Here is a 922,746-nt window from a genome sequence, read left to right as displayed (position 1 = left end):
AAATAATATTAAAAAGAAAACAGGTACTAGTATAAGATCTTGATTTAGTTAAAATGAATGTTTAAAAGTTTGAAAATCATTGTGGTTTTACATCTAATAGTTTTATATTTAAGCATTAAGATAAACTTATCTGAATGTTTAAGATATCAATAGACGAAAAAGCAATTGTTTTAATAATTTAAAAAATGGATGTTTTGACTACAATAGAATTTTTAACTCGTTTGATAATAGCATTGTTCGCTGGATTAATTATTGGTTTTGAAAGACAATGGCATCATAAAGAAACGGGCCTCAAAACCAATATGCTGGTAGCAACAGGTGCGGCAGCCTTTGTATTATTATCTATAAAAGTCGCTGCCACCGCTCCAAATATTGATGTTACCAGAATTACGGCACAAGTAGTGATGGGAGTTGGTTTTCTGGGTGCAGGAGTTATTTTTAGAGAAGGACCTAATGTACATGGTTTAAACTCTGCAGCTACAATTTGGTGTAGTGCTGCTATTGGGTGTATTGCTGCTTCAGGTTATTTTATAGAAGCTTTAATGTGCACCTTTTTAGTAACATTTGTTAATACTGCTCTTGAACCTGTTGAAAGATGGTTAAGAAATAGAAAGTAAAGTAGATTAAATCTTTAGTAATTAAATTTTAACGTAATAATCGTATGGAAAATCAAATAAGTACTACCATGAAAACAAAGTTTTACATACTCGCTATTATTGTTGCGTTGCTATATAGCTGCCAGAAAAAAGAAAACGACACAGAGATAGATCCGGATGAAATTTCGGGTGTCAATGATACTATGCTTAGAAAGTGGTTCTTATTAAATAAAGAATCAGACAGTATAATTAATTCGGCACAGCGGATTATTCAACAGCAGAGAGAAGAAGTAGAGTCCCACCCGCAGGATGAGCGCGAGTACATGAACACGTATATTACAAAAGCGCAGCAAAATCTTGACCAATTAAAGAAAAAAGTAAAGTATACCAAGGAGTTTGTTGCACATATAGAACATTATGATTCATCTCTACAGCCTCAACTTGATTCATTAGAAGCAGACTATGTACTTGAAAAAAATAAACTGGAAAATGCATTAAGCCAATTGAAATAGTGTTTTTATTATTAACATTTTTATTGAAATAAATTCTTTTAATTCAATAAAATACTATAAATCAAAGTTATTCAATTAACGATGAGTATTTTATAATGTTATTTGTATAGTATGTAAAAAAAAAGCTGCCTAAAAACAGACAGCTTTTAATAACAAATTATTAAGAGATTATAGTATTAATTAATTTTAACCAAATGTGCCTCGATAGCAGCTCTGTCTGATTCATATTGTTCAGGAAGTTTTAAGTTTTTACCTAATTCTTCTAAACTTTCATCAACAGTAAATCCAGGATTTTCTGTAGCGATTTCAAACAAAACTCCTCCTGGTTCTCTAAAATAAAGAGAGTGGAAATAGTTTCTATCAATCTGTGGTGTAATAGACAATCCGTATTCCTCAATTTTTTCACGGAAATGCATTAAAATTTCATCATTTTGCACACGGAAAGCCACGTGATGAACAGATCCGTTTGCCACATGGCCACGTTTTTCTTCAGCCAATTCCACTAAGTCAACAATGGCTGCATTCTCTACAGCATCAGTGGCGTAGCGGTAACGGTTTACATCTTGTTCGATCAGTTTGTAACCAAAAATATCAGTTAAGATGGCAGCAGTAGCTTTAATACTGTTTAAAGTCAAAGTAATGTTATGAAAACCTCTTGTTGCTACATCCGCTTTTACTTCATCGGTTTCCCAAGGTTTTCTGTCATCGCCAGTTTTAGATTCGATTAATTCTAATTTTAAACCATCCGGATCTAAGAAAGTAAGATATTTTTCACCGAATTTTTCAGCGGGTTTATTGTAAATAACATTGTATTGCTCAAAACGTTTTTGCCAGAAATCTAAGCTTCCTTTTGGAACAGAATATCCAATTTCTGTTGCCATTCCAGAACCTTTTCTTCCTTGCTGAATTCCTTCTCCCCAAGGGAAAAAAGTTAAGATGGTTCCGGCACTTCCAACTTCATCTCCAAAGTAAAAGTGGTAGGTTCCCGGATCATCAAAATTCACCGTTTTTTTAATAAAACGTAATCCTAATATATTAGAGTAAAAGTTGAAATTGCGTTTAGCATCACCTGCAATTGCAGTAATATGGTGTAAGCCTAAAATTTTATTTTCCATGGTATTTTTATTTATTTAGTTGTTATTGATTTTCTTATACAAATTTACGTCTGTTATACTTCTGCATCGATTAACCTAGATTAAGAAATAAAAAGCAGTTCAGTTTTCATTTGTCAATTAATAACCAAATAATATTCCATATGTATTAAGTTGTTGTAAATAAGGTGTTTATTGTTAATTTGGGTTTTTAATCCTACGACATATCGTAATTTGAAGAATTGCATTCCCTATATTTAGAAAACCTTAGTAATTTAAAAGTCCCATTTCTGGGACTACTTTTTCCAATTTATAATTTTATAAATATTGATTTTCGAAGTTTAGGTTCAATATTTTTTGTTTTATGTCCTTTTCCAATGGTGTCTTCAACCAGTAGAATTGATCCTGTTTCAAATGTCCTTTTTTCTCCTAGTGAAGTTTCGATTTCGACTCCACCTTCCAATAAAACAATATATTGTCGATCTGGAGCATTATGAAAATCGTAATCATAAGAAGGACTAACTTCTCTAAAGACAATTGACTTTACCGGTTCATCATCAGATAAAAAACCGATATCACCATTGTTCTTTAATGGAACTTCAAAATCTTCAAAATGACTTTCGCCATTTGCATCGCTGTAAACCCGGGTTATCGTAATCATTATTTTTTATTAAAAACCAATGCGTTTGCACAATCTACCTCGTCCTGACTTATAGTATGTCCCATATTCGGGTAGATTTTCTTGGTAACATCTGCACCCATTTTTTGCAGAAGCGCTTCGGTTTCATTTACTCTTTCAACCGGAACATGGAAATCAGGATCGCTTGTTCCGATGAAAATTGGAGTGCTTTCGAAATTTCCGGCATAGTGATCTTCAAAAACTTTATCGCCTATAAGTCCGCCTGTAAAAGCTATAACTCCTCCATATTTTGCGGCATTTCTGGCCGTAAATTCTAAGGCAAGACAAGCTCCCTGTGAAAATCCAAGGAAATAGATATTCTCTTTTTCAATTCCGTTTTGCTGAACTGCCACAACAACCTGATGAATGGCTTCTAATGATTTTGAAAAAGAAGGTTCATTTTCGTTAATAGGCGCTAAAAACGAATATGGATACCAGGTTCTGTTTTCTGCCTGCGGTGCAACCAATGCAAAATCGTCAACTTTAAGATGCTTTGCAATAGAAAGGATGTCATGGGCACCAGCTCCACGTCCGTGAATCATAATTAAGGCCTTTTTAGCTTCATTTAAAGTCACACCGCCTGTTAGGGTTTCTATGTTCATAATAGTATGTTTTAAGATTGTTTTTTCCAGATATCCTGATATTCATCCGGATGTCTTTTGAATTGTGCATGCACGTAAGGGCAGAGCGGTAAAACCATCATATTATTAGCACGTACATAGGTTGTCATTTCTTCCAGAAGTTTCTTAGCATAACCTTTTCCTTCGCCTTCCGGTTCAACTCCAGTATGGTAAACAGTTAATAAATCATCTTTGATGCTGACCGTCATTTCGCCTAATTTTTTATCATCCACATAAAGATTAAAAGCGCCATGTTTTTTCTCGTCTAATTCCAGTTTGATAGTTTCCATATATGTTAAATTATATTTTTGTTTTTAGCAGATAAAAGAGAATCAATAATCTTTTCTTAAAGATACTATGATTATAATAAATCTGCAATTTTAAATCTGTTTAAGCTTGGTTTTTAATGTGTTATGATTAATGAGTTATCATGGTAGCTCCAGACAGAATCAAAGTTCTAAATTCTTTTTTTCAGTTGTTAAATTTCTTTTACAAACTTACAGAAACTTCGAAAGCCTGTTGATTAATGTAGATTAAGAAAAATAGTAATCTTGTATTCTTTTAAGGTTGGGCAAACAGGAAATTCTTCAGGCGATAGGAAGGGATTGCGGTTTAAGTAGCCGCATATTATTTTAAAAACTGCCATAAAGCAAAAAAACCTGCGAATCCTTAGATTTACAGGTTTTTGCACGATTTTGGCTTTTTTAAAAGATTGAAAAAAAGTTTGCCTTTTCTTCTTTTTCCTTTTTCTTGGGGAGAGCAGGATTTGAATTTAATCGCCTAAACACGTGTCTATATCACATCTTAAACTACTGTGTCTTGTATATTTTTAAGTAATTTTGGATAATTGCAACGATAGTACAAATTATATTGGTCTTTTGTAGACTGTTACATCATCTACCCACATCATTGCACTTGTAAATAAGTTAATTTTGTTGGGATCAATAAAATTGGAGTCTTTAGATCCAACGTTCATATTTAACATAATCGAGTGGGGTCCGAAATTATTGAGATTAAGATTGGCGGTACTACTATTGGTATACGTTGCAACTGTTACATTGTCTACCATAATAGTAACTGTTACGACATTGTTTTTCATCTTCCAAAAGGATTCATATAAATGCCATCCGCCGTTTGCGTTTATATTAAAACTACCAGGATAGTTTCTTTCTGCAGCATTTCCTAATAAGTTTGTTCCGCTAGAAGTTCCATAAAAAATATTTGAAGTAAAACGACTTGCATTAGGAGCAAAAGAATAACCTTCCATGATATCAATTTCTCCTTTGGTTGGCCAGGCATTTCCCTGTACAGACCAAAAGGCAGGCCAGGCACCATACGTATCTGTGAAAGACTTGTAAGTACCACCATCCATCGCTATTAATTTAATATTGGCAGAAAGCATATACTCTGTATTGTTTTCCGGTTTGTATTGGTAATTAGAAGTTATGAACCCAGACTGATATTTGTACGTGCTCAATTTTGTAGTCTTGATTTCTAAACATTGTCTTCCATCTCGCCATTGCGTAGTTGGCACAGAGCTAGCATAGTCACAATACCACGAATTATAATCCGCTCGTTGCTCTTTGGTCCATTGTGACAGGCTTGAGCCAACGTTAAATGTATCTTCAAATTGTTTGACCCATGGTGCAGCAGCTACTTTGCCTGTACTGTTTTTTGTATTTGTACTAGCACCTGCTGATTGGTCTTTTGCTATTGGACTTGTGTCTTCTGCGCAGGATGTAAATCCTAAACCTAATACACATGTCACTGCTAATGCGAACAAATTTAATTTTTTCATAATTTTCTTTTTTGGTTAATTAATAGTTGTAGTAAAGTATTATTTTCAAAAAACTAATCTAAACCTTCCAGAAATCCAGTATGCGAGCTTTTAATTGCAAAATTCGAATCGTACAATAAAGGCCAGTCATTTCCTGGGTGGTTAAGTTCTGTACTAAATGGAATCCATGACTCATTATCCTTCATGCCCCAAACGGTTAAGGCATATTTATTAGCAGCCGGTAGAGCGTTATAGATTTTTACAATTTCTTTGTATTTTTCCTTTTGGGCTAACCTTCTTTCATTTGTAAAAGTCGAGATGTCATTAGACTGATTTACCTGTATATCTAATTCTGAAACATGGATTTTCAGGCCTTTTACTACAGCTTTGTTAATGTCAGTTTCTATCTGCGCTTTGGTTGGGCTTAAATAAGTATTATGCATTTGAAAACCAACACCATCAATAAGATTACTTGCTTTTAAATCGTCAACAATGCTAAAAACTTTATCTTGTTTTGGGATATTAGTTGAGGTTGCATAATCATTATAAAACAACAATAGAGAGTTATCACCAGCTGCAGTTGCTGCGTCTTTTGCCCATTGAAAACAATCTTTTACATAGTTGGCACCCATTCGTTGCAGAAAAATTGTATTTCTCATAGTGCCGCCATTGTCATCCACTGCTTCATTAACTACATCCCATGATTTTACTTTTCCTGCATAATGAGTAACTACCGCCGTAATGTATTTTTTTACTTCTGCTTTAAATTCGGCATCAGTACCAGAAAAATCTTTTAACCATTGTGGTACTGAATTATGCCATACCAAAGCATGACCGTGAACATTGATACCATTGGCATTTCCGTAAGCCACAATTTTATCTGCCACAGTCCAGTTATAAACACCACTTGCGGTAGAAATCTGATCCATTTTCATTTCGTATTCGGCAGAAATACTGCTGAATTCATTTTTTAAAATAATATCATAAGGGCTTCCGCTGGTTAATTGCGAAGCCTTTATTGCCATACCAATAAAAAAGGGATTAGTCAGTTTATTAGCTTTTACTTTTAGGAAAGTTGGATCTTCAGGGATATTGCTGGAACCTGTAGTTACAACACTAATAACATTTGAATAATCTGAAATTTGTGTCTCGTTTTTTGCTCTCACTCTGTAGTAATACTGCGTGCCTCCTGCTAAACCAACTACAACTTCGTTTAAGTCCGTAACTTCTTTTGAATTGTAATTAGGTATAAGTGTTGCAAAATTTTCACTGGTTGAAACATCCAAAAGATAAGTTTTTGAATTGGAAACGTAATTCCATTTAGCTCTAAAACCGCCGTCGTTCACGTCTTTTGCCGGGTTGGCTGTTGGAGTTTCTAAAGTATCAGCGACTTCGCTGTCATCTTTAGAGCAGGCACTTAAAAAAAAGAAGAGGCTGGTGAGTACTAGTAAAAGTTTAATTTTCATACTGTTTTGTATTATAGAATATTCTTCTACTTGGAGAGAATACGCTTATTTATGGTTTCTGTTTTATTATTTATTGTATGATTTACCTTAGTAGAGAGGCTGCTTTAGGACAGCCTCTTTTTTTTAATGTACAACCATCAATTATTGGTAACGAATCTTGATATTATCAAATTTAATTACACTTGGATTAGGAGTGTCATCCTGAATAACGCCAATTTTGATTTCATTTATTTTAGAAACATCCAACGTAGCTGCTGTATTTGAGCCAAAACCATAATTATCTTTAAAATCGGCTATTGAAATTGTTTTGGTCGTCCAGTTTACATCCGTAACTTTAAAATTATAAGCATAGTTGTCATTGTTAATAGTATTTAACTGAATGGCAAATTGAGCACCTGTAACATTCGCACTTATATCAATATCGATATACGCTTTTTTAGCATCGGTATTAGTTGCGCTTAAGAAACTGCTTCCTCCTCCGGCACTGCTTCCGTTGTAGCCATTTGAAGTCGAACCAGACCACGTAAAGGTTGCGTAATTACCTGATGGGCCACCAGCAGTATTTGCATTAAAAGCGGCAACATCACCGTAAGAGAACCAATCTTTTCTTACACCATTCCCGTCAAAATCAGATACAAGGATTAGTGTAGCAAATTCTATTATCTTTTTTGCTGTACCGCCCGGTGTGGTAATTACCAGCTCTGATCCGGAAACGGCATTTGCAGGTAAACCAATAACAATTGAAGAAGACGATTTTAGCGTATAAGTCAATGCTTTTCCTCCCAAAGTAACCGAAGAAACATTATAAAACCAGGTTCCCTCAATTTCCAGAGGAAATCCCGGAGTTGCTACAGCCGGAATTGTTTTTGTAATGGTAGGAACAGGCTGTAAAATCTCAATGTTTTTTGTAAAGGAAGTAGTAGCAGTTACAAACGTAATGGGCTGCACACCAAATCTACTTCCTAATTTTTCATCAAAGGGAACAGTAAAAATGAACGCTTTATCTGAATTATGATTTGGATTGAAACTGATATTAATTTTATTGTCCAGTGTAATCTTTTTTAATCCTGCCAAACCTTTACCTTCGACTCTGACTTTATTAAGCGGAAAGGCCTGGTTAAGTAAATCTCCGGGTTCAGCAACCATTGCATCTATATTTGCAGTAACTGTATTATCATCATTTTGGCAAGCTGTAAAAGAAGCCAGCGCCAAAAGAATTATAATGCTATATTTTATTTTAGTGATCATAGTATAAAAATTAGTTGAAGTTAAAAGGAACTGGCGGTTCTAATAATGATGGATTGGTATCAATCGCAGATTGAGGTAATGGCAATTCAAAATAATTGTTTCCCGGGGTTATCTTTCTGGAAACTAATTCTGTTCTGGCAGGGTCAGAATAAAAACCGACTTCCTGCTGTGAAATAATTGCTGTTGCCTCGGCAAGGCCACGACGTTTTAGATCGAAGAAGTACTGTCCTTCAAGTGCAAATTCAACTCTTCGTTCGTTAAACAGTTCATCTCTTGTAAGTACTGTTTTAACGGGTAATCCTGCTCTCAATCTCACTTCATTAAAAGAGCTTAAAGCAGCTGGAGAAGTAGTGGAAGCAGCTCCGCCCATAATAGCTTCGGCATGCATTAATAAAACATCAGAATATCTTAATATAATGGTGTTTTGTGATGTTCTCATGAAAAACACATCGTTTCTTTCAGCTGCAGAGCCGACAATGTATTTTCTGAAATTAGCTGCCGTAGAAGAGTATATTTTTTTATATCTGAAACCGCCCTGAGTTTTTAGCAATTCAGGATAAAAATCGCCATCTGTCATGATGGTGTTCTTTTTTCTGGTATCATTTGGTTCAAAATCATCCTGTAATGAAATAGAAGGGAGGTAAACTCCCCAGCCGTCGCCGCCACCGGTTATTCCTGTGTCTCCGGGAACGATATACGCCTGATTGGTATTTTGAGTTCCCCATTCGGTAGCAATTGCTTTCCATTGCAGGGCAAACATGCTTTCGGCACTATTGTTATTTTCAGGACTGCTAAATAAATTCCCGTAATCCTGAATTAAAGTATATTGGCTTCCAATAATTTGCTGGGTTAAAGCGGCACTGTCTGTATATTCATTTAAGGTTAAATGCACTTTTGCAAGAATACCCATAGCAACAAATTTAGTAACATACCCTTTTTTCACTGATTTTTCAGGTAAATTTTGAACGGCATATTCCAAATCCTGTTTTATGAATTTATAGATATCTGAAATAAGATTCCTTTTTGGTTGTTTTGCAGAACCTGCTTTACTAATAATAGGAACAGCACCAAATGTTCTAACTAAATAGAAATAGGCATTTGCTCTCATAAATCTTGATATTGCTATGGCATTTTTATAAGAGGCTTCAGGTAATTCACTTTTTCGGTCTTCAACTAATTTCATTAGGTTATTGGACTGATCGACAACCGAAAATAACGAAACATATCCTTCTGCAAGGATTGGGTTTTGCGAGGTTACCTGTGCATCTTTAAATTGGGCGTACGCACCATCAAACGAAAAAGCATTTCCGGCATACATATCTCCTACAGCAATCAGGAATTTATCATTAAAAGTAAACCACGGCTTGAAGTACAAACTCTCAGCTATCCCATCAAAAGCAGTAATGCCTTCGGGTAAATCAGCCGGGGTCAATTGGTTTTCAGATGGTGCATCCAAAAAATCATCTGAACAGGAAAATAAAGACAGCAATGGTATTAGCATTCCCATCAAAAAAAGTTTAAAAAGTTTTTTCATAACTATTTTTTTTATGTTAACGATTATGAATCATTAAGTTAAATGTGTTTTTTATAAATCTTAGAATTCTAAATTCATTCCAATAGAAATCGTTCTTGGCACAGGATACCTACCCAAATCAATACCACTCAAGGTTATATTTTGATCTAAATTTCCAAGGGCAGGATCAAAACCAGAGTATTTTGTAAATGTGTATAGATTTTGGACATTGGCATATAATCTAACTTTAGAGAAAATAGATTTTTCGAATATCTTTTCAGGTAAGTCATAGCTTAAAGAAACATTCTGAATTCTTAAATAAGAACCATCTTCTACAAATCGATTTGAAATTCTGCCATTCCCATTTGGATCATTAAGAGTGATTCTCGGAACATCAGTATTTTCATTTACTCCAGGTTCAAAAGCCTGCAGTGCCTGAGTTGTAACATTTCCAAAACGGTCTCCAAATCCAGGGTAAACACCATCAGTATAATGGCGCGTAAAATTATAAATTTCGTTACCCTCGCTTCCTGTTAATACAACTGAAAAATTAAAGTTTTTGTATCTCAAATTATTGGTGAACGAATACGTAAAATCAGGAATTGCACTTCCTATAGCTGTTTGATCTTTAGCATCAATTTTTCCATCCTGATTAAGATCTTTAAAACGAATATCCCCAATTCCGGTTCCTGTTTCCTGAGTTGGTCCTGCAGTTAAGTCGGCAGCATTTTTAAACAATCCGTCGGTAACATATCCATAAAATTGACCTACTGGCTGTCCTGCTATTGTTTTAGTAACGGTATAGGCATCGAACTGTACTTTTCCTAATAAATATTGGCCCTCATTTTGAAAAGAAGTTAATTCATTATTGTATTTTGATAAAATAAGGGTACTGTCCCAGGTAAAATTTTCGGTTACAATATTTCTTGTGTTCAATGTAAATTCTACTCCTTTAGTGACAATTTCACCTGTATTAAAATACAAGTTAAGAGCACTTTGATTGGATTCGTCATTGATTTGTTTGGTAAGGAAATCAGAAGAATTTTTAATATAATAATCAAAATCTACTTTTACTCTGTTGTTAAATAATGCTAATTCAAAACCGGCATTGAAAGACTTAAGAGATTCCCATTTAACATCAGGATTACCTAAATTATCAATTGTTGGAGAAACGCCTCCAAATGGAGAGGAGGTTAATGTTAACATAGTGTCATATCTATTTGGTGGAATATTTTGATTTCCAACCGAACCGTAACCCACTCTAAATTTTAAATAATTTATAGTATTGGATAAAGGCTCAAAGAACTTTTCGTTACTTGCTGTCCATCCTCCTGAAAATGAAGGGAAATAACCCCATTTGTTATTAGGACCAAAATTTGATGAAGCATCTGCTCTTAAAGAAGCAGAAAAAGAATATCGATCAGAAAAGCTATAGTTTAATCTTGAAATATAAGAGGCCATAGACCATCTTCCAGAACCATTTCCGTTAAGAGCAGTATCAATATCACCAATATTTAAGTTCGTAAAATCTTTATTTAAAAACTCACCTGTTCTGTAACCGCTTAAATATTCGTAACGGCTTTCTTGTGCTTCCTGACCTAATAGGAAAGTAAAATTATGATTATCGTTTATCGTCTTATTATAGGTTAGATAATTTTTAATATTCCAGTAATAGCTTTGATCCTGCTGCTTAAATGATTTATTTAAAAGTTCAGATACAGTTCCTAGAGTATATTTTGGTACGAAAGTGCTGCTTTTTGCAAAATTCAGGTCATAACCCAATTCAGATCTAAAAACCAACCCTTTGATAATCGTAAAATCAGCAAATAAATTACCATTAATTTTAAATCTTTCTGTAGTAGCATTGTTGTATTCCGACAAAGCAATTGGATTAGTCGCTTCATTTGCCGAAGAGCCCAAACCAGTTGTTGGTCCTGCATAAGAACCATCAGCTGATCTAACCGGTAATTCCGGTGATTGTCTTAAGGTGTTCATTACTAAACCGCCTCGGTCATCATTTCGGACTACCTGCTGAGATGATTTGCTTACCGATAAGTTATTACCAATCTTTAGCCATGATTTTACATTAGAATCTACATTTAATCGCATAGATAATCTGTGAAAATCTGAATTCAAAACAATTCCTTCCTGATCAAAATAATTTAAAGAGGTATAGTAACGTGTTCCTTCTTTTTCACCTGAGAATGACAGCTGATGATTATACATAGTAGCTGTTCTAAAAAGTTCATCCTGCCAGTTTGTTCCCTGTCCTAATAAATCAGGCTTTTGATATTGATACGGAACAGGCTCACCGTTTAATTTGAAAATTTTTGCCTGATAGGCAGCATATTGGGGTAAGTTTAAAACATCAACAGTGTTGGTTACTGCCTGAGTAGCCATATAGGTTTCATAGGTTAGCTTTGATTTTCCTTTTTTTCCTTTTTTGGTTGTGATCAAAACGACACCGTTTGCACCATTTGCACCATATATTGCCGTTGCTGATGCATCTTTTAAAATATCAATAGTTTCGATATCCGAGATATTCAATCCTGATAAAGCCGAGTTTTTAGTTTGTCCGTTTCCTCCACCTAATGCGCTAAATGAAAAGGAGTCGTTGTTTTTGTCCGCAAAAACCGGGGTTCCATCAATAACATATAATGGTTCATTACCATTAATAGAAGTAATTCCTCGAATTTGAACTGAAATTCCTCCTCCCGGTGTACCAGAATTTTGAGTAACATTTACACCTGCTGCTTTACCTACAAGAGCCTGATCGAGAGAAGTAAAGGGTTTGTCCTGAATTTCCGAAGCTTTAATTGATGAAACGGCGCCATTGATATCTTTCCTTTTAGAAGTTCCATATCCAATTACGACTACTTCATTTAATTTTTCCAGTTCATTAGTCATAACGACCTGCATCATCGATTTTGTGTCTGCTGGCAAGGTTACATTTTTATAGCCTATATAACTAAAGATTAATGTGCTTTTTGGATCTACATTGTTTAAAACAAATCCACCATCAAAATCGGTAGTTGTTGCATTTTTTGTCCCTTGTACGATTACACCAACACCGGGTAATCCGAGTCCGCCTGACGTTACTTTTCCTTTAACAGTTTGAGCGAAGAAAAAATTTCCCCACATCAATACTATTAAACACAATAGTTTTTTTAATGTTCTTTTCTGCATAAAATTGGTTGTTAGAGTTTAGTTTAAATAATTAGTCAATTTTTGGTCTTCAAAAACATTTAATACCATGGTCTACTATCTGAGTTAAGACAATAGAATTATTTCTTAAATATTTCTTAACGAAAGTAAAATGTAGGGGTATGCAGTTGTAGAACAGATGAAGCATATTGTGCAACAAATGATGCAAAAAAGGAGAGCGAAAACGATGTTCTGGCTAAATAAGCTAATTATAGTAGTAAAAGCACAACTGAGGTATTGCTAAAAAATATGCTTTAAAAATATCGTTTATCTAGAAAAAAGGCTAAAATATTTTGTTTATGTGATTTTTATTGTAATTCAAATAAAGGGCTTTTTGAAAATATTGACTTACAAAAAAAAGAGCTCCTGTTGATAAAAACAGAAGCTCTTTTTACTTATTTTTTTAACGCCCGTACTTTTTTTAATTCTTTTTTTCTTGCGTTGGCAGATATCCGTACTTAATTTTATAACATTTAGCAAAGTAGGAGGGAGAAGTAAATCCTACTTTATAACTTATTTCATTAATATTATTGTTTCCTTTTTCGATCAGTTGTTTTGCTTTTTCTAGTCGAACGTTTCTGATAAACTCATTAACTGAAACGCCTGTTAATGTTTTTATTTTTCGATACAGCTGACTTCTGCTTAAGAAAATCTTAGAAGACAGTAATTCTACAGTCAACTCAGGTTCACTGATATTTTCGTTGATAAAATGCAAAATCTTTTGAATGAAATCATTATCGAGTGAAGTTGTTTTTTCTTTACCATCTTTTGTGATTCCGCTATAAAATTTCTTAAACATGATTTGCCTGCTTGTAATAAGCTGTGCCAGACTCGATTTTAAAATATCTAATTCAAATGGTTTACTCAAATACATATCAGCGCCAGAATCGATACCTTCTAATCTGTCTTTTACCATTGCTTTTGCAGAGAGCATTAATAAAGGAATATGGCTTGTTTTTAAATCGCCTTTTATGTTTTTACACAATTGCAACCCATCCATTACCGGCATAATAACGTCTGTAATTATTAGATCAGGTAATTTCTGAACAGCAAGTTCATAACCTTTCTGACCATTTTCGGCTGCAATAACCTTATAGGATTTGCTTAGTTCTTCCTTAAGATAATTTCTTAATTCAGGATTGTCTTCAACAATTAAAACAGTGTATGGTTTTGCAGTTTCTACAACAGTATTTTCGAGAGGTTCATTTGTAAAATCATTGTCTTCAGATAAATGATTAAGAGATTCAGACAGAAATTGATTTTTATTTTTTTCTACTTTAAAAACTTCGTCCACTATTTCGCTTTTCTTATAAAAAGATTTGCCTAAAGGAAAGGTTACCGTAAATTTTGTGCCTTGTCCTAACTGACTTTCAACATCAATTCTTCCTTTATGCAGCTCAATAAATTCTTTAACGACCTCTAAACCAATTCCGGTACTGCCGTAGTAATCTTTATTTACATTATTGACCTGATAAAACCGGTCAAATATTCTTTTTAGATCTTTTTTATGAATTCCGGAGCCGGTATCTGTAATTATTATTGAAAAAGAAGGAACGCTATTGCCATTAATTAACAACGAATTATCAGGACTCGATTTGTCTATCGAGATAGTAATAGAACCATGATCCGGTGTAAATTTAAATGCATTTGAAATAATATTAAAGAGTATTTTTTCCAGCATTTTGGGATCTAGCCAGTCTTCAAGTTCTTCAAATGCTGATTCAAAATTAATAGTAATATTTCGGGCAGCAGCTTCTTCATCAAAGTAGCCAATAATTCCTTGTGCAAATGCTACGACTTCGATTTTCTTAGCCTGAAGGAAAATTTTATTAAACTCTAGTTTATTAAAATCCATAAGCTCATTGATCAGTCTCGAAAGTCTATCCGAACTTTTGTGTACAATTTTTAATTTATTATGTATTTCAGGAGATAGATTTTTGCTTCTTAAAATATCTTCCAAAGGATTAATAATAAGCGTTAACGGAGTCCTGAATTCATGTGAGATATTCGTGAAAAACTGTAATTTATTATTATTTAATTTCTCTGATTGAATATTCTTTTCTCTTTCTAAAATTATTGCCTGTGCGGCTTTAAAACGATTTTGATAAATTTTATTGAAATATCTAATCAGGAAAATTAGAACACCTGCGTATAGTAAATAAGCCCAAAAGGTTTTCCACCACGGTGGCAGGATTTTTATTTTTAGTTTTAATGCAGTATTGCTCCAGGAACCATCTGCATTGGCCGATTTTACTTTAAAAGTATAATTACCCGGCGCCAGATTGGTATAAGTTGCTGTTCTGTTATTCCCTACATAATTCCAATCCTTTTCAAAACCTTCAAGGTAATAGGCATATTGATTTTTTTTAGAATAATTATAGTTAATTCCAACATATTCAATTGTAAAAACAGATTGAGTGTAGTTAAGTGTAATTTCTTTAGTTTGAGAAATTACTTTGGTTAAGGGTGAGGCATCTTCATTAGGTTTTATGGATCGATTGAATAATTTGAAATCACTGAAATACAATTTTGGTGCTTTCTCTGTTTTTTTGATCTCGTTAGGATTAAAATAATTTACTCCCTCGTAACTGCCAAAATACAGTTCTCCATTTCCATCTTTAAAGACTGCATTATTATTAAAATCATTGTCGATAAGACCATCATCTTTATTAAAATTGGTACTTTTTTTATTCTTAAAATCGAGTTTTGTTAATCCGGATCCGCCGCTTATCCATAAAGAACCATTGTTGTCAGAAATTATAGCACGAACAGATTTTTCCTTAAAACCCGGAAAATTATTATAGTTTGAAAATGTCTTGTCTTTTTTATTATAATTAAATAATCCTTCACCATCTGTTCCTATCCATATTTTTTTATCATTGGACTCATAGATCGATAAAATAGTCTGAATACTATTATATTTCGTTTTGTCTTTAAACATATCATCGCGCATTTTGATCACTTTAAAATCAGAGTCGTCTTTTAAACTTACCTGATATAGTCCCAAGATCGTTCCTACCCACAAAACATTATCAGAGTCTACAAAAACTTTACGGATAAAAGCGTTATCTAAAGCATTGTCTACAAAAGATTTTGAATCACAATGAATAAATGTATTGTTCTTGTTATCAAAATAATGCAATCCTTTTATAAAAGTTCCAATCCAGATTCTGCCTTTAGAATCTTCTGAAAAACTAAAAATCCGATTCGATTTTAAACCTGCTGTATTTGCTGTATTGTAGTTTATGAATCGTGTAGTGCCATTTTTTAAAAAGAAGATTCCACGATCCCAGCTTCCTATCCAGATATTTTGCTTACTGTCTAAAAATATAGTCTGAATATCAGTAGCATCTAATCCGGAATAGTAGTTTTGATTGTTTTTGTTTACATGAATGTAACTTTTATTGATAAGATTATAAATGTCGAGGCCTCCGCCTTCATTACTAATTAATAGATTACCCTTTTTATCTTTTATAACCGAAGTTACATAGCTGGTTTGTAAAGAATTGTTGTTGTTTACTTGCGATTCAAGAGAGTTGAATTTGTTATTGGGTTTGTCAAATACGCCAAGTCCTTTATTAAAATAGCCTAACCAAAGCCTCTTTTCTTTGTCTTCGAATAGTGACCAAACCGAATTAGATTTTAAACTAAAGTCATTGTATTTACTGTGCAGGTATTTTTGCAGTACTTGACCTTTGTAATTTACAACCAATAATCCGTCATTTTCGGTGCCACAAATTATATAACCGTGACTGCTTTCTATAATCGATAAGATTTTGTTTTTGGTAATAGAATAATTTTCGAATTGGTAATTATCTGTTTCAGGCTTAATTTTTATCAGACCGTTTTCAGTCGTTCCAAGCCATATGTATCCAAATTTATCTATAACAAGATTTTCGATGTCATCTAATAAAGGTTCTCTTTTAAATTTATCTTTATAAACCTGTTTAATTTTTCCGTTTAAATCGAGCTCTAAGAGGCCATAACTTGTTCCTAAATAAATAATTCCGTTCTTATTTTTTACTGAAGATTTTATTAGAAAATTAAATTTTTCCAACACCTTTGACGGAATTAGAGAGGCTTTTAAAGTTTTTATATTGAGTTTAAATAATCCAAAACCGTAAGTACCTAAGATTAAATTGCCGTTATTATCCTGAATAATTGTTTTTACAGTAATGGGTTCGTCATACCCTTTTCTAATTACATCTTCAATATTTATTTTGGTAAAATTATCTAAATCCCTGTTGTATAGGCATAAACCATCATCAGTACCAATCCATAAGTTATTATCAGAATCAATAAAGGTTGCATAAATGAAATTACTGTTTATGGAACCGGGCTTTTTGTTGTATTCGTATCCAAAATAATTTACACCATCATATCGATACAAGCCCTTACCGTTTGTACCTATCCAAATAAAACCATTCTTATCCTGAATAATCGAGGAAATGGCTCTTTTTGAAGTAGTTTCCTGTATACTTCTAAATTGGTAGTTGTCAAATTTATCTTGAGAAAACAGACAATTTAGACATATAAAATAGCATACAAGAGTATATATAATATTTTTCATTTAATGGTTGTATTGATCAATTCCAGCTGAAAATCCCCTTTTGTTTTAAGTGCAATAAACAATATTAATAAAACTAAATAGGAATTATACTTTTTAGATGTAAATTTTATCATATTGCCAAAAACCTGAGCTCGATTATTGATGAATCGTACTCAGGTTATTTAAAAACAACTTTATGTTAGGGAAAGAATTATGAATTTCTTTCCCTTTTATTTTAGTTCAAATTTACTGGTAAGACCTTCATTAGAATTCCAGCCGACCATGATATTGAACAAACCAGGTTCTACTAAAAAATTACCTTCATTATCATAAAAACCAAGTTCCTTCTCTGTCAATGTAAATTGAACTGTTTTAGTTTCTCCCTTTTTTAGTGTAATAAGTTCAAAACCTTTTAATTCTTTAAGGGGTCTCACTACACTTGCAACAGGATCATTTATATACAATTGAACCACTTCTTTTCCGTCAAAATTTCCTGTATTGGTAACGTCAACGCTAACTTGAATTTTTTCTCCTTTTGCAAAAGTTGTTTTATTCAATTTCAAATTTTTATAATCAAACTTCGTATAGCTTAATCCAAAACCAAAAGGGAATTGAGGTGTTTTTTCGACATCCATATAATGTGACCAAAAAACATTTTTATCACTATCAATTGGTCTTCCTGTACTGTATTTGTTGTAATAAATTGGAACCTGACCCACATTTCTCGGGAATGACATTGTCAATTTTCCGCTTGGGTTGTAATCGCCATATAAAACCTGAGCAACTGCATTACCTGTTTGAGTTCCTAAATGCCAGGCTTCTACAATTGAAGGAATATGTTCTGCCGCCCATGGAATAGAAAGCGGACGACCGTTATTTAAAACTAAAACGATATTCGGATTTACTTTGTAAATTTCTTCTAATAATTCCTGTTGAACTCCAGGTAAGTTTAAATCGGTTCTGCTTCGGGCTTCTCCGCTTTGAAAACCGTATTCACCTAATACCATTACCACGACGTCAGCATTTTTTGCTGCCGTTTTTGCCGCTTCAAAACCGCTTTTATCTGTTGTATTGAAAACGGTTTCTGTAAGGAAAGTAGCTTTTTGCGAAAGCAAATCGGCACCTTTTTCAAAAGTCAATTGATTGTCTTTGTATTGCTGCATTCCTTCTAACACCGAAATAGCAGTATTATCATCCGCTGCGATTCTCCAGCTTCCTAACGGACTGTTTTTATCATTTGCCAAAGCGCCGATCAAAGCAATTTTTTGTCCGGATTTTTTCAGCGGTAATAGATTCTTCTCATTCTTCAATAAAACAATTGATTTCTTTGCCATGTCTAAAACCCCGTCATTATTGGCTTTGTTTCCAACAACTTCTTTTTCTCGCTTTTCGTCGCAGTATCTGTACGGATCATCAAATAAGCCTAATTCAAATTTTACACGCAAAATTCTGCGAACGGCATCATCGACCAATGCTTCTTTTACTTTTCCTTCTTTTACAAGTCCAACTAACTTTGCCACATATAAATATGATTCCATATCCATATCAGAACCTGCATTGACCGCTTTCGCTGTTGCATCGGCTTCGTCTTTTGCATAACCGTGTGCAATCATTTCGCGAATAGAAGCATAATCTGAAACCACAAATCCGTCAAACTTCCATTTCCCTTTTAAAATATCTCTTTGTAAAAAGGTATTTCCTGTCGCCGGAATTCCATTCAAAGTATTAAACGAATTCATAAACGTACGAATTCCCGCTTGTATAGTAGCTTCAAAAGGAGGGAAAACGGAGTTGTATAATTTCGAAGTACTTATGTCTACACTATTATATTCTAATCCAGCTTCAACAAAACCGTATGCTGCAAAGTGTTTTGCACAAGCCGCAATTGTATTTACTTTAGCCAAATCAGCAACATTTTCTCCCTGAAAACCTTTTACTCTAGCGTAGCCTATTTTACTTCCCAAATATGGATCTTCACCAGCACCTTCCATCACACGTCCCCAGCGTGCATCATTTGAAACGTCAACATTGGGTGCAAATGTCCAGTTAATTCCAGATGCTGAAGCCTCAGCTGCTGCAATTGCTGCCGATTTTTTAATAGCTTCCAAATCCCAGCTTGACGCTTCTGCCAGTGGAATAGGGCTTAACGTCTTATAACCGTGAATAACATCAAAACCAATTATCAATGGAATTCCCAAACGGGTTTCTTCTACAGCGATTTTCTGTACGGCACGAACTTCTTTTACACCTCGAACAGTAAGCATTGATCCAACCATACCTTTTCTTAAGTGTTCGTATTTTAATTCAGCGCTGCCGCCTTTTGGCGCGGGTCCGGTCACATCCCAAAAGCCATTATATTGGTTCATTTGCCCTACTTTTTCTTCTAAAGTCATTTCTTTCATCAAAAGTGAAATCCGATCTTCAATCGGTTTATTGGCATCCAGATGTTTTTTTGTTTGTGCATATCCGTTTCCAAAAAGGATTAGAAATAAAAAGACATATTTTTTAATTTGTTTTTTAATCATTGTGGTTTTGGTTTTTATAGAAGTTATTAAATTATGTAAAGCATTATTTTTGCCGATTTAATTATCGCTTATAGAATTCAAAACTTTTGAGTATTCAAATCTGTACAATTTTTTGGATTGTAAATGTAGTTTTACAGTAGTACCAATAGTAATACATTTGAAGCATTCTCTAAAACAAATGATGCAATACGCAGCGTCAATGCTAATAAAATAGAGAGATTTCTAATAAATCTTTTAGCTTCAATGCTACTGGGGAAAAACCTAACTATAGGATTCTTTTAAGAGATTGGGCAAGTTTTAATTTTAGATCTAAAAAAAGCACTAATAAAAAATAAGCTCTTTTGGAATTGATATATTTCAAATTAGAGTTAGGAAATCTATATGATCTTTTTTGATGATCTATAAGCATTGAAAGTGATTTAATGCAAAAGCTGGAAGATTCTATTTTTATTTTTTAATGACAGTTTCTCACTTCAAATAGGGAAGTCTGGAATTTGAATTTTAAAAATATACTATTTGATGTCAATTGAACTTATTTTTCCGTCATAAATGAAAATCAAAATTAACTCATATTCAAATATGAATTATAAATTAAAACGTGCAAAATAATAAATAAATGACTTTTTTTTATAAAATTAAAAACTAAATTATCTGTATTATTGCTTATTATTGTGCTTTCTACAAAAAACTAAAAAACGTATCTTATCTTGAAATATTTTGTGCTGCAATTTATACTGTTAGTGGGGCTTCCTTTAATGGGGTGGTCGCAAGAATATGCAGTTAAATTTCTTGATACCCCAAATGGTTTATCTCATACTTCAATACGATCAATATTTCAGGATAGTGACGGGTATATGTGGTTTGGTACTTACGATGGCTTAAACAGGTATGATGGCTATAATTTTAAAGTTTATCGAAATAGTGTTAAGGATGCAAAATCATTGCGATTTAATAATATTTATTATATCGAGGGAGATTCAAAGAAAAATATTTGGGTCGGAGGCTCCAATGGAGTTTGCGTTTATAATAAAAGCAATGCTACCTTTTATCCCGTTCAATATCGTTTTGCTAATAGTAAACCAAAAGTACTCAAGGATATTATTCGTCAGATAAAATCGGTTTACAAAGAACAGGTATTGGTAGGTACACAAAATTTAGGGTTACTTCTGTTTGAGAACGGATCCTTTACCGGTAGAAATATACCCCTTGAAGGATTAAATAATAAAGATATTAAATACAAATACGATGCTATGGTTCTCGAAGAGGACAAGGGTAAAGGTTATTGCTGGGTGTATGTTAGGAATGTGGGTATTTGTAAATATGATTACCATTCAAAAAAATTGAAGGTGCTCTTTTCTTTATCCATGGACGTGGAATCGATGCAGGTTTCTTTAGATCATAATCTTTGGTTGGGTACCGATGAGGGGCTCTATCTTTTGAACACCAAATCTGGTTTGCTTTCCCATAATTATTTTTCAGAAAAATGTACTGTTACCGATATTCTTTTAGATAAGAAAAAAGAATTGTGGCTTGCCACAGATGGCTGTGGTATTTATAAGGTCGTAGGTGAAAGTAAAAAAGCGGTAGCCTATAATTCAGTGCGCGATCATCAACTTTTAAAGAGTAATTCCATCGAGTGTTTGTATGAAGATACAGCAGGAAACAAATGGATTGGAACCCTGCGCGGAGGTATAAGCATGTTGAGTGGTACGCCAAAATATTTTAAAAGTATTCGCTATAATGCCGTAGGGAATGATCCTACAGAGAATTTTATTCTCTCATTTTGTGAAGATGAAAAAAACAATATTTGGATAGGAACTGATGGGGCAGGTTTAAAGTATTGGGACAGAAAGAATAATTCCTATGTAAAATATCCCAATAAACTCTCAAGTGGTTTTATTACCAGTATTATAAGAGACAACAATAATGATATATGGCTGTCTACCTGGGCAGGTGGTATAAACCGTATTAATTCTGATCGTACTGTAAGTCATTTTTCTTGTTATAATCCGTACACAAAACATATCGAGAAAAATATATGGTTGGTTTACAAGGATTCTAAAGGAAATATTTGGGCCAGTGCTACTAATGAAGGTTTTTTATATCTCTTTGACAGGAGTAAAAATAATTTTCTGCTTTACGATCGGGGAATTGATAATTTGCAATGCCTTACAGAGACTAGTGATGGCAAACTCTGGGGAGGAAATTACACCTCTTTGGTTGTTATTGACAAAGAAAAAAGAAAACACAGCCGGATCAGTGTTAGTAATCCGGTTCGCTGCATACTTGAAGATAAAAGTAAAAACCTCTGGGTTGGTACCCAGGAAGGAGGGTTGCTGTTATTTGATCGCAAAGTAAAAACGTTTAAACGTCTGACCACCGAAGATGGTTTGCCTTCAAATACAATTTTAAGATTACTCGAAGACAAAAAAGGGAATTTATGGATGAGTACCTATAATGGTATTTGCAGATTAGACTGGAAAAGGAAAATATTTAGGAATTTTTCGGTAAATGACGGACTTCAAAATAATCAGTTTAGTTTTAATGCCGGATTAAAATTAGCTTCCGGAGAATTTCTATTTGGTGGAATAAACGGATTTAATGTCTTTTTTCCTGAAAAAATTAAAGAGTTCAACCAGAAGAACAACGTAGTACTCTCCGATTTTTATGTAAACAACAAGCCTATTGAGGAAAGTTCAAAGGAATTAATCTCAACGTGGGATTGCGGTAAGATCAAAATGGTAAAGCTGCCCTATGACCAAACTACCCTATCAATAGAGTTTGTCGCGTTGGATTTTAATGATGCTGATAAAATAAAGTATGCGTACTTTCTCGAGGGTTGGGACAATCGCTGGACTTATGCCGGGCAGATACGAAAAGCAAATTATTCGAGATTACCCGAGGGAAAATATACGTTTAAGGTAAAGACAACCAATTTTAAAGGAGGCTGGAACGAAGAAGCAAATCTTATTACAATAGTGGTTATGCCGCCGTGGTATAGGGCTTGGTGGGCTTATATTTTATACTTATTTGCTCTTGTTGCAATTGTGTTTGCCTACATAAAATACAGTAAAAATAAGGAAAATCTAAAGTACAAAGTAAAAATTGCTGAATTAGAAAGCAAGAAAGAAAAGGAAATTGCGGAGAAGCAATCTTCAATGTTTACTTATATCTCACACGAGTTTCGTACGCCGCTTTCACTCATCATAAATCCACTGAAAAAGGCCGTTCAAAAAGAAAGTGTGCAAAATGGCTCTTCAGGAAGCGATTTAGCGATTGCTCATAGAAATGCACGAAGACTTCTGAGTCTGGTGGATCAATTATTGCTTTTTCGTAAAGCTGAAAATGATGCTGATTCGCTCAGATTGTCAACGATTAATGTAAATAGCCTTTGTAATGAGGTGTATCAATGTTTTGTTAATCAGGCAAAAGATAAGAACATCAAGTACGATCTTAGTTTGCCGGATCATACTATTGAAATTATCGGAGATTATGAAAAAATTGAAATTTCATTATTTAATTTAATGTCTAATGCTTTTAAATATACTGCTGCAGGAGGCGAAATTAAACTAAAACTTACGGAAAATGATGCTGAGGTTTTTCTTGAAATTGCAGATAATGGTAAGGGAATCGAAGAAAAGAATATGGAGGTTATCTTCGAAAAATTCAGGCAAATAAATTCAAAAGTATCCGTTGGGACAGGTTTTGGAATTGGGCTTTATATTGTTAAGTATTTTATCGAAAAACATAAAGGAACCGTAAGTTGTACCAGTGAAATCGGAAAAGGGAGTATATTTAAATTGACATTCTTAAAAGGAGGAAATCACTTTGAAGGTGCTGAAATTATCAATATTGTTAATCAAAGAAGTCAATTGCTTAATGAGCTTCTTGGTGATGAAACAGATGAGGATCATAATTCGGTTTCAGCTGCTGTTTCAGAAAATGATATCCATAAAATAATGTTGACAGACAAACGTACTGTTTTGATTATTGATGATAATGCTGAAATAAGAAACTATTTGATCAAATTGTTTTCAGATGTCTATATTGTTTATAGTGCAGAAAATGGCGAAGAAGGCCTGAAATTGACTAAAAGACACATGCCGGATTTAGTAATAAGTGATATTACAATGGAGGAATTAGATGGTCTGGAGTTGTGTAGAAGAATAAAAGAAAATAATGCGTTGTCTCATATTCCGGTTATCTTATTAACGGCATCAAAAAATCCAGAAACACATCTTCAGGGAATAAGCGATGGTGCTGATGATTATATTACAAAACCATTTGATGATGATATGCTCGTGGCGCGGGTAGATTCTTTATTGAGGAATCGAAGTAATTTGCGTAAATACTTTTTGGAGAGCATAACCCTGAAAGAAAATACACAGAAAGTTCCTGTTGAATATCAGGATCTATTAGAAAAATGTATCGATATTGTGGAATCCAATATTCATAAAAGAGATTTTAAGATTAAAAATTTTGCAATGGAAATGGGAATGAGCCATAGTATGCTGTATACCAAAATTAAAATCATTTCGGGAGAGACTTTAAATTCCTTTATTCGCTCTGTTCGCCTAAGAAGAGCCGCTATGCTAATGTTAACAAAAGATATTAATATTGCCCAAGCTAGTGCTGAGGTTGGTTTTGAAGATCCTAAATATTTCAGACAGCAATTTGTAAAGTTATTTGGAATGACGCCCTCAGAGTATATCAAAAAATATAAGAGTTCTTTTAATGCTGATACCAATATTGTCAAATAAGGTTCTTGTATTTTTTCGTTTGTAATTATGACTTGTTTTAGAACTTGAAAATTGATGTTCACTTTTGCTTTGAAAGTAACAAGTCCGGACTCAGCTGTCCTTCTGCCGGGTAAAGGGTGTAATATAGAGGTGTAGGATGCTACTTAGCATCTGCGACTATATTGTCTAAAAGAAAAATACTTTATTGGACCGGTTGTTTTGTCTTAAACTTCTATGCTATTAAGTCGTCTACGAATGTTCTCCTGTTTTTTTACCGGGAGTAAATGGGGTTGTAAATATCTTTTTTAAATAGCATACGGAAATGAATCCTGGATTTGCCATTTTAGAAGCAAATCGTATTGAACTTTTAATTCCGCATCAATATGAAGTATTTGCTTAAGGGTAATTTGCTCATGTGTTTTTAGTAGAAACAAGCCTTTTAAAATGATTTTTAAGTAATTATTTTTTGTGTAAAAAAATGGCTGTATTTTTTAATAGTATTAAATTTTAATGCTAAAATAAAATGAATAACGAATTTAACCTCCTTTTTTCTTGAATTTACCCCCCATAAATGCTTTTCACTACACATTACTTTGCATTAATAATTAGTTCCGGGAAGCGAAAAAATGCATTTAGAATAGTAACTTAAAAGTGTGTTTTTTACGGTTAATTAATTCACAATTCGATGTGCCGGTTTTTTTTGAAAGAGAAATACTAAAAGAATATATAATGAAGACCATTTTAAATTGTGCAAATCCACCTTAAATAAATACTATAATAATTCTTCGGAAAATGAAGCAAAATAAAAGAACCTCTAAGAATGAATTTAAAACCTCTATTTCAAGGTCGGTTCTATAGAGAAACTATCATTTTTTGCTTCCTATTAAAGAAGAAATAAAATTATAATTACTAACCAATAACCAATTTTAAAACTATGAATTTATGAAAAACAAAAAAAATGTCAGTCGAATGAAAAATACCAAATTTTTCATAAAACTTAAACTCGCACTTTCGGTTTTTGTTTTAATCTCATCGCTTGGTATGCAAGCACAAAATGTTATTAAAGGAACTATACAAGAAAGCAAAACAGGTCAGAAAATTCCAGGTGTTACTGTAACAGTAAAAGGAACTTCAAATAGCACAGTAACCGATTTTGACGGAACTTATAAAATAAGTGTAGCAAATCCACAAAGCACACTTGTATTCTCCTACATTGGTTTTACTACTGTCGAGGAGGCGATCAATAACCGAACGGTTATAGATGTTGCACTAAATGAAGAGAGTAATGCATTGAATGAAGTGGTAATAATTGGATACGGAAGCGTGAAAAAAAGCGGTGCTACAGGTGCTATTAGTAGTCTGAAGGCAAAACAATTAGATGCCCAGAGTAATACCAACCTGGGTAGTGCTATTCAGGGAAAGGTGGCAGGAGTTTCTGTAGAAGCTGCAGGAGGAAGTCCTGGTTCGGGAACCAGAATTCAGATCAGGGGGGCAGGTTCATTAAACAATAACAATCCTTTGATTTTAGTGGATGATATTCAGGTATCCTCCATGAATAGCTTAAGTCCAAATGATATTGAGTCCATCGAGGTTTTAAAAGATGCCGCTGCTGCTGCAATTTACGGCTCAAGAGCTGCAAATGGTGTAATTATTATTACCACAAAGACTGGAAAAAAAGGCGACATCAAAGTGTCTTTGGATGTCTTTGGAGGAGTGGCCAGTGTAACCAAACAATTGGATTTGTTGAATCAGGAAGAGTGGGCAAAAGTAAGTAATGCAGCATACAGTGCAGCTGGAAAAGCACCATTACCTATTGCACTTAATCCTGAAGTAGGCGGAGCCGGAGTAGATTATCAAGATGAAATATTCAGAGCGGCACCTACGCAAAATTATTCGTTAGGTTTTTTAGGAGGATCCGATAAGTTAAAATACAGTATGTCTTTGAATTATTACAATCAGGAGGGAATTATCAAAGAAACTAATTACGAGCGTTTCAATATCAGGGTAAAATCAGATTATAAAAAAGGGATATTCAAGATTGGAGAGACCATTTTATTGACCAAAGAAAAAAGAAAAGAATTGCCTGGTGTACCTGGACAGGGAAGAAACGTGCTGGGTAGTGCTATTACAATGATTCCCGGATTTGCAATATACGATGAGGATGCCGTTGGAGGATATGGCGGGGCTTCTGGTCCTGTAACAGATATCTTTAATCCGGTAGCAGCATTAAATCTTCTTGATGTCACCAGCGATACCTATCAAGCCTTGCTGAATACTTATCTTGAGGCTACCTTTTTTGAAGGTTTCAAATACAAATTAAATCTTGGAGCAACAGTTTCAGATTATAAAAGAGACAATTATACACCTAGATATGAGGTAGGAGGCTTCTTTAAAAACTTAGATAACGACTTGTCTCACTTAGATGAATTTAATCTTTACACTCAGGTCGAAAATACTTTAAACTATACTAAGTCTTTTGGGAAAAATTACGTAAATGCTTTGGTGGGATATACTGTTTATAACAATACCTTCAAATCAGTAACAAGCTCTGTGAGTGGTTTACCGGATAATATATACACGCTTTCCGGAGCTGTACAGCCTGCTGCCAGTGGTTACAATTTAGAGAATAATTTGGTTTCGTATTTAGGTCGTGTGATCTATTCTTATGATGATAAATATAGCTTGTCGGCCACTATCAGACGTGATGGATCCTCTCGATTCTCTCCTGATAACAAATGGGGTAATTTCCCGTCTGTTTCCGCAGCGTGGGGTATTGGAAAAGAAACCTTCTTTACGAATTTAAAAACGCCAATATCAGATTTAAAAATTCGTGCCAGTTATGGTGTATTAGGAAATCAGGAAATAGGGGATTACCAATATTTAGGATTAATTACTTCAGGGATCAGTTACGGAGTTGGAGAGCCAAATACATTATGGAACGGAAATATTCAAACGAATTCTCCTGCGGTAGATTTAAAATGGGAAGAAACAGCTACCTCAGACATTGGATTGGATCTTGATATGTGGCAGGGTAAAGTGCAATATACTTTTGATTATTTCAAAAAACAAACCTCTGATTTACTGTTAAGAGTGCCTATTCCATTGTCAGTTGGATCCAGCAACAATCCTTATACCAATGCTGGAAATGTAACCAACAAAGGATATGAAATGAGCCTGACATACAATGAAAAAATAAAAGATTTTAATTTCAGTATCACCGGAAATTTCTCAAGTATAAAAAATAACGTAGATGAGTTAAGTACGGGAAGTCAGGTTGTAGAAGGATCAAGCGGATCTTTCCATGGTGCTCCGGTTACCTATACTAAAGTGGGTTATCCTATTTATTCTTTCTTTCTGGTACAGACTGACGGATTATTTAGATCTCAGGCAGAGATTGATGCACACAGTAAAAATGGAACATTGATTCAGCCGAATGCACAAGTTGGAGATATACGCTATATTGATTATAATGGAGACGGAGAAATTAACGGAGAAGACAGACAATATAGAGGAAGTGCTTTTCCTAAGTTTGAATATGGAATGCGTTTTCAAGGAGATTGGAGAGGTCTTGATTGTACTATAGCCCTACAAGGAACTTCAGGGAATAAAATTTATAATGGAAATAACACAGATCTTGAAACAGTAAGATCAAATATCAATTATGCTAGTTCCACTTTAGACTCCTACACTTTTAATCCAAATTCAAATTTTCCGAGGCTGGATATTGATGATAAAAACAATAATAGTGCAGATTATTCAGATCGATTTCTGGAAAACGGTTCTTATCTGAGAATCAAAACGGTTCAGATTGGATATACGATACCAAATAGTATAACTAAACAAGTAGCTGTCGATAAATGTAGAATTTATTTTGCAGGAGATAACCTTTATACGTTTACTAAATATTCAGGTTATAACCCGGATGTATCAGCAGATGCATTAGGGGGGCGTGGTATTGATTACAAATCATATCCACTAAGTAAGACGATCCTTTTTGGTTTGCAAATTAACTTTTAACTAGATAAAAATGAAAAAGAAATCCATTATAATATATCTAATGACAGGACTTGTGGTTTTAAGTTCATGTGATACCAATCTTGAATTAGAGAATCCAAGTCAACAAACAAATACTTCTTTTTGGAAAACTCCCGAAGATCTTGAATCCGGAGTAGCTACGATCTACAATACGCTGGTAGACAATAATAATGCTGGCTATTGGGAAATACAGGCCATGCAGCTCAAGGAGAATAGAACTGAAAATTTTGTAGCAAGAAATGACGTGCAAGACCGTTATTCTGTTTCCTTTTTTAAGAATGATGCTGGTAACAAGCTAACTGCAGAAATATTTAAAACCTTGTATATTGGGATTTTTCGTGCCAATCAGGTAATTAGTTATGCACCACAGATCCAAAATATTGATCAGACCAAAAGAGAGCAACTAGTAGCAGAAGCTACTTTTCTAAGAGGATTGAATTATTTTAATTTGGTTAACGAGTTTGGAGCTGTGCCCATTACAACTGAATTAATACAAACGCAGTCGGATTATTTTAAATCAAAAGCAACTGAGGCGGAAGTTTGGAATCAGGTTATCGCCGATTTTCAGTTTGCAGCCAATAGTGCTTTGCCGGAAATTTATCCTGTAGCGCAAAGAGGAAGAGTAACCAAAAATACGGCTATCGCCTTTTTAGGTAAAACTTATCTGTATATGAAAGATTATGCAAAGGCCGAGGAGCAGTTTACTAAATTGGTAAATAATGAAGGCACAAATGGCTATGGTCTTGTGGATAATTACGCTGAATTATTTGATGGCAAACATGAAAACGGTAAGGAATCTGTTTTTGAAATTCAATTTAGCAAAGTAGGTGGTTCGACTATTTGGGGCGGAACTCCGGCAGAAAGAACAAGAGCGACTACCATGGCGCAGGAATGTGCCCCTGGTGAAGTGGGAGGATGGAACGAATTATTGCCAACGACAGTATTATTAAATGCAATGACAAAAGAGAAAACGGTGACAGGCGCATTTGATCCCCGAGCACTAGCTACTTTGGCTTGGAACTATCCTGGATGTGTTTTTTATAATGCAGATTTTGCTACTAAGTTTGGCGCAGACGCGATTTGGATTAGAAAAAATCAAAATTGGTGGAACAACGACGAAGGCGATTGGAAATCTGAATTGAATGAATTTGCAATGCGTTATGCCGATGTACTTTTAATGCTTGCCGAGGCAAAAACAATGCAGGGAAAGGTAGCAGAGGCAATACCATTGGTTAAGAGAATTAGAGATAGAGCTAAATTGGCCGATATTTCAATGACCGGATGGTCTAAAGATCAAATGATGACAGAGATTATGCATCAAAGAAATATTGAATTTGCCCGCGAGGGTCTTCATTTCTTCGACTTAAGAAGATGGGGAATACTAGAGCCTGTAATAACAGCCAGTCAAAGGGGCGACCTTTTCACTACCAAATTCTCCTATTATCCAATTCCACAGAGTGAATTGAATAATAATCCTAATATGACTCAAAACTCACCGTGGTAAGTGGGTTGGTAATGTGTTTAATTAGTTAGTTTATTGCTGAGTTTGACAAATGATTGATGGTATTGAATCAGTCATTTGTCATCTCTTTTTATGATGTTGCCATTTCAATTGGTTTTTGCCTGTGATACGTTTAAAAACCAGCAAAGGCCTAACTAGTAAGTTATAAACATTGAGAATGATAAATTTTGATGATGTCTATTTGAAAATATTTTATATGAAAAAAAATACAATTTTAACCTATATTTTTGCCCTGTCTTCCTTAGTGGTCAATGCACAAGAGAAGCCTGCAAATAACGATTGGGAAAACCCGGCTGTCTTTGAGATCAATCGTGAAGCTGCGCGGGCAGCATTCCTACCTTATGCAGACGAATCTTCTGCAATTGCTGATGAATACACCCGTTCACCCTGGTTTTTAGCTTTAGACGGACAGTGGAAATTTAATTGGTCTCCCACACCGGATGAACGCCCGAAAGATTTTTTTAAAACCGATTTTAACACCACCAACTGGAAAGAAATTGCAGTACCTTCCAACTGGGAATTAATGGGTTATGGTATTCCTATTTATACTAACATAACTTATCCATTTGTTAAAAATCCACCCTTTATAGACCATGCAGATAATCCTGTTGGGTCCTACAAACGTACTTTTGAACTACCGGAAAATTGGAATGCGCGCCGTGTTTACCTGCATTTTGAAGCTGGAACCTCAGCTATGTATATTTGGGTAAATGGACAAAAAGTAGGCTATAGCGAGAATACAAAAAGCCCTTCGGAATTTGATATCACAAAATATGTAAAAGCGGGTAAAAATCAAGTCGCTATAGAGGTATATCGTTGGAGTGATGGCTCGTATTTAGAGGATCAGGATTTTTGGCGTTTGTCCGGGATTGATCGCAGTGTCTATCTTTATAGTACTTCTAATACTCGTATAGCAGATTTCTTTGCACGCCCGGATCTTGATGCTTCTTATAAAAACGGAAGCCTGTCTGTAGATGTCAAGGTAAAGAACTTCAATACAGCGGCAAAAAACAATCAAACTATCGAAGCCAAATTAGTAGATGCAGCAGGAAAAGAAGTTTTTAAGAAAGAAATAAAAATAAATGTAGGAGCCAATTCAGCGCAATCTGCTACACTCACTGAAAATGTTACGACACCTAAATTATGGAGTAATGAAACGCCCAATTTATATACATTATTACTTACACTAAAAGACGAGAACGGAAAGTTTATTGAAACGGTTGCTACTCAGGTTGGCTTTAGAAAAGTAGAATTAAAAAATGGGCAGTTATTAGTAAACGGTATTCGAATTATGGTTCATGGAGTGAATATTCATGAGCATAATCCTAAAACGGGACATTATCAGGATAAGGAAACGATGATGAAAGATATCAAATTAATGAAACAATTAAACATTAATGCGGTACGTTGTAGTCATTATCCAAATAACTTGTTGTGGGTAAAATTATGCAACAAATACGGGTTGTTTTTAGTGGACGAAGCCAATATTGAAACGCATGCAATGGGAGCTGAATTACAAGGTCCATTTGATCAGAGCAAGCATCCCGCTTATCTTCCGCAATGGAAAGCAGCTCATATGGATCGTATCTATAGTTTGGTTGAACGGGATAAAAATCAACCATCCATTATCCTTTGGTCATTAGGAAATGAATGTGGTAACGGCCCTGTTTTTCACGAGGCTTATAACTGGGTAAAAAATAGAGATAAAACCAGATTGGTTCAATTCGAGCAGGCAGGAGAACAGGAAAACACCGATGTGGTTTGTCCGATGTATCCTACTATGGATTATATGAGAGAATATGCCAAACGAAAAGATGTAAAACGCCCCTTTATCATGTGTGAATATGCACACTCGATGGGAAATAGCAATGGTAATTTTCAGGAATATTGGGATGTTATCCGCAGCAGTAAAAATATGCAGGGCGGGTTTATTTGGGACTGGGTTGATCAGGGATTTGAGGTAACAGATGAAGTGGGACGAAAATATTGGGCCTATGGTGGTGATTTAGGAGGTCAGAATTATACCAATGATGAAAACGGTTGTAATGATGGACTAGTTTGGCCAGATCGTACACCGCATCCAGGTGCTTTTGAAGTAAAAAAAGGTTATCAGGACATCCTTTTCACCAGTGTTGATCCGTCAAAAGGAATTATTGAGGTAGAAAATGGATTTGGTTATACCAACCTTAATGAATATGTTTTTAAATATGAAGTCTTAAAAAACGGTCTGCTTATTAAATCCGGTACCCTTGACATTGACCTTGCTCCACAATCTAAAAAACAGCTTCAGATCGAGTTGCCCAAAATAACGACCGAAGATGGGGTGGAATACCTTTTAAATGTTTACGCTTTCACCAAATATGGCACTGAAGTTTTGCCTCAAAATTTTGAAGTGGCGCGTGAACAATTTTCAATAGGCAGCGGAAATTACTTTGTCAAATCAGCAATTAAAGGCGCAAAACCACTTGTTAAAGAGACTAAGGACCTGATTACGCTGACTGCTGGTGGTGTGGAAGTAGCCATAGATAAGAAAACAGGTTTGATGCAACAATACAAAGCTAATGGGGAGTATTATTTCAATCAAATGCCAGTCCCTAATTTTTGGCGTGCCCCTACAGATAATGATTTTGGTAATAATATGCCAGTAATCAGTAACGTATGGAGAGCGGTGGGGAGATTTAATAATGCAGATGCAATTGAAGTTAAGGAAGAATCGGGTAAAGCAATTGTCGTAGCCAAGCTCTTTTTAAAAGACGTAGCTTCTGTTTATACCATTACCTACACGATGTCTGCCGATGGAAGTTTTTCCTTGTTAAATTCATTTAAGGCAGGAACGAATGAGTTACCGGAGATGCCTCGTTTTGGTATGCTGTTCTCCCTTAAAAAAGAACTGGATAATTTTTCTTATTATGGAAGAGGTCCATGGGAGAATTATCAGGATAGAAATACCGCTTCCCTGAAAGGGATTTATCAAAGTAAAGTTGCGGATCAATATGTACCTTACAGCCGCCCTCAGGAGAATGGATATAAAACGGATGTTCGTTGGTTAACACTGACTAATAACTCCGGAAATGGTATTGAAATAGAAGGTTTGCAGCCATTAAGTGTAAGTGTCTTAAATAATTATCCGGAAGATTTTGATCCGGGGCTGACAAAAAAATACCGTCATACCAATGATATAACGCCGCGACATGAGGTGGTTCTGTGTGTTGATTTAGCCCAAAGAGGCCTTGGTGGTGATACAAGTTGGGGTGCTCTTCCTCATGAACAATACCAATTAAAGAATAAGGAATATAGCTATGGTTTTGTTATTAAAGCTATAAAGAAATAAAATACAGGCAGGGGACCTGAAATTTTTTGTTCACATGCAAAGTTTCAAGCAGTAAGCTGTTGGCTAATGAAACTTTAATTTTTATTACAAAGCATTGGTTTTGCTAATGGATTCCCAATCATAATTTGCTTAACCTCTGCTTTTAGAAATAACTAAAGCCTGATTAACTTCTTGTTTAATCAGGCTTAGTTGTTTTTATTAATGAAATTTTTATCCTCATCCTGAGGTTGAGTACTACACGAGTAATCAGGATTACTAAATATTGTTTAGGTGAATTGTTTTCCTTAATCCATGCATATTATTTAGAACATCTGTTGTCATTTATATTTTTGAAATACTTCATAACATCTCAGAGACGTAATGTTAATACAATGTTTTATAATCGGAACATTTTATTAATGTAACCGTAACCTTATCGACCTACCCTGATTTCTAATTTTGAAGACATATAATAAAACAACACACTGTACTATATGTCATTTTTAAAATTAAGAATACATCAAAAAAAAATAATGAGAGTTGGTACTTTTACTACCCTCGTACATTCAGTAAATAATGCAAAACAAATGTGTTATGTATAAGAAGTTTACTGATGAAGAACTTGTTGAATTATTACGACAAGGGAAGGACAAAGCGTTTGATGAATTGTACTTTCGGTATCGGGATGTATTGGTTCGCTTTGTTTATATGCGAATGAAATCTGTTCCGGTTTCTGAAGAAATTGTTCAGGAGGTTTTTACTACGATTTGGGAACGTCGAAAGACTTTAGTTATTCAAAAGAATTTTTCAGCTTATATCTACACTTCAGTTCGATATATGACTTTAGATTATATAAAATCACATACTATTACCGACCAATATATCAAGGAGGTTGTGGAGAGAAGCAATAATGAGTATAGCAGTACTAGTACAACTGAAGCTTCTATTTACTATGAAGAGCTACAAGAAGCGGTAGATAAAGCCACTTCCTTACTTCCCAAAAAATCCAAAGAAGTTTTTATTCTGAGTCGCATTAAACACTACACTAATAAAGAGATAGCCCAAGAGCTTAATGTTTCGCACGAAACCGTAAAATATCATATTGCTTATGCGTTAAAATTTATGCGAAACTATTTGGGCGAATTCAACTAACAACAGATTTACAAATTTAAGGTGTACGCTTTTTTTTCTTAACAAAAGCGTAACCTTATCAACCTACCTGAAATCAACATTTCCAAGACATACTAATAAAGAGTTAAACAAATTATAATGCTTAAAAATTTACATCAGGATATAAAGCTTTTTTTAGAAGGTAAGCCTTCCTTAAAAGGAGAAGAAATATGGAATAACTGGTACGATAACCAAAAAGACTTTTTTGATCCTACTGTAATTATTGAATCTGATCGTTCAAAATTAAAAATGGAAATCAGACAAATAAAGAAATCAAAGAAGGTATTTTTTCTTCAGAATAAAAATTGGGCTATAGCAGCTTCTCTGTTATTATTTATGGGGCTTTCCTTTTTTGTTTATCAATCATCTGTAAGCACAATTACGAAACAATATGCTACAAAGTCAGGAGAACACGCTAAAATAATACTAAGTGACGGAACTAAAATTTGGTTAAATGCAGGAAGTCGTTTAAAATATCCTGCCCAATTTAAAGGAGATACACGAGAAGTTTATTTAACCGGTGAAGCTTTTTTTGATGTGGCGAAGGATAAAAAACATCCTTTTATTATTCATACAGATAAAATGGACACCAAAGTTTTAGGAACCAGTTTTAACGTTCAGGCATATCCGGATCATACTACACAAGAGGTTTCTGTTTTAACCGGAAGAGTAAATGTAAAATCGATTGTTACCGAAGAGAATGTGTATGTAACTCCCGGCCAGAAAGTGGTTTTTAAATCGCAAAGTAACAAGCTGAAAGCCTTTACGGATATTCCGGTGAACTCCATTTCACTATGGCGAAAAAACATCATTGTTTTTGAAGATGCTCCTTTGCCAGAAGTCATTGCAACAATTAATCGCAACTATAATGTAACGATCGAAGTCGGAAACAAGAATTTAAACAATTTAAAAATTAGCGCCTATTTCAAAGAACTTCCTGTTGATGAGGTTGTTGCTTTAGTGTGCAATATCATAAATGCTGATTATAAAATGGAATCGGGAACTTACATCATACGATAACTTTTTAAAATCAAATGAATTCATCTACGTAGAAAACCAATCATAATCAAGAACAATTAAAAACTAAAAACATGACTAAAAAGCAAATGCGGTTTGTCCAAAACTGTCAGAGCATTAAAAAATCTGTACTGATCAAAGCACTTCTTTTTGTGGCTTTATTTTTTATCGGATTAACAGCAAAAGCAGCCAGCGTAGATATCGGTAAGAGAGTTACTTTAAGAGTAGAGAATGAAAGTATCAAAAATGTTTTTCAGAAAATAGAAAAGCAGGCTGATGTACATTTTATGTATGAAACCAATCAGGTTAATACCAATCAAAAGATTAGTTTAAAACTGAATAATGTCACAATAGAGCAGGCATTAGATAAAATATGCAGTAATTTTTCGCTGAAGTATGAAATTGTAAGCAATAATATAGTCATCAAAAAAAGCCACAAAATTTCTGATGCAAGTCAGAATAAAATCAGCATTTCAGGAACGGTTTACGGTGCTAATGATGGAATGCCACTGCCGGGTGTTGGTATTAAAGATAAAGGTTCTGATGCTGCGGCAACGACAGATTTTGATGGGACTTTTAAAATTGAAATAAATGCATCTGAAGCCATTCTTATTTTTTCGTATGTTGGATATGTTAATCAGGAGGTGAAAGTGACAGCGGCCGATAAAAACATCACGATCAAATTAGTAGCCGATGTGAAACAACTGCAAGAAGTTGTAGTTATGGGGTATGGAAGTGTAAAAAAGAGTGAAGTCTTAGGATCTGTAGGATCTGTTTCTATGAAAGAAACTTCAAGCAGAACATACAACAGTGCTGCAGAATTACTACAAGGTACAGTTGCGGGTGTTACGGTGCTTAGTAATGGTGGTGACCCAACGGCTGAACCTACAATTAATATTCGCGGAATTGGTTCTTTGAATGCCGAAACGCCTTTGATCGTTCTGGACGGAATTATCTACAGTGGTTCTTTGAATACCTTAAATCCAAATGACATTGCTTCAATAAGTGTTTTGAAAGATGCGGCTTCTGCGGCAATTTACGGTGCAAGAGCTTCTGGTGGTGTAATTTTAATTACTTCTAAAAAAGGAGTTTCGGAGCGTATTAATCTAAATGTAAACTATCAGGGAGGTTTTCAAAACGTAGCCAAAAAACTTGATGTTCTTAATGCAGCTGAATATGCTGATGCTATGAACTTAGCCAGAGACAATGCAGGTATGCCAAGAATTCCTGCTTTTGATCCTGCATTTGAACCAACTGCGAGAACTACAAAAACAAACTGGATGGATGAAATTTTTCATACAGGTGAAATTCAGGATTTGTCCCTTTCTATAAACGGTAAAACAGAAAAATCTAATTTCTTTGTTTCTGGAAGTTATAGAAAAAATGAAGGGATTTTATTAAATACTTTTGGTGAACGTTATACAGCAAGAGCAAACTCCTCTTTTAAATTAGCGACAAATTTTACTATTGGAGAAAATTTATCTTATTCGTTAACTAACGGTCAGAGTGCCAATACATCAAGCGGCTATACAGGAGCAATTTTGGGAGCCATTTTTTATCCGCCAAATGCAACCATATATAGAGAAGATGGTTCAGGACAATTTGGTGGAGTTCCGGAGAAATATATTGGTTCTTATGGAGATGTTATCAACCCTGTTGCTTATTTGAAGAGACTGGATAACAGAAATCCTGTGTCGACCATTTTGATCAATCCTTATGCAGAATGGGAAATTATCAAAGGTTTGAAAATAAAAACAAACTGGGGTTACACCAGAATTCAGGATAATGCAAAAGATTTTACAGTAAAAATTACAGAGCCTGGAAAAATATTTGACTTTAACAGATTAACGCAAAAGTCAATTACAACCACTGATTTATTAGGGGAGCAAACAATTTCTTACGAAAAATCTTTTGGCAAACACAATTTCAAAGCTTTAGCCGGATATACCTATCAGGAAACAAAGAGAGAATTTTATACGGTTGAAGGAACAGGTTTTGATAACGAAGATCCATCGCAGCGTTATTTGCTAAATGCAAAATTAATTCAGCAAACAGCAGCAGGATTTTCTGATGAAATTATTTCATCTTATGTTGGAAGGTTAAATTACGATTTTAATCAAAAATATTTATTCTCAGGAATTGTTCGCCGTGACGGAACTTCAAAACTTTTATCAGAGAATCGCTGGAAAGTTTACCCTTCTGTTTCTGCAGGTTGGTTAATTTCTGAAGAAGAATTTATGAAAAATATTACCCCAATCGTAAGCAATTTAAAACTGCGTGCAAGCTGGGGGCAAATAGGAAATTTAGGAAATCTTGGACCTTATCAATTTAGTGTACCATTGAATCAGACTCAGGCTTTGATTGGGTCAACTCCGGTAATTAATTATGGTTATGCCGAAGGGGAATTATCAAATCCTAACTTAAAATGGGAAAGCTCAGAGCAGACAAACATTGGTTTGGATTTTACAATGTTAAACAATACCCTGATCGGATCTGTAGATGCGTATGTAAAAAAGAACAAAGACATGTTGGTTCGTGATCAGCTTCCGGGTGTCTCAGGAACTCCACAAGGTAGAATTGTAAATTCTGGAGATGTTGAAAATAAAGGTATTGAAGCTAGTTTGACGTATCAAAAAACGCGTGGAGAATTTAAGTTTGATGTAACCGCAAATGCTGCATTTTTAAGTAATAAAATTGTTTCTATTAAAGATGGTTTAACTTCTCTGGAACCTTTAAATATTAGCCGCGTTCGTAGTTTGCCTTTAGCCAATATTTATCAGGTTGGGAGCCCGGTTGGGGCTTATTACGGATACGCTACAGACGGATTGTTTCAAAGTAATGCCGATGCAAAAGCATATGTAAATAGTTCTGGTACAGTTTATCAGCCAAATGCAGTTGCAGGAGATATTAAATTTAAAGATGTAAACGGAGATGGTGTTATCAATAATAGTGACAGAGTAGTACTTGGAAATCCGTTTCCAAAAACAACGTACAGTTTAAATGCCAACTTTAGATATAAAGGTTTTGATATGAATGTTTTCTTTAACGCAGCAGCAGGAAACAAGATGTTTAATGCCGTAAAATATACTGGTCTAAATGCTTCTTTCCCTGGATATAATTTATTGGCAGATTCTAAAAATGCATGGTCGCCAACAAATACAGATACCAATATTCCGGTTCTTTCCTCAACAGATAACAACAATAACTTCGGGAGAATCTCTGATTTTTACATTGAAGATGCTTCGTTCATAAGATTAAAAAACGTATCGATTGGTTATACGGTTAAAGAAAATTGGCTGAACGGAAAAGCGAAACTGAGATTCTTTATTTCGGGACAAAATTTATTTACAATTACAAATTACTCTGGAATGGATCCTGAAGTTGGTCTTAGCAACTTTGGTCTGGACTTAGGTAAATACCCACTTTCTCGTATTTATATGACGGGTGTAAATGCTACTTTTTAAAAAAAAATATAAAATAAATAAAATGAAAAATTTAAGTCTTTTATTATTGAGTTTTGTGCTTTTACTAAGCACTTCGGCTTGCGAAAGTGAACTTGATGTGATTCCGCAAGGAGCACCGTCAAGCGGAAATTTCTGGAAAACGCCAGCTGATGCAAAAGCAGGAGTAAATGCAATTTATGCTTTATATTCTGATGATAATATGTATGGTCGTGGTTTTTTCTGGCTGAATAATGCGAGTGATGATATAGGAACTAAGCCAAGACAAAATGCAGAACGTATCAAGAACTTTATTGTTGATGGTGCGGAGTCTGATACCAAAGATATTTGGAGATTGCATTATGAAGTAATGAAACGTTGTAATGATGTGCTTCGCAATGTTCCGAAGATTTCACTAGACGAAAAAACGAAAAACATGATGCTGGGAGAAGCTTATTTTAATCATGCTGTAATGCATTTAGAATTAGCGTATCATTATGGGGATGATCGCGCAGGGATCCCAATTCAGGACAGAGAAGATCCAACAAATGTATATGTGCCTCGTGCAAAAAACGTTGCCGAAAACTACGCATATATCGCCGCAGATTTAGTTAAAGCTGCCGATTTATTACCGTATTTTAATGAGCTTACACCCGATAATTATGGTCGTGCTCATAAAACAGCTGCGTGGGGATATTTGGTGCGTACCTACTTGTATGCAAAAGACTGGGACAATGCAATTAAGTACGCAAACATGATTGTAAACAGTGGAAAACACAAGTTACTTGAAAATTTTGAAGATGTGTTTAAAATTAAAAACAATTGGTCTTCAGAATATATCTGGTCTGTAACTTCAAGTTCAGAAAACACAGGATTAGGTTCTATTTTTCCGGGAGTATGTCTGGAAGATAAAGGTTGGGGAGTTTATAATGGTTGGGGAAATTTTTATCCTACCAAAGAATTATTTGACACTTATGATCCGGCAGATAAAAGACGCAGCGCTACAATTTTGCAAAAAGGAGACACGTTCATGTATTTTGGTGAATTAGTAACTTTTAACGAAGGAAAATATGTTGTAAGTTCAAGTAACAGAACAGGATATCAATTCAAAAAGTATATGGAACCGTTCGGTTATCCAAAAACAACTTCAGGTGGAATTGATATTCGTTATGTAAATGCAAACGGAGATAAGCCTTCAACAGCTTTGAATGTACCTCTTTTACGTTATGCTGATGTGATTTTGATGTTAGCAGAAGCCAAATTAATGAAAGGTTTAAGTGCCGATACTGAAATAAATATGATTAGAAACCGTGCAGGTTTAGCAAGTATCTCGGGTGCAACATTAACAGATTTAAAAAGAGAAAGACGCTGCGAATTAGCGGGAGAATGGACAGATCGTCATTTTGATTTAGTACGTTGGGGAGATGCTCAGGCTACGTACGCAAAACCTTTACACCATTATAATGGAAGTGTTATTTATCCTGCACGTAATTTTAATCCTGCTATTCACCATGTTTGGCCAATACCACCAGATGAAATTGCAGTGAGTAAAGGAGCCCTTACTCAAAATAAAGGCTGGTAGTTTGTAGTTTCAGTTAGTTTGTTTTGTTTTTTTACGCTGCAAGCTTGTTGTGGAGCTTGCAGTTGTAAAGAAAACGACAAATGATTTTATATAAAATTGGCCAGTCTTTAAAAAAAAGGCTGGTTTATTTAGTAATACAACCTTAATACATTCATAAAAACGATGTAACTACAACAAGTTACTTTCTTTATAAAGTTACCTACAACTTTAAATAGCAATAAAATAAATTTTCAATGAAAAAAATAATAGCCCTTTTTTGCCTCCATTTCTTCACATTTGCCCAAGCGCAGCAGTATAGCTCCAGCAATATTCATTCGCATAATGATTATGCAGGTAAACTTCCTTTTTATGAAGCTTATTCTAATGAAGCCGGTGTCATCGAAGCCGATGTTTTTTTAGTAAATAACGAATTACCAGTTGCCCATACTTCAAAAGAAATTACGACTTATAACACGCTAAGAAGTATGTATTTGGATCCTTTATCCAATAAATTAAAGACTTTAGCAGGAAAGGCATATCAAAGTAGTAAGCCTTTAATTTTAATGATTGACATTAAAACAGAAGCAGAACCGACTTTAAAATTAATCGTTCAGCAGCTTAAGTTATATCCGGATTTGATTTCGAATAAAAATCTAAAAGTAGTTATTTCAGGTAACAGACCTTCTGTCGCAGATTGGAAAGAATATCCTGAGTTTATCTATTTTGATGGAAGAGTGAACGAAAATTATTCTCCGGAACAATTGTCACGTGTCGAAATGATTAGTGAGGATTTAAAGGAAATCACCATTTGGAATGGTAAAGGTGTAATGACACAAGCAGATGCTGAGAAAGTACAAGCCATCATTAAGAAGGTGCACGATCAAAATAAAAAAATCAGGTTTTGGGGTACGCAGGATAATGTAAATACCTGGATGACTTTGATGAATTTAAATGTCGATTATATTGCAACAGATAATGTTCCGACTTTGACACAATTCATTAAAAATATTAAAACAACCTTTTATCAGAATACCGAATTTCATCAAGCCTATGTTCCTAAGAATGGATTGGCATTTTCTAAAAAGAAGCCTAAAAATGTAATTCTCTTAATTGGTGACGGAATGGGATTGACTCAAATTTATGCTGGTTATACGGCAAATAAAGGGCAATTAAGTTTGTTTAATATTCCAACTCAGGGACTTTCTATAACCAAATCTTCAGATAGTTATATCACAGATTCAGCTGCCGGAGCAACAGCAATGGCAACAGGGCATAAAACCAATAACAGATTTATTAGTGTTGATGAAAGCGGAAAACCTCTGGAATTAATCACACAACAATTGGCTAAGAAAAACTATAAAACCGCTATTATTTCTGCTGGAAATATTACAGATGCTACACCGGCTGCTTTTTATGCTCATCAACCTGACAGAAGTTATAGTGAACCTATAGCTCAGGATTTTTTATCAAATCCTTCCGATATTTTAATTGGAGGAGGACCAAAGGAATTTAATTCCAGAAAAGATGGCAAAGATTTATCTAAGATTTTGATGGAGAAAGGATATACTTTTTCAGATAAATTCAGCAGTCTTGATACTATTAAAAGCAACCGATTTGTGGTTTTAGATGATGCTTCGGTAGTTTCTATGAAAGCGGGGAGAGGTGAGTTTTTAACCAAATCTTTGGCGAAAGCAACAAATACTTTTTTAATGGCAAAGAATCCGTTTTTCATAATGGCCGAAGGAGCACAAATCGATTACGGTGGCCATCAGAATAATGTAGAATATGTGGTACGTGAAATGCTGGATTTTGACAAATTGGTTGGATTAGCAATGGAATTTGTAGATAAAAATCCCGAAACACTTTTGATTGTTACAGCTGACCACGAAACTGGGGGGCTTTCTTTAATTGACGGAAGTATAGAAAAAGGATATGTACATGGAAGTTTTAGTACAAACGACCATACCGCAGTTCCGGTTCCTGTTTTTGCTTACGGACCGGGAGCTCAAAATTTTATGGGCGTCTACCAAAATACAGCTGTTTATAGTAAAATACTAGAGGCCCTTTTTACAAAGTAATTCTGTAAACAGCGTCTCAGTCAAGTAGAGGAAAACCCCAAAATTTTAGTTTACAAAAAAATGCCAGACTCCTAAAGGAATCTGGCATTTTTGCTATAAGGTAAGTTCTTTTATTTTTTGATTATTTTATCAATAAATAGTATTTTGTTGCCTGTACTTAAAGTGTAGATATAAATGCCTTTTCTAAGACGACTTACATCGATTTGCACTGTGTTTTCAGTTGCGTTTCCTGTTATTTCTACTGGTGCTGCAACTAAAAAACCTAAGAGGTCATACAATTTTAACGACATGTTTTTTGGTTTATCCGTTTTTATGGTAAAATTGACAAAATCAGTTGCAGGATTAGGATATGCTTTTACTGAACATCCTCCGTTTCCATGATCTGGCGGCAAAGCTTTTACAATGTTTACGGTAAAAGAACAATTGGTTGTATTTCCTGCTGCATCAACTACTTTAAAAGTATTGGTAGTAGTACCTAATGGAAAAACACTTCCTGATGCCAGCCCTGATGTTTGTGTAATAGTAATACCGGAGCAATTATCAGTTCCTACAGGAGTAGAATAAGTTACGATCGCTCCATGTAATCTACCCTCTTTTTTCTGGATAATGTTTTCCGGACAGCTTAATATCGGCAATTCAGTGTCAGTTACAATGATATTAAACGAAGCTGTTGCTGTATTGCCAGATGCATCCGTTACTTCAAATGTATTGGTTGTTGTTCCAATTGGGAATACTGTACCTGAAGCTAAACCCGCTGTCTGAACAGTAGTGGCTCCCGGAAAATTGTCAGTTCCTATTGGGGTTACATACGTGATTTTGGCTCCGCATATTCCCGTATCATTACTTTGCGTTATTGTTGCCGGTGCTACAATAACAGGTAATTCTTTATCAGTTATGGTTAGTGACTGATTAACATCGGCAGCAGCTAAATAATATTCATTTCCTAATTGAGAAGCCGTAATGGTTACGGTTCCTGCGCTTAATATTTGGATTTTCCCGTTACTAATTTTTGCAATACCTTCATTAGAACTTACATAAGTAATCGCTAAACCAGATGTGGCCGTAGCATTTAGATCATAAGAGGTCGCGGCTGTAATAGTAATGGAAGGGAAGTTGATGCTTTGTGCTGCTTTTTTAAGGTCAAAACGTGCAATAACAGGTCCATGATCCGATGTTGTATTTACATAATTCGAAATATCCAAACGTGGATCGTAAACGGCAACAGAATTTGGAATGTAATCGTTTGTAAGTTCATTAGAAATAATAATGTGATCTAAAAAGCCGCCAGAAGATAAGTAGCTATAGGCTCCTGCTTTACTTATCTCTAAAGTTAAAGCGTTATAACGAGCAGTGTCTTCCACCATTTTTTGGTACGACGAAGGATTAGGAGTAATAACAGATACATCGACGTCATCATTATAATCACCCAGAATCATAAAGTTTGCGTTGGGATATTCTACATCTAAACTGTCCTTTAAAAGTTCAGCGTCGTATTTACGCATATTGTATTTTGAAATATCAGTTCCACTGTTGGCACGACCATGAAGGTCAATAATGTTCATTTCTTTTTTAACCCCGTTAATGTTAGTTTCAATATTCACTAAATAAGGTAAACGTCCTGAGGCAAAGAAACTAGAACTGTTACCTCCAGGATAGTTAGGTAAACTGGTATTTCCTGCACGAATATTATCGTACAAATCAGTAAACATAACACGGGTTTTGTTTACTTTGGTGGTTTGTGTATTGTAAATAACCACTAATTTTTGAGGAGGAAATAAAGGATCTGGTGGCGAAAAGGAATAAGACCAGGCTGGAGAAATGCTCTTGTCAAATGTTTTGCCATTGATGCTTATTTTTTGAATCAAAGTTTCCAAGGCAGCTTCATCCGATACTTCCTGAACTACATAAACATCGGCATTTAATTTATTCATTACTTTGGCTACATTTTCAACTTGCAAAGCGTCGTCAATTGGACCAAATTCCCCGCTTGTTCCAACTACATCACTTCCAAAAAACTCTAAGTTGTAACTTACAATATCGAAGGTTTCAGCTTTTGGAAAAGAGGAACCGGTAAAATGACCTATTTGCTGATTTAGTCCGGTAGAGGTAACCGTCAAGGAGCCTTCTAAATTTAATGCTTTTACCGAAGGGGCAAAACGCGCATAAATAGTTTTACCAGCTAATGCATCGTTTGTAGCAACAACAAGACTGGATTGAAAATTGGTATTATCAAGAGCTAATTGATAGTTAGAAGGAGCTGTGATTGTAAAATCACCATAACCTCCAGCCATGAAAATAAAGGATTGACTATCTGAAGTTGAATTTGCGTTTGTTTCACTAAAATTCAAATTAGGGTTAGAAGCTAAAAATGTTGCTTCATTGGTAATACTTACATCATCGATTGTCCATTCAGCGGCATTATCTCCACCTGATGCGGTAGTTTCATATACCCAGGCGACATATGTATTATCGGTTTTATAAGCAGCTAAATTGATAAACTGCGACGCTTTAAATACTCCGGTAGTTGAAGGGAAATCACCTTCAAGTTCTGTCCAGGTAGCAGTTTCGGGGCTGCTTGTTCCGTCGTAATCAACAGAAACCATTAATTTTAAATTAGGACCCGAGTAGAATTTACGGGAATAAAAGGATAACAATGGGAATTTATCGAAGCTATCTAAATGTAATTTTGGTGAAATTAACCAATCTTTACTTGCTCCGTTTTCAGCGTAGCCATTTATTAATACTGCAGCTGGTGAACTATTAAAACGGCTGCTTGTACTAGCCCATTTAATTTTATCGCCTGCTACACTATAAGCAGTCCATCCACTGTTTGTAAGTACGTTTACATCATTAAAATTTTGAGAATAAGGATTGATTCCTACACCGGATACTAGTATTGTTTTAGTACTTGCCCCAGAAGTCTGGTGTTCTATTTGTCCTGAAAAATTACCCATTGCAGTAGGTGTAAATCGTACATAAACAGTAGGAGCGTTAGAAGCATCAAAATCTAGCACGTCAAAAACCAAAGAAGATTGAAAATTATCATTTGGATTTTTTGAAATTGTAAAATTATTTGAAGCAGTAACAGTCACTACATCATTAAGATGCTGTGCCTGAATTTGATAACTGCTTGTTTTTGATGCGAAATTTTGTTCTGCAAAGCCAAAATCCAATGCAGTCTTTGTTGTTGATATTGAAGGCACTAAAACACTAGAAGTCTTAACATTCAGCTGATTACTGTCGGTTTGAAGATTACCATAAAAATCTTCCGAAATAACATACACAACATAATCAGTACCAAGAGCTAAATTAGAAATACTTTTAGTATAAGTCAAAGCGCTGTCCGTAACATCAAAAATATCAGACTGTAAAGCAGTATTTCCATTGGCATCTAAACCTGATTTTATTTGAGAAGCACTTGGTTTAGCACTTCCTGAGGCTAATAATACAAAATAAGTCTTTCCAATTTCGTTCACTTGAATTGACAAATCAAAACCATTGGATAGGATATTTTCTATTTTAGGGTACCCATCAGCGTACACAGGTGGCGTAATGTCATTTTGAATAGTAATATTATCAATAGCAAAAGAAGGACGGGAGCCAGATCCTGAATTCTGCTTAGAAATCCATCTTAATTGTACAACCTCCCGATTGTCGCATTCAGCCGGTAAAATGACCGTGATAGTAACGGGATTTAAAGGAGAAGTAACTCCAGCAGTTGTTTGTTTAACGGTATTGCTTAAATACGAGGTTGTCGGCAAAGTAGTAAAAACAGAAGAGTCACCTATTCGATATTGCAAAACCATTTCATTAATACGGGTGTTAGCAGTTCCGTCATAAGGGTTGCGAATTACCATGGCATCATATTGTACTACAATGCCTGACTTTGCTACTGTGTTAATTGCTAAGCCAATCGTTAAGTCTAACGAGCCAGAGTTTAAAAATCCAATTTTTCCATTATAATTATGAACATTCCCACTGGTAGTAGAAGCAGAGCTACTGGCTGTCAGGGCTCGGTCTCCTATTAAAACAGCGTTGGTATTGTAGGAACTTCCGGGAGCGGTACTTGCTGTCCAACCCTGTAATCCTGAGGGATATGTGGTTGAGGTAGGTTCTAATAAAGAAAAATCTTGTACATAAGGCAAATTTTGAGCTACCGGAGATGTTCCCTGAGCAAATAAGGACATGGAGAAGCAACAAAAAAGACTTAAAAAAGCCATGAGATGGCGCGTTTGGTAGAAGTGTTTCATTTTTTAAGAAATAAGGTTGTTAAAAATCAAATTTAGAGTCTTTAAAGTTAAGCTATTATTATAAAATTCATAAGTTTATTGTAGTTATTTACGGATTTTTCAGATAAAATCTGATTGTTTATTGGTGGAAAAAACTGATAAATTGGTCATTTTTTACTTAATATGATCATTAGATTTGGAATAAGCTGGTCATTTGGTTTTAGTGCAGACAGAGCTCTGAGTAATAAATTTTGTTTAGAAATCTTAACCAGATTAATAAGTTATTATAGTAAATGGATTGTTAATATTAATGTAAGGTAATTTTAAAAATGCCATAACTTTTGTTCTGATATTACATTGTTTTTTTGATGAAAAATTTTTTTATGGAAAATAACAATGATTTAAGCAGAAGAAGGTTTCTTAGAAATTCTTTATTGGTTGCCGGAGGAGTTTTCATCGCTCCGCTTATCGAAAGCTGTAGTGATGATGATAAAACGGATAACAGCGGTGCGCCAGATGGAATGAAAAATGAAGGGTTTGAGACAGGAGTAGCCAGTTTTGACCCGACTGAAACAGGAGTGATTATCTGGACAAGATATTCAGCAGGTTCAGATGCTGAAATAACCTGGGAGCTAAGTAAGGATGCCGGATTTTCCGAAGTACTAAGAAATGGGCAGGCAACAGCGTCATCCATGAATGATTTTACAATAGCGATAGATGTTCAGAATATTACTTCCAATACAAAATATTATTATAGATTTTATAATGCCAAAACCAAACAGGTAACTGTTACCGGAGAAACACGTACACTGCCGTCTAAAACAGATAGTATAAATGATGTAAAAATGGCTGTTGTTTCCTGTTCTAATTTTCCGGCAGGACTTTTCAATGTGTATGGAGCGATTGCTTCTTCAGATGCTGATGTAGTGGTTCATCTTGGAGATTATATTTACGAATATGCGCCGGGACAGTATGGAACAAATCCATTTACCAACCCGCTGGGAAGAGAACATAAACCAGCCAGGGAGATTACAAGCCTCAGCGACTACAGAGAGCGCTACAGGCAATATAGAGGAGATAAAAATCTTCAGCTTCTTCATCAGAAAAAACCTTTTATATGTGTCTGGGATGACCATGAGTTTGCTAACGATACCTATAAATCCGGTGCAGACAATCATCAGCCTGCAGAAGGGGATTTTCAGATGAGAAAAATGGCGGCTTTTCAGGCTTACAGCGAATATATTCCGCTTAAAACAGGAAAAGATCTTAGAATTTACAGAAGTTTTAATTTTGGTAGTATTCTTTCGCTTTACATGATGGATACCAGAGTTATAGCAAGAGATAAACAGCTGAGTTATTCGGATTATATTGATATCGACGGGAATTTTGACCAGACAAAATTTAGAACAGATTTGTTAAGCACAAGCAGAAAATTAATTGGAAGCGAACAAATGACATGGCTGGGATCACAAATCAATGCAGATACTGCTAAATGGAAAGTTTTAGGCCAGCAGATCCTGATGACAAAGATGCTGATTCCCGCAGAACTTCTATTACTTTTGAACCAAATTTTAGCAGAAGTCGATCATTTAGGAAGTGCACAGCCGGCGACCATGCAGGCTCTTATAAACACAATTTCTGAACTTGTTGTGATTAAAATGAGACATAAACAAAATGATCCTTCTTTAACGGCTCAGGAAATTGCGAGAATTACGACGACTCTTCCCTATAATCTGGATGCCTGGGATGGTTACTTTGCAGAACGGGAACAATTATATGCCATCCTTTCCGGAAAAGATGTGGTGGTGCTGGCCGGCGATACTCATAATGCCTGGATGGGTAAACTTACAGATATGCAGGGGAAATTTATAGGTACTGAAATAGCCTGCAGTTCTGTGTCATCGCCAGGATTGGAAGCTTATCTTGGAATTACATCTGACCCTGCAAAAGCGATAGAGTTAGCACAGGCCTTTACAGTGCTGATAGATGATTTAGAATATGCAAATTTATACAAGCGAGGATATACCTATCTTAAATTTACAGCATCAGGTGCTGAAGCTGAATGGCGATTTGTAGATAATGTAACAACTGAAACTACCAATACTGTAACAGAAAAAAAATATACTATAGCATAATCTCGTTTGGCCCTGATTGTAGTTCTTTTCAGTAGAGCCAAAAAAAGAAGTTAATAAAATCGGAACAGGAGTAATCGTGTTCCGATTTTTTTATGCTATAGATTTGGATATTCTAAAGTAAGCATTGATTATTGATGATAAATTGTAATGATAGACAACCTTAGCTTGTTGTGGTGAAAATCAGGATTCGAATCGGTTTTCGAATCCTGTTGCTTTGTCGATGGTACTTTTTATCATTTTTAATCTCTTTTACAATTATAAATATTGCTATTCTTAGTTTGATGGTTTTGCTATCGTAGCTAATATCCCGCCATCAACATATACGATATGACCGTTTACAAAATCACTTGCTTTTGAACTTAAAAAGATTGCCGCACCCTGCAAATCGTCTGGATCACCCCAACGACCGGCTGGTGTTCTTTCCATAATAAAATCATTAAACGGATGTCCATTCACACGGATTGGAGCTGTCTGACTTGTAGCAAAATATCCTGAATAAATTCCGTTAGTCTGAATATTGAATTTTGCCCATTCGGTTACCATATTTTTGGTCAGCATTTTGCTGATGCGTATGCGCTTACAGAATCTCTACCCAATTCACTCATCATCGAGCACATGTTGATGATTTTTCCTCCGCCACGCTCTATCATTCCTTTGGCAGCATTTTTAGAAACAATAATCGGACCGGTTAGATCCACTTTGATAACAGCTTCAAAATCGGCAACTTCTATTTCTATAATGGGAGTTCTTTTGATGATTCCGACATTATTAATAAGAATGTCTATTGGGCCAACTTCAGCTTCTATTTTGTTAATTACGGCAAAAAAGGTACCCATCCCAGCAACTCCAATTCTGAAAATTGCAACAAATGAGACCGCTTTTTGATACAAAAGGATTTCCATCTATTTTTTCAAAACAATCATAAAACATATTAAAATAGCTATCAGCTTGAAGGGTACCAAATTTACTAACACCATAATAATAAATTTAGTTTGGTGTAGATTTGCACCAAAATTTTGAAACGGAAAAACATAGATGAATTAGTTTTTTATTAGATAAATCATTTATAAATATTAAAATTTGAAAGCCTTAACTTTTTTTTGCAAATATGAAGGAACTCCAATTGCAAAAATGTATCCTTTCCACTAATCCAAAATCTTAAACAAGAAATCTTCAATAAATTGATTGGTAAATTCCGAGCTTGCCTTTGAGGAGACGTCGGTAAGTTTTGGTAAATTAACGCTAAAATATTGCTGGTGATGAGAAGTTTCAATCAAAGTAGTACTCAATGATCTTGGATATTTATAATCTGGATTATATTGGGAGATAATTTCTGCTATCTTTCCGCATAAGTCTTTGTAAGGCTTAAATACCTCATTTTTATTGATTTCTGCCACTTCTTTGACCAGATAGACTTTACTGCTTTCTGCAATAACAATTTGGTTAAGCAGTTTTTTATTGTAGTCAAATTGACTGGTACTTTCCGGGAATTCGTGGGTAAGCAAGCTGACAATTATTTTTAGTCTTTCTTTTTTATCAAGTACGTTTTCTAATTTAAATGTCATTAAGAACTCCATATATGACCAATACCAATTTAAGATATAAAGCAAAAGGCGGTGTTTGTTTTCAAAATACCGATAAACAGTAGCCTCGGTACTGTTTATTTCTATGGCTAGCTTCTTAAAGGTAAATTGTTCAAAACCCAGCTCATAAATCAGGTCAATGGATTTTTTTACCATTAATTTACCCAATTCACTGCTTTCCGGATTTCTGAGGAATATCTTTTCGTTGATATCAAATTTAATTTGGAATTCCATACTAATTACCTTTTTGCAAATATAGTAAAGATTTGTTACTCAATAGTGATAGTGTTTTTAAAAATATTTAACAATTATTTATAATAGTATTACTATCATTTCAGATAGTTTTAGTAATTTTACTCTAAATTTTAAATTTTAAAATAAATGTTGATCAATACAAAAATTCCGTTTTCTTATCTTTTTAATAAAGTAAAGTATGAATTTTGGTACGTATTAGTCATCGGTACCTTAGTTCATTATCTTACTATTCAGTTTGAAAATGTTATTCCGGTAATGCCCATTACAGTGCCTGCATTTATTGGTACAGCCATTTCTGTTATTCTTTCATTCAAACTCAGTCAGTCTTACGAACGGTGGTGGGAAGCCCGAAAAATATGGGGGAGTATAGTAAATGACAGCCGCAGTTTTGTATTGCAGCTGCAATCTTTTGTAGCCAGAGAAAATCAAAATGAAGTGAGAGAAATTGCCTTTAGGCATATTGCCTGGTGTTATAGTCTGGGGCAGAGCCTTCGCGGTCTTGATTCTATTAAAAATTTAGAAAATTTTGTTTCTGATAAAGACATTGAGGAAATAGCAAAACAAAATAATAAACCCTTAGCATTATTACAGCTAAATACACTTCAAATACTGGAATTGAAAGAAAAAAGAGCGATGAGTATCTTCTCTCAAATTCAAATAAACAATACTTTAGTCAATTTTTCAAATGCGATGGGAATGGCTGAACGAATTAAAAACACGGTTTTTCCTGTAACGTACCGTATATTTCTGCATATTTTTATTTACATTTTTATTGTAACGCTTTCTATAGCACTAAGAGATATCAAAAGTTATTTTGAAATTCCACTGCTTTTGACTATTTCAACCATGTTCTTCCTTTTAGAAAAATCTGCTACTCATATGCAGGACCCTTTTAGAAATCAGCCTACAGACACGCCAATGACATCAATAGCAAGAACAATTGAAATCAATATTAAAGAGTTATTAAAAGAATCCGATATACCTAAGCCGCATCAGCCGGAAAAATTTTATTTATCATAAACATTAAAACCAAGCAAAAATGAAAACGTTAACAAAAGAAATGCAGGCCGCAATAACTCCTTCCAAGGCTTTAGAGCTTTTAAAGGAAGGAAACCAAAGATTTGTAAGCAATCTGAAAATAAACCGTAATCTTTTACAGCAGGCCAATGAAACTTCAGATGGGCAGCATCCTTTTGCTGTAATTCTGAGTTGTATCGACAGCCGAACTTCTGCTGAATTAATTTTTGACCAGGGACTTGGTGATATTTTCAGTGTACGTATTGCTGGAAATATTATCAATGAGGATATTTTAGGAAGTATGGAATTTGGCTGCAAAGTTGCGGGGTCGAAAATTATTGTAGTACTAGGCCATACAAAATGTGGTGCTGTAAAAGGTGCATGCGATCACGTTGAAATGGGTAATCTTACAGCATTGCTGACAAAAATAAGACCAGCAGTTGATGATGAAACCGAGACTAAAGAAAACCGCAATTCAGGTAATGCTGCTTTTGTAGAGAATGTGTCTGTTATAAATGTTAAACGTACCGTTAAATCAATAATGGAACGCAGTCCAATCTTAAAAGAGATGATTGAGAAAGGGGAAATTGGAATTGTTGGAGGATCACACGATATTACTACGGGTGAGGTAACATTTTTCCCTGCTTAATTTCGAATCTTAAGAATAAAAGTAGTGGCATTTCTAGAATAATTAGCATTAAAAAATGCTTCTTTATAAATAAGTCATTTCTATAATAAATATTGAAAATATGCCAGAATTAACTACTGGCATATTTTTTTATGCTGCCCTGTATAAATATATTCGAACCTAAACTCGGTAGGTCATTATTTTGCCATAAAACGTAAAGTGATACTTTCAGATCCGGTAAACTGTAAATGCCTTGATTGTATATAAATTCAAATTTTCTTTAATTGTTATGACGTTATTAGTCTCCATAGTTCTAACTCCTTTGAAGTCTTGAACCCTTATGCTACATTCTTTCTCAGCACTGAAATTCTATTATGGGAAAAATTGATTTGCCACGATTCTGCCACAAAACTTAGACGGATGAAATATCTTTAAAAACAGCCTTTAGTTTTTGTAGCAAAAAAGGTATCCACTCCAATTGATAATGAACACAAAATTGCTTGAATCATTTAAAATTAGATTGCAATTGGCTTATTCTGTAGGGCCTGTTTTGTAAAAATTAGTTGTGTTAAATCTAATAAAGAAATACTGCAGACTGGTTATGGGGTTCGAATGCTTCGGAGTTTATAGTATAGGTTTCAGATTTTCAACAATCTGCTATTTAAAATATTGAATCTTTCGCTCCATTGTAGCTGTTACTTCATTTTTATTCCCTTCTAAATACATCTTACATTTAATCCAGTTTTTATGATTATCATATTCATATTCATAATATCTGTTTGTTGGCTGATTTATTTCATCTTCACTAATAAATTTAACTTCCACTAAATCGTTATTTTCATTATAATTGAAAATTATGTCATCACTTGGGTAGGGATAAGTTTGATGACCTGTAATATGTGTTTTTTGAATATAGGTATTGGTAGAGTCGTAAGTATAAATTGCAGTAAGGAATATTCCTAAATAGTTACGCCAAGTTGTCTTGATAATTTTGCTTTTATCATCGTAGTAGCATTTAAATTTAGTGTCACAAGCATAGTTGAATTTATTGTCTAAATTACCGTCCCGATACGGCCCTATGTTTTTTAAATCAAAATTACATTCTATTAGGTTTTCTTTCGAATCGTATGTAAATGTCTTTACTAATAATAGTTCGTTTTCTGAAGGTGATTTAAATATTTTTTGTTCAGGTTTGGGTTTATAATAAATCTTTTCTTCAATGATTTTATTTCCTTCAGTTTTATATTGATATTGAAACTGCCTTAAATCTCTATATTGATCTTGATTTAGAACTATATTCACACTGTCTAGTTTGGCTATTTTATAATCTCTGTCATTTTTAAATCTAGTTTCAATACTGAAATTAGTTTGGATTTGTAAATCCAAGTCAATCGATAATGGTTTTAAAATACGCAAGTAAGGAAACAAATCTTTCTTTAAAATATAATCTTTGTCATCATATTTATATTTATATATTCTCCCCTGTGGCCGATCTTCATAACCTTTGGATCTAAGAGTAATTGCTTTTTGTATAGCAAGTCCTTCTTTGTTAAATTCATAAGAATCATCATTCGCAATATCGTTTTCAAATAAAACACGATATTTTACTAATGGTGTAATGTCTTGTTTGTAAAAGGAATAAAATGTATTTACAGTCTTAACGGGACCGTTTAAATTTAACGATCTATTTACTTTTAATTTGTTTTCCTGGGCAATGCAAAGGCAACTGCATAGCAATGCAAAACCTGCAATAACTTTTTCAATATTTAATTTAATTTCCATAATATGAAATTTTTCTTTTTACACTTTTAAGTACCTCGTCCTGCATTGATTTGTATCTGAGTTTACATTTTATCCAATTGTTATGACTATCGTACTCATATTCGTAAAAGATTTTTTCTCGTTTTTGTATAATATCATTTACGTAATCACATGCTATGATATCTGCATTTTTGTTATAATAAAATCTGGCTGTTTTATATTTTAATTTAAAACCATCTCTGTAAAATATTTCAACTTCAGTAACATAATTTTCGGTGGGATGATATTTGTAATTCTGTTCTATAAGGGGCTCTTGTTCGATCTGCGGGTCTATAGCATCCGTATTGGACATTTTAATTAAGCGATTTTTGGCATCATATTCAAAGATCCATTTTTCATGAGCCCCATCTCTCTCCGTATAATAATTCTCGTTTTTGTATTCACCTTCATAGAATAATCGTTGCTGTACTAAATTGCCTTTTAGATCGTATATATATTTTTTGGTTTGGTATAGCTCAGTTTCAATTTTATTATTAGGAGCATCTTTTTGTAAAAAATATTCCTTTTCAGCAGTTATTTTACCGTTTTTGTCGAAATTATATTTATACGCAAAATCCGAGTCTGAATTTTTAAAACAGCTAGATCTTTTAAATGAAGTTTTATTTACATTTTGCATATTTAAATTAGCCATTCCACTCCAATCAGGTACCCGATAGACTTTCTTATCCGATTCGTATTTGAATTTATTTTGAAGATCTTTTTGGTCATATACTAATGAATCGGAAAAATGTCTTGATATTAAACCATATTTATTAAACTCATATGATTCATATGAGTTCCGGAATATTACTACATCTATGATATCATCTATTTCATATGCTGTGAGATCTTCTTTGTAAAAGGTTCGGTCATACACGACTGATTTAACCGAATCATTTAAATTTAAATGATACAAATCTTTATTAATTCCGTTTTGATTGTTGGTTTTCAGCTGTGAAAAACATGATAAGGTGAGGAAAAGAAATGGTAGCAGGGTTTTTATGTTTTGCATTTTAAGTAACATTTATATTCGATCTGGCTGGTTAACTTATTGATGTATTCGGACTTCAAAATAATATTATACAAGCTACATAAGTCTGCCTTTTTGAGTAGCAGACGCCTTAGATAATTGTGCCATATATTCTTGAATTTTATCGACTACATTATTACAATTTTTAATAGCCGACAAATAATATAGGATTCCAATCATATTCTTTGAGGCATCAACGGTAGTTTCTACTTTTTTTAAAGCATCTGTTTCGTTGCCAACAGACGTCATTTTTGTATAGGTTTCAACTATAGACGGTTGTGTTCTTCTCAATTCTAGTATTGCGCTATCAAGTTTAGTACTCATAGCATGAAATGCTAATCCCATTTTAGTGTAACCCCTTTTAGCTTCTTCAATAGTATTTGCTTTAGCAGCAACGTCGAATTCGGTTGCTCTCTTTTGCAACGATTGTGAAAGTAATTCAGATTTTTTGACAAAAGCAGCGCCATGAGCTATCAAAGCTTCATATCTTTCCTTAGAGTATACTTCGTTAAATGACGGATCACTATTTATTTTAGTTTCCGTTCCAGAACTTTCGGTAGTACTACTTTTGCTTTTTTGAAGTTCGACTGAAATATCACTGAATACATCAAGCAAATTTTTATCTGTGGAAGTACTTTGAGTTAAAGAAGTACTATTCGGATTAGCGTAATTATCGTCTATTATGGTTTGACAGACTTTTTCAATTGCAGCTAATGTCTCTAGTTTGGATTTAGTGGTTTGTGTAGTTTTATTTTTTTCAATTGTTCCATTTTGGGCATAATTCACAGTAATACAAAGGAATAGTATGTAGGTGAGTTCTTTTTTACCAACTAGTTTTAATCTCATAAGTATTTTAGTTATGGATAGATTTTTTGGGTTTTCAATTCTATAAATATATACATTATTACACTGGTGTCCACTAAAAAAGAAAATAAGTTCTTTTAAATTATTGTACATCTGTATCTTAATAGTCATTTTTGAGCATGACGATTTGAAATGATTATTATGTCGTAAATCAATATTATGAATATGAATCAGGGTAAATATGTTTTTTCTCAATTGGTTGAATTTCTTCCTCAATGTGTTTGATATAAATTAATTTTTAAGTTTAATAGAACAGCAAGAAAATTTTGTAGTAATGTTTCGAACTTAAGCCTTTAAATAGTTTTATTACAGTGTTTTAAAATGTATCTTAAAATAAATGCACCGATTCTGCACCCAGTTCAGATATATCTTTTTCAATATTTTATCTGCCCAAAAATGTCTAATACACATTCGAACATGAGCTTCTTAAGTATTGATTTTTTTGAGGTTTTTCTTTTTCTAAATAAATTGTACTAATATTTTACCACAAAATTTTGATGGTTTATTATCCTTAAAAAACGCTTTTGCTTTTTTGGCGAAATTGTAGGCAGCACCAAATAAAACTTGTGCTATAAATGCTTTATTTAACAGATAAATTTATGAATACTGAATGTTAAATCTGAGCTTAAAAATTATTGTTTAGAAAATTACAAGTCCTGCAATAAATTATTTCTTCTGGGGAGGCATTTTTTTTCTGCTTAATTTTAGTTGGAGGGTCAGTTTTCTTATCTAATGTACTATTTTCGATAGGTTCTTCACTTTCTGAATCTTTTAGAAATTTCTTCACTGTACTTTCTGCCAAAAATCTTAAAAAAGATAATATTTCAGCAGCTTCGTCTAGGGTGACGTTCATCCCTTCGTCGGTTAACATTTTATGTGCCTTCTCGGGAGTTATTTTCCATTTGTCCTTTTGGTTGTTCATTACCTTTTTATTTTGTAACTCAAAGATAATCATTTGTTTATGAAATTAAATAATGGTTAATTTTGTACCGTAGAGGGATCTCTACGATACAATTTACAAACCGCCATTTTTTGGACGATTTAATAGCACTTTCGAGTATAAATAAATTGAATGATAATGTCTTTGAATACAAATACTTAAGGGATGCTGCTTAAATGTTTTTTCCTATTTTGGGTTTAAAATTTGCAACATAAATGACATAATTTTTTGTAGACGCATAAAGGGGTACAATTGGGTACAATAAAAATTGTACTTGTAGAGATTTTTAAGTATTAGTTCCTTTGTTTGAAACTAATCATAAAGTTCCGTTTCAAATTAAAAATAATATGAAGACAATAAAAAGTGTATAATCAATTATAAAAATAATGATGAGTGATGATGTAGTAACAAAAGAAGATTTAAAACAGTTTAGTCTTCTTTTATTGGATAAAATAGAAGTCCTTTTAGAGAAATCTAGTTTTGTAAAAAGCGAGACAAATGATCCTGAATGGATTAAAAGTAAGTCAGTGAGAAAATTGCTTGATATTTCAGCCGGTTCGGTTCAGAATCTTAGAACTACTCAAAAAGTCCGTTTTAAGAAGGTGCTTGGTTCGTATTATTATAATAGAAAAGATCTTCAAAAACTTTTTGCAGATGAAAAAAGATAATGGATTAAAACAAAGAAATATTATGAACTACTTATCGATGTATGTTGATGATCCCCAACTTAATGTCTGGCATCTATCAATTTTGACAGCGATATTAGGGTTAGGATATAGGCAGGGGCAGAGTAAGAGGATAAAGGTCAGCCGCAGCAAAATTATGGAGTTGTCGCACGTGAACACTCTACCGACTTATCATAAGTATTTTAAACAGCTTCAGGATTTAGGATACATTAAGTACACCCCATCTTATCATCCAGGATATAAAAGCGAAGTTAAGTTGTGTAAAAAGAGGCTATCTCAAATATTTTGAGATAGCCTCTTTTATGTTTAGATATATTTTGAAATTATTTATCACGAAGAAATGTTGTATTTCTTTTTGATTGCCTGAATTTCCTTTTCGAGCCTGCTGATAACCGCCAAATCAGGCTTAGACATTTTGGACGCAGTTTTATTGAGTTTTTTATTGAGAATAGACATTTCACGACCGATTGTGGCCTGCTCAGTTATAGCATATGCCTCAGTCTGTTTTACCGATGCATGACCCAGCAGTTCTTTAACTACATTAATAGGGACGTTGTTATTTAATGTCACAGTGCTTCCAAAAGTACGGCGGGCCATATGCGTGTTTAATGTAAAAGGAAAGCCACACAAGACTGCCACCTCTTTTAGATACTCATTCATTTTCTGGTTGGATGAAACAGGAAGCACGGTTCCACGTTGGATACACAGCGGGTGCTCTTTATATTTTTCAACTATTTTCAGTGCTTGGGGAAGAAGAGGTACATTAAATGATGAGTTTGTTTTCTGCCTTTCGGACATAATCCATAGATTTCCATCAATGCCTTGCTTAATATCAGTTTTCTTTAATTGATAAGCGTCTATGTAAGCCAGGCCAGTGTAGCATTGGAAGACAAATACATCCCTTACGACATTGAGCCTGTCAGTTGTGAAATAATGACTTTCAAGTTCGTACAATTCCTGTGCGGTGAGTGGTTTTTTTACCAGTTTTGTTTTACGTCCCTTAAAGTTCTTAAATGGGTCCTTGGTGATTAACTCCTTATCAATGGCGCGGATTACAATCTTTTTGAAATTTGCAATATACTTTAGGGTGGTGTTGTTGCTGCAGTCGCGTACAGTTCTAAGGTAAAACTCGAAGTCCTTTACAAACTCGAGATTCAAATCCGCAAATTCAAGATCGTGCTTTTTAAGCTTGAATTTTATAAACGCAGTCAAATGGTTTTTAGTAATGGTAAACCGGTCAAGAGTGCCTTTTGCATAGCCTTTTCCAAGAAGCGCCTCCATTTCATCATTATGCTTTTGAAATTCTTCGAGCACCTTAATCTTTGGCGCTGTCCTTCCCAGGACCTCGTCCATAATTTTCTCAGCGGTTATGGTTTTGCCGCTGTACTTCATTTCGGTTTTGATTTCATTGATTTTTAAAGTCAGCGAATCCAAAAAGAAGTTCAGCGACTTTGCATCTTCCTTTGAGCCGACCGCTCTTTCGAACCTTTGATCCCATCGTGTATTATCCCATTTTCTCTTAGTTGAGCTTTCCTTACGGATACCGTCAACAGTTATTCTGAAATACACGATCCATTCTTTACTTTCTATTTTGGGTCTTTTTAAAAAGAATCCCAAACCAAAACTGCTTTCCAACATAATCCTACTTTTTAAATTAATAAATGTAGAATAATATTACTGCCAAATCAAGTCGTTAATCTCGTTAACCCTTGTAATATAAGGGATTTTCACTGTTTCTGGTGCACTTTTCAGCGCGCCGGAAAGTGCACCGATTCTGCACCTATAATTTTGTGAGGATTTATAAATATTGAAAATAGGCTTTAAACGAAAAAAACCTGCAAATCGTTGAATTTGCAGGTCTTCAGACATTTTTTGTGGCTTTTTGAAAAGATTGAAAACTTTAAGTTTTCCGCCTTTTTGGCCTTTCCGTGGGGAGAGCAGGATTCGAACCTGCGAAGTTCACACAGCAGATTTACAGTCTGCCCTCGTTGGCCGCTTGAGTATCTCCCCGATCTCAGCATTGATGCGCTTTGTTGTTCTAAGCGGTTGCAAATATATAAACGTTTTTGATGTTTACAAACTAAAATCGCACTTAATTTTAAGATATTTTTGAATTAATTTTTAAGTTGTTGGTATTGAATAAAATAAAAAAGACATAATAATGAAGTTTTTTTTTATTTATTCGAAATGTTGTTCCAATTTGACCAAAAATGCTACTATTTTTAGGTTAATATAGAAGTTCACATATCTTCGGTAGGTATTTTTCTTGCTTCATAAAATGTAAAAATACCTTAAATTAACTTAATGTGATTTTGAGTAAAAAAGATTCTTCTTAAAAATAGTGCAAAAACGTTTATGTTAAATCATCTTTTGTAATTGCATCTTCATCGTAATGATTAAAGGACAATATTTCACTTGTAAGCGTAGTTCTTTGGAATTAGCATCCAACTCTTCAGTTTGTTTTTTAATTCATTTTGATGTAGCATAAAACAAAAAAATCTCCACTAGGGAGATTTTTTTGTTTTATGTTGAATCTTATTCTTATTTAGCTAAAAGCTCTAAAACTTTTGCTCTTAATTCAGGACCTCTCAAATCTTGCGCAACTACTTTTCCTGATGCATCAAGAATAAAAGTTGCCGGAATTGATTGAACACCATATTGAGCAGCAATTGGCTCGTCCCAAAATTTTAGGTTCGAAACATGTGTCCAGGTTAAACCATCTTTTGCGATAGCTTCTTTCCACTTGCCAGCTTCTTTGTCTAAAGAAACTCCAATAATATTTAATCCTTTAGCGTGTAATTCTTTGTAAATAGCTACAACATTTGGATTTTCTTTTCTGCATGGTCCGCACCACGATGCCCAGAAATCAACAATAGTTACTTTTCCTAAGCTTTCCTTAAGTGAAACTACTTTACCTTCAGGATTTGGAGCAGAGAAATCTGATCTTCATTTAGCGCTGCCAACTGGAGGAGCTGTTGCACCAACCGCAGGCATTTTTGCTTGACCTATTTTAGATTTAGCTTCTTTTCCAGGAGTAGTATTTTTTAACGACTCATCTAATGAGTTGTATAAACTTTCAATTTTTTTAGCATCTGCTGTAGGATCTTCAGACATTCCTTTAACGATCAATACAGAGATAAAAGATTTTGGGTGACTTTCAGCGTAAGTAACATATTTCTTTTTAGAATCTGCCTGAACTTCAGTTTGAATAGTCATATATTGTTTCATCAAACCGTTGATAGTTGCTGTATCCTGAGCTTGTTGAGCTTGTTGCATTTTCTGAGTGTTATTTTTTTGAAAATCAATTAATCTTTTTTGAGATTTTTTAAGTTCTTCGTCAAATTTTACGTACTCATCATTGCTATAAGTACCACCAACTTTAGTTTTGTGGATACTGTCCTTATCAATTGCAACTGTAATTTCACCAGTTTCTAAGATGAAAGGAATTGGCCCGTTTGCATCCTGAAGAATTAAAGTATGAAAAGCTGGTTCAGTTACTTTTCCTTTTATTTCAAATTTTTCGTTTTCAACTTTTACTGTATCAAGAGCAACATTCATTTTTGTTGTTGGATCCTGACCTTGAAGAATGATTGTTTTTCCGTTTGCAATTCCTTTTGCAGTTCCTGTAATAAGGTATTCTCCGTCTTTAACTTTGCTGCATGACATTATCGCAACTGAAGCGGTAAGTAAAAAAAATATTTTTTTCATTATAAAATTAATTAGTTAATTGATTTGTGCAACAAAAGTATCTAAAAATATAAAACATAAAGAATTTTGTAACCTAAAATTTTGTTATAGTTTTTTTATCTTTAAGTATCATGTTTTCAGGGTGTTTGCTAGGTTTAATCGACTTAAAACTCTTAATTATATGCTTATTTAAACTCAAACTAAGCAATTTTTTGATTTTTAAGCATAAAAAAAGCACGCTGTAGACAGCGTGCTTTTAGGTATATTCTAGCGTAAAACTATTCTTGATTTGTTTTCTTTCTCCATGTGAAAGAATTCAAAATGTGTCTTTTTGCGAATCTTCCAGGAGAATCAGCGTTAACCATTTTCACATAAGTTGCTTTAGGAACACTAATGTATTCGTAAACACTTCCGTTAGAGAAATCGATAATTAAACGACCTTCAACAAATTTATAATCTGTAATTGAACAAGTAGAAATCGTTTCAGTATATTCTGGTAAATTTGCTTTAATCGTCTCAGGATTAATACTTACCAAAAAGTGATAAGCCTCAATAATCGCTTTACTTTTTTCTTCTGCTGCTTTTAAACCAGCATCATCACCTTGAAATTTATCAGGATGAGCTTCTTTCATCGCATTACGATAAATGGTTTTCAAATCTTTTAACTCAGCAGTTTTGTCTACGTTTAGTAACTTGCGGTATTCAACTATTTTTTTCATAAATAAAAGGTAACTTATTGTCTATTAGTTTGAAATGAGTGTTTTTTACTTCAAAACGACAAATTTTTTGCAAAGGTACACTTTTTTTTAACTTTTTAGTTTTAAGGCAAAAAATATTATGAAAATATGTAAAATGTTAGAAGTTAGATGTTAAACGTTAGAATGTTATGATGAATTGATACAGGATAATTTAACCGCAAAGTGCGCAAAGTTTTTATAATCATACAGTCTTTAGTAAACCGCAAAGTTCGCAAAGCTATGGCTATAAGCTTTGCGAACTTTGTGTAAACCTTTGCGAACTTTGCGATAAAATGTCAAAGCTGCTCTATTCTCATTTCAAATCTGAAACCTGAGACCTGAAACCTGAAACCTGAAACAATTTTTATTTATTCTCTGGTTTATGATTTGCTTTATCAAAATTTTTAGACTTTTTCGGATATTTATCGTAACTAATATCACTTGGATTTTCAATCACCGATTTAATGGTAACCCAGTCTCCAAGATTAAAATTTGAATGTGCTATTTTGTAATCTAAAAGATATTCACCACAAAAATAATTGTTGTTTTCATCTTTTTCGATGATACCGGTATAAACTCCTTTTTGGGGCATTTTTTCTTGTGAATCCTTAGACATAACTTTTAAATTTAAAATTGATGCAGCAAAGTTAAGCATTTTATGTTTGTTTTAGGGAGTTCGCGACAATCTCAGTATATTTGCATATGCATAAAAACTTTAAGCCACATCCAAATTCATTTAAAAATACCTTTTGTGTTTTTCATGAAGTGCTTCCAGATGCAATTGAAGGCTTAAAAAAACAATTCGAAAGTAAGGCCGGAAGTGCCTATTATTATAGTGAAGCCGGAATGTACAGAGTTTCGAATCATTGGGGAAGATTAGCCAACAGTAAATGGCGTTTGATTGCCATGGAACCGGAAACGCCTTCGAAAACAAAAATAGGTTTTGCCGCCTGGAGTGAATTTCATCCGGATAATGCCGAAGAAAAACTATATTATATTGAAGCTGATTTTGATAAGAACACCGTAATCTATCAGCATAAAAATAATCCGGCCTATGATAAAAAAGCGATTCTGAGAACGAGTTTTGAAACGACAAAACGTATTAAACAAATCAGAAATCTGCAGCAGCTGACTTCCTGGGCAAAACATTTTGATGATGATATTGATGTTTTGAGAGAAAGGATTATAACAGAATTGATTTATACCGAGAAAAGTTTAGAAGAAATTAAAAGAGAAATATAATGGGACGCAACAACGAAAAGAACATCAAAGCACACAATGACAAATTGCACAAAGCCCAGAATAAAAAGAAACAGGCTGAAGTTGCACGCAAGGAAAAACTAAAAGAAATTGTGAAAAAATTTAATGAAGATAAAAAGAACGAAGAGTAAGAATAGTTTTAAGTTTTCTTTGTTTCAGGTTTCAAGTTGTTGATACCAGAACAAAAAAAACTTGAAACTTTAAACCTGAAACAAAAAAAATATGAATAGTAAATTTGACGATTTAAAAGTAAGTGTGCAGGAAATAATTGATTTAATTGCTGCAAAACAAGATAGAGAAGCTAATAATAAATTGCTTGAAGTAAATGAAACTTTAGACGAAATGCTGGATCATGCCGAAGAAGATGAAGAACTAAGAGAAATTAGCAGATATCAGGTTTTATTGAATCAGCTGCATGTTAAGATCAATGGAGAAGAGGCAGTTGATGGAGAATAAAACGTGTTTTTGCGATACAGGTTTACCGTTTGATGATTGCTGTGGATTGTATCTCAAAAACAATCAAAAAGCACCAACCGCATTGGCTTTAATGCGTTCTCGTTATTCGGCATACGCCACTCAAAACGCCGATTATCTTCTGGAAACAACGCATGTTTCGGAAAGAGCTTATTATTCAAAAGAAGAAATTCTAAAATGGGCGACATCTAATAAATGGCAAAAATTGGAGATTTTAAGTTCTTCTGAAGAAACAGTTGAGTTTAAAGCCTATTTTATGGATTTAAATAGTAAACCTCAAATTCATTATGAATTCTCTACATTCAAATTTGAAAAAGGCTCCTGGTATTATGTTGACGGAAAGTTTGAATAATTGACAGAAATTGCCTCGATTTCAACTGCTTTCTCCTCAATATTTTAACTAAAAATTAATAAACGTTTCTTTTTTCGTAATTCTAAAATAGCGTAATTTTAGAATTATGAAAAACGAATTTAAAAAAGGTTTTTATTTTAAGTCGTACGAAGCCCCATTTCAGTCTCCGTTTGAAAAACTTTTTGGCATTTTCAAAGAGCTTATCACCCATACTTCGGGGGATTTTGATGAAGCTATAGACTGGCTTCGGGAGTTAGATAAAGAATATAAACTGACGGATGAGAACTACACTATCGATGATTTTATCGAAGATTTAAAAAAGAAAGGTTACATAAAAGACGAAGCAAAACCTGATGGCACTGCTGGTTTCGGAATTACAGCTAAAACAGAAAGAGCAATCAGGCAGCAGGCCTTAGATCAAATTTTTGGTAACTTAAAGCGTTCAGGAAACGGAAATCATAAAACGAAACATGCCGGAAACGGTGATGAACATACCGGTGAATTCCGTGAATTTAATTTTGGAGACGGTTTGGAGCGAATTGCTTTGACTGAAAGTTTGCGTAATGCACAAATCAATAATGGTGTAGAAAGTTTCATGCTGACCGAAAATGATTTGGTTGTCGAAGAAACGCAATACAAAGCTCAAATGAGCACGGTTTTGATGATTGACATCAGCCACAGTATGATTTTGTATGGTGAAGACAGAATTACGCCTGCCAAAAAAGTAGCAATGGCTTTAGCAGAATTAATCACAACGCGTTATCCAAAAGATACATTGGATATTTTGGTTTTCGGAAATGATGCCTGGACGATTCCTATTAAGGATTTGCCGTATTTACAAGTTGGACCTTATCACACTAATACGGTTGCAGGACTCCAGCTAGCAATGGATATTTTGCGAAGAAAACGAAATACCAACAAGCAGATTTTCATGATTACCGATGGAAAACCAAGCTGCGTTCGCGAACGCGATGGTTCCTATTATATGAACAGTAATGGACTTGACGAGTATATAGTAGATAAGTGTTACACACAGGCACAGCAAGCCAGAAAATTACACATTCCGATTACCACTTTTATGATTGCAAACGATCCGTATTTACAGCGTTTTGTGAATCATTTTACAGAAGCAAATCAGGGAAAAGCATTTTATACGGGACTTAAAGGTTTGGGCGAAATGATTTTTGAAGATTATGAAACGAATAGGAAGAAAAGAGTGAGGTAATTTTAGGTTCTAAGATGCTAAGGATTTAAGATTTTTATACATGACGTATATTGTAGAGACGCACAGTAATGATATTATACTGTAATTTTCTACGGAAGAATAAAAAATAAAACAATAAACTGATATTTCATAAAATGGAAATAAATACTATAAAAACACTCGGTCAATTAAAGGCTTCAGGATATAAGAGCATAAGTATTAAGGATGAGTTACGAAATAATCTTCGTGAGAAAATCAAATCGGGAACACCTGTTTTTGAAGGTGTTCATGGTTTCGAAAATACGGTGATTCCAGAATTGGAACGCGCTATTTTATCGCGTCACAATATCAATTTATTAGGACTTCGTGGTCAGGCAAAAACACGTTTGGCGCGTAAAATGATCGAATTACTAGATGAATATATTCCGTTTGTTTCGGGTTCAGAAATTAATGATGATCCGCTAAATCCAATTTCACGTTTTGCAAAAGATTTAATTGCTGAAAAAGGAGATGAAACTCCAGTTTCCTGGTTACACAGAAGCGAACGTTTCTTTGAAAAATTAGCAACACCGGATGTAACGGTTGCCGATTTAATTGGAGATGTGGATCCGATAAAAGCGGCGAATTTAAAATTATCTTATGCTGATGATCGTGTGATTCACTTCGGAATGATTCCGAGAGCGAATCGTTCTATTTTTGTTATCAACGAATTACCCGATTTACAAGCCAGAATTCAGGTGGCATTATTTAATATTTTGCAGGAAGGCGATATTCAAATTAGAGGTTTTAAATTGAGAATGCCATTGGATATGCAATTTGTATTTACTGCAAATCCGGAAGATTATACTAACAGAGGAAGCATTGTAACGCCTCTTAAAGATAGAATTGGTTCTCAAATCCTGACCCATTATCCGGAGAGTGTTGCCATTGCCAGAACAATTACAGAACAGGAAGCTAAATTAGACGAAACACAAAGCGAAATTGTTTATGTACCAAGTTTGGCTAAAGATATTTTAGAACAAATTAGTTTTGAAGCGCGTGACAGTGAATACATTGATAATAAAAGCGGTGTAAGTGCGAGAATGAGTATTACGGCTTACGAGAACTTAATTAGTACAGCAGAACGTCGTGCGTTAAAAGCCGGAGTTGATCATACCATTTTACGTCTGTCTGATTTCATTGGAATTATCCCGGCAATCACCGGAAAAGTAGAATTAGTATATGAAGGAGAGCAGGAGGGAGCCGCTGCCGTGGCGCAGAATTTAATAGGATCTGCTATCCGAACTTTGTTTTCTGATTTCTTTCCGAAAATTGAAAAATTAGAAAAACCTGGCGAAAAAACACCATACTCAGATTTAATAGAATGGTTTTTTGCAGAAAGTGGTTTCGAATTGTTAGATGATGCTTCAGATGCTGAATATAAAAGTATTCTTGATGAAGTGACTCCATTAGAAACTTTATTGAAGAAATACCAGCCACAGTTAGATAAAAAAGACCAATATTTCATGAAGGAATTTATTTTATGGGCTTTGGTAGAATATAAAAAACTAAGCAAAGATCGTTTTGCACAGGGACATCAATTTAAAGATATGTACGGAAGTTATATTAGTAAATTATAAATTGTGAATTGTTAATTATGAATTAACGTTGCGTAGAAATAAACCCGATAGCTTTTAAAAAGTTATCGGGTTTATTATTTATTGAAAATAAGTCTATTACCAGTTTTATTTCTTCTACCTTGCTCCGTTGGCTGTATTTGCAGTCTTTCCCAAAAATAAAATGGAAGAAGGTTTTGAAGATTTGATTGCAAGTTATATCGAAAATAAAGTAGGTATTTCGGAGCATTTTTTAAGCAAAGAATTGGCAGATAATCTCAAACAAAATCTACTTGATTTAAATCAGAGAAGTTTATTGTCTGAAGCCGGAATAGGGAATTCAGAGAAACTCTCTTATGATGGTGCGGTTAGAAGCGATTCGATTTATTGGCTCGATAAAAAGCATAATAATGTTTTTGAAAATGAATTTTTTGCGCAAATTGATGCCTTCATTCTTTATTTAAATGAAAGCTGTTACGCCGGAATCACAGGTTATGAATTTCATTACTCTTTATATGAAAAAGGTGATTTTTATCTGAAACATCTAGATCAATTCAAGAATAATCCAAGTCGGAAATATTCTATGATCAGTTATCTCAATAGTAATTGGCTGGAAAGTGACGGAGGAGAATTGATGATTCACCAGGAAAATAACAATCAAAAAATTGCACCAACTCAGGGAAAAACCGTTTTCTTTAAAAGTAATGAATTGGTTCATGAAGTTTTGGTTACTCAAAATACCAGAATGAGTATTACCGGTTGGCTGAAAAGTGATTAAATTTTAACCTAAAAATATATAAATAGTTACTTTTGGATTTCTGATAAAGAAATAAAGATGGTTAGTAAATATATTTTAGAACTCAATGGTATAAATATAGGTTATACAGAATTTGAATTTGCAGACCCGCCAATGGGAATAGTGCATGGAAAAATAATATTTGATGGGATTGATTCTCCTTACGATTTGTTTCGAAATCATTGTAAAAAATACAAGATTCAGATTAATTCGGATTTCCCTAAAGAAAAGTTTATTGATACAGTTGTAATCCCCGAATTAAAAATTCTTTTGCAAAATGGTAGGCAATTGCCAGGTTGGGGCGGAGCAATAACAGGAACGGATTCTGATGGATTTGAAATTCAATTTGGAGGCATCACTTCTGAATTAATGCAAACTGAATTTAAACATCATTTCCTCAAATATTATGGACATGAATAAAAATGAGAAGATGATTAGTCTTATTTTTGCATTCTAAATTTAGCCTATGTTATTTCTTATTCTTAGTATTCTTTGCAGTGTAATTGTTGGTGTTATATTCAAAATCACTAGAAAGTATAATGCTAATCCCACTCAGGTTGTAGCATTCAATTACGTAACAGCATTGGCACTTTGCTATTTTACTTTCAGTCCCAATTTAAACGAAGTTGATGTAGCAGCACCATGGAATATCTACATCGCCATTGGAATACTATTACCAGTCGTTTTTCTGTTTTTAATTGCTTCTATAAAGCATATGGGGATCGTAAAAACGGATGCAGCACAGCGTTTATCACTTTTTATTCCGATACTAGCAGCCTGGTTTATTTTCAAAGAAGATTTCAATTCTTATAAAGTTATAGGATTATTAATTGGTTTTGTCGCACTATTATTCATACTTAAAAAACAATCAGTAAACACAGAAAATAAGTGGGTTTATCCAACAGTTGTTTTGTTGGGTTTTGGTGTAATTGATATTCTTTTTAAGCAAATAGCACTTTATACTACTTTGCCTTATACCACTTCTTTATTTATAGTTTTTGATATTTCTTTGGCCATTTCTTTATTGGTTGTTGTTTATGAAACCGTTTTGAAAAAGGTAAAATTACAAGCTAAAAATATTCTTTTCGGAGGTTTGGTCGGACTTTTTAATTTCGGAAATATATTGTTTTATCTAAAAGCGCACAAAGCATTTTCAGAAAACCCATCGACTGTTTTTGCCGGAATGAATATGGGTGTTATTATTTTAGGAAGTCTTGTTGGTCTGCTTTTTTTCAAGGAAAAATTATCAAAAATTAACTTTATTGGTATCTTTTTAGCCTTAATTGCGATAATTTTTATTGTTATTTCACAATTTAAGTAAATTTTTTCTGTAGTCTAATTCCTTTATTTACAGCTCTTTTAAAATTAAGTTTCAATTTATTCAAAATAAACTCTACTAATTCTATAGAATTTAAGAAATATATTTATAAATTTGTCCCAACAATGAAATACTCTAGTCAAAATATCATTCAGGTCATGTGTAGCATCACGTTGTGTTGCATGTTGAACTATGCAGTGAAATGGCGTTAATAGAAAATCACTTGTTAGTTATTTTTTTTTAGCCTTTCATGCACCAATGAAAGGCTTTTTTTAGAACTATTAAAAAATAAAGAAATGAGACCAAATAGAAATACGAATATTATGATGCAGTGTTGTCTGATCAAAATTCCATGTTGTCGAATGCGATGTTGGAGATAAAATTGAGGTTTTTCCTTGTTATAAGTAAAAGCGTCTTCAAGGATAGAAAAAATACAAATCAAATATTCAAATTTAAAAGATATAAAAGATGAGCACAGAAATAATTAAACAGAACCCCTTTCAATCGATGATTGATCGTTTTAATATCGCAGCCGATATTCTTAATCTGGACGAATCAATCAGGCAAAAACTGCAACGTCCGGAAAAACAAATCGTAGTTAATTTCTCGATTGTGTTAGATAACGGAAACGTTCAAAATTTTGAAGGTTATCGTGTAATTCACAATACAGCATTAGGGCCGTCAAAAGGCGGAATTCGTTATGATACAGGTGTAAATCTGGATGAAGTAAAAGCATTGGCTGCCTGGATGACCTGGAAATCTGCTGTTACCGGAATTCCTTTTGGAGGAGCAAAAGGCGGAATTATCTGTGATCCCAGAAAACATTCTAAAGCAGAATTAGAGAAAATTACAAGAGGATATACGAAAGCATTAGCTGATATTTTTGGCCCTGAAAAAGATGTTCCTGCGCCAGATATGGGAACTGGTCCAGACGAAATGGGCTGGTTAATGGATGAATTTTCATTAGTTCATGGTAAGCCAATTCACGCTGTGGTAACTGGAAAACATTTACATTCCGGAGGTTCATTGGGAAGGGTAGAAGCAACTGGAAGAGGTGTGAGTATAATCACATTATTAGCCCTTCAAAAATTAAAATTAAGACCGGCAAGATCTACTGCTGCTATTCAGGGCTTTGGAAATGTAGGATTGCATTCGGCTTTGTTTTTATATGAAAAAGGATTGAAAATTGTTGCGGTTAGTGATGTTTCAGAAGCTTTTTATAATCCGGAAGGGCTTAATATTCCAGAACTGATCCTTTATTACAATCTAAACAATAAGAATATTAAAGGGTATCCGAATTCGGTTGCCATCAAACATGAAGACTTGTTGTTATTAGATGTTGATGTATTGATTCCGGCAGCGAAAGAAGATGTTATTACACAGAAAAACGCCGCTGCTATTAAAGCCAAAATTATTGTGGAAGGCGCTAACGGACCTGTTTCTTCAGATGCAGATAAAATATTGCATGACAATAATGTTTTGGTTGTTCCTGATATTTTAGCGAATGCCGGTGGAGTTACGGTTTCTTATTTTGAATGGCTTCAGAATTCACTTTTAGAATCGTGGAGAATTCATCAGATTAATACCCGTTTAGAAGATATTTTAGAAAAAGGTTTTGAAACGGTTTTCAGAATCGCCTTAAAACATAATGTGACGCCAAGAATAGCAGCATACATTATTGCTTTGCAAAAAGTGGCAGATACACAATCAGTGAAAGAGGTAGCGTTAGATGCTCCGAAATTCAAGCAGAATTAAATATTGGTTTGGGAGAAAGATTTTTTATGTATTGAAATCGTTTTTGGTTAGTAAACGAAATTAATTTAGTGAAAATATCTTTCTCTCTTGGTTTATAAGTGACTTTCTTCTCTATTAAAAAGTAATTTTTAAAAATGGAACATATTAATTTTCTTGCCTTTGCAATGCCTGCTTTTTTCCTTTTTTTATTTCTGGAATACAAGTTGGCACAACGTAAAAAGAGACCTGAAATTTTCAATTATGAAAGTTCTGTTTCAAACATTAGTATTGGTATAGCCGAGAGATTAATTAATCTTTTTATCTCCGCCAGTTTTTATCAGTTGTATTATCTGATTTATGATAATTACAGACTTTTAGATATTCCGGCTAACATTTTTGTTTGGTTTGCTTTAATTCTTGCTACCGATTTTGTTTGGTATTGGTATCATAGATTGGGGCATGAGGTTAATTTTTTCTGGGCAGCACATATTGTACATCATCATAGTGAAGAATTTAATTTTACGGCTGCGGCCAGAATTACCACTTTTCAGGCTGTTATCCGAACGGGATTTTGGTGTGTTTTGCCTTTTATTGGTTTTCATCCAACAATGGTAATTACGATGTTGATTGTTCATGGTGCGTATTCTTTTTTTACGCACACGCAGCTTATTGGTAGAATAAAATGGTTGGAATATGTTTTTGTAACTCCTTCTGTCCATGGTGTTCATCATGCTTCAGATGAAAAATATCTGGATAAAAATTACGGCGATATGTTTACTTTTTGGGATCGTCTCTTTGGAACTTTCCAGGAAGAAGAAGAAAAACCAAAATACGGATTGACACATCCCTTAAAAAGCTATAGTTTTCTCTGGCAGCATTTTCATTACTATTTTGAGATTTATGAGCTATGGAAACGCTCAGAAGGTTTTAAAGCCAGCTGGAAAGCCATTTTTGGAAGTCCGGCACATATGGATCAGGATATTCGGCCAACGTTAGAAAAGCGTTTTCTGCAAGATAAAGAGAATCCACATCAACGCTTGAAATTTCGAAATTATCTCTATATTCAATTAGGAGTTTGTACTTTGCTTTTAACTGTTTTTACTTATTATTTTGAGTATTTAAATGGCTTCGATAAAGCTTTTGTATTATTCTTGATTTTCATTACACTGGTTAATTGCGGAGCATTATTAGAACAGCGAAAATGGATATATTATTTGGAATATGCCCGTCTTTTTATGATTTCAACTTACTTTTTATATGAGGAAAATTTAACGGCATTTTTCTTTGTTCCGTTAGCGATTATGATTTTTGCTGAGCAGTTGTTTTCGTTAAGTAAACGCTATCAAAATATAATTTTGCAGTTAGAAACTTCGGAATAATTATTAGCCACAAATTCACGAATTAAAATATATTGAATTAGGTTTTGGCTACTAAGAATTGCACAAATTTTTACTAATTGTTTATTAGTGAAATAAAAAAATAGCCACGAATTCCTGAATTTATATTTAAATAATTCGTGAATTCGTGGCTATTTTTTTTCGGATTTTAAATCGTCTTAATCGCCATAATCTTCTCCTCAAAAGTATCTTTAAAATCAGATTTGCTTTTGATTCTAGTTTTATAAGTATAAATGGTAGCTACAGAAAGTTCCAGAAATTCTGCCATTTGGCTGCTATCCTGAATTCCTAATCGGTACAAGGCAAAAATCCTTAGTTCGGTGTTTAGAAGCTCTCCTTTTTTAACGATGCATTTGTGATCATTTGGGAATAAATGATTAAAATCCGTCACAAAAGTAGGGAATAATTTCAGGAAGATTTCATCGAATTGATGAAAGAGATTCTCGCGTTCTTCCTTTACATTATAACGCTTCAAACTCGCAATAACTTCATCGGTTCTTTTGGTAATGATTTTATGAAGTGTGCTTTTCTGAATATGATCTATCTTATTAATGAAAGCCGAAGTTGCCTTAATAAAATAGGTAATATATTCTTCTTTAATAGCATTGGCTTCACTCAGGCTAATATTCATTTCCTGAAGTTGCGCATACGACGAAGCCATTATTTTTCGGGCTTTATTTCTTTCTTTTAATTGTTTGAAAATGATAATCAGAAACAAAACTATGATCAAGGTAAGAATCGTCAATAAAATAATGATTCTTTCTAATTTATCATTTTTATCTTTTACGTTATTCAATTGTGCTTTCTCAATAATCGGTAAGATCGTGGAAATCTCGATTTTTCGATGTCTGGCATTATAAAAAGTAGCGTCATCCATCGCGATATTGATGTATTCGTTGGCTTTATCCAAATAACCCATTTTAAAGAGTTCGTTGGCTAAATTCCGAAGTGCGACGGTTTCTTTGGTCGCATTTTTAACATCGGCAATAGCGGCAAGTGCCAGGTAATGAATGGCTTTTTTGGTATAGCCTCTTTCTGAATAGATATAGCCGAGGCTTGAAGTTGCAATTCCGTAATAATCAGAAGGTAATTTGTAATTGTTGATCCAGTAGCTGAAAGCAAATTCAGCGCCACGCCAATCTTGTTGTTTTAGTCTCTTTAAACTTTCGGCAGCCCAATATTCATTAGTATTGGTTCCGATCAATTCTAAAGCCTTTTTAAGGAAGTGATTTCCTTGTTGTACATAATGAATATTAAAACGCTGATCTTTATTGTAATCGGCTAAATCATAGTAGGCACGGGCTTTTATAGAATAATATTCGAATTTGTTTTTTTGATCGAGCTTTTGATCGTCAATAACATTCAATGTATCTATGGCTTCTTTAAAAAGTCCCGAAGAAAGTAATACGAAACCTTCCTTAATTCGACTTTTGGCTAAATATTTAGGATCTTTTAAAACAATCGCCTTGAATTTTGCTTCTTCTAAGTAATAATAAGCGGAGTCATATTTGAATGATTTGTATTCGTCAAACAACAACATATAGCTATTATAAAGCTGCTCGTTGTTTTGACTGACGGTAAATTTTGAGACGTCTTTTTTTAAGGCTTCAATTTTACGATACTTCTGTTTTAAGTAAATATCTTTTTTAAGAAGCACTTTATCTAATTCTTCCAGCACTGGATTTGTCTCTTTCGCAGTTAGAGAGAAACCTGCAATGAAAAAAAATAGAATGAATATTCTTTGCATAGTTAGTTTTGGTTAAGGGGTAAAATTCTTTTTTGGTTGTTGAGTTAATTCGTTTTTTAATTCAGGATAAAAATAAATGTTGATGATTTATAGCTGTCAGAATTTGGTAATTCTCTTAATAACAAAGCTATAAAATTTAGATCATCGAACAAAAATAAGATCTAAATGTTAAAAGTAGTCTAATAATTTGCAATTATACAATAAAAAGCAATAATATATATGTATAGTGAAAAAAATATAGACTTTAATTTACATATTGTCATAAATACTATTATTTATATGCTGTTTTTCATCTCAACAGCATCTTGATTTTTGTAAACACAAAAATAATGTAAAATACTGATTTGCAATAGATTAAATTTAATTTTATTTCAATTACATCTTGATTTTTATCAGATATTTTTTTTTAGGTTTTTTTAACATCTAGCTTCGTTCTGTCTTTAATGAGACAAAAAAACTAACAAACAAACCACAAATTTATGAGATGTAAAAGTATTTATTGGTTAGCTGTTATTATGTGTCTGTTTGCCATTGGCTGTGACAGTATTGATGACGGAAGCTATGTTGATCCAATTACCATTTATGAGAAAGTAAACGGAGATTGGGGATTAACAAATTTGAAAATGGTAGATGAATCTGCAAAAGCAAATGCCATCGAGCCAAACGAACAAAACTTGAGTACGTACTTTAACTACGAGGATTTTAAAATCAGATTCAGTGTAGACGAAAAGAACCAGCCAACAAGTTACGAGGTTATGGGTAATGTTCCTCCTTTATTTGCCCCAAAAGGATATTGGAGATTAAGCTCCGATTTTCAACAGACTAATGCCAGTGCAGTAAGAATCTATCTGTACAGCGATGCTCAAAAAACACAAAAAACAGATGAACTTCGATTAACATCAGTTCCGGGAAGCAACGACGAAATGGAATTTCAGTTGGTGCATTCTTCTAGCGGAACTCCTTTTGTGTCTTATGTATTCAAATTAAATGCTATTAATTAAAAGTAATATGAAATCGCCATGATTCCAAATTACAAACTAAACAAAGAATGGCGATACCATATTCCGACAAAAAACAAATATTAAATACATATGAAAAAGTTTATATATACAATTTTACTTGCCCTTTTGATGGCACCTAATTTTATCCAGGCTCAGGAAGCTGCAGGAGCTGTGGGGCCTATATCATCATTTCCGGTAGTTTACAAATACGATGAACAGGTGACATGGTATTTTGATATGTCAGCATCCACTTTTGCAGAAAACGAAGATCTATATTTATGGATGTGGTCACCATCTGAACCAGATGCAGGAAACTGGGAAAATTCGTCAGATTTTGCGAAACTGAAATATGAAGGAGATAAAGTTTGGAGTTTTACCTTAACGCCAACCGTTTACTTTTCTCAAACTCCAGATCAAATTGCAGCAAGCGCAGGATTTTGGTTCCGTTTAAAAAACAAAAACGGATCGAAGCAAAGTGATGTTGCTAATGTAGCTTATACTGATTTCTCCTCTTTTTATACTGCAAATGAGTTAATCAGATCTTATCCAACAAAACCAACAATTGACAAACCAGTTAGTATTTTATTTAATTCAAACCTAAAAGATGGTTTTAGTGGAGTGCCGAGTGTACACTTCCATAGTGGTTTAAATAATTGGGCCGTTTTACAGGAATATCAGGCCTGGATTCCGGAAGTATCTGAAAAAACAAAGTTGAAAGATCTTGGAAATGGTTTTTACAGAATGGATTTGATTCCACAGGAATATTATAATACCGAACCGGGTTTTGTTATGGAAAATATTACTTTTCTGTTCGTAGCAAAAGACTGGACCACTAATTCTGGTGATCAGATAATTTACGCCGGAGAATATATTCCGCCACCGCCACCCGTATTTGGATTTTTCCCTTTACAAATTAGTCAAAGAGATTTCCTCGGAATGTCTCGTAAAAACAACGAGCCAGGTGTAAACAAATTAATTTACACAATTAACGCGGGCAGTAAAGTGATTTCTGGTGAATTTGCCGGAGGAACAGCTGAGATAAAAGGATTTGTCAATTTGGTTTCTGAACTTAACGGAATTCCTGGTCTAACTGAAATTCATGTTTTGGTAAAAGACAATAAGGACAAAACAATTTCGGATACCACGATTCCTCTTAAAACTCTAGACAAATAATTCACTATCAAATTAAAACATCAATTCTAATGAACAGTAAAAATAAAAAAATAGTCCTGCAGCATCTGTGGACTACTAAAACTGTGGTATTCATGATTTTCATTCTTTTTCTTTCGGCAGGAATGTTTGCTCAGGAAAAAAAGCAGGTATCAGGTACCGTTTATGACAATACAGGTACTGTATTGCCGGGCGCTTCTATTATTGAGGTGGGTACTAAAAACGCCACCACAACAGATTTTGACGGAAGATTTACATTGTCTGTAGCCGTAGGAGGTTCGATTGAAGTTTCGTTTATAGGAACAACAACTCAGAAAGTTCAAATTACATCGGCAACAAAGGCTAATATTGATGTTCGTTTACCAAACGATGGTTATCAGTTGGCAGAAGTACAGGTTGTTTCTGTTGGATATGGAACGCAAAAGAAATCAGATTTAACGGGAGCTATTTCAACCGTTAAAGCAGACGATTTAGTAAAAGGAACAATCTCTTCTACAGAGCAGGTTTTGCAAGGAAAAGTGGCAGGTTTAAATGTTATTCGTCCTTCTGGAGATCCTGCAGCTGGTTCTACTTTACGTTTACGTGGAGGAACTTCCTTAACAGCAAGTAATAGTCCGCTTATTGTAGTAGATGGAATTGCTGGTGTTGATATCAATGTGGTACAGCCCTCTGATATTAAATCGGTAGACGTTTTAAAAGATGCTTCGGCGACAGCCATATACGGATCAAGAGGGGCAAATGGAGTTATTATCATTACCACAAAATCTGGAACAAAAGGCGTTTCTGTTACCTATAGCGGATTATCAAGTTTTGGTTATGTGAATGATAACTTAGATCTTTTATCAGCAAATCAATGGAGAGGATATGTCCGTCAAACCGGAAACCAGGATGCAATTGATTATGGAGGAAATACAGATTGGCAAAAAGCAATCGAACAAACTGCTATTTCACAATCGCACACTCTAAGTATCAATTCTGGTAAAGCGGATAGCGGTTTCAGAATGTCTCTTTCTTATTTGAATAATGAAGGGGTTATCAAATCAACAGGTTTAGAAAGATTAAGCGGAAACGTTAGTGGATACCAATATCTCGGAGATAATAAGGATGTAAAATTTGATATGGGTTTATTCGCCAATATCGACAAATGGCATCCATTAGATTACAGAATTTTTGAGCGTGCATACAATTTAAATCCAACGATTCCGATTTATGACGCTAATGGTGAATTTACTTCAGTTGGAGGAACAATTTATGAAAATCCGGTTGAAATTTTAACCAACAGAACTGTTGATAATGAAAGACACAGACTTTTAGGTTATTTTAAAACAGAGATTAAATTTTTAAATGATTTTACGGCTGTTGCCAATATTTCATTAGAACATAATGCAGTTCAGGGAAGTACTTATAAGCCAACATATGCCGTTATGGAAGGAAGAACTGAAGATGGTTATGCTCAAAAAACCTACGCAGAATATACTAACGCACAAGGAGAATTGTATGTGAATTACAATAAAACTTTTGGAAAACACACTATTAGTGCTTTAGGTGGTTATTCATACTTAGAGAATATTTACGAAGGTTTCGGCGCACAAAGAAGTGGTTTTGTATCAGATGCTTTTAGTTATAACAATTTAGGTGCAGGATATAATTACCGTTTAGGCGATGTGTATTCTTATAAAGGGAAATCAAATTTAGTTTCGTTCTATGCTCGTGCTAATTATAGTTTTGACAGCAAATATTTGTTTACTGCAACAGTAAGAAGAGATGGTTCTAGCCGTTTTGGAGAAAACAATAAATGGGGAACTTTTCCATCAGCTTCTGCAGCATGGAGAATTTCTAACGAAGAATTTATGAGCGGTTCAAAAGACTGGTTGGGTAATTTAAAACTAAGAGTGGGTTACGGAGTTACAGGAAATCAGGATGGAATTGGCGAATATAAATCACTTTCCATCTTAGGAGTTGGAAATGATAGTTACTACGATCCGGTTACGCAAACCTGGAGTTTGGCTTATTCTCCAAAACAAAATCCAAATCCTGACTTAAAATGGGAATCTACTAAACAATTAAATATTGGTGTCGATTTTACCTTATTTGACCGAGTAACAGGTTCATTTGAATATTATTCAAAAACAACAGACGATTTGTTATACACTTATGAAGTGCCTCAGCCTCCCTATTTAGTGGGAACGATGTTGGCAAACGTTGGTGAAATGTCAAACAAAGGAGTTGAGCTTACATTGAATGCGGACATTATTAAAGGAGATAAATTTTCATGGAATGCGAATTTAACTTTAGGACACAACGTTCAGAAAATCGAAAAACTGTCGAATACAACTTATGAGACAGATGTTATTTACAGTGGATCTTTACACGGATTAGCGGGTATGTCTGGACAATATTCTCAAATTATTGCGGAAGGATATCCCGTTGGAACTTTCTGGGGATTCAAAAATGCTGGACTTGATGCTGACGGGAAAATTCAGTACTACAATGCAGCTGGAGCTGTAGTGGCAGATAGTGCTTTAACAGATGCTGATAAAACAGATTTAGGAAATATTCAGCCAGATTTGACTTTAGGTATCGGTATGAATTTCACCTATGGAAATTTTGATTTAGGTGTTTCTGGTTACGGAATGTTTGGGCAAAAAGCATTAAATGCAACCAATATGATGTTAAATGATCCTAACAGATTACCAGCCTATAATGTGCCGGATGATTTCTTAAACAGCGGTCTTACTTCATCTCCAAAATATTCAGATTATTGGATAGAAGATGCTTCTTTCTTCAGACTTCAGACACTTTCAGTGGGGTATACTTTGCCATTGAAATCTAAATCATCAAAATTCAGAGTTTATGCTATGGGAGAAAATCTGTTTGTAATTACAGGTTATAAAGGTGTAGATCCGGAGATCGGTTTAAATGCGCAAGATGGTCAAGATCAAACGGGATTGGCAGCGCCTGGAATCGATAAGTACAATAATTATCCGCGACCAACAACGATTTCTGTTGGATTAAATTTTACGTTTAATAATTAAGCGATTAACTCAAAAATAGAACAAATGAAAATCAAAATAACAGCAGCATTATTAATAAGCATGCTCTTTACGATATCATCATGTACCGATTTAGATGAACAACTATATGATAGAGTAGAAGATGGGAATTTTGGAAATACTCCCAAAGAAATTGATGCATTAGTTGGAGGTGCGTATTCTTCATTAAGAGGATTTGCAGATGGGATATCAAATAATTATCCAACGTGTGAGTATGTATTCTTTTTAAATGAAACGGTTTCTGATGAAGCGACAATTCCGACCAGAGGAACAAACTGGTACGATGGGGGACAATATCAGGATGCACAAAGACATACCTGGAAAGCAGACAATCGTATGATTCTTTCTGCCTGGCGTTACAATTATACCGGAATTGCAAAGATCAATTCGATCATTTATCAAATCGATAAATCATCTTTGACTGATGCAGCAAAAACACCAATTTATGCTGAATTAAAAGCCTTAAGAGCATATTACTATTATAATCTTTTGGATTTATTCGGAAATGTGCCAATTGTGACCAATTTTGAAGATACAGCTTTACCATCAAATTCTACCCGTAAACAAGTGTATGATTTTGTAGAGAAAGAGTTGTTGGACGCTATTCCGCATTTAACTGCAAACGTGGTATATTCTAAATTCACAAAAAATGTTGCCTATTCTCTTTTGGCCAGATTGTATTTAAATTCAGAAGCTTTTATAGGAACGGCTCGTTGGCAGGACTGTATCGATATGTGTCAGAAAGTAACGGGTTATACTTTGGCACCGGATTTCTTCACCAATTTTGCTACAGATAATCAAAAGTCACCTGAAATTATTTTTGCCATTCCTTATGATTCAAAAGCGGGAACAGTTGGAAACTACATGTCCTCAATGTCTTGTCATTATTTGCATAAACTGACACTTTCGCCAATTGGAGATTATCCTTGGAGCGCTAACGGAATGTGTGCACAGCCAGGTGTTTATTCTGCTTTTGCTGATACTGACAGAAGAAAAAAATGTATGGTTGCCGGAGATCAGATCAATTTAGCAAACGGGCAGGTTATCGTTATGGATAATGGAGAACCTTTAACCTATACAGAAGAAGTAACAAGTGTTGCTGATGCTAAAGAAAATGAAGGTGTTCGTTTGGGTAAATACGAAATGAAAGCTGGAGAACAATGGGAACGCGATCATGATTTAGTTGTAATTCGTTATGCCGAAATCTTGATGATGCAGGCAGAATGTTACGTTCGTTTAGGATCTGCAGATTTGGCAAAACCATTTCTACAACAAGTTACAGCGCGTGCCGGAGAAGAAATGCCAGCAACAATCGATCTTCATTTTATTGACCAGGAATTGCTTAAGGAATTTACTTTTGAAGGAAGAAGAAGAACAGATAATATTCGTTTTGGAACATTCTTCCTGGAATGGTGGGAAAAAGGTACAACAGAAAAATATAGAGCAATTTTCCCTATTCCAAGTACTGTTTTAACTACAAATAAAAACCTGAAACAGAATCCTGGTTATCCTCTGAATTAGGTTATTGAATGTCAGTCTTCCATGTTGGTTAGTCGTGGAAGGCTGACATATTTTATGCCACTCCCGATAGCTATCGGGATAAAGGATTATTAGGATTGAAAAGTAATTTTTGTCTCTCGCAGATTCTGCAGATAGTGCAGATTTATTAAATGAGTTTGAATAAATCTTTTAGAATCTGCTTAAATCATTTTAAATCTGCGTGAAATAATTTAGGCAAAGATTTTACGGGGTAGAATGATTAAAAAAAATCTGCCAGATCTGCCAAATCTGCGAGAGAAAATTTCAGCCACAGATGAACGGATTAAAATGATTTAAAATAATCTGTGAAAATCTTTTAATCTGTGGCAAAAAAAAAATAGCCATCAACAGTTATAAAAACAAATAGTATTTCAATATGAAAAGATATATCACATTATTGTTTTTTGGTGTCATGAACATTTTAGTCACCGCTGGATGCAGCAGCGATGACAAAAGTCCAGATAAACCAACAGAACCAGAAACAATTCAGCCTGTTGCGATTGAAAAAACAAATAGTACCAAAATTTATGTGCATTACATGCCCTGGTTTGAAACCAATGAAAGTAGTGCCGATAAAAAATGGGGATATCACTGGACAATGGCCAACAAAAATCCGAATACAATAGGAGCAAACAATCGTCGGGAAATAGCATCTTATTATTATCCTCTAATTGGCCCGTATCATTCAGGTGATAAAAATGTGATTGAAAATCATTTATTATTGATGAAATATTCAGGAATTGATGGTGTTTTGATCGATTGGTATGGCACTTATGATGTTAATGATTACAGAATGGTAAAAGAAAATACAGAACAGCTAATTGCTATGTTAGACAAAGTAGGGCTGGAATATGCAATTGTTTACGAAGACAGAGTAACGACAAATGTTGTCAATGCCGGAAAAGCAATTTCTGTAACCAGCGCTGCCAAAACTGATTTAGCCTATATGGAGAAAAATTATTTTGATGATGCCAATTACATCAAAGTAAACGGAAAACCATTATTATTGAACTTTGGACCAATTGTATTGCAAACACCTGCAGAATGGACCAATATTTTTGGTACGCTGACTACAAAACCTACTTTTTTAACCCTTTGGGATCAATCAGTTGAAGCGGGCGCTAATGCTTCCGGCGAGTATGCCTGGGTTTATAAAAACAGTAGCTATTTGATCAATTTTTACACCAATACAAAACCAAAACTTTCTGTTGCTATGGGAGGTGCTTATCCTGGTTTTAAAGATTTTTATGCCGAAGGTGGAGGTGGTGCAGCTATCGGTTGGACAATTGAACACAATAATGGAGCTACTTTGGACGAGACACTTGCATTAGCTAAAAATGGCAATTTAAATTACCTGCAACTGATTACATGGAATGACTTTGGGGAAGGAACTATGTTTGAGCCGACAGTAGAATTTGGCTATACTTACATCGAAAAAGTGAAAGCCTTTGCAGGTGTCAAAAATACCGAATCCTCTTTTGCTGATATAAGCAAACTGTATAACCTAAGAGTAGAAAAGAAAGGCAATACCGATGTCCAGCATAAATTAGATCAGGCTTTTAATTATTTTGTTTCGATGCAGCCTGCAAAAGCGAAACAATTAATTAGTGAAATAAAATAAGAGTTGTAATTAATACAATTAAATAATGAAAAACATAAGATATAGCTACTGTCTAATCCTTTTCGCGTCAATTTTGATTTACGCTTGCAGTGCCAGTACTAAAAAAACATACAAAATCAGCTCTCCGGATAAAAACACCGAATTAGTTTTTGAATTAACAGCTTCAGGTCAGCCTCAATACAGTTTTACATCTAATGGAAAATCGGTTATTGAGCCTTCATTAATGGGATTCGAATTTCAGGGAATTCAAAAAATGACAGAAGGTTTTGAAGTGGTTTCTACCGAAGAAAAAGGTGCCGATCTAACTTGGGAACAACCTTGGGGAGAATTCAAAAAAGTGCGAGATCATCATAACGAATTGATTGTTCATTTAAAAGAATCAAAAGGGGAAGAACGTTTGGTTGATATCATTTTCAGGGTTTTTGATGATGGAGTAGGTTTTAGATATTCTTTTCCGAAACAGCCTCATTTAGGGAAAGTGAAAATTTCGAATGAAGTTACCCAGTTCACTTTTAAGTCTGATAACGAGGTGTGGTGGATTCCGGTGCATCGTGAAAACAGCTATTATGAAAGTACCTATCGCAAAACGCCAATCAGTAAAACGGATACAATCAATACTCCGGCCACTTTTGAAACCAAAGAGAAATTGTACGTTGCCATTCATGAAGCCAATTTGACTGATTTTGCTTCGATGACACTTTTAAAAACAAGCGACAAACAGTACAAAAGTGATTTAGTGCCGTGGGCAGATGGTGTAAAAGTATATGCTGAAACGCCTTTTCAAACACCTTGGAGAACTATTGTGGTTGGAAAAACGCCCGGTGATGTTGCAACGTCAACTATTATGCTAAATCTGAATGAGCCTTCAAAAATTGAAGATCTTTCCTGGATTACGCCTTCAAAATATATTGGAATTTGGTGGGGAATGCATTTGGAGAAATTCACTTGGGGACAAGGTCCAAAACACGGAGCCACAACTAAGAATACAAAAGAATATATTGATTTTGCTGCGAAAAATAATTTTGACGGCGTTCTGGTAGAAGGCTGGAACGAAGGCTGGGACGGCGACTGGACAGCCGATGGATCTGCATTTAGTTTTGTAAAAGCATATCCGGATTTTAATTTGGAAGAAATAACCAAATATGCAGCCATTAAAAATGTTCGTTTAATTGGACATCATGAAACGGCAGGTGCTACAAAAAACTATGAAAGCCAATTAGAAGATGCATTTAAACTGTATCAGAAAATGGGTGTGAATTCGGTTAAAACAGGTTATGTCAACAAATATTTAGACAAAAAAGAATGGCACGACAGCCAGTACGGAGCACGTCATTACCGAAAAGTAATCGAAACGGCGGCTAAATATCACATTATGATTGACAACCACGAACCAATGAAAGGAACGGGAATTCAGCGTACGTATCCGAATTTCATGTCTCAGGAAGGTGGAAGAGGTCAGGAATATAATGCGTGGTCTGTTGATGGCGGAAATACTCCAGAGCATTTGACAACTTTGCCTTTTACAAGAATGTTATCAGGACCGTTCGATTATACACCGGGGAATTTCAATTTTGATTATAAAACGCCATCAGGAGCGAGGGTACAAACCACTTTAGCGAATCAACTGGCATTGTATGTCATTATTTTCAGTCCGTTGCAAATGGCGTCCGATTTACCTGAAAATTATGTTGGAAAACCGGAATTTCAATTCATAAAAGACGTTCCGTGCACTTGGTCATTTACCAAAGTTTTAGATTCTAAAATTGGAGAATATACCACAATTGCCCGTAAAGACTGGGATGAGAAAAACTGGTATTTAGGATCGATTACAAACAAAGACGCCAGAGATCTTAAAGTTCAACTGTCCTTTTTAGATGCAGGAAAAGAATACGAAGCCGAAATTTATGCCGATGGTGCAGGAGCAAACTACAAAACAAATCCGTATCCGGTAACCATTTCTAAGCAAAAAGTAAACAGTAAAACAGTATTAGATATTAAACTCGCAGCTGGCGGAGGAACAGCTATAAAATTCTCTCCAATACAGAAATAATTGAGTTAGTTTAAGTTAAGTTTGAGTTTGGCAATGAACCCGATATCTTTTAATAAGATGTCGGGTTTGTTATTTTTTTACCATATAAGTGATATAAGTTCATTTTAGTCTGATTGAAGAATGGTGATGTTTTAGATCATATAAGATTGGAGTAGTAAACATTCACTTATTTTCTATTACTTTTATAAACTGAAAAACTGTAATTGTAAAGTTTCAGGTTTTGAGGTTTCAAGCTAGACGGGTGATTTTACCGCAAAGTTCGCTAAGTTTTTTATCTAACTGTATGTTTAGAAAACACAAAGTTCGCAAAGCTAGATTAACTCAAAGCTTTGCGAACTTTTCTTTTTTGTAAAACCATTGAAGTAATAAAACTTAGCGAACTTTGCGGTAAAATTTATGCTCAAAGTCAAGCAACCTGAAACTTGAAACCTGAAACAAAAAATTAGTGTTTATAAAGTTTAACATGATTTCCGAAAGAGTAGGTAGCTGTTAAAGTAGGGCCATTATATCCCCATTTAAAGTATCCGTTAAGTCTTTCTTTTTCAACATCAACTCTAATATTTAAACCAGTATAACCGGCAGTCAAACTAAAATTTTTGTAGACATTATATAAAACAGATAGGTTATAACTTAGTATGCGACCGTCGATATCGTTAATTTTTAGGGCGAAATAATTTGTATTTACATAAAGCCCCCATTTTTTTGCTAAAACAACCTCTGCCCAAAGCCCTAAGTCAGGGAGTGGCGCGGTAAAATCAAAATTATCTTTATATTCTGCTTGTGCATTTTCTCCTTCAACTTTTAAACCAACATCACCAAATAAAACGTGCGCTCCAATAAGAGCTCCAATTTCGTATTTTGGTTTTGATATAAAGGCATAACCATAATATATACGAGCGATTTGAGTGTCCTGAAATGATGAAACAGTTGTATTTATATTATAGGTATTATCACCAAATTCGATGTCTCTTTCCAACTTCTTGGTTGAGGTTCGTTTTAGATAGAAAAACTCACTTCCTAGTCTTGATCTTCTGGAAATTCTCCACTCAAAACTAGCAGCAAATGATGTAGAAGTTCTATTAAATCCCAAGTCTTTTTCAAAATCAATCAAACTTCCAGAATCGCCATTGTTTGTACCTACTTGTACCTCTGCACTATTTGTGGGAAAAAAGAAACCAGCGTTAAACTTAAAGCGTCTTGCATGCCAAGGCAAATCTTCAGGATCATAATCCTGAGGTATGTCAGAATTGTCTTGTACGGCAGGTAAAGTATTCTCGGCAGCTATTTCAGCAGTAGTCTGAGCATTTGCCGAAAACCAAAAAAGGGAAATAATCAATAAAGAAAATAATTTTTTCATGAGATTTATTTTTAAGTTTTGGTGGATAGTTTTAACAATTAAAGTTAACAAAAAAAATCATGCAATTCGTTTTTTTGCTTTTATTATTTGATTAATTCCTTTGATAGTCAGTTAACTATAGGTTTTGTTAAATTTAGTTGATATGTCACTCTTTTTTGTAATTTTGCATTATGACAGACACAAACACAAATTCAGAACCATTTGATAAAGCTTTTAGTACTGAAATTGCAGACAGTTTTTTATTTCAGATTCACCGAATTAAAAAGGCTCTTTTTCGTCGTACAAATGCTTTAATGAGCGAAGCCGGAATTACTTTGCAGTTAGAACAATTGCCATTAATTATGATTTTGCAACATAAAGATTTTTCTCAAAGAGAACTATCTGATAAAACCATGCGCGACAAATCTTCCATTTTAAGAAGCATTAATGCATTAGAAAAAAAGAGCTTGCTTGTTGTCAGAAAAGATAAAACCGATAAGCGCAAAAATGTAGTTAGCCTTACAGAAGAAGGAATGGTATTGGCTAAAACTATTCGCACTTTAATGAAAAAATCAGAAGATGAGGTGCTTTCTGTTTTTACGGCTAAAGAAAGAGTTGAAGCTTTGAAAACTATAAGAAGTTATGCTGATAGATTGGAGAGAATATAGAACATAGAATATAGAGTATAGAACATAGAATTTAGAATAAAGAAGAAAGAAGCTAGAAGAAAGAAAAATTTTGCTGGAGATTAAGCAGATTTTGAAAAAAAAATTAGACTGAAATCATTTTAATCTGTGTATCCAGATAGCTATCGGGAGTGGCAAAAAAATATAAAATAAAAAAATGAATAAAAAAGAATTATTAGAAGGACCGATATTATCCTCCTTATTAAAATTAGCGGTGCCTATTATGATAGCGAATCTTTTGCAGGCTGCTTATCAATTGGTGGATGCTTTTTGGGTAGGCCGTTTGGGTGGAGATGCTGTTGCGGCGGTGTCGGTAAGTACGCCGGTTATATTTTTAACGATTGCCTTGGGAACGGGTCTTGCGATTGCAGGATCAATCTTAATTGCGCAATATTTTGGTGCGGGACAACAGGAAATGGTCAATCATGTCGCCGCGCAGACTTTGTTGATGGTGATTAGTGTTTCGGTGGTATTATCGATTATTGGATATTGGTTGAGTCCGTATTTTTTGCAAATTTTACAAGTAACACCAGAGGTCTATAAAGACGCTTTGGGTTTTATGCGTGTGGCTTTTATAGGACTGGTTTTTAGTTTTAGTTTTATGATTTTCCAGTCGGTGATGCGTGGGGTTGGTCGTGTGACTTTGCCGGTTTATATTGTTTTGGGAACTGTGATTCTGAATTTCGCATTGGATCCTTTGTTTATTTTTGGGTGGAATTTTATTCCGGCAATGGGTGTAAAAGGAGCGGCTTTGGCAACTTTATCGACTCAAAGTCTGGCGATTATAATTGGGTTTTTCATCTTATTCAGAGGAAAACATGGTATTCATTTGCAGCTAAAAGATTTTAAACCAGATTATAAACATATTAAAAAAGCTTTTAAAATTGGTTTTCCATCCTCAATCGAACAGTCAATGCGTGCGATTGGTATGATGGCAATTACTTTTTTGATTGTACATTTCGGAACGACAACAGTTGCTTCATACGGAGCAGGTTCTAATTTAATTCAGCTGATTTTGATTCCGGCGTTAGGACTTTCTATGGCGATCGCAACTTTAGTGGGACAGAATATTGGTGCCGGAAATATTGCCCGTGCGGCTCAAATTGGAAAATTAGGTGGTTATTTAGGTTTCGGTTTATTAAGCGGACTTGGAATTATTGCCTATGCTTTTGCGCCCTATTTAATTGCATTTTTTGTTCCGAACGATCCCGCAGTAATCGAAGGTGGAACTCAGTTATTAAGAATTACTTGTCTTTCCTGGGGATTTCTGGGTTTGCAGCTTTGTTTAATGGGCGTTTTCAGAGCGGTTGGAAATACGACGCTGCCAATGATTTTGACTTTGGTTTCGCAATGGGTGATTCAGTTTCCGTTAGCTTATATTTTATCGCATAATACATCGCTTGGTAAAGTTGGAATTTGGTGGGCTTTTCCTATTTCATCTGTTGTTACGGGATTAATTACCTTAGTTATTTATGCTAAAGGCGATTGGAAAAAAGAACGCTTAACCGGTAAAACAAATAAATTGATTGATAAAGTGGAGAAAGAGATTGTGAAGGAAGGGTTTGAGAGTGTTAAGTAAGGGTCTAAGGTACTAAGATGCTAAGGGTCTGAGGTTTTTTTTAGGAAGCTTCTGAGGTTCTGAGTTGCTAAGGTTCTAAGGTTTTTTATGGCTCAGAGAGGTAAAGACTTACAGGAATATAGTTTTTTAGAAAATATTATAGAGGCGCACAGCAGTGCGTCTCTTTTTTGTTATTTAAAAATGCTTTGAAATTTTAAAACAATAATTGTCTTATGAAAACTGGTCTGCGTGAGGGATAGGAGCGAGCTACCGAAGTAGCGTGGATAGCCCGACAGCTTTTAAGAAAAGGCCCAATGAACGCAAAGTTGATTGGGCCTTTTCTTAAAAGGTGGCACGCCCTGATTAAATTATGAGTTATGAATTATAACTCATAATTCATAACTCATAATTTAATTTTTTAAACTCTATTATAATCAGCTTTCCAGTGGACTATGGCTTTTTTTATAGAATCTCCTGGAAGGCTGTTTTTTATGGCATCTTCTAGAAGTGGAAGGAATTCATCATCGGGTGCGAATCTTAGGGCAAATAATTGATCGTCGGTTAATTTGTATTCGAATTCTTCAAGTCTTTTTCCGGTTAGGGTGAAATAACGGTAGCGAAGTTCTAATCTTACAATGCGGTTTTGCAAAATTAAGGCGTAATGCTGACGCAACATAAAGGCAAGACAAAACAGGAATATAAATACTACACTTATAAAAGACCAAATTAATGGCTGATCTGTCGTGCATGCAAAGTAAATACTGGCAATAAGAAAGAGCATTAAAATGGGATAATAAACAAAATGATGGGGAGTGTAAAAACGTATGTGGTTGTAATAGGTTTGAATTTTCATAGTTTTTGGATTTAGGTTTAAAGTTAAAAAAAGAAAAGCTATCCTATGAATAGAATAGCTTTTTTTTCAAAATAAACTAACATAACCAATGTTTCTTATATATAAACCCGAAAGATTTCCTTTGGGGTTTTCTTAGTGTTATCTGTATTTTTAAAAAAGCCGTAATTGCATGTAAATCAGTTTCAATGGCTTTATTTCGTTTTCAATGGCTTTATTTCGTTGAGGTAAAATTAGCTTTATTGTAAACCTTTCTTGTTATATTTTAAGAGGATATTGTTATATGATTTCAACTTAATGGTTAATTGTGAATTGTGAATTGTGAATTGTGAATTTTTTGAAATAGAAGCAAGATGCAAGAAGCAAGAAGTAAGAGTATAGAGTATAGAAAATAGATTTTAGAGGCAAGAGGCAAGAGAAAAGAGGCTAGAGAAAAGAGGGAGAATATAGAGTATAGAAAATAGAGTATAGAAAATAGATTATAGAGGCAAGAGGAAAGATGCAAGATTTTGCGCTTATTGCTTACAGCCTACGGCTTACAGCTTTTTCCCATTCTTCTAGTTTTGAATTAAAGGATTTTCCGGCGTTGGCGGGACTTGTTGATGGTAGGGTTATGAGTTGATATTCTTTTTTTAGGTGGACGTATTTTTTGAAAAAGGCGGCGGCTTTTTGGCCGTTGAAGAGGATGGTTTTGATGTTTGGATGGTCTGTTAGAAATGTTTCGAAATCATTGGCTATTTCATTTTTTATGGCGCTGTCCAAACTTCCTATACGATCGCAGAATTGCAGTACATCCCATACCGCGATGTTGTTTTTTTGTAATAATACCTTTCTGGTTTGATAGTCATTTGAGAAATCTTCATTCAGAATATGAAACATAAACTTCCAGAAATTATTCTGATTGTGTCCATAATACTGATTCAGTTCCAGCGATTTTGTCCCGGGCATAGTGCCTAGAATCAAAATGTTAGCGTCTTGAGAAGTGATTGGGGCGAATGAGAAGCTTTTCATGTTTTTGTTTAGCTGTTCTTGAAATTAATAACTGTTAAAATAATCATTTATAAGTAATTATAAAACAAATTAGAAAAATTATATAACAAGTTTAGGGGGTTGGTAAACGAACTTTGGCGTTATAGATTTCCTGGTCTTCAGCTACTTTATGAATTCCTTCTTTATCGAAAGCTATAACGTTGAATCTCAATTTTAATTACAAACAAAATGAAAACAGTTACTATTAATACAGAAAAAATTGACGCTATTTTTGAACAGTTACACTCTAATTTTGGAGGAAAGGTAACTTCTGATTTAGATGAGTTTACTTTAGAAGTTAATAATAGTAGTGCAAGAGGATCTATTATTGGAGCTTCTTTTAATGATAATATTTCATACGTGCAATTCGATATGAATTTTGCTGTTGATGTTCGAATTGATATTACAAATGTACAGTCATCACCAATATATTTTGCCTATTGTTCACAAGGAAGTTTGTCGCACAGTTTTGGTGTTTTGGGTGAAGAACGAACTTTTAAAACCTTTCAGACGGCCATTACTTCATCTAAAGTAAATCAGGATAATGTTTTGTTTTTTGAGAAAGAAAAGAATACGAAGTTTACCTTGATTATTGTAGGAACTGAAGCTAATAATCAACTTTATGCTTTGGACAATTCTTTGAGTGATAAAGTAAAAGAAACGTTTTTCGAAAGTAGTAACGACGAAGATTTCTTTTATCTGGGTTCTTACAACCTTCAAATTGCTGAAAAAATTGAACAATTAAATGCCGTAACTCAAACCGGAATTGTTAGAAAATTACTGAAAGAAGGTATTTTGAGAATTATTTTGGCAATGGAAATTCAACAACATACAGACGATTTGAATGCTTTCTCAAAAGATGCAAATTGCTTGACTTTAAGAGAAATGGAAGAAATAAAAGAACTTTCAGAATTCATAAAAAATTCACCGGAAGAACCTTTTACCATTAAATCATTAAGCAAAAAATCAGGTTTGTCACCAAATAAATTACAGGAAGGTTTCAAAATGATTCACAATCGTACGGTAAACGATTATGTCACACATATGAGAGTTCTAAAAGCCGAACTTTTAATTAGAACCTCAGACCTAAATATCTCCGAAATAGTATACTGCATTGGTTTTACAAGCAGAAGTTACTTCTCGAAAATCTTCAAACAAAAATTTAATTGTAGTCCTAAGGAATATAAATTTAATTTGAATCCTTTAGCTATTACTGCTTAGAAAAGTTGCTGAGATTCTGAGGTACTAAGGCTCTAAGGTTTTTTCTTAGCTCCTTAGTATCTTAGTACCTCAGAATCTTTAAAATCACCTCCCAAACCTGTAATACTCCAAATCCTTATTCTTCTTATTATTAATAGAATCCAGAATAGAATTCATTCCTAAAACACTGAAAGTAATTCCGTTGCCCCCAAAACCTAAAACGTAATGTTCGTTTTTGTCTGGATTTGGTTTTCCGAAATAAGGAAGTCCGTCTTGGGTTTCTCCAAAGGTTCCCGCCCAGGAATAATCGATTTTGAAAGTAATGTCCGGGAATTTTTTCTGGAATTGTCTTAAAAGCATTTGCTCTTTTTTAGGTAATAATTTATCTCTTCTTTTCGGATCTTTAAATTCCTCGTCGCCGCCACCCATTATAATTCGGTTATCTTCGGTAATACGGAAATAAAAATAGGGTTCAGCTGTATCCCAAAAAATAGCATTTTTAAAAGAGTTTGGTACTTCCGGTAATGCTTCTGAAGCAATGACGTACGTACTTTTAAGATCTACGACCTTTTCGGTAAGTGTTTCGGTACTTTCATAACCGCTGCAGTGTATAATATGATCTGCCGTAATGAGATGCCTGTTTTCCGTATGCGCTATTAGTTTTTTCTTTTGATTTTGTATAGAAGTAATATTCGTTCGGTCAAAAATTTGCATTCCTTTTTGCTCGCAATAATGCAGTAAATCATTGGCCAAACGGAACGGATCCATAACCGCTGCCGTATTAGATTCGATGGCCGCCATGGCGCTTAATCCCATTTTTTTTAAATCTGAAGCTTCCAGCCAGCTAACGTCAAATCCGTGTTGTTTTCGGGTTTTGAATTCGTGCCTTAAAAACGGAATATCCTTTTTAAAAGAACAATAATAAATGCTCTTTTTGAATTCAAATTGGCAATCGCTTTTAATGGTTTCGATTATGGCTCGCAAGTCAAAAATAGCCTGTTTTCCGTTTTTATAACTGTCAACAGCACATTCCAATCCTCTTAATTTTATAAGTTCATGCAATGGAACATCAATTTCATATTGCAATAAGGCGGTGCTTGCAGCCGTACTTCCATTACAGATGTCACGTCGGTCAACAAGTACTACTTTTTTGCCTTCATTAATTAATTTATAAGCAATAAGGGCACCGGTTATTCCGCCACCAATAATTAAAATTTCAGTATTTAAATCCTGGTCAATCGACGGATAACTGTATGTCATGGCGCTTTTTAAAGGCCAGAAAGTTTCTGTTGATCGAAGTTTCATTTGTCTTTTGGTTTTTTATTTTCCATTTGGGTTTAACTTTTTCGTTTGCTTACTTTTTCTTCCCGAACGACTTTATTATTTTTTTCGTCGTAAATAGCATCGTATATTTTTTGCCCTGTTTTGCTGAAGATTTTTATTTTTGGTTCTTCATGAGTTCCCGTAATAACAATAGGAAAACCAATTATTCCGCCCGGCGGTAACCCTAAGCGCATTCTTAAATCTAATAATCCGTCAAAACTTGTTGTTCCTTTTATAGTAGGTCTAAAACTCGCAACACTAAAGGTAAAGGGCTCAATACGAATTAAATTATTATCGATTGTGGAGATAATTTCAATTCCCTTCATATCAGGATTGTTTAAACCCTTTTGTCCCGTTTGTGAACTAATTCCGTCAAATAATTTTAATCCCTTAACCTGAACATCACGTAAATTTATAGTTCCGCCACCTTCAAGAGAGGCATAAATTGGTCCCATATTTCCATCTAAATCTCCTTTAATGGTATAATCAACAGAAATAATTCCTTGTGCTTTTTCGGCCGCCGTTACCATGTCATGAAACATTGGAATTTCTTTGTAAGCTCTTTGCACACTAAAATCTTTGGCTGTGAAATGTGCAGCAAAATGGGCGGTGGTTGGTGTTTCATCTTTATAAGTAGCATCAACTCCTAAAATACAATCGATGATATTAAAAGTGGTATTTTCTAAAAAGAAACCGCCTTTTGCGATTCCGACCTTGCCAGCAAGCTTGTTTAAAACGAGTCCGTTATATTCTACCTTATCTGCATTTGCGTTAAGTGATACATTTAAGTTTTTTGGAATAATGACAACCCCGCTCATTTTTGGATGGTCTTCTTTTGCATATTCTACTTCAAGGTTTCGATCTGTGTTTTCGCCTTTTTCAAGCGCCATTAATTCATCAACATTAATCAGTTTTGATTTCATGTTGAAGTTTCCGTTCAAAGTTCCGTGCGATTCGAGGAAATAATTTATGGTATTGAGAAGATATCCGTTAATGTCAAAATCAGATTTTCCATAAGAAGCATAGAATTTTTCAAACCACATTTTTTCATTCTGAAAACGGAAATTTCCTTGTTTGATAAAGAAAGCTTTCGGGAATAATTCTGAAGTTGCTTTAATATTTCTCAATAAAAGAGTTCCCCGATTATCGAGTTTATCATATTGTCCGGTGGTTGCATAACTTTGTCTTCCTTTTAATGAAAGATCAGCTTTAGCATAACCCGTTACATCAAGACCTTTTTGGGAGAAAACCTGATAAATTCGGCCTATATTCAATTCTCCTTTTATTTTGGCATTATAAGCAAGATCACCATAATCAGAAAGAGTGGCATTTACATACATCGGATTGCCTTCAAAAACAAAAGATGCTGGCGCAACGGCTACAATTAAATCCTGAAAAGTTCCGGCTTTGTTTAGTACATTCGCGACAAACGTAATATCAGTAATAGGGTTAGGATAGGAGTCGGTTTTTAGCCAACCCTCACGCAAAGAGATTCCGCCGATTGTTTTGGGAAATAATTTTTTTGACATACTAAAAAGGCCTTTGGCTTTAATGTCTGTTTTTAAAATCCCTTTTAAATCGATTGTGTTTAAACCAATTGCAGCATCAACAACTGCTAAATCTAATGCTCCTTTTACGCTCGCATCGACCGTCATTTCACTGAGTCCTTTACTTCGTAAATAAGCTTTGAAATAATCTTTTTCGCCCACTTTAAATTTTAAAGTTCTCAAATTGATTATTAATTTTTCAGGATCCAGCTCAGGCAACAGCGCATTCAAATCCATATTAAAATCAGTCAGCGGAACCGGTGCATTTTGATAATTGATGGCACCTTTATCAATTTTAAGATTGAAGGCTAAATTTGGTTTTTGCTTTTTGGCGACATTATAATTTCCTTTAAAAGTAAAAAGTAAATCGCTTCGGCCTGAAATCTCTGTTTCATCCAACCAGGTTAAGTATTCCGGTGGCATAACAGATAATAAATCTTTTACTGTAGTATTTTCTGAAGCGGCTTTGATATTAATTTTATAACCATCTCTCAAAATCGTAAATAAGCCAGTAAATTTTAAAGGTAATTTGTTGATTTGCAATTCATTTTTCTGCAAAATAAACGAAAGCGCATTCGTATTGATTCTGGTAATTAAATCGGCATGAACTCTTTTTCTTCTCACATAGCCGGTTCGGTTGTAATAAAAATCAAGTTTGTCAATGTCAGCATCGGTGCTTAAATCGAAAATATCTTCGCTCAGATTTCCTTTTCCAACATAATTGAAACCATTGGCATCCACCAGAATTTTAGCCGAACGATCGTTGTATTTCACGTGGCAATCTTTAAGGTCAATTCGTTCTAATCGAATTGCTGTTCCTTCTTCCGGTTGGTCTTCTTTTTTTATGTTTTTAGGATCAGAAATATAAATATTGTAATTAGCTTGTCCTTTTTGATTGACCATTACATTAATCATCGCTTTAGAAACGTACAGTTTGTTGATTTTTACTTCATTGTCAAAAATCAATCTTTTCAAATTAATACCAAATGCCACTTGTTCTGCTTTAATTAAAGTGTCATTTCTAAATGGCGCTGAGCCTGTCATCGACAAATCATCCAGCGAAACAGTTAATGATGGGAAATGGGTAAAAAAGGACAATCTGGATTTCGAAAAATCCATTTTAGTATCCAGACGTTCGTTGGCAATTTTCTTTACTTCGGCTGCGACTTGTCCTGGAAATAGTAACGGAATTAAAAACAATAATAGCAAGATACTTGCTATTACTATTCCCGTTATTTTCAGGATTTTCAGGCTTATATTTTTATAGGAGGCTTTCATGACATTTGATTCAAAGTTTATGATTTAGCTTTTTCGGCCGCTTTTTTAGCGTCTTCTTCTTTTTGCTTTTCTTCTTTAGCTTTTTCTTCCTTAGCTTTTTCCTCTTTTTCTTTTGCTTCTTTCTCTTTCGCTTCTTTTTCTTTAGCGGCTTTTTCAGCTTGCTCTTCTTTTTTCTCTTTCGCTTCTTCGGCTTGTTTTTCTTTTTGTTTCTCTTTTTTCTTGAAGTAGCCTTTAAATAAGAAATTGCTTTTTGCCGCTTCCATATTTTCACTAAATCCTTTTGTACCGGATTCTAAGTTAGACAGCGTATTTGAAACACTGGCTGCCATTTTATCGTCACGGACCAATCTTGCCAAAGCACCGTTTCCGTTATTCATACTATGACTGAAAATGGCTAACTCTTCAGAAATAACGCCTACGTTATCCATACTTTTTTTAACGCTTTTCATAATGTCATTCATTTCGATTCCCTGAATAGAAGCCAATTGTCCACCATTTTCAATTATTTTAGTTGATTGTACTCCTGGGGAAATGGTTAGGACTTTATCGCCCATTAATCCATCAGAACCAATACTGGTGCGCGCATCTGTTTTGATAAATTCGCGGACTTCATCTTTTATGACCATTGAAACGACAACCGAAGAATCGTTTATTAACCTGATTTCTTCGACCGTTCCGATATTAATTCCTGAAAAACGAACGTTGTTTCCGACTTCCAATCCACTTACAGTTTTAAATTGTGATGTAATGTTGAATGTTGAGCCAAAAAGGTTTTTTTGTTTTCCAATAAAGTAAACTGCCAGTATAAAAAGCAGCGAGCCAATTGTTACAAACATTCCTAATTTCCAAGTATATCCAGATTGCTTCTCCATGATTTCTAATAATTTATTTTTTGGTTTATTCGAAAAAAGAACGAACCCATTCGTCTTCGTCTTTTTCTAGTTCTTCGTATGTTCCTTCAGCGTGTATAGCGCCATCTTTCAAAACCATAATTCGGTCGGCTGTGAGTTTTGCACAGGCCATATCGTGTGTAATAATGATAGAAGTCGTTTTTTGCTTGTGTTTGATGTCTAATATTAATTCGCTGATTTCTCTCGACGTTATCGTGTCTAAACCTGTTGTAGGCTCATCGTATAAAATGATTTCGGGCTTTAAGATTAAAGTTCTGGCCAGGCCAATTCTTTTCTGCATTCCTCCGGATAATTCTGATGGCATTTTATCAATGGCATCGCCTAATCCTACATTCTCCAAAGCTTCCATTACTTCACTTTCGACTTCTTCAGCTGTCAATTCACTTTTGTGTTTTCTTAAAGTAAAAGCCAGATTTTCTCTAACTGACATGGAATCGTACAAGGCACCGCTTTGGAATAGAAAACCAATTCGGACTCTGATTTCATTTAATTCCTTTTTACTCAGATTCAATACATTCTCATCAAACACTTTAATTTCGCCTTTATCAGGTTCTATCAAACCCACAATGCATTTAATCGTAACTGATTTTCCAGAACCGGAGCGTCCTAAAATCACTAAATCTTCCCCTTTATTAACGGTTAGATTTACGCCTTGGAGGACCTTATTGTCTTTACCAAAAGTCTTATGCAAATCCTTAATTTCGATTATAGGAGTTTTGCTTTTTTCTTTTGTTTCCTTCGTTTTTGGCTCTATATTTTCTTTCTCTTTTATCATTGTACAAAGAATAAATCGGTTATCTGAACTGCTACCATATCCAAAATAAAAATGGCTAAAGATGCCGTTACCACTGCTGAATTTGCAGCTCTACCAACACTTTCGGTTCCATTTGCAGCATTAAAGCCTTTATAACATCCAATCATTCCGATAAAAAACCCGAAGAAAAATGTTTTGATTGTGGCTGGAAATAAATCTAAAAACTCAAGTGATTGAAAAATTTGCGTCATATAACGGTAAAGATTTACATCTCCATGAATATTAACACCAATATAACCTCCAAAAATTCCAATAGCATCAGCAAAGAATACTAATAGCGGAACCATTAAAGTACAGGCCAGAATTCTGGTAACAACCAAATAATTATAGGGATTAATTGCCGAAACTTCCATCGCATCAATCTGTTCTGTTACTTTCATGGAACCTAACTCGGCACCAATTCCGGATGAAATTTTTCCTGCGCAGATCAATGCCGTAATTACCGGCGCAATTTCTCTTATCAGCGAAAGCGCAACCATTCCGGGCAACCAGGATTCTGCGCCAAATTTGACTAAGGTTGGTCTGGATTGCAGCGTAAGGACTAAGCCCATAATGAAACCTGTTATCGCAACTAAAGGCAATGATTTATAGCCAATAATATAACATTGTTTCAAGAGTTCTTTGGCCTCATAAGGAGGGACAAAAACTTCCTTAAAAAACTGCTTTGCAAACAAAGTTGCATTTCCTATTTCGGTGAATGTATTTCGTAAAGTGAGAATCATATATGTTCTGTTTTTTGTTTGAAAACCTTTATATATCAACTTCTTATAAAATTGACTATGCCTGGATTATCAAGTATTAAAGTTATCTTATAACTAAAGAAATACCATTACAGAACTTTGTAGGAACTTTATATAATTAACATTGAGCAGCACAATAATTAAAAAGAAACGACGTTAGCGGAACATTATAAAAACAAAAAATCCCTTCTTCGAAAAAAAAGGGATTTCCTGGGTTTATAGCGTTTTGGCCAGTTTTATTATCGCTATTATATTTAAGAGTTAATTGCTACACCTGGATTTGATTTTATTAATGGAATCACTTTGGTATCAGATAATTTAAGGTTTTCCATTATTAATCGGGCAGTCAAATAACATACTGTTGATTCTGCTCCCTGGTTTAAGTTTACGTTTTCTTTTTCAAGTCCATCATAACCTCCGCCACTCACAGGATTGTACATAATCTGGTTTAGATGATTTTTTCCTAAAAACCAGTTGAAAGCGGTTTTCATTTTGTGTTTGTATTCGGGTGTTCCGAAAGCGCTGTAAAATGAATTCAGCGTTTGAATAGTGTAGGAAACATCAATTGGCTGTTCTCCGTATTCTTTTGGTTCTGCCCCTTTGTGCAGCCATCCGTTATTAGAAATAACTTTGAAGTTTTTATCGATAAACATTTTCGACATTAAGAAATCCAATGAATCCATGGCTACTTTTTTGTAGATTGGTTTGTTGGTTACCAAATAGGCGAACAACATAGATTCCGGTAAAATTCCATTTCCGTACGTCATATAATTTTCAAACCATTTCCAATCGCTGGAAGCATGAATTTCATAGTTAGAAAGTAATTTTGCATTCAGTTTATTGATAATAGCTGCAACGTATAAATTGGGAACAGCGGTATGATATAAATAAAGCCCTTTTGTTGCAAAACCAATTGAACGTGGCGACTGAATCGTTTCGGCCCATTTTAAGGAATTCAACAAAACTTTGGATGCTTTTTTAGAAATAGATTCTGGTAAAATATCACTCATTGAAACTACAGTTCCTAGTGCCCATAATCCTCTTGCATTTGAGTCTTCCAAATTAACTTCGGCATTTTGCTCAATATGTTCTCTGTTTTCCTGATCGACATAATTGATGAAATTCCCTTTGGGTTTTTGACAACGCTCAATGAAATCCAGATAAATTAAAATATAAGGTAAATCATCTTTGTCTTTTGTTAGTTTATAATGCATACAAAAGGCAACTAAAGCACGTGCGTTATCATCTAAAGTATAACCTGATTCAAGATCAGGAATCGAAATTTTACTAAATTGTATAATTCCTAAATCAGTAGTCAGTTTTTTAATGTGTCTTAACTGAATTGAAGGATAAGTGAATTTAATTTCATATGTATTCTCCATTAAGGTTTTATAGGTGTTCATGTGCGTGATCGCTACATTTTCCCAAGATGAGGCACGCATTTTTGTAAACGCATTAATTCCCATCTCTTCTCTTAAATTATCGTCAGCAAGTAATTTTATTGTTTGCTCGGCAAATTGATTTACATCTCCGATATCAACCAGAATTCCACAGTCAGAAGTTAAAACTTCTAAAGTATGTGGGATTTTTGAAGCCACCATAGGGCAGGCACAGCTCATCGCATACGAAAAAGTACCGCTCACTGCCTGATTTGGATCTTTTGAAGTAAACAAATAAACATCAGTTGCTTTCAAATAATCTAATAATTCGTTTGTATCCAGATATTGATTTATAAAACGTACATTGTCTTTTAAATTTAAATCTTCAACAATACCTTCCAGTTTATCACGATAAGCATCAACGCCGTCTTTGATTAAATTAGGGTGTGTTTTTCCGATTATTAAATACAGGACGTTTGGTTCTTTTTCTATAATTTTCGGCAATGCCTGAAGTCCTGTTTCAATGTTTTTTCCTTCTCCAAGTAGTCCAAAAGTAGAAAGTACTTTTCTGTCCTGAATGTCGAATTTTTCTTTTGCCTGATCGGGCGTTTCATAAATTACAATATGAGTTCCGTGTGGCACACAAGTGATTACTTCTTCAGCGATGTCATAATCTCTCATCAAAATTTCTTTTGATTGATTGGTCATTACAAAAACAGAGTTGCTGTAGCTCAATAACAATTTTACAAAGGTTTTCAATTCGTTATTCGGATTTTGAATAACAGAATGAAAAGTATACGTAAGTGGTTTTTTAATTACGTTTAAAAAGTCTAACAAATAATCGCCATAATTTCCTCCAAACAAGCCAAATTCATGTTGAATATGAACCAATTTTACCGATTTGTCATTATTGATTTGTTCAGCAACTTTAGCATATTCAGCTTTATCTTTTGTGTTTAAGGTAAACGCCTGTGTTGGTTTTGCTTTTGATTCATTGACCAATTCACAAATTTCACAAGTTACTGATTTACCAAAAACATCTGTAATTCCTTTTATGGTATCCTGCGTATAAGTCGCTATTCCACATTGCGTTGGTGGAAACGTTGATAGAAAAACTATTTTCGATTTATTTGTTATCGTTTTCATTGGGATTCTGTTTTAGTTCCGTTAGTAAGTCGTTTAGGTTCAAAGAAGCCACCGCAATCTTGTCATCGGCGGCACCGTAATAAATATATAGAAGGTCATCAAAAATGGCGGTTCCTGTTGGAAAAACCACATAATTTACATAACCGTGTCGTTCGTAATATTCTGCAGGCGTTATAATGGGTCTGTTCAATCGACCTATAACTTTTTGTGGATCTTCAAGGTCTAATAATGCTGCAGAAGCATGATAAACCAATCCTTTTTCTCTTTTTTCTGCTGAATGATAAATTAATAACCATCCGTCTTTGGTTTCGATAGGTGGAGCACCTGGCCCAATATGACTTGTTTCATGATCGTATTCTGGCTCCATCACGATATGATCTGGCAGGTTTTTCAAATAAGCTTTCCAATATTCTGGTGTCAGTTCATTTTTTTTCTCATAAGCGAAAATTTGAATCGATGGAAATAAGCGATGTAAACCCACAAATTTTCCATTTATTTTCTTTGGAAACAGCACCACATTTTTATCCCAAACCAACAAATGTTCTTTCATTGTTACCGTTAACGGATAATTTCTAGCAGTATTAACAGCCAATATTTTTGCAACACCTGGATTTTGTAAATGATTTTTTATCAGATTACTGAAATCATGCAAAATGAATTTAGGCGTAATAATTCCTTTCTTTTTAAATTTTGTCAAATCTTTTGAAGTCGCCAGAGCCCCACTAGTATTGATACCATCATAGGTAACATATGTCATATAAAATTTATCATCAATTTTAGTGATACGAGGATCTTCGACACCGTGAATTTCATAAATATATTCCGGTTCAAAAATGGGCTCTTTATGTCTTTCTGCTAAAGTTGTAGGACCTTCAAAACGACAATACCCAATAGTTGAAAAATTACCTTTCTTAGCAGCTCTGTAAAACATATGTACTGTATTCCCATCCTGGTAGATCGCTGGATTTAGAACACCTAGTTCTTCAAAAGCACGGTCTGTCTTTTCTAAAATCACGCCGTGTTTTGTAGCCATTAAAGTTTCCGTCGCTGCTAATTCCATATGTTTCAATTTTATTAGATAAAATTACTTTACGAATACAGGCTCAATTGATCCAATCGATCAAAAAATTGACTCAAAAGGATTGATATGGGAATTATGTAATAAGAAGAGGGGGATTATAAAATTAATGTAAAAAACTGATTAATAGTGTATTGTAGTGAGAAATTAATGTTAATAATAAGTCCTTTTATGCTATTCATAAAAAAAGCGAAACCAAATTAATAGTTTCGCTTTTTTTACTCTTAAAAATTTTATTTCTGTAAGTTTTACGCTTCAGTTTTTTTGAAGTTTGTTTAAAATTTGTTTCAGGTTTCAGGTGTGCGACTGTTAACTGAGATTGAAAATTTTTATCGGTGAATAGAATAATGCTTTCTTGTTATAAAGGCAATTGGAATACCGATACAAAATATTAAAATCAAGATGGATAGAATCAAAGGAAAATCCAGATGTTTTTCTGGTAAAACTGGAAATACTGTTGGTAAAACTACGAGGTTCATAATGATCCAGACAAAAATCCCGTACAAGATGCCAGATAATAATGTATTCTTTTTTAGAAAGCTGAAATACGGATAAATAGTAAAATAAAACCACGCAAAGGTCAATGCTATAAAATAATGTAATAATAAACCATACAGCGCCATTTGCGAACCACCGGAATACGCATCTTTTTTAAATAATCCCGAAGCAATGGACTGCAGGATTTTAATAGCTGTTGTTTTTTGCAGGATAAAGGCATAAATTGTAATAGCAGCTAGCAAATCAAGTGTGCCGGCAATTAGACCAGATAAAAAGATTGTTCCGCTTTTTGATTTCATATAGTGGTTTTGTGGTTTGGTTTTGGACAGTTGCGGTTTTATACTTTATTTTAGTATTTTATAAATTTCATTCAATTGATGTGTATGTCTTTGCGTATGAATAAGTGTGAACGAAATCCACTCCAAAATTGTAAACTTTTCAAATCCGGGTAGTTGAAAATCAAGACAAGTCAATGTTAAATCATGGATTGCTGATAATGTCAATAAATCAGCTTCTCTATTAAGCAGTGCTAAAGTTTGCTCCTTTTTATCATAATCGATGATTTCAGGTAGTAGGAAATCTGGAGATTCCATTTTTATATCATAGTTCAAAAATAGTGCTTTCAGATCTTTGATGTATAAATCAGGTTCTCTATTCGTTTTTTCTGTTTTTCCCAAAAATAAGGCGGCATAACCAGAACTGGCCTTTAGAATATGTTGCGTGGTTTGTCCGGCTGTCCAGCTTCCTTCATATGGAACCTTATTTAGGTTGGTTTCAGAAAACTTAGAATGGATTTCGCTTAAATTTTTGAATGTTTCGACAATGTTGGTTTGCAGAGTTGTTTTCATCTTTTTGATTTAAATTGTGAATTCATTTACGGAGGTGATCCACCAGACATTTCCGAAAGGATCTGTTACGCCACAAGTTCGGCCATATTCCTGATCACTTAATCCCATTAATTCTGTTGCACCTTCTTCCAGTGCTTTTTTGAAACTTTCATCGGCATTCGGTACATAAACAAATATGTTTGCCGTTTGCGGTTTCCAGTCATTAGTAGTATCAGCAAACATAATAGTACTACCGTGAATGCTAATTTCAGCATGCAATGCAGTTCCGTCATCACGTAATTGAGGGGCGTGTAAAACAGTGGCATTAAAAACGTTTTTTGTAAAGTCGATAAACTTTAATGCACCATCTAAAATTAAATAAGGCATTATGGTTTGATGATTTTTTGGAATATTCATTTTCTATGATTTGATGATTAGCGATTACCCAAATTTACAATTTTAAATTAAATATTTAAAAATCAAAAGATTATGTTTTGTTACAAAAGCACTTCGCAATGAAATCCGTACGAATCAAGAAGTTCGATAATTTTTTTATGTGAAATGGAAGCGCCATGAATGCGCAGGATTTTATCACAATCTTCCAAATCAAAATTGATAGCACTGTTTGGAAAATGCTCAAGAAGTTTCCTCACAATCAAAATAGATTGCTCAACTTCCTGAACATTTGTTTTGAAAACTTCTATCATCGCCTACAAGTTTATAACGCAATATTTTTATAGCGTTCGATTTTATGATAATAATGATAAGATATAGCCAGAATAACTAAAAAAATTAGTGGGAAGAAAGATTGGAAATTAACGCCGTCAACTGCAAAATGACTTATCGAAGCAAATATAAAATCGAATCCAAATCCGGCATAAGCCCATTCTTTTACATTCTTAGGAATTGACGGAATCACCAGAATTAAAACTCCCAATATTTTAAATACAACTAAAGCATTTCCAAAATATTCAGGATAGCCTAAATGTCTGATTCCTTCTTTAGCCAGTTCAGATTGAGAAGTTAAGGCTGGCATAACGCCTTCAAACAAGAAAATAATAATTGTAGTGATCCAGAAAATAATCTTTGCTTTTTTCATGTGGTTTTTGTTTTAAATAGTTATCAGTTAATTATTTATACAAATCTACTAATGTTATTTTTCTTACGGAACAGGTATTTACGACTATTTTAGGGGCATTTGGGACAGATTGAAAGGATTTTAGGTTTAGAGGGAGATAATAGAGGCAAGTAGCAAGAGGTAAGAGAATGGAATATAGAATATAGAGGATAGAATATAGATGAAAGAAGCAAGAAGCAAGAAATCTGCTGGATCCGCAGAATCTGCGAGAGTTTTTTTAGCAAAGTATCCGCAAAGATTTGTCACCCTGAGGAACGAAGGGACAAACTAGTAGCTCGACAAAGATTGGCGATTTGATTGATATTTTATTTATTCAAAACTTACTCTCAGACTATTTTCGATTCTTGCTTTGTTCCCTTTATAAGTTCCAGGTTGCCATTTATTATAATCCTTTTTTAATGTTTTGGTAGCAAAATCAATTAACTCAGATTTGAATTTCTCATCTATTCCATTTTCATTCACCCAGTTATCTGCCAACAAATTAGAAATACTACCATTTTTTTCAATTATAAACTGTATATCAACAAATAAATTATGACTGCTTTTTTTGTTTATTGGTAAATCCGTTTTTATTGTAATATTACAATCTACATCGATGAAGACATTTTGAAGAAATACTTTAGGTCTTTCTTTATCCTCTAAATCATAAATACTTATAATTTTATCGTTTATACTTATGTTCTTAATTAATATATTTTGAGCTTCAGTTTCTATTTCAGATTTATAATTTTCGCCATATTTCTCTTTCATCTTCAAATCGATATAGGCGCGATAACAACCTTGTGTCTGTCCTTCATATCTTACACAACCAATATCCTGAATTCCTAATTTAAATTTTCTCTTTTTTAAAACTTCTTTAATTTCTTCTTCGTAAGGTTTAAAGTCGCATCCAAAACAAATCGTTTGAACATAAATACCTGGATATTTTTTTAGATCCTTTTTTGCCCGTTCAATATCATAAAGACATAAGCTATCTGTTTTTCTTGGATTTAATATGTATTTAGAATAATCAAGCGGAGGAGGCACTTTATGTACTTCAGGTAGTTTTGGCGTATTAACGGTATCGCTATTTGATTCTTTTTTACAACTTAGAATCAAAAGGAAAATAATAAAGGAAAGTATGAAATGTTTGGTCATTAATGATTTCTGAATTAGTCAGAAGTAAATATATGAAATTATTAAAGCAGTAAAATGAATTATAAAATACAAACCGAAAAATCTGCCAAATCTGCAGAATCTGCGAGAGGTTTTTTAAATAAAGTAACCACAAAGATTTGTCACCCTGATTTCTATGATAAAACCAAATCTTTTTGATAAGGGATTTGGTTTTTTATTACCGCAAAAACTCGATGGATTATTTTATTTCTCACAGCGTTTAAAACGCTCATTTTATTCTTTCCTTCATCAACTTTTCTAATGTAGTATGTTCTTAAATCATTATCTGATCGGACCGCACTCATCGCTGCCAGATGCAGAATAGTTTTTAGATTTTTATCAGCAAGCATTGATACTCCAGGCCTTCTTTTTAATGATGTTCCAGATTGAAAATCAAAAGGAACTACTCCACTGTAACATGCCATTTTCCTAGGATCAGTTATAGTTGTGAATCCTTCTGTTTTTGACAACAATGTCCATGATAAAACCTGACCTACTCCAGGAACAGATTTAATCAATTTCTGTTGTTGATTAAGACTCTCTTGGTTTTGGATTATATTTTCAATATCATTTTCTATTATCTTAATTTGGACGTCAATATCTTTAATAAGCTTAATATTTAAGTCTTTTAGCTGTTTATCTAAGCCAATACTTTTCATGAGTTTGTAATCATGCTGCTGCACTATTAGCTGCTTTTTAATCTTTATTCTTGAAGCTCTTTCGGTTAATAGTATTTTTATCTTTTTAATCGAACAAGAACCTGGCTTCCATTCTCTGCTTTCCTGATGATTTTTTTCGATGAAATTACAAATGCGAAGAGCATCAATTTTATCATTTTTACCTCTAACAAGTCCTATACTTTTTTTGATATGTAAAGCTGATATTACATAAACTTTAAAATCAAATTTTTCAAGCACTTCAAACAGATTCCAATTATATCTGCCTGTGTTTTCCATAGCTATAATTACCTTTTCTCCCGAGTAGCTTTTCAAGAAACGTTTAATAACAGGTACTTTATTTTCAATGGAAAAGTAGCTTACTGTCTCATTTTTAATACAGATATCTAAAGTCTTACTGCTGATATCAATGCCAATAATAATGTTTTTCATAACTTTGCTTTTACGATTCAACAAATGATTTGAGAAATTCATCATAAGCTCAACTCCTTGATAACGGGTCTCTAGCCCAAATTTCTATCTGAGTCTTTGATGAAAGGGAAGCGAAAGTCTTAATCAAGATATGAGTCACAAACTCAGAGGAACGAATAGTTTACTTTTGCTTCCTTTCTCAATCATAAATTTAATTAAATTTCAAAAAGCAAATCTAAAGGAGGAACGAAGGGTCACAAAAGAAACTCCACAATCAAAATCGCCAATCTTTGTCGAGCTACTCGCGGGTATCCCTCGTTTCTAGGGATGACAAAAATGAGCATAATGAAATAGATAAAAAAATCCGCAACAATCCGTGTTTTCGCTTGCGAATCCGCGTCATCCGCGTTCAAAAAACTTCGTGCCTTAGCGCCTTCGTGGCAAAACAAAAAAAAAACGCTGCAAAACCAAAGTCTCACAGCGTCATCTCAAATAAATAATTAAAACGGGTATTATCTCCAACCACCGCCCAATGCACGATATAACTCGGTATTGGCAGAAAGTTGTGCTCTTTTTATATCAGCTAATTCTAATTCGCTTTGCAATAAAGTTGCTTGTGCAGTTAGAACTTCCAGGTATTCTGCCATTCCGTTTTTGAATAACAAATTGGCATTTTTAATTGCTTGTTGCAACGTTTTTACACGTTCTTGCAAGAAAGCTTCCTGTTGTTGTAATTTTTCAACTGCAACCAAAGCATCAGCAACTTCACTAACGGCTATTAAAACAGATTGTCTGAAATTGATCACAGCTTTTTCTCTTTCAACAACAGCAATATTATATTCTGTTTTTACTCTTTTATTATTGAATAAAGGTTGTGTTAAACCTCCTGCAACAGTACCGAATAATGAGGCGGGAATAGTAAACCAATTGCTGGCTTCAAACGAATTCACACCACCTTGTGCTGTAATTCTAAGGGCTGGATAGAAATCGGCTTTTGTGATTCCGACATTTGCGTTAGCTACTTTTAAAGCTAATTCTGCACTTTTTACGTCCGGTCTTCTGCTTACTAATGAAGACGGAATTCCGACAGCGGCGTTGTTTTTTACAGCAATAGTACTCAATCGAATCGTTCTTTCTTTTGAATCCGGAAAAGATCCTGTCAATACACTCAAAGCATTTTCCTGAATCGCAATGTTTTGTTCCAATAACGGAATCAATTGCGCTGAATTTAATTTCTGCGCTTCTGATTGCTGAATAGCCAATGAAGTTACCTGACCAGCATCATATTTTAATTTGATGATACTAGTTGTACTGTCATTCAGTTTCAGGGTTTGTTTGGCAATTTCCAATTGTGCATCCAACATTAAAAGATTGTAATATCCTTTAGAAACATCGGCAACGATAGTGGTCTGCAAAGCTTTTTTCACCTCTTCAGACTGAAGATATTCAGCATAAGCCCCTTTTTTCTGATTTTTGATTTTACCCCAAATATCAGCTTCCCAGGAAAGTGTTGCTCCGGCTGTGAAGTCATTAATGTGATTTTGACCCAAAGCCTGACCCAAATTTTTTCCCGTAAAACTATTGTCTGACGGATTGCTGGTACTGGCATTAACTCCTAAATTTATCTGAGGAACATTATTCCACTTTGATTGTGTAAATCGGTATTGCGCAATTTCGATGTTTTTAGTAGCGATTTGTAAATCGTTATTTCTGATCACTGCCTCATCGATTAGCTTGATAATATCTTTTTCTGTAAAGAAGTTTTTCCACTCCAAATCGGCGATACTGGTTGTATCTTTTGAAACCGATGCATTCCTGAAATTCTCAGGAAGTGCATCTTTTGGAGTTTCAATATCCTTCGAAACAGAACAGGATATCAATGTGGTGATCAAAATAGCGACCATCACGATTTTGGTTATATACTTTTTCATTTTATAAGTTGTCATTAAATTTCTGTACAAGTATCTTTTTTAGTTTCAAGATCTTTTGAGATTCTGTACGATATATAGCCGATGCCAAATATAATGGCCACCAGAATTGTCGTTATATAATTTTCCATATTTATTTTTCTTCTTCGTTATGAACTACGGCTACCGGTTTTCCGCTAACTTTTTCTTGTAAATGTTGGAATACGATGAATAATACCGGGATGATCAACAACCCTAGAATTACTCCTGAAACCATACCCCCGGCGGCACCAATACTAATAGAGTGGTTACCTTGTGCTGATGGCCCTTTGGCACTCATCATCGGAATTAATCCTACTACGAAAGCCAGCGACGTCATGATAATTGGACGTAAACGTAATTTTGCTGCATCAATGGAAGCTTTAACCAAGGCCTGTCCCGATTTTCGTTTTTGGACGGCGAACTCGACAATCAAAATCGCATTCTTGGCGAGCAATCCAATTAACATTACCAATGCAACTTGTACATAAATGTTATTTTCAATTCCTGTTAAACCAATGGCTACGAATACTCCAAAAATTCCTGCAGGTATAGATAAGATTACTGCTAAAGGCAAAATGTAACTTTCGTACTGTGCAGCAAGTAAGAAATAGATGAATATCAAACACAGTAAGAAAATAGTTGCCGATTGACCTCCGGAAGAAATTTCTTCACGGGTTTGTCCTGACCATTCATAACTATATCCTGCAGGTAATTGTTGAGCTGCTACTTCTTCAATCGCTTTAATAGCATCTCCGGAACTAAATCCAGGTTTCGGAATCGCATTAATCGAAATCGAATTAAACAAGTTGTATCTCGAAGCGGTTTCAGAACCATAAATACGGCTTAGTTTTACTAAAGTATTTATCGGTACCATTTCGCCATTTTTGTTTTTCACAAAAACTCTGTCAATTGCTGACGGATCTGCTCTGTCGGCAATATCAGCCTGAACTACAACTCTGTAATATTTACCAAATCTATTGAAGTCAGAGGCTTGTGCGCTACCAAAATAAGCCTGCATTGTTTGCAGAATATCTTTTACTTTAACACCTAACTGATCTGCTTTTTCGTCGTTGATATCCAATTGTAATTGAGGATAATCGGCTTTGAAAGAGGTAAAGGCTACAGCAATTTCAGGGCGTTTCATTACTTCACCAATAAAGTTTTGTGAGATTCCACTAAACTTATCCAGTTTACCTCCGGTTTTATCCTGAAGCACTAAATCCAATGCCTCAACGTTACTAAATCCGGGTACAGTTGGGAAACTAAATACGAAGAAACTTCCTCCAGAAATCGCACCCAATTGGCCACGAACCTGGTTCATGATTTCATCAATATTTTTAACCTCGCCACGTTCTTCATTTGGTTTAAGCAATACGAAAACTACTGCTGATGAAGGGCTTGTAGAATTTGTCAATAAGTTGAAACCAGAAATAGCAGTTACAAATCGTGATGCATCCAATTTTTTTAATGTGTTTTCTGCTTCTGTCATTACTTTCTGAGTTCCGTCTAAAGAGGTTCCAGAAGGCGTATTAACAGCAATGGCGATAAAACCTTGATCTTCTGTTGGGATAAATCCGGCAGGAGTAGTTTTCACCATTACAATCGTAGCGAAAGTAATTAAGGCCAATCCACCTAAACTAACCCATTTGTTACGAATTAAGAATTTTAATCCTCCAACATAACGGTTCGTTAATGATTCAAAACTATTGTTGAATCCGGTGAAGAATTTTTCTTTAAATCCTTGTTTTTTGTATGGAGCATCTCCTTCGTATGCAGCGTGATTATCTTTTAAGAATAAAGCGGCAAGGGCAGGGGATAATGTCAAAGCATTTACGGCTGAAATTACAATTGCAATCGCCATTGTAAAGGCAAACTGACGATAGAAAACCCCGGTTGAACCTTCCATAAAACCGACCGGCAGGAATACAGCAGCCATTACCAGCGTAATCGAGATAATAGCACCCGTTATTTCGTGCATTGCTTCATGTGTGGCTACTTTTGGAGACAGATGTTTGTGCTCCATTTTCGCATGCACGGCCTCGACGACGACAATCGCATCATCCACCACAATACCAATCGCCAGAATTAAAGCGAAAAGCGTTAAAAGGTTGATCGAAAAGCCGAATAACTGCATGAAGAAGAACGTTCCTAAAATTGCTACAGGTACAGCAATGGCCGGAATTAATGTTGATCTGAAATCCTGCAAGAAAATGAAAACAACTATAAATACCAATATAAAAGCTTCAATTAAAGTATGTTCAACCTGTTCGATAGATTGGTCTAATGATACTTTTGTACTGTAGAAAATATTGTGTTTTATTCCTTGTGGGAAATCTTTTGAGGCTTTCACCATCAATTTATTAATCGCAATCTGAATTTCATTTGAGTTAGAACCTGCTAACTGAATAACACCAATTACAACTCCTTTTTTACCGTTCAAACGTGTTAAACTGTTATAAGAATAAGCACCAAGTTCCACTCTGGCAACATCTTTTAAGCGAAGGATAGAACCGTCAGCATTCGAACGAATCGCAATGTTTTGATAATCCTCCGGTTTAGTAAGTTTCCCTTTGTATTTAATTACGTATTCAAAAACTTCTTTACTTCTTTCTCCAAATTTACCCGGAGCAGCTTCTAAACTTTTGTCCTGAATAGCTGCCATAACTTCATTTGGCGTAACATTATAAGTCGACATTTGAGTTGGGTTTAACCAAACTCTCATCGAGTAATCTTTAACTCCACCAAAAATACTGGCAGAACCAACACCCGGAATACGTTTAATCTCCGGAATAATATTAATTTGAGCATAATTGGCAACAAAAGTCTGATCGTATTTCGATTCGTCTTCTGTGTACATACCAATCGCCATGATGAAACTGTTTTGTTGTTTCGCGGTGATTACACCTTGCTGAACAACCTCTGCAGGCAACTGACTTGTCGCCTGGGCAACTCTGTTTTGAACGTTAACTGCGGCCTGATCTGCATCTGTTCCTAATTTAAAGAAAACAGTAATCGCAAGCGTACCATCGTTACTCGCTGTTGAACTCATGTACGTCATGTTTTCAACACCATTTATAGACTCTTCCAGAGATGGTGCAACCGAACGTAAAACCGTTTCGGCATTCGCTCCCGGATAAACTGCCGTAACCAAAACCGAGGGAGGCGCAATATCAGGAAACTGTTGTAAAGGCAATTTTGTAAGTCCAAGTACACCCAGGATCACCAATAAAATGGAGATTACGGTTGCCAGTACAGGTCTTTGTATAAATATTTTGAACATTGTCGTAAAAATTATTTTTTGTTAATTATTTGGGCAACTTCAGAAGTCGATTTTTGAGGTTGGATCACTTGTCCTTCCTGAAGTTTGTCGATTCCGCTTAAAACAATTTGGTCGCCAGATTTTACACCTTCTCCAATAAGATAGTTAGTTCCGCTTTTACCAATAATCGTGATTGGCATTTTGTTTACTTTATTTCCTTTGTTTAGGGTATAAACAAATACTTTATCCTGCATTTCTATCGTAGCCGATTGTGGTACCAGAATCGCATCGTCGTGATTGATTCCTAAACGAATTTTTCCTGTGTTTCCAGAACGTAAAGTTCCGTTTGCATTCGGGAAAGTTGCTCTTAAAGTAATCGCACCGGTATTTTTATCAAACTGACCATCTACCATATCAATTTTTCCTGATTGTGCGTAAGCATTATTATCAGCCAAAATCAAAGTTACAGGAGGTAATTTTTTGATTTTATCACCCAATGTATTTCCAGCATATTGTGTTTTAAATTTGATGAAATCAGTTTCACCAAGAGAGAAGTAAACAAAAACTTCATGTACATCAGAAAGTTTGGTTAACGGTTCAATATCAGTAGCCGAAACTAAACTTCCTTGTTTTTTAGGCAATCTTCCAATGTAACCACTAACAGGGGCTGTCACATTAGTATATCCTAAATTAATTCTGGCAGATGCTACCATTGCTCTTGCTTGTTCGATATTAGCAGCAGCGATTTTTTGAGAAGCTTTAGCCGTTTTCAATTGATAATCAGAAACTACTTTGTTTTGAACTAAAGGCGTTAATTTATCAACTTCTAACTGAGCATTTATTAAAGCCGCTTCAGAAGCATGAAGGCTGGCCAAAGCATTGTTTAATTGCTCACGGAAAGGGCGTTCGTTTATTTTGAATAAAGTTTGACCTTTATTTACATAAGCACCTTCATCTACTAAAACACGGTCAAGGTTTCCGCTTACTTGTGGACGAATCTCCACGTCTACAGTTCCTTGTATTGAAGCTGGATATTCAGCATCTGTAACAGCGTCAGAGTTTTGAATCGCTAAAACAGGCAAAAGTGGAGCTGCCGGAGCAGGAGCCTGCGCTTTATCTGCACAACTACTTAGTACAAGTGCCAGGATAAAACTGGTTATAATTACATTTTTCATTTTCATATTGGTTTTAATTTGTTGGACATTCATTTGAGTTAAAATCTTTTGTAATCTGGCATTCCCGGTATTCATAATTAATTGAATTAAATTATCTAACGTTGTTAAGTTAAAAGGCGCAAAATTCCGTATACTGAGCCCATTGCGATTCCTTAAGAAATCGGTATTAAATTATTTATCACTGTTAAGTAAATAGTAAAAAAAGGTTACTAAATTACTCTAATTAAATTTTCTAACACTGTTAAGTGAAATGGAAAATTTTTTTACTGTATTGATTTGATGATACCACCAATCGCATCCTTCAGGATTTGATTGTTGATTGTTTCCATTACTTCGCTTTTGTTAATGATATTAATCGCAATTAAACCGTGAATAACAGAAAAGAAAGTAAAATATTTTTGTTTGATAACTTCAGGGCCGGGGTTACTGTTTTTCATAATTTCAGCAATCACCGCAGTGAATAATTTATATGGTGCTTCTGCAGCCGAACATTGTTGGGAACAACAATTCATTTGCACACCAAACATTACCTGATACATTTCAGTATCTGTAAAGGCAAAATCCCAATACGCCATCCACATGGCTTCTAATTGGTCTTCCGGTTTATCAAATTTAGCTCTGGCGTTTTGCAACTCCTTAGATAATTTAATAAAACCCTTACCGGTTAATTCCGTTAAAATAGCTTCTTTATTCGAGAAGTATTCGTAGATAATGGGGGCAGTGTATTCAATTTTGTCAGCAATCTTTCGCATACTCAGACCTTGCCATCCTTCTTCTTTGACGATAGCATAAGCAGCTTCAAGAATGTTATTTCTTGTCTCTTCTTTTTGTCTTAATATACGATCTTTACTTGCCATTTTGATGAGTATTAAATAATCTAACACTGTTAGGCAAATGTAATACCGATTTTCTGATTATAATATAAATTCGTTATAATTTTTTCTTATCACGAGATAGACGCTGAAAAATAAGGCTTTCCCAAGGTTTTTAATTGTAAAATATTTTGTTTTTAATGAAATTAGAATTCTTTTTTAACATTTTTTAAGATTTACTAATTACACAAAACGTCGTCAAAAGTAAAAAGGAGAAATAATTTGATTTAAGCTTTATAATTTTCAGGAGCAGAAATTTTCATTTTCAAGACACGTTTAGTCCCGCTATCCACTATATTCCCGATTAACAAAAACTACAGCTAAAAAGCCTTGTTTTTCTAAATCGGGAGATACCGTTTCTATCGGGGCTAGGCGAGAGGTTTAATTTTCATAAGACGATAATCAAAAAATGCAAAACCATACAAAACTGGACTAAAGTCCAGCTCTACAATATTATTAGAGCCTCTGGCTCTTTTAGATCGTCCGCATAAATTTTTAAAATTCCGGAGGAATGACCAATATTTTAGGGCTGGACTTTAGTCCAGTTGAGATGTATATTATTAAGAAACGCTATAAGAAGTCTTTATTTTATCATTCACATCATTATAAAAAGGAGTTTCAATCGCGTGTTTTTTGGCATTTTCAATAATATAATCAACCAAAAATTGTTTTTCAGTTTTATTGTTGTTTTCAAAATCCAATTGCAACGACGATTTCGATGCAAACGGAAATTTAGTCAATAAATCTTTAGCGGTTTCAATGTCTTCGTTTGTCAGACTGATATCATTTTTGAAAGCTAACGATTGAATCTCAATCATCATGTTTTCCAAAATATGCATTAAGTTTTGGTCTTCCAAAAGTTGACCAAAACTAACTTTATAGGCAGAAGTTAGAGCTGCAACCGGTGCAACGAATAAATATTTCTTCCACAGTGTTTCGTTAACATTTTCCAGATACGTAATATCCAAACCTCCGGCTGCTAACAAATCGATCAAAGGTTGGTTTTCTTTTCCACCAACGAAAATTTTCCCTGGTCCGCCAACATGTTGTACATGTCCTGGCTTCTTTACATTCGAAGCCACATAAATACAGCCTTCCATAATTTGCCCAACTTCAGGCAAAGTCTCACGGATAATTTCTTCGGCATTTACTACATTTTGCAACGTGATTATAACAGTGTCAGCATTGATACAATCTTTATAAGTAGACAGCACCTCTTTTATAGAATAAGATTTCGAGGTAAGAATCAAAACATCCAAAATTTCTATTTCTCTTGGATTATCAGATACCAGATCGGGAAAAATAGTTTCCTTTTCACCTTTAGATTCAAATAGTAAACCTTCCTTTTCAATGTTGCTTTTGGTTTCACCTCTGCAAATAAAAATGATTTTAGTCGTACTGTCTTTGTATTTCTTTGCTAGTGGAGCACCAACAAATCCGCCGATTCCACCAATTCCAAGAATTCCTATTTTTATTGTTTCTGAGTTCATGTTGTCGTTTTAGGTTTTAATTATCGATGCAAAGTAAATGGGTTCCTATTTATTAAATGATGTAATAATATAGGTTATATTTGTAAAAATTAAGGATTATGAAAGACACCTTTTTTATATACAAGGATTTCGAAATTTATTCTGTTGAAGAATTAACATGGAAAAAAGAAGTTCACAGACACAATTTTTTCGAATTACTTTATATTGAATACGGAACGGGAAATCACATCCTAAATTCAATTCCTCACCATTATAAGGAACACGATATTTATTTGCTTACGCCAAAAGATTATCATTCTTTCAAAACCTTAAAACCAACAAAGTTTCATTGCCTTCGTTTCTTGCCTAATTTCTTTTCAAACAAAAAAGAAATCGAAGAGATAGAAAAATTGTTTTATTACCACAATCAGACCAATGGTAATTTAATTTTCCTTGACGACGATAAGGCATTTTGCGAAACACTTATTGTAAAAATATTAGACGAAGTGGCGCGACCAAAAGGGCAAAACGAAGTTATAATCAAAAGTTTAATGACAGCGCTAATTCAAATCATTCATCGAAATGCCATTTTAAATGAAAATAATCTAAACTTACAAACTACCGAAATACTGAAGATTGATACGATTTTAAATTACATTAGATCGAATATTGCAAATCCGCATTTATTGAAGAAAAAAGAAATGGCCAATCATTTTAATGTCTCGATCCATTACATTGGTGAGTATTTTAAGAACCATTTAAATATTACTTTACGAGATTATATTGTACAAACCAAACTTAAAGTGGTAACCGAAAAACTAAGCAAAAGCAATTTAACTTTTTCAGAAATTAGTAACGATTTAGGTTTTATTGACAGCAGTCATTTTAATAAATTCATGATGAAAAGCACCGGAATCTCTCCATCAGAATTTAAAAAAGCATTAAGCATTTCTTAGCAACAATATTGTCTGCCAAGAAATGCTGTTCTATTTTTATTTAACCAAATCCATTTCGACATGCTCAATTCCGGCATCCAGGAAATAATTATTGGTTTGCTTAAATCCGTTCTTAATATAAAATGGGCTCGCATTCACCTGTGCATAAAGATAAATTTTGTCTTCATTACGTAAATCTTCTACAATTTTTTTCAGAATTGCTTCTCCAACTTTCTTTCCGCGATAGGAATTCAAAACCGCAATACGTTCAATTTTTGCTCCTTTCTCCATTATTCTGTAGCGAGCCGCTCCGGCAGGTAAACCATTCACCGTTGCCAGATAATGAATTGACTCAGCATCATCCATCGATTCCCGTTCCTGCGATACATTTTGTTCTTCAACAAAAACTTGTCTTCTAATCGCAAATGCAATCGATTCTAATTTTGGATCTTCAATTTTTTCTACTTTAATATCGTTTTCTACTTCTTTTAGAGGATTATGTAGGTTCATTTCTTTAATAGTTGTCATTCGGTCAAAAAGATTTTTCGTTTTTAAGTTTTGATTTACTTCGTTTATGGCTTTGTACAAATTATTCTCGGTATCGGTCAATTCCACTAAAGCCTGTGTCATAACAGCCCATAAAGGTTGTAATTGCTGTATGAGATCGTTTGCCTTTTTAGTAAGGGTGATCAGACGTTTTCTTTCGTCTTTGGCATCTTTAGCAGAACCAATAAGTTCCTTTCTCTCTAATTCTTTCAAAAGCGAAATTGTAGTAGGATGAGAGTACCCAATTTCCTGGGAAAGCTCCACCACACTAATGTCCTTTTGCTGAGAAAGCACATAAATTACCGGAAACCATTTCGGTTCAAAATCAATATTCTGACTTTTGTAAAATAACTGTGCCTCTTTTCGCAAGTTCTCCGTCAAACGCTGCAAAAGATTGCCTAATACCAATGATTTTGATTTTTCTAATACCATAACAAATAATTTGTATGCAAATTTACGTAGTTAACTACATATATTCAAAATGGAAAAGAAATTTTAAGTTTTATTTATAAAGTGTGTACTTTAAAATTGGGTGTTTTTATTTTTAGGAGCAGAAGGATTAGGATTTTGAAGACGACTTGTCCCGCTATCCACTATATTCCCGATTAACAAAAGCTACGGCTAAAAAGCCTTGTTTTTCTAAATCGGGAGATACCGCTTCTATCGGGGCTAGGCTAGAGGTTTAGTTTTCATAAGATGCTATTAAAAAATGCAAATCATACGTTAGACTGGACTAAAGTCCAGCCCTACAATATTTGTCATTCCTTCGGGATTTTTAGAAATCAGAGCGATTTCATTAATTATTTCATTCCCTGAACATTCATTTCTATCGTATAAACACTTTTACTGGCCGTAATAAACAATGTCTTACGTTTTTTTCCTCCAAAACAAACATTGGCAGTCCAAGGTTCAGGAACATCAATATGAGCTATTTTTTCTCCCTGCGGATTAAATATGGTAACTCCTTTTCCGGTTAAGTAAATATTTCCGGACTCGTCTCTTGTCATTCCATCCGAACCTGATTCAGTAAACAGCGTTTTTTTACCTAAAGAACCATCGCTGTTGATGGTATAAAAATACGTTTTGTTTGCCGCGATATCCGCTACGAATAACGTTTTTCCATCCGAAGTTCCAATAATACCATTAGGTTTTATAAGCTCATTGTCAACGTTTGTAATTTTAGATTTATCCGGAGACAGATAGTAAACACATTCTTTCTCTATTTCTTTGGAGGTATGTTTCCAATAATCTCTCTTGTAAAAAGGATCTGTAAAATAGATACCGCCTTTTGGATCCACCCAAAGATCATTGGGGCCATTCAGCCTTTTTCCTTCAAAGTTGTTTACTAATACAGTATAATTTTTGTTTTGGTCTATTTTCCAAATTTCATTTTTTTCATCGGCGCAAGCCAAAAGATTGCCTTCGTGATCAAAATACAAACCGTTAGCTCTTCCTGCATTTTCCATAAAAATAGAAAGTTCGCCATTAACTGACCATTTCATTATTCTATTATTAGGCTGATCGGTAAAATAAATATTTCCTTTTTTATCTACAGCCGGTCCTTCTGTAAAACTGTATTGATCGGATAGTTTTGTGAGAACTGCGCCTTTTGCAATTAAGTTATGGTTTTTCTCTTCTGATAGCTGAGCGTGTATAAAATTTGTAAAAGCAAAAGCAATAAAAAATAGAAGGTTTGATTTTATTTTAAGTGGGAGGTGGTTCATAATGAAAAGGTTTAAAGGTTGCTTTATCAACAGCTTCTATCCGGGCTAGTCGAGAGGTTTAGTTTTTATAATTTTCTCAACAGATTTATAATCAAAATCCACTTGTTGGATACTTTTCAGGATTTTGTGAAGTATGAAAAACGGCATTTAGAAAAACAGTTTTAGATAGCTCATCAATAATGAAAAAAGCAATGTATGGGAATTTTTTAAAAGGCAGAAAACGATAAGTAGTGTCGTGAAATTGACAAAATGGATTAATCTGTAAGGCTCTATAAACCTTTTTGTAATCATTAAGAAAGTCCAAAGCTACTTTTTTACTAGCTTTAAAAACATAATATTCAACGGCTTCCTCAATATTTTTTAATGCAATAGGAGAGACAATAATCTTATAACTCATACTTCTTTTTTATATCAGTATAAATTGTTTCAGCATCTTTATATAGATTTTTATCTAAATTAATTTGGCTATCTAAGATTTGTTGTTGTTCAGCAGATAGCTCATAAGGTTTTACATTTGCTATCTCAAATTTTATCTTTAGTGCTTTCATAAAAGCTTTTACAGCTTCAATTTGAGAAGCATCTTCCGTATACGCTGTGATATTAATTGCTTGCATGATTTAAAGTTTACTAAAGTTGATAAACAAAGTTAAGACAAAAGTCTAATTTGCATGTTAAACACTCCAGTTATTTTTGCACAAGAAAAAATTCCGTAGGAATGCACAATATTGTAGGGCTGGACTTCAGTCCAGTTTAGGTTCAATATATTAATAAATCAAAAAAGATAAACATGTACCAATTCATAACGAATTTGTACAATTCTCAAATCCTTCTTTGTGAATATCTTTGTGTTATTAGTTTAAATCAAAAGATAAAAAAGATGAAAGCAATAGGATTTAAAACCTCATTACCAATAGATAAAGAAGATAGTTTCATTGAATTTGAAACGCCAAAACCAATTCCGGGAGCGCATGATTTGTTAGTTAAAATTGAAGCGGTTTCTGTTAATCCGGTCGATTTTAAGATTCGCCAGAATAGTGCCAAAGAAACGACTTTAGAAACGCCAAAAATTATAGGCTGGGATGCTGTCGGAATTGTAGAAGCCGTTGGTGATCAGGTTAGTTTATTTAAAGTAGGAGACGAAGTTTTCTACGCAGGCGATTTAACCAAACAAGGAAGCAATGCTGAATATCAAGTTATTGAGGAACGTATTGTGGGTAGAAAACCAAAATCCCTTTCCATGGAACAGGCTGTAGCAATGCCTCTAACCGGTTTAACAGCCTGGGAAATATTATTCGACAGGATTAGAATCAATCCGGAAAAAGATAAAGGCAAAAGCATTTTAATCATTGGCGGAGCTGGTGGAGTAGGTTCAGTTGCTATTCAATTGGCCAAAAAAGTGGCCGGATTAACCGTACTTGCTACAGCTTCACGTCCTGAATCTATAGAATGGTGCAAACAACAAGGCGCTGACTTTGTAGTAAATCATAAAAATTTGATTGAAGAAGTTCACAATGCAGGTTTTCAGCAAGTCGATTTTATTCTGGATTTGGTTGACGCCAATCAGTATTGGCAGGCATTTGTGGAACTGATAAAACCACAAGGGCATATTGGTTCGATTAGTACTCCAGGCGAAAATGTAAATCTTCTTCAGTTAAAAACTAAAAGTATCAGCTTTCATTGGGAATCCATGTTTACACGCTCGACGTTTCAAACAGAAGATAGGATCTCTCAGCATCATATTTTAAACGAATTAGCCAATTTATTAGATAATGGTACAATTCAGTCTACTTTAAAAACTACGCTGAATGGTCTAACTGTTTCTAATTTCAAAAAAGCCCATCAATTACTAGAATCAGGAACTACGATCGGAAAAATTGCGATTAAATTTTAAAGAAAATTATAAAGCAAAAAGCAAGCTGATAAAGCTTGCTTTTTATTTTTAAGCGCAACGTATTTCACGATGTGTTTTATTTGCAATATTGGCCCGAAAAGCATTTTTGGAATCCGTCTCCCACGGTTGAAACCGTAGGCTATAATCAAAATGTAAATAAAAAACTTTGCGGCTCTGCGCCTTTACGTGATTATTTCGCCAGTTTTTTTTAAAACTTTGCGAATCTCAGTGCCTCCTTCGTGCAACTTTGTGAAATTATAAAACTTTGCGACTCTGCGCCTTTGCGAGATTCTTTCTCCTGCATTCTTATCCTTTCCCAGCATTAGAATCAAAATCCACCATCCATTGCACACCGAATTTATCCGTAAACATTCCAAAGTAATTCCCCCATGGTCCAAAGTTTAAAGGCATTTCAACTTTGCCACCTGCTGAAAGTCCGTTGAAAAGTTTATCAGCTTCTTCCTGACTTTCTGCAGTAATCATAATGGTATTTCTGTTGTCACTTTCATCTACTTTTCCCATGACTTCCATAACGTCGCTTGCCATTAAACTACTCCCTTGACTTATTGGTAATGCAATGTGCATGATTTTGTTCAGCTCTTTTTCGGGTATTGGATATTGTTCACTTGAGATATCTTTATAACGCTTAATCGTTGTAAACTCGCCACCAAAAACCGATTTATAAAAAGTAAAGACTTCTTCGGCATTGCCGTTGAAATGTATATATGGATTAATAGCTGCCATGATTTCTATTTTTTTAAAGATTCCAATAACTTTTCTAAGTTATCAACAGACATTTTAAAGCCTTCTGTAAAGCCCATTTCAATCATCATCTCTAAACGTTCCAGTGATTCATTAAAAATACTGATATTCACTTTTGTGATGCCGTTTTCTTCGCTAAAATTATAATCCCAATCAGAACCTGGTAATACACGGTTTTCATTTTCGTCTGAAAACGCGTTGTACATTTTAAAATTGGTTTTCGGACTAATAGAAGTAAATTCCTGAACCGCCCAGCGTTCCTGACCTTCCGGACTTACCATAGCGTAAAATCTTCGACCGCCAACTTCAAAATTCATATATTTTGTTCTGGCTGACCAGGGTTTTGGTGCCACCCATTGGTCTAAAAGTTCTGCTTTAGTAAAAGCATCCCAAACTAGCGGCAATTCTGCATTAAATTCTCTGGTTATGTATACCGTTTTCGCTGGTTTATCAACGGTAAAATCAAATAGCAAATCTGTTTTCATTTTTTTTGGTTTTTTAGTGTTACTAATAGTTCGTCGAGCTGATTAAACTTGGTTTCCCAAATGTCTCTGAATTGTTTGATCCATTTATCAATCTCTTTCATCTTTTCAATTTCAAGTGAATAGTAAATTTCCCTGCCTCGCTGTTCCTGTTTTATTAAATCACATTCCGTAAGAATGCGAAGATGTTTAGAAACAGATTGACGTGTTGTATTAAAGTTCTCCGCAATGGCATTGGGTGTCATTGCCTGTAGTGCAATCAGGGTTAGAATTGACCTTCTTGTCGGATCAGCAATTGCCTGAAAAATGTCTCGTCTCATAATGTTTAAAGTTTAATTACGAAGCCAATCGGTTGCAAATATAAGCGCAACTATTCGGTTTCGCAAATTTTTGGTAACTTTTTTTCACCATATAAGTGATATAAGGCAATTTAACTATTGGTACGGAGGCTTTAACGTTAGAGCATATAAGTTTTTTTTTCAGAGCGTAGGAAGGATTCTTTCAGAGAGTTGCGCGGAGTTGGCGCACAATCTTGTCATCCTGATTTCTATGATAAAACCAAATCTTTTTGATAAGGGATTTGGTTTTTTATTACCGCAAAAACTCGATGGATTATTTTATTTCTCACAGCGTTTAAAACGCTCATTTTATTCTTTCCTTCATCAACTTTTCTAATGTAGTATGTTCTTAAATCATTATCTGATCGGACCGCACTCATCGCTGCCAGATGCAGAATAGTTTTTAGATTTTTATCAGCAAGCATTGATACTCCAGGCCTTCTTTTTAATGATGTTCCAGATTGAAAATCAAAAGGAACTACTCCACTGTAACATGCCATTTTCCTAGGATCAGTTATAGTTGTGAATCCTTCTGTTTTTGACAACAATGTCCATGATAAAACCTGACCTACTCCAGGAACAGATTTAATCAATTTCTGTTGTTGATTAAGACTCTCTTGGTTTTGGATTATATTTTCAATATCATTTTCTATTATCTTAATTTGGACGTCAATATCTTTAATAAGCTTAATATTTAAGTCTTTTAGCTGTTTATCTAAGCCAATACTTTTCATGAGTTTGTAATCATGCTGCTGCACTATTAGCTGCTTTTTAATCTTTATTCTTGAAGCTCTTTCGGTTAATAGTATTTTTATCTTTTTAATCGAACAAGAACCTGGCTTCCATTCTCTGCTTTCCTGATGATTTTTTTCGATGAAATTACAAATGCGAAGAGCATCAATTTTATCATTTTTACCTCTAACAAGTCCTATACTTTTTTTGATATGTAAAGCTGATATTACATAAACTTTAAAATCAAATTTTTCAAGCACTTCAAACAGATTCCAATTATATCTGCCTGTGTTTTCCATAGCTATAATTACCTTTTCTCCCGAGTAGCTTTTCAAGAAACGTTTAATAACAGGTACTTTATTTTCAATGGAAAAGTAGCTTACTGTCTCATTTTTAATACAGATATCTAAAGTCTTACTGCTGATATCAATGCCAATAATAATGTTTTTCATAACTTTGCTTTTACGATTCAACAAATGATTTGAGAAATTCATCATAAGCTCAACTCCTTGATAACGGGTCTCTAGCCCAAATTTCTATCTGAGTCTTTGATGAAAGGGAAGCGAAAGTCTTAATCAAGATATGAGTCACAAACTCAGAGGAACGAATAGTTTACTTTTGCTTCCTTTCTCAATCATAAATTTAATTAAATTTCAAAAAGCAAATCTAAAGGAGGAACGAAGGATCACAAAAGGAACTCGACAAAGATTGGGGAATTTCTGTGCGGAGCTTCTAGTGTGATCCTTCGTTCCTCAGGACGACAAAAAAATGAGAAGAATACAAACTTATATTTTCTAAAATTTCAAACTTAACCCAAAGCTTAAATTGCCTTATATCACTTATATGATAAATTAAGTTTGGTGGGAAAGCGATTATTCACACGAATCAATATTTATCGTAAATTGACTCACTTTAATTTCCAAAAAAAACTTTATGAATCAGAAAACCACAACCCAATCATTCGCCAATTTTTCTCGTAAGAATTGGGTAATGAGCTTATTATTTACCGTTTTTATAACTACGATCAGCCATAATCTTTATGCAGTTGAAAAAGATTCTCTCAAAGGCAGCTGGGACATAACAATAGATGTCGACGGAAAACCGGCACCAGCCTGGCTTGAAGTCAGACGTTCAGGTCGAACAACGCTTGTTGGACAATTTATGTGCGTAGTAGGCAGTGCCCGCCCAATATCAGAAATCCATTTGAAATATGGAAAATTTAGTTTTGCAATACCGCATCAATGGGAGCAGGGAAGCAACTATCTTCGTGTAGAAGGTACAATTGAAGGTGAAAAAATATCCGGAACCTTACAGACTGTTGATGGCAAAACGCAAAGCTGGACCGGTGTTCGTGCGCCAACACTTCGTCGTACTACTGCGCCAGTCTGGGGCAAACCAATTCATCTTCTCAAGGATAATTCAATAAAAGATTGGCATGCAGAAGTAACGAGTCAATGGGTAGTAGAAAATGGTATTTTACGCAGTCCAAAGTCGGGTGTAAACCTGGCGACCAACGATAAATTTACTGATTTTAAACTCCATATAGAATTTCGTATTCCAAAAGGCAGTAATAGCGGCGTGTATCTTCGCGGTCGCTACGAAGTGCAGGTAACGGATGGTAAAGGACTAGAACCTGCTTTGGATCAAATGGGAGCTATTTATGGACTTCTGGTTCCAAATGAAATGGTTGCCAAGGAAGCCGGCGAGTGGAATACGTATGATATTACCCTAATCGGTAAAATGGTAACCCTTGTTGCTAATGGCAAAACCGTAATCAGCAATCAGTATATTCCCGGAATCACCGGTGGAGCGATAGACTGCAACGAAGCCGAGCCAGGACCTATATTCCTTCAGGGAGACCACGGTCCGGTGGAATACCGCAATATTATTATCACACCAGCTAAATAATTTTTTTTCCACCATATAAGTCATATAAGAAAATTTAAGCATTGGTGCGCAGGCTAAAACCTTAGGGCATATAAGTTTTGAGTTTCTAAAGTAATTTCTATGCGATAGCAAAGAAAACAACAACACTTATATTTCTAAAATTTTAAACTCAACCTAAACCTTAAATTATCTTATATGACTTATATGGTGGAAACTCTTTTACTTCAAAATGACAACTTCCTCAGGAACTTTAAACAGCAATACACAACCGTTTTTCGAAAAGACCGAATGCGTACTTCCGGGTGGCATGTACATATAATCACCTTTTTTAAGTTCGTCTTTTCCGGAGCGGACTTCGCCTTCGACTACATAAATTTCTTCTCCGGCAGGGTGAATGTGATTTGGATACGAAGCGCCAGCTTCAAATTTTAATAAAAAGGCGTTGGGTCTGTTTGTGGCTTCATCAAAAGATAATGCCTTTGAATAAATACCATCCGTATTTACACCTTCTTCAATAAGAGGTTTCCAATTTATTTCACTGCTTCTTGTGATTTGTTTTTCCATTGTAATTCAATTTTAATTGTTTTTATTTTTCATACTAATTTCATCTAAACTCCATTTGTAATTTTCCATAGTAGCCAAAAGAAAAGCGCCCATAGCAAATACAAATACCGAATAATCAAGCGGATCTTTTACGCCAAAAGAATACGTCATGGCAAGCGCAAACAGCAAAGTCAAAATTGCGGTGCCAATCGAAGCCAATCGGATTTGATAGCCAACGAGTAGGAGTAAAGCCAAAAGTGATTCGGTAATAGTGGCGGAGATAGCGATGGTTGGAATACAATTTTTCGGAGCAAAAGAATTTACTTTTCCGGCGTAAGCCAGAAAACTTTCCCAGCCCGAAGAATAACTTCCCCAAAATCCTAACCGACTCGAAACGGCGGACATAAATCCTGCTGCTAATGCGATGCGCAAAAGAAAAGCCGCATAATCCTGATATCTTTTCATATACTAATTTGTTAGTAATTATTGAGATACAAAGATGTTGCAAGTACAATTGCTAAAGAATAGAGAATTCCGGAAAAAGCATGTAATTACGAATTAACTGCTTTCTCTTTAAATAATTTTGGAGAAATATCCGTGTGTTTTTTGAAGAAATTAGAAAAATAAAATGGATCATTAAACCCCAAAGCATAAGCCACTTCTTTCACCGAAAGTTTTTCATAAGTAAAAAGTCTTTTGGCTTCAGAAATAACCAATCCGAAGATGACATTTTGAGCCGTTTTGTTGGTGTGGAGTTTCGAAAGCTCGTTTAGTTTAGATTCGGTGGTACCAATTAAAGTTGCGATTTCGTTTACCGATAAATTCTTTTCGAAATTCTGCAAAGTGGTTTCCAGAAAATGCAGAAAAAGCGCATCGGGTCTGTAGATTTCGTCGCCGCGATTAATTTTGGTGCGGTTGATTTCAATCAAAATCAATTCGATTCGGCTGTGAATGGAAATCAAATATTGATATGGCGTTTTGGTTATTTCTTTGCTGATTTCCTCCAATTCCCGAACAATAATTTCAGGATGATCCACCGTAATCATTTCGTTCATTGCAAAATGGCAAAACAAACCGTTGTGGAAAATCAATTCCATATCATTATCATCTTTACAAAAGAAAGCGTAGGTAAATTCCAAAACAAATCCGGTGGCATTTTGGATGTCTTTGAAATAATGAATTTGTCCGGAAGTAATGGTAATAATGGAGTTTTCGGTCAATTCAAATTCATTTTCATCCACAGAAATAGTCGTTGTACCCGAAGTACAAAAAACTAAAACGTATTTCAATACACGTCTCGGATTTTCTAAATCTGTCGCCTGATCAAATGTTTTTATAGAAACCATATTGAGGATAATTGTATATCAAAAATAAGAATTATTTCGCACAGTAGCCACAATCTTGTCATCCTGACGAAGGAAGGATCACACTAGAAGCTCGACAAAGATTGGCGAATCACGATGCTTTTAAGTATAGTATGTTATTTCGACGAAGGAGAAATCTTAGCAAGTAGCTCTACAAAGATTGGCGCTACTCTCATTTTGTGTTATTTAGAGGAATGCAGAATGATATACTGAGAGCTATGGCAATTCAGTTTTGTTAAAATGCAATTTTACCGGAAATGTTTTTTGTTTCTGGCTCTTTTTACCTTTAATTTCGACAGGATTAAAAGTATCATATGGTATTGCGGTAACGGTTAAATGTTCTTTTTTACCATCATTATCGATATCTCTATCGATGGCATAAGTAAAAATGTCTTCTGTTAAGGAAATTATTTTATACTCATCAACTTTCGTTGTTCCGAAATAAAAATTAATATGATTTCCAACAGGTTCCCATGTTAAAAATGTTTGATTACCGGTGCAATATGTATTGGTAAAATAGATTTCGTCATATTGATATACCTGGCCTTCATTGTTTCTAAACGTAAAATAGTCCCTATGGCAATCAGGATTATGATCATAGACATAATTGATTTCTTCCATTAGTACAGTATCGTATGTCCAGACTTTAAGTAATAATTTTGGGTCAAAAGTTAAGGGTTCCGGAATTGGATTTTCATCCTTGTTACAAGAAGCAAATAGCGAAACTAAAAGAGTTAGAAATATTATTTTTTTCATATATTTTTAAAAGCTGATAATGATTCAGGTATTTTTACAGCGGCAAATCTAAATACAAAAACTGATTTTTTGCTAAAGTTTCAATTGAAAAATTTTTAAATTTGAGGCGTTTATTGTAATATAGATTTTTAAGATGTTTTTCTTATATTTATAAAAAACAGAAACGCCATGATCAAAATAAATTATAAAATTCAATTTGCTCTATTTGTTCTCTGCTTATTCTTTATTGGCCTTGGTATATTCGAAACATCAAACGAAGAACTAAAAACGGGAACAGCTCTTTTCTGGCAAATTTCTCATTTTGTACCATTTGTAATGGGAGCGATTATTTTTGGGAATAATTTGTATTCCAAACGAGTTGGAAATTTTAAAAACTAAGAGAAACTTTTATAATTTTAAAGAGCTATTTACTTCGTCAGTCGCCTGTTGTCTATAATGTCATTTTTGCCTCCCGAAGCCTTGGGATCGACATAGTATTCCCTATTATTGTGACTTTTCGATTAGCGATTTTAATGAATTTTTGGAAGCGCTTAGGTCAAGAATATTAATTTAAAGTATTCAATTATAATATTTACAATTATTTCCTAGCTTCCATACTATAAAATAGACGCTCGTGTTAGCAGGGGCAGTGGAGCTGGATTTCAATACTAACTCAATTTTCAACTCATCTTAATTCTACCAATCTGGTAAAACTGGTTTTATTTCCTTTATTTTTATTTTAGTATATATTGTTTCTGTTTCATTCTTGCTCTTCTTTATCTGCTTCAATATATCACCTTCTATTTCAAATTTCTTAATTGTCCTTTTTCCGGCTTTACTAAATGAAGTATTAGGAAGCTCTAATAACAAAACATTATTTACCACATTATAATAACCTACTACAGAAGCTTTTTGAACATCGTTTACATCAACTTCGTTAATTTTACTACCAAAAAGAGCAAATTGACCTGATTTAAAAAATCTCAAATAGTTATACCGCTTTAAATCTATAGTTTTATCTTCATAAAAACTAAAATACACAGCATCTGCTTCAATTTTGCCCGACATTTCTTTTGTAAAAGACTTTTCAAGTTTCATTTTTTTCAAATGCAACCTCCCATACTGATTTTCATCAATATACTTTGTATAATGCTGCGTTAATCTACATGAACTTGCAAATAACACCAGAAATAGCACTAAAATATTTCTCATAATTTTTAATAACTGTATAATAGTTAAATAAGCAATTTGAATTGGCTGTTATAGTAGGATAAGTAAGCAACCTGCTGTTTCTTACAATCTTTTGTGAGTCCCATACCTGTTGTGTCTTCCTGAGCACCCGCTGCGCAAATGTCTCTGACTTTGCGCCATTTCAAACAAATATAATTGAAAAATAGAAACCTCATAAAGTCTCTGACTTTAAAACTAATTTTCTTAGAATAGTTTTCTGATTGCAATAAATGAAGGTAATATAAGAACTAATCGTAAAAAGTCAGGAGACTTTTATCAAGTTTACAATTTCTAAGATGCAAAAAAAAGCGCAAAGTCAGAGACATTTGCGCAGCTTGTCATGAGAACACTTCGAAGAGCGGGGGATTTTTGGCTTTCTTGTATTGTCCTAAATTGTTAAATTTAGGTCTTAGAATTTAAAAAATATATCCAAAGAATTCTATAAAATATTTATTTTTTTAATTGAAAATGTTTCTATATTAGCTAAAACGAAAGATTTAAAATCGCATTTTATTTTTTATAAATTCTATTTAAAAACAGCTATAACTAATTATAATATTATGGGTTTCTTTTCAAGATTATTTGGACGTGATATGCCTACACCAACTCCATTAACAACAAATTCAGGAAAGCGAATAATACCTGAGCAAAAAATAGAGCAAACTATTCCACCAGCAGGTGATCCTTTTTTTACAAATGCTCCTGAACACTGGCCTGTGGTTATCAATGATTTCTTGAGTAGTAATAAAGAATTCAGCAATACATTTGATGAAAAAACAGGAGATGTTATTTTGAGAAAAAGAATGTTTATGGTTAACTCATTGGTGTTAATAGGTAAATTAAATCAATGGCTTTTAACAAAAACAAGTAAATCAGTTGAAAATTCATATGGAAGCTCTTTACTAGAATCAAAAGACAGATTTGCTACTAGTTTTTGTATTGAAAAAGTTTTTGCAAAAGGAATTATTAAAACACATGGAATTGTAATTGACGATTATAAAAAATATGCAGTTATATTATTCGATAGATCAGAATCAATACATTATATAAATAAATTAAAGAACTATTTTTTAGACGAAGGATTCGAGGATCTAATTTATTATGCTACCACAGATCCAGATACAATTAAAGATGAAGAAAAAGAAATTGAATTTGTAAGTTTTGATTCAAATAGTTTTACTTTAGACAATGAAGGTCAAAAAATTGAAGGTGAAAAGTTAAAGGAATATTTTCTATGGTGGAATGGAGAAAAGAAAATGACCTTTGATGAATCTGATATACTAGGCGCCCTGAAAGAATACCATACAAATTGTTCTGATTGTTACTCATACATTTTAGGAAAATTAGGATATGCTTTAAAATTAAATGGTGACGACACACGTGTTGCACTTCCTGAGTATGATGAATTAGTTGTTACCGGACCTGAAAATATTGATATGGTTATTACTTTATCAAAAAAAACAGGAATTAATTTTCATTTTCGTGCTATTCCTGCTTTTGAGAATTACAGAAATAATTTCATAAAAATGTTTGCTGTTTTTTGCAATGATTTAAAACAACAAATTGTAGAACAAAATTTTGAAAGAGATCCATTTTTTGTTGACCCTAGCTGGCTGGACAGATTAGAAGTAGTTGTTAAAGGGAATGATGAAATTTATTCTTTTACTCTTATTAAAGATTTTCCTCTTGATCCAAGTTTAAATTAGCTTTTAAGGATTTTCCTTCCCAGTAGGTTAAGGGAGTTGGTTTCATAAGAGGATTTATTTTATGAGGACAAATAAATAATGTAAGAAAAAGAATATATTTTTAATGATTTTTCTTATATTTGAAGTTCTTAAATCTTCACATTAAGAACGAAATAAAATTGCCCTTGTGCTATGTAGTAAAGTTCCGAAAGGGCTTTGACGCCGTGAAGAAGCGTAAGACTGCTAACGCATAAGGGTTTTTATTCTTAAATCTTCACATTATGAATGCAGACACCCTTTCGAGAGAAGCCGAAACCAGGCTGATGAATTTTTTCAATGAAACAATAGAGCCAGAAACTATGGCTAAGACACTAAGACAAGTAAATTATATACTCGCTTTAGGGGTTATGAGAGAACATGAAACGCTTCAAAACGAAATTGCCAATTTAGAAAATTGCTTTTACTGGCTGAATGAATTAGCCGAAATCTTAAATCCTTATTTGGATAAGGAATAGATTTTTCTTTAGAATTTGAATAAAATAAAAAACCTCGATTTTAAAAAGTCGAGGTTTTTTATTTGGATTTTGTTGTTGTGTTCACAAATGAGATGATTACACTAGCAGGAGCTACAGGCGTGTATTGTTTGCTGTTTTATTTAGCATTTCCATTTTTTGCAACCAATAATCTAGATTTTCATTTTCTAATAAAGCTCCAATTTCTTGTATGTCTTTGTTATTTGAATCTTTTAATTTTAAAGCTAATGGTTTTATTTCTTTAAGAAAAACTTCTCTATTAAGTCCATCACATTTTGTTTCTCCGAATCTTAAAAACTGAATTGCTTTAGATACTCTAATTTCGTCATTTGAAGAGAGTGCTTCTTTTATGGATTCAAGTCTGGTCCATTTTTTACTGTTATCTTTCCACCACTTTTCAACTTTTTTGGCTTGTAGTTTTTGTAACTCTTTTAGATTTTCTTTTTCAGGATTATTTCCCTGCTTTAAACCGTAAATGTTAGTAGTTTGGTATCCGAAATTTTGAAAAGTTAATTCCTCTAATAACCATCCTGCTCTTATAGAAATCCAATCCAAATCATAAGGAATATAATGGCCATGTCCATAATATTTTTCTGCGCCTGGATAAATTAAATCTCCTGTTCCTGTCAATTTTACAAAATTTGTATCTTGAACAAGTTTAATTAATTCTGGAATAATTGGTTTCTGATAATTTTCTAATTGTAGTTTAACAGGATAAATTTTTTCATAAAAAGAAGCTTTTTTGAATTCAACGAATAAACTATCAATCTTCTTTTTTTGACTTGAGCAAATAGAGCAAATTAATAATGTAAATAGAAAGATAATTTTCTTCATTCTTTATTTTTTTTATGATAGGTAAGATTTTGCCATAGAAGGAGATTTTCCTTTACGTTGATAAACGAAATGAAAGTATTAGCCGAGCTCTACAGTGGAAAAAGAATTCTATTAATTAAAGTATTGAATTAATACTTCATCCTCCTCAACAATATGATCCGTTATATGAAATACTTCCTGAATCAAAGGATGTTCTAATGCCTCTTTTCTATCTAAAATATTTCCAAGTAAATCTTGTTTCCAGTGTGAATCTTCTTTGTCCATTAAACCAACCTGAAAATTATCTTCATTAGTCCAAATTCGAAATGGAAATGCAAATCTATTTTTTGGTTCATCAGAGTCCCAATCGCCAATACTAATTATTCCGAGTGCATATTTGCCTTCATGCCCTTTTGTGAATTTTAAATAGTAAATAGCAAACGCGTCTTCGTCTTTATAAACAAATCTAGTGAGTTTGACAATTTCATTGTTGCAACAACTACAGATTTCTTTAATGGGTTTTTCGAATTCGATTCTGATCATTTGTTTTTGTTTGCGGTATTTAAGAAACAAATATATAATTTAATTCATTGCGTTCACGAGCGGGACGGTAGGGATAGCAGGGGAGCAGAGCTATTTATACTTGTTGACATCAAAGTCAATGAAATATAGATTTTCCTTGAATCGATCACCATCTTTTTCTTGTCTGGAAAAATAAAGTCTTTTCTCTTTTTCGTGAGCAAACGGGCAAAATTCTGAAAGTTTTGAGTTAATTGGACTTCCTAAGTTTTTTGGAGCAGTCCATTTATTTTTTCTTTTAAAAGTGATGTACAGGTCAACTTCTCCAAATCCGGATTTATCTGATGAGAAATAGAGCATGTATTTTCCATTTGGAGAAATATACGGGTTTGATTCTCTTTCGTTTGTATTAATAGGTAAACCTATATTTTGAGGTTCCTGATATTTTCCATCCTTTAATATTGAATAGTAGATATCGGATAATCCTGTCTTGTTCTCATTCTCTTTCATGAAATAAATGGTGCCCTCTTTGGTTATTGAGGCATATGACTCAGAAGCTTCCGAATTTATACTGCCTTCGAGTCTATAAGGTTTTGTCCAGCCTGTGTCAGTAAGGTTTACCGCCCAAATATCAAAATCTTTCCTGTCAGATGACCTATTTGTGTTTCTGTTTGATTGAAAAAGGACCGTCTTGCCATCGGGAGAAAACATAGGGTCTATATCCTTCCATTCACCTATTGATGACGAAAAAGAAGCAATAAGTGGTTTAGTCCATTTTCCATTTTCTTTTCTAGACTCCATTATTGTCAATGAATCTCTTTTTCCTTTAGACAGGACCCATAACGCTATTTTAGAGTCAGGAGAAATTGTTAAACCAAATTGACCATCATTAGAAATAGTATTCGGTTCAAATAGAGTGGGAGTTTGCTGTCCATTTATGTAAAGTGTCAAAAATAGTAGCATAAAAGAAAAAGTGATTTTCATGTTATTTTCTATTTATTAAATATTGCTAATTCTTTAAAATCAATATTAATATTCTGTGAATTTGCGTATTAGTGCATTTTAGTATTTAGTTCTAAAGATAAACAAAATTTCAATTTATTAATTTCGGACTAAATAAAGTGCTACTATGCAAAGACAGAGACATTTTGCATAGGGCTTCGAAATCAACATTTTGGAAAACGGTGTTCTTAATACTTATATATTCTTTTAGGCTTTCCAAATGTTTTCTAATCAATACACTTGATGTTTCTAGCTTTTCTTTTTAAATTCTCAATTATCCTTGCTGGCGCGAAAGTCCCACTCATGAACATAACCTAAATCAATTAATATTATTCCAGCTTAATATAAAACTTCTATCAAAAATATCAATTTACAAATCCAAACAACCAAGTACTTATACCTGATTATTCCTTTTGAAAATGAATGCCCTAGCCCCGATGGGAGGGAAAATCCTTTTGTGGTGAGGTTCACCACAAAAGATTACTTCACTATAATATTTATTTTAATCGGAGTTCAGTGAACTTCGTTTGGAAGGAACAGCGGAAAATAGCTTCTTATTAAAATTCCAAATTCCAATCTTTATCGAGCTACTTGCGGGGATTTCTCCTTCGTCGAAATGACAAACTGTACCTGTAAGCCGTACTGATGGAATTTTTGTGAGCAGTTCCGGAGGAACAAAAGATATTGTAGGGATGGATTTTAATCCATTCTACGCATAGTGATTTGCCAATCTTTGTCGAGCTTCTAGTGTGATCCTTCCTTCGTCAGGATGACAAAAAATAAGAGGGAAAAACTTTGCGTCTTTGCTCCCGATAGCTATCGGGATTGCGAGATTAATTCACAAGCCTGATAACAAAAACTTAGCGAACCTCCGTGCTATCTTAGCGAATCTCTGTGAAACTTCCAAAACCTCCCAAACTTACGAAAACAAAAAAAGGGCGGTACCGATAGCACCGCCCTCTTAGGCAAATTTTAATTTACATTTTAAAACCAAATCTAATTTTAAAATGCCGCAATGAATTGCGTACAGTTTTTGGTAATCACTAAACAGAAAGCAAAACGCAGGTTATTCGTTTATGATGTCGCCTTCCTTAGTTTCTTCGCTGGCAATTTTTACCAGTTTGTCTTTGCGATTTAAGTCGCCAAATATTTCGGTTTTATCGTCGATTTCTCTTCCTCTTTTTACATTGACTCTTGTGGCTTTGTGATCGATTACTTTAATTACAAAAGTACCTTCAGCAGAACTTACCAAAGCCGTTTTCGGAATTACGAAGGTGCTGTCTTTCGCGTTAAGCGGCAAAAGTACTTCAGCTACCATTCCGGGTAATAAATCTTTTTTAGTGTTTTGAACATCCATTTCTACACGTTCTGAACGCAGTTTTAAATCTAAAGCACCAGACATTCTTGTGATTTTTGCTGTAAAAGGTTCAGGCAATGATTTTACGTTAAAAGTCATTTCGTCGCCTGTGTGTAAATATCCCGTGTACAATTCCGGAACAGAAACCGCCAAACGCAATTTATCCTGCTGCTGAATCGTCAATAAAGGCAAATCGGAGCCTTTTCCTGCCGGACCAACAAATGTTCCTAAATTGACGTTTCTTGCTGCTACAACACCATCAAACGGAGCACGAATCTCCAAATAACCTCTCATAATCGAAACTTCTTTGTGTCCTGCAACCGCAGCCTGATATTGTGCGTAATCAGAATTTTTCTTTCCGCTGGCCATTTCTAAATCATTTTTAGAAATCGTTCCTTCCACTTTGCTGGTTTCGTACAAACGGTTATAGGTACTTTTGCTGGTCGCGTAAATAGCTTCCATCGACTTCAATCTTGATTCGGCTGCAGCCAGTTGCGAACTGATTTCAGGCGCTTCTAAAACGATCAAAAGTTGTCCTTTTTTTACTTTAGTTCCAATATCAACTTTAAGCAATTTTACGAAACTGCTCACTTTAGCATACAAATCTACTTGTTGAAAACCGGTTAATTCGGCTGGCAAACGCAATTCGGTTGTTAGTTTTTCTTTCTCTAACAGAAACGTTTCTGTTTTAGGTTCCAATTCTGCAACAGGCGCTTCTTCTTTCTTAGAATTACAGCTGTTCAGGAAAAATAGTGCTGCAAAAAACAGCGCGCTAATTTGTATTTTATTTGTCATTTTTCGAGTTTAATGATGAGATATAATGGATGCTTTCTTCGTCCTCAGGATCTAAAGAAACCGATTGTGTCGTTGTATGTTCTTGCGCCCACGCAAAGATAAGCGGCAGGATTAGCAATACGGCAAAGGTCGAGAATAATAATCCGCCAATAACCGCTCTTCCTAACGGAGAAACCTGATCGCCACCTTCACCATGACCAATTGCCATTGGCAACATTCCGGCAATCATCGCCACCGAAGTCATGATAATCGGACGAAGACGCAGCGCCGCAGCTTCACGCGCCGACTCTAAGGCGTTTCCGTTTATCTTACGCAATTGCTCGGCATTGGTAACCAATAAAACGGCATTCGCGATCGAAACCCCAACCGACATGATGATTCCCATATACGATTGTAAGTTTAAGGTTGAACCTGTAATAGTCAGCATCAATAACGCTCCTAAAACCACCGCCGGAACAGTTGTTAAAATAACCAGCGAAACCTTGAACGATTGGAAATTAGCGGCTAACATTAAGAAGATTACAAAAATGGCAACCAATAATCCTACTTGTAAACTACTTAATGTTTCTTCCAATACCTTACTTAAACCAATTGGAGAAATGAACAAACCACGTGGCAGTTCTCCTAATGAGCTTATTGTTGCAGCTACATCTTTAGACGCGGTCCCCAAATCGGTCTGGTTGATGTTTGCTGTAACGGTAATGTATGGCATAGCCCCTAAATTGTCATTTTCACCGCTTACAAAGCCGGGTGTAATTTTGGCAACGTCGCTTAAAACCGGACGAAGCGAGTTTTTCAATACTGGAATTTCTCCAATATCGGTTTTGCTTTTCATTTGGTTTAACGGAACCTGAACCTGAACGTTGTACGACAATCCGGCTCTTTCGTCAACCCATGTATTTTTCTCTGTATATCTTGATGATGAGGTCGAAGCCACAAGTGATCTCGAAATATCATTCATATCAACTCCTAATTCGGCAGCACGGGTTCTGTCAATATCAATATTCATCGCTGGATAATGAATGGGCTGACCAATTTGTACGTCTCTGAAATACGCTATTTTTTGTAGTTTTTCTACAATTTTATTGGCGTATAACTCATTTCGTTTTTTGTCTTTTCCGGCAATACGAACTTCAATTGGAGTAGGAGAACCCTGGCTCAACACTTTATCTGTCAATTCGATTGGCTCAAACGATAGTTTTACATCTGGTAATACTTTCTTGATTCGCGCTCTGAACTCATCTTTAAAGTCGTCCATATCCACATGATATTCTTTCAGACTCACCTGGAATACGGCTTCGTGCGAACCAGCCATGAACAAATAAATTGGGTTAATCGAGAACAGCGATGGGTGTTGTCCTACATACACAGACGAAATTCCGATATGTTCTTTACCAACCATTTTTTGCAATTCTTTCAAAATAATCACCGCTTTTTCTTCGGTACGCTCTAAACGGGTTCCATCAGGAGCGCGCATTCTCAGCTGAAACTGACTGGAGTTTACTTTCGGGAAAACATCTTTTCCGATAAACGTAATAAATGCAACCGCAAGAAGTGTAGCGGAAACAAGATAAACCAAAGCGGCTGTTTTTTTGAAAGGAAACAAGCGATCTAATGTTCGCATGAATCGGATTCTGAAACGCTCGAAAGCACTTATTTTTCCGTTTCCATCTGTATCGGTTCTTTCAACGTAATCTTTTTTCTGCGTAATCAAATGTTTCTCAGATTCCGGAGTTAATCCGCAATCGTTAAACTCTGCTTCATCATCAGTAATTTCAGGACCATGTTCGTGTTTCGCATGACCTTTCATTAACCAGTTGGCCATTACAGGAACAAAAGTTTGTGAAAGCAGGAACGAAATAACCATTGAGAATCCAATTGCCAATGCCAATGGCAAGAACAACGCTCCCGGAATACCAACCATCGTAAATGCCGGAGCAAATACCGCTAGGATACAAAGTAAGATCAATAATTTAGGCAACGCAATTTCCTGACAGGCATCCCAAATGGCGAGTGCCTTGGGTTTTCCCATGTCGAGATGCTGGTGAATATTTTCGATCGTTACGGTACTTTCATCCACCAAAATTCCAATTGCCAAAGCCAGTCCGCTTAAAGACATTAAGTTGATCGTTTGTCCGAATAATTTCAGGAATAAAACTCCCGAAATAATCGAAATTGGAATGGTTAAGATTACGATCAAAGCCGCACGTCTGTCGCCAAGGAAAAGTAAAACCATTAATCCGGTTAAAACCGCACCAATAATTCCCTCTGTAATTAAACTTTTTACCGAGTTGATTACATAAACCGACTGGTCAAATTCGTATGATAATTTCACATCTTCAGGAAGTGTACTCTGAATTTTAGGCAATTCTGCTTTTAATTTCTGAACTACATCCCAGGTCGACGCATCTCCCGCTTTTGCAATACTAATGTAAACCGAACGTTTTCCGTTTACCAAAGCATAACCTTGTGTAATATCGGCACCGTCTTTTACAGTGGCAACATCGCCTAATTTTAAGTTTTGAACGCTTCCTTTAAACAACGGAATGTTTTCAAAATCTTTAACTTCTTTAATGGTATTATTCGTTGGTGTAATATAATTGGTATTACCCATTCTCACGTTTCCGGATGGCGCCGTTTGGTTGTTGATACGAATCGCTTCAACAATTTGATCCGGCGTCATATTGTGCGAACGTAACAAATCGGGATCAACATTAACCTCAATTGTTCTTGGACTTCCTCCAAAAGGTGCCGGAGAAAGTAATCCGGGAATCGAAGTAAACGAAGCACGAACGTAAACGTTGGCTAAATCCTGTAATTCATTGTTCGATCTGATTTTACTGCTCAAAACCAATTGCCCAATTGGCAAAGAGGAAGCATCAAAACGAATGATGAACGGAGGCTGTGTTCCCGGAGGAAAGGCCGCCTGGATTCTGTTGGAAAGCGAACTCAGCTCGGCAGCAGCCTGCGCCATATTCGTGTTTTCATAATAGGTTAATTTCATAATCATTAACCCCTGAATATTTTTGGTTTCAACCGATTTTACACCGTTTGCAAAGGGTAAAATGTTGACATAAGTCTTAGCGAAATAAGCCTCCATTTGGTCTGGCGTATAACCTCCAAAAGGGTGCGCGATATAAATTACCGGTAAATTCATTTTCGGTAAAATATCTACCTTAATGTCCTTTATGGCACCAATTCCGAAGAAAAATAAACCAGCCACCATAACCAATATGGAGATAGGTTTGCGGAGTGCAAAACGTATTAAATTCATTAGGATCTATAATTAAAATTCATTTATAAATAAGTCGAAATTGCCTGATGCGGCTACTTTTAGCAAATACGATTGCCATACATTGTTGTTGACGATATCACGGTCAATTTCGGCACGGTTTAACGTAAACATCGTTTGTGTCAAATCGGTTAAATCGGTTAAGCCGTTTTTGTATAAAGTCGATTTTTGCAGATACGCTTTTTGAGCTGCGTTGACCTGAATTGGTGCTTCGGCAAAATTCTCGAGCGTGATTTTTATTTTATCTTCTGCAAAACTCATTTGCGATTTTAATTCTCTGTCCGCCTGATTGTATTCTTCTTTCAAAGCCTGAGAAACGAATTTTTGAGCGCTAACTTGTCTGCTCATTCGGAACGGTGTGGTCAAGTTCCAGCTAATCCCAATTCCGACTAAATAGTTAGAACGATCCGGATTTACGCCATCCCAATAATTTCTGGTGAAAGCCGTTTGATCCTGAACATAATTCGTATCAAAACCAGAAGCACGGGTTTGAACAACTCCAAACGCACTCATCGTTGGATAATAAAAACGCTTATATAATTTGGTTTGCTGATCGCTGTAATCGATTCTTGTTTTGTAATATTGAAGTAACGGATGAAGGCTATCAGTTGTTTTTTCAGCTGTTAAAATGGCTTTCGGAATTTGATTCACAAACAAAGTGTCTGTCTTGAAATCCTGAGGTGCAACACCCATTAAATCAACCAATTTATTGTTTTGTTCCTTAACGAAATTGCGAGCGAGGTTCAAAGAAATTTTAGCTTTTGAAACTTCGGCTGTAGCCAATGTAGAATCGACTCCCGCCAATAATCCGTTTTTAACACGCGCAACAGCTGTCTTCTTGAAAACTTCTGCGCGGCTTAAATTCTTTTGCTGAGAGATCAGTAATCTTTGGCTTGCCAGTAAATTCAAGTAAGCAGCAGAAATCTTGATTTCCTGTTGAAACATTTCCTGTTGCAAATCGCGTTCTTTTGCCTGAACATCGACTTTAGCCAAATTGATTTTTTCTTTTGCTTTTCCGAAAGTGAAAAAGTCCCAGTTCATATTGACTAAATAAAGTGCTCCAAAAGCAGAGTTCCAGTTTTGATTCGGTAAAGCGGGACCAGAAGAAGCAGCGGCCAAACCATTTAATCCGTAAAGAGCACCATTTTGTCCGTTGATCGTTCCGTAATCCTGTTGAGCTGATAAGTTCAGATTCGGTAAGTAATCGCGTTTGGATTGTTTAAGAGTCTCACGCGAAGCACTGGTGTAATTGCTTTTTGCCCGGATAGAACCGTAGTTTTCAAGACCTGTTTTTACTGCTTCTTTTAAAGACAAGGTTTGTGAATAACCAATTGAGGCAAAAATCAAGAAAAATAATAAAGTAATTTTTTTGAAATACATAAAACTCAAAGTGTGAAATTATGTCCCAAAATTATTTCTCTTATGCGGATATAAGCCTTCTTAAATGATGTAATGCGATTAAAAATGACCAATTGAATTTGTCATTTATTGGGAATGATAATTAAATATTTGTGGTTAATTTGTAAACTATTTGAAAATTAAAATGAATAAAAAGTTTGATAACATCTTGGATAACAAATGGTGGCAGGAAATTGCCGTCGTCGCGTTTTCCTTTACTATATATACACTAAAAAACGACTGGATGCTCTTTAGTTCCATGACATCAGTCTTAATGGGCATATTTTTCTACTTCATCTTATACATGCACGCCCAGTTCAATCGCTTTTTTTTGCTGCCGATATTATTCAAAACCCGTCGTCCTTTAACTTATATTTTTTTAACGCTTTTTGGAGTGTTCGTGTTTTCGGTCATTTTGTACGAGATTACCATGCTCGATATGTTCAGCAATTGCCGCTTGTATCAGAACTCGCATCAAAGGAGTTATATGTATCAGCTGGCGAGTGTTTTAGGAACTTTGGTTTGTATTTTGAGTCCGATTATTGTTTTTAAATTCTACAGAATTCACAGAAAACAAACCGATGAAACGTTGTTGTTCAATCAAATGCAATTGAATTCTTTAAAAGGACAATTGAATCCGCATTTTTTATTCAATACTTTCAATACACTTTACGGAATCAGTTTGGAATTCCCGGAAAGAACACCGGATTTGATTATGAAAGTGTCGCAATTAATGCGTTATCAACTGGAAAGCAATAACAAACAATGCGTATCTTTAGAAGAGGAACTGCAATTTATAAACAGTTATGTACAACTTGAAAAAGAAAGAGTAGGATACCGTTGCGATATTACTTATGATTGTAAAATTGATAATGAAAATGCTTATAAAGTGTCGCCAATGTTGTTGATTGCTTTTATAGAAAATGCCTTTAAACACGGGACCTGCGCTATTGAAAAATGTTTTGTGAGAATTATTGTTACGGTAGAAAACGGTTTGTTGCATTTGCATGTGGTGAACTCAATTCCTACGAAAAAGACCGATGTGGTTTCTACTAAAATTGGTTTAAAAAATACGATTGAACGTTTGAATTTAATTTATGGGAAAGACTATAAATTAGACATTCAGGATGATAAAAACACCTACATCGTTGATTTGAAATTGCAACTCAAAAAGTTTCTGTAATGAAAGACCCAAAGAAATGTATAATTGTGGATGATGAGCCGGCAGCGCATTACGTGTTGGCGAACTACATCAAACAAAACCCGCAATTAGAATTGGTTTTTCAGGGCTATAATGGCATTGAAGCAATGGATTATTTACGCGAAAATCACGTTGATTTGATGTTTTTGGATATCAATATGCCGGAGATTTCAGGAATGGAATTGCTCAAGATTATTCCAACGCATCCTAAAACCATTTTAACGACCGCTTATTCTGAATTTGCATTGGAAAGTTATGATTATGGCGTAATTGATTATCTGCTTAAACCTATTTATTTTCCGAGATTTCTAAAAGCGGTAGACCGATTTTTTTCAACAGAAAATGCAAAAGCCAAGGAAGAGGAAGTAGCTGTAAATTCGATCAGCGTAAAAGTGGACGGTTATTTTATGGACATTGAATTGGACCAGCTTTTATTCGCACAGAGTTTTGGAAATTATGTGAAACTGCACACGATTAAAAGAACGTACCTGGCTTCGATAACTACAAGCGAATTAGAAAAATGCCTTCCGGAAAAGAGCTTTATGCGCATTCATAAATCGTATATCGTGGCTTTGGATAAAATTGATGCGACGGAAAAAGACTTTGTAACCATTAAAAACGAAAAACTCCCAATTGGAATTACTTATAAAAGAGAATTGTCTGACCGAATTAAAAAGTAGTGAAATGCCAGCTGTTAGATGCAAGAAGCAAGAGACAAGATTTTAGATGCAAGAAGCAAGAAGCAAGATGCAAGATGGATGACGTAAAATGTAAGATTTAAAATTCACAACTCATAATTCACAATTCACAATTCAAAAAAAGATTGCTTACTAATTCAGTTATTTAAGAAAAAGCCTGTTGAAGATTAATACTTCGCAGGCTTTTTTGATTGATGTGATGACCATTTTTTAATGTTTATTTAAAGGTGTATTTATACTTTTTAAAAATAAAGTCTTGTCTGAAAAATATCTCTGAAATCTATTTTTTCTTGCCTAAAAGTAGTACTTTTAATACGCTAAATTGAGCGTAATTAATTTAAAAGTTGAAATCATGAAAAACGTATTTATAGCTGTTTTTTTTATGTGTAGCGGTTTTTTGATGGCGCAGGAAGGAACGAATATGAAAGAGAAAATAACGCCTCCTGAAAAGGTATTATTTACATTTCAGAAAGAATATCCCAATAAAGTACCCGTTTGGGCAATGGAATATGTTGGAGATGATAACGATGAAGTTAGATACGAAGCAAAATTCAAAACAGATACAAATCAAGAAGCGCTAGCCGTTTACGACAATTTAGGCGTTTTAAAAGCTTATGAATTGCAAATTCCGTTAAGCCAGTTACCAGCAAAAGCACAGGCCTACTTAAAGAAAAATTACCCACCCAAAGCAATTAAAGAAATTGCAGTTGTGGTAGATTATAAAAACAAAACAACCTATGAAGTGATGGTTGAAAAAACTTCCAGATTTTATGATGTTGTTTTCGATAAAAACGGAGGTTTTGATGTCATCATAGAGAAAAACTAAATTATGCTTACTTACTAATTCAATATATTGAAACGACAAACCCGATAGAGATTAAATCTATCGGGTTTTGTTTTTTATAACTATAACGAAACCTAACAGGTTTTAAAAACCTGTTAGGTTTGCCGCTGAAAATTACAACATCATTCCCCCAGAAACCTCAATACGCTGTGCATTTACCCAACGTGCCTCTTCGGTACATAAAAAGGCAACAACACCTCCAATATCGTCTGGTAAACCAACTCTTCCTAATGCGGTTACAGAAGCAATTTGTTGGTTCATTTGCTCATTGTCACGAACAACACCTCCGCCAAAATCGGTTTCGATTGCACCAGGTGCCACAACATTGGCTCTGATTTTTCTTGCGCCTAATTCTTTTGCCTGGTATTTGGTCAAGGTTTCGATTGCCCCTTTCATTGAAGCATAGGCCGCATAACCTGGGAACGAAAATCTCGCTAAACCAGTTGAAATGTTTACGATTCCGCCACCGTCATTCATTACGTTTAATGCTTTTTGAGTTAAGAAAAATGGCCCTTTGAACTGAATATTAGTCAATTGATCAAATTCGGCTTCTGTTGTTCCAATAAATGAATTATGAATTCCGATTCCGGCGTTGTTTACCAGAAAATCAAATTTATCGGTTTTAAAAGTGCTTTTTAAGACTTCAGAAACACTTCCAAAGAAAGAATCAAAAGTACCAGAATCCGCAACATTTAATTGAAGCGAAGCTGCTTTTTGACCTAAGTTTTCGATTTCTTTTACTACTGAATCCGCTTCTTCTTTTTTGCTGTTGTAGGTAATGATTACGTCAATTCCTTTTTGTGCAATTGCGATTGCCATGTTTTTCCCTAAACCTCTGCTGCCGCCTGTTACTAAGGCGATTTTTGTATTTACTGCCATTTTATTTTAGATTTTAGATTGTTGATTTTAGATTTTTAGAATATAGAATATAGATTGTTGATTATTTGAAATATAGCCACAGATTAAAGGATTAAATTGATTAAAAAATCTGCTAAATCTGCTAAATCTGCGAGAGAAATTTTAAACACATAGAAACATAGTTTTTCTTTGGCTGTAAAAGGTTATTGAAAGAAACTAGTTTCTCACACATAGCTTCTATGTGTTTTTTAGGTAAATGAAATGCCTTTTTTAAACGTTCCAATTATCTATGTTTCTATGTGTTTAAAAATATAGCCATCACAGATTTTTAATTTTTAATTCTCAATTTTTAATTAATTCCCGTGTAACGCCTCAAATGAAGCTTTTAATTCCGGAACACTTGCGTTTACTCTTTTTTCACTCGTACCGAAAGTCAGTTCGTTTTTACCTTGTTTTAACTGTTCGAAAATGGAAACAATAAAGTCAGCTACGCTTGGATGTGCATTATGTAAACCAACTCCACCCAAATCTGTATTCAATGCTGGTGGAATAATTTCAATCACTTCAATGTTTTTTGCTTTTAAAATGTGACGAAGTGAAAGCGTAAACGAACGGAAGAAAGCTTTTGTAGCTGAATAAACCGGAACTTTTGCAAAAGGCGAAAAAGCCAATCCGGAAGTTACATTCATTACCGTTTTAAGTGATTCTAATTGAATAAATAAAGAAGTTAAATGAAGAGGTGCTTCGATATTGGTGTTAAGCTCTGTTTTCATGCTTTCATAAAAATCAGCATCGGTTACAGAAACCCATTTTTGAATTCCGGCATTGTTGATTAATACATTTAAATCCGGGTGATTTTGGGCAATCCATTCGTAAAGTGCTATACGTTCTTTTTCATCTGACAAGTCGCATACTTTTGTAATTACGGTTGGAAATTTTGCTTTGACTTCATCTAAAACAGATTCTCTTCTTCCGCAAATAATTACGGTATTGTTTTCTTGTATAAAACGTTCGGTCAGGCCAAGTCCAATGCCGCTGGCACCGCCTGTTATTAAAATTTTGTTGTTTGCTAAGTTCATCTTTTTGATCTTTTAAATTGATAAGACAAAGGTAGGAGCAAAGCAGAGATGGGGAATTGTAAATTTCAAACCGAAGTTTGCGAAATTCAAATCGGTAAACAAAAATCAATAACAAAAATCAATATCAATGTCAACTAAAAAAAATAATTTAAAATTCAAAATCTCATTTTTATGTCTTACTTACAGAAGTAGAATGATCGGTTAAATTTTACAGACATATAATTGAACACTGATGACGCGGATTCGCCTTGCGAAGACACGGATTATTACGGATTTTTTAATTAATCTATATCTAAAGCTCCAATTTCAAACCTGAAACTTGAAACTTGAAACAAAAATTAACTTCTAAATGCTAAAGGCGTGAACGATGTTTGTTTTTTAAAGAAATTAGAAAAGTGCGCCAGTTCTTCAAAACCTAGAGAGAAAGCGATTTCAGAAATGTTCCAATCTGTTTGTTTTAAAAGGATTTTGGCTTCGTTTATTAAACGGGTGCTGATTAATTCTGTTGTGGTTTTTCCTGTGTTTTCTTTTAAAACTTTATTCAAATGGTTTACGTGAACGGATAATCTTTCAGCAAAATCCTTTGCAGTTCTTAGTTCTAATCGCTGATGTGGTGATTCAATTGGGAATTGTCTTTCTAATAATTCAGCAAATAAAGACGAAACTCTCGCTGCCGAATTATGTTTAGAATATAATGCTGTTATAGGCTGTAATTTTTGTCCAAAGTGAATTAACTCCGCTACATAATTTCGAATTAAATCGTATTTATAGATATAATCAGAGTTGATTTCTTTTTGTATTTTATTGAAAATCAATTCCACTTCATCTACTTCTTCATCCGTAAGCTGAAAAATAGGATAACCATCTGAAGCAAAAATGGGAAGATCGTCTAAATCAATTCCGCTTTTGTTTTTGGATAAAAACTCGCTTGTAAAAACACAAAATTGCCCGGATTGATTGGTGTCTTGCGGTATATAATTGTATGGGATTTTTGGTGTCGCGAATAAAAGTCCCTGCTTTTCGATTTCGATTATCTTATCAGCATATTCAGATCTGTTCTTGCCTCGTATCAAACTTATTTTGTAGTAAGCTCTTCTGTCGTAAGGCATAGAAGGCTTGTCTTTCATTCTCTCCAGTAGTTCTTTGATGTCAAATACATTAAAATGACCAATCTCTTTTTGGATGTCGGTGGGTAATAATGAACTTGGTTCAACGGAAGAACCTTCGGTAATATCCTGGTAAAATGAATCTAGGGATTTCATAGGTGTGAATTGTAAAATTCAAATATACGAAAAATTTTGATGGGTAAGTTTATTTGCCACAAAGGCACTAAGACGCAAAGTTTATTTTTTTCATTGCGTAATCGCAATGACCAATCTTTGTGTCTTAGTGCCTTTGTGGCAAAAGCTTAAAATAAACTCCCCTGAATTAATTCTGGCTGAGGATTGCTGCCAAAAGGAAAAGTCTCTAAAATAAAATATTGTTTTTTGATCGGATCAAATTCTCTTAAAATAATGGCATCACCTAAAAAAATCATATTAATTGTAGTGAATAAATCACGCGCAATTTTGATGTTTTCGGGCGTTAGGTTTCTTCCTATTGAAATATGCGGATCGTCGCTTCTGTCTTTACTGGGAATAAGAAGTGCTTCCTGAATTTTTTTCATCATAGGCTTTAAATTTATTTTAGAGTCTTCACTTGGAGATATGAAGAAAGCCCGACTTTCCTCATAGGCATCAAAATGATCTAAATAAATTTGAACAGGCGTTAAAGTATCAGCAATTTTAGAAAGCTTTTGTCTATATTTTTCAAGCTGATTTTCATCTGCTTTAAACCCGCCAATTGTAATATGCGCTACAGAATTGCAGCTACCGTACCATCCAATTATATTGAATAATTCTAGTTTTAGTTTTTTGATTATCTCAATTCCATCTTCTGAAGGATGAAAAACAACTGAATATTTCTTTTCCATTATATAAAAAACGACTTTATAATTTCAGGATCGGGAGCGTAATTGTGCTGTTACTATACCATTTTATTTCTAATGGATCTTTAGCATCGGTCATATTTTCAGAACTTACATCTTTACCGGAACCATAATTTACTTCCCAATTTGGATTTTTATTAACGCCCAGAACAATAACAATTGAACTTCCTTCTTGTAATTCTTTAGAAGTGATAAAAGTCTGATTGATATCGATAGTCTCGATTTTGTTTGGTACTAATAGTTTCCTTTTTGTTCTGTCTTTTGCTAAACTGGCTCTTTGTATATTGTTGCTTAAAGCAAAATATTGGCCTTTCGCCGTTTTTTCATAAAGCTGTAGCTCAACATCAATGTCTTTTTTATTACTACTTATTTTTAAGGAAGCTTTTAATGAACCACTTATAGTTATAGGTTCGGAAATTGGATCACTTTCAAAAACTAATAAGTGTTTTTCAGGTTTAATAATAGAATCACTAACATTAGGAAACCCATTTACGTAATTGTCGTTGTAAATATTAATTTCTGAACGATCTTTAAAATCAACAATTTGATTAATAGAGGTTGTTTTTTTGGAAGCTATTTTTTGCAAAGAATATTTAGTGTCTTTAATGCTGAGATAAAAAGTAAGATCCTGATTGTGCATTTTATCTAACGACGGAACGCTTTTCCATTCGTTTTTACCCATGATTTCAAAGTTTACTTTATCTTTTAAAATATCCGGACGTTTTGCACCTTTTAGGATATAATCAAACCACTGGAAAATAATAGCATTAATTGGAATATTTGCTGCTTCATCTATCACATAGCCTCCTAATTCTTTTTTGGGATATCCTTGCGAACCTCCATGATCATAAGGCCCCATTATTAAATAATAGTTGTTCGTTTTGTTGTATTTCTGATATTGATTGTAATAGTACATAGCACCAAGCTGATCGTCATCATAATAGCCTGTCGTGCTTAAAATGGGGATATTTATATTGGCAAAAGCTTCTTTTTGTGGTGTCATATTTTGCCAGTAACTGTCATAGGCTGGATGATCTAACCATCTTTGAAACAACGGCGAAGGATTGCCTTCGATTTGGTCTAACGTTCTGAAACTACTGCCGTTTTTATAATATTGAGAAAAAACTTCATCCCATTTTTTATTGTTTTGAAAATCACCAAGATCTGTTAATTTATTATTGGCAACGAGGTGAATCCATCTTAAAGCGTAACTCATAAAAATACCATTTTGCATCGGAAAGTCAATTCCTGCACCAACAGATACTAAAGGAACAATTGTTTTTAAGGCAGGATGTACTTTTTTCATGGCACTCCATTGTGCGAATCCCAAATAACTTCCGCCATATAATCCAATTTTGCCATTGCACCATGGTTGTTTGCTAACCCAATCCAGAATGTAATAAGCATCATCGCCGTCGTGTTCGTAAGGCTCAATTGGATCATTACTTAAATTTTTACCTCTTGTATTGGCAATAAAACCAACGTAACCCATATTGGCTATTTCTTTGCATTGACTTAGTTCGTTTCCAGCATAGATATTATATTTCATTACCACCGGTTGTGGCTCGGATACATTTCTGTATCTGACCATAGTGCCAGAAATTGTGCTTTTGTTTGGTAATGTGATAATGATGTTTTTATCAATTATATAAGTGTCCGCTTCTATTTTTTGAATTATTTTACTTGCAATAGAAAGTGTTTTACTGTAAATAAAAAAGCGTGAATAATGACGGCATAAAACAGCTGCATCTTCTGTACTAATACTGTCATTTTTTTGAGCGGATTGTAGCTGTGATTCAAAATTGGTTTTCATTTCATCCAATTTTATTTCGTAATAACTCTCTGCCCAAGTTTTTCCATCCTTATCAAAGCTGTTGTATAACTTGTAAAATTCAGCCGTGTAAGTGTTTTCAAAATCTGAATTTGATTTAGGTGCTTTTGTAATGGTTCTGGCATACGTTTTATAAATAAATCCCATAGGTCTATTTACGATGCTGTCACCTAGTATTTCTTGTGAGTAGGTAACAAAATTTCGCTCCATATCTTTATAATCTCCAGCAACAAATTGTATTCTGGCATAGCTGTCTAAAAACGTTCCTTTACCTGTATTTTTATAGATTGGTGCTACTTTTTTTGCCAGCAGAGGCATGTTTTTACTAATGTTGATACTATCACTGAATTGAGTTTTATCGAAATATATTTTTTGTGAAGTTGCTATTTGAAAAGAGAAACAAATCAATAGTATTAGGATATTTTTCGTCATGCCTGGAAATTATTTTTGAGGTTTTGGTTTAAATTTTTCTTCTCAAAAATAGTTTAAATTTCTTATAAAACGGATAAAGGTTTTAATTGTATTTAAAATCTAAACTGTGCCGTCAATGCTGCATAAAAATAATCTTTGTGTCGAGGATGGATTAAAATCCATCCCCACAAAATATATAGAATCTACGATTCTTTAACATCAGAATTTAAACTGCGCCGTTAACGCCGCATAAAAATAATCTTTTCCTGTTCCGACCTCTTTTAAAAAAGAGCCTGCGTTAAACCAACCAGATTCCAGTGTTAAGGCAAGGAAATCATTCGCAGTATAATCTAAATTGGTAATCAATTGAGAGCCTATAAAACGCTCTGTGGTATTTTTTCCGGAATATAATAATTGCATATTTGGGGCATAAATACCATCACTAATAGATTCTCTCCAAAAAATATCATAGTCCAATCCGAGACCTAGTTTTTCGGTTAAGGTGAAATTAATGGATGGGTGAATATCAATTAAATTGGACGGACCAATTAAAGCAACCAATCCAAAATAAGCACCTCTTGGATATAGCGGATTAAAAGTTTCTAAATGATTGTCATCTGAATGTTTATCTCCGGAAATAATCTCTGTTTTCAAACCAATTTCCGGACTGAATTTCACTTCTGTAAAAGTATAGCAGGCAAAAGAGGAAAGTGTCCAGGCTGAGATGGATTGTTGATTTATGTTTCCGAATTGATATAATCCTTCAAAATCATATTTCCAGTTTCCTTTGTTTTTCCAGATTCGGGTTCCGATAGACTGACGATTTTCTTCTCCAATAGCATTGTCAAAAGCAGCACTTTTTTTCCATAATCCCAAATAATAAAAATCAATATTCTGAATAAAGGGTACTTTATGCATGACATTGTAGCTTCCCCAGAATTGCGCATTTTCATTGAAACTATCATTAAAGGTTCCAGATTTATTAACAATAGGATGCGTATAAAAAGCATCGGTCTGCCAATTGTTTTTTTTATAAAACAATTTGGCCGCATCAAAAGCAAGTCGGCTGTTTGGGCCTTCGCGAACGGCAATTAAACGCTGCGATCCGTACGACATTTCCTGTCTTCCTGAACGCAGTGTTAATTGTTCATTTTCGTTTCGAATAAAATCAATATCCAGAAAAGCCTGATGGATATCTAATTCATTTTCATCAACAGGACTTGGATCAATTTTACTGTTGGCCAAGCTGCTTTGTAATTCCACAAAAGTTCTGAAAGCTCCTAAATGAACATCGGCATGAAGTAAATAACGTGAAAGTAAATAGCCATCGCCTTCGTCAGAGTCATCTCCCCATTTGTCGTTTACAGTATAAGTGTATTGCAGTCTTGCTTCGCCGCCAATAGTAGCGTAATATTTACTGTTTTCGCTAAGTGGAATGTATTTGATTTTTTCATACCAATTTCTGGTAGAATCTTTCAGATAAGTCAAATCATCGTCATATCGCAGCTTTTGGAATGCCATTTTCTGTTGCGCATTTGCGGTATAAATCAACCCCAAAAGCAGCAATAATCGGAATATAATTTTCATGTGATTTAATTTTTTTGATAGCCTCCATAATAGTTAACAGGGCTCCATTCGGGAATGGCTTTTGGAATTGGATTTGCGTATGCTCTAAAATCATTATCAGCATAAACTACTTTACCGTTTACGACAGTTAGTTTTGATTCGATATTTAGAATTTTCTCTTCTGAAGTATTGAAATAATCATCAGACAGGATTACAAAATCGGCTAAATTATTGGTTTTAAGCATACCGCGATCTTTTTCTAAGTTAATCAATTGGGCACTTCCGTAAGTGAATAATCTTAAAGCCGCTGTTCTGTCCTGAATATTTTCATCCAGCATGTATTTTGTTCCGCCCAATGTTTTTCCGGTTGTCAGCCAGTATAAACCAACCCATGGATTGTAGCTGGCAACACGGGTTCCGTCGGTCCCCATTCCGACCTTGATTCCCATTTCGAGAATCTTTTTAAGAGGAACCGTGTTTGCAGCAGCTGTTTTGCCATATCTTTTTATAAAACTTTCCCCTTGATACGCCATTCTGTGCTGAATAGCCAAACCTCCATTTAAAGCTTTTATTCTTTTTAAATTTTCAAATGAAACGGTTTCTCCGTGATCGAAAAACCACAATAATCCGTTTAATGGAGTCTCTTTGTCAATCTCTTCAATAACATTTAAAAAACGGGTTATGCTTTCGTTATAAGTCGCGTGAATTCGAAACGGCCATCTGTTTTTAACCAACAATGATAAAACCGATTTTAATTGCCCTTCCATCGCCGGACTTAATTCTGGTCTTGGTTTATCGAAGTTTTCGAAATCACCGGCACTCATTACCAGGTTTTCTCCGGCACCCTGCGCATGATATTCTACTTTATCGTCGTCATGATCGTCACAGCCTTCTCCAATTTCAACAGTGCTGACCCATTTGGTATAATCGTTAAGTTCGCTTCCTGCTTTTTGAGCAAATAAATAATAAGGCATTCTGACTGTTAAGTCGCTTTCTTTGCATAAACCGTTTGTTACACCATAGTCATCCGGAAAGTTTTGAAATCCGCCCCCGGCATCGATAATGGCCGTTACACCAAGACGATTCATTTCAGACATAAACTGTTTGGTCGAATTTATTTTTTCATCCGGAGTTAATTCAGGAAGTTTAGAAAGGGTAGAGTAGAGGATGAATGCGTTTGGTTCTGCTACTAATAATCCGGTTGGATTTCCGGCAGCATCTTTTTCTACCAAACCTCCATTTGGATTAGGAGTATTCGCATCAATTTTTAGAGTTTCCAAACCTGCTTTATTCAAATAAGCATGTCCGTATAAATGCAAAACAAAAGTTGGCACATCGCCTGTAGCTTCATTTATTTCTTGTAATGTTGGTAATCTTTTTTCTTCAAACTGATAAGCATTCCAACCACCAACAATACGAACCCATTGACCTTTTGGTGTTCTTTGTGCTTGCTCTTTTAGCATTGCTAAAGCTCTTTTAAGGGAACGAACGCCGTCCCAGCGTAATTCGGTATTAAAAAATCTCCCTCCTCGAATAATGTGCATGTGAGAATCAAATATCCCAGGAATAATTACTTTTCCTTGTGCATCAATTATCGTGGTTTTTTTGTTTTTTAATTTTAAGATTTCATTGTTTGTTCCTGTTTTCAGGATTTTTCCATCGGCAACAGCCATAGCTTCCACAATAGTATTTTTATCATCTAATGTATGAATAACAGCATGATTCACGATAAGTGTGGCATTTTTGCCTTGAGCGAAAATAGGCAGTGAAAGAATTAAAAGTAAAGCTGAAAGTAAGGCTTTTGGTTTCATAATAGTGGTTTTTATTTAAGTTTTGGAGAAAAAAAGGCTGTAACTTAAAACAGCCTTTTTTAGATAACCAACCAAGAACAATTCTAATGAATTAATGTTTAAGCATTTCATGTGCGTATTGAACACCCACACCGTAAGCACCACCGTATTTTTTAACTAAATCAGTAACTGCTACATAAGTTTCCTGACGAGCCCAGTCACGTTGCAATTCTAGTAAATATTGTAATGAAGTGATTGGATGGGCACCAGCCTGAACCATACGGGTTACGGCCATTTCGTGTGCTTCTTTAGAAACATCACCGCTTGCATCTGTAATTACGTAAACATCATAACCTTCATTGATTGCAGATAAAGCAGGTCCAACGATACAAACACTTGTCCATAAACCGCCAAAAACAATTTTCTTTTTACCTTTTTCAGTTATGGCTTTGTAAGCCGGAGCGTCTTCCCAGGTATTCATTGAAGTACGATCGATATAGTTTGACGTTTTTTGAGGATAAAATTCTTCAATTTCACGGAAAACTGGTCCGCTAAATGATTTTTCTGCTACCGTTGTTACAACAGTTGGAACTTTAAATATTTTTGAAGCACCGGCAACTAAAGCAGTATTGTTACGAAGCTGATCAATTGGAATGTTGCTTACTGCGAATGCCATTTGGCTTTCATAATCAATTAATACCAAAGTGTGATTTGTTGGGTTTAATAAGGCTGGACTTGGTTTTTGTGCGAATCCAATGAATGTTACGAATAATAAGACTGCTGTTGAGATTAATTTTTTCATGATAATGTAATTTTGTGTGTTAATAAAAAGGTTTTTTAAAATTTATATTCAATTTGATTTTCAGTTTATTGCATTCAAAAGCAGTGCCTTGTTTGCAAGGCGTTGATTTATAACGAATTTTTGAAAAAAGGCAATAGTGATTTTAACGATATATCGTCAATGTTTAGGCGATCTTCGTAAAAGTTTAATAAAAAGGCATTGACGAGAAAAATTTGGGTACCTAAATTTTTCCTTTTAGATGTAATCTATGTTGTATTTCTGATTTTAATAAACCGCTTCCTCCGCCAAAATGCTCAATTACTTCGACATCGGGCTGCTGTTTTAAACAAAAATTAGTAAACTCTTTTTCGACATGATCTTCGATTCCGGAACTCAGCAGAACAATGTCTATTTTGTTGTTTAGAAAATATTCCTGAGCAGCATTTTCATCGCTGAAACCTATTGCATTCCAGTCTTCGTAAGCATTCACCAAGCGAAGTAAAATCTCCAGTATTGGTTCGTTTTTTCCGAGTATTAAGAATTCAAATATTTTCATCTTTTTATTTTTAAAGGTTCTAAGGTTCTAAGTGACTGAGGCGCTAAGGCTTTCTTTTCAGTTGTTGATAGAACGTCTAATTTACTTTACAAATTTATTTCATAAATTCCTGTTTCAACTTAATCTAGGACAAGAAAGAAATCTTATTATCTTAGTGACTTAGTTTAGAAACTTTATGAACTAATTTCCTTTACAAAGGTATTTCTTAAATCATAATTTCAACTTAATCTAGAATAAGAAAGATTCTGATTTTCTAAGATACTAGGCTTTTAAGCTTTTATCTTAGCTTTAAACAGAATTTCAAATTTACTTTACAAATTTATTGTGTAAAATCTCTTTTCAACTTAATCTAGAATAAGAAAGATTCTGAGTTTCTAAGATCCTAGGCTTTTAAGTTTTTTTCGATAATAAAATTTCCTAAATCTTAGCCTCTCAGTCCCTTAGAATCTTAGAAACTCGAAATATATTAAACACGTAACTTAAACGAACACAATAAATTGAGGAAAAAGGAAATGTTAAAAGTGAAAAAAAAGCACGAAAATGAGGAAAACCGTAAGTTTTTCTTGAAAGTTGCTTGTAGTTTTGCGCTGTAGAAGATCAAAAAGTTATACTGTTTTACCTTTTTTAATAGTATAATGATCTTCTTAAAACTGTTTTTGGAGAAACATTTTTTTAAATGAAAATTTGACGATTTACTTTACGTGAATTCATTGTGTAAATTTGCAAGACATACAATTAAGTCAAAATTTTTGTAGGGTTTTTAGATTTGGTTACACGTTAGCCAAATTTAAAAACCCTTTTTAATTCCAAATTTTGAGAAGTTATATATTAATATTCAGATTTATTTCCCACGGTTGAAACCGTGGGCTATGTCTAAAAAGAATAATTACAAAAGAATCAAGATTACAATCCATGAGCTTTAAGCCATTCTTCACAATCCCTGGTCCAGAGTTTACTGGTACCTTCTACGCCAAGGCCAAAACCGTGACCTCCTTTTTCATATAAATGTAACTCAGATACAACTCCATTTTTTTTAAGTGCCAAATAATAATTGATACTGTTTTCGGGTAATACCACGGTATCATCTGTCGCATGAATAATAAAAGCCGGAGGGGTTTGAGCGGTTACCTTTTTTTCATTCGAAAAGAAATCAATTAAATCCTGTGAAGGAGTATTGCCTAATAAATTCGTTTGCGATCCTTTGTGTGTTATATCGTTTTGCATAGAAATAACAGGATAAATCAGAAGTGAAAAATCGGGACGAGCGCTTATTTTTGATGAAGTTTCGTATACTCTCTCATCATAATGAGTAGATAGCGTAGATGCTAAATGTCCGCCTGCAGAGAATCCCATAATACCAATTTTATTGGGATCAATATTCCATTTTGCAGCGTTTAGCCGTACAATACGCATAGCTTCCTGCGCGTCTTGCAAAGGACCTACAGCTTTGTTTGTCATGATTAAATCGCTTGGTAATCTGTATTTTAAAACAAAAGCGACAATTCCTTGTTTATTGAGCCATTCTGCAACTTTAGTTCCTTCTTTATCAAAGGCTAAATGAGAGTACCCACCACCGGGAAGAATAATAACAGCCGTTTGATTTTGTTTAACCTCTTTTGTAAAAAAAATACTTAGTGTAGGTATTGAAACCTGACTTGTACTTTCCATTTTCCCATCTTTTAGACTTTCTTTTTCTTTATAGTCAGGAGCCTTAATTTCTTGTGGAATCGTTTTCCAGAGTGGAATTACTTGGTTTTGAGCCTGTAGCTGATTTGCGATTCCGAAGAATAAAACCATACTTAAAAAAGATTTTACGGTTATGATTTGTTTTGAATTTTTCAATTTTTGATGCATTTAGTTTTTAATTAATTTATAAGCAAGATATTCAAATTTATATTTTTTTATTGAATCCCCAACCTGAATCAATAGACAAGTGTCTTTTTTTGAATAAAAATACTTTTTGTAAATGGGGTTTGAGAAGATTGATTTCAGGACAATTGTTACCTATAAAACGGACAAATTTCACATATCCTTATTTAACATATATATTGTTTAATGTGTAATTTTGAGTTCTTTTTTTTACATGTTATGTTAATTTATAGTACTAAAATAATTTTATGTATAATTTATTTGTATTATTAAGATTTAAAAGTATATTTGTGCAATCGATTACATTATTTGCTTTTTATTGCACTAAAGATTGATTTTGAAGTTAAGACTTAAAAGTAAATCGATTAACCAAAAAACACCACAAATTATAAATTAGAATAAAACCCTTACCATGAATCAAACAAATGAAATTTCTATTGGACAAACTAGTAAATCAACAGGAAGATATCGTTGGAGTATATGTGCTTTGTTGTTTTTTGCAACCACAATTAACTACTTAGACAGACAGGTTCTTTCCTTGACATGGAGTGATTTTATAGCTCCTGAATTTCATTGGACAAATAATGATTATGGAAATATTACGGCTTTATTTTCAATATTTTATGCCGTGTCATTACTTTTTGCCGGAAGATTTGTGGATTGGTTAGATACGAAAAAAGGTTTTTTATGGGCCATTGGAATATGGTCTGTTGGTGCTTGTTTGCACGCATTTTGTGGAATTGCAACATCCGGAATTATTACAGGAAACTGGTTTGTTGGGTTTGAAGGTGCAAAAGATGCTATCCGCATGGTTAACGATACCGGAATGGTAATTAATGTGAGTGTGAGCTTGTTTATTTTTGCACGTTTTGTTTTAGCAATAGGTGAGGCAGGGAACTTTCCTGCAGCAATTAAAACTACTGCTGAGTATTTCCCAAAAAAGGACAGGGCTTTTTCAACCAGTATTTTTAATGCAGGTGCAACTGTTGGTGCATTGGCAGCTCCAATTTCTATTCCGTTTATAGCGGAATCTTTTGGATGGGAAATGTCATTTATTATCATTGGTGCTTTAGGATTTGTATGGATGGGATTTTGGGTTTTTATGTATGATAAACCAGAAAGACATCCAAAGGTTAGTACTGAAGAATTAGCGTACATTCAACAAGACGATATTGCAGATAGTAAATTAGCAGGATATGTTCCTGAAACAACCACAAAAGTGTCTCTTGCAGCTTGTTTTAAATACAAACAGACTTGGGCTTTTGCTTTTGGTAAATTCATGACTGATGGTGTTTGGTGGTTCTTTCTATTTTGGACACCAGCTTATCTAAGTTCGGTGTACGGAATGGATTCTACTGAAGCTGCATTACCATTATTTGTTTTATATATGATTACTTTACTTTCTATTATTGGCGGCTGGCTGCCAACTTACTTTGTAGACAAGAAAGGAATGAACCCTTACGAGGGAAGAATGAGAGCAATGCTAATTTTTGCATTTTTTCCTTTATTAGCATTGATTGCACAGCCTTTAGGATATATTAGTTACTGGATTCCGGTAATTATTATTGGTATTGCGGGGGCGGCTCATCAATCATGGTCGGCTAATATTTTTACAACTGTTGGAGATATGTTTCCTAAAAAAGCAATTGCAACCATTACCGGAATTGGAGGTTTAGCCGGTGGTATTGGTTCTACTATAATCAACAAAGGTTCTGGAGTTCTATTTGATCATGCAAAGGAAACTAATATGGATTTTATGGGCTTTAAAGGAATTGAGGCCGGATACTTTATCATTTTTTCAATTTGTGCAATTTGTTACCTAACCGGTTGGATTGTTATGAAAACATTAGTTCCAAAATATAGCCCGATTACAAATCTTTAAAATGAATTCTCATTTATTAGGATCAATTAATTAATTTTAAAGTAGTTAAGGTTTGGTCTGTAATTCCTTCCAATCTATTTATAAGTGAAAAAACTATAAGTTTAAACTCAAAACAAGTAAATTTTTCATTTGGATTATGATATTTAAAGATAAAAATATAATTTTGTGCAATCGATTACATTAAATTAAAAATTATGACAAAATACAGTTCAAGATACGCGTCAAGCCCTGAAGCAGTAAAACAATATGATACACAACAGTTGAGAAATGAATTCTTAATTGATGACTTAATGCAGGAGAACGAAATTGTATTGACGTATTCTCATTATGACCGATACATTGCAGGTTCTGCTGTTCCGGTAAAAGATCTTACTCTGGAAACGATTGATCCTCTTAAAGCAGGTTATTTCTTAGAAAGAAGAGAAATGGGAATTATCAATGTTGGTGGAAGTGGTTCTGTTGTTGTTGAAGGAACATCTTATGAATTGGGTTTTAAAGATGCTTTATATATTGGAAGCGGAAATAAAGAAGTAATTTTTAAAAGTGCGGACAGTAAAAATCCAGCTAAGTTTTACATAAACTCTGCACCGGCTCACACTACTTATCCTACTGTCAAAGTAAGTTTAGAGCAAGCTAATAAATTGCAGTTAGGTACTATGGAAACGGCAAATCACCGTACCGTAAATCAAATGATTATTGGTAGCGTGGTTACAACTTGTCAATTGCAAATGGGAATGACAGAATTACGACCAGGGAGTGTTTGGAATACAATGCCGGCACACGTACACGATCGTAGAATGGAAGTTTATTTCTATCTAGATATACCGGAAAATCAGGCTGTTTGTCATTTTATGGGACAACCACAGGAAACAAGACACATCTGGATGAACAATCATCAGGCGGTTATTTCTCCACCATGGTCTATACATTCAGGTTCAGGAACTTCAAATTATACTTTTATTTGGGGAATGGCCGGTGAGAATTTAGATTATGGAGATATGGATGTTTGCAAAATAACAGATTTAAGATAAGAAGATGACGAACTTATTTGATATAAAAGGGAAGGTTGCCCTGATTACAGGAAGTACACACGGACTGGGAATGGCAATGGCAAAAGGACTGGGTGAGGCAGGAGCTACAATTGTAGTAAACGGAAATTCTTCTCAACAGAAAATTGATGATGCTGTAAACGAGCTTAAAAGTCAAGGTATAAATGCAGTTGGTTGTAAGTTTAATGTAACTGATGAGCAGGAAGTTATAGCTGCTGTTGCAAAAATACAAGCCGAAGTTGGACCTATTGATATTTTGATTAATAATGCAGGAATCATCAAAAGAATTCCGTTAATCGATATGGAAGTAGCGGATTTTAAAGAAGTGATTGATATTGATTTGGTTTCTCCTTTTATTGTTTCTAAGCATGTTGCCAAAGGTATGATTGAGAGAAAACAAGGAAAAATAATCAACATTTGTTCGATGATGAGTGAATTAGGCCGTAGTACGGTTGGTGCTTACGCTGCTGCAAAAGGCGGTTTGAAAATGCTGACTAAAAATATGGCTACGGAATGGGCAAAACACAACGTTCAGATCAACGGAATTGGGCCTGGTTATTTTGCGACAGAACAAACAAAACCAATTAGAGTTGACGGACATCCTTTTAATGATTTTATCATCAGCAGAACTCCGGCGGCAAAATGGGGTGATGCAAGTGATTTAGCCGGTGCAGCGATATTTTTATCATCAAAGGCAAGTGATTTTGTTAACGGGCATATTTTATATGTTGATGGCGGAATTTTGGCTACTATTGGTAAACCATCAAACGAATAATTCTCAATTATATTAAAAAAGACATGAGTTCAAATAAGACATTCATAAACGACAATTTTTTACTTGAAAATAAATACGCTGAAGAGTTATATCATAATTACTCAAAAAATCAGCCTATCATAGATTACCACAATCACCTGAACCCACAGTTTATTGCTGAAGATAAAATTTTTGACAATATCACACAGGTCTGGATTAACGGCGATCACTACAAATGGCGTGCAATGCGTACGTTAGGGATTAACGAACAATTTGTAACGGGAAATGGTTCTGATAAAGATAAGTTCTTAAACTGGGGAAAAACGGTTCCGTACACCATGCGTAATCCTCTTTACCACTGGACTCACTTAGAATTGGCTCGTTATTTTGATATCTACGAATTATTGAATGAGAAATCAGCTGAGAAAATATATATCGAAACTTCTGAGAAAATAAAATCAGAAGCGTACAGCACGCAAAACTTACTTAAAAAAGTAAACGCTGAATTAGTTTGTACTACAGAAGATCCAATTGATAGTTTAGAGTTTCACCAGAAACTGACTAAAAATCCAATTGGTACAAAAATGAGTACTGCTTTCAGACCTGATAAAGCAATTTTAATTTCGAATGATGGCTATAATGCATACGTAGATACTTTGGGAGATGTAGCTGGCATTGCCATTAATACTTACGATGATTTACGTGATGCTTTGAGAAAGAGAATTGAATTCTTCGGTCAACACGGATGTAAATTAAGTGATCATGGTTTAGATCAAATTTATTTTGAAGAATTTACAGAAGCTGAAGTGGCTTCCATTTTCAAAAAGAAAAGAGAGAACAGAATCATAACTCCTGAAGAGACATTGAAATTCCAAAGTGCAATCTTATTGTTCCTTTCAGAAACATACCATGAATTTGGATGGGTGCAGCAATTTCACTTAGGTGCATTAAGAAATAATAATGCCCGTATGCACAGAATTTTAGGTCCTGATACAGGTTGGGATTCCATCGGAGATTATCCGCAGGCACAAAAACTATCTTCTTTCTTAAATGCATTAGATAGCAAAGATAAATTGACAAAAACAATCATTTATAATCTGAATCCTGCTGATAACGAAGTTATGGCTACGATGATAGGAAACTTCAATGACGGAAGCGTTAGAGGTAAAGTACAATTAGGATCAGGATGGTGGTTTTTAGATCAGAAAGACGGAATGACAAAACAATTAAACGCCCTTTCAAATATGGGTTTAATTAGCTGTTTTGTGGGAATGTTGACAGATTCAAGAAGCTTCTTGTCTTTTCCAAGACACGAATATTTCAGACGTATTCTTTGTAATCTTTTAGGAGATGAAATTCAAAGAGGAGAACTTCCTGCTGATATGGAATGGATTGGAAAACTGGTTTCTGATATTTCGTATAATAATGCAAAGGAGTATTTCAAGTTTTAATTGAGAAGATAGAGTATAGAATATAGAGAATAGAATATAGAGAATAGAATAAAGAAGCAAGAAGAAAGAGTTTTTGATAGCTCAAAACTTTATTTTCTTAATCTCTTAATGGTAAAAAATCTTTACTGGTAAAATAATATATATGAGTAAAATAGTTGCATTCGGTGAAATTATGCTACGTCTTTCGACAGAGCGACACCTGCGTTTCGCGCAATCTACCGCATTTGGAGCTACTTATGGCGGCGGCGAATTTAATGTTTGTGTGTCTTTGGCAAATTATGGTTTAGATGCAGAATTTGTAACAAGATTACCTGAAAACGAAATTGGTGGATCTGCTTTGAGAGAAATGCGAAAAATGAACGTGGAATCTAAAAACATAGTTTTTGGAGGGGAACGTTTAGGAATCTATTTTCTGGAGACTGGTGCCGGCACAAGAGGAAGTAATGTAGTGTATGACCGTACGCATAGCTCGATGGCAACTATTGAAAAAGGTCTTATTGACTGGGAAAAAGTATTAGAAGGAGCTACCTGGTTTCACTGGAGCGGAATTACACCTGCCATTTCTCAAAGTGCTGCAGAAGCTTGTTTAGAAGCTATTAAAGTAGCGCACAAAATGGGAATTACGATTTCCTGTGATTTAAATTACAGATCAAAATTATGGCAATATGGTAAAACGCCAAGTGAGGTTATGCCGGAAATGCTACAATATAGCAACGTTATTTTAGGTGATATTGATACTGCCTATTTTATGTTGGGCATTCCAAAAGCGAATCCAAATTATCAGGATGAAAAATCGCTTCCTGTTTTATACACGAAGCTGTTTGATTTGATTCCGAATTTAAAAACAGTAGCAACGACTTTACGTTATTCTGTAAGTGCTTCACACCAACGAATTGGAGGAGTTTTATTTAACGGAAAAACAATTTATCACGCTGCCGTAAAAGAAGTAACGCCAGTTGTTGACAGAGTAGGAAGTGGAGATGCCTTTATGGGAGGATTGATTTATGGATTGTCACAATACGAAAATGATAATCAAAAAGCATTAGATTTTGCAGTGGCTGCTTGTTGCTTAAAACATACTATTGCTGGAGATTATAATTTGGTGACCTTAAAAGAAGTTGAAAATATGCTTGGTGGTGATTCAGCAGGATTAGTATCAAGATAAAAAATAAAAAAATGGCAAAGTATACAAGAATTGAAGTAGCACAGCAAATGAAAGATAATGGAATGGTTCCGTTGTTTTTTCATTCAGATATCGAAGTGAGCAAGAAAGTTTTAAAAGCCTGTTATGATGGTGGTTCAAGACTAATGGAGTTTACCAGCAGAGGAGATTTTGCTCATGAAGTTTTTGGAGCTTTAAACAAATATGCTTTGGCTGAACTGCCAGGGATGATGTTAGGAGTTGGTTCGATTACTGATGCAGCTTCGGCTTCTTTATATATGAGTTTAGGTGCTAATTTTATTGTAACACCGGTTTTTAGAGAAGATATTGCAATTGCCTGTAATCGTCGTAAAGTATTATGGTCTCCAGGTTGCGGAACACTTACCGAGATTGCGAGAGCTGAAGAATTAGGTTGCGAAATTGTAAAATTATTTCCTGCTGATATCTATGGACCAGAGTTTATAAAAGCAATAAAAGGACCATGCCCGTGGACGAACATTATGCCAACCGGAGGTGTTTATCCAACAGTAGAAAGTTTGTCTTCATGGTTGAACGCAGGAGCAACTTGTGTGGGTCTTGGGTCACAATTAATTTCAAAAGATATATTAGATAACAATGACTTTGATGGCTTAAAAAATATAGTAAGTCAGGTTTTGGATATCATCAAAAATATTAGAAAATAAATAAGGAGTAATCATACCGATTCCTTATTTACATTGCAGTTTTTTTTAGATTTTAACGTTTTGTAATTGAGCATTACGCTTGCTAAATACAGTTTGTCACTCCTCACAGCAAATGGTATTTTACTCTTACAAGTGTAATGTTTCTTTTACAATTAAAAAAAGACTTCTTCCAAAGCAATAAGGTATTTATCGTGGTTATTTATAACGCTTTAATGAATTAAAATGAAACAGTTAAACAGAAAAAATACAGGATTAGAAAAATTACAGCCAATAAAAGTAGTTCAGTTTGGAGAAGGGAATTTCTTGAGAGCTTTTGTTGATTACGCTTTTCATAAACTAAATAAAGATGTTGATTTTAATGCCGGTATTGCGATGGTTCAACCTTTGAAAGATGGTATGGTGCATCTGATAAATGATCAGGACGGTCTTTATACTTTGTTTATGAATGGTATTAAAAAAGGTGAAAAAATACAAGATATTGAGTTAATTACAAACGTTGTAAAAGCGCTAAATCCCTATACTGAATTTGCAGATTATTTAGCTTTAGCCAAAGAAGAAGAACTTCAGTTTATTGTTTCAAATACTACTGAAGCTGGAATTGAATTCATCGAAAGTGATACTCCGGATATGCAACCACCAGTTTCGTTTCCTGCAAAGCTGACTGTTTTATTATATGAAAGATTTAAACATTTCAACGGAGATGCTTCTAAAGCAGTAACAATCATTCCTTGTGAATTGATTGATTATAACTCAGAGACGCTAAAAAAATATATTTTACAATATGTTGACTTATGGAAATTAGAGGATGCATTTAAAATTTGGGTATCAGATGCATGTACATATCACAGTACTTTGGTTGACAGAATTGTTCCTGGATATCCAAGAGCTGAAATTGAAGAATACAATAATAAATTAGATTACCAGGACAATTTAATTGTTGCTGCTGAACCTTTCTTTCTTTGGGCTATTGAAGGCGGCAATGCTTTAAAAGCAAAATTACCTTTTGATAAAACAGATTTGAATGTAAAAATCGTTGATGATATACGTCCTTTTAAAATGATTAAAGTTCGTATTCTGAATGGTGCACACACGGCAATGGTTCCTTTTTCGCTTTTGTACGGTAACAAATTAGTAATGGAAACGGTTAACGGAGATTTTACCGGAAAATTCGTAAACGGCGTTATTAGTGAAATTAGCGAAACTCTTGATATGGACAAAAATGAAATTACAGCCTATTCCGAAGAAGTAATGGACCGATTTAAAAATCCATTTATCAAACATGCGCTTGCAGATATTGCATTAAATTCTATTTCAAAATTCAAAGTAAGAGTTTTACCTAGTTTATTAGGATATTACAATGCTAACCAAAAATTGCCTGTGAATTTGACTTTTTCATTAGCGAGTTTAATTCAATTCTACAAAGGAACCTGGAATAACGAAACATTACCTGTAAAAGATTCTCCTGAAATAGTTGAAGCATTTAAAGATGCGTGGCAATTAGGATCTACAGATTTAGTTGTGACTAAAGTATTAGCGAGCACTGACTTCTGGGGTGAAGACTTAACTAAAATAAAAGATTTATCAGAAGCTTTAGTATTGGCCTTAAATGAAATTGAAGAAAACGGAATAGAACAAGGATTTGCGAATTTCAGCAAACAATATTAATTGGAATAGTTTCTAAGAATCTTAGAAACTTAGCAACTTTAAAAAAAAACGATCATGCAAAAAAAATTAATAAAAGTAAATCCTTCAGATAACGTTGCTGTAGCATTGGTTAATCTGGTTGCTGGCGAAGTAATCAACTTTGAAGGGCAAGATATCACTATCGAATCTGATGTGAAAATGAAGCATAAAATTGCGATGGTTCCCTTTAATGTGGGAGATCGTATTATTATGTATGGTGTTTTGGTTGGTAAAGCAAGTGCAAGAATCGAAAAAGGAGGATTGCTTTCTACTGCAAACGTAAAACACGAAAGTGATAAAGTAACTGGTAAAACAGAAACTATTGGGTGGAATTCTCCAAATATTGATAAATGGAAAGACAGAACGTGGCAGGGTTATCACAGAGAAGACGGGCAAGTTGGAACTGAAAATGTTTGGTTGTTTTTTCCACTAGTTTTTTGTGAAAATAGAAATATCGAAATCTTAAAAGATATTTTTGAGAAAGAATTAATGAAACCAAAAGAGAACGATTATCAATTGTTGCTTCGTTCTTTGGTAAAAACAGAAACTGGCGGTGCTGGTAATGAGGCAGCTTCTAATGATGCTAACTTATTCAATAATATTGAAGTAAAATTCATTACACACCAGGGTGGATGTGGTGGAATTCGCCAGGATTCACATAGTTTGGCTAAGTTATTGGCTGGTTATGTAAATAATCCAAACGTTGCCGGTGCTACAGTTTTGAGTTTAGGGTGTCAAAATCTTCAAATTCAGATCTTTAAAGATGCTTTAGATGCTATTAATCCAAATAGTAAAAAGCCTGTTTTAATCTATGATCAACAGCAAATCGGGACAATTGAAACGATGTTGAGTAGTGTCGTAAAAGATACTTTTGAAGCAATCAAAAAAGCAAATGATATAAAAAGGGAGCCAGCTCCATTATCTAAATTAAGAATTGGTTTAGAGTGTGGTGGTTCTGATGGATTCTCCGGAATTTCAGCTAATCCAACATTGGGAGTTTTATCTGATAATTTAGTTGCCTTAGGAGGAACTACAATTCTTTCTGAATTCCCTGAATTATGTGGAGTAGAACAGGAATTGGTAAACCGTTGTGTAGATGATAAGGACGGAAAACGTTTCTTGGAATTAATGCAATGGTACGAAAAAACAGTTGTAGATGCAGGTTCAGGATTTGACATGAATCCATCTCCAGGTAATATTAAGGACGGTTTGATAACAGATGCAATGAAATCGGCTGGTGCTGCTAAAAAAGGTGGTACTTCACCAATTGTAGGTGTTTATGATTATGGAGAATATATTAATGAACCAGGATTTACCTTGTTGTGTACGCCAGGAAATGATGTAGAATGTACAACTGCAATGGTTGGTTCAGGAGCAAATATGGTTTTATTTACAACAGGTTTAGGAACTCCAACAGGAAACCCAATTGCACCAGTTGTGAAGATTTCATCTAATACGGAACTGGCTAAAAAGATGTCTGATATTATCGATATTGATACTGGTGGAATTATCACAGGAGAAAAATCAATCAATGATATGGCTGATGAAATGCTTGAGTTTATTATTGATGTTGCAAGTGGAACAATAAAAACTAAAGCTGCAATCTTAAATCAAAACGATTTTATTCCTTGGAAAAGAGGAGTTTCTTTGTAGAATTTTTTCACCATATAAGTGATATAAGGTTATATTACATATAATACTTAGTAAAGGCAGCTCATTTAAAGGCTGCCTTATTTTTTTTTTACCATATAAGTGATTATAAGTTCCTATTATAACACGTGCAAAAAAAGGCAGCTTATTTAAAGGCTGCCTTTTGGTGTATTTCGATGCGAAGTTCGCTTATATGGACCTGTTATGATGAACTACTTATAAGCTGCATTTTAAATTATGTGCAAAGTAAAATGAACTTATAATCACTTATATGGTGGAAAAAAATTACGATGTTGTTCTGGACGAAGACTTACGAATGTGTAATTCTGGTGCGAGAACTACCTTTTTTTCAATTTTAATAGTATGTGTTTTGTCTACCTGTTCAAGAAAAACACGCGCTGACATTTTTCCCATTTCAAGTGGTGATTGGTCTACAGATGTAATCGATAATTCCATGAATTTGGTAAAAGGTTCATTACTAAATCCTGCCACACAAAATTCTTTAGGAATACTGATATTTCTTTCTTTCAATTCCTGAATAGCCCCCAGAGCTGCAAAATCACTCGAAGAGAATATTGCGTCAGGCGGAGTTTCCAGTTGTAACAACGTTTCAACAGCGTTTTTTCCGGCTTCAACACTACTTTTAACAGGAACAACATATTCTTCTTTAAATAGCATTCCATTATCCAACAATGCTTGTTTATAACCCAAAAACCTGTTTTTGAAAATTTCAAGAGATTGATCTCCTGATAAATGAGCAATGCATCTGCAGCCTTCGCTTATTAAATGTTTTGTGGCAATGTAACCGCCTTTAAAGTCATTGATAGTTACCGAGCTTACACCATCAATATGTTTGCTACGGTCAAAAAAGATAAGTGGAACATTTTTCTCTAATACATTACGAAAAGCGGCGTCATTCTCAGTGCTTACAGCTGTTACAGACATTAGAATTCCGTCAACCTGAGCATCTATTAAGGTATATAGATTTTCACTTTCTCTTTTTAGATCTTCATGAGTTTGACATATAATAACTTGATATCCATGAGGCTGGAGTTCTTCTTCGATACCACGGATTACCGAAGCGAAAAAGTTACTGTCAATACGAGGAACAATAACGCCTATGTTATTACTTCGGCCGCTTTTTAATGCTAAAGCAAGTTTGTTTTGCTTATAGTTCATTGATGCAGCGGTTTTAATTACCAGGTCACGTGTGCTTTCTTTTATTTTAGGATTATTGTTCAATGCCCTAGAAACAGTAGCGGCGGTGATATTTAATTTTTTGGCAATATCATAAATGGTTATTTTCTCGCTCATTCAAAAATATTTTTTGATTTATTTTAGACAAAAGTACATTTTTTTTATATAATCTAACTCATTATGTTATCGATTACCATAATATAAAAGTTAAATCGTTTTCAATTTCACAATGATAATAAATTATGTCTTTTTTTACACAAAGTGTAAATAAAATTACTAATAAAAATTAAATATATAAATTTTTTCTAAATTAATTTGGTGCATTCAATGTATTTTTCTACTTTCGTGTAATCGATTACATAATTGTTGCTTTTTATTCAGGAAATGATAATAAATATAACTAAATGATTACAGCTAAGCCTTTACTATTGAAAACAACCGTGCTTTTTAGCGCTGTTATTGTATTGGTTTTATCTTGTGGAAAGCAGATTTCTGCTGTTTCTGAGACTGATCCGTGGAAAAAAAAGGATTTGATCATAAAAGGTATGCCTAAAACACACTTTTTGAATAAAGATTATAATGTAACTGACTTTGGTGCTGTATCCGACGGAAAAACAATGAATACTGCAGCTTTTGAAAAGGCTATTAATGCATGTTCAGAAAATGGAGGTGGAAAAGTAATTGTTCCAAATGGAAAATTTCTTACCGGATCGATTCATTTAGAAAGCAATGTGAATTTATACTTAGAAGATAAAGCGGAGATTCTTTTCAGTATAAATCCAAATGATTATCCTATAGTTCATACTTCATGGGAAGGAACTGAATTGATGAATTATTCTCCTCTTATATATGCTAAAAATAAAACTAATGTTGCTATAACCGGAAAAGGAACTCTTAACGGACAGGCTAACAATACAAACTGGTGGGTTTGGTCAGGAGGTAAAAATTATGGCTGGCAAAAAGGTGTTCCTTCACAAAATGATCCAAACAACAGAGAGGTTTTAGTTGATATGGCAGAAAAAGGTGTGCCGGTTTCAGAAAGGGTTTTTGGAGATGGACGTTATTTACGACCAAGCTTTGTTGAATTCTTTGAATGTAATACGGTTTTAATTAAGGATATAACCATAATAAATGCTCCGTTTTGGATTCTTCATCCTTTAAAATCAAACAATATTATTATTGATGGAGTAACTGTAAATAGTCACGGACCTAATAATGACGGTTGTGATCCTGAATATTCTCAAAACATAATTATTAAAAACTGCACTTTCAATACTGGTGACGATTGTATCGCTATTAAATCAGGTAGAGATGCAGATGGTAGAAGAGTTGCAATACCAAGTAAAAATATTATCGTGCAAAATTGTAAAATGATTGACGGACACGGTGGTGTTGTTATTGGCAGCGAAATTTCTGCAGGAGTAAACAACGTTTTTGTTGAAGACTGTGTAATGGATAGTCCGAATCTGGACAGAGCAATTCGCATTAAAACAAATTCAAAAAGAGGAGGCATTATTGAGGATGTTTTTGTTCGCAACATTGAAGTGGGAACAGTTAAGGAATGTGTTTTAAAATTAAACATGTTTTATAATGTATACGGATCACAAACCGGAAATTTTATACCTGTTATCAGAAATATTAATCTTGAAAATATAAATGTAAAAAACGGAGGAAAGTATAGCGTTTGGGCTGAAGGTTATGAAGTATCTCCTGTGGAAAATATCACACTTAAAAATGTGGTAATTCACAAAGTAGATTCCATTTATAAATTGAAGAATGTAAAAAATATCAATTTTATTAACACTTATATCAATGACAAAAAAGTAAAACCAATTAAAAATTAAAAGAAAAAACTATCACTTAACCACAATTAACCAAACTATGAAAATTAGAACATTATCAAAGAAAAAAATAAAATACAACCTTGTATTTTTATTTTTCCTGAATTTGCTTTGTAGTAATGCAATAAATGCTCAGTCGAGTATTGTAGAGGGAAAAATTACTGATGCCGCCGGATTATCTTTGCCGGGTGTGAATATTCTCGAAAAGGGAACAAAAAACGGAACTTCAACAGATTTTGAAGGGAGTTTTAAATTAAATGTTTCAAATACTAAAGCTATCTTAGTAATTTCCTATTTAGGTTTTCAGACACAAGAAGTTAGTGTTGCCGGAAAATCTAAAGTAAATGTTAGTCTTGCTGAACAATCTAATGCACTTACGGAAGTTGTGGTTGTAGGATATGGTTCTGTAAAGAAAACGGATCTTACCGGTTCTGTAAGCACGATTAATGCTGCAACAATTACAGAAAGAAATACCATCAATCCATTAGAGGCCATTCAGGGAAGTACACCTGGAGTTCAGATTTCATCTAGCTCAGGACGCGCCGGTGATGGATTTAAAGTTGTAATTAGAGGAAACAACTCATTAGTATCAGATTCAAGTAATCCAAAAATGGTAGGTTCAACCCCTTTATATGTTGTTGATGGCGTGCCAATGGATGGAATTGATTTTTTGAATCCACAGGATATTGCCAGAATGGATGTATTAAAGGATGCTTCTTCTGCAGCTATTTACGGGTCTAGAGGATCAAACGGGGTTATCATTGTAACAACTAAAAGTGGTACTAGCGCTAAAGCAGGTATGAGTGTTACTTTTGACACTTCTTACGGAACTAAAACTGCCGCAAGACTTCCTGAGATGATGAGCGGTGAAGAATGGTGGAAATTTCACCAGGTAGCTTATATGAGTGCAACCCCTTTAACTCAAACACCCACACAATTAGCAGCACTAGCCGGAAACCAAAGTCCGTTATTAGTGTCAAGAGCAAATAGTGGTTATAATTTTGACTGGTATGATGCGGTGCTTAAAACAGGGATGACCCAAAATAATTATTTAAACCTTTCGGGACGTTCTGATTCAGGATTAAGTTATAATTTAGGTTTTGGTATTCAAAGCGATGAAGGTCTTATTGATAATGATTCAACAGATAAGTATTCATTTAAATTAGGTTTAAATCATAAGATAAATGATAAATTCTCTACGGGAGCAAATATTACAGTTGCTCGTTTGGATACGCAGTTAGGTAGTGACCTGGCAATGCAGGATGCTTTTAGATTAAGTCCACTTATGTCACCTTGGGCTATTGACGCCGATGGAAATGAATTAGTTGGAACAAATTTCTTTCTTCCTGGAAAATTAACTTATCCTGATGGTTCATGGGCAATCAATAAAACAAGTACTGTCAACCCTTTGGTAGAGATTGCAAATTCTTCTCAAACAGAAAAAACATGGCAAACAGTTGGAAACGTTTATTTTCAATACCAACCTATTAAATGGCTATCTTTTAAAACAACTTTTGCTGCCGGAATTAATAATACTAAAAGAGGATTGGCATATGGTGCACAAACTAATAACGGTGTAACATTAAACGGTAAAAATTCATCATCAATAGAAAATTTAGAGAACTTCAATTATACGTGGGATAATCAGATAGATTTGAAACATACTTTTAATGAGGTACATGACTTTAGTGTTTTATTATTGCAAAGTTTGTATTCAAATGTTGATGAAAGCTCTTATTTATATTCCAACAGTCAACCTTTTAACACAGGAACAGATAATATTGGTTCAGGAGTTCAAACAAGCTATGTTGTTAAATCATCTTATGCAAAAAACACCCTTAACTCTTATGCAGTACGTTTGAATTATACTTTTAAAGATAAATATTTATTAACGGCATCTAATAGATGGGATGGTTCATCTGTCTTGGCAGAAGGGGCAAAATGGGAGAGTTTCCCTTCAGTAGCTTTAGGTTGGAAAATTAGTAAAGAGGCATTCTTGGTAAATAATTCTATAGTTTCAGATTTGAAATTGAGAGCGAGTTTAGGATATACAGGAAATGACAATGTTGCGCCTTATACATCTCAGGCTTTATTAAATCAACAAACATTTTATGCAAATGGACCTAGTGTAGTTCCAGGCTGGCAATCAGAAACATTGGCGAATCCACTTTTGTCATGGGAAAAAACAAGAGAGATCAACTTGGGTCTTGATTTTGGTTTCTTAGCAAACAGAATTACAGGTAGTGTTGATGTTTATGACAGATTATCAGATGATTTGATTTACAAACAGCAATTACCATCAGAATCAGGTTGGAAAAATACATATTCAAATGTTGGATCTGTTAGCAATAAAGGTATTGAGGTTTTGTTGACTACTAAAAATATTAAAACAAATATGGTTAGTTGGGAAACGACTTTTACATTTACTAAAAACGTAAATAAATTGGAATCAATTTATAACCAGGATCAGGTAAGTGATATTGGAAATAATTTAATTCTTGGATCGCCTCTAAATCCTAATTATAATTATGTTTATGATGGTGTTTGGCAAGAGAGTGAAGCAGCTCAAGCAGCCTCATACGGACAAGCTCCGGGACAGGCACGACCAAAAGATTTAAATGGAGATGGTAAATTTAATCAGGATGACAGAACGGTAATTGGCAATCCAAATCCGGAGTGGCAGGGAAGTTTTTACTCTAAATTAAATGTAGGGCAATTCGATTTCAATTTTTCTGTATTAACAAGTCAGGGGCAAACGGTATTGAGTAGTTTTCACCAGAACTTTACTGATGTAAGTGACAGAGGACGTCAAAAACTGGCAATGGATTATTTCATTCCAACAAACGGAACAGGTATTGAGGCCAATGCAAATACTACAAATCCTCGTCCAGGGCCAGTTGCAACAGGAGCGGGAGCTTATTGGACATCTTTATTTGCTTACTACAGAGATGCATCATATGTAAAAATTAAAAACATATCTTTAGGATACACTTTTAATTCAGAGTTACTTAAAAGAATGAAAATGAGTAATTTAAGAATTTATGTAAATGTTTTAGATCCATTTGTATTTACAGATTTTGACGGATATGATCCGGAATGGGCAGGTTCAGCTTTTGGTGTAAACCGTCCGGCTTCTGTGACTACGCAATTGGGACTAAGTGTTAAATTTTAATAAGATATAAAATGAAAAAAATAATATTAATTTTAGGAATAATTGTTACTGTTTTTAGTTCATGTAGTGATTATATAGAAGAAGATAGCAAGTCATATGTACCTGCAGATGAGACTTACAAAACAGCATCAGGTTTTCAACTACTAGTGAATTCAAACTATGCCTGGCTTAAAGGAATATATGGAGGAAATCCATGGTTGTTTGAATCAGGAACTGATATGTATGCAGAAGGAAGAACTCCTGAGCCAGCCGGATTAAGTCAATATACTTTATTAATTCCTTCTTCAAACAATGTTGATGATTTGTACAATTCATGTTATCAGTTGATTCAGTCTGTAAATAAAACGGTTTATTATGCTACAGTTACAGAAAAAACCTCGAATTTAGATATGCTTGTTGGAGAAGCAAGATTTTTAAGAGCAAATGCTTATTTTTTATTGGTTCAAACATATGGTGGTGTTCCAATTGCTAATGAAAATGTAACCACTCCGATTTTATCTTTCCAAAGAAATACAGCTGAAGAAGTGTATACTGCGATTATTTCAGACCTTGATGCCGCACTTGCAAGCGTGGGAACAGGAACGTATAGCACAACAGGAAAAGTAAACAAAAGAGCCGTAAATGATTTATTGGCAAAAGTTTATTTGACAAGAGGTTACGAAACTTTTGGTAACGCTGCAGATTTTACAAAAGCGGCTTCTTATGCAGATGCTGCTATTGCAGGACAAGCTTTAAATTTAGATTCTGATCAGTTGTTTAAACCAGGTAATGATTTAAACGTTGAAACTATTTTCTCTGTACAATACGACAAAACTTCAACAAGTACTGATCCTACAAAATTAGGAAATAGTCAGTTTTATTATTTCAGCTCTTATCTTGGAGGATCTGAAACAGGAGCGCCATTAAGAAGTTACAATTTATGTCCAACTGATTATGCTTTAGGGTTATATGAAAAAGGAGATAAAAGATGGGAAGCTACGTTTATGACAGAAATTTTAGAAGAAACAACAACAGGATCTGATGGAAAGGCTAAAACAGTACTTTACTATCCATATTACAGAAGTACAAATCCGACTGCTTTGAAAGTAAGACACTTTTATGAGCCAAAATGGTTTACTCCAGCTGACAGATTAGCTTGGGAAACGGCAAATGCTTCGAGACTTGCAAAGACCTTTGTTTATCACCCATGGGGAGAGTATTCTGCGGCACATACTCTAATAAAAAATTTGGATTGTTATACTATTCCGGTTAAGAAATTTGATGATCCGGATCCAACGACACCGGCAGGTACTGCAACAAATAATCTTGTAAGTACTAGAGATATCATTGTATCAAGACTTGGAGAAACCTATTTGATAGCTGCTGAGGCTTATTTAAAAGCAGGAATTCCTACTACAGGTTTAGACCGTTTGAATGAAGTAAGAAGAAGAGCTGGCGTAGCAAATGCAACAATCGGACAATTTAATATCAGTTATATCCTAGACGAAAGAGGAAGGGAATTGCTTGGAGAGTACAAACGTTGGTTTGATTTGAAACGTACAGGAACTCTTGTAGAAAGAGCATCAGCACATAATTATAAAATTAAAGCAGCCAACTTTGTTGGTGTTGATGGTAAACTTAAAATTTTAAGACCAATTCCACAAAGTGCTTTAGATTTAAACCAAAATAAAGATTTTCCTCAGAATCCTGGTTATTAGTAATTTGATAATTTTTTGAGAAATTGTTTTTTGAAGAAGTTAAGAAGGAGTTTGGAAAAGTACCAAACTCCTTACTTAACTAATTTCATTTTAAGATGAAAAAGATATTTTTTATAGTACTGCTGATCTCTGCTGCTACTTTTGCTCAAAGCAATTATAGTGTAGATACTTCCTATACTATAAAAAGTACTTATAATAAATTAATCAAAAAATACCCCTTTATAACCGTCTCGCAAAGTCAGAGTAATATTGCAGTTACTGAAATTAAAGAGGTCATTTATCAAAAGCATAAAGACAGGATGTTGCATTTGGATGCTTTTTTCTTTAATAAGGAACAAAACAATCCCATAGTAATCATGATTCATGGTGGTGGCTGGAGATCAGGGAATAAGGATCAAATGCAGGACATGGCCAGAGAGATTGCTTCAAAAGGTTATTCTTGTTTTGCAATTGAATACAGATTGTCATTAGAAGCAAAATATCCGGAAGGAATTTATGATGTAAAAAATGCCATAAAATTTATAAAAGATAACGCTATAAAATTTAATGTAGATCCAGACAAAATTGCCGTTTTAGGTTGCTCATCAGGAGGACAAATGGCAGCTTTGATTGGTACAACAAATGAAATTTTAGATTTTGAAGATAAATCGTTTAAGAGTAAATCTTCTTCAAAAGTTCAGGCTATTATTGATATTGATGGAGTTTTAGCATTTAAACATCCAGAATCTTCAGAAGGAGATGTGGCTTCATTTTGGCTTGGAGGTACTTATGATGAAAAACCTGAAAATTGGAAGAATGCATCGGCTTTAAACCACACAAATAAAGGTTCACCTCCGATACTTTTCATAAATAGTAGTTTTCCCAGATTTCATGCAGGGAGAGATGATATGATCGCCATTTTAAATCAATATAAAATTTATAGTGAAGTTAAAACAATTGAGAATTCACCTCATTCTTTTTGGTTTTTTGAACCCTGGTTCAGTGAAACAATTGTTTACACCACACAATTTTTAGATAAAATTTTTAAATAATTCGCATACAAGATGAAAACAAAAATCACAATAACAAGCTTACTTTTATTAGGATCAATGGCAGTAAGTGCTCAAAAATACGATATTAAAACGGCAAAAACATATGCTGAAATTTCAGCCAAAACAGACGGAAAATGGGAAGGAAGAAAATACAAAGGCGGAACAGTTTTTAAAAATGTTGACAGACTAAAATTGGCTCCTGAGCATACAGATCATTCTTTTGATATTCGCTATGAGGGACCAGGTTGGGAAAGTAACAGAATTGGATATCGTTTGTATTTAGACTGGAGAAACGCAATTGATATTTTTGGAAAAAAGACGTCAGAGATGATTTTGCCAAAAGTTGGACAGGATAATTTTGATTCGTATCATGAAATGAGTGATTGGGGTGCTGATATTCTAAAAGCGGGTAAAGCAATTGGAATTGGCTCAATTGATCGTTATTTAAATAATGAAAAGTTACATTTTCGTGAAGTAGATTCTACTATTGCAACAGTGGTAAACAAAACGACTCAGTCAGGTGTAAAGGTGAATTATTATGGTTGGAAAACTGCTTCAGATAAAATCGACTTTATATCAGAATTAACAATTAAACCAGATCAGCTATATACACAGCACACGATTAAAGCTTCAAAAGAGATTAAGGGAATTTGCACCGGAATTGCAAAGCAAAAAAATACGGAGTTGTTTAAAAAAGACAGCAAAAATAAAAAGTGGGCTTACATAGCTACTTACGGCGAACAATCATTGGTTCCCGATAAGTTAGGGATGGCTATTTTTTACAAAACAGGAACAATTGAAAATAATATTGAGACAGATTTAGATTATTTACTAGTTTTCAAACCAACCACAAAAGCAACTGCATTTTACCTTTTAGGCGCTTGGGAACAAGAAGTGAGCGGAATAAAATCGAAAGAAGAATTTGTGAAATATTTAGATGAAAAATTAGAAATTTTAAATAAAAAAGGAAAAATGTAATTGAAGTGCAAGGACAAAAGGGAATGGAATTAGAAGTAGCTATGGGTATACTTTTAGTGAAGCACAATAGCATTAAATAAGTACTAGTAAACACATTTACAATGATAGACAATAGAAATATAAATTATGCCGCTTCAATTGTTCTGGGGTTTATGATATTATTTTTTTGTTGTAAAATCATAGCTCAGGGAACTTTAAATAATGAAATAGTAATTTCTAAAGATTTGAAGTGGTCAGAGCGAATGGCGCTTTCGATAATAAAACGTGATCCGAAAGCATGGCAGATTGACAATAACGAAAAACCAAAATGGGATTATAAACTGGGTTTAGTTATGACTTCATTCGAAAAATTGTATCATAAAACAAACAACCCGGTTTATGGAGATTATATTAAAGAATACGGTGAAACAGTCATAAATCCTTCAGGAGAAATTCTGAATTATAAATTAGAAGATTACAATATAGATAATATCAATGCCGGAAAAATGCTTTTTGATCTTCATAAAAGAACAAAAGACAATCGTTATCTAACTGCAATGCAAACTTTAAGAAAGCAGTTAGAAACACATCCAAGAACAAACTCTGGCGGATTCTGGCATAAGAAAATCTATCCCTACCAAATGTGGCTTGACGGTTTGTATATGGGAACACCATTTTATGCGCATTATAATTTAGATTTTGATGGTGGAAAAGATTTTAATGATATCGCAAAACAATTTGAGGAGATCCATTTGCATACTATTGATAAAAAAACAGGTTTATTATTTCATGCATGGGATGAGAGCAAACAAATGCCATGGGCCAATAAAGAAACGGGAACTTCACCTAATTTTTGGTCGCGTTCTATTGGTTGGTATATGATGGCGCTTGTTGATGTATTGGATTATATGCCACAAGATCATCCTAAAAGAAAAGAACTAATTCAATTTCTGAATGAAATTTCAATAGCTATTGCAAAATATCAGGACCCGACGGGACTATGGTATCAGATTACGGATGCAGGCTCAAAAGAAGGTAATTATCTGGAAGCATCCGGTTCAGAAATGTTTGTTTATACTTTTGCAAAAGGAGCAAACAAAGGATACTTACCAAAAAAATATAAAGATCTCGCAGCAAAAGGTTTTGACGGTATAACAAAGAAGTTAATCACTGTTGATCCTGATGGCGAAATACATATTATACAAGTCTGTGCAAGTGCAGGATTAGGTGGTAATCCGTATCGTGATGGCTCTTTCGAGTATTATATTAAAGAAAAAATAAAGGTAGATAATTCTCATGGATTAGGCCCTTTCATTTTAGCTGCATTAGAATTAGAAAAGTAGTAGAATTTAAATATATTTAAAATGAAGAATAGTAGAAAACAAGGTTATTTTGTATCGGCTTTACTAGTTTGTGTTATGGCTTTTACAAGTTGTAAAGTGATTTCGCAAGAGCCTGCAAGTAAGGATATCGTAATTTCTAAAGATTTAAAATGGTCGGATAAAATGGCTTTGACTTTGATGAAACGTCATCCTGAAAGTTACATGATAGACGACTCTAAAAAGCCGAAATGGGATTACGTACATGCTTTGGTTTTACATTCATTTGAAGAATTATACAAAAAGAATCCAGATCCTGGATATAAGGCTTACGTAAGAAGTTATGTAGATCAGTTTGTAGAAGGTGACGGATCTATTAAAACGTATGAATTTGACAAATACAACATTGATTTGGTTGTGCCCGGACGTTTACTTTTTGATGTTTATGCAGAATCAAAAGAGGATAAATATTTGAAGGCACTGCAATTAGTTCGTAAACAATTGACAGAACAACCAAGAACAGAAAGTGGAGGATTTTGGCACAAACAAATTTATCCTAACCAAATGTGGCTTGACGGCTTGTATATGGGAGAACCATTTTATGCACAATACACTGCTACTTTTGAAGGAGGAAAAAGTTTTGACGATATAGCTAAACAATTTGAATTAATTCAGTTACACGCTACAGACCCAAAGACAGGATTATTATATCATGGTTGGGACGAAAGCAAACAAATGCCTTGGGCAAATAAAGAAACAGGAAATTCACCAAACTTTTGGTCAAGAGCTTTAGGATGGTATGTTATGGCTTTGGTTGATGTGTTGGACTATATGCCAAAAGAGCATCCAAAACAAAAAGAATTGGTAAAGTATTTAAACAATGCTTGTACAGCTTTGGCGAAATATCAGGATAAATCAGGTTTATGGTATCAGGTAACAGATAAAGGTGGAGAAAAAGGAAATTATTTAGAAGCTTCCGGATCTTCAATGTTTGCTTATGCTTTTGCAAAAGGAGCTAATAAAGGATATCTACCAGAAAAATATAAAAAACTGGCTAACAAGGCTTTTGATGGTTTGACTAAAGTCTTAATCAAAAAGGTAGATGAAGATGGAGGTATCACATTAACAAATTGCTGTCAGGTTGCAGGTTTAGGAGGTAATCCATATAGAGATGGTTCGTATGACTATTATGTAAATGAAAGAAAAAAAGATAACGATCCTAAAGCAACAGGTCCGTTTATTTTAGCCGCTTTAGAATTGAACAGATAATTTTAAGTTGATATCTTCAACAGAAACTTAACAGGTTTAATGTAGAGAATTAACCATAAAGTTTGTCATTTCGACGGAGGAGAAATCACATAAAGTGAAGACACACAGTACGTCACTTTATGGATGTGATTTCTCCTCCGAAATGACACAAAAAAAGCTGACCTAATAGTAGTCTTAAAAAATGAAAAAGATAAAAGCCATTATTCTTCTATTATCGCTGTTTTCAATACAAAAGAATTTAGCCCAGGTTTGGGTACCTGATAATGGAGACGGAACGTACACAAATCCAATAATTCACGCAGATTATTCAGATCCGGATGCCGTTAGAGTAGGTGATGATTTTTATATGACTGCATCGTCCTTTAACTGCATTCCCGGTTTACCTATTTTGCATTCTAAAGATTTGGTCAACTGGAAAATTATCGGATATGCACTTTCCAAACAAATACCAACAGAAACTTTTGATAAAGTACAGCATGGCAACGGAGTTTGGGCACCAAGTATAACTTTTCATAATAATGAATTTTATATTTACTATCCGGATCCTGATTTTGGAATTTATATGATAAAAGCCAAAAAGCCCGAAGGACCCTGGTCTGAACCTATTTTAGTAAAAGCAGGATCGGGATTAATCGATCCTAGTCCGTTATGGAACGATGATGGAAAAGTTTATTTGGTACATGCCTATGCAGGAAGTCGTGCTAAAATTAAAAGTTTAATCACAGTTTGTACAATGAATGCAGAGGGAACTGTTGCTAATAATGATGAAGTAATGATAATTGATGGTCATGAAAGTGAAGGTACAATTGAAGGACCAAAGTTTTATAAGCGAAATGGATACTATTATATTTTTGCTCCGGCGGGAGGAGTTTCGACAGGCTGGCAAACGATTTTAAGATCGAAAAATGTATTTGGTCCTTATGAGAAAAAGAAAGTTTTAGAGCAGGGTAAAACTACTATAAATGGGCCACATCAGGGAGCATGGGTACAAACACAAACGGGTGAAGATTGGTTTATACATTTTCAGGATAAAGGAGCATACGGGCGAATCGTTCATCTTCAGCCTATGAAATGGGAAAAGGATTGGCCTGTAATGGGAAAAGATTATGATAAAAACGGAATTGGAGAGCCTGTAACGACTTTCAAAAAACCAAATGTAGGTAAGAAATATCCAATTGAAACTCCTGCAGAAACAGATGAGTTCAATGATCCAAAATTAGGACTGCAATGGCAATGGCAGGCAAATACTCAGGTAGAATGGGGATTTCCGACGAGTTTAGGATATCTAAATTTATTTTGTTTACCAACATTAAAAGAAACCAATAAAATCTTTGAAGCGCCAAATTTGTTATTGCAAAAATTTCCTGCTGAAGAATTTACAACGACTACTAAATTAACTTTTAACGCAAGATTAAATGGTGAGTCGACAGGACTTTTAATAATGGGATTAGACTATAGTTATTTGTGCCTTAGAAATGATAACGGAAAGCTGTATTTAAATCAAAAAACAGGAACTTTTGATAAAAAAGTTTCAGAAACAGAAACGACTCCAATATTAGTTTCAAACAATACAATTTATTTGAGAGTTCAGATTAAAAAAGGAGGAGTTTGTAATTTTTCTTATAGTTTGGATGATAAAAAATATTCCTCAATTGGAAGTGATTTTAATGCAAAAGAGGGAAAATGGATTGGTGCCAAAGTTGGACTTTTTGCCTTGAGCGAAAAAGTAACAAATGACTCAGGAAATGTTGTCGTAGATTGGTTTAGAATAACGAAATAAAATAACGATGAGTCAATTTAGAAAAACAGTATTATTTCTTTTATCGGTTTTAAGTTTTGGTCTTCAGGCGAAAAACAATTATAAAAGTGGGCCAGACATTATTCGTAAAAATGATTTACTTTGGTGTGGCACAACGGAGGCAAAGGCAATTGCAGAAAATGTCTTGTTGCTTCAAAGTAATATTATTGGGTGGCCAAAGAATATCCAAATGCAAAATTTACTTAGGAAAGCAGAAAAACAAAAGCTGATTGCATTAAAAAATGATAAAGTAGTTTTAGTTGTTGCACAAGACGGATCTGGTGATTATACCAAAATTCAGGATGCGATATACGCCTCCCCATCCTTTCCATATGAAAGGGTCATCATCAATATAAAAAACGGAATTTATAATGAGAAGGTTAGAATTCCCGAATGGAATACGCATTTAACATTAATTGGTGAAAGCAAAGAAAATACCATTATAGCTTTTGACGACAATTTTAAGAAAGTCAATCTAGGGCGAAATAGTACTTTTTACACCTATACAGTTTTAGTGGAAGGAGATGATTTTTCGGCATCTAATTTAACCATAAAAAATACTTCGGGAGATAATGGTCAGGGGATTGCATTATCCGTCGTGGCCAATCGTGCAAAGATTTCAAACTGTATTATTTTAGGAAATCAGGATACTTTATACCTTTCCGGAAAAGAAGCAAAACAATATTTTAATAACTGTTATATAGAAGGTACAACCGATTTTATTTTTGGAAGTGCAACTGCTTTATTTGAAAATTGTACTATTCACAGTATCAAAAGTTCCTATATAACGGCAGCTTCAACTCCTGAAGGAACTCCATTTGGTTTTGTTTTTAAAAATTGTAAACTTACCGCTAATCCTGATGCGACAGCAGTTTACTTAGGAAGACCTTGGAGAATTTATGCCAAAACAGTTTATATAAATTGTGACATGGGAAAACAGATTAAAGCCGAAGGTTGGGAAAATTGGTATAAATCTGATGCTGAAAAGAATTCTTTTTATGCCGAATACAATTGTAAAGGTGAAGGCTCGCAACCAGCCAAAAGAGTATCATGGTCACATCAGCTTAAAAAATCAGAAGCGGACAAATATACTATAGAAAACATTCTTAAAGATTCAGATCAAAAGTGGTATTCCAGATAAATTTTGGCTTCAAAAAAATATATATTATGAATGTTAAATGTCTCTTTTTTTTATTACTTTCTTGCTTTTCTTTTGCTCAGAATAGCGAATTTCCGACGGCAAAAGTTGATTCAATTGTCAATAGGATTCAGTTGCCTATTTTTCCTTCTTATCAAATAAATATCCAAAAAATTGGGGCTAAAGGAGATTCTGTAACCAATAATAAAGTTGCTTTTGACAAGGCAATGGCGTTGTGTAAAAAGAATAACGGAGGGACCATCATTGTTCCTAAAGGAATCTATAAGATTAACGGACCAATACATTTTGTAAGCAATGTAAATCTTAAGATAGAGAAAGGTGCAAAAATTAAATTCAGCGATAATCCACAAGACTATTTACCTATGGTTCTAACAAGTTGGGAAGGTACAATGTTGTACAATTACAGTCCGCTAATTTATGCATACGAATGCTCTAATATTGCCATAACAGGTGAAGGTACTATCGATGGAGAAGGAGGTAAGACATGGAAGAGCTTTAAAGCAAAAGAGGAAGCTGGTAAAAATAGAAGTCGTGAGATGAATCATACTAATGTTCCTTTGAAAGAAAGAACTTTTGGGGAAGGGTATTTTTTACGTCCACAAATGATTCAGTTTTTTAATTGTAAAAACATTTTGGTTGAAAATATTCGTATAGAAAATTCGCCTTTTTGGTGTCTACATTTATTGAAATCACAAAGTATCACTGTGCGTGGTGTTAGCTATAAATCGTTAAATTATAACAATGATGGTATTGATCCAGAATATGCGAAAGATGTTTTAATTGAAAAAGTAACCTTTGATAATGGCGACGACAATGTAGCTATTAAAGCGGGAAGAGATCATGAAGGAAGAGCCAATACAGCAACGCCAAGTGAAAATATTGTAATTAGAAATTGTAATTTTAAAGGCTTGCATGGAGTAGTTATTGGTAGTGAAATGTCTGCGGGAGTCCAAAATGTATATGTGGAGAATTGCAAAACGGTTGGCTATTTAAAAAGAGGAATTTATTTAAAAACCAATGCAGATCGTGGAGGTTTTATAAAAAATATTTTTGTTCGAAACATTCAGTTAGATGAGGTCGAAGATTGTTTATATATGACCGCGAATTATCATGGAGAAGGTAGAGGATTTCAATCAGAAATTTCAAATATCCATTTTTCAAATATTACCTGCAATAAAGCATCAGAATCAGGAATTGTGATCCAGGGGTTTCCAGACAAAAAAATTAAGAATATTTCTTTAACTAATATTGAAATAAAGTCAGCGAAAAACGCCATTTCAAACGAAAATGCAGAAAATGTATTAATGACCGATGTTTTTATTGGAAAAAGAGCCACCGTTCCTACAGCAGCCAAATAGTTTTTTTCAAGTTTCAAAGGAGCAAAGGTTTTCCTCAATCTAGTTATTCCGAGAAACGAGGAATACCCGCAAGAAACTCTACTCAGTTTTGTTATTCTGACAAAGGAACACACAAGAAACTCGGCAAAGTTTTCAGAAAGTAATTCAACAAAGAATAGAAAAAAACATAAGCAATAAAGTTTTCAATAAATCTAAGAAGTCTAAAAAATGAAAGAATATATACTAATCCTCTTCCTTATAACAACAACCTGTTTAGCTCAAAAAACAACAGTCTATTGTATTGGTGATTCAACAATGGCAAACAAAAAAGATCCGGAAAGTAATCCTGAGCATGGATGGGCACAAGTACTTCAGCCTTTTTTTACTGAGAGTATAGTTATAAAGAATAAGGCTGTCAATGGGAGAAGTACAAAAAGTTTTATAAATGAAAATCGTTGGGACTCGATATATAAAAAGCTCAAGAAAGGAGATTATGTATTGATAGAGTTTGGACATAATGATGAAAAAATTGAAGATTCAACCAGATATACAAACCCGCATACAAGCTATAGATATAATTTAATTCGATTCGTAAAAGAAACAAGAGCTAAAGGTGCAACACCAATATTACTTACATCAATTGCCAGACGAAATTTTAATGAAAAAGGGGTATTAGTATCAACGCATGGTGATTATTCATTAGAAACAAGACTAGTAGCGCAGGAATATAACGTCCCCTTTATTGATTTGGAATATTATACCGAATTGCTGGAACAATCATATGGACCTGAAAAATCGAAGCAATTGCATTTGCACTTCAAAGTGGGAGAAAATGCTTATTATGATAAAGATAAAGCGGATGATACGCATTTGTCTTTGTTAGGAGCAACAAAAATTGCTACAATTTTTATTAATCAACTTAGGATTTTAGAGGAGCCTACTTTAGAAAAACTTAAAAAATCTATTAAGTAAGTTTCAATACATTTTAAGATTTAAAACTTTAGCATGAAAAAAACTTATTATGTTATAGTTTTTTATATCTCGTAACAATTAAAATAGATGTTACCCTAATCTGCTAGTATTATAATTTCTAAAGGTAAATTTAATTTCTAGTTTATATCAAATTTGTATCGTCTTAGTAAGAAATCTTACCTTGATAGAAGTTTATTGTTTTTTTTTATTCTTAATATTTTTTACCGTTTAAATATTTTGATATTTTTTTCGCAAGAATGGGAGAGCTTATGCTGTCCCATTTTTTTTGTTTTAACATGTCTTCTTGTATATGTTTTTACTATTAGTAAATAGGAAGCTATATTTATTGTTTTTAGGCTCTAAAGAGTTTTTCATATTTTAATACGAGTATCGGAGCGTATTTCAAATACCTTAATCTATAATTTAAAAAACTTTTGGTGGTAAAGTAAAAAGGTATTTAGGGAGAACTTTGCACCTTCAAACTTGGATGTTTGAGTTAGGAACACTTAAGAAAATAATTAAATACATAATAATTAAGATGTTATGAAGAATAGATTACTCCCTTTATTTGTTGTTTTAGGAACTATATCTGCCTACTCGCAGGTTGGTATAGGAACATTAAACCCAAAATCTTCTGCTCAATTGGAAGTTTTTTCTAACAACAAAGGTATGTTGATACCACAGATTGCCTTAACAAGTACAGATGATAAGAAGACAATTGAAAATGGTAATATTGTTAGTTTGTTGGTTTATAATACTACTAATAATGCAAACATTACCCCAGGTTACTATTACTGGTTTGACAATAGATGGAATAGAATGCTAATTTCTGGTGATCTTACTGCTGCTGCTGGTAATTCTGTACCTGGTCCTAAAGGTGAGCCTGGATATCCGGGTGAAAATGTTACTATTTATACCGATAAATCTACAAGTACAGTTTATGTTCAAAATTCTGACGGAACATGGTCTCCGATAAATGGAAGCGGTGGGGTAGCTGGAAAAGATGGAAAATCTGCTTTTGAAATTTGGAAAGAGATTCCTGGAAATGAAGGAAAAACTGTAACAGAATATTTGGCAAGTTTAAAAGGAGACAAGGGAGACAAAGGGGAAGTTGGCGTAGCTGGCGGAAGCGGAATACCTGGCAATAAAGGAGAAGCAGGATATCCCGGAGAAGGCATTACGATGTATGTTGATAATACAACCGGAGATGTTTATGTTCAGAAACCTGATGGTACCTGGACACCAATCAATGGTAAAGACGGAGAAGTTGGAACAGCCGGAGGTAACGGAGTACCTGGAAACAAAGGAGAAGCAGGTTACCCTGGAAAAGACATCAATATTTATACGGACAAAGAAACCAGTACAGTTTATGTTCAGAATGCAGATGGAACCTGGACACCTATTACAGGTGCAAAAGGAGACAAGGGAGACAAAGGTGAAGTTGGCGTAGCTGGCGGAAACGGAATACCTGGCAATAAAGGAGAAGCAGGATATCCTGGAGAAGGCATCACGATGTATGTTGACAATACAACCGGAGATGTTTATGTTCAGAAACCTGATGGTACGTGGACACCAATCAATGGTAAAGACGGAGAAGTTGGAACAGCCGGCGGTAACGGAGTACCTGGAAACAAGGGAGAAGCAGGTTATCCTGGAAAAGATATTAATATTTATACGGACAAGGAAACCAGTACGGTTTATGTTCAGAATGCAGACGGCACCTGGACACCTATTACAGGCGCAAAAGGAGACAAGGGAGACAAAGGTGAAGTTGGCGTAGCTGGCGGAAGCGGAATACCTGGCAATAAAGGAGAAGCAGGATATCCCGGAGAAGGCATTACGATGTATGTTGATAATACAACCGGAGATGTTTATGTTCAGAAACCTGATGGTACGTGGACACCAATCAATGGTAAAGACGGAGAAGTTGGAACAGCCGGCGGTAACGGAGTACCTGGAAACAAGGGAGAAGCAGGTTACCCTGGAAAAGATATTAATATTTATACGGACAAGGAAACCAGTACGGTGTATGTTCAGAATGCAGACGGAACCTGGACACCTATTACAGGTGCAAAAGGAGACAAGGGAGACAAAGGTGAAGTTGGCGTAGCTGGCGGAAACGGAATACCTGGCAATAAAGGAGAAGCAGGATATCCTGGAGAAGGCATCACGATGTATGTTGACAATACAACCGGAGATGTTTATGTTCAGAAACCTGATGGTACGTGGACACCAATTAATGGTAAGGACGGAGAAGTTGGAACAGCCGGCGGTAACGGAGTACCTGGAAACAAGGGAGAAGCAGGTTATCCTGGAAAAGATATTAATATTTATACGGACAAGGAAACCAGTACGGTTTATGTTCAGAATGCAGACGGCACCTGGACACCTATTACAGGCGCAAAAGGAGACAAGGGAGACAAAGGTGAAGTTGGCGTAGCTGGCGGAAGCGGAATACCTGGCAATAAAGGAGAAGCAGGATATCCCGGAGAAGGCATTACGATGTATGTTGATAATACAACCGGAGATGTTTATGTTCAGAAACCTGATGGTACGTGGACACCAATCAATGGTAAAGACGGAGAAGTTGGAACAGCCGGCGGTAACGGAGTACCTGGAAACAAGGGAGAAGCAGGTTACCCTGGAAAAGATATTAATATTTATACGGACAAGGAAACCAGTACGGTTTATGTTCAGAATGCAGACGGCACCTGGACACCTATTACAGGCGCAAAAGGAGACAAGGGAGACAAAGGTGAAGTTGGCGTAGCTGGCGGAAGCGGAATACCTGGCAATAAAGGAGAAGCAGGATATCCTGGAGAAGGCATTACGATGTATGTTGATAATACAACCGGAGATGTTTATGTTCAGAAACCTGATGGTACCTGGACACCAATCAATGGTAAAGACGGAGAAGTTGGAACAGCCGGAGGTAACGGAGTACCTGGAAATAAAGGAGAAGCAGGTTACCCTGGAAAAGATATTAATATTTATACGGACAAGGAAACCAGTACGGTTTATGTTCAGAATGCAGACGGAACCTGGACACCTATTACAGGCGCAAAAGGAGACAAGGGAGACAAAGGTGAAGTTGGCGTAGCTGGCGGAAGCGGAATACCTGGCAATAAAGGAGAAGCAGGATATCCCGGAGAAGGTATCACGATGTATGTTGATAATACAACCGGAGATGTTTATGTTCAGAAACCTGATGGTACCTGGACACCAATCAATGGTAAAGACGGAGAAGTTGGAACAGCCGGAGGTAACGGAGTACCTGGAAATAAAGGTGAAGCAGGTTACCCTGGAAAAGATATTAATATTTATACGGACAAGGAAACCAGTACGGTTTATGTTCAGAATGCAGACGGAACCTGGACACCTATTACAGGCGCAAAAGGAGACAAGGGAGACAAAGGTGAAGTTGGCGTAGCTGGCGGAAGCGGAATACCTGGCAATAAAGGAGAAGCAGGATATCCTGGAGAAGGCATCACGATGTATGTTGACAATACAACCGGAGATGTTTATGTTCAGAAACCTGATGGTACCTGGACACCAATCAATGGTAAAGACGGAGAAGTTGGAACAGCCGGAGGTAACGGAGTACCTGGAAACAAGGGAGAAGCAGGTTATCCTGGAAAAGATATTAATATTTATACGGACAAGGAAACCAGTACGGTTTATGTTCAGAATGCAGACGGAACCTGGACACCTATTACAGGCGCAAAAGGAGACAAGGGAGATAAAGGTGAAGTTGGTATAGCTGGCGGAAGCGGAATACCTGGAAACAAAGGAGAAGCAGGATATCCTGGAGAAGGCATCACTATGTATGTTGATAATACAACCGGAGATGTTTATGTTCAGAAACCTGATGGTACCTGGACACCAATTAATGGTAAAGACGGAGAAGTTGGAACAGCGGGAGGTAACGGAGTACCTGGAAACAAAGGAGAAGCAGGTTACCCTGGAAAAGATATTAATATTTATACGGACAAGGAAACCAGTACGGTTTATGTTCAGAATGCAGACGGAACCTGGACACCTATTACAGGCGCAAAAGGAGACAAGGGAGACAAAGGTGAAGTTGGCGTAGCTGGCGGAAACGGAATACCTGGCAATAAAGGAGAAGCAGGATATCCTGGAGAAGGCATCACGATGTATGTTGATAATACAACCGGAGATGTTTATGTTCAGAAACCTGATGGTACCTGGACACCAATTAATGGTAAGGACGGAGAAGTTGGAACAGCGGGAGGTAACGGAGTACCTGGAAACAAAGGAGAAGCAGGTTACCCTGGAAAAGATATTAATATTTATACGGACAAGGAAACCAGTACGGTTTATGTTCAGAATGCAGACGGCACCTGGACACCTATTACAGGCGCAAAAGGAGACAAGGGAGACAAAGGTGAAGTTGGCGTAGCTGGCGGAAACGGAATACCTGGCAATAAAGGAGAAGCAGGATATCCTGGAGAAGGCATCACGATGTATGTTGATAATACAACCGGAGATGTTTATGTTCAGAAACCTGATGGTACCTGGACACCAATTAATGGTAAAGATGGAATAGATGGAAAAGATTTTGAATACACAGACTTCACTCCAACACAATTGGCAGGTTTAAAAGGAGACAAAGGCGATAAGGGAGATGCTGGAAAAGATTTTGAATACACAGACTTCACTCCAACACAATTGGCAGGTTTAAAAGGAGACAAAGGAGACAAAGGAGATGCTGGAAAAGATTTTGAATACACAGACTTCACTCCAACACAATTGGCAGGTTTAAAAGGAGACAAAGGAGACAAAGGAGATGCTGGAAAAGATTTTGAATACACAGATTTCACTCCAACACAATTGGCAGGCTTAAAAGGAGACAAGGGAGATGCGGGTGTGCAAGGACCAATTGGTTTAACAGGAGCGACTGGCGCACAAGGTCCAATCGGTTTAACTGGAGCAGCAGGTGTAAAAGGAGATAAAGGGGATAAAGGGGATACTGGATTACAAGGTCCAATTGGTTTGACAGGAGCAACTGGAGCAACTGGCACACAAGGTCCTATCGGATTAACTGGAGCGACAGGTGCAAAAGGAGATAAGGGAGATACTGGATTACAAGGACCAATCGGTTTAACAGGAGCTACTGGCGCACAAGGTCCTATCGGATTAACTGGAGCGGCAGGAGCAAAAGGAGACAAGGGAGATACTGGAGTACAGGGTCCAATTGGATTAACGGGAGCAACTGGCGCACAAGGTCCTGTAGGATTAACTGGCGCAGCAGGTGTAAAAGGAGACAAAGGTGATACAGGAGCACAAGGTCCAATCGGGTTAACTGGAGCAGCAGGCGCAAAAGGAGATACTGGATTACAAGGACCAATCGGTTTAACAGGAGCTACTGGAGCAACTGGCGCACAAGGTCCTATCGGATTAGCTGGAGCGGCAGGAGCAAAAGGAGACAAGGGAGATACTGGAGTACAGGGTCCAATTGGATTAACGGGAGCAACTGGCGCACAAGGTCCTGTAGGATTAACTGGCGCAGCAGGTGCAAAAGGCGACAAAGGAGATACAGGAGCGCAAGGACCAATTGGTTTAACAGGAGCAACTGGAGCAACTGGACCACAAGGTATTCAGGGGGTTGCTGGAATTGGCGGAAAAACTAATGCAGGAACAAATGTAAGTATCACGGGAGCAGGGACAGATGCTAGTCCATATGTAGTAAATGCCATAGTTCCTCAACAAGCTATAGATGAGTTTACAGCAACTGTCGGCCAAACTAACTTTACATTAGCGGCTGCACCGTCTTCTTTAGCTAAAGTGAAATTATATATTAATGGTGTTCGTATCGATAATGATGCATTAGCCGTAATTGGAAACGTTTTAACTTATAAACCTCTAAACAATGGTGCTTATTCATTGATGGCAAATGATAATATTATAATTGATTACTTAAAATAGTATTAAAATTAGCAGGTTAAACTTTGTAGTGGTACTAAGTTAAATGTAGCTTGAAAGGGGGTATAACTTTAATAAAGTTATGCCCCTTTTTCTTTTAAAACTAATAAAAATTAGCTGTAAAATTGACCTTATTTTGATATAGCAATGACTTCTAGAGGTCGTAAACTCTTTACTATGCTTCTAATTTTGCACTTTCATTTAGAGTGATTTTAAATGATAATGTAAAATTAAATTTATATAAAATGATAAAAGATTTACAACGTCTTCAGTTTGTCTTGAAAAAAGACAGAATAGGTTTAAACTTTGTTTTTAGTTTTATAAGCCTGCTACTATTATCTCAAAATAGCCAGGCTCAATTAGTTAATAAGGGAAATTTAAAAGTAAGTGGTAATACAATATTGTCAATCTACATGGATTACGATAACACAACCACTGGTAATTTTATTAATGATGGGCAGGTACATGCTTTTCAGAATTACAATAATGATGGGATTGTTTCTTATAGTGAGAAAAATTCAGGAACAACATCTTTTACGGGCGAGCAGGAACAAATAATTACTGGTTCTCAGATTGCTGATTTTCAAAATGTTGTTTTTAATAATTTGACATCTTTAATGCCTTTTCAACTTAAAACGGCAATTAAAGTTGATAATAATTCGGATTTTAAAAACGGAATCATTAATGCAGGAGATTACAATGGTAAAATGATTTTTGATGAGAAAGCATCGTATACAAATGTTGGAAATCAAAGTTTTGTAGATGGAATGGTGCAAAAAAAAGGAAATAGCATATTTGAATTTCCGGTTGGGAATCAACTTTTTTACAGGCCAACAATTGCTGGATCTTCATCTGATATAAAAAATGTTTTTACTACACAATATTTTTATCAAAATTCGAATGCTCTTTACCCTCATTCTCAAAAAGAGGAAACAATTTTAACAATAAACGATGCTGAATATTGGAAAGTAACACAGGAAAATGGGACTGAAAAAATTGTATTGAGTCTGACTTTAAATGATAAGACGACTCCCTCGACATTTTTTAACACCCCATCAGGAACCAAACTTGCTATAGTACGTTGGGATGACACACTTCAAAAATGGGTTAATTGCAAAGGAGAGACAAGTGATCCTGCCCAAACTGAAAACTTTGAAAAACTTTTAACAGCGCCTGTAAATGGCTATGGAATTTTTACTATGGCCATTGTGAAAGATGACTTCCCAGAGAATAAATTGATTGTTTACAATGCTGTGTCTCCTAATGGTGATGGAATTAATGACAGTTTTCATATTAAAGGAATTGATAAGTATCCAGACAACGTGGTTGAAATATATAACCGCTGGGGAGTAAAAGTATTTGATGCGAAATCTTATAATGAATCAGATAATATGTTTAGAGGATATTCAGATGGCCGTGCAACGATAAATAGAGGAGAAAAACTACCAACGGGAACTTACTTCTACATATTGAAGTACAATAATACGAAAAAAGTAGTGGAGCAATCCGGGTACTTATACATAAACAATCAATAATATAATAGAACATAATAAATAGAAATAATGAAAAAGCTTTTTTATATAGTATCATTATTGTTTTTAGGCATTCTCGGGGCTTCTGCGCAACAGGAATCGCAATATTCGCAATACATGTATAATACTATGACTTTTAATCCAGGATATACCGGGTCAAGAGAGGTTTTAAGTGCTATGGCATTATACAGAACACAATGGGTAGGCCTTGATGGAGCACCAAAAACGATGAATTTTTCGATTCAGACACCATTGGGATATCATGGAAATGGTCTTGGATTAAATGTGGTAAGTGATCAAATTGGACCAACAAAAAATACTGGTTTTATGGTGAATTATGCGTACACTATTATGCCAACGGATGAGTTGAAAATCTCATTTGGTATCTCGGGAGGTTTTGACAATTTTGAGGTTGATTACACAAAATTAAATACGGAAAGTCAGGATCCATACATGACAGGAAGTGAATCTCAGTTTTCTCCAAACGTAGGAGCTGGGGTTTATTTCCACACTTTTAAATGGTATGCCGGAATATCGGTGCCGAAATTATTAAAAACAGAGTTTTATGATGATGTAGCTGCATCTGTATATTCGACTAAAGCCCATTATTATTTAATGGGGGGATACGTTTTTGATATCAATCCGTACTTAAGGTTTAAGCCTGCAGTACTAGCTAAATTTGTTGTAGGCGCACCAGTAGCTGTTGATATGTCAGCAAATTTCCTGATTAATGATAAATTGACTCTTGGGGCTGCATATCGTTGGGATGCCAGTATTAGTGCATTAGCTGGTTTTCAGGTGACTGATGGAATTCAAGTTGGTTATGGATATGATTATGATACTACAAATCTTGGAAATTACAATTCAGGATCACATGAGATATTTTTAAGATTTGATTTATTAAGTAAATCGAAAACGAGATTGGTAAGTCCAAGATTCTTCTAATAATGATTAATACAAAATAAGATGAGTTCTAAAAAAGTAAAAGTTGTTTTCGTATTTCTGGGTATGCTGTTGACTCATGTCAGTAATATTACGGCTCAGGATAAAAAACTGGAAAAAGCAAATGAGGCTTATAATAAATTTGCTTTTATTGAAGCGATTAAATTATATAAGGAAGAAATAAATAAAGGTGTAAGTACAACAGAGATTTATAAAAATTTAGGTGATTGTTACTATTATAACTCGAATTATACTGAAGCAGCTCAATGTTATTCTAAGGTCGTGACAAGCACTAACAGCTTTGATCCCGAATATTATTTTAGGTATGCACAAGCACTTAGCAACGCTAATGATTATAAAGCTGCTGAAGCGGTTATGAAATTGTATTACTTAAAAACGGAAAAAAAAGATTTAAGTGAAAACTGGAATGAAAAGAAATTATTGGCAGAGATAAAAAAACAATCTGGTCGTTATGACATTAAAGCAGTAGAACTTAACTCTCCATTTTCAGATTTTGGAACTTCCTATTGGAATAACGACAAAGTAATTTATGCGTCAGCAAAAGATACCGGTGTTATCATTAAAAGAAAACACAGTTGGAATGACAAATCATTTTTAAAATTATATACTGCCGATATTACAACTGATAGAGGATTGCAGAATCCGGTTCTGTTAAAAGGAGATGTTAATACAAAATATCATCAAAGTACACCAGCAATAACAAAGGACGGTAAAACTATGTATTTTACCAGAAGCAATTATAATGATGGTAAGCTGGGAGCTGATAAAAATGGAACTACTTTTCTAAAAATCTATGTAGCTGAAAATATTAAAGGTGAATGGAAAAATGTGAAGGAATTAGGATATCCTTTAAATGGTGATGGTTTTTCATCTGCACATCCTGCATTAAGTCCAGACGAAACGGAACTATATTTTGTTTCAGATCGAAATAATAAATTTGGCAACTCAGATATATATATAGTCAGTATTAAAAAAGATGGTTTTATTGGTAATGATATAACCAAATTAAGCGACGAAATTAATACATTAGGTAGAGAAACGTATCCGTTTATGGATGCATCGGGAGTTTTGTATTTTTCTTCAGATGGCCTTCCAGGACTTGGTGGCTTGGATGTATTTGCAGCAATCAAAGATGAAAATGGTTTGTATCATGTTGTAAATGCAGGAGATGGAGTAAACACAAATAATGATGATTTTGCTTACGTAATTAAAGGTGAAACTAAAAAAGGGTATTTTTCATCCAATCGAAATGGAAATGATGACATTTATGGTTTTACTGAAAATCGACCAATTGATTTTGGTTTTGATATAAAACCACTTGTATTTGGGACATTAAAATACGTAGCAGGTGAACCGATTGAAGGAGTAGCTATTGAAATTTATGATGAGAATAATGAAAAAGTAACTACTGTATATAGTGATGTAGAAGGTAAATACGAAGCAAATTTATTCCCGTATAAAGATTATAAATTGGTATATAAAAAAGAAGGTATTGCTGAGAAAGTACAACCAGTTATTCCATTAAAACCGACAGAGAAAAGAGAGTACTCAAATGATTTTATCAACGAGATGGAAGTAATAGTTAATAATGTAAAAGTACCAATTCATGAAGGGGATGATCTAACAGATAAATTAAAATTAAAACCAATATATTTTGATTATAATGGTTATAAAATTAGAGAGTCGTCTAAAGTAGAATTAGATAAGATTGTTGAAGTATTGAAAGTGCGTCCAAGTATTTATTTAACGATTAATTCGTACACGGATAGTAGGGGAAGAGATGATTTTAATATGAAATTATCAGAAAACAGAGCAAAAGCTACTTTAGATTATATTGTCTCACATGGAATTGAGAAAGAAAAAATAAAAGCTAAAGGATATGGGGAAACTCATTTAATCAATAAATGTTCTAATGGAGTAAAATGTTCTGAAGCTGAACATCAACAAAATAGACGTTCAGAATTTATTATTAGTGTAAATAATAAATAGTTGAATCCGTCAGCGTTATATTAAATTAGTAGTTAGACAAAAAAGGACATCCTACAGGATGTCCTTTTTTGTTTATTTAACATTGAGTTTTATTGTTTTGATGAATTTTTGGAAGAATGTTGCTTAATAAAATCTTCAGAAGGCTTTCTTTGAAAAATTTCGTAATATTTTGATGAAAAATAACTTAATTTGCTATAATTCAATTCGTAAATTACATCAGTTAAAGAAATGAATTTGCCACTTTGTAAAAGTTTTTTGGCCAGATTCATTTTTTCTATAATAAAAAGATGATTTGGTGTATCATTAAAACACTTTCTAAATAATATCTTATATTTCGATTCAGACATTCCTGCCATTGAGGCTAGAAAAGTTACTGAAGGAAATGAACCAAATAAATTGTTAGTAAGATATTCTTTAGTTCTATTTATAGCTTCTTGTTCATTTTCAGTTATATTGTTTTTTGGAGCTTGAGAGTCATAAAATTTATTAAAAAAATTGCCGAGTAATCTTAATGAGATACCTTTAAGTAAAGGCTCAAATGATAAATCATAAATTGATTTGTTTTTGATAGATCGAATCAATAAAATGCTATTGCTATCAATATTGCCATAATGATAAAAGACCCTTTTACCGTCCTGTTTTTTTTGCTTCACTTCTTCTTTTGTAGAATGCTTTGCTATAAAATCATTTAATAACTTTTTATCAACCAATATTCTTACAGCAATTGTTCTTTCGTTAATAGCAGGTTTGAAAGAGCTTTCAATTTCATTATCTATAATTGCAAGATCAAGTTTGTCATAAGATCCAATTTCATAATCTTTATTATTGATTTTTATCAAATTTACATGCTCACTTAAATCAAAATGGAAGATATATAAATCATTTTCAGATGTCTGTCGGGTTATTTTTAAAGGAACTGTCGCTGTGAAATCGATAAACAAAACTGATATACCGGGTATTATTTGTGTGAAATATGAGTGCCCCTTGCCAATATTATCAGGAATAATAATAATTTTATTATCTATAAATTTTGCTTCAATTTTCTCTGCAAACTCTTCTTGCCATTCTGGCGTTAGACTATAATAATGTGTGATTTTTTTCATATGCAAAATAATAATTTTAATAAGAGAACTCAATTACACCCTATCTCAGTACTGAAAAAATCACAACTGTTTTATAAAAGTCTTTGGTGATATTCCGAAGTTTTCTTTAAACTTTGAAGCAAAGTAGGAGTTATTAGTAAAGTTTAATTGATCTGAAACTTGGGATATTGACAATTGGTTGTTTTCAAGAAGCTCTTTTGCTTTTAATAATTTATTATCCATAAAAAACTTGTTAGGTGTTGATCCTGTTATTTTCCTAAATAAATTTTTAAATTTTGATTCAGACATATTAGCTTTTTTTGCCATATTCGAAATGCTAGGAAAAGGATCCTGGATATGTTCAATTAAAAATATTTGCGTAGTAATAATGCTATTGAGATCAGCCGTATTTACCGTTTGAATTATAATTCTTTGAGTTGACATCTTTTTTAAATAATTTGAAATAAGCATTTGTACTGTACCTATCATATTTAAGTTAAAAATTGAACCGCCAACTTTTAATTTTCTTAAATCATTCAGTAAATGATAACTTTCACTGCTCATTCTGTCAAATCTGACAATAGTATTTTTTGAAGAGTCCGTTATTTTTTCAATATCGTGAAGAGGTATGTTATTCTTTTTTACAAATTTTTCAATCATTGTTTTTTTTATAAAAATACAAAGTGCATATGCACAACTTCCAGCTTTGACATTGTAATCAGTTTCCAATGCTCCGTCAAGTACTGATAAATTATATCGCCAGCGACCAACATCATAAACAGAGCTGTTACTTAAAACTGTTGCTTCACCTTCTGTCAGGTTATAATAAAGCCCAACAAAGTCGTTATTTTTATTTTTTTGGATGAAACGAAAATCTTTATTGTATAATACATTAACATAATAAGCAATTATTCCTTCTCCGCATTCTAGAAAATATCTTGTACCCGTTTGAAGATCTTCTGGCATAATGATAAAATTGCCATCAATTTTTCCTCCAAGTTGTTTTGCAAAATTTTCAATCCATGTTAAATCTGCACCATAAGAATGTTCAATTGTTTTCACTGAAGTATTTTTTATATAAAGTTAGTTTAAATTTATTTTACTGTTGTTTGTAATGGTTTGATATTAAGTGGTTTGATTTTTTTTTTTGTAATAAAAAATGCATTTTTTAAGCTCGCACAACTTCTATATATTATGGTATCAGTACCAGTTAAAACAGCAGTAATTCCATAACATTTGTCATTGGCTGCTTTCATAATTAGCCTCCATTTTTTGAGTGTGGACTCTATTTAAAATTAGATTTTAGAATGGAATTGCTATGCTACAATAGCAAAGTCACTGATATGTTGCTGGATATATTGTTTGATTTTATCGGCTTCTGAATTCATAATTCTAAAAAATTCTTTGTCTAAATCGTTAAATTCCCAGTACTTAGGGTATAAATCAAAAATATCTTCAGCTGTTCTGGCTATTTCAAGTTCCGATTTATTTTCAAAATAAATTCTTTTAGCCTTATTTAAATGAGCGGCCATTTCTATTGCTCCCCATTTTTTTAGTATTTCAGAAAATAGAGATTCAAAAATATAACTGCCATATCCGTTTTTAATCAATTCTAAAAAGCCTCCTGTTGTAATTTCGCCATATAATATATTGTAGGCGATTAATGTATCCTGTGGATCATTAAAATTATCATCTGTTTCAATGTCCGTAATTTCATAATACTTAGAAAGTAGTAAATAGAACAAATCCCATGTATTGTCGCTATAATTTAAAAGTTCTTCTTTTTTAATGTATGGTAGTTTTTTTTTAACTGTTGCAGTTTTTTCCATTGATTTTTTCTCGATTTTCATTTTCGTTTTCATTTTTTTCATTTTAAATTTAGAGAGAAAGATTTCTGAATTTCTAATTTTAGTAGCTCAAACTATTCTCAATTAATCCCTTTTATATTCATTTTTATTTAAAATTAAGAGATACTCTTTTGTAAATTATTTTTGTATTTTATATTTATAGCAGAAGTTTTATAAGACCTCCATTTCTTTTTATTTTTTCATTATCTGGAAGAAATAAGTTGTGCTTATTTTTAGTTTAAATCAAATTTAAATAATTATTTGAATCTTAATTTATAAAATAGTACTTAATTTAACTATTTGAAAACAAATTAAATAGTGCTTCGTGTTTAGTCTTTTTCTGATATTTTTAGAGCTTTTTATGGCAATTTTGGTTTTTTATTTAAACGATAAAAAATTTTAAAATTTAAGTATTACCCGTTATGATTTTTTTTCTCAAAAATCAGTTTTTTAAAAGTCTTATTTTAATATTCTAATGACTTGAGTTGGAGGATAAATCTATAAATCTGCTTTAACTTTGACATAATCCTTTGCTGAAAAGGAATAAATAAAGTTATGTCTATCTTTAGACTTGTACGAATTATATGATTACTTCTAACTTTTCTTTGGAATTTGGTCTAAATGCGGACGAAGCAAAAAAACTAAATAAAATGTACTTTAAGAATCGCTATAAAAAACGGCTCCAAGTTCTTTTGGGATTCATTTTATTTGTTTCTGTTTTTTACGATTTTTTTGATGTTAATAATAACAGTGATTTGATTATATGCATAATACGAAATCTGTTTTTTATAGTTGTTTTTTTTATTTGCCAGAAGCCAATTGTCCACACAGTTTGCAAGCTTATCTTTCAGCTAATTAAAAAGCTTTTGACATTTGAAAAGTTTGTAACAAAATATAGATTCAATTTTACGAGTTCCTTTATTTATGTTCATGCCCCATTAGGTGAATTTGCTCATAAATGGAACCAGGTTGAAAAAGCAATTCTGACTAAAGATTTTTTCTTTTTATATGTTAAGGAGAAAAATGCCTATATTATTTCTATTTCCTACAAGAACAATAATAAGAAGATGGCAGAATTAATTGCGTTTATAGAAAGCAATGTAATATGCATCACAAAAGTTTAGTTGATTATATTTTGAATAGTAGTAGTAAGTAAAATTTTATTTCAATTGTTGTTACTAGTTGATTGAATTGGTAATTGTTGTAGAATGTAATTTTGTAATTAACAATTGGAATATTATTTTACTTCTCATTTATTATATAGTAAATTCCTTCTTTCTATTCTAATGCAGTTATTATATTTTTAACCTGCAATATAAATTTTTAATTGTGTGTTCATTACGGTAAAAAAACCTCATTTTATTTGTTTTTGGACGTATTGTGATATTTTCAATTTTTAAGTGATATTATCTTTGCACTTCAATTGTTTCAATTTTAAAAAGATAATGAATTAATGAAACCGAGAAAATTATTTTAAAACAATTTTATAATCAAAAAATGAAAAGAGAAAAGGTTTTAGTGCGTGATAATAAAGGTGTTTTCTTAAAAATGTTTAAAAGAAAATTTAAAAATGAGTTTGATTTTTTTGAAAATACATTTCTGATTGATAATGAAAACGATTATATAGATTTTGATCGATCTATTTTTGTGGTTTATGATAAATCTGAAATGATTGACTATCTTAAATTAGAAAAAAAAGGATCAAATGTTTTAGTTTGTTTATTCAATAAGCAGTTATACAGTAGCTTAGCTTTTTTACAAGAAATTAATAATCTGATCTTACTAGATGAATCTAAAACAAAACCTGAGATCATAAAAGATTTACAAGCACATTTTAATAATACTTCAAAAACTGATGGGCAAATAAATAAATCTTTATTTGGGAGCTCAGCAATTTTTCAAACACAATTTCAAAATTTATATAGTGCGCTTTTTTTTCTACTGTAGTTTGTATTTAGCGAGTTTTGTAAACTAAAAGTTATTTCATATTAATTCACTTCAAAATGTAGGATAAAGGTTGCTCAATATCCTACATTTTTATTTGCCAGTATTTTTTTTTAATAGGTTATAATCTACTAAGGATTGTAATCTTTACTCATTTTGAATTTCTTTCGGAGAACTAATTTGTCCTGATATAGTTTTCTAATCTCTAGATTTATTTTACCGTATTTTTTTAATAAAATCATCTACCTGCTCTACTAAGTTTTTTCGGTTTTCTTTTTCTAAGACCTTAATAACATTAAATTCTGTTGTTTAGTACCTTTCAAGTGATAGTTAAGTTAGAGGATGTGAGACATTTTGAGAGTCATATCCAAAGATATTTTTCAATAGATGTTTTTATAACTAATTGATAATAAAGTACAAGGCGTAGAAGTTAATTTATTATTAACTCAAAGAGCAAAAAGAGTTGCAATTTTAACATTAAAGATGCGTTATCTATCATGCAAACTTTTATTTTTGCGCCTTAATTTAACACGTATAAGCATGAAAGATCTATTAGTAAAAATCAACGCCGAAATTGACACATTCAAAGCAGAAGCTGAATCTTTAACTGAAAAAGGTATTAAAGCTGCTGGACCAAGAGCACGTAAATCAACTTTAGAAATTGAAAAACTTTTAAAAGAATTCAGAAAAGTTTCTATCGAAGAATCAAAAAAATAATCTTTTTGAATTGAAAAGATAAAACCTCGTTTAAGGAATTAAACGAGGTTTTTTTATAGTTAATTTTTGAGCATTTTGATAAATTATTTTTCAGTACGCTTGATTCTATCTTACTCTATAATTCCTGACCGTGTTGTAATTATGTTATCTTTTTGTTTTACTAAAAATATATAACCAGAAAAAGGTTTTGTTTTTATAGTATGATTTAGAACAATGCAATCATCGGTATAACTCAAAACATCATATTTGAAACCTCCCCAGGTTAAAATGCTGTCTTTTGTTGCAGACCATTTTAGAGGAGCTTCTACAACATCGTTTTCTCCAAAATATTCCTGAAGTTCACCTTTACTATTTCTCTCATATCGATGACTCAATTTATCTTTATCGAATTTAAAATGGGTAAAATGTGATGAATTTGAATTATAATATACCCAATGTTCATCAGGTTTTGCTATAAGACTTTCTTCAATAGGATTTAGTTCACTACAGCTTATCAAAACAAATATTAGGGCTATAGCATAAAATTTTGTTTTCATAGGAAATGATTTAAAATAAGAATAAATATAAAGTATTATTAGATAATTCAATTGGTTTTTCGACACAATTGAATTTTAGCTATTGATATAGAATTTCCGTCAGTTATTAATAAACGGTACTTTTATAAAACCTTTTTCTTTATTCAAATCATTCTTCCTCTAGTTTTCTCCATTACAATAAAATCTGGTAAATTACAGTAATGCAAAAAAGTTCTTTTAATGGTTGGTAATTGTAAGAGATAAAATCAGTATTATTTCTTGATTCACATTCTTCGTCCTAAGTTCTTTCATAAGATTTATCAATTGATTTGAAATTTTACAAACATTAATATAATAGCTGGTTTGTATATATTATATTAGCAACAGATTAAAGGATTAGAAAGATTAAATTAAAATCTAGTGAATCTACACGGTCTGTGTGAACAAAAATAGCATATGAAAATATTGATTTTTTTATGTGTTTTAAGAAAATTACAAGAATATGAAAGTTGGACTTTTTATACCCTGCTATGTCGACCAATTTTATCCGAAAGTAGGTATTGCAACGTATGAGCTTTTACAAAAATTAGGTTGTGATGTTCATTTTCCAATGGGACAGACCTGTTGTGGACAACCGATGGCAAATAGCGGATATCAATATTTAACCAAAGGCTGCGATGCCAATTTTATCGCCAATTTTTCTGGTTTTGATTATATCGTTTGCCCTTCAGGAAGTTGCGTTTTGCATGTAAAAGATCATTTGCATGATGAAAAACAAGAGGAATTAGCAACTGAAATGCGTAAAAAAGTTTTTGAATTAACAGAGTTTATTACTGATATTCTAAAAGTAGATCATATAGAAGGGAGCTTTCCCTTTAGGGTCGGAATACATACCAGCTGTCACGGACAGCGCGGTTTAAAGCTCTCGCAGATGACCGAACTAAACGCTCCCTTTTTCTCTAAACCCGAACAATTATTACACAATATAAAAGGACTCGATTTGGTTTCTTTGACCAGAAAAGATGAATGTTGTGGTTTTGGAGGTACTTTTTGTGTGACTGAAGAAGCAGTTTCAGTAAAAATGGGACAAGATCGAATTAAAGATCATGAAAACCACAATGTTGATTACATAACAGGAGGTGATATGTCGTGCCTGATGCATTTGGAAGGAATTCTGAAAAGACAAAAAAGCAACATCAAAACGATTCATATAGCCGAGATATTAAATTCATTGGAAAATTAAAAGATTCCTTTTAACTCACAAAAGATGTCTTCAGAAAAAATAATAGAACACAGCGAAGCAGCAACACGTTTTAACAAAGATGTGGAGCGTGTAAACTGGCATGATGAAACGCTTTGGTTTGTTCGTGAAAAACGTGATAAATCGGCACATCAAATTCCGGACTGGGAATTACTTCGTGAAACCGCTTCTCAAATCAAAAATAATGTGCTGGCCAATATGCACGATTATTTAATTGATTTTGAAGCAAATGCTCAAAAAAACGGAATCATTGTGCATTGGGCAGCCGATGCAAAAGAACATAATGAAATTGTGCATTCAATTTTGCAACAACACGATGTAAAGCAAATGGTGAAATCAAAATCAATGCTTACAGAAGAATGTCATCTGAATGATTATTTAGCGGATAAAGGCATTGAAGTTATCGATTCAGATTTAGGAGAATATATTGTTCAGCTTCGTAAAGAACCACCAAGCCATATTGTTCTACCGGCGATTCACCTTAAAAAAGAAGATGTAAGTGAAACTTTTCACGAACATTTAGGAACTGAAAAAGGAAATTTTGATCCACAATATTTAACAGAATCTGCAAGACGAGAACTTCGTGATACATTTTTAACGCGCAAGGCCGCTTTGACCGGAGTTAACTTTGCTATTGCCGAAACAGGAGAGTTTGTAGTTTGTACCAACGAAGGAAATGCAGATATGGGTGCGCATTTAGCCGATGTTCACATTGCCTGCATGGGATTCGAAAAACTGATTCCCGAGCGCAAACATTTAGGCGTTTTTCTAAGATTACTAGCCAGAAGTGCAACGGGACAGCCAATTACCACTTTTTCAAGCCATTTTAAAAAACCAAGAGACGGAAAAGAAATTCACGTTGTCATTGTCGATAACGGAAGAAGTACGCAATTAGGAAGAGCAGATTTTAGAAACTCTTTAAAATGCATTCGTTGTGGCGCTTGTATGAATACTTGTCCGGTGTACAGAAGAAGTGGTGGACATAGTTACCATAATGCCGTTGCCGGACCAATTGGGTCGATTTTAGCGCCTAATTTAGACATGAGCAAAAATGCCGATTTACCTTTTGCAAGTACCCTTTGCGGTTCGTGTACAAATGTATGTCCGGTGAAAATTGATATTCACGACCAGTTGTATAAATGGCGTCAGGTTTTGGTAAAGGAAGGGCATACGCCAACTTCAAAAACTATTGCGATGAAAACCATGGCAACCGTTTTAGCGAATCCCACGGTATTTAATCTGGCTGGAAAATCAGGAAGATTTGTAATGAAAAACATTCCAGGATTAGTTAATAATAAAATGAACAAATGGTACGACCAGCGCGAAATGCCTGAAGTTCCGGAGGAATCTTTTAGAGAATGGTATAAGAAAAATTCAAGGGAATCTAAAGCAAAAAAAGATGAGTAGTAAAGCTGAAATTTTACAAAAGATAAAAAACAGTCAACCGAACGGAATTGCTGATTTACCTGATCTAAAAGTTTTAGGTTCTGATCAGTTTGATGTTTTTGAAATGTATAAAACAGTATTGAAAAACATTGGAGGAAATCCGATAGAAGTGGCTGATTATGATGAAGTACTAACGTATATCAAGAATAATTACCCACTTGAAAAACGAATTATAACTACACTTCCGGAACTATCTGAAATATCCCTTTTAGATTGGAAAAACGAAGACCCGCATTCGCTTAAAGATGTGGAATTAACGATTATAAAAGCGCATTTTGGAGTAGCTGAAAATAGTGCACTTTGGGTAACAGATGATATTCTAGGACAACGCGTTGCACCTTTTATCACACAATATTTGGCAATCATAGTAAATAAAAAAGACCTTATTCCGACAATGCATCAGGCCTATGACAGAGTTGGAAACCAGGAATATGGTTTTGGAACTTTTATCGCAGGCCCTTCTAAAACGGCTGATATTGAGCAATCTTTGGTTTTAGGTGCGCATGGTGCGAGAGGATTAGTTGTTTTTTTGATGGATTAAAAATACTTCACTTCATAAAAGAATTATTAAAACTGTGTAAGTGTCTATGGCTTAGCACAGTTTTTTTGTTTATTAGATATAAAAATTAACTATGATTATAGATATCTTAAAAAAGACAGTATTTATTTGTTTTGTTTTACCTATTTTGTTTGGTTGTCAAAACAACAAAGGCGCAAAGGATATTACGTCGAAAAATTTAAATGAACTTATTTTTAAAAAGTGGCTTAAAGACACTATTGATATATTAAAAAAAGAGAATCATTCAAAATATAAAAAAGAAATACGAATAAGTTCAGATTCATTATCAATGGATATTGAAAAAAGATTCGATGAGAAAATTGATCCTAAAAACATTCTTAAAATAAAGAATAAAGAATTGAGTTATGTACTGGATTTATTAGATAGAAATCATGATTTGCCTAAAGATCAGTTTAGATTAAAATTTGTTATCTCTTCGTATTATTCAGTGTCAATGGTTAATCAATTAAAGTATGAATATGATAGTGAGATTAAGTCGCTACAAATAATTAAAGGAAATCAGATAGAAAAATATAAGTTTTTGAAAGGTAATTTAATAGAAAAAAAGATTGCAAAGTAAGTTTTGCAACTCTCTGAAATACTCTGCTAAAAAGCTGGTACTTCTTTAATTTATTTAAAAATCATTTTTTGTAAATTTGAAATATGAACATAAATATCAAAGACATATCAATCAGACGTGTTATAACTTCTGATTTACCCAAACTAGCAGAATTTCTGCAATTCCTAGTTGCGGCAGAACGACCATTTGACCCCACACTTAAAGAGGGAGAAATATTCTATTATAACATAGAAGATTTTATATCTGATGAGAAGTCAGAAATTCTGGTTATCGACTATAAGCATCAAATTATTGGCTGTGGATATGCTCAGATCCGATCAGCAAAACCATATCAAAAGTTTGAATCATTCGGATATTTGGGTTTTATGTATGTGAGCCCTGAATTTAGAGGAAACGGTTTTAATAATATATTACTTGATGATCTTAAAAAATGGATTCTGTCTCAAGGAATAACTGAGATTAGACTGGAAGTTTACTCTGAAAACGAAGCAGCAATTAAAGCTTATGAAAAGGCTGGCTTTAAACAAATATCAACAACAATGCGTTGTGATATAAGTTAATGGAAGTATTCTTGATAAAAAGCTGCTAAAAATCACTGGCTTTTAGTCTAGAAAGCAAATACGAACCACTCCTAATTAAGAGTGGTTTTTTTATAAGTATAAATGTGTTAAAAAGAGAAACAAAGGATAAAATCTTATAAGTAAAGAAGTAATGCAATTTTTATCTATTAATTTTTATGAAATATCTATAAAATTAACTTATAATTGTACTTTTTACACCAAGCAAAAAATATTTATTTTGAAGTATTTTGTTTTACATCTCCTTTTTTTAATAGGTTTTTCTTCTGTATGCTCTGCACAGGATAATCCAATAAAATTTCTTGATATTTCTGATGGTTTGTCTAACAATTCTGTAACCACCATTTTTCAGGATAGTGATGGTTATCTTTGGTTTGGAACTTATGATGGATTAAATCGTTATGATGGTTATAATTTCAAAGTTTTCCGAAACAGAATCAACGATGAAAAATCACTCCTTTTTAATACCATTTATAACATTGAAGGCGATTCCCGAAAAAACATTTGGGTTGGAGGTTCAAACGGTATCTGTATTTACAATAAAAGAACGGCAACATTTCACCCGGTAGAATATGTTCTGTCCAACAAAAAGCCTAAAGTTTTAAAAGATATTATTCATCAAATGCGATCAGTTTCTGCTGAACTTGTTTTGGTCGCATCTCAGAATTTGGGTTTAATTGCTTTTGAGAACGGTTCTTTTGTCGGGAAACAAATTCCGCTAAAAGTTTTAGGGAACAATATCAGCATCAATAATTATGATGCCATTGCTATTCAGGACGACAAGAAAAAAGGCCATTCCTGGATATATGTTCGTAATGTTGGAATTTGCAGTTACAATTATCAATCAAAAAGTCTAAAGTCTGTTTTCTCCTTTTCTAAAGAAGTGAAAGCAATGAAACTGGCTTCTGATGGTAATCTTTGGCTGGGAACCGACGAAGGGATTTTTATGTTCAATACAAAATCCGGTGCGCTTTCAGAGAATTATTTTTCGAATAAATGCAGCGTTACCGATATTCTTCTTGACGCGAAAAATGAAATCTGGATCACAACAGACGGCTGTGGTATTTATAAAATTAGTGGAACAAATAAGAAAGCCAGTTCTTCTAATATTGTAAACGATGTACAATTAGCCAAAAGCAACTCAGTTTGGAGTTTGTACGAAGATAAATCGGGAAATAAATGGTTTGGTTCGTTGCGCGGTGGTATAAGTATGCTGAGCAATACGCCTAAATATTTTAAAAGTATTCGTTACAATGCGACGAATCCGGCCGAAAACTTTATTTTATCATTTTGTGAAGATGAAAAGAAAAATTTATGGGTAGGTACAGATGGTGCAGGATTGAAATACTGGAACCGAAAAACCAATTCCTATAGTAATTACAGCAATAAATTATCGAGTCCGTTTATTACCGGAATTGTAAGGGATAATAATAACGATATTTGGCTTTCGACCTGGAACGGCGGTGTAAATAAGATCAATGCGAATACTAATACGGTTACCCAATATAATTGCTTTAATCCTTTTACCAAACAAATTGAGAAGAAAATCTGGCTGGTGTATAAAGATTCAAAATCTAATATTTGGGCCAGCGCAACCAACGAAGGGTCTTTGTATTGGTTTGACAGCTCTAAAAACAGTTTTGTTCTTTTTGATAAATCGATTACGAATCTGCAATCTTTGATCGAAACCAGTGACGGAAAACTTTGGGGCGGAAATTACACGACTTTATTTTCTTTCGAAAAAAATAGCAGAAAAATTTCTAAAACAGTTATTGGAAATCCGATAAGATGCATTCATGAAGACAAAGACAAAAATCTATGGCTGGGCACTCAGGAAGGCGGATTGTTATTATTTGACAGAAAAACAAATACTTTCAAAAGGTTAACTACAGACGACGGTTTGCCATCAAATACGATTTTGAGATTGCTTGAAGATAAAGAAGGCAATCTTTGGATGAGTACCTATAATGGAATTTGTCGATTTGACAAGAAACAAAAAACCTTCCGTAATTTCTCTGTAAATGATGGTCTGCAAAGCAATCAGTTTAGTTTTAATGCCGGAATTAAATTGTCCACGGGAGAATTTTTATTTGGCGGAATTAACGGTTTCAATATCTTTTTTCCGGAAGCAATCAAAGGATTCAATCAGCAGAATAATTTATTGCTGACAGATTTCTATGTAAACAATCAGCCAATTGAAGAAAGCAAAAATGATTTGGTTTCTGAATGGGAATCTGGTAAAATAAAAGAAGTGAGCCTGCCGTACGATCAGACTACTTTATCACTTGAATTTGTTGCATTAGATTATAACAATGCCGACAAAATAAATTACGCCTATTATTTAGAGGGCTGGGATGCACAATGGAATTATGTAGGTCAGGCCCGAAAAGCAAATTATGCGAGATTAACCGAAGGGAAATATACTTTTAAAGTAAAAACAACTAATTTTAAAGGTGGATGGAACAAAGAAATAAGTCTTGTAATAATAGAAATTTTGCCGCCCTGGTACAGAACATGGTGGGCTTATTCTGTCTATTTATTAGCGCTGGCTGGAATTCTTTTTGCGTATTTGGAATATCATAAAAATAAAGAAAAACTAAAATACAAAGTAAAGATTGCAGAACTGGAAAGCAAGAAAGAAAAAGAAGTTGCCGAAAAACAATCGTCGATGTTTACTTATATCTCGCATGAGTTTAGAACGCCGCTTTCGCTGATTATAAATCCGCTGAAAAAAGCAGTTCAGAAAGAAAGTGTTCAAAACGGATCTTCGGGAAGCGACTTGGCAATTGCGCACCGAAATGCCCGCAGACTTTTGAGTTTGGTAGATCAGCTTTTGCTTTTTAGAAAAGCCGAAAATGATGCTGACTCGCTTAGATTATCATCCATAAATGTAAATAGTTTATGCAACGAGGTATATCAATGTTTTGTCAATCAGGCAAAGGATAAAAATATTCAGTACAACTTTCATATTCCGGATCACGAAATTGTAATTATTGGGGACTACGAAAAAATTGAAATTTCATTATTCAATTTAATGTCTAATGCTTTTAAATACACACAAGTTGGCGGTGAAATTAATCTTATACTGACAGAGACTGTTAATGAAGTAGTATTGGAAATCTCTGATAATGGTGACGGAATTGAAAAAAAGGACATTGAGGTCATTTTTGAGAAATTCAAACAAATCAATTCGAAAGTTTCGGTGGGAACAGGTTTCGGAATTGGGCTTTATATTGTAAAATATTTTGTAGAAAAACACAAAGGAATCGTAAGCTGCAGCAGTGAGGTTGGAAAAGGCAGTACATTTAAACTAGCATTCCTAAAAGGAAACAGTCATTTCGAAAATGCCGAGATTACTAATAATGCACCACAAAGAAGTCAGTTATTTGATGAATTAAGCGGAGATGATCTGGAAGAAAATGTGAGTACGCTAAATCTGTCTCTTGCAGAGAGTGATTTTCAAACGATCATGCTGACTGATAAACGTACGGTTTTAATTATTGACGACAATGCCGAAATCAGAGCATATCTGATCAAACTGTTCTCAGAAAATTACATCGTTTACAGTGCTGAAAACGGTGAAGAAGGATTGAAACTTACCAAAAAACACATGCCGGATTTGGTGATCAGCGATATCACGATGGAACAAATGGACGGTTTAGAGTTATGCCGTAAAATAAAGGAAAGTGATAGTTTATCTCATATCCCGGTTATTTTATTGACAGCATCTAAGAATCCGGAAACGCATTTGCAGGGAATTACAGATGGTGCCGATGATTATATAACAAAACCTTTTGATGATGATATTTTAGTTGCCCGCGTAGAATCGTTGTTGCGTAACCGAAGTAATTTGCGAACTTATTTCTTAGACAGCATAACGCTAAAAGAAAACACTCAGAAAGTTCCGGTTGAATATCAGGAAATTTTAAAAAAGTGTATTGACATTGTTGAAGCCAATATTCATAAAAGAGATTTTACAATTAAAAACTTCGCCCTCGAAATGGGAATGAGTCACAGAACACTTTATACCAAAATCAAGATTATTTCTGGTCAGACTTTAAATGCATTTATTCGTTCGGTCCGAATTCGAAGAGCCGCAATGTTGATGCTGACAGAAGATATGAATATCGCACAGGCAAGTGCCGAAGTTGGTTTTGAAGATTCAAAATATTTCAGACAGCAGTTTGTAAAACTCTTCGGGATGACACCTTCAGAATACATCAAAAAGTATAAGAATTCGTTTAATTCTGACTTGAATATCATTAAATAATCATCCTTTAGAATTTTATTCTTTGAATACTCTTTTGTTTTTTGCAGGAGAGAGCAAGAATCTTTGAAAAATATCAAACGTTTTAGTTGTAAATCGAGAATTTTTCAATAATTGCGAATTTTGTAAAAATACATGATTATTTTTTTGTACTTGTTAATTTTAAATCTAAAATAATGGTTAATTTCCATTTTGACCTCCTTTTTTTTCCATTTTACCCCTCCTTAGAAGCGCGTATTACATATTTCTTTGCACTTATAGTAATCTATTTAAGTAGTTACTGTGTAATAAATAAGTGTTTATTTTTTTTGGTAAGTTTTTAATCCGCTTAAAGAATGGGCCTTCTTTAAGATAAGATTGTAAGAGTTGGTTTTACGTATTACTTATCGACCCGCAATTAAAAAATTGCGGGTTTAAAAAATAAAAATAAAGACTTTTTGTATTGTGAATTAGCAATTCGTTTAGAGTAAAAAAAAAAAAAGAATATTAACCAAACTTTACTAAAATGACAAAAACCAAACCATTGCCTTTTGATTGTCCTTTTTCTTTGTCAAAAAGAGAAAGACAATCCAGATTCTCTTCAAAAATGAGTTTACCTCATTTTCAACAACAAACTTTACTAGCATAAAACAAACTAAACTAACCTAACCTTAAAATTTGAGAGATGAAAAAAAATATATTTTTATTTTTTCTTGCCCTTTTTGCCGTCCTTTTTACCGGATGTCAAAATAATGAATCTGGTTTTCCTAGCTCTGATGATCCTACAGTTGTAGTTTCGACCAAAGAGATTTATGGAGCACCAAGCCGAAAATTCGAAATTAAAGCTGCTCTGGCAGATGATTTAGGATTAAAAAGTGTTCAAATTCAAATTCCTGAATTATCACTTGATAAAGTGATCACGTTTGCAACAAGTCCGTTGCTTGAAACTTACGACTTAAGTTACTTCTTCGAAATCCCTGCAAACCGTGGAACTTCTGAAGCTTTCAAAATAAAATTGATTATAACCGATGTTTCCGGAAATGTTGTTAATGAAGAAATCAATCTTCGTTTAGACGGAGAATTTGCTGCGCCATCTATAAGTATGGTTACTCCAAAAGAAGGAGCTGTTATTTTATTGTCAACAAGTAATGAAATGCCAGTAAATTTTGTGGTAAATGATGATTCAGGAATCGATTATGTTCAGGTAAAATGTGAGGCTTTAGGTATTGACGAAATGGTTCAATTAACGGGATCACCTCAATCTTATACTTTCAACAAAACGTACACATTGCCTGTAACAGCTGCAAATTATGTGTTAACAGTTACGGCTAAAGATAAATTCGCAATTCCGAATACAGGCTCTTTAAACATCAATATTGTGGCAACTAACGAATATCCTGCTATCTATTTATGCGATCAGCCAAAAGGTACAAACCTGACTACTGATGCTGTGGGTGTGCCAATGTATTTCCACGAGAAAAACGGACAGGATTTCGAATTTAAATATTATGCTGATAAAGACAATAAAGAGATTTATTTCTTAGGTCAGGAAGCGGACTTTGCCCCACATTGTTTCGGATTAAATGCAGCTGGAGGCCTAGTAGACGATTTAACTGCAACTCCAATTATTTTACCAACTAAAGGATATTACAACATAAAAGTAAATCCAAATACACTGGCATATACTGTGACAAAATACACACCTTCAAGCAAAGTTTGGGCTGATGTTGCCAACGGATTATGGCATGATGACGAAGCCTTAAGAAGACCATTTGTGAGTGTTTGCGGTGGCGGAATTGATGGTGCAAACTGGGATACCTGGAATGCATGGGTAACGACAAAACTTCACTTGGCAAATAATGCAGCAAACCCTTACCAGTTAGTTGGAGAATATACTTTAACAGGACAAATGGAAGCGACTTTTACGGGGCAGTGGTGGAATCCGTCATGGAGATTAATTAAAAATGGTATCTGTACCATGTCGCCTGGAGAAAACGGAAATGCTAAATATCCAGCAGCTCCCGGAGTTTATAAAGTAGTTCTTGATACAGAGTTAGAAAGAATATTTATAACAAAAAAATAAGTTGTTATGACTTTGTTATAACATTTAATTAATAAAACAGCTTACTATGAAATTTAAATATATATGGTTTTTTATAGCCCTTATGTGCACAGCTGCATCATTTGGACAAATAAAAGTAACAGGTAGCGTTAAGGACAAGGGCGCCGTACCAATTCCGGGAGTGAATATAGTTGTAAAAGGAACAGCTACTACTGCGGCAACAGATTTTGATGGAAAATTCACCATTACTGTTCCTAATAAAAATGCTCAAATCGAATTCTCATTTGTTGGTTTTTCCAACAAAACAGTTCTGGTTGGCGATAAAACATCTTTTGATGTGGTATTGGAAGAATCAAGCCAGGCACTAGATGAAATTGTTGTTGTAGGTTATGCCGCTGTAAAAAAGAGCGATGTAACAAGTTCGATTTCTTCTATTAAAGGAAAAGAACTTCAAACAATGACTGTTGGTAACGTTGCAGAATCTTTACAAGGAAAAGTTTCCGGAGTTCAGGTTACAGGACAAGGAGGTCCGGGTGCACAGCCAAGAGTATTGATTCGTGGTATTTCTACAGTAAATTTAAGTACAGATCCGCTTTATGTGGTAGATGGTATTCCGATGGGAACAAGCATCAATTTCTTAAGTAATAATGAAATTGAATCTATGGAGGTTTTAAAAGATGCTTCTGCAAGTGCAATTTACGGTTCTCGTGCATCAAACGGAGTTATCCTGATTACAACTAAAAAAGGTAAAGTTGGTAAAACAAGATTCAACTTTGATACAAGCTCAGGAATGCAAATCATGAACAACCCTTATAATATGGCTAATGCCGAAGGTTATGCAACGATTATGAATAAAGCATACAACAATTCGGGATACGCAGATTATTTGCCAAATCCTTCTCAATACAGAGGAAAAACAACAGATTGGTGGAAAGCCGGAATTAGAGGCGGAGCACCTGTAGTCAATGCTTCTTTGGGAGTTAGCGGTGGTTCTGAGAAGCATACTTATGCAATTAGCATGAACTATTATGATGCAGAGTCTATTTATGAAGTAGGAGGTTGGGAGAGAATTACTTTGAGAATTGCAAATGATTTCAAATTCTCAGATAAATTTTCTGCTGGAATCACTTTAAATCCACGTTATGAAACTTATGGTCAGCCTGGAAACTGGGCAGATTTTGATAAAATTGATCCAATTACGCCAATTTACAAACCAGCAGACCAATTAACGGGAGATGAAAACGAATACAGTATTTATGCACGTTCACCTTCGTATGTATGGAATCCGGTTGCAGCTGTAAAGAGATATGATGATTTTACGGATCAGTATAACTTAAATACAAATGGTTATTTGCAATACGCGCCAATCAAAGGTTTAGTAATTCGTACACAGGCTTCTATAGAAGTGGGTGACAAAGTAAGAAGCAGGTTCAGACCCGATTTCATCATTGATGCAGCACACGAAAAAGAAGAGATCAATAAAGTCGAAAGATGGGCTACAACAAATGTAGACTGGACATGGCAAAATACAGTTACCTATTCCAGAACGTTTGCAGAAAAACACAATGCGTCCTTAATGGTTGGTAATACAATGGAGGAATACAATGGTAGTGATGTCTGGGGTTATGGAGAGGGAGTGCCTAATAACTCTGATTTAATGAGAGAGGTAAATGCTTCTACCAAAAACCGCGATAGTGGTGGTAACAGCTGGTCAAGTTCATTGATGTCTTACATTTCTCGTTTTTCTTATAACTACGACAGTAAATATTACTTCACAGGAACGTTCAGACGTGATGGTTCTTCTAAATTTATGACGAATAACAAATGGGCAAATTTCCCCTCAGCTTCTGTTTCATGGAGAATTCTGAATGAAGGATTTATGGAATCTACAAAAGATGTTTTAAGTGATCTTAGATTTAGAGCAGGTTGGGGTAAAGTAGGTAACCAGGGTTTACCAACAGCAGTTTATCAGTCCAACATCGGGCAAGGATTTTATCCTATCGGAGATGTTGTTGCAGATACTTCATTTCCTTCTTCTATGGCAAATAAAGATATCAAATGGGAAACTGTTGAAGATATGAGTTTTGGAATTGATTTCGGACTGTGGAAAAACAAGCTTTCAGGATCATTAGAATATTATCAAAAGAAAACACATGATATGTTATTTCTGAAGCAATTTCCAGCTTACAGCGGATTTCCAAGTAACGCAACAATCTGGACAAACGTAGGTTCTATGCAATCCAGTGGTATCGATTTATTGATTTCTTATAAAGATAAAAAAGGTGATTTCACTTATGGTGCAGATGTAACTTTTACAACAGTAGATGTTGAGATGTTGTCATTATCTTCTAATGATGAAAAATTGTACGGCTCTGCAAACAGAACTTTGACTGTTAAAGGTGAGGAGCCAGGATATTTCTACGGATATGTAGCCGATGGTTTATTCCAAAATCAAACAGAATTAAATTCTCATACAGATGAACACGGAACAAAATTACAGCCTTATGCAAAAGAAGGAGACGTACGTTTTAAAGATGTAAATGGTGACGGAAAATTAGATGATAAAGACCGTACAAAAATTGGTTCTCCCTGGGCGGATTACAATATCGGATTGAATTTGAATTTTGCTTATAAACAATTTGATTTGGTAGCTAATTTTTATTCTAGTATTGGAAATGATATCGTAAATACAAACATTTCAGATTTATACAATGGTGCAAGTTTAACCAACAAAGTAGAGGGATTAGATCAAATGGCATGGCACGGAGAAGGAACTTCGAATTCTGTTCCTCGTTTGTCTAAAGATGACAACAATGAGAACTACACTAAATTCTCTTCTTTATACGTAGAAGATGGTTCTTATGTACGTATGAAAAACTTACAATTAGGATTTTCATTCTATAATAAATTCGGATTAGATAAACTTAGAATTTCTTTATCAGGGCAGAATTTATGGACATGGACGAAGTACACAGGAGTTGATCCGGAAGTTGCAGGCGGTGATCCTAATCAGGGTGACGCAGTAAAAGGATCAGGATTTGGAGGGTGGAATTACCCTGTACAGCCAACAATTTTGATGGGTCTTAATGTAGCATTTTAATAAAAAACGAACATGAAAAAAATAATTTTATCAATAATAGCTTTAGCTGCAGTTGCAGTTTCCTGCTCTGATTTTATTGAAAAAGACGAAAGAGGAAAACAAACCCTGGAGAACTATTTTCAAACAGCACAGGAATGCGAGAATTATGCAAACGAATTAACACGCAGGTTGCTAATCACTAATGATTGGTGGGTATTGGTTGCGCCAAGAGTTACTAACGAGATGTCTACTGATGATGCCTGGATGGGTAACACTGGTCAGGACAATAGCGCACACAGACCAAGCTCACAATATATTATTTCGCCGGATAATATGGGGGATATGAATAGTAGTTATACAGCGCACTTCTATACCATTCAATCGGCAAATATTGGTTTGGAGAAAATGGCTTTGGCTCCAATTTCTGATTCGCAAAAGAATCAATATATGGGAGAATCGTTATTTGTTCGCGCCTATTGCTATTATGAATTAGTCAATCTTTTTGGAGGTGTTCCATTATACACAACAGTATTAGGAACAAATGATTTGAAATTAGAGCGTAGTTCTGCTGCAGATGTTTATGCGCAGATCGAAGCTGATCTTAAAGAATCTGCTGCAAAATTGGAAACTATTCCGGTGAACAGAAGTGGAAGAATAAACAAATGGGCTGCTTATGCTTTATTGGCTCGTGTTTCGTTATTTCAGGAAAAATGGGCAGAGGCGAAACAATATTCAAACAAAGTAATTACGGAAGGTCCTTATTCATTAGAAACTGATTTTCTAAATATTTGGAATGTAAATAATCACAATGGTGTTGAATCAATTTTAGAAGCACAATCTTCTGATGTACAAAACAAAAGTTTAGGTTCTGCATTACCAACATTGGCAGGAGCGAGAGGTGAAGACAAAAAATATTTCCCAAGTAATGATGCTCAGGATGTTTTGGACGGTTGGGGATGGTGTATGCCAACCAGCGATTTAGAGAATGCTTATCTTTCTGAAAATGATGTTATCCGTCGTAGAAGTACCATTACAAAATGGGGAGAAGCAGCTTACGGAGATGAGGTTTTAAATCCGACACATAAATTCAGTCTTAATGATAATAAATCAGGACGTATCTGCCGTAAATATTATATTCCGATCGCAACACGTCGTGCTTTAGATAATAAAGACGGACACTTGCCATTAAATGTTCCATTGATTCGTCTTGCTGAAATGTATTTGACAAGAGCTGAGGCAAGCTTCCATACAACCGGAGATGCTTTAGGAGATATTAACATCATTAGAGCGCGCGTAAAATTAGAGCCAAAAACAGGTCTGGCTGGACCAAATTTATTGAAACAAATATACAAAGAGCGTCGTTTAGAGTTGGCTTTTGAAGGATTACGTTTGTATGATATTCGTCGTGAAAAAGATCCAACTACAGGAAAAAGAGTTATCGAAACTTTGATGGGACCAAACGGAACTTTCGTTCAATACAACTTAAATTCAACAGACCCTTACGAAACTACAAACTTGAGAGAACCTCAGGATAAAGGAATCAACTTTAATCCGGCTAAAAATTTATTATGGCCAATTCCTCAAATGGAAATTGATTTAAGTGGAGGATTAATCAAACAAAATCCTGGATACTAATGAAAATTATAAATAACAAAAAAGTAAGTCTGCTATGTGCAGGCTTGCTTTTCGCTAATGCTTTATTCGTTAGTTGCGACTCTGAAAAATCAGATGATTCAGGTGCTGAAAATGCAATTGCTGAATTAAGTGTAAATCTGGATATGAACCTTCAGACAATGGAAAGTTTTGGCGCTTCTGATGCCTGGCAATGTAATTTCATTGGGAAAAATTGGCCTTCTGATAAAAGAAACAAAATGGCAGATTTGCTTTTCAGTAGAGAATTAGATGCTAACGGAAATCCAAAAGGAATCGGATTATCATTATGGCGTTTTAATCTGGGAGCAGGAAGCACAGAACAAGGCGATGCCAGTGATATTGGTGACGAATGGAGACGTACCGAATGTTTTACAACAAACGGAGTTGCTTATGACATGAACAAACAAGCCGGACAGGTTTGGTTTATGAAAGCGGCAAAAGAACGTGGTGTCGAAAAATTATTAGCTTTTACCAATAGTGCACCAGTTTACCTGACTCAAAATGGAAAAGCGCATGCCAGCATCAAAGAATTTTATAATTTGAAAGAAGGAAAAATGCCAGAGTTGGCTGATTTTTGGGCTACTTCTTTAGATAAATTAAAAACGGAACACGGTTTAACAATCGATTATGTAAGTCCGTTTAACGAGCCGCAATACGAGTGGGACGGTTCAGGACAAGAAGGTTCGCCAGCAACCAATACAAATATTTACAGTTTTGTAAATGTACTGTCTCCAAAATTACAATCTAAAGGACTTACGGCTCAAATTGTTGTTGGAGAAGCAGGAGCTTATGAAGCCTTATACAAAACAGTTTCAGGAAAAGAAAGCAGATCTAATCAGATTGATTATTTCTTTGGCGTAAACTCTACTAAAAAAATTACAGGATTATCTAATGTAAAGAAAACCATTTCAGGACACAGTTACTGGCAGGCATGGCCTTTGAGCGAACTGGTTTCATCAAGACAACAGGCCGCTTCAAGAATTCAGTCAACTGGCGGAGTTAGTTTATGGTCTTCAGAATATTGTGTTTTAGAAAACCCGGGAACATCAGAATTGCCAGGAGGCGGAGGTGCAGGAAGAGATTTAGGAATGTCATTGGCACTTTGGACTGCCCGTATTATCAGCACCGATATTGCGGTTGGCGGCGTTACGTCATGGCAGTGGTGGACAGCGATCAGCCGCGGTGATTATAAAGATGGATTAATTCACGTTGATGATAATGCAAGCAATGGGGCGGGAGATTCAAACTATTGCAAAAATGACGGATACATTAGAGATTCAAAAACACTGTGGGCCTTAGGAAACTTCTCCTTCTTCGTAAAACCGGGAATGGTAAGAGTTCAAATTCCAAGTGTGGATAATGCCACTTCCGTGAATGGTGTAATGGTAACGGCATACAAAGACGCAGCAACAAAGAAATTAGTTGTTGTAGCAGTTAACATTGGTAAATCGGCGAAAGCCTACAAATTAAATCTTGCAGGAGGAGCTTTGGCAGATAATAAATTTACGCCTTATACGACTTCTGAAACTTTAAGTTTGAAAAAAGGTGTAGCTGTTGATGCTTCTAATTTTGTGATTCCAGCGAAGTCGATTGTAACTTATGTGGGAACATATAAATAGGAAGGTGCAGAGGTACAGAGGTTCAAAGTTGCAAAGGTTTTTAACTTGATTATGCAAACCTCTGTCAAAGGCGAACAACGACAGTTCGTGAATAAAAATTATATAGCATAAGAAAATGAGAAAAATATATATCTCGCTTTTATTGGTTACCAGTTCGTTGTCTTTTGGACAACGAACGGCAACCATAAGCACTGATAATGTTGTACAAACCATGGATGGTTTTGGAGGCTCTGATGCCTGGAGATGCCAATTTGTGGGGAAATGGCCAGAACAGAAAAAAAATGCCATTGCCGACTTACTTTTTAGTAAAGAAATCGATGCGCAGGGAAATCCAAAAGGAATTGGTCTTTCGATCTGGAGATTTAATTTGGGTGCAGGAAGCACAGAACAAGGAGAAAAAAGTAAAGTTTCAGACGAATGGAGAAGAAGTGAATCTTTTTTGCAGGCTGATGGATCTTATGATTTCTCAAAACAGGAAGGCCAGAGATGGTTTTTGCAGGCCGCTAAAAAACGAGGCGTTGAAAAATTCCTGATCTTCACCAACAGTCCACCAGTTTATATGACCAACAACGGATTATCTTTTGCCTCTCAAAAGAATAAACTGAATCTAAAAGATGGTGCAATTCCAAAATTTGCCGATTTCTTAGTTCAAAGTATTCAAGGGTTGGAGAAAAAAGAAGGGATAAAATTCGACTATGTTAGTCCGATAAACGAGCCGCAATGGGAGTGGATGCCCAAACATGGCGACACCAACAGTCAGGAAGGAACTCCAGCAACCAATCAGGAAATTTATGATTTGACCAAATCACTTTCAGATAAATTAAAAGCTCAAAAAATGAGTACAGAGATTGTAATTGCCGAAGCTGCACAAATCAATTATTTATATGAAAATGTAAATGGTGAAAACCGCGACAATCAGATTGACTATTTCTTCGGAAAAACAAAAACAAACATAACTAAACTTCCAAATGTTAAAAATGTCATTTTAGGACACAGTTATTTTACAACCTGGCCAATTGACAAACAAGTTTTAAGCCGAAAATTGATCGCTGCAAATGTGAAACAAAATCCGGGTTTGAAATATTGGCAGTCTGAATACTGTATTTTAGAAAATCCGGGTGAAGCCGAAATTCCGGGTGGTTCAGGAGGCGGAAGAGATCTAGGAATGCAGACCGCGTTATTCGTGGCGCGTTTGATTCACAATGATATTGCTGTTGCCAATGCCGCTTCATGGCAGTGGTGGACTTCTATAACCCGTGTTGATTATAAAGACGGATTGATTTATCTGGATGACGGAAAAAGTAACGGAGGAACAGCACCGGATTACGTGAGAAACGATGGTGAATTTCATGATTCAAAATTGCTTTGGGCCTTAGGAAATTATTCTTTGTTTGTGCGTCCGGGAATGCTGAGAATTGATGTTCCAAATCAAAACGAAGTCGATGCTGCAAATGATGTTATGTTGACCGCTTACAAAGATACAGCAAACAAAAAACTGATTGTCGTAGCAGTAAACTGTGGTAAATCATCTCAAAAATACAAGTTTGATTTGTCAAAAGGAACAGTGAAAAATAATGAAGTTACGCCTTATGTAACTTCTGAAAACTCCAATTTAAAAAGAGCCAATACGCAGAAAACTGATGATCTGGAAATCCCTGCAAAATCAGTCGTAACGTTTGTAGGGGAATTAGAATATTAAGGAAGTCTCAGGTTTAAAGTTACCGCAAAGAACCTGAAACTTGAAACAAAGAAAACTAAAAAACAACAATTAAAAACTAAAGAATAGTGTTTACAAAAAAGAGCTTATTACCTGTTTTACTCTTTTCGTGCGTCTCGGCGTTCAGCCAGATATCGTTTGGAGATTCGAATAAAATTAATGACAACTGGAAGTTTAATCTTCAGGATATTTCAGATGCAAAAAATACCACTTTTGACGACAGCAAATGGCAGTCTGTAAATGTACCTCATGACTGGAGTGTAAAAGGGCAGTTAAGTCCAACGCTGGCAAGCTGTACAGGTTATTTGCCTGGTGGAATTGCCTGGTACAGAAAATCAATCAATATCCCGCAAAGCAAAGCGGGAGAAAAAGTTTATTTATATTTTGAAGGTGTTTACAACAGAAGTGAAGTTTTCATCAACGGACATTCTTTAGGGAAACGTCCAAACGGATATATTTCGTTTGCATATGATGCAACTCAGTTTGTGAAATACGGCGGAGAGAATACGATTTCAGTTCGCGTAGATCACAGTCAAAGTGCCGACTCAAGATGGTATACCGGTTCAGGAATTTATAGAAATGTGTGGGTAGTTTACGCAAATCCTGTTCATATTGCACAATGGGGTGTTTATGCGTATCCTGAAGTGAAAAAAGGAACCGGAACGTTGAATGTTGAGGTAGATGTTGAGAATGGATCTTCTGCAAAATCAATTTTAACTGTAGTAAACGAATTGATTTCAAAAGACGGAAAATCAGTAGCTAAAGCAACAGCGAAAATTGATGTTGCAGCAAATAAAAGCGGAAAAGTTTCGGCTAAAATGAATGTGAAAAATCCACAACTATGGGATTTACAAAACCCGAATTTATATCAGCTTAAAACAACAGTTTTTAAAGACGGAAAACAGATCGATCAAACCGTTACAAAAACAGGTTTTAGAACTTTTACTTTCGATTCAAATAATGGTTTTGCATTAAATGGAACATGGATGAAAATGAAAGGTGTTTGTTTGCATCATGATGCAGGAGTTTTAGGTTCTGCAGTGCCTCGCGAAGTTTGGGAAACCAGATTAAAAACATTAAAAGAAATTGGTGTAAATGCTATCCGTACAAGTCACAATCCACAAGCTCCGGTTTTTTATGAATTGTGTGATGAATTAGGGATTTTAGTATTGAATGAAGCTTATGACGAATGGGAATTCCCAAAACGTAAATGGTTAGAAGGATGGAATTACGGAACTCCGGGATTTGAAGGTTCGTTTGATATTTTTGCAGACTATGCAGAAAAAGATTTAGAAGATTTTGTACGTCGTGACAGAAACCACCTTTCCGTTTTCGCATGGAGTATTGGTAACGAGGTAGACTATCCAAATGATCCTTACTCTCATCCTGTTTTAGACAAAGGAAAAGATGGTTTTGGGCAAGCTGCTTACGGAGGTTATAAAAAAGATGCTCCAGATGCAATGCGTCTTGGCGTAATTGCAAAACGTTTGGTTGCAGCGGTAAAAAAATACGACAAATCCCGTCCGACAACTGCAGGTTTAGCAGGTGTTGCAATGTCTAATGAAACAGAATATCCGGGATCTTTAGACATTACAGGATACAATTATACAGAAAGCAAATACAAATCAGATCACGAAAAATATCCAAACAGAGTGATCTACGGAAGTGAAAACGTTCACGATATGGAACCTTGGCTTGCCGTAAAAAACAACAAGCATATTTTTGGACAATTCCTTTGGACCGGTATTGATTATTTAGGAGAATCAGGAAGATGGCCTTCAAGAGGTTTTTACTCTGGTTTAGTTGATTTTGCGGGAGTGATCAAGCCAAGAGGGTATTTCCGTCAGTCATTATGGTCTGATAAACCAATGGCGTATATAGGAACTTATCCATTGAAAGATACTAAAGACGTCTCTAAAGATGCATGGGCAATTTGGAATTACGCTCAAGGTGAAAAGATTCGCGTTGTGTGTTATACAAATGCTGCAAAAGCACGTTTAGAATTAAACGGAAAAGTGGTTGGTGAAGCAAAAGCTTACGACGAAAAAACAGGAATTATTTATTGGGATATTCCATTTGCTGCTGGAAAATTAGAGGCAGTTGGTTTAAACAGAGAAGATAAGGAAGTAAGCCGATATGCTATCACTTCAACTCAACAGCCAGTTGAATTAACGATTGCAGATACCAATATCACAATTGCAAAAGAGAAAGGCGTTGCAAAAATAATGGTTCAGGTTAAAGATCAAAATGGTCTTCCTGTAATGCTTTCTGATAACGAAGTTACGTGTACTATCAGTGGTCCCGGAACTTTATTAGGACTTGAAGCGGGAAACAACAGCGACATGACAGATTATACTGATAATATTCAGCGAGTATTCCACGGACATATCGCAGCCTATGTACAGGCAACCGGAGAATCATCTCAGCCTATTAAAGTTACATTTACAAGTCAATGGTTAAAACCAGTTGAAGTTACCGTGAACGTAAAATAAATTAGTTAGTTTTTTTAAATTATCAATTAACCTGTCAGCGTTTTGGTTAGCCGACAGGTTAATTGTATGTAATGACGAAAAGTTTATTATATTTGAAGTGTAGTATTAACACTTATTAAAATAAAAATGAAAATAAAAAATATAGTTCCGTTGATTTTGGCAGTAACTTTTGTTGCAGTTTCTTCTCAGGCACAGACAAAATCATTCAAAAAAGAAGAGTTCAAACAATGGGCACAAACACCACCGATGGGTTGGAATAGTTGGGATTGCTACGGACCAACAGTAGAAGAACACGAAGTAAAAGCCAATGCCGATTATATGGCAAAAAACCTGAAGAAATTCGGTTGGGAATATATTGTTGTCGACATCAGATGGTTTGTCGAAAATGACAAGGCAGGAGGATACAATCAGACAGATCCACGGTATGTAATCGATCAATATGGAAGATATTTGCCAGCCGTAAATCGTTTTCCGTCAGCAAAAGACGGACAAGGATTCAAACCTTTAGCAGATTATGTTCATAAGAAAGGATTGAAATTCGGAATCCATATTATGCGCGGAATTCCGAAAAAAGCAGTCGAAGACAAAATGCCAATTAAAGGAGCGAACGGAATCACAGCTGATCAAATTTATACTACAGCTTTACAATGCGAGTGGTTAAAAGATAATTATACCATTTTAGCAGACAAGCCCGGAGCACAGGAATATTATGATTCTATATTCGAGCTTTATGCAAGTTGGGGAGTTGACTTTATCAAAATAGATGATTTGTCAAGACCGTATCACGAAGGTGAAATCAACTTAATTAGAAACGCGATCGACAAATGCGGACGCAAAATTGTATTAAGTACTTCACCGGGAGAAACGCCAATTACGGCAGCACCACACGTAAAAGAACACGCTAATATGTGGCGTATGGTTGATGATGTTTGGGATACCTGGCCTCATATTACGCATTTGATGAAAGTAAGTGAACAATGGTATCCACATATTGCTCCAGGAACATGGCCAGACTGCGATATGATTCCATTAGGGCGCATTTCGGTTAGGGGAGAACGCGGTGAAGACCGAATGACACGCTTGACAAAAGACGAGCAGTATACTTTAATTACTTTCTTTAATATTTTTAAATCACCGCTATTTTTTGGTGGAGATTTACCAAGTAACGATGCTTTTACCTTATCCTTATTGACTAATAAAGAGGTTGTTAAAATGCACAATGAAAGCACTGATGTGAAACAGCTTTTTCAGAAAGATGGAAAAATTGCCGTGACTTCAAAGAATCCTAAAGATGGAAGTGTTTATCTGGCGTTGATTAATATTTCAGATACCGCTTCAGAAACTATTTCGGTTAATCTTTCTGATTTGGGAGTTTCAGGAAATACAGCTGTTCTAAATATGTGGACGGGTGAGAAATCAAAAGTTTCTTCTACAGCAATTTCCGCAGAATTAAAACCTCATAGCTCCGTTCTGTATCAATTAAAAGGGAAAAAATAATGAAGAAAATGCGTTTTAGCTTTGTTTTATTTTTAAGCATCTTTACTTTTTTACAAGCTCAAAATAGCAAGGAAAAGGGAATTCCGCCTGTAATTGCAGAGAAGGATTTAACGGCTTATTTGTTTGTGTACTTCACTGGAAATTCGGTTGAAGAAGAAGCGGTCAGATATGCTATTAGTGCTGATGGTTATCATTATTACCATTTAAATAATAATAAACCAGTTATTGACAGTAAAGTAATCAGTTCAACTGGTGGTGTTCGTGATCCGCATATTTTGCGTGGTGATGATGGTAAAACTTTTTATATGGTTTTGACGGATATGACATCTTCAAAAGGCTGGGACAGTAATCGTGCGATGGTTTTGCTAAAAAGTACTGATTTAGTGAATTGGAAAAGTAGCATTGTAAATATTCAAACGACTTTTCCTGGAAACGAAAACTTAAAAAGAGTTTGGGCACCGCAGACTATTTACGATGCAAAAGCAGCAAAGTATTTGATATACTTTAGTTTGCAATACGCAGGTGGTCCTGATAAAATTTATTACGCATATGCCAATAAAGATTTTACAGGTTTAGAAAGCGCTCCGAAATTATTGTTTGTTCCAAAATCAGAGAGAGCTTGCATTGACGGCGACATTATTGAAAAAGACGGCGTTTATCATCTTTTTTATAAAACAGAAACAGAAAAAGCGGGAATAAAAGTAGCCACAACAACCGATTTGACTTCTGGAAAATGGACGGAAAATGATAACTATCTGCAACAGACAAAAGATGGTGTAGAAGGCTCAAGCGTTTTTAAATTGAATAATTCCGATGATTATATCTTAATGTATGATGTCTATACAAAAGGAAGATATCAGTTTACAAAAAGTAAAGATTTAGAAAATTTCACGGTTATAGACAATGATATTTCAATGGATTTTAATCCGCGTCATGGAACTATTTTACCTATCACACGATCTGAGTTGAAAAGAGTAACAGCAAAATGGGGAATGCCGGAGCAATTTCCAAAAATAAATAATAACCCGGTTTTAGAAGGGTATTACGCAGATCCTGAAATCTTATATTCCAATAAAACCAAAAGATATTACATCTATCCAACAAGCGATGGTTTTGATGGCTGGTCAGGAAATTATTTCAAGACTTTTTCTTCAGATAATCTGACAGATTGGAAAGACGAAGGAATTATAGTTGATCTTCGAAAAGATGTAAGCTGGGCCAACAGAAATGCTTGGGCGCCTTGTATCGTGGAGAAAAAAATCAAAGGAAAATACAAGTATTTTTATTATTTCACGGCCGCTCAAAAAATTGGTGTAGCCTCATCAGATAATCCAAACGGACCTTTCACGGATAGTGGAAAAGCGTTGGTTAGCACAAGACCGGAAGGTGTAAAAGATGGTCAGGAAATTGATCCGGATATTTTTACAGATCCAAAAACAGGAAAAAGCTATTTGTATTGGGGGAATGGTTATATGGCTGTAGCCGAATTAAATGACGACATGATTTCGATAAAAGAAGGAAGTACCAAAATAATTCAGGTGGATGCTACTTTTAGAGAAGGGACTTATGTTATTCACAGAAAAGGAATCTATTACTTTTTATGGAGTGAAGACGACACCAGAAGTCCAAATTATAAAGTAAGATATGGAACATCAAAATCGCCTTTGGGGCCAATTGAAATTCCAAAAAACAATATTGTAATTCAGGGAATTACGGATCAGGGAATTTATGCTACGGGGCATAATTCGGTTTTACAAATTCCGAATAAGGATGAATGGTATATTACTTACCATCGTTTCTCTTATCCAACCGGAATAAAAATGGGTGATGCAGGTGGTTTTCACCGTGAAGTCTGTATCGATAAACTAGAGTTTAATGCCGATGGAAGTATCAAACAGGTAACTCCAACACATACTGGGATTAATGCAATAAAATAATTTAGAAGTTTAGTTTTTAAAAAGCCGTTTCTGTATAGAGAAACGGCTTTTTCTTTTTTAAAACCTTACTGACTATCAAATGCTTTCCACATCATTAATGACAGGGTTATTAATGGATTGTTTTCTCTTTTCAGTTGATGAGTTTGCCTTAATATGTTAAGAAAATTTATACTGATAATTTGATAATTATTTATTGAGCGTAAAAGAGTGTGTTTTTTTAAGTATTAAGTCTTTTTAATCTTAAAAAAATATCAAATTACCATTATGACCTCCATTTTTTTCCAATTTGCCCCTGCTGTAACATGTAGGATAAGTATTACTTTGTATTGTTCTCACTAATAATGCAGTATTATTTTTATAATCATAAAATGGTTATTTAGGATAGGATAAGATTCCTTTTTAGCCAAAAATGTTAAGCAAAACATGGTAAGTAACTTTAAAACTTGTTGTGTTTAGTGGCTGAGCATTAGTAAACTGCCTTACTTGATTACAATTACAATATTTTACTAACTAAAACCACACAAACCATGAACAGACCTTACGATTAATTTGTAAAATGCATTTCATATAATTGGGGTTTACTGCTAATTTTTGAACAGGAACTTTCAGATTAAAAGGAGCCTCGTTATTTTAATGCGTTTCCGGGCAGTATGCAACTATAGCATAAATAGTCCGAAGAGATTCTAAAACATTAATTTAATACTTAAACAATTTATATCAATGAAAAAAAGATATTTGCTTATGTTAAGCATACTTGTGTGTGCATGTTCAAAAGATGAAGTTATTGAAGTTAATCAAACAAGTTCGGCAGAAAAAGAAGCCGTAATTGAAAATACGGTAAAAAATAATAATACAACCGCTAAAGTAGGAGCGGCGTCGATTGCCGGGCTGAATTGGGCAGACGGTCGGGATAATTTTGTAGATGGCTGGGTTATCCCTTCTGGTTTAGAAGCAGCTGACAGTTATACTACTGTTGTGGCAAAAACAGATGCAATATTAAATGGTTTTACAAGTAAAATAAGTGGGGTTAATACGATACGTATTCCAATTAATCCTCCCTCTGTTTCTGAGAGTTGGTGGGCTAGTTATCAAGGTGTGATAGATAAAGCAACCAGCAAAGGATGGAAAGTAATTATCGCTTGTTGGGAGTCTTCATCATCAAAAGACGGTATGATTGACAATACAACAGCTTTTTGGAGCATGTGGACTACAGTTGTCAATAAGTACCAAGGTAATGCTAATGTATATTTTGAACCGTTCAATGAGCCTCATGGATATACTTTAGCGCAGTTAACGACTATTTATGCTCAGTTTCTTTCTACTTATCCAAATGTTCCCAGAGGGCGAATAATCTTGGGTGGAACAGGATATTCTGAAAATGTTACAGGAGTTGGAGCAGATAGCCGCTTTAGTAGCTGTCTGTTAGGATTGCATAATTATGCTTTTTGGGCTACCAGATCAGTTACGCAGTGGAGAGCGGATTGGCGCAGCAGGGTAGGTAGTTATGCCAGCCGTACTGTAATTACTGAATTTGGTGCCGGAATGAACTCAGGTAAAGATTATCAAAACGGAAACCAGACAGATAATGAAATTGCTTATATAGTAGCAACAAGTGATGTATGCAGAACTGATAAAATCGCCAGTGTTTATTGGCCTGGTTTAAGAGATGGAGATTCTTATAGTTTATTTACAAGAGGTGGAAGCGGAACCAATATTACAATTAATACAGTTAATAATTCTGGGGTATTCCGTGTAAGATATGGGTGGGGTGAAAATTAATTAAAAGTAAAATAATTTTTCAATTTAGTTTTTGGAAAAAACAAAAGGCCGTTTCGATTTAAGAAACGGCCTTTATTTTATATGATAAAATGGTTTTTACGCCGTCTGATCGTCTGTAGTTGCAGCAGGAGCATTTGTTTTTACAGATGCTATTCCGTTATCTCTGGCAGATGTACTTTCATACATTTCGCTTGAACCAATAATTTGGCCATTACTGGCTTTTAAATTGAAATATGGTTTTCCGTTGCTTGATTCTTTTTTGTCAAATTTGCTGTCGTCTTGCGAATTGGTTTTTACTGATTCAATTCCGTTAAGACAGGCCGCTTTTGTAGTATAGCCTTCGCTAGTTAAAATTGTTTGTCCATTTCCTGCTTTTAAATTGAATTGGAATTCGCCGTTGGCTCTTTTAGTAATTACAAATTTTCCCATATTATTTATTTTTAAGTTAGGTATTAAATAAACTTTGCTTTAATAAAAATACAAAACTTGATGATATAAATTATTCTTTCAGGAAAATAAAATTGAATATTAGAACATTACACAACATAGAAACTTCAGAAAGCACAGTTCAATTAATTTTTTTTTGAGTTAATACTTTTGATCATTTAAATCTTCATCAAAAAAATAATTCTCTACTTTTGTTAGTAAGCGTTACTACTATGAAGGAAATTAATGAAATTTTAAAAGCTTATTCAGAAGCAAAGAAAGCCGGAAAAAAGACTGCTTTGGCAACTGTCGTAAAAGTTGAAGGTTCGTCTTATCGTCAGCCTGGTGCACGTATGTTGGTTACTGAAGATGGGAATCTGACGGGCGCCATAAGTGGTGGCTGTTTAGAAGGCGATGCTTTAAGAAAGGCCCTGCTATCCATTCATCAGCAACAGAATAAATTAATTACCTACAATACCAGTAATGAAAATGATAGTGAAGTTGGGTTGCAATTAGGCTGCAACGGAATCGTTCATATTCTTTTTGAATATATAAATGATGAGGTTATAAATAATCCGATTCAGCTTTTACAGCAACTGGAAAAAGAGCGGAAAACCGCAATAATTGAAACTATTTTTTCTCTTAAACGAAATGCACCACAAATAGGCACCGTTTTATTTTACAGGCAGGATTCGGATATTTTGCATAATAATGATATCGCCATAAATAGTATTCCGGACGTAAAAAAAGCACTTGAAAGTAAAACGACCATCATAAAGAAACTACAGGACGATAATGAAAATGAAGCTCTGATTGAATGTATCGAACCAGTCGTTTCTCTTGTAGTTGCCGGAGCAGGAAATGATGTTCAGCCACTGGTAAATATGGCCTCTTTATTAGGTTGGGAAGTTACTGTTGGAGATGGAAGGGCAACCCACGCGACAACAAAACGTTTTCCTGAGGCCACACAGGCATTTGTTGTGAAGTCAGAAGAATTTCTTGAAAATATTGAAATCGATGACCAGACTTATTTTGTTTTAATGACGCATGATTACAAATATGATTTAGCGGTATTAAAATTACTTTTAAAAAGAGATTGCAAATACATTGGCATTCTGGGGCCGAAATCAAAATTAAACCGAATGCTCGATGATTTAGCTTCAGATGGAATAATTTTAACTGAAGAACAATTGAGTCGTATTTATGGCCCAATCGGACTTGATATTGGAGCAGAAACTTCTGAAGAAATTGCGTTATCCATTATAGCAGAAATCAAAGCGGTTATGAGTAGAAAAACAGGAACTTCTCTCAAGTATAAAACGCACAAAATACACGATTCAAAAATAGTAATCTAAAACAAAGGTGATGACGGGCATTGTAATTTTAGCAGCGGGAAATTCTTCCAGATTGGGACAGCCAAAACAGCTATTGGGATACAAAGATTCTACTTTATTAAAAAACACGATTGCAGAAGCTTTTTTAGTACCAGATATTGCCATCATAGTAGTTACCGGCGCAAATAATCAATTGATTGAGGAAGAACTGGATCCTTCGAGAATAAAAATATGTTTTAATAGCGATTGGGAAACGGGAATGTCATCTTCAATAGTAAACGGTCTCAATACATTATTGCAATTGTATCCGGATTGTCAAAATTGCATTTTTGCCGTTTGCGATCAACCCTACGTTTCCAGTTTGGTTTTTGAGAATTTAATTCAGGAACATTCCAAAACCGGAAAAGGAATTGTGGCTTCGTCTTATGCCGAAACTTTAGGAACACCTGTTTTGTTTAATAAAAAATACTTTACTGAATTAGCAGCTTTGCAAGGACAGGAGGGAGCTAAAAAGATCATTAATCGATTTTCAGAGGATACAGTTTCAATTCCTTTTGAAAAAGGTAATATCGATATTGATACGGAAGACGATTACAATAAACTTATTTCTGAATTGTAGGGTTTTGCCACAAGGCACTAAGACACAAATTTTTTATTAATAGTAATTTGTAGAAAAGCTTTGAGTCTTAAAATCAGTTGATCAGAGTGAGAAAAATCTTCGTGTCTTAGTGCCTTCGTGGCATGGCATAGATTGGCATTATCGAAGCTGAGCGATCAAAGCCGTTACTCTTTCAATTGTCTCTTCAATTTCTTCTGCAGTTGTAAATCGGCCTAAACTAAAACGTATCGAACTCAAAGCAGCTTCATCAGATAAACCTAAAGCTTTCAATACATGCGAAGGTTGAGAAGTTACAGACGAACAGGATGATCCATTGGAAACAGAAATGTTTTGCAACGCCAGAATAAGTTTTTCAGAATTTACTCCAGGAAAACAAATGTTAGTAGTATTACAAATTCGGTTTTGCGTATTTCCGTTTACGAATGAGCCATCAATCTTTAACAGACCATTTTCTAGCTGATCTCTCAATAGTATAATTCTATTGTAGTCCTTATCTATTTCTAAAACAGCTATTTCTAATGCTTTACCTAAACCAATAATTCCGGAAACATTCAATGTTCCACTGCGTAATTTTCTTTGTTGGTTTCCACCGTTTAGTAATGGGGTTAGTTTTATTTTGGCTTCCGCCGAAATGTATAAGGCACCAACACCTTTTGGTCCATAAAATTTATGTGCAGAAAGTGCCAGAAGATCAATTCCGAGTTTTTTTACATCAATAGAAATCTTCCCGATTGCCTGAGTTGCATCACATAAAAAGAGCGCGTTTTTTGCATGTGCAAGGTCTGCTATCTTTGCAATATCCTGAATGACACCTGTTTCGTTGTTGGTAAGCATTGTTATAACAATCAGTGTTTTAGTTGTTATTACCTCATTTAAAAGATTAATATCTAAAAGCCCGTCTGAAGCAACTGGTAAGTAGGTAACTTCAAAGCCAATGCTTTCCATATAACGGCAAGTTTCCAAAACAGCTTTGTGTTCTGTTGCAACCGTTACAATATGTTTTTTAGTTTCATTTACCAATCCCTTAATCGCTAAATTAATCGCTTCGGTTGCCCCTGAGGTAAAGATGATTTCTTCTTCTTTGGCTCCGATCAAATTAGCGGTTTGCCAGGCGGCATTTTCAATAGCTTCCTGAATTTCTAATCCGGCTAAATGATTGCTGCTTGCATTGGCATATAAATCAGTAAAATAAGGGAGCATCGCATGGAGGACTCGCTCGTCCACACGAGTTGTAGCATTATTATCTAAATAGATAGTGGGCAAATGAGGCATAATAAGTTCTTAGTGATGTAAAAATACAATTTTGTAATTTAAATAATTCTCTTATTTAGTACTTAAATAAATTACGGGTTTGTGTAAATTTTATAAGTATTTATAGCATAGGATTGTTAAATTTGTTAGGAATAACATTTTTGATTTTTTCTAACTTAAAAATACCAGGTATGGCTGCCAAAAAATCAACCAAAGACAAATTGATAGAAGATGAATCGAATGCATCTCGTCGGGACTTTCTAAAAAAGTCGGGATTGTTTACTGCTCTTGCTTTGGCACCACCTTCATTGGTGATGGCCTCTGAAAATAAATGGGATGAAAAAATTGCCGGATACCTTGAAACGGTTCCGCTTTCTATAGAAGTAAACGGAGTAAAACAAAATCTGAATGTGGAACCTCGTACCACTTTACTGGATTTACTGCGCGAACAATTACACTTAACCGGAACTAAAAAAGGTTGTGATCACGGACAATGCGGTGCGTGTACGGTGCACGTTAATGGCACAAGAATTCTATCTTGTTTGTCATTAGCCTCTATGCAACAAAATGCGCAGGTAACTACAATCGAAGGACTTTCAAAAGGAAAGAAACTACACCCAATGCAGGAAGCCTTTATTAAAAATGATGGTTTTCAATGCGGCTATTGTACGCCTGGACAAATCATGTCGGGAATTGCCTGTATCAAAGAAGGCCACGCGAACAGCAGAGAAGAAATTAGAGAATACATGAGCGGTAATATTTGCCGTTGTGGTGCGTATCACAATATTGTCGATGCCATTACCGAAGTTAAGGAAGGAGGGATGCTATCATGAAGAATTTCCAAATCATAAGAGCATTATCATCAAAATCGGCTGTTACAAGCATCGGTAAAGAATCTTCTGCAATGTTTATTGCGGGCGGGACCAATCTTGTCGATTTAATGAAGAAAGATGTGGTTGCTCCGGACAAATTGGTCGACATTACCGCATTAGATTTAAAAAAGATAGAATTCCTTACCGGAAAAACTTCAATTGGTGCGTTGGCAAAAAACAGCCAGGTTGCCGAAGATAAAGCCATAATAGAAAAACACCCTTTGCTGGCAATGGCTTTAGCGGCCGGAGCGTCTCAACAAATTAGGCATATGGCAACAGTTGGAGGAAATATGCTGCAGCGTACGCGTTGTTCTTATTTTTATAATACGGATATGCCCTGCAATAAAAGAGTTCCAAAAAGCGGCTGTGGTGCCATTGGCGGTTCCAACAGAATGCATGCGATTTTTGGTGCATCCGATAGTTGTATCGCCGTTCATCCGAGTGATATGTGTGTGGCACTGGCTGCACTTGATGCAACAGTTCAGGTTGAAGGACCAAAAGGGAAAAGAGAAATTAAATTTACTGATTTTCATCGCCTTCCAGGAAATACACCAGAAAAAGATAACACCCTTCAAAATAAGGAATTGATTACTTCAGTTGAAATTCCGAACAACAACTTTACTAAAAATGTACATTATCTAAAAGTTCGTGATAGAAGCAGTTATGCCTTTGCATTAATTTCTGTTGCGGCTGCTTTAGATATTCAAAACAATACGATTACCGACGTACGTTTAGCAATGGGGGGTGTGGCACATAAACCATGGCGACTTACTGAAGCTGAAGAATTTCTTAAAGGAAAAACGGTTTCTGAAATCATTTTCAGACAAGCGGCAGATTTGGCCATGAAAGGAGCGAGAGGTTACGGAGATAATGATTTTAAATTAACTCTCGGACCAAACGCAATTGTAGAAGCATTAACTATAGCATCATCTAAATAATTTGAATTATGAGCAAGACAAGTAATATAAATAGAGTTGATGGATTTGCTAAAGTAACGGGTTCTGCAACTTATTCGGCCGAATATAAAACGGATGGTGTTGTATATGCCTGCCTGGTTGGAAGTACAATCGCAAAAGGACGAATCAAAAGTATAGACACTAAAAAAGCCGAATGGGCGCCGGGAGTTCTGGCGGTTATTTCGCATTTAAATGTGGATAAACCTTCCGGATATGCAAAAGCAAAAGATCCTCACAATTTTGGACAACCGCTTCAGGTATTCAAAGATGATACGGTTCTGTATTATGATCAGCCCATTGCGATGGTGGTGGCGGATACTTTTGAGCGTATGCAATATGCCGCGAGTTTAATTAAAGCGGAATACATCAAAGAAGAGCACATCACCGATCTTCAAAAAGCAAAAGACAAAGAGAAAAAAGTAGAGACCGATAAAGGCGATGATTATCACCGAGGTGTCCAGGACAATTATAAAAATGCCGCCGTTGTTTTAGAGGAAGAATATACAATTCCGACTGAAGTTCACAATCCGATGGAATTGGCTAATATTATTGCCAAATGGGATGGAAACAAACCAACTGTTTATACCAAAAGTCAGGGTGTTGAAGGAACTAGAAGAAGTATAGGCGGTGTATTTGGAATTCCGCCTGAAGATGTTTCGGTAAATTCAGAATATCTTGGAGGTGCTTTCGGAATGGGATTGCATACCTGGCCTTACGAGATTGCAGCGCTTATCGGAGCAAAAAAATTAAATCGTCCGGTTAAATTAGTGCTTCACAGAGAGCAAATGTTTACCAATGTTGGATTTAGACCTTATACCATCCAAAAAATGGGTTTAGGAGCCACAAAAGAAGGTAAATTGATTGGTCTGACGCATGAAGCTGTAGCCATGACTTCCAGCTATGAAGATTTTATGGAAGGAACGGTAAACATGTCCCGATTTATTTACAATTGTGATAATGTTTCAACGAGATATCGCATTGTAAAATTAGATACTTGTACACCAATTTGGATGCGTGGTCCCGGCGAAGCGACAGGTTCTTTTGCTTTAGAAAGTGCGATGGACGAATTGGCCCATAAACTAGATATGGATCCAATTGAATTCCGTAAAATAAATTATGCCGAAAAAGATCTAGAACAAAATAAACCTTGGAGCAGCAAATATCTTTTAGATTGTTACGAAGGCGGAATGGAACGCATTGGCTGGAAAAACCGTAAGAACAAACCAGGCTCTGTAAAAGAAGGCGAGTGGTTAGTTGGTTACGGAATGGGAACCGGAACTTTCGGCTGTTATAGAAGTCCAACTTCTGTAAAAGCTAAATTCTTACCCGATGGAAATTTAGTATTACAATGCAGTGTAAACGATATGGGCCCAGGAACTGCAACTATGATGACCGCGATTGGAGCTGAAATTACTGGTTTACCAAGTGAAAATGTAATCATCGAAATGGGAAAGAGCGGACTTCCAAAAGGCCCAACTCAGGGAGGATCAGCAACTACTTCGTCAGTAGGATCTGCGGTTCATGATGCCTGTAATTTATTAGTGAGTAAAATTTTAGGTTTGGCTGTTGAAACTTCCACCTTTAAAGGAACGGCGATTACTGATTTGGCTTTCGCCAATGGCGTAATAACATCTAAAAAAGACAATTCAAAATCAGTTTCTTTAGCCTCGTTATTATCAGCCAATAAGCTGGAAAATTTTGAAGTTGAAAATGTATCAAAAGCGACAGAAGAAGCAAAAAAATATTCCATTTATTCGTTTTCGGTACATTTTGTAAAAGTACTCGTAAATCCGAATTTAGGAAAAATAAGATTAGCGCACGTAGTTTCTTGTGCTGATATTGGAACCGTAATCAACCAGAAAACTTCTGCCGGACAAATGTACGGTGGAGCAGTTGGCGGAATCGGAATGGGGTTGATGGAAGCATTAGAAATTGATCATCGTTTTGGTCGACCTATCAATAATAATTTCGCGGATTACCATGTTCCGGTAAATGCTGATATTGAAAAACAAGAAGTTTTCTTCGTCAATAAAAAAGATCCAATCAGTAATCCGATGGGAACAAAAGGTCTTGGAGAAACGGCTTTAGTCGGGATGGCGCCTGCAATTGCAAATGCTGTTTTTAATGCGACAGGAAAACGTGTGCGGGATTTGCCGATTACATTGGATAAGATTTTGGAGCCTAGCGTAGCAAATGCATAATTGATGTAGATACTATCATAACAAAAAAAGAGACACACATGTGTCTCTTTTCTGTTATCTTATAACGATTTATTACTTAATCGTAATCGGTAATTCAACTGTTGTTTTATCCCAACCAATAACCAAATTAGTTACAGCTCCCTGAGTAGTAAAAGCAATCGATAAAGCTTCAACAGGAGTAGAAACTGGTTTTACAGGAACAGAAACTCTAACAAGATCTTTGCTTTCATCATAAGCATAACCACCCCACAAATCAAGTTCTTTATTGATGATGATAGTCCATTTGTCTTTTTCAGGAATAGCAAATAAACTGTAAGTTCCTGCTGGAACTGCTACACCGTTAATAGTTGCTGGTTTGTAGAATTTGATTTCTGTATTTTCATTTGCACCAACTCTCCAAACTTCTCCGTATTTAATTAAATCTCCAAAAATTACACGTCCTTTTACAGAAGGTCTTGCATAAGTAACTTTGATTGAAGGTGAAGGAGTATCTGTTTTTTTAAACTTCACAGCCTTATTTGGAAAATAAGCAATATCAACAGGACTCGCATCTAATGGAGCAAATTTTACTACGTCTTGAGCCTGAACTGTAACGGCAGTAAATAGAATAACTGCTAGTAAACATAATTTTTTCATAGGATTACAATTTTTAGAATTAATACAAAGTAAGTTAATAATGCAGAAAAATCATATAATTACAGTTTGTTTTTTGTTAATGAATTGGTAATGCTTCTTAATTCTGATTTTGCTCTTTTTCCTTTTTTGCATACCAATTTTGCATGATGTAAAAAGCCTTCTTTTTATTTCCGTCGTTTGAAATCAATCCTTTTCTGTTGTATTCGTCCTGAATGCCCGGAAGCAGTCTTCTTGGCGATCTGAAATCAACCAAAATCCATGGACTCAAACCACTCAGATGAGGTATTTTTTCAATCATTTTCAGGTTCTGAATGTATAAATATTCCTGATATTCTTCTGTCCAGCGCTCATTTTTTTCTCCGTGTAAACCTTGTTTGGCATCACCTCCAAATTCCGAAACAATAACAGGTTTGTTGTATTTGGTTTTCCAGAAAATCTTTTCGGCATCTTCCAGTTTTCCGCCATACCATCCTAAATATTGATTGAATGAAATAATATCTAAATAATCGCCAATTGCGTCATTTATTGTTCCAAATCCTGCGCTGTCACTTTGTGTCAATAAAGCCGCACTGATTAATCTGGTATTGTCTAATGATTTGGTATGGTCCACTAATTTTTTGATAAATGCATTTCGAGCATCCGAAATTGGTGTCTCATTGGCCATTGACCAGATGATAATACAAGCTCTGTTTTTATCTCTGGTAACTGCAGCTGTCAGCTGATCTTCTGCATTTTGATAAGTCGCTTCTCTCGTAAATTCAACAGTCCAGTAAACCGGAATTTCTTCCCAAACCATTAAACCCATTTTATCCGCTGTTCTGATAATGTTTTCGTTATGCGGATAATGTGCCAGACGAACATAATTACAACCCAATTCTTTAGCCCAGTTTAACAAACGTAATGCATCCTCTTCAGAATTGGCGCGTCCACCTTTTGCATTTTCTTCATGAATCGAAATTCCTCTTAAAAAGATTGGTTTTCCGTTCAACAGAATTTTATCTTCTTTGGATTCAATGGTTCTAAAGCCAATATTGTCACTTAATTTTTGACTGTTATAATCAATAGTTACATCATATAATTTTGGATTTTCAGGTGACCAATAAGAGATTTTTTTCGCCGGAATTTCGAAGTTCAAAATTCCATCGGCACCCACTTTTCCCTTATAATTGATTTTTAATTCCGGAATTGTAATGGTTACTACATTTTTTACTGCATCGGGATTACTGATTTTTACAAAACCTGAAATCAAAGCTGTATTATTCTTTTTAAGCTGAATATTGTAATCTTCCACAAATGAAGCTTCTTCTTCAATCAAAGTCACATCACGAGTGATTCCGCCATAATTCCACCAATCTGTATTAATTGTCGGAACATCTTCTTTATGGCGTGTATTATCCACTTTTATAACCAGATAATTATCTTTTGGTTTTACAATCGATGTTACTTCATAATTAAATGGCGTAAATCCACCAATATGAGTTCCGAGTTTCTTCCCATTCAAATAAACATCAGCTTTATAATTGACCGCTCCCAGATAAACAAAAAGACGTTTTCCTGCTTTCAAATTATAATCAAATGACTTCTTGAACCAGACATTACCTTCGTAATATTTAAGCTCCGGAACCTGCGAAGTCCAATCTCCCGGTATATTAATTTTGGGTGATTTATCAAAATCATATTCCACCAATTCCTGTTTGTTCACCGCATGATAGTTATTGAAATAAGCGGCGTTGGATGGTTTCGCCTGTTTGTCATATTCATCATGGTGAAAGCTGTAATAACCCGTTTCGTATGGGTCAACAATGTAATTCCAAACACCGTTTAAAGAAGTTGTATTTCGGTTAGGGACGTTTGAAATTAGGTTTTGATTTTGTGCCTGTCCGAAAAGGGATAGGGTCAGGAGTAATGTGGTTATTAGTTTTTTCATTATTGTTTTTTTTTTGCCACAAAGGCACTAAGACACAAAGCTTTTTTGTCACGCAGATTTTGCAGATTTGAGCAGATTTTTTTTAATTAAAATTTGTTGTAATAAATAATCTGCGCATATCTGCTTAAATCTTTTTTAAATCTGCGTGAAATAATTGTCTGCTTGAAAAAACTTTGTGTCTTCGCGACTTTGTGACATTATTTTTATTTAAGCATTATTTTTAAATATTCTCCTTTAAAACTCTGGTTCAGCGCTGTCATTTCAATTGGCAAACCGGAACCATCGGGTACAACTTCAATCGATGCTTTTCCGTTCGCCATTTTAATGGATTCACTTCCTGTCGGAGTTCCTTGGTTTTTCATTGTTTTTCCACCTTTCAAACATTGAAAATAAACACTTTCTTCGTAATCCAGACAACGTAAATTGTTATTGTCAATTGCCGTTGCCGTCAGCAGATAATTGCCGTTTTTTAATTTTTGGGAAGACAATTGTAAGGAAGTTGCCGTGTCATTTTTGTTGAAACGGTAGTTTACTTTTAAAGTATCAGAAACCGTTTTTCCTTCTTTATTTTTTCCAATAGCAACCAGATTATTTTCGCCTTTTTTAAAATTAACATCCCAAGTTAAACCATTTGCAGGATATAGCGAAAAATTTCTTTGTTTTTCTCCAAGAGATTTTCCTTCATGATAAAGCGTAACTCGCTCACAATTACTGAAAACACTCAATGTTCTGGGTGTATTTTCAGGTCCCTGACGCTCGGTCCAGGTATGCGATTCGATGTAGGTAAATGGTTCTTTGCTCCAATAGCTTTTAAAAACATAATAGGCATCTTTCGGAACTCCGTTTCGGTCTACCAAGCCTTTTTGGTTCATGTACGGAATATCATCTTCCGGTCGCAAGGGCGTTGCAAAATCCTTAAATGCCCATTGTACGTTACCCACGAATGTTGGATCATTCTCGGATATATGTAAATGCCAGTCAAATAAATCAACGATATAATTCTCGCTCCAATCTCCAATTTGTGCAATATTAGCCACTTTGGTTTGCACGATTGCTTCTTCCCAGCCCTCGGCTTTTATAACATTTTCACCCGTAACCGGTTTCTCGCTGTGACGTCCAACATGACTGTCGCCGCCATATTCGGCATGGATAAAATGTTTATATTCTTTCTTGTAAACATCAATTGCTTTTTGGTAACTTTTATAACTTCCGGAATACCAGCCCGACCAGATTGAAGGAGAGAAGACATCTACAATCTGTGAACCTTCATAATATTTTCTAATCGCCGTTTTTCTGGTTGGATCTAGTTTATGAGCGAGATCGTTTAATTCAGTTAAAAAGACGTTGGTTTTCTCTGTATTATCGCCGTCAGGAAAATCAGGAAGCCAGTTCATTTCATTACCCAAAGACCAGATTATAATACTTGGGTGATTGTAATTTTGACTGATGATTTCAGTAAGCATGTTTTTGGTATTTGTTTGCCAAAGTTCACCGCCAATTCCGCCACGGCACCAGGGTAATTCATCCCAAACCAATAGTCCCAATTCATCACATGCTTTATATACTTCAGGATCTTGTGGGTAATGTGCCAGACGAACAAAATTAGCGCCCATATTTTTTATGGATTTCATATCGGCCCAATGTTGCTCATTGCTCATTGCAGCGCCAACACCCGCTTGCTCTTCATGTCTGTGTGTACCTCGAATAAGTAATCGCTTTCCATTCAAATAAAACGGACCATGATCTTTAAACTCAAACCATCTGAAACCTACTTTTTCGTTTAGGCTGTCTTTGATTTGATTTTTTTCGGATAAAATTGCAGTAACCGAATATAAATTAGGATTTTCAGTATCCCACAATTCCGGATTTTTAATGTTTTCAAAAGTGATATTCTCTGTTTTATCTGAAACAGGAATCGTTTTGCTGGCTACTTTTTTTCCTTTCGGATTTTTAAGAATCACAGTTAACGATAATGCCGAATTATCAGTATTTACAGTTGAAGCCAGAATTTGTACCGAAGCTTTTTTTGCAGAAACCTCAGGAGTTGTAATTTTTAGATTATCGATGTGATTTTTGTATTGAGATAACAGCCAGACATCTCTGGTAATTCCGCCATAAATAAAGAAATCGCTCTTTTGAGACGGAATTATTTCGATGTCATAACTATTATCCACGCGTACAAAAATATCGTTGTTTCCTTCTTTGATGAAGTTGGTGATATCAATCGTAAAACCAATATAACCACCAATATGACCGCCAGCTTCTTTACCGTTTACATATACTTTTGTAGTGACATTCGAGCCTTCAAAATATAAGGAATAACGTCGGTTTTGATCTATTTGAGAAATATTCAATTTCTTTTGATACCAGCTCGCATCACGCCTGTATCCCGGATTTAAATCGGTTGCGTCTTCGGCGTTCCAGCTGTGTGGTAAATTTATGGAAGTCCAGTTTGAAGCCTTTTGTGCTTCTGAAAGGTTAGGAGTGTGATTTTCTAAATACAGCCAATTGTCATTGATATTCATTTTTGTCTGAGCAAAACTGCTGCTCAGACAAATTTGAAAAAAAACAAAAAGTGCAAAAGTAAAAAGTTTGTTATGGTGATACGGTTGATTTGTCATTGATTATAAGCTTTTTTTAAGGTGCAGAGGTTCATAGGTTCAAAGGTTCATAGGTCAAAAGTTCCTAGACTTTGAAGGTTCAAAGACTCGCATGGTAAAACCTTTGAGCCTTTGCACCTCTGTCCCTTTGTACCTTTATTTGTTACTTTTTCGTAATACTGCCTCCAGAAAGTAGTAATCGGCATAGATTATTGGTTCGTCAATTTCGTCGTGTTTTGGCCAGTTTCCGGTACTGTGATCCAGAATAAAAGGTGCTTTTACGGTATCTGCTAAAATGTATTTATCTGAATTTAGCGAAGTCATTATTTTATCGGCGAAAGCCAAATAACTTTTGTTTTTAGTGTAACCGTATAACTCATATAAAGCAGAAGCCATAACAGTTGCCGCAGAAACATCGCGAGCTGAATTTGGAATCGCAGGATCTTTAAAATCCCAATACGGAATTCCGTCTTCCGGTAAATTTTTATGGGTCATGAAAAATGTTGCAGTTGCTTCGGCTTGTTTTAAATAAGCAGGATCTTTGGTATATCGATACGACATGGTGAATCCGTAAACGGCCCAACCTTGTCCGCGAGCCCAAACAGAATCATCATTATATCCTTGTAAAGTTGTTTTTTTTCTAACAGCTCCAGAGGTTGGATTATAATCAATAACATGATAACAACTATTGTCTGCCCTAAATTGATTTTTTAAAGTCGTGTTGGCATGTTGAATCGCAATCTCCTGATACTTTTTATTTCCTGATAATTTAGAGGCTTCAAAAAGCAATTCCAAATTCATCATATTGTCAATAATTACCGGATAATCCCAGATTTCTTTATTAAAATCCCAAGATCTTATGGCGCCAACTTTAGCATTAAAACGAGTGCATAATGTTTCGGCACCTTTAATAATAACGTCTTTGTATTCTTGTTTGTTTTCCACTTTTAAAGCTTCTCCAAAACTGCAAAACACTTTGAATCCAACGTCGTGCGAATTACTATTTACACTTTCTTTTTTGCTAAAAGGCGTCCATTTTTCTGCCTGGCTTTTATAGGCTTCATTACCTGTCAATCGGTACAAGTGCCATAAATTTCCGGCAAAGAAACCGCTTGTCCAGTCTTTTGAAGGAACTTTTTTAATTAAATTGGTTTTGATGGTCATACTGCGTGGCATTGACATCGAGTCAACCGGATAATCGAGCAGCATTTTATATCTTTTCTCCAGAAGGTTTTCTGAAGTTGCAGCAACTTTTGTCTGAGAATTAATTCCGGATTTGCACGCTGTTGCCAGCAGTGCAAACCCAAGAATTAAAAAAAATGAACTAACTTTATTCATACTTGCTAATTAATCTAATTTTTAATAACAGTGGGTGAATTTAACACATAGATACATAGTTTTCATAGCTTAAAAAAAGCGTTTCACTTGCATCAAAACACATAGCTATGTGTTAGAAACTAGTTTCTTTTGATTGTCTTTGTATTAATTTCTTATTTAAAATCTATGTTTCTATGTGTTTAAAATATTTTCAACCATTGTAATTCTACTGTTTTAATAACCAGGATTATTTGGTTTTAAATTAGGATTGATCGCTAATTCAGTTCCCGGCAAAGGGAATAAATAATCTTTGTTTGGATCAAAATTCGCATGAGGTTCAAAACCATTAGGACCAAATACTTCAGGTCCGTTTTTCAGCCTCTTAATATCATACCATCTGATATATTCAAAAGCCAGTTCTAATCTTCTTTCATTGATTACCATTTTTTTGAAATCAACTTTAGAAAGTCCCGGAGTTACATCGGCAGGAAATGAAACTTGTTTGCCCGCTTTATTTCGTGCTCTTGCACGCACTCGGTTTACATAATTATCTGCTTCTGCAGTTCCTGGTGTAATTTCGTTTAAAGCTTCGGCAGCAGTCAGCAAAACTTCAGCATATCGCATTGTGATATAATTGTGTTGTGATGTTCTTCCGTTAGCACCTGCTTTTCCAGGAAAACGGTAATATTTGGCAATATGCGGACGAGGCGCTTTTTCGTTATCACTTGAAGGATAAACCTCCAAAGATCCACCTGTTCCGGTTTTCTTTCTGATAATAGTATCAAAACTTACTGCTCTTCTGTAATCTCTTTGATCCCAGTCATTAAATACTTTTAAAGAAGGCACTGCAACAGAAAATCCTTGTCCATAGCTATAGCTATCATCTTTTAATGAACCTGTAAAAAAAGCGGTATAATCCTGACCGTAATTTCCTGATGTTAAGTTATTAAAATCAATTGTAAACAAAGGCTCTTTTAACAAAGCTGCTTTTGTAGCGTTAAATAAATCCTGAAAATCAGCATCTAAACCTAAACCGAATTTTGCTTCGTTGTTAATTACATATTTCGCTTCATCATACGCTTTTTGATAGTTTCCTAATGTCAAATAAACAGAAGCCAAATAACCGGCTGCTGTACCTTTTCCCGGAACGGCTTTTACTTTTGGTTTGTCGTCTAACCATTGTTTTGCAAATTCAAGATCGGCTATGATTTTAGCATATACCTCGGCTTCTTTGGTTTTACCCAATGAATTCACCTGAGAAACATCATTAACAACAAAATCAACATACGGAATATCACCAAATATTCGAACTAAATGATAGTAAGCAAAAGCTCTTGCAAAATACGCCTGAGCTACGATTGCGTTTACTTTTGCAGGATCTCCCGGAGTCTTTTTTGCACCTTCAATAGCCTGATTGGCTGCTGTTACAATGATATACGATTGTGGCCAGAAGTTGGCAACCAATGCGTTGGTATCATTCATTTTCATATCATTAACATCAATACGGGCAGCCTGAGTGGTTCTGTCTCCAATATCGGCCATGTCATCACGCAACATCAAGGCGATGGTAAATTCTCTTCCCCAATAATTATTATGTGCAATGTTGGCAAAGGCTCCGTTTACAGCGGCTTGTAAGTCGTCTGTATTGTTAAAAAAGTTGTCTGGGCGAATGATTCCAACTGGATGTTCTTCAAGATCTGAGCATCCAAAAGCAAATATTCCTAAGAAAAATAAAGCTATATATTTTTTCATAATATGATTCTATTAAAATTTTAAATTGAAACCGAAAGTGAAGGTTTTCACGTTTGGGTAACTTCCGTAATCCAATCCTAAATTGGTATTACTTCTGGCGTTGGTGTCGTTTAAGTAATTTACCTCAGGGTCTGAACCCGGATAATCGGTGATCGTCCAAAGGTTTTGCGCGCTTACATAAAAACGAACTTTGCTCAATCCTATTTTCGAAACTACTTTATCATCTAAACTATATCCGATAGAAACGTTTTTCAAACGAATATAACTTGCATCATACACAAACCTTGAAGTGATTCTTTTGGTTCTTGCTGCATTGGCAGGAACATTTGTATCAGTATTTGTTGGTGTCCACGCATCTAAAACTTCCGTAGTTGCATTGTTGTTTCCAGAAGCCAATTCCATTAAAGTATAATTTAAGATTTGGTTTCCTTCTGAACCTTGGAAGAAGATATTCAAATCCAGATTTTTATAAGTGAAATCATTGTTGAAACCGAAAATGAAATCCGGATTTGGATTCCCGATAATAGTTTTATCACTTGAATCCAGTTTTCCGTCACCATTTACATCTTTGAATTTTTCACCACCCGGAGCCGTTTCAAAATTCCCCGGAAGCGCTGTTTCTCCCTGCTGAATTACACCATCGTAAATAAATCCGTAGAAAGAACCAACCGGCTCGCCAACTCTCAAAATTTGAGATTCTGTTGCAAGGAAATGCCCTGGAGCAGAGTTAATTAATAAGTCTTTGTTATCGGCCAATTTCAATACTTTATTCTTGTTTGAAGAGATATTAAAGTTAGTAGACCACGTAAAATCGGCACCAATAAAGTTTTTCGTATTGATTCCTAATTCCCATCCTTTGTTTTCTAATTCTCCAACGTTTTGAAGCTGAGATCCAATTCCTGAAATTCCAGGTAAAGGTCTGTTGAACAATAAATCTTTGGTAATGGTTTTATAATAATCTGCCGTAAGACTGATTCTATTATCAAATAAACCTAAATCAATTCCGTAATCCTGTTGGTACGAAGTTTCCCATTTTAAATTCGGATTATCCAAAGAAGTCAACTGTACTGCGTTTACAATTACGTCACCGCTCACATCATAAATTTCAGAGAATCTTGACAAAGTAGAGTAGGCACCAATCGATGGATTCCCGGTTGCTCCGTAACTTGCTCTTAGTTTAAGGTTTGAAATCGTTTTATTGTCTTTTAAAAAATTCTCTTTAGCAATATTCCAACCCACGGCTCCGGAAGGGAAAGTTCCGTATTTGTAGTTTTTACTGAAACTTGAAGAACCGTCACGACGTGCTGTGAAAGTGAATAAGTATTTATCATCGTAATCAAAGTTCAACCTTCCGAAAGCAGAAATTAATTCGGTTTCAGATAGACCTGAATCTGGTTTTAAGAACACGGTTCCGGCTCCTAAATTATGATAAGAGTTGGTATTCGTAAGAAATCCTCTTGAAGCAGCATATGAATTTTCATTTGTGTTTTTTTGATACGAATAGCCTCCAAGAACGGTTAAAATTCCTTTGTCGATAATTTCTTTTTTGTACGTCAAATAATTCTCGGTTAAGAAAGATGAAAATCTTGTGTTGTTTACAGAAGCTTCTCCTTTAATATTTTTTCCTGCAATTAAAGTAGATGGAATATATCTTCCCGTTTGAGAATTAGACTCTGTTAAACCTAAAGTGGTTTTGAAATTTAAATCTTTAAAAATCTGATAAGAAGCAAAGAAATTGCTTCTGTTGGTAATATTGATTACTTCCAGAATGTTTTCCATTGCAGTCGCATACGGGTTATCAATATCATCTCCAATGGGAGCTGTAGTCGTATAAGAACCATCTTCGTTATAAATACCTTTATCCGGCATAAAACGGTAAGCAGCCGCAATTACACCGGCAGCACCTGTTCCTCCGGCTCCCGTCTGGCTGATAATTCCGTCTTTGTTTTGTTTGCTCGTAAATAAATTCAAACCTACTTTAAACTTATCACTCAAATCAGCTTCAAGATTACTTACGATTGTGTACTTATCAATTCCTGAATTAATTACAACTCCGTTTTGGTTGTAATAATTTCCCGAAACATAATATCTGATTTTTTCTGAACCGCCTGAAAATGATAATTGTGAATTCGAAATCATTCCGTCACGATAAATTACATCCTGCCAATCTGTGTTAGCGCCACCGGAAGTGTGTGTGGTAAAACTTTTTCTATAAGCGACAAACTGGTCGCCGTTTAATAAATCCAATTGATTGTTTACAGATTGCGTTGAAGTCGAATTACTGAATTCAATTACCGGCGCTCCTGGTTTTCCTTTTTTAGTCGTAACCATAATAACTCCGTTTGAACCTCTTGATCCGTAGATAGCTGTAGCTGATGCATCTTTTAAAATCTCAATCGAAGCAATATCCTGAGGTGCCGGCATAGAAGCACCTGCAAAACCATCCACAACAATAAGAGCATCTCCACTCGCATTGATTGATGTTCCTCCACGAACCCTGATTTTCACCGGAGCACCTGGCTCGCCACCATTATTCGATTGTACCGAAACCCCTGCAGCGCGGCCTTGCAAAGCCATTTCTGCATTCAATAAAGGATAAGCGGTTAGCTCTTTTGCGGTTACTGATGATACTGATCCTGTAATGTCGCTTTTTTTACGGGTACCGTAACCTACAACGATAACCTCATCCAGATTTTTAGTATCTGATTTTAAACTTACATTGACTACCGTTTTATTTCCTACCGGAACTTCGATAGTTTGATATCCTACATAGTTGAAAACTAAGACAGCATTTTTTTCCGCAACTATTACTGTATAGTTTCCATCCATGTCGGCAGTTGCGCCAACAGAAGATCCTTTGATATAAACATTAGCACCAGGAAGCCCAAGTAAGTCTTCGCTGGAAGTAACTTTTCCGGTGACTTTTCTTTCCTGTGCATTCACAACAATATTTCCTAGTAAAAAGAGCACCAGAAAACACCATTTAAGCGATTTAATTTTGTGGTTTGTAAACATTCATTTTTTGGTTTTAAGGTTAATGTTAGATAAAATAAAAAAGCAATAAACTCATTCCGATTATAAGCAGCATGAAGAGAATTTGCAGCAATAAGAATTTTGTTTTTTTGATTTTCATATCACAAATGTATTAGGGCAGAATGATATAGAAATACAAAAAAGGGTATCTAAAAATACAGATACCCTTTTTTAAGCCTTTAAATATGCGGATTTTCTAAAATACATCAACGGACTTAGAAAATTTGTCAGCAAATTGCGACGGAGTTTCCCCGTACTTTTTCTGGAAACATTTACTGAAGTATTTCGGATTATTAAAACCTACTTTATAACTTACTTCAGAGACATTCAGTTTATTTTGTTCTAATAATTGAGCGGCACGTTTTAATCGGATTTCGTGAATGAATTCATTTGGCGTATAATTCGTCCATGCTTTTACTTTTAAGAATAACATGGTGCGGCTAACTCCCAATTCGGAACAGAAAAACGGAATATCAAATTGTTCGTTCGAAATGTTTTCTTCCACAATTTTGAACGCCTTTTTGAGTAATTCTTCATCCAGAGAAGAAACAGTAATTTCTGAGGGAACAAAATTGTCTTCGCTGGTGAATTTGTTTTTCAGTCTTTCAGTTGAATTCAAAAGATTCTTAACACGAAGTTTGAATTCCATCAAATTAAAAGGTTTACTAATGTAATCATCGGCACCGCTTTCGAGTCCTTCGAATTTATAAACCAATGAAGATCTGGAAGTCAGTAATATGACCGGAATATGACTCGTTTTTAGATTTTCTTTTATTTTAGAACATAGTTCTGTTCCTACCATTTCTGGCATAATAACGTCACTAATAATTAAATTCGGAACAAATTGTAATGCTTTTTCAAAAGCAATTTTACCATTTTCGGCCTCAATAATATTGTATTCTTTTTTGAGTAAATTTTTCATAAAGGTTCGCAAAACCTTGTGATCTTCTACAATAAGAATAGTTTGTTTTTCAGCATTTACAACAAAATCTTCAATGTCTTCCGGTTCTGTTATTGCTCCGGTTTCTAGTTGCGTAGTATATTGAACGATATCATCACTGATTTTAAAATCCTCTATAATTTCATCGTCTGCAAGATGTGCACGACCCAGTGGAAGTGTAACTTTAAAAACAACGCCCCCGGCTTCTTTATTCGTTACATCAATATTTCCTTTATGCAGTTTGACGATATTCTTTACAATTGACAATCCAATTCCGGTTCCTTTATTATAGTTTTTCTGAACGTTGTTGTGTAAAGGAACTTCAAAAAACAAATCGAAAATTTTATCGATATGTTCCTCGGCAATTCCTGCTCCTGAATCTTCTACGGCAATAAAAAGGTTTTCGTGATCATGATTGATTTTGATATTGATCGTACCACCTTTTGGTGTATAACGAAAGGCATTAGAAATCAAATTATAAAAAACACGTTCCAGTTTATAGCGATCAAAATACACCAGAATTTCCTCTTCAGAAGCTTCAAAAGTATAATCGTAGCCACCGTCTTTGGCGTATTCGATAAAAGACAAAAAGATTTCTTTGGTGAATTTGACAATATTCCCATTGGCAGATTCTAATTTAACCTGATCGTTTTCCAGTTTTCTGAAATCCATTAAACGGTTAATCAGACTCAAAAGATGATTGGCGCTTCCTTCAATTACCAGCAACTTTTTGTACATTTCATTGGTGCCATTATAATTGGATAAAATCTGTTGCAACGGCCCTAAGATTAAAGTTAAAGGCGTTCTGAATTCATGTGAAATATTCGTAAAGAAATCCAGTTTTGCCCTGTTGTTTTCTTCTATACGTTTGGTTTCTAAATATTCCAGGTCGAGTTTTTGTTTCAATCTGGCTTTTGATTTCATAATCCAGATCAAACCGTATAAGGCTGAACCAATTATTATCCCATACAATAAAAAAGCCCAGATACTGCGCCACGGAGCCGGATTTACAATAACAGTTAGTGTAGTAGGAACTTTGTTCCAAACACCGTCATTATTAGCACCCCGAACTTCAAAAACATAAGTTCCCGGATTCTGAATAGCGTAAATAGCTTCAGTATTTTTGGTAATGGTCCAGTTGTTTTCCAGTCCGGTCAGGCGGTAACTGTATTGATTGTTTTTTGACCGAATGTAATTTGGAATCGCAAAATTGATCGAGAAATTTGCCTTGTCATAATCCAAAGTAATGGTTTTGGTGTAGCCGATACTTTTCTCCAAAATTTCAGTTGAATCCTGAGGATTAATCACTTCATTTTTGATTTTCAAATCGGTAATTAAAACCTGAGGAACATATTGGTTGAGGGAAATTTTTCGGGCATCAAAATAAGTTGCTCCGGATGGACTTCCGAAATAAAATTTATTACCATCTAATTTTAAGGCCGAATTATCATTGAATTCATTGCTCGCCAAACCGTCTTTTTGATCGTAGATTACAATCGTTTTTCTGGTTGTACTATATTTTATTACGCCCTGATTGGTGCTGATCCAAAGGTTTTTATCATCATCTTCCAAAATAGAATGAATTGATGTGATAACCGTATTTCCAATTTTAAGATTGATTCTGTTAAAATTCTTTCCATCAAAATAATGCAATCCTTTTGCTTTTGTTCCCACCCAAATTTTATTCTGAGAATCCTGAAATAACGTCAAAATATCATCACCAGCCAAAGCCGAAGCATCAAAAAAGAAATGTTTTATAGCCGATTTAGTAGGCTGGAAATTTTGAAGCCCAATAAGATTTAGCCCATTTTGCGTTCCAATCCAAAGTCTTTTTTGTTTGTCAATTAAAATTGTTCTGACGATATTATTCGTTAGAAAATCAGACTTTGTATTATCATTTCCAATAATCTGAAAAGTTTTTGAAATCGTATTATACCGAATCAATCCTTTATTAAATGTACCAATCCATAAAATTCCATTCCCTTCTGTTTTGATAGAATAAACACCGGTTTCTTTCAATAAAGTATTTAGTTCCGATGAAATTCTGCTGTCTTCAATTTTTTTAGAAATGGTATTGTAAGCCGTGATTCCTTTAGAAAAAGTTCCAATCCACAAAATATGATCATCAGCAAGGCACATCGATTTGATATCATTTTTTGTTGTCTGTCCACTTTTACTGTTGATGTAACTCGTTGCTTCGGTATTTGCATTGTAAATCGTGATTCCGCCACCTTCCGTTCCAAAATAAATGTTTTTATTTTTATCTGCAATTATAGAACTTACCACATCAAAACTCATCGGAATCTTTTTAGAATTCTGATTGTAATTCGAAAAGTTCACATTCGAGACATCCCAAATATTCACGCCTTTATAATAACAGCCAATCCAAACCGATCCTTTTTGATCCAAAAAAACCGATTTTACCTTATCGATTCCGTTGCTGTTGTTGCTGTTATTTATTTTTTGAATGCTTTTATCTTCTCCTAAAATATAAATTCCGTCGTAAGCGCCAATCCATAACGAACCTTGTTTATCAATAGTCAAAGCACGAATGTCTGTACTGAGCTCACTATATTTTTCAGCAGATAAAAAAGAAACAAATTTGTTTGATGATGGATTAAATTTTAAAAGTCCTTTGTTTTTTGTGCCAACCCAGATGTAGTTGTAATGATCTTCAGTAAGTGCCTGAACAGTCAAAAGATCTGTTGTATTTAAGGGATAATTTTTAAAAGAAAACTTTCCGTTTTTTCTGCTTGTCAAAACACATAAACCTTTTGTTGTTCCAATCCAGATTTGACCTTTTTTGCTTTTTAAAATACTTAATATATTATTGCTTGGAAGTGTTGTATTATCGGTATCCGAATGGAAAGTAGAATTAAATTGCCCCGTTTTTTTATTGTAAATCGTCAATCCTTTAGATGTTCCAAACCACATTTCATCGCCAATTTCTTTGATGCTCCAAATCGCGTTTCCACTTATGGAATGATTGTTTTTGGTGTGCAGATATCTTGTAAAAGTATTGTTGACAGGATTATAACAATTCAGCCCGTTATATGTTCCAACCCAAATCTTCCCGGAATTATCTTCTTCAATAGCCAGAATATCATTGTTACTGATAGTAGATTTATCAGCAACATCATTTCTGAAAATCGTAAAGCGGCTGCCGTCATATTTATTAAGACCATCACGTGTACCAAACCACATTTGCCCAAATTTATCCTGATGAATAGCAATGACAGAACTCTGCGAAAGCCCGTCAGTCGTAGAAATGTTTTTGAGACGATATTTATTTTGAGAAAATACATTCCCGGAAATAAATAATAAAACCAGAAAAGCTATTTTGTATTTCATGGTGCGTTATGTTTTTGCCACGAAGGCACAAAGACACAAAGTTTATTTTTAATTTGCTTTGTGTCTTTGCGACTTTGTGGCAGATGTAACTTATTTTAAGCGCGTTTGCAATTGATAATCATACAATGACGGAATTTGATCCAGAGCTGTATTTAAAAATTCAATATAAGCGTCAGGTTCGTATTTTACCTCGAATTTTGCGTTACCGTTCACGCCAATAATTCTCGCAAAAGGCCCGTCTTTCATGCCGTATAATAAAACCGGTTTTGTGCTGTCAAATGTTTTTTCAACCTGAACATTCAGATTCCAAAACATGCTGAAAGGCCCGTGTGATGGTTTCCAATAATCGGCACCACCACCGCCAAATAATAAATAACTATTGTTCTTATCCGGATTGATATGAACCGTAATATGATCGAATAAATTTTGATGATTTGCACCCGAATGCTGATCTAATAAAGCATCTGCAAAAATCTCACAATTCTGATATACATTTTTTGTAGCAAACGTATTGAAGCTCAAAGGGTGAACTGTTTTATTATAAATTTTAAGATTCTTCACCAATATATTATGTACACCACCTAACGTTACGGTATAATGTGCCATATGTGGTCCATCGGTTACAATATCCTGAATCGTAACATTGGCATCTTCTTCGGCCAGAATTCCGCTGTCTGAATTTGTAATCACAATATCTTTAACCCAGCTGTTAAATAAACGAGTTAAAAAGATAGCATTGTTTCCCGGTTCAACATGATGTGCTACTCTCGGAATGTCCGGAAAAGTAAAGCGGATATGTTCAATTCCCACTTCGTTGAGATGTTTCCATTCCACCAATTGCGCCTGATAACTTGGTTTTATCGCAATGGTCAAAGGCGTTTTGATGGTAATTTTTGAGTTTGAAATTTTAGTGATTTCAACTTGTTGTCTCACAATTGGAAGCTTTGGAAATTGCCAATGATGAGAGCCTGGTTTTACTTTGGCACCTTTGTATAAATCCTGAATGATTTCGCCATCTTCTCCGTCTTTATTGAATAATTGAAGTTCGACTACATCACCAATTTTTAATCCTTTTACATCAGAAACTGAAATAATATGCTCACCCATATTTCCGGAACTCACTTTCGCCAAAACATTTGGAGTAGGTTCGTATTTATCCAGATACGATTTTACACGTTCTCCAGGAATCTGTGTCCAGATAAAACCGCCCGACCAGGCATATTGCGAAAAAGGTAAATCGATATTGTTTTCAGCTTCGCGCTGTCTTTTATCAAAAGTGGTTAAATATTCGCGAAGTTCAGCCAGTGATTCCGGATCTTTAAGATACATCATTGGTCTTGGGCAGTAAATTTCGGTTCCGTTTTCGCCAGAACCAATACCGCGAAGCACAAAATTGCTTCTTTCGATGTATAAAATATCACTTAGTATAATTCGGCCTGCAGGCAATTGTAAAACTACATTTCCTTCTGTAGAATTTGCCGCTTTTATGGCTTTCAATAAAGCTTTTGAATCGTCTAAATTGTCATTTGCTTTTACGCCAAAATCTGTAGCATTAATAATTTTTCCTGCAGTTTCAGGAATTTGGCTTTCGCCGAAATGATAGCCCGCGTAACTAAAATCAGGGAGATAATTTGCCTTTGAATCGGTTAGTATTTTTGGTGTTTGTTGCGCCATTAAAATACTATTTATAAAAAGACTGAAACAAATAATAATGGTTTGACGCTTCATGGTTTTGTGGTTATTTTGGTTAGTTAGGTTTTGGTTTGCCATTTGCCATTTGCCACGAAGGCACTAAGGCGCAAAGTTTATTAAATGCCACAGATTAAAAGATTAAAAAGATTATTTCACGCAGATTTTAAAAAGATTATAGCAGATTTAATTTAAATAAGCTGTGGCAAAAAAAATCTGCGCACATCTGCTTAAATCTTTTTAAAATCTGCGAGAAAAAAAAACTTTGGGCCTTAGTGCCTTCGTGGCAAAAAACTTAGACAGTTCTTTTAATTCCCATTTCAAGCCCTCGTAATTCGGCTAAACCTCTTAAACGCCCAATCGCAGAATAACCTGGATTTGTCTTTTTCTTCAAATCATCCAGCATTTGGTGACCGTGATCTGGGCGCATTGGCAATTGGCTATTGTTTCTTTTTTCGACTTCAATAATTGCCTTTACAACTTCGTACATGTCAACATCGCCTTCCAAATGATTGGCTTCATAGAAACTACCTTCTGCATCGCGTTGTGTACTTCTTAGGTGAATAAAATTCATTTTATCACCGTGACGTCTTACAATTCCAGGTAAATCATTATCAGCTCTTACGCCGTATGAACCCGTACACATGGTGAATCCGTTTGATTTTGAAGGTGCAGCATTCATTAATTCAATCAAATCTTCTTCTGTACTCACGACTCTTGGTAAACCTAAAATCGGGTAGGGTGGATCGTCCGGGTGAATCGCCATTAAAACACCTTTGCTTTCGGCAACCGGAATAATTTCCTTTAAAAAGAAGAAAAGATTTTTCTTTAAAGCTTGTCTGTCAATATGATTGTAAGCGCTCAAAGTCACCAGAAAATCTTCTACAGAATATGCTTCTTCAGCGCCTGGAAGTCCTGCCAAAATATTTTGCTGTAGTTTGATTTTATCAGCCTCTGTCATTGCTTCAAAATATTTCGTCGCTTTTTCAATTTGCTTTGCAGAATATTCTTTTTCTGCTCCCGGTCTTTTTAAAATAAACAATTCAAAAGCAGCAAAAGCATTAATATCAAAACGCAAAGCTTTTGATCCGTCTTCCACTTCATAAGATAAATCAGTTCTTGACCAATCCAAAACCGGCATAAAATTATAGCAAACACATTTAATGCCGCACAACGCCAGATTGCGAATGCTTTCTTTATAATTTTCAATGTATTGAAGATAATTTCCTGTTTGTTTTTTAATGTCTTCGTGAACCGGAATACTTTCAACAACCGACCAAGTTAAACCAGAAGCGCCTTTTTTAGGATCACCGTCTTCGTGTTCAATCTCCACTTTTCGTTTAATGATTTCTTCAATTTCCCATACTTGTCCGTTCGGAATATGGTGCAATGCCGTAACAATTCCGGTAGCGCCGGTCTGTTTAATATCTTGTAAAGAAACCGGATCGTTTGGTCCGAACCATCTTAATGTTTGTTCCATTTTATTCGTTTTTTATCATTCCTGCAAGGTTTTCGAAACGTTGTAGGTATTTATTATTTTTTTTAAGGAGCTAGTTCCCGCTATCCGTTCCAAACGAAGTTCACTGAACTCCGATTAAAATAAAAATTAAGTGAAGTAATCTTTTGTGTCCGCCGCGGCGGACACAAAAGGATTTCCACTACTATCGGGGCTAGGGCACTCATTTTCATAAGAAAATTCCCAGTTAATTCAATTTTAAATACTGGTAGCGGCAAATCCACCATCTACTACTATAATGGTTCCCGTTACAAATTTGGACATGTCACTGCATAAAAATAAAAGTGCACCGTCAATATCTTCCGGTTTTCCAAATCTTCCCATAGGGGTATGATCGATAATTTTTTCACCTCTTGGTGTTAAGTTACCGTCCGGAGTCAATAATAAAGCCCTGTTTTGTTCTCCAATAAAAAAGCCCGGTGAAATAGCGTTTACACGAATTCCTTCACCGTATTTTGAAGCCAGTTCAACCGACATCCATTTAGTAAAATTGTCAATGGCCGCTTTTGCAGCTGAATATCCAACTACACGTGTTAAAGGCCTTTGTGCCGATGTTGAGGATATATTGATAACATTTCCTTCTTTTTGTTTTGCAAAAAGTTCAGAGAAAACCTGTGTTGGAAGCATTGTCCCAATGATATTCAAATCGACTACTTGTTGGAGATCATTTGTTTTCATATCATAAACAGCCTGATCAGGTTGTATCGTTGCTCCCGGCATGTTTCCTCCCGCAGCATTAATCAAAATGTCCAGACGACCGTATTTTTCTACAATAAAGTCTTTGGCTTTTTCAAGTTCTTCTTTGTTTAAAACATTGGCCTGAATAGCAAAAGCTTTTCCGCCTTTGCTTTCGATACCTGCCACAGTTTTATTGGCTTTTTCGATCGATTGCGATACAATTCCGACGATTACACCCTGTTTGGCTAATACGTTTGCAAAATTGCTTCCCAATACGCCCGCACCGCCAGTAATAAGGGCAATTTTTCCTTCAAGATTAAATATTGAATTCATTTGTAAGTTTTATTATTTATATTTTTTAAGTACCTGTAGGCTTAGATTTCAGGTTTAGTTTTTATATTAAATTCCAACCCGCTTTCGGGGGAAAATTCCAAATTCCAATTCTTTCAAAACTTAAAACAATACACTCTGTTCCTTTTTAGGTTGGAATTTGGGATTTTAAGATTGGAATTTTTTAGTTTTGGAATTTGGCATTTCAAAAATTGGAATTTTATTTTTTTAAATCTTGACCTTAATAACAATTTTTTTCAATGGTCCCACGCCAATCATGGCAGCGTGAACGTCTGTTGGGAATAAAATAGCAAATTGTCCTTCCTGCAATTCAAAATACATGTCTGGCTTGTCGTGGAAAAAACGAACATCCCTTTCATCACTATATTCACCATTCGGATTCACACATTTTTCCCTTGGTTTCCAGGCAAAAGTTTCTGGTTCTTTCAGTGAAATCTGTATGTCAATGTTTTGATCATGACATTCAAAACCTTTTATGCTTTCTTCTCTGGTTGTTCCTTCTCCGGAAATTACAATTACTTTTAATCCTTCTCCAATTTCAAAGGCACCATCTTCAAGATTTAGTAAATCTGTCTGACTTAGATAATCAAATGCTTTTTTGAAATTGGGATGTAAACCACAATATTTTGCGGAATTACTTAATACGTCTATAATCATATTTTAAATTATGTAGTTAGTTATTGTTAGGCTATTTACTTTTATAAATAAAACAAATTATGGTTTTTATATTCAAATTACGTAAGTTTGCGTGTACGCACACGGACTTTTACAAATGTATATAAAAAGTTAAGTAAAACAACTTATCTTTACCTAAAAAAAATAATTTTACGCGGTTTCAAAATAGTTTTAACTTAAAAAGTAAGAATATCATAACAATAAAAAAAATAGCGGAATTAGCCAATGTTTCACCAGGAACTGTTGACAGGATCATCCATAAACGTGGTCAGGTGGCGCAGGAAAATGTAGATAAGGTGAACGCTATTATCGAAAAATACGGTTATAAGCGAAATATCCTGGCGAGCAATCTGGCCTTAAATAAGAAATTCCGATTCGCGGTTTTTTTACCTAAATACGAAAGCATCGAATATTGGAAAAGCCAAATTACAGGAATAGAAAAAGCGGCAGTCGAGTTTGGGAAATTCGGTGTCGTGCTGGATTATTTTTTCTATGATTTTAATACTGCTTCTTTTAAGGAAGCTGTCGAAAAAGTCTTGAATTTTGATTGTGACGGCCTGTTATTTGCACCAATTTTTCACGAAGAATCTGTTCGTTTTTTAAATGAATATGAAAAGAAGAATATTCCGGTTGTCATGATCGATTCGAATATTTCAAGTGATGCAGCACATGCCTATGTTGGGCAAGATGCTTTTCAGAGTGGTTATCTGGCGGGAAGACTTATTAGTTTTGCGGTAAATAACGAAAGACAGGTTCTGATTTTTAAGATCACCCGTGAAATCGAAAGTACCTCCGTTTATTTGCAACGCATTGATGGTTTTTATTCTTTTTTTAAAGACCATAACGAGCTCACTAATTTTAAATTTTCGGAAGTGACCATCAAAGATTCCGGGATTGATCAGTTATCTCTGCAAATGTTTCAGGGAATAAACAGCGTTTTTGTGCCCAATTCCAGAGCTTATATTGTAGCCCGGTTTTTAGAGCAAAACAATATTAAAGGTGTCCGTATTATTGGTTACGATTTATTAAAAGATAATATAGAATACCTAAACAAAGGAATTATTGATTTCCTGATTAACCAAAGACCAGAAGAGCAAGGTTATATGGCGGTTAATCATTTGTATAAAAAATTGGTTTTACAGGAAAAAGTAGAAAACACACATTATATTCCGTTGGAAATTATTTTGAAGGAGAATTACTTTCCTGCCAGAAAATAAGAAAAAGGGTTTCACGCAGATTTTGGCAGATTTAAGCAGATTAAAAATGATTTTTTATTTTAATCTGAAATTTGATAAATATAATCTGCGGCTATCCGCTTAAATCTGCCAAAATCTGCGTGAAATAAACTATTACTTCACTTTTACCTCAAGAGGATTATCTATTTTTTTAGCAAAAGAACTTAAATACTTTTCCCATTCTGCTTTTGTTTGAAACGGACTTCCTTTTTTCCATCCAAAACCAGCATAATAAATTACTTTGTTATCTTCTACTTTTAAATTTGCGTATAAATTACTCAAGTCTTTATCATTGGTTACATAGTTTGTAAAACTGATTACAGTGTCGTCCGGAGCTACCAGTCCCATTCCAATTTCTGAATCATCGATTGGTTCCCAATGACTCATCCAGTGTTGTTTAAAGTTTGTAGTTATAGTTCCTTTTTTATCATGAAGAGTTAATCCGGCAGCAATTGTTTTGGCACCTTTAATCGAAATTTCAAAACGGGATAAATAATTCCCATAGTCAAGACTAATTAATTTTGATTCGGTTATTTTATTTCCTTTTGCATCCCAATCCGCATAGGTTAAGATAAAACTGGTTCTGATTGGTCCGGTTGTAATGGTTTTCCAGCTGATAAAATTCTTCGAAAAATAATATTTTCCATCAACGTTTACAGCAATTCCGCCAATTCCACGGCTATCACCAACGGCAAAATTATCTAAACCTTCACCAGTATCTTTATGATAAGATCCGGCTCCCGAAACTGTTTTTTCGTACCATTTATTAATAATAGGATATTCTACTCTTTTTAACCACGCATCAATTCCGCTGGTCAAAGTTCCACCCGGAATTTTATCTTCCACCATTTTCTGTGCTACAGGACCATAAGTTCTAAAAGCAACTTTATTGTTTTCCCAGGCATAATCTTCTGTTCTTTCGGGAACAAATCTCGAATAGCAACTTACTGTTTTTGATGCCGATGGATTTGTACCTACAAACACTTCGTATTCCTGACGGGATGAAGCCTGAACTTTGGGCTGAAATAAAAGTACATCTGCGTTGCCGTCGCCATCACTATCTACCGTTTGGGTTTCTAAAAAAGCAGGAGAAGTAACTTCCTTTACCACATAGTTTTCAAGTTTATCTGATGCAGATAAGCCAAGCGCTTTTTTTGTGATTTCGACAGTTTCAAATTCTCTGTCCATATTTAGCGTATTGGTTACCCTTACGATTTTATTCTGAGAATTAACGGCAAAACTACTTGCCAGAATTGTGGCTAATAAAAGATGTTTTTTCAAAATTTAAAGGATTTATTTTCTGAATTATAGTTCAGATTTAATGAAGGACTAAAGTACAAATCAAATCTTAAATAGAAATACATAAAGAGTATAAAAACGTACAGATTTGAAAATGAGAATATGGTTTTAAAAGAAAGTAGAATATTATAAGTAGAATATTTAACTCATATTCGTTGGGTTTCTTACTATTGTTACGTTATTTTTGCCGCTTTTAATTTTTAAATTGCCCAAAAATTTATGAGACTATTATGTGTAATTGGAATTTTTATATTGTCATTTTCTGCAAAAGCACAGTCAGTTAGTGGAGTAGTTAAAGATGTAAACGGAAAGCCTCTTAACGATGTAATGATTTATAATTTCATTTCAAAAGTACATGCTCATAGTGATATAAGTGGAAAATTTGTTCTGGAAAACACAAAGCCAGAAGATAGTTTGCGCGTAACGAAGCAAGGGTATGTTACTAAAAATACTACTATTTCAAATGCTGAAATGCTTTCCATTATTTTAGATGAAAAGCCATTTTTACTGGAAGAAGTTACCATTACAAATAGTCTGAAGTATTTAAATAGCATTTCTAAAATAGATTTTGAAATTCAGCCTATTTCAAATTCGCAGGATCTAATGCGTAAAGTTCCGGGTTTATTTATTGGTCAGCACGCTGGTGGAGGAAAAGCAGAGCAGATTTTTCTTCGTGGATTTGATTGCGATCACGGAACAGATATTAACGTAACTGTAGATGGAATGCCGGTAAATATGGTTTCTCATGCACACGGTCAGGGTTATGCCGATCTTCATTTTGTGATTCCGGAAACGGTCGATAAAATTGATTTTGACAAAGGTTCTTATTTTGCTGATAAAGGAGATTTTACAACGGCAGGGTATGTTGGCTTTAATACAAAAGAGATTTTAAACAACAATGCTGTTTCCTTTGAAGCCGGTCAGTTTGATACTTTTAGAACCGTGGCTTTATTCAACTTATTGCATACTGAAAATCAGTCGGCTTATTTTGCCGGAGAATACATGATGACGGATGGTTACTTTGATGCGCCACAAAACTTTAACCGAATCAATTTGTTTGCAAAGTATACTGCTAAAGTAAATAACGGAGATAAAGTGGCAGTTTCCTTATCTCATTTTACAAGCCAATGGGATGCCAGCGGACAGATCCCGGACAGAGCGGTAAATGACGGAACGATTTCGCATTTTGGTGCAATTGATCCAAACGAAGGCGGAAATACAGGAAGAACAAATTTTAATCTTCAATATGATTCTAAAATTGATGGCCATTCACACATTAAAAACAATGCTTTTTTAAATAAATATGATTTTGAACTATATTCAAATTTCACTTTTTTTCTAAATGATCCTGTAAATGGTGATCAAATTAAACAAAAGGAAAACAGGACAATTGTTGGTTTTCAATCGGAATATAATAATAAACTAAATGATAAATGGTTCTTTAAATTAGGAGCTGGACTCAGAAATGACAATAATAAAGATGTCGAATTATCGCATACTGTAAACAGAAAAACGGTGCTGGATTATTTGAGTTTGGGGAATGTAAATCAGACTAATCTTTTTACTTACACGAGCTTTGATTTTACGTCAGGAAAGTGGTTGATTAATTCCGGTGTTCGCTTAGATTATTTTAAATTTGGTTATGAAGATCAATTGGCAACAACTTATACAAACCAAACACAAACTAAAGCTATTGTTAGTCCGAAATTAAACTTTTTATATACAGAGAATAATGCATTGCAGTATTTCTTAAAATTAGGAAAAGGATTCCACAGTAACGATACCCGCGTTGTAGTGGCTCAAAAAGGACAGGAAATTCTTCCGGAAACGTATGGAGGTGATCTTGGAATTAACTGGAAGCCTTTTCCCAGAATGATTGTTAATTCGGCTATTTGGTATTTATATCTGGCACAAGAATTTGTATACGTTGGAGATGAAGCTGTTGTTGAGCCAAGTGGGCAAACAGAGCGAAAAGGATTTGATTTCGGATTTAGATACCAGCTTACGAATTGGTTATTTTGGAACACAGATTATACGTATACACATGCACGTTCTATGGATGAACCTAAAGGAAATGACTATTTGCCACTGGCACCGGTTCATACTTTAATGAATGGAATTTCGGTTAAAGATTTACATGGTTTTTCAGGAAGTTTAAGAACCAGATTTTTAAGCGACAGACCAGCAAATGAAGATAATTCTATAGTTGCAAAAGGATATTGTATCACTGATTTTTCTGTAAATTATCAAATTAAAAAAATTTCTATCGGATTGAATATTGATAATATTTTCGATACCAAATGGAAAGAAACGCAGTTTTTAACAGAAACCAGATTGGCTAATGAAACTGATCCGGTAGAGGAAATTCATTTTACGGCAGGAACTCCATTTAATGCCAGATTAATTTTGAAATATAGTTGGTAATAATATCATATCTTTAGGTATAATATTTAAAGATATGAAACAAAGCGCCGGCATATTACTCTACAAGTTTATAGACTCCACTATTTATTTTTTATTGGTGCATCCTGGTGGGCCATTCTGGAAAAATAAAGATTTGGAAAGTTGGTCTATTCCCAAAGGTGAATTTACCGATGATGAAGATCCGCTCGAAGCTGCAAAACGAGAGTTTCAGGAAGAAACCGGTTTTGAAGTGGATGGTGATTTCATAGCACTTGAATTTGTTAAACTTAAATCAGGAAAGACCGTTTTTGCATGGGCGGTAGAATTTGATATTGATGTTACTTTAGTAAAAAGTAATGAATTCGAAATCGAATGGCCGCCAAAATCAGGTAGCATGAAAAGTTTTCCTGAAATTGATAAAGCCGAATGGTTTCAAACCGCAGAAGCCCTTAAAAAAATCAATCCTGCTCAGGCCGATTTTATAGTTCAGATTATTTCAAAAATTTCAACTTCACTTTAAATCGCGATCACTTTATAAAAGTATTTTTTGTAATTTACATAAACTCTAAATCAATACAGGATTAGAGATAATTAAGTAAAAATCAATAGTATGGTAAAGTGTATAATCTTCGATTGTGATGGCGTTCTTGTAGATACAGAAAAAATAGGTAACGGAATTTTGTTGGAAATGGCTGCCGAACATGGTTTTGAGATGAAAATTGAAGATGCGTATCGCGATTTTAATGGTCGTAATTTAAAAGAATGTTTTCAGCATATAGAAACGGCAATTGATGGAAAACTTCCAGATAGTTTTGAGAATGAATATCGCGAAAAAAGCTTCGAAGCATTCAAAACGCAAGTCAAACCTATGGAAGGTGTTGTCGCATTTATAGATAAACTAAAAATTCCGTATTGCGTGGCTTCAAGTGGTCCGGAAGATAAAATCCGTTTGAATCTTGAAGTATCAGGTTTACTTGATAAATTTGAAGGTAAAATATTTAGTTCCTATCAAATAAAAAGCTGGAAACCAGAACCTGGAATATTTCTACATGCTGCAAAAGAAATGGGTTTTGAGGTAAAAGATTGTATTGTTCTCGAAGACAGCAAGGCAGGTGTAAAAGCAGGAATCAGCGGTGGTTTTAAAGTGTACGGTTTTGCGAACGGATACAACAATGAAGATTTAGAAAGTGAAGGAGCAATTCTTTTTAAAAGCTATGAAGAATTAAGTGTACTTCTTCAATTAGAATAAATTACACGTTTAAACTACATCCCATTTACCATTTTCTTTCGCAAGATCAATCATAAGTTGGCCATGCTCCGTCATTAAACCTTGTTCGATCATTTTTGCTGCGCGGTCTTTATTGGGTTGGCTCCATTTGCTCTTCTTCGGATTTCGGGGCGTAAAAGTCAGATAGAAACTTTCAAAATCTCGTTTTTTGCATAAGCTGTCGATCCAGCCAAAACATAAAGCTTCTTCGGTTGCATCATTTAAGTTAATGCTTTCGACTTTACTTTTTTTGTGGTATAAAATCAACCAGACTGATTTTTCTGTTTGGGAATTTTGCTGTAACCAGTCGCGCCATTCTTTTCTGGTTTGGGCGTAAATGGCTAGTTTTCCGTCTTTTGTTTCCATGATTTATTCCGAATTGCTGATATAAATTTAATAAAAAAAATTAACCGCATAATTTTTTTACCGCAAAGGGCGCAAGGATTTTATTCAGGATTGTGTTTACAAACGAAAAAGTTCGCAAAGCTTTGTCGATAAATTTTACCACAGAGGGCACTAAGATTTTTTACTTTAGTGTATGGTCAGAAAACACAGAGTTCACAAAGCTTTGTCAATGCCAGCTTTGTGAACTCTGTGTTTATAATTACAGTGCTGAGATAAAAATCTTAGTGTCCTTTGTGGTTAATAATCTTGCGGTTAAATAAACTCTTCATCAAAAATTATCATTAGGTAACAATAGGTTAAACGCATTTAGGATTTTTAAGCATAAAATTGCACGTTCTTTTTTATGATGCGCCACTTCATAAATCTTTAAAATTTTAACCTAATGAATTTAAAAATTCCATTCGTTCATAAAGCCTATTTTATATTTCTATTTTCTATTTTTTTCAACGCTGCTATTTCAGCTCAAAATCCTAAAAATCTAAACGGCACTCAAATCGCTTTCTTATCTGATGTGCATTTGCAGGATCTATTCGGAACCTTTTCAGACAATGATTATAAAGGAGTCTTAAATCCGAAAACCGGACAATATGTTTTGTTACGAACGATGGCCTCGCAATTGCATTCGACTAGAATATTCAATGAAAATTACTTTGCTTTCATCGCTGCTTTGGAAGATATCGTAAAGCGAAAAATAAAATATGTTGCACTTCCCGGGGATTATACAGATGATGGTCAGCCCATTCACGTTCGGGGTTTAGAAAAAATCTTAGCACAATACAGCAAAAAATACGACATCGAATTTTTTATCACGACAGGAAATCACGATCCTGTTGGACCTTTTGCACAAGATTCCGGTAAAGAAGATTTTCTTGGTAAAGATGGAAAAAGTCAGCCCATTTATAGCAAAGACGGCCTTTATAAGCTCAATTTAAGTACTGAACAGCCTGTAATTGTAACAGCCGATATTGCCAAAATGGGTTATTTAGGAATCACGGACGGATTAAAAGATTTTGGCTTTTATCCGAATAAAAAATACAAATTCTGGGCAACTCCGTTTTCGACTTATAACAGCCAGAATTATAGTTTCGAAAAAGCTTCTGAAGCTGCTTTATTATCAAACAGAGTATATAATGTCGCGCCGGGTTATGAAGTTCCGGATGTGAGTTATGTCGTTGAACCAATCGATGGACTTTGGTTAATGGCAATTGACGGAAACGTTTATATTCCGAAGAAAAATGATGGTGATCCGAAAGATTCTAAAAGTTATTCTGAGGCAAGTACGGGTTATAATAATGTACTTTCGAATAAAAAGCATCTTATAAAATGGGTGGAAGACATTTCGGCGGAAGCCAAAAAACAAGGCAAAACCTTAATCGCTTTCAGTCATTTTCCTATGATTGATTTTAATGACGATGCCTCTGCAGAAATAAAAGAATTGCTTGGGCCAAACAAATGGCAATTAAACAGAGTTCCGGTGGAAGAAGTAGCGAAGACTTTTGCTGATGCAGGATTGAAAATTCATTTTGGCGGACATATGCATATCAATGATACCGGAATCCGTACGACGGAAAAAGGGAATACTTTGGTCAATATTCAAACACCATCTTTGGCCGCTTATATTCCGGCTTATAAATTATTGACGATTAAAAAAGAGAATGTAGTCGATATTCAAACCATCACAATTGATGATGTTCCGAGATATGACGAACTTTTTGATTTATATAGAATGGAGTATAAATTCTTAGAAAGTCAACAGACAAAAGACATTTGGAATATCAATATTCTGAAAACCAAAAACTACCACGATTTCACCGATTTCCATTTGAAAGAACTAGTTCGTTTACGTTTTTTATCAGACGATTGGCCTTCTAATTTCAAGGATTTTTTCCTAAAACTTTCTGCTCCCGATTTATTGGTTTTGGCGAGTGTTCAATCAGATAGTGATTTTGATGAAGTGTTGAAAAATAAAGAAAGATTCCAAAAAGAGTGGGAGGAAGCCAAAATAAAATCGGCTCAATATTTAAAAGAAAACAAACTCAAAAAAGAAGATTTTAACTGGACAGGCTATGATTTACTGGTTGATTTTTATCGTTTTAGAAGTGCCGATGAATTGGCTTTAGCCGATGTTGGAACTGTAAGAGCGAAACAATATAAAGTATTATCTCAGTTGTTTTTTGATAATTATGCAGCCGATACTTCAAAAGAAAAACCACTGGAAAACCAAATGCGATTGTTTTTAATCATCTTCAATAAATTCATGCATGAAGTTCCTGCAGATCATTTTAGTGTTGATTTGAAGAGTGGTGTGATTAAGCGTAAATAGTTTTTTTTGTTTTAAGTTTCAGGTTTCAAGTTATTGAAATGTGTAAAAATTTAACCGCAAAGTTCGCTAAGATTTACGCAATCCGATAGCTATCGGGAGCAAAGGTTTATTGACAAAGCTTTGCGAACTTTGTATTTTCTAAACATAAACTATGGCAAAAAAACTTTGCGAACTTTGCGGTTACATGCGCTCCAACAACTTGAAACCTGAAACAAAGAAAACTTGAAACAAATTATTTAACCCCGTTGATAGGATCAACTCTCACATAAGTCCCATCATCGTATTTTACCTGATAAGAAGAATTAAAAAATGTACTTGGTAAATAATAATCGGTAGTTATGATTTGTGCTCCTGATTTTTTGGCTGCTTCGAAGTGTGAATAATCATTCTTACGAGCTTCTTTCGTATCCGAATCGGCTCTGGTTCTTATGATGTAGCCTTTTTTTACTAAATCAGCAATTTGAGGATCTTCAGAATTGTTTCTGAATAAAGTTGCTGCTTCTGGTTTTCCGGGCTCAGCATTGATGAAAACAGCGCGTCCTTTTAGTGAAGGGTGATTCAAAGCATATAAATCTCTTTTGGCTCCGTTGTTATCCAAAATAAACAAGAATTTACCTTTTGCTTCTTTTAATGTTGGCCAATTATTGTTTAGAACGGCTTCTTCCAAAGTTTTGTATTTACCACGTACGATATCCGGCGTGATTAGTTTATTTCCTAAACCTTTCCTAAGTTCTTTATCTAAAGCGTCAAATAATTCAGGTGTGAATTTTTCTGCTTTTGTACCTAGGTAACTATCGTCATCTTTTGGTTCCAAAGTAATAAAAACTGGAACGTGATCAGGATTGGCATCAGACCATTTTTTTAATTCGGCCAGGCAATTCTGAAGCGTGTAGCAGGAAGTTCTAAAATCGATATCGATCATATGAAAAACTTTAAACCCAGGTTTTTTCATTTCTCCTTTTGGATCATAAGCTTCTTCAGATTTTGCCAGGTCTAAACCTTTTGGGTGCGCAAATTTCCCACCTTTAGTATCTGCCTGAACATCAATTTCAAGATTTCTCAACCCTTTGTTCAATTGTTCCGTAAGTGGAATATGAGTGTATTGCAAACCTTTTAAAGAACGGCTGGTGTCTTTGGCCTGAATAAAAGTGTATAAATCAGTTTCAATGGCTTGACGGTAACTGTTGTGAGATCCGATAACCTGAATTTGATTAATTTTTAAATTTTCATTTTGCGCCTGAACGTTGCTGTTTATGGCGCCAGCAAGAAATAGGGTGAACAGAATTTGTTTCATGATTTAAAATGTAAAAAGTGTTACTAGATTAGGGGACGCATCAAAAGAAAACACTTTTTAGAGCCCACTAAATTAAAAACAGCAGTTGAGTTTTATGTTAGATTAAGAAAAAGAAATCGCAAACGGACTGTCATTTTTAGCTTAAAATAGTAGTATTTATACAGCAAAAGAATTCATTATTTAATTTAAAGTTAACGTTCAGGCAAAAAACTTTGGTATAACATTTTATTATTTTACAGGACCAAATACTACCAAAAGCAGCTATGAAGAATCCTGAAATTTTTGAACAAACGTATACCGAATACTGGAAAAAGCTCAATGCGTTTTCGTATACGATGACTCAGGATAAAGACTTGGCGCAGAACATTGTTCAGGATGTTTTTATTGATTTATGGGAACGAAAAGACGATTTGAATATTAATGCGATTGAGCCTTATTTATTTCGTGCCGTAAAAAATCAGGTCTTCAAACATTATCAAAACAATCGCTTTGATAAGACCATTATGGAAGATCAGTTTGAGGATTATGTTATTGATAATTTCGCTTCAATCGATCCTGAATTAATGGATTCACTTTATTCCTTATTAGATAAACTTCCGGAGAAACGAAAAGAAGTTTTGTTGATGTACAAATTTCAGGATATGTCAATAGATATGATTGCTGATGAACTCGGAATTTCAAAACAAACGGTTAAAAATCAAATTTCTTCTGCCTTAAAACAACTTCGTGAAGGCTTAAAAGACCTTGCCTGGCTGGCTCCATACATCATTTTGCATCAAAAGTTTTAAGATAACTTTCCGTTGATGTTTTCATAATATTTCCCGATAGTACGATTTCGTGATTCTGGTACTTACTTGTAATAATAACCTGTTAGGGTAATTAGCAATTTTTTGTTTAAACACATAGAAACATAGATTTTTCTTTTTAGAAGAAGAGAATTTTAAAAAACTAGTTTTCACACATAGCTATACGTAAAACGCTATGTTTTTTAAAGCAAGTGAAACGCCTTTAGTGAGTGAAAAAAACTATGTCTCTATGTGTTAAAAAAATTACGCCAACATGGACCAACAAATAGTATGATAAAAAGAATCAAACATAGTTTAGAACATTTACTCGACAAAAGTTCAAGAAATAAAACTTCAATAGCAGAGGAAAATCTATTAAACGATTTTGCTTTTGACCAATATCAAAATTCAAAATGGAATGAAACAACAATGGGAAATCCCGATGAAGTTTCGCAACATATATATGAAGGAATTCAACTTAGAATAGGAAAGAAGAGAAGCTTCAATCCTTATTTAAAATACATGGCCGCTGCCAGTATTCTTTTTCTTGTTGGTTTGGGATTTTTTTTCAAACCAGGTTTTTCAGTTGAAAAGCACTTAACATTTAAAACTTTAGATACCCCCAAATCTATCCAATTAAATGACGGCTCGAAAATTTATCTGGCAGCAAATTCTATTTTTCAATATCCTGAAAAATTTCAGGGCGATGAAAGAAAGGTTTCACTATTAAAAGGAAATGCGTTTTTTGAAGTGGCCAAAGACAAAACGCATCCTTTTATTATCTCTTCAGGCGAAATTAAAACACGAGTAGTTGGAACTTCTTTCCACATTCAGTTATCAAAATCAAAATGTGAAGTAATTGTCGTAACCGGAAAAGTAAATGTTACTTCAAAAGGACAGAGTGTTGATTTGGTTCCGAATGAAGAAGCCTTGTTTGAGTCTCAAAAATTAACCAAACAACTGGCAGACAAGTCTTATTTAGTGAATTGGTACAACACTGATGTTACGCTAGATCAAACTACTCTTAAACAAGTTATCACGATTTTACAATATAAGTATGGAGTTTCATTTCAGTATGATAATGAACACGTATTAGCAACGCCGTTAACGGTGTTCATTAAGAAGGACGCATCATTAGAGAATGTTTTAGAACAAATTAATTATATCACAAACCTAAAATTCAGAGTTTATGGCGAAATAGTAAAAGTGGATTAAAAACAAAAAAGCAGTTGCTGAGAACAACTGCGATTAATAATTAAGTATCGATAAAAAACCAATAACTTAAATCATGTATTTTAAACTTTCCTATTTAAATCTAAAGAGAATTGTCTTTTTAGTAATGGCGTTACTGGCCATTCAAAATGGTTACAGTACAACTAGTTTCCTAGAAAATTCAAAAGTAAAAAATAAAATAGAAAAAGCTACACTTGTTTCTATCTTTTCAAAATTAAGCCAGCAAACGGATTATAAATTTAGCTATGGACAGGCTATAATTGCTGATAATACGATTTATACAGTAAATTATAGCAATGAATCTGTTGCATTGATTTTGAGCGACCTTTCTAAAAAAGCTAATTTCAATTATAATATTAATGGAAAATTAGTTTTAATTCAGAAAACAGAAGCTCCAAAAACGACAACTCATAAAGCGGTTGACAGAATCAAAGTAAAAGGAAAAATTGTTGATGAAAATAAAGTACCAATTCCTGGTGCAACGATTAAGGAAACAAGTTCATCTAACGCAACGACTACAAACTTTGACGGTGAATTTGAAATTACGGTTGGAGAAGGAAAAACAATCGAAATCTCTTATTTAGGTTATAAAACAAAAACAATGGCTGTTCAAAGTGGTTTTATGACGATTCAATTGGAACCAAATACAGCTGAATTGGCAGAGGTTTTAGTTGTAGGTTACGGTAAGCAATCTAAAAAAGATGTTACAGGAGCTGTTACACAATTAGAAGCAGCTAATTTTAAACAAGGTCCCACTATTTCTCCGGATCAATTATTACAAGGAAAAGTAGCTGGTGTTCGCGTTGTAAGTACAAGTGGTGAGCCGGGAGCAGGTGTAAATGTTACGATTCGTGGAGTTGGTTCTATCAGAAGCGGAAGTACACCTTTATTTGTGGTTGATGGAGTGCCATTGTCTAATGATGATGTAAGTCCAGGTGCAAGTAATGTTGGTTTTGGAAGCTCACAAGCTAAAAATCCGTTAAACTTTTTGAATAATAGTGATATCGAATCGATTACAGTTTTAAAAGATGCTTCGGCTTCAGCCATTTATGGAGCGAGAGGATCTAATGGAGTTGTTTTGGTAACGACTAAAAAAGGATCTAAAGGAGAAGGAACTTTAACTTTTGATTCTTATACCGGAATTGCGACTGTTGCTAATAAATTAGATGTTTTAAATGCTGATCAATATAGAAAAGCGATTAAAGATCCGGCTTTTGACCACGGCGGAAATACAGACTGGCAGGATGTAATTTACAGAACAGCTATTACAACAAATAATTCATTGGCTTTCTCTAAGCAGACAGAAACGGGTAATTATTACGCTTCTGCTGCACAAATGAATCAGGAAGGTATTATCAGAAATAGTGCTTTCAAACGCATTTCAGGAAGAATTAACGCGGCTGAATCATTTTTGGATAACAAACGTTTGAAAGTAAAACTGAATCTTACGGCAAGTGAAACTAAGGATGATGGAGTACCAACAAGTGATGATGGTGGTTCTAACGGACAATTGATCGTGCACACTTTAATGGCAAACCCAACAAGATCTGTTTTTGATGCTGACGGAAAGTACACCAACTTCAACATGAATGCGCATTATAATCCTGCTTATTTATTAAGTATATATGATGACGAAACGCGCACATTAAGAGTCTTGGCAAACCTGGAAGCGTCATTACGAATTGTAGACGGATTGGAATATAAATTGAATATTGGTTTTGATCGCTCTGCAGCAGAAAGAAGCACGACAATTTTTCCAAACTTAACAGATTTAAATCCAAAAGGAAAATATGTTCAGAATAATTTAGATTCAAAAAACTCTTTGATCGAGCATTATTTGACTTACAATTTACAGTTAGACAAACACAAGTTTGAGGCTTTAGGTGGATTCTCTTATCAAAAATTTGAAAGATCAGGGACAGGTTTCAGTATTGACGGAATTTCAAATCAGGGAGTTGGTGTACCACCTTCAATCAATCCTGGATTTGCAGGAACACAATCCGGAGTTGCAGGATATGCTCAGGAAAACGAATTACAATCATATTTTGGAAAGTTACATTATAGTTTCAATAATAAATATCTTTTAACGGCGTCGATGAGAGCAGACGGTTCAACTCGTTTTGGAGATAATAACAAATACGGATATTTTCCTTCAGCTGCTTTGGGTTGGAATATCTCTAAAGAAAAATTCTTAGAAAATGCTTCAGCTGTTAGTAACTTAAAATTAAGATTAAGCTGGGGACAAACAGGAAACCAGGAAGTTGAAAATAAAATTACTCAGGCAAGTTATTCTCTTGCAGGAGCTGACGGATATTATTTATATGATGATTTGAACCTGGTAAACGGAGTCTCAGTAAACAGAACACCAAATCCTGATTTAAAATGGGAAGTTGTTACGCAATATAATGCTGGTTTAGATTTTAGTTTTTGGAATGATAAATTCTATGGAACTTTAGATTATTTCAACAAAACCACGACCGATGCGATTTTGAATGTTCCTTCTCAGGCTCTAAGTCCAACTACTACAATCTGGACGAATATCGATGGAAAAATCATAAACACAGGCTTTGAGTTTATGTTAGGTTCAAAAATTATTGATAATAAAGATTTCTCGTGGAATATCGATATGAACGGAGCGACTATAAATAACAAAATTGAAGATTTGCCAGTTTCAGAAATTTTAAGCGGAACTATTTCAGGACCGGGACAATCAGGCGTAAATGCTAATATTTATAAAAGCGGTTATGCTGCAGGATCTTTCTATTTGTTAGAGCATACTGGTTTTGACGCCAATGGGGCGAATGTCTTTAAAGATCAAAACGGAGACGGGAAAATTGATAACAGCGACAGGGTAATTATTGAGGGAGCGTTACCTACTTTTTACTACGGATTTAATAGTGATATGAGATACAAAAACTTTACGTTCTCTTTCTCTATCATTGGACAAACCGGAGGTTATTTATTGAATAATACAGGATTAAATGCCTTAAACATAAACAACTTAGCATCTGACAGAAACGTTGCTACAGGTTATTATGAGTCGGGTGCAAATGCTACAAACTCGCCAATTTTATCTACACTTTTCTTAGAGAAATCAGACTTTATCAGATTAAATACAGCTCGTGTTGGATACAATTTCGATTTAAAAGGAATGAACTGGATCAACGGATTGACACTTTATGTTACAGGACAAAACTTAATTACGATTACAAACTATTCTGGTTATGATCCTTTAATCAACAGTCCGAAATCAAATGGAGGAAATCAATCTATTGGTATTGATTATGCTAGTTATCCAACTTCCAGAACATTCAGTTTTGGAGCAACTTTAAAATTATAATTACTATGAAGACAAATACAATTTTTAATATAAAACTAATAACATTATTTTCTTTCATCTGGTTGTTTGCCAGTTGTACGGATCTTGATGAGGTTGTTTTGGATGAGGTTTTAGGAGATAATGCCTCTAATCCTGCAGGCGCACTTGCTGCAGCTTATGATCGATTGGGAGACGGAACTTTTACAGATCACGGAGCCGTTTTTTCTTTACAGGAATACACAACAGATGAAGCTATTTTACCAACTCGCGGAAGTGACTGGGGTGATGGTGGAAAATGGAGAGACATGCATGAATTTACATGGAAATCTGATAATGCTGTGGTAGGTAATAATTGGAATTTATTAACGAACGGAATTACGCGTTCTCTAACAGCGGTTCAGTCGATTGAAGAAAGCTCGATCCCACAGAAAACCTTGTTTTTGGCTGAAGCTAAAGCTCTTTTGGCGTATTACATGTACACCACTTTAGATTTGTATGGACAAACCCCATACAGAGATCCGATGAACCCAAAAGCACCTTTACAAATTTTAAAAGCCGATACTCAAATTGATAAATTGATCACAGATGTTGAAGCTTTGATTCCTGATTTGGCCCCAATGGGTGAGCAGCAAACGCATCACGGACGTTTTACAAAAGAAGCTGCATATGCGTTTTTAGCTAATATGTATTTGAACCGTGCCGTTTTTAAAGATCGTTACAATGCTAGTTCAGGCTTTAATTTTAACGAAGCTGCTGTAAGCGGAGGAGGAACAGATATGGACCGTGTAATTTATTATACTTCATTATTAATCAATTCCGGGAAATACAGTTTAGAAAGCGATTATTTCAAAAATTTTGCAAGAGATAACGAAAACGGAAAAGAACTTATTTTCGCTATTTCTCAAAAGATCGATTACATCCGCAACGGTTCTAACAGTTTTGCTTATGTGTCTATGGAACGTAATCAGAGAACATCTGCCGCAAACAGAGGAACAAATGCAGCTTGTACCACTCCTGAATTTTATGCAACCTGGGATGGTAATCATGAAGATCCAAGATTTCAGCAACATTATCAATATGCAGATGGTACATGGTTTATGAATGATGGTACCGATGTGAGCGTCCCTGCAACAGATATTGTACCGAAAAGCGCTAATTTACCGTGGTTTCATTTTAACAGAGGAATTCAGGCCGGACTTCAATACGGACCAATATTATTGCCTTCAGGATCTTTAGAGATGATTGGCAATCGTATTAAGGTTTCTCCTTTGTACATGGAAAAAAGTACGACTACAAGAATGGATTTTACACCATCACTAACGTTTAAAAATCCTGCTCAGGCTGTTTTTGCTCAAAATGAAATCAACCAGGGAGCGCGTGTTTTTAAATATGAATTTGACCCGGAAGGAGGAAACGGAAACAGTAATGTTGATATTTCATTGTTTCGTTTAGGTGGAATTTACACGATGAGAGCAGAGGCTTATTTCAGAAAAGGAAGTACAGGATTAGCTATGGAAGATTTGAATAAACTGCGTACCAGTAGAAAAAGAGAATCTTTATATGCAAGTGCTCCGGGAAAAGCCTTAACCTCTTTAGATGCTGAGCAATTGTACAAGGAAATTGGTTTCGAATTATACTGGGAATTATACAGAAGACCACAAATGATCCGTTTTGGAAAGTTTGATTTACCGGGAACTGCAAAAGCGGCTTCACAGCCTTTTAGAAGAGTATTCCCAATTCCGCAGTCAACAATTGATGTGACTAAGGAATTCACACAAAATCAAGGATACAATTAAGTTTGTGTTAGTTTATTTTTATTTATTTTTTTTACAAAAAGCCTGTTTCGTGAGAGACAGGCTTTTGTTTTTTGAGACAAATCAGAAATATTAAATAGATGGATTAAAATGAATTTCTTCATATAAATCCCAAACACTGCCACTGCTGACCGCTTCTTTCATTTGGGCCATAATAATGTTTTCTCCATCGCATCTTAAATTAATCATCCCGTATTTGATTCTGTTGGTACTGTCGGTAGAACGGGCCAATTCAGTCGAAAAAACCAGCGGTCTTTTTGATTTGGTATATTTTCCGGCACATCCAATAGCATCGGCTCTCGGGTGCGAATAGGTTTCATTATCTCCTGATGAAATTACTGTTGCATAAGGATTTACCTTTTCCATGAAATCGGTTGTAAATTCAGATGCTCCATGATGGCATGATTTTGCAACATCAACCTCAAAAGGATTTAAAGGATTATAATGTTCCAATAAATGTTCTTCAGCAGGAATATTCAAATCTCCTCCATATAAAAAGGAACGGTTTCCGTAAGTAATTTTCAAAACAATGCTGTGTCCGTTTATCGTATGCGCTTCATCATCAAAATATTTATAGGCTAATTTATTGTTGATTTGAGAAGTTACCGGACCCAAAACTTCAATCTTAAAATTTTTATTATTGATTAATTTCTCCGGAATAACGCTTGTATGATCCAGACGCTCAAAATTGGTTAACCTTCCCTGAGAAGTAGCATTGTTGACTGCGGCCAGAAATTTTTCCTGTAAATCAAGCATACCGCCTTTTAGTTTTAAAGCATTAAATTCAGCCAAAGTAGTAAAGGAAGTTTCGAGAAAATATTCATTTGCGTGTTTAGTTTTCTTTCCTAATTCGGTATTATATTCCAGTTTTGGAAAATTAACCTTTGCATCATTGAATTTCGCAATTCCGTTATGATAAATGGTTCCGATAGTATAATGATCATCGTTAATAATATCTATTAAGCCCTGATAATGATCTTTGTCAAAATGACTAATGAAGATATAATCCAGATGGACTTTCTTGTTTTTATCAAAATAATACTTGTATTGCCATTTACTCAAATAGTTACTTAAATTATCATTTGGCCCTCCATCAATGATCATTTTTAGTCCGTTTTCATCATTCCCTACTTCAATCAAAGCACCATCGCCCTGACCAACATCTACATAAAAGCATTTTAAGGATGGAGATAAACCAATGCAGTTTTTGTCAATCCAGCCTTCTTTGCTAAAGGCATAAATTTTTTGCCAGTTGCCATTTTCTTCCGGTAAAACTTTGACAAATGATCCCATCAAAATGGTATTATTTTTTGATTTTGGTTTTCCGTCGGTTCCTATGCTTTTATACATGTGTGCATAAAGCGTTGTAACTACTTTGTAAACTTCTGCCATGTGATTTTTGATTAAAGTTGATACTATAATTTTATTTTTCTAAGAATGTAAGTGTTAAATTGTATTCAAATATATGAAAATCAGTTAAATAGAGTGTTTTATGTAAGGAATGTTTTAATATCTTTACGTTAAATTTTATCTGATTTTTTGGTTTCAAATTATAAAATGAAACCAATAAAAAGGAATAGCTCAGATATTTATTTTTAATTCTATTTAGCTTTGAGGTAATTTTAAGAAAGGACAATATTTAAATTGAAATTCGAGAAATTAATATTACTATTTTATTTAATCTGATTAATCATCAGAGTTATATAATGAAAAAGTAACGATATTTTTTGTTAATCAGGATAATTTAAATTCCCCATTTCTCCAGATTTAATTTGCATAAACAAAGAGAAGCATGAAAAAACGATTACTTTCATTGTTGGCTGTCCTATGGATAAACTGTATTTTTTCGCAAATAACTTTGGGACAAAATCTTGACAGAACTTCGTTACCAATAAAAGAACCACCACGACAAACTTATACAGAACTGAACGCCCGTGATGCTAAGGCACCTGCGCGCTGGGAAGTAAAAGCTCCAAAAGGCGCTCCTAATGTTGTAGTTGTCTTAATAGACGATATGGGTTTTGGGGCTTCAAGTCGCTTTGGTGGGCCGATTAATATGCCCGTGCTCGATAAAGTTGGACGAGAAGGAATAAGTTACAATCGCTTTCATACGACAGCACTTTGCTCACCAACACGCGTTGCTTTACTTACTGGTTATAATCATCATAGCAACAACGCAGGTTCAATTATGGAGACGGCAACCGCTTTTCCTGGCAACAACGGTATACGACCACAAACAATAACTCCAATGGCCGAAGTACTGAGACAAAATGGTTACAGTACTGGTGCATTCGGGAAGTATCATGAAACGCCACCATGGGAAATTTCGGTATCAGGTTCGTTAGACCGCTGGCCAACACATTCCGGATTTGATAAATTTTACGGTTTTATTGGAGGAGAAACCAATCAATGGGCACCCTTTGTTTATGACGGAACTGCTCAGGTTGAAGTTCCTAAAGACCCTAATTATCACTTTACTACAGATATGACAAACCAAGCCATAAGCTGGGTACGTTTTCAGCAGGCTCTGACTCCCGATAAACCTTTCATGATTTATTTTGCAACAGGCGCTACACATGCACCGCATCATGCACCGCAGGATTATATTGATAAATACAAAGGAAAATTTGATCAGGGGTGGGATAAAGTTCGTGAAGAAACTTTAGAACGTCAAAAGAAACTGGGAATGGTGCCGAAAGATACCAAATTAGGGCCAAAACCGACTGATATAAAAGACTGGAGTACACTTTCTGTAGATGAAAAGAGAATGTTTGCCCGTCAAATGGAAACTTACGCTGGATTTGGCGAACATACAGATCATGAAATTGGCCGTCTTTATGATGCTATTGATGATCTTGGAGTATTAGACAATACTATTTTTATTTACATAGTTGGCGATAATGGAGCAAGCGCCGAAGGAACTATGAATGGACTATTTAATGAAATGACTTATTTCAATGGGGTTCCGGAAACCGTTCAGGATATGCTAAAACATTATGAAGAATGGGGCGGACCTAACACTTATCCGCATTATGCAGCAGGCTGGGCTGTTGCTTTGGATTCACCATTTTCATATACAAAACAAGTAGCATCAGATTTTGGAGGAACACGAAATGGAATAATTATCAGCTGGCCTGCGGGAATAAAAGCCAAAGGGGAGATCCGTTCTCAATTTACTCATGTTATTGATATCGCACCAACAGTTTTTGAAGCCTGTAAAATTCCGGCACCAAAAGAGGTTAACGGCATCAAACAAGATCCGATTGAAGGAACAAGTATGGTTTACAGTTTTAATGATGCTAAAGCAAAAGAACGTCATACGACGCAGTATTTTGAAATGTTTGGTAATAGAGCAATTTATCATGATGGCTGGTATGCCAGAACGATTCACAGACCAGCATGGAAACAAAAACCGGCAACTTCATTAAAAGATGATTCGTGGGATTTGTACAATTCTACTGAAGATTTTTCTCTGAGCAATAATCTGGCTTCAAAAAATCCTGAAAAGCTCAAAGAACTTCAGGCTATATTTATGAGGGATGCCGAAAAATATCATGTTCTGCCAATTGATGATCGCTTACTGGAGAGATTAGATGCAGAACTAGTAGGACGGCCTGATGTAATGGGAAAAAGAACTAAAGTTACGTATGGAGAAGGAATGAAAGGAATGGGTGTTGATGTTTTTATAAGTACCAGAAATACTTCCTATTCTATTACAAGTGAGGTTGAAATTAAAGAAAATACTAATGGTGTAATAGTTTGTCAAGGAGGAAGGTTTGGAGGATTTTCATTCTATGTCAAAGAAGGGAAACCTGCCTTTGCCTACAATTATCTTGGACTGGAAACTTATAATGTTCAATCAGATAAAGTATTGAAGCCAGGAAAGCACACTATAGTATATGATTTTAAATATGATGGTGAAGGCTTAGGAAAAGGAGGAACAGGAACTATTACAGTTGATGGAAATAAAGTTGCAGAAGGAAAACTGACCAAAACACAGCCTGGAATTTTCTCTGTAGATGATCTTGCAGATGTAGGCACAGACGATGGAACTCCTGTTGTGGATTATGGAACATCATCACATTTTAATGGAAAATTGGATAAAGTAACAATAGAAACAAAAAAATAAATCAAAAATTAAGTCAATTACAAATCAAATAAAAATCAAACATTATGAAAAAGTATCACTTATTATTCGCAGTTTTTTTCTTTTCGCTGACAATGTCGGCTCAAAGTGAAGGGTCATTTTTACTTAATTTATATGGAGGTTATACCTTTTCGGACAAAGTAGAATTCGACTCCTCATACGCACGTGTGGAGGATGGTTTTGAGTACGGTGCAGGATTGGAATATTTCTTTATCGACAACCAATCAATTGAGTTAAAATATAACCGACTTGATACAAAGATGCCTTTATACACAAAAATTCCCTTAAGTGGTAATGGTTCTTTTCCTGCCGGAAGTCAGGTTAACGCCGGTGATGATGATGGTGCTATTAACTATATATTAGCAGATTATACGTATTATTTTGGGTCAAGTGCTTCGAAAGCCTTGCCTTTTTTAGGTGCTGGTGCTGGTATAGCTATTCTTGAAACACCTCAAAGTGGAAGTGGAACTTATTTTGCCTGGGAAATTAAAGCCGGTGTAAAAGTAAAAACCAATTCACCTGTATCAATCAATCTGCATGCTTATTTACAATCTATGTCAGCAGCTGTTGGATATGATTACTATTGGGACTACTACTGGGGACCTGTGGGAGTTACTGATTATGCATCAACATTTCAATTTGGACTTGGAGCTGCCATAAGCTACGACTTCAGTAAATAAAAAAACAGCCCTTTAATCGAATTTCAATCTTACAAATAAAATCATGAAAAAAATATTTTTAGCAATTGTCTTAGCTTTTACTGCAGGCGGATATGCCCAATCTGGTTCAAGTCTGGCAGATGATGTTGCCGTAATTCAGAGTATTTATGGTAAATCTAAAGCAGATTTAGTTAAACAGTATATGAACTTGTCAGAACCACAGGCGGCGGCATTTCAAACTATCTATGATGAATATGAAACGCAGCGTAAAGCGTTAGGACAAAAGAAAATGCAGCTAATAAAAGATTATGCTGATAATTATGATAATCTTGATGATGTAAAGGCGGCAGAATTAACAGAAGCTAATTTGAAAACGAATGCCGAATCAGATAAGTTATTGTCTAAAACATTCGGTAAAGTTAAAAAAGCAGTTGGCGGACGTAATGCTGCAAAATTTGTTCAGTTAGAACAATATTTACAAGTGACTATAAGAGGCGAAATTCAGGATTCAATTCCTTTTATCGACGAAATAGATAAATCAAAAATTTCTAAATAAAAAACAAATGCAACTCTTAAGAGTTGCATTTGTTTTTTTAGGTGCTGAGGTTCTCAGAGACTGAGGTCCTAAGATCAAAAAAACTTAGAAGCTTAGGTTCTTAGTCCCTTAGAACCTTCGTAAAAGATAGTTATTTTATAAAATACTAGTGCAATGATATAATAATTAAAGCCTATAGTATTGGTATTTTTGATAGAGCTTCACATGAACTGTGAAAACAAAATCAATGCATAAACTGCATTCAATTAATAACAATTCAAAATAGAATATCATGATACATCAAATAGACACAACTGATAATATAGTCGCCTTTAGAGCATTGGCAGAAGTTACTAAAGAAGATTTTCTGAGTGTAGTCGTTCCTGCTGTTGAGCATCTAATAAAGCAGACTAATGAAATCAATTTTTTATTGGTTCTGGATACAGATTTAGAAAATTTCACTGCCGGTGCCTGGCTAGAAGATGCATTACTTGGATTAAAGCATCTTGGAAAATGGAACAGAGCGGCTATAATTTCAGATTCAGAAGATATTATTTCGTTTACCAACGGATTTAGCTATGTCGTTCCGGGAGAATTCCACGGATTCAAAAAAATAGACTTCAATAAAGCCTTAAACTGGGTAGAGGGGAATATTAACTTGGCTTGAGATTAGTTTTTTTTGTTTCAGGTTTCAGGTTTCAGGTTTGCTGGGCGTTAAAAAACAGCCACGAATTCACGAATTATTTATTTACTATGATGTAATAAAATTCATGAATTCGTGGCTAATTTTTTTACTCTCCTATTCCGTTGCAACAACCTGAAACCTGAAACCAAAAAAAATTGAAACAAAAAAATAGCCACGCCTTCATAAATTTTCTACATAACCGTAGGTATTCATGAATTTTCGTGGCTAATTTTATGATCAGATATTCCGTTCCAACAACTTGAAACTTGAAACTTGAAACCTGAAACAAAAAAACTAAATCTTAGTGATTATACTCAATACCACTACTTTCAGTTTCTGCTTTTTTATCTTTAGATATTTTTGATAGCTTTTTATAGCATGCTGAGGCTAACAATGGTAACGCAAGACCTCCAACAACAGCTGCGGTCTTATTATGACCAGCTTTTTTTAATACAGCACCAACAACAAGCGTGCTTATACCAGCGCAAACTAAATTCCTAACAGAAAGTTTAGAGGCCGGATTTGGTGTAATACCGTGTAACAACGGGTCTATGAAATTTAAATTTTCCATGATTATAATAATTTATTTGTTTGAACTTTTTTGTCTTTTATTTTGAGATTTTTTCATTGTCTGTTTCAATCTCGATTTTTTCAATCTCTACTTTTTCTTTTTTGATAGCTTGTCTTAGCAAAGCCAAAAGGCTCATGTAGACATTCGCAACAAAAACTAGCGAGAATCCTGCCAAAATATACCCGCGCCAGTCATTTAACAAAAGTTTATAATCCGTAAAGAATAAACAGGCAATTGTGACATAATGGCTAAAACAGTATTCACAGGTAAAAAGATAAAACGCTTTTCGTGACAGTAATGTCCTGTCATTTTTAGAATGTTTGACACACCATTCTCTGGGTTCCCTAAAAATTTCTTCATGCGTTACCGTCCAACTGATGCAAGCAACTGGAACCGCTAAAACAAAAAGCCAAATAATTTGGGTTGAAAGATCCATAAACTGACGTGTTTCTTATTCTCTGGGATGTGTTTCAGGAAAATGTTCCGCTTCAAAGTCATCCATTTCATCAAGATCATCATCTATATGTTCTTCTTCATCATCGTCAGGTTTATTATGATCATCGACGTCATCAGGAACATATTCTGTATCCTTTTCTTCGTCATTGGTAATTAAACCATCCTCATTAATGATTCTTTCTTCGTTCGGAATATTTTCATTTCGCCTGTAATCATTGGTCTCGTGATTCACATCTCCTATAAATTCTCCGTTATAATGCTGTTCATACGGATCTTCCTCTTTTTTATAATTATCGTTATCAATAAGTGTTTCCTGATCTATAAAATCTGGATCTGTCTGACCATAATTTTCATTATTATACTTTTCCATGATATTTAATTTTAATTGTTTTTTGTCGAACGGAAGAAAACCTCCAAGGCTTTTACTTTTTTAATGGCTTGTATTTTTACAAATTTAGCTTTAGAATAATTGGAAAGCGTTACAGAAAATCAAATTGAATTTCTATAATTATCAGTTTGTACGGAAATTCCATGTGATTGAGCCACAAAGTTTAAATCATATAATTCCAGGTGAAAGGTAAAGGCGGACAAAACTGTTCATCACTATATTTATTCCTATCTTTTTTACTGATAAAGAAATTGCGACACGACTTCTATTTAATGGTTATTCTAAAGAAATTTTTGTTCAGGGATAGTTGTAGTGCAGATTTTTTTTGGAGGAAACTACATAAAAAGGCTGTAGATCCATTCGATAATGATGCGTATATTTGGAATAATAATAATTAATAATGCTACCGATGAAGAAAATAGGATTTTTATCGTTTGGACACTGGGCCAATCATCCTTCCTATCAAACTCGTACTCCAGGCGACACACTGCTTCAGTCTATTGATCTGGCTGTGGCGGCAGAAGAAATTGGTATTGATGGTGCTTATTTCAGGGTGCATCATTTTGCAACGCAGTTAGCATCGCCCTTTCCGTTACTTTCAGCCATAGGTGCCAAAACGAGTAAAATAGAGATCGGGACAGGTGTGATCGATATGCGGTATGAGAATCCCTTGTATATGGTAGAAGATGCCAGTGCTGCCGACTTAATTTCAGGAGGACGTTTACAATTAGGAATCAGCAGAGGATCACCGGAACAGGTCATTGATGGCTGGCGCGCTTTTGGTTATGAGCCTATAGAAGGTGAAACTGATGCCGATATGGGACGTAAAAAAGCTTTGGAATTTTTAGATAAATTAAAAGGTGAAGGTTTTGCTGAGCCAAATCCATTTCCGATGTTTCCCAATCCGCCAGGATTATTGCGCCTTGAACCGCATTCAGAAGGATTACGAGAACGAATTTGGTGGGGAGCCGCGTCAAATGCTACGGCAGTTTGGGCAGCTGAAAATGGAATGCATTTGCAAAGTTCTACGTTAAAGTATGACGAAAATGGGAAACCTTTCCATATTCAACAAGCGGAACAGATCAGATTATATAAAGAAGCCTGGAAAAAAGCAGGACACAAGCACGAAGCAAGAGTTTCAGTTAGTCGTTCTATTTTTGCACTAGTCAACGATCAGGACAAATATTACTTTGGAGATCAGGGTAAAGGATCTGATAGTTTTGGAAATATAGAAAGAGATAAACGGGCAATTTTCGGAAAGAGTTATGCCGCTGAGCCGGATAAACTCATTGCAGAACTGGCGCAAGACGAAGCCATTCAGGAAGCTGATACCTTACTTTTGACCATTCCCAACACTTTAGGTGTAGATTATAATGTTCACATATTGTCATCTATTCTAAAATATATTGCCCCTGAGCTCGGTTGGCGCTAGAGTCTTCAAAACAAATATAATAAAGCCTTCTTTTCTAAAAGATCAGAAGGCTTTTGCTATTTCCAGAAGCGAAGAAACTTTTCTCAGTAAGGCAAGACAAACTTTAATTAAGCTATGTCATAATTTATTTAATTAACAACCGTCTTTGTTGACTTCTCGTTTATAAAGTATTTTGCCATCTTGTTCTACATAGTCACCCGCTATTATGGGATAAGAATATTTTGGTGCCTGCGATATGTGATGGCTTCTTATAATTATTTTGTCGTTAACTTTCAGCTGATGTAATTGCTCAAATTCATATTTAAAACTCAAAATATTCGTGCCAACCCTTTCTGGTCCAAAAACAAGAATATAATCGTCACCATCAATTTTAACCATCATGCCGAAACCTAATCTTGAGTCCGGCGGAAGAGAAAGAGAGGTCACAACGGCTTCCATATTGGTGTACTCTATAACGGACTTGCTTATTTTAGTCACGCTGGCATGCACTTTTTTACCGGCTGGAGATACTTGCCATTTTTTGTACATTACACCATCCGGTGTAGCTTCCCATTTTTTTAAACCAGCTTTCCTTTCTGCAGCAGAGAGCGGCTTTGAGATTGACTTTTTAGGAGTTTCATTTTTAATTTCGCGATTAGCAAATACCGCACCGCTTACCACAACCAGCGATAAGATCAGCACATAAAGGATTTTTTTCATCTTTTTGTTGTTTTAATTAGTAATAAAGTTTTATCTCATTTTAAAGTTTATGAAGTAAAATTACTTTACTATTTTGCGGATTGTGGGCTTATAATTGTAAATAAAAATGTAAACTTTGTAAATAAAAACTTGACACTATGTTTAATAACAGAAAAATGTAAACTTTGCAAATAAAACTTGAAACTATGTTCAATAGCAGAAATCTTCTTTCAGGAAAACGCAAATACGTGTTAGGATTATTATTGCTCTCACTTATCTGTTTAATCTGTGCTGCTTTTAGCAGTGAGGATAGTGATGACTTTAACTTTGCCAGAAGGGAAGTTTTACTCCGCAAAATTGGACATGAAATACTTCTACAGTCGGGTGATAGTATATCACGAATACTGCCTGTGAAAAAAATTGCAGAAAATGAATACCTGATTCGTTTTGAAAGTGATTTTACTTTTCAGCCGGACAGCTTAATGAATACGACCAGTCGCTTTTTAGACGAAGCTCCGTTTGCAGGGAATTATATTGTTAATGTTTTGAACTGTAGTGATTCAAGTGTAGCCTATGGATATGCTATATCCAAAAACAAGAAAGAGAATATTGTAGCCTGCTCAGGAAGAAAGCAACCCAAAGCTTGTTATACCATTAGTATTAAATTTAAACCAACAGGCCTAAATATAGTTAAGAATGGATATCTTCTGGGCGGTTTGTCCTTTCTAGGATTTTTAGGATTTATTCTTTTGAAACCTTTTAAGTCGAAAAAATCTTTATCTAAAAATGGACATAGCGATATAATCACTATTGGCTCCGGGCTGTTTGATACGATAAACAAGAAACTTGTTGTAAACGAAAACACAATAGATCTAACCGGAACTGAAACCCGTTTGCTACTCATTTTTGCCTTGTCTCCCAACGAGATTATCGAGAAAAACCGAATTCAAAAAGAGATATGGGAAGATGAAGGTGTTATCGTGGGACGTAGTCTGGATATGTTCATATCAAAACTTAGAAAAAAACTGGAATTTGATCCAAACATAAAAATTGTTGTGGTTCGCGGAAAAGGGTATAAGCTTGAGATTAGCACGTTATAATATAAAAGTAAAGCGGATGCAGAAGTATAATTTTAATTAGGAGCTATTTACTTCGTCAGTCGCTATCGCTCGTGTCCTGCTGTCCTTCCAAATCTTTTGTGCCTCCCGATAGCTATCGGGACCAGCACAAAAGGATTTTTCCTCCCATCAGGGCTAGGGGACTCGTTTTCATAAGAAGGTTTGTTTTTGTATTTGACAAATCATTCAAATACAAAATCATCTTTAAATTCAGCCTAAAACTCCAATCTTGGCATACGACTATTAGTGACTGGTTTTTATTTTAGACGCAACAAAATCAATTACTTTGTCGAAATTTTCTTTCCCAATTTCACTTTCTGATAATGAATACCAATTCCCGCTTTCTTTGAAACCGAAGAATACGGTTTGATTAACAACATTGAAGTATTTAAAATTATCCCAATTGATTTTATAATCGCCTCCATAAAATTTAAATCTAAAATAACTATTTTCAAATTCCCATATACTAATTGGATTTTCATTCCACTTTTGTATAGTTTCAACAGTTATCCTTTCTGTTGTCTTTTTTGCGTTCTTATATTTATTCAATCGAATTATTGAGCTAATTGCAGAAACTACTCCTAAAATTATAAACAAATTTCCAATATTTCCTTTTCCATATAGTATTACAATTCCAATAAAGATAAAAATAAACGCAACTATAGCTGTTTTTTTAGTTTCTCTCAAGAATTTTTCCCAAGCAATCTTTAAAGTTAATTCAATTTGTTGTCTATAAATATTCTCGTCAAAAGGTATTTCAAATTTCATTTTTTATGCGAGGTTGTTAAAATGCCCACTAAGGTTCTGATATTAAAGTGAGTTTGATACTAAATTAAGCCCTATTCGTGTATTTGCCAAATCTGTTGTCGCATCTTTGTACGGTGTAACAATCTGCGCAAACTTTTCCACTTTGCAATAGCTATTTATTTTGTGCTTGGATTATTTTTAGGTTCGTAATTCCGATTATACTAGTTAGTTTATTCAAACCGTTTTTAGAAATAATTCTAAATGCTATTTCAGTTAATATAAATCTAAAAACAATAATAGACATTAATGTCGGAATAATTAGTGAAATTGAAACTTCAATTTCTTTTATAAAAAAGGATATTATAAATCCAACCATTGGAAATAAAAATATGATTGATAACATTATACGGAAAGCCTTATTGATTGTAATTTCAACAGATCCTTTTTTTGATTCTAATTTTCCGCTTAAAACGCAAAATGCTCCGCGTCCAGGTTCTGATGATATTATTTTAAATCCGTTTTTATTTACTTGTCCAATAAATGCTTTTTTAGTCCATTCTGAATCAAGTGAATCTGTAATCATTGTATTTTTTTCCAATTCAGCTAGTGCTTTCGAACTGTCACTTAACAATTCTATTTCATAATATTTTATCGGAAATATATTCATTTTTCATTTTTTTAGTTATGCCCAAATCCTTTGTAGTCGTTGTTGGCGGTCGTTTACTTTTCTAGTTCTTTTTCAAATCCCATTTTAATTAACGACTTTTCTTTTCCATTCAATTCTCTACCTTTATATTCTGCAAAAATTTTAAAGGCATTATCGAGTTTTTTAATTCCAAGCTCATAGTTTATTTTTCCCCATTTATACAGCGCAACTTCAATATTTGAAGCATAGATACCAGGCTTAATTTGTGAGCCATTATACTCTTTACCTTTTATTGGTGTGAAAAAATCTAATTTTCCACCTTCTTTGGTTTCTTTCAAAATAAAAGCTTCAGTTTCGGCTTGAGTGAGTTTACTTTCGTTTTGAGAAATCTGACAAAAGGTTTTCGTTGAAAGTAATAAAAGTAAGAGTAAAATTTTTTTCATTGTTTCTTATTTAGTGAAATGATCGGTTAAATAACCGTCAACGTCTTGGTACTACAGTGGATTTGGGTAAATCATCCCAAAGACAAAAACATTTTTTCTTTAAGCCAATTGCCTAAATCCGTTGTAGCTGTTAGTAGACTTTGCTTAATCTTCTGTAGCAAAATATATCAGCAAGCATATTACAAATATTCCAAACTCTATTATTGATAATCTTTTTGGATTTAAAAATGATGCTAGCACTCTGTCGATTGCTAAGAGTACAGCTAAACCGACTACAATTCCAAATACTAAAACACCACCAAGACTAGCGCCACCTGTTAAAGTCAAACAATAAAATCCGAATGGAATTCCCGCTACTATTCCAATAATGGAAAGAATAGAAACGAAAGTTGGCTTAAATTTTTCTATATTCATAACATATTGCGTTTTCTTTTGTCGAGATAAAACCATTTAATATTCAGCGCAACCATAAGCACTAAAATGATTCCAATCCATATATAATCACTTATTGGAAGATTTTTGAATTCTGGTTTTTGAATTTTTCCAAACACTCCAATAGAATAGGGAACGAGTAAATAAATCGTTATAAATAAGAATATAAACTTCAAAATAAGCCTCATTTCAATTGTGATTTTTTGTGGCAATGGCTATTAAATTAAAACCTATTTTCGGATTTGCCACCCGAGTCCCGATAATTATCGGGACGAACAGGCGAAGCAAATCATCCCAAATACAAAAACTAACTTTACATTAAGCCAAATGCCCAAATCCGTTGTAGCTGTTAGCAGTAGTTGTTTTTAATCTTCCCCTAAATATTCAGTTTTACCGTTTTTAATATCAACTTCAGCAAAACTATGTTTTCCAAAAACAATTAATAATTTATCTGCTTTAGGTTTTATAACTCTTATTTCAGGTTTTCCAACGCTCGGTTTACCACAAACTGAAATTATATTTGTTTGCCATTTTAATTTGCCATTTTCGTAAGCCGACAAAGTTTGGATGTCTTTTTCAATGTAATAGACAACATTCTTACTTTCTATTCCTCGCATTTTTGATTCAAAAGACAGATTCAATTCTGTTTTTTTTGAAACTAGATTTTTATCAAAGTTTTGGGCAAAACTTGTCTGAGTAAAAATTATTAAAACTAAGAATTTAAAAATGTGCTTCATAAGCAAAATCGTGTTTACAATTACCACTAACGCTCTGGTACTACAGCGGGTTTGGGACTAAATTAGGCCCTATTTTTGGATTTGCCAAATCTCCTAAATACAAAAACAATTTTCCATTAAGCTTAAAACCCCAATCTCTTCAAACACCTGTTAGCCGTTCGTTGTTTTTTGAATCGTTATTCTATTTCAATTTTATTGTAAGCAATCCACCGTTTCAAATTCCCAACCATTCTTTTTAAATGATCTTCATTTAAAAAAATATTCGTCCAATATTCAAATCTGTCGCACTGAATACTTATGTAATATGTCATAATTGCTAAACAAGCAAAAGGCAAAAACTTTTTTTCTTCGTTACTAATTTTCGTTACAGTTTCGTAGCCTTTTAAGAAACTATCGGCTTTTTCTTGATATTCTTCTTCGTTTAAATTTGTTGCAAGTAATTGAAAGAGAAAATAAGAAACATCAAAACATAAATAACCATTGCCACAAAAGTCAAAGTCAAAAAAAGTTATTTCTTTTTCATCGTCAATGTGCAAATTGTCAAACCAAACATCAAGATGAACACTTCCATATCTCATTTCCTTTTCGTCAATACGGTCCATTTTCAGAGCTAAAAAAGCAGACAATTTTTCTAAAAAATCAATATCATCGTTGGTTTTCTTAAAGAATTTTTTAGTTCTTAAAATGGATTGGGTAAGCAAGTTTTGAGTATTGTAAGATATTCTCTTTAGTTCAAATTTTTCTGCCGATTGATGAACTTTTGCTAATGCTTGTCCAATTAAAAAACTTGTTTGGTGTGAAAATTTTGCTGTCTTTACACCTTTAGCATGTGAAAATAAAACGCCAAGTCTTTTCCCTTCTGGGGCTTCAATTTCTTGTATGTATTCGTTTGATTTGTCTGCGATTGGATAAGCAACTTGTCGGTTGGTTTCTTTTAAGTGAAGCAAAAGTCTTAATTCCTCTTCAATTTCTAATTTTGTCCGCCAATTAAAAGTATAAACCCTAAAAACGTATTTCTTTTCGGCATCATGAACTATGTATAAATGGTTCATTGCAAGTCGAAATATGCTACATTCGGTTTTATCGCTTAACTCGTAGTTTTGTCTAATAACTTTGCCAAGTTCGTTTGGTGAAAGTGTACTGTTTATTGTCGGGAATTTCTCTAGCATTAATTCTTCGATTGTCTTTTGTTACGGTCGTTTTTTACAATGACGTCTGGTACTACAGCGGGTTTGGGACTAAATTAAGCCCATTCTTCGGATTTGCCAAATCATCCAAATACAAAACCAACTTTCCATTAAGCCAATTGCCCAAATTCGTTGTAGCAGCTGTTAAGCGTTAGGTTTTATTTTGCTAACGAATATGTTTCCCAAAATTCGTTATTGTAACTTTTCGATTGAAATGTATTTTGTTCGTCTTTGAATTGGATTGAAGTTGGATTCAAATTATTGAAATCGCTCCAAAGTGAATTTAATTCTATTTCAAAAGGTTTTAAATTATTTTCATTATCTAATATTTTTCCAGATTGAATTATTTCAGTTTTTGTGAGATAATATAAATCATTTACTTTGTTGTAATAACTTGTTATGGATTCTTTTAATAGTTCCTTATTGATGTATTTTTTATCCCAACCATACAACTCAAAGTCTTGATTTATTTCTTTTTGATTTTCTTTTGTCTCCCAATTTTCAATAATCTTAACTATAGCAAAATCTTCTTTGTTGATGTATATTGTGCCTGAATAATTGGTAAGTAGCGATCTGCCAGTATAATTGTAATGGTCTCTGTCTGTATTGAAATCAATTACATAAACTTCTTTTTCATTGTAAATTTCATTTTCGATTTGTGAGAATCCGAACTTTTTAAATTTTCGACTTTCTAAAAAGCGAGAGTACATTATGGGATTATTATAGGTTAAATTTCTGAAATTTCTAATATTGGTGGGTTCATAACCATTTTTTGTATTCCATCTGATTTCTTCTAATAATTTTGTATTTCTATTACTGTTTTGGTTGTATCCGAAATCATATTGTTTGAAAAATAAATCTAAATTTAATTGCGTGTTGTCTTGAACAGTAACGACTATATTCGAAAACATCTTTGAGTTAAAAGCAAAAGTTGGATAATTCGTTTTAATATTATCAATTACTTTTTTTATAATTTTTAGGTTTTCTTTTTTATGGTTTACAATTTTAACCTCCTCAAGAATGATAGGTTTTTTATCTCCTGTTTTTGTTGTTGTTTTAAAATTATTAATGTCAAATCTATTTGTTTCATTTGTTTCGCTTTCATCTGTTTTGGAATTTAAAATATTTCCATTTTCTATAAAAGTGGATTGACTTGTATTGTTAAAAAACAGGTAACCATCGTGAACTAAATCTGGTTGCAAGTCAATGAAAGTGATGGGACTGAAGAATCTCGTTGATTGCTTTTGTTTCATTTCATCCTGATTAGAAGAAATAAACAAGTAAGGTTTTTTTTTGTTTTTTAGATAATATTCAAATGAATTTTCAGTAACAATTGCTTTTTCCCATTTGCCTTGTAAATAAATAGAATCATAGGCCGTTATTGCCGCCAGACTGTACACTTTTTCTTTAAGTGCTTTTTTTATATAAGAACCCATGGGAATAAAATCTTTAATAATTGATTCATTTATTGAAGACATATCGTTCGCAAAATGTTGATTTGCGCCCCAACAAATTATTTTTTCATTAGGATGGTTTTTAATATAAGCTAGAAGGTTACTAGCCATTTGTTTATCACGAATATTGTCTTCGGCTGTTGTGTTGAATGTACTTGAAATGGATACTTTTTTATAACTACTTTCCCCCAATGACATCAAGTTTTTAATGATTTGAATCCAATAAAACTGTTCTTCATTTTTTTGCTTTTTAGAAACAGCTTCCAGTATTTTAGAAAGTGAGTTTTTAAATTCACTATAATTAATATCTTTTTCATCAAAAACACCATAATACATTGATTCCATTTGTAATTCTAAATCTTCTTGATCTAAAGTGATTTGAATCTGGTTTCTATTACAATATTCGTATAAATCTTTGATTAAGTTTTGTTCGCCATATTTCCCCGTAATTTGATTGTCAAAACCAAACAGTTTTAAGTTGTTTTTATTTGCGTCATAAAAATCAATGAAACTTTGAAATTCTTTTGTTTTACTCCAAATTTGGAATAATGATTTTTCAAATGCTTCTTTTGTGTTTTTTCCATTATTTATATCCTCTTGTGCTTTCCAAACATCGTAAACTCCAGATTCAAATGCAATGGTATTAAATCCCATTTCCCGATGAAGGTATTTTACTATTTTGGTTTTCATCTCAAATACATTTCCATCATTATGAGATTTTTCTCCAATCATAATAACTTGAACATCTTTTAATTCCTCTTTCAAAAAAGAAAAATCTTCTACATTTGGATTTTCGGATAGTGTTACTATTTTCGGATTAAAATTTTGTGCGTTAGCACAAAAACAAATTAAGAAAAATATAAAATTTGCTATTCTTTTCATTTTTAGATTTTAGTTTCTATTTTTTATGTTCAGCCGTAAACTGACGGCTAGCGTTCTGGCGCATGGCGAGGCTAGGGAATAAAGATGCAAGATTTTTAGGTTAAACACAAATTCTCCAAATACAAAACCTGCTTTAAATTCAGTCTAAAACTCCAATCTTGCCAAACGGCTGTTAGACAACGTATTTTATATTTCAAATTTATTTAATGTTCGAATATTTTCCTTTTTTAGAATTTTGATCATTTCATTAAAATCGCTTATAATTTCATCTGTTTTTGGCAAATCAGCTACTTTTTTTACTTTGTAAGATTTTATAAAAGAACGACCAGCCAAATGCACCCCTTTTTCTTTATACCTTCTTGAAAGTTTAAAGTCATGTATTAAACCGGTATTATTACTTATGACTCTTCTTTTTATCTCTAATATTGTTTCAAAATTAATCTTACCTCTATCAAGATAAAAAGTGCAATGGTATTCAAATTCATCATTTTCATCTTTTTTTGATAACCATTTATTATTATCCTTATTCTTTGTAGTGGAATCAGATGGAATAAAACCAAAATCAATTAAATCGTCAAACAGAGTCACTTCTCTAAATTCTTTTTTTAATCGATTCAGTTTTTTTTGTTCAAATACTATCGAGGCAATTAGTATAATCACCATTATTATTAGAAAAATCATTTTTGTGTTTCTTATATGTTGCCTAACGTTCTCGCGCTACAAACAGTTTGGGATTAAATCAGCGTTATCTTTCGGATTTGCCAAATCTTCCAAATACAAACCAATTTTCCCATTATGCCAAATGCCCAAATTGCTTGTAGCGTGTGTTGGCGGTTCGGTTGTCGTTATTCAAAAATGTTATATTTTAACTGATCATTCAACTTTTTAATTTTCTATATATAAAACAACCCGCTTCGGTAGGATGATCTAATACTAAAGAATTCATATTTTCTTTACGCAATAGATTAATAATCATAAAATCTCCAATTGCAACAGTCGTAAAAAATATACCAAATACTAAAAGTAAAATATTACCAAATATGATTGCATAAATTGCTGGAATAAGACCTAATAAAATGGCAGGCATTATTGCTCCCAAAATATATTCTTTTACTTTCAAAGGTTCTTTACAATGACAATATGGTGTTAGCATTTTCCATAAGATTCCAAATTTAATTGACTTAAAACCTTTTTCTGTATATTTTGACCAAGTAATTCCGTGAATTAATTCGTGCATAATTATTCCCAAAATCATAACTATTATAATTAGAACTGAAAAAGGAAGTGGGTTATTTGTGATGCTAAATTCTTTAAAATAATTTTTAAAATATACAATGGTTAGCTTTTCATTCCAAATCAAATAAAATGGAATAGTATAAATCATAACAATAGGTATCATACCAAAAAGCCCATAGATATTTGCTTTAGCTAAGTCAATTGTCAAAGTTTCTTTTTTATAGTTTTCTAAATTTTTCATTTAATTTTATGTGTTATTTTTCTGCGTAAGTTCGGTTTCAACTGACCGCGACGTTCTAGTACTACAGCGGGTTTGGGATTAAATTAAGTCCTATTTTCGGATTTGCCAAATCATCCAAGTACAAAACCATCTTTCCATTAAGCCCAATGCCCAAATCCGTTGTAGTAACTGTTGTGCGATCGCTTTTTTATTTATAATCTATTTTCCAGTTTAAATTTTCCAACTCTTCTTTTGAATATTTCTTCAAGATCAAATTCTGTGTAGTTTTTAACCTTTCAAAATTTTCATTCGGGTTTATATATTCTATCGAGTCAAAATACATGATAGATATAATTTTTTCTGAAGGATGTTTGTCTATAATTTCAGAATCTTTTTTACCAATCCCAATTCCTATATCTGTGGTATGATTCTTTTTTAAGTACTCATTAAAACTTTCGTTTTTAGAGTTTATAAATGTTCTACAATACAAATCTTTACCAGAATTATTGTAGACGGTAATATGATGTTCGCCCTGATGACAACACCCTATAAATAAAAAAGCACAAATTAAAGTCCAATATTTCATATTCGTTTTGGTTTTCCAAAGTGTCGCACAACGTTCTGGCGCTTGGCGAGGTTGCGAACTTCGTAACTGAGTATTTTCGGTTACTACTAAATTTCTTGCGAAAGATAAACGTGAATTTACCGCATAATTCGCAATCTCGCCAAACGGCTGTTGTGCGTTCGGTTTTTATTTTTCTTTAAATGTTTTTAGACATTGAATCATTATAGCCATATTAGTTTTCACCTCATTTGTTATTGAAGCAGAAGCATGTAAATAGTAAAAACTATTATCATTTTTACTTTTGGTAATAAATGAAATTATTTCAATTCCACCATAATTTCCCGGGTTTGATTTAGAATGTGTAAAATATGTATCATTGTCTAAAAACAATATTTTTCCAGATTCAATTAATTTTAAATCAGGATTTTGTTTTGCTTTTTCAAGCATATTTTCAAATTCATCCTTTAAGTTATTACTGTTAGAAAAAATTTTGCCTTTTTGTATAGAAATTATATTTGTAAAGTTTTTTTCGTCTGGTTTTGAAAAAGCATTAATTCCCAATGTAATTTCTTCAACATCATCATAATTTTCAATTTTCCATTCCCAGTTTTTTGGCAAGAATAATTTAAAAGACTCGTTTGGATAAGTAATTAATTTTTTTGGAAATTTTACAGGATACTTTTCATATTGTTCCACTGTAAATTGCTTGTTTGAGCAAGATGTTAAAAGTATTAATATCAATAAGTTTATAATTACTTTCATTAGTAGTTATGTTTTACGGATTTCGTGTTAAACTGACGCACAACGTTCCGGTACTAGAGCGGGTTTGGGACTAAATTAATACCATTCTTCGGATTTGCCAAATCTCCCAAATACAAAACCATCTTTCCATTAAGCCCAATGCCCAAATCCGTTGTAGTGGCTGTTAGGCACTGGCTATTTATTTCTTTCCACCGAATAATCTTGATAGAAAACCTTGTTTCACTCGTTTCTCAACTATCCAAATTGGTTCATCACTCGGTCTTATGATTTTTGTGTTCGGTCCTGATTTACCCCAAGGAAATCCTGTTTTTATAGGTTGATTAGTCAAGTCCGCCACTAAAAACATTTCTGGTAGTTCAACTTGTCCGTTTTCAAAGCCATAATCCTTTTCATTTTTTTCCATTATTCCGACTTTTTCACTCCAAATATCCATTACGGTCTTTTCGTGAATAATGTCCAAGTTGGATTGATTTCCTTTTTGTCCGAACTCGTCAACATGTCTTATGAACTCCGTTAAATTTTCAGAGTGTTTTACAACGACCGATGGGTCGTGACAGACATAATAAACTGAATTCCATTTTCCCTTAGAGTCAATATCTAAAATCCAAAAATTCCCAAACCCATCTCCTGCAAGTTGTATTGATTTTGGAAACATTTCTTCAAATCCAAAATGACCGAATGCATCAAAACGTACTTCTTCAAGTCCATAAAACTCAAAACCTTTGCTGAATCTTAATAATTCTTCGATTTCATTCGGTAAGTTGTTATCTGGAAGCTGATTTTTCAGGTTTTCTATTTCACTGTCGGTCATTCCATCCAGCAATTCGACCTTATACAAATCTCCGTCTTCCGATTCGTATTGGTTGGAAAGGATTGATTCTAATTGTTGTTTCGGTGTCATTTCTGTTCGTGTTGTTTTAGCTTGTGCCTAACGTTCTGGCACTACGCGGGTTTTGGACTAAATTAAGCACTATTTTTCGGATTTGCCAAATCATCCCAAATACAAAACCAACTTTCCATTAAGCCAATTGCCCAAATCCGTTGTAGTAGCTGTTAGCGGTTCGGCCTTGTTTTTTTAGTTTACTATTTTGTGCACTTCATAAATGGGTTTAAACTCGCGATTATAACAAGCATATTCATTTTCAAATATACCTTTTTCAAATGCTTCTTTATGTAATTCTGGTATCTTCTTAAATCTTTTCATGCGAAGTCTATCTACTTTTTTAAGAGTCATAAAATCACAAGTACAGCTTAACAGCATTACGACTTCGACTTCATCACATTTATCTACAAGCTCTATTGTCGCTGGATCTACTCCAAGATATTTAAATAATATAGTTTTTGCAGAAATAGGGATATCTATTTGAAAAAAACCAACTAAATCTGTTCTGCCAACTTGAATCGTGTCATTAATCATAATTTGCACATATGGCAAAGTTTCCAAATTATCATCAATTACCTTTCCTTTAATTGTTTTCTTCTGAGAATAAAGACATATTGAAACAATGAGCAAAATATAAGTAATTAATAATTTCTTCATTTCAATATTTTTCTTTTCGTTTATATTCCAATATGTGGTCTATTTTGCGCTGACCGCTAACGTTCCCGCGCTACAAGCAGTTTGGGACTAAATTAAGTCCATTCTTCGGATTTGCCAAATCTTCCAAATACAAACCAATTTTTCCATTAAGCCAATTGCCCAAATTGCTTGTAGCGTGTGTTGGTGGCAGTTATTTTTTCTTTTCGTTTGTTCTGTTGTCAATTGTTACTCTGTATTCTTCAGAATTTTTTATCAAGTTTCCTAAACTGTCAATTTGAAATAAATATAAGTCAGTTTTGTTTGTGTCAATAATTTTTTCTTTAATTTCTAAATATTTCAAGTTTTTAAGATTGTCAATTTGGTCTTTATCCATCGTAATTCTATTTCCATAAATTGTGTAAACTCCATAAAAATAGTCACTTAATCCTATTGCAGAATTGTCAAATATGTATGTTCCGTCAGTTTTGAAATCAATTCCTGTTCCGTTAAAGTCGCCATCATAAAACACTTTCACCAATGTTGGTTTGTCAAATTTTAGTTGTGTTCTAATATGAAGTGTCAAAATGATTGATGTGAAAAAAAAACATAAAATTGTGAAAGCAAAACATTTTAATTGACGTTCAATTTTATAAATTTTAAAGTCCGTAATAAATGTCCAAATGAAAACTATAAGTCCAACTATTATCAATCCAAATTCAATAATGCTGTCAAAAAAGAAAGTTTTGTATTGAGATTGAAATGCAAAATATGTTAGAAATCCACCTATTAGCAAAATCAAAATCAGTCTAATGTTTTTCATAATGTTTTTTGGTCTTTATAATTGCCACCAACGTTCCCGCGCTACAAGCAGTTTGAGATTAAATTAAGCCTTATCTTCGGATTTGCCAAATCTTCCAAATACAAAACCAATTTCAAATTAAGCCTAATACCCAAATTGCTTGTAGCGTGTGTTAGTGGCTGTTTTAATTTAGAAGTACTTAATTTCTCGTGTAGTAATTTCCGTTAGCTTTAAATCGTCATTATTTTTCCCTTCAAAAGTTTCCATTTTTAACCAATTGTTCTTTTTATCATAAGTATATTTTTTCTGGACGATTTTAATAGTTTTGCCTTCTGGAGATATATATTCATTTAAAATCATATTTTGAAATTTATCATATTGTGTGTTTTGAGTTTTATATTTGTCAAAACCAATCGACCTGTAATTTCCAGTAATTTCTTCTTCCTTTGTTCTATTTCCAAAAACATTGTATTCAGATTTAAAATCATAGCCTAAAATTGGTTCTTTTTCTGGATATATATAAAATCCTTTTACTTCAATTTCATTTCCTTTTTCATCATAGTAATAGTATGAATCAGTATTATGAGGCGAAAATTTTGCTAATTGAAATTTTCTAGTAATTAGGTTATTTGAATTATATTCATATCCATAAAGCGGTTTGATTTCGCAATTTGGTTCTCCATAACTTAGGCAATGACCTTCTTCAATCTGATTCCCATTCTCATCATATTTGTAATTTGTTATCATTACTGTCTTGTTCTCTCTGAAATTGTAAGTCAATTTTAAAATTACTTTATTTTGAGAATTATATTCATATTTTTCCACTTCATATAAATATTTAGATTTTCCTTCCTGAGTTGTTGGATTATAATCACTAAATCCACCATATAAATATTCCGTTTTTTCAACTATTCTATTTTTATTGTCATATTTTGATAAAATCTCTTTTATTAAAATATTGGACATATAATTTTTTGTTGATATTAAATTCCAATTTTCATCATATTCATATATATCCCCATCATTTCCAAAACTAAGTTTGTTCAGTTTTGATATAAGTTTGTTTGCTTTAAAATTGTAATGAACTTCTTCGTTTACGAGTTTTTTAAATACTGCATTTAAACCTAAACCGTAATATACTATTTTATCTGGAATTCCATTTTGGTTGAATTTATAAACGATAGAATTATATGATTTATAAGCTAGATTTTCATTTTTTACGTTGACAGTTTCAACTTTTCCATTGAGAAGAATATTTAATTTGTCATTATCTTCTAAATATAAATTTATAGTCTTTGTTTGCCCAAGAGAAATTGAACTTTTTAGAAATAAAAGAAAAGTAATAATGATGATTTTATGTTTCATACTTACGACGGTTTTCAAAAATAGCCACTAACGTTCCCGCGCTACAAGCAGTTTGGGACTAAATTAAGCCCATTCTTCGGATTTGCCAAATCATTCCAAGTACAAAACCAACTTTCCATTAAGCCTATTGCCCAAATCCGTTGTAGTAGCTTCTAGGCGATGTTATTTAGATATCAATTTTAATGTTTTGATTGTATTTTTAATATAGTTAAAGGTTTAAAACTCTTGTTGTCTAAAACTATTAATTTTTCGTTGTTCATAAGGTGATATTTTTGAGTAAAAAGACTATCGGTCAAAATAGTGATGTCTTTTTCTATTAAAAATATTTCATTACCTTTTTTCTCATAATTACCTTTTTTGTAGTCTGCTCCGTGTTGATATTGAACTTTTATTTCAAAAGTATTATTATCAAATAGAGTTATTAAAGAACCTTTTGATTCTTCCATAATCGCTTGTAAATAAATGTTTTTATGAAAATTTTGTTTCCACAAATATGACACAATTGTAAAAACTAAAGGAATTAATAAAAGTGAAAAGTAGTTTTTTTTAATTTGCTCTTTTGTCCAATTAATAAAAATTAAAGATAGAATCAGATAAATTAAAAACAGGAAAGGATTTAAAAACATATCATAAACAGTAACAGAGTAATTTCCAAAAGTTGAATTGAGAAAAATTATTAAAGTTCCAATAAAACTTATACAGATAAAGAGTACTGATTTTAATATATTTATAAATATTTTCAAAGTTTAATTTTCTTTTAGAAATTATAATTTTTCTAACTTTAGTTGATATAATGATATTTGTCTCGTTTTTAAGGTAATATCGCCTAACTTCTTGGTACTACAGCGGGTTTGGGACTAAATTAAGCACTATTTTTCGGATTTGCCAAATCATCCCAAATACAAAACCAACTTTCCATTAAGCCAATTGCCCAAATCCGTTGTAGTAGCTGTTAGCGGTTCGGCCTTGTTTTTTTAGTTTACTATTTTGTGCACTTCATAAATGGGTTTAAACTCGCGATTATAACAAGCATATTCATTTTCAAATATACCTTTTTCAAATGCTTCTTTATGTAATTCTGGTATCTTCTTAAATCTTTTCATTCGAAGTCTATCTACTTTTTTAAGAGTCATAAAATCACAAGTACAGCTTAACAGCATTACGACTTCGACTTCATCACATTTATCTACAAGCTCTATTGTCGCTGGATCTACTCCAAGATATTTAAATAATATAGTTTTTGCAGAAATAGGGATATCTATTTGAAAAAAACCAACTAAATCTGTTCTGCCAACTTGAATCGTGTCATTAATCATAATTTGCACATATGGCAAAGTTTCCAAATTATCATCAATTACCTTTCCTTTAATTGTTTTCTTCTGAGAATAAAGACATATTGAAACAATGAGCAAAATATAAGTAATTAATAATTTCTTCATTTCAATATTTTTCTTTTCGTTTATATTCCAATATGTGGTCGATTTTGCGCTGACCGTTAACGTTCTGGTACTATAACGGGTTTGGGACTAAATTAAGACCATTCTTCGGATTTGCCAAATCATTCCAAATACAAAAGCTACTTTGCATTAAGCCAATTTCCCAAATCCGTTGTAGTAGCTGTTGTGCGTTCGGTTTTTTTATTCATTTTGTTTTCCAATAAGTTCAATTTCGCTTTTCGTTTCTTCAACTTCTTTTCGTGTAAATAAAAATGGTAATATTAAACCTAAAATAATGAAAAATAAAGAATATTGCTTAAATGGTTCTACTCGCAAATATTCTGGAATTAGCGGATTTTCTGATGGACTTCCAATTTTTGAAATCAATATGAATAATCCAATACTAAAAGTTAAAACGCAACTCAAACAGATAATTAAGTTGTCTTTTAGAATTTCGGATAAATTTTTCCGTTTTCTTTTTTCCGTTAACATTAAACCGCAAATTGGAATTAATGAGATTAAAAGGTAATCCAAAGTATTTATATCAACTCCGAAAAAATAACCTGTTTTATTCTGTATAAATTCTGCTAGACCAAAAATAGATGTTGGACCTAAAATGAAGTTCAGTGATATGAATAAGGTAACTGAAATTGAGATTGATAAATAAAGATATTTTTTGTTTAAATTATCTAACATTGATTAATTAATTTTCTATTTCACTTCTGATTTTCTGCATACAGCCAAACTGACGCACAACGTTCTGGCACTACAGCGGGTTTGGGATTAAATTAAGACCATTCTTCGGATTTGCCAAATATTCCAAATACAAGACCAACTTCCCATTAAGCCAACTTCCCAAATCCGTTGTAGTGGCTGTTACCAGCAGGCGATTATTCTAAGTTTTTATCATAATATTTATATGGCAAACTTTTAGGAATTCCAAGTCGAATTTTTTCAATATTGAAATCTTTTTCATTGCTGAAATTATACAATCTATAAGTATCATTGCGGTTGTCTATAATGAAATAATTTATAGTCTTTCTGTTTGGTTTTAAACTGTCATAGTCAATGAAATGTTTATTTTTATTTTCACACGGATGTTGCTTTCCAATTATAAAGTTTTCATTATTACCGACTGCAAAAACATTATGCCCAACAACAATCTTTTCGTCTTCAAAAATGCTATCGTTATCTTCGGTATATGAAATCCAAGTATTTTCATCCCATCTTGCTAAATGAAAGTTTTTTATTATTTCATTGCTTGATTCATTTTGTCCAAAGTAACAACTAGTTAAACAAAGACATAATAATAAAATAGTTAACTTCTTCATTTGTGAAATTTTAACGAATGTTGTTGCGCTTGCTGGTAACTTATATATATGTGTGACAAAATCACACAAATCTAACCCAATTAAGGTAGATATGTGTAATTCAAATCACCAATTATTCATTACCAAATATATCAATTTCTTTTTCCAAATTATAAAAATTACGCAACAACCAAAATGTAAAAACCATTTCAACGCATTATTTTATAAAACATTCCCAATATCATATAATAGAAAATCACAACTCTGCCTTAAATTTAGGGTCAATTTAAAACAAAGAAATCATGAGATCAATATGGACAGGTTCAATCAGTTTTGGTTTAATTAATATTCCTATTAAGTTGTTTTCGGCAGTGCAGGAGAGTAGTCTGGATTTGGATATGCTCGATGCAAAAGATCTTTCAAATATTATCTTTAAAAGATTTAATGAAAGTACGGGTAAAGAAGTAGCGTATGGAAATATCATCAAAGGTTATAAAATTGAAGATAAATATGTAATTCTCGATGATGAAGATTTTCAGGCTGCCGATGCGGTAAAAACTAAAACGATAGATATTCAGAGTTTTGTAGCTGAAAAAGAAATTGATAGTATTTATTATGAACAGCCTTATTTCCTGGAGCCAGATAAAGGTGCCATGAAAGCCTATGCCTTGCTTCGTGATGCATTGGCAGCGTCCGGAAAAGTGGGAGTAACGAGTTTTGTACTGCGAAATAAAGAAAGTTTGGCAATTTTAAAGCCCTATAAAAATGTTATTGTTTTAAACCGAATCCGTTTTGAACAGGAAGTTAGGGATCCATCCGAATTAAAACTTCCGCCAGTCGCTAAATCTACAAGTGCAAAAGAAATGGATATGGCTGAAAAATTAATCGATCAGCTTACGGAGAAATTTGATATCAGTAATTTTAAAGATGAGTATACTGCCAAACTTTTGGATATTATTAAAAAGAAAGCCAAAGGAAAAGCGCCTAAAAAACCTGCAGAACTTAAAGTGGTGCACAAACAAACCGACGATCTTATGGAAATGTTGAAAGCGAGTTTAGAAACTAAAAAGAAAAAATCATCTTAACCTCTGTCGCGATCTTCAATTTTTTTGATGATCTTTTTGACGTTGGCTCCTTTTTCTAAAACGGGTTTCCATAAATCGCCTTTTTTCTCAAAACGGCTCAAAACGTTTTTTATAGTAAATTGAGACGGATGCAAATCGTCATTTACTTCGCTCCATTCTAAGGGCGTAGAAACTGTTGCACCAGGTTTAGGACGAACGGAATAAGGTGCTGCCAAAGTCTGACCATGTCTGTTTTGTAAAAAGTCGATATAAATTTTACGGTCTCTTTTTTTGATGCTTCTTTCCAAAGTAGTGGTGTCCAGTAAGCGTGATTGCACTTCTTTGGCAATTAATTCAGCTAATATTTTAGTCGAATCATAGTCATATTGAGCGCCTAACGGAATATATACATGCAATCCTGTAGCACCGGAAGTTTTGCACAAACATTCGGTTTCCAGTTCATCCATGACTTCTTTGACGGTTAAAGCTGTTTTTACCACTTCTGTGAAATCTTGTTGATCAGGATCTATATCAATTACCAGCCAATCCGGATTTTCTATATGCTGAATGGTGGAATTCCACGGATTGATTTCGATACAACCCAAATTCGCCATATAAAGTAAGGTTTCTTTATTGTTGCAAATCAAATAGTTCACATCAGCATCATTCGATTCTGAGAATATTTTTTTTGTTTTCAGCCAGGACGGACTTTTTTCGACATCTACTTCTTTTTGGTAAAAACTGGTGCCGGCGATTCCATTTGGAAAACGGTTCATCGATTGCGGACGATTTTTTAAGTAGGGAAGGATAAGATCAGCTACTTCATTATAATACTGAACGATTTCTCCTTTGGTAATTTTGTCATCCGGAAAATAGATTTTATTCTGATTAGTCAAATGAAGAACCGTTTTTCCCACTTTCAAATCATAATCATTTTCCGTTTTGTTTTTTTGAGTAGTGTCATCCATTTTTTCTTCTTTTTTTTCTTCTTTTTTTAATTCCGTTGTATTTTTAGTATCCGATGGTAGAAAAACTTCAGTAGGTTTTTTGTCTATTCTCAAACCAAGATAAACCGGATGTCTAAGACGTTTATCAGCAGTCCATTCAGAGAATTTGATCTGGCAGACCAATTTTGGTTTTACCCACTGAATGGTATCCCGAAGACCGGTTTTTTCATTTAAAGGAGAATCAGCAATAAAATAAGGCTGTAATTTAGTGTACAATTCTTCTAGTATTTGTTCTGTGAAACCGGTACCGCATTTTCCAATGTACTGAAGCCTTTTTCCATAATACTGTGCCATTATAATAGCGCCAAAATGCTTTCTTGAATTCTTAGGTTCAGTAATTCCAATGATAATTACTTCTTCCTGATTGGCGGTTTTAATTTTTAGCCAGTCATGAGAGCGTTTGTCTGATAAATAAACACTGTCAGCTTTTTTGGCCACAATCCCTTCTTCTTTGTTTTTGGTAGCAAGTTCAAACTGTTTTATGCCGTCTCCAACAGAATGATCGGCATAGAAAATATTACTGAATTTGTATTTATTGAATAAAATTTTCAGAAGTTCTTTTCGATCGAGAGTGGATAGTTTAGTAACCAGATTTCCGTCTAAATTTAATAAATCGAAGACATAATACTTTAAATTTCCGAAACCTGTTTTAAGGTAATTCTGAAGCAATTGAAAACTGGCTTTGCCTTGTTCATCTTCCACTACAACCTCACCATCTAAAACAACTGCATGATCAATTTTTTTTAATTCTTCGGCAATAGGTTTAAAATTGGTATTGAAAGAAATTTCGTTTCTGCTGTATAATTCAACATCTTCATTTGGGTTAATGACCGCGATAGTTCTGTAACCGTCGTATTTGTTTTCGAAGATCCATTCTTCATCATCAAATGCTTTGTCCGTGATTGTGGCCAACATCGGTTTAATGAATTCGGCAGGTTTGTCCGTCTTTTTAATTGTTTGTTGGGTTTGATTTTCTTTTTCTGAATCTGCTTCCTTTGCTTTTTCACCCAAATCAGCTAAAGTCCTTCTCGAAATAACCGATTTATCTTTTTCTAATATGTCTGTATCATTAACATATTTGTCATTTTTTTTGATCAGTAACCATGCATTTTCCTGTTTCCCATTTAATTTGACTAAAGAAAATTCACCTTTGAGTTTTTTGCCATTTAAAACAAAACTCAGACGCCCTTTTTTTAAATTCGCCACCAAGGTTCGTTCGGGTGATGCTGTTTTCTCTGAGGGAGTATAGGTTCCGTTATCCCAAACAATAACATTTCCAGCACCATAATTTCCAGGCGGAATAGTTCCTTCAAAATCTTTATAACTGTACGGATGATCTTCAACCATCATGGCAAGTCGCTTTACATCAGGATCCATTGAAGGCCCTTTTGGAACCGCCCAACTTTTAAGAACACCATCCATTTCCAGTCTAAAATCATAATGCAAATGTGATGCGGCATGTTTTTGCACAACAAAAATCAATTTATTGGAAGATTTTTCAACTTTACCTTTGGGTTCCTGTGTTTGCTTAAAATCTCTTTTTTTATTGTATTTGGAAAGTGACATAAGTTAGAATTGATGCGTTAGAAAATAGGTGAATACTCCAAACTATATAGATATACAGCTTAAAATAATTTACGGAATTGTGATACTGGCTAATACAACAAATATAAAATTGAAATGGAGGAAATTTTTTATAACATTCTGTCTGACGATTTCATAATTATCAGATTTTATTGCGTTTTGCGCCTAATTTTTGAAACGATGTGTTTACGGTGCGTCTTCCAAATTTGAAACCTCGGGCTATTTTAGAATTAAAACTAAAAGTTAAGATTATTATTAAAATGGTTTGTTATCTAATTAACAAGTTTTCAAAAAAAAACAGAAAAACTTCACGGCCGAAAATATATTTTCATCTGATTTGCAATAAATTGTATAAAATTTACGATTAATTATATAAAGTTATTCGTTTCAGATTTTGGAAATTTGATGCAAATAACTAGTATTCAATTAATTGATTGTTAATCCTTAACCTACATATCTATGCTACACCGTAACTATATTACTATTTTGTCGAGTGCCTTGCTTATTGCTTGTGGCTGCTCAAATGATAAAGATCCTGTTGTAAATCCAGATCCCGGAACACCAACGAACCCGGTAGAAAATAACCCTGCTAACACCACTTATAGTCCGGCCTTTGCAGGGCAAACGCGAATTGGTGGTTTACAAACGAATACTGGTTACGAAGGAAAAGTCATAACTTCGTCCTTGACTAGCCCGTGGGGAGTAAAAAGTCTTCCTGATGGAAGATTATTGGTTACTCAAAAAGCGGGAACAATGCGCATTGTTACTGTTGCAGGAGAGGTAAGCAGTCCGATAACGGGAATTCCAACGGTGAATCCTGACGGTCAGGGTGGATTGTTAGGATTGTGTCTTGATCCTGAATTTTCCTCTAATAGAATGATTTATTGGGTTTTTTCAGAAGCATCATCAGGCGGAAATCAGACTTCGGTAGCTAAAGGAAAATTATCGGCAGATGAAAAAACGATAGAAGGCGCGGTCGTAATTTATCGTGCTAATCCCGCAAATCCTAGTAATCTGCATTATGGTGGACGTATCCTTTTTGATCAAACCGGAAATTTGGTTGTTAGCACAGGAGAACGTTCTGTATTACAAACAAGACCATTAGCTCAATCTGTTACGGCAGCCTTAGGAAAAGTAGTCAGAATAACAAAAAACGGACAGGCTGCCTCAGGTAATCCAACCTTTACAGGAGCCGGTGCTTTGCCTGAATTGTATTCGATTGGGCACCGAAACCCACAAGGACTGGCACTTAATCCGGTTACCAACGAAATCTGGCTGGCTGAACATGGACCGAGAGGAGGTGACGAAATTAATCGCATTAAAGCAGGAGCAAATTATGGATGGCCTGTTATTACATACGGAATTGAATATGACGGACCAGCAATAGGAGCAGGGATTCAGAAACAAGACGGTATGGAGCAACCGGTTTATTATTGGGACCCGGTGGTATCACCAAGTGGAATGACTTTCTACACAGGTAATCGTGTGCCGGAATGGCAAAACAACCTTTTCATTGGAGCTTTAAGCGGTATGCATATTGTTCGTCTTGCCATTGAAAACAATAAAGTGATTGGCGAAGAAAGACTGTTAGCAGGAGAAGGCCAACGTTTTAGAGATATTACACAAGGTAATGACGGAGCCTTATACGCAATCACAGATCAGGGTCGACTTTATAAAATTGACAAGAAATAAAATAAAATAGAATTTAAAATGGCGCTACATAGGCGCCATTTTTTGTTTCTTGAAAGTGTATAAGATTTTTCTGTTTTGAATTTGTTTACTTTGGTGTAAAATAAGTATCGGTTAGCAAAATAACGGTTAAGGAAATGGCGTAAACTGCAGTTGCAATAAGGGCAAAAATAATGTGGGCGATAAACAATTGTATGTAGTAACCTTTATAATCAATTTTAGGCTGATAATGCGAAATTTTAAAAAGTATCATCCAGCTGACGATACCTGTAATTCCACTGGCAACCCCTAACAAAAGCGCATGTAGAAAAGTTAATTGTATAATATTGTGTGCCCAAAAATAATGATATATAGTTACAAAGACGACCCCAATACCATAATGAATCAGCCAGCTCAATGTGTTTTTGGAGGCCATAGAGAGGTTGATTTTTAAGTTACGCATCAGATAAGTCAGCAATAAAGGTTCTTTGTATAATTCTCTGTATTGAGCTGATACTGCATAACTAAATAAGGTCATACTTGATGTCGCGGCAATTGATACTATTATGATTTGAATAATTAGGTAAAAATCCATAATTGATATTTTTGGAGTATAAAAAGCAATGTATTTCATCTATTGTTCTTTATTTCTGAAAATAGATGAAACACATCAATTGCTATTCTCGATTTCGAATATTTTGCTCTTCTCTATCAAGATCAGGATTGTTGAGATGAGCGCCTTCAAAATCATTAAGATCATTGTCTGCTATATCATCGTTGTCTGAGACATTGTTTTTGTAGAGATCATCTACGCTAAGATTTCTATCATCATCATTATCAGGATCGCCTTTATCCAGGTTATTTTGATTTTTATCCAGATTATTTTGATCATCGTAGATTTCTTCTTCCTCCTCATCTTGTTGTAGGGCATCTAAGAATTCCTGATCCAAATCCTCCTCATCATTTGTAATAGCATCATCTTCGTTTACTATAGTTTCTTCCTCCGGATTGTCATCGTCTAGCGGAATGTTTTCGTACTGATCAACATAACTTGTGCTTTCATCCAGTGGTTCTTTGACTTGCGATTCGGTAGTTTGATTTAAAGTGCTCATCTCTATTGGTTTTAATTAATACTAGTTCGAATTATAACCAAATTTAGAGTTGAAAAACGACTTTTATTTACAAGATTCTAATTTGTAATTGTATAATTATCAGTGTTTTGATTTAAATAGATGCGATGAGACACAACATATCGTACAAAGAAAATAAGGAAGGAGTCTCAAGTTGAGATTGTGGTAAGTAACTTAGTAAATAGATAGGAAGTCAATTAAAAGTAAAAAGTCGGTGAAGTATGGCTTTTAAAAAATCTTTTTGTCGTAATCAACAGGAAATTTTTTCTTCAAAAAAACATTATAAAATGTCTTTTAAAATATTTTTAAGTTCATTAAAATTACTTGGTTTTGTAATATAATCTTTAGCATCCAGTAATTTTGCAAGACTCCCTGATACCGGGGCCGTAGAAAATATAATAACAGGAATATTTTTGATCGTCTCTCTCTTTTTTATTTCTGCCAAAAGCTCGATCCCGCTCATCAAAGGCATATTAATATCAAGGAATATCAAATCAGGATTAATTTCTTTATCTGCCAATTTTTGAAGCGCTTCAATAGGATTATGAAGTGCCATATATGCTGCTGTTGAGACCGCTTCCAGCGCCTGCTGAAAGAATTCACAATCATCTGAATCGTCATCAATTTGCAAAATATTTTTATACTTCATAGGTGGACTATTTGTTTTGGATTTTTTTTCAGATATGTATCCTAGTAAATTTAAATCTTTTTACGGATAATAAAGTAATTTTTGGACTATTTTTTTATTGAATCATAAGATTATGATTACTTTTTTAAATTGGAGAGATCAAAAAAACTTGCTGTAAAAGCAAGGCCTTTACTTTAGTCTTACGTTTCAGTATAATGTTGAGATTAAACTTTTAGAGAATGGGGAGTAATAATTATTTAATTTTTTATGTATAATTCCAATTTGTTTAAGAAAAAGCAAAAGCGCTTTCGTCTCGTACAAAATCTAATTTAAGATTGAAACCATATAACATTAATCTGAAATTATGTAAAACCATAAAAATTAATACTTCCATATTTGTAGGTCATATTGAATAGAATTTAAAGCTAAACATTGAGTCTGTTTTTAATTTAAAAAAAAGAATTATTGAAAGAACTTTACACACCAGAAGTGCCTAATAAGCGTATGGCTTATAGCAATATACTACAAATTGATGATGATTCAGATGATTGTGAGTTATTCATGGAAGCGCTGGAATCAGTCTCTATGGCTACCTATACCGCAATTCATGATCCGGTAGAAGCATTGCAAAAATTGTTGCAAGAGGAAATTTCTCCCGATGTTATTTTTCTGGATTTAAACATGCCCCTTATGTCCGGTCTTGAATTCTTAACTGAAATAAAAAAGGAAGAAGGATTAAAAGAAATTCCGATTATTATCTTTTCGACCTCGCAACTGGATGATATCATTCGTGAAGCCATAGCGCATGGCGCCGATGATTTTATATCCAAACCAAACAATTTTAACGACTTAAAAAAGATTTTAAGTCAATATACATTTTCAGTATAAGTGTTGGCAGCTTTATCATTGATTGTAGCCGTGGAAGGTTCATCAATACCAAAGGCACTTAAAAATAATTTAGAAAAGATTTTATTATTTTTCTTAATTTTATTGAGTAAACAATTGTTACATAGTGTGATATGGCCTTTTAATTGTAATTAAATGAAATTATCTACTCAAATTTTTGTGGCTTTTACTTTGGTGATTTTGTTGTCCGTTGCGGACTCTTATACCAATTATTTGCTGTCGAAAAAAGTGCAATTGAACTCACAGTTTCTGGCCAGATCTGAGGAGATTATTCGGAATTCTAATAAAACACACAAATCGATTATCGAAATGCAGAGTGCTTTTCGCGGTTTTCTGCTGACAGAAGATTATACCTTTCTGGATTCTTATTTTATCGGACTAAAAAGAGTGCCTTTATTAATAAAAGAACAGGAAATTCGTATTGGGAGCAAGAATGAACAACGTACTATACTAGATTCTATCAGCACGCTTCATAGTGATTGGGTTCGATATTCGAAAGAATTGATAAAGAGTAGACGAGAATATCCGTACTCTTATAAAAATCTTTTTAATACTACTCTAAAAAGACATGTCGGTAAAAATATAAATGACGCTATTTCTGAGAAATTCACGCGATTTGATAAAATCGAATATAAAAGAAGAAAACACCATACAGAGATGCTTTTAACTTCATTAAAATATGCGCATACTTTTTCTTTTATATTTCTTACGCTTACTGTTATAGTAGGTTTATTAAGTACAGTGTTTATAATGTATATCACCAATAAGAGGATTACGGCAATGGTTCGTCTTGCTGAAAATATTTCTAAAGGGAATTTTACAATGGTAAAAGATACCAGAAACGATGAGCTGACTGCTTTGTCAAAATCGCTCAACAGAATGTCTGGTAAGCTGGATAAAAATATTCATGAACTTAAAAACAGAAATGCTGAGCTGAATAAATTCGCTTATGTGGTTTCGCACGACCTAAAAGCACCAATTCGCGGTATTCATAACGTTGTGAGCTGGATTGAAGAGGATCATGAAAAGGAACTATCGCCAGAGATTAAAAGATATCTCAGCATTATTCCGCAAAAAACAAGACGGATGGAAGCACTTATTAATGGTTTACTGGATTATGCCCGTCTGAACCTAAAAGCGCCTTCAGAAAATATAGATACAAATGCTTTGGTACGTGAAATTGCAGCTTCTATTGTTCCGAGAAATTTTAAACTTGAAATAGGGAATCTTCCGGATTTATTTACCGAAAGAATTAAACTCGAACAGGTATTTGCCAATTTGATTAGTAATGCCGTAAAATATACACCACAAGAAGACGGAGTGATTCAGATAAGCTGCGAAACATTTGGGGGTGTTCATGAATTTTCTGTTAAAGACAACGGAATTGGAATTGCAGTAGAATATCACGAAAAAATATTCGAAATCTTTCAGACATTACGCGAACAAAATGAACAGGAAAGTACCGGAGTTGGGCTGGCAATAGTCAAAAAAATAATTGATGATCAGCAGGAAAGTATAATAGTTAAATCAAAATTGGGCGAAGGTGCCGAATTTATTTTTACATGGAGAAATAATTAAGGATATGAAAAAGCCAACGATTTTATTAATTGAAGATGATGAACTGGATGTGATTAGTGTAGAACGGTCTTTAAAGAAATTAGAAAGTGAATATGTACTTCACACGGCTTATAACGGAATTGAAGCCTTAAAAATCCTGAGAGACCCGGAATTAGCATTAATTCCCGATGTGATTTTACTGGATATTAACATGCCAAGGATGAATGGAATAGAATTTCTTAAAGTATTGCGGGAAGATAAAAACCTAAAAGATTTAAAAGTGTTTATCATGACAACCTCTTCGGAGGAAATGGATCGTTCAGAAGCAGAAAAATTAGGAATAGCAGGTTATATTATCAAACCGCTTAATTATAATGATAACACAAAACGATCAGATTCTATGGACGCGTTTGTGCAGTTTCATTTAAGGAAAATATTGTTTGACGAAATTTAAAACCTGACAGTATCATCAGGTGAGCTAAAATATAAAGTATCAGATTTTTTTAATCATTCGATAAAGAATTGGGAATATGAAAAAAACAAACGAAATTAATATTGAAGAAGTTCACGACATCCTTGAGTTCCCGATTATTTCAGGAGATAAACCTTCGCAGCCGAAAGGGAAAAAGGAAGATTCAGAAGAATCTATTTTGACTGATGCAGAGTTTTTAAAGATTTTGCTGAAAGTCAAAAATGGTAATTTCACGCAACGTTTCCCAACGGATCAGAATGGGATAAAAAGATCAATCTGCGATACTTTGAATGAAATCATTGACCTGAATGAACGTATGGTTTTTGAGTTTCAAAAGGTTGGAAAAAGCATTGGTAAACAAGGAAAACTTACTAATCGCGTTGCACTTGACGGCGCGAGAGGTTCGTGGAGTTCCTGCGTTGATTCGGTAAATACGCTGATTTCAGATCTGGTGCATCCAACGATCGAAATTGCTCACGTAATCACATCTGTGGCAAAAGGAAATTTATCTCAGGAAATGCCGCTTTCTATTGAAGGAAATCCATTGCAGGGAGAATTCCTCAGAATTGCAAAAGAGGTAAACGGAATGGTAAAACAGTTGAATCTGTTTTCGATGGAGGTTACGCGCGTGGCACGTGAGGTAGGTACAGAAGGTAAACTGGGAGGTCAGGCAAAAGTGAGAGGTGTTGGTGGTGTTTGGAAAGATTTGACCGACTCGGTAAATAAAATGGCAAGTAACTTAACGGGTCAGGTACGTAATATTGCCGATGTAACCACAGCGGTAGCAAAAGGAGATTTGTCTAAAAAGATTACCGTTGACGTAAAAGGAGAAATTTTGGAGTTGAAGAACACTATTAATACGATGGTGGATCAGCTGAACTCGTTTTCATCTGAGGTAACCCGTGTGGCGAGAGAGGTAGGAACCGAAGGAAAACTGGGTGGCCAGGCACAGGTAAAAGGAGTTGGAGGAACCTGGAAAGATTTGACGGATTCCGTTAATCAAATGGCTTCTAACTTAACCGGTCAGGTGCGTAATATTGCTGATGTAACAACAGCGGTAGCAAAAGGAGATCTTTCGAAAAAAATTACGGTTGACGTAAAAGGAGAAATTTTGGAACTTAAAAACACCATTAATACGATGGTGGATCAGCTGAATTCGTTTTCTTCAGAGGTTACGCGTGTGGCGGTAGAGGTTGGTTCTGAAGGAAAACTGGGAGGTCAGGCAAAAGTAAGAGGAGTTGGTGGTGTTTGGAAAGATTTGACCGATTCGGTAAATCAGATGGCATCCAACTTGACCGGTCAGGTAAGAAACATTGCCGAGGTAACAACAGCGGTGGCAAAAGGAGATTTGTCCAAAAAAATTACAGTAAACGTTGCGGGAGAAATCCTCGAACTTAAAAATACAATTAATACCATGGTGGATCAGCTGAACTCCTTTGGTGCCGAGGTAACTCGTGTGGCACGTGAGGTAGGTTCAGAAGGAAAACTGGGAGGTCAGGCGAAAGTAAAAGGGGTTGGTGGAACCTGGAAAGATTTAACCGATTCGGTGAATCAGATGGCCTCGAATTTAACGGGTCAGGTGCGTAATATTGCTGAGGTAACAACGGCAGTAGCCAATGGAGATTTATCCAAAAAGATTACGGCTGTAGCCGAAGGAGAAATTTTGGAGTTGAAAAAAACTATTAATACGATGGTGGATCAGCTAAACTCTTTCTCTTCCGAGGTAACCCGTGTGGCACTTGAGGTGGGGACAGAAGGAAAACTGGGAGGTCAGGCAAAAGTAAAAGGAGTTGGAGGAACCTGGAAAGATTTAACAGACTCCGTAAATCAGATGGCGTCAAACTTGACGGGTCAGGTGCGTAACATTGCGGAGGTAACCACAGCGGTAGCAAAAGGAGATTTGTCACGCCAGATTACGGTAGATACAAAAGGAGAGATCCTGGAGCTTAAGAACACTATTAATACGATGGTGGGCCAGCTGAACTCGTTCGCCTCTGAGGTAACTCGTGTGGCGCGTGAGGTAGGTACGGAAGGAAAACTGGGAGGTCAGGCGCAGGTGGAAGGTGTTGGTGGAACCTGGAAAGATTTAACGGATTCGGTGAACCAGATGGCATCGAATTTAACTGGTCAGGTGCGTAATATTGCCGAGGTAACTACAGCGGTAGCAAAAGGCGATTTATCACTCCAAATTACCGTTGACGTAAAAGGAGAAATCTTAGAGCTTAAAAATACAATTAATACCATGGTGGATCAGCTTCGAGGCTTTGCTTCGGAGGTAACACGTGTATCGAGAGAGGTAGGAACAGAAGGAAAACTGGGAGGGCAGGCGAATGTACCGGGAGTTGCCGGAACCTGGAAAGATTTAACGGATTCGGTGAATCAGATGGCAGGAAACCTTACCGCTCAGGTACGTAATATTGCCGATGTGGCGATTGCCGTAGCCAACGGGGATATGTCCCGAAAAATTACCGTTGACGTTCGTGGAGAGATTCTTCAATTAAAGGAAACTTTAAATACGATGGTGGATCAACTTCGTGAATTTGCATCCGAGGTAACTCGTGTGGCGCGTGAGGTGGGTACCGAAGGAAAACTGGGAGGTCAGGCGAATGTACCGGGTGTTGCCGGAACGTGGAAGGATTTGACCGATTCGGTGAACCAGATGGCTGGTAACTTAACGACTCAGGTACGTAATATTGCCGAGGTAACAATTGCGGTGGCCAACGGAGATATGTCGAAAAAGATTACCGCTGACGTTCGTGGAGAGATTCTTCAATTGAAAGAAACTGTAAATACGATGGTGGATCAGCTTCGAAGTTTTGCTTCGGAGGTAACCCGTGTATCCAGAGAGGTAGGAACAGAAGGTAAACTGGGAGGACAAGCGTTCGTACCGGGAGTTGCGGGAACCTGGAAAGATTTAACGGATTCGGTAAATCAGATGGCGTCTAACTTAACAGGTCAGGTGCGTAATATTGCCGATGTAACCAAAGCCGTAGCCAATGGTGACCTTTCTAAACAAATTACCGTTGACGTAAAAGGGGAGATTCTGGATTTGAAAAATACCTTCAACACGATGGTAGAACAGCTGAATTCATTTTCATCTGAGGTAACCCGTGTGGCGCGTGAAGTGGGTACCGAAGGAAAATTAGGAGGACAATCGGAAGTAAAAGGGGTTGCAGGAACATGGAAAGATTTAACAGATTCGGTTAACCTGATGGCCTCTAACTTAACGTCTCAGGTACGTGGAATTGCGAAAGTAGTAACCTCAGTAGCAAAAGGAAACCTAAAGCAAAAATTATCCATTGATGCCAAAGGTGAGGTTGCTCAATTAACGGACACAATCAACGAAATGATTGATACGCTGGCTACTTTCTCTGATCAGGTAACAACCGTGGCACGTGAGGTAGGAGCAGAAGGAAAACTGGGAGGTCAGGCCAATGTACCGGGAGCTTCCGGAACCTGGAAAAACTTAACAGAAAACGTAAATCAGCTGGCAGCGAACTTAACCACTCAGGTACGTGCGATTTCTGAGGTGGCTTCTGCGGTAACACAAGGAGATTTAACGCGAACGATTGGTGTTGAAGCAAAAGGTGAAGTAGAGGCTCTTAAGGATACTATCAACCAAATGATTTCGAATCTGAAAGCAACAACTTTACGAAATCAGGAACAAGATTGGTTAAAATCGAATTTGGCCAAATTTACGCAAATGCTTCAGGGGCAAAAAGAACTGAATTCGGTTACCAAAAAAATCCTTTCTGAGTTGGCAACGGTGGTAACCGCACAACACGGACTCTTCTATATTTTGCAGGAAGATGAGAATTTTGAGGATTCAAAACTGAATCTGATTGCGTCTTACGCTTATATCAAAAGAAAAAATTCTCCAACGCAATACGCTATGGGAGAAGGTCTTATTGGTCAGGTGGCGATTGAGAAGGAAAGAATTATTCTGAGTAATGTTCCAAAAGATTATATCAGAATCAATTCGGGTCTGGGTTCTGCAAAACCTCAGGATGTTATTATTTTGCCGGTTTTATTTGAGGGACAACTTAAAGCTGTTATTGAATTGGCTTCACTTGATACTTTCAGCCAGACGCATTTAGATTTCTTGGAAGGATTGACAGAAAGTATCGGAATTGTATTGAATACGATCGAATCAAATTCAAGAACAGAAGAACTTTTGGTACAATCTCAATCGTTGGCAAGCGAGCTAAAAAGTCAGCAGGAAGTTTTGAAAAATACCAACGAAGAGCTGGAAGAAAAAGCCTTCTTGTTAGCGAATCAAAAAGAAGAAGTAGAGCTCAAAAATCAAGAAGTTGAGGTGGCGAGAAAAGCTTTGGAAGAAAAAGCAGATCAGCTAACTTTAACTTCAAAATACAAATCAGAGTTTCTGGCCAATATGTCTCATGAGTTGAGAACACCATTAAACAGTTTGCAAATTCTTGCCAACGAATTAATCGCCAATAGAGACGGAAATCTTTCAGAAAAACAAATTCAGTTTGCCAAAACGATCAATTCTTGTGGAGACGATTTAATTCAGTTAATTAATGACATTCTGGATCTTTCGAAAATCGAATCCGGTTATATTTCTGTGGATTACAATCCGATTAGTTTTGACGAAATCAGCCGATTTGTGGAATCTACTTTTAATCCGATTGCAGCGGCGAAACATCTTCGTTTTAAAATCAGTATGGATGACGAACTTCCTGAATTGATCGAAACCGATTCACAGCGATTAAATCAGATTTTGAAAAATCTGCTATCGAATTCGTTTAAGTTTACTGAAAAAGGAGAAGTACAATTAAAAATATACAAAGCCAATAACAATTGGAAAATGGCAAATCTTAGTCTCGATAAAGCAGATGCTGTTGTGGCTTTCGAAATTTCGGATACCGGAATTGGAATCTCCAAAGAAAAACAAAATATCATATTCGAAGCTTTCCAACAGGCAGAAGGTTCAACGAGCCGTAAATATGGCGGAACTGGTTTGGGATTATCCATCAGCCGCGGACTTTCTGATTTATTAGGGGGAAGTATTGAGCTGGAAAGCGAAATGAATGTCGGTAGTAAATTTACGCTGTTCCTGCCTTTGCAATACGTTGATATTTCTGAAATTATAGATATTGATGTAGAAGAAGAAACAGATGTAAAAGGCCGTATCAAATCATTGCCTTCAGAAAAATTCAATCGTTCTGATATTGATTTGTTCTTTGTAGATGAAATAGGGGATGACAGAACCGATATTAAGCCGGGTGATAAAATCTTATTGATTGCGGAAGATAATCTGACATTCGCTAAGATTATGCTCGAGCAAGCGCATATCAACGGAATTAAGGCGATTGTAACTACAAAAGGAAATGACGTGGTTGATTTTATAAATCAGTTTCATCCGCATGCGATTACAATGGATTTAAACATGCCGGATACCAGTGGCTGGAAAATTCTCGATAGATTGAAAACCGATTTCAATTTGCGACACATTCCGGTTTATATTATTTCGGGTGAAGATGAGCGAAACAAAGGATTGAAACGTGGTGCAAGGAACTTTTTCTTAAAACCGGTTAAGAATGATTCGCTGTCGTATCTTTTTAATGATATTCACGATTTCAAAAATAAGAAAATAAAAAATCTGTTAGTTGTAGATGACAATGAACAGGAACTGAGCAGGATTGTAAATGCAGTTGATGGTGATGATATTAGAATTTCGAGTGCAACAACAGCAGCTGAAGCTGTTAGACTGATTCAGGAAAAATCATTTGATTGTATTATCTTAGATTTGGTTTTACCAGATGCTGACGGACTCGATATTATTACCGATCTGGAGAATAATATTGCGGGACAGGAAACCGCCATTATTATACATTCGGCGGGAGATGTCAATAAAAAACAACGCTCAAGACTGAATCGATTTGCGCACAGTATTATTACGAAAAGTGCGGGTTCGATGGAAGAATTGATCGATCAGACAGCTTTGTTTATGCATCGTGTTCATAAAGAACTACCGGATGAAATGAAAGAAATCATCGAATCTTTTTACTTAAGAGAAGATGTGTTGCCGGGCAAAAAAGTGTTATTGGTTGATGATGATGTTCGTAATCTTTTTGCCTTGACTACCGCTTTAGAACGATACGGATTGGATGTAATCAGCGCCGAAAGCGGTCAGGAAGCAATTGATATTCTGAATGAGAGTAAAGATATAGATATTGTTTTAATGGATATTATGATGCCGGAAATGGACGGTTATGAAACCATGAAACGCATTCGTAAAGATGCCAGACATAAAGATCTTACCATTATTGCCGTAACCGCAAAAGCAATGAAAGGCGACAGACAGCGTTGTATAGAATCAGGGGCTTCAGATTATATGACAAAACCTGTAAATGTGGAACAATTGTCTTCACTAATGCGTGTGTGGCTTAAATAATAATTTCATATTCAATGTAAAATCTAATGGGAGACAACGCAATTAAAATCTTAATAGTCGATGACAAAAAGGAAAATCTGCTTTCGTTGCAGGTTATCCTGGCTGATCGTGGTTACCAGTTTGTTGAAGCAACATCAGGGAAAGATGCGTTGCGGATCCTGCTGAAAAACCAGGATTTTGCTATTATCCTAATGGATGTACAAATGCCTTTGATGGATGGTTTTGAAACCGCTGAAATGATTCGCCAAAGTGAAAAACTAAAACACGTTCCCATCATCTTTTTGACAGCCAATATGAACACCAATGAATACATTTTCAAAGGATATCAGTCTGGCGCTGTTGACTATATGATCAAGCCATTATCTCCGGAAATATTGCAGGCAAAAGTGATGGTTTTCACCGAATTGTTTCGAAAAAATCAGGAATTAAGAAAAAAGGAAGAAGAAACGCATGCCCTGAACGAAATGATTTTAAAAGCTAATAAAGAACTTGCTTCTCAATACGCAGCAATTGAAAAACATGCTGATGAACTGAAAAAAAAGAACATGGAACTTGATGCGTTTACCTACATATCAAGCCATGATTTGCAGGAGCCGCTGCGTAAAATTCAGACTTTTGCCAATCTTATTATGTCTAATGAATATGCTAATTTATCTGAAGATGGTAAAACGAAATTTGACCGGATTTTATATGCCTGCAACAGAATGCGAGAGCTTATTAACAGTCTGCTTACTTTCTCGAGAGCCACTCTGGTGGACAGAAGGTATGAAACAGTTGATCTGAATACCATAATTAAAGATGTAAAAGAGGCACTGCATGAAAATCTACACGAAAAAGGAGCTATGATCACAACTGATTTTCATGATACGGCTAAAGTGATTCCTTTTCAGTTTGTGCAATTAATGGAAAACCTGATTCATAACGCTATCAAATTTGCAAAAACAGAAACGCCATTAGAAATTACAATAAAAAGCCGTTTGGTTAATGGATTTGATCTACAAATCGAAAACCTCGCTACCGATGTAAATTATTGTCACATTAGTTTTGGCGATAACGGTATTGGTTTTGAACCACAGCACAGTGAGAAAATCTTTGGTGTTTTTCAGAAATTACATGGCAGAGATGTGTACGAGGGAACAGGAATTGGACTTGCAATCGTAAAGAAGATAGTAGAAAATCACAATGGTTACATTGATGCTATTGGCGAGCCTATGCAAGGAGCAACTTTTAATATTTATATTCCTTATTAGGGAGATGAGGTTTACTAGCTGTTCTCTTTTTAAATAGGATTGATTCACAAATAAATATTTTAAGAGGTTTAGTTTAATATTTTTTAATGTAAATTGACTGATATTGAGATTTTTATAGTACTTTTAATGTGTAAGACGCTAAACTTTTATCATATGAAAAACAAGATTTTAAAAGGATTATTATTAGGAAGTGTGCTAATTTCAATGTTAGCCTGTAATACTAAGAAGGAAGAAGAAAAGCCCGCCGTAGTAGTTGATAAAGAACAAATAAAAAAGGAGATTCAGGCAAAAGAAGATGAATTTGCGGCAACTTATAATTCTGGGGAGGTAAAAAAAATAGGTTATTATGCTGATGATGCAATAAGTTATTATCAACATAGAAAACCTCTGGTTGGTAAGCAGGCAATTTCTGAATTTTTAATAGCAGATCTAGGAACAAATTCTAATATAATTTCTTTTAAAACAAATGAAGTTTTTGTTTCAAGTGATGGGAATCAGGTAGTTGAAAGCGGTGCTTATACCGTAACAGATTCTGTTACTAAAACGGTTATCAATAGCGGAAATTATCTTAGTTTGTTTGAAAAAAGAGATGGTAAGTATGTTTGTGTGAGAGATATGAGCGCTTCAGATATGGAAGTAAAATAAAGAGACCAAATTTACAAATAAAAAAATGGACTAAAAGCTAATAAGTTTTAGTCCATTTTTTTTTGGAGAAAAGATTTTATTAACGTCTTCTTCCGCCGCCACCGCCAAAGCCACCGCCGCCGTGAAAGCCTCCACCGCCACCTCTGCTGCCACCGCTAAAGCCACCTCCGCCGCTGCTTCTGGTACGACCTGAATCAAAACTTGAGTTCGATGAACGATTTGAAGTTGATGGACGATTCACGTTTGAAGATCGGTCTGAAGTACCTGCCGATGGGCGATTTACTTTGGATGATCGATCTGATGTTGAGCCACGATTCACATTTGATCCACGATCTGAAGTTCCTGCACTTGGTCTATTGCTTTTATTTCCACGATCAGATGTACCCGCCGTTGGGCGATTGGTGTTATTTCCACGATTATCACCGTACTTTCCATTTGCCCGATTATTGTTAACGGTATTGGATCGGTTTCTTTCGTTATTATAATGGTTAATCTGGTTTCTGTTGTTAATGATTACCGTATTTCCGCCACCATAATGACCACCATAATAACCTCCATGATACCAGTTGTTATGACGATAAATACCTACTGCCAACACTGTAAAGGCAGCAAAATAGGGTGGGTAATACCCATAATAGTATGGAGGATAATAAGGCACATAGGCAGGAGAATACACATACTGTACAATAGGCGCCGATTCTACGACAACAGTAGTTGTAGCAGGAACATTAACCGTAACAGGATTAGAACCAACATATGCCGGATTAGCAGTTACTGAATCACTTTTAGTTTTGGGCTCAATGACATAATCTTTTCCATAAAGATCTTCATCTCCCACTATTTGCAAAGAAACTTTTCCACTCTTGTCTTTGTTTACTAAAATAACAGCAACATCCTGGGTTTCCTTTTCGCTTACATTTACCTGAAGTACAAACGTAAAAGCATTGCCATCTTTTTTGGTTACGACTTTAATAAAGTCAACTTTTTTGTCAAGATTTAGATCCAGATTATTGATTTTTGTCTCTTTCTGATTTAATGCCTTTTCAAAATCCTCAATGGTTTTTGACTTTTGAAAAAGATCTAGTACTGCATATAAATCCAGATTATCTCCGGGTAATCCTAACGGCGGCACATCATCATCTTTTGTTTGAGAAAATGCAGACTGATTTGAGAAACATATTACAACCACTAATAATGACAAAAAAAGTTTTTTCATAATGAATGAGTTTAGAAGAATATACTGCAAGTTAGTGAATATCAATTATATAAAAAAATATTGTGTTTGTTTTGTTTATCCTTATATTTTTGCTCCTGTTATGGTAACTCTTTAGCTTTTTAACGTTTTAAAAGAAGATAATTTATGATAATATCTTTAGATTTATTAAATTACTGGTATAAGAAACGAATTCGAATAGCTAAATAATTTATTTTTGCTGTAACTTAAATTTAATTATGGCTAAGAAAATTTTAATAGTTGATGATCATTTAGTAGTCCGAAATGGAGTTGCTATGGTTTTAGAAAAACAAATTGAAGATGTAAAAATCTCAAATGCAGAAAATTTCTTTGAGGCTGTTGCACTATTAAAAGAAGATTGTTTTGATTTGATTATTTTGGATATCAATATTCCAGGAGGAAAAAGTACGGAGATGATTACTGACTTGAGAGCGATTCAGCCTGCGGTCAGGATTCTTATTTTCTCTGCGCATGAAGAAGAACAATATGCTTTAAAGTACATTTCTGCCGGTGCTAACGGATATCTAAACAAACTCTCCAGCGAAGAAAAAATGATGTTTGCCATTAACTCTATTTTTGAATCGTCGACCTACATTTCAGCTGAACTGCTTACTAAACTGGTTGATGCGCGAACAAGTAAAAAGGTTATTAATCCATTAGAAGTTTTATCTAAAAGAGAACTTCAAATAGCAAGATTACTAATAAACGGCAACGGTAATCTTGAAATTTCGAATATGCTGGATATTCACATGTCTACTGTAAGTACCTATAAAGCCAGGGTGTTCGAAAAACTTAAAATTAATAATCTTGTAGAACTTATTAATCTTTACAAAACTTTTGAATACTAGGCATACTCAACTATAATTTCAATAATGGTGCCTTCATTAATCGAACTCGAAATATTAATATCTCCTTTGATGATAATAAGAAGTTCAATAATCATATGAAGTCCCAGATGATAATTTTTTACAATTGGGTTTTTGTAAAAATCAAGATAATACTCAATGAGCTCTTTGCTCATTCCTTTTCCATTATCCATAACGGTTAAGGATAACATATTATCTTTTGTGGCACATTGCAATTCTATCTCTCCATTGTTTGTGTTTTTTGTCGCGTTATCCAAAAGATTATGAATAATAATAGATAATGCCTTCTTGTTTGTTTTGATGAAAAAATCTTGTGGAACTTTATTGATAATAACTGTATTTTCTGATGCCGCAATTTTTTCGAAAATCTGAATTTTTTCCTCAACTAAATCATGTAACGAATAGCTTTTGTCTTCAAGTTTTCTTCCTTCTATAAATATCGTCGAATATTTAATTAGGTTTTCAACATATTCATATAGTTGATCTGATGATAATTGTATCGTTTCTATTTGTCGTTTTAGTTTTTCATCTTGCTGGATATTTTTATTATCAGATAAATGATTAAGGGAAGCGGTTAGAAATTTTAACGGGCTTTTTATATCGTGGCTGATGCTTTTTACTAAAGTCTCCTGTTGTTTGATTTCCTGTTTTAGGTTTTTTTCAGTAGTTTTTAGTTTGTTTACCGTTTTGGCCAGTTTTTTGGTTTTTTTAGCAATAACCTCCTTAAGCATTACATTCTTTAATTTTATATAATACAATCTTAAATGCCACATGAAAAATAAAAATAGTACGACCAATAGATAACAAAGAATCGTAAACCAGATTGTTTGATGGAACATCGCCGGAACTATCAGTATAACTTTTTTATAAACGTAATTCCCTTCAAAACCAGATAATCCTCTGATTGTAAGAGTGTATTCTCCTGGTGGTAATGTGGTAAAGGATATGGATTTTTCGAATCTTATTTTTTCCCAACGACTGTAGGCTCCTTTATCCAGCTTGGCTTCGAGATTTATATTCTCTGGATTACCATAATAAGGATAAGCAATTAGGAAACTTACCCTTTGGAAATTATTTTTCAATACAATTGTATCTTTTGGAAAAAAAGAACTTTGGTCTACAATGACCTTGTCAATATAAAATTTTCTATTGGGAAGTAAAGGCTTTATTTTATATGGATTAAAAAATACGATACCGTTCAGAGACGGTAAAGCGATTTGACCGTTTTGAAGAATGTTTCCGCAAGGCTGGCAGCCACCGTTAAATTCATTAGTTAAAAAACCATCCTCTTTGTTGTACTGATGATAATATATAGGCGTACTCTTGTTTTTGGTATATTTTAATAACGCCATTCTGGATACCTGAAAAAGGCCTTTATTCGTTGGAATCCAGAAAAAACCTTTTTTATCTTCCACTATACAATGTGCAGAATTTAGGTAATTATTTTCATCTATTGGCAATGCAGATAATGCGCCATTTGAATAAAGGAAAAAACCTTTTTCATAAGTCGTTAACCATATTTTTTTTTCGCTGTCAATAAAAATACTTCTAATGTTTAATCCTTCACTTTTCTTTATAATTGAAAAAGTTCCTGTGTCAATTTTATATTTAAAAAGACCTTTTTCGCTCCCAAAATAAAGAGTATTGTAATCGTACTGTGCAATAAAAGTGATATTCTCTCTTAAAATTTTTACAAGCTTCAGCGTTTTATTTTTAATGGAGTATAATTTCGCCTGATTGTATTCATCCTTTTGGAGGCTAATCCAAATCGTATTACTGTCGTCTTTAAAGATGGTTTTCGGGCATTGTTTTAATTCATAACTAATATTTGTTTTATAATCTGATTTCTTTAAATAACAATGAACTCCCGTTTGTCTGCCTACCCAGAAATTATTCTCATCATCTTTCGCGATTGATATATGTTCATTGAGTTGCATGCTTTTTAGAAAAGGAATACTATCCAGAACTTTCTTATCATTAAAGATTAAACCTTCAGCTGTAACAATTGTACTTTCTGTATAAGGAAAAGCAGCATAATAGATTTCTGCTGACTTGTGTACATCTTTTTTTACAGTTTTAAAAACAGGAAAAGTTATGATGCACAAACCATTTGTATAACTTCCTAAATATAGTTTTTGGTTTTTCCGGTCATAAAAAATAGAAACAATATTGCTTTTCTCAAACTCTGCAAAGTTTACTAAAGGAACTGCTGATAACGGGCCAGTTCCATTTGTTAGGAGATAAATTTTGTTTTTTGAATAAAAAAACACCTGGTTTGCAGTTATGTTCCAGTATAATTTGTGTTTAGTCTTAAAAAGTGGGGAGTTTAGTTTTCCTGAGGATTTTCCAGTGTCAGAAAAACGATCATAATCACCATTATTTTTGACGTAGTAAAGTTTGTCATTAAGTACGAAGAATTTAAAAATACTCTCGCTTTTGTAGGCAATTTTATAGAGGCTCTTTCTTTTAGCATCACACAATTCTACTTTTTCTGTATCAACAAAAAAAAGATTCCCGTTGGGCATTCTAAAATAATAAGCTTCACGGGGATTTATCGTATTGTGTGAAGGTAATCCGTCATGATAAAAAAAACGCTGACCATTTCGGGTAATGTTATAGGCCGGACTTCCTTTTTTGATGATTTTAATCTTCCTTTGGTTAATAAGGACAAGCTCCTTTTTTTCTGTATTAAAACAGTAGAGACTATCTTTTTGTACGCTTCCTAAAATTTCGGTAAAACGACATTCCTTTAAATCAGTATTAGAAGAATTAAAAGTAAGGAAAGTATCTCCATCGTAGCGAACAAGACCATTTTCTGTCGTTATCCAGATAAAATTGTATTTACCCTGGACAATAGCTTTTACGCTGCTTTGAGGTAATTCATTGTTGTCTGCAGTATACCATCTTGCGGTGTAATTTTCCTGACAAGTTGCTTTAACTGCTGTTAGCAATAATAAAAAGTAACAATAGCGAAGGAGGGATATAAGCAACGTCATTTTTGACATCGGACTGGTTTTAGACACACACAAACTTAGCAAACATTATTCATTATTTTAAATTTGTAGTTTTAAATCTACACGGCTGTAGGTTTATTGAGACAGATTCTTGTAATCATCAATGGCTGATACGGCTATATTTGCTCAAAACCACAGTCATGAATTTTGATAAAAAAAAGGTAATACCCCGAATTTTTATCAAGATAAGATTAATAAAAAAGAGATTATGAAAATAGGTATTATAGGAGCTTGTAATATGACTTTAGATATTGCTGCCAGAGCTGCGAAATCGGGACACGAAGTATTAATCAGCCATCCGAGATGTCTTGAAAGTTTAAGGCCTATTGTAGAAAAAATGGGGATAAGGTAAAATTAGTTACTAAAGATAAAGCGGTAAAAGCTAAAATGATTGTACTATTTGTTCCCAGGGAAGAACTTAACGGCTTTTTTGATGGTCTGCCGGATATGTCAGAAAAAATACTATTGCACACCAATAATCCTTTTTTTAATACTGAAAGTCTTTTGTCTCCAATTGCGGAGGTAAAATCTTCAAGTAAAATTATAACTTCACTATTACCGGGTGCACATGTGGTTAAAATTTTTCATGTACTGGAGCCAGGTGTTATTTTATCGAAATGTCAAACCCAAAACGGAAACGAAATATTTTATATGGGAACCAATCAGGAAGCTAAAAATAAAGTAAAAAGTTTTTTAAAAACGATAAACTTATCAGCTTGTGATCTTGACGAATTATGCTCGGCAGGGCAATGCTAAGATTTAAATTGATTTTATAAAAAAGTACTTCCAGGTTGTCGTTTTGTAACTATCTTCATGAAAAAAAACATAATGGCAAATCTGCACTAGTATAATTAGCATTATTTCTTCCTCTAAATTCTTTAGAATTCTATTTAGAAGAAGGATTACGATTCAACTTGTAATGTTTTGACTTACATGATTGTATCATATAAGAATGTAATTAACTTCGATTAGTGTAATAGGTTTTATCTATTGCGGTAAATTAATTTAATATGCATCTTTCGCTTTACTTTTTTATTTTGTTTGTAAATTAGTCTGATAATAAATCGATTAAGATTAAAACAAAAAATAAAATTGTAATTATGGACAACCAATCAAATGACATTAGCAAATGCCCTTTTCATAATGGGAGCATGGACAAAGTAGCAGCTACAGGCACAAAAAATCGTGACTGGTGGCCAAAACAATTAAAGGTAAATATTCTGCGACAAAATTCTCCACTCTCAGACCCGATGGGAGAAAATTTTAATTATGCCGAAGCCTTTAAAAGCCTTGATCTTGAAGCATTAAAAAAGGACTTACATTCACTTATGACTGATTCGCAAGAATGGTGGCCGGCAGATTTTGGTCATTATGGAGGTTTATTTATAAGAATGGCATGGCATAGTGCCGGAACTTATAGAGTACAAGATGGTCGTGGTGGAGCAGGTGCAGGACAACAGCGTTTTGCCCCGCTTAACAGCTGGCCGGATAATGTGAGTCTTGATAAAGCAAGAAGATTATTATGGCCAATTAAACAAAAATACGGTAGAAAAATTTCCTGGGCCGATTTGATGATCCTGACAGGAAATATCGCTTTGGAATCTATGGGCTTTAAAACTTTTGGTTTTGCCGGAGGAAGAGCCGATGTTTGGGAACCGGACGAAGCTGTTTATTGGGGTTCTGAAACTACATGGTTAGGCGGAGATGAACGTTACAAAGACGGTTCTGAAGGTGTGCCGAAAGATCATGGCGTTGTTTCATCTGATGATAATGCGGATGGTGATATTCATACAAGAAACTTAGAAAAACCACTTGCTGCTGTGCAAATGGGACTTATATATGTAAACCCGGAAGGACCAGATGGTAATCCGGATCCTATTGCTGCTGCCAAAGATATCAGAGATACTTTTGGTCGTATGGCTATGAACGACGAAGAAACAGTAGCGTTAATTGCAGGTGGACATACATTTGGTAAAACACACGGAGCTGCTTCTTCTGATCACGTAGCAGAAGAGCCGGAAGCTGCAGGTTTAGAACTACAAGGTTTTGGATGGAAAAACAGCTACGGTTCCGGTAAAGGTGGAGACGCTATTACAAGCGGACTTGAAGTTACCTGGACAAAAACACCAACACAATGGAGTAATAACTTCTTTGAAAACTTGTTTGGTTTTGAATGGGAACTTTCTAAAAGCCCTGCCGGTGCGCATCAATGGGTAGCTAAAAATGCAGAACCAATTATTCCGGATGCTTTTGATAGTTCTAAAAAGCATTTACCAACAATGCTTACAACCGATTTATCATTGCGCTTAGATCCTGAGTACGAAAAAATATCAAGACGTTTTCTTGAAAATCCTGACCAGTTTGCAGATGCTTTTTCACGTGCCTGGTTTAAATTGACACACCGTGACATGGGACCTGTTTCGCTTTATTTAGGAGCCGATGTTCCGAAGGAAGAGTTGATATGGCAAGATCCTATTCCGGCTGTAAATCATGAATTAATAAATGCGAATGATATTGAGCAATTAAAAGGAAAAATTCTGAATTCAGGATTAAGTATTTCTCAATTAGTTTCAACTGCGTGGGCGTCAGCTTCTACTTTTAGAGGATCTGATAAACGTGGAGGTGCTAATGGAGCACGTATAAGACTGGCTCCTCAAAAAGACTGGGCAGTAAATAATCCGGCTCAGCTGAAAACTGTTTTAGATAAGCTTGAAAGTATTCAGGCAGAATTTAATGCGGCTCAAGGTGGTGGAAAAAAAGTTTCACTGGCAGATTTAATTGTTTTAGCTGGTTCAGCAGGAGTAGAGAAAGCGGCTGCAGCTGCCGGAAATTCTGTTACTGTACCCTTTACTCCAGGACGTATGGATGCCTCTGCAGAGCAAACAGATGTTGAATCTGTTGCATTCTTAGAACCGAAAACAGATGGATTCCGTAATTACCGCAAAACAAAATCATCTGTTGCAACTGAGGAATTACTTATTGATAAAGCGCATTTGTTAACGCTTACAGCACCAGAATTGACTGTGCTTTTAGGTGGATTGCGTGTATTGGACATCAATGCGGATGGCTCTAAAAATGGAGTATTTACAAATCGTCCGGGTCAGCTTACAAATGACTTCTTTGTAAACTTACTTGATATGAATACACAATGGCAATCAGTTTCTAACGATAAAGAGCTTTATGCAGGAAACGATCGTTCTACAGGTCAGCCAAAATGGATTGGTACACGTGCCGATCTTGTTTTTGGATCTAATGCCGAATTAAGAGCTCTTGCAGAAGTGTACGCAAGCAGCGATGCACAGGAGAAATTTGTAAAAGACTTTGTTGCCACATGGAGTAAAGTAATGAACCTGGATCGATTCGATTTAAAGAAATAATTTCTTTTCAATAGAATAGAAAATGAAAGAGGAGCCCTGGTTGTGGCTCCTCTTTATGTTTATAGGCTTAAATTAAACTGCTTTTATCTGCGTTTTTTTCTTCTTTTTCTTCTTTTTCAACCAAATAATAAACCCAGTGATAGGTAAACTGGCTGCAATTAAACTGGCTAAGAACGCAATTATTTTTCCAAAAAGCCCAAAGATTTTTCCGGTATGAAGATCATAATTACTGGCTTCGATAATATCAACAGTATTAAAATCCTTATATAATTTATAACGAAGTAATTGCCCTGTTGAAGCATCAAAGAAAAAGGTATTTTGTTTTCTGGACCATTCGTACGGATATAACATTCTCAACCTAAGACCTCCGTCTTTTCTTATGGACAAGGTTACTGTATTGGCTCCGGGATATTGTTGTATGGCCGTTGTGTAAATTCGATTATAAAGTATGGCTAAAGGCTCTTCTTTAGGAATTGCTTTTGATTCTACTTTGATGCCGTCAGTAAGTTCACTTCCGGTTAAGAATGCAGCTGCATTTTTTACGCCTTTAAAAGCAAAAAACAAACCGGTAAGGGCAATAACAATCAGAAAAAAAGACGCATAGAACCCCAATACATTATGCAAATCGTAATTAACCCGTTTAAATGTTCCCTTCCATTTAATTGTCAAAGCATGTTTTATCGCTTTAATCCGATTTGGAAACCATAATATTAGTCCGGTTAGTAACATCAGGGTGAAAATAACCACAGACCATTTCTGAATAAAACTTCCAGTGTCGCCTAAAAGCAAAGAAGTATGAAGCTTTCTGACAGTACTTAACCAATCTTGTTTTTCGCTGGTAAGTAATGTCGCATCGTACGGATTAAAAAAGTACGTTTTCTTTTTTGTAGAAAGTTCGACAGCGGCATTAGAAGCTTTTTGATCTACTTTGATTGAAGTAATTTTTTGATCCGGTTCTGCTTTTTGAAAATTGAGGACAATTTTCTCAACGCCTGCAAAAGGCTTTTCCTGAATTGGTACAAGTAAATCTTCTTTTTTGCTCAAGCCTCTTATTTCTTCCTCAAAAACATAAATACAGCCAGTAATACTAATTATAAAAACAATTATTCCGGTTGCCAAACCTAACCATAAGTGGACCTGGCGTGCTATATTTTTAATTTGTTTCTGATTCATTTTATAAAGCGTATACTAAAATTAGAGGCTGTTTTTTGAAAAGTTTTTCAAACCAGCTGCGCAAATGTAGATGTATTTTAGAAACATTCCAAATAACACTTATTACAAATCAAGTAATTTAGGTACTTGTTGGTTTAAAATTCAGAGCCGAATTTATTTTGAAAAAACAGCAATTTGGTGTTGATATATTTAGAAATATATTGTTCTTTTGCGCTCAATTTAGAATCAGTTTAAATAAATATAGATATGAGGACAGCAATACCTTCAATTTCAGATTATATACAAGTACTCAATAAAAGAATAGCAAGTTTATCCTTGACATCAGCATTTTTAATATTGATGTTTTTGTTGTTTAATTCCAGTGTACAGGGGCAAACAACTGCAACTGGTTCAATTTCAGGTAGTGTAATTACTAATGATGGAAATGCCAGTCAGGGTGTAATCGTAAAACTAGTAGAGATTAATAAAAACGCAGTCACCAATTCGGCAGGAAATTTTGAATTCAAAAAAGTACCATTCGGAAAATATACTTTAGAAGTTACGATGACTGGTTACGAATCATCTCTGGAAAATACCGAGATTACAGAGCAAAATCCAACGGTTTCAATTGACATCAAAGTAAATTCTTCTATTCAAAATCTGGAAGATGTCGTGATCAGAACAGGAGGAAATCGTTTTGCTAAAAAAGAAAGTTTTGACGTTGCCAAAATGCCTTTAAAGAACATCGAAAACTCTCAGGTTTACATAGTAGTAAGTAAGGAATTAATGAAAGAACAGGTAGTTACTGACTACAATAGTGCTTTTAAGAATGTACCGGGAGCTGGTATCGCCGAAGTTAGAAATCAAGGACGTACGACTTCTATTTCGAGAGGTTTTGCAACTCCACAGGTAGTAAGAAACGGTGTTGGAAGTTTTACTTATACCACTATCGATCCTTCCAATTTAGAGCGTATAGAGGTTATCAAAGGACCATCTGCAACACTTTTCGGAAGTACATTATCATCATTTGGTGGATTATTTAACCGTGTAACTAAAAAGCCTTTTGATACTTTTAAAGGAGAAGTTTCCTATTCTGCCGCAAGTTGGGATTTGAACCGACTGACTTTTGATGTGAATACACCACTAAACGAAGATAAAACAGCTTTGTTACGAATCAATACGGCTTTGCATAGTGAAAGAAGTTTTCAGGATGCCGGATTCAATAAAAACTTCTCCATTGCACCAAGTTTCTCTTATGCAATCAATGACAGGTTAAGTCTTTTAATTGACATAGAATTCAGCATGTACAAAGCAACTTCACCAACCAGACTGGCTCCTTATACAAAAGGTACGGCTCATAGTATAGAAGAACTTGGCATTCCCTATAAATTATCTTATGCCAACAATACTATTAATTACACGAGTCAGCAATACAATATTTTTGCACAGCTAAAGTATAAAATGTCAGAAAGTTGGGATTCTCAGACTATTTTGTCCAGAACAAGATCGTCATCTGATGGTTATGTGACTGGTTTACAAATGACATCAGATACGACAATAAGACAACAGGTAACTTATCAGGAATCACCTTTTTATGGAACAGATATTCAGCAAAATTTTATTGGAAAATTCAATATTGGACAACTTAAAAACAGAGTAGTAGCCGGTCTTGACTTCTATAGTCTGCGCGCAACCCGAAATGATGCTATCATTAATATGCCCGCAATGGATTATAAAAAACCTGGCGACGCTTATAACGATTTTAACATTCAAAAAGTACAGCCAATGTTTGACGGTGCTACTTTTAATAATTTTGTTTCGACTGATGAAGATACGTACAGCGCTTATGTTTCTGATGTTTTGAATGTCACTGATAAATTATTAGTAATGGGGGGAATTCGTTTGGATAAATATGAGAATCATGGATCGTATTTTCCCAGCAAAGATTCAATTGCCGGAAATTACAATCAAACTGCCTTCTCTCCAAAATTTGGAGTAGTTTACCAAATTGTGAAGGATAAAATCGCCGCTTTTGGAAATTATATGAACGGATTTAGTAATGTTTCAGGTTCAGATTTTGAAGGTAATACTTTTAAACCAAATCAGGCAAACCAATGGGAAGGTGGTTTTAAATTCGATCTTAGTAAAATATCAGCTACCTTAAGCTATTATGATATTGCCGTTACAAATATAACACGTGACGATCCGGAGCATTCTAACTTTTCAATTCAGGACGGAACTCAGGTAAGCAGAGGTTTTGAAGCCGAGTTAATAGCCAATCCAATTTCGGGATTAAATATTGTGGCGGGTTATACGTATAATGATAGTAAATACGAAAAGAGTAATGCAAGTGTTCAGGGATTACGACCAACAACAGCCGGATCACCTCAAACTGCAAATTTATGGGCAAGTTACAGGCTTGTTACGGGCCGTGCACAAGGTTTAGGAATTGGTTTTGGAGGTATTTACGGAAGCGAATATTATCAGACGAATACAACAACTTTTAAATTTTCAATTCCGGCTTATACCGTTTTAGATGCATCCCTTTTTTATGATCAGCCAAAATATAGAATTGGACTTAAAGTGGACAACTTAACAAATGAAAAATATTGGTCTTACAGACTTGCAGCGCAAAACCCAACACGAGTTACCGCTAATATAACATTTAAGTTCTAAGTAACTTTAAATCAAAAAAAGGGATTGTTTCATAGGAGACAATCCCTTTTTTAGTTTAAGAATTCGAATACCATTTTAAAATGCTTATTCTTCCTCTTCCTCATCATCCGGTTCCGCTTTATTGGCGCTATATTCGTCCAACGTTCTTCGGTTCGGATCATTTTTGTCGCTTAAATCTCTTTCGGCATCAATTGTTCGATTGCTGTTTTTTTGAAGATTAATATCATCGTTATCATCGAGATTTTGTCCGTCTGAATTATCAGTATTGTAAGGCTCTCTATCCTTGTAACTATTTTGATGCTGATTAATTGCCGGATCTTTATTTTCCATTGTTTCAGAAGTAATGGCTTCATTATCTGATCTGCTGTTTCTGTGGTTTGAAGTATTCATAATAATAAGATTTAATAATTAATACTTACAAAGCTATTAACCAGAAATAGAAATAGGTTATAAGTTTTTTATTTGCAATTGTATTATTATCAGGTTTTTACAATTGTGTGTTAGCTGTTTTTAAGAAGAAAAAGGATAAGCAGCCATAATTAAATAAGTAATTATAATAATACTCATCAGAAAAATAACAACGGTCAGAACTGTAATTAGTAATGTAGAATATAAGTATTCGCCTTTTTGCAGAAGTTTGTGCGTTTGTCGGTATTTCCAATACGATAAAAAAATGGTAACGGCACCTGTAAGGACTAATGCTATACCTATAATTATGGTTAATCCATTTTTAGGAATATTGGTTTCACGAAAAAAACTGACTGGTAATTGATTCACAAACAGTGAAAATTTTACGATTACAAAACCAAAAACCATTATTCCGATGCCAGTTCGGACCCATGACAAAAATGTTCTTTCATTAGACATTTGTTCGTTGATCATTTTTTTATTATTCTCCATTATGTTCAATGTATATCTTAAAATTATAATAACAAAAGGGAAAAAACCTGTAAAGAATTTCTCTTTACAGGTTTTTATTTTTTTTACTTATTTGAAATTAGTTAAACAGATTCTAAGTACGTTTTGAAATTCATAATATCGTCTTTCACCAGTTTTTCGAAATACGGATTAAGTAGTTTTGCAGCGCTTTCGCCCGCAACTCCCAGTGGAGCATGATACGAAATAGTAACAATGATTTCTGTGCCTTTTCCGTTAGGTCTAAAAACAACTTTTCCGGCATTTTTTATAGAGGATTCCGGAAGAGAATTCCAACTGATTAATCTTTCTTTTTCATCTTTTACGATTTCGGCTTTCCAGGTTAATTTACCAATTCCGGCTGGGCCTTTTGCGGTCCATTTTGAGGTGGTATAATTCAAAGGTTTTACAGATTCAAGATGGTTCATGAATTTTGGCAGATTTTCGAAATCACGCCAAAAATTATAAACCTCACTTACTGGTTTATTAATTACACTACTAACTCTAATGTTTACATTGGAAGCTTTGTCATTTTTAATATGATCTACGGCATCATAAACAGGACAATAGCCTGAAAGTCCTCGTAACAGCATAGCACTTCCGGAACCGATTTGCGCGATGCTTTTATCTTCTTTTGATAATCCTTTATACAAAAGATAGCCGCCGCTGGTAACCATTAAAAGTCTTTCAATTGCTGAAACATTTGTTTTAAGTTTTGAAGCTTCTGAATTAGAAACTTTTTTATGAGATGTTGTGGCTGTTTCCATAATTCTATATTTTTTATTGATTTGCAATTTTTAGAAGATTAAAATTAAGTGCTTTATACTGTTTTCCTTTTACACGATTAATTATGATTATTACAGAATTAAGCTTGATAGAAGGAATTCTTTGGCTTTAAAATTTAGTAGAATTTGCTCTTTTATGATTTTTATACGGAACTTTATGTAGCAGATTTTCAATCAGAAAGGCTTCTCTTTTTGTGTGGAGTTATGTGTTTTTTGTTTGATATGAATTTTATGTAAATCGATTTGAGCCGGGCCATTGATAACAGATCCGTCTGTCGAGAATCGGGAACCATGACAAGGACAGTCAAAAGATTTTTCATCAGCATTCCAATTTACAATACAGCCCAAATGAGGACAAACAGCAGAAAATGCTTTTAAAGAGTTATCATAATCACGGTAAACGGCAATTCTCTTTAATCCGTATGAAATTACGCCACCTTCACCAGCTGGTAAATCTGCCGTATTTTTTAAGTCAGATGAAGTAATCCAATCAACATACTGCGACGCCATATTGCCCATTTCTTTTGCAAAGTCAACCGCAATTTTAAGGGTAATACGGGATGGGTTGTATAAATCCTGATATTTATTTTTAACTCCCATTATACTATCGCAAATAATCATAGCGCCAATTGTGGTGTGCGTCATTCCGTTTCCGGAATCACCTGTAATAATATAAATATTGTCATCACCAGGATTCTTTCCCATAAATCCCAAAGAATCTACCGGTTCCATAACCTGACCTGACCATCTGTAAGTCAAATCGTCTTCCAGCATCGGAAAATAATTTCGCGTCCATGCTTCGAGTCTGTCATAACGTTCGGCTGCTGATATTCCATCTTCATCTAACTGACCCGTTTTATGATCTTCGCCACCGGAAATTAATAAATCGTATTTGTCATCATAGTTTTCCAGACGCACATAATGATAAGGTTGTGAAACCCATTTAGATTGCTGATCGCCTGTATCCCACCAAAGTGCGTAGGGAAGCTGCCCTTTCGGAATTTTACCGGCAATAACATAAGTGCGATACGCATGTTGTTTGGTATGCATAGTCAAAACATCATTTACAGGACTGTTTGTGGCTACTACAATATGTTGTGCAGAAAAATTATATCCGTTCACTTTTGCGCCCTTTTTGGTAATATCTTCTGCATGGGCTTCTGTATATATAATACCACCTAAAGAAATAATAGCTTCAGTAAGTCCTTTTAAATAATGTAAAATATGAAACTGTGCCTGATTTGCAAACGCAAGGCATCTTTGATTTTCGGCGTTGGCCAATCCTGGAGTGGCTTTTAAAATAGAAGTTTTTAATCCTGTTTTTTGTGTGACATGAAACTCCTTGTCTAAATTTTCTTTTTTGTCAGAAGGATGAAGAAACAAATAACCATTTACTCTTTTAAAGGAACAGTCGATATTTAATTCGGTAACGATTTTTTCAATTTCATCTATAGCGTCAGTATGACTTTCAGCTGCAAGTTTGGCTGCATTTTCTCCAAATATTTTCTCAAGAAAATAATATCGGTCATCCAAAGCGCTTGTTAAATGCGCTGTAGTACGTCCGGTTTCGCCACTTCCTATAAAACCATCTTCAACCAGAACTATTCTTTTTCCGGCTTTGAGTAATTTATAAGCAGTCGTTAAACCCGCAATTCCGCCACCAATAATAAGTACTTCTGTTTCTATATCCTGATTCGGTTTACCAGAGGAAATTATCTGTGTAGAATCAATCCAAAACGAGACATTATCGCCTGAAGTAATACTGGAGCTTTTTAAAGTATTGTTTGATTCGTTCATGGTCGTAAAGTTTAAAAGTTATAATCAGTTGGAATTGTGGTTTTTGCGATAGTTTACTTGTATTAAGTACTTATCAAAGCTACTATGCAAAACACTTGAATACTTACAATTTTAAGCGCAAATTTTATATGATTGCCATTGTATTGTACTTATATTCAGACAATAAAAAAAGCCGCTTAAATTGCTTTAAGCGGCTTAATTAAAAAAAAACGAAACTATTTAACCAAATATTTTTTCTGAATTTGTTTTTTGACTTTTTTATCAATGCCATATTCTACTAATAACATTTTATCAATACTGCCATATTTCTTGATAGCCGCATTCCACGCTGATTCTAAGTAAGCTTTTTTTACGCCCATTAGTTTCGCCATTCTTTCTTCCGGAATTCCGTAGGCTTTGTATTTGCTTAAATCTGTTTTTGCAATTGCTTCATTAGATCTTAAATAGTCTTTCATAATTTCTTCATCAGAAACATCTAAAATATGCAACAATAAAGACGATGCAAATCCTGTTCTGTCTTTACCAGCTGTACAGTGAAACAAAACAATAGTCTCTTTTTTCTTCACTTCATCAAAGAAAGGTTTAAAATCTTTTGCACTTTCTGCAAATCCTGCATTGGCAGCAACCATTAATGAATCTGCCTGAGCTTCGTTGAAAGTTGGTGACATCATAATTTTCATAAATTGTCCCATTTCTTTGCCATTAATAGAACCGATATTAGCTCTTTTAGTTTCAATTTTTTCTCCTGCTGGAATAAAGTCAGGATCTTTTTTTATTTCATCGTCGTTTCTAAAATCTACAATCGTAGTGATGTTTAAAGCGTCGAATTTTTTAATATCATTCTCTGTCAATTTAGAAAAATTACCTGATCTGAAAATAATATCTTCTTTGATTTTTTTGCCGTCTTTATTATGGATTCCGGATAGTGATCTGAAGTTCGGGCTGTTCTCGATTTCCATATTTTTTTGAGCCTGAGTTTGAAAAGCAATCATTAAAAAGACTGCTGTTGTGCGTAAAAGAGTTTGAGTTTTCATATTTAATTATTTTGAAATTAGAGATTAGAATTTTAATGCAAACTGAAACTATCAGCTTGCATTAAGTAGTATTTATAAAGTTTTTGAAAAGAAATGAATCTTATAAAATTTGGTATTTAAGACCTAACTGACCGTTGATAGAGGACCATTCGCTGTTGGTGATTCGGCCTTCATTATTCCCCATAAATTGTTTGAAGGGTTCGTTAGTAAGATTTCTAACTTCCATAAAAACTTTGATTTTATTGCTGATCGAATAATCTGCAGAGAAATCAACTGTGAAATTTTGCATAGCAGAGATATAATAATCCGGACCTAAATTTTGATTAATTGTTTCTACTGATTTTCCTCTGTAATTTCCGGCGATTCTAAACATGAAGCCATATTTTTCGTAGAAAAGAGAAGAATTAAACAACAATTTAGATTGATTTGGCAATGTAGTTTCGTCCGTAGCGGTTACATTTCCTTGCGCATCATATCTTGAAACTTCTAATTTTGATTTTATAATTGAAGTATTAAAATCGATTCCAAATCCGCCCCAGAAACCATTCCATTGTGTAAATCTTTTGGTGATTCCCAATTCAAAACCTAATAAACTCGCATCTTTAATGTTTTTAGGCTGCGTCACGATATAATTTACGTTATTGATTCTTTCTGCCGAAATATCCCTGAAAATATAGTCGCTAATATCTTTATAGAAAACACCAGCCGTAATCAATCCAATATCTGTTAAGAAATACTCTCCCATAAAATCTAAATTATTAGAAAAAGTAGGTTTTAAATCCGTGTTTCCTCTGGTAATTTTTGGAACTCCAGCAGTAACATCTATAATTTCACTCGGATTTAAATCGGGTAAGTTTGGTCTTGAAAAGGTTCTGGTATAAGCCGCTCTGAAATTGATGTTTTCATTGAAAGCATATTTCAAATGTACCATTGGTAAAAATGCATTATATGATGATGTTTTGGTAATTGGCGTTGCTACTTTAGTTTGCGAATCATAAGCGGTACTGCTCATTGTAACATTTGTTTCTTCGTTTCGGGCACCGGCAATGATTTTTGTTTTTTCAGATAAATCATAAACGCCCATAACATAAGCGCTGAAAACATTTTCTTCGCCTTTAAACTTTGTTGTTACATTAGAGGCCGGAGAATAATCTGCAAAACCATTTGCTTTTAAATAAGATGGCGTGAAAATATCAAACAATTGATTTTTTGTAATTGGGTTTACAATTAAATTATTGAACGGACTTCCAATTTCTGAAAAGAAATTACTAGCATTTGGATACGGTTCCGTTTGTAAACTGCTCATCGGAAGTAAGGCTGGCGAACCCGGAATTCCTAAAGCTGCACCAGGTAAATAAACGATTGGCGTTTGTTGTCCCTGATAGTCTTTGAATCTTAATTTTGAACCAGCTTTGATCACAAATCTGTCAGTCGCATCATAATTAAAATTAATTTGTCCCACTTTATCATGATCTCTTTGGTCTAATTGGGTAATTACCAATTGTTGCAAAGTTAATCTTGCAGGATCCATAACATCATTTGGATTCGTCAATTTTGGATCGATGTTGTAAATGTTTACACCATTTCCGTTAGGAGAATCAAAAGTATTATAAACCGCTCCGTCTGATGATCTTACACCAAAATCACCAACCAATTTTTGAGAAAACTGTGCAATTGGTAATCCTCGCATATCCGAAGGCATGTTTGGAGGAGTGTCTAAAAGATACGTCATTTCGTTGTTAGCAAACGACCAGTCAAATTTCAGTTTAGAACCAATTCTGTGTTCTCCTCCAATTTCTAATCCGTTTAAATCTGTTTTATAATCAGAATAACGGTAGCTAAAAGTATATCTCTTTTTAGCAAAGTCATAAAATGATTCATAAACCGGACGCACGTCTCTGAATTTGTCATACAAGAATTTCCCGAAAAACTTATTCTTATCGTTCAATTCAAAATCAATTCCACCGCTTATTGCTTTTGTAGTTCTTTGCCCAAAATATCTTTTAGCATTAACGGTATTAATGCCATATTTTTGAGATTGAACGGGTGCGTTGATATTGTAATCCACTACCATTTCATCAGTAGCGAAATTTCTGTCCCAAATAGAAGCAGCCAACACAATTCCTAATTTATCTTTAAAGAATCTTTGTCCGTAAACTAAAGACGCATTATAAGAACCTTTCTCAGCTTTTTGATTGTAACCGCCACCAAGACTCGCGTTCAGCATTGTTTTTTTGGGTGCTGTTCTGGAGATAAAATTCACAGATCCTCCAATGGCATCACCTTCCATATCAGGCGTTATCGCTTTTGATAACTGAATGTACTGAATCATTTCGGTCGGAATGGCATCTAAAAGTGTGTTTCTTGTTCCCATTACAGAAGCACTTGGCAATCTTGTTCCGTTGTACAACGTAGAGGTCCATCCGTAAGGTGTTCCTCGAACACTCACCTGATTGGCTTCTCCATGATAACGGTTTACACTTACACTTGGCATTCTTTGAACCGCTTCGGCAGCATTACGGTCTGGTAGTTTTCCAACAGCATCTGCAGAAAGCACATCCATAATAGCAAGTGATTTCTTTTTCATGCTTAGGGCTTTGATTTGAGATGGCCCTGTAAAACCTTTTACAATAATTTCTTTTAATGCTCCTTCTTCTGCAGCAAGCGTAACAGTTCCCAAATTATTAATACCCGAAACTAATTTTATTTCTTTGGTAATCGTTTGGTAGCCCATATAACTAAATGAGACTGTAAGCTTTTCGCCAGATAAATTCGAAACTTGAAAATTACCATCAAAGTCTGTTGAAGTTCCCGTTTTTCTTTCTAAAATAGAAATATTTACTCCTGGTAAAAACGTTTTTCCATCAGAAACTTTTCCGATCATTGAAGCATAATTTTGCGCTATAAGTTGATTTCCGGATAAAATCAAAGCAAATAACAATAGTAGTTTTTTCATTGTGTGTAGTTAATTTTTATTTTCTGCTGCAAAACTATCTGATGGTTATTTTCCGGAAGTCTTTTTAAATTTAGCCGTACAAAAAAGACTAAAATTATTTTTAAGTTGTTGATTATTAGTTATTTGTTAATAATATCAAATGGTTAACTAAATATGAAGGACTTGTTATTCTGAAATTCAATTGGATATGGAAATACTTTTCTTATAAAAAAACAGGCTTTACGAGAATGCATTTTCTGATGATAAAGCTTCTTCAAGTACTTTTTTGTAATCACTTGGAGTTGCTCCGGTAATTTGTTTGAAATATTTATAAAAAGTCGATTTGTTTTTAAATCCACTTTCGTATCCAATTGTAACAAAATTGGCGTCTTGTTTTTTATCAATTAATCTTTTGGCTTCTTCAACTCTTAAGGAATTGATGTATTGATAAAAATTGGTTTTCAATTCGACATTGAGCGCTTGTGTGATTTTTACTTTTGAGATATTTAAATCAGCCGAAAGTTTATCCAGATTGAATTCAGAATCAAGATGGCCTTTTTTGGTTTTGAAATAAGATTGAACAGCATTGATGATCTCGTTCATTTCATCTGATTTCAATTCGTAGTTTTTATATTTTTCTTCGTTTTTAAGTTCAATAACCATTTTTTGAATCTCAAAAAATATAGCAAAGCGAATATGAATGACATAAATGAAGATAAAAAGCATCAGACAATAATAAACGAATCGAAGGTTTATTTTCATCTCCATATTAAGAGCCAAAAGTACAAGTCCCAAAACAGTTAAGACGCCCAACGAACAATAAACACTTGCAATAACTTTTACGATGCTGATTTTTAAATTAAAGATTCGGGAAGGATCTGGTTGAGAAGAGCGGATATACTTCAAACAATAAAAACTATAACCGAGGAAAGACGGCATTAGAAGTATCATTACTATAAGGTTAGAAAGTTTAATGATTTTTGGGAATACAGGATTGGTGACCGCAATAAACACTACAACTATGTTGAAGGCAAAACCTATAAAGAAGGGAATGCAATGGTAACAGATTTTTCGGGTTGAAATGGGCTTACCAAATACGGAAAGCATATAAAAATAAAGCAACGGACCGTAGAGGAAAGAGAAACTCCCGTGCAGTTTTTCAAAAAGATTGGCATCCTGATAAAAGAAGAGTATAGAGATCTTATATATAAGGTGAAAGAATATTGTTCCGAAAAAGAGACTAAGGTAAAAATCTTCCTGCCTGAATTTTTTATTAAAAAAGATTAATAAAGCAGTAATTAAAGATTGGATCGAGGTTAAATAAAGAAGGAATAACATAATAAGTTGTATTGATAAACAAAACTACTCGATGAGAATTATCATAAGGTTACCAAAAGATTAAGCTAAGGGAACCTACAAAAATTGGCAATCATTTTAGATTTCATTTTTGAAGAAATTTATAAAATGAAACTGCAGCAAAATTTTAAAAAGTTTACAAATAGTAAAAAAAGGCACTTCCGTAAGTTTTTGAAATAGCAAATAAAGTACTTCCCTTTTCATTGTTTTGTAAAGTGTTGCGAGGCCTTAATTTTAAAGAGAAAAAGCTTTAAAAGTGTTAGTTTTCAGGAAACTGCATTTTCTATTTTTTTACAAATCCTTAACAAATTGCAGCCCTTAAATTTCCTTTTTTTTAACAATTACATAATTCTCGTTTTTTCACTATTTGTAAAATTCATTGTTAATTTGCTTCAATAAATTTAATATTTGTAAACAATTAACCATGAAAACAATTTACAAGGCAATTTTTATTTTTTCTGCTATACTCTTTGCACAAAACATGACAGCGCAAAAAGGAACCATCAGCGGAACCATTACAGATTCACAATCTCCATTGCCGGGAGCCACTATTATATTGTCAAATAATCAAAAAACAACAACTGACTTCAGTGGTTCTTTTACGATTCAGGATGTTAGAACAGGAAATTTTGAATTACAAATCGCTTATATAGGATATGAAACAAAAACCATTACGGTTGAAGTTAAGGACAATCAAAAAGTAAGTTTAGGTATTATCACACTTTCTACGAATTCAAAAGAATTAAACGAAGTTGTAGTAAGCGGAATGACGCAAAGAAATAGTGAAGCAAGAGCGCTGAACATGCAAAAGAAATCAATGAGCATTGTAAACGTAATTGCTGCCGATGGAATAGGAAAACTTCCGGATCGTAATGCTGCAGAAACGGTACAGCGTATGCCCGGAGTTTCGATTGAAAGAGATCAAGGTGAGGGACGTTTCGTTTCGGTAAGAGGTTTGCCGCCTTTCTGGTCATCAACTACAATTAATGGAAACAGAATTCCAACTGCTGAAGAAGAAACCACTTCAAGAGCAACGGCATTCGACTTTTTTCCATCAGATCTTATTGCTTATGTCGAAGCTACAAAAGCCATTACACCAGATATGGATGGAGATGCCATTGGTGGAAGCGTAAATTTTACCACGCAGACTGCTCCAACCAAAAGAACTATTAAAGCAAGTGTTTTTAGTGGTTACAATGAGAAATCAGATAAAGGAATTTACAGCGGATCGCTTACGATTGGTGATAAAAGTAAAAACGGAAAATTCGGTTACATCATAAATGGTACTTACTGGGACAGAAACTGGGCAACTGATAATTACGAAGCCAGAAGACAAGGAGATCAGGGAGTTTACAGATTAGAATTAAGAGATTATACCGGAGTTAGAAAAACGACAGGTTTAAATGGTGCAATGGAATTTAATCCGTCTTCAAGAGATAAAATCTTCCTGAAAGCAACTTATGGTGGACTTACAGATGAAGAAACACATTACAAACACAGAATTCGTTTTGATAAATTCAACAGTACTACGAATGCATTGACAGTTGAACAGCAAGATATTCACAACGAATTAATGACGCAGTTTATTGGGATTGATTTAGGTGGAAAACACCAATTGGCAAATGGAAATCTAGACTGGAGTCTGGCTTCTTACAGAAATCAGTTTAAATATGGAAATATTCCAAATGCAGAAGACAACAGTTATTTCTTAATGCAATTCAACCAAACCGGAGTTGGTGTTAAACCGGAATATATGAATACGGTTCCGGTTGCAAATGGCGGAGCAGGAGGACCAAGAGCGTATTGGGCTGCTGATGGCGGTATGCTGGATCCAAATAATCCAAAATCAATATTTGACTTTTTCTCAGATCCAAATTTCCAAACAGATCCGACAAAAATGAAATTCTCCACTTTAGAGTTGTATAAAATCAGCATTGTAGAAAGAGATAACATTATTGCAGCTGTAAACTACGAGCACAATTTTAATGAAAAACTTAAAATGAAATTCGGTACGAAATTAACAGACAAAGATCGTATCGCCACATTTAGAGATGAATATTACAATTGGACAGGATCGGCAACACCATTTTTATCAGATTACAGTCAGGATTTAATTCTTCAGCCTGGAGGAACAGACTATATGAGAAAAGAAACAGGAACGAATATCGGAAACACTTTCGGACCGGTTTTATCTACTGGTGGTATGACAAAATTTTTCAATACTTCACAAGGTAATTTAGTTTTAAATCCGACAGATTCTCAAATTCCGGAATTAGGAAAAGGATTAGGAAGAAACTTTAATGTAGACGAAACAACCTCTTCTTTTTATGCAATGGCAACGTATTTAGCTACTGATAAATGGACAGTTTTAGGAGGGGTGAGAGTTACGAATACCAATACAAAAGTAACCGGAAAAACAGTAGAAAATGATGTAGTGGTTGATGCTGAAAATACTAAAAATTACACTTCAGTATTGCCAATGTTACATGTAAAATATACTCCGGTTGATAATTTAAATCTTCGTTTTGCAACAACGAGAACTTTTGCAAGACCCAACTTTGGAGACATTTCTCCAGCGGGTTCTTTGAATACTATTGATGGTGAATACGCAGGTGGGAATCCAAATTTGAATCCAACTTATTCTTGGAACTTTGATTTATTGGGAGAATATTTCCTTGATGAAGTGGGAATTATCAATGCTGGAGTTTTCTACAAATCAATTACAGATCCAATTTTTGATGATACCTACCAGGGAACTATTAACGGAATTCCTGATATCGAAATCAGTTCGCCAACAAACGGTGGTAACGCATGGATTGGCGGAGTGGAATTCGGATTCACAAAAAGATTCAGCTTCTTGCCTGGATTCCTGAAATATTTCGGAACTCAGATCAATGCAACACTTATGAATTCTGAAATGACATTGGGTAAAAATGCTAATAATCCAAACGGAAGAAAAGTGTCAACACCTTATCAGGCAAAAGAATTATACAACTTACAATTGTTTTATGAAAGCGGAAAACTTAACGTGAGAGCAGCTTTTAACCACAAAGGAGCCTACGCAACAAGTTTTGATGCCAATGCCAAAAATACTGACATGAACGATATTTATTATGGTAAATACAACTCACTTGATTTCTCAGCTTCTTATAAAGTTGGCGACCATTTTACCATCTTCAGTGATGTAAATAACGTTCTGAATGAGCCTTTAATGTATCATTTTGGAGAAACGCCAAACCGACCAAAACAGGTGGAATACTATGGAGCGAAATTCAATTTAGGACTTAAATATAATTTATAGACAACTATAAGTTAACCCGTTGGATGTTGGAAGGTTTTATTTTTACAGTTTATTTTTTTTAATCGACTGCATTCAACGGGTTTCTAAAAAAGGATATCCAATCTCAATTTTATACCACATTATCATTTTAATCTTAAGGAACTAATGTCTAAAAAAGCATCTAATTTCAGGTTTATATTAAAAACATCCATAGCGGCATTTGGTACTTATTTTTGTATGTATGCTTTCAGGAAACCTTTTACTGTAGCCACATTCGACCATATGTCTTTCTGGGGAATTGACTATAAAATATTGCTGATTTTAGCGCAGGTTTTAGGTTATACGTTTTCTAAGTTTTTGGGAATCAAGGTTATTTCAGAATTAAAATCATCAAAAAGAATCCTTTATTTAATAAGCTTTATTGCGATTGCAGAATTGGCATTATTAGGTTTTGCAATAGTACCGGCACCTTATAATATCGCATTTTTATTCATAAACGGACTGCCTCTCGGAATGATTTGGGGAATCGTTTTCTCTTATATTGAAGGAAGAAAAACAACTGAATTATTAGGCGTTATTTTATGTTCCAGTTTTATAGTTTCTTCGGGTGCGGCAAAGTCTGTCGGTTCCTTTGTCTTGAAGGTTTTGGGATGCAATGAGTTTTGGATGCCTTTTGTTTCGGGATTGATTTTTATAATTCCGTTAATCGTATTTTCATTGTTTTTGGAGAAAATCCCAAACCCGGATAGCGAAGATTTAGCTTTACGATCAAAAAGAAGACCGTTGAGTAAAAAAGAACGCGCTTCGTTATTTCAGCAATTTGCTTTTCCGTTAACGGCCATCATTATCTTCTATGCGATGCTAACGGCCATGAGGGAATTCAGGGATAATTTTGCAAGGGAATTATGGGATACTTTAGGATATAAAGAAAGTATTTCTATCTATATGTATTCAGAAATTCCAATTGCCATTTCAGTTCTGGTAATTTTAGGTTTCTTAGGAAGTATGAAAAACAACTACCAGGCTTTTAAAAGGTATCATCTGGTTTTGTTTATTGGTTCATTGCTTATCGGCTTAACTACCTTTTTATTTCAAAAGCATTTAATGGGACCACTTCCGTGGATGATCATTTCAGGTTTTGGAATGTACGTTTGTTATGTTCCGTTTAACGGTTTGTTTTTCGACCGAATGATTGCCACTTATAAAATAGACGGAAACACTGGTTTTTTAATTTACATCGCCGATGCTTTTGGTTATTTAGGAAGCGTTTTGGTCTTGTTTTTCAAAAATTTTGGTGACAAGAATATTTCACTCTTAAGCTTTTTTACCACTTGTATTTATCTGTTATCCTTTGTCGGGATAATTACAACCATAATGTCGTTTAATTACTTTAAACGTAAATTCAAAAAAACAATAAAAATTAACACCACTCCTTTATACACCTGAACAAAGAAAAAAACAGAATAAAAGTAACCCATTCGTATAATGCATAAATTAATTTAAACACATAGAAACATAGATTTTATGTATTTGAAAAAAGTAAATAAAAAAGAAACTCGTTTCTCACACATAGCTATGTGTTTTAATGCGAGTGAAACGCCTTTTTTGAGTTCAAAATGCTATGTTTCTATGTGTTAAAAATAATTATAACAATGGTTTAAAATTAGAATAAAATAAATTACACAAACACAAACACATGAAAGAGAAATATGATTTAATAATTGTAGGGTCGGGAGTTTTAGGCACATTTCATGCCTACCACGCTTTACACAAAGGAATGTCGGTTGCTATTCTGGAAAAAAACAGCAAACCGGAAGGCGCCACAGTTCGAAATTTTGGTCAGGTTGTTCCATCAGGAATGGACAGAAAATGGCAAAACTTCGGAAAAGAAAGTTTAAAAATTTACAAAGATATTCAGTCGCAATTTAATATCAGCATTCGCCAAAACGGAACGGTTTATTTAGCTTCAAACGAAGAAGAAATGCAATTGATAGAAGAGTTGCATCAAATCAATATTTCAAATGATTACGAATCTAATTTGCTGACAAAAGAACAATGTCTGGCCAAATACGCCGGATTACGATCTGATTATTGTACGGGAGGTTTATTCTTTCCACAGGAAGTAACAGTTGAACCTTCGACAATGATTCATAAATTACATGATTATATGACAGCCAATTTAGGTCTTGATTTATTTATGAATACCACTGTTTTGAATGTTGAAAACAGAAATGATGGAGTAGTGGCAACCACTTCGGCAGGACAAGAATACAAAGCTTCAAAAATCATTATTTGTAACGGAAGTGATTTCAAAATACTATACCCGGAAATTTACAACAACAGCGATTTGGTTGTTTCTAAACTTCAGATGTTGCAAACTAAACCTCAAAATAACTATAAATTAGATGGTTCTATTTTGACGGGATTAACGATCAGAAGATATGAATCTTTTGAAGAATGTAAATCGTATGCTGCAATAAAGGCAAAAGAAAATCCGGATAGTTTTGAGAAGAAATATGGTGTTCATATTTTATTCAAGCAAGCGCTGGACGGATCTGTAATTTTGGGAGATTCACACGAATATGCGCCGGCAAAAGATATTGATTCCCTTGGATTTGACCTGAATATGGACATTGACAATTTCATGATTGAAGAAGCCAAAAAAATAATCGATTTGCCAACGTATGAAATCCAAAACAGATGGTTCGGAATGTATTCACAATGTAAAACCAAAGATATTTTTGAGCATACCATCGGTGATAATATCCACATCATAACCGGAATAGGCGGAAAAGGTATGACCGGAAGCGCCGGCTTTGCCAAACATAATATTGCCAAAATTTTTAATGTTTAATTTTTTTTTGCCACTCCCGATAGCCATCGGGATAAAGGATTAAAAAGATTTAAAAAAAATCTGCCTTAATCTGCTTTAATCTGTAAAAATCTGCGTGAAAAATTAAGCACAATTACATTCAAGAAACATGTAAATACATGTTCAAAAAATAAAACACACAAAATGAAAATTAATGAAATTGAAATGGTCGTTTTTGATATGGCCGGAACAACAATAAACGAACAAAATATAGTTTACAAATCATTGCACAAAGCCATCAACAAATTCGGAATTGAGGTTTCGTTGGAATTGGTATTGTCATTAGGTGCAGGAAAAGAAAAACATCAGGCCATAAAAGATATTTTAAAGCATATCAATAATACAGATTCAAATACATCAGAAGCAATCTTTGAATATTTCAAGGAAATACTGGATCAGGAATATTTGTCTGCAAAAGTGTTACCAATTGAAGGTGTCGAAAATGTACTTCAAAACCTTAAAAAAGATGGTGTAAAAGTGGTTTTAAACACAGGCTACAGCAGCCATGTAGCCAATACATTATTAGAAAAATTAAACTGGAAAAAAGATAATCAGTTTGATGCTTTAATTACAGCTGATGATGTCGTACTTGGCAGACCTTTTCCGGATATGATCCATAAAGCCATGCAGCTGTTTGCTATTACAGATGCTTCAAAAGTATTAAAAGCTGGAGATTCTGCTATTGATATTGAAGAAGGAAAAAATGCCAAATGCGGTATTACAATCGGCGTTTTATCAGGAGCGCAAACACGATCACAACTCGAAGAAGCAAATCCGGATTACATTTTAGATTCTCTGGCCTCTTTATATAGTATTATAAATTAAAAAGAAATCCCTGCAGGAAATAGTTTTAAAACAGTAATTCAATAGTAACCCATTAAAACAATTCAACCCAATGAAAAAGATTTTTAGATTAAGTTACGTTACAATGCTGGCAAGTGTACTTTTAGTTACATCTTGCACCAACGATGCAACACTTACGAGCGACGAGAGCGCTGTAAATGCGGATAAAACGAATTCCAAAACTGCTAAGACAGCTCTTGTAGCCGGAGGCGTTAAAAAACTGCTTATTATAGGTATCGATGGTTGTCGCGGAGATGCTTTAATGGGCGCCAACACACCAAATGTTCATGCTTTATTACCGAATTCAGTTTACAGTTTGGATGCTTTAACAGAAGCACCAACCTGGAGTGGAAACGGCTGGTCAACAATGCTTAGTGGTGTGACACATTTAAAACATGGTGTTACGGATAACTCTTTCTCAAGTCCGAATTTTGGAACGTATCCAAGTTTTTTAAAACGCCTTGAGACTTACAATGCTTCTTTAAGAACCATGTCAATTGTACATTGGGCTCCAATCAATACTTATATTGTTGACGGAATTGATTTGGAGAAAACCCTTACTACAGATTTAGCGGTAAAAAATGAAGTGGTAGCTGCTCTAACAAACGACAACCCAGATGCTTTGTTTTTACATTTTGATGATGTAGATCACGCCGGTCACAGCTACGGATTTTCATTGAATGTACCACAATACAAATCTAGTATTGAAACTACAGATGGTTATATCGGAGAAATTCTGACTGCTTTAAAAAACAGACCTAATTATGCCAATGAAGACTGGCTGGTTGTTGTTGCACCAGATCATGGTGGAATAGTTACGGGTTCTACAGGATCTCACGGAGGAACATCTTATGAGGAAAGAAATATTTTTACTATTTTCAACAATAAGAATTTCACTTCAACAAAAATTGAAAAACCAGTTGATCCTACAACATCAATTACAGGTAGTTTTGCCAATTTTAATGCAAACAACAAATATGCGTCAACAACGAATGCGCTATACAATTTCGGGACTTCAAGTTTTACGGTAGAATGCAGAGTGAAAACTTCAGGGTATTCTAGTGATCCGTCTTTAGTTTCTAATAAAAACTGGGCAAGTGGTAAAAACCGCGGATTTGTAATTTGTGCCAATACGGGTGGAGTATGGAAAGTAAACATTGGCGACACTCAAAGTCGTGTTGATATTTCGGGAGGAACAATCAATGATGGAAAATGGCATCACTTAACTTTGGTAGTAGATCGTACAGCAAAATTGGTTAAAACCTATCAGGATGGTGTTTTCGTTGGTCAGGCTGCTATTCCTACTAATTTTGGAAGTTTGACTTCAGGATTACCGTTTGCCGTTGGACAAGACGGAACATTAACGTATGGTGCCAATGTAAACGGAAATCTAGCGGAAGTTCGTGTATGGAATAAAGCTTTAGCTGAAGCTTCTATTTTAAATTATACATGTTCCTCTGTGACTTCTTCTCATCCGGACTACGCAAGTCTTATTGGTTATTGGAAAGGAAATAATGGTTCAGGAAATAGTTTTACGGATTCTAGTACAAAACAAGTAGCGCTTACTTTTGCTAATACGCCAACATGGACAACAAGTACAGCTACCTTAAAATGCGGAACAGCGACTGGAGTTGTTCCAAAAATGGTAGATATCGCCTATTCTTCTCTACAATGGTTTGGAGTACCGATCAACTCAGGATGGTCGTTAGACGGACGCTCATGGCTTCCGGCAGGAAATTAATTCAGTTTGTGTTTTTTATTGTTAAAAGGTTGTCTCTGTTTCTGGAGATGACCTTTTTTTTATTTAACCGCAAAGGGCGCTAAGGTCTACGCAAAGGGCGCAAAGTTTAATAGTATAGCTTTGCGAACCTGGCGCAAAACCCTTGCGCCCTTTGCGGTTAAGTATGAAGTAAATATTAACTATTACTTTCAGAGTAGAAGTAAAGCACTAACATAACACAATTTTCGGTAGTTCTGTTTTCAGGAACGTGCGGATGTCTCCCATTAAAACATAAAGAATCACCTTCACTCACAAGTACTTCAACATCATCAATAATATACGTCACACTTCCTTTGATGATGTATTTAAATTCCCAGGCATCTGTAATTACTTTTTCACGTTTACAATCGGGTTCAACGTCAAGTATTACAGCTTCAAAACCAATAGAATTAATACTTTTACTGAAGATATGATAGTAATTAAAACCTTTTGTTTCGGCCCTGTCTTCTTTCTCTATTTTTTGATAATCTTCTTTTTTAATATGCAGGTACTTTGCATTTTTGGTATTTTCAACACCTTCAAAAAAGTAACTGACATCAGTATTTAAGGATTGTATCAACTCAATTAAAACGGGCAGGGATGGAATAGTTCTTCCGTTTTCGATTCTCGAAATTAGTCCATTGCTAACGCCGGCTCTGTTGGCAACTTCATGAATGGTTAGCGAATTTTTCTTTCTAATTTCTTTTAATCTTTTTCCAATACCAATTAAAAAATCTTCCATAATAAAACTTCCAGTTTGAATTGTAAATATAGTATAATTAGCACTAAAACTTTTTAAGAAATGAGCGGAGGAGAAATATAGTATCTGAAAACTATAATTGATACCTGGTAATTGTGCTCTAAACGAATATATATTTTAAAAGCTGTGATTTACTGAAAATAAAGCAATCAATTTTAGTATTTAAACAGTTTTAGGGCTAAATAAATAGAGAAACGGGAAACATAAACACAATATTAATAAATTATTAAATGAATGAATAGCAAAATTATCAATAACCGTTTATCTTACTTTTGTAAGGGTCTTCTTTAACAATTTAAAATTGCATTATGAGTTCTAATTTGGTATTAAGGTTACGAGAGGGAGATGATTCTTGTTTTAAAGAAATCTACGATTTATATCATTTTAAAGTATTTTGTTTTGTAAAAAAATATACTGCTCAGCTGGCAGATTCAGAAGATGTAACGCAAAATGTCTTTATTCATGTTTGGAAATATCGAACTAAACTAGATCCGAATGTTGAGTTGGAAGCTATCTTGTTTAAAAGCTCAAAGCAAGAAATTTCAAAATGGTATAAAAAGCAAAACAGAATTTTCTCGGTAGAAAATGAGCAATTGATTAAAGAACTTGATTCTCCCTCAGAATCAGACGAAAATATAAATTTAAAGCTCGAAAAAATACAATCTCTTCTTGATAAAGTTCCTGAAAAAAGAAGAAAGATATTTCACCTCCATAAGTTTGAAGATCTTAGTTACAAAGAGATTGCGGCAGAAATGGATATGTCTCCAAGTGCAGTTGCAAATCAAATTTCAAAAACATTACAATACCTCAAAAAAAATTCAGTAAAAAACCATGAACTCTATTGGTTTGCACTATTTTTTATTAGCCAGTCGGATGCATTTATAAGTTAAAAATTTTGTCTCTTATTAAGAAATAGTTAAGCCTGATACCTACCCGTGATATTTGAAGTCTTAGAAATCTAATATACTTAAATGGCGATAAACAACTGTGTTTTCTCCAACTATTAAATTTAATTTAAATGAAGTCAAATAGATTTAGAGACGAATGGGATGAAATACCCAGTCACGGATTTCTTCCATCGGAAGTTAGATTGCGTATGTGGAGCAACATTCGAAAAAGCACTACTGATAAGTACAAAAGCTATTATAAGTGGGCTGCCGCTGCTTGTGCTGTAATTGCATTATCAATAACGGGCCATCAGCTTTTTTCGTCTCCGGATATAGCTGCAAATAAAATCGCTTCTGTTCGAACCTTTAATAGAGATGTTCGCCTTTTATGTCTGCCTGACGGCACAAGGGTTTGGCTAAATGAAGATACGGAAATAGAATATCCATTGCATTTTTCGAAAAACGAAAGAACGATAACTTTAAAAGGAGAAGCTTTTTTTGAGGTAAAACGTGATACTACAAGACCTTTTATTATTACTTCGGGACCTATTAAAACGACCGTTCTTGGAACTTCATTTAATATTAAAGCTTACGGTAATAAACAATCCGAAGTTAACGTAAGAACCGGTAAGGTAAAAGTTGAAGGCACACAGAATACGGTTTTTTTAGTAAGAGGTGATAAAGCAGTTTACAGTCCTGAAACGTTAACGGTAAATAAAGACAAAACAAAGATCCTTGAACCGGACTGGAAAAAGGTGCTTATTTATGTTGATGGTTTAACACTGGAAGAAGTGATCGCAAAGCTAAAAAAAGAGCATTCATTCTCTGTAAATTATTTAGATGACGATCTGAAAAACCTGAAAATACAGGGAACTTTGGATACCAGACAAGGCTTTTATGAGATGCTGCAAACTATTGCTTTTGCATTGGAAATAAAAATAAGACCCACTGGAAATAATACTTATCTGATTAGTCGGTAAGGAATTCCTCTATTTCAAAAATACATTTTGATATAATGATTGTAACAGGTTTCAAATTTTTGCAAAAAAGTTTGACAGCTTTGCTATGCACTTATTGGAATTCAAAAAATGAAATTGACTAAAAATAACACCTTAAAATAAATTCTAATTATTCTAATATTTATCAATTATGAACAATGATTCTTCCAGGCAATTTATAACTGCCTTCTGGATTTTGCTTTTCGGATTATTTCTGAGAACAAGCACACTTTATGCACAAAATGGCACCGTATCGGTTGATTTTAAAAATTCTTCGCCACAAAAAATAATTGATAATTTAAAGTCACAAACTCCTTATCAATTTGTTTATCAAAAAGATTTGGATTTGAGTACTCCATTGGTAACCTTAAAAAAAGATAATGTTTCCATTGACGAGATTTTAGCTGATTTACAAAATCTAACAAACTTAAATTTCAAAAGAACCGAAAATAATATTGCGGTGAAGAGAAATGATGCTGTCAAAAAAAAAAGAATGGGAAAATTATCGGAAAGGTAGTTGACAGCAACGGACTTTCGTTACCAGGTGTAAATATAAAAGTGACTGAACTGAGTGTAGGCGCACAGTCTGACATTGATGGTAATTATGTTTTAGAACTGGAACCAGGCGAATATACGCTTGAGATTAGTGCTATTTCTTTTCAAACACAAAAAATCACGGGTGTTAAAGTGTTGGAAGGCGGCGAAACTCCGCTTGTAGTTTCTTTAAAAGAAGATGCGCAATCACTGAATGAAGTTATCATTATTCAGGATTACAAAAAAGCCACAGCTTCGGTTGAAGGTTTGTTGTTACAGCAAAAAAAAGCAGCCCAGTTTTCTGATGGTATTTCGGCAGAGCAAATTGCCAGAACACCGGACAGAGATGTGGCAAGTTCATTAAAGCGTATAACGGGAGTAACAACAATTGGCGATAAATATGTTGTGGTACGTTCTATGGCCGAGAGATGGAATCAGGCGGTTATGGACGGAATCGCATTGCCAAGTACAGATGCTTATCAGCAGAATTTCTCTTTTGATATTATTCCAACTTCTATAGTCGAAAGCATTGTGGTGAGCAAATCTGCAACGCCGGATATGTACGCCAATTTTGCCGGAGGATATGTTGAAGTTAAGACGATGGATATTCCTAAGGAAAATTTTACCAATTTTTCTATCAGTAATTCCTATAATAGCAAAAGTGCTTTTAAGGAGCGATTAACAAGACAGGAAGGCGATTATGACTATTTAGGTTTTGATGACGGACGACGTGATTATCCATCTAACCGTCCCACAATAGATGCTCCCAAAACGGAGGCAGAATCAGGTCCATTCCTGGAGTATAGCAAGTTATTTACTGAGGATAATTTCTCTACTTATAAAACGTATGGCGCTCCCGGAACAACCTTGCAATTTGGTATAGGAAGAACTTATAAATTGAAAGACAATAATAAATGGGGATTTGTTGGTTCTTTAATTTTTAAGAATACGCAGGAAAAACTTGAAATTGAGCATACGGAAAGAAATAATAAAAGTAATACGGAATTTTCTGAAGAGAATGATAAAAGTGCATATTCAACTTTTACAAAGTATGGATTTAAAAATTCAGGAGCCAATTACAATTATAATTCAACTTTGGGCGGTATGTTTAATGCCGGTATTCAATTGGGTAATCATAAAATTACAATGCGTAATACGGTTATGCATATTTATAACAATCAATTGACCCAAATTACAGGCTGGGAAAATGACGATAGCACAGCAGAGATTTTAGATGGCAGCAGACTTGCAAATATTAAAGAGTCTAATTATCCTGTTTACACGACTTTTATCCAGAATAAAATTGAAGGGAACCACAAATTCGATAACCTTGAAGTTAATTGGTATGGAGCCTATGGAAATGTAGCAAAAGATACTAAAGACGCAACATTTGTAGATATTGGAAGGGCAAAAGTAGGTGATGATATAATAACGGCTTATAGTGTTTATAACGCTGAAACCAGATTTCCGTTTAGCCGAAGCAATTTTACTAATGATGAGGCTGATTATAACTGGGCCATTAATTTCAAATACGCTTTTAATTTTGGTGATTCTTTTACAAATGATCTTAAAGGAGGTTATTTTGGGACTTATAAAAAAGCAACAAATCAACAGGAATCTGCTAAGTTAATAACGGTTGGTCAGACAACTGAGCGTGCTGTTATTTATGAACCGCTTTCTGAATTCTTAGACGGATCAAATTATTATTGGGGAGGTTTTGGATGGCAGGATTATGGCGCATACGGTAATAAGTATGAAGGTGATGTAAAAATACATTCGCCATTTTTAATGCTCGATGATAAAATTGGCCGATACGTAAGGTTAGTTTGGGGAGTAAGAGCCGAAAGTTATATTTATACAGAAATACAAAGTCAGACTGAAACTCCTGATGGTTTAGCAAAAGACCAGGGGAATGATAAAGTTTGGCAATTTCTGCCATCGGCAAGTTTAATTATTAGTCCAACTAATAAAATGAATATTAGATTAGGGTATAATAAATCTGTTTTGCGTCCACAATTTGCAGAGCGTTTGGGGATTCCTTATTACGACCCAATTCGTTCAGCTAAAGTATACAATTATTCAGATGGATTGGTTTCAAGTGTAGCTAATAATTATGATTTTAAAGTAGAATGGTTTCCATCCGGTGGTGAGATTTTGTCTTTTGGTATTTATCATAAAGATATTGATGACCCAATCGAATCTGTTGGTTTCCGCAATCCTTCAGACGGAAGAGATATCTACAATTTGAACTCAAACAATGCCAAACTTTGGGGAGTTGAATTTGAGTTTTACAAAAGTCTTTCTTTCTTAGGAGAAGGCGAAATTTTGAAAGATCTGTTTGTTTATGGCAACGCTTCTTTCAATGGTACAAAAGTAACCTCTTACGTTAATATTGATGGAACCGGTGGGCTTTATGAAGCCAACAGGCCTTTGTACGGGCAGTCGCCATATACTTACAATTTAGGTTTAGATTATGTAGGTGACCGTTTTGGCTTTAGTCTTAGACATAATGCACTGGGAGATCAATATATACTGGTAGGATTTGAATACGCGGCCGAAGAAATTCGCAGACCATATGCGATAACAGATGCGCAGGTAAGTTACAGATTTTTTAAAGAGAAAAATCTGGAATTAAAATGCAGCATGAAAAACATCTTTGATACAGGTATAGAAACTTATAATAACACTAATAGTTATAGTCAAACTACGGATGTTCCATATGGATCAAATCCAAGAGAACGATTTAATCTGGGAGCAGGAGCAACAGATAAGTACGATGAAGATATTGATCAGGTGGTATTTAAAGCCTGGAGCGGAAGAACTATAAGTGTATCTCTTAATTATAGGTTTTAATAGAGAATCCAGATAATTTAATTTGTTCTCCTGATGGATATTAAGAAACCGTTAACAAAAAAAACAGACATGATTTTTTGCTTTTTCAAAAGCTAATATCTAATAGTAATACACAAGACATTTTGTGTTTAGAGAGATAAATTTAAAATGCTTGTGTTTGTAAGGATTCTACTTTAAGTAAATCTCAAACAGTTCTTTGATAAATTTTAAACAGATAAAGTAGTAAAGGTTGCAGATATTCGGAATCTTCAATAAAAAGCCAATTTGTAAGTAATGGCATCGGGTTTATCATATCCATAAACATCTAGCTTTTTATGTATTTTAAAATTTAAATGAGAATTTGACCCTGATCCTTTCATTAAATTAATCCTGTAATGAAAGATGGAGTAGGCGTAAACCTCCGGTGGTAAAGCGGAATAGTTTATAGAAAAGAAGTATTTACCAAAAACGAGAAAGACCTAAGGAAAGGAATTTTGCTGCCCTCTCCAAAGGCCTAGTTTAATAGCAGCAAATATAGAAATAATTAAATTATTATGAAAAACTTTTTTTTATTTGCAATTGTAGCTCTGCTTGTGAGTTCTTGCCAAAATGATGATTCTTCTGCTGATTCTTCTTTTTCTATGAAAGCTGCTGGTGCTGATTATTCAGGATATCCTGCAACAGTACAAACGGTAAGTGGTGACATTACTGTAAACACAACCTGGACAAGCAACAAAGTTTATGAAATAAGCGGTGTTGTTAGAGTAAAATCAGGAGCTACATTAACAATTCAGGCTGGAACTTTTATTAAAGCAAAACCTCTTGCTGCAGGTGTTGCTACAGGGGCTCTTGTAATTACTAAAACAGGTAAAATTAATGCACAAGGAACAGCAAATGCTCCAATTATTTTTACAAGTTATAACTTATTAGATGGTAATGCTACAACAAAAGCAACTCCTGGAGATTTTGCAGGTTTAGTGATTTTGGGTGACGATCAGGTAAATAACGGATTGACTACCAATGTTATTGAAGGATTAGGAGATCAGCCTACTGTTTCTGATTTTTATTATGGTGGTTCTAATGCTGCTCACAACGCAGGAACTATCTCTTATGTACGTATCGAATTTGCTGGTAGAATTTTAGATGATGGTATCGAGATCAATGGTCTTACTTTTGGAGGTGTAGGTGCTCCTACAACCGTAAACCACGTTCAGGTATCTTACGGTAGAGATGATTCATTTGAGTTTTTTGGAGGAAGAGTAAATGCTTCGTATTTAGTTTCTTTTGCACCAGATGATGACAACTTCGATTTTGATCTTGGTTATACAGGAACAATTACAAAAGCTATTGCACTTGCTGATAGTAATTCTACACACAGTACAAGTGGAACTGCGCCTAATTTAAGCCCGGATTCAAACGGTATTGAATTAGATAACAACGCTGGAGGTACTACAACAACACTTATTACACGTCCTGTTATTTCTCAAATGTCTATCATAGGGGTTAGCTCAACTACAGTTGCTGATTTATACGAAAATGCTATCCACGTACGTAGATTAGGACAAATTAACCTTACTGATGTTACTGTTACAGGATACAACAAAGGGATTAACTGGGAGTCTCCATCATTGCCGGCTAACTCTACATGGTCTTTATTATCAATCCACGGATTTGATAATCCAGTATTGCCTGTAGGAACAAGTTTAGGTTTTGGTAATACAACTTCAACAGTTAATCCTGCTACAAATTGGGCGCTTACGCAACCATTCTTTAATAATGGAACATTAAATTTTACAGGAGCTACAGGAGCATTCAAAACAGAAGCTAACTGGACTAACACCTGGACGAAGTTTACAAACTTCTAATACTTTTAGGTTAATAAATATTTAATTCAGCATGGGTAGAAATTCTGCCCATGCTTTTTACAAAGAAATTATGAAAAACTTTTTTTTATTAGCAATTATAGCCCTAATTGTGACTTCTTGCCAAAATGATGATCCCGTTGATTCTTCAGTTCCTCCACAAACTGTAGATCCTGAACCTGAGTCTCCTGAAGAACCTGTACGTGGTAGTTTTACTATATGGGAAGATGATTTTGAAGATGGAGATGTTTCTGATTGGGTTTTGCTCGATAAAGATGGAAATAATAGCAGCTGGATTGCCAGAAAAAATATTCAGGTAGACCAAAATACCGGCGCTGTAGTCGGAGGTACGATAAATATTTTAGGAACATATAATATAGATCTTAGTACTGGTGCACCGCTTGAACAAGTAGAGAAAAATTGGGCCATAGCAGCTCCAATTAACCTTTCGTATTATTCAGGAAAAATAGAATTAGTTATTAATGCGCAAACGTCTATTTTTGGTGGCTCTCGTGATTTGTTGGTATATGGTTCAACATCACCGGATCCGGCAACTTTCAAACCTTTAGCTACAATACAATTAAAACGGGAAACAACGTTCGATGCAGAGTTCAAAGATTACACGGTAGATATTTCAGAGTATGTTGGTAAAACCGAAGTTTATATTTCATTAATAAATGAAAACACCACATTTATTGGATATGAAATTGATAAAATATGGATTACTGCCGAAGCACTTTTAGAAAATGGTATTTCGAAAAAAGCAGCTAATTTAAACTAAGACAAATTCTATAATTAAATTAAAATGATGTTTTAGACCGATCAGATTTCTGTTAAGGAACTGCGGAATGACATTTTTATATAATACTACCGAATACTATTATTTCTAAAAAAATAAAATTTACCAAAAATTAAAAATAAATCAGTAATTGTTTGATTATTAGGGTAAACAGTTGCCAATTATATATATAAAATGAAAAATAAGATTGTGAAAATACTTTTTTTTTTAATGGCGCTTCTTCTTTTAGGGGCTTGCGCAAATGATGAATTAATTCCTTTATACCCACAGCAAAAAGCGGTCAAGCTGGTGATTAGAGGTTATAATGCAAGGCGGGATTCTATTCAGATTGCTGTTAATGGTAAGGTAATACAAATTGAGAAGCAGGATGCATTCGTCAAAAATATTGTCAGAGATTATGACCTTGTAATTTATGAAAATGAGCTCAAAAATGTTGTAATTACAAATAAAAGAACCAAAGAAATTTTGCATTCCTATCAAATAGGAAGTGAAAAAGACATTGATACGATTTCGTTTTATACTAAAAAAGATTTGTGGCTTGATAATGTATTGTCCACAAAACCCGGAGTACTAACAAAGACAGGAAATGCCGGATTCAAATTTATTTTTCCCACCCTTAATCGTTATTCAGCTAGCGGGTATAATGGAAATTTAGACGGCATTATTCGAAAATTGAACGGCGAAACAATCACTGTTGCAAAAAATATAGGTAAAGAGCAATACAGCAGTTTTGTTGAGTTTCCTGCTTCACTGCCTCCAATTATAAAAATGGAATTGGTAAAGCATGGAACAACAGAATCTTATATAGCCGGAAAACAAGTTGTTGTTGTTATGTTAATGACAAAAGATAAATCAAGATTGATTGTTCTGGATGAAAAAAAGGCTGATAATGGTCAATTTTCAGGAATAGACGCAACCTTGAATCTGGTTGATTTTTTTGATTTCTAATTGAATTTTTTTAAGCGTTTTTGTCCGTTAATTTTAAAGGTTTAAAATGAAATATTCTTCTCTGATCAGAATCCTTTTTTTTCTTTTTTTCAGCCTTTTGATAATTTCCTGTGAAGTCGATGATAAACCGGAAATCTACGAAGAAGGTTCCAATAAATACACAAACGATTGGATGTACAACCAAATGAAAAAATATTATAAATGGAATGAAACAATGCCTGATAAGGGAGATTTAGGATTAAATCCAAAAGAATATTTCCAGCGATTATTACAAAAAGAAGATGTGTATTCATACGCCGTACATCCAGATTTTCCGGAAACGGTACCACAGAGTTTAAGGAGGAATTTTGGATTTGATATTTCATTTACAGAACATCAGAATAAAATTTATGGTGTGATTTTGTATGCCTTATATGATTCTCCGGCTAAAAACAACGGTTTATTAAGAGGACAATTAATAACCAAAATTAACGGCGAAGAACTGAATTTGAATAATTACGATAAGATTTATAAAAACATTGCATCCGCAACACATTTAGATTTGGAAATAGTTTTCTATTCAAAAGAAAAAGGTTTTTCTCAACCCGAAACAGTTTCTTTATTACAAGGATTTTCGTTTTCTCAGCCCATATTTTCTCACGTAATTACAAATAATAATACTAAGATTGGTTATGTCGAAATTCCGCATTTTGATGTTGGTCAGGCACAATTGTTCCAACAGGTTTTTCAGGAATTAAAAAATCAGAATGTCACAGAATTAGTTTTAGATTTGAGATACAATGGAGGAGGAGATGTTTCATCTGCAACAGCATTAAGCATAATTTTGGCACCAAATATAAAATCAAGTGATCTTTTTATACAATTTGAAGGAAACAAAAATGGAGGTCTTGTCAAACAATCTTTTCAGCAAGCCCTGGAAAGTAACGAACCTAATGTGAGTTTTGATATTCTTAAAAATGCTCATCCTGATATTAAAAGACTCTATATTTTATGTGGGAAACGCACAGCCTCAGCTTCAGAAATAATTATTAATAATCTTCGTCCTTTTATGGATGTAATTACAATAGGAGAAAAAACCGTTGGCAAAGATGTAGCCGGTTTTCCTATTGAAGACGACAGGATTGCAAATACTAAAGGTTGGATTTTATATCCTTCCATCTATAAATTATTTAATGCAAAAAACGAGGGAAGTTATTCAAGCGGTATAAATCCGACTTTTAGCGTTGATGAACTTCAGGAGGCTGAAGTTTTTACTTTAGGCAATAGCTCTGAAATTTTGTTAAACAATGCAATCCATTTAATTTCAGGAAATACAGGTAAAATAAAAACTGTAACAACTTCAAAATCATTACCATTATCTAAAATTTATATTGATGCAGATCCTTTATTAGTGATGCATTAAATTCAAACCTTTCACAATTATATAATAGGGTATTTTATTATGCAAGGAATAAATTCTTCAGAGCATCGAATTTTGCTGGCAGCATTCCGTAAATTCGAACAGCTGTCTGCAACTTCCAGGAATAAAATAGAGGAAAAAGAAACTGCTAATACACAACGAGCCATGGAAGAACTCGATGCGCTCTACGATAAATTTCAAATCTTACTTGCTGAGCTGGAAAAATGCACCAAACAATATGAGCTCAAAAAGAAATCAACGCGAAGTATTATTAATAGAAACCTCAGGAAATTAATCCCAATTTTTATTTAGGTCTAAAATATAATGTAGTTCCGGTAAGTTTTGCTATTTAAAATCATCATTGTATTTCATTACTTTTTGGTAGAACATGGATCCCAATGTTAAGTTTTTGATCTGAGGTAAAACTTAACATTGGGGCGTTATTTTTAAGGGTATATTTGTTAATAATTAATTAACATTCAGTTAAAATGTAAATAACATTGAAAACTATTTAAAATTTCACTCTATAAATTTATCTGCACATGAAAGAAAAAGAAAATGAATTAAATGAAAACTCTGAAAATGATAGTTTAAAGGCCAGTGAGCAAACTCTTGAAAATGAAATTGCTACTGACAATGACATAAAAACGGAAACAACAGATTCAAAACCATCGGCAGCAGTAAAGCAAAAAGCTACCGTAACAAAAAAGAAACCTGTTAAAAAGCCTGAAGTTTTAGTACCAGAAACTACAGAACAAAAAGAAGAAGGTGTTTCGGCTGAGGCTTTGGAAAAAACCGAAGAAATTGTTTCAGAAGATAAAAATAATAGTAAATCTAAAAAGAAGAAGACCAAGATGAAAGAAAAAGACGCAAAAGACAAGGACAAAGAAAAAGCAAAAAAGAAAAAACAACTAGCTAAGAAAAAAGAAAAAGCGAAAGAGGATAAAAAGAAAGAGAAAGCTAAAAAAGCAAAGCAAAAAGCAAAAGCTAAAAAGCAAGCCAAAGCGAAAAAAGCAAAAGACAAAGCTAAGGCGAAAAAAATCGCTAAAAAGAAAGCGAAAAAATCGAAATCAAAATCGAAAAAGAAAAAATAAAAATAAAGCCCTGATATTTCAGGGCTTTATTTTTTTATCTGTAGCAGCATTTTCCTTATTCCGAATGTGTTCCCGATGGGAGATTCCCCAATTGATCATTTCAGATATAATAGGACCAAAAGATTGGCAATAGGAAGTAGACTCATAAAGTATGGGCACTTTGGCATCACGGTCTTCTGTTCTTTTAACCAGATTATTGAGTTCCATATCTTTTAATTCTTTCGAAAGCATTCTGGAAGTTATTCCGGGAATACTTTGCTGAATTTCCTTGAATCGCGTGTTTCCATTACAAATGGAGTTAATAATAGGCAATTTCCATTTACCGCCTAAAACATATAAAGTGTCCTGAAGCGCCTGAATCTCTTCTTTCTGATTTCTCGCCATAGCTAATATTTTAACACTAATATATAATTTTTTTTTCACCATATAAGTGATATAAGTTCATTTTAAACTTTGTGTTTGGTTTGAGTAATCTTTGCGGATGATGTCATTTAAGTTGGAATCATTGTAGCGTAATTTTTCACCATATAAGTGATATAAGTTCATTTAAACTTTGTGGTTGGTTTGAGTAACCTTTGCGGATGAGGTCATTTAAGCTGGAATTATTGTAGCGTAATTTTTCACCATATAAGTGATGTAAGTTCATTTAAACTTGTGGTTGGTTTGTGTGTAGTATTTGCTTATAAAAGCTCATATAAACCGTGCTTAGTGTTGGGTATAATTTTTTCATCATGTAAGTGATACAAAGTCATTTAAATTAATGTCTAAATAATTAGTGTTTTTCTTATATGATCTTGGCTATTATAAAAAGCAGCTAAACAATTGCTATTATATGAACTTATATCACTTCTATGGTGAAAAACACACACGCAGTATACTCCATGATACCGCTGAGAAAGCAATGTCTTTTCAGATTTAACTTTGTACCGTTAATTTAAAAACTTAAAAAATGGACAATTTAAAAAATAAAGTTGCGGTAATTACCGGAGGAAATAGCGGAATTGGTTACGCAACAGCCAAACAATTAAAAGAACAAGGCGCAACGGTTATTATAACCGGAAGAAGAAAAGAAGCAATTGAAAAAGCGGCTTCAGAATTAGGAGTTCACGCCATTGTTGCTGATCAGTCTCGTGTTTCAGATATTGAAAATCTAGCTTCAAAAGTAAAAGAAGATTTTGGTCAAGTTGATATTCTTTTCATAAATGCCGGAATTGCCGGTTTAGGAACTATTGAACAGGCTACTGAAACCTTATACGATGATATTATGAATATCAATTTAAAAGGAGCTTACTTCACTTTAAGCAAGTTTATTCCGATTTTGAATGATGGTGCATCTGTAGTATTTCTTTCTTCTAACACAGCCAGTATGAGCGGCGCCGGATCATCTATTTATTCTTCAAGTAAAACTGCTCTGAATGCCGTAATGAAAATAGCAGCGGTAGAATTAGCGCCAAGAAAAATAAGGATAAATTCGGTTAGCCCTGGTCCAACAGAAACTGAAGTAATGAAAAAAGTAGGTTTAGATGAAACAACCGTAAAATCTATTATGGAGGTTGTTGTGGATAAAATTCCCCTAAAACAAATGGGAACTTCAGAAGATGTTGCCAAAATGGTTTCGCATTTAAGCAGTGATGCCTCAAAATTCATCACAGGAGCTGATTTTATTATGGATGGAGGAATGGTTTTGGCTTAAAATCTTTGTTTCAGGTTTCAAAGTTTCAAGTTTCAGGTTGAAATATTTAACCGCAAAGGCCGCAAAGATTTACGCAAAGGTCGCAAAGTTATTATCATATAGCTTTGCGATCTTTGCGTTTTATCAAATACTAAAAAAAACTTTGCGCACTTTGTGGTTAAATCGCAAAGCATTTCACATATAAAAAACACTTTGCTCCATTTCCTAACCTTATTGAGCTAGTGAATGGAGTAAATTGTTTATGTTGAATATAGTATCAAATTGCTTTCTTGAATTTATTTACGAACTGATTTGAAAGCTGCTCTTAATTCTTTGCTAAAGGTTTCAGGCTGTTCCCAGGCTGCAAAGTGACCTCCTTTTTCTAATTTATTGAAATAGATAAGGTTTGGATATGCTTTTTCTGCCCATGTACTTGGTGTTGTATAGATTTCATCAGGAAAAGCACTTACTGCTACTGGAATTTTAACGTTTTTGGGAGCAAAGAAAGCAAGCTTATTTTCCCAATACAATCGAGACGAAGAAACGGCAGTATTAGTTAACCAATACAAAGTAATATTATCTAAAATATCATCTTTTGTAAGTCCTTCATTTTTTCCGGAAAAGGTACGTGAAATCAACTCCAGACTTTTTGCGTCATGGTCTAATATCCATGAAGCTAAACCAATAGGTGAATCTTCAATCGCATATAAGGTTTGAGGACGGTTTCCCATTTCCTGAGCATATGCGAGACCGTTTTTATAGAAGAAAGCAAGTTGTCCGTAAGCTTTCTTTTCATCAATTGAAAGATTAGCAGGTTCAGTAGCGCCACTAAAAGCAGCGGCATCAATTGCAGGCGGTACTGCCCCAGCCATATTTGTATGTATGGCAATAAGTTCAGGAGCAGCTTGTACGCCCATCATGTCAGTGATAAGAGCACCCCAGTCGCCGCCTTGGGCTACAAATTTTTGATATCCCAGACGTTTCATTAAGGTAACCCATGTTTTTCCAACGCGCTCAGGACCCCAGCCTAATTCGGTAGGTTTGCCTGAAAAGCCGTATCCGGGAATTGAAGGTATAATCACATCAAAAGCATCTTCGGCTTTACCGCCATAAGAAGCAGGATCAGTAAGCGGGCCAATAATTTTAAGCTGTTCAATAATAGAACCTGGCCATCCGTGCGTAATGATAATCGGTAGTGCATTTTTATGTTTCGATTTCACCTGAATAAAATGAATATCAACCCCATCAATTGTAGTGATGAAATTTGGATAAGAATTAATTTTCTTTTCAATTTTACGCCAATCGTAATCATCTGCCCAATATTTGGCAAGCGATTGAATTGTTGCTTGTGGTACACCTTGTGTATTATCAGTAACAAGTTCCTTGTCAGGCCATTTTGTATTTTGTATTCTACTTTTTAAATCATCAAGCTGAACCTGAGTGGCATGATATTCAAAAGGACGAATAGATTCGGAAGTATTTGTTGTTTGTTTTTTCTGTGCCAAACCTGCTGTTATCATTAGCAACATCATAGCAGTAGTTAGGATACCGGTAAATTTTTGTTTGTATTGTTTAATTGTTTTCATTGTTATATTTTAAAGGGATAGTAGTTTTATTTATTAAATTGTTCTGTCTATAATTTTTTGCACCAGAGGTCCAATAAGGAGTATAGCTGGTATGACAAGTACATAAGCTATTCCCCATGATTTAAGCCAGACATTGAAAAAGTTATCGGTAAAACCAAGGTTTATGGCTATGAGACTGAAGGAAATGATTCCTGTCGTAATGATGCCCATGCTGAGTGCAAATGCAATTTTATTTTTCATGATTATTTTATGGTATTAAAAGCACCATATTTGTGTATGGTGCTTTTAGATTGAATTATTTTCTGCTGATTTCTCTTAGATCAATTGATACTAATAAAGGTTCCGGAAAAAAGGGAGTGTTGTCTTCCTGTCTTACGTAGACATTTCTTTTAGTCGCTATTTTAATGCCCTGCACATCAATATAATCCGATAAATAATGTGCAGCGGTAGCACCTCCGGCAATATCAACATTGTAATCATGTCTTTTGATAAGACCATCTTTGTCTATATAAAAAGTTTGTACAGGAGAATGCGTAGCTACTTCCTTCGGAAAGGTTACCTGAAGTCTTCTGAATACTTCACCGTTTTCTTCCCATGGTTCCAGTTCTTTTACCTCATAACCTTCACCAGTAAAATTAAAAGGTGCATTAAAGTACGTCCACATTGCATATCCGGTAAAATAAGCAAGTTGAAGAGCGCTCCATGGCGTTTCTGTAGTATATCCGGAAAAGGATTCACGTGGATTTGATAATTCTTCAAGAACTTCTCCTTTACTATTTTTGATAGCAACATGTTCTGCTGTAAATGCAGTATGCCAGTCTTCATTAAGAAATGGAGAGTGAGAAGTAAATTGTTTATTGGTGTGAGAAGTAACATAAATGTCGTCTACTGATCCCGGATGTCCTACCATTGACCATAATACTCCATCACAGATAAGTCGTGCTGTTACAGTTTCAAACTTGTTAAAGTTCTCAGCACCGCCATGAGATTTTATTGTAAATTCTAATAAATCATTCTTCGCTTGTTGTTTAGCTGTTTCCATTGTGTTTGATTTTAAATTATTTTAAATTTTAGGAGACAAAGGTATTTTGACTGTACAGCCTGCACATTCAAAATATAGGTTAAACAGACGAAGTGGATAGTGAACCTGACAATTTCAAACCCGAAATGTTTTGCGTTTGAAAAATTATAGAAATGGAATCAAATTATGGACAGTAATATTTGTCTTTATCCTTATGGGGGTGGGTCTGGATGTGTGGATAAGTGAATTTTAAAGTACAAAGGTATTGTAATATAAGTGTGTTATAGTGTTTGTATTCAATTTGTTATGTTTTTAAATTCGATTAATAAGAAAATACATTTATAATATTTTACAAACAGCATTTATAAGATTATTTAGTTTATTATCATCTTATTAAAAGGTAATTTTGTGCTGTAATACTTATTTAATTCATGGAGTTCCATCCTACAGTAAGCAGCACAAAAGTCCCATGGCTTCCATCTATTTGATTCTAGAGAAATTTCAATTATTGTGACTGTGTAAATTTTTCAAGTTAGAGAATGTCCGCTTGGACATCAACTTCGCCTGTTTGAGATATTTCTTGATTTTAAAGGGCCTGTTATCGTAATAATTTTGTCGAAGAAATTAAAAGCAATAACATAATTTAAAATCAAATACAATGGAAACAATGCAAACAAACAAACGAAGCATCGCAAATATTTTTGCCGTAGGTGCTTTTATTTTGCTTACTACAACTGGTTTTGCACAAAAGAGTCAGGAAAAAAGCAAAACGGAATCAGAAGCGATTCGCCCTTATCATATTAGTATTTCAGAAAAAGCAATCACAGAACTTCGGGATCGTGTAAATGCTACAAGATGGCCACAAAAAGAAACAGTGACAGATCAGTCGCAAGGAGTAAAATTAACTCAAATTCAAGGTATCGTAAAATATTGGGGAACTGATTACGACTGGCATAAAACAGAAACGAAACTAAATGCCTTACCTCAATTTATTACTAAAATCGACGGATTGGATATTCAATTCATCCATGTAAAATCTAAACATAAAAATGCGCTGCCAATTATCATTACACATGGCTGGCCGGGATCATTCTTTGAACTTTTAAAAGTTATTGGCCCGTTAACAGATCCTACAGCTTATGGAGGAAAAGCCGGAGATGCCTTTGATGTTGTAATTCCTTCAATGCCCGGTTATGGTTTTTCTGAAAAACCAACAGGAACAGGTTGGGGACCAGAAAGAATTGGAAGAGCATGGGATGTTTTAATGAAACGTTTAGGGTATACACATTATGTATCGCAAGGTGGTGACTGGGGTTCTGTAATTGCAGACGCAATGGCTGTACAGGCTCCACAGGGACTATTGGGAATTCACCTGAATATGCCTGCAACAGTACCGGCAGATATTGCTAAAGCATTACAAGACGGTAGTCCGGCACCTGCCGGATTATCAGATAAAGAAAAGGCAGCTTTTAATTCGTTGAATAAATTATATACAAGAGGCGCAGGATATGCCGGAATGATGGTAACCCGTCCTCAAACTTTAGGTTACGGACTTACAGATTCACCAGTTGGTTTGGCTTCATTTTTCCTTGATAAATTCAACGATTGGACTTACAGTGGAGGTAATGCTGAAAAATCACTGACCAGAGATGAAATTCTTGACGATATATCACTGTACTGGTTTACTAATACAGTTAATTCTTCAGCCAGTTTATATTGGGAGAACAACAATAACAACTTTAATGTTGTAGAGCAAAAAACAAATGAAATTAAAATTCCGGTGGCAGTAACTGTATTTCCAGGAGAAATTTATCAGGCACCAAAAAGCTGGACGGAGAAAGCTTATAAAAACCTTATTTATTTCAATGAAGTAAACAAAGGTGGTCACTTTGCTTCCTGGGAAGAACCGCAACTTTATACAGAAGAACTTCGTGCCGCTTTTAAATCATTAAGAAAATAACAAATCCTATTGCCTGAAAGGTTTGATAAGCTATCAGGCAATTAATTCACTAATCAACTAACAATAAAATTATGGAACCAAAGAAAAATAAAACATGGGTAGTAAACAGAAAGTATAAAAACTTTATCTATAAGGCTGTCCGTTTCACTCCTTAGTTTGGCCGTTTCGACTATTTTTTGATTTCATAAACAGGATTGTCGATATAATTTTGACCAAGAAATTAACTGATACTGAATTAGTTTAAAAAACAAACACAATGAAAAATATTAAACAAACAGAAGTAAATCGAATTTTAAAGGTTGCTGCTGTACAAATTAGTCCCGTTTTATACAGTCGTGATGCAACTGTTGAAAAGGTAGTCAAAAAAATATTAGATCTTGGAAAGCAAGGTGTTCAATTTGCCACATTTCCGGAAACAATCGTGCCTTATTATCCATATTTCTCTTTTTTGCAGGCTCCGTTTGCAATGGCAAAAGAGCATCAGCGCCTATTGGAAGAATCAGTTACGATTCCATCTGCTGCAACCGATGCAATAGGAAATGCAGCAAAAGAAGCAAACATGGTAGTATCGATTGGAGTAAATGAAAGAGATGGAGGAACCATTTATAATACACAGCTTCTTTTTGATGCTGATGGAACACTTATTCAACGCCGTCGAAAACTAACACCAACCTATCATGAAAAAATGATTTGGGGTCAAGGTGATGGTTCTGGTCTGCGTGCAATTGATAGTGCAGTTGGCCGCATTGGTCAGCTTGCTTGTTGGGAACATTATAATCCGCTTTTTAGATATGCCCTGATTGCTGATGGAGAGCAAATACATTCGGCTATGTATCCGGGTTCTATTTTTGGGCCGTTATTCAGTGAACAGACAGAAGTGAATGTTCGACAACACGCGCTTGAATCAGCTTGTTTTGTTGTTGTTGCAACCGGATGGTTAGATGAAGATCAACAAGCTCAAATAGCTAAAGATACCAATGGGTCAACAGGTCTTATTAGTGGAGGTTGTTTTACTGCTATAATTGGCCCTGACGGACAAATTATAAGGGAAGCTCTTAAATCTGGAGAAGGAGAAGTCATAGCTGAAATAGACTTTGCACAAATTGATGCCCGCAAAAGACTTATGGATGCCCGCGGTCATTACAGCCGTCCGGAACTTTTAAGTTTACTGATCGACAGAACTCCAAAACCTCATGTTCACGAACGTGCAGAGCAATCTATTTTACAAGAATAATTTCTACGAAACAAAAAAATAAAAACATAAAAGTAAAGGAAATACAAAATGAAAAATACAGTAAAAATTATTGCTCATACAGTATGGGTAATAGTATTCGCACTAGTGATGAGCGAAGTTACAGCACAAGAGAAAGTAAAAACAAATGTGAAAAATGATGAGACAATTCGTCCCTATCGCGTAAATATTTCGAATGCCGATTTAAAAGATCTAAAAGAACGAATTCAGGATACAAAATGGCCAACAAAAGAAACCGTTGCCGATCAGTCTCAGGGAGCAAATCTTTCTAAAATGAAAAATCTTGTAAACTATTGGGGAACTACTTATGACTGGAGAAAAGCAGAAGCTAAACTAAACGCTTATCCACAGTTTATAACAAAAATTGATGGTGTCGATATCCACTTCATTCATGTTCGCTCTAAAGAAAAGAATGCAATGCCAATTATCCTAAGTCACGGATGGCCGGGATCAGTATTTGAATTTATAAATGTTATCGGCCCCTTAACTAATCCTGTTGCTTATGGCGGAAAAGCCGAAGATGCTTTTGATGTAGTTATACCATCATTACCAGGATTTGGATTTTCAGGAAAACCAACAGAAGCAGGATGGGACATTGACCGAATTGCAAAAGCATGGGCAGTATTGATGAATCGTTTGGAGTATAAACAATATGTTGCCCAAGGTGGAGACTGGGGAGCTGGAATTGTCAATTCAATGGCATTACAAGCGCCAAAAGGACTACTTGGTATTCATAGTAATTTACCGGCAACCTTACCGGCAGAAGCAGGAAAAGCACTTGGAAGCGGAATAGCACCAGAAGGATTTTCTACAAAAGAACGTGCTTCTTTCGAGCATCTTAGTAAATCAATCAGAGGTGGTGATTTCACGTATAAAACTACAATGACTACAAGACCACAAGCAGTGGGTTATGCTCTTAATGATTCTCCTGCGGGTCTGGCAGGCTGGCTTCTTTTACATCCCGGTTTTGCTAATTGGTCGTATGGTATAGATCCTAAACAATCTCCAACAAGAGATGAAGTGTTAGATGATATTTCATTGTATTGGCTTACAAACAGCGCAGCGTCAGCATCAAGAATTTATTGGGAAAACAGAAACATCGAGATTGTGAGTTCGGCATCAATGAAAACCGATCAGATTAAGTTGCCAGTTGCTATTACCGTTTTTCCCGAAGATGTTTTTACATCACCGGAAACATGGGCACGCAAAGCATTCAAAAACTTAATTTATTTTCACGAAGTAGATAAAGGCGGACATTTCGCAGCATGGGAACAACCACAATTGTTTACAGCAGAATTACGTCTTGCATTTAAAACGCTTAGATAATTTAAAATAGGGGGCTAAGTTGCTAAGGTTCTGAGATGCTAAGGCTTTTTATCTCAGAAATAATTAGAACCGTAGAATCTTAGAGACTTAGAACCACAAAAACAACAATAAATAAAAAATGCTAAGATGCTAAAGTTTTTATCTCAGAACCTTAGCACCTCAGTACCTCAGAACCTTAAAAAAAAAACACAAAAATGGAAACAAACAATTCAAAAGTGCTTTACACAGCTGTAACGCACACAACAGGTGGAAGAACAGGCGAATCTCGCAGTTCAGATGGTAAATTAGATATCAAACTTTCAACTCCGGGATCTACAGGTCCGGGTACAAATCCGGAACAATTATTTGCGGCAGGCTGGTCTGCTTGTTTTATTGGAGCAATGGGAAAAGCAGCGGCAAATTTACAAGTTACACTTCCTGCAGGACATTACGTTAGTACAGAAGTTGACTTAGTTTCAGGTGATGATGGTTATTCATTGCAGGCACGCTTAAACATCAGCTTACCAGGTTTGAATCCTGAAGTTGCTAAAAGCATAATACAAGGTGCATCAGAAACTTGTCCTTATTCAAAAGCTATAAAAGGCAACATTAAAACAGAGTACAATCTTATCTAAAAAAAGAGAAATCTTTTTAAAAGGTTCTGTTTCCATTTTTTTGGAAGCAGGACCTTTTTTAGTTTAAAAACTATGAAATAAAAGACGAGCATAGCCTTATAAAGGATCATTACGATCGGACTTATTTCATTTATCAAATCTCCTATAAACTCCAGCTTTATGCCTGTCCGTTTCACCTTTTACTTTGTCCGTTTGAGCTATTTTCTGATTTCAAAAAAAGGATAGTCGAAGTACTTTTGACGAAGAAATTAACTGATAATCAAACAACTTAAAAAAATAAATAACATGAAAACAAATTCAAACTTCAGATCAAATGCAATAACAATTCTTAGCTTTTTTGCATTACTTATTTCAGGCGCAGTTTCAGCCCAGCAATCAGGAATAAAACGTACCGATTTACAAAAACATGACCTGAGCGCTGCCGGATACGAAACCGTACAGGCGAAAATTGATTTTGATGCACATTCCGCTTTCGGAAAACATTCTCACCCTGGTGAAGAAGTGATCTATGTTTTGGAAGGTTCATTAGAGTATGAAGTCGAAGGTAAGGGAACAGTAACATTAAAAGCTGGAGAAGTACTTTTTATTCCTGCAGGCGTAGTGCATTCAGCGAGAAATAATACTAATGCAAAAGCTTCAGAATTGGCAACTTATATCGTAGAGAAAGGAAAACCTGTTTTGGTTTTAAAAAAGTAGTTCATCAACGAAATTTTCAACTTTCAGTCTGTCCGTTTCAGCTTTTACTTCGTCCGTTTGAACTCTTTTCTCATTTCAGAATAACCATAGGCAGACTACTTTTGACGAAGAAATTAACTAATAATCAACTAAATAAAAAATAAGAATTATGAAAACAATATCAAAAATATCAAAACGTATTACAGCTTTAACTTCTAAAGTATTTTTAATCGCCGTTCTTTTCTTTGTAATGACATCAGTCCATGCACAATCAGAAAATCAAAAATCAAATCCAATTGCAGTAAGCTCTTCTCTTGGAACATTAAAACAAATTAACGCCGGTTTATTAAACGTAGGATATAGTGAAGCAGGAACTTCAAATGGAAAAGCGGTTATTCTGCTTCACGGCTGGCCTTACGATATTCACAGTTACAATGAAGTGGTTCCCATTTTAGTTGCAAAAGGTTACAGAGTAATCACACCTTATTTAAGAGGATCAGGAACTACAACCTTTCTTTCAAAAGATACTTTTAGAAACGGACAACAAGCAGCATTAGCAAACGATATTATCGCTTTGATGGATGCTCTTAAAATTGATAAAGCCGTTATTGGCGGATTCGACTGGGGAGCAAGAACAGCCGTAGTTATGGCGGCACTTTGGCCAGAACGTTTACAGGGATTGGTTTCGGTAAGTGGTTATTTGGTTGTCAATCTTGAAGCTAATTTAAAACCATTGCCTCCAAAGGCAGAATTAGGATGGTGGTACCAATATTATTTCGCTACAGAAAGAGGAAAATTAGGATACGCCCAAAACACTTATGAGTTCAATAAACAAATCTGGCAAATCGCTTCTCCTTTATGGAAATTCGACAAAGCAACTTACGATCAAACAGCGCAGTCTTTTGATAATCCGGATCACGTAGCAATCGTAATTCATAATTACAGATGGAGACAATCTCTTGAACCTGGAGAATCTAAATACGATAGTTTAGAAAAACGTTTGGCCGCAAGACCTGCAATTAAAGTTCCGACAATTACCATAGGAAGTGATTTTGATGGCGCTTTCGCGGATGGAAAAGCGTACAGAGACAAATTCACAGGAAAATACAAACATAGAGTTTTAAAAGAAATAGGGCACAACGTACCACAAGAAGATCCGAAAGCATTTGCGCAAGCGATTATAGACGTAGCTAATGGTAAATTGTAAATGGTTAATGATTAATTACCTTTTACATCTCACATTTTACATCTCAATATTAAGCATATAAAAATCACATTTTACAACTCACAACTCACAATTCACAATTAACAATTCACAATTAACAATTCACAATTAACAATTCACAATTAAAAAAGTCATGGAAACAAAAATCTTATACACAGGAAAAACACACACTACAGGTGGTCGCGAAGGAGCATCACAAAGTTCAGATGATCAATTGAATATTAAATTAAGTTCTCCGGGGTCTTCACGTCCTGGGACAAATCCGGAACAGCTTTTTGCAGCGGGTTGGTCAGCCTGTTTTATTGGCGCAATGGGAATCGCCGCTTCAAAACTAAATATTAAATTGCCTGCAGATACTGCCGTTGATGCAGAAGTTGATTTAGCTGTAACGGACGGAGCTTACTCCTTACAGGCAAGATTGAATATCAGCCTGCCAGGTTTAGATACTGAAACTGCAAGAAAATTAGCAGATGAAGCGCATCAGACTTGTCCTTATTCAAAAGCGACAAGAGGAAATATTAATGTTGAAATTAATATTCTTTAAATAGCTATAGATGTAAAATGTAAAAATGTAAAATGTTAGATGTTGTTAACCCTTTTTCACATCTAACATTTCACCTTTAACCTCTAACTAAACAAAAAATGAAAAAAATAAAAAGAATACCCGCATTCTTTATTGCAGTGATTCTCCTAATCGGAATAACTGCTTTTGGACAAAACAAGCCAGAGAAAAAAGCAGTGAAAGGTTTTGCACTTTTGGAATTATATACTTCTGAAGGCTGTTCGAGTTGTCCACCAGCAGATGAATTGATGGGAAGAATTCAAAATGAATATCAAGACGACAATGTTTATGTTTTGGCTTATCACGTTGATTATTGGGACAGACAGGGTTGGAAAGATGTTTTTAGTAATGCAGATTATACCAAAAGACAATATGATTATGCCAAGTTCCTTGGAAAAGAACCTATTTACACACCGCAGTTAATCATAAACGGAAAAGCAGATTATATTGCTTCGCAAGAAACGTTGGTTAGAAATGGAATAAAAGCCGCACTTTCAAAACCTGTTATGACCGATTTGTCTTTAGAAGCCAGCCAGACCAATAATAATCTTAATGTAAATTATAACATCGAAGGAACTTTTAAAAACAGTAGTTTATTAATTGCAATTGTTCAAAAGTCAGCCAAAAGTAATGTGAAAAGAGGAGAGAATGCAAATCGCATTTTATCTCATTATCAAATTGTACATCATTTGCATTCGGTAGATCTGAAAGACAAAAAAGGAACAGTTTCTATTCATCTGCCAAAAAGTTTTAGTACAAAAGATTTTGAAGTAATTGGCTTTGTTCAGGATAAAAACAATGGCGCAATTTCGGGAGCAACAAAAGCTAATTTCCAATCCTCTTCTGTTTTATGAAAACGCTCTTCTTAAGCTTAGGCCGTTGCAGCAAAACGGAAAAAGCAAAACGCAGCAGCACTTTAAAGCGTTATGAAAATGATCTTATTATAAAAGAAAACATCATGCAGCTCATGCAGGATAATAAAGCACTTTGGCTCTAAATCAAATTTAAAAAGGTAATGAAATCGGGATAAAAATATTTTGTTCCGATTTTTTCCGTCATTAAAAAATGCTTTTAAAATATCCTATCTTTGACAAAGCGAGATCTAAAAACACATAAAAAATTATGGAAAAAGTAAAAAGCTTTCACGTATCCCGTAAGGTGATTTGGGGAAGTTCTATCGCATTGGCAATTCTTGCTTCGATACCAAAATTATTTGACGGCGCTTCAACTCCGGGAGATCTTATCATCAATTCTTCAATTACCCTGATGTTCTCTATTTTTATATGGTATTACAATATTTACAGCCTGCCTAAGTTTTCTTCGCAGCGTACGAATAAAAGCTTATTCAACTGGAAACTTTTATTGAGTGTTATCTTGGGAATTCTGGTTATGGTTATTCTCGTAATTGGACACCAGGAACTTTTTCAGATATCCAAAATGGATGCTCCCATTATGTTTGAATTGCGAGGTGTATTAATTAATTTGATAGTTTATATGTTTCTGCATTTGCTTTTTCAAAACTATCAGACGCAGCAAATGGGAGTGGAATTAGAACGTACGCATGCTGTAAATCTCGGAGCACAATACGAATTACTGAAACAGCAGGTGAATCCGCATTTTTTGTTTAATAGTCTGAATACGTTGAAATCGATGGTGGAAATTCAGGATCCGCAAAGCGCTGATTTTATTCTAAAATTATCTGATTTTTATCGGTTTACCTTAGAAAGCAGAAAAATGGATTTGATTCCGCTTCGCGAAGAACTTCAGATTTTAGATTCTTATGTTTATTTGCTAAAAGCGCGTTTTGAAGACGGATTTGTTCTAATAAATGAAGTTGATCAAAAACAATACGATTCAGCTATTCCGCCTTTTACTTTGCAATTATTAATAGAGAATTGCATTAAGCACAATGTGGTTTCTTTGGATAAACCATTGCTGATTAAATTGTATTCTGAAAATGACTTTTTAGTTATTGAAAATCCAATACAGCTTAAAAGAGGTGTTTTGTCAACAGGCGTTGGTCTTGATAATATCAATCAGCGTTTTATGCATTTAATTCACAAAGAAATTGAAATTGACAAAACCGAAACTATTTTTAAAGTAAAAATACCCATGATCTATGACTATCATAATAATTGAAGATGAAGTAAAAACGGCCAAAGCACTTGGTCAGTTAATTTTGAGTATCAGACCCGATACTCAAATTTTATCGTATATACAAAGCATAGATGGAGCTGTGAGTTATCTATCAGAAAATGATCAGCCCGATCTTATTTTCATGGATATTCAGCTTGCTGATGGTTTATGTTTTGAGATTTTCAAAAATGTTGCCGTTGTATCGCCGGTAATATTTTGTACCGCTTTTGATGATTATGCGATTGAAGCATTCAAATCAAACGGAATCGATTATGTTTTGAAACCGTTTTCAAGAGAAAGTATTGCGCAGGCAATTACAAAAGCAGCTGAATTAAAGAATTTCTTCCAAAGAAATAAAAAAGTGATGCCGGACTTCGAGTATTTATTAACCCGAACTGGAGAAAATAAAGGGAAAAGCAGTTTCCTGGTTTTCAAAAATAATAAGTATCAAACGGTTTTAACTGAGAACATTGCTTTATTCTGCATTAAAAATGAAACCCCAACAATTATTACTTTTGATAAAGCCGAATATCAAATTACGCAATCTTTAGATGAGGTTCATAAGCTATTATCTCCAACGCAATTCTTTAGAATCAACAGGCAAAATTTAATTAATTTTTCAGCGATAAGAGAAGCAGAACATTATTTCTCCCGTAAATTAATTCTAAAATTAACCATTCCGACAGAAGAAAAATTATTGGTTGGAAAAGAGAAAGCAACTGCATTTTTGAGTTGGTTAGAAAACAGGTAAATTATTTATTTTTTATGCCACAGATTTCACAGATTAAATTGATTAATCTTTTAAATCTTTTAATCTGTGGCTATAAATATATGTAATTAAAACGCCGATTTATAAGTGTAAATCGGCTTTTGTTGTTTGTAATATTTGGCCCGTCTTAGTATTTTGAATGAAAGCAATTATTTCGAAATCTTTTGAATTGAAATTGTCTGGTTGTACGATCATTATGTTTCCTTCTTTTTGAGTTAGTTGAAAAGAATTAAGCTGTTTTACAATCTGAACATGATGAAGGGTAGCACCTTGGTTTTCTCCACGAAATACTTTTGAAGTGGCTTGCTTCTGAATAGTAGCTACAACCAAATTAGCATCTTTTTGAAGCATATTGGTTGTATAATTAATTTGTAGAGAATCTTTAGTAGTTTTTACTGTTAGGTCTAAATTAGCCGTTGTTTTAGCTTCTAAGGCATTTGAAACTTTTCCGTATAAGGCTGTTTCATTGTAACCTGCAAATTCTGTAGTTCCGTTGATGATGAATTGCGGCGTATACATCACATACAAATTAAGCCAATCCTGATATTTTTGTTGACGCTTTGTAAATTCATTTGAACTAAATTGATCTTTCCAGCCCAAACGATCCCAATAATCTACATGGTAAGCCAGGAAATAAATATTTTTTTCTCCGGCTTCACGCTGCAATTTTGCCAATAATTCATCAGCAGGAGGACAGCTCGAACAGCCTTCTGAAGTAAAGAGTTCAACAACAGCAAAACCATTTTTGTTGATGGTTTCTATTTTGTTTTTTGTAGTTTTAAAACTCCCTGCTATTTCGCTTTCGGGAAACATAAAACAATCTAAAAAGAAGAGGGAGGAAAGGGTTATAGCGAAGAAGATTAGGATACTATTTTTCATAATTTCTATTTTTAAAATTTGACATTCTGTTTATTTACTCAAAGGTAAAATCACAGTAACTGTTTTTAAAGCGAAAAAATGTCAAGTGTCCATATTGGCAGTTGAATAGACCAATCTTTGGAACGAAGAAAGTTTCAGGTTTTCTTTGTTTCAGGTTTCAGGTTGTGACGCTTGCGAAATGAGAAATCGCATAGATATTTACCCAATATTATCACTTGAACGAAGGAGTAGATAATAAAGTCGAAATAAATTGATAATACTTTACAGAGTTGTTTCGGTAATTAATATTTATGAGAATGACATGCTATATCAACTTGAAACCTGAAACAAAGAAAACTTGAAACAAAACTAAATAACCTTAGAAGGAGACAATCCGTATTGTTTTTTAAAGGCGAAGGAGAAATGAGACAAATCCTCAAAGCCCACTTCCAAATAAACTTCAGATGGTGTTTTTCCTTTTTCTTTGATAAGATAATAAGCTTGCTGTAATCTTTTTTGTAGTAACCATCGACTTGGTGAAATGTCAAAAATACGTTGAAAATCACGTTTAAAAGTAGCCAGACTGCGACCGGTTAAATAAGCAAAACGTTCTAATTGCACATTAAAATGAAAATTCTTTTTCATGAAAGCTTCCAGATCTATTTTGCCGGGTTCATTAAAATCAAATAAAATATCCTTGAGCTCCGGTTTGCATTGCAGTAAAATATTGATAGCTTCATTTACTTTTAAAGCTTGAAGTTCTTCTGTAATTAATTGATCTTCGTTGATGTAAGGAATCAGTGAATCCATTAAACTTTTAAGCAACGGAACTTCTTTTAACTGAAAGACCGTTTCACTTTCAGGACTTTTAATTAAACTGGTTTTCAGATTGTGTTTTATGGAGAAATCACGTAATGCTTCCTGATTGAGATAAATGGAAATGGACTGAAAGGCAGTATTAGGATCGGGTTGTTTGTTGAATTTGATAAGCTGATTCCTTTTGATAAATCGAAAATCTCCGGGTTTGAAAACATATTCCTGATTTCCATTATTTAAAGTAAGTATTCCCGAAATCTGAAAACTTAAAACATGTTCTGCAGCAAATTGTTCGCCCTCCCGATTTTGGGTATAGTAGCAGGAATAAGCAATTGGAGACGTCTTTTGATTTATTTTTGAATCGTTCATATCACAAATTTATAAAAAAAAGGGCAGTAATTATGGATAACTGCCCTCTTCAAAATACCTTTAAATTATTGTTTTTTACCATTATTGGTATACCATTTTCCCTGTGCTGTATCAAAGAAACTTCCGGCATCATCATGGTCTGTGGATAAACTAATATCGATCCATTTTTCCATTTCTTCTGTTCGGCTTTGATCAGCATTTTTTAAAATACCAATTGCTTCACTTCCTAGTACCAAATGCACTGGTGGGTTTGGATGGGAAGCTAAATCAACCATCACTTTTGCTGCTTTTTCAGGATCTCCGACAGCAACAAATTTTCCTCCTTTGAAAAAATCAGTACGTTGTTTTACCATTTCGTAGCCTTCGATTTCAGCTGCATACGACATAGAAGCTCCAGCCCAATCCGTACGGAAACCACCTGGTTCAACACTTGTTACGAATATTCCAAGCGGGGCAACTTCCTTAGCCAAAGCTTCAGTAAAGCCACTTAAACCAAATTTTGCCGCCTGATACATCGTTAAACCTGGATTACCAACGCGTCCACCAATAGAACTGATTTGTAAAATTCTTCCTGAACCTTGTTTGCGCATATAAGGTAATACGGCGCGTGTAATTTCAATTGGTGCGTATAAATTGGTTTCCAACTGACTTCTAACTTGTTCCTCCTTTAGATTTGCTTTTTGAAATTTAATTAAATTTATGATTGAGAAAGGAAGCAAAAGTAAACTATTCGTTCCTCTGAGTTTGTGACTCATATCTTGATTAAGACTTTCGCTTCCCTTTCATCAAAGACTCAGATAGAAATTTGGGCTAGAGACCCGTTATCAAGGAGTTGAGCTTATGATGAATTTCTCAAATCATTTGTTGAATCGTAAAAGCAAAGTTATGAAAAACATTATTATTGGCATTGATATCAGCAGTAAGACTTTAGATATCTGTATTAAAAATGAGACAGTAAGCTACTTTTCCATTGAAAATAAAGTACCTGTTATTAAACGTTTCTTGAAAAGCTACTCGGGAGAAAAGGTAATTATAGCTATGGAAAACACAGGCAGATATAATTGGAATCTGTTTGAAGTGCTTGAAAAATTTGATTTTAAAGTTTATGTAATATCAGCTTTACATATCAAAAAAAGTATAGGACTTGTTAGAGGTAAAAATGATAAAATTGATGCTCTTCGCATTTGTAATTTCATCGAAAAAAATCATCAGGAAAGCAGAGAATGGAAGCCAGGTTCTTGTTCGATTAAAAAGATAAAAATACTATTAACCGAAAGAGCTTCAAGAATAAAGATTAAAAAGCAGCTAATAGTGCAGCAGCATGATTACAAACTCATGAAAAGTATTGGCTTAGATAAACAGCTAAAAGACTTAAATATTAAGCTTATTAAAGATATTGACGTCCAAATTAAGATAATAGAAAATGATATTGAAAATATAATCCAAAACCAAGAGAGTCTTAATCAACAACAGAAATTGATTAAATCTGTTCCTGGAGTAGGTCAGGTTTTATCATGGACATTGTTGTCAAAAACAGAAGGATTCACAACTATAACTGATCCTAGGAAAATGGCATGTTACAGTGGAGTAGTTCCTTTTGATTTTCAATCTGGAACATCATTAAAAAGAAGGCCTGGAGTATCAATGCTTGCTGATAAAAATCTAAAAACTATTCTGCATCTGGCAGCGATGAGTGCGGTCCGATCAGATAATGATTTAAGAACATACTACATTAGAAAAGTTGATGAAGGAAAGAATAAAATGAGCGTTTTAAACGCTGTGAGAAATAAAATAATCCATCGAGTTTTTGCGGTAATAAAAAACCAAATCCCTTATCAAAAAGATTTGGTTTTATCATAGAAATCAGTATAAGCTTCAGCCGCACCAATGATTCCGAATCCGGCATTGTTTACCAATACATCTATTCTTCCAAAATGTTCCGCTGCCGTTTTAACCGCGCTATATACTTGTTCGTAGTTGGTTACATCTAATGCTAATGGAAAAATTTGATCTTTAAAACGGTCTTTCAAATCGTTTAATTGATTGATATCGCGAGCTGTTGCTACAACTTTATCACCACTTTCTAAAACTGCTTCCGTAAGATTACGTCCTAATCCTCTTGAGCTTCCTGTAATAAACCATATTTTTTTCATTGTAATTGTATTTAATTGTTCATTACAAAATTACGTCGGAAGCAATGTTTGTTGTTTTGCTGAAAAGCTCAAATTTATTTGTTTAAAAGCTCAATGGTAAAAAAACAAAAAGCCTAAGAATAAATCTCAGGCTTTTTAGAATGGTATTGAAATAAGTTATTCTGCAGCAGTCGCAATATATTGAACACTATATAACTTTCTAAACATAAAATAAGTTACACTCACCATTACAAAAGCAATAATGGCATCGATTGTTGCAGAAAAGCCTAATACAGCTAATTTTGAAAAGAAGGCGAAAGTAATGTCAAAGAAAATACCCGCAAATACCCATTCTTTCAATCGCAATAATTTATTCGGAATTAATAAGGTAATTACGCCGGCAACTTTAAATACCCCAAGCAAGTAAATAAAATGTTCCGGATAACCTAATTGTTGTGTAATTCCCCAGACAATTGGATTGGTTGTAAGTTCGAAAAAACCGCTGGCGCCAAACCATAAAGAAGTTAAAATAACACCGGTCCAATAAATAATTTTTGTTGTTTTTGCATTCATGATTTTAAATTTTTAAGTTGTTAAACAGGACAAATTTCTATTAGATGTATCAAAAAAAATAGTGCTTTTTTGTCGAAGCGGACAATTTTAGCTTCCAAATAGGCAATCAATAAGTTCAACAGATTTTATAACTTTACAAAAGATTTATTCAGATTTTAAAAAATGGAAGCCAAAGAACTCTTACAACAACATATTGCTAAAATAGCTTCATTGACAGATGAAGACTTCGCTTATATTTTTTCTCATTTTAAACCACAATCTTTCAAAAAAGGACAGGTTATTATTGGTGAAGGTGATAAAGTAGATTGCGAATATTTTGTCATTTCGGGTTGTCTGAAAGCGTTCTTCATTAATGACGAAATTAAAATGTACATATTGCAGTTTGCCATGCCAACCTGGTGGGCTTCTGATTATGCTGCTTTATACAATCAGACACCTGCTACCATAAGTGTTGATTGTATTACAGATGCAGAAGTGCTTTGCCTTTCTAGTGAAGATCGCGAAAAACTTTGTAGTGAATTCCATCAGTTAGAACATTTTTTCCGCTGGCGAACGAACAGAGGTTATATCGCTTCTCAGAAAAGGCTTTTGTCCTTTATGAATAATAATGTCAAAAAAAGGTATGAGGAGCTTTTGGCATTATATCCTCAATTATACAATCTTGTCCCAAAACATTTAATTGCGGCATATCTCGGAGTTTCAAGAGAAACTTTAAGCCGATTGCATAGCTCTTAAAAGGAGATGTAATCAAAATGAATGGATTTGCATACGTCTGACTGGACTGAAGTCCAGCCCTACAATATATTTAGAGCCGAAGGCTCTTTCTCGTAAAGTTCGGTAAAGTTCCGGAGGAACGGTTTATTTTGTAGGGCTGGACTTTAGTCCAGTTAACGCCAACGCAAATGATTGATTCATATAACAAAACCAACATAATTTCCTGATTTAACCCAAAAATCAGAATGTGATCTACATCACGTAACCAATTTTCATAGTCGCCGTTCCTTTGTATTGTACTTTTAAATACAATAAAAATGGAAACAACAAATTTTAAAATCGTAAGCTCAAATAGCAACGTAGAATGGACTGGTAGAAAAGTTACCGGTGCTCATAATGGTACAATTGGTATCAAAGAAGGTAATTTCGTCTTTAATGATGGGATAATAAAAGAAGGTAATGTTGTCATCAACACTTCTTCAATTAAAATTCTGGATGTAACAGATCCGGCAACAAATGCACAATTCGCTGGTCATCTTGCCTCAGATGATTTTTTCTCAATCGAAAAATTCCCTACTGCCTCTTTTGATATTCTTACTGTTAGAGAAGTATCAGACAGCACTTATTATCTGGAAGGTAATCTTACCATAAAAGATATTACTCACGTTGTTGGTTTTGAAGCAACGGTTGAAAACAATAAAAATAACATTACCCTTTCAGGTAAACTGGTAATTGATCGTACTAAATATGATATCAGATTCCGTTCAGGGAATTTCTTTAAAGATTTAGGAGATACCTTAATTTATAACGACTTCGAACTAGATTTTAATATCACTGCCGAAGCCATCTTTTCAGAACAAGCTAAAAACTAAAGCCATGCCGTACGTAAAAATCGAATTGACTCGCGAAGGAGTAACCCGCGAGCAAAAACAGGAATTAATCAGTGGTATAACCAATCTGATTACAGACGTATTAAACAAAGACCCGCACTTAACTCATATCGTGATTCAGGAAGTAGATTTAGACGATTGGGGTTATGCAGGAGAACAAGTATCAGTATTAAGAGAAAAAGGCATTACAGCCGATAAAAAATAAATATCATGAAAAAACAAACCATAATCGTAACAGGTGCAGCATCTGGTATCGGAAAAGGAATCGCTAAATACTTTTTAGACAGAGGCGATAATGTAGTAATCAATTCAGTAACTCCGGCTTCATTAGAAAGCGCTTACAACGAATTTGGAGCAGGAGATAATCTGGCAATGTACGCCGGAGATATCAGCGATAAAAATACAGGTGAACAACTGGTAAAAATCGCAATCGAAAAATTTGGGTCTGTAGATGTGTTGGTAAACAATGCCGGAATCTTTGACAGCAGACCCTTTTTGGAAGTGGATGAGGCTTACTTAGACAAGTTTTTGACAACAAACTTAAAAGGAACTTATTTTACTACGCAAGCCGTTGTTCCTCAAATGTTAGAACAAAAAGGTGGTGTTGTAATTAACATCGGAACACCATTAGTAAATCACGGATTAGGCGGATGGCCGGCATCGGCACCAGTATCGAGTAAAGGTGCAATTCATGCCTTAACAGTTCAATTGGCAGCAGAATTTGGAAAACGTAACATTCGTTTTAATACAGTTGCTCCAGGCGTTATCAGAACGCCGATGCACGGTGATAAAGCCGATCAAAATGCAGGTCTGCACTTGTTAAACAGAGTAGGGGAAATAGAAGATGTTGCCGAAATGGTTTATACTGTAGCAAAAAGCAATTTTATCACCGGATCAATTATCAATGTTGATGGAGGTAAAGCTGCTGGTCACAACTTAAATTAATTTAAAAAAAAATAATAACTGCTTCGATGCTTTGTAGCAATACAAAGTGTTGAAGCATAAATAATAAGAAAAATGAAAAATATAATGAAATCAGTATTTATTGCGCTTTTTGCAATAAGTAATCTAGCGGTTATTGCGCAGGAAAACAAAAAAACAAAAGTATTGTTTGTTTTAACTTCACACAATAAATTAGGTGACACTGGGGAATTAACCGGTTCATGGATTGAAGAATTTGCAACACCTTATTTTTACTTTTTAGATAAAGGAATTGAAGTCGTAATTGCTACTCCAAATGGTGGACAGGCTCCAATTGATCCCAAAAGTAATGATCCATCCTTTCAAACTCCGGCAACTAAACGCTTTTATGCAGATCAAAAGGCGCAAAATGCCTTGGCAAATACAGTGAAAATTACCAGTGTAAAACAAAAAGATTTCAAAGCGGTTTTCTATCCTGGAGGTCACGGTCCAATGTGGGATTTGGCTACTGATAAAAATTCGATAAAACTTATTCAGGATTTTTACAATAATAGCAAACCAATCGCTTTTGTATGTCATGCACCTGCAGCTTTGGTAAATGTTAAAGACAAAAGCGGAAAATATCTAATTGCAGGAAAAAAAGTGACAGGTTTTACCAATAATGAAGAAGCAGCCGTTGGATTAACCAAAGTAGTACCCTTTTTATTAGAAGATAAATTAAAAGAACGAGGAGGTAAATATTCTCAGGGTTCTGATTGGAGTTCATATGTAGTAGAAGATGGCTTATTGTTGACAGGTCAAAATCCACAGTCTTCTGAGGAAGTAGCTACTAAATTATTATCAAAAATAAAATAAGTAATGATTTGGTATGGTTGAAAAACAGCTGTACCAAATCTTTTTTTAATATTTAAATAGATTTGTTATGAGATCTAAAATATTCTTTAATAGTATCTTAGTGCTATTTTTTATTTTTGCTAACCTAAGTGCTGCACAAGGACTAAGTACTAAAGAATTTAATTTTATTAATCCGGAAAATATAGTCTGGACTTCATTTCCAGCTTTTCCTCAAAAAGTAAAACTGGCCATTTTAGTGGGTAATCCAACTAAAGAAGAACCCTTTATTGTTCGGGTAAAAGTACCCAACGGCGAAAAGATAATGCCACACCTACATCCTGAAGACAGGATTTATACGGTAGTTTCAGGTATCTTTTATATTGGAATAGGCGACAAGTATGATGAAAATAATTTAAAAGCCTATCCGCCTGGTTCAGTAGTGGTATTACCGGGAAATACTCCTCATTTTCATTTTGCTAAATCGGGTGAATATATTACTCAGGTATATGCCATAGGTCCTCTTGGTTTAGACTATCTGGATAAGCAATTTGATCCGAGAATAAAATCTAAATAATAATATTTAAGTGATGTAGATCACGTAGTCTTCTCACTGTTTCTTTTGAAATTTGTAGTGTAATTATAAACTTAAAAATCATGAAACTGCAAAAATCAAAATTGTTAGTATCAAAAGTAATTTTAGTAATCGCTTTAATGCTCAATAATGTACAGGACATAAAAGCACAAAATAATATCAAAATGGAAAATCAGAAAGAAGATGTATCAGCAATTACAGATGCAATAGAAAATTATTATTTTAAAGGCGTTTATGAAGGAGATGCCATATTGTTGGAAAGCATTTTTTATCCCGGAACATTAGTTTATGGAGATATAAACGGACAACCTTACTTTAAAACAGCCGATCTTTATTTGAATGGCGTAAAAAACAGACAAAGTCCGAAAGATTCAGGCAAACCTTATAAAGGCGAAATTCTGAATATAAAAGTCGTAAACTCAATTGCGATGGCAGAGATTAATTTAAAAATGTATGAGTTTAATTATCGGGATTTTTTATCTTTCCATAAGATTAATGGCAAATGGTATATTGTCAATAAAATGCTGACCAATGTAAGTGAATAACTTTAAAAAGTAAAGTCATGTGGTACAATACAAAAGCAACAGAATTACTTGGAATTCAATATCCAATATTACAAGGACCATTTGGAGGTAATTTATCCTCTGTAGCCTTGACCGCAGCGGTTTCAAACGCAGGCGGACTGGGTGGTTACGGTGCCTATACAATGACACCTCAGGAAATTTTTGAGGTTGATAAACAAATAAAAGCCGTAACTGATAAACCGTATAACATTAATCTTTGGGTTTCTGATCATGATATTCCTGAAGCTGGTTTAACAGAGGAACAATTCAGTAAAGCTGCAGCATTATTTAAACCTTATTATGATGAAGTTGGAATTCCGTTACCGGAGAAACCAGCGTCATTTCAATCCAGATTTGAAAATCAATTGCAAGTGATCTTAGACGTTCGTCCAAAAGTATTCAGTTTTATGTTTGGTGCATTACCGGTTGATGTTTTAGAACAAGCCCGAAAATTAGGTATTGTAACAGTTGGAGCAGCAACAACGGTAGACGAAGCTATTTTTTTAGAAAATTCAGGCGTCGATATGATTATAGCTTCCGGTTTTGAAGCTGGCGGACACCGACCTTCCTTTTTAGCTTCGGCTGAAGCATCGGTTACGGGAACTTTTGTTTTATTACAATTGATTAGGGAAAAAGTAAAAATTCCGGTGATAGCAGCAGGCGGAATCGCAAATGGAAAAGGAGTTGCAGCAGCATTAGCTTTGGGAGCAAGTGCAGCGCAAATTGGAACTGCTTTTTTAGCTGTTGACGAATCAAATGCATTGCCAATTCATAAGGAAATGTTATTCTCAGATGCCGCAAAATATACGACATTATCACGCGCCTATACAGGAAGATTGGGTCGTGGAATAACCAGTAGAATTGCAAAGGAAATTATAGGGAAAGAAGCGAGTGTTTTGCCATTCCCACTGCAAACAACTTTTATGTCACCCTTGCGTAAAGCCGCACTTGATCAGGAAAAATGGGATATGATTTTGTTTTGGGGTGGACAAATTGCACCCATTTTAAAACATACAAAAGCCACCGAATTAATGCACTCCCTAATACAAGAAACCACAACATATTTTGATGATTTAAAAGGGTAAAAGAATCCCTTTTTAAAATTAAAGTTAAAAAAGTTGCAAAATAAAGACCGAACGGTCTATATTTGCAACGTAGAATTTGGAAATCATGAGTAAAGCAGAAAGAACCAGACAATTTATAATTGAAACGTCGGCGCCTCTTATTAATAAGAAAGGCATGGCCGGTACGTCTTTAAGCGATATTATGGAGGCTACAAAACTGGCTAAAGGAGGAATCTATGGTAATTTTGAGAATAAAGAAGAGATCTGTATTGAGTCTTTTTTATATTTAAGATCACAATTAGCTTCCAAATTAGATGTAGCTGCTTCCAAAGGCAAATCTGCTAAAGAGAAACTATTTAATTTACTGGATGTTTATAGCAATGGTAAAAATATGACAGAAGGTTGCCCGATTTTGAATTTTGGAACAGAAGCGGATGACACAAATCCGGTCATGAGAGAACATGTAAAAAAAGCCATTCTTTCTGCCCAGAAAAGATTTTTTACTATAGTAGAGGATGGAATTCAGAAAAAAGAATTGTCTTCAGAAATAAATCCGGAGCATTACAGTATCAAGGTTTTTGCAATGATAGAAGGCGCTATTTTGTGCCGAAAAGTATTTGGAAACAATGATCAAATGAATATTGTTCTGGACAGCATCAAAAATGAATTTGAAAGATATGTTTTATAACGTATTTTTTTTAAACAATTTTAGACCGATTGGTCTTTTTTAATTATTAATAATTTTACAAAATGAGAAATTTAGAAGAAAACCATAAAGGTTTCAGCACCCTTTTAGCCTTGGCACTTATACCTTTATCAGGGTTTGCAACCGATATTTATTTACCATCGCTTCCTGCTATGGCAAAAGACTTAAACGTTACAGCTGGCGCGATTCAGCTTTCATTAGTTTTTTTTATGTTCAGTTTGGGAGTAAGCCAAATTTTTATAGGCAGTATATTGGATAGTTTCGGGCGCTTTAAAATTAGCATTGCATCATTGGCTGTCTTTTCAGCAACCAGTTTTGTTATCGCTTTTGTGCCTAATATTTATGTCATATACGCTATGCGTGTCATTCAGGGAATTGCGATTGCCTTTATTGTAGTCTCAAAACGTGCTTACTTTGTTGATCTTTATTCAGGAGATAAATTAAAAAGTTATATCAGTTTATTTTCTATTATTTGGGCCTGTGCGCCAATCATGGCTCCGTTTTTAGGAGGTTATTTACAGAGTTTATTTGGCTGGAGATCGAATTTTTATTTCCTTGGCGGATTATCATTGCTTTTTCTGGTTTTGGAACTTTTATATAGTGGTGAATCGTTAAAATACTTTCATCCCTTTAAATTAAAATCGATTGCTCAAACCTATTCAGGTATGCTAAAAACAGCTGATTTTACGTTAGGAATCGTAATTCTGGGGATTTGTTTTGGATTGGTAGTAATTTATAATTTGGTTAGCCCTTTTATCATAGAACGTGTATTTGGGTATTCTGCCATTACAACAGGTTATAGCTCTTTATTATCTGGTTTAGCTGTGATGACGGGTGGTATCATTGCCAAATCTCTTATTCATAAACCTTTAGCAAAAAAGGTATCCATTGCTGTTACTGTACAACTTGCGTTAGTGTTGCTAATGATTTTTACAGCACAATTTGGAAGTAATATTTACACAGTAATTGGTTTTACAATGGGACTAAATCTCTGTGGAGGTTTTATATTTAATGTTATTTATGGGTATTGTCTAAGCCGTTTTTCAAAAAATGCAGGTATAGCAAGCGGACTTACAGGAGGAGCTACGTATATGGTGAGTTCCGTTTTTAGCTATGGATTTGTTAATTTATATGCTGTTAAAAGTCAGCTATTACTTGGAGCAGCAAACATTTCGTTACTATTTATTATGGGATTTATTTTTATAGTTTTTAATAGATATAGATCGAGAAGCGTTATGGCAGCTACTGTTAGAGCATAAAAAAGGAAAGAGTTTGCTCAAAGGGGGGCTTCACAGAGACTACATAAAAAAGGGATTATTTCATTTATAAAGAAATAATCCCTTTTACTTTTAAACATAAGAACAATCTGATTATTAGCTTTAATTACTATGTCATATTTGATTTAAGTTTCCAATTGTGCTTTTTGCCGAAGCTTACAAGTCATCTGTCGAATTTTTAATTTTTTAGCGCATGTATTATATAATTTTATGCTAATAAATTAAGACAACACATAAATGTTTAAAGAAAGTATAAATTTTAAAGAAGCTGGAAAGTTTGAAGAAACGCGTTTTGAAAAGATTCATAATGTGATTTTTGATTCGTCTCAGGAAGCTTCCATTTTAGTTGCTCAGGAAATCGCGAACATCATTCAAAGAAAAGAAGAGTTGAACGAACCTTGTGTGTTAGGATTGGCAACTGGATCTTCTCCCGTAAAAGTATACGAAGAATTAGTGCGACTTCATAAAGAAGAAGGTTTGAGTTTTGCAAACGTGGTAACCTTCAACTTAGATGAATATTATCCTATGGATAAAAACAATATTCAGAGCTACTGGCACTTTATGCACGAACATCTTTTTGATCATGTAAATATACTACCTCAAAATATTAATATTCCTGACGGAAATGTAAGCAATGAAGATCTTCAGCAATATTGTATTGATTATGAAATGAAGATTAAAGATTATGGCGGATTGGATTTCCAGCTTTTAGGAATTGGAAGAACGGGCCATATCGGATTTAATGAGCCGGGATCTCACGTCAATTCCGGAACCAGAAGTATTACGCTGGACCACTTAACGCGAGTTGATGCAGCATCTTCGTTTTTAGGTATTGATAACGTGCCTAGAAAAGCCATTACAATGGGAATTGGTACCGTAAAACATGCCAAAAGAATTGTATTATTAGGATGGGGAATCAGCAAAGCAGAAATAATTAAAAAAACAATTGAAGGGGAAATTTCTTCAAGAGTACCCGCTACTTATCTGCAACAGCACAACAACACTACATTTGTTTTAGATACAGAAGCTTCATCAGAATTAACCCGAGTAAAAACGCCCTGGTTAGTGAAATCGGTTATCTGGACAGAAGAATTAAAATTGAAAGCTGTGGCCTGGTTAAGCGAATTGACTCAAAAGCCTTTCCTTAAACTAACAGACAAAGATTATAACGATAACGGAATGTCAAGTGTTTTGACCGAAGAAGGAACTGCTTATCATTTAAACATAAAAATGTTTAACAAAATGCAGCAAACAATTACTGGCTGGCCAGGTGGAAAACCAAATGCAGATGATACCTACAGACCAGAACGTGCGACTCCGGAGAAAAAACGAATTATCATTTTTAGTCCACATCCGGATGATGATGTTATTTCGATGGGAGGAACTTTTGACCGATTGGTAGAGCAGGGGCATGATGTCCATATCGCTTATCAGACTTCAGGAAATATTGCCGTTTCTAATGAAGAGGCTTTAAAATTTGCTGAAATTTCAAAAGCTTTAAATGCTAATTCAATTGAATCTGAAAATATTATCAACTTCCTTAGAAATAAAAAAAGCAATGATATTGATTCATTAGAAGTAAGAAAATTAAAAGGTTTGATTAGAAGAAGTGAATCTTTAGCCGCAACACGTTATTTAGGATTGCCGGATTCAAATGTAAATTTCCTTGATCTTCCTTTTTATGAAACCGGAACAGTGAAGAAGAATAATCTTGGCGAAGCAGATATCAAAATTATGTGTGATATCATCGAAAGAATTAAACCGCACCAAATTTATGCAGCAGGAGATTTAGCTGACCCGCACGGAACGCATAAAGTCTGTCTGGATAGTTTATTTGAAGCTTTAAAACGATTAAAACACAACAGTTATATGGATGATTGCTGGGTTTGGTTATACAGAGGAGCCTGGCATGAATGGGAATCCTACCAAATTGAAATGGCGGTTCCGATGAGCCCGGATCAGGTATTGAAAAAACGTCATGCGATTTTTTATCATCAGTCTCAAAAAGACGGAGTTATGTTTCAGGGAGATGACAGCAGGGAATTCTGGGTAAGGGTAGAAGACAGAAACAGATTAACAGCTGAAAAATATCACGCTTTAGGATTAGCAGATTACTCGGCTATTGAAGCTTTTAAACGTTATTATTTCTAGTTTAATTTAAAATATAATAGACTATTTTCATGTGGTTTATTTGGTTAGTTACCAACTTTGAAAATGCAGCCCTGGTAAGGCTGCATTTTTTTTGTATTGTGGGATTTAACCGCAAAGTGCGCAAAGGTTTTACGCAATGCTCGCAAAGTATCTCTAAATCGAAGAATTCAAAATTCTTTGTTTTACATGCTCCATGTACGATCTTCCAATCACATATCGAAGGCCTTCAATCTCAATGCTGTTTCCTTCAACGGCATCGATTTTGTCAATTGCAATGGTGTAAGATCTGTGTATTCTTAAAAAGTTTCTTTCAGGAAGTAAATCGGTGAAATCCTGTAAGGTACTATGAATAATGTATTTGCCTGTTAGCGTATTTATTTTCAAATAATCTTTCAAACTTTCTATGACCAGAATCTCATTAAAGAAAATCTTCTTCATTCTTTTCTTGTCAATTTTTACAAAAATAAAAGGACTTTCTGTATTGACTTCTAGTGGGTTACTGTTTTTGTTTTCAAGCCTTTTACTTACTTTATTTAAAGCTTTCATTAATCTTGGAAATTCGATTGGTTTTACCAGATAATCCAATACATCTAATTCATAAGTCTCGATTGCAAATTGGCTATAAGCACTGGTAATGATAAGTAGAGGAGGGTTTTCAAGACTTTTTATAAAATTGATACCATCAAGAACCGGCATGTTAATGTCTAAAAAAATGACATCAACATTATTGTTTTTTAAAAAGTTTAAACCTTCTATTGGGTTGCTAAAAGTGTTTATTACCTCAAAATTTTCGATTGGCTCTAAATAATTTTTAATGACATTAATAGCCAATGGTTCATCATCTATGATTAAACAACTTATTTTCATCTTTATAAATATTATTTTTTGAGCGAAATAATTTTAGCGGTATTTTTAAACCAGGCCGTTTTCAGCGACTTTAATTTTAAGCTTTACGACAAAAATATTCTTTTTATTTTTAAAAGAAAGTTTGTACTCATTTTTATTATAGCCTAATTCGAGTCTTTTTTTAACATTTTCAATTCCTATACCACTTGACTGGTTAAAATTATCTGTATGCTGTGTAATTTCTGGCATTGGATTAGAGATTGTAAAATGCAGATAATCACCTTTTACTGTAAAGTTAATATTAATTACAACTTTCCCGGTGTTTCTGTTTACGCCATGTTTAAAAGAGTTTTCAATAAAGGTCAATAATATGATTGGAGCAATTTCCTTATCATGAATATCTCCGGAAATTGACATATTTACTTCTAATCGATCATCATTTCTAATTCTTTCAAGATCCAGATAATTTTGGATACAGAGTATTTCATTTTCTAAAGTTTGTCTTTTGCTTTTGGTGTCATACAGCATATAACGCATTAACTCAGATAGTTTTATAACGACTTTTGGCGTTTTGTTCGATTTTTCAACTGATAAAGAATAAATATTGTTCAACGTGTTAAAAAAGAAATGCGGAGAAATTTGCGATTTCAAAAAAAGTAATTCAGTTTCTAATTGCGATTTTTCAAGATCCGTTACTCGCTTTTGCTCATTCAGGAAATCGAAAGTTATTTTAATTGCAGTAACAAAAGTGATTACATACAATTCTCCCATCATCATCTCGATGGTGTAATTGAGTGTCAGTTTGGTAATGACTTCTGGTCCTTCCGGCCAAACGTTATGCGCTATTAAAAAGTAGGTAAGATTGAATTTTAGAATTACCATTAAAAAAATAGAGGATAGAATCGCAAGTACATACAATATGTATTTTTTTCGATAAATCAGATAAGGCATAAAAATCAAAATATTCAAATAACATAAAGTCATGTGAATAGGAAAACCAAGCAAATTTGTTTTTATGGAATACAAATAATCATTGAAATAGCTTCCCCATCGAAAAGTATTAAATAAAAAGTAAGTAAGCCAAAAAAGGACATGATAACGCAACGGTATACGATAAAGTTTGCCAGAACTGAAATTCATAATATGGGTGTTTTTTGTGACTTTTTTTGATGTTTATCTTCGTTTATATGTCGTACGTCTAAAATAGTTTTCCTAAAAATCAAATTTACTTAGATTTAGAGTTAAATTAAGATTGTTTTTATTTGAAGAAATTGATCTTTTGTTTTATTGCCTAATTCTGATTGCAAGTTGTAAAATAAAAGTGTACAAAATTAAAAGTCGGTGATTTTTTTTTTAAACTGTGTTTTCTTCACTAAATCGATTTATGTATAAAATAATAGAATCATGTTAACAAAGAAACAATATCGCATCATCAACAAGTTTTTCCTAAGGTTTCTAAAATCAATTTAGAATTTAGTTTATTCGGGAGATTCACAAAAAAATAACCAATCAGATAAAAGTCTGAAACAACAATAAAAATTATCTAACCAACAAATAAATAATAAAATTAATGGATATCATTGACGTATCGATCATCGTAGCCTATATTCTGCTTTCAGTAGGAATAGGGATTTGGATTTCAAGAAAAGCATCGAAAGGATTAGATGATTATTTCCTTGGCGGAAAAACAATCAAATGGTATTTTTTAGGATTAAGTAATGGATCAGGAATGTTTGATGTTTCAGGAACTTCCTGGATGATTGGCGTTCTGTTTTTATATGGCGTAAAAAGTTTCATGTTTATGTGGCTTTGGCCTATTTGGAATCAGATTTTTGTAATGATGTTCCTCGCAGTCTGGATAAGAAGATCAAAGGTAATGACTGGTTCTGAATGGATTTTAACCCGATTTGGAAACGACAAAGCCGGAAAAGCTTCTCATATTATAGTAGCTATTTTTGCTATCATTTCAACCATTGGTTTTATTGCTTATTTCTTTGAAGGAATCGGGAAATTTATCACCATTATTCTTCCTTGGGATTTAACGCTTCAATATGGAGATTTAATTCTATTGACATCAGAGCGCTCTTATGCTTTGATAATTATTTTCTTAACAACAATTTACACGGTTAAAGGAGGTATGTTTTCTGTAGTCGCTACCGAAGTAGTGCAATATCTAATTATGATTATTGCCAGCGTTTTAATCGCAGGTTATGCTTTTGTAAATTATACTGATATTCAGATTAATTCCGTGATCAGCGCGGAGTGGAAAAATGTTTTCTTCGGATGGCAGTTTGAAACCCAATGGAGCGAAAAGTTTCAGACCTTCAATAATTTAATTGATTCTGAAGGATATAAAATGTTTGGCGCTTTTATCGGAATGACATTATTCAAAGGCTTTTTTGCTAGTGTTGCCGGACCAACGCCAAGTTATGATTTACAAAGAATTCTGTCTACAAAATCGGTAAAAGAAGCGGCTTATATGAGTGGTTTTACGAATCTGATTTTATTCATTCCAAGATATTTATTAATCACCGGAATTGTGGTAATTGCTTTAATAAACCTGGCACCGGAATTAAATGCAAATACAGGTTTAACCGGAGCTGATTTAGAGTTATTAATGCCAAAAGTGGTTAATTTATATTTGCCTGTTGGAATAAAAGGACTTTTACTTGCTGGCTTACTAGCCGCATTTATGTCTGGATTCTCTGCTTTTGTAAATGCAGGACCAGCTTATATTGTAAATGATATTTATAAAAAATACTTCAAACCCGTTGCAACCAATGCACACTATATTAAAGTAAGCCAGATTTCTTCTTTCGTGGTTGTAGGTTTGGGTGTCTTTATGGGATTCTTTGCAGATTCTATTAATTCCTTAACCTTATGGATTACCAGCGCTTTATACGGAGGTTATGTGGCGGCCAATTTCCTAAAATGGATTTGGTGGCGCTTTAACGGCTGGGGGTATTTCTGGGGAATGTTTGCCGGTTTAATCGTAGCTTCTTTACAGTTTGTTTTAGGGCAATATAAAGGAACTTTTACAGAAGGATCATTTTTATATGATTTGTCAGAAGTACAGGCGATTTACTTATTTCCGGTAATATTTGGTTTCTCCATTTTAGGTTGTCTTTTAGGAACTTTCCTAAGTAAACCAACAGACATGGATGTCTTGCGCTCTTTTTATGCCAATGTTAGGCCTTGGGGATGGTGGAGCCCGGTTTATAAAACATTAAAATTGGAAGATCAGACTTTCGAAAAGAACAATGATTTCTGGAAAGATATGCTGAATTGTGTGATCGGAATTGTATGGCAGTCGAGTATGATTTTGCTTCCGATATACTTTGTTATCAGAGATTATCCAAAGGCTATTGCAGCATTGGTTGTATTTTTAGTAACGACGACCATTTTGAAATTTACGTGGTTGGATAAGGTGAGAAGAATTAAAGATTAGGTAAGATAGTAGTCACAGTTTGTCATCCTGAGGAACGAAGGATCACAAACGAAACTCGACAAAGATTGGCGATATAGCTTGCGGAGCTTCTAGTGTGATCCTTCGTTCCTCAGGACGACAAGATTGAGAACAAAGCATTATAGAATAAAAACAAATTATTAAAACGCATAGGACATAGAACTTCAAGTGTGAAAAAAAAACAAGTTTCCCACACATAGCTATGTTTTTTTTGAGCATCTATGTTTCTATGTGTTTTTAAAAGAAGTGAATAAACAAAAAACAACAAAAAATATAAAAGATGAGTACTATTCCTTGGCAAGACAGACCCGAAAACAGCAATGATGTAATGTGGAGATATTCTGAAAATCCTATTATTGACAGATATGCTATACCATCGTCAAACAGTATTTTTAACAGTGCTGTTGTTCCATTTGGCGATGGGTTTGCGGGTGTTTTCAGATGTGATAATAAAGCAGTTCAAATGAATATTTTTGCTGGTTTCAGTAAAAACGGAATCGATTGGGACATAAATCATGAGCCAATTGTAATGCAGTCTGGTAATACCGAAATGATTGAATCGGCATACAAATATGATCCTCGTGTTGTTTTTATCGAAGATCGTTACTGGATTACCTGGTGTAATGGCTATAACGGACCAACAATCGGAATTGGATATACTTTTGACTTTAAAGAGTTTTTTCAATGTGAAAATGCCTTTTTACCTTTTAACAGAAATGGTGTTTTGTTTCCACAGAAAATCAACGGAAAATATGCAATGTTAAGTCGTCCGAGTGATAACGGTCACACGCCATTTGGTGATATTTGGATCAGTTACAGTCCGGATATGAAATATTGGGGAGAACACCGTTTGGTGATGAAACCAACTCCGTTTGAAGATAGCGCCTGGCAGTGTACAAAAGTAGGAGCAGGACCAATCCCAATTCTTACTAACGATGGCTGGTTAATGATTTATCATGGCGTTATTAATACCTGTAACGGTTTCCGTTATGCAATGGGATCGGCACTTTTAGATGTTAATTCTCCGGATAAAGTAAAATACAGAACACAACCTTATTTATTAGGACCGGCGGAACTATATGAAATGGTTGGTGATGTACCAAATGTGGTATTTCCTTGCGCTGCTTTGCATGATACTGAAGAAGATAAATTGGCTGTTTATTATGGTGCTGCTGATACAGTAGTGGCTATCGCATTTGGTAAATTAAGCGAAGTGGTACAGTTTACAAAAGATAACAGTTTATAGAAAAAATATGCTTTTAAAATCAAAATCTTTAATAGTTGCTTTAGGGATTCTTTCGATAAGTGGTTATTCACAATCGAAAAAAGCCGTTGTACCAAAAACGTATGTAGCTGCTAAAACTTCAACTGCAATTGCAATTGACGGGGAGGAAACTGATCCTTCGTGGAATAAAGTGGAATGGACGGCTCTTTTTGAAGATATCTCAACTGATGTAAAACCAAAATATGCAACCAAAGTAAAAATGCTTTGGGACGAAACCAATTTTTACATACTGGCAAAAATGGAAGAACCGCATGTTTGGGCTAATCTAAAACAACGTGATACTATTATTTTTTATAATAATGATTTTGAGGTTTTTATAGATCCGGACAGCGATACTTTTAACTATTATGAATTAGAGATTAATGCTTTAAATACAGCCTGGGATCTATTTTTGACAAAACCGTACAGAGAAGATGATAAGGTTGTACTAAACGATTGGAATATTCCGGGGTTAAAATCGGCTGTAAAAATCAACGGAACCTTAAATAATCCAAACGATACGGATGAAGGCTGGGTATTGGAAATGGCGATTCCGTGGGCTTCTTATAAGACAACTTTCTTTGATCAAAATGTTCCTGTAGATAAATTCTGGAGAGTTAATTTTTCCAGGGTAAACTGGCAGCATGATATCAAAAATGGCAGTTACGAACGAAAGAAAGATGCTGAAGGGAAATTTCTTCCAGAGTACAATTGGGTTTGGTCGCCAATGGGGGTAATCAATATGCATGAACCTGAAAAATGGGGTTATGTTTATTTTTCTTCAAAAGAAGGAAAAGACAGTTTTGAAATTCCACAGGATGAAAAAGTCAAATGGGAATTGTACACACTTTACCGCGCTCAGAAAGAATATCAGAACAAAAACAAAACCTGGGCAAAATCCCTAACAGATCTTACTAGGAAACCAATTACCGTTGATGGAAAAGTATTAAAACCAGTACTTGAAAATCATACAACCGGATTTAATATAGCTGTAAAAAGTCCATTCTCAAATAAAACTTTAATTATAGAAGAAGACGGCAAAATAATATCAAAATAAACCACTATGAAACTACCAAAACTATTACTTTTTTTATTGGCACTTAGTATTTTTTCATGTGCTAAAAAAGAAGAGCAAACCGCTTTTAAATTTGGAGTCTGGACAACCGCAGATGCGAAAAAGTCCGACGCAGATTACACAAAAGAATTCAAAAAATACAAAGGCGGCGGAATTGACGAAGTATTAATTAATACAGGAACTGATCCAAAGCTTTTAACAAGAATAGCGCCTTTAGCAGCAAAAGAAGGTTTAAAAGTACACGCCTGGATTATGGCGATGAACAGACCCGGAGATTCAATTGCTTTACAACACCCGGATTGGTATCAGGTAAGTAAAGAGGGAAAATCGTGTTTTGATAACCGTCCGTATGTAGATTATTATCAATGGTTATGTCCAACCAGAAAAGAATCAAGAGAACACGTTTTGCATTTAGTTGAAGAGTTAGCAAAAGTAGAAGGTATTGAAAGCGTTCACTTAGATTACATTCGTTTCCCTGACATCTTTTTACCAATCAGTTTATTACCAAAATACAATTTGGTTCAGGACGTAGAATTACCTCAGTTTGATTTTTGTTATTGTGATGAATGTGTGAAAGCATTTGAAAAAATCCACCATAAAAATCCCAAAACAAGTCACAACACTTCTATCGATATGGAGTGGAAAAACTTCAGACTAAATGCAATACAAGCTGTAGTTAATGACGCTTATAAAATTGTACACAAACACAATAAAAAACTAACAGCAGCAGTATTTCCTTATCCAGAAATGGCCGATCATATGGTGCGTCAGCGTTGGGATAAATGGGATATTGATGAAGTTTATCCAATGATTTATCATAGTTTTTACGATGAAGAAATTGACTGGGTGGGTTACGCAACAAAACAAGGCGTAGCCGATTTACAAGGCAAACAAACGAAAGTTAATACCGGAATTTATATTCCAGGATTAAAATCAGACAAAGAATTAAAGGAAGCCATTTTACTAGCAAAAGAAAATGGTGCAATAGGAGTTTCTTTCTTTGATGGAGGTGCTTTATCGGAAAGCAATCTGAAAACAATTAAGGAAACAAAAGCAAGTTTAAATAATTAGTGGTTTTTTTGTTAAATCCGGATATCTGCTGAGTTGGTTAGTGCAGATATTCGGATTTTGATCAAAAGTAACTTTATATATTTGCAGGAACCATGATAGTAATTGTGGTTCTGTTTGTTTTTATTGAGGTAGGATTCATTCTGTGTGAGTAAAAAGAATGTTTTACTATTTTTTTGAAGAAATAAAATTTAAGATTCAGCATACAAGAATAAAAATTAAATAATGAAAAAAACTGTATTCATTGCCGCACTCACAATAGCATCGATATTTTCTGTTCAGGCACAGGAAAGTACTCCATTTTGGCAAAATGAAAAAATCAATGAAGATAATAGAGAACCGATGCACTCGGCTTATTATGTTTTTGAGAATGAAAAATTAGCAGCAAATAACGACTGGCGCTCATCAAAAAACTATTTAGATATCAACGGAGCCTGGAAATTTAAATATGTTGACAGTCCCGCAGATCTTCCGGCAGCATTTGAAAAAAGCAATTTTAACGACCAATCCTGGGATAATTTTAAAATTCCGGCAAGCTGGGATGTAAACGGTTATGGATTTCCTGTTTATGTAAACACAACTTACGAGTTTGACTACTTAATGGCACCAAATCCGCCATTTGTTCCAACAAAATTTAATCCGACCGGAGTTTACAGAAAAGAGATTATAATCGACAAATCCTGGGAAGGGAAAGATATTTTTCTGCACATTGGTACAGCAAAATCAAATCTTACCGTGTGGGTCAATGGTGTTTATGTGGGTTATGGTGAAGATGGAAAACTGCCATCTGAATTCAATTTAAATAAATACGTTAAAACTGGTAAAAATACGATCGTTTTGAAAATTATGAAATGGAATGACGGTTCGTATCTGGAATGTCAGGACATGTGGAGAATGAGCGGAATTACACGAGATTCTTATCTAATAGCAAGAAATAAAACCCATTTAAAAGATTATGAAATTATCCCTGATCTAGACGCTTCTTATGTAAATGGAAGTTTAAAAATTGCAACTGAATTTTCAAATTTAAATCCAAAAGACAATTATACTTTAGAGGTTCAACTGAAAGATGGAGATAAAATAATTACTTCAAAAAATATTTCCGCTTTAAGCGAAAAACAAACCATCGATTTTGCAGTAAATAATCCGAAGAAATGGAGCGCTGAAATCCCAAATTTGTATCAGGTTGTTTTTCTTTTAAAGGATAAAAAAGGAAGTGTTGTAGAAGTAATCAGTCAAAATGTAGGTTTTAGAAAAGTAGAAATCAAAGGCGGACAGCTTTTGGTAAACGGAAAAGCCATTTACATAAAAGGAGTAAACCGTCATGAAGTTGATCCGGTAACAGGACAAACGATTTCAAAAGAACGCATGGAGCAGGATATTAAAATCATGAAAGAATTTAATATTAATGCGGTGCGAATGTCGCATTATCCAAACGACGAATATTTCTACGAATTATGTGATAAATATGGAATTTATGTGGTAGACGAAGCCAATATAGAATCACACGGAATGGGGTATGATATTACCAAAACCTTAGGTAACAAACCAGATTGGGAGTTGTCACACTTACAGCGTATGCAACGTATGGTGGAAAGAGATAAAAACCATACTTCGATCATTATCTGGAGTATGGGAAATGAAGCGGGTAACGGTTATAATTTTTACAGAGGTTATTTGTGGATTAAAAATCGAGACAAATCAAGACCAATTCAGTACGAAAGAGCTACGGCGGGTGCGTGGGATGGAAAAGATTTAAAGTACGAATGGAATTCGGATATAATTGATCCAATGTACAGTTCTCCCGATAAAATGGAAGAATATATTTTGGCCAATCCAAATCCGTCAAGACCTTATATTTTGTGTGAATACGCACATGCAATGGGGAATTCGATGGGGAATTTTAAAGATTATTGGGACATTATCCGAAAATATCCAAACTTACAAGGAGGCTTTATTTGGGATATGATCGATCAGTCGGTTTACAAAACAACCGCTGACGGAACCCGAATTCTGGCTTACGGTGGAGATTTTGGTCCGAAAGAAAGGAAAAATGACAACAACTTTGTAAACAACGGAGTTTTTACGGTTGAAAGAGAGCCAAATCCACATGCTTTTGAAGTTCGAAATGTGTATCAAAACATTCTGACTTCCTGGGAGAATAAAGAAACTGCAACCGTAAAAGTTTACAATGAATTTTCGTTTAAAGATTTAAGCAATGTGAGTTTGCATTGGAAATTAATTTTGGATGGAAAAGAGGCTGAAAGTGGTGTTATTGATAATTTAGAAATAAAACCTACGGAATCGAAATCGTATAAATTACCAGTTAATTTAGAGGGAAAACAATTTCAGGAAGCTTTCGTAAACGTAACCTATCATATCAAACAAGACGAACCATTTTTACCAAAAGGTTTCCAGATTGCAACAGACCAATTGGCACTTAAAGGAAGCTGGAAAAACGATATTAAAATCGAAGGTGGTTCAAAAATAACGGTAGAGAAAAAAGAAAACAGTACTGTATTTAAAAGTGATAAAATGAAAATTGCTTTTGATAAAAAATCGGGATTTATAAATGGTTATTCTTTCCAAAATCAGTCAATTGTAAAAGAAGGTTATCAATTGCGACCTAATTTGTGGAGAGCACCAAACGATAATGATTTTGGAGCGTATCTTCAGGAAAAACTGAAAGCATGGAAAGACGCAACAGAGAATCCTACTCTTATAAATTGGTCTTATGCAGCGAAAGACAATAAAATTATTGTTACGGCAACGTATGATTTACCTCAGGTTGTTTCAAAATTAGTTTTGAATTACGAACTTAGCGGCAGCGGAGAATTAAGCGTGAAAGAACAGTTGAATATTGATAAAACAAAAGAACAGCCAATGCTGCCAAGATTTGGTATGGAAATAATTGTTCCGAAAGATTTTAGCAACATGATTTATTACGGAAGAGGACCACACGAAAACTACATTGACAGAAATTACAGTTCACAAGTTGGTCTTTATTCCCAAACGGTTTCAGAACAGTATTATCCTTATATACGCCCACAGGAAACGGGAAATAAAACGGATATTCGTTGGGTTGAATTATCAAACGATAAATTAAAATTAACTGTAAAATCAGATGATTTGTTGTCAATAACAGCTTTGCATTATTTAAATGAAGATTTAGATGATGGATTGAAAAAAGATCAAAGACACGCTGCAGAATTGAAAGAAAGAGATTTAACCAGTTTAAAAATCGATTACAAACAAATGGGTGTAGGTGGTATTGATAGCTGGCAGGCATGGCCAATGGAAAAATATCTTTTGAGAGACAAAAATTATCAATATCAATTTAAAATTACACCATCTTTAAAATAAATTTATGAGAACATTAAAACCATTATTTGTCTTAATCTTCTTAGCCGTTTTAACTGCGGGTTATAGTCAAAAAGTGTACACGGAAAAAGACATTAAAATTATTCCGAAACCAACACAATTAGTAATCAACAAAGGCATATTTGAATTTTCTAAAAGCACAAAATTTATTGCTGTAACTGATTTTCAAAAAGAAATCTCCAATGCGCTTATAAGCAAGTTTGAAAAAGCGGCCGGGTTTCGTCCTGAAGTATCGACCGCAATTCCGAATAACAATTATGTGCAATTTAAGGTAGATGAAACTTTAGATAAAGAAGCCTATATATTAGATGTAAATTCAAAATTCATTACCATTACAGCCAAAGGACAAGCCGGTTTTATTTACGGATTAGAAAGTATTAGACAATTGCTTCCGGTTGTAATTGAAAGTAAAAATGTTATTCCGAAACAAAAATGGCAAATTCCGAATCTGGTTTTAAACGATAAACCTCGTTTTCAATGGAGAGGTTTAATGTTGGATTTGTCGCGTCATTTCTTCGATAAAAACTATATTTTAGCTACGATCGATCGTTTGGCTATGCACAAAATGAACGTTTTGCATTTGCATTTAGTAGACGATCAGGGATGGAGAATTGAAATTAAAAAATATCCAAAATTAACCGAAGTAGGAGCATGGAGAGTCGATCAGGAAAGTTTATCCTGGAATGCAAGACTTACCACAAATCCAGATGAAAAAGGAACGTATGGAGGCTTTTTAACTCAGGATGAATTAAAAGAGATCGTAAAATATGCTGCATCAAAAAATGTTGAAATTATTCCTGAAATCGAAATGCCGGCACACGTAAGCAGTGCTATTGCGGCATATCCCGAACTGGCTTGTTTTGACCAGCGCATTGGAGTTCCGTCAGGAGGTTTATGGCCCATTACTGATATTTATTGTGCCGGAAAAGAAACAACATTTGAGTTCCTTCAGAATGTAATCGATGAAGTGGTTACCATTTTTCCTTCAAAATACATTCATATTGGAGGTGATGAAGCGACTAAAACCAATTGGGATAAATGTCCGAATTGTCAAAAAAGAATGCAGGAAAACGGTTTAAAAAACAGCCATGAACTGCAGAGTTATTTTGTAAAAAGAATGGAGAAATACATCAATTCTAAAGGCAAAAAACTAATTGGCTGGGATGAGATATTAGAGGGTGGTTTAGCTCCGGAAGCAACTGTAATGAGCTGGAGAGGAACCAAAGGCGGTATCGAAGCTGCGGAACAAGGTCATGATGTTATTATGACTCCGGAATCACCTTGTTATTTCAATTTTTATCAGGGACCTCAAAATGAAGAACCTTTAGGTTTTGATGCATATAATCCATTAAATAAAGTGTACGAATTTGATCCTGTGGTTTCGACGATGACACCAGATCAGGCAAAGCATGTATTAGGCGGACAAGCGAATTTATGGGCAGAATTTCTTTCGACTCCAAGTGCTTCAGAATATATGATTTTCCCGAGATTGGCTGCTTTATCTGAGACTCTATGGAGTCCAAAAGAAAGCCGCAACTGGAATGATTTTACCACAAGATTAGCTTCATTATTACAGCGTTATAATTATTTGGGAATCAATTATGCAAAAAGTGCTTATTTGGTAACGGCTTCTTCAACGGCAGATTTAGTTCAAAAACAAATTAATGTTACTTTGAAAAATGAATTTCCAAATCCCGATATTCGTTATGTTTTGGGCAATAAACCATTAGATCAACAAGCTTTAAAATATACAAATCCAATTCCGTTTAATGAAACAGCGATCCTAAAAGCTTCCTTATTTCAAAACGATAAACCAGTTGGAAAAACATTTACCGATACTATTTTATTTCATAAAGGAGTTGGACATAAAGTAAGTTACCTAACCCCATACAACAGTAATTACAAGGGGGATGGACCGTTTGGAATGGTAAATACAATTCGCGGTTCTAAAAACTTTCATGATGGTCAATGGCAGGCATGGTTAGTAAATGATATGGAAATTGTTGTTGATCTTGAACAACAGCAAAATATACAGCAAGTAACAGTTGGAACTTTAGAAAGTCAGGGAGCGGGAATAAATTTTCCGGTACAAGTAAAAGTCTTAGTTTCAAACGATAGCATCAATTACAAAGAAGTAGGAAAGGTGAATCGCACGTATGCATCAAATCCTGTATCGGAATTAAAAGATTTTATAATTACTTTTGACAAGCAAAATACCAGATTTATAAAGATCATAGCAGTTAACTTAAGAAAGAGTCCAAAAGGAGACAGTTCCTGGTTATTTGTAGATGAAATTGTAGTCAATTAAAATAGCTGAAGTAATAATAGCTAAAAAAGAAATGAGAAATACAACAATCCAGACAGTATGCTTTTTTTGCATGCTGTTTTTTAGCATAAACACATTTGGACAAGAGCCTGTAGATTTTGTAAATCCGTTGATCGGAACTTCAAATTATGGTGCTGCTTTTCCGGGACCAATTGCGCCAAGAGGAATGGCAAGTATTAGTCCGTTTAACGTAGCCGGTCCTCAAAACCGACCGTTAGAAAAAGACAGTCAGTGGCTGTCTAATCCGTATGTAAATGAAAACACTTTTCTGACCGGATTTAGTCAGGTGAATTTAAGTGGTGTAGGCTGTCCTGATTTAGGTGTGCTCTTGCTAATGCCAACGACTGGAGAAGTTGAAACCAATCATTTGAAATACGGTTCTACATATTCTAAGGAAGTTGCCAAAACGGGTTATTACAGCGTTGATATTGATAAATATAAAATTAAAGGAGAATTTACAGCTTCGAAAAGAGTAGGAGTAAGCAAATTTACTTTCCCGAAAGGAAAATCTAATATTTTACTGAATTTAGGTTTAGGATTGACAAATGAAGAAGGTGCCATGTTAAAAGTGGTTTCATCAACAGAAATTGAAGGAATGCGTTCTGTAGGTTCGTTTTGTTATAATAGTCCGGAAGATGCTTATCCGGTTTATTTTGTGGCCAAATTTTCAAAACCGGCCAATCACTTCGGAGTTTGGAAAAAAACACCAAAATACGAAGGTACAGAAGCACAATGGATGGGTTACAACGGTAAAACCCGAATGATGAAAAACACTATTAAAACGGTTGTTGGAGATAGCATCGGAACTTATTTTTCCTATGAATTTGATAAAAAAGAAACGGTTGAAGTTAAGATCGGGGTTTCTTATGTAAGTATTGAAAACGCCCGTGAAAATTTAGAAAGAGAAACCGGAGGTAAATCATTTGATGCTGTTTATAAAGAAACGTATGATGAATGGAACAAAGAGCTTTCTAAAATTTTAGTTGAAGGTGGTTCCTATCAGGATAAAGTTATTTTTTATACCGCATTGTACCACACTTTAATTCATCCCAACACTTTAAATGATGTTAATGGAGAATATCCTCAAATAAAACGGACCAAGATTGGAAGAACCACAGACACACGTTATACGGTATTTTCTTTGTGGGATACCTATCGAAATATGCATCCGTTAACGTCTCTGGTTTATCCGAAGCAACAATCCGATATGATTAAAAGTATGTTGGAAATGTATGATGAAAACGGCTGGCTGCCAAAATGGGAATTAAATTCAACCGAAACATTTACGATGGTTGGAGATCCAGCAAGTATTGTTATTGTAGATGCCTGTCTAAGAGGAATTCAGGATTTTGATATTTACAAGGCGTATCATGCCATGTTAAAAGGCGCAGATCAAATTGAAGAGAATCCGCTGCGTCCCGGTCTTAAAGAATATCTGGACAAAGGATATTTATCGACTAATTATCCTGGACCGGTTTCTACAACACTTGAATATAATACTTCGGATTACGCTATTTCTCTATTAGCGAAAGCTTTAGGCGAAAAAGAAGATTATAAACGTTTTACTAAACGCTCATTATCCTATCGAAAACTATATGACAAAGATTTAAAATTGCTTCGACCAAGAACAGCTACAGACAATTGGTACGAACCTTTTGATCCTATTGCAGGAGCTAATTTTCAGGCCAATGTTGGGTTCATCGAAGGCAACGCCTGGCAATATGCTTTTATGGTACCGCATGATATCAGAGGATTGATAAAATTAATGGGTGGAGATAAACCTTTCTCTGATCAGTTACAAAAAGTTTTTGATATCAAACAATTTGATATGGCAAACGAGCCGGATATTGCTTATCCTTATTTATTCAATTATGTAAAAGGTGAGGAGTGGAAGAGCCAGGAAATGGTGAAGAAGTTAGTTAGAGAGCATTTCAAAAATGAACCAAAAGGATTACCTGGAAATGACGATACAGGAACGATGTCGGCATGGCTGGTGTATTCCATGATGGGATTCTATCCAATATCACCGGGAGATCCGATTTATACGCTTACAACGCCAATGTTTGATAAAATAACGATTCAATTAGATCCAAGATATTACAAGAAAGAAAATATTGTAATTCAGCGAGAAATTAATAGTGACGGAAAAATCAAAGACATTCAGTTAAATGGGAAAAGTTTGAATAGCTTCTTCATTTCACATGATGATTTTGTAAACGGAACAACGTTGAAAGTGATTCAGGAATAACGTATCTTTAGTTTAAAATAGGCTGTTTTCTAACTCGGGTTAGCAGTGGAAAAGGGTTATAATAATGTATTTATAATCAAGTTATGAGCTACGAAAAAATCAAAGAAGAATTTATTAAAGATGCGGAAGAATACATAAACGCAAAGCGACAACCGTTCGAAGAATTATCTGGCCCCGAACTGGACCTTGCAAAGTATCAATATCTGGAAAACTTTCAAGACTATATCAACCATCTTAATTTTCGAATAAACGCCTTGCTTGACGATTATTTGATTTCTTTTCATAGTCTCGAAGAAGCAAATGCTTTTCAGGATTATATGAAACCAACATTTGATATGCTTTCAGGAAAATATACGGAGGGCATTATGGAGTAAGTACAAAATCTTTGACTAGTCCTAAATAATCGATACAGATTATTAGACAAATATCTTTAATTAAACACCTGTAAGAACTTTTTTTACAGGTGTTTTTCTTTTATAAGTTCTCATCTGTATTATGTTTTGTTGGTGCATTTGATTAGGGGTGAGCATATAATTAGAGTAATGTGGTCTTTTATTATTATAAATATCAATTGCATTTTTCACTAGCGCCTTCATCACAGCAATCTGCTGATTAAACTTATCAATATTAAATTCTTGTTTTAGAATTCCATTTATTCTCTCTGCCACTGCATTTTCATATGGATCCGAGTTTTGAGTCATGCTGCATTTTATATTGTTTTGATTTAATAGTTTTTGATATTGATCAGAACAATACTGTAGTCCTCTATCGGAATGATGGATTAATACTGAGTCTTTATCACTGCGTTGTTTTATTGCATTTTTTAAAGCCGTTAAGGTACTTTGAGTATTCATGTTATCTGCCACATTAAAGCCCATTATTCTTTTAGAGTAAGCATCTGTTATTAGACTTAAATAACAAGGATTATCTCTTTTCCCAATATAAGTTATGTCTGATACCCAGACTTGCTCAGGTCTGCGGATCTGTAAATCTAATATTTGATTTTGATGCTTTCTAAATCGGTGATGAGAGTTTGTTGTTATGTGATAAGAACGTTTAGGCATTATCAACAAATGATTTGCTCTAAGTATATTGATAAATTTATCTCTACCGATTTTGAGTTGATGCAATTGAACTTTTAAAAGATAATACAGTTTTTTTGCTCCTATTCGGGGCATTGTCTGTCTAATTCCAAGAACCAGGCTGATAACTTCTGAAGCCAGATGCTGTCTGGAACTGGTTCTTTTTATTCTTCGATAATAAACCTGTCTGTCTATCCCGAACAAAGTACAGGCAAACATTATTGTTTGTTGATGTTCTTCTTTAAAATGGTCGATTGTTCGGGTGGTGAGTTTTTTCGGATGTCAATTTGATATTCTTTTTCAGCTATATCAATCATCATATCAAAAATAATAGCCTTTTTATCAGCAACATAAGCCTGCTGTTCTAAAAATGCTTTTTGTCTTTCTAATAACTTCACTTTGGCTTCAAGTTCCATTATTTTTTGTTCAGGAGATTTTGACATAGTAAGAGGTGTTTGATTGTCCCAATCAAAGTTACCAAATTTCCGAAGCCATTGAACGATTGTAGAACGGGACTGAATGGCATAATCTTTTTTAACTTGCGAAATTGAAGTTCTCCCTTGTTCTATTTCCTGAACAATTTGAAGCTTAAAAGCCATAGTGTAATCTTTCTGTGTACGCTTTACATAGCGCAATTGTTGATCTTTTTCCATAATGATACTTTTTGTGTATCGCTATTTCAGGACAAGACACTTTATAAATAAAAAAAAGTCCATTCACCGAAGCGAATGGATTTTTTTTATATTATCGAATTTCTGTAAAAGAGAATAGGATTATTGTGTTTTTATACCAATTTCAGCGATAGAAATATATCTTCCGTCTACACTGGTTTTTCCAATAAACTTAATATATCTGGCTTTCGCCGATGTTTTTAAAGTGATGTTTTGCTCCACCGGATTGCTTTTGATATTAGCAAATTCACCTTCCGCAACCGTTCTCCAGTTTACACCGTCTGTGCTTATTTCCCATTGGTAATTTTTTACAATTCCACCCGTTCCGTTATGACGTGGCAAATACGATAAGGTTGTGAATTCCATTTCCTGTCCCATATCAAGAACTATGAACTGAGGTAAAGGCGTTAATGATGTATTATCAGCTGTACTCCAGAAAGTTTCGGCATTTTCATCAATAGCGTTTAATGCTGATTCTTTTTCCTCATTTTCAAAAGAGACAGTAACTATTTTCCAGTCTTTTTTATAAATATTAAAGGATTGAATGGCAGTTTCACCAGATTTCATATCTGTTCCAAAAGATTTTGCCTTAATATTACCAGATGTTAAAAATGGAAATGGACTTACAAAAATTGGAGATTGTACAGTAGGTTCCGTTCCGTCAATGGTGTAACGAATTTGATTTACACTTGTTTCGGTAGTGATCAAAACGTTACCATCTTTGTCTCTTTTAATTTTTGGAAGAGGCAATAGTTCTGGCTCTCTAAAAACACCAATATCACTTAAAGCAATACAAACGGGTGATTCTTTAATACTGATTCTCAATTTTGTAGTTGTGATATAATTTGATAAACGTACCAGTCGGTTGGCACCAATACTGGTAGCTTCGCCTACTTTTTTCCAAATTCCACCAATAAAAGCATCAATTTCCACTTTCTCAATGCGCTGACCCAATTTGATATTTTCTCTTAAACGAATGATATTAAAAGTCTGTTCTTTATGCCACTCTAAAGTTACCGTAGCCTTTTTTACTTCATCGCTGGTTGCCCAATAGGAGTAACGATCATTATCCGTAAGATTTTTGGTTCCGTAAAAGATCTGATTTTCGCCGCGAACTTCTGAAGCCGTAATCACAGCAGATTGAGCAAGATTATCAGCGAATAACTTCTTTAGAAAAGCACCAAAATCTTTCAAACTCTTAACATCATTCTGATGCAATAAACCTTCTGTATTTGGTGCAATTCCAATGTCCATTCCAGCACCTCTTCCAACAGATTTCAAGTAAATTTCGAATAACTCCGAAACAGATTTCACATTGTTATCTTCATTGGCATGATAAAACCAGCCATTTCTAAGAGGCACATCACATTCAGCTGGTTTCCAGAACTTACCGTTTCGTGTTCCGCCCTGAGCTTTATCAGAATCCGTTTCTCCGGGAACGGCTACTGTTTTACCTGCAATTGGTTCCGGAGTAAAAGTAGCCCAGGATGTTTCATTGGCAAAACCTCTTTCATTTCCAACCCAGCGTACATCGCCATTATCAGCAAAAATAACAGCTCCGGGTTGTAATTCACGGGATATGCCCCATGTTTTATCCCAGCCGTAATAAGTAGCTCGGTCTATGTTTCTTTTTTCGTTTTTACCGCCATAATATCCGTCTCCGCCATTGGCGCCATCAAACCAGGTAATGAATAGATTACCATAATTCGTGTACAATTCTCTCAACTGATTTCTGTATTTTTCTACATATTCAGGTTTTCCGTAATCTTCATTATTTCGATCCCAAGGAGAACAATAAAGACCGAATTTCATTCCGGCTTTACGTGTTGCAACTTCAAATTCTTTTACCATGTCGCCTTTTCCATCACGGAAAGGGCTTGCACTAATGTTGTAAGCTGTTGTTTTTGTTGGCCATAAACAAAATCCATCGTGGTGTTTGGCAACAAAAATAACGCCTTTAAAACCGCCATCTTTGGCAGCATTCACAATCTGACTCGCATCAAATTTTGACGGATTGAAGATTTTAGGATCTGCATCACCATAACCCCATTCTTTATTCTGAAAAGTCGTTGGAGTAAAATGTACCAAAACATATTGTTCTAATTCCTGCCAACGCAATTGCGGTTCGGTTGGCAATGCTCCATAAGGAGCTGGCGGGCCAATTTTCTGCGCTGCCATTGACAAAAAGGCAAAGCAGGCTAAGAAAGTTAATACTAGTTTTTTCATTTGATTTTATCTCACTTATTGCGTTACTTTTATTACAACCGCTTCCTGATTGGCTAATGAGGTTCTCAATTCTTTCGGGATTGTAACAACGATTCCGCCATCGACTTTTTTGCTGGTCAGTTTTTGTTTGTTGTTTAGTAAAGAAGCTTTTAGATTGCCTTTAATATCCGTTTTGATGCTGATTTCCGCAGGTAATTCTTTTTCGTCTTTGGCAGGCATATAAATCCCGTAAATGGACTTTCCTTTCTGTGTGTAGCCCACTTTTCCATCTAAGTAAGGTGCAACAGGTTTAGTATCATAAATAGCTTCACCGTTTACTGATAACCATTTTCCAACGTTAGCTAAAGTTGCTTCAATTTTAGGATCAAATTCTCCTTTGGCATCGGGTCCAACACCTAATAATAGATTTCCGCCTTTTACTACAATACTCGTCATCAATTGAATTACTTCTTTTGAAGATTTGTAATGGTCGTTTGGCACCCATCCCCAGGCTCCTCCAAGGGTAATGCAACTTTCCCAGGGCACACTTAATGGTTTCTCAGGTGTTTTTTGCTCAGGCGTTAGATAATTCTCATATTCGCTCGGAACCCAACGATCTACAACCAACATTCCAGGTTGTTTTTTACGAGCCGTTTCTGAAACCAATTTCATGTTGATATCCATATCATAAGGATATTTACAAAACTCTTCTACTTTTTTATTGATGGTTGACAACGGACGAACCCAACATCCGTCAAGCCAAAGAATGTCCACTTTTCCGTAATTGGTAGTCAATTCATTCAACTGATTTTGAGTGTATTGTACATAACTTTGCCATCTTTCCGGGAATTTTTGGATGTCATAAGTTGGATTTCTGTCTTTTGGAGGGTAATACAACCACCAGAAATTTTCTGTTGTCCAGTCTGGTTTTGAGAAATAAACACCAACAGCCAAACCTTCTTTTCTTGAGGCATCCAATACGTCTTTTAATACATCTGCTTTTGGATTTTTAGCATAAGGTAATTCTGGATTCGTGATTTTAAAATCAGTATATTTTGAATCATACATACAGAATCCATCATGATGTTTCGAGGTGAAAATCATATATTTTGCTCCGGCATTTTTGAACATTTTTGCCCATTTTTCAGAGTTTAAATTCGTCGGATTTAATTTGAATTTGGTATTTCTGTAATCCGTTGCATATTTGTAATAATCGTCGTATCCATCTCTGCTAACCCAATCCTCTGGTGCCAATCCCCATGATTCTACAATTCCCAACTGAGAATAAAGTCCCATATGGATTAAAACCCCAAATTTGTAACCCTGCCATTTGTCCAAATTAGCTTTCACTAAAGGATCTTTTGTCATAACGTAGCCTTCTTCTTCGGTTTTGTCAGCTTTCATGCTGAAATCACCCTGTGCATGCATCGAAAGCGCACTGGCGCAGACAAATGCCGTATATAATAATTTGAATTTATTTTTCATTGTATGGTTTTTTGGTAATTAGTTATAACGGATTATTTTAGGAAAAACTCAGGGTTAATCAATTTGTTCCCGGTTTCATCATAAACAGCGTAGTTAAAACCACTCTGAACGCAATATGAACCGTAATCGCCTTTTTTGTTCAGGGCAATAAAACCAACCTGAATATCTTTTAAATCTTTGTTTCTGTTTTTCATCAGTTTCACTACTCTCAAAACAGCTTCCTCACAAGCTTTTTGCGGCGATTTTCCCTGACGCATCAATTCAACAACCAAATGACTTCCCGAAATTCTAATTACTTCTTCGCCATGACCCGTTGCCGTTGCAGCACCAATTTCATTATCAACATAAAGACCCGCACCAATAATGGGAGAATCGCCTAAACGACCGTGCATTTTAAATGCCATTCCACTTGTTGTACAGGCTCCGGAAAGATTTCCATCAGCATCCAAAGCAATCATTCCGATAGTATCGTGATTTTCAATATTAGCAATTGGTTTGTATTCCGAAGTTTTTAACCATTCTTTCCATTCTCTTTCAGAATCCGGAACCAATAGATTTTCTTTTGGAAAACCTTGTGCCAATGCAAATTGAAGCGCTCCGTCACCAACCAACATTACGTGTGGTGTTTTTTCCATTACGGCACGTGCAACAGAAATGGGATGTTTAATAAATTCCAGACAACCTACAGAACCAATATTAGACATTTCGTCCATGATACAGGCGTCTAAGGTTACGCGTCCGTCTCTGTCCGGTCTTCCGCCATAACCAACACTTCTTTCTGTTGGATCACCTTCCGGAATTTTTACTCCTGCTTCTACAGCATCAAGGGCGCGTCCACCTTTTTTCAATACTTCCCAGGCAGCTTCATTGGCTTTTAAACCAAAATTCCAGGTAGAAAGTACAATAGGTTTTCTTATTTTTCCATCAGAAAGGTTATTATCATGCTCTTCGTTCTCTTCTGGTTTCCCAGTGAAAGAACTTAGCGCTACAGCAGCCGAAGCCATTGCAGCTGTTTTTAGAAAGTTTCTACGATTGTTCATATGTTGTGTCTTTTTATTTGCTTTTGTTGCTAAAAATAAGGGTTTTTATTTAATTACTAAATCGTATTAGTAAATAATTTTTATGTGCTATTTTTTAACTACAAAATCAGTTTTTTTGTTTTTGTATAGTTTTTTATTTACTGTAGATTTTTGATTCTACATTTTATTTTCAATTATTGTTTAATGTTATTCAATAACGTACCAGGTATAATTTTCAGGTTCTATTGTAAAAGTTAGTTCAATATCATAATTACGATTGATTTTGTAATTTTTAACCGAAGTTTCTTTTTCACGGACTATTGCTTTTTCGCTTAAACCTGTATAATACAATGGTATATTTATAGTTCTGGTTATTTTTTCTTTGGTTGGGTTATATAGCATGATAAATCCCTTTTGTTTTAGCTGTGGATTTACATGTATAAAACCGTCCCAATCTCTACCGTCTGCGCGTCGTAACTGAATCATATCTGAATTTAGAATCTCCCGATATTTTTTGTACCAATTAATTGTTGTTTTAACCAATTCCTTTGTTGTATCAGTATCATACAAGCGAGGGCCACGATAACATGCCTGAACTCCCGCTCCGTAATATTGCACCATCAATTGTTCGTAATCTTTAAGATGTTCACTTAATGGCTCTAAAACAGCTGATGCATCGCCGCCCTGATAAACGGTCAAAGGCACAAATCCCCAAGACATTGAAGCTGATTTTTCAATTGTTCCATCATGTATATTCTGACGATTTAAAATACGTTGTTGTTCTCTTGAACGAGAGAAATTTGTTTCCCGGTAACCTAAAGCAATTTTATGTGTTCCATCAAGAAAATACCAATCTGGGGCATTGATGTAGACTCCTTTTTCGTTCAACCAACGGTACAGATCTTTTTGAATATTCATTTGTCTCCATTGTGAATCATCCAAATTCATGTGTCCCGGATGTGTCGTCGAAGCACAGACATCGCCAGGATATGGCCCATCATTTTCCCAAATATCAAAGTTTGTTGCTCTGAAAAAGTTTTTGATGTGATCTCTGTACGACAAACCCCATTTACTTCCAAAACAAGGGGCATTTCCAAAAAAAGCGCCACCAGGTTTTCCAGTTTTAGGATCGATTACGTCATCATCATCACTGATGTGGCGGCTGCTAAATAATGAATAACCGCCTATTTTAATGCCTTTACTATGAGCATAATCTGCCAACGTTTTCCATTTTTGATGATTTTCAGGTGTATCCAATTCCATATTCAGATGACTTCCAAAACTCAAAATAAGAGCTTCATAACCTGTTAGTGCACATTGATCAATTGCTGCACGTACCTGCTCGTCATTTTGACTTACCAAATGCATAAAAATCGGATTTTCTGTTGTCCATGGTGCAATAGTGCTGTACATTCTTTTAATCATCAGTCCACGACGTTGGCGGTCATAAGTATCGATTAATAATTCATTAGTACGAACAGAATTAAAGACTTCACCCGGTTTTAAATCTATTCCGGGAGCTTTATCGGGATAAACTTCAAGTAAACAAGGTGTTTTGTATTGGTAATGTACCTGCGAAGTGTAAACAGAATCTTTTTTCCAATGTGTAGTTTGGTCGCTCAAATCATAACTCATTGCATTATTGAAAGCATAATTGGTTTCGATATAGAATCCGTGTTGACTTCTCATTTTATCTGGATTTCCTTCCACGGCACTTTGTTCTTCTACCATTGCTATATTTTCACTTATAACCCTGTCTAGTTTAATTTTTCGTTGTCCTGTATTTTCAATTGTGATTGATTTCGTTATCAATGGCAATCCATCGTACAACTCATAATTTACTTTTACTTTCAAGCCTTTTAATTCGGGTAATGAAGAAATAAATTCAAAAACAAGCAATTTTCCAGTAGCCTGCTTTTTATTCATCGCCCAATTGTTCGGTTTCCAGTTGATATAAGGTTTTAGGTCCGAAACAGAATAGTTAGAAAAAATGAAATCTTCTTTTCCAACTTCCATTTTATCAACCCATTCTGGCAATAAATAAGCATTTTCTTTCTGGCCTGTCAGTCCTCCAATGCAATATTCTTTTCCATCAAGCGTAATTTTAGCTTCCGGTTTTATAGCTCTTATTAATTGCTGATTATTAGTTAGATTGGTAAGATCTGTACAGGCAATATTTGGTAAAATCCGAAAGGATCTTCTAATTAGTCCATTGTACAAAATGATCGATTTTTTATCCTGGCTTGCATATACATTTGCCTTGGCACTGATGGGTGTAATTAACCAATCACTTATTGTTGCGGCTTCTGTTCTATTATTCAAAACAGGAAGATTTGACAAATCAGCAGATCTTTTGTTTTTTTCCTGTGCATGAGTCGATAAACCAATCACAAAGATTATCAATCCAAATATTACGTTTGTTATTTTCATGTTTTTTAATTGAAAAATTCCAGCGTTTTGGCTGACCAGTCATTATCAAAGAAACCACTTACTTTCATAGCTGGTAACCCATTCAAAAGTAAATCTGCTTTAAATATCATTACATCTGGAAATCCTGTAATTCCGGAAATATAATTGTTTGCCCAGGTTGCTTTCATTCCTTTCTCAGAAGTTCCTCCCACAACACCTACCATTGCTGTTTTACTGTCATTTCTTGGTACGACAAAATAGGCAGCGAGATCATCTCCTTTTAGGATTTTGTCACCAACTTTTATTTGTTGATTGTCTATTTGAATTGGAGCATTTTTCAAAAGTAATTTCCACGCGCTATTGTTCGAAGCATTTCCATAAAGTACCACATTTCTGTCCTTGTATTTTTCTAATGAAAATTCTTTGTCTGAAATCACGTCGATACTTCCATTACCTCGGTAATAAAAAGTTTCAGCATCAAAACGGGCTCTGTTTAAATACCATTCACGATCTGATTCAGAACCGCCTGTTGCATACACAAAAACGACATTATTATCGAATGCAAACTTAAATCCTCCCTGACGTTCTGCGTATTTTTCAGCGGTGTTGATTTCGTTTATCAAAGCCCATTTTCCATCTTTGAAATTCAGAATCGCTTTTTTATCCGAAGTCGTTTTTACCAGCTGATCGTCAATATTTAATGCAATTTCTCCTTTTAAATCTAAGGAAGCCAAATCAAGTTCCATAATAGAAACATTTACAGTCTTGATGTTAATTTGTTGTTTATCAATTTTCGCATTGATATTGGAGAAATCAAAAGGTTTTATTTGCTGTTGTAATTTTATCCAGTAATCAGTTGAAGAAACTGCCGGAGTTGCGGTGTGAAAATCAATTTCTTTAATTTCTTTGTTTGTTGGAATCGTTTGACGTTTGAAGAATTCAAATATCGGGAACCAATCTACAGAATGATCACCATACCAATGTTCACCTCCAGGATATTCGTAATAACAAAAGTTAGGATGGAATGTGCCTAAAATCTGGCGCATTTCCCGCACTTGCGAAATCGGAACAGTCGAATCGGCATCGCCATGCAGCATATAAACACCTCCTTGTTTAAGATTTTGTACGAGGCTTTTAACGCGCCCTGAATTAGCCGAACGTTTAATAGGTTCAAAAGCTTTGAACATATCATGCATTTCATCGCCTTTGTCAAATCCGTACATCGAAATATCAGGGTAGGAAGCACAAGGAGCAATGGCTGCAAATTTTCCCGGATAAGTTGTTCCTAAAAACCAGGTGCCGTGACCGCCCATAGAGTGACCGGTTAAGTAGGTTTGAGCAGGAATAGTGTTGAATACTTTTTTGGCTTCAGCCAAAACTTCCAGAGCATCAATTCTTCCCCAATCTTCCCAGTTAAAACCAAAGGGACGTCGATTCGTAGCGGCAACAATGTGAACCCAGTCTTTTTGTTTGTAGGCTCTTGCCTGATTTCTGGCCTCAACAGAAGCGCCGTGAACAGAAAGAACTAACGCTTTTGGTCCTGTTCCCAAAGCCGGAGCGATACTATAATATTGAACGCTGTTATCCACTTTACTCACAAAAGTGCGTTCATGATGCACAGTCGCAGCGCGTTGTTGGATTGTAATTTCTGTTTTGTCGATTACTTTTCCGCTTTTATCAGAAAGTGTAAGTTCCATTTTTAATTCTCCTGTAAAATCAGCTTTTGCAGCCGGAACTTTAAATTTTACTTTTCTGACAAACATCGGCATGATCGCGTCTGTTGCATAAGTGGCTTTTTCTCCGCTTGATAAAGTAGCTGTAATGATAAGATTTTTTAGTTCTTTTTCAGTAGCGTTAATGACACGAACGGAAGCCCATTTCTCGTCTTTTTCACCATTAATAACGTCAGGAAGTGTCAAATCACGTTTGGTAAACTGAATGCTTTTTGACGGAACAATGATTTTTGATTTTACACGGCCAAAACGACCTTTAGTATAAACAAATTCATTGATACCTTTTCGAAGTTTAAACGGAATCAAAGTATAACCAAAATCATAATGGTCGCCTTCGTGTGGCTGACCGTTTATATAAGTGCGGGTACCTCCTGTAGTTTCTAAAAGGACAATTTGTTCTTTTGAAGCATTATATTGCGTATAAAGAAAAGCGGATCGCATAGGCTTTCCGCTGAAAACTTTTGCTGAATCGACCTTGATTTCCTGCCAATCTCCTTTTTGCTTAGTCGGATTTACAAATTTTCCAACCGCATATTGCCAGGCTATTGGATCTTGTCCATTAAAAAGCGTGCCTGTTCTGCTTTCAGTTTGAAGAGTGTAGCCATTTATAAAATGATACAAGACATTTCCCTCGGCAGTTGTAACAATTTTTTCTTTACCAAAATATTCAACGACATTTCCGGTCGTTTTTGTCTGCGCAAAAGAATTTATGCACAACATAATCGAGAAAATTAAGAGCCTTTTTTTCATTTTCAGGGGTTTATTTTTTTTATTTTATTCCAACTTTTCAGACTTTTACTAAAACGTTTTACATAAAAAGCATTAAAAGTGAAGATTTAACAATTTATTTCCGATAATTTTACGTTTCTTTAAATTTATTAAATCGATTTAGTAATGTCGTAAATTTTTTTTGCTATTTTTGTTTTTTATGAAATATAAAATTATATTTAAATTTATTTAGTAAATACTCCAATTTTATCCTTATTTAGTTATTAATTATCATTGTTATTCTAAAAAATGAAAATCGTTAAAACAAATATCGCTTCCTATACTAATACGTCGCTATCTGTGTTTTCTCGCGAGGAATCTTTTTTTCAATCGCCTTTTCATTCACATCCGGAATTTGAGTTGGTTTATATTTTAGAAAGTCACGGAAAACGCATTATCGGAAATTCTGTAGAATCTTTTGAATCTGGGGATATGGTTTTTCTTGGAGATGATATTCCGCATGTTTGGCTTAACGATGAAATTTTTTATAAAGGAATAAATAGTTTAAAGGCTAAAGCCATGGTGATTTACTTTAGCAGAGATCTTTTTGGAAACTCTTTTTATGAGTTGCCGGAAGCTCAGGAGGTTAAAAAATTTCTTTCTCAGGGTGTAAAGGGAGTTTCGATTACGGGACAAACGAATGCAATCATTGCTAAAAAGATGGAAAAATTACTAAAAAAGAAAGGTTTTGAAGTTGTCATGGGACTTATTGAAATTTTGTTTCTTTTATCAAAAAGTAAAGATCTCAGATATATTAATGACGATTCTTATGTTTCAGTTAGTGATGAAAATAAAAATGACCGACTTGCAGCTGTTTTTCAGTATGTAAAAACAAATTATAAAGAAGAAATATCATTGGATGAAATTTCTAAAATCGCCAATCTGACACCTACATCATTTTGCAGAATGTTTAAAGCGAAAACAAAAAAAGCATTTGTAGAATACCTAAACGAAATCAGAGTTTCAAATGCTTGTAAATATTTAATTGAAACCGATTTGGGAATTTCTGAAATTGCCTATGAGTGTGGTTACAAAACAGCTTCAAACTTTAATAAGCTGTTCAAGAAATTGATTGGAACAACTCCAAAGGAATACAGAAGAAATGCTCTAGTCCAGGCTTTTTAAAAACTTTCTTTTTTAAGGTCTAAGATGTTTCTGTCTTGTTTCCATACAGAAGTACAACTTCACTTTTAATAAATCTGGTTTGTTTTGGTACAAATAGCAGAGTTACGTTTTGCATTTTTATTCCATAAATGAAATATTTTTTTTTAATCAATAATTTATTTCTGAAATGCGTAGCTTTTTTCGGCTTTTTTATTGAATTAATTATAAAGATAATAAATGCTTAATTAATGATAATTTTGAGCTAAAATAAAACTTAATAATGCAATAATTTTATTTTTTTGAGATTATATCAAAAATACTGTGTTCGAAAACTTAAAACGTTTTAGTAGATAGAGTAAATTTTTTAGACCAATCCATTTTTAGGTTACTTTTTAAGAGATAATCTTTTATAGAAAATAAAAATATATAATATGAGAAGCAGAATAAAATTAGTTTTCACAGCTTGCTGTTTTGCGATAGGAGTTTTATCTCACGCACAAGGCGATGTTATGGTGGAAAATGAAAAAATACCTGGTGATACTTATATTGGTCCAAAAGATCAGGCGGTAAAAGATAATCTGGCTAAGTGGCAGGATTATAAATTTGGTGTCCTGATTCATATGGGATTATACAGTCAATTAGGGATCTGTGAATCGTGGGGACTAGCGCCTGAAGATTGGGTAACACGCAACGGTTATGATGATTATGATTCTTTTGCTTCCGATTATCGCGGTGCAAGATTTAGTCTGAATCCAACACAACTTGATTCGGAAAAATGGGCAAAAATGTTCAAAAACGCCGGAGTGAAATATTTGATTTTTACTTCAAAACATCATGATGGATTCTGTATGTATGATTCAAAATTTACAGATTTCAAAATTACAAATCCGAATTTGCCAAATGCTAAAAATCCAAAACCGGATGTATTGAAAAATGTTTTGGATGCTTCAAGAAAAGAAGGATTATCAGTTGGAATCTACTTCTCAAAACCAGACTGGACTTCGCAGGATTTTTGGTGGAAATACTATCCGCCGAAAGACAGGAATCCAAACTATGATATTAAAACGTATCCTGAAAGATGGCAGAACTTCGTAAAATACACTCAAAATCAGTTGGATGAATTGACAACTAATTATGGAAAAGTAGATGTTTTATGGCTTGATGGAGGATGGGTTCGTCCTTCAGAAAAAAAAGGACGCCAGAATCTGGATATTAATATGAAACAAATTGCAGAAACGGCGCGTAAAAAGCAGCCGGGTCTTATAGTTGTTGATCGTTGGGTTCCGGGCGAATACGAAGATTATCTTACTCCTGAACGAAAAGTGTTGGAAAAACCAATTCCGGTGCCATGGGAAAGCTGTGTGACACTTGGAAATGATTGGGGATGGGTGCCAAATGATAAATACAAATCCGGAACAGAAGTGATTCAGTTATTAACCGGAATTGTGGCCAAAGGTGGAAATTTACTGCTTGGTGTTGGCCCTGATGGTAAAGGAAATTTTGAACCGAAAATTGAGCAGGCTTTAGCCGAAGTTGGAAAATGGCTTGATATTAATGGAGAAGCAATTTATGCTACGAAACCAATTGTTCCTTACTCCGAAGGTAATTTGTATTATACTTCAAAAGGTGAAAAAACGGTTTTCGGAATTTATCTTCCAAAAGCAAATGAAAAAGAAATACCGGCTGAAATCATTATTAAAAACAATTTAAAAGGAAAACTAAATGTTACGCTCTTAGACGGTAAAATAAAATTAAGCCACAAAAATGTTTCTGGAGGAATTGCTGTCACAATACCAAAATCTTTAAGAGCAGAGCTGGCAAAAAAAGCTGGAGTGGTTATTAAAGTGGCCAGTTAATAATTCGATCTTTAGCTTGAATGATTTTGTAAATGATAATGTCTAATTTTAGGTTTCTAACCTTCAATTTTAATTAATATAATATGATAACTCAAAAATATTGTCTCGCATTAGATTTAAATGATGATCCCGTTTTAATTGCGGAATACAAAAAGTATCATGAAAAAATCTGGCCTGAAATTACAGAAAGTATTGTTAGTGCAGGCATTGAAAATCTTGATATTTATTGCGTTGGGAATAGATTGTTCATGATTATTGAGGCCAATGAAACTTTTACTTTTGAAAGAAAAGGGGAGATGGATGCCAGTAATGCTGTGGTGCAAAAATGGGAAGAATTGATGTGGAAATATCAAAAAGCATTACCAGGAGCAAAAGAAGGTGAAAAATGGATGATGATGGAAAAAATATTCGACTTGCATGAAAATAGATAGCCACCAACATTTTTGGAAATATAATCCTGTAAAAGAAGCCTGGATTAATGAAGAAATGGAAGTGATCAGGAAGGATTTTTTACCTGCTGATTTAAAGCCTTTGCTGTTTGAAAATCGGTTTGCGGGCTGCGTGGCGGTTCAGGCTGATCAGAGCGAAGAGGAAACACGTTTTCTTTTGGATTTATCAAAAGAAAATGATTTTATAAAAGGCGTTGTCGGTTGGGTTGATTTGCGTGCTGAAAATATTGAAGCGCGTTTGAACGAATACAGTAAATATGAAAAACTGAAAGGCTTTAGACATATCGTTCAGGCAGAAGCGGATATTAATTTTATGCTGCAGGAAAGTTTTCAAAATGGAATTTCGAAATTGGCAAAATACAATTTCACATATGACATTTTGATTTTTCCAAAACATTTGGAAAATGCGGCCAAATTGGCAGCAAAATTTCCAGAGCAAAAATTCGTTATAGATCATTTGGCAAAACCAGACTTTAAAAATAAAGAATTTACAGAATGGGAAAAAGGTATTAGAGCTATTGCAAAATTCCCAAACGTAATGTGTAAGGTCTCAGGTTTAGTGACCGAAGCAGACTGGAACAATTGGAATGAAACAGACTTTGTATATTGCTTAGATGTGATTACAGAAGTTTTTGGAATTGATCGCCTGATGTTTGGCAGTGACTGGCCCGTTTGTTTGCTTGCAGCTTCGTATTCAGAATCTTGTGATATTACAGAACACTATTTTTCGAAATTTTCGAAAGCAGATCAGGATAAATTCTGGAGCAGTAATGCTATACAATTTTATCAATTGGAATAAGTTACTTTCTAATAAAAACTACTAACTATTCAACCAAAATAATAAACAAATGAATCTTAATCTTACTGACAAAATAATTATCGTAACCGGTGGCGCAAAAGGTATTGGACTTGGTATTTGTAAAGTTTTGGCTGCTGAAGGTGCTATTCCTGTAATAATAGGAAGAGTCGAGGCAGATAATCAAATCGCTGTAAAAGAAATTGAAGCCGAAGGAGGAAAGGCACTGTCTGTTGTGGCCGAGTTAACAAATCCGGAAGCTTGTAAAAGTGCAGTCGATCAGGTAGTGGAGCTCTGTGGCCGCATTGACGGATTAATCAACAATGCCGGTGTAAACGATGGTGTAGGTTTAGAAAGCGGCGATTACGAAAAGTTTGTTGCGTCGATTCATAAAAATTTGGTGCACTATTATTTGATGGCGCAACACGCTTTGCCAGAATTGAAAAAAACTAAAGGTGCAATTGTAAATATTGGTTCAAAAACTGCTGATACGGGACAAGGAAATACGTCAGCTTATGCAGCATCAAACGGTGGACGTAATGCTTTAACCCGCGAATGGGCAGTAGAATTATTGAAATACGGAATACGTGTAAATTCAGTTATTGTGGCTGAATGTTATACCCCATTATACGAAACCTGGATTAATACACTTGAAAATCCACAGCAAAAATTAAAAGAAATCACAGCTAAAATTCCATTAGAAAACAGAATGACAACTGCCGAAGAAATCGCCAATATGGCAGTATTCTTATTGTCTGATAAATCAAGCCATACTACAGGCCAGTTGATTTATGTGGATGGTGGTTACACACATTTAGATCGTTCCTTGTAACTTATAATAAATTGCTATTTGAATACTTCGGTTTTTATGGAAAATTAAAAGTATTCAAATAGCATAAAAGCCATTCGAATTGGGAAATCTGTTAAATTTATTTTTAAGGAATACCAATAAACATCAGAATACTTCTCTACCAAAAAATATTAAATAAAACTAATCAAGCCAAAATTGGATATGATAATGTAGCACTATGCGATAAAGTTTGTCAAAACTGAAATTTATAATAAAAGTGTTTTTTGTGATTTTTTTTGATGTTTATCTTCGTTTATATGTCGTCCGTCTAAAATAGTTTTGCGAAAAATCAAATTTGTTTAGATTTAGCGTTAAATAATGTTTGTTTTTGTTTTAAGAAATATGTCTTCCTCTATTAATATCAATTTTACCAAAAACAAAACATTTTAATACCAGCTGAAAACCGATAAATTAAAACGAATATAAAGATTTGAATTTGCATAAATAAAACGCCTCGCTTTACTAGAAACCTAACCAAAATTATTAAACCTAACCAAAATGAATAAAAAGATGTTTTCACTAAACAAGAGCCTTTTGCTACTACTCTGTTTGATGATGGGATTATCTGTTTTTTCGCAGCATACTACAATAAAAAGAATGGGTTCTATTGACACTCAATCCTTTGATGATAATTGGCTTTTTTCCCGATTTGGGTCTCAGGCTGACGGATTGGTTAAAGACGAACCTGAAAATTTAGAAGCCGTTTCAGTAAATGAAGCCAATTGGGAGAAATTAAACGTACCGCACGATTGGGCGATCAAAGGGCCTTTTAGAATTGAATTAAGAGGAGAAACGGGAAAATTACCATGGAAAGGAATTGGTTGGTATAGAAAACATTTTACGGTTCCGGCTTCAGATTCAGGAAAACAAATTTTTATTGACTTTGACGGAGCGATGGCAAATGCTAAAATTTATTTAAATGGGAAATATGTTGGAACCTGGCCTTACGGTTATAATTCTTTCCGCATGAATTTGACTCCCTTTTTAAAATTCGGGCAAGAAAATATTTTAGCCGTTCGTTTAGATACAGAGAACTGGGATTCACGTTGGTATCCTGGAGCAGGAATCTACCGTCATGTTTGGTTGGTAAAAACGAATCCGGTTCATGTTGGACATTGGGGGACTTATATAACCACTCCAAATATTAGAAAAGATGCTGCCGATATCAGAGTAATGGTTAAGGTTGATAATGCAACAGATAAATCGGTAAAAGCAGTTATTACAACTGACTTATACGAAATGGATATTAATGATACACCAAAAGCAAAAGTAGGTTCTTTAATTACTTCAACACTGGAAATCAAGGCAAATGGAACTGAAGAAGCGGAAACGCATACGGTTGTAAATAATCCTAAATTGTGGGATTTAAAAACGCCTAATCGTTATGTAGCACAAACTAAAGTAAGTGTTGACGGAAAAGTGGTTGATACTTATAACACTCCTTTTGGTGTTCGTACAATTGAATTTACGCCAAGAAACGGTTTTCTTTTGAATGGAAAAAGAGTTGAAATCTTCGGAACCTGTAATCATCACGATTTAGGTGCTTTGGGGGCTGCAATCAATACTTCGGCCTTGAAAAGACAATTGGTTATGTTGAAAGAAATGGGTTGTAACTCTTTGCGTACTTCTCATAATCCACCAGCTCCTGAATTATTGGAACTGGCTGATAAAATGGGATTTTTAGTTTGGGATGAAGCTTTTGATGCGTGGAAAATAGGAAAGAAAAAATCAGACTATAATTTGATTTTTGATGAATGGCATGATAAAGATTTAATTGCTTTAACTCATAGAGACAGAAACAATCCTTCCGTATTTATCTGGTCCATTGGAAATGAAGTTCCGGATCAGCAAAATGTGAAATTGACAAAAGAATTAGCAGATATAATGCGCAGGGAAGACCCAACACGCCCGGTTTCAAACGGATATAATGATCCTGATGGAGGAAGAAGTTCAGGAGCTGTTGTTGCCCTGGATCTTATGGGAGTAAACTATTTCTTTGACCAACAGCCAAAATGGGATGTTGATCCAAGATATGAGAAAAAGCCAACAATAGGAAGTGAAACAGCATCAACCGTAAGTTCACGCGGAGAATATTTCTTTGATGATAAATACAACAAAACGAGCTGGCAAATTTCCTCTTATGATGATGCATTTCCGGGCTGGGGCTGTTCGCCGGATACACAATTTCGTACCAATGCAAAATACCCACATTTATTGGGAGAATATGTTTGGACCGGTTTTGATTATTTAGGTGAACCAACTCCCTATAATTCAGATGAAACCAATTTATTGAATTTTAGAACGGATCCTTCCAAACAGGCAGAATTAGAAGCAAAATTGGCAGAATTACAAAAAAGCAATCCGCCTTCAAGAAGTAGTTATTTCGGAATTATCGATTTAGCCGGTTTCCCGAAAGATCGTTATTACAGTTATAAATCACATTGGAGACCAGATGTTCCAACAGCTCATATTCTTCCACACTGGAACTGGAGCGAACGTGTTGGACAAGTGGTTCCGGTACATGTTTACACTTCGGGAGATGAGGGAGAATTATTTCTTAACGGAAAAAGCCTTGGAAGAAAGAAAATGGAAGCAGGAAAAGATTTCCGTTTGATGTGGGAAGATGTAGTTTATACTCCAGGAGAATTAAAAGTAGTTTGTTATAAAAAAGGAAAAAAATGGGCAACTGATGTAGTTAAAACTACAGGAGCTGCAACAAAAATTAAAATGGCTGCAGATAGAACAGCAGTATTGGCAGACGATGTTGATTTGGTTTTTATAACAGTTGATATTTCAGATAATGAAGGATTGATGGTTCCTCGTTCTAATCCTTTAGTTAAATTTTCAATTGAAGGAGCGGGAGAAATTGTAGCAACGGACAACGGAGATGCAACGAGTTTTGTTCCCTTTCAAAGTTCTGGAAGACCAGCTTATAACGGAAAAGTTTTAGTAATTGTAAAAGCTAAAAAAGGTGAAAAAGGACAATTTACTGTGAAAGCTGAAAGTGAAGGATTACAAGCTGCTGCCACAACAATCAGAATTAAATAAATAAAAAAAATAAAATGATAAAAAAAATAATCTTAACTGCTTTAGTTGTCGGAACAACTATTACCGGAACAGCACAGAATAAAATTGCTGCAGCGGATATTGCTCCAAAAATGAAATGGTTTGAAGACGCAAAACTAGGAATCTTTATTCACGCCGGAATTTATTCCGTTGCCGATGTTTCTGAATCCTGGAGTTTTCACAATGGAAAAATTTCTGTTGAAGATTATATGAAACAACAAAAAAGTTACACTTTGAGTAATTACGATGCTGCTGCCTGGGCAGAAATGATCAAAGATTCGGGTGCAAAATATGCCGTAATTACAACTAAACATCATGATGGTGTGGCGATGTACGATACCAAATTGGGTAAACTGAGTTCGGTAAAAACCACTCCGGCTAAAAAAGATATGGTTAAGCCTTTTTTCGAAGAATTACGAAAAAGAGATATTAAATGTGGTGCTTATTTCTCCTTAATCGATTGGACACACAATGATTATCCGGGATTTTTGAAAGACAAAGCACGTTATGATATTAAAAAAGAACCAGCACGTTGGGAACGTTTTCAAAAATTCTTCCAGGGACAAATCAAGGAAATTTCAGATTGGTACAATCCTGATTTATGGTGGTTTGATGGAGACTGGGAGCACAGTGCTGAAGAATGGCAAGCAGAGAAAACACGCAAAATGATGTTGGACAGAAATCCGAATACCATTATCAACGGACGCTTACAAGGGTATGGAGATTATGATACTCCGGAACAGAATTTCCCGGTAGTTCGTCCCGCTTATAAATGGTGGGAATTGTGTATGACGATGAATGAAAACTGGGGGTACCGTGTGAGCGATACCAACTGGAAAACACCTTATGAAATCATTACGATTTTTGTTGATGCGGTTTCAAACGGAGGAAATTTATTATTAGACATCGGGCCAAAACCTGATGGAACTTATCCGGAAACAGTTGTTTCTACATTGAAGGAATTGGGTGACTGGAACAGAAGAAATGGCGAAGGTATTTTTGGAACTATTCCGGGAATTCCGTTAGGACATTTCTACGGACCAACGACTCTTTCTAAAGATTCAAAAACACTTTACTTGTTTGTTCACGGAAAAACTTCGGGACAATTGATGTTGAAAGGACTTGATAACAAAATTCAGGATATTACAGTTTTGGGATCCAATGTAAAATTGACTCATAAAGTGGTGGGTAAAATTTCATGGAGTGCCGTTCCTGGATTAGTTTACATTGATTTGCCGGAAACCGCTGACGACAAATATGTGACTTGTATCAAAGTTACTTTAGATGCGCCAATTAAATTGTACAGAGGTCACGGCGGTTTTTTAACTAACTAATATTCATTAAAATAACAGATTATAATTCATGCCTTAGTGGTATTTCAATAATACAATTATGAACAAAAAAGCATTTGCAATAGCTTTATTTTTTGGAGTTCAAGCCTTGTTTTCTCAAAGTACTCCAAAATATAAAAACCCAAAATTACCCGTTGAAGACCGCGTTCAGGATTTATTGTCCAGAATGACGGTTGAGGAAAAATTTTGGCAAATGTTCATGATTCCTGGTGATTTATCTGATGGGGCAGAAAATTATAAAAATGGCATTTTTGGTTTTCAGGTAAGTGCCAAAGGAAGTACTGATGCAAGCAATCAAATTTTAGATTACAGCGCAGCAAGTAATGCAAAGGAAACAGTAAAACTGATTAATAAAATTCAAAAATATTTTGTAGAGAAAACGCGTCTCGGTATTCCGATTATTGCTTTTGATGAAGCTTTACACGGACTGGTACGTGATGGAGCAACCGCATTTCCTCAGTCTATTTCATTGGCAGCAACATTTGATCCGGCTTTGGTTAAAAGAGTTTCAACTGCTATTGCGATGGAATCTAAAAGCCGTGGAATTCGCCAGATTTTGTCGCCGGTTGTCAATCTTGCTTCTGATGTTCGTTGGGGAAGAGTAGAAGAAACCTATGGTGAAGATCCTTTTCTTTCTTCAAAAATGGGAGTGGCCTATGTGTCCTCTTTTGAGGAAAGAGGTGTGATTACAACGCCTAAACATTTCCTTGCGAATAGCGGAGACGGTGGACGTGATAGTTACCCAATTGATTACAACGAACGTTATTTAGAAGAATATCAGCTTCCGCCTTTTCGTGCTTGCTTTGGTGAAGGAGGAAGTAGAAGTGTTATGACTTCATACAATTCTTTAAACGGAAGTCCGTGTACAGCCAATGACTGGTTGTTGAATAAAAAACTGAAAGGAGAAATGAATTTTAAAGGATTCATTATTTCAGATGCGAATGCTGTTGGCGGCGGAAATGTACTGCATTATACAGCAAAAGATTATCCTGAATCAAGTGCCAACGCCATAAATAATGGTTTAGATGTGATTTTTCAAACCGCCTTTGATCATTATAAATTATTTCAACCGCCATTTTTGGACGGAAGAATTGATATGAAAAATATTGACGAATCTGTAGCGAGAGTTTTGAGATTGAAATTCGAATTGGGATTGTTTGAGAATCCCTACGCTGACGAAAAAGAGACAAACAAATGGAACGGAAATCCGCTTCACAAATTATTGTCAAGAGAAGCAGCCGAAAAAGGAATCGTCTTATTGAAAAATGAAAACAATGTTTTGCCTCTTAAAAAATCAATTCAATCAATTGCTTTAATAGGAAATGATATTACCGAAGCACGTTTGGGTGGTTACAGTGGTCCCGGTAACGGAAAAATAAGTATCCTGGAAGGAATCAAAGCGAAGTTAGGAAAATCTGTTGTGATTAATCTGGCTGAAGGTTGTGCAAGAAAAAGTACAGATTATACTGTTGTACCATCAGCTAATTTATTTAGCATTGAAAACGGAAAATCAATAAATGGATTAACAGGAGAATATTTCAATAATGTACAACTAAGTGGAAGTCCGGTTGTAACAAGATTAGATAAGACAATCAATTTTGACTGGACATTATATTCTCCGGATCAGGCAAAAATCAACTACGATTTTTATTCGGCTAAATGGAGCGGAAAAATCAAATCTCCGGTAACAGGATCTTATAAAATAGGTTTTGAAGGGAATGATGGTTATCGCTTGTATTTAAACGGAAAACTAATTATTGATAATTGGAAAAGCCAAACTTATTCAACAAAATTAGTGAATTTCAATTTTGAAAAAGACAAAGAATACGATATCAAAGTGGAATTTTTCGAATCGCAGGGTTATGCTAAATTCAAATTGGTTTGGAATGTTGACGTAAATAACGATTGGCAGCACAAAATTGATGAAGCTGTAGCTGCAGCTAAAAAATCAGATGTAGCTGTAATCGCTGCAGGAATCGAAGAAGGAGAATTTAATGACAGAGCTTATTTAGGTTTGTTAGGACATCAGGAAGAATTAATAAATGCAGTTGCCGCAACAGGAAAACCGATTGTAGTGATTTTGGTTGGAGGAAGTGCCATCACGATGGACAAATGGATTGACAATGTACCATCGATTTTGGATGTTTGGTATCCTGGCGAAGATGGAGGTAATGCTGTAGCGAATATTTTGTTTGGAGATAAAAATCCTGCAGGTCGTTTACCTATTACTTTCCCTGTTTTTGAAGGACAATTACCACTGGTTTACAATCACAAACCAACAGGTCGTTCCGATGATTATACTAATTTGAACGGTGCACCTTTATTTCCTTTTGGATACGGACTGAGTTATTCAACTTTTGAATACAACAATTTAAGATTTGATAAAAAACAAATAGGAAAATCAGAAACTACAAAAGTGTATTGTACTATAAAAAACACCAGTAAAGTTGATGGGGATGAAGTAGTTCAGTTTTACGTAAGAGATGTTTTAGCATCAATTGCGCAGCCAATCAAACAACTGAAAGGTTTTCAGAGAATTTCACTTAAAGCAGGAGAATCAAAAGAAATTGCATTTGACATTAACAAAGAAACGTTACAAATGTTAAATCAGGATATGAAATGGGTAGTTGAACCGGGCGATTTTAGAATTATGATAGGCGCTTCGTCGAGAGATATTCGATTGAGAGAAGTTCTTACGGTGACAGAATAAGCGTTTATAATGGGGTGAATTAATTTTAAGATAACAGATTATCTGTTTTGTACTTTTTTAAAGTGTTACGAGAAAATAAATATAAGAAAATACTTTATTTCCAAGTGCTGCTAAAAAAGATAAAATAAGAGAAAAAAAAATGGTTACTGTGGTTAGATTCTTTAGTTAGAAAAACTAGAATAATTTTAGTTGAAAAAAAAATAAATGGGGTGATTATCCTGTGTTATAAGATTTTTTTAATAGAATAAAATTTATGTTAAATAAATCATAATTTTAACAGTTTTATTCTGTCCTTATTATGGGTCTGATTAATATTCAATTATGTACTATTATTGTTTATTTAATAAGAAATGTAGTTAAGTTAAAAAAATATATGTAATTCATTTACAAACTATTGACTTTTTTTAATTCAAATATTTGTTTAAAATGTTAAAATTAAAAGAAGGATTAAAAAAAATCACTAAAACGTTTTTGTAAATTGATTTATTAGGTATATATTTGCTAATAATAATTAACGAATGTTTAAGAAAAAGTTAACGTTTTTTAAAAGTATTTACTATCAAAAAAAAGCTCTTAGATAACAAATGAAGTAGTCAATCGTTTTATTCATTCTGAACGATAAAGTAGAAGAAGTTTTTTAAATTATTGGCTAGAAAAAATCAATTAAAAAGTCAGAAAAAGTAGTGTAAATTAATTAGATAATCGTCTTTAATGATCCACGAAATCTTTTTTTAAAACCAAAAAACTAAAACGTTATAGTTGCAAGCGTTGAAAAATAAATTCAAAAAATGACTAAGAAAACGGAAACAAATTATTAAACAAACAAGAAGCTTATGATGTAAAAAAAAACAGAGTATTAATCAAGGGAATTATTACCAAATTCTGATAAGGAGAAATCGGTAATTTGAAATTAAAGGTTTTAGTATTCAATATTTTTTAGAAATCGGAAATCTTTCAATTTAAACAAAATTTAAAAACCAAACCAAACTAATATTAATTATGAGAAAACTGTTATATGAATCGCTGTTAGTTTTTCTAATGGTATTGTGCTTTCAAAATGCGAAAGCCCAAAACACAACAATCTCTGGGGTAATTACAGACAATACTAATGCACCCGTTCCATCAGCGATTGTTAGAGAAAAAGGAACAAAAGTAGAAACGATTACAGACGAGAACGGAGCATTTTCAATCTCTGTAAGAGAAGGAGCTACTCTTATTGTAAGTTCAATAGGTTACAAAACATCAGAATTAAAAGCTACTGATGGAATGAAAGTCAGATTAGCAAGTGGTACCAACGAACTTGATGGTGTTACGGTTACTGCATTGGGGCAATCTAAAAAGAACAAATCGATTGGTTATGCTACGAGTGTAATTAAAGCAGATGCCATTGTTAAAACAGCATCTCCTACAATTGCCAACTCATTATATGGTAAAGCACCAGGTGTACGTATTACGTCAACTCCGGGTGGAGCGGGAGCAATTAATATCCAGATTCGTGGAATTAACTCGATTACAGGTAGAAACCAGCCACTTATTGTTATGGATGGTGTGCCTATTCGTAATGGTGAGGTTTCTAACAGTGATTACTGGAATCAGCCTCGTATTAAAAGCAACGGTTTAGCAGATATCAACCCTGAAGATGTTGAAAATATTTCGATCTTAAAAGGAGCTTCTGCAGCTGCTTTATATGGTTCTGAAGCTGTAAATGGGGTAGTATTGATTACTACTAAATCAGGAAAAGGAAAAAAAGGTTTAGGTGTCGATTTTAGCACTAGTTACTCAGGAAATCAAATTGCTTATTTGCCAAGATTTCAGTACGAAAGAGGTCAAGGTTATTCTAATGGTAATTTTAATCCAAACTGGGCTGGACCAGACGGTTTTGTGCAATATGATACAAATGGCGATGGAGTTAATGATATGAGAGGAGTTGCGAACAGTTCTGTAAACTTTGGTCCTTGGTTTGATGGAAAACCAATTATGACATGGGATGGTGTAGTGCGTCCGTATTCTGCTCAGAGAGACGGTTACAAAAACATGTTCCAAAATGCATGGGATGCAACTACAAACTTTGCTCTTACAAACAATACTGATAACAGCAGTATTCGTTTCTCTTATACTCATATCGAATCTGAAGGTTTGAGTATGAATAATAATAACAAAAAGAATAACTTCAACTTAAATGCATCATTCAAGACAGGTAAGTTGAAAACAGATGTTGTTGTTAGTTATTTGAATCAGAACATACGTAATCGTTCATTTGCTTTAGATCGTTTAGTAAATAACTTTACAGGTATGCTTAGCCCTTTTGATAATGGCGATTGGTACAGAGCAAAATACAAAACAAGTTTAGGTTATAAATATGTTACAGGAGTAAATGGACAAAGTTTAACTCCGGATGAAAATATTATTCGTAATGGTTTCAAAGCTGATATTGGTGATTTCTTTTGGAATACAAATGCAAATCAACAAGAGGAGATTACAAATCGTATTATAGCTAGTGTTACTGAAACACTTTCAATTACAAACGATTTGTCTGTACGTGGCCGTGTTTCGACTGATTTAACCGCTATAAACACAGAAACGAAAAATCCATTAGAAAGACCTTTAATTTACGGTTTTGGAACAGGATCTTATCAAATGGAAGGTCAAGACTATAATGTTCTTTATGGTGAATTAATAGCGACATACAACAAAAAATTAAATGATGATTTCACTGTTGGTGCATTATTTGGTTATTCTGGAACACAGGAAACATCTAAATATTTGTCTCGTTCTACTAATGGTGGTTTAAGTGTGGAAGGTTGGTATGATGTAAATTCTTCTGTTGGATTAGCTAATAGTGGCTCTAAACAATTTACAATACTTAAAGATGCACTTTTTGGAACTGTAAGTGGAAGTTATAAAAACTATTTGTTCCTTGAAGGTACATTAAGAAGAGACCGTACTTCAACAATGAATCCGAATAATAATGCTTTTACTTATCCTTCTGTAAACTCTAGTTTCATTTTATCAGAAGCTGTTACATTACCAGATTTCATTAATTACGCAAAAATGCGTGGTTCTTGGGGTATCGTAGGATCTTATCCAGGAGCATTTCTTGCCAACGTTGCATTCGATCAGGTTTCTTTAGGGTCACAAGGAACAACAAGTCCTGTATTGACAACGACTTCACAAGCTGCATATGGAAATGAAGGAATTAAACCTGAGATGAAGCATGAAATAGAACTTGGTTTTGAAACTAAATTCTTAGACAGAAGATTAGGATTGGATTTCTCTTTCTATACAGCAAAAATTAAAGATCAGATTATTGGATTGACTTTACCAGCTAGTTCAGGAGCTACTTCTATTTTAACTAATGTTGGTGAATTAAGTAACAAAGGATTTGAGGTTGCTTTGACTGGTACACCTGTTAGAACAGATAGTTTCTCTTGGGATGTGACTTTGAACTGGGCTAAAAACATTAATAAAGTGATTTCATTATCAGATGGTTCTAACGAGATTTTGCATGCTGACTATGATGGATCTGCTGCTCAATTAAAATCAGTGGTAGGGGAAGAAATGGGAGGTATTTATGCACACCCTATCAAAACTGATGCTAACGGTAATAAAGTGGTTGGTGCTGATGGATTTTATCAGCTTGATGGAGACAAATGGGAAAAATACGGATCAGCTATGGCTAAAGGTGTTGGAGGTTTAATCAACTCTTTGACTTATAAAAACTTCACATTAGATATTGGTATTGATTACTCTTACGGTGGTTCTTTGATGCCAACAGGGATGAACTGGATGACATCTAGAGGATTAACAGAAGAATCATTAAACTACAGTACAAATGAGCGCGGTGGTTTAACATATTACATGGATAATGGAAAAGGTGTTCAGGTTCCAAATAGTGCAACTGCAGGACCAGGAGGGCAACCATTATTCCGTGATGGTATGTTAATGGATGGTGTAAATGTTGATGGAACTCCAAATACAAACGTAGTTTCTCAGGCAGGTTATTATGTTGTGACTTACAACTGGGGAGGTCCTCAATATGATAGTGTTTCTCGTTATGAGTTGTATATTCAAAAGAACGACTATGTTAAATTAAGAGAATTATCACTTATGTATAATGTACCATCATCTTATGCTAGCAAAATTGGAGCTACTAAGTTGAGTCTTTCTTTCTTTGGACGTAATTTGTTTTATATCTACAGAACAATTAAGGATATGGATTCAGAGGCAACAACTTCAGGAACACAGTGGGCTCAAAACGTGAACAACTCAGGAATAACTCCTTCTACTAGAAGTTATGGAGTAGTATTGAGAGCATCTTTCTAATAGGATAAATTATAATTAAAATAGACAACATGAGAAAATTATTATATATATCATTAGCTTCAGTCGCAATTTCTTTGAGCTCTTGTTCGAAAGATGATTTTGCAGAAGCATATAGAGATCCGTCAAAGGTAACAACTACAACAGTGCCTAAACAATTTGCCGGATTTATGAAAGTTAACTATGAGGACGTAATTCCATCATATTGGAATTATTTTACTGTAATAAGAACAACTTCATTGACTTATACTCAAGGACACGGATTTACTAATGTGTCTAACCGTTATGTTCCGGGAGCAGCAGTAACTAACAGATGGGATAGATATTACAGATTCATTACTCAATACAGAGAGTTGGAAAAAGTAATGGCTTCCTTATCTACTGAAGATCAAAAAGATAGTAGAATCTATACAATTACGTCTACGATCTATTTGTATGATCATACTGCAAAAATGATTGATAACTTTGGTGATATCCCTTTCTCTGAAGCAGGAAAAATTAGTTCAACTGGAGGTGCTTATGCACTTGCATTGGCTAAGTACGATAATCAGACAGAGCTTTACACGATGATGTTAGATAATTTGAAAGCTTTTTCTACAGAATTGAATACTATTACTTTGTCTGATAAAACAAATTTAGAGTTCAAAAATCAGGATCTGATCAACAAAGGTAGTCTTGTAGCTTGGAAGAATTATTGTAACTCTTTACGTTTGAAGTTGTTAAATAGAGTTTCTGCTGTTCCGACTTTTTCGGGAAGAGCAAATACAGAAATCGCTGAAATTATTGCTGAAGGAAAAATTGTGGATGAAAGTTCAGAAGATATTGCTTTCAGAGTATATACTCAGGATACAGATTTAGATACTTCAGGTTTCTGGGATGCTTTGGAAGGTTGGAATAATAACCTTGCTCCAAAACCTATGATTGATCACATGAATGCCAACAGTGATCCTCGTCAGGCATGGTTGTTTGAAAAAGGTGCAAACGCAACAGATTACGTAGGAGTAGATCCATTAACGACTTCTACAGTTCAAGATAAAGAAATAGCCGATGGTGAAATTGCTATCTACAATAGATCAGTAATCAGTCAAAACGATTGGTTACCAGGTACATTGATAAATGCTGCAGAAGTAAACCTTATTCTTGCGGAATACTATTCAAGAAGTGGAAATGCAGCTTCAGCTAAAACACATTTCGAAAAAGCAATCAGACAATCTATTCAATATTATGTAAGATTAGGTGATAAGGCAGATTTATTAACTTATAAACCTGCTACAGAACCAACTGCTGCTGAAATTGATGCTTATATTGCTAATGTTAATTTTGCAGGTGCTACAACTCCAGCTGCTCAATTACAATTGATCGCTTTTCAAAAGTATATTCATTATAACATTATGCAGGCTGACGAATCTTGGTCTGAGCAAAGAAGGTTGAAACTTCCTGCGCTTAATTTCGCGCAAGATGAAACAAGCCCTCAAAAAACACCTCCAACGCGTTGGACATACCCAAGTTCTGAAAGTGTTTATAATGCAAATAACTATAATGCTGTTAAAGACAAAGATAATTTAAGTACAAAAATTTTCTGGGACGTAAAATAAGCTCCTTATAGATTAATATTTTGTTATTAGTAAGAAACCCCAAAGTCAGGAAATTTCCAGACGATGGGGTTTCTTTATTAATGTCAAATATCAATATCAATATCAATATCAATATCAATGTCAAACGTCAATGGCAATGGCAATTTCAATGTAAATAGCAATGACAATTGGCAATAGGGCAGAGATTGAAACTTTATTCGCTAGTAATAAGATATTTTCTAAATATTAAAAACTATAAAGTAGAAAAAAATCGACGAATTTGCTGTTTGTTTCACTGCAGTTCGCCGATTTTTTGTTTTAAAGATTCTGTGCTGTTTTTTGTTGACGATTGCTCCAGAGAGCTAAGAATGGCTTTTATCCAAAATTTTATCTTTTTAATTTTGCTTGATAAAAGTTAGCGGTTGATCGTAATTAGCAATTGCACTTAAAGCATTGTAAATGTATTTGCTCACTAAAATGCCTCCTTCGCTGTTAATTAAAGCAGTATCATCTTCAGGTGTATGATATTGAGGATGTCCTCCTGTATGTAATCCAATGGCTGAAATGTTATTTTTATAAAAAGTAACGTGATCAGAACCGCCTACATCTCCGGCAAAAACAATTGGATTTAGCCCGCTGCCTTCACCTAGTTTTTTCATCAGTTCGACACCACCCGGAAAAGTTCCAGCACCGCCCATATAAAGCTCTTTTTTATCGTTTAACCGACCCACCATATCCATGTTGATCATTACTTTTACCGCATTTTTTTCTACAGGAAGATGGTTGACAAAATACTTAGATCCTAATAAACCTTCTTCTTCCGCACTAAAGGAAACAAAAATAATACTTCTTTTAGGTGCTGTTTTATTGTGATGAAACTCTTCTAAAATAGATAAAAGAGCCGAAACTCCCGAAGCATTATCATCGGCTCCATTATGAATCGCAAGAGTATCTTTTTTCTTGCTGCCGGAACCTTTTCCGCCCCAGCCCCAATGATCATAATGTGCTCCAATTACGATATATTCTTTTTTTAGATTTTCATCAGAACCTTCAATATATCCTACAACGTTTTGAGTTGATACGCTATCTGATTTCATTTTGTTGATATCGGGTTTTATGAAGATTTTAAAAGGCTGATAATAGTTGTCGTTAAATTTTTTCAAGCCATATTTTTTAAAATATTTCCTGATGTAAGCCGCCGCTTCGTTATTGCCTTTTGTTCCGGCAAGACGCCCTTCTAATTTATCTGAAGCTAAATAAGTATCGTGTTTCAGAAATGTTTCAGATGAAAATGTTGATTGCGCGGTTCCCTTTTCAGTGGCAATAAAAGCTACAACAGAGAGGAAAAGAGTTTTTTTAAACATGTAATTAATCATTAATTTATTGAAATAAAATAGAAACCCATAAGGTTTGGAATCTTATGGGCTGTTAAATTTATTGTATTTGCATTTCGATTATCGTATCGATTGCATCGATTTTGGTGCCATCCAGGTACACAAAAGCTCCTTCGGGTTGTTGTTTGAATTTTAGTTCTTTTTTACTGTCCATCAAATAACATTTTTTAATTTTTTGTTTCATCTCAGGAATAAAAATGTATTCGGCTTGCTTTGGTGTTTTTATAATGTGTGCAAACCAGGTTTTGTCTTTCGCAGTAAACACACCCCAATCTTGCTGTGGCATTACATTGCCTCTTGTTCCGTAAATACTTTTTCCGTTTTTGTCCATCCAAACTCCCATTTCTTTCAAAGTTGTGACAAATTCAGGTTGAATTGTTCCGTCTGCCATCGGCCCGACATTCAAAAGAAAATTAGCATTCAGACTTGCAGCATTTATCATATAATGCAGTAAATCTTTAGTCGATTTGTATTTTCTGTCGTTGATATCAAAACCCCACGAATTGTTCATGGTTTCACACGTCTCCAAAGGCAATTGAGAAACAGATTGTCCTCCAAATCCAGTTGTGTTTCCTCCTGGTAAATCTTTTTCAAAGGCTTGAAAATCTTCTCCTTGTATCGGTAAAAGATGATGATTGTTTGAAATCAGACAGTTAGGCTGAAGAGAGTGAATCAATTTGTAAATTTCATCATAATGCCAGTTTACCTTGGATGATAATGTTTTATCCGTATCGTTATCCAATTGATCCCAATGTCCGTCAAACCAAATTCCGCCGATTTCTCCGTAATTGGTAAGTATCTCCGTTAATTGCCCTTTCATGAATCTAATGTAACTTTCCCAATCACTTTTGATAGTTCTTCCTGTTCCTTTTCCCGTTTTACCCGTTTCGTATTGATAATCGGTTCTTGTCCAGTCTAAAAGAGAATAATAACAAAATAATTTGATTCCTTCTTTATGACATTCGTCAGCCAGTTCTTTTAATAGATCTCTTTTGAAATGTGTATTTGTGATTTTCCAATCGGATAATTTGGTGTCAAAATTACTGAAACCGTCATGGTGACGTGTAGTAAAAGTGATGTATTTCATTCCGGCCGCTTTAGCAGTGCCAACCCATTTTTTGGCATCAAAATCCTGAGGGTTAAAAACATTAATCAGTCTTCCGTATTGTGTTACTTTGATGTTTTCATTGTTCATGACCCATTCTCCATGGCCAAGAACACTATAAGGACCAAAGTGAATGAACATTCCGAATTTATCATCCTGAAATTCTTTTCTGTTTTTTAGATTTCCTTCAGTGGGAGTGTAGGTTTGTGCTAACATTGTTAGGCAACTCATCGAGAAGAACAGCAGGAAAAGTGTGGTTTTTTTCATGTTTTTTTAAAGTTAGGTGGTTTGATAGTAACGTTTTAATCGTTTTTGAAATTTAAAAATATAAAGCCTTAAATACTAAGTCTATATTATCTAAATTTAATTATCAATTACCTTTCTCCAATCAAAAATCCGGATACATTCCAGGCGCTGCTACTTGTTCCTTCTGGTTTACCAAGTGGAATTGATACACGAATCGTGTGTTTTCCCGGTGAAAGATTTCCTAAATCAATAAGATTTGGATTGGTTGTAGTTCCCGGGCACCAGTTGGAACGGCTTAAATCGGATGAAGATAATCCGCTGCCAAAATTCCCCGAAGCCGGATTACTCAATCGGTACGAACCACAATCGGTTCGCCATGGCGTAAATCCAAAAACTTCTTTCCCGTCGATAAGAATAGTGTTCTTTTTCTGTAGAAATTCATCACCATTCTCCCAGCCTCCGTGACCGGTTGTAGTATAACTTAATTTAAAGTTTTTATAACCTTCCGGTACTTCAAAAGTCACTTCTAATCCTTTTTCATTATCAAACATGGTGGCGTAATCTTGTCCTGCCATTTCCATAACATTGAGCGTGTTGAAAAGCGGTAAAATAAAATCACCTTTAGGATTGTTGTCCTCACCTTGGTGAATCGAAATGTTCAAACTGGCTTTGTGTCCGCCTGCATCATAATTCCCAATAAACATTCCGATATAGACTTCCTGATTACTCAGTTTTGGCTGTAATAATGAAATTTCCTGACGATAGAAAACGCTATCCTGCCAAACCTTATTTTTTTGCTGTAAATAGTTGAAATGCTTGACACCAAAAGGAGTAAAGAAACGCATCAATTCCAGCAAAGGCGTGTATTCTGACGTTGCTACAACGCCCTGATATTTTTTACCATTTCCATTTTCATAAATAGGTAATGTGTTAACTCCGTTTTTTAATCCGTCCAAAAACGAACTTTTCTTATCCATCGGAATCATAAAAACGGATCCAGTTCTGTCGTACGCATCGCCATTAGATTGTTGGGTTACATCAACATATACAGAACTTCCTTTTTTTATTTCAGGGAATTTTACTTTTCGAACAATTACGGTCCCGCTTGCGTATCTAAAAATACTGTCATTTGATTTTGCATCAGATACAAAATGAATTTGTTCTTTATTGAAAACTGATATGTTCACAAATCGGCTTTTCCATAAAAGATCTTTATAGGTCAATTGATCGACTTCAGAAACCTTTGGCAGGGTTAAAATTGCCGGTATCGTTTTTAAATTCTCAATTTTAGTAGCTGTCATAGAACTGTTCCCGTTACGGATGGTTTCCAAAACTAAACCTAGATCCTGACCCAGAACACTTGGGCCGCCTTTTAACCCCAATTCGTTGGTATACCAAATTTCGATTTTATTGGAGTTTACGGTAGTTACCGCTTTTTTGCAGGTGAAATTCAGGATTTTTTTGGTTTCATCTGTGAATTCAAATTTTTGTTTTCCCAAGACTTCTTTGTCGTGATTCAGGATTGATTTTCCATCTTTTAGATTAGCTAATTGCGAAATGGTTTTAGAATCAAAAGCTACAAAAGTCTGCTCAAAAGGAAAGTTTGCTTTTTGTTGAATGATTTTATCTGTTGTGATCAAACTCAGATCTTTAGAAGCAAATAAAAACAGTGGATCCTGATTTGGGATTATTTTCCCATTAGAACTTCTTTGATACGTAACTTTAATTGCTTTAGTCGTTTTCTGAGCAAAAGTCAAAGAGATGAGACAAAAGGCAAGGAATGTAAATAAAATTTTCTTCATGTTATGGTTTAGGTTGTTTAAGCGTATAAGCAATTTTACTAAATCGATTTAATAGAAAACCAAATAAAAAAGCTGGATTATTAAGTTTTGAGTATTAAATAATTGGGAAATGCAATTGATTGTGAGATGGTTTTATAGTAAGCTAAGATAGAAATTTTTTGAATTGTAATAGGAACATACTATTTCTTTTTTGAGAAAAATATACTGATTTCTATCTCATCTGTTGATAATCAGTTATTTTGCTATATCGTTTTAGTGAAAATTAGTATTTACTAAAAATATTTAGTAATCAGTATGTTACATTTTTTTTGAAATAATTTTGTTCGTAAAAAAAAACGACTACATTTGTCATATGTATGAACATATGAACAAAATACCGTTATTAGATCACGACAGTAAAATTCCGTTGCACAAACAAGTGGAGGAATTATTACGTGAACTAATCAAACATCCCGATTTTAAGGATGGGGAGTTATTTCCGAAAGAAGTTGATTTGGCGAAACGTTGGGGGATTTCCCGAAATACACTGCGTCAGGCAATTGCTATTTTGGTAAATGAAAAACTATTAGTAAGAAAAAAAGGTTCCGGAACAAGAGTTTCTCAAAGCAGAATTACTACCAATCTGAACAACTGGATGAGTTTTACTCATGAGATGGAAGATATGGGGCTGGAATTTAAAAACCTTTCATTGCAGGTGGAAATGGTTCCGGCTACGGCCAAAATAGCCAAGCATTTGCAAATTAATGAAGGAGATGAAGTACTGCTTTTACAACGTACCCGAAGTATAGACGACAGTCCGATGGTTTATTTTGAATCTTATTTTCATCCAAGAATTGGGCTTTCAATTGATGAAAATTTTGAGACTCCATTATATGAAATCCTGGGGAATAAATACAATGTGGTTCCTGTGTATTCTCAAGAAGAACTTAAAGCTATTGCGGCGAGTAAACGTATCGCAGGTGTTTTGAAGATCGAAAAAGATCAACCCGTTCTGGAAAGAAAAAGGGTAGTGCTTGATACCGCAAGAAAACCAATTGAGTACAACATTTGTTATTATCGTAACGACTGGTTTACGTATACGATAGAAATAAAACGCACCATTTAAAAAATGAAAAAAATAGGAATTGATGTAGGAGGAAGTCATGTTACGGTAAGTCTTATTGAAGATAATAATATCGAAAGACAGTCGCAGTTAGTGACAAGAAAAGAAATCAATTCTGAAGAAAAACCAACCGTTATTGTTGCGGCAATTGCGAGTTGTATTAATGAAATTCTGAGCAACGGAGATACTATTGATGCAGTTGGAATTGCTTTTCCAGGACCATTTAATTATGAAAAAGGAGTCAGCGAAATCTTGGGAGTTGGTGGAAAATTTGAAACTACTTTTGGTCTCCATATCCAACAAGCGCTGAAGAATTTCACAGGTTTAAACGATGTTCCTTTCATTTTTGCGAATGATGCAGATTGCTTTGCAGAAGGGACCTATTTTCGTCACAAATTAAGTAGCAATAAAACCGTTTTCCTGACTTTGGGAACCGGATTTGGATCGGCATTTATGGTGGATGGAGATTTAGTAAAACGTCATTTGGATATTCCGGAAACGGGTGTTTTTTACAACCAGCCTTTTTTAGATACCATTGCCGATGCGTGTTTTTCGACTCGCTGGCTCTTAGCAGAATACAAACGTATTTCTGGTAAAAGTATTCAGTCAGTAAAAGCAATTGCGGATTTAAATAATGACATTTCGAAAGCCGTTTTTATCAATTTTGGAACTAATATGGGAACGTTTCTTTTTCCGTGGTTAGAAAAATTTGGTTGTGAAGAATTGGTAATCGGAGGAAATATTTCAAGAGCCAAAGCTTTATTTATGCCGGCTTTGACAGAAAAATTAAATGCATTAAAAATAAAATTAAATATTGTTTTCTGTGATAATGCTGAACAAAGCATTTTGAAAGGAGCAACAATTATTGCAGGAAAAAAGCACAAGTTACAAATGGAAAAAACAATTCAATCTAAAAGAAAAACAACACAACCTTTATTGCCTGTCAATGCAGTTGAAAAAGCCAATGCAGCATATAATGTTTTCCCGTCATTAAAGTCTAATGCTGAAATTTTCGTTGGATTTAAATCTTTAGGAAATGCTATTGCTAAACAAAAAACGGTTATTATAGATGGTTTTGGGGGTGTTCTTTGGGAAAACTTTAGAAATCACCTGAACTCGGTTTTAATAGGGAAAAAGTTGAATGTACTTTGGTATGATATCGATTCTTGTTTGAAATCGTCTTCAGAAATTGAAGCCATGATTAAGCCAAATCTAAACGGAGATGATCCGGTTTTTGGTAAAAGATATTTAGGTGAACTTTCGGATTTTTTCGATATTGATAAATTTAATGTACTGCAACCAGATACTACTGCTGATATTTGTATTCTCTACGGAACAGGAGCGTCTTTAGCCAATTGGACAGGGAAATTGATTTATGTAGATGTCCCAAAAAATGAAATTCAATATAGAATGAGAGCAGGTTCGACCAAAAATATTGGTTGTACAGATACTTTGGCATATTCTCAAATTTATAAAAGAATGTATTTTATTGAATGGCCGGTTCTAAATACACACAAAGCATCTTTACTTCCAAAAATAGATCTTATTGTAGATGAACAACGTATCGATGAAATTACCTGGATGCAGGGAAGTGATTTTAGAAGCGCGTTAGATTTAATGCTCGAAAGTCCGTTGCGTGCCCGTCCTTGGTTTGAAGCCGGAGTTTGGGGTGGTCAGTGGATGAAGAAACATATTAAGGATCTGAATCAGGGCGAAGTAAATTATGCCTGGTCGTTTGAATTAATTACACCTGAGAACGGAGTTGTCTTGGAAGGAAATAATCATTTATTGGAAGTTTCTTTTGATTTTTTGATGTTTCAGAACAACAAGAAAGTGTTAGGAAAAGCAGCAGCCCGTTTTGGGAATGACTTTCCAATTCGTTTTGACTATCTGGATACTTTCGATGGAGGAAATCTTTCGGTACAATGTCATCCGAGACCGGAATATATCGCAGCCAATTTTGGCGAAAAATTTACTCAGGATGAAACCTATTATATTTTAGATTGCGCTGATGATGCCGATGTTTATCTGGGATTTACAGAGGATATCAATCCTGAAGAATTCAAAAATGCTTTAATCGAATCGCAAGAGAAATCAGAAGCGATTGATATTGAAAAATATGTATTAAAACACAAAGCTAAAAAACACGATTTATTCCTGATTCCAAACGGAACTATTCATGCTTCTGGGATTAATAATATGGTTCTGGAAATAAGCAGCACCCCTTATATTTTTACTTTCAAAATGTACGATTGGGTTCGCCCGGGATTAGATGGAAAACCACGTCCAATCAACTTAGAGCATGGTTTTAAGAATGTTTATTTTGACAGAAAAGGAGAAAGAATTGTAGAAGAATTCATTTCAAAACAAAAAGTTGTAAAAGAATTTCAAAACGGTAGAAAAGTGAGTTTACCTACTCATGAAGAACATTTTTACGCCGTAGATCGTTACGAATTTACAGGAGAAATTGAAATTGAAACGCTTGGACAATGTCATATCTGTATGTTGGTTGAAGGCGATATAGCCGAAGTAAGTGCAGGAGAAAACACTCAAATATTCAAATATGCTGAAACTTTTGTAATTCCGGCCAATATTCCAAAATACAAAATCAATCACAAAAGCGATAAAAAAGCATTTGTAGTGGTTTCGTATGTAAAAGATAGCTGGTGTTAAAAACCATAGAGCAACAAATTAAATGAACCACCATTATTGCTCTTTTACTATTACTATTAAAAATGATCTCTATTAAGAACCAAAAACTATTATGAAAACAAAAGGAACAAAATATTTTATATTTCTCATAACGCTTATAGCAGCGTTGGGAGGTTTTTTATTCGGTTTTGATATGGCTGTTGTAAGCGGAATTATCGAACCATTAAAATTACAATACGGATTATCATCTGCTCAGGAAGGATTATTTGTTTCTTGTGCTTTATTAGGCTGTATTGTAGGTGTTGGCTTTTCGGGTTATCTCAGTGATAAAATTGGAAGAAAAAAAGTATTGGCTATCTCAGCCGTATTATTTTTAATCAGTGCCATTGGTTTTGCCTTTTCAGAGGCTTATCCAATATTGATTTTGTTTCGTGTTTTGGCAGGTATGGGGGTTGGTGTGGCCTCAAATGTGTCTCCGCTTTATATTTCTGAAGTTGCTCCTTCGCATAAGCGCGGACAATTGGTAGTGTTTTACCAACTCGCCATTACCATCGGAATTTTGGCTGCTTATATCAGTAATTTGTTTTTACAAAGATATGCTTCTTCACACGCTGGAGATGGCGATGGTCTGCTACATTGGTTGTTTGTCGAAAATGTATGGCGCGGAATGTTTCTTGTTGGAGTTATTCCGGCCACAGCATTTTGTCTGTTGTTAATGATAGTTCCGGAAAGCCCGCGTTGGTTGGTGCAATTTGGAAAAAATGAAGAAGCCTTAGGTATTCTTACCAAAATAAATGGAGCAGAAACGGCACAATTAGAGTTGAACTCTATAAAAGAAATGGCTAATCAAAAATCAGGAGGTTACAAAGAATTACTGCGTTTGCCTTTGCGTAAATTGTTGACATTGGCTATTGTACTTACGGCCTTGTCACAATTTAGCGGAATCAATGGTGTTATTTTTTACGGACCTACTATTTTAAAATCGGCTGGTATTGTGACCAGCGATGCCTTGTTTTATCAGGTAATATTAGGATCAGCAAATATGCTTTTTACTTTTATAGCAATCTTTAAAGTGGATAGCTGGGGGCGCAGGCCTTTGTATCTAATAGGTTCTTTATGCGCTGCTTTTGCATTGGCATTGACCGGCTTTTGTTTCCTGATGAATATAACAGGCTGGTTCATGTTATTTAGCATCATTTTATTCCTTTTATTCTTTGCCTTTTCACTTGGCCCATTAAAATTTGTGATCTCAACTGAAATATTCCCAACACATATTAGAGGAACAGCTTTGTCTATGTGTATCATGACAATGTGGGTTTCTGATTGGATTGTAAATCTGTTGTTTCCTATGTTGAGAGACGGATTGGGAATTGCGGCGACCTTCTTTATTTTCTCTTTCTTCTGTATTCTCTCTTTTGTATATGCCAAAAAGAAATTGTTTGAAACAAAAGGAAAAAGTTTAGAAGAAATCGAAAGAGCCTGGAATCTGGAACTAAAGTCAAGCCCCAGTAAATTATAAGATATGAATATAGTAAAACGAAACATCAGACAGTTATCCCTGGTCTTTTTGCTAATCTTGACACAATCAATTTTCGCTCAAAAGGAAGTTCCTTATTTTGGAAAAATAAATTGGATTAATGGTTTTGCAAAAGAAATTACGGGTGAAAATATCACGTATAATTCGGCTTTTCAGGATTATGCGACGGTGGCACTTTTGACCAGAAATACAGACGGGAATAAGACAATTGAGTGGGAGACGTCGCCAGTTCCAAATAAAATAAAAGGCGATTATGTTTATTTCAGTTGGGTGGCAGGACATTCAACAGGAACAAGTAGTGGTGATCGAAACTACGATTTGTATGTTGATGGAAAAAAGATTCTGGCTTTTACAACTTTACCTAAAAATCAAAAACCAAACTGGATTTTTAATGGAGAGGACGGATCAGCATTGGCATTTCAACAAATTAAGCTTGATGGTGCAAATGACTCGCAAGGCTATGCCTTTTTGCGACTTCCTGTGAGTAAGGTAAAAGCAGGACAGGCAACTCGAATCAAAATCGTGGGTCAGAAACAAAATAGTAACGATTGGTTTATGACTTTCAAGTTTGCATTTGAAGAAAATGTAAAAGTTGCTCCGATGCCTTTTCTTCTAAAAAATGGGACACAACCTATTGTGGTTACCGTTTTGCATTTTGGAAAAGACGAACCTGTAAAAGTAAAAATCAATGGTAAACAAGAATATACTTATGTCGCCAAAGACGGAATGAACAGTTTTGATGTTCCGGTTACTGCAGTCAATAAAGAAGAAAAAATTAAAGTTGTAGCAAGCGTAAATAATAAGATTTTTGTTGATGATTATTTTGCTGTAAAACCGGTTGTATACAGAGAACTTCACTTGTTACATCATTCTCATACTGATATTGGTTATTCTGATTTGCAGCCTGAGATTCTGAAAATTCACAATAAAAACATTGATGATGCTCTGGCTATGATTGAAAAAACAAAATCATATCCGGAAGAAGCAAAATTCAAATGGAATATTGAGTCTATATGGGCAGTCGAAAATTACTTAAAAGTAGCTACTCCAACCCAAAAAGAGAAGTTTGTTGCGGCTGTAAAAAATGGAGATATTTTTCTTTCGGCTTTGTACGTAAATATGCTAACAGGTATGAGTCAGGCCGAAGAGATGTTTCATTACACAGATTATGCAGCCAAACTACGCAAGGAATTTGGTTTTAAGATTAACAGTGCCATGATTTCAGATGTGCCTGGTTTTGCGTGGTCTACCGTAACGGCACTTTCAAAAGGAGGAGTGAAATATTTCTCGATTGGCTCTAATTTTATGGGATTAGATCATCCTTACAGAGGAGACAGAGCAGGACATTTTCTGAAAAATTGGGGAGACAAACCAGTTTGGTGGACATCACCTTCAGGAGAGGAAAAAATCTTGTTTTGGGCTGGAGCGAAAGGGTATTCATCATGGCATGGAATGCAACCAGGAAACATTTACGAAAGAGCACCCAAAAAGATTGCAGATTATTTAAATGAATTAACTGAGAATAATTATCCGTATGATATGGTACAATGGCGTTTTAACATTGTTGCTGACAATGGCCCGATTGAACCTAATAGTCCTGATTTTGTGAAAAAATGGAATGAAAAATATGCTTCTCCAAAATTGATCCTGAATACTACGGAGAAAATGTTTGAAGCTTTCGAGAAAAAGTATGGCGATAAAATTCCGACAGTAAAAGGAGATTTGACTCCGTATTGGGAAGATGGTGCACTTTCGACCGCTCAGGAAGAAGGGCAAAACAGAGTAAATAGTTTACGTCTTCAACAATTGACTACGCTGTATACCATGTTGGATCCTAAAAAATACAGCGAACAAAATTTCTATGAAGCCTGGAGAAATATCATCATGTTTCATGAACATACCTGGGGAGCACATAATAGTACAACAGCTCCTGACGCTCCTTTTGTAACCGAACAATGGCGAATTAAAAGGCAATTTATGCTCGATGCAGATACTCAGATTAATGTATTAGAGAAAAGTTTGTTTGAAAAGATTAGTAATTCCCAATCAAAAAAAATAGCCGTTTTTAATACTTCTTCGTGGAAAAGAACCGGATTGGTTACGCTGAAAACAAACGCTGAAGGGAAATCAATTAAAGATACAAACGGAAATATTTTGCCTTTGCAAAAATTGAGCAACGGAAAGTATGCCTTTATAGCAAAAGAAGTTCCAGCTTTTGGAACTGCCATTTATGAAATAACAAACAAAGTTGCGCCAGTTTTAACGAGCAAATTTGTTTTGGGTGAAAATTCTTTATCAAACGGGAAAATTGAATTTAGCTGGGATAGAAACAATGGAAGTATTACGAATCTGAAAGCAGTTTCCGATTTTAATTACGCTGGAGATTTTAAGCAACAAGGATTAAACAGTTATTGGTATGTACCGGGACTAAATCCGGAAGAAGTACAAACTAACGGAGACGTTCAGGTTAAAATTATCGAAAAAGGTCCGGTGTTAACAGCAGTTTGGATTACTTCTGATGCGCCTGGAGCCAATAAATTAGAGCGTATTCTTTCACTTTACAGCGGAAGTGATGAAGTATTAATACAGAATATTTTAGATAAAAAAGCGGTTAGAACAAAAGAGGGAGTTCATTTTGGATATCCATTTAATACACAATTTACCAAAACGACTCTTGATGCGGGTTACGGATCGATGGAATTCTTAAAAGACCAATTGGCCGGATCAAACATGGATTATTTGTATGGTAGAAGATGGGTAGATGTTTCTGCCGGAGATAAAGGAATTCAGTGGATGTTATTGGAATCGCCTTTGGTGGAGCCAAACAGTCTTATCGATGAACGAAAAGAGGTTGTACCCAATCATAAAGAATGGAAAAAAGCGGAGAAACCAACAGCGATCTGGTTCAGTTATGTGATGAACAACTATTGGCATACCAATTATAAAGCCGATCAGGAAGGAGTTGTGAATTTTAAATACGCGCTTCGTCCGCATGCAGAAGTAAATGATGTGGAAATGGAAAAAGCGGCAGCTGAGTTTACACAACCTTTGATTGGAATGGCTATTAATGAAGATGTAAAGTTGTCTTCAAATCTTTTTGAATTGACAAACACTAAAATTGTAGTAACGAGTCTGACACCAAATGAAGATGGAACAATATTGATGCGTTTATTCAATCCGGAGAAATCTGCAGAACAAACTAAATTTATTTGGAAATCTTTACTTCCGAAGTCTATTATTGACGTATCAACCGGAGATGAAAAATCAAATGCTGCAGAAATTAATATGGTTGGAAGTGGAGTTTCGGAGTTTTTATTGAAAATGTAAAAAGGGATAAAAACAGAAAAGTTAATCTTAAACAGAATAAACAGATATGAAAACAATTTCAAGAATAGTTTTGCTGCTGGTAATGACCATTTTGCTTTTTTCCTGTTCAAAGAAAAAAGACAGTTTCAATCCGGCTTCCTGGGTAGATCCGCAAATTGGATCAGTACACGGACGTTGGTTTTTTTATACTCCGGCTTCTTTGCCTTTTGGAATGGCAAAACTAGCTCCGCATACCAATGCTTATGGAAGTATTGGAAGCTGGGAACCCTGTGGTTACGACGATCGTCATACCTCGATTGAAGGTTTTGGCCATTTTCATGAATTTCAAATTGGTGGTTTGGTAGCAATGCCGGTAACAGGAAAATTGCAAACTACTCCGGGAACTTTAGAAAAACCGGAAACAGGCTATCGATCGACTTTTGATAAAAAAACCGAACATGCGGAGCCGGGCTATTATTCCGTTTTTCTGAAAGAATATGGAATTAAAGCCGAATTAACGGCAACGGAAAGAGTCGGTTTTCATCGTTATACTTTTCCTGAATCTAAACAATCACGTATCATTTTTGATATCGGTCATCGTCAGGGCGAAAGCAGCGGTGTGACAGAAGCGACAATGAAACTTTCAGGAAAAAATACATTAGAAGGAACAATCGAAACGTATCCGGAATATTTAAAATTCTGTGATCCCGAAAAACGCGTGAAAATGTATTTTGTGATTCAGATGAATAAGACACCTGAAAGTTATGGTTCATTTGTCGAAGATAAAACCTTTGATAATCAATCAGAAACCAAAGGAATTGGAAACGGAATGTATGTGAATTTTGCAACCAAAAAAGGAGAAGTTGTGGAGATGCAGGTGGGACTTTCGTACACCAGTATCGAGAATGCAAAGTTAAATTTGAAAGCGGAAGCAGAGGGACAAACTTTTGATGCTGTAAAACAAACAGCACACGAGAAATGGAATGAGAAATTAGGTCGCATTAGAGTTCAGACCACGAACAATATCAATAAAGTAAAATTCTACACGGCTTTATATCACGCGCTCTTAGGACGTGGATTAGCAAGTGATGCGAATGGAAGTTATCCGAGACACGATGGAAAAATCGGTCATATTCCTTTGAATGCAGACGGAAAACCAAAATACAATCATTACAATACAGATGGAATTTGGGGCGGATTCTGGAATTTGAGTCAGCTTTGGGCATTGGCTTATCCTGATTATTTAAGCGAATATATTCAGTCGAATATTGATTTTGCAAAAGAAACAGGCTGGTTACACGATGGAGTGGCGGCAGGTGCACATTCTAATGGTGTACAAACAAATTGTTTTGGTTTAATGATTGCTTCAACGTATAATTGTGGTATTCGTGATTTTAATGTACAAGAAGCCTATAAGATTGCTTATAAAAATGAAACAGGCTATAGCGGTCGTCCGTTTGGTTCAGGAAAATACGATTTGGCTTATTTTGTAAAAGAAGGTTATATTCCTTCAAAAGACACACTATTGGCTAACGGATGGATATTTAATTTTGGAGCCTCCCATACTTTAGAATTTGCTTATACCTCTTACGGCGTTGCGCAATTTGCAAAGGCCTTAGGCAAAAAGAAGGATTATGACAAACTAATAAAGCAGGCAGGAAATTGGAAAAATATCTTTGATCCGGAAACCAAATTTATCCGTCCGAGATATGAGAATGGTAAATTCATAGAAAAGTTCGACCCAATGCAAGCCTGGAGAGGGTTTCAGGAAGCGAATGGTTACCAATATACCTGGTATGTTCCACAAGATCCTGCAGGATTAATTAAAATTCTTGGTAAAGATTTATTCAACAAACGACTGGAAACAACATTTGTAGAAAGCCAGAAATCAACTTTTGGCGGTGGAAAAGGAGTGGACAGTTTCTCTGGATTGGAAAAGCTTTATAATCACGGAAATCAGCCTTGTCTGCACCATTCATTCCTCTTTAATTATTCAGGAAAACCCTGGCTGACACAAAAATGGTCGCGTACGATCTGTGATGAATTCTATGGCACAGAACCACTTCACGGTTACGGATTTGGTCAGGATGAAGATCAGGGACAATTGGGCGCGTGGTTTGTAATGGCATCCATGGGATTATTTGATGTTCAGGGACACGCAGCCATGAATCCGACTTTTCAATTTGGAAGTCCATTGTTTGATAAAGTAACGATCAAACTGGATAAGAAATATTATAAAGGCGATGAATTGATAATTGAAGCCAAAAACAATTCAAAGGCAAACAGATATATTCAATCGGCTACTTTTAACGGAGAGAAGATTGAAAATGCCTGGATCTATCGCAAGAAACTTACAGATGGAGGCATTTTAATCTTTGATATGGGACCAAATCCAAACAAAAAATGGGGTATCAAAACACCACCGCCCTCGATGAGTACAAGTAAATGAAGACATACTAACTTCTATATTCTAACCAATACAATTTCGATTAACACATGAGAAAAATTCTTTCTTCAATAGCAAGTCTCGCCTTTGCATTGACCACTATAGCACAACAAAAGCAGGTGATAGATAAGGCATTAACAGATAAAATAAAAAACGATCAATACATGCCATTTGTGAAAAATAAGGCATTGGAAGTAATGAAAACCGGAGTAAATGCCGGCGATGGCTATCGCGAAGTCTGGATTCGTGACTACAATACTTTTATTGAACTGGCCGCTCAGGTGACTAAAAAAGAAGATATAAAAGAAAACCTTTTGGTATTTTTCCGAATGCAGGGAGAAGATGGAAACATCATTGACGGTTATACACCTAAAGAACAAATTGGTGCAGGTGAAACAGATTTCTCTTATTCAAAACTAGAACCAAGATATGCCGCTCATAAAAATACAGTTGAAACAGATCAGGAAACATCACTGGTACAAGCGGTTTACAAATACATTCAATCAACCGGTGATACCTCTATTTTGGCAGAAAAAGTTGGAGATAAAACCGTTGCAGAGAGATTAGAGTGGTCAATGGATTTTTTAATGAAAAACCGTTACACTGAAAAGTACGGACTAATTACAGGAGCAACAACGGCAGATTGGGGAGACGTACAACCCGAAGAAGGTTATGGAGTTGATATTGATGGACATACACATGTTGCCTGCGATATCTATGACAATGCAATGTTTATTGTGGCTCTGAATAACATGATGGAAATTATGCCATCAACTAAAAAGAAATGGGATAAAATTAGAAAAGACGTAGCAAAAAACACTCGCACTTATCTTTGGGATGCCAAAAAGCAAAAATACATTCCGCACTTGTATTTGAACGGATCACCTTTTCCTGCTGATTTTGATGAAGATAATATTTTCTATTTCGGTGGTACAACAGTTGCTATGGAAGCAGGCTTATTGAGTAAAAAAGAAGTAAAAGCGTCCTTAGATGAAATGGTAAAAAGAGTAAAAGAAGCCGGAGCACCTTCTATTGGTCTGACACTTTATCCTCCTTATCCTAATGGTTATTTTGTAAACAAGATTATGAATCCGGTTTACAGTTATCAAAATGGTGGCGACTGGACCTGGTTTGGAGCCAGAACCATTCAACAATTAATTAAATACGGTTATGTTGAAGAAGCTTATAGAGAAATACAGCCAATGTTGAAACGTGTGAAAGACAATAATGGTTTCTTCGAATGGTATTCAATAAAAAATGAGCCAAGAGGTTCAGGTACTTTCAGAGGCGAAGCTGGTGTTTTGTATACCGCAATTGTAATGTTCGAAAATCTGAAATAAACAGCAAAAATTAGAAAAGGTGAAGTTGATACAATAGTAAATCAATTTCACCTTTTTTGTTTCTTCGAATGAATAGAAAAATCAAACAGAAAGGATAAGATCAATTTATTTTTAAAAGAATTAGAGAAAAAGTATCGTATCCTTTTTTCGCCTCAAATGATATGAAAATGATTAAAATAGTTTAAGTATCCGTTAACGGAGCGTAGTTCGTGAACGAGTTTATGATGTAATTTCGAAAAAGTTTTTAAGAACAAAAAAGAGATTAAAAGTAAAATTGATACTTACAATTAAACAGAACAATAAATGAAAAAGATTTTTGTATTTGTACTTTGCACAGTCATGGCTTCTGCCGTAAATGCACAACAATTTATAGCAGAGGGCAGGAAAGCGCTCGCGATAATTCCGTCAGAAACCAGTGGTGTACCAAAAGCTAAAGTCAGCTTAAATGGTTCATGGGAAATAAACATGAATCCGGGTAATGAAGTTTGGAAAAATGATTCAGGAAACTGGCAGAAAATTCAGGTACCAGGCGAGCCGGCTATGCAGGGTTTTAAAGTAGAAAACGACAAAGAATTCTTTTATAAAACAACAGTTAATGTTCCGGCGAGCGCGAAAAACAAAACGACTCTTATCCGTTTTAATGGCGTTTACAGCTATGCGCGAGTTTTTGTAAACGGTCATTTCGTACGCGAGCATTTTGGAGGATTTACGGCTTGGGATGCTGATATCAGCGCATTTGTTCAACCCGGAAAACCTGCAATTGTGTATGTTGGCGTTACAGACAGGGCAGACGATATTTCATATGCTTCCGGTTATGCATTTCATCCCATTGGAGGAATCTTAAGAGAAGTTCAATTGCTTGTAGTACCTAATGATTATATCAATCGATTTTATGTGCAAACTGATTTTGAAAATGATTTTAAGGAAGCAAAACTTTCTCTTACTGTAGCCAAAAGTAAAGCTAAAGGGAATAGTAAAATTAAATTTCAATTGTATGATGCCGGTGGTAAAGCGGTTTTAAATCAGCCACAAACTTTTGATTTGGCGAATAATGGAGAAGGTAAATTTTCGGTTACTGTTGCAAATCCGATTTTGTGGAATCAGGAACAGCCTTATTTGTATACTTTGAAAGCAGAATTAATTTCAGCTGGAAAATCCGAAGAAAAAATTGAACAAAAAATAGGTTTTAGAAAAGTTGTTGTAGACGGAAAAAGAGTGCTGGTAAACGGTGAGCCCATTAAACTCCGTGGAGGCTGCAGACATGATATGCATCCTTTATTAGGAAGAAGTACCAATCGACATTATGATAGTCTGGATGTTGCAATGGCCAAAAAAGCCAATTTGAATTTTATTCGGACCTCACATTATCCTCCTTCGCAGGACTTTCTGGAATTTGCTGATAAATATGGAATTTATGTTCAGGAAGAAACTGCCATTTGCTTTGTGAACGATTGGCGAGAAGGCGTTTATAAAAAATTAGGAGAAACAAGTAATGACCCGGCATTTACTTCAAGATATTTAGGACAGTTAAGTGAAATGATTGATCGTGATAGAAATCACGCAGCGGTTATAATGTGGTCCATTGGGAATGAAAGTGACTACGGAATTAATTTCCAGAAAGAATATGAATTCGTAAAATCTGTTGATTTGTCAAGACCTGTTTCGTGGTCATGGCCGGCGACTGCCTTTAAAGAAAATAAAAGATGTTTTGATATAGCTGTTGCACATTATCCCGATTATAAAGGTAAAGACGAAGAAAATTTTGGGCTGGCAATTAAAAACATGGAACACGAAAGTTTGCCCTTATTAAGCGATGAGTGGGCGCACGTGGCCTGCTATAATACAACTTTATTAAAAGCCGATCCCAACGTAAAAGATTTTTGGGGACAAAGTTTAGATTTAATGTGGGCCAATCGTTTTGATGTACCCGGAAATTTAGGTGGTGCTATCTGGGGAATGACAGATGAAACTTTTCACTTAAAAGATGGCGTAACAGGTTATGGACCATGGGGATTTATAGATGTGTGGCGAAGAGAAAAAACAGAATTCTGGAACACCAAAAAAGCCTATTCGCCTATTAGAGTTTTAAAAACAAAGTTTGAAAGCACAGAAGTAAATGCGTTCTTAAATGTTCCTGTTAAAAATAGATTTAATCATATTTCTTTAGATCAGATTAAATTGAAAATTACGGTCAACGGTAAAAGTTTTGATCAGCCAATGCCCGCATTAAAACCGCATGAAGAAGGAGTAATTAAAGTAGCGATCAGCGATACAAATAGTCCAGTTCTGTTACAGTTTTATGATTCGCAAAATAATCTGATCGATGAAGAGCAACTTACATTTAACAAACCAATAGCGCTACAAGCAAAAACACTTAAACTTAAATGGAATGTAAAAAAGACCGATAAAGTAATTGCATTAGAAAGTGAGGGATTAACAGTAAAACTAGACGCCGTTACGGGACAGCTTTTAAGCTCTGAAATAAATGGAGAAAAAATAGTAACAGGAGCAACCAGAGTAATTGTAAATAAACCAAAACAACCGGATGCTTTTAAAGAAACGCCAGGTATCTATTCAGGTGAATACAAAGTCAAAAGTGCAATGGTAAATACGGATGATAAAAGTATGGTTACAGTTACATCTGAAGGTACAATAGATGATTATCCTGTAAAAATGATAACGGTTTATCAAGTCGATGGTACAATAAATATAGAGTATGAAGTAGAGAATGTTCCGGAGTACACCTGGCAAATAGGATTGGCTCTGCCAGTAGCGAATACTTTTGAAACGATAGAATGGAAACGAAAAGGATATTGGAGTACTTATCCGTCGAATCATGTTTCCGCTAATGAAGGTAAAGCCAAACGTTTTTCAGATATAAAAGAAACCTACCGCGTTCAGCCTGCTTATGATGTTTCGCAAGGTATGTATGATTATTATTTAAAAAGCACTATTGATCCTGCAAAAGCAGATATGAAGGGAACTGAAATGTACAGAGGAACAAAAGAGAATATTTTGTCTGTGGATTTGACTTCAGGAAATAAAAAAATAGAAGTGATTTCAAATGGATTGCAAGCTGCAAAAATGAATATCCTGGAATCAGGTCAACAGGAATTGCTGATTATGGATAAATCAGATTACTGGAGTTTGAACTGGGGAAATTTTGCCGGTACCAAAAACAATTCGAAAAGTTTAAAAGGAATAGCAATTGTAAAATTAGTTCAAAAAAAATAAGCAGTTTGAATATCTCATTTAGGAGAATATCTGAATAAAAAATTGTAATAAAGTGGATTGGTTAATGCTAAAAAAGGGATATTTCTTATGAAGTATCTCTTTTTTTTCTTTAGTAGAAGGGCAAATAATAATTAAATAAAGATAATATCGACCTAATATATAAACAGAAGTAATTATATCTTTAAATTTCTAAAAATAATACAAATTTGGCAGCAAATAGGCAAGAATGATTTTTGACCTGTGAGAAAAACGCTTGTATTTGATCAGCCTTATTTTTTTAATTTTAATGTAATTAAATATGAAAATGAATTGTTTAAGAAGCTACAAGTTTATAATGATTTTTTGTTTTTCTGTTGGAATAATGCAGGGCCAGCAAAAAACGGTTGCTTATAAAAATCAGAATTTACCCGTCGACAAAAGAGTTGAAGATTTACTGAAACAATTGACTACGGAGGAGAAAATTTCGTTGTTAGGATTTGAAAGCAAAGCAGTAAAAAGATTAGATATTCCGCAATACAATTGGTGGAACGAATCTTTACACGGCGTAGCGAGAGCAGGAAAAGCAACTGTTTTTCCACAAGCAATTGGAATGGCGGCTTCATTTAATGATGAGTTGTTGAATGAAGTGGCAAACGCAATTTCTACCGAAGCAAGAGCGAAGAATAATATGGCTGTAGCCAAAGACCGTCGTTTGCAATATATGGGACTGAATTTTTGGTCACCAAACATAAATATTTTTAGGGATCCACGTTGGGGAAGAGGACAGGAAACCTATGGTGAAGATCCTTTTCTTACCGGAAAAATGGGAACAGCTTACATCAAAGGATTGCAGGGAACAGATCCAAAATACATGAAAACAGCGGCATGTGCTAAACATTTTGCTGTACATAGCGGACCAGAGAAAACCAGACATTCTATTGATGTAATTGTAGATGAAAAAGATTTAAGAGAAACCTATTTGTACGCTTTTAAAAAGCTTGTTGATGCTAAAGTTGAAACCGTAATGTGTGCTTATAATAGAGTCAATTCTGAACCTTGCTGCACCGGAAAAACATTACTTCAGGATATTCTACGAAAAGAATGGAAATTCGGAGGACATGTAGTAACCGATTGCTGGGCATTGCAGGATATTTACGAAGGCCATAAAACATTACCAAACAGTGTAGTTGTTGCTGCGGAAGCCATAAAAAGAGGTGTAAATATGGATTGTAGCGGATTGTTACAAAAAGATGCTATCAATGCCTTAAACCAGAAATTGATTACTACCAAAGATATTGACAATGCGTTGGCTCCAACCTTGCGCACACAGTTCAAATTAGGGTTTTATGACAAACCGGAAGATAATCCGTATCGAAAATATGGTATTGACAGTATAGCAAATTCTTACCACAGAAATCTTAGCCGAAAAATGGCCGAGCAAAGTATGGTTTTGTTGAAAAATGGAGAAGTAGGTGAGAAGAAAACAAAGTTACTGCCTCTGAAAAAAGAGAATTACAAATCGCTGATGGTAGTAGGGCCAAATGCAGGTTCTTTGGATGCTTTGTTAGGGAATTATCACGGAATTACAGATAAAGCTGTAAATTTTGTTGAAGGAATTGCCGGCGCAGTTGATCCTGACACTCGTATAGAATACGATATGGGTTGTGATTTTACGGATACAACCAATTTTGGTGGAGTTTGGGCAGCTTCTATGGCTGATGCAACGATTGCCGTAATTGGTTTTACACCGGTTTATGAAGGCGAAGAAGGGGATGCTTTTTTGGCTGACGGAAAAGGGGATAGAAAAAATATGGATTTGCCAGCTTCGCATATTGCCTATATTAAAGCACTGCGAAAAGGAACTAAAACTCCTCTTATAGCGGTAATCACCGGAGGAAGTGCTGTTGATATTTCAGCAATTGAACCTTATGTTGACGCGATTGTTTTTGCCTGGTATCCGGGAGAACAGGGTGGAACAGCTTTGGCAAATCTTCTTTTCGGAAAAGTATCTCCATCAGGACATTTACCAATTAGTTTTTATAACTCTTTTAGTGATTTACCTGATTATAACAGCTATGCAATGGCCGGCAGAACCTATCGTTATTTCGATAAAGAAGTACAATATCCTTTTGGTTTCGGATTAAGCTATACCACTTTTGGGTACAATTGGGTTCAGAAACCAGAAAACACGAAAACGTCTTCTGATAAAATTTCAATGCAAATAAAAATTGAAAATACTGGAGATTATGATGCTGATGAAGTAGCTCAGGTTTACATTCAATATCCAGATTTAGAAAGAATGCCATTAAAAGAATTAAAGGCTTTTAAAAGGGTATCAATTGCTAAAGGGGATTCTAAAACAATTACGTTGGAAATTCCATTGTCAGAACTTCAAAAGTGGGATGATGCCAAAAAACAATTTAAGATTTACGAAGGACAATACAAAGTGAAAATCGGTTCAAATTCGAGAGATGTGATGTTGGAGACGGGTTTTGAGATTGGGAAATAGAGAATAGAATATAGAGAATAGAATATAGAATATAGAGAATAGAGAATAGAGAATAGAGAATAGAGAATAGAAAATAGAGAATAGAAAATAGAGTATAGAAAATAGAGAATAGAAGAAAGAAGAAAGAAGAAAGAAGCAAGAGGCAAGAGGCAAGATTTTTATCGCTTTGCTCTTTATATAATAACAGAAGAAAATGAATAGAAAATTTAAATCAGCATTTTTTGCAATTTTAGGGGTTTGTACGCTGCAATTGCACAGTCAGGTTTCTAAGCAAAATTTGACACAATATGTAGATCCTTTTATTGGGACTGGATTTCACGGACATGTTTTTATGGGGGCGAATGTTCCTTTTGGGGCGGTTCAGTTGGGACCGGTTAATATTTCACAAGGTTGGGATTGGTGTTCGGGTTATCATTATTCTGATCCAACTATCATTGGATTTTCTCATACACATTTAAGTGGAACCGGAATTGGGGATCTTGGTGATTTTCTTTTTATGCCTGCAGTTGGTAAAATCAACCTTAAGAAAGGGACTGCCAAAGACATGGAAAACGGATATATCCCCGGTTTTGACCATAAGGATGAAGTGGCTAAGCCAGGTTATTATTCGGTTATTTTGAAGAAAAACGGAATCAAAGCTGAAATGACAGCTTCTGAAAGAGTGGGTTTTCAAAAATATACTTTTCCAGCTTCAGATAAATCACATATCATTTTAGATTTGGTAGAAGGAATTGGGTGGGATAAAGCGGTTGATACGTACATCCGTGTAAAAAATGATACTTTGATTGAAGGCTATCGTTTTTCAAAAGGTTGGGCAAACGACCAACGCATTTATTTTGCAGCAATTTTGTCAAAACCAGCGAAAAAAATCCAATTGTACAACAGTACAAAAGAGATGATTAACAAAGTGGTTTTGGGTGACAGTGCCAAAGCAGTACTTCAATTTTCAACTTCAAAAGATGAAGTGATAAAAATTAAAGTTGGAATCTCGGCAGTGAGTACGGAGAATGCTTTAATGAACATTAAAAAAGAAATTTCAGGTTGGGACTTTGAAAAAACAGCAGCTCAGGCTGATGAAAAATGGAACAAAGAGCTGAATAAAATTTCGGTAAAATCTAACGATGTTGCCAAACTGAAAACGTTCTACACCGCTTTATATCACACGATGATTGCCCCGTCTACTTACAATGACAGTAACGGCGATTATTACGGCTCAGACAAACAGGTTCATAAGGCTGCAGGATTTACAAATTTGACGACTTTTTCTTTGTGGGATACATACAGAGGAGCAAACCCTTTGTTTACTTTAACACAGACGGAAAAAGTTTCGGATATAATCAATTCAATGTTGGCAATTTATCAGGAAACAGGTCATCTTCCCGTTTGGCATTTGATGGGGAATGAAACCTATTGTATGCCCGGGAACAGTGCCATTCAGATTGTTGTTGACGCGTACTTAAAAGGTATAAAAGGTATTAACGCTGAGTTAGCTTTTGAAGCAGTGAAAGCTACGGCAATGCAGGACGATCGCGGATTGAACTTCGTTAAAAAAATCGGCTACATTCCGGCAGATAGTCTAAGAGAATCTGTAGCGATCGGAATGGAATATGCTATTTCTGATGGCGCAATTGCCATGATGGCTAAAAAAATGGGCAAAACCGAAGATTACAATTATTTCTTCAACCGCTCAAAAGCCTATAAAAAATATTACGATGCCTCGACCACTTTTGTACGAGGAAAAGTAAGCGATACACAATGGAGAACGCCTTTTGATCCTTTTAAATCGGCACACATGAAAGATGATTTTGCTGAAGGAAATGCATGGCAATACACTTGGTTAGTACCTCACGATGTTGAAGGACTGATCGCCATGTTGGGAGGAGAAAAACCTTTTACAAAAAAACTGGATAATTTGTTTGTTGTTAAAGGCGACATGGGTGCTGAAGCGTCAAGTGATATCACGGGTTTGATTGGGCAATATGCACACGGAAACGAGCCAAGTCATCATATTACCTATTTATACAATTTCGTTGGACAACCTTGGAAAACAGCGGAGAAAGTACGCTATATAGTTGATAATTTATACAGCGATAAACCTGACGGATTATGCGGAAACGAAGATGTCGGACAAATGTCAGCCTGGTATGTTTGGAGTACTTTGGGAATGTATTCTGTTAATCCTTTCAATGGGATTTATGTTATCGGCAGTCCAAGCATGGATGAGTCGGTATTGAATTTATCTGATGGAAAAAGTTTTACGATAAAAGCTTTAAACAACAGTCCAAAAAACATCTATATTCAAAAAGCAACTTTAAACGGAAAACCGTATACAAAAAGTTATCTGCTTCATTCGGACATCATGAAGGGGGGAGAGCTGATTTTTACAATGGGAGAAAAACCTTCTAAAACCTGGGGTGTTTCGCTAAAAGACAGACCTTATTCTGCAGAATAATTTTTCTAACCAAAAAACCAGAACTAGAAAATGAAAAGAAGAGAATTATTAAAATATATTGGTTTAACAGCAGGGACAGTTGCATTGAGCGGTTCTGCATCGATACTTTCGGCTGCTGAAAAAAGCCCTAAATCTAAAAGAGTGTTGCGAATTGCGCATATCACAGATGTACATATCCGCCCGGAAGAAAATGCACCGGAGCGATTTGTACAATGTTTGGAGGAAATAAAGAAACACAAAGTTGATTTTTTCCTGAATGGAGGAGATTCTATCTATGCTGCAGATTATGATAATATTACGAGAGAGAGGGTAAACGAATTATGGAAAGTTTGGAGCGAAACTACTAAAGAAATTAATGATTTTGAAATGCACAGCTGTCTTGGAAATCATGATATGTGGTGGGTGGCTCCGAATAAACAAGATTCGATGTATGGAAAAGACCATGTCGTGAAGCAACTAGGAATTCCTAATCGGTACTATAGTTTTGATAAAAAAGGATGGCATTTTATAATTTTAGATAGTAATAATGGCGGTGGTTCTTTAGACGAAGAACAACGTTTATGGTTAGAAAAAGACCTGCAAACCATTGCTGTTGGTACACCGGTTGTGTGTATGAGTCATTATCCTATTCTTGCTGTATGCACCCATGTTGATGGAGGAAACCATACCGATTCAAAATACATCAGCGATCTTTTCTATAAACATAAAGACAAAAAAATCACTTGTATTAGCGGACATATTCATTTACTGGATGAAGCGGTTTACAATAATGTACACTATTACTGTAATGGTGCTTTGAGTGGTTTCTGGTGGGAGCCAGGTGATAAAGATTCAGCCGGAAAGAGTTTTTATAAGCAAACGCCACCGGGATATGCTATAATCGATCTGTTTGAAGACGGATCAGTTAAAAATCAATACTTTCCGCATTCTTTCTAAATATTAGTATTTATTTACTTTTTTCGAAAAAAGATAATTACTAATTAAACAAGGGTAATATTGAATTAATTAATATACTTCAGGTATTATATTTTTATATTCCTAAAAATGTATGAATTTAATAAAAAATATATGGCATTAATAACGCAGACAGATATTAAAACGGATGTTAGTTCTAATGAAAATAAGAAATGGCTTTTTCCTTTTATATTGGTAACCAGCTTGTTCTTTTTCTGGGGATTTGTACATAACTTAGATCCGATACTTATTCCGCATCTAAGAAAAGCATTTAATCTTACAGACTTAGAATCTTCTTTAATCGATTCTTCGGTTTTCATCGCCTATTTTGTTATGGCTCTGCCAGCAGGTTATATCATGAGAAAATACGGTTATAAATCGGGTATCATGATAGGATTAGTACTGTTTGGTATTGGTTCCATTTTGTTTGTTCCTGCTGCCAATTCATTACAATATATCTATTTTCTGGGAGCTCTGTTTGTAATCGCTTGCGGACTTACGTTTTTGGAAACAGCAGCGAATCCTTATGTAACCATTTTAGGACCATCTGAAACAGCAACCAAAAGATTAAATTTTTCGCAATCGTTTAATGGATTGGCTGCTTTTATTGCGCCGGCTTACATTGGACCAATGATTCTATCGGGGAAAAATTTAACTAAGATTGAATTAGATGCAATGTCGCCTGCAGCATTACACGCTCATATTTTAGAAGAAGCGGCAAGTGTAAAAATGCCTTATTTAATATTAGGACTGATTATTTTATCAGTAGCGGTAGTTTTTTATTTTACCAATATGCCCGATGTAAAAGACGAAGATAAAGAAGGAGTTGAGGGAGCTAGTTTTGCGGGAGCCTTAAAATCAATGCGTTTACGATGGGGAATTTTAGCGCAATTCTTTTATGTTGGAGCACAGGTTTGTGTGGGAAGTTTTTTCATCAAAATGGCTACCACTTCGGCTGGTTTAAATGAAGATATCGCTGCCAAGTATTTAGGTTTTTATGGTCTGGCATTTATGTTAGGTCGCTTCGCCGGAACATTCTTCATGCAATACATACAACCAAGAAAATTATTGATCATTTATTCGATCATCACAATACTATTATCAGTTGTAGCAATAATCGGAACAGGAATGTTAGTAGTTTATACTTTAATCGCAATTGCCTTTTTTATGAGTATCATGTTCCCTACGATTTTTTCAATGGGAATTGACGGACTCGGACACAATACAAAAATAGGATCTTCATTGATCGTAATGTCAATAGTTGGAGGAGCTTTACTTCCTCCGGTTTTAGGATATATTTCAGATGTTACAGGAAGTATTCAGAATGGGTATATAGTGCCGCTGATCTGTTTTTCAGTAATACTATTGTTCGCCTTTAATGGACATAAAACAAATAAAGCATAAATTCTATTTATATAATATGTTAGAAAACGGAGTTAAAAGATTAGTAGTAAAAATGCACCCTCAAGATAATGTATTGGTGGCATTAACTGATCTGGGAAAAGGAGAAAGTGTTGCTTTTGAGAATGAAACGTACAATCTGCAGGACACTATTAAGGCAAAACATAAATTTTATACTTCCGATTTAAAAGCGGGAGCTGAGATCATTATGTATGGTGTTTTGGTTGGAAAAGTGCAAAATGATGTTGCAAAAGGCAGTCTAATGACAACAGATAATCTTAAACATGCTGCTGAACCATATCAGTATCGTGACGTTGATTTTGAATGGCAGGCACCAGATGTTTCAAAGTATAAAGACAGGACTTTTAAAGGATATAAAAGAAATGATGGCCGTTATGGAACTGCTAATTACTGGTTATTTGTTCCAACGGTATTTTGTGAAAACAGAAATCTGGATGTAATACGTGAAGCCTTGCATAATGAGTTAGGCTATTCAGTAAGTGATAAGTACACGCAGTATACGCACCATTTACTTGAAGCTTATAAAAAAGGAGAAAGTCTGGATGCGATCGATGTTCAATTAGCTCCGGATCATAATGAGCATAAGGTTTTCAAAAACGTAGACGGAATTAAATTCTTAAACCATCAGGGAGGTTGTGGTGGTACGCGTCAGGATGCTTCGACATTGAGCGCTTTACTGGCTTCGTATGCCAATCATCCCAATGTCGCGGGAATAACAGTTTTGAGTTTAGGCTGTCAACACTTGCAAGTACAGGATTTTACAAATGATGTAAAAAAGCAAAATCCTTCTTTTGATAAACCAATCTTTATTTTTGAGCAACAACAGTCAAAAAGTGAAGAACAATTGATTGCGGATGCTATTAAAAAGACCTTTGAAGGATTAATTGAAATAAACAAACAAGAAAGAGTTCCGGCTCCATTAAGCGAATTATGTTTAGGTGTTAAATGTGGAGGAAGTGATGGTTTTAGCGGCGTTTCTGCTAATCCGGCTGTGGGTTATACTTCCGATTTATTAGTAGCTTTGGGTGGTAAAGTACTATTAGCTGAATTTCCTGAATTGTGTGGAGTAGAACAGAACTTAATTGATCGTTGTATATCAGAACCAGTAGCTAAAAAATTCATTGATTTAATGCAGTCTTACGATGCATTGGCACATAAAGTAGGTTCAGGATTTCATATGAATCCATCCCCGGGAAATATTAAAGACGGGTTAATAACCGATGCGATAAAAAGTGCAGGAGCAGCTAAAAAAGGAGGGACAGCACCAGTCGTTGATGTATTAGATTATACAGAACAAGCAACCAAAGCAGGTTTAAGTTTGGTTTGTACACCAGGAAATGATGTAGAAGCTACAACTGGTAAAGCGGCGTCAGGAGCAACCTTAATTTTGTTTACTACAGGATTAGGAACTCCAACAGGTAATCCGGTTTGTCCTGTTATTAAAGTGGCTACAAATTCTATTCTGGCCCAAAAAATGAGCGATATTATTGATATCGATTGTGGTCCGATTATTAGCGGAGAAAAGTCTATTGAAGAAATGGGAGAAGATATTTTGGAGTATTGTATTAAAGCGGCAAGTGGTGAAATTATTCCAAAAGCAGTTTTATTAAATCAGGATGATTTTATTCCGTGGAAACGAGGAGTTTCTCTATAATTATAAAATTTAAAATAAAAACACATGTTTTCATTACAAAATAAAAAAGCGGTTGTTACTGGTGGTGGTAGCGGAATAGGGAAGGCCATTTCGGTTTTATTTGCAAAACAAGGAGCTGAAGTTCATATTATTGAATTAACAGAAGAAAGTGCTAAAACGGCTGTTGAAGAAATACAGGCAATTGGCGGAAAAGTATTTTCACATGCCTGTAATGTTGCAAGCCAGGAAGAAGTTTTAGCAACATTCGAAAGAATTGGGAATATTAATATTTTGATCAATAACGCCGGAATCGCGCATGTTGGAAAAGTAGATACTACTGCGGCAGCTGATTTTGATCGTGTTATGGATGTGAATGTAAAAGGAGTTTACAACTGTTTGTTTGCAGCGATTCCACAATTAAGACTTTCAAATGGTGGTGTTATTGTAAATATGGCCTCAATTGCGGCATGGGTTGGTATTCCGGACAGGTTTGCGTATTCTACTGCAAAAGGAGCTGTCATGGCAATGACTCTATCTGTTGCAAAAGATTATATAAAAGAAAATATTCGTTGTAATTCTATTTCACCTGCAAGGGTTCACACGCCTTTTGTAGATGGTTTTATTTCGAAAAATTACGCTGGTAAAGAAGAAGAAATGTTCGAAAAATTATCTCAGTCACAACCAATAGGAAGAATGGGAAAACCAGACGAAATCGCGGCATTAGCATTATATTTATGCAGCGACGAAGCAGGATTTATCACAGGTAGTGATTACCCTATCGACGGAGGATTTATCAAGTTAAATAACTAGAAAAAGGGACTAAGGTTCTGAGGGACTAAGATTCTAAGGTTTTTTTGGACTTAGAACCTCAGAACTTTACTTCCTTAGAACCTTAAAAAAAGAAAAATAAATAATTTAAAAGAGGTACTAAGGTACCAAGATGCTGAGAAAAAACCTTAGCACCTCAGAACCTTAGCACCTCAGTACCTTAAAAAGAAAAAAAATGAAATTAATACGTTTTGGAGAAATAGGAAAAGAAAAACCAGGAGTTTTAATTGGTGAAAAAAGATATGATGTTTCGTCACTTGTAACAGATTTTAACGAAAGTTTTTTTGAAGAAAATGGCTTAGACAAATTACAAAAAGCATTAGAGAGTAATCCGGCTTTGCCAGAAGTTGATGATAGTGTACGTTTAGGTTCTCCGGTGGCGAGACCTTCAAAAATAATCTGTATTGGATTAAATTATGTTGACCATTGTTTAGAAACCAATGCGCCAATTCCGGCAGAACCAATTATCTTTTTTAAATCAACAACGTCTTTATGCGGACCAAATGACAATCTGATTATTCCGAAGAACAGTGAAAAAACAGACTGGGAAGTGGAACTGGCGTTTGTTGTGGGTAAAAAAGCAAGTTATGTAGAAGAAGCAGAAGCTTTGGATTATGTTGCAGGATATGCTTTATTGAACGATTACAGCGAAAGAGCGTTTCAAATCGAACGTGGCGGACAATGGGCTAAAGGAAAAGGAAGTGATACATTTGCACCTCTTGGACCATTTTTGGCTACAAAGGATGAAGTAAAAGATGTTGATAATTTATCAATGTGGCTGACTGTAAACGGTAAGAAATTCCAAGACAGTAACACGTTAAATTTAGTTTTCAAAATTCCATTTTTGGTACATTATTTAAGTCAGTTTATGACCTTGCTTCCTGGTGATATCATTAGTACAGGAACGCCTCCGGGAGTTGGTTTGGGAATAAAGCCGGAACCAATTTATCTTAAAGCAGGTGATGTTGTAGAATTAGGAATTGAAGGTTTGGGTACTAGTAAACAAACTGCGATAGCCTATACAAAATAGATTAATGTAACCCGTTGGGTGAAATTAATTGTATCACATAGAAACATAGGTTTTTAAACTTTCAAAAAAGGCATTTCACTTGTTTAAAATGCGTAAAGCTAATTTTGTACAAGAAATGGATTTCGTTTTATTTTTAGTCAAAAATCTATGTTTCAATTTATTAAGTAAATTTATTGTAAATTGTACTCAAGGTGTTATCGTACACACGACGTTTTTTTAGTTTTAATAATAATTTAATTAAATAATAAACATGGTTAAGTCATTTTTCTTTTCGCTTCTTTTATGCACGACATTGTCGTTTGCGCAGGAAGTAAATATTATTCCGCAGCCTGTAAAAGTGGTGAGGAATACCGGAAATTTTGTGATTACTTCACAAACAAGTTTGGTTGTTACTAATAAAGAAGATAATGCTACGGCTGCTTTTCTGAATGGTTATTTATCTAATTATTACGGTTTTGTATTGCCTATTGCAAAAAAAGCAAATACAAATTACATCAAATTAACAAGTCAGAATAATAGTAAAGGACTTAAAAGTGAAGGTTATACTTTTAAATCAGATAAAAATGGTGTTGAAATTAACGGGAATGCTGCAATAGGAACTTTCTACGGAATGCAAACCCTTATTCAATTACTGCCTGTTGAAAAAAGCAAAAGCCTTGCAATTGCGGCTGTTGATGTGCAGGATGAGCCTCGTTTTGAATACAGAGGAGCAATGTTGGACGTTGGACGTCACTTTTTTCCGGTTGCCTTTGTAAAAAAATATATTGATTATCTGGCGTTGCACAAAATGAATTATTTTCATTGGCATCTAACGGAAGATCAGGGATGGAGAATCGAAATCAAAAAATATCCTAAACTTACAGAAATAGGCTCTAAGAGAAACGGTAGTATTCTTGGAAGTTATCCTGGTAAAGGAAGTGACAATACTCCAGAAGGCGGTTTTTATACGCAGGAAGAAGTAAAAGATATTGTAAAATATGCTTCAGACCGATTTATTACGGTAATTCCGGAAATTGAAATGCCGGGGCATGGTAGTGCTGCAATTGCGGCCTATCCGGAGTTAAGCTGTTTCCCTAATGAGAAAACGCAACTTCCTGATAATATGATTTCAGCTAAAAGCAAGCAGGAAATGGCAAATGGAAGAAATAAAATTGTTCAGGAAACCTGGGGAGTTCATTCTGATGTTTATGTTCCAAGTGAATATACCTTTAAGTTTTTGCAGGATGTTATTGATGAAGTAATAGTTTTATTTCCTTCTAAATACATTCACGTTGGGGGTGATGAAGCTCCTAAAGATGCCTGGAAAAAAAGTGAATTTTGTCAGCAGTTGATAAAAGAAAAAGGATTGAAGGATGAGCACGGTCTTCAGAGTTACTTTATTCAGCGTATGGAAAAATACATCAATGGAAAGGGAAGAACTTTAATTGGCTGGGATGAAATATTAGAAGGTGGTCTTGCTCCAAATGCTATAGTAATGAGCTGGAGAGGCGAGGAAGGCGGAATTGCAGCTGCAAAAGAAAATCATAAAGTTATTATGACCCCGGGAAGCCATGTTTATCTAGATCATTCGCAAACCAAAAATGAAAAAGAAGTTACTATTGGCGGTTATTTACCAATAGAAACAGTTTACGCTTATGAGCCAATTCCGAAAGAATTAAACGAACAACAGGCAAAATACGTTTTAGGAGCACAGGGAAATGTATGGACAGAATATATGGCCAATCCGGCTAAAGTAGAATATATGATATTCCCTCGATTGAGCGCTCTAAGTGAAGTATTGTGGTCTCCAAAAGAGAGTAAAAACTGGACTGAATTTCAAACAAAACTTGAAACGATGAAAAAGCGATATACTATTTGGGGAGCTAATTATTTTAAAGAGTAAAGAGTAACGAGTAAGTAGAAAAACAAAAAAAAACGAGGAACTTAGTTCCTCGTTTTTTTTTGTTTTTTATCTAAAAGTAATTAAAGATGCTACAACGCTTGTTTTTAAATTAACGCAAAGCATATCTTAATTTGATACCATAAGAAATCAATATCACATCAGTAACTTTTGATGAATCAAGAATAGAATTATATCCTAACTGTACCGGAAGTTCGGGATTATATTGAATCAGATTTTTGCTTTCATTTTTGTCATAGATATTGTTTAATCCATAATCTAAATAAAGACCAATATAAAGAGAACTTCTTGATCCGATCTTTTGCTTTAGACCTGTTTCAAAAGTAGCAGAATAGGATACATCAGTATCCAGATCTTGTTTACTTGTTTTGATATTATCTGTACTTGCGAAACCAGCAAATGCAGGAGCAAATAATTCAACATTATACTGCGGATAGTAGCCGCTTGTAGTTAGATTTTCAATTTTTGTTTCGTATTTTCCATTTGCTGCAAATCCAATTTTAAATCCACCGGCAAGATATAATTGTGATGTTCCCGGAGTTTCATATTGAATACCAATTGGAATATTGATATATCCTAAGTTTTGTTCTTCTCTTAAATTGGTAGCTTTATATCGAAACTGAAAAGATTCATTCTCAGCATCTGTAGTCATATATTGTCCTGAGAGAAACGAGGATTTAAAATCAGATCTGTACGTCTGATATTCTACACCTACACCAATACTGACAGTTTCATTTAGGTAGTAAGAATAACGAAATCCTGCACTAAAACCATTACCAGCAACTACTTGAGCTTCTGGTAAATAATCCAAATACGAAAAGGGCCCGCCTAGAGATATCGATATTTCTTGTTTTTTATCCTGACCATAACTATCGAGGCATATAATTAAAAGTGCCGCTGCAGCCAATGATTTTATAGAGTTGCTTATATTTTTTTTCATCTTAAAGTTAAATTATGCCAGTGCTATTTTTATCTAGCACTGGCAGATTATTTATTTTACAATTACTTTGAAAGTTTTTTTGATGTTACCAGCTTCGAGAACAACAAGGTACATATTGCTTCCTGTTGTTTCAGGTAATTGTATTTCAGTTTTGACAGAAGATGATTGCACTGTTTTAATCAGTTTACCAGATACAGAATAAAGTGTTATTTGCATATTTTGTAACTCTTCTTCAGGAAAATCGGCTTCAACAGTAATTACTTTTCCTACTTCAATTGGGTTAGGATAAAGTTTGGCTTCTAACGTATTTTGAAGCACAATCGTAGCGTCGCATGTCTGCAATACTCTTCCATCCAGCGTAGTCATTTTTACACTGTATATTGCCGAAGTATCCAATATAGAATTTAATTCATTTCCAGCTGAATAATAAGGTCCGGTTCCGACTAGTTGGCCATTTTTAAACCATTGGAAAGCAACAAACACATAACCACCATTTGTTAGCGGATTGTTGTTTACAAGAAGGATATTATTAAACTTCTGTTTCACAATATCATAAAACGCAAATGGTTTTTCTACTTTGATGGTGTAGTTTGCCGTAGCGGTTCCATCTTGCGAAGTAATAGTTACATTTTGTGTGTAAATCCCTGGTTTTGGAGTTGCAATAGAGAAATTAGCGCCCGGTATAATAGTGGCGTTTGTTTGATTTACAACAGCGATATTAGGATTGTTTTCTCCACATGACATAAGATACGTAATATCTTTCGCAGGATTAGTATAAACTTTACTTCCTATGGTAATACTTTGAACTGTTATATCATTGTTTTTGATTATAAGAAGCTGTGAAACACTTGCTGCCGGAAGATAATTTTCATTTCCATCCTGATGAGCCGTAATTAGCAATTCTCCTGATCTTAACATACTTACTACACCAGTTGGTGAAACATCAGCCGGCGGCAGGGCAGAAGTGTAGGTAAATGAAAAGCGTATTGGTAAACCTGAATTAGAAAGAGCCTGTAAATTAAAATCGTTATTACCGCCAAGAATTCTTGGTACCAAAGCTCCGAATGTAATTTGCTGCGCCGCTTTTTTAATAGTAAGATTTGCAGTTAAAGTGACTGGTGAGCAATTTGGTGTAGCTGCTGATGGTGTTACTGTAGCAGTAACGGCATAAATACCGGCGTTAGTAGCACCATTATTTGTTCCGGTTGCCGGAACAGTAGAGTAAGCGACGCTCGCTCCTGCAGGAAGATTAGCCACCTGTATTACATGTTCATTACTATCAAAAGTAAATTCAGTATCATTGAAAGTTACCTGATCGATAAGAGAATTTGAAACTTTAACTGTTTGATTCTGTGTTGAAATATTTCCACTGCCATCATCAAAACTCCATGTAATAACATAACTTCCGTCAGTAGTATAATTCAGAGGACTAGTTGTTGTTGCATTAATAATTCCGGCACAATTGTCTGTTGCTGTAGGAATTGGAATTTGTGCTGCTAAAACAGAGCAATAATTAGTGATTTCCGGAAGATTTGCAACAGTAGGAACTGGTGGCGTTACATCTGGAATAGTACTTATAGTTACAGATTGTGTAGCAGAACAATTATTAGCGTCATTAATTGTTAGGGTATAGATACCTGCAGCTAAACCACTAACATCTTTTGTTGTACCACCATTAGACCATAAATAAGTATAAGGAGTAACTCCACCTGTAACATTGATAATCACAGCTCCATTATTTAATCCGCTACAAGAAACATTAGTTTGAGATGCAATGTTCGAAGCTAATAGGTTTGGTTCTGATATATTGAAAATTTGTGTTGCAGTACAATTGTTAGCATCTGTTACGGTTACAGTGTACGTTCCGGCATTAAGCCCGGAAGCTGTAGCACTATTTCCTCCAGAAGGACTCCATGCATAAGTATAAGACCCAGTTCCCCCCGTTACATTTACAGTTGCTGTCCCATTACTTCCTGCATGACAAGAAACATTTGTTTGAGAGCCTATAGAAGCTACTAATTGAGCTGGTTCGGTTAGAGCAACACTTTTAGTTGTAGTACAGCTGTTAGCATCTGTCACAGTTACTGTATAAGTTCCTGCAATAAGCCCTGTTGCTGTTGCAGCAGTTCCTCCAGAAGGCGCCCATAAGTAAGTATAAGCACCAGTTCCACCAGTTGCAGTTACGGTTGCAGTTCCTGTAGTTCCTCCGTTACAACTCACATTTGTTGGAGTAATTGTAGCAGTAAGAGCATTAGGTTCTATTATAGTAACACTTTGAGTTGTTGTACAGCTATTAGCATCAGTTACGGTTACTGTATAAGTTCCTCCGCTAAGTCCTGTTGCTGTATCGGCATTTCCTCCAGATGGAGACCATGAGTAAGTATAAGAACCTGCTCCGCCATTTGCTGTTACGGTTGCTGATCCATTGGCTTGACCATTACAAGTAACATTTGTTTGCGCAGTAATAGAGGCAGTTAATAGAGCTGGTTCTGTAATTGTAAAACTTTGCGTTGCAGTACAACTGTTTGCATCTGTTACGGTTACTGTATAAGTTCCCGGGCTAAGTCCTGTTGCTGTATCGGCAGTTCCACCTGATGGAGACCAAACGTAAGTATAAGTTCCAGTTCCACCTGTTACATTTACAGTCGCAGATCCATTGTTAAGTCCGTTGCAGGTAACATCATTTTGACTTCCTACAGAAGCTACTAATTGAGCTGGCTCCGTTAAAGTAACGCTTTGAGTTGTAGTACAGCTATTGGCATCAGTAACCGTTACGGTATAAGTTCCTGCAGTAAGTCCTGTTGCTGTTGCAGCAGTTCCTCCAGAAGGTGCCCAAGCATATGTATAAGCACCCGTTCCACCATTTGCGGTTACGGTTGCGACTCCTGTAGTGCCTCCGTTACAGCTCACGTTTGTTGGAGCTATCGTAGCAGTAAGCACATTAGGTTCAGTTATAGTCACACTTTGAGTTGTAGTACAGCTGTTGGCATCAGTCACAGTTACTGTATAAGTTCCGGCGCTAAGTCCTGTTGCTGTTGCAGCAGTTCCACCTGATGGAGCCCAGGCGTAAGTATAAAATCCAGTTCCACCTGTTACGTTTACAGTTGCAGATCCATTGTTAAGTCCGTTGCAGGTAACATCATTTTGACTTCCTACAGAAGCTACTAATTGAGCTGGCTCCGTTAAAGTAACACTTTGAGTTGTGGTACAGCTATTGGCATCAGTAACCGTTACGGTATAAGTTCCTGCAGTAAGTCCTGTTGCTGTTGCAGCAGTTCCTCCAGAAGGTGCCCAAGCATATGTATAAGCACCCGTTCCACCAGTTGCGGTTACGGTTGCGACTCCTGTAGTGCCTCCGTTACAGCTCACGTTTGTTGGAGCTATCGTAGCAGTAAGCACATTAGGTTCAGTTATAGTCACACTTTGAGTTGTAGTACAGCTATTAGCATCAGTCACAGTTACTGTATAAGTTCCGGCGCTAAGTCCTGTTGCTGTTGCAGCAGTTCCACCTGATGGAGCCCAGGCGTAAGTATAAAATCCAGTTCCACCAGTTGCGGTTACTGTTGCAGCTCCTGTCGTTCCTCCATTACAAGTAACATCTGTTTGATCTGTAATAGAAGTTGCTAAAAGTGCTGGTTCTGTAATTGTAAAATTTTGCGTTGCCGTACAACTGTTTGCATCTATTACAGTTACTGTATAAGTTCCCGGACTAAGTCCTGTTGCAGTTTCTGCAGTTCCACCCGATGGAGCCCAAGCATACGTATAAGTACCAGTTCCACCTGTTACGTTTACAGTTGCAGATCCATCATTAAGTCCGTTGCAGGTAACATGAGTTTGTCCTCCACTGGAAGCAGTTAATAGAGAAGGTTCGGTTATAGTAACACTTTGAGTTGCAGTACAGCTATTGGCATCAGTAACCGTTACGGTATAAGTTCCTGCAGTAAGTCCTGTTGCTGTTGCAGCAGTTCCTCCAGAAGGTGTCCAAGCATATGTATAAGCACCCGTTCCTCCAGTTGCGGTGACGGTTGCGGCTCCTGTAGTGCCTCCGTTACAGCTCACGTTTGTTGGAGCTATTGTAGCAGTAATAGCATTAGGTGCTGTGATTGTAACGCTTTGAGTTGTTGAACAGCTATTAGCGTCAGTAACGGTTACTGTATAAATTCCTCCGCTAAGTCCTGTTGCTGTATCGGCATTTCCTCCAGATGGAGACCATGAGTAAGTATAAGAACCTGCTCCTCCATTTGCAGTTACTGTTGCTGATCCATTGGCTTGACCATTGCAAGTAACATTTGTTTGCGCAGTAATAGAGGCAGTTAATAGAGCTGGTTCTGTAATTGTAAAACTTTGCGTTGCGGTACAACTGTTTGTATCTGTTACGGTTACTGTATAAGTTCCCGGGCTCAGTCCTGTTGCTGTATCGGCAGTTCCACCTGATGGAGACCAAACATAAGTATAAGTTCCAGTTCCGCCTGTTACGTTTACTGTTGCAGATCCATTGGTAAGTCCGTTACAGCTAACATTTGTTTGACCTCCTGCAGAAGCAACTAATGGAGTTGGTTCCGTTATAGTAATGCTCTCAGTTGTATTACAACTATTAGCATCCGTAACTGTTACGGTATAAGTTCCTGCAGTAAGTCCTGTTGCCGTTGCAGCAGTTCCACCAGTAGGAGCCCATGAATATGTATATGCTCCAGTTCCTCCAGTGACAGTTACTGTTGCAGATCCGTTTGTTCCCGAGTTACAGCTTACATTTGTTGGAGTTATTGTAGCAGTAAGCGCATTAGGTTCTGTTAAAGTAACGCTTTGAGTTGTAGTACAGCTATTAGCATCAGTCACAGTTACTGTATAAGTTCCGGCGCTAAGTCCTGTCGCTGTAGCAGCCGTTCCTCCAGAAGGAGCCCATGCATATGTGTATGTACCAATTCCTCCAGCTGCGGTTACGTTTGCTGCTCCTGTTGTTCCTCCATTACAAGAAACATCAGTTTGACTTGTGATAACAGCTGTTAAAACAGCTGGTTCTGTTATTGTAAAACTTTGCGTTGCTGTACAGCTGTTTGCATCAGTAGCGGTTACGGTGTAAGTTCCCGGACTAAGTCCTGTAGCAGTTGCTGCGGTACCTCCAGCTGGAGACCACGAATACGTATAAGAGCCTGTTCCTCCAGTTATGTTAACAGTAGCAGATCCATCATTAAGTCCATTGCAGCTAACATCAGTTTGACCTCCTGCAGAGGCAATTAATAGAGTTGGTTCCGTTAGTGTAACGCTTTGAGTTGTAGAACAAGTATTGGCATCTGTAACGGTAACAGTATAAGTTCCTGCAGTTAGTCCTGTTGCTGTTGCAGCAGTTCCGCCTGATGGTGCCCATGCATATGTATATGCACCAGTTCCGCCAATTGTAGTTACTGTTGCAGATCCGTTTGTTCCTCCGTTGCAGCTTACGTTTGTTGGAGCTATTGTAGCAGTAAGAGCATCAGGCTCTGTAATTGTAAATGGTTGTGTGGTCTGACACAAGTTAGCATCAGTAACGGTTACGGTATAATTTCCGGCAGTTAGTCCTGTTGCTGTTGCTGCCGTTCCTCCAGAAGGTGCCCATGCATAAGTATATGCGCCAGTTCCTCCGGTTACTGAAACAGAAGCAGATCCTGTAGCGGCACCATTGCATAATATATTAGTTTGTGACGGCATAACTGCCATTGCGGAAGGTTGGGTAATCGTAAAGTTTTTAACAATTGAACAACCATTACTTGAAGTTATGGTTACACTATAATTTCCTACCATAAGATTGCTCGCTGTATCTGCATTACCTCCAAATGGAGCCCAAGAATAGGTATATGGCCCCGGAGCTCCTGAGGGAACTACAGAGGCTGAACCTGTGTTTGAACCATTACAAAGAATATTAGTCTGGGATGTAGTAGCAACTAATGTATTTGTGCTTGTCACATTAAAATTTTTGGTTACCGTACAACCATTAGCATCAGTAATAAAACAGCTATAATTTCCTGCTGCTAATCCTGTTATTAGTTGTGTTGTTGCTCCAGAAGGTGACCATAAATAGTTATATGGTGCAGTACCACCTGTAGGGCTAACAGCTGCCTGCCCTCCAGTAATACAAGTTGCATTGATTTGACTTGTAGATGCATTTAAGACATTTGGCTGTGAGATGTTGAAGGTTTTAGTTAGGAAACAACCGTTAGCATCCGTAATTAAACAAGAGTAGCTTCCTGCTGCTAATCCTGTTGCTGTAGAAGCTGTTCCTCCGGAAGGTGACCATAGGTAAGTATATCCAGGTGTACCGCCTGAAACGATTACTGTTGCTGTTCCGTTGCCTTGACCATTACAAAGTAATCCAGTTGATGCTGTTGATGCTGTTAAAACTGATGGTTGATTTATTGTGACAGTTGCAGTATTGCTACAAGTATTGGCATCTGTAACAGTAACCGTATAAGTTCCTGCTGACAAACCGAAGGCTGAGGCTGCAGTTCCTCCAGATGGAGACCATGAGTAAGTATAACCCGGTGTTCCTCCGGATGCAGTTACACTAGCTGAACCATTAGATCCTCCATTGCAAGACACATCTGTTTTAGAAGTTGTTAAAGATACTAACGGGGGAGTTGAAATTGTAATATTTTTAACCAATGTACATCCATTTGCATCTGTAATAGTACATGTATAGTTTCCTGCTGGTCTTCCTGTGATACTTGAGGTAGTACCTCCAAGCGGTGCCCATAAATAAGTATATGAAGGTGTTCCTCCCGATACTGTTACACTAGCTGTACCATTTGATCCACTAAAACAACTAACACCTGTCGATGCGGTAGTTGCTGATAAAGCAGCTGATGGACCATTGATTATAAAACTTTGTGTCGCAAAACATCCATTTTCATCTGTAACAGTAACTGTATAAGTTCCGGCAGTTAATCCTGATGCTGTTGCGCCAGTACCTCCTGAGGGTGCCCATGAATAAGAGTATGCACCAGTTCCTCCTGTTACATTTACCGTAGCAGATCCGGTAGCGTCACCATGGCATGCTATATTAGTTTGTGCTAATGGTGTGACGATTAATTCGCTAGGTTGAGTAATAGTAACATTTTCAGTTGTTTGACACGAATTAGCATCTGTAATCGTAACGGTGTATGTTCCGGCAACAAGACCTGTTGCTGTAGCACTAGTACCTCCAGACGGTGACCAGAAATAAGTATATCCAGGCCCGGGCGTTCCTCCTGTGGCTGAAGCAGTAGCTGTACCATTAGCTCCTCCATTACAAGAAACATCTGTTTTAGTGATACTTCCAGTAATTGCACTAGTAGGTTCTCCAACGACAATGCCAGAGATATTTTTTGTACAGGCGTTAGCGTCAGAGATAGTGACACTATAAGTTCCTGCTACAAGTCCCGTAATAGTTTGAGTTGTTGCTCCAGTGTTCCATAAGTAAGTATAGCCAGGAGTTCCGCCTGATGGGGTAATTGTAGCTGCTCCATTTGAGCCTTGAAAACAGGAAACATTTGTTACACTTGGAGTTCCATCAAGGGCTGCCGCCGGAGTTCCAACAGTAATACTAGTTACCGTTTTCGTACAGGCATTGGCATCTGTAATGGTAACATTATAGGTTCCCGTCACAAGTCCTGAAGCGGTCGCGGTTGTTGCTCCATTAGACCATAAAAAAGTATATCCGCCTGCGCCTCCTGTAGGAGTAATAGTTGCAGTACCATTAGATCCTCCAAAACATGAAACTGGAGTTGTAGAAGAAGTGCCGTTAAGGACTGAAGGCTGTGTTATGTTAAAAGTTCTTGTAATTTGAGTTGCTTCCCCATCAGTAATCGTTACGGTATAGGTTCCGGCAACAAGTGAAGATGCCGTTGCTCCAGTTCCTCCAGACGGGGACCAGGAATAAGAGTAAGGTACCGTACCACCTGTTACAACAACAGTAGCGACACCATTGTTTCCTCCATTGCAGTTTATATTAGTTTGTGGTGTAGATGAAGTACTTAGACCGGCAGTTGTATTGAATGTTAATTCTGTACCATAACTAGTACCGGCAGTATTAGTAGCATATGCTCTGTAATGAATAGTAGAACCAGAAGGGAGTCCGGTAATTGTAGCACTAAATGATCCTGTTCCTGTTCCATTTTGAACTTTATTATTAGAAATGGTTGGAGATGCAGTTGTAGCCCAAACTATTCCTCTTTCTACATCTTCGTCACCACCATCCACACTTAGACTACCACCCATTATCGCCGAAACAGCTTTAATAGTTGTAGCTGTGTTGGTAGTAACAGTTGCAACAACAGTAGGAGACACTGCTGGTGTAACATAACCTGAAGGCGTTATTCCTAGGTCATTAGTTCCATGATGAGACCAATTATTATAATTATTTATACTTGCTAATAATGCTGCCTTAGAACCTGTTAATGTACCTATATATTTACTGTTGGCAACTTCTGAAACTCCAGGGAATAACGAAACACAATTTACACCATTGGCTAAACCCGGAGGCAAAGAGCTTGAGTTTCCTCCAGTAGCTCCAGTTGTATTCCATTTGGTAGTTGTATCATAGTCACCAAGATTATAATCTGCATGTACACCTGCAATAAATATAGGTGATGCAGGCTGCGGACCAGTAGAAGATTGATAGGCCAGCATCTGATCACCGCCAGATAAATTAAAGCCTGTTCCTAAGGCAAATGTGATTGAGGCCGGTGTTGTTCCTGTTACTGTGAAAGTATCTAACGTTGCAGTTTCCACAATTGATACTATAGTCCCTGCGGGTGTAAATGCCGGTACCGTCCATAATAAATGTGGTTCGGTACTACCTGAAATCCAGGTTCCGTTACCCCATCCTTTTTCAGTTAAATACAAGAGCGTGCCTGTATTCATAGCCTTAAGGGTAATAAAAGAAAAACCATCTGAACCAGCGGTTTGATAGCCAATAAAAGCTATGTCACCTGCTGCCAGAGTAGTTTGGGCATTTACATTTTGTTGTACAAAATAGGTACACAAAAAGACGATAAATGTGAGTAGTTTTCTTTTCATAACATAAAATTTTAGTTTAATGACATAAGTAGGCATTTTGCCAGCCGCCTGCTTTTTCAGGTTTATTAGATGAAGTAAAAGCTTTAATAAAATGCCCGTCATTAACGAATGTTTTTATTTTATTAAAACTGATATCATCATTAGAATCAAAATTTAATTTATACATATGGTGAGCAAACTTTGTTCTGTTTGTCCCCTTATCGAATTCAATATTTCCTCTGGGGCCGGAGATATTTAGTTTATCAATTTCTTCAATTAAAGAACTTATACTGGTATTGTTCCCGGTATTACGAAGAATGGTTTTTATTATCAGCCCATTTTCATATCCTAAAATAGAAAACACGGACGGCGCGTCTGAATATTTACTTTTATATTCGTCAGTAAAGTAGGCACTATTACTATCATTTTGCATCCAGGAGCTTACAACGTAGAGTTCGTGGGGCTCAATCCTAAATTCTTCTAAAATTTTATTGTTGATAAAAAAAGGAGTTACATAAAACGGGTACTTTTTAGTGACTTTATTTTGATTTGTAAAATCAGCATTTTCCTCAGCATATAGACCGCTATAGAAAGCAAAAACAGCATCAGGATCGTGCGAATTAATAAACTCATCCATGTATGCAGATTCATTTTCTCGTGGTACAAAAGGAGTGATATAGTGTCCTGAAAAAATAGGGTTTTCTTTAAAAGCATATTCAATAGCAGCTAACATACCGTAACCTGAATCGTAAAACGAAGTTGCGGTTACAATTTTCTGATAGTTTTTAGCTATTAGATAAGTGCCTAAATGATAGCACGATTCTGTTAACCCAAAAGAATTAATGTAAACACCTCTGTGTGCAGCTGTCTCATAGGGTATCGTTGCTCCTGTATCAGCAACAAGCAGTAAAATATCATTTTTTGAAGCATAATGATAAACTTCAGAAATATTATAATGCCCAAAAAAGCCAATGATAATAGATATATCTTCCTGGAAATTTAATTTTTGTATTTTCTCAATTATCATTTTCTCATCTGCACCAATTCCAATACTTTCCACAAAAAAATTGACATCGAGATTATTAAGCTTTAAACCTCTGATAAAATCTCTGTCTAATGTTGGATATTGTTGCGATTTTGGAATCAGGATCCCAATTTTAATAGCGTTGTCCATAATATAAGATTAAAAAAACAGAGGCATAATTACCTCTGTTCATTTATATTGTATTAATTTCTGGAAGGAAATATCCCTTCTGTAGCGATGGAGTAGTTTATACCCAGATAAGGATTTCGGATACTAAAGGGCTGATTACCTCCGGCAACACCAGTAATACCACTGATAGTCGAAGCTATACCGCCAATTAAGTTATTTGTGCCTCCTGGTTCACTGTAAATATTAGGAACAGCGTTACCTGCAGCAAAAAAGTTATTTCCACTATCAGTCTCGTTGGTTATTGTACCTCCGCTTAATGCATTAGCAACTGTAGAAACATTAGCCTGACCCGCAACAAGAGCATGTGTATGCGAAGGCATGTTGGTTATTAATAGGGAAGTGTTTTCAGTACCGGATATTTGACCTATATTGATAGTACTTAGTCCTGGTCCCTGACCCTGTCCGACAAGAGATCTTCCTCTTAAATCAGGTAAAGCAAATGTATTTACGCCATCACCTCCATATGTTGTTCCAAGTAAGGAAAAAAGTGCACTATTTTGTGCTATTGATAAAAGTTGTCCATAGCAGAGTAGCCAGCCTCGTGGCGCAAAATTAAATCCAAATGCTAGAATTGTTCCTAAAAAAGTCTCCATAATTTTTTTTGTTAATTGGTTAATGTTAGTTTATATGTCAGTAATTCAATACAATACAAAATTAGACTATATGAATATTGTAGGAATAGGTAGTTATACCTGTTTTTGAGACGAAGTTTAGTTATGTGTCTTATTTTCTGTTAATTAACAACTTTAATGGTATTTGTTACTTTTAAATAGAGCATTTTGATGCTTGTGTTAAAGATTTTAAATTTCTTTGTCTTACAGCATTAAGTAGTTATAAATGAAGGCTTCCCAAAAGAATAAAATCTTTAATTTTATCGAAAAGATCCTGATGTAAGTATCAGAATATGTCTTTAGATTAAAATCGCATAATAATCTTAGAATAAATAGTTTACAATAAATGAAAGTTAAAAAATTAGTAGTAGTACTTATCTGCATCGTATTTGGTTTTTCTTTAAAAGCACAATCTTTCAAGACAGTAAAAGAGTTGGCAGACAGGCGCGTTCCATGGCTTGCTGGTAAACTAAATTTTTCACTGATACCAAAGGAAGAAGGAAAAGATGTATTTGAATTATCTTCAAAGAAAGGCCTTATCTATATTGCAGCAACCGATGTAAATTCGGCTTCAGCTGCTTTAAATTGGTACTTAAAATACTATTGTTATCGCAATATGTCTCATATGGGAGATAACATGGATCCTCTTGAAAAGATACCGGTAATTGATAAAAAAATCAGAATTGTTTCTCCTTATCGTTTTCGATATGCCCTAAACTATTGCACGATCAATTATACGATGAGCTTTTATACCTGGAAAGACTGGGAACGCGAATTGGACTGGATGGCCTTAAATGGTGTAAATTTAATGTTGGCTCCTGTAGGGGTCGAAGCCGTTTGGCAGAATACGATGAAGCGCCTTGGTTTTACTCAAAAAGAAATTTTTGATTTTATTCCTGGCCCCGCTTTTAGTGCATGGTGGCTCATGGGAAATATGGAAGGCTGGGGAGGACCCGTTTCTCAAAATATGATTGATCAACAGGCTTTATTAGAAAAAAAGATTTTAAAGCGTATGAAGGAGCTCGGCATTCAGCCAGTAATGCAGGGTTTTTATGGAATGGTTCCGACATCATTAAAAAATAAAGAAAAAGTAAATATCATCGATCAGGGAAAATGGGCAGGCGGTTTTACCAGACCTGATTTTTTATTACCTACAGATCCTTACTTTGAGAAAATTTCCGGTATTTATTACTCCGAAATGAAACAATTATATGGCAGTGATCTTCAGTTTTTTGGAGGTGACCCCTTTCATGAAGGAGGAAATTCAAAAGGCGCTGATCTGGCAGTTTGTGCTAAAGAAATTCAAAAACAAATGCAGCTTTCTTTTCCTTCCAGTACATGGATACTTCAGGGATGGCAGGAAAACCCTTCCACTAAATTACTGGCCGGTGTAGATAAATCAAAAACTTTGATTATTGAATTGTTTGGTGAAAATACTGCCAATTGGGAAACGCGTAAAGCTTACGATGGAACTCCATTTATTTGGTGTAATGTGAGTAATTTTGGAGACAAAGTCAGTTTATACGGTAAAATGCAACGATTTGCAGATGAGGTGTATCGTGCTAAAACAGGCTCGTATAAGGCTTTTTTAAGCGGCATCGGAATTATTCCTGAGGGAATTCACAACAACTCAGTAGCTATTGATTTTATGTTAGAATTGGGTTGGCATAAAGAGAAAGTCGATAGTAAAGAATGGATCAAAAATTATGTTAAGTATCGCTATGGAAAAAGTAATGATACAATTCTAGCTGCCTGGCAAGGATTTCTTGAAACCATATATAGTAGTCCCGAGATTTATCAGGAAGGTGGTTCAGAATCCATTTTTTGTGCAAGACCTGGTAAAAATGTAGAAAGTATATCTTCATGGGGAACCAGAAAGAGAAACTATGATGTAGCAAAATTTGCTGATGCCGTTAAACTTTTTGTAGGCGCTTCAAAAGAATTTGAGCAAAGCGAAACTTTTCAGGTCGATAAAATTGATTTGGTAAGACAGGTTAATGCAAATAAAGGCGATATTGTATATCAAAACATGATTGATGCTATTAATAAGAAAGATGCTGTTGCTTTTGAAACCGCTTCAAAACAGTTTCGAAAGATGATTGTTCAGCAGAATGACTTATTAAATTGTAATCCGCATTTTTCACTTCACACCTGGTTAAAGCAAGCCACTGATTTTGGAACTACACCACAAGATAAAGAGCTGGCGTTGCGTAATGCAAAAGAACAAATTACGATTTGGGGACCTTATGATCCTACTACAAATTTGCATGATTATGCTTTTAAAGAATGGGGAGGGATTTTAGGTTCTTTGTATTTGGACCGATGGAAACTGTTTGAAAAAGAACAATTAGGACATCTTAAAAATCAAACAATAGCTCCTTCAAATTATTTCGAAATGGAAAGAAAATGGACAGCAGAAAACGATTTGTATTTGCCACACATATTTACAAAGGAGCAAGAAAATGCTTTGATTAAGTCGATCTTAAACTAGAAGTTGTTTTTTTGTTTAATGTAGTTACTGGCCTTTTAAAAAAATAAAAGGTGATTTTCTGTATTATTTTTTTTGTAAAAATATAAGTAATGCAAATTAATCAAAGGATTACCATTTTTAATTTTATGATAAATTTTTAAGAATACAATAACCTTATGACTGAAAGAGATACTGTTTATTAAACACTTCTTAATATTTTTAAAACTGTTGTTTAATTCAGGAAAAATTACGAATAATTGTGTGATATATTTAATTATAGTTTGTTGTTATCGTTTTTTTATATAATTTGGTAAGATCCCAAATTGCAATAATTAAAATGAAACAAGATATTAAAGACCTGGAACAATCCTTGCATATTCAGGATTTTCTTTTTACAATAAAACAAAAATCAGATCACTTAATTAATTATTTTCTTTTCAGTTTTTTTGTTGTCGGACTGCTTCTCGCATTCTATTATGACACCTGGCAAATTGCAATAGGGGTTGGAGGGTTATTACTTGTAGCCTATTATTCTACAAAAATAGCTTTACCAAAATCAAACTTGTATCAGTATGTTCTCAGTGTTGTATTGGGGATTTATATGGCGCAGTTTATTTACCAGATGCATGGGATGTTTGAAATGCATTTTATGGCATTTATAGCCAGTGCAATACTTATTACGTATCAAAACTGGAAACTCCAAATACCGCTTATGTTAGTTGTAGCGATCCACCATGGATTATTCGGCTATTTTCAGTACAAGGGGTTTAATGAAATTTATTTCTCTCAGTTAGATTATATCCCTTTGCAGACCTTTATTATTCATATGATATTGGCAGGTGTTATTTTTTCAATTTGCGGGTTATGGGCGTATCAGTTTAAAAAATATAGTGAAGCACACATTGACTTAATTTTTAATAAGAGGGAAATAGAAAATCAGGAATTAAAAACAGCCAATTATGAACTTGATCGTTTTGTTTACAGTACCTCCCATGATTTGCGTGCTCCACTGAATTCAATGCTTGGTCTGATTGAAATAGCAAAAGATGATACTGCTGAAGAGATAACACGGGAGCATCTTAAAATGTTGAACAGAAGTGCTAAGAAACTGGATGGTTTTATTTGTGATATACTTGATTACTCACGAAATTCTCGTATGGAAGTGAATATGGAGCAAATTAATTTCAGGGAACTTCTTAATGATGTAACTGAAAATTTAAAATTTATAGGAGATAATAACAGAACAATTCAATTTATCATTGAAATCTCGGGTGAAACTTCTATTTACTCCGATAAAAATCGTCTTATTACCATTCTGGGAAATCTTATTTCAAACGCGATTCGTTATCAGAATCCAGGAGTTTCAAATCCTTTTGTCCGTATTAAAATAGAAACATCCCAAACTGAAACAAGAATTACTATACAGGACAATGGTATTGGTATTTGTGAAGAAGTACATTCAAAAATATTTGACATGTTCTATCGTGTATCCCATGAATCAGTAGGTTCAGGACTAGGGCTGTACATTGTAAAAGAAGCAGTAAACAAACTCAACGGAGAAATAAAAGTAGAATCGGAAGTAGGCGCAGGAACGACTTTCTTAATTAAAATACCAAATAAATAACCAATCATCATTAAATGAATCAAGAAATTACTCAACCATCTTTCAAAAAAATTCTGGTAATAGACGACAATCCAACAGATCGTTATATTGCAAAACGAATGGCGGAAAAATATCATTTTGCAGAAGAAATCATTTTACAGGAATCCGCTCTTGAAGCTCTCGTTTATATTAGATCACTAGAAGCTACTCCTGATTTACTTCCGCAGTTAATTTTTTTAGACATCAATATGCCCGGTATGAACGGATATGAATTTTTGGAAGAATATGCTAAACTTTCAGAAACAATAAAAAGTAACTGTATTATTTTAATGATCACAACATCATTACATCCGGATGATTTTAAACGGGCAGAAAATGATCCTGCTATTTTTCGCTTTCTTAACAAACCGCTTGATCAGGAAAAATTCAGGCTTATTGAGTATGAGTTTTCGTTGAAAAAATAATAGTGTAAGATAATTTAAAACCTCCAAAAATATTTGATTTTTGGAGGTTTTTTTGATTCGGGATATTTGAAGTGGTTCCTCTTGAATAAGAATGACGGTGGGTTTCTAAATTAATGTAACTGCGTCAAGTAAAAATAAAAAAAATAATGCGTTGAAAAAGAGTATTTATACGTATAAGAAAATGTAAGCAGGAACATAAATTTGGTTTACGGTTTTGAGTAGTACTTAAATCGTTTTCTTGCAATTTGAATTATGACAGATAAGTACTAAATGAATTTACTAAAACCCCTACCTGTTTTTATAGAAATTAAAAGTTGTGTGAATGAAAGTTAGAGTTCTTTCAAAATACTCCTTTTGGTGTATTTCAAATGGTTTGTATATGAAGTAAGTTTGTTGCGTACAATAGGTATTAAAAAATAGCAGTGTATCAGAGGTTTTGAATAATTAGTAAAGGCATTTTAGAAATTTAATACTACACGAAAATGATTATCAGAATTATATTTTATTTGTTTTTAGCTTTAATGCTTGCTGTCAGTATAAGAGAATTTTATAAAAGCAGGGATTAAACATTTTGGTTTAACCGGAACAACAAAAGGTGTCAGAAGCAGTGCTTTGGATCACTTACTATGCAATTAATTTGATTTAAACGTTTTTTTATGTTAATTTGCTTTAACATACGTTTAATAAAATTACTTGTTTATTATGCTGCCGGAAATACAAAATCTTCATAATGTTTGGGAGTCAAATCGAACTGTCAAAACAACATCTCATCAAATCTCTTTTGATGAACTTACGAATTCAATTATTAGTACAGGTCCATTTTCTTTTTATATAATAGATTTTTTTGATATGTCGCTTTCGCATATTAGTCCGTCTTTATTTGAAATGCATGGATTTGATCCTGAAACCTTAACTTTTAATGATGTATTAGGCGCCATCCATCCGGAGGATATTGAGTTTGTAGTAAAAGCAGAAGCCTTTTTGACAAAATTTTTCTATGAAAATATTGGGCGTGAAAAACTATTAAGTTATAAAATAAGCTACAGTCATAGGTGCCGAATAGAAAACGGTGATTATGTATTGTTTAATCATCAGGCATTAATGCTGACAATGGATGATAGTGGTGGTTATGGAAAATCACTAAATATCCATACACGTATAGATCATTTAAGCTCTTTTAATACCTATAAAATATCACTTATTGGACTTAATGGCGAACCATCATTTATGAATTTGAGTCTTGATTTGGATGCTAAAGGATTTGAATTTTCTAAAAGAGAAGTTGATATTATTAAAGAGATAGGAAATGGCTTAAATAATACTGAAATAGCCGAGAAACTTTTCATCAGTCCATTGACAGTAAAAACACATCGCAATAATATACTCGCTAAATCTGGTTCTAAAAATACTGCTGAACTGATAAAGAATTGTATTATTCAGGGAATAATTTAATCAGCTTTAGAAAAACAAATATTTAGTATCAAAAGAATAACAAATAGAAGGTTTTTCTTTCGGATCAATAAAAAATTGATTTATCTGCTTACAGTTTGTACTTTTGCATTTATGAATGATAATTTTATAAATGAATATTTTGGCATCGGGATACAAAATGGTAAAACACCTGAAAATTTGGGTGTTTTGTGGCGATCGGCTCAAAATTTAGGTGCAACTTTTATATTTACAATTGGTAATCGATATGCCAAACAAGCCTGCGATACTCATGATGCAGTAAAAGCAATTCCTTATTTTCATTATGATACTTTTGAAGCTTTTTTCGAAAATTTACCTAAAGGTGCGCGATTGGTTGGTGTTGAATTAGATGATAGAGCTTCAGATTTAGAAACCTTTGAACATCCAAGACGTTGTGTTTATTTATTAGGAGCAGAAGATCATGGTTTATCCAAAAAAGTAATGGCTAAATGCCATCATCTGGTAAAGTTTAAATCAGTAAAAAGCTTAAACGTGGCAGTAGCAGGAACTATTATTATGTACGACAGAAACTTACCTAAACCTCGTTCTTAAATAATATTTAGTTTAGTTTCTCAATACTTTCCATTCTCAAACAATATTCCGTTCCTAAATAGAGTGGGTTTCCGTGTTTTTCAGACCAAAAACCATCCAATACGTCTTTGGTTATGCATCGGTAAACAGCAACTCCTTTAAACGTTTTATTGTTTTCTCCTTTGTAATTAAAATTAATGACCAGAATATTATCTTTAAAGAAACCGTAACCTTTTTGCTCTTGTGTCTTATTAATAACCCAATGCGCAATAATTCGGTTGTTTTTATCTAACGATAAAGTCAAAATAACTTTATAAGTTAGTTCCTGGCTGTCATCCTGATTGCTTCCGGAAATAGAATAGGTGCCAATTAAATCTTGTATAGTCATTTATTTGATGATGCAGAATTAGGGAGCTAAATAAGATGTAACAGAAACAAACTAACTTTATTCTTTTCTAGTAGAATGTAGAATGAAGTTACGTTGTACTAAAATCTTTTTTAAGAACACATTAATCCATTGGTTGGAGCAAATTTATAAAAATATATTTGACAGATGGTCTGCACGGTATTTTGAACTAATTTAGTTTTACAATATCCTTGAAGAAGTAATTTCAATATCCGCATATTTCCAGGCATTGTTAAAGCTAATTTTTGCTTCGGTAGATTTTTTTTTGTCATCAAGTTTTTCGAAAGCAATAACAAGCCCTTTCAAAGCCCAGCCGTTATTTCGGAAGTTTTTTAAATCATCCTCATATATTTTTACAGCATCTTTATATTTTCCAGCACTAATCAAAACTGCACCTAAATGATGACGGACGGAAAAAAACCAATCTGGCGGTTCATTATAATTTAGTGCATCTTCTTTTGCTACTGCTTCATTCAAAAGTAGAATTGCCTGATTGTATTTCTTTTCTCGGGCATAAATTTCTCCTTCCAAAGTTTTCGAGGCAATTTCACATAAGTCAAATACGCTGTTGATTCCCCAAATTGTTAAATCTTTTATTTTAGGATCGGTCATTATTTTTCTCATGGAGGCAAGGTGTTTTTTTGCATCGACTGTTTTATTTTTAGATAACATTGCCATTCCTTGCGCATAATGCCAGATTACCAATGGGTATTTTAACTCTTTTTCTGGCGGCGGCGCATTTAGGATCTCTTGCCATAAACCAAGTTTTACCTGAACATACCAGGGAATAGCATAATAATGTTGTAATGTGGACCATGCAGGGTCACGAAGCAGTTTTTTATGGGCATGATTAGCCGTCGCAAATGCGCCTTTTATGGCAAGTTTACTTTCTCCGCTTAATGTGGCACAGGCCGAAAGAAAATGATAGTTATGTGGATAATAGGCAAGGGGATATGCTCCCTGGGCATGACATGCATCAATATACAAGCTGTCAATTTCAACTGCCTTTTGATTAGCAGTGACACCATCATGGTAACGTCCGGTTCTTATATAAATATGGGACGGCATATGTACCAAATGTCCGGAACCAGGAACTAAATTATAAAGCAAGTCGGCACTGCTTTCTGCATTTTCAGGATGTTGAGACATTTCTTCAGCATGTATATAAAGATGGTTTGCGCCAGCATGTTTTGGTTCGATCACCAAACATTCTTTAAGTACGCTTATTATTTCGGATGTCCAGGGCTGCGGTTTTCCATCTTTATTCCATAAATCCCAAGGATGTTGATCCATTAAGGATTCTGCAAAAAGAGCGCCTATCATAACGTCTTTTGGATATTTTTTATATACTTTTCGCATGGCCACAGCATAGGATGAGTCGAGTACTGATCGTATAATTGTCGTATCTTTAGAATAGCGTTGTGTTAAAGCATTAATCAAATCTTTTTCTTTTTCAGTACAAGATACCGAATATGTCTTTGCTTTTTTTACAGCGTCGAATGCCCGTATAAAATTATCTTTTTCCATACCAGCATTGTAATTGGGGCCAAGAACATAGGCATAACCCCACCATCCCATTGCGCACTGAGGTTCCTGACGGGTAATCTCGAAAAAGGAACGTGCTGCTTCGGCATGATTAAATCCGAAGGAAAGTATTAAGCCTTGATTGAAATATTTTTGGACTTCTGTATTTTTTGTAGATATTAGAAAATTAAATCCTTCTAGTCCTGTAAATAAAGGTGCTTTTTTACCTGATGAATACCAGCTTTTGTCTGAAACTTCGGGTATACTGCAGCTGTAATTTGTGGTCACACTACTTGTCTTAGTGGTTTTATTTTTTGTATCCCGATTGCAGGAACAGCAGACTAAAATTGAGCAAAATAAATAGAAAATGTTTCTCATGATTTCATTTTTTATGTTCTTCAATTTATAAAAGACTACTAGAGTCAATAATTTATTTTTCTCTATTTTTATTTTTTTTCTCCCATTGCTACAATCATTTCGCAAGGGCCGACAAAACGGTTATCTGATTCAAAACTTTTAAGTTCATTCTCTATTTCAAGCCATACAGATTCTTTCTCGGGATGTGATAAAGTGCTTAACATTTGATGCAAGGCACCAAAAGATTCTTTTTCAAACTGTACACATTCGGCTGCTGAAGATAAATTTAGGGGTGAATCAACAAGCTCAGATTTTACATTAATAAATCCGGCATCAGTAAACGCTTTCTCTATAACACCTTCAGAACCCAAACTAAAAGGACCCGGCTGACCTAATAGAGGTGGAGGCAATTTAGCTCGGTTTCGAATAATGGAAACAGGTATTGAGAAAAATTTATTTTTTTCTGGTGTCGAATAAACAATTGCTGCTACTTTTCCACCTGGTTTTAATACCCTTAAAATTTCTTTTAATGCTTTCTGCTGATTGGGAAAATAAATTAAACCAACCCTCGAAATTACAGCATCAAATGACGCATCGTCCAGTTCCAGATTTTCACCATCCATCACCCTTGTTTCAATATTATGTAAGCCATTCTCGCTGGCCATTTTTTTTGCATACTCAAGAATATTTGGAGAAATATCCGTCGCTAAAACATAACCAGATGTTCCAACTTTTTTTGCGGTAGTAATGGTTTGTTCCCCAGCTCCGGCAGCGATATCCAGAACGTGGTTACCTTTTGTAATATCGGCAAGTTCCAGCATTCTGTCGGTTGAAGGCCCAAGCCATTGATGAAGTGTATCACTCCAACGGTACCATGCATTGGCGGCTTCTTGCCATTGTTCTTTGGTTGTGGTTTTATACTTGATAGGGTCAAATTGCATGTTGTTAGTTTTCATAATATCAGTATTTTACATTAAAGTTACATTAAATTGATTATTAGTGGTTTAAAATAAACATGAAAAGACCTGAATCATTCAAAATTAGATTAATCCTATCTAATTCTGTATGATTTGTTGTGTGAAAATTGGGTGTTAGTAAGCCAAATAAGAGGATTACTCAAGGAAAAATTTTCGATTCTCTTTGTCCTTTATTTAAGAAAATTAAATGAGTCAGACTATTAAAAATAATCCACTTCACATCTCAGCGAGGTGATTTTGAAGAGCAGGAATAGAAATTTTCCTTTTATAGGATATAGTTACAAAACGTTAAACCTATTCAATTAGTTAAATTTTAAATTTATTTCCTCAAAGTCAGTTTAAAAATGATCAAGGCCGAAATTGCATCTTTATTGCATCTTTTCGTTTAAAATTTATTTATAGTCTGTAAGTAATTTAGTTCCTATCGCTTTAGTAAGTTTTTCTTTAAAATAATAAGAAATCTGTTAGTGAAAAATCATTGCCATTTATTTTTATTCTTTTGTTCTTTTAATAAAAAAACGGCTAAACAGTATTTTCGTTAAAATTAAAGCCGATTAAAATTGATAAAATAATTATTTTTTATCAATTTTATTACATAGACTGTTTTTTATAATGATTTTTTATATGTAATTATTAAAAAATTACAGAAGCAACCGGTTGTGTATTGAAATGTTTTTTTATATTTGTAATAAATACACTTATTGACTTTTGGATTCAATTATTTTTTTATATAACCTAAACATTTCCAGGAGATGTTGTAATACAAGAACAATTAAAATGAAACAGCGACAGATATTTTTATTATTATCATTATTATTTCTTTTCTCTTTTAATGGGGTAAACTTTGAAGATACACTTGGCAAAGGGCCGGTCTTTTCTAATGTGGTCTACACAGGTGACGATATTATTTACAAAAAGTACCCATTAAAATCAGATGAATTTTATTCGCCTGTTTTACAAGGATGTTACCCTGATCCTGCCATTACCAGAAAAGGAGATGACTATTATATGGTTTGCTCTTCATTTGCCATGTTTCCGGGTGTACCGATTTTCCATTCTAAAGATTTAGTGAATTGGACAGATCTGGGGGGCGTATTAAATAATGTTTCTGAATTTAACCCTCACGATACAGTTATCAGTCAAGGTGTATATGCTCCAGGTATCACATATAATCCTCATAATGATACTTTCTATATGATTGTAACAGCCTTTACAGGTAATATGGGGAACATTATAGTAAAAACTAAAGATCCAATGAAAGGCTGGGGAAGCCCGATAAAACTCGATTTTAATGGAATCGATCCATGCATTTTCTTTGATGATAATGGTAAAGGATATATCGTTCATAATGACGCTCCGGATAAAGGAAAAGAATTGTATGAAGGCCATCGTGTAATTAAAGTGTGGGAATATGATATTGCAAATGATAAAGTAATTCAAGGTACTGATAAAATTATAGTAGACGGAGGTGTCGATCTTTCTAAAAAACCAATATGGATCGAAGCACCCCATTTGTATAAAAAAGACGGACATTATTATTTAATGTGTGCAGAAGGTGGTACAGGTGATAATCATAGCGAAGTTGTTTTTATTAGTGATAGTCCAAAAGGGCCTTTTAAACCTGCATCAAACAATCCAATTCTTACACAAAGATATTTTCCACAAGACAGGCCTGAAAAAGTAGATTGGGCAGGTCATGCTGATTTAGTTCAGGGACCGGATAATAAATATTATGGTGTGTTTCTTGGTATCCGTCCTAATGATAAAAACCGTGTAAATACGGGACGTGAAACTTTTATGCTTCCGGTTGATTGGTCTGGAGTTTTTCCTGTTTTCGAAAATGGATTAGTTCCTCTGGAGCCAAAAATAAAAATGCCTATAGGTGTTACTGAAAACAAAACAGGAAAAGACGGATTTTTCCCGAATGGTAATTTCACGTTTACTGAAAACTTTACTTCTCAAAAATTAGATTACAGATGGATAGGTCTAAGAGGACCTCGCGAAAAATTTATTTCGGTAACTAAAAAAGGCCTCGAGATTAAGCCTTTTGCAGTAAATATTAAAGAAGTAAAACCAACATCGACACTATTTTACAGACAACAGCACAACACTTTTTCTTTTGCAACAACACTGGAGTATAAACCAGCATCTGAAAAAGATCTGGCAGGTATTGTTTGCCTTCAGAACGAGCGTTTTAATTACGTTTTTGGTATAACGAAAAAAGGCAAAGACACTTATATAGTATTGGAAAGAACCGAAAAAGGGGCATCAAAAATTATTGCAAGTGCTAAAATTGAAATCAGGAAAAATATCCGTTTGCAGGTAAAAGCAGCAGGAGATAGTTACGAATTTAGCTATGCTTTAAATGGTACTGATTATGAAAGTTTAGGTGGAAGCGTTTCAGGTGATATTCTTTCAACAAATGTGGCCGGAGGTTTTACTGGAGCATTACTAGGCTTGTATGCTACGGCTTCAAATGATGCTCAGGTAAAATAAAAACAGGATTTAAAATATTTATATAATGAAATCAATAATTAGGTATTTCGTATTTGCAATTCTTTTTTTAATAGCACAAAAAGGATATTCCCAAGACCCGAATTTTCACGTTTATTTGAGTTTAGGACAATCGAACATGGAAGGATATGCTAAAATACAACCGCAGGATAAAGAGGGAGTCGATGAGCGTTTTCAGGTTTTACAGGTGGTTAATTGTCCTGACCTTAAACGAGAAAAAGGAAATTGGTATACCGCCATTCCGCCTTTGTGTCGTTGTAATACCGGATTGACACCGGTTGATTATTTTGGAAGAAACATGGTAGCCAATTTGCCTAAAAATATAAAAGTTGGGGTTATAAATGTAGCGGTTGGTGGTTGCAAAATTGAACTTTTTGATAAGGACAAAACAACAGATTACGTCGCAACAGCTCCGGATTGGATGAAAGGAATATTAAAAGAGTATGACAACAATCCGTATGCGCGACTTGTAGAGATGGCAAAAATTGCACAGAAAAAAGGCATAATTAAAGGTATTTTACTGCATCAGGGAGAATCTAATACAGGTGATACGCTTTGGCCTCAAAAGGTAAAAATTGTGTACGATAATTTGATGAAAGATTTAAATCTGGATCCAAAAAAAGTGCCGCTGCTTTCCGGAGAAACTGTTAATGAAGATCAAAATGGGAAATGTGGGAGTATGAATAAAATCATTGCCACACTGCCAAAAACAATATCGAATTCTTATGTAATTTCATCTAAAGGATGCACTGCTGAGCCTGATTTTTTACATTTTAATGCGGCAGGTTACAGAGAATTGGGAAGACGTTATGCTGATAAAATGCTATACTTACTGGGCTATAAATTCTCAGAAGGTAAAACTCCTTTAAGAGTACAGGCGCCGGTTGGTTTTGATCAATTAAATTCTAATATTCCATCCGGAAAAATAGAAAGCAGTACTTATGAATCTAAAACAGTAGGTTCGGTAAGAAAGGTTACGGTTTATACGCCTCCGGGATTCAATAAAAAGAAAAAATATGCTGTTCTGTATCTTTTACACGGAATAGGTGGCGATGAAAAAGAATGGCTAAACGGAGCAAATCCGCAGGTTATATTAGACAATCTGTATGCTGAAGGAAAAATAGAACCAATGATTGTTGTAATGCCAAACGGCCGGGCAATGAAAGATGACAGCGCTACCGGAAACATTATGGCTCCAGATAAAGTGCAGGCATTTGCAGTATTTGAAAAAGATTTACTAAATGATTTAATTCCGTTTATCGAAAAAAAATATCCTACTTACAAAGACAGAGAACATCGGGCTATTGCCGGTTTATCCATGGGAGGAGGACAGTCATTGAATTTCGGATTAGGCAATCTGGATAAATTTGCCTGGGTTGGTGCTTTCTCTGCAGCTCCAAATACTAAAAAGCCGGAAGAATTAGTTCCGAATCCGGAAGAAGCAAAAAAGAAATTAAAACTATTATGGATTTCTTGTGGTGATAGCGACTGGCTTATCGAAAATAGCAGAAGAACTCATGAATATTTAGCTAACAATAATGTACCTCATATCTATTATATCGAGCCGGGAGTTCATGATTTTAAAGTATGGAAAAACGGTTTATATATGTATTCACAGTTTTTATTTAAGCCTGTCGATCAATCTCTTTTTTCATCCTATACTATTTTAGGAGAGCCAGCACAGACTAACATTCGTAATGCAAAATATCCGCAAATATTGTCGGACAATCGGGTAGTTTTTAAAGTTAAAGCTCCGGAAGCTTCAAAAGTACAAATTGACTTAGGCAAAAAGTATGACATGATAAGAGATTCCGAAGGATTATGGACCGTTACCACAGATGTAATCAATAAAGGATTTAATTATTATTCGTTACTTATTAATGGTGTGGCTGTAGCCGATCCGTCAAGCGAAACGTTTTACGGCATGGGACGTATGGCCAGCGGTATTGAAATTCCGAACAAAGAAGGAGATTTTTATGCTTTAAAAATAGTGCCTCATGGCGATATCAGAATTAACAAATACTTCTCAAAAGCAACAAATTCCTGGCGTGAAATGTATGTTTACACACCGCCAGGTTATGAGAGTTCTACCGAAAAATATCCTGTTTTATATTTATTGCATGGAGGAGGCGAAGACCAAACTGGCTGGGCAACTCAGGGTAAAGCCAATTTAATTTTAGATAATTTAATAGTCGAAAATAAAGCTAAACCAATGGTGATTGCCATGCTTGACGGCAACATGGGAAGTACTGGAGGAGTAGCTGGTTTCAATGAAAATGCATTGAAAGCTTTTGAAAACGAATTAAAAATGGGCGCAATACCTTTTGTAGAAAGCAATTTTAAAGTAGCAAAAGATGCTAAAAACAGAGCTTTAGCAGGTTTGTCAATGGGGGGATTGCAGACACTTTATGCGGGTGTTAAAAATTCAGATCTATTTTCCAGTATTGGTGTATTTAGTTCTGGTTGGTGGGCCAATAATTCAACATTATCAGAACCGCAATATGAGTTCATGAAAAATAATGCCGCAACTATTAATTCAAATATTAAAAACTTTTGGATTTCAATGGGAGGTAAAGAAGATATTGCTTTTGAAAATTGCAAAATCATGATGAGCAAGTTTGATCAAATGGGTATTAAATATCAATATAGCGAGTATCCGGGCGGTCATACCTGGCCGGTTTGGAGACACGATTTATTTATGTTTGCTCCGTTGTTATTTAATTAATTATTCCAAATATTTCAAAAGAATTCAAAAGACAAAAAATTATGAAAATATATTGGATTGGCATATTGCTGTTTTTTGGAGTTTCATTATCTGCCCAGCAGAAAGATGACTTAAAGCTTTGGTATAAAAATCCCGCCGGTGCGCTATGGGAAAATGCCCTGCCAATAGGAAATGGTTTTCAGGGTGCTATGGTTTATGGAAATATTGAGAAAGAAATTTTTCAATTAAACGAAGCAACGGTATGGAGCGGAAGTCCGAACAGGAATGATAACCCAAATGCAAAACAGGCTCTTGGCGAAATAAGAAATCTTATTTTTCAGGGAGAATATAAAAAAGCAGAAAAGCTGATTAATGAAAATATAATTACTAAAAAATCCCATGGACAGATGTTTCAGCCTGTGGGGAATTTAGAATTACATTTTTCTGATCAGCACAACTTTACTGATTATTACCGCGAACTTGATATTAAAAAAGCCGTTGCGAAGACTAGTTATAAAGTTAATGGAATTACGTACACAAGAGAAGCCTTTACATCTTTTCCGGATCGGGTTTTAGTGATAAAACTTTCGGCCGATAAACTCGGAAAATTATCTTTTATAGCCGATTTTACTTCGCAGCATAATAAACAGGAAATAACAGTTAACGGTACTAACGAACTGTCACTTTCGGGTATAACAAGTGATCATGAAGGAGTAGAAGGAAAGGTCAAATTTAATGCACTTGCTAAATTTAAAGTAGAAGGCGGACGTATTGATACTACTGGCAATTCAATCCAAATTGAAGGAGCAGATTCCGTTTTGATTTATGTTTCTATTGCGACCAACTTTATTAATTATAACAATATCAGCGGTAATGAAAAGGAGCTTTCAAAATCTTTTTTGAATAAAGCATTTGATAAGAATTATGATGAAATGAAACAGGCTCACATTGCCCAGTATCAAAAATATTTTAAAAGGGTTACACTTGATTTAGGAACATCAACAGCTTCAAAACTACCAACAGATGAAAGGCTGGCCAATTTCAGAAATGTTTCAGATCCATCTTTTGTCACTTTATATTATCAGTACGGGCGGTATTTGTTGATCTCTTCTTCACAACCCGGAGGTCAGCCTGCAAATCTTCAGGGAATTTGGAATGCTGGTATGACACCGGCATGGGATAGCAAGTATACCATTAATATTAATACAGAGATGAATTATTGGCCGGCTGAGAAAACAAATTTATCAGAAATGCATGAGCCGCTCTTAAAAATGATTCAGGAATTAGCGCAAACCGGAAAAGAAACGGCAAAAGTAATGTACGGTGCCCGTGGCTGGATGGCGCATCATAATACAGATATCTGGAGAATTAATGGTGCAGTTGACGGTGCCACCTGGGGAGTATGGAATGCAGGCGGAGGCTGGCTGAGTCAACATTTATGGGAGCACTACTTATACACCGGAGATAAGGCTTATCTTGAATCTGTGTATGAAACGTTGAAAGGTGCAGCAGATTTTTATGCTGATTTTTTAGTAAAAGATCCTGCAAATGGCTGGTTGGTCGTGGCTCCCGGAAATTCGCCTGAAAATTCGCCTGCCGCACACCAAGGGTCTGCTGTTACTGCCGGCTCGACGATGGACAGTCAAATTGTGTTTGATGTTTTTACTTCGGTTATAAAAGCATCAGAAGTATTAGGAAAAAACAAACAATATACAGACAGCTTAAAAACTTTAAGAAGTATGCTGCCTCCAATGCAGATTGGAAAATACAATCAGCTTCAGGAATGGCTGGATGATGTAGATGATCCCAAAGACAATCACCGTCACATTTCACATTTATACGGATTATATCCTTCTAATCAGATTTCAGCCTACAGAACTCCAGAACTTTTTGCAGCGGCTAAGAATACATTACTTCAAAGAGGTGATATATCCACAGGATGGAGTATGGGCTGGAAAGTAAATTGGTGGGCAAAAATGCAGGATGGAAATCATGCTTATAGCTTAATTCAAAATCAATTAACGCCGCTTGGTGTCAACAAAGATGGAGGAGGAACTTATAATAATCTTTTTGATGCTCACCCGCCTTTTCAAATTGATGGAAATTTTGGATGTACCTCAGGAATTACTGAAATGTTAATGCAAAGTTCAGACGATGCTATTCATTTGCTTCCTGCTTTGCCGGATGCTTTAAAAGGTTATGGAGAAATAACTGGTTTAAGAGCGCATGGAGGTTTTGAAATTAAGGATATGAAATGGAAAGAGGGTAAATTAATTGAAGTAACTATTCAGTCAAATTTGGGCGGAAATCTTAGATTAAGAACGCCAAATGAAATTAGAACAAAAGACAATAAAGATTTAAAAATAGCGGCAGGAAAGAATTCAAATGTTTTTTATCAGATGAAAGAGGTTAAAAAACCGGTTATTGCTGTTACAGCGACTATAAGATCTTTAGATATTAACTCAACTTACTCATACGACATAGAAACTGAAAAAGGTAAAACGTACAGTTTCGTAATTAAATAATAGCATGAAAAATCTTTTTATAAAATATAGAATCTTGTATTGCCTACTGGGTTTGGTTGTAACATCGTCCGTAACAGCCCAAATGCAATTATTTGATTTAAAAGAGGTAAGATTAAAAGAAGGTCCGTTTAAAAATGCGCAGGAAGTTGATCTTAAATATATTTTAGAACTTAATCCAGATCGCCTTTTAGCACCTTATCTCATCGCTTCGGGAACACCCGTAAAAGCAGAACGCTATGGAAATTGGGAAAGCATAGGACTTGACGGACACATTGCCGGACATTATCTTTCGGCTCTGGCTATGATGTATGCTTCTACAGGAAATACTGAAGTCAAAAACCGGTTGGATTATATGATTTCAGAATTGGAAAAATGCCAGCAAAAAAACGGCAATGGTTATGTGGGAGGAATTCCGCAGGGAAAAGTTTTTTGGGATCGTATTCACAGCGGAGATATCGACGGAAGCAATTTCGGATTAAACAATACCTGGGTTCCATTGTACAATATCCATAAACTTTTTGCCGGTTTAACCGATGCTTATCGTTATACCGGAAATGAGAAAGCAAAGGATGTTTTAATCAAACTAGGAGACTGGTTTATCGAATTAATCCGTCCGCTTTCTGATGATCAGATTCAAAACATATTAAAAACAGAACATGGCGGCATAAACGAATCTTTTGCCGATTTGTATATCATCACAAAAGACAAAAAATACCTGGAAACGGCCGAAAAAGTTTCGCACTTAGCAATATTAAATCCACTGGAGAAAAGAGAAGATAAGTTAACAGGTTTGCACGCCAATACCCAAATACCAAAAGTGATTGGTTTTGAGAAAATCGGTGTACTGTCCGGAAATAAAGACTGGACCAATGCCGCGCAGTTTTTCTGGGAAAATGTTACCCAAAAACGAAGCGTAGCTTTTGGAGGGAATAGTTTTGCAGAGCATTTTAATCCAACAGAAGATTTTAGCGGTATGTTAAAATCAAATCAGGGACCGGAAACCTGTAACTCCTACAATATGGAGCGTTTGAGCAAAGCTTTGTTTCTGGATAAAAATCAGGTAAGTTATCTCGATTTTTACGAGCGTACGCTTTACAATCATATTCTTTCGAGCCAGCATCCTGAAAAAGGTGGTTTTGTTTATTTTACTCCCATCAGGCCGAACCATTATCGGGTATATTCACAGCCGGAAACAAGCATGTGGTGCTGTGCGGGTTCAGGGCTTGAAAATCATGCTAAATATGGAGAATTAATTTACAGCCACAACGCTAATGATGTTTTTGTAAATCTGTTTATTCCCTCGACTTTAGACTGGAAAGAAAAGGATATTTATATTGAACAAAGCACCAAATTCCCCTATCAAAATACTACCGATCTTGTTTTGAAACTAAAGAAAAGCACCACATTTTCTATGAATATTCGACGTCCGGAATGGGCTCAGGATTTTGAAATTTCGATCAATGGAAAAATTCAGAAAATAGAAGCAAAACCATCCACTTATGTAACGCTTAAAAGAAAATGGAAATTAGGAGATCAAATATCGATTAAATTCAAAACTTCTACACATTTAGAAAGTTTACCTGATGGCTCCAACTGGAGTGCTTTTGTAAATGGACCTATTGTATTGGCAGCTAAAACATCTAATAAAGATTTAGAAGGTTTATTTGCAGATGACAGCCGAATGGGACATGTTGCATCTGGCAAATATTACCCGTTAGATCAGGCTTATGAAATGATTGGAGATAAGGCAAATTATATTGCGAAATTGAAGGAAGAAGGAAACCTGCGTTTTCGTTTAGATTCTCTGGAATTACAGCCTTTTTTTGAAATTCATGATACGCGTTATCAAATGTATTTTCAAAATTACACCAAAGAACAGTATCAGGAAAAACATGCCTTATTGAAGCAACAGGAAATTGAAGCAATGGCTTTGGAAACAAGAACTATAGATAAGATTAGCTGTGGTGAACAGCAGTCAGAAGTGGATCATCGTTATAAAGGTGAAAAAAGTGATTCCGGTTACGACGATACAAAAGCATGGCGAAGTACACGGTCGTATATTTCCTATCAATTATTAAATAAAAATAAGGCGGGAAAATATTTGGATATAAGCTGCACTGCCGATTTTAAAACCGATAAAATTACCATTCTCATCAATGAAAAGCCGGCGCAGATTATCTCCTCAGCAAATAAAACCATCCGACTAAACGTTGAAAAAATTGAAATGGTAAACATTACCATAAAATCAAATGACGGAAGCAATAGTCCAAAGTTTCATCAATTTAGAATTTTAAAAGATTAGAAATTGATGCAAAATATTCATCATATAATTCAGAAAATCATGAAATTAAGTTATCTGTTTATCATAAGTTTAGTTGCTGTTTGTAGTCTAAATGCTCAACAATATCGTTTTAAAGATGCATCTCTGAGTTCAAAAGAGCGTGCAGAAGATTTAATTTCAAGATTAACCCTTGAAGAGAAAGCGGCGTTAATGTGTGACCAGAGTGATGCAATACCAAGACTTGGAATTAAAAAATTTAATTGGTGGAGTGAAGCGCTGCACGGTTACGCAAATAACGATAATGTTACTGTTTTTCCGGAACCGATAGGAATGGCAGCCTCTTTTGACGATCAATTATTGTATAATGTTTTTAACGCTGTTTCTGATGAAGCCCGGGCCAAATACAACCAATGGATTCAGAATGGGAATGAAAACAAACGTTTTTTGAGTCTTTCAGTCTGGACACCAAATGTTAATATTTTTAGAGACCCTCGTTGGGGCAGAGGGCAGGAAACTTATGGAGAAGATCCTTATCTTACTTCACGAATGGGAATTTCAGTTGTTAAAGGGCTTCAAGGTCCGGCAGATGCTAAATACCGTAAACTTTTAGCCTGCGCCAAACATTTTGCCGTTCACTCCGGACCGGAATGGAGCAGACATGAATTGAATTTGAATAAGGTAGATCCTCGCGAACTTTACGAAACCTATTTGCCGGCCTTTAAAGCATTAGTCCAGGATGCCGATGTACGTCAGGTAATGTGTGCTTATCAGCGTTTGGATGACGAACCTTGCTGCAGTAATACGCGTTTACTACAGCGTATTTTGCGTGATGAATGGGGTTATAAATACATGGTGGTTTCAGATTGTGGAGCTGTTACCGATTTTTATACCACGCATAAAGTTTCGTCAGATGCAACGCATGCGGCATCAAAAGCCGTACTTGCCGGAACTGATGTTGAATGTGTTTGGGAAAAATATCCTTTTAAGAATTTACCGGAAGCAGTCGAGAAAGATTTAATAAAAGAAGCTGATATTAATAAAAGTCTGCTTCGTGTTTTAATTGGCCGTTTTGATTTAGGCGAAATGGACGAGGACTCAATTGTGCCTTGGGCTCAAATTTCGGCATCTGTCCTTAATAGTAAAGAACATCAACAGTTAGCTCTTGAAATGGCTCAAAAGTCAATGACACTTTTGCAAAATAAAAATAACATACTTCCTTTAAATAAAACAAACAAGGTTGCAGTTATTGGTCCAAATGCTGATAATGAACCAATGTTATGGGGAAACTATAATGGAACTCCAGTCAAAACAATTACTATTAAAAGCGGTATAGAATCAAAAGTTACGGCAAACAAAATCGTCTACGATAAAGCCTGTGATTTAGTGGAGGATAAAGTAAAAGAAACCTATTTTGACCAGCTTTCATTTGAAGGCAAAAAAGGAATCAAAGCCACTTATTGGAATAATCCAGACAGAGTAGGGAATAGTGTAGCAACGCAGCAAATTTTAAATCCCATAAAAATGACGACTGCCGGTCAGCACGAATTTGCTTCCGGAGTTAAATTAGAAGGATTCTCAGCCAAATATGAAGCAGAATTTGTGGCAAAAGAAAATGACAGTCTTGTTTTTAAAACGGGTGCTACCGGAGCTTTTGAATTATTCGTTAATGGTAAATCGTTATCAAAGTATACCAACTGGCGCACGCTTCCAGGCAAAATTAAATTTGCAGTTGAAGCAGGCAAAAAATATAAAATCGAAATTTTGTATGCCCAATCAAACAATTGGCAGGCTAATCTTGAATTCGATTTTGGAAAGGAACATGATATTGATTTCGCAGGACTAATTCAAAAATTAAAAGGCATTGATACGGTAATTTTTGTTGGCGGACTTTCAACATTGCTGGAAGGCGAAGAAATGCCAGTTTCTTATCCTGGTTTTAAAGGTGGTGACCGAACGAATATTGAGCTTCCGGCAGTTCAGAGAAAGTGTTTGAAGGAACTAAAAGCTGCCGGTAAAAAAGTAGTTTTTGTAAACTGCTCCGGTTCTGCAATTGCCTTAACGCCAGAAACAAGCAGCTGCGACGCCATTTTACAAGCTTGGTATCCAGGTGAATCAGGAGGTCAGGCTGTCGCCGATGTTCTTTTCGGAGACTATAATCCTTCGGGTAAACTGCCGGTTTCATTTTATAAAAATTCAGATAAACTAGCTGACTTTGAAGATTACTCAATGAAAGGCCGTACCTATAGATATACAACGGATGTTTTGTTTCCCTTTGGTTTTGGTTTAAGTTATTCCAAATTCCAAATTGGTAAAGCAAATTTGGCAAGAACAAACCTAAAAACAACTGAAAGTACACAGTTAAATTTTTCGATAAAAAATACAAGTAAACGAGACGGAACAGAGATTGTTCAGGTTTATGTTCGAAAAGTAAACGATACAGACGGTCCTTTAAAAACACTGAAAGCTTTTAAGCGAATCGATTTAAAAGCAGGTCAAAGCCAAAAAGTGACAATCGATTTACAAGCCTCTTCATTTGAATTTTATGATTCAAAAACAAGGGGAATGAATGTAACTTCAGGTGAATATGAAGTTTATTATGGTACAAGTTCATCTGCTAACGATTTAAAAGTTATTAAAGTTTTAATTCAATAAATTAGCTCTTCTGCTACAAAAAGAAATAATTAATATAAAGTACGTTATGAGTTTTAAGTATGTTTTATGTTTATGTCTGGTAAGTTTTTTTAAACTAAGTGCACAATCTGTCGTAAAGAGTCCTGACGGAAAACTTAAAGTTTCTGTTGTGGTTGCTAACGGAATGCCTTCGTATAGTATTATTTACAATGAAAAAACCTTTGTTGAAAATTCTCCACTTGGGCTAAAAACCAGTGTAGGTGATTTTACAGCAGGATTGGTTTTAAAAGCAGATGTAGATCAAAATAAAATCGATGAAACTTATGATCTGCCTAATATAAAACAGCGAGTTGTACATTATGAAGCTAATGAGGTTGTGTTTTCTTTCAGTAAAGAAAATAAACCTGCAATTGATGTGATATTCAGAGTTAGCAATAACAATGTAGCTTTTAAATATAAAATATATCCGCAAAAGGAAGTACTGGCCTGTGTAGTGCAGGAAGAAGCTTCCGGTTTTACATTGCCTGAAGGAACGACAACCTTTCTTTGTCCGCAAAGTAAACCCATGACCGGATATGCCAGAAGTACCCCTAGTTATGAAACTTCGTATACATTAGACGCCGCAATGGGACAAAATGGAATGGGTGAAGGTTATACGTTTCCCTGTCTTTTTAAAGTAAAAAATAATGGATGGGTTTTAATCTCCGAGACAGGAGTTGATAGCGGTTATTGTGGCAGCCGATTAATTGGACATGAAAAAGGATTATATACAATCGGATTTCCAATGGCCGGTGAGAATAACGGAAACGGAACCACAGCGCCAGGACTGTCACTCATTGGCGAAACGCCATGGCGAACGATTACTGTTGGAGAAACTCTGGCTCCAATTGTAGCAACCACTATTCCTTTTGATTTGGTAAAACCAAAATATGAAGCTTCTCAAACATACAAATACACCAAAGGTTCCTGGAGCTGGATCATGAAAATGGACCCTAATACTACTTTTTCGGTACAAAAAGAATACATAGATTTTAGTGCTGCAATGGGATATGAAACCATCTTAATTGATGCACTTTGGGATACTCAGATAGGAAAAGATAAAATTGCTGAACTGGCAGAATATGGCGCCGGAAAAGAGGTTGGATTGTATTTGTGGTACAACTCGAATGGCTATTGGAATGATGCCCCTCAAAGTCCCAGAGGAATAATGGATAACTCGATCAGCCGTCGTAAGGAAATGGCCTGGATGAAAAGTATTGGTATAAAAGGGATTAAAGTAGATTTTTTTGGAGGAGACAAACAAGTAACGATGAAATTATACGAAGACATCCTTACAGATGCCAATGATTTTGGTATAATGGTGATCTTTCACGGTTGTACATTACCAAGAGGCTGGGAGCGTATGTATCCAAATTATGCAGCTAGTGAGGCTGTTTTAGCCAGCGAAAATCTGCATTTCGGACAAGGCAGCTGTGATAATGAAGCCACAAATGCTTCAATCCATACCTTTATTCGAAACACCGTTGGAAGCATGGATTTTGGAGGAAGCGCTTTAAATAAATTTTATAACAGTGATAACATTCCCAATAAAGGCTCAAAACGAAGAACTTCTGATGTATTTGCTTTAGCTACAGCCGTTCTTTTCCAGAGCGGCGTACAGCATTTTGCGTTGGCACCAAACAATTTAACCGATGCTCCGGCCTGGGCTATCGATTTTATGAAAGAAGTTCCGACAACCTGGGATGAAGTTCGTTTTTTAGATGGATATCCGGGTAAATATGTAGTTTTTGCACGTCGAAAAGGAACGAAATGGTACATAGCAGGAATTAATGTTCAAAAGGAAACACTTAAGGTTAAACTAAAACTACCAATGCTGACTTCCGGTACAGCACTTAAATACTATTTTGATGAGGAAGATTTAACTGGAAAAGTAAAAACAGTAACGCTTAAGAGGAATAGTGAAGTCGAAATAAAAATTCCCTGTAATGGAGGAGTACTGTTAGTACATTAATCAGCAATTTTTTATACGAATTGAAAAAAAATACTACTGCAAACAGAAACGGAAAGGAGGAATTTTAAGTTTTATTCTTCTTAAATTTTTAGAGTTTTCCATAAAATTTTAAGCAAAAAAAAACATAATATATTTAATTGAGAAACAAATAATTGATTTTCGATAAAATAGTATATATTTAATTCAAATTACTAATCATTTTATAATGTCCAAAGAAAATTGTTTTAGAGTCATTTTATTTTTTCTGATAAATAACTTGTTTTCTCAAAATACTTTTGAAAACTATCAATTTCGTTTAGTAAATAAGGAGTCCTCGAAAAGTGGTATTTATACCATTGCACAAGATCAATTTGGGATCATGTGGATGGGAACAAATGGTGCTGGCCTCTATAAATTCGATGGAGTGAATTATGTTTCATATGAGCAAAACTCCAATGTTACAAATTCTATCAATAGCAACTTGATTTATGTAACTTATGTCGATGTTCGCAACCGGTTGTGGGTTGGGACTGATGAAGGATTATGTCTTTATAATCGTGATCTAAATAGTTTTGAAAGTATTGATATTCAAAAAAAAGTCAAAAAAGAAACTGTTATTTCGGTTAAGAGTATTATTGAAGACAATAATGGGAATCTTTTTTTAGGAACCTTTAACGGAGGTTTGCTGAAATTAAATGGCAAGACAAGAGAAATAACTTCGGTAAAACTAGATGTTCCTAACCCTGCCAATTATCTTATTAATAGTCTTGTAAAAGATAAAAACGGAACGATTTATCTGGGAACCAATTTTGGTTTAAAAGTACTAGATCAGGTAAAAAATGAGGTTAAAAAAGTAACTGCCATAAACGATAATCAAATCTTGTCTGGAAATATTGTGTCTATGTTTAGGGATAACAGACAGAATATCTGGATTGGAAATGGTTACAAAGGACTTGTCAGAGTAAATCTAAATTCTAAAGAAGCCATTTCTTATCCTATTACTAAAAAAAGGATTATGTCAATATTGGCAACAGATTCTAAAACAATTCTTTGTGCAACAGAAAATGACGGACTTATTATTGTAAACGATCAGGGTGAGGTTCAAAAAAAATATGTAAACAGCAAATTTAATATGCGCAGTTTAAGTTCGAATTCCGTTTGGTCCTTATTTCTGGACAATGAGCGTCGAATTTGGCTGGGTTATTATAACAAAGGATTAGGTGTATTTGATAAAATAAACAGTAAGGTAAATATCATCGAAAGTTTACCTGGAAATTCTCAGTCCTTACAAACCAATTGCGTTACGGGTATTGCCAAAGACCAGGAAGGACAATTATGGATTTCTATGGAAGGAGGTGGAGTCGACGTGTACAATCCAGTTAATAAAACCTTTAAACATATTACTAAATCGGATAATAATTTTTATTCCGGATTAACAAATGACAATATCACAAAAGTATATTTAGATAAGAAGCAAAATATTTGGTTATCCAGCTGGAACGAAGGGGTTTTTCTCTTAAAAAAAGGAAGCAGAAACTTTATTAATTACAATACAAAGAATACGAATCTGACCTCAGATAATATCATGAGTATTACTGAAGATTCAAGAGGTGTAATCTGGATAGGAACTTTTGCAAAAGGTTTACATTATTATACTCCTGCTGATGGGAAATTTCATCATTGTAATTCAAAACCATTTAATACTATAATGAATTTAGACATTCGAAATGTAATGGTAGATTCAGATGATGCCATTTGGGTAGGTTCAACAACTGGTTTGTACAAGGTTTTCACAAAAGATTTCATTACTTTTTCTGTAGTTTCTTTTCGCGATAAAATGTCTGAAAAGCTCAAAAATCATAAGAGTACACATACGATCAATACTTTGTATGAAGCTAAAAATAAAGAAATTTGGATTGGTACTGATGGCGCAGGTTTATTTAGCTACAATAAAAAAACAGATAGTCTAAAATGGTATATAAATTTTAGAGGGCTTCATGAAAAATCAATTTCATCTATTGTAGAATCTAATGATGGCGGTATTTGGTTAAGTGGAAAAAAAGGAATTACAAGACTGGATTTAAAGAATAAAACCACCTTTAATTATTCTATATATGACGGTTTATTAGGGAATGACTTTAATAATAATTCGGTACTGAAAGATGAAAACGGAGTATTGTATTTTGGAAGTTATGAAGGTCTGAATTACTTTAATCCTACGAATTTGGTTAAAAGTAAAAAACAGCTTCCAATCTATTTTACAGATCTAAAACTTTATAATAGATCTGTCGGACCGCTAGAAAAAAACTCGCCATTAGTAAAAGTAATATCCCAAACAAAGAAGATAATACTTAGACATGATCAGTCTGTTTTCACGATAGATTTTATTGCCGTTAATTATTCTTTCCCTGCCACAAATGAATTTGCATATTATTTAGAAGGGTTTGAGGATTCGTGGAATTATGTTGGTAACAAACGGTCAGCAACTTATACGAACTTAGCACCAGGTAATTACGTTTTTAAAGTGAAAGCTGCTGAGAAAAATGGAGTTTGGAGTCAAAAACCTTTGGAATTACAGATTGAAATTTTACCGCCTTGGTGGAAGACTTCTTTCGCCTATTTATTTTATACGCTATTGCTGTTAGCAGCCATATATTTTGCCAATCAATATTATCAGAATCGTTTTAAACAAAAGCAAATGATAGAATTTGAAAAGACAAAAGCGGTTCAGATTGAAAAATTAAACAATAAAAAATTACAATTTTTCACTAACATATCACATGAGTTTCGAACACCGTTGACACTGATTTTAAATCCGCTAGGCGATATCTTGAGGAATTACAGTTCAGATTTACCAGAGGCTGTATTGAAAAAGTTGCAGACAATTCAAAAAAGTTCTGACAGACTTTCAAGATTAATCAATGAGTTGATGGATTTTAACCAATTGCAGTTTAATAAAATGACATTGCAATTACAACAAATTGAAGTAGTCAGTTTTACAAGGGAAATCGTTAGCTATTTTGACGAAGAAGCATTAAGTCGTGGCATTCAGTTACAGTTTGAGTCTAATAAAACGGCTTTAAAAGATTGGATAGATCCAAAAATGTTCGAGAAAATTACTTTTAATGTAATTTCAAATGCTTTCAAGGTTACGCCGGATAATGGCAGAATAACTGTTAAAATAGTAGTTAACAACGAATTAATTCACTTTCCTCTGATAGACTCAGCTATTGCTTATCCTTCATTTGAGATTATTGTTGAAGACACGGGTTCTGGATTAGATAAAAAAGATATAAAGAGAATTTTTGATCGTTTCTATCAGGTAAATAATTTAAATAAAGCGTACTACGGAAGTACCGGAATAGGATTGGAGGTGGTTCGTGGTTTTGTAGAATTACATAAAGGAATCATTGAAGTAGAAAGCGAATTGGGCGTTGGTACAACTTTTAAGTTATTATTTCCTATTGGAAAGGAATTCTTCAATGAGAGTGAAATACTACTTGAGGAATATAAAAAGGAGAAAAAAGTGAGTTTCACGCCAATTGTAGAAAAAGAAGAAACTCAATCCGGGAATGTAGAAGAAAAACAAGATCGAATTTACACTATTCTGATTGTTGAAGACAATGTAGAACTGCGAAATTATTTAAAAAATGAACTCAAAAAAGAATATAAAGTTTTAGTTGCAGAGAATGGTCAGGTTGGTTTAGAACTAGCTTTTCAGAAATTACCTGACTTGATTTTAACAGATGTAATTATGCCTGTTATGAATGGTTTGGAATTGTGTAAAAACATTAAAGCCGATTTGAAAACCAGCCATATTCCGTTAATGATGCTGTCTGCAAAGGCATTAGTTAAAGATCGATTAGAAGGAATTGATTCGGGTGCAGATATGTACTTGAGTAAACCCTTTGATATGGATATTTTAAGATCCAGCCTGGTACAATTGATAAACAGCAGGCAGATTATGTTTAATAAATTCTATAACGGAATTACACCAAAAGCGAAAGAGAAAACCACCACTTTAGATAATGATTTTATAAAAAATGTATTGAATTATATTAATGAAAATATTAGCGAATTGGAGCTAAGTGTTGAAGATTTGGCTTCGAACGTATATTTGAGCAGAAGCCAATTGTATCGAAAAATTAAAACATTAACAGGCGTATCAGTAAATGAGTTTATTCGAAATGTACGCTTAGAAAAAGCGCAGGAATTAATAGAATTAGGCAATGACAATATGACTGAAATTAGTTATAAGGTTGGCTTTAGTTCTCCGTCGTATTTTACAAAATGTTATAAAGATAAATATGGATATTTGCCTACTCATAACAAAAAATAAAAACTTTTTTGAAATTCACCCTAAGACGGCTTTTATGCCGTCTTTTTTATTTCTTCTAAGTAGTATAAATGAAAAAATATTGTAGTTGAAAAAGCTTTTAAATTATCAAATAATAATTAGTTAGCTACTATTTCTCTTTTATGGAAATTATTAAATAAATATAAATTGTCGTCTAATTTCTTAATACCTAAAAAATCATGCTTCAATATTATTAAAATCAAAATTTTATTTTGTTTAGTAAATTAATGTAAAATACTGATTTTGCTCGTTTTTTTAACTATCGTGCTACAAATTTGATAGTTTTTGCATCATATTTAGTATGTGAAATTTATGTTAACATTCTATTTTTGAATTAACTAATATCAAATAACCGTCAAACCATTATTAACAATTTTAAACCAATTTAGAACATGAAATGAAACCAGCATTTGTGTATTAAACAGCTCTTTTTTTCAATCAAAATTTAAAACCAATATTTTATGATTTGAGAAAATTGAAAATTACAAGAAGATCGGATTCGTAATTTTCGAAAATTTAAAAGGGTAGATAAATAGTTTAAGAGGTAAATTATCTTAATGCATAAATAACAAAAAAACTTTACAACCAATTAATTATTTAAACTAAACAAAAAACCAATTAATATGATGTTAAAATTAAAATTTGCAATAATCGCATTGCTAATGATAAGCTATCAGAATGTGATGGCACAATCAAAGACCATACAGGGTGTGGTTGTGGATCCCTCAGGAGTTCCTTTGCCTGGAGCCAGTATTAATGTGGAAGGCTCAAAAAATAGCGCATCAACAGATTTTGATGGTAAATACATTTTAAGAGACGTTAATTCGAACGATAGAATTACATTTTCATTTGTTGGATTAGTTACTAAAACTATTACTGTAGGAACCAGTACTACAATTAATGTAACATTAGCAGAATCCACACAAACCTTACAGGAAGTTGTAGTAGCTTACGGTACTCAAAAAAGAACAAAAGTTACCGGAGCAATTTCGACAGTAACCTCAAAAGACATTACGGCAGTACCTATTACTAATGCAGAGTCGGCATTGCAGGGTAGAGCGGCAGGTGTTACCGTTGTTAATGGTGCACCGGGTTCTAATCCGACAGTAAATATTCGTGGTTTGGGCACAATGAATAATACTAACCCCTTATATGTAGTAGATGGTGTTTTGGTAGGTAATTTATCAGGACTAAATCCAGGCGATATTGAATCCATGTCAGTTTTAAAAGATGCTTCAACAACGGCTTTATATGGTTCGAGAGCTTTTAACGGGGTAATTATGGTAACGACCAAAAAAGGAAAAAAGGGACCTGGTCAATTAAATTTTAGTACTTACGCTGGTTTTCAAACCGTGACAAAAAGATTTGATGTTATGAATACACAACAATATCTTAAGTATGCTAAGGATTTAGGAAGTGACTTAACAGCAAGAGCAGCCGAATTTGGTAATATCAATACCAATTGGCAGGATCAGGTTTTTCAGGATGGTTTAATGCAGGATTATAATCTGAGCTTCTCAAACGGAACTGAGAATTCTTCAAGCCGTTATTCTGCAGGATATTTAAAACAAGAAGGTGCACTTATAGGTACTGGTTTTGAGCGTTATTCTTTCAGAGCCAATAATACTCAAAATATAGGTAAGTTAACTATAGGAAGTAATATTGGAGTGTCTTTTAGTACGACTAATCCGGAGCGTGCCTCAGGAGGTAGAGCACTATTGGAACATGCTATCAAAATGGCGCCTTACTTACCGATCTACAATTCAGCTAATAATGGTGGATATCAGGGACCTACTTCTGCTTTAGACGGACAGGATGCTGAAAACCCGGTACGTATAGCAAATTTAGGATATCAGGAAGTTAAAGGATTATCTATTATAGGAAATATTTATGGCGAATTAGAAATTTATAAAGGTTTAAAATTCAAGTCACAGGTTTCGTTAGATTATTACACAACTGAAGATCATACCTTTATTCCAAGCTATGCTGATGGTGGGGCTCATCAACAGGCTTACGCTTCGATTGCTGAAACAAATACTCAGGGGCAAAGCATTGTTTTTGATAATAGTTTATCTTACAAAACAACTTTTGCAGAAAAACATAATCTTGAGGTATTAGGAGTTATAACTAAAATTGAAAATAAATTTCAAAATATAGTAGCGGGAAGCCGTAACTCGATTACAGACGAAATAGATCAGCTAAGTAATAACCTTTCTAATTTAGCGTCCACTAGTTCAGAAACTAATAATTTAGGTTATATCGCCCGTATCAATTATGATTATGATGATAAATACATATTTGCTGTTTCAGGACGTAGAGATGGTGGTTCTCGTTTTGGAAATAATTTCCGTTACGGTAATTATTATTCTATTGCTTTAGGATGGAATATTGCAAAAGAAAGTTTTATGGCAGATTCTGTTTTTAGTACATTAAAACTTAGAGGTAGTATAGGAACAACAGGTAATGATTCCTTAGACAATTACCAATACAGCCCTACTTTGTCGTCCAATTATATATACCCTATTGACGGTGAACCAGAAATTGGTGTTACTCCGGGAGGTGCGGCTAATCCAAATTTGAGATGGGAATCTAAAAAAGACAGAAACATAGGTTTGGATTTTGGGTTATTTGATGAAGCATTCACTGGTTCTGTGGAGTATTTTAACAACATAAGCAGTGATATCCTTTTTAGAGTACCACTTCCGGCATCTGTAGGTGTTCCTGGTGGAACTCAATTTCAAAACGTTGCCGATATGAAGACACACGGTTTTGAAGTATCATTAGGCTACAACGACAGAAAAGGAGATTTTACCTGGTCTGCAACAGCTGCTCTGGGTACGAGTAAAAATGAAGTAACTGGTTTAGCTCCAGGTGTAACCAGTGTTGTATCCGGACCATCAGGAAGAGCTGGTATAGAAAATTTCTCAAGATTAGAAGTAGGTCAGCCAGTATTTTACTTTTGGGGGTATGAAACTAACGGAATCTATCAAAACCAGGCAGAAGTAGATGCAGTTCTTGCTCCGGGTCAGACCACTTTTCAGCCAGGTGATATCCGATTTGTGGATCGCAATGGAGATAAAGTAATCAACTCAGAGGATAAAACAAATATCGGAAATCCATATCCTGATTTTACATATGGTTTAAACCTTACCGCAGCTTATAAAAAATTCGATTTTACTGCTTTTATTACGGGAGTATCAGGAAATGAAATTTTTAATGCAAATAAATTCGATTTAGAAGCTATGCCACGTTTGTTCAACGCTAGTACCGATGTTTTAGACCGATCTATTGTTGTAAACGGAGTGGTTACCAATCCTTCGGCAACATTGCCAAGAGCTCAGGGTGCGAGTCAAAATTATGCAAATGCGAGTCAGCGTTATGTTGAAGATGGTTCTTTTACCAGGTTGAAAAATATTACTATCGGGTATACTTTTTCAGATGATTCATTCGCTAAGTATTTTCAACGTTTAAGATTCTACGTAAGTGGTCAAAATCTTATTACTATTACTGATTACTCTGGGTTAGATCCTGAAATTGCACGTGTAGACACTACTTTAGGTTCTGCAGGAATTGATGTCGGAAGATATCCACAACCAAAATCAGTAATATTTGGCCTTGAAGTTACATTTTAATACAAAAAGACGATGAAAAAAATAAAATATATAGTGGTAGTATTGTTAGGGATTTTTGCAATAAATTCATGTAACGATAGTGATTTAGAATTAACTAATCCAAATCAATTGTCCCCTGAGACTTACTTTAAAAATGAAGTTCAGGTACAATCTGCGGTAAATGCTGCTTATGCTAACCTGCAGACAAGAGGGCTTTATGCAAGGCATATTTTCTTTGCCTTAGACAATATGTCGCAGGAAAACAAAGGAAATCCACAATTAGAAGGAAATAAAGTACCTTTTTTAAATTTTTCTTTTGACGCCAGCAGTGATATAATACAGTTTTACTGGGAAACCTGTTATTTAGGAATAGCAAAAGCAAATTTTGTACTGGATAATGCTGATAAAATTAATGCTTTATCAAATTCAGCACTGAGCCAGGAAAGAAAGAATAAATTTTTAGCAGAAGCGCATTTTCTAAGAGCGTATTACTATTTTCTTTTAGTACCTCGTTTTGGTGATTTGCCAATTTATACTAGTAGTACTACCGTAGTTGGTGCTGCAAGAAGCCCTAAAGCGGATGTATATAAATTGATTGAAGCTGATTTTGATTTTGCGTCTAAAAACCTTTTAAGCAAAAGTACTGAGCAAAAAGGAAGAGCTACAAAAGAAGCAGCATATGCTTATTTGGGAAAGGCGTTATTGTATCAAAAAAAGTATGATGAAGCGTTAGCTGCTTTTAAGAATGTAACAGGATTTACTTTAGAGTCTAATTTCTATAATAACTTCATGGATGAAACGGAGCATGGTCCGGAATCCATTTTTGAAATTGAGTACGATGAAAATTTAGGAGTAGCAGACAAATGGGGTAGTGATACTACAGGAGAAGGTGTTGCCGAATCTACACTAAGAGGACAGGAATACGGTAACCTTGGCTGGTACAATGTGTATCCATCAGATGATATATTAGATGAGTACGAGCCTGGTGACAAACGTTTTGGAGATACTTTTTATGTTCCCGGATCAAAATACAATAATGGTGCTAATACTATGACGGCAGCTAATTTTTCATCATCTGCAGGCCCAAGAAGAGCAGGTTGGAAAAAATATCAAAACTACTACAAGCGTACAGATGAAAACCTGGATTCAAGTATCAACTTCAAAGTTATGCGCTATTCAGATGTGTTACTTATGATGGCAGAATGTGAAAGCATGAGAGCCGGTGGGGTACAGGCAACTGCTATTGGATACATTAATCAGGTTCGTCTTAGAGCAAATGTACCTTTACTGGCTACAACGCTTACAAAAGACCAGGTGTTTACAGCTCTTGTTCACGAACGTAAGGTAGAATTAGCTGGTGAACAAGTTCGCTTTGATGATATTATAAGATGGGGTATTGCTAATACTGAATTGGCTGGAACTGGTTTCACAGCTGGTAAAAGTGAGTTATGGCCAATACCAAATAGAGAAACATCTTCAAATCCAAATATAAAACCAAGTGATAACAATCCTGGTTACTAAGTGATTGAAGTTTGTTAGTTTGAGTTAGTTTAAGTTAGTTTAAGTTAGTATTTGACAAACAGCGCATTTAAATATGCGCTGTTTATCAATACGTGACACTTTTGTAAACACCAGATTATTTACTAAAGACTTTAGTTTTCAAAATTTAAATAAATTTTAAGGCAGGCCTCAGTTTTATTCAAATGAAAAGAATTGCTTCACTTTTTTTAATCGTAACGTTGTTTTACAATGTTTTAGGATTTTATATCATGTTTGCTGAACAAAAAGAGCAAGTGTGGGTGACTGCTATGGAGAAAACTAACAGTTCAAATTTTGAAATAATTGAAATTAAAATTACGCCTTATGCCTATGTTGTAGATTCTGGTATTGAAGATGCCAATGAAGATTTTGTAATCAACAATAAAACTTATCATGTCTTTAAGAAAAGAATTCAAAACAATGTTCTAAAATTATATTGCCTAAAGAGTTCTCATAATGAAGCTTTAAATAAAGATCTAAAAAAAATTGTCGATAGTCAGTTATTTGATGATAGTTCAAATAAAGAAAATCCAGGCAAAAAATTAATGAAATCCTTTATGCAGGATTACATTCCGGGAAACACAATAATTTTTATAACTACTTCTATAAAATTAGTGTCCCCTGTTACTTTACATTCATACCCTCCACAACAAAATATTCTTTCGGGATATTTTACTGCCAATTATCCTCCGCCTGATATGGTGTAGCATTTCCTTTGATGTCAAAATGTAAATAGTATTTGATTACCATTCTTAGAAGCTAATTTTTTAGTTTCAGCTAAGGGTCAAATTTGCTTATTTACAATTTAGCATACAACGTCAATTAATTTCAATTGAAAGAAAAAGCTATCTAACAACCATATAAACCAACCAAAAATGAAAATTTATAAATTTTTGTTTAAAGTACTATTATGTAGTGCTTTAACTACAACCATATTTGCTCAGACTAAAGAGGGTAAAACTAAAATTAAAGAACCTACCGGAGAAAATAATATGGCCTATAAATGGTCGCAAATCGCAGTTGTTGCCACTGGTAATGATACTGATAGATTTAAACCAAGACCAACAGTGACTTCCCGTTTTTTAGGATTAACATTTGTCGCTGTTTTTGATGCCTGGAGCCGTTATGATCAAAAAGCAATTCCTGTATATTTAAAAAATATAGAAAGAAGACCTAATAAAGAACAGACACTCAAAAATAAAGAGATTGCTATCAGTTATGCTGCCTATAATGCATTATGTGAATATTATTTTTCAGACAAAGATTTGTTTGTAGCCTTTATGGTTGAATTAGGTCTGGATCCTAATGATAAATCACTCGACCCTAAAACCCCTGCAGGAATAGGTAATTTAGCAGCAAAAGCAGTAATTGAAGCAAGAAAACATGATGGATCAAATCAATATGGAGAAGAAAATGGTTCAAATGGAACTCCCTATTTTAACTATGTAAATTATAATCCGGTCAATTCCCCGGACGAAATGATTGATGTAGCTCATTGGCAGCCAAAATATTTTTCAGATGGAAAAGGCGGTAAGTTTGCACCAGGCTGCGCTACTCCATTTTGGAACAAGGTAAAGCCTGTAGGATTAAAATCAGGAGATCAGTTTCGCCCTATACCCCCACCTGCATTGGATTCAGAACAACTTAAAAATGAAGTTAAAGAACTACTTGATTTACAATATAATCTTACAAATGAACAAAAAGCATTGGTAGAATTTATGCGTGATGGTCCAAAATCAGTACAGCAGGCAGGACATTGGCTAAAATTTGCCGAGGATGTTTCCAGACGTGATAATCATACTTTAGATCAGGATGTAAAAATGTTTTTTTATAATCAGGTAACTGCTATGGATTGCTTTATAGCATGCTGGGATACAAAAATGTTTTATGACTTTGCCCGTCCTTATGCATTAGTACATTACTATTATAAAGATCAGACTATAAAAGCCTGGGGCGGACCAGGTTTTGGAAATATAGAAATGAAAGGCCAGGATTGGAGACCTTACTCGCCGGATATTTTTTTATGTCCCGCTTTTCCAGGTTATGTTTCCGGACACAGTACAATTAGTGGCGGTTGCGGTGAAGCCTTAAAACTATGGACCGGAAGTGATACTTTTGGAGAATCTGCAATCTGTAGTACGCCAGGATCAATGACAGAACCAAACAACATCGGAAAACCTGTTGTGCTTAAATTCCCAACCTTTACAGAAACAGCAAATATGGCAGGAATTTCCAGAGTAATGGGAGGCTATCATATCCAGGCAGATAATGTTGAAGGACTAAAGCTGGGCAGAAATGTGGCCCATGAAGTTTGGAAGTTTTATAATTTTCATATAGGAAACAAAAAGTTCGATAAATAATAGCAGGATTAACCCAATCTAAAATGTTTTAATTATGAAAATTAAACAGTTAATATTGCTATTTATAACATCTGCTTTAGCACAATCCTGCGATTATTTTTCTAATCCAAATGACAAAATGATTAAGATTTTGGAGGCCAGAAAAAAAATGTACGATGTGAAAGAAAATGCATTTGCTTCAAAAACGGAAGTGGCTTATTATGACTCTATAATCAAAAGTTCAGATGAAGGTTTTTTTAAATTAACGAACGAGTTAAATAAAGGAAATGCATTATTAAAGCTCGGAAAAGAAGCGGAGTCTGTAGCCATTATCGAAAGTGCCATTAACAGAATGAAGAGGCTGGATGGCAAAGACGATGTGAAATCACTACAATCATTAGGCATTGCGTACATGAGGCTTGGTGAAAAACAAAATTGTGTGAATTACCATAATCCGGAATCCTGTATTATGCCCATACAAAAAAACGGAATTCATGCAATACGTGAGGGTTCTCAAAAAGCGATTGAAGTTTATAAAAAGTTATTAGCGATAAACCCTAATGATTACGAATCAAGATGGCTGCTCAACATTGCCTATATGACACTAGGGGAATATCCGTCAGAAGTTCCCAAACAATGGCTGATACCCAATCTGAATAAAGATTCAGGCTATAGTATAAAACCTTTTCTGGATGTTGCCGCAAACGCAGGTATAAAAGGAAGAAACATGTCGGGAGGTGTTATTGTGGATGATTTCAATAACGATAATTATCTGGATATTGTGACCTCTGACTGGAGCCTGGATGGGGTGATGCATTATTATCAAAACGATCAAAAAGGAAAATATATCGATAATTCTAAAGTTTCAGAAATAGGCCGTTTCAAAGGAGGATTAAATATGATACAGGCAGATTATGACAATGATGGAGATACGGATATTTTTGTTTTGAGAGGTGCCTGGATGCGTAAATACGGAAGACAGCCGAATTCGCTTTTACGCAATAATGGCGATGGTACTTTTAGTGATGTAACCATTAAAAGCGGGTTGTATTCTGAATTTCCAACTCAGGCTGGAACCTGGAATGATTTTAATAATGATGGTTATCTGGATTTATTCATAGGCAATGAATCATCAGATGAATCCTATCCTTCAGAATTATATCTAAATAATCAGGATGGCACCTTTACGAATGTTGCCAAAGCTGCAAAATGTGATGTGGTCAGTTATATTAAAGGAGTAACAGCAGCAGACTACGATAATGATGGTGATATAGACTTGTTTCTCTCCGGAATGAATAAGAGAAAAATTTTATTAAAAAATACCGGACTCAAAAATGGGATTCCGCAATTTAAGGACGTTACAGATCAGGCAGGATTGGCAGGTATTAATGTGATGACTTTTCCAACCTGGTTTTGGGATTATGATAACGATGGCTGGCAGGATATTTTTGTTTGTGGTTATCAATATAATGGTTCTATTGCAGGCGAAATTGCCATGGAAGCCCTCAATATTCCAAATGAAAGCAGTAAAATGTATTTGTACCATAATAATCATGATGGCACTTTTTCAGATGTTTCTAAAGAATCGGGGCTAAGTAAAACCGTATTTGCAATGGGATCCAATTTTGGAGATATAGATAATGATGGTTTTCTCGACATGTACCTCGGAACCGGAAATCCGGATTATAAATCACTCGCGCCAAATCGATTGTTTAGAAATATGGGCAATGGAAAGTTTGCTGATGTTACGGTTTCCGGACGTGTAGGAAACTTGCAGAAAGGGCATGGCGTGGCTATTAATGATCTTGATAATGACGGCGATTCTGATATTTTTATTGAAGTTGGAGGTGCTTATTTTGGAGATTCTTTTAGTAATTCCTTATACATGAACCCGGGTCAAAACAATAATCGCTGGATAAAATTACAATTAGAAGGTACAGACAGTAATCGTTCTGCCATTGGAACAAAAGTAAAAGTCACTTTCAAAGAAAACGGAGTTTCCAGATCGGTGTATAGAATCTTAAACTCAGGTGGTAGCTTTGGAGCATCGGCTTTAAGAATGGAGATCGGGATTGGACAAGCAAAAATCATTGATCAGATCGAAATTATCTGGCCCAAAAAACAAAAGAAAGAAGTGTTTAAAAACATTAAACCCAATCAATACATTAAAATTATTGAAGGAGAAAATAACTTTTCGAAAATAGACATTAAAAGAACTATTTTTTCAACGGCCGGAGCACATTCTCCTGTTTGTATTTAAAAAAAAATATTAGAATTATAAATATGAAAAATATAAAAATAAATGTAGCTTTTTTTAGCCTTCTGGGTTTATTAGTACTTGTTAGCTGTTCCAAAGAATCAGATGAGAAGATCTTTACTACATTAGATCGTTCTGAAACGGGAATTGATTTTAGTAATAATCTGAAAGAAAATGATTCACTGAATTACTTTACCTACAATTATATTTATTTGGGTGGAGGAGTTGCTACCGGAGACATTAACAATGATGGACTGGTGGATATTTTCTTTACGGGAAACCAGGTATCCAATAAACTATATCTGAACAAAGGAAAATTAAAATTCGAAGATATTACCAAAAAAGCTGGCGTTGGTGGTGATTCTCGCTGGTACAGTGGCGTTGCAATGGCCGATGTAAATGGTGATGGTTTTTTGGATATTTATTGTAGCGTAGGAGGTAAATTCGGTCCTAAAAACAATGAATTATACATCAATAATGGTAACGGAACTTTTACAGAAAAAGCCAAGGAATACGGCATTGATGATATAGGAAACAGCGTTCAGGGAACCTTTTTTGACTACGATAAAGACGGTGATTTAGATTTATTTGTAGCTAATTATCCACCAACTAGATTCAATTCTGCCACAGGTGATTACGTGCAAATGATGCGCAATGTCAAAGACAATGAATCAGGACATTTATATCGAAACGATGGCAATCATTTTGCTAATGTTACCGAACAAGCAGGTGTAAAAAATTATGGATTATCATTAAGTGCTACGGTTGGTGACTTAAACAACGACAGCTGGCCGGATATTTATGTTTCTAACGATTTTAATTCTCCTGATTTTATGTACATCAACAATCAGGATGGTACTTTTAAGGAAGTAGTAAAAGAGGCTATGGCGCATAATTCTTTTTACGGAATGGGTGTAGATATTTCTGATTTCAACAACGATGGAAATTTAGATATTTTTCAGGTAGACATGGATGCGAAAGACAATCGTCGTAAGAAAGCCAATATGTCCAGTATGAATCCCAAACTTTTTTGGGATGTAGTTGATGCAGGTTTTAACTATCAATACATGCACAATTGTATGCAGTTAAATACAGGAGTTAATGAAAATGGTATTCCGCATTTTGGGAATGTATCTCGTATTACCGGAACTTCGTCTACAGATTGGAGTTGGGGGCCTTTATTTGCCGATTTTGATAATGACGGAAATAAAGATTTGTTTGTAACGAATGGAACAAGAAGAGAAATTAATAATAATGATTTCTTTCATAGTTTAGAAGCGCTTAATCTACAGCCAAAAGATTTGCTTAAGAAGTCACAAGAAATTCCTTCAGAGAAGATTGATAATTTTATGTTTCAAAACAAAGGAAACTTAAATTTTGAACAAGCCAATAAAAAATGGGGAATTGAATTCAAAGGTTTTTCAAATGGTGTAGCGTATGCCGATTTGGATAACGATGGTGATTTGGATTTAGTCGTAAATAATATCGACGATTATGCCTCTGTTTTTGAAAATTCAAGTTCTAAACTTAATAATTACATCAAAGTAAATTTTAAGGGAAATACTAAAAATACTTTTGGTTTAGGGAATCGTGTTTACATAAAAACGAAAAAAGGAACCCAAATGCAGGAACTTACGTTAACCAGAGGATTTCAGTCTTCGGTGGCTCCTGAATTACATTTTGGTGTGGGACAGGACAAAACTATTGATGAAGTAAAAGTGGTTTGGACCAATGGAAAAGTGCAAAAATTCTCTAATGTCAAAGTAAATCAAACCTTAAGCTTTAAGGAACAGGATGCCAAAGAAGAAGTAGCTGTAAAAACAGCACCTAAAACGCCTTTGTTTGCAACTGAAAACACCGTTTTTCCGGCTTTCAAACACGAAGAAAATAAGTACGATGATTTTAAAGATCAGGTTTTATTGCCTCATAAAATGTCGACTTTTGGTCCTGCTATTGCAGTTGGAGATTTAAACAAAGACGGTTTGGATGATTATTTTATTGGAGGTTCTGCAACCTATTCAGGAAAAATATTTATGCAGACAAAGAATGGTTTTGTAGAAAAAAACAGTCAGGCACTTGAAGATGATAAAGCAAGTGAAGATACAGGAGCTTTAATTTTTGATGCTGACAATGACGGGGATAATGACTTATATGTAGTAAGCGGTGGTTATGAATTTTTGGTTAACGATCCAAAATTACAAGACAGATTGTACATCAATAACGGAAAAGGCGATTTTACAAAAGCTCCAAAAGGAGTATTGCCAACGATGTTGACAAGTGGCTCAAAAGTGTACCCTATTGATTATGATAAAGATGGAAAACAAGATTTGTTAGTTTTAGGAAGACAGGTTCCGGGACAATATCCATCACCGACAACTACTTATTTGTTGCATAACATAAGCACTGCAACTCAGCCAAAATTTGAAGTTTCTAAAAAGGCTCCTAAGGAATTTACCAATTTAGGTATGGCAACAAGTGCTGTAATTACGGACTTTAATAATGACAAATTAGCTGATATTATTGTGGTGGGCGAGTGGATGCCGATCCGTATTTTTCAGAATACAACAGCTGGTTTCAAGGAAGTTACTAAGAACATGGGACTTAATGACGATACTACCGGTTGGTGGTGGAGCATTCAGCAAGGTGATTTTGACCATGATGGCGATATGGATTATGTATTAGGAAACAATGGTCTGAACTACAAATACAAAGCAACTCCTAATGAAACCTTTGATATTTATGTAAAAGATTTTGACAATAATAAACACAAAGATATTGTCTTGAGTTATTATAATGATGGCAAGCAATATCCGGTTCGTGGCCGTGGCTGTTCGTCTCAGCAAATTCCAAATATTAAGAAAAAATTCAAAGACTATGAAAGTTTTTCAGAAGCTACTTTGGTTGATGTTTATACAGAGAAATCACTTAAAGAAGCCCTGCATTATAAAGTAAAATCATTTGCCAGTATTTATTTAGAAAATAAAAACGGCAAGTTCATCATCCACGAACTTCCGGTTGAAGCGCAGCTTACCTGCATCAATCAGATAATGATAGATGATTATGATAAGGATGGCAAACTTGATATTTTAATAACGGGTAACATGTACAACTCCGAAGTTGAAACACCTCGAAATGATGCTGGTCATGGATTGTTTTTAAAAGGAGATGGCAAAGGGAAATTCAAATCAGTTGCAGCAACTGAAAGCGGGTTTTTTACTCCGGGCGATGTTAAAAACATGGAAAAAATTAATGTAAAAGGGAAAACGTATCTCCTGGTCACTAAAAACAATTCGTTTTTACAAAGTGTGAGAATTAACTAAAACCTTTCATAAAAAACATCTTACTGAAATGGTTGTTTCACAATACTTACAAGGCCCAAAGTGGTCTTGTAAAGTATTGTTGTACACATTATTTAATGTTTTCAGCGAGTTAGCTGTTTTTCTAAAATTTTATAATTCAGTTCGTTTTTAGAAAATAAAACCAAACCAAAATCATGAAAAAAATAGCATCATTATTATACTTAATAATATTGTTTTTAATCGCTTTTCAAACCCAAAAAATTAGTGCTCAGGGTTGTGTGGCTGTACGTCAAATGGGAGGCCTTTTTATGAATTCTGCCAGTTCCTACAATTTAAACAAAGGCGAATTTCAGGTAGGGACAAATTACCGCTATTTCCATTCCTGGAGGCATTTTGTTGGTAAAGAAGAACAATTGGAGCGTCAAACCACAGGGGGCGGACATGACGCAAATGGCGTAGAGCAGGGTAATGCCGTAAATATTTATTCGCATGCACTTGACTTTAATTTTTCGTACGGAATTACGAATAGAATCCAGATCAACGCCACATTACCTTATGTGCACAACGAACGTTCTCAGGTATTAAGACAAGCAACGCCAGTAAAAGATACACTTAGATACAGCGTTTATGCACAAGGTTTTGCAGACGCCCGGGTAAGTGTGAATTATTGGTTTTTTGATCCAAAAACGGCTCATAAAGGCAATTTAATGCTAGGATTGGGAGTAAAGCTAAATACCGGAAGCCATACTAAAATGGATGACGCCCCACAAACCGACGGCACAACAAAAAACGTCATCATGGATCAGGCCATTCAGCCGGGTGATGGCGGAATTGGAATCGCAGCAGAATTACAAGTATTCCGACAAATAACCGGTCGTCTTTACGGATTTGCAAACGGCTATTATTTATTCAACCCAAAAGAATCAAACGGCACTTTTAAATCACCACCAAAAGCAGGTCTTGAAGGCTACGAAATTTATGCTTGTCCCGATCAGTATTTTGCAAGGGCAGGATTGTCTGCAGCAATAGATAAAAAAGAAAATTTTAGTGTTTCACTCGCCGGAAGAATTGAAGGTATTCCAGCTTATGATGCTTTTGGAGGCCAGGTTGCTTATCGCCGCCCTGGTTATGTTATCGCAATCGAATATGGTTTTGCTTATCATATCGGAAAACATAATTTTAGTTTGTTTATCCCCTATAATATAGTGAAAAACCGTATTCAGAGTGCTGCTGATATTGCCAGTCAGAATTTGCAAAATTCAACTATCACGGATCCATCCAAATATGTGCACGTGCAGGGAGATGCCGCTTTCGCAGATTATTCTATCAATTTAGGTTACTCGTACCGATTTAGTTTAGGCAAAAAAATGAAACTATCGATGCCGTAAGGAACTTCAGAGGAAAACCCTTTTTAATTTAAAATCAATATTTAGAATATGTTTCGAGAAAAATATATAAAGTTAGTATGCTGTTTCTTCCTTTTGCTTAACATCCAAATGCAGGCACAACAGCAAAATTTGAATGGGATAGTCGTAGATAGTAAAAACGATTTGCCATTGAGCGGCGTAACCATTGAGTCAGAAAGACAAGAAATTATCACTAATGAAAATGGCGAATTTGTTATTCAAAATCAAAAATTGCCAGTTAAATTGACCGTAAGTTTTATAGGATATAAGACGCACGAAATTGTGGTGAATACTTTTGACTCATTAAATATAAAACTAATCAGAGACTCCAATCAATTAGATGAAGTGCTGATTTCGAGCGGCTATTTATCTCAAAAAAAATCGGAGTTTTCCGGTTCTGTTGCTACGGTCTCTGCAAAACAATTACAAAACCGTCCTTCAACTAGTTTCGATCAGCTTTTAGGCGGTCAGGGAACAGGAATTGATGTAATCCAATCTACAAGTGTTTTAAATAATACACCAGTAATTAGGGTTAGGGGATTAAATACTATTACATCCGGACTTTTTCCTTTGATTGTAGTAGATGGTGTGGCTGTTTTCACAGGCTCTTTGGGTGGATTTGTAGGTAACAATCCGCTATCCGGAATTAATCCCAATGATATTGCCACTGTCGATGTATTGAAAGATGCTTCAGCAGCAGCCATTTATGGTTCCAGAGCAGCTAATGGTGTTATGGTTATTACCACTAAAAAAGGAAAAAAAGGAAAAACAAGATTCAATTACAATACCTGGTTTAGTCGAAGTACACCTTACAATTTGCCTAAACTATTAAATGCGGAAGATTATACGATGATCAAAAACGAAGCTTTGGTCAATGCCGGTAAAGCACCGGGTTTTTTCTTATCTAAGAATCCTGATGGAAGTACGGTGGATACAAATTGGTATGATGTAGCGTATGAACCTGGGATTTCAAGCAATCAGAATCTTAATATTTCTGGAGGTAATGAAACCACTCAGTATTATTTTTCAGTAGACTATACTAACCAAAATAGTTTTATTAAGAACAACACCTTTCAAAATTACATGACACGTTTAAACCTTAGTCATGAAGTTAACAGGTCCATTCGGGTCGGAATTAATCTCTCCTACAGCAGGGCCAAAAATGTAGGTCCGAATACGGGTGCCGTAGCAGGAAACACTTTATCATCCTCCACTTATAACACGGAATATATTACCAATGAACCTTTAGGAAGAATGACCTATGTTTTGCCTCCTAATGTGCCAGTTTACAACCCAGATGGATCTTATAGCATTCAAAACGGAATAAGTGTAGGTTATGGCGCTAACATTCCGTCAATTATCGGGACAATTAATGCCTACAATCTGGCTATGGTACAGGAACTTGATTTAACCACTTCAATCAGTAAATCGCTTTTGGGGAATATATATGGCGAGTTTGATATCACCAAAAAATTAATCTTTAGAACTAGTTATGGATTGAATACAATTGGTCTTGAAAATAAATTGATTTTAAATCCCATTCACGGAGGAGGAGCTGCATACAATGGTGTGGCAACAAACATAGCAACAGATTTAGCAAGAACCGATTGGGCAAATACACTTACCTACAAAGATGCTTTTAAGGAAAATCATAATTTCTCAATTCTGCTAGGTTATGAGCGTATTAAAACTACGCTGGATAGCTGGGGCGCTTCTCAAAGCAATGTCACTGATCCGTATTATAAGAATTATCAGGGAAGTTATGCTAACATTTCGCCTATCGGTAATGACCTTTCTGAAAATGCTTTATTGTCTTATTTTTCAAATTTAAATTACAATTTTAAAAACAAATATTTTCTCAGCTTAAATTATAGAATTGATGGTTTATCAGCTTTACCTGAGGGAAATAAATATGGTAGTTTTGGAGGAGGTTCAGTAAGCTGGAATCTTCTGGAAGAATCTTTTCTTAAAGATTCAAAAGTAAGAGGTTTTCTGGATAACTTAAGATTGAGGGCCAGTTACGGAATTGTAGGAAATAGCGAAATTGGAAATTATCCTGCTATCGGAACTTACAATTCATCAACTTATGGCGGTTCACCAACCTTAGGATATTCACAAACTGCCAACCCAAACTTGAAATGGGAAACAAGTTCAAAACTCGATTTAGGACTGAATTTTGCCATGCTGAACAATCGCATTTCAGTGGAGTTTGATTATTTCAATAATAAAATTAGAGATTTGATTCTGAAAACACCACAGTCACTTTCTGCTGGAATTCCAAATAATTATATCAATGAAAATGTGGGCGGTATGTACAATACAGGTTACGAAATAGGTATTAATGCACTTGCTGTTACGAGCCGAAATTTCAATTGGAATATAAGTCTGAATCTTTCTACTCTTGAAAACAAAGTGACGTCTTTATCAAGTGATGTCTTTGTTCCAAGTGTTTTTGGAGTACAAAATATGACAAGAGTTGGCTATTCTATCGGGTCCGTTTTTGCGGTGCCAACAAAGGGTGTAAATCCGGATAACGGACAAATGGTTTTTATAAACAGTGCAGGCAAAGAAGTGCAATACAATCATATTGGTTCTCCAAAATGGACCTACCTCGATGGTAGTGCAGCTCCTGCGATAGATAATTATAAAGATGGTGTGATACAAGGTCCTTCCTTGCCAAAATTATTTGGAGGTTTAAACAACACTTTCAGTTACAAGAATTTTGTTTTGAACGTCAATCTGACTTTTGCTCAAGGGAACAAACTTTATAATGGAACGCGTGCAACCAATTCGGATCAGCGTTATTTTAACAATGGAGAATTTATAAAAAACAGATGGACGACTCCAGGTCAGGTTACTGATATTCAAAAATTGTATTATGGCGATAATGTTTCGGCTGGTTTTTCATTCTCCAGTACTTCAAAAGTCGAGGACGGTTCCTATATAAAATTTAAAAATGTGTCTTTAGGATATAATGTACCAATGGAACTTTCTTTTCTAAAAAATACTTTTAGCTCTATTTATGTGTATTTACAAGGAAACAATTTTTACACTTTTACCAAATACAGAGGTTCTGATCCTGAAGTTTCGATCAATGGAAACTCTATTAATTCAGGAAAAGATCAAAATGTTCCGCCCAACGCCCAAGTATATACTTTGGGTTTAAATATTGGATTTTAAATTAAAATCAAAGATGATGAAAAAATATATTTTAATGAGCTGTTTTATTCTGATGTTTACGGCAGCCTGCAATGACGATTTATTAGATACTCAGCCAGAAACCAGTATTCCAGAATCTATAGCGTTTAGTACTCCGGAAAAAATTTTGGCGCAAACCAATAACCTGTACAAACAATTACAAAATCAAAGCTTTTATGGAGGAAGATTTATTGTTTTTAATGAACAGCGGGCCGATCAGTTTGGGCAAAATGACGGAAATGCCGCAACAGGTTCTGCGGTGTGGAATCAAAATGTAGCCTCGACAAATGATTTCGTAAATAACGTTTGGTCGGTTGGATATACCGCAATTAATGCGTCAAATATTCTAATCAGTAAAATGAATGAAACGACAGTGATTTCAAAAGAACTGGCTAAAAATTACATTGCTGAAGCCAAATTTGTTCGTGCTTTCTGTTACTTTAGTTTAATTCAAACCTATGCTAAACCGTATAATCAGGATAAAGGCTCATTGGGTCTTCCTTTGCGATTAACGGCAATTACAACTTCAGGAAATAATGATTTGGCCCGAAGTTCTGTTGAATTGGTCTATAATCAAATTCTGAAAGATTTAGATGAAGCCGAAACAGATTTACCGGTTAGTTATACAACGCCATTACTAAATACTTCCAGAGCTAAAAAAGTTACGGCAATTGCATTAAAAACAAGGGTTTTATTGGTACAGAATAATTTTGAAAAAGCAATAATAGAAGCTAAGAAAATTGTTTCTGCTACCCCGCCTTTTCAATATACAGAAGGAAATTTAACTCAAAAATTAGAACCTAATTATGCCGCTATTTTTGGAGGAAGTTATACAGGAACTGAAGCTGTTTTTTCTATTCCTTTTGCAAATTCAACTACCGAAACCCCTTCTGCACAGTATGCGCTGTCCTATAATTATTTAACGCAGCCTATTATTTTTTTAGCAGCAGCAGGAATTGTCAGTGATCCCGTTTTTAGTACTGCTTCTGATGCTCGCTCAGGTCTTATCGGTACAAGTGCGGCAAATCAAAAAGTATTAAAAAAATTCAGTGTCACAACAGCACCTTTTAGAGATTACGTACCTGTAATTCGTTATACCGAAATACTGTTAAATTATGCAGAAGCGGCTGCCAATACGAATGATTTAACATTGGCAACAGCGCTGCTTACAGCGGTTAGAAATCGCTCCGATCCTAATTATGTTTTTCCTGCAAATGACATTACAACAAAAGAAGCACTGATTGCAACAATACAAAAAGAAAGAGATATTGAATTTTTAGGAGAAGGTTTTCGTTTGATGGATTTACAAAGAAAAGTACAAACCCTTCCAGCCAAAAAAGGCTCCATCGGAACAGCTCCTTTGGTCTTGCCAACTAGTAGTAATTATATTTGGCCAATTCCAAGCGGGGAAATGGCTGCAAATAAATTAATGGAGCCGAATCCTTAATTTCATGCTTCATTTCTTATATAAAATGCTTGATTTTTGGGATTTATTTATTTCGTATTCTTCTATTTTTGAAAGCTTATTAATTAGGGGGTATTTTCTATTTAATACTCAAATTTAATTATTTAATCTAAACCAAAAGGTTCTCTAAAACATATAAAATGAGATTACGATTTATAGCTGCGGCTTTGTTTTCAGTTTTTTTTCAAAGTTCTTTTTCGCAAACCAATACTTCTACGGAAAAAAGAATTCAACAGTTAATTAAGAAAATGACTTTGAAGGAAAAGGTCGGCATGTTACATGGAAACTCTAAATTTTATACAGAAGAAGTAAAACATCTCGGAATTCCGGAATGGGCCTTGTCAGATGGTCCACATGGAGTAAGAGCAGAAATGAATCGCCATAATTGGCAATATGCAGGACTAACGGATGATGCCTCAACCTCTTTTCCTCCGGGAACAGCCATGGCAGCAAGTTGGAATCTTGAACTGGCAAAACAACGCGGTATTGTTTTGGGTGAAGAAGCACGCTTTCGTAAAAAAGATGTTTTACTTGGACCAGGAATCAATATTATACGTTCTCCGCTTTGCGGAAGAAATTTTGAATATTTGAGTGAAGATCCATTTCTTATTTCGCAGCTTTCCATCAATTATATTAAGGCCTTGCAAACTCAGGATGTTGCCGCATGTGTAAAGCATTTTGTAGCTAATAATCAGGAAGAAAACCGTTTTGTGGTAGATGTGACTATGAGCGAACGCGCCTTACGAGAAATTTATTTGCCGGGTTTCAAGGCTTCTGTCGTTGATGCCGGTGTTTTAGGCGTTATGGGAGCCTATAATAAATTCAGAGGATCCTATTGTACTGAAAATGATTATTTAGGGCGAACACTTTTGCGTGATGAGTTTAAATTTAAAGGCGTTTATATGTCTGATTGGGATGCCGTTCACAGTACTGAAAAAGCAGCTTTGGCCGGTTTAGACTTAGAAATGGGAACCGAAAAAGAAAATTATAATGACTGGTATTTCGCAGATCCGTTGATTAAGGCTGTTCAGGAAGGGCGAATAAAAGAAAGTTTAGTCGATGAAAAAGTAGCCAATATTCTGAGAGTCATGATAAAAACGAAAGTTTTAGATCCAAAGACACGAATTAAAGGTTCTATCAATACAAAAGAACACCAACAAGCAGCTTATCGTTCTGCGGTAGAGGCGATAGTGTTGCTAAAAAACGAAAAGCAAATTTTACCGTTGAATATGAGTACCATAAAATCAGTAGCACTTATTGGTGATAATGCAACCCGTACACATTGCGGCGGCGGATTTAGTTCAGAAATAAAAGCTTTATATGAGGTAACACCGCTTCAGGCTCTGACTACTAAATATGGAAAGTCTATGCAGATAAATTTTGCACAAGGTTATGAGAAACAATCTCATGTTGTGGAAAGAAGCAGCGACGGTCAATTAAACACCGACAAAGTAGATTGGAAATTAATCGAAGAAGCAGTTGCTCAAGCCAAAAAATCGGATGTAGCAATTGTTTTTGCAGGTTTGAACCATGATTTCGATTCAGAATCATTTGACAGATTACACATGCGTTTGCCTTACGGACAGGAAACTTTAATTCAGGAAGTAGCCAAGGCAAATCCTAAAACAATTGTAGTGATTATTGCAGGTTCTCCACTTGAATTGGCGGGTATTGAGTCACGTGTGCCTGCAGTAGTTTGGGGTTGGTATGGTGGAATGGAAGCAGGTAATGCTGTAGTTGACGTATTGAGCGGCAAAGAATTTCCTTCGGGAAAATTACCCTTTACGTTGCCTGTTACTTTGAATCAATCTCCCGCACATGCTTTAGGAGCTTATCCCGGGCACGATTTAAAAGTAAATTATGAGGAAGATATTTTGGTAGGATATCGTTGGTTTGATACAAAAGGAATTGAACCTCAATATCCTTTTGGTTACGGTCTGTCTTATACTTCTTTTGATATCTCTAATGTTACTGCTGATAAAAAAGTATACAGTGTAAATGATGAAATAACAGTAAAATTTACTATCAAAAACACAGGAAAAACAGACGGTGCAGAGGTAGTTCAATTGTATGCTGGCCAAACAAAATCATCCGTTTTAAGACCTAAAAAAGAATTAAAAGCATTCGACAAAATATTTCTAAAACCAGGAGAAGAAAAGACAATTGATTTAAAAGTAAAGGTAAAAGATTTGGCTTTTTATGATGAGAAAAATGCTGCCTGGAAAGTAGAACCAGGTGAATTTGTGCTTTATACGGCTACATCAGCCGAGAATATTGTAAATACGCTTCCTATTACGGTACAATAAGAGAATAATATGTAGTTTTTTTACAGTAATACAGTTCGTTCTTCGAACTGTATTACTGTTTTTTTTTAGCACGTACTTTGCGTTAAATTTTTTACCACAGAGAACCACAAAGATTTTTCACAGAGTTGCACGGAGAACATTAAACTTTACGCTTTTCTGTGACTTTGTAAGATTAATAAAAACTTTGTGGATCTCTGCGAAACCTTTGTGGATCTCTGTGGTATTCAGTTACACAGCTTTACCGCAGAGATACACGGAGATTTAACAAAGAGTTTCACGGAAAAAATTAAACTTTTCGCTTTTGTGAGTTGGCGAGATTAAATAAACTCTTTGTGTATCTCTGCGAAAACTTTGTGTATCTCTGTGGTATTCAATTACACAGCTTTAACTCATAGCTAGATATCAAAATGGGCTAATTTCCTCTTCTTTCCTTTAAATCTTTTTCAATTCCAATTTCCATATTTCTATCAATTACATAAAAGCACAACAGAACGGCGCTTATGATGAATATAAAGCCTGGATAAATGCTTATACACAATTTAATTCCCTCTACAGCTGCCGGAACCTGATTAACCTCTTCAGCAACATAACCATATTTGGATAAAAAAGCGGCACCAAGAGCACCGCCAATACTGATACCTATTTTTAGTCCGAAAATCATAGCCGAAAAAACAGTAGCAGTTGCTCTTCGATTGTTTTTCCATTCGCTGTAATCGGCCACATCTGCAATCATCGCCCATAACAATGGAATAGTTACTCCATAAATAAATCCATGTGCTAATTGCGTCAGAAAAACCAGTGCAATAGCTGTCCTGCTGTAAAAATTAAAAAGCAGCAAGCTTAAAGCCGACAAAAAAATGAAATTGATGTAAATATTTCTTTTGCCAAAAGAATCTGCAAGTGATTTTGAAAATAGAATTCCTAGAATCATAAAAAGAATTCCACCAGCATTAAAAAGACTAAATGCCGAAGTAGGAACATCTCCAGGCCACTGAAAGTCTACTAATCCCATCGTTATCAAAGAATTATTCAGGTCATGAATAAATGCGGTAAAACCAATATCATTCAAAAATACAGTTTGCGCAACAGGATCTAAATAATATTTAAAATAGAAAACATACATTCCGCCTTTTAAAGACAATGTTATAAAAACTAAAATAGTAACCAGTAGCATAACCAGCCAGGGACCATTTTTAGTTAGGTCTATAAAATCCTGTCGAACTGTAGATTTCTGGTGCCTTGCGGGTATGATTCTTTCTTTGGTAGTAAAAAACGTAATTAAAAAACAAATCACACCTGTAATCGCAAATAGAATCATCGTATTTTTAAAACCAACTGCCTTATCACCGTGTCCTAAAATTAAGACCAATGGTAATAAAAGGGACTGAATTATAAATTGAGCTACCATTACGGCAACAAAACGATAGGAGGAAAGACTATTTCTTTCTTTCATGTCACCAGTTAAAACTCCACTTAAAGCAACATACGGCAAATTATTGGCTGAATAGATTATAACTAGAAAAAAGTAAGTGAGTAGCGTATAGATAATCTTGCCATTTTCTCCAAAATTTGGAGTTAAAAAAGTAAGAACAGCGCCAATTCCAAAAGGCAGGGCAGTCCATAATATCCAGGGCCTGAATTTTCCCCAGCGGGTTTGGGTGCGATCAGCAATAACCCCCATAATAATGTTAAAAAAAGCACCAATAAAGCCACCAATAAAAATAATAATACTTGCCGTTCCGGCAGGAATTTTATAAACATCAGTATAAAAGAAAGCCAGAAAGGTTAGTAAGGTTTGAAAAATCAAATTTGCTGCAAAATCTCCTAAACCGTAACCTATTTTTTCCAGTACAGAAAGTTTTTGTGATGTATCACTCATCAATATACTGGTTGACTTTTTTCTGCTTATATTCATCGTGTTCCTTGAAATTTTTTAGAGCGATATTATCTTTAAAATAGCGCTTCGTTTTCATTTCATTTAAATAAAATGTTAAACGTAAAAATAGCTTGAAAGTTGAAATAAGATTGTCAATTTTGAAGCCTTTAATATCAGATTTGAAGCATTCTTTAGTTGTAGTAAATCTATTAAATTTAAATTGCTATTTTAGCTTCTGATTTAAAGAAAACAACTGAAAGTCAACATTATTATTCACATTTTTTTTATTTACTTATATGCGCATTTTCCATCTTTTGTTGATCGTTTCCTGTGTTTTTATTAGTTGTAATAAAAAACAGCATACTGAAGAGCATCACAAATATACCAATGATTTAATTAATGAAACTAGTCCGTATCTTTTGCAGCATGCGCACAATCCTGTAGATTGGAAAGCATGGAATCAGGAAGCGTTGGACAAAGCAAAAGCAGAAAATAAACTTATTATTATTTCTGTAGGATACTCTGCCTGTCATTGGTGTCATGTTATGGAAGAAGAAAGTTTTGAAAATGAAGCTGTGGCTAAATTAATGAATGACAATTTTATTAGCATAAAAGTGGATAGGGAAGAGCGTCCAGATATTGATCAGATTTATATGAATGCGGTACAATTAATGACGGGCAAAGGCGGATGGCCTTTAAACTGTATTGCACTTCCTGATGGGCGCCCTATTTTTGGAGGTACATATTTTACAAGAGAAGAATGGACAAAAGCTTTAACAGATCTCTATGATTTGTATAAAAAAAATCCGAAGAAAGCCAGTGAATATGCTGATAAATTAGTAGAAGGAATTCAGAAATCAGAATTAATTTCAGTTAATAATAGTCCGGCTGATTTTAAAAGGGCAGCGCTTTCGGAAGCGTTAAAATTATGGCAGAAAGAATTAGATTATAAAGAAGGCGGTTTAGCTGGCGATACCAAATTTCCAATGCCAGGTGCATTGAGTTTTCTGCTACGTTACAGTATCCAAAATAATGATAAAGCGATCCAAACCTATGTACATACAACATTAACAAAAATGGCGAATGGAGGAATTTACGATCCAATCGGTGGCGGTTTCTCCAGATATGCTGTAGATTCAAAGTGGCATATCCCTCATTTTGAAAAAATGCTTTACGATAATGCACAATTAGTGAGTTTGTATGCGGATGCTTATTCGACAACCAAAAATGAATTGTATAAAAAAACGGTAGTTGAAACATTGAATTTTGTAGAAAAAGAACTCATGGCTTCCAATGGGGCTTTTTATTCCTCTTTAGACGCCGACAGTAAAAACAAATCAAGCAAACTGGAAGAAGGTGCTTATTATGTTTGGAAAAAAGAAGAGTTACAAACGTTGTTAAAATCTGATTTTTCTCTTTTTCAAAAGTACTTCAACATCAATGAAAATGGTTTGTGGGAAAAAAGAAACTATGTTTTATATAAGACACAATCAGATAAAGACTTTGCAATCAAAAATAAACTGACGATAACAGAACTGGATTCTAAAATAAAAAACTGGAAACAAATACTTTTGGCGGCTAGAAACAAAAGAGCAAAACCGCATTTAGATGATAAGACTTTAACTTCATGGAATGCTTTAATGATAAAGGGCTATGTTTCTGCTTATAGGGTATTTAAAAATTCACATTATAAAGAAGTCGCTTTGAAAAATGCCAATTTTATTGTTAACAATCAGCTGCAAAAAGATGGAAGTTTAAATCACAGCTATAAGGAAGGCAAAAGTAGTATTGCTGGTTTTTCAGAAGATTATGCTACTGTGATAGATGCGTTTATTTCTGTCTATCAAATTACACTCGATGAAAAATGGCTCAATAAAGCGAAACAATTGACGGATTATACAATAGCTCATTTTTGGGATAAAAAATCGAATCTGTTTTATTTTACCTCTAATACTTCAAAAGATTTAATTAGCAGAAAAATGGAAATCGTGGACAATGTAATTCCTGGTTCTAATTCTATGCTTGCCCAAAATATATTTTTATTAGGGCATTATTATTCTAATGATAGGTATTCCAAAACTGCGCAACAAATGTTGAATAATGTAAAAGCAGACGCCTTACAATCGCCAACAGAGTATTACAATTGGTTAAATTTAATGTTGAATTATACCGATGATTTTTTTGAGATTGCTATTTCCGGAAAAGATGCTTTAGCCAAAACAAGCCAGCTTCAGAGCTATTATTTGCCTAATATCCTTATTGCAGGAGCAACTAATGAAAGTAAGCTTCCTATTTTAGAAAATCGTTTTGCAGACAATCAAACCTACATTTATGTCTGTGTGAACAAAGCTTGTAAAATGCCAGAAAAAGAAGTAAATGCGGCAGTTGGTAAAATAAAAAATGGTTTGTAGAAAACAATTAAACAATTAAAAAATCTTCGCAAGATTACTTTAGTAGTGTCTTACCTTATTAATAGAAAGGATTTTAGGGTTAACAAGTTTAGATGCTGATACTATTCTAATGCGCAACCAGTTGTTTTAGATCATATTCTTTCTTCAAAGGTTCGAAACAGTAATCTTATTGATTTGCAAGTATTTGATGATTAATTTTCCTGATTTTGACTTTTACGACTTATGTAATAAAAATGGATTATGTCTTTTAAATTGTCAAAATTTTCTTTTAAAAGAATAATACAATTGAGTTTAATTTGGTTTTTCAGTATTAAAATTAAGTAGAATGTTTTTTATTGGATCTTTTTTTGATAATTCTTACGTTAAATTATTAAGCAACCGGTTGTGTGTTGGTTGTTTTTGTTTATATTTGTAATAAATACACTTATTAAGATTTGTAAAAATGGAATTTCTATATAATTAAAGACTTTGAGTTTGGATTTAAAAATTAATGTTGGTTATAAGTGTTATTCTACAAAATTGGTTTATAACTAAGGGTAAGGTTAGTTTTTAAATTAAAGCCGAAAGCTTAAACACTTTCGGCTTTTTCATTACGATCGAATTATTCAGCTATAATTCGATGATAGTAAAAAGAAAATAATAAGAATGAATTATTTAAAATCATGAACTTAAAAAATATTTTAGTGCTTTTTGCTTTTCTTGCCTCATGTCAGTCCTGGTCATATCCGCATCATACTAACGGATAAATAGTGAAATTATGAAAACAACTATATATATATTATTTCTAGTTTTTATGTTCACTTCTGTGAATGCACAGCAGTATAAAAAACACTCTGTAAGCAAGGATAGATTATCTATTGCTTTATCTGCAGGAGAGCTTAACATAATTCCTCTTACCGAAAAATCGATACGTGTACAATATCAGATAGAAGATAAAAAAGAACAGCAAGACTTCGTTTTCATCAATAAGCCTGATGTTCCTCATTTTGCAATAAAAGAAACTGCCGACAATTTAGAACTCAGTACAAAAACAATCGTAGTTACATTCAATAAAAAAACAGCCGTAATTTCATATAGTGATAAATCAGGCAGTGTATTTCTTAGTGAAAAAGCAAATACAAGATTGTTAAGACCGAGCAAAATTATGGGCGAACCTTGTTACGTAGCTGAACAAGGTTTTGAATCTCCTCAAGATGAATATTTGTTTGGATTAGGACAGTTTCAGGATGGTTTTTATAATTTAAAAAATGCGACACGCAAATTAATCCAGGTCAATACACAAATTGCAATTCCGTTTTTGGTGTCCAATAAGGGCTATGGGTTATTATGGAATCAGTATGGGTTGACGTATTTTAATCCAACAAATCAGGAAATTTCTTTGATTAAGAATACAGTTAGTGAAGGTGAAAAGCAAGAAGTCGAAGTGACAACAACTTCGGGAACTCAAAAAGTTTCACAACAGCAATCTATTTACTCCGGAAATTTTTCAGTAGCCAAAGACGGAGAATATTCTATATTTCTGGATCTAGGAGATATGGATAGCCGTCAGCTAGTACTAATTGATGGTATTGATGTAATCAATCAATCAAATTTATGGTTACCACCGGCAGTAGGTAAAATAGTTCACTTAAACGCAGGAGAGCATAAAGTAAAAGTAATTTGTAAATCAAGCAATATACTATCTCTTAGTTTAAAACTTTCAAATAACGAAACTGTTTTTAATTCTCCCAATGCAAAATCACTTGATTATGTAGTTTTTGCAGGAAATAATACAGACGAAATTATAGGCAATTACCGTAATCTAACGGGTAATGTACCAATGCTTCCTAAATGGGCATTTGGATTTTGGCAATGTCGGGAGCGTTATACTTCGGGAGAGCATTTGGTTTCAACTGTAAAAGAATTCAGAAAACGTAATTTACCGGTGGATGTAATTGTGCAGGACTGGCAATATTGGGGTAAATATGGATGGGGAGTGCCAAAGTTTGATGAAACAAATTATCCGGAACCTGAAAAATTTATAAAAGAAATTCACGATTTAAATGCTCATTTTTCTATTTCTGTCTGGGAAAATTTAAATAAAGAATCTGAAATAGGGAAGGAATATGTAGCAAAAAATTTATTTATTCCGAATAGCCCGTGGATCGATATTTATAATCCCGAAACCCAGAAAACACATTGGAATGCACTTAATAAAAATTTATTTAATCTGGGAGTAGATTCCTGGTGGATGGATGCGACTGAACCTGAAAACGATGCCTTACGAGGTAAGCAGACTCATTTTGGATTAGGTGATTTTTACCGATTAAGCTATCCGTTATTTGTTAGTAAAGCGGTTTATGAAGGTCAAAGAAAAACTAATCCGGACAAGAGGGTCACTATTCTTACCCGATCTGCTTTTTTAGGACAGCAGCGTTATGGTACTATCAATTGGTCGGGCGATATAGGCTGGGATTGGGACGCTTACAAACGTCAGATTGTGGCTGGCTTGAATTATAATCTTACCGGAATGCCATATTGGACAACCGATATTGGTGGATTTTTTCGCCCTGGTCCGACACAATATACTGATAAAAAATACCATGAAATACTCACTCGCTGGTTTCAGTGGGGTGTTTTCAATCCGATATTTCGCATTCATGGTTATCAAACAGAAACCGAGCCCTGGAAATATGGAGAAAAAGTAGAAAGCAATATGCGATCGATGCTCAATCTGAGATATCGATTGCTTCCCTATATCTATTCAGAAGGCTGGCAGATTACGACGAATAATTCAACCTTGATGCGACCTTTAATTATGGATTTCAATGATGACGAAACTGCAGTTAGTAAAGCTTATGAATACATGTTTGGAAAAGCATTATTAATAGCACCCGTTATCGCTCCCGATGTTACAAATTGGGATGTTTACTTGCCAAAGCAAAATGCCTGGTTTGATTTCTGGACCGGAAAACGATTCGAAGGAGGACAAACTGTTTCAACGTCAGCTCCATTAGATAAAATTCCCGTTTTTGTAAAAGAAGGTTCAATTGTTCCTCTGGGTAATGTAATTCAGGATGCACATTCTAAACAAGATGTATTAGAACTTCGAATTTACACAGGTAAGGACGCGGCGTTTACATTTTACAATGACGAAGGTGATAATTACAATTATGAAAAAGGAAAATATGCTGAGATTCCTATAAGGTGGAATGAAAAAAATCAAACGCTGACTCTGGAAAGACAAATAGGAAGTTATCAGAATCAAACAGGATCATATAACATGAATATTGTATGGATCTCCGGAAAGCAAAACGATACCATTTCTGAAACAATAAAGTATGTTGGGAAAAAAGTAGTAATAAAAAAGACAAATTAAACTGAATTTGAATGCAATATAATTAAACGCAGGATCACCATTAACTATCAAACCAAAAAACCGTTACAATGAAAAACCATACCAAAATTTTATTTGCGCTACTATGTTGCGTATCAGCAATTAAAACTACAGCACAAAATCCTATTATAAAAAACATCTTCACTGCTGATCCTGCGCCTATTGTACATAAAGGAACCTTGTATTTATATACAGGACATGATGTTGCAACCGAGCAGGATACGAATTACAAAATGGCCGATTGGCGTGTATATTCGACAAAAGATATGGAAACGTGGCAAGATCATGGTACACCGCTTTCACCAAGCACATTTTCCTGGGCAACCGGTGATGCTTACGCAGCGCAATGTATCGAGAGAAACGGAAAGTTTTATTGGTTTGTTTCCACATTTCACAAAAAAGATGATGTAAGCGGAGGAGGCGCTGCGATTGGTGTGGCCGTTTCTGATAGCCCAACTGGTCCTTTTAAAGATGCAATTGGCAAAGCGCTTATTATTAATGAAATGACTACAGACATGACGTATGCCTGGGACGATATTGACCCGACAGTATTTGTTGATGATGACGGACAAGCCTATATGTTTTGGGGAAATGGAAGCTGCAAATGGGTAAAACTGAAAAAGAATATGACCGAGGTAGATGGCCTGATCACTACTTTCAAACCCAAAAATTATATCGAAGGACCGTGGGTGTATAAACGCAAAGGAATTTATTATTTAGTTTATGCCAGTGCCGGAACAAAACCTGAAATGATTGAATATTGCACTGCCAAAAAACCAACAGGACCTTGGGAATATCAGGGCATTATTCAGGAAAACGTATCCAATAGTTTTACGACTCACCCGGGTATTATTGATTACAAAGGCAAATCATACTTTTTTTATCACAACGGAAGTTTGCCTACAGGCGGAAGCTACAGACGTTCTGTTTGTGTAGACTATATGTATTATAATGAGGATGGAACCATTCAAAAAATAATACAAACCTCCGAAGGTGTCAGTAAAATAAAATAGTGTCTCTTAATTTAATCTTTTGTCCCATGAAAAAAGGAATTAAGTTCGTTTTCGTCTTCTTTGTTTTGTTGACTCAGACGGTTGCTTTGGCGCAAGCCCAAAATCCAATACTTTTTGCTGATGTGCCTGATATGGCTATAATAAGAGTAGGCAAAAATTATTATATGAGCAGTACTACGATGCACATGAGCCCGGGTTTGCCTATAATGAAATCCACAGATCTCGTCAATTGGAAAATCATCAATTATGCCTATGATACTTTGGCAGATATGCCGGAATTAAATTTAACAGAAGGAAAAAGCACCTATGGCAGAGGTTCGTGGGCAAGTAGTCTGCGTTTCCATAACGGAATGTATTATGTAACCACTTTTGCACAAACCACAGGTGAAACCTATATTTTTAAAACTACAGCTATAGAAAAAGGAAATTGGCAAAGAGTTTCTTTTAAACCCGATTATCACGACCATTCGTTGTTTTTTGATGATGACGGTAAGGCATATTTAATCTACGGAGGGGGTAAAATCAAATTGGTTGAACTCAATGATGATTTAACCGGAGTTAAACAAAATGTTCCGGAGAAAGTTATTATAGAAAATGCCAGTGAACCTGCAGGAAAGAATATTATGCTAGGTGCAGAAGGTTCTCAGTTATTTAAAATAAAAGGAAAATATTACCTGTTTAATATTTGCTGGCCTCAGGGCGGAATGCGTACCGTAATCATTCATAGGGCAGATAATATTAATGGTCCGTGGGAAGGGAAAGTAGGTTTGCAGGATTTAGGCGTTGCTCAAGGCGGACTTATAGACACTCCCGACGGTCGCTGGTTTTCCTATCTTTTCCGCGATTTTGGAGCTGTTGGCAGAATTCCGTATATGGTTCCTGTAAAATGGGAAGACGGTTGGCCAATATTAGGTGAAAAAGGCAAAGTTCCCGAAAAATTAAACCTGCCAACGAGTAAAGGCTTGATTCCGAATTTGGTCGCTTCTGATGAATTTAATCGCAAGAAAGGACAAGAAACACTTCCATTAGTATGGCAATGGAATCACAATCCGGATAATACACTTTGGTCTTTAAAAGAGAGAAAAGGCTACTTGCGCCTTAAGGCAGGAAGAATTGATACTGATTTTCTCTTAGCAAGAAATACACTCACACAGCGCACTATTGGTCCAACAAGTTCAGCTTCTGTTGCTTTAGATATTTCTAAAATGAAGAAAGGTGATTTTGCCGGATTATCAGCTTTACAAAAAGAATACGGATTGTTGGGAGTAAAAGTGGAAGAGGGTAAAAAATCAATAGTAATGGTAAGTACTATTAAAGATAAAGCTGTTGAAGTACAGCGAATTCCTTTAGATCAAAATCAGGTTTATTTTAAAATTGATTGTGATTTTACAAACAAAAAAGATGAAGCCAATTTCTTTTACAGTTTAGATGGAAAAGTGTGGAACCCGATAGGAGACACTTTAAAAATGAAGTATACCCTTCCGCATTTTATGGGATATCGTTTTGGTTTGTTCAATTATGCCACAAAAAACACTGGCGGATATGTTGATTTTGATTGGTTTAGAATTAAATAGTAAAAAAGATAAATTATGATAATAGATAAAAGTATTACAAATGAATTTCTAATTAGAATTCACGTTTTGGTTTTGTTATTCGGATTGATTGTACCCGTTTTGGCCGTTGGTCAAATTAAAAAGAAAGCAGAAAAATCAGAATCAAAACCGCAATACCGTAACCTTTTTAAGGAAGCAGGTTACACTCAAACGGATATTGACAAGAAATTAGCCAAAGCGTACCATGATGTTTTTGAGGGACCAAACAAGGTATATTTTGAAGAAGGCGATTCTTTAGGATATGTTTCCGATATCAAAAATAAAGATGCCCGTACCGAAGGAATGTCGTATGGAATGATGGTCGCCGTTCAACTCAATAAAAAAGAGGTTTTTGACCGAATTTGGAGATGGTCGGTTAAATACATGCAACATCAGGAAGGGCCAAGAGAAGGCTATTTTGCATGGAGTGTAAATCCTGAAACTAAAAAACAAAATTCAGCCGGCTCTGCTTCAGATGGAGAATTATACTATATCACCAGTTTGCTTTTCGCTTCTAATAAATGGGGCAACGACACCGGAATAAATTATTATAAGGAAGCCAGAAGAATACTGGATGCCATGTGGAAAAAAGATGGTACTGATGGTATTCATAATATAATCAATACCGAACACAAGCAAATATCTTTCGTACCTGAAAGAGGAGGTTACAACTGGACAGATCCTTCTTATCATGTTCCGGCATTTTACGAAATATGGGCTTTGTATGCAAAAGATGGCCACGAACAATTTTATGCAGCATGTGCCGATGTTTCCCGTAATTTTTTGCATAAAGTGACTCATCCCGTAACAGGTTTAAATTCAGATTACACTGAATTTACAGGAGAACCTCATCCTACCCCGTGGATGCCTCCCGGATTTCGTTATGATTCCTGGCGTGTTCCTATGAATATCGCAATGGATTATACCTGGTATGGAAAAGATAAAAAGTGGCAGGAAGAGTATGCGCGAAAATTCCAAAACTTTCTAAGATCAAAAGGATTAGACACTTTTGATGATCAGTTTAATCTGGATGGTTCTAAACCGGAATTTATTCTGCAGGCCGGTCCGGTTAAAAAACTCAGACATTCTATAGGATTAGTAGCAACTTCAGCTACAGCCTCACTAGTCAATCCCGATAAGGCAAGTATTGATTTTGTTCACGCGCTTTGGAAAGCAAAGCTTGAGCCTTATGAAGATGGTTATTTTGATCCGTACTACGATGGCTTAATGTATCTCTTCAGCTTAATGCATTTAAGTGGGAATTATCAAATTATAAATCCGGCAGTTAAATAAATTTTAAACTTAAAAAATAAAAATATGAAACAGTATACAGTTGTGCTCGTATGGGCTTTTATTTTATCAGGGTTTGTTGGTTTTTCACAAACCAATACAACTATTGCCGAAGATTTTAAACCTTCAACTGTCAATCAACCCGGACAGGAATATCCGCAAGTCAATTCTCAGGGTTACGCCAGATTTCAAATTATGGCGCCCGAAGCTAAATCGGTTGTAGTAAGCCTTGGGTTAGGTGGAGCAAAAGGAGGTACAATCCTTACCAAAGAGGAAGATGGTTTGTGGAGAGGCACCACAGCAGGCGCCATGGACGAAGGGTTTCATTATTATCATGTTACAGTTGACGGAGGCGTTTTTAACGATCCGGGCGCACTCAACTTTTACGGCTCAACCCGTTGGGAAAGCGGAATCGAAATTCCGGCGCATGATCAGGATTTTTATGCTCTGAAAAATGTTCCGCATGGAAACGTACAGCAAATTCTTTTTCCTTCAAAAAGTACTAATACCTCTCGCAGGGCTTTTGTTTATACGCCACCAGGATATCATAAAGATAAATCAAAGCAATACCCGGTTTTGTATTTACAGCACGGTTGGGGAGAAGATGAAACAGCCTGGAGCAATCAGGGACATGTTAATTTGATCATGGATAATTTGATTGCAGAAGGTAAAATAAAACCATTCCTGATCGTTATGACTTACGGAATGACGAATGAAATTAAATATGGTGGCTTAGCAAGTTTTAAAATAGAGCCCTTTCAGACGGTTGTTACAGAAGAATTAATTCCGTATGTGGATTCCAATTTCCGAACGCTTGCTAATCAGACGAATCGTGCCATGGCGGGTTTATCGATGGGAGGTATGGAAACAAAATCGATAACACTCAATAAACCGGAAGTTTTCTCTCACTATGCACTTCTTAGCGGTGGAACTTATAAACCGGAAGATATTAAAGACAAATCAAAAGTCAAACTGATCTTTTTAAGCTGTGGTAGTAAAGAGCGTCCTGATGGTATTAAAGAAGCTGTGTCAAATCTTAAGACTGCTGGTTTTAATGCCGTTCCCTATATTTCTGAAAACACCGGACATGAATTTCAAACCTGGCGTCGCAGCTTTAAAGAATTAGCGCCGCTTTTATTTAAAGAGTAGTGATTTTTCAGGAATACTAATCCATTCATTTAATATACAGTATCTGGCGGTGAATTCTCTTAGCCCCAAAACATGACATTAAACAATTCACCAGTCCAGGTACTTGTTGTTGGCTTAATAATTAAATATAAAATTATGTATAAACTTAATAGCATGTTAATGGTTATTTTCACTAAGATTTTATTGAAGGAAGTGCTTCTTTGTTGTTGTTTGTTTAGTCTTTCAAACAAGTCATTTTCTCAGAATGTAGTATTAAACGAAAAGGAATATTTTGAAACTCCGGGGCTGAATGTCTGGGTTTTTAATAATGAATACAACGGAATGTTTTTCGATGAAAAAACGGCCGGAATAGAATTTATTCACCATGGTGTCAGAACGGTAACGGGCGGTGCCATCAGGCTTCAGAATACACCGGAACAATGGGATTTAATTCCGAAAATGATCAGCCGAAAAGTCGATAAAGAAAAGAATTCCATTGAAGTTACCCTGCGATATGAGGAATTTAATTTTGACTCCAAAATTATAGTTACTGCAAAAGGAAAAGGTTTTGTTATCGATGTTGTATTAGAAAACCCCGTGCCAAAAGCTTTAGAAGGAAGGGCAGGATTTAATATGGAATTTATCCCTACTTCTTATTTTGAAAGTAATTATGTTGTAGACGGAAAAGCGGGAAATTTTCCCCGATATCCTGCAAGTAATACTGAGATTCGGCCTTTAGCTGAAAAAATCCCTCAGTTTGCCGGACATACCACATTTGACGATCGTGGAAGGAATGAATTTATAGCAACGCTTCCTTTAGAAACGGGTAAGAGTTTCATCTTTGCACCTGAGAATCCGGAGCGTACCGTAAAAATTCAGTCTGAAGATCAGGATGTAATGCTTTTTGATGGTAGAAATTTGGGACAGAATGGATGGTTTATAGCCAGAAGTATTCTTCCGTCAAACAAGAAAGGAAAAGTAATGACCTGGTATGTAGAACCTAATGCGATACCCAATTGGAAAAGAGAACCCGTAATTGGTTTTTCACAAGTGGGTTATATGCCGGGACAAAAGAAAGTAGCGGTTGTCGAACTGGATAAAAATGACAAAGCGTTAAGTACGGCTTCAATATTTAAACTAGATGATAACGGAAAATTTACAGAGAAATTAAAAGCAGATGTCAAGGTTTGGGGAAATTATCTAAGGTATAATTATGCACAGATTGATTTTAGTGCTATCAAAGAAAAAGGGCTTTATTATATCCAATATGGAGATCAAAAAACAAATACTTTTCAGATAGAGGATGATATTTATTCGAAGATATGGTATCCAACTATGGATGTCTGGTTTCCTGTTCAAATGGATCACATGGAAGTGAACGAGGCGTATAGAGTTTGGCACGGAAAGCCATTTTTAGACGATTGTCTTCAGGCACCAATCAATCACGAACACTTTGATGGCTATAAGCAAGGCCCTACGACAGATACAAAATACAAACCTTTAGAACGTATTCCAGGAATGTCAGTAGGCGGCTGGTTTGATGCCGGTGATTTTGATATTCAGACTTTTTCGCATGTGAGTGTTATCAATAGTTTTGTAGAATCCTGGGAAGCATTCAAAGTAAACAGGGATGAAACTTACATTGATCAAAAAACACAGTTTGTAGACATTCACCGTCCAGATGGCCAGCCTGATATGCTACAGCAAATTGAACACGGCGTTTTGAATCTGGTAGCACAAGTTGAAAATATTGGTCATCCTGTTAGAGGGATAGTCGTACCAAATCTCCATCAGTACCATCATTTGGGAGATGCTTCAACCGAAACCGATAATCTGCCCTATAATCCCGCTCTTAAACCTTTTGAATCTAATGGCGTTTCCAGCGGTACAAAAGATGACAGATGGGCTTTTACCAACCGAACTTCATTTTTGGATTTCAGAACTGCTGGGGCATTGGCAGCTGCAAGCAGAGCTCTTAAAGGTTATAATGATGCACTTGCTGCCAAATGTTTAACTCTTGCTAAAAAGCTGACGAACGAAGCAACTGAAATAGATAAAAAAGCAAAACCGGACAACAGCCCAATGTCCAGATGGGGTAAAGGGAGTGATATGATTGCTATCCTGCAACTCTACTTAAGCACAAAAGACGCGTTGTATAAAAAAGGTTTTGAAGATAAAATATGGAAGCTTTTGGATGATAATTTAGATTTTAATATGAACTCCGCTTTATTGGCTGTTTCTGCTATGGATGCTGCTTACAAACAAAAATTACGTGCTTATGTAGTCAAGTATAAAGAAAAAATGGACAAAGAAAATGCCGAAAATCCGTATGGTGTTCCAATTACAAAAAGAGGCTGGGGAGGCAGTTCACAAGTTATCAATTGGGCAAGCACAAACTACTATATTCATAAAATCTATCCTGATATCATGGACAAAGAAAGTGTTTATCAAGGATTGAATTATATTTTAGGCTGCCATCCGTATTCTAATTTATCGTTTGTAAATGCGGTAGGAAACAGATCCAAAAAAGTGGCGTATGGAGGCAATCGCGCTGACTTTACCACAATTGCAGGCGGAGTTGTTCCGGGGCTTATTTTTCTAAAACCGGATTATCTGGAGAATAAAGATGACTGGCCATTTTTTTGGGGAGAAAATGAATGTATAATTGATGGTGGTGCGTGGTATGTTTTTCTGGCGAATGCCGTGAATGACCTGGCTAAGGAGAAATAGTAAACAGGATTAAATTTAACCGCAATCCCGATAGCTATCGGGAGCAAAGAGATTACGTAGTCGTAAAGTTTTTTTCACGCAGATTCTGCAGATTTTGGCAGATTCAACAGATTTATTAATTATCTGCGCATATCTGCTTAAATCTTTTTAAAATCTGCGTAAAAAAAAACTTCTCGGTTTTGCGGCTTTGCGAGATTAAATAAAAACTTTGTGAATCTCTGCGAAACCTTTACGTATCTCTGTGGTACCTCACAAATGAGACAAAGTTTTATTGACAAAGCTTAGCGAACTTAAAAGACAATGTAAACACAAAGAAAAAAAACCTTTGCGTGCTTTGCTGTAAAATTAACCACAACATAAACAAAAATAAAAATGAAACGATTTCTAAATATTACCCTATTAATTTCCTGCTTATGTTTGGAGACAGGCTGGAGTCAGGAAACACAAATTGTCGAAAACTTTAAACCATCATCTGTTAATCAGGTAGATAAGCAATTTCCGCAGGTTAATTCGCAGCGACGTGTACGAGCGAGTATTTCGGCACCCGGTGCTACTAAAGTACAGCTTGATCTTGGCGGAGTGAAATATGATATGCGAAAAGATGAAAATGGAGTATGGACCGGAGAGTCGAATCCGCAAGACGAAGGATTTCATTATTATCAGCTAAACATTGATGGGGCTTCTGTTCCGGATCCGGGAAGTTTGTATTTCTACGGAGCAGGAAGGTCGGGAAGTGGAATAGAAATTCCCTCGGAAGATCAGGATTTTTTTGCGTTAAAAAATATACCACACGGTTTGGTAAGCGAAAATATTTACTTCTCAAAACTAACCAATTCTTTTAGACGCTGTTTTATTTATACACCTCCAGGTTATAATGAAAATACTAAGACACGTTATCCGGTATTATATTTACAGCACGGAAGTTTTGAGGACGAAACAGGCTGGTCAGCACAAGGTAAGGCAAATTTAATTTTAGATAATCTGATTGCTTCAAAACAGGCAACTCCCATGATTATTGTAATGAATAATGGCTACGCTTATAAACCACAAACCAACGAATCAAAGGATAAAAAAGAGCGTCCGGAATCTATCTTTGAAGAAGTGCTTATTACAGAAGTTGTTCCGATGATTGATACTAAGTTTCGCACGTTGGCCAATCGCGAACATAGGGCTATTGCTGGTCTTTCGATGGGAGCCAATCAAACGATGCGAATTATGATGAACCATCTGGATACTTTTTCCTATTACGGAGGATTTAGCGGTACAGCTAATTATCCGAGTATAGATCCCATTGATACTAATAGTTTTTTAGAAGGAAAATACAAAGACGGTCCGGCACTTAATAAAAAAATAAAGCTTTTTTGGTTAGGCTTAGGGACTAAAGAACCTAGTCCGTTTCCTAAATCAGTTGGTGCTTTCAAAACCATGTTAGACCAGCAAGGAATTAAATATGTTTATTATGAATCGCCTGAAACGGCTCATGAATGGCTTACATGGCGTAGATGTTTATATCAATTTGCTTCTAAGTTATTCAAATAGTATTCGAACAGTCAATAAAAAAAGATCAATTTGTGGAAAAAATCTTCTACAAATTGATCTTTTTTCTTGCTTAAATTTAATTTCCAAAATGTTTTTGGACTGCCAGAACTAAGAACATAAAATCGGTAGATCCGCCGCCCATAACGTATTCTGTTTGTTGCCAAAAGAAAGGCCATTTTTTAAGTTCGGGCAAGTTTGGTCTAATAAGCGCTGTACCAGAAGTAACTCCACCGGGAATGTACGACCAATCTGCACGGTTCATACCATAAGCAACTAACAATGAATTTGATCCAATGCCCGAAGCAAACGATGCGGTATTATTACCCGGATGAACTCCAAGAATAAAATTCAATGCATTACTATATACCTCAGAAGTAGTAAACTCGGGCCATGATTTCGAAAAATAATATTGTTGAACGCCAAACTCCTGCAAAGTCCATCCTGCTCCCCAAATATTAGGGGTGTATGGAACTCCATATGGAGAATCTGTAAGTGCATTGTTTTTGGTTTTAATACTCCATTTTTTTGCTTCAGCATTTAATTGATCAAGAAATGATTTATCCTTGATAAGATGTTTTACCCTTCCAACTTTCCATCCTGATTTTTCAAAATTCTTCAATACATCTTTTTGCATACTGACAATTTCATTTATGTAAATCGCTTCATTGGTTGCCAATGCCAATTCAACCAGTACCATTATTTTGCCATCAGCTTTTATTGATTCGCTATAAGAAGTTTTATAAAGTGCTTTTGCAGTTTCAAGACATTCATTGGCTAATTTTGGGTTAGTACTCTTTAAAACACGATACGAAGCAGCAAGTCCGGCAGCCACATACAATTCCCTTTCAGGATTATCTTCTGTAAAAACCCATCGGTCATCATCTTTTGCACTCGGATTAGCACTCCATTTATTATCAGTAACGCCTCCAAAATCACCAAGAAGGACATATTGTTTTAAATCATTTGTAATTATTCCTCTATATAACCGTCCCATAGCACGATAGGCTCCCAAAACGGAAGTAAGCCCGTGTTCCATTTGCTGTAAAGCATCCGACTTGCCGTCTGGCTGATGAATTTCTACTATTCTCTTATCATTATCAATGCTGGTTACATCATACGATTCAATAGTAAATTCTTCCAGCATTAAAGCGAGATTCCAAATAGTACCAATTTGAGATTCAACCCTTAAATCATCATCTCCCGCATCATGCCATCCACCCTGATTTAAATTCGGAACAACTTCGTTCGGTTTATACTTTGTAAGTGTTGAGGAACCCTGGACATAACCATCAAAATGATTGATGTTAATTGGAGCCATCTGCGCATCATCCAAATGACAGTAGTTATGCCAAATTCGATATTTTTCATTCACTCGCACATGACACATTTGAACCGGTAAAAAGTATTCCAAAATCGGCTGCCAAACATTTCGATCATATAATTTGTTACTTATTTGAAAAGGAGATGTTTCATTTCCTTTATAACTCAGCGTATACATTCCTTCTTCTTTTACTTCAGAAAAGTCTAGTTGAAAGTAGTTGTATCTTAAAAAATTACCCCACTTTTTAGGGTTTATGGTTTTGATGTTTTTTTTGCCGAACTCATCATGTTTTATCAAAATTACTTCTGATGTTGCTGAATCATTTGGATCAGTTTCAAGAATAGCTACCTTTGATTGTGTTGGATAGTAGCCCACCTGTGAAACCTGAACTACCGGTTTATATGTCCAATTTGGAATAACATTTGGAGAGACAATAATGTCGATGACCCTTTTACCGGAATTTTTAGAGATAGGAGCGCGGACAATAAACCAGCCATTATTATGATTGATTCTTCCATCCCATAAAGCAATCTCTTCTAAATTAGATTCAATAGTTACTCTTGATAAATCACTTTCGGGAGCAATTGTAATTCTCTTTCCTTTACAAAGTGGTGTTCCCAGGTTCTGTCCATCAATTTGTGATTGAACAGGCCCATAAGGAGAATGGGTAAAAATGCCAAAATTTCCATCACAGATATAAGATTTTCCAAATAAGTCACCAGGAAACAATTCAATATTAAAACCAATTTTACCTAACCATTTTACATCAACCTCATTTTCTAAATCGACCGTAATTCGAAAATTATTTCCTTCAGTAGGCGTTACGTTCACTTTATACTTTAATTTCAAATCCGGATAATCGATTGGATTAAAACCAATATGATTTTTAGTTTCATCTGGATAGGATAAGGATTGTGAAATAGTTTGTGTAACAGGGTCAATTTTTTTCTCTGCTTCTTTTGGCACGGGAGACCATTGCCCAGGCGAAATTTCTAATCTCAAATCTCCATTTGCCATAACACGTTCGCCATGTTGAATCATGGTTACACCCGTTTGATGACCATCAGGATAGATATCATCAAAAACGGTAACTTCTATTCCACGGGCCGAAAAATAACCTTTTGGATGGAGTTTCAAATTTTGGGCCACCATTTTTAGTTGCAACATCACTGCTATTAATACAAAAACAAGAAGAGCTTTATTTTTCATTATTTTTTTTAGGTGTTTTGGTTAATATTATATAATGAATGCAAATAGGCTAATTTTAATTAATTGGATATTCAAATAATGCCATTAAGTTTATAAATATAGTTTTCTACTAATAATCTGAATAACAAAATTGAAGCATAATGTAGAAAAATTGATGCGCTTTGGATCACTTAATTTTCATACACGAGCATTTTTAACGATGCAAGGCGATAAAAGTGTGAATTTAATTTAAGTAAATATTCTTGGATAGCATCATTAGCAAGTTCATCTGGAGAAATATCTAATTAGTACACAAAAGATAGTACTGATAAACTTAAACCTTATTTGAATCCTAATAAAATATTTTTTTTAGAAATTTATTGTTCAGAATTCAATATTAATTTTAGTGTCTCTACGTGCCATGATTTGACACAAAGAAAAATATTTTGTACCTCAAAATGACGAGGTACAACAGGTGGACAAATTTAAGCAAAATATCTCCTAATATCCAAAGTAAAAAGGAATTAAAAAACGAGTTAAAATATTGTTTATAAATATATTAACTCGTTTATCTGTTGTTGTTTTTTGTTGTTTTGTTCTGCTATTTTCCGATGCAGAAATTAGCAAAAATATTCCCTAGTAGTTCGTCGTTAGAGACCTGGCCTGTAATAAGTCCAAATTGATATAAAGCTTCACGGATATCAAGCGCAATTAAGTCACTCGAAAGATTGGTTTCAAGACCAAATTTTACTTTTTGTATTTCATCTAAAGCTTTTAATAAAGAATCATAATGCCTTGTATTCGTTACAATTGTTTCATTATTTCTTAAAGCTCCTGTATTAACAAAAGAAAGCAACTGATTCTTTAATTCATCAACACCAATGTTTTCTTTTGCGGAAATTTTCAAAAGTTTCAGGTTTAAAGTTTCAAGTTTTTGGTTGATGTTTTCGATTTCATTTGCGTTTAATAAATCAACTTTATTTATAACAACCAAAATAGGTTTAAGCGGATATTTATTTTTTACTTTTTCAATTTCGACAATATAGTCAGAACCTGAAACCTGAAACCTGAAACCATCAAACAAAAAGATCACAACTTGAGCTTGTTCTATTTTTTCGAAAGTTTTTTTGATTCCGATACTTTCTACGACATCTTTAGTTTCTCGGATTCCTGCAGTATCAATGAATCTAAAGCCTATTCCGCCAATAACTAATTCATCTTCGATAGTATCTCGTGTTGTTCCGGCAATGTCTGAGACAATGGCACGCTCTTCGTTTAATAAAGCATTTAATAAAGTTGATTTTCCCACGTTTGGTTCTCCAACAATCGCAACAGGAATACCGTTTTTAATAACATTTCCAACAGCAAACGAGTCGATTAAACGTTTCAGTACAAATTCGATTCGGTTTAGTAATTCGTGGAATTGAGTTCGGTCTGCAAATTCAACATCTTCTTCTGCAAAGTCTAGTTCCAGTTCAATTAAAGAAGCAAAATTTAAAAGCTCTTCACGTAATTTGGCAATTTCATTACTAAAACCACCACGCATTTGCTGCATTGCAATTTGGTGCGAAGCTTCATTATCTGATGAAATCAAATCAGCAACGGCTTCTGCTTGCGATAAATCTAGTTTTCCATTTAAGAAAGCTCTTAAAGTAAACTCTCCCGCATCAGCCATTCTACATCCTTTTCTCAATAGTAACTGAATAATTTGCTGCTGAATATAAGTTGATCCATGACAAGAGATTTCGATAGTATCTTCACCCGTATAAGAGTTTGGTCCTTTGAAAACAGAAACTAAAACTTCATCCAGTGTTTTTGAATCATCTATTATATGACCCAAGTGCAAAGTATGCGTTTTCTGCTTAGTTAAATCTTTGTTTTTGATGGATTTAAAAACCGAATTTCCGATAGTGATAGCTTCGGAACCTGAAATACGAATGATAGCAATAGCACCTGCTCCTGATGGAGTAGCCAATGCAACTATAGAATCTTGATTTATCATGGTGCAAAGGTATAAAAAAAGGCATAAAGTTCCGAAGTGGAAGTCGGGGAAGATATCTTGTTTTTTACTTTTATAAGTTGATATTTTAAGGAATTAATAAATGTTAAATTACTGATAATTATCAGGTTGTTTTGTTTTTAGAATGATTAAATTTGAGAAAACAATACTTTAATCCTAAGCAAAATGAAAAAGATATTATTTCCCACAGATTTTTCTGAAGCAGCTACTAATGCATTTGTTCATGCGCTAGAATTTGCTAAAATTGTCAATGCCGAACTGGTTTTGTTACACACATTTGAGATTCCGGTTTATGATAGTCAGTTTTTTCCAGAAAATTACGCTTCGATTTACAGCTCAATAGAATTAGCTAAATTTGAGATGTTTAAGGATGAAATTCCTAAACTTAGAACTATTGCTATGGAACGAAACTTAGAGGATATAGTGATAAAACATCGTTTGATGGATGGAGATTTAATTTATAATTTAAAAAATGCCGTTGAAGAGGATGAGATTGATTTTGTTATTATGGGAACTACGGGCGTTTCAGACTGGACTAAATTTTTTACAGGATCAAATACAAACTCAGTAATTTCTGAAGTTAAAGTTCCGGTTTTATGCATTCCTGTTACTGCAAAATTTCATAAAATAAAAATCATTGGTTTCACTACCCGTTTTCGTGAAAAAGATAAAACCGAACTTCGCAAAGTGATTGAAATAGCTAAGAAAACAAATGCAAAAGTAAAATGTTTATATGTTAAGACTTCTAATTCAGATGTTTCAAGCGCCACAATTAAAGAATGGGAAAATGAATTCAAGGGCGATCATGTTGAGTTTTTAGTATTGCCAAGCGATGAAGTTAAGGAAACCATTCTTGATTTTATTCTTTATAAAGACATTGATATTCTGACTACAATTACACATAAAAGATCTTTCTTCGAAAGTATTTTTGAATCTAGTTTTACAAAAAAAATTGCCAAAGAAGTTTCGGTTCCGGTTTTAGTAATGCATGAAACTTAAAATTCGGTTTTTTTAAGATTGATTTTATGATGCAAAACTTATATTTGTATCTCATCAAATCAATACAATGAATTCATATCAAAATAAGGTTACCCATTATTCAGAACTTTTTAGTAACATCAATAAAAGATACAATAGCATTAGTTTACTGCGTTTATTAAGTGTTTTTCTATGTTTGTTTATGTTGTTTTATTACATCAAAACCAATGAAACTTTTTACGTAGTTCTTGCTTTTCTATCTTTTGTTGGTTTTATTTTTTTAATGAGAATCCATTCCAAACTATCTTTTCAAAAGCAACTTACAACGGCACTTTTAAAAATCAATCAAAACGAAATCTCCTATCTGAAAAGGGAAAAGCTTCCTTTTGAAAACGGAATTGAATTCAATGATTTTCATCATCCTTACGCTTATGATTTAGATGTTTTTGGTGAACATTCTTTGTTTCAAAATCTAAATAGAACTGCTACTTATATTGGGAAAAAGACGTTAGCAAACCAATTGTTAACTCAATTTCCGAATGAAGTTATTCTGGAAAACCAGGAAGCGATAGATGAACTGAAATCTAAAATCGATTGGAGACATGATTTCCTGGCATTGGCAGCAATTAGCAATGACTCCAAAGCTTCTTACGATTCTATATTGTATTGGAATTCATTTAAAAATAATACTTTACCTAAAGTTTTAATTGTACTTTCATTTGCTCTTCCAGCTTTGTTTTTGGGAGTTTTAACTGCTTATTTCATTACTTCTAAAACTATTTTATTATCCTATCTGAGTTATATTTTTATTTCCAATTTGATGGTCGTGGGAAGATCATTGAAAAGAATCCAGTCCGAAATTGCGAAGGCAGATAACATTGATAAAATTATAAAGCAATACAGTTTATTGGTTCAGAAAATTGAAAGCGAAACTTTTCAATCAAAGAAATTAAAAGATTTACAGCAGCAGCTTATTTTTAAAAATGCCACGGCGAGTGTACATTTGAAACAGTTGTCTGAGTTGTTTTCCAGAATGGATACGATTAGTAATTTAGTAGCTGCGACGTTATTTAACGGAACATTTTTGTTTAATCTTCATGTTTTAAAAGCATTGTTAAAATGGAAAGAAAATTATTCTCAAGAATTTGAAAAATGGATTGCTATTATTGGAGAATTTGAAGCTTTAAATAGCTTGGCAAATTTGGCCTATAATAATCCAGATTTTGTTTTTCCTGAAATCAACTCAGAATATAAAATCGGTTTTAAAAATCTAAGTCATCCGCTATTGAACCCGGCAACCAGAGTAGGGAATGATACTCATTTTTATCCTGAATCTTTTATGATTTTGACGGGCTCGAATATGTCCGGAAAAAGTACTTTTTTAAGAAGTTTAGGAGTGAATATGGTTTTAGGTGGAATAGGCTCAGTAGTTTGTGCTTCAGAAGCTAATATTCACGCACTTCCAGTTTTAGTTTCAATGCGATTGTCCGATTCTTTAGCAGATAGCGAATCGTATTTCTTTGCTGAAATTAAGCGTTTAAAGCAAATTATGGATGCCGTAGAAGAGAAACCGGCTTTTGTTTTACTAGATGAAATTTTAAGAGGAACAAACTCAGATGATAAACGAAACGGAACTATTGAAGTAGTAAAAAAGATAATTGCTAAAAATGCAATTGGAGCGATAGCAACACATGATATTGAAGTTTGCTTAACAACAAATGAATATCCTGATATACTAACAAATCAATGTTTTGAAGTAGAAATCAAAAACAACGAATTGCATTTTGATTACAAACTTCGTAATGGAATTTGTAAAAACAAAAGTGCTACATTTTTAATGCAGAAAATGGGAGTTATCTAGGGTTTTAGATTTTAGATTTTAGAAAATAGAGAATAGAATACAGAATGTAGATTTTGATTTTTGAACAGTTTTTGCTCTGCGCTAAGTAGAAGAGTTATAATTTGCGCTTAGTTTTTCATTTCTAAAAAAGAAAAACTAAGCGCAAATTATCCAAAAAGGCAAATCTATCATCTATATTCTATTCTCTATTTTCTAAAATCTAAAATTACTTCTGTGCTTCTTTAATAGTATTAACAAAAGCCTCCACGGGCTGAGCGCCTGAAACAGCATATTTTCGATCAAAAACAAAAAAGGGAACTCCTTGCACACCATTTTCCTGAGCTTCTCTAATGTCGCCTTTTACATCGCTTAGATAAAGGTTTTCATTCTCTACTACTTCCTTTACTTCATTTGAATCTAATCCAGCCTGAATTCCAAGTTCAATTAAAGTTTGAGCATCGTTTAGATCTTTTCCGTCAGTGAAATAAGCTTTAAAGAAAATCTCTTCCATTTCATCGCCTAGCTTTTTAGCTTTCGCCAAATGAATAATACGATGTGCTGTCAGTGAATTCGAAATAATAGCTTTGTCAAAATGATAATCCAAACCAACGCTTTTTGCGCGTTCTACCACACCTTTATGCATTTCTATAGATTGTTCAACTGAAATGCCTTTTCGTTCAGCTAAAAACGTATAAACGTCTTTTCCGGATTGCGGTTCAATAGTTGGATCAAGTTGAAAGCTTTTCCACTCAATTTCAAAATCATTTCCAGGAAACTCCTCTAAAGCGGTTTCCAATTGTCTTTTTCCGATATAACAAAACGGACACATGATGTCCGACCAAATTTCTATTTTCATAATACAAAGTTAGAAAAAATAGTTTCAAGTTTCTATTTGTTTCAGGTTTCAGGTTCTTTCTTTGCGCATATTTAACCGCAAAGTTCGCAAAGATTTTTATGCATAGGTTGATTTTAAATACACAAAGTACGCAAAGCTGTATAGTAATGCTTTGCGTACTTTGCGTAAAACCTTTGCGAACTTTGCGGTTAAATATACACAAGCCTTAATCGCATTTCAACCTGAAACCTGAAACTAAGCTAAAATAAAAAACCGCAAATCTTTTAAAAAGAATTGCGGTTTCTAGGTATAAAAAATGGTTGGTTAATAGCGATATTTTTTTTTACAATGATATGTCTTTAATTCGAAACTAAAAAAAATCCCTGTAACAAAAAGAAGTTTTGATGTTAACTATTTAACATTACAGGCATTACCAACATTGTAACAGTTTCTCCTTCTTCTAAACCATCAACTGGCGTAAGAATCCCGGCTCTGTTTGGTAATGACATCTCTAACATGATCATGTCTGATTGTAAGTTGGTCAACATTTCAGTTAAAAAACGGGAATTGAAACCAATTTGAAGATCATCTCCCTGATAATCACAAGTCAATCTTTCTTCTGCTTTGTTTGAGTAATCAATATCTTCTGCAGAAACATTTAATTCAGCTCCGGCAATTTTTAAACGAATTTGGTGTGTAGTTTTGTTTGAGAAAATCGCAACACGCTTAACTGAACTTAAAAATAAAGAACGGTCAATCATTAATTTATTTGGATTTTCTTTTGGAATTACCGCTTCGTAATTTGGGTATTTTCCATCAATCAAACGACACATTAAAATATAATTATCAAATGAAAAAGTTGCATTTGAATCGTTGTATTCAATTTTCACTTCAGCGTCAGAACTTCCTAAGATACTTTTTAAGATATTCAAAGGTTTCTTTGGCATAATAAAATCAGCTACCTGAGATGCTTTTACATCTGTACGGGCATATTTTACTAATTTATGAGCATCAGTAGCAACAAAAGTTAAACCTTCTGGTGAAAACTGGAAGAAAACGCCAGACATTACCGGACGTAAATCATCATTTCCGGCAGCGAAAATTGTTTTGCTTACTGCAGTTGCTAAAACATCAGCAGGAACTAAAGTTACAGAAGGATCTTCAAGATTTACAGATTTTGGAAATTCTTCTCCAGCTGCATAGGCTAATGCATATTTCCCTGAATTAGAACTAATTTCAACTGTATTATTATCTTCAACTGTAAAAGTTAAAGGTTGTTCTGGAAACGTTTTTAAAATTTCAAGCAAAAGTTTTGCAGGCACAGCCACGCTTCCTTTACTTTTAGAATCGATTGATAATGTAGCCGACATTGTAGTTTCAAGATCTGAAGCCGAAACTGTCAACGCATCATTGTCTAGTTCAAATAAAAAGTTGTCTAAAATAGGCAACGTGTTGTTACTGTTAATTACACTACCTAAAACTTGTAATTGTTTTAATAAGTACGAACTCGATACTATAAATTTCATCTGTTTTGTTTTATTTTTTGATGTGTTTTTTAGCAATTAGAGGCTAAATATACGGATTACAAATATATCGTAAACTATCTTAGTTTTGCAATTTTTTTATTAACATCTATTTACTGTATTTTCTTTTTCTCATATAAGTGAATACAAGTCCGAAAACCAATAAAATTAGAATTGGAAGTCCGATAGTTATGAATTGCGTCATTGTATAGTTTTCATAAACTTTATCCTTATCCAATAAAGGCAAATCAACATCTTTACTTCTAATGTTAATAAGTCCGGTATCGTCTAACAAATAATTGATGCAATTCATCATGAAATCTTTGTTGTCATATAAATTCCCTGTGCGTTGATCATAGCCTAATTCTACGGGCATCATGTTTTTATCTAATTGATTTCGCGCCAAATCTCCATCGGCAATAACAATCATTTTATTTGGTTTTCCTTTTGCCTGAAACGCATTTTCCTTGAATGGCAAAACACGATTCTCGAAAGCCGAGTGAAAATCTCCTTCTAATAAGACAGCTAACGGTGAGTTTCCTTTATTTAAATATTCTTGAGGAGTCGTTTGCTCTGTCACAATATTTAAGTTGATTTCAGTTGGAGTTCCAATTTTCTTAGAATATTGCGAAGACTGTAATAAAACCGTTTTCTTGATTCCGTTTTTCAAAGTGTCAATTGGACTTGCAAAATCAAATTTAATCTGGCCTAAATTTTTAACGATTGGGTGTTTGCTAGAAGGTATTACAATAGGAGCGTATTTCCATTTAAATTCCTGGTATTGAGTTGCGCTTCCTTGCTCTCCGGTTGCCAGTTTGATTGGACTTCCGTATTCGTCTTTTATTAAATCAGGATTAATTCTGAATCCGTATTTGAAGAACATATCGTTCAGATTCAAATCTCTTGGATAGGCCAGAGTAGCACCAGATTGATTGTACAAACTGTCCATGTCAGCAGCAACCTGATCGATTAACCACAACGTTTTTCCGCCGTTCATGATGAACTGATCTAAAACCTGTTTTTCTTCATCAGAAAAAGTTTCAGTTGGTTTTGCGATAATCGCCAAATCATATTTTTTAAGAGCATCTAAAGTTCCGGTTGGATTCTTAGCAACTGAATCTAATGTGAATGGCCCAATGTAATAGCTTTCTTTAATTTGTCTCAACATTTTGGCAACATGAACCTCGTTCATTTCGCCATTTCCTTTTATGAAAGCAACTTTCTTTTGTTTCGCTTTAGTAATTTTATTGATAGCATCTGAAATAGAATATTCTAAATGCTGAATCGAACCGATAACTTTTTGTTCAGTCGAAGCACCCATAATGTTTTTCAACAGCGGAATATTCACTTCTTTATTGTCGTAAACGGCAATTGCCCAAGGGAAAACCATCGCCTGAGATTGTTTTCCTTTATCGTCAACAGTGATGTTTATTGGCGTTAATCCTTTTTGATAAAGTGATTTAACCATTTCCATACTTTCGTCTTCGTTCTCCATCGGATTAACAAATTCGAAAACAATATTATTGTTATAAGCCTGAAATTCTTCTAATAATTGTTTGGTTTCTTGTTGCAAACGTCTGAAATCTGCGGGCAAATCACCTTGCATATAGATTTTAATCGAAAGCGGGTTCTTTACTTGTTTTACAATTTGTAAAGAAGTTTCAGATAAAGTATAACGCTTGTCTTTGGTTAAATCGAATCGATGGAAAAACAATGTTCCCAATACATTTAAAACAATTAAAACGAAAACGGTAATACCTAAAACTTTGATATTTTGTTGAGTAGATGCTTTCATTACGCTTTAAAAGATTTTAATTGATAAACAGTAAAAGACAAAAACAATACAGTAATGCTTAAAAAATAAATTACATCACGAGTATCGATCACACCTCGACTCATACTTTTAAAGTGATCCTGCATTCCAAATGCTGATACAATATTAGATTCTCCAGGAATCAAAGAAGCCAGCCCCTGAAAACCAAAATAATAGAAAAAACATAGAAAAACCGCGATGATAAATGCCACGATTTGATTCTCTGAAAGGGTAGAAGTGAAGATCCCAATTGCAGAATAAGAAGCAATCAAAAACAACAATCCGAAGTAAGAACCAATTGTACTTCCCATATCAATATTTCCTTCAGGCAAGCCTAAATTCGAAATCACCTTCACATAAATAAATGTTGGTACAATTGCTAAAACGATCAGAAATAGGGAACCTAAAAATTTACCGTTTACAATTTCCCAAATCGATAATGGCTTAGTTAAAAGTAACTCTAATGTTCCTTGTTTTTTTTCATCAGAGAAACTTCTCATCGTAACCGCCGGAATCAGGAAAATCAGAATCCATGGTGCTAAAGTGAAGAACGGGGTTAAATCGGCATAACCGGTATTTAATATGTTATAATCCCCTTCAAAAACCCATAAAAATAGTCCGTTACTAATTAAGAAAATAGCAATGACCAAATAGCCAATAGGAGATCCAAAAAAGGATTTTATTTCTCGTAAAATGATTGATTTCATTATTTTTTGTTTATTTTTTGTTTCAGGTTTCAAGTTCCAGGTTCTCTACTTTGTGAACTTTACGTTTTTAAAAAACCTTGTATTATAATCTTTGCGCCCTTTGCGGTTAAATTGTTCCGATTTTCAGATCCAGTATGTAACTTGAAACCTGAAACTTGAAACAATTTTAAACTAAAGAAACCACTTTATCCACACTCCAAGCTTCTGGTTTTGAATTAAATAACTTTTTAGTGAAATCCCAAACGGAATTAAAAAGTTCAGATTGTCTGTAATTTTCTAAATCTTCTTCCGTTTCCCAATAACTGTAAGTAAAAAAGATGCATTTGTCATTCTTATCCTGATACAATTCTAAAAAACGATTTCCTTCGGCATTTCGTATTTTATCTTTTACGGTGTCAAAATTCTCCAGAAAATCCGGGATTTTTTCTTCGTGAAAGCTCATTTTTACTATTCTAACGAACATGTTTAAAATTTTAGATTTTAGATTGCAGTCCCTACACTTTGGGGATAGATTAAAAATCTGCAATACGGGCGCAAAAGTACCAAAATGATTGTTCTTTTTATTATAATTCTGTTTCTTGTGAAAATAATTTTTATGAAGCTTTAAATTAGAGTTTAATTTGTATTCTGATTAATCCTTAATTATTGCCTTTAATTTAAATGTTTTCTGATCTTTATCTCTCATAAATTCATAAAGCTTTTCATTGAACAAGTTTTTTAAATACTCCCAACTACTTGCATTTATACCGCCATTTCCATTTTTATCAATATTGTTAACGATTTTAAGGTTGCCAATAAATTCAAAATTATCACGAAATTTCATGAAGTCTTTCTTCCATATAATAAAATTATAAGAACCTAAAAGATATGGTTTTATTTCTGGGTGAATTGCCCACATTTTTTCTAATTCTTCATCTGAATGTTTATAGAAGTTATTCTTTGTAGTGTGTCCAATTCCGAAAAAACTACTTTCTTTAATTACCTCAATTGTGGGTTTTTCCAGATTATCGATTGTTAACGCACAAAAGGTAAAAGTATGTGGACTTTTTTCTTTATAGGTACTTGTACATAGAAGAACTTTGTATTTGTTACTAATATTTTTAAAGGTTAAAAGATCACCTTGATGTATGTCTTTAATTTTTTCCATATTACTTTTTAGTATTGTAATAATGTAAATCTTTTAAAAAAAGCTAGCTCAAAAATTGAATGGTAATGACATCCCGATAATTCAATCCCAACAGGCTATTTGCAGAACCCACTTTTGAAGGATTACTCCTAAAAATGGCAATCTCGAGAAAACCGGCTTCATTAAAAATAGCTAATTTTTCGCCCTCATATGTTTTGATTGGATATTTATCAGATGTTGCAATTGCTGAGTAATTCGGCAGAATTGTTTTGATGCTTTTGGGCTTCATCACAATTTCGTACGGACGGCCTTTGGAAACTTCTATAAATTGCTGTTTTGAGATGTTGGTCACAATATTTCCAAAATGGTCAATGTAAATAACATATCCTTTTAGTGAATTTCCATCGTTAGCAACCACCGCTTGTAGTTCGGTAATCTGTTTAATACCGGTAACTTCTTTCCCGATAACATTTAGTAAGCCGCCTTTTGCAATATGGCAGGCTACTTGTATAAAAATATCCAAATCGCTGAATTCAGCCGGAAAACGGTCGTGAATATTGATTTCGACAATTTTTTGCGGAACGATTTTTTGCGTAAGCATACTTAAAATTCCGTTATCAGCGCAAATAAAGTAATGATCGTTCCATTGCATCGCAATATGTTGATTTTCTTTATTGCGCTCAATATCAACACCAATAAGATGCACAGTTCCTTTAGGAAAACTTAAATAGGATGCGCCAATAACATAACTTGCTTCAGCTGTATTAAATGGATCTATATCGTGCGAAATGTCAACAATTTGAACCTCTGAATATTCAGAAAGAATTTTACCCTTTAGCGAACCAACAAAGTGGTCTTTTAAGCCGTAATCAGTAGTAAGGGTAATTATTGACATAATTTTGTTTATAACTATTGGTAGTATTTAAATCTAATTTTCATTAAATTTGAGAAATGCAAATCTAATAATACTAAATACAAATTGAAAGAAAGAAAAGACAATTTGCATTTAAAGATATGAACATACCCGACAACCACCGATTTATAAAACTGATTTATTTTTAATTTAAAACTACTTCATTTGAACGAAAGAATTATCGAGCTAATAGACATCGCTCCAAAAGACTTTTGGGGCGCTCAAGACTCTCATCTTGAAATAATTAAAAAGTACTACCCAAAGCTTAAAATAGTAGCGAGAGGGACGACTTTAAAAGCATTTGGCGAAAAAGAAGTTTTAGATGAATTCGAAAAAAGATTTCAAAGGTTAATGCTGCATTTTACCCGATACAACAACATTGATGATAATGTAATTGAACGCGTAATTATGAGTGATGGTCAGGATGAAAAAAAATCATACGATCATGACAAAATATTAGTTCATGGGGTTGGAGGTAAAATAATTAAGGCCATGACGCCTAACCAGCAGCTACTGGTAGATACCATCAAAAAAAACGATATGGTATTTGCAGTTGGTCCTGCCGGAACCGGTAAAACTTATACCGGTGTAGCAATGGCGGTTAAAGCGCTTAAAGACAAAGAAGTTAAAAGGATCATACTTACGCGGCCAGCGGTTGAAGCAGGAGAAAATCTTGGTTTTTTACCTGGCGATATGAAAGAAAAACTGGATCCGTACATGCAACCTCTTTATGATGCTTTGCGCGATATGCTTCCGAACGAAAAACTCGAAGATTACATTTTAAAAGGAATTATTCAGATTGCGCCATTGGCATTTATGCGTGGGCGCACACTTGATAATGCTTTTGTAATTCTCGATGAAGCTCAGAACACTACGCACTCACAAATGAAAATGTTTTTGACCCGTATGGGAAAAAACGCCAAGTTTATGATTACGGGAGATCCTGGACAGGTAGATTTACCACGCAGAACTATTTCTGGTCTTAAAGAAGCCATTTTGGTTTTGAAAGACGTTGACGGAATCGGGATTATTTATCTGGATGATAAAGATATCGTACGTCACAGATTAGTGAAAAAGGTAATTGACGCTTATAAACAAATTGAAAATCACGATTAATTTTATAAAATGTCAAATGTAAATCGTGAAATGTGTTTTGACATTTACTAATATTCGTTTTCTACATTATCTTTAATAGGAATGTGGAAAACGAATATTTTTTTTGAATTAGAAAATTAGATTTTAAAATAAACTTCCGAATGATAATTAGAATATTTACTTTTTTACTCTTGATATTTTTGATTTCTTGCAAAAAAGTAGAAATTCCTGTAAATAAATTTATTGGGACCTGGTATGATACAGAATACATAGTTCCTGGTAGGTCAAGTATAAAAATAAATAAAGACAGTTCTTTTTCTTATAGAAGTGCAGGCTGTGATTGGAGGGTATTATCAAAAGGGAAGTGGAAAATAATTGGAGATTCAATAGAATTAAACAGTACAACTAGTGATACATGTTATAGAATGTTTCCTTTTGTTGAATGCATTCCTTTTGGAAAATACAAAAGAAATGATCTATTGACAATTCCAAACTGTGATCCCAAAAACGATGCTTCTTTTGCGATTTTCAATAGAGAAATATTTTATATTAAAAATGATTCTCTAGTTTACAAATTAAAAGCCAATTCTAATTGTCCTGATACTTTGAAAATAAAGTATGCAAGAACTCAAAAGATTAGAAAATGAAACAACTAGATGATTTCTACTTAAAACAAGAAGAACCTGTAAAAGGCGTATTTCTTGTATTAAGAGAAATTATTATAAAACAAGATCCTGAAATTACTCATGTTCTAAAATACGGAATGCCCTTTTTCTGCTACAAAGGAAAAATGTTCTGCTATTTGTGGATTCATAAAAAACACAAACTACCATACATTGGAATTGTGGAAGGAAAATATTTTGATGAATCCTTTTTGCTTCAGGAAGTACGTTCAAGAATGAAAATTATGTTGCTTAATCCTGATGAAGATTTGCCTTTGGAACAAATAGAAAGGGTTATTCAAAAGGCATTAAATTTATACAAATCCGGAATTATAAAAGTTTAAATTATTTATAATTCAATATTTAACGAAATAGTTAAATAAATAATAAACTTCGCTCATTTAAGGCTTTTGCAGCTTGTAATCTTTGTTCTTCTGCGCCTAAAGCCGTAAATTTGCATTCTATAAATACTTGATTTTTAATATGACTAAGCTTAAAAATATAAAAGTTGTAGTAAGTGACCTTGACGGAACTTTACTCAACCCTCAACACAAAATTTCAGATTATACCAAATCCATTTTTCAGGAACTTCACAATCAAAATTATCTTATCGTTGTTGCTACAGGCCGTCATCATCTTGACGCGATGGCTATTATTGAAACACTTGATGTTCCGGTATATTTAGTGAGTTCAAACGGAGCGAGAATCCATTCACCTAATAAAGAAGAACTTTTTTCATTCAACTTAGACAGTGAGGTTGTAAAAAATGCTTTGAATGTTGATATTGACCCTGCTATTACGGTAGTTTTATTCAAAGAAAATGTTTGGCAAACCAATAAAATAAATGAAAAATTAAACGCTTTTCAGGCTGAACTAAAATATCGCCCGGAATTGGTTGATTATAAAACATTAGAAGATTTTGGAGCAATCAAAATTTTCTTCTCGTGTGATGATCATGAAAAGCTAGTAAAATTGAAAGATGACATTTTAGCCAATTCTTCAGAACATTTACATCACGCTTTTAGTTTGCCTACTTGTTTAGAATTTATGGATAAAGCGGTAGATAAAGCGGTTGCGATTGAAAAAGTTTTAGAAAAAGAAGGGTTTACTTTAGAAGAAGCAGTTTCTTTTGGAGATGGTTTCAACGATGTTCAAATGTTGTCTGTATCGGGAAAAGGTTTGATTATGGGGAATGCTCCAGCTTTATTAAAAGAAACGTTGCCTAATTTAGAGGTTATTAAAACCAATACTGAAGACGGAGTTGCGAAATATATTTCTTCAAAAATATTAGATAAAGAATTTGTAATTGGTTAATTTTTAAATATTTACCAATAAAACATATTGCTGATTAAAGCTGAATTTATAAATTTATAGGAAATTTACCAGAGTTTGGTAAAACCTATTTTAAATAATTAACTTAATTATCAGTATTATGGACAAGTTTTTACTTCAGGTTCAGAAAAATTGTATTTCTGGAATTATCCTTTTATTACCTCTGGTTGTTTTCTTTATGATTTTGGAGAAAGTTTGGGGATTTTTTCAAAAATATGGAGACAAATTTTCTCAGTTCTTGCGTTTAGATAAAGTCTTCGGACCAATTGCAAGTGATGTTATGGGAGGTATCTTTTTATTAGTATTGATTTATTTCAGCGGTTATTTAATGCAGTTTTCTTTCCTGAAAAAATTTACGGAATGGATTGATAATAAATTAATGGTTTTCTTGCCAGGCTATGAAAAAAATAAAAAATTAGCAGAAGAAAAATTGGCAAAAGAAATGGGTAAACCAATTACAGATTTGCCGATTTTACTAAAATCGGGAGATTATTGGCAACCTGCCCACTTAATCGAAGAAAAAGATGATGGGAGTGCCGTAGTTTTTGTACCTGCTGCACCTTCTAAAGATCACGGGCAAATTTATGTAGTGAATATTTCAAACATTAAAAGATTACCAGCGACAACTTTAGGAAGTTTGAATGAATCTATAAAATCAATGGGAAAAGGAATTTTGGAATTTAAATGATTCTTTTGCCTCCATAAATATGTAATCCTTGAAATTTTTTCAGGGATTTTCTTTTTTAATTAAGTACTAATCTAAGACCAGGAGATCAATAAAGAAAAACAATTTTTTTAATAACTTTCAAAGTGTATTTTTGTTTTCTCAAAACAACTACCATGACAAAAAACATTTTTATCCTTGCCTTTTTATTTCTTTCCATTACTGGTAAAAGTCAGAGTTTGAAATTAGAAGAAATAATGAAAGGAGAATCTTTTATTGGAAATCAACCAACAAACGGACGTTGGTCCTTAGACGGGAAAAAGGTTTATTTTGAATGGAACCCGAAAAATGAATTGGGAACAAGCACTTACTTCTGGCAAAAAGGAATGACCAAACCCGAGATTATTTCTCCAAAAGAAGAAGCTTTTTCTCAAATGGATTTTAAAACAAAACCTGGATCAGATGTTGTTTATTTTCTGGACAAAGGAAGTTTATATTCTTATTCCATTCAAGCCAAAACTTCAAAGAAATTAATTCAACAATCTACAGCAATTTCTAATTTACAGTTAGGATCTCAGGCTGGAATTTTATTTTTTGAACAAAACGATAATATCTTTAAATACAATACTAAAGAAGGAACTGTTTTACAAATAACCAACTTTAACAAAGGAATTAAAAAAGAAACTAAACCTGAAAAAGAAACTTTTTTAAACACACAGCAAAAAGAATTGTTTCAGTTCATAAAAGATAAAGAAGCCAAAAAACAATGGAATCTAGCTAAAAGCAAAGCAGTAAAATCTGATTTTGTAAAAGAGTATTTTTATGGAAAAGACCAGTTTTTTAACCTGAAAGCAAATCCAAATGGAAATTTTGTTACTTTTTTATTAGTTGAAGAACCTGAAATAAAAAAGGAAACAATGGAGGTTTTTATTACCGCTGATGGCTATAATCAAACTCCGGAAACAAAAGAGAAAGTTTCTACAGCCAATTTTGTTAAAACTAAATTCGGGATATACTCTGTTGCAAAAGACTCAGTTTACTATTTAAATTTTTCAAGTTTAAATCATATTCAGGATACCCCAAAGTATTTTGAATTGTATGATAATTTAAAAAACAAACCTAGAGAAGATAAATTGATTGTTGCTCAGGCGCCAGTTTATAACGAAGATGGTTCATTAGCGATTGTCGAAATCAGAAGTCAGGACAACAAAGACAGATGGTTAGTAAACTTAAATTTGGATAAAGGGACTTTTGAAGAGATAGAATACCAACACGATGAAGCCTGGATTGGCGGGCCTGGAATTCCGGGATATTCTTTTGAATCAGGAACTCTTGGTTTTTTAGCAGATCAGGAAACTATTTATTTCCAATCTGAAGCTACAGGATATTCTCATTTGTATACTTATAATGTAAAATCTAAAAAGAAAACGCAACTAACAAAAGGAAATTGGGAAGTTCGTGATGTTACTCTCTCGAAAGATAAAAAAGCATTTTATTTAACGACAAATACAACGCATCCAGGAAATAGAAATTTTTACAAACTAGCCGTTGCGGATGGTGTTTTACAACCCATTTTAACGACAGATGGCGCACATGAAGTTGTGCTTTCTCCTGATGAAAAATCGCTTTTAGTTCGATATTCCTATAAAAATATTCCTTGGGATTTTTATTTAGCTGATAATAAGAAGAACACAACTTTACAGCAAATATCTTCTTCAACTACAGAAGCTTTTAAGAAATACCAATGGAGAACTCCCGAAGTCATTACATTCAAAGCGCAAGACGGAACACCAGTTAATGCAAGAATTTATACGCCTAAAGCAGAAGTTTCCAATAAAGCTGCTGTAATTTTTGTGCACGGAGCTGGATATCTTCAAAATGCTCATAATTTTTGGAGCAATTATTATAGAGAATATATGTTTCATAATTTGTTGACTGATTTAGGTTATACTGTTTTAGACATTGATTATAGAGGTAGTGACGGTTACGGTAGAGATTTCAGAACCGGAATTTATCGTTTTATGGGAGGAAAAGATTTATCTGATCATCTTGACGGAAAGAAATTATTAGTGGAGAAATATGGTATTGATGTCAATCGAGTTGGGATTTATGGAGGTTCATATGGTGGTTTTATTACTTTAATGGGAATGTTGACGACTCCTGGCGAATTTGCTTCGGGTGCGGCTTTGCGTTCTGTTACAGATTGGGCACATTATAATCACGGATACACAGGAAATATTTTGAATTTTCCAGAAACTGATCCAGAAGCTTACAAAAAAAGCTCACCAATTTATTTTGCTGATAATTTAAAAGGAAACCTTGTAATGTTACATGGAATGGTTGATGATAATGTTGAATATAAAGATGTTGTGCGTTTATCCCAGCGTTTTATCGAATTAGAAAAGAAGAACTGGAGCTTAGCTTCTTTTCCGGTGGAATCTCATGGATTTAAAGAAACGTATTCGTGGATTGATGAATACAGCAGAATCTTAAATTTATTTAATTCAACGCTTCTTAAAAAGTAAGCTAGCAGTCATAGTTTTCAGTCGTAGTTTGGCCGACTAAAAACTGTGACTGAAAACTGAATAACTTTCTTGTTTGCTCTTTTAATTAGTTTTAAATTTGCATTCGTAAAACAACAACACAACATAGGATAATGAGCAATACAATTACAACAACAAATTTTAATTTTCCGAATCAGAAATCAGTTTATCGCGGAAAAGTTAGGGAAGTTTATAATATTAATGATGAACTTTTAGTAATGGTGGCAACGGACAGACTTTCGGCTTTTGATGTGGTTTTACCAAAAGGGATTCCGTACAAAGGACAAATTTTGAATCAGATTGCAACCCGATTTATGGAGTTAACAGAAGATATTGTTCCAAATTGGTTGATTGCTACACCAGATCCAAACGTTGCTGTTGGACATTTATGTGAGCCATTCAAAGTAGAAATGGTAATTCGTGGTTATGTTTCAGGACACGCCGCTCGTGAGTATGCTGCAGGAAAAAGACAGATTTGCGGTGTAACTATGGCAGAAGGTTTAAAGGAAAATGATAAATTTCCAGAGCCAATTATTACGCCGACTACAAAAGCTGATAACGGTTCTCATGATGAGGATATTTCTCGTGAGGATATATTAGCAAAAAGAATTGTTTCTGAAGAAGATTATATTGTTTTAGAAAAATATACACGTGATTTATTTCAAAGAGGAACTGAAATCGCTGCAAGTCGTGGTTTGATTTTAGTTGATACAAAATATGAATTCGGAAAAACAAAAGATGGTGTTATTGTTTTAATTGATGAAATTCATACGCCAGATTCTTCTCGTTATTTTTATGCTGAGGGATATCAGGTAAGACAAGAAAAAGGAGAGGAGCAAAAACAATTGTCAAAAGAGTTTGTACGTCGTTGGTTGATCGAGAATGGTTTTCAAGGTCAGGAAGGACAGCAAATTCCAAATATGACTGATGAATATATTGAATCTGTGTCTGAAAGATACATTGAATTATACGAGAATATTTTAGGAGAAAAATTTGTTAAAGCTGATATTGCAAATATTGATCAGCGTATTAATAAAAATGTATTGGAATATCTTAGTTCTAAATAGTAACTTTTCGTTTTAAACTTATATGGATATCCCCAGATTAAATTATTTTAATCTGGGGATATTATTTTTTATTGCTCCATTTTAGTTTTCAAATTTTCAAGGCCCTTTTGTAGATCTTTGCCAATCATTTCATCCATTTTCATCATCGGCATCATGACATTCATTGGATAAGGAAAAACACCGTTGATCCCCCATTTTACTTTGGTTTGATTTCCAGCTACAGCTTCTGTAGACATAAAACCAACAGCAGTGTCATTCATTGGCTCTTTAAAACGTAATGCAAAGTCAATACGCTTTCCTTCTGCTATCTTGGTAATTTCCTGTTCTCCAACACCAACATCTTTTACATCACTTTCCCATGCTGCGATAGCACCAACAGATCCGTCCGTTCCTGTGTAAGTTGATTTCATTTTCGGATCAATATTTGCCCAGACACTAAATTCATTTTGATTTTTTAAATATCTCACATAATTAAACACACTATCAGCAGGTTTATTAATAGTAATTTCTCTTTCAACAGCATAATCTTTTGGCATAAAGTAAGCTGCTATTAATACAATTGATACAATCAGTATCAGGATTAGTAAAATTCTTTTAATGATAAGCATAAGTTGTAATTTTAAGATTGGTACTGCTTTATTTGGCTAGTTTTCAATAGTAAAGTTAAAAAAGTAAAAGGTTGGTTTTATGGTATTCTAAAATTTTTATATGATTTTTTATTTTTTTTTGATTTAAACTGTAACAAAATGAATATTTGAGCGTCTATATATGAAACGATAACTTAACATTCAGGAGAGTTTATTAGGTTTCTATTAAATGAATGTTAAGAATTAGTTAAAACAAGGTACTTGGTAATGCATAATACAAAAAATAGGATTACATTTACATAGAAATTAAAAATCATCATTAATCAATCAATTTAATAATCAATCAACATGAAAAAATCAGTAATTATTTTAGGAGTAGCTTTAATAGCTTTTGCCAATGTTTCTATGGCAGCGAATCACACATCATCAGTAGTGAATCCAAAAATTGAAGTATCACATAGTTTTTCAGCTCCATTGCATGTAGCAGTTAGTAAAGGAGATTTAGAAGTAGTGAAAAAATTTATTGCATACGGTGCAGACGTAAATGAACAATCAGAAGACATGACGCCTTTAATGATTGCAGCGCGTTATAACAAAGTTGAAATTCTTAAAGTATTGCTAGAAAACGGTGCACGTCCTGGTGATAAAAATGAGAAAAAATATACTGCTTTGAAATATGCAGAATTATCAAACGCAACAGAAGCAATTGCTATTTTAAAAGATTTAAAATAACAGTTTTGTTTTAATCTAGTTTGAGTTAGTATACAAAACGGCCTTCCTTGAGCAGAAGGCCGTTTTTATTTTTATGCCTTAAACGAAGTAGCAATTAAAAATCTATTTTCTTAATTTGCTTATCCTGAATTTTTGAAAACAGAATCAAAGCTGTAATTGCTCCAATCGTTGCAAACAGCATATCAGATTGTGTATCCCAAACATAACCTTGTGTCCCAAGAAATGAATCTCCTCCTTCGCCAGTAGCAAGCGAAACAAACCATTCTATAAATTCATAAGCGGCACTAATCGCCAGACAAATACTAACGATGATAAAGTTGAAAAAGCTTTTATTATTGATTACTTCTTTCCTAATAAATAACTCTCTGATAATCATTGCCGGAACAAATCCCTGGGCAAAATGGCCTACTTTATCATAATTATTTCGACTTTGATGAAATACTTCTTTTATATAATCAAAGAAAGGAACTTCGGCATACGTATAATGTCCTCCAACAAACAGTATAATGCAATGAATTAAAATCAAAGTATAAGTGAAATTGGTAAAACGGAATTTTTTGAAAGTGAAAGCTAAAACCAGAAACCCAATAATAGCAGGAATAACTTCAAGAAAACAAGTAAATCCTTCTTTTGGATTTATAACTGAGGCTAATAATGAAATTGAAAACAGCGTTATTAAAAAGTAGATATATTTCATAAATGATTTTATTGATGCAAGATATTAAACTAAAATGTAACGGAATCAAAAAAGCACCATTAAAAAATAATGATGCTTTTTCTTTAACCAATTAATTTATTTTTAGATCCTTATTCAATAGGAACATTTTTCTTGCGGTTGAAAACCCAAAATATAATTGGGAATACCAATAGCGTTAAAATAGTTGCTGTAATTAAACCTCCAATAATTACAATGGCCAATGGTTTTTGTGATTCAGAACCAATTCCGGTTGAAATTGCTGCAGGCATTAAACCTATCGATGCCATTAAAGCAGTCATAACTACAGCTCTTGTTCTGGCTTTTACTCCCATGAAAATGGATTCTTCGAGAGTAAATTTGGCCTTCAGATTATGATGGAATTCAGAGATCAGAATTACTCCATTCTGAATACAAATTCCCAAAAGAGCAATAAAACCAACACCAGCGGAGATTCCAAAATTCATTCCTGTAATATGCAAAGCCATAATTCCTCCAATAATCGCAAACGGAACATTCGCTAAAACAAGCAATGAATCTTTAATATTTCCGAACAAAATAAACAACAATACAAATATTCCAATTAAACTGATCGGTACAACCTGAGCCAAACGTGCACTGGCTCGAACTTGGTTTTCAAATTCTCCTGTCCATCCAGTTGTGTAACCGTTTGGCATTTTCAATTCGGCTACTTTTTTCTGTGCTTCGGCGATTGTACTTCCTAAATCACGATCACGAACTGAAAATTTAACTCCAATAAAGCGTTTTGTATTGTCTCTGTAAATGAATGCTGGACCCGTTACCGTTTTAATATCGCAGATTTCTTTCAACGGAATTTTAACTCCACTAATAGTTGGAACTTTAAGTTCAGCCAAATCTTCCTCATCTTTACGATACTCTTTAGAAAAACGAACTCTCACATCAAATTTTTTCTCGTCTTCATATTTTTGAGTCGCTGTTTTTCCTCCAAAAGCCAATTCTAAAACAGCTTGAGCATCACTCAAAGTAACGCCATAAGCGGCCATTTTTTCTCTGTCCAGAATCACACTGATTTCTGGCTGACCAACGTTTCTTAAAATTCCGGCATCTTTTATACCAGGAATATCTTTAATTTTGGCTAAAACTTCATTTGATAATTCATCCAGTTTGTCTAAATCATCTCCATAAATTTTTACGGCATTTGAAGCTTTAAACCCGGCTACAGATTCGGCTACATTATCAATAACGGGTTGCGAATAATTATAGGTAATTCCCTGGTGAACTTTCAGTTTATTATCCATTTCATTAATCAACTCATCCATATTGATGTTTCGCTTCCATTCTGATTTCGGTTTCAAATCAACCTGAAGCTGGATAAATCCAAATCCATTTGGATCTGTTCCGTCATTGCTTCGACCTGTTTGCGACAATACATTTTTTACTTCCGGAAAACTTTCCAGATCTTTTCGAATCATTGCAGCGGTCTTTACACTTTCAGGAAGCGAAGTACTCATTGGTAATTCTGCCGTCACCCATAATGCTCCTTCATTTAATTGTGGAAGGAATTCTGTTCCTAAAAAGTTAGCCGAAAAGAAAACAGCAACTAAAACTACAACAGAGGCAATCAGCGTTTTTACTTTGTGTTTAAATGTCCATGCAAATCCTTTTCCGACAATTCGATCCCAGAAATTCACGAATGGATTATTTTTCTCCTTTACATTTTTATTTAAAAGAATGTGTGACAGAACGGGAACCAAAGTCAGTGTGAAAAGTAAAGCTCCCATTAAAGCAAAACCTAAAGTGTAGGCTAGGGGCGAGAACATTTTTCCTTCTACTTTCTGGAATGAGAAAATTGGCAATAATGCAGTAATAATGATTAATTTAGAAAAGAAAATAGCTTTACCCATTTCGGTTCCGGTTTTTTTAATCAAACTTCCGTTTGCAATTTTATTATAAGCCTTCATTCCCAATTGATGCGCTCGGTGGTCCAATACCACAAACAATCCCTCGACCATAACCACCGCGCCATCAATAATAATTCCGAAATCGACTGCACCCAAACTCAGTAAGTTGGCACTCATTCCCATCATTTTCAAACATAAAAATGCAAACAATAAGGACAATGGAATAACTATGGAAACCGTAAAAGTAGTTCGCCAATCAGCCATAAAAAGAAAAACGACACACGTAACCAGAATAATTCCTTCGAACAAATTGTGCATTACCGTTTCGGTCGTAAAATTCATTAAATTATCACGATCGTAAAATGTTTCTATTTTAATGTCTTTTGGAAGAACATTATCATTTAAATCCTTGATTTTATCTTTAATTAAGGCCAATGTTTCCTGAGCGTTTTCGCCTTTACGCATCACAACAATTCCTTCAACAGCATCATCATTTTTACCAATTCCGGTTTGCCCGACTCTCGGCATGGAACTTTCATAAACCGAAGCGACATTTTTTACCAGAATAGGATTCCCTCCCGCATCATCAACAATAATATTTTCGATATCCGGAATCGATTTTAAAAGTCCGACACCGCGAACGACGAATGCCTGGCCATTTTTCTCAATAATATCTCCACCAACATTTAAGTTTCCTGCATTGACAGCATTGTAAACTTGTAGTGGAGTAATGTTGTATTTTGCTAATTTGATAGGATCAACACCAACTTCATAAGTTTTAGTTTGTCCTCCAAAAACATTTAAATCGGCAACACCAGGAACGGAACGAAGTTGTTTGTCAATTACCCAGTTTTGGTAAGTCAACAATTCTCTACTGTCTCTGCTGTTACTTTTTACAATGTATCTGAATATTTCTCCTGTTGGTCCATACGGAGGCTGAACATCGGGCTCGACATCTTCAGGCAGGGAAACATTCTTCAATAAATTATTGACTTGCTGACGCGCGAAAGTATCATCGACTCCATCATCAAAAATAATTTTGATCACAGATAATCCAAACATCGTAATACTGCGAACGCTAGTTTTTTTCTGAACCGAGTTCATCGAGATTTCAATTGGAGAAGTCACAAAACGTTCTACTTCTTCAGCACTTTTCCCATTCCATTGTGTAATGATAATAATCTGAGTATTCGTTACATCCGGAAAGGCATCAATTGGCATATTTTTAAAGGAAATAAATCCTGCTACCGCCAATAATCCCACCCAAAAAAAGGTGAATGCTTTATTCTTAAGCGAAAAAGCAATAATATTTCTGATGAATTTGTTCATGATTTATTCGTTTAAGGCGCGATAAATAAATAACTGATTGTTGGTAATGACTTTTTCGTTTTCTTTCAATCCACTTGATATGTAGGTAGTATCACCGACAACACTATAAACTTCAACTTGTCTGGTTTCAATATTGTGACGATCTTTAAAAACCATAACGAAATTTTTGCTTTTATCAAAAACAATAGCGTCACTCGGAATAGCAATCAATGATTTATCTTCTTTAAAAGACAATTTAATGTTGGCATTCATATCAGGTTTTAATAAGTAACCTGGGTTCTGTAGTTTTATACGTGCCTGCATTGCTTTTGTTTCCGGATCAATTACGTTGAAAATTTTATCTACTTTTCCTTTAAAAACTTTATCAGGATAACTTAAAGTGGTTACATCAGCATCAATTCCCAATTTTACTTTATCAATATCGGTTTCATTGATGTTGGCCATCGCCCAAACCTCACTGATTTCAGCAATATCAAAGATGTTTTCAGAACGGTCATTTCTCAAAAGCATATCCTGATTAATGCTTTTTTGAATAATAAATCCGCTAATCGGAGCCGTTACTTCATAAATAGAACCAGCTTTAATATTATAGATTTTATACGTTTCCTGAATTTTTCCTAATTGAGATTGTGCTTTAGTTACTTCAGATTTGGCCTGAAGCACATCACTCTCCGAATTTAATTTTCCATCAAATAATTCCTGAGCCACTTTGAGATTGTTTTTCGCTACTAATAAATCACTTTTGGCATCAAGAGATTGTTTCTCAAAATCGGCAATATCAGTACTTTTAATCGTAGCTAAAACTTGCCCCTTGTGTACGTAATCTCCAAGTTCTACATTTACTTTAATTACGTTTCCACCCACAAGTGGATAAACATCAATCATTTTATTGTTATCAGCGGTAATTTTTCCATAAAAGCTCAATTCGTTTTTTACAGGTTGTGTTTGTGCTACATCTGTAGTAGTCGTTTTTAGCATTGCATCACTTAATGCGAAAGAGGTATTGGTCTGTGGATTTTCAACTTCCTTTTTACAGCTTGTGAATGCGAGACTCACAATTGCTATTCCTATTATTAGTTTATGTTTCATCTTTAATTTGTTTTAGAATAAGTCTTTGTTGATCGTGCTGTTTAATTCTTCTCCGGAAAGCGCTAGTTTTTTCTTCAATTCATTAACCTGAACTGTTGCCTGATTGTAGCTTTCCATAAAATCTGTAAATTCTAATAAGCTCACATTTCGTTTTTGAAAATTGGTTAACATTCCGTTGTAAACGGCATCAAAATCTGCGTTAACAGTTGGTTTTATCACCGCGTAGTTTTTGCGTGATTCATCCCATTTATTCCATGCCGATGTGATTTCAGTTTGCAGTTGCAAATCAAAATTTTGTTTTTCAACTTTAGATTGATCTAAAATAGTTTGAGCGTATTTTATGTTTCCTTTATTTTTATTCCAAAGTGGAAGCGGAATCCCAAGTGTCAAATTAGCTTCTTTATTAAAAGCGCCACTTCGTTGATCATAATTCGCACCTACAGTAATATCAGGAACTGAAAGTGATTTTTGCCATTTTACATTGATTTCGTTGGCATCAATTTCTTTTTGTTTGGCTAAATAATCGGGACGATTTGCGATAGCTTGGTCTTCAAAAGATTTCAAATCAAAAGGGATTGTTTTTAAATATTTACTAAACTCTGAATCAGAAACATTTGGAATCACGGTTTCTTTCTCGTTCAGTAATAATTTTAAATTTGCCTGTTCTTCAATATTATCATTCACAACTTCCATACGCTCATTCTTAAAATTAAGATATAAGGATTGTAAACGAACCACATCCTTCAAAGGAACATTCCCTTTTTGGGCCTGAATAGAGTAGGAGTTGATTAAGTCTTCGATATGGGCCAATTGTTTATCCGTAGTTTCAAGACTTTTTGTATTGTAATAAACAGTGTAGAAACTTTTACGCAATTGCAGTTTTAAAGTTCGAAGTAAGTCATTAAATTGCAACTCAGCTAATTGCTCATTAGTTTGAGCCAGTTTTACTTCATTACGTTTTTTTCCACCTAAATAAATAAGCTGTTCGATACCAAATGCTTTTTGACCGTCTTTTCCAATATCGAAATATTGATTTCTTTCAGGATTATAAGCATTTAATTCTGCCGTAATGGTCGGATTATCCCAAATACGTGCCTGAATGGTCAGCGCTTTTGAGGCATCAATATTATATTGGGAGGCCAGTAAAAATAGATTGTTTTTTAAAAATTGGCTTTCACAATCTTCAAGAGTGACTGTTTTTTGAGCAAAGCCTGCCTGACTTGCCAAAATCAGAAATAGGAGTGCAATTAACTTTTTCATTGTATCGGTTTTATTTGATACAAAGATGCTATCGCAAGACTTTAAGAGACCTTAATAATGACCTTAAAAAGACCTTAAAAATGATTTAGAGTGAAATAAAATGATTTTAATGAAAAATCAATTGAAAGAGATTTGTCTTTGCTTCAGGAATACTGTACTTGATTTTAGCTTTATGTAGTACTAAAATACGATTGACAATACGCAATCCTAATCCAAAACCTGTTGTGCCTTTAGAATTGGCTCCACGCATAAACGGTTGAAAAAGATTCTTTTGCTCGTTTTCGCTTAGTGTATTTCCGGTATTTGAAATCGAAATAATAAGATGATCATTTTCAGTGTTAATTTTTACATTGGCTTGTTTGTTGTCTGAGTATATACAAGCATTTTTTAAAACATTACCTAAAGCGATTTCAAGTAAGTTTTTGTTTCCTTTAATTTCTAAAGCAGTATCCAGATTATCATCTTCTTCCATTTCAAAAAGAATTACAAAATCAGGAAAGCTTTTGTTTAAGTCTTCAATTGCCGAAAACAGAATTTCATCCATTCGGTGTACTTCATGATTTTCAAGATTCTTATTATCAATTTTAGAAAGAATCAATAGCGAATTAATAAGTTCGGTTAATTGATTGACATCAGTTAAAATTGTTTTTAAGAAAGATTTTCCTTTATCAGATGTTCCTGAATCGGTAATTGTATTTTCGATTTGAGAAGTTATTCGCGACAACGGAGTTCTAAGTTCATGTGAAGCGTGCGCCGTAAATTCTTTTTGTTTTTGATAGGAGATTTCAATTCGATCCATCATGAAATTAAATTCATTTGCAATCAAATCGATTTCGTTTTTAGTACTTTTTGATTCGATACGAGTGTCAAGATTGTTCTCGTTGATGTTGTTTATTTTTTGATGAAAAATACTAAGCGGACTCATTGCTTTTTTCACCATGAAGGAAGTCAAAACCCAACAAATACACGTAAAGAAAATATAAGAAACAATTAAAGTATATCTAAGAAAGAGTAGTTTTCGTTTACCATAATCATCTGTCGCAGATATCAGTGCATAAAAATCTTTATCTTTTGTGTCATAGAAAACACCATAAACTTCATAATCACCTTGTTGTTTAAAAAAGGTTTTATGTTTTTTAAGGTATTTTAAATCTTCAATAGACCAGTTTATTTTAGCATCGTCAATACTGCTGTAGATTAATTTGTAATGAGAATCAAAGACCAACGTTTTTTCATCATACAATTTATTGATGGAGTTTTGATCAATCATTTTCAAAAGCTGATCATCAACCTCTTTTACATTGACCAAAAGTTTAATGTTCGAAAGAGCTTTTATTTCCAGACGATCACGAAATTCCTCTTTTCTAAAATTAGAATACAAAACAAATATCACGGTAGATGCCAACCCAAATAGGATTGTAAAAAGTAGACTAACTAAAAGCGATATCCGGTTTTTTAATGTCATTCCTGAGCACTTAAATAATATCCGTAACCAATTTTGGTCCGAATCAGTTTTGTTTCGTGGTCCTTATCAATTTTCTTTCTTAAAAAATTGATATAAACCTCAATTGTATTCTGATTGGTTTCAATGTGATAGTCCCATAGTTTCTCGGCAATAAATTGTTTAGATAATACTTTTCCTTTGGCATGAGCCAGAATCAGAATCAATTTAAATTCTTTTGGTGTCAGTTTGATTTCTTCGCCTGAACGAAATACTTTCATATCATCTTCCAGAATTTCTAAATCTTCAATAACAATTTTATTTTCACTCTGCTGCGGAATATCCTTGCGTCGTAAAAGTGATGAAATACGGGCATACAATTCCTCAAAATGAAAAGGTTTAACCAAATAATCATCGGCACCATTATCAAAAGAAGCTAATTTGTCTTCAATTTCGCTAAAAGCAGTAAGCATTATAATAGGGGTCTTTTTGTCAATTTCCCTGATTCCTTTGCAAACGTCAATGCCGTTCGTTCCTGGTACATTAATATCAAGAACAATCAGATCATATTCCTGTGATAGGTATTTCTTTAATAATAAAGAACCATCATAATAAGGTACACACTCGAATTCTTTTGAAGTAAAGAATGCAGAGATTTCTTTAGATAAAGTAAAATCGTCTTCGAGTAATAGTATTTTCATGCTGTTTTTTGTGAGTCAATTCGGCTAATAATAACCGAATTGACGTTTAAATTTATTTCTTATTTGAAATAAGAGAAAGTCTCATTATTTTCAATCTTCAATAATGATTCATAAATCAATTGAATCACATTTTCAACATCTTCTCTGTGAACCATTTCAACAGTCGTGTGCATATAACGTAGAGGTAACGAAATCAATGCAGATGCTACACCACCATTGCTGTAAGCAAAAGCATCGGTATCTGTTCCGGTCGCTCTGGAAATTGCGCTACGTTGAAACGGAATTTTATTTTCCTCTGCTGTATCCACAATTAAATCACGTAATTTATTTTGAACTGCCGGAGCATAAGCGATAACCGGCCCTTTACCCATTTTAAGATCGCCTTCTACTTTTTTGTCAATCATTGGGGTAGTAGTGTCGTGACAAACGTCAGTGATGATGGCTACATTTGGTTTAATGGTTTGCGCAATCATTTCGGCACCACGTAGACCAATTTCCTCCTGAACCGAGTTGACGATGTATAATCCAAATGGAAGAGTCTTTTTATTTTCATGTAATAAACGAGCAACTTCAGCAATCATAAAACCGCCCATTCTGTTATCTATCGCACGACAAACAAATTTATTTTCGTTTAAAATCATGAATTCATCAGGATAAGTGATAACACAACCCACATGAACACCCATTTCAAGAACTTGTTCTTTGGTTTCACAACCCAAATCAATGAAAATGTTGCTCAATTTCGGGATCTCTTCTTTATCACGTAAACGTGTATGAATCGCCGGCCATCCAAAAACACCTTTAACAATTCCCTTCTTAGTATGAATATTAACTCTTTTTGATGGCGCAATCTGATGATCTGAACCACCATTACGAATTACATACAGTAAACCATCGTCAGTAATATAGTTTACATACCACGAAATTTCATCCGCATGACCTTCAATTACAACTTTAAAAGGAGCATCAGGATTAATGATTCCAACAGCTGTTCCATAAGTATCTGTAATAAAAGTGTCAACGTATGGTTTTAAATAATTCATCCAAAGTTTTTGTCCTTCACTTTCATATCCGGTAGGCGAGGCGTTATTTAGGTAGCTTTCCAGGAAAGCAATTGAGGTATCTTTTAAGATAGATTCAGTACTCATAAAAATATTTTTTTGCTAATTTATAAATTTGGTATCAGAGTTGTATATAAATATATAATTTTACATTTAAATTATGACTCAATGAGATTTACCTACATTCTTTTATTCTTTATATTGATTTCGTTTTCAAGCCATGCTCAGGTTACGCCAAAAGAAAATGAGCGAATGGGCTATATTCTAACAGAACGAGATTCTATTTTGGGCGATACCATTGAATTGCCAGAGATTATTATTACCAAAGAGAAGCTCGATCCCGAAGCTCAAAAGCAGTTCCTAATTCTTCAGAATAGAGTTTATAAAGTATATCCATACGCAAAATTAGCTGCAGATAGATTGACAGCTTTAAACCAGGGAATGGCACGTCTGAAAACCAATCGTGAAAAAAAGAAGTATTTTAAAATTGTAGAAGACTATCTTAATAATGAATTCGAAGCAAGATTAAAAAAGCTTTCGCGTAAACAAGGTCAAATTCTAGTAAAATTAGTTCACAGACAAACCGGAATCACAACTTACGAATTGATCCGAACTTTAAAGAGTGGTTTCAAAGCTTTCGTATCAAATACAACCGCCAGTTTGTTTGATATTAGTTTAAAGAAAGAATACAAGCCATATGAGGTCAATGAAGACTATTTAATAGAAACAATTCTGCAAAGAGCATTTGAATCTGGCCGATTGATAAATCAGAAAGCAGCAAATCCCTTAAATTATAATGATCTTATGAATCATTGGGAAGAAAAAGCAAAAGAGCCCAAAGATCAATAGTGATACATATATAGTATAGTAGCCCGACAGTTTATTAAAATCTGTCGGGTTGTTTTTTTTATACATATATATAAGGAGAGAAAATCTACTATAATATATAGTACAGAATATATGTGAGAGCGACTGAGCGAAGCCGAAGCCCATTTCAATTGGAATTTGGATTTTCAAGATTTGGAATTTGTTTTTTAGTAAGGAGCTATTTCCCGCTGTCCTTCCAAATCTTTTGTGCCGAACCCCGGCACAAAAGGATTTCCACTTCTATCGGGGCTAGGGGAGCTGTTTCCAGAAGAAGATAATCGTTTTCCGGAAGAAAGAAGAAGACTTCCCGCTATATTATTTTCATAAGAACCCGGGAAAACAAAGAAAAACCCAGCTTTGAGCATTTTTTCAAAAGCAGGTAAACCCAATAAAAGGGAAGAATTAAAACTTTGCGCCTTGGTGCCTTTGTGGCAAAACCACCCAAAACAGGCAAATCCAGCCAAAACCCAGAAAACGCTAAAAAAACTTTGTCTTATAAAAACCGTTATACCAGTGACTTATAAAAAAGATTGAAATTATATAATAAAAACCCTTGGAAATGTAAATAAAGGTGGTACTTTTGCACCCGCAACAGCGATAGACGTTCACTGAAATACTGACAAGCATACGAATTAATACTGAAAAAATATTTTCAAAAAAAGATTCCAAAAAGCTTGTGAGATTTGAAAACGGATGTTACATTTGCACCCCGCAAAACACGGAAAGTTCATTGATAGATTGGTAAATAAGAAGAGGAAATTGAAACGAAAATTTTTCAAAAAAAACTTCAAAAAACATTTGCCAGTTAGAAATAAGTTTTCTACTTTTGCACCCGCTTTGAGAGACAAGCAAAACAAGATTGAAAGACACGTTCGTAGACATATTGAATTGACAGCCGCTTTAACAGAGATGTTAGAGCAAAAGAATAAAGAGTAAGATAATCGAGAGATTTATAAAAGAACCGATAGAGACTGATTCGAATAATAATTAGTTCCGATTAATCGGAACAAACAATATACGATGAAGAGTTTGATCCTGGCTCAGGATGAACGCTAGCGGCAGGCTTAACACATGCAAGTCGAGGGGTATAGTTCTTCGGAACTAGAGACCGGCGCACGGGTGCGTAACGCGTATGCAATCTACCTTTTACAGAGGGATAGCCCAGAGAAATTTGGATTAATACCTCATAGTATTACGAAATGGCATCATTTTGTAATTAAAGTCACAACGGTAAAAGATGAGCATGCGTCCCATTAGCTAGTTGGTAAGGTAACGGCTTACCAAGGCTACGATGGGTAGGGGTCCTGAGAGGGAGATCCCCCACACTGGTACTGAGACACGGACCAGACTCCTACGGGAGGCAGCAGTGAGGAATATTGGACAATGGGCGCAAGCCTGATCCAGCCATGCCGCGTGCAGGATGACGGTCCTATGGATTGTAAACTGCTTTTATACGAGAAGAAACACTACTTCGTGAAGTAGCTTGACGGTATCGTAAGAATAAGGATCGGCTAACTCCGTGCCAGCAGCCGCGGTAATACGGAGGATCCAAGCGTTATCCGGAATCATTGGGTTTAAAGGGTCCGTAGGCGGTTTAATAAGTCAGTGGTGAAAGCCCATCGCTCAACGGTGGAACGGCCATTGATACTGTTAAACTTGAATTATTAGGAAGTAACTAGAATATGTAGTGTAGCGGTGAAATGCTTAGAGATTACATGGAATACCAATTGCGAAGGCAGGTTACTACTAATGGATTGACGCTGATGGACGAAAGCGTGGGTAGCGAACAGGATTAGATACCCTGGTAGTCCACGCCGTAAACGATGGATACTAGCTGTTGGAAGCAATTTCAGTGGCTAAGCGAAAGTGATAAGTATCCCACCTGGGGAGTACGTTCGCAAGAATGAAACTCAAAGGAATTGACGGGGGCCCGCACAAGCGGTGGAGCATGTGGTTTAATTCGATGATACGCGAGGAACCTTACCAAGGCTTAAATGTAGATTGACCGGTTTGGAAACAGATCTTTCGCAAGACAATTTACAAGGTGCTGCATGGTTGTCGTCAGCTCGTGCCGTGAGGTGTCAGGTTAAGTCCTATAACGAGCGCAACCCCTGTTGTTAGTTGCCAGCGAGTCATGTCGGGAACTCTAACAAGACTGCCAGTGCAAACTGTGAGGAAGGTGGGGATGACGTCAAATCATCACGGCCCTTACGCCTTGGGCTACACACGTGCTACAATGGCCGGTACAGAGAGCAGCCACTGGGCGACCAGGAGCGAATCTATAAAACCGGTCACAGTTCGGATCGGAGTCTGCAACTCGACTCCGTGAAGCTGGAATCGCTAGTAATCGGATATCAGCCATGATCCGGTGAATACGTTCCCGGGCCTTGTACACACCGCCCGTCAAGCCATGGAAGCTGGGGGTGCCTGAAGTCGGTGACCGCAAGGAGCTGCCTAGGGTAAAACTGGTAACTAGGGCTAAGTCGTAACAAGGTAGCCGTACCGGAAGGTGCGGCTGGAACACCTCCTTTCTAGAGCCCCAATTGTTAGTATTAATACACGATGGGGAAAAAAGAAGAAGCTTTATGGGTTTTTAATTTTAAGACTATTTTACTCTTGCTGTTAGTTCAAATAATAAATTTTAAGTAAAACAGAGTCTCGTAGCTCAGCTGGTTAGAGTACTACACTGATAATGTAGGGGTCGGCAGTTCGAGTCTGCCCGGGACTACTATTTAACTTAAAAAAAAGGAAATTTTAGAAGTTGAGCATTTATGAGTATTCATAACTCATAATTCATAACTCATCATTTAAAAATGGGGGATTAGCTCAGCTGGCTAGAGCGCCTGCCTTGCACGCAGGAGGTCAACGGTTCGACTCCGTTATTCTCCACTGGTTTACTGTGAAGATAGTAAATAAAAGTTCATTGACATATTGAGATAAGAAAATAATAAAAAGTAGAAAGCGTTTTTTACTATTTAAAGTAGAAAACAAAAAAAAACGGTCTTAATTAAATTTAAGATTGGTACAATAAGCAAAATAAGGGCGTATGGGGGATGCCTTGGCTCTCAGAGGCGATGAAAGGCGTGATAAGCTGCGAAAAGCTACGGGGATCGGCACACACGAATTGATCCGTAGATACCTGAATGGGGCAACCCACTATGTTGAAGACATAGTACACCGATAGGTGGGCAAACCCGCTGAACTGAAACATCTAAGTAGGCGGAGGAGAAGAAAACAAAAGTGATTCCGTAAGTAGTGGCGAGCGAACGCGGATTAGCCCAAACCAATGATGTTACGGCATTGTTGGGGTTGTAGGACCACGACATTTTATGTACAAGGAACCGGAAGTTACTGGAAAGTGACGCCATAGAGGGTGATAGCCCCGTATGGGTAACGAGTATAATAGATAGTGGTATCCTGAGTAGGGCGGGGCACGTGAAACCCTGTCTGAATTTGGCGGGACCATCCGCTAAGGCTAAATACTCCTGAGAGACCGATAGTGAACCAGTACCGTGAGGGAAAGGTGAAAAGAACCGTGAATAACGGAGTGAAATAGATCCTGAAACCATACGCTTACAAGCGGTCGGAGCCCTTTCGTGGGGTGACGGCGTGCCTTTTGCATAATGAGCCTACGAGTTAACGTTGCTGGCAAGGTTAAGTGGTTAAGCCACGGATCCGTAGCGAAAGCGAGTCTGAATAGGGCGCTTTAGTCAGTAGTGTTAGACGCGAAACCGTGTGATCTACCCATGGGCAGGATGAAGCTGTGGTAACACACAGTGGAGGTCCGAACCGGTTGACGTTGAAAAGTCTTCGGATGACCTGTGGGTAGGGGTGAAAGGCCAATCAAACTCGGAAATAGCTCGTACTCCCCGAAATGCATTTAGGTGCAGCGCTGAATTTAAGTTATATAGAGGTAGAGCTACTGATTGGATGCGGGGGCTTCACCGCCTACCAATTCCTGACAAACTCCGAATGCTATATAATGTTTCTCAGCAGTGAGGGCTTGGGTGCTAAGGTCCAAGTCCGAGAGGGAAAGAACCCAGACCATCAGCTAAGGTCCCCAAATATACGCTAAGTTGAAAGAACGAGGTTTGTCTGCCCAGACAGCTAGGATGTTGGCTTGGAAGCAGCCATTCATTTAAAGAGTGCGTAACAGCTCACTAGTCGAGCGGACGAGCATGGATAATAATCGGGCATAAGCGTATTACCGAAGCTATGGATTTACAGTTTACTGTAAGTGGTAGGGGAGCATTCCAGCAGGGTTGAAGGTGTATCGTAAGGTATGCTGGACTGGCTGGAAAAGAAAATGTAGGCATAAGTAACGATAATGCGGGCGAGAAACCCGCACACCGAAAAACTAAGGTTTCCACAGCTATGCTAATCAGCTGTGGGTTAGTCTGGTCCTAAGGCGAACCCGAAAGGGACAGTCGATGGCTAACGGGTTAATATTCCCGTACTACTAATTACTGTGATGGGGTGACGGAGTGATGAAAGCGCCGCGAACTGACGGAATAGTTCGTTGAAGTACCTACCTATAAGATCTGCAGGCAAATCCACAGATCTTGGGGAAATACGATAGTACTCGGAGTCTTCGGACAAAGAGATAGTGCGCCTAAGGGCTTCCAAGAAAAACCTCTAAACTTCAGGTAATTAGTACCAGTACCGTAAACCGACACAGGTAGTTGAGGAGAGAATCCTAAGGTGCTCGAGAGATTCATGGCTAAGGAATTAGGCAAAATAGACCCGTAACTTCGGGAGAAGGGTCGCCCTGTAGCAATACAGGGCCGCAGTGAAGAGGTCCAGGCGACTGTTTATCAAAAACACAGGGCTCTGCAAAATCGTAAGATGAAGTATAGGGCCTGACACCTGCCCGGTGCTGGAAGGTTAAGAGGAGATGTTATCTTCGGAGAAGCATTGAATTGAAGCCCCAGTAAACGGCGGCCGTAACTATAACGGTCCTAAGGTAGCGAAATTCCTTGTCGGGTAAGTTCCGACCTGCACGAATGGTGTAACGATCTGGACACTGTCTCAGCCATGAGCTCGGTGAAATTGTAGTAACGGTGAAGATGCCGTTTACCCGCAGTGGGACGAAAAGACCCTGTGCACCTTTACTATAGCTTAGTATTGACCTTGGATAAATGATGTGTAGGATAGGTTGGAGACTGTGAAGTGGCGTCGCCAGGCGTTGTGGAGTCATTGTTGAAATACAACCCTTTGTTTATCTGAGGCCTAACCCCATATTGTGGGGGACATTGCTTGGTGGGTAGTTTGACTGGGGTGGTCGCCTCCAAAAGAGTAACGGAGGCTTCTAAAGGTTCCCTCAGTACGCTTGGTAACCGTGCGTAGAGTGCAATGGCATAAGGGAGCTTGACTGAGAGACATACAGGTCGATCAGGTACGAAAGTAGAGCATAGTGATCCGGTGGTTCCGCATGGAAGGGCCATCGCTCAAAGGATAAAAGGTACGCCGGGGATAACAGGCTGATCTCCCCCAAGAGCTCATATCGACGGGGGGGTTTGGCACCTCGATGTCGGCTCGTCACATCCTGGGGCTGGAGAAGGTCCCAAGGGTTGGGCTGTTCGCCCATTAAAGTGGCACGCGAGCTGGGTTCAGAACGTCGTGAGACAGTTCGGTCTCTATCTACTGTGGGCGTTAGAAATTTGAGTGGATCTGATTCTAGTACGAGAGGACCGAATTGGACAAACCTCTAGTGTATCTGTTGTCCCGCCAGGGGCACCGCAGAGTAGCTACGTTTGGAAGGGATAAGCGCTGAAAGCATATAAGCGCGAAACCCACCACAAGATGAGATTTCTTTTAAGGATCGTGGAAGATGACCACGTTGATAGGCTATAGATGTAAAGGCAGTAATGTCATAGTCGAGTAGTACTAATAATCCGTAAGCTTATGTACACCCTTTTCTCCCGACTCCGGTCGGGAGAAGAAACTTTCTAAATCAATACTTTTTTCTTTATCTCAGTATGTTAAGATATTGTGTAATGTTGATCAGCTAAAGCTGGTTACCCATTGCAAAACGACCTTAAGGTGGTTATTGCGGCGGGGCTCACCTCTTCCCATCCCGAACAGAGTAGTTAAGCCCGCCTGCGCAGATGGTACTGCAGTTATGTGGGAGAGTATGTCGTCGCCTTTCTTTTTAAAACCCTGTTTCTAACGAAACGGGGTTTTTTGTTTTACAATACTTTATGTTTTTACCGCAAACAAAGCAAAGGTTTTTATTATCGGTGTGTACAACACACCTGTTTAAGTTCGCAAAGCTGTGTTAATAGTTTTGCGAAGTTTGTGTGTAATCCTTTGCGAGCTTTGCGGTTAAATAGCAGTTGCTGTACCTGATTTCTTCTGAAAATAAAACTATGTAGTACTCTGAATTTGAATTTGGAATTTAAAAGTTGGAATTTCTTCTGAAAACAATACTTGTGTTTATCGGGAATACAAGCGGACAGCTTGGCCCACCGAGGCGGGAAACGCGCACTCATTCACTTGCAAAAACTTCTCTTGGGTATTCTGATCTTAAATTTTATATATTTGTCTTATTATTCTAATGCCTAAAACTTCAATAAATACAAAAAATGAAAAATATTTTTCGTACAGAGGATTGTCATGAATTCGAAAACAGAATTAATCACCTTACATCGGAATCAAAAGCACTTTGGGGCAAAATGAGTGTTGATCAAATGCTGGCTCATTTCATTGCAATGTCACATATGAAATGGTATATGAAGATATTCACCCGAAACCAAATACTATTATAAAGTTTATTTTAAAAGTATTAGTTAAAAAAAAGGTAGTTAATGAAACCCCTTATCCTCGAAATAATCAGACTGCGCCACAGTTTATTATTAAGGATAACAGGAATTTTGATATAGAAAAGAGAGACTGATTTCTTATCTCAATAAAACCCAGGTTTTAGGTGAGAAAGAATTTGAAGGGAAAGAATCTCACTCTTTTGGAAAATTAAGCGCATTGGAATGGAATAATATGTTTGCTAAACATCTGAATCATCACTTAAATCAATTTGGAGTGTAAATTTAAAAAGTTAATTATGAGTAGATTAATTGTAGTGTTTTTCCTGTTTTTCGGATTATGCTCAAATGCACAACAACAGGAAGTTCAGAAGACCATAGAATACTTTTTTGAAGGATTTCATCAAAAAGATACGATTAAAATAAAGTCAGTTTGTGCTAATAAGATAATTCTTCAATCAATAAGTGAAAGTGTAACTAAGGGTAATAAGTTATCTGAGGAAACTGCAAAAGAATTTTACAAATCGATTGCTTCAATTCCGTCGACCATGAAATTTCAAGAGAAAATTTTAAGTTACACTATTCAAATTGATGGAACGATGGCGCATGTGTGGGCACCATATGAATTTTATCTAAATGATAAATTAAGTCATACCGGTGTCAATACTTTTACTTTATTTAAGGAAAAAGATTCCTGGAAAATTATTTACCTCATTGATACCAGAAGAAAATAATCTTTTATTATGCTACATAAGTTGCATAATAAAGACAGATATCTGCCAATACACATTCCTCACATTTTGGTTTTGGTCTGCAGGTTTCTCTTCCTAAAAAGGAAATTGCCATTCCGATTTCTGACCAAATTGATTTTGGCAGGACTTGCATTAGTTCTTTTTCGACCTTAATTCCGTCTTTACTTTCTTTTATTATTCCAATTCTTGGGGCAACTCTAATTACATGAAGATCAGCTATAATACCCTCTGCAGACTGATGGGTTTCTCTTAATATTACATTTGCTGATTTCCTGCCAATTCCTTTAAGGCTCGTTAATTCCTTCATATTTAAAGGAATATTTTTATCTTCTTTAAGGGTTTTTGCAATTTCTAAAATCCATTGTGTTTTTGTTGGATAGTTTCGAACTTTGCTGATATAGGGTATTAAAGCTTCAGAATCTATCTGAGATAGACTTTTCAGGGTGGGAAATTTTTCAAATAAAGATGGGGCAATTTTATTTATATTGGCATCTGAATCTTGTGCAGATAGAATTACCATCACCATTAATTGATATGTATTTTGATATTCAAGAGGATGTTTCTTTCCTTTATATTTTTCCAGAATGGGCTGAAGTTTCACTTCCCAATCTGATGTTTCTCCAAATAAATTCATGTTGTATTTCTTTAAATTTAAATAAAAAGTATATAACTCTCACAAAATTAGCTACTTTTAATGAAATTGATGATTTTATTTATGACATTTTGATTTCCTAAAATTTTTCTGTGTCCTAAACCATCAGTTAAAAATAGTAATCCCTTTTCTAAGTTTTTATGAATATGAATTCCTGCTTTTACCGAAACTTCCGGATCATCATTGTCATGAATTACTAAAACTGGAATTTGTACTTTTTGAGCTGCTTTATAAGCTGAAAAATCATCCATTTTTACCTCGTATTTATCTTCAAAATGATTGCGTAGCTGTATACTCATTTCAGGTTTTAAACCTAATTTAGAAGTAAATTCATCCAGAATATCCTGAACAATATCACCACTTCCTATTAAAATTGCTTTGTCCACTTTTAGCCCATCTTTAATAGCATTCAAAACTGACATCCCTCCCAAAGAATGACCAATTGCAATTTCGAATGGACCAAATTGCTTTTCAAGTTCTAATATAGAGTGAATGAACTCGGACATTATAGTTGTTTTTCCTTGCGACTTTCCGTGTGCTGGTGCATCAAAACTAACCGTTGAATATCCAATTTTTAGTAATGCATCTGCTATTTTGAATAATTGTGTACCTCTGCCTGACCAACCATGGACCAATAAGATTTTATGATTACTAGTTCCATATTCGTAAGTGATTATATTTTTATCAATTGTCTGAACATTGATTGTCTTTTTCACACTTTTAGAATCCATTTCAAGCTCTCGTTTGGGAACTTTATGTTTTATTGGTGTTGTAAATAGTTTTGCAGCATAAGTAGTTGCCAATTTAGTGGATATAAAAGCACATAATTTAGCAGATAAAATTATAAGCTGCGGAATTTTTAATGATTTAGTAGGATTAGTTTCCTTTTTTGCCATATTAATAAATTTTTTATGAGAGCTAAATGTTGCTTATTTTTTCCTAAATTTAGGAAACATAAATGTAGTACAATAAATAGATGTTTATAAATTTCTAAAATGGAAATATTTCATATCAGTGCAGAGTGTTATCCAATGGCAAAAGTGGGCGGTTTGGCCGATGTTGTTGGAGCATTGCCAAAATACCAGACAAATGCTGGACATCAGGTTCGGGTTGTTGTTCCTTGTTATGATACAAAGTTTAAAAATGAAAATAATTTTGAATGCGTTCATTGGGGAAATGTAAAGCTTGGTAATTTCGATTTTCCGTTTAGCGTTTTAAAAGAAACTACGAATAAATTAGGCTATGAATTATATCTCATAGAAATAAAAGAATTATTTGACAGACCAAATGTGTACGGATATGAAGATGATATCGAAAGATTTTTATCTTTTCAAATTGCAACTTTAGATTGGATTACCGCTCGTAAAACCGTTCCCAATGTGATCAATTGTCACGATCATCATACTGGATTAATTCCATTTTTGTTGAAGTATGCCTATAAGTATGAAACTTTACGAAGTATAAGAACAGTAATTACAATTCATAATGGTTTATATCAAGGCTGGTTTGGTTTTGATAAATTGTATTATTTACCAGAGTTTGATTTAATTCATGTAGGGTTTTTAGAATGGAATAATTCCATTAATTCATTAGCTGTTGGAATAAAATGTGCCCACGCAGTTACAACTGTTTCTCCTAGCTATTTGAATGAAATAAATATTGCAGCAAATGGTTTAGAGGATTTATTTAAATCTGTTAGAAGTAAATCAAAAGGTATTTTAAACGGTATTGATTTTGACGTTTGGGATCCTTCAAAAGATGAAATGATTGCTGGAAATTACTCCATCAACACGTTTGAAGATGGCAAACAAAAAAACAAAGAAAGGTTGTGTGAACAATTTGAATTAGATCCAACAAAATCATTGTTTAGTTTTATAGGACGTTTATTTGAAGAAAAAGGAGGGGATTTATTACATCAGGCAGCTGCTTTAGCCTTATCTGAAAATTTTGAGAATATCAATATTTTGATTTTGGGATCGGGAAATGCTATAATTGAAGAACAGTTGGTGCAACTACGAAATGATTATAAAGGAAATTACAATGTTTTTATAGGTTATAATGAGGAATTAGCCCATTTAATATACGCCGGTTCAGATTATATTTTAATGCCTTCAAGAGTAGAACCTTGCGGATTAAATCAAATGTATGCCTTGCGATATGGGACGGTTCCTATTGTAAGAAGGACAGGTGGCTTGCGTGATACTGTAATTGATTTTGGAGATAATGGAAACGGAATTTGCCATGATCAGGCTTCTGTTGGAGATATTTGTTATTCTATAAATCGCGCGGTAAAATTGTACGACGATAAAATAAATTTCAATGAAATTATAAAAAAGGGAATGGCAACAGATCATTCCTGGGAAAGAGTTTGCCAAGAATATATCGAGATATACAACCTAATAATTGAAAAAAATGAAATTTAAAAAGAAAAATGTAGTTGCTATTATTTTAGGAGGAGGACAAGGATCACGTTTGTTTCCATTAACTGAAACAAGATCTAAACCAGCGGTGCCAATTGGTGGAAAATACCGATTAGTTGATATTCCTATTTCAAATTGTATTAATTCTGATATTTTTAAAATATTTGTTTTGACACAGTTTAACTCGGCATCATTAAACGCACATATAAAAAACACTTTCAATTTCAGTATTTTCAGTCAATCATTTGTTGATATTTTGGCAGCAGAGCAAACTCCGGATAATCCAACCTGGTTTCAGGGAACGGCAGATGCAGTTCGACAATGCATGTCACATTTTTTAAAACATGAATTTGATCACGCTTTAATATTATCGGGAGATCAATTGTATCAAATGGATTTTAACGAAATGTTAGAAGCGCATATTGCTGCAGATGCAGAAATCTCAATAGCTACTTTACCGGTAAATGCTAAAGATGCTCCCGAATTTGGAATTCTTAAAACAAATCACGAGAGTTGTATTGAAGCTTTTATTGAGAAACCTGACGCTTCTTTATTGCCTCAATGGGAATCTGATGTAAGTGATCAAATGCAGGAAAAAGGAAAGAAATATTTGGCTTCAATGGGTATTTATATTTTTAACCGACAATTATTGGAAGATTTAATGGCCGATCCGCATACTAAAGATTTTGGAAAAGAAATCATTCCACAGGCTGTCGGTAAACATAAGATTCTTAGTTATCAGTACGAAGGTTATTGGACAGATATTGGAAATATCGAATCCTTTTTTGAAGCTAATATTGGTTTAACAGCTGATATTCCTGAGTTTAATCTGTTTGATAATGACAATAAAATTTTTACCAGACCAAGATTACTTCCTCCATCTAAATTTAGAAATTCGATTATTAATCAATCCTTAATTTCCGAGGGATGTATTATCAATGCTAAAGAAATTAAGAGATCTGTTATTGGTATTCGTTCCAGAATTGGAGAAGGAACTGTGCTTGAAAACTGTTATGTAATGGGTAACGATTTTTATCAGGATTTAGATGAACTAAATCACGAAGCAAGTATTAATAAAATTCATGTTGGAATTGGTGAAAACTGTTTTATACAAAATGCTCTTGTTGATAAAAATGTCCGTATTGGAAACAACGTTCACATCAGTGGTGGAAAACATTTAGATAATTTTACAAACGAATTATATAGTATCAAAGACGGTATTGTTGTTATTAAAAAAGGTGCCATATTATCAGATAATTTCAGAATTGAATAAAATACTTAAAATTAATTATTGCCTTAAAAACCAAATATGTCTAAAGTAATCACGCATTCTCTATTTACTGATTTTGATATCGATTTATTCAAAGCAGGGAAACACTTCAAATTATATGAAAAGTTAGGAGCGCATTTAGTTGAAGTTAACGGAGTGAAAGGTGTTTATTTTGCTGTTTGGGCTCCAACGGCCCAGTCCGTTTCCGTTGTAGGTGATTTTAATTATTGGACAGGAAATGAACATCATTTACAAGTTCGCTGGGATTCTTCAGGTATTTGGGAAGGTTTTATTCCTGAGATCACAAAAGGTGCTTTGTACAAGTACAAAATTCAATCCAATATAAATGGAATTATAACTGAAAAAGCAGATCCATTTGCTTTATATTGTGAAAAGCCACCTCACACCGCTTCTGTTGTCTGGGATTTAGATTATAAATGGAAAGATGAAAACTGGATGCAATCGCGCCAAAACCATAATGGTTTAGATAAGCCATATTCTGTTTATGAAGTGCATTTAGGCTCCTGGAAACGTGGTGAGCACAATAGGTTTTTGACTTATTTAGAACTTGCAGATGATTTGGTCGCTTATATGAAAGAAACCGGATTTACACATGTAGAATTTATGCCGATAATGGAGTATCCTTATGATCCCTCTTGGGGATATCAGCTGACAGGATATTTTGCACCTACTTCTCGTTTTGGAAAACCACAGGACTTCATGGTTTTGGTTGATAAACTGCATCAGGCTGGTATTGGAGTAATTTTAGACTGGGTTCCATCACATTTTCCTGATGATGCACATGGTTTAGGTTTTTTTGATGGATCACATTTATACGAACATCCCGATCGCCGAAAAGGGTATCACCCAGATTGGAAAAGTTTGGTTTTTAATTATGGACGAAATGAAGTTCGTGCATTCTTAATTAGTAACGCGGTTTTTTGGCTACACCATTATCATGCAGATGGATTAAGAGTGGATGCTGTTGCTTCAATGCTTTATCTTGATTATTCGAGAGAAGAAGGTGAGTGGGAACCAAATATTTACGGAGGAAGAGAAAATCTGGATACCATAAGTTTTCTTAAAGAATTCAATGAAGTGATCTATGCTAATTTTGATGGAGTCCAAACTATTGCTGAAGAAAGTACTTCTTTTCCTATGGTTTCGAGACCAACCTTTACAGGAGGTTTGGGTTTTGGAATGAAATGGATGATGGGCTGGATGCACGATACTTTAAAATATTTTCAAAAAGAAACAGTTTATAGAAAGTACCATCAAAACGATTTGACTTTTTCAATGACATATGCTTTTACGGAGAATTTTATGCTGCCATTTTCGCATGACGAAGTAGTATATGGAAAAAAATCTATCGCCAATAAAATGCCTGGCGATGAATGGCAGAAGTTTGCTAATTTAAGATTGTTATACGGTTATATGTTTACCCATCCTGGAACAAAATTATTGTTTATGGGGTCTGAATTTGGTCAGAGTGATGAATGGAATTTCGAGAAAAGTTTAGACTGGCATTTACTTCAATATGATTATCATTCGGGTGTAAAAAGAATAATCACAGATTTGAATCAACTATATAAATCTCAACCTGCATTGTATGAAAAGCAATTTACTGGTGAAGGTTTTGAATGGATCAATTATTCTGATCATCAAAATGCTGTTTTATCTTATATCCGAAAAGGAAACAATGAGAAAGAAAATTTAGTCATTGTGGGGAATTTTACACAAGTTGTTCGTGAAAATTATAGAATAGGAATTTCACAGAAAGGTAAATTAATTGAGATTTTCAATACGGATGCTACAATTTATGGAGGAAGCGGCATTGGGAATTCAGGCAGTTTAAAAATTGAATCTTCACCTTATGATGGCAGGGATTATTCGGTTGAATTAACATTGCCTCCATTGAGTGTCACTGTTTATTCGTTTGGATAAAATTTCTATATTAATTTTTAGAATATCATTTTATCATTTTTTGATTCTAATATTACCAAATTGTTGATTTTTTGAGATGTAATTTGTTAGTCAGGCAGAAAAAACGTTTTCGTTAATAAACCTCATATTCATAGGGCTTTATATAGTTTTTTTGTATGTTTGAAATAGCGATATAGTTAGAATAATTAATTCATTAGCGATATGATTACAAATACATCATTAGAATATAAAGGCGATTTATATCCATCAAAAATTATCTCCTATGAACATGAAGGCGATTCTATTTTCTTTCATACAGATAATAAAGTAATCTTAAAAGTCACTATTCTTAGAGATAGTTTAATTCGATTTCGTTTTACTACCAAAGGTTATTTTAGTAATGACTTTTCCTATGCAATTGATAAAACACAGCTTCACGGTTATAATTTTCTGGAACTTACTGAAGAAGAAACTTATTTCTTGATAAGAACCAGCAAAGTAAAATGTAAAATACAAAAAGCAGATCTTCGTTTATCCATTTATGATTTAAGTGATCTTTTGATTCTGGAAGATGAACTTGGTTTTCATTGGGAGGAAAGCTATGAGTATGGCGGGAATATTGTAAAAATGAGTAAATCTTCTAAAGATGGAGAATGTTTTTACGGTCTTGGTGATAAAGCCACTCAAATGAATTTAAAAGGTAAAAGACTTGAAAATTTTGCTACAGATCAATATGCTTTTCAAAAAGAACAAGATCCATTATACAAAGTAGTTCCTTTTTATATTGGTTTACATAATAAACAATCCTACGGTATTTTCTTCGATAATACTTTTAGAACCTTTTTTGACTTTTGCCAGGAAAGGAGAAATGTTGCCAGTTTTTGGGCTGAAGGTGGTGAAATGAATTATTATTTCATTTATGGCCCGCAAATGCAGGATGTTGTTACGACTTATACTGATTTAACCGGTAAACCTGAATTACCGCCCTTATGGGTTTTGGGTTATCATCAATGTAAATGGAGTTATTATCCGGAAAGTAAAGTAAAAGAAATTACTTCAAAATTCAGGGAGCTTAAAATTCCATGTGATGCTATTTATCTGGATATCGATTATATGGAAGGTTTTCGCTGTTTTACCTGGAACAAGGAATATTTTCCCGATCCAAAACAAATGGTTGCCGAATTAGCCGAGGATGGTTTCAAAACAGTTGTAATTATCGATCCCGGAATTAAAATTGATAAAGATTATTGGGTTTACCAGGAAGCTTTAGAAAAAGATTACTTCTGTAAAAGGGCCGATGGACCATATATGAAAGGTAAAGTTTGGCCAGGAGAATGTAATTTTCCAGACTATACAAATCCCGTAGTTAGAGAATGGTGGGCAGGGTTATTTAAAGAATTAATTTCAGATATTGGAGTAAAAGGAGTTTGGAATGATATGAACGAACCAGCCGTAATGGAGGTTCCGAATAAGACTTTCCCAATGGATGTTCGTCACGTTTATGACGGAAATCCTTGCAGTCATAGAAAAGCTCATAATATTTATGGAACGCAAATGGCCAGAGCGACATATCATGGTGTAAAGCGTTTTGCCTATCCTAAACGTCCTTTTGTAATTACACGATCTGCTTATTCTGGTGCACAGCGTTATACATCGTCATGGACAGGTGATAATGTCGCCACCTGGGAACATTTATGGATTGCAAATATTCAGGTTCAGAGAATGTGTATTTCAGGAATGGGCTTCACAGGTTCGGATATTGGAGGTTTTGCAGAACAGCCAACAGGAGAATTATATGCACGTTGGATTCAGTTAGGAGTTTTTCATCCTTTCTGCAGAACACATTCTTCCGGGGATCACGGTAATCAGGAACCTTGGGCTTTTGACGAAGAAGTTATTAATATTACCAGAAAATTTGTGAGCCTCCGTTATCAATTACTGCCATATTTATATACCATGTTTTGGCAATATATTGAAGAAGGTGTTCCAATGTTAAAACCTCTTGTTTATTATGATCAGGAAGATATTCAAACTCATTATCGTAATGACGAATTTATCTTCGGAAATCAAATTTTAGTTTGCCCGATTCTTGAACCTAATGCTGTAGGTAGACGTATGTATATTCCACGAGGAGAGTGGTATAACTATTGGACTAATGAATTCTCAATAGGAGGAAGAGAAGTTTGGGTTGATACTAAATTTGATGAAATTCCGGTGTTTGTAAAGGCGGGAGCGATTATTCCAAAATATCCTGTTCAGCAGTATGTTGGTGAACTTGAATTTGATGAATTGACTTTGGATTTATATTTTAAAATTGGTAAAGAACAATCTTTTGTATATGAAGATGCACAAGATGGATACGACTATAAAAAAGGTCGTTACAGCTATTTATCATTTAGAACAATAGGAAAAGAAAAGGAACTTATTATTCAATTGCATAAAGAAGGTAAATATGACACACCTTATAGCAAATATAGAATCAACTTAATTGGATTGCCGTTTAAAGTTACTGAAATCGAAATCGATAATGAAAAGGTTGAATTTGATAAACTTGTTTTTGAATCAAGTCATGTCTTACTCGTTGATAAAGGTTTTAACGAACTTCACATTATTGGTGAATGATGAAATTATGATATGTTTTAATTTAATTATGTAAAAATTTCAAAAAATAATATTTGTATTTTTACTCTGTATTTTAAAATTTAATAATAATGAAAAATTATTTACCAATAGGGATTTTCGCAGCACTAGTAGTTTGCGCCTGTGCCACAAATCCAATCACAGGAAAGCAAAACTTAAATTTTGTTTCGAATAGTGAATTGTTTCCGACTTCATTTCAACAATATAACGCTTTTATAAAGGAAAATAAAGTTATAACCGGTACAGCTGACGCTAAAAGAGTTGACCTTGTTGGTAGTAAAATTAAAGCAGCAGCCGAAAGATATTTAACCTATTTAGGTCAGACGCAATACTTGAAAGATTATCGATGGGAGTATAAACTTGTTGATAATAAAGAGGTAAATGCGTGGTGTTTGCCTGGAGGTAAAATTGTCGTTTATTCCGGAATTTTGCCCGTTACACAAAATGAATCAGGATTAGCAACGGTTATGGGGCATGAAGTTTCTCACGCATTGGCGAATCATGGGGCACAAAGAATGTCTGCTGCACAATTACAGCAAATTGGAGGTGTGGCTTTAGACGCTGCAACAAGCAATAAATCGGAATCTACAAGACAGATATTTTCTCAAGCTTATGGAGTCGGTTCTGAAGTAGGAGTAATGCTTCCTTTTAGCAGAAGTAATGAAAGTGAAGCTGATAAAATTGGATTGACATTGATGGCAATTGCCGGTTACAATCCTGATGATGCCATTGCTTTTTGGAGCAGAATGTCTGCTAAATCAGGCGCTGGAGGAACTCCTGAATTTATGAGCACTCACCCGTCTGACGCAACAAGAATTGCTAATTTAAAATCACTTATTTCACAGGCAAAAGAAATCGCTCTTAAAGTTGGAACTATCAGATAATGTATTACTTTAATAAATTACTAAAGCTATTCTTTCAGAGTAGCTTTTTTTATATCCTATATTTTTTTAAAGTTGTTGATTTAATAATACAGGATTTGAAGAAAATTCATTTGATTATGATAAAAAATAGATAAATTCGTAGCGCATTAACAAAACCATTTCTATGAAAAACCTACAAAAAGGAGATAAAAAATTATTAAATGCCTGGGCATTTTATGATTGGGCAAATTCAGTTTATACACTTACTATTGCCTCGGCAGTATTTCCTATATTTTATGAAGCCTTATTTTCAAAGGATAATCATTATATCGATGTTTTTGGGATGCATCTAAAAAATTCTGCTTTAATCAGTTTTACGACCGCAGGTGCATTTTTATTAGTTTCATTTATGTCCCCGCTATTATCAGGTATTGCAGATTATGTTGGGAATAAAAAGGTATTCATGAAATTTTTCTGTTATTTAGGAGCTCTGTCTTGTATGGGATTATATTGGTTTGATCTTGATAACATTTACATGGGACTGGCTTTTTATTTTCTGGGATTAGTAGGGTATTGGGGGAGTTTGGTTTTTTATAATTCTTATCTGCCAGATATTGCTTTTGAAGAACAACAAGACAGTATTAGTGCAAAAGGATATTCGTTAGGTTATATTGGAAGTGTGATTTTATTGATCATTAATTTAGCTATGATTATGAAGCCAAAACTTTTCGGAATTACCGGCACTGATGGCGAAGCTGCTATGAAAGCTATGCGTTATTCTTTTATTATGGTGGGAGTTTGGTGGGTTTTATTCAGTCAATACACTTATTATTATTTACCGAAGGGAAGTAAGAATAATGGACAAAAATTAACGAATGATGTGATTTTTAACGGTTTCAGAGAATTAAAGAAAGTTTGGGCTTTATTACAGGAAAATATCCCCTTAAAAAGATATTTAGGAGGTTTTTTCGTCTCTAGTATGGCTGTACAAACAGTGATGCTTGTGGCAACTTATTTTGGAGCTCAGGAGATTCAATGGTCATCAAAAGAAGAAGGCACGATTGGTCTAATCATTTGCATTTTAATCATTCAATTAGTGGCAGTTGTTGGTGCAGTTTTAACTTCAAGAGCTTCTGCTAAATTTGGCAATATCCCAAGTTTGATTGTTATTAATATAATTTGGGCTGTTTTTTGTGCGTTGGCATTTTTTATTACTTTACCAATACATTTCTACGTTATGGCTACCGTAGCAGGATTTGTTATGGGTGGAATTCAGGCTCTTTCACGATCTACGTATTCAAAATTATTACCGGAAACGGAAGACACCGCTTCCTTTTTCAGTTTTTATGATGTTGCAGAGAAAATTGGAATTGTAATAGGAATGTGTGTTTACGGAATAATAGATCAAATAACTGGAAGTCCGCGTGCGGCAATTGTAATTTTGGGAGTTTTCTTTGTTACAGCCATTTTTCTTTTAAGAAGAGTACATAAAAAAGAGATTGTTAGTTAGTAGATTCCTTAGGATTATCTATATAGTTTATTTTATGTTAAGCCGGGCATTGATTTTTAAAATCATTTGTCTGGCATTTTCATTTTTGGGATTTAAATCTACTGACTTTTGATAATTTTGTTTTGCCAAGTCTAATTTTCCAATGGCTTCGTAAATTTCTCCTAAGCTGTCATATGCATTTGCTGATTTCGATTCAGAACAATTAAGAGTAAAAATCTGAACAGAAAGATCTAATTGTTTTTTATTATAAAAATGATAGCCTAAACTATTCAGGTTTTCTTCAAAATTATAATCGGGATTTTTTAACTTCAATTTCTTAAATAGTATAATAGCAGCTTCAAAATTGTTTTCAGAGAAAATCTCGATTAATTCTGTTTGTGGCGTCTTAATCTGATTTAAGGTTAATTCGAGTTTTTTCGAAGTATAATTTGGTCGGGAAATAGTTATTCCTTCAAGTTCATTTTTGTTGTTCAAGTTAAATTGAATAAGATTTGGATAATTGTCAGCCCTGAAAGTATTATTTCCTAAGTAATACATTTTACTTTTTTCAGAAGCTGTAATGTCTTTTAAATATGATGAAATAAGATATAAAGTGTCATTTTCTTCAAAAATTTTACTAGTACCTAGTCTATCATAACCATAGAGAATTTCACTATAATATCCGATAACTTTTTCTTTTAAAATTGTTGGAATTTGTTTTCTAGATGTTTCATCAATTGTCTTGTTCCAACTTAGCTTATTGATTATTTCATTTTCAAGGTAATTCATTACCGGCAATCGGTTTGGTTTGTCACCATTTGCTAAAATCGCAATTCCATTTCCATTTTTCATTGTAGCCAATAGATCACCGCCAGTCCCTGTATTAGAACCGTCATGTGAAAACCATTCCAGGTTTCCCAGTCCAATACTTCTTTGCCAGCCATAACTCCAGCCTCTTGGACCATTCATCGTAACAATATCCGTTACCTTTTTAGCAACTGCATTTGAAATTACTTTGTTGTCCTTTCCTAATAATGCTTTTTGCATTTCGATGGCAATCAATGCCATATCAGTAGGAGTAGACCATAAACCAGAGGGAGCAACCTGAGGAGTAATTGGAATTCCGGTTCTAATAACTTCACCTTTGCTATTATGCACTTTTGCAATATTGGTTAAAAATCCATTTTCATTAGGTTGGATCATTGTAGAATTTTGTAATTGTAACGGATCAAGCAAATTTTCTTTTACAATTTGTGCTAATGGTTTTTTAAAATGATCTTCGAGCGCACATTGGATAATGACATAACCACCGCCACTGTATTCCCAGTTTGTTCCGGGTTTAAAAAGAAATTCAATTGGCTTTTTAGTGCGGGGAAGTAATTTTCCTTGTAAACTTTGTACAATTGTAGGGATGGAATCTCCTTCATAATAATCTTCAAAACCGCCCTGGCTTGTGCCAGCTGTATGAGACAAAAGTTGGTTCCACGTCACAATAATATCTTTTGTAAAATTGCTTTTAGGAAGTTTCCATCTTTTAAGATAATTTTCTATTGGATCATCTAAATTAATTAAACCTTGTTCTTCCAGCATAGTGCAAACAATTGCAGTTATTGGTTTTGAAATGGATGCAGTAGAAAACGCGGTATTTTTATCAATTTTTTCTTCAGAATCGGCTGCTTTTACACCCCATTGATTCGTCCATATTATTTCGTAATTTTCAAATACGGCAACGCTCAATCCTTTTAAATTATATTGAGACATCATTTCTGCAGTGTTAGATTTTAAACCGTCTAACGCTGTAATTTTAGATGTAAATTTTTTTGAATCTTTTATGTTTTGAGCAAAAGATAAGGCACAAGAAAGAGTCAGAAGGAAAATTAGATTTGTCCGTCTCATGTTTTTGATTTTAAAAAGTTGATTTTTTAAACAAGGCTTGTTTACTTTATTATAATGCCGGCAGACTTAAAATCATTCAATAAATTATTTACCGCCGATTCTAGATAAGTCCCGGAATTTTTATCACTTTGATTCATAAGAATAACAAAACCAAAATTAGATTCAGGATATATTTTTAAGATGTTTTGTGTGCCATTTGAGCCACCATCTTTTGTATAACTTAAATTTCCATTGTTGTCTGTTTGCATTTCCCAAAAATACCCCATGTCAGGATTTGAGGCAATTTTTTGATGTGACTCCAGAACTACTCTGTTATTTCGATCTAATTCAAATTTGATAAATTTTGTCAGATCACTAATAGTAGATTTAAGCATTTTTGATGCTCCCCAAAGATTACTTGATAAGGGAGTCATTGGTAATCCACTTTCATTATAACCATTTGCGACTATATCATTATTGTTCAGTTTGATTTTTGTTGAATTCATCTTCATTTTATCAAAAATTACCTGCTGCAATTGGTCTTCGTAATTTTTTTTATAAACATTTTCTAATATATGAGCACATAATTCAGGACCCAAAGCTCCGTATTTAAAGGTTGTTCCAGGCAATGTATCAACTTTTACTTTTCTTAGCGCATTAAAAAAATCACTTTTAGTATACGATTTATCGAGTCTGTTTTTATGAACTAAAAAACTATCAGGACTATATTTTTGACGAATTTCTTTAGTGTCAGGAAAAGGAGTTAGAATACCACTACGATGTGTCAGCAAGTCTTTAATTCGTATTGGATTTCCGTTGTATTCTAAATTAGAAAAAGGTTCTTTTAAGTATTTTCTAATATCGTCATCAAGTTTGATTTTTCCTTCCAGGACGGCATTAGCTACCAAAGTTCCGGTAAACACTTTTGTGACAGAAGCGATTTCAAATAAGGTATTATCATTCGCTTTATTACCTTTTCCTTTGTCAATTTCACCATAATGCCTGGTATGAGATTCTCCATTACTAATAATGGCTATAGAAACAGAATAGGTTTTTGAATCCTTTAACAAGAGATTAGCATTTCTATCCATTATTGAGGAAATTTTATTTTCCGATAATGTATTTTGTTTTTGCTGACTGAAGATTGAAATAGTAAAGCTCAATAATAGAAGAAGGGAAATTCTGTTCATTATTTGATTTTGATTAGATGATTTTTTTGAGATTCTTTCATTATTGAGCTTCTACTTAAATTTATGCTTTTGAAATATTCCCGGAACCAGAAACTTTTACATCTCTTTTTTCAGGATTTCCAGTGTATTTAATATCACCCGATCCGGAAACTCTCGCTGTTAAACTTTCACTACAGTTCACTTTACTGTCCCCTGACCCGGAAACATTTACATCAACTCTTTTTGATTTTAGTTCGGAAGCATCTATATCGCCAGAACCAGAAAGTTTGGTTGTAAAACTATCAGCCGAACCTTTCAAATGTACATTTCCGGAACCACTTAAATTTAGTTCTAAATTATTGGAATCAACGGCTAGGTTAAAGTTTCCTGAACCAGAAAGTCTTGCTAAGAATTTGTCGTTTTTGATCGCGTCTTTTGATTGAATATCACCAGAGCCAGATAAACTTAATTCAGAAATTTTCTCAAACGGTACTGTTACCTGAACCTTTTTACCCATACTAGAACGGATATTAGTATTTTTCTTTACCTGAATTTTAAGTGTGTTATCTTCTACTTCAACCACAATAAGATTCAATATGTTTTCTTCACCTTTTATTGTAATTTTGCCTTCTTTTCCTGCAACTAAATCAACATCAAAAGAACCAGAAACTTTAATAGCATCGTAGTCAGATGTATTTCTTGTTTGGGTTACTACTTTACCATTTCCATCAACTCTGTTGCTTGAAGATTGGGCATTCGCCATAATGCTTGCTAAGAATGTACTGCAAACTAATAATTGAACTGTTTTTTTCATTTTTTTGATTTTTTAAGTTTATAGTTTTTTAATTAGTGATACGTTTCCGTAGTTAGAATTTATTGATATTTTATTTTGACCTTTTTTCTTATTGAATCCACTGATTCTTTTGCTTGTATTTTTGCTTTCCGTAACGGATACATCTAAAGAGTTGTCACTTTTTATATTTCCGTATCTGGTATTAATATCAAAATCAAAAGCATAATTAGTGTCGTATCCTAATGAAACATCTGTATATCCTGAGGTGATATTTACATTATTAGCTTTACTTGTAATTGTAGAAATATTTATTTTGCTATAATTTGCATCAACATTAACACTGTTTGAAATTTCAGCAATGGATATAGTAAGATAGTTTCCAGATCCTGAAAAAGAGTTTAATCTCTGAAATTTTAAAGTTCCGTAGTTACAGTCATATTTTATGTTTTGTCCGTCAGCAACAATTAAATCAGTATAATTTGTATCAAGGTTTAGATTCCCCGAATCATTGACTTTTAATCCAGAATAACGTGCCTCAATTGTTCCGTTTTTAATATAATCGATTGTAGAATTTTGACAATATTCAATCTGAAATCTATTATTTGTGTTGTTTAATTTACCAGCTGTAACTTTACCATATTTACAGGTAATATCAGAAGCTCCTTCTAAACTAAGAATTGTAATGTTACCGTATTTATTCATCAGTTTTACAGTGCCGTTTTTTGGGATTTTTATCATATAATTAATTTCAAAACTATTGTTGCTGCCTTTGCTTTTTATAGAAGAACTACCAAGTTTCGTTATAGCGGTAACCATAGATTTCAAGGCTGTAATATCAACATCAATACTGTTTAATCTTTCATTTACCCAGTTTTCATTGCCTCCTGTTACTTTTATAGTAATGTCAAGATCAATTTTATCTTCATCCCATGTTGATACTGAAATGTTTCCATATTTGTTATCAATATCAATCCCGGCATTTGAATTGACGATATAGGTCTTTTTTATGCTTTTTTGTTTTGAAATAAAAGTATCATCATTTGAAAAACCCAAAAAAGGAATTAAAATGAATAGAATTGCTAAATTATAATGTTTTTTCATCTGTGGTGTTTTTTAGATTTTCGTTTTCTTCAATTCTTTTTAAGACAGTCTGCAAAAATGATATCCTGGTTTGCAGATTGCTGATCATGGCGTAAATTATTTGTTTGTTTTCGCCATTCTTTTGTAATTCAGTAATAATTTTTTGATAATCAGCATCAAAAACTTTCATTTGTTTTAATGCGTCATTTATAATTTGTTCGTTTTCCGGAGAACTCTTTTCTTTTAGTTTTACAAGTTCATTGTCGATTAAAATGCTAAAAATTGAATCTGTTCGTTGTGTTTCTTTAGAAGCAAATTTGAATTCTTTTGGTTTTTCATTCTTGTAGAACAATGATACTCCCAACATTAATACGATCGATGCGGCAATAGCGGTTACGAACCAATAATTTTTTCTTACTGGTTGTTTTTTATTATTTAACTTATTTAAAAAATCTACCTGATGATCAGGATTTAGTTCCTGCACATCCCACTGATTTTCAAATTTTTCAAATAATTGATCTAAACTGTCATTTTCCTTTTTCATAATTTCTCTAATTTTTTTCGTAAACTTTCTTTTGCTCTGCTCAATGTCGTTCGGCAATTGGCATAACTAATATTCAAAATTTCGCAAATCTCTTCCTGATCGTAACCTTCAATATAAAAGAGCGTCAATACCATTCGATAATTATCTTTCAGGCCTGAAATGGTATCTAACACCTGTTTTACTTTAAGTGAGTTCAAATCAATATGCTCAGAAAAAAAACTGTCATTTTCTTCGATCTTATAAAGTGTCTTGCTTAGATCTTCGACCTGAAAAGCATTGTTCTTTTTGTAAAAATCAATACTGTAATTGATAATAATTTTTTTAAGCCAGGCGCCAAAAGCGACTTCCTGCTTGTAATCGTTTATTTTTGTAAAAGCTTTCAAAAAACCTTCCTGCATGACGTCTTGTGCAAAATGTTCGTCTTTTACAATTCTGTAGGCTACGTTGTACATGGCTTTACTGTAACGATTGTAAATTTCGAATTGTGCCTTCTGATTGTTGTTTTTACAAAGCGCGATTAATTCTTCGATATTTTGATTGGTTATACTCAAGTAATGGTTGCTAGTTTTTTATAAGGACTTTGCTTTTTTTGATATGTTACACTTTTCATAAAATTAATTTTATTTTTTTTGAAATAATTAGATTTGTCACTTAAAATTGAATTTCAAAACTGACTCTTTTGCATTTGGCATAATGATTGTCTATTTTTACCGCCTATGTTGTAGATGAAACACTTATTATAGTTTTATTAAAAACGAGCGTATTTGAAACTAAATTTACAACCTGGATTCAACTTTTAATGACAAAACGACTTATATACTATTATGTCAAATCATAAAATACTTACTATTGACAATCTGTCACTTCAAGAATTCGATTCAGAAGCAGAATTAATTCCATTATTAACTCCGGAAGACGAAGAGGAAATGAACAACGAAGAGCTTCCGCTTTCGTTACCTATTTTACCTTTACGTAATACTGTTTTATTTCCGGGAGTTGTTATTCCAATTTCTGCCGGACGAGATAAATCTATTAAATTAATAAATGATGCCAATGCCGGAGGAAAAATTATTGGAGTAGTTTCTCAAATTAATGAAGAAGACGAAGATCCTTCTAAAGATGATATTCATAAAATTGGAACTGTTGCGAGAATTCTTCGTGTTTTAAAAATGCCTGACGGAAACGTTACAGTTATTTTACAAGGAAAAAAACGTTTTGAAATTGATGAAGTAGTTTCAGAAGAGCCGTATATTACAGCAACGATTAAAGAAGTTTCAGAAGAACGTCCTGACGAAAATGACACTGAATTTACAGCTATTTTAGATTCTGTTAAAGAATTAGCTATTCAGATTATAAAAGAAAGTCCAAACATTCCTTCAGAAGCTACTTTTGCGATTAAAAACATTGAAAGCCAGTCGTTTTTGATCAATTTTGTTTCTTCTAATATGAATTTATCTGTAAAAGAAAAACAAGGCTTATTATCAATAAATGGATTAAAAGAACGCGCTTTAGAAACGTTACGTTACATGAATGTTGAACTTCAAAAATTAGAATTGAAGAATGACATTCAGTCAAAAGTTCGTTTTGATTTAGATCAGCAGCAGCGTGAATATTTCTTGCACCAGCAAATGAAAACCATTCAGGAAGAATTGGGAGGCGTTTCGCAGGAAGAAGAAATGGACGAAATGGGGCAGAAGGCGAAAACTAAAAAATGGGACGAAAAAACGCAGAAACATTTCGAAAAAGAATTATCTAAAATGCGCAGAATGAATCCGCAATCGCCTGATTTTGGAATTCAGCGTAATTATTTAGAGTTGTTTTTAGAATTGCCTTGGGGCGAATATTCTAAAGATAAATTTGATTTAAAACATGCACAGAAGATTTTAGATAAAGATCATTTTGGACTTGAAGAAGTTAAAAAAAGAATGATTGAACATTTGGCTGTATTGAAACTTCGTAACGATATGAAATCGCCAATTATTTGTTTAACAGGACCTCCTGGAGTTGGTAAAACATCAATTGGACGTTCAGTTGCTGAAGCTTTAGGACGTGAATACGTGCGTATTTCTTTAGGAGGATTACGTGATGAAGCAGAAATTCGCGGACACAGAAAAACGTATATCGGTGCGATGCCAGGTAGAATTATTCAAAGCTTAAAGAAGGCCGGAACTTCAAATCCTGTTTTTATTTTGGATGAAATTGATAAATTATCAAGCGGAAATAGTGGTGATCCATCTTCAGCTTTGTTAGAAGTTTTAGATCCGGAACAAAACAATGCTTTTTATGATAACTTCCTTGAAATGGGATACGACTTATCTAAGGTAATGTTTATTGCTACGTCAAACAATATGTCAGCAATTCAGCCAGCATTACGCGACAGAATGGAAGTAATCAAAATGTCAGGTTACACTATTGAAGAAAAAGTAGAGATTGCCAAAAGACACCTTTTTCCAAAGCAATTAGAAGCACACGGATTAACATCTAAAGATTTAACGATTGGTAAAAAACAATTAGAGAAAATTGTTGAAGGTTATACTCGTGAATCTGGTGTTCGTAATTTGGAAACTAAAATCGCTCAGGTCATTCGTAATGCAGCAAAGGCAGTTGCGATGGAAGAGGAGTACAATAAAAAAGTTACAGATGAAGATATTGTAACTGTTTTGGGTGTGCCAAGATTAGAGCGTGATAAATATGAGAATAATGATGTTGCCGGAGTTGTTACAGGTTTAGCCTGGACAAGTGTGGGTGGTGATATTTTATTTATTGAATCATTAATTTCTGAAGGAAAAGGCTCATTAAGTATTACAGGGAATTTAGGTACAGTAATGAAAGAATCGGCTACTATTGCTTTGGAATATATTAAAGCTAATGCCAAAAAGTTAGGTTTAAATACAGAGTTGTTCCAAAAATATAATATTCACTTACACGTTCCTGAAGGTGCAACACCAAAAGACGGACCAAGTGCTGGTATTGCGATGCTGACTTCTTTGGTTTCTTTATTGACTCAGAAAAAAGTGAAGAAAAACCTGGCAATGACAGGTGAAATAACACTTCGTGGAAAAGTTTTACCTGTTGGCGGCATTAAAGAGAAAATTCTTGCTGCCAAAAGAGCAGGCATTAAAGAGATCATTTTATGTCACGAAAACAAAAGTGATATTGATGAAATTAAAGCTGAATATTTAGAAGGTCTTACATTTTATTATGTGAAAGAAATGAGTGAAGTTTTAGCTTTAGCATTAACTGATCAGAACGTTAAAAATGCTAAGACATTGAAATAATTTTCAATTCAAATTTCAATATTTAGAATCCCAAAATTCCAAACTTCGTGCGTTGGAAATTTGGGATTTTTTTATTGGAATTTATTTAAGGTTTAATTTTATTTTTGCTGTTATATAATTTTATATTTGTATTTGCGTTATTCCCATATAGGAATCGCCCCAAAAGCATGTTAAAACGATTTGTTTTACTTTTTTTTATCTTGATTTGTTCGATTTCCTACGGGCAAATTGGAGGGCGGTACACTTATCAGTTTCTAAATCTGACCTCGTCACCAAGGCAGGCAGCGTTAGGAGGAGAGAACATAACAATTTATGATGAAGACGTTAATCAGGCTATGGCAAACCCTGCAGCTTTAAATGGAGATATGGACAATCACTTAGCAATGAATTATGGGAATTATTATGGAGAAGCTTCTTATGGAACTGCTTCATATGCTTATACCTATGATCGACATGTTCAAACTTTTTATGCAGGTGTAAGTTATGTTAATTATGGAACCTTTGAAGGTTATGACGAAAATGGTCAGGCTACTTCGGATTTCTCTGGAAGTGAAGGGGCGCTTTCTCTGGGTTACGCCTATAATATTCCCTTTACAGATGTTCATATTGGAGCAAATGCAAAGTTAATAACTTCTACTTTAGAAAGTTATAATTCTATTGGTGGTGCAATTGATGTGGGAATTATGTATCAAATTCAAAAAAATAATGTAAATTTGGCCCTAGTATTTCGTAATATTGGAACTCAGTTTACTACATATTCAGGAATACAGGAGAATTTACCGTTTGAAATCATTGCTGGTGTATCGCAAGAATTAGAACATGTTCCGCTTCGGTGGCATCTTTCCTTAGAAAATTTGCAACAATGGAATATCTCTTTTTCGAATCCTGTTAGGGGAGAAACCAATATTGATGGTACAACAAGTGAGGAAAAAGTTTCCTTTGTAAATAATGCTTTGAGACATGCTGTGATTGGTGTTGAACTTTTTCCGGGAAGAGCAGTCAATTTGCGATTAGGTTACAATTTTAGAAGGGCAGAAGAATTGAGAATAGATGAACAACGTAATTTCTCAGGGATTTCTTTAGGGTTCGGTTTGAAAATGAATCGTTTAAAATTTAATTATTCATATTCACGATATACATTGGCAGCAAATACGAGTCTTTTTGGGTTAATTTTAAATTTTCAATAGGTAATTTTATGAAGCTATTTTATCTAATTCTATTTTTTACAGCAGGTCTTTTTAATACCTCAAATCTTAATTTTAAAGATGAATCCCTTAGCGAAGTTGAGATCGAAAGAATCAACTATCACGTAAATACAGTAAGAGAAATGGTTTATGCCGGTCCTCAGTATAATACTAAAATTGCTTTTTTAGTAGACATGAGAATAAAATCGGGAAAAAACAGATTCTTTGTTTATGATTTGGTAAATAACAAAATTTTAGATCAGGGACTTGTAGCTCACGGCTCAGGCTCTGAAACCGGAATTAGAGGAGAACTTAAATTCAGCAATACACCAAATTCTAATTGCACATCTTTAGGTCGATATTCTATCGAGAAATGTTACAAAGGAATATTTGGAAAAGCCTACCGCTTAAATGGATTAGATCAATCAAATAATAATGCTTTGAAAAGAGCTATAGTACTACATCATTATTCTGCAGTACCACTTGATGAGCAGGATTATTATATTTCGAATAGCCACGGTTGCCCAATGGTTAACGAAGAATTCTTTAAAAGAATTGAAAAAATAGTTGATAGTTCTAAATCGAAAATTATCCTGGATATCTATTATTAAGCAGACATTCCAATTTAATTTTAATATTTATAATTTAATAGCAAGTATCATATGAAGAAGATCTTAATCGTTTTTCTTATGATACTTTTTGTTTTTATAGGTTATACAATTTTTCACAAAACCAATAAACTTTCTTCATCAGTTCCCGTCACAATTTCTGTTAGTCATATAAATGAAGTAAAAAGATTGATAGAGAACAATTCGAAATACAATAAAAGAATTGCATTTTTTATTGATATGAAAATATCGTCTGGTAAGAATCGTTTCTTTGTTTATGATTTAAAAGCTAATAAAATTATAGATAAAGGTCTGGTTGCACATGGTTCAGGCTCTGAAACTAATGTTAAAGGAAAGTTGAAATTCAGCAACATTCCAAATTCACTAAGTACTTCATTGGGTAAATATTACATTGGGAATTCTTATAATGGAAAGTTTGGGAAAGCCTATAAGCTGTACGGATTAGATGAAACCAATAGTAATGCATTTCATCGTGATATTGTTTTTCATTATTATTTTGATGTTCCATATCAAGAGCAAAAAGGATATATTTGCAACAGTTTTGGTTGTCCAATGGTAAATAAAAAATATTTTGAAAGAGCTGCCAAAATAATTGATGGTTCTGAAACGAATATTATAATGAGTATCTATTACTAGTGGAAGAATTAAAAGTCTTAAAAATTAAATTTAAAATATAAAAAATTGAAAAAAATAACGATTGCAATCGACGGATTTTCGTCAACAGGAAAAAGCACTTTAGCGAAACAACTGGCAAAAGAGCTGGAATATGTTTATGTAGATACGGGAGCAATGTATCGTGCGGTGGCTTTGTTTGCAATGCAGAATAATTTTATTGGGTCTGATTCTTTTGATAAAAAAGCACTTATCGAAGCATTACCAAAAATTCAATTGGAATTTAAATTTAATGCTAATTTAGGTTTTGCTGAAATGTACCTGAATGGTGAAAACGTGGAGAAACAAATCAGAACTATTGAAGTTTCTAATTATGTGAGTAAAGTAGCTGAAGTTTCTGAAGTACGTTCTAAATTAGTAGAACAACAACAGGAAATGGGAAAAAACAAAGCGATTGTAATGGATGGAAGAGATATAGGAACTGTCGTTTTTCCAGATGCAGAATTAAAAATATTTATGACCGCAAGCGCCGAAACCCGAGCCCAAAGACGTTTTGACGAACTACAACAAAAAGGTGATGATGTATCTTATGAAGATGTTTTAAAGAATGTCATGGAAAGAGATTATATAGATACCCACCGCGAAGATTCTCCACTAATCATTGCCGATGATGCTATTGAAATTGATAATTCTTATTTAACCAGAGAAGAACAATTTGCAGCTGTTTTAGAATTGATAAATGACGTTGTTAAAACGGCTTAATTTTTTGCAGATATCATTTTTAATGGTAGTTTTACCGCTTCATTTTATTTAAAAGACAATTTCATCATATGGGAATTAAATTAAGACTTACAATTATGAATTTTCTCCAATTTTTTGTTTGGGGAGTATGGTTGATTTCATTGGGAGGATACATGGGGCAGGTTTTTGGTCCAATTGAAGGTGGAAGTGTTGGTTTATCAATAGGTAGAACATATGGATCAATGGGATGGGCAAGTTTATTTATGCCTGCATTACTTGGTATAATTGCTGATAAATATTTTAGTGCTCAAAAAGTATTAGGGATTGCTCATATAATTGCTGGAATTGCAATTTTCTTCGCAACAAAAGCTACAAATTCAACTGAAATGTATTGGGTTATTTTTGCAACTAGTTGTTTTTATATGCCAACGATAGCTTTAAATAATTCTGTAAGTTATGCTGTTTTAAATAAGTTCAAATTTAATGTACAGGAAGCGTTTACTCCAATTCGTGTTTGGGGTACAGTAGGTTTTATAATTGCAATGTGGGTTACTGATTTAACAGATTGGAAATCGAATACAAATCAGTTTATATTTGCTTCGATAGCTATGATTGTTACAGGTTTGTTTTCTTTTACAATGCCAGATGTTCCTGCAGAAAATAAAAATACAAATCAATCTTTGTCAAGTAAATTTGGACTAGATGCTTTTGTGTTATTTAAGCAAAAGAAAATGGCTGTGTTTTTTGTTTTTGCAATGTTATTAGGTGCGGCACTACAAGTTACAAATATGTTTGGTGATACATTTATTAGAGATTTTGGTTCTAATCCTGAATATCATGGTACTTTTGGTGTAGAGCATTCAGTTTTTATAATTTCATTGTCTCAAATTTCCGAAACATTATTTATCTTAACTATACCATTTTTCTTAAAGAGATTTGGAATCAAACAAGTAATGATTTTTAGTATGATTGCATGGGTATTACGCTTTGCTTTATTTGGAATTGGAAATCCAGGTTCAGGAGTTATTTTCCTTGTATTATCAATGATCGTGTATGGAATGGCTTTTGATTTCTTTAATATTTCTGGTTCTTTATTTGTTGAGAGAGAAACAGATAGTAAAATAAGGTCAAGTGCACAAGGATTATTTATGTTGATGACCAATGGAATTGGTGCTATTTTAGGTGGAGAATTTGCAGGCAGAACGGTAAGTTATTTTACCGTTGAAAATAAAGTGCAGTGGCCGGAAGTTTGGTTTTCATTTGCAGGATATTCTTTTGTAATTTTAGTTTTATTTGCATTTTTATTTAAATATAAGCATGATCCTAAGGAATTGGAGAATTTGAGTCATTAAGAAAAAGTTTTTTTCAAGACTTTTAGTTTTGAAAATTAGAATAAAAAATAAATACAAATACCACAATGATTTCTATATGCGGAAATCATTGTGGTATTTTTTGTTAAATGAATTATATAAATGAATATTATGGCAAAGACAAAAATAAAATTATATTCTCTTTCTGAAATGAAAGATAAACTTATAGGGAAAATTGGAACCAAAGAAAGGGACAAATACGAGAAAAAACTTCTCAAACATATTTCTAAATTTAAATGACCTTTCAAGTAGACCTTGGTCAAAGGTTAAAACTTTGACAAAGGTAAATCGCGCATAGAAGATAGTTGCGCATAGTAAACCCTACAGGTTTTTAAATCTGTCGGGTTTGTTTTTAATCGAAAGCAAAAGGTGTGAAAAACTACTAATCGTTCTTGCCTAGCCCCGATAGAAGTGGAAATCCTTTTATGTCCGCCGCGGCGGACATAAAAGATTGGAACGGATAGCGGGACTGAACGTCTTAAAAAACCTAAAATCTTCTGCTCCTGAACAATTGCCTGATAATCATTTAGAATTGTTTTGCTATTACAAATATTTGTATTAATTTTGCAAACCTTTTGGCAAAGAAGAGTTTCCTTTAGGTATCAACTATTTATGTAAAACAACTTCTGTTTTTTCTACTGCTTTATGAAACTCGAGGAAAACAGAATACAAATTTTTTATCAGCATGTCTGAACAATTAAAATCACAAGAAGAGTTTTTAGCAAATTTTAACTGGCATAACTTCCAAGAAGGAATTGATGCAGTAGATGAGAAAAACTTACAAGAATTCGAAGAACTAGTTTCAAAAACTTTCATCGCTACAGACCAAGAAGAAGTAGTTGAAGGTGTAGTTGTTAGAATTACAGATAGAGACGTTATCGTTGATATCAACGCAAAATCGGAAGGTGTTATTTCTTTAAACGAATTCCGTTACAACCCGAACTTAAAAGTTGGTGACAAAGTAGAAGTATTAATCGACATCCGTGAGGATAAAACAGGTCAATTAGTATTATCTCACAGAAAAGCACGTACTATTAAATCATGGGATAGAGTTATTTCTGCAAATGAAACAGGAGAAATCGTTAATGGTTTTGTAAAATGCAGAACTAAAGGTGGTATGATCGTTGATGTTTTCGGAATTGAAGCTTTCTTACCTGGTTCTCAAATTGATGTTAAGCCAATTAGAGACTACGATGTATATGTAAACAAAATGATGGAATTCAAAGTGGTAAAAATTAACCACGAATTCAAAAACGTTGTTGTATCTCATAAAGCGCTTATCGAAGCTGATATCGAAGTACAGAAAAAAGAAATCATCGGTCAATTACAAAAAGGACAAGTATTAGAAGGTGTTGTTAAAAACATTACTTCTTATGGTGTGTTCATTGACTTAGGTGGTGTTGACGGATTAATTCACATTACTGACCTTTCTTGGAGTAGAATCAACCACCCAAGTGAAGTTCTTGAATTAGACCAAAAATTAAACGTTGTAATCCTTGATTTCGATGATGAGAAAACAAGAATTCAATTAGGATTGAAACAATTAAACGCTCACCCATGGGATGCTTTAGATGCTAATTTAACTATTGGTGATAAAGTAAAAGGTAAAGTAGTTGTAATCGCTGATTACGGTGCATTTATTGAAGTTGCTGAAGGTGTTGAAGGTTTAATTCACGTTTCTGAAATGTCATGGTCAACTCATTTACGTTCTGCTCAGGATTTCGTAAAAGTTGGAGATGTTGTTGAGGCTGTTATCTTAACTTTAGATAGAGATGACCGTAAAATGTCATTAGGTATCAAACAATTGACTCAAGATCCATGGACTGACATTACTTCTAAATACCCAGTAGGTTCTAAACATACAGGTATCGTTAGAAACTTTACAAACTTTGGTATTTTCGTAGAATTAGAAGAAGGAATTGATGGATTAATTTACATCTCTGACTTATCTTGGACTAAGAAAATCAAACACCCATCTGAATTTGTAAATGTTGGTGAGAAACTTGATGTAGTTGTATTAGAATTAGATGTTGAAGGACGTAAATTATCTTTAGGTCACAAACAAACTACTGCTAATCCTTGGGATCAATACGAAGATTCTTTCGCTGTAGGAACTATCCACAATGGTGAAATTTCTGAAATCGTTGACAAAGGAGCTACTGTAGAATTCGGAGATGATATCGTTGCTTTCATTCCTACTCGTCACCTTGAAAAAGAAGACGGAAAGAAATTGAAAAAAGGTGATACTGCTGATTTCAAAGTAATCGAATTTAACAAAGAATTCAAAAGAGTAGTTGCTTCTCACACTGCTATCTTCCGTGAAGAAGAAGAGAAAAACGTGAAAGCTGCAACTGAGAATACTTCATCTGCTTCATCTACTAATGCACCAGCTGCAACTTTAGGAGATAACAATGATGTATTAGCTGCATTAAAAGCTAAAATGGAAAAAACTGAGAAAAAATAATTCTTAGTTTCCTCTAAATAGAAAGTCCCACAGTAATGTGGGACTTTTTTTATGTTATTATTGTTTCAAATTTTCTTTGTTTGAGATTGTGATTCTAAAAACTTAATTTAATTGAAGTTTGATTTTAATTTGGAGCTATTTCCAGCTATCATTCCAATCTTTTGCGCCTCCGAAAGCCTCGGGACCAGCACAAAAGGATTTTTCCTTCTATCTAGACTTATGGCATTCGTTTTCAAAAGAAGTTTGGATTATTTAACTGCTAAAAGTTTTGATTCTTCGGGAGTATAATAATCAACAATTAAATAAGATTTTATTCCAGTTATTTTCATTTCATCAAGAATATCAATTAAGTTGCCATAATTTGAGTTTTTGCTTGGTTTTATAATTACTGTTACACCTTTTTCGGGCTTGCCTCTTTGTATTGAGTATTCAAGTACTTTTGCATTTCTTTCTAATAATTCTTTTCTAATTCCATTTTTTCCGTAGGACACTTCTTTTGGGGCATCAATCGGAACAAATATTAATCCAGAATAAGTAATTATTTTATTATTATCATCTAATAGAACTGTCATAGTACGATTTTCGTCAGGCATATTACAACCATATGTTTCACCACAATCATCACAACCAGGTGTTCCATATTGCATGACTTTCGGTTTTGCCAACTCAATCGTCACCATAAAAAATATAATCAACAAAAACGAAACGCTAACCATTGCAGTTAAATCGACTCTCGTGCTTAATTTTTTACTTCTTACTTTTTTAGGTATATTTTCCATGGTTTTAAGGTTTTTATTTAGAAGCTAATAAATTTGATTCTTCCAGGGTGTATTCGTCTACAATTGCATAAGTATCAATTTTTGCAATTTTCATTTCATCTAAAATATCAACTAGATTTTTAAAGTTACTTTTTCGACTAGGTTTTATAATTACTATTACACCACTTTTTGGTTTGCCAACTGATATCATATAATCACTTACTTCTTTCTTTTTTCTATATACTTCTTTACGAATTCCATCCTTTCCAAATTCAATTTTCTTTGCTGTATACATGTCAAATTCTAATATTCCTGAATAAGTTATGATTTTATCATTTTCGTCCAATAAAATTGTATATAAACGATTTCCCCTAATACAACCACCTTCACCGCCACATCCAAACTCTTTATCTGGTAGCGCTAAATCAAATCCTTTTGGTTTTGCTAATTCAATTGTTACCATAAAAAATATAATCAACAAAAACGAAATACTAACCATTGCTGTTAAATCAACTCTTGTGCTTAACTTTTTACTCCTTACTTTTTTAGGTAAATTTTGCATAATGAATCAATTTGTTTACGAAAGTTAGTAATAAAAGTAATATAATAAGATTATGAATTAGAAAAATATTTAAAAATAAATTGGCGAATTAATATGTTGTTTTCCAGAAGATTTTAAAGTTTTATTAATGGTTTGATTTCTGATTTGCTTTTTTCATAAAACCAAATTAGAAACTATCCCGTAAATGAGTTTATAACTTAAAATAATATTTATGAAAACTAGAAATTTTTTAAACGTAGCAATCTTAACACTCGGCTTTGCATTTACGTCTTTTGCACAAAAAACAGTAATGGTTGGTGGAGCTGCAATGTATCCTAACAAAAATATTGTCGAAAATGCCGTAAACTCAAAAGATCACACAACTTTAGTGGCTGCTGTAAAAGCTGCAGGTTTAGTTGAAACATTGCAAAGTAAAGGACCATTCACCGTTTTTGCCCCAACAAATGCTGCATTCGATAAATTACCTGCTGGAACTGTCGAAACATTATTAAAACCAGAGAACATTAAAACTTTGCAAACGATCCTAACCTATCATGTTGTTGCTGGAAAAATGAATTCTTCGGACATTGCTAAAGCAATTAAAATGGGTAAAGGAAAAGCAACTCTTAAAACTGTTAGCGGTGGAACTTTAACTGCGTGGATGGATGGTGCAGCTTTATACATTAGTGACGAAAGCGGTAACAAATCTAAAGTTACAATTGCTGATGTGAATCAATCTAATGGTGTAATTCATGTAGTTGATAGTGTGTTATTACCAAAAATGTAAAATCTACTCAAGTTCCAATTATTTAAAAATTCCAAATTCCAACTTTAAAACTGGAACTTGGAATTTTTTTATTGGAATTTTTTAGATTTATCTTTTAGCAGTTAATGTTGAGCCAGCCGAAGCCACGACCACACAAACTACAGCCAAGATTTCATAAAAGTTTAAGTTTTCCTGCAAAAATATAAAAGCACATATTGCTGCAGCGGCAGGTTCTAAGCTCATTAAAATACTAAAAGTTCGTGGAGGAAGCTGACCTAATGCTTTCATTTCTAAAGTGAACGGAATAGCACTAGACAAAAGTGCCAATGCAGCTCCCATACCCAAAAACTTTAGGGTAAGATTGGCTAATCCATTTTCGTAAAATCCAAATGGCAATATTAAAATTGCAGCAAATAACATTCCGGTAGAAACAGCCTGACCGCCGTTCATAATTTTAGAAATTTTTCCTCCCAAGACGATATAGGCTGCCCAAAGTGCGCCTGCTAAAAGAGCAAATATAACCCCAAGCAAATCGATTCTGTTATTGGACCACGGAGCAATTAATACAATGCCCATTGCCGCAAGTAAAACCCAACAATAATCAATCAGTCTTTTAGATCCGATTATAGCAACTAATAAAGGTCCGATAAATTCTAAAGTGACAGCCAGTCCAATTGGGATCCTTTCGATAGCCATATAAAAAATTAAATTCATCGCACCCAAAGCTAAACCATACGGAACGACGATTTTCCATTGATTAGTTGTGATTTGTTTTAAATTTGGTCGGTAGGCTAAAAGTAAAATTATAGCCGAAATTCCAATTCGTATAGAAGCCGTTCCTGCCGCACCAATTGCAGGAAACAGCGTTTTTGCAATTGCCGCACCACATTGTACACTTATAATAGATAATAATACTGCAGGGACAGGAGGAAGGTTGAATTCTTTATTTTTCATGCGTAATTGAAATGGACTGCAAAAGTACGAAATAAGTTTCGAAGGATACATTTCAATCCAGTTCAAATAGGAAAAATGTGTTACAAAGAAGCAACTAAAAAAGTATGTTTTATTTTATTCTAAAGCACGTTTCGTTACATAGGCACGATAGCCAATAATTGCCATCTGCCATTTTTTTGCTTTTGAAATGTCTAATCCTTGTTTGGTAAAACTTGGTAAAAGGATTTTATTAATTTTGGCTAAAATTTTAAACATAGTAGGTTAGTTTTTTCAAAGATATAAAAAAAGACTTTGTTTTTTAACAAAGTCTTTTTGATGTTTATAAGAGAACTAATTAAGATTTTTTACTTTCCTTCTCCATCTTCTTCATTTCTTTTTCATAAGCTTTCATGTCTTTTTCGTAAGCTTTCATATTTTTCTCATATTCTTTCATGTCTCTTCCAACAGTTTCTTCTATGTACTTGCCGTACTTTTCCATCTCAACGCTGAATTTTTCCATGGCAATTTCATACTTCTCCATATCCTTACCGTACATCGCTTCATGCTTAGACATGATTTCATCAACTTGTTCTGTGTAAGCAGAAAGAGTTGGTTCAAAATCTTCCATTTTTTTCTCAAATGCAGCCATATCTTTTTCGAAATTAGCCATGGCTACTTTATCTCTTGGATTTGCAGGAGGAGCTGGTGCTTTAGGCATTTTAGACATGTCTATAGTTGGTAACTTTGGCATTGATCCGCCAGGAAAAGCGGGTGCAGCTGGAGGTGTAATAGTACTTATTCTTGGAGGAGCCGGTGGAGCAGGAGGCGCAACATGCATATTATTAACATCAGGACCATTTACTTCATCAACATCTGCAACGCGATCCTGAACCATCATGGAGTCGTTTGGTTCACCATCTGTAACAACGCCAATTTTTTTGACATTATCGTCGTCAGTTGATACCACAAGACCAAAGCTTTTTATTGCTTCGTCTCCATTTATCTCAATGGTTTGAACCTCATGAGTCCCTTTTTTAATGTTCATTTTGATGGCTGTCAATTCCCTATCTGTGTTTCTTTTTACATTCGAGATAGCAACATCAAAATCGTGTTTTTGTTTTATTTTTTCAGAGATCACTTTTAATTCCTCATCTGTTGTTGTTTTTTCGATTTTGTAAACATCATCTGATGTAGTTCTGGTAACTTCCTGAGTTTCTTTTTTCTCTTGTGCAATCGTTTTTATTTGAAATAAAAACACAAATAATGCAAGTGCTGGAATTATGGTGCAATACTTCCAGTAATTTGTTTTTTTTGATTGATTTTTGTTTAACATGACAATTCGTTTTTTGATTAATGATTGATAAAAATGATTGGTAATGGCAACACAAGTTTCATGTGTTGTTATTTTTAAAAGCGTGTATTGATACGCTTTTTTGTCTGATATTTTTTTGGCAGCTTCATTATCAGCAATGAACTCAAGGTTTTGAAGAATTGCTTTTTTGTACAACCAAATAATAGGATTGAACCAAAATAGCACACAAAAAATTCTTGAAATAATCACATCTACAGTATGATTTTGATCACTATGAACTTTTTCATGTTCCAGAATACTTTCTAATTCTGATGCGCTATACAGTGATGAGTTGTATACGATATAATCAAAATAAGAAAATGGTGCGATGTTTTCCTCAATATCAATAAATTTAAAATCGGCTTCCTGCTGTATTTCTCTACCTTTTAAAACAGAGTTTAAGCTGTAAAAATCGGTTGCAAACTTTATCATAAGGGCCAAAAATCCAATACCGTAAATAATAAGCGCTACTAAATTCCAATTGATTTCAAAGGTTTCTTCCGGAATAGTATTAGTATGAGGAATATAACCAGTAGCATAACTCATAACTTCACCAGGTATTGGTATAGGATCGACCCACACAATTTTGGTGTAAACCACAAAAGGCAAAACTACGGAAGTGATAAGACCAGCTAATAGAAACCATCTGTTACTATTGAAAAAAGTTTCTTTACGAAGTAAAAAAAAGTAAGCGCAGTAAAATAATACTAATAATCCGCTTGATTTGGCGATAAAAGTGAAAAATGCTTCCATAATGCTTATTTTTCTTCGTTTGGTTTTTCGATCATAGCTAAGATTTCACGTAATTCGGTCGCAGATATTTTTTCTTCTTTGGCAAAGAATGAGACCATACTTTTATAAGAACTGTTGAAATAATTATCAATTGCAGTACTCATGAAACCTTTTCTGTAATCTTCAATACTTACAGTTGGATAATATTGATGTGTATTTCCAAAGGCATTATGACATACATATCCTTTTTCTTCTAAATTTCGCACAATAGTCGAAAGCGTATTATAATGCGGTTGATCCTCTGTTATTTCTGCCTGAATCTCTTTTACAAAAGCTTTTTTAAGCTTCCATAAAATATGCATTATTTCTTCTTCTTTGTTGGTTAGTTTTAACATGGTCTTGGTTAGTTTTTAATTTCAAATTGAAAATTATTCTTTAGTTTCAATTTCAATAACACTATTTTTATCCTCTTCGCCATCTTTAGCTGATGTTTTTGAACTTTTATAAATATGTATTGTTTTAATGTTGTCAGAATTCAGATCTCTAACTTTCCCATCATAAACAACTTCTCCGTTGACAATAATTAATTGCTTTGATTGCGTATTAATATTGTCGTTTGATACTAGACTTATGTTTGTTTGCAGTTTTGGCTCAATAGTTATATTTTTATTATAACCAACTTTAACATTCGTATTTATCTTAGTATTTACATTAGTATCTGTATTATTTGCACTAGTGCTTGTATTAATGCTTGTATTAGTATTATGATTAGTTTTAACATCACAATTAGTGTTAGAATTTACAATTTTTTTTACTTCGACTTTGCGTTCTTTATCGATAATTTGTACTTCACCGATTTGATTATCTGTTTTTAAACCTATTTTTTTAGATCCGTCTTTTTCAGTTTCAATTACAATTTCACAATCTTTAATTGCTTCACTTCCTTTAACTCTGTAAGATTGTGATTGTTCAGAACCTCTTTTAAGATCAAATCTAATGGCTGTTAACTCATTTTTTGAATTTCGTTTAACATCAGAAATCTTTGCATCAACATTGTGATTTAGCTTCATTTTTTCAGCCATTTCTTTTAATTGTTGATCAGTGGTTGTTTTACTGATTTTGTAAACATCAACAGAATCATCTTTTTCTCTAAGTTCTTTTGTTGCAATTTCTCTTTTTTCTTTTGCAATTACTTCAATTTGAAATAATAACACAAAAGCAGCGAGTGCCGGAATAACAACATAGAGTTTCCAGGAGCTCCTTTTTTTTGATTGATTTTTGTTTAACATGACAATTCGTTTTTTGATTAATGATTGATAAAAATGATTGGTGATTGATAGACAACTTTCATGAGTTGTAATTTTTAAAAGCGTGTATTGATACGCTTTTTTGTCTGCTATTTTTTGAGCAGCGGCTGCATCAGCGATAAATTCAAGATTTTGCGTTATTGCTTTTCTATAAAGCCAAATAACAGGATTGAACCAAAATAAGATAGAGAAAGACCTCGCAATCAAAACATCCATAGTATGGTTTTGATCACTGTGTACTTTTTCATGTTCAAGAATACTTTCTAATTCAGAAGCTGTGTACATTGATGAGTTGTACACGATGTATTCAAAATAAGAAAATGGAGCAATGTTTTCGTTTATATCAACAAATTTAAAATCAGCTTGTTGTTTTATTTGTTTTCCTTTTATAACTGAATTTAAACTATAAAAATCAAAAGCAAATTTTATAAGCAAAGCTAAAACTCCAATAGTATAGATAGCGACTAGTGTTAGACTCCAGTTAATTTCAGAAACATCTTTTTCTATTTGCGCTGAATATAACGACGCATAATTTACATTTGAAAGTGGAGTTGGATCAACCCAAATCACTTTAGTATAAACTACCAATGGAAGTATTGAAGAAGTAATTAAACCTATCAATAGAAAACACCTGTTACTATTGAAAAAAGTTTCCTTGCGTAACAAAAAATAGTAAGCGCAATAAAATAACATTACTAAGCCTGCTGATTTTGCGATATAAATAAAAAGTGTTTCCATAAACAATAGTTTTTATTTGTCCTCTTTAGGAGTTTCAATCATGGCCAGTATTTCGCGTAATTCAGCCGCGGATATTTTTTCTTCTTTGGCAAAAAATGAAACCATATTTTTATAAGAACTATTGAAATAGTTATCAATAGCTGTCTTCATGTATTTTTTGCTGTAGGCTTCTAAAGTAATTATCGGGTAGTACTGATGTGTATTCCCAAAAGCATTATGTGCCACAAAACCCTTTTCCTCAAGATTACGAACAATAGTCGAAAGTGTATTGTAATGCGGTTGATCTTCTGTTATTTCAGCCTGAACCTCTTTTACAAAAGCTTTTTTAAGCTTCCATAAAATGTGCATGATTTCTTCTTCTTTGTTGGTTAACTTTTGCATGTTTTCTAATTTTAATTCAAACCTACAACTATTTTTTTAGTTACACAACTATAAAAATAGTTATTTAACTAAAAATTAAGTTTGATTCGGATTAAGAGCGCAGAAAAGGATTCAAATTTAAAAGTAATAAATTGAATTTGAGTAATTTAAATGTTGAAAATGTTTAGTGTTTTTTTTCGAGAAGCAAAGCCTTTTTAATCCAGAAACAACAAAGAGTAGCCACAACCCCAATAGAAGCCATGAAAAACCAGTTAATTTGGTAACCTAATCGGCTGATGATTTCAAAACCAACTTTGGAACTAATAATATGGGCTAAACTAAAACTCATAGTATACAATGCCATATAACGGCCTTCCTGACCACGTGGGGCACGACTTAAAGCGAAAGCATTAGAAAACGGAAAGGTTAAAATCTCTCCAATCGAAATGCAAATCATACTAATCACCAGAATACCAGCCCACACATTTATCAAAAGCAAAAAGAAACTTGAAGCCATCACAAAGGAACCCAGTATAATAATTTTAATTTTTGGGAAACCTTTACGTTCCATAAATCCAACAGTTGGCATTTCAAGAGCAAAAATTAAAAGTCCGTTTAAGGTCATTAATAATCCTGTTTGGAATTCACTTAAACCAAACTTTTCATTATGATACAAAGGAAGCGTTGTGAAAAGCTGGAAGAAGATCATTGCTGTTACAAAACTCACAAATAAGAAAACCCAAAAGATTCGATCATGAAAAACGGATTTTTTATCTGCGGCGCTTTCAATTTTATCATCATGAGCAACTTTTTTCTTTTCTTTTACCAATAAGGCAAAAATTGAAATGGATATGATACAGGAAGCTCCATCAACCCAAAACAATCCAGAGTAACCGATTCCCATAATAATTAATCCACCTAAAGCGGGTCCGGCCGCGAAACCTAAATTTACCGCTAAGCGCACCAAGGTTAAAGCTCGGGTTCTGTTTTCTGGTTTGGCATAAGCACCTAATGACACAAACATAGCAGGTCTGAACATATCTGCAATCACCATTAAAATAAACATGGCAATGCACAATCCCCAAAAAGTTGTTATATATTGTACGAAGAAGAGCGACACTCCACTGGTAAATAAACTAAAAATCATGATTTTGTAGAATCCGATTTTGTCTGAAAGTTTTCCTCCCAGCCAGGATCCCAACATTGAACCTAAACCAAATGCAACCATAATCCAGCCAACCTGATTATAAGAGAAATGAAGGTCTTCTTTTAAGTATTTTGACAAAAAAGGAAGTACCATAGTACCGGCACGATTGATAAAAGTGACCAATGTAAGTATCCAAATTTCTCTTGAAAATCCCCTAAAATTATTGATGTAGTGGTTGGTTGCGGCTTTGAGCATTATAAAAATATGTTATTTGCAACAAAGTTAGGAAACTTTGTCACGTATCGCGGTTGCTGCTTTGTTACTTTTAAACTATTTTTGTTCAAAATTTCCAAGATGAAGAAAATTGCATTTCTTACTTTATTATTAACTTTTAGTTTTGGCTTCAGTCAAAAGAAATTTGATAAAAAAGAAACAGAAAAATTTCAGAAGACTATAAATTCAGAATACGCTGATCCTAAAACAAGTCCGTTAATGGAAGAAGATTTAAAAGTTTTTAAAGCTTTAGATTTTTATCCTATTAATGCCAAATATTTTGTCAATGCAAAGTTTGTAAAGGCCAAAAATGAAAAGGTTTTCGAAATGAAAACGACCGGAACAAGAACTCCAAAATATATAAAATACGGAACTTTATACTTTACTATTGAAGGTAAAGCATTGCAATTAAATGTATATAGAAGTATTGATCTTTCGAAAACAGATGAATATAAAGATCATTTGTTTCTCCCTTTTTCAGATTTAACTTCAGGAAAGGAAAGTTATATAGGAGGAAGATATATTGACTTGAAGATTCCAAAAGGAAATACTATTGCAGTCGATTTTAATCAAGCCTACAATCCCTATTGTGCCTATAATCATAAATATTCTTGTCCGCTGGTTCCTTTGGAAAATGATTTGAATATTGAAATTAAAGCGGGAGTTAAAACTTTTCATTAATGGAATTCTTTAATTTTCATACGCACCAATTTACAAATCACCCCAATATTCTGGAGTTGGTCAATCAGTATCCAAATGAGTTTGATGCTTCGATTCCGTTTTATTCGATCGGAATTCATCCGTGGTATATAGTTGAGGATAGAATTGATGCTGATCTGAAAATTATTGAAGAAAAATTACAAACGAAAAATTGTCTGGCGATCGGAGAATGCGGTTTAGATAAACGAATTGAAATTCCGCTGGAACAACAAATTATAGTTTTTGAAAAGCAATTGGCTTTAGCCGAAAAATATAAAAAACCTGTCGTTATTCATTGTGTTGCGGCTTTTCAGGAAGTGATTGAAATTAAGAAGAAATTAAAAATTTCCGTTCCGATGATTATTCACGGATTTTCAAAAAACAGTCAGCTTGCCAATCAATTAATTGCGGAAGGATTTTATCTTTCTTTTGGAAAATATTTGCTGAGAAATCCAGAATTAAAAATGGTTTTTCAACACATTCCGGACGATCGTTTTCTATTGGAAACTGATACGATTGAAGAAAATATTCAGCAGGTTTACGATTTAGCAGCAGAATATAAAAGTATAACTGTTAAAGAATTACAAGATGTTATATCAATTAATTTTGAAGATATATTTAGAAGGTAAAAGAATAAGAAACAAGAATTAACAGCCAAGAGAAAAACTTGAAACTTAAAACTTGAAACAAATTAAAAGAAAACAAAAATAAACAAAAGATTTTATGGCAGAGTGGACAGAAAGAGCCGAGCTTTTATTTACAAAAGAAGGATTAGAAAACTTAAAAAACTCCAATGTTTTGGTAGTGGGTTTAGGAGGAGTGGGATCGTTTGCAGCTGAGTTTTTGGCAAGAGCGGGAGTAGGGAGTATGACAATAGTTGATGGTGATGTTGTTGATATTACAAATATTAATCGTCAATTACCGGCATTGCATTCAACAGTTGGACAACCAAAAATTACTATTGTTGGCGATCGTTTGATGGATATTAATCCGGAATTGAAACTAACGCGAGTTCAGGAATTTTTATCTCCGGAAAGAGCTTTTGAAATCGTTTCTCCTGAATTTGATTACGTTTTGGACTGTATAGACAGTATTACGCCAAAACTTAATTTGATTATTGCGGCAAAACGCAAAAGAGTAAAAATATTAAGCAGCATGGGTGCTGGTGGAAAAATGTTAGCTTCAAAAGTAAAAGTGACTGATATTTCTAAAACAATAAACTGTTACTTTTCTAAGACTATCCGTAAACGTCTAAAAGCAGAAAAAATCAATAAATTAAAAGTGGTATTTTCTTCTGAAATTCAGGATGAAAAAAGCTTAAAATTAACAGATGGAAAAAACTTCAAAAAATCTTTCTACGGAACGAACAGTTATATGCCAGGCTTATTTGGGCTTCACGCTGCAGAAACGGTGATTCGCCATTTGCTTAAAAAAGAGTAAAAAATTGTTTCATGTTTTCTTTGTTTCAGGTTCAGGATCGAGTAAAATTCTGTCAAATTTATCACAACATGAGAACTTGAAACTTGGAACCGCTAAAAAGGCGCACTGCTGTGCGCCTCTACAGAAAAAACCTTTGAACCTTTGTTCCTCAGAACCTTTGAACCTTAAAAAAAATGATAAAAACAGTAATTTTTGATATGGATGGTGTTATCGTAGACACTGAACCTGTACACCGTTATGCTTATTACAAGCAATTTTCAGAGTTGAATATTGAAGTATCTGAGGAAATGTACACTTCGTTTACCGGATTTTCGACCCGAAATACATTTCAGAGTTTAAAAGGATTTTTTCCGACTATTGATCACGAAGTTGAAGATTTAATTCAGAGAAAGAGAAATATTTTTAATGATGCTTTTGATACTAAAGAAGATTTGTATTTACTAGAAGGTGTTGAAGATTTGATTAAAGATTTATACGCTAGTGGAATCCAGTTGATTTTGGCTTCTTCTGCATCAAAAGTTACAATTGAACGTGTCTTTACAAGATTTAATTTACATCAATACTTTACGCATATTGTAAGTGGGGAAGATTTTCCGCAATCGAAACCAAACCCTGCTATTTTTTTACACGCGGCTTCTTTGTCTATTGCGCCAAAAGAAAATTGTATTATAATTGAAGACAGTACAAATGGTGTAAAAGCGGCAAAAGCAGCTGGAATTTATTGTGTAGGGTACAATAGCCAGCATTCAAATTTACAAGATTTGTCAGATGCTGATACAATTATCAATCATTTCAACGAATTGAATGCTCAAAAAATATCACAGTTAAAGGCTTGAATTAAGTTAAATTTAACATTTGTTCCCTAATTGAATTTGTAAATTTGAACAAAACAAATAAAACCTAATAATGAAAAAAATACTTATTGCATTAGCTATTATTTTAGCCCCATTTGGTACAGAAGCACAAATAAAAACACCACAGGCAAGTCCAAAAGCTTATATCAAACAAACAGTTGGTTTAACAGATGTTGAAGTTACTTATTCAAGACCTGGAGCAAGAGGTAGAGCTGTATTCGGAAATTTAGTTCCGTTTGGTAAATTATGGAGAACGGGAGCTAATGAAAACACAATCATTAATTTTAGTGATGATGTTGTTATTGACGGTAAAACATTAAAGAAAGGAAAATATGCAATTTATACTATTCCTAAAATCGAAAGCTGGGAAGTGATTTTTTATCTTTCTACAGACAACTGGGGATTACCTGAAAACTGGAGCGATGCTTATGTTGCCTTGAGAACTACGGTTAAAGAAAATGCTTTGCCAACTCCGGTTGAAAGTTTTACGATTGGAATCAATGGTTTAGATCCAAACTTTGCTTATTTAGAAATGGCTTGGGAAAATTCTCATGTAGCATTAAAATTTGAAGTTCCAACAGCAAAAACAGCTACAGCAAGTATTGATAAAGTCTTGGCGGGACCATCTTCAAATGATTACTTTGCTGCAGCGCAATATTTATTCCAATCAAACGGAAACATTGAAACTGCAAAAACATATGTTGATAAATCGTTAGATATGAGTGCTGAAAAACCATACTATATCTTAAGATTGAAATCATTGATTCAGGCCAAACAAGGTGATAAAAAAGGAGCTGTTGAAACCGCAAAAGCTTCATTAGCTGCTGCTGAAACTGCTAATAATCAGGATTACGTAAAAATGAATAAAGATAGTATTGCGGAGTGGAGCAGATAGTGCTTTAAACTTTTAAATTCCAATATTTTTAAATTCCAAATCACAAGGCTGGTAAAAGTTTTGGGATTTGGAATTTTTTTATTTTTAAATATATAGACAGACTTGTCTGTATGTATGAAGAATTTTATACATTTGTCCTATATAAATTTAATTCGATGTCACCTAAAGAAAGAATTTTAGAAAAAACAGCTGTATTGTTTCATCAGCAAGGTTATAGTGCAACAGGTATTAATCAGATTATCGAAGAAGCTAAAGTGGCAAAAGCCAGTTTTTATCAGCACTTTAAATCAAAAGAAGATTTGTGTGTTGCATTTTTAAACGAACGCCATTTTTTCTGGTTTGATCAATTAGAACAGTTTACAGCTAATGAAAAAGAGGCCAAATTAAAAGTATTGACTTCGTTTGATTTTTTAATCTTTATGAATAAAAAGGAAAACTTCAGAGGCTGTAGTTTTCTCAATATACTTTCAGAAATACCTTCAGATAATACTAAAATTTTAAATGTACTTCAGAATCACAAACATGATTTAAGAGTTTATTTTCAGAATATTATCAAGGAAAAATTGTTATCAGATCATGTATACTTATTGTTTGAGAGTTGTATAATCGAAAGCCAGTTATTCAAATCTAATCAGCTTATCGAACAATCCAAAAAAATAATTCAAACCTTAATTTAATAAAAATGGAACAAAAATTACCATTGCCACCTTTCACTTTAGAAACGGCAAAAGAAAAAATTCAATTAGCAGAAGATGCCTGGAACAGCCAGGATCCGGAACGAGTTTCGAAAGCGTACACAGTTGATAGCGAATGGAGAAACCGTGATCAATTTGTGAATGGAAGGGAAGAGATTGTACTCTTTTTAACTCAAAAATGGAAAAAAGAAACCAATTATAAATTAAAAAAAGAGTACTGGGCACATACAGAAAATAGAATTGCAGTTCGATTTGAGTATGAATATCAAGATCTTAACGGAAACTGGTTTAGAGCCTACGGAAATGAAAATTGGGAATTTGATTCGAAGGGTCTAATGCAAAAAAGATTTGCCAGCATAAATGATCTTGCAATTAAGGAAGAAGATAGAAAACTGTTGTAATTAATTCATACTTGGCGGTTCTGGAATTTTGATACTTCTTTTGATTTTCTTTACAATTAGAAGATAAAAAGTTATTCCTCCTAAAATAATCAACAATGCAATCTGGAGTTGTCCTAGACTATTATTGTCGTTATACATTTTGTTGGCGAGGGCTAATTTTGCTTTGCCTTCTTTTACCTGAATTTGAGACAGGGATTCAAGTGTTTTGAGAGCTTCCCCACTGGAATAAGCAATTTTGCTCCAGTTTTTATTTTCAACCTGGTTGTTAATTTCTTTGCAGGATGCTAAAAAAGCATCAAAATGCTCTTTTTCTTTATTAGTTAAAACTGTTTTGGCATACAGATCATCAATGCTGTGAACGATTTTTAAAGTCTGAATGATCTCATCTTTCTTAATATTATCACTCAAATCTAGCTTTTCGGCTTCGCTTTTTATAAAATGAAGTTCTTTAGCATATTGAAAAATATAGTGCGAAACCATCAAACGGTCGTTGTAAATGGCATTGATGTTTTCGTTTACATTTTTGGAGTTTTGCAATGTATTGAAATTGCTCAATAAAATAATAAGCATTACTATTAGCAAAATGAAAGCTGCCTTTGTTTTATTGCTGTATTTTTTTAGATCTTTCATAGTGAGTATTTTTCGTGAATTTTAATGCTATAAAAAAGTGAGTTCATTATCCTGTTTTAATAGCGCTTAAATAGACCCACACTATAAATAAAAGTTGTAATGGTACTCTAAACCATAAATAAGTTATTCCTTTTCCATCAAAATTACCTTTTTGATAATCGATGTGTTTCGTAGCTGCGTAAATATTGGCGGGAAGCAGAAAAATCATAAAAAAGATCGTTGACCATGCGGCATATATTGTTAGATCTGGTATCAAGAGACCAATTCCCAGAACAATTTCAATTACTCCCGTGATGTAGATTAATTCAGTTTTAAAAGGTATTTGAGGCGGAATCATCATAGCCATTCCTTTAGTAAAAACAAAATGAGCGACAGCTGTAAAACAGAGCATGGCGCACATCGCAATTCTCGCAGCTAAAAGAAAGTCATATTGATCCGTCGTAAATCTTATGAAAAGATTAGATAATAAAAAAACAGAAACTAAAACAATTAATGGTTTCATTTTTAGTATTTTATTAGTGCCTAATTAGACCTGAATAAGATACAAAAGTTTATTGATTTATAAAATCAATTATGCATTTTAAAATTGCAGCTTGTTGTTTCTCATGAGAAGTTCTCATAGAATTATCGCCAAATTGAAATCCATATTGGCCAAATTGAAAATGATTGGCACTTTCACTTTTACAATCTGAATTTTTTTCCTTCTTTATAATTAATTGGAAGCGTCGGACTTTTAATACCAAAGGGTGCCGATCCATCATCTCTATAGTAAAAATCTTCTTTGTTATCAGAATATCTTCCAGCACAAAGAAGATTAAAAGTTGTGCTTTTTCTGCTTGACTTAAGAACACTTATGTCTATCCAAACTGGAATTTTATTATTTCGATAAAGTAAGTTAACAACTTGATTATCATTGAAATTTAATTTTATAATTCCGTCGTCTTCTGGATAAAAAGCAAAATGATCCGGATATATATTTTGATGGGAAGGAGTAAAAATTACATTATATTTAAAATCAGTAACTAGCTTATCCTTGACATATCGTTCTGCAAATTTAAGTGCAACTAAACTTGCTCCTTGCAAATGAAATAAAAATTCTTGCTTTGTCATGTATAGTTGTTTTTATTCTGATTATTCTAGCACCACTTCATCATCATCATCAGTCCTCCCTTTAAAGAACAAAACCTGCATCAACAAAGCCAATACTATTGTCAAAATCGCCCCAATAAAATTCAGCCATAAATAACCCAATTTTTCCTGACCGCTTGGGTAAATAGCAATCATAAAATAATAAATAATAAAAATAGTGAGCTGGCTGATAATGGCGCTGTAAAACATTGGCTTTGCTGTAACCCGACGCAAATAGAATCCTACCAAAAAGATTCCTAAAACGGTACCGTAGAAAATGGATCCAATGATATTTACTAATTGGATTAGATTCTCAAACAAAGTTCCCACGCAGGCGAAAAGTATCGCTACAATTCCCCAAAGCAAAGTGAAGAATTTGGTTGCATTCAAATAATGTTTTTCGGATTTCTCGGTTTTCAGATTTCGTTTGTAAATGTCAATTGCTGTTGTCGAAGCTAAAGCATTTAATCCCGAAGCTGTTGATGACATTGCAGCAGAAAGAATTACTGCCAACAATAAACCAATTAAACCTTTTGGTAAATAATGCAAAATGAAATGAAAAAAAACATAATCTTTATCGTTGGTTTCGCTATTGCTGTCAGCTTTCGAAATGATTTCTTTGGCGCGGTCGCGAAGGTCTTTTTCTTTGTTGGATAATGCTACTAATTCTTTACGTAGAATCGGATTATCAAAATCCTGATTCAGCTGATCGATGTACAATAAATTGATTACTTTTTTATCTTCTGAAAGTGTAATTAATTTTTTCTCTAAAGCATGATATTCTTCTTTATAAGCCGATTTTTCAATTACAATCTTGTTATTCGGATTAAAATTTAACGGAACAGGATTAAATTGAAAAAACACAAAAACCATAACTCCGGTTAGCAAAATAAAGAATTGCATCGGAACTTTTAAAAGTCCGTTCATTATTAATCCCATCTGACTTTCACGAACCGATTTACCTGATAAATAGCGACCAACCTGGGACTGATCAGTTCCAAAATAGGCTAGGGCAAGGAAAAAACCTCCTGTAATTCCACTCCAGAAAGTATATTTTTCTTCCGGATCAAAAGAGAAATCAACAATATTCATTTTGTCATTAGCTCCCGCGATATGCATCGCACTGGTAAAAGTCATATCGTTTGGTAAGTAATGTAAAATCAGGAAAAAAGTGATAAACATTCCCGACATAATCACAAACATTTGCTGTTTCTGTGTAACGTTAACAGCTTTTGTTCCTCCTGAAAAAGTATAAATGATAACCAGAACTCCAATGATGATGTTCATTAAAGTTAAATTCCATCCCAAAAGGGCAGACAAAATAATGGCTGGTGCATAAATAGTCAACCCGGTTCCTAAGCCTCTTTGCACTAAAAACAGAATTGCCGCGAGAGAACGTGTTTTAACATCAAAACGTTTCTCCAAAAATTCATAAGCGGTATAAACTTTATTTTTATGATATAGTGGTATAAAAGTCACGCAAATCACAATCATGGCAATTGGCAAACCAAAATAGAATTGTACAAATCCCATTCCATCATGATAAGCCTGACCAGGTGTTGATAAAAACGTAATTGCGCTGGCTTGGGTTGCCATCACCGAGAGCCCTACGGTATACCAAGGTGTTTCGTTATTTCCTAAAATGAAATCTTCAACGTTTTTACTTCCTTTGGTTTTCCAGGAACCATATCCAACAATGAATAAAAGGGTAACAATTAGTACGATCCAGTCAAATAGTTGCATAGGTTATGAATATAATTGCATGATTAAGAAAAAAATCAGGATGTAAATGGCGTTAGCTACCAAAACATAGGTGTAGCTTTTTTTCCATTTTTTTTCTTTTTTGGCTTCCATTTTTTTGATTTTTATTTCTTTAATTCTGGTTTAGGAGCTTCTATAGGCTGTTTTAGCGAAATGATGTTTGAAAGCAATCTGTACGCGCCGGCAACACCTTCTGGTAATTCTCTAAAAAAGCTTAAGCCCGTGTAAATATAATATCCTTTTCCATATGGTGCGATTAATAAAGCACCATCTTTCGCTGATTCACCTTTATCGTGCGACGAAATAATAGGAGTGAAGGCAGGGTCGTATTGATCTGGGTAATATAAACCTTGTTCTTGTGTCCAGCCTTGAAAATCTTTTTCAGTGATTTTATTAGGTGTATTTAAAACAGGATGGTTTGGAGCTAAGAAAGTTATTTTAGCGTTTTCCTCAGTAACACGATCGTTTGATACTTTTAACGGATAAGGTGCAATCTGATCAGTTACCATTCTGCCGGAAGTATTGTATTGTACAATCATGTTTTTTCCGCTTTTTACAAAATCAAAAAGTATTTTTTGTTTGTTGGCCAAAGCATTTACAGTATTGTAAGCACGGACTCCCGTAATAACGCTACTAAAAGAATCTAATCTTTCAGGTGTAATTTCTTCTGGTTTCAAAATAGTAACTTTATATCCCATTTGAGCCAGGCTTTCAGGAACTTCATCACCAGCACCCATAATATAAGCAATGGCATCACCAGAATTTTTTAAATCAATTCGGATACATTTTGATTCAGCTGGTTTTAAAACCATTTGTTTGGTAATATGACTGTAATCAATAATAGTTTCATCTTTGTCAAAACGTTTATTATCAACAATAGCAATTGCTTTTGCAACGGTTTCTTCCTGATTTACAGGAGGAGTAACCTCAAAATAAAACGTTTGTTCGCTTCCTTTTTTAGTTAACGAAAACGGAATCTGTTTTGGTGAAACTACCCAGCTTTTTGGTAAATCTAATTGTAAATTTCCCGTAATAGCATCTTTTCCGGCACGTACTTTTACCGGAATCATTTTGCTTTTGGTATCTTTAAAAATCAAGACTCTTTCAGAAATTGAAGTGGTAACTTCTGGTACAATATCAAGGAAATTGTACATTTCTCCTTTTACGCCGTCATTGTATTTGTAAACAACAGTACGCTCAAACGGAATTTCAACCCCACTAATTTTTACATTGAAGACCACTTTTACTTCTCTGATAATGTCCGGAATTCCAATGTTTTCCTGATTTGAAACAGTGTACATTCCAACACTTGCTTTTTCTTTAAGCCAGTAGGGTTGTGTATATTCTAAATTTTCAGGAAGTTGAATTTGAAGAATACTTTTCTGATTGTTATTATTCTTTAAAACACTGTTTTGTATCGTTGTTTTGTTATCCGGTAAAGAAGTAACACTTGTCAATTGCATTTCAGTCGAACATCTGTTAATTGCTTCAAGGCTCAGTTTGATTGTACTTCCAGGTGTTGCTTCTTGTTCGCTGGCAACAGCTTCAAGATATAAACCGGAACATGAGGCTATTATGTTTTTTATTGCTGCCGCTTTTAGAGGTTTCCAATGATCATCATCTAAAGCCTGAATCATTGTATATGCTTTTACCAAGTCAGGAATACTTGCTGAAGGATTAGTGAAATCGTATTTTGAAATTATTTTAGAAATTAATTCACCAATTGGTTTACCGTTTTTAACACGGTTCCATGAAGTATCTATGCCATCAAATAAATTATCTCTTTCTATCGGAGATTCTCCATTAATGAGTTCCAGATACTCCGTTTCTTCACCACGCGCTCCCGTACTTCCAAAGCCTTGAGACTGGTGGCGGCTTCTGCTTAAAGCGGCAATTTCCTGATTTGATTTTCCGATTCCTGTGTAATAAACACCCGTTTCTAATCTGGTAAACTTTGATTTATTGGCAGCGTCAAATTTTTCCTGGCTTCCATAAAACCACCATGATGGATTAAAAAACTGGCGTTTAACCTGCCAGGGTTTTACGTATTTTAATTGTTCGGGATATATTTTAGGATCATTTGTTAATTTAAAACTTTCCACACTCAACATAGCCGATGATGTATGATGCCCGTGAGTTGTACCTGGCGAACGATGATCAAATCTATTAATAATTACATCTGGTTGAAATTTTCTGATAGTCCAAACGACATCAGCAAGCACTTTATCTTTATCCCATATTTGTAAAGTTTCATCTGGATTTTTAGAAAATCCAAAGTCGTTTGCACGTGAAAAAAACTGTTCTCCACCATCAATTTTTCGGGCTTCAATTAATTCTTGTGTTCTGATTACACCAAGTAATTCACGCAATTGCGGACCAATTAAATTTTGACCTCCGTCGCCACGAGTCAATGACAAATAACCTGTTCTGGCATTCATTTCATTTGCCATAAAGGAAATTAACCGTGTGTTTTCATCATCAGGATGTGCAGCAACATATAAAACAGAACCTAAAAAGTTAAGTTTTTTTATTTGATTATAAATCTCAACAGAACTTGGTTTTTGTGGTTGTTGTGCAAATGAAATAGAAATCCCGGTTAAAAAAAAGAAGAGAATTTGTAACTGAATTTTTCGCATAGCGTATTGTGGTGTTTTGGAAAGAGGTTCAAAAATAGTAATTATATTGTTGAACACGATTTAAATGAAATGTTAATGTTTAGTTATTGAATTTCTTTCAACAAAATTTATTCCAAAAAAAAATGCTGCCAGATTTTATCTAGCAGCATTTAAGAGAATTGATCTAAAATTTAAATCATTTGGTATTTCTTAGGATTACAGAAAATTATTTCAATTTGTTTTCTGTGTCTTTATAGTTTCCTGTAATGGTTACACCACTATTTTTTGTTACTTTTCCGTAGATAGTAATAGAAGAATCGTTTCCGATAAAATTAATTTTAGCTCCGCTATTTAATCTTAAATCTCCCCAGATTACAACAGAACCTTCAATTTGCAATGTAGCATTACTATTGATAATCAATTCTGTTGGATTTTGTTGTTGGTATTTACCCTGAGCTAAAGTTCCTCTCATATTAAAAGTTCCTCCGCTATTTAAAATCAAAGTATTTTGAATGCCTATTGATCCACAATGTGTCAAAATTCCACCAGAATTAATAATCACAGAACTAATCGCTGTTGATCCTGAGTATGATTTTACTTCATTTGAATTTAAAATTAAATTCTGGCCCTGATTGTAAGTGCCATAATTAGAACAGTTTGCAAATGTAGTATTTGGTTTTTCCATTTTTATGATTTTCAAACCGCCTTTTCCACTCGCAACATAAATATAATTACCACTTGATTTTACGTAATTTGAAGAACCTGTAATTCCAACAGTTCCAACTAAACTAAGTTGAGATCCCGATTGATAAACATTTAAACCTGCTGCCCCGTTTGCGACAAAAGCATAACCCTCATTTACAGAAACCGCATTGGTAACATTATCTTCTCCGGCGGTTGTTAAACCAATAGTTTGCAATTTAGATCCACTGTTGATATCATAAACACCTAAACCATTGTACCCTTCAGAAACCAATAATTTTATACCATCAAAATCCATTGTTCTTTTTGCTCCGCTAACATCAGTAGATGTAGTGAAACTTTTTTGTAAAGCTAAACTAGATTCGTTGTAAATATTTACACCTTTTGTACCACTTAAAGTAACAATTTTGTCACCACTTACAGCTACAGTACGTAAATCTCCTATTGCAACTTTTCCAGCAATGGCTTTAGATGAACTATTGATTTTATATAAATTTCCCGCATCTCCGCTTACAGCAAAATACGATGCTGAATTTGCAGCAACATCAGTTGTAACTTTTCCTTCAAGGTTATTGATTGTATATTTATCAGTAAGCAAACCTGAACTCAATTGCATATTGATTATAATTGATGGGTTTGTTAAAGTAGCATTTTTATCAATATCTGTTGCTCCTGCAATTATTAAATTTCCGTTTGAATACGTAAGAGATGTAATATCTGTATTAGCAATTAAAGCCGATGTAATTAATTTAGGTTTGTAAGGATCTGAAACGTCAATTACATCAATTGCACCAGAGTAAACATCACCTCTCATTGTGTAAGCCACATATGCATAGTTTCCGTTTACTGCAACATGATTAGCCTGTAAAACTCTTCCGTTACTATCTGTTGGAGGATTTATTTCAGCAATTTGTACTAAAGGCAAGTCAGTAGTTGCCTGGCTGCTTTTTAATAATTTTGATGTGGAAATATTTGTAATTGTAATAACGCCTGAATTTGTAAGATCAAGTCTTTTGTTTAAAGACGTTACATCAGTATTGATTTGAATATTATTTTCTTTTGACTGGTTATCAATAGAAGTGTCATCATTATTATCACAAAATGTAAAAAGTGACATTGCTAGAAACGAAAATAAATAAACGCTCTTTTTCATAATTTCAATTTTGGTTTAAAATATTTTGCAAAGATACAATGCAATTGCATTATAAAGAGCTAATTATTATGAATACTTTAACCTATCAAGCTGTTTTTCATACATTTATATGAAAAACACAATATATTAACACATTAAGCATTTACTATGCATGCATAAAAAAAGAGTATCAAATTTTTGATACTCTTTTTCGTTGAAAATTAGTTATTTAGCAATTTATTATCTACGTCCATGTCCGCGATTATCATGTTTGTCATGGTGATCATCGTGATCATCATGGTGATGTCTATCGTGTTTGTTATAATGTTTGTAATCTCTATGATTATCATGACGATCATTGTAACCATAAACCGGTCTTGGTTTATAAGGTCTTTGAGGTGCACCATGATATCCTTTGTAATATCTTGTTCTGTGACGATCAAAGAATACATAAGGAGTTCTACCGTGGTAATCATTCAAAACTACTTTATAACCTCCGTACAAATCGTAATTTCTATATTGTCTTGGTAGGTAAGTTGTTCTAACCCATCTTCCTCCACCAAAATAAATGAATTGTGATGCTCTAACATCATAATACGCTTCAATGTCTGGCAAATAATAATATTCCATTTCAGCATATCCTGAAGGACCCCAAGCTGGTGGTGTTCCAATATTAACATTAATTGATACTTGGGCTTGTGTGGCATTTGCAACCAAAAGAAATAATCCGGCGATTGCTATTTTTATTGTTTTCATTTTTTTTAAGTTTTAATGTTACTCTTGTGTAGTGATATTCATATACTGTGCCAAAAATAAAAACAAAATGTATTTCGTCGGATAAAATATGCACTTCAACGATTGTAGGTGTGCTAAGTCTTTTATAAACAATTGATTTTTAATTTGTTTTGAAAAATTTAAGAAATGAAATAAATTTAAAAATATTTTATTTCTATTTGTAATCTACAACCCTAGGCTTTCCAAGTTCAAAACTTTGCAAACCATAATCGGTTGTTTCAAAAGTATTAGTTTTGAAAACATTATCTCCATCAAAAGGAATAGTAGGGTAGTATGACAGTGACAATTGAAAAGAACTGAAAACTAAATAGTCATTACTGATTAGTAAGCCAAGCGTAACTTTTTGATAGGCTTTATTACGCCCCATTGCATTATTTGGACTTCCTAATACAGCAATTGAATAATTAAAGAACGGATTCATACGAAATCCCCAAAGTGCATAAGGGGAATAAGTTTGAGTCTGAAGAGACAAGACCATTTTATCTGTTCCGTATATGGCGCTGTTGAAGCCTGCCAGGCCATTTCTCTCGTTTATATTTAATTGATCGCCCACAATATCTTCGCGATTTACGCCAATAACAATCCTCGGATTAACAAATTGTCTTAGTTTCCATTTTCCGATACTATATAGTTTTGTAAAATAATTACTTTCGATTGCAAATGCCGTTTCGTAGGTTTTTGATTGATGGAAAAAAGTACCTGCTTCAAAATTAGTACTGAAGAATCCCCATCTATAATAGTTTCCAAAGGAAAATTGTCCGCCTATATACGGTCTCCAAAATGTGTTTTTATATTGATAACCGAGGGTAATTCCATAAATTCGGCCAATAGGAACATCTTCTGTTTGTCCGTTTCTAAAAATATAACTGTCTTTGATAAATTTTCTGGTATTCAGCCCAATTCCGGAGAGGATTAATTTTTCATCCGAATAAAAATTCGTTGGATCATACAAATCAGATGGACTTTCGCTATAGTTTACATTTAGAAAACGGGCCGAAACTATTAAATTAGTAATACCTGCATTTTCGGTTTCAAATACTTTAGTTGCTTTTCCTGCCCAAAAATCGTGAAAATTATATTTGAAAGGCTGAAACTGATATGTATTATCAGGCGCCTGTAAAGAATCTTTCCTGAAGTTTTGCCCAACATACACTCCGCCGGCCCATTTGGTTAAGGGAGAGTAGAAGAGACGTTCAACGTTTATTGTTTTAGAATAGTTATTGTCAAGGTCAATATTGTAATGAAATGTCGCGCCAATATAAGTGTTTTTAATATTGGGAACAGTATACGTTACGTCATTCCCATTTCGGCCGTCATCAAAACGATTAGTAAAACGATATTCTAGTTGTTGACCAGATCCGAAAAAATCTTTCTCTTTAAATCCAACAGAAACCTGATTACTGGAAATTGAGAATTTCGGAATAGTACTCCAGGAATCTAAAACACGAATAGTAACATCAACGGAATCAGAAGCTGCGCCAACTAGTTCATGTGTTACCCGAACTGCTGTTACATACTTTTGTGCACGAATTAAACGCTCAGATTCCTGTACTTTATAACTGTCGTAAACAGAATTTCTTCTGAATAATAATAAGTTTGTAATAGCAATTCTTTTCGTTTTTAGATGCAGTCTGTTTCCCGTTCTTTCTCCCCAATTTTTTGGCACCTGAGTTGTATCAGTGAGAGAATGTCCAAACGGATCTAAAGTAATGATATTTATTTTTCTAATGATTTTTCCATTATAGTCGGCAGAATCATGTGGAATAATAAGATCATCTTTTTTTCGGGGCTTTTTACTTCTGAATAAAAGTTTATGCAGTGTTTGTGTAAACTTATTTTTCTTGGAGTAATTTCTAATTTTTGTATACAACTCAGTTGTATCTTTTTTTGTTTTACTGTCTTCTTTTTTAGTAGCATCTTGAGCTTGAGTAATTTGCGTACAAAAGCAGAATAATATAAGAAACACTATTTTTTTAATTTGAGACATTCAGGTATTTTTTGCTATAGTATGAAAGTGATTTTTGTATGAATATAAATAAAATAAGAGTAATATCCTCGCTATTGATTTGGATTAGCTTCAATTTTAGCTTTTCTAATTCGCCACGTAAATTTTCTGGGCATATGGTTTCCCATCAAATAGCCCCATGGTTCTAAGGATTCGATTCGTTCAAAAATAATTTTTAGAATCGCTAATAATGGAATTGCCAAAAACATACCTGAGATTCCAGCTGCAGAACCTCCAATAATAATTCCCATAATAGACACAAAAGCATTGATTTCTACTTTGGAATTAATTATTAACGGCACGAGTAGATTATTATCAATTAATTGCACTACAACATTAACAAGCAAAATACTTAAAATCATTGAAGTTTCTGGTGTTCCGGTTAAAGAAGCTAACAGTGTTATTACACCAGCAATTGTTATTCCGATATAAGGTATCAAATTTAAGATTCCTGTTATTAAGCCCAGCAGAATAAAATACTTCACGCCAACAATCCAAAGACCCAGACCTGTTAGAATAGAAACCACAACCATCTCTAGTAATAAACTAACAATGTAATTGTTTATTGAGACTTTAATTTGTGATAAAATATCTTTTAAGGCTAAATGGTTTTCCTTGTCGATTAGTTTGGCTAAAAAAAGAATAAAATGATCTTTATAGAGAAGAAATAAAAAGGTGTAGATAGGAATGATAGTGCAATCTAATAGTAGATCTGTAATAGATAATAGTGCTGAACCAACAGTACCGGCACCACTATTTTTAACGGAATCTTTTGTTACAGTGTCCAGATATTTTTTTTGTTCTCCAATGCTTATATGAAAATTATCCTTTACAAATTTATGTACCTCAGTGATAAAATAATTGGTATTTTTCTTAATAGCTTCAAAGTCATTGGCAATATCTTTTACCTGGTACGATATAAAAACTAATATTCCGACAATAAATGCGGCAAACATAAGAACACATAGTATTGCTGCAAGATGCCTCGGAAACTTAAACCTAACATTTAATAATGTAAAAACAGGAAGTAGTAAAACGGCGAATAAAAAAGCCATTAGTACAGGTGTAATAATGTCTTTTCCTAAGCAGAATATTACAGCAAAACAAATTAAACTTACAAGTATAAGGGAAAGTTTGGCATAAAATGGCAATTTTATTGAACGGATCATTTTGGTTATAGAAATTAGGTTTAGAAGTCTGAATTAGATCTAAACAAAGTTCTTTTTTTTTCAGACAAATACCGTTCTAAGTTTCTTTACTAACGTTACAAAATTCCCATTCAAACTTAATCGAAAAACTCCTTGTCTTCGTATTGTACCGGCATTATTGAAATTCCTTTTTGAAGTAAAAGGTTATTCGGAAAAATTATTTTTTCGCCTTCTTTGGTTTTTAAATTAACATGAAAAGCGCTAATATCTTCAATTTCAGCTTCAATTGGAAAATCTTTATCGTGAATTTTGATCGTGTCGCCAATTCTGAAAGGAAAAGAGAAGAATAAAATCATTCCCGAAGTAATATTGCTTAGAATTGACCATTGCGCAAACATAGCAACCCCAATTACTGTTGCAATCGAAGAAATAGTGATGAAAAGATCTTTAGTGTCAACTCCCCAAATAACAATCAAACTTATCGCAACCAAGATATTCATTAATAAATGAATGTATTTGATTACAAGGTTGGTTCGGTGCTCTAACAACTGACTAGTACTTGCATAGCGTCGGATTAATTTTGCGATAATAATACGTAATGCGACTAGTGCCAAAAGAAGGATTCCTGTAGCTAATAGTTCCTGGCTATATTCTTTAAAAGAAAACATACTTTAATATTTTACACTAAAGTACTCAAATATTCATAAACTTTTGCTGTTGGCAAGCCCATAACATTGGTATAAGAACCTTCAACTTTTGCAACTGCCATAAAACCAAACCATTCCTGAATTCCGTAAGCACCTGCTTTATCATAAGGTTTATAGTTTTCTATATAATATAAAATAGCTTCATCTGATAAATCATTAAAAGTTACTTTAGTAGTATCATGTAATAAAGTGGAAGTGGTGTTAGTTTTAAAACAAACCGAAGTAATTACTTCGTGAGTAGTATTAGACATTGATTTGATCATTTCAAAAGCTTCTTCGGCACTTTTAGGTTTTCCTAAAGCTTTTCCCTCGTGCCATACTATCGTGTCACTGGTAACTAATATTTCATTCTCTTTAAGTTCACCCTCAAAGGCACTTGCTTTTAATTCAGATAGAAAATCAGTAATTTCAACCCCTTTTAATTGAGGAGGATAAATTTCTTCGATATCTTTCAGTCTTATTTCGAAATCCAGATTTAAATCCTTGAAAAATTGCTGTCTGCGAGGTGAACCCGAAGCCAGAATTATAGTATATTTTTTTAATTTTTCTTTAAGCATTGTACTTAATATTTAAGGTGATAACCAGAATTGATAAAATCCCGAAAAGCAAAATCAATTTTAAAACGGTACTCAAATGGTGAAATTCCTTTTGAGATTTGGCACCAAATATTTTTACAATAAAATATAAAAGTGGAGCCAAAACAAAAGCAAAAGTATATAGCGTAACAATAAAAAGATTGTTTTCCATGAAATATTTGTTGATATAAAGCAACGATAATATAAATGGAATAATGGCAAAGCCCAAGGCTATTTTTGCAGCTCTACTAATTCCGATAGCAATAGGTAACGTATTCATTCCTTGGTTATAATCGCCATTTACGTCTTCAATATCTTTAACTATTTCGCGAATGAAATTAATCATAAAAGCAAACAAAGCATAATCAATTAATATAGAAAACAGGCTCGCCATTTGCGCCTGATTGTCCACATTTGTTGCGGGAAAAATATCAAAAATGCCAATGATAATAACGCTTAATGCCAATAACAATGCAACTACAAAATTCCCTAAAAGCATGATCTGTTTTAACGTTGTTGAATAAAAATAAAGTAGAGAAGCAATCAAAATAAAAATAGTAGCAAAACCAGGTCGCATGATTACATTTGATAAATAAAATCCAATGGCAACACCAGTAATATTTAATCCAAAGTAAATATTATAAGCGCTGGTTTCAGAAATTCCTTTTCCAATAACCACATCATTTGGTTTATTAATAGTATCAGAGGCAACATCAAAAATATTATTGATTACATATCCCGCAGCAGCCAATAAAACAGTACTTAGAACTAATAACCCATATTGCCAGTCGGCTAAGGCTAATGGAGTATTATTTTGCTTTAAAAACGAGTAACGAAATAAAAGCTGCATAAATGCAAGCATTAGTAAGTTTTGGTATCGAATGAGTTTGAGGTATTTCATTTCTTGAAGGTTCTAAGGTTTTAGGGGCTAAGTTGCTAAGGTTCTGTTCTTTTATTGAATTAATAATTTACAATTCATAATTAACCATTATTTAGTCGTGTTTTCCACTAAAGTGTTCCATCCATTTTCCCTGCACTTTCATTACTTGTTCGATTACGTCACGTGCAGCGCCTCTTCCGCCTTTTACATGCGAGATATAACGGCAGATATTTTTAATTTCCGGACTTGCATCTTGAGGACAAGCTGGTAATCCTACTAATTTCATTACATGGTAATCCGGAATATCATCACCCATATACAATACTTGTTCTGGCTTTATATTATAAGTATCAGTGTACTCTTTAAAAGTTAGTACTTTATCCGGAGTTCCTAAATGAATGTCTGTAATACCTAAATTATGAAGCCTCACACGAACTCCTTCATTACTTCCGCCAGAAATAACGCAGACATTATAGCCGCTTTCTACAGCTGCTTTCATCGCGTAACCGTCGCGAATATTCATTGTTCTAAGAATTTCTCCTTCATTGGTTACAAAAACCGAACTGTCTGTAAGTACGCCATCAACATCAAAAATAAACGTTGTGATGTCATTCATTATTTCCTTATAACTTTTTGCCATTATGCTGTATAGATTGTGTTAGTATTTTATAAATATTCTTTTGATTGTCATTGGTTAGATATTCCAAATGTGCTTCAATTGTATTGGAATCATTGCGTTTTGCAGGTCCGGTTTGTGCGTCGACTGGATCTAAAATTTTTATTTTTTCAGCCGTTTCCTGAATCAGCGGTTTCAAAATATCGAAAGGAACCTGATTTTCTTCGCAAATCTCATGACCAATCTGATATAAATGGTTTGTGAAGTTATTGACAAAGACAGCTGCGACATGCAATGCTTTACGCTGCTCTGAGTTTATAGGAAAAACAGCTTTTGAGATACTCTTTGCAACCGTTTCTAAAATGCGGAAATCAAAGGTATTATCGGCTTCGAGGCATATCGGAATTACCGAAAAATCAATTTCTTTATTTTTAGAAAAAGTCTGAAGTGGATAAAAAACACCTTTACGGTTTTTATCATCCAAAGTTTCAATAGAAGCAGTTCCCGAAGTATGAACTACTAACTGATTGTTAAAAGGCAATTTTTGTGAGACTTCGGCGATGGCGTTGTCTGTAACTGCAATAATGTACAAATCAGATTCTTTCAGGTCTTCGTAATTGCTAACAATTTTATCGAATTCAATTATCGAACTCAATTTTTCTTTTTTTCTCGAAAATACTTGTGCAATTTCAACAAGCTCACTCTTAGCGAAAGCCTTGATTAGATGCTGTGCAACATTTCCGGAGCCAATTAACGTTATTCGAATCATATCGCAAAATTAGTATTATTTTTTTTAAAGTAGATTGCTTTTGGCTGGTTTGTCTTTTTGTAAAAAGCTTTGAATTATATATTTTTTATTCAAAAATATAAACCCGTTACTTAACTAATTATAAGTAACGGGTTTATTCTGAATTTTAGTGTATTTAAAGTTTTACAGCTCCTTTTGAAACATTTTCACTAATTGTGGTTTTGGTAGCAAAATCTATTTTTTTAGAAGAAATTAATTCAATATTTTCACTCGCAGCGCCATCAATTGTAACCGCTTTTGGCGAGGTAGAGTTGAATTCAACATCTTTTAAAATCATATTTTTACTGTTATAAATTTCGAATATTGATGGACTTTGGATATCTAATTTAGCGTTGGTAATTTTAATTCCGCTGGCATCAATTATAGAAAAACCTTTTTCAGCTGAAATAACTAAATTAGAAAGTTCTATATTTTGAAGGTTCATTTCAGGTAAACCTTGTAAAAACACAGCCTGTTTAGCACCTTTAATCGTAATGTTTTTGATTACTATGTTTTTAAACTGAGGTGTTTCTTCGTTTACCGGAACAACTTTGGTATTGATTTTAGTTCCGCCTTCAGCCAACGTTTCTGCAATAGATTTTCCTCCGTAATAAAGATCAAAAGAAATGGCCTGTGATGGAATATCGGTCATATAGATATCGGAAATAAAGATGTTTTCAACGATTCCGCCGCGTCCGCGAGTACTTTTAAAGCGAAGTCCAACATCTGTTCCCATAAAAGTACAGTTTGAAACATGAAGGTTTTTTACGCCTCCGGACATTTCACTTCCTACAGTTACGCCGCCGTGACCGTGATATACGATATTATTCTTTATGATAATATTTTCGCACGGAATACCTCTTTCACGACCATCTTTGTCTTTTCCTGATTTAATACAAATCGCGTCATCGCCAACATCAAAACTAGAGTTTTCTACCAATACATTTTTGCACGACTCGACGTCAATACCATCACCATTTTGAGAGTACCACGGATTTCTAACCGTAATGTTACGAACTATTAAGTCTTCAATCATAAGAGGGTGAATGTTCCAGGCTGGTGAATTTTGAAAAACGGGACCGTCAAATAGAACTCTTTTACTATTTTGAATACTCACCAATACCGGACGAAGAAAATCATGAATAGCCTCAAATTCTTCTTTGGTTTTTAGATCCAGACGAACATTTTGATCAGCTCCGACAGCTGCTTTCATAAAAGCTTCAGATGGGTACCAGGTATCTTTTTTTTCATTTAAAACCCCTCCTGAAGCAACAATATCTTTCCATTGACTATCAGCTAATTTATTCTTTTTGACTTGTCTCCAGGCACCTCCTGAACCATCCCATACGCCATTTCCTGTAAAAGCGACATTCTCAAGATTTTTGCCATAAATAGGAGAGATGCAACGCCAGGTGTTAAGTCCTTCAAAACTCGTCTGAATAAGCGGGTATAGATTTTTATCGGTTGAGAACTTAATTAATGCTCCTTTTTCAGCATGTAATTCAATATTGCTTTTTAAGATAATTGGGCCTGTTAGCCAGATTCCAGGAGGTATTATTACTTTTCCGCCACCTTTTTTTGAAACCGCATCTATGGCATCGGCGAAAGCCTTTGTATTTAAAACAGAACCTCCATTGACAGCTCCAAAGTCTTTTAAGTTTACGGTATTATTGGGAATCTTTGGCTCCTGAATTTTGGGCATTTTAAATTCAATATTATCATAGGAATCAGAAGACTTTGAATTTTGGGCAATTGCATAATTGGACCAACTTGCGAGTAGGATTGCCAGTGCAAAATAGAATAAATTAAGTGGTTTAGTTTTCATGCTTTTAATTATATGAAGTTTGGTTGTTAGCAGATAGAATTCTTATAAATAAGTTTGTTTTTTAATGAAAATTTAAAAACAGTTTTCTTTAATAAAAAACTAATAATGTAATCGATTACACAAATCTAATAAAAAATATTAAATATTAAATAAATAATTCAGTTCAATTTAGATGTGGATTGTTAATGAAAGTTAAAAGCAAAACTATTCTTTTTTGGTTTTTATTAACAAAAGACAAATATTGGAACTCAACATTTTTAAGTACTTTTGTGGCACTTTTATACAATGTAATTCCTTAGAAATGGATAAAAAAATATTCTCTTTTTTGTTTTCTACACGATTAATGGCTGTTCTTTTTTTAACATTTGCAATCGCAATGGGTGTTGGAACTTTTATCGAAAGTAAGTACAATACCGACACAGCCAGAATTTTAATTTACAATACCTGGTGGTTCGAGGCGATAATGGTCTTTTTTATGATCAACTTCTTCGGAAACATCAAACGTTACCAATTATTAAGAAAGGAAAAATGGGCAACTTTATTACTGCATATTGCCTTTATTTTTATTCTTTCAGGAGCCTTTATTACACGTTATATTAGTTATGAAGGTGTAATGCCAATTCGCGAAGGAGCAGCAGAAAACCAAATCCTTTCTGAAAAAACATTCTTAACTGTTTTTGCCGATGGTGAATATAAAGGAGAAATGAAACGCAGGGTTTTTGAAAAAAATCTACTGTTATCTCCCGTGACGAATAATGATTTTAGTCTTTCTGGTAAATTTGATGAAACGCCTTTTGAAGTTTCTTATTCAAGTTATATTTTGGGAGCTAAAGAAATGGTTAAGCCAAATCCAAACGGTACTTTATATCTTAAACTTGTTGAAGCCGGAGCGGGTGGACGTGAGGAGCATTTCCTGAAAGAAGGAGAAGTTCAAAATATTCACAACGTTTTATTTGCTTTGAATAAACCAACAGACGGAGCTATCAATATTAATACGACAGGAGAAAAATATACCATTCAGACACCATTTGAAGGGGAATTTATGCGAATGGCTGATAAATTGAAAGGATCTGTAACAAAAGATAATGTTCAGCCTTTAATGATGCGTTCTCTTTATAGCATCGGAGATATTCGAATCGTTTTCCCAGATCCTGCTGTTAAAGGAGTTATAGCTTATGAATCTAATAATGATTTTAAAGTAAAAAACCATGACGACGCCTTAGTTGTAAAATTAAAAGCAGATGGTCAGGAAAAAGAAATTACGCTTTTGGGTGCTAAAGGGAAAATAGGAGAGCCAAAATCAGTTAAAATAGGTAAGATTGATTATACTTTATTCTACGGAAGTAAAGCCTATATTACCCCTTTCAAAATTAAACTTAATGATTTTATTGCAACTAAATACCCAGGAACAGAGAAAAGTTATTCTGCTTTTGAAAGTAAAGTAACCGTTCAGGATTCATCTGAAACTTTTGACGCCCGCATTTATATGAATCATGTTTTGGATCATAAAGGATATCGTTTTTTTCAATCAGGATTTGATCCGGATGAAAAAGGAACCATTTTATCTGTAAACCATGATTTCTGGGGAACTTCAATTACTTATTTAGGCTATTTTATGTTATTCTTCGGTTTAATGGCGATTATGTTTACAAAAGGTTCTCGTTTTACAGATTTAAAGAGAAAACTGGAGAAAGTAAAAGAGAAAAAAGAAAAGTTACTTACTATTTTGGTTTTAATGATCGGTCTAAGTGGTTTTGCTCAGGCACCACACGTTCATACACCAGGACATGACCATAATCATACCACAGATCCAAACGATCATGCCAATCATGTTACAGCGCCACCAAGCCAGAAACAATTAGATTCGTTATTATCAATCTACAAAGCTCCGAAAGAGCATGCAGCCAAATTTGGTCGTTTGATTATTCAGGATGCAGGTGGTAGAATGAAACCTATTAATACTTTTTCATCTGAGTTATTGAGAAAAGTAAGCCATGATGATAACTATAATGGAATGAATTCTGATCAGGTATTTTTGTCTATGACACAATATGCTCAGGTTTGGATACAAGTTCCTATCATTTATCTTAATACAAAAGATGATAGTATTCGTAAGATCATTGGTGTCGACAGAAAAGCAAAATTAGCTCCGTTTGTTAAGTTTTTTGATGAAAATGGTAATTATAAGCTTTCTCCTTATTTAGATGCAGCTTACAAAGCAGCCAATCCAAATAGTTTTGAGAAAGATTTTATTGAAACGGATAAAAAAGTTAACTTAATGGAATCTGCGTTAAGTGGTAGTATTTTGAGAATTTTCCCAATTCCAAATGATCCAAACAACAAATGGATTTCTTATTTAGAAATTGAGAATGCTGGATTAAAAGGAATGGATGCTACTTATGTGAAGCAAATTTTACCATTGTATTTCAGTGCCCTAAATAATGGTTCAATCTCTAAAGATTTTAAAACTGCGGATGAATTAGTCCAAAGTATCGATGGATTTCAGAAGAAATTTGGAAGTAAAGTTCGTCCAAGTGAAGAGAAAATTGATCTTGAAATCGCGTATAACGAATACAATATTTTACCAAAAATGTTTTATTGGTATTCACTGTCAGGAATCTTAATGTTGATTTTCACTTTGTTTAGTATTTTCTTTGATAAAAAGTTTTTACGCATTACAGTAAATAGTTTCCATATTTTAATTGGGCTAATATTTACACTTCATACAGTAGCGCTAATCGCTCGTTGGTATATCTCAGGACACGCACCGTGGAGTAACGCTTATGAGGCAATTGTTTATGTAGCATGGTCAACAATGTTCTTTGGATTGGCTTTTGACAGAAAATCAAAGCTTACAGTGGCATCTGCAGCGTTTGTGACGGCGATGATTTTCATGGCGTCAAACGCCAACTGGGTTGATCCTGAAATTGCAAATTTACAACCTGTTTTGAATTCGTATTGGTTAATGATTCACGTTGCTGTTATTGTGGCAAGTTACGGACCTACAGCACTTGGAATGATTTTAGGTTTTGTAGCCCTAATATTAATTTTCTTTACCAATGAGAAGAACAAAGCCAAAATGGAACTAAACATCAAAGAAATCACCTATATCAACGAAATGTCAATTACAATTGGTTTGATCATGTTAACTATTGGTAACTTCTTAGGAGGACAATGGGCCAACGAAAGTTGGGGACGTTACTGGGGGTGGGATCCAAAAGAAACCTGGGCCCTGATCTCGATTATGGTTTATGCGTTTGTAATTCACGCACGTTTTGTACCAGCTTTGAGAGGAAAATGGTTCTTTAACTTAATGACGATGTATGCTTTTGTTTCAATCTTGTTTACCTATTATGGAGTGAACTTTCACTTGGTTGGACTGCATTCTTACGCAAGTGGAGAAGCGCATTCATTAAGCTGGATTTGGTATTCATTAGGAACAATAACTTTAATAGGAATTGTTACTTATCCAAAATACAGCAAATATTATAAAACTAAAAAAGTCAAAAAATAGATAATTATCGAAAGTAATTATTAATTCGTAAAAAAAGGTTCAACGTAATGTTGAACCTTTTTTTATGAATTAATCGAGAGAAATTTATATGGATTTGGCGAAGATATCATGATTTTTAAGAATAATACTTTTTTCTAAACCAAAAAGCCACATTTACTAAAGCAATTAATGCAGGAACTTCTACTAAGGGGCCAATAACACCTGCAAAGGCCTGACCACTATTTATACCGAATACCCCAATAGCTACCGCGATTGCAAGTTCAAAATTATTGCCAGTCGCCGTAAAAGCTATTGCAGTGCTTTTTGAATAATCAGCGCCAAAATACTTTCCAGTAAAGAAACTTATTAGAAACATAACCACAAAATAAACTACAAGAGGAATTGCAATACGTATAACATCCATGGGAATCTGAACAATCAGTTCACCTTTCAAGCTAAACATGAGTACAATTGTAAAAAGCAGCGCAATCAATGTAATGGGTGAAATCAAGGGGATGTATTTATGCTGAAACCATTCTTCACCTTTTAATTTTATAAGAACATAACGGCTAATAATTCCAAGCGCAAAAGGAATCCCTAAATAGATTCCGACACTTTCCGCAATTTGCTTAATACTTATATCGATGTCAAAACCAGTATAACCAAAATAAGGTGGTAATACGGTAATAAAAAGATAAGCATAAAGACTATAAAGCAAAACCTGAAAAATACTATTTAAAGCAATTAATCCGGCGGCGTATTCCCTGTTTCCATCAGCAAGATCATTCCAAACAACAACCATGGCAATACAACGGGCTAATCCAATTAAAATTAGCCCCATCATGTAATCAGGATATTCTTTTAAAAAAAACAACGCTAAGAAAAACATCAAAATAGGGCCAACAATCCAGTTTAAGAACAAAGAGGCGCCTAATATTTTTGTGTTTTTAAAAACGCTTCCCATTTGTTCATACTTTACTTTTGCTAATGGCGGATACATCATCAATATAAGGCCAATAGCTAGCGGAATATTTGTTGTTCCACTAGAGAAAGAATTAATTATACTACCACTTGATGGAATAAAATAGCCAATAGAAATACCTGCTGCCATGGCAAGGAAAATCCAGAGCGTTAAGAAACGATCAAGAAATCCAAGTTTTTTTCGTTCTGCAACGGGAGCACAATGATTTACTGACATATTATTTTTTTACTTCAGAAAATACATAAAACATTTCTGTCGCAATTTGCAAGCTTCGTTCCTGATATTTTTCAGTTTGTTGGGCTGAATTATCAAAAGCTTTCGGGTCTTCAAAAGTAACAGGAATACGTTTTGCTGCTCCAGCAATAAAAGGACATCCATCGTCTGCTTGTGAGCAGGTCATAATAGCTGCAAAATCATCTTCGGGATTAAAAGCATTATCATACTTTTTCGAAAATCCTATTACAGGAGATTGTGTTGTTGCATATTTTATAGCATAAACGGGATTACTTCCCTCGGAAAGTACTTCTATAAGAAACCCTGATTCTTTGAGGGTTTCTGCAACTTTTGGGAATAATGCCGTTGCTTCAGTTCCGCCTGAATAACAAAAAACATTTTTTACATCAAAATAATAGGCTGCCGTTTGTGCCCAAACTTGAGATAAATGACTACGTCTCGAGTTATGAGTACAAATAAAATTTAATCTGATCTCAAGATTTCCGTTAACTTTTGACTGTATAAAATCAATCAGAGGTTGTAATGTTTGTTTGCGATCTGCTGTAATATTTTCAAAATCAAATAAAGAAACAATTTTATTTAATTTGGGAAATAAGGTATTTGAATTTGACATTTTATAAAGAATTAATTAGCAGCATCCGCCACCAGGTGTACAAGAATTGGCAGTATCGGCATTTAATTGCGTTAGTTTAAATTTTGATTTTTCTGCTGGAATGCCACATTGTTCCTGAGCTAAGCAAGCTGTATTTTTATTGATTAATTCAAAATTTTGCCCATTAAAATCCAAATCATACTTACCAATGGTGGTGTCCTGGTATTCCACTTCAATTTCAAAATCTTGTATTCCAAGAACTTTTTCAGAAAGTTCAATAATATGAATTAGTTTTTGTGGTTTTAAACGGTGTTCAAAATCATTGGCATCCCACAGTTGGAAATTCACAACCGTTTCTTTTCTAACGGTTCCGCCGCAATCAATAAAGTTTTTCGTAATTAAACCTACTTCGGTAACGTGAAAATGTTCCGGAACAAAGCTTCCGTTTGGCAATTGAAAATTTACTGTTTCAACAGTAGTAAGCAATTTTTTAATCTCTGAAAGTTTCATAATAATTTGATTTAATAATTAACAACATTCCTTTTTATTTTTCTCAATATGAAGCGATATAGTTTCAAAAAAGCCTTTTATTTTTTCAAAACCTACTTCATTAATACAATAACAAATGGCGTTTCCATCAATATTTCCTTTAATTAATCCGGCATTCTTTAATTCCTTTAAATGCTGAGAAACTGTAGGTTGTGAAAGCGGTAATTCGTTGACTATATCTCCGCAGATACAAGTATTTACTTTAAGCAAATATTCAATAATAGCAATTCGCGCCGGATGACCTAATGCTTTTGTTAAAATAGCCAATTCGTTTTGTTGATCTGTAAAATGATCGGATTTACTTGCTCCCATTGTTTTATATTTATATTGCAATATTACGATATAGATTGTAATAAAAAAAGAAAATAACGTATTATTTTCTTTTTTGAATTCAAACTTTCCTTTAATGAGAAATTTTCCCAGTCAAAATAAGAACTATAGCTACAAGTATCACAAAGCAGGTCAAAAATATAACATGACTTAATATGGATAAAAAGAACGCTCTCGTTTTCGATATTTTGTTAAAAAATTGAATGTTAGTCCAAAACGTCAGGATAACACCAATTAGGTAAGTTAAAGTCGAAAACTTCTCAGCATGATTGGTACTATTTAAATATAGTAATATTGGAAACGTCAAAATTTGTACAAAAAGTCTTTGTGAAGCCTTAAAAGTATTGAGAACGAAAAATTCAAAAAAATTATAACCTTGTTTCTTAAATACAATAAATGTCCCAATTGTATAAATTGGTATTGTCGCAATAGTCATCCATGCAAAGTGAGCAGCCATCCATTCACCGAAATCATGTAAATCTATACCAGATTCGGTACTAGCAGGAAATAAATCAATATGATAATAATGGTACAAAAAACCATAAAAAGCTCCAAGAACAGCTACTAAAGATAAAGGTTTAAAATGTTTAACCCGTTTTCCTTCAATAAATTCTCTGATAGAATTTCCAGGCCTCGTAAGCAATTGCTTTAAAGAATAAGGGATTCCTCCATCAAAATGTAATAAACCATGCTGAATATCATGCCACAAAAAGTGCCAATTTATTTTGTGAGTTTCGGCTGGTTGTCCACAATTATTACAATAATGACCTTTGAAAACCTGATTACAATTTTTACATACTATTTCCATTCTAAGTGGTATTTATTAAGTAGGCTATTTATACAGTTCTTTTTTTGAACCCGTTTGGAAACATAATAGCCAGTAGTACAACGATCAACAAAAAGTTATATTCAACACCATTTCTTCCTCCACCTACAACAAACCAACCTTCTTCAAAATGGACTAGTATGATTCCCATTAGTAACACAAAAATGGTTACAAAACCTGCTAGTTTTACATACTTATTAAGAATTAAAAGTATTGCAGCTACAACGTGTGATAATTTAATTGACCAAGCCAGAAAAATACCAAAAGGAGCAAATCCAATCTGATTCAGGTATAAATTCCCGAAGTCATTAATACCGTTATTAAACATCCCGAAAACAGAGTGGGTGAGGAGAATAATGGCAACTGCAATTCTTAATAATAAAGTTCCGTTCATGATTTGTTTTTGTTAGTAGAATTAAAAATAATAAAAAAACGCACATTAAAATAATTAATATGCGTTTTGAATTTTTATACAACTTTTATTTTTATACTTTTCCTAAAGTATACAATTGTGTCATCGTTGGTGTTAAGCTTCCTCCAGTTGGCTCCAATGTAATTCCAAAGGCTTCAGCTTCGTTTGTACGATCTACAGCAAATATTTTGTTTGAATTCCCTTCAAAATCGCTCAATAAACCAATGCTTGTTGGTGTAAGCACAGGACTTAGTTTTAAAGCCCAAACCTGGTAAACCATTCCTTTTGGAGGTTTTGGTAAACCTGCTGCATCAATATAAGTTGTTTTGGTGTCTTTGTTCCAGTACACTTTTGCAAATGATGTTGGTGAAACAGCCTGGCCTCCAAGAGTCACGCCTGTATTTTTGATATCTCTAACGATAGTTAAACTTTTCTCAGTTGCTTTATGTTGCTGATCTAAGTAAGCAAACTCTCTTTCGATCTTAGTTTTCTCACTGCCAACAGTTGCAATTGCATCTTTGGTTTTAGTCAATTCTAAAGTTTGATAGCCAAGCCCCAAAAGTAAGAGAACTGCTGCTGCCCAGCCCACATATTGAGACCATTTCGAAGTCGGTTTCATTTCGACTACTTTGCCATGTTTCAATTCTAGACGAGCTTTTATTTTTTCGAAATTTGCTACCGAATGAAAAGGAGAGAAGCTTGATGATAAAGCTACAATAGCTTTTTCTATCGAAATAATTTCCTGATCCACTTCGGGGCTTTTTTTTGCCATTTCGGCTATTTCTAAATTTTCAGTTTCGGTTAATAAACCATAAACGTACAGTTCTAGAATTCCTGAGTCTATATATTCTTGTGCTTCCATTATATTTTCAAATAATTACGTAAATCATTAATACAGTTTCTGTTTTGCGTTTTGATAGTCCCCAATGGCATTGCTAATTCTTCTGAAGCTTCTTGTTGGGTGTATCCTTTAAAAAATAACAAATCGATAATCTCAATACATTTTGGTTTCAGTTTTTTGACGAACTCCTGAATTCCAATGGTATCAATTTTATTGAGTAGTTTGTTACTGTCGTCTAACAGATTTACGAAATTATCTGAGGAAAGGTTTTTTTGGCTGTTATTATAATTTTTTGATCTTAACTTATCTATAGAGGTATTTCGGGCAATATTAAGGATCCACGTATAAAAACGACCTTTACTTTCGTTATACGAATCGATATTTTTCCAGATTTTGACAAAAACTTCCTGCAAAACATCTTCGGCTTCTTCTCTGTTTTTTATCAAAACGTGAATGACCGAATACAAACTTTTGGAATACATATCATACAAGTGGGTAAAAGCTCTTTCGTCTTTCTTGTAGATCAAAACTAATAATTCTTCTTGACTCATAGATTTAAGGTTTTTAAGTTTTTAAATAAAGTTTTAATACTTTTTTTCATTCCCTGAGATAAAGATAATTTATTTTTTTGTTAATATTTTAATTTTTTTAACAGTCTAAACCCTAGTAAAACAAAGGGCTGAGAAAAAATATCACTTTTTTTTCATTTTTTTAAAACCAAAAGCAATCCAATCTCGTATATGCTATTATAACATTCATAAATATTTTTTGAAAATAGCAAAACTTCAGAAAATATCTTGAATGACAATTGTTTAAGTAATAGTAAAATTTAGTTTTAGCATAAAGAATTAAAAAATAAAATCTAACAAGTAAAAATTAATACTATGAAAAATCTGAATAAATTAAAAATTTTGATTGTAGCACTGACTTCTGTTTTGGCATTGACCAATTTTGATTCTAAAAACTCCCGAAAAGGAATTGTCAGGCTCCATCATTCAGCTTTAAATAGTACAGTTTGTCAAAGGGATTTTGCTCAAATTACTCATAAAGTATAAAAATGTAATAGTTGGTGTCCCCGGACTTCCAACCCGAAAATTATTTTCAAACTGTATTTTCCAAATTAAACGAATTAGAATTTTCCTTATACACGCCATTAAAAGATCAGTTGGGAAATATGAATTAAGGTTAAAATAATTTTCACTATAACCGGGAGGCATCAACTATAAATTAAAAGATAAAGCAACTATAATATAAGAATTCAGGATAGCACCAATTTCTTATTTTATAAAATTAAAGGATAATATTAATTCATGGTTTGATTTGTTTGTATGGGGAGAAGCCTAACGAGTGATTAACGTTAGGCTTCGTTTTTTTATTTAACTTATGTTTAATAAAAATAAAGCAATCAAACTCTTTCCGTAAAATAGATTTTAACTAATTTTATAAAAAATTAAACGATGAACAGAATAGTATTTTTAGTTTGTAGTGCAGTCTTTTTAATGGCGGCGCAACTTCAGGCTCAAACAAGTATCAATAAATCTAAAACAGAAAAAGTTATGGGAAAACAAACCATCTATCAATTTAAAGTGGAAGATTTATCAGGAAACACTTTTGATTTTGCTTCCTTAAAAGGAAAAAAAATCATGATTGTAAATACTGCTTCAAAATGTGGATTAACACCTCAATACAAAGACCTTGAAGCGGTTTACAAAGAATATAAAGATAAAGGTTTTGTAATTGTTGGTTTCCCTGCAAATAATTTTGCATCTCAGGAGCCTGGTAGTAATGAAGAAATTCAAACATTTTGTCAACAAAATTACGGTGTAACTTTCCCTATGATGGATAAAGTTTCTGTAAAGGGAGATGATATGTGTGAGGTGTATAAATTCTTAACGCAAAAATCAAAAAACGGTTTACAGGATTCTGAAGTGGAGTGGAATTTCCAAAAATACCTTATCAACGAAAAAGGCGAATTGGTTAAAGTAATTAAACCAAAAACATTAGTAACAGAGCCAGAAGTGATTAATTGGATTAAAAGTTAATTCAAAATAATCTAAACCAAAAAATCCACAAATTTGAATGTAAATTCAGGTTTGTGGATTTTTTTTTAGGAGCAGGGCCAGGGGACTTGTTTTCATAAGATGTATTGATAACTTTTTAATTTATTTTTTCAAAACCTCAATAATTCTTTTTTCAATAGCCGGTTCAGAATCTGAATGTCCAGCGTCTTCAAGGTATATGATTGATCTTTTAAGTTTATGGTGTAAGGTTTCAGCATATTCAACAGGGCAAATTGAATCCTGTTTTCCATGAATAATAGTTACCGGAATATCATCGAGCGTATTTGTATTATTCAAAATATAGTTTTCTTCAATAAAACAATTATTACTTAAATAATAGGCTTCCATAATTGCTAAAGATTCAAACGGGAATTCCTGAATAATAGTTTCAATTTCCTTTTCGGTAATTCCCTTTTTAAAAATAGATATTTCGTAAAATACCCATTCATAGCAATAAAAAGTTCTATTTTCCGGAGTTCCATTCAGCATCTGATCCAAATAGTATTTAGATATGCTTAAATTCGAATCTTTGGGAACGTTCATCTTAAATCTGTTCCATTCTTTTGGAAAGTCATTTTCAACTCCACCATTTAAATAATGATCAATTGATTTCTTGTCCCCAAGAAAAACGCCTCTTAATAAAAGACTTTTTACTTTTTCAGCATTTTGAATAGCAAACGCAAGGCTTACTGTTGTTCCCCATGAACCACCAAAGACATTGATTTTCTGGATGTTTAAATATTTTAAAAGAACATTTATGTCATCGACAAGATCTTGAGTTGTGTTTTCTTTTATACAGCCAAAAGGTTTACTTTTTGAAGATCCTCGCTGGTCAAAAAAGATAACTTTATATTTCTTAAAATCAAAGAAACGTTTGTCTTGTTCCGAAAATCCTGCACCAGGGCCACCGTGAACAAATAAATAAACTTCTCCATCAGCAGCGCCGCAAACTTCATAATAGATTTCATGAATTTCACTGACTTTAAGATACCCGCTCTCTAATAAGGAATTTGTCTCCAATATTTTTTTGATTGAATTTATTTTCGAAACATCTATACAAAGGTCATAAAGTGCTTATTGGTAAGGCTTTGCGTTCTTTGCGCTTAAGCAAGAATCAACTGCATGAAAACCAAATCTAACCAGTGATCAAATTTGTAACCCACTTCACGAATTGTTCCTGTTACTACAAATCCAAATTTTTCATGAAAAGCAATACTTCCGGAATTATCTGCATCGATGGCACCAATCATTACGTGGTAACCTTGCTCTTTCGCTAAACGAATTAACTCGGTTAATAATTTTGATCCAATCCCTTTTCCAATCACATTATCTACTACATAGACGGAATGCTCAACCGTATATTGATAACCAATTTTTTCACGGAATTGTCCATAACTTCCAAAACCAACTACTTCGCCATCTAGATCAGCCACAACAATAGGTAGATTTTTAGCAGTTTTATCTTCAAACCATTTTGTTTGCACTTCAAGCGTTTGAATATCATAATTATAATTTGCTGTTGTGTGCAAAATAGAAAAATTTACAATGTCCAGAATTTTTTCTAAATCATTTACTGTTGCAGGTCTAAGAATAAGGTTCATGGTTTTATAGGATATTATTTTGTGTTTAGTTCAGCTAACAAAGTATCTACTTCTTTGGTATTCCATGTCATTTCGGTACAAATGACTTTGGCATCGTTGGCATATTGTAAAGCTAATTTTTTGTCTTTAATTTTATTGTAAAGCCGCGCGATGAGCAGGTTTCCATCATAAGAATCATTTAATTCTAAAGAATGTTTAACCCAGAAAATAGCTTTTTTAAGACTTTCGGTATCTTTAATATGTTTTAGGTACGTTTGCCCAATGTCTTTTAAAAAGCTGGCATCGTTCCAAACTAATTTCTGAGTATCTGCAAGTGTTACTTTTTTGTAAAACTGCCATTTTTCGGTTCTTTCTGCTAAAGTTAAATCAAATTTAAAAACCAAAGAATCTGTTTTCTGTAAACGAATTGATTTTGCAACTTCTCTTTGTTTGTAATAGTTTACGGTATCTAAATTGTCAACTAAGGGACGAAGTAATTCGGTTACAATGCTTTCTACTTTGCGATCTACACGATTCTGAGAAGCCACAGCAACAAACTCTTTCTGATGTTTTAAAACGTATTGAAATTCTCTTGAATTGATATCGGTTACCCCATTTGCAATAATTCTCCAATTGGTTTCGCTAACCAATTGTGCGTCAGATTGAGTATCGAGATAAGTATGTGTTGCAGGAGATAAATCGGTTCTGTCTTTTCCCTTTTTCAAAGTATTTAGGTAAGCAAAAAACTTGGTTGAATTACTTGGGTCTGAAAGGAATTCTTTTTCTAAATAAGGCAATTGCATTCTTGAGTTCAAGGCATATTTAACCTCAGTCATGAACTCGGTGGTTTTCATTTCGCCTTTTAAAGCGTATAAAAGCGTTTCATTGGAATCTAAAAATAAAAAAGTAGGCAATGATTTAGTGTTGTACTTATTCTTTAGCGCTATTCCTTCTTCCTTCTCAATATTTTTCCAGATGCAAACATAATTCTCCTTTAAAAAATCCATTACATTTGGGTCGCTAAAAACTTCTTTTTTCATTTGATTGCAATGAGGACACCAGTCAGCGTAAAGCATTATAAAAAGTGGTTTGCCTTCTGTTTTTGCAGTTTCTAAAGCTTTTTTATATGGTGTGTCATCAGGAACAAATTGATTTTGCGACTTTAGGGTTTGTATTGAAATACAAAGCAAAAAAAGATAAATGAAACGCATAGGAAGTTTATTTTGATCAAAAAAATGCTTTTACAAATATATTTCCTTTTTCTAAAAACAGCCTTAATATCTTCCCAATTTATAAGTAAATCAAATGCGAAGTTTGTAACTTTGTGGTATCAAATGAAATCTTCAAGTTTAGATTTCCTTTAAAAATAATACGCCATACGAATGATTTACCCCAAAATACCGCTTGCTCAAAGCATCATCGAAATTTGTTTAGCAAAAGGAATTACCAATATTATTATTTCTCCGGGATCACGAAACGCACCTCTAACGATAGGTTTTGCACAAAATCCTAATTTTACCTGTTATAGTATTGCAGACGAACGTTGTGCAGCTTTTTTTGCATTAGGTATTGCACAGCAAAGTAAAAAGCCAACGGCCATTGTTTGTACGTCAGGTTCTGCTTTATTAAATTATTATCCGGCTGTGGCCGAAGCATTTTATAGTCAAATTCCCCTAATTGTGATTTCTGCAGATCGCCCGCAAAGTAAGATTGATATTGGTGACGGGCAAACGATTCGTCAGGAAAATGTTTTTCAAAATCATTCTGTTTTCAATGCCAATTTAACGGAAGAAGCTTCTGAAGAAAATGATTTAAAAATCAATAAAGCGATCGAAACCGCCATTCTTCAAAAAGGGCCGGTTCATATCAATGCACCTTTTGAAGAACCTTTGTATGAAACTGTCGGAGAACTTTCAGTGCAACCAAAAATCACGCATTCAGAAGAAATCATCGGATCAAAAACAATCGAAAATGTAGAAGATTTTGTTTCAATTTGGAATTTGGCCAAACGTAAATTAATTATGGTTGGCGTTAATGAAGCGAATAGCATTGATCAGGAAATTATAGACAATTTGGCACAAGATCCGTCTGTTGTAGTGTTGACAGAAACGACTTCAAACTTACACCATCCGGATTTTATTAATAGTATCGATACTTTAATTACACCGTTTGATGATGTTGATTTTAAAGAGCTTAATCCAGATGTTTTAGTGACTTTTGGTGGTATGATCGTATCTAAACGTATCAAAGGATTTTTGCGTAAGCATAAACCAAAAGAGCATTGGCATATTGATACTTTACGGGCTTATAATACCTTCAATGCCCTGACACAGCATTTTGTAATGCAGCCCAACGATTTCTTTAAGGATTTGTTGTCAAAAACGGAGCATACAAAAAGTAAATATGCCGAAAAAATTGGTGCAATTTATAATTTTAGAAAAATCAGAAGAAATCAATATCTGGAAAAAATCCCCTTTTCAGATTTTAAAGTTTTTGAGAAAGTTATTGAATCTTTGCCAAAAAACAGTCAATTGCAAATTAGTAATAGTTCGGCCATTCGATATGCGCAATTAATTCATATTGATACGTCTATAGAAGTTTTTTGTAACAGAGGAACAAGCGGAATTGACGGCAGCACATCTACAGCAATCGGTGCTTCAGTAGGGAGCGGAAAACCAAATGTTTTTGTTACGGGCGATATTAGTTTCTTGTATGACAGCAACGCTTTATGGAATGCTTATATCCCAAAAAACTTCAAAATTATTTTGATTAATAATGGAGGAGGAGGAATTTTTAGAATTTTACCAGGCCATGAAGAAAAGCCTGTTTTCAATACTTATTTTGAAACTTCACATCATTTAACGGCAGAACATTTAGCAAAAATGTATCAGTTTAATTATTTGACTGCTTATAATATTGAATCATTAGAAACTAAAATTCAAGAATTATACGCGAAAGATGATACTCCGGCCATTTTGGAAATTTTCACACCAACTACGGAAAATGATGTTGTTTTAAAGCAATATTTTAAAGAGTTAAAATAAAAGATATTAAGTGTCATGAAAATGGTACTTTTTTTTATCCAAAATATTTTTCGCTTTCCCATTTTCAAACTTCGTACATTTGCAGCTTAGAAACTTAGTCGCTTATTGGCTTAGAACCTTAAAGAATATGATTGAAATAGGAAAATACAATACTCTTACCATATTACGTGATACCAAAGTTGGTTTATTTTTAGGAAATCCTGAAAAAGATCCGGAAGGAATTCACGATATATTATTACCGAATAAATACGTTCCAAATGAATTTGAAATAGGCGAGGAGCTTATTGTTTTTGTTTATTTAGACCACGAGCAACGTCCAGTTGCTACGACACTTGAACCTTATATTTTATTGAATGAATTTTCACTTTTAAGAGTAAATTACACCAATCAGGTTGGTGCTTTTATGGACTGGGGAATGGAAAAAGATATTCTGGTTCCGTTTAAAGAACAAGCGCGTCCAATGGAAAAAGGAAAGCGTTACCTGGTTTACCTTTATATGGATGAAAAAACCAATCGTTTGGTAGCTTCAAGTAAATTGAACCAATTTTTGTCAAATGATCAGCTTACTGTTGAAAAAGGAGAAGAAGTTGATCTGATTGTTTCTCATATTACGGAATTAGGAATCAATGTTATAATCAACGAGAGACATAAAGGTTTGCTATACAAAGATGAAGTGTATGACGATGCCATCAGAACTGGGGACAGAATGATCGGTTTTATTAAAAATATTCGTCCTGATAATAAAATTGACGTAGCCTTACAAGTGCAAGGCTATCAAAGTATCGAACCAAATGCCGAGAAGATTTTAGATGAATTGCGTGCCAATCGTGGTTTTTTGAGACTAAATGATGCTTCACACCCAGAGGACATTAAAACAGTTTTAAAAATGAGTAAAAAGACCTTCAAAAAAGCAATTGGAGCTTTGTATAAAGACAAACTCATCGAAATCAAAGAAGACGGAATTTATTTAGTAAAGGAAAATTAGAAATTTTTTAAAATTCCAATGCATTCACTGTTATTGGAATTTAGTCACAAGAATTATTATAACAAGAAAGGCTGCTCATTACAAGCAGCCTTTCTCTTTTTATTCAGTTTTAAAAAAAATTGTAATTAAAAAAAAACAGAAATAAAATTATTCGAATCCATTGAAATAGTAACAACTTTAAGAATTTTAGGAGTTACCTTTCTTCTGGTATGTCTTTAAACAATCAATACGTCCATCTTAAAAGCAAAAAATCAATTTCACGGCTAGTCCATTTGGTTGATAAAATAACTTATAGAATGTTTTGGTTAGCATTTTCCTCTTTTCGTAATCAATCTTATACTAATTACTTAAACAATTCTAGCATTTAACCTTAGGTGTTACTATCTCCTTCTTGAAGTTTTAACAAACGCATAAATCATTTGCTCATTAGTTAAAGGTTTACTAATAAAAACCGTAAAAAAATGAGCGACAAAATTTTTAATTTTTCTCAAAAAAAGTCATTTTTTAGGTTAATAAATCAGTGAAAGAAAATCAATCATAAATCAGTGAAATAAAATGTATCTCATTGATTTCTAGGGTGTAAAATTACTTAATTATTTTTAAAATCCAATGTTAAATATTGTTATTTTTTGTAAGTAAATACTATTTAGCATCTTCTGGTGATAATTTACAGGAGACTTAAGCCGATTTGAGTAGGTAAAAATGTAAAAATGCTTTATTTTTACACTATAATTATTAAAACTAAACAAATAGAAATGGATTGGATTACTGCCAGAGAATTTGAAGATATCACCTATAAAAAATGTAATGGAGTTGCAAGAATAGCGTTTAACAGACCTAATGTTAGAAACGCTTTTCGACCAAAAACAACTTCAGAATTATATCAGGCTTTTTACGATGCACAAGAAGATACTTCAATAGGAGTAGTGTTACTTTCTGCTGAAGGTCCATCAACTAAAGATGGTGTTTATTCTTTTTGTAGCGGAGGCGATCAAAATGCACGTGGACACCAAGGTTATGTAGGTGAAGATGGACAACATCGTTTAAATATTCTTGAAGTGCAGCGTTTAATTCGTTTTATGCCAAAAGTGGTTATTGCGGTTGTTCCAGGTTGGGCAGTTGGTGGTGGACACAGTTTGCACGTGGTTTGCGATATGACTTTAGCCAGCAAAGAACACGCTATTTTCAAACAAACAGATGCTGATGTTACCAGTTTTGACGGAGGTTACGGATCTGCTTATTTAGCGAAAATGGTGGGGCAGAAAAAAGCACGTGAGATTTTCTTTTTAGGAAGAAATTATTCAGCTCAGGAAGCAATGGATATGGGAATGGTAAATGCCGTAATTCCTCATGATGAATTGGAAGCTACTGCTTACGAATGGGCACAGGAAATTCTTCAAAAATCTCCAACTTCTATAAAAATGCTAAAATTCGCCATGAACCTTACAGACGATGGTATGGTAGGGCAGCAGGTTTTTGCCGGAGAAGCAACCCGTTTAGCTTATATGACCGAAGAAGCAAAAGAAGGAAGAAATGCATTCTTAGAAAAAAGAAAACCAAACTTTGGAGAAAATAAGTGGTTGCCATAAAAAGTTAAAAATTGTTTCAAGTTTCAGGTTTCAAGTTGTGAAACCCAACCTAAAACTTGAAACCTGAAACTTGAAACAAAATTTAAAACTAAACAAAATAGAATGAAACATTGGATTGAAGCCGCCAGACTGCGCACATTGCCTTTATCAGTTTCCGGAATTATAGTAGGAAGTATATATGCCTTATCAAACCCAACCGCGACTATTAATACACCAACTGAAGTTTTTAGCTGGAAAATTTTTGGTTTTGCACTTCTAACAACGCTTGGTTTACAGGTTTTATCCAATTTTGCAAATGATTACGGAGATGGTGTAAAAGGTACAGATAACGCTGATAGAGTAGGACCACAACGTGCTATTCAGAGCGGTGTGATTACGCCTCAGGCTATGAAAAAAGCCATAATAATTACTTCAGCACTAACTTTGCTGTCTGCAATTGTATTGATTTACTTTGCTTTTGGTGAGTCTAATTTTGGATATTCGATCTTCTTTTTATTGTTGGGAATTGCTGCGATTGTTTCAGCAATTCGTTATACAGTAGGAAATTCAGCTTACGGATATAGAGGTTTTGGAGATGTTTTTGTTTTCATCTTCTTCGGATTAGTAAGTACTTTGGGTGTTAACTTTTTATATTCAAAAGAAGTAGATCCACTTTTAATTTTACCAGCAATTTCTATCGGATTATTGAGCGTTGGTGTTTTAAACCTCAATAATATGCGTGATGAAGAATCAGACAGAAAATCTGGTAAAAACACTATTGTAGTCCAAATGGGCGGTGCAAAAGCCAAAATTTATCATTTTTCATTAATTGTTACAGCAATGATTTTGGTAGTTGTTTTTGCTATTTTAAGCGATTATCGTTTCGATCAATATTTATTTTTATTAGCTTACATTCCTTTAACTAAACATTTAATTACCGTTTATAAAAACCAAGATCCTAAGCTTTTAGATCCGGAATTAAAAAAATTGGCATTAAGTACCTTCTTGCTTTCTTTGTTATTAACAGTTTGTATGATCTCATTGATTTCAGACATTTTTGTTAATCTATTCATGGGCGGAAGATAAAATCAAGGTTCAACTCTAAATTTTATAAAAATGAAAATTACATTCTACGGACACGCTTCTTTAGGTATAGAAGTTGGAGGAAAACATATTATTGTCGACCCTTTTATTACTGGAAATCCTCAGGCTGCGTCAATTGATATAAATACATTAAAAGCAGATTATATCTTGCTTACACATGCACATGGTGATCACGTTTTAGATGTCGAAGCTATTGCTAATCGTACAAACGCTGTTATTGTTTCTAATGCAGAAATAACAAGCTATTATGCTAAATTAGGCCATAACGCACATCCAATGAATCACGGTGGAAGCTGGAAATTTGATTTTGGAAAAGTAAAATATGTAAACGCAATTCACTCAAGTTCCTTTCCCGACGGAAGTTACGGAGGAAATCCTGGTGGTTTTGTAATTGAAAGCGAGCATAAAAACATTTACATAGCCGGAGATACAGCACTTACAATGGATATGAAACTGATTCCGATGCGAACTAAACTTGATTTAGCGATTCTTCCAATCGGAAATAATTTCACCATGGATGTTGAAGATGCTATTATCGCTTCTGATTTTCTGGAATGTGATAAAATTTTGGGTTATCATTTTGATACTTTTGGTTACATCGAAATCAATCACGAAGAGTCAATCCGTAAATTTTTCGATAAAGGAAAAGATTTAATGCTTTTGGAAATAGGTGAATCTATTGAATTGTAATAATTTTCAGGAGCTAATCCCGCTATCCGCTATATCTTTTGTGGTGAACCCCACCACAAAAGGATATCGCTTCTATCGGGGCTAGGGCAATCATTTTCAAAAGAAAAAGATGTTGCAGATCATTGAATAAACGAAATAAAAGCTATCAGAATACTATTAAATTTAAAATTTCTCATCTACTTACTTTATCAATCCTAAAACAAGTTGTTATAATGAATTTAAAAAAATTAGCACTTACTCTTTTAATTGTAATATCTTATAACACCTATGCACAAAAATGTTCCTGTGAAGATAATTTTAATTGGTTAAAGAAAAATTTTGAAGAAAATGATGCCGGTTTTCAATATGTAATTGATCAGAAAGGATTGATCGAATATCAAAATCATAGTGCTCTTTTTGCTAAAAAAGTCAAAAAGATAAACGACCTTAAAGAATGCAGAACCATCCTTTTGGACTGGCTTCATTTTTTCAGGCCTGCCCATTTATCATTAGAAATAAATCAGGATTACGTAAATAAGACAGCTTCACAAACTAAAACTGAACCTGCTAAAAACTGGGAGAGACTTCAAATAACGGAGGAAGAATTAAAAAGCAAAACATCAAAAAATACTCAGCCAACATTTGAAGGAATTTGGTCTTCACCTCCTTATACAATTGGTGTTGCAAAAGTAAATGATGAATTTATTGGTTATGTTTTAGATGCAAAAGGCACAAAATGGTCACAATATCAAGTGAAATTTAAGATTAAGGGAAACTTAGATAAAACATACAGTGCTGTATATTTTATGGGAGACTTTTCATCTCAAAAATTTAATGACGTAAAATTAATTGGAAATAATTTCTTAAAAGTTGGATTTATTTCACTGAAAAGAGTTTTTCCGAATAATTTTGAAGATAACTCAGATATTACAACTTATGTAGAGTCGTTAACAGCCCAAAGGCCTTTTATTAAAGAAATATCAAGTAGAAGTGTTTTGTTAAGAATTCCTTCATTCAATTATTCTAATAAGAAAGTTGTTGATAGTATACTTCTTGCCAATAATAAATTGATTCTTTCCAAAGAAAACTTAATAATTGATTTAAGAAATAACGGCGGAGGATCTGATGCCACTTTTCAAAAAATAATCCCGTATTTATATACAAATCCTATAAGAACAGTTGGTGTTGAGTTCTTGTCGACTGTTCAAAACAATAAAAGAATGGAAGATTTTATGGCAGATCCGGATTGGTCAGATGAAGAAAAGGACTGGGCTAAAATGGGATTAGAAAAATTAAATGCAAATATGGGTAAATTCATAAACCTTAATGAAAAAGCTGTTGATGAACAGCGACTAGATTCAATTTATGTTTATCCAAAAAATGTAGCGATAATTATTAATGAAAATAATGGGAGTACAACCGAACAATTTTTACTGACCGCAAAACAAAGCAAAAAAGTAAAGCTTTTTGGCACTACGACAGAAGGTGTTCTGGATATTTCGAATATGTATTTTATTGATTTTCCGTGTAAGGATTTAAAGCTTGGATACTCACTTTCAAAAAGTTTAAGAATTCCAGGCATGCAAATTGATGGAAAAGGAATTCAACCTGATTATTATATTGATAAATCGATACCTGATCAGGAGTGGCTGAAATTTACAGAAAACATATTAAACGTAAACTAATTATTTGTATCAAAAATTATGATGATGAATTTCAAAAAAATAATTTTATTTCTTTTAATTACAATTTCATACAACACTTTTGCTCAAAAAGAAGGTTATTGGGACAAAGAACGCGCCACTACCAAAGAAATTATCGTTTCTGCCCGTGACCGAATCACTTTAAAAACAGAAGATCTTCCTGTAGGAACCACAGAAATTGTATACCGAATTACACTTTTAGACGAAAACCAGCAAATGGCAAACAGTTTGGTTTCAGTATTGAAAGCGATTCCAGACCCAACAGGAATTAGCCAAGGCTCTGCAGGAGCAGTTTTTTTAATGTCAAAGATTTCCGGTGACGACAATTGTACTTATGCGCTTTTTACTTCAGAAGAAAATGCAAAAAAATACATCGATGATGGAAAAACAGACAAATCTTGCTACGCACAAGTAAACGAAGTAAGCAAGGATGCAAAACGCTTATCATTGGACAAATCTTCTTGTTTGGGCCAAAATATCAGTACAATTTGGTTTGGTTTTCACAGTAAAAACTGGCTTTTAAATCAAAAAATTGTTTTAGAAGTTGTGCCTTGGGTTGACACCAAATTAAACCGTGGCTGGAATCAGGATAACAAAAACGAAATTATCAGTCTATGCAAAACATCAACAATGGCACAAAAAATGGCCAATTCTGATGATTTTTGTGTTTGTATTTTAGATAAAATTATAAAACAATACCGTTACACAGAATTTCAAAAACTACTGCCAATCGAAAAAAACAAAGTATATAAAGATTTTGGAAATGCTTGTTATAAGGATGCTGACATTTCTAAAAACGTTTATAATGACTTAAGAGTTCAGGCCTCGACTTTAATCAAGCTTCAAAAATACAATGAAGCAATTCGGAAGCTGAATACCATAATCAATGACGGAAAAGCCACTGCCATTGATTATGGTTTTATTGGATATTGCTATATTTTGACTAAGCAATATGCAAAAGCAATTAAGTTTCTTAAAGAAGGTGAAAAATTAGACGATACTGAGCTATTAGTAAAACTAAATTTAGCCCACGTTTATTTGGTTAGTGATGATTATAGCGAAGCAAAAGTAATTTATAAAAAATACCAAACTCAAAACGTAACCGACAGTTTGAGCTGGAAAGACAAAACAAAAAAAGACTTTGAACTTTTTCAAAAAGCAGGATTACCATCAAAAGACTTCGAAAAAGTATTAAAGCTTTATAATTAAAAGGTTTTCACCATATAAGTGATATAAGTTCATTTTATAGTGCGTTAAACACTCAGCTTATATTTTTTCTTTTAATTTATCAATCTATAAGGCCAATCTTAAATTTTCTTATATCACTTATATGGTGAAAAACGACAATATGAAAGCGACTTATCATAAATACATGCTCGAGTTTAAACGTCCTTCCGGAACTTCCAGAGGTGTTATGACCGAAAAAGAAACCTGGTTTATTGTTCTTGAAGAAAATGGTAAAAAAGGAATAGGCGAGTGTGGCATTTTGCGAGGGCTAAGTACTGATGATCGCGATGATTATGAAGAAAAACTCAATTGGACCTGCGAAAATATCCATTTAGGAGAAGAGGCACTTTGGGAAGCTTTATTAGAATTTCCGTCTATACAATTTGGAATCGAAATGGCTTTTTTATCGTTAAAAAGCGAAAATCCTTTTCTCTTATTTCCTTCCGATTTTACCAATAGTTCTAAATCCATTATGATTAATGGCTTGGTTTGGATGGGAGAAGCTTCTTTTATGAAGGAGCAAATTGAAGAGAAATTAGCACAAGGTTTTGACTGTATAAAACTAAAAATTGGCGCTATAGATTTTCAAAAGGAGCTGGAATTATTACAATTTATAAGAAGTCATTTTTCAGCAGAAGAAATCGAAATCAGGGTTGATGCCAATGGTGCTTTTACTTTGAATGAAGCTTTAGATAAACTAAATCAATTAAAAGTATTTCAATTACATAGTATTGAACAACCAATAAAGAAAGGCAACGTTTCAGTTATGGCTGAATTATGTAAAACAACACCTTTTCCGATTGCATTGGATGAAGAATTAATAGGCGTATTTTCATTGAAGGAAAAAGAAGCATTGCTACAAAAAATCCAACCACAATATATTATTCTGAAGCCGAGTTTTGTTGGCGGATTTAGAGGAACACAAGAATGGATTGATTTAGCAGATAAATATAATATTGGCTGGTGGATTACCTCTGCCTTAGAAAGCAATATTGGACTTAATGCCATCGCACAATGGACTTTTACTTTAAATTCAAAAATGCCACAGGGCTTGGGCACAGGAGCGCTTTATACAAACAATTTTGATTGTCCACTTGAAGTTTCAAAAGGGCAATTATGGTACAACACAACTAAAGGCTGGAATTCTGATCTTTTAGAAAAAATACAAAGTATCAAATAGAGTTAAGCGTAACAAAGAGAAAAAATCTCTGTTCCTTTGCAACTCTGAGCCTTTGAACCCATTTCTTACTCTTTTCCACCACGTAGTCCGGCTTGCCAGTCTTTGAGTTCCTGCCATTTACCTTCATAAGCCATCAGTGCTTGTTTTGCCCAGGTACTTGGATTATGTATAGCATAATTTTCTCCACCGGCATCTAAAATTGTCTGTAATTTTTCGGTAGATGTTTCAGACAAATCGTGCCAGGTTGTTATTCCGGCAGCATTGAACAAAGCTTCAATTTTTGGTCCAATTCCCTCTACAATTTTTAGGTCGTTTTCTTTTACTTTTTTGCCAAAAATCGTTTTGGCCAAAGCGGTATCAAACAGAAAAGTTGGTGTTATCTGGGGTGTAGCTGGTTTCTTTTTGCTTGGTTTTGCTTTCTTTTCTGCTAAATCTGCTTCTAAAGATGAAATTCTTACAGTCAAACTTTTTGCATGTGTTTTACAAGCATCTAAATCTGATTGCAAAGAGGAGGCAAGGGAATGTTCCGATTTTGATGACACTTTCTTTCCTAAAAAATAACCTAAAATTCCAAAGATTAGCCCTGTTAATAAAGGGATTACTATACAAGATATATCCATGATCATAAGTTTTTGAATGAATATTGAAGTTATCGATCGGACTTAAGAGTGAGATTAAATCCCTATCAAAATTAACTAATAAATAAATACAGAACATCGCATTGCCCCGTTAATTATTTGTTATTGTTCTGGTTACAAGTATATTATGTTAACATCGATTTATCAGGCAGGAAAGAGATCTCCATTTAAAAACTGGATTTAATTGAGTAACTTGCATTAAATTAATTACACTATTAAAATGATAGAAATTGAAAGAAAGTTTCTTGTAAAATCAAGTGATTTTAAAGAACAGGCTTTTGCTCAAAATCAAATTGCGCAAGGTTATTTAAGCTCTCTTCCAGAGCGGACCGTGCGCGTTAGAATTAAAGGAAAAAAAGGCTTTCTTACTATTAAGGGTATTGGTCATCACGGTGGTATGTCCCGATTTGAATGGGAAAATGAAATTCCGCTTGATGAAGCGCAGGAATTACTAAAATTATGCGAAAAGGGAAAAATTGAAAAAACACGTTTTGAAATAAAAGCAGGAAAACATGTTTTTGAAGTAGATGAATTTTACGGTGAAAATGAAGGCCTGATCATGGCTGAAATTGAACTGGAATCAGAAACCGAATCTTTTGAGAAACCAGACTGGCTTGGAGAAGAAGTTACAAATGATGAACGTTACTACAACGCCTATTTGAGCAAAAATCCTTTTAAATCCTGGGAAAAATAATAAGTCTATGGCAGAATATGATTTGATAATTGTCGGAGGCGGTCCGATAGGACTGGCTTGTGCAATTGAAGCTCAAAAGAAAAATTTACGTTATTTAATTATAGAAAAAGGTGCGATTGTAAATAGTATTTTCAATTATCCATTATACATGACTTTCTTCTCAACAGCTGAAAGATTAGAAATTGGAGGTATTCCTTTTAACTGTCTGGCTCCAAAACCGGGTCGTCAGGAAGCTTTGGAATACTATCGAAATATTCACCGCTATTTTAATTTTTCGATTCATTTATTTGAAAAAGTGATTAGTGTTCAAAAACAAGAAAACTCAATTTTTAAGATTGTTTCTGATAAGAATTTATATAAAGCTAAAAACGTAGTAATTGCAACAGGCTTTTATGATATTCCGATTGAAATGAACGTAAAAGGTGAGGAGTTATCAAAAGTGCGTCATTATTACAAAGAAGCACATGAATATGCTTTCAGAAATGTTTTGATTGTTGGTGCCAATAATTCTTCAGTGGATGCAGCTCTTGAATGCTGGAGAAAAGGGGCGAACGTAACTATGGTTATTCGTAAAAATGAAATCAACAACAGGGTTAAATATTGGGTAAAACCAGATATAGAAAACCGTATTGCCGAAGGAAGTATTAAAGCTTTCTTTGAATCGAATATAACTGAAATTAAAGATAATGAAGTCGAAATTCAAACACCAAATGGAAAAGTAACAATTGAAAACGACTTTGTTTTAGCTTTGACAGGATACAAACCAGATTTGACTTTTCTGAAAAAAATGGGAATTCAACTTTCTGAAGATGAATTAAAAATACCGGTCTACAACCCAGAAACAATGGAAACAAATGTGAAAGGCTTATTTTTGGCCGGAGTAGTTTGCGGCGGAATGCAGACACACAAATGGTTTATAGAAAACTCCCGCGTTCACGCCAGTATGATTGTCGATTATATTACTTCTAAATAAAAAAATGCCACAGATTACAGGATTTAATCATTGAAATCTTTTAATCTGTGGCAAAAAAAATTAAGAACTACAAGAAAGCATAGAACAGCCTACTTTTGAGCGTGCCCAATCAGGTCGCTTTGCAAACCATTTTTCTGATTGAGGTTGTTCATCATAAGGTTTTTGTAGTAATAAGTACAATTCATTTACTAGAGAATAATCCCCTTTGTCTGCGTCATCAATTGCCAATTGCGCCATATAATTTCGCAACACATATTTCGGATTAATTTGATTCATTTTTTCAGTACGATCTTCATCTGAAAGTTCTTCCTGATTTAATCTTTGAAGATAAACAGTAAGCCATTTTTTCCAGGAATCTAAAATATCTCCTTTAATTTCTTCTGGTAAATAGAAAGAATCCTGAATTTTTTCAATCGCACTTTCACCTGAATCGGCTTCTATAACTTTACTTAAACTTCTGAAAAAGATTGTCATATCTGTTTCAGATAATTGTAGAACCGCTTCTAAACCTTCAATTAACTTACCGTCAGCTTCAGTTGAAGTAAACAATCCTATTTTACTTAAAAACATTTCTTTATAATCAGATTCAAAATCATTTATAAAGGATTCTAATATCTTTTCTAATGGCTCTGCTTCATTAACTAAAGGATAAAGTGCATTAGCTAGCTGATACAAATTCCATTGTGCCACCTGAGGTTGATTTCCGAATCGGTAACGTCTATTTTGACTGTCCGTCGTGTTTGGAGTCCAATTAGGATCATAGTTTTCCAACCAGCCATAGGGACCGTAATCAATCGTTAAACCGTGAATCGACATATTGTCCGTATTCATAACACCATGAACAAAACCAACACGTTGCCAATCCACAATCATCTTACGGGTTGTGTCCGCAACGGTTTTAAAGAACTGTATATATTGTTCTTTTGGTTCTCCTTTAATTTCAGAAAAGTAATGTTTGATTGTATACTCAACAAACTCTTTTAGATTTTTTAGTTCGTTTCGTGCAGTAAGTATTTCAAAACTTCCAAAACGTATGAAAGATGGCGCTACACGACAAACAATAGCTCCTTTTTCGTAAGCCGGATTTCCATTGTATAAAACATCTCTCAATACCTGATCACCAGACAGTATAAGCGAAAGTGATCGGGTAGTGGGTACACCTAAATGATGCATAGCTTCAGCACATAAATACTCCCTTATTGAAGAACGTAAAACAGCCAAACCATCTGCAGTTCTTGAATAAGGTGTTTTTCCTGCACCTTTTAATTGCAGGGTAAAAAAGACGTTATTGTGTTCAACTTCGGTTAAATTAATAGCGCGGCCGTCGCCCAATTGTCCTGCCCAATTCCCAAATTGATGCCCTGCATAACACATAGCATACGAACGTGTTTCAGGAAGAATTTCTTTTCCTGAAAAAGTATTTAAAAATGCTTCCGACTGAATTTCATCAGCTGTTATTCCAACCATTTCTGCTACATCTTGTGAAGCATGAATTAAAGTTGGATTTGAAGGCTTTGTTGGATTTACATAGGAAAACAGTGCGTTTTTTACCTGACGAATCTCATTGGTTTCATCTGTATCTGCTGGTAATTCTGCTGTAAATCTATTATTTACTTTTAAATTTTTCATTGTGGTATTTTTTATGCCACAGATTAAGAGATCTAATTTTTTAATCTGTGGCAAAACTTTTAATTAGTCAATTAATCGATCTGCATACATTTTTTTTAATTTCTGTACTTTCGGATCGATTACGATTTGACAATAACGCGCATCCTGATTGTTGTTGTAATAGTTTTGATGATCATCTTCGGCTTCATAAAAAACTTCAAAAGCTGTCAACTCTGTTACAATAGGATCGTCATAAAAAGATTTTACTTCTTCAAAAACCTGTTCCGTTATTGCTTTTTGTTCTGCATCATGATATAAAACGACAGAACGGTATTGCGTTCCTACATCAGCTCCCTGACGATTTAATGTTGTTGGATCGTGACTTGTCATGAATATAAAAATCAAGTCATGATATGAAATTATGTCAGGGTTGAAAGTAACTTGTATGACTTCGGCATGGCCGGTTCTGCCCGTACAAACTTCACGATAGGGAGGATTTTTAATAAAACCTCCTGAATAACCTGATTTTAAAGATTCTACACCATTTAAACGCTGAATTACAGCTTCAATACACCAAAAACATCCACCACCAAAAGTAGCTACTGATAAATTTCCCATAGAATAGTATTGTTAAGTTTTACATGCCCTATTAATCCGATAGAATATTATGATAATTTGCTAAAAAAATCACATTTTAGTTAAATATACTAATCAGTTATTGAATGTTTGAAGTTTACAATTGATAAATTCGCAATTTTGCAAAAAAGCCATTATATTTGCATCAAACTCAGGCATACTAATGGATAGCAAAAATAATACCATCACTTTAGAAACTTATTTTCAGGATTTTCGTAAAAATATCGTTGGAATTAATCAGGAATTTACGTCTCCGTACGGAAAAAAACAGATTATTTATACAGATTGGACTGCCAGCGGAAGATTATACCGACCAATTGAGGAGAAACTTCTTAATGATTTCGGACCTTTTGTAGCGAATACACATACGGAAACTACTGTGTCAGGTACTGCCATGACAAAAGCGTATCATCATGCCAGAAATATCATAAAACGTCATGCTAATGCAAATCAGGACGATGTTTTAATTACAGATGGAACGGGAATGACAGGTGTTATTAATAAATTTCAACGTATTTTGGGATTAAAAATTCCTGAAAACCTAAAAGACTTTATTAATGTTCCTGCTGAAAAAAAACCCGTTGTTTTTATTTCGCATATGGAACATCATTCGAATCAAACTTCTTGGTTAGAGACTATTGCTGATGTTGAAATTATTCCGTCATGCGAAAAAGGACTTTTTAGTCTTGAAAATTTAGCTGAATTATTAGAGAAATATAATAATAGAACAATAAAAATTGCCTCGATTACTTCCTGTTCAAATGTTACGGGCTTGAAAACTCCTTTTCATGAAGCCGCAAAATTGATGCACGAACACAATGGGGTTTGTTTTGTAGATTTTGCCTGTTCAGGACCTTACGTAAAAATTGATATGCATCCTTCAGATCCGGAAGCGTATTTGGATGCTGTTTTCTTTTCGCCTCATAAATTCTTGGGTGGTCCAGGAACTTCTGGTGTTTTGATTTTTAATAAAAAATTATACAATAATATGATTCCGGATTGTCCTGGAGGTGGAACAGTAAGCTGGACAAATCCTTGGGGTGAACATAAATATGTTGACAATATTGAGGATCGTGAAGATGGGGGAACTCCCGGATTTTTACAGGTTATTAAAACGGCCTTAGCAATTGAGTTGAAGGAAGAAATGGGAATTGAGAACATTCTCCAACGTGAGCACGAAATCGTTGATTATGTTTTTGAAACTTTGGAACCAGTTGAGAATATTAAAATTCTGGCAGGTCAACATAAAAATCGTTTAGGAGTGGTTTCTTTCTTTATTGAAAACCTACATTTTAATCTAGGAGTAAAATTATTAAATGATAAATTCGGAATTCAAACACGTGGCGGATGTAGTTGTGCCGGGACTTACGGCCACTTTTTATTGCATGTTGATCAGGAAACTTCGAACAAACTTGTTAACGAAATCACGATTGGCGATTTAATCAAAAAACCGGGATGGATCAGAATGTCTATTCACCCGACTACCACAGATAACGAAATCGCCTATGTTTGCGAGAGCATTAAAGATCTGGCTAAGAATCACGAAACCTGGGCGTTAGATTATGCTTATAATAATAAAACAAATGAATTTGTTCATAAGAACGTTACTTCATTTGAAGATGAATTAGTTGCTGGTTGGTTTAAATCTTAATATTGGATTTTTTAACCACAAAATGCACTAAGGTTTTTTTATATAGTTAATGAATATAAAACACAAAGTTCACAAAGCTGTTGAGACAATAGATTTTATAAAATATAACCCCGATTAGTTTTTAAAGCTTATCGGGGTTTGTATTTCTTGCTCCTTTTGAAAATTTAATTTCTAATCTAGCCCCGATAGAGCCGGTATCCTTTGAGAGGAACGAACAAAGATATAGGCGAAAGCGGGACTGGTCGTCTTGAAAAAACAGAAACATCTGCTCCTAAAAAAATCAGATCCTACATGATTAAACGAACTCCGCCTAAGTCGGAAACGCGGTATGAAAATTTATTTCCAGGTGAACCGATGAACATGAAGTTTTTTGGGATCTTCCATTTTTCAGAAAGTTCATCTATAATATCAGGACCGAAAACACCTTTTATTTCAAGGAATTCAATATCAATATCGTCGTAAGCGCGATCTAAAACTTCTAAATCTTTCTTTAAAGCTTCGTTGTTTGCGTCGTCACTTTTGATGTGAACTATTTTTAGTTTTTTGGTTGTTTCATTATTTTCAACATATTGCAATACTTTGTTCAGGATTGCAATATCATCGCCTTTGGTAAAAAAGACAAATTCCTGGGAATTAATTTCGACACTCATTTTTTGCAAATATCGGTTACTGATAATTACCATTCTCCGTAGCGGCTGATAGAAATATTCTAAGGCTTCGATTAAAAGTTTGATGAGCATTACGCGGTTAAGCATAATTCCGATAAAAATTAAAGACGGAATCATGTATTGCAAAAAGGTATAAAAGGCATTGATATTCAGCTTCATGTTTCCGATAAAAGCAGCAATAATAAAAAGTACTGCAGTTACAACGGCGATACCACGCGCACGCTCTGGCCTTGGTAATTTTTGGCGTTTGAATTTTAATAATAAATTCCCAATGCCGAATAAGGCCATTACCGCCAAAAAAGAGAAAGTATAAACACCTGCGAGTGATTCTAGATGACCACTTGTTGCAAATAATACTGATATACAAAGAACTAGAAAGCTAATTACAATTCTATAATGTGAACCTCTTTTATTTTGTTTCAGAAAGAAATTTGGGAGAATTCGGTCTAAGGTCATTCGGTTTAATAATCCCGAAACACCAACAAATGATGTTAAAACGGCACCGCATAAAACTAAAACGGCATCAATAGAAATTAACCAAGCCAGCCACCATCCACCGGTAGTTTGCCCGAGATGAGCGAGAAGCGATTCTTTGTTTTCGCCAACTTCGGTCAACGGAATTACACTTATTAATAGTATGGCAATGACGGGATTGAAAAAGCTAACAATTGCCCACATGTTTCGAAGTGTTTTTGGAAAAACGCCATGTTCTTGTTCTTCAACAAAATTGGCAGAACTTTCGAAACCTGAAATTCCGAGCATGGCTGCAGAAAATCCCAGAAAAAGTGCTGTTTTTATATTTCCGGAAGCAATTGGAGTTTGCCAATTGACATGAAATGTTTCCAGACCATTATTTAATAGAAACCATAATGACGCTAGAACAAGCAGACTTAAAGTTGCAAGATGGGTTAGAAAAATAATGACGGCAACAAATGCTGATTCTCCAATTCCCAAAATGGCAAGTCCGGTAAATAATATCAGGACAATTACGGTTGCAATGGTAACATTTAAGCCTTCGAAAATTCCGTGTAGGTAATGCATTCCTTCAGACGCTGAAATCACAGCCGTCGCCATGTAGGACAAAACAGTTAAAGTGGCAGCAAGAGAGGCAAGGCGTTTGGTAGAAGTATTTAATAAAACATTGTATGCTCCTCCGTTTAACGGAATTGCACCAACAACTTCTCCATAAATTTTTCTGAATAAGAATAAAACGACAGCAACAATTAATAAAGAAATCCAGGCATATTGGCCTGCATATAAAATGGTTAGTGCCGAGACATATAAACAAGAAGAACTAATATCGTTTCCGCAAATTGCTGTTGCCTGTAATTGATTTAATTTTTTGTGTACAATTTCTTTCATGAGTATTGAAAATTAAAAACGATTAATTCAATAATAAAAAGCAACTAAAATAAATCTTAAATAAGGCAGATATTTTATAAGGGCGGAAATATATTTAATTAATCAGAAATTTTGAATCTTCAATTTATGAAAATTATTTTGATTCCTGAAACTTTTTAAGCGACAATATGGCTTGCTTCTGAATTTTTCCTTGAAAAAAACCTGTCCAGCCCAATAAATAACCTGTAATACCAAAGGCTTGTTTGGACCATTTCCATACATCAAAATTATCAGTATGTTTAATAATTAAGCCATCCTGAAAAATAAATTCAGCTGAAATTTTATTGATTACTTTACGATTTGTTTTGCTGAAGTTATAAGTAGCAACCCATCTTGCAGAACCTGTAAATTCGTCTGCTTTAATATCTGAAAACTCAATTTTTATATTGCCTTTGCTTTTTAAAATCAACATTTCCCACATGTTAGAAACCTGTTCTTCTTTTAGTAAACCAAAAGCAGGATCAATAAAATGCACTTTTGGATGATAACATTCACTCATTGTTTTAGCATCGGCATTTGCAAAAGCGGTATAGAATTTAGCAATTAAATTTTCGTTGGCGTTCATTTAAATAAAATTTAGAATATAAATATAAGATTAATTATACAAAATATTTTATTTATAATGTACTAATTGCAATTGCTGTATCAAACGTTTTTTTTGATTTATCGTATCCTGTAGAAAAGTAAGCGATTTTGTTAACGGCAGTAAAATAACCCGTTTGATTTCCGAAAGATTTTGAGTTTCCAGCTATAATAAATCTGATTCCCTGAATGTCAGCTTTTTTGAGTTTAATCATTTCGGCGGGAGTGAAGTAATAATAAGAAGTAGTTTTGCCCTCGACAGTTTCTTTTACATTTTTGTCAACGCAGGCAATAACATCTCCATTGGCCAGATCAACATAAACACCGCCTGCAATTCTTGCTTCAGCATTGGCAGTAGCAATTGATAATTTTAAGATTCCACCTTTCTCTGTCTTCGCAACCTGAACATTTGCCTCTCCTGAAAAAGCATACTTTTCACAGATAAACGTATAACTTTGAGTTGCCGGATAAGCCTTAGAGCCTTTTACAGTCATTGTTTCCTGAGCATTTGCAAAAGTTGATAGTAACAGTAAGATTAAAAAAGGTGTTTTAAATTTCATAGTTATAGTTTATTGTCCTTCTATTTTAGAATCAAATTTTTCGTCCCAATCCATTGATTTAATTGCAGAAACTAAATTGTCTTCATTCACAAAAACGCGTAACTCTTTGTTGGCTACTTTTTTGGTATATAACGCATGATAGCGGTAAATGACTTCTTGTTTAGTTCTGTACACACCGTCTAATTTCAAGTCAATAAAATTTCCATAATATTGTCTAAATCTTTGACAGGTTTTGGTCAATCGTTCTTCGGTTGTGTTTTCCATAACCGACTTTGTAACTTCCGTTTCGTTAAAAGGTTTAAATTTTGACGTGTTACACGTTTCTAAAACACGCTTACCTAAATCATATGCTTTCTTTTGCTGATTAGCATTAACTTCGGCAGTTGGAACTTGTTTTATTTTTAAATCTTCGGTGTCCCGGGTTACAGTTTTAGATTTACATCCAATTAACAACAACAAACATATAATCAATACTGCTTTCTTCATAACTATTTATGTTATTTTTAATAATAAGTTAGGGTCGGGGCAATTTTCGATGTAGAAATTCAAATCATTACTGTTGCAAACGCCGGGATAATCTCCCCAGTAATCTTCAATATCCTGTATAATCTGAAAATGCACATGGGGTGCATAATCTCCGTTAACAGCTGCACTTCCAAGAGTTGCAATTTGTTCTCCTCTCTTAAATTGCTTCCCAACGCTTAGATCTTTTATACTTTCTAACGATAAATGTCCGTATAAAGTATAAAATTTTTCATTTTCAATTTCATGTTCTAAAATGATCGTTGGTCCATAATCGCCCAAACCAACATTGTTTTTAAAACTATGCACTTTCCCATCAAGCGGTGCCAAAACTGCGGTATTGACTTTGGTCCATAAATCAAGACCAATATGTATATTGCGCTCCGGAACAGAATCATTTTTAAATATTGTACTTCTTTTATATAATGTTCGTCCTTCTATATAACCGCCAAAAGCTACTTCAGCATTGTTAGCTTTTAGATATTTAGAAATAAAATCTTCGAATTCAGTAGCATTTTCTGGTTTGCTTTCCATTAATTCTTTATTCGTAATGGATAAATCTAAAGGGATATAATCTGAAAAATCAATACTCGCATCAATAATTTTAGTAGGTGGGATGGCTTTTAAAATAGAAACTAGGGTTTTCATAAAAGGTAAAATTTAGGCAACTTTTTCAATTATTATTAGTTCATTATGATCTTCAATGCGGGGCAGCATTTTAGAAGAAAATTGTTTAGGATTTATTTCTGCAATATACTTCCGATTTCTGACATTATGTGCTTCATCGAGAATCATTGTGTTAAAAAGTACAAACCCCTGATTTTTTAAAAGCGAACAAACCCGTTCACTAAAAAAACGTTCAAACAAAAAATTAGGCATTTTAGTATCTTCAAAAATATCAATAATAATAAGATTGTATTGATCTTTTGTTTTTAAAACAAATTCGAAAGCGTCGTCAATTATAATTTCAAGCTGTTTGATCTGATTCAGGTTAAAATATTCATTTGCAATCTGAATAATGTCTGAATCAATTTCGACACCGGTAATTTTACCTTTATATTCAATTTCATCAACCAGCGTTTTTACAACACTTCCGCCAGCAACTCCCAGTAACAAAATATGATCCATATCAAGAATGGCTTTGTAACCAATGTTCCGTAATCCGTACCTTAATATACGCTGTAAACTTCCGTACGAATAATTTGTATTTTCAGAGTCTAAAACTAATTCGCCATTTGTCCAGGTTACTTCGATCGTTTTGCTTCTTGCCGATTTTTTCTTGAAAACTTTGATTGGAATCAGATAACTAAAAATTTTTTGGATCATTTGTAAAGCGTTTACTCAAAAATACCATTTTAAATCTTTTATTTTGCATGAAATAATAAATTTTAATGAAGAAACAATTGTACAAATTCATCTTTTTTAAGCTAATGGGCTGGAAAATAAGAGGGATTGAAAATGCGGAAGTGAAAAAATGCGTGATGATGGTGATGCCACATACAAGTAATCATGATTTTTATTTAGGAATTTTTACCCGTGGAATTTCAGGACTGGAAATGAACTGGGTTGGAAAGAAAGAATTATTTAAATTTCCTTTCGGATATTATTTCAGAAGTGTAGGCGGTGAACCCTTAGATCGTTCTGGCGGATTGAATAAGGTTGATTCGATTGCGGCCATCTTTGAGCGAAAAGAAGTTTTTCGTTTAGCAGTGGCACCTGAAGGAACCCGCAAAAAAGTAAAAGAAATTAAAACTGGTTTTTATTATATCGCGTTTAAAGCAAAAGTGCCAATTATTCCTGTGGCTTTTGATTGGGGTAAAAAAGAAGTTAATTTAGGAAAGCCGTTTTATCCGACAGGAGATTATGAAGCCGATTTACAAATTTTGAAAAAACATTATGAACATGTTTTAGGCAAGATTCCCCAAGACGGATTTAAATTGTAAATTTTGAATATTTTTTCGGTTGCGTGAGAATCGCTTAAACTAAAAATAATTTTAAAATTTTTTAAATACGCGAAAATTTAGAATTACGGGATATATACCTTAAATGTCCCGTTTTTATAAAAAAAGACAATTTTCTCAATTTCGCCTTCTTCCGAAATGAAATTTGAGTTTTTAAATTCGATAGCATTTGTTGTTTCTGTTTTTGTTTCTTCCTTATAATTGATTTCAGAAAATAAATCTCCACCAATAAAATCTTCAGAAGATGAAATAGGGGTGAGAGGTTTTACAATTTCTGAAACTATTTCGTTATTTGCATTAAGACTTTGATCTTCTACTTTAGGAAAACTTCCCTTTCCCTTTAATATCCAGTAAATATCTATGTCTGGAAAAACGTCCAAAATTTTCATCACAAAATCTAAACTAGGCTTATTTCTGCCTGAAAGAAGGTGAGACATACTAGAACGTTGCACCCCAATTTTATCGGCAAAAGAAGAGGCATTTAGAGCATAATAATCCAATATAATTTCAAGCCGTTTTACAAAATCATCGATGTTTACCATTGTAAATTATCATTTTAAAAAGTCCTATTTACAAATGTAACTAAAAGGGGTTAATAAAGCAATTTTACAGTTGTAAATCTTTTATATCAGCTATAAAACAACCAACTATAACTTTATATAAGATTAGTTAACTTATTGAAATATAATACATACGGTAGTATATCATAAGATAATAACAAATGTTAACTGTTAATTGGATAGTGAGGTAATTAATGGTTTAAATCTTGTTTACAATTATAAATTATCTTATTTTTTCCGCGTTTACAATTGTAAAAATAAAGATGTTTACTTTTGTAAACTAATCAAAAGACAATGAATTTAGAAGAATTATTTAGACTGCACAAAGAACAATCTATTGAAGGGCGTTACTTGACATTAGATCATATTCAACCTTTATTAGACAAATTAAATACTAATAATCAAGTACAGATTATTGGTAAATCGGTTTTAGATAAACCTATATACAGTTACCAAATTGGTACAGGAGAAACTCGTATTTATCTGTGGTCTCAAATGCATGGTAATGAAAGTACCACGACTAAAGCTCTTTTTGACTTTATTAACGTATTGAATAGCGGTTCAGATTTAGCAAATAAATTGCTTGCAAAATTTACTTTCTATGCTATTCCAATACTAAATCCTGATGGAGCTGCATTATATACTCGTGAAAATGCTAATAAAATTGATTTAAACCGAGATTCTCAAAATCTGACTCAGCCAGAAAGCAATGTACTTAGAGACGTTTTTGAAGCATTTAAGCCACATTATTGTTTTAATCTTCATGATCAGCGTACTATTTTTGGAGCAGGTAATACGGGTAAGCCGGCAACAGTTTCTTTTTTAGCGCCATCTTATAATGAAGAAAGAGAAATAAACGAAAACAGGTTAAAAGCTATAAATGTAATTGCAGGAATTAACGATACATTACAACAATATATTCCTGGACAAGTTGGACGTTTTGATGATTCGTTCAATATCAACTGTATAGGAGATACTTTTCAATTTTTAGGAGTGCCTACAATTTTGTTTGAAGCAGGTCATTTTCCTAATGATTATGAGCGTGAAATCACCCGAAAGTTCCTATTTTTCTCACTTATTTCAAGTTTTGAAGTGCTTTCCGAAAACGATTTAGTTGATAATAGAATTAGTGATTATTTGAATATTTCACAAAATAAAGTGGTTTTTTATGATTTTATGTATAAAAACATCAAAATAAATTATGATGGTATCGAAATTATTACGAATTTTGTCGCACAATACAAAGAAGAATTGATTGAAAATAAGATTCACTTTAACGCCTACATCGCAGAAGTAGGTGAATTAGAAAATTATTTTGGACATTACGAATATGACGCTCAGGGAGCATTTTATTCCGATAATCATAATAGTTTTCCGAAAGTGAACGAAAAAGCAGATTTTTATTTAAATAAAAATGTTAAATTTGTTAACGGATTGATAAAAAGTTAATTTTTATGTGAATTTGTTGTTTTTTATATATATTTTTATACTTTGTAATAGCAATTAGTAATATTAATTAAAGAATTATGAGTAAATTTCGTTTAGATGAAGTAGATCACCAGATTTTAGATATGTTAATAGACAATACGAGAGTTCCGTTTACTGACATTGCAAAAAAACTATTGATATCTGCTGGAACAGTACATGTTAGAGTAAAAAAGATGGAAGACGCAGGTATAATAATGGGGTCTTCATTAGCCTTAGATTACGATAAATTAGGGTATTCATTTATTGCTTATGTGGGTGTATTCCTTAATAATACATCTCAAACAAAATTTGTATTAGAGCGAATCAATCAAATTCCATTCGTAACAGTGGCTTCTGTAACTACAGGAAAATTTAATATTTTTTGCAAAATTAGAGCAAAAGACACTAAACACGCGAAAGAAGTTATCTTCATGATCGATGATATTGAAGGAGTTTACAGAACAGAAACTATGATTTCATTAGAAGAAAGTATAAACGATAAGAAGCGTTTGATGCATACTATTTTTAAAAATATGTAATATTTTCTTGAATGCTATATTATAAAATATAACCTCAAGTTTATTCTTGGGGTTTTTTTATGACTAATTAACCAACCAACTACAACACGATTATGTACACGTTGCCAAAAATTGAACGTTTTAATCAAGATGTTCTCTCAAAATACCACATTTATAATAGTGTTTTCATAACATTACCCTTTGATTCTATTGATAATACTGGAGTTTTACTCCCTTTATTTACAGAAACTTGCGAAACGGGTTTTAGAAAACAGGAAACACCAAAAGAAATTTTTGATTTCTTCTCAAACAAATACCTGAATAATGCTTCTGAAAAAGAAAAAATCGACTTAATGTTTCGGTTTATTCAATATATAGAACGTCAAATTGTATTGTTTGATGCTATTGAAGATGCTGCTTTTCCAGCCGTTAATAATATGGAAGGGCGCGGATCTTTACGTGATATCAAAGAAAAGACAGATGCTAAAGAGAAAAACGAGGAACTAATCGAATTTCTTGAAAGCTTTAATGTCAGAACCGTTTTAACGGCACATCCAACACAATTTTACCCTGGGCCTGTTTTGGGAATTATCAATGATTTAACGGATGCTATTCGTTTAAATGATTTACTGAAAATAAAACAGTTATTAGCGCAGCTTGGAAAAACACCTTTTATTCAGAACGAAAAACCAAATCCATACGATGAAGCGGTGAGTTTGATCTGGTATTTAGAGAATGTGTTTTATGCAACTTCGGGAGAAATTGTTCACTATTTACAGAAAAACATACTTCATGGAAATGCTATTAAAAATCAATTAATCAAACTTGGTTTCTGGCCAGGAGGTGACCGTGACGGAAATCCTTTTGTTACAACTGAAATTACTTTGAAAGTAGCTGAACGTCTGCGTACTTCTATTTTAAAGTGTTATTATGTTGAAATGAGAAACTTAAAAAGAAAATTAACTTTCTCAGGCGTAGACACTTTGGTTGCTGAACTTGAACATAAACTTTACCGTTCTGTTTTTTATTCTAAAGGTGAAATTTATATCACTTTAGAAGAATTACTAGCGCAATTAAATAAAATTAGAACGATTATTATCGAAAAACACCAGTCGTTATATCTTGACGAATTGGAAGCGTTTTTGGTAAAAATCAATTTATTCGGATTTCATTTTGCAACTTTAGATATACGTCAGAATAGTAAAATTCATGACGCCGTTTTTAAAGATGTGGTGAATCACTATTTAAATTCGGATTCAAAAATTTTCCCGGAAAACTACTTTGAATTAGCTGAAAGTGAAAAATTAGATGTTTTATCTAAAGTTAAAGGACAATTAAATCCAGCTGATTTTAATGATGAAATTACAAGATCAACATTAGAATCAGTACAAGCTATTAAAACTATTCAGGAGCGCAACGGTGAATTTGGAGCTAACCGATATATTATTAGTAATAACGAAAGTGCATTGAACGTAATGGAAACTTTCGCTATGATTCGTTTGAATAATTGGGAAAATCCTACAGTAGATATCATTCCGTTATTTGAATCGGTTGACGATTTACAAAATGCACACGAAATTATGGAGCAGTTGTATACTAATCCTGAATATTCTAAGCATTTACAAGCAAGAGGAAACAAACAAACTATTATGCTTGGTTTCTCTGACGGAACCAAAGATGGTGGTTATCTAATGGCGAACTGGAGTATTTATCAGGCTAAAATTTCATTGACTGAAATCTCGAGAAAATATGGTATTCACGCTATATTTTTTGATGGACGTGGTGGGCCTCCGGCTCGTGGCGGTGGAAAAACACATAAATTTTATGCTTCTTTAGGACCGAAAATTGAAAACAACGAGATTCAGATTACTGTTCAGGGACAAACAATCAGTTCAAACTTTGGAACATTAGATTCTTGTCGTTATAATATCGAAAACTTATTAAGTGCGGGTGTTACCAATCAGGTTTTCAGCAAAGAAGATAATGAGTTAACCGTTGAGGAAACCCAAATTTTGACTCAATTGGCTGGTTTAGGGTATGATAAATATCTAAGTTTTAAAAATCATCCTAAATTCATTCCGTATTTAGAAAAGATGAGTACTTTAAAATACTATTCTAAAACGAACATTGGAAGCCGTCCTTCAAAAAGAAGTAAATCGGAATCATTAGACTTTGCAGACTTGAGAGCAATTCCTTTCGTAGGTTCATGGAGCCAGTTAAAACAAAATGTACCCGGATTTTTTGGAGTAGGTTCTGCTTTGAAATATTTTGAAGAAAGTGACCAATGGGATAAAGTAAGTGATTTGTATCATAATTCATTGTTCTTTAAAACACTTTTGGAGAATAGTATGATGTCATTGGCAAAATCATTTTTACCATTAACAGCATACATGCGAAATGATCCTGAGTTTGGCGAATTCTGGCAAATTATCTACGATGAGTTTTCAGAAACAAAACGTCTTTTACTTAAAATAGCGGGTCATAAAACCTTAATGGAGAATTATCCTGATGGTATAGCTTCAATTCAAATAAGAGAGCGTATTGTATTGCCATTGTTAACAATACAACAATATGCTTTATTAAGAATTAACGAATTGAATAATGATAAAAGTGCTAACGAAGAGCTTATTAAAGTTTATGAAAAAATCGTAACAAGATCTCTTTTCGGAAATACTAACGCGAGTCGTAACTCTGCTTAAGATTAGAAAATTTAAATTTATTTTATAAAAAACAATAAAAATGAATTCAAGTCAATTATCAGAAAATGAATATTCAGGTGGATTTGCAACTTATATTAGAGAAGCAGGAAATGTAAATTTGATTGAGGAATTAGAAATTTCGCTTCATGATTTTATCAGGTTTGTACAAAACATTCCAATGGATAAATTTGATTATCGATACGCAGAAGGGAAGTGGACTATCAAAGATATCATTCAGCATATAATAGATTGCGAACGTATTTTTGCATACCGTGCTTTACGTTTTTCAAGAAATGACAAAACACCTTTAGCAAGTTTTGAAGAAGATGATTATGCAAATAGTACGGATTCAAACAACAGAAGTATTCAGGATTTATTAACTGAGCTTTCAGCGTTAAGACATTCAAATTTACTATTTTATAAAAGTTTATCCGAAGAACAACTAAAAAGAATTGGAACAGCTTCAAATATTCAAATTTCTGTTCGTGCTTTGGGCTTTGTCATTATCGGACATCAAAAACATCATCAAAATGTTTTTCAGGAGAGATATTTATAAATCCTCTCTCTAAACTATAAAAAAATCCTGTGAATTTACTTCACAGGATTTTTATTTTAACAAAAGGCTATTTATTTCTTTCAACAATAGCTAGACCAAAGCGTATCTTATCATAAGATAATTTTTCTTCAAAATGGTCGTAATAAGGTTTTAATGCTGTAGGATATTCTAATTCCACTTGTGCTTTGTGCAATTGCTTAACTTCATCATCCGTAACAAACGGACTTAAATCAATATCTGCACCATCTACATATAGTTTCGCTAAATGGGAGATAATAGTACTTTGACCTAAATTACGTTTTCCTGCAATTTCCTCAATACTATTCCCTTCATTAAAAAGTGCTAAAGTTGTTTTATAGGTGTTACCTTCTTTTTTAACTTTTGTATTTGCTTTTTTTACTTTTTCATAATAAGTAATTGCATCAATAAATTCTGAACCGTATTTTTCAAGTTTAGCTTTACCAACTCCCTCAACTGCAAGGAATTCTTCATCACTCATAGGTCGCAAAGTTTCCATTTGCCTTAAAGCAGCGTCGCTAAAAATTACATAGGCGGGAACATCTTCATCCTTTGCAATCTCATAACGCAGTTTTCGAAGTATTTCAAAAAGAGAATTTTTAGCCGCTTTAGGTTTTGTCTCTTTGATTTCGTTTTTATCAATTACTTTTTTAACAACAGTTGTCAGTTTTACTTTTTCTCCTTCAAATAGAACTTTTTTTGCAAAAGGTGTTAGTAAAATTTTGTTATGTTGATGAAAGGCAATTTCACAATGTCCTAAATTAATTAACTGAATTAAATATTGGTTCCAATCGTACCATGAAATATCAGCACCAATTCCGTACGTTTTTAAGCTTTGATAATTTTTTTCGTAGATATACGCGTTTTTTGAGCCTCTTAAAAAATCAACAATCACAGCTAATGGTTCAGATTCCTGTAAACGGCTAATGGCCGACAATGCTTTTTGCGCGAGAATCGTACCATCGAAAAATTTTGGAGGATTGTTGCAAATATCGCAGTTACCGCAATTCTCTTTTACCAGTTCGCCAAAATAGGAAAGCAGAATTTTTCTTCTGCAACTCAATGCATCGGCATACTGTTTCATTCTTTCCAACTTTGCCAGCTGAACATCAGAGTTCAAGCCTTCCGATGCAAATTTTTGCAACTGAATTACATCGGCATAACTTTCAAACAAAACTGTTTCTGCTGGTAAGCCGTCACGACCGGCGCGACCAATTTCCTGATAATAACCTTCAATATTTTTTGGTAAATTGTAGTGAATGACCCAGCGTACATTTGATTTGTCAATACCCATTCCGAAAGCAATAGTCGCGCAAACTACCTGACAGTCGTCATTTATAAATTCATCCTGTGTTTTCGCTCGAAGTTTATTATCTAAACCTGCGTGATATGCTTTTGCTGAAACACCACTTTTTTGTAATTTTTGCGCCAATTCTTCGGTTGTTTTTCTACTTAAACAATATATTATTCCGGATTCGTTTGGTTTATTTTCTACGAAATCAATAATTTGTTTTACTCGATCCAACGCCGGACGAACTTCTAAACTTAAATTCTTTCTGTCAAATGAAGCAACGAAAGTTTTCGGATTTTTTAAGTTCAGTTGTTTTGTAATATCAGTTCGGGTTGCTTTATCTGCGGTAGCGGTCAGTGCCAGGATTGGAGTAGAAGGGAAGCGGTTTTTCAGATAGCCCAAATTGGTATAAGCAGGTCTAAAATCATGTCCCCAGGACGAAATACAATGCGCTTCATCAATAGCAATTAAGCTAATTGTCAATTCATTAAAAATAACATCCAAGTAAGATAAGCTCTCCGGGGCAATATAAACGAGTTTAAAATTATTCGATTTTAGATTGTCTATATAAAATTGTTGCTCTTCAGATGATTGACTGCTATTGATATAGCAAGCATTGATTCCGTTAGTTTTTAAACTATCAACCTGATCTTTCATCAAAGCTATCAAAGGTGAAATAACAATTGTGATTCCAGGCAAAACCAAAGCTGGCAATTGGAAACATATTGATTTTCCTCCACCGGTTGGCATAATAGCCAAAGTATCCTGACCACCGAGTATAGTATTGATTATCGTTTCCTGATTTGGACGAAACTTTTCAAATCCAAAATTCTCTTTTAGTTTGGCGTGTAGTAGTTCTGTATTCATTTGGCGTTATTTTTTTTAAATACTAAATTTAAAGAAATTTCTTATAAAAACTTAATTATATTAAATTTATTATCTAAAGAAAATATCAGGTTTAATTTGGGTTAATAAAAAAAGGAACTCAAATAGGAGTTCCTTTAATTTATTTTTAAAGAGATAAATTAATCTTCATCGTCTTCATCATCTTCGTCTGCAATATCATCCGGATCTCTATCTTCATCGTCATCATCGCCACCATCAACATCTGGCTTGTCTTCTTTTTCATCTTCTTCGTCATCGTCACTATCATCATCAAGATCAAGACCTTTTACTGGCTCGATAGTATCAACGTCAAGATCAATATCATCATCTTCATCGTAGTTTTCGATTCTATCAGCAAGTTTAGTACTAATTTTTACTAAATAAATAGTGTCTTCAGTACGAACTTCAACAGCTTCGATCAATTCGTTTTTAGCATTTCTAAAACGGATAACATCCGAATCATCATAACCATCAGGAAATTTTTCAACCAAAAGATTCAAAATTTCATTGGTAAGTTTAGCGTAGTCTACTATAACTCTTTTCATAAAAATATACTATAAATCTAATAAATAGGCAAAAATTAATGGAGCAACGATTGTTGCATCCGACTCAATAATAAATTTTGGGGTTTTGATATCTAATTTACCCCAAGTGATTTTCTCATTTGGAACTGCCCCAGAGTAAGAACCATAACTAGTTGTTGAATCTGAAATTTGACAGAAATAACTCCAGAATGGAATATCATGCATTTCCATATCCTGGTACAGCATTGGTACCACACAAATAGGGAAATCACCAGCAATACCACCACCAATTTGGAAGAATCCAATTCCGTTAGCGCTATTTTTTGGATACCAGTCTGCAAGGAATGTCATATATTCAATTCCAGATTTCATGGTAGATGCTTTTAAATCGCCTTTAATCACGTACGAAGCAAAGATATTTCCCATTGTACTATCTTCCCATCCCGGAACGATAATTGGTAAATTTTTCTCTGCAGCAGCGTACATCCAGCTATCTTTTAAATCTATCTCGTAATATTCTTCTAATACACCAGACAACAACATTTTGTACATGAATTCATGAGGAAAATAACGTTCTCCTTTATCATCAGCATCTTTCCAGATTTTGTAAATGTGTTTTTGCAAACGACGAAATGCTTCATGCTCAGGAATGCAGGTGTCAGTAACACGATTTAATCCTCTTTCAAGCAAAGCCCATTCGTCTTCTGGTGTTAAATCACGATAATGTGGCACTCTTTCGTAGTGAGAATGTGCTACTAAATTCATGATATCTTCTTCTAGATTGGCTCCAGTACAAGAAATAATTTGTACTTTATCTTGTCTAATTATTTCGGCAAAAATTTTACCAATTTCTGCTGTACTCATAGCGCCAGCCATACTTACCATCATTTTAGCACCATTTGCCAGTTGTTGTTCGTATCCTTTTGCGGCATCAACTAAAGCAGCAGAGTTAAAGTGTAAATAATGTTTTTCAATAAACTGACTGATTGGTCCTTTCATTTTTTTGTTTTTTTTTTGAATTAAAAGTTTAACCTTTTAGATGATACTGCAAATTAATAATTTAATAGATATTAACATTTAATTTGCAAGCTTTTTTTTATACTTTTTTTGTGTAGCCTAAAATCTTTAAAACATCGTCAGAAGTTTGTTGTTCAGAGAAAACTTCAGTTCCAATAATTCCATTTTCATCACGATCAATTAAAATATGTTTTGGCTGTGGAATCAAACAGTGGTGTAGACCTCCATATCCTCCAATTGTTTCCTGATACGCTCCCGTATTAAAGAAACCAATATACAATGGCTTTTCTTTGTTGTATTTAGGCAAATAAATAGCGTTCATATTTTGTTCTGAATTGTAATAGTCGTCACTATCGCAAGTCAATCCTCCTAATAAAACCCGCTCGTATGTATCATTCCAGCGGTTCACCGCCAGCATAATAAAACGTTTGTTTATAGCCCAAGTATCTGGCAAAGTGGTAATGAATGAAGAATCAATCATGTTCCATTTCTCTCTATCATTTTGTTGTTTTTGATACAAAATCTGATAGATCGCGCCACCGCTTTCACCTACTGTAAAAGATCCAAATTCTGTAAAAATATTTGGAACATCAACTTCGGCTTCATCGCATGCAATTTTAATCTGATTGATAATTTCATCAATCATATATTGGTAATCATATTCAAATGCCAGAGAGTTTTTAATCGGGAAACCGCCTCCAATGTTCAAGCCATCGAGAGTAGGGCATTCCTTTTTAAGTGCAATGTATACTTTAATACATTTTACCAACTCATTCCAGTAATATGCTGTATCGTTAATTCCGGTATTGATAAAAAAGTGAAGCATTTTAAGCTCTAATTTATCATTTTCCTGAATTTGTTTTTTATAAAATGAAACTATGTTCTTGTATCCAATACCCAATCTTGATGTATAAAACTCAAATTTAGGTTCTTCCTCAGCTGCAATACGAATTCCGATTTTAAATTTACCTTTTATTTCAGCCTGAAGCAAATCTAATTCTTCATAATTATCAATGATCGGAATAGTGTTTTTATGTCCGTTATTGATTAGTCTTGCAATGTTGGTAATATACTCGTCTCTTTTAAAACCATTACAAATTACATACGTACTCTTGTTGATTTTACCGTTTTCTAATAAATTTTCAACAATATTGATATCAAAAGCAGATGAAGTTTCAACATGAATATTATTTTTAAAAGCCTCATTCATAATATATTCAAAATGAGAGCTTTTTGTACAATAGCAATAGTAATACTTTGCTTCGTACTTGTTTTTTTCCATTGATTTTCTGAACCAGGCTTTTGCCTTATTAATGTTTTCAGAAATCTGTGGTAAGTAGGTAAATTTTAAAGGGGTACCGTATTGCTCAACCAATTTCATCAAATCGATATTGTGAAACTGTAGGTTGTCTTTGTTTAATTTAAATTCCTCTTGTGGAAAGTAGTAAGTCTGATTAATTAGATCGGAATATTTTGTATTCATTTATTTTTCAATATTTTAAGTTGTAATTTTTAAATTTAGTAAACGGTGCTAAATCTAAAATTCAAACCCTGATATTGGCAAATACTATCTCTAGTTTTTCATGTTCTGCTTTCGAGTATAAAAACACATCAAAACAAAACGGACTTTTACTATTATAAAAACGGTTCAACATTCTTAGTAAAGAACTATTGAGGCGGTTTCTATAAGAACTAAAGTGTATTTGTTTTTTGTTTGTTTTCATCGTGGCAAATGTAAAAAATAATATATACCTAAAGCAATGCTTTTGATTAAAAAAAGTTTAAGATTTATAATCCTGAAACGCATCTAGAATCAATTTATTTTCAACGGATTGATTAATTTTTATTTTTCCGATTCCTTCAATTAGGGCAAATTGAATTAATCCATACTCATTTTTCTTGTCATGAATAAGGAGTTCTAGTATCGGGTCGATGTCATTTTCTTCAATTTGAACATCATCGTAAATGTTTTTAAGAGCTATTTTAATTTCGGCATATTCTTCAGCAGAAATTAAACCTTTATGTAATGAAATATAGCTTTCTAAGATCATTCCAATTGCGATTGCTTCACCATGCAATAACGTAGTTTTAGTCTCACTTTCTAAAAAATAGCTTTCTATTGCGTGCCCTAATGTATGGCCAAAATTTAATGCTTTACGAATATTTTTCTCCGTTGGATCCTGAATTACAATGTCATTCTTAATTTCAACTGAACGATAAATAAGCTCGTCAAAGTCAGCATAATCAATTGATTTCAAATCTAAAAACTGCTTCCAATAGGCTGCATCATATATAAGACCGTGTTTTAACATTTCAGCTAAACCAGAACGCATTTCAGCTTGAGATAAAGTTTCAAGATAGTTCGTGTCAATTAGAACCATTTGAGGTACATTGATAACTCCAATTTGATTTTTAAGATTCCCTAAGTCAACACCTGTTTTTCCTCCAACAGAGGCATCAACCATAGATAATAATGTAGTTGGGATATTGATGAAGTTAACTCCGCGTTTGAAAGTTGAAGCGACAAATCCACCTAAATCAGTCACAACACCACCGCCAACATTGATTATAAGAGATTTTCTGTCTGCGCCAAGCTCCGTTAAAACATTCCAAATCTGAATGCAGGTTTCTATGTTTTTATTTGCTTCGCCGGCTTCAAATTCAATTATTTCAATGTTTAAATCGGTTTCAAGTAAAGGTAAAAACTTTGGAAGGCAATATTCATTCGTTTGATTATCAACTATAATAAACAAATTAGAGTATTTATTTTCTTTTAAATGTGTATTTAGCGCTTCGTATGCATTTTGGTTGAAATGTACGAGATAATTATTGGCTTGAATAGATTGCATATTTCTTTTTGGTTTATGAAACCACAAAATACGGCATTTTTAACTAAATAATATTCAAAATTTGTCTATAATTTGTTGTAAAAACGGCTTAAATAAAATGGTATTAAATAACGAAATTCTGTTTTGTGGTATTTTTTTGTCATTTTATAAAATGTCGTTTTTGTTAAAGCTTATTTTAGTACTTTAACAGTATTGAACGCAAAATACGACCCGTTTTTCTAAATAATATTCAAAACTCTCTCTATATTTGCACAAAAAACAACCTAAATGGAAAAAATATTCGATAACACTCAAGTAGCTTTCTCGCTTAAAAGTGATACTGAACTTGACAGAGCTTATTTTCTTTTTAAAATGATTGACAGTGAACCTTTGGTAAGAATTGGAACAGCTGTAACTAATTTTGCAATTAAAGCGCACCTTCCGGTTGAAGGATTGATTCGTGCAACGGTTTTTGATCATTTTTGTGGAGGAATAAATGAAGATGATTGTATAACTGTAGTAGATAAAATGTTTACAAAAGGCGTTTCATCTGTTTTAGATTATTCAGTTGAAGGAAAAGAAGAAGAAGCTCAGTTTGATGCAGCTTTAGAAATGACTTTAAAAACAATCGAATTTGCTAAAGAACGTTTAGCAATTCCGTTTGCTGTTTTTAAACCAACAGGTTTAGGCCGTTTTGAATTATATGAAAAATTAGGCGAAAAGCAAACTTTAAACCCAACAGAACAAACAGAGTGGGATAGAGTAGTGGCACGTTTTGATAAAGTTTGCAGTGAAGCACACAAAAAAGATGTTGCTTTATTGATTGATGGTGAAGAAAGCTGGATGCAGGATGCTGCGGATGATTTAGTTACCGATATGATGCGTAAATACAACAAGGAGAAAGCAATTGTTTTCAATACCTTGCAAATGTACCGTTGGGATCGTTTGGACTATTTAAAAAGATTACATGAAATTGCAAAAGCAGAAGGCTTTTTCATTGGAATGAAATTAGTTCGTGGTGCTTACATGGAAAAAGAAAACAAAAGAGCGGAAGAGAAAAACTATGTTTCGCCAATTTGTGTATCTAAAGAAGCAACAGATGTTAACTATGATGAAGCTGTGCATTATATGTTAGATCATTTAGAAACAATGTCAATTTTTGCTGGTACTCACAACGAGTTGAGTTCTTATAAGTTGATGGAGATGATGCAGCAAAGAGGAATTGCTAAAAACGATCAAAGAATTTGGTTTGGGCAATTATACGGAATGAGTGATAACATTAGTTATAACCTGGCTGAAAATGGTTATAATGTTGCTAAATACTTGCCATTTGGACCAGTAAAAGATGTTATGCCATACTTAATTCGTCGTGCTGAAGAAAACACTTCTGTAGCTGGGCAAACAAGCCGCGAATTATCAATGATTAAAGCAGAACGCAAAAGAAGAAAAGGGAAATAAATAAGTAAATTTTCAAAAAATAAAAAATCCAAATTCCAATTGTTACGATTGGAATTTGGATTTTTTTATTGGAAATTTATCTAATTTTTAGAAAGAAACCTGGCATTGCAATACCACCATACCTAAGCGATCACTTTGTTTATATTCACCAACTAGCGTTTTATCAAAAACGGCTCTGTTTTGATAGTTCAAACTGATTTTTGGACCAAAAGTGCCAGTAGTATAATAATTTGCTCCCAATTCATACATTGTCATTGGTTCATCCAATGCTTCTAAAGCAGCAATTTGAGTTGCTACATAAGGTTGAAAACGTCCTTTATTTTCCTGATTGTCCGATTTTGCAAATAAATAACCCAATTGAGCATAGTAGATATTTCCTGTTCCAACTCCAATAAAACCAGCGCCTGATCCATTAATTAAACTTCCGTCGCCAACGGCAGGATTTGGTGTTGAAACAGATTGAATGTAGTTTTTACCATAATCACAATTATTGTAAGATGCATATGCTGTTATTGCATTTCCTTTCTCGCTTAATGGACTGTCGTAAAAAACATCAAAACCTAAAACTTTCATATCATCATAAGCTATTGTTGCATCAGGAGTAAGGTGCCACATTGCCTTTGCCTGAGTTAAATAACCCAATGCTACATTGAATACTTTTTTTGTTCCCAAATACGTTCCTTTGTGGTAAGCATCCTCCAATGATTCTTTATCAAAGAAAGAATACGTTAAAATTCCGGAATATTGAGCTCTCGGCGTTTCTGTGCTTACTGTAGAATTCAGTCCTAAGTTATTTGTTGAATTTCGATACGGATTTGTTATTGCCGCACGGTAATTGAATTTACCTAAATCTCCTTTTGCGTAAATGCTTAAATTTCTGTTTCCGAAAGTTGATGATGTATTTATGAATTGCTGATACATTGGCGTATCTAAAGTAAGTTGAGAAGAAGAACTGTTTGCTGAGTAACGCGTTGTTCCTGCTCCCCAAGCTGTTAATCCACCACCAATATGAAGGCTTTTATTAAAATGATATTCACCTAAAGCATCCATAACAGAAAGCGGGGCATTTGAAGGCCCGTTATTTTGTGTGAAATTGATGTTATTCTGACCAAACTGCAAATGGAAAAAGATATTCTCTGTCAGCATTCCCATTGCCTGTAAACGCAATCGTCTGATTACAATATCATAGGTATCATCAACTTCATTTGTACCAACTTTACTTCCAGCGTTTAATTCAGAATAACGTCCCCAAACCTGAAGATTCATTCCGAATTTAATGTATTGAGATCCGTCTTTGGAGATATTGACTACATTGAAAGGTTTACCTTGTGCGAGAGCATTAATAGTATTTAAAGCAATAAATAATAAAATCAGAATAATTCGTAAATGTGGCATTTCAATAATTTAAAAGATAGTTAGTGTTATTTTTTATTTAATTAAGAATTACTAAATTGAAGATTACTAAGGTTTTTATAAATACCATTTTCAAGATTTATTAATTCCTGATGTGTTCCTTCTTCTGTAATTTTTCCGTTATCTAAAACTAAAATTTTATCAGCGTTTCTAATGGTTGAAAGACGGTGCGCAATAATAATGCTTGTTCTTCCTTCCATCAATACTTCTAAAGCCTCCTGAACTAATTTCTCACTTTCGCTATCTAAAGATGAAGTTGCTTCATCTAAAATTAAAATACTTGGATTTTTAAGCAAAGCCCTCGCAATCGCAATACGCTGACGCTGTCCACCGGATAATTTTACACCGCGTTCTCCAACTAAAGTTTCAAATTTTTCAGGGAAACCTTCCACAAAATTTAAAGCATTTGCCTGTTTTGCAGCCAGCATAATCTCTTCATCGGTTGCATCCGGTTTTCCATAAGCGATGTTTTCTCTAATGGTTCCTCCAAATAAAATTACATCCTGCGGAACAATACTCATGTTTCCACGAAGATTTTCTAAATCATAATCGTAAATATTTTTTCCGTCCACCAGAATTTCTCCCGATGTTATATCGTAAAAACGCAATAATAGTGAAGAAATAGTCGATTTTCCTGCACCACTCGGACCTACAATCGCTATCTTCTGACCGAATTCCGCACTGAAATTTACATCTTTCAACACTTCAACTTCCTTACGGGAAGGGTAACTAAAAGCTACATTTTTGAAAGATACCGTTCCTTTGATTTTTTCAATAGGTGTTGTTTTTGGATTTGCATTGATTGCCTCCGGAGTTTCTTCTAATAATTCAAAAACTCTTTCAGTAGCACCAACCGCTTTTTGAATTTGAGCATACATCTCGGCAATTCCACCAAAAGAAGCACCAATAAACGTTGTATAAAGCACGAACGAAATTAAATCACCCACACCTTCAACTTCTCCTTTAATTGTCAATGTAATGCCGTACCAAACAACGGCAACCACGCATCCAAAAAGACATAAAATGATAAACGAAGCAAAGTAACCTCTGTATTGACCGCCTTTGATAGCGATTTTTACAATTTCTTTAATCTTATTTTTATAACGCTGAATTTCATACCATTCGTTAGCAAAAGCTTTTACATTGCTGATTCCTTGTAAAGTTTCTTCAACAATTACCTGACTTTCTGCTACTTTGTCTTGTGTCTTTTTTCCGTATTTACGAATAAATCTTCCAAAAATAACGGCTGCTACAGCCACAATCGGAACTATAGCCAGCATCATTAAAGTCAATTTCGGGCTAATGTTTCCTAAAATCACAAAACCTCCAACAATTAATATAAACTGACGTAAAAATTCAGCAATTGTAGTTGTAAAAGTGTCCTGTAATTGCGAAATATCAGCGCTGATACGACTATTTAATTCTCCGACACGTTTTTGAGAATAAAACCCCATTGGTAGTTTTACCAGGTTTTCATATAAGGCAAAACGAATATTTGAAAGTGAGTTTTCAGTAAAATTTACAAATAGAGAAATTCTAAAGAAGGAGAAGATAGCCTGCAGTGTTAGAATTACCATAAGTGCAACAGCAATTTCATTTGCCCTGCTTAAATTTTTATTAGTAACACAGTCAACCAACATTCCCATTAATTTAGGAAAGGCTAGGGCAGTGGCACTAGTCAATAAGAGGAAAATCAAGCCAAGGAAAAATTTCCATTTGTGGCCTTTACCATATTTAAAAATTCGGATTGCTTTTTGAAGGGAATTAGAGTCTAATTTAGCTTTAGGTAAATCGTTTTCTTGAAATCTAGCCATTTGAGTATACAATTAAGGTATGCAAATGTAAGACTCTAACAAGTGAATACAAAAGAATATTCTAAATTACCTTTTCAGTTTTCTATTTTTAACTAAATAATAAGAAAACGTCAATTTTTATTTCCATTTTAAAAAGCTGAAAAATAGCATGGTAAACAAAAACATTAAAAAATATTTTATTTTTTTTCTAAAAACACTTGCAAATACGAATTCTAGCTGTATATTTGCACTCGCAATCACAAACGATAGCAACCTAGTAAAATAGGGCGATTAGCTCAGCTGGTTCAGAGCACCTCGTTTACACCGAGGGGGTCGGGGGTTCGAACCCCTCATCGCCCACAAACTTCCAAAAACTCCAAAGTCATTTGATTTTGGAGTTTTTTTATTCCCTAAACTCATGGAATTCATTGTTTATATTTTATTTAGTGAAAATAAGAATAAATTTTATATCGGTTTTACTTCTAATTTAGAAGAAAGATTGGTTCGTCATAATCAAAAAAGTAAAGGTTTTACAGGAAATGTAAATGACTGGAAAGTTGTTTACGCAGAAAACTACAAAACAAAAGAACTTGCACACAAGAGAGAATTACAAATTAAATCATGGAAAAGCAGAATTAAAATTCAAGAACTCATTTCCAAAAAAGATTAGCTCAGCAGATTTAGAGCATTCCGATTTTTCATCGGAAGTGGTCAGCGGTTCGAACCTTCCGATGAATCGGAACAAGCTATCATCGCCCACTAAGAAACTCTTTAAGAAATTAAGGAGTTTTTTTATACTTAAATATTCGTGATCAATAGGGGCGACATAAATCGGATCGACACGAAAATTTGTGAAGCAGCCAAAATTATACATAAATATTAGTTAGCCTAAAAAGAAAAATATTATTGAATTAACTCTATTGCCTTTTCAATATATAAGTTTGGGTTATAATTAATTGCACCATCTTTAACTTGATAATCAATTTTTAATCCTTTTCTCTGAACACCTTCGTCATTTGGGTAAAAAGCACCAACTCCTGTAAAATCTGCTATTGATTTATCTACAAGTGTGATACTATTTACGTTCATTACTGCTCCTGCAGTTTGTTCTCCTATAGTTATGCAATTGGGTGATTGCTGAATGGCCATTCCCATCCATTCTGCTTTACTTTGCGTTGATCTGTCAACTAACAATATTATCTTGCCCTTATAATAATTAGCATTGTCACTTCCTGCTGAAAATGGATTTTTTATTATACGTAATGCTGATTTACTATCGTACTCTCCATACCCTGGACCTAATGAAGTAAGTGCTTTTATAAATACTTTTTTGTTTGGATACAAATAATAAGCGATATCAGTTGCTGAAATATTAAGTGGGTAATTACGTAAATCTACAATAATACCTTTGGTGTTTTCAAATGATTTAAAAGCATTCCCAAGCTCAGATTTATTTATAATACCAAGATTTATGTAACCTACATCATTGGTTAATTGTTGCCATTTTTCTATTTTAGAACTTTCAAGACTTGTTGTAATTCTTGGATAATCTGATAGCTTATATAAATTTATATTCATATCATGTATTGTTCCATCTTTCTTTTTTAATCCAATTTGGATCGAATTGGTATTTTTAGATAATAAAATATAAAAATTTTCAGTTCTGTATTTTAAATGATTTTCATTTGATGAACTTATCAAATTGGTGAACTTATCCAAATAATAGTTTTTGAGGCTTTTTCCTTCTACGGAATAGATTACATCTCCAAGGTTTACATTGTTTTTCTTTGCTAAATCAGTATTAAATAATTGAGTGATAACTAAAGAATCATTTACTATTTTACCTTTAAAAATTGGGAATTTTGTAAAAGTATTAGAAGATGTATTTATTGATGAGTAGTCAGAATGAGAATCATTTAGTCTTGAAATAAGTTTATATTTAGCATGCTCAAACTTGACTTCATCATTACTTATAAACTCGGGAATTAATTCCGTCAGCGTTTTTGACCAAGGAGTATCTGTTAGATAAATATTGACGTTCCAATATCGCATCGTATTCCAAAATGACGCTAAAAATAATAATCGATTTGATTTGATGTTGGAATCAAAATTTGAATATCCTTTTTCATTTCTAAATTCAACCATACTAGATAATGAATTTACGGATGCATAGTAACCATAAAAGTTAGAATTATTTTTAACTTTATTAATTACATCAATCAGTTCTTGATCAAAATTTGAATTCTCAATCCAATTAAAATCTGAATTTTTGGTAAATAGATTTTTTGTGTTTAGAAAATCCGTATTGTTTTTGTATTTAGATTTTTCTGAATCAAATTTTTTAATCCAATTTACAAATTCTGTATTCAATTGCTTCTGATTAGAAATAGAAACTAAGCGATCGAACTCATTTATAAACTCCTCATTTATATCGAATTTACCTTTACTAATTTCAGGATGTTGATACTTTAGCAGCCCCCAAATATTAATTAAACTTTCAATTTTCTCATTTTCAGTTAACGTTGCTTGAGAATAAGTAAATTGAGAAAATATAATTGCAATAAGTAAAAAAATGTTTTTCATTAAGTTTTCGTTTTTTTAGAAATATTTCTGCCAACTTAGTTACTTCAGTTATAAAATGGTTGTCAAACAGCTTTGTAAGGCCCTTCAAAAAACTTCTTAATTGCTTAAGGAGTTTTTTTATTTGAAATATTCATCAAAACTTTCTTTTTTTGATTTTTGATACTTTTCAATATATACATCTAGAAAACCACTTTGCTTTAAAAATTGCATTGGATCTTTTATATTGATTATTTCATCAATTGCTTTTTGTTTGTCTTTCTGTTTATTAAAATAAGCTTCTGTTATTTTATAGCCTATCCAATATCCTAAATCATTTGGTCTGTCATCTTTTTTAGAGGTACCGTATAGCCAATCCTGATAATCAGGTTTTTTTAATCTCGCTACAAACTCCTGACATAATTTATCGAGGTTTTGTTGTCCATATTTATATTCAAACTTATTTATTGATTCTCCTGAAATAAGTTCACCTATAAAATCTGCACCTCCTTCAAGCAAACACCATTTCAACAACATATCTTTACCTTCTATTTTTTGCTGATAGTGAATAAGTTCATGTGCAATTAAACCTGAAATTCCATCCAAATTCTGAAGCTTTTCAGTGCCAATTATAATTCCTTCAGGAGAAGAAGTTCCACCCGAATTAAATCTACCGTAAACAAAATAAATAGGCGGAAACTTTGCCTTCGGATACCAATATTTTAAGGCACTATATATGGCTCTTACTCTCTTTTCCTTAGAAGGAAGACCATCTAAAACATTTCTTGAAAGTTCGTAATCTGCTTTTCTTTTCTTCACAGCAGAAAAAAGAGAATCTGCATTAAGTATTCTGTTTTCCGTAAATCCTTTAACACCAGGAGATCCTTTTTGCATATATTCAACAAACGGATTTTGTTTTGTCTTGTCCATTTTGTCAAATGCTTCCCAAAAGTTTTTTGAATCTTTAGTTTCAAAAACGGCATCTAAAGGACTGTCTGAGAAATTACTTTGTGCAAAAATTAAATTAGAAAAAACAATAAAAAGTGATGTGCAAATAAGGTTTAATTTCATATTCCGTAGTTTTAGAAAACGAATATAAGGAATATTATTACTACAAATAATTACCTTTTGAAAAGAAAAAATTTCTGATATCGTTTATCAGCATTTCTTAAATAGTAGTAAATGTTTTTTTTAGTTAAAAAATATTTTATAAAACCAATCAATAAAAAATGAAACATTAATTTTTATAACGCTTCGTATTTACGGCATTAAAAGAATATGAGACCATTAGATAACTCCACAGTGCTAACTTGTTTTCATCCTGTATTTTTGGTAAGTATTTCATTGATTCAGTTGCTTTATAAAATGAAAAAGCATAGTTTATTTCTAATTGTCTAACGGGTATATATTTCATTGAAAAATCATTTTCAAATCCGAGAAACTTTGACACTGGTTGTCCTAAATTGTTAATTAAAGGGTATTGATTATAAAAAAGATGAAAATCGGAACGAAGTGATAATTTACTATTTATTGGTATTGTAGCGAATAAATAGGGATTCACCAGACCTTTTCCGCCAACATCAGTAGGGAAACGGGTAAATACATTCATATTTCCATTAAATTTCCATGTTACGCCATATAAAACATCAAAATCTCCTGACTCGTTTGTAGCTAATGAAGATCTGCTTCCACTAATGATTTCAGCACCCAGCCGCAAGATTGATTTTTGAAGCGTTAATCGAACTTCGGGTTGAAGATAGTAGGCAAATAATTTTTGGCCTTTTGAATTTTTTCCAAATTGTATATAAGAGTTAAGTGTATAATACCATTGCGCTTTTTTAAATTCAATGCGTCCGCCTGTAGTTGCGCGGGTATACATTTGGTCTGAAGTAGTACTTTTTAGGAAATCAACTATGTTCATTGAATTAAAAGAAAAATACCTATCAGAATTATAATGAAAATTATTCATTAACAGATATTTGTAACGATTTGAAGCAACCGGAGAATAAAACGTTTCAAATTCGTCATTATAATTTCGGGTAAATAAGAAGAAAAAATCATTCGAGATATGATTCGAATATTTCATCACTCGTATGCCTTCGTGTGATCTGCCTTGTTGCGCCCATGGTGCATCAGAGAAGAGTCTGCCATTATCTAATAAAATACTTTGTCTTCCTAATCTGAAATTGAACGACTTAAATTTCGTTTCAAGGTACAACTGATAAAAATTAATACTTCCTACTTTAGAAGCTTTATTATTCTGATCCCAAAGATGAATTTCCTGCACGTCGGATTTGATTAGCCATTTTTCTCTTGCGTATTGCATCGAAATTCTGTTTCTCTGTGTAATATAGAAATAGGGATCAATGGAATCATTGGGAGGGAGTATATAATTTGAAGTATATTCGGCTCGAGGCCTTATTTCTACATCCATTATAAACTGCCTTGTCAAACTATCTGTTTGCTGCGCATTAAGCTGAAATATGATAAAAAAAAGTAATAGCGGGTTTGCTTTTATTAACGTTTTTAGTATCATAATTCTTTTATTCTATAGATTTAGTATGAAACACAATAATAATCAATTTTCATTTAATATTTGAGACATAAAAAAACTCCAACGTTTAATTGGAGTCTTTTTCTATTCTTTTCAGTATGCCTGATCTATTTATTTAGCCAACAATTTTCTAATCTCTGTCGCTATATTCTCTAAATTACCCGGAGCATTTCCTGTTGCTACAAATTTAATAACACCATTTTGATCTATTAAAAAGTTTTTTGGAATAGAAGCGGTTGCATAGTCATTCCAAATTTTCCGATCTGCATCAACGCCATAATTAAAGTTAATTCCGTCTTTTCTTAGTTTGATTACTTTATTCAATACTTTTTCCTGTGTTTCTCCACTGGATATAGCTAAAAACACAAAATCATCTTTTTTAAATGGCTCGATGATTTTTGATGGAATATCGTAAAATTCCATTAAACAAGGCGCACACCAGGTTGCCCAGAAATTCACTAAAACAACTTTACCTTTTAAATCAGAAAGTTTAATCTCTTTACCATCAACCAATTTTAAAGTAAAATCTTTTGCATTATCATTTACGTTTAAAATATATTCTTTTTCATCCGCTTTAACTACAGTTTTACCTTCTACTGGTTGGGAACTCATTTTTTTCTCATTTTCAGTTTTTTCCTGTTCCGTATACATTCCAATTAAAATTATGAATTCCTTATCTCCAATTTTATCTCCAAACTTACTGGCTAATTCATTTCTTTTCTCTTCTGAAACCCCTTTAGTCATTGATTTTACATAACCTTCGGCACCATATTTTTCAACTTTTTCCATTGAGACAATCTCATTGTTTGCGATAATTACATATTCAGGTTTTTTGACATTTTTATTTTGCCCGTAAAAGGATTGAGAAATTATTATAAGGGCCAAAAGAAATAGTTTTTTCATGTTTAGTTGGTTTTGAGATAGTTGTTTTTGTTATGATAGTTACTTTTTGGTGAATATAGGAATTATCTTTATTAAAAATATCCTAAAAATTTCCCAATAAATGGGTTTCTTACGAATAAAAAAACTCCATTATTTTTAATGAAGTTTTACTAACCAAATATTATTTTACAATTTCTCTGTTTTATTTTAAGGATGCCCCATTTATATTAATCAATGAAATAAACCTTTTTAATCTTATTGTTTTCAATATGATAAATGGCAACCGCTTCTACGATTTCTTTTCCAAACTGAACACGTTCTTTATCTATTACGGTATTCCCCTGAACAATTCGTCCCAATAATTCGCAATGTAAATTAGGAACTTTTTCAAACATCGAAGCGTAGTTTTTTCGCATTTCAGCCTTTCCTTTTTCTATTAATTTATCGGGGTAATTATAAATTTCAACATCTTCTGCGTACGGTTCTAAAAAAGCATCTATGTTTCTTAAATTGTAAGCATTTAATTGTCTCTGTACCAATGCAAGCGGAGTTTCTTCAATAATTGATTCGGGTTTAAAAACGACTCCATTATTAATAACACGATCTATTTTTGAGAAGTTTTCAATAGTATCAACAGGATTGGCATTCAGTAATATCAGATTTGCTTTTTTCCCAACAGAAACAGTTCCAAATATGTTTTCTTTATCTAAAATTTTGGCTCCGTTAATCGTCGAAGCCTGAATTATTTTCCAATTACTCATACCGCTTTTTTGCATCGCTATTAGTTCATTTAAATAAGAAGATGCATGCAAAGTACCAATATTTCCGGCATCTGTTCCCGTGGCTATTAAAACACCGGCATCAGATAATTTTTTAAGATTTTCTGAACTGATTGTATTCACTTTTGTCATTCTGGCTATTTCTTTTTCAGAATTCATATGAGTTTTGTACTTATTAACAAGTACAGTATCAGACAAATGTTTCAGGTCTAAAAGTGTTCCTAGCTGAAAAGGATCTGCCGTTTGCAATTCATGAGTACTTATCTTTAATTTTTGCCCTAAAGTATTTTCGTAACCATTAAAAACTTCTAAAGTAGGGCAGAGGATTGTTTTATTCTTTTTTAGTAATTGTATAAAATCATCTTTTACAATTTCATCATCTACGCTATGCACCAGAAAATCACAACCGTTTTCTACTGCTAATTGTGCTGTAATTCTCTCTGTGGCATGAACCGCAACTTTTAAATTGTTTTTGTGCGCTTCGTCAATAATAGCTTTAATAATAGGCAAATTTTTTCTGGCACTCGCTTCCGTTTCTAAACCATCTGCACCTACAATGTACCAAATCTTGATGAAATCAGGATGATAAGGCAATTGTTCCTGAACCATTTTTATTCCGTCATCAACAGTTTTTACTAAACTAAATGGCGTTTCCTCTTTTAGATTTTTATATGCCTCCGGTTCGTAGGTTGTCAATAAAGGCCCGGTCATATAAATACTGGGCGCATAATCTTTATTTTTGAATAATTCTCTCTGCTTCAGATAACTGTATGAAGCACCAACATCAATTACATTAGTAATACCATTTTGAAGATATCTTTTCAGCTTATCTTCCATAGTTTGATGTGCCAATTTCATTTCCTTTTCATAAGGAACTTCATTTCTTAAATTGATAACATCTGGGCGTGTGTACAGACCGCCATTCTGAAAAAAATGCACGTGGGCATCTGTGAGTCCTGGAAAAAGATATTTACCTTTTCCGTCAATTACGGTTGCATTCGCAGGGATTTTTATTTTACTGGACTGAATTTTAGAAATTAAATCATTAGTAATAATAACGGTTTGGTTGAGAATTAGTTTTTGTTTTTCAACATCAGCCACTGCTACATTGGTTATGTAAGTTTGGGCGAAAAGCGGAGAAAATAGAACTAAAAATACGACTGTAAAAAGGAGTTTCTTTATCATAATGGCCTTTGTTAATTATTCTATTGCTTATTTATCTAATTAAAATAAAAGCCAATTAAACTGACATTATAACAATTAGACTTAACGAATATAAGAAATATCTTTATTCTGGATAATTAATTCAATTCTGCAATATGATCTATAATTAGTTAACTTTTTCACTTTGCAGGATTTAACTATAGCTTAAAAAAGAGCTATCTAGTTGATTATTAAATTTGTATATTTATAAAACTTCCAATCAGCGATGAAAAAGATAAGATGAATAATCAAAATAAGGAAAAATAGCCAACTCTTCGGGAAGATCTGTCTAGCTTCAAAGACAGAAATAAACAGAACTTTGTAATGTAATCATATAATTTAAAATTTAAGATCATGAGAAAAATAGCAATTAATGGTTTTGGCAGAATTGGAAGGTCATCACTAAAAATAATTTTGGATACACCAGATTTAGAAGTGGTAGGAATTAATGATTTAATGACAATCGAAAATGCAGTTTACTTATTAAAATACGATAGCATTTACGGTAAATACAATAAGGCAATAAGTTTTGAAGGCGATTTTATATTGGTAGACGATAACAAAATAAGATATACAGCAATAAAAGACCCTGCAGAATTACCATGGAAAGAGTTGCAGGTAGATGTCGTAATAGAAAGTACAGGTTTTTTTACCAATAAAGCAGATGCTGAAAAACATTTAACTGCAGGATCTAAATTCGTGGTAATATCCGGGCCAACTAAAGATACACCAACGGTGGTTCATGGCGTGAATACTGAAGATGGAAAAGTGGCCGTGTTTTCATGTGCCAGCTGTACCACAAATAATATAAGTCCGATTATTGAAATCTTAGGCCGACGAATAGGGATTAAAAAAGCGATTTTAAATACGACTCACGCTTATACAGCATCACAAACATTGGTTGATGCTCCGTCTAAAAGAGAGCCAAGAATGGGGAGAACGGCAGGAATGAATTTAGCTCCGGCCGCAACTGGTGCTGCAATCGCAACAACAAAAGCTTTACCACAATATTTAGGAAAATTTGATGGTGTTGCTGTGAGAGTTCCGGTTGCCGTGGGTTCTATATCTGATATTACTTTTGTGACTGAAAAACCAACCACTGTTGAAGAAATTAATTCAATATTAATCGAAGAATCAAAAACGGATCGTTATCACAAAGTAGTTGCTGTAACTGATGAACCACTGGTTTCTACTGATATAATACAAAGTCCGTTTGCTGCCACTGTCGATTTAGAAATGACTCGTGTTGTTGATGGAGATTTAGTTAAAGTAATGGCCTGGTATGACAACGAATGGGGCTTTACCAACCAAATGATCAGACAGATTCAGGAATTATAATATTCTAAAGAAGTAAGGTAGAAAAATCTAAAGCACTCGTTATGAACTACGCACAATTAGCTTTCACAGAAAATATTAAAAAAATTCAGGAAGAAGCCGGAAGCAGGAATTCTTATGACCGAATGGAAAAAATGTCGGTTGTAGATGGATTGACGGAGAACGAAATAAGATTTATTGGTGACAGAGATAGTTTTTATATAGCGAGTTTTGGAGAGAATGAATATCCATACATTCAGCATCGCGGTGGACCGGTCGGGTTTATTAAAGTCATTGACAACAAAACAATTGGAATTGTTGATTTTTCCGGTAACAGACAATATATTTCGACAGGGAATATTTCTAAAAATGAAAACGTAGCGCTTATAATGGTTTCTTATCCACAAAGAGCCAGATTAAAAATCTATGCAAAAGCAAAAATCTTAGAATTGAAAGAAAACGAAGCCCTATATGATGCTTTAAAACCCGAAGAGTATAAGTTCCGTCCGGAAAGAATGATGATTTTTGAAATTCAGGCCTATGATTGGAATTGCCCACAGCATATTACACCTCGTTATTCAACCGAAGAAATTGAAGAAGCCTTATTACCTCAAAAAAAATACATCAATGATCTGGAAAATAGAGTAAAAGAACTTGAATTGAAATTATCAGATAAATAAAACAACTATTAATATTTTGGCTTTAAAATAGAAAACCTCCATTATTTCTAATGGAGGTTTTGCAAATAAGTTTAAATTATTTTTTACCACGGACTAATTCCGCTTTCATCTTCAATATCATTACTGTAGAACATTCCTGTTGGCGCATCATCAGTTGTCACCGTGTGGTTAATGATAAAAGTTGCAGCGCTTTCAACTGTTCCGGGACCGCTGTGGTGATTAAAATCTGTTGCGGTATATCCAGGATCAATGGCATTTACTTTGAATGATAAATCTTTGAGTTCATAAGCCAATGTAATGGTGTAAGCGTTTAAGGCTGCTTTTGAAGTAACATAACTAGCGGCTTTAAAGTTGTAGTATTTCCAATTTGGATCGCTGTGTAAAGTTAGAGACCCTAAACCAGAAGTAATATTACTAATTCTTGGAGCCTCAGATTTTTTAAGCAATTCTAAAAATGCTTGTGTAACGCTAATTACACCGAAAAAATTGGTATCAAAAACCTGTTGAATAGCTGTAATTGATGTATTTGAAGCATTTTGAGGAAATTCTCCGCTGATGCCGGCATTATTTATCAGAATATCTAATTTACCCTGTTCTTTTTCGACAATATTCTTTGCTGCTAAAATCGATTCCGGTTTTGTTACATCAATTTCAATGGCTTTAATATTCTGAAAACCATTTTCATTTAATTCTTTTACAACTTCATTACCTTTTTCAAGATTTCTGCTTCCCAAATAAACAAACAGACCTTTTTCTGAAAGTTGTTTTGTTATTTCTAATCCAATGCTTCTATTAGCTCCTGTAATCAATACGATCTTCATTTTTTATTTGTTTTAAATTATTGAAGCAAAGTTCCTTCATTAAAAAATGATATCATTTGCCAAATGACAAAAAGCATTTTAACGGATATTTTTTCTTATTCTGCTCAACGAAGATTGCGTAATGCCCAAATAGGAAGCGATATAAGAAAGCGGAATACGGTTGACCACATTAGGATAAATTTTCAAAAACATCAAATAGCGGGTCGTAGCATCTTCTGAAACCAACGGACTTCTTCTTTCTATTTTCTGAATCAATGCCCGTGAAGTAATTTTATTGACGATGGCTTCCCACGGAATGATAGTATCTAACAGTTCTTTCCAGTCTTTTTTTGAAAAAACAAGTATTTTGCAGTCTGTAATTGCCTGTACGTAAGCATTGGAACAAATATCATTATTGAAACTCTCCAGATCAACTACCAGATTATTTTCATCAATAAAATATTTGGTAATTTCCTCACCCTTATTATTGTAGTAGCAAACTCTTATAATTCCTTCTAAAGTAAAACCAACTTCCTGAGCAACTTTTCCAGCTTCAGAAAAATATTCGTCTTTTAAGAGAATTTTCTCTGTTGCCTTTTTTGAAATTAAATCAAGTTGCTGCTGGTTTAGGTTTCCAAATTGCAATATATATTCTATAAACTCTTTCATACTGCAAGTTAGTCAAAGTTATTTTTTGATGATTTGCCAAATGGCAAATAATGAAGCATAATTTATTATGTCATTTTACTCAATTCATCCTCGAGTCGGTCAAAATTCTCTTCATTTTTGTCTACCACATAAGGTTTTAGTTTTGCACATTCTTCAGCAGTACCAAAAACCATTCTGAAAACTATTTTGGTCTGGTCATCAGTAATTTTTTGAAAAGTAGCAACAATATTGAATAATGGTTTAGAAATTCGAATCCAGGCAATTTCCGTTGGCTTTTCAATTTTCACGAACTCACATTCATTTTGAAAATTTCCTTGCTCAGGAGCATGCATTACAAATTTCCATCTGCCGCCGGGTCTAAGGTCAAATTCCTCGAATGTGTTGGTAAATCCTTTGGGTCCCCACCAAATTTTTAAATGATTTGGGTTTGTCCAGGCTCTAAAAACAAGTTCCTGAGAAAAGTTTACGATCCTTGAACTTACAATTTCGCAGTCGGGAGTTGTAGAGAAAGTTACTGTAGCCACTTTTGTTTCCTTTAAATTATTATTACGATTTAATATTTAATTCCATTATGGGCATAAATCTGTCTTTAATAGAAGTTTCAATTTGTCCGGTCTTTACAAAACCTAGTTTAGCATAAAATAATTCTGCGTTGGGTTCGGAATTAAGGATTATTTTATTAACGCTTGTTTTATTCATTTCTAACAAAAAGTGTCTCATTAAAATTTTTCCAAGACCTATGCCAATATATTCCGGTAGTATAAATAAATTATCAAGTTTCACCGTTTTTTCATCCTCGTACAGAAAAGAGTAGTAGCCTGCCAATTTCTTTTCTATAGTCAATTTATAAACCCCATTTGTATCAATATAAACAGGAGTTACGGTTAAAAATTCTGACCAATTTTCAATTTGTTCTTCAGAATACCCCCAGTAAGCCTTCGATTTTTTAGTTATATCTGTCAAAATTTGATGATCGCTGCTAATTGCTTTTTCTATAGTCATTTTCTATTTAGAAATTGTTTTTTATGGAATAAAAATAAATAAAAAAGTACTTCTTAAAAAATTAAAGCTTTCTTAAATTAATTTGAAGGCATATTTAGTTGTTGTAAATTAGCTATATACGATAAATAAAATATAGAAATCATGAAACCGAAAATTATAATGGCCGTTTTATTACTAGGTTTTGTAATATCGGCGAAAGCGCAGAAAAAAATTGAAACAACTGAATTGCCTCAATCGGCACAAGAATTTCTTAAGCAGCATTTTAGTTATACTTCCGTAGAAATTGCTAAAAAAGATGCCGAGCATGGTGAAAAAGGGTATGAAGTGAAACTAAAAGACGGAACTGAAGTTGAATTCTGGAAAGATGGATCTTATCGTGAAGTTGATGGCGATGACAAACCAATTCCAACCGAATTTATTCCGGCCTCGGTCAAAGATTATGTTTCAAAAAATTATCCAGGTGAAAAAATAACACACATCGATTATGGCCACAAGGATTTGGATGTTGATTTAACAAATGACATTGACCTTGAATTTACCAAAGAAGGTAAAATTCTAAAAGATAAAAAAAATAACGTCCAATAATCTTTTTTCTAAAATCAGAAGCCTCCAAAATCAAGAGATTTGGAGGCTTTTTTTTTGAATTTTTAGTATAAACTTTTCACAAGTGTGTAATCTTTACACAACGCAATTTTAGCTTAAAATTTCTAAAGTACTCATTGTCAATTCAAAATGATAATGGCATAAGGCTTGTAAAATGGGATATAGTCATATTTCTTCGAATAGTTAATTTTTATCATTTTTTGACGATCAAGTAATATTCAAAAGGAATGCCAATTTAATAAAAGCCATTAAGAAACAGCAATTGCCCATTATGAAAAGCGAAACAATTATTCAGGAACAATTTTACACTTCAAGCAAAAGTGAACTTCCATTAAACAGCTCAATTTTTAATATAAACAATCAATATTCTCATAAAGATTTTAAGAAAAACGTAAATCCATTAAGTTTTATTGTGCTACTTGGTACATTTACATTAATGCTCGCAGGCTCTTTTATAGTTTATAAATTACAATCAGACTTTGATCAGTTTCATATTGACAGAATAAATTCTGCCTGGGGTCTGCCTTTTTTAATTTTAACTGCAGCTTTATTTTTCTTCCAAACAGGTTCATTTCTTTATAATTTATACTTGTATTTTAAATACAAACCAATTGAATCAGTTTCAGATGAACTACTACCAAGCTGTACTGTAATAGTGCCGGCATATAATGAAGGAAAATTAGTATGGGATACTTTATTAAGTCTTGCAGACAGTGATTTCCCGGAACAAAAACTACAATTACTAGCAATTGATGACGGAAGTAAAGATGATACCTGGTACTGGATGCAACAAGCTAAAATAAAATTAGGAGATCGTTTGGAGATTTACCAACAACCAGAAAATAAAGGAAAACGCCATGCTTTATACCGTGGTTTTGAATTGGGTACTGGAGAAATTTTTGTAACCGTTGATAGTGATTCAATTGTAAAGAAAGATACATTACGAAATCTTGTAAGCCCATTTGTTGTTGATGATAAATGTGGAGCTGTGGCAGGAAATGTTCATGTTCTAAACAATAAAAAAGCGTTGTTGCCAAAAATGTTAAATGTGAGTTTCGTAATGAGTTTCGAGTTTATGCGTTCTGCCGAAAGCATGCTAGGTTCAGTTCTTTGTACTCCGGGTGCAGCAGCAGCTTATCAACGTGACGCGGTTCTTAATTGTCTACCGGAATGGATTGATCAAACCTTCATGGGACAGCCATCAGATATTGGTGAAGATCGCGCTATGACCAATATGATTTTAAAACAAGGATTACATGTTTTGTTCCAGAGAAATGCTGTTGTGCTTACTAACGTACCGGAAGAATACGTTGGTTTGTATAAAATGTTTATCAGATGGGGAAGAAGTAATGTACGTGAGAATCTCATGATGGCTAAATATGTTTTTAAAGATTTTAGAAAGGAATCTAAATTTGGTGCCCGCCTTTTGTTTTTAAATCAATCACTAAAAATTGTTATGGCATATCCATTCTTACTATTTATGCTGTTTTTTATAGCCATACATCCTATATTATTCTTTAGCTCTACACTTTTGGGTATTTTAATTGTTTCAAGCTTTTCTGTATTATTTTATGCCAAAAGATATAGTTTGTCTGAAGCTTTCTGGGCATATTCCTATAGCATTTTTTATACTTTTAGCTTATTCTGGATTATGCCATATTCTATTGCAACAGCCAATAAAAGAGGTTGGTTAACAAGAGGTTTATCTGAAGTAAAATAAACGCTCAAATAAAATTCAAAAAGTCCTAAGAACTATTTAGTTTTTAGGACTTTTTATTGTCTTTTAATGAAGTGTAAACAAAAGATACTCACCATGAGCCGAAATGCCTTCTTCTGTTGCAACAAAACCTTTCTTTTTATAAAATTCAATGGCACGCAAATTCTTTTCCAGACATTTTAATGTAATAGGAGTTTTCATTATGAGGATACCTTCTTCAAGTAATTTGGATCCAATTTTATGGTGCTGATATTTTTCGTCAATATAAAAATGGTGAATAAAATTTCCCGGAAGCCATAGCGAAATAAACCCGACTACCTTATTATCTACAAGAGCAACCAAAACAAATTCAGCTTGAGTTTCATAATCAAAATCGGTAAGATTATAATTTTGAGTATCCAGCCAATAAAATGTCTTCTGGCGCACTTCCAGAAAAATTCTTTGCAAATCAGCTATGTGGTCTCTATTTTTTTCGACGATTTGAAGCATTTTTTTCATTTAAATAACTACAGTTCAAATTTACGATAAAATACATCTTTTATATAAATGAAAAAGCTCCTAATAACTAAGTTAATTAGGAGCTCATTATAGTAATGTGGTATGTTATTCTTTTATTTTAAATTGCTGTAATAATGAATTTTGTACTTAAATTTTCTTTAGTGTAATTTTTACTTCTTTTAATTTTAATATTAGCTCATCATCTGTTATAGTACTTTCACTTGGAAAAGGTGTACCGGTTTCGTCTTTAATAACTAAACTTTTTCCTTTTTTCGTTAAGGCATAAGTACCATTTGTAATTGGCTGCAGTAAGAATCCCGTTACATGCCCGTCTTCTGTGAAAGTTAGGTTTCCAGATGTTAAAATAACATGTTTTGCTGAATCTGAAAGTGCGACGGTATTAGTTTCAACAGCTGTTATTTTCCAGGAATTCACCAATTTATTTCTTTTATTGTGGCATGAAATCGTTAATAGGGTCAACAATGTAATTCCGAGGATAAATAATTTAGATTTTTTCATGGTTTTGAGATTAAAAATTAAACATGAAAAGTTACAAAAAAAAAATATTCGTTTTATATTTTTCTAGGAAAATATCTAATAATTAGTCTTTTACCAATTCAAGAGGTGCTTTTTTAGTCCTTTTTAAAGGATGAAACCTAGTTTAGTGTAAGGGCTCCCAGAATTTCTTCAGACAAAAATGGACCACCGGGATAAGTAGCAGTATAATCCAGATTCATCCATACCTGACCTCGATCATCTATATGATAATGGATTCTTTTGCCATAACTTTCCTTTACAAAAAGTACGTTTTTTATAAGATAATTGACTTTTTCCAAATCAATTAAAGAACCTATCAGAATTTCAGGATAAATGTGCCCTTTTGTATGTATAAGCCTTGGAGTTCCGCCAATAGAACGTACTGCGGCAGCCATTAAGATAGAGTGATCGTCGCAATCTCCAGAAAAATACTCTAATGATTCACTCGCAGTTGCAATATAGTCTCCTTCCTTTGGATCGTTTACATAATTCCACCGGCTATTGATCTCTTTAAAGACAGCAAAACACTGAATTATGGTTCTGTAGTTTGAATATCCTTTAACGTTTTTAAAATGTTTTGTTGTAGCCATAATAGCAAAATTTCGAACTTTCGGATTTTGATATTCTATGGCATTTATAATTTTTGATTTGTTAGGAAACGGAAGCAATTTTGCTGCAATAATATCCTGTGGAAATGGATTATCAGACATAGTATAAATCATCGAATTGTAGTCTTCCGAAATTTCATTGAAACCATAATTTCCAATAACAGTTCCATAAAACAAAATCAACAAATACAAGGCAATACACAGTATAATGATCGTTCGAAGCAACATTAAAGAAAAAAATATAGCCGCGAAAACGATTATAAAAATAAAAACACGATCTAAATTGAAAGCCCATTTTAGATCGATTAAATTTTGATGCAGAATGATGAAAACCGGAATGGTAATTAAAAGACTCAACAGCATAATAATAATCCTATCCCAGGGTGATTTCACCTGTAATTTGGATTTTAATTGCGGAAAGTCGATTTTAGGGAATTTCATCATAAGAATTAAAAGCAGTTTTTACAGCGCTTTTACCGTTTCAACAAAAGTACTTTTTTTATCAATAATTCCCAGATCAAATAATTGATTTTGAATTTTATCAAATGCTTTTTCGCTTAAATGTTTTTGAGACCATTGTGTTAACTTTAGCCATTCCTGAATATCTTCAACTTTTTGATTGAAAAGTTCAGCCAAAGTTTTGTCAATATTTGGAATCTCTCTAAAATCGTGCGTTGTTTTGTTGATGATTTCAAGGATTTTCTCCACAACTTTTGGATTCTTTTTCAAAAATTCATCACGAACTGTAATCACAAATGAAGGCCATGGAGTAGGGCAGTCGCCAACACGTCTAAAAATACCTTTATCAACAAGTGGTTTTGTCATAAAGCGTTCCCACATAAAATAATCTGCTGTTTCGTTTGTCAAGGCTTCAACAGCACCATCAATTGTGTTTATAATTTCAAATTGCAAATCATCCGTTTCCCAACCTTGTTCATGTGCATTTACATATGCCATCAGTTGTGAGCCAGAACCTAATCTGGAAATGGCTACTTTCTTATCTTTAAGATCTTTAACCGAATGAAAATCTGACTTTTCAGCAACATGAATTCCCCAAATTAGAGGTGATTGCACATAAATCTGAACAATTTTACTTGGGTTTCCTGCAACAATATCTTTTACAATTCCCTCTGTCAAAATAACGGCAATATCAGCTTCACCATCACGCAACATCTGGCACATTTTACCAGTACCTTCAGGAATATTCTTCCATTGTAAATCAATATTTTCTGCTTCAAATTCGCCATTTTCAATGCATAGTTGCCATGGCAAATTGAAGTGTTCGGGAACACCTACAATTTTTACAGTTTTCATTAGTTTAAGTTTAAGTTAAGTTGTTTGGTATGCGTATTTTAAGTTTGTTTAGTTTTTTAATAAATCTGCTCTGTGTTTTTCTGAAAGACAAGGTTCTGCAAAATCTATCACCGAAAGTTCAACATATTCATTCAAAATACTTTTTACAACAAAATAATCAACTTCACGCGTTATTTCAACCGCAAAAAGAGTCTCATTCATACCTTCAGATTCGCAATTAATGTCTTTGAGTTTCTCTCTAATGATTTCTTTATCGAAACCTTTTTCTAAAATTACAACCTGAACAATTGAGTTTCCGGAAATTTCAATAGTTTCTCTGTAAACCAACGTTTGTTCAACTTCATCAAATTCTGCAAAGAAAATGTCATCTGTTGCAATTAAAGGCCCAAAAAACGGAATATTATCTAATTTAAAATATCCCTTTTCTAAATCAATTATTTCTCCCCACATGGTTTCTACAACCGTATCTTCTAATAAATCGCTATAGTATCTAAATAGGATTTTTTTATGCGTTTCTGCCATTATTTAATTTTGTAATTCTTTTAAGCTTCATTTTTTTGGCGATAACCTAAATTATCTAATTTTCTAATTGACTAATTTTCTAATTAATTTCGTCAATAATTGCTTTCAACGGTGAGATAACAATTCGATATCCATCAGGATCCTGAAACATTTTTCCGTTTTCATTCCAAAAAGGATTAATTGCAGCTATAGTTGAGATGTTATGACGTACAAGATTATTTTCCAATTCATTATAATCTGAAATAGTTTTCGGATAAAGTACAATTACATCTTCTTCATCAAAAGTATGCTTGGCTTTTGAATCCGACTGTGTAAATTCAAAATGCCAGTCCAAACCCGATTTTCCAATAAAAACACCATCGTAATAATTGTGATTCTGAAAACCTCCTAATCGTTCAAAACCGAGAACATCAACATAAAAATTTTCAATTCTCTCTAAATCATTGGTATGTCGGGCAACTCTTAAAAACATAATTTAGGATCTAATTTGATTAATATGATGTTCCAAATGTTCTACGTAATCTGTCATCAAAAACCTTAAATCAATGACAGATTCATCGCTTAGAATAATTTTATAACCTAAAGCTTTCTCGTCAACAGATTTCATAATTCTGATGATTTGCTTGTTTAATGACAGCCATAATTGGTTTAGTTCGTTAATATCCTTTGTCTGATACTGATTTAAATTCACTAAATCAATTTGGTTATAAGGCCTGTGGCGATACGGCTTTGCTGCATAATTGATTTCTGTAAAACGAACTAAATTATGAACTGCAGAATCGATTAAATGCCCCAAAACTTCTTTTTTGGACCATTTTCCGGGTTTTCTTTCTTCTAGAACAAGGGAATCAATTGTTGGAAAATAACCTGAATTTTCGTTCAATAATTGATCAAATTTAAGGATAGCATTTTGCATGAATTATCTAGTTTCTAATTGATAAATTATTTGATTATTTTCCAGCCAGTTTATTCAATGTATAAGCAATGAGCGCATCTACAGCTTTATAAGGATCTTCACTAAAAGTTCCCGAAGCACGATTGGCAATAATAGCATTTAAAGATAGCGCATTATGGCCTAAAAGTGCAGAAAGTCCATAAATTGCAGCGGTTTCCATTTCTAAGTTGGTGATTCTTTGATCGTCAAAATTGAAATTATCCATCTTATTGTTTAATTCTTCATCTTGGATATTCAAACGCAATACACGGCCTTGAGGACCGTAAAATCCACCGGCAGTTGCCGTAATTCCTTTAAACATTTTATCTGATTCAATAATTTTTTCTAATGTTTCTGAACAAGGAATTGCGTAAGGCCTTCCTTTTCGGATATCCCAATTGGTATGCATTATAAAAGCATCCTCAAGGGCATCCTGCGAAACATCATCAATTAAATAGGAGCGGAGCATATTATCCAAGCCCAATCCGAATTTTGACATTACAAAACTATCCACAGGAATATCAGCATGTAAAGATCCCGAAGTTCCTATTCTAATGATATTCAGTGAAGTCAAATTTTCTTTTGGCTGACGCGTTTCTAAATCGATGTTAACCAAAGCATCTAATTCATTCAAAACAATATCAATATTGTCAGGACCAATTCCGGTAGACATTACAGAAATTCGTTTTCCTTTGTAAATTCCGGTTTGCGTTTTAAATTCTCTTTTTTGTGTTGAAAATTCAATAGTATCAAAAAACTGAGTGATTTTTTCTACTCTATTCTGATCTCCAACAAAAATTATATCATTTGCAATATGCTCAGGACGAAGGTTTAAGTGATAAACACTTCCGTCTGGATTTAGTATTAATTCTGATTGTTTTATCATTTTTTTTGAGGTGCTAAGGTTTTGAGTGGCTAAGGTTCTTAGGTTTTCTAACTTCACGAACAACTTGAAACTTGAAACATGAAACTAAAAAAACATTTTATCCACCAACTCTTTTTGTTTTAAAGCCTTTTTCTTTTAAAATCGCCATGATTTTGTCACGATAATCTCCCTGAATGATGATTGAATCATCTTTAAAAGTTCCGCCAACACTTAGTTTGGTCTTAATTTCTTTCGCAAGAATCTTAAAATCTTCATCAGATCCTTCGTAGCCTTCAATTATGGTGGTTGCTTTTCCTTTTCGCTTTTCAAATTTGCAGATCATAGGTTCTTTCTGAACATAAAGAACATGCTCTTGTTCCTGAATTTCTTCAGGTTCATTTGATTCAACGTGATCTGGAAATAAGTTTTTTAATTGATCTTGTAAGTCCATAAAATTTTATTCTAAAAATAAATTCCAATAAATTTAGGTTGTAAAAAATTAAATTCCAAATCCCAAGTTTGCATTGGAATTTGGAATTTAAAAAAATTATGATTTAAAAGTTTATTTTTTAATTAAACCTAAATCTACTAAACGTTCGTATAAATAATCTCCAGCTGTAATATCCTCAAATTTCTTAGGGTTTTCAGCATCAATACAGTTTTCTAAACAATCTAAACGCATATCACTCACAGGATGCATAAAAAACGGCACAGAAAAACGAGATGTTCCCCATAATTCTCTTGGCGGATTTACAACCTGGTGAATTGTTGATTTTAGTTTGTTGTTTGTATGTCTTGACAACATATCTCCAACATTAATTACTAATTCGTCATCTGCTGCAATAGCGTCAATCCATTCTCCATCATGATTTTGAACCTGAAGTCCTTTTCCCTGAGCACCCATTAAAAGTGTAATTAGGTTAATATCACCATGAGCCGCTGCGCGAATTGCATTTTCTGGTTCAGAAGTGATTGGAGGATAATGAATTGGTCTTAAAATTGAGTTTCCATCTTTCGCATATTGATCAAAATAAAACTCGTCTAAACCTAAATGCAACGCTAAAGCTCTCAATACGTAAACACCTGTTTTTTCAAGCATTTGGTACGCATCTTTACCAACAACATTAAAACGTGGTAATTCTTTTACTTCAACATTTTCAGGATATTCTGAAGCATATTTTGAATCTTTGTCAACATACTGACCAAAATGCCAAAATTCTTTCAAATCTCCCTCTTTGCGGCCTTTAGCATGCTCTTTTCCAAAAGATACATAACCTCTTTGTCCGCCAATACCGGGAATTTCATAATTATGCTTAGTTTCTACTGGCAAAGCGAAAAATTTTCTAATTTCGCTATAAAGCTCGTCTACTAACTGGTCGTCAAGAAAATGACCTTTTAGGGCTACGAAGCCAATGTTTTCAAATGCACTGCCGATTTCATTTACAAATTTTTGTTTACGTTTCGGGTCGTCCGAAAGGAAATCACGTAAGTCTACACTAGGAATGTTTTGCATACTTTACATTTTTATTTTAAGATGAAAGGTGTCATAAAACCTTTCAATAACAAAGGTAGAGAATATTTTAGAATTGAATTTTAAAAGTTGTATTAAAATAAAAAATATATAACAAAAACAAATAAAATTGTTATATTTTTCTATATTTGAAAGACTAAAAAAAGAACCCCAATTATGATCTTTTACAGACAAGACCTAACCGACGCAAAATTATTGGAATTATATAAAAAGCTTCTTAAACCCCGTTTGATCGAAGAAAAGATGTTAATTCTTATTCGCCAGGGAAAAGTGTCTAAATGGTTCTCTGGAATAGGGCAGGAAGCAATTGCAGTAGGAGTGACGTCTGTTTTAGATGAATCTGAATATGTTTTGCCAATGCACCGGAATTTAGGTGTTTTCACTACACGAGATATTCCTCTACACCGCTTATTTTCTCAATGGCAGGGCAAGGCAGATGGTTTTACAAAAGGAAGGGACCGCAGTTTTCACTTTGGCACACAGGAATATAAAATTATAGGAATGATTTCGCATTTGGGGCCACAATTAGGAGTCGCAGATGGAATTGCCCTAGCTAATAAACTTCAAAATAATAAAAAAATAACTGCCGTTTTTACAGGCGAAGGCGCTACCAGCGAAGGCGATTTTCACGAAGCTTTAAATATTGCTGCAGTATGGAAATTACCTGTTATGTTTATTATTGAAAATAACGGTTACGGTCTTTCAACACCAACAAATGAGCAATATCAATGTACAAACCTTGCTGATAAAGGAATTGGCTATGGTATGGAAAGTCATATTATTGATGGAAATAATATTCTGGAAGTTTACAACAAACTTTCAGAATTAAAAGAACAAATGCAAAACGATCCGCATCCGGTTTTATTAGAGTTCAAAACTTTTAGAATGCGTGGGCATGAAGAAGCAAGTGGTACTAAATATGTTCCGCAGGACTTGATGGACGAATGGGCTGTAAAAGATCCGGTGACAAATTACCGCGATTATTTGACTAAAATTGGGGTTTTAACAGCTGAATTTGATGAGCAGCTTCATGATGAAATCAAGCAGGAAATTGATGAAAATTTAGCTATCTCAAATGCTGAACCTGAGATTACACCAACTTATAGTGGAGAATTAGATGATGTCTACAAACCTTTTATTTATGAAGAAGTTAACCCTTCATCAGAAAATAAAAACATTCGGTTTATTGACGCAATAAGAAATAGTTTGGAGCAATCCATGCAAAAGCACAAAAACCTGATTATTATGGGGCAGGATATTGCCGAATATGGGGGTGCTTTCAAAATTACAGATGGCTTTGTTGAATTTTTTGGAAAAGACAGAGTTCGTAATACTCCAATTTGCGAAAGTGCCGTAGTTTCTGCAGGAATGGGATTATCTATTAATGGATACAAAGCAATTGTCGAAATGCAGTTTGCTGATTTTGTTTCAACAGGATTTAATCCGATTGTGAATTTACTGGCAAAATCACATTACCGTTGGGGCGAAAAGGCCGATGTAGTGGTTCGGATGCCATGTGGTGGTGGCACACAAGCCGGGCCTTTTCATTCACAGACAAACGAAGCCTGGTTCACCAAAACTCCAGGTTTAAAAGTAGTTTATCCGGCTTTTCCTTATGATGCAAAAGGTTTATTAAATAGTTCAATAAATGATCCAAATCCGGTTTTGTTTTTTGAACATAAGCAATTATACAGAAGTATTTATCAGGATGTTCCAACAGATTATTACACCATTCCATTAGGAAAAGCAGCTATTTTAAAAGAAGGAAGCAAAGTAACGATTATTGCTTTTGGAGCTCCGGTTCACTGGGCATTAGAAACCTTAGAAAAAAATCCTGAAATTGATGCCGATTTAATTGATTTAAGAACACTTCAACCTTTAGATACGGAAACTATTTTTGCTTCAGTAAGAAAGACCGGAAAAGCAATTATTTATCAGGAAGACACTATGTTTGGTGGAATTGCCAGCGATATTTCGGCTCTACTTATGGAAGAATGTTTTGAATATTTGGATGCTCCGGTAAAAAGAGTAGCCAGTTTAGATTCGCCAATTCCGTTTACAAAAGCATTAGAAGACCAGTTTTTACCGAAAAATCGCTTTGAAGCCGCTTTATTTGATTTACTAAAATATTAAGCACAAAAGTATATTGCTTTGCAGGATGAACATTTTTTCTATCTTTAAAGCACAAATAAATTAACTTATGAAAAAACTGTTTGTTTCCATTTTTACTATTTCAATATTTTTTTCCTGTAACAAAGAATCTAAAACTACTGATAAAGCTTTAGATCAGAAGTTTGACAAATACAAAGAGGGATTTGTTACTTCATTATGGAAAATCAATCCGGGATGGGCTTCCGGAGTGGGTTATCATAAATTAGACAGTGTTTTGGTCGTTCCTGATGCCAATGAAACAAAAGTACAACTCGACTTTGCCAATGCCCAGTTAGATTCACTAAAACAATACGATATTGAAAGTTTGTCTGACAATAATAAAACTGACTTTCAAATGATTAAAAATCAACTTGAAGCGTCAATATTTAGTATCAAAGAATTAAAATCATCTGAATGGAATCCTTCAGAATACAATGTTTGTGGTGCTTTCGCAGAAATTTTAAATGGAAATTATGATTCCTTAGAAGTTCGTTTGCGTGCTTTTAATATCAAAATGAATGCTATTCCGGCTTATTACGAAGCTGCTAAAAGGAATATTAAAAACCCAACAATTGAACATACAGATCTTGCCATTGCACAAAACATTGGAGGTTCTACAGTTTTTGAAGCCGATTTAAATACAGCATTAGAGCAAAGTAAATTGAGTGCCGCTGAGAAAAAAGAAATGCAGGACAAAGCAAAAGTTTCAATAAAAGCAATCAAAGATTATGCAGAATGGTTACAGAATCTACCAAACAAGACACCTCGTTCTTTTAGATTAGGATCTGATTTGTATGCCAAAAAGTTCAATTTTGACATTCAGTCTAGTTATACTGCTGACGAAATTTATAAAATTGCCGTTGATCATAAAAATGATTTACATGATAAAATGTTTGTTTTGGCTGATAAGCTTTGGAAGAAATACAAGGGAAATGCACCAAAACCAGCAGACAAACTGGATTTAATCAAACAGGTGATTGATAAAATTTCATTGCAGCACACCACTCCTGAGAAATTTCAATCAGAAATTGAAAAACAGATTCCAGAGTTAACAAAATATGTAAAAGACAAAGATTTATTATATATCGATCCATCTAAACCGTTGGTAGTTCGTAAAGAACCTGCTTATATGGCAGGTGTTGCAGGTGCTTCGATTTCGGCTCCGGGGCCTTATGATAAAAATGCCAACACGTATTACAATGTTGGAAGCATGTCGGGTTGGACGGCTGAAAATGCTGAAAGTTACTTACGTGAATACAACGATTATATTCTTCAAATTTTAAACATTCACGAAGCCATTCCCGGACATTACACTCAATTGGTTTACAGTAATCAATCACCAAGTATTATCAAATCTATTTTAGGAAATGGTGCTATGGTAGAAGGATGGGCTGTTTATGCTGAAAAAATGATGTTGGAGAGCGGTTACAAAAACTCTAATGAAATGTGGTTGATGTATTACAAATGGAATTTGAGAACAACCTGTAATACTATTCTAGACAACAGTGTACACACAAAAGATATGTCTAAGGAAGAAGCCATGATATTGCTTACCAGAGAAGCCTTTCAGCAACAAGCAGAGGCAGAAGGAAAGTGGAAACGCGTAACTTTATCTCAAGTACAATTGTGTTCTTATTTTACAGGATATACCGAAATTTACAACTTAAGAGAAGAGCTTAAGAAAAAAGAAGGAGATAAATTCAATTTGAAACAATTTCACGAAAAATTCCTAAGTTTTGGAAGTGCTCCGGTCAAATATATTAAAGAATTGATGTTGTCTAAAGAATAGATTTTCTAAGATATTTTAATAAAAAAGGTTTGATGAGATAATTAATCTCTTCAAACCTTTTTTAGTTATTATATTTTCTAATCAGAATTGTTTCCTGCCCTAATTATCAAAATATGAAGTATAACGGGATTCAAAAACTCTAGATTTTCATCGTTTATAGTTAATAACATTTTTGGTTTTGAAACCCAATTTTTCTGTTTTAATTGAGAAACTCTAACCTCTTTATAATAATAAGAAAAATTACCATCAAGAGCAATAAAATAATCTTGTTTTATATATAATCTTTTATCGCAATCAAAAATTATTCTTGTATTTGTTATTTCAGATATATTTTCTGCAATCAACTCATTTTTGAATAAAATCTCATAGTAGTTTTTTATGAAAGTCATTTTATATTTAACCTCCAAAAGTAAAATATCTTTTTTGTCGTAAATTGCTATAATCCTGTTACTCCAGTTGAATTTTACCTTTGAATAAAATAACAGTTCATCATTTTTATAAACATATAAATTTTGCTTTTTATCCTGAACAATTTCTATTTCCATTTACAAACCTAATTCGAATTCGATTCCAATTCAAACAATTGCACCTGACTTTTCAGGCGATCAATCAATAAATTCATCATTCTTTTATTTAAGCTTGAAGAATTTTGAATGTAAGTTTCATATTCTTCAATCGTAAAAAGCGCCATGACAATTCCTTTCAAAGAATTTCTGAATTTAATGTCTTTTTGAATGGAATTTTCTATTACCTGGAGTTTCTTTTCGACGGTGTACGAATAGAAATCGGCTTTGTTTTTATTTACATAGTTGATAAACACCGCAATAAACAAATCATTTTGCAGTTTTAAAATAGGTCTAATCGTCTGATTTTGAAACAACTCATCTGCTGAAGATTGAGCACTTACAGTTCCTAAAGTTTCGCCTCTGAATTCTCTTAAAAAAGTGTCTCTATCTGCCATGTTTTTTCTTTAAATTTAGAAAAAATTCCAATACAAAAAATCTATTTTTATTCTTAAAAATTAAAATTATGCGATTTCATACCAGAAAGTGGGTCAAGCCCGAAGATTTAAATCCAAACGGAACTTTATTTGGTGGAAAACTATTAGCGTGGATTGATGAAGAACTGGCATTATATACCATCATTCAGTTAGAAAACACCAGGGTCGTTACCAAGTATATGTCGGAAATCAATTTTAAAAGCTCCGCCCGTCAAGGCGATATTGTAGAAATTGGTATTGATGTCGTTAAATTCGGAAATACTTCACTTGTTTTAAAGTGTGCCGTAAGAAACATGATGACACGTGAAATCATCATCACAATTGACCATACAACAATGGTAAATCTAGATGAAGATGGAAAGCCAAAAGCCCACGGAAAAACCCAAATTGAATTTGTAAAAGATCGTTTGTAAATTTTTCACTATATAGTAATACAAGTTCATTTTTAACTAAGTTTAAAACATATCAAATGCTGAAAAATTTCATAATCGTTTCTTTGTTGTCTGCATTTTTATTTTCCTGTAATTCTAAAGAAAAAAAAGACAAATACAATCGTGTTTTGTATCGTGCCGTGAATGGAAAAGACACGGCGATTTTAGACATCAAAATCAACGATAAAAGATTTTACGGACGTTATGAAATACTATATCATAAAATCGGAAAAGATTCTGGCGATGTAAGAGGGGATATGCATGGAGACACACTTAGAGGCGATTTTCATTTTATCTCCAACGGAGGAAGCTGGAAAAGAACTCCAATCGCTTTATTACAAAAAGACAACAAACTGATTCTGGGAAAAGGTGTCATCGGAACTTATTTTAATCTTCCGCTTTTTCTTCCAGAAGTTCCTATTGAATACAATAATTCAGAGTTTGTTTTTGAAAAGATGGAGGAATAAAATTTCAAGTTTTCTTTGTTTGCTTCGCCAATTCGGCTAAAGCCTCGTGTCTCGTTTCAAGTTATAGGAATCTACTTAACCGCAAAGTTCGCAAAGCCAAACTTTGCAGTTAAGTTATGCTTAAAGGCAAACAACCTGAAACCTGAAACTTGAAGCAAAATAACCTTTAATCTAACCTTCCAATTTTCGACGGCAACTCGAATATCTCTAAATCAAAATATTCCACGGAAGCCATTACGTGATCAAAAATATCGGCCATGATATATTCGTAGTTCGCCCAGCGTTTATCACTTGAAAAAGCATAAATTTCTAAAGGAACACCATGTTCAGTAGATTGCAGCTGACGACACATTATATGCATGTTTTTATTCAATCCTGGATGATCAACCAAATACTGCATAATGTATTTTCGGAATAAGCCTAAATTAGTCATATTTCGACCATTCAACGACAAGGTTTTATCAATACCATTAATTGTGTTATATTTTTCAATCTCAGCTTGCCTGGTTACGATATAAGAAGAAATAAGTTGTACTTTTTTCATCTGATTCAAATCTTCATTTGTCAGGAAACGAATACTGCTGCTTTTAATTAGAACATGTCTTTTAATACGTCTTCCATCAGATTTCTGCATACCGCGCCAGTTTTGAAAGGAGTCTGAACTCAATGCATAAGTTGGAATCGTGGTGATAGTGTTATCAAAATTTCGAACTTTTACCGTTGTTAAATTGATTTCAATAACATCTCCATCGGCACCAAATTTATCCATAGTAATCCAGTCACCAATACGAACCATATCGTTAATTGCAACCTGTACACTCGAAACAAAACCTAAAATAGTATCTCTGAAAATCAAGATAATAATTGCCGAAAGTGTTCCTAAAATAGTAAGTAGTTCTCCTTTTTTGATTCCGAATAAAGTAGAAATAATCATCGCAACACCAAAAATCCAAAGTACGATCATAATTACCTGAACGAAACTGTCGATTGGTTTGTCGCTGTATTCGGGCTTTTGTTTTAAATAATCACGTAAGGCATTAAAAATCGTTCTAATGATCCATAAACTGATCAAAACGATATAAATACCCACTATTTTCCCAAAAAGGGTTTCCCAATATTCATAACGATCCAGAATAATAGGAACAGCTTTATAGATAAAGAAAAACGGAATTAAATACGCCGTGTATTTTGTGGTTTTATTGTGAATTAAATAATCGTCAAACTTTGTTTTTGTTTTTTGAGCAAAAATGGCGGTCAAAGTAACTAAAACAAATTTTGCAACATAATAAATGGCGTAAGCCAATGCCACCATAATGACAATGTTAAAGATAAGACTGATATAAGACGCAAAGTTGCGACTCATTCCCCAATCTCTAAAAAGCGGATATAAAAAGTTAAATATTTTATCCAAAAGCTTATGCATTATTTTCTAAATATTTTTTCTCAATGTAGAAAGTTCCAAACGGAATAAGAGAGGCTATCAAAATAATTCCAAAGGTTTTTAAATCCCAGTTTTGAGATTTTCTTAATAAAAATGCCAATATAATATAACCAATAAACAATATACCGTGCGTCATTCCTAAAGGACGCAATAAGGTGTGGTAAAGTTCAGGGTTATTGGTTTTAATAAAAAGCATATTTGCGAATAAAACTAAATAGGAGATTCCTTCTAAAATTGCAGTAACTTTGAAAATCTTGAGCATGTATCTATTTTTTGAAATTATACAAGCAAAATTAAGTATTATGGTTGGTTTTTGTGGCATGAAAACAGAAACTAATTTATTTTTGTATTCTTAAACTTTGATAATGAGTAAGCGCGATTTAAAAAAATATTTAGCCGAATTAAACAAGAAACAACTCGAAGAACAAATTATCGAATTATACGAGAAATTTATTCCGGTAAAAACCTTTTATGATTTTGTTTTTAATCCAAAAGAAGACAAACTTCTACAGGAAAGTAAAACAAAAATTTCTCATGAATATTTTCCGATCAAAAAACCAAATGCCAAATGGCGTCCAAAAGCAAAAATGCGTCGTTCCGTTGCTCAAAAAATGATCAAACATTTTATTGTTCTAGGAGTTGATTCTTTTATTATTGCCGATTTGATGTTGTATAATATCGAAATAGCGCAAACGTTTTCTTCAGGAAATTTCGTAAAGCAGGAATTGTTTTACAAAAGCATGTTTAATTCTTTCGAACAGGCTGTTAATTTTATAATCTCTAATGGAATTTTATCTGAATTTAAAACAAGGATTTTAGAAATTCAACAGCAAACAATTCAACAAAAATGGAAAAACAAGTATGATTTTGAGGCAATTTTGGACAAAATCGACTTATAAAAACACTTCTCATAAAAAATCTTATTTAAAAAAATCATTTATTTTAGGTTAAAATAAGATGAATAACTGTTTTTTAGGTGTATTTTTGCAAAAATCCAAAAATAAACAATGTCTCAAAACACTTTAGAAATAGAAAGAGAAGAGAAAAAAGAACTTTATGCATACCAAAAAGGCGATATTGATGCCATTTTTGAACGTTTAGATAATGCTCCAGCTCAACATCATTTATTGTATCAATTACCGACAGGTGGTGGAAAAACAGTAATTTTTTCCGAAATCGTTCGTCGTTATTTAGCTAATAACGATAAAAAAGTGGTTGTTCTAACTCACCGTATCGAACTTTGTAAGCAAACTTCAAAAATGCTTAAAGGTTTTGGCGTTAGCAACAAAATAATCAATAGTAAAGTAAAAGAATTGCCTGATCAGAATGATTATTCTTGTTTCGTGGCGATGGTTGAAACTTTAAAAAACCGTATCAATGACGAGAAATTACATCTTGATAACATTGGTTTGGTTATTATTGATGAGGCGCATTACAACTCGTTTAGAAAATTATTAAACTCATTCAAAAATGCTTTTATTCTTGGAGTAACAGCAACACCTTTGAGTTCGAATATAAAATTACCAATGCACCAGAGTTATGATGAACTTATTGTGGGTGACACCATCAGTTCATTAATTGACAAAGGTTTCCTGGCACGCGCTACAACGTATAGCTATGACGTTGGATTAACTTCATTAAAAGTAGGTATCAACGGAGATTATACTGTAAAGTCATCTGATGATTTGTATACCAATACTATCATGCAGGAGAAACTTTTGCATGCTTATACAGAGCGTTCTTTGGGTAAAAAGACTTTGATTTTCAATAACGGTATCCATACTTCATTATATGTATATGAAACGTTTAGAGAAGCAGGTTACGACATCAGACACCTTGATAACACAAGTAGTTCTGAGGAACGTAAAGATATTTTGGCATGGTTCAAAAAGACTCCGGATGCGATTTTAACATCTGTTGGAATTTTGACTACCGGTTTTGATGAGCCAACTGTTGAGACTATTATCTTAAACAGAGCCACAAAATCGTTAACTTTATACTACCAAATGATTGGTCGTGGATCTCGTAAATTACCCGGTAAAGACGAGTTTACAGTGATCGATTTAGGTAACAATGCAGCGCGTTTTGGTTTATGGAGTGAGCCGGTAAACTGGCAGCATATCTTTAAATCACCTGAATTTTATTTAGAAAATCTGCGTGATGATACTGAAATCGAATTGTATTTCAAATACAGTATGCCACCGGAATTACGTGCAAAATTCAGTAAAACTGCCGATGTTACTTTTGATGTTGATGAAGAACATAAATTAATCATCAAACAGAATTTACGTTCTAAAGTAGTATTAGACAAGTCGTTAGAGCAGCACGCTTCAATGTGTGTAGATAACACTGAAACGTTGCAAGAAGCAAAATCATTAGGGAAAGAACTTGATGATGATATCGAATGCCGTATTAAACGTTATGCAAAATGTTTAAGTCAATGTAGTAAAAACTACCGTGAATGGCTTGTTGATGATTATAAAAAGAATATGACCTTATTGATCGGTAAAAAATACCGTGAAAAAATCATGAACGAACCGGATTGATCTGGAAAAAGTTAAAAAAGTTTCAGGTTTCAAGTTTCAAGTTTGTTGGAATCTGCATTTAACTTGAAACCTGAAACTTGAAACAAAAAATAAACAAAAAATAAAACATGTCTAAACAATTCTCAGCATTAGGAGTTTCAGCACCAATTTTAAAAGCATTAAGCGAATTGAACATTGTTGAACCAACAGAAATTCAGCAAAAAACTATTCCATTGCTTTTAGCTGAAAGTCACGATGTTGTTGGTTTAGCTAAAACCGGAACCGGAAAAACCGCTGCTTTTGGATTGCCGTTATTGCAGTTGATTAATACTGAAATAGCAACCGTTCAGGCTGTAATTTTGGTACCAACCAGAGAACTTGGACAACAAATCTTTAGAAATTTAGAAGATTTTGGAAAACATATTCCAAATATCTCTATAGCTTCAACTTGTGGTGGAATCCCAATAAAACCACAAATTGAACGTCTAACACAGCCAACACAAATTGTTGTCGCTACACCAGGGCGTTTAATCGACTTGATTCAACGCAAAGCAATTGATTTAAAACAAACTCAATATTTAGTTTTAGATGAAGCCGATGAAATGGTTTCAATCCTAAAAGAAAGTTTAGATGAAATTGTTGCTGAACTTCCTAAAAAACACCGCACTTTATTGTTTTCTGCAACTTTACCTGGAACAATCAAACAATTGATTCAGAATTACCTAAATAAAAATGTAGTTCAGGTTAGCGCCAATATGGAAACTGTCGGCAACCAAGGAATTGATCACGAATATATTGTAGTTGACCCTATTGAAAAATTAGATGTTTTAATGCATTTTTTAAATTCAAAAGAAGGAGAACGCGGAATCATCTTCTGCAAAACCAAAGCTGCAGTTAATAAATTAGCCAAAAATCTGGCAATAAATCGTTTTTCTTCGGGAGCATTGCATGGTAGTTTATCACAAGGAATTCGTGACAGAATTATGGAGCAATTTCGTGAAGGACATATCAATATTTTAGTAGCTACTGATTTGGCAGCCAGAGGAATTGACGTAAAAGAAATCTCTTATGTTGTCAATTACCATTTGCCGGATACTTATGAAACTTATGTTCATAGAAGCGGAAGAACGGCAAGGGCAGGAGCAAAGGGACTTTCCTTAACTGTTTTGCAAGAAGAGGAAGTAATTGAAATTCCGGAATTTGAAAAAGAATTAGGGATTAAATTCACTAAATTCCAAAAACCTTCTGTTATCAGTTTAGAAGAAAACAATACCCTTTTATGGGCAAAACAAATCTTCAAAACAAAGCCTAATCACGACATTTCATCTGATTTAAAGACAAAAGTAAAAACTGTTTTTCATCATCTTACTAAAGATGAATTAATAGAAAAACTGATGGCTAACTATGTTTTGCAGAACAAAGTTGAAATAACAGAAAAGCCTGTTAAAAAATTCAAAAAGTAACAATCACAGTTACTCATTTTCCTTATTAATATTGTAATTTTATGGAGTAGTAACACTCTTTAAAAGCAAAATTATAATGGCAGATATTGAAGTAAAAAGAATAACAATAAACGAGCTTGTTCAGTTGCAAAAAATCGGCAGGCAAACTTTTCAGGAAACTTTTTCGGACTCAAATTCTGAGGAAAATATGAAAAGTTATTTGGAAAATGGATTTTCAACTGAAAAACTAACTTCCGAACTTAATAATAAAGATTCAGAGTTTTATTTTGCAATTCTTGAAAATAACGCAATTGGTTATTTAAAAGTGAACTTCGGCGCATCTCAAACCGAATTAAAAGACAGCAAAGCCCTGGAAATTGAACGAATCTACGTTTCAAAAGAATTCCACGGTAAAAAAGTAGGACAATTACTTTACGACAAAGCAATAGAGATTGCCAGACAAAAAAACAGTGAATATGTATGGCTAGGCGTTTGGGAGGAAAATCTGAGAGCAATCAAGTTTTATACAAAAAATGGTTTTGTTGAATTTGACAAACACATTTTTAAATTAGGAAATGATGAGCAAACAGACATTATGATGAAACTCAAATTAGTAAATTAATTCCACAAGAATTTTACAGAAAACTCAAAATAGGGTTTTATATGTAGAATTATAATGTTAAATTTATACAACTGCTAAAGCAGAATAATTTTATTCATGAATCCTATTTAACAGACAACATATATGAAAATAGTCATTATAGGAGGTGGTTTTGCCGGAATCAATCTTGCAAAAGAGCTTGTAAACCATCCTCAAATACAAGTAACACTTGTAGACAAAAACAATTATAACTTTTTCCCACCACTTATATACCAGGTCGCAACGGCTTTTCTTGAACCCTCAAGTATCAGTTATCCTTTCAGAAAATTTTTTGCAGGTAAAAAAAATCTACAATTTCGTTTAGGAGAATTACTTTCTGTTGTTCCGGAAGAAAACAAAATAATTCTCAGTAACGGTGAATTAACCTATGATCATTTAGTTTTCGCCACAGGAGCTGAAACAAGCTATTTTGGGATGGAAAACGTTATGAAAAACGCTATTCCGATGAAAACCTTAAATGATGCCATCGAAATGCGTAATGCGTTGTTAAAAAACCTTGAAAAAGCAGCTATCTGTAAGGACATCAGAAAACGTCGTAAATTATTAACGATTGTAGTTGCAGGAGGAGGACCGACAGGAGTAGAGGTTTCTGGAATGTTTGCAGAAATGCGTAAGAACATTTTATTAAAAGAGTATCCGGAATTAGAAACTTCTGCGAGTAATGTTTATTTGGTCGATGGGGGAGACGCACTACTCTCTCCTATGAGTGAAGCGTCTCAAAAAGATACTTTAGAAGCACTTACAAAACTAGGGGTTGTAGTTAAATTACACACTCGTGTGACAGATTACGTTGACGATACTGTATTTTTTGAAAACGGAGAGACCATCAAAACCAAAAATTTAATTTGGGCCGCAGGAGTTTCTGCTAAACTTTTTGACGGAATTCCAAAAGAAAGTTATGGTCGTGGAAGGCGTATGGCAACTGATCAATATAATAAAGTAAACGGTTTTCAGAATATTTATGCTATTGGTGATACTGCTATTTTAGCTGGAGATGCTAAATTTCCTGATGGACATCCGCAAGTTGCTCAGGTTGCTATTCAGCAAGGATTAAATTTAGCAAAAAACTTTAAGGCAATGGCTCAAAACAAACCTTTAAAACCATTCGCATACAATGACAAAGGTTCAATGGCTATTATCGGGAAAAATCAGGCTGTTGTCGATCTGCCAAATCCAAAATGGCATTTCAAAGGCTTTTTTGCGTGGATAATTTGGTTGTTTATCCATTTAATTTCTTTGATTACTTATAGAAACAGATTAAATACTTTTTGGAATTGGATGGTGGCTTATTTTGCAAGAGATCAATCGCTTAGAATGATTATCAGACCAGACAAAAAGCAACAACTCGAATAAAACAAGTGTATTGCATAAAAAAGCCAGAATTAAATTCTGGCTTTTTTATTTTATTCTGCGGTCGTTGGATCAATAATACCAAAAACCTCACTAACTGAATTGGCAGGAAAACCACCTAATTTAGCATGTTCATAAACCATTTCTTCATTTGGTGCAATGTATACACAATAGATTTTATCGTTTGTGACATAACTGTTTACCCATTGAATTTGAGTTCCTAATTGATTAAGTACTCCACATGAGGTTTGTGAAATATCTTTTAATTGATCAGATGTAAGTTTACCGGCATTTGGGATTTCTCTTTCAATAACATATTTAGGCATAATAATTAACCATTTATTTTCCTACTCGTGTGGCTTTTCGGTTTCGCCCCGTTTTTCAAAATGGTTTCTGGATTCCATTTCATTTTAAGCGATATAAAATTACGAAATAAAAGATATTAAAACACTTAAAAACAGCATTTTAAACATGTAAAATATCAGTGTCCCACGGATATTTCATTTTCAGTATCTACCAATACCTGTTCCTTGATAAAACGTTTTCCAACTTTCAAAACAACAAGCGCTATCAAAGTAGTTACGGTCATAATAAGAACCATTGGAGCAACAGAATCTTTCACAAAAACGCCAACAGCAAAAGAAGCTAACGCTCCCAATCCTAATTGAATTGCACCCATCAAAGCTGAAGCACTTCCGGCATTTTTAGCAAAAGGAGCCATTGTAAGTCCGGCAGTATTTGGGTTTGATATTCCCAAACAACCTAAAAATAGAAATAACATTGCAATAGTTTCATACAGTCCCAAAAGATTATTCACTGAAAGCAATAAAAAAATAATACTGATTATGGATTGCGAGACCAAAGCTGCCAAAATCATTTGCTCGCTGGAAAATCTCTTTAATAAAAGAGAATTTAATTGGCTTGAACCAATAAAACTCACAGACATAAAGGCAAAAATCCACCCGTATGTTTTGGCATCGACATGATAAATATCCATAAAAACGATAGGAGAGGCAGCTACATAAGTAAATAAACCAGAAAAAGCTATCGAACCTGTAAATGCATAGGTATAAAACTGGGGCTCTTTTAACACTTTCATAAAATTAGAAATGATTGGTTTTGGCTTTAAAGAAATTGAGGTATCTGGTTTATAAGAATTAGGCAAACCAACTTGCGAGGCAATCAAAATAGCAATTCCCATACACATCAATATAAGGAACACGATATGCCAGCCGAAATCTTCTGTTACGTAACCTCCAATTGTTGGCGCCAACATCGGCGAAAGCCCTAGGACCAACATTAATAAAGAAAATACTTTTGGAATGTCTTTTACAGGGAACAAATCACGAACCATTGCTACTGAAGCTACAGTTGCGGCACAGCTTCCAATAGCCTGGATAAATCGTAAAAAGATAAAGGTGTCAATATTATTAACATATATACAGCCCAAAGAAGCAAGTATATAAACCATTAAACCAATAAACAAAGGTTTTTTTCTACCAAAACGATCCAATAAAGGTCCATAAAGTAGTTGTCCGGCGGAAATTCCAATAAAATAGCTAGACAAACTCATTGAAACTTTAGCAACAGTAGTGTTTAAATCTTTGGCTATTCCAGAGAAACCAGGTAAATACATATCGATAGAAAAAGGACCAAGAGCTGTTAAAGAACCTAAAATAAGTATAAGTTGAATGTATCTTTTTGTTGTCATTTTCTTAAAAAATTGCTTTTAATTTCATAAAACGGTAATAATAAACTACCTTGTTGTATATAATAATTAACTTTTATATAAAAAGTGGTTATTATGTAAGTTTTAAAAATTGTTTTGAAACTTTAACTATAAAATTTAAATTATGAAAAAAATCACTTTACTGTTAGCTCTTATTTTTACAACAATTTCATTTGCGCAAACAATCACTTCAAAACAAGAAGATGCAAATGTAGAACAATACGCATTGCTTACAAAAGTAAATCAGTATTATCCGGATATCACTTTAAACAAAACAATCACAAATTTTTATGCTGATGGAAAAATTATTGATTCTCAACAACAATTTGATTTGAAAGGAACAAAATTTTCAAGTTATAAAATTGGTATTGAACCAGGCAATAAAAAATTGCTATTTGAATATGTTTCTGATGAGACTGGAAAAGTTTTTGGAGACGTTCAACTTTTCAAAGGAAATGTTCTCAGAACAACATTTTCTGATAAAAACAATGAAATTGAAGTTTCCTTAAATGGTAAATCAGTTTATTTGAAGAAACTATAAGTTATAATTTCAATGATAAAAAAATGCATCCGCTTTAACGGATGCATTTTTATTTATATTTGACTCACAATTTTAAATGTCAAATTTTCTTTAAATGAAAAAATTAATTTTATTATTAGTATTTGTTTCTTTTACAACGTATGCACAAACAAATCGCTTTACAGGAACCTGGAGCAATGAAAATTGTAAGGACTGTAGCAAAAAATATATTTTTAAAATGACTATAGCGCAATCTAACTACAAAATTGTGGGAACTGCAGAAGTTACAAGTGACAACGCAGAATTGAATTCTGGTGTTATGGATATTACCGGATATGTATATGTGCTTGGCGATAAAGCTCAGATAAAGATTAAGTCTTCAAATGGTCAATCAACGAACGCAGTATTATACGCAAATGAAAATGTTATGCAATTCAATAAAGGAGGTGGCTCTGATTTAGTTCCAGACGAAACAATTCTAACAAAGTTATATGAATAAGGCATTTCTTTCAGATATATCTTTTTGACCTATAATTTATAGAATGTACCACTAAATCTACACTTTGCCACTTTTTGGCAACAAAAACGAAACAATTTCTTACATCATAGACTTATTTTTTAATTAAAATAACTATCTATGACCCAAAAGCAATTATTGCAAGTTCAAACAGAAATTGAACTTAGCTACCAAGATTTTTTATTAAAAGTTCAGGCAATGAACCATAATAAAAAAGTAAACATTAAAAACTTTACAAGAACAATCTCCCCGTTCTTTAAAACCGTTCAATTTAAAGGTTTATTCTTCATCCGCTTTAAAGGAACTGAAAATTCTATAAGACTTCAATTATTACCTCTTACGTGTAATAATATGCATGTTTTAGAAATTACTTCTGCAAAACATAGAACTAAGGTTTTTACATTCTGTGTCAAATCTCACAAGCATTTACTTGAAAAACTAATTAAACACGATCTAGTGTAATGATTGAGTTTTTAAAACCTTTTGTTCCAGTTGATTATCAATTGAACGAAAAAACGTTTTACCATTACTTAAAAACGTTAGCGCAAAAAGAGTACACGAGCCATATGTTAAGCCTTACCACGTATGAAAAAGGCTTATCACTAATTGTATATCATCCAAAAACTACAGTTGTAAACTATTACAAATGGATAGATGTAAAAGACATAATAGATGTTTATTTCAATAAACGATATGTTGTTTTAAAACAATTGGAAATACAATTTTAGTTCAAAAAAAGTTGCCGTAGGGTATAACGGCAACCAACTCACTCAAACCTACGCAAAAACCATGATTACATATAAGGAACGTCACCAATTAAGGAAACGTCAAAAAAACCAACCCCAAGAAAATACTCTAATAAATATCGATTATCTGATTGTCAATTTAGACGGTCAACCTTTCGGAGAGTTTCCCGAATCATCAGATTTCAAAATGCAACCTTATGACTATGGTACAAAAATATTTTCTATCCGTTCAGATGTATATTACAAAAGCGAGAAAATAGGACAGTACTTAGCAAGTCCTAGAAGTGCAATTATTGATGCAAATTTGGCTCAACTACAATTTGAAAATCATTTATTCTATACTAAAACCCCAAACGAATTAAGAGAATTATTAGAAAACTTCTGTGATGAAACAAACTACAATTTCAAATCAATTAACCGCTTGGACATCTGCCTTGATAAGTCTGATCTCAACAATAGCTATCGTAATTTATATAATAATATCATGTCAGGTAATTACCTTATTTCAGGGCGTCCGAAAAATATTCAATCCTATTTTGAAACGTTTAAAGGTAAATCCATACTTAACGGCTTTCAAGTCGGTAAAAGAACATCTGACAAAATAATTCGATGCTACAATAAAACACTTTCGTTACAACTAACAGAAAAGCCATATATCAATGAGTATTACGCAAGTAATGGCTTGAAAAACGATAACGTTTGGCGTTTTGAATACCAGTTAAATAGTGCATTTTTTAGAGGTCTGCAAGAAAATTCAAAAGCGGATTTAACTACAAGTCAAGCTATGACTTGGAATATATTCGATAAAAATATGCTTTATGAATTGTTGCAAATTGCAAACAAAGGCTTTTTCGAATTACGAGAGAATACAGGCAAAAGTCAAATAAACAAAGAAAAAGAAATAGTGCTTTTCGATTTCCAATTTCTACAAAAACAGATAGCTAAATTTTCTCCAATTGTAAAACGCTACAAGAAAATTCATTTATCTACAACAACAATTAAAAAACGTCTTGCAAAATCTCTATTTAGAGAATATTACTCTAACAATCAAGAAGTAAGTTTCATTGTAGCATTAAATCTTTTATTAGAAGATATTGACCTTACAAGCGATAAAAAACTTTTAAACTGGTTCAATAACAAGTGTAGATTCTATCTACATGAATTTAGAACAAAAGAAAAAATACAAAATATTTTCGATTTTAAATTATTTGAAGAACATCAACTTTTATTTCTATAAGCCATGAAAACACAAAATACAAGCCAAAAAGTTACAAAAACTCAGTTAATGCACATTCTTGAAGTTAGTTATCCAACTGCAAGAAAAGAGTATCAAATTATATTAGATAGTCTAGCACTAAAAAGGAAATACTTAATGATTTCTGATTTAATTGAGTACAAAATTCTTTCTTGAAATGGAAAAAAATGAAAAAAAATAGAAAGGAATAGAAAGAATTAGAAAACGTCAAATGATAGTTGCAATAACCTTTGTGAAAGAAATTAAACAAATAAAATTTATAACAAATGAAAATTGCAACTATTACAGGCGTAACAAAATCGCCAGAATTAACGGTAACAAAATCAATCGGCTCTTTGATTATTTCAAGCGATTTGGCTTTATCGGGTTTAACTACTGAAAAAATCAGTGTTTATATTGAGCGTGGAAACGGTTCAAATGTCATTTTAGCAAACAAAGTGTTGCTTAAAGATTTCATTTTAGCAAGTACTTACGGTACTGAAAACACTCAATCTGACGACGATAACGCTCTAATTGCTTTATGTGAAATAGCGGACGAAGGTTCAGTTTTTCTTGCTGAAAAAGAAAGTATTAAAATAGTTTTAGAGGATTTAATTGCAGGCAAACGTTACGATTTGCACGGAATTGAAGAGCCTGTAGCTACTAACAACTTGTATTTTTTCGAACAAAAAACAGTTGCTTCTGAGGAATTTAACAAAAAGATTGATGTTCAGGGATTTGATTTAGCAATCATGACAGTTGATGAAACAGTAAGTGATTTGTCTTATCAATTTCAAAACGGTCAAGTTGTAAAATATCTTCCATTTGAATTGCAAACATTAAGTCGTGATATCGACCCAATTCAGGCAGTTCTTGCAGATGGAAAAGTTTTACAAGGCTTATCTGATAGACTAACATTGCCTTTAGTGGCTGTGGTTGGTATTGAGATTAATAAATCTCAGGGAGCGGTTATTAATTTCGTCGTAAGGGCGCTTAAAACAGTATAATTATGGGATTTTTTAAAAAAATTGGAACAGCGATTAAGAAAAACGTTTCGTTTAAAAATCTTGTAAAAGTCGCTACTCCTATAATGGGTGCTATTCCTTTCGTAGGTGGCGCAGTTCAAAGCATATCACAGAATTTGCAAGATGCTCACGAAGCCAAAAAAGCAAATAATCAAGCGCAAGCTGAATATAATCAGCAACAAGCTTTAGCTGTCGCAAGTCAAACGGCTGGTGCTGTAGCAAATGCAGGTGCTAATATTTTCGGTAAAGCTGTGATGACTGGTGTAAATGATGGACTTTCAGCAGGATTTGTCGAGGGTAGCGGTCAGGTTGGTTCTACCATTGTAACCAGTACTATAAAAGTATGGTTTCAAAGAAATTGGAAAATTGTTCTTGGTGCTGTCGCTGGTCTTATAGCATTGATTTGGTTTATAAGAAGCGACCGCAACAATTCAGGAAAAAGAGTTGCAAAAAGACGATAAGCCAAAAAATTACTATCGAATCTATCTTTTAGTATTCTTGATAGATTCGGCAGTAATAATCTTAAAAAAATTGGCGGAAATCATACTATTAATTAAACACATTATAAAGTAATGGCACAAGGTAAGAAAAGCTATAATTCTAATAATCAGAATTATAACAACAATAATAATCAACAAAAAGTAAAGCACTCAGGTGCTAAAAATACAACTTATACACCGTCAACGGGTCCGAATAAAGGAGTTGAGCAACATTTAACAACTGGTTGGAGATTGTCAAAAGGCGAATTGATTTCAATCAAATGTGTAACAACTTCAAAATCTCAACTTTCAGAAAAAGGTTGGTTTGGTTCTGTCGCATGTACATTCACTAATACCAAAACTGGTGTTCAATCATTTCATTGGGGAACTATGCAAAAAAATGGTGGTAAGGTAGTAATTGACGGAATGGCATTTGTCATTAATCCACGTGCAAAAAACGGAGGTTACGCAGGTACATTTTTACGCTCGAACTAATGTTTAAGGTAATATTAAAATTTCTCCCTCTGATACTTCATGAGGGGGTTGATTTACTCAAAGAGTATTTAGAAAAAAGAAAACAACTTAAAGAAACTAAAAAATGAAAAGTTTAAAAACGATTTTATCCGTAATAGGAATTATAGTAAAATATGGTGCTGTTGTTACTGCAATTTTGAAAGGTATTCAGGTTGTATCTGACGAATTGGAAAAACTTGATTTAGGTAAAGAAGAAACTAAAACTTCTTCTCGTCCTCTGCAAGTACAGGACGAATCTTTAATAACTGAAACACATGAGTAGTTATTTAGGTAGAAAAGATTTATCAAGAGGTGTTAGAAATAACAATCCGGGTAACTTGGTTTTAACCAATATTGCTTGGCAAGGAAAAATTCCAAACAGTCAAAATACTGATAAGCATTTTGAGCAGTTTACAGAAGTAAAATTTGGTATTCGTGCAATGTTGCGAGATTTAACAAATGACATTGATAAAGGCAAAAATACTGTTAGAAAATTGATAACAGAATATGCTCCGCCTTTCGAAAACGATACTCAAAAATATATAGAAGTAATTTCTAAAGCAGTTGGATTAGCACCTGACCAGACGATTAAAATTGTAGTTGCAAAATTCTACCTAGTAATTGCAAGGGCTATTATAGTGCATGAAAACGGTGCGGATGCTTCTTTAATTTATGATTCCGACATTCAGGATGCTATTGACATTATGGGAGATTATAACCTTTCAGGTGTTACAGTAACAGCCAAAAAGAAATTCAAATTCAATTATTTGATTATTCCTGTACTACTTTTTTTTTATACTGTTTACAGCGTTACAGTCTAAACAAACGCCCAAAAAGATAAAAATTATTAATTCAAAATTTAAACAAGATGTTAGATAAAATCAAACTTTTTTACGCAAACAATAAGACTATTGCAAATGTTGTGTTAGTTGCTTTAGCAGGGTTTTTAGCTTATAAATTATTCAAGAAAAAATAAGCTATGGCTCAAAGAGAGATAACAAATAGAACAAAGAGCCAAGCCAATACAGTTTGGCTCTTTGACTTTCTGCAAAAATATTGGATTCTTATTACTGGTATAATTGTGTTTTATCCATTATTAAAAAAATGGTACGATAAGTTTACGCAAGATGCTGAGGAAAAAGAACTTGAAAACGCAGAAAAGGATTTAAAAATTGCTGTTTCTAACCCAATCACTAAAGAAATTGAATTGAACAAAATTACAAATCGTAAAGAAGTTCATGACATTGCAGAATCTTTGGCGGTATGGTTAGGTACAAATAAGCAAACAAAAGATTCGCCTTGGTATACTTGGATAACTGAACCAATGTCAAATTTCGAAAACGAAAAGGAGACTATAAATGAGTTATTGAAGGTAAAACAAACAACTACAGTTCCTTTGGTTATAGCTTGTTATTATGTAATTACGAGACGTGATTTAAAAGCGGATTTAAAAAAATATTTATCAACTTCGGACTTGAAGAAAGTTCCGTTATTTAATTAAATGATATGAATTTTATACAATATATTGATGATAGTTACGCCGTAAAAGTAAAGGAAATTCCCTATTACGATGAACAAGGCTACGCTGTAAAAGATATTGAAACTCCATTTTTTATATTATCGTTATTTATTGATAATAAGAGAGTTAATGGTGTTCGCTTCAATAATTACGATAGCTTACCTATGCTTTCAGTTATTAATGATTTAGGTAATGTTGACTTAAACGTAATTCCCGAAAATTATTTTGCTACAGCTTACACAGAGATTTTTCTTGGTGTTCCTTATAGTGCTGGTACTGGTGTTGAAATTTCAAACTTTAGCGACTTTCAAAAGAAGCCATTACGTTTTTTAAAAGAGTATAAATTACCTCAATTTAGATTGGATGGTAGATTTTCACAAGGTTCAGGTTATGCTTACGATAGTAGAGTTTATTCTTTACTTAAATTAAGTACAATTCAATCAGACAATAAATTCTATACTGCATTTTATGACACTTATAGAAATGGTACTCATATTGATAATTTAGAGTTTCAAGGCGAAAATCCAAATTACATTAGAAATGGCTATGATTTAGTTACATCTTTCCCAGTTCAAAATAACGGAAATATTGTTCAGTTTGGAGATTTTTATGTAAAAATGACTACAACTAAAACATCATATCCTTATGGTCTTAGTGTTTTTATATTCACAGATATTAGAACTAATGAATTTTGGTTTTATGTAAATTATATAGAGCAGGGGACTAGTATTATTAAAAAAGGGGAGTTCGATATGTCAACATTTGTTTGTGTAAATGGAGGTTTTAAAATTAAAAATCTCATGCATGAGGTAGAAATACAAATCACAAATATTTATGGCTAATAATACTCCCACGCCTTACAGTTGTACAATTTTCAATAAAGATAAAAGCGTACAGCCTATAAAAATAGAGTTTTGTAAATCAATATTTTACTTACATAATTGGTGTAAAAATGTCGGATTTGATTATCACTACATTAATATTTACAATCGAAAAACTGGTAAATATATTTCTAGACAATATTGTAATGATTATATAATAGATAAGCCTTTGTATTAATTTACAAAGGCTTATTTTTTAAATATCTTTTTTTATTCTTCTTCGTTTGCTTCTGTAATCATTTTTTGTAATGTACTCAATCCTATCATAGACAATATAACATCACCATTAGTTAGTTTTATTAAGGTCTTTGCGTCACCAGTACTTTGTGGTGTTAAGGCGTGAACAAAAACAATATTATTTACTACTATTGTATAAGCAATTTGGTTACTTCCTGTAACTTGAATCGTTCTAATAACATTCACTTTTTTCATTTATATGATTTTTAAGGTTAAATTATAACGAAAGGTACATAAAATAAAAAGGTTTATTATTTATTCTTTTATAGCAATTGACAAAGTATGATTAAATTATTGGCACTATATTTGAAAAACTTTAGTACGTTTAATCCTAACATAAAAACACATGAAAAAAATTACTTTTTTATTATTTACAATGTTTACCATTTTAGTTCATTCACAGGAAAAGAAATTTTTTCAATCTTCTCCTGAAAAATTAACTGCCGAACAGTTAGCATTTATAACTAGCGTCAATAAATACTATCCTGAATTTGGTTTAGTAAAAAATATTGTCAATATATATAGTGATGAAAAGCAAATTGCTGAGAGTTATATAGAATATCCAAAACCTCCTAACGAATGTGATGATTATTTAATAACTTTACAATCAGACAATAAAAGATTAGATTACGAATTTAATTATGGTGCTGGTAACGGTAATTTAATAAATAGAGGCTCAATCTACATTGTTGGTGCGGATGTCTATAAAGTAGATATTTCAACTAAAGGAAAAAGTAAAAACTTTTTTCAATTATATAAAAATGGTAAGGAGGTCTTTAGTGAGAATCCTTATAAAGGACTAAATTAAAAAAATAATTATGACATTTGAAGAAGCATTAAAAGCAAAGGAAGAAATTGGAGAAACAACAATGGTGGACGATGTAAAATGTAAAGTTTTCGTTGTTCCTTATAATAATCAAGATTTTGACAGATACAAATCAGACTACATAAGAAAACCATTTACTGACGAATCTGCTAAATTATATTCAACAGATTCAAGATTTAAGGTTTATGGAATTTGGCAATATATGGCTAATTTGGGTCTAAAAGAATTAAGATCATAATTTACCAGAGCACTAAATTAACCCCAAAATATCGGGGTTTTTTTATGCTTAAATTTTTCTAGCTTAATTATTTGCATAATTCATATAAAGTCTATAACATTACAAAACGAAAGTTCTATGATAGAAAGGAATAACAAAGCGTTGAAAACCAAAAACTTAACGGTTTTAAAGTGTATATAATGTGAACTATAATTTATATTATGTAAAATAGAATATTTTAAAACTTGCTTCTACCACTATAATTGTCCTTTTTAAACTATTTCATGGCTGTTTGGTTTTATGAGAATGCGATAAATAAAAAAAAATAAAGTGCAGTGACTTCTGTTGAAATTTAATAATCAGTTGTTTTTAAAACATTTAAAACAAAACGAAAGTTAAATAATAAAGAAATAATCCAATAAAAAATCATTTTAAAGCCTGTATAACCATAAAATTTAACATTTCTTTAAAATAATTAGATTCTATTAAAGATGCTTTCATTGTAAGACTTTATTTTATTATTTTTACATTCGATACTTTAAAAAAATTATCAAACGTATGAATACAATTGCTGAGCATATTGCCGATTTTTTAAAAGAATACCCGCCATTTGATAATTTGACTTTTCAGGAATTATCTGACATTGCAACCAATATCAGAGTCATTAATTTAGAAAAGCATACTGTTTTGTTTCAAAACAACGACGTACTTCATGATAGTTTTTATGTTGTGGCGTCGGGTGTCATAAATTTAACCACAATCGCTGATGCCGAAGAAACAATCATCAATAAGTGTCATGAGGGAGATATTTTTGGGTTAAGACCTTTTTTTGCCAAAAATAACTATATGATGACTGCGAAAGCACGTGAAGAAAGTATTATATATGCTATTCCAATCGCTATTTTCCGACCTTTTGTAGCCAATAATTCAGATGTTTTAAACTTTTTACTGGAAAGTTTTGCTATAAATTCAAGACATACAAAAGACAGTGTAAATACCAACGGAAAAGTGATTTCTGATACTTCATTTTATGTCGATCAGCAATCTGAAATGCAATACATTCAATCTCTAACCTATAATAACTCGCCACTAACAACTGAAGCCAATCATGTTGTGAAAGATGTTGCTATTTTAATGACTGAGGCAATGGTTGATAACATCATTGTATGTGAGAAAAACAAACCAATTGGAATTGTTACTGCTACAGATTTATCATCAAAAATCGCCACAGGACGCTATCCTATTACAGAGACGATTGATAAAATTATGTCTTCGCCTGTCGTTACCGTAATTGAAAACGTATCTCTTGCTGAAGCGCAGTTATTAATGCTAAAACATAATGTAACGCATTTATGTGTTACTAAAGATGGTACAAATAAATCTGCTGTTAAAGGAATTATCTCTGAGCACGATCTAATTGTCGCTCAGGCCAGTAACCCTGGCGTTTTGATTAAAGAAATCAAACGTTCTCAGCTTCCTAAAGACTTAAAACAAATACGTGATCGTCTCTCTGATTTGATTCAGAATTCAATTCAGAAGAACATTCCAATTTCACATATTAGTAATATCGCCAGCGAAATTAACCTCGCTATCATTAAACGTGCCGTTGAATTATCAATTTTAGACTTAGGCTCACCTCCTGCTCGATTTGCATGGTTAAGTATTGGTAGCCAAGGCCGTAAAGAACAACTCCTATTAACTGATCAGGATAGTATTTTAATTTTTGAAGATGTTACTCCTGATAAATACAGAGAAACGAAAGATTATTTTTTAAGACTGGCTAAAAGAGCTACAGCGATTTTAGAAAAAGTTGGATATGAGTATTGTCCAAATGGCCATATGGGAAGTAATATGTTATGGTGTAAATCATTGACAGACTGGACAAAACAATACAATAGCTGGATGAATACTCCAGGTGAAAACAGTAATGATTTGAGCAGTATTTTCTTTGATTATGAGATTGTTTTTGGAGAACCAAAAATTGAAGAAGTAATTGAAAATGTCATTTTCAAAAATGCAGTAAACAATACTCTATTCTTTGACTTCTTAGGAAACGATGCATTAAAGAGAAATTCTCCATTAAGCTTTTTCAAGAAATTCATAGTTGAAGAAGAAGGCCCGAATAAAACAAAATTCGATATTAAAACACGTGCCTTAATGCCTTTGATTGATGGAGCACGTTTATTGATTTTGAATGCCAATATTAAAGGAATTAAAAACACCTATTTAAGATTCAAACAGTTAGCGATAACTGACTCTAAAAATGCAGAAATATATTTAAGTTGTGCTGAAGCTTTTTTAACTTTATCTAAATTTAGAACTGTTGAAGGATTGAAAAATGACGATTCAGGACAATACATCAATCTTAGAGAAATGTCTAAAACAGATAAGGAAAAATTGAAAAATGCTTTGACACCAATGAAAGACCTTGAGGAATTAATTAAGAGTAAATTTCAACTTACCCAATTCTCATAAAATATGCTAGACTGGCTAAAAAATATTAATAAAGAATATCCGGATTTCTGGAAAGACTATTTAACAAAATTTGAGACGAAACCCAATCGATTCGTGGTTTTATCTACTGAAACTTCAGGATTAAATCCAGATAAAGATGTTATTTTATCTTTAGGAGCATTTTCAGTTGTTGATGACGGTATTGTAATTAAAGATAATTTTGAATCGGTTTTACTGCAATATAAATACCTGCAGGACAACGGACTTTCAAATGAATTTATCATAGAAAGCAAAATGACAAAAATGCCAGAGCCTGATGCATTAGAAGCTTTTATTAACTTTCTGGGAAATGCAATTTTAGTTGGTCATCATATTAATTTTGATATCGAAATGCTAAATTCGGCTTTAGAACGTCTGGATTGTGGCAGAATAAAAAATGAAGCATTAGATGTTGATGTGATGTACCGAAAACTAATGGACGTTAATGACAAACAGTTTTCGCTGGATGACTTATGCGAAATATATAAAATACCAAAAAGTGATAGAAATTCTTCTTCTGAAGATGCATACAGAATCGCTCTTTTATTTTTGAAACTTAAATCGAGATTGGGAATCAAATAAAATTAAATCATAAAAAATGCCTCTTAAAACTAAGAGGCATTTTTATTTTAATCTATTTCAGAATTAAGAAATTCTTTCTTTCATAATTTCTTCAACAACTTCAGGATTTAACAATGTTGAAGTGTCTCCAAAATTAGAAAAATCTCCTTCCGCTATTTTACGTAAAATTCTACGCATGATTTTTCCCGAACGTGTTTTTGGCAAACCAGAAACAAACTGAATTTTATCTAATTTTGCAATTGGTCCAATGTGGTCTGCAATATATTGATTAATCTCTTTAACCAGGTTTTCTTTATTTCTAACTTCTCCTGTTTCTTTTAAAATTACATAACCATAAAGAGCGTTTCCTTTAATATCATGAGGGAAGCCAACAATTGCAGATTCAGCAACAGCCTGATGTTCGTTGATAGCGTCTTCAATAGGAGCTGTTCCTAAATTATGTCCTGAAACAATAACAACATCATCTACTCTACCCGTAATTCTGTAATATCCAACTTCATCTCTAAGAGCTCCGTCTCCTGTAAAATATTTCCCAGGGAAAGAAGAGAAGTAAGTATCTTTATAACGTTGGTGATCTCCCCAAATAGTTCTGGCAATTCCAGGCCATGGAAATTTAATACACAAACTTCCAACTACTTGGTTTCCTTCAATCTCATTACGTTTTTCATCCATTAAAACCGGTTGAATTCCAGGTAATGGCAAAGTTGCATAAGTTGGCTTTGTAGGGGTTACAAAAGCAATTGGAGAAATCATGATTCCACCAGTTTCAGTTTGCCACCAGGTATCAACAACTGGACATCTTTTATCACCCACATGGTCATTAAACCAGTGCCAAGCTTCTTCGTTTATTGGTTCTCCCACAGATCCAATAACTTTTAGCGATTTTAGAGGATATTTTTGAATATAATCTAAACTTTCTTTTGCTAATGAACGAATTGCAGTTGGCGCTGTATAAAATTGTGTGATTTTATGTTTTTCGATAATATCCCAAAAACGGCTAAAATCAGGATACGATGGTACTCCTTCAAAAATTACAGTTGTTCCTCCATTCAATAACGGACCGTATAATATATACGAGTGACCTGTAATCCAACCAATATCAGCTGTACACCAGAAAATGTCATTTTCTTCGTGACTGAAAACATTTTTAAAAGTATAGGCAGTATAAACCATGTAACCTGCTGTGGTATGAACCATTCCTTTTGGTTTTCCTGTAGAACCAGAAGTATACAAGATAAATAAAGGATCTTCAGCATCCATAATTTCAGCAACACTGTTATCTAAAGCTGCATCCAACAAAGGCTGTAACCATTGGTCACGACCTTCTTTCATTTTAATTTCAGTCTGAGTTCTTTTAACAACTAAAACTTTAGAAACTGAAGGGCAAGAATCTAATGCTTCATCAACAATTCCTTTTAAGTCAATAGTTTTATTTCCTCTATAACCTCCATCAGATGTGATTACCATTTTACATTCACAATCATTGATTCTGGCAGAAACTGCAGAAGCAGAAAATCCTGCAAAAATCACAGAATGAATTGCTCCTATTCTGGCACAGGCCAAAACAGCAACAGCCAATTCAGGAATCATTGGCAAATAAATACAAACTCTGTCTCCTTTACGAACTCCTTGCTCACGCAAAACATTCGCCATTTTTGACACTCTTTCGTAAAGTTCGTTGTATGTTATATGTAAAGCTTCTTCAGAAGGATCATTCGGTTCAAAGATAATAGCCGTTTTTTCTCCTCTTTTGCTTAAATGTCTATCGATACAGTTTTTTGTAATATTAACTTTAGCTTCAGTAAACCATTTTACTTCAGCATCAGCCATATTAAAATCAACCACTTTTTCCCATTGTTGATACCAAGTAAAATTTTCTTCAGCTATTTTTCCCCAGAATTTCCTTGGTTCTCTTATTGACTTATTGTAATGTTTAAAATATTGTTCTAAATTTTCAATTTTATAATAACTCATATGTTTTTGGAATTTTTTTATAAATGTATTAAATATCAGCGTATTCTTAAAATTATTTAATTCATAAATTTTGGCAAAAAAAAACACATATTAAAAAAAATATCATCTTTTAATATTTATAATTTAAATTTTTAGTTTTTTGCGTCAAAATACCTATCGTAAAAAAGGCATGATAAATAAATACCATGCCTTTTTAATTTTAACAATTTCAATAACAATTAATTTTTTGTAATTCTGTATTACAATCCGCAATTCTATTTTGAAAATAGCAGCAGCTTTATTAATTAAAATAGAAATCTCTACAAGTATATTTATCACTAAACATACCCCATTATACGGGATTACCTCACTTAACTCACTTGCTCACAGAAGTTAAGTGAATGCAATATTGCATCTATATCCTTTTTCTTAATAAGTGCTTACTAATTCAAAATATTACATAAAACAGAGATACAGTGCAAATCCCATCACAGTCGAATGTGTGGTAATTCCCAATTTATTATCCAATTTTTTTCATTGCAGTCATAGATTCTCTCAACCATGCTCCTACTTCTTCGATAGGATGTTGACGAATTTCTTTGTTTACTGCGATTAAAATAGCATTATCTACTCCATTTGAAGTTGAGAATGGTTTTCCTATTATATTTGTTTCAACTGTTTTCATAAATTCAGTCAATAACGGTTTACAAGCGTGATCGAATAAATAACATCCGTACTCAGCAGTATCCGAAATAACGCGGTTCATTTCAAACAATTTCTTTCTTGCAATTGTGTTAGCAATTAATGGTAGTTCGTGTAATGACTCATAATAAGCTGACTCTTCAATGATTCCGGCTTCTGTCATAGTTTCGAAAGCTAATTCTACACCTGCTTTAACCATTGCAATCATTAAAACGCCATTGTCAAAATATTCTTGCTCAGCAATTGGAGCTTCTTGTGGTGCTGTTTTCTCAAAGTTAGTTTCTCCTGTTGCAGCTCTCCATTTCAATAAATTCACATCGTCATTAGCCCAGTCGATCATCATAGTTCTTGAGAATTCTCCAGAAATAATATCATCTTGGTGTTTTTGGAATAATGGACGCATAATGTCTTTTAATTCTTCGGCAAGTTCGTAAGCTTCGATTTTTGCAGGATTTGAAAGACGATCCATCATGTTTGTGATACCACCATGTTTCAAAGCTTCAGTGATAGTTTCCCATCCGTATTGAATTAATTTTGAAGCATATGCAGCATCAATTCCCTTTTCAACCATTTTATCAAAACATAAAATAGATCCCGTTTGCAACAATCCACAAAGGATAGTTTGCTCACCCATTAAATCTGATTTTACTTCAGCTACGAATGATGATTTCAAAACTCCAGCTTTGTGACCTCCTGTTGCTACAGCGTAAGCTTTTGCCTGATCTAAACCTGCACCATTTGGGTCATTTTCAGGGTGTACCGCGATAAGTGTTGGTACACCAAATCCTCTTTTGTACTCTTCACGAACCTCAGATCCAGGACATTTTGGAGCACACATAATTACTGTAATATCTTTACGAATCTGCATCCCTTCTTCAACGATGTTAAATCCGTGAGAGTATGCTAAAGTTGATCCGTTTTTCATTAATGGCATAATAGCAGTAACTACAGCAGTATGTTGTTTATCCGGAGTTAAATTACAAACTAAGTCTGCGGTTGGAATTAATTCTTCATATGTACCTACTTTAAAACCGTTTTCAGTAGCATTTTTATAAGAAGCTCTTTTTTCAGCGATTGCATCTGCACGTAATGCATAAGAAATATCTAAACCAGAATCTCTCATGTTTAAACCTTGATTTAAACCTTGTGCACCACAACCTACAATAACAACTTTTTTCCCTGCCAATGCTGCGATTCCGTCTGCAAATTCAGATTGCTCCATAAATTCGCAAATTCCTAATTGTTCTAATTGTAATCTAAGTGGTAATGTGTTGAAATAATTTGCCATTTTCTTTAATAATATTTAATGATATGTAATTTATAATTGATACTAGTTAAACGTTTCTAACAATGATGAAATTTCCATTTTTTCTTTAGAAACTGATATTCTGCCTGAACGAACAAATTGCATAATGCCGTAAGGTTTGAATTTTGCATATAATTCCTCAATTTCAGAACGTCTTCCTGATTTTGAAATCACAAAGAAATCACGAGAAACAGTCACGATTGTAGACTGACTTTCCTTGATAATATTCTGAATTTGTTTTTCATCAAACAACAAACTTGACTGTATTTTAAACAAGGCATTTTCTAAGAAAATTGTTTCTTCATCTGTGTGATAAAATGCTTTGATAACCTCAATTTGCTTTTCAATTTGTCCAACGATATTCTGAACCCATTTCTCAGTTGTATTTACTACAATGATAAACCTTGAAACATTCTCTATTTCTGATTCTGAAACGTTTAGACTTAATATATTAATGTGACGCTTTAAGAATATCCCAGATATCCTATTCAACAATCCAACATTATTTTCTGAATATACCGATATGGTAAATGTTTTATCTTCCATGTTTTTTTATAGTTTATTTTGTTTCAGGTTTCAAGTTTCAAGTTGCACAACCTGAAACAAAACAAACCTGAAACTTGAAACTTTTTCTTTAGCTTAATCTAATTTCAGAAACACATGCTCCTGTTGGAATCATTGGGAAAACATTATTTTCCTTTTCTACCATAACTTCTAAGAAATAAGAATCTTTTGAAGCCATCATTTCAGCTACAGCAGCATCTAAATCCTCGCGTTGTGTTACTTTTTTAGATTTGATATGATATCCTTCTGCAATTGCAACAAAATTTGGATTAATCATTTTTGTTGAAGCGTATCGATTGTCAAAGAATAATTCCTGCCATTGACGAACCATTCCTAAAAACTCATTATTTAAAATAACGATTTTCACAGGTACTTGTGTCTGAAAAATAGTTCCTAATTCCTGAATTGTCATCTGGAATCCACCATCACCAATAATAGCTACAACTTCACGATCTGGTCTTCCCATTTTAGCTCCAATAGCTGCTGGTAAAGCAAATCCCATTGTCCCTAAACCACCAGAAGTAATATTACTTTTAGTTGAATTAAATTTTGCATAACGGCAAGCAAACATTTGGTGCTGACCAACATCAGAAACGATAATCGCATCACCTTTTGAATGTTTGTTGATCATTTCCATGGTTTCTCCCATTGAAATACCTTTACCATTCGTTGGGCTTAGTTCTTCTTTTATGACAGAAGCAAATTCTATTGCTGCAAATTCTTTAAATTCATTGTGCCATGATTCGTGAGAGTTTTTCTCTATTAAAGGCAATAATGCAGTCAAAGCTTCTTTTACATCTCCTAAAACAGCTACTTCTGTTTTTACGTTTTTATCAACTTCAGCTGGATCTATTTCAAAGTGAATTACTTTTGCCTGCTTAGCGTAAGTAGCTAATTTTCCAGTAACACGGTCATCAAAACGCATTCCCAATGCGATTAAAACATCGCATTCGTTAGTCAGCATATTGGGACCGTAATTTCCATGCATTCCTAACATTCCAACGTTTAACGGATGATCTGTTGGTAATGCGGAAAGACCTAAAATAGTCCAACCTGCCGGAATTCCTGATTTCTCAATAAAAGCTTTCAATTGTTCTTCGGCCTGACCCAAAATAATTCCCTGACCGAAAACTATGAAAGGCTTTTTAGCACTATTGATTAAAGCAGCAGCTTCAGCCACTTTATCTAATTTTAATTTCGGAACCGGAACATAACTTCTAATTGCTGTACATTTTTCATAACTAAAATCAAACTCATCAAATTGAGCATTTTTAGTAATGTCAATCAATACAGGTCCTGGACGTCCAGAACGCGCAATGTAAAATGCTTTTGCAATAATTTCAGGAATCTGAGAAGCTTCAGTAATCTGAAAATTCCATTTTGTTACCGGAGTCGAAATTCCAATAATATCTGTTTCCTGAAAAGCATCAGACCCTAATAAATGTCTTCCAACCTGACCTGTAATACAAACCATTGGAGTTGAATCAATCTGAGCATCTGCAATTCCAGTAACTAAATTGGTTGCTCCCGGACCTGAAGTAGCAATTGCTACTCCAACTTTTCCTGTGGCTCTGGCGTATCCCTGAGCTGCGTGTGTTGCACCTTGTTCGTGACGTACTAAAACGTGGTGTAATTGATCCTGAAATTTATATAATTCGTCATAAACCGGCATTATGGCTCCTCCAGGATATCCGTAAACCAAGTCTACTCCTTCTGCTAATAAACATCTTATAACGGCTTCTGCCCCTGATATTTTCATAGTATATTTTGTTTTATCAATTTCAATTTCAAAAATCAATATCACAAATTCAATGGCAATGTCAAAAATCAATTTCAATGATAAATTCTAAATTGATTTTTTGTTTTTTTTCTGCTATTTGATTTTTGATATTGTTATTGTCATTGTCCTTGATTTTTGATATTGTTATTTAATTAGTTATCGGTAACGCATCCTGTTGAAGCGCTTGACACCGATCTGGCGTATTTAAGTAAAACTCCTTTTGTAACTTTTAACGGTGGCTGAACCCAAGCCGCTTTTCTAGCTGCAAATTCTTCGTCGGAAATCTTCAGGTCGATCGTATTTTTTACCGCATCAATAGCAATTAAATCGCCATCTTTTACTAGTGCAATACCACCACCATCATAAGCCTCTGGTGTAATATGTCCTACGACAAAGCCATGTGAACCTCCAGAAAACCTACCGTCTGTAATAAGAGCGCAGCTGCTTCCTAATCCGGCTCCAATAATAGCAGATGTAGGCTTCAGCATTTCAGGCATCCCCGGACCACCTTTTGGTCCACAATACCTGATGACGACTACATTACCTGGTTTAATTTTTCCGGCCTCAAGACCTGGAATTACTTCAAATTCACCCTCAAAAACCACCGCTGGTCCTTCAAAATATTCTCCTTCTTTTCCGCTGATTTTTGCAACAGCTCCTTCAGAAGCAAGATTTCCGTATAAAACCTGAATGTTTCCTGTTGGTTTTAATGCTTTTTGAATTTCATGAATAACTTGTTGTCCATCTTGTAAATCAGGAGTCGAAGCTAGATTTTCAGCAACTGTTTTTCCTGTTACAGTTAAACAATCTCCATGAATCAATCCTACTTTCAATAAATATTTCATTACAGAAGGAATACCACCTGCTTCATGGATATCTTCCATCATATACTTACCACTTGGCTTCATGTCTGCCAATACCGGTGTTCTATCATTAATCGCCTGAAAATCATCCAAAGTAATTTTGATATCAACAGCGTGAGCCATTGCAATTAAGTGCATAACTGCATTTGTAGAACCTCCTAAAACAGCTACTATTGTAATTGCATTTTCAAAAGCCTTGCGAGTCATAATATCTCTTGGCTTAATATCTTTTTCTAATAATATTTTGATTGCTTCACCTGCAGCAAGACATTCATCTCTTTTTTCCTGACTTAATGCAGGATTTGAAGAGCTGTATGGCAAACTCATACCCAACGCTTCAATTGCTGAAGACATTGTATTTGCAGTGTACATACCGCCACAAGCACCAGCTCCCGGACATGCATTTTGAATAACTCCTTTAAAATCTTCAGGAGTAATTTCGTTTTTAACCTTTTTTCCTAATGCTTCAAAGGCAGAAACGATATTTAAAGATTCACCTTTCCATTTTCCTGAGTGAATTGATCCTCCATAAACCATCATCGCCGGGCGGTTTAATCTTCCCATTGCGATTAGGGCTCCTGGCATATTTTTATCACAACCCGGAATAGCAATTACACCATCGTACCATTGTGCTCCCACAACAGTTTCAATAGAATCTGCAATTACATCACGGGAAACCAATGAAAAACGCATTCCTTCTGTACCGTTTGAAATACCGTCACTAACACCAATAGTATTAAAAATAAGTCCGACCAGATTTGCGTCCCAAACACCTTTTTTAACATCTTTTGCTAAATCATTCAAGTGCATGTTGCAAGTGTTACCATCGTAACCCATGCTCACAATACCTACTTGTGCTTTTTTCAAATCTTCTTCAGTTAAACCAATACCGTACAACATCGCTTGCGCCGCAGGTTGTGTTTGATCTTGAGTGATGGTTTTGCTGTACTTATTTAATTCCATTATGTATTAATTTATTTTTAATTTTTATTCAAAAAAAAACCTTCCAATATTTGGAAGGTTTATAATATAGTTTTTCAATTATATTTATACCATTCCCGATGCAGATGTGATAATCACATTGACAACAACGACAGAAGTAATAATAATTGAGATTTGCATCCTGTTATTTTTTTAGTGTGACAAAAGTATACAAACTTAAGTGACTAAAAAAATAAAATCTCAACATTTTAGATACTTCTTGTTATTTCTTTTAAGTTTTAACAAAAAACATTAAACAATTGTCGATTGTCCGATATGAACGTTGTCATTATTAAAATATAGCAAATCATCTTTGCTGAAAATAAAATTAGAAACAAACTCCCCTACTTCATTTGTACCGAATTTTGAATCTGCTTTTAGATCAACTGTAACTACTTTAAATTCAATTGCTTTTTCAACAGCCTGATAGATTACATTTGCTTCTTTAAACAAGCCGAAATGCTCTAACAACATGGCAGCTGACAAAATTGAAGCAATTGGATTCGCAATATTTTTTCCTTTGGCTTGTGGATAAGAACCGTGAATTGGTTCAAACAAAGCATTTTTTTCTCCTAAAGATGCCGAAGCCAATAAACCAATAGAACCTGTAATAACACTCGCTTCATCTGATAAGATGTCTCCAAATAAATTCTCTGTCAAAATCACGTCGAATTGTTTTGGATTTAAGATAATCTGCATTGCTGCGTTATCCACAAATAAAAAGTCTAAGGCTACATCTGGATAACCTTCGCCCACTTTCTGAACTACTTTTCTCCATAATCTTGAAGTTTCCAAAACATTTGCTTTGTCTACCATTGTTAACTTTTTACGACGATTTTGTGCCGATTTAAAAGCCAAATGTGCTATTCTTGTGATTTCTTCTTCTGAATATTCGCATAAATCTGAAGCATGTGTTCCTTCTTCATTTAATGTTTTAGCTCCAAAATAAGCACCACCTGTTAATTCTCTGAAAATAGTAAAATCTGCGCCTTCAATAATTTCTCTTTTTAATGGAGAAGCATCTACTAATGATTTATAAGGTTTTATTGGACGAATGTTTGCGAACAATCCTAATTCTTTTCTCAATTTCAATAATCCCTGCTCCGGACGAACTTTTGCATTTGGATTATTATCATATTTAGGATCTCCGATTGCTCCAAATAAAACAGCATCAGTATTGAGGCAAAGATTAAGCGTTTGTTCCGGCAGAGGATTTCCCGTTTTGTCAATGGCGATCGCCCCCATGAGCGCTTCTTCAAAAACAAATTCATGATTATACACCTCTCCAATTGCGTACAACGCTTTTTTGGCTTGTAAAATTACTTCCGGTCCAATTCCGTCTCCTGGTAAAACTGCTATTTTCAAATTCATAACGTCTCGTTCTTTATGATTTAAATCTTTATTTTTATCTTTCTTCTTTGTTCTATTTTCTTTTCAACTAGCTTCTAACTAATTCGTCCTGAATCTTAGCAGCTTCAATAATCTGATGAATATCTGCATCTAAAACTTCTTTCTTAATATCAGCGAATTTCAGAAACTCAATGTATACAATATCCAATTGTACTTTTGTAAGCTCGTAACCTACTTTTTTAGCACGGTAAGCCAAAGCAGCTCTTCCGCTTCTTGCTGTCAAAATAATAGATGATTCATTAACTCCCACATCAAGAGGATCCATGATCTCATAAGTTGCTCTGTTTTTGATCACACCATCCTGGTGAATTCCTGAACTGTGTGCAAAAGCATTTGCTCCTACAATAGCCTTATTTGGTTGCACAATCATTCCCATACTTTCAGAAACCAAACGGCTCATTTCGTTTAATTCTCTTGTATTGATGTTTGTATCTAAATTAAGATAAGGATGTTGCTTAAAAATCATTACTACTTCTTCAAGTGCAGTGTTTCCGGCTCTTTCACCAATACCATTAATAGTACATTCTATTTGTCTCGCTCCATTTATTGCTCCTGCAATAGAGTTTGCAGTTGCCATTCCTAAATCATTATGACAATGACATGAAAGGATTACGTTTTCGATTCCTTTTACGTTTTCTCTTAAATATTTAATTTTTGCTCCGTATTCTTCAGGCAAACAATATCCTGTTGTATCAGGAATATTTAATACAGTTGCTCCGGATTTAATTACTTCTTCACAAACCTGTGCTAAGAAAGCGTTGTCTGTTCTACCTGCGTCCTCTGCATAAAACTCAACGTCTTCTACATAGGATTTTGCGTGAGATACAGCATATTTTGCTCTGGCAATAATATCTTCTCTGGTAGTATTTAATTTATGGAGTATATGAGATTCAGATGTTCCGATTCCTGTGTGGATTCTAGGTCTTTTAGCATGCTTTAGGGCAGCTGCAGCAACATCAATGTCGTTTTTTACAGCTCTTGTCAGTCCGCAGACGGTTGCATTTTCTACAATTTTACAAATCTCAGAGACCGATAAAAAATCGCCCGGACTTGACACAGGAAAACCTGCTTCGATAACGTCAACTCCCATTTTGTCTAGTCGTTCTGCGATAACTAATTTTTGTTTAGTATCTAACTTACATCCTGGAACTTGTTCACCATCGCGCAAAGTGGTGTCAAAAATTTGAACTTTCTCTCTATTCATATTCATTTATTTAATGTAATTTCACATCTTGATAACAAATATATATTGTACTTACGTAGTATGAAATTCATTTTAATGAAATTATACTGTTCATAACACAATTTATAACGAGTTAAATAATTAATAATCAATAAGTTATATTATTATATTTTACAATGGCTAACCATCAAAAAGATTTCTTATTTGTTCTGATTAAATCGCTTTCCAAATCCGAAAAAAGACAATTTAAAATTTTTGCCAGCCGATTGGAAACAAGTTCGAATACTAAATTCATCGAATTATTTAATATTTTAGATAAGTCTGAAACCTATGATGAAAAGCTTATTCTAAAAAGCGGTATAATCAAAAAAATACAGCTATCTAACTTAAAATCATACCTGTATAAACAAATTCTAGTCAGTATTAGACTGAATATTCCGAGTCAGAATATTCGATATCAATTGCGCGAACAAATTGATTTTGCAGGGATTTTATACAATAAGGGACTGTATAAACAGAGTTTGAAAATTCTGGATAAGACAAAAATCATTGCGCTGGAAAATGATGAAAAATATATGGCGTATGAAATTGTCGAGTTCGAAAAACTAATCGAATCTCAATATATTACCCGAAGTATTCAGGGACGTGCAGATGAGTTGGTGATTCAGGCAAAAGAACTGAATTACCGAAATACAATTTCAAGTAAATTATCGAATTTATCGCTGCAGCTATACGGAATCATGCTAAAAACAGGTTACGTAAAAAATGATGAAGAGTATAAGTATATTGATGATTACTTCAACAGGCATACTGCAAAATTGGATGAAAGTAAATTTGGCTTTCGTGAAAAATATTGGTTTTACAATGCCAATCTATGGCGAAGTTTCCTCGTTCAGGATTTCTTAGCTAGTTATAAATACGCTTATAAATGGGTAAGATTGTTTTATGATAACCCTAATATGATTTACCAAAATCCGGTATTTTTTCTAAAAGGGAACCATTACTTTTTAGAATCGCTTTATATGTTGAAATACAAATCGAATTTCAAAAAATATTTATCGCTTTTAGAAGAAACGATTAAGGATGATAAATTCCCGGTAAACGATAACATTGCATCACTATCATTTCTATATGTTTATAACAATAAGTTAAATTTGCATATATTAGAAGGTACTTTTGCAGAAAGTGAATATTTAATTCCTGAGATTCTGGAGAAAATAAAAATTCATAGCGATCATCTCGACGAACATCACGAAATGTTGTTTTTCTATAAGATTGCATCAATTTACTTTGGAAATGAAAAGTATAACGAATGCATTCTTTATTTAGATAAGATTATCAATAACAAGAACTTAACGATGCGCGAGGATCTAATGTGTTTTGCGAGACTTTTATCGTTGATTGCACATTATGAGTTAGGAAAAGATTATTATTTAGAAAATCATCTTAAAAGTACCTATAAGTTTTTATTGAAAATGAATGACTTACATGAAGTTCAAAAAGAAATCATCAAATTCTTAAGAAACCTTAATAACTTCTATCCAACAGATATTAAAAAGGAATTTATTAAAATGCGTGCACGTTTTATTGAACTGGAGAAAAACACTTATGAAAAAAGAGCTTTCCTTTATTTAGATATCATCTCATGGCTGGAAAGCAAAATTGAAAACAGAAAAATTGCTGATATTATAAAAGAAAAGGCAAAATTGAGTAGTAGATAGAAATTTAAATTCCAATTTTTAAAATCCAAATTCCAAATGGTTTGCGTTTCAATCTTTGTCAAAGTTATCGCAATATTTGTCATTTCGACGAAGGAGACTAGAGCGATAGTGACTGGCGAAGCAAATCTCCGCAAGTAGCTCGGCAAAGATTAGCGATTTTAGGAACGGAATCACTTGTGTGATTTGTCCTTCGTCGAAATGACAAGATCACCCATAAATAAGAAAACCGAAACGTTTTAAAAACCTGCCAGGTTTACTACTCACATAAAAAAAATCCCAAACTCCAGCAATTGGAATTTGGGATTTTTTTATTGGAATTTTAAAAAACTTTACTCTACAATATTAGAACTCGTCACATAAAAGTTCTTATCAACTTCTAAGGTTCTGTTTTCGTTTGTAGTTTTTACTGATTGCCATTCTGTAGTTGGTTTCAACCAGGTTTCAACACCGTTTATTTTCACTTTTACAGGCAAGTCAAATTTTGCAACACAGTTGGTCCAGTGATATCCTAAAGTTCCATTTTTGAACATATATTCGAAAACCGGAATTTGAGTTGTGGTTAAATACTGAGCAAAAACTCTGTTGAAATTGATTCCAGCTTGTGTATTAATGTAATCTTCAATTTCTTTAGAAGTAACAGTTTTATGGTAAAAAGTACTATTTAAACCTCTCAAAATCGATTTCCATTTCGCATCATCATTAATTACCTGACGAATGGTGTGCAGCATGTTTGCTCCTTTAGGATACATATCACCTGATCCTTCGTTGTTTACATCGTAACGCCCGATAATTGGTGTGTCATTTTGAATATTTTTTCTACATCCAATTACATATTCAGCTCCGGCTTCTTTTCCATAGTAATACTCTACAAAAAGACTTTCAGAATAGTTAGTGAAACTCTCGTGAATCCACATATCAGCAATATCTTTATAGGTAATGTTGTTTGCAAACCACTCGTGTCCGGATTCGTGAATGATGATAAAGTCAAATTTTAGCCCCCAGCCAGTACCGCTTAAATCACGTCCTAAGTAACCTTTTTTATATTGGTTTCCGTATGTTACAGAACTTTGGTGTTCCATTCCTAAATACGGAACTTCAACTAATTTATAACTGTCTTCATAAAACGGATAAGGTCCAAACCAATTTTCAAAAGCTTTAAGCATTTTTGGAGCATCTTTAAACTGCTCTTTCGCTAAAGCCAAATTATCTCTTAAAACATAATAATTACAGTCTAAATCACCTTTTTCTCCTTTATACACTTCAGAGAAATTAACGTAATCTCCGATATTAATATTGACACCATAATTATTAATTGGGTTCGAAACATACCAATTAAAAGTTTTTGTACCGTCTTTTTCTTTTTTAACGCTTTTTAATCTTCCGTTAGAAACTTCTGTCAAATCTCCAGGAACATTCACACTAATCAGCATATTCTCCACTTCATCATACATATGATCTTTGTTGGGCCACCAAACGCTGGCACCTAAACCCTGACAAGATGTAGCAACAAAATCTTTTCCGTTTTTGTCTTTTTTCCATGAGAATCCACCATCCCAAGGCGCTCGCACAGCTTCTTTAGGTTTTCCTCCAAAAGAAATTACAATTTCCTTTGTATCTCCCACCTTTTGTTTTGCAGTTAATTGAATAAAAAAAGCATTTCCATCTCTTTCAAACTTCAATTCTTTTTCGTCCTGAGTAACTTTATATATTTGCATTGGTTCCTGCAAATCGATCTGCATTTTATTGTTTTCTGATAAAACAGTATATTTCACGGTATTTGAACCTGTAATTGTTTTTTCAGCCGGATTTACTTTTACATCAAGATGATAGTATTTTAAATCCCACCAGGCTCTCTCTTTTGTAATACTTCCGCGTAAAGAATCCTGATGTGTAAAAACAGTCTCAGACTTATTCAGAAGCCCTTGTGCATTGGCATTAAAACCAACCAAAAAGGCAACTAACATGCCTCCAAAGTAATTTTTCATAAATTAGAAATTTGAAATAAATAGGGTACTTATGTGAACTTAATTATCAACAAAAGTAAACATTAGAATCAATTTTCTAATAATTTTATAATTTCTATTCGGATAATTAAATGTTAAAATTCAATATTCTTCTCTATTTTAGCAAATTAAAATCCTCATGCTACTTTATGAAATGTATTAAAATTGTTACTTTTTTGTTTTTGATGTGTTCGAAAACAGTTTCTTCTCAAAATATTCCTGTGCATAAAACAATTGACAAAATAGTAATTGATGGAGATTTATCAGATTGGAAAACACCATTTTCTGGACCATTTGTAATTCATAATTCAGCAGAAAAAGCAACACAGAGTACTATAGTTTCACTTTCGTGGAATGATGACAACTTATATATAGCCTATAATTCAGTCGATTCTAAAATCATTGGATTAAGTCAGAAGAAAGATTCCCCTATTTTTAGTACAGATGACTTAGTAGAGATTTTTTTTGATGCCGATGGCGATGGACAAAATTACATTGAAATTGGAGTAAATGCTTTTTCAACTAATTACGATATGCTCTTAAAATGTATTTCACCTGACTGTGGCGGATGGAAAACTTCTATGGCTTTTGATATAGAAGGGCTTGAAGCTGCTAGTACAATAACACCTGAAGGATTTGATGCTGAAATTAAAATTCCGTTTTCAAGCTTGGAGAAAATTCAAAATGGCAATTTCTTAAAGCCAAAAATTGGAACTAAATGGAAAGGAAATGCTTTTAGAATTGATTACGGTAATACAACCAAATACCTTGCTTTACATCCTTATAAGAGTTTAAAATTTGGATTTCATCAACCGAAGGAATTTGCAGTATTTGAATTTACGGAATAATGTTTAATCGTTTATTTGGTTAATTGTGAAACCAACATTATGCTTAACCGTCGAATACTTCAAATGTTCAGCTAAAAAATTGAAAAACTTATTTTCTTCTCTCATTTTATAAATCTCAAATATAGATTTATTTGACACAATATAAACATTCTGTAAAAACCTATCATTTAAATCTCCATAAAAACTAAAGGTATTAACAAACATTGCTATACCATTTTTTAAAACTGTAGGATTATCAAAATCTTTGGGTAGAAATATATTTATAAAAGCATCATTATCTACGTAAAGCTCTCCAGTACTTTGATTAATTGGAGTAAAATTACCATAAGCCGTTTTTTCTAAAAATAAAATTAATCTCTGACCAGTTTTTAACTCTTTAATTCTCGGATCACAAAGCCATTCTTTCCAAATGGAAACATTAATTTTAGAATTTGATTTTCCTTTTACAAATTGAGAAATTGTAAATTCGTATCTATCCTTAGAAACTTTTGAAATGACTCCATCAACAATTAAATCTGCTTTTGCAATAACAACAGAATATGACAATTCATGTTTCTTGAAAGCATAATTAAAAGAGGAATTAAAAAATAATAACAAACAGATATACCATTTCATAGAAAATATTTTTACGAATTAAAAGTACTTTTTTTTCTCAGAATATTAAGCACAAAAAATCGCATTATGATTTAGATCAGTAATTCTAAATCATAATGCGATTTTTATTTTAACTCTGAGTTACTTCTGACGCTTCTTCAAAACATCAACAACATCATTCAATTGAAAGCCTTTTGCCTGCAATAAAATCAAATAGTGAAACAGTAAATCGGCACTTTCACTAAGAAACAAATCATCATTATCATCTTTTGCTTCGATAACCACTTCTACAGCTTCTTCCCCTACTTTCTGAGCAATTTTATTGATCCCTTTTTCGAATAAAGAAGCTACATAACTCTTTTCAGAATCGACATTCTCTCTTCTGGTTTTTATAGTCTTTTCTAAGCTTGAAATAAAACCAAAATTTTCTTTGTTTTCTTCTTGCCAGCAAGTATCGGCACCTGTGTGACAGGTTGGTCCAACTGGTTTTGCCTGAATCAAAAGTGTATCGCCATCGCAATCATTTTTAATATCTACCAGTTCTAAAAAATTACCACTCTCCTCGCCTTTTGTCCAAAGTCTTTGTTTTGAACGGCTGAAAAAAGTAACTTTCTGCGTTTCTATTGTTTTTTGAATTGATTCTTCGTTCATATATCCCAGCATCAAAACATTTTTTGTTTCTGAATCCTGAATTATCGCCGGAATCAATCCGTGTGAGCTTTTGATATCTATGTTCATTTTATTTAGATTTTAGAATTCAGATTTTAGATTACTGATTTCCTATTTTATTTTTTTTCTTTTTTCTTGCTTCTTGACTCTATTCTTCTAAAGTCTAACTTCAATATCATTATTTCTTAATTCTTCTTTCAAAGTTTTAATTTCAATTTCTTTAAAGTGAAAAACACTCGCAGCCAATGCTGCATCTGCCTTCCCTACTTTAAAAGAATCTACAAAATGCTGTATATTTCCCGCACCGCCCGAAGCAATAATCGGAATATTAATTAATTCTGATAATTTAGCTAAAGCTTCATTTGCAAACCCATTTTTGGTTCCGTCATTATCCATCGATGTGAATAAGATTTCTCCGGCACCACGTTTTGCAACTTCTACCGCCCAATCGAATAAATTTAATTCTGTCGGAACTTTTCCACCAACTAAATGCACAATCCATTGTCCGTCAATTTGTTTAGCATCGATAGCCACAACAACACATTGGCTTCCGAATTTCTGTGCCAAATCATTAATCAGTTGTGGATTTTTTACTGCCGATGAATTAATCGAAACTTTATCAGCACCGTTATTCAGCAGAATTTCAACATCTTCAACAGATGAAATTCCCCCACCGACTGTAAACGGAATATTGATTTTCTCCGCTACACTTCGCACCATATTGACCAACGTTTTTCGGCGTTCTTCAGTAGCCGAAATATCCAGAAAAACCAATTCATCAGCACCTTCCGCTGAATAAATCTCAGCTAACTCAACAGGATCGCCCGCATCGCGCAAATCAACAAAGTTAACGCCTTTTACGGTTCTTCCGTTTTTTATATCCAAACAAGGAATGATTCTTTTTGCTAACATTAATCTAATGTGTTAATTAGATAATTAGTCAATTAGATAATTACTTCGCAAAGCTTAAATTATCTAATTAGATAATTATCTCATTTTCTAATTATATAGTTCTCTAACTGTTTCAAAGTAATTCTACCTTCATAAATCGCTTTTCCGATTATGGTTCCTTCACAACCCAAATGCGCTAATTTTGGTAACTCATCAAAAGTTGAAATTCCACCAGAAGCAATTAATTTAATACCATTCGCTTCTTTCAAAATTTTACCATACAAATCAAAACTAGGCCCTTCTAACATTCCGTCTTTGGCAATATCGGTGCAGATAACGTACTGAATTCCTTTGGCTTGATAATCCTGAATAAACGGAATCAAATCTTCATCCGAATCTTCTAACCAGCCTGAAACAGCTATTTTTTCGTCTTTAGCATCAGCACCTAAAATGATTTTATCTGAACCGTATTCTGAAATCCATTTTTCAAATATTGCTCTGTTTTTTACAGCAATACTTCCACCTGTAATCTGACTTGCACCGCTTTCAAAAGCGATTTTTAAATCATCATCGGATTTTAAGCCTCCGCCAAAATCAATTTGCAGACTGGTTTGTGTCGCAATTTGTTCTAATATTTTATAATTGACGATTTTACTCGATTTTGCACCATCAAGATCTACTAAATGTAAATATTCGATTCCGTGCGCTTCGAATGATTTTGCAACTTCAAGCGGATTTTCATTATAAATTATCTTTGTATCGTAATCACCTTTTGACAAACGAACACATTTTCCGTCAATGATATCTATGGCTGGTATTATTCTCATTATTTAAGTCTTAAAGTTTAAAAGTCTAAAGTCGTAAAGTCTTTAAATCTCTCTTTATATTTTTAAAAAATTATCAAGTATCTTTTCCCCTACAGCACCACTTTTTTCGGGATGAAACTGTGTTCCGTAAAAATTGCCTTTTTGCAATGCCGACGCATATTCTAATTCATAATTTGTTGTTGCAATGGCTTCAACGCAATTTGGAGCATAAAAACTATGCACCAAATACATAAATTCATTTTCCGAAATTCCCTTAAATAAATCCGATTTTAAATCATAAATCTGATTCCATCCCATCTGTGGTACTTTTACTCTTGAAGTGAATTTAACCACGTCAACGTCAAAAATCCCTAAACCTTTGGTATTACCTTCTTCAGATGATTTACACATCAATTGCATACCAAGACAAATTCCAAAAACAGGCTGTTTCAAAGTCGGAATCAAACTATCTAAACCACTTTCCTTTAGTTTTTTCATAGCCGAACTCGCCTCGCCAACACCAGGAAAAATCACCTTATCAGCAGATTTAATTTCTTCCGGATTATTACTTAGAACAGCTTTAAAACCAAGCCTTTCAATAGCAAACATAATGCTCTGAATATTTCCTGCTCCGTAATTTATAATTACTATTTTCATTTCTTTTGTTTGTTTTGTTTCAGGTTTCAAGTTTCAAGTTCTGTTGAGCAACCTGAAACTTGGAACCTGAAACTTGAAACTTTTTATAACATTCCTTTCGTTGAAGGCAAAATCATTTTCTCTGTATCTCTTTTTACCGCCACTTTTATTGCTTTTGCGAAAGCTTTAAAAATCGCTTCAATTTTGTGGTGTTCGTTGGTTCCTTCTGCTTTTATGTTGATATTGGCCTTCGCACCATCAGAGAACGATTTAAAGAAATGATAAAACATTTCTGTTGGCATTTTACCTACCATTTCGCGTTTGAATTCCGTTTCCCAAACTAACCAGTTTCTTCCACCAAAATCAATTGCCACCTGTGCCAGGCAATCATCCATAGGAAGACAGAATCCGTAACGTTCAATTCCTAATTTATTCCCTAAAGCTTTAGCAAAAACTTCACCTAGTGCAATGGCAGTATCTTCAATCGTGTGGTGCTCATCTACCTCTAAATCTCCTTTTACAAGGATTTCTAAATCCATTTGACCGTGACGTGAAATCTGATCTAACATATGATCAAAAAAGGCAATTCCGGTATCTATTTTACTTTTCCCAGTTCCGTCTAAATTTACATTAATAAAAATATCCGTTTCATGTGTTTTACGTGTAATCGAAGCTGAACGAGATTCCAATTTCAAAAACTCATAAATTTCCTTCCAACTCATCGTTTGAAGAATAATAGTTTCGTCCAATTCTTCACGTTTTAATGAAATTTCATTGCTTCCGGCTCCATCCGTCATGTTCATAAAGATGGCTTTTGCACCTAGATTTTTTGCCAATTCTACATCGGTTAAACGATCTCCTAAAACAAAAGAATTTGCTAAATCATATTCCGGATTATTTAAATATTTTGTCAGCATTCCGGTTCTTGGCTTGCGAGTTGGCGCATTATCTTCAGGAAAAGATCTGTCCACAAAAATCTCATCAAATAAAACTCCTTCGTTTTCAAAGGCTTTTAAAATAAAATTCTGTGTTGGCCAAAACGTATCTTCCGGAAAGCTATCCGTTCCTAATCCGTCTTGGTTCGTCACCATTGCCAATTCATAATCTAATTCATTGGCAATTTTAGCCAAGTATTGAAAAGCTTTAGGATAAAATTCTAGTTTATTCAAACTATCCAATTGTAAATTTTCAGGTTCTAAAACAATCGTTCCATCACGATCGATAAAAAGTACTTTTTTCATAGTATAATTTTTGTTCTGCCACAGATTACGCAGATTAAAATGATATCTTATCACTAATTACGCAAAATTTTATTTCAGGCAGATTTTAAAAGATTTGAGCAGATGCACACAGATTATTCATAATTAAAAATCAAAAAGAAATCTACTTTAATCTGCGTGAAAAAATCATTTTAATCTGTGAAATCTGTGGCCTTTATTTTTTACTTCAATAATTTCAATTCCTTAATCAAAACTGCATTTTCTTCTGGAATACCAATCGTAAAACGCAGGCAGTTTTCGCATAAAGGCTGAGTTGTTCTATTACGGATTACGATTCCTTTTGCAATTAATTCATCGTATCTTTTGTTGGCATCATCTACTTTTACCAGAACGAAATTAGCTTCTGTAGGATAAACTTTCTCAACAAAAGACACTTCTAGTAAAACTTTAAGTAACTCTTCTCTTTGTTCAATTATAGAAGCTATTTCCTGTTTTATTTTATCAGAATCTTTTAAACGTTCAATAGCCCTTTGCTGTGTTAATTCGTTTACATTGTAAGGAGGTTTTATTTTATTTAAAATCGAAATTACAGCTTCAGAAGCATAACAAATCCCTAAACGAATTCCTGCCAAACCGTACGCTTTTGAAAGCGTTTGTGTAATAACCAGATTTGGATATTCGTCAATTTCAATCAACCAGCTTTCTTTATCAGAAAAGTCAATATAAGCTTCATCAATAACAACCAAGCCTTTAAAATTCTGAAGCAATTTCACTACACTTTCGTCAGAGAAAGAATTTCCTGTTGGATTATTCGGGGAACATAAGAAGATGATTTTTGTATTGGCATCAACGGCTTCTAAAATTTTCTCAACCTGTGGCTGAAAATCTGTCGAAAGCAAAACTTCTCTATTTTCAACTGCATTGATATTCGCTAAAACACTATACATTCCATATGTTGGCGGTAACGAAATAATATTATCCATTTTTGGTTCGCAAAAAGCTCTAAAAAGAAGATCTAAAACTTCATCACTTCCGTTCCCTAGCAAAATCTGACTTGATTTTATATTATTATTTTTCGCCAAAATCGCTTTTACAGAACTTTGTTGCGGATCCGGATAACGATTTACGCCATTCTGAAACGGATTTTCATTAGCATCCAAAAAAATCATTTCGGCTGTATCAAAATCTTCAAACTCATCACGTGCAGATGAATATGGTTTTAATGTCTTTACGTTTTCACGTGTTATTGTATTTATATCGAATTTCATTGTCTTAATTATAAAAAGAGTAAACAATATAGAGAATAGAATATAGATTTTATCTTGATTCTTTCTTCCTGGTTCTATTTTCTATTCTCTATATTCTTTACTCTATATTCTATATTCTTTACTCTATACTCTTTAAACGAAGTGTAACTGCATTTTTATGCGCTTGCAAACCTTCGGCTTCAGCCATAACTTCAATTGCTCTTCCAATATTTTGAATTCCGGTTTTAGAAATTTTCTGAAACGTCATCGATTTCATAAAACTATCCAGATTTACTCCACTGTAATTCTTCGCGTAGCCGTTTGTAGGTAACGTATGATTCGTTCCTGAAGCATAATCTCCTGCGCTTTCGGGAGTATAATTTCCAATAAAAACTGAGCCTGCATTCACAATTCCGTTACAATAAAAATCATCAAATTCTGAACAGATTATAAAGTGTTCCGGTCCATACTCATTGATTAATTCCAATGCAATCTGATCATTTTCTACATAAATCAATTTAGAATTTTCAATTGCTTTCTTTGCAATTGCTTTTCTCGGAAGTTCTTCAATTTGAGATTGAATTTCTGTTTCAACAGCATCAATTAATCTTCTTGAAGTCGAAACTAAAATCACCTGGCTATCTGTTCCGTGTTCTGCTTGCGACAATAAATCAGAAGCTACGAATGCCGGAACTGCCGTGTCATCAGCTATTATCAACAATTCTGAAGGACCAGCAGGCATATCAATTGCTACTCCAAATTGTGTTGCTAATTGTTTGGCCACCGTTACAAATTGATTTCCTGGTCCGAAAATCTTATACACTTTCGGAATAGACTGTGTTCCAAACGTCATTCCTGCAATTGCCTGAATTCCGCCTACTTTTAATATTTTAGTTACACCACATAAATTAGCTGTATATAAAATAGCCGGATTTATTTTTCCCGTTTTGTCTGGAGGTGAACATAGAACAATTTCTTTACAACCTGCAATTTCAGCAGGAACAGCCAACATTAAAACCGTTGAGAATAAAGGTGCGGTTCCTCCCGGAATATACAAACCAATTTTTTGAATTGGTCTTTTTTCCTGCCAGCAGTTTACTCCTTCAATAGTTTCAACTGAAATGCGATCTGTTTTTTGAGCGGTATGAAACTTTAAAATATTTGCTTTCGCCAATTGAATCGATTTTTTCAATTCATCTGAAATCGAATTAATTGCTTCCTCAATTTCTGCGGGAGTAACTTGGTAATTATCTAAAGTGATTCCGTCGAATATAGAAGTGTATTTTGCAACGGCTTCATCGCCTTTTTTTTGTACTTCTTTAAAAATTTCTTTAACCGTAACTTCGATATCATCGATCGTTTTGGTTGGTCTTTTTAATATTTCTGACCAGGTATCTGGTTTTGGATTGTCTATTTTATTCATAATTGTTATTAATTAATAAATTCCAATTTTTTAAAATCCCAAATTCCAATGCTTTGTGTTTTTTTAACCGCAAAGAGCGCAAGGTTTTTTTAGTATTCTTACTTTTAAAAACGTTAATTAAGTTCGCAAAGCTGTTGTCGAAGTTTGGGATTTGGAATTTTTATATTGGAATTTCATTTCAATTGGAATTTGGAATTTAAAAAATTGGAATTTCCTTCTAAAGAACCATTTTTTCAATTGGGCAAACTAAAATTCCTTCGGCTCCCGCCTCTTTCAATCTATCAATTACATCCCAAAAAGTATCTTTATCAATTACAGAGTGAACACTGCTCCAGCCTTCTTGTGCCAATGGCAAAACAGTTAAACTTCTTAAAACTGGTAGAATTTTTCCGATTTCATCAATTTTATCGTTTGGTACGTTCATCAGAATGTATTTTGAATTTCTCGCTCTTAAAACCGATTGGATTCTAAATTTTAAAGTATCAATGTGTTTTTGAATTTCCGGAGAAACTTTTGGAGAAACTGCCAGAACAGCTTCGCTTTTTAAGATCACTTCAACTTCTCTTAAATTGTTTTTGAATAAAGTGCTTCCGCTAGAAACGATATCTACAATCGCATCGGCCAGGCCAATGTTTGGCGCAATTTCAACAGAACCTGAAATTTGGTGAATATCAACTGTTAATCCGAAAGAATTGAAATATTCATTAACAGTGTTTGGATAAGATGTTGCAATTCGTAAACCTGCTAAATCCTGAATAGAATTATATTCAAAAGTTTTAGGAACAGCTACTGAAACCTTGCATTTTGAGAATCCAAGTTTTTGAATCACCTCAATATGTTTTCCTTTTTCGACTAATAAATTATCGCCTACAATGGCTAAATCTACAACTCCATCAATTAAATATTGAGGAATATCTGAATTTCTAAGGTATAAAACTTCTAAAGGAAAATTGGAAGCTTCTGCTTTTAATTGATCGTTTCCGTTGTTGATCGAAATACCGCAATCTTTTAAGATTTGAATGCTGTCTTCGTTTAAACGACCTGATTTTTGAATTGCAATTTTTAAAGTACTCATTTTTTAGTTGTTTGCTGATTAATAGTTTGAGTACAAAGAATTGGAATTAAAAAACCCGCTTGATGTACTCAAACGGGTTTTAAAATATGATGATTTACATGCATACCATTAACACATCGCCTGAGAGCAATAATGAAAATGATGATGATGTAATTGATTTGAAATCATTGTTTGGTTTGTTTTATAATTCTTTGATTCGGTTGCAAATATACTAGTTAATTTCATAAAAAAACAATTTTTAATTTAACTTAACGATAGTTTATTGTTAAAAAATATTTCAGACAGCGTTTTTATTACGTTTTTTTAATTCACTATAACGTTTTCATGTCTTAGTTAAAACCCAAAACTACAGTGGTTCCTACTTCTATTTCACTCTCAATTTTAAATTGAATATCCAGTAATTCCGTTGTTCTTTTTACAATGGATAAACCTAATCCAGTTCCTTTAATTTCAGGGTGATCAGTAGAATTAGATCTGAAAAATGGATTTAAGATTGCTTCTAAATCTCCTTTTGCAATTCCGATTCCTTTATCTGATATTTTACAGATTGTTTTTCCGTTTTCTTTCGAAAGTAAAATCAAAACTTCGCCATTATTTTTACTGTACTTAATTGCATTCGAAATAATATTCCTCAGAATGGTTATCACTAAAAAATTATCAGATTGAATATAAAAAGCCTGTTCAGCGTCAAATTTTACATCAAGATTCTTAGTGTTTATTTTTCCGGAATTTAATGTCAGAACATCCAAAATAATGGAGTTCAAGTAAACAGATTCGGTATTTATGTTTTGCTTTTGATTCTCGAAACGTGCCATCAAAAGAAGCTGATCAACAAGCATATTTAAATGATCCACTTCATTTATACAATAATTTATCTTTTCTTCATACTCACTGTTATCTCTAGGTTTACGAATTAAAACCTCAAGTGTTCCTTTAATCACTGTTAAAGGCGTTCTTAACTCATGCGAGGCATCAGAAGTAAACTGCTTTTCACGTTCAATAGCGTCTTCAATTCGGTTTAACAAATTATTAATGGTCGTTGAAAGTATATACAACTCGTCTTGTGTTTTGGGCAAAGGAATTCGTGTTTTCAGATTGTCCTTTGTAATAATTTTTGAAGTATTTATGATTGCATTTATTGGTTTTATACTTCTTCCGGCAAAGAATCGGGCAATAAAAAACAGTACCAATAAGATTGCCAAAAAAGAGAGGCACATTATATCAAACAAGTTGCTTAAAACCATAGTAGAATCTGCAAGAGACATTGCTACAATAATATACCCAATTTGTTTCTTTTTTACATGAAGCGGAACCTGAATCTGTCTTATTGTATGATCCCCCATCTTAGTGTCAAACAATTCATAATCTCCTACAGAGTCATTAAATTCAAGTGTTTGTGTTTTTAGATTAGGTGCTTTTTCAATAATATTTTTACTCAAGTCCAAAAACTCCACAAAAACCGGATTTACATCTACAGTATTATGTTCCCGCTCATTCCATTCTTCTTCATCAATTAAAACAACTTTATCACCGACAACCTTAATTTCTGCTAAATGGTTCTTAATTTCAGTTTTTAAATTTTCATCAATATGACTATAAGCCGTGTGTTTTACAATAGAATAAATCAACGAAAAAACCACTAAAATCAACAAACCAGTTGTGATTATATAGTTTAAGGCAATTCTGTTTTTAAAGGAAATTTGTACCATCTATAAGTCGTTTGCGATATAACCTATACCACGGATTGTTTTTATATAATCTTCTTCAATTTTTAAATTGAGTTTTTTTCTAATAGCGTTCATAAATACATCAATAACTCCGGTATCATATTCAAAATTGATTTCCCAAACGTCTTTTAGTATTTGATTTCGGGTACAGACCTTTCCTTTATGTTGAATTAAATAAGTTAATAATTCGAATTCTCTTTGCGTCAAAGCCACTTCTTCCTCATTTTTCAAGACAATATGCTTTGACAAATCGATTTTAATGGCTCCTAAAGTGAGCGTTTCGGTTCCTTTTCTGTTTCTAAAGTGAACTTTGATTCGCTCTACCAATTCTTCAAAACTAAATGGCTTTTTGATATAATCATTAGCCCCGGCTTTCAAACCTTCAATGGTTTCCTGAACCGTATCTTTTGCAGTCAGAAAAATAATTGGCGTCTTCTGGTCTTTAACCCTAATGGCTTTACATAAATCTAAACCATTGATTTTAGGCAGCATCCAATCCAATAAAATTAAATCAAATTGTTGATTATGAACCAATTCAAAACCTTTCGATCCATCACTGGCAGTAGTGACTTCATATCCTTCTTCCTGCAGCCCTTGTTGTAAAAACTGAACAATTCCTATCTCATCTTCTACTATTAAAATATGCATTTGTTCTTTTTTATTAAAATTATATTCTTCATCTTTAGTTTAATCAATCAAAGGTAAAAATTTAAAATTTTGGAAATGACTAAAAACCATATCAATACCACAAAAACTTATTTATCTTAAGCGAATATTAAGTCAACTCTAACAAAGGTAAAAGCCGACCTTAATCCCGAATTAATGAACCGGAATTAATTTTGTAAAAAAATAATTTCATGACTTTTTACAAGAAACTTTCTCCTTTATACAATCTTGCAGTGTTCTATTTTATTATAAGTTTTTTATTGCGAATTGTTCTCTTTTTTCATCCCATTACACAAAGCTCTTTTACCATTTTTCAGAGTCTGAAAATTTTTAGTTTAGGACTTATTTCAGATTTTTTCGTGTTTGTTCCGGCTAGTGTTTTTTTGTGGCTGTATTTAATTTTTATTTCAAATTCAAAATACAATAAGCCTTCCGGTTATATTATTCTGGGGCTTTTTGTTGCCTTATTTTTATACGTAGCATCTGGAAAAAGTATTTTTGACGAATATGGAGGTGCTTTGCCAGGCATTGTTTTAATTTTTATCGGAATGAAGACGGCTCTTTTTGCTCTTTTTCTTTTTCTCCCAAAATGGAGAGATAAAATCAGATTTTGGTTGTTTGCTTTTGTTATCTTTTTATATGTCCTTCTAATTTTACAAAATGGCCTAAGCGAATATTTCTTTTGGAATGAATTTGGGGTGAAGTATAATTTTATTGCCGTAAATTATTTGATCTATACTAATGAAGTTATAGGAAACATAATACAGTCATACCCTGTAATTCCAATCTTTTCCGCTTTATTTTTGGTAACCGGAACTGTAACTTATTTTATTCTTAAAAAATCCAGAAATTACATTGATACTATTCCAACGATAAGAGATAAAGGAAAAATTACACTAATTTATCTTAGCTTATTCACTGTTTCTTTAATTGCCATTCCTACGTTGGCCAAAGTAGAAAATTCTAAAAATGTTTTTGTTAATGAATTGCAAGCTAATGGTATTTATAAATTCTATTTAGCTTTTCAAAATAACAAATTAGATTATTTTAAATTCTATAAAACGCTTCCAAACGAAGAAGCATATACACTTTTAAAACATCAGTTTCCTAACATTTCAAAAGAAAACAAAAACAGATCAATATCTGGCAATTCACTTGAGAACCATAAAAATGTTGTTTTAATTACGATAGAAAGTCTCAGTGCTGAATTTATGAGGTCTTATGGAAATGAGCAAAATATCACGCCTTTTTTAGACAGTTTATCCAAAAAGAGCCTTCAGTTTACCAATTTGTACGCAGCAGGAAATCGAACTGTTCGTGGTTTAGAAGCTGTGACTTTATGCCTGCCTCCCACCGCTGGAGAGAGTGTGATAAAAAGAGAGGATAACAAAAACAAATTCTCCACTGGAGCACTCTTTAAACAAAGGGGATACAATGTGAAATTCATGTACGGTGGAGATGCATTTTTTGATAATATGCAGGATTTTTATTCGGGGAACGGTTATCAGATTGTAGACAAATCAAGGTTTTCTCCTGATGAAATCACATTTTCAAATGTTTGGGGAGTTTGTGATGAAGACATGTACAACAAAGCAATAAAAGTCATGAATATTGAAGCAGGCAAAAACAAACCTTTCTTTAATCATATTATGACGGTGAGCAACCACAGACCATTTACATACCCAAATAATAAAATTGACATTCCCGGTGACATAAAATCACGAGATGGTGGTGTAAAATACACCGATTACGCCTTGAGGAAATTCTTTGAAATGGCTAGCAAACAATCATGGTTCAAAAACACGGTATTTGTAATTGTTGCTGACCACTGTGCTTCTAGTGCAGGTAAGACACAGCTTCCGTTAGACAAATACAGAATCCCGGCCTTTATCTATGATCCAGCTGGAAAACCGGAAAAATGCAATAAATTAATGTCTCAAATAGATTTGATGCCAACTCTTTTTGGATTATTACATTTTAATTATCAAAGTAAGTTTTTTGGTCAGGATGTTTTAAAACCCGATTATAAACCAAGGGCTTTCATTGCCACATATCAGGATTTAGGCTTGATAAGAGATAATATTTTGACGATTTTATCACCAAAACAAACCATTAAACAATTTGAATTAAAATTGAATCCAAAACTGGGTATTGCTCCGGAATACCAAATTCATTATGATGAAATTCCGCTGCAAAAAGAAAGAACTGATCTGATCAATGAAACTATTTCTTTTTATCAGACCGCTTCAGATATGCTGAAGAAGAAGAAATATCAGAAGTAGTTTTTTTGTTTCATGTTTCAAGTTCAGGTTTCAGGCTTCAGGTTTAACCGCAAAGCTCTCAAAGGTTTAACGCAAAATTCGCTACGATTGACAAAAGAAAGCCTCAAATTCTTATTGAATTTGAGGCTTTCTTTTGAGTTAATGTTCCTCATTTCAACTTGAAACCTGAAACAAAAAAACTTGAAACAAAATTTTTAATCATTTTGATTCTGCATTCCAAAAAGGTCTCCCTTTTGATACAATTCAAGATCATCTTTTAAAGCTTGATTATTTCGCTGTGTAACTGCAGATGAATCTAAATCGCTTAAGTCTGGCTTTCCTGCATTTACCCACGCAGTGTACCAAAAACTAGCTGTCGCAGTAATGGCTTTTCTCATTTGGCTTTCAACCATTCCATTCAACTCTTTGTGGAGTTTTTTAGCATAATCTTCTGAGAAAACAGCGGTATTATACTTAGTCTTCAAAACTTTTCCATCAGCATCCATCTTGAAAACCTGATTTTCAGGAGTTGCAGTTCTTAGTTTTTTATCTATGTCTAATAAAGGTTGCGCTAAACTATGTGTATCATTAATCATATCCCAGACTGCTTTATGAACATCTCCATAATATTGCGCCTGTGGAACATTTAATTTGTAATTTTTAGAAAACAATTCAGGTAATCTGCTTTCCCAAAGTGAATGAATTCCTTTTTGATCACTCAATTGTCCGTCATGATTTGCAGAAGTATGCAGTGGCATATGAGCATCACCAATATAATGTCCTAAATCAGCAGCAAGAAATAAAATCTCTGCTCTGTTTTTATCTTTAAAAGCCTTCGTTAATTTTGCCATCATATCTTCAATGTACCAAGGTAAAATTCCGTTGTCGTTCAAAAATTTAGCATTGTATTTTTTCTTTGCTTCTTCCATCGTTTTTGGCAAACTGTCGGCAGAACCAAAGTTTTCCATATCAAAATAATGTCTTGGGTTTTCGTCTTTATAATTCAGTGCATATTTACGAATGTCCGGAACAGAAGCTTCCTGTGTAATAAAGTCAATATGATTGTAAAAAAATATTTGTACTGGGCGAGGCAAAGCCATTACTGCTGCTTTATTAATACGCTCGTGACCAACGATTCCCCATGATAAGGTCAAAAATCCAATTCCTAACGCAAGAAAAGCAATTAGTCCTGGTTTCATTTTAATGTTTTTCATTTTTTAAATTTGTTTGAGGGGGCAAATTTATCTCATTTAAAGGAAATTCAAAAGGAAAGCAGCTAAGAATGTATTAATTTAATTTTTTTTAGGTTTTTGAACATATAATTGCAATAAAATCATTTTTTTAATTATTTATTATTTAGTTGAATTAACTAAAATACAAAATTGCCACCAAGCTTAAAGTTGCAATAAATATCCAAAGAAAAACTCCTTGCAGCAAAGGCTTTACTCCTACTGATTTTAAAGTATTTACATTTAAAGTTGCTCCAATTAAAAACAAAGTTATAGTTAAACCGACCTTCGCGATACTCACAATATGCGGAGCAACAATAGTCGTTGCTGGCACGTATGTATTAAAAAGCATCGCTAAAATAAACAAACCAATAAAATACGGAATCTTGATTTTTGTTCCGACACTTCCAGATTGATTTTTAAAAAGTACTGCTGTTCCAAGCGAAATGGGAATAATCCATAAAGCCCTGGCTAATTTTACTGTTGTTGCAACCTGTAATGCTTCTGCACCGTATTTATTTGCTGCACCAACCACAGAACTTGTGTCGTGAATAGCAATAGCACACCACAAACCAAAATCTTTTTGAGACAAATCGAGTTGATGGCCGATAAACGGAAAAACAAATAAGGCGATAGAATTCAGAATAAAAATAACACCCAAAGCAATTGAAGTCTGATTTTCATTTGATTTAATTATCGGAGAAATTGCTGCAATGGCACTTCCACCACAAATTGCTGTTCCGCAGGATATTAAATGCGATGTTTTTTTATCTGTTTTAAGCCATTTCCCTAAAAGGATTCCGAAAATCAATGTGCTAAAAATAGAAAAAATAGTTAATAAAAACCCCTCTTTTCCAGCTGAAATTGCCGATGAAGCATTCATTCCAAAACCTAACCCCACAACTGAGAATTGTAGTAAAAAAGTTACGGCAATCTGATTGAATGAAACAAATGGATTTCCAAAAACATTTACAGCCAAAACCCCTAAAAGCAAAGCAATTGGCGGAGAAATAATGGAAAACAAACACAAGCCTATTACCAAGGCAAAAACTGTCTGCTGGAAATAATGACTAACTGCGAATAAATGAGTTTGGGATTGTTGTTTCGTTTCCAAAATAAGCTACTTGATAATTATTGTACAAAGGTCTGCTATATAAATTGAAAACACCAATCGTAAAATACAATTGGCTATAACTTTAAATTATAATAAGCTGATAAATTTTGAATAAAAAGTTCTGATAATGAATCAGATTTTCCGACTAAAGTGATGATGTAAAAGTATCTTTCAATACACAAATTTTCAACATCCAGAACAATCAATTCATTATTTTTAAGTTCATTACTTACTGCATGTATTGACATAAAAGCAAAACAATCTGAGTTTAGTAAATATGATTTTATACTTTCAGTACTTCCTAATTGCATTTCGACTTGTAAATCAGTCGTCATTTTTACACCAATTTGTTTTAAAGCATATTCTATAACTTCAAGTGTTCCTGAACCACGTTCTCTGGTTATAAAGCGAACTGATTTTAAATCATCTACAGCAATTTCACTTTCCTGTATCAACGGATTTCCACTTCTACAGACTAAAACTAATTCATCTTTTAAAAATGGGATATATTTTATTGACTGATTTTTAGACTGCCCCTCAACAATTCCAATTTCGATTTCTTTATTGATTAAAGCATTTTCGATTTGTTCTGTATTTCCATTTAGCAGATTAACCTTGATATCTTGCTGCTTCTGATGGAATCGTGCCAAAACGGGAGAAATAATATATTGCGAAATGGTAGTACTTGACCCTAATCGCAGCAAACCTTGGCGTTCGTTGATAAATGAACTCATCTCAAAATCAATTTCACGATAGATTTCGAATATGTTTTTGGTGTGTTTTAAAAGAATTTCTCCTGCCGGAGTTAAAGCGATTTTTGAGCCATTTCGTTCAAAAAGTTTGGTTTTATAGTTTTCTTCGAGTTCCTGGATATGTTTTGAAACTGCCGGCTGCGAGATATACAATTCACTAGCCGCTTTAGTAAAATTAAGGCGGAGTGCAACGGTGTGGAATACTTTTAGCCTGAAATCCATTGTATTTGTTCTTTTTGTTTGCTTCGCCAATTCGACTAAAGCCTCGTGTCATGTTTAAAGTTTCAGGTTAAGCACAAAGTACAAAACCTTTGAACCTCTTTTAAAGCAACCCATTATACTTTCTAACAAACCATTCTGTAGTCAATAAAACAGCAATTAAAATTAATAACCAAACCCAATCAATTAACGGTGTTTTGGTAGAAATATTTTTCTCTATCGATTTATATTCTTTGTTTTCTAAAAGCGCATTGATTAAATCATCTGTTTGATTCTCGAAAAAGGCTTTTCCATTGGTCTGTAATGCCAATTGTTTCAATTTTAAAACATCAGGATTTACAAATTGTTTTTCGATATCAAAATCCAAAATTTCAAAATGACTTGAATAGGATGTATTTGAGTTTAGCTCTTTTACAGAAAAATTATATTTTCCGGCTGTTAAACCGTCCAGATTTACAGAGAACGAATTATTTCCTTTTAATAAATCGTAATTTTTACTTTGTTTTGTTTCAGCATTTGTAACTGTAATAGTAAGTCTCGCCTTTTCATCAAACTCGTAGTTTTTATTAAAATATTGTGCATTGATTACAATTGCTTCTCCTGAATTATAAAAACTTTCATGCGTTACAACCAATGATTTTTTTGAATTCGTTGAAGCCAAATATTGAATAATCTTATCAATAAAAACATCATATTTTTCAAATGACTGATTGTCGATATGACTTTGTAAACGCCATTTCCAGCTGTTTTCTCCTAATAAAAAGGCCGTTCTCTTTCTTTGATTTTCGGCGAAAGCCAATAAAGGCGCATTTGTAGCAACGTTTCTAATTTTTGAAGAAAGCAAAACAGAGACATTTCCATTTGTTGAAATTGTTCCGAATAAATTCTGTAACGGTGGGAAATTTTCAAAACCAAAATCTTCAATGGCAAACAAATTAAACTGAGACTGAAATTCGGATAAATAATCTTCTTTTTGTCCGCTCATTTTAAAAATAAAATTGTTTTGCTGTTGGTTAAGAAAATTAAAATCAGTGTTGTTTCCTGTGATAATAAAAGTGTTTCTTCCGGCTAATTTATTATTGTCGAATATTGCTTTGAAAGCTGCTGTTGGCTGGTATAAAACCAAAACAGAAACATCTTGTAATTGATTAATATCATTTGGCTTAACTAAAATCACTTTACGTTGTGCATTAACTTCGATTGAACGTTTTAGCGACGCTATATCTGGATGATTTATCGCCGAAACGATGGCAATAGTCGATTTCTGATCAATTACTTCAACCGCAAAATTCTTGATATTATTATAACTGTTTTTCTCTTTTGCGTTAGATGAAATACTTGCTTTAAATATTTGTAATCCCACTTTATCCGCAGGTAATAATAAATTTATTGTAGCTGTTTTTTTAGAAGGAGAAAAAGAAATTTTCTCTTTTGCAACAACTGAATTTCCTTGCGAAATGGTAAAATCTGCTGTTATAGCTTTATCTCCGGCATATTGCAAAAATACTTCAACAGGAAATTTATTTTTATGAAAGGCGTACTTATTTACGTTAAGCTGATTGATTTTTAAATCAAAAAAAGTAGTTGTATCTCCCACAACCAAAGGATAAACTTTATTTACAGGATCAAAACGATATACATAATCGTTTCCTGTAGTTTGATTTCCGTCGGTTATAACAACGGTTGGGAAAATCAGATTTTTATTGATGCTTTTTAAATTCTTTGCAACTTCGTCAAGATTGGTTTGCTTTCCTTTGAAATCAAATTTGTCAAAGGGTTTAAAATCAGCATCAAACTGATAAGACTGAATATCAAATTTCTCCTGAAGTGCAGGATTTGATATTAATTTTTGATATAACTCGGCAACTGTTTTGTCTGATTTTAAGGCAACAATAGAACTTGAATTATCAACTGCAATTGCCAGAGGCGTTTTTGTTATTTCAAGAGAATTTTTAGAAACGATTGGATTTATCAATAAAACCAACAATCCAAAAATGGCCAAAAAACGTAAAAAAGCCAAAAACACAATCACATTGGATTTGTTTTTGGCTTTAAAATAATATTGAAAATACGACAAACCACCCGCTATTACTAATGAAAGCAATAATAATAGAATCGTATTTGTAGTCATATTTATTTAGTGTTCAGTGTTCGGTTTTTTTAGTATTCAGTTTTTTTTTAGTGATCAGAATTTAAAATCAGCAAACTGAATACTAAAAACTGAACACTGACTACTTCCTAAGTAAGCATTCCTCCACAAACATTAAGTACTTGTCCAGTAATATAAGCACTCATATCTGAAGCTAAGAAAAGACATGCGTTTGCAACATCTTCAGTAGTTCCTCCTCGTTTCAACGGAATTCCGTCTCTCCATCCTTTTACTACATCTTCAGGTAATTTTGCAGTCATCTCCGTTTCAATAAATCCAGGAGCAATTGCATTACAACGAATATTACGAGAACCTAACTCTAAAGCAACTGATTTTGTAAAACCAATTGCGCCCGCTTTAGATGCAGCATAATTCGTTTGACCAGCATTTCCGGAAACACCAACTACTGAACTAATATTAATGATAGAACCTGCACGTTGTTTTAAAAAAGTCTTTTGAATCGCTTTGGTCATATTAAATACTGACTTTAAGTTTACATCAATAACCTGATCAAAATCAGCTTCTGACATACGCATCAATAAATTATCTTTTGTAATTCCGGCGTTATTAATTAAAATATCAACTGTTCCGAAATCAGCCAAAACTGCATCAACAAAAGTTTGTGCTTCATTAAAATCGGCCGCATTCGATTGGTATCCTTTTGCTTTAACTCCTAAAGCGTTCAATTCAGCTTCTAAAGCCTCTGCAGAAGCAACAGATGAGCTATAAGTAAAAGCAACATTTGCTCCATGTTTAGCAAAAACTTCCGCAATTCCTCTTCCAATTCCACGACTAGCGCCCGTAATAATGGCAACTTTTCCTTCTAGTAATTTCATATTCAAAATTAATTTTAATATTTATTTGTAGCTATTCCTGCTATGAATGACTCGTCAAATATATGATAATTCCCTTTTTAAAAAAATAACAATTGCAATAACCTTTCAACATTACAAAATATAAATACTTTAATAGCGTATTCAAAATCAAAAAAACAACTCAAAATTGAGCTTCTTTTTCTTCAAAATAAAACTAAAATCTTAAAAAAAAAAACAATATTAATTAGTGTACTATATTTTTTAATTATGTCTATTTAAGTTTAAAAATAATTACTAAAAAAAAAAACAGCTCAAAAAAATGAGCTGCTCTTCCTCCAAAATTAAAATCAAAACTAAAAATTCTTAATTAAGCTTCCATGTCGTCATTCTAAATGGACTTGACGCACTAGTGAAGGTATAAACCGGTTCAGAATAAACTAATCTGAAGCTTTCTTTTTTCACATAAATTCCCTCCGGATCCATCAAATATTTATCAAAGCTTGCAAGAATTGCCGGCGTTGTTACAGTTGTATTTCCATTCCAGGATTGATGCTTAAGTATCATTTTTTTACCTGCTTCATCTTCTTCAACAGTAACAAAATGCTGTAAAGGCCCTCTTCCTACGAAACTGTAATAAATAAAGGTTCCAATCCTGCTATTGCTATAGATTTCAACAGTTGAAATACTTTGCCCCTCCGGTAAGGCTGCATTAATCTTTTCTATTTCTGCATAAAACAATGCCGAGTTAGTTGATGCCTCTACAGTATAATCATCGATAAAGAATCCAAACCATCCAAATGGTTGTCCGGGAAGTAATAATTTATAATCATCAGTTAACGCTAATGGCCTGTCTGTATATTTTATAACGGCACTTACACCATTTGTTCCAGTTGCCGTAAAGCTTCCATCAGCATCATTATAAGTAAAATTGCTTAATTTTTGTCCTCCCACTTCAACAGCAGGACTTATCACAATTCCTATTGGAGTATATCCAACTCCCATATTATAATTTACAGAATAGCCACTTTCTATAGAATTTGATTCAGCAAAACGAGTCGCCGCCGTAAATGAGAAATCAAATTTATGCGTAGTTGTACCATCATTAGTTTCCAGCAGTCTAAAAAGCGGCCTGTCTGCACCTCCTATAACATTCTGTTCCATTACAAGATTCTTTGGAAGATCTTTCCAATCTTCGGCTGTTGCTTTTACAAAACGCAATTCACGATTATTTCTATTGGTTCTAAAAACAATATCTCCGTTTTCCTGTCCATAATACAAAAACTGAAAATCTCCTAAATATCCTTCTGCTTCTAAAGAAGGAATTGGATAACTATTGGAGTCCGACAAAAGATGAATTCTGTTTTTAGTGGTAAAAACGACACTAACAGTACTACCTAACTGAATTTCGTATTCACTTTTATACGTCTTAGTATCACTATCAAAATCGGAAGCCATTTGCACAGTTCCATCTTTGGCAAACTTAAATAAATGCGTATATCCTCCTAAAACCGTGTTATCTGTAAAATAAACTGCTTTCCATCCAAATTCTGAAGAAAGCAATAACTCATTTAATTCTCCTTTTTGAGCATTTAGACGCTCGGTCGGCGTTTGATCAAACTTTTGTTCAGCATCTGTATTATCATTACAGCTGCTCAAATGCAGAACTAAAAGTGCTGCAAATAAGTACTTATATAGGTGTTTTATTTTCATAATAGTTCTTTTAATTATTTATTACAGCTGTTGTGTTTTTCTCGGCCTCATCTCTTAAAGCATAAAAATCCATATTGAAAGCTTCCTTGAAATACTTTACCACAATGGCTTCTTTTGCTTTTAACGCAGCAAGAGCAGTCGGATTTTTGATACCCGCTAAAAACGCAGCATACTCTGCTTTAGAATAGATTAGGATCATCGAAGCAGTTTCTGCAAAATCTTCATTGATATTTGATCTTGCATAACTCGTAATAAATCCAAGTTCATTTGACTCCGGTATTTCATAATTATACCAATCGGCTGTATAACCTCCTGGCGTCAATAGTTTCCATGCTTTTTCATCAAATGGTTTATTCTGATTTAAAATATGAATATACTCGTGCTGAATTGTATGTATAAACTCCGATACATTTGCGCGATTTGATTGATCGATATAATCAGTTTCAAACAAGGTAACTCTCTGTCCACCTTCGGCTAAACCTAAAGTTCTTGTACCTACACTATTTAAGTTCACTCCTCCTACCAAAACAATTTCTCTTGGTGCTATTTTTTTCACAAAATCAGGACCTCCGATCGTTGCGTAACTTTTAAGCCAAATTGTTTGAACAATTTCAAGTGCAGGCTTTACTTTATTAATTGTTGGCGGAAATAAATAACGATTATTATCAACTGTATTTTGATTCCACTTATATTGTACATTAATATTATATGGCGTTAAATAATTTGTTGTGATCCAATTATCCAGGTTTGTTTTTACTGGCTGTGTATAGTCTAATTGACTTTCTCCCGGCTGCTCATCGCTTCCACATGAAATTAGAGCTATCGAAACTATTGCTAAAACCGCAATTTTATTATATTTTAATAATTTCATAATTTTAATTTTAAGATTATCTAGGATTAAGTTCAACACCGGTACTTGATGCATGCAATGGAATTTGCAATGCTCTGCGGTTATCATCCTTTACTAATATATTGGCTGGTTTGTTTGCTGTTTCATGTTTTACAACAATGTTAAAACGCTTTACATCAAACCACCTCAAGCCTTCATGTATAAAATCTCTTCTTCTTGTTTCTGCAATTGCTTTTACATAAGAGGTCTGCACTGGCGTCATTGTATAAAAGGGAGTATATTCATCTGGAACAACAGGGAATTTCGCTACTACTCTTGCCTCAGTCAACTTATCTGTTGTACTATCGTATGTTGGTGTTCTTGTTGCCAGAAAGTACTCTAATTCATCATTTGCCAGATCTATTTGACCTTTCATAACATGAGCCTCTATTCTGTTTAAGAAAAACTCATCGTTACTAAGTAAAACTTCGGCAACATAAGGATCTCCAATTCCTGCAGTTACATTTGAATATTTAAAATATTCATAAAACTTTGGAAGAAATAAGGTGATACTCCCATTCGATGAATAAAAATTATAATAATACGCTTTCCCAAAAAGGTTAGTATTTCCTCCAAAAATTTCTGGTCGGCCTGTACCTGAAAGATTAAAACGGTTTAAAGAGTACACTCTGCTCACAATTGAATTTGCAGAAACAATCAACAAGTTTGTTTCAACATCACTGCTTCCGTATTTTAATTGCTGGTCTTCAACACCTATAGATTCATAAGTAGAAAAATCTCTTAATTTACCTTCTGGTCTTGAACCTAGGTCATCTGACAATTCAACAACTCTGTCCCAGTCTCCTTTTACTAAATAGAATCTACTCGCAAAAGCTTTTGATGCATTTACATTAAAATGAAATCTTGGTTGTTTGTAATCGTTTGTTACATACTTTAAACCTTCTTCGATATCTTTTTCAATAAAATCAAAAACTTCGGCAACAGTATTTCTTTTATATTTAGTCAATAATTCTGTTTCTGGTTTTATTACATACGGGACTCCTAAATCTGTTGCCGCCGTAGCTGGATTGTAACGTTTTGACCAAAGTGAAACCAGCATAAAATGAGAATATGCTCTTGCTATCAGTGCTTCTCCTTTTTGTGGGTTAAGACTTGTTGGATTACCTAATTCATCAATGGCTTGCAAAGCTTTGTTTGCATGGGCGATTGCTTTATAACATGCATCCCAATAGTAAGCCTGTGTATCAATATTTGTCGTTTCTGTCTGGATCAGCCAGTTATAGTTCTGCTCGTTATTTGCTAACGTTTCCGGCATTCCGCTGTCAAAAACGTTATCCGACATTGTTTCCGCGATCTCAAAGTAACTCATTTGAGGATAAGCTTCAACTAGCAATTCTGAAATTTTTGCAGGTGTATCAATTTCAGTTCGGTTATCTGGTTTCTCTGACAGGAAATCATCGCAGCTAGTAATACTTATAAGTATTAGCAGGGATAATGTTATTTTTAAGTTTTTCATGATTTTGACTATTATAATGAAAGGTTTAAAGTAAATGTATATTGAGATGTTACTGGTAAAGCAACTCCTCCAGAATTACGAAACTCTGGATCCTGACCATTTAATCTTTTATCAGAATAAAGTAGCCATGGATTAACCGCAGATCCTTTTAAAGTAAATGTACTTACTCCTATTTTTCTCTTGAAATCACTAGGAAATTCCCAACTTAATGATATATTCTTTAATCGGATAAAATCCCCATCTGCAATACGAACATCAGAATAATTATAGGTATTGTACGCTTTTGCAAGGTTACGGGGACCATCATAATTAGCATTTAAACGTCTGTCTGCTATAACTGGAACATTGGTAAAATTTTCATCTCCTGGATTGATCCAACGGTTTGTAAAATCTTTTGTAAAAACAGTTAAATCATCATAAGTACTGTCGTAGATTGGATTTAAACGCACTTTGTTTCCGCCTGACCCAACAAAAAATACATATAAGGACCAGTTTTTATAAGTAAATGTATTCGCTAAACCAATCGATTTATTAGGCTCAATCGATCCTTCATATTTTAAATATTTAGTAACATTTAAATTATCCTGAAAATTAGCTTCCGTAATGTTGTTTTCAGCTCCATCCTGCAAAATGAACGTCGGAAGACCTTGATTGTTTAGACCTGTAAATTGATAGGAGTACAATGAATTTCTCGGATGACCAACTGTATTTCCACCATTAGCATCGATTAAATCAAATGCTGTTGGCGTATTTTCTAATCTAGTAATTTCCTGATTATAAACTGAAAAATTAAGTGTTGTAGACCATTTAAAATCCTTGTTATCAAAGTTTTTAGTTGTAAATGCAACCTCTAAACCTTTAGTTTCCATATCGGCATTATTTCCTTGTCTGATTCTTTGACCACCAATTCCTGAAGTAATTACATAGTCAACTAGGTCAAATGCCTTACGACGATAAACATCAGTAGTGAATTGAACTCTATTGTTAAACATTCCAAGATCAACTCCGATGTTAGTTTCGAACTGTTTTTCCCACGTTAGATCACTGTTTTGTAATTCCTCAATTCTAATTGCTGTTTCTCTGTCATCAAGATTAAAACGATCCGTTACAGCACTTTTATAGATTGCCAAAGAGTTTGTTGCAGGACCTGCTGTAGCAGTTAAACCATACGAAGCTCTTAATGCCAAAGTATTTACAGACTCCACGTTTTTCATGAATTTTTCTTCAGCTACATTCCACTTGCCACTAAAGGTATAGGTTGGAAGCCATCTTGATGAATCACTATTTCCTTGTCTGTTTGATCCGTCATAACGTCCTGTAACAGACGCTGTATAACGACGATCGTAAGTGTAACCTACTTTCCCGAAGAAACCTACAGTTCTTTCTTTTTCTTCATTGAAACCATAATATGAATCTCCTCCATTGATTATTTTTTCAATTATTCTTGGGTCTGTAAATGCTGTCAATCCTCTATCGTATTGTAAACCTGCAGCGGTAAAATTATCACTTGATCTGTCTACTACTCTCATCTCAGTTCCAAACAAACCTTCTACTTCATGTTTATCGCTGAATGTATTTCTGTAATTCACACTATTTCTTAAATTATAAGATGTCATGTCGTTTGTGAATTTTCTTAAGAAACCTCCATTTGGCAAGACAGAAACTTTTGGTGCATTCAAATCATTTGGATCCTGGTATAAAAAAATATTATCGTTTCTTACTAGAGTATTTACTCCATCTTCTCCATCCGGAGTTCCGGCTTTGTAAGCTCCAACAACGTTTGAACCTTCTAATATTTTATGCTCACGACTTGTATTGGCGTAACGAGCTGAACCTGTTAAATTATAAGTTAAGTGTGGTGATATTTTGTAATCTAAATCCAATTGAAAACGAATATCTTTTACCTCAATTTCCATATAATTATTGGCCAATTCGTTAATGATATTCATTTTAGCCCAATTATTTCTGTAGTATTCCAGATTACCATTTTCGTCGTATGGACGCAACGTTCTACTTGTATTTAATACATAATTGAATGGGTTAATATCAAAATCACGAGTTACTTTACCAAAAACAACATCTTTCTCACTTTCATAACTTCCCGGCGCACCCTGATCACGAATAGATGCTAAAGTAGATAAGGTGATATTCAATTTATCGTTTACATAAAATGTCCCTTTTATGTTACTTGAAATTTGTTTAACATCATCGGCAATTGTCCAACCCGGATCTGTATAATAACCTAATGAAGCATAAAATGTGTTGTTTTTTCCTCCACCAGAGAAACTTAAAGAGTGATTCTGTGTAATAGATGGTCTAAATAAAACATCGAACCAATCTGTATTAGCCATTTCATATTTTTTCAGGAAATTATTACGACTAACAGGATCATTATTGACTAAATATCCTCCTGTTTCAGGGTTATATGTGTTTATTGCTCTTCCTAAAATGTTATATGCTCCACCATATCTTCCATTTACTGTTGAAGGCAAATCAAGGTATCCTTTAGCTTCCATCTCCTTAAAAATACTCATTGATTCCTGAGAATTTAAAATATCATATTGGCTGTAGTTTGGAACTGTTCGAACAGTTTGCTCTAAACCATATGTTATTTTTAAGGGCGAATCTCTACGACCTTGTTTTGTTGTGACAACTACAACCCCATTTAATGATCTTGAACCATAGATTGAGGTAGCCGATGCATCTTTTAGAATTTCAATACTTTGAATATCATTCGCATTTAAACCAGCTACAGATGAGCTCAATAATGTTTCTGAGTTTCCAGAGGCTAAATCTGCAAAGGACATATTAATAATATCTTCCTGAACAACACCATCAATTACCCATAAAGGTTTTGTGTCACCAAAAATAGAAGAAGATCCACGAACTGTAATTTTAGGCGCTGTTCCAAAAGTTCCTGTTACATTCTGAACGGTAACCCCTGCCGCTTTACCTTCAATCATCCTACTTACATCAACAACTCCATCAACTTTTAATTCAGTTCCTGAGATTTTACTAATTGCTCCTGTAAAAGTTCTTTTTGAAGTTTTTTCGTAACCTGTAGTCACAACAACTTCCTTCAAATTTTGACCAAGCTCATTTAAAACTATTGTTGGATTTGTGTTAGAAATTCCAACTTCCTTAGTTTCCATTCCAACATAAGAAATAACTAGTGCCGTACTATTAGCCGGCATTTCAATAGAAAAATTACCATCAAAATCAGTTAAAACTGCAATTTTGGTTCCTTTAGCCATAACTGTCGCACCGGGCAAAGGACTTCCGGTTGCATCTGTTACTTTTCCTTTAATAGTTGGTCCCGCTAAAATTTCGAATAGCGAATCGTGATTGGTTACATTTGAAAATGGATCTGAAATCGCATTTTTCTGCAAAATAATCTGATTACTAACTTCTGAGTAAGTAATATTGAAAGGCACTAAAATTCGGTTAAGAATACTAGACAAAGTTTCTTCATTTGCCTGAATACTAACCTTTTGATTTAATTGCGGCAATCTTGAATTATAAGAAAATTTTACATTCGCCGATTTTTCTATTTTAGATAATGCATTGTCTAAAGTTAAATTTGCAACTGTAATTGTGACTTTTGTATCTAGTTTTCTTTGCCCATTTACACTGTTTGCCATAGTAACACTTGAAAACACAAGTGCTAAGACAAACTGAAATAGCGTTATTTTCATGATTCGATGGAGTAATCGTTGTTTAACAACTGGTTTTTTCATAATTTTGGTTTGTTTTGATTAATACTGTTCGCGTGTATTCTAAGAAACGTACTGAATTGCTCTTTACAGAGAGAAATTCAATTTTATAAGTGTCGATAATGTTACAGCATTTCGGCACTTTTTTTATGCATATTATTTTTACATAGGCATTAAATATTAGTTTGGTTTTGGTTGATTTTTACTTTTTATCCGGGCTTTAAGAATTTCTCTAAATAGTTACAGCTATAAAGATGATACTAATTACAACCTTCAGATGTTATGGTTATTTGGTTTCCGTTCATTTCGAAATTCGTATTTGTACCAATACTTTTACAAATAATTTTTAATTTCTCTGTTAACGGCTGATCACTTAGTGAAGTGGTAAGATGGCAATCTTTTAGTATATTCTTTGGATAATCGATATCAACTAAATAGGCCTGCTCGATTGTCTCAAAAATTTGAGATACTGGAATATCAGTAAATTCAAAACTTAATTGCTCAATATTACCAACATTACGCACTAATGCTTCATCTTCGGTAATATTTGTTATTTTATTGAATTTTAAATCACTACGTAAAAAACGAAGGGCCTGATTAGGAAGCAAAATAACTTCCTGTTGATCTGATTTCGCCACCAGATCATTTGATCTAACCTTCACTTTACCGGTGCGAACAAGAACTTCAACATCTGGCTCATCAGAATAAGCTTTAACTCGAAAACTAGTTCCAACTACCTTCGTAACAATCTCGTTTGCATAAACATAAAAAGGCTTTTTTGGATTTTTACTAATTTCAAAGAAACCTTCGCCGGATAAATAAACCTTTCTTTCGTTTCCGGTAAAGATTTTAGGGTAACTTAATTTACTATTGGGTTGTAATAAAACGGAACTACCGTCAGATAATGTAATAATCTGAGGTTTATTGGAATTATTCGTCTGTTCAACTAAACCTTCACTATTTTCATCAATCAATTCTTTATAAGTAACAACATTGTCTCTGCTAATATGGCTTTTATAAAACCAAACCGACATTAAACAAAAGAATATACTGGCAGCAATTCCACTGAGAAAATATTTCCTAAAGAAATTATCTCTTGAGTTTTCACTAAAATTGATTTGATTTTCTTTTTCTTCAATTTTGAACCAGGTCGTTTGTAACGCTTTATGAATATCAGAAGAAGATAAATTTGATTCCGGTACTTTCATTGCCAATAAAAAATGTCTGGCATCTTCAACTAACTTTGCACGGTGAAGATTTTCTAATGTCCACTCTTCCCAGCCATCTTCATCAATTTTTAATAAAATCCATGACTGGAATGATTCATCAGACAAAAAGTCTTCTATTTCGGTATATGTATTACGTTTTTGCATCTAAAAATGAGGTTACAAAAACAAAGAGGACAGAACTCTTATTATATACTCACCAAATTGTGCTTTTTTTTATTTTTTTTGAAATAAAATTAAAAACTACTTGAAGATAGTAGTAGAAATAATGAATAAGCCCCCTTCCATTCCTTGCGAAGACTTAGTAAACCTCGATGTAACAAATTACTTGCTGATTGATAATTAACATCCAGCATTTCGGCAATTTGTTCAACAGTTAATCCTTGATGATAACGAAGATACAGCGCTTCTTTTTGACGAGAAGGTAATTCATTCAATAATTTATTCAAATGAACAACTTTTTCTTTTGTCGCATAATCATCATCAATAAGTTCATGTTCAACAGAAAACTCCAATAAAAAAGCAATAGAATCCGTATTTGTAGTTTTGCGAAAAATATGATCTCTCTCAAATAAACGTGCAATTCTCTTGCGGACACTAGATAATAAATAAGCTTTTACTACAACTGAACTTTGCAACGCACTTCGGTAGACCCAAATATCTGTAAATACATCCTGAACGCAATCTTGTACTTTTTCTTCGTAAGGAGAAAGTGAATTTCCGTAACGTACCAAATCAGCATAATACCTTTCAAATAACATGGAAAATGATTTTTCATCACCTTCTTTCAGGTTATTCCAAAGTGTACTATCGTCAAAACTATTAAACGGTAAAATTGCAGTCTTCATTTGTAAAATTTGGGGTGGTATTCTTAATGCTAATTCTAACAAAATGTTAGGAATATATTTTTTTAACAATATCCTTTCGTTTTGTGCGATAAATATAGAAAAGCTAATATTGAAATCCCAATTTTTTTACATAAAAGAAATACTTTCGTAACGTTAACGGAATTCTCGATCTACAATTTTACTCAAGAGAGTAAACTATTTAACACAACTATTTATGTGAACTAAAGTAATAAATATAGGATTTCATCCCGGATATTCTAAATATTGATTAAAAACATAAAATGTTTTATTTTCAAATTAGCGCTATTAACAAAAAGCTTTAATTCTTAGAAACAAAAAAGCCTCACTAATTAATTTAATAGCAAGGCTTCTGATAATTTATAATAAAAATAGCTTTTTAGAAGGCTACATTCCATCTTGGTAATTTCGCATTTTCATCTAAAAAACTTTGCAAAACCTGTCCTTCTACTGAAGTCGGAATTGCTTTTACATCAGCATTAAAAGTCTCATACCAAAACACTTCTAAAGCATCAATGCTTTCCAATTTCATTTGTGCTGGCCAAGAATATTTTCTTCCTGTTTTTGCAAATTGGTGTCCATTTACGATTTTATCATATAAACCACCATTTTTACTTTTTAAAGTTCCGTTATTTTGAACAGTTCCTGTAGAAGCAACCATTATCAATTCTTTTGCATCACCTTCAATAGCGTAAACAACAAAGATTCCAGCACCACCTTCAGGAGCGTTGCAAACTTGTTCTAAACTATCTTCGATTGTAAAAGTAAAACTGTTGCTTACTTTAAACTTTTTTAATTCTTTACTCATCTTTCTTATTTTAAGCTTCTAAGTTCTACCCCGATAGCTATCAGGACTAAGTTGCCAAGTTTTTAATTATATTTCCAATTATTTTAAAAATGTAAAAAAGTCTCAACACAATATTGAGACTTTTTTTTGGAATTTTTTATTTTGAATACTGGCGATTATCCAAGTACTTCTTTTACTTTTTTACCAATTTCAGCTGGTGAATCAACAACGTGAATTCCGTTGTCTCTCATAATTTGTTTTTTAGCAGCAGCTGTATCATCAGAACCGCCAACAATAGCACCTGCGTGACCCATTGTTCTACCTGCAGGAGCAGTTTCTCCAGCAATAAAACCAACAACTGGTTTACGGTTACCATCAGCTCTAACCCATTTAGCAGCATCAGCTTCTAATTGACCTCCAATTTCACCAATCATGATGATAATTTCAGTTTCTGGATCATTCATTAACAATTCAACAGCTTCTTTAGTAGTAGTTCCAATAATTGGATCTCCACCAATTCCAATAGCTGTAGTAATTCCTAAACCTTGTTTTACAACCTGATCAGCAGCTTCGTAAGTTAAAGTTCCTGATTTAGAAACGATACCAACTGTTCCTTTTTTGAAAACGAAACCTGGCATAATACCAACTTTAGCTTCTCCCGGAGTGATAATTCCTGGGCAGTTTGGTCCGATTAATCTAGAATTTCTTTCTTTAACATAATTATTTGCTTTAATCATATCTGCTACAGGAATTCCTTCTGTAATAGCAATAATTACTTTAATTCCAGCATCAGCAGCTTCCATAATTGCATCAGCAGCAAAAGCTGGTGGTACAAAAATGATAGATGTATCAGCTCCAGCTTGATCAACAGCATCTTTTACTGTGTTAAAAACCGGACGATCTAAATGGCTAGTTCCTCCTTTACCCGGAGTTACACCACCAACAACATTAGTACCGTACTCAATCATTTGAGAAGCGTGGAAAGTTCCTTCGCTTCCTGTAAATCCTTGAACAATTATTTTGGAATCTTTATTAACTAAAACACTCATGATATATATTTTATGTAGTTTTTAAAATTGTGATGCAAAAGTAAGGTTTTGTAATGTATTTTAATCTTTTTGTCTTCAAAAAAATTAAGAAAATTGACTCATTTGATAACCACGGTACAATTTATCATCCTTAATTTGCCATATTGTAGAAAAATGGGCTAATAACATCTCTTCTCTAGGGTTTTCAATCGTTTTCACAAAATGAGAATAACGTATTGACACCAAGTCATCTTCGGCAATAATATGACTAATTCTGACCTTAGAACGTACATATGCACGACTAAGTTCATTAGCCATACTCACCATAGAATCGTAGTTCATCTGAATTAATCCTTTACTGCTATTCCATTCGACAATAATATCTGGATGCAAATAGGTTTTAAGGATTTCACTATCAATTAAGGCATCCGACTTATAAAATTTTTGAACAAATTCTTTTATAGACATATTACTTCAATTTATTTAGAATTTCAGGAATCTTTTTGATATTGGCCAATTGTTTTAACTTTTCTCTTGATTCTTCGATTGGTGTGCCAAAGTAAGATTTTCCACCCTCAACTGACTTAGTAACACCAGTTTGCCCCATAATAACAGCCTTCGCTCCTATTGTGATACCACTGGTTGTACCTACCTGCCCCCAAAGCGTAACTTCATCTTCAATAATAACACAACCTGCAATACCGGTTTGTGAAGCTATTAAGCATTTTTTACCGATAACAGTATCATGTCCAACATGAACCTGATTGTCAATTTTTGTTCCTTCACCAATTGTTGTATCTCCTGTAACGCCTTTATCAATAGTACAAAGCGCACCAATGCCAACATTATCTTCAATAACAACGCGTCCTCCCGAAACTAATTGATCAAATCCGTCCGGGCGCTTTTTATAGTAAAAAGCATCTGCACCTAAAATGGTTCCCGCGTGAATGATTACATTATCTCCAATTACGGTATGATCATAAATAGAAACATTTGAATGAATCAGGCAGTTTTTACCAATTTTGACATGATTACCAATAAAGCTATTAGGCTGAATTAATGTCCCTGCTCCAATTTCTGCAGAAGCTGAAATAGCCACATTTGCAAATTGAAAAGGTTTGAAGTGTTTGGTTAGCGTATTGAAATCTCTGAAAGGATCATCAGAAATTAAAAGGGCTTTACCTTCCGGGCAATCTACTTTTTTATTAATTAAAACAATAGTGGCTGCCGATTGTAAAGCTTTGTCATAATATTTAGGATGGTCAACAAAAACGATATCTCCAGGCTCAACAACATGTATTTCGTTCATGCCTAAAACTGGGAAGTTTTGGTCACCGATAAATTCGCAATTAAGCAAATTTGCAATTTCTTGTAAAGAATGACTCTTTGGAAATTTCATATATTTTAATTAGAAAATTTGTCAATTAGAGAATGTGTCAATTAGAAAATGTGTCAATTAGAAAATAAAAATTATTCAATTTCTGCGTAAGCATCAATTTTCTAATTGACTCATTGACAAATTATCTAATTAAAAATTACTCTTTTACACGCTCCATGTAATTTCCTGAAGCAGTATCAATTTTAATTTTATCACCTTCGTTGATGAATAACGGAACGTTTACTGTTGCTCCAGTTTCTACCGTAGCAGATTTTGTAGCATTTGTTGCTGTATTTCCTTTTACTCCCGGCTCTGCATAAGTAACTTCAAGAATTACAGAAGATGGCATGTCTACAGACAAAGGTAAATCAGTTTCAGTATTTACCTGAACCATTACACTTGTACCTTCTTTTAACAATCCCGGAGCATCCAGAATGTTTTTATTCAAAGAAATTTGCTCAAAAGACTCTGTATTCATAAAATGAAATTCATCTCCTTCAGCATATAGAAACTGGTAATTATGCGTCTCTACACGCACATCGTCAATTTTATGTCCTGCAGAAAATGTATTATCTAATACTCTTCCTGTAGTTAAACTTCTCAATTTTGTTCTTACGAAAGCTGGACCTTTCCCAGGTTTTACGTGAAGAAATTCAACGATTTTATAAATGTCGTGATTGAATTTAATACACAATCCGTTTCTAATATCTGATGTAGATGCCATTTTTTTTAATTTTAGATTTTAGAATGTAGATTTTTGATTCTAAACGGAATCAAAAATCTACATTTTATTGTTTTATATTTTATTTGAGCTTTAATGATGGAGTAAGAAATCTAAAATCAGAAATCTAAACTCTAAAATTAATAATTTCCTGAATAACCTTTCATAATTCCTCTCGATGAATTTCTAATAAAATCTAAAATTTCATCTCTCTCAGGAGTAGCTTCCATTTCTGCTTCAATAATACTTAAAGCCTGAGTGGTATTGTAATTCTTTTGATATAAAATTCGGTAAATTTCCTGAATTTCTCTAATTTTTTCTGTGCTAAAGCCTCTTCTTCGTAAACCAACAGAATTGATTCCAACATAAGATAACGGTTCTTTTGCAGCTTTTGTATAAGGCGGAACATCTTTTCTTACCAAAGATCCACCAGAAATCATAGCGTGATCTCCAATATGAATAAATTGATGAATAGCCGCCAAACCTCCAATTACTGCATGGTTTCCAACAACCACGTGACCTGCCAATGCAACTCCGTTTACAATAATTGCATTGTTTCCAATTTCGCAATCATGTGCAATATGCGCATAAGCCATTACAAGACAGTTATTTCCTAAAATTGTTTGGCCAGATGCAACTGTGCCCCTATTTATAGTAACACATTCTCTGATTGTACAATTGTCTCCAATGATTGCAAGAGAATCTTCTCCTCCAAATTTTAAATCCTGTGGCACCGCAGAAATTACAGCTCCAGGAAAAATATTGCAATTTTTACCAATACGAGCACCTTCCATGATGGTCACATTTGAACCAATCCAAGTACCATCACCAATAATAACATTATTGTGAATTGTTGTAAAAGGTTCTATTACAACGTTTTTAGCGATTTTGGCGCCGGGATGAACATATGCTAATGGTTGATTCATCTGTATGTTTTATATTTTAAATTAAAATAATCTAATTTGGGCAACAAACGTAAACAATAAAAATGATTTAATTATTATTGTTTTCTTGCAATTTGGGCCATTAATTCTGCCTCAGTTACTAATTTCCCGTTTGCGTAAGCGTTTGCCTGCATATGACAGATCCCTCTTCTAATAGGAGAAATCAATTCACACTTGAAAATCAAGGTATCCCCAGGTAATACTTTATGTTTGAATTTAACATTATCTATTTTCATAAAATAAGTCAAATAATTTTCAGGATCCGGAACGGTACTTAAAACCAAAATTCCTCCTGTTTGTGCCATTGCTTCAACAATTAAAACTCCTGGCATAACTGGTGCTTCAGGAAAATGCCCTACGAAGAAATTTTCATTCATAGTAACATTTTTCATTCCTACCACATGACTATCAGACATTTCTATAATTCTGTCAATTAATAAAAATGGAGGTCTATGAGGCAAAACAGCCATAATTTTATGAATATCCATCAACGGTTCAAGATTTAAATCATAAACCGGTACATGATTTCTTTGCTCAATTTTAATAATTTTTGCTAATTTTTTTGCAAACTGAGTATTTACGTAATGCCCAGGTTTGTTAGCAATAATTTTTCCCTGAATTCTAACACCAATTAATGATAAATCTCCTATAACGTCAAGCAATTTATGTCTTGCTGCTTCGTTTGGATAATGCAGAGTAAGATTATCTAAAACTCCGTTTGGTTTAACAGATATTTTATCTTTTCCAAAGGCTTTCTTTAAATTTTCCATTGTTGCATCAGAGATTTCTTTATCTACATATACAATGGCGTTGTTTAAATCTCCACCTTTAATTAATCCATTTTCTAATAACGATTCTAATTCGTGCAAGAAACTAAACGTTCTTGAATTAGCAATTTCATCTTTAAAATCGGCTATACTTTTTAAAGTAGCATTTTGAGTACCTAAAACTTTAGTACCAAAATCAACCATTGCAGTTACCTGATAATCATCGCTTGGCATAACCAAAATCTCGCTTCCGGTAGTTTCATCAGTAAACGAAATAACTTCTTTTACAACATAAACATTACGTTTAGCATCTTGTTCTTCGATTCCGGCCTTTTCAATAGCTTCAACAAAATATTTTGAAGAACCATCCATAATAGGAAGTTCAGAAGCATTTAATTCAATAATTACATTATCCAAATCACATCCAACTAAAGCAGCTAAAACGTGTTCTGGTGTTTGAATTTTTACCCCTAATTTTTCTAAATTAGTACCTCTCTGCGTATTAACAACATAGTTCGCATCAGCCTCAATGACTGGTTGACCTTGCAAATCTACTCTTACAAAAGTGAAACCATTATTAATTGGAGCTGGTTTAAAAGTCATTGTAACTTCTTTTCCAGTGTGTAATCCAACTCCTGTTAGTGAAATTTCATTTTTGATGGTCTTCTGTTTAACCATTATTTCCATTTTTTGGGTTTATTATTTGTTTTTTTAATTCATCCAGTTCGGACACAATTTTTGGTAAATTTTTAAAATGAACGTACGATTTATTAAAATCACCGTATCCAAGCGATGGAGATCCTTGCAAAACTTCATCATCTTTGATGTTTCTTGCTACTCCTGACTGAGCCTGAAGCCTTACGTTATTACCTATAATTAAATGTCCTGCGATACCAACTTGCCCGCCAATCATACAGTTTTCGCCAATTTTTGTAGAACCTGCAACACCTGATTGAGCTGCAATTACAGTATTTTTACCAATTTCTACATTATGTGCAATCTGAATCTGATTGTCTAATTTAACTCCTTTTCTAATAATCGTAGAACCAAGAGTTGCTCTGTCAATTGTAGTATTGGCTCCAATATCTACATTATCTTCTATAATTACATTCCCAATCTGAGGGACTTTACTATAAACACCTTGTTCATCTGGCACAAAACCAAAACCATCTGCACCTATTATAGTTCCTGAATGAATGGTGCAATTATTTCCGATAATAGTTTCTGAATATATCTTAGCCCCGGCAAAAATATATACATTATCGCCAATAACAACATTATCGCCAATAAAACTGTTTGGATAAATTTTCACATTATTACCTAAAATCACATTTTGTCCTATATAGCTAAAACTTCCTAAATATAAGTTTTCTCCATGTTTAGTTCCTTCAGACATAAAAGACTGTGCTTCTATTCCGTTTTTATTCAATTTTACCTGATTGTAAAACTGCAAAAGTTTAGAAAAAGACGCATAAGCATCTTCAACTTTTATTAAGGTTGTGGTAATTTCCTGTTCTGGTATAAAGCTGTCATTAACAATTGTTACTGAAGCCTTAGTAGTATATATGTAGTTGATATATTTGGGATTAGCCAAAAAAGTAAGCGATCCTTCCTCGCCTTCTTCTATTTTAGATAGCCGAGAAACTTCTGCGTTAGGATCCCCAACAACTTCTCCTTCTAAAATTCCTGCTATTTGTTCTGCTGTAAATTTCATTGCGACAAAAATATAAAAAATAGATTTTAAATGTTAATTTTAGATAAGTTGTTTTGGAAAACAGATGTAATATTTTGTCACCAATTTAGATAACGATTTCAAATTCAACTGATCAGACGCTTCTACAACATCTTCAATTGTTTTATCTTTTTTCAAAATTCGTATCGGTTCAGCCTCTTTACTATAAGCCTGGTTTTTTATTTTTCCTCTAAAAATAAAATATCCGGCATCTACAGACGAAATATGATGCTCTTCTGCAAATTCTTCTTTCATTGATTGCGATTCTTCCATAGGAATCTTTTCTGCGCTCAATTTTATTTTCAGCAAATCTCTATTAATGATCATTTTACTTAAAGTTGAAAGTATAAAATCATCCTGTTTTTGCCACGCTTTTAAAGCACTTATAATATCAAAATCATCTAATTGAGAAAATAAATCTAATTTTTCGGCATCAAAATCTTCTAAGGCTACTTTATTTTGCATAAAAAATAAAAGCGGTTCACTGCAAGGCAAAGAGTTTCCTTTTAATGTTAGTTCTTTAGCTCTTTTCAATACTTTCATCAAAATTAATTCGGCTACCAAACTTGTTTTATGTAAATAGGCCTGCCAATACATTAATCTTCTGGAAAGCAGAAATTTTTCTACTGAATAAATTCCTTTTTCTTCAATAACCAAAACGCCGTCAACCACATTCATCATCTGAATCAATCTCTCAGAATTAACATTACCTTCAGCGACTCCAGTATAAAAACTATCTCGTTTTAGATAATCCATTCTATCCATATCTAATTGACTTGAAATCAATTGCAGCATGAACTTTCTGTGATACTCGCCCTTAAAAACCTGAATTGCCAAACTCAATTTTCCGTCAAACTCTTCATTCAGCTGATTCATAAATAATAGCGAAATTGCCTCATGATTCACATCTTCAACAATACTCTTTTCCATCGCATGAGAAAATGGCCCATGACCAATATCATGCAATAAAATAGCTATTAATAACGCACATTCTTCATCGTTTGAAATGGCAACTCCTTTAAAACGAAGTGTTTCAACAGCTTTCTGCATCAAATGCATACACCCTAAAGCATGATGAAAACGGGTATGATTAGCACCCGGATAAACCAAATACGATAATCCCATTTGTGATATACGGCGTAAACGCTGAAAATATGGGTGCTGAATTAAATCGTAAATAAGTTCGTTCGGGATGGAAATAAACCCATAAATGGGATCATTAAATATTTTTAATTTGTTGATCTGAGTCACTATTTGATTCTTTTTTGGTCAACAAATATAAGTAAATAACTATAAAGACCTTTCGCTTTTTTACTTAAAAATCAACAATAATTTGTCCTGATTTCCAAAGCAATAACTTAAGCAAAAAAAGATTTTAAACTAAAAACAACATTCATTATTCTGAATTTTATACTATTTTTAATACTTTTTAAGTTCTATACTTCTAAATTGCATTAAAAATTAAAATACGTTTATGGACAAGATAAAAATACTTTGGGTCGACGATGAAATCGATCTTTTAAAGCCTCATATATTATTTCTGGAGAAAAAAAACTACGCTGTAACTACTTGTAACAACGGACTAGACGCCATTGCTTTGTTTGAGGAAGACAATTTTGATATTGTTTTTTTGGATGAAAACATGCCTGGAATGAGCGGTTTGGAAACGCTTTCGGAAATGAAAGAAAAAAAATCGGCCATTCCGATGATTATGATTACTAAAAGTGAGGAAGAATACATAATGGAAGAAGCAATTGGTTCTAAAATTGCTGATTATCTTATCAAGCCAGTTAATCCAAATCAGATTTTATTGAGCTTGAAGAAGAATCTGGATCATTCAAGATTGATTTCTGAAAAAACAACTTTAGATTATCAAAAGGAATTCCGTAAAATCTCAATGGAATTAGCAATGGTTAATTCTTTTGAAGATTGGGTTGAATTGTATAAAAAATTGATTTTTTGGGAATTAGAATTAGAAAATATTAACGATCAGGGAATGATTGAAATCCTTGAATCTCAAAAGGTTGAAGCCAATTCGCAATTCGGAAAATACATTGAAAGAAATTACGAAGACTGGTTTGCGCCAAAGGCAGACAAGCCAATTCAATCTCACAATTTATTTAAAGAATTAGTTGTTCCTGAACTTAAAAAGAAAGACAAACCTATTTTGTTTGTCGTTATTGATAATTTACGTTACGATCAATGGAAATCCTTTGAAACTGTGGTTTCTAACTATTACAAATTAGAAAAAGAAGTTCCTTATTTCTCTATTCTTCCAACAGCTACCCAATACGCCAGAAATGCCATTTTTTCAGGTTTATTGCCAATCGAAATGGAAAAACAATTTCCCCAATATTGGAAAAATGACGTTGAAGATGGTGGAAAAAACCTTTACGAAGCCGAATTTCTTTCTGCTCAATTAAAACGTTTAGGATTAAACATTAAAGAAGATTATTTTAAAATCACCAATTACGCAGGTGGTAAAAAATTGGCAGAAAACTTCAAAGCACTAAAAGGCAATGATTTAGTAACAGTAGTTTACAATTTTGTAGATATGCTATCGCACGCTAAAACGGAAATGGAAGTCGTAAAAGAGCTAGCTTCTGACGATAAAGCCTATCGTTCCCTGACTTTAAGCTGGTTTAAAAACTCTCCGCTTTTAGAAATTATTCAACAAGCTCAATTACTAGGATTCAAATTAATTTTGACCACAGATCACGGGACAATTAATGTAAAAAATCCGTCGAAAGTGGTTGGAGATAAAAATACAAGCTTAAATTTGCGTTATAAAACCGGTCGTAGTTTAACTTACGAGCAAAAGGATGTATACGTTGTAAAAGAGCCTAAAGATATCGGTCTACCAGCCATAAACATGAGTAGTTCTTTTATTTTTGCCAAAAACGATTATTTCTTAGCTTATGTAAACAACTACAACCATTATGTAAGTTATTACAGAAATACATATCAGCATGGTGGAATTTCATTAGAAGAAATGATTATTCCGTTCTTGGTATTTAATCCGAAATAAAAATTAAAATAAATGCCACAGATTTCACAGATTTTCACAAATTAAAAAAATCAATGAAATCTTTTAATCTGTGGCAAAAAAACTTTTCGCTTTCGCGGAGACAATCGCACTAAAATAAAACAACAATGAATATCGTTTTTTCATTAGATCAAATTCAGGAAGTAGCGGAGCAAATTATAGCTTCAAATCCAAAAAAAATCATTCTTTTTAATGGTGAAATGGGAGTTGGAAAAACTACTTTAATAAAACAATTATGCAAAAGTTTAGGAGTTCAGGGCGCGACAAGCAGCCCAACCTTTTCTTTAGTTAACGAATATTATACTTCTAACAATCAAATCGTTTATCATTTTGATTTTTACCGATTAAACAAAGAAACCGAAGCGCTTGATATGGGCGTTGATGATTATTTGTATTCCGGCAACTGGTGTTTTATTGAATGGTCTGAAAGAATCGCAAGTCTAATTCCGGAAGAACATTCTATAGTTACCATAGAGTTATTGGCTGATGGAAAAAGAAGTTTAGAACTGGTTTAAAATTCCACAGAGATTCACGAAGATTTCACGGAGATTCGCAGAGCTTCTTTTTACAAATTCTTTGTGTTACTCTACGAAAACTTCGTGTATCTCTGTGAAACAACTGATATAATTATGAATACCCAAAATATAGTCGAAATAATCCCTTTTTCTTCAGATTTAAAAGAACACATCAAAACCCAATGGCTTCAAAAGTATTTTAGAGTTGAAGAGAAAGATGAATTAGTGCTTTCAAATCCACAAGAAGAAATTATAGATAAAGGCGGAATGATTTTCTACGCTAAATATAATGATAAAATCCTGGGAACAGTTTCTCTAATGAAAATTGATGAAGACACTTTTGAATTAAGCAAAATGGCCGTTTCAGACAAAGCTCAAGGTCTTGGAATTGGAAATAAGTTATTAGTTCATAGTATTGCTGTTGCAGAAGAAAATAATATCAAAAAATTACTTTTATATTCGAACAGAATCCTACTTCCAGCGCTACATTTATACGAGAAATTTGGCTTTGTTGAAGTTTCATTAGGCGATGTCAGTTACGAAAGAGCCGACATAAAAATGGAAAAAACAATCTCTTAATATTGACTTTTAGTATTAGCAGAATATTTACACTAATTTTAAAACTTTTTACGTAATTTGTACTCTTAATTATTTGCGCAACCCATGTCAATTACTTTAACTCCATTTACGAAACAACAATTGTTGCCACAAGAAGAAAAACTTGAAGTGGGCCGATTTAAAAGAGAGCTTTTCATAGGAATACCTAAAGAAACCAGTTATCAGGAACGTCGTATTTGCCTGACGCCGGACGCTGTAAATTCACTTACCTATGAAGGTCATCGTGTAATGATTGAATCAGGTGCCGGAGAAAGTTCTAGTTATTCTGATAAAGAATATAGTGATGCAGGTGCAGAAGTTACAAAAGACACAAAAAAGGTATTTGGTTGTCCAATGTTGCTTAAAGTAGAACCTCCTACTTTGACTGAAATTAAAATGATTAATCCGGAAACGATTATTATTTCAGCTATTCAATTAAAGACAAAAAAGAAAGAATACTTTGAAGCTTTAGCTCAAAAAAAAATAACGGCATTAGCATTTGAATACATTAAAGACGAAGATGGTTCTTATCCAGCTGTAAAATCTTTAAGCGAAATTGCAGGAACCGCTTCTGTACTAATTGCGGCCGAATTAATGATTACTGATGAATTTGGAAAAGGATTGTTATTCGGAAATATTACTGGTGTACCTCCTACTGAAGTCGTGATTTTAGGTGCCGGGACAGTAGGCGAATTTGCCGCTAAAACTGCAATCGGACTTGGTGCAAACGTAAAAGTTTTCGATAATTCGATTACCAAATTACGTCGTTTACAAAATAATTTAAACCAAAGAATTTTCACTTCTACAGTACAGCAAAAAGCACTTTTAAAAGCTTTAAGACGTTGTGACGTAGCAATTGGCGCCATGCGAGGCAAAGAACGCTGTCCGATTGTCGTGACAGAAACCATGGTAGAACACATGAAAAAAGGAGCGGTAATTGTTGATGTTAGTATTGATACCGGAGGATGTTTTGAAACTTCAGAAGTTACTACTCATGAAAAACCGACGTTCATAAAAAGCAATGTTTTACATTATTGTGTACCAAATATCCCATCAAGATATTCGAAAACCGCCTCATTATCAATCAGTAACATATTAACTCCATACTTACTTCAGATAGCCGATGATGGTGGGCTAGAAAGCTCTATCAGATGTAATAAAGGTTTAAAAAACGGAGTTTATTTATACCACGGAATCCTAACAAATAAAGCAATTGGCGATTGGTTTGATTTACCAGACAACGATATTAATTTACTTGTATTTTAAAGGAACTTTAGCTTACCTTTGCAAAAATTTTATTTCATGAAGTTCGTACATCGTTTTGCTTATTATTTGATTGGTTTGATTATGGGATGCTTTTTTGTAGCCCTTGTTTTTAGTGGAAAAGATACTCGTTGTAACTATTTCCCGAATGCCAGAGTTTTAAATAATTTACGTACAAAACCTTTTCAATATTCAGATAAGGCAATTCAGACTTTGAACGAAAAATGGATAGATACTGCAGATATCAAAAATACATTGACTTATGGAGATGTTGATTTTGATCAAAGCAATGTTGATTTCAAAAAAGGAAAATTATATATCATTGAAGGTAAAACAGTAAAAAATCAAGAAATCATTCTGAAAGTAGTTAACTACGAAAAGAAGGCTGTTTTAGAAGAAATTATTAAAAAATAGCTTTAAAACCACTCAATTTCCTTGAGTCCTTTTGATATCAAAAAAGCATTCGTTTTACTAAAATGTTTGTTACCAAACCATTTTCCCTGATTGGCACTCATGGGTGACGGATGGCCTGACTCTAGAACATAATGTTTGGAACGGTCAATTTTTAATCCTTTTTTCTGAGCAAAACTTCCCCATAATAAGAATACAACATTTTCTTTTTTATCTGAAATAGCGTGAATAACAGCATCTGTAAAAAGATTCCATTTTAAATGTTTATGACTATTTGGGCTGTCTTTTCGTACTGTCAATGAAGCGTTTAAAAGTAAAACACCCTGATCTTCCCATTTTTCTAAATTTCCGGAAGTTGGCATAAAAACAGAATCTAAATCTGAATTTATCTCCCTGAAAATATTACGTAAAGAAGGTGGAATTTTTACATTATCATTTACTGAGAAACTTAATCCATTGGCCTCACCTGCTCCATGGTAAGGATCCTGGCCAATAATAACGACTTTTACATTTTCGAAAGAACAATGATTAAAAGCGGAGAAAATCAAATCTAAAGGCGGATAGCAAATATACTGTTTACAATCTTCTTCTAAAGATGTAAGCAATTCTTTGAAATACGGCTTTGCCATTTCATCTGCTAAAACATATTGCCATTCCTGAGATAGATTAATTTTCATATTAAAATAATTTATTACAAATTTCGCAAAGTTTTTTTCAAAGTACTAATTAATAGTACTATTTCGTTTTAAAACTTTGTAACTTTGAACCTTTACAACTTACGATATATAATGATATCCATTACCGAAAAAACATTACAAGATTTGCAATTTCCAACGGTGCTCGAAACTATTTCGGCAGGCTGTAATACAGATATTGGAAAAGAAAAAGCTTTACAAATAACACCATTTAGAGATAAAGAAACTTTGATGCAGGCTTTGATGCAGACATCAGAATATGTTTCGTCTTTTCAAAATAACAACGCAATTCCGAATCACGGATTTGATGCAATAACGCACGAAATCAAATTCCTGGCTATTGAAGATAGTTTCCTGGAAGTAGGTAGTTTTAGAAAAATTGCAACCCTTTCAGCAACATCAAATTTCCTGTTGAATTTCCTTAAAAAGTTTGACGATTATTATCCAAACCTGAATGCAAGAGCATCAAGAGTTGAATATACTAAAGATATTGTAACTACTATTGATGCCATTGTAGATAAATATGGAGAGATAAAAGATAATGCTTCACCTGCTTTACTAAGTATTCGTCAGAATATGAATATTGTTCGCGGTAAAGTAAACCAAAGTTTTGGAGTTGCTCTTTCTCATAATAATAGTCTTGGTTACCTGGATGATATCAAGGAAAGTTTTGTTCAAAACCGAAGAGTACTAGCGGTTTTAGCAATGTACCGCCGTAAAGTAAAAGGTTCTATTTTAGGAAGTTCTAAAACCGGAAGTATAGCTTACATCGAACCAGAAGCTACTTTACAATATTCGAGAGAACTAGCAAATCTTGAGTATGAAGAAAAAGAAGAAATTACCAGAATTCTAAAGCAATTATCAAATCAGATTCGTCCGTATTTACCATTACTAATTGAATATCAGGAATTTTTAAGTGATATTGATGTGGTTGCCGGAAAAGCAAAATACGCAAACAGAATCAATGGAATTTTGCCAACCATTACAGAAGAAAGAAGATTATTCTTTAGAGAAGCCTATCATCCTATTTTGTATTTGAATAACAAGCAAAAAAACGAAGTTACTCATCCGCAAACAATTGAATTAAAACAAGATAACCGAATTATTGTAATTTCAGGACCAAATGCCGGTGGAAAAACAATTTCGCTTAAAACGGTTGGTTTATTACAATTGATGTTACAATCAGGGATGCTTGTTCCTGTTCACGAACGTAGTGAAACTTTCTTGTTTGACAGAATTCTGACTGACATTGGAGACAACCAATCTATTGAAAATCACCTAAGTACTTATAGTTATCGATTAAAAAATATGAATTATTTCTTGAAGAAATGTAACAAGAAAACAATGTTTTTGATTGATGAATTTGGTACAGGTTCTGATCCGGAATTAGGAGGTGCTTTGGCTGAGATTTTCTTAGAAGAGTTTTACCATCGTGAAGCTTTCGGAATAATTACAACACATTACTCAAACTTGAAAATTCTCGCAAACGAATTGCCCTTCGCTACAAATGCGAATATGATGTTCGATGAGAAATCATTGGAACCAATGTATAAGCTAGCTTTGGGTCAGGCAGGAAGTTCGTTTACTTTTGAGGTTGCCTTGAAAAATGGTATTCCGTTTGGATTGATTAATCGTGCGAAAAAGAAAATCGAAGTTGGGAAAGTCCGTTTTGACAAAACTATTGCTACTCTTCAGAAAGAAAGATCGAAGCTTGAAAAAACTTCTATAAATCTTAAAGAAGAAGAAACCCGTGCGCGCGAGGAAAGTAAAAAGATGGAAAACATCAATGTAAAAATTAAGCAAAAACTGGAAAGCTATCAGGAATTATACGACAGCAACCAAAAGACAATTTACATTGGTCAGAAAATCGAAGACATTTCAGAGAAATATTTCAACAATAAAAATAAGAAGGAACTTATTGGAGAGTTTTTGAAAATCATTGAAATTGAAAATTCAAAACGCAAAAAAGCAACTCCAAAAGAAGCTAAAGCTATAATTGAAAAGAAAAAAGAAGTAATTGCCGAAGTTTCTGTTCAGGTTGAAGAAATTCGAAAAGAGAAAAAAGAAAAGAAATTGAAACCTGTTATCGAAAAACCAAAACCAATTTTGAAAGTTGGTGACCGTGTAAGGATGTTGGACGGAAGATCTGTTGGAAGTATCGATTCAATAGAAAAAAATAAAGCAACGGTAAATTACGGAATTTTTACTTCTAAAGTAAGTTTGGATGAATTGGAATTTGTTGAGGCGGCGAAGAAATAATTTTCAGCTTTCATTCGCTGTTTTGAGATCTGAAATTATGATGAAAAATCATCAAAATTAAAATAAAGCGATTAAAACGAATATTTTTAAAAAAGCGAGAATGAAGATCGAAAATTTTTAAAAAGCTTTTAAAATAAATTTATGCGAGTCAATTTTGATTTGATAAATTTATTAAAATGAAATTCGTAATAGATAAAACAAATAGTACAAAAACCATTTAAATTCATGCCCGATTTTCCACCAAATAAAAAAATTATCCTCTTCGACGGTGTTTGCAATTTATGCAACAATGCAGTTCAGTTTATCATCAAAAATGATAAAAAAGATATTTTCCGTTTTGTGGCTTTGCAATCAGAATTAGGAAAAGAGATTTGTAATTATATTGGAGTAGATCAAAATAAAATTGATAGCATCATTTTATATAATCCAGGAGTTGCCTATTACTATAAATCTTCAGCAGCTATAGAAATCGCAGAGGAATTGGGAGGAATTTATAGTTTGGTTTCAATTTTTAAAATCTTTCCTGAAAAATTGAGAAATTATATTTACGATTACATTGCTAAAAACCGCTACAAATGGTATGGCAAAAAAGAAAGCTGCATGATTCCTACTCCGGAATTGAGAGCAAAGTTTCTTTAAAAATTCCAAATTCAAATAATCTCCACTTTTTGTCATTCCGAGGAATGACAAAATTGAACATAAAAAAATCCCAAATTCAAATCAGGCAAAGATTGGAATTTGGGATTTTAAAATTTGAAATTTACTAGATTTATTATCTAATCAATTTTCTGTATTTCAAACGTTTTGGAGTTAAATCACCACCTAAACGTTTCTTCTTGTTTTCTTCATATTCAGAGAAACCACCTTCAAAATAGTAAACTTCAGAATCTCCTTCGAAAGCTAAAATGTGTGTACAAATTCTGTCTAAGAACCATCTGTCGTGCGAAATAATTACGGCACAACCTGCAAAATTCTCTAAACCTTCTTCAAGGGCACGAAGTGTATTTACATCCAAATCATTCGTAGGCTCATCCAGTAAAAGTACGTTTCCTTCTTCTTTCAAAGTCATTGCTAAGTGTAGACGGTTACGCTCTCCACCAGACAACATTGAAACTTTTTTATTTTGTTCTCCACCACCAAAGTTGAAACGAGATAAATAAGCTCTTGAGTTTACTTGCTTTCCTCCCATCATAATCAATTCCTGACCGTCAGCAAAGTTTTCCCAGATTGATTTATTTGGATCAATGTTAGAGTGTGATTGGTCTACATAAGCGATTTTCACAGTTTCTCCAACTGAAAATTCTCCGCTATCTGTAGCTTGTTCGCCCATAATCATTTTAAAAATGGTCGATTTACCAGCACCGTTTGGCCCGATAATCCCAACAATTCCGGCTTGTGGCAAAGTGAAGTTTAAATTATCATATAACAATTTATCTCCAAAAGCTTTGGCAACATTTTTAGCTTCAATAACATTTGTTCCTAAACGTGGACCGTTCGGGATATAGATTTCCAGATTTTCATCCAGTTGTTTTTGGTCTTCGTTCAATAATTTGTCGTAATTCTGTAAACGCGCTTTTTGTTTCGTTTGACGACCTTTAGCTCCCTGACGAACCCAGTCCAACTCACGCTCTAATGTTTTTCTACGTTTTGAAGCTACTTTTTCTTCTTGTGCCATACGACTAGATTTTTGATCTAACCAAGAAGAATAATTTCCTTTCCATGGAATACCTTCTCCTCTATCTAGCTCTAAAATCCAACCTGCTACATTATCCAGGAAGTATCTATCGTGCGTTACAGCAATTACAGTTCCTGAATATTGTGCTAAATGTTGCTCTAACCAAAGTACCGACTCAGCATCTAAGTGGTTGGTAGGCTCATCCAGTAACAATACATCAGGTTGTTGAAGCAACAAACGACATAAAGCTACACGACGACGCTCTCCTCCTGAAAGGTTTTTGATCGGCGTATCACCTTCCGGCGTACGCAAAGCATCCATTGCAATTTCAAGTTTTGTATCAATTTCCCAAGCACCAAGAGCATCAATTTTATCCTGCAAAGCTGCCTGACGATCCATCAACTTGTCCATTTTATCAGGATCTGAATAGTTTTCTTCAAGACCGAATAAGTCATTAATTTGATTGTACTCTTCTAAAACTGCCATGGTTTCAGCAGCTCCTTCACGAACAATTTCAATAACCGTTTTAGAATCATCAAGAATTGGTTCCTGCTCTAAATAACCTACAGTATAACCTGGTTGAAAAACAACATCTCCCTGATAATTTTTATCTACTCCGGCAATAATTTTTAAAAGAGAAGATTTTCCAGAACCGTTAAGTCCTAAAATACCAATTTTAGCTCCGTAAAAGAAACTCAAATAAATGTTTTTAAGTACTGGTTTGTCTGCTCCCTGATAGGTTTTACTCAATTTTTGCATTGAGAAAATTACTTTCTTATCGTCTGACATTTTTTATGTTTTTTATTTTAATTATTTACTTTTTATTTATCTAAAATATACTGCAATTAATATAATTACTTAAACTCTTCCTTTCAACGCATTAAAAACCCATGCATTAGCTAAGAAACCAACTCCAACAGCACCAAATCCCCAGCCTGAAACATCACTATATCTAAATACTCCAAGACCTATAAGTAAGAATCCCATAAGTACCATTATAAAAGTAGCCCAACCTAAAACGGTATTTTTATTCATTCCCATAATTATAATAATTATTTTTTATTGTGATTTATTTTTAGAAGTGCAAATATCGTGAATTTTCACGGCTTAATTAAATATTTTATAAAGCATTTCTTTTAACAGATCTGATTGCGGCAACGCATTAGCACCAACTCCTTTACTTTTAACATCCACATCACGCAAAGCACCAACAATCTGACTCACTTTTCGCATTGGGTAATTTTTCAGAGCTAAATCATATTCCTTTAAGAAATAAGGATTTACACCAATTACGGAAGCTACATTTTTTGGATTTTTATCTTTTAGCCCGTGATATTTTAATAACTGTACAAAAAATCCAAAAACCAATCCAGTTGTCATTACTAATGGGTATTCTTTAGGATTATGAGCAAAGTTTTCGGCAATTTTATAAGCTTTCAACTGATTGCGTTCTCCAATTGCTTTTCGAAGTTCAAACACATTATAATCCTTACTAAAACCAATATTTTCCTCAATATGTTGTGGCGTAATCGTGGTTCCCTGAGGCAAAATAATCTGTAACTTTTCTAATTCATTGTTTATTTTGCTTAAATCAGTTCCTAAAAACTCTACTAACATTGCATTCGCTTTTGGGTCGATTGTGTATTTTTTTCCTGCAAGAATTCGTTTTATCCAATCGCCGACCTGATTCTCGTATAATTTTTTACTCTCGTAAACTATTCCGTTTTGCGCTAATAATTTGGTGACCTTTTTACGCTTATCAAGTGTTTTGTATTTGTAGCAAAAAACCAAAACCGTTGTATCCATCGGATTATTTACATACGACTCGATTTTATCTATTGTTCTTGACAAATCCTGAGCTTCTTTTACAATAACAACTTGGCGGTCAGCCATCATAGGATAACGCTTGGCCGTTGAAACAATATCTTCAACAGACACATCTCTTCCATATAAAACTGTTTGATTGAATCCTTTTTCCTCTTCAGAAAGCACATTCTGCTCGATATACTCCGACAATTTATCAATATAATAAGGCTCTTCACCCATTAAAAAATAAATCGGTTTGATATTTCCCGCTTTGATATCATTGACAATTTTTACAACTTCGTCCATTCAAATTCTTTGTTTCAGGTTTCAAGTTTCAGGTTGGTTTCAATAACTTGAAACTTTAAACTTGAAACCTGAAACTATTTTATATTTTTGCTTTATGTTAAAGCTAAATTTTCCTTCCTATACTTTTCGATTCAAAAATAGCGAAAATAAAGTGTCTATTTTTGATGAAATCAGAAAAAAATTTATCATTCTTACCCCGGAGGAATGGGTTCGTCAGCATGTTGTTCATTATTTAATGAATGAAAAAAAATATCCTAAATCGTTAATAAACGTAGAGAAAGTTTTAACAGTCAATGGTTTACGAAAACGGTATGATGTTGTGGTTTTTAATTCTGATGGTTCTATACATATATTAGTAGAATGTAAAGCCCCGGAAGTAAAAATATCACAGGCAACTTTTGATCAAATTGCGCGTTACAATATGACAATGCAGGCACGATTTTTGAAAGTCACAAACGGTCTGAATCATTTTTATTGTCAGATGGATTTTGAAAACGAAAAATATGAGTTTTTACAATCATTACCAGATTATAAAGAAATTTATTAAATTATAACATCAATACTTTTGGATAAAATAGCAGTTGTCATTTTAAATTGGAACGGAATAAAGTTGCTTGAACAATTTTTACCTTCAGTTATTCAATTTTCATCAGAAGCTACTATATATGTAGCTGATAATGCTTCTACAGATGCTTCCGTAAATTTTGTAATACAAAATTTTCCAACCATAAAAATCATCCAAAACAATGGTAATCATGGTTTTGCAAAAGGCTATAATGATGCTTTAAAAGAAGTAGATGCCGAGATATACGCTTTGGTTAATTCAGATATTGAAGTAACCGAGAATTGGTTAAAACCCATAATTGAAACTTTTGATTCCGAAAAACAAACTGCTATTATTCAGCCTAAAATTCTTGATTTCAAAAACAAGGAATATTTTGAATATGCAGGTGCTGCGGGCGGATTTATAGATAAATATGGTTTTCCATTTTGTCGCGGACGTATTTTCGACACCGTTGAAAAAGATAACGGACAATATGATGATACTATTGAATTGTTCTGGGCATCTGGGGCTTGTTTCTTTATCAGAAAAGAAGTGTATGATGAGTTGAAAGGCTTTGATGAAAGCTTCTTTGCACACCAGGAAGAAATTGACTTATGCTGGCGAGCTGCAAACGAAGGACATATTATTAAATACAACTCAAAATCAGTTGTATATCATGTTGGTGGCGCAACATTACAGCAAGGAAATCCGAAAAAGACATTTTTAAATTTCAGAAATTCATTGCTAATGCTGGTTAAAAACCTGCCTAAAAAAGGATTGTTTTTTAGAATTTTCTTCCGAATGATTTTGGATGGGATTGCGGGTATCCGTTTTCTTACACAAGGAAAATTCAGTCATACTTTTGCAATTTTAAAAGCTCACTTCTCTTTTTATTGCATATCTTTAAAGTATTTGCGAGAAAGAAAAGATTTTCAAATACAGCAATACTATAGCGTTAAAAGTATCGTTTACCTATATTACATAAAGAAATTGGTTGTTTTTAAAGAAATCTTTAACAGTAAACAAAATATTAAAAACTAAATTTGTAATCAACGTTTAATTAAATATAATACCTATGAGAAAAATAGTTATCGCACTAACAGTATTAACGGCCTTAACTTCGTGTGTATCGAAAAAACAATATGCAGCATTAGAAGCTAAGAACAAAGAGACTCAAGATTTATTAAACTCTTGCACAGTTAAATTAAATTCTTGCTTAGAAGAAAAAGCAGGATTAGCAGCTACTGCTGAAAGTTATAAAGCACACAATCAAGACTTAATAAACAGTTCTAAAGATTTAACTGTATTAACAACAAAAGGTGCTGAAAACTTAGAAAAATCATTAGAAAGTTTAAAAGAAAAAGATTTAAAAATCTCAAGACTTCAAGATGCATTAACTAAAAAAGACAGTGTGACTTTAGCATTAGTTACAAGTTTAAAAGGAGCAGTTGGAATCAACGATCCAGATATCGAAATCAATGTTGAAAAAGGAGTTGTATTTATTTCTATCGCAGATAAGTTATTATTTAAAAGCGGTAGCTATGAAGTAAGCGACAAAGCAAAATCTGTTTTAGCAAAAGTTGCAAAAGTAGTTAACGACAAACCAGATTTCGAATGTATGGTCGAAGGTCATACTGATGATGTACCATACAAAAGCAACGGTATAATTCTTGACAACTGGGATTTAAGTGTTAAACGTTCAACTTCTATTGTACGTGTATTAACAAATGATCTTGGAGTTAACCCTGCAAAATTAATTGCTGCTGGTAGAAGTTCATACGTACCTTTAGTTGCAAATGATAGCGCTGAAAACAAAGCACGTAACAGAAGAACTCGTATTGTTGTTATGCCAAAAATCGATCAATTCTATGATATGATTGAAAAAGAAATGAAAAAACAAGCTAAATAATTTAGCGTTTTACATACTCTAAAAAACTAAAAAGCAGGTCTATCGACCTGCTTTTTTGTATTCTTAATTCTTCTATTTAAACAATTAAATGCAAATCAAGAACAACATTATTTTTAATTAACTAACTAAATTTTAACTGATAATAAAATTACTCAATAATTTTAAATTATTATGCAATTTCACTATTTATTTACAAAATATCAATATCGCCTTTTCCTTCCCTTACAATTACTGGCTCGTGCTCAGATAAATCGATAATTGTAGACCCTACATTGTCGCCATAACCACCATCAATTACCATATCAACAAGATTTTGCCATTTCTCAAAAATCAATTCAGGATCAGTTGTGTATTCAATTACATCATCTTCATCACGAATAGAAGTTGAAACTACTGGATTTCCTAATTGACGAACAATTTCCAAAATTATATTATTATCAGGAACACGAATTCCGACAGTAGTTTTCTTTTTAAACTCTTTTGGTAAATTATTATTTCCCGGTAAAATGAACGTATATGGCCCTGGCAAAGCCCTTTTTAAAATCTTAAAAGTCGAAGTATCGATCTGTCTCACATAATCAGATAAATTACTTAGATCATGGCAAATAAAAGAAAAATTTGCTTTTTCTAACTTCACCCCTTTAATCTTAGCTATTTTTTCTAAAGCACGCGAATTGGTAATATCACAACCTAAACCGTAAACAGTATCAGTTGGGTAAATTACCAAACCTCCATTCTGAAGCACTTTTACCACTTTTGCGATTGCAGCTTCACTAGGTTTATCAGGGTATATTTTTATGAACTCAGCCATTTATGTTTTTTGTTTAAAGTTTAATTTGTTTCAGGTTGCAAGTGTAATATTTCTTAACCGCAAGGTTCGCAAAGATATTACGCAAAGTTCGCCATAAAAACTTTGCGAACTTAATAAAGACATTGGAAATAAAACTAAAAATAATACTTTGCGTACTTTGCGGTAAAATTATGTATAAAGCTCGAACCTGAAACTTTTTAACCTATTATATCAAGCTTAGCAAATCGTAGTAACAGCTTTTTAATTCCGCCAACTTCAAATTTAATTTCAGCCTTCTTATCAGGACCAAAACCTTCTAAATTTACCACTTCACCTTTTCCAAAACGTTCGTGCATTACGACATTTCCTATTGTTAATTTACTGTCAAATAAATTTGGAGCTGATGAAGCAGGATTATTCCCTGCAACAGGTTTTAGTTTCCTGATATTTAAATCCGGTTTCGGTTCATTATCCGTAATATGTTTTGGTGGTGTTCCTCCAATTGGCTTTGCTAATCTTAGTTTCGATTTATCTACATCTCCAAAAATATCACTGTCAATTGTTGATTTGTAACGATAATTACTTTCTGCCGGCGTCAGATATTCCAGATATTGCGGATCAATTTCTTCAATAAAACGAGATGGTTCACTGTCTGTCAATTTTCCCCAACGGTAACGCGATTGTGCATAGGTCAAATACGCCTGATGCTCTGCGCGAGTTAAAGCTACATAAAATAATCGACGTTCTTCTTCCAATTCACTTCTGGTACTCATACTCATAGCACTCGGAAACAAATCTTCTTCCATTCCTACTACAAAAACATGCGGAAATTCAAGTCCTTTTGCTAAGTGAATTGTCATCAAAGCCACACGATCTTCATCAGAAGTATCCTTATCTAAATCAGTTGCAAGTGCCACATCTTCCATAAATTCAGAAAGCGCTCCTCTTGCCCCGTCAATTTCTCTTTGCCCTTCAGTAAAATCTTTTATACCGTTTAAAAGTTCTTCGATATTCTGAATTTTTGCCATTCCTTCCGGAGTAGCATCTTTTTTCAATTCCTGAACTAAGCCTGTTTTTTTAGCAACGTGATCTGTAAGATAAAAAGCATCCTGATTTTGATCAATAACCTGAAAACTCTGAATCATCGTTACAAAATCTTTCAGTTTATTCTTAGTCCCCGTATTCAGTTTTAGATCGATTTTGTCAATGTTCACCATCACCTCCCAAATCGAACGTTTGTAATGATTGGCTGCTATGGTTAATTTTTCTACAGTAGTATCCCCAATTCCACGGGCTGGGTAATTGATAACACGAATTAAGGCCTCTTCATCTTTAGGATTAATTACCAAACGTAAGTAGCATAAAACGTCCTTAATCTCCTTACGTTGATAAAAAGACAAACCTCCATAAATTCGATACGGAATATCGCGTTTTCTTAAAGCATCCTCCATTGCACGAGACTGCGCATTTGTACGATACAAAATCGCAAAAGCTCCATTATGAAGCTGGTTTTGCATTTTTTGTTCAAAAATCGTACTGGCTACAAAACGTCCTTCCTCCGCATCTGTCAAACTACGATGAACCTTAATTTTCGCACCAAAATCATTCGCCGTCCAAACTACTTTATCTAACTTGGTTTTATTGTGTTCCATTACCGTATTTGCCGCTTCCACAATATTTCGGGTGGAACGATAATTTTGTTCTAGACGAAACATTACAACACCTTCATAATCCTTCTGAAAATTCAGGATATTATTAATGTTCGCTCCACGAAAAGCATAAATACTCTGCGCGTCATCTCCAACTACACAAATATTCTGAAACTTATCTGATAAAGCCCTAACAATCAAATATTGAGAGTGATTTGTATCCTGGTACTCATCAACCAAAATATAACGAAAACGATTCTGGTATTTCGCTAAAACTTCCGGAAAACGAGTCAATAACTCATTGGTTTTTAACAATAAATCATCAAAATCCATGGCGCCGGCTTTAAAACAGCGATCTACATATTGTTGATAAATTTCACCTAATCTTGGTCTTTTTGCCATTGCATCGGCTTCAACCAATTCTGGATTATTGAAATAAGCTTTTACCGTAATTAAGCTGTTTTTATAGCTCGAAATTCGGCCTAAAATCTGCTTTGGTTTATAAATATCACGATCCAGCTGCATTTCCTTAATAATCGAAGAAATAAGTCTGGCCGAATCCTGTGAATCGTAAATTGTAAAGTTTGAAGGGTACCCCAAATGATCTGACTCTGAACGCAGGATACGGGCAAAAATCGAGTGAAAAGTTCCCATCCACAAGTTCTTAGCTTCAGTTGCTCCCACAATATCCGAAATCCTGTGTTTCATTTCACGGGCTGCTTTATTTGTAAAAGTAAGCGACAAAATGTTGAACGCATCAACACCCTGTGCCATCAAATAAGCAATTCTAATCGTTAAAACACGAGTTTTTCCAGATCCTGCACCAGCAATAATAATCATTGGCCCATCTTTTTTTAAGACGGGTTGTCGTTGTGCTTCGTTGAGCTGGTCAATATATTTTTGCATGAAATTTTTCTCCTTTGATGCAAAAATAAGAATTAAAAAAGAAAGTTCCTAAGGTGCAAAAGAAAGGTTCTGAGGTTCTAAGATACTAAGGTTCTTAGTATTTTTTTGAAGCACGGCAATGGGCATTTTTTGAGACATGGTTTCCCGCTTTCGGCTATATCTCTCCGTTCCACTCCGAGGATACCGCCTCTATCGGGGCTAGATACAAACAATTTGCTTCTTTTAAATAATTTGAAAGAAAAATCCTTAATTTTAAAATAATCTTATACTTGCAATACCTATGAAATAAAATGAAAATAGTCCTTACTGAAAATGCTGAAAAAACATATTTTGACATTACAAATAAATACTCTGAAAATAAAGCTACTTTATTTTCTAAAAATACTATTTCAGTTTTGCACATGATTGAACAAAATAATCAAATTGGATCCAGATATAAAAAAACTTCCTATAGAAAATTCTTAATGTCAAATCAAGTCTATTTGTTTTATAAAATTGAATATCAAATAATTTATATTGTTCTTTTTTGGGACAATAAAAGAAATCCAGCAAATTTAGATATTATACTTAGTTCTTAGCTTTTCTTTAAAATCTGAAAAGTCTATCGTTCTCCCTGCTTTAATATCCTCTTCACTTTTTTCAAGCTGTTGAATTAAAATTTCTTCCGGAAATAATAAGGCCGTAATTAATTTAACTTCCTGATGTGTAAAGTTTTTCGATTTCAATTTTCTATAATATGTTGCATGTTTTAAGCCTAATTTTTGCATAAAAAATTCTGCTTTATAATAAGATTTACCAATTAATTCTGGCAAACTATTAATGTAATTTTCGTAACTCTCAACTATCTCTATCATTTTACGACATTTTTAACTATCAAATTTTGATACAAAGATAACTAATATATTGATACTATAATCTAAATTGCTAAATCTAAAAACTTAGCAACTCTACTTAAAAAATACATCGTAAGCAAATCTTATCAAAGTCCCGATTACCACAACCAAAAAGAAAATTCGAATAAAACCGTTTCCTTTATTGATCGCTAGTTTAGCACCCAGCCAACCACCAAGTCCGTTGCTTACTGCCATTGGAATTGCAATTGTCCATATGATTTTTCCTTTTATCATAAACAAACAAATCGAACCGAAATTAGTCGCCAGATTTACCATTTTAGCATTCGCTGAAGCATGTAAAAAATCAAAACCTAAGAGAGCGATAAAAGCAACTACAAAAAAACTTCCGGTCCCAGGACCAATAAATCCATCGTAAAAACCTACAATCACGCTGATCACAACTGCATAGATTATCTGAGTTGTAGCCGAATGATCTTTTGCAACATGTTGCCCAAAATTTTTCTTCGCGTAGGTATAAATAAACAATAAAGACAAAACTACCAGTAAAAGCGGTTTCATGAAATCATTGCTGACCAAAGTCAAGATAGTTGATCCTAAAAATGCTGATGGAACTGCCAAAAACATCATGATCAAAAGCAATTTCCATTGAATAACTACTTTTTTGAGGTATTGAAAAGCAGCAAAAGCGGTTCCGGTAAAAGCTGGTAATTTTAAAGTTCCTATAACAGTTGAAACAGGTAAATTCGGCAAAAGAATTAATCCCATTGGCGTCTGAATCAATCCGCCACCACCAACAATGGCATCAATAAATCCTGCAGCAAAAGCTGCCAAGCAAAGTAAAATTATAATATAGCTTTCCATTAATAGTGTGTTTCAGGTGTCTTTGCCAACTGTGCACAAAAGTAAACTTCCCTTTTGTTTATTACAATAGAATTAATCTTGTTTTCTCAGCAAAAATTATATTTTTGTTGAAAAATTGAACCCAAATGGACTATACAAGAATTATAGAATTAGCAAGTTATACTTTACCAGCCATCGTAACAGGATTTGTAGCCTACAGTTTCTTCGAATTGCACATTAAAAACAACGATAAGAAACGTGCTTTTCTTTTAAACAGAGAATATCAGAAACAATCTTTACCTATACGTTTACAAGCTTACGAGCGTATGACGTTATATTTAGAGCGTATCAACCTAACCAAATTATTGATTAGAATTGCTCCGATTTCAAACGAAAAACATGATTATGAAAATTTCGTAATCGACCAAGTCGAACAAGAGTTTGAACACAACTTAACGCAGCAAATATACATGTCTGACGAATGTTGGACGATCATTACAACTGCTAAAAATTCAACTATACAAATCATTCGTAAAGCTGCGATGAGCGACAGAGTCGACAGCGCTGATAAATTAAGAGAGAAAATTTTAAATGATTTATTAGAGAAACAATCGCCTAGTAATGCTGCTTTGGCGTATATTAAAAATGAAGTTTCTGAACTTTGGTAAACTTCATTTTTAAAATTTAGATTTTAGATTGCCGTTGCTGCAATCTAAAATCTAAAATCTAAAATCATCAATCTAAGATTGCCTGTTATCACTCATAACCTCAGACTTATTCTGAGCATACTCGTAACCTTGTTCCCACCATTCTTTCATCACTTCTTTATTAAAAATAAGCGCATTATCGGTCAATTTTGTGGGCGTGTAATATAAGTTAAGTTTCACATTCTTATTATTTGCCATAAGTTTTCCTATAGCAATGTCGTGTTTTTCAACCTGATCCAGCGCAATTCGAAATAAGTCAATCATCAGTGAAAACGGGTTTTTACCAATTACCGTTTTATCCATATTAACTTCAGTTTCAAGAATAATAACGTCGATTTCTGTAGCACCACGATTAATAGCTTCACGAATCGGAACCAGGCTTGAAAACCCTCCATCACCATATTCGCAATTGTCTTTTTCAACCAAACTCATAAACGGAACATAGTTGCTTGAGATCCATGACCAGTCACAAAACTCCTCATAGGTACAATCTTTCACTGATTTGTATTCTGATTCGTTTTTAGTAAAATTGGTTACGGTAATAACAACATCGTTATTTAGCTTTTTAAGCTTATTAAAATCGGATAGTGAAAAATTATTTCGGATGTACCTCTTCAATCCCTTACTTTCTCCAAAAGTTCTTTTTCCTCTGAAAAACTGACGTAGTACATTGAAGTGATTAATTGTTACAATATCAACTCCATCTTTGTTTTTAACTACAAAAGGGCAAATATTAAAAATACTTCCCATGGTAACATTCGTATAAACCGAGTGAATTTTTTTGATATGACCCAAAGCCAAATGCGGAATAAGCAAACTTCCTGTAGAAGTTCCTAAAAACAAATCGTATTCGTATTTTTTTTCTTCTATTAGATATTGCGCCACACCACCAGCAAATGCTCCTTTACTTCCTCCACCAGAAATAACCAATGCTCTCATAAATTTATTGTAGGTTTTTTATTTAGAGAATAGAAAAAAGAATAAAGAGTAAAGACTTTTCCTTTATGTTTTAAATCTTTACTCTTGGCTCTATTCTCTATTCTCTATATTCTATTCTCTATATTCTATTCGCATCAATCTTTCCTCTTGCTTCTTGCTTCTACTTCTCTATCTCTTTCAGTAAACGACTCAATTGAAACTGTTCATCGGGGGTCAAATTAGGCAAAATTCTTTCAAACGAGGCACGCATTACTGAATTTTTTAATAAAAACCGAATTGTATCTCTTCCAAATTTTGAAAATTGCCACATATGATGCGTTGTCGCTCCAACTAAATTACTCAAAACCTGATCGTTAATAATTTTAAACGCTATTAGCTTTTCCAGTGCATTTTGTCTTGTTGTGGCTTCATATTTTGTGGAAGAAAAAGCGATTAGTTCTGAAACTAAAACTTCTGGATTTGCAGTATAATTTGGAGTGGACAAGGCCAGTGAGAGCCACATCGTACGCAGATTATAATCATTAAAACCAATCCAGTTTTTAGATTTTTCAAGATATTCTGCACGATGATCCGGGAAATTTTTCCATAACCAATACAATGCAATTTCCTGAGTTTGATACGATTTATCATCAAGCAAAGTTTCATATTCATCTCTAAAATCTTCCGGAATTTTACTCAAAGTTGTCGCAACATCCTGACGAACCTGAATATTGTTGGTTTTTAAAGCAATTAGTAAAAGTGCTTTTTTTGCCTCGTACTTTTCATTTTCCAATTGATCAACAATTGCCTGTTTTACAGAATAATAAACATCTGACTCTAGAGTTTTATTAAAGAAAACTTCTTTCTCTGGAAAAGGCGTTTTCTTCAATTTATCAACTTCCAATCTAATCTGAATTGCTTTATTTTTACTTAGTAAAGCATTCGCAGTTGCTGTATCAAAAACGGTCGATTCTAACCAGGTTTTCTGAAATTTATCTAAATCAAAATTGGAAACTTTTTTAATTTCGTCAAAGAAGTTCTGCGTATTTACGGTTTGATAAGCGTACTTTTTTAAATAACTTTTTATAGCTTTTTTAAATGCTTTATCTCCAATCGATTCGTGCAAAACAAACAACGCCCATGCACCTTTTTCATAAAAAGTAAGTGAACTGGCTTTACCATTTAAAACCGGAATCGTATCCGTTCTCGAAGCAAATTTGATCTGTTGTGCGGTATCGTATAATTTGGAGTAAAAGTAATCATCACCATAAATTTCTCTTTCTGCCAAAGCTGCATAATACGTTGCAAAACCCTCCTGAAGCCAGTGATCTTTACTACTTTCTGCTGTGATTAAATCCCCAAACCAATGATGCGCCAATTCGTGTGCATCCACATTCGTATAGTTTCGATCTTCAAAACCAATTGAATCTACCACATATCGCGTGGCAAAAAGTGTCGAAGTTGTATTTTCCATTCCGGCGTAAATAAAATCACGAACCGGAATCTGTCTGTAAATTTCCCAGGGATATTTCACTCCAATTTCTTTCTCTAAAAAATCAAAAATGCGCTTCGAATAACGATACGTCGGTTCAAAACGATTTGCGTCTTTATTCTCCAGATAATACTCTAACGGAATATTAGATTTGGCGGTCCCTTCTTTTCTATCATACTTTCCAATGGCAAGCATTAACAAATAAGAGCTCATCGGTTTTTTCATTTCGTACTGCCAATGATTCGAATTTCCGTTTGAAGTTTTATTTTTTAAAATCCCGTTTGAAATTACCTGATAACCTGAATCATAGTTGATTTCTAAATTGAAAATCACTTTTTCATTCACATCATCAAAACTCGGAAACCAATTGCTCGTATACCTACCCTGCCCTTGCGTCCATATTTGCACTTCTGAATTCTCAATAGCAACAAAATATAGTGCCTGTTTTGGTTTAACGATATATTCAAAAGTCAACTGATTTTTTCCTTTTTGAAAATTTCCGATTATTTGCAATTCTTTACCTGTATTTAGGGAATTAACCTCTTTATTGTCAATTTGGACATTGGTAAAATCCATGTTTTTAGCATCGATTTTAATAGTATCAATAGGTTTCAAAACCTCAAATTGATAATCAACCGAGCCGGAAACCAATTTTTCCTTTGCATTTAAAGACAATTGCCCCGAAACGGTTTTAAAATCGACAAATTTGGTTTGCTGTGCAAAAAGGAAAGTGGTAAATAATAGAAGGATGTATTTCATTGAAATAAATTTGTAGGCGAAATTCCAAAGTTACAAAGGTTTCATCAACAAATCGAATGAAATTTGTAAGTTTACCAGATAAAATAACAACAGCGTGCCAACACCAAAAAAAGCCTTATTCAACTGGAGCAGTGGAAAAGATTCTGCTCTTACTTTATATAAAATTCTACAAAATCCGGATTATAAAATTGAATGTTTATTGACCAGCGTCAATCAGCAATTTCAGCGTATTTCGATGCACGGCGTCCGTGTTGAATTATTAGAAGCACAAGCAAAAAGTATTGGTTTACCTTTGGAAATTCTGCAAGTTCCGGAAATGCCTACCATGGAAGTCTATGAAAATGTTATGACTAAAACTTTGACAGAATTAAAAAGTCAGGGTATCACACATTCTGTTTTTGGAGATATTTTTCTGGAAGATTTGCGTAAATACAGAGAAGATCAATTGGCAAAGATTGGTTTTGAAGGTGTTTTTCCAATATGGAAAATTCCAACCAAAGATCTTATACAGGAATTCATTTCACTAGGATTTAAGACTATTGTGGTTTGTGTAAACGAAAGATATTTAGATAAAAGTTTTGTGGGGCGAATTATCGATCAGGATTTTATAAATGATTTGCCTGATAATGTAGATGTTTGTGGCGAAAATGGCGAATTTCACACCTTTGCATTTGATGGTCCAATTTTCTCAGAACCAATTGGTTTTGAAATTGGAGAAATCGTTTATAGAAAATATGAAAAACCTAAAAACGAAGATTCGTCAGATACTGCTTGCGACACTAGTTCCAGCGATGCTTTTGATTATGGATTTTGGTATTGTGATCTGATTCCTAAAAACTAAATTAGACAATTAGAAAATGTGTCAATTTGATAATTTAAGAATATCTATAATTATCACATTTTCTAATTGACACATTTTCTAATTTTCAACATACATTTTAAGCAAATTTGTAACTGTGTTCCAATTACGCATTGTTACTATAACGTTGAGTTTTTTCTCAATGTATTTCCCTTCTAATCTTGTTTTTCCGGCACCAACATCATATTTAATAAATATTCTGTTTCCGTCAATACTTGCTTCATCAGGCTTAAATTGGCTGATTTTTAAATCATTTATGTTTTCCTTTTTTAATTCCGTTGAAACAAAAGCTACATATAGTTTTTTGGTGTCAATATCTTTCTCTTTCAAATAAGGACTGTTTTTAAAACACAATTCCAAATCTTGTTTTTTAATAACAATAGTAGGAACTTCATGTCCAAAAACCTTGAAAATTTCCTGTTTAATCATAAAACCCACTTTCGAAGCACTTTCTTCCTCAGAATCCACAAAAACATTCCCGGATTGCAGATAGGTTCTCACATTTGTAAAACCAATATTCTCCAGCATTGTTTTCAAAGCTTCCATTTTCATCATGTTGTGGCCAGAAACGTTGATACCGCGTAAAAGTGCTAAATGTGTTGTCATTTCAAATAATTTTATTCTTCAAAGATATTATTTTCTAAACTTCAATTTATCAGATTTTTAAATTTCCCAATTAAAATCTATCTTCGCTTTTCCAAAGAGAAAGAAAATAGAGTATAGAGTATAGATTAAAGAACATAGACCACGATCTATCCTCTTTAATCTATACTCTATTTTCTAAAATCTAAAATCAACAATCTAAACTCTAAAATAATTAATGTCTAACAATCTCCTTGAAACCCCAATTGAATACCTAAAAGGCGTTGGTCCGAGTCGTGGCCAGTTGCTTCGTAAGGAATTGGGCATTCATAAATACAGAGATTTGGTTAATTTTTTTCCGAATAGATACATCGACAGAACGCGTTATTATAAGATAAATGAACTTCAAAATACAGGAGCCGAAGTTCAAATTATTGGTAAAATCATCAATATAAAAACGGTTGAATTTGCTAAAAACAAAAAGCGTTTAGTTGCCACTTTCGTGGATGACACAGGGCAAATTGACCTGAATTGGTTTCAGGGACATAAATGGATCAGAGAGAGTTTAAAACTGAATGAAGTTTGTGTGATTTTCGGAAAATGCTCTTTGTATGGAAGCCAATTTAGTATGGCACACCCTGAAATTGAATTATGGAGCGAGCACGAAAGAAGTCTTCGATCCGCCATGCAGCCCGTTTATCCATCCACTGAAACATTGGCAAATCGAGGAATTTCAAACCGAACGATTAATAAGTTGATGGAACAGCTTTTTATAGAAACACAAGCTTTATTTACTGAAACTTTCCCGCCTTATTTAATTGAAGAATTAAAGTTAATTCCGAAAAGAGCGGCTTTATTCAATATCCATTTCCCAAAAAGTACAGATGCTTTGGCGAAAGCCCAATTCCGATTAAAATTCGAGGAATTGTTTTTTATTCAGCTTCAGTTAATCACTAAAAACCTAATTCGAAAACACAAAATAAAAGGGCATCCATTTACAAAAGTGGGTGAACTTTTTAATGAGTTTTATCAAAATCATTTACCATTTGAATTAACAAATGCTCAAAAAAGAGTAATTAAAGAAATCCGTTCAGACATGGGAAGCAATGCCCAAATGAACCGATTATTGCAGGGAGATGTAGGTTCCGGAAAAACAATCGTGGCTTTTATGAGCATGCTTTTGGCTATTGATAATGGTTTTCAGGCCTGTTTAATGGCTCCCACTGAAATTCTGGCGAATCAGCATTTTATTGGTTTATCAGAACTAGCTAAAACATTAGATCTAAACATCAAAATACTAACAGGTTCAACCAAAACTGCAGCCCGAAAAATCATTCATGAAGAGCTTGAAAATGGCACTTTACATATTTTAATTGGTACGCACGCTTTATTAGAAGATAAAGTGCAATTCCAGAATTTAGGTCTGGCTGTAATTGACGAACAACATCGTTTTGGTGTAGAACAGCGCTCCAAATTGTGGAAGAAAAATGAAATTCCGCCACACGTATTAGTAATGACCGCCACTCCTATTCCGAGAACTTTGGCGATGAGTTTATACGGAGATTTGGATATTTCTGTAATTGATGAATTGCCTCCGGGAAGAAAACCAATTCAGACCGTTCATCGTTTTGACAGTAATCGTTTGAAGGTATGGAAATTTCTTCGTGACGAAATTGCATTAGGAAGACAAATTTATATTGTTTATCCGTTGATTCAGGAATCAGAAAAGATGGATTACAAAGATTTGATGGATGGTTACGAAAGTATTTCTCGTGATTTTCCATTGCCTCAATATTCGATTTCGATTCTACACGGAAAGATGAAACCGGCAGATAAAGATGCTGAAATGAAACGTTTTTCTGAAGGGAAAACTAACATTATGGTCGCAACAACTGTAATTGAAGTTGGTGTAAATGTCCCAAATGCCAGCGTTATGATTATTGAAAGTGCCGAGCGTTTTGGATTATCACAATTACATCAGTTACGCGGTCGTGTTGGCCGTGGGGCCGAACAAAGTTATTGCATTTTAATGACGGGCCACAAGTTAAGCGCTGACAGCAAAACCCGAATGGAAACTATGGTTCAAACCAATGACGGTTTTGAAATTGCAGAAGTTGACTTGAAATTGCGTGGCCCCGGAGATTTAATGGGAACACAACAAAGTGGTGTTTTAAATCTACAAATTGCAGATATCGTTCGTGATCGTGACATTTTAGGCTTAGCCAGAAACTATGCTATGAAAATTCTAAAAGAAGACGGTCCTCTTCAAAAACCTGAACATGCAGTACTAAAAGCAGTTTTTATAGAATTGACCAAAAAGAAAAATATTTGGAATTATATTTCTTAAGGTTCAAAGCTACAAAGGTTCAAAGAGACAGAGGTTTTGAAAAATCTGAAATCTGAAAACTAAAAAACCTCATTGTATCAGACTCAAATTATGGATTAAGTCCTAAAAAACATTCAATTGTCCTTGGTAGGCGATTAGATTTGTTGGGGGCAAATTTTTGGTTTGAATATTTTATGCGATACAATGAAGCGTATTAATTCTATTTATTATTTCTTTTTAGGAGCCTCTTTCTTTTCAAAAAGACTACTAAAAATACCTTTACTCACTTTATTCTTATCATCTTTTCCTGTTGCCACAAGATGATCAATATATTCCATATATGTTTTTTTGCGTTCCTCCAGAAAACCAGTCAGATATTCTTCAGATGCCGACATCCCACTAGCTTCTTCGATGTGCAGAAGTTTTTTATAAAGAGGTTCAATAAATTTTACAATAACATCCTCGGGAACAGATTTTCTTGTTCCAAAATAGCCAACGATTTCTCCATCAGAATCGGCTATAATTTTAAAATCGGTAATTACCCAATAATATCTGCCCGTTTTAGACATATTCTTAATGATGACATGAATATTTTTACTCGCTTTTATGCTATCCCATAAGAACTTAAAAATCACTTTTGGCATATCAGGATGACGAATTATATTATGAGGTTGTCCAATAAGTTCAAATTCATCATAACCAGATACATCAATAAAATCTTCATTTGCGTATAAAATGGTTCCCTTAGTGTCTGTTTTACTTAGTAATACTTTATTTTTATTCCAATCTACTTCTCTGTCTGATGGAGTCGGGCGGGTAATTCTGGTATCCATAAATTTTGTATTTAAAATTAATATGCAATTACATTTTGAGTATACTATTTAATTCCATATAGTATTAATTATTGATTACAAATAAGCTCAAAACTTTAGTGTCCGGGCGGCCTGCTATTTATTGACTTAACATGAATATCATTCACCATATCATCAATTTTTTTAGCGCTATCACGCATCATATCCAAATAACTGAGAAGCTGATCGTTATCTGTATGCCCTTTTGAAACATCAATAAGTTTTAACACCGAACTTACAGGTAATTTAAGATCTAGAGTTGTTCTGTGTACAAAGTCATTATATTCCTTGGTAGCTGTTAAAGAACTATATTTTGCCGATGCCAATTTCATGTTTTCTAATTCATATTCATCTGATATTTTAGAAATATGGTTTTGACTATGTGTTTTAAAGTAGTACGCCCAATATCCATTCATAAAGAAAACAACAGCAGCCAGTATAATGTGGATAATAAGCGTTTCCATATCAAAATTGACTTGTGAAAAATACAACTGTATTCCAGTTGGATCATTATAAACAAAGTTTTGCATATAGGCTAAAACAACATGATGTCCTACAACCAAAAGCGTAAGCGGAATTTGTAATTTCCAGTTTTGGTAAATAATCAGGATTGTACTGGCAATGAAAACAGTGAAATGCATTTCGAACAAACCATGCATCTGATAAATATATTGTGCCATAAATATAGCCAGCACAAACGACAAAACATACTGGTAAAATTTAGAGGTCTTTAGAAGGAATTTTGCCGAATAGTAGGCCAATAAATTTAATGTCCCTACTCCTGCTCCAATCTCCCATGTATCATATTTAAAAGCCAAAGCAATTCCGAGAAGAAAATAAATGGCAAGAACATAATTAATAATTGTATCCGATTTTTGTGTCATTGTTGACATAAAATTGTGCAGGTAATCCTGTTCGTTCAAACTAGCTTTTGCTTTCATAATTTAGGTAATGTTAAGGTTAGATTTATTTAGTGCATTTTGGTAACGAACATCCATAAGCTCGAAGAGCTAACGCATCAAATGAAGGGGCATTTGTATGACTTAATAAAGAATCTATTGCCTGTTGGGCATAGTTACTGTGGGCATCTGTACAGTACCTTGTTTTATTATAATTTCCACGATAATATAAGTTTTGAGAAGCATCGATGAGAACCGCCTGAGGTGTCGAGAAAACACCGCAATTTTTTGCTATTTCTTCATCAAAATAAACAGGAATCTGAGCATCAAACTTGTTTTGAATTTCTTCAATTGTGAAAGTCTTTTCTTTATTTAATACTACGATTTTAAAATTGATTTTGTCTCCATACTTTTTAATCAAGCCACTTACATGAGGCACATTAAAACGCGAACATGGGCATTCAGGATTAAAAAAATGGATAAAAACCGGTCTTTGATCTGTGACACAGCATTTTAAATCCACTTTACTTCCCATGGCTATCTCACGATGATTTTTAGGAATTGGTGTAGGCAAACTGTATTGGTATTCGTTTTGCCAAAATAAATAAGAAATCGCTCCAAGTAAAAAAGTAAACCATAATCCAAGAAGTATTTTTTTCTTCATAAAATAGACGATTTTAGCTTAAAATATAAACAGTTGTTAATTTAATCATTCTTAAAAAGCAAAAAGTTTAACTTAATTAAAATAAAAAACCTACATATATTAATGATTTAATCACTAAAACATTAATATTCTCACAAAAAAACCATCATATTGTTTAACCTTATCAATGTTACAAATAAAATCGATAAAGAGCAAAAGAAATCAGACAAAATGCAATAAAAAACAATCACATAGGTTTATCTTACTTTTTAAGCAAGTAGTTTTACGTTTTTTATCAGTAAAAACTTAGGAAAAGAGTCACTATTGAAATCGATTAATTTTTAATTTTTCTACTACTTATTATTTTTTTCTGTCACATTAAACCTTTGTAAAATTAAATAGTCTAATACGTAATCTAATCTAAAAATTTGTACATACAAATGTTAAATAAAAGCCAACCTCTCCTGATTTCGGTTCAAAAAGTTAAATTTGTAAGCTACTAAAAACAATCCCAAAAAAACATTTACCTCAATTTTATGAAAGTAAAAAATCTAATTTATGCCCTGTTAATTATAGTACTCGGAGGGTTTATCGCCTACAGAGTTGTTTCTAACAAAAGTAAAAACGACGAGTCTAAAAAATCTGGTGATAAAGACCGCCCTACAACCGTAACAGGTATTGTGGTTAAAACTTCTACGTTTGATAACAACCTTTCATTATCTGGATCAATTGAAGCTAATGAACAAGTAGAAATTCACAGTGAAGCTTCAGGAATTGTTGAAGGCATATATTTTACTGAAGGAACCTATGTAAATAAAGGACAAGTACTTTTCAAGGTAAATGATATTGAATTAAGAGCACAATTAAGACAAGCTCAAACAAAAGAAGGCTTAGCAGCAGAAAACGAAAGAAGAGCTAAATTATTACTTCAAAAAGAAGCTATTAGTCAGGAAGAATTTGATGTTGCAAATGCTGACTACGCTTCTATGAAAGCACAGACACAATTAATTAAGGCACAAATTGCCAAAACTTCTGTAAAGGCACCTTTTTCAGGAAAAATTGGCTTGCGTTCTATTTCACCAGGAACTTATATAACTCCTACCGTTTTGGTTGCAAAATTGGTGAATACCGGAAAATTAAAAATTACATTCTCTATTCCTGAAAAATATGCTTCGCAAGTCACATCAGGTTCAACTATTGATTTTTCAGTATCAGGATCTGATAAAGTGTATTCAGCAAAAATATATGCTATTGAACCAGAAGTTGAAGTAGCAACGCGTACTTTACAAATTCGTGCTATTGCTGATAATATAGATGGAAAACTTTTCCCGGGAACTTTTGCTGATGTAAAATTACCGTTGAATATCATTAAAGATGCAATTGTAGTTCCGTCAGAAGCTATAGTTCCTGTACAAGATGGTAAAAAAGTATATATCGCCAATATGGGAAAAGCAAAAGAAGTTATGGTTGATGCAACAACCAGAACAGATGCTTCTATTTTAATTCTTTCAGGATTAAAAGCTGGTGATACACTTATTACAAGCGGTGTAATGTCATTAAAAAATGAAGCACCTATAAAAGTTCAAGTTAAAAAATAAAAATAAGGTTTTTAGTTATGAGTTATGGGTTATGAGTTTCTAACTTAAGTCTATTCTCTTTATTCTATTCTCTTTATTCTTAAATCCTACAACATAATGAGTTTATCAACTACAAGTATAAGAAGACCCGTTTTAACCATTGTACTGAATCTTTTGATTATTTTATTCGGTTTCATTGGTTATACTTTTTTGGGTGTTCGAGAATTTCCATCTATTGATCCGGCGCAGGTTTCTATCAGAACAAATTATACCGGAGCCAATTCAGATATTATTGAATCACAAATTACTGAACCTTTAGAAAAAGCTGTAAATGCTATTGACGGAATCAGAAATATTACTTCATCAAGTAATCAGGGAAGCAGTAATATTACCATAGAATTTAATCTAGATAAAAACTTAGAAGAAGCTGCAAACGATGTTCGTGATAAAGTTTCGCAAGCCATTAGAAGTTTACCACAGGATATTGATGCACCACCTGTTGTATCAAAGGCTGATGCCGATAGTGATGCTATTATTTCGATGACTGTCCAAAGTGATAGTCGTAATTCACTAGAATTGAGTGATTATGCAGAGAATGTAATCTCGCAACGTTTAGAAACAATTCCCGGCGTTAGTGGTGTTCAAATTTGGGGACAAAAACGTTATGCAATGCGTTTGTGGATTGATCCTGTAAAATTAACAGCCTACCGTTGTACCGTTGCCGACGTACGTAATGCCCTTAATGCGCAAAACGTAGAATTACCTTCTGGAAAACTAACCGGAAATAATACAGAATTAACAGTAAAAACAGTTGGTAACCTTTCTAAACCGGAAGAATTTAATAATATAATTGTTCGTACTGACGGAGATAAAATTGTTCGCTTAAGTGATGTTGGCGGAGCCGAATTAGGCCCCGAAAACATTGAAACGAAATTAAGCCAGTCCGGACTTCCTATGATTGGTTTAGCTATTGTTCCGATGCCAGGTGCAAATTATTTAGATATTTCAGCCGAATTTTATAAAAAATACGAGGCTTTAAAAAAAGATCTTCCAAAAGATATTAAATTAAATATTGCTCTTGACAATACTATTTTCGTAAAGAAATCGGTTTTAGAAGTTGCTGAAACCTTAGGAATTTCAATCATTCTGGTAATTATCATTATTTATTTATTTTTTAGAGACTGGGCCATTGCGTTCCGACCTTTAATTGATATTCCGGTTTCATTAATTGCTACTTTCTTTATCATGTGGCTTTTTGGATTCTCGATCAATGTATTGACCTTATTGGCAATTGTTCTGGCAACAGGTCTGGTGGTAGATGACGGAATTGTGGTTACCGAAAACATCTTTAAAAAAGTTGAGGAAGGTATGTCACCAATCGAAGCCGCAATCAAAGGTTCTAATGAAATATTTTATGCCGTAATTTCGATTTCGGTAACATTAGCGGCGGTATTCTTACCTGTAATATTTTTAGAAGGTTTCGTGGGCCGACTCTTTAGGGAATTTGGTGTTGTAATTGGTGCCGCGGTATTAATTTCTGCCTTTGTATCGCTAACTTTAACACCAATGCTGAATGCCTATTTAATGAAAGGCGGCGAGCAGAAAAAATCGAAATTCTACGTAAAAACAGAACCTTTTTTCGAAAAATTAAATAGCGGCTATGCTGATTCTTTAAAACGTTTCATGGATAAAAAATGGATCAGCTTTCCAATTCTTATTGCTTGTTTTGGATTGATTTATTTGTTCTTTACCATTCTTCCTAAAGAGACCGCTCCTTACGACGACCGTAGTTCGGTTACGATGCGTATGACGACTCCGGAAGGCTCGTCTTATGAATATACGGATCGTTTCATGCAGGAGATTTCAAAATTGGTTGATGATTCGATTCCGGAGAAAAAGGTAAGTTTGGTTATCACCGCCCCGGGTTTTGGTGCTTCGGCAACAAATACTGGTTTTATCAGACTTTCCCTTAAAGAAGCGGATGAAAGAAAAAAATCTCAGAAAGATATTGCCGACCAATTAACCAAATGGACAAAACAATATCCGGATGCTAAAACATCTGTGATCCAACAACCTACAATTGCAGTTAACAGACGTGGAGGTTTACCAATTCAATACATTATTCAGGCTCCTAATTTTGAAAAATTAAGAGCAAAAATTCCAGTTTTTATGGAAGAGGTTGGAAAAAGTGATGTTTTCTCGACTACAGATGTGAACCTGAAATTTAACAAACCGGAGATTAACGTTAGTATTGACCGTGAAAAAGCAGAAAGTTTAGGAATTTCAATCATTGATATCGCTCAGACTTTACAGCTGTCTTTAAGCGGCCAACGTTTTGGTTATTTCATTAAAAACGGAAAACAATATCAGGTAATTGGTCAGTTTGATCAAAAAGACCGTTCGAAACCTTTGGATTTAACTTCTATGTTTGTAAAAAGCAAAAGTGGAGAATTGATTCAGATGGACAACGTTGTTAAGATTGAAGAACAAAGTAATCCGCCTCAATTGTACCATAATAACAGATACATGTCGGCGACTGTTGCCGCAGGTTTGGCTCCAGGGAAAAGTATCAGCGATGGTATCGAAGAAATGGACCGAATTAAGGCAAAAGTTTTAGATGAAAGTTTTACCACTGATTTAAGTGGAGAATCAAGAGATTTTGTTGAAAGTAGCTCCAATACTTCTTTCGCTTTTGGATTGGCTTTATTGTTAATCTTTTTAATTCTTGCAGCACAATTTGAAAGTTTTATTGATCCGCTTATTATTATTCTGACTGTACCAATGGCCGTAGCCGGAGCATTATTCTCTTTATGGTTATTCAACCAGACATGGAATATTTTTAGTCAGATTGGTACTGTAATGCTTATCGGACTGGTAACTAAAAACGGTATTTTGATCGTTGAGTTCGCCAACCAGTTAAGAGAACAAGGGAAACCAAAATTAGAAGCTATTTTAGAAGCTTCTGAAGCACGTTTACGCCCAATTTTAATGACGAGTTTAGCGATCGCTTTGGGTGCGTTGCCAATTGCAATGTCACTTGGAGCAGCATCTACAAGTAGAATTGGGATGGGAGTTGTAATTGTTGGAGGAACTATTTTCTCTTTAGCATTAACACTGTTTGTAATTCCAGCGATTTATTTGATGTGGTCTAAAGCCAGAAAACATTATCCGGAATTTGATCACATTGAAGAATACGAAAAAGAAAGTAAATAATTTATTAGCCGCGAATTTGAATCAATTGAATTCGTGGTAAAAGAAAACAAATATGAATACTAAAATTTTGCTCCGCAGTTTACTATTTTTCTTCTTTTGCATTACAAGTATGAATGCTCAGGAAGTACTGACTATTGGAGACGCTATGAAAATAGCGTTAGAAAATAATTTTGAAATTAAGATTGCAAAAAATAACACAAAAATAAGCGAAACTAATGTAACGATTGGAAACGCTGGAATGCTTCCTGTTGCAACTGCATCGGTTACTGATAATAATAGCATAACAAATTCATCTCAAACACGTCAGGATGGTACTTCAACTTCTTTAGATAATGCCAAAAACAACAGTTTAAATTACGGAGTAAGTTTAGGATGGACTGTTTTTGACGGAATGAAAATGTTTGCCAGATTGGATCAATTGAAAGAACTTCAAAAACTAGGTGACGCTCAGCTAAAACAAACCATTTTAATCAAAATTGCCCAGGTTAATTCTTCTTATTATGATTTAGTACAACAGCAACAACAATTGTCTGCCTTAGATACTACCATCGTGATTTCACAGCAACGTTTAAAGTTGGCTCAAAACCGTTTTAGCATTGGTAAAGCGTCAAAATTAGAAGTTTTAAATGCTCAGGTCGATTTAAATTCAGATCAGGTTGCTTTATTAAGACAAAAAGAATCGTATGCCAATGCCAAAATATTACTGAATCAATATTTAGCACGTGATCCTAAAATCGATTTTAAAGTTACGGATTTGGTTACGGTTGATAATACACTGGTTTTGGCTAATTTAATGGAATTGGCACAAAAGCAAAATCCTGGTTTAGAAGCGCAGATCATTAATAAACGTATTGCTGAATTGCAATTAAAACAAGTAAAGGCAGACCGATACCCTGTCGTAAATTTAACTTCAGGCTATAACTTTTCAGAAAGTCAATCAAGTTTAGGCTTTACCAGTCAGGCTTCCTCAAGAGGTTTGAATTATGGTTTTAATGCCACCCTGAATGTATTTGATGGTTTTAATCAACATCGAAATGAAAAAGTTGCAAAACTGGAAATTGAAAATTCTCAGATTGCAATTGAACAACAAAACATGATTCTGAACACACAATTAAGCACTGCTTTTCAGACGTATTTAACCAACCTGGAATTAATTGATCTTGAAGAAGATAACGAAGCAATTGCAAGACAAAATTTAGAAATCACTTTAGATAAATTCAAGATTGGGACTATAACAACACTTGATTTCAGAACGGCTCAGCTTAATTATGTTAATGCAAAAGTACGTTACAGCAATGCTCAATATGTTGCTAAATTATCTGAAATTGCCTTAAAAGAATTAGCCGGAAATATGAATTTTTAAGTAAATTTGTTTCAAAATTAGACTTAAATGATTGCATACAACACAAAGGAGTGGTTCACTTTTATATTTCATTTTCATAAATCGGACACTGTCCGAAAATTATTTCCGATAATGATTGCAATCGGAATTTATTCCGCAATTGTAGGCTATTTAGAGGTTGTTTATATAGGAATTGACACTAATAATTACGTCAAGAACATTCCGGCAATGCACGGAATATTAGGATTTGTAATTTCGCTTTTATTAGTATTCAGAACAAATACCGCATACGATCGCTGGTGGGAAGCAAGAAAACTTTGGGGCGGTTTAGTAAACAACAGCCGTAATTTTGCGATTAAACTTTCTGCTATTTTAAAAGATGAAAACGATCGTAAATTTTTCAGAAAGTTTATTCCGGCTTATGCCTCGATTTTATACAAGCATCTAAATAATTCTGAAACAGCAAAACAGCTTTTTGATGATGTAGATTTAGAATTGGATCATCATAAACACAAACCGAATCAGGTGAAACGTATGATGTCGCATAAAATTAATGATTTATACGAAGCTAAAAAAATAACAGGCGATCAGCTTATTATCTTAAATAACGAGCTGGTTGCTTTTACTGATATCTGTGGTGCGTGCGAGCGTATTAAGAACACACCAATTCCCTACTCCTACAGCGCTTTTATCAAAAAATTCATTTTCTTTTACACCATGACTTTACCTTTTGGCTATTCTTTAAGTTTGGGTTATTATGTCGTTCCTGTGGTGGTTTTTATTTTTTATGTTCTGGCCAGTTTAGAATTAATTGCGGAAGAAATTGAAGATCCTTTTGGAGATGATGAGAATGATTTACCTATCAAAAAAATCTCTGAAAACATCAAAAAGCATGTTGAAGAGCTGATTTAAAAATCGCTTCAAAAATTTCACTAAATAGTCGGAAAGAGGAAATCAAGGAATCACTAATAGCTATTGCCTTTCAGGAAATAATAAACAGTCCGAAAAAACCAAATAAATTGTTTCTTACTACAATGCGCAATCCTTATATTTGTATCCTTATACAAGAATAAAATAGTTAACATGAAAATATCTTACAACTGGTTAAAACAATTTATTAAAACAGATTGGACATCTGAACAAACTTCAGAATTATTGACAGATTTGGGTCTTGAAGTTGAAGTTGTCGAAAAATACCAGTCTATAAAAGGTGGTTTAGAAGGAGTTGTTGTAGGACACGTACTTACTTGCGAAAAACACCCTGATGCCGACAGATTAAAAGTTACCACTGTAAATATTGGTCTGGAAGCTCCTGTTCAAATCGTTTGTGGTGCTGCTAATGTTGCTGCCGGGCAAAAAGTTCCGGTTGCTACTATCGGAACCGTTTTGTACGATAAAGAAGGTGCTGAATTCACTATCAAAAAAGGAAAAATTCGCGGACAAGAAAGTCACGGAATGATTTGTGCTGAAGATGAATTAGGTTTGGGAACAAGTCACGACGGAATTATGGTTCTTGATGAGACTTTAGAACCAGGAACACCAGCTTCTGTAGTTTTCAAGATTGCAAATGATGAAGTATTCGAGATTGGATTAACGCCAAACCGTGCTGATGCCATGAGTCATTATGGAACTGCGCGTGATTTAAGAGCCGGAATGCTGCAACGTGGTGTAAACATAGAATTGATCACACCATCTGTAAGCAACTTCAGAGTTGACATGCGTACCTTAAAAATCGATGTTAATGTTGAAGAACCTCAATTAGCACCAAGATATTGTGGAGTAACTATTTCAGGAATTACGGTTCAGGAATCTCCTGCCTGGTTACAAGATCGTTTAAAAGCTATTGGATTAACTCCAAAAAATAATATTGTCGATGTTACTAATTATGTTTTACATGAATTAGGACAACCTTTACATGCGTTTGACGCTGCAAAAATCAACGGAAAAGTAATTGTAAAAACACTTCCTGAAGGTACTAAATTCACGACTTTAGACGATGTTGAGAGAACATTGCATAAAGAAGATTTGATGATTTGCGACGAAAAAGGTCCGTTATGTATTGCTGGTGTTTTTGGCGGAAAAAAATCTGGAGTTTCAGATGGTACAACTTCTATATTCTTAGAAAGTGCATATTTTGATGCTGTAAGTATTCGAAAAACAGCCAAAAGACACGGATTAAACACAGATGCTTCTTTTAGATTTGAAAGAGGAATTGACCCAACAATTACAGAATATGCCTTAAAACGTGCTGCCATTTTAATTTTGGAAGTTGCAGGTGGAAAACTGACTTCTGACGTTGTGGAAGTTTATCCTAAAAAAATAGAAGATTTTTCAGTTTTATTGAATTTCAGTCATGTATCTAAAATTATTGGACAAGAGATTCCAAAGGATACGATCAAGAAAATACTAGTTTCTTTAGATATCAAAGTAAACAGTGTTTCTGATTCTGGTTTAGGATTAACAATTCCGGCATATCGTGTTGATGTACAACGCGAAATTGACGTAATCGAAGAAATCTTAAGAGTTTATGGTTACAACAATATTAATTTCTCTAAGAAATTCAATGCCACTGTTGCCAACTCACCAAGAACTGAAGATTATAAAGTGCAGAATGTAATTGCTTCTCAGTTGAATTCTCAGGGATTCCATGAAATGATGGCGAATTCATTGACTACTGCAGCATATACAAAATTGTCCACTTCATTAAAAGAAGAGCATAATGTAACAATGTTGAATCCGTTGAGCAGTGACTTGTCTACAATGCGTCAATCGCTATTGTTTTCAGGATTGGAAGCCATTTCATACAATATAAATAGAAGAAATTCTGATTTAAAATTATTTGAATTCGGAAAAACATATCATAAGTATCTTAACGGATATGAGGAACATAAACATCTTTCTTTATTGGTTTCAGGAAACAGAAATAAAGAAAGCTGGACAAATCCACAAAAAACTACAGATTTCTTTTTAATGAAAGGGTATGTAAAAGGGATTTTGTCACGTTTAGGAATTGAAAAAATTTCAAATGCTCCTGTTCAGACTGATATCTTTTCGGAAGGAACTGCAATTTGCTACAACAATGATACCTTAGTTGAAATGGGTGTCGTTAAGAAATCAATTTTAAAGCATTTCGGAATCAAACAAGATGTTTATTATGCCGATTTCAATTGGGATTTAATCCTTAAGATTATCACAGGTAAAATCAAATATTCTGAGATTCCTAAATATCCTGAAGTTCGTAGAGATTTAGCGTTGTTAATTGACCAAAGTACAACGTATGAAAGTATCTTTAATTTGGCAAAACAAACCGAGAAAGCGCTTTTAAAAGACATTAATTTATTTGATGTTTATGAAGGTAAAAATCTTCCGGAAGGTAAAAAATCATACGCCTTGAGTTTCACTATTCAGGACAATACGAAGACGCTTACAGATAGTCAGATTGATAAAATAATGACAAAATTACAACAGACTTTTGAAACTGAACTTGGTGCAGTTTTAAGATAAAAAAGTTTAATTCATAAGAAACCCGACCTTAACAAGTCGGGTTTTTCTTTTTTAGAAATTAACGCGAGTGGACAGTCTCCTTGCTCCTACCGAATTAAGATGAATCTCATCTCTCCAATATTCAGAGGAATTCAATAAACCGCGATAATCTATTATTCTGCTTTGAAAACGATAACCATAATAATGAAAATGATTTTTTATTTGACACAAAAGCGCGTAAAAACGATCTAATAAGCGAATGATAATATAACATCTCAAAATCTCATCTGTGATTCCTAATCGATCAAAAACAGGTTTTATCCACGGGCCTAACGGTAAACTTAATCCAGCAACAGAGGGTTGAACACCCATTTTAAACAGAGGATAATCGTAAGTATGCATATAAAATATTGTATTTGGCGTGCAATGTGCGTTTACAATACTTCCAAACCCTAAATAATTGCGCATAATTGTGGTAAAAATAGAATTGAGATTAGCCGAATTAAAAAGTGCGCTATCAAAAGTATTGGTATTTAAATATCTTTTATACACAATACATTTTTGGTACAAAGCATCTTCGGACAAACTTCTCAGTTCGGTTAATTTTGCCTGATCCGTAAAGAAACCCGAACTAAATGTTGTAACTCCTGCGTTTAATATTCTGCCCAATTGCGGAAAGACATCATTTCCTCCTCCACTAAAATAAATACGGTCAATTCTATAACTACCTGTATATTGGACAAAATGAGTTCTGTCAGCATACATTTGTGAAGTTGTTTCGCCAAATTTTGCCAGATGAAGGCAATTTAAGTTGAATCTTTGATTCTGATCTGTAATTGTATCATACAAATCTAAAATTCTCGGAACAGGATAATCCAACCAGGAATCGCCTTCAAAAATGACATTCAAGGTGTTCGCATTTCCTGCATTTCTTCTAAAAATAAAAGAATTGGTTAAAAAGGGCTGATGGAGCGATTCATCTTCACTTTCTGTTAATGTTGTAATCCCTCTGGGCAATCGTTTCAGCGCAAGATAAGTCGCATCATTCGGATTAATGATTCCGGTAATCTGAATAGTATTATTGGCCTGAAAGTTTAAAATTGAAATAATAGTTGTATCGGTCTGGCTGTTTGCGATATTTCCACTAACCGTAACCGGATACCCCAATTCTTTTAGGTAATTTTGAATTTGAAGAACATCATACGGGTTATTCGCCCCATTCAATCCAACACTGTTGGTTAATAGCTCAGAAGGAGAAACAAGTGCACGATTCTGATTTATTATCAAGGGATTAGTAACTAAATTTTCCATAACATTTACTGTTTATATTATTTTATTTGGATTGATGTAACCATGTCCGGCTCTGAATATTTCGATAGAATTTTCTTTAAAAGATGCAGCATCACAAGCTTTAAAAAGTTTTTTTCTGATCGAAATAATATCTAAATGCGGCTCTTTTTCAAGGATCTTCATAACCAGAGAGGCTACATAAGGTGCAGCCATACTGCTCCCACTTTTCGAAGTCAGTTTATTCGATGCCCTGTTTTCTCTACCTGAAGCAGAACAGGATGACCTAATTTTAAAACCTGGTGCTACGACTTCGGGTTTCATTCTGCCGTCAACCGTTGGTCCTGAACTGCTAAAAGACAAAATTGGTCTGGTCTCATCATTTTGGTTATAAGCACCAACCACAATACTATATTGTGAATTGCAAATAGAATTTGTCGTATGTGTTTTATTAGCAATTTGCGGCAAAAAGATCGATTGACCGCCATCATCACGTTCTATATAACAATGATATCTCCCGTTTTGAACTTTTTTCCCAACCAATTCAATGGTCCAGAATTTAGAATTCAATTTGCCATTAACCAGAATATTAATTTGATTTTTGTTTGTATTTGGCTCTTTACGTCTGTGCAGACAGATTCCCACTTCATCACCATCTTTCAGAATTAATTCATCTTTAAAAGGTGTTGAAGAAAGCAATATTTTCTGATTGTCATCATACACGTTTACACTCAACATATCATCTCCATGATACCAAATTTCCATTTCATTAGGTGTGCGATCGTATTTTTTAAACATCCACGGAATCTTAATTTTCTGGTTTTCTGTGATATCTCCATATGTATGCACATTGGCCTGATGATAATTACCTGTACTTTGTACAATTGCAGTTCCTTTTCTGGTTTTCAGAATGTGATCAATGGCTTGTTCAACCAAAGTCTGTCCGGTGTGTGCGTCTCCGTGTCCGCCCAGACTCATATTAATCACAATTGGGCGATCTCCTGCTTCTGTCAGTAAAAAATCGATACCTTCAATTAATTTTACTGAATCACCAAGAGATAAATTGCAGCCATTCACCAAATTTGTTCCCATATCTACTGCTAAAATAGAAACATCAGGCGCAAAGCTTTTTTGGGCTACTGAGCCATTTCCGCAGGCAATTCCGAGAACGTGAGTACCATGCGATCCGTTTCCAAACAAATCTGATTTTCCGGGATGATAGCCTAGTTTTTTAAACGGAAATTCATCTAATAATGCCTCATTAATCTGGGCTTTTGAAACAATTCTTCCGTAGCCAAATTTATTTTCCTCGTATCGATCTGACTGAATCCAGATTTTCTCGAAACGTGTTTTATCATTTTTAATAAAATCCGGGTGTGTAAAATCAAAACCAAAATCTATAACCCCAAAAATAACATTCGCTGTTTTTTCGTCTGTACTATCGTTTTTCTTTTCTATTATTTCACCAGAAGACACTTCTTCCTGAGCAACATTGGCAGGAACAACACGTGGGGCTTTCAGACTCTTAACTTTCTTGCTATTATAAATTCGACATAAATATCTACGTTGAGTACGAACACTTACAATGGTTCCAAATTCTGAAATAATTTTACAATTTTCCGGATATTCTTTTTCTTTTTCTAAACGCATTAACAACGATAATTCTTCATCCTGATTACCGTATAATATTATTTTAAGTCTCGGATCCATAAGTTTGTATTTTAGGGTTGTAAACTAATTTTACTCAACTTAAAGTCAATATCGTACAATTCAGAATTAAGATATGTGAAATAAAGATTCTCTTCCACTAAAGAAAAAAAGACTACGTCTATTTCATTCTCCTGTGTTATAAATTCAGTAATTTCACTTACATACTGACTGTTTTTGAGATCTATTTTTTTTAATCCCAAAATAAAATCCTGATCTTTTTGATCCAACTTCGAAAAGTTATTATCTGCTAAAATCTTAGAAAATAAATCAATCGTCTTCTCAATCGAGAATATTTTTTTCGGAATCAATTCTTTAAATAAAAGAATCTTTTCTTCTTCAGCCTTTTTTGAAAATTTGAGATTGCTGGTAAATAAACTTGGGCGAATACAATTGATTTTTTTCAAAATTTGACTGGTTGTTTTTTCAATTTTTTCTAAATTAATGGTTTCGTGATTAGAGACAGCGGTTTTCATTTTGTTTCGGCTTTAGTTGATGCTTTTTGAGCTACAATATTCTTGCTAACCGCTACAGTGTCTGGCGTTTGCTTTACTCCTGAAAATTCATTGAGTTTCGTTTGAATTTCAATTAAAGATTCTTGGAACTTCTTATTATCACCTTCGATATTCGTTATTTTTGTTTTCAGATCACCAAATTCGGTAGTAATAGTTGCCAAAGCTGTACTGTTTGCCAAGATTTCCTTTCTGATTCCCTCTAATGTCGCAGCAGTATCTTCTGCTGGAGTCTCTGTTCCTTTTGTCTCCGTTGGAGGAGTTACAACAGTTTCTGGTGATGGTGGTAAACTTGGATTTTCAGGTCTTGATGTGGTTGTGGGAACTATTGTAGTTGTTGTACCAAACTTCTCGCCTTCAATTTTTGCTTTGTTGTCTATTATTAAATAACTCAGCAGTGGATTCTCCGAGACCATACCGGTTAAGAGTGCCGTATTGGTAACTTCCTGATTTCCGGGTATATTGTAATAACTTGCTCTAGTGGTTGCTATTACATAATTGATTAATAAATTAAACGGATTCATTGTTGTGTATTTTAAGGTTAATAGAAATAAAAGGGCAATTGGGTTCAATTGCCCTTCTCACATTTACTTATTCATCATCATCATCATGACAAGTGGCAGCATTGTATTATTAGTGCCTGTATTACCCTGACCTTGTTGAGACATAATTAAAACTAATGGTAACATCATGTTCGAATTATCCGATTTTCCAGAACCAGAATCTCCCATTGTAGTCATCATTGGCAGTAACAAAGACATCGTCTGATCAACATAAATCGCACTAGTATTTGGCTTTTCAATTATTTTTGCATCATGAGCTGGTCCGTTACTATCAGCTGCTTTTGCGGGAATGAATTCCAAATTCTCAGGTTTTAATTTTGGCTGATTCAGCAAGGATCCCATCATGCTCATCATTTGCATATTTTTTAAAACCTTAGTTTGATTATCGCCTTTACGCGCATCTAACTTAGCAAGTTCTGTATGCTTTTGATCTAAGGCTACCAGAGTTTTATTAGTGGCTAATGATGTTTTTTTAAGTTCATTCACCTGGTTCGAAATGGCATCTAATGACTTTTTCAGTTCGCTTTTCGTAGCATAGTCATTCGCTCTTCCGCTCAGGGCTTTTCCAAAGTTTGATCTTTGTTTTACTGCAGAACTTACATTTGGTCTAATACCTTTTATGGAAGGTCTTTTTTTAGCGGCTTCATCATAACTTTCGTCATAACTTTCTAATAAATCCTCGCCTAAAAGATCTTCGTTGAAATAATTTTCATTTAATAAATCTTCGTCTAAATAACTTTCAAAATAGCTCATAATTTAAAATTTTAATGGTTAATTTTTATTGAAATAATGTTTGTTATACTTCTGGATAGCAGGCTGAATATATTTATTGAAAAGAATAAAATCAGGAATGCTATTGCCTGGTTTTCCGGTTCCAAAACATTCCGGGCAATCACTGTTTCCGCCAAAACATTCCGTACAGGCGCCTATTGCGTTTGCCAGATCGTCATTTTGATTTAGTTCAAATTCCAGCTGAAACTTCAATCCTTCAATAATGGTAAAAAGCTTGTGATTGATTTTTTTAAGCCTTTTTATACGTTCTTCAAGCTCTGCATCAATTTTTGGAATTTCTTTTTCCTCTTCAGGTTCTTTTTTTTCCATCATGGGTTGCATCAGCTCAAAATATTTGGCCATTTCAGGATTATGTTCTTTCAAATATTCTAAATAAGCATCCATTGTTATAACTTTTAGGTTTTATAAACTGGCAATAGAATTCTCAAGTCTATTGATTCTGTTGGGGGTATTGGTACCAACAAATTGGCCGTATTGATCAACATAATAGTCTTCAGTTGGAATTAATCCTCCGTTATAATATTCATACAGGATATTCTCGGTTAGATAATTCACACTTTCAATTAATTCTGCAAAAGAGTGGCTTTCAATTGGTGAGTTTGGACTGGCAGTTCCTAAACTTTGCTGTGCCTGGCCTGCCTGAAATTGAGGGTTGTTAATAACACCTCCTAACTGATTATACAAACCTTGTACTCTACCAATATCCTGCGCAGCCTGCGGACGCAATTGCACCGGATTATCCTGCACATATTGTTGAATCGCCGGAAGAGCCGCTCTACCGGCATCAGCAAGATATCTGGTTGTATTTCCCCATGCTTGTCTAACTGGCGACGGAGCCTGTCTGCGTTGCTGCGGAGCTGCTTGTCGGCGTTGTTGCGGAGGCGCAGGTCGACGTTGTGGCTGACGGCTATTGTCTAAGGCTGCACTTCCGGCTCCTGCCAGATTACTTACTAATCCTCCAACAGCTCCCCCAATTTGAGGCGCACCAAAATAAGTCCCAACAGCAGTTCCTACTATTGGAGCTACTGCAGAAACACCGCGCAAAACTCCTGAACCAATACTGCTGGCTACATTTCCTAAACTTGACCAAAAACCTTCTGCTTCACTTTCAGACATTTGGTCTACTCTTGATAAAAGGACGTCTTCAAGCTCGCTTTCGCTTAAATTAGAATACTCTGGTCCTAAAACATATCTTACAGCTTCAAAATAATTGTCTTCGCTGAATGATTCTCCCTGAAAAACTTCGTGATATAAACTCATAATTTTTAGTATTACTATTAATTCTTACTCTTTTAATAGGCTTTTCAGATTTCGCCTATCCATTTTGTGCACAAAAAGGAACGATGTAAAATTGATTCTTTATAAATTATTACAAAACAGCACTTTAACCCATTTTTTTAAATAAATTTACCCTTACAAAAAAGGGTATATTTCCCCTTGTCTCTTGTAAGGCTTTAAAATAATTTTGCTGAGAATATTTGTTTAAACAGTATTTGACAAATCAATTAAACCATTAACTATTAAAGATTTAATTCTAACATTATGGAAAAAGAACTTGAAAGACCGACACAATTAATTACTAGAAAATTCGCAAAAGACCTGCATCTGAATTTCATGAAATACAGAGCCAGTATTATTACTAAATACATTAAAAAAGAAGATGCAAATGCCGTTTGGTTTTCTGTAGAAGAACTCGAAAATTACATCGAATACATCAAATCAAAAGGTAAAAAAACCGGATATGATGTAAACGGTATCCGAATTTACTTTGGCGTATATCCTGAACAGAAAAAATATGCTGAAAAAGCAGGTTTGATGACGGTATTTTTACAAGCTACCGGCAAAAAAATCAGAACAAATACTAAAAATGAAGTACAAACTTTTGCCCTTTTAAGTGAAGAAAGTAATGCTGATATTTCAAGCATTGAACCAATGAATTACGGCAGTATTGGAAGACCGCCTAGCCTAAATTACTAAAAAATTATGTTTGAGTTTTTACGATTTTACACTTTCTATTTAGCTTTATTCTCTGGAATTATTGGATTGATCTCAATGCACAAACTTCCTAGTAATAGAGCTAAATTTTTAGTAATTTTAATTTGGTATTCTGTAGTAATAGAAAAAGTAGGTTATTATTTTACAGAATGGACAGGCCTGTTAAATTACTACGTTTTTAATTTTTATATGCTGGTAACCTTTTCTGCCTATATAGTGCTTTTAAGGAGTTTATTATCAAAGGTAAATCATAGAATAGTAGCGAGTCTTTGCTTTATGCTGTTTATCATTTCCTTTTTCCTGAATATTTTGTATTTTAAAGAAGATGTAAACCATTCGTTTACTTATAGTTTCGCCATTGGAGTTATATTGATTATGATATTATCCTGCTTGTATTTAATTGAAATTTTTAATTCAGACAAAATATTGAATTTTAAAAGATCCGTCTTTTTCTGGTACATATTAGGAATTTTAGTTTTTCATGTACCTTTTTTGCCTTTTATGCTGGCGTTAAACTGGTTTTTAATCAAACATGACGAATCTATTTTTAGTTTGGTAGTCTTTATTTTGAATGTCCTGGCGCATAGCTGTTATATTATTGGATTTTTATGGAGCGAAAAGAAATACAATTATTAGTCATTTCCTTAGGTATTGTTTTCTTAACTTTACTGATCATTCTGCTTGTGATATTCTTTTATTTTTTGAAAAAAAAGAATACCTATCTGGTTGAAAAAATGGAATCAGAGCTTTATTTTCAATCGGAATTAGTTAAAACCAGAATTGAGATTAAGGATCAGACACTGAGCGAAATCAGTAAAGAACTTCACGACAATATAGGCCAGATTATTTCGGTTGGTATCATGCAGCTTAACATGTACCTAAATAGCGGAAAACCTATTCAGCAGAATGAAATTAGTGACTTAAAAGAGATATTAGCCAAATCATTAGATGAGATAAGAATTTTATCCCGAATCATCAATAAAGACAATTTACTGCAAAGCAATTTTATCGAAGCCATACAACAGGATTTAGAGCGTATAAAAAAGCTTAAGAATATTCAATATCGCTATAATCTAAACGGAGAAATACCTAAGATTAGCCAGGAACATGATTTGTTTATTTATCGAATTTTTCAGGAAGCGCTCCACAATAGTCTTAAACACTCGCACAGCGATCTTTTTGAAGTTAACATTACCACAACCGAAACTCTTTTCCGTTTAGAATTTAAAGATTTTGGAATTGGATATAACACAAGCCTAATAAACTCAGGATTAGGCTTAAGTAACATGAAATTAAGAGCCAAGTTAATTGGAGCGCACTTAATAATGGCATCTGCCCCATCAGGAACCACTGTAATATTAGAATACCCCTTAATCGAAAACCAATGAAACCAAACACTAAAAGCAAAATAATTATTGTAGATGATCACCAGCTTTTTTCTCAGTCTCTCGAACTTTTAATCAATAGTTTTAAGGATTTTGAGGTGATTAACCGATTTGAAAATGGAAAAGTTTTTCTTTCCTATCTACAGGACAATCCTGATACCGAAATTGATCTGATTTTATTAGATGTAAACATGCCCGTTTTAGATGGCGTAAGCACCATGAAATGGATTAAGGAAAACAAACCCGATTTGAAGGTTATAGCCCTTTCTGTCAACGATGATGAAGAAATTATCATCAAAATGATTACCAATGGTGCCAAAGGTTATTTATTAAAAGACACCTCACCCGAGATTTTTAAAGAGGCTATGATATCTGTGATTGAAAAAGGTTTTTATTTTACAGAATATGTTTCAGGAATGCTGGTCAAAAAAGCGAATGATGATTCGAAAAAAATCAGTCTAAAAGAAAAAGAGATTGTTTTCATCAAACATGCCTGCACCGAAAAAACCTATAAGGAAATCGCCTCAGAAATGTGTCTAAGCCCCAAAACAATCGACGGTTATCGAGAATGCCTTTTTGATAAACTCGAAATCAAAACCCGAATTGGATTAGTGCTCTACGCCATAAAAAACAAAATCGTTCTAGTTTAATCAATACGTAAGTGCTGCAAAAATAGGATGGTCTTTAATTTTTTCCCTGCCGTTTAGAAAAGATAATTCCATTAAAAAATTACACTGCACAATTTCACCTCCCAGTTTTTCTACCAATTCGCAAACTGCTTTTGCAGTTCCGCCAGTTGCCAGAACATCGTCATGAATTAAAACGCGATCTCCTTTTTGGATGGCGTCTGTGTGCATTTCTAAACTATCGGAGCCATATTCCAGTTGATATGAAGCTGAAATAACTTCATAAGGCAGTTTTTTAGGTTTTCTTACGGGAATAAAACCAACCTTTAATTCCTGTGCCAACAACATTCCGAAGAAAAAACCACGGCTCTCCGCTCCTACTACCTTGTCTATTTTTTGTCCTTTTAAAGATTCTAATAAAATTGTGAGGCATCCTGTTCTTGCAATTGGATCATTTAAGAGCGGCGTGATATCTTTAAATAAAATTCCTTCTTTTGGAAATCCCTGAATATCACGTATATAATTTTCAATCTTCATTTTTTTTTATTTTTATGTTATTTTATGCTTGCATATCTCGCATTTATACCTATCTTTGCACCCGCAATAAGCAATCAACAAAGCTACGAAATATTAGCTTAATTGAAAACAAAAAGGCCTCGTGGCGCAACTGAATAGCGCATCTGATTACGGCTCAGAAGGTTACTGGTTTGAATCCAGTCGAGGTCACTACTCGGGACAAAAGAAAAATATCATCTTTTGTCCCGTTTTTTTTTGCTCTTAATCTATTGTTTACCAAATAGATACAGTTGACCATTTCGTTGATCCTAGCGGTTTGGATTTTGTCTTCTCGAAATGTGAAATTTTCAGGAAAAATTAAACCAATTATTTCCCTCGAATCTGCTAAACTCGCCTGCTCTTAACATGATCATTTTATAATAAACGGTTCCGTATAAGGAATTTGCGTAAAAATAGTATTATCTAAATAATCAAACTAAATCATAAAGCGCTTCAAGCTATAAAAAATCCAATACTGATAAAAATCGACTATTGGAATTTTACTTTTCCAATATCAATTACAGTTTTTGCATCTATTCTGTTGGTTTGAAGATATTCTCAAGGTTTTCTGTTCTAGAAAATGCATTTTGTAAGTATTCAAAACTGTTGGTTTTCCTGAAAAAGTTTCTGCGGGGGTATTTCCTTGCAATGAAAATTGCGGACGTATCGTATTATAAGTCAGTACATTTTCTATTAAAGCGGACTCTAGCTGTTCTCTGTTGATTAAATTTTGTGGCAACAAAAACTGGTGTTTGATGATTTTATTAAATGCTTCAATTTTAGAATTGGAAAAAGGAATGTCTTTTTGAGCAATTAAGTGTTTGATCTCTTGATTGGTTGTCTCTAAAAAATCATGAACTTTGATGTTTACATTCTCCACACCTCCATCGGTGACAAAAGTAATGGGCTTTTTGCTTTTATATTTTAAATAGGCTTGTTCTAACAAATCTTTAATAGCTTTTGGACTGGAACTATTTTCAATTCTATATCCTAGAATCATTTTAGAATAATGGTCCATCAAAAAATGAATATAATGTTTTTTATCATCAGCGGTTTTCAATATCGTTACATCGGCGCACCAAATTTCATTAGGTCTAAAACTCTTCAATGAGCCATATAATTTCTTTGGATGCAGATGCCTTGTAGTCGTATATCCCAGTAATTTGGAATATTTATACCAAGTAGACAAACCAAAAGAAATTTCTTTATTTCGTAGTGCCAACAAGTAAACAGAAGATTTAGACCAATGTTGATAGTCCTTTATTTCCATATATTTTTTGATTTGCAAAATTTCCTTTTTTAATAATTGGTGCGGATATTGTCTAACACACCACAAAAAACAAGAAGATTCACATTTACTGATAACCAATACTTTATAATTATGATAGGTGGCTCTAGAAATATTGAAGACTTTTAATGCTCTTTCGATAGGAATTATGTCTTTTACCTTTTCAACAGTATTTACTAATTTTTCTTTTTGTAAGGCAATTTGTTGTTTGATTCCTTTTACAGTACTTAAAATCTCATGGTAGGTGTCAGAAAGTTTGAAATAAGCTTCCATAACTTTTTTAGCATTCTTAGATTCTCCAGTTCGTTTTATGAGTTCTAATTCTTCTTTTATGAAATTTGCTACTTCGCAACCTAAATACTTTTCAGCTGTTTCATGTTTCCATCGGTGTTTGTTTGATTTGGGAATTCTAGCTTTTATGGTATTGGGTAAGTTATCGTATAATCCATTTCGGATGTAATGTTTGACATTGGTATCCCATGAAATACGAGAAGATGAATAGATCATAAAAAAGGGTAATAAATAATTCTTTATTTTTTGAGGAATTACAAAATAAAATAATTAATTCAAGTTACTACTTTATATAGAAGTAATTCTCTCGCAAAATTTAACAAATTAAAGCATTTTTCCTTTTATAAAGTTTGTTTAGGCAGTTCGTTCAACCCTCATATTTATTAGAAATTCCTTATATGGAACCGTTTATTATAAAAGTATTGCGGATGAAGCAGTGAAACCAAACAGAGGACAAAAGAAATTTCATTTTAACTTAATTGATATTTATAATAATACTCTAGTAATGATAATTGGAGACGACAAGCTATCCAAACCAAATTTATAAAGCCAATGAAAGACAGATACTAAATATAAAAGGCCAATCTCTTCAAATCTTCCATAAAATTTATAGAAATTTGTCCCGTAGAGGTCACTACAAAGCCAAATGGCGCCAATTGAAGACAATTGGCGCCATTTTTTTATTTCGACTACTAAAGAAATTACCTTTAAATCATTTTTCCGTTTAAATAAGATAACTTAACAGCATTCGAAAACATTGAATGAGTTAAAACAAAGACTAACATTTTTCTAAATTTTGCTGAACTAATTTTCAATGTCTAATTATAAAACACAATTTACAAAGTGGTCTATAATCTTATAAACCACTCTCCTACTTGTACCTAATTAATTACGGATCAACTGAGTCCAAAATTGTTTACTTTTTTCCACAGGTTTGTCAAATTATGTGTACTATTCATAGTTCCCATTTGCCCATTTTTTAGAAGGTGCAATCCATCCGTCTGAGGCTTTATATAAAAAGCCATGCTTAAGATTAGTATATAACTCTATTTCCTTAAAATGATTTACTTTAAGTTTCGAAGTTACTTTTCTTCTAATAGCTGAAACGCCCAATACATCTGATTGTTCGTATATAGTTAGAATGTTTCCACAAAAATTAATATCAGGCCATTCTTCAATATCGACATCCCTGAAACATCCGATAAAAACAAAATTCACCTCTGGATTTGCCAGATAAGTTGATACGTACTGTGCAATGTACCCCCCTTTCGAAGTTCCTATTACGGTTATTTTACCTGGTGAAACACCTTTTTTTAGTAATCCTTTAATTTGTTTGACTATCTTTTTTGCATATTTATGAACATCAGTATCTTTCTTTCTAATTTCGCTAAAAACAATAAAATTATCCTTTCTATAGGAATCTAAAATTTCATTGTATTCTGCTTTTCCATATTCAGGATGTGCTACACTAAGATCATTTTGTTCAATAAAACCATTATGAAAAAAGAAAATATAACGTTGGTCACTGGCAATTGCTTTTTCTTGGCTAAAACCAGTACAACCAAAAAACATAATAAGTAAAAAGGTAAAGAATAACTTTGGTAATTGTTTCATAGGTAAGTTTTGTTTAATTTGTTTTATAAAATCTTTTTATTAAAATTCGTAACTACATCATATCTGGTATTTTTTGAAATTTTTATTTTTGCAAAATCGATATCAGCAGCAGTTTTATTTCTTATGCTGTTTGAACAACCATTCCGGTAATGTTTCTCCTAAAATCGTAGTGGTAAATATATTATCGTGGGTTGTTCCCTTTAATTTCCAAAAACGGATATTAGTGCTCATTTCTTTATAAAATTGCTCATCACTGCTGATCGGGTTTTCTGTGTCATCAAGACCATGAATAAGCCAAATGGGAATTGTTTTCAGCTTTTCTGTTTTATCAAACTGCGGTATGCCAGAAATACTAATTCCTGCTGCAAAAAGATCCGGTCTTGATGCCAATGAATTAATTGCAGTTGAACCGCCCATAGAATATCCAACTACGTAAATTCTTTTACTGTCAATATTTAAATTTGATTTTAGCGAGTCTATAAGCTGCATTACTGAATTTAGGGAAGCTCTAGGTTTTGAATACAGCAGATTTCTTTTATTGTCGGTTTCATAGTCTGAAGACCGCTCAGAGAATTGCGGCGCTAAAACATATGCTGGATATTTATTTTGTATTTCTGCACTTGCAAATAGTTTTGGTAAAACCCCCAATTGAGAACTATTATCACTTCCAATGGGCCTTCCGGAACCATGATACACGATTACTAATGGGAATGATTTACATGTTTTTTGCTGTTTGGGCCTATATAAGCGATACTTGAGTCCTACTTTCTCTCTACTTACAAAATTTACCGTATCGAAAGTCTCATTGTTTAAACTCCTGATTTTAGAAAACTCATCTTTCGATAAAGCTGTGCCGGTAGCATTTTCAATAGTACTTTCTCCAAATTGTTCTTTATTTGTCGAACAGTCTATTAATAAAATTGTAGAAATGAATAAAATAAAAAAGTTCTTTGCCATTGTGTTTTTTTATGAGGTTGTCTTATTGTAGAATATTCTTAATGTTTTTTAAATAATTCGATAGTATAATCTAATAATTTTTGATTACCATATTGTCCGTGCCCTGGAATCACGTATTTAATATTGGGATATGATTTTTTTATTTTTGCTACCGTATTTGACCATTCATTTTCATTTGCATCTGCAAGGTTGCCTTTGGTGGCATCAATATCTTTTATTAAACAGCCTCCGAATAATATTTCTTCATCAGGAAAATATCCAACAGTATTATCACGTGTATGACCTTCTCCAAAAAATTTTGCTATGACTTTCTTGTTTCCAACTTTTATTACAAGCGAATCCGTAAAACCATTTTGTGGTAAATTTTCGTTTCGTTCTTTTGCAAATTCAATGGTTTTAAAATTAGCATATGACTGAATTCCGGCTTGTTCAAATGCTTTCAACCCACCCAAATTATCAATATGAAAATGGGTTGGCACAACAGCGTTTATCTTGCAGTTCAGTCTTTCCTTTACCCATGTAATCAATTTCGCAGAGGAAAGACTGTCGGATGTTGTATCAAAGATAACTGCTTCACCACTGTTTCTAACTATCATTCCATTGCAAGGCACTTTCCCGGAACTCTTTGTTTGCAGAAAAGACTTATGTTCAAATGCATTTTCAGTTAATTGCGTTATGACAAAATCGCCTGATTTATAAACCACTTTAGGCAAATAAGTATCAGCTGATAGTTTTCCATTTTGTTTTCTAACAACTGAAGTTGAATTGCAGCTTAAAAATAGAAGTGATATTCCAAGAAATGGTAATCTAAAAATTTGATTCATATCTGTTCTTAAGATTATTGAGTGTAAAAGTTGTCTCGTGTCATGAATTAGGATTATTTTAAAAGCTGGCTTTTTTTTATAATTTTTCTAATTTGCTGTTCAAAATAATATGCAATCTCAAAATTTTCGTTCGCCTGATTCTCCATAACAATAATACTTGTATCTGTTTTAGGATAATATAAATTGACCGCTGTAAATCCTTCGCTTGGATGAAAGCCTGTATGTCCGATTTCAAGTATATTTTCTTTATCGTTTATACGTAATCCATATCCATATCCAATTGGTTTTTCGCTAAAAAGAATATGCGTATTGGTTATTGAATAACCCGTCATCATTTTATAAGTAGTTAACTTTAGTAATTTACCGTTGTGTAAACATTCATTCCATTTTGCAAGATCTTGTGCGGATACAATTAAATGACTCCCCCAATATTGGTCAGTTGTAAAGCTTATTTTATCAAATTGATTTATCGTTCCATCTTTCTTTATTAAGTGTCCTTTCGTCAAAAATTGGCTATTGGTTTCATTCGGATAATAGCTGTTCTTCATTTTGCATGCTTTGAATAGCGCTGTTACTAAAGTTTCAAAATTTTTCCCGCTTTGCTTTTCCAAAACCAATCCAGCCACATAATAACCAACGTTTGAATAACTAAAAGCTGTTCCAGGCTTAAACTTCAGCGGTTTGTCCAAACTTTCGCTGTACAAACCCGAACTGTTATTCAGCAGCTGATGAACGGTAACCGTGTCTGCCCAGGAATATTTAAAATCTGGCAAATATTTACGAATAGGTGTTTGCAAATCAATCGTTCCTTTTTCTACTTGCTGTAAAATAAGTGTTGCTGTAAATTGTTTTGCCAGCGACATTGTAGAGAATTTATCGTCGACTTTCAGCGAAGTTTTTTTATTGAAATCGTCAAACCCAAACGCTTTTGCATACTTTAATTTTCCCTTTTGCTGAATAATAACCGCTCCATTAAAATTTCTTGGATTTTTGGTTTTCAGCAAACTGTCGATTTTTGTTGAGTAATTGTCTTTTTGCTGTGCCGATAAGTTGCAACTTGCAAATAAAATGATATTTGCAAAAAATGCAAGCTTGAAATTTTGTTTCATTTTTTTTTCCTATAAGATTACGAAAGTAGTCTTATCACGACAGCGAAAATTGTAAAAATGTAAAGTCTATATGTAAAGCCAAATATTTTTTTTGTCTATATCTATTTTTTTAAAGAAAGATTGAGGACTTACCTTGGTAAGGTCTTTAAAATCTTTTATCATATGAGATTGATCATAAAAGAGATTGTCATATGTAAGCTGGGTCAGTTTTTTTGTATTTTTCTTTTTTTCAATTGTCGATCTGAAACGATAGATCTTTCTATACTCAGAACAGGGTTTTCCGACTATTTTTGTGAATAGAGTATTAAGATGCTGTCTTGACATATTATGCTTTGAAGCAATGTCTGAAATTTTCATATCTGACTCTATATCTAGTAAAATATCCTCGATCAATTTAAGGTCTTTTTGTTCAAATTTTGAAAGCCAGTATTCTTCAAGCATCTCTATTTGGAGTGTTAGATCCTTCAGTTCCAATATACCCTTCATTGCTTCATAAAAATCAGGAAAGGGATTGAAGTTGATTGCCGTTTTCTGCCCGAATAGCAGATAAGCCTTATCAATAAAATGATTTATGCCCGAAGGCTTAAAATAAATGGTGATTTCTGGTACGGGATCTTTATATAGAATTTCAATTGGTCTTGTATAACGTGCTAGAAAATCCGCTATTATTTCGTTTGCTGGGGAATGCGAGATTATAATTTGGTTATCATCAGTCATAATCTGACTGCCGATTGCTACAGAAAGAATAAAAAAATTATTTGGAAAAGTGAGGTAGTGAAATGGTTGATGAGAATCATCAGGAGTCATAAAATAGTAACCTTCCATATATTTTTTAAGAATGCTATTTTTAGGTTGGTAAAAAACTATTTTCATTAACTTGCTATTATAATTTTGAAGAGTTGTTTTAATTACTATTGGTTCAATGAGATTGTTATCGACTTTAGTCTGTGAAAAAACTTCTGTTGCTTAAAACAAATATAATAAACTGCTAATATTAAAACAGGATTTTTCGTATTTTTTAGGAAAGTAACATATTCGAATGATTAACCCTGATATTTTTACCACAAAAATTACGAAAGACTTATCTAACAAAAGAAAATCAAATAGCTTTATTTTTAAATCCGAAACAGTAATTCATATAGACAATGAAAGACAATTCTACGTTAACTATAAGAATCTGTTCAAATCCTTCATAATATTTGTAGAATTGTATAATAGTTTAATGTGGTAAACAAATTGAGTTTATATATTTTTTGCATGGATTCCCAACAGGACATCCAAACCAAATTTACTAAGCCAATGAAAGACAGCGTCTACATGTAGTAAGCCAATACCTTTAAATCTTCCATAAAATTTATCGAAATTTGTCCCGTAGAGGTCACTACAGCCAAATGGCGCCAATTGAAGACAATTGGCGCCATTTTTTATTTAAAAATCTATTAAACAGTATATTAGCTTATTTTTTGTTTCCTTTTCCAGTCATTATGCGGTCATGTACGAAAGTTGGGGATTTAAGCAAAAAGATTAGATAATCTAAACAGGAAAAAATCTATTTTTTACTCTTTATAAATTTAATTGATTAAATAAATTTATAATCAAAGTGATTAACGAGGTAAACCTAATTCAAATCTTCCAAATTTAAATTTATTTAGGGGACTAAACTAATACAAATAGAGTGATATTAACGTAGTCATTTTAAAAAAACCACAAATAGTAAATGTAATATTCTATGCTATTAATTTAGATTTATCTAGCCCAATCATTAATCCAATTACTCACCGTCTGACACCATTCATCATCATCATTCAGACACGGTACCGCTAAGAATTCTTCGCCGCCTTTTGCTTCAAAATCTTCTTTGGCGCGCATAGCGATTTCTTCCAGAGTTTCTAGACAATCCGATACGAAAGCTGGCGTTACAACCGCTAATTTCTTGATTCCTTTTGCTGGCATATTATCAATTTCAACATCCGTATACGGCTCTAGCCATTTGTCTCCGGCTAAACGCGATTGAAAAGTCAAACTGTATTTATCAGCAGGAAGTCCTAATAATTTTATGACTTGTCTGGTTGTTTCATAACATTGATGACGGTAACAAAAATCGTGTGCGGCCGAAGGAGTGTTACAACAAGATCCATCAATTTTACAATGTGATTTGGTTACATCTGTCTTGCGAATATGACGCTCTGGAATTCCGTGATATGAGAATAATAAATGATCGTAATCAAAACCAACTAAGTGTTTCTCAATCGAATCGGCTAAATTCTTTATGTAATCTGGTTTGTTGTAAAACGCAGGAACATCTGTAAAAGTCATATGAGGGAATTTCTTCTTGCGAATTTCTTCAGCTTTAACTAAAATCGTCAAAGTCGAAGCCATTGCATACTGCGGATATAATGGGAAAAGCATCACTTCAGTAACTCCTTTTTCGTGCAATTCCTGAAACCCTTTTTCAATAGTCATACTTCCATAACGCATAGCAAGTGAAACAGGAACATTTACCAAAGGCTGCACTTTTTTCTGCATTCTTTCAGACAGGACCACTAACGGAGAACCTTCTTCCCACCAAATTTTAGCATATGCATGTGCTGATTCTTCCGGTCTTTTTCTTAGGATAATACCACGAACTAAAAAAGCTCTCAATAAATACGGAACATCGATCACGTATTTATCCATTAAAAATTCATCTAAGTACGGTTTTACATCTTTTGTAGTTGGACTTTCTGGAGATCCTAAGTTTACTAATAATACGCCTTTCATTTATTTTTTTGCTTTAGGCTTTAAGCATTAGGCTTTAAGCTTTGTTTTTGTTTTAATTTTCAGCAAAAGTAAAAATTGCTACTTTTTAGAAATATGATAATTATTACTTTTTGATTATAATTGGATATCGAAAATTGATTCTTTAATTGATGTTAAGAAAAATTCTCTCGCAGATCTGGCAGATCTGGCAGATTTTTTAATTCATGCCAATTCGTGAAATTAGTAGTGAACAAAAATCTACACATTCGTATTAACCGACATCAGATATTTTTTCGGAGTTGTCGCAAATTTTTTCTTAAATCCCGCAATGAAGTGGCTTCCGGTACTGTAACCTATCTTCAAGCCAACTTCGTTTACATTATATGATCCGCTATCGAGTAGCTTTCTGGCGAAATCCATTTTGTAATCAAATAGAAAGCCATATACAGTATCTCCATAAATTTGTTTGAAACCCATTTTTAGTTTCTTCAAATTCAGGCCAATTTCATCAGCCAATTCCTGTAAACCTGGCGGTTCAGCCATATTTTTAATAATGATTTCTTTTGCTTTTCTTATTTTTAAGACGTTATCTCCATCAATCAAAAATGGACATTGTTCTGCATTTGGATCTTCGTTTCGGTTAAAATACAGACTTAGCAATTCATATCCTTTTCCTTTATAATAAAGGTTTTTTATAGAGGGATGAAGGTTAAAATGAAAAAGCTGACTTAAAACAATTGCCATTGACGGACTAATATTTCCTTCTTTATCATAATTTTTAACTTTATTGTCAGGACTTAAAAAAGTAATTAAACTTGTGTCAACAGAAAACAGCGCATGAAATTTGTTAATCGAAACAATAACAGAAATGACCCACGAATTTGGAGAAAGCTCTAAATGAAGTGGAAAATCCCATTGTGGATTGTACAATAGCAATGATTTTTCTTCTTTCAATTCCAAATCATAATTAACATCATTGGACGAAAATTTGGCCTTACCTTTCAGTACGAAATGAAACTGTATTAGAGCACTGTTTAATTGACAGCGCGTAAAAAAAGGTTCTGAACTGTCATTCTGAAAACAGACAATAGTAAAGTCCTCTTCAACTTTTATTTCTTCTTCCATCTTAGATCTTTTATTTTAAAACTGCATCTATTAAGATGTTTACCTTATTGGATAGCTTACCTGTAACCAGACTTGGAATTTCTATATTAAAATCACTGGCAACTACAGTAAAATTTGACACAATACTAATTCCTGATATTGACTTGCTTAGCTTTGCCTGGATGTTTATGTCTTTCAATTTTCCGTGAAGTTCTAATTTACCTTTTATGATAAAATCTTTAGGATTTGCGCTAAGTTTGTCAAGATCAAATGCTTCTATTTTTCCTTTGAATGTTGCTTTTGGATACTGATCGCTCTCCATATAATTTTCATTAAAATGTTCTTCCATTAAGGCTACTTTAAAGCGAAATCCCTTCATTAAGGCTAAAGCTGCAATTTCCCCTGTTTTAGGATTTAAGACAAAAGTTACATTAGTATTCATTGCCTTTACTTCTTCAAAAGAAGCAACAGATGCTTCAAAAGTTATTTTACCTGCTTTACTAATCATTTTTTCTTGCGCGAGACCAATAGCGCAAGCATAAAGCATTGCAACGAGTATAATTTTTTTCATGGTTTTGCTTTTATATTATTTTAGGTTAAAAAATCCTTTTTGGTTTTCCTTATTTTAAAACAGCAATAATTTGAACTTTTACTCTATCATCAAGTTTATACTTGATAAGCGATGGAATTGGAATGCCAAAATCACTAGCATTAACAGCAAAATCTGAAATAATGGTAATTCGGGAACCTGTCCTGGTGATTTTTGCACTGGCATTTATATCTCTTGATTTCCCATGAAGTTCTAAATTTCCTTTTATTACGTAATCTTTATAATCTTCAGTTAAATTATTCGAATCAAACTTTTCTATTTTCCCTCTAAAAATAGCTTTCGGATATTTATCGGTCTCCATGTAATTTTCATTGAAATGTTCTTCCATCAAAGGCATTTCAAACTGAAATCCTTTTATCAGGGCTAAGGATGCAATTTCACCTGTTGCCGGATTTAAAACAAAAGTTACATTGGTATTGGTTCCCATAACGGGCTGAAAAGACGGGACCGAAGCTTCAAAAGTGATTGTCGATGATTTAGTTAAGATTTTTTCCTGCGAAAAAACAAGGAACGAAGCCAATATCATTGGCATTACTATGATTTTTTTCATGTTTTTTAGTATGGATTATTGCTCTAATAATCCATCTTGTTCCCATTTTTTAATAACATCAATCGTGGTTTGAGGCAATCTTGGTCCTCCCTGTGGCATTAATGAACTATTTCCATTTTCTAAAGAAATCCTGTTAAGCAGCCCACGATTTAAAACCGCATTTTTAACCTGGTCATAAGTAACCAAAGACATAGGTGACCCATTTTTGGGAACAGCTGCATGGCAAACAACACAATTATTATCAATAATGGATTTCACATTCTGATTGTATGTGGCAACGCCTGTAATTGGTGGAGTGTCAATTAACGTACTAGGATTATCATCTGTACAACTTACTAGTAGAAAAGCAAATGATGGAATAAGCAAACGAGTTTTTAAATTCATGGGATTGGTTTTTAGTTTTAGAAAGGCTAAATGATTTTAATATTTAAAGCATTTTGAAATCATATACGGGGAAATAGATGATACAGATTTAGCAACAGTCATATTTGATGATTTAAATCCAATAGGTATTTTTTAACGTAGATAATCCAAATACTAAAAACCAGCCATGAGAAAAAAAATACTTATTATTATTCCCCTCTTCCTGATAACCGGGATTTCGATTTACCTCTACAGTTACAAAGGCCATAGGAATATCGAATCAGAAACTGCAGATTATACTGTAACGGTTAAAGGACTCGAAAAAGAGTTTACTTTCAATGACAGCCTTGCTACTGTCAAATACCAAGACAAAACAATTGAAGTAACTGCAATTGTAACAGCTGTTGAACCCTCGAGTAAGGGAATCGTTATTGGCGAAAAGATATTTGCAACCTTCAAAGACAGTTTGCCCAAAGACATTGCAATTGGTAGAATGCTAAAAATTAAAGGACGGTTTTTAGGATATGATGAGCTCTTACAAGAATTTAAAATAGATCAATCCTCCCTTGTACACCAAAACAAATAACAATTAAAATTAACCACATGAAAAAGCTCATTCTATTATTGTTTTTATTTCCACTACTAACCTATTCGCAAGACGACCTATTATCCGGAGTTGAAGCGCCAATCACAAAAGAAAAGGTGACATCTGCATTTAAAGCCCTGAAGATTGTCAATCTCGAATCGACCAAACTGGCGGCAAAAGGAGATTTGTATTTTGTTGTAGCACACCGGTTTGGTTCTATAAAAGACGGCTTTGAGGGATTCTATGGACTGGATAACGCCAACACACAAATAAAATTTATATACGGATTGACCCCGGGGATTAATATAAGTGCCGCCAGAAGTGAATTTGCTTATGACTTTGCAACAAAATATATGTTATTGCCGCAAATAAAAGACGGTTTTCCGGTGACTATTGCAGGGTTTAATAGTTTGTCTATCAACAATACGCTAAAAGAAAGCCTATATCCTAAACTTGAATTTATAAACAGGCTGACCTATGTAGCTCAACTTTTAATTTCCAGAAAATTCTCAGAAAGGCTCTCTTTGGAAATTGTTCCATCATTTTTCCATGAAAATTTCGTGCTGGATCCAGAACAAAACAATTCACAATATGCCGTTGGCTTTGGCGGTAGATATAAATTTGCAAAACGCTGGTCATTGAATATGGATTATGCGGCGCACTTAAACAGGGCATCAAATTCTATTTATAAAAATCCATTATCCATTGGTTTTGACCTCGAAACCGGCGGACACGTTTTTCAAATGCATTTTACCAGTTCTCAAGCTATTGATGAAGCTGGATATCTTGGAAGAACTACAGGAGACTGGACTAAAGGAGATGTTTTTTTTGGGTTTAATTTGGCGAGAGTTTTCTAAAAAACCCTGTAATTCAGCGTATTGTTATTTAAAACAAATCTAAACTACTATTTTGTCGATTTAAATAAAACCAAGCTAAAAAACGGTTCGTATATGATCTTGAAAACCTAAAATCATTTTAAAAATCAGCTGTATGAAAATTAACAAATTTATAAAAAAAGGCCTTTGGACGGGATTGATCATTACGGTACTATTTTTTGCCATTTTTCTATTCCACATTATTACCGCTAAGCCTGCTGTTTATGAAAGCCCAAATCTGCAGGTAAGCCGAATCGATTTTAAAACCAACATAGATTCGGTGCAAGCCAAACAAATATGTTCAGATTTGAGATCTATCAAAGGATTAACCTCAGATTCTATAATTGTTAAACGAAATGTGGTTGTTTACTTCCACAACAACAAAATCACTAACTCTCAAAAGGTATTTGACCAGTTGATAGCCATAGGACATTATGACGCTAAGCGATATATTTTACCAGAAAATTTGGCTGGCAAAGAAGTTTGTCCCGTAAATCAAAATAGCTTGAGCTACAAATTGTCTCAAAAACTAAACCGTTTTTTTAATTAACCTTTAATATTTTTATTATGAAAATTTATTCCAAAATTACACTTAGTGTATTACTCGCAGCTTCTGCAACCCTGGCTTCGTGCAGTAGTAATGATGATGACGCCCCGGTAACTCCTCCTGTAAAGGCATCTATTTACGAGAGATTAGGCGGAACTAAAATGGTTTCAGATCCAGATAACGCTGGCCAAATGATTGAGCAGGGGCGTTTGAGTTTCCGTAAAGTGGTAAATTCAACTATAGGACTAATTGTTGCTGACGTACAATCGAATGCTGCAGGAAATTTACAAGCGCATTTTGCACCTGTACTGGCTGAAACAGGTACTACGCAATCAACTAATATTGCTAAATTATCAGACAATCTAACCGATTTCTTTTCGTTTAACACGGGAGGCACGAGTGCTGTAAATACCTATTCTGGTTTGAATATGGTAGCTGCGCATGATCCTGCGAAAAATCCTCGTATGGGAACAAAATCAAGTACTGCGGATTATACAAAATTTGAAGGATATGTAGGAGCAGCTGCAAATGCAAATGGTGTGGCTTCAAATACAGAGCTTTATACAGATATTGTTGCGGTCTTAGAATCACTTAGAACTCCAATAGTTCAAAAATAATTTCTCTTAAACGCTACCTGTTTTTCAGGTAGCGTTTTATATTTAAATCCTACTGGCAACTTATATACAATTATGTCTGAATCCATTATTCTTTAGGATTAAAGGAAGTTTCATCGTGTTTTACAATAACCTACTAATATTTTTTTGAACTTTAAGAAAAGCATAATATGGAAAAATATAACATGTCCAAAAATACCACCTTTTATGCTTTAGGCTTAAGTTATAAAAAAGCAGATGCAACAATTAGAGGCAAGTTTAGTTTGGATACTAAAGCACAATCTGATGTTTTGCTGCAAGCAAAGGCAGAAGGGATCGAATCATTAATTGTCACTTCTACTTGTAACAGAACCGAAATATATGGTTTTGCCAATCATCCATATGAATTAATCAAATTACTTTGCCAAAACAGCGAGGGCTCCGTAGAAGAATTTCAACAAGTCGCTTACATATACAAGAATCAGGAAGCTGTCAACCATATGTTTCGTGTGGGAACGGGTTTGGATAGTCAGATTTTAGGTGATTTTGAAATCATTAGTCAAATTAAAATCGCTTTTAATAATAGCAAACGCGAGGACTTAATCAATACATTCCTGGATCGTTTAATAAACGCGGTTATACAGGCTAGCAAAAAAGTCAAAACAGATACTGAAATTTCATCCGGTGCCACATCTGTTTCATTTGCATCTGTTCAATATATTATCAGAAATGTAGAAGATATTAGAAATAAAAATATCTTACTATTCGGAACAGGGAAAATTGGCAGGAATACGTGCGAAAATTTAGTAAAACATACAAAGAATACCCATATTACCCTTATAAACAGAACAAAGAACAAGGCCATAGAATTAGCTGGAAAACTAAACGTTATTGTAAAGGATTTTCTGAATTTACAAGAAGAAATAAAACAGACAGATGTGCTGATAGTCGCAACAGGTGCACAAAATCCAACTATAGACAAAACACTACTTAACAGAGAAAAACCGCTATTGATATTGGATTTATCGATTCCTCGAAATGTAAATCCAGATGTAGCGCAAATTCCAGGTGTAACTTTAATACATCTCGATTATTTGTCTCAGATTACAGATTACACGCTTGATCGAAGAAAACAACATATTCCTGCTGCAGAAGCTATTATTGAAGACATGAAATTAGAATTCAATACATGGATAAATGGTCGAAAATATGCGCCAACTATCCATGCGTTAAAAGCTAAACTAAATGATATTGCGGCAAGCGAATTGGCTTTTCAAAGAAAGAAAACAAGCAATTTTGATGTCGCTCAGGTTGATTTAATCAGCGCCAGGATTATTCAAAAAATAACAAACCACTTTGCAAGCCATTTGAAAAATGAAAATACTTGCGTGGATGAAAGTATTGAATTTATTGAAAAAGTATTTCAAATTGGACAGCTTTCACCGACACACGCTTCTTCCCAAATTGAAAAAACATATAAGATCAATCTTTCATAGACGTTATTAGCTTTTGCAAATAATTTTCGAACTGTATCAGAAATACCCAGATAAGCTAGCAAATTTGATCCTGAAACTTGCTGTAAATAAAAACTGATCTATTACAATTCAATCCCCAACAGGACAACCAAACCAAATTCATAAAGCCAATGAAAGACAGCTACTACATGTAGTAAGCCAATCTCTTTAAATCTTCCATAAAATTTATAGAAATTTGTCCTTTTCCTGTCACAACAGCCAAATGGCGTCAATTGAAGACAATTGACGCCATTTTTTTACTACTTCTACTAAATACAATAACTTTGAATCATTTTTTGCCTTTATTTCTTTCTCTAAAAAATATTAAGAGTCAACTGCATCAGTGTATGAATTTATATGAAAAATAACACAAATAGTTGATTTATCGTTCGATAACATAACAGGATTCGAACACTAAGAATGAAGAGAAACTATGACTTTATAATATCCTATTTTTTCTAGTTACTGTTCAATTTCAGAAAATGAAATCTCATTTTTAAATGATTTAATATTTCATAATTATTTGAATTTCCTGCTCTCATTTTTTCAAAATATAATTGTTACTCGACTGAATCAAAAAATTGATTTATTACTATTTAATTTAATCAATAATTTCACATGTAAAATTGCGGACATTCTCTTTTATTAATTGTTTGAAATTTAGTAATTTTGATACATGTTTAACATCTTTCTCAACTATCTTCAAAATAAAATCACTCTAACAGAAGAAGATATTCGCCTTATTGAATCTGTCAGTATTATTAAGAAGTTAAAAAAACATCAGTTCCTTTTATCAGATGTATTGAAAAAGATGAACAGGAAAAAATTGGAAACTGGAAATCCAACTAAATATAGGTCTGCGGGAATTAGGTTCGAAACTTTTAGAAACAGCACTGATTGCGATCTGAAAGAAACAGAATGACGGAAACTGAAATAGTAATAAAACCAAAAAGAGCTGTTGGCAAAACAGCTCTTTGGGTTTTTCAAATTAACAAATTAACTAATTCAATGTTTCTAAAAATAAAATAGATGAAAAACCAATTATGGGTAAGCAAAATATTTTGAGCATTCAATTCAACCGAATTACAGATAACAGTATACGGAAAAGCCATCTCCGTTATAAGCAATACAGGATTAAGACTGAACAGCTGTTGAAGGTTCAGTCTAATTGATTGCTAAATAAATTCAGGATATATTTTTTAAACTTTCCGGTTCAGAAGGTTTTAAATTTTATTACTGAAGTTTCATTTTGACTTGCTCCAGTAAACTAACCCAGGATTCCTTATCTAGTTCACCTTCTTTGTCTACCTGAGGAATTTTAAGTAAAAACTCCTTTGCTTCCTTGTACATTTTATTATTGTAAAGCGCATAACTGTAATCCAGCAATTGACGTGGATATACTGTTCCTCCAAGGTCTAGATAAGCATTCATATGTGCAACAAATGGTACGAACTGTTGTGTGGTAAATTCGTAGTTTGCCAGAAGCCTGTTTTTAATAAGGTCCGCGTCAGGTGGGTTTGCTTCCTGTAAAAGTTCCAGTGCCAAATCTAGAAAAACAGGATCTTTCTGATTTTCGGCCTGTTGGGCTAAAGATACTATCTGTTCTTTTACATCATCAGCAGAGAATAATTTTATCAGAAGGTTTAGCTTTTCTTTACTTTTAGAAGGCTGATCTAATTTTTTATAAATAAGGGCGCAAGCTGACAGGTCTTCTTTTTCTTTTGAGGTGTCTATAAAAGACAATGCTTTTTCCAATAAAACTTTATCTTCTTTCTGATACTTTATTATAAAACGTACTACAAGACTTTTCTGCAAAACGGTAATGGGCTTTTTTGAAGCTACAACATCCATAAAAGAAGTCCAATTTGATGTTACAGCATAAAAATTCAATTTTTGAAAAAATATCCTGTCCGCCAGTAAAGGCTCAGGTTTAGTCTGATATATTTTTTCCATGACGGTAATGCTTTCGTTAAAATCTTTTACATCTTTATTTTCAACAGCAGTAAAAAGTTTATTTAAAAGAATCTCCATTGGATCTGCATCGGTTTCTAAACCGTACAAATTCTTTAGATCAGTCGCATGGCTTGCTCTCCATTGCTTAAATCCGGGAACGTCACGACCAAACTGACTCAAAATTATCCAGTTAATTTCTGTAAGCCAATCCTTTTGATTTTTGAAATAAGTGTTTACTTCCTGTTGATTTACTGCTTTCCCGCTTAGAATATAAGTATTATAAAAATCAGGATATACTGCATACATATTATCTGAATAACCATTGGCCAAATATTGATTTTCAAGCATTTTTTTTATCCTGTCTATAAATCCCTGAGCAGTAGCACCTCCCAATCCGCGGGCAATGAGTATGCCGTTGCTGTTAAAAAGTAAAAAAGTTGGATAGGCTTCCGGAGCAAATTTTTTCTTCATTTGTATCCCAAAATCCTTTTCGGCATCAAAATGTACACTCACAAAATTTTTGTTCATGAAATTCCCCACTGAATCAGTGGGGTAAACTTCTTTTTCTAATTTTCGGCATGGACCGCACCACACGGTGGAGAGCACTACAAAAATATTTTTATTTTCTTGCTTCGCTTTCTCAAGCACAACTTTCCAGTCTGGTTTTTCAAAAGCAATTCCCTGCCCTGCCGCATTCATAATGCCAAGGCTCAGCAATATTATGCACAATAGATTTTTTTTCATCTTATCTTCTGTTTAATATAACACCAATACGTTCGGCGAGATCCTGATAATGAACCTTTGTCATTTTATCTGTTGCGGTAAGGGCTTTTTTGCTCATTCTCAGCTTTAGGGAAGTCAAATGACTTTTTGCCAGAGACGGCAGATCTGTTTTAAGCACGGTATCAAATATTACAGGATTTCCACCCACATCATTCATTGGTAAATATACCGTACTATAAATTTCACTAACATAGTTGCGCTGTAAATCCCTGCGATAAGGAGTTACTGTTACTGAATCAGGTTTTGCCAATTCTGTAAAAATGCAATTCTCAAGATCAGTTAAATACTCATCTAAAGTATAGGCTTTATCTGATCGTTTAGAAAACTCCATTAAACGGTTAAAGGTCTGCACCCTGACAATATTCATCATTAATTGACTCATCATACCGCTTGACATATCATAAGGATTAGGAATTACTTTAGATATAAAAGGTGCCTGTGTGAGCCATTTCTGCTCCTGAAAAAGATTTCTGTTTAAAAAATCGATTGCTGCTTTTGCTTTCTCGCGTCCCATTACGGTATAAACATCTCCGGATTGTTCTACACTTTTAGGAGTAATGTAAATTCCTCCGATTACATTAGAGACATGACCGATATAAGTAGCATACTGACTTAGTAGCACGTTATATTCCTGCTTAAGATTAGTGTAGTAATCTCCTTCTTCAAAACTAAATTCAGGAAGCTTCAACATAATACGCTTAAGGTTCTTTATTCCATAATCATTTGCTTTTACTACATCATCAGACAAATCTTCCATCTGAGATCTTGGGTCATAATTAATATCTTCTGTTCCGTACCAAAGCATTTTATTGGCTGCCAGGCTGTCTATTACAATTTTGTTCAGGATTTTACTTTCTTCTTTTTCATCAGCTGCATTTTGTACTCCCATATAGCCCCATTTAATAGCCCACCTGTCATAAGCACCAATTCGGGGGAAAATACCTTTTCTGGATATGTTATCTTCCGGTTGCGCTACATAATTAAATCGTGCATAATCCATAATTGAAGGTGTATGTCCATTGGCTTCGACCCATTTTTTATTTCTTAAATTCTCAACAGGAACAGTACTGCTCGCTCCCATATTATGACGAAGCCCCATTGTGTGGCCAACTTCATGTGAACTTGCAAAGCGAATCAATTGTCCCATAAGCTCATCATCGAATTTCATTTTACCAGCATCAGGATCTACTGCTCCTGCCTGCATCATATACCAATCGTGTAAAAGCTGCATCACATTGTGGTGCCACGCTATATTGGTACCAATAATTTCGCCAGTACGCGGATCATTTATATTTGGTCCCTGAGCATTAGATTCCGGAGATGCATAATAACGTAATACAGAAAAACGTGCATCTTCAAGACTCATATTAGGGTCATTTTCCGGCCACTCTCTTCCTTCAATTGCATTTTTAAAACCAGCCTGTTCAAATGCCTTTTGCCAATCATTGATTCCTTGTATAATATAAGATCTCCATTTTTTAGGAGTTGCCGGATCAATATAAATTACAATAGGTTTTTTAGGCTCAACAAGTTCTCCTTTAGCAAATTTTTCTAAGTCTGCCTGTTTTGGTTCGAGCCTCCAGCGAAGAATAAATTTAGAATGCTCACTTTGAGTCTGATCATCCTTAAAATCGTAAAATTCATTGGCAAAATATCCTATTCGGGGATCAAATAATCTTCTTTTCATTGGTACTTTAGGCAGAAGAACAAAGGAAGTATTCATCTCAAAAGTTACAAAACCACTCAATTCACCAGCAGGAATACTTCTGTTTCCAGCGCTTGGTATGCCGGCAGTGGCCATATAGGTCTTTACGGAACTAACCTCTGTGTTGATTGGAAATGAAGATATCTTATTGATATAAGAACGTTCAGCATCCAGACCAGTAAGACTCAGTCTGCCTTTTGCAGCTTGAGATATAGAAAAAATTATATTATCTCCTTTTAAAAAATCTGTAGCATCAACTACCAGCGTAGAATCTTTAAGTCCGTAGGTTTTGATTTCAAAAGCTGCAATAATAGGATCTACAGAAGTATTTCGGGTAGCTCGTGAAACGACTTGGGTAGAATCTGAATGGTTGACCATTATGGAACTTCTCAGTAATAACTTCTTGTCTTTTGTTTTCTCCCAGTAAAGAGAAGACTGATTTACCAGTTCTCCACCATAAATTCCGGCTCCTGCAGGTGCTTTGACAATTCTGGTAATGGCGAGGAATTCTCTATTTAAAATAGAATCTGATATTTCAAAAAACCATTTTTCATCAACTTTATGTACTGTAAAAAGACCTCTTTTTGTAACGGCTTTACTGGTGATTATCTCGTCGTACTTTTTTACTTTAACGGAATCATTCGCTGTCTTTTCTACTGTTTTCTCTTCTTTATTTTTCTTTTTACCTTTAAATTGCGGGTAGGCGGTAACACCGCAGAGGATCAATACCACTGCGGTTAACACTAATTTTTTCATTTTTTAATTTCTTGGGTTTTGGATAATTTCCGGATTTAATCTAATAATACTTTTGGCAATAGGAAATACATAATTATCACTTTTTGGGAGTAAAGTGAAAGTTGTCCCGTCAAGCTGATGTGTAAGTGTTTTTTGGGTATTCGTTGTCTCGTTGAGTCTCTTGAGGTCAAACCATCTCATTCCTCCACATAATAATTCGCGTCGGCGCTCTTCTAAAATCTGTGTCAATGCATCATTATTATCAGTAGCAGAAGCAGGAGTAAAATCTGCTTCGCTAAAACGGTACACTCTTAGGGAATTTAATGTTTCCATTGCATTTAAAGGGCTGTTTTCTAAGCGGGCTTCACACTCAGCTTTGGTCAGAATTATCTCAGGCACTATAATACCAACATTATAAGGTTCGCTGTTGTCACTGCTCCTTGAATATTTTTTACCCTCAAAAGAAGGATAACCAGTACTCGCATCACTTAAATAAAGTGAATAACGAAGATCAGCAGGTGTAAAAAGCCCTAATACATCATCGCTAATTTTTAAAACATCATAATAAGCAACTGTAGACTGCTTTGCCAGAATTGTTTGCGGATCATCTTTCCAAAGTGGCAATGGAGTACTTGCAGTTCTTAAATCATATACCGTACTTTTGATTGCAAGTGCTTTATTGGCCTCTTGCAAAGCCATATCATATTTGCCCATAAATAAATAAGTACGGGCTAATAAAGCATGTGCTGCACATCGCGAAGGAAAAAGGTTACTCGATTGTTTTGCAGGAAGTAATTCTGAGGCTTGTGTAACATCGGTTATAATCAAATTATAGACCTGCTCTACACTGCCTCGCGTTAAGTCCTTATCAATTGTTGGCAACAATTTCATCGGTACTCCCAAATCTGTAGCTGCGGTCGCTGCATTATAATTTTTCGAATATTGATTTACCAATACCCAGTAGCAAAATGCACGATGAACCAATGCCTGCCCATAAACATTGTTGACCTGAGAATCTCCTTTGGCTGCCTGGTCCTTTAATCCTTCAATAACAATATTTGCATTGTAAATTTGTTTGTAAAGTGCATTCCAGTCTCCGTCGTTTTGGGTATCTCCAAAAAATGTTGGTGCCCAACTATAAATAAGTGAATAAAAACTGCCTGGCTCAGAACCTGAAATATCAACATCATCTGTTCCATATTCGTTAGCTCCGTAACTTGGCAAAAAAACAGTCGAAGAATTAAGTAAGTATTGATAATCTGATGCAGACTTAGGGATTAAAACTCCTTTTTGATCTACCTGCACATAATCTGTACAGGATGCAAACCCTAAACAAATAGAGAATATTATTACAAATTTTGTATATAGCTTTTTCATTTGGCTTGGCTTTAAAGATTCATATTAATAGCAAATAAATAAGAGCGGGAAGGAGGTAAAGCTCCAGCTGCAAGGCTCGGCTGATAATCAGGATCAATTCCTTCTTTATTCCAAACGATCACTCCCAGATTATGAGCCGACAATCCGAATTTTAATTGCTTGATAAACGATCTGCCAAGCATCTGGCTTGGTACTCTGAAACTAAGCTGCACCTGATCAAAACGTATTTGTGAACCGTCAAGAACATTGATGTCTGCATTTTGATAATGTTCCAGCGAATTGTAATCGATATCGATAAGTCCGGGAACATTTGTTGTATTCTCATCTCCGGGCTGGCGCCATCTTTGGGCGATTGTATTCTCAAGAGGATAACCGTCAAATCCTGAGTAAACCGGGTAATTTTCCAGTTTATTATAACGAAACACATAACCAAATTTATAAGAAGTAGTTATAGAGAAATCCCAATTTTTATAGCTGCTGCTAAGGGTTGCACCGCCAAAATATTTTGGTGTGGTCTGTCCCATATATTTCATGTCATTCCTGTCAAGATTGTACGTGTAATCATTGTTGTTGTAGCTCACAATTTCTCCATTCTTGTTATAAACTTGTGATCTTCCCGCACTGTCAAGTCCTGCCCACTTATAAGCAAAAAGATAATTTAACGGGTATCCTTTAATTGGTTTTCCTGAAAATGAAAAAGAATCATTGGTAAAAAGCGCATCCTCTACTTCATCTACATTATAAGCAATCGTAGCATTCATAGAGAGTTGAAAATTATCATTTCTGACAAATACACCGTTTAAGCTAAGGTCTACTCCTTTTCCTTTAAGTGAAGCTACATTGCTTATCATATTAGAAAATCCATTTGTTGGGTTTATGTTATAATCATTGGCAATAAGATTAGAGTTGTTTTTCCAGTACACGTCAAAACTACCTGATAAACGGCTTTTAAGCACAGCGAAATCAAGACCTAAATTTATGGTTCTGGAACGCTCCCAAGTAAGATTTGGATTAGCCGGACTATAAACTGAAGCTGCCAATTCATTGGTATAAGGATCAGGATAAGAACCAATATTAAAAGAGGTATAAGGAAAAACACCTTTGGCAACATTTCCTGTAAATCCATAAGTGGCACGCAAAGCCAACAGATTTACCCATGTCACAGATTCCATAAATTTTTCTTTCGAAATTCTCCATGAGGCTCCCGTACTCCACATTGGTTTAGGATTATTAGAAGAATTACGTCCAAAGAAATTATAATCATCAATACGAATACTTCCGGTAACAGTATATCGGTCATCAAAATTATAAGAACCATTACTATAATACGAATAATAACGCAGTTCACTATCATAAATACTTTGACCTGTAGTAAACTGTGATGGATATCCGTAAACAGTCATATATGGAGTAAGGTAATCAATAGCGCTATAAGATAAAACCTGATCATTGTAACCATAGTAAGAATTACCACGAGCTAAAGTATGCTCTTTTTTTATCTCTGCCCCGGCTATAAAAGCCAAATTGTGCTTTTCACTGAATGTTTTGGTATAATTTAACTGTCCTCTTAAATTGTAAGCCTTAACAAAAGAGTAATTTTCCTTTAGGATCCCTTCTTTAAAAGCTGACTTTAAATCTCCGTCACTATCAATAGAGGTAAAAATATTTCCCAGATTTCGTGCCGTATAACTATTATTGTTATATAAATTAGAAGATTTAGAAGTACTGTTATCATTACTATAAGTAAGGTCCATCGTTAAACCATCCACTATTTTGGTATTCAAATTAAAGGTTAATCTGGTAATTTGATCTTCGACTGTATTATCTGCATTGTCAAGTTCATCCAGCACATTGTAGCTCCAGGTTCTGTATCCAAGGTCTGTAAGTTCATTTATGCGGTCCTTATAAAGTGCATAATATTGCTGCACACGTTGCCCCTTATCATCGGTAATTTGATCATAAGGCAATAGACCTGGTTGTCCGGGACTCGAAATAGCATTGAGACCTATCCCGTTTTCCTTATTAATTAATCTGCGTACATTAATTCCTGTTGATAATGTAAAGCGTTTTCCCAACTTAAAATCATCATTGGCCAAAACGGTAAACCTATTGGCTGAAACCTGATCTATATTTGGCTGCTCATGAGCATAAGAAAGTGAATAAAAAAACTTGTGAATATCTGATCCTCCGGATAATGACAAGTTGTGCTGCTGCGAAGCGGCTTCTGTCAATAAGTACTTGTTTATTTGTTTGTTGACATCCCTGCTTCTCAGCAAATTTAAACCGGCATCTCTCTGATCGGCTGTAATCTGTCCTCTTTTTTCAGAAAAAATCAATTCTGCTGCTGCACTATTTGATTTTGAAAAACTGATATCTGAATAATAATGATCTGTTATTTTGCCGGCATCAATAAGATCTTGTTCAAAATCAATTAACTGCGAAGCATTCATTAATTTTAAATAACTTAATCGTGGTTTTGCAGCCACAGAAAAAGTAGAGGAATAATTAATACTAAGTTCTTTCTGAGATTTTCCGCGTTTAGTCTGTAAAACAATTACTCCGTTTGCTGCCTGTGCGCCCCAAATAGAAGCCGCGGCAGCATCTTTCAAAATAGTAATATTCTCTATATCTTCAGGATTAAAAGTACTGATATCATCATTGGTTGGAAAACCATCTACTACAATCAGCGGCTTTTTAGCTACGACACTTTCAATTTGAAAAGTATTTTCACCATGCAGTCGTATGCTGTTTTTGGTAGGATCATTACGATACAGAAAAGTTCCGTCGGGCGTTCTGGTATCTATAAGCAAACCAGATACTTTTCCTTTGATTTTGTCTGCTAAACTCAAGGAACTGAATGCCTGTAATTTTTCACTGTTCATAGTACTGAAAGATCCTGTTGCTCTTTCTTTTGATAAAGTCTGATAACCCGTTATCACAATTTCCTTTAAATTTTGCTGGGCAGCAACCATTGTTATATTTAACTTTTCCATTTCAAGGGGAACGCTCAGTTGCTGGGTTATCATTCCCACATAGGAGAAACTTATTGTATTTTGCTGCGAGCCAACCTCAATAGTATAATTGCCGGCAACATCAGAAATCACTTTAAGATTTTTCTCTTTAACAAATATGGAAACTCCCCATAAGGGATTGCCTTGTTCATCAGTTATCTGTCCATAAATACTGCGCTGATGGGAGAAATCGATATCTCTGTTGTCAGTTTCAGCGCTGCTTACCACAATTGTTTGGCTTTTTATGGAATATTTCAGTTTCTGAGAAGAAAATATTAAATTTAAAACCTCTCGCAAAGGAGTGTTTTTAACATTAATTGTTACAGGGTTGGCCTCTTTTAAAACGGACGGATTATAAAAAAATTCATAATTCGCCTGCTTTGCAACCTCTTTTAAAACTTTTTCAAGAGATTCATTTTTAACCTTTATGGTAATATTTTGTGCTTTTACACAAAAACTACTTAATAGTAAGAGCGCACAAAAGCTCCATGTGTGCAGAGAAAAATTAAATCTTCTAATTTTTTTCCTCAGCCTGCGGTCTGGTTTTTTTTGTTGTAAATTAAATTTCATACATTTACATTTGGTTTTAGTTAAACAATAGTGAACAACTTATAATAACTATTAACTTTTTTTAATAACCAGAAACATCTCAACTGCTTCTGGTTTTTTTATTAATAATTATCATAATCGGCTAAATTTAAATTAAGGATAAACAATAATCGTATTTCCCTCAACCTTAAATTTTATTTTATTATACTCCAGTATTTCTAATACTTCAGACAAATTTCTATTCATAAAAATACCTCCATTAAATCGAACATCAGATACAGCTCCACGGTATTCTACTTTAATGCCATACCAGCGTTCGAGTTGTTTCATTATGGTTTTCAGATCGGCATTATCAAATTTAAAGCGTCCGTTTTTCCAAGCAACTGCTACTTCTGTATCAACAGCCCTGATTCCAATCGCATTCAAATTGTTATCTACATCAGATTGCTCTCCGGGTTTTAAAATTGCTTTCTGGTTTTTATAAGTCACTAAGATACTTCCTTCCAGCAGGGTAGTTTTTATAATCGGCTCATCATTATAGGCATGTACGTTGAAATGGGTTCCCAGGACTTGTATATTTTGATTTCCTGATTTTACGATAAAGGGTTTGCTTTTATTTTTAGCGACTTCAAAATAAGCTTCTCCATCTAAGATCACTGTTCTTTTGTCTCCGCTAAACGATACCGGGTATCGTAAACTTGATTTTGAGTTTAACCATACTTTTGTGCCGTCTGAAAGATTTACGGCATATATACAACCAACAGGAACTATTAAAGTATTGTCTCCAGTTGAAGTTCTGTCTTTTAAATCTTTGAGATCATAAACCAAAACTTTATTTATATTAGAGATCACACCATTTTTTGATACAATCTTTTCTTTTTTAGGTTCCAGCAAAACCACTGTTCCATCTGCCAAAACCAAAGTGGGATTATTGTATTTTGGACCAATGCTGTTAACCACAACTTCTTGTTTTTGATTTTTGCTATAATTTCTATAATAGAAAGTTGTAGCAAGACCCAGCAAGACCAAAAAAACCGCTGCATATTTTAGCAGTTTTCTGTAATTGAATAAAGTAATGACAGGAATGTTATTTTGTTTGATATTTTCTCTAATTCTTTGGAATGCAATATCTGTATTAACACCTTTATAAAAAGCTTCTTTTGATTTTAAGGTTTCTAAATTGATAATCTTTTGGTAATATTCCTGATTTTCAACTACAGAAAGCCATTGCTGCAAAAAATCATTTTCTTCTATTGACAATTCTCCTATAAGCAACTCTTTTCTTATAAGATCAGCGACTATAAATTCTTTCTTTCCTAAAGACATATTTTTTGACATTAAGTAGCGGTTATTAACACTTTAAATAAATGTTATATAACTAAGAGTACGAAACATTAAAAATGGGTGGAAAGAATTTTGAAAAATTTTAAAGAAAAAGCAAAATAAATAAAAGTTCAGAATGATTCTTTAGTTTTTCCTTTAATAATTCTATAGCTCGGGCACGCTGTGACTTTACTGTATTTACAGATATAGCAAGCTGTTCTGCGATATCTTTGTATTTCATTCCCTCTAAACAAGAAAGTTCAAAAACTTCCTTGCATTTTTCAGGCAAGGAATTTAAAGCATCAATTAAAACAGAATATACTTCTTCTTCCAGAATATTAAAATCAAATTCTAATGTATCGTCAGAAATCGATTCATCAAGATTAACATTTTTTTGTTGTTGTTTTAAAACGGCCAGAGATCCGTTTTTTACCATTGTGTACAAATAGGATTTGATATCATTTATTTTTTCAAATTTTAAACGATTCTCCCATAATTGAAGCATTACGTTTTCAACTACTTCTTCTGCTGCAAAATTATCTTTCACATAGTTAAAACTATAGCTTACAAGTCTGGGATATAAGGAATAAAAAAGTTCCTTATAGTATGCTTCGTCAATTTTGATATGTGTTTGTTCGGGATTAATTTTCTCAGCTTTTATTTTGGCAAATATAATTTTTTAATAAACAAAACTATTATATCAAATAATAATTAGCATCAAATATCCAAAATCATTAATAAAAATGTAGGAAATAAACACTTTTTAGAAATTAAACCAAATCACAAAAAAATGGCATGATGCTAAAATCAAGTTTAGGCTTTTTCAAAAAAAGAGGGTTACCGCCTACAGTTACAATCCTTGCATCATCAGTCGCCTCCAGCATATCAAGTAAGCTGATCGTGAGAGCAAAATGGCTGAGGTAATTGACAGCAAAAGACTTGTCTACCCCCTCGCTTGTTACCTCCTTTTTGAAATATCAGGCTCCGGCAGCATTTACCAAGCCGTTTAAATTTTTATGCTGTAATTTAAAGATTTTACTTAGCTGATAAACAGACTTCATTAAACTTAAATCAGCTATTAAAAATGATACGTTTTTATTATCTGTTTTTTCTGAAATTTCCTTAACTGCTTTTGCCGCATTTACCTCACTTCGGCTAACAATCACTACCTCTGCTCCTGTTTGTGCAATATCTGTAGCTATTGCTTTTCCTACTCCCGATGTTCCACCGGTAACTAAACATGTTTTCATTTCAATTTTATTTCTTAAAACAAAATTCCCCAAAATGACGAAATACGATGTAGCTTAAATGACTTAATGTGTAGTCAAACGGATTTAGTATTAATTAATTTTGGATCAGTTAGAAAATTTATGGATATTGATACTAAAAAAAACAGCGACCATTTATTAAGCCAAATTAATTCCACATGGCGCAGCGATTGAAAATGACCTCCATACTAAACCTTTTAACCTTAACTATATGCCTAACTTGGATTTTCTTGAATGCCAAAAATAAAAACTTTTTTTGTTAAATGGAAGCATTTAAAACATTTATAAAATCGATTATTGTAATTGACGACTTGGATCTGGAGCTTGTACTATCCAGATGTAAGGAAAAACAATTTTCCAAAGGGAGAATTAATTTATCAAAATAAATATACAACTATAAAAAAAGCAAAAAAAATCAATCATTGACTATATCAAAAATTTCTATAATAGTTGCAGAAGACATTCTGCCCTTGGAATTTAACAATAGAAGAATTTCAGAATCTATGATTAGATGTGAAAAAAAATTAAATTAACTTTTTTTGTAAATATAAATATTTAATAAATTAATAGATCGAGTTTATGGTAGATCTTAGTGGTTTTGTCGCCGTAGAGGTCGCCACAGCCAAATGGTCCCCTTTGAAGACAATTGCCGTCATTTTACATAATCTTGAAATAAATATTTAAGTTTTGACTCAATAACATTTTCTGAAAAATTTGAAAAATTACTAAACTATTCATTCAATCCCCAACAGGACATCCAAACCAAATTACCAAAGCCACTGGAAGACAGATAACTACATATAATAAGCCAATTTCTTCAAATCATCCAAAAAAAATGTTGAAATTTGTCCCGTGGGGGTCACAACAGCCAAATGGCGTCAATTGAAGACAATTGACGCCATTTTTTATATCTTAAAAATTTTTTTGGTATAATTTTCATTGATTCTTTCAAACAAATCATTTTCCATGTGCATGCCTTTATAAATTTCTCGACAACTCAGATTTAATTTTTACCATTTCTCCAAGCAAACTATTCACAGATAGTTTTGGAAGTCCCTTTGACAGTGCCACTTTTGCAACGGCTAAGTTTAGGGTCTCAATTTCGGTTTCACGTTTATTTAAAATATCCTGATAAGTGGATATCTTCTGTCCATCTGACATTTTACTTATTACCAGAATATTATGTAATATAACATCCATCGTTAGATTAATTCCGTGTGCCTCTGCTACAATCAAACATTCTGCAATAACATTTTTTGCAAGTTGGAGTACCTGGTCATTACGATGGAAAATACCATTATCAGTTTCCAATAAAGGACAGATTGAATTAAAAACACAGTTTGTAATTACCTTTTTCCAGATTATAGTTTGTATATCGGCTTCAACGCGAAATGAAAACATATCCGTATTTACAGCCATAACTATATCTTGAAGAGAATTATCAGAGCCATTAATAATTCCAATTGGCGAAGGTGCTACCAGTTTAAAACGAACTTTAGTATTTGACAATGATTCACTTGTTGCCATAAGCACACATCTGTAGAGTTCTGTGAAACCGTTTTCTATAAAATCATTTTCAATATGCAGTCCATTTTGAAGAAATACAATAGGGGTATTCACTGCCTTTAGCTTAAGCTTCTCTGCAAGAACCTTGTTCCCAAATGATTTATTAGTCAGTAATATTAATCCTTCAAGGCTGTTATAGTTGGCTAAGGAATCAATCTTAACTACTGCACTTATGACTTCCTCTGCTATTTCTACTTCAATATTTTCATCATAGGATGACTGATCTTCGGTACTTCCTCTAAGAATTATAACTTCTCTTCCATTAACAGTAAGTGCCACAGCCAGTGATTTTGCAATTACACCATTACCAATAATATATATTTTTTGACTATTCTTTATTACTTCTGTTGACATCATCTGGCTATTGTATTAGTTTGTCTTTCAAATCCAATTCCATCTGGATATTGCATCGCTCATAAGGTGTAAAGCGTCCAACCACCTTTTTAAATCCTAATTTGTGGTAAAGGTTTATTGCAGGTTTTAAAATAGTATTACTTTCCAAATACAATTTAGATACTCCCATATCTTTAGCGGCGCTGATAATTGATTGTCCCAAAAGCCATCCAATACTTTTCCCCTGAATTTTAGGCGAAACTGCCATCTTAGCCAATTCAAAATCATATTCATGGTCTTCCATTTTTATAAGAGCGCATACACCAACAGGTTCATTTTCATAAAGTGCAACAAATATCTTTCCTCCTCTATTTATAATATAACTATCCGGATTATCTAAAGCCTTATAATCAGCCTCTTCCATTTTGAAGTAGGTTGAAATCCACTCTTCATTTAGTGACTTAAATGCTTTTTGATACTTCTCTTCGTATGCGACAATGGTAACGGCCTGACTTTCGCGCAGCTTCTTTTGATCGGTTACTCTTTTAAATAAAGACTTTTGCTCTAATAAAAATTCCCATTCTTCAAGTGCTGCCCATAAATTATGATTTGATTCTTTAATAAGATTCTCCACTGCGGCTTCTACATCCTTACATTGCATCTTAACCAATTCAGAAATTTGGTTTCCTTTTTTGGTCAGTTCCACTATATTTCGTCGTTTATCCTGTGTTTTATCACTTTCATTTACTAAACCTGCAGCAATCATTTCCTGCACAATCTTGCTTACTGAAGGCTGTGAATGCCTTATCTCATTAGCAATTTCTGTTATTGTTATTTCCCTTTTCTCTGTTAGTATAAAAAATACCGGAAACCACTTTGGTACAAAATCTACACCGTATAATTCGTAAATATTAGATGCCTCGTCTGTAATCATAGATGTCATTAAACGTAACCTGCTTCCTAATGCAGCCTTACCAACCTTATCAAAAAATTCCATATTATAATCAATTACATAATTAGTTATGCAAATGTATTAAAAAAACATTTTAGTTGTTATCTAAAATGAAATTAATTTTTAGAGACAAATTCTCCTTTTTCTGTCACAACATGATTTCCCCAATTGGTAATCGCTTCCAATGCAGGAATAAAGGTTTTTCCAAAATCTGTCATTTGATAAATTACTTTGATTGGCGGTTTTTCTCCATATACTTTTCGGCTTACTAATCCATCTTTTTCAAGTTGTTTTAACTGCAGGCTTAAAGTCATTTCGGTAACCATCGGGATCTCCTTTCGTAACTCGCTAAACCTTTTTTCATCTTCTTTAAGATGGTAAAGAATTACGGCTTTCCATTTCCCTCCAATTAAATCCATCGCTAAACTTACTGTGCAAGGATAAATCTTACCCTCAACTTTGACATAATTCCCAACACATTCTTTTCCTTCTTTTGACATTTTTATTTTTTTTTACCGCCTATCTAATTCGATAGGTATTGCAAAACTAGGAAACTATCAATAATTTTGCAACTATAAAATTTATAGTATTAAAAATGCAAAAAATATTCGTGATCAACGGAGCAAGAAAATTTGCCCATTCGGGAGGAAAATTAAATGAAACCATAACAGAATGGGACAAAAACTTTTTTACTAGTCAAAATGGTTTTGAACTTCAAGTAACGAAGCTTAGTTCAAATTATGAAACTAATGCAGAAATTGAAAAATTCTTATGGGCAGATGTTGTTATCTACCATTTTCCGATCTGGTGGATGTATATTCCTTTTCAGCTTAAAGAATATCTTGATAAAGTACTGACAGCAGGTCATCGCAAAGGGATGTATTACAGCGACGGACGCAAGGCAGATAATCCACAACGAAATTACGGTACAGGCGGGCTTATGCAGGATACAAAATATATGGTCACTACAACGTGGAATGCGCCGGAAACATCTTTTACAATACCTGAAGAGTTTTTTCAGGGACGCAGCGTTGATGATGGAGTACTCTTCCCGTTTCATCGCATGAATGCTTTCTGTGGCATGCAGCAGCTGGAGAGTTTCCATTTTCATGATGTCGAAAAAAATGGTTCAACAGAATTAATCGCTTCTTTCAAAATAGAGTATCTGCAACATTTAAATAAAATTTTCACATCTGATAAAAAATAAAAACCATGAAACAAAATGCAATCATATGGCCGGAAAAATATCTTCCTGGAACGACTGATAATTATTGCTCTAATGAAGTAATTGTTGCCGGCTTAACAACAAATGAAATCTGGCCTTATTTAAGCAATCCGTTTGCCTGGCCAAAGTATTACAGCAATTCCTCAGATATTGAATTCGTTAATAAGGAAGCTGAATTATTTGACCAATCTGTTCGGTTTCGTTTTAAGACATTTGGTTTTCCTATAGAAGCAGAAATAACTGAATTTGTAAAACCGGAAAAAGGAGAGCCTGCAAGAATAGCGTGGCATGGATGGGCCGAAGGAGATTCCGAAACTAGATTGGATGTTATTCATGCGTGGCTAATTGAAGATTTAACTGGTAAAAGAGTCAGAATCTTAACTCAGGAATCGCAAATAGGGAAACCTGCAGTAGAATTGGCCAACACTAAACCAAATCCCATGATAAATGGGCATCAGGACTGGCTCGATGGTTTGGTTAAAGCGGCAAAAGAAAATTTGAAAATCGACTAATTCAAAAAGTTTTAAAAACTATCTTTGAATATAATGCCACAACAATGAAATTTCTACCATACACTATTGCAGTAATTGCTTCGCTTATACTTTCAAATTCTTCTTTCGGACAAAGCAAAAACTATATTTTAATTTTGGCTAAAGCCGAAAAAAAAATGCTCGTTTTAGACTATACTACTCTGGATACTATTGCAAAAATTCCAGCGGGCGATGATCCGCATGAAATTGTAACAAATGATGATAATTCTCTGGCTTATATTTCTAATCCTGTAATGAACGGAAATGGGCACGAGATCCATGTAATTAATTTAAAAACATTACAGCCTGAAAACATTATTGATACCAAACCTTTTTACATTCCTCATGGGCTGGTTTATCAAAATAATAAATTATGGTTTACGGCTCAGGGTTCAAAAAGCGTAGTTTTATATGATGTTAAAGAGGGCAAATTTGATCAGGTTTTTGGAACCGGACAGGATTTCACTCATCTTATTCAGGTTGCTCCTGATGGAAATCGTTTTTATACCACAAATGTAGAATCAGGGACTATAAGTATTTATGAAAAAAAGGAAATTCCGCCTTATATGCCTCCTACTGGTGTTTTACCTCCAAATGCAAAAACTCGGCTGGAATGGCGCCAGGAATTAATTAATGTTGGTTTTGGAAGTGAAGGTTTTGACATATCAAAAGATGGAACAGAATTATGGACCGCCAGACCTGACGGCTACATTGTCATTGTGGATTTGATTAAAAAAGAAATAAAAGCCAAAATTGATTCAAAAGTTTTAGGACTTCATCGCCTTAAAATAACGCCTGATGGAAAAACAGTCTGTATTGTAAGTGTCAAAACTGGTGATCTATTATTTTATAACAGACAAACGCAAAAACTGGAACAAAAAATGAATATTGGCCAGGGTGCCGGAATTTATATAGATGCGAAAAGCAATCGAATGTTTGTATCCTGCACACCTAATAATTATGTTGTTGTATTAGATTTAGCAACAAGAAAAGAAATACAACGTATTATTGTCGGAAGGCCTGATAGTATAACAAGTGTGACTGTAAAGTAATTAAAGTTTATCCTTTACTCCGTTTTAAAATTGGCTGCCAGTTTACAAGCTACACTAAATTATGAAGCAAATATTTTAAAATATTTAATTATTTTTATTTCTCGGTTAAGGTGAGAGTATCTTAAAATAGAAATTAGGTATTGACAGAGAGGGCAACTGTACGAATGTAAAGCTACTATATCAGAAAAACAAATTTAAATACACATTAATCCCCAACAGGACATCTAAACCAAATTGCAAAAGCCACTGGAAGACAAACAACTAGATATAATAAGCCAATTTCTTCAAATCATCCAAAAAAAATGTTGAAATTTGTCCCGTCGGGGTCACTTAAAAAACTCTAAATCAATGATTTAGAGTTTTTTTATGCTCTTTTATCTCTATTTGACAGGTATAAATTCATAATGGATTAAGATTAGAAATATTCAACTTACCACTAAGTTCGTTGTTCATTTTAAATAACAACCACTAATCTTGTTCATAAAAAAATTTTATTTTTTTCTTTCCAATATTTTGGCTGCAACACTTAGCCTAAAATGACTAGATGGTAAAAGGCTTGAAAAAAAAGTAAGAAGTTGATTTTTTATTCCCGGCACGACATGTAACTTTCCTTTGTGCATAGCGTTGTATCCTGTCAAAGCCACATTTTTTGCAGTCATTACACCATTTTTGTAAAGCTTTGATTCACCCATTTCCGCCTTAGTCATAAATTGAGTTTCAGTAGCGCCTGGTGAAAGAACAGTAGTTGTTACTCGTGAATGTTCTAATTCCTTATGAAGAGCTTCGGTAAAATTGATCACAAAAGCCTTTGATGCGCCATAAACCGCAAAATAAGGATCTGGTTGAAATCCAGCGGTAGATGCTATATTCAATATTCTTCCGGTGCCACGTATCGCCATTTTCTTTAAAAAATAATGGGTTAATTCTACCAGTGTAGTAATATTCAACCCGATCATCTCCCTGTATTTTTCTACACTTCTTTCCGCAAAAGCGCCATAATCCCCAAAACCGGCATTGTTTACAAGATATTCTATGCACAAAGCATTTTCTTGTACATAATCATAAATAGTTTCAATGCCATCTATGTCAGACAAATCTGCTGCTACATAATGTACTTTAATCTGAAAATTTCTTTCTAATTCTTGTTTGACATTTACCAATCTTGCTTCATTTCTTGCTACAAGTAAAAGGTCGATTTTGTCTTTGGCAAAGAGTTTTGCAATTTCTAATCCGATACCCCCAGAAGCCCCTGTAACTAATGCTAATTTTTCCATATCATTTCATTTAAATTTGATAGTGCAAAATTGCGAATGTCAGCTCCATTATGCATTCACATTTGTTAAGAAATGATTTTTAAGGGGTTGCAACCTCTTTTCGAAGTCGGCTAAGGCTTTGTGGCGCAATACCTAAATAAGAAGCAATGAGGTAATGTTGAAATTTATTCAGTAAGTATGGCTCTTCTTTGAGTAGTTTGAGATAGCGTTCTTTGGCAGACTGAGTCAATAATGAAAACCCTCTTTTATGCATGGCACTATAGGCTTGCTCAGTCATTATTCTTACCACTGTCTGCATTTTTGGCGATTTATTAATAAGACTCTGTAATTGATCATATTGCAATTCTATAGCTTCTACATTGTCTATCGCCTGAAATTTAAGGGGTGTTGGAATTTGTTGCAAAAAACTATTATAATCAAGAATAAAAAAGTTTTCAAATGAAGCAGTTTTGTCATTGAAGAAAAAGTTCCATGTGTACTCCTGACCGGCATTGTTGATAAAATAAGACCGTGCTGAGCCCGAAACAATAAATAAAATCGATTTACAGGTTTTGTTGCTTTCTAAAATAATTTCTCCGGGACCATACATTTTGAATTTGAAAGCATTTTCAATAAAAATTTTCTCTTCTTCTTTTAAAGAAATGAAATTGTCAATAAATGAAATAAAAGGGTTCATGTGGATTTTTAACTATTTAAACAACTCTTTTCTAAAACTCAATTATTTTATTTGGTTACCGCAAAACACTCTATTTCAACTAATGCTCCTTTAGGAAGACCCGCAACTTGAATCGCTGATCTAGCCGGTTTTACGTCAATAAAAAAGGTAGAGTATATTTCATTTACTTTACTGTAATTCTTCATATCAGTCATAAAAATGGTAACCTTACAAACATGTGAAAAATCAGAGCCTGCTTCTTTTAATACAAACTTTAAGTTTTCCAGGGCCTGTGTAGTTTGCGAAGTAATGTCGTCTCCCACTAATTGTCCGGTTGATGGAGACACACCAATCTGACCGGAACAAAATATAAAATTTCCTGTCTTAGTGGCTTGCGAATAAGGACCTATTGAAACAGGTGCAGTTTTACTTGTTATCACGGTGACCATCCTATTCGTTTTACAAGAAAAAAGAAAGCATAAAACGATTACAGATATTAACTTATACTCGAATTTTTGGAAAAGAATCATATTAGTAAGTTTTTATATTATTAAACAGCATAAAAAAATAGCTACTAACCTAAAAGCTAAACACTCTTAAATTTATATTCAATATCCCGCGAAAAAGATTCTCCTTCCTCCTTAAGGTGATTTTCAAGAAAAGTACCTCCCAAACCATTTAGCCATGCTGCCAGTTTTAAAAACTGATTTGGAAAATCTACTCCAATAAGACAACTAAATATAGAAGTACTCAAACTTGCTGGCCTTACTTGCATTTCCCATGACACCCCCACCTCGGAAGGAAACCATCTCAGTATGTAAGCTTTTGTTTGCGGAGAATAAAGATGTATATGGTTAGGAGAACCGTATTTCATTTCATAATTCTGTATCAGAGTTTCGTTTCCAATATTCTCAACATTAATTGCATAAAATGCATCATCCTTAAAATAGCTTCCCATAGCAATATGAGATCTGGAAAATGACTTATAGTCCTCATTAGCCATTTCCGTTATCCACTTATACAAATCAACTTTTTCTGCTGGTATGTTAATTAAAAAAGATGCAATATATCTGGCACTATATTTTGTGTCAGTAGTTCTCTGATTTGGCAATTGCAGTTTCATATTTTTTTTTGTTAATTAGGTATTAAAGCTCAATTACCTTTATCACTTTTTTTAATATTTGTAGTTGCTCAATACTGAAATCTACCTTTGGATTTTATTACTATTGAAATATTGCCTTTGATTATGAACGTTTTCATAATATCTATTCTTTGGGAGTAACCGTGGCTAAAAACCAAATTGACGCAAATGATGATCATAGTGCCGGTAAACCAACCTACCCCAATGCGCTTTTGACATTTCGCCAAACAAAGGATGAGGATACTTTAGGAAATTGGATTCATGTGCCATCGCAACAATGTCCAATGCCATATTCTTTTCTGTATTAAAATCCAGATCGTAATTCATTTCAATACTAAATCCTGAAGGGGCGCTTGCTTTTTTTGGTAAACGATTCAGGATGCAAAGTACTAAATACTTTATCAGGTTTCTGTACACAAATGAGCTCTCATCTTTTAGTCTGTAGATTACCATTCCTGATCCAGTAGAAACTTTCAAATGATTCAGCATCTGAGTACAATTCAGCTTGCCCCATAGGGCCTTTGCATCAGGCTGTAATTTTTCCAGCCGCCTGCAAATATTCTCAAAAAGAACTGGATTAAAGATTGTCTCACCTTTCTCCATTGCATTCATTTTTGGAGATACAATTAGTGAAAGTGATTCATTATCTGTTCTTTTTAAGTCTTTCATATTCAAGCATATTATATTTATATATTTAAAGTAAGATTCCTTGGAATAGCAGGTAAGAAAGATAGTCAGACTACCATTCTTACCCTTATGATCCCTTACTAATGGATTAGTAGTTTATTTGCCCAGATATCTTTTTAATTGCTCAGCTGACTGATCAAAACAAGCTACCGTTGCAGGAAGTGTGGCTAGGCCATTTAGAAGTCCAAAATCGTGAATCATTCCATTGTAACGTGTTGTGATTACGTCAACCCCTGCGGCATCCAGTTTTCTTCCAAATGCTTCGCCTTCATCTCTAAGTACATCATTTTCAGCCGTGATAATAAGTGTAGGTGGCAGACCTTTAAGCTGCTCCTCAGTTGCTTGAAGGGGTGAGACATATCTATCTTTGCGGGCTGTAACATCAGGAAGATACAAATCAAACATCCATTTCATAGTTGAAGTAGTAAGGAAACGATCTTTGCCGAATTTCTTGTAGGATGCTGTCTCAAAATCAGCATCTACTATTGGCCATAACAGTACTAATCCCTTAATCTCAGGACCACTTTTCTCTTTGGCCATTAGTGCTGTAACTACAGTCATATTACCACCTACACTATTTCCAATAATAGCAAGGTTTTTACCGTCGACATTAATTTCTTGCCCATTTTCAGAAACCCATTTTGTCGAAGCATATATTTCGTTTATTGCAACTGGAAACTGTGCATCAGGAGTTCTTGTATAGTCTACAAATACGCAGGCGTATCCTGTTCGCACTACTAAATCTCGTACCATGCGTTCATGAGTTGGGTAATCACCCAAAATCCATCCTCCGCCATGTATAAATACAAACACTGGCAGCTTTTCTTTTACACCTTTTGGACGTACAATTTTTAATTTAATTGATTTTCCCTCGAAATCGATATTTTTTGAGGCAACGTCAATACCTGAGAGATCTACTTTGACAGATGCCTGTCCGTCAGATAATGCCTTCTTAGCATCTACAGGCGACAAGCTTTCTAAAGGCTTGCCCTTGGCGTTAAGAACCTTAAGAAATTTCCTTACATCTTTATCCAGATGTGGGTCTGTAGCAAAGTCGACTTGTGTATCAGATTTACTTTGGGTTGTTGTTTCTGAAACGGCATTTGGAGCTTTACCGGTTTGGGTGCAGCCAACTACCATCAGTGTAATTGCAAAAACAGTAGGTCTTACTAACTTAATAACATCACTCGTTTTCATACTTATTAAAAGTTAAAGTTAATACTCGATCTCACCAATTGTTTGGCAACAACTAGACCTGAATTACAAAACACTAAAATCAAATTATTACCAGTTTTTAAATCCAAATAATTATCATATTTCGCCAATATAAAAGCGAAAAACAGAAATATTAGCAACCAAAATTTTAATGGGGAGTTTGTGGTGCTTATTTTTTAACACTTTAGGGGTAATCCTTTCAACCATTAAAGTTCGATTAAGAGGATCGTTGAAGTTCAAACAAAATAAAATCTATTATCAATAAGTCCGTTAGTCTTCCAAATGAACCTTTATTAATTATTCATGAAACTCAAATCAGCATAGCGATTATAAATCAAAATATTTGAAATGTTATCTGCCATTTCTTTTCCCAAGATTTCTTCAATCACATATAATGTTCCATCTAAACCAGAAGTTATTCCCGCTGTTGTAAGCACTTTTCCATCTAATACATAACGTACGTTTTCAACAACATTAATATTTTCATGCTCCCTTAAATTGTCCAATGCTCCAAAATGAGTTGTAGCCTTTTTGTTATTAAGGATTCCAGTCGCAGCTAGAATAACAGCGCCCGTACAAATCGAAAATGTCAATGTAGTTCCTTGATGCTGACTTTTAATCCATTGGGAAATCTCAGTATTGGTATCGGCAATCTTTTTTGCAAGTGATGGTTCTGCACCGGGAATCACTATAATGTCGGCCTGTGGCGCATTAGAAAAGTTATAAGTAGCTTTCATTTGTAGAACGCTGCCTTCAGAATATACAAGGCTGTCAGTTGCCGAAACGGTGAAAAGCTCAAATTTTTTGGTAAAAAAATTAGCCTTGGCAAATATATCCATAGGACCGTTCAAATCAAGTGCTTCTACTTGGTCAAATACAAGAAACGCAACTTTAATAGTTTCTTTTTCGTTGAACTGTGGGAAATTTTTTGATTCCATTTTTAAGTAATTTTGTAGTTATTATTTTTAAATATTTAATAGTAACATTTTAGGAACTGAAAATTGATTTTTGAAATTGGGCTCGGTAAACTGAGGGAGATATTTGATAATGTTTCATGAAAACTCCTCGCATAGTATCTATTGAGCCAAAACCTGTAAGGCGTACAATATTTTTTAATTCATGGTCAGTCTCTTCTAAGTACTTTTTAGCAGCTTCCAATCTAACTTTTTCTACATATTTAGCAGGAGTAACGCCTGTTTCAGTAGTAAAAATCCTGTTGAAGTTTCTCAAACTCATTCCTGCCTTTTCCGCTAAATTCCCTACAGTGATTGGCTTGTTCAAATTTTCTGTTATCCATATATGTATTTTTTTTATACTAGCACTACTGGCCACGGGTTGCGCAAGAAAATTACTGTATTGTGTCTGATTGCCATGTCGTTGCAAATACATAACTAGTATTTTGGCTATTGAAAGACTCATTTCACTTCCTAAATCTTCTTCAATTAAAGCCAAACACAAGTCGATACCGGCCGAAGCTCCTGCTGAAGAGTATATGTTATCTTGCTCAACATAAATAGGTCTTGATTCTATCTGAATAAGCGGATAATTCTTTTTAAGTAAATCGCAGTACAACCAGTGAGTAGTGGCCGGTTTACCATCTAACAATCCAGATTCAGCCAACAAAAATGCTCCAACACAAACCGAACATATACGGCGAATACTAGCAGAATTTTGCTGTAACCAATCCAAAAAGACACGATAAGCTTCCATATCCGGTTTAAACGAAAAGCCGCTAATGATTAGCGTGTCAATTGGCTCAGTGATATCCACCGCTCTAGTATTACAACTAAAGTTCAGACCATGGCTTTCACCTATAATTAATTCGTCTGTCGCTGAGGCAACTAGAATATCATATTTAGCTGGTGCAGTTTGTTTACTTTGCTCATCTATGAGATAATTTGCCACACGAAATGCATCCAATGGACCAGCAACATCCATCATTAGCATATCAGGTATCGCAACTATAACTATCAACTTGTTTTTCATATTACAAAGTTAGGAAACTTTAGAATTGGCGTAAATGCCAATTTTACATTAATTCATGCCATTTTAACCCATACAGTACTGAAAAACAATAAATTAAAAAAAAGAGTTGGCATTTTTAAGCGGTGACTAATCTTGGAAATCGTGGCAGATGATTTTACAAGAAGTAGAAACTCAGTAAATACAAGTCTGCCGAATGTACATTCGAATGTGAAGCTAGCTCCTCTTGTCTTTAGTAGCAACGTTTTAAATATTTATCCCCTACGATACATACAAACCTCTTTTCAATTGATTATTAAATAATTATTCTTATAAATTCACTTGAAAATAAGTCAATTTCTTTAAATCATTTATAAAATGATTTGTAAATTGTATCGTAGAGACACTTCCCGGGACAAAAGATAAAAATCATCTTTTGTTCCTTTTTTTGTCAGATATCTATTTTGTTTACCAAATTAGATATCAGGCAGCTACCGATTCCAATCGGCTGAGCCTGCTCCCACCCCAAAAAAAAACCGCCGATTTTCTGATCGAAAATTGGCGGTTTTTTTGATAGAACTGAAAGCAAGCCATACAAAATATGCTATCAAAGCACCGAAAACGAAATTGGTTTATTTCTGAATCTGCTTTCTGCTATTCCATCTCATTGATATTTCTTACCATTACATCTGGCATTTTCCTGAATATATCCCGCATATACTTCCTATGATTAGCTCCGGCAATGACAACCACTTTTTTCATACCGGAAGCCCTTGCCCTATTTACGACATTATCACACATTCCCTTATTTCTCATGAGCCACCAATGTATTTGCGAAAGCATTTCTTCTTTAGGGAAATTTTTCATATCGTACATCTCAGGAAAATAAAAATCCCCCGAGGCAAAAATAGCAGACGCTTCATCGGTGTTTAGCCATTCTGTTACTGTTTTTGAGTTTTTTTCGATGCCTGCATTTTTTCCAAACCCACTGTCCCTTTTAGCAAGGATTGCGTTCAGGTCATCTTTATAAGATGCAATCGTATCTTCCCTGAATGTCTTAAATTTATTATGGAAGGCAATTGATGATGCTGTCCAATTCAAATCATAATCCTGGCAGTCCATGGGAAGCAATTCCGGGATTTTCATTTCCTGCATCATTGGGAATGCGATAAATGCATATTCAGAAGTTTTTAGCCTTTTCATGCTTCGTCCCGTTACATCTGATTGAGGACTGAGTAATTTATTGACGTAATTTTCAAGCTCAATATCCGGCGTCTGCTGTAAATGGTTAAAAACTTGCCAAAATTGATAGTGGCCGTTTGGAACATCCTGATCAAGGTAATAGGCATGTGCCAGATCGACTTTAACCCGATAGTCTTTTGGGTCTAGCTGGGATAATTTCCTCAAACTGTCAATGGTTTTTGGAAGCACATCTGTTGCTATATTTCGGTTTTTTCGAAGTGTTTCCAGGCGCTTGATGTTATCCTGCTTGCACCAGTAATCCATGACAAGCCGCTCATCTTCCCTGCTCAAAAACTCCCCAAAAAAAGCTGTTGGCTTGAATTTTTTGATTTTGCCATGGATGCCTGAAAAATCTTGCTGAGGATAACTGCTATAGTTATGCGAGACGCCTATCAGCAATACTTCAACCTTCTGGGCATATGTATTAATCGATATGAAGAGAGCAAGAAAAAAAGAATACTTCATGTTTTTATCGGTTATTTTATTGCGGTTCGTAGGTTAGGTATAACATTTCGGTGCGGCCCATCGGGTCAGGTCCGCGTTCGTTAAGCCATGAACCAAAGATAGTTAAAATACCAAAACGTTGATTAAGCGACGGACAAAATGAACCATACACGGGAACCTCCAGCCATAAAACGGCCACTGGCTACCCGTCTCTATAGACTGCTGCCAGGGAACGGAAATCCTGAATAGTAATCTCATCCTGAAAACCTTTAGGGACTAACTCAAATGCATTAAACTCTTGTAGGGGCTTAATTTTCTGCTCAAAATAAAGATGTAGCAATTCCTTTGTGTTAGCGGTAGAAACTACATCAAAGTGATCTACTAAAAAATGAGGGGGTATAAATTTTAAAAGATCTATAGGGGCATCTCAAATTGTTAGATTGCAAGTCTCTTGTTTTATTTTGACATCTTTTCCCGGGTTTTGAGATTGATCCGTAATCAATCATATACAAAAGTTAGAAATTAGGCATAAGAAAGACTTCGCAGAGCTGGGAGAAAATTTCTTTAGCCGAACACTTTTTTTAGATTTCTTTAACAGTTTACATAAGATATTAGCTAATATTCTATACATTTGGAATCTTAATATTAACAAAAAAACACCTATGAAAATAAAACTACTCTTTTTACTGTTTTTGGTAAGCACAACTTCCTTTGCCCAATACACTCTGATCCCCGATGGGTATTTTGAAGGTGAACTAATACGTCAGGGAATTGATTCCGGAACACCGGATGGTAAAGTTTTGACTTCAAAAATAAACACCCTGACTACTTTGAATGTTAGAGGAGTAGGTTTCATTGCTGATTTAACCGGGATTCAGGATTTTACCGCTTTGAAATCTTTGCTTTGTGATACCAATCACTTAACAGCTTTAGATGTTTCCAGAAATACTGCTTTAACGTACTTAAGTTTTGGAGACAATTTCTTAACGGCTGTAGATGTTTCCAGGAATACTGCTTTAACAGAGTTACGCTGTTATAATAATCTACTAACAACTTTGGATGTTTCGAGCAATACTGCTTTAACAGAGTTGCATTGTTATGATAATCAATTAAAGACTTTAGATTTTTCCAGGAATACTGCTTTAACATACTTAAATTGTTCTTTTAATGAATTAACTGGACTGAACTTGCAGAATGGAAATAACGCTAAGTTAAGAACGAGTAGTCTCTTTAATGGCAATCCCAACTTAAGCTGTATTCTGGTAGATAATGTGGCTTATGCTAATGAAAATTGGGCTACTGCCAAAGATTCTGAGGCGATTTATAATTTAGATTGCACACCTGTCGTTGTTCAATACACGCTTATTCCGGATGTGAATTTTGAGAAAAAGTTAATCTCTTTAGGATTTGATTCCGGTGCAGTAGACGGAAAAGTGCCAACTTCTAAGATTTCTGGAGTAACTTCTTTGGGTGTTTCCGGTAGTTCTATTAGTAATTTAACCGGAATTCAGGATTTTGTGGCTTTAGAGACATTAGATTGTAGTGGTAATCAATTAACGGCTTTAGATGTTTCTACGAATGTTGCTCTAGCCCATTTATATTGTTATTCTAATCAATTAACGGCTTTAAATGTTTCTAAGAATGTTGCTCTAACCTATTTATATTGTTATTCTAATCAATTAACGGCTTTAGATGTTTCTGAGAATATTGCTTTAACAAATCTTCATTGTTATTCTAATCAATTAACAAGCTTAAATGTTTCTCAAAATATTTCTTTGACAGAATTAAAATGTTATTCTAATCAATTAACAAGTTTCGATATTTCTAAAAATATTCTTTTAACAAAATTATATTGTTATTCTAATCAATTAACAGCTTTAGATGTTTCTACTAATATTGCTTTAATCGAACTATATTGTTATTCTAATCAATTAACGGCTTTAGATGTTTCTAAGAATACTGTTTTAAAATCTATAGATTGTAATTCAAATCAATTAACGAGTTTAAATTTAAAGAACGGAAATAATAGTTATTTTATCAACTACAAATTTACAAACAACCCTAATTTAAGTTGTATTCAGGTAGATAATGATTATTATTCTAATGCCCGTTGGAAGTCATATAAAGACGCTACGGCAAGTTATAATCAAGATTGCCTATCTTCCACCCTTATTCCTGATGTGAATTTTGAAAAAAAGTTAATCACTTTAGGAATTGATTCCGGAGCAGTTGATGGACAAGTGCCAACTTATAAAGTAAATACAGTAACTGATTTGGATGTATCCAATAGTTCTATTACTGACTTAGCCGGTATTCAATCGTTTGTGGGTTTATACATATTAAATTGTAGCGGAAATCAATTAATGAATTTAGATGTTTCTAAGAATACTTCTATACATTCTTTAAACTGTAGTTCAAATCAATTAACGAGTTTAAATTTGAAGACTGGATCTAATACTTATTTAAGTACAAAGAACTTTACAAACAACCCTAATTTAAGTTGTATTCAGGTCGATAATGCTTCTTATTCTGCTACTAACTGGGCTACAGCCAAAGATGCTTCGGCAGGATATAGCACAGATTGCTCAGTTGCTGTTCAATACACCCTTATCCCTGATATAAATTTTGAAAAAGAACTAATTACTCAGGGGATCGATTCTGGTATACCTGATGGAAAAGTGTTAACAGCGAGTATTTCTTCATTGATTTTTTTGGATGTTACCACTAGTGAAATTACTGATTTAACCGGAATTCAGGATTTTTTGGCTTTAGAGATACTTCATTGTACCGGTAATCAATTAACTACTTTAGATCTTTCTAAAAATACTGCCTTAAGAGGTTTAGTTTGTGACTCTAACGAATTAACAATTTTAGATATTTCTAAAAATACTGCTTTAACATTCTTAGTATGTAATCCTAATAATTTAACATTTTTAGATGTTTCTAATAATACTGCTTTGCAAACATTAAATTGCTCTTCAAATAAATTATTGACTTTAGATGTTTCTAAAAATACTGCTTTGACATATTTAGGTTGTTATGATAATCAATTAACGACTTTAGATGCTTCCAGAAATACTGCTTTAACAAAGGTAGATTGTAATAATAATCAATTAACTAGTTTAAATTTGAAGAATGGAAAGAATGTTAATTTAAGCAATAGTGATTTTAAAAACAACCCTAAGTTGAGTTGTATTGAGGTAGATGATGTTGCTTATTCTAATGCTAATTGGGCTACTGCCAAAGATGTTACAGCAAGTTATAGTACAAGTTGTCCTCCTTCTGATGTTGCAGTTAGTAGTGCGTTTGAAGACCAATTAATCGCTTTAGGCATAGATACTATTAAAAATGGTTCGGTTTTATTGTCCAGCATAACAAATGTGATAACTTTAGATGTGTCCAATTCCGGCATTACTGATTTATCAGGAATCGAAAATTTTACCTCTTTAGAAACCTTGATTTGCAAAGGAAATTCCTTAACCACAATAAATGTTTCCCAAAATACGGCATTGAAATATTTGGATTGTTCCAATAATCCTTTATCGGCTTTGGATGTTTCTAAAAATACGCAACTTACAGAACTGTATTGTGATGGAATTACAACAATCAATAACAAAACCAATGGCAAAAGCAGCGTTACCAGCCAACTGACCGTCTTAGACGTTTCTAAAAATTTATCGTTGACTAAATTGAGTTGTTCTTACAATCAGATAGTAAGTTTAGACCTTTCTAAGAATACGCTTCTTACAGATGTAAATTGCTCCAATAATAAATTGACTTATTTGAATTTAAGCAATGGAAACAATATCAAATTGGCCAATGTCAATTTCAAAATAAATGCTCAACTATCCTGTATTCTGGTAGATGATGTTGCTTTTGCTAATGCCAATTGGTCAACAGCCAAAGATGCAGCAGCAATTTATTCGAAAACAGCTTGTACTTTAGGAATCGAAGATGTGATTTTTGACAAAATCGCCGTTTACCCTAATCCAACCAAAGGAGAATTACACATTGACAACATTGTGTTAGAAAAAGCAACCGTTTACGATGTATTAGGAAAGTTGGTAACAGCTACCAAATTTACCAATGGTTCAAACACTAATAGCATCAATTTATCAGGATTCCCAAAAGGGATTTATTATGTGTATTTAGAAAGTGAAAAATCTACTATTGTTAGAAAAATAATAGTCGAGTAAATTCAAAAGCATATATAAGTTAAAAACCACATTTTCGCACAAATGAAAATGTGGTTTTTTATTTTTCTACTGTGATAATCTTGTATGCTAAAATTTAAATAAGCGATATTTTATCCTGTTACAGAATCAATCTGATTCGTTTTTTTGATCTTCTCCAACCCGCTCCAAGAAGTGTTCTTCTTTACGCTGGAAAATGTCTCTGACTTTGCACCATTTTAAACAAATATAATTGAAAAACAGAGACTTCATAAAGTCTCTGACTTTAAAACTAATTTTCTTAGATTATTTTTCCTGAATGCAAAAAATCCACGACAATAATAAGAACTAACAGTTAAAAGTCGGGAGACTTTTATCAGGTTTATAATTTCTAAGGAACAAAAAAAAGCGCAAAGTCAGAGACATTTGCGCAGCTTTTCATGAGAACACTTCGGCGGGCGAGGCTAATAATCAAAAATTTATTTTTCTCTTCCAAACAATTTATCTACTTGCCTTTTGTTTAATTTGTCAGTTAATTGAGTTACGATCCCCTTTGGATTTCCGATTGTAGGGGCAACATTAACATAATTAACGAAACTAACTCCTTTATATCCAGATTTATGAAACATTACTGTTATTTTTTTTCCTTCAAAATTGGTAAACTCAAAACTTGTACCCTTTGGAAATTCTGAAAGAGCGAAGACTCGATCTATTTCATTATAAATTTCATCTAATTCATTTTTCTTCAAAGTATAATACCACTGTACTTTTATTTCTGTAAATGAATTATCAGGAAACCTAAAGTAAACAAGATCTTTAAACCAAGTTGAACAGTAATTCCCCACTCCTATACATATCTCTTTATCAGGCTTAACAGTATCTTCACTTCTTATTATTTGAGCATTTAAATTGAAGCAAAGCATCAGAAAACTAAATAGTAATAATTTTTTCATTTTTTATTCTTTAAAGTTATCATATCAAAGCTAAACTTTTTTTAATACGCTTGCTTACGGTTTTCCATATTATTCCAACCTATAAAAAAAATAAAATCTATTTTATATTAATATAGAAATGGGCACGGAAAGAATTTCCGCGCTATCGTTGCGAATATCCGGGCGATCGGGACTATTTTTGAGTATTGGTCTATTGGGAATAAGAGCACTAACTGAGAACATTTTTTACACCCTCGAAATGAATCATAACAACTTGTAATATAGTTATTTATAAAAATAATATTCGTAAATTGCTTCATAATTTAAACCTGTTTTTTCTAAAAATTAAAAATCAACATTATGAAAAAGTACATCTTAATTCTAGGTTTTATGTTTTCAATAGCTTCATTTTCACAAAACATTACATCAAAAAGTGAGAATGCAAGCGCGGCACAATATGATTTGCTAAAAAAAGTTAATGAATATTATCCTGATATAAGCTTAAGTGATAAGGTGGTCAATTTTTACGTCGGTGATAAAATAATTGATACCAAACAGGAATTTGCTATAAAAAACACAGAATTTACAAGTTATGAACTGAGTATTAGCCCTGATAACAAAAGGGTAGTATTTAATTTTGTATCAGAAAAAAGTGGAAAAATTTATGGTGCTGTTGTTCTCGTTAAGGGTAGTTATGTAAGAACAACTTTTAATGAAAATTTAGGACTGGTTGATGTAATGGTGAATGGTAAATCTGCTTGTATACAAAACATAAAATAAAATCTTTACAAATACAAACCGGCTGATTTTACGCGGCCGGTTTGTATTTGTATCAAATTGGAAAGGTCAACCTTGGCACATCAAAGTATACAGCTATCTTACTTTAATAACATTCTTTCCGTAATTGTTTTATTGGAGGAAGCATCAATTCCGGTAACTTCGGCATACTTTACATTGGGCAACCAAAAAGAACCTCCTTCAATGCGCACAAATATTTTTTCTACCTGAATTTTTTTCTGATTTACATTTACAAAAACATGATATTTTTGATCTGAATCCATCTTTTTCAGGGTTAAGGGTAACTTTTTATACGATACAAATTGAAGCTCAAACCCCGTTCTACGAAGTGTTCTTCTTTACGCTGCGCATTCTATGATAAAAAACAAATATAATTGAAAAGCAGAGACTTCATGAGAATGCTTCAGAGAGCGGTGGAAAAAATCTATGCTTTTCACGCCCCTAAATTAAACCTAAAAAATACTAATTTATACAAAAAAAATATTTAGACTTTTAGTGATATTTTTAAATCTTATTCTGGACATGATAATTATTTACATATCTCAAATTTGAGAGATAACTAAATAATTACCTAACATTATAAAATATGAATGAAGATATTTTTAAAACAAAAACTGATTTAGATCCTACAGAGTACAAAAAATTATTTGGAAACCCTTTTTGGAATGAACAAGGAAATCCAAAAGCTAGAAGCTTCTATCTTCAACTGAGCGAAAAAGAAAAAGCTTTAATGTTAAAAAAGAATTACCTTGAAATGATTAAAAAAGCCAGGGAAAGAAATTTTATTATGGCAGCAGATTGTTTACAATGGTGGTTAGACGGTACTGGTTTTACAAAAACAATAGACTTTAATTGGTTGAGAAAACAAAGGGAAGTTATTTCTGCAGAAAATCTAAATATTGAACGTTTTGAAAATGACGAAGACTCTAAATTTGGACTTTTTCTACTAAGTCTGCAAGAGCAAAGGACTGATAATTTTTCAACTTATTATGATAAGCTAGTAAGAGCAGGGATTTTTGGAGAATTGTACTATGCAAGTGGTAATAGTACATTAAGTTCAAAATGCAATTTTAAAGTCACAAAAAAGAATAATAACTACAAACTGTCGGGTGAAATAATACATTCGTGGAATGATAGATACGATTGGCATAAAGGAGCATCTGCTTATATTTACGGTTTTGGAAATATTGGCGATTCAGATGCTTTATTAGTCGAAAAATATTGCGGGGCTAAACCATTTGAGATGCGTAGTCAGTGGAAGCAAATCTTCAATGTAACCTTTCAATTTAATTCTTCAGGAGATTTAAAACTAAAATTAAAATAGAATAATGAAAAAAAAAATATACATAACATTAACCGCTCTAGTTGTTTTGTCTTCCGGTTACTATTACTGGGAAAATAGATATGTCGAACTTCGGCCGGTAATTTCAAAAGGATACGATCGCCAAATAATATTCTTTCAAAATGACTTCTATAAATTTGCCAAGCCAAATGAGATTTCTGCTAGCTATTATAAGAATATAAAATGGATTTTGGATGATTCTAGAGTGGATTATGTTGAAGAAAATGGAATTATTTATGTTCGAAATAAATTTCTGAACGATATGGAGATGGTTTGGAATTACACTACTAGAACTACCTCTACGAAGTATTTTAAACTACAAAGAGAAATGGACAGTCTTCATCTTATTTCCGAAAAGGAATATGTTGCTTCTCGGAGAAAAATGATAGAATCCACTTTAAAAACCATAAAGACAGACTCTATTAAATTTCATAAAGACCACGAAAATAAAGAAAATTAAATACTATTCTTATTATAACAACATCCTTTCCGTAATCATTTTATTAGAAGAAGCATCAATTCCCGTAATTTCAGCATACTTAACATTTGGCAACCAAAAAGAACCTCCTTCAATGCGCACAAATATTTTTTCTACCTGAATTTTTTTCTGGTTTACATTTACAAAAACATGATATTTTTGATCTGAATCCATCTTTTTCAAGATTAAGGGTAGCTTTTTATACGATACAAATTGAAGCTCAAACTCCTCATTATCTAAGGATTTACTTTCTATTCCGTAGGCAAATTTGCGTTGTATATAATTAAAATCTTCTTTTTCTCCTTTCTCAGCGTAGCGAATCCAGTAGGCTTTTATAGGATTGCTTTTGTTTATTTTTCCATTTTCCTGGTAGTTTATGGTATAAATAGCAGTGTTTGTATTGGGGTCTCGCTGAATGTAAAATAGCATATTATCTATGTTTTTAGGCGTTGGAAAATTTAATGGTGATGGATTTTTGGATTGGGCCGATAGATTTCCGGAAATTATATTGACTAAGAGCGTTATAGCGATTAGTGCTTTTGTGAAATTTTTAAATGGTAATTTATTCATAGAGAAATTTTTTATACCCCCTAAATTAAGGGAAAAACTATAAAATTATTTAAAGGTTTAATCAGGAAAGTAATTAGAAAAATCCGTTTTTATCAGCGTTTTCGCTTTAGCGAATCAGTAAAATCAGCGTCTAATTTTGACGCGGATAAAACAGATTTACTTCGTAAAAACGTGGATAAAAACGGATTTGATTTGCCATAATTATTTATACACTAATTTGATTCGATTACATTCTGTTTTTCGTTTACCCTAAAAACCCAATATTTAATAAGTGGATAATTAAAGCCATAAGAAACAAAACTATCGATGATTAATCTTCCGATTCTATAATCGATTTGAAATACCTTTTGCAAAATAAGCGTACCGAATGATTTTAAGGAAATGCTTCCCAATACCACCAACGCAAATTTAAAAAGCTGACTGTTGATGGGACTGCTATAACCCGATTGATTTTTAAATACCCAAAATCTATTGATGCTGAAATTGATAATGGCGCCAACGGTTCCGGAGATTAGAATTGAAAAGGTAAAATGCAATTTGAATACTTCTGTCAATAAAATCATCAAACCATAATCGGTAATGCCTCCTAAAAATGCCGCTACTTGTGCTCGTAGAAAAGTGAAAATGGATTTTTTACTGAACATAAGTAAGTCGAAAGTTTAAAAGTTCTAAAGTCAAAAGTCCCAATATTGCAGATAAGGAATTGAAATCAATTTGTTATTTAAGCTATTTTAATTTCAAAATACGACATTATAAAAATTGTTATTTATCAATTGTGGTTTTTATCTTTTAAATCGCCCAGCTTTAAAAGCTTTACGCTGTCTATAATATTAAGTATAAGCAATATAATAGTGATTAAGCCAGCCAAATAGGTAATTGATCCGGGAAATAAAACTTCTACAATTAAAATGAAAGCAATAATAAATCGAAGTTCGGTTGGGCCGACAGCGCCAGAATCTATACTGTATTCGTTGGTAATTTTGTAGCGTAACTGACTGATGATAATAGACCAGCCATACAAGGCGACAAAAGCAAAGGCTACTATTTGTGTGCCATTTTCGGCATAAATGTAGTAGCCAAAGCCTATAAGTACAATACCAATCCAATCGGCAATAATATCGAGTGCAAAACCATACCAACGACGTGGAATATTTCTGTAGTAAGCCAGTCTTCCATCTAAAGAATCGCCTAACCAATTTATAGCCAATCCGATAATACCCAAAAGCAAATACCCATTTGCTACATAAGTTCCTAAAACAAAAGCTAAAAAAACAAGTCCAGAACCCAATGTACCCATTAAAGTGAGTATGTTTGGCGAAATGAATTTAGGCACCTTTGGAAGCAAAAATGCAATCGTTAACTGTTCTGCTCTTTTTAAAATATTAGTTCGCTGACGGTCTGAAAATGTTCTTTGCGCAATGGCACTAAAACCTTCAACCTGTGTTTCTTTTCCCATTAATAAATAATATTACTAAGCCTGAGAGTAAGCCAATTTTAGTTTATAATATTTTATTTTTCTTTGCGTATTTTTAAAAAAATCCGTGGTTCTTTTTAGCTTACCTGATCTAACCAGATAACTAACTGCGAGTACAATCAGCATAATTATTTAACAATACCTGCAAAACGTTGATAGAAAACCGTTGGACTATTCTCATCTTTAGGAGCATATTTTCCTGCTATAATTGGAACATAAATAACTCTCCTTCTGCTTTCTTCGCCACGAATACTTGATTCTGCCACCCTGTGCCACAAACGGCCATCGTGAATGGTTAAATCTCCAGCTTCCGGATTGATAGCAACTTCCTGCGGATCGGGTTTATTATCTAAAAAATACTTTTTACGAAAAAGCATTTGGTAAATACTTTGCTTGTGCGTACCCGGAATGATTTTAAGGCCACCGTTTTCGGGTTGTAAAGTGCTTAAGTGAATACCCACATTTAACATTGGGTTTAATTTTCCACCATAAAAAATATCTCTCAAACCGTCTGTATGCCAGCCCATTTTAGTAAACTTACTTTCCGGCCCGTTGATATAATGATTGAAAACCATTCCGTCTTTTTCTTCTGTACCTAATCTTGAGCCCTCACCTGCCAATGGTAATAAACTATTGAATCTTGGATCAAGTAAAAGACCGCTTAAGGCTTGATGATGCTGATTGATAAAAGCAAAACGTTGTACAATAGGGGAACCATCTAAATCTTTTCCGTATTTAATGGGAACGCCATTTACTTTTTGAAGGTCGTTGTCAATCCATTTTTGCTCCACTTGTTTTGACGCATCAATGATGGATGAAACCGTTTCCGGGTTTATAAATTTTTTGAAATGGATGAAACCATGTTCGTTAAAAAAGTTGATTTGCTCAGCAGTTAATTGCTCAGTAAGGGTAAAAGTTTTATAAGAAGATACCATGTGATATATGATTTAATAAATGAAATAATAGTGTTTTAATTTTCTCTAAATGATTAGCAACAGCAACAACAGCACATTCGCATTCGAATATTTGCGTGCATTTGACTCTTAGTAAAATTAAAAATATTTCTTTTATTAGACATACTCTATAGAATTAGTAGATATTTAAACAAATGTAATATAATTTATCTTTTTGCAAAGATTTTTTTTAATTTTTTTTTCCTAAAAATTAAATTTTATAAATTCCGGCAGCGGTTTTTTCGATAAAAGCCTTTGGTAGTATACGGTTGGCATAAACCGAAATGATATTGGTAAAACCCGGAATAACTTCTGATTTTTTATTGAACATGGCTTTTACGGCCATTTTTGCAACTTCATCAGGCTGCATATTAAACTTTTCGGCCATTTTGCTAAAAGCATCTAAACCAGCTCTTGAAGCAAAACCAGTATCAACCGGACCTGGACTAAAACAGGTAACTGAAATGGAAGTTTGCTTAAGTTCAAAACGCAAGGCACGCGTAAACGATAAGACAAAAGCCTTTGTAGCCGAATAAACAGCCAGCGTTGGTACAGCCTGGTAAGCAGCAGTACTCGATATATTTAAAATGTACGCTTGTTTTTCTTGTGAAAGTATGGGAACTAATAAATGTGAAAGTTCTACAACGACATTCATGTTAAGCTGCATCATGCCAAGCTGATCGGTTAAAGGAGACTGACTAAAATCGCCCCACACACCATAACCGGCGTTGTTCACTAAAAAGCCAACGGGATAGTTATTCGTTTTTATCCAATCGGTTACTTTTTGAGCTGCACCATTTACCGAAAGATCAATCGATAAAAAAGGCGCATTGATGCCGTATTTAACCTGAAGCTCATCAGATAGTGCTTTTAATTCCTCGTTACTTCTTGCAACAAGCAATAGCGGATAACCCTGTTTGGCCAATTCATAAGCAATAGCTTTTCCAATGCCTTTGCTGGCGCCAGTTAGTAAGGCATACGGTTTCGTTTTTTCGCTCATTTTATTAATTTAATCTTCCAAATATAAAGATTAATTGTAAACTGCTGGTTGTGCAAGGTGAATAATGGAACACACTTCCCCCCTGTCCTCTGGGACTTGTTACACTCCGAATATCCATTAAGCACAGAGCTTAACTTACTAAATCTCAATCTGTTGACATGATTTAAATCCAAATAATATCACTTTTTTCATTTCTTCAAATCCTGGAGCAAATCGTTTGAAATTTGTCTATTTGGAATTATCAATAAAAAAACTCCAAATCAATGATTTTGGAGTTTTTTATTCTGTTTACCAGCTTAATGCTATATGTCTATCATTAGTGGTTGTCAAATTCCCTACGCTTATAAAAAGTATCATCGTTACTATCATAGTTAGGATCATTTTCAGGATAATAAGACTTCATTACTTTTCTTTCATAGTCTCTGTCAAAATTATTTTCCCTATTATATCTGCTTGTATTTCTAAAGGTATCATACCCTATACTGTTAGCCATGACAATTTTTGTATCCTTATTTATGTTTACGGATCCAATTGGTATAATAATATGGCTGTCTCCTTCTTTGTAGATAAACTCCTTTCCATTATCGTTCGCAATAACATCACGCACCTCATTCCGGTTGTCCTCTATTAATCCTTTGTCTAATTTCACATCCAGGTAGACCACGCGTTGCATATCTTTATTCACCCACAGATTATCAATTTTACCTATGGTATGGTTATCAGCGTCTACTATCTTCCATCCTCTTACATCAGAATAATTTGAAGCAACTTTATAATTAGATAATTCGTCTAGTCTGTATAAGTTTTTGTCTTTATTTTCCATAATCTTTTTATAAATACTATTTATACTCTATTTATGCCGGTTACAGCAGGACTAGAGCTGATATCAGCCCACACTCCTACTGCTACAGTTAATTGTTAATTGCCCATCCCGAACGAAATAACAATAATGTTTTTACTGTTTTCCGTTTATTCTTTCTTATTGTGCACTTGTAGTGTTTTCGACTTCTATTGTGCTTTCACTATGAGCTTCATGATCTGTAAAATAAACGTAGTATATAATTGCTCCAATTATAAGTACTAGTGCAATCCACGGCCATATCAGTTTCTTTTTCTCAATTTTAATCTCTGCCATATCTTATTTTTTTTTGATTATAAAAATGTTCTTTTACTACTATTAAAGATACAAATGGCGACAGACAATAAAGTATTTAATTTTGGGATGATGTTACACAATTCCCAGTAGATTAATCAATTTGCACTTCACGTAAAAAGAGGCCGCTTCACAAATTATGTGAAACAGCCTCTTGTATTTTGCAAAGACCACCTTAATTCAATTTCTAATATAAATAATTAAGAGCAGTAATGTCGTTAGCATTGAACGCTCCAGTCTCACTTGAACCGAAACATGCTCTCATATAAGAAGTCGCATCATATCCTGAAGGTGTTCCAGGGATAAGTATTGCTCCAACACCAGCTGTTCCTTCGTTTGAATTCTGTCCACAACTTTGACGACTGAACCAGTCTGTATGACGTAAACCAATGCAATGTCCGATTTCGTGTGCAGATACGTGTGCATTTACGCCAGTTGAGTAAGTATCTAATCCAGAATATAATGTAACTGAATTATAAGGCGCTCCACCTGAAGGAAAACCTGCTACACCTCCGGCAGATCCAGTTTGTCTGCGGACAACAATGTTTGCACCTGACGTACTAGAACTAAAAGTTAGCGTAAAGTTAATAGACAATCCAAGGTTATTGTATCTGTTTATTGCAGCTTGTAGTCCAGCACGCATATTTGCACTCAAAGCTGATGTACCGGTTCCTGATAATCCTACAACTTTAATAGTTCTTGGTGTAGAAACTAAATTAGTCGTTCGGTATTGCTCTGTAGTAATACCTCCGTGAAGATCCATTTTGTTCAATTGATCCTGAGTAATGATAATATCTCCTTCTATCAGAAACGCATCCTCAGTTGTACCATCCAGCTTAGTGTTTTTAATCACTTGAACATCTGTAGAATTTAATGAAAGGGCTCGAAGTTTATTAAGCACTTCTGGCGTTACCTTAAGAGATTCCTGGTTTGATTGATCTGCCTGATCGTCTTTATTACAGGACAAAATCGTTAGCGCTATAAATGAAAGAGCTAAAATTGATTTAATTTTTTTCATAATAATAAATAGGTTATTTGGGTTTTTAAATAAGTTGGTAAAAAGGGGGTCTTTACAAAATATTAACAGTATTTATGGCCAAATCTATTTAATTTTAAGATTAAAATACCTATAAAAACACTATTTAACACTTTTTACCCGATATTCGCATAAACCTTTTTAATAATAATTCTCTGATTATTCCGTAAAGCCCAATAAAATCAGTAATTAAATACAAATCAACCTATTACGATTAAAAATGCTCTCAACATTTTAATTTATTTAGTATTTGCTTAAAAATGACCTGGCTATTATTGATACTATTTAAAAATCTAAAGCAGATTACAAAGAAGGATAATACCCTTATGGTTTTCGAAGATGGGGAATCAAATAAAAACGCATACTTTTATTACAAATAATTTAATAACTTTGACCTGCCTACTACCATTCTAGCTAAGAATATAAATCATTGAATAAAAATTTCATCTTTGATTTATGTCAATTAAAAAGTAATAAATAAATCCAATGGTCATTTTTTCACCATTGATAAGAATCTTTGCAATTGCCCTAACATCTATAGTAAATGAACAAACAAATTACTCTTCTCTTTTTTATGATCACTGCACTCAGTTTTTCACAGAGCGCCGAAAAATGGAAACAATACATAAAAAAAGAAAAACCGGAAAAATTTGAGAAATACTATTTTACATCTTTAGAAAATGCGCATCAAAACAAATACAAGATTGTAAAAAAATTGGATAGTACTTTTTGTATTGTCGAGAATCAAAATTTAAAATCTCATCAGCCTTTAAAAAAAATTCTCGCGATTAATAATTTATGGAAACTACCATCAAATTTTTCAAATCATACTGAATACAAACACTACATAATAGCAACTGATAGCATAAACGCGTTAATTAGTAATTTGAGAGCAATCAATATTTCTGATATCAAAATACTAAATAATCATTTTGTGCTGTTAAAAAGTGACTCTAAAAAACTTATCAATGAGATTATTGCTTTAAGCTATGTATCTTCTATTTCACAAGAATCATTGCTGCCAAAAGTCGAATCAAAAATAATAGATCAAAATTTCAGTATAAATAATATAAATAAAGCAAATAGTAATTATCCTCTCATTTTAGGCGAAAATCAAATTGTAGCGATCAAAGATGATCTATTTGATCTAAATGATATTGATCTCCTAAACAAGCACGTGCCTTCTTTTACACAATCTTCTATTGTATCAAATCACGCGACGGCTATGGCTACTATAGTTTCCGGATTAGGAAATAGTTCTACCCTGGGAAAAGGTGTCGCACAAAAAGCAAAAATACAATCGTCTGACTTTTTAAATCTCTATCCTGACGAAGTGGAAACACTACAAGGTGCCACCACACAAAATCATTCGTACGGTACTGTAATTGAAAATTTTTATGGCTCACTCGCGAATGCTTATGATTCTCAATTGTACTCAAATCCTGATTTGACTCACTGTTTTTCATCTGGTAATGTTGGATTTGAAGGTTATAAAACTATTACAGGTAATTTCAAGCAATCTAAAAATAGCATCGTATTGGGGTGTATTGACCAAAACGAAATAATTATGCCGTTTTCTTCAAAGGGTCCAGCCTATGACGGACGAATAAAACCGGAGTTAGTAGCCTTTAGTACACAAGGAACTTCAAATTCTACAGCTTTGGCTACAGGAATTATTACACTTATGAAGCAACATTATACAGCCATAAACAATGGCTCTCTGACTAATGCCCTTACAAAAGCAATTCTAATTAATAGTGCAAAAGACTTAGGCAACATTGGCCCGGATTTCACCTACGGTTATGGTAATATAAATGCCGATAAATGTTTAAAAACGATTAGTGAAAATAAAATTATATCTGCTAACCTGATATCCGGTCAGACAAATTCGCATACTATTACAATTCCGACAAATGCAAAAAACTTAAAAATCACATTAGTTTGGAACGATTTACCCGCTGCAATCAACAGTAATATAAGTTTGGTAAACGATTTAGATTTAGAAGTCATTTCGGCAGACAATACTACTTTCTTGCCCTGGATTCTTAATCCGGATGCTCCCCAGCAGCAAGCTGTAAGAGGAAAAGATAAAAGCAACACTGCGGAGCAAGTCACTATTGAAAACCCTGTATCAGGAACTTGTACTATCAAGATTATTGGTTCATATATATCCAATACTAGTCAGGAATACAGCATTGCTTACGAATATGAATTGAAGAATCGATTTGAATGGAATTACCCCATTAATAATGACAACTTCCCTTTTGATGGCAAGACAATTTCCCCTTTCAAATGGAATTCTTCTTTTTCTGGTATTTCAGGACAATTATCTATTAGTTATAATAACGGTCAAACATGGGAAATTATAGCAAATGGTATTAACCTGGATAGTGAACAATTTACTTACACACCAAAAGAGCAAAAATTTTCGAAAGCAAAAATAAAAATGACCATTGATAATACCGATTATATTTCTGATAGCTTCACGATTTCTTATGATTTAAATATCAATACAAGTTTAGTTTGCGATGGCACAACAGAAATTAATTGGGACAAACCTATTGGTGTTACTTCTTTTAATATTTATCAACTAAGAGAAGACCATTTAGAATTTAAAGAACAAACAAGTAATGCTACTTATACCTATACTGACGGAAAAATCTACACTGTTGTTCCTGTATTTGAGAATAGCGAAGGAATAAAAAGTGAGGCAACCTTACATTATGATCAAAATTCAAATTGTTATTTCGAATTGACTTTTGCTGAAGTTTTTGAAGAGAATAAAGTAAAAATTGATGCACACCTTTTCAGCTTGTATAATATCAAAAGAATTGAGTTAGTAAAAATCATCAATAATACCGAAAGTGTTATTAATATAATGAATGATGTAAGTTCAAAAACATTCTCTTTTTATGATACTGCCCCCACAAAGGGCAGTAATAAATATAAAATAAACATAATTTTAGAAAATGATAACGTAATCCCTTCTCAGATTCTTGATACTAATTATTTGGGCGATGATTTGTTTTTTATCTATCCTACCCTCTTAAGCAAAAACAACGAATTGAATATTGAAGCCAAAAAAGAGGAAAATGCTATTTTCTATTTGTATAATAGTAGTGGACAAAACATCATCACTTCGACTTTACTTTCTAAAAAGAGTAACATCAATCTTAAGAATACTGCATCAGGAATTTATATTTATAAAATAACCACAACCCTTGGTAAAATGCAAACAGGAAAAATTATTGTTTTTTAAACTAAAGACAGGTATTTTACTGGTCTAATTATTTACCCTATTTCTACAAGCTGTATTTAAATATCAATCAGGTATTATGGAGATTTATTATTTATTTTTGCCCTGAATCATAAAGCATAGCCGTACATAAACAATTTTTTCCTTCTTTACTCAGTAATATTGGACAGTTTACACATGATTTACAGCTTTCCCAAAATACTTTATCAGAAGTCAGTTCGGAGAAAGAAACAGGTTCAAATCCTAATTCATGGTTGATCTTCATGACAGCAAGATCTGAGGTTAAACTAAAAATATTAGCATCAGGATACATTTCCCTACTCAATTCAAGAATTTTTCCTTTAATCTTTTTTGCAAGTTCCGTATGTCGAAATTCAGGTGCTACAATAAGCCCTGAATTAGAAACATATTTACCATGCTCCCAGGCAGAAATAAATGCGAAACCTGCCCATCTCCCATCTGACGCAAAAGCGATGACTGCTTCTCCTTTTTTCATTTTTGTTTCCAGCAGTTCAGGAGAACGTCCTGAAATACCGGTTCCCCGGTTTACAGCAGAAGATCTTGTAACTTCGCATATCTGTTTTATCCAGAAAGTATGAGAAGATCTGGCGCGTTCTACGGTAAAATCAATAAGCTCCTCAGTTGATTCAACGGACATCACTGTCGTTTGGTGTATACTTGAAAAGAAAAAACCTTTCTTGGTAAGGTTTATATTAGCATTTATTAAAGGATTTATAATTTTCATAACGTTAAACTATTTGAGAGATCATCAGAACAGTAATAAAAAATACGATGGTAAATACCATTATGTTGATAATCCTGTCTTTATTCCGCATAGATTTATTTGATAAATATAGTTTTGTAAGTTCCTTGTTTCTTGTTTTATTTACTTTCATAGTTCTTTTAAATTGACATTATTGACTGATTTTTATAGCTGAAATCCAGTGATAAAAAATTAAAGAAGAGTCCAAAATCCATTAGTGAGACTGCTTTTCTTTTGGGTTATACCGCATGGCTGTACATAAACAGTTTTTTCTTTCTTTATACATTAATATTGGGCAATTGACACAAGACTTACAATCTTCCCAGAAATCGTTATCTGCAGTCAACTCTGAATAAGTGACTGGCTCAAAACCAAGTTCGTGGTTCATTTTCATCACAGCCGAACCAGTAGTCAGACTAAATATTATCGCCTCGGGATATTTCTCGCGGCCCAACTCAAAAATTTTTCTTTTAATTTTTTTTGCAAGACCAGTATGTCGGAACTCAGGAGCGACTATTAATCCCGAATTAGAAATATACCGATCATTATCCCAAGAAGATATAAAAGAAAAACCTGCCCATCTACCATCTGGTGCAAAAGCAATAACAGCTTCACCTTTAATCATTTTTGTACCCAGAAACTCCGGAGTGCGTCCTGAAATCCCGGTTCCCCTGGCTTTAGCAGATGCTGACGTCGCATCACAAATTTCTTCTATCCAAAAGACGTGATCAGCGTTGGCTACTTGAACGGTGAAATCTATTTGATCAGAAACTTTTTCATTAAGCAACAGTATTGTTTTGTTTCGTAAAGAATCAGGTCGAAGAAAATCTTGGCCTGAAAAATCTATAATGCGTTGTTGGGTTTTCATAAGTGATTTAGTATTCCTCGATTTTAATTATACTAACTGGCTGAGAAATACAAAAACAGTATATCCAATTTATATACCATTATTGGCAACCCAACTACCTACACTCTGTATATCAGCAATTTGCAAAACAGTAGATTATCTTACACATACTGATATCCTTATCAAAATGATAAGATCATATCATTTTGATCAAATTTTAGGAGCACATAGTAAATGAAGTTTTTAAAGAAAAAAAATAAGGTATAAGCAAATAAATGCAAATTAATTAACCAATCAATTTATTAATCATTCCATTAAAAATAAAACCGTGAAAAGGCAAAACGCTGTACCAATACAATTTTCCTAATGTTCCCTTTGGTTTAAAAGTGGCTGCCTGATATAAGGTATTGTTAATGATTTTAAATTCCAACCAGGCTTCACCGGGCAATTTCATTTCTGCATACAGCACTAATTTACCCTGTTCTTTATTGGCATATACTACGCGCCAAAAATCTAAGGCATCACCGGGATGTATTTCATTTTTATGAGTTCTGCCTCTCCTGGCTCCGACTCCGCCAAAAATCTTATCAATAAATCCACGTAAACTCCAAAGCCAGTCTCCGTAGTACCATCCTGTCTCGCCACCAATAGACCAAATTCTGTCGATAGTATAAGAACGGTTTATAATTTCTCTTTTTCGTCTGTCAATAAAACAATCTTTTTTGGGAACTTTGAGATACTGATTTACATTTCCCTGAAACTGACCGCTTATCAAAGAATCCTTCCAGCTCGAAACGATATCATCTTCCTTTATTTTTACCAATGCTCTGTCCAGGGATTCCTTATATGAAATTGGATTTACATTCAAGAGCGCATTTATTCGGTTATCACTACAGACAACTTCTACTTTCATACTGCTTACCAGAGCGGTAGCTAATTTATAAGAAGTAGAAGTCACAAAATACAGCCAGTAAGAAGATAGTTTTGGCGTCATTACCGGAATTGTAAAAATGTATCTTTTTAGTTTTTTAGCTTTGGCAAATTGTAGTAACATTTCCTTATAAGTGAGGATATCCGGCCCGCCAATGTCAAAACTGTGATTGTATGTCAGCGGGTTTAGCAGCGATTTGGTTAAAAATTGTAATACATCCGAAATCGCTATTGGCTGGCATTTGGTATTGAGCCACTTGGGAGTAATCATAACGGGGAGTTTATCAACCAAATCACGAATTATCTCAAATGAGGCACTGCCCGACCCTACAATAATTCCTGCTCTTAAAGTCGTTGTTGGAATTGTGGCGTTTCTTAAAATATCCTCTACTGCTTTTCTGGAAGACAAATGTTTGGATAATGACGCATCATTTACAATACCACTAAGATAAATTATCTGTCTAGCCGAAGTTTTGGTTATTCTTTCCAGAAAATTATTTGCTGAGATACTTTCCAGTTCATCATAATTTGAAGCAGAACCAGACATGGAATGAATCAGATAATACGCCGCATCAATATCATCGGGAATATTTGTCAGACTCTCCGCATTTAGAAAATCCACTTCGACAACCTTAACTCTTTCCTCAAATTTATTTGGAAAATAAAACCTGTTTTTATCTCTTACACAACAAATGACATCGTGCCCCTGCTCTAAGAGCAATGGCAAGAGCCGTTTACCTATATAGCCTGTAGCGCCGGTTAAGAGAATTTTCATCTTTATTTTTTATTCATCATAATTTAAAACTCACCAGACCATAATCCATTTGAAAGATCTGACCTGAAATTGATTGCGCCTTATCTGAAATTAAATAATCTGCCATATGCGCCACTTCTTGCGGTTTCAGGTAATCTTTCATAGGATGGCGTTCTATCATGTTTTCTTTCATGCGCTCATTACGCAGAATCGAAGCTGACAAAGAAGTCTCTGTAATAGTTGGTGCTATGGCATTAATACGAACCACAGGAGCAAGCTCGGCACCTAAAGATTTCACGAGTGCTTCAATACCTCCTTTCGCAACAGCTATACTGGCATGAAAAGGCATTCCTAATTTTACAGCAACTGTACTGAATAAAACAATAGAGGGATTATCTCCTTTTTTTAATACGGGCAGGTATTTTTGAATAACCTTTACAGCACCAATGACATTAATTTCAAAATCATCTCTAAAATCATCAAGGCTTAAGCTTAACACAGGCTTGAGGTTGATAGACCCCGGGCAATAAATTAAAGTATCAATATCCTCAATCTCCGGTAATATATCACAGAGCACATCAATACCAAAATGAACCAGATTAGGATGAGTAATATCCGGAGTACTCCTGCTGATATTATACACTAAATTATATTCTAATTGCTGAAGCAAAATAGCACTTCCAATTCCTTTGCTGCCTCCTATAATTACAATCTTTTTCATCTTTTAGCATTTTAAACTACCTGTTAATAAATTTTTGTTGATACATGTAAAGTTTCAATACAGTTCAGAACTTATTTGTTACAATTCAGCTACCAATCAAATTGAGTTAATTGGATTACCATGTTAAAGGTAGTTCTTTTTGTTTAATTATTTAACAATAAAGTTAAACAAAACATTATTTTAATTATGATAGTACAAATTAAGCTTATACATCTTAAACATCCGTAAAAAAGGCACCCTGTTGTGGGCTGCTGAGATCTATTGTCTATTCCTCTATTGCGGGAGACAATGTACCTGTGCCCATTCCGTAAACTTCTGCGCCTATTAATAGTATCGTAACATATCTACAATATCAGTTCGGCCGATATAAAACATAGCTTTAAGAAGTTTTTCTTTTGCTTCTAAAGTTTCCTTCATGTTCATTACTATAATTATAGATAAAAAAGCAAGAAATAAAGAGCTGTAAGTCTAAATAGTGAAATAAAAAGCCCTTAAATTCTGCTCCATCCAAACTGCTCAAATAATTGGGATAACTACCCGACTTTGAAAATTCTACATTACGAAATATTTATAAAAAAAAACGTTAAACTAAACAGTTTAACGTTTTTGCATTAATAATAAAAAATGAATTTCAAAACGTACTCAACTAATTCGCTAACACAACCAATGCTGTTAGCAGTATATTAATAAACACTATGGCGTTTTGATTTTTTATCTATTCTCTCAATTGTTTTTAAAGTCAGGCTTTTATTGAGCATCCCAGGCTGCACTGGCATAATAAATAGAACTTGTTACCGGAGCTTTCCAGTATTCCTGACTTCCGCCACGGAAAGTATGAAGGCTTACTGCATTAACATTTCGTTTCGAATCGTTAGTCACCCAGCGAATTGTTTGATTTAATAACTCCGTCCCATTTACATAATATTTGACATATCCGTTAGTATTTGATCCGGTATTTAACTTAACAGAAATCTGACAATTATATGTTACTCCTTCCTGTATGTAGTACTTTTTTCCAAAATCATTACCAAATTGTCCTGGCTGATCTCTATAATAGACATAAGGTTGCAGATAAGCTCCGCTTCCTTTAGCACTGTTTGATCCGTTCGGGCAATACCACATGAATCTGGCACTACCACCATTGCCATCCCATCCTGGATCACCACCGGTATTCTGATCACCAATCAGTATACCATATCCGCATTTACCACCTCTGCTCCAATAAAATCCGGAATTAAATTTCATCTGGAACCAAACGGTGTACACACCTTCTGACCAAACTCCAAATGATGTACACAAACCACCGCCACACGATAGCGTATTTGTCTTCAATGTAATCGTTCTGGCTCCGGCACCACCTCCTGCTGCAGCGGCCATTGGAGCGGCGTCCTTAGCGCTTTGAGATACATCGTTTACACCACTTTTGGATACTTCTTTGTTAACGGCTTGCGGTACGTCTACGTCTTGTTCCTTTTCACAGGAATTAAACACTACTGCTATAACAAATAGCAAACTTGTTAATTTTAATAATTTTTTCATTTTTAAAAGGTTAATGGTTAATAATTAAATAGTTAGATTATTACAAATCGCATCTACAATCATTAGGGGATAGTAATAATGCTGTAAAGTTGGTAAATAAGGATTCTCACAACGGAAAGTAAAGTACGTTTTTACGTACACAAAAGTCCGGACACTTTATATTTCCCTATCTATTTTAGATTTTAAATAGTACGCCAGTAAAAAAGTGCAAAAAATTAAAGCTAACTAATCAAAGAATTTAACAAAGAATATTTTGCAAGGATTGCTACAAATTCTTTTGCGAAGGAGTTCAATTCTTCTAAATTTTACAAGATCTAAATGGTATTATATAAAGAATATCTCTTAAAAAGAATTAATTTTGAAATATTAAATATTAAAAATACTGTCATGAAAAATTTCTTAATACTTCTCCTATCTATTTCCTTTTTTTCCTGTCAACAAAAAGAAAATAAGCAAAGTGCTGTCGAAATTTCAGATTCAACTCAGATAGAGAAAACTAAAGAAGAAAACAAAAAAGTAAAAGAAGAAAACAAACAAATAGGCGACACCATTTTTATGGTCTATAAGAATGAAAAAGATCTCTATATAGCTGAAGGTTCTTTAGATTCTGTTCATTCTAAAGTTTACATAAAATTTAAAAATGAAAATTTAGGCGAACTGAAAGCACAGATTCTTCCAACTACAGGAAAAGGAAACATCCGTTTCAACCAAATTATTTTCCCTGATAAATCCTCAGACGGACCGTTTGGAATGGATTTAAAAATCGATTTAAAACAAAAAGGAGATCATATTTTAGTGATTGGACATTCCCTAATGGCTGATGAACCTTATTTTGGTAAATTCAAAGTGGAGCTAGACAATTAACAACTATATCAACTCGGAAGAATAGAGCGTTTTTTCTACTGTATTATTTTGAGATATTTTTTGAATATCAACAAGGACATCAATATTATTTTTGAAAATCGTCTTCAATACTTCACTGATATCCTCCGCAGTAACTTCATTAGAATAGCCCAGAAATTCAATCGATTTATCTTTTCTCTGATGCATTTTAAAACCTGCCAAAGGTAATTCTGATAAACGATTAGAGATATCGATATTATTAATTTTGAGGTTCGATTTTGTATAAAAAACAACCGGATTTCGAGCTTCCAAATCAACTAAAAACGGAACTCCATTTTCCATTTTCAAACTACAAAAATCACCTGTTCTATACCGTATTAAGGGCAGAAAAGGATTATTACCTCCCGTAACCACCAACTCTCCCCTTTTTCCATACGGAAGCTTCACATCCCTATGTTCATCAAAAATTTCCAGATACAAATCTGGTCGAATAACTTTATGTCCAATTCCGTCAGCATACGCTATATTTCTACATTCGGTTAGCGAATAAAGATCTATCACGGGACATTTGAAATAATTTTCCAATTTGTTTTTTGTGCCTGTCGTCAACTTCATCGCAGAAGATATCAACGCTTTTGGATTTAACTGAGGTTCTAAATCTAACAATGCCATAAACGCTATAGGATCACCGGTAAGAATTTGGGGATTATACTTCTCAAGGTATTTTACAGCATGATCAGGCTCATTCCACTCTAAAGGATTTAGATTTATCTTTAAAATCCCCGCTCCTCCTAAGTACGTTGATAAAGAAGCATAAGTTAGTGTTTTTTCCTGGGCGCAGATTAAAGCAATTGCAGCTGTGTTTTTGCCTTCCGTTATAGCAACATTAAAGTCTTTTAAAACAGACTCTATTTGTGGTAACCAGCTGGCTTGAGCAACTGCATCAAAAAGTACATCTAATTTTGGTCCGGTAGATCCGGAAGTGTGATACACTAACAATTCCTCTAAATTGGCTTCATTAGAAACAAATAAATGCGGGAGATTTCTAATATCTTCTCTTGAAATAGTTGGAAAAGAATCAAAATCATTCCCTTTGTTTTGATAAAATGGCACTGTTTCAATACACCATTGCAAATAACTGTCTATCCAAAATGGAGCTTCTCTTTCGTTCCAAAATACCTTCTTATTATAATATTTATTTTTATGAGAATGAACTTTTGAAAGCTGAACGGCATTTAATCGATCACCACTTTTAAAATTAAATTTTGGCGCAAAAACATCTTGTCTAAGTGCATTTAAAAAACTTAGGTCATCAAGCAACGGAAAACGTTCCTCATCTGTCAATGCTATTTGTGGGCCACTACTCACGGCCATACGTATTTGCGGCTTCTCTGGCTTTTTGCTCTTCCATTTCCCGTTTGATTTTCATTATTCGTTCATGCGCTTCATACGATTGTTTTAAAACTTTATGTCTTTCAACACTGCTGAAAGAGGATAATTTGTCTGCCGCCTCATCCTGATTTTCACCGTACGGCATAATTTCACAACAATATAATAACAAGCGCACCATTTCTTCTGCACGTTCCTCATCATTTGTCCATTCATTGAACTTTACATAGGCCGAAGCCTGTTGTAATTCTACAAACCAAAAGTTATATAATTTATCTTCTATAACAGGATTATTTATAAAATACTGATTAGAAAGCAACCAGGTCGAAATATGAATGGCCCGCCAATGATTATCACTAATTGTCCCTAAATTGGATGGTATTTTAAAATCATTTCGCAAAAAATCGTTACTTACAAGCCTGTATGTATCGTATACCAAAGCCATAGAATTTAATCCCTCCTCTAAAAAAAAATCAGAAGCCTTTAATAAGGTATCCGGACATTTTCGCAAATACGTAACTAATTCAAAAACATCATATTTAGACATAGGCGTAATTTTGTTGTGAAAATTCAGCTGCAAACTTTAAAAGTTCTGTTTCGTTTGTAACATAGTATACCCTCCAGCCCATTTTTTGTAATCTCCTTACTAAATCATTATTATAGTCGGGAGGAGAATGTAAAACCATAGTTCCATGCCCGCCAGCATTTTTTAATGCAATTTCAGCCAATTCCCAATTTGTTTGGTCTGTGTGTGTGTCAGCATTTAACATACTAAAAATATCATTATCAGTCACGATTACGATATGTGATTTTTTATTTGGTTTCTCTCCAAATGGTTTTCGTAATCGTTCAATTCCATAGGCATAACCTGTACCTAAATAAGAGGTTAAGGTCGTCAGCAAATCGGTTTCGTCTGTAATAAAACCATCTGTTTCTAAATAATCTCCCGGTTCACCAGAGAGACATCCCATAACAGATGCTCCAGCACGTAAGGCAGATAATCCTATAATGGTTGCTGCCAGAATGGGCCATGAAAAATTATGCCTCGGATTTCCCATCGAACCGGAACAATCAATTCCTAAATATATATTTAGCGGACTTTCTGAAATGCTGTTATCAGAATCTGAACCGTAGGATCTCTTTTGAGTCGTTAATCCCGGAATAATTGTGGGTGATGTAATGGCAGATTGCAGCCAGTCTACTTCTTCAATGGCGTCTCCAATATCCCAGGTTTCCAGTCCTTCCGGTAAATCCATAGACTTATTCTCTGAAATTTCTACAGGAAAATCAATCAAATGAGGCAAAGCAATTTCTTTATAATAAGCATTAACCAAACGCTGTTCATCTGCTTTTGGATTGACCTGTTTCATCAAATCAATATAATTTCCAGGTCCCATATAGCCTTCTCTTGGTCCCTGGCCACCCCTCTGACTTTTTTCTATCCCTAGACTACCCTTATTTTTTTTATCACCCTCATTTTCTTTTGAACTAAGGGCTTCTTTTCGCATGTCGATTACTTCATCATAACCTTCCAAATCGAGTTCGGTCATACCCGAAATATACATAGCTCCTTTGCCTGCATCTTCTGCATCTAAGATTATTAAAATCTTTTTGCGTGCCTCTTCAAATTTTTTGTCATCCATTAAGTACGGATACAGCATCACAGCAAACCTGCCTCCTCCGTGAATCCAGCCTTTTGAGTAACTTCTGATCAAAGACGCTAATAATGAAGCATCGGCATCTATTCTTTTACTATGAAACGATAAATTGGTTGCTAGTTCGCCACGGTTTAAACGCCATAAATATTCGTAAGTCCGCATCATTAGCGTCCACAACTCAGTAAAATTATCCTCGGAGTTAATCGCTTTATAAACTTCCGACATTCTTAATTTATTGACGCGCTGTAATTTATCATTAATTAAAAAATCGGTATATAAATTAGATACCATAGGTGCCCTGTCTTCAATACCCGGAAGCGCAAAACGAATCCGATTCAGTAAAATAGCATTATCGTATAAATTGGCAGGCGCAAAAATATGATGGCCAATTTCGTGCGCTAACACTTCAATAGCATAATCCGTAATACCACGTTCTGTAATTTCTTCTAAATTGATTACAATCCGATGATCATTTAATCGAATCATGGCAAAACTACCCGTTAGTCCCTCTTTCCAGGCGTCCTGATGTGAAAGGCACCAAATAGGTTCCTGCAGACGCAACAAAGGATTCCACTCCAGTTTTGCCTGTTGCCATTGTGATTTCCATGACACTAATGTTTCTTCTATTTCAGATTGATTATCCATTTCCAAGACTGAATAAGTATAAAAAATAAGAATTTTTCAAGGTAAAGACCAAAGTGTTTTCTGTTGTTACTACAGATGAAATGTTATCTGCATCAATTTTATCACTGTCTTTTCCAAGCCATTTTTCCAAAGTTTCTAATCGCTTGGAATTAGATAAAATATAAGTTGCATCAACCGTATTTGCCGGAATTAAAACTTTTCCAAACTGATCGGCAAAAACCGCATAGCTACTTACTGAATCCGTTGCAAATATATTTCCGTCGATTTGCGCCAGTCTTGGCGGATTCTCAAAAAATCCGGTTTCTGCTCTAAAACCTCCCTGAACACCTTCAAATTTTGTGTTGTTATTTGTCCATGGATTTTCAAAAAATTGGATTGTATTTTTATCTGATCCCAAACTGGTACCAACAATTTCCTGCAGATTCTCAGAAAGTTGATCGAAATCTGCTTTTAAGCGGTTTCTCAAATGTGCCATACCGCACTTCCATGCATAAATACGTCCCACAATTTTAAAATCTTCAATCGTTTTAACCTCTAAACTACTGGTGCTCATAAGTTGGCACCAAGCTGTTATTTTTTCGGGAGCATACAAATGAAAGCCGGAAAGAACATCACTCAATAACGAAATGGTTTTTATTGGAAATTTCACTAACAAATTCGGCATTTTTGCCATTAGCAGCCAGGCTTGCCTGTACTCCTCTTTATAGCGAATTGCAGAACCGTTTCCGATTAATTTCAATGATTCCTGATAGAGTGCTTTTACTACTTCATGAACTTTCTCGGGAGCTGCATTTAAAGCAACCGTTTCTTTCACAATAGGTTCCACAACTTCTACCATCCAATTGGCAATGATATGAGCCGGCAAACTGCCATACTTCATTTCGCTCTCATTGTACCGTTGATTGTACAAGGAACTTTTCTCGCTTAATTCTGCAATAAGTGGTGGAAAGCTTATTTTTTCCATTGCAGCCATCTTTTATAATTTGTATAACGTTGGTGCAGATACTTTAATTTTAAAATATCATCTGCTCTGTAACCGTACAGCTTTTTCTCTTCAGACCATTTCTGTAGTTGCTTCTCAATATTTAAAAGTCGGTTATCAATTTCTTTTGAAGATATATTCTCAAGTCCTTTTTTAAACTCTTCTTCAAATCGATCAACGGGATCATTTCTATCCAGATCCTGACTCACATATTCATCACAAGATAAATCGAACAGGTTTCGCAACCATACAATTCTATCCACTCTGTAAACTTCATTTCCTGCCTGATCGAAAAATGGCGATTCTAAATGTGGCGTTAAACTATCATGCAAAATGAAGGGTAACACTTGTCTGATATCTTCTAATTCCACTTTTTTATTTCCTCTAAAATAGGCCAATGCCTTAGAAAACATTAGCAAAGTCATGATTTTTCTCACCGACAAACCATTCTTTGCCTGCGAACCTAAATCTTTAATAGGGTCTTTTCCGGTTTCTTTTCTAAAAAGAGTACGCATGTCCATTCCAGACAATTTTGCGGTGTCTTTGGTCATGTATTCCAATCGGTTCGAAGCTGGTTCGAAAAACTCAAACTGACGACAGAAAAACTCGAGGCGTTTACGCAATTCAGGGTCGATTTGTACGCCTCTAATTTGCTTATTTACAGTATTTAATTCTTCTTCCGTGAAAATAATTTCTTCCGGAATTATCGCTTCCGGCTTAAAATTGAGTTCGATACGCTGTAATAAATCTTCAACAAATCTTGTATTAAAATGCATGGCCCTAATTACAATATCAATCCTGTCTTTTAAGGCTTCAATAACCTGATACGTTCCTCCACCGGCATCATCGTTGGCTGTCAAATACCATGCACCATCCGGACATTCATAAATCTGATCGAAAATTTCGGCATAGTTATCTGCCAAAACGGTTAATAAAGCAGATTGTGTTCTGGTCGGGATTCGATTGTATTCATCAATGATTTTTACCCTCATTCCTAACCATTTTCTCCAGGCAATTCTAATATCTGATGTTTTTTCAGCCTTTACCATATCTGAAGGTAATGGATGTCCTAATAAATCTGAAATTGTCATTTGAGGCTGACCGTGCTGAATAGCGCGCATCACATCTTTATTATCATATCCGGCCAACAATCCCATCAACACAGAAGTTGCCGTTTTTCCACGTCCAGGCCCACCTACAATAAGACATTTACCTCTTGCTGCCAGATTCAATAAAGGCATTAACACGAAGCTCGAATAACTTTGATCTGTAGGCAAGTAAACAGGGACTTTACTGTCTCCAAATAAAAACTTTTTAGGATCGCCATCATTGAATTCGATATCGTAATACGGACTAATAATGGCCGTATTCGTTATCCAAAAATAAGCCTGACGCAATTTTTCATCCAGCGTAATGGAATCGCCAGATTCATTTTGAGGATCATCACTTGAATAAAGATCTTCTACTTGAAATTTCTTGTTGCTTTTAACATCTTGCGGATTCGTAGGCGATTCCGGGACTTTCTTAAAAAACCCCATTGTTTTATTGAATAAGTCAGACATGGCTCTATTTTGGTTCTGGGTTAGATTAAAATTTATTATTTTCTCTCGCGGACAATACTTTTGAAACTTGTTCAATTCTTTCGGTAACACTACCCTTAAGCATATGATAATTAAGGTTTCTGGTGTTTAAATCCTCTATAATTTTTTCTTGAAATTCTTTTCTTTTCACATCACCCGACCTGTCCCAGGTATCATCATACGGAATATCAGTATCACACACAAAGATTATATCGTGCCTGTTTTCTGCCACTTTTGCTAAATTTTCTAATTCTGCTAAGGCATCTCCATGATAATCCAGCGAAAACAAATAGGTCGTAATGGCATTGGTGTCAGAGAACAAGAATCGATTGGATTGTAATACCAGCGCATCTTCTCTTTCAATGTGACCTTCAGCTATTTTTAAGAGATCTTCTAAAGTTAACCTTTTATTGACCTGATGCTTCTCCCAATATTCCCTTCCATATTCCGGCATCCATTGCGTATCAAAATGCACGGCTAATTTTTCTGCCAAAGTCGTTTTACCTGTTGACGGCGCACCGAGCAATACCACTTTCGTAATCAAATCATTATAGACTTTTGGGTGAACAAAATCTTTATGTTTAAAGGAATCTTTTCTGATTTTTGTAGCAGATATCGGGATTATGTTCCGACTCACATCAACCTGTCTGTTTATGGCATTCAGTGCAATGCTCATATGTTCGCCATAAGGTTCACTCGAGTAAAAATGGGAAATATTACGATTATCTAAAATACTTAAAACGTAATCTTCCTGAATTTTCATAATCTCCGCCGTATACCCGGTATCATTAGGCGAATTTACACCTTCAATAATTACAATATTTGGGTATATTTCGCGTATCCAACTGGCTCTGGTTGCCAAAGAAATATTTATTACAGGATCGTCATAAATTAGCACGATCACTTCATCCATCTCCTTAATAGCCGTTTCTATTAATAACTGGTGCCCTTTATGAAATGGGGCAAATTTCCCTAGTGTCAATCCAACTTTATGGTCTTTCATATGCAAATTCTTCATTGTAGGCTTTTTTCCATTCTAAGTAGCCCATTACAGCCATCACTAAAAAAAGCACATATAAAACGGTTGTAAAATATAAATCTTTATAAGCATATATGATAATCGCCACCACATCAACTATTATCCAAAACAGCCAGGATTGCAATATTTTTTTTATCATCAAATATTGAGCAACAAGACTTGCTACTGTTATAAACGCATCTTCATAAGGAAAGGATGCATCGGTTTTGGTTTGCATAACATATCCTAAAAGAGCAGTTACTAAAACAGTCAGGCCAATCCAAAACATGGTATGGGTTAGCAATGTTACCTTTAAAATAGTTTTATTCGAGCCACCGTACTTCCAATTGTACCAGCCGTAAAATTGTAGAAAAATATAAATAACATGCAAAATCATATCGGAGTATAATTTTGAGGTATAAAAAACAAAGCAATAAAGTGTTACCTGAAGTAACCCAAAATACCAACACCAGATGTTTTGTCTGATAGTAAAATAGACGGAAAGAAATCCGAAAATTGCGCCAAAAATTTCTACAGTTTGATCCATAATATGGAGATAAAGATATAATAATGAATTAAATTTTTAATGAGCGAAGAATAACATTTGACTCATTAATGTTGTTTTAATCTCCTCCAATATAAAAGATACAGAATACCTACGCATAGTATTACGATATCAATTTTCATTATAAGTGGTATACGCTCAATTATATCATTGTAGTAACTACCTCCAATCAACGCTCCAAGACCAATTCCTAATTCCATAGAAATGTACATTGTCGCAATGGCTTTCCCTCGATGTTGTGGACTACTGAGATCTATTGTCCATGCATTTATGGCAGGTGACAAGGTACCAGTACCCATTCCGTAAATCGCTGCTCCTACTAATAATATCGTAACACTGGTACTTTCGCTTATTATGTATAACGAAAAAGCAGTCACTATTAATCCGACAAGTATAACACTCGTTCTCCCGTATCGGTCAGAAACTTTGCCCGCAACAAACCGCACCAAAACGGATGCTGCTGTAAAAGAAGTGAAAAATATTCCTTTATTTACTGCACCCAAATGTTCGCTCCAATCCGGAATTAAAGTAAGTATTAATCCAAATGCGGTATAAGAGAAAAAAGTTATTATTCCGGCAGGAAGTGCTCCAATATCTATAATATCCGTTCGGCTGATATAAAACATAGACTTATGGAGTTTTTCTTTTACTGCTAACGTTTCTTTCATGTTCATCACTATAATGATAGATAAAAAAGCGAGAAACGAAGAGCTGTAAAACATGGCATCCATTCCATAAGCATTTACAATTAAACTTCCTATTGATGGTCCTAAAGCTCCGCCAATGCTAAAACATAATCCGTGCATACCCAATGCTTCTCCCCATCGCTCTTGAGGAATAATATCTGCTACATAGGCAGAAGTTGCTGTAGGTTTAAATCCTGTTGAGAATCCATGAACTAATCGTAAAAGAAGAAAACCGGAAACGGAACTTAAAATTGGATATAAAAAGCCGCAAATCAGACAAACCACAGAACCTACAGCCATGACAGGCACGCGCCCCCATCGATCCGTAAGTTTCCCGCTGAACGGACGTGATATCGCCGCTGTAAGGGTAAATAATGAAATAATAAGTCCTTTGTATTCCGCTCCACCCAAACTACTCAAATAACTGGGAAGCTCCGGTATAATCATGTTAAAACTGGAAGAGAATAAAAGAGAGCTCATGCAGAGCAATATAAACTGTAGCGTGTAGATTGATTTTTTGTTTTGTGACATTCCGGAATTTTAAAAAAAACCAAATATACTCGTTTTGATGAAATAGCGGATTATATGTTTTTATAACAAATTCATTAACTATTCATTCATTTTCCTAAACAACATTTTCATAGATTCCGGATCAATTGCATCCATATCAATCAGCTTTAATGACTTAACCATTTTAACTGTGCTTGTTTTATATTTTAGAAAATGAGGTGTTTTTAAATGGGATTGGTAGGCATCATTATCCTCGTACATTTCTAATATTCTTATTTGGGTAGAATCCTTCTTTTGGTACATAGGAAAAATGGCCAACACTCCCGGTTCTAACCTTACTGAAGCCGAAGACTCTTCTTTTAATATTGCTTTATATTGCGATAAATATTCAGGATAAATTTCAATTTCTGAAATGCGAATCATCATGTCTTTTTTTTGCGCTGAGATAGAATTCGAAGTAAAAATTATAGTCATAATCATTAAATGCAAAAAATTACTTTTTGAAAGTCTGTTTTGAAGGTTGAGGATAAACTTTTCCATGTGCAAATTCAATTTAATTATTACGTTTGTTTATTTGAAATCTCTAATATAAGGGATTTTTAGCATTATTTTCTCGCTTCCTTACCTTTTGTTTTTACATTATGATATTCAGATTCCCGGATTATTTCGTTCCTATTTTTTGTTTAATCGCTTTTAAGATCTCATTGAAGTATTTTTCAGGTTTTACTTCAAAGACTAATAATTCATAAACAAACAACGGTATTATGGGGTTCTAAATGTATTTTTCACACATAAAAAAGTAACATAATAGTCCTTAAAGTGGGCTAATAATCACGCAATGTTTCATCATTTTTCTCTAACTTAGCGCGGTAGATCTTAAAATTTAAGATCGAGCCAAACTTTGTTTTTTCTGCAAAGAACTGAACGAAAAAGAATTACTATTTTTTCTACTCCTTTTTTCAGAAAAACATTTTATAATAATTTTAGTTAATTGAAAACTATGAGCAAATTTGATTTTGGAATTGTAGGATTAGGTGTAATGGGTCGTAACTTACTTTTGAATATAGCGAGCCATAACTTTACAGCAGCAGGTTTAGATTTAGATACCGAAAAAGTTAATTCTCTTCAACAAGAAGCCGGTCCTAATGATACCATTGAAGCAACCACAGATGTTAAACATTTTGTAGAACTTATTCAACAACCAAGAGCTATTATGTTACTGGTTCCTGCAGGAAAGCCTGTTGACAGCGCAATAGCAAGTTTACTTCCGCATTTAGACAAGGGAGATATTATAATTGATGGTGGTAATACTTTTTTTACCGATACAGACAGAAGATTTTTGGAATTATCTGAAAAAGGAATTCATTTCTTTGGAATGGGAATTTCAGGAGGCGAAAAAGGAGCGCGATTCGGTCCTGCTATGATGCCAGGTGGTGATCAGAAAGCATACGAAAGACTTCGCCCTATTTTTGAAGCTATTGCAGCAAAAGTGGATGGAGAACCTTGCGTAGAATATTTAGGAAACGGATCGGCCGGTAACTATGTAAAAATGGTTCATAACGGAATCGAATACGGAATCATGCAATTGATTTCTGAAATTTATGACCTTATGAAAAGAGGTTATAATTTAGATGAAGATACTATTCAGAAAACTTTTGAAGAATGGAACCAAACCCACGATCTTAAATCCTATTTGATCGAAATTACCGGAAACATTCTGAAACAAAAAGACGAAGACGGAAGCAGACTAATCAATAAAATTTCGGATTGGGCAAAATCTAAAGGAACAGGAAAATGGACTTCGCAAAACGCAATGGATTTACAAGTGCCGATTCCAACTATTGATGCAGCCGTTTTTATGCGTGATATGTCTAAAACGAAACCGGAAAGAATTGAAGCTGCCAAAAAACTTGTTTGGAACGCTCCAGCAACGGATGTAAATACAAGCGAGGCAATAGCGGCATTAAAATCAGCTTTATACTTATCCATTGTCGTGACTTACGCACAAGGATTGGCGCAGCTACATACTGCATCTAAAGAATACAATTACGGATTAAACTTAGAAACTGTTGCCAAAATATGGCGCGGTGGCTGTATTATTCGTGCCAACATTTTAGAAGATTTCAGAAAAGCATATGTTGCAAAAACAGATTTACCAAACTTACTTTTGGATGCCGGAATTGCTTCAAAATTAACCGAAAACCAGGCAGGAATGAGAGCCGTGATTCAATTTGCTGTTCAAAAAGGATTACCTGTAGCAGGGCTTATGAATTCATTAGCTTATTTTGACGCCTACAGATCTGAAAATCTACCAACAAACCTAATTCAGGCGCAGCGCGATTATTTTGGCGCTCACACTT

At 34.1% G+C, this 922,746-nt stretch carries 728 protein-coding genes, 5 tRNA genes, 3 rRNA genes and 4 pseudogenes (2 of these 740 cut by a window edge); 354 read left to right on the top strand and 386 right to left on the bottom strand.

Features of this window, described 5'->3' with window-relative positions; translation table 11 throughout:
* The 3 genes from dinD to AC3ITQ_RS19160 form a co-directional block, all read left to right on the top strand.
* Positions 1-43, top strand: the final stretch of a protein-coding gene (dinD, locus tag AC3ITQ_RS19170; protein WP_489235735.1) for a DNA damage-inducible protein D. It extends 842 nt beyond the left edge of the window; 43 of the gene's 885 nt are visible here — the last part of the coding sequence; the start codon falls outside the window, past its left edge; its stop codon occupies positions 41-43.
* A 151-nt stretch (positions 44-194) separates the two neighbouring features.
* Entirely contained in the window at positions 195-617 is a 423-nt protein-coding gene (locus AC3ITQ_RS19165) for an MgtC/SapB family protein (protein ID WP_489235734.1), read from the top strand.
* A 68-nt stretch (positions 618-685) separates the two neighbouring features.
* The gene (locus AC3ITQ_RS19160; RefSeq protein ID WP_489235733.1) at positions 686-1,108 is read left to right on the top strand and encodes a hypothetical protein; all 423 of its coding nucleotides are present in this window, start codon (positions 686-688) and stop codon (positions 1,106-1,108) included.
* A gap of 176 nt (positions 1,109-1,284) precedes the next feature.
* Here AC3ITQ_RS19160 and AC3ITQ_RS19155 read toward each other — a convergent pair whose 3' ends face one another.
* From AC3ITQ_RS19155 to bglX, 11 genes are all read right to left on the bottom strand, one after another.
* Positions 1,285-2,223, bottom strand: coding sequence for a ring-cleaving dioxygenase (locus tag AC3ITQ_RS19155; protein ID WP_489235732.1), 939 nt, complete (start codon positions 2,221-2,223; stop codon positions 1,285-1,287).
* Positions 2,224-2,509: 286 nt separating this feature from the next.
* Positions 2,510-2,860: a cupin domain-containing protein gene (locus AC3ITQ_RS19150; protein ID WP_489235731.1), complete on the bottom strand. Its 351-nt coding sequence runs from the start codon at positions 2,858-2,860 to the stop codon at positions 2,510-2,512.
* Positions 2,860-3,480: an alpha/beta hydrolase gene (locus tag AC3ITQ_RS19145; protein ID WP_489235730.1), complete on the bottom strand. Its 621-nt coding sequence runs from the start codon at positions 3,478-3,480 to the stop codon at positions 2,860-2,862. Before AC3ITQ_RS19145 ends, AC3ITQ_RS19150 begins: the two co-directional genes overlap by 1 nt.
* A gap of 11 nt (positions 3,481-3,491) precedes the next feature.
* Positions 3,492-3,788 carry a GNAT family N-acetyltransferase gene (locus tag AC3ITQ_RS19140; RefSeq protein WP_375033154.1) on the bottom strand — a complete coding sequence of 99 codons (297 nt, stop codon included), beginning with the start codon at positions 3,786-3,788 and terminating at the stop codon, positions 3,492-3,494.
* Positions 3,789-4,363: 575 nt separating this feature from the next.
* Positions 4,364-5,296, bottom strand: a complete 933-nt coding sequence (locus AC3ITQ_RS19135; protein ID WP_489235729.1) for a glycoside hydrolase family 16 protein — start codon at positions 5,294-5,296, stop codon at positions 4,364-4,366.
* 53 nt (positions 5,297-5,349) lie between these two features.
* Positions 5,350-6,741, bottom strand: coding sequence for an endo-1,4-beta-xylanase (locus AC3ITQ_RS19130; protein WP_489235728.1), 1,392 nt, complete (start codon positions 6,739-6,741; stop codon positions 5,350-5,352).
* Between the two features lie 141 nt (positions 6,742-6,882).
* The gene (locus tag AC3ITQ_RS19125; protein ID WP_489235727.1) at positions 6,883-7,989 is read right to left on the bottom strand and encodes a hypothetical protein; all 1,107 of its coding nucleotides are present in this window, start codon (positions 7,987-7,989) and stop codon (positions 6,883-6,885) included.
* A gap of 10 nt (positions 7,990-7,999) precedes the next feature.
* Positions 8,000-9,523, bottom strand: a complete 1,524-nt coding sequence (locus AC3ITQ_RS19120) for a RagB/SusD family nutrient uptake outer membrane protein (RefSeq protein WP_489235726.1) — start codon at positions 9,521-9,523, stop codon at positions 8,000-8,002.
* 60 nt (positions 9,524-9,583) lie between these two features.
* Positions 9,584-12,688, bottom strand: a complete 3,105-nt coding sequence (locus AC3ITQ_RS19115; RefSeq protein WP_489235725.1) for a SusC/RagA family TonB-linked outer membrane protein — start codon at positions 12,686-12,688, stop codon at positions 9,584-9,586.
* 439 nt (positions 12,689-13,127) lie between these two features.
* Positions 13,128-17,276: a hybrid sensor histidine kinase/response regulator gene (locus tag AC3ITQ_RS19110; RefSeq protein WP_489235724.1), complete on the bottom strand. Its 4,149-nt coding sequence runs from the start codon at positions 17,274-17,276 to the stop codon at positions 13,128-13,130.
* Positions 17,277-17,485: 209 nt separating this feature from the next.
* A complete protein-coding gene (gene bglX, locus AC3ITQ_RS19105) occupies positions 17,486-19,780 on the bottom strand; it encodes a beta-glucosidase BglX (protein WP_489235723.1) in 2,295 nt (764 codons plus the stop codon).
* A 707-nt stretch (positions 19,781-20,487) separates the two neighbouring features.
* On the opposite strand from bglX, the gene AC3ITQ_RS19100 reads away from it, so the two are divergent.
* The 9 genes from AC3ITQ_RS19100 (at position 20,488) to AC3ITQ_RS19060 (ending at position 42,652) form a co-directional block, all read left to right on the top strand.
* Positions 20,488-24,540 (top strand): hybrid sensor histidine kinase/response regulator transcription factor, encoded by a 4,053-nt coding sequence (locus AC3ITQ_RS19100; RefSeq protein ID WP_489235722.1) that lies wholly within the window; start codon positions 20,488-20,490, stop codon positions 24,538-24,540.
* Positions 24,541-25,461: 921 nt separating this feature from the next.
* The gene (locus AC3ITQ_RS19095; protein ID WP_489235721.1) at positions 25,462-28,536 is read left to right on the top strand and encodes a SusC/RagA family TonB-linked outer membrane protein; all 3,075 of its coding nucleotides are present in this window, start codon (positions 25,462-25,464) and stop codon (positions 28,534-28,536) included.
* A gap of 10 nt (positions 28,537-28,546) precedes the next feature.
* Positions 28,547-30,058 (top strand): RagB/SusD family nutrient uptake outer membrane protein, encoded by a 1,512-nt coding sequence (locus tag AC3ITQ_RS19090; RefSeq protein WP_489235720.1) that lies wholly within the window; start codon positions 28,547-28,549, stop codon positions 30,056-30,058.
* 175 nt (positions 30,059-30,233) lie between these two features.
* Positions 30,234-33,407, top strand: coding sequence for a beta-galactosidase, LacZ type (gene lacZ / locus AC3ITQ_RS19085; protein WP_489238953.1), 3,174 nt, complete (start codon positions 30,234-30,236; stop codon positions 33,405-33,407).
* A gap of 573 nt (positions 33,408-33,980) precedes the next feature.
* The gene (locus AC3ITQ_RS19080; RefSeq protein ID WP_489235719.1) at positions 33,981-34,538 is read left to right on the top strand and encodes an RNA polymerase sigma-70 factor; all 558 of its coding nucleotides are present in this window, start codon (positions 33,981-33,983) and stop codon (positions 34,536-34,538) included.
* Between the two features lie 117 nt (positions 34,539-34,655).
* Entirely contained in the window at positions 34,656-35,576 is a 921-nt protein-coding gene (locus tag AC3ITQ_RS19075; RefSeq protein WP_489235718.1) for a FecR family protein, read from the top strand.
* 71 nt (positions 35,577-35,647) lie between these two features.
* Positions 35,648-39,037, top strand: coding sequence for a SusC/RagA family TonB-linked outer membrane protein (locus AC3ITQ_RS19070; RefSeq protein WP_489235717.1), 3,390 nt, complete (start codon positions 35,648-35,650; stop codon positions 39,035-39,037).
* Between the two features lie 22 nt (positions 39,038-39,059).
* A complete protein-coding gene (locus AC3ITQ_RS19065) occupies positions 39,060-40,595 on the top strand; it encodes a RagB/SusD family nutrient uptake outer membrane protein (protein ID WP_489235716.1) in 1,536 nt (511 codons plus the stop codon).
* Between the two features lie 233 nt (positions 40,596-40,828).
* Complete coding sequence (locus AC3ITQ_RS19060; RefSeq protein ID WP_489235715.1) at positions 40,829-42,652, top strand: alkaline phosphatase; 1,824 nt, start codon at positions 40,829-40,831, stop codon at positions 42,650-42,652.
* A gap of 110 nt (positions 42,653-42,762) precedes the next feature.
* On the opposite strand, the gene AC3ITQ_RS19055 is transcribed toward AC3ITQ_RS19060, so the two are convergent.
* Complete coding sequence (locus tag AC3ITQ_RS19055; protein ID WP_489235714.1) at positions 42,763-46,872, bottom strand: HYR domain-containing protein; 4,110 nt, start codon at positions 46,870-46,872, stop codon at positions 42,763-42,765.
* A gap of 392 nt (positions 46,873-47,264) precedes the next feature.
* Here AC3ITQ_RS19055 and AC3ITQ_RS19050 point away from each other — a divergent pair, with 392 nt between their 5' ends.
* A complete protein-coding gene (locus AC3ITQ_RS19050) occupies positions 47,265-49,016 on the top strand; it encodes an alkaline phosphatase D family protein (protein ID WP_489235713.1) in 1,752 nt (583 codons plus the stop codon).
* Between the two features lie 273 nt (positions 49,017-49,289).
* On the opposite strand, the pseudogene AC3ITQ_RS19045 reads toward AC3ITQ_RS19050, so the two are convergent.
* Together AC3ITQ_RS19045 and AC3ITQ_RS19040 are read right to left on the bottom strand one after the other, a co-directional pair.
* Positions 49,290-49,831, bottom strand: a pseudogene (locus AC3ITQ_RS19045) (SDR family oxidoreductase); the annotation flags it as partial.
* A gap of 330 nt (positions 49,832-50,161) precedes the next feature.
* Positions 50,162-50,833: a TetR/AcrR family transcriptional regulator gene (locus AC3ITQ_RS19040; protein WP_489235711.1), complete on the bottom strand. Its 672-nt coding sequence runs from the start codon at positions 50,831-50,833 to the stop codon at positions 50,162-50,164.
* A gap of 147 nt (positions 50,834-50,980) precedes the next feature.
* On the opposite strand from AC3ITQ_RS19040, the gene AC3ITQ_RS19035 reads away from it, so the two are divergent.
* Both AC3ITQ_RS19035 and AC3ITQ_RS19030 read left to right on the top strand, forming a co-directional pair.
* Complete coding sequence (locus AC3ITQ_RS19035; protein WP_489235710.1) at positions 50,981-51,874, top strand: bestrophin family protein; 894 nt, start codon at positions 50,981-50,983, stop codon at positions 51,872-51,874.
* Positions 51,875-51,893: 19 nt separating this feature from the next.
* Positions 51,894-52,520, top strand: a complete 627-nt coding sequence (locus AC3ITQ_RS19030) for a carbonic anhydrase family protein (protein ID WP_489235709.1) — start codon at positions 51,894-51,896, stop codon at positions 52,518-52,520.
* Between the two features lie 636 nt (positions 52,521-53,156).
* Here the strand turns inward: AC3ITQ_RS19030 and AC3ITQ_RS19025 are convergent.
* The 4 genes from AC3ITQ_RS19025 to AC3ITQ_RS19010 form a co-directional block, all read right to left on the bottom strand.
* The gene (locus AC3ITQ_RS19025) at positions 53,157-54,281 is read right to left on the bottom strand and encodes a hypothetical protein (protein ID WP_489235708.1); all 1,125 of its coding nucleotides are present in this window, start codon (positions 54,279-54,281) and stop codon (positions 53,157-53,159) included.
* The gene (locus AC3ITQ_RS19020; protein ID WP_489235707.1) at positions 54,271-55,311 is read right to left on the bottom strand and encodes a hypothetical protein; all 1,041 of its coding nucleotides are present in this window, start codon (positions 55,309-55,311) and stop codon (positions 54,271-54,273) included. The genes AC3ITQ_RS19025 and AC3ITQ_RS19020 overlap by 11 nt, the downstream gene beginning before the upstream one ends.
* Before the next feature lie 75 nt (positions 55,312-55,386).
* Positions 55,387-56,175 (bottom strand): hypothetical protein, encoded by a 789-nt coding sequence (locus tag AC3ITQ_RS19015; protein WP_489235706.1) that lies wholly within the window; start codon positions 56,173-56,175, stop codon positions 55,387-55,389.
* A 643-nt stretch (positions 56,176-56,818) separates the two neighbouring features.
* Entirely contained in the window at positions 56,819-57,148 is a 330-nt protein-coding gene (locus tag AC3ITQ_RS19010) for a hypothetical protein (protein ID WP_489235705.1), read from the bottom strand.
* Between the two features lie 371 nt (positions 57,149-57,519).
* Here AC3ITQ_RS19010 and AC3ITQ_RS19005 point away from each other — a divergent pair, with 371 nt between their 5' ends.
* Together AC3ITQ_RS19005 and AC3ITQ_RS19000 are read left to right on the top strand one after the other, a co-directional pair.
* Positions 57,520-57,801, top strand: a complete 282-nt coding sequence (locus AC3ITQ_RS19005; RefSeq protein WP_489235704.1) for a DNA-binding protein — start codon at positions 57,520-57,522, stop codon at positions 57,799-57,801.
* Positions 57,788-58,108, top strand: a complete 321-nt coding sequence (locus tag AC3ITQ_RS19000; protein WP_489235703.1) for a hypothetical protein — start codon at positions 57,788-57,790, stop codon at positions 58,106-58,108. The genes AC3ITQ_RS19005 and AC3ITQ_RS19000 overlap by 14 nt, the downstream gene beginning before the upstream one ends.
* 41 nt (positions 58,109-58,149) lie before the next feature.
* Here AC3ITQ_RS19000 and AC3ITQ_RS18995 read toward each other — a convergent pair whose 3' ends face one another.
* The 7 genes and pseudogenes from AC3ITQ_RS18995 to AC3ITQ_RS18965 form a co-directional block, all read right to left on the bottom strand.
* On the bottom strand, positions 58,150-59,457 hold the full coding sequence (locus AC3ITQ_RS18995; RefSeq protein WP_489235702.1) for a site-specific integrase: 1,308 nt from the start codon (positions 59,455-59,457) through the stop codon (positions 58,150-58,152).
* A gap of 36 nt (positions 59,458-59,493) precedes the next feature.
* The gene (locus AC3ITQ_RS18990) at positions 59,494-59,688 is read right to left on the bottom strand and encodes a hypothetical protein (protein WP_489235701.1); all 195 of its coding nucleotides are present in this window, start codon (positions 59,686-59,688) and stop codon (positions 59,494-59,496) included.
* A gap of 60 nt (positions 59,689-59,748) precedes the next feature.
* Positions 59,749-59,829, bottom strand: a tRNA-Tyr gene (locus AC3ITQ_RS18985).
* Positions 59,830-60,360: 531 nt separating this feature from the next.
* Positions 60,361-60,747: pseudogene (locus AC3ITQ_RS18980) on the bottom strand (peroxiredoxin family protein); the annotation flags it as partial.
* An 18-nt stretch (positions 60,748-60,765) separates the two neighbouring features.
* Positions 60,766-61,527: a DUF4369 domain-containing protein gene (locus AC3ITQ_RS18975; RefSeq protein ID WP_489235700.1), complete on the bottom strand. Its 762-nt coding sequence runs from the start codon at positions 61,525-61,527 to the stop codon at positions 60,766-60,768.
* Between the two features lie 257 nt (positions 61,528-61,784).
* Entirely contained in the window at positions 61,785-62,225 is a 441-nt protein-coding gene (locus AC3ITQ_RS18970) for a KTSC domain-containing protein (protein ID WP_072973585.1), read from the bottom strand.
* Between the two features lie 382 nt (positions 62,226-62,607).
* Positions 62,608-62,859, bottom strand: coding sequence for a hypothetical protein (locus tag AC3ITQ_RS18965; RefSeq protein ID WP_074662021.1), 252 nt, complete (start codon positions 62,857-62,859; stop codon positions 62,608-62,610).
* A gap of 86 nt (positions 62,860-62,945) precedes the next feature.
* On the opposite strand from AC3ITQ_RS18965, the gene AC3ITQ_RS18960 reads away from it, so the two are divergent.
* The 11 genes from AC3ITQ_RS18960 (at position 62,946) to AC3ITQ_RS18910 (ending at position 72,355) form a co-directional block, all read left to right on the top strand.
* On the top strand, positions 62,946-63,485 hold the full coding sequence (locus tag AC3ITQ_RS18960) for a hypothetical protein (protein WP_489235699.1): 540 nt from the start codon (positions 62,946-62,948) through the stop codon (positions 63,483-63,485).
* The gene (locus AC3ITQ_RS18955; protein ID WP_086065325.1) at positions 63,485-63,634 is read left to right on the top strand and encodes a hypothetical protein; all 150 of its coding nucleotides are present in this window, start codon (positions 63,485-63,487) and stop codon (positions 63,632-63,634) included. Before AC3ITQ_RS18960 ends, AC3ITQ_RS18955 begins: the two co-directional genes overlap by 1 nt.
* Positions 63,635-63,725: 91 nt before the next feature.
* Positions 63,726-63,959 carry a hypothetical protein gene (locus AC3ITQ_RS18950; RefSeq protein WP_489235698.1) on the top strand — a complete coding sequence of 78 codons (234 nt, stop codon included), beginning with the start codon at positions 63,726-63,728 and terminating at the stop codon, positions 63,957-63,959.
* The gene (locus AC3ITQ_RS18945) at positions 63,931-64,329 is read left to right on the top strand and encodes a YchJ family protein (protein ID WP_489235697.1); all 399 of its coding nucleotides are present in this window, start codon (positions 63,931-63,933) and stop codon (positions 64,327-64,329) included. Before AC3ITQ_RS18950 ends, AC3ITQ_RS18945 begins: the two co-directional genes overlap by 29 nt.
* Positions 64,330-64,435: 106 nt before the next feature.
* Positions 64,436-65,554, top strand: a complete 1,119-nt coding sequence (locus tag AC3ITQ_RS18940; RefSeq protein ID WP_074662006.1) for a vWA domain-containing protein — start codon at positions 64,436-64,438, stop codon at positions 65,552-65,554.
* Between the two features lie 134 nt (positions 65,555-65,688).
* On the top strand, positions 65,689-67,152 hold the full coding sequence (locus AC3ITQ_RS18935; RefSeq protein ID WP_489235696.1) for a magnesium chelatase: 1,464 nt from the start codon (positions 65,689-65,691) through the stop codon (positions 67,150-67,152).
* A gap of 160 nt (positions 67,153-67,312) precedes the next feature.
* The gene (locus AC3ITQ_RS18930) at positions 67,313-67,906 is read left to right on the top strand and encodes a 2OG-Fe(II) oxygenase (protein ID WP_489235695.1); all 594 of its coding nucleotides are present in this window, start codon (positions 67,313-67,315) and stop codon (positions 67,904-67,906) included.
* A gap of 57 nt (positions 67,907-67,963) precedes the next feature.
* Entirely contained in the window at positions 67,964-68,344 is a 381-nt protein-coding gene (locus AC3ITQ_RS18925) for a hypothetical protein (protein ID WP_489235694.1), read from the top strand.
* Between the two features lie 46 nt (positions 68,345-68,390).
* Positions 68,391-69,245 (top strand): EamA family transporter, encoded by an 855-nt coding sequence (locus AC3ITQ_RS18920; RefSeq protein ID WP_489235693.1) that lies wholly within the window; start codon positions 68,391-68,393, stop codon positions 69,243-69,245.
* Positions 69,246-69,710: 465 nt separating this feature from the next.
* Positions 69,711-70,997 (top strand): Glu/Leu/Phe/Val family dehydrogenase, encoded by a 1,287-nt coding sequence (locus AC3ITQ_RS18915; RefSeq protein ID WP_489235692.1) that lies wholly within the window; start codon positions 69,711-69,713, stop codon positions 70,995-70,997.
* Positions 70,998-71,131: 134 nt separating this feature from the next.
* Positions 71,132-72,355, top strand: a complete 1,224-nt coding sequence (locus AC3ITQ_RS18910; RefSeq protein WP_489235691.1) for a sterol desaturase family protein — start codon at positions 71,132-71,134, stop codon at positions 72,353-72,355.
* 166 nt (positions 72,356-72,521) lie between these two features.
* On the opposite strand, the gene susR is transcribed toward AC3ITQ_RS18910, so the two are convergent.
* Entirely contained in the window at positions 72,522-74,120 is a 1,599-nt protein-coding gene (susR, locus tag AC3ITQ_RS18905) for a SusR family glycan utilization regulator (protein ID WP_489235690.1), read from the bottom strand.
* Between the two features lie 479 nt (positions 74,121-74,599).
* On the opposite strand from susR, the gene AC3ITQ_RS18900 reads away from it, so the two are divergent.
* The 6 genes from AC3ITQ_RS18900 to AC3ITQ_RS18875 all read left to right on the top strand — a co-directional run bounded on the left by AC3ITQ_RS18900 (position 74,600) and on the right by AC3ITQ_RS18875 (position 84,554).
* Positions 74,600-75,121: a DUF5004 domain-containing protein gene (locus AC3ITQ_RS18900; RefSeq protein WP_375034125.1), complete on the top strand. Its 522-nt coding sequence runs from the start codon at positions 74,600-74,602 to the stop codon at positions 75,119-75,121.
* 90 nt (positions 75,122-75,211) lie between these two features.
* Positions 75,212-76,294 (top strand): hypothetical protein, encoded by a 1,083-nt coding sequence (locus AC3ITQ_RS18895; RefSeq protein WP_489235689.1) that lies wholly within the window; start codon positions 75,212-75,214, stop codon positions 76,292-76,294.
* A 92-nt stretch (positions 76,295-76,386) separates the two neighbouring features.
* Positions 76,387-79,326 carry a SusC/RagA family TonB-linked outer membrane protein gene (locus AC3ITQ_RS18890; RefSeq protein WP_489235688.1) on the top strand — a complete coding sequence of 980 codons (2,940 nt, stop codon included), beginning with the start codon at positions 76,387-76,389 and terminating at the stop codon, positions 79,324-79,326.
* 24 nt (positions 79,327-79,350) lie between these two features.
* On the top strand, positions 79,351-80,865 hold the full coding sequence (locus tag AC3ITQ_RS18885) for a RagB/SusD family nutrient uptake outer membrane protein (RefSeq protein ID WP_489235687.1): 1,515 nt from the start codon (positions 79,351-79,353) through the stop codon (positions 80,863-80,865).
* Between the two features lie 394 nt (positions 80,866-81,259).
* The gene (locus AC3ITQ_RS18880; RefSeq protein WP_489235686.1) at positions 81,260-82,504 is read left to right on the top strand and encodes a glycoside hydrolase family 99 protein; all 1,245 of its coding nucleotides are present in this window, start codon (positions 81,260-81,262) and stop codon (positions 82,502-82,504) included.
* A gap of 25 nt (positions 82,505-82,529) precedes the next feature.
* Positions 82,530-84,554, top strand: a complete 2,025-nt coding sequence (locus AC3ITQ_RS18875; protein ID WP_489235685.1) for a glycoside hydrolase family 97 protein — start codon at positions 82,530-82,532, stop codon at positions 84,552-84,554.
* 442 nt (positions 84,555-84,996) lie between these two features.
* Here AC3ITQ_RS18875 and AC3ITQ_RS18870 read toward each other — a convergent pair whose 3' ends face one another.
* Entirely contained in the window at positions 84,997-85,911 is a 915-nt protein-coding gene (locus AC3ITQ_RS18870) for a hypothetical protein (RefSeq protein ID WP_489235684.1), read from the bottom strand.
* Between the two features lie 170 nt (positions 85,912-86,081).
* On the opposite strand from AC3ITQ_RS18870, the gene AC3ITQ_RS18865 reads away from it, so the two are divergent.
* Positions 86,082-86,558 (top strand): MarR family winged helix-turn-helix transcriptional regulator, encoded by a 477-nt coding sequence (locus tag AC3ITQ_RS18865; protein ID WP_489235683.1) that lies wholly within the window; start codon positions 86,082-86,084, stop codon positions 86,556-86,558.
* Between the two features lie 175 nt (positions 86,559-86,733).
* On the top strand, positions 86,734-88,155 hold the full coding sequence (locus tag AC3ITQ_RS18860) for an MATE family efflux transporter (protein WP_489235682.1): 1,422 nt from the start codon (positions 86,734-86,736) through the stop codon (positions 88,153-88,155).
* A gap of 397 nt (positions 88,156-88,552) precedes the next feature.
* Here AC3ITQ_RS18860 and AC3ITQ_RS18855 read toward each other — a convergent pair whose 3' ends face one another.
* Entirely contained in the window at positions 88,553-88,987 is a 435-nt protein-coding gene (locus AC3ITQ_RS18855; protein ID WP_489235681.1) for a DUF6526 family protein, read from the bottom strand.
* A 519-nt stretch (positions 88,988-89,506) separates the two neighbouring features.
* Positions 89,507-89,995: a DNA-deoxyinosine glycosylase gene (locus AC3ITQ_RS18850; protein WP_489235680.1), complete on the bottom strand. Its 489-nt coding sequence runs from the start codon at positions 89,993-89,995 to the stop codon at positions 89,507-89,509.
* 207 nt (positions 89,996-90,202) lie between these two features.
* Between AC3ITQ_RS18850 and AC3ITQ_RS18845 the strand changes: the two genes are divergently transcribed.
* The gene (locus AC3ITQ_RS18845; protein WP_489235679.1) at positions 90,203-91,234 is read left to right on the top strand and encodes a helix-turn-helix domain-containing protein; all 1,032 of its coding nucleotides are present in this window, start codon (positions 90,203-90,205) and stop codon (positions 91,232-91,234) included.
* A gap of 84 nt (positions 91,235-91,318) precedes the next feature.
* Here AC3ITQ_RS18845 and AC3ITQ_RS18840 read toward each other — a convergent pair whose 3' ends face one another.
* The 19 genes from AC3ITQ_RS18840 to AC3ITQ_RS18750 form a co-directional block, all read right to left on the bottom strand.
* Positions 91,319-92,518 (bottom strand): NAD(P)/FAD-dependent oxidoreductase, encoded by a 1,200-nt coding sequence (locus AC3ITQ_RS18840; protein WP_489235678.1) that lies wholly within the window; start codon positions 92,516-92,518, stop codon positions 91,319-91,321.
* Between the two features lie 32 nt (positions 92,519-92,550).
* Entirely contained in the window at positions 92,551-95,361 is a 2,811-nt protein-coding gene (locus AC3ITQ_RS18835; protein ID WP_489235677.1) for an AsmA family protein, read from the bottom strand.
* Positions 95,362-95,378: 17 nt separating this feature from the next.
* Positions 95,379-96,233, bottom strand: coding sequence for an MlaD family protein (locus AC3ITQ_RS18830; protein ID WP_489235676.1), 855 nt, complete (start codon positions 96,231-96,233; stop codon positions 95,379-95,381).
* Positions 96,234-96,258: 25 nt separating this feature from the next.
* Entirely contained in the window at positions 96,259-97,047 is a 789-nt protein-coding gene (locus AC3ITQ_RS18825; protein WP_489235675.1) for an ABC transporter ATP-binding protein, read from the bottom strand.
* Positions 97,044-97,808, bottom strand: a complete 765-nt coding sequence (locus AC3ITQ_RS18820; protein ID WP_489235674.1) for an MlaE family ABC transporter permease — start codon at positions 97,806-97,808, stop codon at positions 97,044-97,046. The genes AC3ITQ_RS18825 and AC3ITQ_RS18820 overlap by 4 nt, the downstream gene beginning before the upstream one ends.
* A 272-nt stretch (positions 97,809-98,080) precedes the next feature.
* Entirely contained in the window at positions 98,081-100,351 is a 2,271-nt protein-coding gene (locus AC3ITQ_RS18815; RefSeq protein ID WP_489235673.1) for a glycosyltransferase, read from the bottom strand.
* On the bottom strand, positions 100,332-101,411 hold the full coding sequence (locus tag AC3ITQ_RS18810; RefSeq protein ID WP_489235672.1) for a glycoside hydrolase family 130 protein: 1,080 nt from the start codon (positions 101,409-101,411) through the stop codon (positions 100,332-100,334). Before AC3ITQ_RS18810 ends, AC3ITQ_RS18815 begins: the two co-directional genes overlap by 20 nt.
* 347 nt (positions 101,412-101,758) lie before the next feature.
* Positions 101,759-102,226, bottom strand: a complete 468-nt coding sequence (locus tag AC3ITQ_RS18805) for a DUF1440 domain-containing protein (RefSeq protein ID WP_489235671.1) — start codon at positions 102,224-102,226, stop codon at positions 101,759-101,761.
* A gap of 45 nt (positions 102,227-102,271) precedes the next feature.
* Complete coding sequence (locus AC3ITQ_RS18800) at positions 102,272-102,775, bottom strand: DinB family protein (RefSeq protein ID WP_489235670.1); 504 nt, start codon at positions 102,773-102,775, stop codon at positions 102,272-102,274.
* A gap of 9 nt (positions 102,776-102,784) precedes the next feature.
* Positions 102,785-103,171, bottom strand: a complete 387-nt coding sequence (locus tag AC3ITQ_RS18795) for a VOC family protein (RefSeq protein ID WP_489235669.1) — start codon at positions 103,169-103,171, stop codon at positions 102,785-102,787.
* Positions 103,172-103,251: 80 nt separating this feature from the next.
* A complete protein-coding gene (locus AC3ITQ_RS18790) occupies positions 103,252-103,461 on the bottom strand; it encodes a hypothetical protein (protein ID WP_489235668.1) in 210 nt (69 codons plus the stop codon).
* 11 nt (positions 103,462-103,472) lie between these two features.
* On the bottom strand, positions 103,473-103,853 hold the full coding sequence (locus AC3ITQ_RS18785; RefSeq protein WP_489235667.1) for a DoxX family protein: 381 nt from the start codon (positions 103,851-103,853) through the stop codon (positions 103,473-103,475).
* Between the two features lie 348 nt (positions 103,854-104,201).
* Complete coding sequence (locus tag AC3ITQ_RS18780; protein ID WP_489235666.1) at positions 104,202-105,029, bottom strand: hypothetical protein; 828 nt, start codon at positions 105,027-105,029, stop codon at positions 104,202-104,204.
* A 152-nt stretch (positions 105,030-105,181) separates the two neighbouring features.
* Entirely contained in the window at positions 105,182-106,156 is a 975-nt protein-coding gene (locus tag AC3ITQ_RS18775) for an IS110 family RNA-guided transposase (RefSeq protein WP_489235457.1), read from the bottom strand.
* 491 nt (positions 106,157-106,647) lie between these two features.
* Positions 106,648-108,066 (bottom strand): TolC family protein, encoded by a 1,419-nt coding sequence (locus AC3ITQ_RS18770; RefSeq protein WP_489235665.1) that lies wholly within the window; start codon positions 108,064-108,066, stop codon positions 106,648-106,650.
* A gap of 130 nt (positions 108,067-108,196) precedes the next feature.
* Positions 108,197-111,364 (bottom strand): efflux RND transporter permease subunit, encoded by a 3,168-nt coding sequence (locus AC3ITQ_RS18765; protein ID WP_489235663.1) that lies wholly within the window; start codon positions 111,362-111,364, stop codon positions 108,197-108,199.
* Between the two features lie 11 nt (positions 111,365-111,375).
* Positions 111,376-112,593 (bottom strand): efflux RND transporter periplasmic adaptor subunit, encoded by a 1,218-nt coding sequence (locus AC3ITQ_RS18760; protein WP_489235662.1) that lies wholly within the window; start codon positions 112,591-112,593, stop codon positions 111,376-111,378.
* 188 nt (positions 112,594-112,781) lie between these two features.
* Positions 112,782-113,375 (bottom strand): TetR/AcrR family transcriptional regulator, encoded by a 594-nt coding sequence (locus AC3ITQ_RS18755; protein WP_026983299.1) that lies wholly within the window; start codon positions 113,373-113,375, stop codon positions 112,782-112,784.
* A 575-nt stretch (positions 113,376-113,950) separates the two neighbouring features.
* Positions 113,951-114,880, bottom strand: a complete 930-nt coding sequence (locus AC3ITQ_RS18750) for a ketopantoate reductase family protein (protein ID WP_489235661.1) — start codon at positions 114,878-114,880, stop codon at positions 113,951-113,953.
* A 98-nt stretch (positions 114,881-114,978) separates the two neighbouring features.
* On the opposite strand from AC3ITQ_RS18750, the gene AC3ITQ_RS18745 reads away from it, so the two are divergent.
* Entirely contained in the window at positions 114,979-115,815 is an 837-nt protein-coding gene (locus AC3ITQ_RS18745) for a helix-turn-helix domain-containing protein (protein WP_489235660.1), read from the top strand.
* Between the two features lie 36 nt (positions 115,816-115,851).
* Here the strand turns inward: AC3ITQ_RS18745 and AC3ITQ_RS18740 are convergent, their stop codons facing one another.
* The 4 genes from AC3ITQ_RS18740 to AC3ITQ_RS18725 form a co-directional block, all read right to left on the bottom strand.
* Positions 115,852-116,772, bottom strand: a complete 921-nt coding sequence (locus AC3ITQ_RS18740) for a GNAT family N-acetyltransferase (RefSeq protein ID WP_489235659.1) — start codon at positions 116,770-116,772, stop codon at positions 115,852-115,854.
* 368 nt (positions 116,773-117,140) lie between these two features.
* The gene (locus AC3ITQ_RS18735; RefSeq protein ID WP_489235658.1) at positions 117,141-118,064 is read right to left on the bottom strand and encodes an SMP-30/gluconolactonase/LRE family protein; all 924 of its coding nucleotides are present in this window, start codon (positions 118,062-118,064) and stop codon (positions 117,141-117,143) included.
* Between the two features lie 91 nt (positions 118,065-118,155).
* Complete coding sequence (locus AC3ITQ_RS18730) at positions 118,156-118,461, bottom strand: type II toxin-antitoxin system RelE/ParE family toxin (protein WP_489235657.1); 306 nt, start codon at positions 118,459-118,461, stop codon at positions 118,156-118,158.
* Complete coding sequence (locus AC3ITQ_RS18725; RefSeq protein ID WP_489235656.1) at positions 118,451-118,678, bottom strand: DUF2683 family protein; 228 nt, start codon at positions 118,676-118,678, stop codon at positions 118,451-118,453. The genes AC3ITQ_RS18730 and AC3ITQ_RS18725 overlap by 11 nt, the downstream gene beginning before the upstream one ends.
* Positions 118,679-118,941: 263 nt before the next feature.
* Between AC3ITQ_RS18725 and AC3ITQ_RS18720 the strand changes: the two genes are divergently transcribed.
* Positions 118,942-119,955 (top strand): zinc-binding alcohol dehydrogenase family protein, encoded by a 1,014-nt coding sequence (locus AC3ITQ_RS18720; protein WP_489235655.1) that lies wholly within the window; start codon positions 118,942-118,944, stop codon positions 119,953-119,955.
* A gap of 306 nt (positions 119,956-120,261) precedes the next feature.
* Here AC3ITQ_RS18720 and AC3ITQ_RS18715 read toward each other — a convergent pair whose 3' ends face one another.
* The 4 genes from AC3ITQ_RS18715 to AC3ITQ_RS18700 form a co-directional block, all read right to left on the bottom strand.
* On the bottom strand, positions 120,262-120,699 hold the full coding sequence (locus AC3ITQ_RS18715) for a VOC family protein (RefSeq protein WP_489235654.1): 438 nt from the start codon (positions 120,697-120,699) through the stop codon (positions 120,262-120,264).
* A gap of 5 nt (positions 120,700-120,704) precedes the next feature.
* The gene (locus AC3ITQ_RS18710; protein WP_489235653.1) at positions 120,705-121,202 is read right to left on the bottom strand and encodes an SRPBCC family protein; all 498 of its coding nucleotides are present in this window, start codon (positions 121,200-121,202) and stop codon (positions 120,705-120,707) included.
* Positions 121,199-121,519: an ArsR/SmtB family transcription factor gene (locus AC3ITQ_RS18705; protein WP_489235651.1), complete on the bottom strand. Its 321-nt coding sequence runs from the start codon at positions 121,517-121,519 to the stop codon at positions 121,199-121,201. The genes AC3ITQ_RS18710 and AC3ITQ_RS18705 overlap by 4 nt, the downstream gene beginning before the upstream one ends.
* Positions 121,520-121,746: 227 nt before the next feature.
* On the bottom strand, positions 121,747-122,721 hold the full coding sequence (locus tag AC3ITQ_RS18700) for an IS110 family RNA-guided transposase (protein ID WP_489235457.1): 975 nt from the start codon (positions 122,719-122,721) through the stop codon (positions 121,747-121,749).
* 709 nt (positions 122,722-123,430) lie between these two features.
* Here AC3ITQ_RS18700 and AC3ITQ_RS18695 point away from each other — a divergent pair.
* Positions 123,431-124,177: a 3-keto-disaccharide hydrolase gene (locus tag AC3ITQ_RS18695; RefSeq protein WP_489235650.1), complete on the top strand. Its 747-nt coding sequence runs from the start codon at positions 123,431-123,433 to the stop codon at positions 124,175-124,177.
* Positions 124,178-124,375: 198 nt separating this feature from the next.
* Here the strand turns inward: AC3ITQ_RS18695 and AC3ITQ_RS18690 are convergent, their stop codons facing one another.
* From AC3ITQ_RS18690 to AC3ITQ_RS18675, 4 genes are all read right to left on the bottom strand, one after another.
* Positions 124,376-124,720, bottom strand: a complete 345-nt coding sequence (locus tag AC3ITQ_RS18690; protein WP_489235649.1) for a cupin domain-containing protein — start codon at positions 124,718-124,720, stop codon at positions 124,376-124,378.
* A gap of 12 nt (positions 124,721-124,732) precedes the next feature.
* A complete protein-coding gene (locus AC3ITQ_RS18685) occupies positions 124,733-125,164 on the bottom strand; it encodes a DoxX family membrane protein (RefSeq protein ID WP_489235648.1) in 432 nt (143 codons plus the stop codon).
* Between the two features lie 86 nt (positions 125,165-125,250).
* Entirely contained in the window at positions 125,251-126,045 is a 795-nt protein-coding gene (locus AC3ITQ_RS18680; protein WP_489235647.1) for an AraC family transcriptional regulator, read from the bottom strand.
* A gap of 234 nt (positions 126,046-126,279) precedes the next feature.
* Entirely contained in the window at positions 126,280-126,819 is a 540-nt protein-coding gene (locus tag AC3ITQ_RS18675; RefSeq protein ID WP_489235646.1) for a lipocalin family protein, read from the bottom strand.
* 168 nt (positions 126,820-126,987) lie between these two features.
* Here AC3ITQ_RS18675 and AC3ITQ_RS18670 point away from each other — a divergent pair, with 168 nt between their 5' ends.
* Positions 126,988-127,197 carry a hypothetical protein gene (locus AC3ITQ_RS18670; protein ID WP_489235645.1) on the top strand — a complete coding sequence of 70 codons (210 nt, stop codon included), beginning with the start codon at positions 126,988-126,990 and terminating at the stop codon, positions 127,195-127,197.
* Between the two features lie 297 nt (positions 127,198-127,494).
* Here the strand turns inward: AC3ITQ_RS18670 and AC3ITQ_RS18665 are convergent, their stop codons facing one another.
* Positions 127,495-128,010 carry a hypothetical protein gene (locus AC3ITQ_RS18665; RefSeq protein ID WP_489235644.1) on the bottom strand — a complete coding sequence of 172 codons (516 nt, stop codon included), beginning with the start codon at positions 128,008-128,010 and terminating at the stop codon, positions 127,495-127,497.
* A gap of 578 nt (positions 128,011-128,588) precedes the next feature.
* Here AC3ITQ_RS18665 and AC3ITQ_RS18660 point away from each other — a divergent pair.
* Both AC3ITQ_RS18660 and AC3ITQ_RS18655 read left to right on the top strand, forming a co-directional pair.
* Positions 128,589-129,734: a hypothetical protein gene (locus AC3ITQ_RS18660; protein WP_489235643.1), complete on the top strand. Its 1,146-nt coding sequence runs from the start codon at positions 128,589-128,591 to the stop codon at positions 129,732-129,734.
* Between the two features lie 260 nt (positions 129,735-129,994).
* Positions 129,995-130,228: a hypothetical protein gene (locus tag AC3ITQ_RS18655; RefSeq protein ID WP_489235642.1), complete on the top strand. Its 234-nt coding sequence runs from the start codon at positions 129,995-129,997 to the stop codon at positions 130,226-130,228.
* Positions 130,229-130,339: 111 nt separating this feature from the next.
* Here AC3ITQ_RS18655 and AC3ITQ_RS18650 read toward each other — a convergent pair whose 3' ends face one another.
* The 6 genes from AC3ITQ_RS18650 to AC3ITQ_RS18625 all read right to left on the bottom strand — a co-directional run bounded on the left by AC3ITQ_RS18650 (position 130,340) and on the right by AC3ITQ_RS18625 (position 139,404).
* Entirely contained in the window at positions 130,340-131,080 is a 741-nt protein-coding gene (locus tag AC3ITQ_RS18650) for a hypothetical protein (protein WP_489235641.1), read from the bottom strand.
* A 111-nt stretch (positions 131,081-131,191) separates the two neighbouring features.
* Complete coding sequence (locus AC3ITQ_RS18645) at positions 131,192-131,602, bottom strand: hypothetical protein (RefSeq protein ID WP_489235640.1); 411 nt, start codon at positions 131,600-131,602, stop codon at positions 131,192-131,194.
* Positions 131,603-131,692: 90 nt separating this feature from the next.
* Positions 131,693-132,562 (bottom strand): TolB family protein, encoded by an 870-nt coding sequence (locus AC3ITQ_RS18640; protein ID WP_489235639.1) that lies wholly within the window; start codon positions 132,560-132,562, stop codon positions 131,693-131,695.
* A gap of 1,084 nt (positions 132,563-133,646) precedes the next feature.
* Positions 133,647-134,732, bottom strand: a complete 1,086-nt coding sequence (locus AC3ITQ_RS18635; protein ID WP_489235638.1) for an efflux RND transporter periplasmic adaptor subunit — start codon at positions 134,730-134,732, stop codon at positions 133,647-133,649.
* On the bottom strand, positions 134,722-138,006 hold the full coding sequence (locus AC3ITQ_RS18630; RefSeq protein WP_489235637.1) for an efflux RND transporter permease subunit: 3,285 nt from the start codon (positions 138,004-138,006) through the stop codon (positions 134,722-134,724). Before AC3ITQ_RS18630 ends, AC3ITQ_RS18635 begins: the two co-directional genes overlap by 11 nt.
* A 12-nt stretch (positions 138,007-138,018) precedes the next feature.
* Positions 138,019-139,404: a TolC family protein gene (locus tag AC3ITQ_RS18625; RefSeq protein WP_489235636.1), complete on the bottom strand. Its 1,386-nt coding sequence runs from the start codon at positions 139,402-139,404 to the stop codon at positions 138,019-138,021.
* A 163-nt stretch (positions 139,405-139,567) separates the two neighbouring features.
* Here AC3ITQ_RS18625 and AC3ITQ_RS18620 point away from each other — a divergent pair, with 163 nt between their 5' ends.
* The 3 genes from AC3ITQ_RS18620 (at position 139,568) to AC3ITQ_RS18610 (ending at position 142,147) form a co-directional block, all read left to right on the top strand.
* A complete protein-coding gene (locus AC3ITQ_RS18620) occupies positions 139,568-140,605 on the top strand; it encodes a sensor histidine kinase (RefSeq protein WP_489235635.1) in 1,038 nt (345 codons plus the stop codon).
* A complete protein-coding gene (locus tag AC3ITQ_RS18615) occupies positions 140,605-141,303 on the top strand; it encodes a LytR/AlgR family response regulator transcription factor (RefSeq protein ID WP_489235634.1) in 699 nt (232 codons plus the stop codon). The genes AC3ITQ_RS18620 and AC3ITQ_RS18615 overlap by 1 nt, the downstream gene beginning before the upstream one ends.
* A gap of 370 nt (positions 141,304-141,673) precedes the next feature.
* Positions 141,674-142,147 (top strand): hypothetical protein, encoded by a 474-nt coding sequence (locus AC3ITQ_RS18610; protein ID WP_489235633.1) that lies wholly within the window; start codon positions 141,674-141,676, stop codon positions 142,145-142,147.
* A gap of 132 nt (positions 142,148-142,279) precedes the next feature.
* On the opposite strand, the gene AC3ITQ_RS18605 is transcribed toward AC3ITQ_RS18610, so the two are convergent.
* The 10 genes from AC3ITQ_RS18605 to AC3ITQ_RS18560 form a co-directional block, all read right to left on the bottom strand.
* Positions 142,280-143,044: an SDR family NAD(P)-dependent oxidoreductase gene (locus AC3ITQ_RS18605; protein WP_489235632.1), complete on the bottom strand. Its 765-nt coding sequence runs from the start codon at positions 143,042-143,044 to the stop codon at positions 142,280-142,282.
* A gap of 332 nt (positions 143,045-143,376) precedes the next feature.
* Complete coding sequence (locus tag AC3ITQ_RS18600) at positions 143,377-144,102, bottom strand: SDR family oxidoreductase (RefSeq protein WP_489235631.1); 726 nt, start codon at positions 144,100-144,102, stop codon at positions 143,377-143,379.
* A gap of 338 nt (positions 144,103-144,440) precedes the next feature.
* A complete protein-coding gene (locus tag AC3ITQ_RS18595) occupies positions 144,441-145,364 on the bottom strand; it encodes a helix-turn-helix domain-containing protein (RefSeq protein ID WP_489235630.1) in 924 nt (307 codons plus the stop codon).
* Positions 145,365-145,510: 146 nt separating this feature from the next.
* Positions 145,511-146,074, bottom strand: a complete 564-nt coding sequence (locus AC3ITQ_RS18590; RefSeq protein ID WP_489235629.1) for a 2'-5' RNA ligase family protein — start codon at positions 146,072-146,074, stop codon at positions 145,511-145,513.
* Between the two features lie 16 nt (positions 146,075-146,090).
* On the bottom strand, positions 146,091-148,352 hold the full coding sequence (locus AC3ITQ_RS18585) for a CocE/NonD family hydrolase (RefSeq protein ID WP_489235628.1): 2,262 nt from the start codon (positions 148,350-148,352) through the stop codon (positions 146,091-146,093).
* A gap of 198 nt (positions 148,353-148,550) precedes the next feature.
* Positions 148,551-149,918: an alginate export family protein gene (locus tag AC3ITQ_RS18580; RefSeq protein ID WP_489235627.1), complete on the bottom strand. Its 1,368-nt coding sequence runs from the start codon at positions 149,916-149,918 to the stop codon at positions 148,551-148,553.
* Between the two features lie 5 nt (positions 149,919-149,923).
* Complete coding sequence (locus AC3ITQ_RS18575) at positions 149,924-151,708, bottom strand: amidohydrolase (protein WP_489235626.1); 1,785 nt, start codon at positions 151,706-151,708, stop codon at positions 149,924-149,926.
* A 91-nt stretch (positions 151,709-151,799) separates the two neighbouring features.
* Positions 151,800-152,489, bottom strand: a complete 690-nt coding sequence (locus AC3ITQ_RS18570; RefSeq protein WP_489235625.1) for a hydrolase — start codon at positions 152,487-152,489, stop codon at positions 151,800-151,802.
* A gap of 220 nt (positions 152,490-152,709) precedes the next feature.
* A complete protein-coding gene (locus tag AC3ITQ_RS18565) occupies positions 152,710-153,024 on the bottom strand; it encodes a hypothetical protein (protein WP_489235624.1) in 315 nt (104 codons plus the stop codon).
* Positions 153,025-153,927: 903 nt separating this feature from the next.
* The gene (locus AC3ITQ_RS18560) at positions 153,928-154,821 is read right to left on the bottom strand and encodes an alpha/beta hydrolase (protein ID WP_489238951.1); all 894 of its coding nucleotides are present in this window, start codon (positions 154,819-154,821) and stop codon (positions 153,928-153,930) included.
* Positions 154,822-155,305: 484 nt separating this feature from the next.
* On the opposite strand from AC3ITQ_RS18560, the gene AC3ITQ_RS18555 reads away from it, so the two are divergent.
* From AC3ITQ_RS18555 to AC3ITQ_RS18520, 8 genes are all read left to right on the top strand, one after another.
* Positions 155,306-156,775 carry an MFS transporter gene (locus tag AC3ITQ_RS18555; protein WP_489235623.1) on the top strand — a complete coding sequence of 490 codons (1,470 nt, stop codon included), beginning with the start codon at positions 155,306-155,308 and terminating at the stop codon, positions 156,773-156,775.
* A 194-nt stretch (positions 156,776-156,969) separates the two neighbouring features.
* Positions 156,970-157,806 (top strand): 5-dehydro-4-deoxy-D-glucuronate isomerase, encoded by an 837-nt coding sequence (gene kduI, locus AC3ITQ_RS18550; RefSeq protein ID WP_489235622.1) that lies wholly within the window; start codon positions 156,970-156,972, stop codon positions 157,804-157,806.
* Between the two features lie 4 nt (positions 157,807-157,810).
* Positions 157,811-158,599: a gluconate 5-dehydrogenase gene (locus AC3ITQ_RS18545; protein WP_489235621.1), complete on the top strand. Its 789-nt coding sequence runs from the start codon at positions 157,811-157,813 to the stop codon at positions 158,597-158,599.
* 23 nt (positions 158,600-158,622) lie between these two features.
* Positions 158,623-160,029 carry a glucuronate isomerase gene (gene uxaC, locus AC3ITQ_RS18540; RefSeq protein ID WP_489235620.1) on the top strand — a complete coding sequence of 469 codons (1,407 nt, stop codon included), beginning with the start codon at positions 158,623-158,625 and terminating at the stop codon, positions 160,027-160,029.
* A gap of 142 nt (positions 160,030-160,171) precedes the next feature.
* Positions 160,172-161,194, top strand: a complete 1,023-nt coding sequence (locus AC3ITQ_RS18535) for a PfkB family carbohydrate kinase (protein ID WP_489235619.1) — start codon at positions 160,172-160,174, stop codon at positions 161,192-161,194.
* A gap of 11 nt (positions 161,195-161,205) precedes the next feature.
* On the top strand, positions 161,206-161,874 hold the full coding sequence (locus tag AC3ITQ_RS18530) for a bifunctional 4-hydroxy-2-oxoglutarate aldolase/2-dehydro-3-deoxy-phosphogluconate aldolase (RefSeq protein ID WP_489235618.1): 669 nt from the start codon (positions 161,206-161,208) through the stop codon (positions 161,872-161,874).
* 222 nt (positions 161,875-162,096) lie between these two features.
* Entirely contained in the window at positions 162,097-163,539 is a 1,443-nt protein-coding gene (locus tag AC3ITQ_RS18525) for a tagaturonate reductase (protein ID WP_489235617.1), read from the top strand.
* 54 nt (positions 163,540-163,593) lie between these two features.
* Entirely contained in the window at positions 163,594-165,210 is a 1,617-nt protein-coding gene (locus tag AC3ITQ_RS18520) for a UxaA family hydrolase (protein WP_489235616.1), read from the top strand.
* 282 nt (positions 165,211-165,492) lie between these two features.
* On the opposite strand, the gene AC3ITQ_RS18515 is transcribed toward AC3ITQ_RS18520, so the two are convergent.
* On the bottom strand, positions 165,493-166,521 hold the full coding sequence (locus tag AC3ITQ_RS18515) for a LacI family DNA-binding transcriptional regulator (protein WP_489235615.1): 1,029 nt from the start codon (positions 166,519-166,521) through the stop codon (positions 165,493-165,495).
* A 287-nt stretch (positions 166,522-166,808) separates the two neighbouring features.
* Here AC3ITQ_RS18515 and AC3ITQ_RS18510 point away from each other — a divergent pair, with 287 nt between their 5' ends.
* From AC3ITQ_RS18510 to AC3ITQ_RS18440, 15 genes are all read left to right on the top strand, one after another.
* Positions 166,809-168,248, top strand: a complete 1,440-nt coding sequence (locus AC3ITQ_RS18510; protein ID WP_489235614.1) for a glycoside hydrolase family 28 protein — start codon at positions 166,809-166,811, stop codon at positions 168,246-168,248.
* Positions 168,249-168,285: 37 nt separating this feature from the next.
* The gene (locus tag AC3ITQ_RS18505; RefSeq protein ID WP_489235613.1) at positions 168,286-171,417 is read left to right on the top strand and encodes a SusC/RagA family TonB-linked outer membrane protein; all 3,132 of its coding nucleotides are present in this window, start codon (positions 168,286-168,288) and stop codon (positions 171,415-171,417) included.
* Between the two features lie 11 nt (positions 171,418-171,428).
* Complete coding sequence (locus tag AC3ITQ_RS18500) at positions 171,429-173,114, top strand: RagB/SusD family nutrient uptake outer membrane protein (protein WP_489235612.1); 1,686 nt, start codon at positions 171,429-171,431, stop codon at positions 173,112-173,114.
* A 95-nt stretch (positions 173,115-173,209) separates the two neighbouring features.
* Positions 173,210-174,145 (top strand): alpha/beta hydrolase fold domain-containing protein, encoded by a 936-nt coding sequence (locus tag AC3ITQ_RS18495; protein ID WP_489235611.1) that lies wholly within the window; start codon positions 173,210-173,212, stop codon positions 174,143-174,145.
* 12 nt (positions 174,146-174,157) lie between these two features.
* Positions 174,158-175,123, top strand: a complete 966-nt coding sequence (locus AC3ITQ_RS18490) for a DUF4861 family protein (RefSeq protein ID WP_489235610.1) — start codon at positions 174,158-174,160, stop codon at positions 175,121-175,123.
* A gap of 101 nt (positions 175,124-175,224) precedes the next feature.
* Complete coding sequence (locus AC3ITQ_RS18485; protein WP_489235609.1) at positions 175,225-176,445, top strand: glycoside hydrolase family 88/105 protein; 1,221 nt, start codon at positions 175,225-175,227, stop codon at positions 176,443-176,445.
* A 21-nt stretch (positions 176,446-176,466) separates the two neighbouring features.
* Positions 176,467-177,690 (top strand): glycoside hydrolase family 88/105 protein, encoded by a 1,224-nt coding sequence (locus AC3ITQ_RS18480; RefSeq protein WP_489235608.1) that lies wholly within the window; start codon positions 176,467-176,469, stop codon positions 177,688-177,690.
* 181 nt (positions 177,691-177,871) lie between these two features.
* Complete coding sequence (locus AC3ITQ_RS18475) at positions 177,872-179,470, top strand: glycoside hydrolase family 43 protein (protein ID WP_489235607.1); 1,599 nt, start codon at positions 177,872-177,874, stop codon at positions 179,468-179,470.
* Positions 179,471-179,477: 7 nt separating this feature from the next.
* A complete protein-coding gene (locus AC3ITQ_RS18470) occupies positions 179,478-180,629 on the top strand; it encodes a pectinesterase family protein (RefSeq protein WP_489235606.1) in 1,152 nt (383 codons plus the stop codon).
* Between the two features lie 26 nt (positions 180,630-180,655).
* Positions 180,656-182,005 carry a glycoside hydrolase family 28 protein gene (locus AC3ITQ_RS18465; protein ID WP_489235605.1) on the top strand — a complete coding sequence of 450 codons (1,350 nt, stop codon included), beginning with the start codon at positions 180,656-180,658 and terminating at the stop codon, positions 182,003-182,005.
* Between the two features lie 207 nt (positions 182,006-182,212).
* A complete protein-coding gene (locus tag AC3ITQ_RS18460) occupies positions 182,213-182,956 on the top strand; it encodes a rhamnogalacturonan acetylesterase (protein ID WP_489235604.1) in 744 nt (247 codons plus the stop codon).
* 543 nt (positions 182,957-183,499) lie between these two features.
* A complete protein-coding gene (locus AC3ITQ_RS18455) occupies positions 183,500-188,902 on the top strand; it encodes a collagen-like domain-containing protein (protein ID WP_489235603.1) in 5,403 nt (1,800 codons plus the stop codon).
* A 242-nt stretch (positions 188,903-189,144) separates the two neighbouring features.
* On the top strand, positions 189,145-190,434 hold the full coding sequence (locus AC3ITQ_RS18450; RefSeq protein WP_489235602.1) for a T9SS type B sorting domain-containing protein: 1,290 nt from the start codon (positions 189,145-189,147) through the stop codon (positions 190,432-190,434).
* 27 nt (positions 190,435-190,461) lie between these two features.
* Positions 190,462-191,376, top strand: coding sequence for a PorP/SprF family type IX secretion system membrane protein (locus tag AC3ITQ_RS18445; RefSeq protein WP_489235601.1), 915 nt, complete (start codon positions 190,462-190,464; stop codon positions 191,374-191,376).
* A gap of 21 nt (positions 191,377-191,397) precedes the next feature.
* Complete coding sequence (locus tag AC3ITQ_RS18440; protein ID WP_489235600.1) at positions 191,398-193,383, top strand: OmpA family protein; 1,986 nt, start codon at positions 191,398-191,400, stop codon at positions 193,381-193,383.
* Between the two features lie 89 nt (positions 193,384-193,472).
* On the opposite strand, the gene AC3ITQ_RS18435 is transcribed toward AC3ITQ_RS18440, so the two are convergent.
* From AC3ITQ_RS18435 to AC3ITQ_RS18420, 4 genes are read right to left on the bottom strand one after another with little or no spacing between them, the layout of a single operon-like run.
* On the bottom strand, positions 193,473-194,486 hold the full coding sequence (locus AC3ITQ_RS18435; RefSeq protein ID WP_489235599.1) for a helix-turn-helix domain-containing protein: 1,014 nt from the start codon (positions 194,484-194,486) through the stop codon (positions 193,473-193,475).
* Between the two features lie 60 nt (positions 194,487-194,546).
* Positions 194,547-195,527, bottom strand: coding sequence for a helix-turn-helix domain-containing protein (locus tag AC3ITQ_RS18430; protein ID WP_489235598.1), 981 nt, complete (start codon positions 195,525-195,527; stop codon positions 194,547-194,549).
* Positions 195,528-195,559: 32 nt separating this feature from the next.
* Positions 195,560-195,721, bottom strand: coding sequence for a hypothetical protein (locus AC3ITQ_RS18425; RefSeq protein ID WP_489235597.1), 162 nt, complete (start codon positions 195,719-195,721; stop codon positions 195,560-195,562).
* 60 nt (positions 195,722-195,781) lie between these two features.
* Entirely contained in the window at positions 195,782-196,327 is a 546-nt protein-coding gene (locus tag AC3ITQ_RS18420) for a DMP19 family protein (protein ID WP_489235596.1), read from the bottom strand.
* Positions 196,328-197,178: 851 nt separating this feature from the next.
* Here AC3ITQ_RS18420 and AC3ITQ_RS18415 point away from each other — a divergent pair.
* The 3 genes from AC3ITQ_RS18415 to AC3ITQ_RS18405 all read left to right on the top strand — a co-directional run bounded on the left by AC3ITQ_RS18415 (position 197,179) and on the right by AC3ITQ_RS18405 (position 198,973).
* The gene (locus tag AC3ITQ_RS18415) at positions 197,179-197,436 is read left to right on the top strand and encodes a YcxB family protein (protein ID WP_489235595.1); all 258 of its coding nucleotides are present in this window, start codon (positions 197,179-197,181) and stop codon (positions 197,434-197,436) included.
* A gap of 373 nt (positions 197,437-197,809) precedes the next feature.
* Positions 197,810-198,259, top strand: coding sequence for a hypothetical protein (locus AC3ITQ_RS18410; protein WP_489235594.1), 450 nt, complete (start codon positions 197,810-197,812; stop codon positions 198,257-198,259).
* Between the two features lie 537 nt (positions 198,260-198,796).
* Positions 198,797-198,973 carry a histone H1 gene (locus AC3ITQ_RS18405; protein ID WP_072973729.1) on the top strand — a complete coding sequence of 59 codons (177 nt, stop codon included), beginning with the start codon at positions 198,797-198,799 and terminating at the stop codon, positions 198,971-198,973.
* Between the two features lie 110 nt (positions 198,974-199,083).
* On the opposite strand, the gene AC3ITQ_RS18400 is transcribed toward AC3ITQ_RS18405, so the two are convergent.
* Positions 199,084-199,509, bottom strand: coding sequence for a hypothetical protein (locus tag AC3ITQ_RS18400; protein ID WP_489235593.1), 426 nt, complete (start codon positions 199,507-199,509; stop codon positions 199,084-199,086).
* Between the two features lie 481 nt (positions 199,510-199,990).
* Between AC3ITQ_RS18400 and AC3ITQ_RS18395 the strand changes: the two genes are divergently transcribed.
* The 16 genes from AC3ITQ_RS18395 to AC3ITQ_RS18320 all read left to right on the top strand — a co-directional run bounded on the left by AC3ITQ_RS18395 (position 199,991) and on the right by AC3ITQ_RS18320 (position 225,993).
* Entirely contained in the window at positions 199,991-200,731 is a 741-nt protein-coding gene (locus AC3ITQ_RS18395) for a (Fe-S)-binding protein (protein ID WP_489235592.1), read from the top strand.
* 24 nt (positions 200,732-200,755) lie between these two features.
* Entirely contained in the window at positions 200,756-202,156 is a 1,401-nt protein-coding gene (locus AC3ITQ_RS18390; protein WP_489235591.1) for a lactate utilization protein B, read from the top strand.
* Positions 202,149-202,736, top strand: coding sequence for a LutC/YkgG family protein (locus AC3ITQ_RS18385; RefSeq protein WP_489235590.1), 588 nt, complete (start codon positions 202,149-202,151; stop codon positions 202,734-202,736). Before AC3ITQ_RS18390 ends, AC3ITQ_RS18385 begins: the two co-directional genes overlap by 8 nt.
* A 91-nt stretch (positions 202,737-202,827) precedes the next feature.
* Positions 202,828-203,334: a hypothetical protein gene (locus AC3ITQ_RS18380; protein WP_489235589.1), complete on the top strand. Its 507-nt coding sequence runs from the start codon at positions 202,828-202,830 to the stop codon at positions 203,332-203,334.
* Positions 203,335-203,417: 83 nt separating this feature from the next.
* The gene (locus tag AC3ITQ_RS18375) at positions 203,418-203,894 is read left to right on the top strand and encodes a GNAT family N-acetyltransferase (RefSeq protein WP_489235588.1); all 477 of its coding nucleotides are present in this window, start codon (positions 203,418-203,420) and stop codon (positions 203,892-203,894) included.
* 238 nt (positions 203,895-204,132) lie between these two features.
* Entirely contained in the window at positions 204,133-208,182 is a 4,050-nt protein-coding gene (locus AC3ITQ_RS18370) for a hybrid sensor histidine kinase/response regulator transcription factor (protein WP_489235587.1), read from the top strand.
* 502 nt (positions 208,183-208,684) lie between these two features.
* Positions 208,685-208,807: a hypothetical protein gene (locus tag AC3ITQ_RS18365; RefSeq protein WP_262987436.1), complete on the top strand. Its 123-nt coding sequence runs from the start codon at positions 208,685-208,687 to the stop codon at positions 208,805-208,807.
* 36 nt (positions 208,808-208,843) lie between these two features.
* On the top strand, positions 208,844-210,241 hold the full coding sequence (locus AC3ITQ_RS18360) for a cadherin repeat domain-containing protein (RefSeq protein WP_489235586.1): 1,398 nt from the start codon (positions 208,844-208,846) through the stop codon (positions 210,239-210,241).
* A 46-nt stretch (positions 210,242-210,287) separates the two neighbouring features.
* The gene (locus tag AC3ITQ_RS18355) at positions 210,288-213,320 is read left to right on the top strand and encodes a SusC/RagA family TonB-linked outer membrane protein (RefSeq protein ID WP_489235585.1); all 3,033 of its coding nucleotides are present in this window, start codon (positions 210,288-210,290) and stop codon (positions 213,318-213,320) included.
* A 12-nt stretch (positions 213,321-213,332) separates the two neighbouring features.
* Complete coding sequence (locus AC3ITQ_RS18350) at positions 213,333-214,934, top strand: RagB/SusD family nutrient uptake outer membrane protein (protein ID WP_489235584.1); 1,602 nt, start codon at positions 213,333-213,335, stop codon at positions 214,932-214,934.
* Positions 214,934-216,571, top strand: coding sequence for a glycoside hydrolase (locus AC3ITQ_RS18345; RefSeq protein WP_489235583.1), 1,638 nt, complete (start codon positions 214,934-214,936; stop codon positions 216,569-216,571). Before AC3ITQ_RS18350 ends, AC3ITQ_RS18345 begins: the two co-directional genes overlap by 1 nt.
* Before the next feature lie 115 nt (positions 216,572-216,686).
* Entirely contained in the window at positions 216,687-218,270 is a 1,584-nt protein-coding gene (locus AC3ITQ_RS18340; RefSeq protein ID WP_489235582.1) for a glycoside hydrolase, read from the top strand.
* An 86-nt stretch (positions 218,271-218,356) separates the two neighbouring features.
* Positions 218,357-220,780, top strand: a complete 2,424-nt coding sequence (locus AC3ITQ_RS18335) for a glycoside hydrolase family 2 TIM barrel-domain containing protein (RefSeq protein ID WP_489235581.1) — start codon at positions 218,357-218,359, stop codon at positions 220,778-220,780.
* 126 nt (positions 220,781-220,906) lie between these two features.
* On the top strand, positions 220,907-222,277 hold the full coding sequence (locus AC3ITQ_RS18330) for a glycoside hydrolase family 27 protein (protein ID WP_489235580.1): 1,371 nt from the start codon (positions 220,907-220,909) through the stop codon (positions 222,275-222,277).
* On the top strand, positions 222,277-224,214 hold the full coding sequence (locus AC3ITQ_RS18325; RefSeq protein ID WP_489235579.1) for a glycoside hydrolase family 43 protein: 1,938 nt from the start codon (positions 222,277-222,279) through the stop codon (positions 224,212-224,214). Before AC3ITQ_RS18330 ends, AC3ITQ_RS18325 begins: the two co-directional genes overlap by 1 nt.
* Before the next feature lie 741 nt (positions 224,215-224,955).
* Positions 224,956-225,993 carry a cellulase family glycosylhydrolase gene (locus tag AC3ITQ_RS18320; protein WP_489235578.1) on the top strand — a complete coding sequence of 346 codons (1,038 nt, stop codon included), beginning with the start codon at positions 224,956-224,958 and terminating at the stop codon, positions 225,991-225,993.
* A 96-nt stretch (positions 225,994-226,089) separates the two neighbouring features.
* Here the strand turns inward: AC3ITQ_RS18320 and AC3ITQ_RS18315 are convergent, their stop codons facing one another.
* Entirely contained in the window at positions 226,090-226,422 is a 333-nt protein-coding gene (locus AC3ITQ_RS18315) for a YegP family protein (protein WP_489235577.1), read from the bottom strand.
* Positions 226,423-226,652: 230 nt separating this feature from the next.
* On the opposite strand from AC3ITQ_RS18315, the gene AC3ITQ_RS18310 reads away from it, so the two are divergent.
* Complete coding sequence (locus tag AC3ITQ_RS18310) at positions 226,653-227,774, top strand: XdhC family protein (protein ID WP_489235576.1); 1,122 nt, start codon at positions 226,653-226,655, stop codon at positions 227,772-227,774.
* 10 nt (positions 227,775-227,784) lie between these two features.
* A complete protein-coding gene (locus AC3ITQ_RS18305; protein WP_489235575.1) occupies positions 227,785-228,372 on the top strand; it encodes a nucleotidyltransferase family protein in 588 nt (195 codons plus the stop codon).
* A 138-nt stretch (positions 228,373-228,510) separates the two neighbouring features.
* Here the strand turns inward: AC3ITQ_RS18305 and AC3ITQ_RS18300 are convergent, their stop codons facing one another.
* Complete coding sequence (locus tag AC3ITQ_RS18300; RefSeq protein ID WP_489235574.1) at positions 228,511-229,644, bottom strand: cysteine desulfurase family protein; 1,134 nt, start codon at positions 229,642-229,644, stop codon at positions 228,511-228,513.
* Between the two features lie 170 nt (positions 229,645-229,814).
* On the opposite strand from AC3ITQ_RS18300, the gene AC3ITQ_RS18295 reads away from it, so the two are divergent.
* From AC3ITQ_RS18295 to AC3ITQ_RS18285, 3 genes are read left to right on the top strand one after another with little or no spacing between them, the layout of a single operon-like run.
* Entirely contained in the window at positions 229,815-230,456 is a 642-nt protein-coding gene (locus AC3ITQ_RS18295; protein ID WP_489235573.1) for a (2Fe-2S)-binding protein, read from the top strand.
* Positions 230,453-231,433, top strand: a complete 981-nt coding sequence (locus AC3ITQ_RS18290; RefSeq protein WP_489235572.1) for an FAD binding domain-containing protein — start codon at positions 230,453-230,455, stop codon at positions 231,431-231,433. The genes AC3ITQ_RS18295 and AC3ITQ_RS18290 overlap by 4 nt, the downstream gene beginning before the upstream one ends.
* Positions 231,434-231,441: 8 nt before the next feature.
* Positions 231,442-233,652 carry a xanthine dehydrogenase family protein molybdopterin-binding subunit gene (locus AC3ITQ_RS18285; protein WP_489235571.1) on the top strand — a complete coding sequence of 737 codons (2,211 nt, stop codon included), beginning with the start codon at positions 231,442-231,444 and terminating at the stop codon, positions 233,650-233,652.
* 72 nt (positions 233,653-233,724) lie between these two features.
* On the opposite strand, the gene AC3ITQ_RS18280 is transcribed toward AC3ITQ_RS18285, so the two are convergent.
* The 11 genes from AC3ITQ_RS18280 to AC3ITQ_RS18230 all read right to left on the bottom strand — a co-directional run bounded on the left by AC3ITQ_RS18280 (position 233,725) and on the right by AC3ITQ_RS18230 (position 254,099).
* On the bottom strand, positions 233,725-234,288 hold the full coding sequence (locus AC3ITQ_RS18280) for a DUF2911 domain-containing protein (RefSeq protein ID WP_489235570.1): 564 nt from the start codon (positions 234,286-234,288) through the stop codon (positions 233,725-233,727).
* Positions 234,289-234,385: 97 nt separating this feature from the next.
* Positions 234,386-236,215 carry a glycoside hydrolase family 2 protein gene (locus tag AC3ITQ_RS18275; protein ID WP_489235569.1) on the bottom strand — a complete coding sequence of 610 codons (1,830 nt, stop codon included), beginning with the start codon at positions 236,213-236,215 and terminating at the stop codon, positions 234,386-234,388.
* A 203-nt stretch (positions 236,216-236,418) separates the two neighbouring features.
* Positions 236,419-238,836, bottom strand: coding sequence for a glycoside hydrolase family 2 protein (locus AC3ITQ_RS18270; protein WP_489235568.1), 2,418 nt, complete (start codon positions 238,834-238,836; stop codon positions 236,419-236,421).
* Between the two features lie 135 nt (positions 238,837-238,971).
* Positions 238,972-240,153, bottom strand: coding sequence for a glycoside hydrolase family 88 protein (locus AC3ITQ_RS18265; protein WP_489235567.1), 1,182 nt, complete (start codon positions 240,151-240,153; stop codon positions 238,972-238,974).
* A gap of 213 nt (positions 240,154-240,366) precedes the next feature.
* Entirely contained in the window at positions 240,367-241,884 is a 1,518-nt protein-coding gene (locus tag AC3ITQ_RS18260) for a RagB/SusD family nutrient uptake outer membrane protein (protein WP_489235566.1), read from the bottom strand.
* A gap of 12 nt (positions 241,885-241,896) precedes the next feature.
* Positions 241,897-244,899: a SusC/RagA family TonB-linked outer membrane protein gene (locus tag AC3ITQ_RS18255; protein ID WP_489235565.1), complete on the bottom strand. Its 3,003-nt coding sequence runs from the start codon at positions 244,897-244,899 to the stop codon at positions 241,897-241,899.
* 214 nt (positions 244,900-245,113) lie between these two features.
* Positions 245,114-249,208, bottom strand: coding sequence for a two-component regulator propeller domain-containing protein (locus AC3ITQ_RS18250; RefSeq protein ID WP_489235564.1), 4,095 nt, complete (start codon positions 249,206-249,208; stop codon positions 245,114-245,116).
* Between the two features lie 90 nt (positions 249,209-249,298).
* On the bottom strand, positions 249,299-250,936 hold the full coding sequence (locus tag AC3ITQ_RS18245; RefSeq protein ID WP_489235563.1) for a hypothetical protein: 1,638 nt from the start codon (positions 250,934-250,936) through the stop codon (positions 249,299-249,301).
* A 256-nt stretch (positions 250,937-251,192) separates the two neighbouring features.
* The gene (gene uxuA / locus AC3ITQ_RS18240) at positions 251,193-252,377 is read right to left on the bottom strand and encodes a mannonate dehydratase (RefSeq protein WP_489235562.1); all 1,185 of its coding nucleotides are present in this window, start codon (positions 252,375-252,377) and stop codon (positions 251,193-251,195) included.
* A gap of 234 nt (positions 252,378-252,611) precedes the next feature.
* A complete protein-coding gene (locus tag AC3ITQ_RS18235; protein ID WP_489235561.1) occupies positions 252,612-253,424 on the bottom strand; it encodes an SDR family oxidoreductase in 813 nt (270 codons plus the stop codon).
* A gap of 225 nt (positions 253,425-253,649) precedes the next feature.
* Positions 253,650-254,099: a NanQ anomerase/TabA/YiaL family protein gene (locus AC3ITQ_RS18230; RefSeq protein WP_489235560.1), complete on the bottom strand. Its 450-nt coding sequence runs from the start codon at positions 254,097-254,099 to the stop codon at positions 253,650-253,652.
* A 209-nt stretch (positions 254,100-254,308) separates the two neighbouring features.
* Between AC3ITQ_RS18230 and AC3ITQ_RS18225 the strand changes: the two genes are divergently transcribed.
* Entirely contained in the window at positions 254,309-255,334 is a 1,026-nt protein-coding gene (locus AC3ITQ_RS18225) for a substrate-binding domain-containing protein (RefSeq protein ID WP_489238949.1), read from the top strand.
* Between the two features lie 132 nt (positions 255,335-255,466).
* On the opposite strand, the gene AC3ITQ_RS18220 is transcribed toward AC3ITQ_RS18225, so the two are convergent.
* A complete protein-coding gene (locus AC3ITQ_RS18220; RefSeq protein WP_489235559.1) occupies positions 255,467-256,633 on the bottom strand; it encodes a BT3233 family polysaccharide utilization protein in 1,167 nt (388 codons plus the stop codon).
* Positions 256,634-256,870: 237 nt separating this feature from the next.
* On the opposite strand from AC3ITQ_RS18220, the gene AC3ITQ_RS18215 reads away from it, so the two are divergent.
* The 3 genes from AC3ITQ_RS18215 (at position 256,871) to AC3ITQ_RS18205 (ending at position 260,303) form a co-directional block, all read left to right on the top strand.
* Complete coding sequence (locus tag AC3ITQ_RS18215; RefSeq protein WP_489235558.1) at positions 256,871-259,075, top strand: TonB-dependent receptor; 2,205 nt, start codon at positions 256,871-256,873, stop codon at positions 259,073-259,075.
* Between the two features lie 34 nt (positions 259,076-259,109).
* The gene (locus tag AC3ITQ_RS18210; protein ID WP_489235557.1) at positions 259,110-259,574 is read left to right on the top strand and encodes an NUDIX hydrolase; all 465 of its coding nucleotides are present in this window, start codon (positions 259,110-259,112) and stop codon (positions 259,572-259,574) included.
* A 90-nt stretch (positions 259,575-259,664) separates the two neighbouring features.
* Positions 259,665-260,303 (top strand): HAD family hydrolase, encoded by a 639-nt coding sequence (locus AC3ITQ_RS18205; protein WP_489235556.1) that lies wholly within the window; start codon positions 259,665-259,667, stop codon positions 260,301-260,303.
* Positions 260,304-260,312: 9 nt separating this feature from the next.
* On the opposite strand, the gene AC3ITQ_RS18200 is transcribed toward AC3ITQ_RS18205, so the two are convergent.
* The gene (locus AC3ITQ_RS18200) at positions 260,313-260,687 is read right to left on the bottom strand and encodes a YdeI/OmpD-associated family protein (RefSeq protein ID WP_489235555.1); all 375 of its coding nucleotides are present in this window, start codon (positions 260,685-260,687) and stop codon (positions 260,313-260,315) included.
* Between the two features lie 421 nt (positions 260,688-261,108).
* Here AC3ITQ_RS18200 and AC3ITQ_RS18195 point away from each other — a divergent pair, with 421 nt between their 5' ends.
* Complete coding sequence (locus AC3ITQ_RS18195) at positions 261,109-263,049, top strand: metallophosphoesterase (protein WP_489235554.1); 1,941 nt, start codon at positions 261,109-261,111, stop codon at positions 263,047-263,049.
* A 232-nt stretch (positions 263,050-263,281) separates the two neighbouring features.
* Here AC3ITQ_RS18195 and AC3ITQ_RS18190 read toward each other — a convergent pair whose 3' ends face one another.
* The gene (locus AC3ITQ_RS18190) at positions 263,282-264,343 is read right to left on the bottom strand and encodes a phosphatidylinositol-specific phospholipase C1-like protein (RefSeq protein ID WP_489235553.1); all 1,062 of its coding nucleotides are present in this window, start codon (positions 264,341-264,343) and stop codon (positions 263,282-263,284) included.
* 263 nt (positions 264,344-264,606) lie between these two features.
* Here AC3ITQ_RS18190 and AC3ITQ_RS18185 point away from each other — a divergent pair, with 263 nt between their 5' ends.
* The 4 genes from AC3ITQ_RS18185 (at position 264,607) to AC3ITQ_RS18170 (ending at position 271,476) form a co-directional block, all read left to right on the top strand.
* The gene (locus AC3ITQ_RS18185) at positions 264,607-265,131 is read left to right on the top strand and encodes an RNA polymerase sigma-70 factor (RefSeq protein WP_489235552.1); all 525 of its coding nucleotides are present in this window, start codon (positions 264,607-264,609) and stop codon (positions 265,129-265,131) included.
* Positions 265,132-265,419: 288 nt separating this feature from the next.
* Positions 265,420-266,343, top strand: coding sequence for a FecR family protein (locus AC3ITQ_RS18180; protein ID WP_489235551.1), 924 nt, complete (start codon positions 265,420-265,422; stop codon positions 266,341-266,343).
* A gap of 73 nt (positions 266,344-266,416) precedes the next feature.
* A complete protein-coding gene (locus tag AC3ITQ_RS18175) occupies positions 266,417-269,701 on the top strand; it encodes a SusC/RagA family TonB-linked outer membrane protein (protein ID WP_489235550.1) in 3,285 nt (1,094 codons plus the stop codon).
* A 5-nt stretch (positions 269,702-269,706) separates the two neighbouring features.
* The gene (locus AC3ITQ_RS18170; RefSeq protein WP_489235549.1) at positions 269,707-271,476 is read left to right on the top strand and encodes a RagB/SusD family nutrient uptake outer membrane protein; all 1,770 of its coding nucleotides are present in this window, start codon (positions 269,707-269,709) and stop codon (positions 271,474-271,476) included.
* Positions 271,477-271,566: 90 nt separating this feature from the next.
* Here AC3ITQ_RS18170 and AC3ITQ_RS18165 read toward each other — a convergent pair whose 3' ends face one another.
* Entirely contained in the window at positions 271,567-272,886 is a 1,320-nt protein-coding gene (locus AC3ITQ_RS18165; protein ID WP_489235548.1) for a hypothetical protein, read from the bottom strand.
* A 400-nt stretch (positions 272,887-273,286) separates the two neighbouring features.
* Here AC3ITQ_RS18165 and AC3ITQ_RS18160 point away from each other — a divergent pair, with 400 nt between their 5' ends.
* The 4 genes from AC3ITQ_RS18160 to AC3ITQ_RS18145 all read left to right on the top strand — a co-directional run bounded on the left by AC3ITQ_RS18160 (position 273,287) and on the right by AC3ITQ_RS18145 (position 277,502).
* Positions 273,287-275,623, top strand: coding sequence for an arylsulfatase (locus AC3ITQ_RS18160; RefSeq protein ID WP_489235547.1), 2,337 nt, complete (start codon positions 273,287-273,289; stop codon positions 275,621-275,623).
* Positions 275,624-275,667: 44 nt separating this feature from the next.
* Positions 275,668-276,321 (top strand): porin family protein, encoded by a 654-nt coding sequence (locus tag AC3ITQ_RS18155; RefSeq protein WP_489235546.1) that lies wholly within the window; start codon positions 275,668-275,670, stop codon positions 276,319-276,321.
* A 43-nt stretch (positions 276,322-276,364) separates the two neighbouring features.
* Entirely contained in the window at positions 276,365-276,856 is a 492-nt protein-coding gene (locus tag AC3ITQ_RS18150; protein WP_489235545.1) for a hypothetical protein, read from the top strand.
* A 271-nt stretch (positions 276,857-277,127) separates the two neighbouring features.
* Positions 277,128-277,502 (top strand): SpoIIAA family protein, encoded by a 375-nt coding sequence (locus AC3ITQ_RS18145; protein WP_375032176.1) that lies wholly within the window; start codon positions 277,128-277,130, stop codon positions 277,500-277,502.
* Between the two features lie 319 nt (positions 277,503-277,821).
* Here the strand turns inward: AC3ITQ_RS18145 and AC3ITQ_RS18140 are convergent, their stop codons facing one another.
* The 3 genes from AC3ITQ_RS18140 to AC3ITQ_RS18130 are packed head-to-tail and all read right to left on the bottom strand — an operon-like array spanning position 277,822 to position 278,917.
* Entirely contained in the window at positions 277,822-278,091 is a 270-nt protein-coding gene (locus AC3ITQ_RS18140) for a PrgI family protein (protein WP_489235544.1), read from the bottom strand.
* A 37-nt stretch (positions 278,092-278,128) separates the two neighbouring features.
* The gene (locus AC3ITQ_RS18135) at positions 278,129-278,527 is read right to left on the bottom strand and encodes a hypothetical protein (RefSeq protein WP_489235543.1); all 399 of its coding nucleotides are present in this window, start codon (positions 278,525-278,527) and stop codon (positions 278,129-278,131) included.
* Between the two features lie 15 nt (positions 278,528-278,542).
* Positions 278,543-278,917, bottom strand: coding sequence for a hypothetical protein (locus AC3ITQ_RS18130; RefSeq protein ID WP_489235542.1), 375 nt, complete (start codon positions 278,915-278,917; stop codon positions 278,543-278,545).
* Between the two features lie 427 nt (positions 278,918-279,344).
* Here AC3ITQ_RS18130 and AC3ITQ_RS18125 point away from each other — a divergent pair, with 427 nt between their 5' ends.
* Positions 279,345-280,367, top strand: a complete 1,023-nt coding sequence (locus tag AC3ITQ_RS18125) for an LLM class flavin-dependent oxidoreductase (protein ID WP_489235541.1) — start codon at positions 279,345-279,347, stop codon at positions 280,365-280,367.
* 132 nt (positions 280,368-280,499) lie between these two features.
* Here AC3ITQ_RS18125 and AC3ITQ_RS18120 read toward each other — a convergent pair whose 3' ends face one another.
* A complete protein-coding gene (locus AC3ITQ_RS18120) occupies positions 280,500-281,066 on the bottom strand; it encodes a hypothetical protein (protein WP_489235540.1) in 567 nt (188 codons plus the stop codon).
* Between the two features lie 185 nt (positions 281,067-281,251).
* On the opposite strand from AC3ITQ_RS18120, the gene AC3ITQ_RS18115 reads away from it, so the two are divergent.
* A complete protein-coding gene (locus AC3ITQ_RS18115; protein ID WP_489235539.1) occupies positions 281,252-282,145 on the top strand; it encodes a winged helix-turn-helix domain-containing protein in 894 nt (297 codons plus the stop codon).
* A gap of 261 nt (positions 282,146-282,406) precedes the next feature.
* Here the strand turns inward: AC3ITQ_RS18115 and AC3ITQ_RS18110 are convergent, their stop codons facing one another.
* The 19 genes from AC3ITQ_RS18110 to AC3ITQ_RS18020 all read right to left on the bottom strand — a co-directional run bounded on the left by AC3ITQ_RS18110 (position 282,407) and on the right by AC3ITQ_RS18020 (position 297,924).
* Positions 282,407-282,931, bottom strand: a complete 525-nt coding sequence (locus AC3ITQ_RS18110; RefSeq protein ID WP_489235538.1) for a hypothetical protein — start codon at positions 282,929-282,931, stop codon at positions 282,407-282,409.
* Positions 282,932-283,082: 151 nt separating this feature from the next.
* Positions 283,083-283,577, bottom strand: a complete 495-nt coding sequence (locus AC3ITQ_RS18105; RefSeq protein WP_489235537.1) for a hypothetical protein — start codon at positions 283,575-283,577, stop codon at positions 283,083-283,085.
* A 53-nt stretch (positions 283,578-283,630) separates the two neighbouring features.
* Positions 283,631-283,999, bottom strand: coding sequence for a hypothetical protein (locus AC3ITQ_RS18100; protein ID WP_489235536.1), 369 nt, complete (start codon positions 283,997-283,999; stop codon positions 283,631-283,633).
* Positions 284,000-284,143: 144 nt separating this feature from the next.
* Complete coding sequence (locus tag AC3ITQ_RS18095) at positions 284,144-284,413, bottom strand: hypothetical protein (RefSeq protein WP_489235535.1); 270 nt, start codon at positions 284,411-284,413, stop codon at positions 284,144-284,146.
* Positions 284,414-284,796: 383 nt separating this feature from the next.
* Positions 284,797-285,168, bottom strand: coding sequence for a hypothetical protein (locus AC3ITQ_RS18090; protein WP_489235534.1), 372 nt, complete (start codon positions 285,166-285,168; stop codon positions 284,797-284,799).
* 176 nt (positions 285,169-285,344) lie between these two features.
* On the bottom strand, positions 285,345-286,337 hold the full coding sequence (locus tag AC3ITQ_RS18085) for a phosphotransferase (RefSeq protein WP_489235533.1): 993 nt from the start codon (positions 286,335-286,337) through the stop codon (positions 285,345-285,347).
* Between the two features lie 176 nt (positions 286,338-286,513).
* Positions 286,514-288,691 (bottom strand): erythromycin esterase family protein, encoded by a 2,178-nt coding sequence (locus AC3ITQ_RS18080; protein WP_489235532.1) that lies wholly within the window; start codon positions 288,689-288,691, stop codon positions 286,514-286,516.
* 186 nt (positions 288,692-288,877) lie between these two features.
* Complete coding sequence (locus AC3ITQ_RS18075) at positions 288,878-289,372, bottom strand: hypothetical protein (protein WP_489235531.1); 495 nt, start codon at positions 289,370-289,372, stop codon at positions 288,878-288,880.
* A gap of 196 nt (positions 289,373-289,568) precedes the next feature.
* Positions 289,569-290,168: a DUF3267 domain-containing protein gene (locus AC3ITQ_RS18070; RefSeq protein ID WP_489235530.1), complete on the bottom strand. Its 600-nt coding sequence runs from the start codon at positions 290,166-290,168 to the stop codon at positions 289,569-289,571.
* Between the two features lie 187 nt (positions 290,169-290,355).
* Positions 290,356-290,733, bottom strand: coding sequence for a hypothetical protein (locus tag AC3ITQ_RS18065; RefSeq protein WP_489235529.1), 378 nt, complete (start codon positions 290,731-290,733; stop codon positions 290,356-290,358).
* Between the two features lie 165 nt (positions 290,734-290,898).
* The gene (locus AC3ITQ_RS18060; protein WP_489235528.1) at positions 290,899-291,474 is read right to left on the bottom strand and encodes a hypothetical protein; all 576 of its coding nucleotides are present in this window, start codon (positions 291,472-291,474) and stop codon (positions 290,899-290,901) included.
* A gap of 178 nt (positions 291,475-291,652) precedes the next feature.
* Complete coding sequence (locus tag AC3ITQ_RS18055) at positions 291,653-292,375, bottom strand: SMI1/KNR4 family protein (protein ID WP_489235527.1); 723 nt, start codon at positions 292,373-292,375, stop codon at positions 291,653-291,655.
* Between the two features lie 174 nt (positions 292,376-292,549).
* Entirely contained in the window at positions 292,550-293,014 is a 465-nt protein-coding gene (locus AC3ITQ_RS18050; RefSeq protein ID WP_489235522.1) for a carboxypeptidase-like regulatory domain-containing protein, read from the bottom strand.
* A 190-nt stretch (positions 293,015-293,204) separates the two neighbouring features.
* Entirely contained in the window at positions 293,205-293,813 is a 609-nt protein-coding gene (locus AC3ITQ_RS18045; protein WP_489235526.1) for a hypothetical protein, read from the bottom strand.
* 168 nt (positions 293,814-293,981) lie between these two features.
* Complete coding sequence (locus AC3ITQ_RS18040) at positions 293,982-295,157, bottom strand: hypothetical protein (RefSeq protein ID WP_489235525.1); 1,176 nt, start codon at positions 295,155-295,157, stop codon at positions 293,982-293,984.
* A 179-nt stretch (positions 295,158-295,336) separates the two neighbouring features.
* Positions 295,337-295,900, bottom strand: coding sequence for a hypothetical protein (locus AC3ITQ_RS18035; protein WP_489235523.1), 564 nt, complete (start codon positions 295,898-295,900; stop codon positions 295,337-295,339).
* A 231-nt stretch (positions 295,901-296,131) separates the two neighbouring features.
* Entirely contained in the window at positions 296,132-296,596 is a 465-nt protein-coding gene (locus tag AC3ITQ_RS18030; RefSeq protein WP_489235522.1) for a carboxypeptidase-like regulatory domain-containing protein, read from the bottom strand.
* A 198-nt stretch (positions 296,597-296,794) separates the two neighbouring features.
* The gene (locus AC3ITQ_RS18025; RefSeq protein WP_489235521.1) at positions 296,795-297,289 is read right to left on the bottom strand and encodes a hypothetical protein; all 495 of its coding nucleotides are present in this window, start codon (positions 297,287-297,289) and stop codon (positions 296,795-296,797) included.
* Positions 297,290-297,483: 194 nt separating this feature from the next.
* On the bottom strand, positions 297,484-297,924 hold the full coding sequence (locus AC3ITQ_RS18020; RefSeq protein ID WP_489235520.1) for a DUF3997 domain-containing protein: 441 nt from the start codon (positions 297,922-297,924) through the stop codon (positions 297,484-297,486).
* A gap of 281 nt (positions 297,925-298,205) precedes the next feature.
* Here AC3ITQ_RS18020 and ku point away from each other — a divergent pair, with 281 nt between their 5' ends.
* Entirely contained in the window at positions 298,206-298,988 is a 783-nt protein-coding gene (ku, locus tag AC3ITQ_RS18015; RefSeq protein ID WP_489235519.1) for a non-homologous end joining protein Ku, read from the top strand.
* Here ku and ligD read toward each other — a convergent pair.
* Positions 298,985-301,540: a DNA ligase D gene (gene ligD, locus AC3ITQ_RS18010; RefSeq protein WP_489235518.1), complete on the bottom strand. Its 2,556-nt coding sequence runs from the start codon at positions 301,538-301,540 to the stop codon at positions 298,985-298,987. The genes ku and ligD overlap by 4 nt on opposite strands.
* A gap of 477 nt (positions 301,541-302,017) precedes the next feature.
* Between ligD and AC3ITQ_RS18005 the strand changes: the two genes are divergently transcribed.
* Complete coding sequence (locus tag AC3ITQ_RS18005) at positions 302,018-303,250, top strand: PQQ-dependent sugar dehydrogenase (RefSeq protein ID WP_489235517.1); 1,233 nt, start codon at positions 302,018-302,020, stop codon at positions 303,248-303,250.
* A gap of 85 nt (positions 303,251-303,335) precedes the next feature.
* Here the strand turns inward: AC3ITQ_RS18005 and AC3ITQ_RS18000 are convergent, their stop codons facing one another.
* The 3 genes from AC3ITQ_RS18000 to AC3ITQ_RS17990 form a co-directional block, all read right to left on the bottom strand.
* The gene (locus AC3ITQ_RS18000; RefSeq protein WP_489235516.1) at positions 303,336-303,821 is read right to left on the bottom strand and encodes a hypothetical protein; all 486 of its coding nucleotides are present in this window, start codon (positions 303,819-303,821) and stop codon (positions 303,336-303,338) included.
* Positions 303,822-303,903: 82 nt separating this feature from the next.
* Entirely contained in the window at positions 303,904-304,338 is a 435-nt protein-coding gene (locus tag AC3ITQ_RS17995; protein WP_489235514.1) for a hypothetical protein, read from the bottom strand.
* A gap of 298 nt (positions 304,339-304,636) precedes the next feature.
* Positions 304,637-305,005 (bottom strand): response regulator, encoded by a 369-nt coding sequence (locus AC3ITQ_RS17990; protein ID WP_489235513.1) that lies wholly within the window; start codon positions 305,003-305,005, stop codon positions 304,637-304,639.
* Positions 305,006-305,449: 444 nt separating this feature from the next.
* Here AC3ITQ_RS17990 and AC3ITQ_RS17985 point away from each other — a divergent pair, with 444 nt between their 5' ends.
* The 6 genes from AC3ITQ_RS17985 (at position 305,450) to AC3ITQ_RS17960 (ending at position 316,232) form a co-directional block, all read left to right on the top strand.
* On the top strand, positions 305,450-305,872 hold the full coding sequence (locus AC3ITQ_RS17985; protein ID WP_489235512.1) for a response regulator: 423 nt from the start codon (positions 305,450-305,452) through the stop codon (positions 305,870-305,872).
* A gap of 153 nt (positions 305,873-306,025) precedes the next feature.
* On the top strand, positions 306,026-307,468 hold the full coding sequence (locus tag AC3ITQ_RS17980) for an ATP-binding protein (protein WP_489235511.1): 1,443 nt from the start codon (positions 306,026-306,028) through the stop codon (positions 307,466-307,468).
* A gap of 4 nt (positions 307,469-307,472) precedes the next feature.
* On the top strand, positions 307,473-307,901 hold the full coding sequence (locus AC3ITQ_RS17975) for a response regulator (protein ID WP_489235510.1): 429 nt from the start codon (positions 307,473-307,475) through the stop codon (positions 307,899-307,901).
* Between the two features lie 76 nt (positions 307,902-307,977).
* On the top strand, positions 307,978-314,337 hold the full coding sequence (locus AC3ITQ_RS17970; protein WP_489235509.1) for a hybrid sensor histidine kinase/response regulator: 6,360 nt from the start codon (positions 307,978-307,980) through the stop codon (positions 314,335-314,337).
* A 26-nt stretch (positions 314,338-314,363) separates the two neighbouring features.
* Positions 314,364-315,587: a sensor histidine kinase gene (locus tag AC3ITQ_RS17965; RefSeq protein WP_489235508.1), complete on the top strand. Its 1,224-nt coding sequence runs from the start codon at positions 314,364-314,366 to the stop codon at positions 315,585-315,587.
* A gap of 153 nt (positions 315,588-315,740) precedes the next feature.
* Positions 315,741-316,232, top strand: a complete 492-nt coding sequence (locus AC3ITQ_RS17960; RefSeq protein WP_489235507.1) for a YybH family protein — start codon at positions 315,741-315,743, stop codon at positions 316,230-316,232.
* Between the two features lie 79 nt (positions 316,233-316,311).
* Here AC3ITQ_RS17960 and AC3ITQ_RS17955 read toward each other — a convergent pair whose 3' ends face one another.
* Entirely contained in the window at positions 316,312-317,448 is a 1,137-nt protein-coding gene (locus AC3ITQ_RS17955; RefSeq protein WP_489235506.1) for a hypothetical protein, read from the bottom strand.
* A gap of 236 nt (positions 317,449-317,684) precedes the next feature.
* Here AC3ITQ_RS17955 and AC3ITQ_RS17950 point away from each other — a divergent pair, with 236 nt between their 5' ends.
* Positions 317,685-318,314 carry a response regulator gene (locus AC3ITQ_RS17950; RefSeq protein WP_489235505.1) on the top strand — a complete coding sequence of 210 codons (630 nt, stop codon included), beginning with the start codon at positions 317,685-317,687 and terminating at the stop codon, positions 318,312-318,314.
* Here AC3ITQ_RS17950 and AC3ITQ_RS17945 read toward each other — a convergent pair.
* Positions 318,311-321,337: a ligand-binding sensor domain-containing protein gene (locus tag AC3ITQ_RS17945; RefSeq protein ID WP_489235504.1), complete on the bottom strand. Its 3,027-nt coding sequence runs from the start codon at positions 321,335-321,337 to the stop codon at positions 318,311-318,313. The two genes, AC3ITQ_RS17950 and AC3ITQ_RS17945, sit on opposite strands and share 4 nt — an antisense overlap.
* Positions 321,338-321,554: 217 nt before the next feature.
* Here AC3ITQ_RS17945 and AC3ITQ_RS17940 point away from each other — a divergent pair, with 217 nt between their 5' ends.
* The 3 genes from AC3ITQ_RS17940 to katG all read left to right on the top strand — a co-directional run bounded on the left by AC3ITQ_RS17940 (position 321,555) and on the right by katG (position 324,723).
* Positions 321,555-321,698 carry an NAD(P)-binding domain-containing protein gene (locus tag AC3ITQ_RS17940; protein WP_489235503.1) on the top strand — a complete coding sequence of 48 codons (144 nt, stop codon included), beginning with the start codon at positions 321,555-321,557 and terminating at the stop codon, positions 321,696-321,698.
* 35 nt (positions 321,699-321,733) lie between these two features.
* On the top strand, positions 321,734-322,102 hold the full coding sequence (locus AC3ITQ_RS17935; protein WP_489235502.1) for an NAD(P)-binding domain-containing protein: 369 nt from the start codon (positions 321,734-321,736) through the stop codon (positions 322,100-322,102).
* A gap of 344 nt (positions 322,103-322,446) precedes the next feature.
* Positions 322,447-324,723, top strand: coding sequence for a catalase/peroxidase HPI (gene katG / locus AC3ITQ_RS17930; protein ID WP_489235501.1), 2,277 nt, complete (start codon positions 322,447-322,449; stop codon positions 324,721-324,723).
* Positions 324,724-324,795: 72 nt separating this feature from the next.
* Here the strand turns inward: katG and AC3ITQ_RS17925 are convergent, their stop codons facing one another.
* Positions 324,796-325,896: a PepSY-associated TM helix domain-containing protein gene (locus AC3ITQ_RS17925; protein WP_489235500.1), complete on the bottom strand. Its 1,101-nt coding sequence runs from the start codon at positions 325,894-325,896 to the stop codon at positions 324,796-324,798.
* Positions 325,897-326,142: 246 nt separating this feature from the next.
* Here AC3ITQ_RS17925 and AC3ITQ_RS17920 point away from each other — a divergent pair, with 246 nt between their 5' ends.
* Positions 326,143-328,551, top strand: coding sequence for a TonB-dependent siderophore receptor (locus AC3ITQ_RS17920; RefSeq protein ID WP_489235499.1), 2,409 nt, complete (start codon positions 326,143-326,145; stop codon positions 328,549-328,551).
* Between the two features lie 84 nt (positions 328,552-328,635).
* Here the strand turns inward: AC3ITQ_RS17920 and AC3ITQ_RS17915 are convergent, their stop codons facing one another.
* The 7 genes from AC3ITQ_RS17915 to AC3ITQ_RS17885 all read right to left on the bottom strand — a co-directional run bounded on the left by AC3ITQ_RS17915 (position 328,636) and on the right by AC3ITQ_RS17885 (position 336,968).
* Positions 328,636-328,941: a hypothetical protein gene (locus tag AC3ITQ_RS17915; RefSeq protein ID WP_489235498.1), complete on the bottom strand. Its 306-nt coding sequence runs from the start codon at positions 328,939-328,941 to the stop codon at positions 328,636-328,638.
* A gap of 120 nt (positions 328,942-329,061) precedes the next feature.
* On the bottom strand, positions 329,062-329,451 hold the full coding sequence (locus AC3ITQ_RS17910) for a YidH family protein (protein ID WP_489235497.1): 390 nt from the start codon (positions 329,449-329,451) through the stop codon (positions 329,062-329,064).
* 101 nt (positions 329,452-329,552) lie between these two features.
* Entirely contained in the window at positions 329,553-330,233 is a 681-nt protein-coding gene (locus AC3ITQ_RS17905) for an SRPBCC family protein (RefSeq protein ID WP_489235496.1), read from the bottom strand.
* Between the two features lie 192 nt (positions 330,234-330,425).
* Entirely contained in the window at positions 330,426-332,048 is a 1,623-nt protein-coding gene (locus AC3ITQ_RS17900; protein WP_489235495.1) for an FAD-dependent oxidoreductase, read from the bottom strand.
* Positions 332,049-332,263: 215 nt separating this feature from the next.
* A complete protein-coding gene (locus AC3ITQ_RS17895; protein ID WP_489235494.1) occupies positions 332,264-333,082 on the bottom strand; it encodes a tyrosine-protein phosphatase in 819 nt (272 codons plus the stop codon).
* Between the two features lie 100 nt (positions 333,083-333,182).
* On the bottom strand, positions 333,183-336,038 hold the full coding sequence (locus AC3ITQ_RS17890) for a TonB-dependent receptor (protein WP_489235493.1): 2,856 nt from the start codon (positions 336,036-336,038) through the stop codon (positions 333,183-333,185).
* Between the two features lie 219 nt (positions 336,039-336,257).
* Positions 336,258-336,968 (bottom strand): helix-turn-helix domain-containing protein, encoded by a 711-nt coding sequence (locus tag AC3ITQ_RS17885; protein ID WP_489235492.1) that lies wholly within the window; start codon positions 336,966-336,968, stop codon positions 336,258-336,260.
* A gap of 829 nt (positions 336,969-337,797) precedes the next feature.
* Here AC3ITQ_RS17885 and AC3ITQ_RS17880 point away from each other — a divergent pair.
* The 5 genes from AC3ITQ_RS17880 (at position 337,798) to AC3ITQ_RS17860 (ending at position 346,109) form a co-directional block, all read left to right on the top strand.
* The gene (locus AC3ITQ_RS17880; RefSeq protein WP_489235491.1) at positions 337,798-340,674 is read left to right on the top strand and encodes a TonB-dependent receptor; all 2,877 of its coding nucleotides are present in this window, start codon (positions 337,798-337,800) and stop codon (positions 340,672-340,674) included.
* A gap of 144 nt (positions 340,675-340,818) precedes the next feature.
* Entirely contained in the window at positions 340,819-342,099 is a 1,281-nt protein-coding gene (locus AC3ITQ_RS17875) for a DUF5690 family protein (RefSeq protein ID WP_489235490.1), read from the top strand.
* A gap of 250 nt (positions 342,100-342,349) precedes the next feature.
* The gene (locus tag AC3ITQ_RS17870; RefSeq protein WP_489235489.1) at positions 342,350-343,507 is read left to right on the top strand and encodes a TIGR03364 family FAD-dependent oxidoreductase; all 1,158 of its coding nucleotides are present in this window, start codon (positions 342,350-342,352) and stop codon (positions 343,505-343,507) included.
* 162 nt (positions 343,508-343,669) lie between these two features.
* On the top strand, positions 343,670-344,350 hold the full coding sequence (locus AC3ITQ_RS17865) for a phosphonatase-like hydrolase (protein WP_489235488.1): 681 nt from the start codon (positions 343,670-343,672) through the stop codon (positions 344,348-344,350).
* Between the two features lie 70 nt (positions 344,351-344,420).
* Positions 344,421-346,109 (top strand): DUF4983 domain-containing protein, encoded by a 1,689-nt coding sequence (locus AC3ITQ_RS17860; protein WP_489235487.1) that lies wholly within the window; start codon positions 344,421-344,423, stop codon positions 346,107-346,109.
* A gap of 175 nt (positions 346,110-346,284) precedes the next feature.
* On the opposite strand, the gene AC3ITQ_RS17855 is transcribed toward AC3ITQ_RS17860, so the two are convergent.
* A complete protein-coding gene (locus AC3ITQ_RS17855) occupies positions 346,285-346,869 on the bottom strand; it encodes a helix-turn-helix domain-containing protein (RefSeq protein ID WP_194656693.1) in 585 nt (194 codons plus the stop codon).
* 326 nt (positions 346,870-347,195) lie between these two features.
* Here AC3ITQ_RS17855 and AC3ITQ_RS17850 point away from each other — a divergent pair, with 326 nt between their 5' ends.
* The 10 genes from AC3ITQ_RS17850 to AC3ITQ_RS17805 all read left to right on the top strand — a co-directional run bounded on the left by AC3ITQ_RS17850 (position 347,196) and on the right by AC3ITQ_RS17805 (position 358,240).
* Positions 347,196-347,777 carry an RNA polymerase sigma factor gene (locus AC3ITQ_RS17850; protein ID WP_489235486.1) on the top strand — a complete coding sequence of 194 codons (582 nt, stop codon included), beginning with the start codon at positions 347,196-347,198 and terminating at the stop codon, positions 347,775-347,777.
* Between the two features lie 128 nt (positions 347,778-347,905).
* Entirely contained in the window at positions 347,906-348,754 is an 849-nt protein-coding gene (locus tag AC3ITQ_RS17845) for a FecR family protein (protein ID WP_489235485.1), read from the top strand.
* Between the two features lie 169 nt (positions 348,755-348,923).
* Positions 348,924-349,289 carry a hypothetical protein gene (locus AC3ITQ_RS17840; RefSeq protein WP_489235484.1) on the top strand — a complete coding sequence of 122 codons (366 nt, stop codon included), beginning with the start codon at positions 348,924-348,926 and terminating at the stop codon, positions 349,287-349,289.
* A 41-nt stretch (positions 349,290-349,330) separates the two neighbouring features.
* Positions 349,331-352,159 carry a TonB-dependent receptor domain-containing protein gene (locus AC3ITQ_RS17835; protein ID WP_489235483.1) on the top strand — a complete coding sequence of 943 codons (2,829 nt, stop codon included), beginning with the start codon at positions 349,331-349,333 and terminating at the stop codon, positions 352,157-352,159.
* Between the two features lie 533 nt (positions 352,160-352,692).
* Entirely contained in the window at positions 352,693-354,003 is a 1,311-nt protein-coding gene (locus AC3ITQ_RS17830; protein ID WP_489235482.1) for a hypothetical protein, read from the top strand.
* A 70-nt stretch (positions 354,004-354,073) separates the two neighbouring features.
* A complete protein-coding gene (locus AC3ITQ_RS17825; protein ID WP_489235481.1) occupies positions 354,074-354,781 on the top strand; it encodes a hypothetical protein in 708 nt (235 codons plus the stop codon).
* A gap of 192 nt (positions 354,782-354,973) precedes the next feature.
* Complete coding sequence (locus AC3ITQ_RS17820) at positions 354,974-355,747, top strand: hypothetical protein (RefSeq protein WP_489235480.1); 774 nt, start codon at positions 354,974-354,976, stop codon at positions 355,745-355,747.
* A gap of 46 nt (positions 355,748-355,793) precedes the next feature.
* Positions 355,794-357,149 (top strand): S41 family peptidase, encoded by a 1,356-nt coding sequence (locus AC3ITQ_RS17815; RefSeq protein WP_489235479.1) that lies wholly within the window; start codon positions 355,794-355,796, stop codon positions 357,147-357,149.
* Between the two features lie 39 nt (positions 357,150-357,188).
* Positions 357,189-357,458 (top strand): hypothetical protein, encoded by a 270-nt coding sequence (locus AC3ITQ_RS17810; RefSeq protein WP_489235478.1) that lies wholly within the window; start codon positions 357,189-357,191, stop codon positions 357,456-357,458.
* Positions 357,459-357,688: 230 nt separating this feature from the next.
* Positions 357,689-358,240 carry a hypothetical protein gene (locus AC3ITQ_RS17805; protein WP_489235477.1) on the top strand — a complete coding sequence of 184 codons (552 nt, stop codon included), beginning with the start codon at positions 357,689-357,691 and terminating at the stop codon, positions 358,238-358,240.
* Positions 358,241-358,258: 18 nt separating this feature from the next.
* Here the strand turns inward: AC3ITQ_RS17805 and AC3ITQ_RS17800 are convergent, their stop codons facing one another.
* Positions 358,259-358,624, bottom strand: coding sequence for a winged helix-turn-helix transcriptional regulator (locus AC3ITQ_RS17800; RefSeq protein WP_489235476.1), 366 nt, complete (start codon positions 358,622-358,624; stop codon positions 358,259-358,261).
* A gap of 565 nt (positions 358,625-359,189) precedes the next feature.
* On the opposite strand from AC3ITQ_RS17800, the gene AC3ITQ_RS17795 reads away from it, so the two are divergent.
* Positions 359,190-359,933 (top strand): SDR family oxidoreductase, encoded by a 744-nt coding sequence (locus AC3ITQ_RS17795; RefSeq protein ID WP_489235475.1) that lies wholly within the window; start codon positions 359,190-359,192, stop codon positions 359,931-359,933.
* Positions 359,934-360,208: 275 nt separating this feature from the next.
* Here the strand turns inward: AC3ITQ_RS17795 and AC3ITQ_RS17790 are convergent, their stop codons facing one another.
* From AC3ITQ_RS17790 to AC3ITQ_RS17780, 3 genes are read right to left on the bottom strand one after another with little or no spacing between them, the layout of a single operon-like run.
* Complete coding sequence (locus AC3ITQ_RS17790; protein WP_489235473.1) at positions 360,209-361,498, bottom strand: epoxide hydrolase family protein; 1,290 nt, start codon at positions 361,496-361,498, stop codon at positions 360,209-360,211.
* Positions 361,499-361,531: 33 nt separating this feature from the next.
* A complete protein-coding gene (locus AC3ITQ_RS17785) occupies positions 361,532-361,738 on the bottom strand; it encodes a DUF2798 domain-containing protein (protein ID WP_489235472.1) in 207 nt (68 codons plus the stop codon).
* A 55-nt stretch (positions 361,739-361,793) separates the two neighbouring features.
* Positions 361,794-362,540, bottom strand: a complete 747-nt coding sequence (locus AC3ITQ_RS17780; protein ID WP_489235471.1) for a hypothetical protein — start codon at positions 362,538-362,540, stop codon at positions 361,794-361,796.
* A 637-nt stretch (positions 362,541-363,177) separates the two neighbouring features.
* On the opposite strand from AC3ITQ_RS17780, the gene AC3ITQ_RS17775 reads away from it, so the two are divergent.
* The 11 genes from AC3ITQ_RS17775 (at position 363,178) to AC3ITQ_RS17725 (ending at position 373,020) form a co-directional block, all read left to right on the top strand.
* Complete coding sequence (locus AC3ITQ_RS17775; RefSeq protein ID WP_489235470.1) at positions 363,178-364,479, top strand: epoxide hydrolase family protein; 1,302 nt, start codon at positions 363,178-363,180, stop codon at positions 364,477-364,479.
* Between the two features lie 256 nt (positions 364,480-364,735).
* Positions 364,736-365,713, top strand: a complete 978-nt coding sequence (locus AC3ITQ_RS17770) for a nitrilase-related carbon-nitrogen hydrolase (RefSeq protein WP_489235469.1) — start codon at positions 364,736-364,738, stop codon at positions 365,711-365,713.
* Between the two features lie 48 nt (positions 365,714-365,761).
* Positions 365,762-367,057 (top strand): epoxide hydrolase family protein, encoded by a 1,296-nt coding sequence (locus AC3ITQ_RS17765; protein WP_489235468.1) that lies wholly within the window; start codon positions 365,762-365,764, stop codon positions 367,055-367,057.
* 194 nt (positions 367,058-367,251) lie between these two features.
* On the top strand, positions 367,252-367,671 hold the full coding sequence (locus tag AC3ITQ_RS17760) for an organic hydroperoxide resistance protein (RefSeq protein WP_489235467.1): 420 nt from the start codon (positions 367,252-367,254) through the stop codon (positions 367,669-367,671).
* Between the two features lie 285 nt (positions 367,672-367,956).
* Positions 367,957-368,367: a cupin domain-containing protein gene (locus AC3ITQ_RS17755; RefSeq protein ID WP_489235466.1), complete on the top strand. Its 411-nt coding sequence runs from the start codon at positions 367,957-367,959 to the stop codon at positions 368,365-368,367.
* Between the two features lie 148 nt (positions 368,368-368,515).
* Positions 368,516-369,553, top strand: a complete 1,038-nt coding sequence (locus tag AC3ITQ_RS17750) for an alpha/beta fold hydrolase (protein WP_489235465.1) — start codon at positions 368,516-368,518, stop codon at positions 369,551-369,553.
* A gap of 151 nt (positions 369,554-369,704) precedes the next feature.
* Complete coding sequence (locus AC3ITQ_RS17745; protein ID WP_117595805.1) at positions 369,705-370,115, top strand: organic hydroperoxide resistance protein; 411 nt, start codon at positions 369,705-369,707, stop codon at positions 370,113-370,115.
* A gap of 98 nt (positions 370,116-370,213) precedes the next feature.
* Positions 370,214-370,987 (top strand): DUF1223 domain-containing protein, encoded by a 774-nt coding sequence (locus AC3ITQ_RS17740; RefSeq protein WP_489235464.1) that lies wholly within the window; start codon positions 370,214-370,216, stop codon positions 370,985-370,987.
* On the top strand, positions 370,984-371,130 hold the full coding sequence (locus AC3ITQ_RS17735) for a hypothetical protein (RefSeq protein WP_489235463.1): 147 nt from the start codon (positions 370,984-370,986) through the stop codon (positions 371,128-371,130). The genes AC3ITQ_RS17740 and AC3ITQ_RS17735 overlap by 4 nt, the downstream gene beginning before the upstream one ends.
* Positions 371,131-371,255: 125 nt before the next feature.
* Entirely contained in the window at positions 371,256-372,272 is a 1,017-nt protein-coding gene (locus AC3ITQ_RS17730) for a sensor histidine kinase (protein ID WP_489235462.1), read from the top strand.
* Positions 372,253-373,020 carry a LytR/AlgR family response regulator transcription factor gene (locus AC3ITQ_RS17725; protein WP_489235461.1) on the top strand — a complete coding sequence of 256 codons (768 nt, stop codon included), beginning with the start codon at positions 372,253-372,255 and terminating at the stop codon, positions 373,018-373,020. Before AC3ITQ_RS17730 ends, AC3ITQ_RS17725 begins: the two co-directional genes overlap by 20 nt.
* 99 nt (positions 373,021-373,119) lie before the next feature.
* Here the strand turns inward: AC3ITQ_RS17725 and AC3ITQ_RS17720 are convergent, their stop codons facing one another.
* The 3 genes from AC3ITQ_RS17720 to AC3ITQ_RS17710 form a co-directional block, all read right to left on the bottom strand.
* Positions 373,120-373,917, bottom strand: a complete 798-nt coding sequence (locus tag AC3ITQ_RS17720; RefSeq protein WP_489235460.1) for a DUF1223 domain-containing protein — start codon at positions 373,915-373,917, stop codon at positions 373,120-373,122.
* Between the two features lie 348 nt (positions 373,918-374,265).
* The gene (locus tag AC3ITQ_RS17715) at positions 374,266-375,081 is read right to left on the bottom strand and encodes a helix-turn-helix domain-containing protein (RefSeq protein ID WP_489235459.1); all 816 of its coding nucleotides are present in this window, start codon (positions 375,079-375,081) and stop codon (positions 374,266-374,268) included.
* A gap of 65 nt (positions 375,082-375,146) precedes the next feature.
* Positions 375,147-375,836, bottom strand: coding sequence for an SDR family NAD(P)-dependent oxidoreductase (locus tag AC3ITQ_RS17710; RefSeq protein WP_489235458.1), 690 nt, complete (start codon positions 375,834-375,836; stop codon positions 375,147-375,149).
* A 130-nt stretch (positions 375,837-375,966) separates the two neighbouring features.
* Between AC3ITQ_RS17710 and AC3ITQ_RS17705 the strand changes: the two genes are divergently transcribed.
* Positions 375,967-376,941, top strand: coding sequence for an IS110 family RNA-guided transposase (locus tag AC3ITQ_RS17705; RefSeq protein WP_489235457.1), 975 nt, complete (start codon positions 375,967-375,969; stop codon positions 376,939-376,941).
* On the opposite strand, the gene AC3ITQ_RS17700 is transcribed toward AC3ITQ_RS17705, so the two are convergent.
* Complete coding sequence (locus AC3ITQ_RS17700) at positions 376,917-377,234, bottom strand: SDR family NAD(P)-dependent oxidoreductase (protein WP_489235456.1); 318 nt, start codon at positions 377,232-377,234, stop codon at positions 376,917-376,919. The genes AC3ITQ_RS17705 and AC3ITQ_RS17700 overlap by 25 nt on opposite strands.
* 156 nt (positions 377,235-377,390) lie before the next feature.
* A complete protein-coding gene (locus AC3ITQ_RS17695; protein ID WP_489235455.1) occupies positions 377,391-377,786 on the bottom strand; it encodes a DoxX family protein in 396 nt (131 codons plus the stop codon).
* Between the two features lie 162 nt (positions 377,787-377,948).
* On the opposite strand from AC3ITQ_RS17695, the gene AC3ITQ_RS17690 reads away from it, so the two are divergent.
* From AC3ITQ_RS17690 to nagB, 11 genes are all read left to right on the top strand, one after another.
* Positions 377,949-378,521, top strand: a complete 573-nt coding sequence (locus tag AC3ITQ_RS17690; RefSeq protein ID WP_489235454.1) for a Crp/Fnr family transcriptional regulator — start codon at positions 377,949-377,951, stop codon at positions 378,519-378,521.
* 296 nt (positions 378,522-378,817) lie between these two features.
* A complete protein-coding gene (locus AC3ITQ_RS17685) occupies positions 378,818-379,372 on the top strand; it encodes a YceI family protein (protein WP_489235453.1) in 555 nt (184 codons plus the stop codon).
* Between the two features lie 4 nt (positions 379,373-379,376).
* Positions 379,377-379,595 carry a tautomerase family protein gene (locus tag AC3ITQ_RS17680; RefSeq protein WP_072973910.1) on the top strand — a complete coding sequence of 73 codons (219 nt, stop codon included), beginning with the start codon at positions 379,377-379,379 and terminating at the stop codon, positions 379,593-379,595.
* A gap of 5 nt (positions 379,596-379,600) precedes the next feature.
* Positions 379,601-380,335: an SDR family NAD(P)-dependent oxidoreductase gene (locus AC3ITQ_RS17675; RefSeq protein ID WP_489235452.1), complete on the top strand. Its 735-nt coding sequence runs from the start codon at positions 379,601-379,603 to the stop codon at positions 380,333-380,335.
* An 84-nt stretch (positions 380,336-380,419) separates the two neighbouring features.
* The gene (locus AC3ITQ_RS17670) at positions 380,420-381,166 is read left to right on the top strand and encodes a type 1 glutamine amidotransferase domain-containing protein (protein ID WP_489235451.1); all 747 of its coding nucleotides are present in this window, start codon (positions 380,420-380,422) and stop codon (positions 381,164-381,166) included.
* Positions 381,167-381,233: 67 nt separating this feature from the next.
* Complete coding sequence (locus tag AC3ITQ_RS17665; RefSeq protein WP_489235450.1) at positions 381,234-381,719, top strand: cupin domain-containing protein; 486 nt, start codon at positions 381,234-381,236, stop codon at positions 381,717-381,719.
* Between the two features lie 80 nt (positions 381,720-381,799).
* The gene (locus AC3ITQ_RS17660) at positions 381,800-382,282 is read left to right on the top strand and encodes a nuclear transport factor 2 family protein (RefSeq protein ID WP_489235449.1); all 483 of its coding nucleotides are present in this window, start codon (positions 381,800-381,802) and stop codon (positions 382,280-382,282) included.
* 17 nt (positions 382,283-382,299) lie between these two features.
* Entirely contained in the window at positions 382,300-383,385 is a 1,086-nt protein-coding gene (locus AC3ITQ_RS17655; protein ID WP_489235448.1) for an NAD(P)H-dependent flavin oxidoreductase, read from the top strand.
* 85 nt (positions 383,386-383,470) lie between these two features.
* A complete protein-coding gene (locus tag AC3ITQ_RS17650; protein ID WP_489235447.1) occupies positions 383,471-384,052 on the top strand; it encodes a TetR/AcrR family transcriptional regulator in 582 nt (193 codons plus the stop codon).
* 62 nt (positions 384,053-384,114) lie between these two features.
* Positions 384,115-385,329, top strand: coding sequence for an MFS transporter (locus AC3ITQ_RS17645; protein ID WP_489235446.1), 1,215 nt, complete (start codon positions 384,115-384,117; stop codon positions 385,327-385,329).
* A gap of 255 nt (positions 385,330-385,584) precedes the next feature.
* Positions 385,585-387,498, top strand: a complete 1,914-nt coding sequence (nagB, locus tag AC3ITQ_RS17640) for a glucosamine-6-phosphate deaminase (RefSeq protein ID WP_489235445.1) — start codon at positions 385,585-385,587, stop codon at positions 387,496-387,498.
* A 153-nt stretch (positions 387,499-387,651) separates the two neighbouring features.
* Here the strand turns inward: nagB and AC3ITQ_RS17635 are convergent, their stop codons facing one another.
* Together AC3ITQ_RS17635 and AC3ITQ_RS17630 are read right to left on the bottom strand one after the other, a co-directional pair.
* The gene (locus AC3ITQ_RS17635) at positions 387,652-388,365 is read right to left on the bottom strand and encodes a LytR/AlgR family response regulator transcription factor (RefSeq protein WP_375032250.1); all 714 of its coding nucleotides are present in this window, start codon (positions 388,363-388,365) and stop codon (positions 387,652-387,654) included.
* A gap of 45 nt (positions 388,366-388,410) precedes the next feature.
* The gene (locus AC3ITQ_RS17630) at positions 388,411-389,484 is read right to left on the bottom strand and encodes a sensor histidine kinase (protein ID WP_489235444.1); all 1,074 of its coding nucleotides are present in this window, start codon (positions 389,482-389,484) and stop codon (positions 388,411-388,413) included.
* Positions 389,485-389,914: 430 nt separating this feature from the next.
* Here AC3ITQ_RS17630 and AC3ITQ_RS17625 point away from each other — a divergent pair, with 430 nt between their 5' ends.
* The 8 genes from AC3ITQ_RS17625 (at position 389,915) to AC3ITQ_RS17590 (ending at position 403,546) form a co-directional block, all read left to right on the top strand.
* Positions 389,915-391,792 (top strand): sodium:solute symporter family protein, encoded by a 1,878-nt coding sequence (locus AC3ITQ_RS17625; RefSeq protein WP_489235443.1) that lies wholly within the window; start codon positions 389,915-389,917, stop codon positions 391,790-391,792.
* 298 nt (positions 391,793-392,090) lie between these two features.
* Positions 392,091-393,056, top strand: coding sequence for a glycoside hydrolase family 130 protein (locus tag AC3ITQ_RS17620; protein WP_489235442.1), 966 nt, complete (start codon positions 392,091-392,093; stop codon positions 393,054-393,056).
* Positions 393,057-393,063: 7 nt separating this feature from the next.
* On the top strand, positions 393,064-394,131 hold the full coding sequence (locus AC3ITQ_RS17615) for a carbohydrate-binding family 9-like protein (RefSeq protein WP_489235441.1): 1,068 nt from the start codon (positions 393,064-393,066) through the stop codon (positions 394,129-394,131).
* A gap of 6 nt (positions 394,132-394,137) precedes the next feature.
* Positions 394,138-395,220 carry a putative glycoside hydrolase gene (locus AC3ITQ_RS17610; protein WP_489235440.1) on the top strand — a complete coding sequence of 361 codons (1,083 nt, stop codon included), beginning with the start codon at positions 394,138-394,140 and terminating at the stop codon, positions 395,218-395,220.
* A 222-nt stretch (positions 395,221-395,442) separates the two neighbouring features.
* Positions 395,443-398,580 carry a beta-galactosidase, LacZ type gene (lacZ, locus tag AC3ITQ_RS17605; RefSeq protein ID WP_489235439.1) on the top strand — a complete coding sequence of 1,046 codons (3,138 nt, stop codon included), beginning with the start codon at positions 395,443-395,445 and terminating at the stop codon, positions 398,578-398,580.
* A gap of 4 nt (positions 398,581-398,584) precedes the next feature.
* On the top strand, positions 398,585-400,906 hold the full coding sequence (locus AC3ITQ_RS17600) for a beta-N-acetylhexosaminidase (RefSeq protein ID WP_489235438.1): 2,322 nt from the start codon (positions 398,585-398,587) through the stop codon (positions 400,904-400,906).
* Between the two features lie 31 nt (positions 400,907-400,937).
* Positions 400,938-403,172, top strand: a complete 2,235-nt coding sequence (locus tag AC3ITQ_RS17595; RefSeq protein ID WP_489235437.1) for a GH92 family glycosyl hydrolase — start codon at positions 400,938-400,940, stop codon at positions 403,170-403,172.
* 83 nt (positions 403,173-403,255) lie between these two features.
* Positions 403,256-403,546, top strand: a complete 291-nt coding sequence (locus tag AC3ITQ_RS17590; protein ID WP_489235436.1) for a hypothetical protein — start codon at positions 403,256-403,258, stop codon at positions 403,544-403,546.
* Positions 403,547-403,606: 60 nt separating this feature from the next.
* Here the strand turns inward: AC3ITQ_RS17590 and AC3ITQ_RS17585 are convergent, their stop codons facing one another.
* The 7 genes from AC3ITQ_RS17585 to AC3ITQ_RS17555 form a co-directional block, all read right to left on the bottom strand.
* Positions 403,607-404,473: an IS3 family transposase gene (locus AC3ITQ_RS17585; protein WP_489234807.1), complete on the bottom strand. Its 867-nt coding sequence runs from the start codon at positions 404,471-404,473 to the stop codon at positions 403,607-403,609.
* Positions 404,473-404,907, bottom strand: a complete 435-nt coding sequence (locus tag AC3ITQ_RS17580) for a transposase (protein WP_489234806.1) — start codon at positions 404,905-404,907, stop codon at positions 404,473-404,475. The genes AC3ITQ_RS17585 and AC3ITQ_RS17580 overlap by 1 nt, the downstream gene beginning before the upstream one ends.
* A 120-nt stretch (positions 404,908-405,027) precedes the next feature.
* Positions 405,028-407,151 carry an alpha-L-fucosidase gene (locus AC3ITQ_RS17575; protein WP_489235435.1) on the bottom strand — a complete coding sequence of 708 codons (2,124 nt, stop codon included), beginning with the start codon at positions 407,149-407,151 and terminating at the stop codon, positions 405,028-405,030.
* Positions 407,152-407,166: 15 nt separating this feature from the next.
* Positions 407,167-408,615 carry an alpha-L-fucosidase gene (locus AC3ITQ_RS17570; protein WP_489235434.1) on the bottom strand — a complete coding sequence of 483 codons (1,449 nt, stop codon included), beginning with the start codon at positions 408,613-408,615 and terminating at the stop codon, positions 407,167-407,169.
* Positions 408,616-408,647: 32 nt separating this feature from the next.
* Positions 408,648-409,655, bottom strand: coding sequence for an isoaspartyl peptidase/L-asparaginase family protein (locus AC3ITQ_RS17565; protein WP_489235433.1), 1,008 nt, complete (start codon positions 409,653-409,655; stop codon positions 408,648-408,650).
* A 186-nt stretch (positions 409,656-409,841) separates the two neighbouring features.
* Complete coding sequence (locus AC3ITQ_RS17560) at positions 409,842-412,064, bottom strand: alpha-galactosidase (protein ID WP_489235432.1); 2,223 nt, start codon at positions 412,062-412,064, stop codon at positions 409,842-409,844.
* A gap of 5 nt (positions 412,065-412,069) precedes the next feature.
* Complete coding sequence (locus AC3ITQ_RS17555) at positions 412,070-414,526, bottom strand: alpha/beta hydrolase-fold protein (RefSeq protein WP_489235431.1); 2,457 nt, start codon at positions 414,524-414,526, stop codon at positions 412,070-412,072.
* 267 nt (positions 414,527-414,793) lie between these two features.
* On the opposite strand from AC3ITQ_RS17555, the gene AC3ITQ_RS17550 reads away from it, so the two are divergent.
* From AC3ITQ_RS17550 to AC3ITQ_RS17505, 10 genes are all read left to right on the top strand, one after another.
* Positions 414,794-415,669: an AraC family transcriptional regulator gene (locus AC3ITQ_RS17550; RefSeq protein WP_072973941.1), complete on the top strand. Its 876-nt coding sequence runs from the start codon at positions 414,794-414,796 to the stop codon at positions 415,667-415,669.
* 410 nt (positions 415,670-416,079) lie between these two features.
* The gene (locus AC3ITQ_RS17545; RefSeq protein WP_489235430.1) at positions 416,080-417,504 is read left to right on the top strand and encodes an alpha-L-fucosidase; all 1,425 of its coding nucleotides are present in this window, start codon (positions 416,080-416,082) and stop codon (positions 417,502-417,504) included.
* 83 nt (positions 417,505-417,587) lie between these two features.
* On the top strand, positions 417,588-417,935 hold the full coding sequence (locus tag AC3ITQ_RS17540) for an L-rhamnose mutarotase (protein ID WP_375032267.1): 348 nt from the start codon (positions 417,588-417,590) through the stop codon (positions 417,933-417,935).
* On the top strand, positions 417,922-418,752 hold the full coding sequence (locus tag AC3ITQ_RS17535) for an amidohydrolase family protein (RefSeq protein ID WP_489235429.1): 831 nt from the start codon (positions 417,922-417,924) through the stop codon (positions 418,750-418,752). Before AC3ITQ_RS17540 ends, AC3ITQ_RS17535 begins: the two co-directional genes overlap by 14 nt.
* 49 nt (positions 418,753-418,801) lie before the next feature.
* Positions 418,802-419,581: an L-fucose dehydrogenase gene (locus AC3ITQ_RS17530; protein ID WP_489235428.1), complete on the top strand. Its 780-nt coding sequence runs from the start codon at positions 418,802-418,804 to the stop codon at positions 419,579-419,581.
* Positions 419,582-420,133: 552 nt separating this feature from the next.
* Entirely contained in the window at positions 420,134-422,647 is a 2,514-nt protein-coding gene (galB, locus tag AC3ITQ_RS17525; protein WP_489235427.1) for a beta-galactosidase GalB, read from the top strand.
* Between the two features lie 14 nt (positions 422,648-422,661).
* Positions 422,662-423,999: an alpha-L-fucosidase gene (locus AC3ITQ_RS17520; protein ID WP_489235426.1), complete on the top strand. Its 1,338-nt coding sequence runs from the start codon at positions 422,662-422,664 to the stop codon at positions 423,997-423,999.
* Between the two features lie 58 nt (positions 424,000-424,057).
* Positions 424,058-426,727: a glycoside hydrolase family 3 C-terminal domain-containing protein gene (locus AC3ITQ_RS17515; protein ID WP_489235424.1), complete on the top strand. Its 2,670-nt coding sequence runs from the start codon at positions 424,058-424,060 to the stop codon at positions 426,725-426,727.
* A 999-nt stretch (positions 426,728-427,726) separates the two neighbouring features.
* Positions 427,727-431,050, top strand: a complete 3,324-nt coding sequence (locus AC3ITQ_RS17510) for a SusC/RagA family TonB-linked outer membrane protein (RefSeq protein WP_489235423.1) — start codon at positions 427,727-427,729, stop codon at positions 431,048-431,050.
* Between the two features lie 29 nt (positions 431,051-431,079).
* Positions 431,080-432,642: a SusD/RagB family nutrient-binding outer membrane lipoprotein gene (locus tag AC3ITQ_RS17505; RefSeq protein ID WP_489235422.1), complete on the top strand. Its 1,563-nt coding sequence runs from the start codon at positions 431,080-431,082 to the stop codon at positions 432,640-432,642.
* A gap of 374 nt (positions 432,643-433,016) precedes the next feature.
* On the opposite strand, the gene AC3ITQ_RS17500 is transcribed toward AC3ITQ_RS17505, so the two are convergent.
* From AC3ITQ_RS17500 to AC3ITQ_RS17490, 3 genes are all read right to left on the bottom strand, one after another.
* Positions 433,017-433,985, bottom strand: a complete 969-nt coding sequence (locus AC3ITQ_RS17500; protein ID WP_489235421.1) for a M20/M25/M40 family metallo-hydrolase — start codon at positions 433,983-433,985, stop codon at positions 433,017-433,019.
* A gap of 70 nt (positions 433,986-434,055) precedes the next feature.
* Positions 434,056-435,387, bottom strand: a complete 1,332-nt coding sequence (locus tag AC3ITQ_RS17495) for an alpha-L-fucosidase (protein ID WP_489235420.1) — start codon at positions 435,385-435,387, stop codon at positions 434,056-434,058.
* Positions 435,388-435,494: 107 nt separating this feature from the next.
* Positions 435,495-437,168: a GLPGLI family protein gene (locus tag AC3ITQ_RS17490; protein ID WP_489235419.1), complete on the bottom strand. Its 1,674-nt coding sequence runs from the start codon at positions 437,166-437,168 to the stop codon at positions 435,495-435,497.
* A 364-nt stretch (positions 437,169-437,532) separates the two neighbouring features.
* Between AC3ITQ_RS17490 and AC3ITQ_RS17485 the strand changes: the two genes are divergently transcribed.
* The 15 genes from AC3ITQ_RS17485 (at position 437,533) to AC3ITQ_RS17415 (ending at position 465,474) form a co-directional block, all read left to right on the top strand.
* A complete protein-coding gene (locus AC3ITQ_RS17485) occupies positions 437,533-438,273 on the top strand; it encodes a GntR family transcriptional regulator (RefSeq protein WP_489235418.1) in 741 nt (246 codons plus the stop codon).
* A 3-nt stretch (positions 438,274-438,276) separates the two neighbouring features.
* A complete protein-coding gene (locus AC3ITQ_RS17480; RefSeq protein WP_489235417.1) occupies positions 438,277-440,943 on the top strand; it encodes an ROK family protein in 2,667 nt (888 codons plus the stop codon).
* A gap of 91 nt (positions 440,944-441,034) precedes the next feature.
* Entirely contained in the window at positions 441,035-442,441 is a 1,407-nt protein-coding gene (locus tag AC3ITQ_RS17475; protein ID WP_489235416.1) for a sugar porter family MFS transporter, read from the top strand.
* A gap of 3 nt (positions 442,442-442,444) precedes the next feature.
* Complete coding sequence (locus AC3ITQ_RS17470) at positions 442,445-445,786, top strand: glycoside hydrolase family 38 N-terminal domain-containing protein (RefSeq protein WP_489235415.1); 3,342 nt, start codon at positions 442,445-442,447, stop codon at positions 445,784-445,786.
* A 46-nt stretch (positions 445,787-445,832) separates the two neighbouring features.
* Positions 445,833-448,214 (top strand): GH92 family glycosyl hydrolase, encoded by a 2,382-nt coding sequence (locus AC3ITQ_RS17465; protein ID WP_489235414.1) that lies wholly within the window; start codon positions 445,833-445,835, stop codon positions 448,212-448,214.
* Positions 448,215-448,261: 47 nt separating this feature from the next.
* A complete protein-coding gene (locus AC3ITQ_RS17460; RefSeq protein WP_489235413.1) occupies positions 448,262-449,551 on the top strand; it encodes a GH36-type glycosyl hydrolase domain-containing protein in 1,290 nt (429 codons plus the stop codon).
* Positions 449,552-449,854: 303 nt separating this feature from the next.
* Positions 449,855-452,785, top strand: a complete 2,931-nt coding sequence (locus tag AC3ITQ_RS17455; protein ID WP_489235412.1) for a glycoside hydrolase family 2 protein — start codon at positions 449,855-449,857, stop codon at positions 452,783-452,785.
* Between the two features lie 334 nt (positions 452,786-453,119).
* On the top strand, positions 453,120-455,273 hold the full coding sequence (locus tag AC3ITQ_RS17450; protein WP_489235411.1) for a glycoside hydrolase family 3 N-terminal domain-containing protein: 2,154 nt from the start codon (positions 453,120-453,122) through the stop codon (positions 455,271-455,273).
* Between the two features lie 193 nt (positions 455,274-455,466).
* A complete protein-coding gene (locus tag AC3ITQ_RS17445) occupies positions 455,467-457,725 on the top strand; it encodes a GH92 family glycosyl hydrolase (protein WP_489235410.1) in 2,259 nt (752 codons plus the stop codon).
* A 30-nt stretch (positions 457,726-457,755) separates the two neighbouring features.
* Positions 457,756-458,661, top strand: a complete 906-nt coding sequence (locus AC3ITQ_RS17440) for a metallophosphoesterase family protein (RefSeq protein ID WP_489235409.1) — start codon at positions 457,756-457,758, stop codon at positions 458,659-458,661.
* A 108-nt stretch (positions 458,662-458,769) separates the two neighbouring features.
* Positions 458,770-460,083: an L-fucose:H+ symporter permease gene (gene fucP / locus AC3ITQ_RS17435; protein ID WP_489235408.1), complete on the top strand. Its 1,314-nt coding sequence runs from the start codon at positions 458,770-458,772 to the stop codon at positions 460,081-460,083.
* A gap of 52 nt (positions 460,084-460,135) precedes the next feature.
* Positions 460,136-461,755, top strand: a complete 1,620-nt coding sequence (locus tag AC3ITQ_RS17430; protein ID WP_489235407.1) for a UxaA family hydrolase — start codon at positions 460,136-460,138, stop codon at positions 461,753-461,755.
* A 24-nt stretch (positions 461,756-461,779) separates the two neighbouring features.
* Positions 461,780-462,544 carry an SDR family NAD(P)-dependent oxidoreductase gene (locus tag AC3ITQ_RS17425; protein WP_489235406.1) on the top strand — a complete coding sequence of 255 codons (765 nt, stop codon included), beginning with the start codon at positions 461,780-461,782 and terminating at the stop codon, positions 462,542-462,544.
* Between the two features lie 193 nt (positions 462,545-462,737).
* Positions 462,738-463,592 (top strand): fumarylacetoacetate hydrolase family protein, encoded by an 855-nt coding sequence (locus AC3ITQ_RS17420; protein WP_489235405.1) that lies wholly within the window; start codon positions 462,738-462,740, stop codon positions 463,590-463,592.
* A gap of 250 nt (positions 463,593-463,842) precedes the next feature.
* Positions 463,843-465,474: a beta-N-acetylhexosaminidase gene (locus AC3ITQ_RS17415; protein ID WP_489235404.1), complete on the top strand. Its 1,632-nt coding sequence runs from the start codon at positions 463,843-463,845 to the stop codon at positions 465,472-465,474.
* Between the two features lie 109 nt (positions 465,475-465,583).
* Here AC3ITQ_RS17415 and AC3ITQ_RS17410 read toward each other — a convergent pair whose 3' ends face one another.
* The 4 genes from AC3ITQ_RS17410 to AC3ITQ_RS17395 are packed head-to-tail and all read right to left on the bottom strand — an operon-like array spanning position 465,584 to position 477,247.
* The gene (locus AC3ITQ_RS17410) at positions 465,584-466,432 is read right to left on the bottom strand and encodes an outer membrane beta-barrel protein (RefSeq protein WP_489235403.1); all 849 of its coding nucleotides are present in this window, start codon (positions 466,430-466,432) and stop codon (positions 465,584-465,586) included.
* Positions 466,433-466,483: 51 nt separating this feature from the next.
* Complete coding sequence (locus AC3ITQ_RS17405; protein WP_489235402.1) at positions 466,484-475,462, bottom strand: T9SS type A sorting domain-containing protein; 8,979 nt, start codon at positions 475,460-475,462, stop codon at positions 466,484-466,486.
* A gap of 16 nt (positions 475,463-475,478) precedes the next feature.
* Complete coding sequence (locus tag AC3ITQ_RS17400; RefSeq protein ID WP_489235401.1) at positions 475,479-476,615, bottom strand: ABC transporter substrate-binding protein; 1,137 nt, start codon at positions 476,613-476,615, stop codon at positions 475,479-475,481.
* A 53-nt stretch (positions 476,616-476,668) separates the two neighbouring features.
* A complete protein-coding gene (locus tag AC3ITQ_RS17395; RefSeq protein WP_489235400.1) occupies positions 476,669-477,247 on the bottom strand; it encodes a phage tail protein in 579 nt (192 codons plus the stop codon).
* 364 nt (positions 477,248-477,611) lie between these two features.
* Here AC3ITQ_RS17395 and AC3ITQ_RS17390 point away from each other — a divergent pair, with 364 nt between their 5' ends.
* From AC3ITQ_RS17390 to AC3ITQ_RS17370, 5 genes are all read left to right on the top strand, one after another.
* Positions 477,612-479,756: an alpha-N-acetylglucosaminidase gene (locus AC3ITQ_RS17390; RefSeq protein ID WP_489235399.1), complete on the top strand. Its 2,145-nt coding sequence runs from the start codon at positions 477,612-477,614 to the stop codon at positions 479,754-479,756.
* Between the two features lie 316 nt (positions 479,757-480,072).
* Positions 480,073-481,359, top strand: a complete 1,287-nt coding sequence (locus AC3ITQ_RS17385; RefSeq protein ID WP_489235398.1) for a sensor histidine kinase — start codon at positions 480,073-480,075, stop codon at positions 481,357-481,359.
* Positions 481,360-481,373: 14 nt separating this feature from the next.
* Positions 481,374-481,802, top strand: coding sequence for a response regulator (locus AC3ITQ_RS17380; protein ID WP_489235397.1), 429 nt, complete (start codon positions 481,374-481,376; stop codon positions 481,800-481,802).
* A gap of 702 nt (positions 481,803-482,504) precedes the next feature.
* The gene (locus tag AC3ITQ_RS17375) at positions 482,505-483,254 is read left to right on the top strand and encodes a LuxR C-terminal-related transcriptional regulator (RefSeq protein ID WP_489235396.1); all 750 of its coding nucleotides are present in this window, start codon (positions 482,505-482,507) and stop codon (positions 483,252-483,254) included.
* Between the two features lie 111 nt (positions 483,255-483,365).
* A complete protein-coding gene (locus AC3ITQ_RS17370) occupies positions 483,366-483,824 on the top strand; it encodes an RNA methyltransferase (protein ID WP_375032300.1) in 459 nt (152 codons plus the stop codon).
* Between the two features lie 7 nt (positions 483,825-483,831).
* Here AC3ITQ_RS17370 and AC3ITQ_RS17365 read toward each other — a convergent pair whose 3' ends face one another.
* The 3 genes from AC3ITQ_RS17365 to AC3ITQ_RS17355 all read right to left on the bottom strand — a co-directional run bounded on the left by AC3ITQ_RS17365 (position 483,832) and on the right by AC3ITQ_RS17355 (position 487,046).
* Complete coding sequence (locus AC3ITQ_RS17365) at positions 483,832-484,191, bottom strand: hypothetical protein (protein ID WP_489235395.1); 360 nt, start codon at positions 484,189-484,191, stop codon at positions 483,832-483,834.
* A gap of 198 nt (positions 484,192-484,389) precedes the next feature.
* Positions 484,390-486,111: a tetratricopeptide repeat protein gene (locus tag AC3ITQ_RS17360; RefSeq protein WP_489235394.1), complete on the bottom strand. Its 1,722-nt coding sequence runs from the start codon at positions 486,109-486,111 to the stop codon at positions 484,390-484,392.
* A 68-nt stretch (positions 486,112-486,179) separates the two neighbouring features.
* A complete protein-coding gene (locus AC3ITQ_RS17355) occupies positions 486,180-487,046 on the bottom strand; it encodes a class I SAM-dependent methyltransferase (RefSeq protein ID WP_489235393.1) in 867 nt (288 codons plus the stop codon).
* A gap of 798 nt (positions 487,047-487,844) precedes the next feature.
* Between AC3ITQ_RS17355 and AC3ITQ_RS17350 the strand changes: the two genes are divergently transcribed.
* The 17 genes from AC3ITQ_RS17350 (at position 487,845) to AC3ITQ_RS17270 (ending at position 527,489) form a co-directional block, all read left to right on the top strand.
* Positions 487,845-489,563, top strand: coding sequence for a glycoside hydrolase family 43 protein (locus tag AC3ITQ_RS17350; RefSeq protein ID WP_489235392.1), 1,719 nt, complete (start codon positions 487,845-487,847; stop codon positions 489,561-489,563).
* A gap of 25 nt (positions 489,564-489,588) precedes the next feature.
* Complete coding sequence (locus AC3ITQ_RS17345) at positions 489,589-492,306, top strand: alpha/beta hydrolase-fold protein (RefSeq protein ID WP_489235391.1); 2,718 nt, start codon at positions 489,589-489,591, stop codon at positions 492,304-492,306.
* 41 nt (positions 492,307-492,347) lie between these two features.
* A complete protein-coding gene (locus tag AC3ITQ_RS17340) occupies positions 492,348-494,810 on the top strand; it encodes a glycoside hydrolase family 95 protein (RefSeq protein WP_489235390.1) in 2,463 nt (820 codons plus the stop codon).
* A 4-nt stretch (positions 494,811-494,814) separates the two neighbouring features.
* Positions 494,815-497,112 (top strand): glycoside hydrolase family 127 protein, encoded by a 2,298-nt coding sequence (locus AC3ITQ_RS17335; RefSeq protein ID WP_489235389.1) that lies wholly within the window; start codon positions 494,815-494,817, stop codon positions 497,110-497,112.
* A gap of 6 nt (positions 497,113-497,118) precedes the next feature.
* The gene (gene xyl3A / locus AC3ITQ_RS17330; RefSeq protein WP_489235388.1) at positions 497,119-499,743 is read left to right on the top strand and encodes a xylan 1,4-beta-xylosidase; all 2,625 of its coding nucleotides are present in this window, start codon (positions 497,119-497,121) and stop codon (positions 499,741-499,743) included.
* Between the two features lie 46 nt (positions 499,744-499,789).
* On the top strand, positions 499,790-501,733 hold the full coding sequence (locus AC3ITQ_RS17325; RefSeq protein ID WP_489235387.1) for a glycoside hydrolase family 97 protein: 1,944 nt from the start codon (positions 499,790-499,792) through the stop codon (positions 501,731-501,733).
* A gap of 205 nt (positions 501,734-501,938) precedes the next feature.
* Positions 501,939-506,051, top strand: a complete 4,113-nt coding sequence (locus AC3ITQ_RS17320) for a hybrid sensor histidine kinase/response regulator (RefSeq protein WP_489235386.1) — start codon at positions 501,939-501,941, stop codon at positions 506,049-506,051.
* 641 nt (positions 506,052-506,692) lie between these two features.
* A complete protein-coding gene (locus AC3ITQ_RS17315; RefSeq protein WP_489235385.1) occupies positions 506,693-509,701 on the top strand; it encodes a SusC/RagA family TonB-linked outer membrane protein in 3,009 nt (1,002 codons plus the stop codon).
* A gap of 12 nt (positions 509,702-509,713) precedes the next feature.
* Positions 509,714-511,201 (top strand): RagB/SusD family nutrient uptake outer membrane protein, encoded by a 1,488-nt coding sequence (locus tag AC3ITQ_RS17310; protein WP_489235384.1) that lies wholly within the window; start codon positions 509,714-509,716, stop codon positions 511,199-511,201.
* Positions 511,202-511,383: 182 nt separating this feature from the next.
* Positions 511,384-511,926 (top strand): hypothetical protein, encoded by a 543-nt coding sequence (locus AC3ITQ_RS17305; protein WP_489235383.1) that lies wholly within the window; start codon positions 511,384-511,386, stop codon positions 511,924-511,926.
* Between the two features lie 168 nt (positions 511,927-512,094).
* Entirely contained in the window at positions 512,095-513,579 is a 1,485-nt protein-coding gene (locus AC3ITQ_RS17300; protein WP_489235382.1) for a vanadium-dependent haloperoxidase, read from the top strand.
* A gap of 34 nt (positions 513,580-513,613) precedes the next feature.
* Positions 513,614-515,818, top strand: a complete 2,205-nt coding sequence (locus tag AC3ITQ_RS17295) for a CRTAC1 family protein (RefSeq protein ID WP_489235381.1) — start codon at positions 513,614-513,616, stop codon at positions 515,816-515,818.
* A 23-nt stretch (positions 515,819-515,841) separates the two neighbouring features.
* Positions 515,842-519,135: a VCBS repeat-containing protein gene (locus AC3ITQ_RS17290; RefSeq protein ID WP_489235380.1), complete on the top strand. Its 3,294-nt coding sequence runs from the start codon at positions 515,842-515,844 to the stop codon at positions 519,133-519,135.
* A 173-nt stretch (positions 519,136-519,308) separates the two neighbouring features.
* Positions 519,309-520,502, top strand: coding sequence for a hypothetical protein (locus AC3ITQ_RS17285; RefSeq protein WP_489235379.1), 1,194 nt, complete (start codon positions 519,309-519,311; stop codon positions 520,500-520,502).
* A 48-nt stretch (positions 520,503-520,550) separates the two neighbouring features.
* The gene (locus AC3ITQ_RS17280) at positions 520,551-523,700 is read left to right on the top strand and encodes a SusC/RagA family TonB-linked outer membrane protein (protein ID WP_489235378.1); all 3,150 of its coding nucleotides are present in this window, start codon (positions 520,551-520,553) and stop codon (positions 523,698-523,700) included.
* Between the two features lie 16 nt (positions 523,701-523,716).
* Positions 523,717-525,165, top strand: coding sequence for a RagB/SusD family nutrient uptake outer membrane protein (locus tag AC3ITQ_RS17275; protein ID WP_489235377.1), 1,449 nt, complete (start codon positions 523,717-523,719; stop codon positions 525,163-525,165).
* A gap of 158 nt (positions 525,166-525,323) precedes the next feature.
* Positions 525,324-527,489, top strand: a complete 2,166-nt coding sequence (locus tag AC3ITQ_RS17270; RefSeq protein ID WP_489235376.1) for a beta-glucosidase — start codon at positions 525,324-525,326, stop codon at positions 527,487-527,489.
* A 412-nt stretch (positions 527,490-527,901) separates the two neighbouring features.
* On the opposite strand, the gene AC3ITQ_RS17265 is transcribed toward AC3ITQ_RS17270, so the two are convergent.
* A complete protein-coding gene (locus AC3ITQ_RS17265) occupies positions 527,902-529,368 on the bottom strand; it encodes an MFS transporter (RefSeq protein ID WP_489235375.1) in 1,467 nt (488 codons plus the stop codon).
* A 293-nt stretch (positions 529,369-529,661) separates the two neighbouring features.
* On the opposite strand from AC3ITQ_RS17265, the gene AC3ITQ_RS17260 reads away from it, so the two are divergent.
* From AC3ITQ_RS17260 to AC3ITQ_RS17225, 8 genes are all read left to right on the top strand, one after another.
* Positions 529,662-531,776: a thioredoxin domain-containing protein gene (locus AC3ITQ_RS17260; RefSeq protein WP_489235374.1), complete on the top strand. Its 2,115-nt coding sequence runs from the start codon at positions 529,662-529,664 to the stop codon at positions 531,774-531,776.
* Between the two features lie 757 nt (positions 531,777-532,533).
* On the top strand, positions 532,534-535,134 hold the full coding sequence (locus tag AC3ITQ_RS17255) for a glycoside hydrolase family 31 protein (RefSeq protein WP_489235373.1): 2,601 nt from the start codon (positions 532,534-532,536) through the stop codon (positions 535,132-535,134).
* Between the two features lie 68 nt (positions 535,135-535,202).
* Positions 535,203-536,165, top strand: a complete 963-nt coding sequence (locus AC3ITQ_RS17250) for a glycoside hydrolase family 43 protein (RefSeq protein WP_489235372.1) — start codon at positions 535,203-535,205, stop codon at positions 536,163-536,165.
* A gap of 26 nt (positions 536,166-536,191) precedes the next feature.
* Positions 536,192-537,739, top strand: coding sequence for a glycoside hydrolase family 43 protein (locus tag AC3ITQ_RS17245; protein ID WP_489235371.1), 1,548 nt, complete (start codon positions 536,192-536,194; stop codon positions 537,737-537,739).
* Between the two features lie 15 nt (positions 537,740-537,754).
* On the top strand, positions 537,755-539,050 hold the full coding sequence (locus AC3ITQ_RS17240) for a family 8 glycosyl hydrolase (RefSeq protein ID WP_489235370.1): 1,296 nt from the start codon (positions 537,755-537,757) through the stop codon (positions 539,048-539,050).
* Positions 539,051-539,074: 24 nt separating this feature from the next.
* Positions 539,075-540,196 (top strand): alpha/beta hydrolase-fold protein, encoded by a 1,122-nt coding sequence (locus AC3ITQ_RS17235; RefSeq protein WP_489235369.1) that lies wholly within the window; start codon positions 539,075-539,077, stop codon positions 540,194-540,196.
* Between the two features lie 135 nt (positions 540,197-540,331).
* On the top strand, positions 540,332-542,905 hold the full coding sequence (locus AC3ITQ_RS17230) for a glycoside hydrolase family 9 protein (RefSeq protein ID WP_489235368.1): 2,574 nt from the start codon (positions 540,332-540,334) through the stop codon (positions 542,903-542,905).
* Between the two features lie 372 nt (positions 542,906-543,277).
* Complete coding sequence (locus tag AC3ITQ_RS17225) at positions 543,278-544,444, top strand: alpha/beta hydrolase-fold protein (protein ID WP_489235367.1); 1,167 nt, start codon at positions 543,278-543,280, stop codon at positions 544,442-544,444.
* A 76-nt stretch (positions 544,445-544,520) separates the two neighbouring features.
* Here the strand turns inward: AC3ITQ_RS17225 and AC3ITQ_RS17220 are convergent, their stop codons facing one another.
* Together AC3ITQ_RS17220 and mnmE are read right to left on the bottom strand one after the other, a co-directional pair.
* On the bottom strand, positions 544,521-546,974 hold the full coding sequence (locus tag AC3ITQ_RS17220) for a glycoside hydrolase family 9 protein (protein ID WP_489235366.1): 2,454 nt from the start codon (positions 546,972-546,974) through the stop codon (positions 544,521-544,523).
* Between the two features lie 580 nt (positions 546,975-547,554).
* Complete coding sequence (mnmE, locus tag AC3ITQ_RS17215) at positions 547,555-548,955, bottom strand: tRNA uridine-5-carboxymethylaminomethyl(34) synthesis GTPase MnmE (protein WP_026983996.1); 1,401 nt, start codon at positions 548,953-548,955, stop codon at positions 547,555-547,557.
* Positions 548,956-549,138: 183 nt separating this feature from the next.
* On the opposite strand from mnmE, the gene AC3ITQ_RS17210 reads away from it, so the two are divergent.
* Together AC3ITQ_RS17210 and AC3ITQ_RS17205 are read left to right on the top strand one after the other, a co-directional pair.
* A complete protein-coding gene (locus tag AC3ITQ_RS17210; protein ID WP_489235365.1) occupies positions 549,139-549,972 on the top strand; it encodes a universal stress protein in 834 nt (277 codons plus the stop codon).
* 67 nt (positions 549,973-550,039) lie between these two features.
* Positions 550,040-551,812, top strand: coding sequence for a MutS-related protein (locus AC3ITQ_RS17205; protein WP_489235364.1), 1,773 nt, complete (start codon positions 550,040-550,042; stop codon positions 551,810-551,812).
* A 205-nt stretch (positions 551,813-552,017) separates the two neighbouring features.
* Here AC3ITQ_RS17205 and AC3ITQ_RS17200 read toward each other — a convergent pair whose 3' ends face one another.
* The 7 genes from AC3ITQ_RS17200 to AC3ITQ_RS17170 form a co-directional block, all read right to left on the bottom strand.
* Entirely contained in the window at positions 552,018-552,647 is a 630-nt protein-coding gene (locus tag AC3ITQ_RS17200; protein WP_489235363.1) for a DsbA family oxidoreductase, read from the bottom strand.
* Positions 552,648-553,033: 386 nt separating this feature from the next.
* Positions 553,034-554,152 (bottom strand): DNA polymerase III subunit beta, encoded by a 1,119-nt coding sequence (gene dnaN / locus AC3ITQ_RS17195; protein WP_026984000.1) that lies wholly within the window; start codon positions 554,150-554,152, stop codon positions 553,034-553,036.
* 106 nt (positions 554,153-554,258) lie between these two features.
* A complete protein-coding gene (gene gldG, locus AC3ITQ_RS17190) occupies positions 554,259-555,944 on the bottom strand; it encodes a gliding motility-associated ABC transporter substrate-binding protein GldG (protein ID WP_489235362.1) in 1,686 nt (561 codons plus the stop codon).
* Positions 555,944-556,669 carry a gliding motility-associated ABC transporter permease subunit GldF gene (gene gldF, locus AC3ITQ_RS17185; protein WP_489235361.1) on the bottom strand — a complete coding sequence of 242 codons (726 nt, stop codon included), beginning with the start codon at positions 556,667-556,669 and terminating at the stop codon, positions 555,944-555,946. Before gldF ends, gldG begins: the two co-directional genes overlap by 1 nt.
* A gap of 166 nt (positions 556,670-556,835) precedes the next feature.
* Positions 556,836-557,132, bottom strand: coding sequence for a putative quinol monooxygenase (locus AC3ITQ_RS17180; RefSeq protein ID WP_489235360.1), 297 nt, complete (start codon positions 557,130-557,132; stop codon positions 556,836-556,838).
* Positions 557,133-557,300: 168 nt separating this feature from the next.
* Positions 557,301-557,816 (bottom strand): hypothetical protein, encoded by a 516-nt coding sequence (locus tag AC3ITQ_RS17175; protein WP_489235359.1) that lies wholly within the window; start codon positions 557,814-557,816, stop codon positions 557,301-557,303.
* Positions 557,817-557,859: 43 nt separating this feature from the next.
* Entirely contained in the window at positions 557,860-558,690 is an 831-nt protein-coding gene (locus tag AC3ITQ_RS17170) for an SAM hydrolase/SAM-dependent halogenase family protein (RefSeq protein ID WP_489235358.1), read from the bottom strand.
* 183 nt (positions 558,691-558,873) lie between these two features.
* On the opposite strand from AC3ITQ_RS17170, the gene AC3ITQ_RS17165 reads away from it, so the two are divergent.
* The 7 genes from AC3ITQ_RS17165 to AC3ITQ_RS17135 all read left to right on the top strand — a co-directional run bounded on the left by AC3ITQ_RS17165 (position 558,874) and on the right by AC3ITQ_RS17135 (position 566,071).
* Positions 558,874-559,824, top strand: coding sequence for a PhoH family protein (locus AC3ITQ_RS17165; protein ID WP_026984005.1), 951 nt, complete (start codon positions 558,874-558,876; stop codon positions 559,822-559,824).
* 140 nt (positions 559,825-559,964) lie between these two features.
* Positions 559,965-560,450, top strand: coding sequence for a hypothetical protein (locus AC3ITQ_RS17160; protein WP_489235357.1), 486 nt, complete (start codon positions 559,965-559,967; stop codon positions 560,448-560,450).
* Positions 560,447-560,809 (top strand): DUF1801 domain-containing protein, encoded by a 363-nt coding sequence (locus AC3ITQ_RS17155; RefSeq protein ID WP_489235355.1) that lies wholly within the window; start codon positions 560,447-560,449, stop codon positions 560,807-560,809. The genes AC3ITQ_RS17160 and AC3ITQ_RS17155 overlap by 4 nt, the downstream gene beginning before the upstream one ends.
* Before the next feature lie 139 nt (positions 560,810-560,948).
* Positions 560,949-561,779 carry a Cof-type HAD-IIB family hydrolase gene (locus tag AC3ITQ_RS17150; protein WP_489235354.1) on the top strand — a complete coding sequence of 277 codons (831 nt, stop codon included), beginning with the start codon at positions 560,949-560,951 and terminating at the stop codon, positions 561,777-561,779.
* Between the two features lie 118 nt (positions 561,780-561,897).
* Positions 561,898-562,485 (top strand): DUF502 domain-containing protein, encoded by a 588-nt coding sequence (locus tag AC3ITQ_RS17145; protein ID WP_489235353.1) that lies wholly within the window; start codon positions 561,898-561,900, stop codon positions 562,483-562,485.
* Between the two features lie 152 nt (positions 562,486-562,637).
* On the top strand, positions 562,638-564,986 hold the full coding sequence (locus tag AC3ITQ_RS17140) for a S9 family peptidase (RefSeq protein WP_489235352.1): 2,349 nt from the start codon (positions 562,638-562,640) through the stop codon (positions 564,984-564,986).
* 131 nt (positions 564,987-565,117) lie between these two features.
* Positions 565,118-566,071: a phosphoribosylaminoimidazolesuccinocarboxamide synthase gene (locus AC3ITQ_RS17135; RefSeq protein WP_489235351.1), complete on the top strand. Its 954-nt coding sequence runs from the start codon at positions 565,118-565,120 to the stop codon at positions 566,069-566,071.
* A gap of 68 nt (positions 566,072-566,139) precedes the next feature.
* On the opposite strand, the gene AC3ITQ_RS17130 is transcribed toward AC3ITQ_RS17135, so the two are convergent.
* On the bottom strand, positions 566,140-566,679 hold the full coding sequence (locus AC3ITQ_RS17130) for an SRPBCC family protein (RefSeq protein ID WP_489235350.1): 540 nt from the start codon (positions 566,677-566,679) through the stop codon (positions 566,140-566,142).
* Positions 566,680-567,006: 327 nt separating this feature from the next.
* On the opposite strand from AC3ITQ_RS17130, the gene AC3ITQ_RS17125 reads away from it, so the two are divergent.
* Positions 567,007-567,390 carry an ankyrin repeat domain-containing protein gene (locus AC3ITQ_RS17125; protein ID WP_489235349.1) on the top strand — a complete coding sequence of 128 codons (384 nt, stop codon included), beginning with the start codon at positions 567,007-567,009 and terminating at the stop codon, positions 567,388-567,390.
* Positions 567,391-567,484: 94 nt separating this feature from the next.
* On the opposite strand, the gene AC3ITQ_RS17120 is transcribed toward AC3ITQ_RS17125, so the two are convergent.
* The 7 genes from AC3ITQ_RS17120 to AC3ITQ_RS17090 all read right to left on the bottom strand — a co-directional run bounded on the left by AC3ITQ_RS17120 (position 567,485) and on the right by AC3ITQ_RS17090 (position 576,935).
* Entirely contained in the window at positions 567,485-568,087 is a 603-nt protein-coding gene (locus tag AC3ITQ_RS17120) for a DUF2238 domain-containing protein (RefSeq protein ID WP_489235348.1), read from the bottom strand.
* Positions 568,088-568,197: 110 nt separating this feature from the next.
* Positions 568,198-571,296, bottom strand: a complete 3,099-nt coding sequence (locus AC3ITQ_RS17115) for an efflux RND transporter permease subunit (protein ID WP_489235347.1) — start codon at positions 571,294-571,296, stop codon at positions 568,198-568,200.
* Positions 571,297-571,299: 3 nt separating this feature from the next.
* On the bottom strand, positions 571,300-572,385 hold the full coding sequence (locus AC3ITQ_RS17110) for an efflux RND transporter periplasmic adaptor subunit (protein WP_489235346.1): 1,086 nt from the start codon (positions 572,383-572,385) through the stop codon (positions 571,300-571,302).
* 12 nt (positions 572,386-572,397) lie between these two features.
* Complete coding sequence (locus AC3ITQ_RS17105) at positions 572,398-573,645, bottom strand: TolC family protein (RefSeq protein WP_489235345.1); 1,248 nt, start codon at positions 573,643-573,645, stop codon at positions 572,398-572,400.
* Between the two features lie 106 nt (positions 573,646-573,751).
* Positions 573,752-575,110 (bottom strand): ATP-binding protein, encoded by a 1,359-nt coding sequence (locus tag AC3ITQ_RS17100; protein ID WP_489235344.1) that lies wholly within the window; start codon positions 575,108-575,110, stop codon positions 573,752-573,754.
* Complete coding sequence (locus AC3ITQ_RS17095; protein WP_489235343.1) at positions 575,107-575,787, bottom strand: response regulator transcription factor; 681 nt, start codon at positions 575,785-575,787, stop codon at positions 575,107-575,109. The genes AC3ITQ_RS17100 and AC3ITQ_RS17095 overlap by 4 nt, the downstream gene beginning before the upstream one ends.
* A gap of 59 nt (positions 575,788-575,846) precedes the next feature.
* Positions 575,847-576,935 (bottom strand): M42 family metallopeptidase, encoded by a 1,089-nt coding sequence (locus AC3ITQ_RS17090; protein WP_489235342.1) that lies wholly within the window; start codon positions 576,933-576,935, stop codon positions 575,847-575,849.
* An 81-nt stretch (positions 576,936-577,016) separates the two neighbouring features.
* Here AC3ITQ_RS17090 and AC3ITQ_RS17085 point away from each other — a divergent pair, with 81 nt between their 5' ends.
* Complete coding sequence (locus tag AC3ITQ_RS17085; protein WP_489235341.1) at positions 577,017-577,697, top strand: DUF4294 domain-containing protein; 681 nt, start codon at positions 577,017-577,019, stop codon at positions 577,695-577,697.
* A gap of 185 nt (positions 577,698-577,882) precedes the next feature.
* Here the strand turns inward: AC3ITQ_RS17085 and AC3ITQ_RS17080 are convergent, their stop codons facing one another.
* On the bottom strand, positions 577,883-578,179 hold the full coding sequence (locus AC3ITQ_RS17080) for a hypothetical protein (RefSeq protein WP_489235340.1): 297 nt from the start codon (positions 578,177-578,179) through the stop codon (positions 577,883-577,885).
* A gap of 553 nt (positions 578,180-578,732) precedes the next feature.
* Here AC3ITQ_RS17080 and AC3ITQ_RS17075 point away from each other — a divergent pair.
* From AC3ITQ_RS17075 to AC3ITQ_RS17045, 7 genes and pseudogenes are all read left to right on the top strand, one after another.
* Positions 578,733-580,246: ribosomal RNA gene (locus AC3ITQ_RS17075) — 16S ribosomal RNA — on the top strand.
* A gap of 123 nt (positions 580,247-580,369) precedes the next feature.
* Positions 580,370-580,443, top strand: a tRNA-Ile gene (locus AC3ITQ_RS17070).
* Positions 580,444-580,530: 87 nt separating this feature from the next.
* Positions 580,531-580,604: transfer RNA gene (locus tag AC3ITQ_RS17065), tRNA-Ala, on the top strand.
* Positions 580,605-580,740: 136 nt separating this feature from the next.
* Positions 580,741-583,625, top strand: a 23S ribosomal RNA gene (locus tag AC3ITQ_RS17060).
* 128 nt (positions 583,626-583,753) lie between these two features.
* Positions 583,754-583,863, top strand: a 5S ribosomal RNA gene (gene rrf / locus AC3ITQ_RS17055).
* The 16S, 23S and 5S rRNA genes sit together here with 2 tRNA genes alongside, the layout of an rRNA operon.
* Positions 583,864-584,299: 436 nt before the next feature.
* Positions 584,300-584,756 (top strand): annotated as a pseudogene (locus tag AC3ITQ_RS17050) (DUF1569 domain-containing protein).
* 16 nt (positions 584,757-584,772) lie between these two features.
* The gene (locus AC3ITQ_RS17045; RefSeq protein ID WP_489235339.1) at positions 584,773-585,207 is read left to right on the top strand and encodes a nuclear transport factor 2 family protein; all 435 of its coding nucleotides are present in this window, start codon (positions 584,773-584,775) and stop codon (positions 585,205-585,207) included.
* A gap of 7 nt (positions 585,208-585,214) precedes the next feature.
* Here the strand turns inward: AC3ITQ_RS17045 and AC3ITQ_RS17040 are convergent, their stop codons facing one another.
* Positions 585,215-585,859, bottom strand: coding sequence for an endonuclease III domain-containing protein (locus AC3ITQ_RS17040; protein ID WP_489235338.1), 645 nt, complete (start codon positions 585,857-585,859; stop codon positions 585,215-585,217).
* A gap of 47 nt (positions 585,860-585,906) precedes the next feature.
* Positions 585,907-586,773, bottom strand: coding sequence for an alpha/beta hydrolase (locus tag AC3ITQ_RS17035; RefSeq protein ID WP_489235337.1), 867 nt, complete (start codon positions 586,771-586,773; stop codon positions 585,907-585,909).
* A 99-nt stretch (positions 586,774-586,872) separates the two neighbouring features.
* Between AC3ITQ_RS17035 and AC3ITQ_RS17030 the strand changes: the two genes are divergently transcribed.
* From AC3ITQ_RS17030 to AC3ITQ_RS17005, 6 genes are all read left to right on the top strand, one after another.
* Positions 586,873-588,300, top strand: a complete 1,428-nt coding sequence (locus AC3ITQ_RS17030; RefSeq protein WP_489235336.1) for a glycogen synthase — start codon at positions 586,873-586,875, stop codon at positions 588,298-588,300.
* Positions 588,290-589,570 carry a glucose-1-phosphate adenylyltransferase gene (locus tag AC3ITQ_RS17025; RefSeq protein WP_489235335.1) on the top strand — a complete coding sequence of 427 codons (1,281 nt, stop codon included), beginning with the start codon at positions 588,290-588,292 and terminating at the stop codon, positions 589,568-589,570. The genes AC3ITQ_RS17030 and AC3ITQ_RS17025 overlap by 11 nt, the downstream gene beginning before the upstream one ends.
* Positions 589,571-589,606: 36 nt before the next feature.
* The gene (gene glgB, locus AC3ITQ_RS17020; protein ID WP_489235334.1) at positions 589,607-591,511 is read left to right on the top strand and encodes a 1,4-alpha-glucan branching protein GlgB; all 1,905 of its coding nucleotides are present in this window, start codon (positions 589,607-589,609) and stop codon (positions 591,509-591,511) included.
* A gap of 201 nt (positions 591,512-591,712) precedes the next feature.
* Positions 591,713-594,112, top strand: coding sequence for a glycoside hydrolase family 31 protein (locus AC3ITQ_RS17015; protein ID WP_489235333.1), 2,400 nt, complete (start codon positions 591,713-591,715; stop codon positions 594,110-594,112).
* An 89-nt stretch (positions 594,113-594,201) separates the two neighbouring features.
* Positions 594,202-595,014: a M48 family metallopeptidase gene (locus AC3ITQ_RS17010; RefSeq protein WP_489235332.1), complete on the top strand. Its 813-nt coding sequence runs from the start codon at positions 594,202-594,204 to the stop codon at positions 595,012-595,014.
* Positions 595,015-595,177: 163 nt separating this feature from the next.
* The gene (locus tag AC3ITQ_RS17005; RefSeq protein WP_489235331.1) at positions 595,178-596,503 is read left to right on the top strand and encodes an MFS transporter; all 1,326 of its coding nucleotides are present in this window, start codon (positions 595,178-595,180) and stop codon (positions 596,501-596,503) included.
* Positions 596,504-596,530: 27 nt separating this feature from the next.
* On the opposite strand, the gene AC3ITQ_RS17000 is transcribed toward AC3ITQ_RS17005, so the two are convergent.
* The 6 genes from AC3ITQ_RS17000 to AC3ITQ_RS16975 form a co-directional block, all read right to left on the bottom strand.
* The gene (locus AC3ITQ_RS17000) at positions 596,531-598,378 is read right to left on the bottom strand and encodes a serine hydrolase domain-containing protein (protein ID WP_489235330.1); all 1,848 of its coding nucleotides are present in this window, start codon (positions 598,376-598,378) and stop codon (positions 596,531-596,533) included.
* A 41-nt stretch (positions 598,379-598,419) separates the two neighbouring features.
* Positions 598,420-599,448 (bottom strand): serine hydrolase domain-containing protein, encoded by a 1,029-nt coding sequence (locus AC3ITQ_RS16995; RefSeq protein WP_489235329.1) that lies wholly within the window; start codon positions 599,446-599,448, stop codon positions 598,420-598,422.
* A gap of 160 nt (positions 599,449-599,608) precedes the next feature.
* Positions 599,609-600,340, bottom strand: a complete 732-nt coding sequence (locus AC3ITQ_RS16990) for a head GIN domain-containing protein (protein ID WP_489235328.1) — start codon at positions 600,338-600,340, stop codon at positions 599,609-599,611.
* An 18-nt stretch (positions 600,341-600,358) separates the two neighbouring features.
* Positions 600,359-601,420, bottom strand: coding sequence for a DUF4097 family beta strand repeat-containing protein (locus AC3ITQ_RS16985; RefSeq protein WP_489235327.1), 1,062 nt, complete (start codon positions 601,418-601,420; stop codon positions 600,359-600,361).
* Positions 601,404-601,943, bottom strand: a complete 540-nt coding sequence (locus AC3ITQ_RS16980) for an anti-sigma factor (RefSeq protein ID WP_489235326.1) — start codon at positions 601,941-601,943, stop codon at positions 601,404-601,406. The genes AC3ITQ_RS16985 and AC3ITQ_RS16980 overlap by 17 nt, the downstream gene beginning before the upstream one ends.
* Entirely contained in the window at positions 601,940-602,494 is a 555-nt protein-coding gene (locus tag AC3ITQ_RS16975; RefSeq protein WP_489235325.1) for an RNA polymerase sigma factor, read from the bottom strand. Before AC3ITQ_RS16975 ends, AC3ITQ_RS16980 begins: the two co-directional genes overlap by 4 nt.
* Before the next feature lie 273 nt (positions 602,495-602,767).
* Between AC3ITQ_RS16975 and lon the strand changes: the two genes are divergently transcribed.
* The 7 genes from lon to rpsA all read left to right on the top strand — a co-directional run bounded on the left by lon (position 602,768) and on the right by rpsA (position 612,221).
* Positions 602,768-605,221, top strand: coding sequence for an endopeptidase La (lon, locus tag AC3ITQ_RS16970; protein ID WP_489235324.1), 2,454 nt, complete (start codon positions 602,768-602,770; stop codon positions 605,219-605,221).
* Between the two features lie 167 nt (positions 605,222-605,388).
* Entirely contained in the window at positions 605,389-606,408 is a 1,020-nt protein-coding gene (gene porQ / locus AC3ITQ_RS16965; RefSeq protein WP_489235323.1) for a type IX secretion system protein PorQ, read from the top strand.
* 8 nt (positions 606,409-606,416) lie between these two features.
* Positions 606,417-607,016, top strand: coding sequence for a murein L,D-transpeptidase catalytic domain-containing protein (locus AC3ITQ_RS16960; RefSeq protein ID WP_489235322.1), 600 nt, complete (start codon positions 606,417-606,419; stop codon positions 607,014-607,016).
* 51 nt (positions 607,017-607,067) lie between these two features.
* Entirely contained in the window at positions 607,068-607,670 is a 603-nt protein-coding gene (locus tag AC3ITQ_RS16955) for a murein L,D-transpeptidase catalytic domain-containing protein (protein WP_489235321.1), read from the top strand.
* Between the two features lie 45 nt (positions 607,671-607,715).
* Positions 607,716-608,408 carry a (d)CMP kinase gene (gene cmk, locus AC3ITQ_RS16950; RefSeq protein WP_489235320.1) on the top strand — a complete coding sequence of 231 codons (693 nt, stop codon included), beginning with the start codon at positions 607,716-607,718 and terminating at the stop codon, positions 608,406-608,408.
* A 68-nt stretch (positions 608,409-608,476) separates the two neighbouring features.
* The gene (locus tag AC3ITQ_RS16945; protein ID WP_489235319.1) at positions 608,477-609,739 is read left to right on the top strand and encodes a nucleoside permease; all 1,263 of its coding nucleotides are present in this window, start codon (positions 608,477-608,479) and stop codon (positions 609,737-609,739) included.
* Positions 609,740-610,442: 703 nt separating this feature from the next.
* Positions 610,443-612,221, top strand: coding sequence for a 30S ribosomal protein S1 (rpsA, locus tag AC3ITQ_RS16940; protein WP_089354646.1), 1,779 nt, complete (start codon positions 610,443-610,445; stop codon positions 612,219-612,221).
* 248 nt (positions 612,222-612,469) lie between these two features.
* Here the strand turns inward: rpsA and AC3ITQ_RS16935 are convergent, their stop codons facing one another.
* Positions 612,470-613,000, bottom strand: coding sequence for an ExbD/TolR family protein (locus AC3ITQ_RS16935; RefSeq protein WP_489235318.1), 531 nt, complete (start codon positions 612,998-613,000; stop codon positions 612,470-612,472).
* 13 nt (positions 613,001-613,013) lie between these two features.
* Positions 613,014-613,541 (bottom strand): ExbD/TolR family protein, encoded by a 528-nt coding sequence (locus AC3ITQ_RS16930; RefSeq protein ID WP_489235317.1) that lies wholly within the window; start codon positions 613,539-613,541, stop codon positions 613,014-613,016.
* Between the two features lie 211 nt (positions 613,542-613,752).
* Here AC3ITQ_RS16930 and AC3ITQ_RS16925 point away from each other — a divergent pair, with 211 nt between their 5' ends.
* Positions 613,753-614,307 carry a fasciclin domain-containing protein gene (locus tag AC3ITQ_RS16925; RefSeq protein ID WP_489235316.1) on the top strand — a complete coding sequence of 185 codons (555 nt, stop codon included), beginning with the start codon at positions 613,753-613,755 and terminating at the stop codon, positions 614,305-614,307.
* A gap of 87 nt (positions 614,308-614,394) precedes the next feature.
* On the opposite strand, the gene AC3ITQ_RS16920 is transcribed toward AC3ITQ_RS16925, so the two are convergent.
* From AC3ITQ_RS16920 to AC3ITQ_RS16890, 7 genes are all read right to left on the bottom strand, one after another.
* Positions 614,395-615,240, bottom strand: a complete 846-nt coding sequence (locus AC3ITQ_RS16920; RefSeq protein WP_489235315.1) for an EamA family transporter — start codon at positions 615,238-615,240, stop codon at positions 614,395-614,397.
* A 114-nt stretch (positions 615,241-615,354) separates the two neighbouring features.
* Positions 615,355-615,495, bottom strand: a complete 141-nt coding sequence (locus AC3ITQ_RS16915) for a hypothetical protein (protein ID WP_056191105.1) — start codon at positions 615,493-615,495, stop codon at positions 615,355-615,357.
* Positions 615,496-615,574: 79 nt separating this feature from the next.
* Positions 615,575-617,323, bottom strand: a complete 1,749-nt coding sequence (locus AC3ITQ_RS16910; protein ID WP_489235314.1) for a M56 family metallopeptidase — start codon at positions 617,321-617,323, stop codon at positions 615,575-615,577.
* A 5-nt stretch (positions 617,324-617,328) separates the two neighbouring features.
* Complete coding sequence (locus tag AC3ITQ_RS16905) at positions 617,329-617,697, bottom strand: BlaI/MecI/CopY family transcriptional regulator (RefSeq protein ID WP_489235313.1); 369 nt, start codon at positions 617,695-617,697, stop codon at positions 617,329-617,331.
* A gap of 33 nt (positions 617,698-617,730) precedes the next feature.
* Positions 617,731-619,347, bottom strand: coding sequence for a M56 family metallopeptidase (locus AC3ITQ_RS16900; protein WP_489235312.1), 1,617 nt, complete (start codon positions 619,345-619,347; stop codon positions 617,731-617,733).
* Between the two features lie 12 nt (positions 619,348-619,359).
* Positions 619,360-619,728, bottom strand: coding sequence for a BlaI/MecI/CopY family transcriptional regulator (locus AC3ITQ_RS16895; protein WP_375031510.1), 369 nt, complete (start codon positions 619,726-619,728; stop codon positions 619,360-619,362).
* Positions 619,729-619,891: 163 nt separating this feature from the next.
* Complete coding sequence (locus AC3ITQ_RS16890; protein ID WP_489235311.1) at positions 619,892-621,109, bottom strand: MDR family MFS transporter; 1,218 nt, start codon at positions 621,107-621,109, stop codon at positions 619,892-619,894.
* Between the two features lie 99 nt (positions 621,110-621,208).
* Between AC3ITQ_RS16890 and AC3ITQ_RS16885 the strand changes: the two genes are divergently transcribed.
* The 7 genes from AC3ITQ_RS16885 to AC3ITQ_RS16855 all read left to right on the top strand — a co-directional run bounded on the left by AC3ITQ_RS16885 (position 621,209) and on the right by AC3ITQ_RS16855 (position 626,111).
* On the top strand, positions 621,209-621,808 hold the full coding sequence (locus AC3ITQ_RS16885; protein ID WP_489235310.1) for a DUF1684 domain-containing protein: 600 nt from the start codon (positions 621,209-621,211) through the stop codon (positions 621,806-621,808).
* Positions 621,808-622,455 carry a TatD family hydrolase gene (locus AC3ITQ_RS16880; RefSeq protein ID WP_489235309.1) on the top strand — a complete coding sequence of 216 codons (648 nt, stop codon included), beginning with the start codon at positions 621,808-621,810 and terminating at the stop codon, positions 622,453-622,455. The genes AC3ITQ_RS16885 and AC3ITQ_RS16880 overlap by 1 nt, the downstream gene beginning before the upstream one ends.
* A 94-nt stretch (positions 622,456-622,549) precedes the next feature.
* A complete protein-coding gene (locus tag AC3ITQ_RS16875) occupies positions 622,550-623,266 on the top strand; it encodes a tRNA threonylcarbamoyladenosine dehydratase (RefSeq protein WP_072970655.1) in 717 nt (238 codons plus the stop codon).
* A 173-nt stretch (positions 623,267-623,439) separates the two neighbouring features.
* Positions 623,440-624,102 carry an HAD family hydrolase gene (locus AC3ITQ_RS16870; protein ID WP_489235308.1) on the top strand — a complete coding sequence of 221 codons (663 nt, stop codon included), beginning with the start codon at positions 623,440-623,442 and terminating at the stop codon, positions 624,100-624,102.
* A gap of 70 nt (positions 624,103-624,172) precedes the next feature.
* Entirely contained in the window at positions 624,173-625,015 is an 843-nt protein-coding gene (locus tag AC3ITQ_RS16865; protein ID WP_489235307.1) for a DUF2911 domain-containing protein, read from the top strand.
* 155 nt (positions 625,016-625,170) lie between these two features.
* Positions 625,171-625,692, top strand: coding sequence for a TetR/AcrR family transcriptional regulator (locus AC3ITQ_RS16860; RefSeq protein ID WP_489235306.1), 522 nt, complete (start codon positions 625,171-625,173; stop codon positions 625,690-625,692).
* Positions 625,693-625,697: 5 nt separating this feature from the next.
* Positions 625,698-626,111 (top strand): DUF1348 family protein, encoded by a 414-nt coding sequence (locus tag AC3ITQ_RS16855; RefSeq protein ID WP_489235305.1) that lies wholly within the window; start codon positions 625,698-625,700, stop codon positions 626,109-626,111.
* On the opposite strand, the gene AC3ITQ_RS16850 is transcribed toward AC3ITQ_RS16855, so the two are convergent.
* From AC3ITQ_RS16850 to AC3ITQ_RS16780, 15 genes are all read right to left on the bottom strand, one after another.
* Positions 626,112-626,741 (bottom strand): MCP four helix bundle domain-containing protein, encoded by a 630-nt coding sequence (locus tag AC3ITQ_RS16850; RefSeq protein WP_489235304.1) that lies wholly within the window; start codon positions 626,739-626,741, stop codon positions 626,112-626,114.
* A 46-nt stretch (positions 626,742-626,787) separates the two neighbouring features.
* Positions 626,788-627,243 (bottom strand): DoxX family protein, encoded by a 456-nt coding sequence (locus tag AC3ITQ_RS16845; RefSeq protein WP_489235303.1) that lies wholly within the window; start codon positions 627,241-627,243, stop codon positions 626,788-626,790.
* 179 nt (positions 627,244-627,422) lie between these two features.
* Positions 627,423-627,851: a hypothetical protein gene (locus tag AC3ITQ_RS16840; RefSeq protein ID WP_489235302.1), complete on the bottom strand. Its 429-nt coding sequence runs from the start codon at positions 627,849-627,851 to the stop codon at positions 627,423-627,425.
* Between the two features lie 21 nt (positions 627,852-627,872).
* Positions 627,873-629,612 (bottom strand): sodium:solute symporter family protein, encoded by a 1,740-nt coding sequence (locus tag AC3ITQ_RS16835; RefSeq protein ID WP_489235301.1) that lies wholly within the window; start codon positions 629,610-629,612, stop codon positions 627,873-627,875.
* 122 nt (positions 629,613-629,734) lie between these two features.
* A complete protein-coding gene (locus tag AC3ITQ_RS16830; protein ID WP_489235300.1) occupies positions 629,735-632,266 on the bottom strand; it encodes a PIG-L family deacetylase in 2,532 nt (843 codons plus the stop codon).
* 205 nt (positions 632,267-632,471) lie between these two features.
* Positions 632,472-634,100, bottom strand: coding sequence for an LVIVD repeat-containing protein (locus tag AC3ITQ_RS16825; protein WP_489235299.1), 1,629 nt, complete (start codon positions 634,098-634,100; stop codon positions 632,472-632,474).
* A gap of 219 nt (positions 634,101-634,319) precedes the next feature.
* Complete coding sequence (locus AC3ITQ_RS16820) at positions 634,320-634,835, bottom strand: hypothetical protein (RefSeq protein ID WP_489235298.1); 516 nt, start codon at positions 634,833-634,835, stop codon at positions 634,320-634,322.
* A 193-nt stretch (positions 634,836-635,028) separates the two neighbouring features.
* Positions 635,029-636,861, bottom strand: coding sequence for a hypothetical protein (locus AC3ITQ_RS16815; protein ID WP_489235297.1), 1,833 nt, complete (start codon positions 636,859-636,861; stop codon positions 635,029-635,031).
* A gap of 71 nt (positions 636,862-636,932) precedes the next feature.
* Positions 636,933-638,048 carry an AI-2E family transporter gene (locus AC3ITQ_RS16810; RefSeq protein WP_489235296.1) on the bottom strand — a complete coding sequence of 372 codons (1,116 nt, stop codon included), beginning with the start codon at positions 638,046-638,048 and terminating at the stop codon, positions 636,933-636,935.
* Between the two features lie 116 nt (positions 638,049-638,164).
* On the bottom strand, positions 638,165-638,695 hold the full coding sequence (locus tag AC3ITQ_RS16805; RefSeq protein WP_375031527.1) for a mechanosensitive ion channel domain-containing protein: 531 nt from the start codon (positions 638,693-638,695) through the stop codon (positions 638,165-638,167).
* 11 nt (positions 638,696-638,706) lie between these two features.
* Positions 638,707-639,291, bottom strand: a complete 585-nt coding sequence (locus AC3ITQ_RS16800; protein ID WP_489235295.1) for a Maf-like protein — start codon at positions 639,289-639,291, stop codon at positions 638,707-638,709.
* Positions 639,284-640,210: a geranylgeranylglycerol-phosphate geranylgeranyltransferase gene (locus tag AC3ITQ_RS16795; RefSeq protein ID WP_489235293.1), complete on the bottom strand. Its 927-nt coding sequence runs from the start codon at positions 640,208-640,210 to the stop codon at positions 639,284-639,286. The genes AC3ITQ_RS16800 and AC3ITQ_RS16795 overlap by 8 nt, the downstream gene beginning before the upstream one ends.
* 91 nt (positions 640,211-640,301) lie before the next feature.
* On the bottom strand, positions 640,302-640,829 hold the full coding sequence (locus AC3ITQ_RS16790) for a KdsC family phosphatase (protein WP_489235292.1): 528 nt from the start codon (positions 640,827-640,829) through the stop codon (positions 640,302-640,304).
* Complete coding sequence (locus AC3ITQ_RS16785) at positions 640,813-641,574, bottom strand: Rossmann-like and DUF2520 domain-containing protein (protein ID WP_489235291.1); 762 nt, start codon at positions 641,572-641,574, stop codon at positions 640,813-640,815. Before AC3ITQ_RS16785 ends, AC3ITQ_RS16790 begins: the two co-directional genes overlap by 17 nt.
* Positions 641,575-641,728: 154 nt before the next feature.
* On the bottom strand, positions 641,729-643,417 hold the full coding sequence (locus AC3ITQ_RS16780) for a glycoside hydrolase family 28 protein (RefSeq protein WP_489235290.1): 1,689 nt from the start codon (positions 643,415-643,417) through the stop codon (positions 641,729-641,731).
* A gap of 301 nt (positions 643,418-643,718) precedes the next feature.
* Between AC3ITQ_RS16780 and AC3ITQ_RS16775 the strand changes: the two genes are divergently transcribed.
* The gene (locus tag AC3ITQ_RS16775) at positions 643,719-646,931 is read left to right on the top strand and encodes a cytochrome c biogenesis protein (protein WP_489235289.1); all 3,213 of its coding nucleotides are present in this window, start codon (positions 643,719-643,721) and stop codon (positions 646,929-646,931) included.
* Positions 646,932-647,046: 115 nt separating this feature from the next.
* Here AC3ITQ_RS16775 and arsB read toward each other — a convergent pair whose 3' ends face one another.
* From arsB to AC3ITQ_RS16735, 8 genes are all read right to left on the bottom strand, one after another.
* Positions 647,047-648,108, bottom strand: a complete 1,062-nt coding sequence (arsB, locus tag AC3ITQ_RS16770; protein WP_489235288.1) for an ACR3 family arsenite efflux transporter — start codon at positions 648,106-648,108, stop codon at positions 647,047-647,049.
* A gap of 1 nt (position 648,109) precedes the next feature.
* The gene (locus tag AC3ITQ_RS16765; RefSeq protein WP_489235287.1) at positions 648,110-648,739 is read right to left on the bottom strand and encodes an arsenate-mycothiol transferase ArsC; all 630 of its coding nucleotides are present in this window, start codon (positions 648,737-648,739) and stop codon (positions 648,110-648,112) included.
* 15 nt (positions 648,740-648,754) lie between these two features.
* A complete protein-coding gene (locus tag AC3ITQ_RS16760; protein ID WP_489235286.1) occupies positions 648,755-649,228 on the bottom strand; it encodes a DUF6428 family protein in 474 nt (157 codons plus the stop codon).
* A gap of 18 nt (positions 649,229-649,246) precedes the next feature.
* Positions 649,247-649,579 carry an ArsR/SmtB family transcription factor gene (locus AC3ITQ_RS16755; RefSeq protein WP_489235285.1) on the bottom strand — a complete coding sequence of 111 codons (333 nt, stop codon included), beginning with the start codon at positions 649,577-649,579 and terminating at the stop codon, positions 649,247-649,249.
* Between the two features lie 91 nt (positions 649,580-649,670).
* The gene (locus AC3ITQ_RS16750) at positions 649,671-650,405 is read right to left on the bottom strand and encodes a DUF3667 domain-containing protein (RefSeq protein ID WP_489235283.1); all 735 of its coding nucleotides are present in this window, start codon (positions 650,403-650,405) and stop codon (positions 649,671-649,673) included.
* 28 nt (positions 650,406-650,433) lie between these two features.
* Complete coding sequence (locus tag AC3ITQ_RS16745; RefSeq protein ID WP_489235282.1) at positions 650,434-650,817, bottom strand: DoxX family protein; 384 nt, start codon at positions 650,815-650,817, stop codon at positions 650,434-650,436.
* 91 nt (positions 650,818-650,908) lie between these two features.
* Positions 650,909-651,697, bottom strand: a complete 789-nt coding sequence (locus tag AC3ITQ_RS16740) for an anti-sigma factor (RefSeq protein WP_489235281.1) — start codon at positions 651,695-651,697, stop codon at positions 650,909-650,911.
* Complete coding sequence (locus tag AC3ITQ_RS16735; protein WP_194658893.1) at positions 651,697-652,227, bottom strand: RNA polymerase sigma factor; 531 nt, start codon at positions 652,225-652,227, stop codon at positions 651,697-651,699. The genes AC3ITQ_RS16740 and AC3ITQ_RS16735 overlap by 1 nt, the downstream gene beginning before the upstream one ends.
* Before the next feature lie 333 nt (positions 652,228-652,560).
* Between AC3ITQ_RS16735 and AC3ITQ_RS16730 the strand changes: the two genes are divergently transcribed.
* Both AC3ITQ_RS16730 and AC3ITQ_RS16725 read left to right on the top strand, forming a co-directional pair.
* Complete coding sequence (locus AC3ITQ_RS16730) at positions 652,561-652,731, top strand: hypothetical protein (RefSeq protein WP_489235280.1); 171 nt, start codon at positions 652,561-652,563, stop codon at positions 652,729-652,731.
* A gap of 402 nt (positions 652,732-653,133) precedes the next feature.
* A complete protein-coding gene (locus tag AC3ITQ_RS16725) occupies positions 653,134-653,718 on the top strand; it encodes a glutathione peroxidase (RefSeq protein ID WP_489235279.1) in 585 nt (194 codons plus the stop codon).
* Between the two features lie 120 nt (positions 653,719-653,838).
* On the opposite strand, the gene pip is transcribed toward AC3ITQ_RS16725, so the two are convergent.
* The 3 genes from pip to AC3ITQ_RS16710 all read right to left on the bottom strand — a co-directional run bounded on the left by pip (position 653,839) and on the right by AC3ITQ_RS16710 (position 656,527).
* Entirely contained in the window at positions 653,839-654,756 is a 918-nt protein-coding gene (gene pip / locus AC3ITQ_RS16720) for a prolyl aminopeptidase (RefSeq protein WP_489235278.1), read from the bottom strand.
* A gap of 83 nt (positions 654,757-654,839) precedes the next feature.
* Positions 654,840-655,337, bottom strand: coding sequence for a GNAT family N-acetyltransferase (locus AC3ITQ_RS16715; protein ID WP_489235277.1), 498 nt, complete (start codon positions 655,335-655,337; stop codon positions 654,840-654,842).
* A gap of 14 nt (positions 655,338-655,351) precedes the next feature.
* Positions 655,352-656,527, bottom strand: a complete 1,176-nt coding sequence (locus tag AC3ITQ_RS16710; protein ID WP_489235276.1) for a thioredoxin family protein — start codon at positions 656,525-656,527, stop codon at positions 655,352-655,354.
* 171 nt (positions 656,528-656,698) lie between these two features.
* Here AC3ITQ_RS16710 and menD point away from each other — a divergent pair, with 171 nt between their 5' ends.
* The 8 genes from menD (at position 656,699) to AC3ITQ_RS16670 (ending at position 666,796) form a co-directional block, all read left to right on the top strand.
* Positions 656,699-658,360 (top strand): 2-succinyl-5-enolpyruvyl-6-hydroxy-3-cyclohexene-1-carboxylic-acid synthase, encoded by a 1,662-nt coding sequence (menD, locus tag AC3ITQ_RS16705; RefSeq protein WP_489235275.1) that lies wholly within the window; start codon positions 656,699-656,701, stop codon positions 658,358-658,360.
* Positions 658,361-658,487: 127 nt separating this feature from the next.
* Positions 658,488-659,345 (top strand): CvfB family protein, encoded by an 858-nt coding sequence (locus tag AC3ITQ_RS16700; protein WP_489235274.1) that lies wholly within the window; start codon positions 658,488-658,490, stop codon positions 659,343-659,345.
* A gap of 755 nt (positions 659,346-660,100) precedes the next feature.
* The gene (locus tag AC3ITQ_RS16695) at positions 660,101-660,934 is read left to right on the top strand and encodes a 1,4-dihydroxy-2-naphthoyl-CoA synthase (RefSeq protein WP_017498510.1); all 834 of its coding nucleotides are present in this window, start codon (positions 660,101-660,103) and stop codon (positions 660,932-660,934) included.
* Positions 660,935-661,036: 102 nt separating this feature from the next.
* Entirely contained in the window at positions 661,037-661,999 is a 963-nt protein-coding gene (gene menA, locus AC3ITQ_RS16690) for a 1,4-dihydroxy-2-naphthoate octaprenyltransferase (protein ID WP_489235273.1), read from the top strand.
* A 30-nt stretch (positions 662,000-662,029) separates the two neighbouring features.
* Positions 662,030-662,707, top strand: coding sequence for a metal-dependent hydrolase (locus AC3ITQ_RS16685; RefSeq protein WP_489235272.1), 678 nt, complete (start codon positions 662,030-662,032; stop codon positions 662,705-662,707).
* Positions 662,708-662,919: 212 nt separating this feature from the next.
* A complete protein-coding gene (locus AC3ITQ_RS16680) occupies positions 662,920-664,371 on the top strand; it encodes a S41 family peptidase (RefSeq protein WP_489235271.1) in 1,452 nt (483 codons plus the stop codon).
* A 24-nt stretch (positions 664,372-664,395) separates the two neighbouring features.
* Positions 664,396-665,598 (top strand): tetratricopeptide repeat protein, encoded by a 1,203-nt coding sequence (locus AC3ITQ_RS16675; RefSeq protein WP_489235270.1) that lies wholly within the window; start codon positions 664,396-664,398, stop codon positions 665,596-665,598.
* A 139-nt stretch (positions 665,599-665,737) separates the two neighbouring features.
* Positions 665,738-666,796, top strand: a complete 1,059-nt coding sequence (locus AC3ITQ_RS16670; protein WP_489238947.1) for an o-succinylbenzoate synthase — start codon at positions 665,738-665,740, stop codon at positions 666,794-666,796.
* A gap of 65 nt (positions 666,797-666,861) precedes the next feature.
* Here AC3ITQ_RS16670 and AC3ITQ_RS16665 read toward each other — a convergent pair whose 3' ends face one another.
* Positions 666,862-667,416 (bottom strand): hypothetical protein, encoded by a 555-nt coding sequence (locus AC3ITQ_RS16665; protein WP_489235269.1) that lies wholly within the window; start codon positions 667,414-667,416, stop codon positions 666,862-666,864.
* 238 nt (positions 667,417-667,654) lie between these two features.
* Here AC3ITQ_RS16665 and AC3ITQ_RS16660 point away from each other — a divergent pair, with 238 nt between their 5' ends.
* Both AC3ITQ_RS16660 and AC3ITQ_RS16655 read left to right on the top strand, forming a co-directional pair.
* Entirely contained in the window at positions 667,655-668,128 is a 474-nt protein-coding gene (locus tag AC3ITQ_RS16660) for a CYTH domain-containing protein (RefSeq protein ID WP_489235268.1), read from the top strand.
* A gap of 7 nt (positions 668,129-668,135) precedes the next feature.
* Positions 668,136-669,101 (top strand): YpdA family putative bacillithiol disulfide reductase, encoded by a 966-nt coding sequence (locus AC3ITQ_RS16655; RefSeq protein WP_489235267.1) that lies wholly within the window; start codon positions 668,136-668,138, stop codon positions 669,099-669,101.
* 60 nt (positions 669,102-669,161) lie between these two features.
* Here the strand turns inward: AC3ITQ_RS16655 and AC3ITQ_RS16650 are convergent, their stop codons facing one another.
* Together AC3ITQ_RS16650 and msrA are read right to left on the bottom strand one after the other, a co-directional pair.
* Positions 669,162-670,730 carry a protein adenylyltransferase SelO gene (locus AC3ITQ_RS16650; protein ID WP_489235266.1) on the bottom strand — a complete coding sequence of 523 codons (1,569 nt, stop codon included), beginning with the start codon at positions 670,728-670,730 and terminating at the stop codon, positions 669,162-669,164.
* A gap of 63 nt (positions 670,731-670,793) precedes the next feature.
* On the bottom strand, positions 670,794-671,327 hold the full coding sequence (gene msrA, locus AC3ITQ_RS16645) for a peptide-methionine (S)-S-oxide reductase MsrA (RefSeq protein ID WP_489235265.1): 534 nt from the start codon (positions 671,325-671,327) through the stop codon (positions 670,794-670,796).
* A gap of 181 nt (positions 671,328-671,508) precedes the next feature.
* On the opposite strand from msrA, the gene AC3ITQ_RS16640 reads away from it, so the two are divergent.
* The gene (locus AC3ITQ_RS16640) at positions 671,509-672,996 is read left to right on the top strand and encodes an aminotransferase class V-fold PLP-dependent enzyme (RefSeq protein ID WP_489235264.1); all 1,488 of its coding nucleotides are present in this window, start codon (positions 671,509-671,511) and stop codon (positions 672,994-672,996) included.
* A gap of 287 nt (positions 672,997-673,283) precedes the next feature.
* Here AC3ITQ_RS16640 and AC3ITQ_RS16635 read toward each other — a convergent pair whose 3' ends face one another.
* The 6 genes from AC3ITQ_RS16635 to AC3ITQ_RS16610 all read right to left on the bottom strand — a co-directional run bounded on the left by AC3ITQ_RS16635 (position 673,284) and on the right by AC3ITQ_RS16610 (position 678,055).
* Entirely contained in the window at positions 673,284-675,026 is a 1,743-nt protein-coding gene (locus tag AC3ITQ_RS16635) for an APC family permease (RefSeq protein WP_489235263.1), read from the bottom strand.
* Positions 675,027-675,159: 133 nt separating this feature from the next.
* A complete protein-coding gene (locus AC3ITQ_RS16630; RefSeq protein WP_489235262.1) occupies positions 675,160-675,630 on the bottom strand; it encodes a nuclear transport factor 2 family protein in 471 nt (156 codons plus the stop codon).
* Positions 675,631-675,682: 52 nt separating this feature from the next.
* On the bottom strand, positions 675,683-676,207 hold the full coding sequence (locus AC3ITQ_RS16625) for a hypothetical protein (protein WP_489235261.1): 525 nt from the start codon (positions 676,205-676,207) through the stop codon (positions 675,683-675,685).
* Positions 676,208-676,216: 9 nt separating this feature from the next.
* Positions 676,217-676,693 (bottom strand): hypothetical protein, encoded by a 477-nt coding sequence (locus AC3ITQ_RS16620; protein ID WP_489235260.1) that lies wholly within the window; start codon positions 676,691-676,693, stop codon positions 676,217-676,219.
* Positions 676,694-676,699: 6 nt separating this feature from the next.
* Positions 676,700-677,377 (bottom strand): peptidoglycan DD-metalloendopeptidase family protein, encoded by a 678-nt coding sequence (locus AC3ITQ_RS16615; RefSeq protein WP_489235259.1) that lies wholly within the window; start codon positions 677,375-677,377, stop codon positions 676,700-676,702.
* Between the two features lie 12 nt (positions 677,378-677,389).
* Entirely contained in the window at positions 677,390-678,055 is a 666-nt protein-coding gene (locus tag AC3ITQ_RS16610) for a spermidine synthase (RefSeq protein WP_489235258.1), read from the bottom strand.
* A 65-nt stretch (positions 678,056-678,120) separates the two neighbouring features.
* On the opposite strand from AC3ITQ_RS16610, the gene AC3ITQ_RS16605 reads away from it, so the two are divergent.
* Positions 678,121-678,672 (top strand): 1-acyl-sn-glycerol-3-phosphate acyltransferase, encoded by a 552-nt coding sequence (locus tag AC3ITQ_RS16605; RefSeq protein WP_489235257.1) that lies wholly within the window; start codon positions 678,121-678,123, stop codon positions 678,670-678,672.
* An 83-nt stretch (positions 678,673-678,755) separates the two neighbouring features.
* On the opposite strand, the gene AC3ITQ_RS16600 is transcribed toward AC3ITQ_RS16605, so the two are convergent.
* Positions 678,756-679,232: a helix-turn-helix transcriptional regulator gene (locus AC3ITQ_RS16600; RefSeq protein WP_489235256.1), complete on the bottom strand. Its 477-nt coding sequence runs from the start codon at positions 679,230-679,232 to the stop codon at positions 678,756-678,758.
* 312 nt (positions 679,233-679,544) lie between these two features.
* On the opposite strand from AC3ITQ_RS16600, the gene AC3ITQ_RS16595 reads away from it, so the two are divergent.
* The 4 genes from AC3ITQ_RS16595 (at position 679,545) to AC3ITQ_RS16580 (ending at position 684,490) form a co-directional block, all read left to right on the top strand.
* A complete protein-coding gene (locus tag AC3ITQ_RS16595) occupies positions 679,545-680,699 on the top strand; it encodes a M14 family metallopeptidase (RefSeq protein ID WP_489235255.1) in 1,155 nt (384 codons plus the stop codon).
* Positions 680,700-680,776: 77 nt separating this feature from the next.
* Positions 680,777-681,256 (top strand): Lrp/AsnC family transcriptional regulator, encoded by a 480-nt coding sequence (locus AC3ITQ_RS16590; protein ID WP_007805990.1) that lies wholly within the window; start codon positions 680,777-680,779, stop codon positions 681,254-681,256.
* Positions 681,257-681,348: 92 nt separating this feature from the next.
* Positions 681,349-683,934, top strand: a complete 2,586-nt coding sequence (locus tag AC3ITQ_RS16585) for a phosphoenolpyruvate carboxylase (protein ID WP_489235254.1) — start codon at positions 681,349-681,351, stop codon at positions 683,932-683,934.
* Between the two features lie 40 nt (positions 683,935-683,974).
* On the top strand, positions 683,975-684,490 hold the full coding sequence (locus AC3ITQ_RS16580) for a DinB family protein (protein WP_489235253.1): 516 nt from the start codon (positions 683,975-683,977) through the stop codon (positions 684,488-684,490).
* Positions 684,491-684,557: 67 nt separating this feature from the next.
* On the opposite strand, the gene recQ is transcribed toward AC3ITQ_RS16580, so the two are convergent.
* From recQ to aroB, 5 genes are all read right to left on the bottom strand, one after another.
* A complete protein-coding gene (gene recQ / locus AC3ITQ_RS16575; protein ID WP_489235252.1) occupies positions 684,558-686,666 on the bottom strand; it encodes a DNA helicase RecQ in 2,109 nt (702 codons plus the stop codon).
* A 158-nt stretch (positions 686,667-686,824) separates the two neighbouring features.
* Positions 686,825-687,229 (bottom strand): DNA primase, encoded by a 405-nt coding sequence (locus AC3ITQ_RS16570; RefSeq protein WP_489235251.1) that lies wholly within the window; start codon positions 687,227-687,229, stop codon positions 686,825-686,827.
* 9 nt (positions 687,230-687,238) lie between these two features.
* Entirely contained in the window at positions 687,239-688,207 is a 969-nt protein-coding gene (locus AC3ITQ_RS16565; protein WP_194658961.1) for a deoxyhypusine synthase family protein, read from the bottom strand.
* Positions 688,208-688,304: 97 nt separating this feature from the next.
* On the bottom strand, positions 688,305-689,708 hold the full coding sequence (locus AC3ITQ_RS16560) for a type III PLP-dependent enzyme domain-containing protein (protein WP_026985070.1): 1,404 nt from the start codon (positions 689,706-689,708) through the stop codon (positions 688,305-688,307).
* A 298-nt stretch (positions 689,709-690,006) separates the two neighbouring features.
* Positions 690,007-691,074 carry a 3-dehydroquinate synthase gene (gene aroB / locus AC3ITQ_RS16555; protein ID WP_489235250.1) on the bottom strand — a complete coding sequence of 356 codons (1,068 nt, stop codon included), beginning with the start codon at positions 691,072-691,074 and terminating at the stop codon, positions 690,007-690,009.
* Positions 691,075-691,341: 267 nt separating this feature from the next.
* On the opposite strand from aroB, the gene AC3ITQ_RS16550 reads away from it, so the two are divergent.
* Positions 691,342-692,511: a proline dehydrogenase family protein gene (locus AC3ITQ_RS16550; RefSeq protein WP_489235249.1), complete on the top strand. Its 1,170-nt coding sequence runs from the start codon at positions 691,342-691,344 to the stop codon at positions 692,509-692,511.
* 87 nt (positions 692,512-692,598) lie between these two features.
* On the opposite strand, the gene AC3ITQ_RS16545 is transcribed toward AC3ITQ_RS16550, so the two are convergent.
* A complete protein-coding gene (locus AC3ITQ_RS16545) occupies positions 692,599-693,906 on the bottom strand; it encodes a porin family protein (RefSeq protein WP_489235248.1) in 1,308 nt (435 codons plus the stop codon).
* 41 nt (positions 693,907-693,947) lie between these two features.
* A complete protein-coding gene (locus AC3ITQ_RS16540) occupies positions 693,948-695,738 on the bottom strand; it encodes an ABC transporter ATP-binding protein (RefSeq protein ID WP_489235247.1) in 1,791 nt (596 codons plus the stop codon).
* 264 nt (positions 695,739-696,002) lie between these two features.
* On the opposite strand from AC3ITQ_RS16540, the gene AC3ITQ_RS16535 reads away from it, so the two are divergent.
* Both AC3ITQ_RS16535 and AC3ITQ_RS16530 read left to right on the top strand, forming a co-directional pair.
* Positions 696,003-696,077 (top strand) — tRNA-Val (locus AC3ITQ_RS16535).
* A 58-nt stretch (positions 696,078-696,135) separates the two neighbouring features.
* On the top strand, positions 696,136-696,387 hold the full coding sequence (locus AC3ITQ_RS16530; protein WP_489235246.1) for a GIY-YIG nuclease family protein: 252 nt from the start codon (positions 696,136-696,138) through the stop codon (positions 696,385-696,387).
* A 233-nt stretch (positions 696,388-696,620) separates the two neighbouring features.
* Here AC3ITQ_RS16530 and AC3ITQ_RS16525 read toward each other — a convergent pair whose 3' ends face one another.
* The 5 genes from AC3ITQ_RS16525 to AC3ITQ_RS16505 all read right to left on the bottom strand — a co-directional run bounded on the left by AC3ITQ_RS16525 (position 696,621) and on the right by AC3ITQ_RS16505 (position 703,676).
* Positions 696,621-698,300, bottom strand: coding sequence for a S41 family peptidase (locus AC3ITQ_RS16525; protein WP_489235245.1), 1,680 nt, complete (start codon positions 698,298-698,300; stop codon positions 696,621-696,623).
* Between the two features lie 117 nt (positions 698,301-698,417).
* Complete coding sequence (locus AC3ITQ_RS16520; RefSeq protein WP_489235244.1) at positions 698,418-699,347, bottom strand: DUF2268 domain-containing putative Zn-dependent protease; 930 nt, start codon at positions 699,345-699,347, stop codon at positions 698,418-698,420.
* A 166-nt stretch (positions 699,348-699,513) separates the two neighbouring features.
* Positions 699,514-700,812 carry a hypothetical protein gene (locus AC3ITQ_RS16515; RefSeq protein WP_489235243.1) on the bottom strand — a complete coding sequence of 433 codons (1,299 nt, stop codon included), beginning with the start codon at positions 700,810-700,812 and terminating at the stop codon, positions 699,514-699,516.
* A 129-nt stretch (positions 700,813-700,941) separates the two neighbouring features.
* A complete protein-coding gene (locus tag AC3ITQ_RS16510; protein WP_489235242.1) occupies positions 700,942-701,733 on the bottom strand; it encodes a TlpA family protein disulfide reductase in 792 nt (263 codons plus the stop codon).
* 206 nt (positions 701,734-701,939) lie between these two features.
* On the bottom strand, positions 701,940-703,676 hold the full coding sequence (locus tag AC3ITQ_RS16505) for an amidohydrolase family protein (protein WP_489235240.1): 1,737 nt from the start codon (positions 703,674-703,676) through the stop codon (positions 701,940-701,942).
* 372 nt (positions 703,677-704,048) lie between these two features.
* Here AC3ITQ_RS16505 and AC3ITQ_RS16500 point away from each other — a divergent pair, with 372 nt between their 5' ends.
* Together AC3ITQ_RS16500 and AC3ITQ_RS16495 are read left to right on the top strand one after the other, a co-directional pair.
* A complete protein-coding gene (locus tag AC3ITQ_RS16500) occupies positions 704,049-705,032 on the top strand; it encodes a type I glyceraldehyde-3-phosphate dehydrogenase (protein WP_489235239.1) in 984 nt (327 codons plus the stop codon).
* A 41-nt stretch (positions 705,033-705,073) separates the two neighbouring features.
* Entirely contained in the window at positions 705,074-705,688 is a 615-nt protein-coding gene (locus AC3ITQ_RS16495) for a pyridoxamine 5'-phosphate oxidase family protein (RefSeq protein ID WP_489235238.1), read from the top strand.
* A gap of 83 nt (positions 705,689-705,771) precedes the next feature.
* Here the strand turns inward: AC3ITQ_RS16495 and AC3ITQ_RS16490 are convergent, their stop codons facing one another.
* From AC3ITQ_RS16490 to AC3ITQ_RS16475, 4 genes are all read right to left on the bottom strand, one after another.
* Positions 705,772-706,509 carry an SDR family NAD(P)-dependent oxidoreductase gene (locus AC3ITQ_RS16490; protein WP_489235237.1) on the bottom strand — a complete coding sequence of 246 codons (738 nt, stop codon included), beginning with the start codon at positions 706,507-706,509 and terminating at the stop codon, positions 705,772-705,774.
* Positions 706,510-706,587: 78 nt separating this feature from the next.
* Positions 706,588-707,157, bottom strand: a complete 570-nt coding sequence (locus AC3ITQ_RS16485) for a Crp/Fnr family transcriptional regulator (RefSeq protein WP_489235236.1) — start codon at positions 707,155-707,157, stop codon at positions 706,588-706,590.
* A gap of 65 nt (positions 707,158-707,222) precedes the next feature.
* The gene (locus AC3ITQ_RS16480; RefSeq protein ID WP_489235235.1) at positions 707,223-707,681 is read right to left on the bottom strand and encodes an SRPBCC family protein; all 459 of its coding nucleotides are present in this window, start codon (positions 707,679-707,681) and stop codon (positions 707,223-707,225) included.
* Between the two features lie 22 nt (positions 707,682-707,703).
* Positions 707,704-708,159, bottom strand: a complete 456-nt coding sequence (locus AC3ITQ_RS16475) for a GNAT family N-acetyltransferase (RefSeq protein WP_489235234.1) — start codon at positions 708,157-708,159, stop codon at positions 707,704-707,706.
* Positions 708,160-708,300: 141 nt separating this feature from the next.
* Between AC3ITQ_RS16475 and AC3ITQ_RS16470 the strand changes: the two genes are divergently transcribed.
* Positions 708,301-708,744, top strand: a complete 444-nt coding sequence (locus tag AC3ITQ_RS16470) for a PepSY-like domain-containing protein (RefSeq protein WP_489235233.1) — start codon at positions 708,301-708,303, stop codon at positions 708,742-708,744.
* A gap of 289 nt (positions 708,745-709,033) precedes the next feature.
* On the top strand, positions 709,034-710,482 hold the full coding sequence (locus AC3ITQ_RS16465; protein ID WP_489235232.1) for a glycosyltransferase family 2 protein: 1,449 nt from the start codon (positions 709,034-709,036) through the stop codon (positions 710,480-710,482).
* Positions 710,483-710,545: 63 nt separating this feature from the next.
* Here the strand turns inward: AC3ITQ_RS16465 and AC3ITQ_RS16460 are convergent, their stop codons facing one another.
* The 10 genes from AC3ITQ_RS16460 to AC3ITQ_RS16415 form a co-directional block, all read right to left on the bottom strand.
* Positions 710,546-710,977 carry a GNAT family N-acetyltransferase gene (locus AC3ITQ_RS16460; protein WP_489235231.1) on the bottom strand — a complete coding sequence of 144 codons (432 nt, stop codon included), beginning with the start codon at positions 710,975-710,977 and terminating at the stop codon, positions 710,546-710,548.
* A gap of 147 nt (positions 710,978-711,124) precedes the next feature.
* Entirely contained in the window at positions 711,125-711,496 is a 372-nt protein-coding gene (locus AC3ITQ_RS16455) for a hypothetical protein (RefSeq protein WP_375031597.1), read from the bottom strand.
* 137 nt (positions 711,497-711,633) lie between these two features.
* Positions 711,634-712,566 (bottom strand): transglutaminase, encoded by a 933-nt coding sequence (locus tag AC3ITQ_RS16450; protein ID WP_489235230.1) that lies wholly within the window; start codon positions 712,564-712,566, stop codon positions 711,634-711,636.
* Positions 712,567-712,584: 18 nt separating this feature from the next.
* Positions 712,585-713,436, bottom strand: coding sequence for a substrate-binding domain-containing protein (locus tag AC3ITQ_RS16445; RefSeq protein ID WP_489235229.1), 852 nt, complete (start codon positions 713,434-713,436; stop codon positions 712,585-712,587).
* A 48-nt stretch (positions 713,437-713,484) separates the two neighbouring features.
* The gene (locus tag AC3ITQ_RS16440; RefSeq protein ID WP_489235228.1) at positions 713,485-713,958 is read right to left on the bottom strand and encodes a DUF4265 domain-containing protein; all 474 of its coding nucleotides are present in this window, start codon (positions 713,956-713,958) and stop codon (positions 713,485-713,487) included.
* Between the two features lie 79 nt (positions 713,959-714,037).
* On the bottom strand, positions 714,038-714,430 hold the full coding sequence (locus AC3ITQ_RS16435) for a VOC family protein (protein WP_489235227.1): 393 nt from the start codon (positions 714,428-714,430) through the stop codon (positions 714,038-714,040).
* Positions 714,431-714,433: 3 nt separating this feature from the next.
* Positions 714,434-714,874: a DinB family protein gene (locus tag AC3ITQ_RS16430; RefSeq protein ID WP_489235226.1), complete on the bottom strand. Its 441-nt coding sequence runs from the start codon at positions 714,872-714,874 to the stop codon at positions 714,434-714,436.
* Between the two features lie 34 nt (positions 714,875-714,908).
* Positions 714,909-715,778: a nucleoside phosphorylase gene (locus AC3ITQ_RS16425; RefSeq protein ID WP_489235225.1), complete on the bottom strand. Its 870-nt coding sequence runs from the start codon at positions 715,776-715,778 to the stop codon at positions 714,909-714,911.
* A 97-nt stretch (positions 715,779-715,875) separates the two neighbouring features.
* A complete protein-coding gene (locus tag AC3ITQ_RS16420) occupies positions 715,876-716,208 on the bottom strand; it encodes a translation initiation factor (protein WP_056191272.1) in 333 nt (110 codons plus the stop codon).
* Between the two features lie 111 nt (positions 716,209-716,319).
* Positions 716,320-717,270, bottom strand: coding sequence for an isopenicillin N synthase family dioxygenase (locus AC3ITQ_RS16415; protein ID WP_375031605.1), 951 nt, complete (start codon positions 717,268-717,270; stop codon positions 716,320-716,322).
* 174 nt (positions 717,271-717,444) lie between these two features.
* On the opposite strand from AC3ITQ_RS16415, the gene AC3ITQ_RS16410 reads away from it, so the two are divergent.
* Positions 717,445-719,421, top strand: coding sequence for an alpha-ketoacid dehydrogenase subunit alpha/beta (locus tag AC3ITQ_RS16410; RefSeq protein ID WP_489235224.1), 1,977 nt, complete (start codon positions 717,445-717,447; stop codon positions 719,419-719,421).
* A gap of 67 nt (positions 719,422-719,488) precedes the next feature.
* Positions 719,489-721,228 (top strand): DUF885 domain-containing protein, encoded by a 1,740-nt coding sequence (locus AC3ITQ_RS16405; protein ID WP_489235223.1) that lies wholly within the window; start codon positions 719,489-719,491, stop codon positions 721,226-721,228.
* A gap of 77 nt (positions 721,229-721,305) precedes the next feature.
* On the opposite strand, the gene AC3ITQ_RS16400 is transcribed toward AC3ITQ_RS16405, so the two are convergent.
* Both AC3ITQ_RS16400 and AC3ITQ_RS16395 read right to left on the bottom strand, forming a co-directional pair.
* Positions 721,306-721,773 (bottom strand): hypothetical protein, encoded by a 468-nt coding sequence (locus AC3ITQ_RS16400; RefSeq protein ID WP_489235222.1) that lies wholly within the window; start codon positions 721,771-721,773, stop codon positions 721,306-721,308.
* Positions 721,774-721,781: 8 nt separating this feature from the next.
* On the bottom strand, positions 721,782-722,189 hold the full coding sequence (locus AC3ITQ_RS16395) for a hypothetical protein (protein WP_026985104.1): 408 nt from the start codon (positions 722,187-722,189) through the stop codon (positions 721,782-721,784).
* Between the two features lie 68 nt (positions 722,190-722,257).
* On the opposite strand from AC3ITQ_RS16395, the gene AC3ITQ_RS16390 reads away from it, so the two are divergent.
* Positions 722,258-722,641 (top strand): acyl-CoA thioesterase, encoded by a 384-nt coding sequence (locus AC3ITQ_RS16390; protein ID WP_072970740.1) that lies wholly within the window; start codon positions 722,258-722,260, stop codon positions 722,639-722,641.
* Between the two features lie 56 nt (positions 722,642-722,697).
* Positions 722,698-723,126, top strand: coding sequence for a hypothetical protein (locus AC3ITQ_RS16385; RefSeq protein ID WP_489235221.1), 429 nt, complete (start codon positions 722,698-722,700; stop codon positions 723,124-723,126).
* A 166-nt stretch (positions 723,127-723,292) separates the two neighbouring features.
* On the opposite strand, the gene AC3ITQ_RS16380 is transcribed toward AC3ITQ_RS16385, so the two are convergent.
* Positions 723,293-724,549, bottom strand: coding sequence for a mechanosensitive ion channel family protein (locus AC3ITQ_RS16380; protein ID WP_489235220.1), 1,257 nt, complete (start codon positions 724,547-724,549; stop codon positions 723,293-723,295).
* Positions 724,542-724,829: a DUF3817 domain-containing protein gene (locus AC3ITQ_RS16375; protein WP_489235219.1), complete on the bottom strand. Its 288-nt coding sequence runs from the start codon at positions 724,827-724,829 to the stop codon at positions 724,542-724,544. The genes AC3ITQ_RS16380 and AC3ITQ_RS16375 overlap by 8 nt, the downstream gene beginning before the upstream one ends.
* Positions 724,830-724,932: 103 nt before the next feature.
* Between AC3ITQ_RS16375 and AC3ITQ_RS16370 the strand changes: the two genes are divergently transcribed.
* The 5 genes from AC3ITQ_RS16370 to AC3ITQ_RS16350 all read left to right on the top strand — a co-directional run bounded on the left by AC3ITQ_RS16370 (position 724,933) and on the right by AC3ITQ_RS16350 (position 730,548).
* Positions 724,933-725,466: a DUF6155 family protein gene (locus AC3ITQ_RS16370; protein ID WP_489235218.1), complete on the top strand. Its 534-nt coding sequence runs from the start codon at positions 724,933-724,935 to the stop codon at positions 725,464-725,466.
* Between the two features lie 108 nt (positions 725,467-725,574).
* Positions 725,575-727,113 (top strand): DEAD/DEAH box helicase, encoded by a 1,539-nt coding sequence (locus AC3ITQ_RS16365; protein WP_375031613.1) that lies wholly within the window; start codon positions 725,575-725,577, stop codon positions 727,111-727,113.
* A 107-nt stretch (positions 727,114-727,220) separates the two neighbouring features.
* Entirely contained in the window at positions 727,221-728,555 is a 1,335-nt protein-coding gene (locus AC3ITQ_RS16360) for a DEAD/DEAH box helicase (protein WP_489235217.1), read from the top strand.
* A 76-nt stretch (positions 728,556-728,631) separates the two neighbouring features.
* Positions 728,632-729,156 (top strand): GNAT family N-acetyltransferase, encoded by a 525-nt coding sequence (locus AC3ITQ_RS16355; RefSeq protein ID WP_489235216.1) that lies wholly within the window; start codon positions 728,632-728,634, stop codon positions 729,154-729,156.
* Positions 729,157-729,279: 123 nt separating this feature from the next.
* Positions 729,280-730,548: an NAD(P)/FAD-dependent oxidoreductase gene (locus AC3ITQ_RS16350; protein WP_489235215.1), complete on the top strand. Its 1,269-nt coding sequence runs from the start codon at positions 729,280-729,282 to the stop codon at positions 730,546-730,548.
* Positions 730,549-730,598: 50 nt separating this feature from the next.
* On the opposite strand, the gene AC3ITQ_RS16345 is transcribed toward AC3ITQ_RS16350, so the two are convergent.
* Positions 730,599-730,871 carry a DUF4242 domain-containing protein gene (locus tag AC3ITQ_RS16345; protein ID WP_194656075.1) on the bottom strand — a complete coding sequence of 91 codons (273 nt, stop codon included), beginning with the start codon at positions 730,869-730,871 and terminating at the stop codon, positions 730,599-730,601.
* A gap of 155 nt (positions 730,872-731,026) precedes the next feature.
* Complete coding sequence (locus tag AC3ITQ_RS16340) at positions 731,027-732,256, bottom strand: multidrug effflux MFS transporter (RefSeq protein WP_489235214.1); 1,230 nt, start codon at positions 732,254-732,256, stop codon at positions 731,027-731,029.
* Between the two features lie 142 nt (positions 732,257-732,398).
* Here AC3ITQ_RS16340 and AC3ITQ_RS16335 point away from each other — a divergent pair, with 142 nt between their 5' ends.
* From AC3ITQ_RS16335 to AC3ITQ_RS16280, 12 genes are all read left to right on the top strand, one after another.
* A complete protein-coding gene (locus AC3ITQ_RS16335) occupies positions 732,399-732,815 on the top strand; it encodes a hypothetical protein (RefSeq protein ID WP_489235213.1) in 417 nt (138 codons plus the stop codon).
* Between the two features lie 94 nt (positions 732,816-732,909).
* Entirely contained in the window at positions 732,910-733,293 is a 384-nt protein-coding gene (locus AC3ITQ_RS16330; RefSeq protein WP_489235212.1) for a hypothetical protein, read from the top strand.
* A gap of 138 nt (positions 733,294-733,431) precedes the next feature.
* A complete protein-coding gene (locus AC3ITQ_RS16325) occupies positions 733,432-733,773 on the top strand; it encodes a hypothetical protein (RefSeq protein WP_489235211.1) in 342 nt (113 codons plus the stop codon).
* The gene (locus AC3ITQ_RS16320) at positions 733,773-734,039 is read left to right on the top strand and encodes a hypothetical protein (protein ID WP_072963368.1); all 267 of its coding nucleotides are present in this window, start codon (positions 733,773-733,775) and stop codon (positions 734,037-734,039) included. Before AC3ITQ_RS16325 ends, AC3ITQ_RS16320 begins: the two co-directional genes overlap by 1 nt.
* Positions 734,040-734,100: 61 nt before the next feature.
* Entirely contained in the window at positions 734,101-735,294 is a 1,194-nt protein-coding gene (locus AC3ITQ_RS16315; protein WP_489235210.1) for a hypothetical protein, read from the top strand.
* Positions 735,295-735,578: 284 nt separating this feature from the next.
* A complete protein-coding gene (locus tag AC3ITQ_RS16310) occupies positions 735,579-736,298 on the top strand; it encodes a hypothetical protein (protein WP_072963374.1) in 720 nt (239 codons plus the stop codon).
* 2 nt (positions 736,299-736,300) lie between these two features.
* The gene (locus tag AC3ITQ_RS16305; protein ID WP_072963376.1) at positions 736,301-736,777 is read left to right on the top strand and encodes a hypothetical protein; all 477 of its coding nucleotides are present in this window, start codon (positions 736,301-736,303) and stop codon (positions 736,775-736,777) included.
* A gap of 111 nt (positions 736,778-736,888) precedes the next feature.
* The gene (locus AC3ITQ_RS16300; RefSeq protein WP_072963379.1) at positions 736,889-737,290 is read left to right on the top strand and encodes a hypothetical protein; all 402 of its coding nucleotides are present in this window, start codon (positions 736,889-736,891) and stop codon (positions 737,288-737,290) included.
* A gap of 103 nt (positions 737,291-737,393) precedes the next feature.
* Entirely contained in the window at positions 737,394-737,591 is a 198-nt protein-coding gene (locus tag AC3ITQ_RS16295) for a hypothetical protein (RefSeq protein WP_072963382.1), read from the top strand.
* The gene (locus AC3ITQ_RS16290; protein WP_489235209.1) at positions 737,584-738,129 is read left to right on the top strand and encodes a hypothetical protein; all 546 of its coding nucleotides are present in this window, start codon (positions 737,584-737,586) and stop codon (positions 738,127-738,129) included. The genes AC3ITQ_RS16295 and AC3ITQ_RS16290 overlap by 8 nt, the downstream gene beginning before the upstream one ends.
* Positions 738,130-738,287: 158 nt before the next feature.
* Positions 738,288-738,809 carry a hypothetical protein gene (locus tag AC3ITQ_RS16285; RefSeq protein ID WP_489235208.1) on the top strand — a complete coding sequence of 174 codons (522 nt, stop codon included), beginning with the start codon at positions 738,288-738,290 and terminating at the stop codon, positions 738,807-738,809.
* A 5-nt stretch (positions 738,810-738,814) separates the two neighbouring features.
* Positions 738,815-739,669 carry a hypothetical protein gene (locus AC3ITQ_RS16280; RefSeq protein ID WP_489235207.1) on the top strand — a complete coding sequence of 285 codons (855 nt, stop codon included), beginning with the start codon at positions 738,815-738,817 and terminating at the stop codon, positions 739,667-739,669.
* A 249-nt stretch (positions 739,670-739,918) separates the two neighbouring features.
* Here the strand turns inward: AC3ITQ_RS16280 and AC3ITQ_RS16275 are convergent, their stop codons facing one another.
* The gene (locus tag AC3ITQ_RS16275; RefSeq protein WP_489235206.1) at positions 739,919-740,140 is read right to left on the bottom strand and encodes a hypothetical protein; all 222 of its coding nucleotides are present in this window, start codon (positions 740,138-740,140) and stop codon (positions 739,919-739,921) included.
* 151 nt (positions 740,141-740,291) lie between these two features.
* Here AC3ITQ_RS16275 and AC3ITQ_RS16270 point away from each other — a divergent pair, with 151 nt between their 5' ends.
* From AC3ITQ_RS16270 to AC3ITQ_RS16255, 4 genes are all read left to right on the top strand, one after another.
* Complete coding sequence (locus tag AC3ITQ_RS16270) at positions 740,292-740,753, top strand: hypothetical protein (RefSeq protein WP_489235205.1); 462 nt, start codon at positions 740,292-740,294, stop codon at positions 740,751-740,753.
* A gap of 10 nt (positions 740,754-740,763) precedes the next feature.
* Positions 740,764-741,009: a hypothetical protein gene (locus tag AC3ITQ_RS16265; RefSeq protein WP_489235204.1), complete on the top strand. Its 246-nt coding sequence runs from the start codon at positions 740,764-740,766 to the stop codon at positions 741,007-741,009.
* 537 nt (positions 741,010-741,546) lie between these two features.
* Entirely contained in the window at positions 741,547-743,463 is a 1,917-nt protein-coding gene (locus tag AC3ITQ_RS16260) for a DUF294 nucleotidyltransferase-like domain-containing protein (RefSeq protein ID WP_375031620.1), read from the top strand.
* Between the two features lie 3 nt (positions 743,464-743,466).
* On the top strand, positions 743,467-744,063 hold the full coding sequence (locus tag AC3ITQ_RS16255; RefSeq protein ID WP_489235203.1) for a 3'-5' exonuclease: 597 nt from the start codon (positions 743,467-743,469) through the stop codon (positions 744,061-744,063).
* 63 nt (positions 744,064-744,126) lie between these two features.
* Here AC3ITQ_RS16255 and acs read toward each other — a convergent pair whose 3' ends face one another.
* The 7 genes from acs to AC3ITQ_RS16220 all read right to left on the bottom strand — a co-directional run bounded on the left by acs (position 744,127) and on the right by AC3ITQ_RS16220 (position 754,826).
* Complete coding sequence (gene acs, locus AC3ITQ_RS16250; RefSeq protein WP_194656069.1) at positions 744,127-746,037, bottom strand: acetate--CoA ligase; 1,911 nt, start codon at positions 746,035-746,037, stop codon at positions 744,127-744,129.
* A gap of 499 nt (positions 746,038-746,536) precedes the next feature.
* Complete coding sequence (ilvC, locus tag AC3ITQ_RS16245; protein ID WP_489235202.1) at positions 746,537-748,006, bottom strand: ketol-acid reductoisomerase; 1,470 nt, start codon at positions 748,004-748,006, stop codon at positions 746,537-746,539.
* A gap of 42 nt (positions 748,007-748,048) precedes the next feature.
* A complete protein-coding gene (gene ilvN, locus AC3ITQ_RS16240; protein WP_026985121.1) occupies positions 748,049-748,570 on the bottom strand; it encodes an acetolactate synthase small subunit in 522 nt (173 codons plus the stop codon).
* A gap of 88 nt (positions 748,571-748,658) precedes the next feature.
* On the bottom strand, positions 748,659-750,347 hold the full coding sequence (gene ilvB, locus AC3ITQ_RS16235; protein WP_489235201.1) for a biosynthetic-type acetolactate synthase large subunit: 1,689 nt from the start codon (positions 750,345-750,347) through the stop codon (positions 748,659-748,661).
* Positions 750,348-750,520: 173 nt separating this feature from the next.
* Positions 750,521-752,194: a dihydroxy-acid dehydratase gene (gene ilvD / locus AC3ITQ_RS16230; RefSeq protein WP_072970766.1), complete on the bottom strand. Its 1,674-nt coding sequence runs from the start codon at positions 752,192-752,194 to the stop codon at positions 750,521-750,523.
* 270 nt (positions 752,195-752,464) lie between these two features.
* Positions 752,465-753,583 carry a 3-isopropylmalate dehydrogenase gene (gene leuB, locus AC3ITQ_RS16225; protein ID WP_489235200.1) on the bottom strand — a complete coding sequence of 373 codons (1,119 nt, stop codon included), beginning with the start codon at positions 753,581-753,583 and terminating at the stop codon, positions 752,465-752,467.
* Between the two features lie 67 nt (positions 753,584-753,650).
* Positions 753,651-754,826, bottom strand: a complete 1,176-nt coding sequence (locus tag AC3ITQ_RS16220; protein WP_489235199.1) for a 2-isopropylmalate synthase — start codon at positions 754,824-754,826, stop codon at positions 753,651-753,653.
* Positions 754,827-754,981: 155 nt separating this feature from the next.
* Here AC3ITQ_RS16220 and AC3ITQ_RS16215 point away from each other — a divergent pair, with 155 nt between their 5' ends.
* Complete coding sequence (locus AC3ITQ_RS16215; RefSeq protein WP_489235198.1) at positions 754,982-756,526, top strand: hypothetical protein; 1,545 nt, start codon at positions 754,982-754,984, stop codon at positions 756,524-756,526.
* A 329-nt stretch (positions 756,527-756,855) separates the two neighbouring features.
* Here AC3ITQ_RS16215 and AC3ITQ_RS16210 read toward each other — a convergent pair whose 3' ends face one another.
* Complete coding sequence (locus tag AC3ITQ_RS16210) at positions 756,856-758,511, bottom strand: M1 family metallopeptidase (protein WP_489235197.1); 1,656 nt, start codon at positions 758,509-758,511, stop codon at positions 756,856-756,858.
* A 167-nt stretch (positions 758,512-758,678) separates the two neighbouring features.
* Between AC3ITQ_RS16210 and AC3ITQ_RS16205 the strand changes: the two genes are divergently transcribed.
* Positions 758,679-759,377 carry a carbohydrate-binding family 9-like protein gene (locus AC3ITQ_RS16205; RefSeq protein WP_489235196.1) on the top strand — a complete coding sequence of 233 codons (699 nt, stop codon included), beginning with the start codon at positions 758,679-758,681 and terminating at the stop codon, positions 759,375-759,377.
* A gap of 3 nt (positions 759,378-759,380) precedes the next feature.
* On the opposite strand, the gene AC3ITQ_RS16200 is transcribed toward AC3ITQ_RS16205, so the two are convergent.
* The 11 genes from AC3ITQ_RS16200 to AC3ITQ_RS16150 form a co-directional block, all read right to left on the bottom strand.
* Positions 759,381-759,992: a hypothetical protein gene (locus AC3ITQ_RS16200; RefSeq protein ID WP_489235195.1), complete on the bottom strand. Its 612-nt coding sequence runs from the start codon at positions 759,990-759,992 to the stop codon at positions 759,381-759,383.
* Positions 759,993-760,112: 120 nt separating this feature from the next.
* Positions 760,113-760,709: a bifunctional phosphoribosyl-AMP cyclohydrolase/phosphoribosyl-ATP diphosphatase HisIE gene (gene hisIE, locus AC3ITQ_RS16195; protein ID WP_489235194.1), complete on the bottom strand. Its 597-nt coding sequence runs from the start codon at positions 760,707-760,709 to the stop codon at positions 760,113-760,115.
* Positions 760,710-760,796: 87 nt separating this feature from the next.
* The gene (gene hisF / locus AC3ITQ_RS16190) at positions 760,797-761,552 is read right to left on the bottom strand and encodes an imidazole glycerol phosphate synthase subunit HisF (protein ID WP_489235193.1); all 756 of its coding nucleotides are present in this window, start codon (positions 761,550-761,552) and stop codon (positions 760,797-760,799) included.
* Positions 761,553-761,632: 80 nt separating this feature from the next.
* Positions 761,633-762,358, bottom strand: coding sequence for a 1-(5-phosphoribosyl)-5-[(5-phosphoribosylamino)methylideneamino]imidazole-4-carboxamide isomerase (gene hisA / locus AC3ITQ_RS16185; protein ID WP_489235192.1), 726 nt, complete (start codon positions 762,356-762,358; stop codon positions 761,633-761,635).
* 54 nt (positions 762,359-762,412) lie between these two features.
* Positions 762,413-762,994, bottom strand: coding sequence for an imidazole glycerol phosphate synthase subunit HisH (hisH, locus tag AC3ITQ_RS16180; protein ID WP_489235191.1), 582 nt, complete (start codon positions 762,992-762,994; stop codon positions 762,413-762,415).
* Between the two features lie 83 nt (positions 762,995-763,077).
* The gene (hisB, locus tag AC3ITQ_RS16175) at positions 763,078-764,214 is read right to left on the bottom strand and encodes a bifunctional histidinol-phosphatase/imidazoleglycerol-phosphate dehydratase HisB (RefSeq protein WP_489235190.1); all 1,137 of its coding nucleotides are present in this window, start codon (positions 764,212-764,214) and stop codon (positions 763,078-763,080) included.
* A 200-nt stretch (positions 764,215-764,414) separates the two neighbouring features.
* On the bottom strand, positions 764,415-765,461 hold the full coding sequence (gene hisC, locus AC3ITQ_RS16170) for a histidinol-phosphate transaminase (protein WP_489235189.1): 1,047 nt from the start codon (positions 765,459-765,461) through the stop codon (positions 764,415-764,417).
* A 118-nt stretch (positions 765,462-765,579) separates the two neighbouring features.
* The gene (gene hisD / locus AC3ITQ_RS16165) at positions 765,580-766,863 is read right to left on the bottom strand and encodes a histidinol dehydrogenase (RefSeq protein ID WP_489235188.1); all 1,284 of its coding nucleotides are present in this window, start codon (positions 766,861-766,863) and stop codon (positions 765,580-765,582) included.
* A gap of 217 nt (positions 766,864-767,080) precedes the next feature.
* On the bottom strand, positions 767,081-767,938 hold the full coding sequence (gene hisG / locus AC3ITQ_RS16160; RefSeq protein ID WP_489235187.1) for an ATP phosphoribosyltransferase: 858 nt from the start codon (positions 767,936-767,938) through the stop codon (positions 767,081-767,083).
* 329 nt (positions 767,939-768,267) lie between these two features.
* Complete coding sequence (locus AC3ITQ_RS16155; RefSeq protein ID WP_489235186.1) at positions 768,268-769,647, bottom strand: sensor histidine kinase; 1,380 nt, start codon at positions 769,645-769,647, stop codon at positions 768,268-768,270.
* Positions 769,648-770,313 carry a response regulator transcription factor gene (locus tag AC3ITQ_RS16150; protein WP_489235185.1) on the bottom strand — a complete coding sequence of 222 codons (666 nt, stop codon included), beginning with the start codon at positions 770,311-770,313 and terminating at the stop codon, positions 769,648-769,650.
* A gap of 209 nt (positions 770,314-770,522) precedes the next feature.
* Here AC3ITQ_RS16150 and AC3ITQ_RS16145 point away from each other — a divergent pair, with 209 nt between their 5' ends.
* Positions 770,523-772,613, top strand: a complete 2,091-nt coding sequence (locus AC3ITQ_RS16145; protein WP_489235184.1) for an LTA synthase family protein — start codon at positions 770,523-770,525, stop codon at positions 772,611-772,613.
* Positions 772,614-772,807: 194 nt separating this feature from the next.
* Here AC3ITQ_RS16145 and AC3ITQ_RS16140 read toward each other — a convergent pair whose 3' ends face one another.
* From AC3ITQ_RS16140 to AC3ITQ_RS16045, 20 genes are all read right to left on the bottom strand, one after another.
* The gene (locus AC3ITQ_RS16140) at positions 772,808-773,806 is read right to left on the bottom strand and encodes a zinc dependent phospholipase C family protein (protein ID WP_489235183.1); all 999 of its coding nucleotides are present in this window, start codon (positions 773,804-773,806) and stop codon (positions 772,808-772,810) included.
* A gap of 151 nt (positions 773,807-773,957) precedes the next feature.
* Entirely contained in the window at positions 773,958-774,935 is a 978-nt protein-coding gene (locus AC3ITQ_RS16135) for a YeiH family protein (protein ID WP_489235182.1), read from the bottom strand.
* A 74-nt stretch (positions 774,936-775,009) separates the two neighbouring features.
* Complete coding sequence (locus AC3ITQ_RS16130; RefSeq protein WP_489235181.1) at positions 775,010-775,909, bottom strand: LysR family transcriptional regulator; 900 nt, start codon at positions 775,907-775,909, stop codon at positions 775,010-775,012.
* Positions 775,910-776,009: 100 nt separating this feature from the next.
* The gene (locus tag AC3ITQ_RS16125) at positions 776,010-778,037 is read right to left on the bottom strand and encodes a hypothetical protein (protein WP_489235180.1); all 2,028 of its coding nucleotides are present in this window, start codon (positions 778,035-778,037) and stop codon (positions 776,010-776,012) included.
* A 107-nt stretch (positions 778,038-778,144) separates the two neighbouring features.
* Positions 778,145-778,891, bottom strand: coding sequence for a 3-oxoacyl-[acyl-carrier-protein] reductase (gene fabG, locus AC3ITQ_RS16120; protein WP_089479132.1), 747 nt, complete (start codon positions 778,889-778,891; stop codon positions 778,145-778,147).
* Between the two features lie 342 nt (positions 778,892-779,233).
* Entirely contained in the window at positions 779,234-780,580 is a 1,347-nt protein-coding gene (locus AC3ITQ_RS16115; RefSeq protein ID WP_489235179.1) for a DUF4302 domain-containing protein, read from the bottom strand.
* A gap of 10 nt (positions 780,581-780,590) precedes the next feature.
* On the bottom strand, positions 780,591-781,451 hold the full coding sequence (locus AC3ITQ_RS16110; RefSeq protein ID WP_489235178.1) for a substrate import-associated zinc metallohydrolase lipoprotein: 861 nt from the start codon (positions 781,449-781,451) through the stop codon (positions 780,591-780,593).
* A gap of 16 nt (positions 781,452-781,467) precedes the next feature.
* Positions 781,468-782,946, bottom strand: coding sequence for a RagB/SusD family nutrient uptake outer membrane protein (locus tag AC3ITQ_RS16105; RefSeq protein WP_489235177.1), 1,479 nt, complete (start codon positions 782,944-782,946; stop codon positions 781,468-781,470).
* 11 nt (positions 782,947-782,957) lie between these two features.
* A complete protein-coding gene (locus AC3ITQ_RS16100) occupies positions 782,958-786,683 on the bottom strand; it encodes a SusC/RagA family TonB-linked outer membrane protein (RefSeq protein ID WP_489235176.1) in 3,726 nt (1,241 codons plus the stop codon).
* Between the two features lie 236 nt (positions 786,684-786,919).
* Positions 786,920-788,032, bottom strand: coding sequence for a FecR family protein (locus tag AC3ITQ_RS16095; protein WP_489235175.1), 1,113 nt, complete (start codon positions 788,030-788,032; stop codon positions 786,920-786,922).
* Positions 788,033-788,121: 89 nt separating this feature from the next.
* Positions 788,122-788,733 carry an RNA polymerase sigma factor gene (locus AC3ITQ_RS16090; protein ID WP_489235174.1) on the bottom strand — a complete coding sequence of 204 codons (612 nt, stop codon included), beginning with the start codon at positions 788,731-788,733 and terminating at the stop codon, positions 788,122-788,124.
* Between the two features lie 397 nt (positions 788,734-789,130).
* The gene (locus AC3ITQ_RS16085; RefSeq protein WP_489235173.1) at positions 789,131-789,559 is read right to left on the bottom strand and encodes a hypothetical protein; all 429 of its coding nucleotides are present in this window, start codon (positions 789,557-789,559) and stop codon (positions 789,131-789,133) included.
* Between the two features lie 155 nt (positions 789,560-789,714).
* Complete coding sequence (gene sucD / locus AC3ITQ_RS16080) at positions 789,715-790,587, bottom strand: succinate--CoA ligase subunit alpha (protein WP_026985154.1); 873 nt, start codon at positions 790,585-790,587, stop codon at positions 789,715-789,717.
* A gap of 84 nt (positions 790,588-790,671) precedes the next feature.
* On the bottom strand, positions 790,672-791,034 hold the full coding sequence (locus AC3ITQ_RS16075; RefSeq protein ID WP_375031656.1) for a nuclear transport factor 2 family protein: 363 nt from the start codon (positions 791,032-791,034) through the stop codon (positions 790,672-790,674).
* A gap of 1 nt (position 791,035) precedes the next feature.
* Positions 791,036-791,965, bottom strand: coding sequence for a UDP-3-O-(3-hydroxymyristoyl)glucosamine N-acyltransferase (locus AC3ITQ_RS16070; protein WP_489235172.1), 930 nt, complete (start codon positions 791,963-791,965; stop codon positions 791,036-791,038).
* A gap of 136 nt (positions 791,966-792,101) precedes the next feature.
* Positions 792,102-792,668 carry an elongation factor P gene (gene efp, locus AC3ITQ_RS16065; RefSeq protein ID WP_072970794.1) on the bottom strand — a complete coding sequence of 189 codons (567 nt, stop codon included), beginning with the start codon at positions 792,666-792,668 and terminating at the stop codon, positions 792,102-792,104.
* 137 nt (positions 792,669-792,805) lie between these two features.
* On the bottom strand, positions 792,806-793,591 hold the full coding sequence (gene lpxA, locus AC3ITQ_RS16060; RefSeq protein WP_017497513.1) for an acyl-ACP--UDP-N-acetylglucosamine O-acyltransferase: 786 nt from the start codon (positions 793,589-793,591) through the stop codon (positions 792,806-792,808).
* Between the two features lie 74 nt (positions 793,592-793,665).
* The gene (locus AC3ITQ_RS16055; protein ID WP_489235171.1) at positions 793,666-795,054 is read right to left on the bottom strand and encodes a bifunctional UDP-3-O-[3-hydroxymyristoyl] N-acetylglucosamine deacetylase/3-hydroxyacyl-ACP dehydratase; all 1,389 of its coding nucleotides are present in this window, start codon (positions 795,052-795,054) and stop codon (positions 793,666-793,668) included.
* Complete coding sequence (lpxD, locus tag AC3ITQ_RS16050; protein ID WP_489235170.1) at positions 795,047-796,090, bottom strand: UDP-3-O-(3-hydroxymyristoyl)glucosamine N-acyltransferase; 1,044 nt, start codon at positions 796,088-796,090, stop codon at positions 795,047-795,049. The genes AC3ITQ_RS16055 and lpxD overlap by 8 nt, the downstream gene beginning before the upstream one ends.
* 39 nt (positions 796,091-796,129) lie before the next feature.
* Positions 796,130-797,359: an HD domain-containing protein gene (locus AC3ITQ_RS16045; RefSeq protein WP_489235169.1), complete on the bottom strand. Its 1,230-nt coding sequence runs from the start codon at positions 797,357-797,359 to the stop codon at positions 796,130-796,132.
* Positions 797,360-797,582: 223 nt separating this feature from the next.
* On the opposite strand from AC3ITQ_RS16045, the gene porX reads away from it, so the two are divergent.
* The 5 genes from porX to AC3ITQ_RS16020 all read left to right on the top strand — a co-directional run bounded on the left by porX (position 797,583) and on the right by AC3ITQ_RS16020 (position 801,943).
* Positions 797,583-799,136 carry a T9SS response regulator signal transducer PorX gene (gene porX / locus AC3ITQ_RS16040; protein ID WP_072970797.1) on the top strand — a complete coding sequence of 518 codons (1,554 nt, stop codon included), beginning with the start codon at positions 797,583-797,585 and terminating at the stop codon, positions 799,134-799,136.
* A 125-nt stretch (positions 799,137-799,261) separates the two neighbouring features.
* Entirely contained in the window at positions 799,262-799,669 is a 408-nt protein-coding gene (gene tsaE, locus AC3ITQ_RS16035; protein ID WP_489235168.1) for a tRNA (adenosine(37)-N6)-threonylcarbamoyltransferase complex ATPase subunit type 1 TsaE, read from the top strand.
* A 114-nt stretch (positions 799,670-799,783) separates the two neighbouring features.
* A complete protein-coding gene (locus AC3ITQ_RS16030; protein ID WP_489235167.1) occupies positions 799,784-800,248 on the top strand; it encodes a GNAT family N-acetyltransferase in 465 nt (154 codons plus the stop codon).
* Positions 800,249-800,332: 84 nt separating this feature from the next.
* A complete protein-coding gene (locus AC3ITQ_RS16025) occupies positions 800,333-801,532 on the top strand; it encodes an alanine dehydrogenase (RefSeq protein WP_489235166.1) in 1,200 nt (399 codons plus the stop codon).
* A 36-nt stretch (positions 801,533-801,568) separates the two neighbouring features.
* The gene (locus tag AC3ITQ_RS16020) at positions 801,569-801,943 is read left to right on the top strand and encodes a DUF4258 domain-containing protein (RefSeq protein WP_194656032.1); all 375 of its coding nucleotides are present in this window, start codon (positions 801,569-801,571) and stop codon (positions 801,941-801,943) included.
* Positions 801,944-801,945: 2 nt separating this feature from the next.
* Here the strand turns inward: AC3ITQ_RS16020 and ung are convergent, their stop codons facing one another.
* Entirely contained in the window at positions 801,946-802,617 is a 672-nt protein-coding gene (gene ung, locus AC3ITQ_RS16015) for a uracil-DNA glycosylase (protein WP_489235165.1), read from the bottom strand.
* A gap of 111 nt (positions 802,618-802,728) precedes the next feature.
* Here ung and AC3ITQ_RS16010 point away from each other — a divergent pair, with 111 nt between their 5' ends.
* Both AC3ITQ_RS16010 and AC3ITQ_RS16005 read left to right on the top strand, forming a co-directional pair.
* Complete coding sequence (locus AC3ITQ_RS16010; protein WP_489235164.1) at positions 802,729-804,894, top strand: endonuclease MutS2; 2,166 nt, start codon at positions 802,729-802,731, stop codon at positions 804,892-804,894.
* 225 nt (positions 804,895-805,119) lie between these two features.
* Complete coding sequence (locus AC3ITQ_RS16005) at positions 805,120-805,533, top strand: thiol-disulfide oxidoreductase DCC family protein (protein WP_489235163.1); 414 nt, start codon at positions 805,120-805,122, stop codon at positions 805,531-805,533.
* A gap of 133 nt (positions 805,534-805,666) precedes the next feature.
* Here AC3ITQ_RS16005 and ettA read toward each other — a convergent pair whose 3' ends face one another.
* From ettA to holA, 3 genes are all read right to left on the bottom strand, one after another.
* Positions 805,667-807,358 (bottom strand): energy-dependent translational throttle protein EttA, encoded by a 1,692-nt coding sequence (ettA, locus tag AC3ITQ_RS16000; protein WP_072970804.1) that lies wholly within the window; start codon positions 807,356-807,358, stop codon positions 805,667-805,669.
* Positions 807,359-807,427: 69 nt separating this feature from the next.
* Positions 807,428-807,610 carry a CAL67264 family membrane protein gene (locus AC3ITQ_RS15995; RefSeq protein WP_072970805.1) on the bottom strand — a complete coding sequence of 61 codons (183 nt, stop codon included), beginning with the start codon at positions 807,608-807,610 and terminating at the stop codon, positions 807,428-807,430.
* Positions 807,611-807,676: 66 nt separating this feature from the next.
* Positions 807,677-808,681, bottom strand: coding sequence for a DNA polymerase III subunit delta (holA, locus tag AC3ITQ_RS15990; RefSeq protein WP_489235162.1), 1,005 nt, complete (start codon positions 808,679-808,681; stop codon positions 807,677-807,679).
* A gap of 94 nt (positions 808,682-808,775) precedes the next feature.
* Here holA and AC3ITQ_RS15985 point away from each other — a divergent pair, with 94 nt between their 5' ends.
* From AC3ITQ_RS15985 to AC3ITQ_RS15975, 3 genes are read left to right on the top strand one after another with little or no spacing between them, the layout of a single operon-like run.
* Positions 808,776-809,228, top strand: coding sequence for a type I restriction enzyme HsdR N-terminal domain-containing protein (locus AC3ITQ_RS15985; RefSeq protein WP_489235161.1), 453 nt, complete (start codon positions 808,776-808,778; stop codon positions 809,226-809,228).
* Between the two features lie 18 nt (positions 809,229-809,246).
* The gene (locus AC3ITQ_RS15980) at positions 809,247-810,266 is read left to right on the top strand and encodes a glycosyltransferase (protein WP_489235160.1); all 1,020 of its coding nucleotides are present in this window, start codon (positions 809,247-809,249) and stop codon (positions 810,264-810,266) included.
* 34 nt (positions 810,267-810,300) lie between these two features.
* Complete coding sequence (locus AC3ITQ_RS15975) at positions 810,301-811,134, top strand: OmpA/MotB family protein (protein WP_489235159.1); 834 nt, start codon at positions 810,301-810,303, stop codon at positions 811,132-811,134.
* Positions 811,135-811,324: 190 nt separating this feature from the next.
* On the opposite strand, the gene AC3ITQ_RS15970 is transcribed toward AC3ITQ_RS15975, so the two are convergent.
* From AC3ITQ_RS15970 to AC3ITQ_RS15955, 4 genes are all read right to left on the bottom strand, one after another.
* Positions 811,325-811,945, bottom strand: a complete 621-nt coding sequence (locus tag AC3ITQ_RS15970) for an L-threonylcarbamoyladenylate synthase (RefSeq protein ID WP_072970810.1) — start codon at positions 811,943-811,945, stop codon at positions 811,325-811,327.
* A gap of 197 nt (positions 811,946-812,142) precedes the next feature.
* The gene (locus AC3ITQ_RS15965) at positions 812,143-814,479 is read right to left on the bottom strand and encodes an ATP-dependent helicase (protein WP_489235158.1); all 2,337 of its coding nucleotides are present in this window, start codon (positions 814,477-814,479) and stop codon (positions 812,143-812,145) included.
* Between the two features lie 554 nt (positions 814,480-815,033).
* Positions 815,034-815,333: a hypothetical protein gene (locus tag AC3ITQ_RS15960; protein WP_489235157.1), complete on the bottom strand. Its 300-nt coding sequence runs from the start codon at positions 815,331-815,333 to the stop codon at positions 815,034-815,036.
* A gap of 93 nt (positions 815,334-815,426) precedes the next feature.
* Entirely contained in the window at positions 815,427-816,194 is a 768-nt protein-coding gene (locus AC3ITQ_RS15955; protein WP_489235156.1) for a sulfite exporter TauE/SafE family protein, read from the bottom strand.
* A 125-nt stretch (positions 816,195-816,319) separates the two neighbouring features.
* On the opposite strand from AC3ITQ_RS15955, the gene AC3ITQ_RS15950 reads away from it, so the two are divergent.
* On the top strand, positions 816,320-816,841 hold the full coding sequence (locus AC3ITQ_RS15950) for a DUF7935 family protein (RefSeq protein ID WP_489235155.1): 522 nt from the start codon (positions 816,320-816,322) through the stop codon (positions 816,839-816,841).
* 72 nt (positions 816,842-816,913) lie between these two features.
* On the opposite strand, the gene AC3ITQ_RS15945 is transcribed toward AC3ITQ_RS15950, so the two are convergent.
* Together AC3ITQ_RS15945 and AC3ITQ_RS15940 are read right to left on the bottom strand one after the other, a co-directional pair.
* Positions 816,914-817,819: a patatin-like phospholipase family protein gene (locus tag AC3ITQ_RS15945; protein ID WP_489235153.1), complete on the bottom strand. Its 906-nt coding sequence runs from the start codon at positions 817,817-817,819 to the stop codon at positions 816,914-816,916.
* A gap of 160 nt (positions 817,820-817,979) precedes the next feature.
* On the bottom strand, positions 817,980-820,049 hold the full coding sequence (locus tag AC3ITQ_RS15940; protein ID WP_489235152.1) for a M1 family aminopeptidase: 2,070 nt from the start codon (positions 820,047-820,049) through the stop codon (positions 817,980-817,982).
* A 94-nt stretch (positions 820,050-820,143) separates the two neighbouring features.
* On the opposite strand from AC3ITQ_RS15940, the gene AC3ITQ_RS15935 reads away from it, so the two are divergent.
* Entirely contained in the window at positions 820,144-820,890 is a 747-nt protein-coding gene (locus tag AC3ITQ_RS15935; protein WP_489235151.1) for a Dph6-related ATP pyrophosphatase, read from the top strand.
* Positions 820,891-820,968: 78 nt separating this feature from the next.
* Here the strand turns inward: AC3ITQ_RS15935 and AC3ITQ_RS15930 are convergent, their stop codons facing one another.
* The gene (locus AC3ITQ_RS15930; RefSeq protein WP_489235150.1) at positions 820,969-821,514 is read right to left on the bottom strand and encodes a DUF1697 domain-containing protein; all 546 of its coding nucleotides are present in this window, start codon (positions 821,512-821,514) and stop codon (positions 820,969-820,971) included.
* Between the two features lie 214 nt (positions 821,515-821,728).
* Between AC3ITQ_RS15930 and recG the strand changes: the two genes are divergently transcribed.
* Positions 821,729-823,837 carry an ATP-dependent DNA helicase RecG gene (gene recG / locus AC3ITQ_RS15925; protein ID WP_489235149.1) on the top strand — a complete coding sequence of 703 codons (2,109 nt, stop codon included), beginning with the start codon at positions 821,729-821,731 and terminating at the stop codon, positions 823,835-823,837.
* Between the two features lie 206 nt (positions 823,838-824,043).
* Here recG and AC3ITQ_RS15920 read toward each other — a convergent pair whose 3' ends face one another.
* From AC3ITQ_RS15920 to AC3ITQ_RS15910, 3 genes are all read right to left on the bottom strand, one after another.
* Complete coding sequence (locus AC3ITQ_RS15920) at positions 824,044-824,649, bottom strand: PAS domain-containing protein (RefSeq protein WP_489235148.1); 606 nt, start codon at positions 824,647-824,649, stop codon at positions 824,044-824,046.
* A 95-nt stretch (positions 824,650-824,744) separates the two neighbouring features.
* Complete coding sequence (locus tag AC3ITQ_RS15915) at positions 824,745-825,608, bottom strand: hypothetical protein (RefSeq protein WP_489235147.1); 864 nt, start codon at positions 825,606-825,608, stop codon at positions 824,745-824,747.
* 25 nt (positions 825,609-825,633) lie between these two features.
* On the bottom strand, positions 825,634-826,230 hold the full coding sequence (locus tag AC3ITQ_RS15910) for a DUF6436 domain-containing protein (RefSeq protein WP_489235146.1): 597 nt from the start codon (positions 826,228-826,230) through the stop codon (positions 825,634-825,636).
* A 515-nt stretch (positions 826,231-826,745) separates the two neighbouring features.
* Here AC3ITQ_RS15910 and AC3ITQ_RS15905 point away from each other — a divergent pair.
* From AC3ITQ_RS15905 to pheT, 5 genes are all read left to right on the top strand, one after another.
* The gene (locus AC3ITQ_RS15905) at positions 826,746-827,807 is read left to right on the top strand and encodes an efflux RND transporter periplasmic adaptor subunit (protein ID WP_489235145.1); all 1,062 of its coding nucleotides are present in this window, start codon (positions 826,746-826,748) and stop codon (positions 827,805-827,807) included.
* A 96-nt stretch (positions 827,808-827,903) separates the two neighbouring features.
* Positions 827,904-830,999, top strand: coding sequence for an efflux RND transporter permease subunit (locus AC3ITQ_RS15900; protein WP_489235144.1), 3,096 nt, complete (start codon positions 827,904-827,906; stop codon positions 830,997-830,999).
* A gap of 52 nt (positions 831,000-831,051) precedes the next feature.
* Positions 831,052-832,362 carry a TolC family protein gene (locus tag AC3ITQ_RS15895; RefSeq protein WP_489235143.1) on the top strand — a complete coding sequence of 437 codons (1,311 nt, stop codon included), beginning with the start codon at positions 831,052-831,054 and terminating at the stop codon, positions 832,360-832,362.
* A gap of 27 nt (positions 832,363-832,389) precedes the next feature.
* The gene (locus AC3ITQ_RS15890; RefSeq protein WP_489235142.1) at positions 832,390-833,253 is read left to right on the top strand and encodes a bestrophin family protein; all 864 of its coding nucleotides are present in this window, start codon (positions 832,390-832,392) and stop codon (positions 833,251-833,253) included.
* A gap of 162 nt (positions 833,254-833,415) precedes the next feature.
* Positions 833,416-835,845 carry a phenylalanine--tRNA ligase subunit beta gene (gene pheT, locus AC3ITQ_RS15885; protein ID WP_489238946.1) on the top strand — a complete coding sequence of 810 codons (2,430 nt, stop codon included), beginning with the start codon at positions 833,416-833,418 and terminating at the stop codon, positions 835,843-835,845.
* 51 nt (positions 835,846-835,896) lie between these two features.
* Here pheT and AC3ITQ_RS15880 read toward each other — a convergent pair whose 3' ends face one another.
* The 7 genes from AC3ITQ_RS15880 to AC3ITQ_RS15850 all read right to left on the bottom strand — a co-directional run bounded on the left by AC3ITQ_RS15880 (position 835,897) and on the right by AC3ITQ_RS15850 (position 841,945).
* Positions 835,897-837,135, bottom strand: coding sequence for a peptidoglycan-binding domain-containing protein (locus tag AC3ITQ_RS15880; RefSeq protein WP_489235141.1), 1,239 nt, complete (start codon positions 837,133-837,135; stop codon positions 835,897-835,899).
* Positions 837,136-837,147: 12 nt separating this feature from the next.
* A complete protein-coding gene (locus tag AC3ITQ_RS15875; RefSeq protein WP_489235140.1) occupies positions 837,148-838,821 on the bottom strand; it encodes a S8 family serine peptidase in 1,674 nt (557 codons plus the stop codon).
* Positions 838,822-838,832: 11 nt separating this feature from the next.
* Complete coding sequence (locus AC3ITQ_RS15870) at positions 838,833-839,294, bottom strand: hypothetical protein (RefSeq protein ID WP_489235139.1); 462 nt, start codon at positions 839,292-839,294, stop codon at positions 838,833-838,835.
* Positions 839,291-839,854 (bottom strand): hypothetical protein, encoded by a 564-nt coding sequence (locus AC3ITQ_RS15865; protein ID WP_489235138.1) that lies wholly within the window; start codon positions 839,852-839,854, stop codon positions 839,291-839,293. The genes AC3ITQ_RS15870 and AC3ITQ_RS15865 overlap by 4 nt, the downstream gene beginning before the upstream one ends.
* Before the next feature lie 63 nt (positions 839,855-839,917).
* Positions 839,918-840,646 carry a hypothetical protein gene (locus AC3ITQ_RS15860; protein WP_489235137.1) on the bottom strand — a complete coding sequence of 243 codons (729 nt, stop codon included), beginning with the start codon at positions 840,644-840,646 and terminating at the stop codon, positions 839,918-839,920.
* A gap of 18 nt (positions 840,647-840,664) precedes the next feature.
* Complete coding sequence (locus AC3ITQ_RS15855) at positions 840,665-841,069, bottom strand: hypothetical protein (RefSeq protein WP_489235136.1); 405 nt, start codon at positions 841,067-841,069, stop codon at positions 840,665-840,667.
* An 18-nt stretch (positions 841,070-841,087) separates the two neighbouring features.
* Positions 841,088-841,945 (bottom strand): hypothetical protein, encoded by an 858-nt coding sequence (locus tag AC3ITQ_RS15850; RefSeq protein WP_489235135.1) that lies wholly within the window; start codon positions 841,943-841,945, stop codon positions 841,088-841,090.
* A 282-nt stretch (positions 841,946-842,227) separates the two neighbouring features.
* On the opposite strand from AC3ITQ_RS15850, the gene AC3ITQ_RS15845 reads away from it, so the two are divergent.
* From AC3ITQ_RS15845 to AC3ITQ_RS15830, 4 genes are all read left to right on the top strand, one after another.
* The gene (locus AC3ITQ_RS15845) at positions 842,228-842,662 is read left to right on the top strand and encodes a hypothetical protein (protein WP_489235134.1); all 435 of its coding nucleotides are present in this window, start codon (positions 842,228-842,230) and stop codon (positions 842,660-842,662) included.
* A gap of 6 nt (positions 842,663-842,668) precedes the next feature.
* A complete protein-coding gene (locus AC3ITQ_RS15840; protein ID WP_489235133.1) occupies positions 842,669-843,316 on the top strand; it encodes a hypothetical protein in 648 nt (215 codons plus the stop codon).
* 98 nt (positions 843,317-843,414) lie between these two features.
* Positions 843,415-844,068 (top strand): sensor histidine kinase, encoded by a 654-nt coding sequence (locus AC3ITQ_RS15835; protein ID WP_489235132.1) that lies wholly within the window; start codon positions 843,415-843,417, stop codon positions 844,066-844,068.
* Positions 844,065-844,715, top strand: a complete 651-nt coding sequence (locus tag AC3ITQ_RS15830; protein WP_489235131.1) for a response regulator — start codon at positions 844,065-844,067, stop codon at positions 844,713-844,715. Before AC3ITQ_RS15835 ends, AC3ITQ_RS15830 begins: the two co-directional genes overlap by 4 nt.
* On the opposite strand, the gene AC3ITQ_RS15825 is transcribed toward AC3ITQ_RS15830, so the two are convergent.
* A complete protein-coding gene (locus tag AC3ITQ_RS15825) occupies positions 844,716-845,228 on the bottom strand; it encodes an adenine phosphoribosyltransferase (RefSeq protein WP_489235130.1) in 513 nt (170 codons plus the stop codon). It abuts the gene before it with no gap.
* A gap of 115 nt (positions 845,229-845,343) precedes the next feature.
* Here AC3ITQ_RS15825 and AC3ITQ_RS15820 point away from each other — a divergent pair.
* A tRNA-Arg gene (locus tag AC3ITQ_RS15820) sits at positions 845,344-845,417 on the top strand.
* A 343-nt stretch (positions 845,418-845,760) separates the two neighbouring features.
* On the opposite strand, the gene AC3ITQ_RS15815 is transcribed toward AC3ITQ_RS15820, so the two are convergent.
* The 11 genes from AC3ITQ_RS15815 to AC3ITQ_RS15765 form a co-directional block, all read right to left on the bottom strand.
* The gene (locus tag AC3ITQ_RS15815; protein ID WP_489235129.1) at positions 845,761-847,041 is read right to left on the bottom strand and encodes a transposase; all 1,281 of its coding nucleotides are present in this window, start codon (positions 847,039-847,041) and stop codon (positions 845,761-845,763) included.
* A 735-nt stretch (positions 847,042-847,776) separates the two neighbouring features.
* Positions 847,777-848,439: a dienelactone hydrolase family protein gene (locus AC3ITQ_RS15810; RefSeq protein ID WP_489235128.1), complete on the bottom strand. Its 663-nt coding sequence runs from the start codon at positions 848,437-848,439 to the stop codon at positions 847,777-847,779.
* Positions 848,440-848,553: 114 nt separating this feature from the next.
* Entirely contained in the window at positions 848,554-849,396 is an 843-nt protein-coding gene (locus AC3ITQ_RS15805) for a carboxylesterase family protein (protein WP_489235127.1), read from the bottom strand.
* Between the two features lie 38 nt (positions 849,397-849,434).
* Positions 849,435-850,220: a subclass B1 metallo-beta-lactamase gene (gene bla, locus AC3ITQ_RS15800; RefSeq protein WP_489235126.1), complete on the bottom strand. Its 786-nt coding sequence runs from the start codon at positions 850,218-850,220 to the stop codon at positions 849,435-849,437.
* A 53-nt stretch (positions 850,221-850,273) separates the two neighbouring features.
* Positions 850,274-851,329, bottom strand: a complete 1,056-nt coding sequence (locus tag AC3ITQ_RS15795) for a serine hydrolase domain-containing protein (protein ID WP_489235125.1) — start codon at positions 851,327-851,329, stop codon at positions 850,274-850,276.
* A 66-nt stretch (positions 851,330-851,395) separates the two neighbouring features.
* The gene (locus AC3ITQ_RS15790) at positions 851,396-852,202 is read right to left on the bottom strand and encodes a helix-turn-helix domain-containing protein (protein WP_489235124.1); all 807 of its coding nucleotides are present in this window, start codon (positions 852,200-852,202) and stop codon (positions 851,396-851,398) included.
* An 873-nt stretch (positions 852,203-853,075) separates the two neighbouring features.
* Positions 853,076-854,089, bottom strand: coding sequence for a ferrochelatase (gene hemH / locus AC3ITQ_RS15785; RefSeq protein ID WP_489235123.1), 1,014 nt, complete (start codon positions 854,087-854,089; stop codon positions 853,076-853,078).
* 237 nt (positions 854,090-854,326) lie between these two features.
* On the bottom strand, positions 854,327-855,193 hold the full coding sequence (locus AC3ITQ_RS15780; RefSeq protein ID WP_489235122.1) for a helix-turn-helix transcriptional regulator: 867 nt from the start codon (positions 855,191-855,193) through the stop codon (positions 854,327-854,329).
* A gap of 10 nt (positions 855,194-855,203) precedes the next feature.
* On the bottom strand, positions 855,204-855,743 hold the full coding sequence (locus AC3ITQ_RS15775; RefSeq protein ID WP_489235121.1) for a YceI family protein: 540 nt from the start codon (positions 855,741-855,743) through the stop codon (positions 855,204-855,206).
* Between the two features lie 49 nt (positions 855,744-855,792).
* Positions 855,793-856,332, bottom strand: a complete 540-nt coding sequence (locus AC3ITQ_RS15770) for a YceI family protein (RefSeq protein WP_489235120.1) — start codon at positions 856,330-856,332, stop codon at positions 855,793-855,795.
* A 15-nt stretch (positions 856,333-856,347) separates the two neighbouring features.
* Positions 856,348-856,716, bottom strand: a complete 369-nt coding sequence (locus AC3ITQ_RS15765; protein WP_489235119.1) for a hypothetical protein — start codon at positions 856,714-856,716, stop codon at positions 856,348-856,350.
* Between the two features lie 166 nt (positions 856,717-856,882).
* Here AC3ITQ_RS15765 and AC3ITQ_RS15760 point away from each other — a divergent pair, with 166 nt between their 5' ends.
* From AC3ITQ_RS15760 to hemA, 5 genes are all read left to right on the top strand, one after another.
* A complete protein-coding gene (locus tag AC3ITQ_RS15760) occupies positions 856,883-857,281 on the top strand; it encodes an OB-fold protein (protein ID WP_489235118.1) in 399 nt (132 codons plus the stop codon).
* Between the two features lie 17 nt (positions 857,282-857,298).
* Positions 857,299-858,138 (top strand): DUF5777 family beta-barrel protein, encoded by an 840-nt coding sequence (locus AC3ITQ_RS15755; RefSeq protein WP_489235117.1) that lies wholly within the window; start codon positions 857,299-857,301, stop codon positions 858,136-858,138.
* A gap of 133 nt (positions 858,139-858,271) precedes the next feature.
* Entirely contained in the window at positions 858,272-858,706 is a 435-nt protein-coding gene (locus AC3ITQ_RS15750) for a hypothetical protein (protein ID WP_489235116.1), read from the top strand.
* A gap of 17 nt (positions 858,707-858,723) precedes the next feature.
* Positions 858,724-859,320 carry a globin family protein gene (locus AC3ITQ_RS15745; protein ID WP_489235115.1) on the top strand — a complete coding sequence of 199 codons (597 nt, stop codon included), beginning with the start codon at positions 858,724-858,726 and terminating at the stop codon, positions 859,318-859,320.
* 167 nt (positions 859,321-859,487) lie between these two features.
* A complete protein-coding gene (gene hemA, locus AC3ITQ_RS15740) occupies positions 859,488-860,792 on the top strand; it encodes a glutamyl-tRNA reductase (protein ID WP_489235114.1) in 1,305 nt (434 codons plus the stop codon).
* 1,251 nt (positions 860,793-862,043) lie between these two features.
* Here hemA and AC3ITQ_RS15735 read toward each other — a convergent pair.
* From AC3ITQ_RS15735 to AC3ITQ_RS15690, 10 genes are all read right to left on the bottom strand, one after another.
* Positions 862,044-863,507: a thioredoxin family protein gene (locus AC3ITQ_RS15735; RefSeq protein WP_489235113.1), complete on the bottom strand. Its 1,464-nt coding sequence runs from the start codon at positions 863,505-863,507 to the stop codon at positions 862,044-862,046.
* Between the two features lies 1 nt (position 863,508).
* Positions 863,509-866,007: a zinc-dependent metalloprotease gene (locus tag AC3ITQ_RS15730; protein ID WP_489235112.1), complete on the bottom strand. Its 2,499-nt coding sequence runs from the start codon at positions 866,005-866,007 to the stop codon at positions 863,509-863,511.
* A gap of 3 nt (positions 866,008-866,010) precedes the next feature.
* Positions 866,011-867,363, bottom strand: coding sequence for a RagB/SusD family nutrient uptake outer membrane protein (locus AC3ITQ_RS15725; RefSeq protein WP_489235111.1), 1,353 nt, complete (start codon positions 867,361-867,363; stop codon positions 866,011-866,013).
* Between the two features lie 11 nt (positions 867,364-867,374).
* Positions 867,375-870,944, bottom strand: a complete 3,570-nt coding sequence (locus AC3ITQ_RS15720; RefSeq protein ID WP_489235110.1) for a SusC/RagA family TonB-linked outer membrane protein — start codon at positions 870,942-870,944, stop codon at positions 867,375-867,377.
* A gap of 132 nt (positions 870,945-871,076) precedes the next feature.
* Positions 871,077-872,249, bottom strand: coding sequence for a FecR family protein (locus tag AC3ITQ_RS15715; protein ID WP_489235109.1), 1,173 nt, complete (start codon positions 872,247-872,249; stop codon positions 871,077-871,079).
* 100 nt (positions 872,250-872,349) lie between these two features.
* On the bottom strand, positions 872,350-872,865 hold the full coding sequence (locus AC3ITQ_RS15710) for an RNA polymerase sigma-70 factor (RefSeq protein ID WP_489238945.1): 516 nt from the start codon (positions 872,863-872,865) through the stop codon (positions 872,350-872,352).
* 358 nt (positions 872,866-873,223) lie between these two features.
* Complete coding sequence (locus AC3ITQ_RS15705; RefSeq protein ID WP_489235108.1) at positions 873,224-873,496, bottom strand: SDR family NAD(P)-dependent oxidoreductase; 273 nt, start codon at positions 873,494-873,496, stop codon at positions 873,224-873,226.
* A gap of 996 nt (positions 873,497-874,492) precedes the next feature.
* Positions 874,493-875,437 carry a ketopantoate reductase family protein gene (locus AC3ITQ_RS15700; protein ID WP_489235107.1) on the bottom strand — a complete coding sequence of 315 codons (945 nt, stop codon included), beginning with the start codon at positions 875,435-875,437 and terminating at the stop codon, positions 874,493-874,495.
* A 4-nt stretch (positions 875,438-875,441) separates the two neighbouring features.
* A complete protein-coding gene (locus AC3ITQ_RS15695; protein WP_489235106.1) occupies positions 875,442-876,410 on the bottom strand; it encodes a bifunctional helix-turn-helix transcriptional regulator/GNAT family N-acetyltransferase in 969 nt (322 codons plus the stop codon).
* A 71-nt stretch (positions 876,411-876,481) separates the two neighbouring features.
* Entirely contained in the window at positions 876,482-876,865 is a 384-nt protein-coding gene (locus tag AC3ITQ_RS15690; RefSeq protein WP_489235105.1) for a winged helix-turn-helix transcriptional regulator, read from the bottom strand.
* 95 nt (positions 876,866-876,960) lie between these two features.
* Here AC3ITQ_RS15690 and AC3ITQ_RS15685 point away from each other — a divergent pair, with 95 nt between their 5' ends.
* From AC3ITQ_RS15685 to AC3ITQ_RS15675, 3 genes are read left to right on the top strand one after another with little or no spacing between them, the layout of a single operon-like run.
* Positions 876,961-877,572 carry an NAD(P)H-dependent oxidoreductase gene (locus AC3ITQ_RS15685; RefSeq protein ID WP_489235104.1) on the top strand — a complete coding sequence of 204 codons (612 nt, stop codon included), beginning with the start codon at positions 876,961-876,963 and terminating at the stop codon, positions 877,570-877,572.
* A 5-nt stretch (positions 877,573-877,577) separates the two neighbouring features.
* The gene (locus AC3ITQ_RS15680) at positions 877,578-878,102 is read left to right on the top strand and encodes an SRPBCC family protein (RefSeq protein ID WP_489235103.1); all 525 of its coding nucleotides are present in this window, start codon (positions 877,578-877,580) and stop codon (positions 878,100-878,102) included.
* 44 nt (positions 878,103-878,146) lie between these two features.
* Complete coding sequence (locus AC3ITQ_RS15675) at positions 878,147-879,172, top strand: YncE family protein (RefSeq protein WP_489235102.1); 1,026 nt, start codon at positions 878,147-878,149, stop codon at positions 879,170-879,172.
* Between the two features lie 491 nt (positions 879,173-879,663).
* On the opposite strand, the gene AC3ITQ_RS15670 is transcribed toward AC3ITQ_RS15675, so the two are convergent.
* The 9 genes from AC3ITQ_RS15670 to AC3ITQ_RS15630 all read right to left on the bottom strand — a co-directional run bounded on the left by AC3ITQ_RS15670 (position 879,664) and on the right by AC3ITQ_RS15630 (position 887,813).
* Positions 879,664-880,446 (bottom strand): SDR family NAD(P)-dependent oxidoreductase, encoded by a 783-nt coding sequence (locus AC3ITQ_RS15670; RefSeq protein WP_489235101.1) that lies wholly within the window; start codon positions 880,444-880,446, stop codon positions 879,664-879,666.
* A 79-nt stretch (positions 880,447-880,525) separates the two neighbouring features.
* Positions 880,526-881,122 (bottom strand): Crp/Fnr family transcriptional regulator, encoded by a 597-nt coding sequence (locus AC3ITQ_RS15665; RefSeq protein ID WP_489235100.1) that lies wholly within the window; start codon positions 881,120-881,122, stop codon positions 880,526-880,528.
* Positions 881,123-881,169: 47 nt separating this feature from the next.
* Positions 881,170-881,550 (bottom strand): RidA family protein, encoded by a 381-nt coding sequence (locus AC3ITQ_RS15660; protein ID WP_489235099.1) that lies wholly within the window; start codon positions 881,548-881,550, stop codon positions 881,170-881,172.
* Between the two features lie 137 nt (positions 881,551-881,687).
* Positions 881,688-882,224 (bottom strand): hypothetical protein, encoded by a 537-nt coding sequence (locus AC3ITQ_RS15655; protein WP_489235098.1) that lies wholly within the window; start codon positions 882,222-882,224, stop codon positions 881,688-881,690.
* A 165-nt stretch (positions 882,225-882,389) separates the two neighbouring features.
* A complete protein-coding gene (locus AC3ITQ_RS15650; protein WP_489235097.1) occupies positions 882,390-882,911 on the bottom strand; it encodes a DUF1569 domain-containing protein in 522 nt (173 codons plus the stop codon).
* 114 nt (positions 882,912-883,025) lie between these two features.
* Entirely contained in the window at positions 883,026-884,126 is a 1,101-nt protein-coding gene (locus AC3ITQ_RS15645) for an alpha/beta hydrolase (protein WP_489235096.1), read from the bottom strand.
* 311 nt (positions 884,127-884,437) lie between these two features.
* Entirely contained in the window at positions 884,438-885,082 is a 645-nt protein-coding gene (locus AC3ITQ_RS15640) for a DJ-1/PfpI family protein (protein WP_489235095.1), read from the bottom strand.
* A 49-nt stretch (positions 885,083-885,131) separates the two neighbouring features.
* On the bottom strand, positions 885,132-886,130 hold the full coding sequence (locus AC3ITQ_RS15635; protein WP_489235094.1) for a GlxA family transcriptional regulator: 999 nt from the start codon (positions 886,128-886,130) through the stop codon (positions 885,132-885,134).
* Positions 886,131-886,760: 630 nt separating this feature from the next.
* A complete protein-coding gene (locus tag AC3ITQ_RS15630; protein ID WP_489235093.1) occupies positions 886,761-887,813 on the bottom strand; it encodes a DUF5694 domain-containing protein in 1,053 nt (350 codons plus the stop codon).
* Positions 887,814-888,454: 641 nt separating this feature from the next.
* Between AC3ITQ_RS15630 and AC3ITQ_RS15625 the strand changes: the two genes are divergently transcribed.
* Complete coding sequence (locus AC3ITQ_RS15625; protein ID WP_489235092.1) at positions 888,455-891,988, top strand: T9SS type A sorting domain-containing protein; 3,534 nt, start codon at positions 888,455-888,457, stop codon at positions 891,986-891,988.
* 455 nt (positions 891,989-892,443) lie between these two features.
* On the opposite strand, the gene AC3ITQ_RS15620 is transcribed toward AC3ITQ_RS15625, so the two are convergent.
* Positions 892,444-892,917 (bottom strand): hypothetical protein, encoded by a 474-nt coding sequence (locus AC3ITQ_RS15620; protein ID WP_489235091.1) that lies wholly within the window; start codon positions 892,915-892,917, stop codon positions 892,444-892,446.
* 339 nt (positions 892,918-893,256) lie between these two features.
* On the opposite strand from AC3ITQ_RS15620, the gene AC3ITQ_RS15615 reads away from it, so the two are divergent.
* Positions 893,257-893,676, top strand: coding sequence for a hypothetical protein (locus AC3ITQ_RS15615; RefSeq protein ID WP_194655947.1), 420 nt, complete (start codon positions 893,257-893,259; stop codon positions 893,674-893,676).
* Positions 893,677-893,774: 98 nt separating this feature from the next.
* On the opposite strand, the pseudogene AC3ITQ_RS15610 reads toward AC3ITQ_RS15615, so the two are convergent.
* A pseudogene (locus AC3ITQ_RS15610) lies at positions 893,775-893,999 on the bottom strand (DUF4833 domain-containing protein); the annotation flags it as partial.
* Positions 894,000-894,280: 281 nt separating this feature from the next.
* Between AC3ITQ_RS15610 and AC3ITQ_RS15605 the strand changes: the two are divergent.
* Both AC3ITQ_RS15605 and AC3ITQ_RS15600 read left to right on the top strand, forming a co-directional pair.
* Entirely contained in the window at positions 894,281-895,018 is a 738-nt protein-coding gene (locus tag AC3ITQ_RS15605; RefSeq protein ID WP_489235090.1) for a hypothetical protein, read from the top strand.
* Between the two features lie 4 nt (positions 895,019-895,022).
* Positions 895,023-895,496 carry a hypothetical protein gene (locus AC3ITQ_RS15600; protein WP_489235089.1) on the top strand — a complete coding sequence of 158 codons (474 nt, stop codon included), beginning with the start codon at positions 895,023-895,025 and terminating at the stop codon, positions 895,494-895,496.
* 12 nt (positions 895,497-895,508) lie between these two features.
* Here the strand turns inward: AC3ITQ_RS15600 and AC3ITQ_RS15595 are convergent, their stop codons facing one another.
* The 8 genes from AC3ITQ_RS15595 to AC3ITQ_RS15560 form a co-directional block, all read right to left on the bottom strand.
* Entirely contained in the window at positions 895,509-896,084 is a 576-nt protein-coding gene (locus tag AC3ITQ_RS15595) for a DUF4833 domain-containing protein (RefSeq protein ID WP_489235088.1), read from the bottom strand.
* Between the two features lie 212 nt (positions 896,085-896,296).
* Positions 896,297-896,728, bottom strand: coding sequence for a GtrA family protein (locus tag AC3ITQ_RS15590; RefSeq protein ID WP_489235087.1), 432 nt, complete (start codon positions 896,726-896,728; stop codon positions 896,297-896,299).
* Between the two features lie 125 nt (positions 896,729-896,853).
* Positions 896,854-897,540: a CDP-alcohol phosphatidyltransferase family protein gene (locus AC3ITQ_RS15585; RefSeq protein WP_489235086.1), complete on the bottom strand. Its 687-nt coding sequence runs from the start codon at positions 897,538-897,540 to the stop codon at positions 896,854-896,856.
* A 146-nt stretch (positions 897,541-897,686) separates the two neighbouring features.
* Positions 897,687-898,493, bottom strand: coding sequence for a phytanoyl-CoA dioxygenase family protein (locus tag AC3ITQ_RS15580; protein ID WP_489235085.1), 807 nt, complete (start codon positions 898,491-898,493; stop codon positions 897,687-897,689).
* A 229-nt stretch (positions 898,494-898,722) separates the two neighbouring features.
* Positions 898,723-899,511, bottom strand: coding sequence for an SDR family NAD(P)-dependent oxidoreductase (locus tag AC3ITQ_RS15575; protein ID WP_489235084.1), 789 nt, complete (start codon positions 899,509-899,511; stop codon positions 898,723-898,725).
* A gap of 316 nt (positions 899,512-899,827) precedes the next feature.
* Positions 899,828-900,334 (bottom strand): PRC-barrel domain-containing protein, encoded by a 507-nt coding sequence (locus AC3ITQ_RS15570; RefSeq protein WP_489235083.1) that lies wholly within the window; start codon positions 900,332-900,334, stop codon positions 899,828-899,830.
* 156 nt (positions 900,335-900,490) lie between these two features.
* Positions 900,491-900,646, bottom strand: a complete 156-nt coding sequence (locus tag AC3ITQ_RS15565; RefSeq protein ID WP_375031772.1) for a hypothetical protein — start codon at positions 900,644-900,646, stop codon at positions 900,491-900,493.
* 205 nt (positions 900,647-900,851) lie between these two features.
* Positions 900,852-901,682, bottom strand: a complete 831-nt coding sequence (locus tag AC3ITQ_RS15560) for a M57 family metalloprotease (RefSeq protein ID WP_375031773.1) — start codon at positions 901,680-901,682, stop codon at positions 900,852-900,854.
* Positions 901,683-902,244: 562 nt separating this feature from the next.
* Here AC3ITQ_RS15560 and AC3ITQ_RS15555 point away from each other — a divergent pair.
* Positions 902,245-904,959, top strand: a complete 2,715-nt coding sequence (locus AC3ITQ_RS15555) for a S8 family serine peptidase (RefSeq protein ID WP_489235082.1) — start codon at positions 902,245-902,247, stop codon at positions 904,957-904,959.
* 91 nt (positions 904,960-905,050) lie between these two features.
* On the opposite strand, the gene AC3ITQ_RS15550 is transcribed toward AC3ITQ_RS15555, so the two are convergent.
* From AC3ITQ_RS15550 to AC3ITQ_RS15530, 5 genes are all read right to left on the bottom strand, one after another.
* Positions 905,051-905,701 carry a GNAT family N-acetyltransferase gene (locus AC3ITQ_RS15550; RefSeq protein WP_489235081.1) on the bottom strand — a complete coding sequence of 217 codons (651 nt, stop codon included), beginning with the start codon at positions 905,699-905,701 and terminating at the stop codon, positions 905,051-905,053.
* Positions 905,702-905,933: 232 nt separating this feature from the next.
* The gene (locus AC3ITQ_RS15545) at positions 905,934-906,587 is read right to left on the bottom strand and encodes a GNAT family N-acetyltransferase (protein WP_489235080.1); all 654 of its coding nucleotides are present in this window, start codon (positions 906,585-906,587) and stop codon (positions 905,934-905,936) included.
* Positions 906,588-906,852: 265 nt separating this feature from the next.
* Positions 906,853-908,271, bottom strand: coding sequence for an SDR family oxidoreductase (locus tag AC3ITQ_RS15540; protein ID WP_489235079.1), 1,419 nt, complete (start codon positions 908,269-908,271; stop codon positions 906,853-906,855).
* 16 nt (positions 908,272-908,287) lie between these two features.
* Entirely contained in the window at positions 908,288-908,971 is a 684-nt protein-coding gene (locus AC3ITQ_RS15535) for an SDR family NAD(P)-dependent oxidoreductase (protein ID WP_489235078.1), read from the bottom strand.
* Positions 908,972-909,718: 747 nt separating this feature from the next.
* Positions 909,719-910,510, bottom strand: coding sequence for a polysaccharide lyase (locus AC3ITQ_RS15530; protein ID WP_489235077.1), 792 nt, complete (start codon positions 910,508-910,510; stop codon positions 909,719-909,721).
* 387 nt (positions 910,511-910,897) lie between these two features.
* On the opposite strand from AC3ITQ_RS15530, the gene AC3ITQ_RS15525 reads away from it, so the two are divergent.
* Positions 910,898-911,374, top strand: coding sequence for a hypothetical protein (locus tag AC3ITQ_RS15525; RefSeq protein ID WP_489235076.1), 477 nt, complete (start codon positions 910,898-910,900; stop codon positions 911,372-911,374).
* Between the two features lie 3 nt (positions 911,375-911,377).
* On the opposite strand, the gene AC3ITQ_RS15520 is transcribed toward AC3ITQ_RS15525, so the two are convergent.
* From AC3ITQ_RS15520 to AC3ITQ_RS15480, 9 genes are all read right to left on the bottom strand, one after another.
* A complete protein-coding gene (locus tag AC3ITQ_RS15520; RefSeq protein WP_489235075.1) occupies positions 911,378-912,727 on the bottom strand; it encodes an AMP-binding protein in 1,350 nt (449 codons plus the stop codon).
* Entirely contained in the window at positions 912,714-913,289 is a 576-nt protein-coding gene (locus AC3ITQ_RS15515) for a hypothetical protein (RefSeq protein WP_489235074.1), read from the bottom strand. Before AC3ITQ_RS15515 ends, AC3ITQ_RS15520 begins: the two co-directional genes overlap by 14 nt.
* A complete protein-coding gene (locus tag AC3ITQ_RS15510) occupies positions 913,282-915,045 on the bottom strand; it encodes a DUF58 domain-containing protein (protein ID WP_489235073.1) in 1,764 nt (587 codons plus the stop codon). The genes AC3ITQ_RS15515 and AC3ITQ_RS15510 overlap by 8 nt, the downstream gene beginning before the upstream one ends.
* A complete protein-coding gene (locus AC3ITQ_RS15505; protein ID WP_489235072.1) occupies positions 915,038-916,009 on the bottom strand; it encodes a hypothetical protein in 972 nt (323 codons plus the stop codon). The genes AC3ITQ_RS15510 and AC3ITQ_RS15505 overlap by 8 nt, the downstream gene beginning before the upstream one ends.
* Entirely contained in the window at positions 915,997-917,589 is a 1,593-nt protein-coding gene (locus tag AC3ITQ_RS15500; protein WP_489235071.1) for an AAA family ATPase, read from the bottom strand. Before AC3ITQ_RS15500 ends, AC3ITQ_RS15505 begins: the two co-directional genes overlap by 13 nt.
* 25 nt (positions 917,590-917,614) lie before the next feature.
* Positions 917,615-918,625, bottom strand: coding sequence for an AAA family ATPase (locus tag AC3ITQ_RS15495; RefSeq protein WP_489235070.1), 1,011 nt, complete (start codon positions 918,623-918,625; stop codon positions 917,615-917,617).
* Entirely contained in the window at positions 918,597-919,172 is a 576-nt protein-coding gene (pnuC, locus tag AC3ITQ_RS15490; RefSeq protein WP_489235069.1) for a nicotinamide riboside transporter PnuC, read from the bottom strand. The genes AC3ITQ_RS15495 and pnuC overlap by 29 nt, the downstream gene beginning before the upstream one ends.
* A gap of 65 nt (positions 919,173-919,237) precedes the next feature.
* Positions 919,238-920,407, bottom strand: a complete 1,170-nt coding sequence (locus AC3ITQ_RS15485) for an MFS transporter (protein ID WP_489235068.1) — start codon at positions 920,405-920,407, stop codon at positions 919,238-919,240.
* Between the two features lie 78 nt (positions 920,408-920,485).
* A complete protein-coding gene (locus AC3ITQ_RS15480) occupies positions 920,486-920,926 on the bottom strand; it encodes a putative quinol monooxygenase (RefSeq protein WP_489235067.1) in 441 nt (146 codons plus the stop codon).
* Between the two features lie 460 nt (positions 920,927-921,386).
* On the opposite strand from AC3ITQ_RS15480, the gene gndA reads away from it, so the two are divergent.
* Positions 921,387-922,746 carry the 5' portion of an NADP-dependent phosphogluconate dehydrogenase gene (gene gndA, locus AC3ITQ_RS15475; RefSeq protein ID WP_489235066.1) on the top strand. The gene runs 50 nt beyond the window's last position, so the window shows 1,360 of its 1,410 coding nt (coding positions 1-1,360); the start codon lies at positions 921,387-921,389; its stop codon lies beyond the right edge, outside the window.

It is taken from the genome of Flavobacterium sp. KH_001, from assembly GCF_057840745.1.
Note: the sequence above shows the minus strand (reverse complement) of the source record. Positions and strands in the feature narration are given on the sequence as shown.

What these genes read in the sequence shown, in the direction of transcription:
- AC3ITQ_RS19160 (WP_489235733.1), top strand. Translation starts at nt 686, where the DNA reads ATGAAAACAAAGTTTTACATACTCGCTATTATTGTTGCGTTGCTATAT.
- AC3ITQ_RS19155 (WP_489235732.1), bottom strand. Translation starts at nt 2,223, where the DNA reads ATGGAAAATAAAATTTTAGGCTTACACCATATTACTGCAATTGCAGGT.
- AC3ITQ_RS19150 (WP_489235731.1), bottom strand. Translation starts at nt 2,860, where the DNA reads ATGATTACGATAACCCGGGTTTACAGCGATGCAAATGGCGAAAGTCAT.
- AC3ITQ_RS19145 (WP_489235730.1), bottom strand. Translation starts at nt 3,480, where the DNA reads ATGAACATAGAAACCCTAACAGGCGGTGTGACTTTAAATGAAGCTAAA.
- AC3ITQ_RS19140 (WP_375033154.1), bottom strand. Translation starts at nt 3,788, where the DNA reads ATGGAAACTATCAAACTGGAATTAGACGAGAAAAAACATGGCGCTTTT.
- AC3ITQ_RS19135 (WP_489235729.1), bottom strand. Translation starts at nt 5,296, where the DNA reads ATGAAAAAATTAAATTTGTTCGCATTAGCAGTGACATGTGTATTAGGT.
- AC3ITQ_RS19130 (WP_489235728.1), bottom strand. Translation starts at nt 6,741, where the DNA reads ATGAAAATTAAACTTTTACTAGTACTCACCAGCCTCTTCTTTTTTTTA.
- AC3ITQ_RS19125 (WP_489235727.1), bottom strand. Translation starts at nt 7,989, where the DNA reads ATGATCACTAAAATAAAATATAGCATTATAATTCTTTTGGCGCTGGCT.
- AC3ITQ_RS19120 (WP_489235726.1), bottom strand. Translation starts at nt 9,523, where the DNA reads ATGAAAAAACTTTTTAAACTTTTTTTGATGGGAATGCTAATACCATTG.
- AC3ITQ_RS19115 (WP_489235725.1), bottom strand. Translation starts at nt 12,688, where the DNA reads ATGCAGAAAAGAACATTAAAAAAACTATTGTGTTTAATAGTATTGATG.
- AC3ITQ_RS19110 (WP_489235724.1), bottom strand. Translation starts at nt 17,276, where the DNA reads ATGAAAAATATTATATATACTCTTGTATGCTATTTTATATGTCTAAAT.
- bglX (WP_489235723.1), bottom strand. Translation starts at nt 19,780, where the DNA reads ATGATTAAAAAACAAATTAAAAAATATGTCTTTTTATTTCTAATCCTT.
- AC3ITQ_RS19095 (WP_489235721.1), top strand. Translation starts at nt 25,462, where the DNA reads ATGAAAAACAAAAAAAATGTCAGTCGAATGAAAAATACCAAATTTTTC.
- AC3ITQ_RS19090 (WP_489235720.1), top strand. Translation starts at nt 28,547, where the DNA reads ATGAAAAAGAAATCCATTATAATATATCTAATGACAGGACTTGTGGTT.
- lacZ (WP_489238953.1), top strand. Translation starts at nt 30,234, where the DNA reads ATGATAAATTTTGATGATGTCTATTTGAAAATATTTTATATGAAAAAA.
- AC3ITQ_RS19080 (WP_489235719.1), top strand. Translation starts at nt 33,981, where the DNA reads ATGTATAAGAAGTTTACTGATGAAGAACTTGTTGAATTATTACGACAA.
- AC3ITQ_RS19075 (WP_489235718.1), top strand. Translation starts at nt 34,656, where the DNA reads ATGCTTAAAAATTTACATCAGGATATAAAGCTTTTTTTAGAAGGTAAG.
- AC3ITQ_RS19070 (WP_489235717.1), top strand. Translation starts at nt 35,648, where the DNA reads ATGACTAAAAAGCAAATGCGGTTTGTCCAAAACTGTCAGAGCATTAAA.
- AC3ITQ_RS19065 (WP_489235716.1), top strand. Translation starts at nt 39,060, where the DNA reads ATGAAAAATTTAAGTCTTTTATTATTGAGTTTTGTGCTTTTACTAAGC.
- AC3ITQ_RS19060 (WP_489235715.1), top strand. Translation starts at nt 40,829, where the DNA reads ATGAAAAAAATAATAGCCCTTTTTTGCCTCCATTTCTTCACATTTGCC.
- AC3ITQ_RS19055 (WP_489235714.1), bottom strand. Translation starts at nt 46,872, where the DNA reads ATGGCTTTTTTAAGTCTTTTTTGTTGCTTCTCCATGTCCTTATTTGCT.
- AC3ITQ_RS19050 (WP_489235713.1), top strand. Translation starts at nt 47,265, where the DNA reads ATGGAAAATAACAATGATTTAAGCAGAAGAAGGTTTCTTAGAAATTCT.
- AC3ITQ_RS19040 (WP_489235711.1), bottom strand. Translation starts at nt 50,833, where the DNA reads ATGGAATTCCAAATTAAATTTGATATCAACGAAAAGATATTCCTCAGA.
- AC3ITQ_RS19035 (WP_489235710.1), top strand. Translation starts at nt 50,981, where the DNA reads ATGTTGATCAATACAAAAATTCCGTTTTCTTATCTTTTTAATAAAGTA.
- AC3ITQ_RS19030 (WP_489235709.1), top strand. Translation starts at nt 51,894, where the DNA reads ATGAAAACGTTAACAAAAGAAATGCAGGCCGCAATAACTCCTTCCAAG.
- AC3ITQ_RS19025 (WP_489235708.1), bottom strand. Translation starts at nt 54,281, where the DNA reads ATGGAAATTAAATTAAATATTGAAAAAGTTATTGCAGGTTTTGCATTG.
- AC3ITQ_RS19020 (WP_489235707.1), bottom strand. Translation starts at nt 55,311, where the DNA reads ATGCAAAACATAAAAACCCTGCTACCATTTCTTTTCCTCACCTTATCA.
- AC3ITQ_RS19015 (WP_489235706.1), bottom strand. Translation starts at nt 56,175, where the DNA reads ATGAGATTAAAACTAGTTGGTAAAAAAGAACTCACCTACATACTATTC.
- AC3ITQ_RS19010 (WP_489235705.1), bottom strand. Translation starts at nt 57,148, where the DNA reads ATGATTATCTTTGAGTTACAAAATAAAAAGGTAATGAACAACCAAAAG.
- AC3ITQ_RS19005 (WP_489235704.1), top strand. Translation starts at nt 57,520, where the DNA reads ATGATGAGTGATGATGTAGTAACAAAAGAAGATTTAAAACAGTTTAGT.
- AC3ITQ_RS19000 (WP_489235703.1), top strand. Translation starts at nt 57,788, where the DNA reads ATGAAAAAAGATAATGGATTAAAACAAAGAAATATTATGAACTACTTA.
- AC3ITQ_RS18995 (WP_489235702.1), bottom strand. Translation starts at nt 59,457, where the DNA reads ATGTTGGAAAGCAGTTTTGGTTTGGGATTCTTTTTAAAAAGACCCAAA.
- AC3ITQ_RS18990 (WP_489235701.1), bottom strand. Translation starts at nt 59,688, where the DNA reads ATGTCTGAAGACCTGCAAATTCAACGATTTGCAGGTTTTTTTCGTTTA.
- AC3ITQ_RS18975 (WP_489235700.1), bottom strand. Translation starts at nt 61,527, where the DNA reads ATGAAAAAAATATTTTTTTTACTTACCGCTTCAGTTGCGATAATGTCA.
- AC3ITQ_RS18970 (WP_072973585.1), bottom strand. Translation starts at nt 62,225, where the DNA reads ATGAAAAAAATAGTTGAATACCGCAAGTTACTAAACGTAGACAAAACT.
- AC3ITQ_RS18965 (WP_074662021.1), bottom strand. Translation starts at nt 62,859, where the DNA reads ATGTCTAAGGATTCACAAGAAAAAATGCCCCAAAAAGGAGTTTATACC.
- AC3ITQ_RS18960 (WP_489235699.1), top strand. Translation starts at nt 62,946, where the DNA reads ATGCATAAAAACTTTAAGCCACATCCAAATTCATTTAAAAATACCTTT.
- AC3ITQ_RS18955 (WP_086065325.1), top strand. Translation starts at nt 63,485, where the DNA reads ATGGGACGCAACAACGAAAAGAACATCAAAGCACACAATGACAAATTG.
- AC3ITQ_RS18950 (WP_489235698.1), top strand. Translation starts at nt 63,726, where the DNA reads ATGAATAGTAAATTTGACGATTTAAAAGTAAGTGTGCAGGAAATAATT.
- AC3ITQ_RS18945 (WP_489235697.1), top strand. Translation starts at nt 63,931, where the DNA reads ATGGAGAAGAGGCAGTTGATGGAGAATAAAACGTGTTTTTGCGATACA.
- AC3ITQ_RS18940 (WP_074662006.1), top strand. Translation starts at nt 64,436, where the DNA reads ATGAAAAACGAATTTAAAAAAGGTTTTTATTTTAAGTCGTACGAAGCC.
- AC3ITQ_RS18935 (WP_489235696.1), top strand. Translation starts at nt 65,689, where the DNA reads ATGGAAATAAATACTATAAAAACACTCGGTCAATTAAAGGCTTCAGGA.
- AC3ITQ_RS18930 (WP_489235695.1), top strand. Translation starts at nt 67,313, where the DNA reads ATGGAAGAAGGTTTTGAAGATTTGATTGCAAGTTATATCGAAAATAAA.
- AC3ITQ_RS18925 (WP_489235694.1), top strand. Translation starts at nt 67,964, where the DNA reads ATGGTTAGTAAATATATTTTAGAACTCAATGGTATAAATATAGGTTAT.
- AC3ITQ_RS18920 (WP_489235693.1), top strand. Translation starts at nt 68,391, where the DNA reads ATGTTATTTCTTATTCTTAGTATTCTTTGCAGTGTAATTGTTGGTGTT.
- AC3ITQ_RS18915 (WP_489235692.1), top strand. Translation starts at nt 69,711, where the DNA reads ATGAGCACAGAAATAATTAAACAGAACCCCTTTCAATCGATGATTGAT.
- AC3ITQ_RS18910 (WP_489235691.1), top strand. Translation starts at nt 71,132, where the DNA reads ATGGAACATATTAATTTTCTTGCCTTTGCAATGCCTGCTTTTTTCCTT.
- susR (WP_489235690.1), bottom strand. Translation starts at nt 74,120, where the DNA reads ATGCAAAGAATATTCATTCTATTTTTTTTCATTGCAGGTTTCTCTCTA.
- AC3ITQ_RS18900 (WP_375034125.1), top strand. Translation starts at nt 74,600, where the DNA reads ATGAGATGTAAAAGTATTTATTGGTTAGCTGTTATTATGTGTCTGTTT.
- AC3ITQ_RS18895 (WP_489235689.1), top strand. Translation starts at nt 75,212, where the DNA reads ATGAAAAAGTTTATATATACAATTTTACTTGCCCTTTTGATGGCACCT.
- AC3ITQ_RS18890 (WP_489235688.1), top strand. Translation starts at nt 76,387, where the DNA reads ATGATTTTCATTCTTTTTCTTTCGGCAGGAATGTTTGCTCAGGAAAAA.
- AC3ITQ_RS18885 (WP_489235687.1), top strand. Translation starts at nt 79,351, where the DNA reads ATGAAAATCAAAATAACAGCAGCATTATTAATAAGCATGCTCTTTACG.
- AC3ITQ_RS18880 (WP_489235686.1), top strand. Translation starts at nt 81,260, where the DNA reads ATGAAAAGATATATCACATTATTGTTTTTTGGTGTCATGAACATTTTA.
- AC3ITQ_RS18875 (WP_489235685.1), top strand. Translation starts at nt 82,530, where the DNA reads ATGAAAAACATAAGATATAGCTACTGTCTAATCCTTTTCGCGTCAATT.
- AC3ITQ_RS18870 (WP_489235684.1), bottom strand. Translation starts at nt 85,911, where the DNA reads ATGAAAAAATTATTTTCTTTATTGATTATTTCCCTTTTTTGGTTTTCG.
- AC3ITQ_RS18865 (WP_489235683.1), top strand. Translation starts at nt 86,082, where the DNA reads ATGACAGACACAAACACAAATTCAGAACCATTTGATAAAGCTTTTAGT.
- AC3ITQ_RS18860 (WP_489235682.1), top strand. Translation starts at nt 86,734, where the DNA reads ATGAATAAAAAAGAATTATTAGAAGGACCGATATTATCCTCCTTATTA.
- AC3ITQ_RS18855 (WP_489235681.1), bottom strand. Translation starts at nt 88,987, where the DNA reads ATGAAAATTCAAACCTATTACAACCACATACGTTTTTACACTCCCCAT.
- AC3ITQ_RS18850 (WP_489235680.1), bottom strand. Translation starts at nt 89,995, where the DNA reads ATGAAAAGCTTCTCATTCGCCCCAATCACTTCTCAAGACGCTAACATT.
- AC3ITQ_RS18845 (WP_489235679.1), top strand. Translation starts at nt 90,203, where the DNA reads ATGAAAACAGTTACTATTAATACAGAAAAAATTGACGCTATTTTTGAA.
- AC3ITQ_RS18840 (WP_489235678.1), bottom strand. Translation starts at nt 92,518, where the DNA reads ATGAAACTTCGATCAACAGAAACTTTCTGGCCTTTAAAAAGCGCCATG.
- AC3ITQ_RS18835 (WP_489235677.1), bottom strand. Translation starts at nt 95,361, where the DNA reads ATGAAAGCCTCCTATAAAAATATAAGCCTGAAAATCCTGAAAATAACG.
- AC3ITQ_RS18830 (WP_489235676.1), bottom strand. Translation starts at nt 96,233, where the DNA reads ATGGAGAAGCAATCTGGATATACTTGGAAATTAGGAATGTTTGTAACA.
- AC3ITQ_RS18825 (WP_489235675.1), bottom strand. Translation starts at nt 97,047, where the DNA reads ATGATAAAAGAGAAAGAAAATATAGAGCCAAAAACGAAGGAAACAAAA.
- AC3ITQ_RS18820 (WP_489235674.1), bottom strand. Translation starts at nt 97,808, where the DNA reads ATGATTCTCACTTTACGAAATACATTCACCGAAATAGGAAATGCAACT.
- AC3ITQ_RS18815 (WP_489235673.1), bottom strand. Translation starts at nt 100,351, where the DNA reads ATGAAAACGATAACAAATAAATCGAAAATAGTTTTTCTATCAACGTTT.
- AC3ITQ_RS18810 (WP_489235672.1), bottom strand. Translation starts at nt 101,411, where the DNA reads ATGGAATTAGCAGCGACGGAAACTTTAATGGCTACAAAACACGGCGTG.
- AC3ITQ_RS18805 (WP_489235671.1), bottom strand. Translation starts at nt 102,226, where the DNA reads ATGAAATCAAAAAGCGGAACAATCTTTTTATCTGGTCTAATTGCCGGC.
- AC3ITQ_RS18800 (WP_489235670.1), bottom strand. Translation starts at nt 102,775, where the DNA reads ATGAAAACAACTCTGCAAACCAACATTGTCGAAACATTCAAAAATTTA.
- AC3ITQ_RS18795 (WP_489235669.1), bottom strand. Translation starts at nt 103,171, where the DNA reads ATGAATATTCCAAAAAATCATCAAACCATAATGCCTTATTTAATTTTA.
- AC3ITQ_RS18790 (WP_489235668.1), bottom strand. Translation starts at nt 103,461, where the DNA reads ATGATAGAAGTTTTCAAAACAAATGTTCAGGAAGTTGAGCAATCTATT.
- AC3ITQ_RS18785 (WP_489235667.1), bottom strand. Translation starts at nt 103,853, where the DNA reads ATGAAAAAAGCAAAGATTATTTTCTGGATCACTACAATTATTATTTTC.
- AC3ITQ_RS18780 (WP_489235666.1), bottom strand. Translation starts at nt 105,029, where the DNA reads ATGACCAAACATTTCATACTTTCCTTTATTATTTTCCTTTTGATTCTA.
- AC3ITQ_RS18775 (WP_489235457.1), bottom strand. Translation starts at nt 106,156, where the DNA reads ATGAAAAACATTATTATTGGCATTGATATCAGCAGTAAGACTTTAGAT.
- AC3ITQ_RS18770 (WP_489235665.1), bottom strand. Translation starts at nt 108,066, where the DNA reads ATGAAAAAGTATATAACCAAAATCGTGATGGTCGCTATTTTGATCACC.
- AC3ITQ_RS18765 (WP_489235663.1), bottom strand. Translation starts at nt 111,364, where the DNA reads ATGTTCAAAATATTTATACAAAGACCTGTACTGGCAACCGTAATCTCC.
- AC3ITQ_RS18760 (WP_489235662.1), bottom strand. Translation starts at nt 112,593, where the DNA reads ATGAATACCGGGAATGCCAGATTACAAAAGATTTTAACTCAAATGAAT.
- AC3ITQ_RS18755 (WP_026983299.1), bottom strand. Translation starts at nt 113,375, where the DNA reads ATGGCAAGTAAAGATCGTATATTAAGACAAAAAGAAGAGACAAGAAAT.
- AC3ITQ_RS18750 (WP_489235661.1), bottom strand. Translation starts at nt 114,880, where the DNA reads ATGAACTCAGAAACAATAAAAATAGGAATTCTTGGAATTGGTGGAATC.
- AC3ITQ_RS18745 (WP_489235660.1), top strand. Translation starts at nt 114,979, where the DNA reads ATGAAAGACACCTTTTTTATATACAAGGATTTCGAAATTTATTCTGTT.
- AC3ITQ_RS18740 (WP_489235659.1), bottom strand. Translation starts at nt 116,772, where the DNA reads ATGGTATTAGAAAAATCAAAATCATTGGTATTAGGCAATCTTTTGCAG.
- AC3ITQ_RS18735 (WP_489235658.1), bottom strand. Translation starts at nt 118,064, where the DNA reads ATGAACCACCTCCCACTTAAAATAAAATCAAACCTTCTATTTTTTATT.
- AC3ITQ_RS18730 (WP_489235657.1), bottom strand. Translation starts at nt 118,461, where the DNA reads ATGAGTTATAAGATTATTGTCTCTCCTATTGCATTAAAAAATATTGAG.
- AC3ITQ_RS18725 (WP_489235656.1), bottom strand. Translation starts at nt 118,678, where the DNA reads ATGCAAGCAATTAATATCACAGCGTATACGGAAGATGCTTCTCAAATT.
- AC3ITQ_RS18720 (WP_489235655.1), top strand. Translation starts at nt 118,942, where the DNA reads ATGAAAGCAATAGGATTTAAAACCTCATTACCAATAGATAAAGAAGAT.
- AC3ITQ_RS18715 (WP_489235654.1), bottom strand. Translation starts at nt 120,699, where the DNA reads ATGGCAGCTATTAATCCATATATACATTTCAACGGCAATGCCGAAGAA.
- AC3ITQ_RS18710 (WP_489235653.1), bottom strand. Translation starts at nt 121,202, where the DNA reads ATGAAAACAGATTTGCTATTTGATTTTACCGTTGATAAACCAGCGAAA.
- AC3ITQ_RS18705 (WP_489235651.1), bottom strand. Translation starts at nt 121,519, where the DNA reads ATGAGACGAGACATTTTTCAGGCAATTGCTGATCCGACAAGAAGGTCA.
- AC3ITQ_RS18700 (WP_489235457.1), bottom strand. Translation starts at nt 122,721, where the DNA reads ATGAAAAACATTATTATTGGCATTGATATCAGCAGTAAGACTTTAGAT.
- AC3ITQ_RS18695 (WP_489235650.1), top strand. Translation starts at nt 123,431, where the DNA reads ATGTGCGTAGTAGGCAGTGCCCGCCCAATATCAGAAATCCATTTGAAA.
- AC3ITQ_RS18690 (WP_489235649.1), bottom strand. Translation starts at nt 124,720, where the DNA reads ATGGAAAAACAAATCACAAGAAGCAGTGAAATAAATTGGAAACCTCTT.
- AC3ITQ_RS18685 (WP_489235648.1), bottom strand. Translation starts at nt 125,164, where the DNA reads ATGAAAAGATATCAGGATTATGCGGCTTTTCTTTTGCGCATCGCATTA.
- AC3ITQ_RS18680 (WP_489235647.1), bottom strand. Translation starts at nt 126,045, where the DNA reads ATGGTTTCTATAAAAACATTTGATCAGGCGACAGATTTAGAAAATCCG.
- AC3ITQ_RS18675 (WP_489235646.1), bottom strand. Translation starts at nt 126,819, where the DNA reads ATGAAAAAAATAATATTTCTAACTCTTTTAGTTTCGCTATTTGCTTCT.
- AC3ITQ_RS18670 (WP_489235645.1), top strand. Translation starts at nt 126,988, where the DNA reads ATGATCAAAATAAATTATAAAATTCAATTTGCTCTATTTGTTCTCTGC.
- AC3ITQ_RS18665 (WP_489235644.1), bottom strand. Translation starts at nt 128,010, where the DNA reads ATGAGAAATATTTTAGTGCTATTTCTGGTGTTATTTGCAAGTTCATGT.
- AC3ITQ_RS18660 (WP_489235643.1), top strand. Translation starts at nt 128,589, where the DNA reads ATGGGTTTCTTTTCAAGATTATTTGGACGTGATATGCCTACACCAACT.
- AC3ITQ_RS18655 (WP_489235642.1), top strand. Translation starts at nt 129,995, where the DNA reads ATGAATGCAGACACCCTTTCGAGAGAAGCCGAAACCAGGCTGATGAAT.
- AC3ITQ_RS18650 (WP_489235641.1), bottom strand. Translation starts at nt 131,080, where the DNA reads ATGAAGAAAATTATCTTTCTATTTACATTATTAATTTGCTCTATTTGC.
- AC3ITQ_RS18645 (WP_489235640.1), bottom strand. Translation starts at nt 131,602, where the DNA reads ATGATCAGAATCGAATTCGAAAAACCCATTAAAGAAATCTGTAGTTGT.
- AC3ITQ_RS18640 (WP_489235639.1), bottom strand. Translation starts at nt 132,562, where the DNA reads ATGAAAATCACTTTTTCTTTTATGCTACTATTTTTGACACTTTACATA.
- AC3ITQ_RS18635 (WP_489235638.1), bottom strand. Translation starts at nt 134,732, where the DNA reads ATGACAAATAAAATACAAATTAGCGCGCTGTTTTTTGCAGCACTATTT.
- AC3ITQ_RS18630 (WP_489235637.1), bottom strand. Translation starts at nt 138,006, where the DNA reads ATGAATTTAATACGTTTTGCACTCCGCAAACCTATCTCCATATTGGTT.
- AC3ITQ_RS18625 (WP_489235636.1), bottom strand. Translation starts at nt 139,404, where the DNA reads ATGTATTTCAAAAAAATTACTTTATTATTTTTCTTGATTTTTGCCTCA.
- AC3ITQ_RS18620 (WP_489235635.1), top strand. Translation starts at nt 139,568, where the DNA reads ATGAATAAAAAGTTTGATAACATCTTGGATAACAAATGGTGGCAGGAA.
- AC3ITQ_RS18615 (WP_489235634.1), top strand. Translation starts at nt 140,605, where the DNA reads ATGAAAGACCCAAAGAAATGTATAATTGTGGATGATGAGCCGGCAGCG.
- AC3ITQ_RS18610 (WP_489235633.1), top strand. Translation starts at nt 141,674, where the DNA reads ATGAAAAACGTATTTATAGCTGTTTTTTTTATGTGTAGCGGTTTTTTG.
- AC3ITQ_RS18605 (WP_489235632.1), bottom strand. Translation starts at nt 143,044, where the DNA reads ATGGCAGTAAATACAAAAATCGCCTTAGTAACAGGCGGCAGCAGAGGT.
- AC3ITQ_RS18600 (WP_489235631.1), bottom strand. Translation starts at nt 144,102, where the DNA reads ATGAACTTAGCAAACAACAAAATTTTAATAACAGGCGGTGCCAGCGGC.
- AC3ITQ_RS18595 (WP_489235630.1), bottom strand. Translation starts at nt 145,364, where the DNA reads ATGAAATCCCTAGATTCATTTTACCAGGATATTACCGAAGGTTCTTCC.
- AC3ITQ_RS18590 (WP_489235629.1), bottom strand. Translation starts at nt 146,074, where the DNA reads ATGGAAAAGAAATATTCAGTTGTTTTTCATCCTTCAGAAGATGGAATT.
- AC3ITQ_RS18585 (WP_489235628.1), bottom strand. Translation starts at nt 148,352, where the DNA reads ATGACGAAAAATATCCTAATACTATTGATTTGTTTCTCTTTTCAAATA.
- AC3ITQ_RS18580 (WP_489235627.1), bottom strand. Translation starts at nt 149,918, where the DNA reads ATGAAAATTATATTCCGATTATTGCTGCTTTTGGGGTTGATTTATACC.
- AC3ITQ_RS18575 (WP_489235626.1), bottom strand. Translation starts at nt 151,708, where the DNA reads ATGAAACCAAAAGCCTTACTTTCAGCTTTACTTTTAATTCTTTCACTG.
- AC3ITQ_RS18570 (WP_489235625.1), bottom strand. Translation starts at nt 152,489, where the DNA reads ATGAAAAAATTAATCTCAACAGCAGTCTTATTATTCGTAACATTCATT.
- AC3ITQ_RS18565 (WP_489235624.1), bottom strand. Translation starts at nt 153,024, where the DNA reads ATGAAAATATTTGAATTCTTAATACTCGGAAAAAACGAACCAATACTG.
- AC3ITQ_RS18560 (WP_489238951.1), bottom strand. Translation starts at nt 154,821, where the DNA reads ATGGTTTTATTCTTCGGAATCGCAAATCAGCTACAGGCTCAAAACCAA.
- AC3ITQ_RS18555 (WP_489235623.1), top strand. Translation starts at nt 155,306, where the DNA reads ATGAATCAAACAAATGAAATTTCTATTGGACAAACTAGTAAATCAACA.
- kduI (WP_489235622.1), top strand. Translation starts at nt 156,970, where the DNA reads ATGACAAAATACAGTTCAAGATACGCGTCAAGCCCTGAAGCAGTAAAA.
- AC3ITQ_RS18545 (WP_489235621.1), top strand. Translation starts at nt 157,811, where the DNA reads ATGACGAACTTATTTGATATAAAAGGGAAGGTTGCCCTGATTACAGGA.
- uxaC (WP_489235620.1), top strand. Translation starts at nt 158,623, where the DNA reads ATGAGTTCAAATAAGACATTCATAAACGACAATTTTTTACTTGAAAAT.
- AC3ITQ_RS18535 (WP_489235619.1), top strand. Translation starts at nt 160,172, where the DNA reads ATGAGTAAAATAGTTGCATTCGGTGAAATTATGCTACGTCTTTCGACA.
- AC3ITQ_RS18530 (WP_489235618.1), top strand. Translation starts at nt 161,206, where the DNA reads ATGGCAAAGTATACAAGAATTGAAGTAGCACAGCAAATGAAAGATAAT.
- AC3ITQ_RS18525 (WP_489235617.1), top strand. Translation starts at nt 162,097, where the DNA reads ATGAAACAGTTAAACAGAAAAAATACAGGATTAGAAAAATTACAGCCA.
- AC3ITQ_RS18520 (WP_489235616.1), top strand. Translation starts at nt 163,594, where the DNA reads ATGCAAAAAAAATTAATAAAAGTAAATCCTTCAGATAACGTTGCTGTA.
- AC3ITQ_RS18515 (WP_489235615.1), bottom strand. Translation starts at nt 166,521, where the DNA reads ATGAGCGAGAAAATAACCATTTATGATATTGCCAAAAAATTAAATATC.
- AC3ITQ_RS18510 (WP_489235614.1), top strand. Translation starts at nt 166,809, where the DNA reads ATGATTACAGCTAAGCCTTTACTATTGAAAACAACCGTGCTTTTTAGC.
- AC3ITQ_RS18505 (WP_489235613.1), top strand. Translation starts at nt 168,286, where the DNA reads ATGAAAATTAGAACATTATCAAAGAAAAAAATAAAATACAACCTTGTA.
- AC3ITQ_RS18500 (WP_489235612.1), top strand. Translation starts at nt 171,429, where the DNA reads ATGAAAAAAATAATATTAATTTTAGGAATAATTGTTACTGTTTTTAGT.
- AC3ITQ_RS18495 (WP_489235611.1), top strand. Translation starts at nt 173,210, where the DNA reads ATGAAAAAGATATTTTTTATAGTACTGCTGATCTCTGCTGCTACTTTT.
- AC3ITQ_RS18490 (WP_489235610.1), top strand. Translation starts at nt 174,158, where the DNA reads ATGAAAACAAAAATCACAATAACAAGCTTACTTTTATTAGGATCAATG.
- AC3ITQ_RS18485 (WP_489235609.1), top strand. Translation starts at nt 175,225, where the DNA reads ATGATAGACAATAGAAATATAAATTATGCCGCTTCAATTGTTCTGGGG.
- AC3ITQ_RS18480 (WP_489235608.1), top strand. Translation starts at nt 176,467, where the DNA reads ATGAAGAATAGTAGAAAACAAGGTTATTTTGTATCGGCTTTACTAGTT.
- AC3ITQ_RS18475 (WP_489235607.1), top strand. Translation starts at nt 177,872, where the DNA reads ATGAAAAAGATAAAAGCCATTATTCTTCTATTATCGCTGTTTTCAATA.
- AC3ITQ_RS18470 (WP_489235606.1), top strand. Translation starts at nt 179,478, where the DNA reads ATGAGTCAATTTAGAAAAACAGTATTATTTCTTTTATCGGTTTTAAGT.
- AC3ITQ_RS18465 (WP_489235605.1), top strand. Translation starts at nt 180,656, where the DNA reads ATGAATGTTAAATGTCTCTTTTTTTTATTACTTTCTTGCTTTTCTTTT.
- AC3ITQ_RS18460 (WP_489235604.1), top strand. Translation starts at nt 182,213, where the DNA reads ATGAAAGAATATATACTAATCCTCTTCCTTATAACAACAACCTGTTTA.
- AC3ITQ_RS18455 (WP_489235603.1), top strand. Translation starts at nt 183,500, where the DNA reads ATGAAGAATAGATTACTCCCTTTATTTGTTGTTTTAGGAACTATATCT.
- AC3ITQ_RS18450 (WP_489235602.1), top strand. Translation starts at nt 189,145, where the DNA reads ATGATAAAAGATTTACAACGTCTTCAGTTTGTCTTGAAAAAAGACAGA.
- AC3ITQ_RS18445 (WP_489235601.1), top strand. Translation starts at nt 190,462, where the DNA reads ATGAAAAAGCTTTTTTATATAGTATCATTATTGTTTTTAGGCATTCTC.
- AC3ITQ_RS18440 (WP_489235600.1), top strand. Translation starts at nt 191,398, where the DNA reads ATGAGTTCTAAAAAAGTAAAAGTTGTTTTCGTATTTCTGGGTATGCTG.
- AC3ITQ_RS18435 (WP_489235599.1), bottom strand. Translation starts at nt 194,486, where the DNA reads ATGAAAAAAATCACACATTATTATAGTCTAACGCCAGAATGGCAAGAA.
- AC3ITQ_RS18425 (WP_489235597.1), bottom strand. Translation starts at nt 195,721, where the DNA reads ATGAAAGCAGCCAATGACAAATGTTATGGAATTACTGCTGTTTTAACT.
- AC3ITQ_RS18420 (WP_489235596.1), bottom strand. Translation starts at nt 196,327, where the DNA reads ATGAAAACGAAAATGAAAATCGAGAAAAAATCAATGGAAAAAACTGCA.
- AC3ITQ_RS18410 (WP_489235594.1), top strand. Translation starts at nt 197,810, where the DNA reads ATGAAAAGAGAAAAGGTTTTAGTGCGTGATAATAAAGGTGTTTTCTTA.
- AC3ITQ_RS18405 (WP_072973729.1), top strand. Translation starts at nt 198,797, where the DNA reads ATGAAAGATCTATTAGTAAAAATCAACGCCGAAATTGACACATTCAAA.
- AC3ITQ_RS18400 (WP_489235593.1), bottom strand. Translation starts at nt 199,509, where the DNA reads ATGAAAACAAAATTTTATGCTATAGCCCTAATATTTGTTTTGATAAGC.
- AC3ITQ_RS18395 (WP_489235592.1), top strand. Translation starts at nt 199,991, where the DNA reads ATGAAAGTTGGACTTTTTATACCCTGCTATGTCGACCAATTTTATCCG.
- AC3ITQ_RS18390 (WP_489235591.1), top strand. Translation starts at nt 200,756, where the DNA reads ATGTCTTCAGAAAAAATAATAGAACACAGCGAAGCAGCAACACGTTTT.
- AC3ITQ_RS18385 (WP_489235590.1), top strand. Translation starts at nt 202,149, where the DNA reads ATGAGTAGTAAAGCTGAAATTTTACAAAAGATAAAAAACAGTCAACCG.
- AC3ITQ_RS18380 (WP_489235589.1), top strand. Translation starts at nt 202,828, where the DNA reads ATGATTATAGATATCTTAAAAAAGACAGTATTTATTTGTTTTGTTTTA.
- AC3ITQ_RS18375 (WP_489235588.1), top strand. Translation starts at nt 203,418, where the DNA reads ATGAACATAAATATCAAAGACATATCAATCAGACGTGTTATAACTTCT.
- AC3ITQ_RS18365 (WP_262987436.1), top strand. Translation starts at nt 208,685, where the DNA reads ATGACAAAAACCAAACCATTGCCTTTTGATTGTCCTTTTTCTTTGTCA.
- AC3ITQ_RS18360 (WP_489235586.1), top strand. Translation starts at nt 208,844, where the DNA reads ATGAAAAAAAATATATTTTTATTTTTTCTTGCCCTTTTTGCCGTCCTT.
- AC3ITQ_RS18355 (WP_489235585.1), top strand. Translation starts at nt 210,288, where the DNA reads ATGAAATTTAAATATATATGGTTTTTTATAGCCCTTATGTGCACAGCT.
- AC3ITQ_RS18350 (WP_489235584.1), top strand. Translation starts at nt 213,333, where the DNA reads ATGAAAAAAATAATTTTATCAATAATAGCTTTAGCTGCAGTTGCAGTT.
- AC3ITQ_RS18345 (WP_489235583.1), top strand. Translation starts at nt 214,934, where the DNA reads ATGAAAATTATAAATAACAAAAAAGTAAGTCTGCTATGTGCAGGCTTG.
- AC3ITQ_RS18340 (WP_489235582.1), top strand. Translation starts at nt 216,687, where the DNA reads ATGAGAAAAATATATATCTCGCTTTTATTGGTTACCAGTTCGTTGTCT.
- AC3ITQ_RS18330 (WP_489235580.1), top strand. Translation starts at nt 220,907, where the DNA reads ATGAAAATAAAAAATATAGTTCCGTTGATTTTGGCAGTAACTTTTGTT.
- AC3ITQ_RS18325 (WP_489235579.1), top strand. Translation starts at nt 222,277, where the DNA reads ATGAAGAAAATGCGTTTTAGCTTTGTTTTATTTTTAAGCATCTTTACT.
- AC3ITQ_RS18320 (WP_489235578.1), top strand. Translation starts at nt 224,956, where the DNA reads ATGTTAAGCATACTTGTGTGTGCATGTTCAAAAGATGAAGTTATTGAA.
- AC3ITQ_RS18315 (WP_489235577.1), bottom strand. Translation starts at nt 226,422, where the DNA reads ATGGGAAAATTTGTAATTACTAAAAGAGCCAACGGCGAATTCCAATTC.
- AC3ITQ_RS18310 (WP_489235576.1), top strand. Translation starts at nt 226,653, where the DNA reads ATGAAGGAAATTAATGAAATTTTAAAAGCTTATTCAGAAGCAAAGAAA.
- AC3ITQ_RS18305 (WP_489235575.1), top strand. Translation starts at nt 227,785, where the DNA reads ATGACGGGCATTGTAATTTTAGCAGCGGGAAATTCTTCCAGATTGGGA.
- AC3ITQ_RS18300 (WP_489235574.1), bottom strand. Translation starts at nt 229,644, where the DNA reads ATGCCTCATTTGCCCACTATCTATTTAGATAATAATGCTACAACTCGT.
- AC3ITQ_RS18295 (WP_489235573.1), top strand. Translation starts at nt 229,815, where the DNA reads ATGGCTGCCAAAAAATCAACCAAAGACAAATTGATAGAAGATGAATCG.
- AC3ITQ_RS18290 (WP_489235572.1), top strand. Translation starts at nt 230,453, where the DNA reads ATGAAGAATTTCCAAATCATAAGAGCATTATCATCAAAATCGGCTGTT.
- AC3ITQ_RS18285 (WP_489235571.1), top strand. Translation starts at nt 231,442, where the DNA reads ATGAGCAAGACAAGTAATATAAATAGAGTTGATGGATTTGCTAAAGTA.
- AC3ITQ_RS18280 (WP_489235570.1), bottom strand. Translation starts at nt 234,288, where the DNA reads ATGAAAAAATTATGTTTACTAGCAGTTATTCTATTTACTGCCGTTACA.
- AC3ITQ_RS18275 (WP_489235569.1), bottom strand. Translation starts at nt 236,215, where the DNA reads ATGAAAAAACTAATAACCACATTACTCCTGACCCTATCCCTTTTCGGA.
- AC3ITQ_RS18270 (WP_489235568.1), bottom strand. Translation starts at nt 238,836, where the DNA reads ATGACAAATCAACCGTATCACCATAACAAACTTTTTACTTTTGCACTT.
- AC3ITQ_RS18265 (WP_489235567.1), bottom strand. Translation starts at nt 240,153, where the DNA reads ATGAATAAAGTTAGTTCATTTTTTTTAATTCTTGGGTTTGCACTGCTG.
- AC3ITQ_RS18260 (WP_489235566.1), bottom strand. Translation starts at nt 241,884, where the DNA reads ATGAAAAAATATATAGCTTTATTTTTCTTAGGAATATTTGCTTTTGGA.
- AC3ITQ_RS18255 (WP_489235565.1), bottom strand. Translation starts at nt 244,899, where the DNA reads ATGTTTACAAACCACAAAATTAAATCGCTTAAATGGTGTTTTCTGGTG.
- AC3ITQ_RS18250 (WP_489235564.1), bottom strand. Translation starts at nt 249,208, where the DNA reads ATGAAATACAAAATAGCTTTTCTGGTTTTATTATTTATTTCCGGGAAT.
- AC3ITQ_RS18245 (WP_489235563.1), bottom strand. Translation starts at nt 250,936, where the DNA reads ATGAAGCGTCAAACCATTATTATTTGTTTCAGTCTTTTTATAAATAGT.
- uxuA (WP_489235562.1), bottom strand. Translation starts at nt 252,377, where the DNA reads ATGGAACAAACATTAAGATGGTTCGGACCAAACGATCCGGTTTCTTTA.
- AC3ITQ_RS18235 (WP_489235561.1), bottom strand. Translation starts at nt 253,424, where the DNA reads ATGAATTCAATATTTAATCTTGAAGGAAAAATTGCCCTTATTACTGGC.
- AC3ITQ_RS18230 (WP_489235560.1), bottom strand. Translation starts at nt 254,099, where the DNA reads ATGATTATAGACGTATTAAGTAATTCCGCAAAATATTGTGGTTTACAT.
- AC3ITQ_RS18215 (WP_489235558.1), top strand. Translation starts at nt 256,871, where the DNA reads ATGAGACTATTATGTGTAATTGGAATTTTTATATTGTCATTTTCTGCA.
- AC3ITQ_RS18210 (WP_489235557.1), top strand. Translation starts at nt 259,110, where the DNA reads ATGAAACAAAGCGCCGGCATATTACTCTACAAGTTTATAGACTCCACT.
- AC3ITQ_RS18205 (WP_489235556.1), top strand. Translation starts at nt 259,665, where the DNA reads ATGGTAAAGTGTATAATCTTCGATTGTGATGGCGTTCTTGTAGATACA.
- AC3ITQ_RS18200 (WP_489235555.1), bottom strand. Translation starts at nt 260,687, where the DNA reads ATGGAAACAAAAGACGGAAAACTAGCCATTTACGCCCAAACCAGAAAA.
- AC3ITQ_RS18195 (WP_489235554.1), top strand. Translation starts at nt 261,109, where the DNA reads ATGAATTTAAAAATTCCATTCGTTCATAAAGCCTATTTTATATTTCTA.
- AC3ITQ_RS18190 (WP_489235553.1), bottom strand. Translation starts at nt 264,343, where the DNA reads ATGAAACAAATTCTGTTCACCCTATTTCTTGCTGGCGCCATAAACAGC.
- AC3ITQ_RS18185 (WP_489235552.1), top strand. Translation starts at nt 264,607, where the DNA reads ATGAAGAATCCTGAAATTTTTGAACAAACGTATACCGAATACTGGAAA.
- AC3ITQ_RS18180 (WP_489235551.1), top strand. Translation starts at nt 265,420, where the DNA reads ATGATAAAAAGAATCAAACATAGTTTAGAACATTTACTCGACAAAAGT.
- AC3ITQ_RS18175 (WP_489235550.1), top strand. Translation starts at nt 266,417, where the DNA reads ATGTATTTTAAACTTTCCTATTTAAATCTAAAGAGAATTGTCTTTTTA.
- AC3ITQ_RS18170 (WP_489235549.1), top strand. Translation starts at nt 269,707, where the DNA reads ATGAAGACAAATACAATTTTTAATATAAAACTAATAACATTATTTTCT.
- AC3ITQ_RS18165 (WP_489235548.1), bottom strand. Translation starts at nt 272,886, where the DNA reads ATGGCAGAAGTTTACAAAGTAGTTACAACGCTTTATGCACACATGTAT.
- AC3ITQ_RS18160 (WP_489235547.1), top strand. Translation starts at nt 273,287, where the DNA reads ATGAAAAAACGATTACTTTCATTGTTGGCTGTCCTATGGATAAACTGT.
- AC3ITQ_RS18155 (WP_489235546.1), top strand. Translation starts at nt 275,668, where the DNA reads ATGAAAAAGTATCACTTATTATTCGCAGTTTTTTTCTTTTCGCTGACA.
- AC3ITQ_RS18150 (WP_489235545.1), top strand. Translation starts at nt 276,365, where the DNA reads ATGAAAAAAATATTTTTAGCAATTGTCTTAGCTTTTACTGCAGGCGGA.
- AC3ITQ_RS18145 (WP_375032176.1), top strand. Translation starts at nt 277,128, where the DNA reads ATGATACATCAAATAGACACAACTGATAATATAGTCGCCTTTAGAGCA.
- AC3ITQ_RS18140 (WP_489235544.1), bottom strand. Translation starts at nt 278,091, where the DNA reads ATGGAAAATTTAAATTTCATAGACCCGTTGTTACACGGTATTACACCA.
- AC3ITQ_RS18135 (WP_489235543.1), bottom strand. Translation starts at nt 278,527, where the DNA reads ATGGATCTTTCAACCCAAATTATTTGGCTTTTTGTTTTAGCGGTTCCA.
- AC3ITQ_RS18130 (WP_489235542.1), bottom strand. Translation starts at nt 278,917, where the DNA reads ATGGAAAAGTATAATAATGAAAATTATGGTCAGACAGATCCAGATTTT.
- AC3ITQ_RS18125 (WP_489235541.1), top strand. Translation starts at nt 279,345, where the DNA reads ATGAAGAAAATAGGATTTTTATCGTTTGGACACTGGGCCAATCATCCT.
- AC3ITQ_RS18120 (WP_489235540.1), bottom strand. Translation starts at nt 281,066, where the DNA reads ATGAAAAAAATCCTTTATGTGCTGATCTTATCGCTGGTTGTGGTAAGC.
- AC3ITQ_RS18115 (WP_489235539.1), top strand. Translation starts at nt 281,252, where the DNA reads ATGTTCAATAGCAGAAATCTTCTTTCAGGAAAACGCAAATACGTGTTA.
- AC3ITQ_RS18110 (WP_489235538.1), bottom strand. Translation starts at nt 282,931, where the DNA reads ATGAAATTTGAAATACCTTTTGACGAGAATATTTATAGACAACAAATT.
- AC3ITQ_RS18105 (WP_489235537.1), bottom strand. Translation starts at nt 283,577, where the DNA reads ATGAATATATTTCCGATAAAATATTATGAAATAGAATTGTTAAGTGAC.
- AC3ITQ_RS18100 (WP_489235536.1), bottom strand. Translation starts at nt 283,999, where the DNA reads ATGAAAAAAATTTTACTCTTACTTTTATTACTTTCAACGAAAACCTTT.
- AC3ITQ_RS18095 (WP_489235535.1), bottom strand. Translation starts at nt 284,413, where the DNA reads ATGAATATAGAAAAATTTAAGCCAACTTTCGTTTCTATTCTTTCCATT.
- AC3ITQ_RS18090 (WP_489235534.1), bottom strand. Translation starts at nt 285,168, where the DNA reads ATGAAGCACATTTTTAAATTCTTAGTTTTAATAATTTTTACTCAGACA.
- AC3ITQ_RS18085 (WP_489235533.1), bottom strand. Translation starts at nt 286,337, where the DNA reads ATGCTAGAGAAATTCCCGACAATAAACAGTACACTTTCACCAAACGAA.
- AC3ITQ_RS18080 (WP_489235532.1), bottom strand. Translation starts at nt 288,691, where the DNA reads ATGAAAAGAATAGCAAATTTTATATTTTTCTTAATTTGTTTTTGTGCT.
- AC3ITQ_RS18075 (WP_489235531.1), bottom strand. Translation starts at nt 289,372, where the DNA reads ATGATTTTTCTAATAATAATGGTGATTATACTAATTGCCTCGATAGTA.
- AC3ITQ_RS18070 (WP_489235530.1), bottom strand. Translation starts at nt 290,168, where the DNA reads ATGAAAAATTTAGAAAACTATAAAAAAGAAACTTTGACAATTGACTTA.
- AC3ITQ_RS18065 (WP_489235529.1), bottom strand. Translation starts at nt 290,733, where the DNA reads ATGAAATATTGGACTTTAATTTGTGCTTTTTTATTTATAGGGTGTTGT.
- AC3ITQ_RS18060 (WP_489235528.1), bottom strand. Translation starts at nt 291,474, where the DNA reads ATGAAAGTAATTATAAACTTATTGATATTAATACTTTTAACATCTTGC.
- AC3ITQ_RS18055 (WP_489235527.1), bottom strand. Translation starts at nt 292,375, where the DNA reads ATGACACCGAAACAACAATTAGAATCAATCCTTTCCAACCAATACGAA.
- AC3ITQ_RS18050 (WP_489235522.1), bottom strand. Translation starts at nt 293,014, where the DNA reads ATGAAGAAATTATTAATTACTTATATTTTGCTCATTGTTTCAATATGT.
- AC3ITQ_RS18045 (WP_489235526.1), bottom strand. Translation starts at nt 293,813, where the DNA reads ATGAAAAACATTAGACTGATTTTGATTTTGCTAATAGGTGGATTTCTA.
- AC3ITQ_RS18040 (WP_489235525.1), bottom strand. Translation starts at nt 295,157, where the DNA reads ATGAAACATAAAATCATCATTATTACTTTTCTTTTATTTCTAAAAAGT.
- AC3ITQ_RS18030 (WP_489235522.1), bottom strand. Translation starts at nt 296,596, where the DNA reads ATGAAGAAATTATTAATTACTTATATTTTGCTCATTGTTTCAATATGT.
- AC3ITQ_RS18025 (WP_489235521.1), bottom strand. Translation starts at nt 297,289, where the DNA reads ATGTTAGATAATTTAAACAAAAAATATCTTTATTTATCAATCTCAATT.
- AC3ITQ_RS18020 (WP_489235520.1), bottom strand. Translation starts at nt 297,924, where the DNA reads ATGAAGAAGTTAACTATTTTATTATTATGTCTTTGTTTAACTAGTTGT.
- ku (WP_489235519.1), top strand. Translation starts at nt 298,206, where the DNA reads ATGAGATCAATATGGACAGGTTCAATCAGTTTTGGTTTAATTAATATT.
- ligD (WP_489235518.1), bottom strand. Translation starts at nt 301,540, where the DNA reads ATGTCACTTTCCAAATACAATAAAAAAAGAGATTTTAAGCAAACACAG.
- AC3ITQ_RS18005 (WP_489235517.1), top strand. Translation starts at nt 302,018, where the DNA reads ATGCTACACCGTAACTATATTACTATTTTGTCGAGTGCCTTGCTTATT.
- AC3ITQ_RS18000 (WP_489235516.1), bottom strand. Translation starts at nt 303,821, where the DNA reads ATGGATTTTTACCTAATTATTCAAATCATAATAGTATCAATTGCCGCG.
- AC3ITQ_RS17995 (WP_489235514.1), bottom strand. Translation starts at nt 304,338, where the DNA reads ATGAGCACTTTAAATCAAACTACCGAATCGCAAGTCAAAGAACCACTG.
- AC3ITQ_RS17990 (WP_489235513.1), bottom strand. Translation starts at nt 305,005, where the DNA reads ATGAAGTATAAAAATATTTTGCAAATTGATGACGATTCAGATGATTGT.
- AC3ITQ_RS17980 (WP_489235511.1), top strand. Translation starts at nt 306,026, where the DNA reads ATGAAATTATCTACTCAAATTTTTGTGGCTTTTACTTTGGTGATTTTG.
- AC3ITQ_RS17975 (WP_489235510.1), top strand. Translation starts at nt 307,473, where the DNA reads ATGAAAAAGCCAACGATTTTATTAATTGAAGATGATGAACTGGATGTG.
- AC3ITQ_RS17970 (WP_489235509.1), top strand. Translation starts at nt 307,978, where the DNA reads ATGAAAAAAACAAACGAAATTAATATTGAAGAAGTTCACGACATCCTT.
- AC3ITQ_RS17965 (WP_489235508.1), top strand. Translation starts at nt 314,364, where the DNA reads ATGGGAGACAACGCAATTAAAATCTTAATAGTCGATGACAAAAAGGAA.
- AC3ITQ_RS17960 (WP_489235507.1), top strand. Translation starts at nt 315,741, where the DNA reads ATGAAAAACAAGATTTTAAAAGGATTATTATTAGGAAGTGTGCTAATT.
- AC3ITQ_RS17955 (WP_489235506.1), bottom strand. Translation starts at nt 317,448, where the DNA reads ATGAAAAAACTTTTTTTGTCATTATTAGTGGTTGTAATATGTTTCTCA.
- AC3ITQ_RS17950 (WP_489235505.1), top strand. Translation starts at nt 317,685, where the DNA reads ATGGCTAAGAAAATTTTAATAGTTGATGATCATTTAGTAGTCCGAAAT.
- AC3ITQ_RS17945 (WP_489235504.1), bottom strand. Translation starts at nt 321,337, where the DNA reads ATGTCAAAAATGACGTTGCTTATATCCCTCCTTCGCTATTGTTACTTT.
- AC3ITQ_RS17940 (WP_489235503.1), top strand. Translation starts at nt 321,555, where the DNA reads ATGAAAATAGGTATTATAGGAGCTTGTAATATGACTTTAGATATTGCT.
- AC3ITQ_RS17935 (WP_489235502.1), top strand. Translation starts at nt 321,734, where the DNA reads ATGATTGTACTATTTGTTCCCAGGGAAGAACTTAACGGCTTTTTTGAT.
- katG (WP_489235501.1), top strand. Translation starts at nt 322,447, where the DNA reads ATGGACAACCAATCAAATGACATTAGCAAATGCCCTTTTCATAATGGG.
- AC3ITQ_RS17925 (WP_489235500.1), bottom strand. Translation starts at nt 325,896, where the DNA reads ATGAATCAGAAACAAATTAAAAATATAGCACGCCAGGTCCACTTATGG.
- AC3ITQ_RS17920 (WP_489235499.1), top strand. Translation starts at nt 326,143, where the DNA reads ATGAGGACAGCAATACCTTCAATTTCAGATTATATACAAGTACTCAAT.
- AC3ITQ_RS17915 (WP_489235498.1), bottom strand. Translation starts at nt 328,941, where the DNA reads ATGAATACTTCAAACCACAGAAACAGCAGATCAGATAATGAAGCCATT.
- AC3ITQ_RS17910 (WP_489235497.1), bottom strand. Translation starts at nt 329,451, where the DNA reads ATGGAGAATAATAAAAAAATGATCAACGAACAAATGTCTAATGAAAGA.
- AC3ITQ_RS17905 (WP_489235496.1), bottom strand. Translation starts at nt 330,233, where the DNA reads ATGGAAACAGCCACAACATCTCATAAAAAAGTTTCTAATTCAGAAGCT.
- AC3ITQ_RS17900 (WP_489235495.1), bottom strand. Translation starts at nt 332,048, where the DNA reads ATGAACGAATCAAACAATACTTTAAAAAGCTCCAGTATTACTTCAGGC.
- AC3ITQ_RS17895 (WP_489235494.1), bottom strand. Translation starts at nt 333,082, where the DNA reads ATGAAAACTCAAACTCTTTTACGCACAACAGCAGTCTTTTTAATGATT.
- AC3ITQ_RS17890 (WP_489235493.1), bottom strand. Translation starts at nt 336,038, where the DNA reads ATGAAAAAACTACTATTGTTATTTGCTTTGATTTTATCCGGAAATCAA.
- AC3ITQ_RS17885 (WP_489235492.1), bottom strand. Translation starts at nt 336,968, where the DNA reads ATGATACTTCTAATGCCGTCTTTCCTCGGTTATAGTTTTTATTGTTTG.
- AC3ITQ_RS17880 (WP_489235491.1), top strand. Translation starts at nt 337,798, where the DNA reads ATGAAAACAATTTACAAGGCAATTTTTATTTTTTCTGCTATACTCTTT.
- AC3ITQ_RS17875 (WP_489235490.1), top strand. Translation starts at nt 340,819, where the DNA reads ATGTCTAAAAAAGCATCTAATTTCAGGTTTATATTAAAAACATCCATA.
- AC3ITQ_RS17870 (WP_489235489.1), top strand. Translation starts at nt 342,350, where the DNA reads ATGAAAGAGAAATATGATTTAATAATTGTAGGGTCGGGAGTTTTAGGC.
- AC3ITQ_RS17865 (WP_489235488.1), top strand. Translation starts at nt 343,670, where the DNA reads ATGAAAATTAATGAAATTGAAATGGTCGTTTTTGATATGGCCGGAACA.
- AC3ITQ_RS17860 (WP_489235487.1), top strand. Translation starts at nt 344,421, where the DNA reads ATGAAAAAGATTTTTAGATTAAGTTACGTTACAATGCTGGCAAGTGTA.
- AC3ITQ_RS17855 (WP_194656693.1), bottom strand. Translation starts at nt 346,869, where the DNA reads ATGGAAGATTTTTTAATTGGTATTGGAAAAAGATTAAAAGAAATTAGA.
- AC3ITQ_RS17850 (WP_489235486.1), top strand. Translation starts at nt 347,196, where the DNA reads ATGAGTTCTAATTTGGTATTAAGGTTACGAGAGGGAGATGATTCTTGT.
- AC3ITQ_RS17845 (WP_489235485.1), top strand. Translation starts at nt 347,906, where the DNA reads ATGAAGTCAAATAGATTTAGAGACGAATGGGATGAAATACCCAGTCAC.
- AC3ITQ_RS17840 (WP_489235484.1), top strand. Translation starts at nt 348,924, where the DNA reads ATGAACAATGATTCTTCCAGGCAATTTATAACTGCCTTCTGGATTTTG.
- AC3ITQ_RS17830 (WP_489235482.1), top strand. Translation starts at nt 352,693, where the DNA reads ATGAAAAACTTTTTTTTATTTGCAATTGTAGCTCTGCTTGTGAGTTCT.
- AC3ITQ_RS17825 (WP_489235481.1), top strand. Translation starts at nt 354,074, where the DNA reads ATGAAAAACTTTTTTTTATTAGCAATTATAGCCCTAATTGTGACTTCT.
- AC3ITQ_RS17820 (WP_489235480.1), top strand. Translation starts at nt 354,974, where the DNA reads ATGAAAAATAAGATTGTGAAAATACTTTTTTTTTTAATGGCGCTTCTT.
- AC3ITQ_RS17815 (WP_489235479.1), top strand. Translation starts at nt 355,794, where the DNA reads ATGAAATATTCTTCTCTGATCAGAATCCTTTTTTTTCTTTTTTTCAGC.
- AC3ITQ_RS17810 (WP_489235478.1), top strand. Translation starts at nt 357,189, where the DNA reads ATGCAAGGAATAAATTCTTCAGAGCATCGAATTTTGCTGGCAGCATTC.
- AC3ITQ_RS17805 (WP_489235477.1), top strand. Translation starts at nt 357,689, where the DNA reads ATGAAAGAAAAAGAAAATGAATTAAATGAAAACTCTGAAAATGATAGT.
- AC3ITQ_RS17800 (WP_489235476.1), bottom strand. Translation starts at nt 358,624, where the DNA reads ATGGCGAGAAATCAGAAAGAAGAGATTCAGGCGCTTCAGGACACTTTA.
- AC3ITQ_RS17795 (WP_489235475.1), top strand. Translation starts at nt 359,190, where the DNA reads ATGGACAATTTAAAAAATAAAGTTGCGGTAATTACCGGAGGAAATAGC.
- AC3ITQ_RS17790 (WP_489235473.1), bottom strand. Translation starts at nt 361,498, where the DNA reads ATGAAAACAATTAAACAATACAAACAAAAATTTACCGGTATCCTAACT.
- AC3ITQ_RS17785 (WP_489235472.1), bottom strand. Translation starts at nt 361,738, where the DNA reads ATGAAAAATAAAATTGCATTTGCACTCAGCATGGGCATCATTACGACA.
- AC3ITQ_RS17780 (WP_489235471.1), bottom strand. Translation starts at nt 362,540, where the DNA reads ATGGAAACAGCTAAACAACAAGCGAAGAATGATTTATTAGAATTTACA.
- AC3ITQ_RS17775 (WP_489235470.1), top strand. Translation starts at nt 363,178, where the DNA reads ATGGAAACAATGCAAACAAACAAACGAAGCATCGCAAATATTTTTGCC.
- AC3ITQ_RS17770 (WP_489235469.1), top strand. Translation starts at nt 364,736, where the DNA reads ATGAAAAATATTAAACAAACAGAAGTAAATCGAATTTTAAAGGTTGCT.
- AC3ITQ_RS17765 (WP_489235468.1), top strand. Translation starts at nt 365,762, where the DNA reads ATGAAAAATACAGTAAAAATTATTGCTCATACAGTATGGGTAATAGTA.
- AC3ITQ_RS17760 (WP_489235467.1), top strand. Translation starts at nt 367,252, where the DNA reads ATGGAAACAAACAATTCAAAAGTGCTTTACACAGCTGTAACGCACACA.
- AC3ITQ_RS17755 (WP_489235466.1), top strand. Translation starts at nt 367,957, where the DNA reads ATGAAAACAAATTCAAACTTCAGATCAAATGCAATAACAATTCTTAGC.
- AC3ITQ_RS17750 (WP_489235465.1), top strand. Translation starts at nt 368,516, where the DNA reads ATGAAAACAATATCAAAAATATCAAAACGTATTACAGCTTTAACTTCT.
- AC3ITQ_RS17745 (WP_117595805.1), top strand. Translation starts at nt 369,705, where the DNA reads ATGGAAACAAAAATCTTATACACAGGAAAAACACACACTACAGGTGGT.
- AC3ITQ_RS17740 (WP_489235464.1), top strand. Translation starts at nt 370,214, where the DNA reads ATGAAAAAAATAAAAAGAATACCCGCATTCTTTATTGCAGTGATTCTC.
- AC3ITQ_RS17735 (WP_489235463.1), top strand. Translation starts at nt 370,984, where the DNA reads ATGAAAACGCTCTTCTTAAGCTTAGGCCGTTGCAGCAAAACGGAAAAA.
- AC3ITQ_RS17730 (WP_489235462.1), top strand. Translation starts at nt 371,256, where the DNA reads ATGGAAAAAGTAAAAAGCTTTCACGTATCCCGTAAGGTGATTTGGGGA.
- AC3ITQ_RS17725 (WP_489235461.1), top strand. Translation starts at nt 372,253, where the DNA reads ATGACTATCATAATAATTGAAGATGAAGTAAAAACGGCCAAAGCACTT.
- AC3ITQ_RS17720 (WP_489235460.1), bottom strand. Translation starts at nt 373,917, where the DNA reads ATGAAAAATAGTATCCTAATCTTCTTCGCTATAACCCTTTCCTCCCTC.
- AC3ITQ_RS17715 (WP_489235459.1), bottom strand. Translation starts at nt 375,081, where the DNA reads ATGAACGATTCAAAAATAAATCAAAAGACGTCTCCAATTGCTTATTCC.
- AC3ITQ_RS17710 (WP_489235458.1), bottom strand. Translation starts at nt 375,836, where the DNA reads ATGAGTCACAAACTCAGAGGAACGAATAGTTTACTTTTGCTTCCTTTC.
- AC3ITQ_RS17705 (WP_489235457.1), top strand. Translation starts at nt 375,967, where the DNA reads ATGAAAAACATTATTATTGGCATTGATATCAGCAGTAAGACTTTAGAT.
- AC3ITQ_RS17700 (WP_489235456.1), bottom strand. Translation starts at nt 377,234, where the DNA reads ATGAAAAAAATATGGTTTATTACAGGAAGCTCAAGAGGATTAGGACGT.
- AC3ITQ_RS17695 (WP_489235455.1), bottom strand. Translation starts at nt 377,786, where the DNA reads ATGAATGCAAAAACAACAAAAATTATTTATTGGACCGGTGTTATTTTA.
- AC3ITQ_RS17690 (WP_489235454.1), top strand. Translation starts at nt 377,949, where the DNA reads ATGGAAGCCAAAGAACTCTTACAACAACATATTGCTAAAATAGCTTCA.
- AC3ITQ_RS17685 (WP_489235453.1), top strand. Translation starts at nt 378,818, where the DNA reads ATGGAAACAACAAATTTTAAAATCGTAAGCTCAAATAGCAACGTAGAA.
- AC3ITQ_RS17680 (WP_072973910.1), top strand. Translation starts at nt 379,377, where the DNA reads ATGCCGTACGTAAAAATCGAATTGACTCGCGAAGGAGTAACCCGCGAG.
- AC3ITQ_RS17675 (WP_489235452.1), top strand. Translation starts at nt 379,601, where the DNA reads ATGAAAAAACAAACCATAATCGTAACAGGTGCAGCATCTGGTATCGGA.
- AC3ITQ_RS17670 (WP_489235451.1), top strand. Translation starts at nt 380,420, where the DNA reads ATGAAATCAGTATTTATTGCGCTTTTTGCAATAAGTAATCTAGCGGTT.
- AC3ITQ_RS17665 (WP_489235450.1), top strand. Translation starts at nt 381,234, where the DNA reads ATGAGATCTAAAATATTCTTTAATAGTATCTTAGTGCTATTTTTTATT.
- AC3ITQ_RS17660 (WP_489235449.1), top strand. Translation starts at nt 381,800, where the DNA reads ATGAAACTGCAAAAATCAAAATTGTTAGTATCAAAAGTAATTTTAGTA.
- AC3ITQ_RS17655 (WP_489235448.1), top strand. Translation starts at nt 382,300, where the DNA reads ATGTGGTACAATACAAAAGCAACAGAATTACTTGGAATTCAATATCCA.
- AC3ITQ_RS17650 (WP_489235447.1), top strand. Translation starts at nt 383,471, where the DNA reads ATGAGTAAAGCAGAAAGAACCAGACAATTTATAATTGAAACGTCGGCG.
- AC3ITQ_RS17645 (WP_489235446.1), top strand. Translation starts at nt 384,115, where the DNA reads ATGAGAAATTTAGAAGAAAACCATAAAGGTTTCAGCACCCTTTTAGCC.
- nagB (WP_489235445.1), top strand. Translation starts at nt 385,585, where the DNA reads ATGTTTAAAGAAAGTATAAATTTTAAAGAAGCTGGAAAGTTTGAAGAA.
- AC3ITQ_RS17635 (WP_375032250.1), bottom strand. Translation starts at nt 388,365, where the DNA reads ATGAAAATAAGTTGTTTAATCATAGATGATGAACCATTGGCTATTAAT.
- AC3ITQ_RS17630 (WP_489235444.1), bottom strand. Translation starts at nt 389,484, where the DNA reads ATGAATTTCAGTTCTGGCAAACTTTATCGTATACCGTTGCGTTATCAT.
- AC3ITQ_RS17625 (WP_489235443.1), top strand. Translation starts at nt 389,915, where the DNA reads ATGGATATCATTGACGTATCGATCATCGTAGCCTATATTCTGCTTTCA.
- AC3ITQ_RS17620 (WP_489235442.1), top strand. Translation starts at nt 392,091, where the DNA reads ATGAGTACTATTCCTTGGCAAGACAGACCCGAAAACAGCAATGATGTA.
- AC3ITQ_RS17615 (WP_489235441.1), top strand. Translation starts at nt 393,064, where the DNA reads ATGCTTTTAAAATCAAAATCTTTAATAGTTGCTTTAGGGATTCTTTCG.
- AC3ITQ_RS17610 (WP_489235440.1), top strand. Translation starts at nt 394,138, where the DNA reads ATGAAACTACCAAAACTATTACTTTTTTTATTGGCACTTAGTATTTTT.
- lacZ (WP_489235439.1), top strand. Translation starts at nt 395,443, where the DNA reads ATGAAAAAAACTGTATTCATTGCCGCACTCACAATAGCATCGATATTT.
- AC3ITQ_RS17600 (WP_489235438.1), top strand. Translation starts at nt 398,585, where the DNA reads ATGAGAACATTAAAACCATTATTTGTCTTAATCTTCTTAGCCGTTTTA.
- AC3ITQ_RS17595 (WP_489235437.1), top strand. Translation starts at nt 400,938, where the DNA reads ATGAGAAATACAACAATCCAGACAGTATGCTTTTTTTGCATGCTGTTT.
- AC3ITQ_RS17590 (WP_489235436.1), top strand. Translation starts at nt 403,256, where the DNA reads ATGAGCTACGAAAAAATCAAAGAAGAATTTATTAAAGATGCGGAAGAA.
- AC3ITQ_RS17585 (WP_489234807.1), bottom strand. Translation starts at nt 404,473, where the DNA reads ATGTTTGCCTGTACTTTGTTCGGGATAGACAGACAGGTTTATTATCGA.
- AC3ITQ_RS17580 (WP_489234806.1), bottom strand. Translation starts at nt 404,907, where the DNA reads ATGGAAAAAGATCAACAATTGCGCTATGTAAAGCGTACACAGAAAGAT.
- AC3ITQ_RS17575 (WP_489235435.1), bottom strand. Translation starts at nt 407,151, where the DNA reads ATGAAAAAACTAGTATTAACTTTCTTAGCCTGCTTTGCCTTTTTGTCA.
- AC3ITQ_RS17570 (WP_489235434.1), bottom strand. Translation starts at nt 408,615, where the DNA reads ATGAAAAATAAATTCAAATTATTATATACGGCATTTGTCTGCGCCAGT.
- AC3ITQ_RS17565 (WP_489235433.1), bottom strand. Translation starts at nt 409,655, where the DNA reads ATGAACAATCGTAGAAACTTTCTAAAAACAGCTGCAATGGCTTCGGCT.
- AC3ITQ_RS17560 (WP_489235432.1), bottom strand. Translation starts at nt 412,064, where the DNA reads ATGAAAATAACAAACGTAATATTTGGATTGATAATCTTTGTGATTGGT.
- AC3ITQ_RS17555 (WP_489235431.1), bottom strand. Translation starts at nt 414,526, where the DNA reads ATGAAAAAAAGGCTCTTAATTTTCTCGATTATGTTGTGCATAAATTCT.
- AC3ITQ_RS17550 (WP_072973941.1), top strand. Translation starts at nt 414,794, where the DNA reads ATGAAAATCGTTAAAACAAATATCGCTTCCTATACTAATACGTCGCTA.
- AC3ITQ_RS17545 (WP_489235430.1), top strand. Translation starts at nt 416,080, where the DNA reads ATGAGAAGCAGAATAAAATTAGTTTTCACAGCTTGCTGTTTTGCGATA.
- AC3ITQ_RS17540 (WP_375032267.1), top strand. Translation starts at nt 417,588, where the DNA reads ATGATAACTCAAAAATATTGTCTCGCATTAGATTTAAATGATGATCCC.
- AC3ITQ_RS17535 (WP_489235429.1), top strand. Translation starts at nt 417,922, where the DNA reads ATGAAAATAGATAGCCACCAACATTTTTGGAAATATAATCCTGTAAAA.
- AC3ITQ_RS17530 (WP_489235428.1), top strand. Translation starts at nt 418,802, where the DNA reads ATGAATCTTAATCTTACTGACAAAATAATTATCGTAACCGGTGGCGCA.
- AC3ITQ_RS17520 (WP_489235426.1), top strand. Translation starts at nt 422,662, where the DNA reads ATGATAAAAAAAATAATCTTAACTGCTTTAGTTGTCGGAACAACTATT.
- AC3ITQ_RS17515 (WP_489235424.1), top strand. Translation starts at nt 424,058, where the DNA reads ATGAACAAAAAAGCATTTGCAATAGCTTTATTTTTTGGAGTTCAAGCC.
- AC3ITQ_RS17510 (WP_489235423.1), top strand. Translation starts at nt 427,727, where the DNA reads ATGAGAAAACTGTTATATGAATCGCTGTTAGTTTTTCTAATGGTATTG.
- AC3ITQ_RS17505 (WP_489235422.1), top strand. Translation starts at nt 431,080, where the DNA reads ATGAGAAAATTATTATATATATCATTAGCTTCAGTCGCAATTTCTTTG.
- AC3ITQ_RS17500 (WP_489235421.1), bottom strand. Translation starts at nt 433,985, where the DNA reads ATGTTTAAAAAAACTCTTTTCCTCTCTGTTGTAGCTTTTATTGCCACT.
- AC3ITQ_RS17495 (WP_489235420.1), bottom strand. Translation starts at nt 435,387, where the DNA reads ATGAAAAAAACCACACTTTTCCTGCTGTTCTTCTCGATGAGTTGCCTA.
- AC3ITQ_RS17490 (WP_489235419.1), bottom strand. Translation starts at nt 437,168, where the DNA reads ATGAAGAAAATTTTATTTACATTCCTTGCCTTTTGTCTCATCTCTTTG.
- AC3ITQ_RS17485 (WP_489235418.1), top strand. Translation starts at nt 437,533, where the DNA reads ATGAACAAAATACCGTTATTAGATCACGACAGTAAAATTCCGTTGCAC.
- AC3ITQ_RS17480 (WP_489235417.1), top strand. Translation starts at nt 438,277, where the DNA reads ATGAAAAAAATAGGAATTGATGTAGGAGGAAGTCATGTTACGGTAAGT.
- AC3ITQ_RS17475 (WP_489235416.1), top strand. Translation starts at nt 441,035, where the DNA reads ATGAAAACAAAAGGAACAAAATATTTTATATTTCTCATAACGCTTATA.
- AC3ITQ_RS17470 (WP_489235415.1), top strand. Translation starts at nt 442,445, where the DNA reads ATGAATATAGTAAAACGAAACATCAGACAGTTATCCCTGGTCTTTTTG.
- AC3ITQ_RS17465 (WP_489235414.1), top strand. Translation starts at nt 445,833, where the DNA reads ATGAAAACAATTTCAAGAATAGTTTTGCTGCTGGTAATGACCATTTTG.
- AC3ITQ_RS17460 (WP_489235413.1), top strand. Translation starts at nt 448,262, where the DNA reads ATGAGAAAAATTCTTTCTTCAATAGCAAGTCTCGCCTTTGCATTGACC.
- AC3ITQ_RS17455 (WP_489235412.1), top strand. Translation starts at nt 449,855, where the DNA reads ATGAAAAAGATTTTTGTATTTGTACTTTGCACAGTCATGGCTTCTGCC.
- AC3ITQ_RS17450 (WP_489235411.1), top strand. Translation starts at nt 453,120, where the DNA reads ATGATTTTTTGTTTTTCTGTTGGAATAATGCAGGGCCAGCAAAAAACG.
- AC3ITQ_RS17445 (WP_489235410.1), top strand. Translation starts at nt 455,467, where the DNA reads ATGAATAGAAAATTTAAATCAGCATTTTTTGCAATTTTAGGGGTTTGT.
- AC3ITQ_RS17440 (WP_489235409.1), top strand. Translation starts at nt 457,756, where the DNA reads ATGAAAAGAAGAGAATTATTAAAATATATTGGTTTAACAGCAGGGACA.
- fucP (WP_489235408.1), top strand. Translation starts at nt 458,770, where the DNA reads ATGTATGAATTTAATAAAAAATATATGGCATTAATAACGCAGACAGAT.
- AC3ITQ_RS17430 (WP_489235407.1), top strand. Translation starts at nt 460,136, where the DNA reads ATGCACCCTCAAGATAATGTATTGGTGGCATTAACTGATCTGGGAAAA.
- AC3ITQ_RS17425 (WP_489235406.1), top strand. Translation starts at nt 461,780, where the DNA reads ATGTTTTCATTACAAAATAAAAAAGCGGTTGTTACTGGTGGTGGTAGC.
- AC3ITQ_RS17420 (WP_489235405.1), top strand. Translation starts at nt 462,738, where the DNA reads ATGAAATTAATACGTTTTGGAGAAATAGGAAAAGAAAAACCAGGAGTT.
- AC3ITQ_RS17415 (WP_489235404.1), top strand. Translation starts at nt 463,843, where the DNA reads ATGGTTAAGTCATTTTTCTTTTCGCTTCTTTTATGCACGACATTGTCG.
- AC3ITQ_RS17410 (WP_489235403.1), bottom strand. Translation starts at nt 466,432, where the DNA reads ATGAAAAAAAATATAAGCAACTCTATAAAATCATTGGCTGCAGCGGCA.
- AC3ITQ_RS17405 (WP_489235402.1), bottom strand. Translation starts at nt 475,462, where the DNA reads ATGAAAAGAAAACTACTCACATTTATCGTCTTTTTGTGTACCTATTTT.
- AC3ITQ_RS17400 (WP_489235401.1), bottom strand. Translation starts at nt 476,615, where the DNA reads ATGGACAACGCTATTAAAATTGGGATCCTGATTCCAAAATCGCAACAA.
- AC3ITQ_RS17395 (WP_489235400.1), bottom strand. Translation starts at nt 477,247, where the DNA reads ATGGAGACTTTTTTAGGAACAATTCTAGCATTTGGATTTAATTTTGCG.
- AC3ITQ_RS17390 (WP_489235399.1), top strand. Translation starts at nt 477,612, where the DNA reads ATGAAAGTTAAAAAATTAGTAGTAGTACTTATCTGCATCGTATTTGGT.
- AC3ITQ_RS17385 (WP_489235398.1), top strand. Translation starts at nt 480,073, where the DNA reads ATGAAACAAGATATTAAAGACCTGGAACAATCCTTGCATATTCAGGAT.
- AC3ITQ_RS17380 (WP_489235397.1), top strand. Translation starts at nt 481,374, where the DNA reads ATGAATCAAGAAATTACTCAACCATCTTTCAAAAAAATTCTGGTAATA.
- AC3ITQ_RS17375 (WP_489235396.1), top strand. Translation starts at nt 482,505, where the DNA reads ATGCTGCCGGAAATACAAAATCTTCATAATGTTTGGGAGTCAAATCGA.
- AC3ITQ_RS17370 (WP_375032300.1), top strand. Translation starts at nt 483,366, where the DNA reads ATGAATGATAATTTTATAAATGAATATTTTGGCATCGGGATACAAAAT.
- AC3ITQ_RS17365 (WP_489235395.1), bottom strand. Translation starts at nt 484,191, where the DNA reads ATGACTATACAAGATTTAATTGGCACCTATTCTATTTCCGGAAGCAAT.
- AC3ITQ_RS17360 (WP_489235394.1), bottom strand. Translation starts at nt 486,111, where the DNA reads ATGAGAAACATTTTCTATTTATTTTGCTCAATTTTAGTCTGCTGTTCC.
- AC3ITQ_RS17355 (WP_489235393.1), bottom strand. Translation starts at nt 487,046, where the DNA reads ATGAAAACTAACAACATGCAATTTGACCCTATCAAGTATAAAACCACA.
- AC3ITQ_RS17350 (WP_489235392.1), top strand. Translation starts at nt 487,845, where the DNA reads ATGAAACAGCGACAGATATTTTTATTATTATCATTATTATTTCTTTTC.
- AC3ITQ_RS17345 (WP_489235391.1), top strand. Translation starts at nt 489,589, where the DNA reads ATGAAATCAATAATTAGGTATTTCGTATTTGCAATTCTTTTTTTAATA.
- AC3ITQ_RS17340 (WP_489235390.1), top strand. Translation starts at nt 492,348, where the DNA reads ATGAAAATATATTGGATTGGCATATTGCTGTTTTTTGGAGTTTCATTA.
- AC3ITQ_RS17335 (WP_489235389.1), top strand. Translation starts at nt 494,815, where the DNA reads ATGAAAAATCTTTTTATAAAATATAGAATCTTGTATTGCCTACTGGGT.
- xyl3A (WP_489235388.1), top strand. Translation starts at nt 497,119, where the DNA reads ATGCAAAATATTCATCATATAATTCAGAAAATCATGAAATTAAGTTAT.
- AC3ITQ_RS17325 (WP_489235387.1), top strand. Translation starts at nt 499,790, where the DNA reads ATGAGTTTTAAGTATGTTTTATGTTTATGTCTGGTAAGTTTTTTTAAA.
- AC3ITQ_RS17320 (WP_489235386.1), top strand. Translation starts at nt 501,939, where the DNA reads ATGTCCAAAGAAAATTGTTTTAGAGTCATTTTATTTTTTCTGATAAAT.
- AC3ITQ_RS17315 (WP_489235385.1), top strand. Translation starts at nt 506,693, where the DNA reads ATGATGTTAAAATTAAAATTTGCAATAATCGCATTGCTAATGATAAGC.
- AC3ITQ_RS17310 (WP_489235384.1), top strand. Translation starts at nt 509,714, where the DNA reads ATGAAAAAAATAAAATATATAGTGGTAGTATTGTTAGGGATTTTTGCA.
- AC3ITQ_RS17305 (WP_489235383.1), top strand. Translation starts at nt 511,384, where the DNA reads ATGAAAAGAATTGCTTCACTTTTTTTAATCGTAACGTTGTTTTACAAT.
- AC3ITQ_RS17300 (WP_489235382.1), top strand. Translation starts at nt 512,095, where the DNA reads ATGAAAATTTATAAATTTTTGTTTAAAGTACTATTATGTAGTGCTTTA.
- AC3ITQ_RS17295 (WP_489235381.1), top strand. Translation starts at nt 513,614, where the DNA reads ATGAAAATTAAACAGTTAATATTGCTATTTATAACATCTGCTTTAGCA.
- AC3ITQ_RS17290 (WP_489235380.1), top strand. Translation starts at nt 515,842, where the DNA reads ATGAAAAATATAAAAATAAATGTAGCTTTTTTTAGCCTTCTGGGTTTA.
- AC3ITQ_RS17285 (WP_489235379.1), top strand. Translation starts at nt 519,309, where the DNA reads ATGAAAAAAATAGCATCATTATTATACTTAATAATATTGTTTTTAATC.
- AC3ITQ_RS17280 (WP_489235378.1), top strand. Translation starts at nt 520,551, where the DNA reads ATGTTTCGAGAAAAATATATAAAGTTAGTATGCTGTTTCTTCCTTTTG.
- AC3ITQ_RS17275 (WP_489235377.1), top strand. Translation starts at nt 523,717, where the DNA reads ATGAAAAAATATATTTTAATGAGCTGTTTTATTCTGATGTTTACGGCA.
- AC3ITQ_RS17270 (WP_489235376.1), top strand. Translation starts at nt 525,324, where the DNA reads ATGAGATTACGATTTATAGCTGCGGCTTTGTTTTCAGTTTTTTTTCAA.
- AC3ITQ_RS17265 (WP_489235375.1), bottom strand. Translation starts at nt 529,368, where the DNA reads ATGAGTGATACATCACAAAAACTTTCTGTACTGGAAAAAATAGGTTAC.
- AC3ITQ_RS17260 (WP_489235374.1), top strand. Translation starts at nt 529,662, where the DNA reads ATGCGCATTTTCCATCTTTTGTTGATCGTTTCCTGTGTTTTTATTAGT.
- AC3ITQ_RS17255 (WP_489235373.1), top strand. Translation starts at nt 532,534, where the DNA reads ATGAAAACAACTATATATATATTATTTCTAGTTTTTATGTTCACTTCT.
- AC3ITQ_RS17250 (WP_489235372.1), top strand. Translation starts at nt 535,203, where the DNA reads ATGAAAAACCATACCAAAATTTTATTTGCGCTACTATGTTGCGTATCA.
- AC3ITQ_RS17245 (WP_489235371.1), top strand. Translation starts at nt 536,192, where the DNA reads ATGAAAAAAGGAATTAAGTTCGTTTTCGTCTTCTTTGTTTTGTTGACT.
- AC3ITQ_RS17240 (WP_489235370.1), top strand. Translation starts at nt 537,755, where the DNA reads ATGATAATAGATAAAAGTATTACAAATGAATTTCTAATTAGAATTCAC.
- AC3ITQ_RS17235 (WP_489235369.1), top strand. Translation starts at nt 539,075, where the DNA reads ATGAAACAGTATACAGTTGTGCTCGTATGGGCTTTTATTTTATCAGGG.
- AC3ITQ_RS17230 (WP_489235368.1), top strand. Translation starts at nt 540,332, where the DNA reads ATGTATAAACTTAATAGCATGTTAATGGTTATTTTCACTAAGATTTTA.
- AC3ITQ_RS17225 (WP_489235367.1), top strand. Translation starts at nt 543,278, where the DNA reads ATGAAACGATTTCTAAATATTACCCTATTAATTTCCTGCTTATGTTTG.
- AC3ITQ_RS17220 (WP_489235366.1), bottom strand. Translation starts at nt 546,974, where the DNA reads ATGAAAAATAAAGCTCTTCTTGTTTTTGTATTAATAGCAGTGATGTTG.
- mnmE (WP_026983996.1), bottom strand. Translation starts at nt 548,955, where the DNA reads ATGATAAATCAAGATTCTATAGTTGCATTGGCTACTCCATCAGGAGCA.
- AC3ITQ_RS17210 (WP_489235365.1), top strand. Translation starts at nt 549,139, where the DNA reads ATGAAAAAGATATTATTTCCCACAGATTTTTCTGAAGCAGCTACTAAT.
- AC3ITQ_RS17205 (WP_489235364.1), top strand. Translation starts at nt 550,040, where the DNA reads ATGAATTCATATCAAAATAAGGTTACCCATTATTCAGAACTTTTTAGT.
- AC3ITQ_RS17200 (WP_489235363.1), bottom strand. Translation starts at nt 552,647, where the DNA reads ATGAAAATAGAAATTTGGTCGGACATCATGTGTCCGTTTTGTTATATC.
- dnaN (WP_026984000.1), bottom strand. Translation starts at nt 554,152, where the DNA reads ATGAAATTTATAGTATCGAGTTCGTACTTATTAAAACAATTACAAGTT.
- gldG (WP_489235362.1), bottom strand. Translation starts at nt 555,944, where the DNA reads ATGAAAGCATCTACTCAACAAAATATCAAAGTTTTAGGTATTACCGTT.
- gldF (WP_489235361.1), bottom strand. Translation starts at nt 556,669, where the DNA reads ATGAAATCAATCATTTTACGAGAAATAAAATCCTTTTTTGGATCTCCT.
- AC3ITQ_RS17180 (WP_489235360.1), bottom strand. Translation starts at nt 557,132, where the DNA reads ATGTTCGTTAGAATAGTAAAAATGAGCTTTCACGAAGAAAAAATCCCG.
- AC3ITQ_RS17175 (WP_489235359.1), bottom strand. Translation starts at nt 557,816, where the DNA reads ATGGAAAAAATTAAAGACATACATCAAGGTGATCTTTTAACCTTTAAA.
- AC3ITQ_RS17170 (WP_489235358.1), bottom strand. Translation starts at nt 558,690, where the DNA reads ATGTCAATAATTACCCTTACTACTGATTACGGCTTAAAAGACCACTTT.
- AC3ITQ_RS17160 (WP_489235357.1), top strand. Translation starts at nt 559,965, where the DNA reads ATGATAATTAGAATATTTACTTTTTTACTCTTGATATTTTTGATTTCT.
- AC3ITQ_RS17155 (WP_489235355.1), top strand. Translation starts at nt 560,447, where the DNA reads ATGAAACAACTAGATGATTTCTACTTAAAACAAGAAGAACCTGTAAAA.
- AC3ITQ_RS17150 (WP_489235354.1), top strand. Translation starts at nt 560,949, where the DNA reads ATGACTAAGCTTAAAAATATAAAAGTTGTAGTAAGTGACCTTGACGGA.
- AC3ITQ_RS17145 (WP_489235353.1), top strand. Translation starts at nt 561,898, where the DNA reads ATGGACAAGTTTTTACTTCAGGTTCAGAAAAATTGTATTTCTGGAATT.
- AC3ITQ_RS17140 (WP_489235352.1), top strand. Translation starts at nt 562,638, where the DNA reads ATGACAAAAAACATTTTTATCCTTGCCTTTTTATTTCTTTCCATTACT.
- AC3ITQ_RS17135 (WP_489235351.1), top strand. Translation starts at nt 565,118, where the DNA reads ATGAGCAATACAATTACAACAACAAATTTTAATTTTCCGAATCAGAAA.
- AC3ITQ_RS17130 (WP_489235350.1), bottom strand. Translation starts at nt 566,679, where the DNA reads ATGCTTATCATTAAAAGAATTTTACTAATCCTGATACTGATTGTATCA.
- AC3ITQ_RS17125 (WP_489235349.1), top strand. Translation starts at nt 567,007, where the DNA reads ATGAAAAAATCAGTAATTATTTTAGGAGTAGCTTTAATAGCTTTTGCC.
- AC3ITQ_RS17120 (WP_489235348.1), bottom strand. Translation starts at nt 568,087, where the DNA reads ATGAAATATATCTACTTTTTAATAACGCTGTTTTCAATTTCATTATTA.
- AC3ITQ_RS17115 (WP_489235347.1), bottom strand. Translation starts at nt 571,296, where the DNA reads ATGAACAAATTCATCAGAAATATTATTGCTTTTTCGCTTAAGAATAAA.
- AC3ITQ_RS17110 (WP_489235346.1), bottom strand. Translation starts at nt 572,385, where the DNA reads ATGAAACATAAACTAATAATAGGAATAGCAATTGTGAGTCTCGCATTC.
- AC3ITQ_RS17105 (WP_489235345.1), bottom strand. Translation starts at nt 573,645, where the DNA reads ATGAAAAAGTTAATTGCACTCCTATTTCTGATTTTGGCAAGTCAGGCA.
- AC3ITQ_RS17100 (WP_489235344.1), bottom strand. Translation starts at nt 575,110, where the DNA reads ATGACATTAAAAAACCGGATATCGCTTTTAGTTAGTCTACTTTTTACA.
- AC3ITQ_RS17095 (WP_489235343.1), bottom strand. Translation starts at nt 575,787, where the DNA reads ATGAAAATACTATTACTCGAAGACGATTTTACTTTATCTAAAGAAATC.
- AC3ITQ_RS17090 (WP_489235342.1), bottom strand. Translation starts at nt 576,935, where the DNA reads ATGAGTACTGAATCTATCTTAAAAGATACCTCAATTGCTTTCCTGGAA.
- AC3ITQ_RS17085 (WP_489235341.1), top strand. Translation starts at nt 577,017, where the DNA reads ATGAGATTTACCTACATTCTTTTATTCTTTATATTGATTTCGTTTTCA.
- AC3ITQ_RS17045 (WP_489235339.1), top strand. Translation starts at nt 584,773, where the DNA reads ATGAGTAGATTAATTGTAGTGTTTTTCCTGTTTTTCGGATTATGCTCA.
- AC3ITQ_RS17040 (WP_489235338.1), bottom strand. Translation starts at nt 585,859, where the DNA reads ATGAATTTATTTGGAGAAACATCAGATTGGGAAGTGAAACTTCAGCCC.
- AC3ITQ_RS17035 (WP_489235337.1), bottom strand. Translation starts at nt 586,773, where the DNA reads ATGGCAAAAAAGGAAACTAATCCTACTAAATCATTAAAAATTCCGCAG.
- AC3ITQ_RS17030 (WP_489235336.1), top strand. Translation starts at nt 586,873, where the DNA reads ATGGAAATATTTCATATCAGTGCAGAGTGTTATCCAATGGCAAAAGTG.
- AC3ITQ_RS17025 (WP_489235335.1), top strand. Translation starts at nt 588,290, where the DNA reads ATGAAATTTAAAAAGAAAAATGTAGTTGCTATTATTTTAGGAGGAGGA.
- glgB (WP_489235334.1), top strand. Translation starts at nt 589,607, where the DNA reads ATGTCTAAAGTAATCACGCATTCTCTATTTACTGATTTTGATATCGAT.
- AC3ITQ_RS17015 (WP_489235333.1), top strand. Translation starts at nt 591,713, where the DNA reads ATGATTACAAATACATCATTAGAATATAAAGGCGATTTATATCCATCA.
- AC3ITQ_RS17010 (WP_489235332.1), top strand. Translation starts at nt 594,202, where the DNA reads ATGAAAAATTATTTACCAATAGGGATTTTCGCAGCACTAGTAGTTTGC.
- AC3ITQ_RS17005 (WP_489235331.1), top strand. Translation starts at nt 595,178, where the DNA reads ATGAAAAACCTACAAAAAGGAGATAAAAAATTATTAAATGCCTGGGCA.
- AC3ITQ_RS17000 (WP_489235330.1), bottom strand. Translation starts at nt 598,378, where the DNA reads ATGAGACGGACAAATCTAATTTTCCTTCTGACTCTTTCTTGTGCCTTA.
- AC3ITQ_RS16995 (WP_489235329.1), bottom strand. Translation starts at nt 599,448, where the DNA reads ATGGATAGAAATGCTAATCTCTTGTTAAAGGATTCAAAAACCTATTCT.
- AC3ITQ_RS16990 (WP_489235328.1), bottom strand. Translation starts at nt 600,340, where the DNA reads ATGAAAAAAACAGTTCAATTATTAGTTTGCAGTACATTCTTAGCAAGC.
- AC3ITQ_RS16985 (WP_489235327.1), bottom strand. Translation starts at nt 601,420, where the DNA reads ATGAAAAAACATTATAATTTAGCAATTCTATTCATTTTAATTCCTTTT.
- AC3ITQ_RS16980 (WP_489235326.1), bottom strand. Translation starts at nt 601,943, where the DNA reads ATGAAAAAGGAAAATGACAGTTTAGATCAATTATTTGAAAAATTTGAA.
- lon (WP_489235324.1), top strand. Translation starts at nt 602,768, where the DNA reads ATGTCAAATCATAAAATACTTACTATTGACAATCTGTCACTTCAAGAA.
- porQ (WP_489235323.1), top strand. Translation starts at nt 605,389, where the DNA reads ATGTTAAAACGATTTGTTTTACTTTTTTTTATCTTGATTTGTTCGATT.
- AC3ITQ_RS16960 (WP_489235322.1), top strand. Translation starts at nt 606,417, where the DNA reads ATGAAGCTATTTTATCTAATTCTATTTTTTACAGCAGGTCTTTTTAAT.
- AC3ITQ_RS16955 (WP_489235321.1), top strand. Translation starts at nt 607,068, where the DNA reads ATGAAGAAGATCTTAATCGTTTTTCTTATGATACTTTTTGTTTTTATA.
- AC3ITQ_RS16945 (WP_489235319.1), top strand. Translation starts at nt 608,477, where the DNA reads ATGGGAATTAAATTAAGACTTACAATTATGAATTTTCTCCAATTTTTT.
- rpsA (WP_089354646.1), top strand. Translation starts at nt 610,443, where the DNA reads ATGTCTGAACAATTAAAATCACAAGAAGAGTTTTTAGCAAATTTTAAC.
- AC3ITQ_RS16935 (WP_489235318.1), bottom strand. Translation starts at nt 613,000, where the DNA reads ATGGAAAATATACCTAAAAAAGTAAGAAGTAAAAAATTAAGCACGAGA.
- AC3ITQ_RS16930 (WP_489235317.1), bottom strand. Translation starts at nt 613,541, where the DNA reads ATGCAAAATTTACCTAAAAAAGTAAGGAGTAAAAAGTTAAGCACAAGA.
- AC3ITQ_RS16925 (WP_489235316.1), top strand. Translation starts at nt 613,753, where the DNA reads ATGAAAACTAGAAATTTTTTAAACGTAGCAATCTTAACACTCGGCTTT.
- AC3ITQ_RS16920 (WP_489235315.1), bottom strand. Translation starts at nt 615,240, where the DNA reads ATGAAAAATAAAGAATTCAACCTTCCTCCTGTCCCTGCAGTATTATTA.
- AC3ITQ_RS16915 (WP_056191105.1), bottom strand. Translation starts at nt 615,495, where the DNA reads ATGTTTAAAATTTTAGCCAAAATTAATAAAATCCTTTTACCAAGTTTT.
- AC3ITQ_RS16910 (WP_489235314.1), bottom strand. Translation starts at nt 617,323, where the DNA reads ATGGAAGCATTTTTCACTTTTATCGCCAAATCAAGCGGATTATTAGTA.
- AC3ITQ_RS16905 (WP_489235313.1), bottom strand. Translation starts at nt 617,697, where the DNA reads ATGTTAAAACTAACCAACAAAGAAGAAGAAATAATGCATATTTTATGG.
- AC3ITQ_RS16900 (WP_489235312.1), bottom strand. Translation starts at nt 619,347, where the DNA reads ATGGAAACACTTTTTATTTATATCGCAAAATCAGCAGGCTTAGTAATG.
- AC3ITQ_RS16895 (WP_375031510.1), bottom strand. Translation starts at nt 619,728, where the DNA reads ATGCAAAAGTTAACCAACAAAGAAGAAGAAATCATGCACATTTTATGG.
- AC3ITQ_RS16890 (WP_489235311.1), bottom strand. Translation starts at nt 621,109, where the DNA reads ATGCTCAAAGCCGCAACCAACCACTACATCAATAATTTTAGGGGATTT.
- AC3ITQ_RS16885 (WP_489235310.1), top strand. Translation starts at nt 621,209, where the DNA reads ATGAAGAAAATTGCATTTCTTACTTTATTATTAACTTTTAGTTTTGGC.
- AC3ITQ_RS16880 (WP_489235309.1), top strand. Translation starts at nt 621,808, where the DNA reads ATGGAATTCTTTAATTTTCATACGCACCAATTTACAAATCACCCCAAT.
- AC3ITQ_RS16875 (WP_072970655.1), top strand. Translation starts at nt 622,550, where the DNA reads ATGGCAGAGTGGACAGAAAGAGCCGAGCTTTTATTTACAAAAGAAGGA.
- AC3ITQ_RS16870 (WP_489235308.1), top strand. Translation starts at nt 623,440, where the DNA reads ATGATAAAAACAGTAATTTTTGATATGGATGGTGTTATCGTAGACACT.
- AC3ITQ_RS16865 (WP_489235307.1), top strand. Translation starts at nt 624,173, where the DNA reads ATGAAAAAAATACTTATTGCATTAGCTATTATTTTAGCCCCATTTGGT.
- AC3ITQ_RS16860 (WP_489235306.1), top strand. Translation starts at nt 625,171, where the DNA reads ATGTCACCTAAAGAAAGAATTTTAGAAAAAACAGCTGTATTGTTTCAT.
- AC3ITQ_RS16855 (WP_489235305.1), top strand. Translation starts at nt 625,698, where the DNA reads ATGGAACAAAAATTACCATTGCCACCTTTCACTTTAGAAACGGCAAAA.
- AC3ITQ_RS16850 (WP_489235304.1), bottom strand. Translation starts at nt 626,741, where the DNA reads ATGAAAGATCTAAAAAAATACAGCAATAAAACAAAGGCAGCTTTCATT.
- AC3ITQ_RS16845 (WP_489235303.1), bottom strand. Translation starts at nt 627,243, where the DNA reads ATGAAACCATTAATTGTTTTAGTTTCTGTTTTTTTATTATCTAATCTT.
- AC3ITQ_RS16840 (WP_489235302.1), bottom strand. Translation starts at nt 627,851, where the DNA reads ATGACAAAGCAAGAATTTTTATTTCATTTGCAAGGAGCAAGTTTAGTT.
- AC3ITQ_RS16835 (WP_489235301.1), bottom strand. Translation starts at nt 629,612, where the DNA reads ATGCAACTATTTGACTGGATCGTACTAATTGTTACCCTTTTATTCATT.
- AC3ITQ_RS16830 (WP_489235300.1), bottom strand. Translation starts at nt 632,266, where the DNA reads ATGCGAAAAATTCAGTTACAAATTCTCTTCTTTTTTTTAACCGGGATT.
- AC3ITQ_RS16825 (WP_489235299.1), bottom strand. Translation starts at nt 634,100, where the DNA reads ATGAAAAAGAGCGTTTATTTATTTTCGTTTCTAGCAATGTCACTTTTT.
- AC3ITQ_RS16820 (WP_489235298.1), bottom strand. Translation starts at nt 634,835, where the DNA reads ATGAAAACAATAAAAATAGCAATCGCCGGATTATTTCTTTTGGTTGCA.
- AC3ITQ_RS16815 (WP_489235297.1), bottom strand. Translation starts at nt 636,861, where the DNA reads ATGTCTCAAATTAAAAAAATAGTGTTTCTTATATTATTCTGCTTTTGT.
- AC3ITQ_RS16810 (WP_489235296.1), bottom strand. Translation starts at nt 638,048, where the DNA reads ATGATCCGTTCAATAAAATTGCCATTTTATGCCAAACTTTCCCTTATA.
- AC3ITQ_RS16805 (WP_375031527.1), bottom strand. Translation starts at nt 638,695, where the DNA reads ATGTTTTCTTTTAAAGAATATAGCCAGGAACTATTAGCTACAGGAATC.
- AC3ITQ_RS16800 (WP_489235295.1), bottom strand. Translation starts at nt 639,291, where the DNA reads ATGCTTAAAGAAAAATTAAAAAAATATACTATAATTCTGGCTTCGGGT.
- AC3ITQ_RS16795 (WP_489235293.1), bottom strand. Translation starts at nt 640,210, where the DNA reads ATGAAATACCTCAAACTCATTCGATACCAAAACTTACTAATGCTTGCA.
- AC3ITQ_RS16790 (WP_489235292.1), bottom strand. Translation starts at nt 640,829, where the DNA reads ATGGCAAAAAGTTATAAGGAAATAATGAATGACATCACAACGTTTATT.
- AC3ITQ_RS16785 (WP_489235291.1), bottom strand. Translation starts at nt 641,574, where the DNA reads ATGATTCGAATAACGTTAATTGGCTCCGGAAATGTTGCACAGCATCTA.
- AC3ITQ_RS16780 (WP_489235290.1), bottom strand. Translation starts at nt 643,417, where the DNA reads ATGAAAACTAAACCACTTAATTTATTCTATTTTGCACTGGCAATCCTA.
- AC3ITQ_RS16775 (WP_489235289.1), top strand. Translation starts at nt 643,719, where the DNA reads ATGGATAAAAAAATATTCTCTTTTTTGTTTTCTACACGATTAATGGCT.
- arsB (WP_489235288.1), bottom strand. Translation starts at nt 648,108, where the DNA reads ATGTCAGTAAATCATTGTGCTCCCGTTGCAGAACGAAAAAAACTTGGA.
- AC3ITQ_RS16765 (WP_489235287.1), bottom strand. Translation starts at nt 648,739, where the DNA reads ATGTCAAATTCAAATACCTTATTTCCCAAATTAAATAAAATTGTTTCT.
- AC3ITQ_RS16760 (WP_489235286.1), bottom strand. Translation starts at nt 649,228, where the DNA reads ATGAAACTTTCAGAGATTAAAAAATTGCTTACTACTGTTGAAACAGTA.
- AC3ITQ_RS16755 (WP_489235285.1), bottom strand. Translation starts at nt 649,579, where the DNA reads ATGGGAGCAAGTAAATCCGATCATTTTACAGATCAACAAAACGAATTG.
- AC3ITQ_RS16750 (WP_489235283.1), bottom strand. Translation starts at nt 650,405, where the DNA reads ATGGAAATAGTATGTAAAAATTGTAATCAGGTTTTCAAAGGTCATTAT.
- AC3ITQ_RS16745 (WP_489235282.1), bottom strand. Translation starts at nt 650,817, where the DNA reads ATGAACGGAACTTTATTATTAAGAATTGCAGTTGCCATTATTCTCCTC.
- AC3ITQ_RS16740 (WP_489235281.1), bottom strand. Translation starts at nt 651,697, where the DNA reads ATGGAAGCACAAGAATATATAGACTCAGGAATTCTAGAACTGTACGTT.
- AC3ITQ_RS16735 (WP_194658893.1), bottom strand. Translation starts at nt 652,227, where the DNA reads ATGAGTCAAGAAGAATTATTAGTTTTGATCTACAAGAAAGACGAAAGA.
- AC3ITQ_RS16730 (WP_489235280.1), top strand. Translation starts at nt 652,561, where the DNA reads ATGAAAAATCTGAATAAATTAAAAATTTTGATTGTAGCACTGACTTCT.
- AC3ITQ_RS16725 (WP_489235279.1), top strand. Translation starts at nt 653,134, where the DNA reads ATGAACAGAATAGTATTTTTAGTTTGTAGTGCAGTCTTTTTAATGGCG.
- AC3ITQ_RS16715 (WP_489235277.1), bottom strand. Translation starts at nt 655,337, where the DNA reads ATGAACCTTATTCTTAGACCTGCAACAGTAAATGATTTAGAAAAAATT.
- AC3ITQ_RS16710 (WP_489235276.1), bottom strand. Translation starts at nt 656,527, where the DNA reads ATGCGTTTCATTTATCTTTTTTTGCTTTGTATTTCAATACAAACCCTA.
- menD (WP_489235275.1), top strand. Translation starts at nt 656,699, where the DNA reads ATGATTTACCCCAAAATACCGCTTGCTCAAAGCATCATCGAAATTTGT.
- AC3ITQ_RS16700 (WP_489235274.1), top strand. Translation starts at nt 658,488, where the DNA reads ATGATTGAAATAGGAAAATACAATACTCTTACCATATTACGTGATACC.
- AC3ITQ_RS16695 (WP_017498510.1), top strand. Translation starts at nt 660,101, where the DNA reads ATGGATTGGATTACTGCCAGAGAATTTGAAGATATCACCTATAAAAAA.
- menA (WP_489235273.1), top strand. Translation starts at nt 661,037, where the DNA reads ATGAAACATTGGATTGAAGCCGCCAGACTGCGCACATTGCCTTTATCA.
- AC3ITQ_RS16685 (WP_489235272.1), top strand. Translation starts at nt 662,030, where the DNA reads ATGAAAATTACATTCTACGGACACGCTTCTTTAGGTATAGAAGTTGGA.
- AC3ITQ_RS16680 (WP_489235271.1), top strand. Translation starts at nt 662,920, where the DNA reads ATGAATTTAAAAAAATTAGCACTTACTCTTTTAATTGTAATATCTTAT.
- AC3ITQ_RS16675 (WP_489235270.1), top strand. Translation starts at nt 664,396, where the DNA reads ATGAATTTCAAAAAAATAATTTTATTTCTTTTAATTACAATTTCATAC.
- AC3ITQ_RS16670 (WP_489238947.1), top strand. Translation starts at nt 665,738, where the DNA reads ATGAAAGCGACTTATCATAAATACATGCTCGAGTTTAAACGTCCTTCC.
- AC3ITQ_RS16665 (WP_489235269.1), bottom strand. Translation starts at nt 667,416, where the DNA reads ATGGATATATCTTGTATAGTAATCCCTTTATTAACAGGGCTAATCTTT.
- AC3ITQ_RS16660 (WP_489235268.1), top strand. Translation starts at nt 667,655, where the DNA reads ATGATAGAAATTGAAAGAAAGTTTCTTGTAAAATCAAGTGATTTTAAA.
- AC3ITQ_RS16655 (WP_489235267.1), top strand. Translation starts at nt 668,136, where the DNA reads ATGGCAGAATATGATTTGATAATTGTCGGAGGCGGTCCGATAGGACTG.
- AC3ITQ_RS16650 (WP_489235266.1), bottom strand. Translation starts at nt 670,730, where the DNA reads ATGAAAAATTTAAAAGTAAATAATAGATTTACAGCAGAATTACCAGCA.
- msrA (WP_489235265.1), bottom strand. Translation starts at nt 671,327, where the DNA reads ATGGGAAATTTATCAGTAGCTACTTTTGGTGGTGGATGTTTTTGGTGT.
- AC3ITQ_RS16640 (WP_489235264.1), top strand. Translation starts at nt 671,509, where the DNA reads ATGGATAGCAAAAATAATACCATCACTTTAGAAACTTATTTTCAGGAT.
- AC3ITQ_RS16635 (WP_489235263.1), bottom strand. Translation starts at nt 675,026, where the DNA reads ATGAAAGAAATTGTACACAAAAAATTAAATCAATTACAGGCAACAGCA.
- AC3ITQ_RS16630 (WP_489235262.1), bottom strand. Translation starts at nt 675,630, where the DNA reads ATGAACGCCAACGAAAATTTAATTGCTAAATTCTATACCGCTTTTGCA.
- AC3ITQ_RS16625 (WP_489235261.1), bottom strand. Translation starts at nt 676,207, where the DNA reads ATGAAATTTAAAACACCTTTTTTAATCTTACTGTTACTATCAACTTTT.
- AC3ITQ_RS16620 (WP_489235260.1), bottom strand. Translation starts at nt 676,693, where the DNA reads ATGAAGAAAGCAGTATTGATTATATGTTTGTTGTTGTTAATTGGATGT.
- AC3ITQ_RS16615 (WP_489235259.1), bottom strand. Translation starts at nt 677,377, where the DNA reads ATGAAAACCCTAGTTTCTATTTTAAAAGCCATCCCACCTACTAAAATT.
- AC3ITQ_RS16610 (WP_489235258.1), bottom strand. Translation starts at nt 678,055, where the DNA reads ATGATCCAAAAAATTTTTAGTTATCTGATTCCAATCAAAGTTTTCAAG.
- AC3ITQ_RS16605 (WP_489235257.1), top strand. Translation starts at nt 678,121, where the DNA reads ATGAAGAAACAATTGTACAAATTCATCTTTTTTAAGCTAATGGGCTGG.
- AC3ITQ_RS16600 (WP_489235256.1), bottom strand. Translation starts at nt 679,232, where the DNA reads ATGGTAAACATCGATGATTTTGTAAAACGGCTTGAAATTATATTGGAT.
- AC3ITQ_RS16595 (WP_489235255.1), top strand. Translation starts at nt 679,545, where the DNA reads ATGAATTTAGAAGAATTATTTAGACTGCACAAAGAACAATCTATTGAA.
- AC3ITQ_RS16590 (WP_007805990.1), top strand. Translation starts at nt 680,777, where the DNA reads ATGAGTAAATTTCGTTTAGATGAAGTAGATCACCAGATTTTAGATATG.
- AC3ITQ_RS16585 (WP_489235254.1), top strand. Translation starts at nt 681,349, where the DNA reads ATGTACACGTTGCCAAAAATTGAACGTTTTAATCAAGATGTTCTCTCA.
- AC3ITQ_RS16580 (WP_489235253.1), top strand. Translation starts at nt 683,975, where the DNA reads ATGAATTCAAGTCAATTATCAGAAAATGAATATTCAGGTGGATTTGCA.
- recQ (WP_489235252.1), bottom strand. Translation starts at nt 686,666, where the DNA reads ATGAATACAGAACTACTACACGCCAAACTAAAAGAGAATTTTGGATTT.
- AC3ITQ_RS16570 (WP_489235251.1), bottom strand. Translation starts at nt 687,229, where the DNA reads ATGAAAAGAGTTATAGTAGACTACGCTAAACTTACCAATGAAATTTTG.
- AC3ITQ_RS16565 (WP_194658961.1), bottom strand. Translation starts at nt 688,207, where the DNA reads ATGAAAGGACCAATCAGTCAGTTTATTGAAAAACATTATTTACACTTT.
- AC3ITQ_RS16560 (WP_026985070.1), bottom strand. Translation starts at nt 689,708, where the DNA reads ATGAATACAAAATATTCCGATCTAATTAATCAGACTTACTACTTTCCA.
- aroB (WP_489235250.1), bottom strand. Translation starts at nt 691,074, where the DNA reads ATGCAATCTATTCAAGCCAATAATTATCTCGTACATTTCAACCAAAAT.
- AC3ITQ_RS16550 (WP_489235249.1), top strand. Translation starts at nt 691,342, where the DNA reads ATGGAAAAAATATTCGATAACACTCAAGTAGCTTTCTCGCTTAAAAGT.
- AC3ITQ_RS16545 (WP_489235248.1), bottom strand. Translation starts at nt 693,906, where the DNA reads ATGCCACATTTACGAATTATTCTGATTTTATTATTTATTGCTTTAAAT.
- AC3ITQ_RS16540 (WP_489235247.1), bottom strand. Translation starts at nt 695,738, where the DNA reads ATGGCTAGATTTCAAGAAAACGATTTACCTAAAGCTAAATTAGACTCT.
- AC3ITQ_RS16530 (WP_489235246.1), top strand. Translation starts at nt 696,136, where the DNA reads ATGGAATTCATTGTTTATATTTTATTTAGTGAAAATAAGAATAAATTT.
- AC3ITQ_RS16525 (WP_489235245.1), bottom strand. Translation starts at nt 698,300, where the DNA reads ATGAAAAACATTTTTTTACTTATTGCAATTATATTTTCTCAATTTACT.
- AC3ITQ_RS16520 (WP_489235244.1), bottom strand. Translation starts at nt 699,347, where the DNA reads ATGAAATTAAACCTTATTTGCACATCACTTTTTATTGTTTTTTCTAAT.
- AC3ITQ_RS16515 (WP_489235243.1), bottom strand. Translation starts at nt 700,812, where the DNA reads ATGATACTAAAAACGTTAATAAAAGCAAACCCGCTATTACTTTTTTTT.
- AC3ITQ_RS16510 (WP_489235242.1), bottom strand. Translation starts at nt 701,733, where the DNA reads ATGAAAAAACTATTTCTTTTGGCCCTTATAATAATTTCTCAATCCTTT.
- AC3ITQ_RS16505 (WP_489235240.1), bottom strand. Translation starts at nt 703,676, where the DNA reads ATGATAAAGAAACTCCTTTTTACAGTCGTATTTTTAGTTCTATTTTCT.
- AC3ITQ_RS16500 (WP_489235239.1), top strand. Translation starts at nt 704,049, where the DNA reads ATGAGAAAAATAGCAATTAATGGTTTTGGCAGAATTGGAAGGTCATCA.
- AC3ITQ_RS16495 (WP_489235238.1), top strand. Translation starts at nt 705,074, where the DNA reads ATGAACTACGCACAATTAGCTTTCACAGAAAATATTAAAAAAATTCAG.
- AC3ITQ_RS16490 (WP_489235237.1), bottom strand. Translation starts at nt 706,509, where the DNA reads ATGAAGATCGTATTGATTACAGGAGCTAATAGAAGCATTGGATTAGAA.
- AC3ITQ_RS16485 (WP_489235236.1), bottom strand. Translation starts at nt 707,157, where the DNA reads ATGAAAGAGTTTATAGAATATATATTGCAATTTGGAAACCTAAACCAG.
- AC3ITQ_RS16475 (WP_489235234.1), bottom strand. Translation starts at nt 708,159, where the DNA reads ATGACTATAGAAAAAGCAATTAGCAGCGATCATCAAATTTTGACAGAT.
- AC3ITQ_RS16470 (WP_489235233.1), top strand. Translation starts at nt 708,301, where the DNA reads ATGAAACCGAAAATTATAATGGCCGTTTTATTACTAGGTTTTGTAATA.
- AC3ITQ_RS16465 (WP_489235232.1), top strand. Translation starts at nt 709,034, where the DNA reads ATGAAAAGCGAAACAATTATTCAGGAACAATTTTACACTTCAAGCAAA.
- AC3ITQ_RS16460 (WP_489235231.1), bottom strand. Translation starts at nt 710,977, where the DNA reads ATGAAAAAAATGCTTCAAATCGTCGAAAAAAATAGAGACCACATAGCT.
- AC3ITQ_RS16455 (WP_375031597.1), bottom strand. Translation starts at nt 711,496, where the DNA reads ATGAAAAAATCTAAATTATTTATCCTCGGAATTACATTGTTGACCCTA.
- AC3ITQ_RS16450 (WP_489235230.1), bottom strand. Translation starts at nt 712,566, where the DNA reads ATGATGAAATTCCCTAAAATCGACTTTCCGCAATTAAAATCCAAATTA.
- AC3ITQ_RS16445 (WP_489235229.1), bottom strand. Translation starts at nt 713,436, where the DNA reads ATGAAAACTGTAAAAATTGTAGGTGTTCCCGAACACTTCAATTTGCCA.
- AC3ITQ_RS16440 (WP_489235228.1), bottom strand. Translation starts at nt 713,958, where the DNA reads ATGGCAGAAACGCATAAAAAAATCCTATTTAGATACTATAGCGATTTA.
- AC3ITQ_RS16435 (WP_489235227.1), bottom strand. Translation starts at nt 714,430, where the DNA reads ATGTTTTTAAGAGTTGCCCGACATACCAATGATTTAGAGAGAATTGAA.
- AC3ITQ_RS16430 (WP_489235226.1), bottom strand. Translation starts at nt 714,874, where the DNA reads ATGCAAAATGCTATCCTTAAATTTGATCAATTATTGAACGAAAATTCA.
- AC3ITQ_RS16425 (WP_489235225.1), bottom strand. Translation starts at nt 715,778, where the DNA reads ATGATAAAACAATCAGAATTAATACTAAATCCAGACGGAAGTGTTTAT.
- AC3ITQ_RS16420 (WP_056191272.1), bottom strand. Translation starts at nt 716,208, where the DNA reads ATGGACTTACAAGATCAATTAAAAAACTTATTTCCAGATCACGTTGAA.
- AC3ITQ_RS16415 (WP_375031605.1), bottom strand. Translation starts at nt 717,270, where the DNA reads ATGCAAAACATTCCTAGTGTAGACTTACGTGATTTCCTTTCGGACGAC.
- AC3ITQ_RS16410 (WP_489235224.1), top strand. Translation starts at nt 717,445, where the DNA reads ATGATCTTTTACAGACAAGACCTAACCGACGCAAAATTATTGGAATTA.
- AC3ITQ_RS16405 (WP_489235223.1), top strand. Translation starts at nt 719,489, where the DNA reads ATGAAAAAACTGTTTGTTTCCATTTTTACTATTTCAATATTTTTTTCC.
- AC3ITQ_RS16400 (WP_489235222.1), bottom strand. Translation starts at nt 721,773, where the DNA reads ATGGAAATAGAAATTGTTCAGGATAAAAAGCAAAATTTATATGTTTAT.
- AC3ITQ_RS16395 (WP_026985104.1), bottom strand. Translation starts at nt 722,189, where the DNA reads ATGGCAGATAGAGACACTTTTTTAAGAGAATTCAGAGGCGAAACTTTA.
- AC3ITQ_RS16390 (WP_072970740.1), top strand. Translation starts at nt 722,258, where the DNA reads ATGCGATTTCATACCAGAAAGTGGGTCAAGCCCGAAGATTTAAATCCA.
- AC3ITQ_RS16385 (WP_489235221.1), top strand. Translation starts at nt 722,698, where the DNA reads ATGCTGAAAAATTTCATAATCGTTTCTTTGTTGTCTGCATTTTTATTT.
- AC3ITQ_RS16380 (WP_489235220.1), bottom strand. Translation starts at nt 724,549, where the DNA reads ATGCATAAGCTTTTGGATAAAATATTTAACTTTTTATATCCGCTTTTT.
- AC3ITQ_RS16375 (WP_489235219.1), bottom strand. Translation starts at nt 724,829, where the DNA reads ATGCTCAAGATTTTCAAAGTTACTGCAATTTTAGAAGGAATCTCCTAT.
- AC3ITQ_RS16370 (WP_489235218.1), top strand. Translation starts at nt 724,933, where the DNA reads ATGAGTAAGCGCGATTTAAAAAAATATTTAGCCGAATTAAACAAGAAA.
- AC3ITQ_RS16365 (WP_375031613.1), top strand. Translation starts at nt 725,575, where the DNA reads ATGTCTCAAAACACTTTAGAAATAGAAAGAGAAGAGAAAAAAGAACTT.
- AC3ITQ_RS16360 (WP_489235217.1), top strand. Translation starts at nt 727,221, where the DNA reads ATGTCTAAACAATTCTCAGCATTAGGAGTTTCAGCACCAATTTTAAAA.
- AC3ITQ_RS16355 (WP_489235216.1), top strand. Translation starts at nt 728,632, where the DNA reads ATGGCAGATATTGAAGTAAAAAGAATAACAATAAACGAGCTTGTTCAG.
- AC3ITQ_RS16350 (WP_489235215.1), top strand. Translation starts at nt 729,280, where the DNA reads ATGAAAATAGTCATTATAGGAGGTGGTTTTGCCGGAATCAATCTTGCA.
- AC3ITQ_RS16345 (WP_194656075.1), bottom strand. Translation starts at nt 730,871, where the DNA reads ATGCCTAAATATGTTATTGAAAGAGAAATCCCAAATGCCGGTAAACTT.
- AC3ITQ_RS16340 (WP_489235214.1), bottom strand. Translation starts at nt 732,256, where the DNA reads ATGACAACAAAAAGATACATTCAACTTATACTTATTTTAGGTTCTTTA.
- AC3ITQ_RS16335 (WP_489235213.1), top strand. Translation starts at nt 732,399, where the DNA reads ATGAAAAAAATCACTTTACTGTTAGCTCTTATTTTTACAACAATTTCA.
- AC3ITQ_RS16330 (WP_489235212.1), top strand. Translation starts at nt 732,910, where the DNA reads ATGAAAAAATTAATTTTATTATTAGTATTTGTTTCTTTTACAACGTAT.
- AC3ITQ_RS16325 (WP_489235211.1), top strand. Translation starts at nt 733,432, where the DNA reads ATGACCCAAAAGCAATTATTGCAAGTTCAAACAGAAATTGAACTTAGC.
- AC3ITQ_RS16320 (WP_072963368.1), top strand. Translation starts at nt 733,773, where the DNA reads ATGATTGAGTTTTTAAAACCTTTTGTTCCAGTTGATTATCAATTGAAC.
- AC3ITQ_RS16315 (WP_489235210.1), top strand. Translation starts at nt 734,101, where the DNA reads ATGATTACATATAAGGAACGTCACCAATTAAGGAAACGTCAAAAAAAC.
- AC3ITQ_RS16310 (WP_072963374.1), top strand. Translation starts at nt 735,579, where the DNA reads ATGAAAATTGCAACTATTACAGGCGTAACAAAATCGCCAGAATTAACG.
- AC3ITQ_RS16305 (WP_072963376.1), top strand. Translation starts at nt 736,301, where the DNA reads ATGGGATTTTTTAAAAAAATTGGAACAGCGATTAAGAAAAACGTTTCG.
- AC3ITQ_RS16300 (WP_072963379.1), top strand. Translation starts at nt 736,889, where the DNA reads ATGGCACAAGGTAAGAAAAGCTATAATTCTAATAATCAGAATTATAAC.
- AC3ITQ_RS16295 (WP_072963382.1), top strand. Translation starts at nt 737,394, where the DNA reads ATGAAAAGTTTAAAAACGATTTTATCCGTAATAGGAATTATAGTAAAA.
- AC3ITQ_RS16290 (WP_489235209.1), top strand. Translation starts at nt 737,584, where the DNA reads ATGAGTAGTTATTTAGGTAGAAAAGATTTATCAAGAGGTGTTAGAAAT.
- AC3ITQ_RS16285 (WP_489235208.1), top strand. Translation starts at nt 738,288, where the DNA reads ATGGCTCAAAGAGAGATAACAAATAGAACAAAGAGCCAAGCCAATACA.
- AC3ITQ_RS16280 (WP_489235207.1), top strand. Translation starts at nt 738,815, where the DNA reads ATGAATTTTATACAATATATTGATGATAGTTACGCCGTAAAAGTAAAG.
- AC3ITQ_RS16275 (WP_489235206.1), bottom strand. Translation starts at nt 740,140, where the DNA reads ATGAAAAAAGTGAATGTTATTAGAACGATTCAAGTTACAGGAAGTAAC.
- AC3ITQ_RS16270 (WP_489235205.1), top strand. Translation starts at nt 740,292, where the DNA reads ATGAAAAAAATTACTTTTTTATTATTTACAATGTTTACCATTTTAGTT.
- AC3ITQ_RS16265 (WP_489235204.1), top strand. Translation starts at nt 740,764, where the DNA reads ATGACATTTGAAGAAGCATTAAAAGCAAAGGAAGAAATTGGAGAAACA.
- AC3ITQ_RS16260 (WP_375031620.1), top strand. Translation starts at nt 741,547, where the DNA reads ATGAATACAATTGCTGAGCATATTGCCGATTTTTTAAAAGAATACCCG.
- AC3ITQ_RS16255 (WP_489235203.1), top strand. Translation starts at nt 743,467, where the DNA reads ATGCTAGACTGGCTAAAAAATATTAATAAAGAATATCCGGATTTCTGG.
- acs (WP_194656069.1), bottom strand. Translation starts at nt 746,037, where the DNA reads ATGAGTTATTATAAAATTGAAAATTTAGAACAATATTTTAAACATTAC.
- ilvC (WP_489235202.1), bottom strand. Translation starts at nt 748,006, where the DNA reads ATGGCAAATTATTTCAACACATTACCACTTAGATTACAATTAGAACAA.
- ilvN (WP_026985121.1), bottom strand. Translation starts at nt 748,570, where the DNA reads ATGGAAGATAAAACATTTACCATATCGGTATATTCAGAAAATAATGTT.
- ilvB (WP_489235201.1), bottom strand. Translation starts at nt 750,347, where the DNA reads ATGAAAATATCAGGGGCAGAAGCCGTTATAAGATGTTTATTAGCAGAA.
- ilvD (WP_072970766.1), bottom strand. Translation starts at nt 752,194, where the DNA reads ATGGAATTAAATAAGTACAGCAAAACCATCACTCAAGATCAAACACAA.
- leuB (WP_489235200.1), bottom strand. Translation starts at nt 753,583, where the DNA reads ATGAATTTGAAAATAGCAGTTTTACCAGGAGACGGAATTGGACCGGAA.
- AC3ITQ_RS16220 (WP_489235199.1), bottom strand. Translation starts at nt 754,826, where the DNA reads ATGAATAGAGAGAAAGTTCAAATTTTTGACACCACTTTGCGCGATGGT.
- AC3ITQ_RS16215 (WP_489235198.1), top strand. Translation starts at nt 754,982, where the DNA reads ATGGCTAACCATCAAAAAGATTTCTTATTTGTTCTGATTAAATCGCTT.
- AC3ITQ_RS16210 (WP_489235197.1), bottom strand. Translation starts at nt 758,511, where the DNA reads ATGAAAAATTACTTTGGAGGCATGTTAGTTGCCTTTTTGGTTGGTTTT.
- AC3ITQ_RS16205 (WP_489235196.1), top strand. Translation starts at nt 758,679, where the DNA reads ATGAAATGTATTAAAATTGTTACTTTTTTGTTTTTGATGTGTTCGAAA.
- AC3ITQ_RS16200 (WP_489235195.1), bottom strand. Translation starts at nt 759,992, where the DNA reads ATGAAATGGTATATCTGTTTGTTATTATTTTTTAATTCCTCTTTTAAT.
- hisIE (WP_489235194.1), bottom strand. Translation starts at nt 760,709, where the DNA reads ATGAACATAGATATCAAAAGCTCACACGGATTGATTCCGGCGATAATT.
- hisF (WP_489235193.1), bottom strand. Translation starts at nt 761,552, where the DNA reads ATGTTAGCAAAAAGAATCATTCCTTGTTTGGATATAAAAAACGGAAGA.
- hisA (WP_489235192.1), bottom strand. Translation starts at nt 762,358, where the DNA reads ATGAGAATAATACCAGCCATAGATATCATTGACGGAAAATGTGTTCGT.
- hisH (WP_489235191.1), bottom strand. Translation starts at nt 762,994, where the DNA reads ATGAAAATAGTAATTATAAATTACGGAGCAGGAAATATTCAGAGCATT.
- hisB (WP_489235190.1), bottom strand. Translation starts at nt 764,214, where the DNA reads ATGAAAAAAGTACTTTTTATCGATCGTGATGGAACGATTGTTTTAGAA.
- hisC (WP_489235189.1), bottom strand. Translation starts at nt 765,461, where the DNA reads ATGAAATTCGATATAAATACAATAACACGTGAAAACGTAAAGACATTA.
- hisD (WP_489235188.1), bottom strand. Translation starts at nt 766,863, where the DNA reads ATGAATAAAATAGACAATCCAAAACCAGATACCTGGTCAGAAATATTA.
- hisG (WP_489235187.1), bottom strand. Translation starts at nt 767,938, where the DNA reads ATGAGTACTTTAAAAATTGCAATTCAAAAATCAGGTCGTTTAAACGAA.
- AC3ITQ_RS16155 (WP_489235186.1), bottom strand. Translation starts at nt 769,647, where the DNA reads ATGGTACAAATTTCCTTTAAAAACAGAATTGCCTTAAACTATATAATC.
- AC3ITQ_RS16150 (WP_489235185.1), bottom strand. Translation starts at nt 770,313, where the DNA reads ATGCATATTTTAATAGTAGAAGATGAGATAGGAATTGTTCAGTTTTTA.
- AC3ITQ_RS16145 (WP_489235184.1), top strand. Translation starts at nt 770,523, where the DNA reads ATGACTTTTTACAAGAAACTTTCTCCTTTATACAATCTTGCAGTGTTC.
- AC3ITQ_RS16140 (WP_489235183.1), bottom strand. Translation starts at nt 773,806, where the DNA reads ATGAAAAACATTAAAATGAAACCAGGACTAATTGCTTTTCTTGCGTTA.
- AC3ITQ_RS16130 (WP_489235181.1), bottom strand. Translation starts at nt 775,909, where the DNA reads ATGGATTTCAGGCTAAAAGTATTCCACACCGTTGCACTCCGCCTTAAT.
- AC3ITQ_RS16125 (WP_489235180.1), bottom strand. Translation starts at nt 778,037, where the DNA reads ATGACTACAAATACGATTCTATTATTATTGCTTTCATTAGTAATAGCG.
- fabG (WP_089479132.1), bottom strand. Translation starts at nt 778,891, where the DNA reads ATGAAATTACTAGAAGGAAAAGTTGCCATTATTACGGGCGCTAGTCGT.
- AC3ITQ_RS16115 (WP_489235179.1), bottom strand. Translation starts at nt 780,580, where the DNA reads ATGAAAATAAAACACCTATATAAGTACTTATTTGCAGCACTTTTAGTT.
- AC3ITQ_RS16110 (WP_489235178.1), bottom strand. Translation starts at nt 781,451, where the DNA reads ATGAAATTATTAAAATATAATAAAATTGCGGTTTTAGCAATAGTTTCG.
- AC3ITQ_RS16105 (WP_489235177.1), bottom strand. Translation starts at nt 782,946, where the DNA reads ATGAAAAACTTAAAAATAACATTATCCCTGCTAATACTTATAAGTATT.
- AC3ITQ_RS16100 (WP_489235176.1), bottom strand. Translation starts at nt 786,683, where the DNA reads ATGAAAAAACCAGTTGTTAAACAACGATTACTCCATCGAATCATGAAA.
- AC3ITQ_RS16095 (WP_489235175.1), bottom strand. Translation starts at nt 788,032, where the DNA reads ATGCAAAAACGTAATACATATACCGAAATAGAAGACTTTTTGTCTGAT.
- AC3ITQ_RS16090 (WP_489235174.1), bottom strand. Translation starts at nt 788,733, where the DNA reads ATGAAGACTGCAATTTTACCGTTTAATAGTTTTGACGATAGTACACTT.
- AC3ITQ_RS16085 (WP_489235173.1), bottom strand. Translation starts at nt 789,559, where the DNA reads ATGAGTAAAGAATTAAAAAAGTTTAAAGTAAGCAACAGTTTTACTTTT.
- sucD (WP_026985154.1), bottom strand. Translation starts at nt 790,587, where the DNA reads ATGAGTGTTTTAGTTAATAAAGATTCCAAAATAATTGTTCAAGGATTT.
- AC3ITQ_RS16075 (WP_375031656.1), bottom strand. Translation starts at nt 791,034, where the DNA reads ATGTCTATAAAAGAATTTGTTCAAAAATTTTATAAGTCGGATGCCTTA.
- AC3ITQ_RS16070 (WP_489235172.1), bottom strand. Translation starts at nt 791,965, where the DNA reads ATGAAATTTCCAAAGAGTCATTCTTTACAAGAAATTGCAAATTTGCTT.
- efp (WP_072970794.1), bottom strand. Translation starts at nt 792,668, where the DNA reads ATGGCATCTACATCAGATATTAGAAACGGATTGTGTATTAAATTCAAT.
- lpxA (WP_017497513.1), bottom strand. Translation starts at nt 793,591, where the DNA reads ATGAATCAACCATTAGCATATGTTCATCCCGGCGCCAAAATCGCTAAA.
- AC3ITQ_RS16055 (WP_489235171.1), bottom strand. Translation starts at nt 795,054, where the DNA reads ATGGTTAAACAGAAGACCATCAAAAATGAAATTTCACTAACAGGAGTT.
- lpxD (WP_489235170.1), bottom strand. Translation starts at nt 796,090, where the DNA reads ATGAAATTTACAGCAGAACAAATAGCAGGAATTTTAGAAGGAGAAGTT.
- porX (WP_072970797.1), top strand. Translation starts at nt 797,583, where the DNA reads ATGGACAAGATAAAAATACTTTGGGTCGACGATGAAATCGATCTTTTA.
- tsaE (WP_489235168.1), top strand. Translation starts at nt 799,262, where the DNA reads ATGAATATCGTTTTTTCATTAGATCAAATTCAGGAAGTAGCGGAGCAA.
- AC3ITQ_RS16030 (WP_489235167.1), top strand. Translation starts at nt 799,784, where the DNA reads ATGAATACCCAAAATATAGTCGAAATAATCCCTTTTTCTTCAGATTTA.
- AC3ITQ_RS16025 (WP_489235166.1), top strand. Translation starts at nt 800,333, where the DNA reads ATGTCAATTACTTTAACTCCATTTACGAAACAACAATTGTTGCCACAA.
- AC3ITQ_RS16020 (WP_194656032.1), top strand. Translation starts at nt 801,569, where the DNA reads ATGAAGTTCGTACATCGTTTTGCTTATTATTTGATTGGTTTGATTATG.
- ung (WP_489235165.1), bottom strand. Translation starts at nt 802,617, where the DNA reads ATGAAAATTAATCTATCTCAGGAATGGCAATATGTTTTAGCAGATGAA.
- AC3ITQ_RS16010 (WP_489235164.1), top strand. Translation starts at nt 802,729, where the DNA reads ATGATATCCATTACCGAAAAAACATTACAAGATTTGCAATTTCCAACG.
- AC3ITQ_RS16005 (WP_489235163.1), top strand. Translation starts at nt 805,120, where the DNA reads ATGCCCGATTTTCCACCAAATAAAAAAATTATCCTCTTCGACGGTGTT.
- ettA (WP_072970804.1), bottom strand. Translation starts at nt 807,358, where the DNA reads ATGTCAGACGATAAGAAAGTAATTTTCTCAATGCAAAAATTGAGTAAA.
- AC3ITQ_RS15995 (WP_072970805.1), bottom strand. Translation starts at nt 807,610, where the DNA reads ATGGGAATGAATAAAAATACCGTTTTAGGTTGGGCTACTTTTATAATG.
- holA (WP_489235162.1), bottom strand. Translation starts at nt 808,681, where the DNA reads ATGGACGAAGTTGTAAAAATTGTCAATGATATCAAAGCGGGAAATATC.
- AC3ITQ_RS15985 (WP_489235161.1), top strand. Translation starts at nt 808,776, where the DNA reads ATGTTAAAGCTAAATTTTCCTTCCTATACTTTTCGATTCAAAAATAGC.
- AC3ITQ_RS15975 (WP_489235159.1), top strand. Translation starts at nt 810,301, where the DNA reads ATGAGAAAAATAGTTATCGCACTAACAGTATTAACGGCCTTAACTTCG.
- AC3ITQ_RS15970 (WP_072970810.1), bottom strand. Translation starts at nt 811,945, where the DNA reads ATGGCTGAGTTCATAAAAATATACCCTGATAAACCTAGTGAAGCTGCA.
- AC3ITQ_RS15965 (WP_489235158.1), bottom strand. Translation starts at nt 814,479, where the DNA reads ATGCAAAAATATATTGACCAGCTCAACGAAGCACAACGACAACCCGTC.
- AC3ITQ_RS15960 (WP_489235157.1), bottom strand. Translation starts at nt 815,333, where the DNA reads ATGATAGAGATAGTTGAGAGTTACGAAAATTACATTAATAGTTTGCCA.
- AC3ITQ_RS15955 (WP_489235156.1), bottom strand. Translation starts at nt 816,194, where the DNA reads ATGGAAAGCTATATTATAATTTTACTTTGCTTGGCAGCTTTTGCTGCA.
- AC3ITQ_RS15950 (WP_489235155.1), top strand. Translation starts at nt 816,320, where the DNA reads ATGGACTATACAAGAATTATAGAATTAGCAAGTTATACTTTACCAGCC.
- AC3ITQ_RS15945 (WP_489235153.1), bottom strand. Translation starts at nt 817,819, where the DNA reads ATGAGAGCATTGGTTATTTCTGGTGGAGGAAGTAAAGGAGCATTTGCT.
- AC3ITQ_RS15940 (WP_489235152.1), bottom strand. Translation starts at nt 820,049, where the DNA reads ATGAAATACATCCTTCTATTATTTACCACTTTCCTTTTTGCACAGCAA.
- AC3ITQ_RS15930 (WP_489235150.1), bottom strand. Translation starts at nt 821,514, where the DNA reads ATGACAACACATTTAGCACTTTTACGCGGTATCAACGTTTCTGGCCAC.
- recG (WP_489235149.1), top strand. Translation starts at nt 821,729, where the DNA reads ATGTCTAACAATCTCCTTGAAACCCCAATTGAATACCTAAAAGGCGTT.
- AC3ITQ_RS15920 (WP_489235148.1), bottom strand. Translation starts at nt 824,649, where the DNA reads ATGGATACCAGAATTACCCGCCCGACTCCATCAGACAGAGAAGTAGAT.
- AC3ITQ_RS15915 (WP_489235147.1), bottom strand. Translation starts at nt 825,608, where the DNA reads ATGAAAGCAAAAGCTAGTTTGAACGAACAGGATTACCTGCACAATTTT.
- AC3ITQ_RS15910 (WP_489235146.1), bottom strand. Translation starts at nt 826,230, where the DNA reads ATGAAGAAAAAAATACTTCTTGGATTATGGTTTACTTTTTTACTTGGA.
- AC3ITQ_RS15905 (WP_489235145.1), top strand. Translation starts at nt 826,746, where the DNA reads ATGAAAGTAAAAAATCTAATTTATGCCCTGTTAATTATAGTACTCGGA.
- AC3ITQ_RS15900 (WP_489235144.1), top strand. Translation starts at nt 827,904, where the DNA reads ATGAGTTTATCAACTACAAGTATAAGAAGACCCGTTTTAACCATTGTA.
- AC3ITQ_RS15895 (WP_489235143.1), top strand. Translation starts at nt 831,052, where the DNA reads ATGAATACTAAAATTTTGCTCCGCAGTTTACTATTTTTCTTCTTTTGC.
- AC3ITQ_RS15890 (WP_489235142.1), top strand. Translation starts at nt 832,390, where the DNA reads ATGATTGCATACAACACAAAGGAGTGGTTCACTTTTATATTTCATTTT.
- AC3ITQ_RS15880 (WP_489235141.1), bottom strand. Translation starts at nt 837,135, where the DNA reads ATGGAAAATTTAGTTACTAATCCCTTGATAATAAATCAGAATCGTGCA.
- AC3ITQ_RS15875 (WP_489235140.1), bottom strand. Translation starts at nt 838,821, where the DNA reads ATGGATCCGAGACTTAAAATAATATTATACGGTAATCAGGATGAAGAA.
- AC3ITQ_RS15870 (WP_489235139.1), bottom strand. Translation starts at nt 839,294, where the DNA reads ATGAAAACCGCTGTCTCTAATCACGAAACCATTAATTTAGAAAAAATT.
- AC3ITQ_RS15865 (WP_489235138.1), bottom strand. Translation starts at nt 839,854, where the DNA reads ATGAATCCGTTTAATTTATTAATCAATTATGTAATAGCAACCACTAGA.
- AC3ITQ_RS15860 (WP_489235137.1), bottom strand. Translation starts at nt 840,646, where the DNA reads ATGAGCTATTTTGAAAGTTATTTAGACGAAGATTTATTAAATGAAAAT.
- AC3ITQ_RS15855 (WP_489235136.1), bottom strand. Translation starts at nt 841,069, where the DNA reads ATGGATGCTTATTTAGAATATTTGAAAGAACATAATCCTGAAATGGCC.
- AC3ITQ_RS15850 (WP_489235135.1), bottom strand. Translation starts at nt 841,945, where the DNA reads ATGAGTTTATATCACGAAGTTTTTCAGGGAGAATCATTCAGCGAAGAC.
- AC3ITQ_RS15845 (WP_489235134.1), top strand. Translation starts at nt 842,228, where the DNA reads ATGGAAAAAGAACTTGAAAGACCGACACAATTAATTACTAGAAAATTC.
- AC3ITQ_RS15840 (WP_489235133.1), top strand. Translation starts at nt 842,669, where the DNA reads ATGTTTGAGTTTTTACGATTTTACACTTTCTATTTAGCTTTATTCTCT.
- AC3ITQ_RS15835 (WP_489235132.1), top strand. Translation starts at nt 843,415, where the DNA reads ATGGAATCAGAGCTTTATTTTCAATCGGAATTAGTTAAAACCAGAATT.
- AC3ITQ_RS15830 (WP_489235131.1), top strand. Translation starts at nt 844,065, where the DNA reads ATGAAACCAAACACTAAAAGCAAAATAATTATTGTAGATGATCACCAG.
- AC3ITQ_RS15825 (WP_489235130.1), bottom strand. Translation starts at nt 845,228, where the DNA reads ATGAAGATTGAAAATTATATACGTGATATTCAGGGATTTCCAAAAGAA.
- AC3ITQ_RS15815 (WP_489235129.1), bottom strand. Translation starts at nt 847,041, where the DNA reads ATGATCTATTCATCTTCTCGTATTTCATGGGATACCAATGTCAAACAT.
- AC3ITQ_RS15810 (WP_489235128.1), bottom strand. Translation starts at nt 848,439, where the DNA reads ATGAAACAATTACCAAAGTTATTCTTTACCTTTTTACTTATTATGTTT.
- AC3ITQ_RS15805 (WP_489235127.1), bottom strand. Translation starts at nt 849,396, where the DNA reads ATGGCAAAGAACTTTTTTATTTTATTCATTTCTACAATTTTATTAATA.
- bla (WP_489235126.1), bottom strand. Translation starts at nt 850,220, where the DNA reads ATGAATCAAATTTTTAGATTACCATTTCTTGGAATATCACTTCTATTT.
- AC3ITQ_RS15795 (WP_489235125.1), bottom strand. Translation starts at nt 851,329, where the DNA reads ATGAAACAAAATTTCAAGCTTGCATTTTTTGCAAATATCATTTTATTT.
- AC3ITQ_RS15790 (WP_489235124.1), bottom strand. Translation starts at nt 852,202, where the DNA reads ATGAAAATAGTTTTTTACCAACCTAAAAATAGCATTCTTAAAAAATAT.
- hemH (WP_489235123.1), bottom strand. Translation starts at nt 854,089, where the DNA reads ATGAAAGGCGTATTATTAGTAAACTTAGGATCTCCAGAAAGTCCAACT.
- AC3ITQ_RS15780 (WP_489235122.1), bottom strand. Translation starts at nt 855,193, where the DNA reads ATGGAAGAAGAAATAAAAGTTGAAGAGGACTTTACTATTGTCTGTTTT.
- AC3ITQ_RS15775 (WP_489235121.1), bottom strand. Translation starts at nt 855,743, where the DNA reads ATGAAAAAAATTATACTCGTTGCAATGCTTTATGCTTGCGCTATTGGT.
- AC3ITQ_RS15770 (WP_489235120.1), bottom strand. Translation starts at nt 856,332, where the DNA reads ATGAAAAAAATCATAGTAATGCCAATGATATTGGCTTCGTTCCTTGTT.
- AC3ITQ_RS15765 (WP_489235119.1), bottom strand. Translation starts at nt 856,716, where the DNA reads ATGAATTTAAAAACTCGTTTGCTTATTCCATCATTTGCTTTTCTACTA.
- AC3ITQ_RS15760 (WP_489235118.1), top strand. Translation starts at nt 856,883, where the DNA reads ATGAGAAAAAAAATACTTATTATTATTCCCCTCTTCCTGATAACCGGG.
- AC3ITQ_RS15755 (WP_489235117.1), top strand. Translation starts at nt 857,299, where the DNA reads ATGAAAAAGCTCATTCTATTATTGTTTTTATTTCCACTACTAACCTAT.
- AC3ITQ_RS15750 (WP_489235116.1), top strand. Translation starts at nt 858,272, where the DNA reads ATGAAAATTAACAAATTTATAAAAAAAGGCCTTTGGACGGGATTGATC.
- AC3ITQ_RS15745 (WP_489235115.1), top strand. Translation starts at nt 858,724, where the DNA reads ATGAAAATTTATTCCAAAATTACACTTAGTGTATTACTCGCAGCTTCT.
- hemA (WP_489235114.1), top strand. Translation starts at nt 859,488, where the DNA reads ATGGAAAAATATAACATGTCCAAAAATACCACCTTTTATGCTTTAGGC.
- AC3ITQ_RS15735 (WP_489235113.1), bottom strand. Translation starts at nt 863,507, where the DNA reads ATGAAAAAAAATCTATTGTGCATAATATTGCTGAGCCTTGGCATTATG.
- AC3ITQ_RS15730 (WP_489235112.1), bottom strand. Translation starts at nt 866,007, where the DNA reads ATGAAAAAATTAGTGTTAACCGCAGTGGTATTGATCCTCTGCGGTGTT.
- AC3ITQ_RS15725 (WP_489235111.1), bottom strand. Translation starts at nt 867,363, where the DNA reads ATGAAAAAGCTATATACAAAATTTGTAATAATATTCTCTATTTGTTTA.
- AC3ITQ_RS15720 (WP_489235110.1), bottom strand. Translation starts at nt 870,944, where the DNA reads ATGAAATTTAATTTACAACAAAAAAAACCAGACCGCAGGCTGAGGAAA.
- AC3ITQ_RS15715 (WP_489235109.1), bottom strand. Translation starts at nt 872,249, where the DNA reads ATGTCTTTAGGAAAGAAAGAATTTATAGTCGCTGATCTTATAAGAAAA.
- AC3ITQ_RS15705 (WP_489235108.1), bottom strand. Translation starts at nt 873,496, where the DNA reads ATGAAAACATGTTTAGTTACCGGTGGAACATCGGGAGTAGGAAAAGCA.
- AC3ITQ_RS15700 (WP_489235107.1), bottom strand. Translation starts at nt 875,437, where the DNA reads ATGATGTCAACAGAAGTAATAAAGAATAGTCAAAAAATATATATTATT.
- AC3ITQ_RS15695 (WP_489235106.1), bottom strand. Translation starts at nt 876,410, where the DNA reads ATGGAATTTTTTGATAAGGTTGGTAAGGCTGCATTAGGAAGCAGGTTA.
- AC3ITQ_RS15690 (WP_489235105.1), bottom strand. Translation starts at nt 876,865, where the DNA reads ATGTCAAAAGAAGGAAAAGAATGTGTTGGGAATTATGTCAAAGTTGAG.
- AC3ITQ_RS15685 (WP_489235104.1), top strand. Translation starts at nt 876,961, where the DNA reads ATGCAAAAAATATTCGTGATCAACGGAGCAAGAAAATTTGCCCATTCG.
- AC3ITQ_RS15680 (WP_489235103.1), top strand. Translation starts at nt 877,578, where the DNA reads ATGAAACAAAATGCAATCATATGGCCGGAAAAATATCTTCCTGGAACG.
- AC3ITQ_RS15675 (WP_489235102.1), top strand. Translation starts at nt 878,147, where the DNA reads ATGAAATTTCTACCATACACTATTGCAGTAATTGCTTCGCTTATACTT.
- AC3ITQ_RS15670 (WP_489235101.1), bottom strand. Translation starts at nt 880,446, where the DNA reads ATGGAAAAATTAGCATTAGTTACAGGGGCTTCTGGGGGTATCGGATTA.
- AC3ITQ_RS15665 (WP_489235100.1), bottom strand. Translation starts at nt 881,122, where the DNA reads ATGAACCCTTTTATTTCATTTATTGACAATTTCATTTCTTTAAAAGAA.
- AC3ITQ_RS15660 (WP_489235099.1), bottom strand. Translation starts at nt 881,550, where the DNA reads ATGGTCACCGTGATAACAAGTAAAACTGCACCTGTTTCAATAGGTCCT.
- AC3ITQ_RS15655 (WP_489235098.1), bottom strand. Translation starts at nt 882,224, where the DNA reads ATGAAACTGCAATTGCCAAATCAGAGAACTACTGACACAAAATATAGT.
- AC3ITQ_RS15650 (WP_489235097.1), bottom strand. Translation starts at nt 882,911, where the DNA reads ATGAAAGACTTAAAAAGAACAGATAATGAATCACTTTCACTAATTGTA.
- AC3ITQ_RS15645 (WP_489235096.1), bottom strand. Translation starts at nt 884,126, where the DNA reads ATGAAAACGAGTGATGTTATTAAGTTAGTAAGACCTACTGTTTTTGCA.
- AC3ITQ_RS15640 (WP_489235095.1), bottom strand. Translation starts at nt 885,082, where the DNA reads ATGGAATCAAAAAATTTCCCACAGTTCAACGAAAAAGAAACTATTAAA.
- AC3ITQ_RS15635 (WP_489235094.1), bottom strand. Translation starts at nt 886,130, where the DNA reads ATGAAAAACAAGTTGATAGTTATAGTTGCGATACCTGATATGCTAATG.
- AC3ITQ_RS15630 (WP_489235093.1), bottom strand. Translation starts at nt 887,813, where the DNA reads ATGAAGTATTCTTTTTTTCTTGCTCTCTTCATATCGATTAATACATAT.
- AC3ITQ_RS15625 (WP_489235092.1), top strand. Translation starts at nt 888,455, where the DNA reads ATGAAAATAAAACTACTCTTTTTACTGTTTTTGGTAAGCACAACTTCC.
- AC3ITQ_RS15620 (WP_489235091.1), bottom strand. Translation starts at nt 892,917, where the DNA reads ATGAAAAAATTATTACTATTTAGTTTTCTGATGCTTTGCTTCAATTTA.
- AC3ITQ_RS15615 (WP_194655947.1), top strand. Translation starts at nt 893,257, where the DNA reads ATGAAAAAGTACATCTTAATTCTAGGTTTTATGTTTTCAATAGCTTCA.
- AC3ITQ_RS15605 (WP_489235090.1), top strand. Translation starts at nt 894,281, where the DNA reads ATGAATGAAGATATTTTTAAAACAAAAACTGATTTAGATCCTACAGAG.
- AC3ITQ_RS15600 (WP_489235089.1), top strand. Translation starts at nt 895,023, where the DNA reads ATGAAAAAAAAAATATACATAACATTAACCGCTCTAGTTGTTTTGTCT.
- AC3ITQ_RS15595 (WP_489235088.1), bottom strand. Translation starts at nt 896,084, where the DNA reads ATGAATAAATTACCATTTAAAAATTTCACAAAAGCACTAATCGCTATA.
- AC3ITQ_RS15590 (WP_489235087.1), bottom strand. Translation starts at nt 896,728, where the DNA reads ATGTTCAGTAAAAAATCCATTTTCACTTTTCTACGAGCACAAGTAGCG.
- AC3ITQ_RS15585 (WP_489235086.1), bottom strand. Translation starts at nt 897,540, where the DNA reads ATGGGAAAAGAAACACAGGTTGAAGGTTTTAGTGCCATTGCGCAAAGA.
- AC3ITQ_RS15580 (WP_489235085.1), bottom strand. Translation starts at nt 898,493, where the DNA reads ATGGTATCTTCTTATAAAACTTTTACCCTTACTGAGCAATTAACTGCT.
- AC3ITQ_RS15575 (WP_489235084.1), bottom strand. Translation starts at nt 899,511, where the DNA reads ATGAGCGAAAAAACGAAACCGTATGCCTTACTAACTGGCGCCAGCAAA.
- AC3ITQ_RS15570 (WP_489235083.1), bottom strand. Translation starts at nt 900,334, where the DNA reads ATGGAAAATAAAGACAAAAACTTATACAGACTAGACGAATTATCTAAT.
- AC3ITQ_RS15565 (WP_375031772.1), bottom strand. Translation starts at nt 900,646, where the DNA reads ATGGCAGAGATTAAAATTGAGAAAAAGAAACTGATATGGCCGTGGATT.
- AC3ITQ_RS15560 (WP_375031773.1), bottom strand. Translation starts at nt 901,682, where the DNA reads ATGAAAAAAATTAAATCAATTTTAGCTCTTTCATTTATAGCGCTAACG.
- AC3ITQ_RS15555 (WP_489235082.1), top strand. Translation starts at nt 902,245, where the DNA reads ATGAACAAACAAATTACTCTTCTCTTTTTTATGATCACTGCACTCAGT.
- AC3ITQ_RS15550 (WP_489235081.1), bottom strand. Translation starts at nt 905,701, where the DNA reads ATGAAAATTATAAATCCTTTAATAAATGCTAATATAAACCTTACCAAG.
- AC3ITQ_RS15545 (WP_489235080.1), bottom strand. Translation starts at nt 906,587, where the DNA reads ATGAAAACCCAACAACGCATTATAGATTTTTCAGGCCAAGATTTTCTT.
- AC3ITQ_RS15540 (WP_489235079.1), bottom strand. Translation starts at nt 908,271, where the DNA reads ATGAAAATTCTCTTAACCGGCGCTACAGGCTATATAGGTAAACGGCTC.
- AC3ITQ_RS15535 (WP_489235078.1), bottom strand. Translation starts at nt 908,971, where the DNA reads ATGAAAAAGATTGTAATTATAGGAGGCAGCAAAGGAATTGGAAGTGCT.
- AC3ITQ_RS15530 (WP_489235077.1), bottom strand. Translation starts at nt 910,510, where the DNA reads ATGAAAAAATTATTAAAATTAACAAGTTTGCTATTTGTTATAGCAGTA.
- AC3ITQ_RS15525 (WP_489235076.1), top strand. Translation starts at nt 910,898, where the DNA reads ATGAAAAATTTCTTAATACTTCTCCTATCTATTTCCTTTTTTTCCTGT.
- AC3ITQ_RS15520 (WP_489235075.1), bottom strand. Translation starts at nt 912,727, where the DNA reads ATGGCCGTGAGTAGTGGCCCACAAATAGCATTGACAGATGAGGAACGT.
- AC3ITQ_RS15515 (WP_489235074.1), bottom strand. Translation starts at nt 913,289, where the DNA reads ATGTCTAAATATGATGTTTTTGAATTAGTTACGTATTTGCGAAAATGT.
- AC3ITQ_RS15510 (WP_489235073.1), bottom strand. Translation starts at nt 915,045, where the DNA reads ATGGATAATCAATCTGAAATAGAAGAAACATTAGTGTCATGGAAATCA.
- AC3ITQ_RS15505 (WP_489235072.1), bottom strand. Translation starts at nt 916,009, where the DNA reads ATGGAAAAAATAAGCTTTCCACCACTTATTGCAGAATTAAGCGAGAAA.
- AC3ITQ_RS15500 (WP_489235071.1), bottom strand. Translation starts at nt 917,589, where the DNA reads ATGTCTGACTTATTCAATAAAACAATGGGGTTTTTTAAGAAAGTCCCG.
- AC3ITQ_RS15495 (WP_489235070.1), bottom strand. Translation starts at nt 918,625, where the DNA reads ATGAAGAATTTGCATATGAAAGACCATAAAGTTGGATTGACACTAGGG.
- pnuC (WP_489235069.1), bottom strand. Translation starts at nt 919,172, where the DNA reads ATGGATCAAACTGTAGAAATTTTTGGCGCAATTTTCGGATTTCTTTCC.
- AC3ITQ_RS15485 (WP_489235068.1), bottom strand. Translation starts at nt 920,407, where the DNA reads ATGTCACAAAACAAAAAATCAATCTACACGCTACAGTTTATATTGCTC.
- AC3ITQ_RS15480 (WP_489235067.1), bottom strand. Translation starts at nt 920,926, where the DNA reads ATGGAAAAGTTTATCCTCAACCTTCAAAACAGACTTTCAAAAAGTAAT.